Consider the following 654,638-nt stretch of genomic DNA (forward strand, 5'->3'; position numbering starts at 1 on the left):
ATTGTTTTTCACAGCTTCTTTCGGACTGATCTCCATGAGTGGAACATGCTTATGTGCCGCAGCATGATAAATCATATCCGGTTGAAACTGACCAACGATTTCACTCATTTTCTGTTTATCTTGAATATCCGCAATTTGTGGATAGAGTCTGATGCTGTCTCCATATAATTCTTTCAGCTCTAGTAAAATAGAATGAATGCTAAATTCTCCATGTCCCACAAGTACAATCGCTTGAGGAGCAAACACACAAATTTGACGGCAGATTTCTGACCCAATTGATCCGCCTGCCCCTGTGACCATGATCGTTTTTCCTTTTAAATGAGCAGATAGACGGCTCGTATCTAATTGAATCGGTTCTCTCCCTAGTAAATCCTCTGGCTGTACATCCCGTAATTGATTCAGCGCATGGGTTCCTTTTAAAATCTGCTCCATTTCCGGCATGATCTGTGTTTTGACTCCAGTCGCTACACATTCCTTATACAGCCCTTTTAAGGTGTGGCTGCTTTTAGATGGAATGGCAATGATGATCTTCTGAATATCCATCATCACGACAGCTGTTTGAATTTGTTCTTTTCCTCCTATGACAGGCAGACCCATAATTTCAAGCCTATGTTTCGTCTTGTCATCATCGATGAAGGCGACTGGCTCAATATGTACATCACTCGATTGCTGTAGCTGACGAACGAGCATGGTCCCCGCTGATCCGGCGCCAATGATTAATGCCCGCTCCTTTTCTGCCTGAAGCCGCTTTGCTCCGTCATGAAATAGCCTGGAAGCCATCCGAGAGGCACCGATGAATAAGATATGAAAAAGCCACACGATGAATAAAAACCGAAATGGCCATGTCTGCACGAAAAGGTACAGCATCGTCATCGAAAATAAAAAAGAACACACAAAGGTCTTCATTAAAGAAAATAACTCTCTTACTCCTGTATAAGCCCATACTTGCTTGTACACATGAAATATGCAGGCAAATAGATGGTGCCCAATGAGCAGACTGAGTGAAGAAATGGCGAGCATTTCAAATGTATAAACGGTTAAAGCCGCCTCTTGGACAAATTGAAAACCAAAAAAGACGGCAACTAAGATGAGATATGAATCTAGTGCTACGATGATTGATAATCTTTGGGCGTAAGTCAACGCTCCTCCCCCTTTTTAAAGCATCACTATTCTTACGTAACATGGGCATCAAACCCGTCCTCACATCCCACTACTGATGACGAGCATCTAAGGCACCGGTTGTGCCCACAGCAGGATCGAGTGCCTCCATTGTTAAAGATTAGGAGACATCACCTATCAATCTTTTTAATACATGTACAGCCTGCCCTTTTTCTCTTTCTTGCCATTTAGCATAGCTCCAAGCAGTTTACTTGTTGTTCCCTCTAATACTTCTTTTGATTTCTTCACAGCAGCAATCTTTGTTTTGCCGCTTAAGACAACGAGAATGCTCCCATCCGTCCGGTTCGCCAAGATCTTTGCATCTGCAACTGGCAGAAGCGGCGTGGAATCAACAATCACCATGTCATATTGCTGTTCAATCTCATAAAATAGCTGCTTCATCACAGAAGAGGAGAGCAGCTCTGCTGGATTCGGCGGAATGGTTCCGCTCGGAAGCAGCTCTAAATGCTCAATCGGTGTAGGTAAAATAGCTTCTTCCAAGCTGCAATTATTTAATAGCACATTTGTCAAACCGGTGTGATGACTCAGGTCAAAATATTCATGAACGGCCGGCTTTCGCAAATCAGCGTCCATGAGCAGCACCCGCTTGTTCTGCTGTGCAAAAACAGCTGCTAAGTTTGCAGCCGTAAATGATTTCCCTTCCTTCGGCAAGGAGGAGGTCACTAATATCGATTTCAGCCTTGTTTGGATCGATGTGAATTCGATGTTTGTTCGGATCGTACGGAATTGTTCCGCAATGACAGAGTGAGGATTTAATACAGAAATACAGGATAAATCTCTCTTTTCTCTCTTCTTCCTCTTAAAGATCAATGTTCTGTCCTCCCGTTATGACGGACTGCTTGTCTTTTTTGGCCCTCCTGTCTGCCTGCATCTGATAGACACTGCCAAGGGACGGCAATCCGATCTCTTCTCTTATTTGATGTGTTCGTTTTACAGTATCATCGAGTAAATTCATTAAGAAAATGAGTGTCATTCCCCCTAATAAAGAGGCGCCTAGTGCCAGAACGATATGAACGAATTTTCTCGAATTCATCAGAATCGTGTTGGACAGCTTGGCTTCAGACAAAACATTAATGCGATCCATATTCATTGTTTTTTTGATTTCTTCTTGCAGCACCTCTGTTGCAGTATTCGCAATGGCGACTGCCTTCGCGCGATCCTCATCTTGTACAGAAATATTGATGACCTCAGACTCATTTTCTGTACTTGTGGCAATTTTGTGTTTTAGTCCTTCTGCTGATTCTGTGAGATGGAGTGTTTCTTTTACTTTTTCAATGACGATTGGGCTTTTTAATAAAACTTGAAAGGTACGTGTATATTGAAGGTTCATCTGAATATCGTTTAAATCTGCTTGTGCGTCATTGCTGCGTTTATGAACAAGAATTTGAGTGGTTGCCTGATATACAGGAGTCGAGACATAGAACTGATAATAGGCTGAAATGCCCGTTACGATCAGGACAATCAGGATCAGAAGGGCCATTTTCTCTTTAATGACAGAAAACAGCTGCTTAAAACCTATATTCTCATTCATAGATACCTCCCGATTTCATCATAAAAAGGTTATATATGGTTTCTTTTTGTTAATGATTGGATTATAAAAGATAATACCCGCAAAGAAAAATGTCATAATAGGTCTTATAGTTCTTTTTAAAGAACGAAATCGTTCGTTTTCTTTTGTTTACTTCCTGATTCTTACGTTTTTGAATTTTATAAAGAACAATTTATTTCTTATAATGAACGAAAAGGTCGCAGAACTATTCGCCGGGGAGAAGGGAGATCATTGATCGAATGATAGGCAAGGTGATACGCATTTACCGAAAGAGAAAAGGATACTCGATTCAGCAGCTGGCTGAGGATGCTCATGTCTCTAAGTCATATTTGAGCAAAATTGAGCGTGGTGTCCACAGGAATCCATCTGTCCAGTTCTTAAAAAAGGTATCCTCTTCATTAGAGATTGATTTACAAGAGCTGTTTGATGCAGAGACGATGATGTTTCATTACACTGAGGGTGATGAACACGAATGGCGGGAGCATATCGTCAATGCCGTCCAAGCCGGCATGCCTAAAGAAGAGCTCTATCAGCTGCTCCAAACGTACCGAAAGGAGCAGGAAGAAAAGTCAATACATGTCACCCATAGAAAGCTGACTGACTCAAATATTGCAGAGTGGAAGCGTCTAATGAGTGAAGCGAAGGCAATTGGCTTAAGCATTGAGGAAGTAAAAGCTTTCCTCAACAACATGGGAGAACGCCGGGCGTAAGCCTTTCAGGAAGAATGATTGCGGGGAGAGGCGTTTGACGCTTCGATGAAAAAGAGCCTTTGATTCATGAAAGGCTCTTTTTTCTCTTATTCTTCTTTTTTTGTTCGTGCTTTTTTCGTTATATCATTGTTTTTCCAATAGGCCCATAGTGATGTAATCCCCAGAAAGGCCAGCGTGATGAATTGCTGAACGCCTTCTTCATCAATAGGAATTGGGCTTTTTCCCGCAGCGGTTAGCGCACTGTTAACAAGCGCCAGTAAAAGCAGCACAAGCCTTGCAATGGTACCTGCACTAATTTTTTGAACCTCCAACTTTAACCCCTCCCTTTCCTCTTCTCACGGGCGGTATTGCTCGTTCTCTCTCATATGTATGCAGCGGCCGAATGAATAGAAGAACGAATCAAAAAAAGAGACATCATTCCTATATGCGGAATGATGCCTGATTTCATTTGCTATTTATTTAGAAAACATCTCTTTTGCTTCATCCAATGCCATTTTATTGCCTAAAGCTGAGTAATCGAGCCATGGCTGATCGGCAATCGGATAAACTTGGTTTTTCTTCACTGCTTTTAGACCCTTCCAAATTGGAGTCTTTTCTAATTGCTTGAATGCCTGCTGTGCTTTATCATCACGGTTGACGACAACAAAGATCGCATCAGCATCATAGTCAGGAAGAACCTCTTGAGAAATCACTTCAAATGGGCGCTTGCTGTCCAGCTTTTTCACACCATCGACAGGTGTCAGGCCTAAATCATCGTATAAAATAGGACCCATTGGGCGCTTCATGCTAAATACGCGAAGCTCCTTTGCTGTCACACGGATCGCCATGACTTTTCCGTTTCCAATCTTTTTCTTGATGAGCGATTTGACTTCTTTTGCTTCTTGATTGTAATTCTTAATATATTGGTCCGCTTCTTTTTCTTTATTGACGTGTTTGGCGATTTTTTTCAAATGATCCCGCCATGTGCCATCATTTAAATTAAACACTTCTGTTTTGGCGATCTTCTTATATTTCGATAAGTCTTGTCCGGCTAATTCTTCATCAACATAAATAACATCTGGTTGTAACGCAAGCAGTGATTCCATATCTGGATCAGCTGCAATGCCGAGTTTCTTCGTGTGACTCAGCTGCTTTTTCGCATGTGGAAGGAAATCTTTTAAGTCTCCTCCTACAACAGAGCCCGCTGGTTTGATACCGAGTGTTAACAAGTCATTCGTTAAATGAATGGACAAGGAAGCAATCTTTGGTGTTCCATTGGTCTTTTCATTTGTTGTATTCTTTGTTTCCTGTTGTCCGCAAGCGGCAAGCAGCAAGAAACAGAGCGTTAATCCAAACACTAGTAGTTTTTTCATGATGAGTTCCTCTTTCATGTTTATTTCGTTTTAGTTAATAAATAGAGAAAATACGGGGCACCGATAAAGGCCACGACCACACCCGCTGGTATGGCATTTGGAGCAAAGATGGACCGCCCGATTGTATCGGCACTGACCAAAATCAACAAGCCAAGCAGCGCACTCACTGGTAAAAAATACTGATGCAGTGACCCGACCAGCCGCCTGGCCAAATGCGGGGCGACGAGGCCAATAAAGCCAATACCGCCTGTCATCGAAACACTTGCACTCGCGAGGCCAACCGCTAAGGTCAGCAAGAGGAGGCGTTTACGCTGGACTCGCACACCTACACTTGAGGCGACAGCATCTCCTAATGTCAATGCATTGAGCGTGTTTGACTGCATCAGCGTAAGCGGCACAAGGCATACAATCCAAGGCAGAAGTGCCAGTACATGAATCCAGTCTCTCCCCCAGACATTGCCCACAAGCCATCTCGAAGCAAACGTGTATGTATCTTCATCCAGCTTCAATGACAAATATAAGGTGAGTGCACTAAATCCCGCAGCAACCGCAATGCCAACTAAGATCAGACGGATAGGAACAAGCCCTTCATGCCGGTCATATGCAAGAAGCACAATAACCGCTGCCGCAAGCAGTCCGCCGCCAAACGTAAAGAGCGGAATAAGAAGAGACGGATTGCCTTCAAGTGCATGAAAATATGTCACAAACACAATTAAGCCAAATGCTGCCCCTGCATTCAGTCCAATGATTCCAGGATCGGCCAGAGGGTTACGGGATAAGCTCTGCAAAATGCCGCCAGCAATGCCAAGACCAATACCAGCTAACATCGTCACCACGATTCGAGGCAGACGATAGTCAAACAGCACCGTTTCACTTTGGAAATCTCCAAAGCCAAATAACGTCTTGACGACCATGACAGGGCTGAGTTTCAGCGTACCGGTATTTAAACTATACAGAACAACAGCCGCACTCAGGCAAATCAAAGCGACTGTCACGGCAAGAGCACGCTGTTTCTCTCTCATGACAGGTTCCTCCCTTCTTTTCGGGCAATGTATAAGAAGAAAGGAACACCAACAAGTGCCACCATCACACCAATGGCAAGCTCTCTTGGCGGATTGACTGTACGGCTGGCAAGGTCTGCAAAGACAAGCAGCATTGCGCCTAATATCGCTGACATCGGAATAACGAAACGATAGTCTACACCAACAAGCTTTCGTGCAATATGCGGGATGACGAGACCGACAAACCCAATCGACCCGACTGCTGATACAGAAACCCCTGCTAATAACACAGCAGCGGTCATGCCTAGTATTCGCACTTGTCGGGTTTTCACCCCTAAATTCGCCGCTGTATCTTCACCGAGCGATAGTAAGGAAAGTGACCGGCCTAATAGCATTGCCCATACGATCACAATCAGAATGACCGGAGCAAGAATCATCAGCTGCGGCCATTTCACACCAGCTACCCCGCCTGCATACCAAAAAGCCAGATCCTGACTCAGATCAAAATAAATCGCGATCCCAGAGCTGAGTGCATGAAGCAATGCGGCGACAACCGCTCCTGCTACAGTGAGACGTAGCGGTGTCAATACGCCGCCAGCCGCCCCAATCGCAAAGATCAGCAGTGTACTGAGCACAGCACCAATAAAGGAAAAAAACATCAGTGCCGAATAAGGCATTCCTGGGAAAAAAGCAAAACAGAGAGCGACCACAAACATCGCACCGCCATTAATACCCAAAATCCCCGCATCTGCCAGTGGATTTCTTGTGATGCCCTGCATAAGAGCACCCGCTACGGCAAACGCCGCTCCCACTAGAGCTGCCCCTAAAACACGGGGAAGTCTTAATTCATGGATGATCTGCTGCTCTGTGACATTTGACTGATAGTCAAATACAGCTGTCCAAACCGTTTGCAGAGACAATGTTTTTGCACCGTATGACACAGCAAAAAACATGGCAGCCGCTAAACCAATAACGGCGAGAAAAAATATTAAAAAGAACAGAATATGTGATGATCGCTTTTGTTGAGGTTTTCGCTTATCCTGCAAAATCGGTGTCATCCTTTTCTTCATTAAAAGTCAGTTTGAAAATGAGAATCATAATCAACAAAATTATAGCCGCCAGCCTCTAAAAAATCAATGTACACCCTATTTTTTAATTAATGAAGGTATGTGCGGAGCAGCGAGATGAGAGGTTCTATTTTTCGCTTGGAACAATCTATCATTTTTTCTTATATTTTAATAGGAAAATAGTTGACATTTCGCATGCACATCCTCTAAAATTACAAAAGTGAGTCAAATATTATAAAAATATTACAAACAGATGTCAAAATAATAAAGAATGACCCGTCATGAGAGGAGATTTGAAAGTTGTGTCAGTAAAGGGAAAATGGAGTATCGTCCTATTTGCGCTTGCAGTCGTCATTGGAGCAGTTGCTTTCTTTCAAAATCAACAAGCAAGCGGTACAGAGAAGAAAAATGTAAAGCAAGATACGAACTATAAAAACGTGGAAATTGTCACTCTCGTAAATGACGGGAAATTTATGAGATATGCAGTCAACTATCCTCTTTTTCATCAAAAAGAGCTAGATGACAAGATTCAAAGCTATGCCAATTCAGCATTAGAGCATTTCAAAAAAACATTCAGCGAAGCAAAGGATATCGATGAACATAAACGCTATGAACTGAATATTGATTATGAAATGGTGCATTATGCAAAGCAGTCTGCTGCCATTCGCTTTACGACCTATACGTATACTGGCCAGCAAAATGGAACCACCAATCATCTCACGATTAACTTTGATTTTCAGAAAAAAACCTTTCTTGACACAAAAGATCTATTTCTGCCTAAAACCAATTATTTAAAGAAATTATCCTATATTACATATACGGAGCTTCGAAAGGATAAAACCTTATCTAAGGATCAGCCTCTCCTTCAGAAAGGAACAGCCCCTGATGCTCAAAACTTCAGTCAATTTGCCTTGAAAGACAAATATGTAGAATTTTATTTCCCTGCATCTCAAGTAGCCGCAGAGGATCTTGGTCCGCAAACACTCGCAATCAAAAAGACATTGCTGAAGGACATATTAAAGCCAGAATATATGGATAAAATCAAAAATAAAAATGAAATGAAAGAACCGAACCCAAAAAGAAAAGCCGTCAAGCTTCCGCAAAAATCAAAGCTTGACCCGAATAAAAAAGCCATCGCACTCACATTTGATGATGGACCGAATCCAGCGACAACCTCAAAAATTTTAGATGCGCTGAAGAAAAATAAAGGACATGCCACCTTTTTCGTCTTAGGCAGCAGGGTGCAGTATTATCCTGGAATGCTTGCCGACATTCTAAAAGGCGGGAATGAGATCGGAAACCATTCCTACAATCACCCTTTATTAACAAGACTGCCTTTAGAAGAAGCCGTGAAACAAGTGAAGGACACCCAGCAGCTGATTGAGAAAGCAAGCGGATATACACCTACGCACTTTAGACCGCCATATGGCGGTACAAATCAAGACATCAATGAGGCGATTGGGATGAAGGTCACTTTGTGGGATGTTGATCCTGAGGATTGGAAAATCCGCAACAGCCAGCAGATCACAAACCGCGTTCTCTCACATGCAGCAGATGGCAGAACAGTGTTAATGCACGATATTTATGAAAGCTCAGCTCAAGCAGCAGTAAAGATCATCCGTGAACTCACCAAACAAGGCTACCAGCTCGTCACAGTGAGTGAACTTGAACAATTAAAAAAAGAACGACATGAACAAACCCCTGTAAAGTAAACAGGGGTTTTTGTTTTATGACTCCAAAGACTTTTTTTGCTTCAATAATGCTTGAAATCTCTCTTCAAGCTCTTGCGACGGCTCAATACTTAAACGGCTGAGCACTTCAGACAGCTCCATATCAATTAACAGAAGCTCCTCATCTCTATTTGTCACAGCTGGTTTTTCTTCCTTTTGTTTATATGCTTCATATGTGCCATCAAATCCTTCAATACGTTCCTCATGAATATGGAAAATACGAGTGGCAACTTCCTCTATCAGCCTGCGATCGTGGGAAACAAACACAACGGTACCTGGATAATCCTTCAAGAGACCTTCAAGTGCTTCAACTGCGGCCAGATCTAAAAAGTTCGTCGGTTCATCCAGCATGAGAACATTGGCATCACTGACGAGTAAGGACGCAAGCATCGTTTTCACCCGTTCTCCCCCGCTTAATACGCCAACAGGCTTATGCACATCATCCCCTCTAAATCCTAGTCTCGCCAAAACCGTTCGAACCACTGTCTCTTCTTGAACCGCCTCTTTCAGCGCATTTTGTAAAATCGATTCATCTACCTTCAGTCCTGAAAGATCCTGACGGAAGTACGCTAGCTTGACGGCCTCTGAACGAGTAACTCCGGGATATCCATTCACTAACATACGGAGAAATGTCGTTTTGCCGCTCCCGTTCTTTCCGATAATAGCAACCTTGTCTCCGCCCCTCACTTCCACATTCGCCTGCTTCCAAAGCACTTTATCGCCCGCCTTGCCATCTACATTTTCCACGCGCAAAATGGTACGGCTAGCTACTTCCTTCATCGTATGCTGAGTCATTTGGATCGGCTGAATGTCCTTTACCTTCTCAACCTTTTCTAATTTCTCCATCCTGGTTTCAATGGATTTGGCTGTTTTTTGCAGCTTTTTTTGCTTATTTGCATAGTAGGGCTTTGCAATTTTAGGTCCTGAGGATTTCACCTTTTGGGATGGCTTTGTCGCTTTGTCCGCCTTTTTCTTTTTCTTTTCCAGGGCATGCTCTAATTGTTTTTTCTTTTGTGTATAGGCTTCGTATGCTTCCACCTGCTGACGATGTGCCAGCTCTTTTTGCTGTGCAAAATGTGTGTAGTTGCCTTTGTAATGATGAAGCTTCCCATGATCCAGCTCCCAAATCTCCGTACATATTGCATCTAAAAAAGCACGATCATGTGAAACAACAATGAGAGCTCCCTGATAATGAAGCAGCTTATCTTCCAGCCACTCAATATGCTCTGTATCCAAATGAGTTGTCGGTTCATCTGCTAATAAAAGGGCTGACGGCCGGCTTAATGCTCTTTCAATATAAGTCTGGGTCATTTCACCGCCACTCTGTCTGCCATCTCCTTGTTTCAATTGTGGAAGCAGGGTACAAGTCGCAGTGGCGGCCACCGTGCCGCTGTCTGGTGTTTCCTGCCCAGCCAACACATGCAATAAAGTCGTTTTGCCGCTGCCATTTGTCCCTACAAGACCAATGCGCTCATCTTGATGGATGGCTAGTTCCTCAATATCAAATAACAAGCGATCTTTTCGAAATACCTTTAACTGATTGGCTTTTAATAACATCCAATCCTCTCCTTTCGTATCAGGAGACATGAAAAAGCCTCCCATTCTCAGAATAGGAGGCAAAATGGTGTACAAAAATAAGCGGATTGATTCAGTATGGTGTGTTGTTCCTATTTGAACACACACATCCCACGTATCAATCACCTCATTCTTTGATTCCCAAGCTGTACCATCCTATTCCGAAGCTAAAAAATGAAAACGCAGCAAACATGGCAAACCGATCGTTTGCTCACTGCCTTCGTTCATTCATTTTGCTTACAGGTCATAGGATTAGTACTTCATTGCATTGGGTCACCCTTCCGTCGTTTGTTACGTATACGATAAAAGATTGGTTATTTTTTGTCAAGCTGAAAAGGCATAAGTGAGTCGATTAACTGGAGTGTAAATGGATGGGACACTTCAAACAATTCGTCCTTTTTGCATTCCTCCACTAGGCTTCCTTCATGTAAAAATAGAAGACGGTCACATAGATACACCGCTGCTTCTACATCATGGGTAATGAGAAGGATCGTCATGTCTAGCTCTTGTTTTAATGTCTCAAGCAACTCCAATATTTGTACTTGAACAGAAACATCCAGTGAACTCAGGACTTCATCTAGTATGAGAATGGATGGGTGCGTTGATATGGCTCGTGCGATGCACACTCGCTGAAGCTGACCGCCGCTTAGCTGATGAGCATATTGATTCAGTACAGACGAGGGCAGCCTGACTTGCTGAAGTAATGACAAAACTTTCTGATCCAGATTCTGATTCTGCTTTAACAAACGCATCGGTTCTACTACGATCTCTTTCACCGTAAAGGAGGGATGAACAGAAGATAGATAATCCTGAAAAACAACACTCATTTTCCCCCGATTCACCCTCCGCCACTTGTCAGCTGGCATGCCATCAATCTGTACCTCGCCTCTATCTATTTTTTCTAAACCGAGCAGGATACGTGCCAATGTACTTTTGCCACTGCCGCTCTCACCGACTAATCCGGCACATTGTCCTTTTTCAATTTGAAACGAAACGTTTGATATGCGGTCTTTTGGTTTCTTTTGATGTGAAAAAAGACCTTTCTTCTCACCGTGTTTGACTAGATTTATAGCTGTGATCAACATGGAAACGCCTCCGCTCTCTTCTGCTGCCGCAGTGCTTTAATAGGAGCAGATAATCGAAGCCTCGTCTCCAGTAAATGCTTTGTTTGGGGATGCTCGGGTGATGTGAACACTTCCTTGGCTGACCCATGCTCAAGCATCACTCCTTGGTGCATGACCATCAACTCATCGGCGATTGCCTGAACGACGCCTAAATCATGCGTTATAACGATCAAGGTGACACCGGTTTCTTCCTTTAGCCTGTGTAATTGTCTGATGACTTCACGCCGATTAAAGGCATCAAGCGATGCAGTTGGCTCATCTGCAATGATCACGTCAGGAGAAAGCATCAACGTGATGCCAATCATCACACGCTGAAGCATTCCTCCAGACAGTTCATACGGGTATTTTTTCATCAAATCATATGGATTTTTTAAATGAACACGTGCAAGCCCAGCCATAGCATGTGCTTTTGCTTCTTTCCCGCGTAAGCCCAAATGCTGCTGAAATGTTTCCAATATTTGATGACCAATCGTTTCGATGGGATTGAATGCATTCATAGCATCTTGTGAGATGAAACCTATTCGTTTCCCCCGCCATTGATGTGCTTCTTGATTTGTCAATGTTTTGCCGTCAAAAATGATCGTTCCTTCCACTTCTAGCGAAGGGGCGACAAGGTCAATTAACGCTTTTGCGACAGTTGATTTTCCACTGCCACTTTCTCCAATGACGGCTAAACAGCGTTGTTGGTGTAAAGAAAATGTGATATTCGTCACTATATTCTTTTGCTGCTGTGGATCATGTACGGACAGATTTTTTACGTCGATTAAAGGCAAATGGCCTCACCCCTTTCTTTCTTGCATGATGCATGGCAGGATTCGCGGCATGCTGAAGGCTGTCTCCTAAAAAGTTCAACGCCATGACCACAAACAAGATGGCAAGTCCAGGCGCAAGCATATGGGCAGGATGTGTCACCATGACATTCTTCGCCTCGTTGAGCATCATACCCCATTCTGGTGTAGGTGCACTCACACCTAACCCAAGAAAAGACAGTGCTGATATATTTAAGATTACCCAGCCCGCATCAAGTGTCGCAAAAACAGCAATTTCTCCTGAGATGCGAGGAAATAGATGTCTCCTCAATATGTAAAAGGGTGTGCCGCCAGACACCTTCGCAAACTGAACAGAAGGTTCATTCGCATATTGAAGGACAGATGAACGAATCATTCTTGTATACCAGGCCCATTTCGCTAGGACATTCGCCAAAATAATATTGAATAGTCCAGGTCCGAGGATTCCCACAACCGCAAGGATCATCACCTCTGCTGGAAAGGAAAGCATGACATCACACAGCCTCATCAAAACCCCATCCACCTTTCCTCGAAAGAATCCCGCCATGAGTCCAAGTACACTGCCAATGAGCATCGTGATACACATCGTCAGCATGGCCGCAAGCATTGTTGTCCGAATGCCATATAAAAGGCGAGACAATACACATCTCCCTAGATGATCCGTTCCTAGTGGATAAGTAAGACTGATACCGGCATATTTTTGAAGAATGTTCGTATTTGTTGGGTCATGTGGTGCTAACACTGGTGCAAACAGTCCAGCTAATGCGACAAGTACTAACAGCCAGATTGAAAGAATCGCCATACGGTCTTTTCTTAATTGATGCCACCCTATCATCGTTGTCAGACCTCCTTTCGCAACTGCGGATTCATGGTCATTTGGATCACATCAGCGATGAGATTGCACATAACAAACAGGAACCCCATCACAAACAAATAGGCTTGAATAATAGGGAAATCAGCATGGAAAATAGCTGTTACACACAACCGGCCAACCCCTGGCCAAGCAAAAAGGTTCTCAATAATAACAGTTCCTGCAATGAGCTTTGGAATAGACATGCCAAGTGCTGTCACCGCTAATTGCAGGGCATGCCTCATGACCTTCAGTTGAACGGTTCGTTCCTTTAAACCACGTGCTCTTGCGTAAAAAACAAAGGGCTCGTGCTGAAATTTTAGAATTTGATTGCGTATCAGTCTCACATAGGTCGATAAGTAGCCAAATGATAATGTGACAGCTGGAAGAAGAATCGATTTGAACCCTTCCATTCCACTCGTATTGACCCAATTGAATTTGACAGAAAAAAGCCAAATCAACAATATCCCCAGCCAAAAACTAGGCATTGAAGCGGCGATAAACACAAAGGCTCTCAAGATCCGGTCCACCCAGGAATGAGCAGCATATGCACAAATCACCCCGAACAACAAACTGAGCAATATGATCAAAAAGAGCGCTGCTCCTGCAAGCTGCAATGTAGCAGGCAGCGCCTCCATGATAAGATTAAAAACCGGCTCCTGTGTGACATAGCTCTTACCAAAATCACCTGTTAATCCATCTTTAAGCCATGTGGCATAGCGGATGAAAAACGGCTGGTCTAAACCTAACTCCTGACGCATCGATTCAATCATTTCTTCTGTTGGAGTGACTTGATTCACCCGCAAAGCGACCTCAGCTGGATCACTTGCCCGCATCGTCAGCAGGACAAAAGCAAAGAAGGTGATGAAGATCATAAGCGGAAAAAGCATCAGTATTCGTTTTAAGAGATAGCGAGTCATGTCTCTACCTCGTTTTATGACGCAAAATACATACGGTCAAATGGGATTTCATACTGAGACACATGAAAACCTACGCCTTTCAGGCGCTTATTATAAACGGCCTTTGTCACAGAATAAGAGATTGGGATGTAGACATTTTCATCATGGATATACGTCAATATTTCTTGATACATTTGTTTCCGCTTTTGCTCATCTGGTTCTACTAATACTTCCGTAATCGTCTCATCCAGCCACTTTTTCTTTTTCAGTCCTAATTGGGCTTGATAATCAGCATGGGATGCTACACGGAATGAAGAGACATAAGTTTGTGGATCATATGGGAGTCCCCAAGACAGCGAGTACATCAGATCGAACTTTCCTGTTTTTTGGCGATCTAAAAATGCCTGTTTTTCTTCTCCTCTAATATCCAGCTTGATCCCCACCTGCTTGAAATCTTGTTGAATTGATTCGCTGATCGTTCTTTCCCCTGCATTATCGGAATTATAGTAAATAGCCACACTCAGCAGTTTGCCATTTTGATAGCGATACCCGTCTTCTTTCATCCTCCAGCCTGCCTCATCCAATATTGCCTCTGCTTTCTTCTTTTGATAAGTTTTCTTTTTCAATGGAATATTTGCGTAAGGGACAGAAGGAGCAAGCAATGTGTGTGCCACCTTTTCCGTTCCATTTAAAATGCCTTCTGTGATCATGTCCTTTTGAATGGCGTATTGAAACGCTTCTCTTACTTTCGGATCTTTTGTGATTGGCTGGTTTGAATTAATGACTATCGATCTTGAACCAACAGGAGGACTCACGGTTACACCATATTGACCTGCTTCTTTTAAAGCCTGGAATGAGTCTCCATCGATCATGTCACCATCTGCTCCAAATAAAAGATCTATCTCTCCTTTTTGGAGCGCAAGTAAGATGGTCTGGTGATCCGGCATGACTTTCCATTTCACGGTTGAAATTTTCGGCTTTTTCCCCCAATAGTGGTCATTCATTTCAAAAACGGCATATTGATTTTTCTTATGTTCCTTTAGAACATAAGGACCTGTACCTGCATAGCTTTTGACTCCTTTTGCAGTCGTTCCATCAATGAAGCTTTTTGGAGAAATAAAACGGAAGGGGCGTGTTAAGCCCAGCTCTTCTAACGTAGGATAATAAGGCTCTTTCAACGTGAGAACAAATGTATCGTCATCTAACGCCTTTGTGGATTTGATTTCGGATACGAGATTAAGCCAAGCGTTCTTTTCAATATTTTTGACGACAGCATCAATATTCAATTTCACTGCCTTTGCATTAAAAGGCTCACCATCTGAAAAAGTCACACCTTTTCGAAGATGAAAGGTGTAGGTTTTTCCATCTTTTGAAATGTCCCAGCTTTTCGCTAAGGCAGGCTGAACGCCCTTCTCTGTATTGACGACAAGCGATTCAAACACCATATTTTGAGCAGCCATCTCTCCGCCGTATAGATGGGGATTGATGTCCCTGATATCTTTTGTACTTGCATACACGAGCTCATCTTCTTCTCTATCATTCATGCTGGAAGATGCTTTGTTTCCAGAGCATGAGGCCAATAAAAAACAAGCCATCACTGAAAACAGCATCAAGGTGTATGTCACATAGGGATGCTTTTTCTCATATTTCTTCTTTATGTAAACAGGTTGATCACTCATATGTATTTCCTCCAATTCAACATTATCGTAATCATTACGATTATTAATCGAAATGATTACGAATTGAATACTAGCATACAGAAATGGGAAATACAACATCTTTTCATAAAAAAACAGACTCATGATTGAGTCTGTTTCGCTTGTATAAATTGATCGATCACCCTTAATGCTTTTTCTGTTCCACCTGCTGCTTGGAAGCTTTCTTCAATTTTCTCAATCCCCGCCCGGTACGTATCACTGCCTAAAACCGTCTCAACGATTTCTCTTAGCTGCTTTGCCGTTAGGTGATCTTTATCAAGTTCACAGGCAGCAGATAATTCGGTCAGTCTTTGTGCCACCATCGGCTGATCTTTGTCGACTGGAATGACGACCATCGGAACGTGGTAATGAATACCTTCATTGACACTGTTCATTCCGCCGTGCGTTACAAACACATCTGTCAATTCGAGCACCTCAAGCTGCGGCACATAAGGCTCGATCAGAAAATGAGCAGGCGCCTCTTTTAAGAGAGAACGATCTACTTTTTCACCTGTTGCGATGATTACTTTTCCGTCAAAGTCTGCGAAGGCATCTATACACATATTAAAAAATGCTTCTGTATCCCCAAGAACGGTTCCCATGGAAATAAAAACGACTTTTTCTTGTTCAAGTGCTTCCAGCGGGAAATCATGCTGGTCGGCTCTTTTTAGAAAGCTCGGTCCAATGAAGACAAACGAATCGTTTAATGAATCAACAGACGGCTGGAAATATTCACTTGTATAGACGATATTCAGTTCTCCACGGTTTTTCATAAATTGCATCAAACGCGTTGGCTGAACGCCAAAACGCTCTTGTATTTTTTCTAACAGATGCTCGGCTTTCTCATCCTTCCTGTATAGCGGTGTATCAAAATGCGCCTCTTGTAGCACAAAAGATGGGTTGGACCCAATGCCCGGAATGCGCAAGTAATCTCGAACAAGCTCCCCTGCCCCAAACATATCGAAGTAGACCAAATCAAATGAATGCTTATCGGAAAGTGTTTCCACTACCTCTAAAATATCATATGATGTTTGCAGCATGGCATGAAAGAACGGCTGCATGGAATCTAAATCTCCTTCTTCCACATGTAATGTCCGAATATAGTCTGGATGTATATGTACGTGAGCGCCTAAGCGTTTGATTCGTTCCTCATAATGTACAGTTGTGACCGCATGCACTTCATCGCCTCGATCCGCCCATGCTTTGATCATTCCTAACATAGGGTTCACGTGTCCTTCAGCTGGAAACGTAATCAATAAAATCTTCGCCACAAGAAATTCCTCCTCATTGTCAATTCCCTTCCATGTTAATCATATACAGCAAGCCGGCTCAACAAATACGCCTGAAAAGGAAAGAAATGAGTCTTATGTCCAGTATTTCATGATAAAGTGGCAGGAAAAAAGACAAAGTCTCCTAATAAGCACTTTGTCTTTTTCACATTATGATTTGAGCAGCATTTTTTTAAATGCATCAGACTGTTTTTCAATGGAGACCGGATCTGCATAGATAAATTCCTTGATTGAATAGTACAGGACATGCCCTTGCTTCACCGCTTGATTTTTCTTCCATACACCGCTGTTCGTAATATCAAGATTTGGCTCTTTTCCATCCTTTGTTGGTACAAGTAAATAGTCTCCTGTATACTCATTCATCTCTTCTAATGAAATTCCAAGATAGCCTTCCTTTGGAAGTGCCTTTTCTGCCTTTTCAGGTAAGCTGAATCCATAGCCTTGATAGATGACTTCCCCGCCGCGGCCAAAGTCCGTACCAAATAAGTACACTTGCTTTGGCTGGACATCCATAATGGAGAATGTCTTGTCATCACCAATTTTCGCTTTCACTTCTTCTCCGTCTTTCTTCAGCTTCTCGTCCATTTCTTGTATTTGTTTTTTCGCTAACGCTTCTTTTCCAAGAATCTTTCCAATTTCAATATGCATCTCTTTAAAGCTATGTTCACTTGTCGTAAACGTGATCGTTTTGGCAATCTTTTTATACTTTTCAATCTGTTCGTTTTGTGAATAAGCAATGATTAAATCAGGCTTCAGCTTTGCAATCGCCTCCACATTTTCCATCGGCACCCGCTTCACACCTGTTTCATCTAAAAAGGATGATTTAGGATAAACATCTGTCATGCCAACAGGTGTCACACCTAACTTTTTAAAGTTCCCAAGCTGCGCTGTTAACACAACAATCCGCTTCGGCTTGGCAGGAATCGTGATCTTTTCACCCGTTTCCGTTGTATATGTACGCGTACTTGCTGCTTGCTCTTTATTCTCTTTCTGCCCGCATGCTACTAACAGCAGTGCCAGCAGACTGACTAGCCAAATCATTTTTTTCACTTACAAAACCACCTTTAATTGAGAATGATTATTAATTATAGCATAATCAGTGTGGCTTAGATGTAAAGTTTTAGAAGTGAATGCCACACACAAAAAACCCTCTCCTGATGGAGAGGGTTCGAGAGACCTTTTTATATCGTGAACTAGGTCAAGTACACGCGCAGAGAATGTATAAAACTCCGACACGAAGGATGCTATGAGAATATCTTGTGAATATTTTTTTGTATACATTTAAAGTTTTTAATTGCAGAATCTTATTAAAGTAAAACACCCTTTGGTTAAAGAACATTATTCAAACATTAAAATTTTGGGGTCTTTATTGTAACAGTGAACAAGCATAGCATGTAATTGTCCCCTATGATGATAAACATGTGCTAATATCTCTAACAACCATTCATACCTTGTATATGTCACACCCCAATATGAAGTGGTACGAGACAGTAGTTCTGCGTCCGATAATTTCATATAATTATTTTTTAATGAATGAAAATTAGTCATTAAGCCATTTTCTATCGACTCTAAAGTTTTATATGATACATTAGCATAAAATTTTTCCATCTCTTCTTGGGCAGCCTCATTAGCAATACGCCAGTCAGCTTCACAAATGATCGCAATGTGTTCCAGCAACTCACCGATAGACTGCTTATGAGGTGTTGGTTTTTTTTGTAAATCACCTTCTTCTAATTGACGTACTATTTTTATTAATGTTTTAACAGCTACTTCAATTTGATGTAAAACACTTTCACAATTCATTAGTACCTCCTTATTAAAGAATTCTGCCCTTTTAGTTGAACAAGCTTTGAGAATATTGTTGATACAATGATTTTATACCCCAACTATAGATTAACTTTACTTAATCACTATCATAAAGAAAATTTGTTTTTTTAACAATTTTATTCTGTGCTTTTTGATACAAAATGAACTACTTCACTTAAACGCTGATAAATAGTGAAGTTCCTCTCAATTTACTCATACAATACCACTCATAAAAAAACAAAAAAACCCTTTATTTCAAAGGGTTTTCAGGCTCTTTCACAAATGATAAATCGAATTCTATGGGATACGATAGACGCGCTCGGAGGGATTCGAACCCCCGGCAGACGTGGTACCGGAAACCACCGCTCTATCCAACTGAGCTACGAGCGCACGATATGTTTTTTGAACGTCAGCATATCAAATTATAAGGGAAATGCTGCGAGAAAGCAATGATATTCTGATGACTTCAAAAAAGAAGCCTGCACCGAAAAGATGCAGACCATTCTACTTATGCCATTTTAACAGATGCAATAATTTTCCGTTCCATGTTTTCATTTACTTCATCCACTGTTTTCACAAGACAGATGATGCCATCAATAAACGGCCAAATGAACAAGGTCAACCATCCTAAAAGAAGCATGACAACTGCATAGCCTTTCTTTTCATCTAAATAAAAACGATGAATTGCAAAAGCTCCAAGGAACCACCACAAAAGAAAAACAACTAGTTTTGACTTTTTTTTGGCTTGAAGTTCAGTAGAGACAACAATACGCTGCTGATCAGTTAAACCACTTTTTTCTAGAAGTAGATTATCCACTATTTTTCCTTCTTTCTGACTATAAATAATAATGACCTTAGTAATATTAACTCATAACAGGAAGTTTTACCATATTTTTTTAAAACTTTTCCATGGTTTAAAAAAATTGAATTTTGGGGAAAATAACATGTGGCTGTCGAATTTTTTGATTGCGTTTTGTTTGACCTTTATTGACCAAAAATGTATCATTGAATTAAGAATTACATACTTACCTAAAAGGTGAAGGAGGAACATTATGAATTTAATACCTACAGTCATTGAGCAAACAAATCGTGGGGAAAGAGCTTACGACATTTATTCTCGTCTTTTAAAAGACCGTATTATCATGCTTGGTTCTGCGATCGATGACAATGTTGCCAACTCCATCGTGTCACAGCTGCTTTTCTTAGAAGCTGAAGATCCAGAAAAAGATATTTCTATCTACATTAACAGCCCTGGCGGTTCAATCACAGCTGGTATGGCCATTTACGATACGATGCAATTTATTAAACCAAAGGTATCAACTATTTGTATTGGTATGGCTGCATCTATGGGTGCGTTCCTGCTTGCTGCTGGTGAAAAAGGTAAGCGTTATGCTCTTCCAAACAGTGAAGTCATGATTCACCAACCACTAGGCGGAGCCCAAGGTCAAGCAACAGAAATTGAAATTGCGGCAAAACGAATCCTTTCTTTACGCGATAAACTGAACCAAGTACTTGCTGAACGTACTGGTCAGCCAATTGAAGTCATTGAGCGCGATACAGATCGTGACAACTTCAAAACAGCGGAAGAAGCACTTCAATACGGACTCATTGACAAAGTCTTGACCCGTAATACAGAAGACCAAAAATAATGATCACAACACAAACCGTCTGTTCCTTGAACAGACGGTTTTTTGTCATTTAAACATACTTTAAGACAGCTCCGTCCATTTCTGCTGAAGAGACGGTGTTTGATAAGAAGCCATCTGCGTGATTAATTCCTCCGGTTCGCTCGAAGCATGTAACAATTGAAGGTGTGATTCATTTGAAAAGCCTTCCTGTATACTAAACTTCACCATATCCATGAGCGGGTTGAAATAGTCATTCACTTGATACAATCCAATCGGCTTTTGATGGATACCGATTTGTGCCCAGCACAGAACCTCAAATAATTCTTCATATGTACCAAAGCCACCTGGCATCGCGATAAATCCATCGGCCAGCTCACTCATTTTCGCTTTTCGCTCATGCATGCCTGTTACCTCAATTAACTCTGTCAGCTCTTGATGCACGACTTCTCCTCTAAAAAGCCCCTTAGGCATGACACCGATCACTTGTCCGCCATGTCTCATGACCTCATCGGCAATCGCGCCCATTAACCCAATACGCGATCCGCCGTAAACAAGACAAATGCCTTGCTTTGCCATATAAGCCCCCAGCTCTACAGCCTTTTGTTTGTAGACATCGTTTACACCTGGATTCGAACCAGCAAACACACAAATCGTTTTCATCAAAACAGCTCCATCTCTCTCTATGATTTCTTCACTCACTCATTCTACTATAATGATTTGTAAAGAAACAGCCGTTTCTTCTATATATAGTGTAAAATCAAAAGAGTGAACACCATATAAGGAGCTGTATAGAGAGAATGCAAACAACTGAAATGGAGAAGTGGATCAAGGATTTTTATCAAATGAGGAACTGGACAGAATATGGACCGTTTATCCGGTTAGGCTTCTTAATGGAAGAAACGGGAGAACTCGCTCGTGCTGTTAGAGCAATAGAAATTGGACGAGACCGGCCTGATGAGCAGAGACAGGAATCATCTGAGCTGAAGAAAGAACTCATTGAAGAAATGGGAGATGTCTTAGCAAACCTCCTCATTTTAGCGGATCTCTATGACGTCACAGTAGAAGAGGTCTTCAGCGCTCATCAACAGAAACTCACAAAGCGTTTTTCTGGAGAAAAAGAGTCAGTAAAAAACACGTGACCAGCTGTCACGTGTTTTTCTAAGCCTTAAAGATGCTGTGGTGAGATGTCATCTGTTCGTTCAAAGAAATGCTGCTTTCCGATATGATGGAAAAGACCTGTTCGATGCAAAAGCTCCTTAGGCTGTGATTGAAGCCCAACGATCATCAGCTTTCCATTATGATGCTTTAACCGATTGGAGATATTCATGAGAACCGCTTCTGCCGACGTGTCCATATAATTGACTTTATTCATAAGCAGAATGAGTGTTTTTGGCTTTGTTTGAACATGGTCCAAAATCGAATTTTCCAATGAATCTGTTGTTCCGAAAAAGAGCGGCCCTTCGATGGAATACATACTGATCCCTTTCTCGTCTACCTGTTTTTCTAAAGCAGCTGCTGTTTCCATCTGAGGAACAGCGACATTTGTATGGATATTGGTCGTCTGGCTCATTTTTTTGATAAAAGCGATAAACGCTAAAATGAGACCAGCGGTAACGCCAATAATCAAATCACCGATCACTGTGAGCAGGAAGGTCACGACAAGTACAAGCGAATCGGTATTTTTCACTTTCACAATATTGATAAATTCTTTTCTCTCACTCATATTCCAAGCAACAAACATTAAAATTGGTGCCATTGCAGCAAGTGGAATCATTGACGCATATGGCGCAAATACCATTAAGATTAGCAAGACGACAACGCCATGCACAACACCAGAAATCGGACTTGCTCCGCCATTTTTTATGTTCGTTGCCGTTCGGGCAATAGCTCCGGTCGCTGGAATTCCTCCGAAAAGCGGTGCCGCCATATTGGCAATTCCTTGTCCAACAAGCTCTTTATTGCTGTCATGCTTAGAGCCTTTCATATTATCAGCAACCATTGCGGACAAAATCGATTCCACACCGCCTAAAAGTGCAATGATAATTGCTGGAGGCAGGAGGTATATCATTTTTTCAATCGTCAATTCAGGAAAAGCGAAGGTTGGCAACTGACGAGGGATTTCACCATACGCAGAGCCAATCGTTTCAACTTGTCCTTGAAAGAAGAGAACGGCGAGAAACGTAGAAGCCAATAGACCTAATAGAGCACCAGGTATTTTGGGAATGTATTTTTGTGCCGCCAAAATCACGATGAGCCCGGTGACGGCTGTGATGATGGCGAGACTGTTTGTGGTACCGAGATGGACCACGATTTCTCTCATATTGAGGAAAAAGCTTTCATGTTTTTCAACACCCTTTAATCCGAGGAAGTTGGCAATCTGTCCTGAAAAAATAATGACAGCAATGCCAGCAGTAAAACCGATGATAACCGGACGAGGAATAAACTTCATGAGCTTTCCTAGTTTGAATATTCCGAATAATACAAGCATACAGCCTGCCATAAAACCGGCAATAAGCAAGTTTTCAATTCCGTACTGGCTGACGATCCCGAATAAAATTGGAACAAACGCCCCAGTCGGCCCGCCGATCTGATACTTTGAACCACCAAACAATGAAATCAAAATGCCGGCAACGATGACTGTGTATAATCCATATTCTGGTCCGACACCAGATGCAATGGCAAATGCCATGCCTAAAGGAATTGCCACAACCCCCACGACAAGCCCAGCGATTAAATCGCGTCTAAACTTTGATGAATTGTACCCTTCAAATCTTCCATAAAAACGCATGGTATGTGTTGGCCTCCTTTAAGTATGTGTAGATGATTTAGGTATACTGCGGGTCAATCAGTTTATCTTTCACAACGACATCCAGCTTTCCTGTTGCTGGATGAATCACCAGTCCATGAACAGCCACATCACTTGGCATCAGTGGATGCTCTTTCACTAATTTCACACTTTGAGCCACGCTCTCTTCAACTGAATCAAAGCCTGTCAGCCAGCCCTTTAAATCGACTCCTGAGTTTTTCACAATGCTTAAGCATTTCTCTTCGATTCCGCGTGCTTTCGCCTTTTCAAGTAAAGGGTCCGCCGCAAGACCTGCCATTCCGCATTCATGATGACCTACAATGCATACTTCCTCTGCCTTTAGCTCATAGATAGCTAGCAGGATACTCCGCATCACACTGCCAAACGGATGTGTCACGATAGCGCCCGCATTCTTAATGATTTTTGCATCCCCATTGCGCAGCCCCATAGATTGCGGCAATAATTCCAAAAGACGGGTATCCATGCACGTTAAAATAACCAATTTCTTCTCAGGGAATTTCCCCGCTTTGTAAGGCTCATAGTGTCTCTCATTCACAAACTCTGAATTGTGCTGAAGAATCTGTTCTAATTTTGATCCCATTTTGCCATCTCCCATCTTTTTTAAGTAACGTAAGCTCGTGCCTGTCCCCCTTTTCCTTCTCGTGTTCTCAAGAATAGAGAAGAAAAATGATAGAAAAAAAAGAAAAAAATGAGAAAACGATGAGAAGAAATATCATTATTTTCTCTATTTTACGCTGCATCCCAGCGGATTCGCGGGTTTGTTTTCAATCTATTGTTCTCATCACACTAAAAGACAATAAAATGGTTTAGTAGAAAATGACCATCCCGTTTAATACATTTCAAATATAATAAATTTTCTATCAAAAAGTCTCGATCTATTTTCCAGTTTGTCAGATAATCTCTCGTAAAATCTTGCAAATTCACATATCTCCTCTACTATCCGCTTATTTTTATATAGATAAAAAATGCATCAGATGGCATATGAATCTACTTTTTCACTAAGAAAATGTCTTTCTTTACCGTTATTTTAGTATATTAAATATTGAGCTACTAACATTCAAACGTGTTCTGCCGAAATGGTTGCTTTATAATAAAAGGAGTAAGATGACCATGTGAAAGGAGCGAATTGACTGTGACACCACACATTTTTGTCGCCAAACCCTTACCTGCTTCTTTTGAGGAAATGCTAAAGGAACATTGTACATACGAGGTTTGGCAATCCAAAGACCCTATTCCAAGAGACATTTTGTTTGAAAAGCTGCAGCACGCTGATGGTCTTTTAACGTCTGGAACGAAAATCGATCAAGAGCTGTTAGATCACGCACCAAAACTCAAGGTAGTGAGTAATAACTCTGTCGGCTATGACAATTTCGATATAGAAGCGATGAGGCAAAGAGGCGTGATTGGTACGCACACCCCTTATACGCTCGATCATACCGTGGCTGACCTTGCCTTTTCGCTCATACTCTCCTCCGCGCGAAGAATCGCCGAGCTGGATCGTTTTATCCGTGAAGGAAAATGGACAAAATTCGTACAGGAGGAAGAGATCTTTGGCATTGATGTTCATCATCAAACACTTGGCATAATTGGCATGGGACGTATCGGCGAGCAAGTAGCAAAACGGGCGGCACTTGGGTTTGATATGAACGTTCTTTATCATAACCGAAGCCGAAATGAAAAGGCTGAATCGGCGTATGGCGCTGTCTATTGTGCACTTGATGATCTTTTAAAACAAGCTGATATCATCGTGTTGATTACACCGCTGACCGAGGAAACGTATCATATGATTGGGGAACGAGAATTGAAGTTAATGAAGCAAACGGCTTTATTTGTAAACATTTCCCGAGGGAAAACAGTGGATGAAAAAAGCCTCATTTTAGCACTTCAGGAGGGATGGATTAAAGGCGCTGGTCTTGATGTGTATGAGCAGGAACCGCTTCAAGAAGATCATCCTTTCAAAGAGATGAACAATGTCACCCTAGCCCCTCACATCGGTTCCGCTACTGAAACAACAAGGGATTTCATGCTGAAACGAGCCATTCATAATGTGATTCATGGAATAGATGGGAAGGCGCCTGTTGATGTTGTGAAGGAGCTTGCTTCCTCTTGATCAAATAAGACGCAGGGAACTGAACTGCGTCTTTTTATTTATTTCTTTAAGAGGCTTCAGGAGAAAAGACTCATTTTAGCAAAGATCCTGATTCTTTACATTTCCTTCATGTTCGGGTGCTATAATATGGGCTAGACAAGCATCAAGAGGACGGCATCCGATTTCCTTAATAGGAGGATGAAGATGAAAAGATTAAGTTCGGTTTTGACTATGTTCGCTCTGATCGCTGCTATCCTGTTTTCTGGATTTGTCCCGCAGCAAGCTCATGCAGAAACACCTCTTACACCAACAGCTACAACTGAAACTGCTTCTATTCAGCTCACGCCAGATGTACGTACCCTTGCCGTCATTAATACATTTGATGGTGTAGCAGATTATTTAATTCGCTACAAACGACTGCCTGATAACTACATTACGAAATCACAAGCAACTGCTCTCGGATGGGTGGCATCTAAGGGAAATCTAGCAGAAGTGGCGCCAGGTAAAAGCATCGGTGGAGATATTTTCTCAAACCGGGAAGGACGTCTTCCTTCAGCAAGCGGCCGCACATGGCGTGAGGCAGACATCAACTACGTTTCAGGCTTCCGCAATGCTGACCGTCTTGTGTATTCAAGCGACTGGCTCATTTACAAAACAACAGACCATTATGCGACTTTCACACGTATTCGATAATCAATACAAAAGACAGCCCTGTTTCATCTGGGGCTGTCTTTTAGTATGGTTTACGGTATAAGATTTTTCACATAATCCTCAAAAGGAACCGGAAGCGGCTTTTTCGACACTTCTTCATGTTCATGTGTGGTGACATGATCCTCAGTAACGACCACACGTCCTGTTGGCGTGAGCTTTGACGCAAGTGGTCTTTTGTTAAAAGTAGAGGATTCATTTTCATAAATCTCGTGTCTCAATTGGACCAATGCAGCCTCGTCCACCTCGTTCAATGTGAAAGCATAGCCTGTTTCAGCACCATCTCCCCTATCTAATTGGAGTAGATGTGTCCCCTTTTCGGTTTTCTCTGCTTTGACGCGAAACCGAATAGACGCTCCTTCCACCCAATCTTCTGTAAAAGGCACAGGCTGAAGAGGTAAATTCACACCAAATCCCGCATCAATGAGAAAGCGTTCGTTATGATGCTTCAACATAATGGCTACATGCGTGCCATCAATGGCCCACGTATCCGCTTCTTTGATATACACTGTCCCTTGAAGAAGCTGTACAGAAAGTCCAGCCTCTTTTAACACATAGTATAAGAGAGGATTGAGATCGTAACAAAGGCCTCCTCTATTTTCTTCAAGAAGATGCTGCTTCAACCCTTCTTGATTCAAATCATAGGATTGTTTTTTCAGAACAGATCTATTTTCGAATGGAAAGGTATAGGCCATTTTTTTTAATAATACAGGTAAGTCATTAAAGGTGATCGACTGGCCTTCATATCCGATCTTCTGTAAAAAAGCTGATTGAATCATGACATTCCCTCCTAAAAAACTGAGCCTTTGAAGGGACTCAGTTTTCTTGATTGATAAAATCTGTTAACGCCTCAATGGCTTCTTGTTCGTCCGCACCATCTGCAATCAGTGTGACAGTAACCCCAGAGCTGATCGCTAGACTCATAAGACCCATAATGCTTTTCGCATTGACTTTTTTCCCATCTTTCTCTAGAAAAATATCAGCTCCAAAGCGATTAGCCTCTTGTACGAACAAAGCAGCTGGACGTGCCTGCAAGCCTGTTTTCAGCTGGATGGTGACCGTTTTTTCCACCATATGATCTGCCTCCCTTTTTCATTCTCCTATTTGAGTGTAACAGCTTGTCCGTTTCGTAATTGTTCTGCGATTTGATCTAGCTTTCTTAAACGGTGGTTAATCCCTGACTTGCTGATCTTGCCGCTTTCCACCATTTCTCCAAGTTCCTTCAGCGTGACCTCTTGATAGTCGACTCGCAGTTTAGCAATTTCACGAAGCTTTTCCGGCAGGGCATCAAGTCCAATTTTTTCATCAATAAATTGAATGTTCTCGACCTGACGCAGTGATGCACCAATCGTTTTATTCAAGTTTGCTGTTTCACAATTGACGAGCCGGTTGACGGAGTTCCTCATGTCTCGAACGATTCGCACATCTTCAAAGCGAAGCAGTGAGTTATGAGCGCCCACAACACTTAAAAATTCCGTGATTTTTTCTGCTTCCTTCATGTACGTAATGTACCCTTTTTTGCGCTCAAGTGTTTTACTATTGAGATGAAATTGATTCATCAGCTCACAAAGGGCATCATTATGTTCTTTATATAGTGAAAAAATCTCAAGGTGATAGGAGGACGTTTCTGGGTTATTCACAGAACCGCCTGCTAAAAAAGCACCTCTCATATAGGAGCGCTTGCAGCATCTTTTCTTCACGAGCTCTTCTGAAATATTGCGCTCAAATACAAATTGCTCACCTAATATTTTTAAATCCTCTAAAATGGTTTTCGCTCGTTCTACCAGTCTGACAATATACACGTTATTCTTTTTCAATCTCATTTTTTTACGGACGAGCAGCTCGACTGTCACATCGTATTTCTTTTTAAGCAGCGTATAAATACGTCTTGCAATGGCTGCGTTCTCTGTCTGTATATCTAAAATCAATTTTCGATTAGAGAAAGATAATGAACCGTTCATACGGATGAGGGCAGAAAGCTCTGCTTTTGTGCAGCAGTCCTTCACGTCCAGATTAGTCAGCTCTTTTTTTGTTTCGGATGCAAATGACATCCTTGCCACCCCCATTCCTATTTTTTCTGATGCAGCAGATCGACAAGCAGCGAGGCTACTTTTAGCGTGTCATGACGAATGACATGCTGGTCGTATGTAATGATTTCTCCAGGAATCACTTCTAGTCCCATTGCTTTCAGTGCATCTGTGTCGAATTGGACAGGCTGTGCCTGTTCTTCTGCATATTTTGCTTTGATTTCTTCTGGAATTTCTTTATTGTTCACAAAAATCGTATCGATAAATGGACGATCCATATGATCATTTAATGCCTGAACATGATCAGCTGCACTGTAGGAAAGCGTTTCCCCCGGCTGCGTCATGACATTGCAAATATACACTTTTTTCGCCTTTGAGCGAATCACTTCTTCTCCAATATGCGGGACAAGCAAGTTTGGCAAAATACTCGTATACAGACTGCCAGGCCCAATGACGATCAAATCCGCCTCACGAATGACTTGAATAGATTCTGGCAGCGGTTCAATCGTATCGGGTGTGAGGAACACTCGTTTAATTCGCTCACCATAGGTGGGAATTTTCGATTCTCCTGTCACCATTTGCCCATTTTCTAATTCCGCATGAAGAACAACACTTGAATTTGCTGCTGGCAATACTTTTCCTCTCACATTTAAAACCTTGCTCATTTCAGTGACGGCATGAAAAAAATCACCGGTTATATTTGTCATGGCCGCAAGAATGAGGTTGCCGAGTGAGTGGCCTGTTAAGTCATTCCCTTTGTTAAAACGGTGCTGAAATAAATCTTCTACAAGCGGTTCAACATCAGAGAGAGCTGCAAGGACATTTCGAATATCACCTGGAGGGGGAATATTCAAATCATGCCGCAGTCTGCCTGAGCTGCCTCCGTCGTCAGCAACCGTTACAATAGCGGTAATGTCCACTGGCTTCGTTTTTAGCCCTCTGAGCAAAACAGATAAGCCAGTGCCACCGCCAAGAATGACCACCTTTGGTAGTGTCGTCATCTATTTTCTGCTTCTCTTTTCAATGTCCCGGTGAGTGACATGTGTATAGTAATCGTTTTTAAAATACTCCGATAAATAGTTGGCAAGCGTCACAGATCGATGCTGCCCGCCTGTACAGCCGATGGCGATCACAAGCTGACTTTTTCCTTCCCTCTTATACGACGGAAGCATAAAGCTGAGAAGATCGATTAATTTCTCTGTGAATTTTTGCGTTTCACTCCATTTCATCACATAGGAGCGCACTTCTTCATCGTTTCCAGTCTGTGGACGCATACTCTCAATATAGTAAGGATTCGGCAGGAATCTCACGTCAAAGACCAGATCAGCATCAATCGGCAGACCGTATTTAAAGCCAAAGGACATCACGTTTACTGTAAACACCTGTCCTTGGTTTGTGGCAAAGTGCGTGACGATTTTTTCTCGCAGTTGTTTTGGTTTTAAATCCGATGTATCAAAAATCATTTGAGACCGGCCTTTTAACTCCTCTAACAGCTCGCGCTCCATTGCAATTCCTTCAAGCGGCAAACCTGTTGTCGCAAGGGGATGCGAACGTCTCGTTTCTTTGTATCTTGAGACAAGTACCTTATCATTTGCATCTAAAAATAGAATTCTTGGCGTGATCCAGTCAAGATCGCTCATTTCATCTAATGCCGCAATTAAGCTGTCAAAAAATTCGCGTCCGCGCAAATCCATCACAAGAGCGACCTTGCTCATCTTGGAATTCGATTCCTTCATGAGCTCTAGGAATTTCGGTAAAAGTGATGGCGGCAGGTTGTCAACACAAAAGTAGCCTAAATCTTCAAAGCTTTGAATGGCTACGGTTTTCCCCGCACCTGACATTCCTGTAATAATCACAAGCTGAATATCTTCTTGTTTGTGTGTATTCATGCCTGCTTCCTCTCCTTCTTTATGAAAACGGTTCATGTATTATTCTCCCTGAGGATCTAACCGATAAGCAATCAGCTCAAAATCGGGTGTATACGTAAAAGTGCCGTGCAGAAGTCCTTTTCCTTTGAGCATGAAATCAAGAATATGGGAATCTCCTGGAGCCATCGGCAAATGAGGCACATTGTTTACGTCATGCCATTTTAAAATGCCTTCCTCTGACTCTGTTACGTTTTTTCCGGTAAATGAATCTGCCATAAAGGTGAACATCATCCACTCTTGAACGATTTGATCGCCTTCTTTTATGATAAAGGTAAAAACACCTTTCAGCTGCGGATTTAAAATATAAATACCTGTTTCTTCTCTATATTCTCGAACGACTGAATCCTTGACCGATTCTCCGCTTTCCATTTTGCCGCCCGGTGCTACCCACCAGCCCCGTCTTGGCTTCTGCAGCAAGAGAACTTGATCTTCGTGATGCAGCACACAATTGGTTACTCGTTGCATCAGCTGTCACCTACTCTTTTATGTCTTTAACTTATTATACAGGTTCAACCTGACTCCCACAATGAACATGCCCGTTCTTCCCCGAAAACAGACCGGTTTTCGTTTGAATGATGTAACGAGCCATTTCTCTACTCTTTATTTTACAGCATCTAACGGTTCTCCATGCGTCATTTGTGAACATCTCGTGAATTTCTGATTTTAGGCAAAAAAAAGGACACGGATTCACATCCGTGCCAAACATGTATTCCTTATAAAAGGGGGTCAATTACTAGTTTTATCATAACGGAAAATTATTTCACCCGTGTTACATTCCAGTTAAAAGCCCATGACGCTATATTAAGGATTTACGACAGCCAATTATTTCGTTGCTTTGAGTTTTTCAGCAAGCTCTTCTACATAATGCTGTGCGCTTTGTGCTGCAATACTTCCGTCTCCTGTTGCTGTGACAATTTGACGAAGTGTTTTTTCACGAATGTCACCCGCTGCGAAAATACCTTCCACTCTCGTTTCCATTCTTTCGTTTGTCTCGATGTAGCCTTCTTTATTTGTAATGCCGAGATTTTCAAATGGTTTAGACAGTGGCAGCATTCCGATATAGATAAAGGCGCCGTCTGTTTTAAACTCTTCTTCTTCACCAGTAACCGTATCAACCAATGTCACACTGCCGACTTTCCCGTTTTCTTCATTGATCTGTTTGACGGTTTTGTTCCACATGAAGTCAATTTTTTCATTATCAAAGGCACGTGCTTGTAAAATGCTTTGTGCACGAAGCTTATCGCGTCTATGGATAATCGTTACTTTAGAAGCGAAGCGTGTGAGATACACACCCTCTTCTACAGCAGAATCTCCGCCGCCAATGACGACAAGCTCTTTGTTTTTAAAGAATGCTCCGTCACATACTGCACAATATGATACGCCGCGGCCGCCAAGTTCTTTTTCACCTGGTGCACCGATTTTTTTGTATTCAGCCCCTGCCGCGATAATGACAGAGCGTCCTTTGTATTCTTTTGAGCCGGCTTTGACGATTTTGTACTCTTCACCGTTCACGATTTCTTTGATATCACCATATGCATACTCTGCACCGAATTTCTTCGCATGCTCAAACATTTTATTTGAAAGTTCCGGCCCCAAAATGCTTTCAAAGCCAGGATAGTTCTCGACATCTTCCGTATTCGCCATTTGTCCGCCTGGAATTCCTCTTTCAATCATTAATGTTGAAAGATTTCCCCGTGATGTATAAACAGCGGCTGTCATTCCGGCAGGACCCGCTCCAATGATGATCGTATCGTAGATTTTTTCTTCTGACACAACTGTCACTCCCTCTTCAATTGCTGCTCGCATTTCTTATTAGAATGCCCTTGGGTGATGCTTCCATTCATGACAGAGAGCATCATTTCCACTCTTAGCTTTTATTCCTTACCCATATCCTATTAAATCTGCGGGGAATAAGCGAATCATTTGCTCATATCTTCAAAAAAAGAAAAAGCTTCCTTAAACTGCTGTTTAAGGAAGCCTGTTTACGGTTATATAAAAAGTAATGATTTATTCAACGACTCTTCTTACAACGCCTTTGAATGCTTTTTTCCAGTATACGTTGCTCATCGAGTCAACTGAAACACCGCGAGAGCTGTTATCGTTCAAGAATGTACCGTTTCCTAAGTAAATACCAACGTGTCCATTTACTTTATACGTATCAAAGAACACAAGGTCTCCGCGTTTCATGTCAGATGCACTTACAGCTCTTCCTTTACCTACAAGCGAATCTGTTGTTGTACCGCCAACTGGTCCAAGGTTGATACCTGCTGATGCAAATGCCCAGCGAACGAATGAAGAACAGTCAAAACGACGTGCGTCAATATCGGCTTGTGATCTGCCGCCGCCCCATTTATATGGAGATTGTCCAACAATAGTAGAACCTGTGCTGATTGCACCTTCAATTCCGCCTACGTTACTGCTGACAGGTGATCCACCGCCAGTAGATGGCTTCTTGCTTGGTGAACTGCTGTTGCTGTTATTGTTGTTATTGTTGTTATTAGATGACCCGCTGTTACTTGAAGACGGGCTGCTATCGTTATTTGAGCTGTTGTCTTCCGCTTGAACACTAGCTTGACGCTGCTGCTGTTGTCTTTGCGCTTTTTCTTCTTTTGCTTTTTGAGCTGCTTCTCTAGCTTCTTTTTCAGCTTGTTTTTGTGCAGCTACTGTTGCGTCTTTTTCAGATGCAATGCTGTTAGCCTCACTGTTTAACTCGCTGATTTCAGAAAAAGCACTTCCTTTTTGCTTTTTCACTTGCTTGAATAGCTTGTCTTTTTCATCAAGCTGTTTATTCAAGTCTGATTGAAGTGTTTCAAGCTTTGCAAGTGTGCTTTGCACATTTTCAAGCTTTGTGTTTAATTCGTTTTCAGACTTTTGAAGCTCTGCTTTGTCTTTTTCCTGCTCTTTAATGATTTCACTGTCTGCGTTGATCAGTGTAGAAACTGCACCTGCACGACTGATGAAATCGCTAAAGCTTTTTGCTCCTAGTAATACATCTATGTATTTCGTAGAACCGCCGCTCTCTTGAAGGGCACGTACACGCTTTTTCAAGAACTCGTTTCTTTCTTCAATACGTTTTTCTGTATCAGCAATTTCTTTTTTCAGTGCTTTGATTTCTTTTTTAGTTTTTTCATTTTCTTTTTGTTTTTCTTCGATTTGATCACTTGTTTTTAAAGCTTTCTCATCAATATCTTTAAGCTTTTGTGCAAGTGCCTCTTGTTTTGCTTCAAGCTTTGAAAGCTCTTCTTTTTTCTTTTGAAGATTCTTGTTTACCTCAGATTGTTTGCTGTCTAGTTCTTGTTTCTTTTGTTCAAAGTTCTGTGCGTTTGCTTCATGTGTAAATGGAATAAATAAACCGCTCGCTCCGATCACCGAAGCTAAACCGAAAGTAATAAACTTTTTCACGAATAGTTCCTCCTTTGACAATTTCCCAAGCGACATTAGAAAGCAGCAAATTCTCTGCGACCAATCTGTGCTCTCTATGTCTTTCTTCCTGATTGTTCAGTCAGATGTTGACCAGATTGTTTCATCACTGGGTGTTTCATTATGTATAGTAAAATATTTAAATATCTATCTTTGTTTTAATCCACGATTTTCATTATACATGAGACATCGACAAAATGAGCTAATATTTTTATTACATTTATGTTTCAAAAACATGTCGTGATTGTCATACTTCGCCAATTCCTTGCAAATCCCACCTTTTTATCCAAGAAAAAAGCATGACCTTTTCGGCCATGCTGGGATGTTCTGAATCTATTTACCTATTTAATCAATTAACGTACAGATTTCTCGTTCGTATTTTGACAGTGTTTGAACACTGATTTGAAAAGCAGACGCAATGTCTTTTTTGCTGACAGCTGATTCTTCTTGTTCATTCATCCATAGATAATAAGATGCTGCTGCCCAGGCAGGCGCATTTTTCTTATCAATACCAGAAGCACGTGCCTGCTGAATAATATGGAATAACCAAAAATAAGGCATATGGCTGTCAGGCTGAACGGCTTCCTCTAAACTGGATGCCGCCTGTTTTGCAAAAACTGCATCTTCTGAAAAAGACTTTTCTTTCATTTCATCTTCATACAAAAGCAGTTCTATGAATTGCTGTTCAAAGGCCGTTTTCGCTGCACGTGCATCAAGGACAGACTGCAGAACGTCACGTTCTCCTTTTTGCTTACTGACATAATACGCAGTCAGCCGTTCCTCAATCGAGACCATTGGCTCAGTCTCCTCAGGTTTATCCTGCCACGGCTTGATCTCATCTGCGTCGATATCTTCTTCGACCATCTTATCCCAAACCGTTTGGGCGAGCGTTTTGTGGCCTGTATGATAGGCTGCGCTTGCAAGCCAGTATAAAAATGTACTATCTCCCTGAAAACCTGTTTTGTACAAAGAATAAAGCCATTTAAAGGCCCATTCAAATTCTCCTACAAGGGCAAATGTTGCACCAAGCTTATAACGCTGTTCACTTAGTATTGGATACACGTGCGTTAATTGCTTCGCTAACTTGTTGACCTTCTCTTCTTCTTTTTCATAATGGTAGAAGACTAGCTGATTGCAAAGGGCATGCAGATTACCGGGATTTTCATGAAGGACCCGGTTCAACATTTCTTTCGCCTGATGGATTCGGCCAGAATAAAAATAGGCCAAAGCGAGATTGTTATACGCTGACCAAAATTCTGGATACTCAACAATCATCTGTTCCAGCATCTCAATGGCTTCATCGAGTCTGCCGCTTTCAAGCAAATGGTTTGCTTGATCCTGCTTCACAATCAGGTCATCCTGATCATAAGGAAAATCTTCGTCCTCTTCGTCGCTCATATCGAGCAGGTCCAGGAGGTCGTCATTTTCATCCGCAAATTCCCCGTTCTCTTCCAGTGCGGCATAAGCAGTAGCTGATTTATATGCCTCTTGAAATAGTCCGAGATTGGCATAATTATTGGCTTTAAAGTAGTGACACTCAGACATGTTTTCATCGATGTGTTCGAGGATGAAATCAAGCAGTTCGTTTGATTGCTGGTAATGACCCATTTCAGTATAAATAATGGCAAGCTGTGACAGCATTTCTACATTTTCAGGCTCAAGTACGATGGCCCGCTGTATTAGCTTACTTGCCCTAGACAAATTTCTTTCTCTATATGCTTTAAGACCTTTATGAAAAAAGTAATGCCCATCTTGAAAAAGCTGGACGACTTGTGTGTGATTTTGAGAAGTGTATTTACTCACCGATACCCTCCATTTCGAACAGTGTACCGTGTGTAGTATAACATACTTCACCAGTCGTCACATAGAACAAAAGGAAAGGAAGGATTTGTTTTTCATTTAAAAATAAAAAGCCTGGGATATCCCCCGGCTTTTCATTCACCTTGATGACGCTTTTTTAATACCTTTAATACATCATCAAGCGGTAATTGCTGTTCACGTAATAGCACAAGAAGATGATAGAGGAGGTCCGCTGTTTCCCATTTCAATTCTTCTTGATCCCGGTTTTTCGCTGCAATGATCACCTCAGACGCTTCTTCCCCTACCTTTTTCAGGATTTTATCGACCCCTTTTTCAAATAGATAGGTAGTATAAGCACCTTCAGGCATTTCCGCCTGACGCTTTGCAATGACCTGTTCAAGTTCATTTAATATCGCAAAACGATCCTGCTCTTCGCTTTGACGCTTTACGCCTTCTTCCGAAAAACAGCTATAGCTGCCAGTATGGCAGGCTGGGCCGCTTGGCGCGACAAGGACAAGCAAAGCGTCCTTGTCACAGTCATATCGAATAGAAATCACTTGCTGGGTATGCCCAGAAGTGGCGCCTTTGTGCCAAAGTTCGTTTCTCGACCGGCTATAAAACCATGTTTCACCTGTCTCCAGCGTTTTTTTATAGGATTCTTGATTCATATATGCCAGCGTCAGTACTTCCTTACTTTGAGCATCCTGTACAATCGCAGGAATCAGGCCTGCTTCATTAAAAGTTAATTCATTTGCCTGTTTCATCTGACCTTCACCCCGTGTTCTCTCAAATATGTCTTCACCTCGTGAATGGAGGTTTCTTTATAATGGAAAATGGAGGCTGCTAATGCTGCATCAGCTTCTCCTTTTGTAAATGCCTCCAGCATATGCTGGGCATTGCCAGCGCCGCCAGAAGCGATAACTGGCACAGTGACTGCCTCTGATACAAGCTTTGTCAATCGATGATCAAAGCCTGTCTTTTCACCATCTGCATCCATACTTGTCAACAAAATCTCTCCTGCACCTCTTTGCACAGCTTCCTTCGCCCAGTCGCTAACCTCTAAATCTGTTTGACGGCGTCCTCCGTGTGTATAGACCATATATGCTTTTTTCTCTTCATCGTATTTTGCATCAATTGCGACAACGATACACTGGGAGCCAAAAAAGTCAGCGCCTTCTGAAATCAGTTCTGGCCTTAACACAGCTGCTGTATTGACAGATACTTTGTCTGCACCCGCTCTTAATATACGCTTCATGTCATCAAGGTGGTTAATCCCGCCTCCTACCGTAAATGGTATGGCAAGAGTGGACGCGACTTGTTTGACCACATCCACCATCGTTTTCCGGCCTTCATGCGACGCAGAAATATCAAGAAAGACGAGTTCATCCGCCCCTGCCTCATCATAGATCTGCGCTAATTCTACCGGATCACCAGCATCCTTTAAGCCTAGGAATTGCACTCCTTTGACAACACGCCCTTCCTTCACATCAAGACATGGGATGATTCGTTTTGTCATCATATGCGGTCAAGCCCTTCAAATGCTTCCGCTAAAGTAAACTGCTTCGTGTAAAGTGCTTTTCCAATGATCGCACCAGACACACCAGTTTCTTTTTGCGCTGACAGCTTTTGAAGATCAGCTACCGCGCTGACACCGCCTGAAGCAATCACTTGTTTGCCGGTTGCTTCTGCTAAGCGAACCGTGCTTTCCACATTGGGACCAGACAGCATGCCATCCATTTGAATATCGGTGAAAATAAAGACCTCTGCGCCTTCCTTTGCCAATTCCCTGCCGAGCTCCTCTGCCTTCACTTTAGACGTTTCAAGCCACCCTTCAGTCGATACAAAGCCATTTCGCGCATCAATCCCAATTGCGATTTTCTCTCCATATTGCGCCAGCATTTTTTTCACAAAGGCTGGGTTAGATACAGCTGAGCTGCCAAGTATCACTCTATCGACGCCGCTCTTTAAATAAAAAGCAACGTCTTCTTCTGTCCGAATACCGCCGCCGATTTGTACCTTCACATCTAAAGAAGATGCAATCGCCAACACATGCTCATGATTGACACGTTTCCCTGCTTTTGCACCATCTAGATCCACAAGATGAATCCACGTTGCTCCATCCTTCGCAAATTTCGCGGCCATGTCGAGCGGTGAATCTCCATAAATGGTTTCTTGATCATAATCACCTTGTACAAGACGTACACATTTGCCATTTCTCATATCAATCGCTGGATATAATGTAAACTCACTCATTTGCTCACCCTCTGTTCGTTTGCTAATTGAATAAATTGTTTGAGCAGCGCCATTCCCGTTGTACTGCTTTTTTCAGGGTGAAACTGTGCACCAAGCACATTTCCCTTGCCAACGATTGCTGGTACTTGAACACCATAGTCCGCGCTTGCTAATTGCTCATCTGGGTTCATATCACTCACATAATAAGAGTGAACAAAGTATGCAAATCCTTCTGGTACACCGTCAAACAATGGGGAGGGCTGATGAAATGTGAGCTCATTCCACCCCATATGAGGTACCTTCAGCCTTTGCCCGTCCTGATCACGATCTTTTAAAAGAACGACACGCCCTTTTAACAGCCCCAATCCTTTTGTGCGGCCTGCCTCTTCGCTTTCTTCAAATAACAGCTGCATGCCAAGGCAAATGCCGAATAACAGCTTTCCTTCCTGCACAACTTGATGAATAAACGCCTCAAGTCCAGTCTCTTTTAACAGCTGCATTGCATCACGAAACGAACCAACTCCGGGCAAAATATAAGCATCTGCTTTTTTCAGCTCCTCCACATCAGAGGAAACGATATAACGGGCACCTGCTCGTTCCAGTGCTTTTGATACGCTGAACAAATTTCCCATTCCGTAATCAATGACTCCGATCATTAGAGCATCCCCTTTGTCGAAGGAATTCCTTTCACACGTGGATCAATGGTTGTTGCTTCATCTAAGGCACGTGCCATCGCTTTAAAAATGGCTTCAATCATATGGTGTGTATTCGTTCCGTAGTGAACAATGACATGAAGGTTGATCCGGGCTTCAAGTGCAAATTTCCACAGAAACTCATGTACTAGCTCTGTATCAAAGGTACCTACCTTTTGACTTGGAAAGGCCGCTCTCATTTCCAAATGAGGACGATTGCTTAAATCGACCACGACCTGGGCAAGAGTTTCGTCCATCGGAACAAAGCTTGAACCATACCGCTTAATTCCCTTTTTATCGCCTAACGCTTCCTTAAACATTTGCCCGAGCACAATGCCGATATCTTCTGTTGTGTGGTGATCATCAACATCCGTATCTCCTTTCGCATCGACAGTCAAATTAAAGTGTCCATGCTTCGTGAATAAATCAAGCATGTGCGTCATAAAAGGGACGTCTGTTTGAATATCTGCTTTTCCTTCTCCATCAATTTCTAGCGCTAATGAAATGTTCGTTTCATTTGTTTTTCTCGCTGTTTTCGCCTGTCTCATTACGATTCCTCCCGCTTTCTCGCTTCAATCGACCTTGCATGTGCTTCAAGCCCTTCTAATCTGGCAAAAGCGGCAATGCTTTCCCGATGTGTTTCAAAGGCCTCTTGACTATATGAAATAATGCTCGTTTTCTTTTGAAAATCAGTCACACCAAGCGGACTGGAGAATCGAGCTGTTCCGTTTGTTGGCAGCACATGATTCGGTCCTGCAAAATAATCGCCCACCGGCTCTGGACTATAGCGTCCTAAGAAAATCGCGCCCGCATGCTTGATTTGACCAAGAAGTGATTCTGGATATGCTGTCAGCACCTCTAAGTGCTCTGGTGCTAATTGATTGATGACGTCTACTGCACGATCGATTGATTCTGTCACGTAAATATGGCCATGATCTTGAATGGATTGTGCTGCGATTGATTTTCTCGGCAAAGTATCCAGCTGCTTTCTGACTTCAGTCTGCACGCTTTCAGCAAGTGTCTTAGACGGTGTTACCAAAATACTAGATGCCAGCGCATCATGCTCTGCCTGCGAAAGTAAATCCGCCGCTACCTCATGCGCGACTGCTGTTTCGTCTGCTAGAACTGCAATTTCACTTGGACCTGCAATCATATCAATATCTACCTGACCAAATACTTCCCGCTTTGCCAGCGCTACATAAATGTTCCCTGGACCTGTGATTTTATCAACAGGCTTGATGCTTTCCGTTCCATAGGCAAGTGCCGCAATCGCCTGTGCACCGCCCATTTTATACATCTCAGAAATACCAAGCTCCTTCGCCGCAACTAAGACAGCGTCAGAGAGACGTCCATCTTTCCCAGGGGGTGTCACAAGAACGATTCGTTCAACGCCAGCGACTAGCGCAGGGATTACATTCATTAAGACAGATGATGGATAGGCAGCTGTTCCGCCCGGGACATACACACCTACCGCATCAAGCGGTGTCACCTTTTGACCAAGCATTGAGCCGTCCTTTTGATGATAAAACCAAGAGGATGTCAACTGGCGCTCATGGTATGTGCGAATATGCTTGATAGCCGTTTGGATAATCTGAACCATCTCTTTATCCAAACGTTCGTAAGCTTCTTCCATTTCACCTTCTGTGACAAGCGAATGTTCAATCAACACACCGTCAAATTGCTTTGTAAAAGACCGTACAGCTTCATCACCATTTGTTCTCACTTCTTGTATAATGCGCTGAACAGCCTGACGCTGCTCTTCTGTTCCTGTATCTAAAGACCGTTTGAGTGAGAGAGTATCTGTCTCACCTTCTTGTATGCAGGTGATGTTCATGATGATTCCTCCCCTTCTCCTTCAATAATTCTTGCAAGACGCTGTGCCATTTCATCGATCACCGTATCCTTCATCCTGTAGCTCACAGGATTGACAATAAAACGTGACGTGATATCACAAATATGCTCCGTTTCCACAAGTCCATTTTCCTTTAGTGTTTGACCTGTAGAGACAATGTCAACAATGCGATCGGCAAGCCCAATGAGCGGTGCTAATTCAATGGAACCATTCAGCTTAATGATCTCCACCTGCTCCCCTTGCTCTCTAAAATAGGACGATGCGACATTTGGGTACTTTGTTGCCACACGCGGTGCGACACCACCCCAGCTCGCTCCTGGCAAACCAGCAACAGCTAAATGACATTTACTGATGTTTAAATCGAGCACTTCATACACATCACGAGCTTCTTCGAGCATGACATCCTTTCCTGCAATGCCAACATCCGCCACACCGTGCTCTACGTAGGTGGTCACATCCATTGGCTTGGCTAAAATAAAGCGGAGGTTTTCTTCTGGTACATCTATGATTAATTTTCTTGAATCCTCGAATTCCTCTGGCAGCTGGTACCCCGCCTGTCTTAACAGCCCTGCTGCTTCTTCAAATATCCGGCCCTTTGGCATCGCCATCGTCAACACTTTACTCATTTCGCTCTTCCTTTCTAGCGCCGATAAAATAAGTCACCTGTTCAAATGCCTTGGTCATCGCGTCAATATTTTCAATCCCCGCTAAGTCTTGCAGGACGATCTTTTTCCCTTTTGAGCGCTCCTTTTCTGTAAAAGCAAAAGCTTCAAGTCTTTGTTCTTTGCTAAAAATCACAGCCTCCTGCGGCTCATTGATCTCTTTTGCATCGAGCGCTTCAAGAAGACGGTCTAGTCGAAGTCCGAACCCTGTAGCTGGTGCGGGTGCATTAAAATGAGCAAGCAATTGATCATATCTACCGCCACTTCCGATGACCGACCCAACATGATCAGCAAATACTTCAAACAAAATACCCGTATAATAGCTCATATGACTCACCATGCTTAAATCTAAACGGATATATTCTGTACAGCCGTAATCTTCAAGTGTCTCCCATAGCGACTTTAACTGTGCGAGCACCTCTTTTCCTTCTTGTGAAACGACGATTTCCTCTGCCCGCTCTATCACTTCTTGGCCGCCTCTTAACTCTAAAAGCTGTAACAGCCTCATTTTATCGATGGAGGAAAGCGGTAATTGTTTCACATGCTGTCGGTATCCTACATAATTCTTTTCATATAAGAAGCGGCGAAGGACGTTTGCACGCTCTGTATTTCCGAGTACATCGACAAATAACGTCTCTGCTAAAGCGACATGCCCGATCGCGATTTTGAAGGACCTTAGCCCGGCATTTTTTAAGGCAAATACGGCAAGTGCGATGACTTCAGCATCTGCACTAATTGAACCATCACCAATCAATTCAATTCCGACCTGCTCAAATTCCGAAGGCCTTCCGCCTTCTCTTTCCTGCGCACGAAACACACTCGCTGCATACCCGACACGAAGCGGATACGCCTGTTCATGAAGCTTAGAAGCCGCCACCCTTGCAATCGGACCTGTCATATCAGGTCTCAGTACAAGGGTTTGCCCGTTTTGATCAAGAAGTTTAAAAAGTTGTGTATCAGTAATCGCTGATTGCACACCGACTGTATCGTAAAATTCAAGCGTTGGTGTCTCCATTAAACGGAAACCCCAACCATTCATGACCTCTGTTAAAGAATGTCTCACTTTTTTCTTCGTCTCATACAATCCAGGTAATGAATCCCGCATACCATATGGTTTCTCAAACATAAACATGTTCTTCCGCACCTCCAACACATTAAAACAAAAAATTCCGAATCCTTTAGTTCGCTAATATGATAATATGCTAACAAAATAAAGTGATTAAATCAATCATTTTTATTTCTCTCTATTTTCATCAACATATTCTGGAATTATTACATTCAAGTGACACCTGTGCCTTTTCTGCATGTTCGGTGAAGGAACGTGCTATAATACTTAAAAATATTGAATAACACAGGAGATTAACAGTGAAGTTCATCCAGACATTAATCTTAACTTTGTTGTGCGCATGTCTTGTTTATTTCGGCTTTATATACGTTTCACAAATCGACCAAGTCAAGAAAACAGCTTCGCCGCAAGAAGCAGCAAAAAAAGAAAACGATACGGCACTCGCGGCTGAAGAAACTCGTTCAACAAAAAAAGCAGAAACCACACATCATTCACTAAAAGGAAGCAAAAAAGCCATGGACGTCATTCTCTACAATCAAATGGATGCACCAAGGCTTTATAATGGATGCGAAGTCACGAGCTTAGCGATGCTGCTTCATTACAGCGGCTATGAGCACGTAACGAAAAACGCATTGGCAAATGAAATCAAACGTGTTCCGCTCAATTATGAAAATGGCTTAAAAGGTGACCCTCATGACGGATTTGTAGGCGATATGGAGAATGGACCGGGTCTTGGGGTTTACCACGAACCGATTTATCAGCTTGCGAAAAAATACGCGGGCGATCAAGTTGTCGACTTAACCGGAAAGCCTGTTAAAAAGGCCATCTATCAGTCACTTGAAAAGGGCTATCCTGTCTGGGTGATTACGACATCCACCTTCGACAAAACCGATAACATCGAAACTTGGAATACACCAAATGGCAAAATAGATGTAAGCTTTAATGTGCATAGCGTAGTCATCACAGGCTATGACAAGGAGCATGTCTACTTGAATAACCCATATGGAGAAAAGAATCAAAAGGTCGACCGTGATCAATTTGAAGATTCTTGGGAACAGATGGGCAGTCAGGCGATTATCATTAAAGCGTAAAAAACAACCTCTATCCGCATAGAGGTTGTTTTTAAATGATTTATTTTTCTAGAAATTCCTTTAGGCGGTCTTCAAGCTTTTCAGCCGTCATTGCACCTCCGCCCAAGCTGAAGTATTCATCCCCTCTTTTTAATAAAAGTGTAGGATAGCCATTCACATGAAGTTGATGAACCTTCGCAAAGTCAGCATATGCATCATTGAACACTTCTTTTGTTTTCATACGTTCAATGACTGCGTCAGGATCAAGATCATGCGCCAAAGCGATCTCCCGATACGTTTCCTCATCACTCAGACTTTTTCCGTCTTGATAAAAAGCCTTTTGCATCGATGAAGCCAAGTACAATGAACGCTCAGGTGCGATGGATCTTAATGCAGAAAAACCAATGGCCGCAGCCTCAGAGTCTAAAAGAAACGTTCCGTTTGCTAGCAGCTTCTGATAACGTTCACCAAACTCGACACCAGTCAGCTGACTAATACGCTGATTTGCTTCTGGGATGTGTGGATAATCTTTTATCGGTAGACTCCTTTCCCCTACAAATAAACCACCCGACACAAGTGTTAGTGATATCTCCGGATGATTTTCATGCAAAGTGCGGATACTGTTTGAAAATCCATAACACCAGCCACAATACGCATCCCATACATAAATGAAAGACAATTCTTGCTCGTTCATACGTTAGATTCCCCATTTATCATTTTTAGGCGGCCATGAAACTGCTTATTCAGCTTCAGATACAACGGTAAAACGTTCTCCAACATGGGCTGCCTGCTCCACTTCATCAACCAGTGCAATGGCGTAGTCAGCATAGCTTACATAGCTGTCACCTTTAGAATTGACAATTAGATTGTCTTTCCCTTTCACGTATGAACCTGTACGTTTGCCAGCTGGATTAAAGAATGCGGCAGGGCTGAGGAATGTCCATTTTAATCCCTCTGACTGTTGAAGATCTTTTAGATTTTCTCCTTGCTGAGAAGCAGTAGGCACATACTCCTTCGGAAATTCTGGTGTGTCCACAAGTCTTGTTGTTTTCGCCTCATCTACAAATAGACTTCCTGCTCCGCCCACAACGATTAAACGAGTCTCAGGTGTTTCTTTTAAAATATCAATCAGCTTTTTCCCAGCTTCTACGTGAAGATGCTCCTGTCCAGGGGGTGCGCCAAATGCATTCACAATCACATCAAATCCTTTGATGTCATCTGCTTGCAAGTGAAACACATCCTTCTCAAGAACAGCTAGTGATGAATCAGTCATTTTTTGTGCATCTCGGACGATTGCCGTTACTTCATGTCCTCTTGATTGAGCCTCTTTCACAATTTCTTGTCCTGCTTTTCCTGTTGCGCCAATAATTCCAATTTTCATGTTAACTCCTCCTACAATATGGTTTTATGTTGATAAAGAAAGGTGTAACTATTTCGGTTACAACAGAGGTAAAAAAAATTGAATTGATCATCCAATTTTTTTGATTAGCACATGCGTTAGTTCACTTAATTTGATCTCAGCAAGTACTTGCTCCATCGCACTTTGAGCGCGGCATAAAATTAATTCAAGCACCGCTTGAATATTTGCACCGATCGGACAGTCAGGATTTGGGCTTTCATGAATTTGAAACAATTCACCCTCATCTACGACTTCAACCGCTTTATACACATCGAGCAATGTGATGTCGTCTTCACTGCGGTTCAGCTGCGAACCACCTTTGCCAAGACTCGTTGAGATTAGGCCTGCTTTTTTCAATTTACTCATAATGCGGCGGATGACCACTGGGTTTGTATTCACACTTCCTGCGATATCCTCCGATGTCTGTAAAGATCCTTTTTCAAGTGATAGCAAGGCCAGAATATGGACAGCGACAGTAAATCTGCTGCTGATTTTCATGTTTTCTCACCTCTGTTGTAATCATTATAGTTACACCATGTCACATTGTCAACAAAAAAGTCTGCCGAGCTACTCAGCAGACTTAGATTGACGTGCTTCCATTTCTTCCTTCGTATAAATCATGCGCATTGGATTTCCTCCAACAAATGAGCCTGCTGGCACATCCTTATGAACAAGTGTACCAGCCGATACGATCGCTCCATCCCCAATGGTCACACCAGGTAAAATAGTGGAATTAGCTCCAATTAAGACTTCATCACCAATATAGACTTCCCCAAGTCTGTACTCTTTAATCAAATACTCATGGGATAAGATGGTCGTGTTATAACCGATTACACTATTTCGTCCGACGGTGATTTTCTCAGGAAACATCAGATCAACCATTACCATTAAGGCAAACGCCGTATCCTCGCCGACCTTCATACGAAGAAAAGTTCGGTATATCCAATTTTTCATTCCCATAAACGGCGTGTACCTTGCCATTTGAATAAAAATGAAATTTTTCACCACTTTGAAAAAGGGAACTGTCCGATAGACTTGCCGCAGCGAATTGACCCCTTTTACTGGATATCGATCTGTTTTTCTCAACTTAATCAGCTCCAACAATCGCCAGGAGATCACTCATTTTCTTCAGCATGAAGTCAGGGCGATGCTTTAAAAGGGCCTCTTCTCCTTTAATAGACCAAGCCACACCTGCCGTTTTTGTCCCTGCCGCTTGACCAGACAAAATGTCATGATAATTATCACCAACCATCACCGCTTCATGCGGATCACTGCCAAGCTTTGATAATGCAAGCTGAACAGGCTCCGGATGCGGCTTCTCATTTTGTACATCATCGAGCGTCACAATAACCTCAAAGAACGGCTCTAAACCGGTCAGCTTCAATCCCATTAAAACCGTATCCCGTATCTTCGTTGTGACAATACCGAGCTTAAATCCTCGATCCTGCAGGACTTTCAATGTGTCTAAAACGGTCTCATATTCAGTCACAAGCAGATCATGCTGCTCATGATTAAACGTGCGGTACATCTGAATCATGTCATCCGTCAACTCAGGATCCATCGCAGAGAATGTATCAAACAAGGACGGACCAATGAAATGAAGAATATCCTCACGGCTGTACTGACCAGGGTAATAATGGTCCAGCGTATGCTGAAATGAAGCAATAATTAATTCATTTGTATTGATTAATGTGCCATCTAAATCAAATAGCACTGTGTTGATCGTCGATTCGTTCATATGGCTTCCTTTCTAACAGCTGCATGTTCCCGCTTCCGCCAAATATAGCTAATGGCAGCTGTCAATAAAATTGCAGAAATCAGGCGGATCACAAGAAGCGGCCATACTGGAATACCAAGTGGAATAAAAACCAGCGTATCTTCGACCACCGCATGGCAGGCAACGAGGAAAATAAAAGCAAGGGTTAAGTCCTTTTTACTCACACCGTCCTCTTCCACTGCCTTCATCATCACCCCGGCTCCATACGCCAGACCAATCGTTAATCCAGCCACCATTGTCATAGACGTATTTTCTTTCATTCCAAGCATTCTAGTAAAAGGTGACAGCCACTTAGACAGTGTATGAAGCCAGCCTAAATCTCTCATGAATTGAATGATGATCATGAGCGGGATAACGATAAAGGCAAGCTGCAGCACACCGAGTACTGCTTTTTGTATAGCAAGAAGAACGATCATGTACCAACTGGAAGGCACATCAGCCGCCTGAGCTGCACTCAAAAGTCCATATTGCGCCGGCTCCTCGCCTCCCTGCCAAACGAGATGAATGACAATAGCAGAAATAACAGCAAGACTGATTCTAACCAGCAAAATCACAGATACTCTCAGTCCAACCTTTGCCGCCACTGTCGATTCGATGATCAGGTTATGGCAAAAGGACAGCATCACTGCCAAAATAAACACTTCCTTCACAGGAAGCTCTAATGTCAAAATGGCTGCAATTCCCGCATACAAATTCAGCATGTTTCCTAATACAAGCGGAATCGCTGCTTCCCCCGAAAGACCAAACAGCCCCATAAATGGCTGAATGAATCGGATAATCCAATCCATGACAGGCGTATGCTGCAAGATACTGACGAGAATAGTTACTGGAAAGATAACTTTGCCAAGAGTCCAAGTTGTCGATAGCCCTGCTTTCAAGCCGTTTTTCCATGTTTCTCTCATCTCTTCTCATCCCCCCTGCTTAATTCGATGAATTGTTCTCTTTATACGGAATTGATGCGTACCCTTTCATTCTTCTAAAGAAAATCAGTAGAACAGCCACTGCGAATATCGCAATCGAAATCATCTGTGCGATTCTAAGATGCTCTGTCAGCATTAAGCTGTCTGTTCTCATCCCTTCAATGAAGAAACGGCCGATTGAATACCAAATTAAATAAGACAAGAAAATTTCGCCTCTGCGCAGCGAAGTTCTCCGTAATAAAATCAATATGACAACACCGGCAAGATTCCATAATGATTCGTATAAGAACGTCGGGTGATAATAGGTACCATCAATATACATTTGATTAATGATAAACTCAGGCAGATGCAAATTTTCTAAAAAGGCTCTTGAAACCGCCTCACCATGCGCTTCTTGGTTAATAAAGTTCCCCCAGCGTCCAATTGCCTGCCCTAGTAAAATACTTGGTGCTGCGACATCAGCTATTTTCCAAAACGATACCTTTCTCACTTTTGTAAAAACGATGGCTGTCAGCACGGCACCAATCAGCCCGCCGTGAATCGCAATTCCACCATTCCAGATTTTAATGATTTCGTTTGGATGCTGCTGATAGTAATCCCATTCGAAGGATACATAATAAATTCGGGCACAAATAATTGCGATTGGAATGGCAAATAAGATTAAGTCAATAAACAGATCTTTATTGATTCCTCTTTTTTCACATTCTCTCAGTGCGAGCCAGAGTCCAAGCAAGGCTCCGACCCCAATAATCACACCATACCAATGAACCGAAATAGGTCCGAGCTGAAAAGCGATCGGATCAATTGGCTGAATTGCTTCTTTCATATAGTCAACTCCTATTCATCCTGGCCATTGTCTTCAATGACATCGGCAAGTTTACTTGTAAATTGTTCTGCTGCATTATGCCCCATACGTTTCAGCCTGAAGTTCATCGCAGCCACTTCAATGATAACCGCTAAGTTTCGACCTGGCCGCACAGGGATCGTCAGCTTCGGCACATCTGTATCAATAATTCTCATTTTCTCTTCTTCAAGTCCTAAACGATCATACTGTTTGCCTTGTTCCCAAAGCTCCAGATTCATCACAATCGTAATTCTCTTATAACTTCTGACAGCGCCTGCTCCAAATAAGGTCATCACATTAATAATGCCTAACCCGCGGATTTCTAAAAGATGTTCAATTAGCTCTGGTGCACTTCCGACTAACGTATCCTGATCCTCTTGACGGATTTCCACGCAATCGTCTGCAACGAGGCGATGTCCCCTCTTCACTAATTCTAAGGCTGTTTCACTTTTTCCTACTCCGCTTTTCCCAATTAATAATACACCTACACCATATACATCTACGAGCACACCATGAATGGCAGTCGTTGGTGCCAGCTTACTTTCTAAAAAGTTGGTCAATCGACTCGAAAGTCTTGTCGTTTTTAGACTAGATCGTAAAACGGGCACACCATTTTCATTTGATGCTTCGATTAATTCCTTCGGCACATCACGATCTCGAGACAAAATAATGGCAGGGGTAATATCTGTACAAAGAGACATCATTCTCTGCTTTCGTTCTCGTTCTGGGAGCTGTTCAAAAAAAGAAAGCTCTGTTTTCCCTAAAAGTTGAACTCTTTCTTTTGGGTAATATGTAAAATAACCAGCCATTTCTATACCTGGTCTGGAAAGATCACTGATTGTAATGGGACGATTAATCCCTTCTTCCCCACTTACCAGTTCAAGATGAAATTGTTCCATTATGTCCTTCGTACGAACTTTCGGCACGCTTCTTCCTCCTTTTATCACAGGCGATTCAGAAATACAGCTCTATTTTATCACTTTCAATGATGAACCCAAAACAGTATTTTATCCTGTTCCTGTTTCACCGCCCTCACTGGTATAGACAACTATACTTAAAAAGAGTAAACTTAAATGAAAGATAACGAATAAGGGGGCTCAAACATGAGCGGTTCTTTATTGCTCTCCAATCTTCATATTGTGACAAAGACAAAGATCATTGAAAACGGTTTTGTCGGTTTACGCGATGGCAAGATTGACTATATTTCAACATCACCACCGACAGGAAATTATGAAAAAGTATATATTTCCCGGGAAAACTTTTATTTACTCCCTGGAATGATTGATATTCACATCCATGGTGGATATGGTGCAGACATGATGGATGCGACAGCAGAAGCGATGAATACACTCGCTGACAACCTTCCATCAGAAGGAACGACAAGTTTTTTAGCGACAACCATTACACAAAACCATCATGAGATTGAGCAGGCACTTAAAAATGTCGCTCAGTGGAAACAAAGTAATGAAGAACATGCAGGAAGTCAGGCGCAATGTCTAGGAATCCACCTAGAAGGTCCATTTATTTCTAAAGATAAGGCAGGGGCACAGCCTGTTCAATGGATTAAACAGCCCGATATTCCGCTTTTTAAAAAATGGCTGGATGCATCTGAACAGCTAATTCGAATTGTCACGTTTGCGCCTGAGGAAGACACAGATTTTGCTTTTCTGTCCCTGTTACAGGAAAAGAACATGATCCCTTCTATTGGACATACGAATGCCCAACATGACATGATTAATTTAGCAGCTAAGCATGGTGCACGCCATGTAACGCACCTTTATAATGCACTGAGTTCGTTTCAGCATCGTGAACCGAACGCTGTAGGTGCTGCTCTTACGAATGAGAACCTTTATACCGAGCTGATCACAGATGGGGTTCACTCCCATCCTCTTTCCATCAAGCTTGCGTATTTGGCAAAAGGAAGTGATCGTTTAATCATGATCACAGACTCGATGCGTGCAAAAGGGCTCGGTAATGGAACATACGAATTTGGTGGTCAGACGGTCACAGTCAGCGGCGAAAAAGCATTGCTGGAAGATGGTACACTTGCAGGATCGATTTTGCGAATGAAAGATGGCGTCAAACGGATGAAACAGCTCACAAATTGTGAGTGGACAGAGATTGCGAAAATGACCTCAACCAATGCAGCCGCTCAGCTGGGACTTGATCAACAGCTCGGTTCCATCGAAATTGGAAAACTAGCAGATTTGGTGATTTGGGATGAATCTGGTGAACTGATGATGACGATCTGCCGTGGACAAATCGTCTTTGAAAAAAAGGAGGCCAACCACTAATGAACATCATCGAATTTGAAAGCAAGGAGCAATTAGGAAAAGAAGCAGCCGCCATTATTGCACATGCAATAGCTGCTAAACCCGATGCCGTACTCGGCCTAGCAACGGGCGGTACACCTATTGATACTTACAAGGAGTTAATTCAACTTCATCAAGCACATCAATTGTCTTTCAAGCAAACAAAAACAATCAATTTAGATGAATATGCAGGGCTTGATCCAGAACACGAAAATAGTTATATGACCTACATGAAACGTCATTTATTTGACCATATTGATCTCCCTCAGAGTCAGTATTTTCTTCCAAATGGCAATGCAGCTCACTTAGAAAAGGAATGCTTAAGATATGACCAGCTTATTGAGGATGTAGGCGGCATCGATCTTCAGCTCCTTGGAATCGGTCAAAATGGACATATCGGTTTTAACGAACCTGGTACCCTTTTCAACTCAAAGACTCATGTCGTGCAATTAGATGAGAACACGAGACAGGCTAACGCAAGATACTTTTCTTCTATTGATGATGTACCTACTCATGCGATCACAATGGGAATTGCGAGCATTCTTTCAAGTAAAAAGATTCTCCTTCTTGCTTCGGGAAAATCAAAAGCGAAAGTGATACAATATTTAGAACAGGCAGAGATTCATCCAGACTTCCCAGCATCTGCACTGAAACTCCATGAAGATGTAACAGTTTTGATTGATCGAGAAGCTGGATCACTACGCTAAAAACGAGAGGATTTTCACATGTTTATTGATAAGCAGTCACCTATTCCGATGTACCATCAGATTATGGAGAACTTGAAAAAGCAGATTGAGGATGGAACATTAGCACCTGATACACTCATTCCTTCTGAAAGAGAATATGCCGAACGCTTTGGTATTAGTCGAATGACTGTCAGACAAGCCTTATCGAATCTTGTGAACGAAGGATATTTGTATCGACAAAAAGGTAAAGGCACCTTTGTTAGCCGAAAAAAATTTGAACAGCCGCTTCAAGGCTTAACAAGCTTTTCAGAGGATATGAGGCAACGAGGGCTCAAAGCATCAAGCCAGCTGATTGACTTCAAAAAAACCGTATGTCCAGAGCACTTGCTGCCAGCCCTACAACTGTCAAATAGTGATGATGTTTTTGAACTAAAACGGATACGCCTTGCAAATGATGAACCGATGGCGATTGAAACGAGCTATATACCTGAAAGATTTGCAGGAGATTTAACAAAGGAACATTTAACTGGCTCTTTATATGAATATATAGAAACTCACACTGGTCATGTCATTGCTCATGCCAAACAGGAGCTTGAAGCCAATGTTGCCTCAAAGGAAGAAGCATACTTGCTGTCTATTTCAACAGGCGATCCTGTGCTTTCCATAACAAGAACGACTTTTTTTCAACAAGACGTTCCATTTGAGTATGTTGTTTCCGTTTATAGAGGGGATCGTTACAAGCTCATTCATACAATGGAAAGATAAACAGTGCCCCTGACACGGAGCACTGTTTTTTTATTTTCTAAGAAATTTTGTTTCATCATCATTTTTTGTATGAATTTTCCATATTGGTGAAATGGCTTTTCCTTGGAAACGATCTTTTGCTACAGTGTACCAATAATAATCTTCATTTGGCTTTAAGCCCTTCCACTCAAAGCTCGCTTTTTTGCCGCTTTTTACGCCGCGCGCTTCTCCTAGAAGAACATTCGTATACACATTGAGTTCAAAATAATTGGTTTTGACAGATTTCATTTTCGGTGTCAAATCCACATCGATTGAAAATTCATCTTGATCTCCATACGTTTTTGGATCGTAAAAATGCTCTTTATTCAAGTATGGTGAATATGTTGTAAAATGAAGCTGATTTTTTTCTTGATCGGCTGTTATGACCCTCATAAACCCTTGCCCACCTTCAGGTCCTGACTGATAATCGGCGAGTATTTGATATACTTTCCTGTCTGCTTTTCCATCATGGTCATCATCAAGCTCATCTACTTTCCTGCTGGCTCCATGGTAGTGGCCGCTAAATACTGCCACAATATTAGGATGGCGTTTCACCACTTGATGGAAGATGAGATCGCCAATCGGGCTTCGATTGCCGCTCACTAACAAATACTCATGGAAATTTAAAATGACAATACGATCTGGATGCTCAGAAATCACGCGGTTTAACCAATCAATTTCATCTTGCTTAATCCCCCAGCCCATGTACACCATCATATAATCATTGCCGCCGGCAGAGATGAGATCATAATGACCTTTATTGTTTCGATAGGATTCACCATAGTAAGGCTTATCAGCAAAGCGTTTTTCCCCGAAATATTTCCCGTATTCCGCATATAAACCGTCCTTGTGTCTAACATCATGATTTCCTGCTAAAACACCATAGGGAATGTGATTCTCATCTAATACACGCATAAATGTATCAGCACGGTGCCATTGCTTATCCTTTGAATCATCCACAATATCGCCTGTATGGAACACATATTGAATGTTTAATTTCTCCCTCTGATCTCTGATCCATTCGACCATTTGTTTAAAGATATGAGGATAGCTCTTTGCATAATATTGAGTGTCAGACATCCACACCATCTTATATGGCTTTTGTGATTTGCTGATTTCATCCTGTACTAGCAAATCAAACGTTTGATTCCTCATGTACTGTCTCACTGATAGCAGCCCTTTTAGGTAAAATTCCTTTTGATCCTTCGCAAAGTGATGAGTGATTTTATCCCACTTTTCCTGCTGGTGATTCCATGCGTACATTGTCACCTTTCTCCCCGACAATGAACTCCCTTTCCATACAGCTTCGACGACATCCTTTTCGCGCACATCATGATGAACCTTAATTTGAAAACGATGATAAGGAAAACGCTGTAAATCCTTCGTTTCAACTGCCTTCCCATCAACAAATGCAATGCGGTTCCTTTCTTGATCAGAAAAAATCATTTCTCCTTTTTGAAGAAAACTCTTTGGCGGCTCTGTCTCTGCTGCATACTTAAAAATCTTCATTGAAGGATGCAGCGATGTATATTGATAGGCACGATAAAAAGAGTAATCTAACTTATCATTGGTTGGATCCTTGGTTAGCACAGTTTGCTTTGATGATTTCATTTTCGTCTTATCTGCTACCCGTTCTGGTGTTTCTGGATGCTCATGTACCGTCTTGAACTCTTTTTTCAACGTCGACATGTTCCCAGCAGCATCTTTTGCTTTGACCATAAACGTGTGCTTCCCAGGCTTTAATTCACTAGAGGACGTCTGATATGGCAAAGAAACTGGTTTGCCATCTACATACGCCTTCAACTCTTCTATATCACTCCAACGATCCGTTACTTTTGCTTTTAATGTAAAGGCACCTTTATATTGATCCTTTGCTTGTACGTTGGTCTTAATTCTCGGCCCAGTGTTATCAACTTTCACACGTACTGAAGCATGCTCGTCTGAGGTTTTGGCCTCAATTAGGTGCGGCCCTTCTTTCAGCCTTTTTGTATCCCACTTTATATAGGTTGAGACATAAGCCTCTTTTGGAATCTCAAATTGAAACGTTCTAACCTTTTTTGCGTTCCCGCTGTCTCCCATTCTCCATTCTTTTTGCGGCTTCGCATTGATTGGATGAATTTGTGTTCCATTCGATAAGATCATCCTGACGTTTTTCAATTCAAAATCATCATGATTCTCTCCAGGGAGCCTGTCTATCGGAGAAGACTTTGTGCCAGCGTGGAATGAGATCGTTTGGAGACCTGCCTTTTTTATCTCTTCTTCTGGTATTGGCATTGTATAGGTACGATACACTTTTGTCGAATCATCAAAAACAGAAAGTAAACGCTTACCTATAGATACCCCATTTTTAAAATATAAATTTGTTCCTTTGACATCAAATGCGATATATGGATCTGCTTCAAGGGCAGCGGATACTTGCTGATTCCGTTTTCCATCTATCCGTAATTCGATGCTTTTTTTCTGATCAGACGTTGCCTTTAATGAAAATAACCCTGAAACCGTATCTCCCTCTTCTACATTGAATCGGAGACCGTGGGCTTTGCTAACCTGCTCCACATCAACCGTTTTTTTCAACGTCTTGGTTTCATTTTCGCCATCTGACGCTTCAAGCTGATATTCCAATTGTTCCTTCCCAATCAACTCAGGTGAATAAATAATATGATGAAATAACCGGTCATTTTGGTCTTTTTGCAGCAGTATTTCCTTGAACGCTTCTTTTCGATTCGTTCGATAACGCAGCTTGACGGTTTTCACGGCCTGATCATCCTGGACATCTGCTTTAATCTCTACGCTTTCAGTTGGTTTCACCGGTTTCCTTATCGTCATATCTTCAATCACAGGTTTATGGATATCTTGAGAAATTTCCTTTTTCTCAGATGGAATTTGTGCTTTTAGCACATTACCTGGAGTGGGCTCTTCCTCAATTTTCGAAATCAGCTTCGTCTGCGTCGTACCATCCATTGGATACTTAAACAGCAAGGATTTATGCTCGCTAAACCATGATGGCTTCAAACGAAATGCGGCAGAAGAAATCTCTTCACCTATATTTGTTGTGATCGAAACAAGACGAGATTTAGAGTTGGACAGCCCTTTGCTCTCGATAATGGTTAGATGCTCGCCCTCTTTTAATTGGCTTTTGTACATGGCATTAAAGTCCGCTACAGTTAAATGCTCCTGCCCTTTTTTTCTCAGCCAAAAAACATAAGGTTTTCCAGGTGAAATGGTGATTGGATTTTTATGAAAGGAATATACATCATCCAATTCGATACCCTGCGTGGGATTGCGGTAGCGGAGCTGATAATGTTTAAGTGAGATAGGCGCATGTGTCGTGTTATACACTTCGATAAACTCAAAAGCATCTTTGCCTTTTCGGTTTTTTGAATTAACGACAATTTCTGTGATGAATAAGTCCGGAATATGCGAAAGATCCTCTTCAAATCCATTTAAATGAACCGATTTCTCTGCTGTTTTGATCACTGATTTTTGCGTAAGGAACTCTGTATAGTAATGAACGGTTGGATTCCATAATTGATCTGGCGGAATTTTCGCTGTAAATTCTGGCTTCATTCCGGGCAGCCGTTCCATTGGAATCAAGCGATACCCCAGTTCATCACTTTGTTTATAATACAAGTTCGCAGACAAAATCTGTTGTTGGTCACTAATGGACGCACGAAACTGAAGGTCATGGCTTTTTCCTTGAACCGGGCGGACATCCACATGAAATTGATCAAAGATAAAAGGCGAAAAAGGCTTGTCCGGTACATTCACTTCTGCTTGAATAAAAGGTCCTGCTAAAGCAGGCTGACTGAAACAAAAAAGAATGATAAAAAAACATAAAAGCATGATTTGTCTGCTCACGTTCACCATCTTGCACCGCCTCCCTTCGGATATTGTGTCTCCTGAAGGTGGTTTTTATGTCAGATGGAACGGAGAAACGATACAAATTTGCACAAAAAAACCGTTAGCTTTTTTTCGCTAACGGCTCTACGATTCCTTTTTGTATCAACAGATGGAAAATGGACAAAATGACAGCCATCCAAATGGCCGTTCCGAATCCATCTATGTTAAAGCTATCTCCCATAAAGCTCGATGTCATCATGAGTGTAATGGCATTGATGACAAATAAGAACAATCCTAGAGAAAGGACGGTGACTGGAAGCGTTAAAATGATCAAAAACGGCTTCACTAAAATATTGAGCAAGGACAAAATGATACTTGCCACAATGGCTGCGCCAAACCCTTCAATATACACGCTCCCGAGCCCAGGCAAAATGCCTGAATCAAAATATCCAGCAATGACGATTAAAAGTAATGCATTTACTAAAATACTGACGATCCATCTAAGCATTTATTTAGTGCCTTCTTCCGGAACAACAAAATACCATATGAAGTAGATCAGGAAGATCGGCATAAATGCTGTCAAAAATCCGATGATGACGGTTAAAATGCGAAGCAGCGATGCATCAACACTTAAATATTCCGCAAGTCCACCAACAACACCCGCTATTTTTTTATCTGTTGCTGAACGATAAAGTTTCTTCATGTAGAATCACTCCTTGTCTGATTGGTGCTTTACTTGTATTGAGCCTGTTTTTGTTTCTGCAAAAATGGATATACTGTGCGCCGCTTGTTGATTGGCTTTGATCATTTTCTCTTTTTGTAATGTTTCATTTTTTTCTTTAATCATCTCTGCATCAAGTAAATCGTGAGAGATAGACCCAAGATTGCTTTTCAGCTCAGCGGTCACTGCACATGCGCGCGGGATCTGAACGTCCACACTGCCTGTTGTCGTTTTCGCATAGATGGAACGGCACTTTTCATCTGACAGCTGAACCGCAATATTTCCGTTAAAGCTCTGGGCATCAATTGATTCACTTTTCCCGCGCAGGTCTATGAGCCCATTGATGGTTTCTACTTCAATCATACCACACTCGTGATCTGCCAGTTTGATTTGTCCGTTTGCTGTTTCAATTCCGACTTTTTCTGCCTGTAACGAGGCAAAAGAGACAACACCATTTGTGGTTTTCGCAGCAAGTTCTTTTGTCTTTAGCTTTTCCCCGCGAATCGGCCCATTAAACAGCTTGACCTTGATCTTATCATATTTGATACGCGGTACGTATAAAGTAACATTGACTTTCATTGTCTTCTTTTCGGTTCGAATAAAAAATTTATCTCCTTCAAGCCCGCAGTCCAATTGATTAAGAAATTGCTGTCTTGCCTGCTCTCCATCCTCTGCACGGTAGATTTTCGCATGACACTCTGCTCGAATATCTCGATCGTCCCAAGGCATCACGTTGAGGCTGCCATTCGCTAATTGAATATCTAAATGAGAGAGCGATGCGTCTTTGAACTGAAAAATATGCTCAACATCAACGGACTGTCCAAAGTTCAAATCAAGATCCACGTCTTTTACCTTTTTCACTGCAGTATCTAACCAGCCAAACAGCTTTGCCCCAAGATTTTCGGTGCCGTTTCCTTTACTCTCTGCTCCAACTTTTTCTTCATGAAAGGTGTGATCATCCGTAGACTTTTCTAATGAGACGGACTGACCTTCTTCTAATTTTTCTAACAGCGTAATTGCTTCTTTTGCTGATAATACCCCGTCTTCTACTAATTTTAAAATTCGTTCTTTTTCATTCATACAAAGCCCTCCTAAGATTTGATGGATTGAAGTACTTTAATACCTTGAATGATATTCCAAATGACAGAGATCAAAAAGCCAATGGCTACTAAAAAAGACAAGATGAACACCGTCATGACTGGAATGAGCGAGTCGCCTGCCTGTGTCGCCAATAAAAACGGGATAGACCCAAAAACCAATAGAATGCATGCTGCGACCGGCAAAAGATGTGACCATAATGCCCGCATCGCATGCCGTTTCGTTTCCTTTTGGTCTACTACAAAAACCGCCACGATCGGTACGATAAACGGCATAAAAAATACACTAAAGTAACAAATAGAAGCAATAATCGACTGATCTCTATTCATATATATTCGCTCCTTCATAACGAAAATTCCTTTCTAACTCATACGTTTATTGCGTATAAAAAGTTTCAAAATCATTCGATTTACATATGACCTTAGACACAAATTATTTCTTTTTGCACCTAAGAGTAGATTCTTCACAGATTACCCTTTAAAATATGTTGAAAAGATGGTGATTATCATTATAGGGGGTAATTATTTTGACAGATCATCATAATTCAAACCACACGGCTCAAACGCTTTTAGACCTTATACAGAAACAGAAAAGCATGAACAGCGATATGATCAAGGAGCTTGAGACCATTCATCCGTCTCATCCAAAGTATGGTGATATCCGTTATTTAAAGGTACTGCTCGACAGCAGCAGCACGCATATTTTAAAGGATTTAACGCACCTCAGTAATTTAATGCCGAAGGAAGATGTGCAATAAAAGAAAAACCCCTCGATAAAAAGAGGGGTTTTCTTTATGAAGAAGTCACACTTTCTGTTTCTTTGACCAGCTGTTTCATACGCTTACGGTCACGCTCTAAAATAGGCTTCAAGTATTGGCCTGTGTAAGATGCTTCTTCTTTTGCAATGTCCTCAGGAGTGCCGGAGGCAATGATCGTTCCGCCGCCTGCACCGCCTTCTGGTCCGAGATCAACGAGGTAATCAGCAGCCTTGATAATGTCAAGGTTGTGCTCAATGACCAGCACTGTATCCCCGTTCTCAACCAAACGCTGAAGCACTTTTAATAAACGGGCAATATCATCCACATGCAGACCTGTTGTCGGCTCGTCCAAAATGTAAAGAGACCTTCCGTTTGAACGGCGGTGAAGCTCAGATGCCAATTTTACGCGCTGCGCCTCTCCTCCGGACAATGTCGTTGCAGGCTGTCCAAGTGTAATGTATCCAAGCCCCACATCATAAATCGTTTGAAGCTTCCGCTTAATTTTCGGGATATTCTCGAAAAATTGGAGTGCGTCCTCCACCGTCATTTCCAGCACATCAGCAATGTTCTTCCCTTTATATGTGACCTCAAGAGTTTCACGGTTATAACGTTTCCCGTGACACACTTCACAAGGTACATACACATCTGGCAAAAAGTGCATTTCAATTTTAATGATGCCATCCCCGCGGCACGCCTCACAGCGCCCGCCTTTGACGTTAAAACTGAATCTGCCTTTTTTATAACCTCGTACCTTTGCTTCGTTGGTTTGTGCAAACACATCCCGCACATCATCAAAGACACCTGTATACGTGGCAGGGTTCGATCTTGGTGTACGGCCAATTGGAGATTGATCAATATCAATGACCTTATCCAAATGATCCATTCCTTTGATTTCTTTGTGCTGCCCTGGCTTCGCCTTCGCTCTGTGCAACTTTTGTGAAAGTGATTTTAATAGAATTTCATTCACAAGCGTACTTTTCCCTGAGCCGGATACTCCGGTCACAGCTGTAAAGACGCCAAGAGGAAACTTCGCATTCACGTTTTTCAGGTTGTTTTCTTTTGCACCTTTTATCTCAATATAGCGGCCGTCAGGCTTTCTTCTCTCAATTGGCAGCGGAATAAATTTCTCACCAGATAAATATTGTCCTGTTAATGATTTCGGGTCCTTCATGACTTCTTCTGGCGTTCCAGCTGAAATCACTTCTCCTCCATGAACTCCTGCTCCAGGTCCAATATCTATTAAATAATCAGCAGCTAGCATGGTATCTTCATCATGCTCGACGACAATCAGTGTGTTCCCGATGTCGCGCATGTTTTTCAACGTCCCAATCAACCGGTCATTATCGCGCTGATGCAGACCAATGGATGGTTCATCTAATATATAAAGAACACCTGTCAGCCTTGACCCGATTTGAGTCGCCAGGCGAATCCGCTGCGCTTCTCCACCTGATAGTGTGCCAGCCGACCGGCTCAAATTCAGATAATCTAATCCCACATTATTTAAGAAAGACAAGCGCTCTTTGATTTCACGCAAAATGAGCTGGGCAATCTGCAAATCTTTCTCAGACAACTCGATTTTTTCATAGAAATCAAGGGCATCAGAGACAGACAAATCGGTGATTTCTCCGATATGCTTGCCATTGATGAGAACCGCCAGCGTTTCTTTTTTCAGACGATATCCTTTACATGTCGGACATGGCTGATTCGCCATATATTTTTCCATTTGCTCACGAATATAATCAGAGCTGGTTTCTTTATAGCGTCGTTCAATATTACGAAGAACACCTTCAAACTCAATTTCATTTTCACGTACCTGTCCAAAATCATTTTCGTATTTAAAATAAATCCGTTCAGATCCGCTTCCATATAAAATTTTATCGAATAAATGCGATGGGATATCTTTCACTGGAATGTCCATGTCGATGCCATAATGTGTACATACGGCCTCAAGAAGCTGAGGATAGTATTGCGAGCTTTGCGGCTCCCATGGTGCAATGGCATGCTGACGTAAAGTCAGATCCTTATTAGGAATGACAAGCTCAGGGTCGACTTCTAGTTTGGAACCGAGCCCATCACAGCTCGGGCAGGCACCAAAAGGACTATTAAATGAAAACATTCTCGGCTCAAGTTCACCAATAGAGAACCCGCAATGCGGACAAGCATGATGTTCGCTGAATAACAGCTCTTCTTGTCCAATCACATCAATCATCACTCGGCCTTCGCCCAGCCGCAGCGCGGTTTCAAGTGAGTCAGACAGACGAGCAGCCACGCCTTCCTTCACCACAATTCGATCAATGACTACTTCAATGGAATGCTTCTTGTTCTTTTCAAGCTCGATATCTTCTGAAAGGTCTTCCATCTCTCCATCGACTCTCACTCGCACATAGCCCTGCTTCCGAATTTGATCAAGTACTTTCACATGTGTTCCTTTGCGGCCGGAAACAACTGGGGCAAGCACTTGTAATTTCGTTCTTTCAGGATACTCTAAAATACGATCTGTCATCTGCTCAATCGTTTGTGACGTAATTTCAATCCCATGTATAGGACAAATCGGTTTTCCGACTCGAGCATACAAGAGACGCAAATAATCATAAATTTCAGTGACAGTACCAACTGTTGATCTAGGGTTTCGGCTCGTCGTTTTCTGATCAATACTAATCGCCGGAGAAAGACCTTCAATGGCATCTACATCCGGTTTATCCATTTGCCCAAGAAATTGGCGTGCATACGCTGAAAGAGATTCAACGTACCTGCGCTGACCTTCTGCATAAATGGTATCAAAGGCAAGCGACGATTTTCCTGAACCAGATAACCCCGTAATGACCACTAGCTGGTCACGCGGGATATTCACATCAATATTTTTAAGGTTGTGGGCTCTAGCACCTTTCACCTCTATTCGTTCCATAGCCATCAGGCAATCATCCTTCCGCTTTTAGCTCTAGCAATAGATCTCTTAATTCTGCTGCTTTTTCAAAATCAAGCGCTTTTGCTGCATCTTTCATTTCCATCTCGACTTTTTCGATCACTTTTTCTCTTTCTTTTTTGCTCATTTTCGAAAGCTTTGGTGCTGCTTTTGTTTCGTATTCTTCCGAATCCTCATGTATCTTTGTTGCCTTAATAACATCTCGAATTTTCTTATGGATCGTTTGTGGGGTAATCCCAAATTTCTCGTTATATGCTTCTTGCTGTTCTCGTCTTCGCTTCGTTTCTTGAATCGCAATGTCCATCGATTTCGTCATATTGTCTGCATACATAATGACCCGACCTTCTGCATTTCTCGCTGCACGGCCAATCGTCTGGATGAGGGATCTTTCAGAGCGCAAAAAGCCTTCTTTATCCGCATCTAAAATGGCCACGAGCGACACCTCTGGAATATCCAGTCCTTCACGAAGAAGGTTGATTCCAACAAGCACATCATATTTACCGAGACGCAAATCACGGATAATCTCAATCCGCTCAAGGGTCTTAATTTCTGAATGCAGGTAATTTACCTTGATTCCGATTTCTTTTAAGTAATCAGTAAGATCCTCAGACATTTTCTTCGTCAGTGTGGTCACAAGCACACGCTCATTTTTCTCAACTCGTGAATGAATTTCTCCAATTAAGTCATCAATTTGTCCTTCAATCGGACGGACTTCAATAATTGGATCAAGTAATCCTGTTGGACGGATAATTTGTTCCACAACCTCAGGCGTTTTCTCAAGCTCGTATGGACCAGGCGTTGCTGATACATGAACGATATGATTGATATGCTTTTCAAACTCATCAAAGGTGAGCGGTCTGTTATCAAGTGCTGATGGCAGGCGGAATCCGTGATCAACCAACACTTGCTTTCTCGCTTGGTCCCCGTTGTACATGGCACGGATTTGCGGAATCGTCACATGCGATTCATCGACAACAATCATAAAGTCATCTGGGAAATAATCAAGCAGTGTGTAAGGTGTTGAACCAGGAGGACGCAAGGTCAGATGTCTTGAATAATTCTCGATTCCTGAACAAAAACCCATCTCTCTCATCATCTCAAGGTCATATCTTGTCCGCTGCTCAAGGCGCTGCGCTTCAAGCAATTTTCCATTTTCGAGAAGCTTTTCGAGCTGTTCTTCTAGCTCTTGTTCAATATTGATAATGGCTTTTTCCATTTTTTCTTCTCTTGTGACGAAGTGAGATGCTGGGAAAATGGCCACGTGGTCACGATCACCAAGTATTTCTCCGGTCAGCGCATCCACTTCACGAATACGTTCAATTTCATCACCGAAAAACTCCACTCTGATACAATGCTCATCTCGTGAAGCAGGAAAAATCTCAACGACGTCTCCTCTGACTCGGAAGGTTCCGCGCTGAAAATCTATATCATTACGAGAATACTGAATATCCACCAGCTTACGAAGGAGCTGATTGCGTTCAATCTCCATTTCAGTGCGCAAAGACAGCACAAGCTCTCTGTATTCCTCTGGCGAACCTAAGCCATAAATACAGGACACACTGGCAATGATGATGACATCCCTTCTCTCAAATAACGAGGACGTAGCCGAGTGTCTCAGCTTATCAATCTCATCATTGATGCTGGCATCTTTCTCAATAAATGTATCGGTCTGAGGTACATATGCCTCTGGCTGATAATAATCATAGTAACTCACAAAATATTCAACAGCATTATTCGGGAAAAATTCCTTGAATTCACTGTATAACTGACCGGCAAGTGTCTTATTATGCGCAATGACAAGCGTCGGTTTGTTCACTTCTTTGATCAGGTTGGAGACAGTAAAGGTCTTTCCCGTACCTGTAGCACCTAACAGCGTTTGATGCTGTTTCCCCTGATGGATCCCCTCAACAAGCTTTTCAATCGCCTTTGGCTGATCTCCTTGGGGCTGATAGTTAGAAACTAATTCAAAGCGGTCACTCACATCAAAGCCTCCGTTTCGTTACGAAATCTATCTAATGAATATATTATCATAAAAGAACACAAAAATACGAACTAAAGTTCGGCTCTCGCTTGATTTTTATTTCCAATACAGTCATACCCTCTCTCCCTTGGCAAATAACCCTCTTAAGAAAACCTTCCTTTCAGTATGGAACATTTTGGAGTGAGATATTCGATGAGCAGAAAAAGAAAGCTGTGCTTACTAGAAATCGTAAGCACAGCTCTTGTTTAAAACATGTCAGCTTTCAGCATTAAGATAACATCATTGATGTTTTTCAGCTTTTTCTCTCTTTTCGATTTCTTTTTTAGCCATAAACAAAGCCCCAGCTACTAAAGAAATAATATCTAATCCCACAATAAAGTAGGTTTCTGTATAGCCTTTCATATACGAAGCAAATAAAAGCGCTGCTGTTAACGCAATGCCTACGTAATGATTATAAGTAACCTTTGAAAATAAAATAACGAGCAGGAAAGGAAAAACTAGTGCAAATATGGCTTTTGTAATCACAAAAACCCTCCCTCTTCATGGTCTACTTCCTTGATTATAGTAAAGATTGGCATATTGAACAATTCACAGTTTTCAATTTTGCCTTTTTTCTTCATGTTCGGAGACTTTTCTTTTAGAAATAGCAGAAAATTAGTGAGATTGTCCCCTTTGTAAAGATAGGTCTTTCCGTCTTTGACAATAACATCCAATCAATTCTATGATTAAAATGATAGTGCGCACTATCATTTTAAAAAATAGAGAGACATACAAATCATTGGCTATTTGGATAAGGGGGCATTCCCATGTATTCAGTTTTATTTCATGCGGCTGAAGAATCCGCATCACTCGCAGGGGCAAAAGGCCTGAATTTAATTAAATTAAACAATCACGGCCTGCCAGTCCCAGATGGATTTATTATTAAAACCAACAGCTTTGAAAGCTTTCTTTCATATCACAATCTGCAGCCAGCAGAACAAAACCTTTCTCAAAAAATCAAAGAAGCATCGTTTCCTTCACAAATGGAAGCAGAGCTGATCTCGTCCTTTCAATCCTTGCGGAAGACTTATCCCTCAGTTGCAGTACGATCCTCTTCTGTTGCTGAAGATCTCGAAGGCGCCTCGTTTGCAGGACAGTACGAGACCTATTTAAATATCAAAACAAATGAAGAATTTTTACAGGCGGTCAAAGAATGCTGGTCTTCTTATTTTGCAGCGAGAGTCACAGAATATAAGGAAGAGATGAATGAAAACGAGGAAGAGATGCCGCTTATGGCCGTTGTCGTTCAAGGATTGATCCATTCTGACGTCTCCGGTGTCATCTTTAGTGAGAACCCCATATCGGGGAAACCAAATGAAATGATGCTGACCGCAAGCTACGGATTGGGAGAAGCAATTGTCTCCGGTCTTGTGACACCAGACACGTTTATTGTAGATAAAGAGAACTTTTCGATTGAAAAAACACTTGGGGCGAAAGAGCTACAAATTGTTCCTTTCCAAGAGGGTGTCATCGAGGAACCAGTAGCGGAGGAAATGGCTGGCCAGTTTTGCTTAAACGATGATCAATTGATAGAAATCGCACAAATCACAAAACAAGTAGAAGAACTTTACGGACATGGAGTCGATATCGAATTTGGAATTGCAGATGGGTCGTTTTATTTACTTCAAGCGAGGCCGATTACTACAGCTCTCCCAAAAGCAGTAAATGAAACAGCGGGTGCTTCTTTTCAAATGAAGCCAGATGAGCTGCAGGATTTCTGGATTTCAATGGATGATCATATGCCTGGCCCAACGAGCCCTCTTTTCTCAAGCCTGATCATACCAGCCTTAAAAAGCGGGATGAAGAAAAATGGAGAAAAGTATCAAGTACCTGATATGAACATCAAAGATATTAAGCTTTACAGAGGCCACTTATACTCAGCACCGGCACTCCCAGAAGCGCAAGAGGGAGCTGCACCCGTTTTTGATGAACGTATATTTGAGCTATTTCCGCATTTAAGTGAACGGATGTATGAGATTCTAGAGAAAAATTTCTTCCCATTTTACGAAAAACTCGATCGCCAAATGAATGAACCTATGACCATTGAAAAAGCCATCATCGGCTTTGAAGAATTAAAGGATTTTTACATTCAAGCATATGATGATCATTTTGATATCGTCACACCGCAAGTCATACTATCATCTATCATTGAAGACATGCTTGTAACATATACCGGTGATCAAACACAAGTCGTCTTGCTGCACGAAATGATGATAGGCGTGATGAACAAATCTCTTGAAACAGACAAGCTGCTATCTGATATAGCAAAGGATGTCCTTCAAGATCCAGAACTTCATCAGGCATTTATTCATCATGAAAAGAACCCGGACCTGTTATATGCACTCAATCAATCCGAAAAAGGGAAACATTTCATTTCGAAATTGGAGGATTTTCTCCAAGTTTACGGCTGGCGATCTGTTAAAAGTCATGACCTTACGGATGAGACTTGGGTAGAAAACCCGGAGTTTATATTAGATATCATCAGAAATAACATCCAGTCCCAATGTGATTTTGATGAAGAATTTGCAAAAGCAGTGATCAAAAGACAAGAGACGTATAAACATTTTATGAGTCAAGTGAAGGATGAGTCGTTTAAAACAAAATTTGAGACGCTGTATCAATTTGCCCTTCAAGCAGCGAATATCCGAGATGACCACCACTTCTACATTGATGCAATGTTAGATGCAAAAGCCCGGGTATATCTATTAAAAATTGGTGAGCTTCTCGCAAAAAAAGGAGCCATTCCTCATCAAGAAGATCTTTGGTATCTCTACGATGAAGAGGTACAAAAAGCGCTCACAACGTCTATCTCATTCGATTCGGTTATCCAGCAAAGAAAAATGGAAATGAAAGAAAATGAAGCCATTCAACCACCAGCTTACACTGGCACTCCAACTGAAGCTGAATTGCAGCAAGTGGAAAGAATGCTTGGTTCATTAAGAGAAAATGATAACAACACACACGATGTGATCCATGGAATTGGCGCATCCAGCGGTATTGTTTCTGGAAGAGTAAAAGTCATTACATGTGCTGATGAATTCTCACAATTTCAAAAGGATGATATATTAGTTTGTAAAACGACTACACCTTTATGGACGAGCTTATTTAGAGATGCGAAAGCAGTCATCACCGATGCTGGAGGCATTTTATCTCATTCAGCTATTATTGCAAGAGAGTATATGATGCCAGCTGTCTTAGGTACTAGAATAGCAACTGAAACACTTCAATCCGGTGACCTTGTGACCGTAGATGGCAGCAATGGGCGTATTCAGATATTAAAGCAGCATTCGCGTTCATAAACTTATCATTTGGATGATATTGGCGCTCATAGGTTTTATCGGTATACTTACTTTGTTGCAAACACATTCATAACCTGAGGTGAGTATGCTTGTTAAAATCTACAAATCAACGAATCATTCGCGCAACAATGGATTTATTAACTGAAAAGGGCTATCAAAAAACAACAACCAAAGAAATAGCAACAAAAGCGAATGTGAGTGAAGCAACTATTTTTCGCAACTTTAAAAACAAACGCGGCGTCATTGCTGCCATTATGAAAATGAAATCAACACCGACAAAAACCCTAGAAGCAGAATTTAAAGGCGATTTATACACCGATTTAAAGTTTCTCGGCACCTATTTCCTTGAAGATTTGACTTCAAAAAAAGAATTTATTTATATCAGCATGCGAGAACCAGCTATGTTTAAGGACTTAACCAGTCATGAAAAGATATATCCTCAAGAACTAAGAGAAATGCTGATACAATATTTCAAAAAGATGGGTGCCGAGCATCTTGTATTAAAAGGAAAAGAAGACATTTATGCAGACATCTTCATTAGTACGTATTTTGGATTTTTCATTCAGCAGCTAGAGCAAGATCTACAACTCGTGCTCACACAAAAAGAAGATTTTATTGAGATATGCACACACATTTTCATGAGAGGAATTTCTCCCGCTTAAAGGGTGAAATTCTTCTTTTTTACAAAAGGTGGTATACACATTGAGGTTAAAAAAAGAGAGTTTGGTCATCTATTCTTTGTTGCTTGGAGCTATACTAGTTCCAGTCAACTCAACGATGATCGCTGTCGCTCTATCATCCATTTCAACTTATTATAATCAATCCCTTTCAAACATCACTTGGGTTGTCACAATTTATCTTATTGTCATGGCAGTCACTCAGCCTATCGCTGGTAAGTTAGGAGATATATATGGACACCGGCGAATGTATTTAATTGGGGTCATGCTCTTTTTAATTGGCTCGATTGGATGTGCTTTAGCACCTAATCTAGCTTTTCTTATCACTTTTCGTTCCATTCAAGCAGCTGGTGGTGCTATTTTAACACCGAATAGCATTGCATTGATTCGTGCAACAGTATCCCCCGAAAAACTGTCTAAAACAATGGGATACTTTGGGTTTGGAGCCGGTATTGGTGCCGCACTTGGACCTTTTATTGGTTCGATTCTTATTCAGAGTTTTGATTGGCACTCTATATTCTTTGTAAATATCCCATTCTTGTTCCTTACACTTGTGACCGGCGTATTACTCATTCCAAAAATAAACCATACACGCTTACAAGCAAATGTGGACATCATTGGTTCATTGTACTTAACCATCGGGATTGCCACACTCATTCTATGCACAAAAAGCCATTTGCTAAATGAATACTTGATCTATGGAATTCTAGCGTTGATCGTCATTCCATTATTCTTTATACATGTACGGAAAGTAAAGAATCCGATCATCGATTTATCGCTTTTTAAAAACAGTTCATTTACAAATGCAAACCTGTCGATCATGCTAAGTAATTTTGTCATGTATGCCATCCTTCTAATTATGCCGCTGTTTATGGAGCAACAACTTTCACTGTCTCATACACAAAGCGGTATCATTCTATCGGTATTTTCTCTTTGCATGTCTATTAGTGGCTTGCTAGGGGCAAGACTCCATCCGAAAAAAGGCGCCAAAAAAATGATTGGCTTTTCATTTATCTGTCTCACTTTATCAGGGATCATGTTAATCACACTCAGTCAGTACCCTACCTTACCACTGCTTATCGTGACACTTATCGCAGGTGGAATTTCATCAGGGATTGGAATGACTAGTATGCAGATGGCTTCTTTAACGTCTGTTGATCAAAGCTTATCCGGTTCAGCATCTGGTATTTTCTCTACCTTTCGATATTTTGGCAGTATCATTTCGTCTACATTGATTGGGATCATGAGTGGTTTTCAATCTTTATTTATTGTATTAATGGGCGCAGGCATTCTTGGTTTCTTTTTATCTCAACGTGTAAAAACAAAATCAACCTCCCCATCATCTGAACATTCCGCCTAATGGCTCCCTTGCTCTATGTCTATTTAGAGCGAGGGAGTTTTTCATCATTTGTATCACTGTAAGCTATAGCAAGTGCATCTATCAAATCCTGAAAATCATCTTTTAAAGAAGGAAAAATGGCATATGGACAGACAAAAAAGGAACTTCAGGTGCAAATTGTCTCCCCTCACTCACCTAAAAACTCTTTTTCATTCTTTTCAGCATAGATAACTTCAATTTTTTTTCACAATTTTTGTGGTATGATTTTGAAAATAGAGAACGCAAAGGAGCGGAAGAATGGAACGTATGAAATATGTTTTAATCTGTTTATCAGCTCTACTTTTATTCTTGACAGGCTGTGGAAAAGAACAGCAATTTACACCGCCAGGCAGCTCTCAATCGATCGCTGTCATCTCTCAATTAAAAAAAGCCTCCTTTTCAATAGTTGATATACAAAAAAATAAAATGCTCTCTTCTGTGGATTTAAAACACCCACTTACTGATCTTATTCAAATTAATAAAGACGTCATCATCGCTACAAGTAAAGAGGGAGAATCCCTTATTGAAATCAATCTAAAAAATGGGACAGCAACAGATTATATGAATGTGGATAAAGGGCTGACTTCCCTTACATATGATGCAGCTTCTCATACATTAATTGCTGCAAATTCGCAGAAAAATGTCGTTTATTTTATTGATACGAAGAGTAAAAAAATAAAATCAACTGTGAAAACCGGAAAATTACCTTCTTCTATGACACTTTCTTCATCAGGTGTTTTATTTGTTTTAAATGCAGAAAGTCATACTGTCTCAGTTATAGATATTAAAAAGGAAAAAAATATACGTACGTTTTCTGTACTTGAACGGCCTTCTGGGATTCATTTTGATGGACAGTCCATTTGGATCGGCGGCCATGGTAAACAAGGTACCTTAAATAAAAGTATTCTTGCTTATGACCCTAAAACAGGCAAAAAACAGCGAGAAATAAAGCTAGGCGTTATGCCTGTTGCATTTTTTCCAGAGAAAAATTCTTCTACTTTATATGTACTATGTCATGGAGATCATACGCTATACAAAGTAGATACCAAAACAAATAAGCAGCTTGCTTCTGTTGAAACTGGTCAAAATCCGAATTATATCACCGCTGATACGACATCAATTTATGTGAGTAACTTGGATGACAACTCAGTATCCATCATCGATAAACACTCACTTATTATGAAAAATCAACTAAATGTCCCATCAGGACCTTATGCTATCGTGTTGGAGGAAAAGAAATGAAGGAACAAATGCGTATTTTAATCGTAGATGATGAGCTTGATATGCTTGAGTTAATCGGGTCTTTTTTAAAGAGACATGGCTTTCACATTACAACTGCGAATAATGGAAAAGATGCCTTGCATCAGCTTGAAAAGGAATCTATTGACCTTGTTGTATTAGATATCATGATGCCTGACATGGATGGATTTGAAGTCTGTCAGCGTATTCGACAAACATCTCAAATTCCAATTTTATTTTTAACAGCAAGGAGTTATGAGGAGGACCGAATTAGAGGACTTGAAATTGGAGCAGATGACTACATCATGAAACCTTTCAGTCTGCGTGAGCTTGCAGCAAGAATTGAAACAACCCTGAGACGAATTAGAGGTCTTTCGCTAAAGCGCAGCCGAATACAGATTGGTGACATGGAGATTGATCAAGATGGCAGACAAGTTTACCTCCATCAACAGCCCGTTAATTTAACAAGAAGAGAATTTGATTTACTCATGTTTCTTTTGCTCAACCAAGGACAAGTGTTTTCAAGAGAACACCTTTATCAAAAATTGTGGGAATCACATTCAACGAGCGGCTCTTTAAGAACAGTCGATACACATATCAAAACGCTGCGACTGAAATTAAAGGAAGCAGAACGATATATTAAAACCGTTTGGGGTGTCGGCTATAAGTTTGAGGAGGAAGAATGAAGCCATTATCGATTAAAAAGAAAGTACTCTTCTTAATCCTTGCAGTAATCGGAATCGTTGCAGCCTCAGCGCTTGCCCTTACCTTTTACTTATACCAGCATTTATATATTGATAAACAGATCGATTCCTTAAGTTTGCAAGGTAAGAAGCTGGCAGAAATCTATCACACACACGGGAAAGACAAGTATTTTACCGACAGAATGAAATGGGCAAATGACTCAAGTCAGGCGAACGTTATTTTTACAGATGATCCAATGGAACTTTCAAGTGGACTTCCTTTTGATACGGACACAAATGACAATCTCATTACGTTCAAGGAACGCCAAAAGCTCCTTCAAGGTGAAACCGTCGTGTTAATTAGAGAACACCCAAAGTTTCACCAAGATATTCTTGGCATCGCCATTCCTGTTTTCTCAAGCAATGATGATCTATCGGGGACTATTTTCCTCTCCATGCCCTTATCAGATGTATATGAACCCTTTGTTCAAATTAGATTGACGCTTGGTATATCCATCTTATTGATTATGCTCCTGATATTCTTGATCGGATATAAGAGCTCCAATAAAATTGTGCAGACCATTAATAAAATGAAAGAAATTGCAATAGAAATGGAATCTGGTGATTTTTCAAAACGAATGGCCGTAACCAAAAAAGGAGATGAGTTAAACCAGCTTAGCCGCTCCTTTAATAAACTGTCTTCAACTCTCGAAAAAGTTGAACAGCACCGCAGAGAATTTCTTGCGAATGTCTCTCACGAACTTAGAACGCCTTTAAGTTATATGAAAGGCTATGCAGAAGGAATTGAAGAAGGGATCATTGATCAAAAGAAAGGGATGCAAATCATCCAAGATGAGGCCACACGTTTAAGCCGTCTTGTGCACGATCTTTTAGATCTTGCACAGTTAGAAGGAGACTCTTATCCACTAACGATGGAGCCAATTGTCTTTGCACAGCTGATCCACGATGTTCTTGATCAAATGGCATTCGTCGCTGATAAGAAAAGCATTACTTTCAAACGAACGCTTGAAGAGGATTGTATTGTTTATGGTGATAGCGACCGTCTCCAACAAGTGATACGTAATTTACTGGACAATGCCATTCATTACACGCCATCTGGGAAATCAATATCAATTGAATTACAAGTTCACCAAAGTGTTGCTGAATTTAGAGTGACTGACGAAGGCAATGGTATTCCAAAAGAAGATCTTCCACATGTTTCTGAGCGATTTTATCGTGTAAATAAAGCACGAACAAGAAAAGATGGCGGCTCTGGCCTTGGATTAGCCATTGTCTATCAAATCATCAAAAAACACCATGGGACATTCAACATTCAATCTGAGCCTGGGTTTGGTACAACAGCCATCATTCAACTTCCCAATGCTCCATTCAATGAGAGCTCACCTACTCTATAGCTACTCACATACTTTACTCTCATTGGAATCACTATTTTATCTGATAAATTCAGTATCCATAGAACTTTCTACAACTTGAACAGCTCTTTTCATTAAGAGCTGTTTTTATTTCTAAAAAATAAAAAAATGGCCTTTTTTTATTAACATTTTATTCATATTTGCTTGTTACACTTTTTTCAAGTGAAGAAAAAGGAGTGACATGCTTTTGATCAGACGTTTTCAGAAATTTGATATTTATTTATTTTTCATATTGATCTTATCTGCCATCTTAAACATTTATAACATTTGGGAAGATGATACGGTGAATGCGTATTATACTGCGGCTGTCACAAGTATGATGCAAAGCTGGCATAATTTCTTCTTTGCTTCATTTGATCCAGCAGGATATGTCACGGTGGATAAACCCCCGCTCACCTTCTGGCTGCAAACGATGAGTGCCAAAATTTTTGGTCTCCATGGATGGAGCGTCATCTTGCCTCAAGCTTTAGCAGGCATTGGATCTGTTTATCTGATCTATCGTCTTGTCAAACCAACTTTTGGTCAAGCAGCGGCAAGATTAGCGGCACTTATCATGGCGTGTACACCTATTGCGGTTGCTGTATCTCGCACAAATAATATTGACAGCTTACTTGTCTTTATACTTTTACTAGCAACAGGAATGATGTTCAAGGCTGTAAAACAGCAAAAGGTTCTTTGGGCGATTGTTTCATTTGCGATGATTGGCGTCGGCTTTAATACAAAAATGCTACAAGCCTATATGATCGTACCAGCACTCATTCTTTTTTACATCATTGCCTACCGAACGACATGGAAGAAAAAGTTGTTATCACTGATGATTTCAATGATTGTTCTTTTAGGTGTATCTGCTTCTTGGTCTATAGCGGTTGATCTCACTTATAAAGACAATCGCCCTTATATGGGATCAAGTCAATCGAACTCAGCTCTAGAATTAGCCTTTGGTTACAACGGTCTTCAGCGGTTGACTGGTCAACAGTCTGGCGGGGGAGGCGGCACAAATCAGGGTGAGGGACAGCCACCTCCACAGCAGGGTGATCAGCAAAATGACAATGATTCATCCACCATGCCTCAGCCGCCATCTAATGAAAATCAAAACAACTCAGACAATTCAAACCAATCATCCAGTCAGGAACAGCCTTCAATGCAAGGACCACCAAGCAGTGCAAACGGCACAACACCACCTGATATGACTTTAGGCGGTAATGGTGATGGACCGCCAAATGGCGTGGGCGGAAAAATGGGAAATGGCTCCGGCATGTTTGGTACAGGAACCAAGGGACCTCTACGTCTGTTCCAATCTGAACTATCCGATCAAATCAGCTGGCTGCTTCCATTTGCAATCTTCGGTGCGATTGGTATCTTCTTCTCGACTGCCTTTGAAAGAAGACGTCTCAATACAAAACAAAAAGAAACTCTATTTTGGTTAGCTTGGCTTATACCTGTTGCTGCATTTTTCAGTGTAGCAGGATTTTTCCATCATTATTATTTGATCATGCTGGCACCACCAATTGCTGTATTAGCAGGAGCCGGATGGGTTTCGATGACACAATTGCTTCAAACAGGAACTGGGTTTAAAAAATGGCTGCTTCCATTTGCGATATTCGTTACAACAGCATTTGAAATCTTTATCCTATCCACTTTTACAAGCACGATCGGTCTTGGACTAAGCATTGCAGTCGGTATCATTGGTGTTGGAACAATCCTTTCTCTGCTTTTGATAAAAGGAAAAGAAAAACGAAAACAATTCGTGTCTCTCATCGCCATCCTTTGCATGCTGATTGCACCACTATACTGGGCAAGCACACCTCTTCTTTATGGAGGAAACAGTATGCTTCCAGAGGCTGGGCCTCAGCTTGCCACTTCAAGTGGCAGCATGAGTTCACAAGTCAATGAAAAGTTGATCAGCTATCTTGAGAAAAACAATACGGGAGAAGAGTTCCTATTCGGAACAACAGATGCAACCACTGCTTCACCTTACATTATTAAAACAGGAAAAGCTGTTATGGCATTAGGTGGATTTAGTGGATCTGATAACATTCTCACACTTAGTGAATTCAAACAGCTCGTCAAAGACGGCAAAATCAAATACTTCTATCTTTCTGGTATGAGAGGCGGCAGCTCTGACATTCTAACTTGGATTCAAAAAAATGGAAAAGAAGTATCTGCTTCTAAATGGCAGAACAGCTCTACATCCAAAACAAACCAGCAAACAGACAGACAACAACCAGAACAAAATGATCAGTCAAATGGACCAATGGGCGGAATGGAGAGCGGCACTCTTTATGAACTATCCGTTGATTAATTCATCTATTAAAAGGGAGGAACGATGACTGATGGAAAAGAACATACGATATTCTATTGTAGTCCCAGTCTATAATGAAGAGCTTGTGATCCATGAATCCTATCAGCGACTGAAAACAGTCATGGATTCGGTGGGAGAAGCATACGAGCTTCTCTTCGTTAATGACGGTAGTATGGATCGAACAGCTGAACTAATTAAAGTGTATTCCCAAAACGATCCGAATGTAAGACTCATTGATTTCTCACGTAACTTCGGACACCAAATTGCAATTACAGCTGGGATGGATTATGCAAAGGGTGAAGCTGTCATCGTGATAGATGCAGACCTACAAGATCCGCCTGAATTGATATTAGAGATGATCGCAAAATGGAAAGAAGGCTATGAAGTCGTATACGCCGTGCGCACCAAACGAAAAGGTGAAACTTTTTTCAAAAAGCAAACAGCTTCCCTTTTCTATCGCGCTTTACGTCAAATCACCGAAGTAGATATCCCAATCGACACCGGCGACTTCAGGTTAATGGATCGTAGAGTGTGCCATGAAATGAGAAAAATACGAGAAAAAAATCCATTTGTTCGCGGTCTAGTCAGCTGGGTAGGTTTCAAACAAATTGCAGTAGAGTACGTTCGAGATGAACGTCTAGCAGGAGAAACAAAATATCCGCTCAAAAAGATGCTTAAGCTCTCGATGGATGGAATCACTTCCTTTTCCTATAAACCTTTGAAGCTAGCAAGTATAGCAGGAATTGCCCTTTCCGCTATCGGATTCATTTCAATGTTTCTTGTACTTTACTTAAAGCTTTTTACAAACAGCACCATTACAGGATGGAGTTCATTAATTGTCATACAGCTGTTCTTTAGCGGCATTATCCTCTTTATGCTGGGAATGATTGGGGAATACATCGGCCGAATCTACGACGAGGCAAAAGATCGACCACTTTACATCGTAAGAGAGAGTTACGGACTTCAGTCAAAGCCACATCCTGTTCAACCCCCTGTTCATTTCAAGCAATACAAACAGCATTAAAAAAGCGTGTGAGACCTCTTTCAAGGTCCCGCACGCTTTTTGTATTAAGCAGCTGTTTCAAATCGCTTTCTGTTAATGAAGAAAGAAAGAGTAATCATCAGATAAATGCCCATGGTGACCATTGTTTGGACAATCGGAGTTGTTGACACAACGCCGATGAAAATGGCAATGATCGCAATCACAGAAAACCATGTTGTAAAAGGATACAGCTTCACGCGATATCCTCCTGGTTCTGCTACACTTCGAGATTTTAAATGCCCGACAGCAATAATAAACCAGATGAATAAGACCGTATAGCTTAAAGATCCCATTAAATAATTAAAAGTTTGACTTCCTACAAAAAGAGAAATCAATACAGCGGCATACAATGTAGATGTACACACTAGGATTGCTCTAACAGGCACCTGCTGTTTTGATAGCTTTGAGAAGCCCTTCCATACACGTCCATCCATCGCTTGCGTATAAAGTACCCTTGAGGATGCGTACAGTCCAGAGTTCATAGAAGACAAGATCGCTAGTAAAATGATACCGTTCATGATATCACTTGCGTATGGCACGCCAATTGTTGCAAACACGGTGACGAATGGACTCACTTGCTCATTGTTTACTTGATTCCAAGGAATCAAGCTGACGATGATGAAGAACGGCAGTACATAGAAACCGATGATTCGTACAAATGTACTTTGAATAGCCTTTGGAATGACTTTTTCAGGGTTTTTTGTTTCTGCTAATGTGACCCCAATCATTTCCGTTCCGCCATATGAATACACCACAACAAGCATAGCCGCAATTAAGCCGCCCGTTCCATTCGGGAAAAATCCTCCGTGGCCGGTTAAGTTGGATAATCCCGGTGCTGCATGCTGACCAAATGAGACAAAAAGCATGGTTAACCCAATGATAATAAATAAAATAATGACAGCAATTTTAATAGAAGCTAACCAGTACTCCGTCTCAGCAAACATTTTAACGGAACAAACATTGATCAATGTCACAACAAGTGAAATGATTAACACAAGTATCCAAATCGGCACCTGTGGGAACCAGTACTGAATAAAGATCGCAGATACGATCGCTTCTGCTGCAATGTTCAGCACCCACATTTTCCAGTATATCCAGTCTAAGAAATAAGCCGGATACTTACCTAACACAGGTTCAATTAAATCACGAAACGTTCTTGCGCCAGGTCGTGCAACCGTCATTTCGGCAAGTCCTTGCATAATAAATAATAAAATAAGTCCACCAATCATATATGCCAAAATGACAGCAGGACCTGCGATATCAATAGCAGAGCTGCTTCCTTTAAACAGACCAGCACCAATTGCACCGCCAAGTGCGAGCATCATAATATGCCTTGACGTCATTGTTCGTTTTAACTGCACATGTTCCTTTTCCATTTTCTTTAGCTCCTTTAAATTTGAATCTTCAGACAAATATAAGATAAAAGCATATAAAAAGGCCAGTCATCTCCTTGAAGAGACGACTGACCTTGCAACCGCGTTACCACTCTAATTGATTCAACCATAGCTGAATCCATCTTAAAACCCGTTAACGGAGGTCACACGTAAAGACTTACTATTCATTCAGTCTTACCGCTCTTTGAGCGAGTTCAATGATTCGTTTTACTGCGTTGCACCAACCCGCAGCTCTCTTAAAAAACGGATGTTCATCTACTATTCTCAAGTCAAAGCGTTTATAGTCCATTTGTATATTCATCAAAGATTTTATTTTTTAAATATACTGACTAACCACGCAATTGTCAACATCCTTTTTCAGACATTCTCTTTTAACGAATCCAAACAGCTACTTCATCCATCGGACGGCGCGTTTTGCCGCGCTTCGGCTCGGTCACACGATAACCAAAGGCTGCCATGACAGAAATATCATACTGACCATCCTCAAGCAGCCCTTCTTCATCTAGAATGCGATGAATCTCATCGTAGCTGAATCCCTCGACTGGACATGAATCAATGCCAATTTGTGCAGCGGCTGTCATCATGTTTCCAAGGGCAATATACGTTTGTTTTGAAGCCCAATCAAAGAGCGTACGTTCATTTTCTAACAAATGAAGATCATTCTCTTGGAATTCTTGATAGCGTCCCTTCACCATCTCGAACGTTTCGTCTGACATTCCTTTGATTTGCTTGTTGATGTATTCTGCATATGCTGAATCATAACGGGCGTCTGTTCTTGCCAAGATGATCACAAAATGGCTGGCAGTCGGAAGCTGCTTTTGCGCTCCCCATGTATACTCTTTTAATTTTTCTCTAAATGCTTCATTTTGAACCACGAGGAACTTCCAAGGCTCAAACCCTACAGAGCTTGGGGAAAGTCTTCCTGTTTCTAAAATAAACGCAAAATCTTCCTCTGATATTTTTTTCACTGGATCAAACTCTTTTGTCGCATGGCGGAACTCATACGCCTCAATGATTTCTTTTTTTAATTGCTCTTTGTCTCGCATTGTATTCATCCTTTCTATTAACCAATTAGGGTGTGTGTTTCATCAATCCAATTTCTTTCCATTCACATATAGAAATTGTTATGATAAGAAAACAAACAGCCCGAATGTGTGATGTGATATCTCTATGGTATAAGAAAAGCTTCGAGTGATTCAAGTACGCACATTTTTGTTCGTTAGTTACCATCTTGTTCGTATATCACCAAATTTGCCTTAGAAAGGAGTCTTAAGATGAGTGCACCATCCAATCCAGTCAGTATTGTCAATCATGGCTGTCCCGTTTCAGTGACGACAAGTGTCATCGGAGGGAAATGGAAAGGAGTGATCCTTTATCATTTGACTTGCGGACCAAAACGCTACAATGAATTGCGCCGGCTTCTGCCAAGAATTTCTCAGCGTGTTCTCACACTGCAATTGCGTGAGCTTGAACAAGACGGCGTTGTTCATAGAGAAGTCTATGAAGAGGTTCCCCCTCGTGTCGAATATTCACTCACTTCTCTCGGAAATACCTTAAAGCCTATCATCTTCGCCATGCGTGAATGGGGCGAATCCTACGGGAAAGAAGCGCGCCCAAAAGAAAAAAGCTGCCATCTCTAGCAGCTTTTTTTAATATGAAATTGCCGTTGGTTCTTGCTGTGGATCATCCTTTACAAACAGGATGCCAAGCTGATGATGCTCCCCTTCGTAAGAAGCACGTTTCTCAAATCTTGTCTGACCATTTAAGCCAATGATCTCGAGCTTTGTCAGAGCACGATTGGTTTGAAGGGCTTCATAAAATTCCGAAACGGTTTTTACCTCAATTCCATTCACTTTTGTAATGACTTCTCCGATCTCAAGCTTTAAATCAGCCGCTGGTGTATTTGGAATAATTCCTAGCACCATCAGCCCTTGATTACGCTTAGAGAAGTAGAACGGGGCAGCATTGTCATTGACCCTCTGCTTCCACGAGAGAAAGGCTCTTCCTATCACCGCAATCAATACAGCTCCCCAAGCAATCGGTTCAAACCAAATACTTGCAGCACCTAATAAGGCGACAGCGAGTCCGAGCATGAGAATACGCCGAGCTGTAATTTGAATACTAACAATTGGCAGTGAGCCTTGAATTCTCTGACCGAATCCGATGATATAAGGAATCAAAATAAATGAAAAGCTTTGATCATGCACTTGAAGCACCGGCCACCATGGCAGAGAAGAAGTGAATTCACCTGCCGGCATCAGCAAAACAAGCGGTAAAAGCCACAGACGGTTTGCCCGCTGCTGACCAATTAAAAGTCCTCTCGCACTCATCACCATAGCAGGCGATGTACGTAAATGCGCCGTTCGATAGGCTAGAATCCCCTCGGTCATTAATAAAAGTCCTAGCAGAATGACAACGGCTGATGCATTCATCATTGAGAGCTGCGGCAGCCAAGAATGACTCACTTGGAAATGCATCAGTCCAAGTGCCGCAATAAAACTGAAACCGAGTGTGTATGCAGACGAAAGCGCACTCGCCTTAAAGAATAAAGAGAAAACGATGGTCATCGCTGCAATCAGCACGATGAATCCAGGGGGGAGGGCAATCCCTAAGCCTACTGAAATGACGGATAGGCATATCCCTAGAATCCATCCCTTTGAATATGTAAATTTAAGTTCATCGTATACATCTTCTATTCTTGTTTGAAACGCTTTTCTCTCCCGCTTTACGCGGATGTAGCCATGCAATAGGCTGATTAATATCATGAAATAAAAAAGAGGATGGATTAAAAACAGACCGACCGCTTTTAATCCGGCTCCCATCCACTCCGAGCTCATTATCGTTCACCGCCCAAGTCAAGCATTTTCTCTTATTCTATCAAATAAATCGATGCTTGACATCAGGTTTATTTCTCCTGATTCATCCAAAGTGTGACATTCGACAGTGAAAAATCTTTTAAGTAGTGATTGACATCTACATCTAGTATGCCGCCGAGCAGCTGCATCGACCTCTTGATGTCGGTTAAGTTTATACCAAGTCTCTTATGATTATCCATTAAATAATTGAAGTATATCTCAGCACAGTCTTCATCGATTTCGTCGACTGATTCTACCGTTGTGTAATTGACCAAGTACCTGCTTAACAGCATGAGCAGACTTAATGCCTTTGTAGCGGAAAACGTCACATCTTTCGAACGACTCTTAAGTTCCTCTACCAACTCGTAATATTTTTTCTCTCTCACAATACTTGCCCTTTTCAATTGTGTACCCCCATTTACTAGTTCTTTTAAGAAAAGCGCAAACCTCGGTACAGCTTAATGCTCAAGCTGAATATCCGCAAAAAATAAAATATTTAAAATGAGTGCTACTTTTTATTGTAAGAATTATTTATGTAACATACAACTTTCAAAAGTTTCATTTTCATGACATGTTTAAATCAACAGAAAGTCTCTTATATACATATGTTATCGGGTAAAATCGAAGGAATGTTATGTTTTTTGTAAAATAAATGAATATATTTCTCGATATAATTTATTTTTAATCATAAATTATTACATGTTCATGACACTTATGAACCAAAAAAAAGAGGCTATTATTCGCCTCTTTATTTTTTAAGATATAGTGCTTTTAGTGCAGTCTGTAATTGAAGGTCATTTTTTTCGTATGATTTCACTTCATCCACCATTTTGTTCATCATTTCCGCTGTTTTCAAATCAATGACACCTGATTTATCGAGATTGTATGTGCTTTGGAAGGCAAGTACGGCCTTTTTCGTTTCTTCATCAAAGTATCCATCTACTCTGCCAGGGTCAAATGACAATCCCTTTAACAGCGTCTGGGCTTGTCTCACTTCTTCATTGTTCATATCAAGCTGAAGCGGTTCTTTTAGCTGAAGCGGACCTGCGGTAAAGTAATCCGGCTGATGAATTGCAATTGTCGGTACGACGCCTTTTTTGTGAATCCAATTGCCTTTTGGCGTGAGCCATTTATACAGCGTTAATTTAATATTACTTCCATCTCCCATCGGAACCGCCTGCTGCACAGTTCCTTTTCCAAAGGAGACATCACCGACGACTTCATACTTGCCAGCTTCTTTCATGGCTCCAGCAAGTATTTCCGAAGCGGAAGCACTGCCTTTATCAATTAAGACATTGACTGGGTAAGGTTTTTGTTCTTTCAGTTTTGAAAAATATCGTTTCCGGTCGCCATTCCGTTCTGCGATTTGAATATAGGGCTGATCTTTCGTAATAAAATGCTTCAAAATATCTTCCACACTTTGCAGATAGCCGCCAGGGTTTCCTCTCACATCCAGTACAAGGCCTTCTATGCCCTTTTTCTCGAGCTGTTTCAGGCTTGACGTGAAATCCTTCGCCGTATCTTCAGAGAAGCTGGAGATCGCAATATAGCCTGTTTTATGCCCATTGACCTCTTTTACAGAGGAAGTCACTGTTTCAAGCGGGATTTCCTCTCGTTTGATATGGAACGTTAGCTCTTTTTCAATCCCATTTCGTTTGATTGTTAAGGCGACAGAAGTTCCTTTTTTCCCTCTTATTTTCAGCACAGCATCGTTTAAGCTTTTTTCTTTCATCGGTTCACCGTCAATGCTGATGACTTCATCTTTCGGCTTTAGACCCGCTTTTGCCGCAGGGGATTTTTTAAAGGCGGAGACGATAATGATTTTTCCTTCATCCATCCCCACTTCTGCCCCAATCCCCTCAAAGGAAGAATCAAGCGAATCAGAAAATTGCTTTGCGGTTTGCTTGTCCATGTATACTGAATATGGATCGTTTAACGTCGAAAGCATTCCTTGGATCGCGCCTTCAAGCAGCTTTTGCCGATCCACTTCCTCTACATATTCATTCGAAATAAGGTCATAGGCTTTCTCGATCTTTTCCATCCCATTCTCTTTTGCCTTATCACTTGATTGAGCTTGTCCAGCCATTGCAGCAGCTGCTTGCGGTGACTCCGCATGAGTTCCCTCTTTATGCGTCATCACACCTGCACTTATTAAGAGAACGACACTTGCCATAATAGATGCGATTTGTTTTTTCATATTTGGCCTCCTTCTTCAACTCTTCCTGATGACCTGAGTTATTATATGCCAGAAGAAGGGATTTCATGTAAAGACATTCTCCCGTGAAGGCTTGACGAATCATTTTATTAGGTGTAATTTTTATTTTGTTATGATTGAGAAGGAGTCTTCGCTATGTATATTATCTTGACGATGCTTTTATTAGGAATTTTATTAGGTTTTGTAGGAGCAGGCGGGGCGGGATTTGTCATCGCATTGCTTACATTAGTTTTTGATATCCCTATCCATACAGCACTCGGGACGTCATTAGCCGCTATGGCATTTACGACACTATCAGGTGCATACAGCCACTACAGGGAAGGGAACATTCAGTTAAAATCTGGTTTGATTGTCGGGGCTCTGGCTTGTATTGCTTCTTTTGCCGGGGCTAAGGTCGCTCCTTTTATTCCAGAAGAGAGTCTGCACTATTTAACAGCAGGGATGCTTTTTTTATCCGCTGTTTTTATGATGATCAAACTATTTGTTCTTAATGAAGAGGCTGAGCAGCAGCCGCTTTCTTCACGCCAGCTGATGACAAGAGGCATTATTTTAGGCCTTGTGTCTGGAATGCTGTCAGGCATGTTTGGTATCGGGTCTGCACCGTTTATTCAAGTAGGACTTTTGATTTTACTGAAGCTGTCGATTCGGCAAGCTGTTGGCACGACGATGCTTGTCATTATTCCGATTTCCATCGGCGGTGGAATTGGATATATTTCAGAGGGCTATGTTGATTTTATCTTGCTGATCCAAATATTAATTGGAACCGTCTTAGGCGCATTTATAGGCGCGAAATTCACACGCCTTGCACCGAAGCTCTTATTGAAATCAGCTGTTCTGTTAACACCTATTATTGCCGGGTTACTGCTGTTATTTTAATTCTATCTATACAAAAAAAGCCGATAACGTCATGTTATCGGCTTTTTGATTAGCGGATATATTGCGCTGGATTGACTGCATTTGATTTCGCGCCATTCCATAATCCTTTATGAATTTCAAAATGAAGATGCTGACCATGCGATTGGCCGGTATTTCCCATATAGCCAAGGAATTGTCCTTGTTCAACTCTCTGTCCTGTTGACACACTTCTTGTAGACAGGTGGGCGTATACAGTTTGATATGTCTGTCCATTGATATTGTGCGTAATGAACACAACATTTCCGTAGCTCGATGAGTAGCTTGAGTTTGTGACGGTTCCAGATGCTGCTGCATAGACAGGAACTGTGCCTTTTGCTGCAATATCTAATCCGAAGTGGTTTCCGCCAGAACGTCCGCCAAAGCCAGATGAGAAACGCCCTGCAGCTGGTTTAATAAAGCCTGAGCTGCTTGCTGGTGTATCAGATACTTGATCTGATCCGCCGCTACGAGGTGCAGGTGCATTTTTTTCAGCTGCTTGTTTTGCTTTCGCCGCTTCTTCCTTTTGACGGTGTGCTTCCTCAGACTTCACAGCCGCTTTTTGGTTCGCAAGAATTTCTTGTTCATTCTCAAGCTTACCTAGTTCATCATGTGCATGATTTTTTTTATCTGTCACATCACCTAAAATGTGTTCTTTTTCTTTGTGCTTCTTAGATAAATCTTTTTTCAGTGCTTCTAACTCTTTCAGAGATGTTTCAAGTCCACTTAGCTGATTATTTAGCTCTGCTTCTTTTTGCTCCACCAGCTTTAAATCATTTTCATGTTCTGTAATCATGTCTTTGTCTGCTTCGACAATCGTTGAGACAGCCCCAACACGACCGACAAAATCACTAAAGCTGCGAGCACCTAGCAGCACATCTAAATAGTTGATCGTACCGCCGCTTTTTTGCATAGAACGAATTCGGTCTTTGAAAATGGCTTTTCTTTTTTCAATTCGCTCATTGATGACTTGAATGTCTTTTTTCAGCTGTTTGATCTCTTGCTTCGTTTTTTTAACTTCTTTCTCTTTTTCAGCGACTTTTTCAGTTGCAGTACTTACCTTTTGGTCAATTTGTTCAATTTCTTTCTTGAGCTTTGATTCTTTCTTTTCAAGCTTTGCCAGCTCTGACTTCTTCTTCTTCAAGTTTGATTCAGTCTTCGATGTTTTCTCTTCGATTTGTTGACGTTTTTGATCTAGGTCTTCGTATGCGAATGCACGATTCTCGTTCCCTGGAATGTATAGCCACGTTGTTCCAATAAACGCTGCCATTCCAGCCATCATCAGCTTTCTTTTCAAAACGATATTCCCCTCCCATGACAACTGTCGACATGAAGAGCCGACCGGATGAATCGGATCAACCGGTCACATCTTCTATAGAATCCTCGAATGCTGCCATCAAAATATATTTATACTTTTAAGAATTTACGGATAGACGTTAAGCTTCCCCATACCCCAATGATTGCACCGATCACTAGCAGGATCAGTGATACTTGATAGACAAATGGGTTGTATGGAAGCATTGAAATAAATGAGCCCTGTACTCTCGGTGCGACCCAGCCCACTGCATATTGATACGTGCCAAGCAATAGAGCAATAGGTATAATGGAGCCAAATACACCAAGCAATAATCCTTCAATGAAGAATGGCCAGCGGATAAACCAGTTCGTTGCACCTACCAGCTTCATAATCTCAATTTCTTTACGTCTAGCAAAGATCGTAATTTTGATCGTATTGGAGATTAAGAACATAGCTGTAAATAACAGCCCAATAATGAGCACAATGCCGACATTACGCGCTACTCCGACTACATTAAAGAGTCGGCTGACCTCTTCTTTCCCATAGGTTACTTTATATGTACCCTTTAGGTTTTCTAATTTCTTCGCTACTTTTGGTGTATCGTGAGGATCTGTTGTTTTCACAATGAACGCATCGTTTAATGGATTTTCTTGATCAACAAGTCCCATGGATTGTCCATTTTCTCCGAAGCTTTTAATCAAAGCTTTCAGTTCGTCATCCTTAGATGAGTACTTCACATTACTGATTTCAGGAATCTTTTCAATTTCTGCTTTTAATTCATCCTGCTGCTTTTGATTCGCCGTTAATTCGATTAATACTTTTACTTCTACTTCTTTTTCAGCGTTCGATGCCATGTTATTCAAGTTGAGCATAATCACAAGGAAAACCCCAACTAAAATCAATGTGACAGTAACCGCACTAATTGATGCAAAAGTCATCCACGTGTTTCTTCCTAGTGAACGGAAGCTCTCACGTAAATGCCGCGAGAGAGTTTTAATCATAAATTCCGTACTCCCCTCTTGCTTCGTCACGCACAATCATTCCATCTTCGATTGCGATGACGCGTTTCTTCATGGTGTTTACAATTTCTTTGTTGTGTGTCGCCATAACCACTGTTGTTCCGCGGTTATTAATCTCTTCGAGCGTCTTCATGATTTCCCAGGAAGTGTCTGGATCAAGGTTTCCTGTCGGCTCATCTGCAATGACGACCTCAGGGCTATTGACGATCGACCGAGCGATAGATACCCGCTGCTGTTCACCGCCGGACAGCTGGTCAGGAAATTGGCGCGCTCTGTGCTTTAGCTGGACTAGATCGAGAACGTCAAGCACTTTTTTCTTAATGATATGAGGCTGTTCACCAATCACTTCAAGAGCAAATGCAACATTCTCAAACACAGTAAGAGTTGGAAGCAGCTTGAAATCTTGGAATACTACGCCAATTTCTCTTCTTACGTAAGGAATTTCTTTTTCCTTCATTGAACCTAAATCTTTGTTATTAATTAAGATTTGCCCTTTGGTTGGCTTCTCTTCACGATACATCATTTTGATGAAAGTGGATTTACCAGCACCACTGGGACCAACAACATACACAAACTCTCCTGGATGGATAGAGACATTGATTCCATTGATCGCCTTTACGCCATTAGGATAGATCTTGTAGACTTCCTTCATTTGAATCATGTAATCACCTAATCTTTTCTTATTCGCTGACTAACAGCTATCATGATGTTTTGACACTTCTCGTCAAAAAACGTTATGTATGGTTACGCACATACCCTTCGATACTTACTAGCAATTTATGTCCTTTTCATCCAAAAAGATGAAAAAATTGAATCGTCTCATTTTCAACAACTCCAATTATACGTCATGAATCGACGCAATGGTATTACATTTATATTTCAAAACTTATAAATAAAAGGTAAATAGAACAACCAAAACCGAAAAACGTGCCTTTATACCCTTATTTTTTAAATAAAATTTAATATAATGCGTTTTCATACTATCCAAAAGTCTTTTTCTACATATAAAAAACAAAAAAACCTTGTCGATTAGACAAAGGTTTTATTTTTTCTCTGCAAGCCATTTTGCTACTTCTTTTGCTTGCTTCTCATCTACCATTCCGCTTGGCATAGAGCCTTTACCGTTTTGCGCAATATCTGCGATTTGGCTTTCATTATATTTCTTCCCTACTTCTTTCAGGCTTGGTCCGCCTCCGCCAGATAGGTCTTTCCCATGACAGCCAATACAGTTTTGCTGATAGATCTCCTCACCACTGCTCACAGATGAAGCACTTTTGCTGCCTTCTTTGTCGCTGCCGCTTGAATTTCCTCCACAAGCTGCGAGAACAAGAAGCATTGCTGCAAATAGCATCGTTAATCCGCTTTTTTTCATCTATTTCCCTCCCTTACAATCATTTGGTCAACGCTATTATATCCTTGTTTATGCCCTTTTAAAACCCTCACCAAGCACCTCTTTTGCATCCATTACAATGACAAATGCTGATGCATCGATTGCTTTCACCACTTGTTTCAACTTTGTGAATTGTGACTGCCCAACGACACACATCAAAATTGGGCGGTCATGATCGGTATATCCTCCGACTGCTGAGATCTTCGTCACACCGCGATCAATTTGATCAAAAACCGCCTGTCTGACCTCATCTTCATGCCCTGTAATGATCATCGCCATTTTCGAATGACTGAAGCCAGCCTGTACCACATCAATCGTTTTACTCGAAATAAACACACCAATAACCGCGTACAGCCCCTCTTCGATTCCAAAGACCGTCATTGCAGCCAGAACAATCAAACCATCCATCATCGCTAAGCAAGTGCCTAGCGTGAGTCCTGTGTACTTATTGATGATTTTGGCAGCGAGTGCCGTTCCACCTGTTGATCCATTCCCAAGGAACACGAGCCCTATACCGATTCCAATGACCACACCGCCAAAAATAGCTGCCAGCAGCGCTTCATGTGTGACAGGTGCAATATGTCGTGTGACAAACACCATGAAAGGTAAAAAAATCGAACCGACGAGTGTTTTCACTCCAAATGTACCGCCTAATAAATAAAAGCCAGCGATAAACAGCGGAATATTGAGCCCCCATTGCACATACGCTGCTTCAAAGCCGAATGACTGCATAATGGTACTAATTCCGCTCACACCACCTGCGGCAATCTGATTCGGCAATAATAACGTATTAAATCCAATCGCCACGATGGCTGATCCGATTAAAATGAACAAATAATTTTTCACTTCGATCCAAAATTGTGAATGTCCCTGCTTCATGTCTTTCTTCCTCCGTTACTTCTGAATGCACACCTATTTTAAGCCCTCTTAAAACGATTGTAAATAACAGCCAAATGCAGTGCTAATGGATTAATACTTTATCACACAGACGGATCAGCGTACTTGCCGGTTGGCATAGGAGTAAATGATGGTATATTTAATATGTACATGAGAAAGAAGGGGCATGCGATGAAGAAAATACTGAAGATATCAGGTATGACATTACTTGCACTGATCATCTTAGCTTTTGGTGCTTTCTATACATGGAGCCGATTTACATACGGACCATCAGAAGCATTAAAAAAACAGGTGAACATGGAGCAAGTGGAACATAAAAACGATGTTTATACTTTTGAAGCATCAAAAAGTGATACTGGCATCATTCTCTATCCTGGGGCAAAGGTGGAACCACTTGCGTATGCCTATATTGGGGATACGCTGATGAAAAAAGGCTACTCTGTCTTTATCCCTGACATGCCATTTTCCTTTGCGATCTTCAATCCAAACAAAGCGCAGGATATCATCAAAGATCATCAAACGATCAAACACTGGTATATTGGCGGACATTCACTTGGCGGGGCAGCTGCCGCTATGTTTGCAGAAAAAAATCAGAGCAAGCTAGATGGACTCTTTTTCCTAGCATCTTATCCAGCATCAGATGACCTGAAACAATCGTCACTAAAAGTCCTCTCTATTTCAGGTGAAAAGGATGGGCTGGCAACACAAGAGAAAATCAAGAAATCGAAAGCAAATCTGCCGTCTCAAACCGTTTATCATGAAATAAAAGGCGGGAATCATGCGCAATTTGGCATGTATGGCAAACAAAAAGGGGATCAGCCGGCGGACATTCCAGCCCTGTCGCAGCAAAATGATCTCATTCAGACAATGCTGGATTGGCTGAAGCCAGCAAAAAAGCTCCCATAACGGGAGCTTTTCATTTTTATTTTTTCGTCACTTCTAAAAATTCTTCAGCATCTGCTACAGCCAAACGAATGGCATCTTCCCAAAATGCTTTTTGGGTAAGATCAACGCCTAGATGCTTTTTGGCTAAATCTTCTACTGTCATTGAAGCAGTATCTTTTAATAATGCAATGTATTTCTCTTCAAACGATGTACCAGCCTGCAATGCTTTTGCATAAATCCCCAGCGAGAACATGTATCCAAAGGTGTATGGGAAATTATAAAATGGAACATTCGTGATATGGAAATGCAGCTTAGACGCCCAGAAATGAGGATGGTATTCATCTAATGAGTCACCGAACGCTTCCTTCTGCGCTTCGACCATCAATTCATTCAATCGGTCAGCCGGCACTTCTCCTTGTTTACGCTCTTCATAAAATCGCTGTTCAAATAAGAATCGAGATTGAATGTTCATGAAGAATGCTACACTGCGCTGCAGCTTATCCTCTAACAAGCTGAGACGCTCCTCTTCATTTGCCGCTTCTTTTAATGAAGCATCAGCTACAATCATTTCTGCGAAGGTGGACGCTGTTTCAGCTACATTCATTGCGTATTTGCGATTCAGAATGCGAACATCCTGCATCACGTCCTGATGGAACGAATGACCAAGCTCATGCGCTAGTGTCGCCACATTGGATGGACTTCCTGAGAAGGTCATAAAAATGCGTGATTCTCCGCTGTCAGGGAAATTTGTACAAAAGCCGCCTACCCTTTTGTTTGGACGGTCCTCAGCTTCTACCCAGCGTTCGTTAAAGGCTTTTTCTGTAAAAGCAGCGAGCTCTTCTCCAAATCCAGCGAAGTGTTTCACAATAAAAGCAGCTGCTTCTTGATAAGGATAGATTTTGGTCTCACTGCCGATAGGAGCCCCAACATCAAACCAGCTCAGCTTATCCACTCCAAGCATCTCAGCTTTTCGGTGTAAATAATCAATGAATGGCTGCTTATGTTCATCAATCACAGACCACATTGTATCAAGGGTTTCTTGTTTCATACGGCAAATTTCAAGCGGCTCTTTTAAAATGTGATCCCAGCCTCTTGCTTCATACACTTGCAAACGAAAACCAGCAAGGTGGTTGAGCGTACTAGCAAATAAATGTTCATCCTGTGTCCATGCATGCTCTAGGTTGTGGTAAACGGCCTTTCTGACTTCACGATCTGAATCATCCATTGCATTTTCCGCTTGGCCTACAGAGATCATCTGCGTTTCACCATGCTGTTCAAACGGAATGGTAATTTTATTCACTAAGCTGGAATAAAGCTCATCCCACGCATGGTACCCATCTACAGACAGCTTTTGGATCAGTGTTTCTTGTTCAACAGGTAATTGATCCTTCACACGGTCTCTTCGCTCATTTAATATGTAGCGGACATCTGAAAAGGCTGCTGAATTCATCAGTTCTTCCCACTTGTTTGCAGGAATAGCAGCAAGCGCTTGATCAAACAGTGCAAGGATGGTTCCTAAATCCGCTTCCAGCTTGGCAATCGTACCTCGAAGGCTGCCTGCTTTCATATCCTTCGTATTTTGAGCTTGGAGGCAGGATACATATGAACCTGCTTGAGACAATTTTTTATATGTAGTTTCATACGTGTTAAGGACAGACGTTAATTTGCTTTCAATGTGTGTATCTTCTTTTGAAAAGGCATCCACCTTTTGTCGTAATTCATCTAATAGCTGCTGAATGGTTTGCAGGTATGTCTTAAATTCTGGTGAAGAACTGCCTCCTTTAAAAAAGGCATCTAAATCCCACGTTTCTTGTAATGGTGTTAATCCCAAAATATTTCCCCCTTTATTTGCTAATTTCATCATACAAAGGATATAGAATCAGTATGTCGTATGTATTCCTTTATATTCATTATATTTTCTCACAATTAAAAAAACCCGGCAAGAAGCCGAGTTTTTATGATAATTTCGAACGTAGGTATGCATCGATAAATGAATCTAAATCTCCATCCATCACCGCTTGAACATTTCCCATCTCCGTATTGGTTCGATGGTCTTTCACAAGAGAATAAGGGTGGAATACATAAGAGCGAATCTGGCTTCCCCAGCCAATTTCTTTCTGCTCTCCTCTGATTTCATCCAATTCTGCCTGCTGTTCTTCGATCCGTTTTTGATAAAGTTTCGATTTCAACATTTTCATCGCACGTTCTCTGTTTTTGATTTGTGATCTTTCTGTTTGGCACGTCACGACGACATTGGTTGGAATATGTGTGATACGAACGGCAGAGTCCGTCGTATTGACGTGCTGTCCGCCTGCACCGCTTGCACGATACGTATCTACCTTGATATCCTCTGTGCGAATATCAATATCAATTTCTTCATTGAATTCCGGCATAACATCACATGAAACGAAGGATGTATGTCTACGGCCAGATGAATCAAAAGGAGAAATACGAACCAAACGATGAACACCTTTTTCTGCTTTTAAATAACCGTACGCATTATGCCCTTTGATCAGCAATGTCACAGACTTAATTCCTGCCTCATCACCTGGAAGGTAATCAAGCGTTTCGACCTTAAAGCCTCTGCGCTCTGCCCAGCGAGTGTACATTCTCAGAAGCATAGAACCCCAGTCCTGTGATTCGGTACCGCCAGCACCTGGGTGAAGCTCAAGAATGGCATTGTTTTTATCATAAGGTTCGCTTAAGAGAAGCTGCAGCTCAAATTCGTTAAATTGCTTCGTTAAGTTCTTCAGCTCTTTTTCAAGCTCTGCATGAAGCTCCTCATCATAATCTTCCTTTAATAAGTCATGCGTCATTTGCAGCTCTTCATGCGATTCACTGAGCTCATGATAGGAATTCACAGAATCCTTCAGTGCATTGGCTTCATTGATAACGCCTTGAGCCTTTTGCTGATCATTCCAAAAATCAGCCTCTGACATCGTCGCTTCAAGCTCTGCGATTTTGGCTTCTTTTGTTTCTAAGTCAAAGAGACCCCCTAAAATCAGCTAGCCTGCTAGCCATATTTTCAAGCTCTTGTCTAATTTCTACTAATTCCATATCCTTCACCTCATAGATGTATGGGGGCTGACATGAATAGAAAGAGGTTTTCACCTCTTTCCATTACTTATTCTGTCTTCCCATGACAATTTTTATATTTCTTGCCGCTTCCGCAGTGACATGGAGAGTTTCGTCCAATGTCTACGACTTTACGTACCGGCTTTTTCTTCACTGTCTTCTCCTCATCGCCCTCTTGTGGCTGATGAGCCGTTGTTTGACCTTGGACAACTTCTTCGCGTTCTAGGTTGTTTTGGATTTCTGATTTCAAGACATACTTGGCTACATCATCTTCAATTGAAGCAACCATATGCTCAAACATCGCAAATCCTTCCATTTGGTATTCACGAAGCGGATTCGTTTGTGCATACGCACGTAAATGAATACCTTGACGCAGCTGATCCATTGCATCGATATGGTCCATCCACTTCGAATCCACCGCACGAAGAACGATGACTTTTTCAAATTCACGCATTTGTTCTTCGCCAAATGTTTCTTCTTTTGCATCATATTTTTCTTTAATACGATCCATGATGAAGTCTGTGATTTCATCTGCTTCTTTACCGAAGATATCTTTGACCGTGATGGCACCTTCGTCTAAATAGTTCGTGTTGATTAATTCAACAAGACCATCTAGTTTCCATTCTTCAGGCAGCTCTTCTTTTGGCGTATAAGATCCGACAGCACGCTCAATTGAAGATTGGATCATATTGATGACAATTGATTTTAAGTTGTCGGAATCGATGACTTCAAAACGCTGTTTGTAGATCACTTCACGCTGTTGACGAAGCACATCGTCATATTGCAGAAGCTGCTTACGGGAATCAAAGTTGTTCCCCTCTACACGTTTTTGCGATGATTCAACGGCTTTAGACACCATTTTACTTTGGATTGGTGTAGAGTCATCCATGCCAAAGCGGTCAAGCATTGCCATCGTTCGCTCTGCACCAAATCGGCGCATCAATTCATCTTCCATGGATAGATAGAATTGGGTAATCCCTGGGTCTCCTTGACGTCCAGAACGTCCGCGAAGCTGGTTATCAATCCGGCGGGATTCATGACGCTCTGTCCCGATAACAGCCAGACCTCCAAGTTCTTTTACACCTTCGCCAAGCTTGATGTCTGTACCACGTCCTGCCATGTTTGTCGCAATGGTCACAGCACCTTTTTGACCAGCCTCTTCAATAATTTGTGCTTCACGCTCATGGTTTTTCGCGTTTAACACTTGATGAGGAATGCCTTTATTTTTAAGCAGCTTAGAAATAAGCTCAGATGTCTCAACTGCTACTGTTCCGACAAGAACTGGCTGTCCTGTCATATAGCGCTGCGCAACATCCTCAGCCACTGCTTTAAATTTACCATCCATTGTGCGGTAAATTAAATCAGGTCGGTCATCACGAACTACTGGTTGATTGGTCGGGATTGACACAACCTGCATGTTGTAAATGTTACGAAATTCTTCTTCTTCCGTTTTTGCTGTACCAGTCATACCAGATAACTTTTCATACATACGGAAGTAGTTCTGGAACGTAATTGTTGCTAGTGTCATGCTTTCGTTCTGCACTTCAAGACCTTCTTTTGCTTCGATGGCTTGATGCAGTCCTTCACTATAACGGCGTCCTTTCATTAAACGTCCTGTGAAGGAGTCAACGATGACTACTTGGCCTTCTTCTACCACATAATCCACGTCTTTTTGCATCGCAACATGTGCTTTCAGTGCCTGAGCGATGTGATGGTTCAGCGCGACATGTTTGACATCAAACAGGTTCTCGATGCCGAATGCTTTTTCCGCCTTCGTCATTCCGCTTTCAGTCAGCTGCACACTTTTTGTTTTAATATCATACGTGAAATCATCTTCAATTTTTAAAGTGCGGACAAATGCATTGGCTTGTACGTAAAGCTTTGTTGATTTCGCAGCTTGTCCAGAAATAATAAGAGGTGTTCTCGCTTCATCAATTAAAATGGAGTCAACCTCATCGATCACAGCATAATGAAGTGGTCTCTGAACCATCTGCTCTTTGTAAAGCACCATGTTATCTCGTAAATAGTCAAAGCCGAGTTCATTGTTTGTTGAATACGTGATATCAGCGGCGTACGCTTCTCTTTTTTCATCTTTGTCTAAGCTGTTTAAGTTTAAGCCGACCGTTAAACCAAGAAATTCAAAAATTTTGCCCATTTCCTGCGCATCACGGCTTGCCAAATATTCGTTGACTGTCACGATGTGGACGCCTTTTCCAGAAAGAGCATTTAAATAAACAGGCATTGTGGATGTCAATGTTTTCCCTTCACCTGTTTTCATTTCAGCGATGTTGCCTTCGTGAAGTGCGATCCCCCCCATAAGCTGCACCTTAAATGGGAACATTCCTGTTACGCGGCGGGAAGCCTCGCGAACCGTAGCAAATGCTTCAACCAACAGGTCATCCACGGATTGTCCTTTTTCAAGTTTTTCTTTAAATTCAATCGTTTTATTTCGTAAAGCCTCGTCAGATAATTTTTCAAAATCTTGAGCGAGAGCTTCGATTTCATTTGCCTTTTTTTCATATCGGCTGATCGTACGTTTCGTAGGATCAAACACTTTGTTTAAGATTCCAAGCATATAATAACGCTCCTCTATTTCATGCAATTTTTCGGCATGTCCAAAAGTTTGACAGGTCCATATTTACCTGCATTTATCATACCATACCTTCTTTCATTTCCAAAGAATTTGCCATAATTTCGCACAAAAAACCCGCCCCTTATGAAAGGAACGGGTTTACTTTATTTAGGTTGTTTTTAAATCAGCATCAACTGATATTTAAGCGTTTGGCTCAATGAGTCCATATTTACCGTCATTTCGGCGATAAACCACATTGGTCAAATTTGTCTCAGCATTTGTGAAAACGAAGAAACTATGACCTAACATGTTCATTTGGAGAATGGCCTCTTCGCTATCCATCGGCTTTAAGTTGAAACGTTTTTGTCTGACGATTTCTGTTTCATCAATCTCTTCGTCATCTTGAACTGCTACTTCAGCCGTACCATTTCCTCCAGCAAATAAGTGCTTTTTGGCACCTTGCTCGCGGAATTTACGGTTTACTTTTGTTTTGTGCTTTCTAATTTGACGTTCTAATTTACTGGCTGCTAGGTCTACTGCATTGTACATATCCTCATTATGCACCTCAGCTCGAAGTGCTAGATCAGTCATTGGAATGGTAACCTCAACTTTAGATTCTTGATCATTGTAAAACTTCAAGTTCACGTTGACTGAAGCATCAACATCTGTCTCAAAATAACGCTCCAGCTTTCCAATTTTTTTCTCGACATGATCTCTTAGTGCAGGTGTTACGTCGATGTTTTCTCCTCTGACATTGTAATTCATGTAAAGAACGCCTCCTTTAAAATTAAGGATATGTAAACCTATTTCTACTTTTCCCTCCTTTTCTCCTGCTCAAACGTAAAAAAAATGTGAATATTTATTGAAATTTGTCGAATTTTGCGGTGCTTCAACTGTTGCTTGCTAGGTGATGAATATATATTCGGCTGATTCTTGAAAAAGACCAGCTCACATTAAATGGTAAAAGATGAAATCGATGTTTTCAGCGATTGAGACAAGGATTTTAAATCCTCCGCAGCGGCTTTCATCTCTTCATTGGCCGCTAATGATTCTTCAACAGCAGCAGACATATACTCTGTTTCTTCTGAGTTTCGTTTCGCACCTTCTTCAATGACACCAACCGTTTGAGAAATTTCCTCTGTACTAGCAGAAATTTGTTCTGCAGTGGCTGACAGTTCTTCGGCTTTCATTGAAATATCACGAATAGATTCCAGGATTTCATGGAAGCTCTGTTCAGATAATTGTGATACTTTTACACCCTCTGCTACATCCCGCTCAACCTTCGTCATCGATTGCGATGACCTTTCTGTATCTTTGTTCACGTTCTCTAGTAATTGACTAATTTGATCTGTCAGCTGACTAGATTCTTCTGCCAGCTTCCTCACTTCATCTGCTACAACTGCAAAACCTCTTCCATGTTCTCCCGCTCTTGCTGCTTCTATGGCTGCGTTTAAAGCAAGTAAATTCGTCTGGTCAGCAATGGCATGGATATGACCTAACAGACCTTGAATGCCTGTAAATTGCGCTTGTACATTGGCCATTGTGGAATGGTGTTCATTCACAGACTCTTTAATAGAACTCATTTGTTTCACAAATTGTTGAATAAGATTGGCACCCTCTTCAGCCTTTTCAGTCACTGAAATTGAGTGACCCGAAACATCGGACGTGTGTACAGCTGCATTTTGCATGCCAGTCGACACTTCTTGAATGGAAGAGGCGACTTTTCCGACCGCATCTGATTGTTCTCGTGAAGCTTCACTGACCTGTTCAATCGAGCTAGATGTCTGCTCACTAGCCGATATCGTTTGACTGATGGTTTCCTCAAATTGAGCAGCAGAATCAGCAAGCTGTCTTGATCCGCTTTGCACCTGCAAAATAAGCTGACGCAAATGAGCCGTCATTTGATTAAAGGCTGTGCCGAGCTGACCAATCTCATTTTTAGAGGTCACTTCAATCTCTTCAAGGGTCAGGTCACCATCTGCCATCCTTCTTGCGGCATTTGTGACAGAAACAATTGGTTTTGTCATGCGATGAACGAATCTGACACCAATCACCAGAAAGCCAACAATAATCGCAGCACTGACCAAAATGAGTGTAAGCAATAATTGATTACTATCTTGATTGAGCTGATTGATTTTTTGATCACGTTGTTTTAGCTGGTTTTGAGCGAATTCTTTTGTAAAGGTATGTATTTCTTGTTCTATAGGTTGTAATTCTTGAGTGAGGCGGGTGTTGAATTCTTTTTGATTGTTGGTATTTAATGATATAAATAACCTTTTTGTGGATTCATAGTAGAGTTCATTCTTTTTAGATATCTTTTCTAATAATTGTTTTGCCTGTTTGACTGTACTAAGTTTTAAAGCATCTCCTGTTTTTTTATTAATATCAACATAAGTATCTTCAATCTTTTGTGAGATTTCCCTGTCTTGCATGACGACATATGTTTTAATCTGTGCTTCCTGCTTTTGCAGAAGCGCCTCTAATTCCAGCGAGGTCTGATAAAGCTTCACTTCCTTGCTTAATAACACTTTATAGGATTGATCTGTTTTGTAATAGAGAAAGCTTGAGAATCCTAACATACTGACAAACAATACACATATGACAATAAGCCCAAATAAAAATTGATTTTTTAGTCTCATAATTTCCTCCGAATGGTCTGAATTGGACAAAAATTAATGAATGACATACGGCCTCATACAGGCATGTATTTCATCCATCCACTTTCTATATTCAGGTATAAAATATGATTTCAGGAATGATTGGAAGTGATTTGAAGGGAATGTATAGAAAGCTAGTATATCAAAACTTAAAAATATTTGATCAAACGAACGAATCGTTTTGGCAAAGTGTTCATTTTCAATAATTGAAAGCAGAAGGGGGTGTGTTGTGTCTAAATGAAAGAAGGCATGGATCAGATCATTAAAGATCCGATCCCCTTCTGTTTTGTCAAAATCCTTCTCAATTTCATCTAAATATTTTAGACTCTCTTCTATCGTGTATAGAAGTTCATAATATGTGGTTAATAAAATATAGTCATTTGAACGATACGCCACAGGTCTCACCTATTTATTTCCGTTTATCGTAGTATACGCCGTCACTTGTTATGGGCTGGTATGGATTTTGATAATTCAGCTGTTTTGTTTTCTTTTTTTGAATGGCTTGAATATCTGCTTTTATCCCATTTTGGATAACCGTTAATTGCTTCGCCATCTCTTGATCTGTTTGTATGATTTCTCGGATTTTCTCTTTTTCTTGATCCGTCAATTCATGCTGTATATCTCTCATTAATTCGTCTCTCTCGATTAAAAAGGCATCAAAGTCTTCAACCAGTGTCTCACTTTGCGGATTTTCCGATATTTCTGCTGCCATTTTTAATGTTTGATCATGTAGCTGGTCCACAATACTCATAGAGAGCCCCCGATAGAGTGGTGACGGCCTTTTCGATCGGTTTGAATGACTTCCTTCCACGCATCACGGAAATCAGTTACGTACTCTTCTACTTCATTCAATATCTCTTCGTCATTTTGAAGATTAGCTTCTATCAGTCTGCGATAAATGTAATCATACATACTTGCCATACTCTTTGATACGTCATAGGAACGATTTAAGGTGACATTTAATTCTTGAATGATGTTTTGAGCCTTTTTCAGGTTCAAGTTTCTCGTTTCTGCATCCTCTTTTTGAATGGCATGCTTCGCTATTCTAATGAACTTTAAGCAGCCTTCATAAAGCATAAGCGTCAACTCAGCAGGTGTTGCGGTCTCAATAGAATTTTTCTGATAGGCGGCATAAGGGTTCTGTATTGCCATATGTTATAAACCTCCAATTATTGTCCAAGCAGTTGAGAAAGGTAGCCAGATTGGTTGTTTAGCTTTTGAATTGCACTATCCATGGCGTTAAACTTTTTGTAGTAACGGGCTTCAACCATTTTTAAACGATCTTGGAATGTACTCATTCGTTTTGTCAAAGAATCAAGGTCCTTACCAAGTCCGTATTCCTTTGATTCCATTGTTATGCTGCCAGCCTTTTTTTGAATGCTCTTCGAAAAGTCTGATAAGGAATTTTTGATACGATAGATGATTCCTTGTTCTTGATATTGCTGCTGCGCTTTGTCTTTATCCTTTGAATCCACATTTAAACTACCCGAGATGAACATTTGTCTGACCTTCTCCGGGTCTTCTTCAATGGCTTTTTTTAATTTCTCTACTCCATCACTATCCTTAATAAATTCAAGCTTCCCACCATCTTTATAGCTGGATGATGTCGAAATACCGATTTGTGTGAGTTGGATTTTATCCCCATCACTTGTCGTAATATTAGCATACAAATCACTTCTTATTTTAGAGGCACCAGATCGTAAAATGGAATCACTTCTCAGCAAGCCAGACTTCGCGGTCGTTTCCCATAGCTCTATTTCTTTTTCAGACATCGCTTTTTTCTCTTCAGCCGTTAATGGATGATAGTCTCTGTTTTTCTTTTCATTGACTTTTCCATTAATCTGCTCAACGAGTTCGTTATATTTATCAACAAATTGTTTAATTTTATCATATATGGCATCAACATCTGTTGAAACGTTTAAGCTGACGGGCTTATCTGTGGTTGCTTTAAGCTCGTACGTAATATCAGCCTGTGTGAATGTATTGTTGTTATTCTCCATTTTCAGACCATTAATCTCGTATTGCGCCTTCTGTCCTTGAGTGGTCGCAACTAATTTGTTATCTCCATCTACTTGGAATCCTAATTGCGTTAAAAATGAAGCCGAATTGCCATCAGCTGCTTTAATACTGACGCCTTCACCCGTTGTCCGAGAAGTAAGAGCAATTGTATCCACGTAGTTAGTGCCATCAGAGATTTGGCCTTTGTAAGCCGTCACACCTAATTGTGCGCTGTTCAGCTTTTTCACGATGTCATCAATTGTGTCGGTATCAGAAGTATTGATTGTCACCATTTTTGGTTTTGTCGAATCTGGTGTCGTCACTTCAAACGTAAACGTTCCGTTTGTTGGTGTAAATCCAGATGTACCAGAAGATTTGAAGACGGAAGCTGTCGCTAGCTGAGTGACATGAATAGAGCCAGAGGTCGCATTTGTTGATCCAGTTGCTGTGACAGCAGATTCATTAGAGCTTGTCACCTTTTTGGCACCATATGTGCTTGGAAGATTTAACTTTAAACTGTTGATCAAATCATCTAATTCTTTAATTTTCGAATTAACCTCGCGATAGCTGTCTCTTTGCCATTCAAGTGTTTGTTTTTGGCGCGTCATTGTATCAAGTGGTGCCTGCTCCGTTTTCATCAGCTTTGATACGATTTCATCAATATCGAACACATTTGAAAATCCAGTAATACGATTGACCATTATTTATGTTCTCCCTTCATTTACATTCTTTTATCTACAAATAAACCGACAATTTCTGTCATTGCCGCATAGAAATCAAGCCATTCCTTGGAAGGAATTTCTCTAATAACTTCTTCTGTTTGGTTATCTACGACTTTGACATAATATTCATTGAGTTTTTCATGTAATTCAAATTGAAGATGAAATTGAGTAGGTTCAATCAGCTTGTTTGCGCCTTGAAGCGTTTTTTCAATTTCTTCTTTTGAAACAGCCTTGCCATTTGCTTGTGAGTCAGAGTTTACATTGTCATTCTGGTTATTAGAAACACGGGTTTGAAATGCATCGATAATTGGCTCTAGTGATGTCAACTTACCAACAGACATAGTTATTCAGCTCCTGTGCTTTAATCTATCTTTTATATCGGCTTTGAATTTGCAAATTAAATATAGATGGACCGATTTGTTAAAGTTTCCTATAGATCATGAACATCTGTATCGGAACACTTTCACACGGAGAAGGACAGCTGAATGCAATAAAAAAATCCTCACTTTTTTTGTGAGGATAATTGAGAGAGGAGATCTAAGGATAAGCTCGCAGCACGATTGTTCTCTTCTTGAATAGACAGGTACACTTCTTTCCTGTGAATATCGATGTGCTTAGGAGCCTCAATCCCGACTTTCACTTGATCGCCCTCGATTGAAATAATCTTGACTTCAATATCATCGCCTATTTGAATTGACTGGTTTAATTTACGAGACAGCACTAACATGAGGATGCCACCTCTAACAAATGTTTTGTATGATAGGCTGAATCATGCAAAATCACCTGCTTGGCTTTCATGTTTTTCCGGTTCACAATAATAGGCGCTCTTAAATTAGCTGTTGTTTTTTCAATAGATGATTCCATTGTTAAAATAACCATTACTTCCACATCATTGGCATCTTCTACTTCCAGAATGTCTACAACCGTTTCGTCTAAATCAAATTCGTATTGATTGAAGAATAAAAACGGACTGCTGACGATAAAGCCTAATGCTGCGTTTTTCAATGATTGAAGAACTAAAAACGGAGATTCTTCTGATAAAGGCAAAATGACAAACTGTTTTTGATCCAGAAATCCTGGTATCCCGTTAGAGAAGTTGATGATTTGCTCCTCTTTGATTGTCACTTCACCATGGTATTTTGTTTGAATGATCATAATTCACGACCTTTTTCGTTTTTCTTAACTATACCTTATCACCATTTTGGCCCGTTTCGTCAACTTCTATTTTTAATTCTGGGTATTGTAACATATCAATATTGACCTTACCTGGCTGGTAATTAACGATTGGTTTATGAGGTGTTGCCTCTATGACAGCTTTTTGCGGCTCCACATCAATTTGAAGCTCAGAAGGCTGATAGTGAATTTTCACACTAAAGAATGAAGGTATCACACCAATGGTGAATTGTTTTGCTGGAGGACTGCCGTTGATCTTGGCAAATTCAGCAATCGCATTTCCACCATTCTCGATCTTGATAAGTTCACTTCCTTCTTCCGCTCTTCGGCCCATTCCTTCTCCAACAGCCCGCTTCCCCTCAGCTGCCCATTCCTCAGAACGTCTAAAAATCGACTTGATGTCCATATCGGCAAATGCCTCGGTTTGATCAATGGTTAATTTCGATGGTGTCCTTCTGATATCCATGACAGCTCGCGGCTGCTGAATCTCAAGGTCCGCTCGTGGCTGCTCTACTTCTTGCCTAGAAGGAGTTGTCGACATTTGAAGCTTTGCATAGGTTTGCTGCATTAACAATCTAGGGATTTGCATATATTCACCTCCATGATGCAAAAAAGCACCCTACGGATGCTTTTTATTATCTTAAGAAATCAACAAGGGATGGCTGAATGACTTTAGCTGTTGTCGCTAAAGCAGCTCTATTCACCGTCTCTTGTTGAAGAAGATCAAGAATTGCCTTTTCACTTTCAACATCTTCATTATCTGATTTAGCATTTTTCAATACTTGGTATTGTGAAGTTAAACGACTTCCTACTAAGTCAACACGATTCGAACGCGCTCCTAGGTCAGATCGCTCAGCACTCATCACTTCTTTAAACTGATCGATACTTCCTAATGCATCATCAGAATTCGCGAATGTTCCATTTTTCAATGAATTTTCTAAATCAGTCAGCATTTCAATGACATTTTGACCGTTGGCCTGTCCACCAAACGCTGAGATTGGATTTGAGTTTACATTTAAAGTAATCCCATCAGAAATATTCGCTTGAACAACATTCGCATCTGTATAATTTTCGAAGTTAAATGTATACGTTCCGTCTGCATTCTCAACAACTGGTTTAACATTTGTATTTGTCCCATTAAATACGAACTTACCTAGCATTTGAGTGTTCATTGCATCGATGATTTGATTCTTCATCTGACCAATTTCCACTCCGATAGCTGCTAAATCTTCTGGCTGCTTTGTTCCGTTTGCCGCATCAAGCACTTTATCTCGTATATTTGACATAATATCAATAATTTCAGTGACACTTGTTTCAGATGTATCAATCCAGTTTTGTGCTTCATTTAAGTTATTTTTATACTGTTCATTTCGAAACAAGGCAGTACTATATTGAAGGCTTTTTACTGCTGCAACAGGATCATCAGACGTATTCGTGAAACGTCTTCCTGTTTGTGCCTGCTCATTAATCTTAGAAAGTTTTTCATAACTTTTACTAATATTTCGAAGTGAGTTTTGAGAAATCATACCTTGTGTGACTCGCATCCGTTATCCCTACCTTCCTACGACACCCATGCCGTTTATTACTTTATCCAGTACTTCATCTTGTAATGTCATAATTCTCGCAGCCGCATTATATGCATGCTGGAATTGGATCATATTCGTCATTTCTTCATCGATGGAGACAGCGCTAGTCGACATTCTACGTTCATTGGCTGAATTGACAAGAGCAGCTGAACTGCTTTCAAGCGTCATGTTCTTTTTCCCTTGTACCCCCATCTCAGCAATGACATTTTGGTAATAATCCTGAATGGTCGTTGTATTTCCGCCGATTGGTAATTTTAAGTCTTGTATATTAGCTAATTTCGTAGCATTCGAACCGTCACCTTGAGTTTGATTGAGAGATGCTGCAATATTATCTGTTGATGCTAAAATGACATCGCTCACTTTAATACGAGCTGCCAAACCTTTATTTAATTCATTGTTATTCTCGATATCAAAAAAGTCTTGTCCACTTGCACCAGTTAACGTGTACCCCTGTTTATGTACATCGTTAAATGTATCCATGAATACTTGTGCTACTTCATCCAGCTCTGCAAGCATATCTGGATACATGCCTTTTTCAGCACCGTTTGACATGTAGCCATAAGCCTCAACAAGTGCTTTTACTTTACCGTTTACTTGTAATTGATCCGCTGCAATAGTTGTTGTTCCGAATTGAAGTGAGTTAACAAGTCCCGTTGTATTATCGTAAGAGATTTGCAGTTCAGACTTTTCATTTGTAATACCATTCAAAATGTTTCCAGCAGATTGTCCATTTGCACCGATAATGTCGATGTTGACAGTTCCTTCAGCAATTTTAAGTGCATTACCACCAGGTGGATTGTAGCTGACCTTAATATCAACAAGTGATGATAATTGATCGACCAAAGTATCACGTGTATCATAAAGATCATTTGGAAGATATCCATTTGGCTCAACCGCTGCAATCTGTTTGTTCACTTCATCTATTTGAGATAAAAGAGTGTTTACATCTTTGGCTGTTGAATCGAGTTCCGTTTTCAAATTCTTTTGTACCGTTGTTAAAGAAGAATTGAGCAGACGGAATTGGTCAACTAGAGCCTGTGCACTTGTTTTAACAACTGTACGTGCAGAAGCTGTATCAGCATTTTTTGTTTCTGATAAGACCTGTAATGATTTCCATAGGTTATCAAAAGCTCTGTTCAAGCCTTCATCCGTCAAATCATTCATAACCCCTTCCATCTGTGAAAGGGCATCTGACTTCGTTGAGTAGTAAGACAAGTTGTTGTTATGATCTCTATATTGTAGATCTAAAAAGCTGTCTCTAATTCTTTCAACCGTTCCAACTTGTACACCTGTCCCCATTTGACCATAAGTCTTGCCATCATAAACAGAAATGACTGGGTAAGGATTTTCTGCTTTAAAGGTCACTCTTTGTCTTGAGTAGCCCTCCGTATTGGCATTGGAGACGTTGTTTGATGTGACATAAAGCCCTGCACGCTGAGCTGTGATTCCTCTTTTTGCCGTTTCTAGTCCCATGAATGTAGAACCCATTGGTATCCTCCTTGTTTACGCCTTTGAATCAAACAAAGCCCTTTGCTGTTTAGGCTTTGAACTCTCAAGACCATTTTGTCCGTAATTCATATTTTCTTTATTAGGGTTAACGAGATCGAATGTCAGTGAAATAAATTGAAGTGACTGTTGAATAAGCTGCTTGTTCAGTTCATTTACATCTTTTAGTTCCACCATGATGTCATTTAGTTTCTCATATAATGAAATGAGCTCTTCTTGATCTGTACCTTCAGCCTTTTCGATACATGCAGTGATAGTTGGTGATTGATCACTTTGTAAAAATTGAACGGTCGCTTCAATCCGCTTTTCTTCTAATTGAGAAATGGCCTGAATATACTTTTGCTCTAAATTCAGAACCTCTGAAAGAGCATCAATCTCATTGCTTTTCAGCATTTCTGTTTTATCCTTAGACAACTTTAATAGCTGTTCATGCAATCCATAGAGACGATGCAGTTCTTCAATAATTATTTTAACTGACATTCACGCTGCTCCCTTTTGTTATTGTTGTTTATAAAAATTCAGCATTTTATCTGCAATGCCTTTTGTATCTACTTGATATGTTCCGGCTTCAATGCTTTTTTTAATTTGGTCAATTTTATCTTGACGTTCTCTCATAATATTCGGCACCTTTTGCATTTCGATTGCCTTTTTAGAAATTTCGACTTTATCAGTTGATTTTGCTTGATTCGATTGCAACGTTTGTTTCTCATATGTTTTCTTGTAAGGATTTACTGGTTGTGTTCCATATCGATTAATTTTCACGGGATTCCTCTCGCTTTCCGTTACAGTCTGTCTTGATTCTATCCATTTTATCGACCAAACTGCAACTTAGTTTAGGGAATCAGTCGTTTTTAGGATTAATGGCATAATAGGTGTCTTTTTTCCTAGATTCAATCTCCCTTTTACGCTCCTCTTCTTGGTTCATTTGGCTGATTTGCGAATGAATATCCTGTTCACATTGGCTGCATAGCTTGTTTTTCCTGATCGCTTTACCACATCTTTCACAAGGATAATTAATATTCGGAAATTGACTAATTTGCAGTCTTTTCAAACGAATAAATTTCAAGATTAATTCTTCATCAACTTCAGTTGCATCTACTATTTCAGCGATGGTTGATTGTCTATTACTTTGTTTTCTTAAGAATTTATATACGATATCAAAAGAACGTTCTTCTTCTTCATAGCATTTGTTACAAACCGTTTGGATGGTGGTTTTTAAAAATAGCTGATTACATTGTGGACAGTTTGCCAATTGATTCATAACCAAAACCCCTTACGTTATTTTCTTTTCTTATTATCGGTTAATTATCATGATTTTTAACTACGTATCAACGTAAAAGAAGAAACACTTTTGGCACCTGCGTCTTTTAAAATTCTTGCTGCATCATAAATGGTTGCTCCCGTTGTATAGATATCATCAACTAATATAATATCCCTTTGAACAATCACATCTGTATGCTTTATTTGAAACAATCCTTTTTGATCTAGGCGTTCATTTTTCTTTTTTTTGGACTGCTTACTTTGATGTATTTTCACGAGTGGCTGCAATATTGGCTTACCTATCAAGGAAGCGATGATGACGGACTGATTAAATCCTCTTTCTTTTAGTCTTTCATGACTTAAAGGGATCGGAATCAGCAGTGGTTCTTTTATGCTGAAGGAATGTTTAAATGCTGCTTGTACATCTCGTTTAAACAGCTCAACTAAAGCCGTATCACCCCGAAATTTAAAGCGGGCAAGGACATCTTTCATCAACTCATTGTAAGTATAAACTGACCTATTTTTCACAAGAATTTTAGTAGAATCATGGCGTTCATTCCATCTATTGCAGTCCTGGCACATTTGGTCATTTGACTGCGCCCTTCCACACGTTGGACAAATAGGACGCTCAATCTTTACTAAGTCATTCTTACATGCTACACAAAGACGATCATCATTTAATAGTAGGAATGATTTCCATGTAAAAGCCGGCACAAAATGTCCCTCACAAATTTGGCAATTCAATTGGTTTTCTTGTTCAGCAGCAGACGATTTTCACACCTTGGAAATGCGGAGACCTTGGAAGCTGCTTCTGTCAGAATAACTAGCATAGCAGTATTCTTCTGTTTATCCACCATCTCAGATTTACTGTAAGATATTTTATCGATGTCTGTTATATATTGTGGTTTCACTTGATTCAGTGAAATTGCTAATACATCTTCCATACACTTTTCACAATGACAAATCATGTTTAATTGGTTGAGATATTGATAGAGAATTTCCTTGAGTAGTATTTCTTTTGCATTGAGTAGCATATTTTGTCTCTCCTGCCATTTGTGTATTGTGAATATAATGTACCATGATTTAGTTGAACCCACACTGTTTTTCAGAAAACTCATTTGCAGCCGTATCATTCATTTTAACGATATGCTTCTTTGCTTGTTTCATACTTCTCGTTAAACCAAAATGAAAAAGGAAAACGTCTCCTGTACAATAATCCGGGTGTCTTCCTACTCTTCCAGAAATCTGAACAAGTGCACTCTCTGTAAAAATAGTAGATTCCGAACCTAATACCCCCACTTGAACATTTGGAATGGTTACGCCTCTTTCTAGAATAGTGGTTGTAACTAGTACATCGTATACGTAATCTCTAAAGTGTTGAACCTTTTGTTTCCTATCTGGATCATCAGCAGATACTCCCTCCACGTTTAAGGAGTGTTCTCGAAGAATCTTCGTTACCTTCTTCATGGTAGCAATTGAAGGAACAAAAAGTAATACTCTTCTTTTATTTGCAATATGTCTCTGCATCCAATTCATCACTTTACGGGGCAGCTGATTCTTTTTTAACTTCTTTTTCCAATGTCCAATCCAATGAAAGGTTGGTACGGGTAATGGTTGTTTATGAAAACGCAAAGGAATTTTTATCGCTTCCAGTTTTCCACTAGAAACCTCTCTCGTCATTTTTTTAGAGGGTGTCGCACTTAAATAAATCCTAACCCCTCCGTTCTTTCTCATCGCCTTTAGAACAGCAAATTGGAGACGTTCATCCATTGAATAAGGAAAGGCATCGACTTCATCTACAATGACCACATCAAATGCATTTTTGTACCTCATCAGCTGATGGGTTGTGGCGATCACTAGCGGTGCAATCTGAAATCTTTGAGAACTGCCTCCATAAAGTACGGCTATTGTCATCCCTTGAAATGCTTTTCTAAGCCGTGGTTCAAGTTCAAGTACAACATCTGTTCTAGGGGTCGCAATACAGACACTCATTCCTTGATTTAACGCATATTCGATTCCGTGAAAAAGCACCTCCGTTTTCCCTGCCCCGCAAACCGCCCAAACAAGTAGATCAAATTTGTTTTTGATAGCTTCAATCATTCTTTCTGACGCTCTTTTTTGTCCTTTAGACAGCTCTCCCTGCCATGTTAATTCAGCTCGATATGTTTCTACCATTTGTGGACCTGTCCATTCATAAAGAAACCCACATTCAGTTGCTTTTCTCATCATGATGCATGATCTACAGTACACACAATCCTTTTGACACACTTCACATGGAGAGTAAGCAAAGTACCGCTTGTGTGATACACCGCACCGGCAGCATGTAAAACCATTTGCTTTCCTCTCAATGGCAGGTGTTCGATTGACTAAGCCCTTCTCCTCCAACCAATCCAAATTGGACTGTGGGCACCTTGTTTCGGCGGTGAGCAAATGGCGTGAATGCAGCTGTCGCATTAGTTCCATTACTTTGTCCATATTCAACTTCACCAAACACCTTTCAATTGATGTTTGCCTATTATGCGCAAAGACATGACCTTTCGTCCAACGGGTAAAATAGAAAAACAAAACCCCTTTTCCATAAGAAAAGAGGTTTTTTAGGAATTATCTAATCACCCAGCCAAGAGCTAAAGAGCCTTCACCTAGATGGGTGCCGATCACGGCACCAAAGTAGCTTTTATAAAATTCAACATGAGGATATTTTTCTGATAAGTGCGCAATTAATTCTTCTGCTTCTTCTTCTCTATTACCATGTATCAGTGTTGCTCTCATCGGAACACCACGTGATGCATCTTCATCAAATAATTCAAAAATACGTGAAATGGCTTTTTTACGGGTGCGAATCTTCTCAAAAGGGACAATTAGCTTGTTGTCAAAATGCAGAATAGGCTTTACCTTTAAGAGGCTTCCAATAAAAGCCTGTGCACCATTTAATCTGCCGCCTCTTTGCAAATGAGTTAAATCGTCTACCATAAAATACGCCCGCTGACTTTCTTTCAGGTAATTTAGATGTGCTAATACTTCTTCTAAAGAAGCACCTTCTTGGATTTTTTCAGCAGCTTCTAACACATAAAAACCTTGTGCCATACAGCTTGTTTCTGTATCAAACGGGTAAATATCAATCCCTTCAACTAGATCATTCGCTGAGGCAGCACTATTATACGTTCCACTAATTCCACTTGAAAGGTGAATACTAATCACGGCGTCGTATGTTTCACTTAGTTTTTCATATAAGGCTATTAATTCACCGAAAGCAGGCTGAGAGGTTGTTGGAAGATCTTTATGTTTTTTGATTTCTTCATAATATGTCTTCCAGTCCATTTCTATTTCTTCACGGTATGATTCACTGCCAAAGATGACGTTGAGGGGGATCATATGAATATTATATTTATCACGTAGCTCTTGTGGTAGATAAGCAGTACTGTCTGTTACAACGGCTATTTTCATTCTTAAATACCTTCCTTATTCGTTAAGTTACTCTTTTTTATTTTAAAAGAATGATCATTTTTTCATTAGATTTATAATAGTAATCAAAAAAGCCTGCCTAATCAATAGGCAAGCCCGCTATATCCGAAAAAGACTCCTTACCCTGTCTATCATTTCCCTCCAACTAAAATGTGAGAGAACAAAAAACAGGCGAAAAAGGAGTACTTGTCCGGAACATTATCTCATTTCTACCCAGCCGTTTTTAATTGCTACAACAACAGCTTGTGTACGGTCGTTTACATTCATTTTTTGCAAAATGTTGCTCACGTGGTTTTTGACTGTTTTCTCACTAATAAAGAGCGATTCACCAATTCCTCTGTTGCTCTTTCCGTCAGCTAACATTTGAAGAACTTCGCATTCACGTCTAGTTAAGATATGAAGTGGTCTGCGAATTTCAGGATATACCTCGTGCTGTGGATGTGCTGAAACGCCGCTAGTTGCTAGGCGTCGGAATTCATTTACTAAATTATGAGTGACTTTCGGATGTAAATAAGAGCCTCCGTCAGCTACAACTTTCACTGCTTCGATGAGTGTGTCTGCATCCATTTCTTTTAACAGGTAGCCTCTCGCTCCTGTTTTCAATGCATGTGTTACATAGTTTTCATCATCATGAATAGATAGAATAATGACTTTTGATTCGGGATAAAGCTCAACAAGCTGCTTTGTAGCTTCAACACCATTTACATTCGGCATATTAATGTCCATAATGACAACATCCGGATGATAGTGTTCTACGATACGTGCAGCTTCGTCACCGTCGTCTCCTTCTGCAACTACTTCAAAAGTAGGTTCAAAATCTAAAATCCGTTTGACACCTTCACGGAATAATTGGTGGTCATCAATAATTACAATATTTACTTTAGTCACAAGCTACGCCTCCCCATGTTTATTGTTCTACACCTGAACTTTATGGTCAATATGTCTTTTGACTCTATTTTACAATTTTATTTTGCAATGTTAGTGGCACGCGAATCATGATGAATGTCCCTAGACCTATTTTTGAGTCTATGGTCATTTTACCTTCCAGTAAGTCTACGCGTTCTTTCATGCCAAGTAAACCGAAGGATTTGTTTTTGTTTGTTTTCACATCTTTCATATCAAAGCCTTTTCCATCGTCTTTAATAATTAAGGTCACAAAGTCTTTCGTTACTTCTACTTTGACAGAGATTTCTTCAGCTTCTGAATGCTTTAATGAATTTGTGACAGCTTCTTGGGCTAGTCTAAACAGTGCTACTTCAAATTGAGAAGCAATTCTTTCGCTTTCTGTATCACCTAGGCATTGGAACGTAATTTTGGTTTTCCCATCATATTCTTCAATTGTGTTTAAGTATTTTCTTAGTGTTGGAATCAGACCCAAATCATCTAAAGCCATCGGTCTTAAATCATAAATGATTCTTCTTACTTCGTACAGTGCATTTCGCACATTTTGTCTGAGACTTCTAATTTCTTTAAAGCCTTCTTCTGTACCGCGGTCTCTAAAAATCCGTTCAATTAATTCGGAACGCATCATCACGTTTGCCAGCATTTGAGCAGGGCCGTCATGAATTTCCCGAGACACTCTTTTGCGTTCTTCTTCTTGGGCTTCAATAATTCTGAGCCCAAAATCTTGTTTTGCCTGAGCATCTTCAAGTAAAACGCCGACCTGGCGTAAATCCTGGTTGAGATAGTTGAGAACAACTGTAATCTGACTCACAAGGGTTTCAGAGCGTTCTATGACGTCTTGCAAGCTTAGTAATCGTCTTTCCAGATCGTCTCTTCTTTCTCTCAGCTGCTTCTCGCGCTGCTGAATCATGGTGAGTTCCACCTGCAAGTTATGTGCTTTTTCGTAGGCCTCCCGTATTTCTTCTTCGCTGAATTTGTTGAAGTTTCTGCTGACCTCAGATAAGCGATTTCTAGCATGTCTTGTATGGACTTCCAGCTTATCCCCAAAATCAATTACTTCGTTTACTTGTTGCTTGATTTGCTTCAGCTCTTCTACTAGGCTTTCATATTGTTGACGGGACTGTTCGCCTATTCTAAATACTTCGTCCTTGCTGCCATCAACTGTACTTAGCATTTTCATGATGATTGAATCCAATAATTTCGGATCCATTTTGGGTGTTGTCATGGCTTTTCCCTCCCGTAACAGTGATGTCATCTTTTTTTATTATAAATGTCATTGATCTGCATTTTATGTCGAATTATAATGAAAGAATGCGTATAAAACTTGAAGTTTTTATGACGACCCTTTTTCCGCTCCTATCATCATAACAAAATACGCTGTAAAATTCTAAAACCAATGCAAATTTTCACTAGTCTTACAATTTGCTTGTCAGGAGGGTATGTCTTTTGCTGAATCGCTATCTTACAGTAAAAAGTCATGGCGAGCATGAGATCGTCATTGAAAAATCACGTTTTATTTGTCATATACAGCGTGCTGTCTCAGAAGAAGAAGCACAAGCATTTATACAATCCATTAAAAAACAACATTGGAATGCTACACATAACTGTTCAGCCTATCTCATTGGTGAACATGACCTCATTCAAAAAGCGAATGATGATGGTGAACCAAGTGGTACAGCAGGTGTCCCAATGCTTGAAGTGCTAAAAAAACGGAAGCTGAAAGATACAGTCGTTGTGGTCACTCGTTATTTCGGCGGTATCAAGCTAGGTGCCGGTGGATTGATTCGTGCCTACGGAAAATCTGTATCAGAAGCTATCAACCATGTTGGAATGGTAGAGCGCTGTTTAATGCGTACAATGCACACAACAATAGATTATACATGGCTTGGAAAGGTAGAGAATGAGCTTAGAGCCTCATCTTTTCAGCTAAAAGAAATCCATTATGCAGAAGATGTTATTTTTGAGACATATGTCGAAGAAACACAAACAGAGCAGTTCATTGAGTGGATGACTGAGCTGACAAATGGAAAGAGTGTTACAAAAGAAGGCGAATTGATTTATTTAGAAAAGGACATTGGTCCGATAAAGGAGACAGATGAATGGCACAACGAGTAAAAGTGCGTGTACGAAAGAAAAAGAGTAAGAAGAAGAGAATTATCAAACGTATTCTGGTCTTATTTTTGCTACTTATCATCTGCATGGGCGGATTCGCAGTATATAAAATCGTCAATACTCTTCAAGCTGCTGACAAAACATATGATGAACTAAACCGTGGAGAGAAATCGAATCTTCGTGATGCTGTCATTGATATTAAGAAAAAACCTTTCTCTGTATTATTTGTCGGAATTGAGGATTATGCCACAAAGGGTGATCATGGCCGTTCAGATTCACTCATTGTCGCAACGATTAACCCTCAAGACAAAACGATGAAAATGGTTAGTATTCCTCGTGACACACGCGTACAGCTTGCAAGTGATACAACAGGAAGTAAAGAAAAGATTAATGCAGCATTTGCTAAAGGTGGTAAAGACGAAACGATCGAAACTGTCGAACAATTCTTGCATATTCCGATTGATAAGTATGCAACCGTTGATTTCGACGGATTCAAGGATGTCATTGATGAAGTCGGCGGAATTGATATCGATGTTCCATTTGACTTCAATGAAAAAAGTGATGTTAAAAAATCGAAAAAGATTTACTTCAAAAAAGGCAATATGCATTTAAACGGGGAAGAAGCACTTGCTTACGCACGGATGAGAAAACAAGATCCACGCGGTGATTTCGGACGTAACGATCGTCAGAAACAAATTTTACGTGCAATGATTGATCAAATGGCGAAGCCAAATAACATTGCGAACGTCGATAACATCGCTAAAGAGGTCAGTGATCACATTACGACCAATTTCCGTATCACAGAAGGTCTTGCGCTTCAGCAAATCTACAGCGGATTTAAAGGAGACGACACAGAAACACTTTCTATTAAGGGATCAGACCTTTATTTAGGGCCAAATCGCACGTATTACTTTGAGCCAGATCCGACCAATTTAGCTAACGTCCAAAATGAATTACGGACGCATTTAAAGCTTCCTGCTGAATCTTCAACTGAAACAGATTCACAAACCAATCCATCCTCTGGTGAAACAGGGTCAAGTGATACAACTAACTCATCGACCAGCACACCTGGACAATAATAAAAACAGCCCAGTTCCTAGGAACGGGCTGTTTTTTACTGCCTTTTGACCATTCGTTTATAAAATTTCGTAAATGGTTTAAATTCTTCATTCACTAAGCCTGTGACTTCTGCAATCACTTGCATGAACATGACCAGTAAAAAGATAATGATCAGTGATAACCAAATGGTGGCGCTTGTCAGCAAAATTGCACTTAGACTAAAGACTAAGCCAATCATATAAATCACGATGACAGCCATGCGATGGGACAAGCCAAAGGCCATCAGTCTATGGTGAATATGAGATTTGTCGGGTGCTGAGATCGGCTGTTTGTTTAATATTCGCCTAATAATGGCAAAGGTGGTATCGAAAATAGGGACACCTAAGATGATCACTGGAACAACAACACTAAACAAAGTGACACTTTTGTATAGCCCTAATAGTGACAGTACCGAAATCATATAGCCTAAAAAAAGCGAACCGGTGTCACCCATAAAAATTTTCGCCGGATGAAAGTTGTAAAAAAGAAAGCCGATGGTACTACCAATGACAACAAGGGATAAAGAAAGAATCAAAATTTTATCAGCTGAAAATGCCATCACGGCAATGGTTGATAAACCGATGACAGAAATACCGGCAGCCAGTCCATCAAGGCCGTCAATTAAATTAATGGCATTTGTGATTCCGACAATCCATAACACGGTTAGGGGATATGCCATCCAGCCTAACTCAATTCGATCTGTTAAGAAAGGAACAGAGAAAAAGTCCATTTTTAAGCCTGTGCTTACAATCAGACAAGCAACAAGAACTTGTACGAGAAATTTGAATTTTGCACTTAAATTATATTTATCATCAAATATACCTAGAATGACGATAAGTACGGCACCAACTGAAATTGCTGTAATTTTATTATGTAGAAACAGCCCGCCTGCTAATGCTCCAGCCGCTACCCCAATAAAAATTGCCAAACCGCCCATTCGAGGCATTACTTTATCATGAACTTTTCGTTTATTCGGCTGGTCCACTGCACCAATCTTAATTGCAAACTTTTTGACGATTGGTGTCACAATTAAAACTGTAGCCAGAGAGACAAAAAACGCTAATAAGGCGCGTTCGTAATCCATAGGTCAGTCTCCTTCTAAATTGAAATCTGTATTTTGTATATTGGCCGCTCTTTCCATTATACAATTGAATAGAGGATGATCACAAGCTTCCCCTGTAAAGAAGAAACAAATAAAAACGCACAATCCCTGATGAATTATGCGTTTTCTTTAATATTCGTTAGTTCCACCATGTTTGTGAACAGCGCGTGCCAATCTTTTTTCTTCGCACGGCTTTGTCTTAGATGTCTATAGTCCATGTCGTCTTTTTTGCTGATCACTTTTTGGCAGGCTTCCACGAAGAGTCTAGGATCTTCGCCCTCTAAATATTCATACACATCATTCTCTTTTAGCCTTTCCGTTGACGGAAGATTTAAACCGACAACCGGTATTCCTGCGGCTAAAAATTCATATAGCTTGAGCGGGAACACGGCTTGATTGTAAGGAGATTGTTTGTATGGCATCATGCCTACATCAATCAGCTTCATATACGCAGGCACTTCTTCTGGTGCAACAGCACCTGTCCAAATCACATTTGGCAGTTTAAGTGCATACTGAAAAGATGGATCGCCATTTGTTCCATCCGGACCGACAAATAAAAATGTCCAATCAGGCTGCATGCGAGCAGCTTCGGCTATCATGTCAAAATCCAGCTTCGGCTTGATGCCTCCAATAAAGCCAAGAACAGTTCCTTCTCTTCCTCCCAGCACATCCTCCTTACATGGAAGATTGCTTTTGGCAAACACATCGTACTCAACGCCATTTTCCACTGTAAAGACATCTTTCGGTTCACCCATGAGACGTTTTTTAATTTGATCGTGTAAGTATTGAGAAGAGCATGTAATACTGTGTGCGTATTTGATGATTCGATTTTCTGCTTTCACAATGACACGCTGCCTCATATAAGAAAGCAAATTATTTTTGCCGCTTATCGGCTCTCCCCACAGGTCACTGCAGTCATAGACAATATGTTTCCATTCAAATAAAGAAGATAAGAGCGGAAAGCCCGGAAACGTATACCATAAGCAAACAGCGATTCCCTTCTTTTCTTCCTGCCGCAAATGCTCAAGAAGTGGGGACAATTTATGAATATAGAACATGTCTTGATATCGGCCAAAGCGAAATAATTTGTTCTTAAGCACATCAGGAATGGTCAATTGCTTCATTCGATCGGTTATGGGCTGAAAGGGAGCTTTATGACGGGATGCAGATGGGCATACCCAGATGACCTCTTTCGTTTCTGGATCAGATGCTAGAAATTCCGCCAGTCGATGCCGTCTGTACCTCAAGCCGTCCTGTCCCCATTCTCCCGTCGCTACGATAACATGTATGATCGAGTCTGCTTTCACCTTTATCACCTTTTTTCCCTTCTGTTTATAAGCGCTTCTTCACAGCATTTGTCGCATAGTGCATAAAACACCAAGATGCTTTGACAAAATGAAGCTGCTCAATTTCTCTGTAGACGAACCACGTTTTTTTCGCTGCTTTCCACTTGTTACTAGAGATCGAGTTTCCAACGATGCGGTATTCACTGAGCGGTTCACTCATACCATAGGCTGTAAATCCTCTTTTTAATATGGACAGCCACGTAGCTAAATCCTGTCTTGTGCGGATGTTCGGCATTTCTATATGTCCGATCTTCTGTACATCAAGCATCACCGTTAAACAGCCGATAATGGTATTTTTCAAAGCTTCATCATAAGTTAATCTTGCTGGTGCAGTGACGGTTTTTTCTAATGGTTCTCCATTTTCTGCGATAATATCATATGCTGTGAATGTAAAGGCATAATCGTTTGTCAGCATGAAGTCTACCTGCTTTTCGAGCTTCGTCTCTTTCCACTTATCATCGCTGTCTAAAAAAGCAATAAAGCGGCCTTTTGCCTGTTTGATGGCTGTATTTCTAGCGATGGCGGCTCCCCCATTTTGCTCTAAATAAATGACGTTGATTCTGTCGTCTGCTTCACTTAAGTCCCCAAGCAGCTTCCTTGTTCCATCTGTTGAACAATCATCTGCGATGATCAGTTCCCAATTGGAATAGGTTTGGGCAAGGACGGAATGAACTGTATCCGTTAAATAACGTTCCGCATTATAGGCCGGTGTAATAATTGATACTAACGGTTGATTGTTCACCTAAGACTCATCTCCAGTTCATCATTAAGATTCTTTGAACACTTCGGGCAAGACCACAAACATGAGCGAGATACTAAAGCCAATGACAAGTCCAAGCAGTGCACGCTTTTTCGCTGACATGCCTTTATTGCCTTCATCAAGAACTTGAGCAGGGTCAACAATCTTCGCCTGCTTCATTCCAAGCTTTGTAGACTCCAATTCATATAAGAATCGTTCTTTATCTACTTTGGAATCGTTGCTGACAGATTCGTCTTTTAGAGCAGATAATCTACTTTCAATCACCTGCTGCCTTTTTGTAAATAATGCTTTGTCTTGCTTCAGAAATGTATCCGACACCTGCTTCACGACAGCTAAAGCATGATCCTTATCAGCATCTGTGAAGGACAGCTGTAATTGTGTATCTGATTGATTGGTGAGGATGAGGCGGCTTTTCACATCCTGCCTTTCTTCTTCTTTGATGTCACTGAGTGCTTCATTCAGAAAGGCATCACTTTTTAATAGAGATGTCACTTCAGCCATATTGTTATACACTCCGTCATCATATTTACCAAGCGTGAGAGTAACAGCAGCTGTGTAACTAGACTGCTGCGTTGTTCCTTTGGCAAAAAAGAATCCAAAAGCGCCTAATACGACAGGCAGCAGCACGAGCCATACGATATACTTTTTGATTCGCTTCCCTATTCTTGATATGAAACCAGACATGTTCATTCTCCCAACATTGACGTATTTGCTTTTTCACTAGTGTAGCCATACCAGCGCAGCATCACACACGGTTTACCAAGTCTTAAACCGCTGTTTGTTTTTCAACATATTCACCGCTGCGATCACGAGTCCTAAAAAGACCCAGTGGAAATATAAATTCGAGACAGAACTAGGACTGATACTTGAAACGAGAAAGCTCAGCATGGCAGCGAACAAACCTTCAATGATCATTTTTGCTGATCTTGTGTCAGCCCATTGGTATTGTTTAAACAGCGTGAACATGAGATAAGCGTAGACGGAGATATAGCCCAGCATGACCGCAAATCCAAAGTTCGTCATCACTTCCAGCAGCCAATTGTGCACTTCAACCACTTGATCTGTATCAAAGATTGAAAAGTGGGCTAAGTAGTAAGACACATTCCCCGCTCCGACACCAAATCCGTATGAATCCGTAAAGAAATGCCATGCATTTTTGATCAAATTCGCTCTCGCAATGTTGGATGGGAGTGGCTCACTAAAAGAATGCGCGACCTGAGAAGCGAGAAACAAGTCATAAAAGACTGAATAAATCTTGGCTGAAAAAACCACGATACAGATGACACCAAGTCCGCCTGCTGCGATGAGTGACCACTTTTTGAGAAAGCGCGGCATGAGCAGCCACACATAGATGGCGACTCCTGCAAATATGCCAAGCAGGCTCGCGCGGGATTCTGTTAACAAAATGAGATACAGTGCTGCAATGGCGCCAAATAATCCAAATGCTTTGAGATAACCATTTTTCATTTGTCGCATACACGCTAAATATAAGAAAAAGCTAATCGATAAAAACGTCGCAAAATCATTTTGATTAAAAAAGACAGCTGTAGGATAGTGCTGTTTATACGCCGGCCCAAGATATAATGAAGTATTCGGTAAATGGTTCAAAGTAAAGTGATTATAAAACCCTATCCCCATGACAAATACTGTCATGATGAGCCAAATGCTATAAAAGGTGACCACTTGATCCATTCGCTGGATGTACATGACCACAAGAAAGACAAACCCCATCCCCATCGCAAGCAGGGACATATATTTGAGACCGTCTGTCACCGAATGAGCCCACAGCAGTGAGATGAGCCCATAAAGAAACCATGCAGCGAAAAAACCAAGAATCCCTTTTACACGAATCTGCTGCCACTGCGATATGTACGTCCCCTTATCTCTCATCCGCCATATGAATAATGCAAAGGCAGCAATGAGCATAATACGGTAGAGAAAAAGACTAAAGAACCCAGCACTAATTGAAAAGAAAGCGTTGTTGAGAAAGGTCAATGCAATTAAAAGATAAATGGCTGACATGAACACTTGCTCACCGTTCATGTATAGCTTCATTAACACGAGAAAAGCCGTCAGGATCAAAAGCAGGACCGGAATGGTGACGATCTTTTTTAACCCGATGGGCTGCGCAGACGCCATTTGTACAAGTCCTAGCCCTGCTGCAAATAATATACATCCGATCATGATTTGCCATGCTGTTTGTTTCACGCTCATACCCATTTTCCTCCTAAGCAACCCATCCGATTTGAGGGATTAAGCCTTGACTTCCTGTTTATAGTAGGAAATGGTACGAGCCAAACCTTCCTGTAAACTCACAACAGGCTCCCAAGCTAAGACTTGTTTCGTTTCCTCATTTGCTAATGTACTATGCACGATATCCCCTGCACGCTGCGGCTTGTAAATCGGTTCAAGCTGTGAACTCGTTACCCGTTTCATCGTTTGAAACAGTTCATTCACAGTAATGGAATGACCACACGAAATATTTAAACAAACGTTTGATTGGGCTGTTAATGCCGCAACATTCGCTGCTGCTAGATCACCCACATAGATAAAGTCTCTTGTTTGTTCCCCATCTCCAAAGATAAAAGGGGCCTCATCCTTTGCAAACTTATCAGAGAAAATAGAGACAACACCACCTTCGCCAAGTGCGTCTTGGCGAGGACCATATACATTGCTGTACCTAAGAATACAATAGTCCACATCATAAAGTGATTTTGCCATTTCTAAATACCGCTCTACTGTCAGTTTTGCTAAGCCATAAGGTGAACCAGGCTTCAGCCGGTGAGCGGTGTCTACTGGCAGATACACCGGGTCTCCATAGACAGCTGCTGATGAGGCAAAGATGACTTTTTCCACTCCTGCTTCAGCCGCAGCTTTCATGACGTGCAGAGATCCTTTGATATTGACCTCTTCGTCAAAAACGAAATCCTGAACGGAAATGGCTACACTTACTTGTGCTGCAAGATGAATGATATAATCCGGCGTGATTTGTTTGATCAAATCAATCGTCGCTGGCTTTGTGACATCTGCCTCTATGCATTTCACGGAAAGATGGGCAATATTTTCTCGAGATCCAGTTGAAAAGTTATCAAGAATGATGGGCTCATAGCCTTTTTCTAGTAAAGCCTCTACCGTATGTGATCCAATAAATCCGCTTCCCCCAGTAACCAATACTTTCTTCATCCAAGCTCCCCCTGTTATTGTGCCTTCGATACCAATTCTGCTTCCCATACACTTGGGCGGCCGATAGACTGGTAAATAAATCCTCTCTCTTTCATTTCTGCTGGATCAAACAAATTCCTTCCATCAATTACAATTGGCGAACGAAGCAGCTGCTTGATCTGGTCTTTATCCATCTTCTGTACGTCATCCCATTCTGTTAGGATGAGACAGGCATCGGTATCTTTTACTGTTTCATACAGGTCATTGCTGAAAACCGCCTGCGGACCAAGCTCCCGCTCAGCTTCCATATAAGCAATCGGATCATAGGCTTTTACAAAAGCACCTAGCTCTCTCAGCATTGGGATAATATCTAATGCAGGTGCGGAACGCATATCATTCGTATTCGGTTTGAATGCAAGGCCTAAGACAGAAATGGTTTTTCCTTTAATATCACCGAACACACTCATCAGTTTGCTGACAAGGTGGGCTCTTTGGTTGTTGTTCGTTTCAATGACAGATTCGATCAGCTTGAACCGATACCCGGATGTTTCGGCAATTTTGAGAAGAGCCATTGTGTCTTTCGGGAAACAAGAACCCCCAAATCCAATGCCTGCTTTTAAAAATTTATGCCCGATGCGGCTGTCTAATCCAACTCCTTCACTGACTTTTTCAACGTCAGCACCCACCCTTTCGCAAATATTTGCAATGTCATTAATGAAAGAGATTTTTGTGGCAAGCATGGCATTTGCAGCATACTTAATCATTTCAGCACTTTCTAAGTTGGTCTCCACAACTTCTGTTTGAAACGGATCATGCAGCCTTTTGATGATGGTGGAAGCATGAGTGCTTGTTGAACCAATGACCGCCCGCTCCATATTCATCGTGTCTTGAATTGCAGAGCCTTCTCGGAGAAACTCTGGATTGGATACGACGTCAAAGGGATATTTGCTGCGCGATGCCTTTTCCACAATGGCTTGAACGAGACGGCCTGTTCCAACGGGCACTGTGCTTTTATTGACGATGATTTTATAGCCATTCAGGTGTTCACCGATCGTTTGAGCGACGGCTTTCACATACGTTAAATCCGCTTCCCCCTGCGGTGTCATCGGTGTCCCTACAGCAATATAGATAATCTCTGATTCCCTAATAGCGGCAGGAATATTCGTTGTAAAAAACAGTCTTCCTTCTTCTGTATTCTTTTCAATCAATTCCTTTAAACCTGGTTCATAAATGGGAACGACACCACTTTTTAAGCTGTTGATTTTTGATTCATCGATGTCACAGCAGATGACACGATTCCCGATATCAGCAAAACAAGTACCCGATACTAACCCGACATACCCTGTTCCAATCACAGCAATTTTCTTCAACATTTTTCATCCTCTCAGTAAAAGCATATTGTCCGTTCCAAGCTGTTTATCTATCTATCATTCTTTGCACATTTCATCTTGTTTAAACGATGGATGTTGATTGATTGAGCACCTTCTCATATTGCTGAATGAGGTGCTTCACATTATGTTCTGATGAATATTCTGTATGAACCATTTCATGAAGATCGCTTTTCACTTGCTCATTCCATCTGTTTTCATAAAGGCAGGCGTGAATCGCCTCTTTCAACTGACTCGCCGAACGTGGTTCAACGAGCAGGTGTTGATAGGTTGAAAATAAGGATGGGAGACCGCCAACCCGTGTTGCAATGACAGGTACTTTTAAAGCGAGCGCTTCTAGTACGACGGTTGGCATTCCTTCACTGTAGGACGGGAGTGCAAACAGATCAGCTGCCATTAAGTAGTCTCTCACCTGCTCATTCGGCACCTGCCCTGGGAGTATAATAGATGCTCCCGCCCGTTCCGTGAGCTCCTTTGCAAGGGGGCCTTTTCCGACAAAGACTGCTTTCACACCCTCCATGCTGCTGACAGCATCAGCTAATTCAAGCAAGCCCTTCTCTTTCACTAAACGCCCGACGAAAACAACGAGCTTATCTTGAAGCGGTAAACCTAAGTGCTTTCTGATGCCTTTTTGATCTTCATCCGTTCTGGAAAATGATTGGAGCGGAATACCAAGCGGAAGACATTTAGCTTCTACCTTCGTCATATCATTTGTCTTTTTAGCCAGCTCTTCACTCACTGTCAGAACTACAGACGCCTGCTTCACCGCCGTTTCAAAGGCTGCCTGTGCCCCTTTGCTATAGCTCGGATATACGTTCACATCACTGCCGTGTAAGGTCAGAAGATAAGGGATTTGCGTGTCTTTCTGAATGACAGCCGCCGCTCCGCCAGACGGCATGGCAAAATGCGCATGGATGAAATCTGGTGACAGCTGATGATGCTGCATTGCCCGGAGAACAGAAGCCGCTATTCGTTTACTCGGCTGTGCCCATTTCAGCTGTCCAGGGAGCGCTCGATAAGACGGTCTGTAAACCTTCACTCCGTTCCGCACTTCCTGTTCAGGCAGCTCTTTTTTCTGCCGATAGGATGACTTGAGCATCCGTAAAACCGGCGGATTCTCTGGATTAGGACAAATGACAGTCACTTCTATTCCTTGTTTGAGCAGCTCCTGGACTTGCGTTTCATGAAATACGCCCTCACTCGGATGTTTTTCACTAGGATATACACTTGTCAGCCATAGTACCTTCATGACGAACGACCTCTTCTCAATAATTTGCCTGCAGCCTGGGGATACATTTTGATGAGCAACAAGCCATACAATGCAGCACTGACACAAACAGTCAGAAGTAATTGAAGTGAAATATCTGCTGATGTCAGCTTCATTCCTTGATGTAAAGCTATCGCACAGATCGCCATAAGCAGTGTCATGATAGCAGGCTTTCCAAGTGATTTTAAATACACCTTCATATCAAGCTGAATGACATATGCCATGAGCCATCTACCGACAATAAAGTTGAGCAGGCTGACACCTGAGTAAATCCAAGCTACTGTGAGCAGACTGCCTGTCATGACACCTGCATATAATGCGTAGCCATACACGATGAGCATCCCCGTATCCCAATAAAAGGCTAAGTCCGCTCTCCCTTTTGCAAGAAGTATGGAACCGTTTGGATTCATCAACACACGCAGCAGGCCGACAATGCACAATATATTTAAAACCGGAACCGCTACTAGCCATTTCTCTCCAAACACGACTTCTATAAAACTGTCTGATACGGCAGCAAGGCCGATTAATAATGGAAAACTAACCAATGCGAGCATATTCGTCATACTGAGGAAGCCCTCACGCAGCATGGAGTGATCACGCTGACTTTTTGCGAAAACTGGGAAAGCCACTCTCGTCACAATCGGATTTATCTTCAGTACGGGTATCGTCACAATTTGATACGCCAAGCTGTAAATACCTAACGCCTCCGCTCCAAGAAATCGGCCGATTAAAATCATGTCGATGTTTGATCCTGCTCGGTTGACCAGTCTGGATGCGAGCTGGAATGCACCGAATGAGAAAAATTCCTTCACCTCTCCTAATGCAAAAACAGGTGCTGGACGCCACTTCTTCCAATAAGCCGCTGCATACATGAGACCTTTTCCTGATTGCAGCAGCACTTGAGAAATGACATAGGCGATAATCGGATTCATGAAGAAGGCGAAAACGAGTAAAACGAGCAGCGATATGATGGTCGCAATAGCTTCAATGGTGCTTAATGTTTTAAAGGCTAAGTCTTTTTGCATCATATACTGGTACTGCTGGCCAATCGGTGCAATCAGAAACATGATCGATAATAGCTTGAGCAGACCCTCTAGCTCTGGCCGGTTATAAAAAGCGGCTATCATTGGGCTTAGCAGGATGAGCAGACAAAACAAGATAATCCCTGTGAGCAAGTTGATCCAATATAATGTAGATAATTGACGTTCTGTCGTTTGTTCCTTTTGAATGATCGCTGCCCCAATTCCTAGATCAAGTAAAATCTGCGTAAATATTGTGACAGTTGTGATCATGCCAACGAGTCCAAATTCCTTAAGTGACATCACATTCCCTAAAAAGGCGAACTGTGCAATTTGGATGATGGTGATGATCAATGCGGACAAGCTTGTCCATTTTGCCCCGCCTAGCATGCGTTTTTTTATACTTGCCATTTCTCTTCCCTACTTTACTTATCTGGCTCCGTCACCAGTCATGATGACTTTTAACGTTTTTACCATAATCTTCGTGTCGAGAGAAAATGTCAAGTTTTGAATATACTGTAAGTCGTGTGTTAATTTTTCACTTGGACTCATTTCATATCCTCCATTTACTTGAGCAAGACCTGTCAGCCCTGGCTTTACCGCCAGCCTTTTTGTGAAGCCTGGAATCGTTCGATTAAATTCTGCGGTAAACATCGGTCTTTCCGGACGAGGACCTACGATACTCATTTCTCCTTTTAACACGTTGATAAATTGCGGAAGTTCATCAATTCTTGTTTTACGGATGAATGCCCCCACTTTGGTGATACGCGGGTCGTTTTTTTGAGCCCATTTCGCTCCTCCGCTTTCTGCGTCACTTCTCATCGATCTGAGCTTCCATAATTTAAAGTAAACACCGTCTTTCCCGACCCTTTCCTGCATATAAAAGGCTGGCCCTGGTGTTTCCAGCTTAATCAAAAGAGCAAACAGCAAAATGATTGGCGTACTCAACATCAATCCGATGAACGAGAACATTAAATCGATGAAACGTTTTGCAAATAAATAACGAACCATATGTTCTGTTAAGGCAAAAGAGTGATTTCGTCTCACTTCATATTCTCTGTAAAGATTCATCGCTTTCTCTGCACTCACTGACCTGCACCTCACCATTCAAAGTAGTTGTTGTGTAAAGAGATGTTCTATGAAAGTCAGTTTAGCAGAGCAACATTAAGCAAATGTAAATGGGCTGTTAAGTCTTGTAAAACTGTGTTAAGAATGTGCACTTATATCAAGTTATGCCCTTTTCAACGTAAAAAAGACCCGCAATTCTGCGGGTCTCTGGGTCTTTTCTTTATTTTGCTTTTACAGATTCGATCGTTTTCAATCGAAGTGTTCCATTTGCATCTTTTGTATAGGTTACTTTTACTTTTGATTCTTCTTTTAAGCTGTTCACTTGTTTAGAAAAGGTATTTCCGAATTGAATAGCTACTTCTTTTCCATCAATGTTGACAGCAATTGTATGTCCATCAGCCAAACCGACATATGTGCCTTCTTTGGTGACTTCATTATTCTTACTAGTTGTTGATTCTTTCTTTGTTTTAGATTCAGATTTTGAGTCAGATTTTGATTGGTCTTTAGCTGGTTCTTCTTTTGTGATTTCTTTGCTAGAGCTGTCTTTTGCTTCTTCATCAGATTGACCTGCTGGTTCTTCTGTTTGAGCAGCTGTTTCTTTACTTTGATCATTTGATTTTTCATTTTTTGATGATTGATCATCTTCTGATTTTTCGTCTGCAGCCTTATCTTTGTTTTGATCGGCTGCTTCAGTTGTTTCTTTTTTACTGTCATCCTTTTTGTTATCACTTGATTGATTTGTTGTGCCGCACGCTGTGAGCAATACTCCTAGAAGCAATACGAGAAACGGCATTGTGATTAATTTTTTCAAGATCGTCACCTCTTCATGATTTGTCGGTTTGCTGAAGATTTATGCGTAAACCATTCACCTTCTATGTTTCAATTATAACAAACATAACCAAAAATGAAATGTATTTTTAACTTGACAATGTTTCTTCATGGACTTTTAAAAAAAGGCTGCCGAGTTCTTACTCGAGCAGCCTAAGAGGAGTATCTGAGGCACCCCTCAGGTTTGTGTTTTCTTATCTAAAATAACCTGACACACCGCTTGAAATGCCTGACGCTAAACGATCTTTATACGTAGCAGATTTCAAGATGTTTGAATCAACTGGACTAGAAACAAAACCAGTTTCTAAAAGAACACTCGGCATCTTAGAATATTTAATGACGTAGAAGCCAGCTGTTTTCACACCACGGTCTCTTGTTCCTAGTGCACTGACCATTTTGGGCTGGATGTTTTGCGCCAGCTTCAGGCTGTTTGCAGCCGCATTTGTTTTGTCATAGTATGTTTCTGTTCCATTTGCACTGCTGTTATCATTTGAGTTCGCATGGACACTAATGAAGATATCCGCTTTCGCATTGGCACCTTTGCTCACTCGTGTTTGAAGACTATCAAATGTGTCTGATGTTCTTGACATAGTCACAAGTGCACCAGCATTGTTTAATTTCGTATTTAAACGCTTTGCTACGTCTAAATTCAAGTTCTTTTCATATAATCCGTAACCTACAGCTCCTGAATCATGCGCGCCATGACCTGGATCAATGAATACTTTTTTCCCGACGACAGGATTTTTTAGTTGAGATATAACATTAGCTGTTACGACATTCGTTCCACCTATTACTTGAAACTGTTTAATTTTTTTCTCACCTATTAATTTTCGCGAAGCAGCAGGAACATTATTTTTATCCACAAAAAACAAAGCTTTTCCTTGCTTTGCTGCAAGACTAGTTCCTGATACCGCATCTGGTTTAGCGTTAACATTACTCAAATATGAATTGCTCGTATCTATGTTGAACTTTTTCACAATATTTACTGCTGTATCATAACGAGTTGCGCCTCCCACTCTTGTAGGAGATGGTAATTTAGCAAAAGCTGTTTTACTAATAACTAACTCGCCACCGACAACAATTGTCTTCTTTATGCCTTTACTCTTAAGATAATTTGCAGTCACAGACTGCAAATTTTTATTATCTGTTAATAAAATAGGATATCCCATTTTTGCTGCATACGGTGCTATTGCTACTGCATCTACAAACCCGTTAGCAATAATTCCAGTACTAGAAGCTTTCATTTTCTTCGCAACTTCTACAGCTGTGTCATATTTGGTATTTCCTGACAACCTTGTAACTGAGATGCCCAGTGCTTTTAACTGTGAGACTACGCTGTTTGAGACAATCTTAACTCCACCAATAATTACTACCTTTTTGGTTTTTAATGATTGAAGTCCACTTTTTGTTTCTGCTGAAAGCTTATCTTTATCAGTGGATAAGACTGGAGCGTTTATTTGATAAGCGTATGGTATTGCACTTAAGACATCTGTATTAATACTATTTCCAATAAGCACTACCGTTTGTGCACTCGACCATCCTTTTTTTGCAACGTTAACTGCTGTTGCATAGCGTGTGCTACCATCGATTCTTGTAACGGCATTATCAGCTAGTGCAGATGGAATAAATATAAAAAGCGCTATTATACTAAGAAACGTAGATTTTAAGAAAGCACGCAAGATAACCATCCTCCTCTTTTAATTATTCGTAAGTTTCGTACCTGGATAATAGAATGATAAAATACTAGAATATGAGTCCCCTGACTCAGCTCGAGCTTTTGCTCCATATTGACTCATTCCAATACCATGACCATATCCTTTTCCAGATATAGTGAAATCATTTGTATTGTTTATTACAGAAGCGTACGTACTTTTCATATTTGTTGCACCTAATACCGATCTGAAATCAGAACTCTTAAAACTAAATGTAGCTATTTTATTCGTACTATAAGTACCTGTCTTATTTTTCAGGTGATATTTCAAAGTGATATTTGCAGTTTTTGCCCGTTGACCTTTAGTTTTACCTGAAAAAGATAAACCTGTGATAGAAGAAATTTTCATTTCTGAAGCACCAGATTCTTTATTTTTTAGAATCCAATTTTTTAACCCTACTAGTTGGCTAGCATTTACTTCAGCCTGTGAACCCCACCAAGAGCTAGGACTATTTGTATTAAGTGTTGAGCTTAGTTGTGTTTTAGATAATTTAAGCGTCCAAGCAGTTTGCGGATCCATTGTATCTGTTTTCGCAACTAAATAGGCGATTGGATTCGTCCAGACTTCTTCACTCGCTTCTGTGTAACCACCATTACTAGAGTAATAAGTAGCTGAAATAAGTTGATTGTTATATTTTAATACTTTTCCTTTTGTTTCATTTACAGCCTTTGTAGAGTTCGCATACCAATTATACCCCCCGTATACTTGGAACGCAGTGGTATCTGGAACAGTTTTACCGGTACTATTCAAAGAATATGTACGTGCCGCAACAGCCTGAGCTTTTAAAGCTTCTACATGCCAGCTTGCAGGCATTTCGTTTGGTATGACACCCTTCAAATAATCTTCAAATGGAATTTGTTCATTTGTAGGTCGAATATAACCAGATTCAATTGCAAAATTGACTTTTCCAAGATAATCTTTACCTGCAATTTTAATTACGTTTTGCGTTGAATATTTCTCAGGAACAACCCTTAAAGACGCTCCAAAGGTTTTGATACCTTTCACTGAAATTTTCCCATTAGAAATATTCAATTGATAATTTGTATTTTTTTTCAAATAAAATTCATCTGAAATTTTCTTTTCCAATTTTTCAGAAATGGCACTCTTTCCACCTGAAAGGGTAAATGAGTGTGTACCTTTTTCTTTAATAAGATTGGTTATTGGGGTAGTTAGATCTTCTTTCTGAATTAAAACCATCGCATTGTTATTCAATGCGGCCATGAGCGATAAAGAAATTGCATCTGAAAAAGAATTATTCCTTGCCATGTAAAGCTTTTCAGCATTCATATTAAATTTTTTCACAATATTTGCTGATACATCATGGAGAGTTTTGCCGCCAATTCGTGTCACTGTAGATTGTTTTTTGACATCATTTTCTACAGACTTATTTATTGCACCTTCTCCACCAATAATAGTAACTTTTTTCGGTAATTGATATTTTGGTAAACTATCTTTAGCAGTGGTGAAGATTGGTATATTATGTCTTGCCGCATATGATGCAATAGAAGCTCCATCGGCGAATGAATTCCCCGTTACAAGCATCGCCTCACTATAACTTCCCAATTCCTTTGCAATATTTTGAGCGGTTACGTACTTTGTTGAACCGCTAATTCTTTTAACTTTCCCATATTTTTTAAGTGTACTTTCAACTCTAGGAGTTACAACAGTTGTTCCACCAATAATTAAAATGTTGTCAGGCTGCATACTTTTTATTTGAGTTTCTGTTGCTTTTGTTAGTTCGTTAGATTCTGTATATAGAATAGGTGCTTTCAACTTATAAGCTAATGGAGCCGCAGAAATAGCATCTGAAAAAGCACTTTTATTCACAATGACTAACGTTGAGGGGTTTTTCCAACCATCAGAAGCAATCAAATTTGCTGTGTCATATAAAGTTTGACCAGCATAACGTTTAACAGTTGATACATTCGCTCCAGTTACTTTGTATATACCTGATGATGAAATATCAACACTTTTTTTATTACCAATATAATTTAATAATTTAACAGAGATTGTTGATTCGACAGCTAAAGATTGCACTGGCGCAAAAACTAGTGAAATTGCCATTAAGATAATGAAAGTAAAGCTCTTTTTTTTCAAATTTTATTCCCACCAATCACTCTGCGTTTTGAATTGTCATAATTTCCTTTTGACCATTGTCATTAATAAAGTAAGAGATTTCTACTGTGTCTCCTGGTTTAAATTCATTTAACACATCTTTAAAATTTTCCGTAAATTCATAGTTTAAGGTTGTATTCACTTTTTTCACTTCGACTGTATGTGCATCAGCCATTCCAATAAATTCAGCTTTCTCTTCCAGCACCTGAGGAGTTGAACTGCTTGTCTTGTTTTCTCCAGTGGACTGCTCAGCCGTTCCACATGCTGTGAGCACGATACCTAGTAGCAGTATTAAGAACGGTAAAACGACGATTTTCTTCATTTTTTTCACCTCATGTCTTTGTATCGTCTTATAACTTATTATTTTAAGGTAAATTTAAGGTTTTTTGAAACCTTTTTTTTGTTACAACGTCTATATCTAGGTTCAGAGTAAAAAAATAACCTGTTTATCACTATTCGTAAACCTATAATCATGGAAGAATCATAGAAAAGGTGAGTGACATTATGAGAGCTGAAAGAAAAAGAAAGAAGAAAAAGGTTCTTTGGATTGTTTTATCGATTATTGGCTTATTCGTATTAGCAACTGGCGGATACGCATATCATCTTTGGAACACAGCAGCATCGACCGTCGCAGGCATTCAGGAGAATTTAAAGAAGTCAGATAAGCGTGACAAAGATGTCGATTTAAATAAAAAAGACCCGATTTCTATTTTAGTCATGGGTGTCGATGAACGAAAAAATGACCGAGGCCGTGCAGACACATTAATATACATGACAGTAAATCCGAAAACGAAAACGACCGAAATGGTGAGCATCCCACGTGATACGTATACGAAAATTGTCGGAAAAGGCACAATGGATAAAATCAACCATTCCTACGCATTCGGCGGTACACAAATGGCAGCAAATACTGTAGAGGAACTGCTTGATGTACCTGTTGATTACTTCGTTAAAGTCAATATGGAAAGCTTTAAGGATATTGTCGATACACTTGGCGGCATTACGGTGAACAGCACGTTTGCATTTAGCTATGATGGCCACTCATTTGGTACAGGAGAGATTAACCTGAATGGGGATCAAGCCCTTGCCTATACGAGAATGAGAAAGCAAGATCCAAAGGGTGACTTCGGACGTCAGCAAAGACAGCGCCAAGTCATTGAGGGCATCATTGCAAAAGGTGCCAACATTTCATCTATTACGAAATTCGGCGATATGTTCAAAGTCGTAGAAAATAATATGAAGACAAACATGTCATTTGACGATATGTGGACGATGATGAATGATTATCGTGATGCAAGACAGCATGTAAAACAACACGAGCTGAAAGGATCAGGCGCACGTATCAATAACATTTATTACTACCAGCTTGATGACAGCAGTCTTGCGAATGTGAAGAAGGAATTGAAGGAAAGTTTGGAGCAGTAAAAAAGAAGACTACAGGAATGTACCCTCAGATTGTAGAGAAACTCATGTTTTTCTACAATCTTTTTTATTTTCAGCGTAATAATGATGGATGAGATTGAATGAAAAAGTCCTCTAATATCTTCTTCATGCTCTGACACGCAGCTGTGAGAAGCACTTGCTCACTCACGTTTTGTTTTCCCCTCAACCGGCAGTAGCCAAACCCATGCAGTTGTTATGAATCTGCAAAGCTTCGCTCTATTTTTTTCTTTTCTCTTTTTATATTGCTTTTTTCCAGATATATATAGACGTATTTGACTAATCTTTTCTTTTTGTTCCTCCCACACATGTCTAGAGATCACTTTTTGAAGACTTTTCGATATTGTACAGCTCTCAAGAAAAGGATACTAAAAATATGATGATCGGATAAATCTTTACAGATTGGATTAATAACCAGAATCAGTAACAAGAATGCGGCCTCCTACCATATCATGATTGATGGCTTGAAACACAATCTTCTCGAAAATGTTTTGAAAAATCATTGTATATTTAAATCAAGAACGACTGTTCCAACTAATGGTAAAGCAGTGGGGAACGGGGTCATTGATGTTCGAACCTAAAAACCATCTATACGCTATGTTATAGTAAATTTCTTTTTCAAGTTGTCTTTCAGAACGGATACCGTACAGGCTCCCGATAAACATCATTTTGAACAAAATAAGTGGATCAAGAGAAGGACAACTTTATTCTAGCTATAGTACGGCTTCACTTTATCTACGATAATTGAAAAATCAATGTACTAATCAACTTTACGAAGCGGGTGATCCTCTTCGAAAAGTTGATCTAATCGTAAAAATTCGGCTTCGTGCTGAGAAGAATCTCTAGTATGGAACATGAGAAATAAAATGGGATGTGGAAAATTCAGGAAAAAAAGCTGTCGAGATTTTCTCGACAGCCTGAAGCACCTTAAACTATAGGTGCTTTTCAATGTTTTGTATATGACAAAAGAATATTTCCTTTAAACACTTTCCTCTTTAGTAGAGTCAGATAACAATTCATCAACTACTCTTTTGCTCGAATTTCCATCTAAATCATCAAAGAAGTAATTGACGAATGAATCAATTTTGTCAAAGTCATACTCATTGTTTTTAATAATAGATACTAATTCATGACAAGTTTTAGCTAGCGGCCCTGGTATAAACGAAAAGTAATCATAATAAAAATCACGTTTTCTTATATAGTCGTCTACATCATAACTAAAGAAGATCATAGGCTTATTCAATAAGGCGAATTCGAAACAAACGGATGAGTAATCAGTAATTAACAAATCAGCAATCAATAAAAGATCATTTATCTCTCTGAAATCTGAGAAATCATAGAAAAATTCACTATACTGATACGGAATGTTTATAGAGTTTTTAACAAACGGATGTATTTTGAATAAAAAGACATACTCATCCTTTAATTCTCTATAAAGCTGATCGAAATTTAAAACATCAAATGGATAATGAGCTGACTGTTGACCATTACCTCTAAAAGTTGGGGCAAATAAAATCACTTTTTTATTTTTAAGATATGGATATTCTTCATATAAACGTGATTTCACAGCCTCTTTCTTCTCCTCATCAAAGAAAAAATCAGTTCTAGGTATTCCTGTAGCTACCACGTTATCCATTTGTACTCCGAACCCTTCAGCATAATGTTTCCGAATACTATCTGAACTCACAACTACCTTCGTATAGTTTCTATGATTTTTAGAAGTAGGAGATGGACCACCTGGCAAACCTATACGGCTATAACCAAATGTTTTAAAGGCACCTACAGCATGCCAAAGCTGAACTAAGTCCGCATTTTTACGAATTTTTAGTGGATAAATCATTGGATAAAAATCGTCTATAATAATGTTTTTACTTGTTGCAAAATGATATGCCATAGAAACTAATTCGGTGAAACTCTTCTTATCACGAATACTTTCCTTTAAAAAGAACTTAAACTCAAAAGTTTCTTCTCTGTTTAATAACTCTTCATAGACGAATTCAAAATTACCAGATAAATCGGTTCTACTATCAGACGCAAAAGTAATTTTCCGTTTGTTTATTGGAAGTAGACAAAACAGTATATATAAAAATTTAAATATTGTCCGATTGAATTTACGTGTTAAACGATTAGCACTTTTTCCCGTATCTAATTCAAGAAGGCTTGGATCAATTTCTTGGAGTTTATTAGAAGATAAATTAACCGTTTTCTCTTCTTCATCATAGGTAACGATCAAGTTGAATTTCATCATTTTTTTAGCTGAATGAAATTCCATCTTGGCAGCATACACATCATTTTTTAAAAATTCCTTGATGTTTCCCAAAGTATGAATTTCACGATATTTAACATTGCTGCCATTCATTACTTCCAACTCAATATAAACTTTAAATTCTCCTTGTGGCAAAGGCTTGTCATCATTAATTTTTGCAAAATTAATTTGTTGATGGAAGCCAGCCCACTTGTATGAATTAGGGATAGAGTCCTTTTCTTCATTTAATACTGTTTCTACTGGACAATCTTTTAATGATATAGATTGAAATAGGTCACCGTTATTTACCAGTAGTATTTTTTTTCTAACATTATCTTCATTTTGTAATGGCAATCCTTCAATATAAATATATCCCGCAATATCCAGTATTGAACCATTCCAAGAAAAACGAGTTATTTTCCTTTTTGGAATTATTTGATTCTCCACTACATTGTCAGTCTTTTTAAATAACGAAAAAACTTTTTCATCACTTTTTTCATCTATTATCTGAACATCTTGTTTTTTAGAAGATGTTCGTAATTTAAACTTCAATATTGACTCTCCTTTTTTCATCGTTATCAGTTATAATTCCTAAAATTAGTGAAACTACTCTATCTGTAGACCTTCCATCACAGTTTTCCATAAAACGCTTGGAAAATTCTTTTAAGTTGACTTTTTGGGAGCCTGAATACAAATATTTTAATTCCTCTACTAACGATGAAAGGTTTTTAGTAATGGGACCGGGTGCAAATGAATTAAAAGGATAATAAAAATCTCTTTCTTCCATATAATCATCAAAGTCTGGACAATAAAAGAGAATAGGTTTGTTCAATAAACTATATTCAAAAATTACAGAAGAATAGTCTGTTATGAGTACATCCGAAACAATCATTAATTCATATAAAGAGAATTGCTTTGTAAAGGTCTGATCAACCTTAAATTCATTCTCCATGTATGGGTGTAATTTGATAAGGACTTCATATTTATCAGGTTCTATATTCTTAAATAGTTTTTCACGGTCTAAAATAAGGGTTTGATCTTTTTGGTTATGCGCTCCCCCTCTATATGTAGGAGCATACAAAATTTTAATCTTATTTTTCAAGTGTGGGAATTTTTGGTAAAATCTGTCTTTTATATGCTCCTTTTCTTCTTTTGAGAAGAAAAAATCAGTTCTTGGTACGCCTATTGGCAAAATTTGTTCAGGTGACATATTAAATGCTTCAGCAAAAGGAAGAACTGATTCTTTAGAACTAACTATAGCATAATCATAATTTGAATGTACTGGTACAACCTTTAAATACTCAGGTGATGGCCCTGATTTCTTACCGATAATAGAGTAACCAAACTTTTTAAATGCACCACATGCATGCCAAATTTGGATCACTTTCGTTTCTGATCTTTTATTAATTAGGTAAAGCGGGAAATAATAATCATCCAATAAAAGAACCCTGCATGTGGACACATGATAAAGTGAGCTTAAAAGATGAATAACATACATAACCTTCCCTTTTAATCCACCATTCATTTTCCTTAACAGGAGAACAACTTCTATATCTGTTTCTTCACTTAAGCTTTTGTAAATACTCTTAAAATTATCATTTAACTCACTATCTCTATAAGTTGCCATTACAACTTTTTTTTTATTTACACGAAAAGCAAAAGCCAAGAAACTATAATATAGACGAAAGGCAAATTTCACAAGCTTCACTGCAAATTCATTCACTATATTTCCCATTCCATAATTGTTTTTCCCCAAGATGACGTTAGATCTTCCTCAAAAGATTTTATAATGTCATCGATACTTTTAACAGTATGAGTTGCACCTATTAATGTCTCAAGATATTCTGCGATTTCTGGATATTTGATAAGAATATCCACCGTGTTTTGAAAATCCTTACTTCCACTTCTACTGCTACCAATTAAAGTAATGCCTTTTTCAAGAACCATTCTTGTATCGACTTTTACAGGGTATTCTGTAACACCTAATAAAGCAACAGTTGCTTCTGGATTAGTGTATTCAATGATTTGTTCGATCGCACTCTCACTACCACGCCCACCAACACATTCAAATGCATGATCCACTTTAACTTCAGATGGTATGTTATTAATTTGATAAACTGCATCCACAAAAGAAAAATGTTCTAGTTTATACTCATTTTTCCCAAAAACAAAAACTTTACTTGAGGGATAAAGTTTTTTGAGAATTAGAGATGTAATAAATCCTAAATTCCCATCTCCCCATACTCCAAAATGCTCTCTGTTTTCATGTGCCTTCCGCTCAAACCGACTTAAAGAATGCACAGTAATCGTTATTAATTCTATAAATGCAGCAACATAAGGATTTATATTATCAGGCAAAGCCACTAGTCGGTCTGCATCCATAAACATATAATCCTGCATAAAACCATCATATCCACTAGATCTAAAATTACTTGAACGGAGGTAGTTTTCTGCAATATATTCATTTTCTTCATTAGGGATGTTTGGTACCATCACTACTTTAGTTCCAACTTTAAATGTACCAGTTGGATCATACATGACTTTACCTATTCCTTCATGAATTAAGGCCATAGGAAGCTTTTTATCCATTGCTTCCTTACCCCTTGAACCAGTGTAGTAACGTTGATCAGCTGCACATATAGATAGATGAGTTGGCCGTACAACGACTTTATTACCTTTAATATCTTTATCCTTGTATGTCACTTCAAACTGTCTCGCGGAAACTAATCGATATGTTTGATTAATCATTTTTTATATTCTCCTGTAAAATAGCATTTGCAACTTTCAAATCGTAAGGAGTAGTTACTTTAATGTTAAATACCTCTCCACGTACTAACTTCACTTGTTGTCCTAATAAAATGCAAATTTTGCAAGCATCAGTTAAAACTTCTTTTTGATTCTCTGTCAAACCCTCGTAAAGTTTCTTAAGCAAGGAAATATTAAAACTCTGTGGGGTTTGTCCTTGAAACATCTCATCTCTAACAGGTATATTGGAAATATACTCGCCTTTTTCCGAAGTAACAATCGTATCTATAGCTGGTATAACGGTATCTACAGCACCATGTTTAAGTACGGCATTGATATTCTCGTCAATGATTCTGTGTGTTAAAAAAGGCCGGACTGAATCATGTGTCACAATTACATCATCATCGTTAATTCCATATTCCTTCTCAATAAAACGAACTCCACTCATAATAGATTCGTTACGATCAGCACCACCCTCAATAACAACTAGACGATGGTCTTCGTTAATATATTTTTTTAATATATTCTTTGTATGATTGATCCATTCTTTTGGTGTTACTATAATGACTTTATCAAAACGATCGTTTAATAGGAATTTTTCAACAGTATGAATAATGATAGGCCGATTATTTAAAGGGAGAAACTGTTTTGGCATACTTACATTACCCATCCTTGAACCTTTACCACCAGCTAAAATTTCTGCATATATCATATTTGAAACTCCTTTCAGTATTACCATCTTATAAATCAACAAATGTATTTTGCTATTGTTGCGGCTTATTCATGCCGCCTTTTTCAAAACAACTCTGCCAATATAATAACATATTTCGACTATGTTTTTGACTATTTTTATTATAGACATATTCGTATGCTATTACAGCTGGTTTCTTTTTCAAATAAACAATAATGATAAGAAATGCGTTTAAAATTTCGCGGGTTTCTCATTGATTAAACCATATTGAAATAATAACAAGTCAACAATTCTCTTAGAAGCTTGTCCATCACCATAAGGATTTGAAGCTCTCGACATTTTCTCATACTCTGACTTATTGACTAAAAGCTCTTTTGTCAGTTGGTAAATCATTTCCTCTTCAGTCCCTGCTAATTTCAGCGTGCCTGCTTTCACTCCTTCTGGGCGCTCTGTTGTATCACGTAGTACTAATACTGGCTTCCCTAGAGAAGGCGCTTCTTCTTGTACACCGCCAGAATCCGTCAAGATAAAATACGAAGCGGCAGCAAAGTTATGGAAATCAACGACTTCAAGCGGTTCAATCAAATGTATACGATCGAGATCACTGAATTCTGTCTGAGCGGCGTCACGTACAGCTGGGTTTAAATGAACAGGGTATACGACCTGTACATCTTCGAACTCTTCTACTACACGTCTAATCGCTCTAAACATATTTTTCATTGGCTGTCCGAGATTCTCCCTGCGATGAGCCGTTAACAAGATCATTCTATCTGTGCCTATTTTCTCTAAAATAGGATGTTTATACTGTTCTGTGACAGTTGTTTGCAAAGCATCAATGGCTGTATTCCCTGTCACAAAAATAGTTTCTTCTTTTTTATTTTCTATTAAAAGATTCTTCTTTGCCTCCTGTGTAGGCGCAAAGTGAATATTAGCAATGTTTCCAGTCATTTGACGGTTCAATTCCTCTGGGAATGGAGAATACTTATTGTGTGTTCTTAATCCTGCCTCGACATGACCAACTGAAATTTGGTGATAAAATGCAGCTAAGCTTCCTGCAAAGGTTGTTGTTGTGTCTCCATGAACAAGCACAATATCAGGTTTTTCCTCTTGGAATAGTTGATCTAGTTTCAATAATGCATTTGATGTAATTTCAGATAATGTTTGGTTTTCTTTCATAATATTTAAATCGTGGTCGGGCTTAATATTAAAAGCTTTCAGCACTTGATCAAGCATTTCTCGATGTTGAGCCGTCACAGTAACTGAAGATCTAATTTTCGGATGTTTTTTTAGTTCAAGGACAAGAGGTGCCATTTTAATCGCTTCAGGTCTCGTCCCGAATACAGTCATAACATGTAATGTTTTCAATAGTCGATGCCTCTTTCCCTTATATTATATAAGCACATTATACAAAAGAATATAAACGAATTCTAATCATTGTATTTTCAATTTTTACAACGCCTTTACCCTGTTCAACATGAAAATTTACAAAGACTCTTTACAATAAATGTTGAACCTAATAATACAATTTCGTAAATCATTTGTCATTTCTATCATTTGTAAGTTACACTTTATGAAAGATGAAGTCAAATCATTTTTTCAATATGTAAGGAAGGTGCAAAGTTCATTGAAAAAAGTACGTAAAGCCATTATCCCAGCTGCAGGTCTTGGGACACGTTTCCTCCCTGCAACAAAAGCTATGCCTAAAGAAATGCTGCCAATCGTTGATAAACCAACCATTCAATATATTATTGAAGAAGCTGTTGAATCAGGAATTGAAGACATTATTATCGTCACTGGAAAAGGAAAAAGAGCCATTGAGGATCATTTTGATTTTGCACCAGAGCTAGAGCGTAACCTGGAGGAAAAAGGGAAGAGCGAGCTTTTGGAAAAGGTGAGAAAATCCTCTAATATTGCTGACATTCATTACATACGTCAAAAGGAACCTAAAGGACTTGGACACGCTGTTTGGTGCGCACGCAACTTTATCGGTGATGAACCTTTCGCCGTTTTATTAGGTGATGACATTGTTCAAGCTAAAACACCTGGGCTTCGCCAACTGATGGATGAATACGAAAAGACTCTTTCATCTGTCATCGGGGTTCAGCAAGTAGCAGACAGCGATACGCATCGCTACGGGATCATCGACCCTCTTACACAAGAAGGACGCCGCTATCAAGTGAAAAACTTTGTGGAAAAGCCACCGCAAGGTACAGCACCATCCAATCTAGCCATCTTAGGGCGATACATTTTCACACCAGAGATCTTCATGTACCTTGATCAGCAAGAAATTGGTGCAGGCGGGGAAATTCAACTGACAGATGCCATCCAAAAGCTGAATGACATCCAGCGGGTATTCGCCTATGATTTCGAAGGAAAACGATACGATGTAGGTGAGAAGCAAGGCTTCATCGAGACAACTCTAGAGTTTGCCCTTCAAGATGAGGATCTAAAAAAGAAACTCATTCCATTTATGAAACAATTGCTTGCAAAAGAAGAAGTACATTAAACATGTCGAATTGAAGTGACTCTCTACTTTTATACACGTCTTTTTATTGAGGTATGAGTGCAACATCGAATTGGATAATTTGTATATGCCTTTCAAAATACTTTTTTGCCATGAGGTTTTGACATTTTCTTTTACACGACCAAATGAGGTCCAGTCTCTAGTCAACTCTCACAGTCACTTAAGCAATTTTATTGCTGCGGCTTTACTACAATTATGAATTTTTCCCAAAGTAAAAACACCCACAAAAGTTGGACTATGGCCAATTTTTGTGGGTGCACTTCTGGAGATTTTCAAATCATAATGCTTAATTGATAAACATAGACGCAGCGAACAAAATTGCTAATATAGACAAAGTAGTAATTTGCAAAACAGTTCCGATAATGTTTTTTGACTTCTTATTATAAGTCTTTTCTAAAACCTTCTTCCCTTTTCTCTCTTCCTTATGTTCTAACTGATATTCTTCTTTTTCTTTTTTTGACAGTTTATTAAACCAATCAACAAACTGTTTATATTCTTTGACTACTTTATCTGTCTCTTCAAACATTTTTAATTCACCATAATGCATCCATGCAACTCGATCACAGATTTTTTGAATTTGACCAATTGAATGGCTAACAAAGAAAATCGTTTTTCCTTGCTTTTTAAATTCTGTAATTCGGTCAACACATTTTTGGTAAAACGTTTGATCGCCAACAGAGAGCGCTTCATCAATAATTAGTATATCAGGATCAATATGAGCTGATATTGCAAAACCAAGCCTTGATTTCATCCCGCTAGAGTAGCTTTTTACAGGTTGATCAATAAAATCTCCTATATCTGCAAATTCAACAATTTTGTCATATAATTCATCAATCTCTTTATTTGTAAGACCCATCATTAGACATTTTAGTCGAATGTTATCTTTTCCACTAAGCTGATTGTTTAATCCTGCTGCAATAGCAATTAATGATGGTTGTCCATCCATCTCAATCTCTCCAATTGTCGGAGGTATGATTTTAGCGAGCAAGTTAGACATTGTTGATTTCCCAGATCCATTAATCCCTACAAAACCGATTGTTTCTCCCTCATATACATCCATCGATACATTTCGTACAGCAAAAAAGCCTTTTTCATTCTTATTCGGCAAAAACAGCCCTTTAATCTTATCTGATTGTTTTTTATATAAAAAGTACTGTTTGGATACGTTCCGAAACGAAACTTTTAGTTTCATCGTATAATCTCCTTACTTTTTAAAGAAAATCGACAAATTTATTTCTAAATTTCATGTGTAGCAGTGAAGCTATTGTAAGAATAAGTAGCGTGATAAACCAGAAGTAAAGCGTATAGGTTAAATCATTGAAGAACCACTCACCCTTTAAAAAACTATTTCGAAACCCTTCAATTATATAAAACAGAGGATTCAACTTAAGAACATCTACAATCCAAGCTTTATCGCCAGTCATTTTTTCGGTTATGTTCCAAAAGACCGGAAGTAAAAAGAAGAGTAATCTAGTTCCTGCTTGCAAAAGAAATTGGTAGTCCCTCACAATGATACTAATTGTAGAGTTTAACAAGCTAAAAGAAAACATGAAGACAATCATACATATGAGGTAATAAAAATATTGTATCCAATGTATATCCGGATAGATTCCATAAGACATCATCACAATAAGATATATACCCATCATCACAAAATAACTGAATAGATTAGAGATAATCACAACTGACGGTAAAATACTAATTGGAAAGTTCATTTTTGCTACCATATTAATTCTTTTGAAGATACTGTTTGAACCATCAAGAATCGTTGGACTAATAAAAAACCATGGAATCAAGCCTGCTAGCATCCAAATAATGAATGGCACTTCCATTCCACCAATAACGACTGGCTGGCCACCTCTAATACCCATACCAAATACAAACCAATATGCTAACATCTGAATTAATGGATTAAGAAACTGCCATAAGATACCTAAATAATTCATTTGATAGCTTGATTTCGTTTCATATACAGCAAGTCGCATAATTAACGAAAACGAACTAATCTGTTCTTTTAAAATGTTAAACATTGCATTCATTTTAATCTTCCTTAGACAAGTTTTAATAGCTTCAACACATGAAGCGCCATTTATGATTGTAACAGATATTAAATCATTTTTCACTTCAATCAATTTTACAGGATAAAATTAACAAATTTAAAAGATCTGCTTAATCTTCTAAATAAGTGTTTCTCATGTCACTTTAATCTGTTATTCCTCACATCAATAATCAAGTTGTAATTTGTTACACATTGTACATAAAGCAATGTATGAACAATAGAAAGAGCACTTCTTACTGTATGCAAGAAGTACTCTTTCTATTTAAAACCAGCAATTTCGTCTTTAATTTGCGTTGTTGAAATTCCCTCTGTTCTCTTGAGATAGATTACTTCGCAATACTCTTTTAAAAAGTCGAATTTACCTTCCCAGTCATCACCCATCACAAAAATATCTATATCATGTTCTTTAACATCTCTTATTTTCTGATCCCAGCTATTTTCAGGAATTACCTCGTCTACGTATCGAATCGTTTCAAGAATAAGTTTACGATGATCAAAACTATGAAATGCCTGCTTTGATTTCTGCAGATTAAATTCATCAGTAGAAATACCAACCACAAGATAGTCACCCAACTGCTTTGCACGCTCCAACAGTTTAATATGCCCAAAATGCAATAAATCAAACGTACCGTACGTTAAAATTTTCTTCATGACAAAGTAATACCCCCTTTCAACTATCTTATTTATTCTTTTAAAACTATATTTCATCGTTTCTTCAGATTACTCTTTAAAAATTAATTATAGCATACATGTCTAGAAACATTAATTTCAAATTATATTCAAAAATTACATTCATACATAGATTCATGTCACAATAAGTGGTACGTTAATGAAATGTCATGAAATTTAAAGGTTTGTAAAGTTATTGTTAATATTTCATGGAGCATCTGTGATAAAATGATAAGTAGGCGAAGAATGAATTTACAATGAACGTTCATAGATAACAAGTTAAAAAGGAGGTCTAAACAATGCAAACAGAAGTGGTCTCTAACCTTTCTTATGTAAACGGCGACTTAGATGAATTTATCAGCTATATGAACCAGCATCATATTTCTCAGAAAAGAGGCGCCATGATTGCGACTGTCAATCCAGAGATAGGCTATGCCGTCATGAAGGATCATGCGTACCATCAAGTCGTCTCATCTGCGGATTATGTACTGCCGGATGGCGTAGGCGTCGTGTTGATGTCCCGCATGACCCAAAGTCCGCTTAAGTCAAGGATTGCCGGCTTTGATGTCTTCATGTCTATGCTTGATCTAGCAAACAAGCAGTCTAAAAGAATCTTTTTATATGGTGCGAAAAAAGAAGTGCTTGAGGCTGTGAAACAGCGAATTGATACGGAATATCCAAATGTGGTCCTTGCCGGAAGCTGTGACGGCTATCAAGCAGATAAACGTTTCGTAGCGAAGCAAATCGCGCGCTCGAAACCTGATATGGTGTTCGTTGCATTAGGTTATCCAAACCAGGAGAACTTTATTTACGAATACCGCCATTTATTCCCGCAGGCTGTTTGCATCGGTTTAGGCGGAAGCTTTGATGTATTTAGCGGAACGGTGAAGCGTGCACCACGCTGGATGATTAAGACAAATACAGAATGGCTGTATAGATTGATTGTGAATCCATGGAGATGGAAACGAATGCTGAATATTCCTAAGTACGCTTTTGCCGTATTGAAGGAAAGCAAAGGAAAAAAACGTTACTATCCTGAGCAGGTAAAGGATCAGACGAAGCAGCTGTGAGAGACTGACAAATGATGAATATACGCTCAATGATGATTTCATGTTACGCAGCTTTTATTTCTTTCATTGGATGGCTGATGAGCGGCGTGAAACCGCGTGAAAACCAGGTGACGCTGCTTGTTTCGTTCCAAGAGAATGCGGCTGCTCTCATTCATACTTATCAACAACAGGCGAACATGACAATGAAGCTTACTGTCCTCTATACGAAGCATGCTTCTGCGATAGAAAAGGACGGGCCTCATCTGTCATTTCGCTATTTTCATGAAAAAAATCCTCTCCATCTCATTCAATGTATGTATACGATGTTTAAAAGCAAGGTTGTCGTGACGGATAATTACTTTCTCATGACGAGTGTGCTTAGAAAACGGCCTTCTACCACCTGTATTCAAGTATGGCATGCCAATGGCGCTTTGAAAAAGTTCGGGCTTGAAGATGCTTCAAATTCTGAACGAAGTCCCCGTGACATCGAGCGCTTCAAACGTGTCTATGCGTCTTTCGACTATATCGTAACAGGCTCAGATCACATGCGTGAGATTTTCAAGACCTCGTTTGGAGCCAATGATGAACGCTTTTTACCAACTGGTGTACCACTGACGGATCTGTACTATGAACAGCATCAGCCTTCCTTAAAGCTGAATGATATCCCAAAAGGAAAAAAGATCCTGCTCTATACACCGACCTATCGAGACTTTGCAATGGACAGTCTTGTCCTGCCTTTTTCAAAAGAGCAATTGCAAACTGAGCTGAATGGCGATTATATTCTGCTCGTCAAGCTTCATCCTGCAGTCAAACATTTAGCGAAAGCAGAAACAGACGGTGAATGGATATTTGATGTGTCCGATCAGCCGCTCTATCCATTGCTTTGTGCTTGTGATGTCCTAGTGACAGATTATTCGTCGATTGTGTTTGAATATGCACTGCTCGAAAAGCCTGTCTTGTTCTTCACTTATGACTTAGACACTTATCGGGAGAAACGCGGCTTAGTTGATCGGTATGAAGACATCATTCCTGGAAAGGCTTGCGTCACACAGGACATGCTCTTGCAGGAGCTTTTACACCTAAACGGATCAACCAATAAAGAACGAATCAAAACCTTTGCTGAGGAATGGAACCAATATTCAAAGGGACAATCAAGTCAGCAGCTCCTTTCATTCATTGAACAGCAGCTGCTCTTACAAAAAAAACGTCCGGCTTCTCAATAGGAAGCACGGACGTTTTTTTATTTGTTATACACGGGGATATCGTAATACAGCGTATAGTCATCAAGCAGGTTATACAAACTATACATACGAGTGACTTGCTTAGAAGCCCAGCCAATATCTGTTGCATATTGATGAGTTGCTGTAGCAGACCAGCGCATTTTATAAATCGTATCTTGTTTGTATGTCGCATTATTGATGTAGCTGTTGCCAATGAATTTTGCCCCGCCAATAATCGCAGCCTCTGGTGTGAACCATTGCTGTTCATACGCATACTTTGCACCGAGATAATTCGGATTGCTGTCATATGCACCAATGCCATACATGTTATATACTTTCTTTCCATTAAACATTGTACCATTCGCTAAAATGGAACTTCCGTTACCCGTTTCAAGCAACGCATGAGAAATAAGATAAATTTCGTTGATATGATACGTTTTTGCTGCTGTAATAAAGGCTTGTCCTTTTCCAGCAAGAATCCCTTTGCCTGCTAAAATCTTTGTATTGACCTCTGCCGGATTGAGATTCGCAGCTTCAGAGAGTTTCAGAAATTGAAAATAAGATTGCGTGCCTTCTGCAATATTGGCTGGATCTACATATTTTTGCACCTCTGCTGCACTTGCATTTCTCCAGCCGAGGTTGATCCTGATCCAGTTTCCTTCTTTTCCAAGCTGTTTCACTTTTGCTCCTTTATTCAGCTGTGCCACAATGTTGCTTGCAGAGCTCGAATCAGGTGTTGAACGGACATTTAAGCCATCTGTATTCACTGTCGATGTTGCTTGGTCTACATATGCTGCATAGACATAGGCCGCACCATCTGTCTGTGGTGACACCTTCATTTGTTTGTTTACCATCTCATTGACAGTGAGGTTGTAGTTCGTTTGCATGACCATTGGGCCATTTTTAATTTTTACGGCTGTGGCAGTCCAGCCATATTGGCTTTTCACAAATGCAATGGCTTCATTTACAGTTGGTAATCCTGTAAATTGCTGCGTAATGTTAATTTTGTAAGTTGGTTTCGTTGTTGTTGTATACGCAGCGTTTTCATTCCGTTTTTTGAAAAATGCCATGCCTTGGTCACGCAGTGCAACTGTTGAGATAGCACCTGTTTTGATCTGATATTGAGCATAATCGACTGCACCTGTTTTTTGGGCAACAGCCTTCATTTTTTGTTTCGTCAAATAGCTGAGTGCTTGATTCAGTTTTGTCTGATTCACTGTCGGCTCTGTCGTGATACGGTATTGCTTGACCGCTTCAGTCAGCGTTTTTGTACTGCTGCCAATGCCATTTTTCTTGATGATCTCTTGAGCCTGCTTCACTTTAGTTTGTTCATATACAGGTGTTGTCTTAAGACTATATGTTTTGCTGACAGCCTGTCCCTTGCTTGTCTTGATGCTGCTTGTCACCTTCTGCATTTTTAAGTATGCGGCACCTTTATTCACTTTCACTTGGTCCACTGCTTGATTGACGACGAGTCGATATGTGCTGTCTGATACTTTGCCTGTTTTTTTCGTTGTCGCAGATACTTTTTTCTTTTGGAAGAAAGCCGCTGCTTTTTTCGCTTGGTCATCTCCTAAAAGATTCCCCGTCACTACTTGATATGGCTGTGTAGAAGAAATCTTTTTGGACGAGTAGCGCCATTTCTTTTTCTTGAAAAAAGCTATCGTTTTTGCGTAAGCTGTATCGTTTAATTGATTGAGCTTCACGATATAATTTTTTGTTTTTCCCACTCGCTGCACAATACCTGCAGCACCGGTTTGCTTCTTAATTTGAGCCGCAGCTGAAGCTGCTTGTTTGTTGTCTTTGAAATAGCCTGATTCCAAGCTGTAGACATTTTTTAAGGCTCCTGTCTTTTGAATCTTCCCGCTGATTTTTGCTTCTTTTTGCAGCTGAGTAAGAAGTGTATGTGCTTTCGACTGGTTCGCTTGTGCAGCGGATGTGACGATGTAATACGGCTTACCCGCTGTTACCGTTTGAAGCACTGGTTTTAAACCGGATGCCTTCTGAAAACCTTGCAGAATGGTATTCGCCTTACTTTGTCCAACAATACCACTTGAAATCAGCTGATATACAGTGCCAGCTTTGTTTTCGGTTTGGTATGTACTGGTGACGCCTGCCTGCTTTTGCAACTCGGTTTGAATATTTTTCACTTCCGTTTCAGAATCAATGGTTCCTGATATGACCTGATAGGAAGCTTTGCTTTGATTGATGACTTCATAGGAGCTATTGAGCCCAGATGTTTTTGTTAGCTCAAGTGAGAGCTTTTTCGCCTGACTTTCATCATTGACTGGGTCAGATACGACCTTTTGTAAAGGAAGGCGGTCACCTACTGGAGAAACCGTACCGCTCATGCCCACCTCTTTTTTTAATGCAGCTGCACTTGCACTCGCTGCTGCTTGTGACTCATATCCTGAGGCAGTGAGCTGATAGCTCGACGTATTTCCTGAGGTTTGGTAAGTGGCTGTCCACTTTTTGTCCTTCTTCAGTGTTTCCACTGCTTTTTTCACTTCTGCTTCTGTTGTAAATACCTTTGTGGTGTTCATCGTATAAATGGATTGGTCGACATAGGAGGCTGCTTGCGCTTCTTTACCCGTGTGTAATGTCATACTAAAGGCAGCTGCGAGTAACATAATCTTGATGGTTTTTTTCACGTTCCCTGTCCCTCTCTTAACTTTGCATAATAGTCTACTAATCTCTTTATCGACAAAAACAAGTACTCTTTCAAGTCATTTATGCAATAGAAAAATAGAGGACCCTCTTGAAGTCCTCTTTGCCTTATATATGCGACACAATCAGTTCACAAGATCCTTCAATTGAGAAGTTTCCTGTTTCAGCAGGCAGAATAAAATGAGCACCTTTTGTCAGTGGATATGTGTTTCCGTCATGCTCTAAAGACCCTTCTCCATCAATCACACTGCATAGCAAAAACGGATAATCCTGCGAAAGCTCTACTTTTTGATCAATTTCCCATTTATACACAGAGAAGTATTCTGCTTCAACAAATGTACGAATGGTCACTCCTCGGCGTGTTTCAACTGATTCATCTGCATAACCGTCTACATGAGGAACCGTCGTGACATCAATTGCTTGTGCAAAATGAAGTTCACGTTCGTTGCCATCCTGGTCTTTTCGTTCATAATCATATACGCGATAGGTTGTATCTGAGCTTTGCTGCGTTTCAAGGACAAGCGTTCCTTCGCAAAGCGCATGAATAGTACCGCTTGGCACATAATAAAAATCACCAGGCTTAATTTTCACCCGCCGCAAAAGACCTTCCCAATCTCCGCTATTCATCATGGTGACAAGCTCAGTTCTTGTTCTTGCATTGTGCCCATAGATCATTTCCGCTCCTTCTTTGCAGTCAATGATATACCAGCACTCTGTTTTTCCAAGCTCGCCATTTTCATGTCTTTCCGCATAATCATCATCTGGATGTACTTGAACGGACAAGTCTTGGTTTGCATCTAAAATTTTGGTTAACAGCGGGAAGCGATCGCCTTCTATCCCCCCGAACAATTCTCTATGATTGTCCCAAAGTTCGATCAGCGTTTTCCCTTTATATGGACCGTCTTGCACGACACTTGGTCCGTTTGGATGAGCAGAAATTGCCCAGCATTCTCCCGTTTGATCAGAAGGAATATCGTAGCCAAATTGATCCCTTAAGGCTGTACCTCCCCATATTCTTTCCTTCAATTCAGGCAGTAAAAAAATTGGTGACTGCTTCATTCAGGATGACTCCTCCCTTTGCTACCCTTTGATAATCCTTACCTAGCTTGATGAAAACTAGTAAGTCTCAACTTTTATTATGACGCTATCTAAAGAGAAGTCAATCCTTTCAGTACACCGAATGAAAACGATAACACAAAAATTGTTTTACCCTTTGACAGAGCCTGCAAGAAGCCCTTTGACAAAGTATTTTCCAAGAAGAATATAGCCGAGTAGTGTCGGCAGCGCAGCCAATATCGCTCCTGCCATTTGGACGTTCCACTGCACAATTTGACTACCTGATAGATTTTGCAAGGCAACCATCACCGGCTGATGCTCCGCAGTGGTCATCGTGACTGCAAATAAAAATTCATTCCACACATTTGTGAACTGCCAAATTGCGACCACAACAAACCCTGTGATCGAAAGCGGAAGAATCATATGTCTGAAAATCCCGATAAACCCTGCGCCATCCATTTTCGCCGATTCAATCATTTCATCTGGGATGCTCACATAGAAATTTCGGAACATGAGCGTTGTGATCGGAAGTCCGTATACGACATGGACAAGCACAAGCCCTGGAATTGAATTATACAATCCGACTTCACGCAAAAATTGAATAAGTGGAATTAGAATACTTTGATATGGAATAAACATCCCAAAGAGCATCAGCGTAAAGACGACTTCTGATCCTTTGAAACGCCATTTTGATAATACATAGCCATTCATTGCACCTAATACAGCGGACAATAAAGTAGCAGGAATGACTAGATAAAGAGAATTCATTAAATTGGGTGCCAGCTTTTCAAATGCGATTTGATAGCTTGAAAAATCGATGGTAGATGGCAGCGACCACATTCGCTCAAGGGTGACTTCACCTAATGGCTTCAAGCTAGTGACGAGCATGACATAAACTGGCATCAAAAAAAATAGACTGCACAAAATCAATAAAGCATAAAGAACTGGACGGACAAACTGTCTGGCTGTCATGATGAAGCCCCCTTCCGGCTCGACAGGAGGTATGGCACGATAAAGACCGCAACAGAGATCAGCATGACAATCGCAATGGCGGCACCGCCTGCATAATGGTTTCCTCTAAAGGTCATTTCAAACATATACACGCCCGGGACATCGGTGACAAAATTCGCACCCGGTCCTGTCATCGAGTAAATCAAATCGAAAATCTTTAATGAAATATGAGCCATGATGATAACAACACTTGCAGTAATCGGTTTTAAAAGAGGAAAAATGATTTTCCAGTAAATCTGCCACTCCGATGCACCATCCATTCTAGCAGCCTCTCTTACTTCCTCTGGAATTCCTCGCAGACCCGCCAAATACATCGCCAGAGAGAAGCCTGTCATTTGCCAAACAGCTGCAATCACGACGGCAATCATGGCCGCAGGTACACCAAACTCAATTTTCCCCCAGACAAATCCGGCCAAAATGTTCGTATCCGTGTACCATTTAGGCTGGATACCGAGCGTTTTCAAAAATAAATTCACCCCTGTTGACGGGTTTAAAATCCATTGCCATACAACCCCTGTGACAACGAAGGAAAGGGCCATCGGAAAGAAGAATAAATTCCGAAAAAGAGATTCCCCCTTGATCTTCTGATCTAGCAAAATTGCAAGTGCAAGACCAGAGACAATGACAGCCCCAATAAAAAATAGAGTAAAAAAGACCGTGTTTCGAAGATCTGACTGAAAGCGGAAATCTTGAAACAGCATGGCATAATTGCGAAGACCTGCGAAAGAGAAATCAGGAACAAGCGTGGTCCAGTTTGATAATGACACATATCCTGTCCAGCCAATAAAGCCGTAAACAAAGATGAATAATAAAATCGCTGACGGGGCTAAAAAGAGCAGCGCCAGCAGCTGATCTCCATTCCATTTTTTCCGCATACGTTTGACCTTGGGCATAGATGTTTTTGTCATCGGCGATGTGTCCATGCGCATGAAGCTACACTCCTTTTAAAAAAGAGGCGGTGCCTAGCCGCCGCCTCTTTCGTCTTTATTTCATTGCATCTTTTAAAGATGATACAAACTGGCTGCTGTCTTTTTGTGTCACGAAGATATTGACGGCTTGATTCGCTTTTGTCACAAACCCTTCTTCAGCAGCTGAGCCATGAGCAAGAGACGGCGCCAGTTTTGACTCTTTAAATGCCTTCATCGCCGATTTTCCGTATTCATCATATTTTGATACGTCTGCATCCACACGTGCTGGAATCGATCCTTTTAGCGGATTAAACGCATCCTGTCCTTCCACAGATCCTAAAACAGATAAGAATTTCTTCACGTTTTCTGGCTGTTTCACACCCTTTGGCAGTCCAAATGTATCGGTGATCACCATAAAGCTTCCTTCCGTTTCAGGAGTCGCCGTGTATCCAAAGTCTTGATTCACCTTCAAATCAAGATCATTCACAAAGTACCCCTTCGCCCAGTCGCCCATGACATTCATTGCTGCTTCCCCTTTTGCCACGAGCTGTGAGGCATCCTGCCAGTTACGTGAGCTGTGATCATCATTGACGTATTCGAGCATACGTCCAAAGATGTCTGCCGCTTCCTTCACTTTCGGGTCATCCATTTTCATGTCGCCAGCCCAAAGTTTTTGATAACCATCTGCCCCTAATACACCAAGCAAAACACTTTCAAACAAATGAGTCGCCGCCCAAGGCTCCTTATCTCCAAGCGCAAGTGGCGTAATCCCTTTTTTCTTTAATGCATCTGCTGTTTTGAAAAATTCATCAAATGTCGCTGGCGGCTCTAAGCCTGCATCATCAAATACCTTCTTGTTATACCAAAGCACATTGCCCCTGTGAATGTTCACTGGCACGGAATAGATTTTTCCATCTTTGCTGACAAGATCAATCAGTGATTCTGGAAATTTGTCTTTCCAGCCTTCTTTTTCATATAAATCATCCAGCGGCTCCATTTTGCCTGCCGCGACCCAGCTCTCATTCAGCTCCGCCCCGCCATGCACTTGAAACGTAGCAGGCGGATCATTCCCCTGCATACGGCTAGTCAGAACAGCCTTTGCATTCGTACCAGCACCACCTGCGACGGCTGCATTTTCAATTGGAATGTCTTTATTCTTCTCTTCAAACAATTGGATGAGTGCCTTCAGCCCGTCTTCCTCACCCGCTCCTGTCCACCAAGAGAAAATTTCGAGCTTTTCCGTTCCGCCTTCTTTTTTTGCCTCTGAGTTCGTCGATGAACTGCAGGCAGTAACGATCAGCATACAGAGTGCAAGCAGTGTAAAGCCTAATTTGACCTTCATGATTGATCCCCCATCCCTATTTTGTAAGCGTTATCAAAATAAGTATAATGGCAGATCCTTGCTTTTTTTCAGGCAAACTTCTGAACTTTTTTATGAAATTCTTCATTTTTTTACGACCTGTTTTCGATATTCCTTCGGTGAACAGCCGACCATCTTCTTAAACACACGGCTGACGTAATTAGGATCTGTATATCCTGCTTGATAGGTAATTTCTTTTAAGCTAAGCGAGCTGTCCTTGAGGAGCTTTTTGATTTTATCCAGCCGGCAGGTTGTCACATACTCTTTAAATGTCAGACCCGTCTCGTCTTTAAAACGTTTTGTGAAATAGGTTGGACTTAAATCAACATAAGCGGCTGTTTGCTCAAGTGTGATCTGTTCACAATAATGCGTTTTGATGTAACGTTTTGCCCGCTCAATGTCATTGATGGTCTGGGTTCTCGCTTCATACACGTCAAATAGGTGTTCACAGCACTGACGGCATTCAGCTGCGGTGCTGATTGTCAATATCGATAGATCTGTACGGAGACGTGATTTGAAGAGAATCAGCAGTTCCTTTACTTGTGAAATCGTCGCCCCCTCTAATTGAAAGGCATCAAATAAAGCCAGCGCATCCTCTCTTCTCCCTTCCTCGAGCGCCTGCATCATGCTATCCGCAAGGTCTGGCAGATGAATCAATGGACCGGGCTTTATGTCTGTTTGGTAAAAGCCATAACGAACAACGCTGCCACTCTTTTTTCGCTGATAATAGGAAAGCTTCGCCTCTGCTGCACTTTTCTGAAGATGAAGCGGGTTTGAGACTGGGTGCCCTATGCCAACGACAGGTGAAGGCTGACCGTTTGTCATGGCAGCTCGAATGGCTTGCAGCACCTCTGCCTTAAGCTGACCTGGTCCTTGCTGACTATAAATAAAGCATGTAAACAGTTCACCCCCCATCTGAATAGGCACCGTATGAAATTGTGCAGATTTCTGTAAATCGTTCAACAGTTGATTCCCGCCCGTCCGCTGCACCGCGATGATAAGACCTGCTTCATATTCTGAAAATAGCTGTTGAAACTCCATGGAGGTATAGGATTGACCGTTCATGATATGGACTTCAAGCCACTTTGACTGCTGATCGGCCGCTGCCGCCTGCCGCTGAGACGCCTCCTGCTTTATTTCTGCTGCTACAAATCGAATGGCTGCGATGGTTTCGTCTTTATCAGCTGGTTTGACAAGGTATTGTTTCACCCCTTCTTGCATCGCTTGCTTGGCGTAATCGAATGTATCGTAGGCTGTCAGCATAATGAATTTTGTATGAGGACTGCTTGCTTTGATCTGTTTGATCGCCGCCAGTCCATCCATGCCAGGCATCTGGATATCCATGAGCACAAGATGAATGGGCTCAGATCGCACGAATTCAACCGCCTTCTTTCCATTTTCCGCTTCTCCTGCTATATGACACTCTGGAACCCATTCGGTTAAGAACTTCCGCATCGCTAGTCGTTCTATTTTTTCATCATCGACAATCAGCACGTTCAGCATGCCGGTCCCTCCTTCATCGGAATAGCCAATTGTATGGTGGTGCCTTCGTTTGGCTTTGAATCAATTTGAAGGGCATTTTGCACCCCGTAAAACAAACGCAGTCTTGACATCACATTTCGAAGACCAATTCCTGTCGAGTGGCCTTTACTCAGGATGTTCGGATCTTCCTCTTCTTTTTCTGATAGCAATCTTCTTTTCTCCAATTCATTGATGCCCATCCCATTGTCCCGAATCCGAATCATCACATAGCCGCCTTCTTGATAGATTGAGAGCTCAACAAGTCCCTCTTCCTCCTTTGGTTCGACGCCATGAATGAAGGCATTTTCGACAAGCGGCTGTAAGGTGAGACTTGGGATATGTACAGATAAACACGACTCATCGATGGACGTTTTGCACGTAATACGGTCGGCAAATCTCGTTTCTTGTATATGAAAATACTCTTTTACCACTTTCACTTCTTGTTCCAATGTAACGGATGTACTCAGAGCAGACAGCGAATACCGCATCAGCGTGGAAACGGATTGAATCAATCTCGATGTGGCTTCCGCTGATTCTAAGTAAGCCATCCGCGAAACGATGTTTAATGTGTTAAATAAAAAATGCGGGTTCATTTGGTTTTGCAGCGTTTTTAGCTTCATGTCTTTGATTTTTTGATCCAATGCTGCCTTTTGTTTGATCTCTTCAATCATCATTTTCATCTCTTGCCGCATTCGCTGAAAGGCTTCATTTAAAACAGAAATTTCATCCTTTGAGGTGACATGCAAATTCGCTCCATCAAAATTTCCTTCTGATACTTCTTTTACGCTTCGGGACAGATGAACAATGGGTCTTGATATCCCGCCAGCAATCATATAAGCCATCCATAATGCGACCCCGATTGATAACGTAAACAGGCACAAGGTAAAGAGCGCATAGGTATGATGCCTTTTTTGAAGAGATTGATAGAGTACTTGATATTCAGATAATTCATCATCAAGCAGGGTCATCGTCTGCTCTTGTATATAGGAGGAGACGGTTCTCACTTCCTTCACACTTGCAGCATATTCTTCGATTTTCCCTTCTTTTACATGTGTCATGGTCGCATCACTTTCATTGATGAGCGTCCGTATCATATATTGATATTTTTCAATCGATGGAATCGCAGCATGAAGCCCGGCATCCTTTCGCAGCGCTTGATCGTAGGATTTCATTTTTTGTTTTGACGTAAGGTATTCTTTGGCAAACTTCCGATCCTTTTCAATGGCATAGGCATTGACTTTTTCATACATCGTTTTTGCTTCTGTCGATATATCATTGAGCAGCAGAAAAGAACGGAAGCTCCGGCTATATTCTGATGTGATTTTTGAACTGCTCCAGTAGACAAAAAAAGCGGCTACGTTGCCAAGAAGCACAAGGATTAAAAATGCCAATAACAGCTTACTTCGAATCTTTCTCATGGCTGCATCCCCTGCTTTCTGTCTGTTTGCTGAAGAGGCAGATCCCCGCGCCGGATCACACTCGTTCCCGTGTACTGAAGCGGTTCTTCTTTTTCACCTTTTTGCAAACGAACAAGCGATTCAACCGCTTGATAGCCCATTTCATAAGGATGCTGCACGACCACGGCATCAATCGTTCCATCATCAAGCGCCTGAATCGTATCAGGCAATGTGTCAAATGCAAGCACATAAAAATCAGTGGATGATTGATACTGTGCGATTGCTTGAATGATGCCTGCACCATCTAATGCACTTGTGCCATAAAATGCGGTGAGCTTCGCATGATCGTTTAATAGTTTATAAGCGGCACCTGAGGCACCTGACTTCGTAATGGCTGATTCTTCTATTCCAGCAATATGAATGCGTTTTTCAGCGGAGACGGCATCTCGAAAGCCTTTGACGCGCAGCTTTTGATGAATGGCATCCAGCCTGCCTGTGACAATTCCTACATACTGTTCACCTTTTGTATCTGCGATGAGTGCCTGCCCTGCGATAAAGCCTGAATAGTAATTGTCCGTTCCTACATACACTTGACGTTTGCTCCCTTCTGCATCCGTATCGACGGTGACGACATCAATTCCTTTTTCCCTCGCCTTCTGAAAAAGCGGTTTGTATTTTTTCGCATCAAGTCCCTGCGTCATAATGCCATCAACATGCCCAGCGATCGCCATATCGATGGTTTTCAGATGATCGTCGACATCCGCTTGCTTAGGGCCCAAATATTCTAGATACACGTGATGAACGTCTGCCGCATCAGCAGCTCCTTTTTGTACAAGCTGCCAATATTCGTTATCAAGTTCCTCCGGTACAAGGACAAAATGGTATTGATACGTTGACGCTGTTTTATCGGAAGCGCTTTCAATTTTAAATAAATCTTGACCTAATAACGTTAAAAAGATGACAGATACCACACAAAATGTGAGAAATGCGCTCATTCCGATCCACTTAGATAATTTCACCGTATCCTCCTCCTTTTCACTATTTCCGCATAAAAAAAGAGCTGCTTATAAGCATACTCTCTCGACCTCTATAATTCCTTTGTCATAAATAAACTGTTTGGATCTTCTTGATATGTACCAAAAGGCGGACAATACTGAAAGCCAGCGCTTTCATATAGTTTTCTTGCTGGTTCAAAGAAAGCCATTGCCCCTGTCTCTAAGCTGACACGTGTATACCCGCGCCGTTTTGCCTCTTGGAGAAGATGATTCAGCATATACCTCGCTACACCTTTCCGCATATGGAGGGCTGCAGTTCTCATCGATTTGATTTCCCCATGTTCACTTGACAGCTCCTTTAACGCTCCGCAGCCAAGAAGCTCCTCTCCATCTCGCACACTCCACACGGTGACATCTTGTTTTTTTAAATCAGTTAATGGAAGGGCGTGAATGCTTTCTGGCGGCGAATGCACCTTCATTTCTTCTATATGTGCAGTAATCAGCTGATCAATTCGTCCATCCGTAAGTTCATCTTGTAGAATATACATTTCCATCACTCCTTCCCGATCATTGTACGTGAAGAGTTGAATGGTTATCTGCTATTATGTCAGATAAACGAACAAACAACCGGCATCTATGAGCCAATTGTTTGTTCGTTTTACAAGTATTTATGAGGAAAGAACGGCTTGTAATTCCTCTGCTGTACTGTTTTCAAGCTGACTTCCGACACCGACAGCCACCGCGCCTGCTTGAAGCCACTTCGGAACATCAGCTGGATGAATGCCACCCGTAGGAATAAATTCAATCTCTGGAAATGGACCTTGCAGGTTTTTCATATAGGATAAACCGAAGGAGCCGCTTGGGAAAAGCTTGAGCAAGCCGTAGCCATCTGCTTTCGCCTGCATGATTTCACTCGGGGTGAGAACCCCTGGTACATAGAGTGTGTCGTAAAATGAGAGATGTTCTCCAATCATAGGAAGATATCCTGGACTGACGATAAACTGTGAGCCTGCCTCAACAGCTGATTGTGCCTGCTCCAGTGTCGTAATCGTTCCAGCTCCTACAATGAGGTCTTGCTCCTGCTGAAAGGATGCGATGATGCGTTCAGCATTTGGCGTGGTATACGTCACTTCAATAGCACGGACCCCTTTTTTCTTTAAACGCTCAATCATTTCAATGCCTTCTCTTTCACTACCCGCTCTCACCACCGCGATCAACTTACAAGACGCGAGCTGCTTTTTAACGCTCAAACTTGCTGACTTTCCCATATCTCTCATCCCCTTTCATATAATCCCGCCTTTGATATCGTTTGGCTTCTTTCATAAAAGCTTGAAGCTCCTCCCGGGTAGGCAGTCCATCCTTATCGCCAGGAGACATCACTGCAAGTGCCCCAACCGCATTACCTCTTGTCACGGATTTTTCATTTGATAAGCCGTCAAGTAACCCGCTGATGACCCCCACTGCAAATCCATCACCAGCTCCGACTGTATCTACGACATCCTGTACATAAAATCCATTCACCATTCCTTGTCCGGCTGCACTTTTATAAAAGGCACCTTCTGGACCTAGCTTAATGACCACTAGCTTGACGCCTTTTTGCAAATAAACATCTGCAATTTCTTCTGGCTCGTGACAACCCGTGAGCCTTTGCCCTTCTGCAAGCCCTGGAAAAAACCAATCCACTTGCCAGGCGATTTGATTCACCGTCTGAATCATGTCCTCCTCCTCTTCCCATAGCTGAAGCCGAAGATTTGGATCAAATGAAATGGTTTTGCCCGCTGCTTTCATTTCTTGAAGGGCACGAATAGAAAACGCTCTCATTTCACTGGATAGGGCAGGCGGAATACCAGTCATATGAAGGTGGCCTGCCTGTTCGAAATAAGTGACGGGAAAGTCGCTTGGACTCATTGTGCTCGCAGCAGAGCCTTTCCGATAATACGTGACGTCAGGGTCTCCATCAATCACTTTTGATTTAAGTAAGATGCCCGTTTGAGACCCATCATTTGAACGGAGCACTGCACTTGTATCGACCCCTTCTTTTTGAAGCTCTTCTAAAATAAATGTGCCAAGTGAATCTGCTCCGACTTTGCTCATCCAGCCCACATGAAAGCCCAGCCTCGCCAAACCGACAGCCACGTTACTTTCTGCACCAGCAAGCGCCTTTTGGAATGTATGCACTTGATGAAGCTCCCCAACTTCCTTTGCATAAAACATCGCCATTGATTCCCCAAATGTGACCGCATCCAATGCTTTCACTCATTTCTCCCCTTTCTCGGTACCGGTTTCAAATCAGTTGAAAAAGAGAGAGCATGCACGTATGTATACTCTTCTCTGCCTATCCTTTATAAAGATTTTCTTACAATGATTTCTCCATCAAGCTGAATCGTTTGGGGCGCACTTTCATCCCCTTCAAGCCGTGTCTTGATTTTTTGCATGGCTGCTTTCCCCATTTCATGAGATGGCTGGGCAACCGTTGTGATTCCAGGTCCAATCAGCTTATACCATTCTGTATCATCAAACCCTGCAATACCGATCTCATCAGGAATCTTCATCCCAAGCTCTACAAGTTCACTAATCAGCTTCAGCATGAGTAATCCATTGCCTGCTAAAATCGCTTTTTTCTGTTCGTTTGATTGTAGAAAACGGACAATCTCTTCGCGCATTTGTTCCTTTTGCTTTAAATCAATTTCTGCAATGATTGGCTTCTTATGTTTACTCAAAGCTGTCTGTTCATATGCTTCCTTTCGTTCTTCACGAGGACTGATTCCATCGACAGGCTCAGTAAAGAATGCGATGTGATCATAGCCTTTCTCATACATTTGTTGAAGCAGCCGGATTGTGATATCACGGTTGTTCGTGGTCACTGTGTCGACTTTTAGTTCAGGCAGCTTCCGGTCCACAAGAACAATCGGCACACCGTTTTTCTTAAACTCCTCCAGAATGTCATTGTTCTGTCCTGTTGTATTGATGATGAGCCCTTCAATATAATGTGCATTCAGCTTAAGGAGCATTTCCCGTTCTTTTTCTGGACGATTATCTGTGTTGCACACCATGATGCTGTATCCATATTCATCACAAATCTCTTCAACTCCGCGAAGTGTTGCCACAGAGAATGGATTCGTAATGTCGGCTACAATAAATCCAATGACCTTGCTTTTTCTGACTTTTAGTCCTTGAGCAAGCTGACTCGGGCGATAGTGGAGTTCCTCAATGGCTTTCTTGATTTTTTTTACCTTTTCTGAAGAAATTTCATTTGTTCTGCCATTGATATATCTGGATACAGTTGATTTTGAGACCCCTGCATAAGCTGCTACTTCGTTAATGGTCACTTTCGTTTGCTTTTTCTCTTTCATTCAAAAAACTCCCACAATTGATCTTCTCATTTGGTTCGAAACCGATTTCAAATAAACTTAAAAAGATCATATCATAATTGATGGCATTTCAGAAGATTTTTTTGCATGATGATGGCAAAAATTCGTCTAATCAGATAAAAAGAAAGCGATTTCAAATTAACGGTTGACGGCACTCTCTTTTTCCTCTAGAATTTTCCTTGAAACCGATACCAAATAAATATCAATATTTGTTTCAGATGGAAAGGGAGGCTTATCCAAATGGAAAATCGTTATGCTGTACATCCTGAACAGGTCAAACGTTTTACAACCGAGGAACTTCGTCGTCATTTTCATATTCCTACGCTATTTGTCAGTGGTGAATTAAAGCTCTATTACTCTCATGAAGACCGTGTGGTGATTGGCGGAGCCATGCCGGCATCAGAGCCGATCACACTAGATGCTGGGGACTTTTTACGAACGGAGTATTTTCTTGAAAGACGTGAAATCGGGATTGTGAATGTCGGCGGACAAGGAACGGTCACTGTTGATGGTGAGGCCTTTGTGCTGGAGCATAAAGATTTCTTATATATTGGTCTTGGTCACGAAGATGTACAGTTTGCTAGTTCATCAGGCGACAAGGCCAAGTTCTATCTAGTTTCAGCCACGGCTCATAGAGCGTACCCTACGCAAAAAGCAGCCATCGCTGAATTAACACCAAACCACTTAGGGGAAGCAGCTGCCTCCAACGTACGAAACCTGTATCAAGTCATCCATGCAGATGGCATTCAAAGCTGTCAGCTCATGATGGGAATCACTCAACTGGAAACCAATAACACGTGGAACACGATGCCTGCTCATATTCACGATCGCCGGATGGAAGTGTACTTATATCTTGATATCGAAGAGGATGCACGAGTCTTTCATTTTATGGGGGAGCCGTCTGAAACAAGGCATCTTGTTGTGGCAAATGAGGAAGCAGTCATTTCACCTGCCTGGTCCATCCATTCAGGCTCAGGCACAGCGAATTATTCATTTATTTGGGCAATGGCGGGCGAAAACTATACGTTCAAAGATATGGACTTTGTCCCAATGGATCAGTTGAGGTAACAAGGATGATGACAACATCATATGCAGCGTCCCTCTTTTCCCTTGAAGGAAAAACAGCCCTTGTGACAGGTCCTGGAACCGGTATTGGGCAAGGCATTGCCGTGGCGCTTGCCCAATCAGGTGCAGATATCATCGGCACTTATCATCACACACCGCTTGAAGAAACAAAGGCACTTGTCGAACAGGCAGGCCGATCATTTCATGCGGTTCAGGTTGACTTTTCCGATCCTCAAACTGCAAAGCAGGCTGTCGACGCCATATTAAAAAAGCATACGATTGATATTTTAATCAATAATGCTGGAACGATTAAAAGAGAGCAAGCGGCTCACTATTCAGAGGAAGATTGGCATACGGTCATGGATGTGAATATCAACAGTCTTTTTTTCCTCACGCAAAAGGTTGGACAGCAAATGCTGAAAAACGGGCAAGGGAAAATTGTCAATATCGCCTCCCTTCTATCGTTTCAAGGCGGCGTATTTGTCCCCGCCTATACAGCAAGCAAGCATGCTGTCGCAGGGCTGACGAAAGCTTTTGCCAATGAATGGGCGAGCCAGCATATTCAAGTGAATGCGATTGCGCCTGGGTATATTGCGACCAATAACACACAAGCCATTCGGGACGATGAAAATCGAAATGAAGAGATTCTCAAACGAATTCCCGCCGGGCGCTGGGGAAAACCTGAGGATCTAGCAGGTGCTGCTGTTTTCCTTAGCTCACCAGCTTCTGATTATATGAACGGTCATATTTTAGCCGTTGATGGCGGCTGGCTTGCAAGATAAAAAGACGAGAGAATTCCTATCCGGGATTCTCTTTTTTCTATTTGTATAATTCTCCACCTTCCGAGTCACTCTATAAAAAACATGTGATGAGGGTGAGGTATTATGAAAAGTCGTATTGAACAAGATATAGCGTCCGTCATTAAGCGTGTCAAAAGCTTTGCCGGAAGAAGTGATGATATCGTGTTCCACTCTTTTTCATTTGGTCCTTCCACTATGTCTGCATGTCTCGTGTACATTGAAGGACTCACAGAATTTGAGATGCTTTCTAAGCAAATCATTTCACCAATGCAAAAGGAACTGGACCTCACTGAGGTTGATTCTACTACACTTCCCTCCCTTTCAAAAACGTTCTTTGGCATTCAAAGTGATGTGCTGGATGATATGAACCTTGCCATCGAGCAGTTATATAGCGGCAGGGCTATTTTATTTGTAGATGGAGCGGCTCAAGCACTTGCACTCCATACAAATCTTTTTCAATTTAGGGAAGTAGAAGAGCCGCAATCTGAAGTTCTTGTAAGAGGACCACGGATCGGATTTATTGAGAATCTTGAAAAAAACACGGCTTTACTCCGTGAACGGGCAAACGACCCAAATCTTGTGATTCAAAAGGTGAGTATCGGTACTCGCAATAAAAAATCCGCTGCTCTTGTGTATGTTCGTGATATTGCTGATCCTAAACTAGTAGAAGATGTTCTATCACGCATGGCCGAAATCAAAATGGATGACATCCCTGAAACCGGCTATATTGAACAGTTGATTGAGGACAGTCACATCTCTATTTTCCCACAGATTCAAAACACAGAACGTCCTGACCGGGTGATTGCATCTGTGCTTGAAGGCAAAGTCTCGATTTTGCTCGATGGGACTCCTTTTGCCCTCATTTTACCAATGACACTTACAGCTTTGATGCAATCACCAGAGGATTATTATCAGAGGTGGACAAGCGCGACTCTTTTGCGTTTACTTCGTTATATTGCCGTGCTGCTCACGATTTTTTTACCCGGGCTTTACATTGCACTTGTCTCTTATCATCCCGGTTTATTACCGACAAGAATGGCACTCACCATCGCAGGCAGCCGGCAGAATGTTCCCTTCCCTCCTGTTGTCGAAGCCATTCTCATGTCTTTTACGATAGAGCTGCTGCGGGAAGCTGGACTACGGCTTCCAAGAGCCATCGGACAGACAATTGGGCTCATTGGCGGGGTTATTATTGGTCAGGCAGCTGTCCAAGCCAATATCGTCAGTGCCTTAATGGTGATTATTGTGTCGCTGACCGCACTGGCTGACTTCACGGCACCGTCATATGACTTTAGTTTCCCACTGCGTATTTTGCGGTTTATGGCCATTTTTAGTTCGGCATTGTTTGGATTATACGGTTTAATCATGTGTTATTTATTTGTGCTTTGTCACTTGATGCAGTTAAAGACCTTTGGTTTTGACTATTTCACACCTGTGTTGTCTTCACCGTTTTCAGATTTAAAGGATACGTACGTTCGTTTACCAATCGGGCTATTTAAATCCAGACCAAAAACAGCAAAAATAAAAAACCTCAGAAGACAAGGAGATTAAACGATGTACAGACCTGAAAAGCTATCATTGTTACAAGTCACCATTCTGTGCAGTTCTACAATGATAGGCGCTGGAATTTTAACCATTCCACGCAGTTCTGCCAATTCAGGATTCCCTGATGGCTGGATCATTGTATTATTACAGGGCGTCATCTTTGCTTTCGTTGCTTTTTTGTTGGGGTGGATTGCCGAAAAGAATGCACCAGACACCATTTTCGAGTCAAATACAAAAGGAGCGGGCGCATTCTTTGGCACAATCTTTAATTTAATGCTGATTGCCTATTTACTAGGCATTGTCGGCTTTGAGGCACGTGTCCTTGGGGAAGTGGTTCAGTTTTTCCTGCTGCAATCAACTCCCATGACCGTGATTGTGATGATTTTTTTACTCGTGGCGATCTATCATTTGAAAAGCGGTATCTTTCCAGTCGTCAAAATGGTGACCTATATTTATCCGATCACCATGGTCATTTACATAGCGCTCATGCTGTTTTGTTTAAAAATATTTGATTTTGATTATTTGCGCCCTGTGATGGCGCATGGTTTTAAAGATTTTAGTAACCTTTTCTCTCAAACCTTTATTCAATTTACAGGCTTTGAAGTGATTTTGTTTGTTGTCCCGCTCATTTATAAAGACAAATGGTCTAAGGCAAAATGGGCGGCTGCAATCGGGGTTGGAATTACTTCTCTTGTATATTCCCTCACACTCTTTATAGTGATTGGCTCCATGACCGTTGGTGAAACGAAATCTCTCACTTGGCCAACAGTTTCCCTCATTCAAGCGCTTGAACTTGAAGGAGTGTTTATCGAACGATTTGATATTTTCTTACTGACGATCTGGACGTGCCAGCAGTTCATTTGTATGCTGGGCTTTTTCCAGTTTGCGATTAAAGGCTGCTTCACTGTTTTTAAAACAACCAATATAACGAGACTGTTATGGCTGTTATTTTTGATTACATCAGCACTCTCACTTTTCCCTAGAAATATCAATGAAGTCTTTTACTACTCAACTTTACTCGGCTACGCATTGTTTGCGGTTTTAGCCATTCCTTTTATTACTGCTATCCTGCTGATGATACGTAAAAAATGGGGAGGTCGTTCTACATGAGAGGCAGGCGTATACTGTTATTCTTTTTTTCCTGCTGTCTTTTCCTTCTATCAGCAGGCTGCTGGGACTTAAAGGATATTGAAAAACTATCGTTTGTACGCGGTGTTGGTATTGATGAGGATGATGACAATGGAGTTAAGCTGACCTACCAAAACCTTGTACCGAAAACAAGCGGAACACAAGAGGCCGATTCTCCCGGCTATGTGAATGTTGTCTCAAAGGGAAAAAATGTGCTTGAGGCTGTCAGTAATGTCGCCTTGAAGGACCCGCCGATCTATAGTGATCACCTAAAAATCTTCTTGTTCGGCAAAACCCAGGCGGAGCATCACGATATTCAAGGAACACTTAATCATTTCATTCGAGATGATGAGGTTCGGCGCAGCAGCTATCTCCTCGTGTCACGAGGAGATGCGTCAAAAGTCATCAATCAAAAGTTAAAGTCTCAACAGAAGGTACCGGTTGAGCATATCTTTGAAACATCCAAAAACCGAAGCTTTAACGGAAAGATCGCACCGCCAACACGTATTGGCCGGTCGTCTGATTACTTTCAGATGGGCGTTAGCTTCCTCGTACAAAGTGTAGATGTGATCGACAGTGAAATTATTTATGATGGGGCAGGAATCATACATGGGAAAACGAGAAAGCTGATTGGTTTTATCCCAGCAAAAGATGTCCAATCTTTAAACTGGGTAATGGGCCGTATCACTGGCGGCGTTGTACCTGCCACCTACAAAGGTTATCCGATCACGTATGAAATAAAAAAAGCAAAAACCAAGGTCAAGCCCTATCTGAAAGACGGAAAGGTATCCTTTAAAATTAGCATACAAACAAATGGAAAATTGTCTGAGGATCAATATCCTCCTGAAAACTCATTCGATGAGCAGTACATTAAACGTTTTGAGCGTATCTTTGCTCATAAAATTAAAGAACGCATTCAAAAAGCAGTAAATCATGTGCAAAAAGAAGTCGGCGTTGATCCCATATTTTTAAACCAGCAGTTCCGTATGAAATATCCCGACTATTGGGATCAGCACGGTACCGAGTGGGATAGGCTATTCCAAGAATCAGACATCGATTACGATGTCAAAGTCAGCATCTTGAACTTTGGTGCAGAAGGTGCAACAAAAAGCTTTAAATGGTAATGCCATTAGGCGGTTATCCCGGTGGGGAGCCGCCTTTTTTACGTACGACAATGAGAAGCTGATACAAAGTCACTTGATCAGACAACGATTTTGTTTGAAAGCCAAGTGATGCTCCTATTCTTGCCACCTCATCAAAAAACAATTGGACGTTTTGATCAATCTGTACATTGATCCGCTGCTCGATCACACGTTCAAACAATTGATCTGGGAAAAGCGCACGCATGGTGTTTGGTGTGAAGAACCGCATATGGGTTCGATCTAAAATTCCTACATCTTGATACGTAAAGTCCCCTGTCATCAAAGGAAGAAGCACCTCTGCATGCATCATGTTAGGCAGGCAGCAAATGATGACACCCCCTGGCTTTAAAGATGCGTGTGCTTGCTCAATGATGTGCCAAGGGTCTGACACATGCTCTAAAACATCTGAAAAAATGACCGCATCAAAAAAGGCCTCTTTCTCTGACCATGGGTATTCATCCGCATTTGCCTCAATCACTTCTTCGTAATACGCCTTTGCGACCGCTGCTTTTAATGCATCCTCCTCTACCCCGTACATGGTTACAGACTGCCGGTTCATCAATTCAAGCCCGGTTGCCCCTGCGCCGCATCCAACATCCAGCACACATGCAGCTTCCTCAGGGAGCAATTCCGTAAAATACGGATGAGGGGTGATCAAATTTAGATCTATGCCCCACTTATCTAAAAATCGAAGTCTGTTCTCAGTAAACAGTGTAGAGATGTTCGTTTCTTGATTGGCATTGAAGGTAGCATGACCATGATGATGCACAAAGGAATCATGCACAATTTGCAGCTGATACCCTTGCAGTAATGAACGTAAGCAAAGATCGTCATCCTCAAATGATCCATATACAAACCGCTCATCAAATAACCCCACATCCTCGATCAGCTTTCTTTTCACGAGCAAGCAAAACCCTACAAGCCGGTGCACATAAGTTCTCTGACCTTTTCTCTTAGACGTATATTCCTTAGCAAAGGCTGGGAGCTCCTTCACATCTGTATACGACGGCTGAACCATCTGAGGGCCGCTCACATAATTGGAGACTGGCCCCACCATCCCAATCTGTTCTGATGCGAATAGCGCCTCTTTTAATGGAGGAAGCCAATTTTCCGTCACGATCGTGTCATTATTTAAAAAGAGAATGCTGTCTCCTGAAGCTTCTTTTGCCCCTTGATTACATCCCTTTGCAAAGCCTTCATTCTTTTCATTATCAATGAAAATCACATCATCCAGCTCTCTTACATATTCCTTCGTGCCGTCAGTTGACGCATTATCAACGATGATGAGTTCATATTGGTCGCTGCTCGTATGCTGTTTAATGCTTTGGATACATGTTTTCGTTAAATGCAGTTCGTTGTACGTCAGCATGACAATGCTTGTTTTCCCTTTCATCTCATTTCCACCTTTCGCCCGCCTGTTCCATATGTATGTCATATGGAGCACGTTCAGAAGATGAGGGAATGTCCTTTCTTGATTAAACGTTTGTTTAACATAGAAAAACCAGCTGCATACGGCAGCTGGTCATTGTTCACACTGTTTTCCCTTCGTCACCTGCGACGGCACGATTTCTCTTTTTTAAATCTTCTTCAATTTCTTCAAGACTTTTCCCCTTCGTTTCGGTCACCAAGTACCTCACAAATAAGAAGGCGCCTACACCGATGACCGCATAGATGAGGAAGAGATTACTGATACCAATCGCGCTTAATAAAGCTGGGAATGTAAGCGAGATGATTAAATTTCCTGTATGAAGAAGGAAAGTTGAAACGCCTGTACCGATTCCTCGGACATGTACCGGGAACAGCTCAGGAAGCATTACCCAAACAACTGGCCCCCAGCTGACAGCAAAGATGACGATAAAGAGACCTAAACAAATAACGGTTGTCCATCCTGCAACTGTCGACCCTTCGAAAAATCTGTTGACCACTGACAGGACAATTAAACTAAGGACCATTCCTGCATTCCCAAATAGGAGCAGCGCTTTACGCCCTACACGGTCAATGATTTTGATGGCAACAAACGTCATGATGACATTCACTGCACCAATTCCGACAGTTCCTAAAATCGCCGCAGAATTCCCAAAGCCAACACTTGTGAATGTTTTTGGTGCATAGTAGATGATCGTATTTGTACCGATAAACTGCTGCAGAAAGGCTAAGCCGACACCGGCAATCAATGCTGGGCGTACCCATGGCTCAAATAATTCCTTAAAACCGCCTTTTTCTTCACTTTCCGCCTTTTGAATATCCGAAATTTCTTCTTCCACTTCTTGCTTACTTTTTCTGAGTTTAGATAATATCTCCTTCGCACGATCAGCCTGTCCGTGGACAAACAGCCAGCGGGGACTTTCCGGCATAAACAAAATCCCACATAACAAAAGAACAGAAGGAACAACCGCAATTCCAAGCATCAAGCGCCATGCCTCTGCATCCGCTAAAGCGTAGTTCACAATATAGGCTAGAAGAATACCAAATGTGATCATGAGTTGGTTTAATGAGGATAGTGCCCCCCGTGATTCCTTTGGCGCAAGTTCAGATAAATATAATGGAACAATCGTTGTCGAGCACCCGACAGCGAGCCCTAGTACAATTCGGAATAAAACCATCACTTCCGTATTCGGGGCAAGAGCTGTACCAAATCCGCCGATAATAAACAAAATCGCTGCGGCGATGATGGCTTTTTTCCGCCCAAATTGGTCTGTCAGCTTTCCAGAAAGAGAGGAACCGAGCATCGCCCCGATTAAAATCGAGCTGACGACAAGCCCCTCTGTAAACGCATTTAAACCTAAATCCTCTTTCATAAATAAGATGGCGCCGGAGATGACACCTGTATCATAGCCATATAAAGCACCGCCAAGGGCGCCGAAGAAATAAAGCCATCCATTCCGATTTTTCATGTTCATAACCCCACTTTTGTCTCTGTACTCTATGAAAAATCATTTTCCTCACTTCCTGTCATTTCAAACATTTCGATGTTTTATGACAAATATATTTCATTTGTATATCTTTGAAACTTTTTACGAGAAGGATACGTCAATTAAGCGTTAGTGAAAAAAATGTCGCACTATATCCCGTTTTAAGGTATATTTGTTTTAGTTTGTAAGCATAAAGAAGGACATCTTTACTATAAAATCATAGCGAGGGTTTAAAATATATGGATCAATCACGAAGTAAACGCAAAGGGAAAAAGCGTTTAAAACCATGGGTGAAAGTCACTCTTTTTATATTTGGTATTCTTTTACTGACGACCGCTTCTGTTACTGGCTACGCCTACTACAAAGTAACAAATGCTGCCAAAAAGGCTCAAGTATCTCTTGATCGCGGCGCACAATCTGTGAAACGGATTGAAGCATTCGATCCAGGAAAAGACAGCTTTTCTGTCTTGCTGCTTGGAATTGACAGCAGACCGGGCGAAACAGTGAAACAAGCACGAAGCGATGCAATGGTGTTGGCTACCATTAACCGCACAAATAAAACCGTTAAATTATTAAGCATTCCCAGGGACTCATACGTTAATATTCCAGGCCACGGTTTTGATAAAATTACTCATGCACACGCATTTGGCGGTGCAGATTTAACAGTGAGTACAGTTGAAGATTTACTAGATATTCCGGTCGATTTTGTCATCCAAAGTAATTTTGTAGCATTTAAAGAAATCGTCAATGAATTAAACGGTGTGTCTATTAACATCAAGGATGATTACCTTGTGAAACAGATTAAAAAAGATACAAAAGGCAAAGTTGTGCTTCAAACTGGAACTCATACACTAGATGGGGATCAAGCGCTCGCATATGTGAGAACAAGAAAAGCAGATAGTGATTTAATGCGTGGACAGCGTCAAATGGAAGTGTTAAAAGCCATTTTTGATAAATCAAAATCTTTAACATCTATTCCGTCATACGATAATATCATTGATACACTCGGTGATAATGTGTCAACCACCCTTTCTATGAAGGAGTTAGTCGGTCTTTTCCCGCTTCTGACTTCATTGAAATCGGTTGATACCATTCAGCTTAAAGGATCTGATTACCAGCCAAACGGGGTTTATTATTTCCAATTGGATCAAAACCAGCTGAACGAAGTGAAGACTGAATTGAAGAAGCAGCTTGAATTATCATAAATAGAAGCGTCCCTTTGGGGCGCTTTTTCTTATTTCCTTGATCATTCGCTCATTTTTGTTTAGCCTTGATAGTGAGGAAACAACCATCCTTTTTTTATGAGAATGAAGGAAATCGTACATACTTTGAAGAGGCTATTGCATGAATGAAGGAGGATTTGACAGCGATGAGAAAAATGATTGCGATTGATCTAGACGGTACACTTTTAAATACAAAAAGTGAAATATCCGCTCAAAACCGAGAGGCATTGATTCGTGCGAAGGAAGCTGGATATATTGTGACCATCTGTACAGGGCGGGCAACTTTTGATGTAAAGGAGCTGCTTGGCGATTTGGACATCCCCATTATTGCGGCAAACGGCGGGACTGTCCATACAGTGGGATACGAGCTCTTCAGCCGAATCACATTGGACCAAGAAGCGGGCAAGCGCGCTGCTAAGGCATTAGTGGAACGAAACATTTACTTTGAAGTCTATACAGACGATGCTCTCCTCTCCCCTTACGATGGAAAAGAGAAGCTGAAAGCAGAATTCGATCTGATCGAAAGCGCAAACCCAAATGAGGATCTCGCTGATCTATGGGAAGGAGCCATGACCCAATTTAAACAATTTGGCATCAAACCAGTAGATGATATCCGTCAGATTTTTGAGTCGAATGAACCGACCTATAAATTACTCTGCTTCTCGTTTGATATGAACAAACTGACCGAAGCACGAAATCTTCTGGCAGACATGCCCGAGCTTTCATTGACCTCGTCTGGAAAACATATTATTGAGGTGCTGCCAAAAGAGTCTGGAAAAGGACATGCCCTGAAAAAACTCGCAGCCCATTATGGTGTAGACCGCTCACATATTTATGCAATTGGTGACAGCCCAAACGACCTTTCTATGTTTGAAGAAGCAGGCCACCGCATTGCAATGGGGAATGCAGTTGATGTCATTAAAGAAAAAAGCACTTACATCACAAAAGGAAATCATGAAGATGGTGTCGCTTATTTTATTGATCTTCTTTTACAAAATCAATTTCATGAAAAAAAGACGCTTGTCTGATCAGCGCCTAGAGAGAAGTCGAGAAGTCCGATCCAAGTATTGATCGGGCTTTTTCTTTATTTTTTGATTCTAACAGCCGTTTCATATTTGTCCTTCCAGTACGTACTTGTTTTCATATTGGTTAAGACAACACCGTTTGAGACAGTCACATGAATGACTTGATTTGATCCTGCATAAATTGCCGGCATCAATGATGTCCCGCTGAAGAAGACAAGATCTCCCGGCTGAAGCTCAGAACGTTTCACAGGCGTACCTGCTTTGACTTGACCTGATGCATAGCGAGGCAGCTCAATGCCAAGCACTTCTTGATACACGTACTGTGTGAACCCTGCTGTATCAAATCCTTGTTTTGGGTTCGTACCGCCTTTGACATAAGGGACTTCGCCAATATACGTAGCGGCTTTTGATACGATAGGGTCCTCTTTCGAAAGCTCCAGATCTGTTAATCGTTTCACACCTGTCCATTTTTCGCGCCAATACGATTCAGACAAATAAGAAATTGTCACACTTTCAGAACGGCTCGCATGAATAAAGCGGTCGCCTCCAATATACATACCTACATGAGAAATTCCGGGTTTATATGTGTTGCTAAAAAAGACAAAATCCCCAGGGCGAATATCGTCTAATGCCACTTTTTCTCCAACAGCCCACTGCTGTTCAGCACTTCGAGGTAAATAAATTCCAAGTGATTTTTCAAATAAATACTGTAAAAAACCTGAGCAATCGAATCCAGTCTTTGGATCGGTTCCTCCAAATACATAAGGAATACCCAAATAGGTCATCGCATCTTTCACAAGAGGGTCGTCAGAAATGTCTTGTGTGCCGGGCAAGCGTTTGACCGCATAAAATCGATCAGTCCAATATTTGCTTTTACTGACATTCGTTTTCACCACACCTTGACTAAGCGTGATATGGATGACCTGATCGTTCCCCGCGTACAACGCCACATGTGTTGGGATATCCTTCGTTTCTTCAAGACTTCGGAAATACACAAGGTCACCGGGCTGCGCTTTATCCCATGATACCTTTTTTCCAATCTGATATTGGTCAATTACCTTCCGCGGCAAATCAAATGTTTCGGATGTCTTGTACACATATTGAATAAACCCAGATGCATCAAAGCCCGTTTTTGGATCGGTTCCTCCTTTATGATAAGGTGTTCCAATCAGCTTTTCCGCTTGCTCCAAAAGAGATGGTGTTTGAGCAGATACCGCTGGTTGAGACATGAACATCAGCCCTACAAGCGCACACCCTCCGATCAACATTCCTTTCCATTTCATGATCCTTTCCCTCCTATCTTCTATAGTTTCGGCATGACACCATTCATTTTACACCCTTTTTCGACAAAAAAAGAACACGCGATGTGCGTGCCCTTTCTCCTATTTAGGTTATTTACCTGCTTCCGCTTTTGACTGCTTTTGCTGTTCAATTTTCTGCATTTCAACCGAAATCTTTTGTTTTTCGTGATCTGTCAGACTGTCACTAAATTTAAAAGCAGACATAAAGACAAAGACTAAGATTAACGCAACAAACGGCCAGCTTGCTTTTAGGAATTTCATTTCTTCTCTTTCCCTCCGTTTTCTTTTAAGTTTTTAACTTTATCAGCGTGATCTACTTCAAAGAAAATGTGTCCGTCTTTTTCTTTCCAATCCGCATTCGTTCCATTGGTCAGCATACGGATAATGGCTTTTGATTCAAGAGATCCTGCTTTTACTGGAGCAGGTGTTGCTTCTTTGATGTACATTGGGACAACTTCAAATGTCGCTTTTCCATCTTCATTCAGATGATACTGAACAAGTGCAGAATCACGTGTTCTTGACCAGCCTTGGTCAAAAATAAAGTTGCCTAGGCTATAGAAAATCGCCGTTCCGTTATAGACTTCCATTGGTTCAAGGACGTGCGGGTGAGCACCGATAATGATATCAGCTCCGGCCTTAGACATCGCTCTTGCCAATTCTCTTTGCCTGTCGTTTACTTCATTGTTGTACTCCTGTCCCCAGTGAGCATGAACAACGACAATATCTGCCTTTTCAGCAGCCTGCGAAATCATCGGAATAAAGATAGATGGATCGGCTGGCAGAATACCCGCCTGGCGATTCGTTGCTTTGAAATCTTTCCCATACACATCTGTAAAACCAAGCGTAGCAATTTTGACACCATTTACTTCTTTGTATGAAATGTTCTGCTTCGCATCTTGGAGGTTACGACCTGCGCCTGTATAATCCATGTCAGTTTGTTCAAAGGCATCGATTGTATTGTTCAGCCCTTTTTCACCATAGTCTGCCGCATGGTTATTCGCAAAGTTTAAAACAGAGAAATTCAAATTCTTCAATGCTTTGACAGAATCTTCATCTGTTTTTAAATGAATATTCTTTTGGGCTGCCTGTTCTTTATCTGTTGCGACTGGATGCTCAAAGTTTCCTGTCACATAATCTGACACATCAAAATATGGCTTGGCATAGCGAAAGAGATGCTCTTTACCATAGCGGTCTGTTACTTTCTCTACGTTTCTTCCAAACATAATGTCACCGACAAACGAAGCGGTCAGGATGTTTTCTGGATTCTTTTGTACAGTGGGCACTTGTGCTTTCCCGATAAACGTAAATAGAAATGTACAAGCAATGACGATCGGTAAAGCAATGAGTACGTGTTTATTCGTCTTTTTCTTTTGGTTCTTTGTGATTTTCAGCAGCTTTTCCTGAAAGCTCAATTTTTTATTCATCATTGGACACACCTTATCTTAAAATAGATAGTAAACATACATGATGGCAAATGTTGCACCACTTAGAAGTAACGTGCTTCCAAGGGTAATTGTAAGACCTTGCTTTTGAATCGTATTCGCAATCAATCCAGGAACGATGATTCCAATTCCGCGGAATTCTGCTATTTCAAATGGGACGACTGGATAGAAGAAATCAAATATCAGTTTTAAGGCAATCCCTGTAATCAGCATCGCAGCAAACTTTCTGCGTCCGTATAAAATCATGAATTTTGATAAGCCAAAACGAACGATCACATACGTAAGCAAGCTGACAGATAAGACGACTAAAATGAAGACTGGCTGGTTAAATACGAGCGCCAGATAACCCGGGACAACAAGTCCAGCTGGTACGATTCCTGTTTTTTCTGCAAAGATTAAACTGAGTAGAACTCCTAAAATTAACGAGATATAAAGATCTGATCCGAACATTTTCTATATTTCCTCCTAGCTGACAAGCTGCTTAATTTTGTATTCTTGAATTTTTTCGATTAACGGTTCAGCGGCACCATGGATATTGCCGACTCCATAAACCACTCGATTATGAAGCTTTTTCTCAAGCATATTCATAATTTGTTCTGTAGATTGATATTCAAGGTTGTGTAAGTGGTCAGCCGGAATTTTCCCTTCCTCATATGCCTTCACAATTGGATCTGTTGTTTCACCAATTAAAACAAGGTCACTTGCTTCAATATAAGGAAGTACATCCTCCGCAAACTGGATCGTTCTATCTACTCGATCCGCACGGCAGTTCATAATAATAATCGGTTCATCTGTTGGATATCCAATTTCTTTCACACGCTTCCAAATGTTCAATGTAGAGGATGCGTCATTTGCCGCAAATCCATTTACAAAGTGTCCAGGTGTTTTCGCGTCCATTAATGGAAGAATTCTCATCGCTCCTGGATCAGGTGGCGCATTTAACATTCCTCTGAATGCCGTATCTTCATCAATCCCTAATGCTTGGGCAACACCAAGTGCCAGTGAAGCATTATCTGGGAAAACCATGTACTCAAATTTCCTCAAAAACTCATCGGAAATCTTGGAATTATCTGCAACAATGACTTCTGTGTTGCGTTTTTTCGCAATCTCTTTAAAGAAATCCGTATATTCACTATCCGTAATAACCAAGTGTCCATTGTAAGGAATTGTCGCTGTAAAGGCTTCTGCTATTTCATCAAGTGTTGGCCCCATGACGTCCATATGATCTTCAAGAACGTTTACGATTACGCCAATGTTTGCTTGAAGCAGCTCTTCCTGAAAGATAATTTGGTAATCTGGATTTACCGCCATACATTCACTGACGATGGCATTTGCTCCTCTTTCAACTGTTTCTCTCATAACTTCCTTCTGCTCTCCGATATTCGGTCCTTGCGGTTTCCTTTTAATCGGTTTCTCCTCTGGCGTATCCCAATAAATCATTCTTGCATCCGTTCCCGTTGTTTTACCGACAGTTTTATAACCTGCCTCCATTAAGATACCGGTTGTCAATCTTGTGACGGTAGACTTTCCGCGAATACCATTAATATTGACGCGCACCGGCAGGGCATCGATATTTTTCTGATGACGCTTCTTTTCAATAAAGCCAATCCCTAACATGATGACACAGGCTATAACGATTAACCACATCGCTATCTACATCTCCTTTTTTTATGAGTGTGATATGTAAATTCAATCAACAGTATATCTGTTCAGCATAAAATCACAATCGGTATTATGTAACATAATCTTTCACTTCCTCGTATGCCAAATTCCTCTAATCAAAAGGCTTTTTTGCCTACCTATCCTTTAAATGAAAAGGCCAAAAGACGGACAAAAATCAGTCTGAATTTCTGCTGAATTCATGAGAAAGCGTTAACATCAATGATCCGAAAATCTTTTGTCCTTTTCTCCCTAAATTTTTCGACAATTATTAAGATGTATTTTGAATCAATGTTTTAAAGTCTGTTATTCTCTATAACATCAGTCATATCAGCGCTTTAAATGAATAGTGCGTGTTTTGGAATGTTTTATATTTTTGAATGAACAGGTTAGAAAGTCATTCTCCTTGGTCAGATTGCTGTGTGTTGACCTATGACAAAGGTCACCTCTAAAAAAATCAAGTCATCTGCTTATTTTTAGGTCACAAAAAATTGGGATAAGATGTAAAACTTTGATCATTTCGGTGTACCTTCTCTTTACGAGATTCGCACCTAATGACCTAAACAATGAAACATTATTCATTTGTTTTTATCAAGATTCATCATTTCTTAACATTTTTAATATGAATTTAGTTGAAAGTTGTCAGCTCATGTCATGCTTTCCCCAAAGGTGACGAATAAAATTCGCTTCTCCGCTTACACTATGGTTAAAAAATCTGTGAGAGGAGGCTCAAGATGCCAAACTCCAATGAGCAAACACGCCTGCATTTTTTATCAGGAAGCTTTGAGGAAAAAATCCGGATCCTGAAAAAAACATTTCAGCAAAGCGGCGATTTTGAATACCGAGAATTAATGGTGAATGAAACGAAATCTGCGCTGTTTTTTATTAAAACAAGAATAGATGAAGGAAAACTAAATGATTTCATCATCGGCAACTTGTTAGGCCCTCCTGGAAAGCAGGATTATACAAAATCTCTTAGCACACTTGAAACAGGCGACTTGACGCTGATCACAGACAGTATTATTGCAGGAAGTATTGCCTTTCTGGATGAAAACTCCTCACAAATTAAGCTATTTGCTGTTGGACAGCCTCCGCTGCGCTCTATTTCTGAACCTTCTTCGGAAAGTATTATCGCAGGCGCACATGATGGATTTGTTGAAAGTCTTGATACCAATATCTACTTACTGCGTTCCCATTTAAATGATCGGAAGCTCGCCATTCAATATCATAAGATCGGTACAAAATCGGAAACAAAGCTTGCAACGGTTTATATATCCGATATTGCTAATCAAGAAAAGGTCGAAGAGGTCAACAGACGGATTTCTTCTATTAAAGTAGACACACTGTTAAGTCCTGGCTCTATCGTTGAGGCAATTGAGGATGATTCATTTTCTATTTTTCCGCAGCTGATTGATACAGAACGTCCAGATAAGGTGAGATCTGCCATTCTTGAAGGTCGAATTGTAGTGCTGATGGACGGGAGTCCTATGGCCATCATTCTTCCCGTGACCTTTTTTAGTTTCTTTCAGTCACCAGATGATTATAACAGCCGCTGGATTCCTGCTACGTTTATTCGTATTCTTCGGTATCTTGCCTTCTTCATCGCTGTTGTCTTGCCATCTTTTTATATTGCTGTTATTGCGTTTCATTATGAGGTTGTCCCAGATGAACTAGCTATTACGATGAAGAACTCTATTATTGGCATTCCCTTTCCTCCATTGATAGAGGCCATGCTGATGGAGATCACGATTGAACTTATACGTGAGGCTGGGGTGCGTCTGCCTAAACCAATCGGGCAAACGATTGGAATCGTAGGGGGTTTGGTCATTGGGGATGCGGTTGTACAAGCAGGGCTCATCTCGAATGTCCTAGTGATTGTGGTCGCTGTGACCGCTGTTGCTTCGTTTGTACTTCCGTCATTTGAAATGACAGCCACCATCAGGATGCTTCGTTTCCCGCTCATGCTTATGGCATCAATGTTTGGGTTTATCGGCATCTCATTCGGACTCACTCTCATTCTCATGAATTTATGCCGCCTTGAATCACTAGGGGTGCCATATTTATCACCTGTTGCTCCATTTAACTGGCAGGATTTAAAAGATACGGTGATTCGACTCCCAATGTGGATGTACAAGAACCGCCCTGTTTATTTAAATCCGCAAAAGAAAAAACAAGTTGAACAACTGAGAGGGTGGACAAAGAAAAATGAAAAATAAACTCTCTCCACCTCAAGCTGTCTGTTTTATCGTCCAATCTCAAATTGGTGTCGGTATTTTAGCACTCCCCCATTTGCTGATGAAAGACATGGGGCACGATGGCTGGATGGCGATTATTTTAGCGTGTTTTTTCATCCAAATCATCAATACGATTTTTCTTTATATCATCTACAAGTATCCTGAGACATCGTTCTTCCATGCGCTGATTGAAGTCTTTGGAAAATGGATTGGACGTACCTTGGTCGTGCTCTATGCGCTCTATTTTGCCTCTGTTTGTATTGTTGTACTATCTATATTCACTAGGATTCTTGGCATCTGGGTGCTCCCGCTCACACCAAACTGGGTCATAAATCTATTACTGGTCATATGCATCATCTATATCGCAAAAGAGAAAATTACAGCCGTTGTCAGGTTTAATTTTATTTTGACACCCTTAATACTCTTCCTCTCTCTTTTGATGTTCTATGCATTAAAAGGCACCAATATTGACTACCTCTTGCCTTTTTTCAAAACAGATCTTTCTCAAATTCCGCTTGGATTAAAGGATGTGGTACTGTCACTGAATGGATTTGAGATGATTCTGATGATCTCTCCGATGATGAAGGGAACCATTAAGGAACGATATAAAGTGATGACCATTTCAAATATATGCACGACGCTTTACTACCTATTTATTACATTAATTTGTTTTATGTTTTTCAGTCCGGCTGAGCTAGATTTGATTCCAAATCCTGTTGTGTATTTATTAAAAACCATTACTTTCGGAGTCATCGAAAGGACTGATTTAATTTTTCTTAGTATCTGGGGTTTCGTCATTTTAGCCACACTCAGCAATTATCTGTACTTTTGTGCAAATGGTGTGGCCAGTATTTTGAAGAAAAAAAATCACAAGAAATATGTCTACTATTTTGCCATTTTGATTTATGCTGTCAGCTGTTTTCTTTCTACTGATAACTTTAGAATTCAACGCTTTAATGACTTTACCACCGTTGCACAATATTCATTTATTTACACACTTCCGATCATGATGGCCGTTATTATCTTGATCAAACATCGCAAAAAGAAGGTGAAATCACATGCATCATAAGTACATGTTGACACTGCTTATGTGCGTTTCCCTTATTTTCATGCCTGGCTGCTGGGATCAAAACCTATTAAAAGACATCTCTCTCGTTTTAACTTCAGCTGTTGATCAAGGAGAGGATGACAATGCAAGATATTCGATTACCTATCGAAAGGTACAGCAGTCTCAAAGTATGCAGCAAGGGAATTCTGGCAGTTATTTAACCACTGTTCTCACAACCGAGGCGCCTACTTTAAGAAAAGCAAGAAGCAACTTTAGCCGTAGTGTAGACCAAAAAATTGATATGTCGAAAATGCGTGTGCTGCTGATCGGTGATGAATTTGCCCAAAACCGGCTGCTCCCTTACTTAGATATGTTTTACCGCGATCCCAAAAGCCCTTTACTCGCAAACTTGGCAGTGGTGCAAGGCGGGAGCTGTGTAGATTTAATCAATCAACTGCTCAAGGAAAAACTGATTGTGAGCGACTATTTAAACAACCTGATCACTTCTGCATCACGCTCCTCACAAGTTTCACCTAAGAACATTCAAAATATCCGGTCCAAAATGCTGCAAACCGGTGAGGATTTTACACTGCCGTTACTCTACTACGATAAGTCAAAAAAGTTAACGAGTGTGAAGGGGGTTGCCTTATTTGATAATGAAAAAAAGAAAGGTGAACTATATGCCCAGGATGCCATTCTGCTCACCATTATGGATGGAAAAATGGGCAGTTATGCAAACTTCACGAAAAAAGTAAGTAGTGATATGAAATTAAAAGAGAACAATTACATCACCGTTCAAGTAACCGATTCAAAAAGAGACATTAAAATCGTCAATCCTGATCACCGAAACTTAACCTTTTCTCTTGAGTTTGAATTCACCACCTCTGTTCTTGAATACCCGAAAGACAATTTAGATACAGATAAAAAAATTGAAATGTTAAATAAAAGGCTATCAGCTATTTTCACAAAAGAAGCCGAAAAAGTGATTGCAGCCCTGCAAGAAGCAAATTCTGACGTTCTCAGCCTTGGCAGAAAATACCGGGTAAGACACTATGATGAATATATGAAAATGAACTGGGTCACCGATTATCCGAAGGTGAAAATCATTCCAAAAGTGAAAGTGAACATTACACAAACAGGTATTATTAGTTAAGAAAAGGAAGAAGTCATCTTTCTTTTCTTTTTTTATTTTTTTAGATTGTCATTTTGATTCTTTCATGATAATCTATGTGTGTAAACGGTTACACACTCATGAAGGGAGGCTCTCCATTGGCTACCATTAAAGATGTTGCAAAAGCTGCACAAGTATCTGTTGCCACTGTTTCACGCGTGCTCAATGATACTGGATATGTCCATTCAGATACGAAAACCCGCGTGACACAAGCGATGCAGGAGTTGAACTACTTTCCCAATGAAGTGGCTAGATCCCTTTTCAAAAGAGAATCACGCTTAATCGGCTTAATCTTGCCTGATATCACAAACCCCTTCTTTCCTCAGCTGGCTAGAGGTGTTGAGGATGAGATTCATGCGCACGGTTTTCGGTTATTATTCGGGAACAGTGATGAGGATCGAGAGAAGGAAATGGCCTACTTACAAACCTTTAAACAAAATCAAGTGGTCGGTGTCATCGCAGTCACAAATGAACCTGAATCAGATATATACAACGATGATGATTTACCTGTTGTGTTTTTAGATCGAACCGTTCCACATGCACCTTCTGTTTTTGCAGATGCTGGAGCTGGCGGGAAAATGGCCGCAATGGAATTAATTAGACGCGGCAGCCGGCAGATCACACTGCTAAAAGGACCTGCCCATCTACAAACAGCTCGGCAGCGATTCAAGGGCGCACTCGATGTTCTCACGGATACAGGTGTCGACTTTCATGTGATGTCTAATGCTTCCTTTTCCTTTCAAGAAGCCCAAAAAAGCGCCAAAGCCCTCTTCCAGCTGTACCCTGAAACAGATGGGATCATTGCCAGCAATGACATCGTCGCAACAGCGGTCGTCCATGAAGCGCTTCGTATCGGAAAAGCCATTCCAGGAGACGTTCAAATCATTGGATTTGATGATATTCCGCAAAGCGAGCTGCTTTTCCCTTCCTTATCGACCATTAGGCAGCCCGCCTATGAGATGGGGAAAGAAGCGGCACAGCTGTTAATCAAAGCGATTCAGAAACAACCGATAGATCAGCCAGTTATTCAAATGCCCGTCTCTTTTATTGAACGAGAGACAACAAGAAAGGTGGATTCACAATGAGTCATATTGTTGTAGTAGGAAGCTGTTCAATGGATTTAGTCGTCACATCAGATAAACGGCCAAATGCCGGGGAAACGGTTTTAGGCGAATCGTTTAAAACGGTCCCAGGCGGAAAAGGTGCCAATCAAGCAGTCGCAAGTGCCAGACTCGGTGCAGATGTATATATGGTCGGCCGAGTTGGTGATGACGCTTATGGTCAGGAAATTCTCAGTAATTTACAAGCACAAGGTGTCCGCATCTCACATGTGAAACCGGTTACCGAAATGGAGAGCGGCACAGCTCATATCATTTTAGCAGAAGGTGATAACAGCATTGTCGTGGTCAAAGGGGCAAATAATGAGGTCACTCCTGACTATGTAAATGATGCTCTTTCTACAATTGATGATATCGGGATGGTTCTTATCCAGCAGGAAATACCTGAAGAAACGGTCGAAGCGGTCTGCTCCATTTGCAGTGAAAAAGAAATCCCTGTGATTTTAAACCCTGCACCAGCCCGCAAAGTATCGCAGCAGGTTTTAAATCAGGCTGCTTACATTACACCGAATGAACACGAAGCTGTTCTTATGTTCGATGGTCTGCCAATTGAAGATGCCTTGCGTCAATACCCTAACAAATTACTAGTCACAGAAGGGAAAAATGGGGTTCGATATTTTGATGGATCGAAAGAAGTATTAGTTCCAGGTGTACCTGTAGAAGCAGTCGACACAACAGGAGCTGGCGATACCTTTAACGGAGCCTTGGCTGTCGCCTTAACAGAAGGCAAATCCCTCTATGATGCACTTGCCTTTGCCAATCTTGCAGCATCAATATCTGTCACAAAGTTTGGCGCACAAGGCGGCATGCCAACAAGAGAAGAATTGGAGAAAAAGAAATGAAAAAAAACGGCATCCTAAACAGCCATATCGCCAAGGTGCTTGCTGACCTTGGCCATACAGATACAATCGTCATCGCAGACTGCGGTCTCCCTATTCCAGAAGGTCCAGTCAAAATCGATCTGGCATTATCAATCGGCACACCGTCCTTTCAGGAGGTCACCTCCCTCCTTCTTCAGGAAATGGCTGTTGAAAACATGACTGTGGCTAGTGAAATCAAAGAGGCAAATGAACGAGATCATTTATTTCTTAAGAAAGCGTTCTCAAAACCATTACATGAAGTAGACCACGAGACGTTCAAAGACATGACCAAACAGGCAAAAGCAGTCATTCGAACGGGTGAAGCCACCCCATACGCAAACTGCATTCTTCATGCCGGTGTCATCTTTTAAAAGGAGGAGCCAGATATGAACATAGAGATGCATAACATCCATAAGGCTTTTGGGAAAAACACCGTTCTCTCCGGGGTCTCCTTTGACCTCGTCACAGGCGAAGTCCACGCACTCATGGGTGAAAATGGTGCGGGAAAATCAACTTTAATGAACCTGCTTACAGGTCTTTATTCTTTAGATCAAGGAACGATACAAATCGACGGAAAAGAAACCGCTTTCAAAAATCCAAAGGAAGCGGAACAGCACGGCATTGCCTTCATTCATCAGGAGCTCAATATATGGCCGGATATGACCGTCTTGGAGAACCTCTTCATCGGAAAAGAAATCTATACGAAGCTCGGGCTGCTAGACACAAAGAAAATGAAGGTCCTCGCGCAAAAGCAGCTGGACCGGTTGTCTGTGAATCTCTCGCTTGATCAAGAGGCAGGAAGCTGTTCTGTTGGACAAAAACAAATGATTGAGATTGCAAAGGCATTAATGACCGATGCGAAAGTCATCATCATGGATGAGCCGACAGCAGCTCTAACGGAACGTGAAATTGAAAAGCTCTTCCAGGTCATTGAATCTCTCAAAAAAGAAGGCGTTTCCATTGTTTATATTTCTCACCGTATGGAAGAAATCTTTGCAATCTGTGACCGGATTACGATCATGCGTGATGGGAAAACGGTCGATACGAAAGCCATACCTGAAACGAATTTCCATGAAGTCGTCAAAAAAATGGTCGGCCGTGAATTGACAGATCGATATCCCGAGCGAACGCCTTCTACAGGAGATATTGTCCTTGAGGTGAAACAAGCAACGAAAAAAGGACAATTTCAAGATATCAGTTTCTCAGTTAAAGCTGGAGAAATCGTCGGTGTTGCAGGCTTAATGGGGGCTGGCCGGACCGAAATGATGCGGTCAATCTTTGGCCTTGATCCTCTTGACCAAGGAGAAATCTGGGTTCATGGAAAGAAGGCTGTGATTAAAAAACCAAGTGATGCTGTCAAGCTCGGTATTGGCTTTATCACAGAGGATCGCAAGGATGAAGGGCTCATGCTTGATGCATCCATCCGAGAAAACATCGGTCTACCAAACCTAAAAAGCTTCTCTCCAAAGGGACTGATTGATAAGAAAAATGAACAGGATTTTGTCGACCTGCTCATCAAACGACTGACGATTAAAACGGCTTCCTCTGATATTTCTGCCCAAAGCCTGTCTGGTGGAAATCAGCAAAAAGTCGTCATCGCCAAATGGATCGGCATACAGCCAAAGGTCTTGATTTTAGATGAACCGACACGAGGTGTCGACGTCGGAGCGAAACGAGAAATCTATCAGTTAATGAATGAACTGACTGATCGAGGCGTTGCCATTTTAATGGTCTCCTCTGAACTCCCAGAGATACTCGGGATGAGCGATCGAGTACTCGTCATTCATGAAGGAACCATCAGCGGAGAATTAGACAAAACACAAGCAACACAAGAACGAATTATGACACTAGCTACAGGAGGGAAGTAACATGAAACCACTTACTTCAAATGGACGATTTGATCACATCATGCAAAAGCTTGGGCCATTCTTAGGACTCATCATCCTTGTCGCCATTGTTTCTATTTTAAACCCGGCCTTTTTAGAGCCTTTAAACATCTTAAACTTACTGAGACAAATCTCCATTAATGCCCTCATTGCCTTTGGGATGACGTTTGTTATTTTAACTGGAGGTATTGATTTATCAGTCGGAGCCATACTTGCACTGTCCAGTGCCCTGACTGCCGGCTTTATCGTTTCTGGCCTGGACCCGATTTTAGCCATTATCGTCGGCTGTATCATCGGTGCCGTTCTTGGGATGATCAACGGTCTTTTAATCACAAAAGGAAAAATGGCTCCTTTTATCGCAACACTTGCGACAATGACGATTTTCAGAGGTTTGACACTCGTTTATACAGATGGAAACCCGATTACTGGGCTTGGCTCTAACTATGCATTCCAATTATTTGGCAGAGGATATTTCTTAGGTATTCCTGTTCCAGCAATCACGATGCTTCTCACCTTTATCGTCCTTTGGGTACTGCTTCATAAAACGCCTTTCGGCAGAAGAACATATGCGATCGGTGGGAATGAAAAAGCGGCTCTCATCTCAGGCATCAAAGTACCGCGCGTGAAAATTATGATCTATTCATTAGCAGGCTTCATGTCTGCCTTAGCAGGTGCGATCTTAACATCTCGTCTGAATTCTGCACAGCCAACAGCTGGTACGTCCTATGAGCTTGACGCCATTGCTGCCGTCGTACTTGGCGGGACAAGCCTGTCCGGCGGAAGAGGACGAATTGTCGGCACACTCATCGGGGTACTCATTATCGGTGTCCTGAACAATGGTATGAACTTACTTGGTGTTTCATCATTCTATCAATCTGTTGTGAAAGGGATTGTCATCTTGATTGCAGTCCTGCTAGACAGAAAGAAATCTGCTTAAGGAGGCAGCTGCTATGAAAAAATATCTTATTCTCATCCTGACTCTCTCATTGTTCATGCTTTCTGCCTGCTCACTTGAACCACCTGAGTGGGCCAAGTCATCAAAGGATGGCAAGAAAAAAGACATCAAGATTGGGCTGTCAATCTCGACATTAAATAACCCATTCTTCGTTTCTTTGAAAAACGGTGTGACAAAAGAAGCGAAAAAGCTAGGCATTGACGTCGTGATTGCAGATGCACAAAATGATTCAGCTAAACAAACAAGTGATGTAGAAGATTTAATTCAGCAAGGTGTCGACGCATTGCTCATCAACCCAGCGGATTCATCTGCCATATCAACCGCTGTCGAATCAGCGAACGCTTCTGATATACCTGTCATCACATTAGACCGCTCAGCCGAAAGTGGAAAGGTAGAAGCACTTGTCGCCTCAGATAACGTCAAAGGCGGAGAAATGGCAGCTAACTTTATCATCGACAAGCTCGGCAAAGGAGCAAAAGTCGCTGAATTAGAAGGCGTACCAGGCGCTTCCGCTACACGTGAGCGCGGAAAAGGATTCCATCAAATAGCAGATAAAGACTTAAAAGTGACAGCGAAACAAGCTGCTGACTTCGACCGGACAAAAGGACTGAATGTCATGGAAAACCTCCTTCAAGGAAACCCTGACATCAAAGCCGTTTTTGCCCACAATGATGAAATGGCACTTGGCGCGCTAGAGGCAATTCAAAGCTCCGGAAAAGACATTCTCGTCGTTGGTTTTGACGGGAACGAAGATGCACTCAGCTCAATCAAAGCAGGAAAACTCTCTGCAACGGTTGCACAGCAGCCAGAGCTGATCGGTCAACTGGCAGTCGGTGCTGCAAACGACGTATTAAAAGGGAAAAAAGTACAAAAGAACATCGCAGCTCCACTGAAACTAGAACAGAAGAAATAAACAGAACCCCCGAGCATCACTCGGGGGTTTTTTGATTACTGTGGTCTTTTCAGCACAAATGACGTGCCTAAATGGGCATAATCATTACCTGCTAGGCGCGCGACTGGTTTCAGTTCATTAGTAGAAACATAGCCTTTTTCTACATCATAAACACCCTCATCTAAATGTGCACATACAACCCGGCCAATGATATGATCGACCGTGATCTCCCCTTCATCATTTTGAAAGGTGAGATGCTTTTCCAGCTGACATTCAAAACGAATGCGCGCTTCCTTGATTCCCGGCACTGAAATGACATGACTCTCTACTTGATGAAGACCGGTTCGTTCCAGCTCACTCTCTTCAACCGGCAATGTAGCAGCTGTTTCATTAATATCTTCTATCATGTCTTCATCACTCACATGAACGACAAACTCTTCCCTGTCGATGATATGCTGCGCAGTATCTTTCATCTGACCTTCACGTCGTCCGATAGAAACCGCAATGAGCGGTGGGTGTCCGCTGATGACATTAAAGAAACTAAATGGTGCGGCATTGACGACATTTTCTTTAGATAGACTTGTAATAAACGCAATTGGTCTTGGAACGATAGATCCAGATAATAATTTATATGCCTCTTTTCGTGACAGCTGATCCATTTGCAATGTAATCAATTCAAGTACGCCTCCTTTTAATGTAACGACATCATACCATAACCCGTTCCCTATACCTCTTATTCCAGCTCGGTGCGATGCAGGATATGGTGGACAAGATGAAATAAAGCAGGATTATGATTTTCCCGTCTATAGGAAATCGTCCATTCCGCCAGAAGCTGTTCACCCTCAATGGCCCGATAAACAACATCCAGATTAAATAGACGCCGGGCTGATTTCGGAATCACTGCAATACCGATCCCTGCTGTGACAAGGCCAATGATCATTTGATATTCCGCCGCTTCCTGCACGATATTTGGAGAAAATCCGTACTTTTCACATAGCAGGACAAAGTGCTGATAAAGGGACGGCCACGATTCCTGTGATAAAGAAATAATCGGTTCATGACGAATATCTTCAATCGTGACAGTCTCTTGTTGAGCCAATCGATGATTTTTTGGAATCGCAAAAATACATTCACTTTGCTTCATCAAACGACTGACTAGTTCTTCATGCGGCGCTGTAGGATGTAAGAAACCGATATCAATCTCACCATTTAACAGTGCCTCTAGCTGCTGCGGAACAGAAAGCTGCTGCAGCTCGATACTGACAGAGGGATACAGCTCCCTGAATTCACGTACAACGGGCGGCAGAATATCATACGTCGCCGTTCCAACAAAACCTATGATGATTTTCCCCAGCTCTCCTCTTGCTGTGTGACGGGCATGATCAACCGCTTTATCAAGCTGTTGCAGCACTCCACGAATCTCATGTAAAAAGACCTTTCCAGCAGCTGTTAGCTCCACCACCCGTTTCGACCGGTGAAATAAAGGAAAACCCAATTCTTCCTCAAACTGCTTAATTTGCTGACTAAGTGGAGGCTGTGTCATATTCAACCGTGCGGCTGCTCTGCCAAAATGCAGCTCCTCCGCTACTGTGACAAAATACTGCAAATGTCTCAGTTCCATCCTTTCACTCCTCACACACTTATTCGTGAAACATATCAAAACTGCGTTAAACATATATTGGAAATTTTATTTTATGAAATGTATAGTAAATCATATCATGAAAATATATTTTCATAAAAAATTTTACTTGCCGAAAGGAGTGCGGGGTAAATGAAATCTCAAGCACAACCCCTAACAAGACGAGGAGCAGAGTTGATTGTCGATACGCTGATTGCTCAAGGTGTGACCCATGTTTTTGCCATTCCAGGTGCAAAAATTGACGCTGTATTTGATGTATTAAAAGACAGAGGTCCAGAGCTTGTCTTATGCAGACACGAACAAAATGCAGCCTTTATGGCAGCTGCTGTCGGACGTTTAACTGGCAAACCAGGTGTTTGTCTCGTCACATCAGGTCCTGGAGCATCTAATTTAGCAACAGGTCTATTAACAGCCAATACAGAAGGTGATCCTGTTGTCGCAATCGCTGGAAACGTCATTCGTGCAGATCGTCTGAAACGAACACATCAATCACTCGACAATGCGGCATTATTCAAACCAGTCACCAAATATAGTGTTGAAGTACAAGACGTTCATAATATACCAGAAGCATTAACAAATGCTTTTCGCGCGGCACAAAAAGGGCAGGCTGGAGCAGCATTTATCAGCTTTCCACAAGATGTCGTGACAGAACACACCACACAAACAGCAGTGTCTGCTCACCCTTCTCCAGAATTAGGTCCTGCACCGGATGCTCTCATCAGTTCGGCTATCGCCAAAATTCAAAATGCACACTTACCTATTGCGATTGTGGGAATGAAAGCCAGTCGTCCAGCTGCTGCAAATGCCACAAGAGCATTATTAAAAACACTTGGTATCCCATTTGTTGAAACGTACCAAGGAGCCGGCGTTCTCTCAAGAGAGCTCGAGTCTCAATATGTAGGCAGAATCGGCTTATTCCGTAATCAGCCGGGTGACCTTCTCATTGAACAAGCAGATGTCCTTTTGACCATTGGCTTTGATCCAATCGAGTATGATCCGAAGCATTGGAATCTTCAGCCGCAGCAACGCCAGATCATCCATGTTGATGACATGCAGGCAGATATTGATCATTTTTATGAGCCAGCGCTTGAGCTTGTAGGCAATATTTCTGAAACCGTCAAACATCTAGCGCATGACAGTGTTCCTCTTTCTCTATGCAAAGAGAACATAGAATTAGTCACTGAATTACAGGAGCTATTAAGCGACATTGAAAAGGCACCAGAAAGAGAAAGTCATCGATCTCACCCGCTGGATGTCATTCATACATTGAGACGCCTGATTCCTGATGACACAAAGGTCACATGTGATATCGGATCTCACGCAATTTGGATGTCCCGTCACTTCCGCGTCTATGAACCGAACTCATTCTTGGTGAGTAACGGCATGCAAACATTAGGCGTCGCATTACCATGGGCAATTGCGGCTTCTATATTGAATCCAGATGAAAAGATTATTTCGGTTTCGGGTGATGGCGGTTTTCTCTTCTCCGCAATGGAGTTAGAAACAGCTGTCCGCAAAAAGACAAACCTCGTTCACCTTGTTTGGAACGACAGCACATATGACATGGTTGCGTTCCAGCAGGAAATGAAATATGACCGTACATCCTGCGTTGAATTCGGACAGATCGATTTAGTGAAATATGCGGAAAGCTTTGGAGCGACTGGATTACGGGTCAACTCACCTGAGGAGCTTTCAACCGTCCTTCAAAAGGGTATAAACATAGAAGGACCCGTGATCATTGATATTCCGATTGACTATCAAGATAACCCTGACCTCGCCAGTCAAAAATGGCCAGAAGTCTATCGAAAAAAACACACAGCGAACGTCAGATAAGACTTCGATACATTACATTAAAGGAGTGAGCGGATATGGGTATGATGCACCCAATGAATCAACAGAATGACACAAGACAGCATGACAAACAGCAGGAGGTCTATCAAGTATCAACGATGACCTCCTTGCTTGAAGCCGTATATGATGGAGATTTCTCCCTCGCGCATATTCCTGAACACGGTGATTTCGGCATCGGTACATTTAATCAATTAGATGGGGAGCTGATCGGCTTTGACGGTGCATTCTACCGGCTGCGCTCGGATGGAACAGCGACACCAGTCACCGATCAAGATTATTCACCATTCTGCTCTCTAGCTTTCTTTGAAACAGATATCGTTCATCGAATTGATGCACCTATGACGTCCAAAGAGCTGGAAGAAGAAATTGACCGCATTTTACCAAGTAAAAATATCTTTTATGCGGTCCGCATTGATGGATCATTCAAAAAGGTTCAAACACGTACGGTTGAAAAACAGGAAAAACCTTACGTTCCGATGGTAGAAGCAGTCAAGTCTCAGCCTATTTTCGACTTCGAGGATATTCAAGGTACGATCGCAGGCTTCCGTACACCGCAGTACGCACATGGCATTGCGGTAAGTGGATATCACCTTCATTTTATTGATGAAGATCGAAGTGTTGGCGGACACGTATTTGATTACACCGTTGATCAAGTCACCATCCGCATATCTCAAAAACGTCATATGAATTTACACCTGCCGAATACGCAGGAATTCTTTCAAGCCGACATTGATCGAGCTGACCTTGCACAGCAAATTGCCAGTGCAGAAAGCAGCCCGGATCAATAAATGAAGACACCCCGATGAGCTCGGGGTGTTTTTTAATGCATAAAGATGTTTTTTCACCCGTAACGTTTTCGTTTCGATAGTAAATGAGAAATCAATCATTCTATACGTAATGAAATATGATAGAATATCAACAGAAGAAAGGTGGTTATATGGTGTCAAAAGACTATAGCATTCCGAACTTAACATTAGACGAAAGAGATAAACAAATTTTATCCCTATTACACGAGGACGGACGTATGTCTTACACAGATCTCGGCAAACAGGTCGGTCTGTCACGTGTTGCCGTACAAGCCCGCATTCAGCAGCTCATTGAAGCAGGAGTCATTGAACGTTTCACCGCTGTGATTAACCCCGCGAAGGTCGGCATTCATGTCTCTGTCTTCTTTAATGTAGAGGTAGAGCCAAAATTTTTAGAAGCGGTTGCCCTTCAGCTTGAACAAGAAACAGCTGTCACGAGTCTTTATCATATGACAGGACCAAGCAAGCTGCATATGCATGGCATTTTTCAAGATGAACAGGAAATGGAGACATTTCTGACAAAAAAACTATACCCGCTAGAAGGCGTTGTCAGTGTGGACTGCCAAATGCTCATTAAACGATACAAAAGCCGTATGGGCATGAAATTGTAGACAGGAGTTGAACCACTTGCAATCATATATCGAACTCATTATCGCTATGGTGCGAACCGGGATTCTCGGTTTTGGCGGAGGCCCTTCAGTGATACCGCTTATTCGCCATGAAGCGGTGGTGAAATATCAATGGGTCAACGATGACGAATTCGGAGAAACACTCGCCATCGCCAATGCATTACCAGGCCCGATCGCAACCAAAATGTCAGCATACCTCGGCTATCGATTAAAAGGCGTATCTGGCGCAATTGTCGCAACAGCTGCACATATTTTACCGACATGTCTCGCCATGGTAGCCCTTGTCACACTTGTCAGCGTCTTAAGCTCCTCACAAATCATTCAAAATATGATTGGTGCTGTGACCCCTGTCATTGCCGTTCTGTTAGGCATCATGGCATATGAGTTTGGACAAAAAACGCTGAAAGGCTTCGGCATGATCTTCGGGATCACTCTATTCCTTCTTGCCTTTGTCGGACTGCAAGTGCTCTCCATTCATCCAGGAATCATTGTGATGATCTTTTTATTTTATGGCGCTTTTCATTTTAAGCTGAAAAATCGCTGGCATCGGTCAAATAAAGAGAAAGGAGTGTCTTCATGATACTGATTCTCTTTTTATTCTGGGCATTCTTTTTATCTAATCTATTAGGATATGGCGGAGGCCCTGCATCCATCCCGCTCAATTATGAAGAAATCGTCAATCATTTTCATTGGATGACGAACGAAGGATTTTCCAATATGCTGGCTTTAGCCAATGCACTGCCGGGGCCAATCGCTACGAAGATTGCAGCATATGTCGGCTATGACGTCATGGGCTGGCCAGGTTTTATCGTGGCATTGCTTGCAACTGTCCTGCCTTCCGCTGCCGGACTCATTTTATTGCTCAAGCTCATTGACCGTTTTCGCCAATCTCCCGTCGTCAAAGGCATGACCTTATCCGTACAGCCTGTCATTGCGATGATGATGCTTTTACTAACATGGGAAATCGGCGGAGATGCAGTGAAAGCCATCGGCTGGACACAATCTCTCGTCATTGCCGCGATCTCCTTTTTCTTGATGACCAAATTCAAGCTGCACCCTGCCTTTCTTATTGTGGCTGCATTTTTATATGGTGGATTCATTCTGCCGCATTCATAAAAACCGATAACATTCACTGTTATCGGTTTTCTTTTACATATAAATTGGAGAAACTGATCTGCGCCCAATCGAATGATACTCGACCCCTGCTTCTTCTGCCGCTTCAAGTGTATGACAGTTTCGTCCATCGAAAATAAGCGGCTGCTTCATCCATTTTTTGTAGGACGCGAGTGGAAACGACTGAATATCCGCCCACTCTGTTAATAGACAGACCGCATCGGCATCCTTGATCGCTTCTTCAATCGTTTGAGCAAATAAGACTTGATCCGGCAGTTCACGAGCTGCACGCCGGGCAGCAACAGGATCATACGCCACAAGCTCCGCACCTAATTGATGGAGCTCATGAGCGATCGGAATAGATGGTGCCTCCCTCATATCGTCTGTATTCGGTTTAAAGGACAGACCAAGAAGCGCAATTCGCTTCCCTTCAAGCGCTGCTCCCAGCCGCTCCTGGATATTTCGGATAAAACCTGCCCGCTGCTCATTATTTACTTTGATGACAGCCTTTAATAGCTCAAAATCATGGGACACATGCCCTGCAATTTGGACAAGTGCATTTGTATCCTTTGGAAAACAAGAACCTCCGTAGCCAATGCCCGCTCTTAGAAAGGAAGAACCGATCCGCTGATCAAGCCCCATTCCCTTCGCCACCCATTCAACATCAGCACCCGTTTTTTCACAAATGGAGGCAATCTCATTCATAAAGCTGATTTTTGTCGCAAGAAATGCATTTGATGCATACTTGATCATTTCAGCACTTTTACGGTCTGTTTTCACCAATGGAAGATGGAAATCAGCATACATCTCCTCTAACTGGTCTAATACAGCTTTTGTTTCAGCGCCAATCACAAGCCGGTCCGCCCGCAATGTATCTGAAATGGCAGAGCCTTCCCGTAAAAATTCTGGGTTAGATGCAATCGCTAATGGCTCCTTCCGTCCTAATTCTTGATGGATTAACTGATCGATTTGATTACCCGTTCCGACAGGCACCGTACTTTTCACCACAAGAATCGCACCTGATTTTGCTTTTATCCCCATCTCTTTCGCAGCTTGAAACACAAACTGTAAATCAGCTTGGCCATCTGCCTGCTGCGGGGTGCCGACCGCGATCATTAATACATCTGCCTTCGTGTAGGCTTCCGCTCCATTTATGTGAAAATGAATTCGTCCCTGCTCAAGGTTGCGTTTCAATAGCTCTTTTAACCCGGGCTCATACATTGGGGGAGTTCCCTGTTTCAGCTGCATAACCTTTCGGCGGTCATTATCAATACACGCCACATCATGTCCTGCCTCCGCTAAACACACACCTGTCACAAGCCCCACATACCCACAGCCTGCAATCGCAATATTCATGACACCATCAGCTCCCCATACTCCTTATGCTTGTAATGACATCGTATGCCGGGAGCTTTCATTCCATTCTTAAAAGCATACAAAAACCCCCCGCCATCACTAGCAGGGGGTCACTTTTATGAAACAAGACCATTTCGAATATGAGCAATCAGATTTTCAAGCATTTCTTTTGTTGTGACATCATTTGAATTTTCACCAATATCATGAGCGTACATCAAAATCTTTAAAAATTCCTCTTGATTTAAACCCTTATTATCCATGTCTGTATCCTTTCGATTCCACTAATTTCATTATTATATGCTGTAAGGTTGGTTTATGCAATACTCTATTACATCATTCGACAGCTTTTGAAATTTATGACCATTTTCATGAAAAACTTTTTTATAAATCCCCATTGAGCTATAATAAAAGAATTGGAATCTTTTACTTGGTTAGGAGCGGATCAAATGCTTCAGCACAACATCAACGAAGAAGAAATCAAACAAACAGCCGAACAGATCAAAGAACTTCTTCCTGCAACAGATGAAAACAAACAACTCATCAAAAAAGCATTGATTACTTATAGACAGGACAGCGTATATCGGCTCAAGCAAGAGTCTGATACTGAATGGTCAGCTTATGTACATGATGTCGTGGCAGCAAGAGTCCACCTTCATGTGCTGTTTCCTGTGAGAAGCAGCTGCTCATGTCCAGCAGATGGACTTTGTAAACACATTCTCGCTGTCTTCTTTTCGCTATACGCTCAAGTAGAGAGTGTGACCGGATTTACAGAAAATTGGTCAGAAAAGGATGAATTACAGCGCAGCAAAGAACTGATTCGCCAGCACTTCCAAGTGAAGCGCCCAGACGAACAATCACTCCAAAGCTGGCTGACTTTTTTCCAAGAGGAATTTAACCTCTGGCTGAAACGGACACCGAAGCACCAGCAAACACCACAGCATTTGTATTACGGCTATTTATCGATCCTAAAAAAACACGCACCTGCTTCACCTGAATTCAAGAGCTTGTATGCGATTCATACGTCAATCGATGTATGGCTTAGGCTTCATGAACTCGTCGACCTCGGCCGGCTTGATGCCGAAAAAGACTTTTATTCCATGAATCCATATGTAGAACAGCTCATGAACACCATTTTCGATTCAGTGGATCATTTGAAGACATACGCCCTTTCCTTTTCCCTCGATCCGTTTCTTGAAAACACACCAACTGCCGTTCGCACACTTCTTCAAATCAATGGACCTTTCCAGCATGAACGAGTAGCGGTCTTTATGGAGATTTGGGGCACCATATTAAATAGAGGGAAATGGGTCAAAAAAGAAACAGAATTACTAAAGAACGCCCAGAAAAAAGAACAAACGGTTGAACGTACCATCGGACTGATGCACATGGATTATTTACTGAAAGAAGATGAAAGCCTCTTTCAGCAATTACAGTTGCTCAATGCCGACATGCTGCCAAATGTGCTCAATTGGCTGAAGGATCTCACAAACCGAAAAGACTGGAAGCGGCTCAAGCTCTGGTATCACGAAATCACCTATATATTAGAGGAATATTGCCAGCTCGACCTTTCCTACAGAGAACTGCGGGGAGCCGTCAGTGATTTCTTCTTTTATTTAGATGCATATTTTAAGCAGACGAAGGATCATCATTTATATGAACGCTATCTCCAAATCTGTATGCCCTATGCGTTTACAGAATACAGTCAGCTATTGTATGCACAGCAGCGTTATGCGGAATGGATTGAGATTCACAGCCTTGTTGGTTTCTCCATTAGTGAACTAGAGAAGGATCTGATCAAACAGATTGCAAAAGAGGAGCCAGAAGCCCTCATTCCATCGTACCACCGTGAAATCTCACTGCTTCTCGATCAAAAGAATCGAAGTGCATATCGAGAGTCTGTGAAAATGCTGAAGAAACTGCGCACGCTTTATCATAAAACGAAAAAAAACGCGATTTGGGAACGCTATGTAAAGCAGCTGCAAGATTCAACAAAACGGCTGCGTGCGTTCCAAGAGGAAATGAAGAAAGGAAAATTGATTGATGACACGCCATAAACAAATTGTCATTCATGCAGAACAAACAGAAGATTTCTCTTTCACCATTTCAGCGCAAGCAGAGGACGGACACCCTGTTCCGCTTAATGAAATGAAGAGGCAGCTTTTCCAATGGCACGAATCTTCTTTCTACGGAACATTCTTAGAAGATGTCAGCTTTATTGGAACACCTGCCTTCCTGTTAAGCCCTTGGATGACCGTTGAATTGCTAGGAAAAAATTCATTTAATACGTTTAGTCATGTGACATTAACGGATGAAACGGAGCCCCTGATGAAAACAGCCTCCACCATTTACGAATTTATCGAGGACGAAGATTTCGTTCCCGATTACGAGGCATGGACAAAAGGCGAGCTTCGGTTTAAAGACAAAGAAGGCCTATTAGATGGTTATACGGCTGATTGGTTCTCCTTTGCTGTACAGGATTATATTCAGTATGATGATGCCTTGCAGCACAAGTGGGAACGCATGAACGCACAATCGCCTGCACTCTCAACCTTCCAAGGACATTTTCTAGATGAGCAGGATTTCTTGGAGACGATTGGCTGGATAGATGATGAGACGCCGTTCACTGTCGGCTTGCGCTTAAATGAGCCGGATTTTGACGGAGATGATTGGAAAATCGAATTGTTTTTGCGAGATAAGAAAAACAGTGACCTTCACTTTTTTGAAGGCATCCGTTCATTGAAAAGGTCTTGGCATCCGTATCAAGATAAAATTTCAAGAGAGCTGGAACGATTCAGTCAAATTGTCCCTTGGCTTTCTTTCACATCTGGCACCACACTCATGTCAGAAGAAGAGGCGTGGCTCTTCCTATCTGAAGCGAGTGAAACCCTTGTTAATATGGGTATTGAGATTCTGCTCCCATCGTGGTGGCAAATTGTTAAAGACAGCACGATGATGTTAAAAGCAAGGATCTCTTCTACACCGCGAGGCGAATCGCATGTCGGAATGGACGCATTAATGGACTTTAATTGGCGCTTTGCTACAAACGGCATTGAACTGACAGAAGATGAGTTCAACGAGCTTGTCCAAAGCAAACGACGCCTTGTCAACATTCGAGGACAATGGATCAAAATAGATCCTACCTTCATCCAGCAAATGAAAAAGTGGATGGAGCGTGCCGAAAACGAAGGACTTCACATGTCTGATATTTTGTCACGTGAACTGGCAGATCAAGAAGCTTCCTCTGAATCGATTCCAGAGCTATTGGACAGTTCAGCATTTGCCCATATTCAATTTGAACTTTCATCGCAATTAAGAGGGCTTGTCCACCAATTAAATGATACGCACGAGCTGCCAACCTACGAAATGAGTGAGTCCTTTAAAGGCACACTGCGTCCGTATCAGCAGCACGGCGTGAACTGGCTTTTATTTTTAAGATCGCATGGATTTGGAGCTTGTTTAGCAGATGATATGGGTCTTGGAAAAACGATTCAAATGATCGCATATTTCACGTATTTGAAGGAGCAGGAGCAAAATGCCGCTCCCTCTCTCATCATTGCGCCGACCTCTGTTTTAGGAAACTGGCAGCGAGAGCTCGAAACATTCGCACCACATTTGAAGGTTGCCCTGCATTATGGCCCATCGCGTCCACAGGGAGAGGACTTCACAAAAGCATACGAGTCAACAGATATTGTTCTGACGTCTTATGGACTCTCACATTCTGATCGTGATGAATTAACGGCAGCAAAGTGGAATACCATTTGCTTAGACGAAGCCCAAAATATCAAGAACGCCCATACGAAACAATCGAGAGCGATTAGACAGCTTAAAGGGCAACATCACATTGCCCTCAGCGGGACACCAATGGAAAACCGTTTGACAGAGCTTTGGTCCATATTCGACTTCGTCAACAAAGGATATCTCGGCAGCCTGACCGGCTTCCATAAGAAGTTCGTCCTTCCGATTGAAAAAGACCGTGAAGAAAAAAGAATTGAACAGCTGCAGCAGCTGATCAAACCATTTTTATTAAGACGAACAAAACAAGATGAAGAAGTTGCTCTGAACCTGCCTGAGAAACTCGAAGAAAAAGAATTCATCCCGCTATCCGCTGAGCAGGCGTCTTTATATGAACAGCTCGTGAAGGATACATTTGAACATATGGCATCATTAACAGGGATGCAGCGAAAAGCCATTATTTTAAGTATGCTTGGCAGACTCAAACAGATTTGCGATCACCCTGCTCTCTATTTAAAAGAGAGTGGAACAGATGTGAAACTGCTGAAACGTTCGTTAAAAATGGATAAACTCGCAGAGCTGTTAAAAGCGATACATGAGCAAGGAGAAAGCTGCCTCATCTTTACGCAGTATATTGAAATGGGCAACATGATCAAGCAGCTGGCAGAAAAGATGTTTGGAGAACCGGTCCAATTTTTAAATGGCAGCCTCTCAAAACAGGAGCGGGACAAAATGGTGGACCGCTTCCAGAAGAAAGAATTCAACATTTTAATTCTTTCTTTAAAAGCAGGGGGAACAGGACTCAACCTAACCGCCGCAAACCATGTCATTCACTACGATAGATGGTGGAATCCTGCTGTGGAAAACCAAGCGACAGACCGAGCTTATCGGATTGGACAAAAACGATTTGTTCACGTCCATAAGATGATCACAACGGGCACAATCGAGGAAAAAATCGATCAAATGCTCGAAACAAAACAAACATTAAATGATCAAATTATCCAAAGCGAAAGCTGGATTACAGAGCTATCGACAAACGAACTAGAAGATTTATTTACCTTAAGTGCCGCCGCTCAATCATCTTAATCACAGCAAAAAGAGGACTTTTCATGAAAAGTCCTCTTTTTTATTTGATATAAACGTAAGCTAAATGTTCAGTTTTTTCAATGCAGATTTCACATTCATATACGTATTTAATTCACGGAAGTCCTCTCTCATTTCTCCCATTTTCATTGCAAGATTCGGTTTAATTCCTGTCACAATGAGTTCAGTACCCGTCATTAAAATCAAATCGTTCAGCTTAAAAATCGCATCTGCCACAAATGAATCGACTTCTAATAATCCGGACAGATCGACAATAAAATAATCATCCTTGGATTGAGAGATATAGGTGGAGACCGTTGAAATGATCTTATCAAATCTTGGCGCTGTTAATGTACCAATGATCGGTAACACAGAGATCCCATCTTTCACAGGAACGATTGGGACAGAAATATTCAGCACTTCATCAATTGATTGCTCAAGAAGCTCTTGCTGTTCCTTCTCTTTCGTGACATCCTTTTGCAGACCAACGAAATAAAGACGTTTCCCTTCATTTTCGTCAATCCAAAGTGGAGCGACACTTAACTCGTTCCAAAACATTTGTCCAGATTTTTTATAATTTTTCAGCTGAACAGTGACAGCCTCTTTGTTCTCAATGGCTGTTCTAATTTGTTTGAGAGCGATTTGTTCAGTTTCATCTCCCTGAAGGAAACGACAATTCCTCCCCAATACTTCGGTTTCTTGATAGCCTGTCATATCTAAAAAGCCCTTGTTCACATATATTAAAGGATTATCAGGTAAAGACGGGTCCGTCACCGTCAGGCCAACCTGAGTATAGTCCAAGGCTTCCTTGATTAAATGCAGATTTTCGGACTTATAAGATTCCAGCGCCATTCGTTTACTCTCCTTATTTTCCTTACAAGCGGGTTATATTCTTAATTAAATTATATGATGTTCCACATCATGTGTAAATAGAAGTGGTTCTGAATTCCTCTTTTGTAGAATGCGCTTCATCCTATGTGATTTATACCGCGACATCTGATTCATCTATTTCAAAAGGTGCCGGATCATATGCGCCACTCCATGTTCATCGTTTGATAACGTGACGTGATCAGCGATTTCTTTTATATCCTGCCTCGCATTCCCCATCGCAACCCCAACACCAGCAGCTCGAAGCATCGATTCATCATTTAAACTGTCTCCTACAGCCGCTGCCCTACTTAAAGGAATACCTAGTCTTTCTGCCAGCCTTGTTAATGCCTGCCCTTTAGACGCGTGCTTTGAACCAATTTCAAAGTTATGATCAGCCGAACTGACCAATGTTAAATCTAAATCATCACCAAACATATCCCATCCGGCTTTCAATCTGTCCTGAAAGAAAGAAAAACCTAAAATGTTGTAAAATGAAAGCTTTCGATCCTCACGAAACAATTCTTTATATGTATCAATATAAGAAAAACCTGACTGGCTGTATTGAACTTCTGCCGCTTGCTTTAAGACATTTTGATCCGTTTCTGGATTTGCACTTTTTAAACGGTCCATTTCAATCGCAAGAAGCTCTCTGCCGCGATTCGGTGTGAAAATGGCTTCGTTTGTAAAGACTTCATAATAATAATCACGTTCTTCCAGCCATGACAATATGTGTTTAGCCTTTTCTTCTTGTAAAGCAGCTGAATAGTACACTTGTCCAGTTGGATCATGAATCACAGCTCCATTGGCACTAATCACCCATGTATTCATACCAAGCTGGTCAAAAATAGACTTCACATCAAAATACGCTCTCCCTGTTGAAACGACAACCTCAATTCCATTCGCAGCTGCTTCCTTTAATGCCTGCTCGTTTTCCTGACTCACTTTGTGTTCACTGTTCAATAAAGTGCCATCTAAATCTGTTGCGATTAATTGAATGTTTGTCATCGTTCTCTCCTTTTTGTCTTTATTTTCAACCGATATACCGTTAACAAAATCCATCATCATTATGTAATGAGTATCCACTATTTGCAAGAGCTGATCGGTTAAACAGTGAATAAAAGGGTATCCGGCCACGCATTATGACCGGATACACACAAAGGGGATTCATAAGGGGACACATGACCTATACAAAGAAGCATTGGTTCTATTACGCAGTGTTCATATGCACAAGGCAGCATCTATCAGCTTTAGCTAGAGGGGGGCTGTCAGATGATAGACGTTACCTTTTGATCGGGACTTGCCTCCTTTCCTTTCAGCTACCCCTAGTCTACGGAGAAAGGCCTGATGTGACAAAACGTGAAAATAGCAAAATAGGCCTTCAAATTCTCTATATCCTCATTAATTTCTGTTTTTTACCGCTTGCGTATAAAACATCATCTTGTTTTGTTTGATGAAATACTTATTTTTCATAAATTGATAAAAAATATCTGAATGAATCCAATTACTAGAAGGCATGTGAATATAATCAGATCCGTCCCACGCAAACCAATAAAAACAAAGCCGGCCATCATGAACCGACAGCTGAAACTCAAAGCAGTCCATTTGATCCTTAGTGACATATTGAAACGTGAGTGACTCTCCTTCTTCCATATAGACATCACAAAATGAAAGAATGTCTCCCCACGAATAAACACGTATATCACTCTTTGCCTTCTCCTCGCCAAAATGAATATTTCTCAATTGATAGGACTCCATAAAACATCTCCTTTCACTCATGTGCAGCTAGTTCTAAGCAGGCAGCGGTTTCATTTATACAGATGTTGTATGCTATAATAATACTTACGAATAATGAACGCTTGTGAGGTGATAAATATGAAAACCTTTAGGCTGATTGATTTAAAAATTGAACTTGATCCACAGCAAGATAAAATGTCCAGCATTCCCCTTCGTGACGGTTTAATCATTAATAAAGAAGACGGTGAAAATCACTGGATGATCGAGGCACTCATTCCAAAGAAACATAGACAGGTGTTTGAGGTACTCTTTCAGCAGCACACAGAAGTGAAGATTCTTGTAACGATCACTAAAGAAAACAACCGCCCTGTTCACCTATCTGTCCAAGTCAAAAACATCGTTGCCTTAGAAGAAAACATTTCTGTATTACTCGATGGTAAAATGATTACAAATCGTTACAGAACAGAAACTGAAGAAGTATTAAAAGACCTCGTCAAAGAGGGGCTTTCAGGAGAAAAACTACTGGATGCTTTTAAACAAAACACATAAAAAAGAGCGGGATCAGCCGCTCTTAGATTGTTGACAAAGGGCTAAAATGAACTTGATTTTAGCCCTTTGTCTTCTTTTCAGCGTGTTTGAAAACCTTTGAAGTCTAGGAAGGGCGAGCACTGGAACGGAACGAATTTAACATTCGTGAGTACCGGAGCGCAGACCTGACACCGAATGCAAGGGTTTGTCTACACGCTGAGAGCGGGATCAGCCGCTCTTTTTCTATTGCACATCTTTAGACTGGCTTTGATTTTTCAATAGATCTCTAATTTCAGTTAGCAAAACTTCCGTTTGATCCGGCGTTTCCACAACCTCTTCTTCCTCGACCTTTTTCCGTTTTAACTTATTCAAATAACGAATAAAGATAAAAATGGAAAACGAGATAATTAAGAAATCAACCACTGTTTGAATAAAGTTTCCATATAAAATTTGAGCAGCTCCGATTTTAATGGATAAACCGCTAAAGTCATGCCCTCCAATAATAATACCGACAAGCGGCATGATTAAATCATTTACAAGAGAAGTGACAATTTTGCCAAATGCTCCCCCAATGATGACACCTACAGCCAAGTCAATGACATTGCCCTTGACGGCAAACTCTCTAAATTCTTTCAGCATCCTTTATCACCTTCATCTTTTTTTGTCTAATATGACGTTTTTTTGTCAAAATTGCAAGTCCTTATCCGTTCTAACTGAACGTTTCTAAATAAAAAAGCGATTCATGCTTGATGAACCGCCAGGAAAATCATGATACTTTAGGACCGATAGAAAATGTCAAGTCTGCTTCACATGCAACTTCGCCATCTACTGTCGCTACTGCTTTTCCTTTTGCAACCGGTCCGCGGAGGCGCGTCACTTCAACCTCTAAACGAAGCTGGTCTCCAGGCTTGACCTGTCTTTTAAAGCGGCAGGCGTCAATCCCTGCAAACAAACCAATTTTCCCTTTGTTTTCTTCCTTGCCTAACATAATCACACCAAAAACCTGTGCGAGTGCTTCTACAATAAGCACACCCGGCATGACTGGGTATCCTGGGAAATGGCCATTAAAAAATTCTTCATTTACTGTGACATTTTTAATCCCAACCGCTCTTTTTTCTCCCTCAACCTCTAAAATACGGTCGACCAATAAGAATGGATAACGGTGTGGAATAATGTCTTGAATTTGCTGAGCATCAAGCATATCTTGATCTCTCCTTCTTTTCTATATCGCTGATCTTCATGTGATTCCTATAGAAGTATATTATGAATGCTGGCATTTTTCAATATTCGCCTCACGTATATGGTAAAAAATAGAATCTACCATTACCAATTGTCATCAAATATAATCCACACTACACTCATTGTTTTTTCACAAATATGGTAATATATATTACATCATCGATTAAATAAGAGGGTAAAAATGAATTTTATGAGCGATAAATCCATAAAAAAACTTCTCCATTCCTGGTATACAATGCTGAAGCATCGACATTTTTCGAAGGCTGAAGAAATCAAAAAAACACTACTAAAATATAAACGTAAATTATCAAAAAAACAGGAGCTCTATTTCCATTATCAGCTGATGCTTTTTCGTCATCAGCTCTGGATGAATCAAACAGAGGACTTAGAAAAACTCAAACACGAACTGCTGCCACACAAAGATGAAATGAACGAAGAACTACAATATTATTTTTACTTCTTTCTCGGATTATATGAATCTTTAAAAAGTGACCAAAATGATGCGATTCATTATCTCGAAAAGGCAGAGGAACGACTGCCATTGCTTAACGATGAGCTGGAAGAAGCAGAGTTCCATTTCCGTACAAGCGGTGTTTATTATAACAACCGTTACTCGTTGTTATCGATTCGTCATGTTCAAAAAGCCATGGATATTTTTGCAAAGCACGAAGACATCCACAGCATCTATCGGTGTAAAATTGTACTCGCTCTTAACTATAGCGACCAAAAAAAATATGAGGAAGCAGAAGCTATTTTCATTGAGATTATTGATTACGTGAAAAAGATTGATGATCAAGAGCTGCTCGGTATCGTTTATTATGACGCTGGCTTTATTCAGTCGAGACAAAATCGTCACAAAGAAGCACTGGACTACTTTAAAAAAGCGCTTCGTCTCCCAGCATACCGAAAGTCAGCACACTCCTATGTATCGTGCCTATACGAAACTGTGCGTTCCTGCTTTAAAGAAAATTTAACCGATGAAGGGATGAAGTATATTCAAAAAGGGCTGAAAGAAGCCGTTGCTTCGCAGTTTGATATATTAAGAATGAAGTTTCAAATCTTATCTCTTCTCTACAGCCAAACGCCAAAGGCAGATGAGCAGATCGCCACGCTCGTCACATGTCTTGAACGAAAAGAAGCCTGGATTGATCTTGAGGATCTGCTTGCTGATGTCTCAGATTTTTATAAAAAAAAGGGCGACTTTGAGCGAGCCGCCTTTTTTATCATGAGAGGCTGATACGAGCCTGCTGATTATCGAATTGTATTAATTAATCCCAGCATCTGATCGCCCATCGTAATAGATCTTGAGTTCAACTGATAGGAACGCTGCGTTGTCATGAGGTCTGTTAATTCTTTCGACATGTCCACATTTGACGTTTCCAGCGCACCTTGCTGAAGCTGAATCGCCTCTCGGTTTGCTCCATTTAGTGCTGTTAATGCGCCTTGATAGGTTCCGTCGACTGAGAACAAATTATCTCCTTCAGAGACAAGTGCTGATGAATTATTGACTTGTACAACGCCTAGATTCACTTGCTGATTCGGTTGATTATCTCTTGAAATCGCCGTAAGCCGTCCATTTTTATCAATTGAAATATCACGGAAATTCGCATTTAAGACGATTGCATTCCCATTTTCATCAAGAATCGGATAGCCTTCGCTCGTGACAAGCTGTACTTGGTTACGGTTATTGCCCGGCTGTAAGTAAAGTGAACCATCTCTTGTATAACGGATATTACCGCCGGCGTTGACCTGCAAATACTGCGACGGCGCTCCGAATGCAACATCAAGATCACGTCCAGTTTCTTTAATTGAGCCTTGCAGCGAGTTAATGGACGCATTGACCATTGTCCCCGTACCAAGCCTTAACCCAGCAGGTGTCAGACGACTGTTTGCCACCTGCTCATTTTTTTCATCTACCTGATTAAACTGCTGTCTGATCAGCTCTGAGAAACGGGTGTTTTTCGCGCGGTACCCTGTTGTCTCACTGTTCGCGATGTTGTTGCTGATGATGTCAAGCTGCTTTTGCACTTCATTCATCGAGACAGCTGCGTTTATCATCGTTCTAAGCATAAGTATCCTCCTTTCTTTTTATTTCTTGATTAGTACACTCTTCCAATTTCATTCACTGCTTTTTCTAAGCTTTTATCATATGCCTGAACCACTTTTTGGTTTGTTTCAAATGCTCGGTAGGCTGTTGTCATATCTGTATATGATTTTGTCACATCGACGTTCGACAGCTCCGATACCCCTTGGCTTAACGTATAGGACATTTGACCGTTATTGACTGCACTTGGGAGGGGCTGATTATCAGCTGTACGATATAAATCATTTCCTTCACGCGCTAGATTTCTTGTATCCATCGCAACTCGTACATCAATTTGACCAAGATTTTGGCCATTTTCAGTGACAGTACCATCTGCATTCACTTTGAAATTCTCACTCTGAACCGTAATCGGCTGGCCGGTCACGGAAAGAAGAGCACGTCCATTAATGGTCAACTGATTTTGTGCGTTCAATGTAATGGAGCTGCTTTTCGTATAACGAACGCCTTCTGGTGTGTTGACCGCATAAAATAGCGCTGATTTCTGATTGGTCTCAGGATTGATCGGCACATTATTTTCAACTAGTGCTACATCTGTTGTTTGATCTGTTGTTTTTAAAGTTCCCTGTGTAAATTGAGGGATTAATTCCTGCATATATGTCCCAGTATTGATTCCACCAATCGGCGATTGTAATGGAACACTAAAGCCTTTGCCTGAGGATGTTTGGAAACGTCCTGATTCCATTCGGCTCAGCAGCATTTCTGGAAATGCACGCATTGCTCCTTCATCTGCTTTATAACCTGGCGTATTCGCATTTGCGATATTATTTGAAAGCATTTCTGTCCGCCGCTCTTGAGCAATCATGGCAGATGTTGCGGTGTATAGTCCTTTTAACACGTGCTCACCTCATTCAAATTCTTTCACATGACCTAAACACAATCTTCTATGAAATATATCGGCTAATTAGCAGGGTTCTTTAATAAAAATCCCCCATTCTTTCTAAAAAGAATGAGGGAAATCATTAGCTGAGTTTACGCTTTGGCAGCTTGTCCATATTATCAAGCATCACGCCAGTACCAACTGCTACACAGTCCATTGGATTTTCAGCAACGAAAACCGGTACTTTCAGCTCTTCTGCAAGCAATTGATCAAGCCCGTTTAGAAGAGCTCCGCCACCTGTAATGATGACGCCGCGATCGATAATATCAGCTGATAATTCAGGCGGTGTTCTCTCAAGAACTTGTTTCGCAGCCTGAACAATCGCAGATACAGATTCACGCAATGCTTCTTCTACTTCTTTGCTTGTGACGGTAATCGTTCTTGGTAATCCTGTCACCATGTCTCGTCCACGAATTGAAATCTCTTCGTGACGTGCGTCTGGGAATACCGTTGCAACTTGGATCTTAATATCCTCAGCCGTGCGCTCACCGATCAACAGCTTGTACTCTTTTTTAATGTAGTTTAGAATTTCCAGATCAAATTTGTCTCCAGCCATTTTAATAGAAGAGGCGGTTACAATGTCACCCATTGAGATGACAGCGATATCTGTCGTTCCGCCTCCAATATCTACGACCATGTTTCCACTTGGCTGAAAAATATCCATACCAGCACCAATGGCTGCTACTTTTGGCTCTTCTTCAAGAAATACATGCTTACCACCGCTTTTTTCAGCAGCTTCTTTGATCGCCTTCTGCTCAACAGATGTAATGTTTGTCGGGCAGCAGATGAGCATACGCGGCTTAGAGAATAGCCCTTTCACATTTAATTTGTTAATAAAATGCTTGAGCATCGCTTCAGTTACTTCAAAATCAGCAATTACGCCATCTTTTAATGGACGAATCGCAACAATATTCCCAGGCGTACGTCCAACCATACGTCTAGCCTCTTCTCCAACAGCCAAAACTTTCCCGCTGTTTTTGTCAAGAGCTACCACAGATGGTTCATTTAACACAATTCCTTTTCCTTTGACATGAATCAGTACATTGGCAGTACCAAGATCAATTCCAATATCCCTAGCAAACATCTATATATATCCTCCTTGAAAATCTGTTTCCATAGCAAATACCACATTCTGCCCTAATTATATATTCTATCATAATTTGCAGAAAAAAAGATATTTCTTTACAAAAGTCTTTACAAAATTTGTGGTTAGAAACTACCGATATGAGGAAGATATATATATCATGTTTATGAACAAAGAACTAAGCTTACTGTTTCACAGGCTCGCCTTCTAAAATTTCTTCTTTTTTATACTTTAACTTGGTGGCTTCTCCTCCTCGCAAGTGGCGGATTGATTTATGATAATCCAGTATCTCCTTCACTTCATTAGCCAGATCTGGATTAATTTCTGGCAGTCTTTCTGTTAGATCCTTGTGTACAGTACTTTTAGAGACTCCAAATTCTTTCGCAATAACACGAACGGTTTTCTTTGTCTCCACGATATACTTTCCTATCTTGATTGTTCGCTCTTTGATGTAATCGTGCACACCACTCGACCTCCCTAAAATGGATGTGAGAAGTGTGAAATGAGATCCGTATGAAGATTATCCATTTTCAGCGGCGCTTGTTCGTCGTAATTTCTCATCCATTAGGTAGTAAATGCCAAACACGATCCCTCACCTCAAACACTCTCTTTGTCAGGTTTGTAACAGTGTATTAGCATTGAATAGGGAATATGCTAAAAATGAAGATGGGACAAGGGATTTATCAGAAAAGGCAAAACAAAAAATCATTTCGGGGCGCGAAAATTTTCACTTTACAAGAAAGGATTCAGCACGTAAAATAGAAAAGGTGAATTTATTTACCTAGCTAAATATTTAAAAAAGGTGAGCATATGGATACGTTAAATAGAGAATGTTTACATCAAATACATCAAGGCGCACGACTGCTGTCTAAAAAGGCGAACGAAGCGCTTGCTGCTTATGACTTGTACATGTCCCAGTGGACTGTGCTTTTTTGTTTGGATACATTCGGCCCGAAAACCCAAAAAGATATCTGGACATATTTGAACGTCGAAGCACCGACGATCACCAGAACCGTCACCCGTTTAGAAGCAAACGGCTGGGTGAAACGTGTACAAGGAAAAGACAAACGTGAGAATCTGATCGTGATGACAGATGATGCAAAAGCCCGATTTGAAGAAATCAAACGCACGATGGAACAATTTGAAGAAGAATGTCTTTCAGATTTTACCTACGAAGAAAAACAACTCCTCCATACACTTTTACACAAATTATCAACTGAATAGGAAGTGACATACATCATGAACGAACGTATTTGGACAAAAGACTTTATTATGATTGTCCTGGTGAATTTATTTACGTTCACCTCTTTTTATGCCCTTTTGACATTACTGCCCATTTACACAATGGATGAACTAAATGGAACAGAATCACAGGGCGGCCTGCTTGTGACGGTCTTCTTATTGTCTGCCATTGTGACAAGACCTTTCTCGGGCGCCATTATTGAGAAATTCGGCAAAAAACAGATGGCGATTTTCTCTTCTACGGCCTTTGCCTTACTCACTTATTTATACATCCCAATTGATCAATTCCAAACGCTTCTTATACTGCGTTTCGTACAAGGGATCTTTTTTAGTATTTTGACGACAGTAGCCAGTGCCATTGCGGCTGATATGATCCCGAAACATAAACGCGGGGAAGGACTCGGATACTTTGTGATGTCCATGAACCTCGCTGTTGTCATCGGTCCATTTATCGCACTGAATCAAGTAGGAAAAATAGGATTTCATTCCTTATTTCTTCTCTTTTCCATTATCGTAACGATCGGAGCTGCTTTTACGATGCTGATTAGACAGCCAGAGCCTGAAAACGGTGGAAGTATCGTCTTCCGATTCACGTTTTCTCACCTGTTTGAAAAAGGCGCATTAAAAACAGCGGCCGTCGGCATCATTATTTCCTTCTGTTATTCGCCGATTATTTCATTTATTTCAGTTTATGCCAATTCACTCCATTTGATGGGTGCAAGCAGTTATTTCTTTATTGTGTTTGCGGCTGCAATGCTTGGATCACGTCCATTTACAGGCAGACTTTTTGACCGAGTTGGAGCTCACGTTGTGATCTATCCTTCGATTGCCCTTTTTGCCATTGGTTTATGGATGCTGACAGCGACACATTCAGCCACAATGCTTCTTCTATCAGGCGCTGTGATTGGGCTTGGCTACGGATCACTCGTGCCATGTTTACAAACACTTGCGATTCAGCACTCACCAGCCCACCGTACAGGATATGCGACGGCCACTTTCTTCACCCTGTATGATACGGGCATTGCTGCTGGCTCATTTGTCTTTGGACTCCTTGTCAGCTTCACAGACTTTTCAAATGTGTACCTCATTGCGGGTATTGTGGTCTTACTGAGTATGGGCGTTTTTTATTGGAGCGAACGAAAACCACAGGAAGCAAAAGCACAAAAGGTCTCCCTTTCAGAATAAAAGGATACTATTTTAAACTTCACCGGAAACATGCTAAAATATAGGATATTTCAAATAGAGCATACAAGCTTTTTTGAAAAATAGTTGGCATTAAGCGAAAGTATAGGTGATGTTTTGAATTACGAATTGTTTAAAGTCATACACGGGATGGCTCACCATTCTGAGTTTTTAGATCAGGCCATGATATTCATTACGAAAAAGGCCATTCTTGTGTATGCCCTTGTCTTATTGATTTGCTGGTTTTTAGGGAATCACAAATTTAAGAAGCATGTCTTCTTTTCCGGTGTAACAGGCATTGCAGCACTTATCGTCAACTTTGCCATTACATTGTTTCATTATGAAGAGCGGCCGTTTGTGGCGCATAAAGTCGACACACTCATCCCGCACTCAGCAGACGCTTCCTTCCCAAGTGACCATACAACAGGTGCACTGGCTCTTTCATTAGCCATTCGATCCCGTAATAAAAAGCTCGGCAACATCTTGCTCGTCTTTGGATTACTCACAGGATTCTCCCGCATCTGGGTTGGCCACCATTATCCATTTGATGTTTTAGGCAGCTTGGTCGTATCGATTGTGGTTGTCTTTATCATGAATAAATTATGGAAGTTCTTTGACTCTCCTATTGATCGTATCGTGACATTTTACGAGACAATTGTGGGGAAAATTTTCAGAAGGAAGACAAAGGATCAGGGCTCAGACCTGTCCAACTCTTAAGCGGTTTTGCGATAACGTGATGAAGATTCTTCTCTCACTTATCGTGCCGCTTTTTTTATTGGCTGTCTCCCTCTAACCATACTTGAAAAATAAAGACTGACACCAATGCCAATAAGAGAAATGATGATCAACGTCCAGCCTAATTGCGCAAAATGAGAACCAGCAATTTCATCCCCAAAGAGCATGCCAAGCACAGCAGATGACAGAATGGAACCAAGGTAGCGGCATGTTTGAAAAAGTCCAGAGGACGTGCCAATCATTTGCTGAGGACTTGCTTTGAGCATCGCAGCTTGAAGCGCAACATTCCCAATTCCATAACTGAGTCCAAGCAGCGCTAGAACCAATCCTTTCCCCCATAATGGCGCAGGAATAAAAAAGAAAGTCATTGCAGACGCTCCAGCCAGCATCAATACTGCACTCGCTAAAACTGGATGGCGTTCATCCCCGCGATCTACCCACTTTCCTGTCAGAGGCGACACAATAATGCTCACTCCTGACATACACAGCATAAAAAGACCCGTCATCTCCACACGCCAGCCTAACTCATCTTGAAAATAACTCGGCAAACCAAAAAAGAGACAATAGAAAAAGATATTTAAGATGATAAATTGCACATACACAAGTGACAGCCGCTGCTCTTCTCTGAACATCCGTATTTGAATAAACGGTTCATCCACCTGATACTCCCACCAAATAAAAGCGCCTGCACTCAGGAGACAAAGAATGCCTTGAACATATTGAATGCCATCACCGAGTGATAATAAAAATGAAAGCAGGAGAACAATGCAGACAGTAAAAAGAAGCATCCCTGGCAAATCGAGTGTTCGCACGGTTTCGCCTATGCGCAGCTTTCTCTTCTTCTGCTCCTTCGGAAACAACAATAGACCGAGAAAGAAACTGATCAAAATAAACGGCAGATTCACTAAAAAGATAGCCGGCCAGCCACCAATGGTCATCAAAAATCCGCCAAGCGTCGGCCCAAGTGCCGTCATCGCTGAAGCAAAAATGGATAATACCGCTAACGCAGAAGCCTGTCTTTCTTGAATATGATCCCGAATGAGTCCGACCCCAGAGGGATAAATGGCACTGCTTCCAATCGCCTGTAACAGACGGATCACAATCAGCACCGCAAACGTCGGGGCAAACGGCGCGCAGATGGCTGAGACTGCGACAAGAACGAGACCGAATAAAAATAAGGTTCTCCGGCTCATGACATGATCCCCAATCCGGCCGCTCACTGGCTGCGTCACTGCACTGGCTAAATAAAAAGAAGAAATAAGCCAAGATACAGTCGTAAACGACAAACCGAATTCATGCTGAATTTGATGCAAGGCTAAAGCAATCATTGATGAATTCAGCGGATTCAACATCGTTCCAAAGGCAATAGCGGTTAAAAAAACTTTTCGATTGTCTGTCCACTTGTGCATACACTACTCCTCTTTCTGGCATGTTCTTTGCCCATCCTCCCGTTATTATGAGATTCAATTCCCTTTTTTACCCTGATCAAATCGAGTTCTCTCTCGGAAAAGCTAGACATACATTTTAAAAAGGGCGGCTTTTGGAAAAGCACATATAAAATTGAGAATATGAGGAAGAGATGGTAATATTCATTTCATATTTAAAAGCCTACTTTCTCCTTACAGGGAGAACGGCTGAAAAGGAGGAGAAGCTTATTATTAAAAAAAGACGGTTTTGGGTCCCAGCCCTTTTCTCGGTTGCAGTATTACTTCTGTCTTCGTGTGGTTCAAACGAAACAAATGGGAACGGAGATAAACGTAATTCTACAGCGAAAGGGTCGCCAATTTTGGAGGATGGAAAATTTATTTTTGCAGCATCAGGTGAATTTCATCCGTTTAGTTACATGGATGGAAATCAGATGTCTGGCTTCGATATCGACGTAGGCAATGCGATTAGTGACAAACTAGGTCTTGAACCTATACAGAAAAAATATAAATTCGCAGGCATCGTCGAAGGTGTGAAAGCAGGTAAATTTGATGCGGCAGTTGCCAGTCATACCATCAATGAGGAACGAAAAAAACACGTCCTTTTTTCTAAGCCCTATTACTACTCTGGTCCGCAAATTTTCACAAGACCTGGAGCAGACATTCAACATGCTGATGACTTAAAAAACAAAGAAATTGCTGTATCAAAAGGATCGTCCTACGCTGATATTGCAAAGGAACATAGCGGGCAAGAACCAAAATATTATGATAGTGATGTCGTCGCCTTAGAAGCACTAGCCAACGGAAAACACGATGCAGTCGTGACAGATTTCGCCACAGGTGCAGAAGCGATGAAGAAAAAATTGAAAATCGAAGCGCAGGAAAGACTCGGACAAAGCGAGCAGGCAATTGCTGTATCAAAAGAAAATGAACAGCTCATAGAAGAGATCAACGATGCGATTGATGCATTAAAAAAAGACGGAACATTAAAACAAATTAGTGAAAAGTACTTTGATGAAGACATCACGGTCAAACAAGATTAAAACCACGATTGTGCGCCTTTTTATAGGCGCACTTTCTTCAAATGGAGATGATTGTTTTGCCTACCTTAGCACACTTTTTTCAGACACTCATTGATTCTAGAGGCATTTTCGTAGAAGGAATGCTGATCACCTTACAGCTCACGGTGATCAGCATCTTCATCGGTATGTTCATCGGGCTCTTCTTTGCTTTATTGAAAATATCCCGCATAGCCGTTTTCGGTTATATTGCCAATGCTTATATCTTTCTTGTACGCGGAACACCACTTATTGTTCAAATTTTCATCCTATATTTCGGTCTCACAGAATTGAATATACCCGACTTCTGGGCTGCTTCCATTGCGCTCGCCTTTCATAATGGCGCCTATATAGCCGAAATATTTAGAGGCGCCATCCAATCCATCGATCAGGGGCAAAAAGAGGCAGGACGCTCTCTTGGCATGGGTCGTTTTTTAACCATGAGGCGCATCATTCTCCCGCAAGCGATGCGGCGCGCCCTCCCCCCTCTTGGCAACCAGTTCATTATCGGCTTAAAAGATTCATCACTCGCCGCCTTTATTAGTGTGAATGAACTATTTAACATCGCCACCACGCAAGGCTCCAACAGCTTTGATAATATGACGTATTTACTTGTTGTAGCCGTCTATTACTTAGTTCTTGTCCTGCTGTTAACATTCGCTGTCCAAACCTTTGAGAAGAAATTATCAGCCAGTGACCAATAGGAGGAGTAGCATGACAGAATCAAAGGAAATCATTCGTGTTGAAAAACTCAATAAATACTTTGGAGAGCTCCATGTTTTAAAAGATATCGATCTCATCGTTTATGAAAATGATGTGGTCGTCTTAATTGGCGCAAGCGGTTCTGGAAAAAGCACCTTGCTCCGCTGTATGAACTTTTTAGAAATAAAAAATGACGGAGATATCATCATCGATGGCAGTCCTGTTCATCCAAAGCGCGATCAATTAAACGAAATGAGACAAAAAATAGGAATGGTGTTTCAGCATTTTAATCTTTTTCCGCACAAAACTGTGCTTGAAAATATCATTGAAGCACCTATTATGGTGAAAAAAACAAAGAAAGCGCAAGCCATCACCGAAGCGAGCGCCTTGTTAGATAAAGTCGGACTTGCAGATAAAGCCAACGTATATCCTTCTAAACTATCAGGCGGTCAAAAACAGCGTGTAGCCATCGCCAGATCTCTCGCTATGAAGCCTGATGTCATGTTATTTGACGAACCTACGTCTGCCCTTGATCCAGAGCTTGTAGGCGAGGTGCTGCAAACGATGAAAAGCCTCGCAAAAGAAGGCATGACCATGGTCATTGTCACACATGAAATGGGCTTTGCGAAAGAAGTTGCTGACCGTGTCGTCTACATGCACGAGGGCCGCATCGTCGAAGAAGGCGTCCCTTCGGAATTATTTGATTCTCCTAGGGAGGAACGTACAAAACTGTTTCTCAGCTCCATTTTATAGGTCAAACGCCCTTCATTTTTAGTGCTTAACTGACGTTTTTGCTCATTTTTTACGAACTTTTCATCCATTTATATTGAACTTAACCAAAAAACCATGTTAGATAAACTTACACGTATATGTTATATATGACTTTTCTCTCTATAATGAAGAATTAAGAAAACAATAATTCTGAATGATTCGGGGGAATGCAGCATGCAAATGGGTGATACAGTATTTATGTTCTTCTGCGCACTACTCGTGTGGTTAATGACACCGGGTTTAGCTTTATTCTACGGAGGACTCGTGAGAAGTAAAAACGTTTTAAGCACAACCATGCACAGCTTAACGTCACTAGCGATCGTTTCAATCGTATGGATCGTATTCGGTTATTCCTTAGCTTTTGCACCAGGCAATGCATGGATCGGAGGATTAGACTGGGTTGGCCTGAAAGGCGTAGGCTTTGAACCCGGTTCCTATAGCGAGACCATTCCACATTCATTGTTCATGATGTTCCAAATGACCTTTGCCGTCTTAACAACAGCCATCATCTCAGGTGCCTTTGCTGAAAGGATTCGCTACTCAGCAGTCGTTGTATTTACACTCCTTTGGGTCACATTTGTATACGCTCCAGTCGCACACTGGGTATGGGGCGGCGGTTGGATTGGCGAGATGGGTGCGCTTGACTTCGCAGGCGGAAACGTGGTTCACATCTCATCCGGTGTTGCAGGTCTTGTCGTGGCGATTGTGCTCGGGAAGCGTAAAGACGCAGCAAGCTCTTCTCCGCATAACTTGATCTACACCCTTCTCGGCGGAGCTGTCATCTGGTTTGGCTGGTTTGGTTTTAACGTGGGGAGTGCTCTTACATTAGACAGCGTGGCCATGTTTGCCTTTATTAACACCAATACAGCCGCTGCTGCAGGAATCATCGGCTGGCTGTTAGTAGAGTGGATGATCAACAAAAAACCAACCATGCTCGGCGCGATCTCTGGAGCCATCGCAGGTCTTGTCGCCATTACACCTGCCGCAGGCTTTGTTACACCGTTTGCTTCTATTATAATAGGATTCATTGGCGGGATCGTCTGTTTCTGGGGCGTCTTTTCTCTCAAGGCCAAATTTGGCTATGATGACGCACTAGACGCATTCGGCCTTCACGGAATTGGCGGTACTTGGGGAGGAATTGCAACAGGACTTTTCGCCACAACTTCTGTCAATGACGGTGGAGCCAATGGCTTATTTTACGGAGATCCCAGCTTACTTTGGAAGCAAGTGGTCGCGATTGTTGCCACGTACGCTTTTGTTGCCGTTGTGACATACGTGATCATCAAGTTGGTCAATGTCTTCTTCAAAATTCGTGCAACCGAAGAAGAAGAATCCGTGGGTCTTGATTTAACCATGCACGGTGAAAAAGCTTATCAAGATTAAAGAAAAAGGGGTGTCTCTATGAGCAAAATGTATAAAGTGGAGATTGTCACACGTCCAGCTAATTTTGAAACATTAAAGGTGGAGCTTGGAAAGATTGGTGTCACCTCGATTACCTTTTCAAATGTACACGGCTGCGGCTTACAAAAGGGACATACAGAGCTATACCGCGGCGTCAAAAGAGAAAGCAACGTGTACGAACGATTAAAGATCGAAATCGTCCTAAGCAAAGTACCTGTCGAACAGGTCGTTGAAACAGCTCAAAAGGTACTTCGTACAGGCGAACCAGGGGATGGGAAAATTTTTATATATGAGATAGCAAATACAATCAACATTCGGACAGGTGAAGAAGGACCTGCCGCCCTATAGTTTATCCTCCGCCGAGTGGCGGAGGATCTTTTTAAGCAGAAAAAAACCTCTGCATATTTTTATATACACAGAGGACCTTGTAAGACATTAAGATTGTTTAGTTTCTTCTGACTGACTGCTGTCTTTAGAGGAATCAGAAGACTTTTCTTGATCAGAGGATTTCCCCTTCTCATCAGACTTTTCTTCTGATTTTTCTCCAGCTGGCTCTTTGGCTTTATCTTCAGCAGCAGGTTCCTTCGTTTTTTCCTCAGTCTTTGGCTGAGCAGGTTCTTTTGCTTGTTCCGTCACTTCTTGCGCTGCTTTTTCAATCGTAGAAACAGGCTTGTCAATGAAGCTAAGCGGATTAAGCGCTAAACCTTCCATACGAATTTCAAAATGCACATGGTTGCCGCTTTCAGCGCCATATAGGTTTTTACCAGAAGCACCAATGACATCATTCTGCTTCACTTCATCGCCTTCTTTGACACTCACTTGTGACAACGATTGATAGACAGTTGATAATCCATCTTCATGTTCAATTTCAACGACATGACCAAGAACTGGATCTTTTTTCGCTTGAACCACTGTTCCACTAAGAGCAGCTGTGACATCAAACACTTTGCCATCTTTATCTGCAAGATCAATACCTTTGCTCAAGGTATAGGTGTTATTATAGTTTACAAGTGCTGCTTCTTTTTCTTTTTGGTCAGCATCTGCTTCATAGAACTTTTTCACGACAGAAACATTATCAGAATTCTGGACCGGCATTGCGACATTTTCAATTGGCTTTCCAACTTCAACAGCATCATCGCGCTGTTCTTGCCCTGTTTGATTTCCATCAGATAGTTGGTCTTTCACATCTTTTGATACAGCTTGATACCAAAGAACGGCTGTTAACACGACCGCTGCGCTGACCAAGTAAATAGCAGGGAATACCCAGCGCTTACGGAAAAATTGCTGAACTTTTGTGATTTTGGAAGTACGTTTCTTTTCTTCCTCTCTCATTTTTCATCACCTCAGCAACATTCTGAACACTTTTCAAAAAATATATACACACAAAATCATTTTTCTTTTTATTTTGCGCAATCGCATCAATAATATGTATGATAAATGAAAAAAAGATGGGGGACTTAATTGTGAAAACTTTCAACCGCATAGCAACAGAAGATGACCTCAAAGCGATCGTTGATATCTACAATTCAACCATTGCTTCAAGAGAAGTGACCGCTGATACAGAACCAGTTTCTGTCGAGGACCGCCGGCAATGGTTTTTGAATCATTCCGAAAAAAGACCTCTCTATGTGAAAACAGATGAGGATGGAATTATCTACGGCTGGCTGAGCTTTGAAACATTTTACGGTAGACCTGCATACAACGGGACCGTTGAAATGAGTATCTATTTGAACCAAGACTATCGAGGAAAAGGCTTAGGCTCACTTTTCTTACAAGAAGCCATTGAGTTAGCACCGTCATTAGGCATTCGAACGTTACTTGCCTTTATTTTCGGGCACAACGAAGCCAGCATTCGACTATTTAAAAAGCACGGCTTTGAGACATGGGGCCACCTGCCACGCATCGCAGAAATGGACGGCAGCAGATACGATTTAGATATCCTAGGAAAAGAATTATAAAACGAGCGTCTCCCTGACAAAGAGACGCTTTTTTATGACGCATGTAACAGCTGTTCAAACTGTTTCGCATTTTGAAGAGATTTTCTTTGCAGAATGATACCTTGTTCATCAATGAGAATTGCTTGTGGAACAACCGTTACCCCATACAGCTCCATAATTTGTGAAGAACGAGTATACACAGCTTGGGACGGAAGCAATTCAAGGATCGGCGTATCATCCGCCTGCTCATCTCCATTAATAATAATGAATTGAGTATCATCGCCAGCGATTTGCTGCTGCAGATCTGCCAAAATACTTTTGCACGTCATACAAGTAGAATTTACAAATAACAGCATCACAGCACTCCCACTTTGAAAATATTCCTTCAAAATGACCTTCTTCCCTAAATGGGAATAGCTTCGAAATAACGGTGCAGGATCCCCCACATCCGCTTCCTTTAATTCAATTCCATCAAGGGTTTTAATTTTATTCATAAATTTTCCGATAAAACGGGCGAGCAAAAATATCACAGCCAGCTGAGCAATGACAATGAATAACACAATAATCAATAGAATATCTGTCATTTCACATCGTCTCCTTCTATAAATAATTCAAATTGATTGATCCATTTTCTTTTAAACATTAAGACTTCTTGACCCACCGCTATTATGAAAGAGACAGCCACGGCAATGAGAAAACAAATAATGTTATATTGCCATGGAATGGTTTCTACATAGGAATGCACATAAAACAATCCGATCACAAGAGACAGCATCGACACATTGCGAATCACAATTCCCCAGTGAAGGCGATCATTATCAAGTAGTCCACCACAGCCGCAAGAAATATCACGATGTCCTCTCAATAAATTGAAGGTCACCGCTCCAGTATAAATACATAAAAGTGCTGTAAGACCAATCGCAGGTACAAGAGTCATGTGCCATATGAACAAATAACCAGTACAAACCAATTCAGCAGTTAAAAACAAATAAAACATGGGTGCCGTGAAAGAAGGAGGCAGCAGCCGATAAGCATCCATCTGCTGCATATGTGCCGTCTGTTTTTTCACTTTATCAAACCATGCACCCGCAAAAATGATCCCTAGTAAATAGACACCTATATAATAAAAGACACTCACCTTACGCCATCTCCTTTTGTTGAAATAATTGAGATTGTGCCTCGTAAAGCCTTTTGTACTCTCCGTTCAACACCATCAGTTCATTATGGTTCCCCTCTTCAACGAAAGCACCATCTTTCATTACGATTATACGGTCTGCTAAACGGGCCGCTCCCATTCGATGTGTGATAAACAAGACACCCTGATCCTGCGTGTGATCGAATAGCTTTCGAATGAGTGAAATTTCCGAGAGTGGATCAAGAGCAGAAGTCGGTTCATCTAAAATGATAAAATCACTCTCTCTAAAGAAGGTTCTAGCCATCGCGAGCTTTTGCCATTGTCCGCCAGACAGTTCATGTCCTTCTTCAAAAAACCGTCCAAGCTGTGCATCATACATTTCTTCCATTTGATGAATTCTTTTCTCTATGCCTGCTTGCCGTGCAGCTGAGATCATCCGCTCTTTCTCGTCCATATGATCAATACGGCCAAACCCGATGTTTTCTTTCACAGTGAACTCGTACTTCATAAAATCTTGAAAAAGAACAGCCATTCTCGCATGGTATGACTTTTTATGAATGGTAGAAATAGACTCACCGTTGACTTTTTGCATATTCGGCTGATCTGGATCATATAAACCGGTCAAACATTTGATCAAGGTGGTTTTACCTGATCCGTTATCCCCCACCAATGCAATACGTTCACCTTTATTGATATGAAAATGTATATGCTCAATGGCAGGTGTTTTCATATTCGGATAAGTAAATGAGAGATTTTCAAGTGTAATAGACTGAATAGACTCGATCTTCCGAAGCGATGCCCCCTCTTCTACCTGCTCATGAATTTCTTCTTCTCTCTTTTGAAAAGCTCTCATTTCATCAATATAAAGACTTGTTTCATATAAACTAGAACATTCTCTTGTTAAGTCCTGAAAACCACTTTGGATGTTTTGCACCGCTTGCAGCACAGCGACAAATGTCCCGGCAGCTAATTTTTTTTGAAAAATAAGAAAGACAATAAAAAGACCGCAGCATACATAGGAAAATGTCATAAGCAACCCGCCCGCCATCTCCCAGCGAACTTGCCGCTTAAGCAGTTTATATTTTTCATCTGCACTTTTTACATAATGACCTTTCCATTTCTGAAGAAGATAATCCCCGATTCCATATAAACGGATTTCCTTCAATGAATCTCGTTGCGCAACAAGATCGGACACATACATTTCTCTGCGGTCATTGGCAGTTAACATGCGGTTTAATTGATAACGCGCTCCTCCAAAGAAAAGCTCAATCCATAAGACAGGCAGGGTAAACACGATCAGAATAACTGCCAAGCCCCAATGGATACCGATCATATAGAAAAGAAGTGATACAACAGTAATCAATGCGCTCATGATTGTAAAGATACTTCTAACCATACTCAGAACATGCTGATGACTGTTCATCACACGTTGACTTTCATTGTAAAAAGAAGGGTGTTCAAATGTAATAAACGGCAGCCTGATCGCCTTTTGAAGCAATTCACCCTTCAAATGCAGACCAATCAAATTTGTCGCTTTCTGCTGGCTAAGCTGAAGAACGAATTGAAGCCCATATCCTAAAACCACGATGACCATTTGCAGTCCAAATAACCACAAAACCTTTTGAATGTCTCCTGAAGACGTCATGAATAAAATAATTTCATTAATCAAAGTTTGAATAATCCAGACACTAGCCAAAGGCATAAAACCAACGATTACTTGGATCAATAAGGTAAGAAGAAGATAAGATCGACTTCTTTTCCAAGTATAGGAGATTGCATATAGACAATGGTTCACTGTACTCATCAAATGCTCCACCTTACACCATTTAGTATAATTGACATATTTTTGATATTTGTATTATGATAGCTTTGCGTAACTTCACTCTGAGAGGACGATATACGATGAATGCAATCTTACTTTTACAGCTCACTCTTATTCTTTGCAGCCTATTATTAACGATCGGAGTCATCATCTATTTAAAACAACAAATGGAACTGATCATTTTACCGATACAGCATGTTGGACAAAAACTAGTGCATCCGCTGCTTGATAAACCATCACCTATTCCAGTGAATGATTTACTGCAAACCAACAGTAAGCAGCAGCTGCTTATTTTCACTGATACATCATGTCCGCATTGCATTCCATCACTTGAACAATTTCTAGAAACGAAAAAGCAGCGTAAATTAGACGTTTCATTTAGTATTTTGCTAAAGAATGGGCAAAAAGAGGATCAAGAATTATATCGTGATAATAAAACCAACATGCGAATTATCCCAGTGGACGAACAAATGATAGACACATTCCAAATTGAAGAATTTCCGTATTACATCATGGTAGAAGAAGATGAAATCATCTCATATGCAGCACCTTTTCCGGATGGTCTTTATTCAAGGATATCTGCAAAATAAAGATAAATGAGGCATGTGAAGAATATCAAACACATGCCTCATTTTTTTATTGTGGATCTGAGTGAACATCTAGATCTTTTTCCCCTGCAGTAGCTTCACTTGCTTCATCTGAAGCCTGTTCCTCGGCTTGTTCAAACTCACTCCGTGCCTCATTTGAAATGTCTACTTGGTCACCATGCTGATTCACAGTAACAGACGAAGAAGACGTCTCTTTTTGAGCCTCTTTCTCTAGTTCCTTTAATTTAGAAACATGAAGTTCCAAATCTTTACCTTGCTGAACTAAAGTAAGTTGTTGAAATAATGCCTTTCTCTCTTCTGGAGAATGGTCACCTTGAACAATTTGAGCCGCTTGGGTTAAAAAAGAATTTGATGATTGACCCGCTTGACGCCTATTTGACGTCTGCATAGCATTTGTTAAGAATGAAATTGAAGATATGCTCATGCGTTCACATCCTATTAAATAAGATCCTTAGATTTAGCAACCACATCTAACGCGTTCTTGACTAGTACAAATCTCACCTGTGTCACGATCCACGTAGTAACGGAAAGTTCCAACACCTTGAAGGAAACAAGTCGGTGCTGATTTGCATGAAGTGACTAATTTTTGCAAAATACATCTTGCAGCAGCAGGTTGAACATTGGTCATTTTGTTTAAGAAACGATCTAACATATGAATTCCACCTTCCAATTTTTATGGTAATACAACACAATAATAACCAATTACAAGACAACTAACAACATATTTTGATAAATTTACTAATTATTTTATACTACCAATCTTATTTATGACATAATTTGTCGATAATTTTAATAGTAAATGTTACTTTTTTCTTATTTGAAAATAATTTATTTATCCATAAATAGTGAAGTGAAGATAGAAACATTTTCATTAATCAACATTCACTCTTCCTAAAGTACTACTTACTCAAGTATGATAAAGAGTGAATACATAAAGGAGTGAACACCAATGCAACAAACTGAGAAAATCATTCAATCTCTTCATTCAATCGTAAAGTGGGGAAAGGTTGGTAGTATCTTTCTCTATATTTCAGGCGGTCTGGCTATTCTTATTGGTTTTTGGCTTGTTCTTCCTGCAGCCCTTGGCGTCTTCCTCATTATGATGGGAATCCATGTACAAAAATCTGTAAAAGCAGCTGAACAATTGATTCAGGCTCCTGATACTTCTTACGAAGAATTATTAGAACAATACGCTAAGATGATGAAAATGCAGACACTGTTTGCCATTTCAAGTATTGCCGCAGTTATTCTTTCATTCATTGCCATTGTTTTGATGCTTATACTAGGCGGGTTAGCCTTCCTCCAAGAAATTCCTTATGATGTCCAGCAATATGAAGGTGATTACGAACAAGAACTCGGTGACTTTTATTAATGGAGTGGGGTATCAATGGTCGTTCGATACCCCTTTTGTTTTTATCATTTGGATTGGATTATCCTCCTATGCTTGACATTCAGTTTTGTTCATTTTAAAATACAAATCGTAACTATTACGAATTAAAGGAGGACCCTATTACTTATGCGCGTGAAAATTACGTTGGCCTGTACTGAAACAGGTGACAGAAACTACATCACAACAAAAAATAAAAGAACGAATCCCGACCGATTGGAGTTAAAAAAATATTCTCCTCGATTAAAGAAATATACCCTTCATAGAGAAACAAAATAATTTTTTAGATTATAAATCGTAATGATTACTTTTTAAGTGAGGCGGAAAACAAAATGATCGTTTTCAAAAGGACAAAAACAAATGAATAAGCGTATACCTGTTACAGTATTAAGCGGCTTTTTAGGAGCAGGAAAAACAACGATATTAAATCATGTTCTTCAAAATCGCAAAGGATTAAAAGTGGCTGTGATCGTCAATGACATGAGCGAAATTAATATTGATGCAGAACTAGTCAAACAAGGCGGTGAGCTTTCTCGATCAGATGAGAAACTAGTTGAATTATCTAACGGTTGTATTTGCTGCACTTTGCGAGAAGACTTGTTAATTGAAGTAGAACGCCTTTGTAAGGCAGGTAATATCGATTATATTGTCATTGAATCAACTGGAATTAGTGAACCAATTCCCGTCGCTCAAACGTTTTCTTATATTGATGAAGAAATGGGCATAGATTTGACCCGCTTTTGCCGTCTAGATACGATGGTCACAGTAGTAGATGCAAATCGCTTCTGGACTGATTTCCAGTCAGGAGAGAGTTTATTAGATCGTAAAGAAGCGGTTTCCGATGACGACGAACGAGAAATTTCAGATTTACTCATTGATCAAATTGAATTTTGTGACGTGCTCATTATCAATAAATGTGATCTAGTATCGCCCTCAGAGTTAGATCGACTTGAGCATGTTCTGAACAAACTACAACCAGAAGCATCTATCATCAGAACCTCACAAGGTAAAGTACAGCCAGATGACATTTTGAATACTGGTTTATTCGACTTTGAAAAATCAAGTGCTTCTGCTGGATGGATCAAAGAGATTAACGCAGGACATGCTCAGCATACGCCGGAAACAGAAGAATACCAAATTTCATCCTTTGTTTACGAAAGAAGACTCCCTTTTCATACAGGCAGGCTGAATAATTGGTTAGATCAGATGCCTGAGCAGATCGTTCGTGCGAAAGGTTTTACTTGGCTTGCCACACATCATGATTTAACCATTTTAATTTCACAAGCTGGAAAATCTGTTGCGATTGAACCAATTGCATACTGGATTGCTGCTTTGCCTGAGCAAGAAAAAACACGGATATTAAATCAGGAACCAGAGCTTCTAGATGAGTGGGATGCAGAGTTTGGTGATCGTCATACAAAACTTGTGTTTATCGGTGTGGATTTGCCTAAAGCAGAAATTATTCGCACTCTTGATCAATGCTTGCTCACACCTGAGGAATTTGATCAAGATTGGACTACATTTGAGGATCCCTTTCAATGGAAAATACAAAATTAGGCCAGGAGGGTTTTAATTGGCAAAGAAATCTAAGATTGCTAAAGAAAGAAAACGACAGCAGCTTGTATTGAAATATGCAGAATTAAGGAAAGAGTTAAAAGAAAAAGGTGACTATGAAGCTTTACGGAAATTACCTAGAGACTCTTCCCCTACCCGCTTAAAAAATCGCTGTGAATTAACCGGCCGTCCAAGAGGTTACTTAAGGAAATTCAAAATGTCTAGGATTGCTTTTCGTGAGCTTGCCTATAAGGGTCATATCCCTGGGGTGAAAAAATCGAGCTGGTAAAGAATGATTTGATCTTATCACAGCACTCGGAAAAGTAAAGCGGCACAAAACAATGAAAAATCTATTTTCAAGTCTTATCTCATGCTTTTTGAAGTTCAAAATAGGCATTTAAAAACCAGCAGAATCTCTGCTGGTTTTTTATACTGAATGAGTTCATAAGATAAAATAACCTTTTCTCAAAAAAGGATTTTCAACAATGATTATGCCAATTTTCCTTCTTTTCAAAAATACCTGATCATGATACTTTGTTGTCATTATCCACCGATATATGACATTTCAACCTTTTTCTGATCTTTTTTCTGCTCTCTCTCAGCTGAATATTGATCATGTCTATTCGACCATAGTTCCTTTAACAAGTTTGCTAACTCTTCATTATCTTTTGTCGTACGAATCATCCGTTTCAGATCAAAACCCGATGATGCAAACAGACATGTAAACAATTCCCCGCGTGCAGATAGCCTTGCTCTGTTACATGTTCCGCAAAAAGCATCTGAAACGGAAGAAATAATGCCTATCTCTCCTGAACCATCTTTGTAAAAAAATCGGTTGGCTACTTCACCTGTATATTGAGGAGGTTCAGGTTTGATAGGATATGTTGAATCAATTAATTCAATTATTTCATTCTTTGTCATGACATGTTCTAGATTCCATTTATTCGTATTACCGACATCCATAAACTCGATAAACCTGAGAACGTGTCCTTCTTTTTTAAAGTAAGCCGCCATTGGTAAGACATCCTGATCATTCACACCTTTTTGAACAACCATATTAATCTTGATAGCAAGTCCAGCCTTTTTTGCCGCCTCAATGCCATCAAACACTTTTTGGATAGAAATGTGCCTTCCGTTCATTTGCTTAAAACGATCGGGATTTAATGAATCTAAACTAATGGTGACTCTATTAAGACCAGCTCTCTTTAACTGATCAGCATATAAAGGTAAAAGCGTTCCATTGGTTGTCATCGCAATGTCTTCAATCCCTGGAATTTTTGCGAGCTTTTCTATTAAGACAGGCAGATCCTTCCGCATTAAAGGTTCCCCGCCCGTGATGCGTATTTTTACCACACCTAGATTCTTTACAAAAAGGGTAGCAAGTCGTTCAATTTCTTCGAAACTAAGCAGTTCTTCTTTTTTCAAGAAAGGATAATCTGGTCCAAAAATTTCAGCAGGCATACAGTACGTACATCTAAAGTTACAGCGATCAGTTACTGATATTCTTAAATCGCGCAATGGTCGATGTCTTTTATCTAAAATACTGTCCATACTTTGCCTCCTATTCTGTAATACGCTGAGGATGAGTGTAAATATTAAAGGATTTTCCTCTGACGAATCCAACTGTCGTAATATTTAATTCTTCTGCCATTTGAAGCGCTAGCTCAGTAGGTGCTGATTTTGAAATGACGATAGAGACTCCTAGTTTTGCTGCCTTCAATAGAACTTCTGACGATATCCGGCCGCTAAACACAAGAATTTTATCTCTAAGTGGGATTCGCTGGAGTAAACAATATCCATAAATTTTATCTAAAGCATTATGTCTTCCTATATCAGTTCTAGTGATGAATAGCTTCTCTGTGTCACACAGTCCAGCATTATGCACTCCGCCAGTATGTTGAAATAATTGACTTTCTTCTTGCAAACATTTCATGAGATGCATACAGGTTTCAGCAGAAATACTAATTCGATCAATGGCTGTTTTTGCCGTCTTCACATCTTGAAGAAAATAAAAGTGTCTTCCTTTCCCGCAGCATGAACCAATCACTCGTTTTGTAAAATCTGATGAATCAAATCCACTTGAGTGAACTAAATCAACATAGGCAAAACCCATACTTTCATCTATTGTAAACCTTTTAATCTCATTTTCAAATCGAATGACCCCTTCTGAAGCCAAAAAGCCGATAACCAATTCTTTCAGGTGCTCTGGTGAACAAACAAGTGTCACAAATTCTTCTCCATTCACCATCACAGTTAAAGGAAATTCTTCTACAATTTCATCAGATTTGCATGTAAACTGGCCTTCACGGTATTGGTGTATGACTCGTTTCTTTTTAACAGAAGGATTCATTGTATGATCTTCCTTTCAATGCAAATTTAGTTATATGATCCAATCAAATTGTGATATTATTTTAAAAAGTCATGAAAATGTAACATATTTCTATCTTATCAAACTTCTTGATTGCTTTATATGGGGGGAACAAAATGAACAAATCGAAAAATCGCTGGCTCATTGCAACAAGTGCTGTAGGAATTCATTTATCTATTGGGTCCGTTTATGCTTGGAGTGTTTTTACGAATCCTTTACATGAAGCCTTTCAGTGGTCATTAACAGAAATCAGTCTCACCTTCAGTATTGCTATTTTGTTTTTAGGTTTATCTGCTGCTTTCATGGGACATTTCGTTGAAAGGTACGGTCCAAAGGCATCGGGGCTCTTCTCAGCTATTTTCTTCGGCATCGGAATGACTGGATCAGGATTCGCTGTCCACATGTCCTCACTGCCTCTCCTCTATTTATTTTATGGTGTACTCGCTGGAATAGGTTTAGGTGTAGGCTATATTGCACCTGTATCAACTCTAGTCAAATGGTTTCCGGATCGAAGAGGGCTTGCAACCGGATTAGCCATTATGGGGTTTGGATTTGCTTCTCTTATTTGTAGCCCAATTATTCAATTTCTCATTGAAAAAGTGAATATCGCAAATACTTTTTATATTCTTGGAATCTCCTATTTTATCATCATGGTGATCTCATCTCTTTATTTATCACCACCAACACCTGATGACGTCAAGCAATTTGACGCATTCAAAACAAAGCAAAGAAAAATTCCTCAAGATTTATCACAGCTTACAGCAAATGAAGCGATCAAGACAAGACGTTTTTATTATTTGTGGCTTATGCTTTTTATTAATATCACTTGCGGAATTGCTATTATTTCAGTAGCGTCACCTCTTGCTCAAGAAAGTGTTGGGTTCACTGCAGGTGCTGCCGCTACTCTTGTGGGCATTTTAGGTGCCTTTAATGGGTTAGGACGAATTGGCTGGGCATCGTTCTCAGATTATATAGGAAGACCGAATACGTACACGATTTTTTTCAGTATCCAGCTCATTGCTTTTCCTTTACTCCCCTATTTAAAAGAACCGCTTATCTTTTCAATCGTCATGGCGATCATTTATACATGCTATGGAGGAGGATTTGCTTCAATTCCAGCCTATATTGGGGATTTGTTTGGTACAAAGCAGCTTGGTGCCATACACGGTTATATTCTGACGGCTTGGGCCGCTGCGGGTTTAGCAGGACCCCTATTTTCATCCTTCATCCGAGATATAACAGGTAATTACACACAGAGTCTTATGGTGTTCTCTGGCTTATTTTTCATCGCTTTTATCATATCACTTCTTATTCGGAAGGATATTCAGCAGCTGAGAGAAACAAGCCCACCTGCTGCTTCGTCTGTCTCAGCCCGACCTTAATTTGAATTTGACAGAATCACAATCTAAAGGTAATTTTTAGATATGAAAACGCTTTACAAAGTATTAGGAGGGTGATGAACTCATGGGGAAAACTAAACATAAGGGGCCTGTTAAACTCAATAAAAAACCCTCACCAAAGCTATGGGCCTCTTTTGCACCAATGGGACTTGGCAAAGTGAAACCGAAACACATTCGAGATACGATGAAAGTGGCATGGGAGAACAAAGATAACCTTCCCTACGCGTACCGTATTTTAACGCAGGGCGTTTGTGACGGCTGTGCCCTTGGCGTCTCAGGACTGTATGATCAAACGCTCGCAGGACCCCATATATGCACGACAAGACTAAATGTACTTCGTCTTAACACAATGCCAGCTATTGATCCAAAATGGTTTGAAGATATTCATCAGCTAAAGCAAATGGACAGTACCTCTCTTCGCAAGCTTGGGCGAATTCCTTATCCATTGCTCCGAAAAAAAGGTGACAATGCCTTTACACGTATTTCTTGGGATAATGCACTAGATCAAATCGCAGCTAAAATTCAATCAATTGATAAACGGCAGCTTGCTTTCTATTTAACCGCCAGAGGAATTACAAATGAAGTTTATTATACCGCTGCAAAGGCAGCTCGATTTATAGGGACGAATCATATTGATAATGCTTCTCGCATTTGCCATTCACCAAGTAAAACCGCTCTTAAACGGTCCCTTGGCATCGGTGCTTCCAGCTGTAATTACAGTGATTGGATTGGAACGGATGTATTAATTTTTTGGGGATCTGTCGCAGCAAACAATCAGCCTGTTTCCACTAAATACATGTACGCTGCTAAAAAGAAAGGGACAAAAATTATTGTCATCAATCCGTATAAAGAGCCTGCCATGGAAAAGTACTGGGTTCCTTCAATTCCAGAGAGTGCTTTATTCGGGACAAAAATTGCGGATGATTTTTACCAAGTCAATATAGGCGGAGATATTGCATTTATGAATGGCGTCATCAAGCATTGGTTTGACATGGAGCAGCATGCTCCCCATTCAGCTCTTGATCACGAATTTATTCAAAACCATACAACAGGCATACAGGATTTAAAACAGCATGTCGCACAGTTGAAGTGGGAGGACCTAGAAGCATCATCAGGTTTATCAAAAGAAAGAATGAAGGATTTTGCAACACTGCTTGCCAATGCTAATTCAGGTGTTTTTATTTGGAGTATGGGCCTTACTCAGCACCGCTTTGCAACTGATAATATATCACAGGTTGCCAACCTTGCCATGCTGCGAGGATTCATTGGCAGAAAACATTGTGGTGTCATGCCAATTCGGGGGCATAGCGGTGTCCAAGGTTCCGGTGAAATGGGCGCTGATCCATTCGTTTTGCCGGGTAGTGATTTTGATGAAGAGAATATTGAAAGAATCGAACAAATATGGGGATTTGACATTCCTAAATGGCATGGTGACACCATTGGGCAATCCTTTGAGAAGATGGCTCTCCCAAAAGATCATCCACAAAAACTCAAAATGCTGTTTACAAGTGGTGGAAACTTTTTAGAAACGATGCCAAATCCAGAAGCGATTGAAAAAGCATTATCTGAACTTGAACTCCGTGTCCACCAAGATATCATTTTGAATACCTCTACGCTGGTAGACGCTGAAGAGGCGGTAATTGTGCTGCCTGCTATGACAAGATATGAACAACCAGGCGGCGGCACATCAACCAGTACAGAACGCATGGTATATTTCAGTCCAGAAATTGAAGGACCTCGTATTGAGGAAGCCAGAGCAGAATGGGACATTTATATTGATCTTGCGAAAAGGGTCCGGCCAGAAGATGCCGAGCTGATTCATTTTGAAACAGCTGAAGACATTCGTCGTGAGATAGCGATCGCCAATCGAAACTATGATGGCATCCAGCATTTACGTCATAAGGGAGACGTTTTTCAATGGGGAGGCGCATGGCTTTGTGAAGATGGCGTGTGTCCAACGCCAGACGGAAAGGGGCATCTGCTTCCTGCTCAGCTGCCTCAATATCGAAAAACTGAAGGACATTTCAATATCACGACAAGAAGAGGAAAGCAATTCAACTCCATGATCTACAGTGAAAAGGATGCCTTTAATGGTGGAAAACGTCATTCTATCCTAATGAATGAAGAAGATGCAAAGGAACTTTACGTCCAAGAAGGTGATCCAGTTGTTCTCTTTAATCAATATGGATCCTATCAAGGAGTGGCTCAATTTGGAGAGTTGAGACGTGGCAATATCGCAGTTTATTGGCCGGAAGGGAACGTTTTAATTCCTAAAGGTGTGTATGAGAGCTACTCACAGATTCCCGAGTATAATACGGCTGCCATATTAGAAAAAGCCGAAACCTTCCATGCAAGAAAGGATCAGCATTACGTGGAGAAACGAATTGATGAATTAGAAACAACTTTGAATTAATCGTCAACTTAAAAACAGCTGGGGTTGTTTCCCCAGCTGCCATTCACTCTCTACCGACCAAAAGCGCTCGCTTCTTGTTGAAGAATGCGGTTCAATTCTTCGGCATTTGCAGCCGGTTGATAATGTCCTCCACCCGCTTTTGCAACAGATTTTAAACTTTTTGCTTCTTTTTCATTTACGTCGAAGCCAATGATATTGACGATTGTATCTATTCCGTCTTCATGTAATTCCTTTGCTGCTTGTGAAGGGCTTCCACCACAAGTTTCTTCACCATCACTGACAACATAAACAATATTTTTCCCTTCAGCCTGGTGATCTTCAAAATCTTGTTTCGTATCAGTTAATGCTTTTGCAAGTGGTGTCCAGCCAGTTGGCTTATACACATTTAGTGCTTGCTGAAATGTTGATGGCTCATATGATCCAAATCCGTAAACGGCTTCAGAACTTGAACAAGAAACGGCTTTCCCTGCATTTTTATTGGTCCCTTCATGACCAAACACACGAAGCAGAACTTGTGTATCTTCTGATAAAATGCTCGCAAAGCTTTGAATAGACCGTTTGGCGATATCGATTTTCTTTTCACCTTCAACTGATTGTGCCATGCTGCCGCTTAAATCGAGTAATATCACCACATGAGCAGGCGGCTCTTGTTTCGTTACAGCATGAGCTGGTGAAGAAAGAAGCAGGACAAGACTAGCCAAAATGGTTAATATGATATTTCTTTTCATCAATAAAAACCTCCATTTTTTACTTTTGTACAGAAAAAGAGAAACGAAAGCATGAATCAATCGTTTCCCTTTTGTTCAGCAAGTTATTCGTGTAGTTTTAATGATTCTGCTGATAAGATAGAACCCATTTCTTTACCAGTGCTTGCTTGGTAGTAATGGCCTTTACCAGCTTTGGCTACTTGCTTTAATTGACCTTCATAGCCATCGTTAAAGTCTAACCCGATCACATTTACAACAGTTGATCCTTTTGAGTTATGCAATTCTTTTGCTACTTTTACTGGATCTCCGCCACAAGTTTCTTCACCATCAGTGATTAAGTACACAATATGCTTTGTTCCTTCAGTAAGCTGCTCATCCGCTTGCTTTGCATTTTCAAGTGCACGTGCAATCGGTGTCCAGCCATTTGGTCCAAGTCCGTTTAAAGAGTTTTCAAAGCTGTCTTTTTCATAAGGCTGTACGCCGTAAACGCCTCTAATGACTTCACATGATTGAGCTTTACCTGAATTTTTGTTGTTTCCTTCAGAACCAAACAAGCTCATACGAATTTTAGCGTCTTTTGGAAGTGATTGAGCAAATTTAAATACCTCTTGTTTGGCGAGATCAAATTTGCGCTCTCCCTCAACTTTTCTTGCCATGCTTCCACTTGCATCAAGCAAGATTGTGACTCTTACATCTTTATTATGTTTTTTGACTGTAGATGCTTCTGCAAATACTGGTGAAGAGATTGACATAGATAATGTCAATACAGCTAAGGTTACGAGTGAGAATACTTTTTTCAACATAATTTTCCTTCCTCCTTATGTATTTAATTGAAACATCTTAATCGTAAAATATTCTGTCTTGGAATGGTATAGGACTCGGTCCCTTTTTCTCTTTCATCAAAATCACTAAAATTCTGTCAGATGTCTAGATATTTTCACCTAACAGACCCTTTATCCTCTCGATTTCTCCTCCTTTTGAGGGGCTTTGTATCGGCCATCAGTTCTTATCGGGACATAAATGTTTAAGTTTTCCTTCGGTGCGCCTTAAGTCGCAATTTGTCACATTCTGTTCAAACCTCTTTGACCACACAAAAAAAATGCCCCATTTCTGAGGCACCTTTGCTTTATTTTTTAGCCATATACGTGTTGAGAAAACGATCGGCTGATTCGATTTGAATTCCTTTATAATAATGTTTCACGATGGCATCTACTTTTTTTCCAGCCTGCGCCATATAATGCGCACCATATTGACTCATGCCTACACCATGACCATATCCTTTTGTTGTAATGACAATCTGCTGGCCCTGGCGTTCCCATGTGAAGTCCGCTGAATGAAGGCCTAGTGATTCTCGAATGTCTCGACCTGACAGTGTTTTACCGTTGATCACGGCTTTCGCTACTTGGTTTCCTGGTGTCCGTTCTACTATCTGTCCGACCTGAGCCTGCTGAGTGAGCGTCACACCTAATTTTTGCTGAAATTCACTTACCGAGACGGTTTTCTTGTTTTGAAATTTTGGCGATTTTTCGTCCCATTTACTTGAGACACTTTTCAAATAAGGGATTTCGTTTTTCCAATAGGCTTCGGCATTTTCCGTTTTTCCGTTACTTGTTGAAAAGAATGAAGCATCAATTGGTTTCTCGTCATAAGTCAGCACTTTTCCTTGTGTGCTGGCGACAGCTTCCGTGACCTTTTTTAATTTCCAATTGTACGCTTTCCCCCAAATTTTCTTGAGTTCCTGTTTGTTTTTGTACACCTGGAACATTTGGGTATCATCTACAAGCGAGCCCTTAGGTGATTTGACGGTCTTATCACTGATCATTTGTCTGACGATATACGTTCTTGCTGCGAGCGCCTGTGCCTTGAGTGCTTCCATTTCAAAATCAGCTGGCATTTCAGATGCTACGACACCGATCACATACTCTTCTAAGGGGATGTTTTCTACCTGCTGATGAGCAGAGCGATAGACGGGGATAGCGACGGGTGATTGCTTCAATTTGACTGAACCCTTCACTTCTTTTTTAACTGATGGTTCCGCTGCTACGTGCTGGCTGGCCGCCGGCTTCCCTTGGAATGTCGGCAACACAAGTAATGTTGGAATCATTAAAATGATGATGCATATTCCTGCGATTGTCCATATCATTGGTTTCATATTTGGCTGCCCCCATTTGTCATTGAATCTCTTTTATCCTATGGGCAGGGACAAGCTAATATGACAGCTTCTTTCATTTAGTGGACAAGTCTTTTATGGAGGTATGAGGCTGTTCTTCAAATGGATTTTACTGTTCGTCTGTATGAATAAAATTTAAGATGGTTGGATACACTAATGATAAGCTTCGTGAAATGAGGCATTCTATGAATCTAAAAAAAAAATCAGCATGCCCAATGGACACACTGATTTCTTTATGATTACGCGTTCAGATCTGATACAACTTGTTCTTGTGTCACATCTGCTGATTCATCGTTTACTCTTTCAATATCTGCACCGATTGCTGCAAGCTTTTGGTGGAAGTTCACATAACCACGGTCAATATGCTTCAACTCTGTGACACGTGTATGACCTTCTGCCACTAATCCAGCAAGTACAAGTGCTGCTCCTGCTCTTAAATCAGTCGCTGCCACTTCAGCACCTTGAAGTTGAACCGGCCCATTGATAATGACAGAGCGACCCTCAATTTTAATATCGCCATTCATGCGGCGGAATTCTTCAGCATGCATAAAGCGGTTTTCAAACACTGTTTCTGTAATCATGCTTGTTCCGTTCGCACGAAGCAATAGCGCCATCATCTGAGATTGCATATCCGTTGGGAACCCAGGATGCGGCATTGTTTTTAGATCGATTGGCTTGAGCTCAGATGGTCCAATGACTCTTAAACCTTCTTCTTCTTCAATGATCTGAATACCCATTTCTTCCATTTTGGCAACAAGTGATGTCATGTGCTCTGGCACTGCGCCTTTTACAAGAACATTTCCTTCTGTAATGGCTGCTGCCACCATGAAAGTACCTGCTTCAATTCTGTCAGGGATGATGTTGTGTTTTGCACCGTGAAGTGTTTCCACACCTTCGATTTTGATTGTACCAGTACCAGCACCGCGAACCTTACCGCCCATGGCATTGATGTAGTTTGCTAAATCAACAATTTCAGGTTCTTTTGCTACGTTTTCTAAAATTGTTGTTCCTTCCGCTAATGCTGCTGCCATGATGATGTTTTCAGTTGCCCCTACACTTGGGAAATCCAAATAGATTTTTGCACCTTTTAAACGGCCTTTTACTTCAGCCTCGATGAAACCATTACCTACTTGAATTTTAGCTCCCATTGCTTCAAAGCCTTTTAAATGTTGATCAATTGGTCTTGAACCAATTGCACAGCCTCCAGGTAATGCAACTCTTGCATGACCTGTTCTTGCTAAAAGTGGTCCCATGACAAGCACGGATGCTCTCATTTTACGGACATACTCAAACGGAGCCTCAGTTTCTAGTGCATGAGATGCATCAACTGATACTTCGTTATTTTCAAAATGTACTTCTGCTCCTAAATGACGTAACACTTCATTGATTGTATATACATCGGAGAGCGTAGGTACATCACAAATTACGCTTTTTTCTGTACTTGCTAACAAAGATGCAGCGATAACTGGTAAAACGGCATTTTTTGCGCCTTCTACTTTAACTGTGCCGTTTAACTTTTGACCGCCGCGGACGATGATTTTTTCCAAGGTCTTCCCCTCCGCGTCCCAAATTCTCTATATTAATATTCAGTCGTTACGATTGGTGTGCCAACCGTAATCGTATGATTTTCGTTCATTTCCGAACTTCTGATGGCAATTTGAACATTCATTTTATCATTTGAAGTCATAATGAACTGTTCCCACTTCTCTGTGTAAGCGGAAAGCGACACAAAATTAGACTCAACGAGATACTCAACTGGTTTTGCTTGAAATTCATTTGCTAACGTTTCAGCTTTTTTTTGCAAAACAACATCCATCATACCATTTACATGACCATCGAGACAAGTAAAAATTACAATTTTCTCTTGTAATATGCTTTTTGCATGACGTACGAACTGATCATATGTATGCTCCCAAGTATTCAGTGGGCGAGCACCTTTTTGCTCATATAATAAATACGACTTTTGATTTGATTTTGTGTCGGTCTTTACGAGTAAAATTTTCGATTCTGTATCATTTTTTTCATCTTTGTAAATTCCTGTGACTTTGGTGACATGTTGTTCTTTTTTTTCGGTCCACTCATACTGTCGTAGTTCGTCTTTCAAACGTTTCACTTTTTTTGAAAATTGTTCGGATGAAATATCTACATTTGTTTTGGCATGAAGGGTCCATCCATCGACTTCAATTTGCTGATTTTTCAAACCTTCTGCTATTTGAGTGAGCGGAGAAGATTCTTCCGCACGAACACCTTGAATCATTAGAACAAAAAAAAGAATAAACGCAAATAATGGCCAACCTTTCAAATACTTTCTCACCTGTCATTCCCCCTTGCTACAAGTGTTGCCGCAAGGAGGTCAATGCATACGTGGAAAAGTCAACAAAAGGCCAACCTTTTGACCCTTCATTTTATGTTCCCGCAGAAGGCCGTGACCAAACCTTTTATGTTAGAACATATAAGGAATTTGTCTGGAGAAATTTAAGTAATCAAGGAAGAAATTGCTGACCGCAGATGCGATGGCAATAGTAATGAGCATCATCAGCAGCCTTGCTTGAACGATTTTCCCTTTTTTAATGAGTGGATCAATATTTACAGCAAGCAGTGCCCACCATGTAACCGCGATAAAAAATAGGTGAATCACAATGCCCACGATTGCTTGTTGTCCTACGTCTTCCATACAGTTGAATCCTCCTTTTATTTATTTCTGTAAAGGAAAACTCCCTTTCATTATATCCTCGAAAATCGGAAAGATGAATCATTTGGAAAAAAGAGCTACATTTAGTGTGAATCCCCTCTTATCCTGATGCCAAGGAGATGATATACTGCGTGTGGAAGGAGCTGAACACATTGAAAGATTCTTTTCCTGACTTTGTTGATTTGTACGGAGAATTGGTTCCCTCATTTGATCATGAATGGGAGGCCATTGCTTTCTACTTTGATTATAGACAGACACAGCTAGAAGAATTAGCACAATTGTGTCATTTTCATAACATTTCTTTGGATTACTCTGAGGAAAGCCTGTATCAGTTAGAATCACTATACTTTGATGCATTGACTAAGCAGCTGTTCGCTGAGTGGAAAATGCCAATAGATGCATTAGAAGTGATGATGAGTGTGTATTTAGGAGAGGTTGTCATCCGTCATCATTCAGATGCTGACTGGGTAGTGCGGCCTTATATGGACTCTTCGCACCAATATACGCTTGGCTTACGCAGAAACAATAAAACATGGCACTGCAGTACGCAATTTTGCGAGCAGTTATATCTAGAAAAGCAAGCAACTCACCCTTATGTGTCGATGTATCAATCTCTCATGTTATCCTAAAAAAAATCCTTCTTATCACTGTGATAAGAAGGATTTTCTGTTTTATTTCCCTGCTACATTTAAACGGTTTAACGCCCGTTTTAATGCGAGTTCCGCCCGGCGTACATCACTTTCATTCGGGTGGTTCAAATGCTCTTCAGCACGCTGTTTCGCTGATTTAGCGCGATCAACATCAACTTTGTCTGATGTTTCAGCGGCCTGAGCAAGAATCGTTACTTGTTCAGGGCGGACTTCAACAAATCCGCCACTTACTGCAACCAATTCAGTTGATCCACTATGTTTTAAGCGAACTGCACCGATTTTTAGCGGAGCAACCATTGGAACGTGGCCAGCTAAAATACCAAGCTCACCGCTTTCTGCTCTTACACTGACCATTTCCACATCCGCTTGATACACTGGGCCGTCGGGAGTAACGATATTGACTTGAACGGTCTTCATGCTTTTACCCTCCTAAGGACCAGATTAGGCCTCTACACCCATCTCTTTGGCTTTTTCAACCACTTCTTCAATGCGTCCAACTAAGCGGAATGCATCTTCTGGAAGGTGATCGTATTTACCAGATAAGATTTCCTTGAAGCCTTTAACAGTTTCTTTCAATGGCACATAAGAACCCTTTTGGCCAGTGAACTGCTCTGCTACGTGGAAGTTTTGAGATAGGAAGAATTGAACACGACGCGCTCTGTGTACCACAAGCTTATCGTCCTCAGATAATTCATCCATACCTAAAATGGCAATAATATCTTGCAGCTCTTTATAACGCTGCAATGTTTGCTGTACTTCACGTGCAATCGCATAATGCTCTTCGCCAACGATCTCAGGTGCAAGTGCACGAGATGTTGAAGCAAGAGGATCAACCGCTGGGTAAATACCCATTTCAGTCAGCTTACGCTCAAGGTTTGTCGTTGCATCAAGGTGAGCGAACGTAGTTGCTGGAGCTGGATCCGTATAGTCATCCGCAGGTACATAGATCGCTTGAATCGATGTAACCGATCCTACGTTTGTAGATGTGATACGCTCTTGCAGCTGACCCATTTCTGTTGCAAGTGTCGGCTGATAACCTACCGCTGAAGGCATACGTCCAAGAAGGGCTGAAACTTCAGAACCTGCTTGTGTAAAACGATAGATGTTATCGATGAAGAACAATACGTCTTGACCTTGTTCATCACGGAAATGCTCTGCCATTGTCAAACCAGTTAGGGCAACACGCATACGTGCACCTGGCGGCTCGTTCATTTGGCCGAAGACCATGGCTGTTTTTTCGATAACGCCAGAATCTTTCATTTCGTAGTAAAGGTCGTTTCCTTCACGTGTACGCTCTCCAACACCAGCGAATACAGAAATACCGCCGTGTTCTTGTGCGATGTTGTTGATCAATTCTTGAATCAGAACGGTTTTACCTACACCGGCTCCACCGAATAGACCGATCTTTCCACCTTTGATGTAAGGAGCAAGCAGGTCAACAACTTTGATACCTGTTTCAAGAATTTCAACTTCTGTAGAAAGTTGATCAAAAGAAGGCGCTTGTCTGTGGATTGGGTCTCTTTGAGCTTCCACACCAAGTGGCTCATCTAAGTCAATGTTATCTCCCAGTACGTTGAATACACGTCCGAGTGTTACGTTACCAACTGGTACTGAAATTGGTTTTCCAAGGTCTACAGCTTCCATACCGCGCTTCACACCGTCTGTTGATGCCATCGCGATGGTTCTCACTGTATCATCACCTAAATGTAGTGCTACTTCTAAAGTTAAGTCGATATCAACTTCACTTTCGCTTTCCGCTTTATGCGAAACTTTGATCGCATTATAAATCTCAGGCAAGTGACCGTCTTCAAAACGAACGTCTACGACTGGTCCCATGATCTGACTGATGCGTCCTGTTTTCATTGCATTCCCTCCTGACAATTATTTCTATTCTAAGGCAGCTGCTCCGCCGACAATTTCTGTAATCTCTTGTGTAATCGCTGCTTGACGAGCACGGTTGTAAGAGAGTGTCAGGCTGTCGATCAATTCTTTTGCGTTGTCTGTTGCACTCTTCATTGCTGTCATTCTTGCAGCATGTTCACTTGCTTTGCTGTCAAGAAGCGCACCGAAAATCAAACTCTCTGCATATTGAGGAAGGAGAACTTCAAGAATTTCTTCTTCAGAAGGCTCAAACTCATAAGATGCGGAACGTTTATTTGGTGTCGCTGCGGCCGAAAGGTCCGTTAGCGGCAATAATTTCTTCTCTGTTACTTCTTGTGAAATCGCACTGACAAAGTGGTTGTAGAACATGTAAAGTTCGTCAAACGCTTCATCAGAGAACATTTGAACTGTGCTGCTTGCTAATTCTTTAATATCAGCAAACGCTACTTCGTCTCCAAGCCCTGTTACTTCAGAAATAACTGGAATACCACGCTTTTTGAAGAAGTCGCGTCCGATTTTACCAATGACAATCACCGCATATTCATCAGCGGATTGATGACGAGATTGAATGGTTTGGTAAGCGGCACGCAAAATCGAGCTGTTAAAAGGTCCTGCAAGCCCTCGATCAGATGTAATGACGAGATACCCTGTTTTCTTGACAGGTCTTGAAAGAAGCATTGGGTGCTTAGCACTTGTTCCAGTTGCGATTGCAGCAACCACTTCCTGGATTTTCTCCATGTAAGGAACAAAAGACTTCGCATTGTTTTCAGCACGATTCAGTTTCGCAGCTGATACCATTTGCATCGCTTTTGTGATCTGACTCGATTTTTTCGTTGACGTGATCCTTGACTTTATATCGCGTAATGAGGCCAAAGATTTCACCACCTTTTTTCAGGAATCCGTGTTCATTTACGTGAAAAGAGAGAAAAAGAGAATCTTTTTCTCTCGGAAAGATTACTAATTAGTTGCTTGGTGCAAACGTACGTTTAAAGCCTTCGATTGCTGTCTTCCACTCTTCATCAGCAGGCATATTTCCTGTTTGAGAGATTGTGTCAAACAAGCCTTTATGGTTTTCTTCAATGTACATGAATAACTCAGCTTCAAAACGTTTAACATCAGCAATGGCAACATCGTCTAAGTATCCTCTTGTTAGTGCGTAAAGAATCGCTACTTGTTTTTCAACTTTAAGCGGTTTGTTCAAGTCTTGTTTTAAGACTTCAACAGTTCTTGCACCACGGTTTAATTTCGCTTGAGTCGCTTGGTCTAGATCAGATCCAAACTGAGCGAACGCTTCAAGCTCACGATAAGAAGCAAGATCCAGACGAAGTGTACCTGCTACCTTTTTCATCGCTTTGATTTGTGCAGAACCACCTACACGAGATACAGACAATCCTGCGTTTACCGCTGGACGTACGCCTGAGAAGAAGAGGTCAGATTGTAAGAAAATCTGTCCATCTGTGATGGAAATAACGTTTGTTGGGATATATGCAGAAATATCGCCAGCTTGCGTTTCTACGAAAGGCAATGCTGTGATAGAACCGCCACCCTTTTCGTCACTAAGCTTCGCTGCACGTTCTAATAAACGAGAGTGAAGATAGAAAACATCACCAGGGAATGCCTCACGACCTGGAGGACGACGAAGCAATAATGAAAGCTCACGGTAAGCTGCCGCTTGTTTAGAAAGGTCATCATAGACAACAAGTACGTGCTTGCCGTTATACATGAATTCCTCACCCATCGTTACACCTGCATAAGGAGCAAGGTAAAGAAGTGGAGCTGGCTGTGATGCAGAAGCTGTGACAACGATTGTGTAGTCAAGCGCACCATGCTTACGAAGTGTTTCAACAACACCACGAACCGTTGATTCTTTTTGTCCGATGGCTACATAAATACAGATCATGTCTTGATCTTTTTGGTTTAGAATCGTATCGATTGCAACAGATGTTTTACCTGTTTGACGGTCACCAATGATCAATTCACGCTGTCCGCGGCCGATTGGAATCAAGGCATCAATTGCTTTAATTCCTGTTTGAAGCGGCTCATGTACAGATTTACGATCCATAACACCAGGTGCTTCACTTTCGATTGGACGTGTTTTGCTTGTTAAGATTGGACCTAGTCCATCAACAGGCTGACCAAGCGGGTTCACAATACGTCCGATTAACTCTTCACCTACTGGAACCTCCATGATACGACCTGTACGTTTTACGTCGTCACCTTCGCGGATATCTTTGTAAGGTCCTAAAATAACGATACCTACGTTAGACTCCTCAAGGTTTTGAGCCATACCCATTACACCGTTAGAGAACTCAACCAGCTCTCCTGCCATAATGTTGTCAAGGCCATGTACACGCGCGATACCGTCCCCTACTTGAATGACTGTACCGACATCTTTTACTTCAATTTCTGATTGATAGTTTTGGATTTGCTGCTTTATCAGCGCGCTAATCTCTTCAGCTTTGATACTCACTAAGGTTTCACCCCTTCTAACGATTTTCGCCTGCAAGCTGACGTTCAATGCGGGAAAGCTTTCCGCTGACACTGCCGTCATAAATGCGGTTTCCGATACGGATTTTCACTCCGCCTATTAGATCCTTGTCAATCACATTTTCAACACGCAGTGATGTGACTCCGGCTTTTTTGGCAAATACTTCAGATAAAGATTGGATTTCAGCACCGCTCAGCGGTTTCACTGAATACACGACCGCATCGTCTATTTGTTTCGTACGGTTTGCAAGTTTCACAAACTCAGACGTCATTTCAGAGAAAATATTCGTGCGTCCGCGGTCAATCAGTAAATACATTGTGTGCAATACATAAGTAGAAACACCTTTGAAAGCTTCAGCAATCAACTGTTTCTTTTTGTCTGCCGTAATCTTTGGATGAACAAGGAAGTCATTGAGTTCTTGGTCAGCCTTTAGAACTTTTTTGATCTCATTCAGCTCTTTTTCAGTTTCGTCTACTGCCGAAGAAGCAAGAACGATGTCAAAAAGAGCAGAAGCGTAACGCTTAGAGACAATAGTTACGCTCATCGGCTTTCGCCTGCCTCTTTAAGGTACTCTTGAATCAATTTCTCTTGTGCCTGCTCATCAAGTTCTTTTTCAATCACTTTAGATGCAATCAGCACAGATAGTGATGCAACCTGCTCACGCAGTGCAGCCACAGCTTGTTCTTTTTCTTTCACGATTTCAGTTCTAGCAGACTCTTTCAAGCGCTCTGATTCTTGACGTGCTGCTTGAATGATCTCTTCTTTTTGTTTTTCACCAATCTTTTTCGCATTTTCGATGAGTGTATGTGATTCTTCGCGTGCTTCTTTCAATAAGACACGTTGTTCTTCAAGAAGCTTTTCAGCTTGAACGTGCTTTTCTTCAGCACTTGAAATTTCATTTCCTATATAATCTTCACGCTGCTTCATAATACCTAATAAAGGTTTAAGCGCAAATTTCTTTAAAAGTGCAAGCAAAATGAGCATAGCGATAAGCTGGAATAACATATCACCGGCGTTGAAGCTTAAGCCCCCTGCTCCTAAAACCACTGGTAACTGAGACATTTAGTACGGCAACTCCCTTCTTTAAATAATATGTTAAGAAACAAAACATAAAGGAATGGCGAAGTTTCGAACTAATCTGATCTTCGCCATTAAAATTCATATTAGAACGCTTCTCACATATTAACCAAAGAATGCCAAGAATGCGATAACGACAGCGATAATTGGAAGTGCCTCAACTAAAGCGACCCCGATGAACATAAGTGTTCTTAGTTCTCTACCAGCTTCTGGCTGACGAGCGATTCCTTCAACTGTTTTAGATACGATTAGACCGTTACCAATACCTGCTCCTAGTGCTCCTAAACCGATTGCAATTGCTGCTGCTATTAAATTCATTAAAAAGCTCCTCCTTTAAAATAACGTCCTTTTTGGACTCTCAATTTTTTAGTGTTCGTCGCTGACTTTATGGGAAATGTACACCATTGTCAGCATGGTGAAGATAAATGCCTGGATTGTTCCGACAAACAAACTGAATGCCTGCCATACAATCATCGGCACGATGGCACCTAATGTACCAACGATACCAAGCGCAATGTTTTGCGTGTAGAAATTGGTCGCAAGTCCTGCAAGTAACCCAAGAAGAATCTCTCCAGCGAAAATATTTCCGTAAAGACGCAAACCAAGTGTTAGCGTGTTTGCAAATTCTTCAATGATTTTCAGCGGCACTAAATATGGGATTGGCTTGAAGAAGTCTTTCGTATATTCCTTGACTCCTTTTGCCTTGACACCGTAGAAGTGTGTAAGTCCCATGACCATAATTGCTAGTGTCATTGTGATTGCAGGATCAGCAGTTGGTGATTTCCACCACAAGTTGTGATCGACCGTAATCGAGAATGGCAGTCCAAGCATGTTTGAAACAAATATGTACATGAGTAATGTAACGCCAAGCGCTAGAAATGGGGCTCCTGTTTTCATGTCCATCGAACTACCTATGATATTTCGAACAAAATCAACGATCCATTCCATGAAGTTCTGCGCCTTAGTCGGACGAATAGACAGAACACGAGTAGTCAGCACCGCTATGAGAAGAACGATGATACTAGCAATCGTAATCATGAGAACATTGGATAAGTTGAACGTTAACCCTAAAAATTCTGTAGTTTTTGAACTGTGACCCAAAGAGTATTCACCTCTCTTCCATAGTAGAACGTTTAAGTTGAATGAAGGAATCTATCATAATGACAGGATATATTGTCATTAATCCTATAACAACACCTGCCAGATGAACTTCATTAGGGTAACGCCAAGCAATCGCTACTGCGAGAATCGCGTTGGCCCACCTGGCTGTACTTCCCATTGAACGAATGGATTTTCCTTTTTTAACCGCTCGATCAAAAGCGTGCATTCTCCGTATAAGTAGGAATAAATTAAAGAAAGCAAAAATTGTGCCGATAATGAAACCAAGAAACAGTGGTTTAAAACCAGGCATGGCATAGCCAAACACAAAAATTGCCAATAGATAGAACATGTATTTACTCTGTCTGCGGAAAATCGCGTTTGGATCGTTCATTCATCTGACTCCCGATGAAAAATATTGTAAAAAAGGTGATAAATGGTGATGAAAACTGCGTAGAAGACGCTTATGATAAGCCGTCCTATTCGAAAAAAATCAATCACCCATCGGTCTAATTGCACAATCAGACTTGAAATCTTTAGATCTATGGGATGCTGCTTCATTCGTTGATACAAACCCTGATTATTAAAGGGTTCACAATGAGGATTAGTAGAGTGCTATAGGCTATGAAAACCTTACCATAATACCCTCGTTTAGCATACAATAGCGTCTATGATGTGTCAATCGGTTGAAAGTTAAAAAACTTTTCTATAGTGATAGAGCACACAAAATGTTCACAATTTCATCAAACTTTAGGAGAGATGTGACATTCATTGAAAAAAACAGCCAATGTTCAGTATACAATGATTTTTCTATGAACGGTATCAACCGTTTGTCATATATTTCAAAAAAGCCCACATGCACGTTTTGCATGTGGGCTTTTATTAAGACTTTCTTATTTCGTTCCATACATACGGTCACCAGCATCACCAAGACCTGGAATGATGTAACCTTTTTCGTTTAGTTTCTCATCTAATGCTGCAATGTAGATATCAACATCTGGATGATGCTTTTGCATTTCTTCTACACCTTCAGGGGCAGCAATCAGACACATGAAGCGAATGTTTTTCGCACCGCGTTTTTTCAAGCTGTTTAACGCTTCGACTGCTGAGCCGCCAGTTGCAAGCATTGGATCTACTACGATAAATTCACGCTCTTCCACATCAGATGGAAGCTTCACATAATATTCAACAGGCTTTAATGTTTTCGGATCGCGGTATAAACCAACATGTCCCACTTTAGCAGCTGGAATGAGTTTCAAAATCCCGTCTACCATTCCAAGACCTGCTCTTAAAATTGGCACAACACCGAGTTTTTTACCTGAGATCACGTTTGATTTCGCTACTTGTACAGGTGTTTCTACATCTACCTCTTCAAGCGGTAAATCTCTTGTGATTTCAAATGCCATTAATGTTGCGACTTCATCCACTAGCTCTCTAAATTCTTTAGTTCCTGTATGAACGTCACGAATATATGTAAGTTTGTGCTGAATAAGCGGGTGATCAAATACATAAACCTTTGCCATAGCTTGCTACAACTCCTTTTCTGTCATCTTCCGGTGAACTTTGCACACTTCCTACAATTCTACATAAAAAGACATCATCTTTCAATATGATTCGCAAATCCTACAAAAAAAACCCACATGCCAAAAATAGGCAAATGGGTCTGTTTTTTAATAATCTAATTCGTTATATAGAGGGAAACGAGCCGTAAGATCAGATACACGCTTTTTCGCCTCTTCTAATTTCGCTTCATCTTCATGATGTTTTAGCGCAAGTGCAATAATGGAACCGACTTCTTTCATCGCTTCTTGATCGAAACCGCGGCTTGTTACTGCAGCTGTCCCTACACGTACACCACTTGTGACAAATGGTTTCTCTGGATCATAAGGAATTGCATTTTTGTTCACTGTAATACCGATTTCATCAAGAACGTTTTCTGCAATTTTTCCTGTGATGCCAAGAGAACGCAAGTCAATGAGAACAAGATGGTTATCTGTTCCGCCAGATACAAGCTGAATATCTTCAGATAAAAGAGTTTCAGCTAGTTGTTTTGCATTATCAATGACGTTTTGTGCATATGTTTTGAAATCTCCGTTCAATACTTCACCGAAAGAAACAGCTTTTGCAGAGATGACATGCATGAGTGGTCCACCTTGAATACCAGGGAAGATCGATTTGTCGATCTTTTTACCAAACTCTTCACGGCAAAGAATCATTCCGCCGCGAGGTCCGCGTAATGTTTTGTGAGTTGTTGTTGTCACAAAATCTGCGTAAGGAACTGGATTTGGATGAAGACCTGCTGCAACAAGACCAGCAATGTGAGCCATGTCGACCATAAAGTAAGCACCGACTTCATCAGCAATCTCACGGAACTTTTTGAAATCAATTTGACGTGGGTATGCACTTGCACCCGCAACGATTAGTTTCGGCTTATGTTCACGTGCTTTTTCAAGTACATCTTGATAGTCGATATGCTGAGTTTCTTTATCTACACCATATTCTACAAAGTTGTACTGTACACCACTAAAGTTTACAGGGCTTCCGTGTGTTAAATGTCCGCCATGTGATAAGTTCATGCCCAGCACTGTATCGCCATGCTCAAGAATAGTAAAGTAAACAGCCATGTTCGCTTGAGCACCTGAGTGAGGTTGTACGTTCACATACTCAGCGCCAAAAATTTCTTTTGCGCGGTCACGTGCGATATCTTCCACAACGTCTACATGTTCACAGCCGCCATAGTAGCGTTTACCAGGATAACCCTCAGCGTATTTATTTGTTAATACAGAGCCCTGTGCTTCCATGACTGCTTCGCTTACGAAGTTTTCTGATGCAATTAATTCGATTTTGTCCTGCTGGCGTTTCCGCTCTAGTTGAATTGCTTTGAATACTTGTGCGTCTTGCTCAGGTAAATGTTTCATCAGCGAAATCCTCTCCAATCTATTTCCATTCGATGTTTTCACCATCTCATTGTACACGGTTTTTGAGTAAAATGTAAAAGTTTTTTTTGGAAAATCGACTTCTTTTTTATGAAAACCCGAATATTCAAGTGGTAAAGCGTCTTCATCATTCAACATTATATTAGAAATATATCGAAGCTATGATCTTGTATAAACCGCTCTTTCTCCGCCAATCAGCTTCGGACGTGTTTTCGCAAAAGTCACATGTGCATGTCCTAATTGATGACGGCTGAGACGGACAGGTACAGCGACTCTCTTTAAATGCATCCCAATTAACGTATCGCCGATATCAATTCCAGCATGCGCCTCAATGGATTCGACCAATACAGGATGTTCCATTTGCTGATACGCGTGAGCCGCCATCGAACCACCCGCTTTACGGACAGGTACTGCAGCTACAATCTCCAAGTTAAAACGGAAAGCCACTTCTTCTTCAACGACTAGGGCACGATTTAGATGCTCACAGCATTGAAAGGCGAGCTCAATGCCGGTCTCTTGTCTTAACTGATCCAATTCTTGATAGATGGACGCAGCAATTTGCTCACTCCCTGCAGTACCAATATGCTCACCAGCCACTTCTGACGTACTGCAGCCAATGACTAAAATTTGCCCGGCACGCAATTCAACTGTTTGATGAAACTCTTTTAACATTTCAAGCCAATCTTGACCAATGTTCATGTTAAGCGCTCCTTATAGGTGCTTTTCTTCGTAATCAGCAATTTTGCCAATCCGCACAGCATGGCGTCCTGCTGTAAACTCTGTTGTCAGCCAAATATGCGCAATCTCACGTGCTAATCCTGGTCCAATCACTCGCTCTCCCATTGCAAGAACGTTCGTATCATTATGTTCTCTAGTTGCTCTTGCACTAAATGTATCATGTGCTAATGCACAGCGAATTCCTTTTACTTTATTTGCCGAGATGCTCATGCCGATGCCTGTCCCGCAAATTAAAATGCCGCGGTCGACTTCTCCGTTTGCCACCATATTGGCTACAGGGAATGCATAATCTGGGTAATCTACAGAACCTGATCCGCATTCACAACCCATATCAATGTATTCAATCTTCAATTCATCCATCAGTTGTTTGATTTCTTCACGAATATTCGTTCCGCCGTGATCGGATGCAATGGCTACTTTCATCGGGCAATTCCTCCTAAGGGTGAGTTGATCTGTTATATCTTACATTCATTCTTTATTTACAGTTATATTTTAACCTCTGCCTAGTGATTTGCAAACAAAAGCAGAAAAACCGTTGACGCAACGGTTTTACAGGTTATCTATGATGATGATCTTTTTTCAATTTCTCAGCGAGCTGATGCAGTAAGGCTTCAAGTTCATCACGAGTTTCCTGATAAACAGAAAGACTTCCTCCAAACGGGTCGGAAACATCGCCTTCTGTTCCTGTCGCAAATTCCTTTAAAGTGAAGACCTTGCCTATTGCATGCGCATACTGCTCAGTAATCAACTGTTTATGCTGCATAGTCATCGTGAAGACGTAATGAGCTTCGCGCAGAAGCTCCTCTGTCAATTTTGATGATGAGTGATTCAGTGGAATGCTTTTCTCAAATAATGCTTCGATCGCTTGAGGAGAAGCCTTCCCTTCATCGGAGGCAAAAATGCCCGCTGATTTTACAGTGACCTCTAAACCTTTTTCATCTGCAATGGAAGCAAAAAGGGCTTGAGCCATTGGACTTCTGCATGTATTTCCCGTACAAACAAATAAGATTTTCATCTTTCGCCCTCCTTTTCTTCTATTATATAGCATTTCATTCTACATGTTATGTAAGGAGACTGGCTAGAGCGGAAATAATAATTTGATACCAAAGGCTAGTAAAATAATTCCGCCAAGCGCGCCGCTATATGAACCCACCCATGACCGAACCTGTTTACCGAGTAATAATCCGAGCCATGTGAGGAGCATACTAAAAAAACCAAACAATAATATAGTCATCCACACCTGGGAACCGTAAATTCCGAGGCTTAAACCAACAGAGAAGCTGTCTAGGCTGACACTTGTAGCAAAAAGAACGAGACCAGTCCCAACAGGTGCGATAAAGGGCTTATCTTCTTTGCGGATAGAAGCAACGATCATTTGCAGTCCCAGCACCAAAAGCAGCGCCCCGCCAATATAGGTGGCAAGAAGACCGAGCCATCCGGATAAGAGCTGACCTGTCAGCATACCAAAAAGCGGCATAAACATATGAAATATCCCAATAACAAGTCCAATATAAATGATCTGGCGGAACCTCAGCTGAATCATCCCCATACCAAGTCCAACCGAAAAAGCATCCATTCCAAGTGCAAAAGCCATGATGCTGAGCGTCAGCAATTCGCCAGCTAGTTCGTTCATGTAAATCCCCCTTGGACACACATTCTCCTTTAACCTATGTTTGTCCAAGAAAGGTTAGAACTATTGGAACGAAGGGAGTGTACGCCCTCCTGCGGCTTTTTGCAGACGGTTCATAATGGCAGAACCAACTCCTTGCTCTGGAAAGGCTTCTGAAATAATCAAGTCTACATCCGTTTCATCAAATTGTCTCAGTACACGATAGAGGTTTGCAGCAACCGTTTCAGGTTTTTCTCTCCATCCACAGCTGTACACAACATCTGCCGCAAATAGCGATTTCTTTTCTTCTGTTGTCAGCACTCCGACTTTTAGACCTTCAGCTTTGTATTTCTGAATGTGCCGCTGCATGTCTTCATCACTTCCATGAAAGATATACATCTGGGCTTCAGGTGCATAGTGTGTGTATTTCATACCTGGCGATACTGGCGCCTCGTCCTTTTTTGTCAGCCCCGGATCCACACTCACCGTCCCCACGACCTCTTCTAATGCTTCTTTTGTAATTCCGCCCGGTCTTAAAATCACTGGGGTCTCACCGACACAGGATACAACCGTTGACTCAACGCCAATTCCAGTTGAACCGCCATCCACAATTCCAGCGATTCTTCCTTCGAGGTCACTCGCTACATGGTCAGCTTGTGTTGGTGAAGGTTTCCCTGAACGGTTCGCACTTGGTGCAGCAATTGGCAGACCAGCTGCTCGGATGAGCTCAAGCGCAATGGGATGGTCAGGCATTCTCACACCTACTGTGGATAAACCTGCCGTAACCTGCTTGGATAAAGTGCCCGGCTTACACGGAAGAACGATGGTTAAGGCGCCCGGCCAAAAGGCATCCATCAGTGCCTTCGCTTTTTCGCTTTCTATTTGTGCAAATTCGTGAAGCTGCTGAACTTCCGCAATGTGAACAATCAACGGATTATCACTCGGACGCCCTTTCGCTTCATAAATTTTCATCACGGCTTCTGTCTCTTTCGCATTTGCCCCGAGTCCGTAAACGGTCTCTGTCGGGAAAGCAACCACTTCATTTTGCTGCAGCAGATCGGCCGCCTGTTTAATTTGTGGATAGTATGTGGATAAATCCTTTTCTAAATCCACAGACCACCTTTTTGTATTTAACATCATACAAACTCCTTTTAAAAAAGATAAAACTGTTGATATATCTCAATTATCCTTTTGAAAGTATAAAAGATGATGATCAATAAAACAAGCGTTGTCCACAATTTGTGGATAACGCTTGTTTTCTAGTGGATAAGTATGTGTATAAGTCCATCATTTTGTGATTAACTGCCTTTTTTTTGCAGGACCACAGCCTGTTCTTTCCCCAATGTCTCTTTTGCATGTGCAGAGCTCCATATGCTTTCTGGGATTTCCTCTAAAGGCGTAAAGCCCATTAATGCCAAAAAATCATGGGAAGAGGAATGGTTTGCAACGACATAAAAAGTATCCACACCTATTTTTTCTCCCAGCGTTTGAACGCTTTGGAACAAGGAGACAATGTGCCCCTGACCGAGCTTATCTGATATGACAAGCGACCGCAGCAATCCCTCTTGTTCATTGAGCTGTTCAAGACCTAAGCAGCCTGCCAGCTGACCATCCGCATCTTCCATCACGACAAATGTCGTTCGCTCTGCAAGCGTTACTCCGCCTTTTGCTTGTCCCTTTTCAAGAAAAGCATTGATCGACGGGACATCTTCCTCTGTGGCTATTCTTAATTGATAATACATGCTTTCACCTCTTTTTTGATCTCTTACTTCAACTCTATGAGGCAAAAACCGATTTATACCTTTTTTAAGAGAAAAGACTAGAGACCCATTCGAACAAAAAGAACTTCACTTCACCTGTCTCTTCTTCCTCTTCTTTCACCACTTCATTGACAGACTCTTTCGTTTGCTGCGCTGTCACTTGTTTATCCTCATCGCCTTCTGGTGAGGCAATGGCTTCTCCGTTTGAAAAATCGATAAAACAGAGCGGCGGGAATAACACACACCACCAGTTGGCTCCGTCCCCTTCTCCAAGCGTAATTAAAATGGCTTCATATTTCCCAGCAGGATAGACGAAATTTCCATAGAGTTTTGTTGGAAATGAAGCTTTTTGAAAACTGACCGATACAGATTGATCAATATGCTGTTCCTTCAATTTCGCTTTGGCGATACGATTGATTTCTGGCAGCTTTGATCGAATGACTCGTCTTGCTTCTTCAATGGATGTGAGGTCTTTGACCCACTCCGTCATATTCGCATTGACCTCGTCACGAATACTTCTTTTCACATCCTGATCCGCTGAACGATCACTATTTGCTAAAATGCGTAATCGAATCGCTTCATCTGGTATAACAACAGGCTGATTTGCAGAAGCAGCCGCCGTCTCCTCTCTGCCAAGGTTTGCAAAAGCACCGCATAATAATAGAAACATATAAAGACAAATCATCGTTTTACTTTTCAACATTGAGTGTTCCCCCCACTTTTTCTCTTCGCTACAAACATTGTGTCCAGGAAACTCATTTCATAAACAGTCAATATGATTTTTTTAATAGATTATGAGCCAAAACAAAAAAGCCGTTCTCTTTAAGAACGACTTTTGAGTGAGGATTGGTAGTCAGAAGGGTACAGTCTCCCATCCCAATCTCGGCTGATTTTTAAACCAGATTCTGTTTTAATAACAGTCATGGCCCCTTTTTTCTCGATTTCTTTTTTGACTTTTCCTTTGTGATCGATAAATTGGATCACCATTTCATAGTTAAATTCAATTCTGTCATCGCTTTCATCTGAAGGCGTAAACATAATTTTCTTCAGCTTAATTTGACAATCTTGATCCTTCGCCGCTTCTAATATGCTCGGGAACATGCTGTCTTGTGTATATTCTTGATATTCATGTTCGGTTAAATAAACCTTCAGCTTCTCTTTCATATCAGATAGGTCATCCGTTCGATTCACTGTGTATTGTGCTTTTTTATAGCTTTCTCCAAATGCTGCTGCCTCTTTTTTAAAGCTCGGTTTACCACAAGCACTCACAATCAATAGTACACTGACGATGACCAACACCATCGCATACCTTTTGTTCACACCATTCGCTCCTTCAAAACAAATTTATGTAAAAAATCATGATCAGAATGTTCATTCTTCTATATATACGTTTCTCTTTTACCATAAGTTTCATCTTTACATAATAAAATAGTCCGGCTATATTCAGCCGGACTTTCCGTTTTGAATGTGTGCGCAAACAGCTCGATCTTTTCCATTAATATCTTTGACGGTGTAGACATGCGCTTCAGGAAAAGCCTGCACGAGAAGCGCTGTGACATCTTGACCTTGCGTATGTCCAATTTCAAAGACAACAACTGCCTGTTCACTCAGCACGCTGTGAAGATCACGAACAAGACGTTTATAAAACCACAAGCCATCACGTCCGTCCGTCAGCGCATTCACCGGCTCATGCTTCGTCACAACCTCAGACAGACTGTCCATTTCTTCCGCCGCAATATAAGGTGGATTGGAAATAAATACATCTACTTTAATACCTTGAGCTATAACCGGTTCAAGTAAATCTCCATGTAAAAAATGAACGTCTGCACCGAGCGCTTGTTGATTCCGCTTTGCTACCGCAAGTGCTTCTTGTGAGATATCAGTCGCTGTGACAGATAGTGATTTTTTTTCAAGAGCGAGCGTAATCGCAATGGCGCCGCTTCCTGTGCCAACGTCAACTGCTTTGAGCGGCTGATCGGGCGGGAAAACGTCACCTACCAAATTGAGCGCCGCTAGAACAACTTCTTCCGTTTCAGGACGAGGAATAAGAACATACTTGTTCACCTCGAAAGGACGTCCGTAAAAGAATTCAACACCCGTTAAATGCTGAACAGGAACACCCGCCTTATGCTGCGTCACAAATTGGCTGAACAGTTGATCTTGCTCCTCAGGCAGCGCATCATGAAATCGTGCAAGAAGCTCACTTCTGCTCCAGCCGAGCACATGCATCAACAGGAGTTCTGCTGCATTTTGGTCTCTGCCAGCTTCCGTTAACAAAGAAGAAGCCCATTTAAGGGCTTCGAAGATTGTTCGCTCTTTATTTTGCATCTTGAAGCTTTCTTGCTTGGTCTTCCATAATTAGTGCATCAATGACCTCGTCAAGTTTTCCTTCTAAGATTTGATCAAGCTTTTGAATCGTCAATCCGATGCGGTGGTCTGTTACACGGTTTTGCGGGAAGTTGTACGTACGGATACGCTCTGAACGATCCCCTGTTCCAACCGCAGATTTACGCGTTTGATCATATTCAGCCTGTGCTTCACGCTGGAATTTATCATAAATTCTCGCACGCAGTACTTTCATGGCTTTTTCTTTGTTTTTAATTTGTGATTTCTCATCCTGACAGGATACAACAACACCTGTTGGAAGGTGAGTTAATCGAACAGCAGACATTGTCGTGTTTACACTCTGTCCGCCAGGTCCGCTAGATGTGAAAGTATCGACACGGATGTCTTTTTCATGGATATCAATTTCAACTTCCTCAGCCTCAGGTAATACAGCGACTGTCGCAGTTGATGTATGAATCCGTCCGCCTGATTCCGTTTCTGGAACACGCTGCACGCGGTGTGCGCCATTCTCAAACTTTAGTTTGGAGTATGCGCCTTTCCCACTGATCATAAAGATGATTTCTTTATAACCGCCTGTGCCAGTGACACTTGCTTCCATGACTTCTGTTTTCCAGCCTTGCATTTCAGCATAACGGCTATACATACGGTAAAGGTTACCTGCAAAAAGAGCAGCCTCTTCTCCGCCTGCTGCACCACGAACCTCCACAATAACGTTTTTGTTGTCATTCGGATCTTTCGGGATCAGCAAGATTTTCAGCTCGTCTTCTAAACGTTCCGTTTCCTCAGTGAGCTCTGAAATTTCTTCTTTGACCATGTCGCGCATCTCAGCATCCAGCTTCTCTTCGAGCATTGCTTTCGCATCATTCAGCTGGTCGTATGCCGCACGATATTGTCTATATACCTCAACAGTTTCTTGAATATCGGATTGTTCTTTCGAATATTCACGAAGCTTCGTAGTGTCGTTCACCACTTCAGGGTCACTTAAATATTCATTTAGTTTTTCATAACGTTCTTCAATTGATTTTAAACGGTCTAACATGGTCTTCACCTCTGTTTTGTGCGTAACAGTCTAATTATAGTATAGCGGGGTATGACAGTCAAAAAAATTTCCAAAACAATTGATTTTCTGCAATTTTTCGCTAGAAAACACGATCTTTGGCGATTGGTTACTTGTTTTGTCTAACGTGAAGGAACAGGTCCTCCTTAAAGAGAATGGTACTTGTAATTGAAAAAAGGGAGGGCATTTGGTTTGAATACAAATGAGGTTGCAAAGGAAATTGGTGTTTCTTCAAAGACGATTCAGCGTTGGGTCAAACAGCTCAACATCCCTGTCGCCCGGAATGAACTTGGACATTATGAATTTCATGAAGATATTGTACAGCTGCTCAAAGAGGTCAAACACCAGATGAGTGAAGGTGTGATCCTCCAAGATATTCAACTGCCAATCCATAAGGAAACCGTTCGTCAATCAGCACCTGCTGTCGAAACTGATGTCTCCAAACAGCGGATTGAAGCATTAGAAAAACAAGTAAAAGCGCTCATCCAGCAGCAATTACACGTCACTGATGTCGAAGACCACCTGCAAGAACTTGAACGGAAATTGGCTAAAAAAGCAGATGAAGGTGTATCGTATCAACTGCTTCAGCACCGCAGAGAAATTGAAGATTTATCCACAAAATTTGACCGCCTCGCCGCAACCTTGAAACAACCGTCACAAGCAGAAGAAAAAAAGGAAATCGCACCCCCTGACCTCAAAAAAAAGCGTGTACTCTTCCCTCTGTTTCATTCATTTCGCTAAGAAAGGCTGCCTATTGAGGCAGCCTTCAGATTTTTGACAAAGGGCTAAAATAATCTTGATTTTAGCCCTTTGTCTTCTTTCAGCGTGATAGAAAACCTTTGCAGTCTAGGAAGGACGAGCATCGGAGCGGAGCGAATTTGACATTCGTGAGCACCGGAGCGCAGGACTGACAACGAATGCGAGGGTTTGTCTACACGCTGAAGGCTGCCTCGAGGCAGCCTTTTTACTATATTATACGGTAAGAGCAATAATGATCGGTAATGTGATGAGTGACATGATGGCACTGATGACAAATGCGGATGCAGTTTCCGCCTCTTGTTTTTCAAATCGTGTTGCGATCATTGCTGCAACAGCTGAACCTGGGAAGGCTACAAGTAATACAGCTTTTGTAATTTCATCAGCCGAAAGACCCATAAGAACCGCAATAAGATACATAAGTATTGGTTGTACAGCTACTTTTAGCAATGCAATACTGAAGGCCGGCAAGCTTAATTTAATTTTGCGGATACCAACAGTGACACCGACTGCGAATAGCGCAACCCCTGATGTAACACTGCCAATTTCCTCTAACATTTCATGTCCAATTGCAGGAAGTTTAAATCCTAAAAGAACAAGAATGATACTGGCTAACGGTGCAAGTGCAAGCGGCTCTGATAAACCGTGCAAAATTGCTTTTGTCGTCATTTTTAGGAAGCTTTCGCCGTCTTTGGTTTTCCCTTTTGTTTTTTCACCGACAGTTGATACAATAATTGCAATTGGATCAAGCATTGCATTTACAACTATTCCGGTAATCGCAATCGGAATTGCAACTTCTTGAGCCCCAAATAAACTGCCCAAGACCGGAATCCCCATAAATGCAAAGGTCGGTTGTGCTGAGTTTAATGAGAAAACAGATGAGTCTGTTAAATCATATTTAAAAGCAAATTTCGTAACTAAAAGGATAATGATATAAAAACCAACGATTCCGAAAATCAATGCAACGAAAAATGGAATTTGACTATAGAATTTATCTTTTGGTGTTGACAGAATACTGGCGATAAAGTGCGCTGGTAAAGCATACTTTGTTACAAGTGTACTTACACCTTTTGCAGATTTAGCGTCATAGCTGCCGAAGTGTCCTGCGAACCAACCCAGCGCGATAACGAAAAAAATCGGTGCTAGGAGGATCAAAATATTTAAAAAGTCCATCTTACTATTCCTCCTTAAATCCTTTACATGTTTCTTATTTATTGCGGCATTGCTTAGATTACCCGAAGCAATGCCGCGTTACACATTTTATTATGCTCTTACTATTTTTTTATATTCAGGAATCCACATTGCGTCTTTCACAGCTTGTTCGATGTTGTCCGGCGTTTTTCTTGCGACACCATCTTCAATTGCTGCTTTCGCTACTTCAACAGCCACATGAATTGACACTTCTTGCAATTTATCAATACTTGGAAGAAGACCAGCACCTGGTTTCTCATGATCAACCATTTCAGCAATTGCATTTGCAGAAGCAACGAACATGCCTTTTGTGATGATTTTTGATTCTGTTACGATTGAACCAAGACCAAGTCCAGGGAAAACGAACGCATTGTTTGATTGTCCGATTTCATGTTCGATTCCGTTATACTCAACGTTTTCGAACGGGCTTCCTGTTGCAACAAGTGCACGGCCGTCAGTCCATTTGAATAGATCCTCTGGCACTGCTTCAGCAAGCGGTGTTGGGTTAGACATCGGCATGATCACTGGACGCTCTGTATGAGCTGCCATTTCTTTAATGATTTCTTCAGTGAATGCGCCGCCTTGACCTGAAGTACCAATAAGAATTGTTGGCTTCGCTTGGCGAACCGTTTCAGCAAATGAGATTTGTCCTTTTTCATCTCGTGCCCAGCCTTCTACTTCATCAGAAGAACGAAGGTATGGTTTTTGGAAATCAAGCACTTCATCTTCAAATTGGTCTGTTAGCAATCCTCTGTAGTCTAAAGTCCAGAATGCATTGTTTGCTTCTTCTTCTGTTAGACCTTCAAGAACCATTGTGTCACGCATTTGATCTGCGATTCCGATACCAGCAGATCCAGCTCCGAAGATGACAACACGGTGATCTTTCAATTGAGTACCAGTTTTCTTGACAGCTGCAAGAACACCCGCTAAAGTAATGGCACCAGTACCTTGAATATCATCGTTGAACGTTAAGATGTTATCATTGTATTTTTTCATGATGTTACGCGCATTTTTGTTTCCAAGGTCTTCCCAGTGCAGCAATGCTTTCGGGAAGAATTTAAGCGCTGCTTTTACATAAGCATCAATGAATTCTTCGTATTTTTCACCTTGTACACGTTTGTGATGGTTCCCGATGTATAATGGATCATTCAATAATTTTTCATTGTTTGTTCCAACATCTAATACAACTGGAATTACGCGGCTAGGATCAATACCTGCTGCAGCCGTGTAAACAGCTAATTTACCGATTGCGATGTTGATACCACCAACACCCCAGTCACCAATTCCAAGAATACTCTCAGAGTCAGTTGCAACGATGAGGTCAATATCTCCAGCAGTTGCGTGCAAGTTTTCAAATGCTTTCTCGATGCCGTCAATGTCGTCGATTGAAAGATAGACACCATGAGGTCTTCTGTATTCATGGCTGTATTCTTGAATCGCTTCACCAACAGTTGGCGTGTACACAACAGGAAGCATTTCACGAAGTTTTTCTGTTAGAAGCTTGTAGAACAATACTTCGTTACGGTTTTGTAAATCACTTAAGTATACGTTTTGACGAAGACGATCCGGCTGAGCTAGAAATTGCTTGTACGCTCTTTCTGCTTGCTGTTCTAAAGTGAGAACGGTTGGAGGAAGTAAACCTTCAAGTCCAAGCTCTTGTCTTTCTTCTTCAGAGAAAGCAACGCCTTTGTTCAACGTTGGAATCGATAATACATCTTTACCTGTCAAAGTGGTTTCGAGGTACCCTTCTTTTGTTTTCTTCACGTTGTTCATCAAAAACTACCCTCTTTCTAAAATATAAATAAAGTGAACTATTAATCCAAAGAACGATTAAGGAGAAAAATCCTTAATCAAAAAAATTATGACAAGAAATCGAACTTTTCGTTTAAATGCTTTACACTACAGTTAGTCATTTTATGCCTGCTTATAACAAAACGCAAGCGTTGAAAATTAGATAATTTAATCGTAGTGTTATTTAATTTATTTAAGTACAAATGATGGGTGTTCAGCCAAAATCTCGAAAAACGAAACACAGCGGCATTTGCTATTTTTTTATTTGTCAAGTGTTGTACCAACATCAAGTCTTGGTACTTCATGGTGATGTCTGCATCGTGCTTCGTATGATTCCTGCGCACCTACTAAAATAATAGGATCATCATAGGATGCGGGTTTACCGTCGATCAAGCGTTGTGTTCTACTCGCTGGGGAGCCGCATACCGAACAAACTGCTTGAAGTTTTGTTACAAGCTCTGCACATGCCATTAAATGCGGAACAACACCAAATGGCTCTCCTCTGAAGTCTTGATCCAGACCTGCAACAATGACTCGGTAGCCTTGGTCAGCCAATTGAGTGACAATGTCAATGATTGTCTCATCAAAAAATTGCACCTCATCAATGCCAATGACATCGGTTCTTTCTGATATGTGCGTTATTATGTCTTTTGGTGAGGCTACTGCAATCCCATCTAATGATGAACCGTTATGTGACACAACTGAGCTTGTACTATATCGGTTATCAATCGATGGTTTGAATATTTTTACTTCTTGTTTGGCAAAGGTGGCCCTTTTGGCTCTCCGAATCAATTCTTCCGACTTTCCAGAAAACATACTACCGCAGATGACTTCAAGCCAACCGCTTTGTTTCATCACATACATAAGGTCTTCTCCCCCGTTTTAAAGTTCCATCAATCCACGTAAAAAAACAGGCAAGAACGGATTCCTGCCTGTTTATTGTATCTATTATTACTTAAGACCGTATTTTTTGTTAAAGCGGTCAACACGTCCATCAGCAGAAGCGAATTTTTGACGGCCTGTATAGAAAGGATGGCACTCAGAGCAAATCTCGATGCGTACCTCTTCTTTTACTGATCCAGTTTCAAACTCATTTCCACAAGCGCATTTGACTGTAGCTTTTTTGTAGTTAGGATGAATTCCTGTTTTCATCTACTGTCATCTCCTTCCGCCCTGAATCCAATTCGGAAACAGAGTTAATATCTCAGAAATAAATTCTGAAACGCACATGATAAAATTATAACAGTGTAAGTCTATGATTGCAAATGTATTTTTTCAGGGAAGCTATCTTCTTGATGCAGACATATTGGCTTGTTTCCATTCTTGCGTTAAAATATCGAAAAACTCTTGGTTTGTCTTTGTTTTTCTCATTTTACGCATGAACTTCTCAGCGAAGTCAGGTGTATCTGACATCGATTTTCTCATCGCCCATAGACGATCAAGATGCTCTTTTGGCACAAGCAGTTCTTCTTTTCTCGTACCAGAACGGCGAATGTCGATCGCAGGGAAAATTCTTCTTTCGGCCAAAGAACGGTCCAAATGAAGCTCCATGTTTCCAGTTCCTTTAAACTCTTCATAAATCACGTCATCCATACGTGATCCTGTATCAACAAGTGCAGTGGCTAAAATCGTCAAGCTTCCGCCTTCTTCAATGTTACGCGCAGCACCAAAGAAGCGTTTTGGACGATGGAAAGCCGCAGGATCAATACCACCTGAAAGTGTTCGGCCGCTTGGCGGAATCACAAGGTTGTATGCACGAGCAAGCCTTGTGATGCTGTCCATTAAGATGATGACATCTTTTTTATGTTCAACAAGACGCATCGCACGCTCTAAGACAAGCTCTGCTACTTTAATGTGGTTTTCCGGTACTTCGTCAAAGGTTGAACTAACAACATCCCCTGCAACAGAACGTTCGATATCTGTTACTTCTTCTGGTCGTTCATCAATCAAAAGGACAATCAGCTCTGCCTCTGGGTGATTTTCAGAAATACTGTTGGCAATTTCTTTAAGCAAAATGGTTTTCCCAGCCTTAGGCGGTGCAACGATTAAACCACGCTGTCCAAATCCAACTGGCGCCATCATGTCCATAATTCTAGTAGACAGGTGATTAGGCTGTGTTTCAAGAATCATTTGACGGTCAGGAAATAGCGGTGTGAGTGCAGGAAAGTGAACACGTTCCTTTGCTGATTCTGGGTCGTCCCCATTTACCGCTTCTACATGAAGGAGGCCATAGTAGCGTTCATTCTCTTTTGGAGGTCGTACCTTTCCAGACACTTTATCTCCATTTCGTAAATCAAAGCGTCTGATTTGTGAAGCTGAAATATAAATGTCTTCAGAACTTGGGGAGTAGTTAATCGGTCTTAAGAAACCAAATCCCTCAGACTGAATAATTTCAAGAACCCCTTCCATAAATAAGAGATCCTCTTGCTCAGCATTCGCCTTTAAGATGGCAAAAATTAATTCTTTTTTTGTTAGTTTGCTGTAATAAGAGATTTTGTATCGTTTTGCTAACTCATACAGCTCTTTTAATTTCATATTTTCCAAAGATGAAATCGAAACATCTTTCAATATGGACACCACACTTTTCTAGTCAATGTATTTCTTTACAAATGCATGACCATTGTATTTGATTAGCTTTTTAATTCCGTTGTTGTTGGAATGACCTCGCTCTGATGGTAACGCTCCCACTCGTTTTATCGTGAAAGATAGGAACAATGTGAAATAGAGCTTTTTTAACATAGAGAAGGATAATGAGTATATCGTCATGATGCGGCAGTATTTAAACTTGTTGAAGCTTAAAAGAAGTAAATTCGCAGAAAATTTCGCAGCACTCTTTAGTTTTACCTCATTTGCAGAGAATATTCAACTTTAAAAAGAAAATGATATACATTTGACACCTATATGAAAAGCGGGTAATGAATACCCGCTTTCAGATTACGGACGAATGACAAGATTCGGTTTTTTCTTTAAGCTGTGTCTGCCGTCTACGAAACGAACTGTACCCGATTTCGCACGCATGACAACACTATGTGTTGTTCCAACAGAGCCTTTGAATTGAACACCTTTAAGTAATTCCCCGTCTGTTACACCTGTCGCTGCAAAAATGGCGTCATCTCCTTTTACGAGATCTTCCATTCTGAGGACTTTACCAACATCCAGCCCCATTTTCTCACAGCGTCTTAATTCTTCTTCACTTTGAGGAAGAAGCTTACCATGAATTTCACCACCAAGTGCCTTTAATGCAACAGCAGAAAGGACACCCTCAGGCGCTCCGCCTGAACCAAATAGAATATCAACACCTGTGTGATCAAATGCTGTATTAATGGCTCCTGCAACGTCACCATCATCGATCAGTTTAATTCTTGCTCCTGCTTCTCTCAGTTCAGCAATAATTTTTTCATGTCGATCTCTGTTTAAAATCGTTGCAACCACATCTTCAATATCTTTGTTTTTCGCTTTTGCAACAGCGCGAAGATTATCAATGACAGGCGCTTCAATATCGATGCAGCCTACTGCTTCTGGACCTACTGCGATCTTATCCATGTACATATCAGGTGCATTCAGCAGGTTGCCATGATCTGCAACTGCAATGACAGCTAAGGCATTCCAGCCGCCGCTTGCCACAATGTTTGTTCCTTCTAATGGATCAACAGCGACATCCACGCGAGGTCCATATCCGTTCCCAAGCTTTTCCCCAATATAAAGCATTGGTGCTTCGTCCATTTCCCCTTCGCCAATCACCACTGTTCCCTTCATCGGAATGGTGTCAAATACATCACGCATTGCACTTGTTGCAGCATCATCCGCTTCGTCTTTTAATCCTCTTCCCATCCAACGGGCAGATTTTAATGCAGCTGCTTCTGTCACCCGTACTAGTTCCATCGATAAACTTCTTTCCATTTTTGTCCAAATCTCCTCTCACAGTCAAAGCCTTATGAATTTTGAAGTTCTTCTATTTCTTGATCATTCAGCTTTTCACGCCAGATGGTTGCACCCAAGCCTTCAAGCTTCTTCTCAAGCAAACTATATCCTCTGTCTATATGTTCAAGCCCTGTGATTTCGGTCACACCGTCTGCCATTAGCCCTGCGACAACAAGACAAGCTCCTGCACGCAGATCACTTGCTTTGACCTTTGCTCCTTGAAGCTGCGTTTGTCCGGTAATAATAGCGGATCTTCCTTCGACCTTCATGTTTGCACCCATTCGGCGCAATTCGTCAATATGCTTAAAGCGGGCTGAGTAGATCGTATCTGTGACCACACTCGTGCCTTTCGCTTTTGTTAACAGCGCCGTCATCGGCTGTTGAAGATCAGTCGGAAAGCCCGGATACACAAGGGTTTTGATATCGACAGGCTTGAGTCCTTCGTTTCTGCCAACGATCAACATCTGATCGTTGCTCGTTTCAATGGTGAACCCCATTTCTCTAAGTTTCGCCGTAATTGATTCTAAATGAGTTGGGATCACATTATCAAGTACAACTTCATCTCCCATCGCTGCACCAGCTATTAAAAATGTTCCTGCTTCGATGCGGTCAGGGATGATTGAATGCTTACAGCCATGAAGGGATTCTACACCTTCGATTCGAATGACATCGGTCCCCGCACCTTTGATTTTGGCACCCATGCTTGCAAGCAGTGTCGCTACATCAATAATTTCGGGTTCCTTTGCAGCATTTTCAATCACGGTTTTTCCTTCAGCCAGTACGGCTGCCAGCATGATGTTGATTGTCGCACCTACACTGACAACATCAAGATAAATCCGGGCTCCGACTAATTTTTCAGCACGCAAATAAATCGCACCCTGCTCGTTTGTCACCTCGGCTCCGAGTGCTTCAAAGCCTTTGATATGCTGATCAATCGGTCTAGGTCCTAAGTGACATCCTCCTGGCAGTCCGATGACAGCCTGCTTGAATCTTCCCAGCATGGCTCCCATTAAATAATAGGATGCACGCAGTTTCTTCACTTTTCCATTAGGAAGCGGCATACTGATCATGGAAACAGGATTAACAACCATTTCACCTTTTTCAAAAGTGACCTTTCCGCCAATTTCTTCTAACAGATCTCGCAATGTGTCGATATCTGATATATGCGGAAGGCCTTCAATGGTTACTGGAGAATCAGCGAGAATCGTGGCAGGAATCAGTGCCACAGCACTATTTTTCGCACCACTAATATGTACGGTCCCGCGCAAGGGATCACCGCCGGCAATGTTTAACTTTTCCATATTTGTCTCCCTTCTTAAAGAAGATCACTGTTGGAGTTATACTGTTTGTGGATGTCGCGCTTTAAAAGGTCTTGTCCAAAATTTAGCCAATATCAAGAGAAAGAATACAGGTTAAACGAAATTTGTCGGAAGAAAAATAATCGAAGCTTTGCGAGGCTGTGATGTTCTCTTCTTTGCACAAAACATTTCTTAGCGTTTATAAGGAAAACTGCGGCAAACGAGAGACGATCCCGCCTGCCACAATCATTTATTTATTCCAGTCTGCTAAAAATTGCTCAATGCCTGCATCCGTTAATGGGTGTTTCGTCAGCTGCTTGATGACTTTCAGCGGCATTGTGCCGATATGAGCACCTCTAAGCGCAGCTTCTGTCACATGCTGCGGGTGACGAATGGATGCAGCAATGATTTGTGTATCTAATCCATGAACATCAAAAATAGTTTTCACTTCGCTTATGAGATCAAGACCATTTTGGCCAATATCATCTAGGCGGCCAAGGAATGGAGAAACATACGTCGCACCAGCTCTAGCTGCAAGAAGTGCCTGGTTTGCACTAAAAATCAATGTGACGTTTGTTTTAATCCCAAGGTCCGTTAATGCTTTAACAGCTTTAAGGCCATCTGTAGTCATTGGAATTTTGACCGTGATATTTGGTGCGATAGCAGCAAGCTCTTTTCCTTCTTCAATCATTTCCTCTGCTTTTAAGGAAATCACTTCTGCACTGACAGAGCCTGATACCACGTCAGTGATTTCACGAAGGCGGTCGTGGAATGATACGTCCTTTTCTTTCGCTACTAAACTAGGGTTTGTTGTGACGCCTGCTAAAATGCCAAGCTCGTGCGCCTCTTTGATGTCTTCAATATTCGCTGTATCTACGAAAAATAACATAACTGTGCCACTCTCCTATCAATAAATTGTCTGAAATGTAAATTTGATTGCGCTTTCTCGAGATATGGAGAAAACCGCCTGTGACTCAGGCGGCTTTCGGTTCTCATCAAATTATGCTTGGTTAGAAGAACCAAATTCGCGCATTTTGCCGATAACAGTCGCTTTAATTGCGTCACGAGCTGGTCCAAGATATTTACGTGGATCATACTCTTCTGTTTTTGCAGCAAGTGTTTCGCGTACTGCTTTCGCAGAAGCAATTTGGTTTTCAGTGTTTACATTGATTTTTGCTGTACCAAGTGAAATTGCACGCTTGATGTCAGCAGTTGGGATACCTGTTCCGCCGTGAAGAACAAGTGGAAGGCCAGTCGTTTTACCGATTTCTTCCATTTCAGCGAAACCAAGGTTTGGTTCACCTTTGTATGGACCATGTACTGAACCTAATGCAGGTGCAAGGCAGTCAATACCAGTGCGTTCTACAAGCTCTTGGCACTCTTTTGGATCAGCATAAATAACGCCCTCAGCGATGACGTCATCTTCTTGCCCACCAACAGTTCCAAGTTCAGCTTCAACAGACACACCATGGAAATGTGCAAGTTCAACAACTTTCGCAGTTGTTTCCACATTCTCATCAAATGGGTGGTGAGAAGCATCGATCATGACAGAAGTAAATCCTGCATGAATCGCTTTTGCACAAGATTCAAAGCTTGAACCGTGATCTAAATGAATCGCAACAGGAACTGTTACATTATATTCTTCGATTAACGCTTTAACCATTGCGACAACTGTTTTGAAGCCGCCCATGTAGCGTCCTGCTCCTTCAGATACTCCTAAGATAACAGGAGATTTCTCTTCTTCAGCAGCTTGTAAAATCGCTTGCGTGAATTCTAAGTTATTTAAGTTAAACTGTCCAACAGCGTAACCTTTTTCCTTTGCGTCTTTCAACATTTCTGTCATTGAAACTAAAGGCATGATGAAAAATCCTCCCTATGTAGCTAATTTGCTTGCTAAAAAAAGCTCTCCACCCTAGCATGACCAGAATTTCTCGCCATATGTAAACTTTCAAAGTCAGATCGCTTTCTTCTTCCTTTATAGGATACCAATTATTCGACAAATCGGCAACAGAATGACTCGATTCAATCATTTCCATCTAGCCATTTGTTTCAAGCGGCAAGTATTCTTTGACAGCATCTCGGATTTCATCAATATCAAACGGCTTAGCGAAGTGCGTCAATGCACCGAGTTCTTTGGATTCTTGGATCATATCTAATTCGCCATAGGCTGTCATAATGATGACACGGATGTCTTCATCAATTAATTTCATCCGTTTTAAAATTTCGATACCATCCATTCCGGGGATTTTCATATCAAGCAGGACAAGGTTCGGTCTATGGTTTTTCACAATATCTAATGCCTGTAGTCCATTGGCAGCTTGGAAGGTTTGATAGCCTTCTTTATGAAACACTTCATTCAATAATATTCTAATACCGTACTGATCATCGACAATTAAAATTTTCTCATTCATCTGTTACACCCCATTGCTTTCATTTTTCGCCATAAAAAGAGCTGTTGTTAAATAATTCTGTTTGATTTTCACATTTCCTTTAATTATAATAGTTTACTTTACGACATTTTCTGAGCATTTTTCCTAATATTCTCTTTATATTCTATTATAAAATGATCTGACCGAAGGAGGAAATGAGTCTTGTTAAAAATTTTTACGACCCAGTTATCAGGTATTTTTTCACGTATTGGAGAAAAGCAGGCTGAAGCGATTGAGGACGGTGCACGCCTTCTTGCACAGGCTGTTGTCAGTGGACAGGCCGTTTATTTTCACGGAAAGAATGAACTGGCTGCTGTCGCCCTAGAGGCATCTGAAAGCAATGAGCCGTTTCCCGGTGCGAAAGTGCTGCCGCTCGATCAAAAGGAGCGCAGCTTACTTCAACCTAGTGACAGGGTGCTGCTATTTTATTCAGACCCAGAAGATCAGGAAATTCAATCTCTTGTTAAAGAGCTGCACGAACAAGGTACACCCGTTGTTGGTGTAGGGCCGGCACAAAAGGAGCCGTCCACGATTGAAGAGCATTGTGATGTCCACATTGATTTTCAGCTCAAGAAACCGCTTGTGCCCGCTGAAGATGGGACAAGGTTTGGTTTTCCTGCTTTAATGACCTGCTTATACGTCTACCACGCCCTATCGTTTACTGTGAAGGAGATCGTGGAGGAATATGAATAAAAAAACTGCCGAGAAGTGATATTCTCGGCAGTTTTTTGTTTTATTTTGATTCAGATGCTTGTAGTGAAGCACCAACGAAATCTCTAAATAATGGCTGTGGTCTTGTCGGTCTTGAAACGAATTCTGGGTGGAACTGAGAAGCAAGGAACCAAGGGTGATCCTTGAGCTCGATAATTTCAACAAGACGTCCGTCTGGGCTTGTACCAGAGAAGACGAAGCCTGCTGCTTCCATTTGCTGTCTGTATTCGTTATTAAATTCGTAACGATGACGGTGGCGTTCGTAGACCACTTCGTCATTGTATGCAGCAAAAGCTTTTGAGTCTTCATTTAATTTACAAGGATATAGACCGAGACGAAGTGTTCCGCCTAGATCATCTACATCCTTCTGTTCTGGAAGAAGGTCAATGATTGGGAATGCTGTTTCAGGATCAATTTCCGCTGAATGAGCTCCCTCAAGGCCTAATACGTTTCTTGCGTATTCGATAGATGCCACTTGCATTCCTAAGCAGATTCCGAAGAATGGCACTTTGTTTTCACGGGCAAATTGTGTAGCAATGATTTTCCCTTCTACTCCGCGGTCTCCGAAGCCTCCAGGAACAATGATGCCGTCAACATCTTGTACGAAATCAGCGATATTCTCTGCTGTCACTTCTTCTGCATTGATCCATTTAATTTGAACATCTGCATCAAACGCATAACCAGCATGACGAAGTGATTCAACGACAGAAATATAAGCATCTTGCAGCTCAACATATTTCCCTACAAGACCAATTGTGACTTGTTTTGAAAGGTTTTGCACTTTATCAACAAGTGCTGTCCACTCTGTCATGTCCGCATCTTGGCAGTCAAGTTTCATATGTTCACATACTAGCTTGTCCAGCCCTTGTTTTTGTAAATCAAGCGGAATAGAGTAAAGCGTGTCTGCATCCTGACATTCGATAACAGCTTTTGTATCAATATCACAAAACAGTGCAATTTTGTCCTTCATATCTTGTGCCAATGGCATTTCCGTTCTGACCACGATGACATTTGGCTGAATACCAAGACTGCGAAGTTCTTTTACACTATGCTGTGTTGGTTTTGTTTTCAATTCACCCGCTGCACGGATGTAAGGAACGAGGGTACAATGAATGTACATCACGTTTTCGCGGCCGATGTCACTCTTCATTTGACGAATGGCTTCAAGGAATGGAAGGGATTCGATATCTCCTACTGTTCCGCCGATTTCTGTAATAACCACATCTGCACCCGTTTCTTTTCCGGCTCGGTACACGCGGTCTTTGATTTCATTTGTAATGTGGGGAATGACCTGTACTGTTCCACCTAAGTAGTCACCGCGGCGCTCTTTCTTCAGAACAGTAGAGTAGATTTTACCAGTTGTGACGTTGCTGTACTTATTTAAGTTAATATCAATGAACCGCTCGTAGTGACCTAAGTCAAGATCTGTTTCAGCACCATCATCTGTGACAAAAACCTCACCATGCTGGTATGGACTCATTGTCCCTGGGTCTACGTTGATGTATGGATCGAATTTTTGAATGGTGACATCCATCCCTCTATTTTTCAGAAGGCGGCCTAACGAAGCAGCCGTGATTCCTTTTCCAAGTGAGGAAACAACTCCTCCTGTTACAAAAATATACTTTGTCATTTCGTATGCTCCTCTCTTTTTTACCCTTGCATGTCTATGCATGCACAGCTTCATCCTTTTTAGAGTGTATCCCTAAATCTCTTGAAAAATAAGAAAGCTCCCTTTCAAATAAATGAAAGGGAGCGTAAATGAACGTATCTTTACGTACTCTTTTTTAGAGAGCCCAAAATACATACTACATAGTTCGCTCACGAAAGTCAAGACGGTTTTGTCCTGTTTTGAGGACGGGTTTGAGAGGGTTATTTCTCTTCCTCATCATCGTCTAAATCGTCTTCATCAATCTCCGTTAAGCCGTCATCATCTTCATCATCATCTTCGTCGAAGTCTTCAATATCTTCATCAATTTCTTCATCATCGTCTAGGTCGAGATCATCGTCGTCTTCAACAAGATCAAGGTCTTCTTCAAGCTCGTCAATTTCTTCTTCCTCTTCGATTTCATCGAAGTCGTCTTCAACGACAGCTGCTTTTGATTTTTTCTTTTTCGCTTTTGTTTTCACAGCTGGCTGAACTTCTTCTTCGATTTGATCAACTGGATACCAGCTGCGAAGTCCCCATCTCTGATCACCTAACGAAATAAAGCGGCCATCTATATTTAAGTCTGTATAAAATTGAGCAAGTCGATCATCCAGATCGGATTTTTGTATTCCTTGCAAACGGACAATTTCATCTATTAACTCGGAAAACGTAATGGGTGTTTTGCTGTCTCTGAAAATTTCATAAGCAAGTTCAACTAAAGACATTTGTTTGAGCTGTTCCTGTGAGTATTCTTTCAAACTCAAGGTCAGACACTCCCTTTCTATTACATGTATGTATCCATTTATCAGTGAAATAATAAGTATTTATACCTTATTCTTACGACAAACCATACCTCTCATTATAAACAAATTAGGGGAGTTTATGCCACCTTTATTGTTGTTAATTTTTGATTTTTCTCAAGGGGAGCACCTATAACTTCATCATCTGCGTTAAATTGGACTTGTTCTTGTGTACGGCATGCTTTTTGTCTTTCAGTTTTTTCACGTCTGTTTTAAAATGGGATGTTCTGAATGAATGAGACAACGACAAGAATCGTGAATAATATTCCAGCAGACATGAGTACGATCAGTTTTCTGCGGCTGTTTTCTTTTTCTTCCTGCTTTTTTGGAGATTTCGAAAGCTCCACGGACACCATTATCCAGATAACCATCATAACGATTGGCAAAATGGCCATAAATGTTGAGTTCATCATCATAACCTCCATATTGATATTTTCCCTAATTTTAACATAACACTATGGTGATATGGATGAGCATTGACAATGCGTTCATATTTGAAAACTGCATGACGAACCAAAACAGACCACCTCACATTCAGGTGGTCTTTGCTTCGTTTCTACATATCTAGCAGTTTCCTTGAGATGACCAGACGCTGGATTTCCTGTGTTCCTTCATAAATTTGAGTGATTTTCGCATCACGCATGTATCGTTCGACTGGGTAATCCTTTGTGTAGCCGTATCCGCCGAAGATTTGAACCGCTTCTGTCGTCACCTTCATCGCTGTATCACCGGCAAAGAGCTTGGACATGGCTGATTCCTTTCCATACGGGAGGCCTTTCGTTTCGAGCCATGCCGCCTGGTAAGTAAGCAGCCTTGATGCTTCAATCGCTGTGGCCATATCAGCCAGCTTAAAGGCGATCCCTTGCTGCTGAATAATCGGTTTGCCAAATTGTTTACGCTCCTTGGCATAATCAACCGCCGCATCAAGACCGCCTTGAGCAATCCCAACTGCCTGTGCAGCAATGCCGTTTCTGCCGCCATCGAGTGTCATCATGGCTATTTTGAATCCTTCTCCTTCTTGACCGAGCCGGTTTCTTTCATGAATCCGGCAATCTTCAAATCGAATTTCAGTTGTTGGGGATGAGCGTATGCCCAGTTTGCTTTCCTTTTTGCCAACGGAAAAACCAGGTGTCTCTTTTTCTACAATAAAAGCAGTTGTATTTCGGGATGAAGCTCCTTGGTCTGTTACGGCAAACACAATATAATAATCTGCAATGCCTCCATTTGTAATAAAGATTTTCGCCCCGTTCAGAACATATTCATTACCTGCCTTGACGGCCGTTGTCTTCATTCCGCCAGCATCTGAGCCTGAACCGCTCTCTGTGAGCGCATATGCTCCTATCTTCTGCCCTTCTGCAAGCGGCTTTAAATAGGTCTCTTTTTGTTCATCTGTTCCAAATGTATAGATTGGCCATGAAGCAAGAGATGTATGAGCGGACAGGGTGACGCCTGTAGAGGCGCATACTCTTGAAAGCTCCTCAACTGCTATGACGTAGGCTAAATAGTCACTGCCGATTCCGCCCACGTCTTCCGGCCAAGGGATACCCGTTAAACCGAGCTCCGCCATTTTGCGAAAAATAGATGGATCATATGTCTCTGTTTCGTCTCGCTCTGCTGCTGTTGGCTCCACTTCATTTTTCGCAAAGTCTCTCACCATTTTTTGAATCATTTCATGTTCGTCACTTAATTGGAACTGCATCGTGAGCCACCCCGTTTCATATTAGCTGTTTACAGATGACCAGCCTTTGAATTTCACTTGTTCCTTCATAGATTTCACAAATTTTCGCATCACGAAAGTAACGTTCTGCTTGATAGCGATTCGTATAACCATCCATGCCTAGCAAATGGATCGCTTCTGTACTGATCTCCACCGCCGTTTTTGACGCAAATAGCTTTGCCATTGATGCTTCCTTTGTGACGGGACGATTGGCCTCTTTGAAAGAAGCCGCTTGATAGACGAGCAATTTAGCTGCCTCAAGCTTCGCCGCCAAATCGCCCAGTCGAATGGTCGTTTCAAGACCTGCTGGATGTCGCTTTAAATAGCTGACTGCCTCGGTTAAAGCAGCTTCTCCAATGCCAAGGCTTTGAGCCGCAATTCCGATTCTCCCTGCATTTAAGCTAGACATGGCAATTTGAAAGCCTTCTCCTTCTGCACCCAGCAGCTGATCTTTTGGAATCCGCACGCCATCAAAATGAAGCGTGACTGTTTTTGAACCGTGCAGTCCCATCTTTTTCTCATCTTTTCCAATCGTAAATCCCGGCGTATCTTTCTCTACAATGAACGCCGATATATTTTTTCTCGCAGAAGCCGGATCGGTCACCGCAAAGACAAGATATAACTCTGCTTCTCCGCCGCTTGTGATAAAGATTTTCGTCCCATTTAATACATAATCGCTGCCCATCCGCTCTGCTCTTAACTGAATACTGGAGGCATCTGATCCAGCCTTTGGTTCAGTCAGACAAAAGGCGCCTAGCTTCTCTCCTGATGCAAGCAGCGGGACATAGGATTCTTTTTGTTCCTTCGTTCCAAAAGTCAAAATAGGCATCGTCACAACAGATGTATGAACGGACACAATGACACCGATGGTCGCACTCACTTTCGATAATTCATGGATTGCGATGATATACGTTGTAAAATCTGCTCCTAAGCCTTGATACGAAGCTGGTATTGGAATCCCTAGATAGCCTTGCCTTCCCATTTCACTTAAAAGGGTTTTTGGAAACCGGCCTTGTTCCATGGCTTCTACTTCAGGGAATACACGCTGGCGTGCAAATTCTGCTGTCTGTTCTCTCCAGAGACGCTGTTTATCCGTAAGCATAACATCCATCTTGACTCCCCCTATGAGTGGTCGTGGTATGTGTAAAAACCTCTCTTTGTCTTTTTGCCAAGCCAGCCTGCATTCACGTATTTTTTCAAAAGAGGACAAGGGCGATATTTGCTGTCTCCAAGTCCTTCGTGAAGGGTATTCATAATAAATAAACATGTATCCAATCCGATGAAATCAGCTAGACGAAGCGGCCCCATTGGGTGATTCATCCCTAGTGTCATCACGCCATCAATGCTTTCTGCATCTGCCACGCCTTCATATAGGGTGTAAATGGCTTCATTGATCATTGGCATCAATATGCGATTTGAGACGAACCCTGGGAAGTCTTCCACTTCAATTGGGGTTTTGTTTAATGTCTTCGCTGTTTCATAAACAAATTGATATGTGTCATCACTCGTTTGCAGCGCGCGAATGACTTCAACGAGTTTCATGACAGGAACGGGATTCATAAAATGCATGCCAATCACTTTCTCCGGTCTGCTCGTCACAGCTGCTAATTCTGTGATCGACAAGGAAGACGTATTTGTCGCAAATATGGCCTCCGCCTCTGCAAATTGATCAAGTGTTTCAAAGATTTGTTTTTTGACACTCATTTGTTCAGAAGCAGCTTCAATCACTAAATGAGCCTGCTGAACGTCTTTTAAATCTGTGGATACGGCAAGTCGCTGCGTGATATCTCGGACTGCCTGATGTGCCAGCTTTCCTTTTTCTGCCCGCTTCGTCAGTTGTTTGGTCATGGAGGAAATCGCTCGATGAATCTGCTTTTCTGATGCATCATGGAGCAGGACTGTATAGCCTGACTGTGCAAACACTTGGGCAATGCCTGATCCCATTTGACCGGCTCCAACGACCAGAACGGTCTCTTCTATGCTCATCAAAAAACGCCTCCCTTTTCATCTACCTTTATCATGATCGCATCTCCTTGACCGCCTCCACTGCAAATCGCTGCAATGCCAATGCCACCGCCTCTTTGTCTTAATGCATGAATCAATGTCAATATGATACGTGTTCCGCTTGCCCCAATCGGATGACCGAGTGCGACAGCCCCTCCGTTGATATTCATTTTCCGCCGGTCGATCCCGGTCATTTTTTCACATGCCAGAGCCACAGCTGAAAAGGCCTCATTGATTTCAACCAAATCGATATCCTCTAGGCGCTTTCCTGTTTTCTTTAAAAGCTTCTCGATGGCAAGGGCTGGTGTTTTCGGGAAATCCTTCGCCTCTACAGCAACCTGAGTATGACCGAGAACGACTGCCATAGGCTTTACACCATGCCGTGCAGCATACGTGTCTTTCATTAGAAGAAGTGCACTTGCACCATCATTGACACCTGGTGCATTTCCAGCGGTGATGGTACCTGTCTGATCAAAAACAGGCATGAGCTTTGACAGCCGTTCATATGACGTATCATGCCGCGGAGATTCATCTTCTGTGATCAGCCGTTTTCCCGTTTTTGTTTTGACAGTGACGGGGGTGATTTCATGTTGAAAAAAGCCACTTTTTTGCGCTTCGATGGCCCGTTCATGACTTCTGAGTGCCCACAGATCCTGCTCTTCCCGCGTGATGCCCAGCTCCTTTGCAGCCATACTTCCATACTCACCCATATGAACGCCTGTAAACGAACAGGTTAAGCCATCTAAAATCATCGCATCTTGTACTGCACCATCTCCCATTTTGTAGCCCCATCGCGCTTTTTTTAGCAGATAAGGAGCGTGAGACATGGATTCCATACCGCCCGCCGCGATGACCTCAGCATCACCGGCTCGAATGATTTGATCTGCCGTGCTCACACTGCGCATGCCTGATGCACAGACTTTATTGATGGTTTGTGTTGGAACATACCAAGGAAGATCAGCATATCTTGCTGCTTGCCTTGAAGGAATCTGCCCTTGCCCTCCTTGTAAAACACTTCCCATAATGACCTCATCTATTTCATGAGAACCCGAAACTCTTTCCAGTGCAGCCTTGATCGCTATACCGCCTAGTTCTGCGGCAGTCAAACCACTGAGAGCACCGCCTAGTTTTCCAAATGGTGTTCTTGCTCCAGATACAATGACCGTCGTACTCATGTATGTCCCTCCTAATTGTTACCGCTTACATATCATCTAGGCAGCTGATGTAACAGCGCCATGGATAAGCCGATGAACATCCTATTCATCGGCCTGTCATCTTTACGACACCTGTTTTCCAGGCTCGCCAAACACTGATTTTTCAAGAAGTTCGGCGACATCAAATGTGCCTACCTGCTCCTCTACTTCCTTCGCCTTCGTCCCATCTCCCAGCATCGTTAAGCAATAAGGACACCCTGAGCTGATGATGGACGGCTGGACCTGTAGCGCCTGCTCCGTTCGTGCAGTGTTAATCCGGGTACCCGTCTCCTCTTCCATCCACATTAAGCCCCCGCCTGCACCGCAGCACATACCAGTTTCACGGTTGCGTTCCATTTCTTTCAGCGTCACACCTGGAATGGCTTTTAAAATATCTCTTGGCGGGTCGTACACTTCGTTATATCTGCCTAAGTAGCATGAGTCGTGGAAGGTAATTACCTCGTTCACTTCATGTACAGGCGTTATTTTCCCTTCTTTCACTAACTCTGCCAGTAATTCTGTATGATGGTACACTTCTGCCTCAAGTCCAAAGTCTGGATATTCATTTTTAAATAAGTTGTAGGCGTGTGGATCAATCGTGACGATCTTTGTGACGCCGTTTTTCTGGAATTCTTCAATATTTTTTGCAGCAAGCTCTTGGAATAAAAATTCGTTTCCGAGTCTTCTTGGTGTATCGCCTGAGTTTTTCTCTTTATTGCCTAGGATCGCAAAGGATACCCCCGCTTCATTGAGGAGTTTTGCAAAGGCAAGTGCAATCTTTTGGCTTCGATTGTCATATGCCCCCATTGAACCAACCCAGAATAAATAATCAAAGGTTTGCTCTGCTTTTTTCAGCTCTTTCACTGTCGGCACATGCACATCTTCTCTCAGTTCACGCCAATTTTCTCTTTCTTTCCGGTTCAATCCCCACGGGTTTCCTTGGCGCTCAATGCTTGTCATGGCACGCTGTGCATCTGCGTCCATTTTTCCTTCAGTCAGCACAAGATATCTGCGCATATCAATAATCTTGTCGACATGTTCATTCATGACAGGGCATTGGTCTTCACAGTTTCGGCATGTCGTACATGCCCAGATCTCTTCTTCTGTAATGACCTCTCCAATAAGAGAAGGATGATATATAGAGCTGGCAGCCGACTCTTCCGCACCTGCTCCTCTCGCCTGCAGTGCCAGCTGGTTTCCTGTTGTCTGCTTGAAGGCAAGCTGCGGGACCCAAGGTGTCTTCGATGTAATGGCGGCCCCTTTATTGGTTAAATGATCTCTTAACCTTAAAATCAAATCCATTGGAGACAGCATCTTCCCTGTCCCTGTTGCCGGGCACATATTCGTGCAGCGTCCGCATTCCACACAGGCGTAAAGATCGATCAGCTGAGACTGACGAAAGTCTTCAATTTTTCCCACACCGAAGGTCTCTTGTGTCTCATCTTCAAAATCGATTTTTTGCAGCTTGCCTGGCGGGTCTAATCTGCTGACAAATACGTTCACAGGCCCTGCAATCAGATGAGCGTGCTTTGACTGAGGAACATATACTAAGAATGTCAGCAAAATGAGCAGATGCACCCACCATGCGGCATAAAAAACAATCGCAGCCGCAAGAGGTGAAATTCCTCCCAGCAAGAAAGCAATACCAGAAGCGATTGGCTCAGTTGGTGATAGAGAGTGCCCATGCCAGATGATGTTCATGCCGTTCCCTAGTAAGACTGTCAGCATTAATCCGCCAATAAATAAAAGCACTAGACCCGATTTAAAACCTCGTTTTAAACGGACAAGTTTTTCCACATATCTTCTATGGAAAGCCCATACAACGGCCACTAAAATGAGAAGTGTGACCACCTCTTGGAAAAACGTAAAGACGCCGTACACCGGACCTAAAGGAAGCCCGCTGTCTGGAACAAGCCCCTTCAAAATAAAATCAAGGGCTCCGAACTGTACAAGGATAAATCCGTAGAAAAACAGCACATGAATGATGCCGCTCTTCTTGTCCTTTAACAGCTTCTTTTGCCCAAATACATTGACCCAAACACGCTCTAAGCGTTTCTTCATGTCTTGTTGAAACTCTTCTTTTTTACCAAGACGAATATACGCCGCTCGTGTTCGAATGAGATAAACAAACAAATACACAGCGTAAGCGGTCACCGCCGCAAATGCGATCAAGTTGATGATTAAAAGGCTATTCATCTTGCTCCCCCTTTCATTCCCCAAAACCCACTTTGTTCCGTTTCCATGTTGTACCTCTATCATAAATAATGAATGAGTATTCAGTCAATATTTTTTGTGCGTTTGGGTACACTATTGAAATATGCAAAAAAGGAGGAAGTTTCATGATCGCATTGATCATCCTACTCGTACTCATTGCCATCGTTTTGCTCGTCATGTTAGACCTTTATATGGGAAAGAAATATTTTTCTACGCACGCATTTGAACGGTCTTTTGACCAAACAAGCGGCGATGCCACCTTTTATCATGATGGCGAACCATTTTTCGATCAGCTGCTTACGGATATACAGCAGGCCTCTTCTTCTATTCATATGATGTTCTTTATTGTAAAGAACGACAAGATTGGTCAAAGGGTGTTCCAAGCATTGAAAGCCAAAGCGGAGCAAGGCGTTTCCGTCTTTTTGCTGACCGACCGATTAGGCTCCTATCCGTTTGATCAAAAGTCGATTGACATGCTAGAAAGAAGCGGCATTCAATTTTACTTTTTAAATAAGCCTCGTTTTCCTTTTTTGATTTACCGGTTAAACATGAGAAATCACCGTAAAATTACGGTGATTGATGGGAAGATTGGCTATATTGGCGGATTTAATATAGGCGATGAATATGTTGGGAAAAAAGGCCGCTTTGGCATTTGGAAAGATTATCATTTGCGGATGACTGGACAGGTTGTCGCAGATCTCCAGCACGTGTTTCTGAATGATTTGTACCGGTCGTCTGGCATTCATCAGCTGCAATATGAGGTTTTCCCTGCATTGGAACCGGGAACATTACAATGCACAACACGCGCGACTGCCGGTTTTTCTTTAGAAGCTTTATTTCTCCAAGATATTGAGCAAGCAAAGAAACAGATCATCATCTGTACGCCTTATTTTATTCCATCAGCCCCTCTTCTGAAGGCGCTGCTTGATGCACGAAAGCGGGGCGTCACAGTTGAAATTATCATTCCAATGAAAGCGGATCATCCACTTGTCAAAGAGGCTGGTTTTCATTATTTGAAGGATCTCATTGCCTCTGGATGTCTTGTTTATCGTTTTTATAAAGGGTTTTATCATTCGAAAGCCATATTGATTGATCACAGCCGCTGTATGATCAGTACCGCGAATTTTGATAAACGAAGCTTGTTTTTAAACGAAGAAGTAGATGTAGCCATTGATGATCCCGACTTTACTGCACACGTAGAGGAAAAAATTCGGGAGCATATGGAAGTATCTGAGATCCTGACAGAAGAAACATTGTCAAAGCGCCCTCTTTTCACACGGCCGCTTGAGTGGGTTGCCGCCATGTTCTCGTATTTTTTATAAAGGAGATGACCTATGCGTTATCGATTTGGTTATGTATCCAATGCCGTCACCTTGTGGGAAGCTTCTCCTGCCAAGTCGCTGACCTTTGCAAGATACAGCAAGCTCTCCAAGGAAGAAAGAAAAGAGGCTTTATTGCGAACAACGAAAGCCAATCTCGTGAATACATTAAGAACGCTTTATTTCGCCATTGCTCATGATATCCCGCTGTACCGTTTTTCAAGCTCGCTCGTCCCGCTCGCGACCCATCCCGAGGTGCGCTGGGACTTCGTGACACCTTTTCACAAAGAATTTCTTGAGATTGGCAAGTTGGTGAAACGGCACAACTTACGGGTAAGCTTTCACCCCAATCAATTCACCTTGTTTACCAGCCCAAAACTTTCAATTACAGAAAATGCCGTCATCGATATGACGTACCATTATCAGATGCTTGAGGCAATGAAGCTCGAAAAGGAAGGTTACATGAATATTCATATAGGCGGGGCGTACGGCGATAAAGAATCGGCTCTTCAACGCTTTGATGAAAATATCAAACAGCTTCCGGCTCATATCAAAGCAAGGATGACACTTGAGAACGATGACAAAACATATACGTCGCTCGAAACGCTTGGTGTATGTGAAAAGCATGACATTCCATTTGTTTTTGATTACCATCATCACGTGGCAAATAAAGATGACGATGCCGCACTCGATGACATCCTTCCAAGAATGTTCGACACTTGGACAAAGACTGGCATTCCGCCCAAAATCCACTTGTCTTCACCTAAATCAGAAAAAGCCATCCGCAGTCATGCAGATGGAGTAGATATGGCCTTTGTCTTACCGCTTTTTCAAGCATTAAAACCGTATGGCCGTGATGTAGATTTTATGATTGAAGCAAAATTAAAGGATCAGGCTCTGCTCCGTCTAGTCGAAGAGCTGTCTGCGATAAGGGGCAATCGGCGGACGGGCGGAGGAACCATTGAGTGGAAATCTTAGAGAAAGGTTTACCTTTGTGCAAATCGGGGTAACAAAGCTATTGTGAGAAAGTAATTAACAGGAGGATATGAAGATGTCTCAAATCTATTCAATCCGAATCGCTGCAAAAGCGTTGAATTTACATAAGCTTATTTCTCTTTATGAAAAGTGCCAGCAGGCTCAGCATCGTATATATGTGTATTCTAAAAAAACAATGTGCAGCATTAAGAACATCGTAGAGCTTGAAACCTTCAGGCTCACTCATTTAGAATCTGATTACTTAATTGTGGTTGAAGGGAAAAAAGCGCAAGATCTTCTTCAGCCGTTTGAGAAAGAAAAGGTTTCATAAAAAAGAGCAGCCTTGGGCTGCTCTTTTTCTTATATCCAATCTTCTGTTAACCAAACTTGTTTAGAAGCTGCATCTATTTTCACTTGTGCCCCAATTGGCATCGTAAGCATTGGGTGCGTATGGGCACAGTCAAAATCAGCGATGAGTGGTCTCTTCGTCTCTCCGAGCACCTCAAGCAAAATCTCGTAAGGCTCTTTGCCCGTCCCTTCATCATCAAACAGCTCATGTTTTCCTAAAAGAATCCCTGACACCCGTTCAAACACTCCATTTACTTTCAATAAAGAGAAATTTTTTTCTACAACAGAAGCGGTTTTCATGCAATCTTCAATGAGGAGGATGTCTCCGTTTTGAATGGCTGGCATGAACTCACTTCCCCAAATGCCGTACATCGCATTCAGGTTCCCTCCGATCAATCTGCCTTCTGCCTGTCCCTCTATGACGCACAACCAATCATTCGGACGCTGCTTTTTGTCACGCGTCTTTTCTTCCCAATTGATTCGTTCATCTGTCCAAAAAGGCTGTTTTTCAATCTGATAAGGAATGGTTTGAGGGGACATCAAGATGTCCTCAAATGACTGATATGTAAAATTGACAAACGGTTCAAACTCGCCAAAAGAAGGGACAAGGGCCGGCCCGTAGAAAACAGGCAGTCCCGTTTTTTCGTACGCCGCTAGTAGAATCGCTGTCGCATCTGAATAACCGATCATGATTTTCGGATGTTGATTCAGCAGCTCAAAATCAAGATAAGGCAGCAAACTATTTGAATTCGTCCCGCCAATCATTGACATGATGCACGCCAAGTCCTCTCTACCCATCAGCTCATTCAGCTCATCAGCTCGTTCTTGAATTGTACCGGAACGGTAGTGATCCTCTTTCCCTGTTAATGATCCTGGGATCACAATGAATCCTTTTTGCTCAAGCCACTTCTTCGCCCGCTGATACCTAAGAGGCGAGGTCGCTGATGCAGGACTAGAAGGTGAAAAAATACCGATCTTATCGCCCTTTTGTAATCGCCGAAGCCTCTTCATCCCATCAGATCCTTCCTACACGCATTTTTTCTATCCTAACAAAAAAAGCCCTTTATCAAAAGGGCTACTGAACGAATGAAAATCTTTTCAAAAAAATATTTTAAAAAAGCCAAGTAATATGAGAGTAAAACTAATAATCAATGCTATCGATATTTTGACTTTGCTTAAAGAACTGTCTATAACGTTTACAAAAAGGTGAATGCCAAATAAAATAATCCCGATATAAAAAAATACTGGGTTGATTCCAGCTGGAATGATCAATATAAATAAACCAACAAGAGTCACGTAGTGAATGCTTTTCAGCATGAATGTTTTTGCTGTTTCGCTCAAACAACCCTCTCCTTTTGGATCTAATTTCCTTAAATTATATCAAAATTCCATTTAAATGGTGATTTAAATATTTGCAGGACGAACCACTTTTTATTATCACATGTAAAAAAATGAGTCCAACTCAATAGCTGAACTCATTTACGCCTTACTATCAATGACCAAACTGCGCTTCATGCAGTCTGCTGTACACGCCGCCCATTTGGATGAGGTCTTGGTGGCGGCCTTGTTCTTGGATGCCTTCCTCTGTTACGACGATGATACGGTCGGCGTGTTTAATTGTTGCCAGGCGGTGGGCAATAACGAGTGTCGTCCTGCCGACAGCCAGTTCGCTCAGTGCATCCTGTATAGCTTTTTCTGTTTCTGTATCAAGTGCTGATGTGGCTTCATCTAAAATAAGAATTGAAGGATTTTTTAGGAACATCCGCGCAATGGACAGGCGCTGCTTTTGACCGCCTGACAATTTGACGCCGCGCTCGCCTATGACAGTATTTAATCCTTCTGGGAAACGCTGAACGAGTTCCTCTAAATGCGCACGACGTACAGCCTCCCAAATCTCTGCATCGCTGGCTTCTAGGTTGCCGTACGCAACGTTTTCTCGAATGGTGCCTGAGAATAAAAAGACATCCTGCTGCACAATGCCGATCTGCTGTCTTAAAGAAGAGAGGGTCATCGATTTTGTACTCACGCCATCAATCGTAATTTCCCCTTCATCCACATCATAAAAACGTGGCAGCAAACTGCAAATCGTCGATTTCCCGGCTCCTGAGGGCCCGACAAACGCAACGGTTTCTCCTTGTTTGATCTTCAAATCGATATCCTTTAACACATGACTGTGCTCATCGTAGCCAAATGTCACGTTTCGATATTCAATTTCACCTTTCAGCCCAAATACATCACGAGCTCCTTCTGTATCCTTCACATCTGGCTCTGTTTCAAGTAAGTCGACATAGCTTTTAAAGCCAGCAATGCCTTTTGGATACATTTCAATCACTGTGTTAATCTTATCAATCGGTCTGAATAAGACGTTTGTAATCAGAACAAACGCGATAAATCCACCTGCCGTTAATTGACCCTGCAGAACAAACCATGTCCCTGCTAGAAGGACAAACAGTGTCACAAGACGTGTCAGAATGTAACTGATTGAGCCGTTAACCGACATGATTTTATATGAAAGAAGCTTCGCTTTCCGAAAGCGGTTGTTGTTTTCAGCAAAACGCTTTTTCTCAAAATGTTCGTTGGCAAAGGCCTGAACAAGACGAATACCGCCGATATTGTTTTCAACCCTTGCATGAAAGTCTCCAATGTCATTGTTCAGCTGTGTAATCGCCTGTGTCATCTTTTTATTAAAATGAAGGGCAAGCCAAATGATGACAGGCATGATCAGGAAGGTTAAAATAGCAAGCTGCCAGTTAATCATTAGCATGACAGCAAAGGCGCCAAGAATCGTCATAATCGCAATAAACAAATCCTCAGGTCCGTGATGAGCCACCTCACCAATGTACATGAGGTCATTTGTCATCCGAGACATAAGCTTACCCGTTTTGTTGTTATCAAAAAACTTAAATGAGAGACGCTGAAAATGATCAAACAGCTTCTTCCTCATATCTGTTTCAATATTGATGCCAAGCATGTGTCCCCAGTACGACACAATAAATTGCATCACTGAGCTGAGGGCATAAATGATAAACAGAGCAAGTGCGGTCCAGACAATGACTGTCCAGTTCCCTGTTGGTAATAACGTATCAATGAAGTAGTTCACGATCAGCGGGAAACCAAGTTCCATTAATCCAACTGCGACAGCGCAAAAGAAATCTAAAAAGAACAGACCGCGATAGGGCCTGTAATAGGCGAAAAAGCGTTTTAGCATATGTAAAAGGACCTCATTTCCTCTATAATTGATAATCATTTTCAATTATAGAGGAATCCTCTGTAAAATACTAGATCAGGAAATGATTTCTTTGACTGGAAATCCTCATAATACGCCAGAAAACAATCGAGCAAATGATTCCTTCAACCGCTCTTTTAAGCCTCTTTTATAAAAATGAACAGGACCCATTTGCTCACATTCCTTCATATCTTCCTCATAGTGGGCCATCAATTGCTCAATTGGCTTTTTCGCAGCTGTAAAGACATTGACCTCAAAATTAAGCTGAAAGCTTCTCATATCAACATTTGCGGTGCCAACAGAGGCGAGCTCTCCATCTGCGATCATCACCTTTTGATGCATGAACCCTTTTTGATAGTGATACACCTTGATGCCCTCTTTTAGAAGCTCAGAAAAATAGGATCGTGTGGCATATTGCGTGAGAAATCCGTCATTGATCTCCGGTACCATCACCCGCACATCCACCCCTCTTGTGGCAGCGATTTTGAGCGCAGTGCGAATCGATTCGTTTGGTACAAAGTAAGGTGTGGCAATCCAGACAAATTGTTTCGCATTAGAAATGAGAGCATCATATAAATCACTCATACTTTCTTTCATATCAGGTCCAGTTGGTACAACCTGAATGACATCCTCTCCTGTCACAGGATGCGGCGTATGATACTTCGGATCATCAATTAATACTTCATCTGATACGTATTCCCAGTCGAGCATAAAAACGGAGTGAAGGGTCTGAACAGCCTCACCCTTTAACATGGCATGCGTATCACGCCAAAAGCCGATCTTTTCATCCCGTCCTACGTATTCCTTGCCAACATTTAATCCGCCGACAAATCCTGTTTCTCCATCAATAATGACGATTTTTCGGTGATTTCGGAAATTGAATTTTTGATTAAAGAATCCATATTTTAAAGGTAGAAAAGGAGCGACCTTAACCCCTGCCTGCTTCAAGCGTTTAATATCTTTTCGTGAGAAACGAATGCTGCCCGCCGCATCATATATGAAGCGGACCTCTACCCCTTCTTTCACTTTTTCAATCAAAATCTCCATCATCCGGTGGCCGAGGAAATCAGATTTAAACATGTAATATTCAATATGAATGAATGATTTTGCTTTTTTTAACTCTTCAAAAATTCGGGGAAACGTCTCCTCTCCATTCTTTAAAATGTCCATATCACTATTTGTATTCACATGCATACCTGTAGCTTTTTCTGTGTATTGAAAAAAACCACGCTGATTATCGGTTAAACGTGATTCATCCGGCTTGCTCTCAAGCTCAGATATTCTTCTTAATTTTTCACGGTTATACATTCTCTTTGATTTGAATAAATGACCTTTTACATAGAGCTGTCCTGAGAACAGATAGAACATATAGCCAATGATCGGGAAAAAAATCAGCACATATATCCATAATAACGTGTGCTGTGATGTACGATTCTCCAGCATGAGTGAGACGATACTAAATAAAATAATGGCGATATAAATCGCTGCGTACAGCTGAACGCTCCACGCCGGCACAGTCCACCAATACACCACATATGCCCCAAATATCATAAAATATAAAAATAAAAATTCCAGTCTTCTCTTTTTCACATTCTCCGCCCTCATTCTGTCTTTTTCTCTTCCATACCCTTTGCACAGCTTGTATGAAACGCACGACCCATTCCTTTCTCCTAGCCTTTACAGACTTTCGCTATTTGATCCGATATAATAGAGAAATATGTGATGGAAAGGAAGATCTGTTTATGCATACCCCCTCACCTCTTAAAAAAGGGAGCCATATACGTGTTATTGCCCCAAGCCGAAGTGCCAGCATTTTATCAGAAGAAGGAATTGCTCAAGCGAAAAAACGTTTAGAGGCTTTAGGCTTCACTGTCTCTTTGGGACAGCACGTGTTTGAATATGACCTTCATTCCTCATCGTCTATTGAACACCGCTTGTCTGATCTGCATGAGGCGTTCAGAGATCATGATGTCGATGGGATTTTGACAGCCATCGGAGGCTTCAACTGCAATGAACTTTTGCCTTATATTGATTACGACTTGATCCGTCAGCATCCTAAAGTCCTCTGCGGCTATAGTGACATCACTGCACTTGCAAACGCCATTACAGCGAAATGTGATATGGTGACATATTCCGGCCCCCATTTTTCCAGTTTTTACATGGAGCAGGGGCAGGAGGAGCAGACTGCCATGCTTCAAGCTTGCTTGATGAACGGCGGCGAACCGTTTGATGTGATTCCTTCGACAAAATGGAGTGATGATGCTTGGTATCTCGATCAAGCGAACAGGCAGTTTCATCCGACAACATGGGGGATTTATCAGGAAGGAACAGCTGAAGGTACCTTGTATGGCGGAAACCTTTGTACACTGAACTTACTGCAAGGGACATCGTTTATGCCGAATGTAAAGGATGCGATCTTATTTGTCGAGGATGATGAGCTGGTATTCCCTGAAATGTTCGCCAGAGACCTTACCTCCCTTTTGCAGCATGCACAATCAATCAAAGGATTGATCATCGGACGCTTTCAGAAGAAATCCAAGATGACAGAGGAACATTTGAGATTCATTCTAGATAAGCACCCAATGCTCAAACACATCCCAGTGATTTACGATGTCGATATCGGACATACACAGCCCATCTTCACCTTCCCAATTGGCGGAAACATTCAGCTAGCGTGTACAAATGGAGACATAAAGCTACGCATTCATTCATAACTAAAGGCAAAAAAGCACCCGAATAGGCGGTGCTTTTTTCTATGCCACCATCTTTTTTTAAAATTTTTTTAGAAAAAGTGATCCAACCCTTCATTCCCTTCGTTAAGTAGATGTAAAAAGAAAAGAGAGGAGGCAAAAATATGTTTTCTGATGTACTTAGTCAATTATTCGATTCTATCTCAAACATTATCAACACACTTGGATAATTCCATTTGACCCACACATACTACATGCTTAACGAAGGGAGGCACACTCTATGTTCTCTGATGTACTTAGCCAATTATTTGATTCTATTTCTAACATTATTAATACGCTTGGATAATTTTAAAAACCCGCTGTCTCTTGAGGATAGCGGGTTTTTTATAAGTACTGAAAACTCTTCAAATCAAAAAACAATTCTTTTACAGTTATAATTTTTTGGAAAAATATATAAATAAGCCCAATTTGATGTTATAATCTATTATAGGATATATAAATTTTTTTAAACGAAAGGAGTTATAATGAAAAAACGTTTGATTGGTTTGTTTCTTATTTCTCTTTGTATTTTTGGATTAAATTCCACTTCAAATGCTTTAGCTCTTTCTGAGGAGGAATTAGATGAACAAGTGACACAAGTATTAGACGAACTATGGAAAGAGCATGGTTTTTTTAATTATCAAATTGTTAAAACAGAACCCACGATCTCTATAGGTATCGATGCTTCAAAAGATAAGGTAGCTTTGCAATCAATTTTAGAAAGAAAACTTCCTAAACAAGCATTAGAGATTTATGAAATTGAGATTTTTCAAAGAAATAAAAGTGAAATTAAAGCTGAATACGATAAATATAAGTAAGCAGACCATTTTTAATGGTCTGCTTTTCTATTAATCATACCAAATGCTAGCATTCTTCATTTTTATTGTCTTTTCATCACTTTTCCCATTTACAAGCTGAAAACGATATTTTTTTCCACGTTTAAGATCTGTCATATTATAATGCATTTCACCTGACCAACCTCCTGGTAACGTAACCTTTTTCACCCGGCTTCCAACCGTCCCATTTTTATCAAGAGCAACAGAAATTGTCATTTTCTTAGCGACACCTTGAGGAGTAATCAACAAAGTTCTAGGATTTTTAAATGCTTGCCCAATATTCCCTTTTCCTATCCAAACATTATAACTGAAGCTAAATGCACCTGTTTTGTATACCTTATAAAGGGTTGATAACCTAGGTTCATTCATTAATTCCTCTTCTAAAGTAAGCATTGATTTTAATTCATCAATAGAATACGGAAAAATTTCGTTACCTTTTCCATCATACGTTTTAATTTGTTTAACTATATTTTCTTTCTTAACATCAAGGTCATTTGTACCTAAGACATTGTTGTTTGCTCTTACCTCGCTAGTGAAAATAGGTAATGCTATACAACATAGACCAAAATAAACTGCACATAAAAAAAGTATTTTCTTCATTATTAAACTCCCCTTTTTCATTTCTACAATACAAATTTACCACACAAAATATGTAAAAAGAAGTTTTATAACCTTAAAATTACATAAAAATTATATATTTGAAAAAATTACTTATAAATGAAATGTTATTTTTAAGATAATGAATTTACTAAAAAGCGTAATTATAACAAGATCTATAATCTTATAAATTATTTAAACCTGCAAAAACCTTCGTTCACATCAAAAACCCACTCCTGTTCCGAGTGGGTTTTTGCGTGTTCTTACATCTTTTCCGGAGCCGATACACCAATTAGTTTTAATGCATTAGCGAGCGTGATTTGTGTTGCTTTCATGAGTGAAAGACGTGCTGTTGTTTTTGTTTCGTTTTCTACATCGATGACCTTCTCGGCATTGTAGAAGCTGTGAAGGGCTGATGCAAGGTCGTAAATATAGTTCGTCACGCGGTGCGGAATACGTTTTTCAGCTGCTTCTGCTACAACTTCTGGGAAGCTGCCAATGATTTTCAGAAGATCGTATTCTTTTTCCGATTGAATGTGAGAGAAATCGGCTTTTTCAAGGTTTGGTTCGTAGCCTTTTTCTTCTCCTTGACGCAGCATGCTGCAAATTCTCGCATGCGCATATTGTGCATAGTACACAGGGTTTTCGTTAGACGTAGAAATGGCTAGGTCTAGGTCAAAGTCCATATGTGTCGCCGCACTTCTCATCGCAAAGAAATAACGAGTCGCATCTAAGCCGACTTCTTCAATGAGATCACGCATTGTGACAGCTTTTCCTGTACGCTTACTCATCTTCATTTTTTCACCGTTTTTATAAAGATGCACAAGCTGGATGATTTCTACTTCAAGCTTGCCAGCTGGATATCCAAGTGCTTGGATCGCCGCTTTCATTCGAGGGATATAGCCGTGATGGTCCGCTCCCCAAATGTTAATGAGCTGGTCAAAGCCTCTGTCCAATTTGTCTTTATGATATGCGATGTCTGGAAGCAGGTAAGTGAAGCTGCCGTCTTTTTTAATCAGCACACGGTCCTTGTCATCGCCAAAATCAGTCGAACGCAGCCATGTTGCGCCGTCTTCTTCAAAGACATAGCCTTTTTCACGAAGTGTTTCCAGCGCTGGTTCGATTTTTCCGTTTTCATATAAAGAGGTTTCTGAATACCATACATCAAATGGCACACGGAAATTCTCAAGGTCTACACGTAATTTCTCTAATTCGTATTTCAATCCGTATTCACGGAAGAACTTCATCCGCTCTTCTTCTGGTTCATGAACGAAACGGTCACCAAATTCATCCGCAAGCTTTTGTCCGATGCCTTTGATGTCTTCCCCTCTGTAGCCGTCTTCAGGCATTTCTTTTTCAAGACCGAGTGCCTCAAAATAACGTGCTTCGACAGATAAAGCGAGGTTATTAATTTGATTCCCTGCATCGTTGATATAGTATTCACGACTCACATCGAACCCTGCTTTATCAAGGATATTGCAAAGGGAATCTCCTACAGCTGCTCCGCGGGCATGTCCAAGGTGAAGGTCACCTGTTGGGTTGGCTGAGACGAATTCGACTTGCACCTTTTGACCGCCGCCTGTATTCGTTTCGCCATACGCTTCTTTTGCTTCAAGGACAGCTGGAATCAGCTTTGTTAAATACTGATTGTTCATATAAAAGTTAATGAATCCTGGACCTGCGATATCCAGTTTTTCAATGGAAGCTTTACCTTTATCAAACGCATTGACGATGTCTTCTGCGATTTGACGAGGTGCTTTTTTCGCAATGCGGGCAAGCTGCATCGCCATGTTGGTAGAGTAATCACCGTGAGTTTTGTCTTTCGGCACTTCTAAAAGGACATCTGGCACCTGGCTTTCATCGGCAAGTCCTGCTTTGACGACTGCCGCAATGATTTCTTCTTTTAACGCATCTTTGACCTGTTCTGCGATATTCATGAACGTAAATCCTCCTTATACGAAATCGATAATGTATGTAAATGCTTTTGATCTTCTCCTGTCAGCATATCGTACGTAATGTGCAGCAGTCCCTTGTCCACATCGAGATCAATGCCATGTGTGTGCACATCTAACTGAAGTGTACCGAATGGCATCGTGTAATGTGTGACGGTCGTTTCTCCAATGAGAAAGCGCTGCTTCATTTGAATAGCTCCTGATCTCATGACAAAAATTTCTTTTCCACTCATTTTCACAACGGTTTTTACTTGACCCATTTCATGTTCTTCATGGTAAGTGAGATACGTTTTGTCATTCTTCTCTTGATACGTTCCAGTCGTGCGGAATTCGATCGTTTCAGCCGGCTCCGTCTCTGGTTTCATCACTGACTTTACATGAATTGAAATTTGGTTTTGTGTCATTTTGCACTTCCTTTGCTAAGACCCGTTTAACTAAAATAGTATACCATATTCATGATCGCCTATCATACCATCATTTCTCTTCTTCACGGTGATTAAACTTCGTTTTTCATCTTCAGCCATCCCTTTAGAAAAAAAGAAAAATGCAACTGACCAATACGACAAGTCCAGCCTTTACGCCTAAGTCTTTTCTTTTCAGTAAATAAAAAAGAGCCTGTATGCCTGAACTTGCCAAAAATGCCTGAAAAAAATCAATTGGTGCGATTTGATTCTTCTTAAATACCACCTGCATGAATAACGCTATGGCCGTCAGATAGAAAAAGCCCCGATCCTGAAATAAACCAACTAACTCCTCCTTTGCTTCCTTTTTAGAAGCAAAAACAGGCGGATCAGCTGCGAGCTCTCGTTTCAGTGTGAGAAAGCCTGCCGCTAATACGCATAAAGCGAGGGACACCATCAATATTGAAGAAAACATGAGCTGCCTCCTTTAAGTTTGATCAATGTAAAAAAAGAGCTTGTCCACATGAGATGACAAGCTCCTCTATCAACTAATTATTTCACAAATCCAAGCAGCATTTCGCGTAAAAGCTTACTCGCTGTATTCGCTGTTTGGTCAGAATGATCATATACAGGTGCTACCTCGACTAGGTCTGCCCCGACTACTTGGACGTCAGATCCTGCAATCGCATGAATGGATGCAAGCAGCTCTTTTGATGTAATACCGCCAGCATCTACCGTTCCTGTACCAGGTGCATGAGCTGGGTCAAGTACATCAATATCGATCGTCACATATACTGAACGCCCTTTTAGCTTTGGCAATACTTGCTTCAATGGCTCCAGCACTTCAAATTTAGAAATGTGCATACCCGCTTCTTTTGCCCATTCAAATTCTTCTTTCATCCCAGAACGGATGCCGAAAGAAAATACATTTTCAGGTCCAATCAGTCCTGCAACTTTACGAATCGGTGTTGAATGTGAAAGCGGCTCACCCTCATATTCCTCACGAAGATCTGTATGTGCGTCCATATGGATGATGGCCAAATCAGGGTATTTCTTATACATCGCACGGAAAACCGGCCAAGACACGAGATGCTCGCCGCCCATTCCTAATGGAAACTTTCCTTTTTCTAAAATACTGTCGACATACTCTTCAATTAAATCTAAGCTCTTTTGTGCATTCCCAAAAGGAAGTGGGATGTCACCCGCATCGAAGAATGGCACCTCGTGCAGCTCACGATCTAAATAAGGGCTGTATTCCTCTAAACCAATCGATACTTCACGAATGCGGTTCGGACCGAAACGTGAACCTGGGCGGTAGCTAACTGTCCAGTCCATCGGCATGCCGTATAAAATGACCTTTGCATCTTCCCATGTCGGATGACTTCCAATAAACACTTTTCCTGAATAAGCCTCGTCGAATCTCATGCAAGATTCCTCCTTTTACGCTTCAAAAAATGCGCAAACCGTCATTTGCGCATTTCCATTTCGCTTGATTTATTTGATTAAGTCGCTCACAAATTTCGGCAGAACGAATGCCGCTTTGTGCAATTCTTTTGTGTAATATTTCGTATCAATATCAAAGAAACGGCTGTCTTCTACAGCAAGTGGATCATATTTTTTAGAACCGATGGTGAATGTCCAAAGACCGCTTGGATACGTTGGAATATTCGCTGTGTAAAGCTTCGTAATTGGAAAAATTTCTTTTACATCACGCTGTACATTTGTAATCAGCTCAGGTGTGAACCAAGGGTTGTCCGTTTGTGCAACGAAAATACCGTCTTCTTTGAGTGCCTTTGAGATTCCTGCGTAAAATCCTTTAGAGAATAGGTTCACAGCTGGTCCAACCGGCTCAGTTGAGTCCACCATGATCACATCATACTCGTTGTCAGCTTCAGCAATGTGCATAAAACCGTCTCCGACTTTGACATCTACACGAGGATCGTCTAATTTCCCAGCAATAGAAGGAAGGAATTTTTTCGAGTATTCGATGACCTTTCCGTCAATATCAACAAGTGTCGCTTTTTTCACACTAGGGTGTTTGAGGATTTCACGAATGACACCGCCGTCTCCTCCGCCTACGACAAGAACATTTTCCGGGTTTGGATGAGTGAAAAGAGGAACATGAGCCACCATTTCGTGGTATACAAACTCATCTTTCTCAGATGTCATCACCATGCCGTCTAAAAACAGCATATTGCCAAACTCTTCTGTTTCCACCATTTCTAAATGCTGAAAGTCTGTTTGTTCTGTGTGAAGGGTTTTGTTCACCTTCAATGTAATACCAAAATTCTTCGTTTGCTTCTCTGTATACCAAAGTTCGCTCATTGTTCATCTTCCTCTCATCCAATAATAAACAAACATCTATTGTTAGCGCCTTTTATCGGCTTTGACTATATCGATTGTCCAAGAAAAAAGTATAGTGGATTCATATCAAATTGTAAAGAACCGCATGAGTTCTCTTCATTTTTTGAGGTGCTCCTGCAATCGCTTGTTTAAAACGGTTTTCTTTGTTCCATACTGATAAAAAACCGTCAAAATGGGGGCTTTGCATGGACACAATCATGAGTAATAAAAAAATCCGCATGACCGTGAAAACGATTCGAGCCTGTTTTTTTATCGGCTTGCTCGCTTTTCTATTTGCAGGCACTGTCTTTTTGACGATTCTATTAATAGCTAAATGGCAAGGTGCCCCTTCTGTTCAAGTTCCCCAATCCACGACCATTTATGCAGCTGATGGGTCAAAGCTTGGAGAATCCAGTTTTGGAGAAAAGAGATATTGGGTGCCATTAAAGAATATGTCTCCTCATATGAGACAGGCTGTTGTGGCTGTTGAAGATAAAACCTTTTATGAGCATCATGGCTTTGATGTGAAACGGATGGCAGGTGCTGCGGTGGCCGATATTCGTGCCATGGCTAAGGTACAAGGTGCCAGCACGATCACCCAGCAGTATGCACGAAATCTGTATTTAGATCATGATAAAACGTGGAAGCGGAAGTGGAATGAAGCCTTTTACACGATTCGTTTAGAGCAAAACTATACAAAAGATGAGATTTTAGAAGGATACTTGAACACCATTTATTATGGTCACGGAGCGTACGGTGTGGAAGCAGCGTCACGTCTGTATTTCGGAAAAAAAGCAAAGAACTTAACCCTCGCTGAATCTGCCCTTCTTGCCGGTATCCCAAAGGGGCCTTCTCTCTATTCCCCTTATGTGAATGAGGAGAAAGCCGGCGCAAGAAAGAATATGATTTTGAGACAAATGCAAGAGGATGGCATGATTACGAAAAAAGCAGCCGATGACGCTGCGAAAGAAAAGCTGTCCTATCGCCCTTTGCAGAAGAAGCAGCTGCAAGCAAAGCAAGCCCCATATTTTTATGACGATGTGATTCGAGAGTTGAAACAAAGCTTGGGGTTAACAGAGGAACAGATCGAAACCTATGGACTTCATATCCAAACGACCCTTAATCCAAAATTACAGAAAATCGCAGAAAAGACGTTAAAAAACACGATGGATTCCAAATCAGATATCCAAATTGGCTTTGCCGCCATCCATCCTCAAACAGGCCATGTACTTGCCCTCATAGGTGGGAGAGATTATGAGAAAAGTCCATTCAACCGGGTGACACAAGCAAAAAGGCAGCCCGGTTCAACCATGAAACCCCTTCTTTATTACATTGCCTTGCAAAACGGGTTTACACCCGCAACCGTCATGCGCAGTGAGGAAACGGTGTTTGAACTGGATGATCAAGGCAGCGGTGCGGCTTATTCACCAAGCAATTATCACGGCTATTACGCCAATGACGGCATTACAATGCTACAAGCTTTAGCGCTGTCTGATAATATTTACGCTGTAAAGACCCATCTATTTTTAGGAATGGAGCAGCTTGTACGTGCTGGCAAGACATTTGGAATCAAGGAGAAACTAGATCAAGTACCATCTCTTGCTCTAGGCACGTCTCCTGTGAAACCCATTGAAATGACCAACGCTTACGCCATGCTCGTCAATGGCGGAAAACGCGTCAAACCAACCTTTATTACGAAAGTAACCGACGCAAAAGGCAATGTGCTTTTTGAAGAGAAACAAAAACGAGAACAAATCCTCGATGAAAAAGCAGCCTTTGTCACCACCGATATGATGTCAGGAATGTTCAACAATCAATTAAACGGCTATACGAGTGTCACTGGCCGCACCATAATAAAGGACCTTACACGAACATACGGAGGAAAATCCGGGACAACAGGAGCCGACAGCTGGATGATCGGCTTCTCTCCCCAGCTCGTCACAGGTGTATGGACTGGCTATGATAAAGGCCGCACCATTGACTCAGTCGAAGAAACGGCCTATGCGAAAAAAATATGGGCTTCCTTTATGGAATCAGCCCTCTCGAAGCAGCCAGCCTCCTCCTTCATGCCGCCTGACGGTGTCAAAGGGATATATATCAATCCAAAAACTGGCGATCTCGCAGGACCAGGATGTGAATCAAAGGTATTCACCTATTTTATAGAAGGAACAGAGCCGACAGGTGTCTGCTATGGTGCTGAGGACAAAGCCTCTGAGCAGGAACCAGTTCAAGATCAAAAGCCAAAGAAATGGTGGGAAAAGTGGCTGAAACGTTAAAAAAAGACATGAAAAACCCCGAGATCTGCATCTCGGGATTCTCCATGTCCTAGCTTTAACACCAGTTTACTCAAAAAACGGATGGATTTGGTAGTGATCCGCCATTCTTCACAAAAATTTCACAATTATTCAGGGACAGCCAATCCTTCTTTTAATTCATCTGTCGATGCGTCCCATAGTGCTTCATTATGACCCTTTAAGAAATCAGCCAGCACCTTTTTGGATACGTCATCCATATGACTCACGACGATTTTTCGCTTCATCGATTTATCCATTAAATTCACATGCTCTGGAAGTGACTTATACCCGCGGCGAATCGAACGGTCAACGGTCATTTCACAAGCCGTCACACCTGCATAATAAGGCCCTTCTTCTCTGCGGTCAATCGTCACCCATACGAGCCAATAAGGCTTTCCGTTCGGTACCTCTTCTTTTGTTTTCAAAAATTTAATTCCTTTTTCGACGGCACTTCTTGCATGCATGGCACCAATATCAATGACAGCTTCCTTTTCCTCTACATCAATGATGACTGGCGAGATATTATCAAGGCTGAGTGCACCTGCCCCAAAGCCTCCATGTCCGTCGGTTGCATCTGTTTTTTTAATGATGTTAAAACCAATTGGTTTCTTCTTTTTACCTTCCATTCATTAAACCTCCTAAAGCAGCGGCTTCAAAATAAGATTAAACCAGTATATGATTTGATCCCGCATTCCGATCAATGGACCAAACACAAACTGACCCAGCGGTGTGATCACGAATATGAGAAAAATAATGATCCCATATTGTTCAAATTGCGTCATTTTCGCACGAATACTAGGACTGACGACGTCCTCAATGATACGATATCCATCAAGCGGCGGAAGCGGCAATAAGTTAAATAGGAACAAGATGACGTTTAAGTTAATAAAGATCTGGAAGAAATAATCGACTCCCGGCTCAAAACGCATGATCCATTCCCCGCCAAACTTCTGAAGAAGCACATACACAAGAAAGCCCAAAAACGCCAGCACTAAGTTACTTAATGGTCCAGCAATAGAGACACAAATCCCTGCTAAACGCGGTTTTTTAAAATGGTAACGATTCACTGGTACAGGTCTCGCCCAGCCAAACCCGGCCACAAAGATCAAAATCGTCCCGAAAATATCGAGATGCTTCAGTGGATTTAACGTCAGTCTCCCTTGATTCTTAGCCGTCGGGTCTCCGAAACGGTACGCAACATATGCATGTGCCAGCTCGTGCATCGTAAATGCAACAACAAGCGTAATGGCGACATATGGAATAAGTTCTAATGGATAAACAAGAAATTGGTTCAAAGGCATGAATCCCTCTTTCTTTCTATACAATGATTTACTTCATTCAGTATACTATAAGAAGTCCCTTAAACTAAAGGGAAGCGTAGCATTAAAGGAAAAAGGAGGTTTCCGCCATGCCGATTGTCACCGTACAAATGCTTGAAGGAAGAACAGACGAGCAAAAAAGAGCGCTTGTGGAGAAAATCACTGATGCTGTTGTTGAAACAACAGGCGCAGGTGCAGAAAAAGTCTCTGTTATTATTGAAGAAATGAAAAAAGAACACTATGCCGTAGCAGGAAAGCGAATGAGCGACCTGTAAGCATATAAAAAGGACAAACCCATAAGGGGTTTGTCCTTTTGTCTTCTTTCTTATCTGTACCAAGCTTTATTACGGTTCACTTGATTTTTATGAGCCGCATCAAAGTAGTCAACTGTGTAGGAATAATCATAATTCATTAAGCAGACAATGCCGCTTCCTTGAGGGTCATGCGGTAAGCCAAAGTTATGGCCGTATTCGTGTGTAGCCGCTTTTGCTGTATTCGCTGTTCCTTGGTCAAGGTTCACGGCGAATGCACTTCCGCTTGGTGCACTATTGTAGACATAAGCGATTCCGCCAGCATCAAAGTTTGGATTTGCTGTAAATCCAGTGACAAAGTCGTATCCTCTGCCATCAAAGCTGCGCGCAAGGTTGGAAAGAATTTGTGATGAATTTGATCCCGAAGAAGTCCAAGATCCTACTGCTTGTACGACAAAGTCCACATCATGATCACGGTTAAACGTGACATCTGCTTGCTCGATGATGTTGACAATCCGTGTTTGCCAGTCACTATATTTCGCACGATACTGCGCATCAGCAACCGCATAGACAGTGACCTTCTGACTGCCTGTACTTGCTTTTGTTGAAATTGAATCTCCTGTATTGGCCTTAAAGGTTCTCGAGCCTACCTGCTTACCAGACTCATCTAATACCTTTGTTGTTACATCTCGTTCAATTGGAGGTGCTGCCGTCAAATCTTTAAAACTGTTTGCTTTTGGCAACCCCTCACCAATATGGGTTTCGAACGGCGCATGACCATGATCATGACCATGACCAGCACTCGCTACTGGTGCTGAAGCTGAACTTACTCCCGGTAACAAACTACCTACCAATAAAAATGACAAAAAGACTGAACGCTTTTTCATTCCTATCCCTCCTTTGTTTTTCACAAAGTTATATATTCACTGAAAATTCACCATTTTCCTTCTCTTCAGTCAAAAACAGGGAATTAGATGCACAGGAAAAAAGTCGAATTACGTCATTTTCACTAATTTTTCAGATATTTTGACACACATTTCATCGAAAAATAGCGCTTTTGGTCTGGGTCATTTACTTAGTAAACATCCATGTTTTTCAAGAAATCATATCATGGACCTAACGACACATCTAAAAGAAACAAAAAATGATATTAGAAAAGATAAAGTCACACTTTACTGATACCAATTATACTTCTCTGCGGTTCTGCCTTATGATGAAGGACATAAAACATTGCTACCTCAAACAGAAGGGATGATCGGCATGACTGGAAAAAAGCACATACAATTTGGATTAATGTTACATGGCCCAGGGGGTCACATGAATGCATGGAAGGATGAATCGGTTCCAGCAGATGCAAGTGTTAACATTGATTATTATCAAGCGATGACAAAAAAGGCAGAATCAGCGGGTTTCCGTTTTGTTTTTGTTGCAGATGGTTTATATATCCACGAACATTCAATTCCTCATTTCTTGAATCGATTTGAACCATTAACCATCTTATCTGCGCTTGCCACAGTCACCAAACAGATTGGACTTGTGGGTACTGTATCCACTTCATACAGTGAGCCCTTTACCATTGCCAGACAATTTGCTTCCTTGGACAAATTAAGTAAAGGCCGGGCAGGCTGGAATGTTGTGACTTCCCCATTAGAGGGCTCTGCTGAAAATCACATCATCCGTTCGCACCCAAGCCACTCACTTCGATATGAAATTGCAGAAGAGTACTTACATGTAGTGAACGGGCTTTGGAGCTCATGGGAAGAAGATGCTTTTGTAAGGGATCGTTCAACGGGGGTTTTCTTCGATCGAGATAAATTGCACACTTTAAACCATCATGGAAAACACTTTTCTGTCAAAGGTCCTTTAAATATTGAACGCTCTGAACAAGGGCAGCCCGTGATTTTCCAGGCAGGCGCTTCAGAGGCTGGAAAAGATCTAGCCGCAAAAGAAGCAGACGCTGTATTTACAAATGCCGATTCACTCGAAAAGGCAAAAGCCTATTACCGCGACGTGAAAAATAGAGCCGAGGCGTTTGGTCGAAAACCATCTGATATTAAAATATTCCCTGGCATCCACCCGATTACAGGGAAAACAGTCGAAGAAGCAGAAGAAAAATATGAAGCCATTAAACATCTAGTCTCTATTGAAGAAGCTCTGCATTATCTGGGCCGATTCTTTGACCACTTGGACTTCAGTCAATTCCCGCTTGATGGACCTTTTCCGGATATAGGTGACGCTGGGTCAAACAGCTTCCAATCCACAACAGATTCCATTAAGAAAATGGCCAAAGAACAAAACCTGACCTTAAGAGAAGTCGCTTTACAAGTGACCACGCCTAAAAGTGCCTTTTTCGGCACTTATGAACAAGTAGCTGACAAATTAATTCAATGGATCGAAGAGGATGCCGCAGATGGATTTATTTTTGGCGCTCCGATTTTAGCTAGTGGTTTATCCGAATGGACGGAGCACGTCATTCCGATATTAGTCGAAAGAGGATATTACGACCCAAATTATCCAGCTCATACCCTTCGCGAAAACTTGGGTCTGCCCATTAAGAAGAATCAGTTTTTGAAACAAACAGTGAAATAAACTTGAAAGAGGGGCTAGCATAAAGGCTAACCCCTCTTTTTATGATGGTTGGTGCTGGTGCAATCGATTTTCAATGAGATCAATAAACTGGAGCACAGCTCTTCCAGGCGTATCATTTGTTTTCCTCAATAGACCAACTGGCGGGGAAACTTGAATGCCCTTTATTTCTAATACCTTCGTACCGGGGAGTGTAAAAGAATGAGCCGTTCGTGTAAACAGAGAAACTCCTAAGCCCGCCTGAACATAATGTTTATGGGACATGCTGCTAGTAATCTCTAATTTCTTATAATTTGTCCCAATGCCATCGACGATTTGTTGTTCAATTTGAATGCGAATGGGGCAATTGTGCGGTGTGAATAATATGGTCTCATTTTCTAAATCTGTTACCTCCACTGCCTCTTTTTCCGCCAATCGATGGGAAGACGGGACCAGCAGGACGATATCATCTTGAAAAAGCGGCTTATAGCTATTTTCCATCGAAGCTTCTGGTGCGCCGCAAATCGCAAAATCAATCTCATCATGGGAAAGCAAGGAACTCAGTGTATTTGCATCTGCTACTTGCACAGAAAATTCTACATTCGGAAACCTTTCCTTGAATTCTGCAAGGAGCGCCGGGAATTCTAAACTGGCAGTAGGCTCAGAAACACCGATGCGAATTAATCCCGCAATGCCCACTTCTAAATCTTGGAGCGTTTTCGTCAGTTTCTCATATTCATTGAGTAAAGAATTGGCTCTTTCATAAAAAAGCTGTCCTGATGCTGTTAACTTTAAGGTCTTCCCTCTCTCTAGAAGCTTCTCTCCAATTTCCTCTTCTAAATGTTTGATGTGCAAGGTAATGGTTGGCTGAGAATAATTCAGTGCTTCTGCTGCTTTTAAAAAATTCCCATATTTCACGATGGTGGCAAAGGTGCGGATCGCACGAATCTCCATAAAAACCCCTCTTTTCTCTATATTTTAAATAACTGAATCGTGTATTTATGATTACTAATTATACTTTTCAATTGGTTTGCCTTATTATAATTTATATTATCAACTATTCCAAGTTGTTTAGAAGGAATTATGTGAAATGGAGGAGACGAATTGACGAAAGTAACGATTATAGCAGGCGGACATTCCGTCCAATCTCGATTAACCGGTGTACTGCAGCATGTTCAGCAGCATTTAACGATCAATGGAATCGATGTACATATCATTCAAGTTCACCAGCTGCCTAGCAGCGCACTAATACGTGCGGACTTTTCAAACGAAGAGATTGTCAAGGCCATTGAACTTGTGAATGAGAGTGACGGTGTCATTGTGTTAACGCCTGTCTACAAAGCTTCATTTTCCGGTATTTTAAAAACGTTTTTAGATTTACTTCCACAGAAAGTGTTGCAAGGAAAACCCGTCCTTCCGTTCGTTTTAGGAGGAACCTACGGTCACCTGCTCGTCATTGAATATGCTCTTAAACCGATTATTCATCAACTTGGTGCAACGGTTGTTCAATCTGGCGTGTATGTCGTGGATCAACAGGTCACAAAGCAGGAATCAGGTGATTATTTACTTGATTCAGATGCCGCAAACAGGTTAAACCTCGCATTATCTCAATATCAAAGTCTGATAGGAGGAACAGCCAATGTCGTTCACCCTTAGTATTCTTGATCAAAGCCTTGTCGGTGAAAACGAGAACGCAGAGACGGGCATTCAGCATACTGTCAGATTGGCTGAAGCAGCGGATCAGCTTGGCTATCACAGGTTTTGGGTGTCTGAACATCACAATAACCCTCAAGTAGCAGGTTCTTCACCTGAAGCTCTTGCCGGCTATCTCTTAGCAAAAACAAACAACCTACGCATTGGGTCTGGTGGCGTCATGCTTCAGCATTACAGTCCGTTTAAGGTGGCTGAAACATTTCACGTCCTGGCATCATTAGCGCCTGGAAGGGTCGATTTAGGTGTTGGGAAAGCACCGGGAGGACTGAACCTATCGACACAAGCTCTTCAGGAAGATTATCAGGCGTCACGAAAGGATTTTTCTCAAAAATTAGTGGATCTCAACACCTATCTGACGGAACACACAAATGACTTGAATGCTCAGCCCATCCCGCGTATATCACCCGACATCTTCCTTTTAGGGGGAAGTACGGAGAGCGCTGAATTCGCAGCAAAACTTGGTATCTCCTTTGTGTTTGCCTTCTTTATTAATGGAGATGAAGCCTTATTAAAAGAAGCAAGAGAGACCTTCCAAACATATCAGAAAGCGGGCACCCGCCAGCAGTTCCTTCTTGCCATCACCGTTTCTGTAGCTGAAGATCACGAACAAGCACTCTCGCACATCAAACAAAAGGAAACAGTAAAGGTCTCCTTTTCCGATGGAAGAAAGCTGAATGTCACATCGTTAGAGGATGCAGAAAAACTGGTGAAAGAAACGGAGAAGGAACACTACAACATTCACGTACAAAAAACCGGCTACACCGCTGGCACAAAAGAAACCGTTCATCACAGGTTGACTGAGCTATCCGAGTCATACGATATCAATGAATTCATCGTGCTGTCGCCAATCGTAGATATTGATAAAAGGATCACGTCTATTACTTTATTAAAAGAAGCACTTGATCAAGAACAAACAAACCAAAAACCAATCAATCAAGAGGTGAACGTCTAATGTCAAACAGTCAAAAAATCATTTTATGGAGCAAAAATGGATGCAGTTATTGCAAGGACATTCAATCCTACTTCAACGAACAGCAGATTCCTTTTTCAACGATTGATGTCACAGAGCATGACGATTACAGAAACATTTTAGAAGCAAAATACGGTGTCCGCTATGTGCCTGTAGTTGAGATCAGCCATGATTCCCACGTGTATCAAGCATTGCTGAATCCAGATATCGAGACTTTAAGAAAAGCGTTAATCTGACATTACATTTTGAATGGAGGTTTGTCATGAGTCGAGATATTTTTCGCATCGCTACCGAAGAAGATGCACCAGCTTTTTTGGAATTGCTGTCCAGTGCATTTAAACCACTTGGTGAAATGGGCATCGATTGGCCCTCCACGAACGCCACGCTTGAAATGGTCACAGAAAACATTAAACAGTCCGCTGCCGTTGTATTAGAACGAGACGGCCGGCTCATATCTACCATCACCATACGTTTTCCTTGGGAGAGCACTGAGCCGGTCTCAGGCTATCCATTTGTTTGGTGGTTTGCGACAGCTCCTGATTTAGCCGGTCAAGGGATTGGAAATAAGCTGCTCGATTATGTAGAAAACACCTTGCTTAGGCAGACATATAAAGCGCCTGCATATACACTGGGCACTTCTGGCCGGAAACACCCTTGGCTTTTAGAGATGTACGAACGAAAAGGATATACAAAATATATTGAACGCGAGGCTGAAAATGGAGATTTAGGTGTTTTGATGTATAAAGTGCTTATCCCTGAACGCTTTGATCCAGACATTCTAGGGACACCACCCGCAGAAGAAAAAGTCGAAACGACTTCTACATAGGAGGTGATTCAACGTGGGTGAGTTTTTCAAATGGGAGTACGTAGTCACACTCTTTCCTAAAGTATTATCAGCCCTTCCAACGACCTTGCTGATTGTTTTATTTGCCACTTTGATTGGCAGCTTTCTTGGATTCATCCTTGCTTATTTTCGAATTGAGCGCATTCCTGTTCTGCACCAACTCAGTGCAGTCTATGTCTCTTTTATTCGCGGAACGCCTATCCTGGTTCAAATGTTTATTGTCTTTTATGGTCTGCCAGGTGTGCTCGCAGCAATTGGCCTTGATATCTCCATGTGGAACAAATTGATCTTTCTTTATATTACATATGGACTCAATACAGCTGCCTACTTTTCAGAAATATTCCGATCAGCCTTATCAAGTGTCCCAGCATCTCAATATGAAGCGGCTGCCTCAATCGGGCTGACGAAATGGCAGATTTATAGAAGGACACTCATTCCTCAAGCAGGTAGAATCGCGCTCCCGAATATTGGCGTAGCCATTGTCAACTTATTACAAAATACCTCCCTCGCCTTCACATTGGGCGTGATGGATATTATAGGAAAGGTTCAAACATTAGGGGCTTTATACTATCGCGTATTAGAAGGATACTTTATTGCTGCCGTCATTTTTATTTTGTTAAGTCTGCTGCTGGAAAAAGCGTTTGACCTATTGGAAAAACAGATCAATACACCGAAAACAAGAAAACAGCGTCAGACGACATTCGTTTCCTTAAAAAGACCCGAAACGGCTTTCACAGTCGAAAAGCGTGCGAAGTAAAACGAGGAGGATTTCACATGAAAAATAACAAACAATTCAAAAAACATTACATCATCGGTCTGCTTACACTTGGCTCATTGCTGCTTGCTGCCTGCGGAAATACGGAACAATCGAATGAAGTCAAAGCAGAATCAGCGAATAATGATCCAGATGCGAAGGAAATCATCGTTGGCACAGGGAATGCTTACCAGCCTTTCGTTTACTTAGATGAAAACGGCAAATTAACTGGCTATGAGAAGGCTGTATTAGTTGAAGTGGATCAGCTGCTTCCACAATATAAGTTTAAATATGAATCCTTCGAATTTAAAAATATTCTGCCCGCTTTAGATGCTGGTAAAGTAGATCTCGCTGCCCATCAATATGAAATCAATGATGAGCGCCAGAAGAAATATCTATTTGGAAAAGTTGGCTACACAGATTATACAAGCTATGTGGTTGTTGATAAAGCCTCCGGTCATGATTTTCAAAGCCTTGACGATTTGGCTGGACACAAAGTGCACACCTCTACAGGAAGTAATTTCGCTTATCTTCTTGAGCAATATAACAAAAAGCATGATCGGAAAATTGACATTGTCTACGGAGATGGCGGGAACGAGATTCTCGTCAAAAACCTTCAAAATGGCACAGTCGATGCGGCCCTGCTCACAAAGTATGACGTCAACAAGCTAAACAAACAATTTAATGCCAATCTAGTCACCTCTGGAAAGCCTGTAAACGTATCTAAAACGTATTATCTTTATCAAAAAAACAATACGAAACTTCAAAAAGACATTGATCAAGCATTACAAAAACTAATCGATAACGGCAAGCTCGCTGAATTGTCTAAGAAAATATTGGGCGGAGACTTTACTACATCATAAGAAAGGAGCGATCTGAGTGGATTTTGATGTTGCCTTTATGTTGCAGGCCTTTATAGCCGCACTTCATTATTTGCCAACGACATTGCTATTAGGCTTTCTCCCGCTATTATTTGGCTCTGTCTTTGGATTTGGTATTGCCCTTATCCGTTTTTATCAGGTGCCTGTATTGTCTCCCTTGTTCAAATGGTTTGTGGCTATTTTTAAAGCAATTCCGGTTGTCCTGATTTTGCTCGTATCTTATCTGCTTTTTTCCGATTCACTGGACCATTTGGCTGCATCTCTTTCTCTTCAGATTCGTTTCAGTGATTTGGACAGACGATGGATTGCCATTTTCGCCCTTACTTTATATGCCGTAAGCGGGTTATCTGAAATATTTCGAAGCTCTCTTGCATCTATTCCAAAGGGACAATTCGATGCTGCTCTATCCGTTGGTTTCACCAGCAGACAGGTTTTAAGAAGGGTCATCATACCGCAAGTCTTTCCCATCTCCCTTCCAATGCTGAACAACATGCTGATCAGTTTAATCAAAGCCTCTTCTCTCGTTTCTATGGTGTCTGTGGTCGATATTTTAAACGGCGCTTTAATTAAAGCCAATGTGAACTATCGTTATCTTGAAGCATACATCGCAGTTGCCCTGATTTACTGGGCCCTGTGTGCCTCTATCGAAGCCATTACAGCCGGATATGAGAAATATGGACACAAAAACAAAAGGAGACGATTGGCATGATTGATATCAAACAGGTGCATAAAGCGTTCGGTAAAAATCAGATTCTGAGAGGAATTGATTTAACGATAGAAAGAGGCGAAGTGGTCGTCATTTTAGGTCCGAGCGGTTCTGGAAAATCAACCTTTCTGCGATGCTTGAATTTTCTTGAGCGTGCAGATCAAGGAGAAATCAGCATTGATCACACGACCGTCAAGTTCAATCAAGCAAGACCTAAAGACATTCTCGCACTTCGCAGAAAAACCGCCATGGTCTTTCAGCAATACGATCTATTTCTTCATAAAACAGCAATTGAAAACGTCATGGAAGGTTTAGTCATTGCCCGTAAACAACCGAAAGATCAAGCCTATGACACAGCTCTCCAATTACTCACAAAGGTCGGATTACTGGAGAAAAAGGATGCCTATCCGCATCAATTATCCGGCGGACAGCAGCAGCGAGTCGGCATTGCACGGGCACTGGCTTTGAATCCAGAAGTCATTTTATTCGACGAACCGACCTCTGCATTAGATCCAGAACTTGTAGGAGAAACGCTTGATGTCATTAAACAGGTAGCACAAACCGGGGTCACCATGATCATCGTCACCCACGAGATGAGCTTTGCCTATGATATTGCTGACAGGGTGATTTTCATGGAGGATGGAGTCATCGTCGAATCAGGTACGCCGGAAGAAGTCTTTGAACAGACGAAAGAAGAACGTACAAAACAATTTTTAGCAAGATTCTCTTATTACCATTCATAAAATACAAGTCGATCCATGCGGTCGGCTTGTTTCTGTACAAAAATAAAAACCAGTCTGTTCTAGCCATCAGCCATCACATACTGGTTCTTCTCGTTAGTTCAATTCCTTCAACTGATCAATATAAGCAAGGGCAGCCTCAAATTCTTCGTCCGTATAACGCTGCTTGCTTTTAATGGTGAAGACCTTTTCCTTTATCTCATCTTCTGGCAGGTCATCAAAATATAAAATCGTTGAGACAAGCTCTAGGAAACGGGACGATTGCTCGTTCATCTGCTGCGTCAGCACTTTGAGGTCAGGCATGTCCACTTCACATTGATCGAGAAACTCTTTCCCATTGTCCGTCAGCGAATAGCGATATTGATAGTATCCGCCCTTTTTTTCCTTCATTTCGTCCAAGAATCCAAGGTTGCACAGCTCTTCAATTCTGAGCGTCAACTCCTCTGAATAGGGGCCATAAAAATGAAAATCGTATTTCTCGTAAAAAGGCAAATCTAGCTTTTTTGCTATGTAAATCATCTTTTGCAGCTTCTTCCGTCCAACGATTTCCCCTGATTCAGAGAATACCTTCATCAACTTTGCATGCTCTTTCAACAAATTCCCGACATCTCCTTTTTCAGTACTTCTTTATCCCAAACCAAGCAGCTTCATGATCGCCTTCTTTTCTTCAGCTTTTTCCGACATATCTACAATTAAGTCCATCGGGAAATAAAGTTTATGATCGGTTCTTCGTTTACCGGAAATGGCGTCAACAATATCTGACTGTCTCGACAGTTCTTTAATATGACCACTTTGCGTCAAAAGGTGAATTGGCAGCCTCTCTTCTTCCTCTCCTGGTCTATAAAAGTCATAGGGCAAGTCAGAAGACGAGTCGACCACTAAATAGTAGTCAGGATCAATTCCTGCCTCCTTAAACAAGGCGGTCAGCTTGAAATATTTCGTCATTTCTTCATTTGGATTAAACTCTGTATATTGGAACAATCGGCGGTTCATAAAACGGCGGCACAAATCGGCCAGCACGTGATCTTCTTCATCTTCCCACGCCTGAAAATAAAATAAAACAATAGATTCATCCAGCTTAATATAGTCCTCTGTGGTGACATTTCCCTCAAAGATTGAGTAAAAATGAACTGGGGCATGTGTAAAAATATAACCCGTTTCATGCAGCTCTTTTGCACGATGAAGGATTTTCGTTAAAATGACTTCAGCACTGCGTGTCACTGGGTGGAAATAGACTTGCCAGTACATTTGATAACGGCTCATAATATAATCTTCTACCGCATGCATCCCGCTCTGCTTCATCACAATCTGATCTTCTCTCGGGCGCATCACACGTAAAATACGTTCCATATCAAAGTGGCCGTAGCTGACGCCTGTATAGTAGGCATCACGCTGCAAATAGTCCATTCGGTCGGCATCGATTTGACTTGAGATCAAACTAACTACCTGTTTGTTTTGATACGTTTTGGCAATGACTTCAGCCACATGCTTCGGGAAATCATCACTCACCCGGCGGAGCACTTCATTGACTTCCGTCTGCCCTAAAATAATATCTCTTGTAAACGATTCATGGTCTAAGTGGAAGACCTTTTCAAAGGAATGAGAAAATGGACCATGTCCGAGGTCATGAAGCAAGGCTGCACTAAGTACAAGCTCGCGCTCTCCTTCATCCCATTCCGGCCGCCCTTTAAACACATCATCCACAATTCGTCTCACAATCTCGTATACACCGAGTGAATGATTGAATCGGCTGTGTTCTGCACCATGAAACGTCAAATACGTGGTTCCTAGCTGTTTAATCCGTCTCAGGCGCTGAAATTCTCTTGTTCCTATTAAATCCCATATTAATGCGTCCCTTACGTGAACATAACGGTGCACAGGATCTTTAAATACCTTTTCCTCAGATAATTTACCTTTTGGATACGCCATCGTTTCGTCCCTCTTTTTTTAAGACGTGTTTCTATTATATCGGGTAACTTTTCCCGAAAACATCCTTGAATTTGCTGGTGAATGTGTTCTCAAAGATTGCATGGACGTAAAAAGCCCGACCTGACAGGGACGGACCTCTTTTTAGGTCGACTGAACACATTCAGTGACATTTATTGATTTTTTTTTGAACCTTTTCGAGTAATTCATCTTCTGTTGGTGCGGATAATGGGCGATTGTTCACAAACGCAAAAGCCTTTTTTCGTCCTGGACCACAATAAGATTGACAGCCAATCTCAATTTTTGCATCAGGGTCAACCGATTTGAGTCGAGGCAATAACGTCTTTAGGTTCGTCGCATCACAATCGTCACATACGCGAAACTCATTAGCCATGGTCTTACGCTTCCTTTCAATGATGATACTTCATTCTATATGAAACAGTTGGACAGCCAATCGTGATTAATATACCACCCAACATTGTACATCGAAGCGGCTGGACTTGCAAGACGCTTTGCCGTCCCAATGACGCGCTTACATAAAAGCTAGTATTTTCCACTATCCTTTTAGCAAACTTGTATAAACCATCATGAACTTGGCTAATCTAATACCATCAAATCATATGGGGGTTTAAACACATGTCAAAACAAAGACAAGATGCTTGGTCAGAGGAAAATGATCTCCTCTTGGCAGAAACCGTCTTACGTCACGTCAGAGAGGGCAGTACGCAGCTAAATGCGTTTGAAGAAGTAGGAGACAAGCTGAACCGCACCTCCGCAGCATGCGGATTTAGATGGAACGCTGTCGTGAGGCATCAATATGAAAAAGCGTTGGCACTTGCCAAAAAACAGCGAAAACAACGGATGCGCGCACTTGGCAATGGCCAGCCTGCGAAAAAACGATTACTTTATCAGCCGCAAGTAGAAGAAACGGTCACTCAGGAGGAATTCTCACAGGAATTGGAGCCAGCAAAGGAAGAAACATTTGCACCAGCTGCTGAAACTGCCGAACAGCTTCAGTTTGTGGATCAAAGCTACAATGAAGAGTTAGCTAGTTTATCACATTTATTGTCACAGGCTTCTCCTGCCCCAAATACCGCAGAGAAAAAGCCGGAAGCGAATCCATTTAGGCAGCATCAAGAATTAACCATCGACGATATCATTGATTTCTTACGCCGTTATGAAGGCGATGGTCAGCAATCCACTGCCTTACGTATGGAAAACAGCCGCTTAAAACGAGAAAACAATGAGCTTTCTCATAAAGTCTCGCAGCTAGAAGCTGAAGTGAAAAAGCTCGAAAAGGATCAGCTCACGATTCAAGAAGATTATGAAACACTCGTCAAAATCATGAACCGTGCAAGAAAACTAGTTTTGTTTGAAGAAGACGATAGTGCCGCACCAACCTTTAAAATGGACCGGAACGGCAACCTCGAAAAAATGGCAGAATAACAAAAAGTGCTCCCCGCCTCGGGAAGCACTTTTTTAAATGCCCAAAAATAGCATCACACTAAAAAGGACATTGATCAAAAACACGAACATAAAAATATACTTGACCTGCCTTACTTGAAAATCACCAAACATAAAAATATAAAGACCTGCGATGCCAAGTGTTAGTACAGGCTGAAGAAATGGCACTAAAAGCGAAATGCCGTAGCCGGCTCCCATGATGACAGGAAGCCATAGTAAATAGAGGTAACCGCCATTTTTGGATTTCAAGAAACCACTCCCTCTCTTTCTTCTATCTGCTTGATTTCAGGCTGAACAAACTTGAGTCCGGCTATTGTGCGGCCGCGTTTTTGTGATGTCCAGACCACAATCGCCGGCTGCTCTGTCAGAGATTCTGTATCAATGGTGATTAGCACTTTGTCATGTAATTCAATTGAAGCCTCTGACTCGATTTTACACCCAGATAAACTAATATCATGTATGTTCACCGGCACCTTCTCTTCTAACCGGTCCTCATAGACTAGCGTGCCTGCCACACCTTGCAACGGTCTTCTCATCCATTTGCGCCGAATAGCCTTTGGTACTTTCTCCGATTCTCTTACAAAGCGGAGAAATGTCCGAACAGCATAGGATTTTTTCTCACGATCCGTTATCGATACGTGCTCTCGTGTGAATAAGAAGCGGATCAGTGATAGGTACTGTGATTTTTCTGTGTCAGTAAAAGCCACACCAACCATCAGCTTGTCTCCCTCCGGATGACTCCAGACCACATCACATGCCACACTTTCATTCTCTGAAAAGAATAATTGCATTTGTCCTTGATTTAGAGAAGAAGCTTGATCCGATGGAATGGATAGACGCGCACCTGAATCACTCATATCTAGTAGAAAACAAGCAATCGACTCATCTTGATGATCGGAACGAAGATGCCCCTCTTTTTCAATGACAAACCGCTCTGATTTTCGATAACGCGGACGATCAAACGCCACAATAAGTGCCATGAACAGCCCTGCACCGTTATAAAGTACCCAAAAAATATTAATCAACGTGAGATCAGCATTCATCGTCCCATTTACCTTCATATCGTATCCTATTTTCACAAGGACAAGCAATGAGAGTAGCAAGAAGATCAAATGAGGAATCATCGTTTTCAAATGAAAATGTCTCTTGTCCGTTTGAATTCCCTTCGGTGTGACAAGGAATTCAACCCTCTTCTTCAAAAATAGCTCACTTAAAGCCACACCAGCCAGGTGGAATGCCATAGAGCTTTCGTAAATATGACTCCAAAACATACTTCTTTTTTGATTCGACACCAGTTTAAACGCTAAATACGAACTAAAGAACGCCGGCAGCCAAAACATGAAAATGGACTGAAAATCGGCCCAGAAACTTTGAATACCAAATAATAAAAACAATATCGGTGTAAGAATGTAAATCATTTTAAACAAACCGTTAAACCAATACACAATGCCATCTAAATAAAGAACGCGCTGCATAAGCGTTAAGCCGCGAACCTTCAATGGATTAAACTTACGGGCGCACTGAATGTTCCCTCTCGACCACCGGTCTCGCTGCTTTAACAGATCAAGCCAGCTTTCAGGTGCCAGACCGACAGCTAATACCTCTCCGACAGACACAGATTTGAACTTCCCTTGGAGAAGCATTCCTGTCGCCATGTCTTCTGTAATTACCCCAGTAGCAAATCCGCCAATTTCCTCTAATGCTGTTCTTCTAAATACCGTATTACTCCCGACATACATGACCGCATTGAATCGATCTTTACCAGCTTGGAGGGTTTGCATGAAAAAGTCCTGCTCATTTGGAATTCGATCCTTCGAGAACATATTATATTGGAAAGGATCTTCGTTATAAAATGCTTGTGGAACTTGAACAAACGCAGTCGCTCCATCATGAAAGTAAGGCACTGTCTTTTCTAAAAAGGCAGGAAGGGGGACCATATCAGCATCAAGTGTGAGAATCAACTCCCCATTCGTTTGAGACATCGCATGGTTTAAATTCCCCGCCTTAGCAAACTTGTTATCTGTTCTTGTCAGATAATGAACACCAAACTCAAAAGCAAGCTGCTCTACAGACTCCCTCTTGCCATCATCACATAAATAAATATGGACGCTGCCTTTTGGATAAGACAGATTCAAACAACCTGCAACCGTGCGCTTTAGCACTTCAATTGGTTCATTATATGTAGCTATGAAAATATCAACTGTTGGCAGCCTTTCAAGATCACTGATCATGACTTGTTTCCGATTTGAAGGCTTCCAAACAAGTGTATAAAACACAAGCAGCTGTAAAAATCCAATACATTCACAGGCCACAAGCAAGATGCCCATTATCATATTAAATGTACCTTCATGCGGCAGTGTAAAGAAGAGACGCCAGCAAATATATGCGGCATTTGTTAACACACAGAGCACAATGATGATTTTTTTAATCGCAGAGGCTATCGGCTGAATACGATACATCACATACAACAAAGACAAAACACAAAGCATAAACAGCGGGTAATACGTGGTGATGAATGACAATACATTTTCCTTCTTTCTTATGTCATAAAGGACTATCACATAAATAAAATTTCATAACAAAGGAGGGGATTTTTTTATAACATTGCCCCTCCAAATCTATTCAAGTAGCCAAATCAACTATTATTTCCACAATCTATCTAACTGATTCGAATAAAAATCAATGGCCTTTCGATAACTCAAAATAGCAGGATCGTTTGTCGTCTCAGTTAAACAGTTCAGTAATATTTCCATCGCTTTGCTATGTTCCTTCAAATTATACAAAGTCATGGCATAAAACGTTTGAATGGCTTTATTATGCGGATAAGCTTCCATCGCATGCAGGAATATCTGTTTTGACTTTTCATATTCCCCTAAGGTTCTGTATGTACTTCCTAACCCTAGTAAAGCGTCTTCTAGTTCTTCTGAAGACAATCCTAACTCAATGGCCCTTTCATAAAAAAAGACAGCTTGTTTTTCCTTTCCTAACACATCATAACTCCAAGCACATTGATAGTGAATGGAGGCATGGTCTGGATACTCTTCTACAAGACGGGTGAGCATGTCATTGGATTCTTGAAGATGGCCACTTTCTCGAAGTTCAATGGCTTTCAGAAGTTTCGTTTCCATTACATCACCCCTAATTTTTAAGATGGAAAGATGTGTTTACGAGAACACTTTCTCATTTCGCTCAATCATCCGCGTCATATTTTTCTCAAACTCTAGCTGTTCCTCGGTGGTCAGTCCTGAAGCTGTCAGTTGTTCGCTCAGCTTTTGGAGTTCTTCTAGTAAAAGACGCATGAGAAGCGCACAGTCAATTGGTTCTCCAGTTAATTCTGATAGGGATGCCATCGTATCCGGCTGTATATCAGGGAATACCGCTTTCACCTCATGTCGTTTATCCTTTAAGGCCACCTCATAAAAACGGCGAATCAAATCAGCTCGTTTTCGACCGCTTCCATCTGCACACAAATAGATTTGCACAGCGACCCCTCCGCGTAATCTACGCTGAGAAATGCCGGCAAATTTCTTCCCATTGATACTCAAATCGTAGCTGCCTGGACAGTAAGAGCCGACAATTTCATAAGCTTCAATGTCCACCTCATACACCGACAGCATCCGGCGGATCAATTCCACCATCGCATCATACCCGCGGTCAATATCAATGCCCTTCTTTTGTTCAGCAAAGATTAAAGACACATTCAGTACGCCTTCATCCAGTACCACAGCAAGACCGCCTGAATTGCGCACAATCACACGATATCCTTCATCCTCAAGCAGCTTTACACCATCTTGGAGAAAAGGAAGTCTTGTATCCTGAATCCCAAGCACAATCGTATTGTGATGCACCCAAGAACGGGCTGTCGCTGGTGAGAGGCCCTTCCCCACCGACGCGCAAAGCGTATCATCCATCGCAAAGGATTGCTTTGGGTCTACATAGAGACCTAGGCTCGATTGATCTATGATTCGCCATGTCGGCTGTGTCAATAACTCAATAGGTTCATTTTTCATGTCCTGCATATCCTCTCGTTCATAAACTGTGTTTATTATACCATGGGAGGAATGGAGGGAGAATGCAAAAAAGCTCCATAACATTTGGCGTCACAGAGCGTTTCAGTTGGATGATTTGGTTTTCTTATTCTTCCTTTTCGAGATGAAATAAACAGCTGCAATTAAAACGACAGGAACCCCAACCACGAGGCATGCAGCGATCAATGTATTCCACGGCAAATTGATCATCTCCTTAATAGACTAAACTTCTATGAAACAGCCCTCATTTACCCAGCTCAACAAGTCTTCAGCCACCAATTCCGCATGCTGAGGGTCCATCACACCAGCATCGACGATCCACACTTTTTTCTCCTCTTCTGCCTGCCGCATGAGAAATACTCGCCCGCCGCCATCGTCGCCAATTGCTGCATAGCCGCTTGCATACTGCTGAACCTCCCACGTTGCATTGCGTTCCACTATGTCCTCAGTTCCGTATAGTAGAACATCGCCTCCAACAGAACATCCATTTGTCTGTTTCAGCAATTCCTTATAAGCACGGGGCAGTACCATGTTTAGCTGGGATTCTGCCTCTTTGATATGTATGTCACTTGCTGGTTTGTTCACGTGCAAATTTAGGATTTGAGTTAAATTGAGCATTTTAAGAGCCTCCTCTATGTTAAGCTGCTGATTTTTTCATGCCCCGTTTATACATCTTTAAAAGAAAATAGCCTCATCTAGAACTATAGACAGCCATTCTATCTATTACAACATTTCTTTTAGCAAACTCTCTGCTTTATGTAATTCATCTAGAAAGGGGTTTAAATAATCATTGTAACTATCCAAATAAGCTCTTACCCCGCCAATGATCAACATCTTTTGGAGATCTTCATTGTTCTGAATGATCCTTTGTGCATCCTTATATCTTTTGTATATTAATTGGAGAACACCTTGATTGATTTTTTGGGAATAGTCTTTTTCTAGGATGTTGATGACGGTTTGGATTTGTTTTATTAGTTCTTGTTTTTTGTCCATAAAACTCTCCTATTTCAATTTTTTAAAGTGGCTGCATTTTAGGACATAGGAAAATGTGATGTCTAAGTTATTATTACTTGGATATATTAAAGACCCTTTCTTGAAAAGGGTCACATGCGTTTTACGTTACTCTTTTTCTAAAGCTCCATTAATATAACCATTAACTGATTGAATGAGGCCGACGTCTCCTTTTATTGTTGCTGTTACCTCCCCTGTAATAGTAATTTCAATTAAATCTTGGTCATTTTTATTTATTTCAATGTTCCCTCTATATGTATCTGAAGATGTTTTTATTTCTAAAGAATGGATATCAAAAATGTCCACCTCGAGAGAAATCGAATTGTAACCTAATTGACCCCATTTTTTCGGAGGATTTTCCGCATAATACGGCATATCAAAATGCAAAGTCACTTTTCTACCTTCCTCTTTAATATGGATACCTTCAATTCGTATGTTTTCTAAGTTGGGAACCTCTTTGTATAGACTTTTTAAAAAGAAGTTTTCCTCTAATTTTTCAAACCACATAATATCACCTCTAATTATTTTTTAAATGGATAATGCTCTTTAGTCCCTGGGACTTTTCCTGTTCTAGGATTATCAAAGGGTCGTACATTAAAGTGGGGCCCTTGTCCACCTTTTTTATGACCTGCACTATGATCTTGTATGATAATTTTTTGACCCTTGTTATTAGTATATAGATACTCTTTAGTCCAAATAATTTTACCATATTCGTCTTTTATTACACGCCCACCTTCATGAGGAGCGGTTCGCATCTCTACACGCCGAATTGATTCAGGATGTTGAGATCTTAAAATGCCAGCATCCTTTTTAGCTTCATTAAGAGCACCATGTCTGCTAGGAAGTTTCACTATGGTCTTAGAGCTTTTACCAGCCTTTGGAACCCTCTTAGCTGCTTTCTCCCCTTTAATAATCTTAAAAACATATTTCCCCACTTTAACAATGTTGGTGCTTGGAACCATGTACATCCCTGATACCAAACGATCCATATCCGCGACTTTATCACCTGTAATTGGATCTCTTCCTGTAATAACCCGAATTGCATCGTTTATTCCTGTAAATTCAACCGCTTTATTTAAAATATTTTGGGGTTTATCGCCTGTTTTTACATCAGAAATCGGTTTAACGCTCTCAATCGTTACTTTGTTTTTTTCTGATATTCGTAACCGATACAGCATTCCATCTCGCATGACGTCAACCGTTTTGGCATGTTCGAAGTTGATCTTTTTGTACTCATTTATGTTGTATACTTTTCCATTTAAAGTTAATGTGGTTTGATTGATTTTACTAGACGGCGTTTCCCGAACAACCGTCTCCACATTCGCTTGTTGTTTCTCTTTCAGTTTCTTCAGCATGATGAGCATTGGATTGTCTTTTGGGTTGTCTATTTTGTCGTTCAATCCACTGATGGTGCTGCTTACTTTTTCTTTTTTTCCATCTTTGAAAATAGATCCCTTTTGATAGCTTGTGATGTCGATTTTTGGGCCGGTGAACATGGTACTTAAGGTATCTATGTATTGCTTCATTGTTTGAAGGGAGCTTTTGGTTTCATGTAAAGCACTTGTCTGCTCCCTGTCAAATGCATGAAGCAGACCAATGGTTCTTGAGGTCTCAAGCCATGCCTTTTGATAGTTTTGCTGAAAAGCTGATTCGTCTACACTTGGCAAGTGAACAATATGACCAACTCTGCCGATGGCGTGGTTTACCTCTGATACGATTTCAGAAATCGTACGTTCAGCTTTTTTTAAGCCTTGATCAAGATCATCTTCGATAAACGCTTGTGAGATAAAGCCGTGCTCGTTTGATTCTAGTGCATGAAGAGCCTGCTTTGTGTTTTTTAATGCAGCGCTATATTCCTCAATGACGACCTGAAAGAATTGCAGGAAGGGAATATGGCATTCTGTATAAAAGGCGCGGATAGCTTGTCCTGCTTCTCCCTTTAGTGCGCCATCGAGTGAGATGATGTGATGGATTTGTTTTTCTATGGAGCTGATTTGCTGTGACTGCTGATTTAACGCATTCAGCGTTTGATCTATTCCGTTTATTAGCGCAAAGGCGTCAAGGGTTTTCATTGCGTTCTCCTTTATTTTCTTTTACTGCTGGAAGCAAGCGCCTTGTCCGTTTCAATCATGGTGTTCACCGCTTGTTCTGTTTGTACAAGCTGTTTCTGAAGGATGCCTATATAGGAATTACTTAATTCGTTCAGCTGTTGATTGATCTTTGCTAATGAGTCTGCTGTCAGGAGCTGATTTTTTCCTTTGATGGTTGTTGGAAGGGCTGCATTCATTTGAGTGCCTGATTGTTTTGCTTGCTGTAATACTCGTTTGACCTGACTGGCATCTATTTTAATTTCTCTCGTCATGTGACTACCCTCTTTTTTCTTCCAGTTGTTTCTGCTTTTCTTTCTCTATTTTTCTTTCAACCGAATGAATTTCATGTTCTAACGATTGGATCTCTGATGTTAGGTCATTGATTTTCTCATCAATTCGATTTAATAGATTGGTTAGCTGTACACCTTTTATTTCCTGACTGGCGGAAGCCATTTCGTCTCGAATGTCATCAAACGTGTCTGCCAAATGGCCAAACCATGTTTGTGATGTCAGATCTGGATGAGTGATTTTCTTGCTGGCATCTGACAGGGTTGATTTTGCCTCTTTGATTTCTTTGCGGCACATGTTGAGTTCGATGATTTGTTCTTTTTTTATAGATATATCTGCCTTTAATGAATACAAGGCTGTTTTATAACCGATGATTGCTCCAGATATCGTCAAACACCTCTATCCCTTAAATAGTCCTCCGTTATGTTACCATTTACTAGAACAAGAGGCATATGATCGAAAGTGAATTTACCAAAAAATGAATCGTACGTATTGGGTTTTAATACCTATTTCTCGCGCACAAAAAAGCTGAATTCATTTACTGAATCCAGCTGTTTATTGCTTATTTGAGCGAATCACTCGCTGATGCTGATGGATGATCGCTAAATGAGGTGTCTTTCTTTTCAGGAATATAATTGAGAGAGAAACCAACAAGACTAAAAAAGGCACTTAACACCAGTGTTGGGTTTTTGAATAGATTCGTACTCGCAATAATCATATCACCCTTTTGCAAGAGAATCCCTAGTATTTGACCGAATACCAACAGGGCTCCTGACGTTAAGAACAGGACAAGCAGCACTTTAAATAATAATTCCATTAATGCTCTCATGTGTTTCTCCTTTCTATACTGGAAGTATTCCCATTCCGATGAGCCAGCCAATTCCCACGATCGGCAGCATATAGTAGAGAATCAGCGGTATAAATGTTTTCTCAGGTTTGGCTCCTGCAAGACCAGAAGCAATGAAAATCGATCCTGATGCCGGCGGGGAAGCGCCTTCTGTCGATGAAAAAGCAAGAATGGCGACAACAGCCACAACTGGATCAACTCCGACTGAGACTAAAGCTGAAAACGAGACAAGTCCAACAGCTGTTAATGTGGCTGTTGAAGATAATGGTCCAGCCACCAGCGTGACAAGAATTCCCACAATGAGTACCATGAGCCATTTCGGAATGGTAAGTACTGATGTGATTTGCGTCAAATCTTCTGCCAATCCTAATTCAGCAAGCACCTGACTTGCCGCAACAGCAAACAGCATCAAGGCACCGATCGTTGTAAATTTAGGAATGGCCGACTTGAAAAACTGAGACCAATCAAGTGCAGACGCCTTTTTTCTCCCGATCGTTAAACTAATCAACATCATGAGAATCGGAATCCACGTAATTAAAGAAATTTGATCCATTGCCTCTGGTCCAATGTTTGGATTACTTTTTAAGTAGTTTGCCAGTGGACCAATTGTGATAATGATAGGAATCAAGGCACCGAAAAAAATAAAGATCGACTTCCACCCTTGTTTCACAGCTTCCCTAAAAGGAAGAATATCATCTGGCGGCATGGCCTGAATTTTATTCTTTTTCACCAGAATATACACCAAAATAAATCGGTATACGACTTGATACAGTCCTCCTATGAGAAGCGCAATATATAAATCTCCCTCAGATACAAGGGCTGCAATTGGTGCAAACCCCAGCATGATAAACATGGAAGAGTTTGGAGGCAGTGCCGCTCCAAGTCCGCCATTCCCTGCTAAAATGGTCGCTGTATGGGTTCGGCTCCAGCCTGATTTAATCATCCAAGAGGCCGTGATAGAGCCAGTGGCAGCTGTGTTTGCAGAATTTGAACCTGAAAGAGCACCTAAGACTGCTGAGCCTAACGTACTCATATAAGCCGCTCCACCAGGAAGTTTACCTACAACCGAATTTAAGATTCGCAAGAGTGCATGAATTAATTCCAGCTTTTCAATTAAATAAGCCATGAATACAAATGCGACAGCTGCATAGAGCACCTCATATGTGGATGCAAATTTTAATCCATCCCAGAAAAGTCTTAATGCATCCAATCCGCCAAATAATGTGGTTGCAATAAAGCCTAATAGCATGGCTTCTCCCATATTCCGTTTCACGACGACATTCCATATAATGATGACAGCTATGAATACAATCAACGCAATAAAACCCATATCGTTTTTCGCCTCCCCTTTGTTAAATAAAACGCTTACAATTTATTACCCCTGCTGCATCACGTCAATGACTTCTTCCCAGCTGGCCGGCTTTTTCCCATTAAACCGTTCAACGAATTGAAAGTCTGCTAATCTCTCTAGCTTCTGTTGCGCTGCCCGAGACATGCTGGCATCAACCTCTGCTTCATCTAACATTTCAATAGAGCCAAGGAGCTCGATCGCTCGTCGTTTTGCATGTAATGCACTCCCTGTCACAAGACGGTTCATGGTCTCTTCAAAACTTTTGCTATCCATTGTATCGCTTAATGAAGAAATCACTTGTTGTTCCACATTATATTTTTTGGAAATTTCCAAAAATTCAATCATGAGACCAACGATCCCCTTCATATAAACACTTCTGATCAGCTTTAAGGCAGAAGCATCTCCTGGCTGGTCACTGATTTTTGTGATATTCATGCCATAAGCATTCATTACTTTCATGAATTGGTCGGTTCCGCTGCCGCTTGCCGTGATCGGAACCTTGTGTTTGTTGACTGGAAGAGGCCCTAGCATGGCAGCATCTACGAATAGAGCTTTTTGCTTTTCAATTTCATTGGCCACTTGCTTTTTAATGTCTGGTGTTGATGCTGACACATCTACATATACTCGATTCTCTTTCAAACTTCCCGATACAGATTGGGCCACTTCTAAGGTTTTATTCGCTGGCACAGCTGCAATGACAATATCAGATTTCTCAATGACTTCGCTGATACTGCTGGTTAATTGAACTCCTGTCTGCGATGCTTTTTCTTTCAACGCTCCAGCCAATTTCTCATTTTGTAACAGTACATCATACGCATAAAATTGATCTAATCCTTCTGTTTTCAATCCCGTTGATAGCTCATATGCTGCTTCTCCATAACCGATAAAGCCTATCTTCATCACCGATTCTCCCCTATTCCTGAAATTTTTTCAATTTGCCTGCCAGCCATGCAGGTGCTAAGAGACTAGTGTCTTGCTTTCCTTCGTCCATATATTGTTGAATCGTGTTTAATCTCTGATTTTCATACGCTTGTTTCTCTTCCGCTAGTGTGAGCATGTGTTCCGCCTTCTCCTGTGGAACGATGACGACTCCATCATCGTCAGCAATGACTAAATCACCTGGTGCTACTTTGACACCGCCGCACGAGATGGTTTGATTCAATTCCCCAGGACCATCTTTAAAAGGTCCGTTTGGCATAAACCCCTTACTGTATATCGGAAAAGCCAGCTCCTCTAAAGCGAGTTTGTCGCGAACAAGCCCGTCAATCACGATTCCTTCTATTCCTACAGCCTTTGCTACACCTGCCATCAATTCCCCTAAATATGCATGACCTTTATGGTCTTTTCCATCAACAATCAGTACATCTCCTTCTTTAGCAGAGTAGATCGCATGATGAAGAAATAAATTATCCCCTGGCCGTAAGCTAACGGTAAAAGCAGTCCCTACTATATTCATGCCTCTTGCAACAGGTTTAATTTGATGATCCATCGCTCCGGTGCATCCCATCACGTCTGACAGCAAGGTTGAGTTAAGCTTTCTTGCCCGATCTATTAGATCATTTGACACGAATTGAACAGTACTCATTGTTTCCATCATCCCCTTTGAGTTATATTCGTTACATTAAACTTTATTAAAGTGATATATATTACTTTCGTGACACGATCATACCATCTCGATTTTATTTAGTAAAGCGCTTTCATAAAAATTAAATGAAAAAAATGAGTCACCACACGACTAATGTGTTGTGTGATAACTCATTTTCGTTAACATATGATTGATTTGATCTAAACGTGGTTTTGTCCTTTCAGGGTCATTAATGGCTAAGGCACTTAAAATATAATCTACGATAAAGATAGCAGATACGACAGAGTTATGAGAGCCCACACTTGCTGAGGAACATGGTAATACATATTGTGCATACTTAGTTAGTGGAGAGCTGTAGCTGTCTGTAATTAAAAGCACTTCCACCCCATATGACTTCGCTGCCTCCAGCAAGTCCTTTATACGCTTTGCATAGCGAGGATAGCTGACCGCTATAATGAAATCATCAGATTGAAAATGAACGAGATCATCCACCCAGTCGCTTTTGTCCGCATCAATATATTGACAGTTCCCCAATAGCCGATTGATTCCAAATGACAGATACTCGCCAACAGGTCTTCCACTTCGGGCACTTGTACACAGAACCTGGCGGGAGCTGGCTATTTTTTCAACAATATGCTTAAAGTTTTCTTCCGTGATATTGTCTAAAGCATACTGGATATTTTGAAATTGCAGCTCTACATGGTTATGCAGAAGCTTACTTTTATTTGAATGCTTGAGGTTCGCTTCAAGTCTCGTTTGAGGGGCAGCTTTATGCTTCATGTTTGATTGAAGCTCTTTTTGAAGCTCAGAGAAACCGGAATACCCTAAAGCAGCAGAGAATCTCATGATGGTAGCTGTACTCGTCCCAACTTTTGAAGCCAATTTATCTACGGTTAAAAACGCGACCTCCATCGGATTGTGCACGATATAATCTGCAATTCTCCTTTGTGCCTCTGTTAATCCCGCGACCTTATGCTGAAGCTTATGTATTAAATCGTTCATTATAGCACCTGCCCATTCTATCGGCTTTATCTACGATCAAATTTTTTCTTTTCCCCTATATTGTACACATTTGTCATCAAAAAAACAGCCAGCACGAATCTATCGTACTGGCTGCCTTTGTCGAGATCATTATAGTGCTTGAGCTGCTGTGATAAGCGCAAGATTGTAAACGTCTTCGGCATTACAGCCTCTTGAAAGATCGTTTACTGGCTGGTTTAAGCCTTGTAGGATTGGACCTACAGCTTCAAAGTTACCTAAACGCTGTGCAATTTTGTAACCGATGTTTCCAGCTTCGAGGCTAGGGAAAACAAATACGCTAGCATCGCCTTTGATGACGGAATCTGGCGCTTTTTTCGCTGCTACTGAAGGAACGAAAGCTGCATCGAATTGGAATTCTCCATCAAGTACAAGCTCAGGTGCCTTTTCTTTTGCAATGCGAACTGCTTCAGATACTTTTTCTGTTTCGTCTGATTTTGCTGAGCCTTTTGTAGAGAAGCTAAGCATTGCCACACGTGGTTCGATATCAAACATTTTTGCTGTGTTTGCACTTTCAATCGCAATTTCAGCTAGATCCTGGCTGTCTGGAGCAATGTTGATTGCACAGTCAGCAAACACGTACTGCTCTTCGCCGCGAGCCATGATGAAGACGCCAGATGTTTTCTTTACGCCTTCTTTTGTTTTTATGATTTGAAGTGCTGGACGCACTGTGTCAGCAGTTGAGTGTGCCGCACCGCTCACAAGTCCGTCTGCAAGACCTTTATACACAAGCATTGTACCGAAGTAGTTTTCATCTAGTAATGCTTTTCTTGCTTGCTCTTCTGTTGCTTTGCCTTTACGTCTTTCGACGAAAGCTTGTACAAGCTCTTCAAAACCTTCATATGTATGAGGATCATACACGTCAACACCAGCAAGTGTAAGACCTAATTCTTTTGCTTTTGCTTCGACTTCTTGTTTTTTACCTACCACAATTGGCTGTAATACTTTGCCATCTGCTAGTTTTTGAACGGCTGTTAGAATGCGTTCGTCCATTCCCTCAGGAAAAACGATCTTTACTCCTTTACCTGCAACCTTTTCCTGAACTGTTGAAAAAATATCTGCCACTACAATACCCTCCTTGATTTTACAAAAAAAGCGTTCTCTTTTAAGCATACTCTTCTTCTACCTAAATTCAAACTACCAACTTATATTATAGCGCTTACAAATTAAATTCTTATTTTTCAAACTAATTTAATCAATTTTGATAAAAGCTGTTTTCTTCGTTCAAGTTTTGATCACATCTCCATTTGGACAAACTATGTTATAGTTGGAACAGATGGAAAACTGTTAATAGGAGTGAAAGAAATGAGCGAACAACATACAACAAATGAAGCAGCTCAAACACTAGATGGCTGGTATGCGCTGCATGATTTTAGAACGATCGACTGGACAGCTTGGAAGCTGCTGACAAGTGATGAGCGCCAAGCCATCATTCATGAGTTCACAGGTCTATTGGAAAAATGGAAAACAGCTGAGCAAGATAAAGCTGGAAGCCAAACAATCTATAGTATTGTCGGCCAAAAAGCAGATATTATGCTCATGATTTTACGTCCGACAATGGAAGAACTAGGTGAAATTGAACTTGAATTCAACAAAACACGACTAGCAGAGTTTACGATTCCAGCTTATTCGTATGTTTCAGTTGTTGAGCTCAGTAACTACTTAGCAGGAGGCGGCGATGGCGGAGATCCTTACGAGAACCCGCATGTACGTGCGCGCCTATATCCAGAGCTTCCTTCTTCTCAATACGTGTGCTTCTATCCAATGGATAAAAGACGTTCTGGCAATGACAACTGGTACATGCTTTCCATGGATGAGCGTAAATCTCTTATGAGAAGCCATGGCTTAATTGGCCGAAGCTATGCTGGAAAAGTAAAACAGATCATTACAGGTTCTGTTGGTTTTGATGATTATGAGTGGGGCGTTACCCTTTTCTCTGATGATGTGCTCCAATTTAAAAAATTGGTTTATGAAATGCGCTTTGATGAAGTCAGTGCACGCTATGGCGAATTCGGTTCCTTCTTTGTTGGAAACCGATTAGCAAACGAGCAGCTGGCGTCTTATTTCCATGTATGATAAACTCTTAAGGCTTCGGATCTTTCCGAAGCTTTTTTATGTATTTGTTTAGAAAGGTGATCACATCATGAGAAACTTCCCCATCGCTATTTTTGCATTAACACTCGGTGCGTTTTCGATTGGCATGACTGAATTTGTCATCATGGGCCTTTTGCCAAATGTCGCAAACGATCTTCATGTATCAATTTCTGCTTCAGGACAGCTGATTACTGGATACGCACTTGGTGTCGCAGTTGGCGGACCTATATTAACGTTATCGACTGGGAAAATGTCGAGAAAACGTCTCCTCATTCTGTTAATGATTCTTTTCGTGGCGGGAAATGCTGCTGCCGCTGTCTCGACCTCTTATGGTCTATTAATGGCCGCCCGTATTTTAACGTCATTTGCTCATGGAACGTTCTTTGGCGTCGGAGCCATTATGGCTGCACGGCTTGTGCCTAAAGAGAAAAGTGCAAGTGCGATCAGCTTCATGTTTACAGGACTGACGGTAGCCAATGTACTCGGTGTGCCGTTCGGTACCTTTATAGGAAATCAATTCGGCTGGCGTATGTCTTTTCTAGTCATTGCCGTCATTGGTCTCATTTCCTTAATCGGTATCATCAGCTTAGTTCCGAATCAATCAAAGGAAGAAGTATTGGACATTCGAAATGAAGTATCCGTCTTGAAAAAACCACAGGTACTCGTTTCCTTTGCGATGACCATCTTTGGTTTTGCTGGTGTTTTTACAGCATTTACGTATATCAGCCCAATCCTGCTGCAAGTCACTGGCTTTCAGGAAAATGGGGTAACGCTCATCCTTGTCCTATTTGGACTTGGGGTCACCATCGGGAATTTAGTTGGCGGAAAGCTTGCTGACTGGAAGCTGATGCCGAGTATTATGATGACACTGATCCTACTCATTGCTGTCCTGTTATTGTTTACAGTCACTTCCGAATTCAAAGTGCCTGCCGTGCTGACCATTTTTGTTTGGGGAATCATTTCATTTATTCTTGTTCCTACCTTGCAATACCGCACGATGAACATGGCACATGAAGCACCGACACTCGCATCGACGCTCAGCCATTCTGCCTTTAATATTGGGAATGCCGGCGGTGCAGCGCTTGGCGGTCTTGCTATCGACATCACACATTTACAGCTTGTTCCGTTATTTGCTGCAGCTGTGACATTTATTGGCCTTATCATTACGTTTATGAGTTATCAGTCAGATAAACGAATAAAAAGGACCTGACATAGGTCCTTTTTTATTTCATCACAGTCATTTCTGGCTCTTCTATTTGTTTCAAGCGTTCCTGAATAGGATGAGAAAAAGAGTGCTCTGACAAGACAATATGGGAGACGGTTTTTGTAAATCCAGACACTTCTTGAATAAAGGCTTCAATTTCTTCAAGAGACGAAACTGACAGCTTAATGAAAAAGCAAGACTGTCCTGCCACTCGATAAGCAAAAAAAGCGCGTGGGTGCTCGTTCATAAAAGCCACAAAACGCTGATACTCCCCATTTAACACCGTAACTTCCAGCAGGCAGTCAATCAGAAGCCCTAATTTTTTATAATTGACCTGAACAGAATACCCTTCGATAATCCCTGCGTCCTCTAATTTACGCACTCTTTCTGCTACCGCAGGTGCTGATAAATTCACTCGTTTGGACAATTCCCTCATGGATAAGCGGGCATCTTCTCTCAATTCATTTAAAATATGCACATCTACATCGGTGATTTTCATTCGTACCTCTCCTATCCAAAAATCGTTCCATTTGAAAAGTATTTGATGATAATACTTATGATGCGAAATGTAAAATAAAACTAAATAATGGTAGAATTTATTTTAACGGAATTGAATGAAAAAGCAAGTATGGAGGGATCACTTGATGAAAGAATCTTTAGACAGCCAGGCTTCTAAAACATTTCCCATCACACTTGCCATCGCACTCACACTTGGCGTTTTTGCGGCGGGATCGGAGGAACTGGTGATTTCACCACTGCTGCCTGATTTATCAAACTCCTTTCAGCACTCTCTTGATGTTCTCGCTCTTTCCATCAGCATTTATGGGTTAGCTGTGCTGGTTGGAGCTCCGCTTCTCGTTCCTTTAGGGGACCGATATTCAAGAGAGCTGTGTTTGATAATTGGGCTGTCTTTCTTTTTGATTGGAACAGTGATGTGTGCTGCTGCCCCAAATTTGGCCGTGTTTTTTGCCGGCCGTGCTATTTCTGGGCTGGCGACTGGTGTATTTGTGCCAACAGCCTATGCTCTTGTGGGGGACCGGGTTCCATATGAATATCGCGGCAAAGTGATGGGACTCATTGTATCGAGCTGGTCTCTTTCTCTTGTCCTTGGTGTGCCCATTGGCGCTTTTATCGGTCAAAGTTTGAACTGGCGCTGGACATTTTGGATTTTCGCCATGATGAGTCTCGTTGTCCTGCTGCTCGTCATCCTTGAATCTCGAAAACAAGTCGCCACAGCTCATCCGAAGGCACCTCAAGCTAGGGAGAAATCAGGCTCTTTATGGGGGGCTTTGAAAATCGACCGTGTCCCTGCCTATTTGACCGTGACATTTTGTAACATGCTTGGATTTTATGGCATGTACTCATTTTTAGGAGCTTACCTGCAAAGTTTGTTTTCCGGAGGGCAATCAACAGCTGGACTTCTGATCATGGCTTATGGCGTTGGTTTTTCCATGAGTATATTTACCGGGAAATTAGCAGATTGGTTTGGCAAAACACGGTCTCTTTTCTTTGTGCTGGGCGGGATTGCGCTCGTTCTTGCCTTACTTCCTTATGCACCGTTCTCATGGACATTGCTCATTTTCGCTTTATTTATTTGGGGTGCCATGCAAAGTTTATCCGTCACGCTTTTGAGCACCGTCCTGAGCGACTGCTCCCAAACTCACCGAGGCAAAGTGATGGCTTTTTATAGCCTTGCTTCCAATCTAGCCGTTATGCTTGGGTCCGCTTTAATGGGACCTGTTTATGTCCATTTCGGCTATCATACGGTAGGACTTGTATGTGCACTCATTACGCTTGTTGGTTTTCTCATCAGCTTCATCAGCTATAAACGTGAAAAAACCTTACAGCAGAAACATAAAAACACCTTTGAAACGTGAGCTCATTTCACTGCACATCTCGATATGTGCAGTTTTTTAGATCAATTTTTAATATTATTATAAAATACATTTTTTATAAATTATGTTGACAATTACCAATTTTATTTTTTATAATCTAGTAAAAATTTGAAAAAGATTGGATGGTAAACATGATCTTAAAGAATGATGTTTTTCATTTCAAAGAAGAGCCCATCGTTTCACCTAAGATGTTTACAGTCAATACATTAGGCCCTAAGGGGACAAGCAGTGAATATGCAGCAAAACATTTCATCTCTCATTCCACCACTACACTCGGCACTCATACGAAACTATCCCTTTACGACACATTCGAAACTTGCATTGAACATACTCTCTCTAACGCACTCCAATACACTCTCGTTCCACACGCATACGAAGGAATTAAACACTTCTACATGAGACCTGACCTGCAGCTTTTACAAATATTCAGATGTGACACGCCCATGTATGGTTTGGCTGTCAGACCAGATTTCCCCTTTCAAGAACAAATGCTTCACCATTTAAAAATTGTTTCTCATCCTGCACCTGTGAATTTGATTCAATATTTTATTCATCAAAATGCTGAATTTGAGCTTGTCAATTCCACAAGTACAGCCGCACAAAAAGTAAGAGACGGCGAATTTGATTTCGCTTTAACCAATGAGGTGGCTAGAGCTACATACGGCCTCACCTTCATTCGAACATTTAAAAGCATTCCTATGAGCTGGTCTATATTCGGAAAAGGAGAGATGTAACATGACAACTGAACAAAAGGTGCAAGAATTATATTTTCCTCAAGCGAAAAAACGAGAATGGGATAATGGTGTCATCCAATATTCTACTGTCAGAGGCGATACGGAAGTGTTAATTTCACACGTCCCTCCTCACACGATCATCGAACCTCACGAGCATCCAGAAGCACAAATCGGCATCGTATTAAAAGGCGAGCTTCAAATGACGGTCGGCCAATCGACACAAGTGCTCACCCCATTAGAATCAGCCTATATTGCACCACCATTCGTTCCTCACGGCGCATCGAATCTGACAGATGAAGAAGTGATCGCCATTGATATTAAGAGATTAAAAGATGGCGAGGAATATACGGCTCCTCCTACTTATTTCTTAGACATTTTCAAAACGCGTGATTTGCTTCCTGGCATGGAAGTGACTTTTTTTGTTGAGGACTGGATGGAGCTTATGATTGCTAACATTCCGGGAAATGGCGGGGAAATGCCTTTTCATAAGCACCGTAATGAACAAATTGGGATTTGCATTAGCGGTGGATACGATATGACGATTGAAGGCTTTACAGAGAAGATGGAATTTGGCACGACCTACTTCTGTGATCCAAAAGAAGATCACGGCGCCATTAATCCAAAGCCAGAAGCATCAAAGTCTATTAATCTCTTCTTCCCTCCACGCTATAACCGCTTAAAGCCAAAAGCGTCTAAGGTGAAGAAATGAACATTGCCGGAAAAGTCGTCCTGATTACAGGAGGTGCGTCTGGGATTGGGCTTGCCGCCGTCAAGCTTTTCCTTGAACACGGAGCAAAAGTAGCTGTGGCTGATATTAATGAAGATAGCGGTAAACAACTCGTTGAATCATTGCCTCATGAACATGCTGCGTTTTTCAAAACAGATATTACAAATGAGGCTGACTGTCAAAAAACCGTTCAATCCGTGCTGAGCCAATTCGGGACAATTGATGTGTTGATTAACAATGCAGGCATCGAAATTGTCTCACCTATTCACGAGATGACACTGGAAGATTGGAACCACATTCTACAGGTCAACCTGACGGGTGTATTTCTCATGAGTAAGCATACATTGCCGCATATGCTTGAGAAGAAAAGCGGGAGTATTATTAATACTGGATCTGTAGGAGGTCTCGTTGGCTGGCCTGACATTCCTGCATACAACGCAACAAAGGGCGGTGTCATCCAGCTCACCAAATCGATGGCGATTGACTATGCCGCTCATCAAATCAGGGTGAATTGTATCGCCCCAGGCATCATTGATACGCCATTAAATGAAAAATCCTTTTTAGACAATCATTCAGAAAGTCTTGAGGTTGTCAAAAAGGAAAAAGCAAAGGTGAATCCCTTGCTTCGTCTCGGAAAACCTGAAGAAATTGCGGGCGTGATGCTGTTTCTCGCCTCTGATCTATCCAGCTATATGACTGGAAGTGTTGTCACAGCAGATGGCGGATACACCGCTAGATAAAAAGGAGTGCTTTCATTGAGTAAAAAAACCGTACTTGTCATTGCTGACTTAGGAGGGTGCCCGCCCCATATGTTTTATGAAAGCGTGGCGGCATATTATCATATCGTTTCTTATATCCCGAGACCCTTTGCCATTACAAAGGGACACGCTGAGCTAATAGAAAAATACTCCATTGCCGTCATCAAAGATCGCGATTATTTTGAGACACACCCTTCTTTTGAACACCCTGATTCTATTTACTGGGCACATGATGATTATTTGAAATCAGAGGAAGAGGTGGTGGATGACCTAGTCCGTGTGGCTTCCTTTTTCAAAGCTGATGCCATCACCACCAATAATGAATTATTCATTGCACCAATGGCAAAAGCCGCCGAACGGCTGGGGCTGCGCGGCGCTGGGGTAAAAGCAGCTGAAATGGCGCGTGATAAAAGCCAAATGAGAGCTGCATTCAACGCTGCTGGTGTCAAAGCGGTGAAAACTCAGCCTGTCACCACTTTAGCTGATTTCCAGCAAGCTATTGAACATATCGGGACACCGCTTATTTTAAAGCCTACATATTTAGCAAGCTCGATTGGCGTGACCCTTTTTCATGACAGAGCCGGCAGTGATGATCTCTTTTTAAACGTACAGTCCTATTTGCAAACCATTCCCGTCCCAAACGCTGTGACATATGAAGCACCATTTGTCGCTGAAACGTACTTAGAGGGGGCTTACGAGGATTGGTATCAAGAGGGTGGCTATTCTGATTATGTCAGTGTAGAAGGGTTCGTCGTGGAGGGAGAATATATCCCTTTTGTCATACATGACAAGACCCCTCAAATCGGTTTTACAGAAACGGCTCATATTACTCCCTCGATCCTAGACAATGAAGCACAGCAAATCATCATTGAGGCAGCTAAGAAGGCAAATGAAGGGCTGGGACTTGAAAACTGTGCGACCCATACAGAGATCAAGCTCATGAAAAATCGAGAAACAGGACTGATCGAATCCGCAGCTAGATTTGCTGGCTGGAATATGATTCCGAATATCAAAAAAGTGTTTGGTGTGGATATGGCCAAGCTGCTGATCGATGTATTAGTCGATGGAAAAAAAGCGAATCTGCCAAAAGAGCTGCTTTCTGGACATACGCATTATATAGCAGACTGCCATTTATACCCTCAGCATTTCAAAGAAAGCGGACACATACCGGCAGAGGCCACACATATCACCATTGATCATGTCCATATTCCGCAGGATGCTTTAGTTGGAGATACTGTGATCGTCAGTGAATCCGTCCCATCTAAAGGCACCTTTGTGGATCTCTCTTTATTTGAAGCCTTTAATGGCATCGTGTCGCTTGAATTAAAAGGGTCATCCTCACAGGATGTTGCCGCATCCATCCGCAACTTACAAAAGCAAGCTGCCATTCAGTTAATGGATGAATTAGTGAAGGGATAGAAAGAGAGGGTAATGTGGTGAAGATCTTATCATCTAACGTGATTGAACGGCTGCCAGAACAGAAATTTGGAACCGTCTTTGAGAAAATTGCGCATAAAGCACAAAACGGGGCGAACATCATCAACCTTGGGCAGGGAAATCCTGATCTTCCGACTCCTGCACATATCGTAAGCGCGCTTCAAGAGGCAGCAGGCACTTTAGAGTTTCAGCAGTATGCACCTTTTAGAGGCTTCGACTTTTTCAAGCAAGCCATTGCAGATTTCTACAAAAAAGAATTCGAGACTGAGATAGACCCACAGAAAGAAGTGGCCCTTTTCAATGGGGGGAAAACAGGCCTTTATGTCATGAGTCAGTGTCTGCTTGACCCAGGGGACATTGCCATCGTCCCCGATCCAGGATACCCAGAATATCATTCTGGGATCTTGATGGCAGACGCAAAGCCCTACTGCATCAAACTTGAAACGAAAAATGGCTATTTGCCGAATCTCTCTTCAATTGATCCGGAGGTGCTCAAAAAGGCAAAGGTTCTTTTCTTAAATTATCCGAATAACCCAACAGGTGCTGTGGCAAATGATGCATTTTTTGAAGAGGCTGCTGATTTTGCATCAGCTCACGGACTGCATGTCATTCATGATTTTGCCTATGGTTCATTTCATTATGAGCAAAAACCAGTAAGCTTTCTGAATGCTCCTCTTGGAAAAAGTGTAGGAGTAGAATTATATTCTCTATCCAAAACATTTAATATGGCAGGGTGGAGAGTCGCTTTTGCTGTAGGTAATGAGGACATCATCCAAGCCATTAACGCCTTCCAAGATCATGTGTTTGTTAGTATGTATGGCGGATTTCAACAAGCCGCAACCGTCGCCTTGCAAAGTGATGACCGTCACATTCAATCATTAAAAGAGGTCTACCTTGAACGAATTCACTTCTTCATCCGTCAGGCAGAAAAGCAGCTAGGATGGTCCATCGAACGTCCAGCTGGCGCCTTTTATTTATGGGCTCCAATCCCTGATGAGTTTGAACATTCTCATGCATTTGCAGACTATTTACTCGAACATACCGATGTCGTTGTCACGCCCGGGGGGGTGTTTGGAGCACATGGAAAACGTCATGTCCGCATCTCAATGGTTGCTCCAATTGAACAGCTTGCCCTGTTTATCGACCGGCTTCGCATCCTTCCGATTCGCTTTAATCAAAAAACCCGCATCTAGCGGGTTTTTGACAAATGGCTAAAATGGGTCTTGATTTTAGCCATTTGTCTTCTTTTCAGCGTGATAGAAAACCTTTGCAGCCCTAGGAAGGACGAGTACCGGAGCGGAGCGAATTTGACATTCGTAAGCACCGGCACGCAGACCTGACACCAAATGCGAGGGTTTATCTACACGCTGGATCAAAAAACCGCATCTAGCGGTTTTTTTGATGCTATATACTTTTCATCGCTCCACCATCGACAGATATTTGTTGTCCTGTAAGATAGGAGGCTTCCTCTGATGCGATAAAAGCAGCCAATGAAGCCATTTCACTCGCTGAGCCCACTCGTTGCATTGGAATTCCTGACGCTACAGCCTGTACAGCTTCTTCCCGCGATAATACCTGTTTACGCATCATGTTTCCGATAAATTGTTCATACCGATCTGTAGCAATAAATCCCGGGTTTAAACAATTCACTGTGATCCCTGAAGGTGCAAGCTGTGTGGCAGCATTTTTACTAGCATTGATAATCGCTGCATTCATCATGCTGTTCGTAAACATTTGGTCACCAGGTTCCTTCCATAGGTTCCCGACAATTTGAATGATCCGGCCATATTCATGTCGTTTCATCATCGCTACTGCACGCTTCATCGTATCAATGTACGCAATGGCTTTTTGAGAAAATGCTGCCATCATCTGCTCGCTCTCACACGAATCAAAGGTATCTGGCTTTCCCCCCGGAATGTTATTAATCAACACATCCAGTCTGCCAAACTCTTTTTCTATTTCCTCAAAAGCCTCAGCCCTCACCCCTTCATCTGACATGTCGCCACAGAAAATAGCCACCGGCTCCTTTGTTTCTGCCATACGCCCAATGTCCTGCTGCGCTTCTTCTAGTGAGGATTGATTTCTAGAATTGATGATGATCTTTACATTGTCTTGAGCGGCAAGCTTTATGGCGATGGCCTTTCCAATTCCTGTACTTGCTCCTGTTACAAATGCAATTCTTTTAGACAAACTCATCCACATCCCTTTTCTTATCAGCTTCGTACATATACATAAAATGACACATATAGAATGTATTTCAACAAAAAAAGACCTTTCTCCTGCGAAAGGCCCCTCGTTCTCTATTTAAATGTCGTTTCCCAATCAAACCCGATCATTTCGTCATTCCAGGCGATTCGCTTTTCATCTGGGTTTTTCGGGTCATACGATTCTGTTGTGAAATACACAATTTGCAGTGGCGTCTCACCTAATACACGGTAGCCATGCGCGACACCCTTTGGGATAAGAAGCAGCATCGGATTGTCTTCCCCCATATAATACACATCGGTTTGCCCCTTTGTGGGAGAGTCCTCACGCAAATCATATAACACGACCTGTGCATGACCTGCGGGGAAGAACCAAACGTCGTCTTGTTTTTCATGATAATGAAAGGCTTTGATCACGCCTGGAAAGCTTTTCGACCATGACGCCTGACCAAAGCGTTTCAGCATCGGTTCATCATCTCGAATGAGCTCTGCAAAAAAGCCGCGGTCATCACAATGTTTCATGAGTTTTTTCGTTTGAACACCATCAATCATGCTGATGCCATCTCCCTTCTTTCTGCAAGTATTCGTGAAGTGCATCCTTCCAATGCCTCGGCTGCCAGCCTGTGGCTTCAATCGCTTGAAGATCTAAGACAGAATAGGTCGGACGTGGCGTTTGGAAGCCGTACTCTTCCGTGGTAATCGGCTCAATTGTGGCTGACAAGCCGCTTTTCATCACAATTTCTGACGCAAAATCAAACCAGGAACAGCTTTCTCGGTTACTGACATGGTACACGCCTGCCTTCTGATCAAACAAATGAATCAGAGCCTCGGCTACATCCTTTGTATAAGTAGGAGACCCTATCTGATCATTCACAATGCGTAAATGATCCTTCGTTTCAGCAAGCCGAAGAATGGTATTCACAAAATTATGCCCCTCATGTCCGTAAAGCCACGAGGTACGAATGATTTTCACTTCGTCTGATACAAGCTGAATCAATTCCTCACCAAGCTTTTTACTCTTTCCATAAATGGTTTGAGGATCTGCTTGTGCATCGACTTGGTAAGGGGTGTCCGCCTGCCCGTCAAACACATAATCTGTACTGACATGTAACACATCAGCCCCTGCGCGCTTTGCTTCTAATGCTGTATAGTAGGCGCCAATGCCATTCACAAGATACGCCTTTTCGGTTTCTGTTTCACATTGATCAACAGATGTATAGGCTGCTGCACTGACAACAATATCAGGCTGATAGTGTCTCATCGCATGTCTGACCGCTTGCTGGTCTGCGATATTGAGCATGTTCCTCGTTAAGGCAATGACGGTCATGTCTTTTTCCTTGAGCTGCCTGCTCAATTCTTTCCCTAATTGGCCGCCTGCACCGGTGATTAAAACTTTCATCCGTCACCCTTCTTCGCTCTGATCGTATTTGGCTCGATACCAATTGATCGTTTTTTCGATACCCTCTTCAAATGACGTCTCCTGCGTCCAGCCGAGCTCGCCTTTTAGCTTACTGGCATCAATGGCATACCGTCTGTCATGTCCTTTTCGATCTTGAATAAACGCAATTTGATCATGACTGATCCCGAGCTGCGATAAAATTGTTTTGGTCAAATCGAGATTTGTTTTCTCATTGCCGCCGCCAATATTGTATACCTGCCCCGCTGTGCCATTTTCGAGCACCTGCTTCACAGCTCTCGCATGGTCCTCTACATACAGCCAATCGCGAATTTGCTGACCGTCTCCATAAATCGGGATGTTCTCTCCATTGACTGCTTTTCTAATAATGGTCGGGATTAATTTTTCCTCATGCTGATACGGTCCGTAATTGTTGCTGCATCGTGTAATCATCGCGGGTAATTGGTGAGTGTGGATATAGGATTTCACAAGCAGGTCTGAACTCGCCTTGCTTGCTGAATAAGGATTATTCGGTGAAAGTGGTGTTTGTTCTGTGAAAGCAGGATCATCTGGCTCCAAATCTCCATATACTTCGTCTGTTGAAATATGAATGAGCTTTTTCGCCTTTCCTTTTAAGACCGCTTCAAGCATACGATACGTTCCAAGGACATTTGTTTGAATAAAAGGCTCTGCTGATTCAATGCTGCGATCAACATGCGATTCTGCCGCAAAATGAATGATGGCATCATAGACTTCGTCAAATGCTTGATCCAGCTCATGCTGAAGGGTGATATCCCCTTGAATAAAACGAAAATGAGACAACTTTAATAATTCATCCATCTCCTCTGGATGGCTGGCATACGTTAATTTATCAAAAACGGTGAGCCGGACATCTGTATCCTGAAGCAGCAGCTTCACAAAATTCAGTCCGATAAAACCCGCTCCGCCTGTAATTAAATAAGACTTCGTCATTCGGATCCCTCTTTTTTCTTCATCGTTTCAAACATTTTCGCAGATGCTTGGTGGAGAGATTCATGTGTTCCTGCATCAATCCACCACCCTTTTAACATATCATAGGTCAGCTGACTATTTGAGACATACAGATTGTTCACGTCTGTAATCTCTAATTCGCCTCGATCTGACGGTGAGATTCTCTCAATATATTGAAAGACTTCCTGGTCATAAAAATAGATGCCCGTGACGCAGTAAGATGAGCGCGGATACTCCGGCTTTTCCTCTATTGATAAAATCCGTTGGCGCGAGGCATCAATTTCTGCAATGCCAAATCGCTTTGGATCTGCCACTTCTTTCAACAAAACCTTGGCTCCTCTTTCTTGCTGTTGAAAGGCTTCAACAAAAGGGTTTAGTGAATCCTCAAATACATTATCACCAAGCATCAGCACAAACTTCTCCCCTTCTACAAAGGGCTTTGCATAGGATAAACCGTCTGATATTCCAGACGCTTCAGGCTGTACCTGATATACGATGTTCATTCCCAGTTCCTGATCGCTTTCAAGCAGCTTTTGAAACAGCGGGATTTGTTCTTCTTGTGATATGACCATCACATCTAAAATCCCTGCTTCCTTCAATTTGAACAATGACCAATAAATCATTGGATATGGACCAACCGGCAATAAATGTTTATTGAAAATCTTCGTTAAAGGCGCCAGTCGTGATCCCTTTCCTCCTGCTAAAATAACTCCCTTCACATCTACACATCCTTATGTTCTTTTTGGTAATGATTCATGAGGTGTATAAGAATGTTTTTCACTCGTTCAGTTCCTTTTCCATCTATGAGTGTCCGTCCATTGAGATGAATGCTTCTGCGGAGAAAATAGCTGCCGGACAGTCTTTCCACAGCACGCCGAATATCTTTTTCATCCACAAATTCACCTAATCCAAGATGGTGACAGGCTCCCTTTTGCGCAAAACGAGCGGCTGTCACTGCTTGGTGGTCTACTTGTGAAAGGACAATGCTGGGCACTCCGATACAAACTGCCTCGTATAACGTCATCCCGCCAGCCACTATTGCCAGATCGGCTTCCGAGAGACGCGCAAGTAATTGATCTGTATGACGAATGAATTGAATATGCTCAGCCTCTATTTGTTCTTCAATGCGAGAGGCTTTTCCTGTAACCGCTAAAATGTGTAGGTGGTCAGCTTCGAGAAGTGCTGATACAGCCTTTGATAACAATCCACGCGGGTCACTGCCCCCAAGGCTGATGACCACCTTTTTGCATTCTTTTCGAACCTCATATGTGTCTTTTAATCGACTTATCTCTTGATCTAACAATAAATAAGGTGTTCCATCAAAATATGCTGTCCCATCTACTTGCATGTGATTTTCGTCCAGACCGCCATAAATGCCGTTCACGACAGCATCGGCAAGCTGACACGCTTCTGCTCTATTTTCTTCGAATAAAACCAGCCTTGCAGAGCCGGAGCACGCTTTGATCAATCGAAGAAATTGGAGGTCACATTCAAGTACATCAATCAGCAAAAGATCAGGATTCAGCTCTTTTATATCCTTTTCCATCTGAAGGAATGCCTTCGACTCCTGCACTAAATGAACGTGCCAATTTGGACCTGAGAGCATTTCTACACAGATCTGTTCATTTGTATAGAAATATAAGTCGTTTCCTTCTTGAAGCAGTTGATTTGCCAGCCGTTTCATTCTGACAACATGCCCCATTCCTCTTAAAAAACCGCCATACACAACAATCATGATTTTCTTGTTCATTCAGCATCCTTCTGTTTCACAAATTGATTCAATCGAACAATATCGGGATCTTGTTCGCAAATGGTGATGAGTTCAGCCGTAGGCACATCAATGGAGCCGCCAGCTTTCTCTAGTAAACGGGTCGCAAACTCATAATCTTCTTCTGTATCAATCGTGAATCGATAAGCAGGATATGCAAGTTCTTTGGGCGGTGTGAATAATTGCAGATGAAATTGCTCAGGATGCTTTCTGATATAGAGCGTGACATGCTCACGCTCTGGCTGCGTAAGGGGAAAAATGTCGATTTTACTTAAAATCTGTGCGTCGATCATTTCCCCGGAAATACCGAGTGGTGTGCCAGTCGTATACGTGTAATCAGCCTTCTCTTGTCTATGTTTTTCAAGCATTTTCGACAAAAGGGCCGGATCTATAAATGGGTTATCTCCTGTTAAACGCACAATGATTTGCGGTTCAAAATGACGGACAATCTTTGCAAATCGCTGCAATACATCTGTCTCACTGCCACGAAATACTTTATATCCCTTTGAGAGACAATAATGAGCCAGCAGATCATCTTCTGCCTCAACTGTTGTAGCGATCATGAGGTTCTGCGTTTTGTGATTGTAATAATCTGATTGCTTTACTCGTTCAACAATCAGGTCGATCAGCGCCATACCGCCGATCGGTTTCATCACCTTTTGGGGCAGCCTTGTTGAGCCCATTCTCGCCTGTATGACAAAGAGGACATCATTAATCATTTGGCGTCTCCTGCGTGAGTACATCTTTCCACGAAACTCCTGTATGGGCTGGGATATCTCTGACAGCCTTTGCGCCAAGTAAAATCGCCATATACCGCGGATGCAGACCTTGGCTTTTTTGTCCTGGACGTAACACAGCTAGATTTTCTGCGGTCAATGTCTCGCCCTTCGCAATGCCTTTTGTCGTAAAAATGCCTCGATACGCAAATTCACGAATCTTGCCTTCAATAGCTGTTGTCGTTTTATAAGAACTGCCAAGGAGCTCTTCTGGCACTGAATGAGTGTCAGCTTCTTTTAGATGCCGCTGCTTTTCTGCCGCTCGAATATGCTGAACCATTTCCTTCAATTCATCAGGATCAAGAGCAAAGGAATGATCAGCCCCAGGTAACGTTTTATCTACTGTAAAATGCTTTTCAATGATTGCTGCACCAAGCTTCACAGCGGCCACTGGCGCTTCAGTCGGATGCTCACTATGATCAGAAAAGCCAATGACTGCATCGGGAAATGCCGCAGCTAATGTTTGAAGCACTCGCAGATTCGTGTAAGCTCTAGGTGCTGGATACTTTGCTACGCAATGCATGATAGCGACCTGCTGATTTTGTTCGCTTGTAATCGCCTCATATGCTTCATGGACATCTGAAATGGTTGCCCCGGCTGTTGAGAAAATAATGGGCTTTTGAAAAGATGCCGTGTGACGCATAAGCGGCAAATGATTGATTTCATAGGATGCCAGTTTGAAAGCCGGCGGATCAGTCTGATTCAATAGATCCGCAGATTCTTCGTCACACACTGTGCTTAAAAAAATCAGCCCTTTTTCCGCGCAGCGTGACAATAACACCGGGAGCCATTCTGGCGGCAGCTCCATTTTTTCTACTAAAGAAAAAATGGACACCTCTTCTCCCTTGGCTGTTTCATACAAACCCGGTTCCTTTTGATACATCCGATCAGCTTGAAACATTTGAAACTTCACCGCATCGGCACCTGCTTCTTTTGCCACATCAATTAAAGCAAGTGCCTGATCCAGCTTTCCATCATGGTTAATGCCTGCCTCTGCAATGATAAAGACAGGCGCACCATCCCCCACTTTGCGATCTCCGATATAGAAATGCGCCATCTTACCTCTCTCCTTTTTTCGGCCACACATGGTAATACAAGAAGGCATTTTTTGTTCTAAAGCCCAGCTTTTCGTACAGCTGAATCGCGGTTGTGTTATGCATCTGAGTTCCGGCAGACATAAACCGGTGCCCTCTCTCATACGAGGCTTTTATCATCGCCGTAACCAGCTTTTTTCCGATCCCTTTTCCTTGTGTATCTGGTCTAATGGACAATAAATCAAGGATCAGTTCATCGCCCTTTGTTACACCTTGAATCAATCCAATGACTTCACCGTTCACCTTTGCCGCGAGATTGATATCTGCACGTCCGAGCAAATTATTTCTCATCCATTCCTGAAAAAAATGCTGGACGACATTCTGATCTAGAAAAGGATCAAGTGCATACCGGCTTTTCCCAAAAGCCTGATGAGCAAGTGACACCGCCTCATCGTATTCCTTTTCATCTGGCAGACTGATGACCACATCTTCACCTGTTGATGGCATTTCCATTTGAACAGGCGGCGCCTCAAGACGAGTGAGTCCGCCTACATAGTACACATGTGACAGCCTTTGAACGATGCGGTTTTTTTCAAGATCAGACGCTTCGAGACGTAAAAAGAAAAAATCGCATTTTTCTGTTCTCATCCAATTGATGAAACGCTCCATCAATTCTTGAAAAGCTGACGCTGACTCCGCTTCTATAAACTTCACATGAAAAATATGCTGATCAAAAATGCCGCTTTCCCATTTTGACCATTCATATAACAGGACCGCTTTGAGCTGGGCGCCATTAACAAGAGCAAACTGCTTGAATTCGTTCATTTGTTCTGCTTGTTGGCCGTATTTCTCCAGCCATGCCGCCAGCACCTGATCATCGATGGAATGAACGACCTTCATGATGATGCCTTCTGTTCTTTTAAAATAGACAACACCGCTGTGATAACATCCTGCACATCTTCATCTGTCATACTTGGATAGAGCGGCAGTGAGAGCGTCTGCTTGTAGTATGCGAGTGACTCAGAAAAATCCTCTGGTGAATAGTGATATGTTTCTTGATAGTATGGGTGCAAGTGAACAGGGATAAAGTGAACACTCGTGCCGATTTTATATTCCTTTTGCAGCTGATCAATCAGTTCATCACGCGTGATGAATGCTTCTTTTGGATTCACTTGCAGTACATACAAATGCCATGCATGTCTTCCTTCTTGATGCACAGGCGGCAGGATCAGGCCCGCTTCTTTTTGAAAAGCCTGATTGTATTCTTTTGCAATCTGTTCTCTCCGTGCCTGCATGTCATCTAGTCGGCTTAGCTGAACAAGCCCTAACGATGCCTGCACGTCAAACATATTCATTTTATAACCAGGTTCCTCGACCTCGTAATACCACGTTCCTTTTTCTCCATAACGATTCCACGCTCCCTTGCTCATCCCATGAAGCGCTAGTCGTCTAATTCGAGCCGCAAGCGCATCATCATTTGTTGTCAGCATGCCGCCTTCACCAGTCGCTAGGTTTTTCGTTGCATAAAAGCTAAAAGCGGTCGCATCACCAATCGATCCAACGGGCTGACCATGGTACGTTGTGTAAAGAGCATGGGCAGCATCTTCAAGTACAAATAGATCATACTTTTTGGCAATCGCTAAAATCCGGTCCATATCGCACGATTGACCAGCAAAGTGAACAGGGACAATTGCTTTTGTATGTGGTGTTATGGCCGCTTCTATTTTCTCTGCATCCAGATTGAGTGTTGCTGGATCAATATCGACAAATACAGGCGCTGCTCCCGTATGGATGATTGTATTTGCTGTTGCGCAGAATGTCAGAGGTGTTGTAATCACCTCATCCCCAGCCCCAATCCCTCTTGCCTTTAACGCTAAAAATAAAGCAGCCGTACATGAATTGACTGCGATCGCATGTTTTGCACCGGTCAGCTGCTGAAATTCTTCTTCAAACTGTCTTACTTTTGGTCCAGTTGACAGCCAGCCGGACTTTAATGTTCCGATGACTTCATCGATTTCTTCCTGTTCAATGAAAGGCAGAGCATAAGGAAGAAATTGTGCTCTCTTTTTTCCCATATCGCTTGCACACCCCTATCTTCATCTCTGAAAATCCACACCAGTTTTTGTTTTGAGCAGAGAAAGCAGAACATCGGTAGATCGCGCATGCGGATAGTGTTGTTTAATGAACTGAGCTCCTTGCTGCTTTGCCAGCTTCATCTCTTGTTCATCCGACAAAATACGAATGGCTTTCTCAGCTAGTTCAACAGGGTTTTCCATATGATAGCTGCCAAGCGACTCGTAATATGGGTATCTTCTGCCTTCTGTCATTTTCCCGATCAGCACACTCTTTTCAAAAAGCATGGCTTCAAGACCAACTGTTGATGTGAGCGTAATCACGATATCCACATATGGCAGCAGGTCATACAGGTCAATTTCTTTTTTAATCAATTTCACATGATTTCCCGCTCGTTCAATAGACACATAGTCGTTTAATCGATTTCGAGCAATTTCCCAAGGATGCGGCTTCATGATCAGCTGAATGTCTTTCCGTTTGGCAATCGTTTTAAGAACATCACCATAGAAGGCTTCAGAAAACGGCTGCGTTGCCACAAGCACGGTCTTTTTAGCCGGACTGAAGTTCAATTTACGATAAATGAGATCCTGTTGAAGCGGTGTTCGCTCCTTCACCAAATCAAACCTCGGATGACCTGTGATTTCCACCTGTTCCGGCTGACAGCCTTTGTCTACATACCAGTCCTTTTCATACTTTCCAAACACCCCATGGCAAGTCGTGAAAATCGGTAAAAAGGCTTCGTCTCCCATAAGCGCGCCGTGCTGAAGACAGATACTCGTCAGCTGGCGTTTCACTGTTTGCAAAGCGAGTACACGGCTGTAAGCATCCTCCGTCGTTCCAACAATAACAGCTGCAATCGGCTGCATTTGAAACAGCACTTCTATCTGGTCAATGACATCTATAAATTGCACAATATCCTTCCGCAATTTTTCTCTAAAAAAGACATTGCCAAAGACAGGGTGGTGAGCGTAAGGTTTAAGGAGAGCATTTGCTTTTTCAATATATTCAGCGTGGGCTTCTTTATTAACCTCTCCGGTTAATTCCGGCTTACTGATAACAGGTAATCCGAAATAATCTGCCTTCTTCCAGCGAGCAAGCACCACCGTTTGGTTTGGATGGAACCGCTTGTAATTTTGTTCAGTAAAACGCAGGTGTTCAAAGTGAAGCAATACCTTTCCATTCGCCGGACGATAAGCGATACGCTTGATCTGCTGCTTATGCTGATCAAAAAATGGCTGAATCTCTTCCGGTAATGGACAATCGGTTGTCAGTTCTTGACCAAATGCTTCATCTTCCATGCGTTCCCTCACTTCAGGACTGATATATTGATAAAAATTGCTGATCAACCCAAGAGGAATTTCCTTGTAGGACAAATCTTTCATCAGATTCACATACTCAAAGTACACCTGCCAATAATGATGAATATAGTGCGACATTTCAGGTCACCTCCCATATTTTTGTTTTAATATACTGCGGAGATCCCAGCAGGTAGACTGCTCGGGAAGTGCATGAATAAAGGCACTTTTCTCTTCTGCTGCCAGCTGATAATGAATCGACTGTTCTGTGATGTAATTTGTATCTAATATTTCTTCAAAGGGATAAAACGGATAAAAATGATTTAATCGAAAAAAGAAGCGGGCATCCCCTATTCGATAAAAATGCGGACTCTCGTCCCAGTAGGACCCAAATTCATCATGAATTTTTGATAAGATGGATGCACGATGCACGACAGAGCAATGATCTATGGCGCAGGGAGCATTCCATTGCACTGTTTGCGCCGGCCGAATCATTTCCTTCACTGGCTCTTTTTTGCTATTTAAATAGATAACTTTAGAACTAGAATAGACAATATCTTTATCTGGATGGGCATCTAGATAATGAGTGAGCTTCTCTAAACGGTCCGGGGCATAGACATTGTCATCTGTGGCATAGGAAATATACTCGCCCTTTGCCAGTTCTAATGCTTGATTAATCAGCACGGCATAGCGAGTTTTCGCTGTTCTCTCTTCCAATGTTTTGACACCGCTTTGGATAAAGTGAACGCGTGGATCTTTGCGAAACGGTTCAATAGCAGCAAGGGTTTTTTCGTTTGATCCATCATCCATGATAAAAAGTTCAAAGTCTGACAGCGTCTGCTTCAGGACCGCTTCAATCGATCTGCCGACGTAAGCCGCCTTGTTGTAGCTCGTCATAATGACAGTTACTTTTGTCAAAATTATCACCTCGGTCTCTTTCAAACTATGTTTATCATATGTGTCTCCTCTTAAAGAGACTGTAGAGTGACCTATTTTTTATAAAATTGTATTTTTTTATTGATCTTTCTTTGAAAAACGTGAACTTTTTGGTAATATAAGTAATCATTTATGTGTATTAAAGGAGTAAAGAACATTGGAAGCTATGAAGAATGATCACTCCCAAGAAGAGGAAGTAAAAGGATTTTTTCGATTTTTTAAAATTTTCGTCGCGACAAAAACGATTATTCGCTCATATCGACATTCCAATATCCCAATTTGGCTGATGATGCTCCTTGCAAGTATTGCCGGTACGGGCTGGATCTACGAAGGGTATTTTAGCGAGTATATGGGCAATCATATTCCATTCCCTTTTATTCTGTTACAAGGAGCGGGATATGGTATTTTGGCAGGCAATATAATTCTATTTTTCGGTGTCCTCATCATCAAGTGGTTAGGGCGTCTCTTTTTCGGCTGTCAAACGGCGTATCGAGATATACTCAAGGCCTGCACACTGACGGTCTTTTTCCCTTCTGCTTTATTTGCACTTACTTGGATTTCCACTGTTGGGATGCTCGGTCCGTATACGTTTGTTAAAATCACACCATATTTAGATCAGCATTATGAAGTATGGTATTATATCGATCTTTTAACTCTTACGGATGTATATGCAAAGACGTGGATATTTGGAATGGCTGTTTTAGGCATTGTCGCTGTGATGAAGCTCAGATTATGGCAAGCCTTCATCATTGTGATCACACCGCCCGCCGCGTTTTTTCTCATCGTGACATTTTTATTTGATGTTCAGCACGCTGTAAACTGGATCATGTAAAAAGGACGAGTACCGATAGAATACGAAGATTTTTCTCCACTTTAGGAACTGTAGAGCAGTTCCTTTTTTTCGTTCAATGTACATATTCTCCCCTCCTGTCTCATAGTGTGAAAGAGAGAAAGAATGCTATGGAAACAACAGGCGCCTAAACGCCTTCTGTTTAGAACACCATGAGGAAAGAGGAGGAACGTTATGAAATTGAAAAATCAATTTGGGCAAGGTTCGGGTTTCGAAGGTCAAGATTTCCGCCAGCAACAATATGGAGCAAATCCGTATCCTGCGCAGCAGATGGGTTATTCAGTCCCTCCCCAAACGCAGGGTCAAATGCAAGGACAAATGCAGCAGGGGTTTTCACCAATGCCGTCTACCGGCACTTCACAAGGAGGCCAAGGAACGCAAGGCGGCGGTCAGCCATATCAAATTCCTTCTGGACCGATTTATCAGCAAAATGTCACCGGACAGCTGCCTCTTGAGCAGTCCTATATTGAAAATATTTTACGATTGAACCGCGGCAAGGTAGCCACGATTTATATGACGTTTGAGGCGAGTAAAGAATGGAATTCGAAGATTTTTAGAGGCGTCATTGAAGCTGCAGGACGTGACCACATTATCATTAGTGATAACAAGACAGGAACACGATACTTACTATTAACAATCTATCTTGATTACATTACATTTGATGGAGAAATTCAGTACGACTATCCATATTCGATGTCAACATATTCTCCGAGATAACGACATACATGGCAAAAGCAAGGCTCAGGTGCCCTTGCTTTTTTCTTTTGTCTAGGTTTTTGTCACACCTCTGGGGCGCGGCTCATAAGATGCCTAGGAGTTTTTATCAAAAGCCTAGAGGTGACATCAATGACTGTTGAACTGGATTATACATCACCAAATGTGAAATTTTCATACGATCTGAATCAAAGCCCCCTTGTGAAATACGATCAGCATAACCTGATTAATGTGTTAGGAAAAAAACAATTAAACTCATTGGATCAAGTGTCCCTGCTGGATATATATTTGAGTAAAAGCAAAGTCGTAGAGCCTCATTATCATCAAAATGCCGCAGAGCTTGTTTATTGTATAGCCGGTTCTGCTGCCGTATCGATGCTGAATCCATTTACAAAAAAACTGCACACCTACACCATTACACCTGGACAGGTGGCAAACGTGCCTCAAGGCTGGTGGCACTATGAAGTCGCTCTTCAAGACAGAACTCATTTGTTAGCCATTTTTAACGCATCTACACCTGAAGTGATCTTAGGCTCAGACCTTCTCACCCTCACCCCTTCTCACATCATGGCCCATACTTATTGCATGAACGAAACACAGTGGAAGCAGGCGATAAAGCCGGTGAAACCAAGTGTGTTTATCGGACCATTTTGCCACCGGGAAGAAGAGTCTCAAACGCATCCTGTCCCTCCATCTCACTACGTCCCTTATTATCAAGCACCGCCCAATTATACTCCTTACTGGAGTTAAGAAAAAAAACCGATGCCCCTATGAGAGCATCGGTTTTTTACCTTATAAATTTTTTGCTGCTGCAATGACAAGCATGATCCAAGATGCGATAAATGCTACTCCACCAATAGGGGTAATGGCACCTAGAATCTTCACCTGAGTCAATGCCAGCACATAAAGACTTCCTGAGAAGAAAAGGATGCCTGCAAGCATCACCCAGCCAGCAGCAGGAACCAAGGAGACACCTGACAGCTTATCTGCAAGAAAAGCGACAACAAATAAGCCAATAGCATGGAACATCTGATATTGAACACCTTTATTCCATATTTCTATATATTTTTCAGGGATTTTCCCTTCTAGACCGTGTGCACCGAAGGCTCCAAGGCCTACAGCAAGCATGGCGTTAATGGCACCTAAAATGAAAAATAGTTTCATTCGTCATTCTCCTTATCTCATCAATTATGTTTATCATAGCGCGGGTGAAGGGCGACATTCAACTTTCCATTTACGTTGACACGAGATTGTCGGATTTCTTTTTCTTTCGTAACAAGACCTGATCGACAACAATCGCAATGAGCGTGCCTAGAACAAGACCGTTGCTTAATAATGAAATGAGCACAGGATGCATGCCTTTCAAGGCCCCCTGAGGCACAAACATCGCCCCTACGCCTGCTAAAACGGCAATCCCAAGGACAAAGCGAATCCGCGGAATGTCTTCTTTCTCATATTGATCAAACTCTGACATCGCAATCCCAATCATAGAAGAGAAGACCACAAAGTTTACAGCAAGCCCCACAGGTGATGGCAATGCAGAGAAAAAGCTCATGAGCAGCGGAAACAAACTAATGAGAACAATAAGCAGACTTCCTATGAAAAAAGGCTTTCTCGAAGGAATTTTGGTTGTCTGGATAAATCCTGCTGCCCCCGAAATAGGTACAGGCGCAATCGCACCGATCAGCCCGCTTAGTAAATGACCAAATGCTGCGACAAAACCGGCAGGACGTGCTCTCTTCCGCTCACGCAGTTCACCAAATGCCTTCACTGAGCTTTCCACAATTCGAATACTTGCCAGCATGTTCACAATGAGTAAAATCGTTATAAAAAAGGACGTGACAAGCAATCCGCTGTCAAAGACCGGCATACCGAATGGAAACAGCTTCGGAAACTCGATGATTTGTTCTGGAATTCGAACCGGCTTCGCCAATCCGAGTAGAGCGAATAACAGCCATCCGCCTGCAAGTGCGAATAACACAGAAAACTGCCTCAAGTAATGCCATTTTGAGCGGCTGATCATGAAGGTGAGGATAATAATCAAGATCGATAAGCAAAAGACAAGCCCGTCTACTTGATTTCCTCGATAGCCGATCCCCATCAGCCCTTTCATGATTGGCTGACTTAGCTGCACAACAAGCAGCAGCAGGTAAATGCCTGTGACGACTGGCGTAAATAAAGACGCGAGCCAATTGATGATTTTAAATAGACTAAAAATAAAAAAGAAAATAGCACTAAAAATTAAAGCCCCTTGTAATGCTTGCAAAGTTTCAGGATACGTCGCAAAGATTGTTCCTGTCATGCCGGCATAAAGGGTATACACACCCCACCAAAGCCCTGCTGGACTTTCATTGATCGGCAGCATATGGCCGCATAAACACTGCACCATCGCCACAAGACCAAGTGAAAAGAAAGTACTTTGAATCAGCTCTGCCGATTGTACTTGGTTCAATTCAAATGCTTGTGCAATCGCAATTGGTACGGCAATAGAAGCTGCGATAAAAAATGCCATCCACTGAATGGCGCCCAAAAATAGTTTCAAACCGATCACCTTCCCTTTGTCGTGACAAGACCATTAAAAATCAAAAATAGAGTCGCCGTTCCCGTCCTTCTCTTTTTGACCCTCATCATTTTGCTGAAATTTCTTCGCGCCACTTGTGCCCATGAGTTTCTCCAGCATGGCTTGATCTGTAGACACAGATGGCGCTGATGGTGTATGTATCGATGGAGGTGGTGAGATGACCGGCGACTGCGGCATTTGCACCTGTGATGGTGCGTCGAGAATGACATCACATAGCGAAGAAATCGCCGCCACTTGACGTTTCACCTCTTCATCATTTCCACTTTGTTTTGCTTTTTGAACCGCTTCCTCCATTTTTTGAAGCAGGCTTGATATATGAATATTCAAGGGTAGACCCTCCAATCTAAAAAAATCTCTTTTCAACATTATTTTACCAAATGAACAAACCAAATGGGTTCATTTTTTCAAAGCAGTGCGCTCACGACTCTCTTATTTGACCCGTCACCATCATTCACACATAATAAAAGAAACAAAATCGTCTATGAAAGGATTAAATCATGAACAAGCTCACAGCTCTATTTCAGAAACAAAAAGTCTTTCAGAAGCCGGCAGTTAAAGAACGCATCCGCATTCTTCAAGACTTAAAAGCAGCAATCAAACAGCATGAAAAGGATATTTTACAGGCCTTAGCCCATGATTTGCTTAAATCCGAACAGGAAGCCTATACAACAGAGATCGGGATGGTGTATGAAGAAATCAATCATACCATCAAGCACCTTCACAAATGGGCGAAGCCAACACGCGCGAAAACACCGCTGACTCATATCGGATCGAAAAGCATGATCATCAAGGAGCCCTATGGAAGTGTGCTCATCATTGCCCCTTGGAACTATCCTTTCCAATTGGCCCTTTCTCCATTAGTCGGCGCGATTTCTGCGGGAAATGCCGTGATCTTAAAACCGTCTGAGCTGACCCCGGCAGTCTCACAAGTGATCAGCACTATCATCAAACGTGTATTTCAAGAAGACCATGCGGCTGTTGTAGAGGGCGGTGTCGATGTTAGTACAGAGCTGCTGAAGCTGCCCTTTGATTATATCTTCTTTACCGGAAGTGTGGCAGTCGGCAAAGTCGTCATGGAAGCCGCCGCAAAGCATTTGACCCCTGTCACACTTGAGCTTGGCGGAAAAAGCCCTTGCATCGTCATGCCTGATACCGACATCAAGCTAGCAGCGAAGCGGATCACCTTTGGAAAATTCACCAATGCAGGGCAAACCTGCATTGCACCAGACTATTTGCTTGTTCATGAATCCATCAAAGAGGAACTTCTGCGAGAAATGACGGCCTGTATCCGTGACTTTTATGGTGAACATCCCGAAACGCATCCGCACTTCGGAAAAAATGTCAGTCAGCGTCATTTTGACAGGCTTTCACAATTTCTCTCAAATGGAACGATCGTCACAGGTGGACAGCGCAATGAACAGGAGCTTAAAATCGCTCCGACCATTTTAGACGACATCACTTGGGAAGATCCCGTCATGCAGGAGGAAATTTTCGGGCCAATCCTGCCTGTCATGACCTTTGATTCTCTGCATGAGGCAGCCCATATGATCAAAGCAAGGCCAAAGCCGCTGGCGCTTTACTTATTTACAACAAATAAAGACACAGAATCGTATATTCTAGAAAACCTCTCATTTGGCGGAGGATGTATCAATGACACGCTTATGCATGTCGCTACACCTTACCTGCCATTCGGAGGCGTCGGCGAAAGCGGCATGGGACGATATCACGGGAAGGAAAGCTTCTTTACTTTTACGCATGAAAAAAGCGTCCTGCGTCAAACGAACCGCTTCGATTTTTCCTTCCGTTATCCAAATGCGAAAAACGGACTCGACTTGGTCCGCAAATTTTTAAAATAAACAGGACGAAGGGGCTCTCCCCTCGTCCTATTTTCATTCAATATCCTTGATACACCAATTGATTTCTTCGAATCCCATTTGCTTTAAATACGTGTTTACCTTTGAAAACGGCCGGCTGCCAAAAAAGCCGTTTCTTGCAGAAAAAGGACTTGGATGAGGTGACTCAATGATGTAATGCTTGTTTTGATCAATGCGTTCTTTCTTATTTTGAGCATGTCTTCCCCATAACACAAAAACGACGGGCTGATCACGTTCATTCAGCACATCAATCACGCGGTCTGTCACACGTTCCCAGCCCTTGCCTTTATGCGAATTCGCCTCTCCCTTCCTCACAGTCAGCACAGTGTTTAAGAGCAGCACACCCTGCTCTGCCCAGCTAACAAGTGAGCCGTGGTTTGGAACAGGGCAGCCAAGATCATCCTTTAGCTCTTGAAAAATATTTCTCAAAGATGGCGGGTGTTTGACGCCCGGCTGAACAGAAAAGCTTAATCCATGTGCCTGTCCTGGGCCATGATAAGGGTCTTGTCCTAAAATCACCACTTTGACCTTTTCATATGACGTCAAATGAAGGGCACGATACACGTCATCTGGTTTTGGAAAAACGGTCTGCGTGCGATATTCTTCCTTCATCCATTCACGTAATTCCTGATAATACGGCTGTTCAAATTCACTTTTCATCACAGCCCACCAGCTATCATTTAAAAATGGCTTCATTGTGGTTTTCCTCCTTCTACTTGCTGCGCTAGTCTGGAGATCATCGGTTTTCCATCCCACACAATCTCACTCTCTGATTCTCGCTTTTTCATCGCTGGTTCTTCTAATAATATAGCAAAGTTCGCTGTTGGCAGGTCGCCTAAATCATGCTTTTCACTTAAATCATCTAGGTAGTTCTTCCTTGTTTCACCAAGATCACTAGACTGATTTCCACCGCCGTCAAAAAACGCATAGATCACGCTGGCAGCCGGTACTCGTTTGACTCGGGCATGCTGTGATACACGCAAAAAGAAGTCCCAGTCCCAATAATGATGCATCGCTGGATCAAAATAGCCAATCTCATCGTGTATAGAGCGTTTGTACATACTGCCGGAAGGAACATATGTAGAAAAGACACGCATATCCTCAATGTCCGCTGTATAAGCAAACAAACGTCTCGACAACGGGAAACGGGTCGCGCCTTTTTCTTCAAATGACACAATTTCTGCATCAGAAAAGACAAAATCGGCATTTTCCAGCGCCTTGCTCATGCGTTCGATATGACAAGGTGTGAAGTAATCATCGTCGTCACTCAGCATGATTATGTCGCCTGTCAGCTCCCGAACCCCCACATTTCTGGCATTCACATGCTGGACATTCTCATCTAAATGAATCAAGCGGATCGGAAGCTCAGGGTAAAGTTCCTGAATGATGTCGACTCGCTCTCCTGCATCATTGACGACGACAATTTCAAAAGGCTGTACGGTTTGTCTTGAAATGGATTCAAGCAGCTCACACAGTGCGCTGAGCCGGTTATGTGTCACAATTAATAAGGAAATCTTCATATGCAGCTTACTCCTTTAATAGATTCGTCTTTTTCCATTAAAACATAAATTGGCTTTCTTCTCATGATATAAAAGGCGGTTTGATTTGACGGGAAAATGGGAATTTTTGATGAAAAGGAGTGATGATCATGGAATATATCACGGCTGAGAATAGTAAAGAAGCGAAACAGGCCATCGACCACTTTCATTCATCGGGTTCAACAAAGGACGCTGTATTTGTTTTTGCGTACGACCCAGAACGCTCTGATACCGTAACGGAGTATACAGACGCCAAAAGCATGACTGCGGTCGATCAAGGGATTTTGGATCAAGTCGCCAATGTCATTCGCACCCGGGATGATGAACTGATGGACAAAATGATGTCAGTTGGCGCCGATCAAAAGTTAGCTTTAACCCTTTTAGACGAACTGAAAAAAGGGAAATTGGTGATTTGTAAAAGGTAAGAAAGAAAGGCGTTCCGAAGAGAGGAACGCTTTTTTATGCCGTTTCATTGTGATAAATGGAAAAGCTGATTATAATAAGGGATAGAACAATAACTGTTACACATCACATTGGAGGTTCAGCAACTATGTCTATGAATAAAGCACTCACCATCGCAGGTTCGGATTCAAGCGGCGGTGCAGGTATCCAAGCAGATTTAAAAACGTTTCAAGAAAAAAACGTCTACGGGATGACAGCTTTAACCGTTGTCGTTGCAATGGACCCTCATAATCATTGGGATCATCAGGTGTTTCCAATTGATACGGCGACGATTCGCGCGCAGCTCTCTACCATTGTTGAAGGCATTGGTGTAGATGCACTGAAAACGGGTATGCTCCCAACCGTCGACGTGATCGAGCTTGCAGCTGACACCATCAAAACATACGACCTAAAAAATGTCGTCATTGATCCTGTTATGGTTTGTAAGGGTGCGAACGAAGTCCTTTACCCAGAGCACGCGGAAGCATTGCGCGAGAAGCTCACGCCACTGGCAACCGTTATTACACCTAACCTTTTCGAAGCAGGTCAATTAAGCGGAATCGGCGAGATCAAAACGATTGAACAAATGGAAGAAGCAGCAAAACGCATTCACGAACTTGGTGCAAAATATGTGGTCATCACTGGAGGCGGTAAGCTAAGCGAGGACAAAGCCATCGATTTGCTTTATGATGGACAAACCTTCGAACGCCTTGAAACAGATAAAATCGACACAGAATACACACACGGCGCAGGCTGCACATTCTCAGCAGCAGTCACAGCTGAACTAGCGAATGGATCAGACGTGAAAGAAGCCATTTATGCAGCAAAAGAATTCATCACTGCTGCTATCAAAGGCTCTTTCCAGCTAAACGAATACATCGGACCAACAAAGCATTCTGCTCATCGTTTTGATAAATAAAACAGAAAAAAACCGATTCGCCTTGTTAGTAGGTGAATCGGTTTTTTGTTTATCGAAAGCTGCGTCTCTGTGCAAACAGCCAATCGGTTAAGCCTGGCGTCTCATAAGCAGGCGTCCATGATGCATGGTCATATCCATACTTGCTTGCGTACTCCGTATAAAGCGGCTGGCCGCCTGCTTTTTGAATAGCTTGAATTGTATTTCTCGCATAGCTGATAGGGATAATGGAATCATCTTCTGCATGAAATGCCCATATCGGCTTGTGTGCTAAAATTCCTGCCTTGCTTGGATCTGCACCCCCCGCAATAGGAATCATCGCTGCAAACAAACGAGGATATGTGATGTTCAACTGGTACGTGCCAAATCCACCTTGTGATAAACCCGTCGCATAAATCCTTTTCTGATCAATCTGATAAGAAGTTAACACATGCTGAAGGACATCATAAGCTTTGTGTAAATCCGGTGAAAATTGAAACACGTTTGTCAGATCGATTTCATTTTGCAAATTTCTTGTTAATGCAAAGCCTCCATCCACAGCATTTCGCGCCTGAGGGGCTAATACGTACGAAGGATGTTTCTTTTGGACTTCAGGGGAAGCCCATAAAACTGCACCATCATTCGCAAGTAACTGCTTTTGATTGTCTGTTCCCCTCTCACCGCCTCCATGTAAGAACAGGACGAGAGGATAGGCTTTACCCCTCTTACGATTTTTTGGAATATACAGCCGATAAGGCATTCCTTTGTATTCGAAAGATAAAAAAGATGATGCAATGTCCTCTCGTGTGACAAACCGATAATTGTATGTAGACGTGGAAAGGCGGTGGTTTTTCTTGTAGACGCTTACTTTTAAAGTCGTATCTGTTTCGATATGAATGGGCTTTTTGTACAACTGACTTTGAGTTGTCGGCTGGCTGCCATCTGTTGTGTAATAAAGAGAAGCTTTTTGAACGTGAGAATGCAGAGCTACCTCTTGTGAACGATAATATTGACCAGACGGGACTGAAGCAGTTGATGCAGCATACGACGTATGATTTCGGGCAGAAGAAATGGAAGGAAAAAGAAAACTCATAGAAAATAAGACAATCATAAAGGTGATCAGGCATTTCTTGGTTGTATGGTTCATATCGTTCCTCCTGTACATGCTCAGATGAATTTTTATTTATTATTTATCATGACAATAAGAATGTCAACGCTTTCATTCAAATTTCTGAATAATCTGACCGAAACAAAAAAGCATACCCGCAACCGAGTACACTCTTTTATCCATACATGAATGCCTATTTTTGCTGATCGGACTCTTTCGCCATTTTTCGAATAAAGGCTTCGATGGATTCAACAAATAAAGCATATTCTTTCATTTGTTTATACGTATCTGTCAGCTTCTCTTTCACTTCTTCCTGCTCTAAAGAAGGTTCACCGAGAATAGATTGAACTTGAATGAGCAATTCTTTATATTCTTCACGTTTATCTTCAACATGATCTGCCATTGTCTCCAAGCGTTTTCTAGTCGTCGGCTGCTGTTTTGAATTCAAGTAAACAACCCCTTTTTTGTCCTACCGCATTTGGATAAACGTCAGCCTCAGCTGTATATATTTTAAAATGATACCATAATTCCACCTGTTATCATATATGTAAAACGTCATCAAACCGCTTTAGGCCAACCTTGTATATACACGATATAGACCTTAAGATACAGGTTGATTTCACTAGAAAAAAGCAGATCATTGATCTGCTCAGATTGTAGACAAATTATTTTTCAAGCCGGATTTCCCCTATTTCCTTCTGACTCTTGAAGGCAGTTCTTTTTTGCTCAAATTTCATAGCTAATACTAATATGAAAGCTATTATTAAAATAATACTTAAGAAAATCAAACCGGCTTGCATTTTTCCTGTAGCATCTTTTAACCATCCAACTGCATAAGGGCCAACAAAACCTCCTAGACTTCCAATTGAATTAATGACTGCAATTCCAACAGCTACTGTGGCTGGACTCAATATCATAGTGGGCAATGACCAAAAAGGACCTTTAAAACAATACATGGCTGCCAATGATATGGTGATGAAAACCATTGCAATAAATGGATTGGATACCATTCCTACACTGAGTAACGTTAAACCAGCTACGAGTAATGGTAAAGCTGTGTGCATACGTCTTTCACCAGTGCGATCTGAGCGTCTTGACCAGTAATTCATGACGATTGAAGCAATAATGTAAGGGATTGTAGCAATGAAGCCGATCTGGGTGTTTGATAAATAACTAGATAAGCCTTTAATAATTTGGGGCATCCAATATCCAACGCCCAGTGTACCTGCAGTATATACAAAGTAAATTAAGGCGAGGTACCACAGTTTAGGATCAGTCAAGGCCGTCTTATGACTAGTTGTTTGTTGGCCTTTCTTTTCTCGTAACTCCTCGTCCTTTCTTAATTCTGAAATCAACCAATTTTTTTCTTCAGTTGTTAGCCACTTTGCTTGTTCTGGCCGGTCTGTTAAGTAGAAATATGTAACAAACCCTAAAATAACAGCAGGTGCGCCTTCGATAATAAACATCCAACGCCATCCAGGCACATTCATCCAATGAATATGATCAATAATTAAAGTAGAAACGGGAGCCCCTATAATATAAGAAACGGCGATTGCTGTCATAAACATCGCAATTGTACTTGCTCTTTCTTTAGCTCGGAACCAATAAGTAAGGTATAGAATAATACCTGGAAATAGACCTGCCTCTGCTATTCCAAGAAGGAATCTAATGATATAGAGCTGGGTAGCATTCTGAGCAAACCCAGTTGCCATAGAAATAATTCCCCAAGTAAAGAGTATCCTAGTAATCCAAACTCTTGCCCCAAATTTTTGCATTAAAATATTACTTGGTACTTCAAACAGAAAATAACCAATAAAAAAAATACCTGTCACAAGACCAAACATTTTACTTGTTAGTCCTAGTGCTTCATTCATTTCCAATGCAGCATATCCCACATTTGCCCTGTCTAGATAAGAAATAATATAGAGTAAAAATAGTAACGGGATAATTCTTCGTGTCACCTTTCGAATCGTCTTCTTTTCGAAATTCAATTGAGAATTTTCCAATCAAATTCCTCCTTTTAAAAAGAAATTTTGATAACGCTTACATTTATTTAAAAAATAAAGAGATACTCTTACGCTTCTGTAAGATGTGTAAGAGTATCTCCATTTACCCTTCTGTTGTTTCCTCAAGCACAGCGAACAAAATGAAATATATCTGTCAAAAAACGTTTATTTCCAACTAGAAACGCTCTCAATATCTGGTATACCGTTAAATATTAAGTGTTTCGGTTGATAATTAATGTTACCTAACACGGTTTCTCCATCTACATCAGGAAAAGCAGTCTCAGTAGAAGTAGAATCCAGAACCACAAGGTTATTTGGAGTAAAAGTAAAATCGTCAATTCCTAACAATTTAGGAGCTGTTACCAGAACGGTTCTAAAAGCTTCATCTAGAGACAGTCCACCTACAATCATTTTAGAAATGATGTAGCTCATGTTATAAACAGGGTGTTTTCTCCATGACGCGCTTGTTAAATCTGAACTGATCGTATCTGGTTTAATTCCCTCAGCTAAGCATTTATAAAAAACATTCCAATTAAAGTGTTTTCTACCGTGACCGATATCTAATACTATCCCTCTTTCTACTGCATCTAGAAATTCTTTTTTTACCTTCCCGGCAGTATTTAACACGTTTCCATCCCTTCCTTGAAATGGATGAGTGAGAATGTCCCCTTTATTAAAATATTGTGTTACCTCTTCAATATCTAGTTTAGTTTCAGTTAAATGAACCATCATTCGTAAATCAGTTCGATCGGCTGCTTCTCTTGCTAAGCGTAATAAAGACCGGTCAGTCGTTATATCCACCTGACCTAAGCGAATCTTAATTCCTAATAAACGATCATCAGCTAAAGATGCAACTTCAACTATTCGATCCAACGAAATACTTTCTGGCTTGGTTGGGTTAGGGTTGGGATGATTGGTTAGCCCTTCTGGTAAGGCTGATAACCAAGAACGAACTGTTAATGGGCTCTTTTCCCAATAACGATTTGCTTCCTCCCATCCGTCATAGCCAAAAGTACCTGCGTCCCCAACTGTCGTTACTCCTGAGGAGAGATATTGTTTATCTGTCACACCAATCTCCGCTCCAGGTGCCCATAAATGACAATGAAAATCGACTAGTCCTGGTACAATTACGCTAGATTCAGATAAATGAATATCCCTATCATCCTCATGAGTAACTGTTATTCTTGTAGACTTATTTGGAATGAATCCCTTTTCTGACCAAATAGAACCGCCTTTAAAATTCCATACTCCCATGCAAATACACCCCTTAACTTCATATTGATATAATAGATTCGTTTATTTAATTGTTGACAATAGCATCTTCTTTACATGCCTTGATAACATCCAACCACTGTGCTAAATCACTGACCAACATACACTTCTCTTCTTTTTGGATAGTGGAACAATCAACTAAGTGGTTCATTTCCATACACAAACAAATAAGACAGCGCTTTCAAAAATAAAATGAATGACGCAACCCTATCCCCAAAGGATTATCACGCACCTCAAAAAAATTTTTATGATTTATCCTATGTAATAAAAATTACTATTTTTTATATAAGAGTAATGTTTATTACCAATAATTTAAATGTATGTTATCACTCATGCTTAATAAAGTAAACATTTTTTATAAAGAACAGCAGATAAAGTAAAACGAACAGTGAAGCAAATGGGAAACGATCGTTTTCCGGAAAATATAATGGAATTGATGGCGAGGGATATATAGACGTTGTGATTACCATTGGTCCAAAAGTAAAAAAATAATGAAAATAAAAATTCCACTTATGACAGTGGAATAAAATGAGGATGCGGTATTGGGGTACCAAATTTCCCGCACCTCGCTTATTTGATAGAGAAATGTATTCATCAAACCTTTCTATCAATCGTGCAGACGGCTCTGAATCTCCCTTTTTTATATGCCGTGCTGTTTTTGGTTACTTTTAATTTCACATCATATTATCATCACTTGTAGGGTACGGATCAACGACTTGCTTCTTTTTGTAAATGCCATGTCTTCAATGTCAGCTTTGTTTCATTTCTTCCACTGATGGAGATCGATTTATTTCCCGGGGAAGGAAAGTAACGTGCAGTAAAAACTTCTCGGCCTCCGTTTACAAAAATCTCAATCGACGATGCATCAATAAAGATATGCAGATCGTGTAATTCCTCTATGACCGCTTCACGAACTTCTTTTGATCGATCTTCAAATCGATCCCGTTCTAATGTCAACTTCCCTTCCTCTTGATCATAGATGATCCGTGCAGCTGCACGGATACAGCATTCAAACCCTTTCTGTGTGTCAATTTGATCAATGAATACCTCTGCGCTCGTAATATCATCTACCGGGATAGAATGAACAGAACGTTTAATATGAAAAACATGCTCTTGTTCATTGGTCCGCATGGATTGAAGTTCACTTACTGGTTTTTGAATGAGATGTCCGTCATCATCTAAACGGAGCTCTCTCGGGATCGTGAGGCAGTGTATCCATTGATAAGAAATCGTCGGATGATGCTCTTCTCCTTGATCAGGCACCCCCATCCACCCGATTAAAAGACGTCTGCCTGATTCGTCTAGAAAGGTTTGCTGCGCGTAGAAGTCAAAGCCGCGATCCAGCTCCTCAAACGCTCCATGTGTATATTGATAGGTATGATCATCCAATCTTCCAACAAAATAGCCTGATTGATGGGTATTGTGATATTTTAAACCATCCGGCTTGAGCCCTTGCGGTGACACAATCAATACATCCCGGCCGTCTAATTCAAACAGGTCTGGACATTCCCACATATAGCCGAAATTGTCTAAACCATTCTTTCCACTGCCTGCAATCGTGCCTTGAAACGTCCACTTCTCTAATGTATCAGAGGTAAACAAAACAAGGTGTCCTTTCAGGTCTAAGCTTTGTGCACCAAGAACCATGTACCACTGACCATTCCTCTTCCATACCTTTGGATCTCTAAAATGGGCAGTGAAACCTTCCGGCAGCGTTGCCACGACACCTTTTTTCTGAAAGTGAATGCCATCCTCTGAAACAGCTAAACATTGATACGTCTCACGGTTCCCTTGTTCATCCCGAACGTTTCCAGTGTACATCACATGCATCAGCCCATCGTCTATAAATGCACTGCCAGAATAACAGCCGTTTTGATCAAACCAATCACTTGGGGCAAGAGCGGCTTCTTCGTGATGCCAATTCACTAGATCTGTCGATGTGTAATGACCCCAGAATTTTGCACCATGTCCCGTTTTGAATGGCTGCCACTGATAAAAAACATGATAAATTCCTTTCCACTGAATCAGCCCATTCGGATCATTTAAAAGACCGACTGGCGGCATTAAATGAAATTGCTGCCGGTACACATCCTTTTTAACCAAATGCTCATAGTTTCGAATACGTTCTGCTATCTTTTGACGAAGTGCTGCGTCAGTTGTTGTCATGACTGTGACCACCCCTTGATTATTTTTCGACTTCTTTTACTTTAAAAATGATGGTGAGAATAAATGAAACAGCAACAGCGATTAACATACCAATTACATAATTGACCACATTTTGAACACCGAATGGTGCTGCAATCGCAATCATCGGAATGCCTGTTAAACCATAAGCATTGGCGGCTACCTTCGTGAAAACGACAAATGCCCCGCCCAATGCGCCCCCGATCATCGCCGCAATAAATGGTTTACGGTAGCGGAGGTTTACACCGAATATGACAGGCTCGGTAATTCCTAAAAAAGCAGAGAAGGCAGCAGGAAGGGCAATTTCTTTTGTTTTTGCACGCTTGGCTAAGAAAAAGACAGCCAATCCTGCTCCGCCTTGCGCGACATTGGACATTGCCCAAATTGGCAGCAAATAGTTACGTCCAATATCATTCAGCAATCCTGCCTCAATCGCATGGAAGCTATGGTGAACCCCTGTGAGCACAATTAAAGAGTAAGCACCGCCGAAAATGAGTCCTGCTAAGAACCCTGCATGGTCATAAATAAGCGTCAGCACATTCGAAATTCCTGTACCAAGCATTCTTCCAAGCGGTCCAACTGCAATAAACGTCACAAATCCAGTTACAATCACCGTCACAAATGGGGTCACAAGTAAATCAATACTGTTCGGAACCACTTTTCTTAAATTCTTCTCAACAAGACACATGATATATACGGTCAATAACACTGGAATAACCGTCCCTTGGTAACCAAGAAGAGCAATATCAACATTGAATAAATGCATATATTCTGGTTTTGCTTCCGTCAATCCCCACGGATTAAGCAGATTCGGGTGAATCATAATTCCCCCAATGACGGCTCCTAAATATGGATTTCCGCCAAACTCTTTCGCTGCACTGACCCCAATTAAAATCGGCAAAATGATAAAGGCTGCACTTGAGAACATATCAAGCATTTGGAAGACCGCAGAGCTTGGGTCAGCCCATTTGAAGGCTTTCATCATACCTAAGAGACCCATTAATAAACCGCTTGCCACAATTGCTGGAATGATCGGTACAAAAATATTCGATAACGTCTTTGCAAAACGCGCAAGTGGATTCATTTTTTGTTTCACTGCTTCATCATGGCTGACAGGCTTTTGTTTCTCGTCGCCTGTCTCGAGACCAGTCTCACGAGCAAATGGTTCATACACTTTGTTGACAGATCCAGTTCCAAAAATCACCTGAAATTGCCCTGAACTTGAGAAAGCCCCCTTCACTCCTTCAAGTTCTTCAATAGCCTCTTTGTCAATCAAATCCTCATTTTTCACCACCAATCTGAGTCTTGTTGCACAATGTGTGGCACTGATGACATTTTCCTTGCCGCCTAACAGACTTGTTAATTCTTTGGCTGTTTTTTGATAATCCATGATGTCTCCTCCTTTTTTAAAACAAAAAAGACCTAAAATTCACCAACGAGTAAAGGACATACACGTCCCCTCGTTACGCAAATTTTAGGTCTTGCCTGCCTGACAGTCACAATCCCGCGATATCAAATTTTGATGACGCTTTCATCATAGTATAAGACTGTGACATGCGTCAACCTCTTTTTTCAAATCCAATGACCCATATACACTAATAAGAGTAGTGTGCATAAAAAAAGCCTGCATGCAGGCACGATCATTTTAAACCAATTCGGCTTCCTGCAGACGCTGGACATGCAGCGTGATGTAGCCGATCTCCGATTCAGGGAGATGAAGTCCATATTCATCTTTTAACAAATCAGCGAGTCCAAGTGCACACCGGTAAGCCGTATCATACTTTGTTTGGATAAAAATCAGCATGTCATCGTCCATGATTTGAAATGCCTCATTCAATTCCAACCTGCCTAATGCATACCTCAAATGTGTCACAAGCCGCTGATAGGAAATACTATCCTCATCAATTGAATGCTGAAAATAGCTTTCAATATGCTCGATCATTTCTTTGATCATCGTTGTATATTTCACGGTCTTTTTCATGGACTCCGTATTCATTTTGGCCGTATGAATATGAAGTGCCACATATCCTGCCTCATCGTCCGGCAGTTCGACCCCAAGCCGCTCCTTTACATAACGAATGGCATATTTTCCAATCTCATATTCCTGCTTATATAAGACTTTGATCTCACCAAGCAATTTATTATATAACACAATGCCTTTTTGAAGGCGTTCAATGGCGAAGGACAAATGATCAGTCAGTGATATGTGGATGTGATCACTGAGCGGCATCATGAGTTTACCTTCTGCATAACTGATGATATGCTCTGCCACCTCAATATGCGCTTCTGGCAATGTGGCAAGAATTTGTTTGAATTTCTCATTTTCTTCACGCACAACAAAGATTTTCTCTATTTTTTGAAGAGGAACGACGTCATTTTTCCCCTTCTGAAAAGCAATTCCGGGTCCCATCACAATTTTCTCCTGATCGCCCTCCTTTACAACCACTGCGTTGTTATTCAATATTTTATATATCTTCAAGGGGTATCCTCTCCCAGCAGATAACATTTCTTATGTGGGATTTTACCCTGTTTCACTTTTTCTGTAAAGGTAAGAGCGGACCAGCACGCGCCTCTCGCATCGTCTTCTCTTCAAGCATCATCAGACTTTGAGTCAACCGCTTCTCTGTCCTGCGTTTCTTCTTATGTTCTTCTGCCAGCTTTTCCAGCTCTCTCTCTTTCACTACTTGAAAGAATCCGGCATCCACCGCGGCCGCCTGAAACCCTTGCTGCTTCATCATCACACCAGGGTTCACAAGCACATTCATCATGAAACCAAACCATACGCTCAACCAGCTTTTTAATTTCTTCACTGAACATCCCTCCGCTTTTCTTAGAATCTAGCAGCTCTATCAAAACAACTGCTCCTATCATATCCCGAGAAAAAAGAGAGGTTTGTCACAATCTGGGTGAAAAAACAAACTAGTTTTCAGAAGTTTTGTTGAAAAGTGCAGAAGATCATCATGTGCCTAGATGTTTCATTGAAAATTTTATGCACACGCTATCCCAAAGATAAGCACACCTTATCAACAGAGTTTATCCACATATCAACACCCTCTCACTAGATTTTGTGTATGTAAATTTTTTATTTTCCATATATGTATCTTAATAATAGAGTTATCAACAGACATTTGTGAATAAGTGCGACTTTATAAACAAAATAGTTCTTTATAACTATGTAAAATAAGACCATTTTAGTAAAGGAATTGTTTTCAACATATTGAATACTTAATAACGGGCAGTGAATCTTTCCTATTTATCCACAAAAAGAAAGGCTATCTCCCTAAAAACACAGCTAGAAAGGGGAAAATTAATGAAAAAGGTCATATCTCGTTCTTCTGTTCTATTGTTCTCCACTATTTTTATTTTATCCACATTCTTTACCGGTCAACAGGCGGCTGCTGCTCCATCTAACAAAAAGGTGGAACTAGAAAAAGCAGAAATCTTCGGTGAAATCAATGTCAACTCGAAAAAACAAACCACTGTCATTGTTGAATTAAAGGAAAAATCCTTAGTTGAAGCCAAGCAAGACGGCGAAGCACAAACAAAAGCCTCCCTCAAAAAATCTCGAACAAAAGTAAAGAATGCAGCACTCAAAGAGGTAGATAAAGCGAGTGTTCGTCAAGAATATGAAAAAGTCTTCTCTGGTTTCTCTATGAAACTTCCTGCAAACGAAATCCCGAAGCTGCTCGCAGTTGATGGAGTAAAAGCTGTTTATCCGGATGTTACATATAAAACCGATGAAGTGAAAAAGGAAAGCATCCAGCTTCCAAACGAAGATGTCTCCCCGCTTATGGATAAGAGCGCTCCATTTATCGGTGCACCAAAAGCATGGGATGCCGGCTATTCTGGAAAAGGGGTCAAAGTCGCAGTCATTGATACTGGAGTAGACTATACCCACCCTGATTTAAAAGGAAACTTCGGTTTATACAAAGGCTATGATTTTGTTGATAATGATTATTCTCCGCAAGAGACTCCTAAAGGAGATCCTAGAGGCGAATCCACAGATCACGGCACACACGTCGCAGGAACGATCGCGGCAAATGGACAAATTAAAGGTGTCGCAAAGGATGCCACACTTCTTGCATACCGTGTACTTGGACCAGGTGGATCTGGAACAACTGAGAACGTTCTTGCAGGCATCGACCGGGCGGTTACTGACGGAGCAGATGTCATGAACCTCTCTCTTGGAAACAGTGTCAATAACCCTGATTATGCAACGAGCATCGCTCTCGATTGGGCCATGTCTGAAGACGTTGTCGCTGTTACATCCAATGGAAACAGCGGTCCGAACAACTGGACAGTCGGTTCACCTGGCACGTCAAGAGATGCCATTTCTGTCGGAGCAACTCAGCTTCCGTACAGCCTTTACAATGTGAAATTCCCGAACTATTCCACTGCAAAAGTCATGGGCTACTACCAAGAGAGTGATTTAAAAGCGCTTGACCAAAAACAAGTCACACTCGTCCAAGCTGGAATCGGTGACGAAAAGGTATTTGAAGACATCGATGTTAAAGGAAAGGTGGCCGTGATTGAACGTGGTGCCATTGCTTTTGTGGATAAAGTCGACAATGCAAAAGCAGCTGGTGCAATCGGCGTTGTGATGTATAACAATACCGATGGAGAAATCCCAGTCGATGTACCAGGTCTCGCACTTCCTACAATTAAGCTGTCAAAAGCTGAAGGAACAGCGCTTATCAAAGCCATTGAGGCTGGAAACAATACAACGGCTTTCTCCATTCAATTTGTCAAAGAACTTAGTGAGCAAGTCGCTGACTTCTCGTCCCGCGGACCTGTTGTGGATACGTGGATGATTAAGCCTGATCTATCAGCACCCGGCGTCAGCATTGTGAGTACGATCCCAACGCATGATCCTTCTCAGCCTTACGGATATGGTTCTAAGCAAGGAACAAGTATGGCTTCTCCGCATGTGGCAGGAGTAGCAGCGATCATCAAACAAGCAAAACCATCGTACTCAACTGGACAAATCAAAGCATTACTGATGAATACAGCAGAAAAACTGTTTGACGCAAATGGCAGCCCTTTCCCTCATAACACACAAGGAACAGGCAGCGTTCGAATCATGGAATCACTTCAAGCGTCTTCTATCGTTTCTGATGCGAGCTATTCTTACGGCACTTTCTTAAAGGAAAAAGGCGTTCAAATCAAAACGAAGAAATTCAAGGTAGAAAACCTTTCAAAAGCACCGAAAACGTATACCATTGATTACAAATTCAATGGCAGCGGCATTAGTACAAACGGAACGAAAAAAATCACCGTCAAAGGGAATTCCACTGGATCCTTTACTTCCGCAGTACAGGTGAATTACGGAAAAACCAAGAAAGGGACGTACCAAGGTAGCATAACCATTCGCGAAAATGGCAGAAAGGTCACGGAAATCCCCACTTTATTGATTGTGAAAGAGCCAGATTATCCGCGCGTCACTTCTGTTTCCGTAGAGCCTGACAACCGTGCTGGAAGCTATGTCATCAGCAGCTACCTGCCTGGCGGTGCTGAGAACCTTGCATTCCTTGTCTACTCGACAGATGGAGAGTATTTAGGTGAAGCTGGTGTTTATCAACATGTTGATAAAGGAGAGCACCGCGTAAAATGGAATGGCACGATCAATCAAGGCCAGAAGCTTGAAGCTGGTGAGTATACAATGCTTGCGTATGCAAGTTTGAAAGGAAAATCAGATACCGTACAAACGAAGGAACCTTTCGAAATTTACCCTGAATAAATGTGAATCACAAGAAAAGCCTTGTATGAGCGGATAAGCTCATCAAGGCTTTTCGATCATATATGGAGGAAAGAGAAACTCATGTTGATATGGCTATGGATCGTTTCTTTTTTTACTGCTTTTTTTCTGACGATCACCTTGGTTTATTTACTAACTTTTTTACATACGAAGCAGCCTCGTCCTTTTCATCAAGCATGCGAGCTGACTGTTTATGCTTCCTGTATCTACCCGCTCAGCCTGCTGGTGTCAGCCGCCTTCTTCTTCACTATGATGCTGCTTTTCCCCTTTTACTGGCTGCGTGGACGATAAATATACATACGTTATGCATCAAAGGCTTCTTTTAATAAACGATACGATGTGAGCCGGTCTTGCATGTGATGTGTGATGGTCACAGCGATCAATTCATCTGTCCGATAAGCCTTGGCGAGTGTGGTCAGCTGCTTTTTCACAGATGCTGGTGTTCCAACGACCATCCTTTGACGATTGGCAGCCACTCGTTTTTGTTCATATGGACTGTAAGAATACGCCTGTGCCTCTTCATATGAAGGAAAGCCTTCAAGCTTCAGCCCCTGTTCATTGGCAAGTAAAGATAAATCTAAGCTGACAGCTAGTTTTTCTGCCTGCTCCTCTGTTTCAGCACATAAAACAAAGACTGCCAGACTGACACGTGGCTTATCACCGAATACTGAAGGTTCAAACCGATTGATATATTGCTCTACAGAATCTTCTCCGCCTTCACCATTAATAAAAAGAGCAAACGTGTAGCCTGCACCTGCTTTCGCCGCAAGCCTTGCACTCCCTCCAGAGGAACCGAGCATCCAAACTTCTGGCACGGTCTCTACCTTCGGAGAAGCAGTCAAATGAGGCAGCGGGTAAAATTCATCCGCTAAATCGTGTAAATACACCTTCAATTCTTCTACTTGCTCAGGATATTGATCACCTAAACGCTTTCGCTCCCCATGATGAAGGGCAATAGATGAAATGGGCATACCACCAGGGGCACGTCCAATCCCAAGATCAATTCTGCCAGGAGCCAGCGCTTCGAGAACCCTGAAGTTCTCTGCTACTTTATAGGCGCTATAGTGGGGAAGCATGACGCCGCCCGAGCCAATGCGTATATGCGACGTAACGGCTGATAAATGGCCGAGAAGCACCTCTGGACTTGATCCTGCAAGCCGATTTGAAAAATGATGCTCTGATACCCAAAAACGGTGATAACCCCACTTTTCCGCCTGCTTCGCTAGTTCAACCGTCTGCTTCAAAGCCTCAGCAGGCGTAGCACCTCCTATCAAAGGAGATTGATCCAGTATACTTAATTTCATCATGCTGCACCTCTTACAGAAATCCCCCTCTCTCAAGCGAAAGGGGGATTCTTATTTATTTTCGATTAAAGCCCTTCTCTTTCACAAATTCTCCAAGGAAGGCACGCTTTGGCTGGCTAAAGCCTCGCAGCATCTGCTCAGACCAAGTATCTTTTCTCTCGCCGTTTGTTCGTGCTTCATAATATGCGGAAATACGATCGTCATATTCTTTTAAATAACGATCCACATACGCTTCATCTTGCTGATATGAATTTTCATGATATATGAGTTCAACTGGCAGCCGTTCCTTTTGAGACGACTGATTAGCTGGATGGCCAACAGCCAGACCGAATAATGGCAGCACATAAGATGGCGTTTCAAGCACTTCAGAGACTTCTCTCAGCTGGTTACGCAGTCCGCCAATATAGCAGATTCCAAGTCCCATTGATTCTGCGGCAACACTGACATTTTGTGCAGCCAATGCCGCATCGATGACGCTAATGAGAAAGGCTTCTGTATTCTCAAGCGCCTCCTGATGATTCTTCCCTGCTTTTTTTGCAATATGATCATGGCGTTTCAAGTCTGCACAGAAGACAAAGAAATGCCCATTCTTCTCAACGTAAGGCTGATTCCCAGCCAGTTCAGCAAGCTTGGCCTTCTTCTCCTGATCTGTTACACCAATAATACTATACGCCTGTACGTAGCTTGATGTTGAAGCAGCCTGTGCACTTTTGATCAGTGTCAGCACCTCTTCTTCTGTCAAACGCTCGTCTGTAAACGAACGAATGGATCGATGATTTAATATGGTTTCTATCGTTTTGTTCAACTCGAAGACCTCCTTGACTTCTTCTATCATAAAACAAAGACATAGGGCTTTTCAAAAATTAAAACTCGCAATAAAAAAAGACAGCCTATACTTAGACTGCCCTTACCCGTTTTATTTAAATAAATAACTTTGATATTTCGTTAATTGAACGCTTGCGTTATAGGCGATCCCGAATCCAATCAGAACGGACAAGACAGAGCTCCCTCCAAAACTGATAAATAAGAGCGGAATCCCTGTTACAGGCATCACGCCTATGTTCATTCCAATGTTCTGGAACGTATGGATCACAATCAAGGCTGTATATCCGACGCAGAAGAATGACGCAAATCGGCTATAAGGATGTATTCGGTCAATCAGTACGACCAGCCGGTAAATCAAGAAGAAGAACATGATCACAACAAACGCACAGCCGATAAAGCCAAAGGCTTCACCTATAATGGAGAAAATCATATCCGTTTGTGCTTCAGGAACATAGACCTTTAAGTTTTTAATGCCGTTCCCAAAAATCTGACCTGCACCAATGGCCATAATCGCCTGCTCTACTTGATATTTATCAGATCCAGATGCATCCTGCGTCTGTGCTTGGTTGGCTGCCGAAGAACTATCAGGCAGCCAAGCGGTAATACGGTTGATCTGGTACTGCTGAATGCCTATTGTTTTCGCAAAATCAGGGAATAAGATGATTACGGCTAAAATAGAGGCAACTAAAAGCACAACCACTGAGCCGATGAGTGAGATCAGTTTCCAATTGACCCCTGATAAAAATACCATCACCACAACAATAAACATACAAACAGCCGCAGTCCCTGCATCCTGCAAGAAGATCAGTCCAACTGGTACAGCCGCCACCCCGGCAATTTTTAATAGAAGGAAAATATCATCCTCTAATGTACGCTTTCCTCTAGGTGTAGACTTTCCAATGACAGATGCGAGCATCATAATCAAACCAATTTTCATGAACTCTGAAGGCTGAAATGTCCCTATTCCTGGCAACACAAACCAGCTTTTTGCACCATTTTTGATTGGAGCAAAATCATGACCCCCGATTTGTGCAGGAGCGACTTTAAGAAGAATTAACAGCATAATGCCGCCTATAAATATATATAAGCTCAGTTTCTCTAATTGCTCTAAGTCAAAATAATTAATAGCAACAATACATATAACTCCGACCATATAGTATATGATCTGCCTCGTCCATGCATTAGATCCATACTGCCCAAATTGACCCGCAGCATAAATCGCAATGACACTGATGGCAAAGAAGGCTAAAAATATAAAAATCAAATCTCCTTGATAGTAAGGAGATGTATTCTGCTTGTTCATGAACTAACCACCCTTATTACAAAACATAAAAGCCCTTGTTTATATTAGATTGAAATTTTCACAAAATCAACTCACCTTAAATATGACGGAAGATACATCCGAAAGGTTCCATTCAATTTTCAAAAAATGAAATACTTTTCATCCTAACAATAGGAAAAAATTCCTCTATACACTTTTCATTCAACCGATCTCAAGTCCTTTAAAAAGTTTATTTTACAGATTTTAAGGGGAAAATTCAATGACCTATGTGGCGATATGACAAGTAAACATCAGATGAGATAGCTGCACTGAGGAATGAGGAATAAAACCATTTTGTATGGAATAAGGCCCATTTTCCAATTATTACGTTTACTTCAAAGTCAATTGTGGTATAATACCTGTAACAAAATGTTCACAATATCTCCTAAAAACAGACACAATTGCATCCTGACCTCTCATTTGATTTGAACATCAACTTACAAAGGAGTTGGATACGATGGATATGTTCTTTGCGTACCTATGTATTGCAACGGCTACACCCCTGTTTTTATGGCTGGAAAACAGAAAGATTGCATTAGCCTCTATTCCACCCATTATGATTATGTGGATTTTCTTCGGTCTTTACATGACAAGCAGTTTATCTCCAGCAGGACATACCTTCATGATCGCATTCTTTGCCATTAACGTGATTTTGGCTCACATTGCAGCGTTCCTCATCTACGGACTTCCATTCATTCGCAAAAGATTCAGCAGCAGATAGATATCGCCCAACTATTGGAAGCGTTATCACCATTATGATAAAAACCACTCACCTTTAAGAGATGAGTGGTTTTTTTATTATTTCTCTGAATGCTCAGACTGCTTTGGTGCAGACGGTGAATAACCGTCTTTACTGTTCTCTCCGTGGCTGTAGTGAGCCGCAAAGATCCAAACAGATCCGATAACGAAGATAATCGCACAGAACAGACCAAACAAAGTATTTCCGACTTGAACAGTTCCGTTCTCGCTCTCTGTCATGTGCATAAACATGAACAGCTGCAAGAATGCTTGAATGAACGCAAAACCAAAGATAATCCATAGTTTTGCGGAACTGCCAATTTCAGCTCCAATGGCAATCCAGAATGCTAAGATTGTCAGCACAATGGATAGGATGAAGCCAACTACGTGTTTCCAAGGGAAGTGTTCGTGCTCTGCTGAGGAATGTGTTTTTCCAGCCATATCACAAAAGCCCCCCTAATCCGATCAAGTAAACAGCTGTGAAGATGAAAATCCATACAACATCAAGGAAATGCCAGTATAGACTTGAGATGAAAATCTTCGCTGCTGTTTGTGGAGTTAATCCACGTTTTTTAATTTGGAACAAGATTCCGGTAATCCAGAAGATACCGATCGATACGTGTAGTCCGTGAGTTCCTAAGAGTACAAAGAATGCAGACCAGTACGCACTTGTATGGATGCTCGCACCCTCATGTACATAATGGAAGAACTCAAAAATCTCAAATCCAACGAAGCCTGCACCTAGAAGCAGTGTGAGAATCGTCCAGATGACAACCCCTTTTGTACTTCCACGGCGCATTTCATGAACGGCAATCCCACATGTAAATGAACTAACCAATAGCAGGAATGTCATGATCAATACAAGTTTCATATCAAACAGCTCAGCTGGTAAAACGCCACCAGCTGTTCTGCCATGTAGAACAAAGTAGGTCGCAAAAAGTGTTGAGAATAACACGATTTCCGCGCCAAGGAATATCCAGAAACCAAGGATGTTTAAACGTCCGGTTTCAGAGCGATATTCAAGCGGTGCATTTGCATAGCTGCTATCATTATGTCCCATTACTTCTGCGCCTCCTTATTCTTTTTCTCTGTTTCGATTACTTCTTCAACAGGAATATAGTAGCCATCGTCATATTCGAATGAACGTAAAATCATCGTTGCGAATACACCGATTAAGCCAATAACGCCAATCCAGTACCATTCAAATACAAGACCGAATGCACCAAGTCCAAAGAATGCAGACATGATCAACGGTCTGCCTGAATTGTGCGGCATGTGAATTTTCTTGAATTCTTTTTCAGGATGAACGTCTACATTGTTTTGCTTCCAATGATGGAATGCATCTGGTGTTGTCACTTCTGGAAGTGCTGCAAAGTTATAATGCGGCGGAATTGCAGAAGATGTCGCCCAGTCAAGTGTACGTCCTTCTCCCCAGCTGTCTCCAGACACTTCACGTTTTGCGTGTCTCCAGCTGTAGTAAATGTTGTAGCAAAGGATGATGAATCCGATACCCATCATAAATGCACCAATTGTTGAAATAAAGTTTAGTGCAGTCCAGCCATCTTCTGGTCCATACGTATAAATACGTCTTGGCATTCCTTGCAGTCCTAAGAAGTACTGCGGGAAGAAACAGATGTTAAATCCGATCATGAATACCCAGAAGAACCATTTGCCGATTCTTTCGTTTAACTTGTAACCAAACATTTTTGGATACCAGAAAACAAGACCAGCAAAACAAGCAAATACAGTACCTGCGATTAATACATAGTGGAAGTGGGATACAAGGAAGTACGTGTTATGGTACTGGTAATCCGCAGCTGCCATCGCAAGCATAACCCCAGTTACACCACCTATTACGAAGTTCGGAATGAAACCAAGTGCCCAAAGCATTGGTGATGTAAAGCTGATACGGCCTCGATACATCGTAAAGAGCCAGTTAAAGATTTTCACACCTGTTGGTACAGAAATCGCCATTGTTGTAATCGAGAAGAATGAGTTAACCGCTGCACTGTTCCCCATTGTAAAGAAGTGGTGAACCCACACAAGGAAACTAAGAACAGAGATTGCAACAATCGAGACAACCATCGCTTTGTAACCAAACAACTGCTTTCTTGAGAACGTCGCAAAAATTTCTGAGAAAATACCGAAAGCCGGCAGGATAACAATATATACCTCAGGATGTCCCCAAATCCAGAATAGGTTCGCCCAAAGCATCGGCATACCGCCTGCTTCGAGTGTAAAGAATGCAGAACCGAATAAACGATCAAATGTCATAAGTGCTAAAGCAACTGTTAGTACAGGGAATGCAAAAACGATGATGACAGACGTAATCAATGTTGTCCATGTAAACATTGGCATACGCATAAGTGTCATACCTTTTGTACGCATTTTTAAGATGGTCACCATGAAGTTAATACCTGTCATAAGTGTACCAATACCTGCAATTTGGAGCCCGAGCAAGTAGTAGTTCTGTCCAGGTCCTGGTGAGAAATCATTTCCGGCGAGCGGCATGTAACTCGTCCAGCCTGCACTTGGTGATCCTCCAATAACGAAGGATATGTTGAACAGCATTGCTCCGACCATGAATGTCCAGAAGCTAAGGTTGTTCAAATAAGGGAATGCAACGTCACGTGCACCAATTTGAAGAGGAACAACGACGTTGATTAAACCAATTAAAAATGGCATCGCCATGAATAGAATCATGATCGTACCATGCGTTGTAAAGATTTCATTATAGTGGTTTGAATCTAAAAACGTATTATTAGGAAGCGCCAGCTGCGCGCGCATCATCAGTCCGTCTACCCCACCGCGGAAGAACATAATCACAGCAGCAAGGATATACATGATTCCAAGCTTTTTATGATCAACTGATGTCAGCCATTCTTTCCAGAGCCATTTCCACTTTTTAAAGTAGGTTAAAACAAACACGATGGCAATGGAGGTAAGAGCGATAGAAATTTGCGCACCAAGAATTAATGGGTCTCCAGTTACAAAAAACTCATCCCATTTTAAATGCATAACGGCCTCCTCCTTTCCTTAGTCAGTTTATTCTGTTTCTAATTTTCTTTTATAGTTCTTCACATTCTCGAAAGGATCTGTCTTGGAATGCGGAGAAACTGCTTGGTAACCTAAACGTTTGCGTGCTTGGAGTGCATATTCAGAATCCTCTCCATGCTTCGCAAAGGATAAATGTGTTGATGAGAATGTCTGCACATCTGCAGCATCAGGAAGCATCAAGTAGTCATACGTTTTCTTCGTTAACTTCGGTGCTTCTTTCTTTGTTTTATTTACCCATTTATCATAGTCAGACTGCGTCATCGCATTGACTTTGAATTTTTGCTGAGCAAAGCCCTCGCCTGTGAAGTTGGCGTTTCTTCCTTGATATGTGCCAACTTGATCAGCTTGAAGGTATTGTTCCATCTCCATTCCAGCCATCGCATACTTCTCCCCGCCTAGCTGAGGAATCCATAGTGATGCCATTGTATCAGCGGAAGTGATTTTGAATAAAACCGGCTGATCTTTTGGAATGTTTAAGTAGTTCACTGTCTCAATATTTTCCTCTGGATAGCTAAAGATCCATTTCCAATCGACAGCTGTCGCATAAACGACAAGAGGATCTTTATGGCTTGTTGCTTGAGGTGCCTCTTCCAAAGAGTAAATTGTTTTTACAGTTGGAACTGAAAGGGCAGCAACGATTAATATTGGGATCACTGTCCAGACAACTTCTAGAAGCGTGTTCCCGTGTAGTTCTGGGTTATAAGAGGCGTTTCCAACGTCCTTACGCTCACGGTATTTAACCAAAATGATGGTAAACATTACAAATACCGCACCAACGATAAAGAGCATAAATCCGATAGATAAAAGGATTAAGTCTTTTTGTTGTGCTGCGACTGGTCCTTTAGGATCTAAAACAGCGATATTGCTGCAACCTCCTAATACAAAAACACTCACGAGCATCGCTAATAAAAGCATAGGTTTAATGGCTCTGAACAAGAAGATCACCATCCTTCCTTAGATAATGTATAAATTGCTGAATAATTGTGAAAAGCCATCTGCCTTCGAAAACTTTTCTTCCCTTTGTAATGCTATCAAAATCTGTTAGAGTTAGCTTCCCTTTTTTCAAAAGTTCATTTATTTTTCAACAGATTTCTTTTAAAATGTCATAAATTCGACATAAATTTATATTATTGCACACACAATAAATTTCTAGGATTTTGAAAAGTTGAGAGTTGAAGGCAAAGGACAAACAATCAAGAACTTTGTCAAATTTAGGTTTACCACAATAAAAAAGTTTGGTCAAATTTCAATTTAACTTAATGAAATTTTATCTAGGTAAACAATTTCGAAATAGGTATCCCCACATTTAACAAAAACCTTACTTATTTTAACGCAAGTTGATAAGAAAAGAAAGTATCGATCCTCTGACTATACGCTGTAAGAATTGGTAATCATGTTGAATATGTGGAATCCCACTTAATGACTTCCAGCAAAAAACCGGCTTAGCGCCGGCATTCTGCAATTATTCATCTCTTACTAAAATATCAGGGCGCCTATAGATGTCCCCTTCATGTTCAACGTCAATGTATGTCCACTTGCCTGTATAGGTTAAAAAGCGGTTCCCCTCTTTCTCTACGACCATCGTATCCTCTGATTTCAATCCAGGCAATGAAGGGTTCCATGTAAACACTTGCTGCAGCTGAATTTCTTCCTTAGATGAAGGAACTGCTATAATTTCTCTAGATACAAAGCCCGTTTTTCCTCCTTGATGAAGCTTTTTCCAGCTATCAGGGAAGCCTTCTTTTTCATACTGAGCGATACCTGCTTTCATCACGTCTCCCAAAGTCTTACCGGGGCGCGTAGCGGCATTCATGACCGTGTCAATTCGTGCCAGCCGCTCTTTGTTCTCTTCAAGCTCCTGTGGAAGCTGACCGAAGTAAACAGACCTTGTGACATTGGCCACGAGTCCATGCCGTTCAGCGCAAAGGACAACAAGCGCATGCTTTTGAAGTTTTTTGTCTGTTGGAATTGGATGACGGTATTGATGAATCCGGTCATCTGTTGCTACAAGCAGCACTTCAATCGTCATTCCCTGCGCGATCGCTTTTTGAGCCGCAAGCGAAGCGATTTCGTACTCCGTCTGTCCTGGAACGATTTCTTTACAGACACTCTCTACAATGACCGCTGTTTCATGACAAAGCGTTTCATACTGGCGGAGCTGTGATGCAGAAAGAATGGATCGAACTTGCGACAAATCCGGCTCAACCGATTCGAATCCATCCATTTGAATGTCTGATCCGATTCGTTTGTCTTTTGTGAGTGTTTGAATGTGTGCCGTATCATCCTCAAACCAATCCATCGTCACCACTTGAAATGGGTGATCGATATACGCCATCTCTTCTTCAATGATCCGCTTTTCTTCCATTTGATTCACAATGAGGACGATGTCGTCTTTTAACACAAGCAGCTTGCACACGCCCTCTGGTGTATTTAACACGATATGATTTCTTCTTCCTCCTGTCAGCCAGGAGAAGTTATTTCGCTTTTGAATTAAGACACCGTCGAGCTGTTTTTCTTCCATTATTGTTCTTACTTGTTCAATCATCTAATCACCTGCCTATATGAGTGTATGAATGAAACGTTTAAAAGCTGTTTTCCCTTGCTCGGTTCTTTTAAACACACCAGCCTGTGAGAGAATTCGAGAAAAAATCATGCCGACTTCTTTTTGTAAAATGGCTTCTGTATTGTCCTCTGTAAAGGTTTTCTCTTCAAGCAGACGCTTTGCCCATGCTTCATGTTTCGTGATAGCAGGACGGGCTTTGATTTCTACAAGGGGGTTTTGGGATAACAGCGCTTCTTTTAATTGGCTTAATTCCTCTGCTAATCTACCAGGAAGAACTGCAAGACCCATCACTTCAATTAATCCGATATTCTCTTTTTTAATATGATGGACTTCTTCGTGCGGATGGAAAATTCCGTCCGGGTGCTGCTTGTTTGTACGATTATTACGCAGCACTAGATCTAATTCATAGTCATCTCCATGTCGGCGTGCAATTGGTGTAATGGTATTATGCGGCGTCTCCCCTGTATGAGCTAGCAGCTCCACTTCTTCATCTGAATACATTTTCCACTCGTTTAAGATAAAGTCAGCGGCGTCTGCAAGCGTCTGCCTATCGCTGCTTCGAAGGCGGATCACAGACATCGGCCATTTCACAATCCCGGCCCTCACATTCGGAAAGGCACTCAGAGAAAAAACATCTTCAAGCTTCGCTTTCGCCATCGGAAATTCATGCGCACCGCCCTGAAAATGGTCATGACTTAATATACTGCCCCCGACAATCGGAAGGTCGGCGTTCGATCCGATGAAATAATGCGGGTATATATATATGAAAGAAAGCAATCGTTCAAAGGTCTTTTTGGTGATACTCATCGGCTCATGTTCGCCTTTGAACACAATGCAGTGCTCGTTGTAGTACACATAAGGTGAAAATTGTAGAAACCAAGATTCATCTGTGAGTGTCACAGGAATAATCCGGTGATTCTGTCTCGCTGGATGGTTGATCCGTCCCCCAAACCCAACGTTTTCTTTACAAAGCAGACAAAGAGGATATTGCTTTTGACTAAGTTTTTTGGCTTCAGCGATTGCTTTTGGGTCCTTTTCCGGCTTCGATAGATTAATTGTGATCTCCAGCTCGCCATCATCTGTTGGTGTAAACCACTGAACATTTTTGGCGATTCTGCCTGTATGAATATAGTGTGCGTGCTGCTGCATTTCATAGAACCAGCTTGTAGCCGCCTCTGGTCCTTCATGCTGGCGTTTCTCTTCAAACTTCGCGTAGATGACACTTGGAGGCGCCACCAAGCATCCCATGATTTTCGCATCTAGTAAATCGCGATAAGTATCCGTCCCCTCAGGGATAAGGCCAGTCTCTACTGCCCAATCCAGCATTGGCATTAAGATGTCTTCAAGTTCCGCATCCCCTGAGACTGTTCTTGCCTCAGCTTCATCCAGCCCAAGCACCTCAAGCAGCCGATTTCTCGTATAATCGATATCTAGTGGTGTAATCAGCTCTTGGTTGACTCCGTATTGAATCAGCTGTTCCAGTTTTTCAAAAATATCTACCGCCATTCTCTCTGTCCCCTCTCTTGCCTGCCTGTTACGCGTTATTTACTCTGGTAACCGTCTGGATGCTTCTGAAACCAATCCCACGCACTTTGAATAATGGTGTGAAGGTCAGCATATTGAGGTGTCCACCCTAATTCCTGCAGCGCTTTTTCAGAAGAAGCAATCAGCTTTGCTGGATCTCCCGCGCGTCTGTCAGCCACCTGTGCTGGAATCGCATGCCCCGTGACGTTTCTTACAGCATCTACTACCTGCTTCACGGAGAAACCTGTGCCATTCCCTAAGTTATATGTTGCACTTCCTTTTCCAGCACGCAGACGATCAACTGCTAAGATGTGCGCCTCTACTAAATCCATGACATGAATGTAATCTCTAATACACGTGCCGTCCTCTGTCTCATAATCATCACCGTAAATCATGATCTGATCTCGTTTTCCTAAAGCCACTTGCAGAATGATCGGAATGAGGTGTGTCTCAGGCTGATGATCCTCTCCGACAAGTCCATCTGTATGAGCGCCAGCTACATTAAAGTAGCGAAGCACGACGTATTTCATTCCATATGCCTGCTCAGACCACTTCAGCATTTTTTCAATCGCAAGTTTTGTTTCTCCATAAGGATTGGTTGGGTTCGTCTCATCCGTTTCAACGATCGGCACACGCTTTGGTTCACCATACGCAGCTGCGGTTGAAGAGAAAACGATGTGTTTCACATCAAATTCATTCATCACCTGAAGTAAAGCTGTTGCTCCCCCAACGTTGTTGTCATAGTACTTTAGCGGGTTTGTTACACTCTCACCTACAAGTGAATCTGCGGCAAAGTGCATAACCGCTTCTATTTGATGCGTTTTGAAAACCTGTCTTAAAAAATCTTGATCTCGTAAATCTCCCTCTTCTAAAACAGCTCCCTCCAAAACAGCTTCTTTGTGGCCTGTCTGCAAATTATCTACTACTACTACTTGTTCACCTTTCGCTAAAAGAGCCGCTACAGCATGACTGCCAATGTACCCTGCTCCCCCGCACACTAAAATCGTCATTACACTTCCTCCTTCGTGAGTTCTCTTGCGCCGCCTCCAATTCCAGCTGTGTAAAAAGAGGCTTCAATACCTGTCTTCTCTTGATAAATCGCACCCGTTTCTTCTATAAATGATGCCAGCTGCTCCTCTTTCACAATACTGATCGTGCAACCGCCAAAACCCGCGCCCGTCATACGGGAGCCAATCGTTCCAGGATGGAGCCAAGCGGCTTCTGCCAGAGTATCCAGTTCAAATCCAGTCACTTCATAATCATTCTTTAAAGAGAGATGAGATGCCTTCATAAGCGCACCTATTTCTTCCATTTTATCATCTTTCAGAAATTTGACTGCTTTTATGGTTCGGTCGTTTTCTGTCACCACGTGCCTTGCACGTTTGCGGCATGTTTCATCCTGAATCAAGTGGGCATGCTCGGCAAATTCATCAGCCGTGAGCTCACATAAGTGGACAAGATCGATTTCTTTTCGCAAATCGTTTAAGGCTGATTGACACTCTGACCGGCGTTCATTGTATTTGGAGTCTGCCAGTGTCCGCTTTTTGTTTGTATTGGCAATGACAAGCGCCAGCCCCTCTTGCCGAAACGGACTGTATTCAAAATCAAGGGTATCGCAATTGAGCAAGATGGCGTGATCTTCTTTTCCAAGAGCGATTGAAAACTGATCCATAATGCCGCAATTGACGCCAATAAATTCATTTTCTGCACGCTGCGAAAGGAGGGCAAGACGGGCATTTGAAACGCCGAATGAATGCCATTCATTGATAAAGACAGCGGTGACAAGCTCGATGGAGGCAGAGGAAGACAAGCCTGCACCATTGGGAATATTGCCGCCGTATACTATGTCAAAGCCTTCTTCTATCTTCATTCCTGCTTCGATAAACTGATGGAACACGCCCTTCGGATAATTTGCCCAGCCGTCTGACTCCAAGTAAGCGATTTCAAAAAGGTCGAATTCTTTCACACCATCGCCATCAAAGTTCAAGGAATACATTCTCACGCGGCCATCTGACCGCTTGGCACATGCTGCATATGTACCGAGAGTGAGCGCACAAGGGAATACATGACCTCCATTGTAATCTGTATGTTCACCAATCAGGTTCACTCTTCCCGGGGCAAAAAAATAGCGAAGTTCTTCTTCTCTATCCCCAAATTGCTGGTGAAATGCCGTGCGTAACATATCGATCATATCCATTCCCCTTTTCTCTTCTGATACTCTTATTTTAGTTGCCTGAACTGCGTAAGTTCAATGGTAAAAAAATCGTTAAAAAATACCCTTTTTTTGCTGTGAATGGTACGATGTGATATGAGGTGTACCATGATTCAAAATAGAAAAAGGTTGTTTTTTGCTGTGAAGGAGGTTTTCCAATTTGAAGAAGGAAGCATTTGCATTTCGTTTTCACCATTCTGATGTTACATTGCCGGCACAAATATGGTCTGTTGGCTGGGAGGTTCAATCATCTTCGTTATACAGCTGGAATGGCGTGGAGCGGAAGGATCAGGGCAAGTGCATCTTTCAGCTCACACTGTCTGGACACGGCATGATTGAAATCGGACAGAAGCGGTTCAAAGTCTTGCCAGGGCAGGCCTTTCTTGTGAAAAGCCCAAGTGCCTATCAATATTATTTTCCAGAAGACAGTGAGCATTGGGAATTTCTCTATTTGACGCTTTATGGGGACGCCTGCGATCTTTGCTTTGACCAATTTATAGATCAAGGAAAGCAGGTCATGCGTTTTCATCCTAATTCCAAACCGATCCGCCTGCTGAAGAAAATTTATGATGAAGCCAGTGAAAGACGGATTACCAATCCATTTGAGGGGTCTAGCCTTGCTTATCAATTTGTCATGGAACTGTATTCATATTTGCCAAAGCTTGAGGGACAAATGGAGAAATGGCCTGAGCCCATCGTTCAAGCGGCCTTGTTTGCCAGCCATCATTTTCACGAGGAAATTGGCCCAGACGATATGGCAGCTGCGGCACGTTTATCCAAAAGTCATTTTACGAGGGAATTCAAAAAGGCCACTGGCTTCACACCTATTCACTACTTAACCAATATCCGGTTAGAGAAGGCGGAAACATTACTAAAAACAACGAAATACTCGATTGAAGAAATTGCCATACAGTGCGGCTACCGAAATGCGAATTACTTGAATAAAGTCTTTCGAAAGAAAATTGGCATGTCTCCAAAGCAAATGCGGGAAACAAGCGATGCATAATAAAAAGCAGCCGCTTTATCATTGGCTGCTTCTTTTACGCTTTTGACAGGTCAACATGAATTCTCCCTTGTCTTAAAACAATGGTCATTTGCGTATCAGGGGTCATTAAGTTTTCTAAAATGTCCGTTGCCGTTTGAAGCGCAATGTCCATTCGGTTGATCTTTTCCTTTTCTTGTTCCGAAAACGCTTCAGGATGTGCGGTCATTTCTTTGACTAGCCTCAGCACTTGTTCATGCTGCTTTTCTGTTTGTTGATATATGGCATCATATAAGTCGTCTGACCTGCTGCTCATTTCACATCACCTATCTTTTTTTATGTGTTAAATCGCATCTTCTTTTGTTTTCTTGAAGACGAACCATTTACTGGCGACATAATTGACCACCACAATCACAAAGTTGACGAGAATTTTTGCGACGGTTTCATTGAGCGCCATTTGGCTCACAAATAAAATCATCAGCCCCAGATCTACACCTAGAGACATGAGACGAACACTAAAAAATGAAGAAAGCTCACGCATGAGGCTTTTTGTGTCACGAGCCTTTTGCTTGAAGACATACTTCTTATTGGTGATATAAGCAAAGAGAACAGCAAATACCCATGAAACAACCGTAGCTGTTTTGTAATCCATGGAAAACATCTCAACGAATAAATAGAAGCTGACGATATTGACAATGGTTGTACACACACCCATCACAAGATACATGACAACTTCTCGATACTTTTGAAAAAGGCTATACATGTCTTTCTTCATTCCTTCTTGGTGGTTTCTGTTTCTTTTAGAATACCATCTTAAGAAGAACTTCCCAAACGAACAATATGTACGTCCTGCAAAGATGAAATTTGTTCTACTCGATGGCAAATGTCAACACAATTGGTTTATATGAGTCAAATGTTTTAGGTCTTTTTCATTATTTTAATTTATAATCTTTCAACTGACATAACAATTGTTTATTATTAGAAGTAAGATTTCAATATTTATGGGTTTTTTAGTCATTTTTTTAGGGACGTGGTAGGTGATAGGTTTTACAAAATAGGTTAAATGTCATCATTTTTCGACAAAAATTTATTTTGTGCTGTTTTCAACCACACGTACAGTTACTAGACGGTTTGTTCAAGTCATTGGTTGCAGTGAATATGTCTTATTGAACTGGAGGATATTATGGATACGCAAGTGAAAAGAAGAGTTGACGAAGAGTGGGTTTATTTGATTCAGGAAGCGAAAAAAATTGGACTAGGCATCGAAGAAATACAAGCTTTTTTAACATCCAACGGTGATCAGAAGATGATAAACAAACCGTAAATCAACGCCGTTATCCTTTGTCTTTCAGACTGCTTTGGCTAAAAGTTCTGACCTGTCAATTGACCTTTTGAAAATCCTTTCATGACGATACGCTACAATAATTGAACACCTCTCCATACCAATCCCTTCACTCAATGGGGTTCTGTCTTTCTATATTAGGAGGACAGTCCACTTCCCGTTCTCTATATGATCCCTTTTTAGTTGCATTCATGAAAATTGTCCTTCTCTCGTTATAAAACCAAGCTGCCCACCCATATATTAACCATGAAAACAACGAGAAAGCAGAAAGGTGGGTAGAGCGTGAGTTCAGATTCCCTTTCGTATTATCACCAAAAAAAGGATCAGTATTATCATGGGGTAAACCCGGTCATCGTCAGTCGTATTCGCGCGGAATGGACGTCTTTGTTGGATATCGGATGCGGCACAGGCAAGCTTGGAAAAGTCCTGAAACAAAAGGGCCGAACCATCTATGGCATTGAGTCATTTGAGGACGCAGCAAAAGAGGCTGAGCAAGAGCTGGATCATGTTCTCTGCGGAAATATTGAACAGATGGCTCTCCCTTATGACCATGAACAATTTGACTGCATTATTTTCGGAGATGTCCTCGAGCATTTATTGGACCCTTGGGCCGTTTTAAAAAAGGTGAAACCCTTCCTTAAAAAAGAGGGTGCCATCTTGTCATCTATTCCAAATATCGGCCACATTTCAACGGTTTTAGAATTACTAGCCGGCAGATTTACTTATACAGATGCAGGGTTAATGGATCAAACCCATTTACGCTTCTTCACGCTTCACGAAATACATGCACTCTTTCATTCAGCGGGTTTTCGCATTCGCGAATTCGAGGCTATTCGCGTACAGCATCCTTCCTATGCAGGCGTGTTGAATGACCTACATGAATTACTCATGAAACACGGCATTCGTTCTGATTTTCACGAGGCCGCTACAGCCTATCAATATGTGGTCGAGGCGGTTCCATTTCATGAGTAATCCGACCATCCTGTTTGTTTTATGTGTAAATGATGAATCGATGTTTCAGGCTTGCTTCCGGCAGCTCGCTTCGCTTCCGGCTCCTCATGGATACCATGTGGAGGTCTTACCAATCAGACAGGCATCAAGTATGACCTCTGCCTACAATGAAGCCATCACTCATCCAGCTCAGTTTAAAATTTACCTTCATCAGGATACCTTGATTGTCAAACAGCATATGCTGCTCGAGCTCATCCCCCTTTTTTTACAAAATCCATCACTTGGCATGGTGGGCGTGATTGGAGCAGAAAGCGTGCCTGACAATGGAATTTGGTGGGAGAGTGCTGATTGCAGGGGTAAAGTCATTGAATATCGCCACGACACCTATCAGCTGCTTTCCTTTGAAAGAGGCCGTCAGCAGCCCGAAGTACAAGATTATATTAAAGCTTCGGCTATTGATGGTCTATTCATGGCAACACAATACGATGTGAGGTGGCGTGAGGACCTCTTTGATGGCTTTCATTTTTATGATGTCTCGCAGTCCTTTGAATTCACTCAGCAGGGCTATGAAGTTGGGATTGCAAAACAAGAAGAGCCTTGGTGTATTCATAAATGCGGAGATCATTTTGACGCAGAAGCATATGAAAAAGCGAGAGAACAATTTCTTGCAAATTATCGATAGAAAGCACCCTTTTCGGGTGCCTTTTTTATGATATACTGTCATAAACAGCCAGATCGTCTCATATGCATTGGAGTACCTTGTCCCTAATTCGTACAAAGGAGGAAACAATGGCAGACAAAAAAGTTCATTATAAGAAGGTTGCCGCTTCAGAGGATTTCCGAAAACTTCTTGAGGAAAAACGCAGATTTATCGTACCGATGACGATTTTCTTTTTTCTCTTTTACTTTTCACTTCCGGTTGCTACATCCTACTTCACCTTTTTGAACACGCCGGCAATTGGCGCGATCTCATGGGCTTGGTTATTCGCCCTCACACAATTTGTCATGACCTGGGTTTTATGTGGACTTTATGCAAAAAAAGCAGCTAAGTTCGACAATTATGTAAGCGCTTTAAAAACTGAATCAAGAGGTGATGACGAATGAGCATGACCGCTTTTATTTTGTTCGTAGCGATCGTAGGTCTCACATTGGTCATCACATATTTTGCTGCAAAAAAAACAAGCAATGCGAGTGATTTTTACACAGCAGGCGGAGGTTTGACCGGGTTTCAAAACGGCCTTGCCATTGCTGGCGACTATATGTCTGCTGCATCCTTTTTAGGGATTGCTGGAATGATCGCGTTAAACGGATTTGACGGCTTTTTCTATAGCATTGGTTTTCTAGTAGCGTATCTTGTCGTTCTTTACGTTGTAGCTGAACCGCTTCGTAATCTAGGGAAATATACGATGGCTGATATGATCGCTGCACGATTTAAGCGCCCTGCCATTCGAGGGGTTGCCGCCTTTAATACCATTACAGTCTCCACTTTTTATATGATTGCACAGCTTGTTGGAGCAGGTGCGTTAATCAAGCTGCTTCTTGGCATTGATTACTGGATCGCAGTGCTGATCGTGGGTGTCCTGATGACCATTTATGTCGTGTTTGGCGGCATGATTGCGACCAGCTGGGTACAGATCACCAAGGCTGTGCTTCTCATGCTTGGGACGCTCATTATTTCTCTGCTTGTGTTTGCAAAGTTTGATTTTAGTCTGCTAAAGATGTTTGAACAGATGAAAACTGCAACCCCGCTTGGTGAATCGTTTCTTCACCCGGGAAATAAATATGATGTGCCTTTAGAAACCTTGTCTCTTAACCTCGCCTTAGTGCTTGGGACAGCAGGTCTGCCGCACATTTTGATTCGTTTTTATACAGTAAAGGATGCGATTTCTGCGCGAAAATCGGTTCTTTCTGCTACTTGGATCATCGGGATTTTTTATTTAATGACGGTTTTCCTTGGCTTTGGTGCTGCTGCCTTTGTTGGAACAGAAGCGATCACAGCAGCAGATGCAGCCGGAAATATGGCCGCACCTCTTCTGGCACAAGCCCTTGGAGGAGATTTATTATTTGCCTTTGTTTCCGCTATCGCCTTTGCGACCATATTAGCAGTGGTGACTGGTCTTGTTTTATCCGCCGCGTCAGCTTTTGCCCATGACTTTTATAGTCAGATTATCCGCAAAGGAAAAGCGAGTGAGCGGGAGCAGGTGAAGGCAGCACGCTTTGCTTCAATCGGCGTGGCGATCCTCTCCATCATTCTTGCATTATTTGCCCAGTCCTTAAACGTCGCTTTTCTTGTGTCTCTTGCCTTCGCAGTCGCAGCGAGTGCGAATTTACCTTTGATTATCTTCACTGTTTTTTGGAAACGATTTAACTCTACGGGTGCCATCGCCGGAAGCTTAACAGGCCTTCTGAGCGCACTGATTATCGTCTCGCTCAGCCCAAGCGTCTGGGACCCATCAGGAGCAGCCATCTTCACAGGAGAGCCGCTCATCCCGCTGTCGAACCCTGGGATTATCTCGATTCCACTCGGATTCCTTGCCGCATACTTAGGCACGATATTCTCGTCTGAAAAAGCAGATGAAGACACCTTTACGGAAATTCAAGTAAAGGCACATACAGGCATGCATATGGATACTGATTCATAAGGAAAAGCCGGCTGCTCAGCCGGCTTTTTTTGTGTTCTTCTGTTCAAATCTCAGTAAGGTATAAATTGGCTTTTCAACTTATTTTTATACTTCTCTAATCTGGCAACCCTTCTAAACGTGATGAGAGAGCAGCATGTAATGAGGATTAACAGAATTTCATGAACTTCCCCTATGTTATCAACCACATTCTTCATCTCTATCCCTCCCCGTAATGAATCTATTTATCGTTATGAATTCCCTGCAAGATGTCATTCCTATGTTATCATGTTATACACATACTGGAAATTATTTAAATCGACACGAAAGAAGTGGGATGACGTATGCAAAGGATTTATTCCGCAAAATTATTATTCGAATCCATCTCATCACCAAGCAATATACCCGATAAAATCTTTGAAGAACGAATCGTCTTGGTAAAAGCTAAGAACCAACTGCAAGTGAAGGAAATAGTCAAACAAGGCTTCCCAGAGGAAACCTATGATAATGCAGAAGGTGGCCAAACTAACATAAAATTAGCAGCCATTCTAGATATTTTTGAGCTTGTCGATCACTTAGAGCAAAAATCACTACACTTGAGTGAAGTGTATAGCCGCCACCTTATTTTTGATGAAGAAACTTCTGTTCAAGAAGCCATCGAGGCCTATTCTTTAGACAAATAAAAAAGCCGGCTGCTCAGCCGGCTTTTTAATAGCGCTGGAATAACTCTGGGTTTTTCGGAACGTTTTCTAAATAAACGATCTTCCCTTGGTCGTCCAGCTCTGCGATATCAATTCCTTCTGCTGTATAGACACGGCCATCTGAAAGCTTTCCGCACACGGCCCAGTTTGTTTCATACTTTCCATCTTCTCTTTTAATCCATCCATCCCACATATGCTTAATGTCATCATGTACGTGGAAAAATGTGTTCAAAAATTGTGTGAATGCTTGGATTCCAGGCCTCCGGGCGCCATTTAAGACAATCATGACATCGTCAGAAAACAATGCCAGCAATTCATCCAGTTGCTCCTGCCCTTTTCCTGCTTCATCGTATCGGCGAAAATACGTATCGAGCACTTCCATGTTCATTCTCCTTTATTTACCTGTCATTTCGAAAACAATCGAACTATATAATTGTACACAATTGTTTCTCGCCTGTCTATTTTCCCCTACATAAGAAAAGACATGAATTGATTCAATCCATGTCTCCCTCAGATCAAAGAGATGCTTTTTCTGCTTCAACAAGTGATTTCAGCTTTTCTGCTGCTTTTTTTGGATCGGCGCTCTGGCTAATAGCACTAATGATGCTTACACCATCTGCTCCAGCTTGTATGACTGGTGCAGCGTTGTCGTATGTGATCCCTCCGATACCCACAATCGGAATTTGAAGGCCATGACGGCGGACTTCAGTAATCAAAGACACCCCCTGGACACTGCGTGTATCCTTTTTCGTTTCCGTTGGATAGACTGGGCCCATCCCGACATAATCTGCTCCGTCTTTCATGGCTTGTTTCACTTCATCTAGGTTATGCGTCGACACGCCTAATATTTTATTCCCGATCCTTTGTCTGACGTCTTGTGCGTTTGCGTCTTCCTGTCCAACATGCACGCCATCTGCATCAAGATCAATCGCTAGCTGTACATCATCATTCACAATAAAAAGAACATTTGCTTCTTGGCAAAGCGCTTGAATTTGACGAGCCAATTGTTTCTTCTCTTCAGCCTGCAAGGCGTTTTCACCCTTTTCACGAAATTGAAACATGGTGATTCCGCCTTGAATGGCCTCGTTCACAACATCAAGCGGCTGTCTCGTTGAATTTGCTGTTCCCATAATAAAATAAACCGATAATTGCTGTTTGATTTGCTCTTGGTCAGCCTTTGTCATGTGAAACTCCCCCTAATTTCCCTAATGTCAGAACATCATCGCCGGTTGTGTGTTCTAGTGCGTTTAACAATTCCATTTGAAAGGTCCCCGGTCCTTTATCCTTTGTGTGCAGAGCTGCCTTTTCAGCTGCCACACCATAAAACAGCAATGCAGCGGCCGACGCATGAAGCGGCCTTTCACCTGCTGCACAAAATGCTCCAATGATAGATGTCAGCAAACAGCCGGTTCCTGTCACCTTGGTGAGCCATTCATGTCCATTATGAATGGACAGCACCTCATTTCCATCTGACACCACATCGACTTTTCCTGTGATCACCACTATTGTCTGAAGTACAATGGACGCTTGTTTGGCTAATGCCGATACATCTCCATTCGCCGCTTTCGCATCAACGCCTTTTGACTCCCAGCCATCCACTCCAAGTAAATGAGCCACCTCAGCAGCATTCCCCCGGACAACGGTCATTTTTACTTTCTCTAACAGCTGTTTAGCCGCATTCGCTCGAAACGTTGTCGCACCGACGCCGACAGGATCTAACAAAACAGGTACACCTTTTTCATTGGCGGCTTGTCCAGCGAGAATCATGGCTTCCACCGTCTCCTTGGTCAGTGTGCCAATATTAAGCACAAGTGCATCCGCTAATTGTGCCATTTCAGCCACTTCTTCTTTGGCGTTTGCCATGACTGGCGAAGCACCTAAAGCAAGCAGTCCATTCGCTGTGAAATTCGTCACGACTTGATTCGTGATATTATGAACGAGTGGATTTTCCTCTCGAACCTTCTCCAATAAATGAGACGCGCGGCTTGTTTTCATCTGTATCATCCTCCTTTTACTCTGCATCCCACACGTAAGATTTCGTATGCTTTAACCATTCTCTTGCCGCAAACGACAAATAACGGTCTTTTCGCCAAATGACACCTAAATGCCACGGGATCGATGGGTTTAGGGAAATGACCTTTACCTTTTCAGGATCAAGATCACGGCAGATTCGTTCTGGCAGAAGTCCAATCCCTAAGTTTTCAGCTACCATTTCACTAATGAAATCCCACTGAGACGTTTCATAAATGACATTTGGCCGGAATCCCGCATTCATACATTCATTTAAAATCCGGCTGTGCAGAACAAAATCTTCTCTAAAGAAAATAAACGACTCTTCCCTTAAATCAGCTAAATGTACCTCCTCACGACCGGCCATCGGATGGGATGGATGCGTCACGAGCTTCATGTTCTCTTTAATAATGGTGTACGTATGAAAAATTTTATCATTTGCAGGCAGAACAATGACACCAATATCTAACGACCCATCCTCGACCCCTTCCTCTACTTTAATGGAGCCGTGCTCGACCAATTGAAATGTGACATCTGGATATTGCTGGCGGAATTCTCCCATGACATTCGGGAAGAAACTTGACCCAATCATCGGGGGCAGTCCGATTCGGATATGTCCTTTTTTCACATTCATTAAATCATTTAATTCGTTCGTTAAATTCTGAAATGACTGCGTGATTTCACTCGCCTGTGTATACATGGTTTGGCCGGCATCTGTCATTTCAACCTGCCGTCCATTTCGGTAAAACAACTGCACCCCCAGCTCATCCTCCAAGTTTTTGACCATCTTGGAAATGGTCGGCTGCGATACATAAAGGGACTGCGATGCTTTCGTGAAGCTCTTTAATCTTGCCACTTCTAAGAAATATGTTAAATGTCTAATGTCCACATGCTTCATCCTTCCTATAGACAAAAGGAATAATTACTATTCGATATATGTATTTTACCTATAACTAAACGTACTGTACACTTTAAAGTAAGCTCATCAATTGGAACGTTGTCATGTTTTTGTGAAATAGTGAACAATTTATATAGAAAAAGGAGTGAACAGAAAGTGAAATTGCTCAAAAAGCCGCTGATTGCTACCCTTCAGATTATGGTCTTGTTTATTTTTGCGAAATTCATGAATGTGCTAGCGGCCTTTTTGCATTTAAGAATCCCGGGCACGATCTTAGGCATTCTTGTCATTTTCTTATTACTTCATTTTAAGATCATTCAATTAAAATGGATAGAACTTGGCGCCGTATGGCTGCTCGGAGAACTGCTGCTTTTCTTTATTCCATCAGCAGTTGGTGTCATTGATTATGGAAAACTGCTTTCTCAATCTGGCACAAGTATTATCCTTGTCGTCTTAATTAGTACGTTTGTGGTCATGCTCTCAACTGGTATCATGACGCAAATGATTGCGAAACGAAAGGAGCGAAAAAAGCTATGTTAGTTGGCGGACTATTTCTGATTTTAACCGTTCTTTTATATCTCGGATCAAAAGCGGTGTACAAACGGCATCCGAAGGTTTATGTCTCACCATTACTTGTCACTCCGCTTGTTCTTGTCGTCTTACTGCTAATCGTCAACATTCCTTACGATGCTTACAATCAAGGCGGGAAATGGCTCACGAATATGCTGCAGCCTGCGACTGTTGCTTTTGCCATTCCTTTATATAAGTATTTTCATATCCTGAAGAAGCATGCAGTGGAAATTCTTTTGAATGTGGCTTGCGGCTCTATCATTGCGATTTTATCAACGGCATTTATCGCCAAGTTATTTCATCTGGACACAGGCCTTATTGAGAGCCTTGTCCCAAGATCGGTCACAACACCTGTAGCAATGAGTGTGTCAGAAATGATCGGCGGCATGCCGTCCGTTACGGCTGTCTTTGTCATTTTAACCGCACTGTTTGGATCGATTATCGGTCCAATGGTGATCCGTTACTTCCGCATCGATAATGACATTGCCATGGGCGTCCTGCTTGGAACAGGTGCACACGGTGCAGGAACATCGAAAGCCTTTGAAATGAGCTCCGTCTCAGGGACGATCTCAAGTGTATCGATGATTATTTCAGCCATTATTACATTATGTGCAGCGCCGATCCTCATGTCGTTTGCCTTATAAAAAAAGCTATTTCCCTTATAGGAAATAGCTTTTAGATTGTTGACAAAATGCTAAAATGTTCTTTATTTTAGCACTTTGTCTTCTTTTCAGCATGATAGAAAACCTTTGCAGCCCTAGGAAGGACGAGTACCGGAGCGGAGCAAATTTGACATTCGTGAGCACCGGAGCGCAGACCTGCGGGCGAATGCGAGGGTTTGTCTACACGCTGAAAGCCATTTCCCTTATTGGAAAGTGGCTTTTTCTTATGCTTGTATGAAGACAACCTTTAAATAGTTCCCTTCAGGATAATTCTTCGTTGTACGGAAATCCTCAGGAAGAGAATATTCTTCAAGTATCCGATAGCTTTGCCCTGATTCTTTAAAGGCCTGCGCAATAAATCCTTTGAACTTCTTCATGCCAAATGCACTGCTATTCGTTGATGCCACAATGACGCCGTTCTCAGCTGTGATTTGGATGGCTTCTTTTAATAGCTTCTTATAATCCTTTGCCGCACTGAATGTGTGCTTTTTCGTTCGTGCAAAGGATGGCGGATCTAAGATAACGAGATCATAGGTCCAGCCTTTTTTCGCTGCAAACGGAAAATATTTAAAGACATCCATGACTTTGATATCCTGCCCGTCCACATCAATATCATTGACTTCAAACTGCTCAGATGTTTTTTTCAAGCTGCGGTTTGCAACATCCACACTTGTCGTACGGCTCGCTCCACCAAGCGCAGCTGCTACTGAGAAAGCACCTGTGTAAGAAAACGTATTGAGCACAGTCTTTCCCTTTGCATAACGATCTCGAATCGCTTTTCTCACATGACGCTGATCAAGGAAAATGCCCGTCATCGCACCATCATTTAAGTAAACTGCTACGTTCATGCCATTTTCTTTCACGATGAGAGGAAATTCACCTTTCTCTCCCTTCACAAAATCATCATCTTCTATATACTGTCCAGACGTATCAAACCGTTTCTTTTCATAAATACCTTTATAGTCTGGATATACTTGCTCAAGTGCAGCCAATACTTCTGCCTTTAATGTATAGACTCCTTCGCTATACCATTGGATGAGGTAGAATCCGTCATAATGATCAATCGTGACGCCGCCAATTCCATCCCCTTCTCCGTTGAACACACGAAAAGCAGTCGTCTGTGCATCACGAAATAAATGCGTTCTGCTTTTCGCTGCCTGCTCAAGCCTAGAGACAAAAAAAGCTTGATCTATTTTTTCGTTTGCATCAAAGGTTAGTACCCAGCCGATTCCTTTATTTTGCACACCATAATACCCTTTTCCTAAAAAAGTGCCCCGCTCATCTACCCATTCAATGAGCTCGCCTTCCCGTACACCGTTCACATGCGATACTGCATCTTTAGAAATGAGCGGATATCCCTTCTTCACTTGTTCCGCAAATGTTTGTTTTAATGAGATTTTTTTCATTTGTGTCATCCTTATCCTAAATTGACTCTCTCTATCCTACCATATGAATGTATACGTTACTTCTATTATGATAAGATGAGGAGAAAAATATCAACATGACATAGAGGAGGCACTTCGTTTGACGACATTACGCTTAGATCATACAGGTATTATGGTTTCGAATATTGATCAGTCGATTGATTTTTATGAAAAAGTGGTGGGGATGAAATTAAAGGACCGCATCACTCATACAAATGGAGTGATTGAGCTTGCATTTCTCGGTTTTAAAGATGAAGCAGAAACGGAAATTGAGCTCATCCAAGGCTACAGCAGTGACCTGCCATCTGAAGGGAAGGTCCATCATCTCGCCTTCACAACAGACAATATTCATGCTGAATTCAATCGTATTCAAAAGCTGCAAATTGAATTAATCGATGAAGAAATCACGACATTACCAAATGGATATTGCTACTTCTTTTTCAGAGGACCAGATCAAGAATGGATCGAATTCTTCCAGCGCTAATATTCCCTAGGAAATCGTGCCGCTAAATCTATCTTCCATTTATTCATAAAGAAAAGAGTAAGAGCATATACATGCCCTTACTCTTTTTTATAACACCTTACTAAGAAATGATTTTGTACGCTCATGCTGTGGGTTTCCAAAGAGGGCTTCCGGTTTGTCTTCCTCGACAATATATCCGCCATCCATAAAGATGACACGGTCTCCTACCTCTCTTGCAAAGCCCATTTCATGTGTCACCACAATCATGGTCATGCCTTCGACAGCTAATTGTTTCATTACAGCTAATACATCCCCTACAACTTCAGGATCAAGAGCTGATGTCGGCTCATCGAATAATAGTACTTTCGGGTCCATTGCCAAGGCTCTTGCAATGGCAACACGCTGTTTTTGTCCACCGGATAATTGGTTAGGGTAGCTTTGGGCTTTGTCTTTTAAGCCGACTTTTTCAAGCAAGTCTAACGCTTTTTCGGCCGCTGCCTTCTTTTCAATGCCTTTTACCTTTATCGGTGCGATCGTAATGTTTTCTAAAACAGTTTTATGAGGAAATAAATTAAAGTGCTGAAACACCATGCCTACTTCTTGTCGTACTTTATTGATATTCACCTTTGGGTCTGTAATCGTGTGTCCGTGGACAACGACTTCTCCAGCAGTGATATCTTCTAATTTATTGAGGCATCTAAGAAACGTGCTTTTCCCTGATCCAGAAGGACCAATGACACACACTACTTCCTTTTCCTCGATGACTGCATTAATATCCTTTAAGACTTCGTGATCGCCAAAGGATTTCTTTAAGTTTTTCACCGTAATCATACTCATTTGATATCAAATCTCCTTTCTGCGTAGCTAGCCAGTAGAGAAAGTAAATAAATGATCACGAAATAAATGACACCGACAATGAGCCAGACATTCAATGGATCAAATGTAGCCGATGCTTGAACTTGTCCTCGCTGCATAATATCGGCAATCCCGATAATAGATAAGAGAGATGTATCTTTCAAGCTGATGATGGCCTGGTTTGTAATCGCTGGGAGCATGCGGCGGAAGGCTTGCGGAAGGACGATAAAGCGCATGTTTTGTCCCCCTGTAAAGCCTAATGAGCGCGCAGCTTCTGTTTGCCCTTTATCAATGGACTGAATCCCTGCACGAATAATTTCTGAGAAATAAGCCCCTGCATTAATTGCTACTGTTATAATCCCTGCGGGCACTCGATCAAGCGAAATGAATTCCAGTGTATTCAAACCAAAATAAATGAAGAATAGCTGTACGATAAATGGTGTGCCTCGAATGGCATTCACAAAGACGAGTGCGATGAAATTTAAGATTTTAAATGGTGACAGACGGAATAATGCCACAATTAACCCGATGATAAATCCTAAAATGATGGCAACAACAAAGATATATAAAGTGGTTTGCAAACCATCCATTAAATACGGAAATGCATTAATAATTGTATCCATGTTTCTCCCTCCCTAATTCACATACGGCTGACACATAAAGAAAGCGCGCTCGGAGCGCGCCTCGCTTGTGTTATGACTTCAAATATTTATCAATAATTTTGTCATATTCACCGTTTTTCTTTAGGTTCTCCAGACCTTTATTGATTTTCTTCAATAGGTCTTGATTTTTCCCCTTCATGACAGAGATACCATACTGGTCTCCATTCAAGCGGTCTCCAACTGTTTTCAATTTTAAATCTTGTTGTGCGATCGCATACGTAATGACAGGATAATCCTCAATTAAGGCATCTGCATTTCCGTTTGATACTTCCTGGAACATAGATGGGCTGTCATTAAATTGAACGACTTCATACCCATATTTATCTGCGTTATCAGATGCGAACTTTGCACCAGTCGTCCCGTTTTTAACAGCTAGCTTTTTCCCCTTTAAATCATTAATTGATTTGATGCTGCTGTCCTTTTTCACAACAACTGTCAGCCCAGCGTCGAAGTAAGGATCTGAGAAATCTACTTTCTTCTTACGCTCATCTGTAATACTCATCCCGCCCATTCCAACATCAAGCTGTCCTGCCTGCATTGCTGGAATGATACCTGAGAAGTCCATAGCTTCCAGCTTCACTTTGAAACCTTGATCTTTCGCGATTGCATTAATTAAATCAACGTCTATGCCTTCATATTTACCGCCCTTTTCAAATTCAAATGGCGGATACGTTGTATCTATCCCAATTTTATATGTGCCTTTGCCTTCTCCCGAACCACTGTCCGACTTTGATCCACAGGCTGCCATGACAAGCACAACAATTAGTCCCATGATCAATAACATCGATTTCTTCATAAAACACGACCCCCATTGTCAGTTTTGTCTAAATATTCGCAATAACAATAATACTATAACACGCTAAAGCTATAGTGTGTGATGTTTTTTATCAATACCAAAGATCCATACAATTCTAGATCAATAGTCTCTTTAAATTTTACTTTTTTGCGAATAACTCATTTTATTCTAAAAGAAGAGTCATTCACAATTATAATGTAAGATAATCTTACAAAAAAATGAGGCAACACCTTGATTAATGATGTTTCTTTCTAGTATACGAAAGCAAACTCAATAACCGGCTTCCTCTCTTTATTGATATTGTAGTATATTTTTTTCAAAACCCTCTTTTTACCTAAAAATATGTAAGCGTATACAAAATGTCGATTCTCCCTATTTCTTTCACTACTGGTTGAATTTACATCAAAAAACATGTTTTACAAACTGCATGAGAGAGCTTAAAATATAAGAAGATACTGGAATATGGAAAGTTGATTCAAAAGAACGGATTTTGATAGATGAAGAAAGGAGGATATGAATTGGCAGAAGCAGGTGTTTTGTCGTCCGTTGATGTAGCAAATATGCTCAATGATTGGTATGTCATGATGAAAAAAAGAGAGATACAAGGTGCCATCCAGTTAAAAGAAGACATTCTTCAGGCGTTTGATCGAATGGAAGAAAATCAAGACGTCTTACTTTACTATCAACTGCTAGAGTACCGTTTTAAAGATCTAATAGAAGATACAGCTTCGTTAGATCATAGTCTTTTTGTTGATGAAAATGCCATCCGTACGGATGATATGCTCAGCTATTATTTCTATTTCTTTAAAGGGATGTATGAAATGCGCAGAGGCAATCAGGATACGGCATTTCACCATTTAAAATTGGCCGAGGATAAATTAGATCTCGTGCATGATGACATTGAAAAAGCCGAATTTCATTATAAAACAGGGTGTCTTTACTATAATATCAGGTCCACGCTTCTCTCCATCCACCACTTAAAGAAGGCTTCATCTATTTACGACGCAGATCCATGTTATGTGAAAAAATCAATCAGCTGTCAAATGATGCTTGCTTTGAATTATGCGGATCAGTCGAAATATGATGAGGCAGAATCGTTGTTCAAAGAAGTGATTCATTCACTAGAACAGATGGAAGATCCAGATTTGCTTGGACACGCCTATTGTAATGCAGCCTTTATTAAAAGTCTAAGAAATGAATACAGTGAAGCTGTGCCACTCCTAGAAAAGGCTTTAATGATAGAAACATTCGAAACTTCTTCTCCAGGCGGCTATTTACTTGCCATGTACGCCTACACAAAAGCACTATTTAAGCTAAAAAAGCCAGGTTTGTTCCACTATTATGTACAGCTTTCACTTCAAAAAGCAGAAAATTTAAAACAACGAAACATTTCACTTAAATTATCCATTTTAGAAACACTTATGATTCAGCCAGACAACATGATTGAGCAAATCAAGTCTTATTGTGATCAATTAGAATCGATGAATTTCCTTGTTGATCTTGAAGCTATTTGTCAGGATGCAGCTGCTTACTTAATGGATCTTGGACTTCATGAAGAATCCTCTTATTTTAGAAACAAGGCGTTGTCCTTAAAAACTTGTTAAGAATATGGAGTGATGTATGATGAAGAAATGGCTTATCACAAGTGCGATTTTTACCCTCTTGATAACAGGTGTTTCTATTGGTGCTTCCGTTCAAAAAGACAGCAAATCTGCACAATCTCAAGATATCATTCAAAAGAGGGATCGTGGAACCAACCCTTAATATGAAAAAAGCAGCTGTGATCAAAACAGCTGCTTTTTTATGTGTTAATCAATTTCTCGTTTGATATTTTGCATTTTTTCATCTAAGTAATGGGCAATATCTGCGGCTTCCTTCAGTTCATCAGTCAGTTGATGAGGAACATCGTTTTGCAGTTTATAATAGATTTTATGCTCTAGACTCGCCCAAAAATCCATCGCTATGGTCCGTACCTGAATCTCAACCTTCACATACTCCACACGATTCGTTAAGTAGACAGGAATCTCAACAATTAAGTGAAGGCTTCTGTAGCCATTTGGTTTCGGATGTTGAATGTAGTCCTTCACTTCAAGGATCTTTAAATCCTCTCTTTGCCTCAATACATCCATAATGTTATAGATATCTTGAATAAAAGAACAGATGATGCGGACACCTGCGATATCATGGATATGCTCCTTGGCACATTGTGTCGTGATATCGCATCCTTTTCTTGCTAGTTTATTCACGATGCTTTCAAAGGATTTGATCCGTGATTTTGTATGCTCTATAGGGTTATGTCCATGGATTAAATTATACTCCTGACTGATAATCGAAAACTTTGTATCCATTTCATCTAATGCAAATTTATATACTAATAGTTCATTTTTCCAGTCTTCCATGACATTTTTCAAATCTTCAACATGAGTTGCTGACATATTCATTTTCTTTGTCATCTCCTTTTGGGAAACGGCAGCTGTACCGCTTTCCGTTTACTAGACGGAGAGAGGACTCGAATGGTTTTAAAAAATACGCAGTTAGCCTCTTTGTTTGTAATAGGTCAGCGCCAGTGCAAGAGCCAGCACAGAACCTTTCACAATATCCATTGCATAATAAGGAACAGACATCATCACAAGCCCATTTTGTAAGATTCCGATGAGTACAGCCCCGATAAAAGTACCAAATGCGTTTGGCTTACCTGCTCCCATGACGGAAAAGCCGATAAAAGCAGCCGCTACTCCATCCATTAAATATGGTGCACCAGCATTAATTTCTGCTGTCATCACCCTTGATGCCAGCACGATACCTCCGATCGCTGCAAATAACGCAGAAAGCAGATAGGCCGCAATTTTGTATTTGTTCACATGAATGCCAGACAATCGAGCCGCTTCCTTATTCCCACCGATGATGTACATGAATCTGCCATGCTTTGTGTAGGTCATGAAAACATGCGCAAATAGAACAATGGCAGCCATAATGAGAATGATATATGGCACCTGTCCGATTTTGCTAAAAAAGGCAGGGATCGTTCCCGTTGAAAACGTGCCATCGGGCAGCACCATATTTTCAGAAATGGTCGCCCCTTTCGTATACGTTTGAGCCAGCCCTTGAATGATAAACATCATGGCTAATGTCATGAGCATATCTGGAATTTTCATTTTGACGATCATCCATGCATTTAACAATCCAACAATGATAGAAGCCGCTAGTGCAGAAAGGATGGCAATAAGTGGGTTTTGCGAGAACCATACGAACATCGAAATGACAATGGCATTTGACAGCGTAGCGACTGATCCAACTGATAAATCAAAACCGTTTACTGCCAATGAGATGGTTAAGCCCACCGCAATGATGGTCACAATTGAGATAGACCGTAAAATATTGATGATATTTCCCGATTGCAAAAACGCTGGATTCGCTGCCGCAAATACCACAATTAACACGACAATGGTTAAAATCGTCCCATATCGATAAAAGAAATCAAACAGATGAAAGGATTGCCGCTGTTTTTTGATTTGCTGCACAGGGGCTGGAATTTGTTGTTCGCTCATGATTGTCCTCCTGTTGAATGATATAAAAGCTCCTCTTCAGTCGTCGGTGCAGTCATTTCCCGGGCAATGCTGCCATCATATAACACGTATACTCGGTCAGCGATACCTGCAATCTCTGACAGCTCACTCGACGCATAAATGACAGATTTTCCGCGGGCGGCAAGCTCTGCGATCAAAGTGAAAATATCTTTTTTCGCTCCAACGTCTACACCTTTAGTTGGTTCATCAAAGAGATACACATCTGCCTCAGCAAGCAGCCATTTTCCGATGGCAACCTTTTGCTGATTTCCACCAGATAGGTGCTTCACCTTTGCTTCAAGAGACGGCGTTTTGACACCAAGTCGTTTGACGATGTCGCCTGCACCCTGCTTTTCCTTCGACCGATGTAAGAAGCTGAATATCCGTGAAAATGAATGAAGACTTGCAGCCGTTAAGTTCCACCCCACGCTCTCTTCGGTCAGAACCCCTTCTTTTCTCCGCTCTTCAGGCACAAGGGCTATTCCAGCTCTCACAGCTTGATGAGGCGATGTGATGTGAATGGTTTGACCATGCAACTGCACAGTCCCCGTCTTTTTTTCTGAGGCACCGAAAAGGGCTTTGCACAATTCTGTTTTTCCAGCACCGACAAGTCCTGCGATCCCGAGAATTTCTCCTTTTTTGACATAAAAGTGAATGTTGTTTAATTTGTTTTGATCGTTTAGCTCTTTCACTTCAAGCACAATAGGTGCATCTTTCAAAGGTTTGCGAGACGGGAATTGTTCCTCTAATGGCGCACCTAGCATTTCTTCAATGACTTGCTGCGGATTTGTGTCTTTGACAAGGTGGGTTGCAACATCCGTTCCATTTCGCATCACTGTCAGTTCATCACAGATGGTGAAAATTTCGGGCATGCGATGGGAGATAAACACGATCCCTGTCCCATGCTGTTTCAGCCGATCAATCATGGAGAATAATTTGCTTGTTTCTGCATGACTAAGCGGAGCTGTTGGTTCATCTAAGATTAAAATGCTGCATTGAATGGAAACGGCCTTAGCAATGAGCACCATCTGTTTTTCAGCAAGGGTCAGATCGCTGACAAGTCGTTTTGTGGAGATGTCGATGTCCATTTCTTTTAATAGCTGAGCCGCCTTGCGATGCAGCTCTTTCCAGCTGACAAATGTTTTTTTCTCAATCTCATGCATCATCATATTCTCGCCAACACTTAAGTAGGGAACAAGAGCCGTATCCACTTCTTGATGGACCGTCTGCACACCATATGAGGATGCATCCTTTGGGGTTTGAATAGTTGCCGCCTGGCCATTGATGTGGATGGTTCCGTCGAAGTGGGAATGAGCGCCAGAAAGAACCTTCATTAACGTGGACTTCCCAGCACCATTTGCTCCAATTAGTGCATGGACCGTCCCTTTTTTTAATGTGAAATTCACTTGATCTAAAGCTTTGACCCCTGGGAATTCAATTGAAATATTTTTCATACGAACAAGCGGCGCTGTCATAGGTGTCCTCCTTCTCTTGATATCATCTGAAAAACGAAACACCCTCTATGGAAAGAGAGTGCACGTCGCTTATTTTGTATAATGCTTCTTCAAGGTCTTCATCCAATCTTCCTCAAAAGCAGTCGATGAACCGAATCCCTTCACTTCGTCTGCAAGATTGACCATGTTAATGGCTTTTCCTGCTTGTTGAAGCTGCTTTTGTGAGATGAGAGAGGCCTCAAGGTCATAGGAAGATGGTGTTTTCTCACCAGCTATTTTCTTCGCAAGAATCCTCACGTCGACTGCGCCGATGAGCTTCGGATCAACCGCTGCTGTGTACTTCCATGGACTGTCCTTCGCTGTCATTTCTTGAAGATCAGCATTTGACACATCAATCCCATAAATCTTCACTTCTGTTCTTCCTGCTTCCTTTAACGCTCTTGCTACCCCAATGGCAAAGGCATCCCATGTGGCAAAAATAGCGTCCAGTTTGCCCTTTGGATACTTATTCAGCATGGCTGCTACTGCATTTTGCGTTTGAACAGACGTATCAGAAGAGGCTACACCAAAGCGGTCAAGCTCCTTGATCCCTGAATGTTGTTTAAGCGTTTCTTGATAAACCTTGTTTCGTCTCACCATTGGCGGGAATCCATCTACCCACAGGTACGCAATATTTGCTTTTCCTTTAAAGTCAGACACGAGCGCGTCTAATGATTTTTTCGCTAATTGTTCGTCATCTTGAGACGTCACTGTGACCCCTTTGATGTCCTTTAGCTTAGGATTCGAATCAAACGCTACAACCGGAATGCCTTTCGCTGTGATCTTTTTCACATCAGCGACTGTCGCCTCGTCGTCCCCGTGAGAGATGATAAAGCCATCATAATTTTCTTCCAGCGCCTGAGAGATGGCATCATGGAATTTTGCTGTATCACCATTTGCGGTGTAGACATCTACCGTAAAGCCGAGTGCTTCACCTTCTGCCTTCGTTCCAGCTAAAAATTGAGCTGTATGATCGTCTCCTCCAATTTTGCGGATCACTTTAATTTTTGCCCCCTGTCCCTTTGCAAATCGCTTCGGTACATTGTCAAAAGAGACTTTTTCGTTTGCATTTGCCTTTGAGCCTGCACTTGATCCAGTGCCGCAGCCAGATAATAGGACGGTTAATGCCGTTAATAAGACAAGAAATGATGTAAAATGCTTACGCTTCATTGCTGTTCCTCCTCAAGTTGTTTTTATTTTTCACATCGGAAAACTAGGTAAAAATGTGGTAATACGCCTGTAAAAACAGGCATTTGATTCGAAAAAGAGACGAAAAAAAGCCTCTCTTGGAAAGAGAGGCTTGATCACCGTTGCATGAAACATGTATCGGGAAGTCTTCCTCTCTTATCTGTCAAAGCTGTAACAGCTTTGCAGGAATTAGCACCAATTTCTACAATAGAAACGGTTGCTGGGCGTCATAGGGCCAGTCCCTCTGCCTCTCTTGATAAGAGATCCGTTATGAAATTTGTTTTCGTTGAAATGTCTTCTTTACTTTAATGTGATGTCACATCAATGTCAATGACTTTTTTGAAAATTTCTAAAATATCATCAGCTTCCGATAATTTTCTTAGCAGGTGATGATTTCTTCAGACGGAAATCATATTTTTTCTCATTCACAAATTGTGGGTTGAGATGGGCTGATCCTTTATCTTGACCGCTATTAGAGAGATAGGTTTTGTAGCCTTCCATCCATTTCCCGCGCCAAATCCACTGTGATGCTTTCGCACCTTTGCGATCATCATAAACGTTCTTCTGGAAGGTATTCTTTTGGTTCACTTGATAAAGATTCACGACTAAGTAATGCGAGGCGCTAGCCGTCATGATATTATTCGTGATTCGATTGTTCACTGCTTGATACTGCATTAGCAATTGGCCGCCTTCTAAGCCGGCTGTGTCATTTTTGTACAAAATATTATGTGAAATCGTCGTATTGGTTGTACCGCCACGCTTCGTATCATAGCCGCCAATAGATATGCCTGTATAACGGTTTAAATATACTTGATTGTGTTCGATGCGGATGCGATCTGCCATTTTTCCTTTATGTTCGCTTGTGACTTCAATCCCCAGGTCATTGTTATGTGAGATGTTATGATCGATCACAATGTCTTTTCCGCCATCAACATAAATTCCGCCAGCGGAGATGTCGCTTCCATAGGCTGGGTTCCCTGCACTCGTAATCTCATATACCTTGTTTCTAGAGACGACTCCATTTCTAACTTGATCATACTTTTTAGAGGGTGCTACGTTCTCGAAACCAATTAAATCAATGCCAATATTATCAGTGTGCCGGACCGTGTTATGTGTCACACGGAACTTTTTGACGTTTCCATTTAGCACAAGCGCTTCACTGAAGCCCAGTTTTAATTTTTCAACGGTATTTCCTTTGATTTCAATGTCTTCTATTGCTGCAGGAGCTTTTGTCCCATAGACAGCAATTCCATGTGCATTTCCATTTTCATGTTTCGTCTGAATGTCATACACTCGGTTATTGAGCAGTTTTACGCCTTTACCGCTTCCTTTGATGAAAATACCAACTGGTGTTAAATCTTCTTTATTCGTCTTAAGATGTCCTACAGTGAGGCCTTTGAGGGTGATGTAGCTCTTTTGATCGACCGTGACAAGACCGCCATCGGCTTGATTTCCTTTAAGGGATGCCCCACTAATCACAGGTTTTTCTTTTCCGTAAGCTTGAAAGACAACGGGTGCTTTCTTTGTTCCGGAATAACGGACAATCAATTTCTCTTTGTATGTACCGCCTCTCATGTAAATGGTTGTCCCAGCCTTCGCCATACTTGCTGCTTTTTTCAGCGTGCGGAAAGGTTTTTGCTTTGTTCCCGGGTTTTTGTCGTTTCCGTTTACCGCTACGTAATAAGCTGTGCTTTGCTTAGCACCAGCTTCCTCTGTCATCGCTTGACAGCCAAAGCTGATCATGGACATGAATACAATGAGTAAAATGCTTGGTATCACTCGTTTCATCTTGTTGTTTGCTCCTTTCCCTTCTCTTCTTCCTTTATCGGTTAAAAAAAAGAGGATTAAAATATGACAATGTCCCTTGCAATGTACTAGTCAAAAGGTGTATGGTTGAAAGAATATCTTACAGGAAAACCATTCGTTTTTAAATTGTCAGATTAATCAGTTAATAACGTATTTGGATTTTATTTCTTTTTTAAAAAGGGGGGACATGAGCCAAACTGACAGCAGAGAGAAGGAAAGCGCTTTAACAGATTTTTCTTGTCTGAATTCCAGAAAACCTATTGCTAATATTTTGTGAAGGTATAGAATAGAATCATAATTATTTCATATTATTAGAATTTTCAAATAATCAAACAGCAAGGAGATTTACAATGCCAAAACAACCCATCCGCGTTGAACTTAGTTCAACAAAAAAACCAAAACCTCAATCTGATCAACTTGAATTCGGAAAAATCTTCACAGATCACATGTTTGTGATGGATTATTCAATTGATAAAGGCTGGTATGATCCAAGAATTATTCCTTATCAGGCTATTCCAATGGACCCAGCTTCGATGGTCTACCATTATGGTCAATCTGTTTTTGAAGGATTAAAGGCTTATGTTTCTGAGGATCAAAAAATTCTCTTATTCCGTCCGGAAAAGAACATGGAACGCTTAAACAGATCCAATGACCGCCTGTGTATTCCGCAAATTGATTCAGAAACAGTATTAGAGGGCTTAAATGAACTCATTCGCATTGATAAGGATTGGGTACCTGATGCAGAGGGCACTTCCTTGTATATTCGTCCATTCATTATTTCCACTGAGCCGTATTTAGGCGTTGCACCGTCTAGCACGTATAAGCTGATCATTATCTTATCTCCAGTGGGATCATACTATAAAGAAGGCATTCATCCGGTCAAAATTGCCGTTGAAAATGAGTTTGTCCGTGCCGTTAAGGGTGGAACAGGAAATGCCAAAACAGCTGGAAACTATGCCTCAAGCCTTAAAGCACAGCAAGTGGCTGAAACGAAAGGGTTTTCACAAGTTCTTTGGCTTGATGGGGTCGAGAAAAAATACATTGAAGAAGTCGGCAGCATGAATATCTTCTTTAAAATCAACGGAGAAATCGTGACGCCTGAATTGAACGGCAGCATTTTAGAAGGCATCACACGTAACTCTGTACTTGAGCTGTTAAAGCATTGGGGAATTCCAGTCACAGAGCGCAAAATTTCAATTGATGAGTTAATTGAAGCACATCAATCTGGCGAGCTTGAAGAAATTTTTGGGACTGGAACGGCGGCCGTGATCTCTCCTGTCGGGGAATTAATTTATCATGATCAGCCATATGTGATCCAAAATGGTCAAACAGGCGAAGTATCCAAGAAATTGTATGAAGCCATTACTGGCATCCAAAAAGGAACACAGCCAGACATCTTCGGCTGGACAGTTGAAGTTGACTCGGTCGTCAAGCAAGCATAATCATGTAAAAGAACCTTTCATTCACGAAGGGTTCTTTTTTGTTTATTTACCTCTCCTTTATCCCTTATAATGGTAATAAATTGAGGAGGGATGGTATGTTTTTTACTTATCTATTAGCGTTCATTGGGATCTGTATCGGATCGATGATCGTCGCTACTGGTTTCGACGATTCACCGTTCCTCACCCGGTTTCTATTTAAGGCGCTTGGGATTTCTATCCTTGCTCTTTCCATCTCTTTTGTAAAGGTTAGACGAAAGAAGTTACAGAAACAAAAGGCGAAAAAGGCTTAGTTGACTCGTCTGCTTCCCATCAAATCGTGCACCAAAACAAGACCGATACCCCAACAATCGCCCCAGCGTATATCCACTGTTTTCCCTTGATGCTTCGCTTTCTTTCGATCAGTAAAAAAATCTCAGGCAAAAAGATGATCATGATTTCTAGGATAAAGACAAGATAGTAAACAAGCGGCATCGGCTGGAAATCAAACTTTCTTGCATCTCCTCCAATCGTTGCGAAATACATCAACAGGTTAGTCACTGGAATGGTGAAACAAACAAGCAGGCGGAGAACATAAATCCACACATAGTCCTTATGCCGAATGAGACCAACAAATGAAGCAATAAGGCCATACAAAAACAAGATCACTGTGCCATAACTCATGACAGGCTGTACGACAAATCCGTAAAGCATTAAACCAATTGCAACCATATTCCAACAGTCCTTTCTTTGAAGCCATACATGCTGTTTTTTCTATCATACACTTCTTTCTCCAGTTTCCATATGAAGAAATCATAAAAAATGACCCCATAAAAGGGGTCACTCATTATGTGTTAAGCATTGACTGATTTGAAGAATTGCGGTAAATATTCACGATGCGCTTCAAGCATTTCATCTAAAATTTGCTTTGCAATCTCGTCAGATGGGACGAGCGGGTTGATCGTCATCGCAACAAGAGCCGTCTCGTAATCTCCAGTTACAGCCGCTTCAGCTGCCACACGCTCGAATGATTTGATTTGTTGAACGAGCCCTCTGACAGCTACAGGCAGATCACCTGTCGCGATTGGCTTTGGTCCGTCCTTCGTAATGATACAGTTTACTTCAACAGCTGATTCAGCCGGAATGCTGGCAATCGCCCCTTTGTTCACTGTATTGACTGGTTGAATGTCGTGCTTATCATTATAGATGGAGCTGATTAAGTTACAAGCCGCATCGCTGTAATAGGCTCCGCCTCTTTTTTCGAGCTGCGGTGGTTTAATCGACAAATCAGGATCTTTATAGAGCTCAAATAGTTCCCGCTCGACCTGCTGTACAACCTCCGCTCGTGTTCCTTTTTCTTGAGCCGCCTTTTGTTCTTCTTCCAGCATATCTTTCGTTTTATAGTAATAGCGGTGATACGGACATGGGATGACCCCTAATCCTTTCACAAAAGAAGGCTCCCAGTTTTTCGCTTCAATGTTTTTCATGGACCACTGGCTGTTCGGATTTCCTAGTTCATCAAGCACTTGATCCATAATGCTGACCCCGTCTAAATATACGTCTAATCCATAGACCATGTGATTGAGACCGGCAAACTGTACCTCAATGCGTTCTACATCCACTTCAAGCGCCTTAGCGATTCCCATTTTGATCCCAATCGGCACATTGCATAGACCGACGACTTTTTTTAGATTCGTATAGCGTAAAACAGCTTCTGTGACCATGCCGGCTGGATTCGTAAAGTTCACAAGCCATGCGTCTGGGCAAAGCTCTTCCATATCCTTCACAATGTCTAAAATGACCGGGATGGTCCGAAGGCCTTTAAATAAACCGCCTGGTCCATTCGTTTCCTGACCGATGACGCCATATTTAAGCGGTATTCTTTCATCCTTTGCCCTTGCTTCCAGCAGTCCTACACGAAATTGTGTCGTCACAAAATCTGCGTCCTTTAAGGCTTCCCGGCGGTCAAGAGTCAGGTGTACCTCAATCGGTAGACCTGCTTTTTCGACCATACGTTTCGCCAGAGCGCCCACGATGTTTAACTTTTCCTGACCCGCTTCAATATCCACAAGCCATAATTCCTTTACAGGCAATTCATGATATCGTTTAATAAACCCTTCGACGAGCTCAGGCGTATAGCTCGATCCACCGCCTATTGTGACAATTTTGATTCCTTCTTTCATGAATTGACACCTCCGAGTTGCTTCATTTTTTCATGGAGCTCAATGATTTCTGCTGCGAGCTCCTTAACGGTCATTGCGTTCATGAGATGATCCTGCGCATGAATCATGAGGAGGCTAATATCCGTCTTTTCGCCCCTGATTTCTCCTTGGATCAGCTCTGTCTGTGCGTGATGCGCCTCATTTAACGCGTCTTGTGCTTCCTGCATTTTTTGCTTCGCCTCATCAAAATTACCTTGCTTTGCACACGTAATGGCTTCCATCGCTGAGCTTCTGCCATTTCCGCCGTGCAGGATGAGTTGAAACACAATTTGTTCCATTTCCATCGGCCGCATCCCCCTTGTTCCCTCTATTACATGCTGACAACATTTTCATCAGTTGATGCTTTTGTTTCTAGTTCACTTTCTTCTTTCAATTTCTGCTTATCCCACATTCTAAAGAATGGGTAGTATAGAGCAAATGACAACGCAAGGTTAATCAGCTGCATGACAGCACCAGAGATTTTGCCTCCTGTGGCGAGATAGCCTGAAATGATTGGCGGCATGGTCCATGGAACAGCAATCCCTGCAGGTTTTGCCACAAGCCCTGTGCTCATTCCGATATATGTGGTGATGATCATCATGATTGGCGTAAGGATAAATGGAATGAGAAGCATTGGGTTCATCACAATCGGCATTCCAAAAATGATCGGTTCGTTGATGTTAAAGATGGCTGGCCCAATGGCAAGGCGGCCAAGCTGTTTCATTTGTTTACTTCTGGCACGTAAGATCATGGTCAGCACCAAAGCAAGCGTTGCACCGCTTCCGCCGACGTTGATGAAGATTTCAAAGAACTGCGCTGTGAAAATATTCGGCAGCACTTCTCCTGCTTGGAATGCAAGACGGTTCTCATCCATTGCACCGAGCCAAATTGGCCCCATGACGCCCCCGACAATGGTTGCTCCGTGAATACCACATGCCCATAGGAGCATTTGCACACCCATCGCAACGATACTGCCGCCTAAGCTGCCACCAAGAATGGAAAGCGGTGTACCAATTAAGACCGTGATGATATTATGAATACTCTCAAAAGGTGTCATCTCAATCACAAGTCTAGCGACCCAGATCAGTGTGATGACCACAAAACCTGGAATAAGTGCAATAAACGATTTACTGACTGCTGGCGGTACACCATCAGGCATTTTGATGACGATATTCCGCTGTACAATAAAGCGGTAAATTTCGGTTGAAAGCATGGCAATAATCATGGCAACGAATAAGCCTTTACTGCCCATCAGTGTGACAGGAATGCCCCCGCCTACTAGGATAGCTTCTGTTGAGCCTTCAGGTGTGAAAGGTACTTGATATGGAGTAGCCAACAGGAAAGCCGCAACAGCGATCGCACCAGATGATAGTGCATCAACGGCATACTTTTCAGCCAGCCTGTAAGCAATCCCGAAGGTTGCAACAAGTGCCATAATGTCAAAGGTTGCATTAACAGGATAGGATAGTTTCGTGGCCCATTCTGCTCCGAAGATACTTGCCATAAAATCGCTGTATCCTGGGATCGGAAGGTTGGCTAAAATGAGAAACAGTGAACCGACAATAATGAGAGGCATCGTTAAAACAATTCCGTCACGCAATGCTTGTAAATGTCTTTGAGCGGCAATCTTCCCTGCAAACGGCATGACCTTCTCTTCTAGAAATCGGTTGAATCCATTCATCCCCTCCGCCCCCTTTATCCGTTCACTAGCTGTTCAGCAGATTTTAAAACCTCGGCGCCATTACATACGCCATAATGCACGGTATTAATTACGTCTACTGGTATTCCTTTTTCTTCTCCGAGCTTTTTCATTTGCGGTAATAAATATCGAACCTGAGGTCCTAATAAAAGCACATCGGCTTGATCAATATGATTTTTCGCAGAATCTCCAGATACTGCCCAAATACGATAATCTTTTCCTTGTTCTTGTGCGCTTTTCTCCATTTTTGTGACAAGTAAGCTTGTGGACATACCTGCTGCGCAAACCAATAAGATATTCATGTGTAAACGCCCCCTTTTCAAAGTGTGAAGCTATTCTTTACACATTCATCATATTATGAAACCGCTTTCATAAACACCCATACTTTTTCCTTTAGGAAGCGGAAAAAGTTAATATCACACAGTTAGTTCTTGTACGAAGGAGCCTTTTTATACATGATATCAAGCATGTCTTCAAATGTATCACAGGCGATCAGGTGCTGAATGAATTTCACATTATGCACAAGCTCCCCCAGCAGGCGGTACATGCCTTTTAAATCTTTGGCATTCTCTTTTTCGACACAAAGCAGACAGACAAATTGAACCTTTTTCTCTCCCCAAATGATTGGTTTTTCTAATGTACATATCGCCCAAAACGTCTCATCTGTCAGCGGTGTCATCGGGTGCGGAATCGCCGTATAATGTCCGAAAGAGGTAGGAGCAGCCTCTTCTCTTTCCATGACAGATGGTGTGAGCTCAGCTGGCGCTAATCCCATATCGATGACTTTTTGCGTTAAAAAGGTGATGACCTCTTCTTTTGTGTGAAAGGCGCGTTTTGTAAAAACCAATTCCTTTTTCATATATTGCGAGGCCAATGTCACCCTTGTTTCACTCGTCAGGGCTTCTTCAATTTTTAAAAAATCGCCGCCTCCCAAAATGGTGTTCACTTGAATGACTGGAACCGGTAATTCCATATGAATTGGAATGGTTGTAATAATTAAATCCAGTGCATGTAAAGAGACATGCGGAAGCGAATATAGCTCTGCTGTTCCTAAAATGGTCAGTTTTGATCCAAATTGTGAACGCAAACGATCCTGCAGCAGCCTTGCACTCCCTGCACCAGACGCACAGACAATGAGACACCGCTTCGGCGGGATCTCCATTTTCCTCCGCTCTAAAGCCGCACCAAAATGAAGCGCCATATATCCGATTTCATTCTCATGAATACTCAGCCCCTCCTCTTCTTCAAGGACCCTGCTGGCGATAATCCCCGCTTCAAAGGCAAGTGGATACCCCGCTTTTATTTCATCAAGCATCGGATTTCTTAAGTTCATTCCATATTTACATCGGTTGATGGCAGGCTTTAAGTGCAGACTCAATCCAATCATTAGTTCCGTATCGCCGGCTAAATCAAGCTGCAATTTTTGATCAATGGCCTTCAGCATGAACTGTACAAGCCGGCTCGTGTCATCATCGACAATTTGTTTTTGACCGCTCGAGGAAAAGGACTGTACCATTTTGGCTGTTCCTAGTAAATGAATGGTGATATAGACGATTTCCTCTTGTGGAAATGAGACACCCAGCAGCCTTTCAAGACGCTCCACCATTTTTTTAGCGACCCTGTATTCCTTTGCCCGCGGAATTTCGCTGATTTCCTCTGGAAGAACAGATACATAGTTTCCGTGTCTAATTCGTTTGCAGGCAATAGCAACATGAACAATTAAATTATTCATGCAAATGTCTGATAGATTCATGCCTTCCTCATTGATATAATCGATCATTGTTTTCTGAATCAATTCGAGTTCATGCTTTGGCAAAATGGTAACAGCTGTGTTCAGCATCGTTTGATAAGAACGACGTTCATTGAATAAATATTCTGACATGCAATAACGAATTTTCATCTCTGATCCCTTGATCCGACAGCCTTTGCTCGGCTTCGCTTCCAGCTTCAGATCAAAGGGCTCCAGCTTACGTTTGACCGATTTCACATCGTTGCTCATCGTCGATTTACTAATAAACAGCTGCTCCTGTAAATCCTCAAGCTTCACATAGGATTCTGCCAAAAGAAGCCTTTTTAAAATAAACCGAACTCGCTCCTCTGGCAGCACAGCAAGCGGCTCTTCCTGCTCAACCTCCTCCTTCATAAAACGGCGAAAGGCATTCTCATCGTTGATCAACAGCTCATAGCCAGCTCCTCTTACAGCTGTTACAGCTGCTTGATAAGGGGCAAGACGGTCGTTCAGTTCCTTTATGTCTGTACGAATGGTGCGGCTTGTCACTTGTAAACTGGCAGATAGTGCAGCGCTTGTGAGCGGGGTCTCAGCTGCCATGAGCTGACTTAAGATGTGCGCCAGTCTTTTACTCAGCATCAGATCGGCCTCCTTATGTAGGGTGGAGAATCTGCCTTGTCTGGACAGGTTGTAAACGCTTGCAGTTCTCTTCATTACTCATATTCTACTGAAAAGAAATAAAAATTGCCATCTCATTTATATGACAAATGCCCCTATTTATACAACTAACCATATCTAATGTCCTATGAATCTTTTTGAAAGATACTTGCGAACCACGAAAAAAAGGCGTACACCATCGTGTATCCGCCTTCTTTATGAAGAGATCATCTGGGTAAAGACAACCAATCTTTTTTCATGCGTGCCTGCAGCATGATCAAATGTCCCTGTACAAGTGATTAAATTGAGATTCCGTGTAAAGGCGTATCCAAAAAACGCATTAGGCTTCTCTTCACGCGGATAGCTTCTAACTTTTATGACTTCAAAGCTTCGCTTTTTTCCCGATGAGGACGTAACGATCACCTTGTCTCCCTTTTTCAGCTCCTTTAATCGATAAAAAACCGATGGCCCCCATTTATTATCTACATGGCCATTCATGACGGCATTCCCTTTATCTCCTGGTTTTGGACCATCTTTAAACCAAGCTGTGTTGTCTGTATCCCGAGGGACACCCATACTGCCATCCTTTAATAAAGCTGTTTTCTCCACTTTTGCTTTGACATCAATAGCGGGAATGGCGATTTCAGTTGGTACTATACCAGATGGCTCGTCTTTAAATGTTTCGTGTGAGTGGTTCTGTTTCTCAGCTTGATGTGTGGTCATTTCCTTAGAAGCTGATATGTTTTTTGAGGATGACGATTCATCCATTGACTGTGATGAACAGCCTGTGATGATGAGAAATGAAAATATGCTGAGCAGCCAATTCTTCATCTAAGCCGGCCTCCTTTTGAAGAAAGGAACGGCACGATTGTGCACGTTCCCGTCTGTCTTTATGAGTTAGAATTTGATGCCTTACGGCGATTAAGGAAGAATGCACCTGCCACGCCGCCTGCGAGGATCAAACTTGCGATCATTCCCACAAATGCTTCATAGGACATGCCTAAAGGACCGGCTGTGCCCCCCATACCTGTTTTCGGCATTTCATTAGGCATGTTCGATTTGAACAGCTCAGGATGCTGATCAACAATTGCTGCTGTGACATCTTGACCAACCATGAACATATGACCATAAGCCTCTCTCACTGTCGGGTAAAGCTGATCATATTCACCATTATGATAAGACGTATATGTTTTGATCAGCTCATCAATATGTGTTTTCAAACCAGCTTCTAAATCAGCTGCCTTCAAACGTCCATCTGTCGCTTGATCTAGGAATTTCGCTTGCTTCATTCGATACGCATCTAAATCTTTGACAGCCTTTTCTTTTGCTTGATGATCCCCTGATGCATCCGCTTTGACATAATCAACTAAGTAACCGATATGGCTTGACCAAATGTCTTTGAATTGTTTGCCTGCATCCTTACCATAAACAGATGCAATTGCAGCAGATAAATCATTTGTGTTTTCATTTAAAGCCGCTGCTGCTTGCTCAAAGTCCTTACTGCCATCATTTCCTTTTTGCATGGCAACTACTGCGAGTGCCAAATGCTCTGAAAACAAGTAGTTTAAATCTTCACGAAGATCCGCTGCTGGTGTATCCACTGACTTTTGATCAAATTTCCCAGGAAATTGATCTGTGATGGCCCATGACACGCCTTTTCCTACCTCAAACATATGATGAATGGATTTTCTCACCGTTTCATAGGTCGTATCAAAATCCTTTTCATTATAGCTGTCAAACGCTTTTAGCAGTTCGTTCACATGCATCTTCAAGCCTTCTTCAAGCTCACTTGCTTTCAGTCTGCCGTCTGTTGCTTGATCGAGCATATCGGCTTGTTTCATTCGATATTGGTCAAGCTGCTTGATCGCTTTCTTTTTACCTGCATCATCTTTTTTCGCTGTGGCTTGTACATAGTCAACAAAGTAGCCGATATGACTTGACCAAATGTCTTTGAATTGTTTGCCTGCTTTTTTACCATACACAGAGGCTATTGCATCTGATAAGTCATTCGTGTTGTCATTTAAAGCCGCCGCTGCTTGATCGAAGTCTTTACTGCCGTCAATTCCTTTTTGCATCGTGATCACCGCTAAATAGGCATGCTCTGAAAACAGCTGATCTAGTGCTGCTCGAAGATCTGTTGCTTTATTTGAAACCTCTTGTGACGAAGACGTCTTCTTCGCCTCCCCATGCATATGTCCTTCGTGTGCACTTGCGCTATGAGCCGCTGGGAATAGTAACGCTGCGCTCAGTGGAATGGTTAACATTGCTTTCTTCATGTTCATCTTTTATTTCCTCCTCTTTCCGTTTGTTATGTACTTAACGGAGAGAGGGATGAAATGGATCATTCGATTCTATTATTTTTTTTACAACACAGGATCTGTATGTTTGCATAAAAAAAAGCCGGATTATCCGGCTGATACGTTACGACGTTTAGATGCTTTTCGCTCTTTATATATTTTCCTCACCACTGGATAAATCACAGGTGCCCATTTGACAATTTGTTTCAGCCATTTTTTCATTTCTCCCGCGCCTCCTTATTGTCATTCTTAAAGGACGATTCCCCATCTTGTCATGAAATAAACAGGTGCGGGAGAGCAGGAGTTAAATCACGCCTTGTGCGATCATGGCATCTGCCACCTTACGAAATCCTGCAATATTTGCTCCAACCATGATGTTCCCTGAGTGTCCATATTCGTCCGCTGTCTCTGTACACTGACGATAAATAGACTGCATCATTTGTTTCAGCTGATCATCTACTTCTTCAAATGTCCAAGACATTCTTGCACTGTTTTGCGCCATTTCCAGTGCTGAGACACCTACTCCGCCAGCATTCGCTGCTTTTGCTGGCGCAAACAAAATACGATTCTCTTCAAATATTTTGACTGCCTTAAGAGTGGACGGCATATTGGCTCCTTCTCCAACAGCGATGACACCATTTGCCACAAGCTGCTGTGCATGCGCCTCTGATATTTCATTTTGTGTTGCACATGGCAGCGCAATATCACAAGGAACGGACCAAATTTGTTCGCAATCTTCAATTAATTCAGCATGCGGGTGAATGTCTATGTATGCCCCAATCCGCTGATTCTCGACTTCCTTCAACTGTTTGATGGTCTCCAGTGAAATCCCTTGAGGATCATAAATCGCTCCGCTTGAATCACTGCAAGCCACAACCTTACCGCCTAATTCCATTACTTTTTCCATTGCATAAATAGACACATTTCCTGAGCCTGACACAACAACTGAACGCCCTTCAAATTGGAGCCCATGTGCTTTCAGCATTTCCTCCATGAAGTACACCAGTCCGTAGCCTGTCGCCTCTTTTCTCGCTAAGCTACCTCCGAACCCAGGGCTTTTCCCCGTGAGTACACCCGCTTCATAAGCACCGCGCATTTTCTTATACTGTCCGAACATATAGCCAATTTCGCGTGCTCCTACACCAATATCACCTGCTGGCACATCTTGATCAGGTCCGATATATCGGCCGAGTTCACTCATAAAGCTTTGAACGAAACGCATGATTTCTCCATCAGACTTGCCTTTAGGGTCAAAATCCGATCCTCCTTTCCCTCCGCCGATCGGCATACCAGTCAGAGCGTTTTTAAAGATTTGTTCAAACCCTAAAAACTTGATAATGCTTGCATTGACGGTTGGATGGAAACGAATGCCTCCTTTATAAGGACCGATGGCACTATTGAATTGAACCCTAAACCCTCGATTGACTTGTACTTTGCCCTCATCGTCTACCCATGGCACTCGAAATACCACAAGCCGCTCAGGCTCAATGAGCCGTTCTAAAATGCCCTGTTTTTCATACTCTGGATGCTTTGCAAAAACTGGGACGAGTGATTCCAGAATTTCTTTTACCGCTTGCTGGAATTCCTCCTCGCCGGGATTTCGTTTTTCCACCTCTTCTAACACACGGTGGATGTAGCTTTGTGCTGTTTGTGCTGCTCGATCTAAGGTCAACATGTCGCATCTGCCTCCTTGTAGATATCTCCACACTTTTAATTGTTAGATTTTCTAACGCATATTGAGATTAATTTAACACCAATTGTAAAATCTGATCAATATTGATAACAGATGAAAATGATGCCGAATTGAGATAGATCAAGCAGCCGCAGCAATTGACTTTAAAAATAAGCGCTCAGGGAATGACTAATGTGCTAGAAACGAACAAGCGGATGTTTCTCGTCCCGTTTTCTTTAACAAATACATGAATCATGATGAATTTCTAGCTTGTTTTCCAACGAAAAAAGGGTCAAAAGTTTGATCGGATGCACTCAATCTTTTCGAAGCTTCCCGCCTCTTTTTCGATCAGGTAGCACGACACAAAGCCAATATAAAATAGAAGACGATGGAAAGTTAATGAGACCGACAATACCCCAGAACCACTTGTAACGCCCTCTTTTCTTTGCATCCATAAATAAAAGAAAGCCCTGTGCAAACAATAACGGCAAGACGCACAATAAGATGATCATTTCCGTCTGACTCATAAGGAAGACCCTCCTTTGATATGTTGATATTCCTTGTAGCCAACAATAAAGCAGATGGGTATGCTCACTATTTGGAGAAGAATGAAGATGATAGGCAAATGGGTAATGGCAGCTGCAAAGAGTGCCAGAATGGTCAAACTGATCAAAACGTATGCCAGCACTTCTTGTTTAAAACGCCTTTTCTCTTGTTCCTTCGCCTGTTTCAACATCATCATGACAGCCTGCTCACTTGGCTTTTCCACTTCAATTTGTTCATCTAGCTGCTGCAGCTCTTCTTTTAAACGTTCGGTCAAACGATCTTCCTTCATACATCCCACTCCTTTCGAATTTTCTTTAATCCATGATGAACCCTCGATTTCACAGTGCCTTCTCTCATTCCAAGCATTGAAGCGATTTCTGGGTAGGTAAAGCCATAATAATAGTGCAGAATAATTGGTGCTCGCTCCTGAGCCTTTAATTCATTTAAAGCATCCCACATGTCATGCCATGTGTTCCCCTTTTGCTGAACGTCCCATTTGAAACGACGTATGGCCTCCTGATTCGCTTTTCCTTCTCTCATTTGTTCACGTTTTCTTTTCTTCTGGTGATCTAAAAATTGCCTAGATGCAATCGAAATGAGCCAGGTTGAAAATAAAGAATCTCCTCTAAATGAAGAAAGTTTCATATACGCTTTCAGCATCGTTTCTTGCATGATTTCCTCTGCCAGCTCTTGTTGAAGGGTCAGCTTCAGCATATATCGGTAAAGGAAGGAATAATGATGTCGATAAAGGGCTGTAAACGCAGCATCATCGCCCTGTTTTGCCCGCTGAATCAATAATGCCTCTTCTGTCTGCTCCAAACACGCCCCTCCTTCCTTTTCTTCTCTTACTCATGAGACGACACGAATGACAATACCGTTTAAAATAGACCTTATTTTTTAGCATAACTTCTATGAAACCCATTTTATATGCCATTTTTTCTTATGTAATGATTATGGCATTCCTTCTTCTCTAACAAAATGATGCGTTTTGATTTTCTAGCAAATGGAGAGCCTCCTCTCCATAATCATGATGTCATCCACATACCTATCGACAATGGTCCTTATCTCATGAAGATGAAATAAAATAATCATTGGCTTAGCTTCCTAGAAAATCATGGAATACGCTGCGCCTATCCTTAGCCGATGATACCTTTTTGCATGCTATGCTCTTCCTACATTCCGAATGAGGCGATGCTTGTGAAGGAAGGAGGATTGGGTGAATCACAGCTTATTTTGGAAACGTTTTCATTAAAACAAAATAGAGAATGGAGATGTTGACTTTGAAGAGAAAAGTTCCAATGTTAGCCGGTGTATTAGCTGTTGGTCTCGTCACTTCATTATTTGCACCAAACGGGGAGGCAAAGGCAGCAGCCAAATACCCAGAAAGCCCTTCTATTATGGCCAACTTTAATCAACAAGGCTTCTCCACATTAAATGGCGGCACAACAGGCGGTGAGGGCGGTAAAACCGTCACAGTCAAGACTGGAAATGAATTATTGGCTGCCCTCAAAAATAAAGGAACAAACGAAAAATTAAAAATTGTAGTAGACGGGACGATTACCCCTTCTAATACATCAGCCAATAAAATCGATGTGAAAGATACAAATAATGTTTCGATCGTCGGTAAAGGGACGAACGGCGAATTTAATGGGATTGGTATTAAAGTATGGCGTGCCAATAACATCATCATCCGCAACTTGAAAATCCACCACAGCAAAATCGGTGACAAAGATGCGATCGGGATCGAAGGCGGTTCTAAAAACATATGGGTCGACCATAATGAACTGTACAACACATTGAATTCTGGGAAGGATGACTACGATGGTTTATTTGATGTGAAAAATGACTCTGACTATATTACCTTCTCGTGGAACTATGTACATGACAGCTGGAAAACAATGCTCATGGGCAGCTCCGATAACGATAACTACAATCGAAAAATTACGTTCCACAACAACCGTTTTGAAAACCTGAACTCTCGTGTACCGTCTATGCGCTTCGGGGAAGGACATGTCTATAACAACTATTACAAAGGCATCTTGGCAACAGCGATTAACTCACGTATGGGCGCAAAGATGAGAATTGAACACAACGTATTTGAAAACACCAATAATGCCATTGGAAGCTGGGACAGCCGTCAAGTAGGAACATGGCATGTCATCAACAACTCTTATATTAACAGCACAGGCAGTCTGCCAACATCTTCAACAGGTACGTATAACCCTCCTTATAACTACTCTTTGCTTAACGTGAACAATGTGAAATCAGAAGTGATCTCAAATGCAGGTGTTGGTAAAGTAAACCCTTAAACCACAAAACGTTCGGGCAGAGATTTCCTGTCCGAACGTTCTTGTCATTTCATTTATATTGTAGAAAAAGGACGATCCATTTCATACAACTTTTGATAACGCTTGTTTTCTTTTAGTAAAACCTGATGCTGACCCTGCATCTCAATGCGTCCGTCTTCAATAAACATGATGCGGTCACACGCCTCACAGCCAGTCAGATGATGGGTTATCCAAATAACTGTTTTCCCTTTTAACACACGGAAGATGGTTTCAAGCAATTCACGCTCTGTCCGTGGATCAAGCCCGACGGTCGGTTCATCTAATACAACAACCGGCGTGTCCTGCAGCAAAATCCGAGCTAATGCCATACGCTGTCTTTCTCCACCTGAAAATCGAACCCCTGTCTCCTGAACACCTGTGTGATAACCTTCTGGCAAAGACTCGATGTAATCATGCAGTTGCACTTGTCTAGCTGCTTCTTTTACCTGCTCTTCTGTCGCCTCTGGAGATCCTAAACGGATATTGTTTAAAACAGACGTATCAAATAAATAAGGCTGTTGATTGAGCACAGACACATAGGCAGACACCTTCTCTTGAATGCTTTGAACCGGTTTTCCTTGAATGCTGACAGCTCCTTGATTTGGAACGACTGCCCCTTCTAACAATTTTAAAATGGTCGATTTGCCTGCACCGCTTTTTCCTAATAGTGCGAGTGATTCCCCTTGCTTCAGAGAAAAGGACAGGTCTTGAAGTACATATTGATGCGTGTCATACCGAAAGGACACTTGATTGAAACAGACCGCTTCATCGTGAGAAAGGGTTGACTGATTCACTGCCTTGCTCTCAGTTTCTCCTTCATATGACTGCTTTTCATAATGATGTAATCTGCTGACAGCATGCTGATAGACAGGGATATCACCTGCTGCATCTGACAGCGGAAGAAAGGCTTCTGTTAATGGAAACAGCACAAGTACAAAGGCTGCAATCAGGGTGTGTGACATGGATCCTGACTGAACAACCGATCCGCTCCAATACACGACAAGCACGACAGCTCCTCCAATGATCAGCTGTACAAAAAATTGGCGCCGACGGATAAACCGGTGCTTGGCTGCTTCAAGCGCTAACAGCTGCGCTTCTTTTTGTTCATAACCATCAACAAAATCTTTCTGCCTGCCGCTGAACAACCAGTCACTAACGCCCATGACTGCATCTGTTAAATGGCTGTACAGTTCATTTCTGCCTTTTTTCATTTGAATTTGTCTTGCCCGGTTCACAAGCACTGTGACGTATGGGAAAACGAATACGAGGAGTGCCATATAAAGCAGCATCAGTCCAGCAAAAGGCCATGAGAAAAGGCCAAGTGCTCCAATGGATGCGGCATATAAAAGCAGTGCACCGATGGATGGAAAGATGGTTTTTAAATAGGCATCCTGCAGTCTCTCTACATCATCTGACAAGAGACCAAGCATTTCACCTGTCCCCAGCTTTGTCTGTTTGGCACTTCGTTCAGCCATGTCATACAGACGCACACGCATTTTTTCAATCATTGTCAAAATGAGCTGATGGCTCGCCAGCCTTTCTGCATAGCGGGCAGCAGAGCGCGAAATACCAAAGGTACGTACAGCCACGATTGGGACGTAGACCATGAGTATATTCTCAGGTCTTGTCGCGGCTTTTGAAATGAGAAAGCCCGACGTGTACATCAGCATAGAAGCAGAGAATACCGCAATGGCTCCTAAAAATAAAACCAAGGCAAACAGCTTTCGATTCTCCTTGATATAAGGTATAAACCAGCCTTTACTGATCATGTGTGACCGCCCCCATTTGCTCCTGTGCCAATTGATAATACACGCCTTTTCTTTGCATTAATGATTCATGTGTCCCCATTTCTGCGACGGTTCCTTGATCCATGACAATGATTTCATCCATGTCCGGCATCCAATGGAGTCTGTGTGTCGCTAAGAACACAAGTTTATGTTCAAACAGTGGAAGCATTGTTTTTTTCAATTCATACTCTGTTTCAATATCGAGATGCGCCGTTGGTTCATCTAACAGCATAATCGACCGCTGGCCCAGCACAGTTCGAGCAAGGGCAATTCTTTGCGCCTGTCCGCCGCTTAGCCCTCTTCCCTGTTCTCCAATGACCTCATCCAGGCCATTTGGCAGCTGCGTGACAAGCTGAGTTAAACCAGCCTCATGCACAGCTCTTTCCACTTCTTCATCTGTTGCATTCGGTTCATAAAAACGAATGTTTTCTCTTAATGTCATGTGAAATAAATAGGGATGCTGCGGCATATAGACAACTTCCTTTTGCCATTCCTTCATCTGTAAATGAACAAGTGGCTGGCCGTTTAGCGTGATTTGACCCGAAGACGGTTCAACAAAGCCGCCGAGGACATCGGTTAACGTCGATTTCCCTGAACCACTGGCACCAATAATGCCGATTTTTTTCTTCCCTTTGACAATGAGATCTACATCCTGAATGGAATAAGGGGCATGTTCATCATGCTGGACACAAACATCTTGCAGCGTGAGCACGGATTGTGCATCCCACTTGTCCAGCTGCACAGATTGTGTCTCCTGCGTGCGAAAGCCCTTTTCTTCTAAAATGACCTGCATAGCTTCATTCGCTTCTTTTCCATTTAACGTCGCATGATAATCATTTCCTACTTCACGTACCGGCAGGAAATACTCTGGCGCCAGCATAAGCGCCGTCAAAGCCGGCAATAAGAGAAGCTCTCCTTCAATTAATCGCAAGCCAAGAAAAACAGCGACGGTCGCAATTGATAGCATGGAAAAGAAATCGAGCGCAAACGATGACAGAAAGGCGACCTTCAGTGTGCTCATGGTCGCTTTTCGATATCGCTTTGACACCTCCGCAATATTACGGGAGTGTTTTTTGCTGATACCTAAGTAACGAAGCGTCTCAAGGCCGCGGAGAGAGTCAGTAAAATGATTGGATAATTTCTCATACGATCTCCATTGTTTAGCCGCTTTACGCTGAGCAACAAGGCCTAGCAAAATCATAAAAATAATTAAAATAGGCAGCGTCACAATTAAAATGACGGCCGATGTTTCATCTAATGTCCACACATAGATAAGGACCATTGCCGGAATCACTGCCATGTTCACCATTTTCGGCAAAAACAGCTGTAAATACTGACGGTATTGAGCAATTCCTTCCATTGCTAATGTGACAAGCTTTCCTGTCCCTTTTTTCTTTGCGAAGGCAGGCCCTAATCGAAAAAGTTGGTCTAGCAGCTGCTTTCTGACGTCTGCTCCAATTCGGGAAGAGTACGTAAACATGACCTTCTCCCGAATCAAGGTGAGACCGTGCCGCACAAGAAAGGCAGCAAGAAATAGCAGGACATATGGCGTTGCCTGCGAGAGGCTTTTCCCGTCAAACAGCGTTGTAATGGCATGTGCCAGCCACTGTGCTTGGAAAATAATACTTGCTCCTTGGATGAGTGACACAATACCTAAGAGGGCAAGAAGCCCTCTCATTCCTTTTAGTTGAAGCAAACGTTTATCCATTAGTAGGTCATTGGCTCCTTACCGCTTACACGTTTACGGAAGACGTAATAGCTCCAAATTTGATACCCAAGCACAAAGGGCAGCAAAGAAATGGCCACAATCGTCATGACCGTCAGTGAATAAGATCCAGATGCAGCGTTTTGAATCGTGAGATCAAATGAATGGCTGATTGAACTAATCATGACGCGCGGGAACAATGCAGTGAACAGCATGGACACCGTCACCATGATGCCTGCGCCTGTGAATAAGAATGTCCAGCCATCACGTTCTTTTCTCATCAAAACAAGAGCAGCTATATAACAAGCCACAATCAGCACAGTTAACGGAATGGTGATGATCGGGCGTACGGTATAAATGTCTGTTTCTATGATGGACACACCGACAAAAATAACAAGAACAGGGAGTGCAATAAGCAGGACACGCTGGCCCAGTTTTCTTGCACGATCTCTTAATTCACCCTCTGTACGAAGTGTGACGAAAATCAAGCCATGCAACAGGCAAAGAACTGTCACAGCTACCCCGCCGATCACTGAATAAAGATTCACAAAGTCCGTAAAACCAGCGTACATGTTCATGTCTTGATCAATTGGCATCCCGCGTAAAATACTCGTGAATAATACACCTAGTAAAAATGGCGGAAGCAGACTGCCAAAGAAGATGACCCAGTCCCACACCTTGATCCAAGAGGCTTTCTCAACCTTCCCTCGGAATTCAAAGGCGACCCCGCGCCCAATGAGCGCTAAGAGGAGAACCGCAAACGGAATATAGTATCCGCTGAACATCGTGGCATACCAGTGAGGAAATGCAGCGAAAATAGCGCCGCCAGCTGTAATCAGCCAGACCTCATTCGCATCCCAGAAAGGACCAATCGTATTGATTAAAATGCGGCGCTCGTGCGCGTCCTTTCCAAGCAGCTGCATGGACATCCCGACACCAAAATCAAATCCTTCTAAGAAGAAAAATCCAACAAACAATACTGCGACAAGAATAAACCAAATCTCGTTAAGATATGCCATGATATGCGCCTCCATCAAATGGATCTGTAGACAGGTCCGTTTCATCCTTTTGATCTGTATCTTCTTCAGAATGTGCACCTTTTTTAATTTCTCGAATGAATAAGTAAGCGAGCACAATAGCAAGAATCAGATACATCGCCGTAAAGCTAATGACTGAGAATAACAGCATGCCATACGATACGTTCGGTGAAATCGATTGAGCCGTCGTCATCATGCCAAAGACGGTCCACGGCTGACGCCCGATCTCAGTCATGATCCAGCCGGCTGAGTTCGCAATAAACGGGAACGCAATCATCCATACCATGAAGCGTAAATACCATTTGTTTGTTTCAAGTTTCTTTCTAAAGCTTAAGTACAAGCCAATCATACTAGCAAAAATCATCAGCATGCCTGCACCGACCATGATTCTAAAGCTCCAGAATGTTGTTTTCACTGGCGGAATATAGTCCCCGGGACCAAACTTGGCTTCATATTCTTTTTGAAGTGTCAGCATACCTGGAACATCCCCGCTGAACTTCGAATAAGCCAAATAACTTAAGGCAAACGGAATATTGATCTCCGCAGAGTTTTCTTTTTTATCTGTGTCAATGTTGGCAAATAGTGTCCAAGCCGCTGGATCTCCACTATCCTTCCAAAGGGCTTCACTTGCTGCCATTTTCATTGGCTGTGATTTCATTAAATGCTTCGCTTGATCGTGTCCAGAGAACGCCACACCTAAGCCAGAAATTAAAGCGAGGACCATCGCAATCTGGAATGACTTTTTGAAAAAGGCGATTTCTTGCTTTTTAATCATTTTATAGGCACTAACTCCTGCAATAAAGAAAGCTCCTGTTGCCAGTGCACCAAACAGAACGTGCGGGAATTCAACCCAAAGCTGCGGGTTCGTTACAAGAGCGCCAAAATCATTCATTTCTGCACGACCATTTTTAATGGCAAATCCAACTGGCTCCTGCATAAATGAGTTGGCGAGTAAAATCCAAAACGCCGAAAAGATCGTACCAAGGGAAACAAGCCAAATGCACAATAAATGAATCTTCTTCGGCAGACGATCCCAGCCGAATATCCAAAGTCCAATAAATGTAGATTCAAGGAAAAAGGCCAAAAGCGCTTCAATGGCAAGCGGTGCACCAAAGACATCACCGACAAACCTTGAATAATCTGACCAGTTCATCCCAAACTGGAATTCCTGCAGAATCCCTGTCACCACACCTACTGCAAAGTTAAGTAAGAACAGGTGACCCCAAAACTTCGCCATCTTTTTATAGATGTCTTTTTTCTTGACGACATAAAGGGTCTGCATCAATGCGACGATAAACACCAAACCTATTGACATAGGAACAAAAATAAAATGAAATAATGTCGTTGAAGCAAATTGAAATCTTGCTAAAAACAGCTCACTCACAGCCTTACATCCTCCCTTACTTTCACATGCCGAACGATTCATGCTCACCATTTCACAAAACGTTCACTATTTGTTCAATGATTCACAAATAAAAGTCCATTTGAAATGGTTCACTCGGTGAAATTTTACTCTTGATTTTCATTCGGTTAGTTATTTATACCTGTACTTTACACCCATACGCTTCAAAAATAAAGTAAATTTTACCTAAAAATTGGATGGTATTGTGTCAGTTGTTTGAATACTTTGTCAAAAATATGTGACGGAAAATAAAAAAGCGAAAAAAATAGCGCTGCATGTGGGCCGCAGCGCTGTGTTTCTTTTTTAGGCTTTTTTCTGTAATGCAGGTCTTGTGACTTGCACTTCATAATACGTAATTTTATTTTTTAAAAGGCCTTCAGGTTTTGCTTTTCCGTGAGCGTGTGCATCTCCAAATGCCTGAGATTTTGTCCAGTTCACAAAATCTTCTTTTCGATTCCAGCGGGTATGAATGGTCACTTCATCGTAATCGGTTGTCTGCTGTGTGACCCAGACTTCCATGCCTAAAAATCCTTCCATGAATTCTACTTGTCCCTGCTTGTTAAAACGCTTGACAAGGTGGTCTGCACTGCCTTTTTCTACTCTAACCTGGTTGTTTACAATGATCATGTTTGATTCATCTCCCTTTTGTTGTTGGATCGAAGCGATTGGGATAATGAGCGGATGCTCTCCATCTAAGTGAACCTCTGCCTGAATCCCAAAGACTTCTTTGAAAAAGTTTTCTGTTAATACTTCGTTTGGTGTCCCTATTTGGTAAACCTGACCACGCTTCATCGCAATCAGGCGGTCACAATATTTTGCTGCCTGCTGCAGGTCATGAAGAACCATTAAAATGGTGATCCCATGCGTTTCATTCAGCTGTTTGAGCAGCTCTAGTAAATCAAGCTGGTGCGCAATATCTAAGTAAGTGGTAGGCTCATCCAGAATAATCGTCTCTGTCTTCTGAGCCAGTGCCATTGCAATATACGCCTTCTGCCTTTCTCCGCCTGACAATGTATGCAGCATCCTGTTTTCATTTACGCGGCTATTGGTCACATCAAGCGCCCACTCTATCGCTTCCTGATCTGTCTGCGAGCTCTTTTTCCAGATCGAACGATGCGGACTGCGTCCAAGTGCAACCAGCTCACGTACTGTCATCGATGGGATGGCAGTTCTCGTCTGCATCAGAACGGCAATTTCCTGTGCAATCTCCTGTGCTGTCATTTCTTTTTGCGGGATATTGTGAATATAAATCATGCCGCTTTCGATCGACGTAAGGCGTGCGGCCGCTTTAATAAACGTCGACTTCCCTGACCCATTCGGTCCAATAATTCCTGTTACACTCCCTTTAGGCACAGCTGCTGAAATAGACGACAGCCGAAAGCCTCCTTGACTGAGGCTCACGTCATCCATCGAAATCACATCCAACTTAACTCCTCCCTTTCTTTTTTAATAAATAGAGGAAGAAAGGTGCACCAATACAGGCAAGCAGAATACCAACAGGCAGTTCAACCGGAGTAAACCATACCCGTGCTGCTGTATCAGCAAAGACCACAAGTACGCCGCCGCCCAGCATTGAGATCGGAAGCAGGTACCGGTAGTCATCTCCAATTAAAAGGCGGATAAAATGAGGGACGACAAGACCGACAAATCCAATTAAACCGCTCACGCTTACCGCTGCACCCGCCAAAAGCGCCGCCAGTGCAATTAAGAAAAAACGGGTTCGCTCGACTCTAAGGCCGAGCAGCTGCGCTGACTCATCACCAAGCAAAAGAAGATTTGCCGGCTTGATCGCAAAAAAACAAAGACACAATCCAGCAAGCGCATAGGGTGACACAAAGCTCAGATGATGCCAGCTCCGTCCATTTAATCCTCCTGATAAAAAAGGCAGAACAGCCTGCACACGCTCACTATAAAGCACCATCAACCCATTCATGACTGCACCAAGCAGGGCATTGACTGCCACTCCTGCCAGAATCAATTTCAGTGGCGAAACTCCTTGGTCAAACGACAGGATATACACAACGAGTGCCGCTAATAAAGCGCCAAGGAAGGCAGCCGCTGGAAGCAGATACGTGAATTGTGGAAACACAATCATGCTGAGTACAGCCGCTAATCCACCGCCGGCGGTCACTCCGATGATGCCAGGGTCAGCGAGTGGATTTCGGACGACTCCTTGTAAAATCGCTCCTGATGCTGCGAGACAGGCCCCGACGATGAAGCCTATGAGAACGCGCGGCAGGCGTAAATCCATGACGATCTTTTCATGGACAGGCTGGCCTGATCCCGTCAAAGCAGCGATCAAATCTGGCAGCGATAATTGAACCGAACCTAATGCAAGCCCTAGACATATGCCCACACCTAGCGAAAGAAGCAGTCCTGGTATCAGCCACCTTCGTCTCGACTGTCTTTTTTGAAAATCTAACTCTGCATTCACCTTCATGATGACAATCGCTTCAATCTCTTTTCTAGTTCATCAATCGCCTTGATGACGTCTGCGCCTGGATTCGTCCCGAATAAATTACTAGGCAGAATCTCCACGCGGCCATTTTTGACAGCTGATACGTCGTGCCATGCTGCATTCTGTTTCATTTCACTCATAAAGCCCGCTTTCACATCTTCAGGATTGCTGTGTGTCATGAGCAGAATGAGATCAGGATCGGCTTCGATCACCTTTTCAGCATTGATTTGGGCGTATTGAGGGAATTTTTCGAGTGCCGGTTCATTCTCAGCGATGTTTGCACCCCCAGCGATATGCAGTAAATCTCCGCTTAAGGATTGAGGAAGCGCCGCCATATATGTGCCGGGTGCACCGTACACAACGAGTGTTTTTACTTTTTTCTTAGGCTGCTTGACCTGCTTTTTCCGCTCATCAATTTGATCATTGAGTGCTTTAGCCTTTTGCTGCTTCCCAAGCAACTCCCCAAATAACGAAATTTGGCGCTGGATGTCCTTCACTGAATTGGCGCTTGTCAAAAGAAGCTGTGAACCAATTCCTTCTATTGTCGAGATGTCCTTGCTGTTTAATTGTTCATTTCCAAGCACAACATCAGGTTGTAGGCTTGTGATCAGCTCTACATCAAATTGATGCGTTGTGCCAATCGTTTGTACGGACTTTGCCTTTTGTAAGCTGTCTGGTAACTCGGCAGTTGGCCTGCCGACCACCTCACCGCCTAAAGCATATAGAATGCTCAAGTCCCCGGTCGATAAGGCGACAATACGCTGAGGGGATTCATCAAATGACAGCGTTCTTCCGGTAAAATCCTTTATCTTCAGCGCTCCTGCCGCGCTTTCTTTCTCTACAGGTGCTGCCTGACTGCATCCGCCGAGGAGAAGCATCAAGACGAGTCCCGCCAAGATCACATGTGAAAATTTCAACCGTCTGTCTCTCCTTTTCTAGTAAACTTTCTTTAGTTTTGCCTGTACCACGAGACGCCCGTTTTTAGGTGCAAGCACATGATCACAGGTCGATAAGGTGAGGATGAGGTCATCTGTGGACACGTCTGTCTTCGTTTGATAGATTGATTTCTTCCGCACAGCTTGCAAGTAATGGGCATATTCGCCAAGATCCTGAAAATCGGTTTGAATATAATCGAAGTCAACCGTCGTTTCATACACGGCAAAAATCTCCGCTTCATAGCTTTGATACAGCGTATCGTACTGAAATGTCCGGTGCTCATTAAAGAAATCTTTTTTTAGATAGTTTGTGAGTCCAGCAAACATGGATCCATCCCTCATCCGATGGCCGTACACCACTGTATTTGGGCTTTCATGCAGGACATCATTACGATAATCCATAAAGATACTGCCTGCCCGGGTGTCGTTTTTTAAATAATTACGAGTTAAGTAGAACGCATTATCGCGAGATTGAACGATCGGATACTGAATCATCGTATCCTCCATATTGATCCAGCCGACAATGTCCTCATTCACCTTCCGCAGCTCATCAAATGACGAACGGATCTTTCCCGACTCCCGTTTTTCATTCATTTCTTCATGTCCATACATCGTCTGGGCCTTTGCAAGCACCTGTCGATTTTGATAATAACCGAAAAGTTCGAAGCCGATGGCTGTTCCGCTATAAATCAATACTCCTAAACAAACGATCGTCAGCATCCGTTGCCAAAGTCGTTTTCCTCGTTTCACACTGTCTCACCTGCTTTTTGCCCAGCTTATATACCAACAGGCACGATGTACATCCCTGTTTCTGCATCCTGTCGAATCGTGACGGACACATCATAAATGTGCCGTACGTTCTCTTCTGTTAACACATCGTTTGGCTGTCCTTCGCTGATAATCTGTCCATCCTTCATCGCTATGATGATATCGCTGTAGCGGACAGCCTGATTCATATCGTGGAGCACCATGACAATGGTTAATCCGTGCATGGCATTCAGCTCACGAATCAGCTCAAGAATGTCAAATTGATAGTAGATATCCAAATAAGTTGTCGGTTCATCTAAGAAAAGGATCGGTGTTTTTTGCGCAAGTGCCATCGCAATCCATACACGCTGACGCTCTCCACCTGACAGTGAGGCGAGCGGCACCTTTCGTTTGTCCGTTAGCTTTGTACTGGACAGTGCCCACTCTATCGCTCTCTCATCCTCTTCCTTGTCTCCTCCGCGCATTGTCTGGTACGGCGTTCTGCCGAATGCCACGACCCGTTCGATCGTTAAATCAAGAGGTGCTTCATTTTGCTGATGGACGACAGCCAGCTTTTTTGCCAGCTCCTTTGGCTTGAACGCATTCAGCGCTTGCCCGTCTAAGTGAATCTGCCCTTTATTTGGACAATGATTATTTGCCATTAAGGAAAGCAGTGTGGATTTTCCCGATCCATTTGGACCGATAATGGTTGTGATTTTCCCCTTTTCAATCTGTGTTGTGACCGATTGAACGATGTCCTTCTGCTGGTCATATGAGAATGACACCTCACGAATGTCCATGGAGACGGTCCCCCCTTCTTAATAAAAAGATCAGAAACGGCCCGCCAATCACGGCCATGATCGTAGAAGCAGGAATCTCATTTGGCGCCACAAGCGTCCTGCCAAGCGTATCAGCCGTCAAAATAAGCAAAGCCCCGCTTAACGCAGAAAATGGAATCAGTACTCGGTGATCCGAGCCGACAAGCCTTCTTGAAATGTGCGGAATGAGCAAGCCGACAAAGGCTATCACGCCCGCTACTGCAGCTGTCACTGCCGCAAGTAAAACGGCTGTGATGGAAATCAAAAGGCGCATTCTGGTCACACGCAAGCCTAAGTTTTTCGCTGTCTTGTCTTGAAGGGCCAGGAGATTGCACCATCTGCTGAAGAAGAGTGCAACGACAAGACCGACGACACCATAGACACCGATTAAACGGACATCTCCCCACGTTTTCATCGTGAGATTCGACTGTCCTGACTGATTAATTGTGATATTGAAATAGCTGCAAATGGTCACAAATGCTTCAGCCATTCCAGTAAACATGGCATTGATGGCGATCCCAACTAAGATCATGCGGATCGGGCTTAAACCACCCTTCCAAGATAGAACGTATACGAGGAAACACGCAATCGCCCCGCCTAATACCGAAAATAAAGGTGAGTAGAAATAAAATTGAGGAAGCGCTGTAATCGCCATTAATGAAAAGAAGCTGGCTCCTGATGAAATCCCAATGACGCCGGCATCAGCTAACGGATTCCTCATGACCGACTGCAGCAGTACACCGGAGACAGATAAGGCGGCCCCTGTAAACATCGCGATGAGCACGCGGGGGATTCTCAAATCTTTAATGATTTCTACCTGTGCATGTTGACCGGTGATGAGCCCTTCTAATAATTCAATTGGGGTCACATGAATGCTCCCAGTAATGGCTGAATAAATAAACACGCAGACCAGTAAGAGACTGACTATCAGAAATAAAAATCCTATTTTTTTCATCTTGAACGTCCTTTTATCATTAAGATTCGCAAACTTATGACGGATACAACATACGAGTCAATTTATCTAATGCCTCTGCTGCCTTTAAATTGCCTGTTGTCCCGAATAAGCTTTCTTCGAGGTCATACACCCGGTCTTGTTTGACCGCATTAAAATGTTTCCAGATGTCATTTGTTTTAAATTCTTGATCAAACATTTTGACGACTTCATCCGGCATCCCATGTGCGGCTCGGAGAATGATATCTGGATTGGCTTTTTGTAAATACTCCGTATTGGATTCCAAATACTCCATTTTCTCGCCTTCCACAATGTTCTTTCCTCCTGCGATACGTACAAGATCACCAATATATGAATTTTCTGTCGCCACCAAATAACTTCCTGGCACACCAAGCAAAATCAGAACGGACGGCTTGCGTTTTCCTTTTGCCTTCTCTTGTATGTCTTTCTTTTTTTGCTCAAACGCAGACACAATGCGCTCAGCCTGCTTCTTCCTGTCATACTTATCCCCAAGCTTCGTGATGGCCTTCTCCATGTTGGCCATACTCTCGAGATTTAAGTATGTGGCAGGGACACCTGCTTGCTGAAAGGGTTTCTCTAAATCATATTGAAGGGTTGTGACAGACAGGACATCTGTCGGTTGAAGTGATTGGATGATTTCCATGTCCGGGCTCATGGGATTGCCGACTTCCGGCAGTCCTTTGTAACGAGCTGGCAAGGATTTTTGACTTGTTGGCACCCCGACAAGATCCACCTCTAAAGCATCCATGATCTCCGCAGCAGCTACAGTCGTTGCTACAATACGCTCACTTGATTCAGCGCTTTTTTTGCCTTTTGCTGAGCTTTCAGCTGACTGTGAGCAGCCCGATAAGATCATGCACACACTGAAGGCAGCGATCAAGGTACATAACATTCGATGCTTCAAAAACAGAAGCCTCCTTTCGAAAAAAGAGAGTGGATGCGCCGAGGTAAAAGGCGCATCTCACTTAAAATAAAACGAACTATCTTGTCCGTGTTTGATATTTTCTGACGAGTACGAATAACGAACCGCCGAATAAAAGAATATACACCCAAAGAAGAGAGGCATCTCCCGTTTTCGGATTCAGCTGTCCAGACTCAGATTTGGTTTGATCATCTGATGGCGTAAATGTCATCTGCTCCGCACCCGTTTCCTCTGGTGCTACATTCTCAAGTTGAGTTTTTTGAGAATCGTGATCATTTGGATTTTTGACAAATCCGATACTCTCATCGTCTCCAATGACCGTTGAAATTCCGCTTCCCTCACCGAGAGCGATTCCTTTTGTGTCATAGACAAGTTTGACATCGTACTGCTCATGATAGTTCGCAGCTGGAATATCAATTTTTACGCGTGCAGCCTGAGCACTGCTTAAACTTTTTGCTTCATATTGAATGACACGTGTATCTGCTTTTTGATCTGTTTTCGCGACAAGTGTCTCTTCAAATTTTCCGCCTGTTCCTACTTGGAATGACGTGATGGCTGAGCTGTTTTTCACTTTATATGAAACGAAATGGCGGCCATTTTTCACAACCAGTGTCGCAGGGCTCACGACGTAATCGTTCATGCGGGAAAGCTCATCCTTGTCTGCTTTCTTCATTGAGAAAGGAAGCTTGTATACACCATCTTTTAGCTGAGTAGTCTCTTGATCAGCTCCGCTGTTATTTGTTTCTGGTGATGGTGTATTTGGTTTTGGCGTTTCTGGTGTAGCTGGTGTTTCTTCCTCTACCACCTGCCCGTCCTTCACTGGAGCGATACTCTTTGAGTCAAATTGAAAACGAATATCGTAGGTTTGGTCATAGTTAGCGGCTGCTACTACAATGTGTACTTTTCCTTTCACCGCTTTTTTCAAATCAGCAGCATCAAATGAAACCACTCTTGTATTCTTCGCTTCATCTGTGCTCACTGTCTTTGCTTCTTGATAAGAACCGTTTTTCTCTGTTTTCAAAGAAGCGACAGACTTATGATCCTTCACTGTAAAGGAAATGGTCTGCTTTCCATTTTTGACGGTTAAGGATGCGGGATGTGAGAAGTATTGATTCATTCGAGATGCTTCATCCGTATCCCCTTTTAGCACACTGTAATTGATACGATATACGCCATCTTTTAATTGATTTTGCGCAGAATCATCTGGCTTTGTGCCATTGTTATTGCCTGGTGTTGTCGGTTGATCGTCTGGTTTTGTGCCATTTTGGTCATCCGGTTTAGTTTCATTGTCATCTGGCTTTGTACCGTTTTGATCATCCGGCTTTGTTTCGTTATCGTCTGGCTTTGTACCGTTTTGGTCATCCGGTTTAGTTTCATTGTCGTCTGGCTTTGTACCGTTTTGATCATCTGGTTTTGTTTCGTTATCGTCTGGTTTTGCAGGCGTAACGAGTGTTAAGCTGCTTTGATCGAATGCAAGCTGTACGTCATATGCTTCGTCATAAATAAAGCCGCCTAAATCCCAGTAAATCTTCACCCAGCCGTTTAATTTTGCTGATAAGTCGGGTACGTCAAATTTGATCACACGTGTATTGGCTGTTTCGTCCTCACTGACCGTTTCAGTGGTAACGAGAGCACCATTTTGTTCAACCTTGAAATCTGTTATTTCTTTGCTTTGCTTCAGTGTGACATAAGCTGTTGTCTTGCCATTTTCCACAATCAGCTTAGCTGGCTTTTCTGTATAGGTATCCATCATAGACGCTTCTGAGGTACCATCTTTTAAAATGGTGAATCCGACTGTGTATTCCCCATCAACGAATGATGCCGCTTGAGCTGTTCCTTGAGGAATCTGAAACGCAGTCAACAAACTGAATAAAACAAGCAGAATGGCTGCCTTTAGATGAAAAAGACGTTTCAAATGGTGACACTTCCTTCCGTTAATGCTTGATGATCCACTTTCTTGCTAAAAATCCGCCTGAACATAAGACAAGCACAAGGAGCCATCCTATCTGGCTTGTATCACCAGTTTGAGGGTTGTCTTCTTGTTGTTTCGTTGTGGATGTATCAGCTTTGTTTGTTGATTCTTTTGATGGCTGCTGACTTTCTTGTGCACCCGTTGATTTATTTTCACTGGTAGAGGATAGCGATTTCATACTGCTTTCATCAAATTTCAGCTGAATGGTGTAATCATGATCATAATCAGCAGATTTTACAGTGACATGAATTTTTGACTTGATCGGTTTAGACAAGCTCTGAGCTTGGAACTGAACGAGTCTTGTATTGGCTTTTTTATTTGTTGAGAGAACGGTTGTATCAACATAGCCGCCATTTCCCGGCACTTTAAATTCCGTTACCCAGCTGCTATTTTTAATCGTCATTTGTACTGTCAGGTTCCCATTTTTCGCTATCACTTTTGCTGGCTTCAGCCAGTAATCATTTGCCATTGAGACCGCATTTCCTTCAGCTTTTAGCACTGTATAATTGACGGAGTATGTACCATCCTTTAATGCGGCAGCCTGTGCGTTTGAAAAAGGCAGCATAAGTGCCAGTAAAAAAACCGCCATGAAGACTGACAGCCTCATTCTTTTTTTCATCAAGCGAATTTCCTCCCTTTCTATTGAACAGATGGCGCATCAAACTTGAGGCGAATGTCGTAATTGCCTGTATATCCGATGGCTGGTACAGTCACACTCACTTTTGCTGGTACAACCTCAGTCAGGCTGTTCACATTGAATTCTACTGTTCTCTTATTTGCAGCTGTATTTGTACTGATCACCTTCGCATCTTTGTAGACACCTTGATCGAGCGTTTTAAAGCTTGTGATCCAAGAGCTATTCGTTAACGTGACTTGTGCTTTGATTTTTCCATCCTTTACGACAAGCTTAGCTGGTTTTTCAAAATACGTATTCGCTGTTGAAGTCGAATCGCTATCAGCCTTCCATACCACATATTGCGCTGAATATTGACCATCTGCTAAGCCAGCTGCTGAGGCCGAGCTAACAGGAGCTAGAGCAAATAATAGAACAAAACTAAGGAATAATAATACGGGTGATGTTGAACGAATGACTTTCATGTGAACCCTCCTAAATGATATTGATAATTATTCTCAATAGATAATAAAAAAAATAACCTTCACAAGTGCTGGAACACACTTATAGATGATTATGATAATCATTATCAATTGAGTCAAAAAAATAAATCTTTGCTTCCTAAAAGTCAAAGATGTCTGCTTCTAAATGATGGATTGATACGAGTTTTAGGCAATCTGTCCCATTTATAATAACATGGCATAACCTCCATTCCATTACAGGGAAAAGAACCCTCTTCTCCTTGATATTATATAATGCATGAAATGATTGTCAACATCATTTTTCATACTATTGTCTTAGTTTTCTGGAAAATCACACAAAAAAATTTCGATCAGACACACTGATCGAAATGGATTAAGATGAAACATGTTCCTCTATTTTGCTGTGTTTACGATCTAAAGACCAAGCATACATTTCACGAATAATCGGTTCAATTTTCTTCCCTTGAACTGTTAATTCGTATTCAATCCGTACTGGAATATCGGGGTATACTTTTTTCTCAACAAGTCCCTCAGCTTCTAAATCCTTCAGCCTTTCTGATAGTAATCTTCCGCTGATGTTCATTTCATTTTCAAGCTGACAAAAACGCTTAGGCCCTGTCAGAAGCTGATTGATGATGAGAATGACCCACTTCTTGCCTAGAATCTCCATGGCATCTGTAATTGGACAGCCATCTACTTGAGCCATATCTTACTCCCTCCTGCTTTTTTCTCTTTTTTTTATTATAACACAATTAATTACTTGAAATAAGTCACTAACTATTATATAGTTTAGTTACTAAAAGTAACAAGGTATTCATTTTTTATAGATTTTCAAAAACATTTGAACATGCCGATGCATATATCATGAAGGAGATGACCGAGCTTGAAGACAATTGAGCAGCTAAGGCTGGGTGTAACAGAATTACATGTGTCCAGCTTTGATCGTTCTTTACCTTTTTATACAGACATTTTAGGATTTTCTATATTAGAAAAGACAGATTCCACGGTGACACTTGGCAGCAATGCAAAGGAACCGATTCTTTTGTTAAAAGAAGATGCACAACTGAAAGAAAAGCCTGATCATGAGCCAGGACTTTATCATTTTGCTGTTTTATTACCTACCAGAAAAAACCTGGGCACATGGCTGGCACATGTAATCAAAAAAGGCTATCCTTTAATTGGAGCAAGCGATCACTTTTTCAGTGAAGCCATTTATTTAAGTGATCCTGACGGCATTGGCGTAGAAATTTATGCTGACCGTCCTCAGGACATTTGGGTCGGTGAGCATGGAGAACTGAAAGGTGGCGGAAATGCACCGCTTGATGGAGATGGACTCCTGCAAGAAGCTTCTGATACCACATGGGAAGGACTCCCTGCCGGTACAGTGATGGGACACTTGCATTTCCATCTCAACCCAGAAGAAGCGGATTCCTTTTATGTCAATACGCTCGGTTTTCATATCCGAATGGCTCCACCAGCAAGCGTATTTATCGCCGCTGGTGTGTACCACCACCACCTTGCCTTTAATGCATGGGGACGCGGACGAAAAGGAGCCATTGATCCACGTTTTTCAGGAATTAGAAGCTATACACTGGTTTTCCCAGAAGAAGCAGACAGACAATCCGTCGTCGAACGTCTGACAAAAGCAGGCACTCAAGTCAACACGACAGGAAAAAGCAGCGAATTTGTTGATCCATTTGGCGTTCTCGTTCGTTTACAGATTGAAGAAACAGACTAAAAAGAAGGTGCAGAATATGGACAAACACACAGAGCTTAAAACAGCCATATTAAAAGATAAAATCAAACGAGTACAGCAAGAAGACGGGTATATCTATATCACTGGACCCATTAAACTGCCAGTGAATTTAGACGGCAGAACCGTGATGTTTAACTGGTATTCATGGTTAAAAGACGATGGAAAAGAGCCACTGTCAGATGAAGCTTTAATTGAAAGCCTTTCGTCCCGCCAGCTGGCTGATCATCAGCAGTCAAGCGTTCTTGTGTATGGGGATTTCGAGCACGCTGACGAAGCTCTTATCCGTATGCATTCCATTTGCCACACTGGCGATATTTTCGGAAGCAAGCGCTGCGACTGTGGATTCCAATTGAAGCAGTCTATGCGAATGATTGAGGACAATGGAGCAGGAGCCCTGTTTTACTTAGCCAATCATGAAGGCCGCGGCATTGGTCTTTTCAGTAAAGCCATGGCTTATATTCTTCAAGAAAACGGCTATGATACAGTAGAAGCGAATGAAGCACTTGGTTTTGAAGATGACACACGTCAATACGAAGAAGCCATTGCCGTTCTTCAAACACTTCGTACAAAGCCGGTCAGACTCATTACCAATAACCCGAAAAAGACAGATGCGATCAGCCATGCAGGTTTATCTCTTTCTGGACGCATTCCGCTTTGGGGAGATGTCTCTGAATTTAACGAGAAATACTTGCAGACAAAAATCAACCGCTCAGGTCACATGAAGGCGGAGCAAGAGGTGCGTACGATTGCCACATCATGAGCGATATATGAAGCTAGCCCTTGATAATGCACGAGCAATGAAAGGTCAGACATCTCCGAATCCGCTCGTCGGGGCTGTGATTGTGCGAGAGAATGAGATTGTTGGAGTCGGCGCTCATATGAAAGCCGGTGAACCGCATGCTGAAATTCATGCACTTAACATGGCTGGAGACAAGGCAAAAGGAGCCACGATTTATGTGACCCTTGAGCCTTGTTCCCACCATGGGCGCACAGGCCCTTGTGCCGAAGCACTTGTGAAAGCCGGCGTCGAAACCGTTGTCGTCGCGGCTCTTGATCCGAATCCACTTGTCGCTGGCCGCGGGATTGCCATTTTACAAGACGCGGGCATCCAAGTTATCACGGGCGTACTTGAACAAGAATCCATACTGATGAATGAAGTATTTAATCACTTTATTACGAAAAAAACACCTTTCGTGACGCTCAAAGCGGGCATTACCTTAGATGGGAAAATCGCCTCTGCCACGTCTGACAGCAAGTGGATTACATCTGAGACATCCCGTTATGATGCTCACCATATCCGCAGTATCAATGATGCGATTTTGGTCGGTGCTCAAACTGTCATTCACGATGATCCTTCATTAACTGCGCGGATTCCAAATGGAAACAATCCGATTCGAATTGTTTTAGACTCTAAGCTGTCTACACCACTGACAGCAAAGATCGTCACAGATCAGATGGCACCTACATGGATTTTTACAACAAAGCAAGCCGATGAGGAAAAACGAGCGGCTTTAGAAGAAGCTGGCGTCCGTGTCTTTATGACTGACAGCGACACGCGGGTTCCCCTGCAGGAAGTGCTTCAAGTGCTGGGAGAAAAAAATATCTCCTCCCTCATGATTGAAGGCGGCGGCCAGATTAACGCCTCTTTCTTAGAACAGCAGCTTGTAGATAAATTGGTCATCTATATGGCGCCTAAACTCATTGGCGGACGACTTTCCCCTTCCTTTTTCGGAGGCGAAGGCATACGCCTCATGAGTGATGCCATTGAACTGGATCAACTCGCCGTGGAACCACTCGGGAAAGATATCAAAATGACGGGCTATCCCGTTTATCAATAACAAATAGGCTGTCGAGATTTCCTCGACAGCCTTATTTTTGTCTTCTAGTCTCTTCTCTCTAAAAACTCAATTCGATTCCCAAATGGATCTTCTACATAAAACCGATTGGCTCCCTCCAATGGCTCATCTTCTTTTATACTAATCTGATGCTTCAATAATACCTCTTTTAATTCTGATAGGCTCTTTACAAGAAAAGCTGGATGAGCTTTCTTTGCAGCTTGAAAATGTTCCTGAATGCCAATGTGAAGCTGATGATGACCGCATTGGAACCAGACACCTCCTCGTTTAGCTAAATTACTAGGCTTAGGTATTTCTTTCATCCCTAAAATTTCACCAAAAAACAAGCGAGCTTTCTCTTCACTGCCTTTTGGGGCAGCTAGTTGAACATGGTCGATTCCAACAAAGTTTGACATATTTCCCTCTCCCTTTCTGTTCTCAATTGGTTTTTCAATGTAGTGTTTCTTCAGTTTTTTGTGATGCTCAACAAATTTGATTGTTTCTTCATTGGTGGGCTTGATACTTGAAGATTTTCTTTGAGGTGTTTCATAAGATGTAGTGTTTGAATGCAGTATTTTTTTCAAAAACAGAACTCCCATGGTCATGAAAGTTCTGTCCATCTAAGTGTCTCTTGTCATGACATTTGAGACCAAGATATATCATGATTCATTTTGATGAAACTTGTCGTAAAATGTTTCATGTGAAACATTGATCGTTACTTCGCTTCAACCAGCCTGCCAAAGCTTTCTGGTGAAAGTCCCGGTGAAATGCGGATGCGGTGCAAGGACATCATGCCTTGTTCCTTCTTCGCATGTCCTGGTTCAGTGGTAACAGCCATTTGGTATCCGGCTTCCTTCGCCAGCTTCAACGTCTCTTCATTATAGCGCCCGACAGGATAGCTGACCATTCTCGTACGCTGAGAAAATCGCTGATCAAAGAATGTCTTTGATCCTTTTAACTCCTCTTCCTGCTGCTGCTTTGATAATTGATTGAGCTCTAAATGATGAATCGTATGACTCTCAATCGAGATCCCATGTGCGATCATCTCATCCATTTGCTCATCCGTTAAGTGATTCGGACGGCCAATGGATTGCTCAATCATGAAAATCGTTGCTTTCATTCCATGCTGTTTTAAAATCGGAAATGCCTTTGTATAGTTATCCGTATATCCATCATCAAATGTAATGAGGACACTCTTCTTACTTGGCATCGAATTTGTTGTGAAAACGCGGTACGCCTCTTCTGGCGACAGTGTGACATAGTCGTTGTCCTTCAGCCATTTCATATGAGATGCAAATTCGCTCTTTGGCACACGTAACGAGTTGCCGCTTGAAATACTGTGATACATCAAAATTGGAAGCTCGACCGGCTCCTTTTGCTTCATCCAGTTTTGTGTCTTTATCACTGTCGTTTCTTTTTTCTGATGCATATCTTTTGTTTGTAATGGACCCTTTTCATCTTTGACGACTTGCTGGCTTCCTTCCGCCTGCTCCTTCATTCCCATACAGCCAGAAATGAGCAGCAGCATAAGACCAACCGTCATCAGCATACATGTTTTCTTCATTCACCAATCCTGCTTTCTCTTTATCTACCGAATGATTATAACAGAAATTGGTTATTCATTGATATCTATTTTGACAGGGTATTCATTTTTTTACACATTTCGATCATCTCGATGGCGAGCAGATGAATGGTCTCTGTTGTGAGCATTTGATCTTCTGCGTGTATCAGCAGTAAAGAAAACGGAAGCTGTTCACCTGCCGCTTCTTTTTGAATCAGCGACAAGTGCAGGTTGTGGATGCTTCGAAACGCTTCCTCCCCTTTTTCGATCAACTGCTGCGCTTTTTCAAAATCATCAGCTCTTGCTAGACGAATCGCTTCTACATAATGACTTCTTGCCTCGCCAGCATGGGCAATGATTTGAAAGGCTGCTCCCTGCATTTCCTCTAATACCGTCATCTGCTTCTCCTCCAATTACTCAAGATTCATTTGCTAGTTTCAGTGCATGATCTAGGATTTTTTCTCCGTTTGCTGTTCCGTATAACCTCACATTGACGACATCGACAGGGATTTGATAAGGTGCCGCTGTTTTTTCTGCTGCTTTTTTCATAAAACTTACTTGCGGTCCAAGTAAAATCGCCTTTACATCCTCTCCATGCTCTTCTAGTTCATCCGCAATGGCTCCTTCAGGTATAGCATAAATATAGTAATCCAGCCCTTTAGCTTCTGCGGCGGCCTTCATTTTCGACACCACAATGGACGTCGACATTCCTGCTGCACAAGCGAGAATGATTCGTTTCATATCCCATCACTCCTATTGATAAATGACTTCTGTTTCAACTGTCAGTCCCCTAGTTTTGATTAATGTCTGGTACCAATACGCAGATGCTTTCAGCTGTCGATTTCGTTCATTTTCCAGCTGGATTTCGACTAAGCCGTAGCGATTTTTAAAGGCATTCATCGGTGAGACATTGTCTGTAAATGCCCAAAGCATATAGCCCGTGCAATTTGATCCTTCTGCTTTCGCTTGAAGTGCCCGCTTCAAATGCTGGCTGATAAATGAAATGCGATACTGGTCATCAATGATACCGTCTTCTTTTTTAAACCGTTCTTCCTTTTCTACACCCATGCCATTTTCGGCCACAAACCACTCAATATTTCCGTATTCTTCTTTTATCCTCATCCCCATATCGTAGACAATCTTCGGGTAGATTTCCCAGCCTCTGAAAGGATTCATTTTTCTCCCTGGAAGCTCAAACATATCGTAATAATAGGATGGATGAAAAGGCGTCCCTTCGTTCCAAGCCTTACTCGGCGCCTTGACACGATGCGGATAGTACAAGTTAAGTCCGACGACATCTACCGTATGATTCTTGATGATTTGAAGCTCTTCCTCTGTGGAATCGAAAAGAATATCATGCTTTTTCAACACATCGATCAGTTCCTCTGGATACTCCCCTTTGATGGAAGGATCTAAGAACACTCGATTAAAAAACAAATCATACATACGTGCCGCTTCTTGGTCATGCGGAGCAGACGATCTTGCATACGTCACTTCTGGATTGAGAATCACCCCAATTTTGGCTCCTGTCGATTCCTTCAAACCCATCTCCTGAAACAGCTTCACCACTTTTGCTGTTGCCAGTGCTTTATGATAGTTCCACTGCATCCATTTCTTCGTATTTTGCTCATACGGATATCGGATAGCATCTAGATAAACGCGTGTCTGGACAACAATCGGTTCATTAAAACTAAACCAATGCTTGACCCGGTCTCCGTAGCGCTCAAACACTTTTTCTGCATAGAGAACAAACAGATCAACGACATGCTTTGATGACCATCCGCCGTACTTCTCAAGCAAAACGGCAGGAAGCTCATAATGCTCTAAGCAAAACATCGGTTCTACACCTGCTGCGATTAATTCATTGATCAGATCATCAATGTAACGAGCGTAGGCCTCATCCACTATCCCATTCTCGTAATCTATGAGAAATCTCGACCAATTGATCGATGTCCTGTAATGTGTCAGCCCAATCTCTTTCATTAAGGCTACATCCTCAGGATAGCGCTCGTAAAAATTCGTTGCACCAGCCGGCCCATAGCCTTCGTGCCATACGTGATACCCTTCCTTATACCATAAATCGATGTACGAGTCCTGATGCGCCCGCTTTCCCTTCCAGCCCTCCGTCTGCCATGCAGAAGCCGCAGCACCTAGGATAAAATCTCTTGGAATCTCAATGCTGTTCATGTTGCCGCCTCCCTTTTCTTTGTCTGAATGTTTATTCTGAATCTGGTGCTGCTTCTGGCTTGCGGTTAGACAAGAGAACAAACGGTAAATAGATGAAAACAGCAACCACAATGCAGATAAGCTGTGTGATGACGGCTCCCATGCTGCCAGCGGTTGACAGCCATGCATTCACAAGCGGCGGTGTCGTCCACGGCACCATCACGACCGCTTTTCCAGCGAATCCTGTAGCCGTCGCAATATAACCAATCGTACCTGTCACAAGCGGTGTGACGATAAATGGGATCGCCATCACAGGGTTTAGCATGACGGGTAATCCAAAAATAACGGGTTCATTGATGTTGAACAGTCCGGGTCCTGATGAGAGCTTGGCAATGCTTCGCATCTCTTCCCTTCTCCCAGCAATAAAAATCGCAATCAAAAGACCAATGGTCACACCTGAACCGCCGATGCTCATATACACATCCCAAAACGGCATCGTGATAATATTCGGGATCTCTTTTCCCTCTTGAAATGCAGTCATATTCACTGCAATTGATCCTAATAAGAGCGGCTCCCGGATCGGCTTAATCATCTGGTTACCATGGATGCCGATCACCCAGAAAAATTGTGCCACAAACATCAACGTTAAAATCCCTGGCAGCCCCTGCACAACACTTTCTAGCGGACGCTGCACAACGTTATACACTGCTTCATGCAAATAAATGCCTGTCACACGATGAAATGCAAACCCGAATGAACTAATGATCGTAATTGTAATGATAGAAGGAAAAAGTGATGAAAAAGACGTTGCCACATTCGACGGAACCGAATCTGGCATCTTGATTTGCAGCCATTTCACCTCAGTCAGCTTACAAAAGATTTCCACAGATACGATCGCAATGATCATCCCTAAAAATAAGCTTTTTGGATCGGAAAATTGTCTTGCCAACACGTCTACAACCTCACGCATCGATCCATCAACTTCAAGAAGAAGTGTCGTTGGAATAACGGATATAAATGAAATCAACGCCATCAATCCTGGGAACAGCGACTTGTGCCCGTTGATTTTCCCAAGCTCAATCCCAATGAGAAACACAGCCCCAATGGTTAAAAAGTTCAGCGTGGCATAATTGATTGCCTTCATAATAGGCTGAAGCTCTGCTAAAAACCTGAATATCTCAAAATGAGCAAGCCCTGTTTCCGGGCTCATGATCATATTCGCCACCAGTACAGCAAAAGCTCCTGTAATGATGATCGGCATCAGTGTGACAAATGCCTGTTTAATCGCCATAATATATTTCTGATTGGTGATGCGATAAGCCACATGCCCCATGACATCTGCCGCTTTCTCCTTGAAGCTCATGATCCGTCTCCCCCTTTGCACAAACTCGTGATCATCCTCCTTTTTGATGTTATTTTAAAAGCGCTTTCATTAACATCTAATCTTTTTCCTCACAGATGCGGAAATGGGTGTCGCGTTTTTTCATTTGGCTGCTCCAATACTTGAAGTGCTGCTGTCAGTTCTTCAAATGAAGAGGCTTTGATGAGCTGTTCCACCACTTCCTTCCGTTCTGTCAGCCGCACAAGAAATTGATAAAGCGACTGTAATTCTTTTTGATACGTCTTCTGGATGCTTAATAAGCAAACGACTTGTACTCGATCTTCTCCCCACAACACCGGCTTTTTTAACGTACAGATTGCACAAAACGTATCGTCTGTTGCCGGCTTAATTGGATGAGGAATCGCAACCAAATGACCGAAAGAGGTGGGTGACACTTGCTCTCTTTCTAGCAATAATTGTTCAAACTCGTCTGGGATTCGATGCTGCTCCTTTAACACGTTCACGAAAAATTGAAGAACCTCTTCCCTTGATTGAAGGTCTTGCTGAAAAAATGTCATCGCCGGACTCACATACCGCAAAACCCCTGTATCCTGTGAATTTTGCACAAATCGTTTCAGCCGGACAATATCATCATCACTTAGAATCGTATGTACATCAATTACTGGCACAGGCAATGTATTCTGAAGCGGAATGGTACTAATAATAAAATCAATGCTTTTCAAATCATACGAAGGAAGTTCCCCCACACTTGCAGTTCCAGCGATCTCCAGTCTTCCGCTAAATGCCGCCGTGAGCTTATGAAGAAGAAGCTGACTGCTGGCGACACCCGTCGCACACACAATAAGACATGTCTTTCTCACATGCTGTGTTTTTGTCCGCTCGATTGCAGCTCCAATATGAAGTGCCAAATATCCGATTTCATCCTCAGGAATCTCAACACCCTCTTTTTCCTTCAGCCACCTGCCCATATAAACACCCGCCTCAAACGCAATGGGATAGTGCCTTTTAATGTCTGGTAAATAGGGATTTCGAATATTCATATCGTATCTAAAACGATGAATGGCGGAACGCAAATGAAGACTTAAACCAACGATCAGCTCCTTATCAAACTGAATATCAAGTGACATATGCTCCTCCACATAAGCAAGCAATTGGTGAGTGAAACAAAAATGATCTTCGTCCAGCAGATGAAATAGCGTATGGCCAGCCTCTCCATATGCCATCATCTTTGCCCCCATTAAGTGAATTGCGATGTACGCCATTTCAGATAACGGAAAATCAATCGCTAATACGCGGCGAATATCTTCTGTCATTTGTTGAGCTATTTGGAAAACTGGCTGCACTTGAATTTCTCTCAATTCCGCTTCTGGCATCTGAACCAGCTTTTTTTCTTCTATTCGTTTGCATGCGATGGCAATATGGGTCACTAAATTACTTAAACCGATTTCTGATAAATGAAGCCCGGTGGCTTTTGTACGTGAACGCACGATGTCCTGAATCAGTTGATACGTTTCTTCAGGTAACAGTGTAGAGTGCGCTTGATCCTGCTGAAATACATGCTCTGCCATACAATATCTTAATTTCATTTCATCGCCTGTCAGACGCAGTCCATATTTAGGGCGGTGCGATATAGAAAGTCCATGCAATGAAAACAAATGCCTGACAGCTTTTAAATCATTTTTCACTGTGGATTCACTCACAAATAATTCCTCTGCCAATCCCTCTAATTTGATATATTCTTCTGACAGAAGCAGCCTTTTCAATAGATAAGCCACGCGGTCCTCAGGCTGATTGGGAATGGACTGTTCCTTTTTCTCATTTCTTTCTCTCAGTGATTTTTTCAAAAATGTACGAAATGCCCCATAATCTTCAACGCTCAATGTATAGCCTGCCCCGCGTTTAATATGTAGTGCGGCACCATGTTCTTCTAAGATCACTTTAAGCGCTTTCATATCTGTGCGGATGGTTCGTGATGTGACTCCGATCACACGGGCAATTTCTTCACTTGTCAGTTCCTGCTCCGCTTGCATCAATCTTTTCAGAAGCTCCTCCTGACGTAGAGATAGCATGGGCTCTCCTCCCTTGGCATTTACTTTTGCCTATCATCATAAACGAAAATAGAACTCTTTGCCCAGTTTTTCTTTCAAACCGGGAACCTGGATATGGCTCATTCGTATGAATATGAAACTAGAGGAGGGATGCATTATGGGTACTTTTATGTTTGTTGTCATTATCATATTAGCTTTTTTAGGAGCCATCATTGCCAGCTTGTTCACACCAAAGGATAAACGTGCATCTGCTAAGCGTTCTGCACATCATAATTCAACGACAAGTACATATACTGATTCGTATACCCATCACGCTTCTGACGCCTCCTGCGGGAGTGATTCAGGTGATAGCGGCGGTGGTGGATGTGACTAAACAAAAAAACAGCCGCCCTTTTATGAGACGGCTGTTTCGTTTATGGTTTTAAAGAGCTTTCCAGCCCCGTTCAATCAAATGTTTAACGTCCTTTGCAAAATCCTCGCCCTTTTCCATCACGTCCTGAGCTCTTCCTGCAAAATTACTGGCAACGGCCAGCTCCATTTTTTTCAATTCAAAGTGTAAGATTTTTTGGTCAATCTCTGTTATATATTTTTCATATTCATCGTTGACGATGTCGTGCATCACGCTGTAAGCGTCTTTTCGGTGGCGATGAAAGTCGGTTCCTCTCTCGCCTTTCCATGACGAATCTAGAGCAGGCTTCTTGATTTCTTTGATATCTGACTGGGCAAGATCTTGTTCTGTTCGAATATTGCTTTTGGCTGTCTTTAACCGAGAGATCATTTCGTCAAATTCTGCACGTTTGTTCTCAATTCCCATATGCAGATGGTGCAGCATCTCGGATAAACTCATGTCATCCACCTCTATCTGACCTCATACGAAAGCACGGCGTGAGCACCTTTGGAAACCATCGACTCACTTGATTTTTCCAATCCTGACATTTCTATCGTTCTGCTTTCATTAAGTATAGTATAAGGTGAAAAGCCTCAGGCTTAAATAGGGAAAAGGTGTCCTTTTAGCGACGCGTTTGGAAGAAAAACGGAATAATACAAGGTCTTACACCCTGAATTTTATATGAGTCTTTATAACTACAATTACTTCATGTAAATGATATCCATAAATAAAAGCGATTGTGCTGGTTATTTTGCAGCAATCGCTTCGTCTTGTTCTTTTAATGTTTTCACGTTAGAACGTGTATCCTGAACGTTTTTGATTAGGGCTTCTTTAAAGCTTGAAACCATTTCGCTTACCTCTGCTTCACGTGCCGTCCACTTGGTTACAAATTCAAGGCTGTTTTCACCCGCTTTATCTGCTGCCTTTTTCATCGCTAAAGCTTCGACTGCTTGGGAGACTTCATCTAGTTTATCCATGACTGTTTGGTAGTTTAACTTAATTTGTCCCATTGATATCCTCCAGATTTGTTCAGCATGAAGCTTGTTTACAAGCTGCTCCATGCTTTTGAGATCAAGCGTTTTGCGTCCTCTACTGCGTCTTCTCCTTTTTCAGCAAGGCGTGCGGCGTCTCCAGCTAAGGAACTGGCAAAGGATAACGCAGCTTGTTCTGCTTCTAATGTACTGATTTTGAATTCGATACGGCTCACATAGCGTGGGTATTTATCGTTCACGATCGTTTGCAGCGCATCATGTGCTTCATTTCGGTCTGTTTTGAAATCCTGGCTTCGCTCACCTTTCCAAGAGGTCCCAAGCTTTGGCTGCTTGATTTGCTTTAAATCTGTTTCTGCCGCATCTTGTTCACGTTCAACCTTGCTTTTCGCCTTTTTGAGCCGAGCGATTTTCTCTTCAATTTCTGCTTTTTTATTTGAAATGCCACCGTTAAGGGCAGACAGCATATCCGATAAGCTCATATGGGTTCCTCCTCCTGTCAAAATAAAAACGCTGCTTAGAGTCCCTCTAAACGAGCGTAAGGTGAATAGCACTTTTTCCAATATTGTTATTATAAGGTTCAAAGACTCATGTTTGAATAGGGATTTGTGCCCTTTTTATGGGATAAATATGCTTTCACTCTGCTTCACACTCCCCCTTTCGACCTCTTTTATAGGAGGTCTAAATTCCTGTTCGTTTGCTATATGTCACATATAGTCTCTCGGTCCTAGGACAAACAAAGCCGCCCCGTGCAGGAGCGGCTTTTGCAAAGGCTTATGAGGCCGATTCTTCTCTTTCTTGTTGATCTTTCACGTACCAAATGAATTTGCCCGTATATCCGTAAATGATCGCAAGACCAATGGCGACAAAGCTCAACCACATAAATGGTAAATAAGAGAATGTCGATACGCCAAGAATTCCTGCCATGTAAATACCGTTATCTGACCATGGAACCATACCAGAAGTAAGCGTACCACCGACCTCAGAGTTTCTGGATAAAACTCGTCTGTCTAACTTTAATTTATCGTAGCTCTTTTCCATAATTTTTGGTGTAAGGATTAACGATACATACATCGCACAGCCAAAGATATTGGCGAAGAACGCAACAACGAGTGTAGACAGCGTTACATTCCCTGCATTATGTAATTTTTTCTCAAATGTCGCAACGATGACTTTTAATACGCCTAAATATTCTAATACTCCACCGAAACCAAGTCCGAGAATAATGACCACTAAAGATCCAAGCATATTCACAATACCGCCACGGTTTAACAGCGTATTTAAGAATTCTACATCTGAATTAATAGAGAAACCATTATAAGCTGTACCAAGTGCATCGGCTGGATTCATCCCTTGGAATGCCATTGCCCAAACTGCGCCAAGAAGCGCACCAATCGCAATAACAGGCATTGAAGGTTTTTTCAAGACAAGTAATAGCACAACAATAAGCGCCGGAATGATCATCCAAATATTAATCGTGAATGTATCTTGCAGTGCTTGTTTCAAAAACTCTACTTTTCCTTGATCAATATTTTTTCCGCCATACATAAACCCGGTAATGGTAAACATAATGGCAGTTATGACAAAGGCAGGTATGGATAAGACCATCATCGCTCGAACATGTGCGAGCACGTCCACTTTTGAAAGTGAGGAAGCAAGGACAGTACTATCAGATAATGGAGATAATTTATCACCAAAATAGGCTCCAGATAAAACAGCACCAGCCACGATAGGTAATGGAATTCCCAAACCTTCACCAATCGCAATCATGGCAATACCTGCGGTTCCAACTGTACCCCATGATGTTCCTGTAGCAACAGACATAATGGAACAGATAATCAGTGTAGCTAGTAAGAATATATTAGGATGAATAAATTCCAGTCCATAGTAAATTAACGTTGGTACAACTCCACCAGCAATCCATGTTCCTACAAGTGCACCTACTGCAATTAAAATTAAAACAGCTTCTAAACCATTCGATATCCCTTTTGTAATGGCGTTTTGAAGATCCTTATAAGAATGCCCCAATCGAATACCCAACGCAATAACCATAAACCATGAGATAAACAATGCGAGTTGAATATCTAATTTGAAGTAAAGAGTAAATGATAAAACAATTGCTAAAAACAAGCCAAGTACAGCTACGACTTCTAAAATAGATGGTAGACGTGGTGTTTTCATTGTGTTTCCTCCCTTTGTGCGTGCGTTAAGCGTTTTCAAAATATTGTGAAAAAAGTGTGTCAATTCGAAAGAAAGTGAATTGCCTGTTTTTTCTCTTTTTCACAGGCAATTCCACATATTAATAAAATAAAATTTTTGATAATATTATCGCTCTAGGAGCTCTGCACCCGCAATGCCAGGCTTTGTCATCTCAAATGGATTTAAGATAATATCAAGTTCTTCTTCCGTTAAAACATCGTTCTGCAAGCAAAGATCTCTGATCGATTGACCTGTTAAAATGGCTTCTCTTGCAATTCTAGCAGCTGCTTCATAGCCTAAGTGAGGGTTCACGGCAGTGATTACGCCTGCACTTTTTTCTACATATTCTTTCAAACGTATTTCATTTGCTTCAATGTCCACTAAGCAATGATCTGTGAATGAGCGGAATCCGTTATTCATTATACTAATAGACTGAAGCAAGTTAAAGACCAGAACAGGCTCCATCACATTTAACTCAAGCTGGCCTGCTTCAGAAGCAAGACAGATCGTGTGGTCATTCCCAATGACCTGGAATGCGATTTGGTTAATGAGCTCTGCCATGACTGGATTGACTTTCCCAGGCATAATGGATGATCCAGGCTGACGAGCTGGCAATGCAATTTCAGCAAGACCTGCACGCGGACCAGAAGCCATTAAGCGAAGGTCATTGGCAATCTTAGACATGTTCATCATACATACTTTTAAAGCGGCGGATACTTCTGTGTAAGCATCTGTATTTTGCGTTGCATCCACGAGATGCTCTGCCCCTACAAGAGGAAGACCAGAAATATCAGCGAGCTTTTTCACCACGATCTCAATATAACGAGGATCTGCGTTTAAGCCCGTCCCAACAGCTGTCGCACCCATATTGACTTCATATAAATGCTGCTTCGATTGGTTGATCCGCTTAATATCACGGCTCAGCACGCGGCTGTAAGCTTCAAATTCCTGTCCCAAACGGATTGGAACAGCATCCTGCAAGTGCGTACGGCCCATTTTGATCACATGATCGAATTCTTTTGCTTTCTTTTTGAAGACGTCCTGCATGGCTTGCATCGTTTCAAGCAGAATGTCTAACTGCTTGAGTACAGCAATATGAATCGCCGTTGGGAATGAGTCATTTGTTGATTGCGACATATTCACATGTGTGTTTGGGCTTAAATGGATGTATTCACCCTTTTGATGTCCCATGATTTCTAGCGCTCTGTTTCCAATCACTTCATTGGCATTCATATTCATGGACGTTCCTGCGCCGCCTTGAATTGGATCGACAATAAAGTACTCGTGAAGCTTGCCTTCAATGACTTCGTCAGACGCTTGAACGATGGCATTTCCAATTCCTTCATATAAACGTCCGACTTCCATATTGGCTTGAGCTGCTGCTTTTTTCACGATGGCAAAGGCTCTGATTAGTTCCTCGTGCATCCGATATCCTGTAATCGGGAAATTCTCTTTCGCACGAAGGGTTTGAACCCCATAATACACGTCTGCTGGAATTTCTTTTTCACCAAGAAAATCCTTCTCATAGCGATAAGTTGCTTGAACCATCTCTTATGACCTGCTTTCTATAGAATAGTTAAATCACTAAATCTTCTGCGATTGGCGTTTCCATAATCTTTTTGACTTCTCTTGGATCTGTTGTTTTGCCTAGTGCCCACATCAGTTTCGGCACGATAGCTTCTGTATTCATATTTCTTGAACGTGCCACCAATTCTTGATTGATCTTGCGTCCTACCTCATACACACTCATGTCTTCGCCTTCTTCAAGACACTGAGTGGTGATGACAACAGAAATGCCTTCTTCCAGCAATTCGTTGATCTTTTCTAAAAGGTTTCTTCCTTCGAAAGGAATTCCGCCGCTGCCGTAGCTTTCAATGACAACGCCTTTGTACATGCTTTTTACTGCATCTAAAAACTCAGGCTTAAGGCCTGGGTGCAATTTTAACAGACACACATCTGTGTTCAAGGATGCATCTAATTTAAGCGGTTTCATTGGTGTTCTTTTTACTTTGCTATTGTATTCAATTTGATGGTTTTCAATTGATGCAATATATGGGTAGTTAATGCTTTCAAATGCATCATAGCTTTTCGTTCTTAGTTTGATCGCACGTGTTCCTTGGATGACTCTGCCATCAAACACGACATACACGCCGCCAACACCGTCACATGCAAAACGAATCGCATCTGTGATGTTTTTCTTCGCATCTGTTTTCTTAAAAGTAATCGGAATTTGTGAACCTGTAATTACGATCGGCTTATCAGGATTTTGCAGCATATAAGACAGCGCTGCTGATGTATAGGCCATTGTATCGGTTCCGTGAGTCACGACAAACCCGTCATACTGATCATAATTCTCATAAATGGCTGTTGCGATATCAACCCAGTATTCAGGCTGCATATTTGTACTATCTATACTCATTAGGGACTTTGTGTCCATTGTATATTCTGCATTAATTTCGTTTAAATAGCTCAAAAGATCCTCAGCTTTAACACCTGGAGCTAATCCATTTTCACTCTCTACAGATGCTATCGTCCCACCAGTCGTTAAAAGCAATAATTTCTTCAACAGGTCCACCTCTTTCGTAAAATTACTTCGTTTGTCACACATATTATAAGCTAGCTTGTGCTATTCTATAATATACGCTTTACGCGTACCTTCATTGCCATTATAGTCACATAACGCGAATTAATCAAGAAATTGTTACGCATAACGCGTACATTCTATGCCAAAATATGATATACTGTTGTTGTAAATAAAGGAGCGTTCATGTATGATACTCGATCGTTTAACCACTCTTAGAAAAAAGAAAAAATGGTCTCTCCAGCATACGGCAGATCGCCTAGGTATCGCCAAAAGCACCTATGCCGGTTACGAATCTGGGTACCGACGACCTTCGCTTGAAGCAGTGAAGCTGCTGGCTGATTTGTATGATACGTCCATTGATTTTTTACTTGGTAGAACGGACGAGCCAGAGATACAACGCAAAATCTCTGATATCAAAATTGAACTGACGGAAGCAAAAGAAGGAACCATTCATGTAGACGGCGTTCCCCTAAATGATGAAGAAATCAAACAGCTTGTTGCCTTTATTCGGGCGAAAAACACTCTAAAAGTATAAACACAGAAAAGAGAGGCACCTATCAAACAGGTGCCTCTCTTTCCAATCTCAATATGGAGAAGACAGCTGGCTTAATTCCTCTAGCCGCCGCTTCGCTTCTTCTTTATTAAAAGAACTATAATAGCGATAATTCTCCTCATCTAAGATGCGGTAGTGCTGACTAAGTACATTTTGCTGAAGGCGAAACGTGCCTTTTTTGACAGCCGTCCTCCACCAAACCTTTCCGCCAATCGTACGCTCAACTGATAGATGTAATTCATCATGTGCCACAACTTCCAAAATCTCAAGCGGGTCATCCCCTAGTGTCCCTTTCAGAATGTCACTATCTCTGAATAATGCACATACGGCCGCGGATTGCGTCCAATTGAGACGCAGCCTGTTTTTTTCAACCTGCTGTAAATGCCGTTTCGATAGACCAAGTACCTCCGCCATGCGATCCTGCGTATAATCCTTTTCTTTTCGAATCCGTGCCATTTGTTCTGTGACGAGGTCGATTACCATCTCTTTATCCATATCTCATCACCTCTTTCGAGTGTTCAGTCTTTACTGACATCATACACGATTTTTTCGAAAAAGTGGCGCCTCATCCTATACAATTCTGACAAAACAGCTTAGTCGGTCTTCTCTTCTCCCTGGCCATGCTGCTGTCTCCAATTTTCTTGGGCTGGCTGATGTAAATATGGATAGATCTCCTGTTTGACGGTCTGCTCAAATACTTCTTCATCTAAAATGCTGTACGCCGGAATTCTGATCAATTTTCCATCTACTTTCCGAATGAGCACATCCATAAAAAGAAATCCTCTTATGCTGTACCGATGCCTGCGCATGTCGATTGATTGAATATCTTGAAAAGGAATCGTTCGCTCCCTGTACAGCACAGCGCCATTCTCTCCACGCTGAATCCGAAAAATCACATTTCCCCTCTTCGTAAAAGCAGGCAAAATCATCAAAAAGGAGATCCAGCCATAGACAATACCTAATAGTCCGCCTAAAAATAAAAACAATGTATAGTTCGATTCAAATGTAAGAGCTTCTGAAAATAACCAAATACCGATGATACCGAAGCCGCCCGTTGCTAAGAATGCCCATACTCTTAAAAAAGGTCTGCTCCTTACTTCTATTACTTCACTTGGATTCAAGCGTCATTCTCCTTTTCTCCATTAGAATATAGAACGGAACCCGTCTCGATGAGCCGTCTCAATGCGAAATTGATTTTCTTTTACTCCTGATACAAGCCACGATTGGTTCTCACCTGGAATGACAAATATCATCGACTCCACATCAGGCGTATTATTTTTGTCATAGACGACCTTCATGAGGGAATCCATCTTTCCTTTTCTCGTCTGTACATCAGAAACAAATGCCTTCACGAGCTCTTGATTCTCTGCTTGATTCAGAAAGGATGGCCACTCATTTTTTGCTTCGCTTGCTTGCTCTAACAGCATTTCAAATTCCTCCGCCTGGAGACTGATGACAGGTTCAGGGTGATCATTCATCTGTATGTTGAAAAAGGCTGTCACTTGCTCTTCTGCCTGCTGATCGCCGCTCAGTTTACGAATCTGATGCACTTGTTGATCATAAAGCGTATGATGCGCATATACACCCGCCTGAGTTGTGTGAAAGGAGGTGCTGATTTCTTCATCTAAATCTCCAAATCTAGACGCCTTGACGGTGTAAGAGGCATCATTCATCGCCTGGATGAAATGACGGTATTCCGCTTTATAACGGTATTGTCTGTTTCGAAATTCCAGTACACCTTTTGCGAGCAAAGAACGGCACGCAATTTCAAATAAAAACCCAAGGCGCTCATCCTCAACATCAGGATAATACGCTTCCTTTAAGGACATGCCTTGTTCAAAATAGCCTTCACTGTAAAAACTAAAGATGAGTTCCTCAATACTTAGACTTAGCTGATCCAACTTGATCTCTCCTTATCCAAAAGAAAATGCACCCTTAAAGAAATCGCCTGCACCCTTTATGAGCGAATCTGCGGTTTCTTTTGTTTTCTCTATCCCTTTATGTATCACCTGATTTGCCTGATCAATGGTATCATTGACAGCTTTCACACCTTGACCCGCCAGTTCGAATGCTTTTTTCCCTTTATCCACGACCGCATGAATCGGGTCCTTTAATTTCACTGCCATCTGTTCAGCAAAACCGGATGTCAGCTTGGCGACTTTTTCTCCAATAAATCCACCTACCGCTGAACCAATGGCTCCGCCAACAACGGTACCAATCGGGCCTGCAAAGCTTCCTAGAGCGCCGCCGACAACGGCACCTGCGACAGAACCGCCAGCGATAAAGACCGTATTGTTCACTGCATTTCCAACAGCCTTTGCATTTTCACGCTTAAGAACTTCTGGCTGATCACCGAATTCTGCATAGTTCTCGGCAATTTTCAATCCACAGCCCACTGTTTCTGTTGCACCAGTGACAACTGTTGCAATGATGGCATTCCCTTTCGCAAACCTTGCACCATTTTTCAGAACAGACTTGATCGCAGCTGTGTCCTTCCAATTAATACTTCCTTTTGTAAAATCACGGACACTGTTTGTGAACGCAACTGTATCGTCAGGATAAAATTTTGTGAATTTCTTATGGACCAAGTCAGCCATCGGCCAGTTCGATCGTTTTAATAATTCTTTTTTACTCAGCCAAATCCTTGCTAACCTGTCAAATCTCGTTCCTTCTACCCGGCTGGTCAGATCAAGCAGCAGCTTCGAATGCTGCGCTGCATATCGGCCATTTTCTTTAATGAAGGTCGTCATTCCAAGCCCGTAATATTTCGCCTGCATCATCACGATACCTGCTAAGCTCGTGAGTGTACCATATTGATCATAGATGCTGTACAATTTCCGCAATATATCATCTGCTTCGACCATTTTATCTGTTGCATGACGAATGGCAATATCATCGCTACTCAATTTGCTGATTAACGCTTGTCCTGCTCCCCATGCATCCCCGACACCAGAAAAACAGCTTCTATACCGAGGATCGCAGCCTAAAATCAGCCCGTCCAGTTCACTATGTAAATCGCGGTGCTTCGTTTCAATGGCTGACAGCTCGCCTACAAAATCATTCGCCAACCCTGTCAGCTGATCTGGATCAACCACAATGTCACGTGCCATCACATCATCTCCCTTCTCTGTTTCTTTCTCTCCGTTCTTCTCGTCTCTTTCGCTCAAGCTCTTCCATTCTGGCAATTTCAGCTTTACGCTCCTCAATTTTGACCGCTGCATCACGCAGTTCCTGACTTGTTTCAAGCAAATCCTTTTCAAATTGATCATAGCGTGCCGTTGTTTCTTCAAAGCTTTGATCAAATTTATCTCTTGCTTCTCCCTGCCAGCCTGATCCTACTGCCTTCAGCCGATTTTCCAGCAGCTGCTTTGACTGCCGAATCTCATCAGCCGCTTCCTGAAACTTTTGAGCGAGTGCCAGCGTTTGACTAGAATCCAACTTTCGCACCCCTTTCTCCCAATTTAACGTACAAATGGATGATTTTATATGTCCTCATTATAAATAAAAAGACACCCAAAAAAATCACCCTAAAGAACCATTCAGCACATCACCTAATGAAAGTAGGCCTTTTTACTCTCTAATTGCCAGAGAAAGCCTTTCTTGTTATGAAGCGCATTCAAGACGTGATAAAATGGACGTATTCTACAAAAGGAGTGACGTATAGATGAAAGAGGAAATGATTCAGCGTTTCACAAGTTATGTGAAGGTAGATACGCAGTCAGATGCAGAAAAGGAAATTTGCCCATCTACTGAAGGACAATTGAATCTGGCGAGACAGCTTGTTGAAGAAATGAAGTCCATTGGGATTCAAGAAGTGACAATGGATGAAAACGGCTATGTCATGGGAACGATCCCGTCTAACACAGACAAAGACGTGCCGACCATTGGCTTTTTGGCTCATATCGACACAGCCACTGATTTCACCGGCAAAAATGTAAAACCGCAGCTTCATGAGAACTATCAAGGCGGCGACATTACCTTAAATGAAGATCTACATATCGTTTTATCTCCACAACAGTTTCCAAATTTACAAAAGTACCAAGGACATACGCTGATCACAACAGATGGCACTACCCTGCTTGGTGCTGATAACAAAGCTGGTATCGCAGAAATTATGACAGCTATGCATTACCTAATTGAACACCCAGACATTAAGCATGGAAAAATCCGCGTCGCTTTTACGCCAGATGAAGAGATTGGCAGAGGGCCGCACAAGTTTGATGTTGATGCCTTTGGCGCTTCCTATGCTTACACAATTGACGGCGGACCGCTTGGCGAGCTGCAATATGAAAGCTTTAACGCAGCAGGTGCGAAAGTATCCATTAAAGGAAACAACGTCCACCCAGGAACAGCTAAGGACAAAATGGTCAGCGCTGCGAAAATCGGGATGCTCTTTCACAACAAACTTCCTTCTGACGAATCTCCGGAGTATACAGAAGGCTACGAAGGCTTTTTCCACCTGACGAAATTTGTAGGAGAAGTAGAAGAGGCGGAGCTGCAATATATTATCCGTGATTTTGATAAAGAGAAATTCAACAATCGCAAGGCATTGTTTGAAAAAATAGCAAATGACTTAAAAGCCACCTACGGAGAAAACAGCATCACCCTCAGCATTCAGGATCAATATTATAATATGAGAGAAAAAATTGAGCCGGTGAAACATATTGTGGACATAGCTCATGAAGCTATGGAAAATCGCTCAGTCACACCGGTCATTGAACCAATCCGCGGCGGCACAGATGGCTCCCAGCTTTCATATAAAGGTCTACCAACGCCAAACATCTTTACTGGCGGAGAAAACTTCCACGGTAAATATGAATTTATTTCCGTTGAAAACATGGTGAAAGCAACCGAAGTTATCGTTGAAATTGCCCGTTTATTTGAAGAAAAAGCATAGACATGTTTACAACCGTTCCTGTTCGGGAACGGTTTTTTAATAAAAGTTTACAATTTTCTGAAACTTTTATGACACTTATTCGTACTAATAGAGACAACCCCAGAAAAAATTCTTCTTGACGAGTGAAATAACTGGAAATATAATAGTTAAAAACAACCAGTATTTTAGACCTAAAATAGCAGATCAAATGAACCTTAAGGACTAAACCGATTCTGCTGCTTATTTTCAGTTATAAACATCACTCACCCTGTCTACACTTAAAGAATAGGATGAATTGGAGGAATGTCATATGATGATTTTATTGATTATCGCTTCACTTTGCTGCTACTTACTATTCTCTTTCAAAAAAGATAACCGCACCCAAAAAAGAAAAAGCGCAGAGCTTTCGGAGTTTGAAATCTTTCGTATGCGCCGCCACTACAACGGAAAACGCCGTCACCCACTAAACGAAGCACCTAAACAAGTATAAATCCAAATAAAAGAGCCTCTTGAGGGGCTCTTTTTTGTTTGCATAAACAGCAAAAAACGACCAGATTCAGTGGTCGTTTTTCTTTTTATTTATATACCTTCGCAGGAACTTGAATCATAGGAATTCCAACATAATAAGGTGAAATTTCATATGGCTGGAAGACAACAGCAATTCCCTTTTTCGTGAAGTAATACTGTGTGTTGTAGTTGATTTCAATGTCACTTTTTTTCAGGTTCGCATAGAATTTGCTTTTATGTTTCTTTGTGTAGTTATAAATATAATCTCTTACTTTCGTACGCTTTTTCTTTGTTTTCACAACGTCAGTCAAGAACAGCTGCTTTGTTTTTTTCTTTGTTAACACATAGTTCATGCTGGAAACCATTGTGTCCCCGTGCATGCTGCCATCATTCATGTAGTCATAGTTTAAGATACTTAGTTTCTTCCCATTGTTAAATTTCGTTTGAAACGATCTCTCGTACGTGATCTTCCCAAAGCCTTCCTTTTTCGCTTCATCCTTTAAGAACAAGTAAGTAGAATAAGAGAAAGCAATATCTTCTTTTAAATCACGATTGATGGTTTTCATATGCGCCTTGCTTAGGTTTTTCACCTGTGCATATTTGAACGTTTTTTTCTTTTTATAATAGTGTGTGCTTACTTTTGCTTTTTTTGCTTGTTTGGCATCCGCAGATCCAACTGGCGCAAACAAGGAAACAATCAGTGAGAAAATAAGCAGGCCGATCGTTAGGCCTTTTTTCATTGTCATAGTAAAAACCCCCATTTTTGTCTATTACCAAATGAGTATACCATGACAAAAGAACCAAAAGAAGTATTTTTTCCATATTATTCTTCATTTTTCCACATCTGGTTTGTTTACCGTTTTCATAAGTTCCTGTATGCTTAATATAGAATGCTAGATGAAGTGTGGTGTTTATCATAGAAGAGAATATTTTTAGTCATATTCGGACGACATTCCATAGTTTGTCCCCAACCCAGAAAAAGATTGCCAATTACATCTTACAAAACCCTCAGAAAGTTGTGCTTCATTCCATTAGTGCTCTCGCTGCTGAATGCAGCACAAGTGAAACGACGATCTTTCGTTTTCTAAGAAAAATTGGCTATGAATCGTATCAAGTGTTTCGTGTCCATGTCGCACAGGATATCGCGACCAATACGCCTCAATCCATATACGGCGAGATCGAGGCATCCGATAGTGTAGCTGACATTAAGCATAAGGTCATAGAGTTAACAACAAACTCTATCCAAGATATGAAACATATTTTAGAGGATCATGCCGTCACACAATTCATTGAACACATGAAACAGGCACATAAAACCGTCTTTTTTGGAGCAGGTGCGTCCAGCTTTATTGCTGGTGATGCTTATCATAAGTTCCTGCAGCTTGGTTTTGAAGTGAGCCTCTGCAGTGATCCGCATATGATGAATATGATTGCAACACACGCCACGGAACACGATTTTATCGTCGCAATCTCCCATTCAGGAGAAAGCAGAGAAATTCTTGACGCCGTACAGTTTGCAAAAGAAAAAGGGGAAAAAATTGCCTCTATTACCAGCTATCCGAAATCCGAGCTCGCAAAGCGATCTGATTTTCATCTGCTTAGCTCTTCCAGAGAGACAACCTATCGATCGGACTCCATGATCTCCCGTATCAACCAGCTTGTGATCATTGATGTACTATACGTCGCCGCTGTTTTAGAGCTAGGATCAAATGCCATTGAAAACGTGAAACGATCTCGATTAGCCGTAGCTAAAAATAAAACATGAACACAAAAGACCGGAGCTGATTCCGGTCTTTTTTTGTGACTTTTTTCATATTTTCCGTTGACACGTTCCTATCACGTCATGTACATTAAATGAACAATAGTTTATTTCCTACTATTAAATTTAAAAGATAGTATATATACTAACAAAAAGAAAAGAAAGCGCTTTTTGTAAGGGTTTTCTATATAGGAGGCGGACAACGTGACAAAGAAGATTGGATTTATTGGACTAGGTATTATGGGAAAACCGATGGCACTCAATCTATTAAAAGCCGGTCATACTTTAACGGTTTTTGACCTAAATGAGGAAGCGATTCGATCGTTACAGAAAGCCGGAGCAAAGGGTGCTGTTTCAGCAGCTGAGGCAGCTTCTGAAAGCGATATCATCATCACAATGCTTCCTAAAGGAGAGCATGTAGAGGCAGTCGTTTCAGGTGATCATGGCATTTTAACGACAGCCGCACCTGGCACTGTCATCGTAGATATGAGCTCAATTTCTCCTGTAACCTCCAGGGCTTTAGCTGCTCTTGCCAAACAGCAGCAGGTGGAATTTATCGATGCACCTGTCAGCGGCGGAGAACCGAAGGCAATAGACGGAACACTTGCCATCATGGCTGGCGGCGAAGAATCCATCTTTGAGCAAGTGAAGGATGTCCTGCTTGCGATGGGCACTGAGGTCGTATTAGTTGGGGCAAATGGTAGCGGCACAACAGCGAAGCTAGCCAATCAAATCATCGTCAATTTAAATATTGCGGCCATGTCCGAGGCGCTCGTTCTAGCCGCTAAATCAGGCATTGCCATTGATAAGATGTATGAAGCCATCCGCGGCGGACTGGCAGGAAGTGCCGTTCTCGATGCAAAAGTTCCTCTCATCTTAGAACGAAATTTTGAACCTGGCGGACGCATCGACATCAACTTGAAGGATTTAACCAATGTCATGGAAACTGCTCATGATATCGGTGTTCCTCTTCCCCTTTCTAGCCAGCTGCTTGAAATCTTCCACGCCCTCAAAGCAGACGGAAAATCTGGGCTTGATCATGGCGGCATCGTTCAATATTACGAAAAAATGGCTCATGTCGAAGTAAAGAAAGGATGAGATGGTCATGAAGCAAAGTACTGACATATTGAATGCCATTCCAAAAGCAGATTCAAAGGCCATTCAATCAGCATACGAACAAGCACTGAGCAGCTTTCAGCATAAAGTCATTGTATTAGACGATGATCCAACAGGGATTCAAACCGTACATGGCGTCTCTGTTTTCACCGATTGGTCAGAAGAAAGCATTGAGGCTGGTTTTCTTGAAGACAGCCGCATGTTCTTTATACTGACCAATTCTCGCAGTATGACAGAGAAAGAAACTGCCGCTGCGCACGAAACCATTGCTGCAACCATTGTAAAGGTGGCTGAACGGCTTAATCAGGAATTCATCATTGTCAGCCGAGGAGATTCTACTCTTCGCGGACACTTTCCGCTTGAAACTGAAGTACTCAAAACGACCATTGAACAGCAAAGCTCCCGCCAGTTCGATGGAGAAATCCTTCTTCCTTTTTTCCAAGAAGGCGGACGCTTTACGATCGACAATACTCATTACGTACAGGAAGGACACGAATTAATTCCTGCTGGTGATACAGAATTTGCAAGAGACCGTACATTCGGCTTTCAATCCTCTCATCTAGGAGAATGGATTGAAGAAAAGTCAGAGGGATTGTTCACAAAAGAGAACACAACCTACATTTCGTTAGCTGATCTGCGGGCTTTACGCATCGATCAAATCAAACAACAGATCATGGGTGTGAAGGATTTCAAAAAGGTGGTTGTAAACGCAGTGGACTATGACGATGTCAAAGTCTTTGTCACCGCTCTCATTGAAGCCATTCAAGCAGGACAGCAGCTGATGTTCAGAAGTGCGGCCGCGCTCACAAAAGTACTTGGCGGTATAGGGGATCAGGCCTTATTAACAAGAGGTGACTTGATACAAGAAGAAAGCCCTCATGGTGGTCTCATTATGATCGGTTCTCATGTGAAAAAAACAACAGAACAATTAAAAGCGCTTGAGCAAAATAAAGAGATGGCTTTTATTGAATTTAATACCCACCTCGTGTTAGAGCCTGATGCCTTTCGCAAAGAAATTGACCGTGTCATTCAGCAAACTGAAGCACTGTTGGTAGCAGGTCAATCTGTGGCTATTTATACAAGAAGAGAACGGCTTGATCTTGGGGATGATCGCCAAGAGGAAGAATTAAAGCTCTCTGTACAGATTAGTGATGCTGTGACAAGTATTGTCCAGCGCCTCACCATTCGTCCTAAGTATCTCATTGCCAAAGGCGGAATCACCTCCAGCGATATTGGGACAAGAGGACTTAGCGTGAGACGTGCGACCGTGGCAGGTCAAATCAAACCAGGGATCCCTGTTTGGCAAACAGGAGAAGAAAGTAAATTCCCTTTCATGTCTTATGTGATTTTCCCGGGAAATGTTGGGTCAAAGGATACGTTAAAAGAAGCTGTAGACATACTTGAAGGATAAGGCATAGGGGGTGTTTGCGCCCCCTTATGCACCACAAAGGAGGAAAGATCATGTCGTTAGTGTTTATTGGACTTGGCGTTTTGTTATTGCTTTTACTCATGGTTGTCTTTAAGTTAAACGCTTTCATTTCTTTGATTATTGTCTCTTTAATTGTTGCTGTGTTAGAAGGGATGACACCACTAGAAGCGATTGCTTCCGTCGAAAAAGGACTTGGCAGTACGCTCGGACACCTGGCACTCGTTCTCGGTTTTGGAGCGATGCTTGGGAAATTGATGGCTGATTCTGGCGGTGCTCAGCGTATCGCGATGACACTCATTGACCGATTTGGCATCGGAAAAATCCAATGGGCGACAATGCTGACTGGATTTGTGATTGGAATTGCTCTATTTTATGAAACCGGATTCATTATTTTAATTCCATTAGTCTTTACGATCGCTCAGGCTGCAAGACTTCCTGTGCTGTATGTGGGCATGCCGCTTGTCGCTGCTCTCATCACCACACATGGCTTCCTCCCTCCTCACCCAGGGCCGACTGCCATTGCGAATGTCTTTCAAGCAAACATGGGACAAACCTTATTGGTTGGGATTATTTTAGCGATTCCTGCTGTTTTAGTAGGTGGACTTCTGTTTACAAAACTATTTAAAAAAGACCAGTTGCACGCACATATCCCAAAGAACTTATTTAATCCAAAGGAATTCACAGAAGAAGAAATGCCTAGCTTCGGCATTAGCATTTTCACCGCTGTTTTGCCTGTATTGCTTATGACTTTCAGAGCATTTCTAGAAATTTTCTTCCCTTCCTCCCCATTGCTGCCTACCGCTGAGTTTTTAGGCGAACCGGCGATTGCACTATTAATCTCAGTGCTGCTTGCCATCTACACGTTTGGGCTTGGAAGAGGAAAGAGCATGCATGACGTAATGAAGTCCATCACGGATTCTATCGGCTCTATTGCCATGATTTTATTAATTATTGCGGGCGGAGGCGCCTTTAAACAGGTGCTCATTGATAGCGGCGTCGATCAATACATTGCAGGGATCATGCAAGGAAGCACACTTTCTCCCCTGCTTCTGACTTGGCTCATTGCTGCTGTCCTTCGTGTCTCTTTAGGATCAGCGACTGTCGCCGGTCTCACGGCGGCTGGCATTTCTGCACCACTGATTGGCCTGACGGGTGTCAGCCCTGAGTTAATGGTGATCGCAACAGGTGCCGGCAGTATCACGTTCTCTCATGTGAATGATGCAGGTTTCTGGATTTATAAAGAATACTTTAACCTATCAATGGCTCAAACCTTTAAAACGTGGACTTTGATGGTCACCGTGCTTTCACTTGTCGGACTTGCTGGTGTTCTTGTTGCTGATTTGTTCATGTAGGAAATTAAATTGTAAAAACCATTGACTTTTCCCTAAAAACGTTGAATAATTGTGTTTATTAAGAAAATTGAATCAAAAGGTAACCTTATTAAGAGTGGTGGAGGGACTGGCCCTGTGAAACCCGGCAACCGCTGTTCCTAGGAACAGAATGGTGCTAATTCCTTAAGCAAGCAGATGCTTGTTTGAAGATAAGGCAGAGTTCTCACAGTATATGATGCTCTTCCTTATCCAAGGAAGAGCTTTTTTATTTGATTTTTTAACCTGAAGAAAGAAGGGATTCAGCATGACACAAGTAAAAACCATTGGAAAGAAAACAACGAAACCGCCATACCGCGCAGATCAAGTAGGAAGCTTACTACGTTCAGAACGCATCAAGGAAGCACGCAAGCTAAAAGCAGACGGTACGCTGACAGCAGAACAACTCCGACAAATTGAAAACGAAGAAATCACACGTATTGTAGAGAAGCAAAAAGAAATTGGGTTAGAGGTTGTCACAGATGGTGAGTTCAGACGTGCATGGTGGCATTTTGACTTTCTGGAAGGACTCGACGGGGTTGAAGGATTTGAAGCAGATCAGGGCATTCAATTCCATAACACGACAACAAAAGCAAGAGGGATCAAGGTAACAGGCAAGATCGATTTTACAGACCATCCAATGCTGGAGGATTATCGTTTCCTTCACAGCATCGCTGGTGATCATACAGCTAAAATGACGATTCCAAGTCCGAATATGCTCTTTTTCCGTGGAAAGCTTGAAGAAGGAGTGTATGACAGCTTAGAGGAATTCCACCATGATGTGGCACAGGCGTATAAGAAAGCCATCCGTGGTTTTTATGATGCAGGCTGCCGCTACTTGCAGCTAGATGATACGGCATGGGCCGTGTTCTTTTCTGAAAAAGGTCACGAGCAAATCAAAGCCTTTGGCCGTGAAGAAGATGAACTTCGTGAGTCGTTTGCGAAGACAATCAATGAAGCTGTTGCTGATCGCCCAGAGGATTTGGTGATTACTATGCACATTTGCCGCGGTAACTTTAGATCAACTTGGGCAGCTGAAGGTGGTTACGAAGCAGCGGCAGAAACAATTTTCGCCGGCTTAGATCTTGATGGTCTCTTTTTAGAATTCGACGACGATCGTTCTGGCGGATTTGAGCCCCTTCGATATGTGAAGAACCCAAACCTTCAAATCGTACTAGGCCTTGTCACTTCAAAATACGGTGAGCTTGAGCCAGTTGAACAGATTAAAAAACGCATTGAGGAAGCGGCTCAATATGTGGACATTAACCAAATTTGTTTGAGTCCACAATGTGGATTCGCCTCAACAGAGGAAGGCAACCTGTTAACAGAAGAGCAGCAATGGGAAAAGCTGCGTCATGTGATTGAGATTGCTGATCAAGTGTGGACTTCGTAGTCCCTCAAAGGACAAAAAAGACAAACCGCAGTATGAGCGGTTTGTCTTTTTCTTTTATGCATCCAAATGTTCACCATTCGTCGCAATCACTTGTTTATACCAATCGAAGCTTTTCTTTTTCTTTCTATCTAATGTACCGTTTCCTTCGTTATCACGGTCGACATAAATGAAGCCGTAGCGTTTTTTCATTTCAGCCGTTGATGCGCTGACTAGGTCAATTGGGCCCCAGCTTGTATAACCGATCAGGTCTACTCCGTCTGCGATGGCTTCTCTCGCCTCTAGCAAATGGCTTCTGAGGTAATCAATTCGGTAATCGTCTTGAATTGATCCGTCTTCTTCTACTTGATCGACAGCACCCAATCCATTTTCTACGATAAACAATGGCTTTTGGTAGCGGTCATACAGCTGATTCAGTGTTGTACGAAGTCCTTTCGGATCAATTTGCCAGCCCCAATCACTTGCTTCTAGATAAGGGTTTTTCACACCTTCAAATAGGTTACCACCAGTAACTTGTTCAAGGATCTTTGGATCAGTACTCGTCACAAAACTCATATAATAACTGAAGCCAATATAGTCAACTGTATGGTTTCTTAAAATGTCTTCGTCCCCGTCTTGGAACTCAATGTTGATGTTATTTTCCAGGAAATAACGTTTCATGTAACCTGGGTAATAGCCTCTTGCCTGTACATCTGAGAAGAACAATGTTTTACGGTCTTGCTCAATTGCAGCAAACATATCCTCTGGTCTTGAGCTGTACGGGTATGTGGTCATCGCTGCAATCATACAGCCAATTTTTGCATCTGGAATGATTTCATGTCCTGCTTTAACAGCCAGAGCACTTGCAACAAATTGGTGATGCGCTGCTTGATATTGAATGCTTTTCTCGTCTTCCCCTTCTTCAAATACAAGCCCGCCGCCAGTGAAAGGTGCATGTAACACGACATTGATTTCATTGAAAGTCATCCAATATTTCACTTTATCTTTAAAGCGAGTGAACAATGTTTTAGCGTATGTTTCATAAAGATCCACAAGCTTACGGTTTCTCCATCCACCGTAGTTTTTCACAAGTGCAAGCGGCATTTCATAGTGAGAGATCGTAACAACTGGCTCAATTCCATGCTTATGAAGTTCATCAAATACTTTTTCATAAAAAGCGAGACCTGCTTCATTCGGTTCCGCATCGTCGCCATTTGGGAAAATACGCGGCCAAGAAATAGATAGTCTGAAGCTCTTGAATCCCATTTCTGCAAAGAGTGCAATATCTTCTTTATAGCGATGGTAGAAATCGATGGCATCATGATATAAGTTTAGGTCTTTCATTGATTCATCGAATGGATGCATAATACCATGCGGTGATACGTCTGCTGTCGATAAGCCTTTTCCATCTTTATTATATGCGCCTTCAACTTGGTTGGCTGCAACAGCGCCGCCCCATAAGAAACCTTTAGGAAATGTTTTTTCTAACTTGTTCATGTTGAATGCCCTCCTCTTTTTCTTCTACACTGACTGTAAGCAGTGTCTCTTTCACTGTAATCGCTCCATCTGTTTTCGCATCAACTTGAGCATAATCATTTGTGTTGGTAACAATAACAGGTGTGGTCACATCATAGCCTTCTTGCTGAATACCCTTGATATCAAATTCAACAAGCAAATCTCCTGCTTTAACAAGATCACCGGACTGCACATGACTTGTGAAATACTTTCCGTCAAGCTTTACCGTGTCAATCCCGACATGAATAAGAAGTTCTGTGCCTTGGTCACTCTTCAAGCCAATGGCATGTTTTGTGTGAAAAATGGTTTCAACCTTGCCGTTGAACGGTGCAACAACGCGTCCAACAGTTGGTACAATGGCTGTACCTTTGCCCATGATTTCATTAGAGAATGTTGCATCATTTACTTGATTGAGCGGCTTTAATTGACCTTCAAGCGGGCTTTGTACCACTTCATTTTGAAGCGCTGCTGTGTCTTTTTTTTCTTCTGGTTTGTCTGCTTTTTTATCATCTTTCACTGGTACATCTTTGAATCCTAGAACAAGTGTCATGATTGATGCTACGACAAAGGCGATGATTAAGCCGATGATAGAGTAGACAAATGTTGGTCCAATGAATGTTGGGAGACCTGGGAGGCCTGCTGATCCAGATACCACATATGATTTTACTTTAAAGATCGACATGAACACGCCGCCTGTTGCTGCACCAATGAGGGCTGCAAAGAACGGTTTTTTCAATCGCATGTTCACACCATACATAGCAGGTTCAGTAATACCCATTAAAGCTGTAATACTTGTAGACATCGCCAATGATTTGAATGTTTTGTTTTTTGATCTTAAGAAGACACCGAATGCTGCGCCTGCTTGTGCCATGTTCGCTACAAACATCATTGGAAGAATAAAGTCAAAACCGTTTAATGTAATGTTGTTAATCATGATTGGAAGCAGTGCATAGTGCATGCCCGTAATGATCAATGGTGACATGAACCCGCCAATCAAAAGTCCGGCCAGAATACCGGCATGTTTAAACAATAAATCAATTCCACCTGAAAGGCCATTACCGATAATTCCACCAAGTGGTCCAACCGCGATGAGCATAACCGGTACAACGACAAGAAGTGTAACTGTTGGAACAAGGATGATCTTTAATGATTTTGGACTATATTTTTCTGCGAATCTTTCAACATATGAGCCGAGCCAAATGGTAAGAAGAATTGGAATCACCGATGAAGAGTACACAACGGCAACCACTGGCAAGCCGAGAAATTCTGTATTTCCCGCACCCAGTAAAGCGGTTAACTGTGGGTGCAGTGCTGCTGCTGCAATGGCAGCTGCGATATACTGATTTGTACCAATTTTTTTGGCTACGCTTACAGCAAGCAGAATCGGCAAGAAGTAAAAGGCTCCATCTCCGATAGCTGTTAAAATCGCATACGTGCTGCTTTTATCTGATATCCACTGAAATGTGAGCATCAGTGCCAAAATCCCTTTGATCATACCGGCTCCAGCGATGGCTGGGAGAATCGGTGTGAAGACACCAGAGATAAAATCGAAAAGCTTTGATATCACATTTTGTTTTGATGCTTCTTCTGTACCGCCTGATTTTACATCTGTTGATAGTCCAGAGTCAGCAATCATCGCTTGATAGACATTTGAGACATCATTGCCGATAATGACATGATATTGACCTCCGCTTTGATTCACGCCCATGACGCCGTCTGTTGATTGTAGCTTTTCTTTATCTGCCTTGCTTTCATCGTATAAGTTGAAGCGAAGTCTTGTCATACAATGTGTGACTTGCTTAACATTTTTTTCACCGCCGACAAGTTCTAGCACTTCTTTTGCTGTTTGTTTGTGGTTCATTGTGTTACCCTCCAATCGTTGATTTCATCTTGATATAGAAAAAACCTAAACATCCATTAATGTCCGAGAAATAGCGATTCAGACATTAATCGATATTTAGGTTTTGCCTGCTTAACCAGTAACAATCCTTCATAGCGATTGATCGTTATTTAATTTTTATAAGTCTTTAGATATAAAAAAACCTAAATCATGCCTTATCAAAGATAGGGACAATGATTTAGGTTTTGCCTGCTTGACCAGTAACAATCCTAAAAGATTGTGGGTTATTTAGTTTATAGTTATAAATTATCATGTTAATTTTGTGATGTCAACGCTTTCTTTTTGAATTTATTTTCTTTTTATTACTCTGTCTATATGCAAAGTTAAATATAGCATTTCATCTTCTATGAGACTTCGGTTGTATTCTTTTTGAACATACTCGTTAATTTTTTCTGCGCATTGAAAAGCTGCAATGTTTTTCTCTTTTACCACTTCATACAGAAACTCATTTTGATTTTCCATTTGTGTTTCGTTAAACAGACGCTGTCCGAAAAACTTCAAATGCGTTACAAATCGGAAATAATTTAATGATTCCTCGTCTAAATCAATTTGAAAGTGATATTTAACGATGTTTAAAATGTCTTGAATGAGTTTGGTGATTTGAATCACGTTTGGCATTTCCTCATTGAGCTCTGCATTGACAATATGCATGGCAATAAAGCCCGCTTCATCCTCAGGAAGATGGATGCTCAGCTTGTCCTCAATGATCCGAATCGCTTCTAAACCACATCTGAACTCATCTTTATACAGCCGTTTGATTTCCCAGAGCAAGGCATTTTTGATGTCCATTCCTTTTTGATGACGTTCAATGGCAAAGGTGATATGATCCGTCAGCGTCACATAGATGCTGTCATTTAGATTTTTGTTAAGCGTTGTTCTCGCATGCTCAATAATCGCCTCACACACTTGCATATACTCGATTGGAATATCATAAAGCAGGGTTTTGAATTTTTCTGATATATCTTTATTTTGAATAGAAAATACCTTCTCGATTCGTTCTTCGTCAATCGGGTCTCCGCTTTTCTTTTGAAACGCGATCCCTCTGCCCATAATGACCAGCTCATGCTGCTCGTCATCATACGCACTGACAACATTATTATTGATTACTTTCGAAATGATCAATTGATACCCCCCAGTACATTCCGCTTTTTCGAGCATTTTATCGTTGAATCATAAGTCATGTTATTATTATTTTCAAAAAAGAGGACTTTAAGATGATTTTACATTTTTTTTTGATCCGGTCAACTAGTAAGAATGACATATTGCCTCTTAGAAATGACGAAATAGGGACAAAAAAGTCTAAAAACATACACAAAAACACTCTATAAAGAGTGTTTAAAGTGTGTTTTTTACAAAATCAGGAGCAGTCCCAATTATAGACAACATTCTCGAAATTTTTTCGTTTGAGGTCTTCTGGTTTGATAAAGAAATTGGCAATACCGCAATCTCCCCACATCAAATCTACTTCGTCATCTGAGTCAATTTGTAATAACAAAACGGTATGTTCTTGATCTACATAGGTACGCGGGTCTTCTTGTGTAAACCCTGGGTACCCGCCCAATTTGTGACCAAAGCCACTCGCTGTTTCATAAAATTCATCCAGCAGGGCATCTGCTTCATCGCCATTAACACCATCTGCATCTTCGAATAGGTCCCAGCTGTTCTTTCCTGTGACTTTTTCAAAGCGGAAATCTCCTACACTGATCGTTTCACTTGCTAATTCACCTGTAATCGCGCCTTCCTTCGTCACAGGAAAATAAAAATCATCAGGAATTTTCACAAAAGAAAAATCAGTCAATAACTCTTCTTCTGCCAAGAAAGGTTCCTCAATAAATTTAATTCGAAAATCTTTTTGCTCTGTTTTATGGTCAATATTCATTCCATAAAGATCATCATGCACAGAAATAAAGACTTGCAAAATCCCTTTTTCTGGATAACCCTTCAACTTTGGCAGCTGGCCGAAATTAATTTGTGCCAAAAGTTTCATAGGATGTCCTTCGCCGTCAACAGGATATTCGTCATTTTTGGGGAAGTAAGGATCACCAGCTATTTTGCTGTCGTATGGTCCTGTTTTTCCTTGTTTCATCTGTAATTGAATCATTGGTTTTTCCGTTTCACCTAACAACGGACGGTAGGGTGCAAGTATTTCTTGCAGCTTTGCTGATTGTGTCACGATGATCTTCCTCCTTATGAATAGGTCTAATGACAAAACTAGTCTCTCTTTTTCTATCATACAGAAGTGTATCCTGCCTGTCAGCGATAAAACGGTCATAATCCTAACAAGTTTCTCACCTTGAAATGATAAAAAACCTCCAATTCAGCTGGAGGTTTTATCGTTTTTTTATTTCACTTGATAGTTCACTAAGTCGTTTGCTAATGCTTTCATCGTTTCGTTTGTTTCATGAAGGCCTTCAATAATTTTTGTAAAAGTGCCTACAAGTTCTGCCTGATGCTCAGAGGAAGCGACAATTTGCGCAATTTCTTCTTCCATTCCTTTGATTGACCCCTGCACATCTTTTAGGGCTGTTTCAATATCAGTTGTCGCCTGTTTCGCGTGAGTTGACAGCTTTCTCACTTCTGTTGCGACCACTCCAAAGCCTGCTCCTGCTTCTCCCACTCTTGCAGCTTCTATTGATGCGTTGAGTCCAAGTAAGTTCGTTTGATCAGAGATACCTTTGATGAGATTGGACACTTGATTGATTTTAGAGGAATTTTCGACAGTGGTTTTCGTATTTTGTAGAATTTGTTCACTTGTCGCTTGTAGTTCCTCTGAATGTGCGGCAACCTGCTGTACCATTGCGACTAGTTTTTCGGAAGCTTCATTGCTCTCCGTCATGATGTGCTCTAATCGTTGTTGATTGGTTTGGTCATAGGCCACACAGAAGGCAGCAACCACTTGACCTGATTCATCAGTAATTGGAACGGCTACGATATCCATTGGAATCCCGTATACTTCTTTCGGAATTTGGATAAACGATGGTTCTCTCCCATTTTTCAGCATCGCAAAGTTTTGGAATCCAGGATCTACTGTATCACCAGCTTTAAATCCTAAATCAATATTCCCATGTTGCTGATAATAAAGAACCTTCTCTTTCCCTAAAACAGAAAAGGTTAGCTGTTCTCTCATAGCAAGTCCAATGATTGGTAAAGCGTCTATTATGTTATCAATTCTCTGTGACATTCGCTTACGTTCATCCTCTCTTTTTCTCAGTACACCTTCTTTATCGGTTCGTTATATGATCTATTACAGCCTGTAATGTGTACTAATATCAATCAAATGACCTAAGACATATAAAAAGCCCACATTCTATCAAGAGAATGTGGGTGTTTTTTAAACAAGGTAAATGCACATGAAGACACTGATACCGATGAGAAAAAGATACATATAGTCAATCCATGAGGTGCTGATGATGTGATAATACGTTCGCTCTCTCGTCCCTGTGAAGCCCCTGGCTTCCATTGCAATCGCTAAGCGTTCTGATTTTCGTACGCCCTGCGTAAAAAGGGGTAATGCATAACGCATAAAGGCCTTCCAGCTGTTTTTTTGCTTGTAGCCTCTGATTTTATGAGCAGCTTTCATTTGTTTTAATTCACTTTGAAATAACGGAATAAACCGGAAGCCGGCAAGCATTCCATACGCCCATTTTGGGGACATTCGGCATTGATGAATCAAACTCATCATAAATGCCGTCAAATCTGTTGTGGACGTAAAAAGGAGGCCAAATGTTACAAATCCAAGCATTCTGAAAGCGATGGTGAGACCATTTCTTAAACTCTCCTCCGTGATATGAAACCACGCCCACTTCCAAACAGTATGATCCCCCTTGCCGAATGCCGCCATCATCCAAAAGACGAGAATAAAAAAGAGCAGATAAGGGACAAGCCTTGTGATGAGATACTTCATATTCCATCCACCAAAAACAAGTCCAATGCCAAGAGCAAACAGCCAGATGATAAAGGTTGTTTTAGGATCAGATATCGCCATGAGGCAGCCCATCGCAAGCAGGTGAGCGAGTAATTTCATGACTGGATTCACAGTAGAAAGAAAGGAATGATTACTTTGCAATTGTCAGCACATCCTTTCTTTCTGCCACATAGCGATAATGTAAGGGAGCTCTCAGCTGATAAGCATCGACAAGTTCCTGATTTGAAAATAGATCATAAGGGAGACCATCATATACATGCTTGCCTTGATGAAAAAGAAGCACTTGATCGGCACATTCATCGACAAGCTCCATATCATGTGTAACCATCACAATGGTCGTGCCTTGGCGCTGCCGTTCTTTTAAACGCCTCATTAATTCCTTCGCTGTTTTTTCATCCTGACCGAAAGTCGGTTCATCTAACAGCAATACATCTTGATCAAAAAGGAGCATCGTGGCAACACTCAATCTTCTTTTTTGCCCTAAACTTAAGGTGAAGGGATGTGCTTTTGCATGCTTCTCTAAACCGAACTCTTTCAGCAGCTGGGCCGTTTTTTCTTGTACGACTGATTCTGGCCAGTTTCGCTGTCTGCCGCCAAAGGCAATTTCACCGAATACTGTGTCTTGTATAAATTGAAGCTCCGGATTTTGAAACACAAATCCTGCTTTTTCATAGAGTAGTCGGTCAGACCATTTTTTAAGGTTTGTTTCTTTTAAGAAAATATGACCTTTTTTAGCTGGCTCTAAGCGGATCAAATGTTTGAGACACGTACTTTTCCCGCTTCCATTTTCTCCAATAATCGCCACCCATTCTCCTGCTTTGATATCAAGCTGAAGGTTACTCATAATCCTTTTTTTCCCGTAGCTTAATTGAAGATTTTCTGTACGAATCATTGTCTCTCGTTCGATTGACGGCACTTTTTCATGCTGCTCTTTTCTTGCTTCATAGGTTTGCATAAAGGTTTGACTCAGTGGATGAAATGGATCTTGAATAATCGTGGACCATTTCTCGGGAAATAATTTTGGCCGCCAAATTCCTGCCTCTTTCATTTCTTCCTCATATGTCACGAGCACATCTTTTGGAGCTCCATCTGCTAAAATGCTGCCTTGGTCATCTAATAAAATCACCCGATCCATCCATTCAATAACTCCGTCAAGTACATGTTCTACAAAAATCATGGTTTGCTGCTGATCGGCTGCAAGCTGCTGCAGCAGTTGAAATATGTCCATTCTACCTGCTGGGTCAAGCTGTGCGGTTGGTTCATCAAAGAATAGAACATCCGGCTGTAATGCTAGTAAACAAGCAAGTGCCAATCGCTGCTTCATGCCGCCAGATAAAGTGTGAATCTCTGTATGCGGATCGACATTCAGTTGGACTTTTTGCATGAGTTGCTGAATGATATCATCCATCTCTTCCCGAGGGACGGAACGGTTCTCTAAGCTAAAGGCAATTTCTTCATTGACGCGGTGCATACAAAACTGAGAGTCTGGATCTTGAAACATGACGCCTGTATGTCTTTGTAACACCACTTCACCCTGCATGTCTGCTTCCACATGCTCTGGAATGATTCCAGCCAGAACCGAAATGAGCGTGGATTTCCCGCTTCCGCTCGGCCCTAAAATAAGCACCTTTTCCCCTTTTTGAATCGTCAGGGAGATTTGATTTAAAACAGGCTTAGGCTGTTCATAAAAACGGACAGTCAAATCATTGCACGCGAGAAATGAATTCATGCTGTTCACCTTTGTTTCGTTTTTCTTTCATGATGGCATATTGATTCAGTACACCTGTTTTGGATAGTGCGTCCACCACCACTTTCGCAAGGCAGCCGCCAAGTATCATTCCACTAATAATTTGAGTCACAAGGGTCATAAGTAAAACTTGAGGCGTGTAATAACCAAATCCATTTGCCACGAGACTGTACGCCATCGCTCCGATAGCTGCAAAGGCACCAGACAGCATCAGTGTCCACATGCGGTATCGTTTATACCCAAAAAGAGCGAAGGCGATTTCTGCCCCAAGCCCTTGGCATACACCAATCAGCAGAGCTGAAAGTCCGAAGTGGCTGCCAGTCAATAATTCCACAGCCGCGGCAGCTGTTTCCGCAATCAGGGCAGCCCCCGGCTTTTGAATGATATACGCAACGATTGGACTGGCAATGACCCATATTCCAAACATGATATTGCCTCCTGCTGGGCCAACAAGTGCTGTAATCGGTAAGTAAAGTGTGGACCATCCTAAATAGATCACACCGCACGCAACGGATAAAATCACAGCAAGGACGACTTCTTTCATCTTCCATGTCATGATGAATGCACCTCCAGTTGAACTGGCCACTCTTCAACAGTGAAGGCCATTTCCCAAAACTTGTACTCGAGCTGGCAGCTTAAGATAAAATGCTGTTTCATTTTTTCCTTTTCCTTCTCACTTGCTGCTTCCGCCAATTGATCGAGCCGCTTGCAAAGCTCACCTGTGACAGAATCGGTTAACCCTCCATAAAACGTGATCCATTCATAAAACGGATGTGACGGGTCTGGCTGCACATCTGTGAGCATTCGTTTCCCTATTTCCCAATATGTCCAAGGACATGGTAGCAGGACAGCGATGATTTCACCAAGCGTACCTTCCTGTGCGACTTGCAGCATGTGATGAATATAGTGATGAGCACTCGGAGCCAAAGAAGCACCTTGGAGCTCATCATATGCTACTCCTGCCACTCGGCAGAGGTTTTGATGGGGGTGCGTTTCACTATCTAGTACAAACGCAATCTGCTGATGAAAAAACGCAATATCCTCTCTGTCTGTACATCTGCTGAGCGCTGCTGCATAAATTTTAATGAATGCTTGTAAGTATTCTGCATCCTGTTTGACATAATGAATGATCTGTTCCTTTTCCAGCTTTCCTGCTGCCAGGCCTCTGACGAACGGATGCTGATAAATGGCTTCAAATAACGGTTCTGCTTCTTTCCTTAATTGTGTAGAAAATGTCATAAAAAAAGCCTCCTCTTCTTCAGTTGAATAAATGAAAAAGCCACCCCAAATGGAGCGGCCTTCTTATCGATTCAATCATGAATAAGACAAGGTCCAGCTCCACTTCCCTCCGCTAGTACGAACTAGATCAGGTTCAAAGGGTCCAAGATTTTCTCTTGTCTCAGTCATACATGACTCCCCTAGTGGACTTTTGTCATTTAATTATCTTTACTCTACACATGTGGCGATTTGATGTCAACCGCCTTTCTTAATTCAACGTGCTGATTGTTGGCAGTTTCTCGATCCCTGCAGCATAGTAGAAATTCAACACACTGAAGAAATCGATCGGCTTTCCTGTTTTTAAATCTACAGCTAAAATATGATCACCGTAATTTGTCATATCATCAATATCTAAGCGTCTTGGTGTCGTCTTCCCAAGTGTATCAACAAAGCTACTATGGTAGTACTGCCCGCTAGCAAACGATGATTCATGATACATAAATAAAGTCTCCACATCTAAGTAAACGAGAATGGCCTCTGAGGAACTTGCGTATGGAGCAGAGTACGACACTGGTGCCGAAATACTTTTCACCTTCACACTGTCAACAGAATGAGTTCTCTGTTCATATTTTCCATCATATGAGAAGTAAAATACACGCTCCCATTTATAATCGGCGGTCTTAGATTGTTTGTTATATACTTTTGTACCATTTGCGAAAACATCCCCATTGGCATACGTAGCGACAAAGTATTGCAATGTTGATGACAGGGATTCAGCACCTGTGAAATTTGGTGGGTTTTTGGCATTCACCTGTAATGTATATGAGTCTCCAAAGTCTCCACCGCTGGTAATACCAAACGCATAATCACCCGCTGGTAAATTGCTTAACGCAATCAGACTGCCTGCCGGTTGAATAAGATCCGTTGGGTAGGCTTGTCCTGTTTCATAATCAACAACAAATAATTGAACGAAATAATCAGGGTTTGAAGAGGTAATCCGGCTGATGAGTGCCTGAGGTGAAGATGTGCTTAAAAACCATAAATCAACTGGGTCGTCCTCTGTTAAGACAGCCGATTGATTTATGGCTAGTCCATCAATGGAGCGAACGGCAGACGTGCGCATTTTGCCATCTTTAGCAGCTTTTCGTTTGATACTGATTCCTTTCTTCTTATCCACTTTAAATGATTTTTTCACTTGCTTCTGTTGGATAGCGGTTCCTTCATCCTGCTTTAAAAACGACTCTTGCACTTGCTGAATCGCTTTTTCTGTCAGTGGTGATCTTTTCCCACTTGATTTTGGTGCTTCTTCTGCTTTTAATGCTGGTGAAAACAAACCTGTTGCGACGAGTAAAACAGACAGTAAAGCTGCAGTGATTTTGACATAAAATGCTCTCACAAGAACATCCCCTTTTCCTCATTTGGGTTTTTTACCCTGTGATAATTTTACCATTATTCCAATCATTGTTTTGGTCTTTTTTGGGACATTTTTATAACAAAAAAACCAGCCGCATGAGTAACGGCTGGTTTTTGATCGTTTTATGCAATAGTTTTGACAAACAAACGTGCTGTTTCTGCACTTGATCCTGGGTTTTGTCCAGTAATGATTTGACCGTCAACGACAGCAAATGGCGCAAAGGCATCACCTTTTTCAAACGCTGCCCCTTGCTCACGAAGTTTTGTTTCCAATAAAAATGGAACCTTTGATGTCAGCTGCACGGCTTCCTCTTCTTCGTTGGTGAAGCCTGTGATTTTTTTGCCTTCGATAAATGATTTGCCATTTTCGTCCTTCACATCAACGAATGCTGAAACACCATGACAAACGGCTCCGATCGCACCATTTTTATCTGAAACCTCTAAGATCGCCTCCGCTACCAATTGATTAGACGCAAAGTCGATCATAGGGCCGTGTCCCCCAGCAAAGAAAATGCCGTCATAATCAGCTGGATTCACATCTGTAAGCGCCTTTGTGTCTTGAAGTCGTTCATACACATCTTGATATTGCGCTGGGACACCTTCAGGAATTGAATTTTTGTCAATTGGTACAGTGCCACCTTGAATAGAGACAATTTGTACTTCTAGTTCATTTTCTTTAAAAATATGAAATGGCTCTGCTAACTCTTCTAGCCATAAGCCTGTTGGATGTCCATTCATTTCTGGGCTGCTTGTAGATACTAATAACACTTTCTTACTCATCTTGATCATCCTTTCGATTTATCCTGTGGTTATTTTATATTTTGCACAATTAAATATCAAGCAATATGACTTTGGGTCAATTCTTTATGTTATACCCGATTTTCTAAAAAATATGGTATGACTCAAAATCTAATCAATATGTCACATTCTATTGGTAGGGAATTTCATGTAAAATTGTCATTGAGTGATATAATATGAGGAAAGATTGACAGATCTCTCGTGTCACATGAGGGGATTTTTAAAGGAGTGGAAAAAGAGATGAAAACCTATTCGATTGTGATGATCATCATCACGCTCTGTATAATATTGGCCGTCTTTTTGATGAACCTAACAGGGGTCATGTACGGAAAAATCATTTTAGCCGTTGCTGTTGCCCTTTGTCTGACATCCATTATTCGTTTGATGGGACTTCGAAAAAGATAAAAGCCGCCCTTTCTAGGGGCGGCTTTATTTTAAGATTAGATCGCCAGCATCAGTGCAATTAATGCAAGAAGCGCTGGTACTCCTTGTTTGATGATAATTGATTTATTGGATGTTACACCGCCAAATACTGCTGCGATGATCACACAAAGAATGAAAAATAGCTGAATCATATATCCAACAGTATTCGATCCAAGAATGAGTCCCCAAATGAGTCCTGCTGCTAAAAACCCGTTATAAAGCCCCTGATTAGCAAACATCACTTTGACATTTGGATCTTTTTGCAAGTGTTCTGGCAGCTTAAAAGATCTCTTCGCCATCTTTGATTCCATAAAAAACATTTCTAATAACATGATGACAATGTGTTCTAATGCGACAATTCCTACTAAAATCATTGCTAAAATATTCAATTTAGTTAATTCCTTTCTGATAGACGGTCACGAATCTCTATTTTGTCCGTGTATAAATCGAAGTCTTGTATTAATTCTAGCGCTTCTGTAAAGCGACTTTGTGGAATGTCTTTCATTTTTCTCACGCCGAATTCCTTTTTAATAAAAGCCATGATGGTATTGATATGAAGCTTACCATGACCATCATACTCCAAATGGCTGCAAAAAGTCTGCATCGTCCCTCGAATCACCTTTAATTGCTTGGCAGTGACATAACTCATTGGTAACGCTCATCCTTTCCTTTGTTTTAACAGCTAAAAGAATCATGGTTGAAAGAAAAACCTTCCAGGCTCTATTATATAATGGTTTCAATCGGATATCAAAATAAAAAAGAACAGACATTCGATTAAAAACCAAATCGTGTCCTTATAATCCTTTTCTCACATATCAAAAAGCCGAATTCAATAGTAGAATCCGGCTTTCTATTTAGTTACTTTTCGAAATTAACACCTTTCCAACAGAACGATCCTTACTTTGTCCAACGACTTTAAAGGATAATCCATAGTTCGGTACATCGCGTCCTGCATCTGGGTTATTTGGATTCACATAGTTCTTTTTATCACTAAATGTACGAGTCGGGCGAATGTAGCGATCTTGCAAAGTTAAGCCCGTTGTTGCTGTATAATCGATATTCAGCTTCGTACTTGGATTCAAAGAGAATGCTGCATCATGTACTTGGAAGCCTGTGGCGGCAATGGAACCGTCACTCCATTTTAATACTTGCTGATCTGCATCTACTACGCCAAGGAAGCCGTTCCCCGGATGCTTTCCAACCCAGTTATCACTGTATGATTGATCGACTAACCACACGACCAAACCGTTATTATAGCTCATCAGACTTGCACCGCGTTTAATATGCTTTAAGCCTTTATCGACATCAGCATAAGAGCGCCACTCTAGTAAATAGTATTGTGCTGCATATTGTTTTCCATTAGATTTTGAGAATCCATTAAAGGTAAAAGTAGATGTATCCTCGGCATCATCTGACCATACGTTCGTTCCATCTGCTTTGACGTTCAGATCATCTACAAATAAACCTGGAAGTGAATAGCCTGCATCGGTTGTGTAACGGAATTGCAGGTCGATTTTCTTCCCTGCATAAGCAGACAGATCAAAGGATGCATCTACCCAGCCGTCTGATTTTCCATCGATGCCATTGCCTTCGTTTGCACCTGCTTCATTTCGATCATTCGTGATGTTACCCGCGATGGTCTTCCATTGATCAGTCCCTGTTTCACGCACTTCGACATACGCATAATCATAATCTTCTTCAATATCGTACCATGCTTTAAATGTCAGCTCTGCTTTGCTTCCTTTTGACAAATCAATACCTGTTGTCGTCATAGTTGCATTCAAATTGTCACCCGTTCCGCTGAAGTACGAATATTTTCCTTGAGCAGGTGTCGTAACGACAATCTCTTTATCTGGTAAATCGACTCGAACGGCGTCATGGTTCGTTCCTTTTGTTGCTGCTTCATCAATTAAGACGGTTTTGCTTTTCTTTAATGTTTTACCATCGATGGTTTGTCCAGAAAGCCAGTTGCCCCCATGCAGATTTTGAAGCATTTCTTTCGCATATGGGCTAAAGCCTGTTGGTTCCGTGCCAGGAACTTTACCTGCCCAGCTTCCGCTTGACATGATCGACCAGTAAGAAACGGGCTCTCCGTTGCCTGTGTACTGTGTATCGTACTCGTCAGGAAGACCAAGATCATGTCCGAATTCATGTGTAAACACACCTGCTGCGCCATCTTCAGGCTCAATGGTGTAATCCAATGCGCCTATTTTCCCGCCTTGTCCGACTTCAGATTCAGTATCCGGAATTTCAAATACATCACCAAGTGACCAGCGGTGTGACCAAATCGCATCAGCGCCAAGTTGTCCGCCGCCTGCTTCTTCACCTACACCCGCGTGAACGACCATCAGATGGTCAATGATGCCGTCTGGCTCGTTATAAACACCGTCGCCATCAATATCATAGCGGTCCCATTGATCATACTCGCCGAGATCAACATTCGGATCTTTTGCTGCTGCTTCGAGTGCTTCTTTTACCAATTCGCGCGGTCTGCCGTCACTGCCTGAATCGTCAGGTACGTTCCCGCCGTAATAAGCTGCTTCATGCTTCGCTGTATACCATCCGGCAACTGTTCCACTGACTGTGTAACTGCCGCCGGACTGCTTTTCATAATATTGCTTCATGGATACTTTTCGTTTTCCATCTGGACCGATGTAGCCATTTTTTCCGAAAAGCATATCTTGATAATGCTGTTGATCAAACTTGTCATAATACATATCAGTCTCTTCTTTTTTGATACTATTATGCTTATAATCTTTAAAATCTACTAATAAAACCAATACCTTATCATTGCGGACGTCACCTTTATACTTTTCCTTTTTGACCGGCTTTACTTGATTGCCTTCTTTTCCTTTATGCTTCTTTAACTTTTTCTTTTTTGCAAGTTTGTTATGTACCTCTTGTTTGTATTCTTTGAGGAATTCAGGCTCTTCTGTTAAAGTGCTGGCACTTTGTTTCATTGCCGATTCTTCTTTTTTCTTTAGATAGTTCTTTAATGCTTTTTGGGTTTCTGCCTCATTGGCATTCTTTTTGATCTTTCCTTGTTTTTTCAAGGCTTTGACGAGACGGTCTTCATTTACGACACTTGAGTCAAATGGAATACCTGAATAATGACCGCCATCAGAGGATGTTGATTTTTCTGTGGTGTGGGCAGATAGAGGGGTGCTGAAAGCTGTCAATGTTCCTAAGCTTAGGACAGCGGTTAGTGCAATTTTCGTCCATTTCCCTTGTTTCATTTTGGTTCCTCCCTATTTTGGTAATAAATAATATCTAATTCTAGCATATTCCAATATAGTTAAGTCGAAAAACATTTTATTTTCAGAAATTTTGTGGAAAATACACAATACGTGAATGAAATAGGTGGAACCATATGTCGAAAATAAAAGAACCCTAGGCGATAACCGCCTAGGGTGTTTGTTGTTTTTCTATGAAAGCTGCTGACCTTGAAAGGCAACCACGTCAAGTGGAGCGGCTAAGAATTCTTTTGCCTTCGCTACGAAAGCCTGGAAATGAGCACTTGCATTATGGCTCTGAACCGCAGCGTCATCTTTCCACACTTCTACCATTAAAAAGGTATTTTCCTTATCTGTATCCTTGAACAGCTTGTAGGAAACATTGCCTTCTTCAGCCTGTGAAGCTTGCATTAATTCGTTGATTTCTTCTAAAAATACGTTTTCTTTTTCTGGATGAATGGTCATCCCTGCATGAATAATAATCATTTGATCGTCTCCTTTTGAAAAGATATTATTTCCACTCAGCAATACGATCAACCGGTAAACGGTAAGATGCATAGCCTTCGTCAGCTGCTTTCCCAATTGATAGCAGCATGACTGGTACATAACGTTCTTTATCCCAGCCAAATGTTTCAGCGATTACTTCTTTATCATATCCGCCAATTGGATTTGTATCATAACCGTGTGCACGTGCAGCAAGCATAAGCTGCATAGACACAATCCCACCGTCAATTAAAATTGTTTCGCGATTCACTTGCTCTGGAAGAACTTCAAAGTGTGCAGTTAATGCAGCAATTTGTCTTTCTTTCACTTCTTGCGGCATGTAGCCATGCTCTACTGCTTTTGAGTAAATTTCTTCTAAGTATTCATCGCTTTTCATATCTGCAAAAACTGCAATGACAGCTGCTGATGTTGACACTTGTGTTTGGTTGAATTTTGCAAGTGGTGCAAGCTTTTCTTTTCCTTCTGGGCTGTCAATTACCATGAAGCGCCAAGGTTGTGCATTCACTGATGATGGTGCAGTTGTTGCTTCTTCTAAAATCTCTGTCATTTCTTCTTTGCTGATTTTCACAGATGGATCATAGTTACGAATAGAGCGGCGCCCTTTCATAATTTCCATAAAATCGTTTGTTTTTAATGTTGTAGCCATGTGTAACACTCCTTTAGGTTGTTTGAATCTTTTCGATGTTTTGTTGTATACGGATGAGCACATCAGTGAGAAGCCTTCGTTCTTCTTCACTTACGTTTTCAAGCATTTCTGAGATAAATCGTTCTTTTTCTATTTTAGAAGCTTCGATTCTTGTTCTGCCTTCGTCTGTTAAGCGAACAAGTGTGACTCGATTGTCTTCTGGTTTTCTTCTGCGTGTGACCATTCCTTTTGTTTCTAACTGTTTTAAATGACGCGTCACAGCTGCACTATCAATATTTACTTTTTTCTGCAAATCTGATTGGCTGATTTCATCGGCTTGGAATAACAGCGATAGCAACTCAAGTCTTGATTGGCTGATGCCCGTGCATGCTTCGAACTTCACGCCCATCATACGGTTCACGCACTGCAAACGATATAATACCTCTGCCTCTTCAGAGCAAAATGCAGTCAATGCCATCCCCTCTTTTCTATTCAGAAATCAATTACTTGATATATCAATCATTGACTCGTCAATTAATATACACCCATTGTTTGATGATTGCAAGATGTTTGTTTCATAAAGTGAATTTTTTTATTTCAATAGAAAAAGACGAGCATAAAAAAGACAAAAGCGACGAATCACTTTTGTCCTTTTTCTTTATTCAGTAATGACCGTGTGGATCAAAGTTGGTGCATCGGCATGATCAGCGATGCGGATGTTGTCATAAATTTTCTCCATGACATTTGCAACATCTTCTCGATTCGCATGCAGAGTCACAAGTGAATCTCCTTTTTCAACACGATCGCCCACTTTTTTGTTCAGCATGATGCCGACAGATAGGTCGATATCATCCTCTTTTGTTGCGCGTCCTGCTCCAAGAATCATCGCTGCAACACCGATTTCGTCCGCGACGATTTCAGCTACGACACCTGATTCTTTTGCAGGTACTTCGATTTTGTAAGGTGCTTGCGGCAGTTTTTCAGGCTGATCCACAATGGAGCTGTCTCCACCTTGGTTTTCTAAGAATTCCTTGAATTTCTCAAGTGCTTTGCCGTTTTTCATCACTTCAATCAGCTTTTCTCTTGCTTCATCAAGTGTGTCTGCTTTTTTCGCAAGAACGACCATTTGACTTCCTAATGTGAGCACAAGCTCGTTTAAGTCTTCAGGACCTTCACCTCGAAGCGTATCAATCGCTTCTTTCACTTCAAGGGAATTTCCAATCGCTAATCCTAGCGGCTGGGACATGTCAGAGATGACCGCCATCGTTTGTCTGCCTACGTTGTTTCCGATGCGCACCATAGCCTTTGCAAGCTTCTCTGAGTCTTCTGGTGTTTTCATGAAAGCACCTGCGCCTGTTTTCACATCGAGTACTATCGCATCTGCACCAGCAGCAATTTTCTTACTCATAATGGAGCTTGCAATAAGCGGAATTGAGTTAACAGTTCCTGTCACATCACGAAGAGCATACAGCTTTTTATCAGCTGGTGTCAGGTTGCCTGATTGACCAATAACCGCTACTTTATGACGGTTCACGAGCTCGATGAATTCGTCTTTTGTAATTTCTACGTGGAAGCCTTTGACCGCTTCAAGCTTGTCCACTGTACCGCCTGTATGCCCAAGGCCGCGCCCAGACATTTTCGCAACAGGTACATCTAGTGCCGCAACAAGAGGAGCGAGTACAAGTGTAGTTGTATCACCTACACCGCCTGTTGAGTGCTTATCTACTTTAATACCCTCAATGGCAGACAGGTCAATTGTATCTCCTGAGTTCGCCATAGCGAGTGTTAAGTCTGCACGTTCTTGATCCGTCATATCTTGGAAGAAAATTGCCATAGCCAAGGCACTTGCTTGGTAGTCAGGAATTGTTCCGTCCGTATAACCTTTGACAAAGAAAGAAATTTCCTCTGAAGATAATTCTTTTCCGTCACGTTTTTTCGCAATGATATCTACCATTCTCATTGTTTTCACCATTCCTTTTTTTAAATTAGTAAATCAAACCGACAACGCCTGCTGTTAAGAAGCTGACAAGAGTTGCACCGAATAACAGCTTTAATCCAAAGCGTGCGACAACGTTCCCTTGCTTTTCGTTTAAGCCTTTGACTGCTCCAGCAATGATACCGATAGAAGAGAAGTTCGCAAATGATACAAGGAATACAGAAATGATCGCTTCTGTACGAGCACTGAATTGGAAAGCATCACCGGATAGAATTTGCATTGCCACAAATTCGTTCGATACCATTTTGGTCGCCATAATGCTTCCTGCTTGTACCGCTTCGCTCCAAGGAACACCAACAATGAACGCAAATGGAGCAAAGACATATCCAAGTACATCTTGGAAAGAAACACCGATGGCAGCTGTAAAGATACCGTTAATCATCGCAATTAATGCAACGAATCCAATCAACATTGCAGCAACAACAATCGCTACTTTGAAACCATCCATAATGTATTCGCCAAGCATTTCGAAGAAGGATTGTCTTTCTTCCTCAACGACTTCAAGCATGTCTTCGTCCTTAGACACTTCATATGGATTGATGATCGATGCGATAATAAATCCACCAAATAGGTTCAGCACAAGTGCTGTAACCACGTACTCTGGTTTAATCATTTGCATGTACGCACCAACAATCGACATCGATACCGTCGACATTGCAGATGCACATAATGTATAAAGACGCTGCTGTGGTAATAATCCAAGTTGTTTCTTAATAGAAATAAAGACTTCTGATTGACCTAAAATCGCAGACGCTACTGCGTTGTAAGATTCTAGTTTTCCCATACCGTTTACTTTACTAAGCAAATATCCGATTCCACGTACGATAAGCGGAAGAATACGCCAATGCTGCAGGATACCGATTAACGCCGAGATAAAGACGATCGGCAGTAAAACATTGATGAAGAACGTAGACGCTTTATCATTCATTAACCCGCCAAATACAAAGTTGATTCCTTCGCCGGCATAGCCTAGAAGCATTTGGAATCCTTTTGCAAAGCCTCCGACTAGGAAGTTTCCAACACCTGTATTGAGCAGAATATAACCTAAAATAAATTGCAGTACAATCATGACAATTACTGGACGGAATTTCACTCGTTTTTTCCCATTACTAGCCAGCCATGCAATGGCGAGAATCACTAGCAAACCGATGATACCAATCACGTATTTCATGTTTTTCCTCCTTGAATGAATTCGTTTACATTAATGCGCTTGTATGGAACAAACCCTATTTCGTAAACAAAACGCGGAAGAAATTCCCAGAAGAGAGGTCCTTCCGCATATGACTTTTTCATCATTTATGAGTCATGAATGTTATCCTACCATAGGATCGTATGAATTAATAGTCTTTCGAAGGAGATGATTGATCCCCTTTGATAATGGAAACGCCTGCACTTGCGCCAATACGGGTAGCACCTGCAGCTGTCATTGCCTCAACGTCTTCTTTTGTTCTCACGCCGCCTGATGCTTTCACACCGATGTCAGGCCCTACTGTTTTACGCATTAATGCGATGTCCTCAGCTGTTGCACCGCCTGTACTAAATCCAGTCGATGTTTTCACAAAATCAGCGCCCGCTTTCACTGAAAGCTCACAAGCTTTGACTTTTTCCTCATCAGTAAGTAAACATGTTTCAATGATAACTTTCACTAATGCTTTGCCTTTTGCTGCGTCTACAACTGCACGAATATCTTGTTCAACCACATCATATTCGCCGTCTTTCAATGCGGCAACATTGATGACCATGTCCACTTCTGTTGCACCGTTTTCAATCGCATCCTTTGTTTCGAATGCTTTCACCGCTGTTGTGTTTGCGCCTAACGGGAAACCGATGACTGTACATACATCAACACCTGTTCCTGCTAGTTCTTTCGACGCAAGAGATACCCAAGTTGGGTTCACGCAAACAGATGCAAATTGATGAGTCTTTGCTTCTTCAAGTAACTGCATAATTGCAGCTCTAGATGTATCTGGTTTTAGTGCTGTATGATCAATGAGCTTTGCTATCGTCATGCTTCACACTTCCTTTTAATTATGATACTTTCATCATATATGACGGATGAACAATTGTAAACATGGTTATGAAATTTTGTTCATCTATTTTGTGACATTTAAAAGAGCCCTCGCCGTGTGCTGATCGATGATCAATACATTCGCATATTTCCCTCTTAGTGCGCCGTGTATAGAAGCCACCTTTCGATGACCGCCAGCGACAAGAATGGATCGTTCTTTTTTCCTTAAATCATCTAACTCCACACCAATTGTGCGATTGTTAATGGCTTCACTGCAAATGCGTCCATCTTGATCATAAAAACGCGAGCAAATGTCTCCGACACTGGATGCCTTGAGGAGCGCTTTTTCTTCTTCACGGAAATAACCTAGTCTGAACAAAAGTGCCTCATCTCTTACCGTTCCAACAGTAAACACAGCGATATTCGCCTGCTTGCCCATTTCAATAATTCGCTGAATATGTCTGTCCTGCTCCACCATTTCCTTGACAGCAGCACTATCAAATACAACAGGAAGCGGCAAATAGCGCGGTGCTGTTTGAAAGGCCTCCGCAAACAACTGAATGGTTTCCGCAGAATATGTATTCACATGAGAATGGCTGATTCCGCCCTTGAGCTGGACAACCTCTACACCTTTTACCTGTTTAGGTTGCATCTTTTGTGCAATTTGATACATAGTCGTTCCCCAGCTCACGCCAACGATATCACCGTCTTTCACCGTTTCTTGCAAGTAATCTGCACCAAATCGGCTCAAATAATCGGTGATGGTTGGATAGTCGTCCTTTGGCGAAAACACCACATGAGCTTCGAGTAGGTCATATTTTTCCTTGAGCAATGAAGAAAGCTCGTTTAAATCCTCGAACGGATCCATCACCGTAATTTGGACGTATCCCTTCTCTTTCGCATATTGAAGCAGCCGAGATACAGTCGGTCTCGACAAGTTGAGCTGCTTGGCAATTTCCTGCTGGCTGTAATCAGACAAATAGTAAAGCCTTGCCGCTTCAATACTCAGCTGTTGTTTCTCTCGATCCATTCATACGCCCCCTTTTTTCTTCTATCATAACAAATTGTTCACCTCTTCATGCACAATTGTTCATTTGAAGAAAACGGTATACGTTGCATGAAAGGTCTCATTCATTTCTAACGTTTGAATTCCAAACTTCTCTTTATACTCCCCATTCGTCCCTTCCATATCGGCGATGCCATACCACGGCTCAATACAAACAAAAGGAGCCATCGTTCCTTTTTCTTGATCATAAGGCGACCAAATGCCCACGAACGGAAAACCAGTGAGATCGACCTCAACTCCGTGACCTGCCCTAGAAGTCAAAGACACTCGATTGATATGGCTAAAGATCATCGCATCATGCTGAAAAAGCTCTGGTCGAAGCTGGATCGGCTCAATCTCAATGCCTTTTCCTTTCTCTCTGACAAGTGAATTCCGCAGTTCATATTGCACAGGGAGATGTTCAGTCGAAGGTGTCAATGTGAGTGAATAATCTGCTGCTTGCTCACCTTCAACAAGAGGAACACGAAATGCTGGGTGCCCTCCAATGGAGAAATACATCGTATCATCTCCGTCATGATCAATTTCCCAGGAAATCTTCAGTCCATTTTCTAATAGTTCATAACGAATACGTGCTGTAAATTCATACGGGTATTGCTTCACGTGCCGGCCTCTTGATTCATATTGAAAGGCCACCGTATGCGCCGTTTCTTCATATAAATCAAAATTGACATCACGCAAAAATCCATGCTGCGTGAGCTCGAAGGTTTGATCGTCCATCTTGTATTGATCATTCATTAATCGCCCAACAATCGGAAACAAGACAGGCGACACCCTGCCCCAATAAGCTGGATCACCAGACCACATATAGTGACGCCCGCTTTTCTTGTCAAGCACCTCCCTGACTTCCGCTCCCTTTTCATGAATCTGAACCAATAACTGATCATTTTCGATCGTTCTCATTCAACACATCCCCTTTCCTTCTTCTTTTATTATGACAGGGATTTTGGTTTTGAGTATCAAATTCGACATCTCTTCACCCACCAATTCTTTTTTCGTATGAAAAAATTTTAAAAAAAGACAGAAATTCGCCAACAAAATGTAATGCTGATTCGTCTAATTTTATATAAAATAAAAGAATCGTTGCTCTTTTGAATGAACAACAAAAAGAAGCGTTTGACATTGATGGGGGATTCATTTTCATGAACAGCAAGGAAAATCGTTTTCGTTATATTTTAGGATTAGATGGACTAAGAGCCGTTGCTGTATTGGCAGTCATTGCTTATCACTTACATATCGGACCCGCAAGCGGCGGGTTTCTTGGCGTTGATTTATTTTTTGTCATTTCTGGTTACTTGATTACAACGATCTTGTTACATAAGCAGGATTTAGGCTATCAAGAGCTTTTGCCATTTTGGATGGGACGGATCAGGAGGCTTCTTCCAGCTGCTTACATCATGATTTTTATAACCGTCAGCTGGTGCGCGATTGCTGGTTCAAACGCATTATTGTCCATTCGTGGCGATGCCATATCGTCCTTTTTTTATGTCAGTAACTGGTGGTATATTTTTCACGAGCTTTCATATTTTGATAGCTTCAATGCCCTATCTCCACTGAAAAATTTGTGGTCTTTGGCAATTGAAGAGCAATTTTATATCATTTGGCCGGTCCTGTTGATTGCAGGGCTGAAATGGGTAAAAAACAGATCTCACCTGCCTATGATCACCTTTGGCCTAGCACTTGTCTCCGCCCTATGGATGGCCATTCTTTATTCACCAGATACAGATCCAAGCAGGGTTTATTATGGAACAGATACTCGTGCATTTGCGCTCCTGATTGGGTGCAGTCTGGCATTTGTGTGGCCTATGCAAAGACTATCCAGCAAGAAATTACTTCCTGTTGGCAGACGTATTTTACATATTGCCGGGTTCGGTTCGTTTGCGATTTTCCTACTTTGTATTTATGCAGTGGACGATTTCGATGCCTTTCTCTATCAGGGCGGCATGCTTTTATTCTGTCTGAATGCGGCCATCTTAATTGCGTGCGTCTGCCACCCTGCAAGTCTTATCGGGAAATGGCTGTCCTTTCAGCCGCTCGTCTGGCTTGGTAAGCGATCTTATGGTATTTATCTGTGGCATTATCCCATTATCGTTCTGACCACACCGGTCATTGAAATTGGACAGCCTTCCATCGCGCGTGTCACATTGCAGCTCATCGCCATTTTACTAGTTGCTGAGGCTTCCTATCGCTTCATTGAACAGCCAATCCGCCAGCATGGCTTTAGACAATATTTTGCCTCTTGGTCTATTTGGAAAAAAGGAATCAAACAATGGTCTACATCTAATAAGGTGTTCCTGGGAATCACTGCAGCTCTTTTGATCTTATTTATCATTGGCATGTCTAGCTCGTCCACTTCCTCCCCACATGTGAAGGAAGTGACGCAAATTAAGACAGCACCGAAAAAAACAGCCGAACCATCGGAATCAAAAGCGAAGAAAAAGAAAGAAAAGCACGAGAAAAAAGCAGCTGATCAAAAACAATTTCACCAAATTCTTGCCATTGGTGATTCCGTCATGTTAGACATTGCGCCGAATCTTGAAAAAGCATATAAACAGATCACCATCGATGGGAAAGTTGGCAGACAGATGAACGAAGCCATCAGCATCGCCCCTCAATACAAATCATTTAATCAATCTGATACCGCTGTTATCATTGAACTTGGCACAAATGGTTATTTTACTGAGGACACGCTGACAGCATTCATTCAAAACTTTTCAAAGGCACATATTTTCCTAGTGAATACGAGGGTCCCGAGGTCATGGGAAAATGATGTGAATGCGGTAATTCAGCGAGTGGCAGATCAAGATCAAAATGTCACCTTGGTTGATTGGCATTCAGCCGCTACTGGACAACCATCCTATTTCCAGCCCGATGGTGTCCATCTTTCAAAAAAAGGTTCTGACACATTGACACAGCTCATCACAGCGAGCATCAAGAAAAAAGGGGATGTGTCGACATCATCATAAAAAAACAAGCATCCAGCTTGTCAATGTGAAGAAATTTGTGCAGGTGCTCTACTATGAAGCAAAACGTATTTTTATGGAAGATGAAAAAAGACATGCTCTCCCATGATGGGGCGTCATGTCTTTTTTTGTGATGGGGCACGGAGCTGCATTATGTTTTACTTTTAAAGGACCAAACTATTACAGGTATGAGAAATAAAGATAAAATTCCTCCGCTTAAAGATAATGTAGCATAACTCGTATTCGCAGCTACCATTCCTGAAAGAGCACCGCCAGCAGCACCTGCTAACGCAATAAAAACATCGAGTGTTCCTTGGATTTTGGCCCGGGTTGATGGTTCTGTAGAATCAACTATTTGAGCAGTACCACTAATTAAACCAAAGTTCCATCCCAATCCAAGTAAAGACAGAGCAATGATTAATAGAATCATTGAATCACTTGGTGCGAATGCTGCTAATAAACCAGCAAGTAACAATGTTATGCCCGACGCTATGCTCATAGTTGTTCGTCCTAATTTATCTACGAGTACACCCGTGATAGGTGAAGGAAGATACATTGCACCTATATGAAAACCAATAACAATTCCCACTTCGGCTAATCCATAACCATGATGCTGCATATGTACCGGTGTCATGGTCATGAGTGCAACCATGACAATTTGAGTTAAGATCATAACCGTGGCACCTACTGTAATCCCTTTTTTATCTATTTTTTTATCAGCAGCATCTGGTTGATTTCCATGCTCATGTTTTGCTTTGTAAGCTGCTATTCTTTGAGCAATAACTAACGGATCAGGACGCAGCAGAATAAAAAGGACAAGACCTGCTACAATAAATGCTGCGGCTGATAAAATAAAGGGACCCGCAAGTGATGGAACACCAATTGATACAGCGAATTTACCCATCATTTCAACTAAATTCGGACCTGCTACAGCCCCAAATGTTGTCATGACCATTGTCATACTAATGGCCGTTGCACGTTGTTTAGAGTTCGCTAAGTCAGTCCCAGCATAACGAGCTTGTAAATTTGTGGCTGTTCCCGCACCGTAAATGAAGAGCGATGCAAATAATAAAATGACACTATTCATCATAGCTGCAATCACAACGCCAATTGCTCCGATCCCTCCAACAACAAAACCTGTCGATAAACCGATGCGTCGTCCATAACGTTGTGAAAGTTTTCCTACAATGAAAGCTGCCCAAGCCGACCCCAAAGTAAATAAAGCCATTGGCACTCCTGCATAGGCTTCCGTTTCAAGCATTTGTTGAGCTAAAAGGGCACCTACCGTAATCCCTGCGGCTAGTCCAGCCCCTCCAAATATTTGCGATAAACTAACAACGAACAATACTCGTTTATATAATTTTTTCAATTTTTGGGGTGAATCTATATAATTCTTAATTATATCCTGTTCTGTATTTAACACTTGTAAACACCCACTTGAAATTTATTTACAAAACGTAACCTTTTTATCATTCCCGTCTACAACCCTCCATTTGAATTACCCTATGTTCGTATTCTTTTATGCGGTTAAAAGGCTGGCTTTCAGCGCTAACACACGCTTTTCCTTCGTTTTTTGATCCACCAACGCAAATTCTCCATTCTCATACGCTAATGAAAATAATTGTTCGATATGAAACACACCTGTCTGAAACCGCCTGCTCAATAAATGTAGTGCTGCAGCAGAGGCGACTTGAGCTGTGGCTTGAGACTCATCATGCCCTTTTATCCCAAGCGCTGCTTGATGAATCTTGTTCCTCTCCATTCCTGTCGCCTCCACTTTCACTGCATATTGATCTGTTCCCATTTTAGCCGATTGTATCATGGAAATGGCTCTTTCCTTGATTTTCGGAACAGTGAGAAGTGACGTCATTCCAAGGCTCCTTGTGAAGGCAAATGCCCGCGTTGCCACGCGAGAATCAAAACAAAGCCTTGTCGTCACAGAAGGCACGTTGAGTGTCAAAGGCAATGTCTGCTGATCAGAGAAAGGGAACTGATAGGCTTTCCTCTTTCCAAGTTTCATCCCAAAATCTATACGCTTGCCTCCAGTAAAGCTTTTGACTTTTTTACGTTGATGATGCTCAGTAAGCACATAGTCAGTATGGACATTGTCCAGCGTCCATTCAATGGCGGCTTTTCCATGCTGATCACCCAATCCAAGCATAATCCCTATATCTATTTGATTCACTGATGAGAGCATAGATGATGCTTTCGCAGCCAATAAATTCGTAAGGCCGGGTGCGAGACCTACACTGAGCAAAGCCGTTGCACCGATGTACTGCTGATCCAGCTTTGCCACCTGTTCCATGTAGGCCCCTTTCGCAGAGATATCTATATAATCAATACCTGACCGCAGAACTGTTTCAGCAAATGACGGGTCTTCTTGATCAAGGCACATGATCACCAGCTTTGTTTGATCCATCCAGTCCGAAAATAACGGCTCACTGACATCAAGTTGATAGGGAAGAACCTTCCCTTTTGTCTGACGTGAAAATTTCTCTGCCTTCTCATAGCTTCTGCCTGCTGCAACAATTTGACCGGGATACACTTCACTTAGCTGAAGACATATTTGCTGTCCAACATGTCCATAGCCGCCTATCACCATCACCTGTGTTCTCATTTCTCATCCGCCTCTCTACGATTCCGCTTGCAAACAAGCCCTTTGATCATTCCTGCCTGAAAATAAGGTCTGATGTCTTCAAATCCTGCTTTGATTAATTGCGCTTTTATTTCTTCCTCGGGAACAGGGTGTGTCGTCTGTCCCAGCCTGTTTTTAAAGGACGTAAACACCTCTTTTTCTAGGCCTTGCCGCTGCATGAAAAGAGAGAGCATGTGAAGCTCCTGTTGAAATGCATGAGACTTCATCTCGCCTTGTATAAATGCCAACATAAACGGTGCTTCTGGTTGAAGCCTGCGGGCAACCTCGTTTAAAAAGAGCTGGCGCTTTTCTATAAAATGAATGACAAGCAAGCTCACTGCTGCATCGTAAACAGGTTCAGCTGAAACCTTATCTAATGAGGCCTCATGCCATGTGACACGCGCCTCCATTTCTAGCTGTGCAACTCGTTGTTTCGCCATGTCCAGCATAGAAGGTGACGGATCGACCCCTGTGATGAGCCAGTCTTCTTTTCTTTGTAACATGTTGATGATCTCTTCGCCCCCACCTGCTCCGACAGTTAGAATACGAGAGCCCGCTTTCTTTATTTCAGTTTCTAATACATCTACTGTTAACTCATGCAAAAGGTGATAGCCGGGTACTTTATGTGAAATCGTCGCTGCATATGACTCAGCAACAGGATCGTGCCAATGCTGGTTTTCTTTCATGTCCTTCTCCTCCAGTTCCTTTCCGCTTTCCATCGTTTCCTGTACACTAAAGATATGACATCTTTATTGTAAAAAGAGACAACAGAAAACACGATCCCTAAAAGTGGGGATTTTTGAGGAGGAGATCATGTGACCAATCCAGCCACTCATTTTCAGCAGCTGAGACAACACATTCGGGACGAACTTGCTGCCGTCCTTGATTTTGATGCCGCCTGTATCACGACCATTGATCCAGCCACTCTCCTCTCGACAGGTTCCTTCACAGATGAACCGATTGAAGAAATTCATGACCAGCTGTTTCAAAATGAGTTTTTAAAAAGGGACGTACATCAGCATGAGTTTCTAGCCAAAGGCCCTGTTCATGCTGCGAGCCTAGTCCAAAGCGGAGAATACCTTAGCAGTGAGCGCTATCAAAATATTTTGTTACCTAAAGGATGGTCTGATGAATTGCGGGCAGCTCTTGTGATTCAAGGGGAATGCTGGGGGATTGCCAGCCTCTATCGTCTAAAGGACAAGGAACCTTTTCAAGAAAAAGATATCCAAGCGGTCATCGAACAAACGCCCAGACTCGCAGCCAAGCTAAGAGATGAACTTTTCAAGAAAAGAGATACTGAAGAAGACGCGGCGGCGGAGCAACAAGGCTTCCTTATTCTTTCGCACGATTACAACCTTCTTTATGGAAATGAGACAGGTCTTCATTGGCTTCAGACGTTTCAAGCCTTTGAACAAATCCATGACAGGGCGATCATGCCACGCCCGTTTAGAGCATTAGGGGCAAAACTTTTATACGGCGGTATTGAGCAAACACCGGCAAGCATGACGAGATTGCCTACGGGGTTGTTCCTCTCTCTTCAAGCCTTTCGATTAGCGCAGGCTGACAGGCAGGAGGAGGCTGTCATGATTCACATCAAACGAGCTCAAACAAATGATATCCTTCCTTATGCGGCGAAAACGTACAGACTGACAGAAAGAGAAATGAACGTCCTCGACTGCTTATTAAAGGGCCAGTCGACAAAGGAAATTGCGAGCACGTTATTTATTTCACCCCATACCGTTCATGATCATGTGAAAGCGATGCTGCAAAAGACGAATTTAAGTAGCAGACGTATGCTTGTTTACTTTTTCTCCAATATATAAAAAAGCGGCTACCGCACTGGTAGACCGCTCTCTCTTTTTATTTTCCTAAAACCAGCTCATGCAGCACATGTGCTACTCCGGCTTCATTATTAGATTTTGTTACAACATCTGCTACAGCTTTGACATCATCAATGGCATTTCCCATAGCGACGCCGCAGCCTGCAAACTCTACCATTGATATGTCGTTCCCGTTGTCACCAATGGCCATGACTTCTTCACGAGGAATTCCCAGCTCCTTCGCTAGAAGCTTCACAGCATTTCCCTTACTCACATCAGGATGCAAGATTTCAAGGAAGAAATCTGTACTTTTCACCATCATATACTTTTCCTTCACTTCAGACGGGATGGCTTGTATCGTTTTTTCCAAACGTTCTGGCTGATCAATATACATCATTTTCGGAAGTCTCATCGATGAATCTGCCTCTTCAACAGGCATATATTTCAGCGGCAGCTTTGTTAAATAGGCTTCATGCACTGTGTATTCACTAATATCGCGATTCGGTGTGTATAAATTGACCGAATCGAAATAATGCATCGGTGTATCCAGCTGACGGCTCAATTCATATAAAGAAGTTAAGTCATCATAGGATAATGTCAGCTCTGACACCACTTCATTTGTATGGCTGTTTTGAACAAGCGCTCCATTATAGGCGATCACATAATCTCCCTCTTGATCAAGCTGAAGATCAGTTAAATAGCGATTTACCCCGCCAATTGGCCGGCCTGTACATAAAACAATTTTAATTCCTTCTGCCTTTGCCTGTTGAATGGCTTCAAACACTTCATCCGGCACCATATGTTGATCATTTAATAACGTACCATCCATATCAATTGCGACTAATTTATACATTCACTGGTCCCCTTTTCTCAGCAAAAACGTGCTGTCACTATTTTGAGCCACCATTCCCATGATGACAGGTTATTTCATTACTATTTACCTATTTTAGCCTATCGTTTTTTCTTCACGCTGTCTACTTGTTCATATCTGTAACAAATATCACATGAGTCTACTCTATTATAACGTATTCTATTCATCGTGCTGATCCCCCATTTACAACAAGTAAAATAGACCAATTGTTTAGCACTATAGAATGTTTTGAAACTAGCAAATCTAATTGTATGATGGATAGCAAAGAAAGGAGGTGCAGGGAATGATTACGTTTACGAGAGGTAAATTGTCAAAGATGTCTGGAGTACATATTGAAACCATTCGTTTTTACGAAAATGAAGGGGTGCTCCCAGAGCCCAAAAGAGCGCATAACGGCTATCGTCTATATGATAAAAAATATGTACTCATGCTATCATTTATCACCGAAGCGAGAAAGCTAGATTTCTCCCTTAAAGAAATTCGTGAAATTATCAAATCACTTTTCGAAAAACAGTCAAAAACAGAAGCTGAACAGCTGCTCGAGCAAAAAGTCGAAGATATTCAACACTCTATTCAAGAGTTAAAAAAAAGGAAGGCAGCTATTCAATTGTTAACAAAGCAAACATTAGCAAACATCAGCTGATTGTAAGGGCTACCAAAGGTGTGCCGGTCTTGGTCACTGGCACACCTTCGCTCAGGTATCTCATTACACGTCCAATGAAAACATCGGTTATACTAGAGACAGCTTAAACGAGTGGAAGGGGTTTTGGAGAATGAACATCGCAACCATTGGATCAGGTATCATTGTGGAAGGCTTCCTGCAAGCCATTGACCAGCTCGAAGGTGCTTCTTGCCACGCTGTCTATTCAAGAAAGGAAGAAACGGCAAAGAAGCTCGCAGACAAATTTGGGGTGCAGACAACTTATACGGATCTAACCGCTATGCTAGAAGATCCTCACTTAGAAGCCGTTTACATCGCGTCACCGAATCGTTTACATAGCGAGCATGCAACAGCTGCATTGAAACACGGAAAACATGTGATATGCGAAAAGCCTTTCACCTCAAATGTTAAAGAGCTGGAAGCCTTAATCGCTCTCGCAAAGGAAAAGCAGCTTCTCCTATTTGAAGCCATTACGACCGTTCATATGCCAAACTATCATTTAATCAAAAAGCATCTTCATCAATTAGGTAAAATCAAACTGGTTCAATGCAACTATAGTCAATATTCAAGCAAATATAATCAGCTACTAGCCGGCGAAACGCCAAATGTCTTTAACCCTGCGTTCTCTGGAGGAGCGTTGATGGATATTAATATCTATAATGTCCATTTCATCATGAACCTATTTGGATCACCAGAGCAGGTCCGATATCAGGCAAACCGCCATCCAAACGGTATTGACACATCTGGTGTTTTGACGTTCACTTACAATGATTTTATTGCGACAAGTGTGGGCAGTAAGGATACAAGCAGCATGAACTTTGCATTGATTCAAGGAGAAAAAGGCTTCATTCATGTGAAAAATGGGGCGAATGGATGTGAGGAAGTGCTGCTGCATGTTGATGACAGGGTCGTCTCACTCAATGCACAAACGAATCCAAACCGTCTGTTTTATGAGGCTGAAGCTTTCCAGCATATTATTGAAACAGAAAATCACGAACAATGCTATGCATGGCTTGATGAAAGTCTCTCCGTGATGAAAGTCCTTGACGCTGCAAGAAAAGATGCAGGTATTGTTTTCCCAGCAGATCAATTTTAATGAAAAAACCGCCTTCGACGAGAGGGCGGTTTTTGACGATTAAATACTCTTTGAATACGCCACAAGACGCTGAGACATGTGATTCACTTCATCGACTGCAGCGTTCACCTGCTCTGTTAAAGCAGCCTGAGTTTGCGTAAGAGCTGTCATATTCGAGATATTTTCAAGAATTTCATCAATTTGTGTTTTCATATCCGTTAAACTAGATTCGATATTTTCCGTTGCATTGGCACTATGCAGCGCCAGCTTTCGCACTTCATCTGCAACGACAGAGAATCCGCGGCCTTGTTCACCAGCTCTAGCCGCTTCAATCGCAGCATTTAGACCAAGCAGGTTCGTTTGGTTCGCCACTTCTTTAATTAAGTCAGAAATATTTTTCGTCTCATCTGCACTATTTTTTGCTAAGTGGGCGGCAGACGTTGACTGCTCTTGAGCAACAGCAAGCTCCTGTGCTTGATTTGTCACAGAGCTAATGCCCGATACCATCTCACTAATAGAACTTGAAAGCTGTTCTACTTGTGAAGCCATTTCATCCGCTGTTTTCTCTTTGTTTTTTTCTAACGTGATGTCACGAATAGTTCCTGCCACACGAAGAGGAACACCTTTTTCATCACGAATGGTTTCACCACCCGCATGATACCAGCGGTACTCACCATTTTTACTCTGTAATCTGTAATCAATGTCGAATGGTGTGCGGCCAGAGTGGTCATTTAAATGATCTGCAAAAGCTTGGAGTGCCATTTCTTGATCCTCAGGATGCAGACGATCGCTCCAGCTGCTCAGAACATTCGGGAAATCTTTTTCATCCGTAAAGCCAAGAGTTGATCTGAACTGCGGAGACCACCAGAATTCGTTATTTGGATTGACTGGATCACCGGCCTCTACCACCATGTCCCAAGGGGCTTCAACAAGCGCACGGTTGATTAAGTCATATCTTGTGACGAATGCTTGCAGCTCTTCTTCTTTCAATTTCTGATCATGAATATCAAAAAGAGCTCCAGCCACACGAAGAGGGACACCATTTCGATCACGAACGGTCGTTCCAGTTGCTTTGAACCAGCGATAATCTCCGTTTTTTAACTTTAAGCGATATTCGATATCATACGGCGTACGCCCCGAATGGTCCAATAAATGCGAAGCAAATGCATCTAATGTATATTCTTGTTCATCCGGATGTATTCGAGATGCCCAGCTGTCTAATAGATTTGGAAAATCGTGCTCATTTTGAAAGCCGAGCATTTTGCGGAATTCATCCGTCCATGTGAATTCATTCTTTGGATTAACTGGATCTCCAGCGATAACGACCATATCCCATAAGCCAACTTTAATGGCTTTTGTCACTAATTCCACCCTCATTTGAATATTTTCATTGGCATCCTGCATCTTTTGCAAAGCTTCATTAATTTGCGCTACCGCTTCTATCGTTTGGCTTGAAGAGAATGCAGCAGTGTCTAGTCTTGCTGAAAGGTCTCCTTTTTCGATTTTTTCTATTAATTGGCTGCTTTCACTCAGAAGGATTTCAGACGATGAATCATTTCCTTTTCTCTTAAACATCTTTCATAACTCCTTTCAACTTTTACGTTTTTGAAATATTTTACAGTTATAAACAATTCTTTATTAGGACTTTAGTAATACAAAAGATATATCGACAAAAACAGACAATTGTTTATGTCATAATGAAGGCAAATGTTTATTTTTTCATGGGATTTCATATGTTGGATTTGGATGAAGGAAGTGTTTTATGGAGTTATGTGGGTAAAATGATAGAATCAACCTCTGTTTTTGTCTGAAAAATCTCTTTTTTTATATTGACACTGACGTCTTGAAAAAAGAAAATGGAACATAAGCATTTTTAAAAAAGGAGAACGTCATGAGCGCGAATCAGGAGCAACAAGAATTAAAAAAGCTTTTATCACCGCGTCACATTCGCATGATTGCGATGGGCGGGGTCATTGGTACAGGAATCTTTAAAGGAAGTGCCGATACAATTGGTTTAGCAGGTCCTGGGGTGATCTTTTCCTATGTATTTGCAGGATTGCTGCTCCTTATTGTGATGGCAGCATTAGCCGAAATGGCCATTGTGTACCCGGGAAATAATCTACGCGACCTTATACAAATTGCGCTTGGTCAACGTTTTTCATTTGTCGTCGGCTGGGTTTACTGTTTTATGTGGCTCACTGTATGTGTCATTGAGATTATTGCAGCTGGCAGTCTGCTTCAATACTGGCTGCCGAACGTACCGCTATGGTCACTATGTTTACTTTGCTCACTCTTAGTCATCGGAATTAACTTAAATAATGTAAAATACTTTGGTGAAATTGAATTTTGGTTCGCTGGAATGAAGATTTTCGTTATTATTGTCTTTATTATTCTCGGTGCAGCATTATTATTTGGGATCATTCCAAACGAACAAAGCACACCAGCGCTTACCAACTATCAACACTTCGTCCCGAACGGATGGGGAGCGATCTTTGCATCACTTTTAGTGGTTATTTTCTCTTATGGAGGCTCTGAATTGATCGGGCTGACCATTACTGAAACAAAGGATGCGGAGAAGGTCTTGCCTGGAGTAGTCAAAAGTATGATGTGGCGGATTATCTTATTCTACACATTGCCGATTTTGATCATCTGCGGACTCATTCCTTGGAATCAAATTGACCCAAATAACAGTCCTTTTGTCCAAGTCTTCTCTGCTGCTGGTATGCAAGGCGCCTCTCACTTCATTAATTTCGTCTTGATTACAGCCGTTCTATCTGCGGCGAATTCTGGAATTTATGGAACGACGAGAATGATTCATTCTCTTTCTAAATCAGATGGCGGGCCGAAAAAGCTGGCACAGGTCAACAAAAGAGGCGTACCCATTTTGAGTTTATGGGTCACCGTTCTATTTCTTCTCATTGGAACATTCTTTGCTTACTTATATCCGGACCAAATTTTCAGCTATATGCTGGCTATTCCTGGTTTTGCGGTTTCACTCATTTGGATCAGCATTTGTATGGCACATCTAAAGCTGCGTCCAAAATATCCACAGGAGCCGTATTTCAAAGTGTGGCTGTTTCCGTATTTGACTTTATTTGCAGGTCTTGTACTCAGCTTGAGCTTTGTTTTGTTCCTATTCAGACAAGAAAACCTGCCTAGCTCCATTATCAGCATCGGCTTCTTAGTCGCTGCCATCATCGCTTCATTCTTAATGAAAAAGAAGGCTTAAACGCCAAAACCCGCCGAAATGGCGGGTTTTTTCATGAGCTTCTATCTTCTGTTACTTCAAAATTAACCGATGCTTTTGGAATGCCGTTGATGATAATCGTTAAAGTATGGATTCCCTCATAGTGCTTTCTCGTCGTCATATTTTGAAAGGACTGTGACCTGACGAATTCTCTATGTAACGCTGCACTTGTTTCAAACTCTGTGATTTTAAATACCTTTTGGTTGCGGGTACCCCGAGCTTTGACATAATCTATGGCATACTCTACACGCAGCTTTAGTGACTTAGCAGCTTGAAGTGTAAATTGAAAGGTCATTTTCTCTCCAATACGAATGGGATTTTGCTCTACCTTCAAATCCGTTACTTGAACAGATGGATCATCCCCATAACCAAATAAAGCCATGATATTTGGATCGCCTTTTTTTAGTAAGGTACGGGATGCATGTTTGATGATCCAGTTCGTATGTTCGTTCATTCCATACCAGCTTTTAGCCGTCTTCTTCATCAAATCAGGCTGAATTGCAGAAATATCATTTAAGTGGTTCGCTACACTTTTTTGCACATACCGCGCTGGGTCCGACTTCAAGTTTTCTAATATAGGCAGCGTAACCGAAGGGTCCTTTTTAAGTGCAGGAACAGTTAATCCCCATGGCAAACGTGGTCTGCACCCTTCACTAGCCAGCCGCCGAATATGTTCATTTTGATTCTGTGACCATACAAGCATTTGCGCGAGCATTTTCTCTTGATCCTGAATTAGAAAAGGCCGAACAGCAAATTCAGAAGTGGAAAAAGACGTAAAGAATTCGAGCGCCTTGATCGAGATATCCCAATGTGCTAGACCATACGTTTCGACGTAGTCTGGAAATACAAGCGCACTAAGTCCTGAAAAATGCGGGGCTGTCTGACGCAGCACCTCAATTGCCTGCTCATAATCCTTAGGTAGACAGGCATGCATTGATTCAGTGACTCTTCTCATTCTGCCTTTTAACTCCAGCTGCTCCCAATCCTTTTGGAGCACAAGCCGTTGGAATTCTTCAGCATCAAATCCAGTCGACGCTTGTGCAAGTTTCTCGGCTAATTCTGCAATAAATAATTCATGATAAACGTGTTTTAATGGTTCGATCTTGTCCGCCTCCCACATCTCAATATCTTCATTTTACCCCAATCTGAAAAAGGTGGTATGGCTAAAAGCAAAAACAGCCCCATTCCGAAGAATCAGGCTGTTGCGTTTCGCTATATAAACATATTAATGATCATAATAAATGCAATAGCACTAACAGAAATAATTGTCTCCATAGCCGTCCATGTCAAAAACGTTTCTTTAATGGTCATACCAAAATACTCTTTAATCAGCCAAAAACCAGAATCATTGACGTGAGACAAAATCAACGAACCCGCCCCTGTAGCTAACACTAGAAGCTCTCTGCTCACATCCGGCATAGATGCAGCAATCGGTGCGACAATACCAGCTGCGGTCATCATGGAGACCGTAGCAGATCCTGTTGCCACACGAATAACCGCAGCAATCAGCCAGCTAAGCAAAATTGGCGAGATCGGCGAGTGTTTGGCTAAATCTGCAATATAATCACCGACACCTGAATCGATAAGCACATTATTGAAAGCCCCGCCTGCTCCAATGACAAGCAGAATGGAAGCGATCGGACCTAAGCACTCATTACTAAAGGAAAGCACCCGGTCACGGCTCATACCTTGCACAAAGCCAAGACTGAAGAAAGAATACACGGTTGCAATCAGCAGTGCTGTAATTGGATCTCCAATGTACTTGAATATCTGAAACCATAAACTGTCCTCTGGTAAAATAATATCTGCCAGTGTGGCAAGAAGCATTAGAATCACTGGCACCAAAATCGTAAACATCGTATTTGCAAAGCCGGGAAGTTTTCGATCTTCATTGCGTTCAGTAAATTGCTTTCTCAGCAGCTCCGGAACTGGTTTATGAATCCGTTTTCCAATCCACTTTCCATACAGCGGCCCAGCAATAATAGCTGTCGGTAAACCGACAATAATGGAAAAGAAAATGGTTTTCCCCACGTTGGCATGATAGATGCCGACAGCCGCCATGGCAGCTGGATGAGGCGGCACAAGACCATGAACGACAGACAAGCCAGCAATGAGCGAAATCCCAATTGTCACGAGCGAGATGCCCGTTTCAATCGCAATCGTAAACAATAAAGGAATGAGAAGAACGAATCCGACCTGGAAAAAGACAGGTATCCCCACAATAAAGGCAACAAACATCATTGCCCAATGCACATTTTTTGTCCCAAACCGGCCGATTAATGTGTGAGCGATCCGCTCAGCTCCACCTGATTCAGCCATCATTTTCCCAAGCATGGTGCCAAGCGCTAGAACTATGGCCAATAATGATAACGTATTGCCTAACCCTGTTTTAATGGATTGAATGATTTCCTGCAGGTCCATCCCTGTGGCAAAGCCGACTAACATAGAAGTAATAATTAAACTCACAAACGGATTCAACTTAGCAACTGTTATGAGGATGAGTAAAAGGACAATTGCTGCAATCACGATGAATAAAAGCATGCTCTCCCACCTTTTCCCTGATGTTTAATGATTTTGTTTTAATTGCAGCGCACTGATGACATCAAATTCATCCTTCAGTTTGTCATAGAGGCGCTCATATAAGTAAAACAATTCTATGTATGTTTCATTGTTCTCCATATTTGGTTCATGACGGGCAGAGATTCGAATCCAATCTTGAACCTCTTCTATCTCTTCCATATAACCTAAACTATGAAGTGCGAGGACAGCCGCCCCAAGTGCTGATGCCTCGTAGCTTTCTGGAACAAGTACTTCCCTGCCCATCGTATCCGCTAAAATTTGCCGCCACAGCGGAGATCGCGCAAAACCGCCCGATGCCCTGACATCCTTTGCTGAACCGGTTAAATCCCTTAAGGCAACACCGATTGAGAAAACACTCATAATGACGCCTTCTAACACAGCTCTTATAAAATGCTCCCGCTTATGCTGAAGACCGATCCCAAAGAAAGTACCTCTCGCATTTGGATTCCAATAAGGTGCACGCTCACCCGTTAAAAATGGCAGAAACAGCAGCCCCTCTGAGCCGGCTGGAACTTTTTTCGCGATATCAATCATCAGATCGTAAGGATCCACTCCAAGGCGCTTTGCTACCTCCACCTCCGAGGATCCAAATTCATCCTTCAGCCATCTCAGCATGATTCCGCCATTATTCGTCGGTCCTCCAACCACCCAATGCTTATCAGTCAGCGCATAGCAGAACGTTCTTGATTGTTCATCTGTGATTGGTTTGTCCACGACCGTACGGACTGCACCGCTTGTCCCAATCGTGACAGCCACCTCCCCTTTTCCAATCGCTCCCACACCTAAATTCGCTAGAACCCCATCATTCGCACCAACCACAAATGGTGTATCTTCCGCAATACCCATTCGCAGGGCGATCTCTGGCTGAAGACCTCTCAGCTGATGCGTCGTCGGAACAAGTTCAGACAATTGATTGGCTTTAATTCCAGTAATACGAAGCGCCTCTTCATCCCATTGAAGCGTTTCCAATCGGAACAGCCCTGTTGCTGAAGCAATTGAATAATCGACCACATACTGGCCAAAGAAATGATAAAGAATATATTCTTTGATGGAAATAAATTTCGCTGCCTTCTTGAAGACATCAGGTGCCATTTCCTTGAACCACCTTATTTTTGAAAGCGGTGACATTGGATGGATCGGTGTACCGGTTCTTTTATACACTTGGAAGCCATCCATGTCCGAAATGATTTGCTTCGCTTGTTCTGCACTTCTGTTATCTGCCCAAATGATACTGTTCGTTAACGCCTTGCCATCTTTATCCATCACAATCAAGGAATGCATCGCTGTACTAATTCCGATGCCTATGAGACGTTTTGCATCAAATGCTGCTTTCGTCAACACACCTCTTACACTTGCAATGACAGCTTCTAATATATGTTCAGGGTCCTGTTCAACCCATGCTGGTTGGGGCTGAATGAGATCATAAGGAACCGAATGCTTTGCTATCACTTTCCCCTGTTGTCCAAACAGAACCGCCTTTGTACTTGTTGTTCCAATATCCAAACCAATTACCGCCTGGTTTCCCTTCATCTGTATCACGCCCAATCATTGATTTGAAATCATATTTACTGTTTTCATATACCTGTTAAATCCCATTATAGGAATAATTTTTTCGACATTCAACGACTGAAAAGAAAATTTTTTTCACTTAAAAGCTCACAATCGTTACCACAACAGCATTTTTCATTAATAGAAAAATTTATTTTTGAAACCATTACACCCTTTTTTGTGAAATGGTTTCTCTCATTTGTTTTAAATTCGATAAAGTTTCCTGCTGCCTTAAGTGAGCAAGTGCAAAGTATAGTACGTCAATGACAGTGAGCTGAGCAAGTCTTGCAGACATCGCCTCTGTTCGAAAGGCCGTTTCCTGCGTCGATGTATACAATGTAACATCAGCAAGCTGGCTTAATGGAGAGCGCTGATAGCTTGTAATACCGATGGTTTTCGCGCCTTTTTCCTTTGCTGTTTTCATCGCATCGAGTAAATCTTTATTCCGGCCAGAATGAGATATACCGATCACTGTACTGTGCTGGTCGAGAAGACCGGCAGACATCGCTTGAAAATGAGAATCGGTGTGAACAATACAGTTGATGCCTGTCCTCATAAATTTATGAAAAGCGTCTGTTGCAATGAGGCCAGACCCGCCACTCCCATAAAACTCTAAGCGCTTTGCTTCATGAATGAGTTGTATGGCTTTTTCTACATCTTCTGGATTCAACAATTGAAAGCTATCCTTTAATGCGGATATATTCGCCTGAAAAACCTTTTGCATAAAAACGGCCGTATCATCATCAAGACTCATTTCTTCGTCTACATAATCAGGCTTTGTTTGATCTATTTCCTGGGCAATTGCAATCTTCAAATCTTGAAAGCCCTCAAATCCAAGCCTTTTACAAAGACGAAAAATCGTTGCCTCTGAGCTCGCTGTCTTTTTGGCAAGCTCGACAATAGATAAATGAATAATGTCGCCAGGTTCACTCGTAATATGTTCTGCTATTCCTTTCAGCTTTGGCGGCAACCCTCTGCTTGCTGCTCGTATTTTTTCAATACTACTTAAACTGACAGAAGCCAATTGACTTCACTCCTTCCTTTTCATGCGAGCGCATACATTTCCTCATGTTCCCATCTTATAAAAAAGAAGCCTGTTTGCACAGACTTCTTTTTTATGAATTCATCGTTTTGATCAATAAATCAAAAAAAGCTTCAGCATCTACATCCATACACACTTGGACATTGCGCTCCTTCTGCCATTGGTGCTGAAAATCACAGATCATTTGACCGTCACAAAACTCACTCTTCGTCTCTACTTCTACATGAAAAGCCTGTGTGCTTACAAGCTCCTTGTTAATGGCAAGACTTACAGCAAGCGGATCATGCATGGCACACGCCCACACACCATTGCGCTCAAAATAGCGCTGGCGGTAAATGCTTGTACTCTCTCTGATGTAAGCTGCCAACGTTTCATTTTGAATGGCATCGATTCTCCCATCTGTTAACAAGACCTGTCTCGTGACATCCAACCCTACTTGAGTCAATGAAGGGAACCCAGCCTCCAGCACCAATTTTGCCGCTTCTGGATCTGCATATGTATTAAATTCCGCAACCGGTGTGACATTCCCCTGTCCCTGCACGACTCCCCCCATAAAAATGACCTCTTTCACGTGATGAATCAGCTCAGGGCATTTTTTTACCGCAAGGGCTAAATTCGTTAAGGGCCCTGTCAACACAATCGTGACCTGCTTCGAATACTGCAGCACTTGTTCAATGATAAAATCAGGCGCAAAACCAGCATCTGCGGTCTTCTTAGGCCAGGCATCCTTTAAAGCGCCGCCAATTCCATCCTCACCGTGTACCCGATGTTCATAATGAGGTGCTCTTAAAAGAGGGGTTGCTGAACCTTTGATGACAGGAATGTTATCTGCCTCAACCAGCTCAAGCACTTTACACGTATTCAAAGTAGCGGTATCGACAGACACATTCCCGCACACCGTTGTAATCCCCAACATATCAAACTGCTTACTTTTCACTGCCAGCAAAATCCCAATCGCATCATCGATTCCAGTATCTACATCCAAGATCAATTTCTTTGTATTTACCATGGGTGAAATCTCTCCCTTGTTTGTAAGTGTTGTTAGGTGAATGATAGCATATGCCTGTTTCAACTATTTAGGGAATATTAGCAGGTTGATCTTATTACTCTTTTTCTCCAATGTCCTTTAGATACTGTTCACGTTCCTTTTTAGAGAGACTATTCAAAAAATCTTCTTTCACTTGCGGATCAAAATCATCCCAGTTCTCAAAGCGATCTGATAAATCAGGGGAATGACTCATCGAACCTATTTCATTAGATTTGTATATTAATGATGCAGAAAAATGGTATTTATCAGGCTCATTATTTATATATCCATCAACTGTGACATAACCCATAGGGCTTATAGATACATTTTTTTTAAATGTGATGGTTTTGATAAAATTGTGAATATCTTCTTCGTGTAAACGTTCTTCAATTTTTGGTTTCATCTTTTCTGCGAATTCTTCGGCCTTTTCTTGATCGCTTTTTTCTTTTACCTCTACATCTACATTTGATTGACTTTGCTTATTGTGCTGAACGATTAACGAAATCACTGAGACAAGAATGATCACAACTAATACAGCAACAAGTTTTATTGTATTTTTCATATCTAGCACTTCCACCTTTTTATGAATGAAACATAAAAAAACAGGTACATAAATACCTGCTTTACTTTTTTTCTCCAATGTCTCTCAGATACTGTTCACGTTCCTTTTTAGAGAGACTATTCAAAAAATCTTCTTTCACTTGCGGATCAAAATCATCCCAGTTCTCGAAACGGTCTGATAAATCAGATGAAATGCTCATAGAACCCACTTCTTTAGATCTATATTCTAAAGATGCAGAGAACTCAAATCTTTCTGGTTCATCATTCACGTACCCTCTAATTCTTATATAACCCATTGGATTAATGGTTACTCCCTTTTTAAAAGATATGGTTTCGATAAAATTATGAATATCCATTTTACGTAAACGCTTTTCTATATTCGGCTTCATTTCCTCTGCGAACTCTTCTGCCTTCTGTTGTTCATTTTTCTCTTTTTCTTCCACGATAACCTTTCCTCCAGATTCATTTTTTTGAGATTGCTTACCATTTAAAAGAATCAGTGTAACTGAAATGATAGCAATAATTATCAAGACAATTATAATCGAAATTTTATTTCTCATATGAAATATCTTCCACCTCTTAAAAGTTATAATATTCTTCTTTAGAGATTACTTAAATACTACACATATTATAGATATTTATATCTTTCTATAATATAATATATATGATAAATATTACAGGAGTGTAAAAATTGACCACAAAAAGCTCAATTAAACAACTTAGCGATAAAGATTATAATGATATATCTTCAGAGTCTTATGATATTAACAATTATTCCCACCAGAAAGATATACGCTTAAAAAGCGGTAAAACCATGTATGTCGTCGACCATATAGAAACAAAAAAAGGCCTTAATGCACTAACCCTTGTCTCGAGAGAAGATTATCGTAACTCAAACAAAGGCAAAGACCTCACCAAAATCAAAAACGCCGTCATCGCCTACCGTGGCTCAGAACCGATTGGTGCAGACCAATATAAAGATACCATTAAAAAACATGGAAAAAAAGAGTCAGATGATCTTCTTTCTACCATTTTGACGAAGCTGCCTCCTTTTAGTCGGTCGAAGGGTTCACAGGAAGTGACGACTAAGTTGACAACAGGTACAACCGCCTATACAAATGAAATTGTTCAAGATTGGATGGTTTCGGATACAAAGTATCTGATTAAAAATATCCCATTTGAGCATGGTGCAGAGAATCAAATGGTTCAAGCGGATCGGTATGCGAAAGAAATCCATAAGAAAATGCCGAATGCGAAGATGTATGTCACAGGGCATTCACTCGGCGGGTCAAATGCTTCCTATGTTCTTGTCAAAAATGATTTTATTCAAGGCGGGGTCACCTTTGAGAATCCGAATATTTACCCAAATCTATCGGATGGTCTACAAGCTAAAGCATTAAAAGGCGATTACCGCAGTAGATTAACAGAATATATCAATCTCAATGACGGGCTTTCTCTTTTAAATCGGCATACGACAGAAATCGGTCGAGTGAAAGTGATGTATGATGCCGCTCTCCCTGAAGGCGTCGATTACTCCGAGGACTCCTCAAAAGCCGTCCAATTCATAAAAGACCTCCTCAATCGGGCAATGAGTGTGAATCCTTCACTGGATGCGAATTTATTTCTTGAAGCCCTCGCTGGCAGCCATGGATTAGATCGTTATACCTTTTCGCCAGATGGCTCCGTTCAAACCATTGATGATATGTTGAAAAAAAATCCTTCTCTTACTACGGCCATGTTACAACAGTTGGGTCAATCTAATGTTGATCCGCATAGTGTAGTGGCGATTTTAATTAAGTCCCACGTTCTCATGAACACAGGGCGTAAATTCTCGACATATGCTGATCACCATATGCAGCAAATCATTCGCAAAATTGAGAAACTCGATGACAAAGTAGATCAATCGGTAGAACGAGTTCGTTCGAGATACAAACAAATTGTCGGTTTCGGTTCGTATGATCAGCTGACGGCTTCAGATGTAGATGCCGTGATTCGCCACTTAAAAACAGAAGGTCTTGAAAATGAGTTCTATTCGGTCAAAAAGTATGATACAGCGATAGATAGCGCTATGAATATGAAAAGGTGGATGGACTCAATATCAGATGATATGAGCGATCTTGGAAAACAATACCACAATGCAGATACAGCCCTGGCAAAGAACATGGGTATTTCTTAAGGAGTACGATAAATGGAATTTTCAAAGAAACAACCAACAGATGCAGATCGTTTTTTGCAAAGAATGACAGATACGCATACATCAAGCTCCATCTTCTCAAAAGCAAACTTTGACACGGAAGACATGACACCAGCAGAGCTGGCAGCTTTGAAAGCAAAGATCAAAGAAGAACAGAAAACAGCACTTATCAGAGCCATCCGGCATCAGCTTCAAAATGAGTTTGCAGATGACCGTCAAGAAGCGGAAAAAATTTTAGATCTAATTGATGAACTTCAGATCAAAGTGTATACACATCAAAATCGCATCCAAACACATATGTCAGGTCAAGCCATTGATGCCTTAATAGAAAAAATTGAACAAAGACTCAAGTTCTACGAAATGAAAGAAGATGTTCGTTCCGCCATCAACTCGATTGGCATTTAGATGAACCTTCCATCCGATGAATCTTTTCCCCGCCTCACTCGTATATACTAAAAGAGTGATTGATTTGAAAGGAGATCTGTTTGTGGGATATATTCTGTTATTTTCGGTTGTGATCGGTCTTGTCCTGACCCTTTTGCTCACACCAATTAGGTTGATTATAAGAAAGAAAGGAACAGAACAGCAGGTGCCGTTCATGTGGATTGCTGGCCTTGCTTTACTGTTTATGATCGGTATTTTTGTTTTCTATTACATCACCAATTTAGATCGGAACCCTTCCTCCCTATGGCTGATTGGTCTTGTTGTGACAGCAGCAGGCGCCTTTTTGTCAGTTGGATTGGAGCGTAAAATCAAAGGCGTGCTGTTCCTTATTCTATTACTGCTCGGTGTTTACATGGCGACAGCTTTTCTATTCAATGCGAATGAGAAATTCGATGTCTCCAAAATGGAGCAAAAAGTAGAAATCAAAGCGTTTGAAGAGACAGAAACACCTGCGAGTGTACCACCTCAATTTGCCCGTAATAAAATGAAGAAATCGTTCGGACAGGTTCCAAATACAAGCTACTATGAGCTTGGCAGCTTGCAAATTCAGAAGGTCAACGGTGAGTATGTTTACATCGCTCCGGTGGAATTCTCGGACTTCTTTAAATGGATTCGTGCAGGCAGCACGCCGGGTTACTTTACATTAAGCGCGACTGACTCATCTGCTAATCCAAAGTTCGTGAAGACGGAGATGGTTTATACGCCTTCCTCCTATTTCAACAAAGAAATTGAGCGGCATATCCGTCTCCAGTACCCAGATTTGATTTTCTACGGCGATACACAGCTGGAAATCAATGATGACGGCAAGCCTTATTACATTCAAACGTATGGCGATTTCATCTCTGCACGAAACGGCTTTAAAGCTTCCGGTGTGGTCGTTGTTGATGCCAAAACGGGTGCCACGAAGAAATATGCTCTAGATCAAGTACCTGCCTTTATCGACGGTGCTGTTTCACCAGAGGCGGTCAGTCTGCAAAACAGCTATTTCGGAAACTATATTCACGGGTTCTGGAACAGTATGTTTGGGAAGTCAGATGTAAAGCTGCCTTCCGATGAAGGAACGGAAGCCAATGTGAGCCCAGTGTTTGATTCAAAAGGAGATATGTATTACTTTACAGATTTCACAAGTCCGAAAGAGGGTGTTGATTCCATGCTCGGATATGCCCTCACAAATGCCCGAACAGGAAAAGCGACTTATTATACCGGAAATCTTGAAGAATCCTATATGGATTCTCAGGGCGCTCTGCAAATTATTGAGAAACGATTCATCGAGAAGAAATGGAAAGGGCGCATGCCGATTCTCTATAATTTCTATGGTGAAGCCAGCTGGCTCACACCGGTTCTCGATTCAAATGGATTCCTGCAAAACTACTTTATCGTTTCTGCAGCCAATCCAGAAATCGCTGCGTACGCTTCTACACCAAACGAAGCACTGAGAGCCTATAAAACAGCTCTGCAAAAAGGCGGCGGTACCGTTAACAGCTCCTCTAAGCAAGAAAAGAAAGAAGCAGCAGGGAAGGTCAAACGAGTCTACAAAGAAAAGACCGGTGATTATACAACCGTCACCTTCCTGCTAGACGATGGAAAAAGCTACACTATGTCATCTGAAAAAGAACCTCTCGTCATCTATTTAAAAGAGGGCGATCAGGTCACCATGAAATATACAGATACAGGTGAAATCTTCCTTCCAGTCGATGTGCTTAAGATTAATGGGTTATAAAAACATACTCCATTATTTAAAAATCCGGGCTATTATTCTAGTCCGGATTTTTATTATATGTTTTTAACAAGCTTTTAAATTTTAATCGCATTATAATATGAAAAGGCCAACCAATAGGTTTAAACGATAAGAATATTACAATCGGTATTGCAAAAAGAATATATAACTTTAGCCAATGTTGTTGAGAGATGGACTCTAACCACGTGGTGAAATGGAAGTGATTTAATATATAAATTACAGGCAAATGTAGAATATATATTTGTAAGGTTCGCTGCCCAATTACAGTAAATATTGTTTTAGATTTAGGAACGATCAACAAACAAGCTGTTGATAGCAGCACAGCTAGAAGGTAAAAAAGCATACGGTAAACCCCACCGTATATAGGTTGTTTTAATACTTCATATGAGTTGCGTCCTGTTAAGAAACCCCTATATTGATATATATTTTCAATGTTAAAATACACAACTAAAAAAGATATTATGAAAACCATCAGAGAAAAAATCTTCAGCTTTTGGGAAGAAAGAAAAGTTACAAATTTATTTTGGTCCATGTAATAACCTAGTATAAAAAACGGGAAAAATACTATGACTCTAGATAAAGCTAAATAATCACCCACAAAAGAGTCATATCCAATAAAAATTCCTGATAACACTGATATTAATATTAAATATACAGGTTTAATTTGTTTTAACACATAGATTAAAATAATCCAGATTGACATAGCAAGTAAATACCATGGAACATTACTCTCGTTGAATGTATTAAATTTCACTTCCTCAACTGCAAATCCATATTTAAAAAGTAGATACAGCATAACTTCAAATAATAGATAAAGCATAAAATAAGATATTACTTTTTCAACTTTAAATCTATCACTATTAACAGTAGATTTAATGAAGTACCCTGATAAAAATATAAATAATGGCATATGGAACATATAAATGAAAAAATATATAAATTTCATATTTGTAGAAGTATTCACATAAAAATCTGCCATATGACCTATTACTACTAAAGTAATAAGTAAAGCCTTTACATTATCTAGTTTAAAATCTCTATTACGTATCAATTAGTTAATCTCCCTTGTACTATCATATTTTACAAATTACTGTATACTTTCAAAAGCTCTATTTAAAATGGTTATTTCACTCGTGTGTTTCCCTCTTTTAACAATTCAACGAGCAATTCCTTATTTTTATTTCCCCCGGTCATCGGTGACTCAACATAGGAGAATTTTCGTTTGAAATCCATGCCTCTCACAGAAATAACAGCCAATTCACCGCCAATGCTGCCTCGCTGGAGGACATATTTAGATAAAACAGAAAGACCCATTCCGTGGATTACAGCTTCTTTAATGGCTTGATTGCTGCTAAAGGTCACAAAGGTTCGTGCTTTCAGTCCATTTGATTTCAGGACATGCTGTAAATATTCTCCTGTCCCTGATCCCTCTTCTCTCGTGATCCATGTTTCGTTTTGTAATTGATCAATGGTGACATCTTTTTTCTTGGCAAAAGGATGATCTAATGGCGCCACAATATACAGCTCGTCCTCTAGAAAAGTTTCTACAGAAAGCTCTTTGTCATTGGTTTGTCCTTCGATCAAACCGATATCGACATGGAATAAACGGACGTGTCCGGCGATCGCCTCTGTATTATCAATGACCACCTCAATATCAACATGCGGATAGAGCTGATGAAACTCCGCCAATATTTGCGGCAGCACATACTCACCAATTGTGAAACTCGCCCCGATGGTCAGCTTTCCTCTTGCCAAATGATGATGCTCATAAATGTCCTGCTTCGCCTGTTCATAGAGACGAATGATTTGTTTTGATCGATGGTATAGCATATCCCCTGTTGGTGTAACGGTTAATTGCTTTGGCGAACGATTCAGCAGAACGGTCTGGAATTCTTGCTCCAAGTTCTTAATATGAAGACTGACACTCGGCTGAGAAATCCGCAGCTTTTGGGCTGCTTTTGTAAAGTTCTTCTCCTCCACCACTGTCACAAAAGTCTTCAGTGCATCGTAATACATCGGTCCCTCTCCTATCAGAAATCTTAATCCAACACCTTACATATATATATCTTACTAATTCCTTTCCAGCACGTAAAGAACCTCCTAAACGAAAACAATTTAATAAAAATATTTACTAATTTTTTTAAAGACTCTATACTAAGAGGAGATATTTTCTATAGGAGGTGCTGATTTGGCAGCTAAAATAAAGGACATTGCAGAAAAAGCAGGTTTATCCATTGCAACGGTATCTCGCGTACTGAACCAAGATCCCAACCTATCTGTCACCGATCAAACACGCGAAAAAGTATATGCCGCCGCAGAAGCTTTGTCCTACCAAAAGAAGACATTCAAACATTCATTAAAAAAAATCGCCTTTCTCTATTGGATGACCGAAAAGGAAGAGCTTGAAGATATTTATTTTAAATCCATTCGACTCGGCATTGAGGAACTCACCAATACTCGGAGCTTAAATGTCACCGCTTACAATCCTTCTGATGGGCTTCATTCCATTGATCCTGCTACAGAAGGGATCATCGCCATCGGCCGATTTAAAACGTCAGAGCTTGACCAATTATATGCGGTCACTCCGCACATTGTCTTTATTGATACGACACCGGATGAAGATCGTTTTGATTCTGTAAAGCCGAACCTGAAACGAATTGTTGAAAAGATCGTCGATTCTTTTATCTTAAAAGAACACTCATCCATTGGATTCATTGGCGGCACAGATCTTGATCTCAATACGAATGTGCACATTCCAGATATTCGTGAAACGACTTTCCGTGAATACATGCTTGCCCGCCATATGCTTGATGAGCGATTGGTCTATATCGGCCACCATTTCTCAGTCGATGAAGGCTATGCGCTCATGATGAAGGCGATTGATGAGCTTGGTGATGATCTGCCCACCGCTTTTTGTGTCGCTAGTGACCCTCTTGCCATTGGCTGCTTACAAGCATTAAATGAGCGCGGATTTTCTCTGCCGAATCGCGTCAGCGTTTTTAGTATCAACGATATTCATGTATCTCAATATGTGTCGCCGCCGCTCACCACGTATCATATCCATACGTCATTACTTTGTGAGACAGCGATCGATTTACTTTTAGAAAGACTTGTGGACGGCAGAACATTGCCTAAAACTGTTCTGATTGCCTCAGAACCTGTTTTTCGAAAAAGCACCATATAATCAACTGGAAGCCCCTCCTAATGTGGAGGGCTTCTTTTCTCTCTATATGAGTAAAAAATTTTACTTAATAAATTTAATAAAATATGTTTACTTTTTTTACTTAAGTTGATATTCTCACATTAAGAAAGCGTTTTCTTATCATCTGTGAAAAAAGAACGAGAGGGGATTACCAATGAAAAAGGGAAAATGGGCGACATTATCAGCAGTCGTTGGTACTGCTGTGCTTCTGCTTTCAGCATGCGGGCCAGGAGATGACAATTCAAGCGGGAGTCAGCCAGCATCTACAGGTACAAAGACCTTGCTAGTATGGGAGGATGTCAAAAAGTCTGATGGGATTCAAGACGCTGTAAAAGAATTCGAAAAACAAAACGATGTGAAAATCAAAGTGGTCGAAAAAGCGTATGCTGACCAAATCGAAGCTCTCCGCCTTGATGGAGCAGCCGGGACAGGCCCAGACGTCATCACAATGCCTCACGATCAAATTGGATCAGCTGTCACTGAGGGGCTGTTACAGGAAATCAAGCCTGATCAAAAAGTAATCGATTCCTTTACAGACGAATCCATTCAATCACAAACGGTAGACGGCAAGCTGTATGGCCTTCCGAAATCCGTTGAAACGACTGTGCTTTTCTATAACAAAGACCTTGTCAAAAAGGCACCAACTACACTTGATGACTGGTATGACCTTTCGAAAAAGCTGACAAAAGACGGGAAATACGGTTTTGTTGCGAAATGGGATGAAATTTACTATGCACAAAGTGTGTTAGGCGGATCAGGGGGCTATATTTTCAAACAGAAAAGCGATGGCTCCTATGATGTGAATGATATTGGCCTGAACAACAATGGCGCCATCGAAGGCGGAAAATACATTCAAAAATTCTTTAGCGAAGGACTTTTCCCGAAAGGTATCATCGGTGAACAAGGAATCAATGTCCTCAACTCCTTATTCACAGAGAAAAAGGCGGCAGCTGTCATTTCTGGTCCATGGTCATTTGGTCCATATAAAGAAGCTGGAATTGACTATGGCGTAACAGAGCTGCCAACACTCCCTAATGGAAAGCATATGAGCTCATTCTTAGGTGTAAAGAGCTACAACGTCTCCTCTTATTCTAAAAATAAAGACCTTGCTGAGAAATTTGTTGAGTTTATCACGAATGAAAAAAATTCGAAGAAGCGATTTGAAGTAACAGAGGAAATTCCACCAGTGAAAAAGCTGATGAAGGATCCAATTATTACTGAAAACGTCAATGCGGATGCTGTTTCAAAACAAACGAAATATGCCACGCTGACACCGAATACCCCTGAAATGGCAGAGGTGTGGAAGCCGATTGACAGCGCATTAGGTCTCATTGCAACCGGACGAACAGATGTGAAAAAGGCATTTGATGATGCGGTCAATCAAATCGACTCTCAAATTAAAGCAAATCACTCTAAATAATCTTCAAACACGGGTAGCCTTTAAGTCTATCAAGCTGCCCGTATTTGATCTAATTTCATATGAAGTAGGTGTTAGACGTGACGGGTAACCTTGAACTAGACCGCACACACATAGTGGAATCAAAGACACACCGGAGACGGGCGCTAATGTTCTCCTTAATACCCGGGATGGGGCAGATATACAATAAACAGTACGGCAAAGGGGCACTTTTTTTCCTATTCGGCGTCTCTTTTATCATCGTATTTTATGATTTATTTAATATTGGCTTCTGGGGGCTGTTCACACTAGGTACGATGCTGCCTCGTGACAACTCTGTTTTTCTTTTGGCAAAAGGGATTATTGCACTGTTAACAGCTGGTTTTGGTATCGGCTTTTACGTACTCATGATGCGTGACGCTTTTATAAACGGAAAAAAACGTGATCAAGGGGTTCCGCTTCATTCCATCCGAGCTCAATATCATCAGCTTATCGACCAAGGCTTTCCTTACTTAATGAGCACTCCTGCTTTCTTTTTACTTCTATTCTCTGTTGTCTTTCCTATTATGTTCAGCTTTGCGCTGGCTTTTACGAACTACGATCTATACCACTCGCCTCCTGCCAATCTGATTGATTGGGTAGGGATCAAGAACTTTCAAAATATCTTTTCAATTGATATTTGGAGAGACACTTTCATTGATGTACTTGGCTGGACCGTCGTATGGACGTTGGCTGCGTCGACCCTTCAATGTGCCATTGGCATCTTTCTAGCGGTTCTGCTCAACCAGAAGGATTTAAAGGGAAAACGTTTTTTTAGAACGATTTTGATTCTTCCTTGGGCTGTTCCAGGTTTTGTGACCATTTTGGTGTTTGCCGGACTGTTCAACGATACATTTGGAGCCATTAACAACACACTTTTTGCATCGATTGGGATTGATCCAAAACCATGGCTAACAGATCCATTTTGGAGCAAAATCGCCCTCATCGCGATGCAGACTTGGCTTGGATTCCCTTTTGTTTTCATTATGACAACCGGTGTTTTACAGGCGATTCCAGAGGATCTATACGAAGCTGCGACCATTGATGGGGCAAACTTCTTTCAGAAATTCCGGTCCATCACGTTACCGCTTGTCCTTTATTCCATTGCGCCTATATTAATCACGCAATATACGTTTAACTTTAACAACTTTAATATCATCTACTTATTTAATGGCGGAGGACCGCCTGTGGCTGGCTCAACTGCTGGGGGAACGGACATCTTGGTTTCTTGGATTTACAAACTCACGATGCAGTCTTCTCAATATGCACTTGCTGCCGCAGTCACGATCTTACTTTCAATCTTTGTCATCGCCATTGCACTCTGGCAGTTTAAGAGAACGAATTCATTCAAAAAGGAGGACATGATGTGATATGGGATCAAAACAAAATAAGCTCATTCGCCTGAGCATCACTTATTTTATCCTTTTCATTGCCTCCATTTGTATTCTATATCCACTGCTTTGGACGATCGGTGCTTCCTTTAATCCTGGGAACAGCCTGATGAGTACCAGTATGTTTCCGAAGAATCCAACGTTCAGCCATTTCACCGAGCTGTTCTTCGGTCAGGGGGCACTTTATGCAAAATGGTATTGGAACTCAATGAAGATCAGTATTGCCACTATGGTTTTAACGCTGATTCTTGTTAGTTTTACAGGCTATGCCTTTTCCAGATTCCGCTTCAAAGGACGGAAAAATGGGCTGATGCTCTTTTTGCTGCTGCAAATGATTCCTCAATTTTCAGCGCTGATTGCGATTTTTGTTCTTGCTCAAATGCTTGGACTCATTAATAGCCACCTTGCCCTGATTTTGATTTATGCAGGTGGACAAATTCCGATGAATACGTATTTAATGAAAGGCTATCTTGATGCGATTCCGAAGGATCTCGATGAATCAGCCAGAATGGATGGCGCAGGGCATTTCCGGATTTTCATCCAAATTATTATGCCGCTCGCTAAGCCCATCTTAGCCGTTGTCGCGATCAACTCATTTACAGGACCACTGGGTGATTTCATCATTTCCAGTGTCATTGTCCGCTCACCCGAAATGTATACGCTCCCAATCGGTCTGTACAATCTTGTGTCAGATAAAATGGGTGCCAGCTACACGACCTTTGCAGCCGGGGCTTTACTCATTGCGATTCCAGTCGCTTTATTGTTCCTTGTTTTACAAAAACAATTTGTGTCCGGCCTCACACAAGGCGGGACAAAAGGATAAGGGGAGATTTGATGAAGAAATGGTTGCTTGTCACTGTTGCCTTTTTCTTTCTGATAGGGTTAGGTGTTTTGCCTGAAGCTAAGGCAGATGCGATTTCTGTTCAGCCGATCAATGGATTGCAAGGTGATTTCATCAAAGGAGCCGATATCTCTATGCTTGCAGAAGTAGAGAAAAGCGGTGGCAGATACTACAACCAGAACGGACAGCAGGTTGATCCGCTCAAGCTATTAAAGGATAAAGGCGTCAACTATGTGCGTATCAGACTGTGGAACCATCCATATGACAATCAAGGCCGTGCTTATAACGGCGGGACAAATGATCTCAATACAGCCATCGCTTTATCGAAACGTGCAAAAGCACAAAATATGAAAGTGCTGCTTGATTTTCACTACAGTGATTTCTGGACGGATCCGGGTAAACAATTCAAACCGAAAGCGTGGGCGTCCCTCTCACAAAGTGATTTAGAAAAAGCAGTCGGCACTTACACAGGCGATGTGCTCAAAGCGATGAGAGCGCAAAATGCCTTGCCGAATATGGTTCAGGTCGGGAATGAGTTGAACTCAGGTATGCTGTGGCCAAACGGAAAAAGCTGGGGTGAAGGCGGTGGTGAATTTGATCGGCTCGCTGCTTTGCTAAAAGCTGGCACAAATGCCGTCCGCTCTGTCGATTCAAACATCAAAATCATGCTTCACCTTGCACATGGCGGAGACAATGGTGCATCCCGCTGGTGGTTTGATGAAATCACAAAACGAGGCGTCTCATTCGATACAATCGGTTTATCTTATTACCCGTATTGGGACGGCGGCTTTAGCGGTCTTACGTCCAATATGAATGATATTAGTGCCCGCTATAACAAAGACGTCATCGTGGTGGAAACTGCTTACGGCTTTACGACAGCAAACGGTGACAACCTAGATAACTCATTTAATCAAGACTCTGTCAACACAGCCGGCTATCCAGCCTCACCTCAAGGCCAGGCATCTTTTATACGAGATCTATCCGAAAAGATTTCAAAAGTAAACAACAACCGCGGAAAAGGATTCTTTTATTGGGAGCCGCTTTGGATTCCAGCGAAAGGTGCCCCGTGGTCTAGTCAATACGGGCTCGCTTATATTCAAACCACCGGTACTGTCGGAAATGCGTGGGAAAATCAAGCGATGTTTGATTTCAACGGAAAAGCACTACCTTCTCTTGATGTATTTAAACAAATGACACCGTAACTAAAAGGATAGGACGTGACAAAATGGGAAAGCGTTACCCACTCGTTCACCCAAATGTGAAAGGCTTTTTGCATGGTGGCGATTACAATCCAGATCAATGGCTCCATATGCCAGAGATCATTGACGAAGATTTTCGATTAATGAAGCTTGCACACTGTCAAACATTCTCCATCAACATATTCGCATGGAGTAAGCTAGAGCCAAAAGAAGGTCAATATGACTTTGCTTGGCTGGATGACATTATGGACCGCTTGGCAGCGCAGGGGGCACACGCCATTCTCGCTACGCCAAGCGGGGCAAGACCTGCTTGGCTGTCGCAAACATATCCAGAAGTATTGCGCGTCGAAGCGAATCGTCAGCGTAACTTACATGGACTGCGCCATAATCATTGCTTCACCTCTCCGGTTTATCGAGAGAAAACGAACACACTCAACCGGCTGCTTGCGGAACGCTACAAGGATCATCCAGCACTGATCATGTGGCACATTTCAAATGAGTACGGCGGCGAGTGTCATTGCGATCTTTGCCAGGAAGCATTTCGAGACTATTTGAAGGACAAATACAATCATGATCTTGAGGCTTTGAATCAAGCATGGTGGACAGGATTTTGGAGCCACACGTATAGTGATTGGTCACAAATCGAGTCTCCCGCACCACACGGGGAGCACATGATTCACGGCATGAACCTGGATTGGAAACGCTTTGTCACAGCGCAAACGATTAATTTTTATCAAAATGAAATTGAACCGCTGCGGGAATTGACGCCTCATATCCCAGTAACCACGAACTTTATGGGTGACTATCCACATATGCGTCCATTCCTTGGGCTGGATTATCATCAATTTGCTAAAGAGGTCGATGTGATCTCATGGGATAGCTATCCTGCTTGGCATAGCGGCAGAGAAACAACTGCCGAATTAGCATCAAACGTCGCCTTTGTACATGATTTGTATCGTTCATTAAAGGACGGACAGCCGTTTCTCGTCATGGAGAGTACGCCGAGCCTTGTGAACTGGCATGAAGTCAACAAGGTCAAACATAAAGGCATGGCACACCTTTCTGCCATGCAGGCCATTGCCCACGGATCAGACTCCGTGCTTTATTTCCAGTGGCGGCAAGGCCGAGGCGCCTCTGAAAAATTCCACGGTGCCGTTGTTGATCATTCCGGTCATGAACATACGCGCGTGTTTCAAGAGGTAGCTGATCTAGGAAAACAACTGGAGCAGTTGCAGCCAATTGCGGGCACATCTGTTCAGCCAGAGGTTGCCATCATTTACGATTGGGAAAACCACTGGGCCATTGATGATGCGCAAGGCTTAAATAATACAAACAAACGCTATGTAGAGGCTTGTCAAACTCACTATCGAAGCTTTTGGAAAAAGGGCATTCCTGTTGACATTGTCGGAATGGAAAAGGATTTCTCATCCTATCGTGTGCTCATTGGGCCAATGCTCTACATGATCAAACCAGGCGTTGCAGAAAAAATTGAAGCCTTTGTCAAAGCGGGCGGCATTTTTATTGCGACTTACTGGAGCGGCATGGTCGATGAAAATGATCTCTGTTTCCTCGGCGGTTTCCCTGGTCCTCTCCGCCATGTACTTGGCATTTGGGCAGAGGAAATCAACACATTGATGCCAGATGAACATGTGTTAATGACGACAGGAAATGGACGCACCTATCATGTCGGACAATATTGCGAATCCATACATCCTGAAACGGCCTCTGTGCTAGGGCATTTTGAGAATGGCTGCTACGAAGGACAGCCAGCCCTGACTGTCCGTTCATTAGAAAAAGGGAAGGCATACTATATGGCCTCAGAAAATGAACAGGCTTTTTATGATGAGTTTTACGAAGACCTTATCGCAGGCATTGGCATACAGCCCGTCCTATCCACTGCAATTCCAGAAGGAGTCAGTGTACAAAAACGAACAGACGGTACGCAGGACTATGTGTTTTTGATGAATTTTTCAGAAGAGCAGCAGAACATGTCACTAGATTCAGAGGCAAGCTATGAGAATATACTGACTGGCCAGCAAGTGCCTGAGCAGCTTCAACTTGATCCTTACGAGTACGTCATCTTGAAAAAATAATTGAAAGAAGCGTCCATTTATTGGGCGCTTTTTGATTTCAATGAGTATATATACCCATATTTATCGCTGTGAATTTATTAGTTATTTTTTATCTAAATTTTTTTGCAATATTTGATGCCGCATTACGACTGGTCTCTCCATCCTTTTTTACCATTGTATAGGTATGAAAGCGGTTGCTTCATACTCATAAATTTGATAATCTTTTTTTTCAATGCACCTATGGGAGTGCATTGGATGAAAAGAATAGATAAATGTAAACGGTTTATTTGCAGGGGGAGGGGCTTATGTTAACGTTTGTTGGATTGTTGATTATTTTAACGATTGTTGTGCTGCTGATTTGGGGGAAAGCAAGTCCAATTGTCGCCATGGTCATGGTGCCTTTAATAGGGGCACTCATCGCGGGATTTGGGATCAATGACATTCAAACCTTCTTTGAGGAAGGGATTATCAAAGTATTACCGGTGGCGACCATGTTTATCTTCGCCATTTTATTTTTTGGCATTTTGCAAGATACAGGGTTCTTTGAACCTGTAATTAAAGCTTTAATCAAGCTGACAAAAGGAAATGTTGTCACAGTTGCAATGGGAACTGCTTTAATTGGGGTTATCGCACACTTAGACGGAGCAGGAGCTACGACCTTTTTATTAACTGTACCTGCACTGCTTCCGCTTTATAAAAAATTACATATGAGTCCTTATTTGCTGCTGTTATTAATCGGGACGAGTGCCGGATTAACCAATATGATTCCATGGGCCGGACCGACTGGACGGGCAGCAAGTGTCCTAAATATGGATCCCTCTGAACTGTGGGTGCCACTCATTCCAATTCAGCTCATTGGCGTTGTGCTCGTATTAGGGATGGCATTCATTTTAGGAAAAAGGGAAGAAAAACGAATTCGGGTGAAAATTGCTGCAAATGAAATAGCTGCGGTTCAACTAGAAGGTGCAGATTGGGATCGTGCCATTCAGTCTATTAGTGAAACGGGAGACGCCTCTTTAAAGCGTTATCATCTCATCTGGGTCAACCTCATCCTATTTGTATCTGTTGTCGTGCTTCTCGTGTTGAACGTGATTCCTGCTAGTTTTATGTTTATGATTGGCCTGTCACTGGCACTATTGATTAACTTTCCGAATGTGAATCTGCAAATGGAAAGAATTAAGGCACACGCACCTAGTGCGCTGATGATGGCGGCTGTCATTTTCTCCGCAGGGTCATTTTTAGGAATTCTTGAAGGCACGGGGATGCTGAAAGCCATTGCTGTGGACAGTATTCACATTTTACCAGCCTTCTTGCTGCCATTTTTACATATCATTGTTGGGCTGCTTGGGGTGCCGCTGGATATGCTGACAAGTACAGATGCCTATTATTACGCCCTTCTGCCAATTGTTGAATCCATTACATCTGAAGTTGGCGTACCAGGCACTTCTGCGGCATATGCCATGATGATTGGGAACATCATCGGAACCTTTGTCAGCCCGCTTGCTCCCGCTGTTTGGCTCGCTGTAGGTCTTGCAGGGGTTGATATGGGGAAACACATCCGCTACTCTTTCTTTTGGATGTGGGGATTCAGTATTATCCTTCTGTTCGTGGCGATGCTGATTGGCATCATTTAAAAAGAAAGACATGCGCGGATATGCGCATGTCTTTTCTATCATTATGAAGGATATTCACTTGTGTGAATGTCTGTATTCGGCTTTCTAATAAGAGACATTAATCCAATGATAAACAATAGAACCATTGGAACGAATGCAAGGCCAACTGTTCCAATTAAAAGAGTCACAGCAGAAACCAAGAAAAGAATACCTGATAGCACGGCACGGCGGTCAGTTTTCAAGAAAATCACACCAACAATCGACAGCACAGCCGCAATTGCGGAAACGACCATGAACTGAGTACCAAATGCATGAACCGAAGCCTGAAGCGTTTCGATCGGCAATGTTTCTCCTTCCTCTTTTAACACTTCATTGATTTCATCATAAAAAGATGGACCCACAGAAAGGATTAATGCCCCAAACCCAACACCAATGGCATTGAGGACAATACTAATAATCCCCATAATTTTTTCACCTTTACGTTTCATCATGTGTAAACCTCCTAAAAAGTTAAATTAACCTGTTTTCACTTCTCGCTTTTGGAAGACGATTAAGGCAATGGCTAAGAAAATAGCCCAATAGATGACTAGGACGATTAATGAGAATCCTAGAGACATACCTTCGATAAGAGTAACCTGTTCCATAAAGTATTGGGATGGATCGTTTGCAAATAACAGATATTTTGACCAATCAAAGAAGAGCATTAAAATACCTGTGACTGATCCACCCACAATATACGCTAACACACTAATGGCAATGGAGATAGCTTCACTTCTAAATACTGTAGAAATGGCGAACGAAAGGGTTCCCAAAACGACAAACATTGCACAATGAGCAAGATAATAATAGACCATATTGGCAAACTGCGAACGTTCAATCACTTCACCATTTTGATACACCAAATTCACATAATCAGTGTTAAGTCCAAAGAAAATAGCACCCAATATGAATGACAAGATAAATAGCACCACAACAAGTAAAAGAGCATAAAGCTGTACTGTAATATATTTAGATATTAGGATCTTTAGTCTTGATGGTGGACGAATCAATAATAATTTAATTGTACCATGCTTGTATTCAGCCGACACAATGGTGGAAGCAATAATGATCACAAACACACCGACTAGCTGAAGTAAATTGGCGTTTGTTTTCACATAGTCCCATACACTGCCGCTAAACTGATCAGCTGGCGGCAAGTTATGCTTGATTCGATAATCATTAATAGCGATCTCTTTTTCAAGCTCTCTTTTAAAGAAACCATTCTCTGTCTCTTTGAGCTCCCTCTTGTTTTCCTTATTCATCATTTCTAGCTGGGTTTTCCAATCACCTGAAGCTTGATCTTTGTCATTTGTTTTCACTACAAAGATCAGCGTGGCAATCATACCTAACACAAGAAGCCCAACCATAATCCAAGTACCAATACGATAACTGATCTTCATCCACTCGTTTTGAATGAGGCGAATCATACGTCTGCCTCCTTTTTACCTGTTAAGCTTAAGAACTTATCTTCTAAGGTTTGTTTTTCGATTTTGATTTCGTACAAATGAATAGACGCGCTGCTCAAATGACGAATTAATTCTGGCATTTTTTGTTCTGGCATAGAGAAGAATAAATACTGCTCCTCTCCTCTTACAGTGACGCCTTCCTCAAATGCACCAATGAGCTTCTGTGCTTCTTCAAGCTCACCAGCTGCTACCTTCATTCGATAATTAACCAAATCATCCTGCTTCGTCTCAGCACGCTGATCCTCAATGGCAACTAGCTTTCCCGTTTGGATAATTGCAAAGCGATCACACATCAATTCCATCTCTGACATGAGGTGACTTGAAACAATAACAGCCAGCCCTTCTTCCTTTGCAAGCCTTCTCAAGTAATCTCGTATCATTCGAATCCCCTCAGGATCAAGTCCATTGGTTGGTTCATCTAAGATTAGCAGTTTCGGTCTATGTATGAGTGCCTGCGCAATGCCCAATCGCTGTTTCATTCCTAATGAAAATGTACGCACACGTTTATGTTTCACATGCTGTAAGCTGACTAGCTCTAACAGCTCATCAATACGCGCTTCATCCACTTTCCCATTCATTCTGGCAAAGTGAACAAGATTTTGTCTTGCCGTTAAATGATTATACATTTCTGGATTTTCAATAATCGCACCGACATGTTGGATGGCATGCTGATAGGATGTTTGAATACTATGACCATTAATCAGAATGTCACCAGATGTAATGGGAGAAAGACCGACCATCATACGAATGGTTGTTGTTTTCCCTGCACCATTAGGTCCTAAGAAGCCAAAGACTTCGCCCGCTTGGACAGAAAAGCTCAAGTCTTGAACAATCTTTTTCCCGCTAATATGTCTAGATACATTATGCAGTTCTAAAACGTTCGTCACGTTACCTCTCCTTCTTTGTCTAAGTTTCATCTATCATTCTATTTCCTGATAAACACCATGATCCGTCAAAAATAGAAATACACTTCCATATGGTACAGCAATGCCCAAAAGTTGTGAAGGGGATTAGCCAAAATTTAGCGAATCATCTGCCTTTTTTAAGGTAGGGTTAAGGTAATGATTTAAAATACTGTTTATAGAATGTGGGATTCAAAATGATGATGCACTTATAGGATCCCCGCTTACTCTCTTAACATAAATATATAATAGAGGCATGCAATAAGATGTAAAGATAAGTCACCCTGCTTTTTTTCAATACTAACTGTTGCAGGAGGTATTATTTTATCGTATGTAATTTCAGCTATCGTCTGCTCTGAGTTTTCTAATCTAACACGTCTATTGGAAAAATCTTTCTTTAGACAATATATAGTATCATTTATTATTAATTTCATCATTGGATTTATTTTAATTTTAGTTCTATCTTCTAATAATAACCTTCCTTTATCTTTACATTCTATGACCCAATTTGAACGTAACATTGATTGGAGAGATTTATTTTCAGTAGCCTTTACAATCATATTAGAATTCGAATCCATTACTTCAACATTCACATAAAACTCATCAAATATGTGATCAATCAACTTTTCAACTTTGTTTGTATAAAATCTTTTTATAAATCCAATGGTGATTTCTTCTTTATTACTAATTGGTATACATTTGGTCGTTTTTTTGATCACAGGCTTCTTAAAATATCCAAACTCCATTTTTATCTCCCATTTATTTTTAGACTCAATTAATTTATGAAATGATAAGCTTAAATTATTCCAATAATATATACGGATATTCCTTTGAATAGTTCCTCATCATTTTAAAAACTGTATAAAAATATAAAACACCTAATTTATTAAGGGATATGTTTCCTTTAACAATTTAGGTGTTTTTTGTACAACTACAACATTCTTATACTTATTTCTTGCTCAGATTTAGCAAGTTCTAATAGTATAACTTTTTTTGTTTATATCTTTTTCACAAACTCTGATTTTAATTTCATTGCGCCGAAGCTAGGGATTTTACAATCAATGTTATGATCGCCTTCCACTAAACGAATGCCTTTGACCTTCGTTCCTATTTTCAAAACGGATGAAGAACCTTTTACTTTTAGGTCTTTAATAACAGAGACCGTGTCCCCATCACTTAACAGGTTCCCATTCGCATCTTTGACAACAAGCTGTTCCTCTGCCGCTTGCTCTTGTTCAAGTGACCATTCATGCGCACACTCAGGACAAACCAGCAGACTGCCGTCCTCGTATGTATAAGGTGAGCTGCACGAAGGACAATTCGGTAGATTAGACATTTTTGTTTCCTCCAACTTTCTACATCATTTATATCGATTTTACCACATTTCTCATAGAAGGAATGTGATAGAAAAGGAAACATTTTTCACCTTTTACTTTTTTATTCCAAATTCTAACAAAGCTGCGATATTCCGAGCTGTTCTCTCTACATGAAGATTTGCATCGCGTATCGCCTCAGAAAGAGAGGTAATACCTGGAACAATACTAAAAAGTGCATCAATTCCATGATCATGTACGACTGCACTGTCTTTTGAAAGAGAGCCTGCGATGGCAATCACGGGTAGATTATACTGCTTCGCTGCTTTGGCTACGCCGATTGGCGTTTTTCCATAAATGGTCTGCCGGTCAATTCGGCCTTCTCCCGTAATGACAAGGTCTGCCTCCTTGATGATGTCATCAAAATGAACAGCTTTCAGCACAATATCGATTCCTCTTTGCAAATCGGCTTTTAAAAAGCCTAATAAACTCGCACCAAGTCCTCCTGCCGCTCCTGCCCCTGCTGCATCTTCAAAGGATATATTGAACTGCTTTTCAGCTACTCGTGCAAAATGAGCTAGGTTCTTGTCTAACACTTGAACCATTTCTTCATCTGCTCCCTTTTGAGGGCCGAAAACGGCAGACGCTCCTCTCTCACCTGTTAAAGGATTATCCACATCACAAGCCGCCTCCAGCCGGACGGATTGCAGTCTTGGATCGAGTCCAGATAAATCAATTGAAGCTAATTGATGAAGTGCCCCGCCGCCTGACGTCAGTGCATGTCCTGTTTTATCAAGGAAAGCTGCACCTAATCCTTGCATCATCCCAACACCGCCATCATTTGTTGCACTTCCGCCAAGCCCAATGATCACATGCTTCGCTCCTTTATCCAGCGCTGCAAGTATTAATTCACCAGTTCCTCTCGATGTCGTCCATAACGGATTACGTTTTTCTCGCGGAACAAGGTGTAATCCAGAGGCTGCAGCCATCTCTATGACAGCAGTCTGACTGTCTCCTAACATGCCAAAAAAAGCATCCACAGGCTCACCAAGCGGGCCCGTGACCACTTGATGAACAATGTGCCCGCCCGTCGCATCAACCAACGATTGAACAGTCCCCTCTCCTCCATCTGCCATTGGCAGTTTGATATATTCTGCGTTTGGCAAAATAGAACGAAATCCTCGCTCAATGGCACATGCTGTCTCATAAGCAGATAAACTTTCTTTAAATGAATCTGGTGCGATCACAATTTTCATCCTAAAGCCCCTCTTTTCTTATCATGTCCTCAGCCAAACAGCTGGAAAACGCCAAAAATAATGGTCGATATAACGGTTAACGTCAAACCGATTAACGATTCAAAAGGCATGAGCTTTAAACGCTCTTTAATATCCATTTGAACACTTCCTGCTGTTGCATGGAAAAAGCTCCCGTGCGGCATATGGTCAAGCACTGTTGCGCCAGCATGAATCATGGCTGCCCCTGAAAGAGCAGATACACCAAGCCCAATCAGTGTTCCACTAAACACACCACTCGCTACCGCCGTGCCAGCTGTTGTCGAAGCAGTAGCGGCTGACATAAATATCCCTGAAGTTGGTGCAAGTAAATATGGAGGTAAACCCGATGCATCAAGTGCCTGAATAAACACATCTTTTAAGGAAGAATTCGATACGATTCCTGCCAATGTACCTGTCCCTAATAACATAATCGCGACACCTGACATTTTATGAAGCCCTGACATCGCATAATCATTGAGAAATTTCCCTTTTTTCATGAAAAGAGCGCCTACAATCCCTCCAATTGGTAAGGCGATCATTGGATCTATATTGATTTGAAAAAGCGGCCTTAAAGCCAACAATAAAATGGTAACGAGCGGACCAGCCAGTGCTTGAAAAAAAGCAGGTATTTGAACTTTACTTTGCCCGGTTTCCTCTTCAAGAACGGGTGTCCCCTTGTTTGCAAGCTTTTTAGCTAATACATATGTAACCGCCAGCCCGAACACAGCTGGAATGACACCCGCAGCCATCATTGAAGTCAGAGGTACACCAAAAGCATCTGAAGCGGCAATGGCATTCGGATTCGGTGACATGATATTTCCTGCCTTCCCGCCTCCAATCATAGCAAGGAGAATTCCCGTTTTTGAGAGCTTTGCGCGTTTGGCAATGGCAAGTGCGATGGGCGCTACCGTAATAACCGCAACATCTACAAACACGCCCACTGCTGTTAAAATCATCGTTGCAAGTGCGAGTGCTAATAGTGCCCTCGCCTCACCAAGCCTTCTCACGATGGCCTCAGCGATCGATAACGCTGCACCCGACTCAATGAGAACACCAGCCAGTACACCTGCCGCCATAATTCTAAGGACAGCTGGAATCATGTCCTTAGCACCTTCCATCATGACGTTGACGGTCTGAACAATATCTACACCGCCAACCAAGCCGCCTATAAATGCACCTGCCAGCATGCCATAAGCAGGTGATACTTTTTTTAGAATGAGAACAATCGCGATCACAAGCGCCGCCAGGGCTCCCAAAGTACTTACCGTTACATCTCCACTCATCCTCAATCCCCCTAAAAATATCTTTCTCCAATTGTAAGCGTTTACCCAGAGGGATTGTGTTGTGAATCTGGATGAACTTTTTTCATCTATCACTCTACTCAATTGTGCATTTGCACAATCAAGATAATTGATTCATTAGCTGCGCCATATAAAGCTCGATTAACTGTTTTACATGACGAGGGTCTTTTCCAGTCAATTCTTGAATTTTGTCTAAACGATAACGCAATGTATTCCGATGAATAAATAAACGATCAACAATGCTCTGCAAATCACCGCCCTCTTCAATGTAAACCCTTAATGTATGGGCGAGCTCTGCTTCTTGTGTCAGCGGCTTGTAAAAGTCAGTCCATCGACTTTTCTTTTCAGCAATTCCCGCAATCATGAATAAGCTTTCCAGCTGATAAGACTCAAAGAAATACATACTTTCTTCCGGATCAAGAGCTTTCCCTAATCTCAGGGCTTCTCTCGCATGCTGAAAAGAAATTGGCAGCTGGCTGATGTCGTCAGCGACAGTCCCTATCCCCACTAGCACTTGGCCTCCTATTGCTCTTTGCATTGTTCTTTGCAGATGACCTGCCATCTGCTTTAATTGATGTTCAGGTATTGAATGACTTAAAAGAATCAATTCATGACAAAAGGTCATACCAAGTAAATCATCCGACTTCTTATCATATTGAATCGCATGCATCAATTTATGAACAGCATCCTCTGAGGATGGAACTGGCTGAAAAACAATAGCCCTTCGGCGCTTGTCTAAATCCATTCCCAGCCAAGCAGCTCGATTTTTCAGCTGATGATCCCCAACATCAGAATATGAAATCAACTGATTGACAATTTCACTTTCTATTCGATGACGCCATTGAACCCGTTCGAGTAGAAAAGATTGCTCTAACACCAGTTCAGCTGCCATCTTCACCAGCTCGGCATGATGCCGAATGTCCTCTGGCTCACCAGTAATCCCAATCACACCAACTACTTGTTCATGAAAGCAAATAGGCAGGTTGATCCCCGGTCTCACTCCTTCTAAGCGCAAGGAGGTCTCATGGTCAATTTCCACACTGTTCCCGCTTGTCAGAACAAGTCGTGCACCATCATGTTTCTGGCCAATCCTGTTTCGTTCACCAGAACCAATAATGACACCATCTGCATTCATCACATTGATGTTTTTATGTAAAATATGCATCGTACGTTCAACCATTTCTTGAGCCAATTCACTGGTTAAAAATTGCATGAGGCATCTCTCCTGAAGGTGTTTTCATTCAATGTATCATAGTGTCTTTGAACAATAAATGCAAAGTGTTTAAAACCAGCCATTGACAAAGACACCCTAAAAAGTGTTTAATCAAATCAAAGACCGACCGACAGTCTAGTTAAAAGAAAGGATGGCTTTATGAGAACCGTTAAACATCCTGAGGAACGTAAAAATGACATATTAAACGCAGCAGAAGCGCTTTTTTCAACCAAAGGCTATCAGAAAACAACGATTATTGACATATTAAAAGCCGTTGGCATTGCAAAAGGCACCTTTTATTACTACTTCGCATCCAAAGAAGAAGTAATGGATGCCATTATTGACAGGATCATCAAAGAAGATATCATCGTGGCAAAGCGTATTGCGGCTGATCCAGACCTTCCAGTCGTTGACAAACTATTTCGTATCATCATGGCGCAATCACCTCAGCAAGGAAGCCATAAACAGGGGATGATCGATCAGTTCCATCAGCCTTCTAATGCAGAAATGCATCAAAAAAGCTTAATTAAAGCCATTAAAGAACTATCACCAGTGTTGGCAGATGTCATTCAGCAAGGTGTAGAGGAAGGGACATTCAAAACGAAGTATCCGCAAGAGACGGTTGAATTCCTTCTCGCTTCTGCACAGGTCATATTTGATGAAGGCCTGTTTCAATGGACAGCCGAAGAAAGTATACAACGCGCTTTAGCTTTTATCGATATACTCGAATCCTCATTGCATGCAGATAAGGGGAGCTTTTCCTTCCTGCTGAAGCGATTATCTGGTGAGCAGGATGAAAATAATCAGTGATTGGTCACTTCAATACCAATCCTGCATACATTATAGACTGACGGTCGGTCTAAAAGGAGAGTGATATTTATGAATGGATTATTCAAAAGAGATTCATCTCACTTTATCTACCTCGTTCTCGGACAGATTATTTCCGTTTTCGGATCTTCTCTCATTCGATTTGTTCTATCTTTACATGTGCTTGATATGACACAACGAGTTGATTTATTTGCCTTACTTTTCGCTTTATCCAATATCCCGTTCCTTCTCTCCCCATTAGCTGGTGCAATCGCTGACCGGTTTAACAGAAGGAACTTGATGATTTTATTTGACGTCCTCGCCGGCATCATGATTCTGGCTTTTTATTTCTGGTTACTATCTGGAAATGATTCACTCTACATGATCGGAGCTGTTATGATACTTCTTGGTGTGATGAGTACGTTTTATGCACCTACTGTGATGTCCAGCATTCCACAGCTAGTGAAAGAAGATCAATTAGAACAAGCGAACGGCATCGTCAATGGCGTTCAGGCACTTTCAGGTGTTCTCGCACCTGTTATCGGCGGAGTTTTATACGGAATGATTGGAAGTCAATTCATTATAGGTGCCAGTGCCATCGTATTTTTCCTATCTGCGTGCATGCTCTTACGATTAAAAATACCCTTCTCCTCTAGTCCGCTGACAGATTCTATGGGCAAAGTGCTCATAAAAGATATGAAACAAGGATTTTCTTATATCGGCAGCCAGCCGTTTCTAAAAAGAACCATGCTGCTTGCTGCAATGTTAAATTTCATTCTTACACCATTTTTTATCGTAGGTGGCCCAATCATTTTAAGGGTCACAATGAAAACCAGTGACATCATGTATGGAATAGGAATGGGCTTGATTGAGTTCGCTGTCATCGCAGGTGCTCTGCTAGTTGGACTTGTAACGAAGCATTGGCGCATTCCTACTTTATATCGCTGGATGCTTGTCATCGCCATCATCCTGCTGCCTGTGGCGTTCTCAACATCGACTATGGCTCTACAATTTGGCACTTATCCAGCTTATTTCCTCTTTTTAGCAGGATGTCTTCCAATTGCTATGCTGCTTACAATGATCTCGGTCGTTGTGATATCACATATTCAAAAGAAAACACCAAATCACCAATTAGGAAAAGTGATGGCCAACCTAACAATGGTTTCTCAATGTGCTGTCCCGCTTGGTCAAATGATGTATGGGTTCTTGTTCAATACGTTTTCAGCCAACATGTATGTGACTGTGTTGATCGTCAGTATTTTCATGTTTGCCCTAGCCTACCTAACAAAAAATATGCTTCAACATGAAGGAGAATCAGCCTCATGAGATTCGCCTTTATAAAGAAAGACTTAACCCGCCACCGTCTTATTTCAATTGGTTTAACTATTTGCATCATGATGACTTCATTTCTCGCAGCAAGTGCCGCTCAAATGACAGTACAGCTGAATGGGTCCATTTCTGGCCTGCTCCATTCTGCTAAAGCGCCAGACTTTGTCCAAATGCATGACGGCGACCTAAATGAAAAAGACATTGAAGCATTTTCAAGTAAGCAGTCCATGGTAAAAGCTCATCAAATCGTCCCAATGATACCAATTGAACATGCAAACATCAGGTTCGGACATGAGCCTGCCAAAGCAGGTGTGATGGATCATTTATTTGTGAAGCAAAATCGCAATTTTGATTTTCTTTTAAATCAACAAAACGAGAAGCTCACTGTCAATAAAGGTGAAGTGGCTGTCCCAATTTATTTTCAACAAAAGTATCATCTCAACATAGGTGAAACGTTACTGATTGAGAAAGGAGCTAATCAATTCACCTTTCGCATCAAAGCGTTCTTGCGAGATGCACAAATGAACCCCAGTCTAGTCAGTTCAAAAAGATTTCTTCTTCATAACGAGGATTGGGACGCAATAAATCAAGTGTTTCAACAAAAAGAGTACTTAATCGAATTTTTACTGCATGATGCCGCGCAGACAGATGCTTTTCAAGCAATCTATCAATCATCACAGATGCCACAACAAGGCCCAGCTGTCACACTGCCTTTGTTGCGCATGCTGAACGCATTGACAGATGGAATGGTGATTGCCATTCTCCTGCTTGTTTGCCTGCTGCTCATTAGTATAGCCCTTCTCTCACTCCATCTTGCTATGACGGCTTCTATAGAAGAAGATGAACGTGAAATTGGCATACTGAAGGTAATTGGGGTTCCTTTAACAAAAATTAAGCAATTATACGTTGGAAAGTATGCCGTGCTTGCTTGTGCAGGATGTATAGCAGGCTATGTGTTAACACTTATATTTGGTGATATGTTTACGGCCAATATTCAGCAATACATGGGGAATCAGCCTTCTTTTGATCATTTATTAATCCCGCTTTTTGTTTCTATTGTGACAGCAATGATCGTCATCTCTTGCAGCTATGCTGTCCTAAGAAAGTTTGGTCAAATATCAGCTGCTCAAGCCCTTCAAGGTGGTATCCATTCATCGAATCATAAGAAAAAAATACCTATGCACCTCAAGAAAAGCAGGTTCTTACCAATCCATATTTGGCTTGGTTTAAAAGACCTGATATCACGAAAGAAGTTGTACACAACGATTACTTGTATTATTGCACTTTGTACATTTTTAATGCTGATGCCTATTCAGCTATGGCATACCTTACAATCACCGAATTTCATCACATACCTTGGCTCTGGTAAAAGTGACCTCCGAATTGATATACGCCAAAGAAATCAACTAACGAAAAATACAAACGAAATAGAATCAATGATTCGTGAAGATCGGAGCATTCAAACAGCAGCCATCTATGAGACTGCTTCTCTTCAGGCGAAATCAAAGGAGAATTCATTAGAAACGCTCTATTTAGAAACAGGTGAGCTCTCAGCATTTCCCCTCACCTATTTACAAGGGCGGCAGCCTTTAAAGAATGATGAAATTGCCTTATCCGTGTTAAATGCAGATTCACTTCAGAAAAAGATAGGAGAAAGAATCACTCTCGTAACTAACGGACATGAAACCCAAAGAACAGTGACAGGTATTTATCAGGACGTCACCAATGGAGGCAAAACAGCAAAAGCAATATCACAGCCATTTCCTCAATCAGCTCTTTGGAAAACCATTCAAATCCAACTAAAACCAGGAGTAAATATTGCAGAGAAAAAGGCGATATTTGAAAAAAAGGTATCTCCTGCAAAAGTGACAGATATGAAAGAATACGTTCATCAAACGATCGGCAGCACAGCAGCTATCGTAAAAGTCGTTGCATTTTTTGCTGCATTAGCTGCCTTTGGAACCGCCAGCTTAATGCTATTCATGTTTCTGCACATGTTAAAGGCGAAAGATTCAAGCCGGAACAACATGTTAAGGACAATTGGATTTTCTCTAACAGATATAACAGCACAATATATAACAAGTTTTATCGTTGTTCTCTCTTTTGGCGCTTTTATTGGAACAATCGCGGTCAATACAATTGGTCCTGCTTTGATGAGTATAGGTGGAGCATCATTAGGGGTGTCGAGCCTCCAGTGGCTGTCACCGCAATGGGTGTCGGTTGTGTATCCACTCATACTATTTATTGTCAATTTAGCTTTGATCGCCTGGTTATTGAAGACGTTTTTTTCTAATCAAACGACAAGGCATACACTTTTATAAGGAGTTGTTTCACATGGAACACTTGATTGAAACGAAGCGATTGTCATTGCATATCAATTCATTAAAAGGACAGAAACAAACGATTCTTAAGGATATACATTTATCGATAAAGCGTGGGGAATTCGTGACCATTATGGGACCCTCTGGATGTGGAAAAACATCCTTACTTTATCAGCTTAGCGGCATAGAAACAGCTTCAACAGGAGACATCAATTATAAAGGCCGATCACTATCAGAAATGACAGAAAAACAGTTAAGTGCTCTGCGCTTAACTGAGATGGGATTTGTCTTTCAGCACAGCCACTTATTAAAAAATCTTAATCTATTTGACAACATCATTGCAGCAGCTTATTTAGCAAAGAAAAAGCCAAGACAAGAAGTGAATGAACGAGCTCAATATTTAATGGAAAAACTCGAAATTGATCATTTGGCAAATAGATATTTGACAGAAGTATCGGGAGGACAGCTTCAAAGAGCTGCTATCTGCCGAGCGCTCATGAATGAACCAGACATACTTTTCGCTGATGAACCAACAGGTGCTCTTAATTCCAGTACAACAAAGGAAGTGATGAATATTTTTTCAAGAATCCACTCTGAAGGAGCAACACTGCTACTTGTTACACATGACCCCAAGGTGGCTCTTCGTTCTGAAAGAATCATGTTTATGAATGACGGAGAAATGGAAGACAGTTTACAATTAGGAAGATATGATCATTCAACTGTCGAGAACCGAGAAATGAGATTAAATCAATGGCTGCAAAATTTAGGTTTTTAATTTGAGTCAAACAGGCAGGAAACTGCCTGTTCTACTTTTTCTGGCACTCAAACGAGTAATCCATAGACTATTTGTTTCTAAGATGATTTTGCCGCCAGCTTGTTGACAAGATTCTGTCAGCAGCTCAATTTCTTTGCTATAGAAGTATCTCTTTGACATATATAGAGTCACTAAAACAAGTAAAAGAGTCGTGATAATGACTGTGATTTGTCTGTTTAAGCTTTGAAATCTTTTTTTCATTTCAACATCCTTTCTAAAAGGTCGGAGTTTGTGTTTAATACTTACTTTTGTCGTCATCTATCAGTTCCTTATCTCATGATCTAGCAACATCATACCTGATTTTCTTTCCTAGATCGACCTTCCATTTTCCCTCTGAAATAGCTAAAATTTCTTTTTTCCAAATATACGAGTGTTATTTTCGTTCATTATCATAAAATCCATTGTATAAATCCCTTTTTTAGATTTCCAAAAAGAGATCTTATTCATTTGTGTTAACAAGCAATCACCCTTACAATATCGTACATCGCATGACCTTAGGTCCTTTTTATTACCTCTTGTCAATCACCTCACCGAAACGATTATATTTTACCAAAAATTGTGATATCGTTTTTTATGAAACAGGTGAAAGGATCTTAAAGAGGTGAAATTTCCATGGCCATCATTTCTGCTGAACAGGTGGGGAATCGTTTAAATGATTGGAGAATTGCAATTCGTAAGCACGATGTACACAGTGCAAAAGCAATGTATACAGAATTAAAGGAATTACTTCAAAAAATGGAAGAGAATCAGGAGGTCTTGACCTATTACTCATTGCTAGAAGGCAAGTATAAGCTCATGTTATATGAACGAAGAGGTACGAAACTGAAAGAACAGCCAGAGCCGGATTGCCCCTCTAAAACAAACGACTTAATTGAATACTATTTTTACCTATACAAAGCTCTTTACGCGTCATATAAAAGAGACTATGCATCAGCCATTGGACTGTTTAAAATTGCCGAGAAAAAACTACAACACATTCCTGATGAAATAGAAGTAGCAGAATTCCATACGAAAATCGCTAACTTATATATGCTGCTTCGTCAAAGCCTAATTTCTCTACACTACATTCAGAATGCTATTGATATTTTCAAAAGCCATGAAGGATATGAAAGAAGACTAGCTGCAGCCTTTGTCATCGCCGCTGCTAATTATATGGACATTGGCGACTTTATAAGGGCAGAAAATTACTACAAAAAAGCATTACACATCGCAGACAGTCTCAATGATCATTTTCTAACATCACAGCTTTATCATAATATCAGTATTTTGTACGCCGAAGCTGGCGAATCAAAAAAATGTATCGATGCCCTAGAAAAGGCTCTTAGTGACGAAGACTATCTCTCATCGTGTTACTTCCATCACTCCATGTACATGTTAATGAAAGAGCTGCTTTCTATCGATGAAAGGACACAAGCTCTCTATTACTTCGAATTGGTTAACCAAAAACATGAATCAGAGAAATGCCCCATCTATACAGCAAAAATGAATTTGCTTTACCATCTATATTTCACTGAAGATATGGCTCAAAAAGCTCAAGCCTGTTTCGATGAAATCAGCATTCTTAAAAAATTAAAAGATGCTGAAGGAGTCTGTGAATTAAGTGCATTAGCAGCAAAACACTTTGAAGAGCTGGGAGCAATTCATCAAGCCTATCTCTTTTTGAAGGAAGCTGATCGCATGAAACATCCTATCATTGACTGGGGGAATTCTAATGAAAAAAATGAGTTTATTGATTATCACTTTGACCATCGTTGTTTTAGGACAAACAGGGACTTTCAATTCATTAAATGATGAAAATGGTCCAACAGAACGACCTATCGGAACTTAATATAAACATTTGCCAAATAAAGAACCACTCGCCTCATCAAGGCAAGTGGTTCCACATTTATTTTAGTTGCTGATAAGAAATGAGGCGGTGTATATGTACCGCAAGATAAGTCAGCTCATCATTAGGAATGATGATACTATGCACCTGTTTAATATAGTCTTTGATCTTAAAAGCAACATCCATCGCTTGAGGATATAAATGTGCAATTTGTTCAAATAACTCATTTTCTTGATCTGATAATAATTTATCAGCATAAAATCTTTCTACAAAGAATTTCACATGTGTAATGAACCGGCTGTAATGAATATTCTCTTGATCCATTTTCATATTCAACGTATAGCGAACAAGATTGACAATACTTCCGATCATCTTGGCGTATTTCATACCATCTTTCGACTCGGACTCTTCACCTAATGCATTAATCAAGTGAAAGGCAATATTGGCAGCTTCTTCTTTTGGTAATTGTATGCCCAATGTGTCATTGACTAACTCAAGTGCGTAGTTCCCTACTTCAAATTCTTCTGTATAGTAATTTTTGATTTCCCAATACACACGATTCGTAATATTAATATTCTTTTTATGACGTTCCACTGCAAAATTCAAATGATCCATTAAGGTAAAATAAACACCTGAATTTAAAGTTGAGCTTAAACGTTTTTCTGCATATTGGACAATTTGCTGAGTTAAATCAATAAACTCCTGAGGCATTGAATCTAACAATTGAAGAAATTCTTTTGCTCTCATGTTATCGACTGACATAAAGACTTGGTCCGCTTTTTTCTCTTCTATCATTTGACCTGGTTTCTGGCCATAGCCAATTCCTCGGCCGAACAAAACCATCTCCTGTTGGTTCTGATCTTCAGCCAGGACCACGCTCGAGTTTAAAACTTTTTTGATTTTAAACATCGTCATCACCTGTTTTCATGATTGTGGTGTTTAATCAAGCGATTCACCATTTGTCTCAATGACTTTTTGGTACCAATAAAATGAATCTTTTCGAGATCGTTTTAATGTCCCGTTCCCGTCATCATCTTGATCTACGTGAATGAAGCCGTACCGTTTTGACATTTGTGATGTACCTGCACTAATAATATCAATCGAGCCCCAGCTCGTATATCCAAAGAGATCGACGCCTTCTTCAATGGCTTCTCTCATTTGACGGAAATGCTCTTTGAAATAGTTAATACGATAGTCGTCATGGATTGAGCCATCACTTTCAACTACATCCTTTGCACCCATGCCGTTCTCGACAATGATAAGAGGTTTTTGATAGCGATCATACAATTCGATCAAAGAAATTTTCAGACCAACTGGATCAATTTGCCAGCCCCAATCAGTTGAAGGAAGATAAGGGTTTTTGACTCCACGAATGGTATTCCCTTCTGTCTCTTCTAATCCATCTTGGGCTGATTCCGTTAAAGACATATAGTAGCTAAATGAGATAAAATCTACTGTGTTTTCTTTTAAAATGGTAAGATCATCTGCTTCCATTTGAATATGAATATCTTTTCTCTCAAGCATACGCTTGATCAGTGGCGGATACTCGCCAAACACCTGAACATCTGCATAGAAATAGTTTTCTAAGTTTTGTTTCAAAGCTTGTTCTACATCATTTGGATGGCACGTATGCGGATACGTTGTCAATTTTGTCAGCATACATCCTACCTGACTGCCTGGAATGATACGATGGCAATCTGCTGTTACGAGAGCAGATGCGACAAATTGATGATGAAGTGCTTGGTACACCGTCTCTTCTACTTTTCCTTCTGAGCAGCGATCAGGAATAATTCCCGCTGTAATGAAAGAGTGTCGGTGAATACTATCAATTTCATTAAAGGTAAGCCAATATTTCACATCATCTTTATAACGTTCGAAACAAACATTGGCGAATTTCACAAAGAGGTCGATTACTTTTCTTTCAACCCAGCCGTTATATTTCACACTAAGGGCTAAAGGCATTTCATAATGAGAGAGAGTCACGATCGGTTCTATGTTGTGTTTTTTCATTTCTGCAAAGACACGATCATAAAATTGCAGCCCTTTTTCATTCGGTTCAGCTTCTTCTCCAGTAGGGAAGATACGACTCCATGCAATAGAAATTCGAAGTGTTTGAAATCCCATTTCAGCAAAGAGAGCCAAATCCTCTTTATAGTGATGATAGAAATCGACACCTCTGCGCTTTGGGTATTTTTTATCGTCTGGATCTTTCATCGCACGATCTATATTTTCAGTGGTAACTGCAAGATGACCTTCATAATCTTCTACACTCAAGTTGGAACGGTACATTGCAATATCTGCAACAGACGGCCCCTTTCCATCTATATTCCAGGCGCCTTCTGCCTGGTTAGCAGCAATGGCGCCGCCCCATAAAAATCCTTTTGGAAAACCTTTGATTTTTGTCATATGATTAGCCTCCTAATTGTGTAACAACCATCAATGTATCTTGACGATTGACCTCTTGTAATGGCTGTACCTTAATATCATATTGATCTGTATTTGTGACTACAGCAAGTGTTACTGGATCATATCCTGCTTCCATGATTTTTTCTAGATCAAATTCAATCAATAAATCACCCGCTTGAACACGATCTCCAGCCTGTACTTTTGGATGGAAATACTGCCCTTCCAACTGAACGGTGTCAATGCCGATGTGGAATAATACTTCAACTCCATGGTCCGTTTTCATACCAAGTGCATGGTTTGTTTCGAACAGCAAGGTTACCTCTCCATCTACAGGTGCATAAAGTGCTCCTTTTGAAGGTACAATGGCAATTCCTTCTCCCATGACCTTTGAAGAGAAAATATCATCTTTCACTTCGGATAGAGAGATCATTTGGCCAATCACAGGGCTCTTGAATGTTTCGCCTGCTCCAATTTTTTCAGCAAACCCAGCTTGATCCTTTGTCTTTTCTTCTACTGTTCGATCTTTACCTAATACAAAAGCAGCGATAAAGGCGACAATAAACGAAATGACCGCTCCAATGATAGCAAACATCAGATTTCGCGGTAGCTCATCTGATATAAACATCGACATGCTTGCTAAACCAGGACCAACAAGCACAAAGGCTTGTATACCAACTAATCCAATGAAAATTCCGCCAACAAACGAACCAATCATGACACTTCCTAGAACTCGCTTATTTTGCAGTGTCACACCATACAGCGCTGGCTCTGTGATGCCAAAAAAGGCTGATATCCCTGCCGAAATGGCTGTTGATCTAAGTACCTTGTCTTTTGTTCGAAGTGCCACAGCGAAACACGCTCCACTTTCCGCAATATTATGCGCAAGTGATGCCGGCAAATAAAGTGCTTCTTTCCCAAGGGTTCCCATCGTTGTGACTGCATAAGGAACCATTGCTTTATGCATGCCTGATGCCACCATGAATGGGAGGACCGCTGCTAAAATGGCGACAGCTACCCAGCCTACCGTATTAAACATCGAAAGAATAATAGATGAAAAACCTTGCCCCGCTGTAAAACCAATCGGTCCTAACAGAAGTAGCGTAACTGGTACAGTAATGACCAATGACATCATCGGAACGAAGAAAATCCGAATTGGTTTTGGTGAAAACCGTGTAAAGAATTTTTCCATTTGCGCGTAAAGCAATACAGAAAGGATGGCCGGAAACACTTGATACGCATAAGCTATATTTTTCACATCGAATGACAGTAATTGTGCACCTTCTGTAAGCATCGCCGTCATGTTCGGCAGAAGAAGCGCACCGACTGCTGATAGTGCGACCAGTGGGTTTACTTTTAGTTTATTCGCCGTCGTTACAGCAACTAGTAAAGGCAGAAAGTAAAGTGGTGCGTCACCTACCATGTTCAGTATTTGATAGGTTTGTCCCTTTGCATCCATCCAGCCTAATAAAGAGAAAAGGAGAAGAAATGATTTTAAAATTCCTCCGCCTGCGATAGCTGGTACAAGCGGCTGGAAGACACCGACAATGAAATCTAACAGAACTGTGCCTGCTTTTCTTTTTTCTTTTGGCTGATTGGATGGCACGTCTTGGCTTGATGAGCTGCTGCCTATTAAACTTGTTACCTTTTGATACACTTCAATGACGTCATTCCCAATGACTACTTGGCATTGTCCTGTCATTCTAACAGCTATGACACCCGGTGTTTTTTCCAGTGCTGGTACATCTGCTTTTTTCTGATCAATGAGTGTGAAGCGAAGTCTTGTTGAACAATGTTCAAGGTGCGCAATGTTTTCTTTGCCGCCTACATGCTGTAAAACGTCTTTGGCAACTTGTGTGTAATTCATTTTTTCTCCCCCTTTTCTCATACACGAGACCTATATTTCGGCAATAAAAAAAGGACCTAAAACGACAAATAAAAGAAAAATTCATCGTTTTTAGATCCTGCCTGCATGACCAGTCACATGTCTAATTTATTCATATTGGATTTGTTTTTAGTATATATGCATTATATGAAAGCGTCAACATTTATTTTTCTGAAATTTATTAAGGTCTATTTACCTAAAATGTTTTTCTTTAATTAGTCCAGATAATCTTTTTCTATTTATATCCTTTTATCATCTATTTTTTCTTTTCTTCAGCCTGCTTTTTAAATGCTTCCGTTTGTTCTTGATATTCCTCTTTCGTGACAGCATTAAATTCTATTGTACCGCCTGCCATTTTAAAGGGAAATCTAATTGATGTTGCGTCTCGGTCAGTTTCCCCTAAAATAAAACCCTTTTCAATTGCAGGATAAGTACTCAAATCAAACATTATCCCATCTGAAACACCCCCGGCTGTATGTTTCGTTTCTTTATAAGGTGCTCCACCATCTCCTGGGACCGTTCTCATCAGAAAAGAACCTGCCCATTCAGACTGCATATACATTCGTTTTACTTTTAGAAATAGCTGGTATGAACCATCCTCCGCCGTATACAGATAACCATAAGCGCCTGTTACTTTCTTAATGAAGTTTCTTACATAATCATGAAATCTATTTTCACTGTCCTCCATCAGTTCTTCATATCGGTCATGAATGTCCTTTTGAACAGCACGTAGTTTTGTTTGATCAACTGCTTTGTATGTGATGCTTTGTTTTTCACCTTGTTTTCTCACAGAAAGATCTTTTTCAGCAAGGTGAACTTCATATGTGACCGTCTTTTTCCCTTGCTTCACTTGAAATTCGTAACCGTTTTCAATCGTTTTGCCGGTTAATTTATATTTGTTGATAAATAGATTAGGATCAAAATGCCTTTTTGAGTTTTCCTCCAAAATGGTTTCATTCAGATGACCTGTTACTTTCCCTTTTTTCTCCGTTACTTTGAACCAGTTCACATGATTCTTGGTCTTATATGCAAAGGCGTAAGATTGATTCAATACACTCTTTTTTGCATTTGCTTGATATACTATCCAGCTGACAGCACCCATGATTAGTACCGCTAGAATTGCCACGATCCAGATTTTCGATCTATTCATACATACCTCCACCGATAGAATTTAATTTTTTCTATCAATATATGAGTGAGTCCCTCCTTTATCGAATTTATTTTTCAACACCCCCTTGTATCTGCCACTCCCCATCATTTATTATATATCTAAATGATATATCTTTTAGATAGGTGTGCTGATATGAAAAAATACAATGATACGACGTATGCGATTTTAGGTATTTTAACGACAGATTGTAAGTCAGGGTACGAAGTGAAGCAATTAATTGATAGGAGCTTGCATCATTTTTGGAAAATCAGTTATGGACAAATTTATCCAGCTTTAAAGTTAATAGTCGAGGAAGGCCTTGCGGAGGTTTCACCTGCTGCTAGCTCTGGTCGTTCAGACAAGCGGGAATATCATTTGACTGAAAAAGGACTGGACACGTTAAGAGAATGGCTGGCGCAGCCGCTCGATCAGTTACCAACAGAACGTAATGAGGTGTTATTAAAGTTATTCTTCGGTCAATATCTTTCGTTTGAGAAGAAACTAGCGCTTTTACAGGATTATGAGAGGCAGCTCCGTATTCGTTATGAGACATATGTTGCGATTGAACAAAACATTCAAGAGCTTTACCCAGATGAAGCGGATGCGAAGTATTGGCTGTTTACTTTAGATTATGGGAAAAGAGTGGCTCAAGCTGGAATTGATTGGTGCGTGGAGACATTCCATTCGATGAAGAAGGAAGGGTAAATGAATGAAAAAAGACATACGTGCTGGCAGATTTACAACGGACAATTCTGATTCGATTGTTGTTTTCATCATCGGAATGAGGATCAACAAACGCTGGGCCATTCATCAATGGATGCCTGTGTTCATGGCGATGCCTGGCATGATCAAGGAGCTGTATACCCATCAAGAGGAGCTAGGGTTTCTTGGGACAGAAAATTACTTTGGATTACGCACGACAGCGATGATTCAATATTGGAAATCAACAGATGACCTCCTTGCCTATGCCAAGATGGAGAAGCATTTGGCTGCTTGGAAAAGATTTAACCAAATGGCACGAAATAATGATGCGGTGGGCATTTATCATGAAACATACCAAATTCAAGCCGGCTCGTATGAATCCGTCTACGTGAACATGCCTTCCTACGGACTGAGCCAAGCGAGAGCGCCAATTCCAATTGGTAAAGGAAAACAAACAGCGAAGGAACGGCTGAAAACAACAAATTCCTAGAGAGCGATTCTCTAGGAATTTTTTTTTGCAACGGATACAAAATGTTTTAATATGCGGGCTGTTAATCCCCATATGGTGTAGTTTTCGTAATCATAAAACCATTCCTCGATTGAACGGCTCCCCCAGCTGTATTTTTCACCATTCATGATTTTTTCATAAGGGAAGTCCTCTCCTGGTGTTGGCTGAACGGATACATGATGTAGGTACGGCTCATATTGGCTGAGCCATGATAGAGGCACGGTAAAGGTCTCTTCTACTTCTTCTTGATTATAGGAGTGTTTCACTTTTTGCTCATCAATGATACCGACATATGGGTATACGACAAAGGATGGAGAAGCGATATAAGGACTGAGCTGTCCAAGGATTTCGACCGATTCTGGCGGGATACCCAGCTCTTCATGCGTTTCTCGCAGTGCAGCTTCCTGTGCTGTTTCGCTGCCGTCGAGCTTGCCCCCAGGAAAGCTAATATCCCCCGGCTGTTTTCTCATGGTCAGCGATCGTACCTCAAATAATATATGCCATTCTCCATTTACTTGTACTAAAGGGATCAGGACTGCTGCTTTGAACGCTGTCTCTTCTCCAATGAACAACGGTTGTGATTGATGTAAGTCATTTTTTAATTGATCAATGAACACGGCCATCACCTGTTTTCTGTTTCTCTTTCCTTTAGCGTATCATGGTTCACCTTTTCAATAAAGATGATCTTTCTGACAATTATTTTTATCATTTTGACAACTTTACTTGTCAAAATGAATATAATACTTTACAATCAATGTAAGATTTCAATCAAAACTTGAGGTGACAGAATGAAAAATCGGTTAAAAGAGCTTCGTGCGCGTGATGGTTTAAACCAAACTGAGCTGGCAAAGCGTGCAAAGGTCTCTCGTCAAACCATCAGCTTAATGGAACGAGATGAATTAATGCCGTCTCTCTTGCTCGCTGTTAAGCTTTCACGAATTTTTCAGGAACCCATTGAACGTATTTTTCTATTCGAGGAGGATGAACTATCATGAAAACTGTATACAAAATGCTCTTAGGTGCTCTCCTTGGCTTTCTCGGTGCTTACTGTCTACTGGCAGCCGAATTTGAGATGACACTTCTTGATATTGCATTTGAAGCGACTCTTGTCATCAGTGGATTGACAATTTTATTGATTATTTATTGTTTTTCAGGGATTTCACGTATGAAAAAAAGAGTGTCTCTTTCGGTCTCTGGAGATGAGGAAGATGAACTGGAGGCTAAGCAATATCGGACCTTTACTGATTCGACATTAGCCAATACGGTGAGTACGATTTTGTCCATTATTGCCATCGGTATAACCATCGTCACCGAGCAGCCCCTCTGGTTGATTCTGGTCAATGCTGCTTTATTTATCGTCACCATTATCAGTTCTTATGCAGCGATATCCGTTCTTAAACTTGTCTATCCTAATCGCAATCTGCCAAGTCCGTCCGACAAAGATTATAGTAAAAAGCTGCTCGCCATATCAGACGAAGGGGAAAAGCATGTCATGCTTGGCGGACTGTTTCACACGTATCAAATGATGAATATCCTATTGACCAGTGCCATGTTTATTTTGATTGTGTATTCCCTTGGAGCCAATCACTCTCAACTCTTCTCGATCTTGGTCATTGGGGTTGTTTTGATCATTTTGAATGCAAATTATGTGTTGAGGATTAGAAATCGTTAAATAATAAAAAGCACAGCTCTGTCAAAAGGCTGTGCTTTTTCCGTCCGTTACGATGCACGGCGTTTCTTTCGTGCATAAATCAAAAATAAGAAACCAAACCATACCGGTGTCAATAGCAACGCAGGACGTGTTGCATCTGCGAAGAGCATGATCACGAGAATGGCTGCAAAGAGCGCAAGAACGCAAATATTCACAAAAGGTGTGAACGGTGCTTTAAAGGTAGATGCTGCATGCAGTTCAGGCCGTGTTTTTTTATATTTCAAATGACAAATTAAAATAATACTCCATACCCAAATGAAACAAATGGCACTGATCGTGGTAACAATCCCAAAGGCTTGTTCGGGAATCAGCTTGCTTAAAAGTGCACCGACCGATACTACAATCGTTGAAACAAATAGCGCATTACTCGGGACAGCGTGCTTGTTCAAACGTCCAAAGGAAGCTGGCCCCTGCTTTTGATGACTGAGATTATACAGAATACGGCTTGTCGAGAACATGCCGCTATTACAAGCTGATGCCGCAGACGTCAACACAACAAAATTGATAAGCCCCGCTGCTACTGGTATCCCAATGAGCCCAAAGGTTTTCACAAAAGGACTTTCTGATGCACTGAGCTCAGACCATGGGTTGATACATAGTAAAACAAAGATCGCACCCACATAGAAAAATAGAATTCTTAATGGAATCTTATTAATCGCAGAGGGAATGTTTTTTTGCGGATTAGCTGTTTCTGCTGCGGATACGCCAACCAGTTCAACTCCCACATACGCAAAAATCACCATCTGGAATGACAGCAAGAAGCCTGTGACACCATTCGGGAATAACCCGCCATGAGACCATAAATTCGTTACTGTCACCGGTCCGGCATCGGTTTGAAAACCAATGATTAAAAGAACAATTCCAACACCGATCAGTAATAGAATCGTAATCACTTTAATAAGTGCAAACCAAAATTCCATTTCTCCGAAAAGCTTCACCGTTAATAGATTCAATCCTAGTAAAATCAACAAACAAATGATGGCAGGAATCCATTGCGGGATATCAAACCAATACTGCACATACACTCCGACCGCAATGACATCCGCCATCGCTGTCATAATCCAGCAAAACCAATATGTCCACCCTGTCACAAAAGATGCCCACGGGCCGAGATAGTCCTCTGCAATATCGGTTAATGACTGATAGCCCGCCTTCGATAAAAGCAATTCTCCAAGTGCCCTCATGACAAAAAAGATGGCCATTCCGACAATTAAATAAGCAAAAATGATTGATGGACCTGCCAATTGAATGGCTTTTCCAGAGCCTAAAAACAGCCCTGTTCCAATGGTTCCGCCAATGGCAATCAATTGTACATGACGGTTTGATAAATCTCGTTTTAATTCTTGTTGTGCCAATGCTAACACCCTCCTACGACACGATCTTATACTGAAATAATGAACTCTTTAAAAAGTCCATAAAAAAAGAGATTGGATGCGCTCCAATCTCACGGTCATAAAAGAATAGCAAAATAGAGAAAAGTAATACACGGCATCATCCATGCATCACAAATACAATATTTCGTACTCTTCTGTCCTTTTGCCTGAGATTGTGAACCCTTCGGCGCCGCACATACATGCGGTCTCTCCAGAAGCTGCTCCTGCTATAGTGTGACCCACAGCAATCATAGCCTTCGTTATTTAATTAAAATGTTGCTATTTCTGAATAATTTTATATTTTACGCCTCAATCAGAATGCTGTCAATGGTAATCTTTTATGATTTACGGTGATACCCATATGTCTTCACTTCATCAATCCCCCCTAATTCATGTATAATAAACCAAAAGATGTTCGGCTCGTCTGATGGAGAAATCCCTCTTGATCATGAACAAAGTTAGGCAATCCATTGAAGTTGGTGAAGATAAATGAAAAAAATGAACAAACAGCGTGTCACATTACAGGAAGTCGCCAAGCATGCCGGTGTCTCGACTTCAACGGCATCACTCGTTGTTCGAAACAATCCTAGAATCTCTGAAGCCACTCGAAACAAAGTACTGCAATCCATGGAAGACTTAGGATACGTATATGACCGCGTTGCTGCCAACATGCGGTCAAAAAGCTCAAATATCGTTGGTGTGATTGTCACAGATATTTCTAACACCTTTATTTCGGAATTTTTAATCGGCGTGCAAACCACGCTTGAATCACTAGGCTATACTGTTTTACTTGGTACAACCTTTGACAGTGTCGATAAACAGGAGCGGCTCATTTCCACCATGGTAGAGCACCGAGTGGGCGGAATTATTTTAAACCCAGCTTCGAAAAGCTCTGCTCGAACCGTCAAACAATTAAATCAAATTCGCACCCCAAAAGTACTTGCAAATCGTGAGTTATCAGATGTGCAATGTGATTATGTCGGTGTTGATTATGAACAAGGCACTTGGATGGCCATTCATCATCTTCTTCAGAAGGGGCATCGACGTATCGCCTTCTTAGGCGGCATCAAGACCTCATCGACTTGGATTGAGCGGATGAAAGGTTTCAAAAGAGCTCATGACGAAGAAAATGCGGCAATTGATGATTCCCTTATTATTGATATCGTACCTACTCGTGAAGGCGGGAAAGAAGCACTCGCTCAAGTCATGGATCAATCCGAGCCTCCTACCGCTATTTTTTGTTTTAGTGACTTAGTTGCATTTGGAGTCATGCAAGCACTGTCAGCACGGGGCATCCAGCCTGGTGAAGATATTGATGTGGTTGGATTCGATAATGTTCCTGAAGCGGAGATGTACCATCCGCCGCTCACCACTGTTTCTTCCTTCCCCCGATCCATCGGGGCAAAAGCAGCGAACCTTTTATATCATAAAATGAACGAGCAGGATGAAGAGCTGCAGCGATTGATTTTAAAGCCTCAACTTCATATTAGAGAAACCTCTCCATCATGATGAAAAGAGAATTGTGTGCAGCAATTCTCTTTTTTTATTGAACAAGTCAACTATTTCTTTGTTTCATTTTTCTTTTTTTAAATCACAAAGTCATAAACTTGACACATTTATAAAGCAGGAGTATATTTATCTCGTTGCTTCTTTTAGTATATCGTTATACCTATTTCGTCCTATCGTTATTTCTATCAAAAAACAGTTAAAAGTGATTTTTTATGATTCTGATCAAATCATGAAGTTTCACTTCCTAATCAAGGCTGTTATTATTTTTTACATTTTAGTAGAACGATGTACTTGATTGAAGAACAGATGAATATTCATTATTTTTTCATCAATCACATAAGGGGTGTTGTGATGGGCTTCATATTCTTAATTTTTAAGGAAACAATAACAAAGGGTATTCAAAGAATTTGACCTTAGGGGTTTCAAATATAGGAGTGGGAACATGAAAAATCCTTATATTAAATCGTCACTTGGCATGTATTTAAATTACTTCATGCTTGGCATGATCAATATTATTGTAGCTTCCAACATGGACAGCTTATCTGAACGCTACCATGTAGATATTCCGAAAATCAGCTTGCTTGTATCGGCGATCGGAATTGGTAAACTCATTGCTCTCTTTTTCTCAGGTCGGTTAGCCGATAGCTGGGGACGTAAGCCTGTCATTATTACAGGAAATTTTCTTTACTTATTATTCTTAATCGGTATTCCAACGACAACGAGTTATACACTGGCATTTATCTTTGCGATTTCAGCAGGTATTGCCAACTCACTGCTTGATTCAGGAACCTACCCTGCTTTGACAGAGTCATTTCCGAAAAAAGCAAGTTCGGCTTCTGTTTTAGTAAAAGCGTCTGTATCCATTGGGGCGACTGTTCTTCCATTTATCTTGGCGTACCTAGTGGCACATGACATCTTCTGGGGCTGGGCGTTCTTTGGACTAGGGCTTCTTTATTTACTTGTAGGAATTTACTTAATCTTTATGCCATTCCCGAACCATAAGCAAGTTTCTTCACAAGACGCTCTTCCAGTACAGGATCAGCTTAAGGAAGAACCAAAAATGCTTGGCGAAGGTTTAGCTGTTGTACTGATGGGATTCACATCGACTGCATTGTTTGTCGTATGGCAGACATGGCTTCCGCAGCTCGGGTTGAAATTAATCGGACTTGGCACAGAACAAGCCACACAGCTTCTATCTTATTTTAGTATTGGTGCTCTTGTATCTGTTCTATTGCTTTCGATCGTCTTAGATAAATTCATTTCACCGATTATGGTCGCGATCATTTATCCAATTGGGGCGTTCCTTGCAATGCTTTCACTTTTCCAAATCGAAACGTATAGCATTGTCATTGTCAGCACCTTCTTCTTAGGACTATTTACAGCGGGAATCTTCCAGCTGGCGATGAGTATCATGATGAAATTGTTCCCGACAAACAAAGCAACGGCTTCATCCTATGTCAACATTGCGGCAAGCTCAGCGTTTATTCTAGTGCCGCTCATTACAAGTGGGTTGGTCAGCACGTACGATATTAAAATGACGTTGTTTTTCGATATGATCATTGCGGTTATTAGCGTATTACTAGCGATCTTTGTTCTTGGACGCATGAAAAAATTATTTAGATAACTAAAGGAGATGTCAATCATGACAAACATACATGAACGAAATATTGATGGAAAAACAAAATTAGTCGGTCTTCTTGCTACACCAATCGGACACAGCCTTTCACCACGTATGCATAACCTTGGCTATACACTAACAGGTATCAACTATGCTTACCTCGCATTTGAAGTAGGGAATGATGAACTAGAAGCAGCCGTAAGCGGTATGAAAGCAATGGGTGCAGCTGGATTTAACGTTTCTATGCCGAACAAAATGAAAGTACTAGATTACTTAGACGAACTAGATGATTCTGCAAGATATACACGTGCTAGTAACACTGTAGTAAACAAAGATGGTAAGCTCATCGGCTACAACACAGACGGTCTTGGATATGTGAGAAACTTGATTGAGCATGGCGTTGAATTAGCCGGCAAAAAAGTCACACTCGTTGGCTCTGGCGGCGCGGCAACTCCGATTGCGATTCAGCTTGCACAGTCCGGCATTCGTGAAATTAGTATTTTTGCTCGTAATGACCAATACTTTGTTCAAGCAGAAGAAAATGTAAATTACATCAACAACGAAATGAAATCTTTCGGTGTTAAAGCAAACATTTTCCCACTTGAAGACAAAGACGCGTTCCGCCGTGAAGTAGCAGAAAGTGCGATCCTAGCAAACGGGACAAGCCTTGGCATGAAACCACTAGATCAGCTCAGTATTATCGATGATACACTTGATGTACTTCGTGAAGATTTGATCGTGACAGATGTCGTATACAACCCGCAAAAAACAAAGCTTCTTGCACAAGCACAAGAAGCTGGTGCCAAAACGATTAACGGTCTTGGAATGATGCTATGGCAAGGTGCACTTGCTTACAAACTCTTTACTGGTGAAGATATGCCAGTTGATCAAGTAAAACAAATTCTTTTTGAAAATGACCGTTTCTAAAACAAAAGAAAGACGACTTCCTAAGCGGAGGTCGTCTTTTTTTTAATCATGTACCATAACTTGGCGGTATCGATACAGGATATACAGTGCGCCGATAATGGCCGCAACAGCCACCACTGCATCGAACATAAAGATTTGTAAAATGGACGCGTGACTCTGAATTAACCCTGTTACGACCGGGATGACGATAGCCGACACGCCGCCCGCTGTGGAGATAATCCCAGTCATCGTCCCTTTGTTTTTCCAGAAGAATTCAGCCATCACAGTTAACGTCAGCTGAAAAACTCCTGCTGTTGAAAACCCTAATACAAAAGCATTGACGGTTCCTATGACTGGCGATTTCACGACCAAGAGTACACAAATAGAAACAAGTGTAATGATTGGATAAATCAGCAGTACAGTGACCGGACGGACAAAACGGCGCAAAAGAAACGCGAGCAACACAACAGACAGCAGCCCGCCCATGCTATAGTAACTGAGCAGTTTCACAGCACTGCCCGATGCCATCCCCAAGATGGCCTCACCGTACGTAGGAAGCCAAATTTGCGGCAGCGCATACAGCCCATTTGATGTAAAGCTGATCAAAATGAGTGCGATCCCTTCCCTCCAAAATGTAGGCTCTGTCGAGAAGCGCGGAAGTCCATCATGCTCCGTTACCTGGACTTGCTCCACCTTGCGATGATTCGGAAATGGTAAGGTCCACAGCATCAAGACATTTACAAGATAGATCAGAGCAGGAACAAAAAATGAAATTCCATAAAACAAATCATGCTCTGCTAAAAAGAAAATCGCCAGTGGCAAAATGGTTGCCCCAATGGAGATAAAGGCCTTCACCATCACATTCGCAGATCCTGAGTTTTGCGGAAAAGCCTCCATTAACGCAGGATACGTTCCTGCATCCATTGCCGAATTCGCAACCCCTGCCAAAATCGCAAACGCAAACGCGATTTGATAATTCGGAGACAATGGGATTCCGATGAGGAACACCGCCATCAGCACACCAGAAACCAAAATGACCGGCTTTCGCCCAAAACGATCTGACAGTACGCCTGATAAACCATACGTGAGCACCCTGCCAATGCCAAGCGCCGAAATCATATAACTAATTCCCGCACTATTGGTATCTAATTGTTTGATTAAAAATGGCATATTTGAAGCCAAAATAATATTGACCATACCTAATAAAAAGTAATTAATATACAGACTAGAAGCCGTTCTCACATACGGATTCCTCATCCTGACACACCCCTCAACACCATCGCAATGAAGTGACAAATAATGGTTACGCTTACAAGATCTCATATGTGAGGAAGAACAGCTTTGCAGCCTTCACGTTCATACATCTCATCATGTCATGCAGCTCACAGCTTACACGCCCTTCATGTATCAAGCATTTCTTCAATTTTTCACTGCTCTTATTTTATACGAATGAGAAAGGTAAAGATAGTGAATTGCTTAAATTTGAGGGGAATTCATCGATCAAGCGTATGACACCATCGATAGAAAAAAGGAGTGGTTAGCTGCCACTCCTTAACTGATGTCTCATTTCTGTTCATCGTTCATTTTCAACCCATTTTGACGAATGACTTCTTGATACCAGTAAAAGCTTTTTTTAGGTGTTCGATTTAACGTTCCGTTTCCATCGTTATCTTGATCAACATGGATAAACCCATATCGCTTTTCCATTTCAGATGACGAGTAACTAATTAAATCAAGAATTCCCCAGCTGGTGTAACCTATTAATTCGACTCCATCCTCAATGGCTTCCAGCATTTGCTGGAAATGCTGCTCATGATAGCTAATCCGATAATCATCATTTATCTTTCCATCTTCCACCTTGTCGTATGCACCTAATCCATTCTCAACTATAAATAGTGGTAGTTGATAGCGATCGTATAAATCATTTAAAGAGATACGAATTCCAATCGGGTCGATCTGCCAGCCCCATTCACTCACTTCTAAATATGGGTTTTTCACTCCACCTATTGTATTGCCGCTGACAGTTTCCATGCCTTCACTATTTTCAGTAGCAACCAAGGAATTGTAGTAACTGAATGAAATAAAATCAACAGTATGCACCTTTAATAATTCGTCATCTCCCAGCTGTTTCTCAATGTGAATGTTTTTTTCTTTAAACAGTCGATTGATAAAACGCGGATACTCACCACGCACCTGTACATCTGTAAAAAACATATTGAACTGATTGTTCTTTGATGCCTTCAGAACATCCTTTGGATTACAAGAATACGGATACGTTGTTAATTTCGTCAACATACACCCTATTTTTGCCCCTGGGATCATTTCATGACAATATTTAACGGCCAAAGCACTTGCAACAAATTGATGATGCAATGCTTGATAAACTGCCTGTTCTACATTGTCAAAGCGCTCTGAAACGATTCCACCACTTGTAAATGGATGTCGGACAATACTATCAATTTCATTGAAAGTCAGCCAATACTTGACTTTATCTTTATATCGATCAAATACAACTCGACTAAATTTCACAAAGAAATCAACGACAATGCGATGAGACCATCCTCCATATTGATTCACTAAGTATAGCGGCATTTCATAATGAGATAACGTAACGAGTGGTTCAATATCATGCTTTTTCATCTCATCGAATAGGCGGTCGTAAAATAATAATCCCGCTTCATTTGGCTCTTCTTCATCACCGTTTGGAAAAATACGTGTCCATGCAATCGAGACACGTAACGTCTTCAATCCCATTTCTTTGAACAGCGCCATATCTTCAGGATAACGATGATAAAAGTCTACACCTCTTCGTTTCGGATAACCTTCAGCGGTATCTGCACGCATCGCTTGCTGAATTTGTTCTTCATCCACTTTGTTGTGCTTTTTATAATCAGACTTACTGAGACCTTTTTTAAAGATCGCCACATCAGCAGTCGATAGCCCTTTTCCGTCTACATTCCATGCGCCTTCTGCTTGGTTTGCCGCGATGGCGCCTCCCCATAAAAATCCTTCTGGAAATTTCCTGATTTGATTAGACATGTTTCTTCCTCCTCAAGACTATGCGTTATTTCTTTGAACCACTCGATTGACATGAATAATTAAATACATTTTTTCGTCACTGGAAATCGTGTAATCCACACTTGTTTTAATATATTTCTCGATTTTCTCCACACATTTTACTTCTTCAGGATACTTCCTCATGATTTGATCAATTAGATCGTGATCATCTGTTTCAAGCATTTTGTTCTCAAGTAAACGTTGAACAAAGAACTGTAAATGTGTTAAAAACCTGGAGTAATTAATCGTATCTGTCGGAATGTCGATCTTATAATGCATTTTGATAATATTTAAAATGTCTTTGACCATATTGGTCATCATCACGATTTGATTTAAATTATCTTTAGTCTGCTGCGCATTTACTAGATGAAATGCAATATTCGCCGCTTCTTCTTCAGGCAGCTGAATGCCTAACTGTTTTTCAATCAGCTCTAGTGCATGCAGACCAATGCTAAATTCGTCAGGGTAAAATTTCTTCACTTCCCACAGCAGGCGATTTTGTATCGTTAAATTTTCCTTAAAGCGCTTCGTAGCCATGAAAAGGTGATCCGTTAAAGAAATATAAAGATGCTCATTTAGGTGTGTAGATAAACGGCGCTTCGCATAGGATATAATCTCATCTGTCATGATTAAAAATTCCTCTGGGGTCTCCCTCATAAGCTCAGCTAAATCATTAGACGTACTTTGATCTTCTAGCACATAGATCTTTTGAATATCGGACTCTTGAATAAGACTGCCTGGCTTATTTTTAAATCCAATGGCTTTACCCATTACGATGATTTCTTTACCGTCATCTCTTTTAGCGAGAACCACACTGGTATTCAGCACTTTTATAATTTCCATACCATATCACCTTCCTGGATACATTCAAAATCGATTTATAAAACTGTTAAAAGTGGCTGCTGATGACCAGAAACAGGATTCGTTTTTCCCTCTTGGGGTAAAATTTCTAAATAATCAGCTGTATTTGTAATAATGACTGGTGTTGTTGTATCATAGCCAGCCTTTTGTATATTCTGTTGATCAAATTCAATCAGAAGTTGACCTAGTTTCACTGTATCACCTTTTTGAACATGTGAAGTAAAATATTGTCCATTTAAGTTTACAGTATCAATACCAATATGAATCAGAACTTCCACACCATGGTTGGATTTTAGACCAATGGCATGATTTGTATGGAAAATCATTTCTACTTGTCCATCAAAAGGAGCAAATACTTTCCCTTCACTAGGTTGAATTGCTGCCCCTTTCCCCATCACTTCTTCAGAGAATACCTTATCATTCACTTTTGCTAAAGGAATGATGTCTCCTTTCATCGGTGCATAAATGACTTCACGATTTCTTGTGCTTTCTGATGTGGAAACAGGCTCATTTTTCTTCTCAATGTTTTCAGTTTCTGTATCTTTAAAGCCGATGATGTAAACAGCAATAAACGCGATGACCGCTGCCATGACTGCACCAATAATAGCAAACGTAAAGTTTGAAGTCCCTTTTTCAATAAAGATTGGCATTGTTGCAATACCAGGTGAAACCATGACAAACGCCTTTAGCTTAATCAATCCAACAAAAATACCTGAAACCCCTGCTCCAATCATACATGCGAGTAATGTTTTCTTAAGTTTTAAATGAACGCCGTATAATGCAGGTTCTGTTATACCAAATAAAGCAGAAATTCCTCCGGACATCGCAATTTGTTTTAACTTAGGATCTTTGGTTTTAAATGAAACAGCCAAAGCACCTCCACCTTGCGCAAAGTTCGCCGCTAACATAGCGACCCCAATGAGAGCATCGTATCCAGGCGAAGCAAGAGAGGCGATAACAACTGGATAGAACACCTTCTGCATCCCAAACATGACGATAAAAGGTAAGAAAACGGCTAAAATCGCAACAGCTGCCCATCCCGCAGTTTGCTGGATCCATAAGACCCCTGCAGCTAAGCCTGCACCAAGATACATACCGAGCGGCCCTAAAAACAGTAAACCAATCGGAGCGACAATAATCATCGTAATTAAAGGAACCATAAAGATTTTGACCGGTCCCGGTGATAATTTATCTGCCAGCTTTTCTACATAAGACATCAGCCAGACAATGAGTATGATCGGAATAACCGATGCACCATATGAAACAGCTTTTAGCGGGATGCCCGCAAAGACAACTGGATCACCACTGCTAAACAGGGCTGTTAAGTTAGGATGTAACAAAACCCCAGCCAAAGCCATTGATACCATAGGGTTTGTGCCGAATTTCTGTGAGCTTGTATAGGCTAACAAAATAGGCAAGAAGAAGAACGCTGCATCTGAGATGATTTTCAATACCAAATAGGTTTGGCTGTCTTCTTTCATCAAATTCAGCATCGGCAATAAAATTAATAGAGCCTTCAACATTCCTGCACCAGCGATCGCAGGGATGATCGGTGCAAAAATTCCAGTGATTAAATTGGCAAAACGATTGAAATATCCTTTCAAGCTATGATCTTTGTTCTGTACAATCTGTCCGCTTGCTTCCGGATTTTGATCAATCAGTTTTGCAAACTCTTTATAAACATAACCAACATCATTTCCAATAATAATTTGATACTGACCAGCTGTATCTGCTACTTGAATGACGCCATCAAGACGACTAATTTCTTGAGAGTTTGCGCGTGAAGAATCTTTTAAAGTCAGCCGTAATCTCGTCATACAGTGGATGGCATTTTGAACATTTTCGCTTCCGCCAATATGTTTTAGAATGTCTTGAGCTAAGTCTTTATGGTTCATTAAAGTCACCGCTTTCATTTTTGATTATAGGAGCTCAGGCAACAAAAAAAGACCTGGATTGGGTGGGAATATACAAATACAGATATCCCATCCAATCTAGGTCTTGCCTGCCGAACAGTAACACGCCTTATTGAATGTACGCATTATTCTATTTTTAAATTTTCATCGTTTCATGAAACCGCTTTTAACATGTTAATATCTTTATAGTAATTAATTATCTTCACAAAAGCAATGTTTTTTCTCGAAAAACAATAATAAATTGATTAAATATAGATCAAAGAGCACTGTTATATCATCTAATCGTACCTATTGAAAATGAATGGTATTGTCATGCTCTTTCTAATAAAGACCGTCTAAACTTAAAGTCCCCAAGTACTTAACTCATAAAAATATTCCGTCCGTTCAATGCATAATCCAAAATGAAGATCCTCTGTGACTAACATAAAATCTCCATATCCAATTGAAAATTTCGTTGTCTCAAGAAGCTGGTTTAAATGGCTAAACACTTCGTTCACGTTTACTAAAAGAGCTTCAATTTCTTGCTCTCGAAAAAACATGATTCTAGCTTCTTTGGGATAACGTTCTGCATTCTTGACCAATTCCTTTAACATTTGTGTAGATTTTTTTATATGTTCTCGATAGTTATCCCCATGTATTTGAATCTTATTTTCTCTTGCATAAAGGAAAGCAAACACCTTCTGACAAAACAATTGATTTTCTTCGATATCTAAAAAGGGGTGTTCTGGAAGTGTCATGTAGCTCAATTCGTTCATTAAGTGCTTTCTTCTGCTTTTTCTTTTTAAGGTTTCGATTTTTGTTTTTCTGTTGTTATTCATAAAAATCAACTTAACAATCCTTGTTTTTTTATACTATCATCACAAGAATTATCTAATAAAACAATCCATTTGTTCAAATTAGGACTTTTTTCTCAAACGGGCACAACCCTTACCACGCTTTCATCGTCACCCTCTTCTTGTCAATTAACCGGAAATCAATCACTTGTAATCTAAACAGTTACAGCATATAATTTCTCTGATTTCTTAATTCACATTAAGAAGAGTTCATAAAAGGGGGCTTTATGATGGAAATTAAGGCGGCTGTCATTGAAAAACAAGGTGAAGATTTTGTATTTGAACAACTAAAGCTAGAAAACCCAAAAAGTAATGAAGTATTAATTAAAGTGGTAGCAACTGGAGTTTGTCATACAGATGCTGTCGCTCGCGATATGGGATTATCACCCTTCCCTGTAGTTTTAGGCCACGAAGGAGCTGGAATTGTAGAAGCTGTCGGAGATAGTGTCAAGTCCGTTAAAGAAGGAGATCATGTTGTCTTATCATTTGCTTCTTGTGGAGAATGTGAAAACTGTTTAGCTGCACATCCTACTAGCTGTATGCGGTTCAATGAACTAAATTTTGATGGCAAGATGGAAGATCATACAAACAGAATACACAAACACAATCATGCAGTTTCTACTTTCTTTGGACAATCTTCATTTGCCACATATGCAGTTGTTAACGAACGAAATGTCGTTCAAGTAGAGAAAGATGTTGATTTGGCTCTTCTTGGACCATTAGGTTGTGGAATCCAAACAGGAAGTGGAACCGTTTTAAATAAATTAAAACCTGAATTTGGTTCGACAATTGCTGTATATGGCTGTGGAGCAGTCGGATTAAGTGCCATTATGGCTGCGAAAATTGCAGGCTGTAAACAAATCATTGCGATAGATGTACATGAAAACCGATTAGCACTTGCCAAGGAATTAGGTGCTACAGATGTCTTTAATGGAGCAAAAGTAGATGCTGTACAAGAAATTAAAAAAATAACAAACGGTGGAACTAATTATGCTGTTGAAACAACGGGTGTACCACCTGTTGTTCGTCAATCATTACATGCTCTAAAGCCGCTAGGTGTGTCCGCAGTTGTTGGAGTCACACCAAAAATGGAGTTTGATGTCCATAACGATATCATGGCTGAAGGTAAGACATTAATGGGTGTGATTGAAGGCGATGCAGTTCCTAAGTTATTCATTCCGAAACTTATTGATTTCTATAAAAAAGGGTTGTTCCCATTTGATAAGCTAGTGAAATTTTATGAATTCGAAGATATCAACCAAGCCTTTGCTGATTCGAAATCTGGTGCCGTTTTAAAACCGATTGTGAAAATTAGCTGAACATGACAATAAAGAACCTTCCACTCTGGAAGGTTCTTTTGTTCATCCTATCCTATTAAAATTCGAGAAATAAGATACTTAATAGGTATTTTCTTTATACAAAATGGATATTTCCCCTCTTAATCTATCATCATTATAATTAAATAATGGCTGAAATTGATAGACACAAGGGGGAATCATTGTGGATTTATTCACAAAAAAAATAAATCAATATATTGATGGACAATGGAGAAAAGGTTCATCAAATAAAATTCAGAAAGTTTATAACCCTTATACTTCAGAGGTCATTGCTGAAGTACATATAGCTTCAGAAGAGGATATTCACGCAGCCTATCAAGCTGCAAAAGAAGCTCAAGAACATTGGGGGAAAGTATCAGCTTCAAAAAAGGTGAGCGTGCTTGAAAAAGCATATCAGTTCTTTGAAAAACATAAGGATGACATAATAGAAACGCTCTGTAAAGAAGCAGGGAGTTCCTTCGTGAAAGCCAATATCGAACTCGAAGCTACCATGAATGTTTTGAAACAATCAATGGATTATCCACACCAACTAGAAGAGAGATCAGAGCTTCCTGCTTTAATAGAAAACAAAACAAATTATGTCTATCGAGCACCTATAGGGGTAGCTGGTATTATCAGTTCATTTAATTTTCCTCTTCACTTATCTATGCGCTCTATTGCTGTTGCAATTGCTACAGGAAATTCAGTTGTACACAAACCAGACATGCAAACAGCATTATCAGGTGGTGTCGTCATTGCAAAAGCGTTTGAAGACGCTGGTCTGCCAAAAGGGGTTTTCAACTTAATCCTGACCAATACAAAAGAAATTGGAGACTCATTTATCGAACATCCAATTCCAAAAATCATCTCTTTTACAGGTTCAACTGGCGTTGGGCGTCATATTGGTTCAATTGCGGGGAAAAACCTGAAACGAACAGCCTTAGAGCTTGGTGGAAACAATCCGTTTATTGTATTGGAAGACGCAGACATTGATCAAGCGATAAACGCTGCAATTTTCGGTAAATTTTTACACCAAGGGCAAATTTGTATGATTATTAACCGCATTCTCGTTCATCGTAATCTTTATGATACCTTTATTGAAAAGTACACTGAAAGAGCAGCTTCATTAAAATGCGGGAACCCAGTAGATCCTTCTGTAGTGATTGGGCCTCTCATTAATGAGAAACAAGCTGATCATGTCATGTCGATCATTGAAGAAGGAAAAAATGAAGGTGCCAAATTAGTGTTAGAAGGAAAAAGAGAAGGAAATCTGATCACACCGTTTGTATTTGCAGATGTCAATAACGACATGAAGATTGCACGCAGTGAGATATTTGGTCCAGTTGTTTCTATCATTCCATTTGACAATGAGGAAGAAGCCATCCATTTCGCAAACGACAGTGAATATGGTTTAAGTGCTGGTATCTTTACAGAGAATATTGAAAAAGGGATTACATTAGCAAGACGCATTGAAAGCGGAATGGCTCATGTGAACGATCAAAGCGTAAATGATGATAGCCTGGCGCCATTTGGCGGGGAAAAGGCTTCTGGAATTGGTCGCTTTGGGGGCCAATGGGCTCTAGAAGAATTCACTCGAGTCCAGTGGGTTTCTGTACAAAATCAACCAAGAAAATATCCTTTCTAAGAGAAAAAAGGGATGGGCTTAACTAAGCCATCCCTTTTACTTATTCTTTCATTTCTTTCACTGTTTTTTCCCAGCGTTCAATGACTTCTTTCTCATTGAATAAGTCGATGTTGATGCCAGAGATTATTTGAGCATATTTTGCTACATCTTCCCTAGCTAAAACAACTTGAGCAGAGAATCTTTCTCTTACATAATGGCTGTCAGGCGTCTTATCTAGCCTTTTCAAAGACAGTCTAATATAGTGAACCTTTCCTTGACATACCATTACCAAAGTCGCTTTCTGTGTACGAATGATATTGGATGTAGTCGTTGTATTTGGCCATAAACCAATTCTTAACTCTTGGCGGTTTAATGCCACAATTTCCCCCACACTAATCATCGCATTATGTGGCCAGCCATCCTCTCCTACAGTCATTAACATCATCACTTCATGCTGTTTATCTGACAGCTGTTTTCCATTCAAGAATTCAAATACCTCAGGAGACAATTCCGTTTTACACATGCTAACACCACCTTACCTTCACCTATTAGACGATACTGAGCCAAGATTCATTAGACAATCTATCGTTACTTTTTTTACTAAATAAGAAGATCTCTAAGCGGTATATAGAGATCTTCTTATTTTTACATTAATCTATTAACTTTGGGATTGGAGGAATTTGATCTAACTCTTTAAATTTAGTTGCATCCAACTTGAAACGTTTGTCATATTTTTCGGGGTCTGTGATATTAGGACCTTCTGTATTTCTCCAAGATAGGGTACAAGTATCGCAAATATATACTTCCCAAGCATCCTTAACCGGAGACTTTGTTAATAAGCTTACTTTTTCAGATTCACATCTCGGACACTTCATTATTTATTTCCTCCCTTTTTTATTAAATCACGGAGAATGGCAGACCATTCTTCTGCTTTTTCTGGCGTAGCCAAAAGTTCAGTATCTCGGGCAATATCAGGTGCAATCGGAGTTGTCGCATCAATGACTAGCTTTGTGTGCATACCAGCAGGGTCAGAAGATGGATCTAATGGCATTCCAGGCGCATATGGAATTTTGAACACATCTTTGTCTGGACGTACCCGAGTTGTTAATGCCCACATCACTTGTTCTAAATTAAACGGATCAACGAATTCATCTACGATAATCGCTATTTTCGTATAAGGCATTCCGTGAGGAGTGGATAATAGCCTCATCGCAACCGCCTTACCGTATCCACCTAAACGAGATTTTGTCGATACAATAGTTCCTATACCGTGTGTATACATTGCGTTTACTGCCTCAACTTCTGGGAAGTCACGCTTTAACTGTTTATACAATGGTAAACTTGTATTTAAAGCCATTAAATAATCAATTTCCGTCCATGGCATACCTAAGTATAAGTTTTCGAAAATTGGATTTTGACGGTGAGTGATTTTAGTGATTTTTACAATCGGCTGCAAACGGGCTCCTGAATAACTTCCAGGAAATTCGCCAAATGGGCCTTCTATCTCTCTTTCACGAGGCATAATGTATCCCTCTAGAACAACCTCACTTCTCGCTGGAATATCTAATTGACCATGCTCGCTTTTCGTTAATTCAATTGCTTCTCCTTTTAAAGCTCCGGCAAAATCATATTCGGATTGAGCATATTCTATCGGTGTACTAGCCATAAAGCTCAAGACAGGATCGTTACCTAAGCAAATGGCAATTGGTAAAGGTTCATTTTTTTCTTCTGCATGTTTTAGATGGACCGCTATATCGTGAAATGGAAGTGGCTGAATTCCTACTTTATCTTTACCCTTTACTTGAATACGGTAAGTTCCGGCATTTTGTTCCTCATAGCTTTCAGGCTTATTTGGATCCTTACTAACCACAAGAGCTTTAGAAAGATAAAAGCCCGCATCGAATTCATTAATACGAAACAGTGGCAGTACATCAAATAAATTGATATCTTCCTCAATTACAACTTCTTTCACTGGTGCATCTTTTTTATCTACCCAAACAGGTTTAATCGGATATCTATCCCAAATTCTTTCTAATTCGAAAAACTGTTCTTTAACTGGTGTGTTCTTGTCCATGTTAAGCATCAAGGCATGGTTTTGCCATGAACCGTGTACATTTAGGACAACAGGTGTTTTATATCCTTTCACTTTTTCTACAAGAACAGCTGGTGCATTCTCCATATCCGGGGCAGAACGGCCAATCGCGCTTAAATCTGGTTCAGGCATGACTTCATCCTTAATACGAACTAGTTGATTTTCTGATTCTAGTAAATCTAGAAACTCTCTTAAATCTCTATAGGACATGGGAAATCCTCCTATTCAGCAATTTTTATGTGATGTGTTTTCCCTTACATCACCATTGTACGCCCCATCATATGATATTAAAAATATCTATTAAATATTTAAAATATACCTTAAAGGTATGCTTTTTAACTAAAATGAAGTTCAACATGAAAATCAAATACAAAAGGTTCGTCCTAAAAGGACGAACCAGATTGAAAAAGCCTCTCAAATCATCTTTTGATCAGCTTACTTCGCTTTTTGTATACCTTCCCATCTCTTAGCTTCTGATAATTGAATACCAAACTGATCTAAGGCTCTGTAAACAATGTGGTTAACAATATCATCAATCTGTTGAGGATGATTATAAAAAGCAGGCATTGGAGGAAAAATGATAGATCCCATTCTTGATAATGCCAACATATTTTCAAGATGAATATCATTAAGAGGAGTTTCACGGGTCATCAATAACAATTTTTTTCTCTCTTTTAAAATGACATCAGCAGCTCGCGTAACAAGATTGTCTGCCAGCCCCATTCGAATTGATGCAAGAGTTTTCATACTACAAGGTGCCACAATCATTCCATCTACTCTAAAAGATCCGCTTGAAATTTTCGCACCTAAATCCTTATATGAATATGTGAAATCAGCTAATTCTTCAACATCCTTTACAGTGTAAGATGTCTCAACATTTATGGTTGCGGCTGCCCATGAAGACATGACCAAATGAGTTTCAATATCTGTGTGTTTGAGAATTTCTAGAAGACGAATACCAAAAATGGCTCCTGTCGCACCAGACATTCCAACAATAATCTTCATATACGCTTCACCTTCTTTAATATTAATGATTCATATCTCTAAATAAAGTATACTCTCCAGTTTAATATATTGATAATATTCATATTGTTTATATATAATACTTACAAAGTATAAAAAGACAGGAGAAGACATATGGATATTCGACAACTGCGATATTTTATAGCCATTGCAGAACAAGGTACAATCTCTAAAGCTGCAGAATCCCTGCATATGGCTCAGCCGCCACTTAGCAGGCAATTAAAAATGATGGAAGATGAATTAGGTGTTGTTTTATTTGAAAGGAATAAAAAGAAGAAAGTCACTCTAACCGCTCAGGGAGAACTTTTTTTAAAAAAGGCTAGAGAAATAGTTTATAGCATGGAGGATGCTATTCATGAAATTAAAGAATTTAGTGAGGAAATAAGCGGGACTCTTTCAATTGGTTCTACTATTTATTGTGCACCGATTTTACTTTCAGCTCTTACCGAATTTAGGAAAAAGCATTCGCATGTTAAATTTAATATTTGGGAAGGAAACTCTGCTCACTTAATGACATTATTGAATAATCGGCAAATTGATGTTGCGATTACAGGAGGACCTTTTCCTAAAAAAGATATGAAAGTGAAAAGTTTGTATACAGATCCTTGTGTATTAGTTGTCCCTAAAGGATATAAGATAGATGAAAAAGAAATAAGCATACAAACACTTTCTGAAATTCCCCTTTTATTACTTCGGCCAACAGAGGGAGTGGGATTATTTGATCAAATAGTTGATACATTTCAACAGTTAGAATTAACGCCTAATATATTATGTGAATGTCACGACTCTGCTATGTTATTCAGTTTAGTCAGAAAAGGATTCGGGGCGACAATCTTACCTTTATCCATGGTCAACCATCCACTTACGAAAGAATTTAAAAAGATCTCCATTCAAGATCATCCATGGATTTCAGATCCTTCATTAGTTTGGAGATCAAATAGCTACTTATCAGCTTCGACAAAAGAGTTTTTGAAGTTTTTTGAGGAACAGAGCAACTACACCGATTATTAAGTATAGAGGAGTCTGGGTGACTCCATACAAAAAAACCGAACAGAGGAAGAACAGCTTTGCAGCCTTCACGTTCATACATCTCATCATGTCATGCAGCTCACAGCTTACACGCCCTTCATGTATCAAGCATTTCTTCAATTTTTCACTGCTCTTATTTTATATGAATGAGAAAGGTAAAGATAGTGAATTGCTTAAATTTGAGGGGAATTGATACAAAAAAGGAGTGGCAGGCGGCCACTCCTTTTTCAAAAACTTTGACGGCTGACTCTTAATCCAAGTAAAAGCTTTTTAAGTATTCGATAGAAAACCTTAATTTTCGATTTTCTCAATACTTACGCTTGGAATTGTAATGTTACCATCTGTCGTGGATTCATATGTAATGACACCCTCAGAAGTACCCATAAAAGTAATTACGTCTCCTTCTAAAACTCGTGATTTGACGAGATCAGCTTGATAAGCACCATAAACAATATCATTGTAATATTCATCTACAGCTACTCTTATTTCTGTCGTACCGTCACCTTCCATGACTTGGACAACTTCACCTTTAAATTTCACTTTTTTCCCTTTATATTTTTCAGGTGTTCTAGCCAATTGTTCGTAAGTGATGCCAGTATCGTAACCCTTTTTCTCTTGTTCCTCAGCTTTTTTCTTCGCTAGTTCTTCTTTCTTTTTCTCTTCTTCTTTCTTAGCTTTAGCTTCTTCTTCTTTTTTCTTTTCTATTTTCTCCATTTTTTCTTTTGCATCAGCCTCAGCTAATTTTGCATATGGAGCTAATTCATCTACTTTTTTCTGTAGAGTTTCGTTTTCTTTCTTTAGTTTTTCACTTGCTTTTGATGGTGAAGAGCCAGACATTGCCGATCCGATAAACATTGCAACAATGGCTACCACAATATACTTCCAACTTTTCTTTAAAAACTTCATTTTAAACTTCCTTCCCTCATAACGATATAGTGTTTCATCACAAAATCTATTTCCTGAAACGCACATTTTTGGATGATAATATCTATATCGGCTGACAGAAGAAATTTTTAACAAAAAAATTAGATCTTTATACTCAATTAATTCTTTTTTAAACCAATCACTATGACTTTAGGCATTATTTTAGCGGGTGAATAACATACTCATATAGAATTATATTTTGATCAAAATTAATTAAAGAAGCTTATTATTTTCGTTATCATAGATCTTTCCACATCAAGCTATGCTTCAAATAAATCGCGTCTCTTATTACATATTTTTTAATTCTTATACACCCCAAATACTTAGCTCATAATAATATTCCGTTCGCTCTATGCATAATCCAAAATGAAAACTCTCTCTGCGACTAAAATAAAATCACCATATCCATTTGCAAATTTGATCTGTTCAAGAAAATGATCTAAAAATGAATTTTTGGAAGTTTCATATAGCTTAATTCGTTCATTAAGTGCTTTCTTCTGCTTCTTCTTTTTAGGATTTCTATACTCAAAACCTTATGTTTTCTAATTGCCAGCTAGCCATACATTCGTTTTATTTATAATCATTGATTGGTCCTTTATCCATCAAAACATCAATTTCATTAGAAGACTTCATTTTTAATTTAGGTCTGCGCTCGGAATTTGGTTTGCTGTATAGCTCTAGCGGACGGATGATCACACCGTCATTTGTATTTTGAAGCATACCCGGCACACAAGAATAAATCCGATCATTATCATTCGCATGTTTGGCATGGATTGTCACAGACGTTCCTTGGTGATTATCGATACTCATAGATACCCTATATCTATAAAAGGAACCTGTTCCGTTTGATTGAGCAGAATAAACAACCGGAACGATAGCAAGAATATCGTCAATTAACCGTAATTTAATGACTTCTGTTTTCATCAATTCACGGTCTCTACCGACATCTCCCATATGCTCTACAGCCCCGTTACCGTAACTTTTGAGAGCAGGAACACCTTTTGCGCCAAACATGGCCACATCTATTTGTTTTCCTGACTTTGTATAAACCAATGCATAAATATCATAATCGGTTCCAGACTCCCAGGATACTGTAGCTGTAATCTCAGGCGTTTTTTCAATGATGATCGGTTTATGACCTTTGTCTAGACTAATTTTACCTTGAACTTTCTCTAAGCTAATTGGTGCAGCGACTTTCTCTTTAGCAGCTGGCTTCATTGGAGCAGGCTCATCAATTAGTTTTTCAGAAGTCATTTGAGGAGGTGTAGAAACATCCTGTTCATCAGGTTCAACATCTACCCCAAAAAGCTGACATAACCCTTCTAATCCAGAATCGAAGCCACGCCAGATGGATCGTGCTTTCATTTCACCATTTCTGATATATAGCTCTACTACGACAATACCCTTTTCATTTGTAAAGCTTACTGGTGTAAGGTATAGTACCTCATCGCCTGTTTGAATTTCTGCTTGCAGATTCTTCACTTGAGAAAAACCAATTCCTTGATCCTCTGTTAGTGTAATCGCCACCTTTGTGATTCCAGCAGGCACTTTGCTCATATCAAAATTCAATTGATGCCTTTTCAACTGACCTGATATCTCTGCTGGTAAAAGTGTCGCGACACCCGTGGCACTCTCCGGCTGATTGTAAAAAATAATGCCATGATCTCCTTGAACTAGATCTGAATCTGTTAAGAGAAACGCTGTTAAAGAAATATCAATTGCAGATGATACTTCATAACTGATGGATACTTGTCCCTTTGGAGAGTTTAGTACAGTATTGGCACCCATTTGCAGAGTTTGATTCATTTCAACAACTCCTATTCTATATCTACCATTTATCGCTTTTATAGATCAATTATACCAAATTATATAATAGAACCTATGAATATCTTTATCTCATTTCAATCTCTGCAATGATATGAGACAATGCCAATTAAAAACAAACTACTCTCGAAAGGAGAATTATTATGTATAAAAAAATCATTCCTGCTGTTATGGTGATATTCGGCTTTTGGATTCTTCTTCAAATATCCTTGAACATTAAGATATTCCACAATCCAATGAACTATTTTGTCGCTATTACTCTCTTTTTTCTTTGTATTCAGGCATTAATAAAACTTAAACAATGAAAAATCACTCAGGCACATACACTTTTTTCAAAGGTAATAAAGATCTTGTCTCTGTTGGCATGTCCTCATACCATTGTACAATAAGATTCACGAGTTCTTCTAAGTCCAATAGATGAACTTCATTATGCTTCGCAACAGCTTTTGCATGAGAGGTAAATCCGCCAGTAGAAACAAATAAACTATTTGCATTCATGGGGTTAGCTCCTAATAATTGTTGCACTTCTGGTGCACTGGCTGAAGTTTTACGATGCTTGACTTGTACTTTAATAATAGGTTTTTCAAATCCAAATGCATCTTTATAAGCTAATACATCTACACCGCCGTCAGGACCTTTTGGACTCACACGAACATTGTATGACATAGCTTGCAGTAGGCCCCCAACTAAGTCTTGCATCTTCCACGGGTCTAATTTATCCACCTTATCTGCAATCATCACAGTTGCTTTGCTGACTAAATCTTCAATAATTTCATCTTCTTCGGTTTCATCTTCGGATGCTGGTATAGAAGTAGGGTTTTTCAGTAGGTGTTCAATTTCTTCTCCCCAATCATCTACACGAAAAACAGTTGATATAGAACCGAGGCTGTTTTTGGCTGATTGGCTGAGAGAATCTCGTTTCACTGCGATTGATTCCCAGTTGACTTGAATATGATTTGGATACATTTTATCCCCTGCTGCTTCATCAAAAAAATGTGGAGCAATCACCGTACCAACTCGATATTCACGGCTTTCTTTTATGTATGTAATAATTCGATCTCCCTTTTGAATTTCTCTACTAAACCTCCATACCTGACTAACCCAGCTTCTTCTTGTAAACGGTTTGCTCTCGGGGAAGATAACATCAGCTCGGGCATTCATCTCTTGCTTTGTTTGATATTGTTTTGGATTACCTAATTTCGGCCAACCGATTGATGCTAAGCCTTTCTCTTCCCACATCGGAATTAAATCATTCTGGTCTCCTGCACGAACCATCCACCATTTTGTCATTTAAAATCTCTCCCATTCCAATCTTTTCTTCTTACTAAATTATAAGACTTATATCTAGTGAACAAAAGGATATACACACCAATTTTTCTGAAAGAACGCAAAAACCCGAACAAGCATATACCACGCTCGTCCGGGCTTCTATTTTCCTTTATTACACTTCTTCACCGTTCGTTGCGATGACGTTTTGATACCAAGTAAACGAATCTTTTTTGAGGCGCTTCATTGAGCCGTTTCCTTCGTTGTCGCGGTCAACGTAGATCATGCCGTAGCGTTTTTTCATTTCGCCTGTTGTGAATGACACGATATCAATGATGCCCCAAGGTGTGTAGCCAATAAGGTCGACACCGTCGTATTCAATGGCTTTTTTCAGTGCTTCGATATGAGAAGCGAGATATTGAATTCTTTCTGGATCGTGAATAGAACTGTCTTCTTCCACTTGATCTATTGCACCAAATCCATTTTCTACAATGAATAACGGGATTTGATAGCGATCGTAAAAACGATTCAATGTATATCTTAAGCCTGTCGGGTCAATGGACCAGCCCCAGTCACTTGATTTGATATAAGGGTTATCTACACCATGCGGCAGGGCTCCGTTGACAATGTCTCCGTTGTGATCAGACACCGTATCACTTTTAACCGTTGTCGACATGTAGTAACTAAAGCCTAGATAATCCACTTTTCCTTTTCTTAAGCTTTCTTCATCGCCTTCTTCAAATGGAATGTGATAGCCTTCGCGTTCGAATTCTTTTAATGCATAGCTCGGATAGTAGCCTCGCACCTGTACATCTGGGAAGAAATAGCGCTGTCTCATATATTCCTCTGCCAGCATGACATCCTCAGGGTTTGAGGAATATGGATAGATTGGCACGTGTGACACCATCGCTCCAATTTGGAAAGCAGGATTAATTTCTTTTCCTTTGGCTACTGCCCATGCACTTGCAAGTAATTCATGATGTCCTGCTTGATACATGACTTCTTTGGCATTTTCGCCTTCTTTGACTGATACCCCTGAATTTGTCCAAAGGAATAGTGGGTTGTTGACATCCATTTTGTTATTGATTTCATTAAATGTCATCCAGTATGTGACCTTGTCTTTGTATCGATTGAAGCATACTTCTGCGAATTTCGCGAAATACTCAGCGACTTTTCGGCTGCGGAACCCGCCGTACTCTCTTGCTAAGTGGAGCGGCATCTCAAAGTGAGACAACGTAATCACAGGCTCGATGCCATGCTTGAGCAGTTCATCAAATACATCATCATAAAATTGTAAACCTGCTTCATTCGGTTCTGCTTCATCTCCCTTAGGGAAAATCCGGCTCCAGCCAATCGATGTACGTAAACATTTTAAACCCATTTCGGCAAACATTGCGATATCTTCCTTATAACGATGGTAGAAATCGATCGCTTCATGGTTCGGATAAAATTTATCTTCTTCTATCGTTTCAGTTATTTGTCTCGGTACTCCGTGAGCACCTGCTGTCATCACATCTACAACACTTGGGCCTTTTCCAGCTTCGTTCCACCCACCTTCAAATTGATGTGCAGCTAATGCTCCGCCCCATAGAAAATCTTTTGGTAATGTCATTATTTATTCCTCCTATTTCACAATTGTGATCATGACGTCTGTTGGCTGACATGTCGATTGTTCTTCTACAATCACATCTTCGTACGCTTGTGTATTGGTGATGATGACTGGTGTGATTGTTTTTAATCCTTTGCTTTCAATGGCTTCTTGATCAAATGTCATCAACAAGTCACCCTTCTTCACCTTGCTGCCTTCTTTGATATGCAGAGTAAATGCTGAGCCATCTAGGGAAACCGTATCAATTCCTACATGAACTAGTAACTCCACCCCGAATTCTGAACGCAGTCCAATCGCATGCTTTGTTGGCGCAAGCATGACGACACTACCGTCAAACGGTGCATACAGCTTGTTGTCTGTCGGTTCAATCGCAAACCCTTTGCCCATCGCCCCCGAGCTAAATACGGCATCTGGCACTTCAGATAACGGGATCACTTTCCCTGCAAGCGGTGCAGGAATGGTTTCTTCATTATTCATCGAAGCATTCATTTTTTCTCCAACTTGCTCTTTATCAGACGTTGCACCGGCTGTCTGTTCCACTGTATCTTCTCCATAACCAAACATTTGAATAAGCACAACTGGTAAGATCAGCGCAATTGCGACACCAATCAATATGCCGATGACCGATGTTGGATAATCTGAACTAATTCCGTTTACAATCGTCAGTGGACCAGGCAAACCTGCATACGCAAAGTAATAAGGCGTAAAGAAGCTGGCAGCAATGGCACCGACCGCTCCAGATATACATCCGAAAATAAATGGTTTTTTGAAACGCAGGGTAACCCCATAAATCGCAGGCTCAGTAATTCCAAAGAGACCCGTGATTCCCGCTGAAACCCCGACTTTTCGTATTTCGCGGTTTCTTGCTTTTAAAATAACCCCTAACACTGCGCCGACCTGAGCGATAACAGCGATGGTTTGATATGCCTGGAAGGAGTCACGTCCATATTGTTCAAAGTTGGCGAGCACCATTGGTGTAATGCCCCAGTGAACACCGAAAATGACAAGCACTTGCCAGAATCCTCCGATAATAGCACCTGCTAAAGCTGGTACATTTTCCGCTAAGACATTGTATCCGTTTGCAATCCCATTTGCACCGGCTGTTGAAAGAGGACCAATTAATAGAATCGTTAACGGAACCATGACAACCATACAGATAAATGGCACAAATAACGGTTTGACCACTTCGTGAATGCGTTTGTTTAAAAATCTCTCTACATATGAAAGGATCCATACCAAGAATAGCGGCGGCAAAACAGATGACGTATAAACTGTTTCAGATAACGCTATGCCTAAAAAAGTAACGCCTTCCCCTGAGGCCACGCGTCCAGCAATCTCCGTCCAAGCTGGACTGACAAGCGCTGCTGTACACGCTACAGCGATATACATATTCGTTTTAAAATGCTTGGCTGCTGTGATGGCGATAAAGATAGGCAAGAACGTAAACGGTGCCCATGAAATAAAGCTAAAGACTTCATACGTTCCCGTTTTCGAGAAGCTTGGAAATAATAAATTAATGAGGATAAGTGCACCTTGTAAAATACCTGCTGCTGCCAAAATATACACAAATGGCGCAAACACAGCAGACATGGTCGCGATGACACGGTTCAGCACCGTTCCCTTGTTTTCATTTGGCTGATCATCATCAGACGGCTGCAGCTGAACAAGGCTTGAAAAATGCTCATATACCTCACCAACATGCTGACCGATAACGACCTGAAATTGACCGCCATTTTCCACCACGGTAATGACGCCAGGCATCGCATTGACTGCTTCCTTTGCCTTTGGATTCGAACGTTTTAAGACCAAACGCAGCCGCGTGGCGCATCTTGTAGCACTCACCACATTTTCTTCTCCGCCAACTGCCTCTAAGATGTCTTCTGCAAGCTTTTGATAGTCCCTCACTTTTGACATATAAAACCCCCCTTTATCACTACTAGTATATGTACATTATAATTATACCGGTACAATTTATCAATACATATATAATTTTAAATAGCATATCAAAGGAAATTTGGTATGTGCTATAATAAAAAGACAATAAATCGTGAAAACAAAGAGGAATAGCCATGTTAAAGTATCAACAAATTGCGAGCGATATTGAAAAATATATTGTCACCCATGAGATGCAACAAGGGGATAAGCTCCCTGTACTCGAAACACTCATGAGCCAATTTGCTGTGAGCAAGAGTACCATTATCAAATCGTTAGAATTACTCGAAAAAAAAGGAATTATCTATCAAGTGAGGGGCAGCGGCATCTTTGTTCGAAGACACCGGCGCAAGGGCTACATCAGTCTTTTATCCAACCAAGGGTTTAAAAAAGACTTAGAGGAATTTCAACTGACATCAGAGGTTTTAATGCTAGACACCATCAAGCCGTCCGAAGAAGCTGCACTTAATTTGAACATTGAACAAGATGAAGATGTTTTTTATCTAAAACGTATTCGTTACATCAACGGACAAACCTTATGTTTAGAAGAATCCTATTACCGAAAAACGATCATTCCTTATCTCAACACAGAAATTGCCGCCGATTCTGTTTTTAAATTCGTCAGTGAAGGTTTGGGACTCAAAGTCGGTTTCTCCGATATGTACTTACAAGTAGGCAAATTGAATGAAACCGAAGCGACGCACCTCGGCCTCAAACAAGACGATCCCGCCCTCCGCGTCGAGACGGTCTTTCACCTCACAAACGGCCAGCCCTTCGACTTTTCGAAAATCACGTATAACTACATGCAATCCCAATTTTTTATTCAAGCGAATAATTATTATGGGTGATGGACGGAAAAAGCCTCCTGAGAGTATCAGGAGGCTTTTTTACTATTAGCTTTTAACCTTTAAACATTCTATCCTTCTTTCTTGAGAAGAAAGATCATCAATCGCCACATCACCATAATAAATATCTATGTGATTTCCTTTCCCAATTAGAGCAACTGGAAAAGCATGCTGGTCTTGCAGGCACTTTTCAAACTTATCTGGATGAATCTCGACTTCAATTTCATGTCCAATGAACGCATATTCAAACGTTATCGTATGATAAAGATCCACAAGACAGCGTATGATTTCCTGCTGAAGATGAATGACATCATGAGAAACGACCTCTGTCCACTTTAAACAGATAACGAACCCTACATAACCTGTTTCTTTTTGTATGTTGATGGTCATATCATTTAGCTTCGACCCCGACAATTCAAATTCTGTATAATAACCTGAAAAGTCATCGTCTTTGAGGATGTTCTCTTTAACACTGTGTTCAATCCATGTTTCTCCGTCAGGGTCCAGACTAAACTTTACTTTGGTCATAGACATGTCTTTTTGGACTAGATAATCAATCAATTGGCGAAAAGTATTTGGTATATGAATGGTCTCATAAAAAACGAGTCCGATATTGATGTATCCACCTAGAGCTATCATTCATCCCTCGCTTTCTATTTTCTTTAATCCCAAAAAGAGCAGGTTCATTCGAACCTACCCTTTTTATGAACCATTATTTTCTTTCAGCTTTAAACGCCTTTACAGTCTTACTGCTTTCCGACATGCCTTTCCCAGTGACGGTAAAGTAGAGTTTTCCTCCCTTAGCGCCTAGTTGTTTGAAAGTGACTTTTACAACTTTCCCTTTATTAGCTGTTGACTTCCCCATAAGCTTTCCTGAAGAATGATAGATTTTGACAACATCTTGATTTGTGAGTTTACTAACCGTGACCACATCTTTTTTCTTTTTGTTGTTCACGATGTTGATTTGATTACTTTTTAACGAAGCAGACGGCTCACCTTTAAAAGAAATGGTTTGCTTTCCGCTTTCCAGCATCTTATCGCTGCTACGCGTGATATACACTTTACCGCTCTTAGTCCCAACTTGTTTAACGTACAATTTGATGGACGAGCTGGTAGCAGGTTTTGATGTGGATAGTAATTTCCCGCTTGTTGAGTAGACTTTAATCACATCTTTTTTCTTCAATTTACTCACTGTAATGATGTCATTTTTATTTTTAAGATTATTGATTTTGACTTGGCTGGCTTTTAAAGCATCTGACTTTTCACCTTGATAACGAATTGGTACTCGATTTCCCTCTTTTAAACCAGGCTCTTTTATACTGATATAAAGCGTTCCACTTGTTTGACCCAATTGCTTCAAGGAAATCGTCAGGTTCGAGCTAGATGCAGCCTGTTGGGCAATCGCTTTTCCACCAGAGGCTTGTTTAAAAACTTTGATGACTGATTGCTTTTTGATTCCTTTTATCGTCACCGTATCATTTTTCCCTTTGTTGTTCGTCACCTTCACTTGGGATGCTGCAAGTGGAGATGTGACGACTTTTTTGACGGTTACGGCAGGCAGAGCGACCTTTCTATTTCCGCTTAGCAACGTGATCGTTACTTTAGACCCTTGTTGTAATTTACCCGTTTTTAATTTGAAATCTTTACCCGGTGTAATGGAGAATGGTCCATATTTCTTTTTCACTGCTTTTGTGCTGAGCTTAGACATTGCCATTACTGTGTTATTCAATGAATTAGATTGCACCTCTACAACAGCTTGATGACCAAAGGTACTGACGCCATTAATGGTATCACTTGAATCATCGATTTCTTCCACAAAAACTTTCTGTACATCTTCCTGAGATTGATCTGTTTCACTAGGATTATCAGCCATGAACGACTTGACTGTAATTAAGTCACCACCGATTAACTTTGAAACAGGAACATCATAGACGCCATTAGAGTCTGTCTGACCTTCACCTATGACTCTTCCCTCTCCATCTAAAATGTTGATTATGCTTTCAGGAGTTGCGGTTCCACTCACTGAAGTTGAAAGCTGAGTAAATGGATGAATGGTTGGAGCTGTCGATCTTAAATTAAATTGAGCTTCAAATATGACATTGTCGTAAACAGGCTCGAGTACTTGAAAATAATTTTTATTCAATTTATTGCTTGTTTCTTTGTCTAAACTGAATATAAACTCTCCTTTACTATCTGTTGTCATAAGTCTATTTGTGACACTAAGATCATTACTCTTTAATGCTATTTTTGCCCCTGGAGTTCCTGTCTTCCCTTTAAAAGATGTTGACCATTTTGATGGGGAGATGAAAGAAACTTGATTGGCTTGAACCATTTTTTTGTATATATCAACATTACTACCTGTCGTTAATTTCACTGATAAAAATGTGCCAGCTGGCAAACTAGGTAATGCTAATTTGACTTCATCATTGAATGTGCCAGATGCAATAACCTGACCATCTTTGAAGACCTCAACTTTAGTGTTTTTTACCGTTTTCCCAGTTAATTCATGGGAAGTATCAAAAATTTCATCTAAGGTGCTATATGAACCTTTGAAAACCAATATTTTTTTGGTAGCAAATTTCTTCCCGTTTTCGTCAAATGCAGCAAAATCAAGTGTTTGACCTGAACTATAGTATCGGGCAGTCAACTTAAAATTCCCCTTATCATCAGCCTTTGCATAGTGTGCATACTGAGATTTCCAATTATTACCTCCGTAAGTTCCCCAATAAATAAATGCTACTGTTGCATGAGGTTTCGTCTTTCCTGTCAGATAATTATCCCCATATTGATAGCGATCCACAGTGGTTTGAATTTCACCCGTGTCATTATCTGAAGCCACTGCATGATTTGGTGTAATTACACACATTATCATGATAAATAAAATGTATCTAATCATTTTCAGGACTTTATTCACAAAAATACTCCCTCTTTTCCTTTTAATGTTTTTTATATGTTAATATTGTACATTTCAACTACTAAATACACAAGATGGAAAATGTTTTATTGTGAATTAACTAGTCTAAATGACCTTAATTTAAGGTTAAATTGTTATTCTATCTGACAATTCATCTCTCATCTCTTTATAAAAATTGAATGTTTAATATAATTGATATCGCTTACATAAGTTAAATAAATTCAACCTATCAAAAAGATTCATTTTACGAATGCATCAAACAAACTTATGATAAACGTAACAAGAGTGCATAGGAGGGGTCATCAGATGAGAGACATTAGAGTGTACCACGTCGATGCGTTTACAACTGAGAAATTTGGAGGAAATGCCGCTGGGGTGGTGTTGGATGGTGAGTTTTTAACAGAAGATGACATGCAGAGCATCGCCAAGGAGTTGAATTTACCGGAATCCGTCTTCTTGCTGCCTGCCCATGATAAGGAAGCCGATTATCGGGTCAAATACTTCACGCCGACGGAAGAGGTCAATTTTTGCGGGCATGCGACTGTTGGATTGACTTGGCTTCTGGCGACGGAGCTAGGGCTGGCTAAAGAGAGATCAGGGGTCGTGTTAGAAACAAAGATCGGCAATGTTCCTGTCGTATGGCACGAAGAAAATGGCAAGGTTGTTGATGTGGAAATGACGCAGGTGACACCGAAGACGATTGATTTTGTCATTGATTTAGAAGAGCTTAGTGACATGCTTGGTGTGAGCAGTGACCGCATTGATCCATCCTTTCCTATCAAATTAGCAAACACCGGTAACTGGCATCTTCTTGTTCCGATGAAGCACCAACAGGACATTGATCAAGCAGCACCGAACTTAGCGGCTTTAGCTAAAATGAATAAAGAGCATGGCATCTCGACAACCCACCTTTATACGTTTCACCCCTTAAAAGAATGCGATCTTTATACGAGGGATTTTGCACCTGGGATTGGTATACCGGAAGATCCTGTGACGGGGGCAGCAAACGGGGCATTGGCTGGATATCTTTATTTGGAGGGCATCATTTCTCAACAAGAAATCACTCACCTGAACATTGCCCAAGGGGATACCATCGGCAGACCTGGCTTGCTTCGAATCACAGTCATTCCAAATGAATCAAAGCCAGTGATCAAAGTGGCAGGCGCAGCTGTCATCACGATCCGCGGCGTGTTGACTTTATAAAACACCAGCTTGAATGGGAGACCTCCTGCTCAAGCTGATTCTATTTAAAATGACTTTTGACCGTTTCAATCCATCTTTTCGCCGATGGGGAAGCTGCCTTGAACGATTTGAACGCCAGGTTGACCTCGCGATAGACGTTCGTCTCCAGTGGAATGACTTTCGTATGAGATATGTGCGGCGGCAAAACTAATTTTGGAATGATTGTGACCCCCAATCCTTCTTGAACCATAGAAATGAGCGTATTGTTGTCTTCAATTTCAAACAGAACATGAGGCTTCACGCCGCCTCTTTCTTTTAACAGCTTCTTAACGAGAATGTCACAACCCGCTTTCGGCATGATAAAGGCTTCATCATGTAACGAGTCAACTTCAATCACTTTCTTCGTATGAAAGCGATGATTCTCTTGTATGAGCACCACCAATTCATCTTGAAAAAGTGGAATGGTCTCGAATTCCCTCGATGACTGCGTTAAAAATCCAACATCAACCGTGCCTGAAGCAATCCATTCCTCAATCTCCTCATAACCACCTTCATATAACTCCAGCTTGATATGCGGATAGCATTGCGTAAAACGGTGAATAAGGCGTGGTAGAACATTTGAAGAAAAACTAGGGAATGTCCCAATCTTGATGCTCCCCACTTCCATCCCTTGAATTAGCGCCGCCTCCTGCTCAAGTAATGCCGCATGATGCAAGATTTGCCGGATATGCGGCATCACCCGCTCACCTGCGTCCGTCAACGACAGCCCGTTTCGATTCCGTCGAAGCAGCACAATCCCGAGTTCCGACTCAAGCTTCGCAATATTATGACTCACCCCAGACTGCGTCAGCCCAAGCTTCTCCCCAGCTTTTGTAAAACTGCCGCATTCGACAACTGTTAGAAATACTTTGTATTGGAATGTGATCAGTGTGCTCACCTCTTTGTTTTTATTTCGTTTATAGATTTCATTTTTAGTTTCCATTAGTATTTGAAAGAATTGTGATTTGTTCTAAATAGAACTGAAGAAGAGTGCTTTTGAAGCACTCTTCTTCAGTTAGATAATCACAGAATGACTCTCTTTAAGTATCATAATTATTTTATGATTTTTTCCTTGATCAAACTAAAAACTTGTTTTTTCTACTTCTGAGCTAGTCATATATTCATCATCAGCTGAATAATCATCTTCAACACTGCTAATTAACCAGGTCTTTTTATCTTCAAGATATTTCAAGGTAAGTTCAACTTCTGAAAATCTTTCTTCGCTTTCACTGTCAACATATTCAAGCACTTCTCTTTCTTTAACATGAAACTCCACTGGAATATGTATCAAATGTGAACCGCCACTTCCTAATTCATAGGTTGCCTTAGAAAAATCAATTCTAGTTCCTAGTGCCTTTCCTTCATAATAATTATTTGAATCATAATCAGCAATCACTTCTATATAATCTTTTTTAAGATTATCAGACACATTTTTTAACTTATTTGCGTCCTTTGAATTTTTAGCTTCAACCCTCTGTTTTGCAAAATCATTTATTACTTGTTTAATATTTTCTTTAAATTTTTTGTCAATAATTGGATTAGGTGTTAAATCATACTGATTCGTTGATCCACCAAAAGAAGATGAGTCAGTATCTTCCTCAACTTTTATTTCGTATTCTTTACTCTTGCCCACTCCCCAAGGAAATTCAGCTTTACCTTGAAGGGTTATCCCATCTTTTACAGGACCAAACGTAGTACCTTCTTCTATTTTCTCTCCAGTTCCTTTTCCATTTACCACTATTTCAGTATTAGGCATTGATGATGAAACATCTACATTATCGCCTGAAAAATTAAGACTCACTGTTTTTTCAAAAGAATCAGCATCAAAAAGTGTGATTTCCTCCTCATCATTTACTGTTGTATAGTTAAACTTCTTTTTTCCTTTTACTTTATACACACCTGGTCCATAATAGCCCAGAAGTTTAGAATGGTTGTTTTCTAAATTGATTTTCTCACCATTAAAAGAGAGCTCTGCCCCTTTCATGGCTTCTATTTCTACCTTATAAGCTCTTGCCTTAAGTGTATATTTCTCGCGCCCAAATAGACCTTTCTCTTTTTCTATAAAAAAAGGACCCATAGACAAAAAAGCTTTTCCAAATAGACTCTCAGTAAATGTACCATCCTTACCGTCTGAATTATAATACTTTGCTTGATACTCTAATAACTCTACTTGATTTTCAAATTCTTTATTTTCATCTTTTAGATAGTTAATAATGCTTTCGGCATCCTTCTTGTCCCATGACATCTCCTCTTTTTGAAGCTTTACTAATTTAACTAAGCCATTTGCATCTCCATTTTCCACTTTTTCCTTAAATTCTTTTGCCAAATCTGCTGGGTTTGTTGAACGTCCAGCCACCAAAAAGATAATAATAAGTAAAAGAACTGCACTACTACCGATAATGAATAACGTCTTTTTCTTCATTCTTCAAACTCCTTAATTAATTTATTTGATTATTATAACATTAAAGTTAAATAATAGAGTATAACCTAAAAAATTCATAATTTATGAATAATAAGATTCAATAAAATAAAAAACCTCGAAGAACTTTAAGCTCTTCGAGGCTTTATTGATATTCTCTTACTAATTCGTCGTTGCCGACGACGAAGACCGAGACGCTGCTTCATCAGCTTTCACACAATCAATCGCAACAACGAGCGCAATCATCACAGGCTCCATTTCTTCTTTCAAAATATCAACCTTATAGCTGTCACCCCAAGTAAACCATTCCTTCTTCACCTGACCGATCACTTCGCCGCTTTGCAGCACTTGGAAATTCATATCCCACCAGTTACCTTGTACTTCAATCCCAGCAGCATCAATTGAATATTTTGCTTTAAAAAACGTAAACTCTTTTTTAATCGTCAATACCTCTTGACCATCAACTTCTACTAAAAACTTCGGTAAAAAGGTAAACATTTTCTTCGTAATCACAGCGATTTCATCTCGTTCTGTATTCAAAATGGTAAACGTCTTCGGCATCTTCATAAAACTGCCCTCAACCACATACACATCGTTCTCCTGCTGATCCTTTACCGTAAACCTGCCGCTCAGACTAAACACTTTCTGCTTCATGTAAAGCTGTTTCATATGTACCTCCGATTTAGTTCAAAAATTCCGTTCTTACATTACCTCTGATTATACCAAAAAATAGAATGTACAAAAAACCACCTGATAGCAGGTGGTTTTCGATTACTGATCCATTTTCAGAGATTCTTTTTCATATGTTTGAAAAGCATTTTCCATTCCCATGATGACTTCTTTAATTTTGACATAACCACTTGTGTAAGGAATAGAATCCCTAATCTCTTCCCACATAAAATGATAGAACTTCAGGTCTTCCGTTTCACACATCACAAAATCTGTGTAATCTTTACCTGGAAGAGCTTCAGCATCAAAAAAGCGCACCGTCACATGTTCCTCATATTTCTGCATCAACTCTTGTAGCGAAGCCGCATGGGTTCTGCGCTCCTCTCGTGGTAAAGCAAGCCAAGATGGGTAGAACTCTAATAAAACAACCATCATATATTTCATCATCATACCCCCGATTCTTCTATGATGTGATGATTGTACGTCAGATCTAGAGAATGTGCATTAACATAGGTTAATGTTCAGCAGGATGGAGAAGCCTGCTCAGCGAAACCGGAGAAATACCAATATATGAGGCAATATGATATTGAGCGATACGTTGATGTAACCCGGGATATTTCAATAAAAACGCCTGATATCGCTCAATTGCCGGCAAATATAGCAGTTCCCTCTCTCGCTCTTCCTTTCTCGTATACAGCCTCTCTACACTAACCCGAACAAACCGCTCCCACATATGACTTCTATCCATCAACATTTGAAGCAGATCATACGGAATTTCAATCACAATAGAATCCTCCATCGCTTCAATCGAATAAGGAGAAGGCTGCCCGTTGATCATACTTGCATAAGAAGTAGCAAAATCATCTTCCAACGTAAAAGCCACGTTGTACTCCCTTCCATCCGGTAACAAATAGAAGAGACGGAAGAGCCCCGTTATGCAGAAATAAGCATGCTTCACTGGATCGCCAGCCTTGATCATGCATGTACCTGCTTTTAATTGTTTAATCGTTGTTCCATCTTTGAAGGCTTGCCAATGATTTTGTTCAATTGGATATTTCGATATTTTGGTTTTGAACATGTCGTATGGGTTAGTTATTTTGTCCATCTGTTTTTTACCTCCTAATAAGGAAAACTCAAGCCTACTTGGGGATTGTTTTTATTATCAATGCTAAAAATAAGTCTGTCACCATACATGATGCAAAAAAAGTCTCGTTTGAGGGAAATCACTCAAATGAGACTTTTTTTAGTGTTTATTTAATACCCATTTACAAAGTAAGCAATGGTTTCTAATTCATCTTCTTTCATTTCTCTGTTCACGTAATGTTGATATTCTTTCGTGATTTTCTGCTTATCTCCACCACATAGATCAGTGAATTTCGCTATCATCCGAAGTTTGTCTGTTTCCTGACGAAACTCCTCTTTTGTCCACGGTCTTTGGTGTGAAGGAATATACATATCAGCATCAAAAGCATCTAACTCATCTAAAAGACGCAACGTTTCCTTCACCGTATAATGTACTTTTTCGGCATACATTTTAGGATAAATACAATCACCAAGAAACAGGATTTTCTCTTCTTTCACATACACGATCACGGAATCAGCAGCATGATCGCCTCCAACATGTTGCACGACGCAAGTGACCCCACCAAGATCAATCTCCATCCGCTGGTCAAACGTCACATCCGGTAAAACCACCTGAATATCTCGATGATCCTGATATTCTTCTTTGATCGCCTTCGCACAGAACTCAATCTCCGTTCCTTCCCTCACCCGCTCATCAATCGCCTCATCTGACCAAGAAAACGGAAGAAGCTTCTCCATTTCCTTTCTGGTCTTTGCAGAAGCAATCGAAACCGAATCAGACAGCGCTGGCAGACCAAAAATATGATCCCAATGCCAATGCGTGAGGACAACGAGATCGGGCTTGGCGTTCTCATGTTTTAAGGTTTCTTTGATAAAGTATTTGGCATGATCTTCCGAGTTACCAGCATCGATCATTAAGGTTTTGTTATTGCCTACGACCATGCCTAGGATGGGGCGGTCGGTAAGTGATACTGGTGTGATGTACCAAAAACTCTGACCTATTTTTTTAATTGAGTGCAAAGGTGCTTCCTACTTTCTGTCATTATTTTTTAAATTGAATCACGTTTTTTCCCATCGTTCTACTGTTTAAGTATATCGAATTTCATTACTCGAAGTAGCACGTGAAGCCAATATTGTTACAATGATCGCGATTGCAACGCCTAAAGCACCTGCCCAAGTAACGGAAGATAGAGAAACCCTCTCTACAAAGATACCTCCAATAGCTGCACCTGCAGCCATCGCCAATTGCATCATTGACTGATTGAGACCCAATAGTATACCTGATGACTCTGGCTCCATTGTAGCTAAGTGATATTGTTGAGTCGGGCCAGAAGACCATGCAGCAAATGACCATAATATTAAAATGAGTAATACACCAACATAAGAATGCGTAACTAGTGAGAGCAATATGAGCATGATGACATGTAATGTCATTCCACTAATCAGAGTAAAATTCACACCCCATCGATCGGTACTAAATCCACCAAACTTTGACCCAACTAGACTAGCAATCCCGAATACGAGGAGAACTCCACTCAGCAATTTGCTGCTTACACCCGATATATTTAAAAGGTAAGGGGATAGATAGGTATAGGCAATTGAATAACCACCGAGCCAGAAAAAGGTGATGGCTAATCCCAACACTACTTTTGGTTTTTTAAAAAGAGCGAGTTGTTGAATTAAAGGTACAGGTTTATCCCCTTGGATTTTTGGAATCGTAAGAGAAATGATCACCATGGCTAATAATCCGAGTAAAGCTATTCCTCCAAATACAGCTTTCCAACCAAAGAAATCACTAGTCATTCTGCCAAGTGGGACTCCAATGATCAATGATGCTGTAAATCCCATTACTACAGTAGCAATAGCGGTACCTTGCTTACCTTTTGGTGCAATTTTTTCAGCAATTGTTAATGCAGTAACTACGACCATCCCCGCTCCAAGAGCCATAATAATTCTTGACACAATAAATAATTGATACCCAGGGAGGACGAATGCAAGAATATTACCTAGAATAAAAACGCTAAGTGAAAATAACATTAACTTGCGTTTATTCATTCCCGATGTTAAAGCCATTAATACTGGGGTGAAGATGGCATACACAAGAGAAAAAATCGTAATTAACTGGCCAGCTGCAGCTATCGTAATTCCTAATGATTCAGAAATATTATCCAAAATACCAGAGATGATATACTCTGATGTACCAACTAAAAAACTTACAATAGCTAAAATGTAAATCTTTACAGTGTTTGACAATGTAGATCACTCCTTATATGAATTTACATATCTAGAATTGTTAATATGTATGGACAAAAAAACATATTACGATAAGTCGATTTGTATTTAATAAATGAAACTGAATTCTGATGTATGAATTCAGTTCATTTATTAAATATTTTTTTCTAGAATCTTAGCAATTTTTTTAATGGCATTTTCATCTCTTTTATAATACGTGTATTTACCTATACGCTCTGTCGTAATTAATCCAGCTCGTAGTAAAATTGAAAGGTATTGAGATGCTGTTGATTGCGTCATTTTCAATTTATCTGTTATTTGACTAACACATACCCCTGTAGTATTCATATCAATCCCTTCATGGGGTGTAAAATGACGATCAGGTTCCTTTAACCATTGTAAAATTTGCAATCTGGATTCATTGGATAAGGCTTTGAAAACTTCTATTGGCTCCATACACCCCATTATATCGATAAATAACGATATGTCAACATGTGTTGTTGGGGATTCCTTACAACTTTCTGTTTTCCTAGGTAATTTCTCGCTGCTTTAGGCTTAATCGTGGTTTTTGCGGAGTGGTTATATCTTCTATTCTGGTGCAATGGAGATGTTTGATGGAAAAGGATTAGAGTACTTTTTTGCTGCTTGTACAGCTAAATTTAGCCTTCTCACCCCTCATTAACTTATGATAAGGCTCACCGTGATGCCTTTAAATGAGGTTATTATCTACCAAGGTTCTTAAAATATTATTTATGTTGGATAGCGTGATCGCCTCCAACATGTTGCACGACACAAGTAACCCCGCCAAGATCAATCTCCATCCGCTAATCAAACGTCACATCCGGTAAAACCACCTGAATAATCTCGATGATCCTGATATTCTTCTTTTATCGTCTTCGCGCAGAACTCAATCTCCGTTCCGTCCCTCACCCGCTCATCAATTAAGAAAACGGCAGAAGCTTCTCCATTTCCTTTCTTGTCTTTGCAGAAGCAATTGAAATCGTATCAGGCAGCGCAGGCAGACCAAAAATATGACCCCGATGCCAATGCGTGAGGACAACAAGATCGGGCGTGGCGTTCTGTGCTTTAAAGTTTTTTGGATGAAATAGTTCGCATGATCTTCTGAATTACCGGCATCGATCATTAAGGTTTTGTTATTGCCTACGACCATACCTAGGATGGGGCGGTCGGTAAGTGATACTGGTGTGATGTAGGCGAAGGTATGACCTATTTTTTTGATTGTGTGCATGGTGTGCCAGCTTTCTAATATTTTTAAATCTTATTTCTTTAATAAGTGTTTGACTAACTTTCGATCTTCTTTATCTTTTGTCTTCACGTAAATGTTTTCGATCAATTCTCTTGTGGCATCTTGCTGTGAATACGAAGGTGACCATTCTTTTAATACACTTAAAGCATGATACTGTAAATTTCCATCATCTGATCTAAGTGCAGCTTGAATCAATGGTAATCCTACACCTTCGTGTTCATATAAATCTTGCACAATATATTGTAAACAAGCCACTTCATCATCTGAGAGGTTTGATAACGATAAATGTGTTTCTGCAAATGTGCTAAGCTCTCTAATATGTTGATGATGATTTGTGTCCATCACAGCAAAGTATATTTCACTATTTGCCGGGTCTTTCTCAAGTAAAGCAAATAGAATCTCAATCACATCTAAACGATAAAAGAGAGCGATTTTAAGTGCTTGAGAGCTAAAACCCTGTTGTAACGTATCGATTGCAAGCTTTGGCCATCTACTGTCATTGATAAACGGTTGAACCGCTTCCTGGATAGCTTTATAATCGTCCTGTGTCCATGACTCATTCAATCGGTCTTCCCAAAGCTCTTGATCATCATTTAAAAATTCACTTATTTTCAAAATTGGGTAAAAGTCCTCAATTGTTTGACAGTGCTTATGAGCATGGTGAATAAAGCGGCAAAGAACTGAGCTTGCATTTGGATACTCTTCGATACTGTGGATTGCAACCTCATCTTCTAGTAGTGCTTGAATGATGAGACTCGCTCCATCATATAATTCTTTGGAAATTTCTTCTTCGGATAAAGCTGTTTCCAGATCACCGTTAAGAGCGCAAGTATAGGCTAAATATTCATTCATGATTGTATTTTCGCAGCCCTTTGTTAGTAGCCATCGTTTTATTTCTGGCGTCGAGGCTTCCAATTGCTCAACAGCCGAAATCTTCCCCCATCCATCGACGGACTTTGCAAGACGCCAAACATGTTCGTTTCCTTGAATTGTGCCTTTCTTCAATGCACATACGACATACGAAGTAAATTCTTCATGCATACCTATTGCGAATAAGAGCTCTTTATATTTTTCGCAGTTCGTACATCCCAATATCGTGACCGCAAATTTGACGACCTCCCGATGCGCTGCATGTTCAAGAAGCCATAACGCTTCTTGCTGTACAAGAGACTCATCCCATTGTGTTTGTTGAAATCGGTCAATTAACTCACTGTTGCGACTCGCCATATTGTTAGAAATGATTTTTTCATATGTTTTCTTTCTTGTTTCGTTTGTAGGATGATTTAGTTGTTTTTCAAAAAGCTTCAATAATTTCTTCACATAAAAAGGGGAAGGTCGTTCATCTACATGATAATCAGATAAACCGGGAGCCAATCGTGGTTCATTTTCGTCAAATAAAAATTCTTCATCTGGTAAACGGTCGGCTACTACTTTATGATGTGTTTGAATTTGTTGTTGAATAAAGGGGACGATTTTCTCTTTATGATCCCATGGTAGAAAATCTAACTTTATTGAATCATCTAAAACCGTTTTATAACCCACTTTCACAATACAACGAAATCGTACATACCCTCCAAGCTTAACGGACACCTTGTGTTTTGTACCATCTTGAAGTTCCAATATCCCCGACAATGTTGAATATGGAATCATATGAGTCAATAAACTTTTTCGTTGTTTTTTATCAACTGTCACACCATCAATGATTAGTTGCTCTTCTTTTATTTGGTTTGTAATTTCTATAGAATGCCCTTTATAATCAATTTTCCATGTTTTATTTATTTCTTTTTCTACATCTTTTACTACGTTACGCATTTCACGTTTAAAGTCAGCTTTAAAACTCATGGAAGTCTCCTTTAAGTAATTGTAGATTAAATATGGGATCGTCCCCAATATCTGCTGTAATCGTTATTTGAACTAAGTTTCCATTATATATAATACGATATTTATTACAGAGAGTCTTCTTTTCTTCTTACATAAAAAAGGTATGGGAAATGAATAAATTCCCGTACCTTTTACTATTTAAAGATTATTGATTAAATGTCGGCTCTTTTTGCTTTGTATCCTCAAAATACTGAGTAAACGAAGAGACGCCTGAATAGGATATTGATAGGTACTCTTTAGCACGAGTCATTCCTATATACATTAAAGACACTTCTTTTTCTTGATCCTCTTCATACTTTAACGGCATTAAATCAGCTTTCACAATAAAAACTGAGTGGAAGTCAAGACCTTTACTACTATCGAGAGAACATATTTTTACAGTCTCTTCCTCTGGATTGAACTTATGTTTGGTTGCACCATTTTCAGTTATCCAATTGTAAGGAATATTCTTTGTTTGAAATTCCGATTGAATCGCTGATATATAATGGTTATTGTATCCCTTTATACGATATAAAATGGCCATTTCAGAGTATGGTATGTTCTTTTCAATATGTTGATCCACTATTTGTTTAGTAATCTCCTCTATTTCTTCTTTAAAGGTATTACATCTTAAAAGCTCTACCTCTGGCCCTTTACGTTTCGTCTTTTTTGGAGGGATGATTTCGATTGTCTCTGTCTGTTCTTGTTTTAATTTAAGATCTAAAGCTCTATGGCTATCGTAAAATTTCCATCCAAAATCCACAATTTGTGACGTATTACGATAATTTATATTTAAGATTCTAGATCTACCTCTAAAATCAAGCCCCGTATCTTTCACATAGCTTCTACTTTTCCGATAGATATCTTGCGCTCTATCTTCTACTAAAAGTAAAGATTGCGTCTCTTGATCTAAGCATAAGCTGATGAGATGCAGCCAGCTCCCTTCAAAGTCCTGCCCTTCATCAATTAAAATGGCATCATACTTTACAGGAGTTAAAGCATCATTTTCTATCTTTTCAATGTAATCATCTATTTCAAGTTCTGAAATACCATGCTCTTTTTTAATCCAGTGATGAAAATTTAATATTTGTATATTATTTAAATTTGGTGTTTTTCTATGATCGGATGTCAGAAAATCATCTGGTTCTGTAAATTTAGAATGAACCATTTGTTTAATATTTTGTTTCAAAGCTACATTGTAACAGAGTATTAATATCTTCCAATTCGGATGTTGTTCTGCTAACATTTTTGCTCGAGTCGCTAAGATTAAGGTTTTACCGCTTCCTGCTACTCCTCTAATTAGCCGATGTTTATCACCAATCTGTTTAGCCAAGTTTTCTTGATGCAAATCCATCGTTTTGATGTTTCGAAAAGATAATAACAGTTTTTCTTGGTATGGGACTGGTTCAACATCTGCTCCAACGCGTATTTCTTTGTATAGATGATAACGAATCCTTTCTAATTCGTCAGATGATAATGGCGTATTTAACTTGAAAGGCACATGAAACATATCATACAATTTTTCTATTAAGATCTCAGGATCAAAATGGTCATTATCCGGATCAATCTGATCACGCGATAAAATAAAATGTGGATCAATAACCTCATATACTTTATTTTTTAAAAGTTGTTCTTCATGAAGCCGAGTAAAGACGACGCCATAACCATAAGGAAACTTTAATTTAAACTGATATTTCCCTTCTGTATTGATTAAATCGATGTCTTTCTCAAGCATATCTTTTATTTTAAAAGCATACTCTCTTGATTGAACTAAAGGACTCTTCACTCTATGTAAATCACCAGACGAATCTAAAATGCTCCAGGTATTGTCGTTTAGCTCTCTTATTGTATTTTGGGTGTAATCTTTTACTTCTAGAACTAATACTCCTAAATCAGGACCGATTATCACAAAGTCTGGTCTAAACCCATTGATATTAGGCTCATAATGAACAATATACTCCTCGGGTAGATATTCCTTTAATGTTCGAAATAAAATTCGTTCTCCTGCAGTAGCAGTACTTTTAATACTTTCTGGTAATGTAATTGCCATTCATACTACACCCCTCTATTATCCTTATACATCATATATCGGAATATTTTGGTTTTTTTAAATGTTGTATATTATAATATATGGGTTTTCTTTAGCAAAGAGGGGGGTGCTAGTTATAAAATAGAGGAAATCTTAAAATCAAAAAGCTCTTAGATTAATAATTTAAGAGCTTTAGTTAAAAATATTAAATTTATTCCATCAGCAGGTTGTATCTATATTTGTTTGTATTAGATGCTTTACATAGACTAAAACATCTGAATTAATTTTAGATACTAAGCTTGTCCCTCTTCATATATAATCTTTCCAAAGGAAGGATTTAATGATAATTTTTGTGATAATTGAATTGGGGAAATTTAAACTTTCATTTTTCATCAATTTAAGATTAATAATTAAAAACTAGCCCTATTTACAAGTTTTATTTTTGCTTAAATAGAACAAAGAGCTTTTCTTCCATATATTAATTAAAAATCATACAACCTCACTACTTTTAAGATATATATTCCCAGTTTGTGCCGCATGCCTTCTCTTTCTTATAATTAAAGATACAAAATCTATTTGATTTTCCAGTACAGCCATAAGATCGGTGCCATCCATTAATAGTATGGTACTACGGCTTACGGAATGAATTTTAACAGCATCTTCGGAAAACCCATTTATAGATAGGAATAAACCTAAAGTATTATCAAGTTTTCTATTAATCTTTCCAACAAAACTGTCTAAATCTGAGGAATCCGATAATTGATTCCTCCACTTGGCTTCAAACAAATAATCAGTACCTTCTAGAGAAAAAGCTCCATCAATTTGTTCTCCAATATTTCTAAATGAAGCTTTAGGATCTAAATCAAATAGTTCAAATAGGTCGTATAGAACCTTCTCAAGTTCAAAGCCTCTCTTTTGATAATCTTGAGAAGTAACAAGCCTAAAATAATTTGTCTTAATTTCATCTAGTTTATTCAATACTGCTTGACTTGATCTGATTTTTTCTAGATTTTCAAGTCTTTTCCTTTTAATTTCTTCTTCCTCTTTAATTCTCTGTGTTTGATCTTCTATTAACCTTTTAAGATCAGCAACAGCTTGCTTTGCTCTCACTGCCTTTCTTTTTCCATCTTCAAGTTGTTCTAGGTGATGAAAACTATCCATCTTGATCACTTCGTGTATTAGTCTTCTGATATCACCCAAGTACTTTTCCTGATCACTACATAGTTCATCAATAATATCCGATACAATTTGTCTTTTATATCCATTCCAGTCTGAACGATTAATAATAGCAGGGTCATTTATACAGTTACTTAAAAAGCTCCTCAAGTTACTTTTATACCAGTATATACTGCATAGTGCCTCTTTTAAAAGTTCAATTACGACAGCTGAAATTTTGTTCTTCATTACAAAAAACCCCCATCAAAATATCTTTCAAATGTAAGGCATCCCATAAAATTTCCTTCACACAACCTTTACAATAATTCCTAACATCAGCTGTTACAAACAATATTCTCTTTTATTTTAATACTTATTGTACTATGTACTACCTGGTACTTATTTTGGTATATTATATCGTCAGCGCGCCAATGAGCTTTTGGTAGGCTAATTACTCTTAGTTAACTAACCCATTACTTTTATCAAACATTTCTTGGCTATTGTTTTTAGCCTTGTTACTATAAAATTCCTATTGGTTTATAAGAAGATACTTAGACAATATCAAAAGCAATTACTACAATTGTTAATTGATAATATTTCAATTAGACAAATAGATAGATCCAGAACTATTTAGAGCATATAATTGGAGTTGTTTTATTTAAACTACACATAATTTACTCGTTATATCGGGAAACGGATAATGAACACACGTTTTCAAGACCCGCTTCGAATAAAAAGAATTACCACCTTACCTACAACAATTTTGCATTTACTTATGATAAGGCTCCCCCCGAACAATCCGAAACGCCCGATAAATCTGCTCCACCAACACCAATCTCATCAACTGATGCGGAAACGTCATCCTCGAAAACGACAGTTTCTCATTCGCGCGCTGCATGACAGCGTCGCTTAAGCCAAGGGATCCGCCTATGACGAAACATACCTTACTTTTTCCGTATGTTGCTAGCTTATCTATTGTATCGGCTAATTCTTCGGAACTTTTCATTTTTCCTTCGATGGCGAGGGCGATGACGTGGGCGTCTGGGTTGATTTTGCTTAGGATGCGTTCGCCTTCTTTGTCTTTGATGATTTTCATGTCTTGATCGCTGAGATTCTCGGGCGCTTTTTCGTCCGCGAGCTCAATGATTTCGATTTTCGCATAGGCCTGTAATCGTTTTGTGTATTCGGCTATGCCTTGCTTTAAATATTTCTCTTTTAATTTTCCTACTGTGATAATTGATATATTCACAGGTCATCCCCACCTTAAGAACAAGTTATTCATATAAGTTATCAACAATTGTGGATAAAATTTGTGTATTTTGTGTCCGATCATTCGTTCCCCACTATATATATTGCAGGTTCATCGCACAATTCACAGGTTGTGGATAAGCTGTGTGTATGTTCGATTTTTCTGAATTCTGGTGGCGTTTCATGGTCATCTATGTACATGTCTAGTACGGTTTCTATATGTTCTGCGCAAGCATAAAGTGATTTGTTCATAAGTTTCTAATTCCTCCAATATGTTGTCTCGTTATTCACAAGTGTTTCGCTCATTGTTCAATATAACCGATTTATTCACATGTTAATAGTCTTTTACCATTTTCCACACCTTTTATCCACAAACCAAATAAAAAAAGCCTCCACTCCTGTGAAGGCTTCTTTCTATAAAAACGGATTATAAAATCTCGTTCCTCTAACAAATGTAATCACTAACGAAACAATCAGTACCATACCAACAAATATGAACGCCACATAATCTGCTTTTTGAAAGTCTTTTGCCGTAAACCATGTACGCTTTTTATGTTTCCCAAAACCACGCAGCTCCATTGCATTGCTGATCGTTTCAATCCGCTCTAGGCTAGAAAATATCAGCGGCATCACAATCGACAGCGCATTTTTGATCCGTTTTCCCAGCTTTTCATTCTTCGATAAATCAATCCCTCTTGCTTGCTGAGAAATCGCGATCGTGCGAAAATCCCGCTGAATATCTGGAATATAGCGCAAGGCAATCGCTACCGCATAGGAAATCCGGTAGCTGACCCCAATTCTGCTGAGCGATGAGGCGAATTCACTTGGATTTGTTGTCACAATAAATAAAAGCGCTGCTGGCATCACGGTCACGTATTTTAGCGTAATGTTCAACTGATAGAAAAGCTGTTCAAGTGTGACGTTGTACCAGCCGGCAATATGAAACAGCTCATGCTTTGCTCCGTAGATGGCGACACCTTGCTGAGGCGCAAAGATGTAAATGGCGATGTTATTAATCACTAGGAAAATCGCCAGGACGATCACCACGAAGGAAATATCACGAAATCGCACGTTTGATAGCTGAAAGAACACGATACTAGCAACTAGCATAAACACTAAAACGCCTGTATCATACGTGAGCATCGCTGCGGATGACCAGAGGATAAAGCAAATGAGTTTGGTGGCACCTGTCAGCCGGTGAATCGGCGACGGGCGATCGATATAGGACAGCATGTCTACAGCCATGTCATTCGTTCCTTTCTGTCAACCTCAATGAAGCGATCCACGAGTTCATTTGGATTCGGCCAATCAGCTTTCAGCGCCAGTTCATACAGCGAAGTTTCCTTTAAGCTCGCCTTTTGGACAAGCAGCTGATCTGTCAGTACTTTGGCTGGTGTATCATCTGCGATTTTTTCTCCATCTGAAATGACAATGGTTCTTGTTGTGTATTCTAGCATTAAGTGCATATCATGGGTGATCATGAAAATCGTGACACCCTGCTGATTTAATTGTTCTAAAAACGTCATCATCTCTGTGTAATGTTTAAAGTCCTGTCCTGCGGTTGGTTCATCTAGGATGAGGATTTCTGGCTCTAATACAAGAATTGACGCAATGGTGACGCGTTTTTTCTGTCCAAAGCTGAGCGCTGAAACCGGCCAGTTCCGAAATGGATACAGCCCACACACTTTCAGGACCCGCTCCACCCGTTCTTTGATCTCTTCTTCCTTTACGCCTCTTAAAACGAGACCGAGTGCGACTTCATCAAAAATCATTTGTTTTGAAATCATTTGATTGGGGTTTTGCATGACGACGCCGATTCGTTCGGAGCGCTGTTTGATCGTATCTCCTGTGATGTCATCACCATTTAAAAGAATTGAGCCTTTCGTTGGCTTTTCAAACGCACAGAGCACCTTAGATAATGTTGTCTTGCCTGCTCCATTGGCTCCTGCGATGCTGATCATTTCTCCTTTTTTGACCGTAAAAGAGATGTTGCTCAGCGTGTTTGGTCTTGTTGGATAATCAAAACTCAGCTCACGCACTTCTAGTAAATCCTGTGCTGCAATCTGCTCTACTGATGGTTCAGACGCTTCCATCCACTTCTCAATTTTCTCTTTTGCCTCATCGTCTAAGATGAGACGCTGTAAATCAGCGATTTGATCTCCAGGCGCGACCGGAATGCCTGCATATTTCATCGCCTTTACATATAAAGGCTCACGTAAATACGCCGCTTCTAGAACATTTGAGGCGAGCAATTCATCTGGTGTCATATCCGCTACAATCGTTCCTTCATTGACAACGATGATGCGATCCACATGACGGAAGAGGACGTCCTCTAATCGGTGCTCAACCATCACAATGGTTTTTTTCGTTTGTTTTTGCAGCCGGTCAATGAGGTCGATGACTTCTTTACCTGTTGCGGGATCAAGGCTTGCAAGTGGTTCATCAAACAGCAAAATGTCGACATCGTTGACCAGTACGCCCGCAATGGCGACACGTTGTTTTTGTCCACCTGACAGCTCATGCACGGACGATGCCAGCTTGCCGTCTACCTCTGTTAATCTTGCCGCTTCCTCGACACGTGTTTTCATTTCTTCACGTGCGACTTGATCATTTTCAAGTGTAAATGCGATATCTTCTCCAACGGTCAGCCCGATAAATTGTCCATCAGGGTCCTGAAGCACCGTTCCGACAAGCTGGGAGAGGGTGAAAATGTTCTCTTTCTCTGCATTTTTCCCGCCGATGTGAAGACTTCCTTCCATAGAACCTTTATAAGACGCAGGAACTAGCCCATTGATACAATGGGCTAGTGTGCTTTTTCCCGATCCAGACGGGCCTGCGATGAGAACTTTTTCTCCTTCATAGATGGTCAGGTTGATATCCTTTAATGTTGGTTCTGCCTGACTGCGATACTTGAATCCGAAATGTTCGAATTGAATCATCGGTTTCTTCATTTATGTGTTCCACCTTGCTTCATGATGTTTCTTTCGATAGACTGCCGCTTTTGCTTCTCGTTTTTGCATAGGCTGCAATGATGATGGTTCCTAATACACCAACTGTGATGATGTTTGAAATCCCTGCCACGATGCCTTGAACAAATACTTTGTTCGCAGGTTCTGCATAGATCACAATGTCGAGCACAGGAGCAATGATAAACCAGCCTAATGCTTGTGCGCCTGCTTGTACGGCGTTGAAGAGCGTGATTTTCTTCCAGCCGAAGTCTCCCTCTTCTACTTTTAAACGGTTAGAAATGAAGCCGATCAATAAACCAACCACACCCGAAACAATAATCCAGCTCCACCAAGGGCCAAATGTGGTCGCATCTTTAATGAGATGGCCAATAAAACCAATCAGTGCGCCTGCAACAGGACCAAATAGCACGGCCATTAATGCAAGGAATGCGTATGAGGTTTCAATTTGTGTATTCGGAATTCCAGTTGGAATGGAGACAAATCGTCCTAAAATCACAAAGACGGCTGCGCCAATTCCAATAGCAACGACAGTTTTCGTTGAAAGTTGTTTTCCTGCCATGATGTATCCTCCTCTTATTCGTATATAATGCGCGGAGCTTTGCGAATCGAAAGGCGCCAGCCTGTGCCTGTACCGATGTTATAAGCCTTTGCAAATGACCCTTGATTGATCGCCACGCCTAAATGGTCTAGTGAATTGACATATACGAGTGGTTCGCCTACCTTTAAGTCGGCAAAAGATCGTCCATAGGTCATGATATTTTTATACACATTTTTTGGCCCGTTGGCAATGGTAACTTCTATTGCATCCCCATAATTAATTGAAAGCTGTTCAAATAGCGTGTGATGAATGTTTGTCCATAGGTTTCCAAATCTCACATCTAAAATATCAATCGTCCCTGTGATCACATCTTCTTCCGCATATGCCTGTACGACTGGAAGATGGATAATATCATCAATATTCGCCTTTGGCCCAACCTCTTCAAAAGAAATGACACCTGATGCAATTCTTGCCCCTGTATAAGCGTAAATATCTCTCCCATGGAATGTATGTGATTTTCCCGACTTTGGCAGCCGGTTAATGGTTTCATCTAAATAACGGGCTTCCACAATGCCAATATCCTGCGCGACGTGCGTGAGTGTCCCGTTATCTGGGGTAATGATATAGTGTGAGCTTGTCGTTTTGACAACAAGACTTTTTCTCTCTGACCCAACACCTGGGTCAACGACGGAAACGAATACCGTCTCTTCCGGCCAGTATGTGACGGTTTGAAGCAGACGATAAGAAGCTTCCCAAATGTCATACTGCGGAATATTGTGTGTTAAATCAAAAATGCGGATGCGGATGCTGACCGTATTTGCGACTCCGTACATTGCACTGACAGCTCCATCATCAATGCCGAAATCTGATTGTAAAACCAATGCATGTTCACTCATGTCAATCTCCCTTTCATTTGAAAAAATGGATGTGGTGTTTCACGTGGAACATTTGAACAATTGTATGAAAAAAAGTGGACAATAAAAAATACCCCATCCTTATCTTTGAATCATAAGGACGAGGTATTTGTCTCGTGGTACCACCTTTATTTACTGTTTGCTCGCGCTAAACAGCCTCTACAAGTACAAAGCTCCAATCTGGCTCATATACTGTGGTTTTGATAACGAGTACCAACTCTCGTCGTCACCTACTAATATCATAGATATGTTCAGCACGAGGCTCAGAGACCATTTTTCGAATCATTATTTTTGCTTCTTTTCAGCTACCGAAGCTCTCTGTGGAAAAATTGATGATTGTACTTTCTCTCGTCATTGCCTGTATAATTATCTTGAATTAAAGCTATCATACATGATGTTTTTTCATAAATCAAGATATTTTTCTGAACATTTTTAAAAATGAGTCAACTGGTGCTGGAAGAGTCTTCTTTTTATGAAATTTAAACAAATGTTAAAGAGCAAGATATGGTGTCTTTCTATTCTAGGGGTATAATAAAGGTGAAGGGAGGTACAGCGTGTGTGGACCATCTGTATGAATGAGTTTAAGCAGCTCTTCAAAAGCACAAAATCTATTTTAACAATTGTTATTATTTTCATTTTATCTACTTTTGTTTCAAGTCTTCCGTTTATCGCTGCTCATCAGGAACAATGGGAACTGGCAAAGGATCCTTATTCTATTGGGAATGAACTGGTGATTTCTTTATTTGGTTTTTTCCTTATTTTTTTGTTGTCTCATGATATTTTAAGCCGCGAAATTCATTTGAAAACCATTCGTTTTCTCGTCAGTAAAACAACCCGTTTGAACATCATCATCGGGAAATATCTTGGACTGATGCTGTTTTGGCTTAGCTGTATTATGACGACATATGTACTGAATATGGTGATCTCACACCGTTTTCTGTTCTCTGATGCGTTAAAAATCTTAACCTTTATCAGTGTCGGTATCTCATGTGCTTTATTTTTGTCCATGCTCTTTCCAACACCGCAGAAATCAATGTTTGTCGGCATGTTATTTTCCTTTCTTTTCCCAATCGTCAGTATGATTTCTGTTCTTTCTTCTGAACGAATGATTCATTGGTTCCAATATATGACGCCTTATTATTATGCGCGCTGGAGTGAACCGCTGACCTACGTCCTAATGAACACGGCATTGACCGTTATCTTACTCATTGGAACTGCACTGCTGTTTCAAAGGAGGGATGTGTAGATGCTTCATACAAAAGGGCTCACAAAAAAATATCGTACAAAAGTCGCAATAAATGATATTAATCTTGATGTCAATCAAGGCGATATCTTCGGACTCATTGGACCAAAGGGATCTGGTAAGACGACGTTTTTCAATATTATTACCGGAATCTCCCGCCCTACCTCTGGTACGTTTACAGTGATGAATAAGCCTTCGCTAAAAAAAGTGAGGCAGCATATCGGTGTTCTACCTGAATATACGGATTTATATGAAGGTCTCACGGCTCTTGAGCATATTGCCTATTTATCAAAAATCACCGGAACACGCCAGAAAACGAGTGATTATGAAGAACTGCTCGAATTTGTCGGCTTACATCATGATCATCAGGAGAAGGTAAGTGCCTTCACACCTGGTATGAAAAAGCGGCTTGGAATGGCGCAGGCCATTGCCCATCAGCCGGAATTTATTTTACTCGACGAGCCTTTTGCCGATATTGATGCAGATTCGATTTTCCACATTCAGCGGGTCATTGAAGCATTAAAGGATGAAGGAAAAACCGTCTTTTTAACAGCTGACCGCCCAAGGTTCACCAATAGTATTTGTACCAAAACTGCATTCATTTCTGAAGGAAAATTAGTGTCCCCACATACTCATCCTCAAGAGAAAACCATCACATCCTCAAACATACGTGCAACCTTCAAGCATGCATGGATTGATGATGAGGTGAAACCTGTTCTCACGCAGTACCTACAAACTGTCGGAACAGATCTTGTGATCAGTGATGACGAGACCTCATTGTTAATTCGTTCAGAAGCTCAAGTTCCAGCGATCATTCGCGCTTTCGTGAAGTGTAAAGTCGATTTGTACAGAGTCACGGCTCAGGATGCCATGATGTCCTCATAAAAAAGTACCGTACGCTTTCTGCACGGTACTTCTTCTTTTTTTATGGCTCTGGTAAACTTTAGTGTCGATCATTAATGAAATTAAGAGGGAACCAGCCCATATTTAGTAAAACTCGGATACATTTTTACAATGTTCCTCTAATTCAACTATTGTAATTAACTGTGTTTTTGGATATTGGCTTGTGTTATCTGCGGAATACGTTAAATGAACTAATGCGAATTTTTTTAGTTCACTTATCCAATAAACTATATCATCGTTATCTTCCCTTTTTGCAACTGCGACAGCCTTTTTTCCGTAGAGAATGTGATTTGGATGAACTTCTTTCTTTAATTCTGCATTAAAAAACTCCGACATACTATCATTAATTATCCACCAAGGTTCATCCATAAATTTTTCAAGAACACTTATCATATCATGAATCACTTCCCTAAAATACCGTTTCCGAACCTTATACTTTCCGAACCGAACAACGTGTTCCGATGAACAATGAGGGCTCTCGAATCCGTCCTTGAGTGGTATTAGGAATTCAAAAAGCTCTTTTTTATAAAGGTTTACTCATATAGATCCCAGTTTCTTCAAATCCTGTTTTTTCGTACAGCGAACGGGCGATTTGATTGTGAGCAAAGACATGGAGCGAGAGTTTTTGCACACCTAATGACTTTGCCTCCTCTTCTAATGCAGCAATAGCCTGCTTTGCAAAGCCTTTTCCTCGATAAGCTTCAAACAAAATAAAGTTATAAATAAATCCTTCGTGCTGCGGGTGATTCGGGTCATAGCAAAGCCAAACCCAGCCAATCGCTTCATCTCCGTTTAAGAAATTCCACAGCTCATGATGCTCTGTCTGAAGTCCTTCTGGAAGGAGTCTGTCAAATTGTTCTTCTGCGTTCGCAAGTGATTCTTCCTTTTCCCATGTCCCTGCGAGTACCTTTTCTTCCGCGTACCGCTGAATGGCCTTCTTTATCAATACATCGTAATCGGTTTGTGACATCCGTTGTAGTGTAACCAATCGTACAACCCCCTTTTCTTCATCATATGTCAGTCATGCCAAAAAAACCAGTCCCTTACTGGAACTGGTTAGCTGCCATATCGGTCGGTTTGAGAAAGTTTAATCTCTGCTGATTTTTTCTTCCCGCTTCGGTAAAATTGCATTCTTACCTTGTCGCCGACCTTCTTTTGATATAAGTATTTACGAAGATCTACGATATTCTGTACACTTTTGCCATCAAAGGAGGTCACGACATCCAGCTCTTTTAGTCCTGCTTTTCCTGCTGGAGATAAAGGCTCAACACTCATGACAACAACCCCAGATGTGACCTTGGATGGCAGCTTCAATGTTTCCTGCCAGTGGTAACTCGCAATATCCGCTAATGATTTCATGCCGACGCCAAGATACGGACGCTTCACCTCTCCATAGCGCTCTAAATCCTCTATGACAGGGATAACCAAATTCGCTGGAATAGATAGCCCGATTCCTTCTACCTCTGATTCAGCAATCTTCATTGAGTTGATGCCGATCACTTTTCCGTCCATATTGATCAAGGCACCACCGCTGTTTCCAGGATTGATGGCGGCGTCTGTTTGCAGTACTTCTGCATTCCAATCCGTTTGTCCGTCTCCATTTGAGTCGACAGGGATCGCTCGCTCCGTGCCCGAAATGACCCCTTGTGTGACAGAGCCTGCGAATTCAAGCCCTAATGGATTTCCAATGGCGATGACTGGCTCACCCGGCTTCACATGATCTGAGTTACCGAAGGCTGCCGTTTTCTTGATTTTATCACTTTTGACAGTGAGAACCGCTAAATCCATGAGCTGATCACTGCCGACAAGATTGGCACCAATTCTTGTCCCATCATGAAGGCTCACTTCAAGCTGGTTGGCGCCTTTGATGACGTGATGGTTTGTGACAATATAAAACGTGTCACCCTTTTTTTTATAGATCACACCTGACCCGCTGCCTGCTTCTCCGCCTTCCTCCCAAAAGCTCGATTTTTGAATATTAATGACGCCGACTACCGTATCTGACATATTAGACACCACTTTCGTGACAGCATCATTGACGTTTACATTCACAGTTTTTAAAGGGCCCTGAGATGTTTGTCCATCACCATTTTGCTGCCATCCAAAGGGACTGCCGCTCTGTCCAGATACATAGGGGAAAAAGAATCCCATTAAAAAAGCTCCTACCAATACACCGATCAAACCAGAAAGAAAATATCCTTTTCTGCTTCGTCTCGGCTTCCACTCTACATCGCGATAATCCACTATGTTTCCTTCCTTTCAGTGAATAGATGATGTATATAGTGTTGGTAAGAAGCTCTTATCTTAATCATACGATTATAAAAATCATACGGCGCAAAGCGGGGTTGCTTTTTTCGGGTCCGTATCAAATAAATCAAAGCCGTCCCCAACAACAAAGCCTTTCATTTCAAGCGTCTGCTGGACCGCCATACGGGCTAAATCCTTCATGTTGTTGTCTTGACTCAAGTGAGCCAAATAAATGCGTGAGGTGGCATCTCCAATGACATCTGTCATCGCAAGAGCCGCATCTTCATTTGATACATGTCCGACATCGCTCAGGATTCTACGCTTAATGCTCCATGGGTATCGGCCCATTTGTAGCATACCGACATCATGATTGCTCTCAAACACAAACGTATTGGCTGACTTAATAATGCCTTTCATGCGGTCACTCACATAGCCGGTATCTGTCATGAGCGCAAGTTTGCGCCCTCCATAATGGAATACGTAAAACATAGGCTCTGCCGCATCGTGTGAGACGCCAAATGACTCGACATCAAGACCGCCAAAGGATTGAACGGTCTCCATATCAAAATGGAATTTCTGCTCTGTATCAATTTTTCCGATATGAGATTCCATCGCCTTCCATGTTTTCGCATTTGCATAGACAGGAAGCTTGTACTTTCTTGCCATGACACCAAGCCCTTTAATATGATCGGAGTGCTCGTGTGTCACAAAAATGCCGTCCAAGTCTTCAGGCTTGCGGTCGATTTGGCCAAGCAGCTCGACCATCTGTTTGCCGCTTAAACCAGCATCGACCAAAAAGGCATGCTCGTCTGTTTCTAAATAAAAAGCGTTCCCCGTACTTCCGCTCGCTAGTACACTGAACTGCAAGCTCATGTTCTCTCACTCCATTGAAGATTTGTCATCTTTCTCTATATGATCAAGTGTTGAGCCATCGATGGCATTGATCAAATATTCTTCCTCTGTCTTTTTCTTTGAACCTGCTGATACGCCTTCAAGCTCCACACGCCATACAGGAACCATGACTTGCGTGCTTGCCCCCGGGTATTGCGTATAGTAACCAAGCTCTACCTTTTTCACGGTCGTGTTTTGACTCAGCATATTTTGCGTATATAAGTCCTTCACGGTTTCAAGTGCTGGGACAAGGGTTTCTTTTCTCACTTCATTAATCGACGTCACCATTGACTGCTGATAAGAGACAACTTCGTTTTGATCGTTGAGATCTAAGGTGATTTTACCGATGGTTTCGGTGTCATCAAGGCCTTCTTGGAAGATGTATTTCCCTTTATACGTTTGGAAAAAGACGATTTCCCCTGTCTCTTCATCTATATTCCACAGCTTATAATTCTTCCCATCCAGCAATCGCTGGTTCACAAGGTTCGTCGCCGCTGTTTTGATATCCTTTTTCGGCAAGGCAACTGGTTTGTTGAAGGTCATTTCAAGCAGCGTGACAGGATCATCTTTGTCTGATTTCGGGAATGTGCTTTTCGCCTTTTGATCAGCTAATCCGTCGACATCCTTTTTCGTATATTGCTTCTTTTCAGCTGTAATGCGGTATCCAATCTTCGCTTCATCTGATAGATTGCCATATTTAATCCCGTCTGCCTTCATTTCTTCCAGCGTATCCGTTTTTTCGATAATCGCAAAATGATCGGTTGACCGTTTTTCAAAGTATTGAAAACCTAGAAAGATATCGAGAACGAGAAAGGCTAGGATAAAGATCGTTTTGGTCTTATTCCACTCCATGATTCTCGCTCCCCTCTGTCAAAAGATCATTCGATAGAATCACGGTTTTGCCGTTATACTTCATACACCATACAGGCTCCAGCCAGACAAACATCCCTTGATCTTGATCTGATGCAGTTGAAACAGCTTGATATGCCGGGAAAATCTGTTCAATTTTCTCCAAGTCATCATATTTCGTCTGCTTGATGATCAAGTCCTTCAGCTCTGTCCCGTTCATCAGCTTGACCTGTTCACTTTGACTCGCTTTATTGCCAAGAATATAGTTTGGACGCTTGTAATTCAAAATGTCATCATTCGCCCATTGGACTTCAAGGGAGGTCATCCCAAATGGATGCTTTGTACTGTTCACAATCGGCAGACCGTCCATAAACATATTGAAGGACAGCTGCTGGTTGCTGTTGATGCCAAAGTATTGGTAGTCATCAGTAAAGCTTCCCGTATCATTGAAATATTTCACGCTTCGCTTGATCAAATCCCCCGTTTGGAAAACAGTGCTGGAATTGATATTGCGATGCTGATATTGAATGCGGTGGTCTTTTTGATTGGCTTCAAGGCGGCTTGTGCCATCTGTGTACACCGTCCGGTTTAAATTAGATTCCTCACCGACAAGACTCGGGTCCGTAAACAAAGCGTCTTTGAACTTGTTTGTCTTAATCGTTTCGATAAAGAACATTTTCGCTTCAAGCTGCTTTTGCTTTCTCGGAAGAAGGAAATCTCGTTTAGAATTCGTAGAGAATGTATAAAGATCATAGCGCGGCATCTCGTTTTGAGCGGCAGCGATACTGGCCATTAGATTACGGTAGTTGGCGGACTCAATTGTCAGCTCAAGCACCGTTTCCTTGCTGTATGAGACCAAGTAAACTTTCTTATTGGCCTTATCCTGCTGAGCGAACGGCACAATCATCCGATCAAACGAGTTGTATTCAATGGACTTGTTCGGCCATTTAAAGAGCGCCTGGAAAATATCAATCGGAATCGGATCATTGAATACAAGATCCAATGTCTTTCCTTGCCCTTCGCGTCCATAGAAGAAATTCTTAAATTTCTGCTCGGAATATTGATCCGACACATCATTAACCTCTTTGACATCCCAAAGGCTCACATCATTCCAAAAGTTTTGAAAGAGTTCCTTTTGATCTACTTTAAAATGCTCCCCATTTGAATGGATAAACATCTCGCGCGGCTTCACGACATCAATGAGACTTCTAGGCTCGTCGCTTGAAATCTTCTTCGTTTCCACGACCTGTGTGCCTGTATCTGCCTGATCCTGCATGACGGGCTGGAACATCCAGATATTCCACGTAAATACAAGACTGATCGCAATTAGGATTGTCAATATTATGGTTTTAAAGGTCTCACGCTTCATCCCAATCATCCTCTTGTTCTTCATTGTACGGAAGGGTAAAGGTCACCGTTGTCCCTTTTCCTTCAATGCTGTCAGCCCAAATATCTCCGCCATGAGCCTGAACCATTTCTTTTGCAATCGCAAGACCTAGGCCGGTTCCGCCAAGCTTTCTTGTTCTTGCTTTATCCACTCGATAAAAACGTTCAAAGATTTTATCCATATCCTTCTTCGGAATACCGATTCCTTCATCTTTCACGCTGAATAACACAAGGCCTTTCTCCTCATCCAGATCGACGGTAAACGTGATGTGTCCACCCTCTGGTGAGTATTTCATGGCATTGGAAATGATATTATCGAGCACCTGTGTAATTTTATCTTGATCGATTTCCACATATACTTCACGCTGCGGCAGGTTGCGGATAAAATCGACATGCTGCTCCTTCGTCATCTCAAAACGATCAATGACGAGCGAGATAAACCTGATAAAGTTCGTCCACTCACGGTTGAATTGATAATCCTTGCTGTCGAACTTAGACAGCTGCAGCAGGTCATTGACAAGCCGGATCATGCGCTCAGTTTCATTTTGTGTGACACTAAGGAATCTTGGCGCAAGCTCCTTATCACCAATCGCCCCTTCAGCCAGCGCCTCAAGGTAGCTTCGCATCGTCGTCAGCGGTGTGCGCAGCTCATGCGATACGTTCGCGACGAATTCACGGCGCTCAGCATCAATTTTCTCCTGCTCAGTGACATCATAAATGACCGCAATTAAGCCATCAATTTTCCCATGCTCTTTCTGAATAACGGAGAAATTAACACGCAATACAGACAGCTGGTCTTCTCGTTCAATTTCGATCAGCATGGAGTCTTGATTTTCGACTAAATCTTCAAATGTATGAGTTTCCTCTAATCCAAGTAAAGACGTAATCGGCATCTCTAATGCTGTTTCACGTGAAACATTCAACAGCTCTAATGCGGGGCTGTTTAATAGAATAATTGCACCGTTTTGATTCGTTGCGATGACGCCGTCCGTCATATAGGCAATGACAGAAGAAAGCTTTTTCCGCTCACCCTCCGTCATCAGCTGAGCTTCCTCCAGCTCTCTCGTCAGATGGTTAAAGGTTGTCGCAAGCTGGCCAATCTCATCATGCCCATACTTCCGGACCTTCCTGGAGAAGTTTCCTTTGGCAAGCTCGATCGCTTGCTTTCTCATATCTGAAATAGGATGAGTGATCGTTCTGAAGATGAAAATACCAAGTAGAGCAGTCGTCCCAAGTGCAATCAGTGTCCCTGTTGCCAAAATGGTGTTAATGGTTCGCATTTGGTTAAACACACTTTCCATTGAAGACACAACATAAATCACACCAACGGTCTCTTGGTTCTCATTTTTTACGGCTGTCGCAGAAATACGCACCCTTTTATTTGATTCAGGGTCATAGAATTTTTTTTCATAGTCTTTGCCAACCGCGAAAATACGGCTAATGATTTGATCAGTGATTTTCTTGCCGGCAATCTCTTGGCTGCCATTATTGACAGAGGCAATGACCTCTCTGCTTTCGTCAATATAGCTGACTTCAGAGATTTCATTAGACTCATCTTTGTTGTTAAAATCGTTCAATATCTTTTGAGCATCCTCTTTTAATTCTGCCTTGCTTTTCGATGAATCTTGTTCTAGGTAATACGATAACGAGTAGATTCGCTGATTCAAGGAATTATCATATGAATTAATTAAGGACTGCTCTAGCTGCTTCACAAAGTACACGCCAATGATCTGCATGGCGACGATGATCAGCAGCACGTAAATCAAGGTCAATTTGAAGTGAATCGAGCGAAAAAAACCTACTTTACTCATAAGAATCTTAGTCCTGCTCTGGGTTTCTTAAATAGTAGCCGACGCCTCGTCTTGTCACGATCCAGCTCGGATGGCTAGGGTTGTCTTCAATCTTTTCACGAAGACGGCGGACTGTAACGTCTACTGTACGGACATCTCCGAAGTAATCGTAGCCCCATACGGTTTGCAGCAAGTGCTCACGTGTCATGACTTGTCCGATATGTTTCGCTAAGTAATGAAGCAATTCGAACTCACGGTGCGTCAATTCAATCGTTTCCTCACGCTTAGACACCACATACGCATCTGGATAAATGACGAGTGATCCAACCTCAATATCATTTGATTCAGATTCTTCCTCCGTCTGCGGAGCAGCGGTTTGTCTTCTCAAATTCGCTTTCACGCGGGCAAGCAGCTCACGCGTGCTGAAAGGCTTTGTCACATAATCATCTGCGCCAAGCTCAAGGCCGATGACTTTATCAATTTCAGAGTCTTTTGCTGTCAGCATGATAATGGGCATGTCGTATTTCTTTCTCACTTCACGGCATACTTCAACACCATCTTTATTCGGCAGCATAATGTCGAGCAGAATAATGTCCGGCTTAATTTCTTCTACCATTTCAAGGGCTTCGTTTCCATCATATGCACAATGGACCTCATAGCCCTCTTTCCTTAAATTAAATTCCAATATATCAGCAATCGGTTTTTCATCATCTACGACAAGAATCTTTTTTTCCATTGTGATTTCCTCCTGCATTTTTAGCATCTATGTCATTCCATTTTGCATATATCATTACGCCTTTTCCGTTTACGAAAAAAAGGCTCACTGTCTATTATAACGTTTTACGAGGCAAAGATAAAAATAATAACGGCTTTCTTTTCTAGTAAACGTTGGATAGGAAGGCACCGCTCAAAAAAATTGATGACTTTTTCCTTTTTTATTGAAACTTTTCCAATCATCAGCCGTCTATATAGATGTAACGTCTTCTTCTTATGGAGCCGGGCCCTACCTAGGTCCGGCTTCTCCCTTTTTATGCCTTCTTTTCATAATAAAAACGCACCTGCGATTGCAGATGCGTTTGGAAGTGGCTCGGGACGGAATCGAACCGCCGACACACGGATTTTCAGTCCGTTGCTCTACCAACTGAGCTACCGAGCCATCATCAAAAAGATGAATATGTATAAATGGCGGTCCGGACGGGACTCGAACCCGCGACCTCCTGCGTGACAGGCAGGCATTCTAACCAACTGAACTACCGGACCTCAGTAACTTGCCCGAAAAAGCAATCGTGGTGCTCCTTCAAGCAAGTGAGGAAAAAATTAGCTTAACGCTAAAGTAAATCAATGACCCGTACGGGATTCGAACCCGTGTTACCGCCGTGAAAGGGCGGTGTCTTAACCGCTTGACCAACGGGCCAATACATGGTGAGCCATGAAGGACTCGAACCTTCGACCCTCTGATTAAAAGTCAGATGCTCTACCAACTGAGCTAATGGCTCTCGGTTTGTGAAAAGTAAATCTGAAGAAGTTGTATTGCGTCAAACCAATCGCTTTAAAAAAGCTGGAACATCGCATCCTAACAAGTTTCAGAGACCTTTGCAACAACGAGATTTATAATATCATAGAATAATTACATATGGCAATACGTTTTTCGACATTTTTTTAAAAAAAGTGTCGGATGTCAAATCTGCTTTCAAAGCCTCCACTTCTGCAACCGCATTCATTAAATACGTCTTTTCGGATGATTTCTGCCTATTCAAACACATAGACACGTTTCAGGCCGCTCAAAAATGGCTATACATGAAACAAGTGACATTGTCATTGAAAAAGGAGGAAGCAGTATGAGTTCATTCAAATTAGGAGATAAAATGCCCAACTTTTCACTTCCAACAATACAGGGCGATCACATTGATTTCGACAAACATTTAGAGGAGCATCAAAGCTGGCACCTGATCGTTTTCTTTAGAGGATCTTGGTGTCCGGTATGTGTAGAAGAATTAAAAGAGCTCGAACAGCAGCAGTCATATTTTCAGGACAAGGATATTCACTTGATGGCGATTTCAACCGATAACCCTGATGACTTGAAGGCATTTGCGGATAAAGAGGGACTGTCCTTCCCAATCATGTATGACCATGACCTCACGTCTTTAAAAGCATATGAAGTCCACTATCACGGGGAGGATGCCCCATATGAAGACCACGGGGTGCACGGTGAACCCGCTTATTTCTTATTAAATGAAAAAGGGCAAGTGCTCTATCAGCAAAGACAAACAAGTCCGTTTGGCAGACCGCATGCCAACGAATTGCGCAAAATCATTCAGTACATCCGTAAAAACTTAAAAGGCCAATATAAAAGCCTGAAGTAAGAAAACAGCCCTCGTGATGAGGGCTTTTTTTATGAATGTTTTTTGTTAAATAGCCAGTCAGCGGAGAAAAAAACAAGGAGTCCCGCCATTAAAATGACAAAAGTAACCGGTGGCCTGTCATCTTGGAAATACGCGTATAACGCATGCCCTCCTAATGCCAGAAGATAAAAGACAAATGCCGGCACAGCCGCTTGATGTGCATTCGCTTGTTCTTTTTTCGTCATTTTTTTAAAAAACATATTGTCTATCCCCTTTATGATGCTTTTTTCATCGTCACCCTGCGAAGTGCCCGTGAACGGATATATTCCATTGGTCCAATTCTCCAAACCTTTAGGCAAACTGCTGAAATCGCGATTTGCAGAAGTGAAATCAACAGCCATGCCAATACAATAAGGGGCGCATTGATTTGACCGCCAAGACCCAATCCCCAACTATAAAAAAGAATGGAGCAGATGACATTTTGCAGGATGTAGCAGCTAAGCGCCATTTTCCCTACATATTCAAACCAAATCCACATGAACCATGACTCCGTGCGTGCGAGGAGCTTCGCAATGACAGCTATATAGAAAATAGAGAGGAATGGTGAAAAGGCGTAGCGCACCACAAATTCCACTAGATCGTTCGGAACGAAGACTAGTGCATTCAGCGGCAGACCAACCCACAGTCCGATTCGGAACAATATTTTCCGGAGAGATTGTCCGCGTTCATTTGCATAAAATACACCGGCTCTCATCATCCGCACACCTAATAAAAACAGAAATGTGTTCATTGGAATGATAAAGATCGCTTCTTCTCGGTACATGAAAAAGTATTGTAACCGTTCTTGAACCTGCGAGATCCATGTCTCTGGCAGCTGCTCTTCCAGCACCGATTCACCGTTTTGATCATCGGCCGCTGACTCCATTTCAGAGAGGGAGTACACCATCAAACATGACATGACGAGCAGATGAATCACACCTGAGACCATCATGCCTTTTTTGATACGCCTGCTGCCTCCCCGTACAATGTAAGCCACAAGCAGCCCAGTAACGGCATAACTCATGAGCACATCATATTCCATCACGAGCGCAAAATGGACAAAGCCTTCGATAAATAAAAATAAAAGAATCCATAAATAAGTGCCCGGCCAAGGCGTGTTTTTCCTTTTTGCCTGCTGGTATTTCAGCTCCAATCCAACACCAAACATGATCGTGAGCAGCGAGAGCATTTTTCCATAAACGAACATGGAGACAAGACTTTCAAGAAAACTGCCATTTTCATATTCATCCGCTATCTGATCTGTCGCAAAGGTATCCCCTGCGTACGCAAAAAACCAGACGTTCGTTCCCAATGTGCCTAGTATGGCAAAACCTCGTAAAATATCTAATAATCGTATTCTTTCTTTCACTAGAACGCTCCTTCCCTCTATACAGTTATCATATTTTGGTAATGACCGAAAGTCCGTTCTACTGAAATTAAGGAATATTTAAACAAAAAAACACCAGTAAAATGCGAGATTTTACTGGTGTCTCATCAATCTATTCTTATGGACGGTACACGCTGCGGACAACGTTCGTTTGTGAACGATCTGGTCCGACTGAGAAAATGGAAAGTGGAATACCTGTTAATTGTGAAATGCGTTCTAAATAATGGCGGGCATTTGCAGGCAGTTCACTTAAGTTCTTCACACCTGTAATATCCTCTGTCCATCCAGGCATTTCTTCGTAGACAGGCTCACATTTCGCTAATTCATTTAGGCTTGCTGGGAATTCCTCTGTGATTTCTCCGTTCAATTTATAAGCAACACAGATTTTCAACTTTTCAATCCCTGTTAGTACATCAATTGAGTTAAGAGATAAATCTGTAATTCCGCTCACACGGCGTGCATGACGGACAACAACGCTGTCAAACCAACCGACACGGCGCGGACGTCCAGTTGTCGTACCGTATTCACGGCCAACCTCACGAATTTGATCGCCAATTTCATCATGGAGTTCTGTCGGGAATGGGCCATCTCCAACACGTGTTGTGTATGCTTTTGACACACCGACCACATGTTGAATTTTCGTTGGTCCTACACCAGAACCAATCGTCACTCCTCCAGCTACTGGGTTAGATGACGTCACAAATGGGTATGTCCCTTGATCGATATCAAGCATGACCCCTTGTGCTCCTTCAAATAGCACGCGGCGGCCTTCATCTAGTGCATCATTCAGAACAACAGATGTGTCTACGACATATTTTTTCACTTGCTGGCCATATTCATAATACTCGTCTAAAATATCTTCAATCTTGAAGCCTTCTGTGTCGTACATTTTCTCTAAAAGACGATTTTTCTCTTCTAGATTACGTGCAAGCTTCTCTTCAAATACTTCACGATCTAATAGATCTGCGACACGGATACCGACGCGAGCTGCTTTGTCCATATAAGCTGGTCCGATTCCTTTTTTCGTCGTGCCGATCTTGTTAGCCCCTTTCCGCTCTTCTTCTACCTCGTCCAATTTTAAATGGTAAGGCAGAATAACATGGGCTCTATTGCTGATTCTGAGGTTATCTGTACTCACATTCCGTTCGTGAAGATACGCAAGCTCAGTGACCAACGCTTTAGGATCAACCACCATTCCATTACCGATGACACAAGTTTTCTCTTTATAAAAAATACCGGATGGAATGAGGTGTAGCTTGTATGTCACTCCATCAAATTTGATCGTGTGACCTGCATTGTTTCCCCCTTGATAACGGGCAATCACCTCTGCATTTTCTGAAAGGAAATCGGTAATTTTCCCTTTCCCTTCGTCACCCCACTGCGTACCTACTACGACTACTGAAGACATATCGTGCACCTCCGTTAACCTTTCAAAACGTTATCTCTTTCAAACACATTTATTTTATCAATGCACACCGAAAAAGTCAACGCGAAATCCGAACATTAATATCTCGAAATCAAATTTTGTTCGCTTTAAATATAAAGAAAAGCGCTTTAATCACTTCTTTAGCGCTTGGAAATGGAGATTTTGAGAAAAAACAACTTTTTATCGTGTCCACTGTTCATCAACATAAAAAAGACCCCACCAATAGGAGTCTTTTTTAAACCGGTGTAATACCATCTGTATTCATCAGCACAACCCGGTACCCATCTGGGTCTTCAATGGTTGCTCCTCCCCGGTCCCAGTATGGATTCGTTGAGGTGACATGCCGTCCGCCAAATGAAATCAATCTCTCTTTCATTTGCTGAAATTCCTCTTCATCCGGAATATAGAAAACAAGCAGCTGTTCTGGATGCGGGACGGGCAGACTTTCTTCTTCTTCATGTTTGGTGATTTCTAAATGAACATGCTGGTGAGGCAGCCCGAGCATCACACCATCGTACCCTTCATGCTGATCAAATGAGCCTATTCGTTTGAGCCCTAAGCCTTCTTCATAAAAGGAAACAACCTCTTTCATGTTGACGGTTGGGCGTGCAATACGTAATTGAGCGGCTTCAAACTGTTGAAATTTCATCAGTCTTCACTCCTTTTCTCTTTTTAGTATACGCTTTCTCTTTTTCTCTCTCCTCCTCATATTGACTGTTTTTTCAATCATTCTTTCGATGTAGGTCAATCAAAAAAAGCCCAGCTTCTTGAGCTGGGCTTTAAGCACCGGGCGGAACACCCGCATCATCAAATCTTCTTTCCAGGTTGACGAATTTGTTATATTCTTTGACGAACGCCAGTGATACTGTACCAACTGGACCGTTACGCTGTTTGGCAATGATAATTTCGATAATGTTCTTATTCTCTGATTCTTTGTCATAGTAATCATCACGATAAAGGAATGCCACGATATCGGCATCCTGCTCAATACTTCCTGATTCACGAATATCAGACATCATCGGACGTTTGTCCTGACGCTGTTCAACACCACGTGAAAGCTGAGACAAGGCAATAACCGGAACTTCAAGTTCCCTTGCCAGCGATTTTAATGCCCTAGAGATTTCAGAAACCTCCTGCTGACGGTTATCACTTGATCGTCCGCTCCCTTGAATGAGCTGCAAGTAGTCAATCAGGATCATGCCAAGACCATTTTCTTGCTTCAAGCGGCGGCATTTCGAGCGAATTTCACTTACTCGGATTCCAGGTGTATCGTCAATGAAAATCCCGCTGTTTGACAGCGAGCCCATCGCCATTGTCAGCTTGCCCCAGTCCTCTTCTGTCAGATTACCGGTTCTTAAGTTCTGTGCATTGATATTCCCCTCTGCACACAGCATACGCATAACGAGCTGCTCCGCACCCATCTCTAAACTAAAGATGGCGACACTTTCGTCCGTTTTGGTCGCGACATTTTGGGCAATGTTCAATGCGAAGGCGGTTTTCCCTACTGATGGACGAGCCGCTACAATGATTAAATCATTTCGCTGGAATCCAGCTGTCATCCGGTCAAGCTCAGAGAAACCCGTTGGAATCCCTGTGATATCGCCTTTGCGGTTATGAAGCTGTTCAATATTATCGTATGTTTGAACAAGAACGTCCTTAATGTTTTGAAAGGCTCCTGAGTTTTTACGCTGAGCCACTTCCATGATGGTCTTTTCAGCATCACTCAACAGGTCTTCTACTTCATCCTCACGCGTGTACCCATCCTGTGCAATGGTTGTCGCCGTACGGATCAGACGTCTTAAAATGGATTTCTCTTCTACAATTTTTGCATAGTATTCAATGTTTGCGGCCGTTGGGACCGAGTTCGCAATATCGGTTAAATACGAAATCCCGCCTACCTCTTCTAGTAAATCTGTATTGGCAAGCTCAGATGTCACCGTGACAAGATCGACCGGTTCTCCTCTATCGCCAAGTATAAGCATCGCATTGTAAATCTTTTGATGCGACATTCTATAGAAATCCTCTGGAATTAATACCTCAGAAGCGAGCGTTAGCGCAGATGGTTCTAAAAAAACAGCACCTAATACGGCCTGCTCGGCTTCTATATTTTGCGGCGGCAGCCGGTCATCGAGAAGTTCCGTCATGCCAAGCACCGTCCTTTCATAAAAAAATACGCTACTCATCATTTTAACATTTTCATCAATAAAAAAGTGAAAAACATCGACTATAGTCAAAATTACCATGAGGATGTTTCGTTGAACAGCGAAACAACGCACTTCAATAGAAAAGACTCTGTAACATAAATTGTTATAGAGTCCTTTATTAACGGTATCTAGTTTTGTACCTGTCGTCGTCCACGTTTTGTTAATCTATCGTTTTCTTAACCCCATAATTCTCTTTTTGTCCAATGTCTTGTAAAGAGCCATTTTGATAACCAATAGATAGCACCAAATCGGGAATAGAATCAAACCCGTTTTTCGCTAGGTCAAATAGTTGTGCACCATAATGTGAAGCAGCAATGCGTGCATTTTCAGCTGTGTATGGATTTTTCAGGAGTTCTTCTTTGTATAGATCAAAAATATTCGTTCCTTTATCCGTTACAAATTGACCGTTTACAATGCTTAAATCTTTTAAATTGTAGCCTGTCACCGTTTTGATTTGATTGACAAGATGGAACTTTGCTAGAGAATCAGGTGTGAATTGAGTAGAATCATCATTTTTGCTTTTCATAATATGGAAAAATAGTTCTCTTGTATTGTTAGTTGTATTTAATAGGTCTTCTATTTGTTTCATCAGCGATTCTTCTTTTGAACCACTTACCACTAATTTAAAATTGTTCGGGTCAATAGTAAAGGTTAAATTCGTGTTTTTAGGAATGGTTATACCGTTTTTAGAGAATAAATCTTGTAATTGTTCGTTCACTTTTTGACGATTGAGTATTTTCTTTTCTACACTTTCTTGTGTAGGATCGTACCGTTTTTCATTACGGAAGATGGCGTCATTAAAGTCATATTGACCTCCTTTTCCAGAATTAGCCCAGCCAATCTCCATCGTATAAGCAGCTTCTCTCTCTACTTTAGTTAGATCACTCCTGAAATAAGGAGAGCGTGGATTTCGATACTTATCGTGTATATGACTATGAGGATTTTTGAAACGTTTATTTTGTTCATTTATTTTTTGGTATTTTTCATCTAGTATTTTCATCCGTCTATCAGCTTCGGTCATCACCTCATTTGTACTTTTAATAGCTGAATGGCTATTGAAGTCCGAAAGGTTCTGCTTATTTAGAACGGCTGTCGTGTTAGATGTATTTATCTTCACTTTGATACTCCGTAATTCACCTTTTGTCCAATGTCATATAAGGAGCCGTTTTGGTAACCAATAGATAGCACCAAATCGGGAATAGAGTCAAACCCATTTTTGGCTAGATCAAAGAGCTGTGCACCATAATGTGAAGCAGCAATACGTGCATTTTCAGCTGTGTATGGATTTTTTAGGAGTTCTTCTTTGTATAGATCAAAAATATTCGCTCCGTTATCCGTTACAAATTGACCGTTTACAATGCTTAAATCTTTTAAATTGTAGCCTGTCACCGTTTTGATTTGATTGACAAGATGGAACTTTGCCAGAGAATCAGGTGTGAATTGAGTAGAATCATCATTTCTGCTTTTCATAATATGGAAAAATAGTTCTCTTGTATTGTTGGTTGTATTTAATAGGTCTTCTATTTGTTTCATCAGCGATTCGTCTGTTGATCCACTCACCACTAATTTGAAATTATTTGGATCAATGGTAAAAGTTAAATTTGTGTTTTTAGGAATGGTTATACCGTTTTTAGAGAATAAATCTTGTAATTGTTCGTTCACCTTTTGACGATTGAGTATTTTCTTTTCTACACTTTCTTGCGTAGGATCGTACCGTTTTTCATTACGGAAGATGGCGTCATTAAAGTCATATTGACCTCCTTTATTATTCCTTGCCCAACTCATTTCCATAATGTAAGCAGCTTCTCTTTCCGTTTTTGTTAAATCACTTCTGAAATAAGAAGAATAAGGGTTTCTATACTTATTATATATATGGTCTTGAGGATCTTTGAATCGTTTATTTTGTTCATTTATTTTTTCGTATTTTTCATCTAATATTTTCATCCGTCTATCAGATTCGGTCATCACCTCATTTGTACTTTTAATAGCTGATTGATCTTTAGAGTCGATTCGGTTCTGATTGTTTGAAGGTATCGTATATGACGTATTGATATTCATTTTGATTCTCCTTTTTTAAAAAAATTAGTGATTATTAAATATATCGGCAATTCAGTTAAAATTTGTTAGTTTTGATCCGATATAGTAATTATTACAAGGAGGGTTAAAATATGACAAATACTATCTTCAAACGTTTTTTATTACCTGCATTATTATTAGTGCTTTTTACTAGTTTTTTTGCACCTCATTCAGCAGAAGCAGCTATTACGGGGAATAACAGTCCTAACACAGCAAGCTCAATGGGATATTGGAAATATAGTCGTCCAGATACGACAATCTTACCTGAAGGTGAAAATGAAGCGTATTATCAGTTTACGATCAATAAAGGTGAAAGAGTTTATGTCAGAAGTTCGTATAATAAGCAATATACAGGGATGAATATCGAGGTGTATAATTCTAAATATTCTAGGACAGGGTCCGAAGTTATTAATCCTGATTCAGTAACGCCTTTTATTTTTGCTAATACTGGTGACGTGACTTCAACTTCAGAAACTTATTTTGTGAAAGTGACCCGTGGTACATATACAGGGAATATGTACTTTACTGTTTCCATTCAAGATCGTATTAAATCTGGGAATGGGACATTCAATTTTTCGGGGACTGCTACTAACTTGGGGAATTCTTCTTTAAATTTTTTAGGAGTTGATTCTTCAGTCATTACAATGGATTTAACTAATAATTCCACAGTTCCTAAACGTGCTGTAGTTAAATCGATTTCGACAACTAGTACCCAAACACCCAACCAAGGGAATGTCACTCACAAACTGATGGCTAGTGAAAGTAATATTTGGTACACATCACTTGTTTCATCTGCAACAAGTGGTTCTTACCGTATTTCTCTGGATGATCAATTAAAAGTCGCGCAAAAATGGAGCTTTAAGTACAACGCAAAGGCTACAGCGAGATCTACTATGAGCAATGTCAAAGCCGATATTCGTTACGAATATGATGTCACAGATGGATTTTAATTGAATGGTGTTTGCAGAAAAAAAGTAAGGGGACTTCCCTTACTTTTTTAATTGCCGCATTTTTGATGCTATATGATCTTTTACCAGTCTTAAGACAGCACCGTCCTTTCATAAGAAATTATTGGGGTTTTTGCTTGAGGGCGTGTTGAAAGAGGAGACGGTGATCATATCGGTGGCCCGCTGGTATAAATCCCATTGTTCATAGGCCGCAAATGACATCCGTATTTCATGTAATGACTGTTTCATTTCATGATATTCTTCCACTGTAAATGTATTTGTCAGTTTGAGCTGATTTTCATGCAGTTTTAGCCTCAGCTTTCCTAATGAAGTTTTCATTCTGCCTACATTCCCTTCGATCTTGTCTTCCTTAGAAAATTGTATATGAATTTACGTATAATATTGAATAAGTTGTGAGATATGATCACCAACTTTTCGAAAAATTCTCCTCTTTTTTCCTAAAAATACAAGAAGGTCTATAGACTTATTTTTCCTCAAAATGATTTCAAGAAGAAAAACCTATATATATTCCTGAATCAAACAGAAGAAAATGGTAAATATACCGAGACGGTCAAGGTCTTTTGGCATTTCTCCTCTTTTTAAATGACTCAGTCCGGCATTCCCTATTTCCATTCATTTGGTAGTTATTTAGTCCTTTATTTTCATAATATTTAGATTAAATGATCAACTACACGACTTAATGAACATTTGACTTCATAATTGATAACCATTATCATTTGATTTGCTTGCGTGATAATTGAGAATCATTTTCATTTCAATTCTATTACTACACTCATCCTATATCCGCAAGCCTGCTTTTATCATCGTATGAGGCTCAATTTGAGGAAGGGGATTTTTTACATATGTCCAAACGCCCTGATGGAATGGGTGCTGAGGATTCAATTTTCGGAGAAAGCCGTCCTTTTTTTATACCTGGGACGGAGCAACTGGATATCACAGCACACCCATATAGACTTTTTATATTTAAACCGAATACTACTCCTCCAGCGGCTGGTTTTCCAGTCATGTACGTACTTGATGGAAATTCACTTTTTGGCACAATGGTCGAAGCACTTCGTTTACAGTCAAGAAGACCTGAAAAAACAGGTGTCGTACCTGCCATCATTGTTGGAATTGGCTATCAGACAGAAGCGCCCTATCATCCGCTCAGGCATTATGATCTCACTCTAACCGGCCCTGACGCTTCCATTGGTGGCAAAAGAAAAGACTTCTCCACCCATACATATGGCGGCGCCTCTTCGTTCTTTTCTTTTTTAGAAAAGATTGTAAAGCCTTATATCGAGCAGCGCTTTCCGATCAACCAGAGTCGTCAAACATTGTTTGGGCACTCTCTTGGCGGTCTTTTTGTATTACACACACTATTTGAGCACCCTGATGCTTATCAGACATATATTGCGGGCAGTCCTTCTATCCACTGGAACAAAGATTTATTTCTAGAAAAAGAACACCAATTCACCAATCATATACGTCAGATGTCTATGGATGCCAGGCTGCTTGTAGGTGTAGGTGAATTAGAAAAACATCATCCATGTCAAATGAATGATCATGCACATGCACTAGCAAATCGGATGCTGCCTTTATCTTCATATGGCTTGCATACGGCCTATCACGAGTTCCCTGAAGAAGGACATACGTCCGTTTTACCAGTGCTAATGAATTACGCTTTTCGTTTTGCACTCTATCATGATGATCCTTTCACAACCACAGACATGAAGGAAAGGCAGTGAACACATGAAACATAGTGGTCTATCTCAAAAAATTGCCCTTATTACAGGCGCAGGACAAGGTATTGGACAAGCAGTCGCTAAAAGACTAGCCGAGGAAGGTGCGATTATTGCAGCAGTTGACGCAAATGAAGATCAGCTGCAAAGCACCGTCCAGCAAATGAATGATGAAGGCATACGTGCCTTTGCCTATCCAGGTGATATAACCGATCAAACTTCTGTTCAGCACATTGTTGATCAAATTGAAAAGCAGCTTGGACCCATTTATTTACTGGTCAATGTAGCAGGCATCCTTCGAATCAGTTCTATTGACCAGCTTAGTGCAGATGACTGGCAACAAACTTTCGCAGTCAACACACATGGTGTCTTTTACGTATCTCAAGCTGTCTCCAAATACATGATGAAAAGATCAGAAGGGGTCATTGTGACTGTCAGCTCTAACGCAGGTGCCATTCCTAGAATGAATATGGCTGCCTATGCCGCTTCAAAAGCAGCAGCTACTTCCTTTACAAAAACGCTTGGATTAGAGCTGGCAGCCTACGGGATCAGATGCAACGTCGTCTCTCCCGGCTCTACCGCAACACCTATGCAATGGGCTTTATGGGCTGATGAACAAGGAGAAAATCAGGTGATTAAAGGCTCATTAGAGACGTATAAAACCGGAATTCCTTTACAAAAAATCGCTGATCCTCAAAACATCGCTGATGCAGTCATTTTCTTTGCATCTGAGCAATCCAATCATATTACGATGCAGAATCTCACAATAGATGGTGGCGCAACACTCGGAATCTAGCATTTCAATCAAAAGGAGGCCTTTTCATGAAACATTCATTATTGTCGTCAGAAGAAAAAGTACAGTTGCTTCAAGACTATCAGCCAGGCGCTTTTTTCCTTGCTTCCCCTAAACGCACGATACTTGCCGAAGGGATATTCAAGCATATTGAAACCAATCAACTAAATGAACTATCCACAAAGGTAGCGCACGTATTTGACGCTGCCAAACAAGCTGGTATTCAAGCACCGATTGTGGCTGGTGCTGTCCCATTTGATCCGGCGCAGCCCGTTCGTTTAAATGTTCCAGTCCATGTACAGTTTAGTGATCCACTCGAATTTCAACAAGGTGATGAGGAGTCAGAAGCGGTATCGCCATCCTATGAGGTGACACCTGTCCCTGCTCCAGATGTCTACATGGAAGGTGTGAACGAAGGATTAGCTAAAATTGAGAACGGAGAGCTTAGCAAAATCGTACTCTCTCGATCTCTCCATCTCAAAGCAAATCGAGATATTCATACGAAAACAATACTCGAACGACTGGCTCGTCATAATACGACTGGCTATACGTTTGCTGCAAATATAGCTGACCCGAAGGCTTCCCAAAAGCGCACACTTCTTGGGGCAAGCCCTGAGCTGCTACTTTCAAAAACTGGTTCATCTGTGATTTCCAATCCACTCGCTGGTTCTCGGCCGCGCAGTTCAGATCCAGTAGAAGACCAGCGCCGCCGCGATGAACTTCTTACTTCAGCGAAGGATTTACACGAGCACGCAGTGGTTGTCGAAGCTGTCACTAAAGCGCTTACTCCTTACTGTCACACATTAGATGTGCCTGCATCACCATCCGTCATACAAACAGAAACGATGTGGCATTTGTCTACTGTGGTCAAAGGTGAATTAACAGATTCTAGTGTGTCCTCAATTGATTTAGCGCTTAGCCTTCATCCAACACCTGCAGTATGCGGAACACCTACAGCAGATGCACGTGAAGCCATTCAAGCAATCGAACCCTTCGATCGAGGATTTTTCACAGGAATGATCGGCTGGGCAGATGAAAATGGTGATGGTGATTGGATTGTCACCATTCGTTGTGCAGAAGCTGAGGGTCACTCCCTTCGCCTTTTTGCTGGTGCAGGAGTGGTCAAAGGGTCAAAGGCAGAAGAAGAGCTAGCTGAAACATCTGCAAAATTCAACACAATGCTTCATGCGATGGGCATCCATCAGCTATAAAAATTCTTAGGAGATGACAAAAACATGTTTGTTCAACCACCTACATGGCCAGAAGAATTTGCAAAACGCTACCGTGAAAACGGCTGTTGGCGTGGGGAAACCTTTGGCGGTATGCTTCGTGCACGCGCCGCATCGTTAGGAAATAAAACAGCGATTACATACGCTGATACGCATATGAGCTACCAAGAACTTGATGAGCGCGTCAGCAGTCTTGCCGCCGGTTTTCATCAGCTTGGCATTCAAAAAGGAAGTCGAGTTGTCGTGCAGCTTCCTAACATTCCTGCTTTTTTTGAGGTCATTTTCGCTTTATTTCGAATCGGTGCTTTACCCGTCTTCTCTCTGCCATCTCATAGAAGCAGTGAAATCACTTATTTTATTGAGTTTGCCGAAGCAGACGCATATGTCATACCAGATATCGATGGCGGCTTTGATTATCGAACACTCGCACGTCAAGTGAAAGAAAAGCTTCCCTCATTACCTCATGTCATTGTTGCAGGGGAAGCTGAGGAATTCCTTGGCTTAGATGATCTGCGCAAGGACCCAGCACTTGATCCCCAAATTCATGTAGAGGCAAGCGATATTGCATTTCTTCAGTTATCTGGAGGCAGCACAGGCCTTTCTAAGCTTATTCCTCGCACGCATGATGACTATATTTATAGTCTTTGGAAAAGCAATGAGGTGTGCGAGCTCACACAAGAAAGTGTGTATCTAGCTACACTTCCAGTTGCGCACAACTATCCATTAAGCTCGCCTGGAGTCCTTGGGACGTTATACGCAGGCGGAAGAGTCGTTCTTGCACCTGGATCAAGCCCTGATGTAATCTTTCCACTCATTGAAAAAGAACGGGCGACCATTACCGCTGTCGTTCCACCTATCGCATTGATTTGGCTAGAGGCCGCTCCTCATCGATCAGATGACTTATCGAGTCTTGAAGTCTTACAAGTCGGCGGTGCTAAATTCAGTGCTGAGGCAGCAAAACGAGTGATGCCTGCCCTTGGATGTAAGTTACAACAAGTTTTTGGTATGGCAGAAGGTCTGGTCAACTATACCAGATTAGATGATCCTGAACATGTCATTATTCATACACAAGGACGCCCGATGTCTGAATATGATGAGGTACTAGTGGTAGATGATGAGGACAAGCCCGTCCCGCATGAAGTGGCTGGACATCTTTTAACAAGAGGACCTTATACGATTCGTGGCTACTATAAAGCCGATGAACAAAACAAAAAAGCATTTACACCCGATGGCTTTTACAGAACAGGTGACATCGTGCGATTAACCAAAGAAGGAAATGTTGTTGTAGAAGGCAGAGACAAGGATCAAATCAATCGTGGCGGCGAAAAGGTTGCCGCTGAAGAAGTTGAGAACCATTTACTTGCGCATGCTGACATTCATGATGCCGCCATGGTATCCATGCCGGATCCATTTCTTGGCGAACGCTCATGTGCCTTTGTCATTGCAAAAGGAGACAACAAACCAGCACCGCACGTCTTAAAATCATTTCTAAGAGAACGCGGACTCGCAGCCTATAAAATTCCTGACCGCATTGAATGGATCGATGCGTTCCCACAAACAGGTGTAGGCAAAGTCAGTAAAAAAGCATTAAGAGAACTAGCTGCAACCCATACTGCCAACGTATAAAAAGAGGAGTGAAAACCATGGCAATCCCTACTATTCCTGCATATCCAATGCCAAGCACACAAGATTTACCCGAAAATAAAGTGAACTGGATACCAGATCCGAAACGTGCTGTTCTGCTGATACATGACATGCAGCAATATTTTTTAAATGCATTTCAACAAGATACATCACCGATCACAGAGTTAGTTCAGCATATTGAACAATTACGTGACACATGCAATGAACTTGGCATTCCAGTCGTCTATACAGCTCAGCCTGGTGACCAAGACCCGAAGGATCGTGCCCTATTAACAGATTTTTGGGGACCTGGACTTGGTGATGATGAAGCATTGACAAAAATCATTGATCAGCTTGCTCCATCTGAGGCAGATACATTGCTGACAAAATGGCGTTATAGCGCATTCAAAAAATCTAATTTTTTGGATATTCTTCAAGAAGGCGGGCGTGATCAACTGATCATTACTGGCGTATATGCACATATTGGCTGTATGCTGACAGCCGCAGAAGCATTCATGCTCGATATTGAAACCTTCTTTGTCGCCGATGCCGTCGCTGACTTTTCATTGAAACATCACAAAATGGCCATGACCTATGCAGCTGAACGCTGTGCGGTCACCACAACAACAAATCAAATCATTGGTCGTTTAACAGGACAGGATGCAGAAAGTGATGACCTATCCTTTGAGGCCATTCTTCAGCAAGTAGCTGAGTATCTCCAAATGGAGCCGAATGAAATACCGCTTGACGAGAATCTCGTCTACCTTGGACTTGATTCTATTAGAATGATGAGCCTAGCGGAAAAGTGGAGACAGCAAGGAGCGACAGTCAATTTCGTTGAGCTTGCAGCAAATCCAACACTCGCTCATTGGCGGACTCTTCTTTTCCCAGACAAACAGCCATCTATTCCAAATATCGATTACTTGTAAAGGAGGTATAGACCCTTGTCGATCCAGTCAGTCGATTCATTTCCACTAACCGGTGCCCAATTAGGCATTTGGTATGCGCAGCAGCTTGATCCATCTAATCCTATTTTCAATACAGCTGAGTATATAGATATTAAAGGTCCTATTGACCCCATACACTTTGAAGCAGCCATTAGAAAAACTGTCTTAGAAGCAGATTCTTTGTATATGCGATTCGTTGAGGATACTGACGGTCCAAAGCAATGGTTCTCTTCTAAGAAAGAGATTCCATTCCAATTGATCAATTTACAAAATGAAAAACAGCCGCTTGATGCGGCTAAAGCATGGATGAAGGCAGATCTTTCAACGCCAGTTTCTTTAGAGAAAGATGTATTATTCCGTGAAGTACTTTTTCAACTTGCTGACGATCGATTTATCTGGTATCAGCGCATTCATCACATTGCCATTGATGGATTCGCCTTTTCGCTCATTGCGCGTCGTGTTGCTGAGGTCTATTCCGCTCTATCGAAAGGGACACCTGTGCCTCCTCAAACATTTGGAGTCTTACATGACGTAGTTCAAGAGGAGATCACTTATCAACAGTCCAATCGATATGAAGATGATCGAGCGTTTTGGAAAAATCGCTTTGCTGATCAACCTGAAATTGTCAGCCTTGCTGAGCTTGCCCCAAGAACGTCGGATCATTTTATACGAAAAACAGCTAGCTACGATGCTGCAAAGGTAAGCAAAATGAAAAAAAATGCTCCAGCCTTCGGTGGTACGTGGCATGAAATGATCCTTGCTGCATCCGCTTTATATGTGCATCGTATGACTGGTGCACATGATATTGTTTTAGGATTACCTGTGATGATGCGCCTTGGATCGTGCGCCTTACAAACACCCGGAATGGTCATGAACCTGGTACCGCTTCGTTTAACATGCAAACCAGAAATGACGCTCTCAGCACTTGTTCGCCAAGTATCTGATGAACTAAAAGCCATTCGCCCTCATCAAAGATATCGTCACGAGGACATGCGGAGAGACTTTAAACTTATCGGAAGAAATCAGCGATTATTTGGCCCGCAGATCAATATCATGCCATTTGATTATGATCTCATGTTCGATCAGAGCATTGGTCAAGCACATAACCTCTCAGCAGGACCCGTGGATGATATATCGATCAACATATACGACCGCGCGGATGGGAACGGATTTCAAATCGACTTTGATGCAAACCCTGCCGTTTACAAAGAGCAAGCAGTTGACGCTCATCAGCAGCGTTTTCTTCAATTGCTGGAGGAAATAACCGAATTAGAGCAAGATCAGACGATCAGTCAATTCAACCTTCTTTTGTTTGAAGAGAAAGAGAAGATTCTCAAGCACTGGAATGATACAAAACGAGAATTACCAAAGGAATCTTTACGGGAACTATTTGAAAAACAGGTGAGCAAAACGCCACAAGCAAAAGCATTACAGTTTGAAGGAATTAATTTGACCTATGAAGAGTTGAATCAGCGGGCTAATCAATTAGCTCATTATTTGAAAAAACATGGCATTGGACCAGAACAATTTGTCGCCATTGCTCTGCCTCGATCCATCGATATGGTCGTAAGTCTATTAGCCGTCGTCAAAACGGGAGCTGCATATCTGCCATTAGACCCTGATTACCCTAACGATCGAGTCGCCTATATGCTAGAAGATGCCAAACCGGCGTGCTTGCTCACAGTCAAAGAGACAGCAGACGGTTTGGACCATCCGCACATCGTTCAACTGGATGATTCAACTGTTCATCAGGAGATAGCAGGCAGTCCAAATCTCAATCCGACTTGGAGCGAGGGCTCTCCACATCACCCGGCTTACATCCTCTACACATCAGGATCGACAGGCAAACCAAAGGGTGTTGTTGTAACAAAACGAAATGTGATCAACTTTATATTGTCCATGCAAGATTCATTTTTATTAGATCAAGAAGACCAGCTTTTAGCGGTAACGACCATTGCCTTTGATATTTCCGGGCTCGAAATGTTCCTCCCGCTTTTACATGGAGCTGCTATTTTATTGGCAAAAAAAGAAACCATACAAGATCCAGCAAAACTTTCAGATATGATTCGTTCTTATCATGTCACAATCATGCAGGCAACACCAACGTTGTGGCATGCGTTGGCAGATGAATATCCTGACGTGATTAAAGGTATGCGAGTTCTTGTTGGAGGAGAAGCACTCCCTGCCTCCCTTTTGCATACCTTGCAATCTCTTCAATGCGACATTACTAATTTGTACGGACCTACAGAAACGACGATCTGGTCTACGATGGAAAATGTCACAGCACATCGAGAGAATAGCGGGCCGGCAATCGGTAAACCCATTTGGAATACGAGCGTTTATATTTTAGATGAAGGACTAAACCCAGTCCCAGCAGGGTCAATCGGTGAACTTTATATTGCTGGTGAAGGAGTATCTAGAGGATATCTTGGACGATATGATTTAACGGCTGAACGTTTTGTCGCTGATCCATTCGGCACAAGCGGCACGAGAATGTATCGTACTGGTGATTTAGCCAGATGGCGTGAAGATGGTTCGATTGATTATATCAGCCGTGCCGATCATCAAATTAAAATCCGCGGCTTCCGTATTGAACTAGGTGAAATCGAAACCGTGATGATGCAGCACCAAGCCATTAAGCATACATCTGTTATCGTTCGTGAAGATCAACCTGGGCAGCAGCTGCTTTGTGCATATGTTGTGCTGACAGATGGCTCTTCTCTACACCCTTCAGAGCTCAGACAGTTTGTGGCTTCATTACTTCCTGATTACATGGTACCTTCTGCTGTTGTCGTTTTGCCAGAACTTCCACTTACGCCAAACGGCAAAATCGATCGCAAAGCATTACCAATACCAAATATGTCTTTAGTTAGTTCTGAGCGGACACCTAGAACACCACAAGAAGACATGTTATGTAGTTTATTTGCAGAAACCCTTGGCCTATCTCAAATTGGCATAGATGATAGTTTCTTTGACTTAGGAGGACATTCCTTACTCGCCGCTCGCCTGCTTAGACGTATACGCGATACACTTGGCGCAGACCTAAGCATGAGTACCATTTTTGAATCGCCTCGGGTTGCTGATCTTGCGCAGCATATTGACAAAGCGAAGGACATTCGGCCGCCGCTTCAGGTTGAAGACAAGCCAGATGAAATTCCATTATCCTTTGCCCAAAAACGGCTCTGGTTCCTTCATTGCCTTGAAGGGCCAAGTCCAACTTACAATATTCCACTTGTCATTCAACTGACAGGTACACTAGATCAAACAGCTCTAATTGGTGCTCTGGCAGATATCACTGAAAAACATGAAACCCTTAGAACCATTTTTCCAGATAAGAACGGCATGCCAAGACAGGTCATTTTACATCCGAAAAGTGTTCAGCCTGAACTCCATGTCACAGCTTCAACCGATCAACAAATTGAGAGTCAGTTAAACGAAGCCATTCGCTATAGCTTTAAAATTGAAGAAGAACCTGCACTGCGAGCAGAGTTATTCACGCTTGATGCAAACCGATCCGTCCTGCTTCTATTGCTGCATCATATCGCTGGTGATGGCTGGTCACTTGCACCATTGACGCGAGACTTAGCTGCTGCTTACGAAGCCCGTATACAAGGAAAATCCATCTCCTTGCCAGCAGAACCTGTTCAATATGCTGACTATGCTATTTGGCAGCAGAAGCTGTTGGGTAGTGAAGAAGAGACGGATAGTCTATTTGCCAAGCAGCTCAGCTATTGGAAAGGTGCCTTACATGACTTGCCTGAAGAACTTGAACTTCCCTATGACTTCCCGCGTCCACAGGAAGGAAGCTTCAACGGTGCGACGATAGACTTTACGATTGAACCCGCTTTACATCAGAACCTCCTTGAGCTTGCCAAGCAGCATCAAGTGAGTTTGTTCATGGTGCTTCAAGCATCACTTGCAGCATTAATGACACGCCTTGGAGCAGGGACAGATATCCCAATCGGCAGTCCGATTGCTGGACGCAATGACGATGCACTTGACGATATTGTGGGCTTGTTTGTGAACACACTAGTATTACGTACCAATACAGATGGTAATCCAACCTTTAGTGAGCTATTGAAGCGAGTGCGAGACGTTGACTTAGCAGCCTATGAGCATCAGGATCTGCCATTTGAACGGCTAGTCGAAATCCTAAATCCTACCCGATCCAGATCACGAAATCCATTGTTCCAAGTCATGCTTGCCTTCCAAAATACACCGAAGGCAGAAATGAAGCTGACACAGCTTGACTCAGACCTTTACGTGAAACCAGTAGGGTCAGCTAAATTTGATCTGACCATCGAATTGACAGAACAAAGAACTGAAACTGGATCAGCAGCAGGATTAACAGGTTTGTTTGAATTCAGTACAGATGTGTTTAAAGAAAGCACCATTCGAGCAATCGCTGACAGAATGAAGCGCTTTTTAACTGAAGTGACTGAGCGCCCACACGTGCCGATTGGCCAAGTGAACATTTTATCAGATAAAGAACGGCAAACATTTCTCCCTGATAAAAAGACATTCGCTCAGTTAGATCAAGCACATAGTCTCCCAGCCTTATTTGAAAAAACGGCACAGCAATATCCTGATCGAGTGGCTGTAACGTATGGCAATAAGCAGCTTACCTATGGTGAGTTAAACTACAAAGCCAATCGTCTTGCTCATTTATTAATACAAAGAGGCGTTGGACCAGAACAGTTCGTTGCACTTGCCCTGCCTAGATCAATCGACATGCTCGTAAGCTTGTTAGCCGTTCATAAAGCAGGCGCAGCCTATGTTCCGCTTGATCCTGACTATCCAGCAGACAGGCTGGCATACATGATACAAGATGCCAAACCAGTTTGCAGCATCACAACAAAAGCAGATGCAGTGCATCTCCCTGCTGATTGCGATTTGATTTTGTTAGACGAAAAAGAAACGAGCGATCAATTGCTGACTATGCCAAATCATAATCCGGCTGATATAGACAGAATTGAACCGCTATCTTCTCTGCATCCGGCCTATATTATTTATACATCCGGTTCTACAGGGAAACCAAAAGGAGTGGTCATCCCACATCAAAATGTCATCCGTCTTCTGACATCTACTGAACATTGGTTCCATTTTGATGAAGAGGATGTTTGGACAATGTTCCATTCATATGCCTTTGATTTTTCAGTATGGGAAATATGGGGACCACTTTTATATGGCGGCAGGCTTGTCATTGTACCTCATACCATCTCTCGCTCTCCTGAAGAGATGCTGCAGCTTCTAGTCGAGGAAGGGGTAACTGTGCTTAATCAAACACCTTCTGCCTTCTATCAGCTCATGCAGATAGACAAGGAACAACAAACACTAGGCCAAGCATTATCACTCCGCTATGTCATCTTTGGCGGTGAAGCATTAGAGCTTAGCAGATTAGAAGATTGGTACAGCCGTCACTCAGACTGTAAGCCAAAGCTAATTAACATGTACGGCATTACAGAAACCACCGTACACGTTACGTACAATGAACTCAATCGAGACATAATCACAAAGAACTCCAGCAGTTTAATCGGCGAACCGATTCCTGATTTACACGTTTACGTACTTGATGAATACCTGCAGCCTGTTCCCCCTGGGACAACAGGTGAAATGTATGTAGCTGGAGCTGGCCTTGCAAGAGGTTATCTAGGCAGACCTGACCTGACATCAGATCGATTCCCTGCTGATCCTTATGGAGCACCTGGCACAAGGATGTATCGTACAGGCGACCTTGCGCGCTGGACAGAAGAAGGGGCGCTTGATTACATTGGCAGAGCTGATCATCAAATTAAAATACGCGGATTCCGTATTGAACTTGGAGAAATCGAAGCCGTTCTGGCACGCCATGATGCAGTTGCACAAGTGGCCGTCATGGTGCGAGAGGATCAGCCTGGCGACAAGCGCTTAGTTGCATATATCGTCACAACGGAAGAAGACTATTTCGATACTGAAGCCCTTCGTCATTTTGCATCAGCCAGTCTTCCTGATTACATGGTGCCCGCAGCATATGTACAGATTGACGCCATGCCGCTTACAGCAAACGGGAAGCTTGATCAAAAATCACTGCCGGCCCCTCAATTGCATTTACAGCAAGCGGATGGGCGCGGCCCAAGAAATCCGAAAGAGGAAATCCTATGTCATCTCTTTGAAGAGGTGCTTGATTTGCCTAAAATCAGCATAGACGATCGCTTTTTTGACATTGGCGGACATTCACTGCTTGCGGTTCGTTTAATCAGCCGCATTCGTGATGCACTTGGTGTCAAACTAAGTATCGGAACATTGTTTGAAGCACCAAATGTAGCAAGTTTAGCAGAGAAACTAGAAACAGGAAGCGATGAAAATGCACTAGAAATCTTACTGCCGCTGCGAACAAATGGAGAAAGGTATCCTCTCTTCTGTGTTCACCCAGCAGGTGGTCTTAGCTGGTGCTATGCCGGCCTCTTGAATACATTAGAGAAAGACATCCCTATTTATGGATTACAGGCACGAGGAATCGCAAGAAAAGATGACTACCCGCACACACTAGATGATATGGCTGCGGATTACATCAAGCACATCCAAACAATTCAGCCAAAAGGCCCTTATCATCTTCTTGGCTGGTCATTAGGTGGAAACGTTGTACAAGCAATGGCTACACAGCTCCAGCAGCAAGGTGAAGAAATCGCACTTGTTGCGATGCTGGATGCCTATCCAAACCATTTCTTACCGATTAAAGAAGCACCTGATGAAGAAGAAGCACTAATCGCTCTTCTTGCGCTCGGCGGTTATGATCCAGATACCTTAACAGGTGAACCACTCACGATGAAAAGTGCCATCGACATTTTGAAAAAAGATGGCAGTGCACTAGCAAGCTTAAGTGAAGATGCCATTAGAAATCTAAAAGAAACCTATGTGAATTCAGTTCGATTGCTCGGAGAATATCAGCCAAAAACTTATCAGGGAGACATATTATTCTTTAGATCTACCATTATCCCAGATTGGTTTACACCAATTGATCCCGAAGCATGGGCACCTTATATCAACGGAACAATCGAACAGCACGACATTCATTGCCGGCACAAAGACATGTGCCAGCCTAAACCCCTAGCAGAAATTGGTGTCATCTTAGACAACGCACTGCATCGGGTCAAACAAAAGCACTAAGAATAAAGGAGAGATGACAAATGACAAATCCCTTTGATCGTGAAGACGGTGTATTTCTTGTGCTGGTCAATGAACAAGGACAGCATTCACTTTGGCCATCATTTGCACCAGTGCCAGATGGATGGGAAAAGGTCTTTGGTGAAGACACTAGAAATGCCTGCATCGATTATATCCAGACACACTGGCAGGACTTGCGGCCATTAAGCTTAACAAAAGAACCTGCACTAGCACATGGAAAAACGGAATAAATCATTGCACCCTGATCTCCATCAGGGTGCTTTTTTGACAGAATAAACATCACCATCTTTCAGCTCTTTCTGCTACAATTTAATTGAGAATGTTTATCAATCAATAAGAGATCAGGTGGTTTTATGGGAAACAACAATCAATTACGTACATTGGCAAATGCCGAACAATTCATCTATCGATTAACATATACTGAAAAAATAAATAATGCAGAGCTTCCACATACAGAGCAGCAGCTATCAGATACATTCTGCCTCCTCTTCAGCATAAGCGGCAGCGGTTTACTCACATTGAACGATCAAAAATGGCGATTGAAACATCTGACACTCTATACGATCATGCCTGGGGAAACATTTATGTTGAAAACAGAGCCTTATCAAAAACACGAGCTCTATCTGTTTCGCTTTCAGCTCTACACGCTGCAAGATCAAAACATAGGAGAAGTATCAACGGAACATGCCTGTTCTTTACTGAATAAATGGCAATTTATCGATATTAGTTCGATTGAACAAATTCATTCTTTACTGTCCGATATGACAGAGGAATGGCAAAGACCTGAATCCATTAGCTTTTTTAGAAGCCAAACTCTTTTTCAGCAGCTCATTATGCAGCTTTTCACACTGCATAAAGAAGATATTTGTGACACGGCACATGCCCTTTTCAAAACAAAACAATATATCGATCAACATTCCGAAGAACCTCTCAGCCTGACAAGTCTATCTCATATGGCTGGCATCAGCTCTAATCATTACAGTGAGCTATTTAAAAAGCATTTTGATGTGAGTGTGACTGATTATATCACCAAGAAAAGGATGGCTAGAGCCAAACAATTAATGGCAAAAGGCAGCGCAAAGCTCAAAGACATTGCACTTGAAATCGGCTATCAAGATCCGTATTACTTCAGCCGCATCTTTAAGAAAAAAACGGGCATGACCCCTTCTACTTATATGAAAAGCCGGCAGCGGAAAATTGCAGCCTATGGCCATTCCATACTCGGCCAGCTCACACCCATTCATATCATCCCATATGCTGCCCCTCTTCACCCTAAATGGACAGCACATGATTTTGAGCATTATGCAGAAGAAATTCCGATTCACCTGAGTGCACATCGGATCAACGAGCACGCTGAAGCCAATTTACAGCTATTAAAGGAAACAAAGCCTGAGCTGATCATTGCCAATGATCATGTGACAGAGGAAGAAAAACAAGTGTTAAAAACCATCTGTCCTGTTCACTTTGTTTCATTCACACAAATGGATTGGCGCACTCAATTCAGACAAACAGCTATGTTCCTAAACGAAGCGAAGGAAGCAGAAGAATGGCTGATTCATTACGAGGAACTCGTCATTCAAGCGAAAAAGGCATGCCTTTTTGATCATCCACCAAAAACCGTCCTACCTCTTCGTATCTTTCAAGATCAGCTCTATTTGTCTGTGAATCGCACCATGTCAGAAGTGATTTTTCAAGACATTGGTCTTCAGCCATCTTTTCAGAATGACGGCCAGCTAATAGAAAAAGAAATCAGCATTCGCTCTATACAACAGCTAGATCCAGATACCATCTTCCTTTTCCTGCATAAGGAGCCAAAAACCATTGCTTTTTATCAAAAATTAAAGCAGCAGGAGGCTTGGCAAAATCTCAAAGCTGTTACGCAGCAAGCAGTCTATCCACTTACGTCTGACCCTTGGCGTGAATACACAGCAGCCAGTCATCAACGAGTCATTCAGGACCTTTTATCTTTTTTTCCGTAAAAAGTCCATCATATGACAGATCATTGTCTATGGATAAAAGGACGAAAGACTACTACAATCTTTAATTGAGAACAATTATCAGTTAAAGGAGAAAACAAATGAAAAAATGGTTCGCATTGCTTATCCTTTGTATCATGACGATCATCGCAGCAGCCTGTGGTGCTGCAGAAAATAAACCTGCTTCAAACACAACCAAAGGTAAGTCAGCTGAAGCAGCTGAAACAAACATCAAATACTTAGAACAAACGTACAAACTCAAAACACCAGTGAAACGAATCGTCATTGCTGGAAGCCTAGAATCAATGGAAGATGCAAAATTACTTGGTATCGAGCCTATTGGTGCTTCTACTGTAGGCGGCACTTTCCCTGAATTATTTAAAGACATCACAGCAAAAACTGAAGGCATCGGGGAAAAAACAGAACCGAACCTAGAAAAAATCCTAAAACTAAAACCAGATGTGATACTTGGATCAACCAAGTTCCCGCCTGCAACAATTAAAAAACTAGATAAAGTCCAAACGACGATCCCAGTATCACATGTCTCTTCCGACTGGGAAAGCAATCTTTTATTACTCGGTGAACTGACTGGAAAAAGTAAAGAAGCCAAAACCATCATCTCTGATTATCAGAAAGATCTTAAACAAGCGAAAGAAACCCTGAAAGACAAAAGCAGCAACAAAACAGCTGTCATTTTACGCATTAGACAGGGCGACCTGTACGTATACCCTGAAGACGTATACTTCAACTCTACTTTATATGGAGACTTAGGTTTTACAGCACCAAGTGATATCAAAAAAGCCAAAGCACAAGCATTGATTTCATTGGAGCGCCTAGGAGAACTCAATCCTGACTATATTTTTGTTCAGTTCTCTAAAGAGGAAAACTCATCGAATCCGAACGCATTGAAGGACTTAGAGAAAAATAAAATTTGGACAAGCCTAAAAGCTGTGAAAAATGGGCACATCAATGAAAATGCCGTTGACCCTATGCTTCAAGGAGGAACAGCACTAAGCAAGACAACCTTCCTTGATAAGGCCGTGAAATGGTTAGATCAAAACAACTAAAAAAGATGTGACGAATGACAAAGGGCTAAAATGATCTTTATTTTTAGCCCTTTGTCTTCTTTTCAGCGGAGCTTGAAAACTTGGAGGAGAGATGACACATGAACGGAACGTTTCTATATGACGAGTTTAACGGGCGTCAGCTTGATATTTACCTACCACCGGACACCTCTATTCATGTTCCAGCTGTCTTTGTACAAGATGGCTCTTCTTTGTTTAGAACACACCTGCTAGAAATCGAAAGAATGATCGAAGCCAAAACCATCTCGCCAATCATCATCGTCGGCATACACCCCTTCAATCGACTTGACGAATATACACCATGGAAGGCATCATCACTGCGATCTGGGTTCCCTGACTTTAAAGGCGAGGCACAGACGTATGTGTCATTTTTAGCGAATGACTTGCTCCCATATATCAAAAGTGAATATCCAGTTCAAGAGACCTGTCATGAGCATAGCCACGTAGGTGCTTCATTAGGCGGGCTATTTGCTATTTATACTTTATTCATGCACCCTGATCTTTTTAAAAATATCGCATCTCTCTCCGGGTCGTTTTGGTATCAAGATTTTCTACCATTTGCTAAACAACAAAACATTCAGTGTCTGGATCACCTTGTCTATTTGTCGGTAGGCAGTGAAGAAGGGAAAGGCAAAACATCTGTTCAACAGCATATGCCGTTATTCACCAAACAACTGCATGATCTTTTATTACAGAAAGGGATGCAGGAATGGCAGCTGCACTATCACATCGAACAAGGAGAGGGCCATCATCTGAAACAATTTCAAAAAAATTTCTTATCGGCTCTAATGTGGTTTTATAAAAGAGAATGCTAATTTTTTATCAGCATGGCACATCCGATATGATATATTGGAACGTATAGATTGAAAGGGAGGGATTTGCGCATGAGACCTTTACAAATCTCAGCCGATACCGCACAAAAGCTTGCTGCATCACTCAATGTACCATTAGAACAAATTATGCATATGCCGCAGCATATCTTATTAGCTAAATTAGCGGAACTTGAACAGAAGAAAGATCGTTCTTCTTAAAGAAATAAAGGAGTTTACATTCATGGAACAACAACTAGAAAAATCAACATTACATTCTCGCAGTACAGGACAAACCATCCTGCTGATTGCTGGGATTTTGCTCATTGCATTTAATCTGCGGCCTGCCATTACGTCCGTTGGCCCTGTTATCGGCGCGATTCGTTCCGATTTACAGCTTTCAAATGGACTGGCAGGTTTTCTTACGACATTACCACTGCTTTCATTCGCATTGCTTTCTCCAATTGCACCTAAAATCGGAAAACGCCTTGGCAATGAACGAACCCTCTGGCTTGGACTTGCTGTCCTTCTCTTTGGGATTGTGATTCGCTCGTTTGGCACCATCACCTTCTTAATGATTGGAACGGCGCTAGTCGGCGTCGGAATTGCGATTTGTAATGTGCTCTTACCGGGGCTTGTGAAGCATAAATTTCCTGCACATGCAGGTTTGATGACAAGTGTATACACGACTTCAATGTCCGTCTTCGCTGCACTTGCATCAGGTATCAGTGTTCCGCTCAGTCATACGATGCCTGGCGGCTGGAATACATCATTCCTTGTATGGGCTGGACTTGCCCTTCTCGCCATGATGGTTTGGGCGCCGCAGCTTCTTCATCAGAATACAGCGGCCGTCAAAACCATTTCTCTTACAGAGCAGCCAATATGGCGCTCACGTGTCGCATGGCAAGTGACCTTTTTTATGGGCTTGCAATCATTCCTTTTCTATAGCAGCATCGCTTGGTTTCCTGATATTTTAACATCACATGGAATGAATCTGGCGACAGCTGGATGGATGCTGTCCATTATGCAGTTCGCTGGTCTGCCATCCACCTTCTTAACGCCCGTTCTTGCAGAAAAATTAAAAACGCAAAGACCGCTTGTCGCCGGCCTTGTCCTTGTGTATTTACTCGGCATGATTGGACTTCTTCTCGGAGGATCGACACCTATTCTTGTCATCTCTGTCCTATTGATCGGCATTGGACAAGGTGCTAGTATCAGTCTAGCGCTCACCTTCATTGGATTGCGGACAAGACATATGGAACAAGCAGCTGCCCTCTCTGGAATGGCGCAGTCACTCGGTTATTTATTAGCCGCTGTTGGTCCATTCATGATCGGTATCCTTTTTGATTTCACACATACATGGACACCAGCAATTATCATCTTTATCATCATCCTATTTTTCATGTTTTTATCCGGTATGCGTGCCGGACGCAGCGTCTATATTTCAGATCCTTCATAAAAAAGAACCCGCCTCCTCGTGAGACGGGTTCTTTTCTGCTTATGCCTGCTCTGTCACATGTACCTTTAACGTTGCTTGTACCTCTGGATGAAGCTTTACCGGTACATTTGTGTAACCTAATGCACGGATGGCATCATTCAGCTCGATTTTGCGCTTATCGAGTTTAATTTGATGATCTTTTTGCAATTTATCAGCGATTTGTTTGCTTGTAATGGAGCCAAACAAACGGCCGCCTTCACCTGATTTTGCAGTGAGTTCCACTGTTAACGCCTCAAGTGTTTCTTTTAATTGTTTTGCTTGTTCAAGCTCTTGGATGGCATTCTTTTTCTCTTTGTTTTTCTGCCCTTCCAATGCACTTAGGTTCGTTGGAGTTGCTTCAACAGCTAACCCTTGTTTGATGAGAAAGTTGTGAGCGTATCCGTCAGCTACATTCTTGACTTCGCCTTTTTTCCCTTTGCCTTTTACGTCTTTTAGAAAGATGACTTTCATCTTTGAACCCCTCCTTCGAAATATTCGTCTATGGCAGCCTTTAACTTCCCTACCGCTTCTTCAATGGTTATACCATAAATCTGGGTAGCAGCGTTAGTCAAATGACCGCCGCCGTCTAGTGCTTCCATAATAATTTGAACGTTGATATCCCCTAATGATCTGGCACTAATGCATACCGTATCGTCATCTCGTCTAGCGACAGCAAATGACGCTTCTACTTCACTCATTGACAACAGGGAATCAGCCGTCTGGGCAATCGTAATTTGATCATAATACTCCGACCTATCAGACGGTAATGAAGCAATGGCCACCTGATTTTGATACAGCTCTGTATGCTGAATGAGTTTTGCCCGTTTGATGTAATGATCGACTGTTTCTTTTAAAAACTTTTGCACAAGGACAGGATCTGCTCCCTTTGCACGAAGGTAAGATGCTGCATCGAACGTTCTTGACCCCGTTCTCAGAGAGAAACTCTTCGTATCCACGATGATCCCAGCAAGAAGCGCAGTCGCCTCAATCATGTTAATCCGCAATTTCTTCGGCTGATACTCTAAGAGCTCTGTCACAAGCTCTGCTGTAGATGAAGCATACGGCTCCATATAAACAAGTAAAGGATCACGGATAAATTCCTCGCCTCGTCTATGATGGTCAATGACCACGACGTTTTCAATCTTATTCAGTAGTCGTTCCTCCATGACGAGAGACGGTTTATGTGTATCCACGACGACAAGCAATGTGTCATCCTTTGCAAGCTCCATTGCTTCCTCTGGCGTGATAAAACGTGACCAAAGCTCTTCATAATTTTTAATTTCACTAATTAAGCGTTGAACACTGTCGCCAATCTGGTTGGCATCAATGACAATATAGCCTTCTTTTCCATTGGCCTGAGCGACCTTTAAAATCCCGATGGATGCACCGATTGAGTCCATGTCTGGGAACTTATGACCCATGATCATGACATTACCGCTTTCAGATACAATTTCTTTTAAAGCATGAGAAATGACCCGTGCGCGTACGCGTGTCCGTTTCTCCATTGGGTTCGTTTTTCCACCGTAGAACTTCACTTTTCCATTCGGCTGTTTAATGGCGACCTGATCCCCGCCTCGTCCGAGGGCAAGGTCAAGACTCGACTGCGCTAGTGCTCCAAGCTCTTTCAAAGAAGGAACGGACGCACCAATCCCGATACTCAAAGTAAGCGTCGCACTATGTGCCCCTGTTTTCTCACGGACCTCGTCTAAAATGGAGAATTTCGACGCCTCAAGCTCAGCTAAAATGCTCTCATTTAGGACCGCCATAAATCGTTCAGACGAAATTCTCTTCAGGAAAATTCCGTATTCTTGTGCCCAATTGTTGAGCAGAGACGTCACTTCACTATTAATCGCGCTGCGCACTTGATCATCAAGGCCCTGCGTGACATCGTCGTAGTTGTCTAAAAAGATATAAGATAAAACCGTTCGTTCATTTTCGTACTGTCGTTCAATCTGCACCTGTTCCGTGACATCAAAGAAATATAAAAGGCGCTCTGATCGTTTAATAATGACTTTGAATTTCCGGTCATTCAGCGTTACATTTTCGGTCTCGACCTCTTGTTTAATAAGAGGCACAATGGACTCGAATGTATCGTACAAGGATCTGCCGACAAGTGTGCTTTCATGAAAGCATGAAGCGAGAAATGGATTCGTCCATTCGATATAATACTGGTCATTAAACAGCATAATACCAATTGGCATCTCCATTAATGCTTCTTCTCCAACCTTTTTGACTCGATAGGATAATGTTGAAATATATGAATCAATCTCTTTCTGTACTTGCGTATCTGCCCACTTTAAGAAGTAGAGCACACCTGCAAGGACGAAAAGACCAACCGCTCCTATGATCCAATTAAAATAAAGGTTGAGGAGGACTGTGACCACCGCAAGGACAATTAACGCGATGATCGGATACTTGATGACAGGTTTTCTATAGAAGCTTGGCACTGATATCAACTCCTCAACATTCAGAGTGAATTATTTGTTTTTTACTTTTTCTCTTAAATCAAAGCCTATGTCAGCAATCCCTATAATTCGCACAATCACACCGATCGGCGGAAAGAAAACCGTTAACACGACAGCGAAAATGGGTACCGCTTTTGAGATGTTTTTTTCGTGGCAATAATAGAAGAGAAAAGAAAATCCCTGAATAAGCACCAGTATAAATAAAATTTGAAACGCACTCGTTTGAACGAGCCATAAAAAGCTGCCTTTTTCCGTCTGAATCAGCATCAAAAGCAATGTGAGTAAATAATACCATACCATGCTTTTTGGCAGCCGCATATCCTTAAATTTCTTCAAAGCCGGCATGTCTGAAACAAACCGTTTGAGCAAAGGTCGAACGAACCAATGATTCACAAAAGCCATCAAAGTAACAGCGATCAAAAGCGCTACAGGTAAAGCACTCAATGCCATATCCTGCATCTCTTTAAACTGTTTGAGCTGTTTGTCTATGTCCTTTTCAGAAGCCCCGGATTGCTTTAAAACACTCTCTACCATCGGCATCATTTGCTCAATCGACTCTTTCGCCATATTCATAATATCGATTTGAAAGAGCTGAACACTGACAACAAAGGAGATGAGAAAACTGAATAAATAAATCAGCGCACCTGTTATGATGGCATTCCCGGGCTGCCTTCTGCTGTAGAAAACACCCATGCCTAATCCGGCGGCAATCAGAATAGGTGCACTCATGAGTCCAGCCATAGACCCAATTAAAAAGCTGATCACTATGCCAATAGCGCCAGCAGCAATTCCTTTTTTCAAGCCGTGTCTGATTGTATAGAGGATGATCGGAATCGGAGCAGCTAGAAAGAAAATAATGGATAATAGCGGCACATACAAATAAAACAGCATCATGACCGAGAAAATACTCATCATGATTGCGCCCTCTACTAACGCTTTTGTTTGTTTCACACCTTCACCTCTATCCAATCCTTTTGTCTATATCTTGCTCAATGTGTACTTCTATGTATACGTATGATGTCAGCTCCATCATGTCTTGCCCCAACCTTTATTTTACCATAGCGGCAAATCTCAAGTAAAATGCAGGCTATTCTGGGAGCGTTTCACGTGGAACACCGATATGGAATCGTACATGCAAGTTTTCAAACAGCATGTTACAATTTTTAAGATAATTCTTAGCTATAAACCCTGAATTCAAGGTCAAAAGCTGTTAGAATAGAAACATCATCAATAAAAGTAAGAAGGAGAATTCACATGGGAAAAACACTCGTATTCGGACACAAAAATCCTGACACAGACACGATTTGTTCTGCTATTGCTTACGCTGATCTGAAAAACAAAATCGGCGCTCAGGCAGAAGCCGTCAGACTTGGAGAAATCAATGGAGAAACACAATACGCATTAGATTTCTTTAAACAAGAAGCACCTCGTTTCATTGAAACGGCTGCAAATGAAACAAAGCAAGTCATTCTTGTCGATCATAACGAATTCCAGCAAAGTGTAAGCGACATTGATCAAGTACAAGTAACTGAGGTCATTGACCATCACCGTATTGCCAACTTTGAAACAAGTGAACCTCTTTACTATCGTGCTGAGCCTGTAGGCTGTACAGCAACGATCTTAAACAAAATGTATAAAGAAAACCAAGTGACGATTGAAAAGGAAATCGCTGGTTTGCTTTTATCTGCGATCATTTCTGATTCCTTACTATTCAAATCCCCAACATGCACACAGCAAGATATTGATGCTGCGCATGAGCTTGCAAAAATCGCAGGGGTAGATCCAGAAGTTTATGGCCTAGACATGCTTAAAGCCGGCGCTGATCTAAGCCAAAAAACGGTTCAAGAATTAATTACACTTGATGCAAAAGAATTCGCACTAGGCAAAAGCAAAGTGGAAATTGCGCAAGTCAATACAGTAGATATCGCTGAAGTGACAGCAAGACAGGCTGACATTGAAGCGAAAATCAATGAAGTCATTGCAGCAAAAGGTCTTGATCTATTTGTTTTAGTCATCACAGACATTTTAGAAAATGACTCCCTTGCTCTTGCACTCGGTGCAGAAGCAGCAAAAGTAGAAAAAGCATTTAACGTCACGCTTGAAAACAACACAGCTTTACTAAAAGGTGTTGTATCAAGAAAGAAACAAGTCGTACCTGCATTAACAGACGCACTTTCTTAATAAAACAAGACAAGACTGCTGAATCATTCAGCAGTCTTTTTTGTCTGTCTTCTTTTTAATGAATGTACGTATCACTCACGAGAATATCCTTTAACACACTTGTTGGAATCGTGAATTCAACTACGCCCATGTAACCAGGTGCCACATCATATTCATTAAAGGAAATCACCAGTTTGCCTTTTGAATTGATATAGAAATTTTGATCCGGCTTAATTTTCTTAAATGGATCCGCCATATCTTGCTTGCCAATCCAATATATTTTGTTTGAATCCTCTTTCATCTGTTTCTTCATCTGCTCTTTAATATTTTCACTAATCACATCTATATACCGGTTATCTTTAAACAGACTTGGTAATGTAATGAGGACATGATTTTTCTTATCCACCGTATCATATGTCATTTCCTCTGCCGCAGAAGCCTGAGTCGTCACCTTGTATCGACCTAGTGAAAGAACTTGGTTATTGTTTGTTTTTACTTCATATCCGCTCTCTACACTCAAATGACCATTTTTATAACCCTTTGTTTCCTTTTCAAAATCTTGATACAGCTTTTTGTTTTCAGCTAAATATTTTTCATTCAGGCTGTCTTGTAATGTTCCGTCCCCAAGTCCTGAAATGTGTGGTGTTTTAAGATCAATATTCGTTCCTTGATCGCTCTTTTTAAATTCTGTAAACGTCACGACTTTCACCAGCTCGCCAATGATAGGTACTTCTGAAATCGCTCTTGCTGCCTGTGGACTAACATTAACAGTTGTGACAAAAAGAGCAGCCGCTGCAACAAGTCCGATGGTCCATTGCTGAAAATGAGGTTTTTTGTTTTTTCTTTTTAACGTTCGTTCAATCATCGCATCATATTCCGGTGGTATAGGGATTTCTAAATATTCATCTTTTAAATGTTCCAAATACTTATCCATTTATATTTCCTCCTGTGATAATTCTACTTTTAAAAGCCGCAGCGCCTTATATAATCTTGTTTTAATGGTGTTTTCATTTTCATCGAGAATCTGGGCGATGTCCTCTAATTTTAGATCTTCAAAGAATCTCAAAATAATGATGACTCGATACATCTCAGGCAAATCTTCTATAGCCCGTTTGACGTCTTGATCCTCGTATACATCTGATTCGCCCTGTGATAAGAATTCAAGCGTATCATCATCTGTCACCTGCACCCGCTTCTTCTTTCGTAAAAAGTCTAGGGCAGCGTTCACCACGATTTTATAAAACCAGCTATGCATCTTGCTCGTATCCTCTAATCGATGAACAGATTTGAGTGCTTTATGAATAGCCTCCTGAACAACATCCATAGCATCTTCCGGGTTTTTAACATAACTATAGGACAACCGATAAAAACTGTGTTTATGCTCCATGACGTAATCCGCAAATTGATCGTCTATTTTTCGTTTCTTCATTTTACAAAGAGCTCCTTTATCTTAAATGCGCATCTGTTATTTCTTACATTGGATAGACGCGTGCCTTTTAAAAATAGTTTGCGCTCGGTTATTTTTTTAACATGTCATCGCATTTGCATTCCTATACAAAAAGAGCGAACCTGATGGGTTCACTCTTTCCAGACGGATAGTGTTTGATGGACAAACTGTTTTAGTGGAGAAAGCGGATGAATGATAGGAACGCCTGTCTCCCGCTCCATCTGCTGTGCCGCATGAACCATCGAAAGCTGCATCACACAAATATCTCTGCCTTTTTGCTTCATACATTTTCTCAGCTGCTCCATGATTTGTTCATCATAGGCTTGCATATCACCGTTTAGGCAAAGATGAAAGACATCCTCCATCACAACCATTTCTACTTCAACCTGTTTACCCCGCTCTGTTGCATATGATTCAAGCCGCTGCATCGTTCCCTCCACTGTATCTGGGTTGGAAAACACAAGCTGAAGAGGCCCTTTTTTCTCACAAATCAGCTCAAATAACGGTTCATCGATCGGAACAATCGGTTGTTTAAAGAGGTGCTGCTGATCACCTAGAGCAGCAATGTATTGTGTACACGTGAGCAGAATGAGATCGGCTTCACTTTCTTGCTTTAATCTGTTGATAGCATACGTTTGCTGCTTGTATTGATCAAATGCAGGATCTTGAGTGGCGCGTTCTATAAATGATGAATCGACTGTGTGATGCAAATCAACATCTGTATCACCAAAAACATCTTCTATATATGACTGATTGGACGGATGGGCGTGAAGGCAGTGTAATCGAATCATCAGGCTCTCTCCTCGTGAAAGTTTTCAATCATTATATCAATCCTTGTATGAAATAGGGAGCAGCATGACCATATTGTTAGGGAGATATTGAAGGAGGGATTTGAATTGAAAGAAGATCAACAGCCTAAACCATCTTCAGAGTCAGAAGAAACCTTAACGAATCGACAAGGTCATCCCGTCACAGACAATCAAAATATGAGAACTGTTGGGAATAGAGGACCCACTACACTTGAAAACTACGATTTCCTAGAGAAAATCAGTCATTTTGATCGTGAACGCATCCCTGAACGTGTTGTGCATGCACGTGGTGCCGGAGCTCACGGTTATTTTGAAGCCTATGGAACATTCGGCGATGAACCGATCTCCACCTATACGAGAGCGAAATTGTTTCAGGAGAAAGGAAAAAAAACGCCTGTTTTCGTTCGTTTTTCTTCTGTGATTCACGGCGGGCATTCGCCAGAAACATTACGCGATCCGAGAGGGTTTGCAATTAAATTTTATACAGAAGAAGGCAACTGGGATCTCGTGGGGAACAACCTGAAAATTTTCTTTATCCGTGATGCTTTAAAATTCCCTGATTTGGTTCATGCCTTTAAGCCAGACCCCGTCACCAATCGTCAGGACGGCGAGCGTATCTTTGATTTTGTCTCACAATCACCTGAAGCGACGCATATGGTGACATTTCTCTTTTCACCGTGGGGCATCCCAGCAACATACCGGCATATGCAAGGCTCAGGTGTCCATGCGTACAAATGGGTGAATCATGAAGGAAAAGCGGTGCTGGTTAAATATCATTTTGAACCGAAACAAGGCATTCGCAATCTGACCCAAGAACAGGCGCAAGCGATTCAGGGAGAAAATTTTAACCATGCCACACAGGATTTATATGAAGCCATTGAGCAAGGAGATTATCCTGAATGGGAGGTATATGCACAGATCATGGAAGATGATGCCCACCCTCACCTCGACTTTGACCCGCTTGATCCGACAAAGCTTTGGTACAAGGATGACTATCCATGGAAACCAATCGGACGGATGGTATTAAACAAAAATCCAGAAAACTATTTCGCAGAAGTCGAGCAGGTTGCCTTTGGGACTGGTGTACTCGTAGATGGTTTGGATTTCTCAGATGATAAATTGCTTCAAGGCCGTACCTTCTCCTACTCTGACACGCAGCGATATCGTGTAGGACCAAACTATTTACAGCTGCCGATCAATGCACCGAAAAAGCATGTCGCCACCAATCAGAGAGACGGCCAAATGGAGTACCATGTCGATCAAGGCAAAGGGCAAAATCCCCATGTGAATTATGAACCATCGATCCTCGGGGGATTAAAAGAAGCCAAACAGGACGGAAAGGATCATACCCCTTTTGTAGAGGGTGAAGTCAAACGAGAAGCCATTGACCGCCCAAACAACTTCGGACAAGCGGGAGAAACATATCGCCGTTTTAATGATTGGGAGCGAGAGGAACTGATTAAGAACTTAGTCAACACCCTTGCGACATGTCAAAAGGACATTCAAGACCAAATGATCGAAAACTTTACAAAAGCAGACCCTGATTACGGCAAGCGTGTCGCTGACGGTTTAAAAGCCTTTAAACAAGAGCAGTCAAGCGGACCTATCGGCTCTACCGGCGCTGCTCAAGCCGTGGACGAAGCCATCAACAACAGCACACCATCAGATCCTTATTAATGAAAAAAAGAATGCAGCGGCGAGGCTGCATTCTTTTTGTATACATCTATTAAGCGTTTTGACCTTTTTTGATCCATTCTGCCACATTCACTGTACGTTTTGCCTGATGTTTCACAGCTGCTTCTGCATCCTCTTGGATTTTTCCATTTTGGTCAACAGTCACACTCACACCGTAAGGGTTGCCCCCTGCACCGTATAAGGAATCATCTGTGTATCCTGGAGCGGCAATAATTGCTCCCCAGTGGAACATTGTCGTATAAAGGCTGAGAACCGTCTGCTCCTGTCCGCCATTTGCGTTTTGAGCTGAAGTCATCGCACTGACTGCTTTGTTTGCCAATTTACCTTGGAACCACAAGCCGCCTGTCGTATCTAAGAACTGCTTCATTTGAGCTGGCAGGTTACCGAAACGTGTCGGCATGCTAAAGATGATGGCATCTGCCCACTCTAAATCACTTAATTGAACCTCTGGCACATCCTTTGTTTCGTCTAAATGTGCTTTCCATGCTGGATTTGAAGCTACAACTGCTTCTGGTGCCAATTCAGCAACCTTTAATACTTTAACTTCTGCGCCAGCTTCTTTTGCTCCAGCTTCAGCCCATTTCGCCATCTGATAGTTTGTACCTGTTGAACTATAATAAATAATCGCTAATTTTACGTTTTCCATTTGATCCATCTCCTTTTGTTTGTTTTGCCCAAAAAGCTTCTGTAAAAATCCCACCTGTATTCCCCACCTTATTTAAAATTGACGACGATACCATAAAGCCGCAGCATCGACTTCTTCTCTCGTTAACTGATGTCCGCGATTTTCCCAATGAAGTGTAACCGATGCGCCTGCACCCTGCAGCAATTGCTCCAGCTCCTGCGATTCCTCTGGACGGCACATTGGGTCATTTTCACCAGCTGCTATAAAGACTTGTTTCCCCGCTAATGAAGGCAATGAAACCCCGCGTCTTGGAACCATTGGATGATGCAGGATGGCTCCTTTTAAAGCATCCCCATAATGGAATAACAAGCTTCCAGCAATGTTTGCCCCATTGGAATATCCGATAGCCACCACATTGTGACGATCAAACCCATATTCATCGGCTGCTTCTCCGATAAATGTATACAGCTCCTCTGTACGAGCAATCAAATCCTGCTCATCAAATACGCCCTCTGCCAAACGTCTGAAAAACCGCGGCATGCCGTTTTCTAATACATTCCCTCTCACACTAAGAACAGATGCGTCAGGATCTACTATCTGTGCAAGCGGCAATAAATCTTCTTCCGTCCCGCCAGTTCCATGCAGTAATAGCAGAACAGGTCTTTGTTCATTCTTTCCTTTTCGAAAAAGATGCTTCATCATGAATCTCCTTTCCCTTTAACTTCTCTCACTTCAATTGGCAGTACAATTTGTTCAATCTGACTGCGCTGCGCCTCATATTGCGGTGGCAGTTTCAATGCTTCACCCATTGTTTCCACTGATTCGTCATGTGCAAACCCTGGAGGATCAGTGGCAATCTCAAATAATATGCCCCCAAGTTCTCTAAAATAAATGGCATTGAAGTAATTTCGGTCTTGCACAGGTGTCACTTGATACCCGCTTTGTGCAATATGTCTTTGCCAATCTAATTGGTCCTGATCATCTGTTGCTCTCCATGCAATATGGTGCACAACTCCAACACCCATACGTCCTCGTGGAACAGGTGTGATGTTCACATCAATGACATTGCCTATTTCGCCAAACGAACGGAATCTCACATAGTCTCCTTCTGCTCCGACTCTTTCAAGTCCCATCGTTTGCTCTAGCAGCTGCATCGTTTGTTCCGGCTGCGAAGTTAATAAAACAGCTCCGCCAAAACCTTTAATCGCTACATCTGGTGTGACACCGTTAAATGTCCACTCGTTTTGCTTTCCTTCCGCACGCTCTACTAGCTCAATCAATAAGCCGTGTGGATCTTCAAATGAGAGAAAAGCTTCACCAAAACGTTCAACCATTTCATAAGAAACATTAAACTGCTCAAGACGATCCTTCCAGAAAGAGAAAGCGCCTGTCGGTACGACATATGTCGTCACGCCCACTTGACCTGCACCAATTTGACCTTTTTGTGCTCCCGGCCAAGGGAAAAATGTAATAATGGTCCCTGGAGAGCCGCCTTCATTTCCAAAATATAAATGATATGTGCCCGGATCATCAAAATTCACGGTCTTCTTCACGAGACGAAGCCCTAAAACACCTGCATAAAAATCAACGTTCTCCTGAGGATGACCCACAATAGCTGTAATATGGTGAATTCCTTCTGTTTTTTTCACTTCTAATGACCTCCTAATCATGAAGTAATAAACCTCTATTCATTATGTCTTTACTGACGTCTTTATATTATCTCGAATTCGAGATATTAAATCAAAAAAATATATTTATCTCGAATTAAGGATATGATGTTTTTAAGTAAATGTCAATGATTTTTGTTTTTTCTTTTAAAAAAGCAGAGCTGCTTTGCCATAAACAGCCCTGCTTTGCCTTGATTATTGCAGCAATTTTTTCTTTTTTAAATAGGCTTTCGCTACCTGAAATGCATCCTTCCCCTTCACATTGACTTCATAATTCATTTCTCTCATCTCATCGTCTGTGATTTGACCCGCAAGTTTATTGAGAGAGGTCTCAATCTCAGGGAATTCAGTTAATGTCTCCTGCCTGAGCAGCGGTGCTCCTTGATATGGCGGGAAAACATGCTGATCATCATCAAGCACCTTTAATTTGTATTGTCTCAATTCACTATCTGTCGAATACGCATCGACCAAATTGATATCTCCTTTCCGAATTGCTCGATAACGAAGCTTTGGCTCCATCGTCACGACATCATCAAAAGAAAATTGATAGGCTTTTTGAATGCCGCGATACCCATCCTGACGATCAGAAAACTCTAAGGTGAATCCAGCTTTTATACGGTTTTTGATCTTACCTAGATCTGAAATGTTGGACACCTTATACTGATCAGCCAGTGACTGCGGCACGGCTAAAGCATACGTATTGTTGTATGACATGGGCTCAAGAAGGCGGAGCTGAAAGGATGTTTCCAATCCGCGTCGAGCTTGCTCATACACTTTTCTTTTATCTGTGCTTTTTGCTGTTTCCTTGAGGAATTCAGAAATCGCTGTACCCGTAAACTCAGGATAAATGTCAATATCACCAGAGCGTAAAGCCTGGAAAACAAAGGACGTCTTACCAAGACCGGGCTTCAGGTTCACTTGAATATCTGTATCCTGTTCAATTAAAAGCTTATACATCGAGATCAAAATCTCAGGCTCTGAACCTAACTTTCCGCCAATGGTGATTTCTTTCTTTTCTTGCTGAAACAGCACGGGGGAAGCGACAACTGCTCCTGCAATCAGAGCAAAAACAGTCACAGAGATCACCGTCTTTTTAAAGGAAATCTTCTCAAAGGTTCGCAGCACCACATCAAATAAGAGTGCGAGTAAGGCAGCTGGTATCGCGCCAATGACAATGAGCGACATATCATTTCGATCAATTCCCAGCAGGATTAAGCTTCCTAATCCCCCAGCCCCGATCAGTGCTGCCAGAGTGGCGGTTCCCACAATGAGAACCATCCCGGTTCGGATACCCGCCATGATGACTGGCATCGCAAGAGGGAGCTCCACCTTTAATAACCGTTTGCGATGATTCATCCCCATAGCAAGCGCCGCTTCTCTCAGGGAAGGATCAACCTCCTGAATGCCTGTATATGTATTTCTTAAAATAGGGAGTAAGGCATAGACCACAAGCGCAATAATCGCAGGCACTTGCCCAATCCCCACGAGAGGAATCAGCAAGCCAAGCAGTGCGAGCGACGGAATTGTTTGCAAGACAGCCGTCACCCCGATGACCCACTCCGCTAGCTTTGGAACCCTTGTTAAATAGATACCTAATGGAATGGCAATCAAAATCGCTAAAAATAAAGCAATAAAAGAAATTTGAATATGCTCAAGTAAGGCGTGTCCCAATTGTTCTTTTCGTTCCCATAACACATGGGTCCAATCATTCATGTGAATCGCCCCTCTCTCTAGGAGAATCAGCTAAAAACTGAATCACTGCTTGACGGTTCACTAGACCTATCCGATCTCCATTCTTTTCTACAGCCAATTCCTCGTGCCTTGCCAATTGAGATAAGACTTCATCCAGTGTGGCATGTGCTGAGACCGCCTCATAGGATAAAAGAGCTTCGTGAGCCATCGGTTGCGCCAAGGTTTCCAGCTCAAATGCTTGATGTCCTACATGATGGGCAGCCCCTGAGACAAACTCCTGTACAAAGGCATTGGCTGGTTGCTGAACCAATTCCTCAGGACGTCCGATCTGCACTACTTTTCCTTCATTCATCACACAAATTCGATCACCCAGCTTCATAGCTTCCTGCATATCATGCGTCACAAAAACAATGGTTTTTTGAATACGACGCTGCAAATCGAGCAGATCATCCTGCAATTTCTCCCTCGTTAGTGGATCTAACGCACTAAAAGGCTCATCCATCAGGACAATCTCAGGATCAGCTGCAAGTGCCCGTGCCACACCGACACGCTGCTGCTGGCCACCAGAAAGCTCTGCTGGCTTTCGATGACGATACATAGCAGGATCAAGCCCGACCATCAACATGAGTTCATCGACACGCTGATTGGTCTCATTCCGGCTCCATTGTTTAAGCTCTGGCACCACAGCAATATTTTCTTCTATGGTCATATGAGGAAAAAGCGCAATTTGCTGCAAAACATAACCGATATCCCAGCGCAGCTCATACATATCATAATCACTTATTTTTTGACCTTTTATGTAAATCTCACCTTCTGTTGAAGAAATGAGACGATTGATCATTTTCAATGTCGTCGTTTTCCCGCTGCCACTAGGTCCAATCAATACAAAAAACTCACCTTGCTGAATCTCCAAATCAACAGATTGAACGGCATAGCGCTCATCAGAAAATTGCATCGATACCTTTTTAAATTCAATCATCTTCCCACGCCCTGACTGCAATTATTTTCTAGACTACCAATATGACAGATCAACCTCATATTTGTATAGAATAAACTGTCACTTTAACATACTTCCCCTCGGTTGACTGCAAAAAACAGTTCTAGCAAAAATAGATGAGGTTCTTAGTGAGGCAAATAAAAAAAGCGAAGAGCTCGGGGCTCTCCGCTTTTTAAGTCAACGACTTACTCACCAGTAACGTATGGAAGTAATGCCATTTGACGTGATCTTTTGATCGCTAATGTCAATTTACGTTGATACTTAGCGCTAGTTCCTGTTACACGACGAGGTAAAATTTTACCACGCTCAGAAACAAACTTTCTAAGAAGATCAACATCTTTGTAATCGATGTGCGTGATACCGTTAGAAGTAAAGAAACATACTTTACGACGTTTCGCACGACCGCCTCTGCGTCCACCTGCCATTTGTTTTCACACCTTTCCTTTAGTCATTTTTTCAGATCAATTAGAATGGCAAATCATCATCGGAGATGTCAATCGGTTTACCATCGTTCGCAAATGGGTCATCATTGAAGCTATTTCCCTGATTACGATTTTGGTTGTTTTGATTGCCATATGGATTTTGACTTGGTTCATTTCCAAATGGATTCTGATCGTTTTGGCTGCCGCCATAATACTGGCCTCCGCTATTGCCACCGCCGCTGTATCCACCTGAACCAGCACCGCCGCTCTTAGGCTCAAGAAATTGAACACTTTCAGCTTGAACTTCTGTCACGAAGACACGCTGTCCTTGCTGATTTTCATAGTTTCTTGTCTGCAAACGACCGTCTACACCGGCAAGACTTCCTTTTTTCAAGAAATTAGCCACGTTCTCGGCTTGTCTTCTCCAAGTAACACAGTTAATGAAATCGGCTTCACGCTCTCCAGATTGATTCGTAAACGTACGATTCACAGCTAGAGTAAACGTGGCTACAGCCGCACCATTAGGCGTGTAGCGAAGCTCAGGGTCTTTTGTTAGTCTTCCGACCAATACAACACGGTTTAGCATATTGAAAGACCACCTTTAAATATATATTTCAATGATTTATACTTCTTCTTTAACAACAATGTGGCGAATGATATCGTCACTGATCTTAGCTAAGCGGTCAAATTCTTGAACTGCTGCAGCGTCAGATTGAACGTTTACGATTTGGTAGAAACCGTCACGGAAATCGTTGATTTCGTATGCAAGACGACGTTTACCCCAATCCTTTGTTCCAGTGATCTCCGCACCGTTAGAAGTTAACACGTTATTGAAACGCTCGATAACTGCTTTTTTAGCCTCATCGTCAACTGTTGGGCGGATGATGTACATAACTTCGTACTTTCTCATCTGATTGCACCTCCTTTTGGTCTAAGCGGCCCTAAACGGGCAAGGAGCAATAAATTATATTACTCACAATTGTATATTATAACAAATCACTTGGCCTATGACAAGAACCTATACGTTAAAACGGAAATGAATGACGTCTCCATCTTTCACTACATATTCTTTACCTTCTAGACGAACTTTCCCTGCTTCTTTAGCAGCAGACATGCTTCCGCCAGCTAGTAAATCCTCATACGCAACCGTTTCAGCACGAATAAATCCACGCTCGAAGTCTGTGTGGATGATTCCAGCACATTCTGGCGCTTTCATTCCTTTTTTAAATGTCCAAGCACGTACCTCTTGCTCACCTGCTGTGAAATACGTAGCTAATCCTAGAAGAGAATAAGATGCTCTAATTAGCTGATCAAGCCCAGACTCATTAATACCAAGCTCTTCAAGGAACATTTGCTTCTCTTCTCCTTCAAGCTCTGCAATTTCAGACTCGATCTTCGCACAAACGACGATGACTTCAGCGTTTTCACCAGAAGCAAACTCACGGATTTGCTGCACATATTCGTTGCCGTCATGATCCGCTACTTCATCCTCACTCACGTTTGCTACATAAAGAACTGGTTTAGATGTGAGTAAATGGAGCTGTTTCACAAGCTTTTGCTGCTCATCTGTAAATTCTACAGATCTTGCCGATTTCCCAGCTTCAAACGCGGTCATTAGCTTCGACAAAATCTCAAATTCAGCTACTGCTTCCTTGTCCTTTTGTTTTGCAAGCTTGCTCACACGAGCTAAACGCTTTTCAACTGTTTCTAAATCAGCCAAAATCAATTCGAGATTAATCGTTTCAATATCTGCAACAGGATCAACCTTACCAGCTACGTGTGTAATGTTATCGTCTGCAAAAGCTCTGACCACGTGACAAATCGCATCTACTTGACGAATATGAGAAAGGAATTTATTCCCTAAACCTTCACCTTTAGATGCACCTTTGACAATACCCGCAATATCAGTGAATTCGAAAGCAGTGGGAACTGTCTTTTTCGGCTGCACCAATTCTGTTAGCTTTTGTAAACGCTCGTCTGGAACTTCTACAATTCCGACGTTTGGATCAATGGTACAAAACGGATAGTTAGCAGACTCCGCTCCAGCCTGTGTAATTGCATTAAATAGCGTTGACTTCCCGACGTTAGGTAAGCCAACAATACCAGCTGTTAAAGCCATTCTTTCATCTCCTCTATATCAAACGTGCTCGTTATACTGCGTAATATGAACCTAGAGCAATTATAAGTAGGTTTACATGAAAAGACAAGCTAACCATCATGCATTTTCAATAGAAGAAACATCGTCAAAAAGAATAAATCAATGCTTCAAAACGGGAAATTGCACCTGGCTTTGCTGTAAAAAAGACAAATTTAATAAAAAAAAGCATGAGGCCTACTTACGCAGTTGGCTCCTCATGCTTGACGAGAATTTTCTTCATTTTTCGTTCAAAATCTCTTCTTGGGATCATCACGCTGTGTCCACAGCCTTCACATTTAATACGGATATCCATGCCCAAACGAATGACCTTCCACCGATTGGCACCACATGGATGGGGCTTTTTCATTTCAACAACATCATGTAACCCAAACACTTTGTCTGCCATCAGCCTTCACCTCTCTTGCTCACTTCATTGCATCTATTGTACAAAAAAACGGCGATGGAGGGCAATGCACAAAACAAAGAGTCTCTTTCAATCGTTCATCCTATTCTTTTTTAAAGAAAAAACCCTTCTTTTAGATCATTTTATTTGTGACCAATAGTTACTTAAATTCCGCTTTTTTTCAATATTGTCACAAACACTGTAGGTCAAAAGGTTTTTATTGGTAGAACGCGGTGGTTTTTCCATATTTTTTGATTTATGATATCTGCATAAATGTTATGTGAGGGAGCAGGTACGATGGTCAATCGAAAGGATAGATTAACTGATAAAGAATATAAAATCATATCCGATCATGCTGGAAATATCGACAATTACCAGCAGCACCATACGATAGAAATAGGTCAGCAAACACTCACTGTCCACGATTTTCTAAAAATCGATCAAAAATTATATGGTTTAACGATGCAGCCGGAACAATCAGACGAATTCATTGTCGCTTTTCACTGTCCGCTGCCACATCAAATGACGGTGACATCTAAGCAAGATGTACACAACGCTGCACAGTCATTGCTCAAAACAGATTATGCCTATCCAATTGAAAGAAAGTCCCTTGACAGCAATCAAGAACATGTCTTTTTTAAAGGGAAGGAATACATAGAGAAAGTCTGTCAGAAGCATCCGAATGCAGGTATACATCTCACTGGACAAGCACTTGCCGGTGCTGTTTGTGCTTATGTTGCAACAGAACAGCCAACTGTCAAAAAAGCCGTCACTTTTGACAGCCCAAATATATGGAGCAGTCTATCGCCTTCGATTCAGCAAAAGGCGCAGCAAGGTCAATATACACACATGTTGACTGAATATATTCAGCCTAGTCATTACGTCGGTTTACTCAATCGTCATGATCAAGGGGTTGGACAAGTCAAGTACACCGTACCGCCAAAGCAGCAAGGCTCAGTCCAAGAATCCGTTAAATACAAAAAAAGAGAAATAGACACCTTTTTAAAATCAGCTTTTGCATCTATGAATATAGAATGGAACGAATCCTTTGATACAAATGCTTTTTTAGCTCTCGTTTCAGGAGAATTTAAAGAAAATGGATATTCATTCCATCCGAATGGATCTGCCCGTATTTTAGATGAACAGCTTGATCATAATACAAGTTTTACAGCCATGCTGCTGCAAGAAATTCATTCTGGACGTGCATATGCACAAAGCGGACTTGAAATTATCATAAAATCCCATTTACTGAAAAATTCATCCTATGATCTGCAAAGTATTATTGAACATGAAGTACACACTGTATTTGAAAAAATCGATGGAATTGATGAAAGCGTAAAAGACGCCGTTCTTCATGTAAAACAAGAGCTCAAAGGACTCGTCGGCTTTGGCCACTATGATTTATTAAGTCATAGTGATGTGGAAGCACTCGTAGAGGAAGTGAGAATGGAACAGACCCATTCCTCCTTTTATTCACACGAAAAACAACTGAATGCCTTGTACACCCTGAGAGATTACGAACAAGAGCTTTCTACCCTTTCAAGACATATGTACACAATGGGTGATGACTACGCCAAGGCAGATAGACGCCTTGCGGTGCAAATGGGTATTCATTAAGAAAGGAGTCATCGCATGATCAATCAAAATAAACCTCCTAGTGACGCCCAGCGTTTCTTGCAAAATGTGAGTGCCCGCCGCTCCATGTCTGTATTTGAAAATCAATCGGCACCACACACACAAACACAGTCTCCTGAAGAAATTGCCGCCATTCAGGCCATGCGCAGAGAAGGACAGCGTAAGGATTTAAAACGGCTGCTCAAAATGCGGCTGCACGACGAATTAGCAAATACACGCGTGCACTTGGAGTATCAGTTGGCTAAAACAGAAGACATGATAAACCAGACGACCATTGTCAAACAACACATTTCCCAGCATTTAAAGGGACAGGCCATTTCTGAATTAGAGGATCGCCTCCAGCGTCTTAAACAAATGCCTGTCTACGATGACATCAAAGAAGCTATTGATTCAATTCAGATCAAATAAGCACAGCTCTTAAAAAGAGAGGTGCTTATTTTATTTTATCAATATAATTTTTAGGGCGAGAAAATATCTTTTTACTTAAAATCGGATACAGCATTAAACAGACGAGCAAATAAAGATTCAACAAACTATAAATTGGATACAAGAAAGCAATCAAATCAGCAAATCCAAGAGATGTTAAAGGTGCCATCAAAAGAAGCATTACCAATACAACCAGCCAGCGGGGCATTCGTACAAAAGAAAGCATCCGGCTGGATAATCCAAATAAACCTGCTGCCGTCGTCGTATAAATGGCTAGACAAAGGACAACCGTCATAAACACAAACAAAGACGCCGGCGCCCCTTCTAATACTGTAAACAAAGGAATTCCCTCTGCTGAAAGGCTTCCAGAAATATCAACCAGTATTTCGTTATACACATACGAGATGACACCAAAAATGAGACCGCTTAATATACTCGCCACTTTGGCTTCCCCAAGCCCCTTCATTTCTTTCCCAACCGAAGACAGCACTGCCACAACGGATAATATATTCAAAGAAGCAAAGACAATGCTGGCAGGCCAATTGTACTGCTGTCCAAAATCAATCCGCCACATATGATCATGGTTCATATAATAAAAAACAAACGCATAGATGAGCCCTGCCACCAAAATTGGTATAATGAAAGCATTCACAGATAAAAGCCCTTTCACATCCCAGAAAAAAATCATAAACGAAAACAAACAGAACGCGCCGATGCCAATCCAAAAAGGCACATGATACATCTCAAGAGTCACCCCGCCGCCGGCAATCATGACCGTCGTTGTCGTGAATAAATAAAGGACAATTAACACGTCATACACCTTAGCCAGCCATGGACCGACAAGCCGCTCCAGCACTGGCACAAAGTGATCGGCACGCACCTCATAACTGATTTTTAACACCACATAGGTAGACAGCATAAACATCAATGTAAACAGTAGAATGGCTAGTCCGCTATCAATGCCAAAAAACTGCCAAATTTCCTGGCCGGAAGCATATCCCGCTCCTATTAAGCTTCCTAAAATTAAAAGCGTCCACCTTGAACCAGCCTTCCACACAATCATCACCTCATAGGTATAGAATTAAGCTTGTTTCCGTATACTGTTACTAACTACTATGACAAGGAAGTGAGACCTATGAATAGCAAGAACGGTCTTTTTTTTAGAAATAGGGTGAAAGAATACGTGTCCCATACGGATACAAATGCCATTCAACAGCTTAAAAGTATTTTATTCTCGCATCTTCAGAAAGCAGGAAAAAGACCCGTTGCCATCGTTTGTATTGGAACAGACCGCTCAACTGGCGACTCTCTAGGTCCACTTGTTGGTACAAAGCTTTCAGGTCTAGATTTGAAAAAGCTTCATGTATATGGAACACTCTCTGATCCAGTGCATGCAGTCAATTTAAAAGAAAAACTCGCTGAAATTGAACAAGCTCATAAACACCCGTTTATTGTAGCGGTTGATGCCTGTTTAGGAAGAGTGAAAAGTGTCGGTTCCTTCCAAATTGGAGATGGCCCGTTAAAGCCTGGAGCTGGTGTGCAAAAAGAACTGCCAGAGGTAGGAGATATTCATATTAATGGAATCGTCAATGTGAGTGGTTTCATGGAATACTTCGTTCTCCAAAACACACGTCTTCATCTTGTCATGTCTATGGCCAATACACTTTCTGAAAGTCTATCTCACATTGACCAAATGGATTGGACGAGAGAAAAAAGCCGGTCTCTTTTTACACCTATTCAAAATATCACTGGGAGAATATAAAAAAGACCATCCTGTATCAAGATGGTCACTCTGATGATTCCCTCGTAGAAAGCAATTCAAGGATTCTTTCTAAATCTTCATTGGAGAGAAATTCAATTTCAATTTTCCCTTTTTTCTTTTGTTTCTTGATCGTCACGGAAGTACCAAAGTAGTTTTGTAAGAAAGACTCTCTTTCTTTCAAAACTCGATCCTTTGGTGCTTCTTTTTTCTTTGTTTCACGTGGAACATTTTCGTTTAACTGCTGCACAAGTTTCTCAACCTGGCGTACGTTTAATCCCTCATCCACGATTTTCTTTACTAAAGGCGCCAGCTTCTTTTTGTTTTTTAAGCTAAGCAATGTCCGGCCATGTCCCATTGATAACGTTCCATTTGCAATCAGCTTTTGTATGTCATCCGGTAAAGTCAACAGACGGAGATGGTTCGCAATATGCGGTCTGCTTTTCCCTAATCGCTTCGCTAATTCCTCTTGCGTCACACTTAGATGATCCAGCAAGGAAGCATACGCTTCGGCTTCCTCTAGTGGAGATAGATCCTCGCGCTGCAGGTTTTCTAAAAGGGCAATTTCTCTCATCAGAGTTTCTGAAAACTCTCGAACGATCGCAGGAATTGTTGTCAGACCAGCTTGTTGTGCCGCTCGAAAACGGCGCTCCCCTGCTACAATGTCATATCCTTTAATCGATTTACGAACAATGATTGGCTGTAAAACACCGTGCTGCTGAATCGATTCTTTCAGATCAGACAACGCATCATCATCAAACGTTTTCCTTGGCTGATACGGATTCGGGCGCAAATCCTTTAGTTTGATTTCTTCAACCGTTTCTTCATTTGAGTCTACGTTGTTAAATAGTGCATTAATACCCTTTCCAAGACCTTTAGCCATTCGCATCCACTTCCTTTGCTAAGTCTAAATAGACATCTGCACCTCTTGAACGTGGATCATACAAGATAATCGGCTTTCCATGACTTGGCGCTTCACTCAGCCTCACATTTCTAGGAATCACGGTTTGATAGACTTTATCTCTAAAGTACTTCTTCACTTCTTCGATAACCTGAATCCCAAGATTTGTTCTGGCATCAAGCATTGTCAGTAAGACACCTTCAATGGCTAAATCGGTATTTAAATGTTTCTGCACGAGACGAACTGTGTTTAACAATTGGCTCAATCCTTCAAGCGCATAATATTCGCACTGAACTGGTATTAAAACGGAATCAGAGGCAGTTAACGCATTAATCGTCAGTAGTCCAAGTGATGGCGGGCAGTCAATAATCATATAATCATAATTCTGCTTAACAGATTCAAGTGCTCTCTTCAGCCTCACTTCACGTGAGATTGTAGGCACAAGCTCTATTTCAGCCCCTGCAAGCTGTATCGTCGCAGGAATGACATCAAGATTCTCGACCTCTGTCGTCTTAATCACATCAAGAACATCTGCATCATCAACTAAAATATCGTACACACACTTCTCTACGTCGGCCTTCTCAATCCCAATACCACTCGTGGCATTGCCCTGCGGATCAATATCAACTAACAACACTCGTTTGCCTATGTATGCTAAACACGCACCCAAATTAACAGAAGTTGTCGTCTTCCCGACGCCGCCCTTCTGGTTGGTAATCGCTATGATTTTTCCCACGATGTCACCCACTTTCAACTTAACAAGTTTCTCATTCATTCATACTTCCTATTCTATCAAAAAAAGTATGAAACGTTTGCTTTTTTTGTTTCCCTATTATAAATTCGTCGGTGAATGTGCCTTTTCGTACATAAAAGGATGAATGAAAACACACCCAAAAAGTATATCGATATAGCTTTTTCAAGAAATAGACATGCTCAAAACCCTCACTTTCATCAAAAGTGAGGGTCACATGTCAAAAGTTTAATTCACCTATTTTACGGCCTTCACTCACAATGACCTTAGGAGTTACTGTTTTATAGCTTTTCTTTTTTAAAAATCCGTAGGGTGTCTTAATGGTAAAGTTCGCATGTCCCAATGCGTCCCCTGTTTTGCCATAGGCCTGCCACACAATCTTTGAACAATAAGTCGGATCCAGTGATTGAATGGACATGGTGATCGAGTAGCGAGCCTTCGGATGACCTTTCACATAATCGTGTGCCCATTCTCCTGCTAAATCTGCCTTTTCCTCTTGATTAATCCGAATTACCTTTGTATTGGCACTATAGCGAAACCAGTTATGAATGGAATCTAGTTGCGGATGCTGCCGTAACCCTGGAATAGAAGCATAGCTTTTCTCATTAATGACGATACCTGCATGTCCAACCAACCCCTTCACAGCATCAGTGGTTGTCACCAAAATATCTCCTTTTTTAGGGATAATATCGGTACCAGGATACGGCTTTCCTAAAAGGAGCTTGAGGGTGTGCGGCTTCTCATCCGTCACCAGCTCATCCTGCTTATTTTGTCGTAATCCATAGTTCTTCAAATCATCGTCAGCTGTAATCAAGTCGATCGAATCGTCGGAAGACACATAGTCTTGATTGAATTGCTGTACAGTCACATCTTTAGAAACAGCACCTTGCTCCTTCAGAACGTTCAATTCTTCGTTGGTCATCAAACTTTCATCCGCATGATGAGCCGTTGACGATTTCACAGCGTATATTGTCGCTTCATTTGAAAAAAGAGAAAAAGAAAATAGTAAATAACAAATAATGGCGAAAGTAGTCTTCTTCATTTTCATCAAGTAGTTGTCACCTCCTTCACACTTCTAAAATCATATTTTACCAATTTATAAATATAATGTATATTGAATGTGTGCTAGAAATAAGACAAAAAAAAGCTGACGAGTGGCGCTCATCAGCTTTTTTCTATTTAGGGATTCGAATTGTTAATTGGATATATTCCTCAAACTCTTCTTCCTCGGTATTTATCTTAAGTCCGCTGTCTTCTACCATGTGGAGAGACTGACGAATGGTATTCATCGCAATTCGTGTATCACGACTAAACGCCTTACGTTTTGGCTTCGGTTTGCGATCTGTTTTTTGTTCAAGCATCTTCACTACACGCTCTTCAGTCTGTTTCACATTCAACTGCTTTTCGATGATTTCCTGCAATAGCGCGATTTGTAATTCTGGAAGCTTTAGGGGCACAAGTGAACGTGCATGCCTTTCAGAGATTTTTTTCTCTAAAATGGCTTGTTGTACCTCTTCAGGCAACTTTAAAAGTCTTAATTTGTTTGCAACAGTTGATTGTCCCTTGCCTAAACGCTGAGCAAGCGCCTCTTGTGTTAAATCATGGAGCTCTAAAAGACGTGCATAAGCATGAGCCTCCTCAATAGCAGACAGCTCTTCTCTTTGCAAATTTTCAATCAATGCCACAGATGCCGTTTCCGTATCAGTAAAATCTTTTATAATAGCGGGGATTTTCTCCCATTGAAGAGTCTGTACCGCTCTCCAACGTCTTTCGCCGGCGATCAGTTCATATTTTCCTTCTTCTTCTGTTGGTCTAACAACAATCGGTTGGATAATGCCATGGGTATGAATCGTCGTGGCCAGCTCTTGTATCTTTTCTTCTGAAAAAATGGTGCGTGGCTGAAAACGGTTTGGCATAATTGTGTCGACCGGGAGCTCCTGTATCTCTTCCTTTAATGTATCATGCTCAGCAATCTCTGCCTCTATTTCGGTTTCACGCTCAGGATGTTCTTTGTCACCAAGCCCGAAGAAGCGTGAGAGTGAATGCTTCATGAACCTACACCACCTTTAAAAACTACCTTTTTATAATTCTATTTTCTCATGTTTTTTCCTTCTGTAAAATCATAAATATTGAAGAAAAACCGACCTTTTACATGATCAACCTTCTATTGGTGATTTATTAGGTGTTCCTGGTTTTCTAGGATATTTTTTTGGTGTTTGCTTTTTCTTTTCAATGACAATGATGTTCCGTTCGCTTTCTTCTAAAGGCAGAACAAAGGAATGCTTCTCAACAACCTCTCCTCCGAGGACTGTGACGGCTTTTTTCCCTGCTTGCATTTCTTCGTCAGCGGCAGATGCTTTTAAGGCAACAAACAATCCTTCCTTTTTCACTAGAGGCAGACAAAGTTCGCTCAAGACAGATAAACGTGCAACTGCTCTAGCAGTGACAAGATCATAGCTTTCACGCTTTTCCTTACGTTGTCCAAACGTTTCCGCACGATCATGATAAAAAGTAGTATCTTGTAAGTTTAATCCTTTTGCTAACTCATTGAGAAACGTAATTCGTTTCTGAAGAGAATCAACAATGGTCACATGTAGATGAGGGAAACAAATTTTAAGAGGAATGCTTGGAAAACCAGCACCAGCTCCAATATCACAAATCGTCGTCACTTTGTGAAAATCAATAAAAAATGCTGCTGATATTGAATCATAAAAATGCTTTAAATACACTTCTTCCTTTTCAGTAATGGACGTTAAATTCATTTTCTCGTTCCATTCTACAAGCATGCGGAAGTAGGTTTCAAATTGTTCAAGCTGCACAGGAGAAAGAGTGATCCCTTTCTCCTCTAGTGCTGCTGTAAATTGTTCAATGTTCATGCCGACATCCTTTCTATTCTGCTATCTTCGCAATACGCCCCTGCTCTAAATATACTAAAAGGATAGAAATATCAGCAGGGTTAACGCCTGAAATACGAGAAGCCTGTGCAACAGAAAGCGGTCGGACTTCTTTCAGCTTTTGTTTCGCTTCAGTTGCAATTCCTTTGATGGCGTCATAATCAATTCGGTCAGGAATCTTTTTGTTCTCCATCTTTTTCAGTTTTTCAACTTGCTGGAGTGACTTTTCAATATAACCTTCGTATTTAATTTGAATCTCTACCTGCTCACACACATCAGAAGGAAGCGGTGTTTCAGCAGGAGCTAATTTCACAACAGATTCATAGTTCATTTCTGGACGCTTCATCAAATCGCTTGCACGAATACCGTCCTTCAGCTCACTTCCACCGAGTGAACGAATAAATTCTTGAGTCTCTGCTGTTGGTTTAATGATGACAGAATATAAACGTTTTTTCTCTGCTTCGATGGCTTCTTTTTTCTGCTGGAATGACTGGAATCTTTCTTCAGAAATTAATCCAATTTGATACCCAAGTTCAGTTAATCTTAAATCAGCATTGTCATGACGTAGAAGTAGACGATACTCAGCACGTGATGTCAAGAGACGGTACGGTTCATTTGTTCCTTTTGTGACAAGGTCATCGATGAGAACACCGATATATGCATCAGATCGGCTTAAAATGACTTCTTCTTTACCCAATGCTTTTCTTCCTGCATTAATACCTGCCATAATCCCTTGACCTGCTGCTTCCTCATAACCAGACGTACCATTAATTTGGCCAGCTGTATATAATCCAGAAATTTTCTTCGTCTCAAGTGTAGGCCACAATTGAGTAGGTACAATCGCATCATACTCGATGGCATAACCCGCTCTCATCATTTGTACATTCTCGAGTCCTGGGATGGTTGAAAGCATGCGCTGCTGTACATCCTCCGGAAGACTTGTAGACAAGCCTTGAACATAAACTTCCTGTGTATTACGACCTTCTGGCTCTAAGAAAATTTGATGTCTCGGTTTATCATTGAAACGCACCACTTTATCTTCGATGGACGGGCAGTATCTAGGGCCAGTTCCTTTAATCATACCTGAATACATTGGAGAACGGTGTAGATTCTCATCAATTATTTGATGAGTCTCTAAACTCGTGTATGTTAGCCAGCATGGCAGCTGGTCAGTAATATATTCAACCGTTTCATAGGAGAATGCCCGCGGGACATCATCACCTGGTTGAATTTCTGTTTTACTATAGTCAATCGAGTGGCTATTCACTCGAGGAGGTGTTCCTGTTTTAAAACGAACCAAATCAAATCCTAGTTCTGCTAAATGATCCGATAATTTAATAGAAGGCTGCTGGTTATTTGGACCGCTTGAATACGAAAGGTCTCCTAAAATAATGCGGCCTTTCAAGAAAGTCCCTGTTGTTAATACAACAGACTTCGCACGATAGTTCGCCCCTGTTTGAGTAACAACACCTTTACATTCATCATCTTCTACAATTAAATGATCTACCATACCTTGCAACATTGTCAGGTTTGGTTCATTTTCCATTGTTTTTTTCATTTCATGCTGATATTGGAACTTATCTGCTTGCGCTCTTAACGCACGGACAGCAGGTCCTTTCCCCGTATTCAGCATGCGCATTTGAATATGCGTCTTATCTATATTTCGTGCCATTTCTCCGCCTAGAGCATCAATTTCTCTGACGACAATCCCTTTTGCGGGGCCGCCTACGGACGGATTACATGGCATAAAAGCAACCATATCGAGGTTGATAGTCAATACAAGTGTTTTGGCGCCCTGTCTTGCAGATGCAAGAGCAGCCTCAACTCCAGCATGACCGGCACCCACGACGATTACGTCATAATTGCCAGCTTCATAACCCATTTCTTATGTTCCTCCCTTTACTTTCCTAAACAGAATTGAGAGAATAACTGATCAATCAAGCTTTCATGAACAGCATCCCCAATAATTTCACCCAGCTGTTCCCAGCAGCGTGTTAAATCTATTTGAACTATGTCGATCGGTACGTCCATTTCAATTCCTTCAAGAGCATCCTCAATGGATTGTTTTGCTGCCTGAAGGAGCGCAATATGCCTTGTGTTACTTACATACGTTAAATCTCCACTTTCAATTGAACCCGTGAAGAATAGTGATTGAATCGCAATTTCAAGCTCATCAATCCCCTTTTCTTGTAATAATGATGTCGTAACCACCGGACGATCCTTCGCTAACTGCTTGACCTTTTCAATATCAAGCTTAGGCTCAAGATCTGTCTTATTCACGATCACGATGATATCCATGCCTGAGACGGCCTCAAATAGTTTGATATCCTCTTCTGACAATTCCTCGCTATAATTGAGCACAAGTAAAATCAGGTCAGCTTCTTTTAAGACCTGTCTTGATCGTTCAACCCCTATACGCTCAACAATGTCCTCCGTCTCACGTATACCCGCAGTATCGACTAAACGAAGCGGTACACCTCTAACATTTACATATTCCTCAATGACATCTCTCGTTGTTCCAGGAATATCCGTTACAATCGCTTTTGTTTCCTGTACAAGACTATTCAACAAGGAAGACTTCCCAACATTCGGTCTCCCAATAATGACAGTGGATAAGCCCTCGCGAAGTATTTTCCCCTGCTGAGACGTCGTTAGCAGTGACTCAATTTCCTTTTTCACTGATGTTGCCTTTTCAACTAAAACCCGATGCGTCATTTCTTCAACATCGTCATACTCAGGATAGTCAATATTGACTTCAACTTGGGCCAAAGTTTCCAATATCTCGCCGCGAAGTCGTTTAATCAAACCGGAGAGGCGTCCCTCCATTTGAGTAATCGCTACATTCATCGCACGATCTGTCTTTGCGCGAATCAAATCCATTACCGCTTCAGCCTGTGAAAGATCAATTCTTCCATTTAAGAAAGCTCGTTTTGTAAACTCACCAGGCTCTGCTAATCTTGCTCCTTCTCTTAAAGCAAGCTGCAATACTTTATTGACCGTTACAATTCCGCCATGGCAGTTAATCTCAATAACGTCTTCTCTCGTAAATGTTTTTGGCGCTCTTAATACTGACACCATGACCTCTTCTATTACTTGCTCAGTGCTAGAATCCACAATATGACCATAATGAATCGTATGAGAATCCACCGATATAAGTTTTTTCTCCTTAGGACCTTTATACATCCGATCAGCAATCTGTACCGCATCAGGCCCGCTTAAACGAATAATCGCAATTGCTCCTTCACCCATCGGCGTAGAAATTGCTGCAATTGTATCCATCACTCATTCACCTCTTTCTCTACTGAATAAACAGTCTGTTATCTATTAAATGGACAATGTCCATCTCTATATCAAAAACGCTTAATCCAAAATTTAAAGATACCATAAATGAAAGCGAAGTGAAAGTATCCCATATCTAATTATCCACAGCTTTGCATCTTATCTATTTTAACACTTAACTTATCCACATGTGAATAACGACGTTTGAAACTTGTCTTCACATCTTACACCTAAATCCAATAAATTTAAACGCCCTGACCCCTTTACTTACTTGTTAAAATGGCGTTTTACACTCATATCTCACACTTAATTTTTAGAAATAAAGGATGAATCATCTATAAAAAGCAATTTTTCAATAAAAAAAGACTAAAATCCAGCTTTGCTGAATCTTAGCCTTTCTGCTATTTTTTATACAACACCACAACATGACGCTTGCTGCCTGTATCTTCAGATGCTGTTGCAAGTTCTTTAGAGAATGCAGCAATCGCATCATGAACAATTTTTCGTTCATTCGAAGGCATTGGTTCTAAATGAACCTTTCTCTTCGTTTTTAATACCCGTTTTGCTGTTTTGACGGCATATTGTTCAAGTGCTTCTTGTCGTTTCTTCCTATAATCGCCAATATCAATTGTTATATGATGATACTGATCAGAATAACGATTAAACACTAGCTGTACCAGAGTTTCTAAAGAGTACAATGTTTGGCCTCTTTTTCCAATCATTAATGACGTTTTATCTCCATCAATGTGGAAAGAAATCTTTTTCGGTTCCTGTTTGGAAGTAATTTTTGCTTTAGGATCAATAGACTTAACAATTTTATCTAAATACTGTGTAGCTAATTTAAGTGCATTTATCTTTTCTACTAACTTAACCACAGCTTGTCTTTTACCAAATAATCCCAAAAACCCTTTATTTCCTTCATCTACTATTGTGATTTCTACTTCTTCTTGTAGTAGCTGAATTTGTTTAAGTCCGGAATCTACTGCTTCTTCGATTGTGCGACCGACAGCAGTTATTTCCTTCATTTTTTATTCCCGCCAGCTTTTTCTTTTGTATCTACTTTTACTTGAGGTGTTTTAATCACCAATGTTTGAATGATCATGAAAATGTTACCTACAACCCAGTACAATGAAAGTGCTGCTGGGAAACTAATTGCAAACACAACGATCATAATTGGCATCACCCATAACATGATAGCCATTTGAGGGTTGTCCGAAGGATTTCCAGCCATCATCAGCTTTTGCTGAATGAAAGTAGCTACACCCGCAATAATCGGTAGTAGGAACAATGGATCTGGGCTGCCTAAGTCAAACCATAAGAATGTATGCTTTTTAATTTCTGCTGTTCTCATAATTGCATGATAGAAACCAATAAGGATTGGCATTTGAATTAAAATTGGGAAACAGCCTGCTAACGGATTGACGCCATTTTTTTGAAAAAGGGCCATTGTTTCCTGCTGAAGCTGCTGCTGTGTTTTTTGATCTTTAGAGCTATATTTTTCACGAAGCTTTTTCAATTCAGGCTGTAATGCTTGCATCGCTTTTGTACTTCTTAACTGTTTAATCATTAATGGTAAAATAAGCAAGCGAATTAATAGTGTCACAATAATAATCGCTACACCATAGTTTTCACCAGTTAAGTTTGCCATGTACGTGATTAATTGAGATAGCGGGTAAACAATATAAGAATTCCAGAATCCCTTACTATCTGATGTAATTGGTTCATTGATCTGTGTACATCCTGCCAATAAAACCAATACGCCAATCAAGCTAAATATTAGTAATAATCGCCTTTTCAACAAGATTCCTCCCATTACTTCAAACTTTATTTAAGTTGGAATTGATTAAGAAAGTGACTCACCTAATCAGTATGGTAACATTTTTTCTTTGCAAAGTGGTGGTTTCATTTTAATTCACTAGATGAAGGAAGCGCTTTTAAAAATTGATTCAACGAAAGTTTCTATTACGAAGACTTTTTCGGTTGTTGTTGATAAACAGCGGATTTTCTAAATAAATGTTGGAGAGACTTCTTTGTTTCTTCAAAGGTCAATTCACTCGCTGGTTTTCGTGCAATGACTATGTAGTCTTTTTCTTGCTTTAACTTATGACCTTCCTCTAAAAACACCTGACGGATCAGTCGTTTAATTCGGTTTCTTATCACTGCATTACCAATCTTCTTACTGACAGACAATCCTAAACGCAGTTCATCTTGATTTGGCTGATCCAGCTGGTAAATAACGAATTGGCGATTTGCCATTGATTGACCTTTTTTGAACACCTTTTGAAACTCTTCATTTTTTTTTAGCCTGTTTCGCTTCTTCATGTTTTCTTCCACTCCGATAAAAACTGACAGTTCATTTACGATTCTATGTAAAAAAGACCACTGACATTATTCAGTGGCCTAAGCTGATAATTTTTTTCTACCTTTGCTGCGGCGTCGCTTTAAAACTAGACGTCCGTTTTTAGTACTCATACGGCTGCGGAAGCCATGAACTTTACTACGCTTACGGTTATTTGGTTGAAACGTTCTTTTCATTTATGACACCTCCCTGAGGAATAGCTGTTTAAGACAGTCTAACTCATTATATTTGTGTAACCCATCGATTGTCAATATCAATGATAAAACTCTTATTATCAACCTTATAAGCATAACATAAGTTATCAAACGAAGAAACCTTCTTTTTTAGTTTCCAGCATTTTATTCTTTTTTTCCTCCTAAAAGACCTTCAAAACATGGATGTGGATATTTTTCCGGCATATTTAGACTATCCACACCCATTATCGACATTTTTTTCACACAAATAACCGATGTGGATAATTATTTTTCAACAGATGTAAAGTGTGTGGATAAGTTTGTGACACCCATTGCACCATCTTGTTTATTTTGATATTATATTTGTGTTTTAACTCTTAATTACTTATCTGGCCCATTTATATTATCCACAAATTGTGGATAACCTGTGGAAAGTTATTACACAGCCTGTTGAATTGTTTATCCACAGCTTGTGTAATTTGTCGAAAAGACGTTTTTCTACTATATTAATTGTTTTCAACAATGTATGTGCACGAATGGTGATGACCATTTGCTCTTTTTCGTGTTCTATAACAGTTTGATACTGGTCATTTTAAAAAGAAAAGGAGGGGGGAGAGGCCTT

641 protein-coding genes, 5 tRNA genes, 4 pseudogenes, 4 riboswitches and 2 other annotated features (1 of these 656 running past the window's edge) are annotated in these 654,638 nt (G+C 41.4%); of the genes and pseudogenes, 188 read left to right on the forward strand and 462 right to left on the reverse strand.

The genetic code is table 11. The annotated features are described in order from the left end of the window. The 3 genes from MHI46_RS16250 to MHI46_RS16260 all read right to left on the reverse strand — a co-directional run. Positions 1–1,140, reverse strand: partial view of a nucleoside-diphosphate sugar epimerase/dehydratase gene (locus MHI46_RS16250; protein WP_039181574.1) — the 5' portion only. It extends 735 nt beyond the left edge of the window; only the first 1,140 of its 1,875 coding nucleotides appear in the window; it begins with the start codon at positions 1,138–1,140; its stop codon lies beyond the left edge, outside the window. A gap of 165 nt (positions 1,141–1,305) precedes the next feature. After that, positions 1,306–1,989 carry a CpsD/CapB family tyrosine-protein kinase gene (locus MHI46_RS16255; protein WP_024423527.1) on the reverse strand — a complete coding sequence of 228 codons (684 nt, stop codon included), beginning with the start codon at positions 1,987–1,989 and terminating at the stop codon, positions 1,306–1,308. After that, on the reverse strand, positions 1,979–2,710 hold the full coding sequence (locus tag MHI46_RS16260; RefSeq protein ID WP_024423528.1) for a Wzz/FepE/Etk N-terminal domain-containing protein: 732 nt from the start codon (positions 2,708–2,710) through the stop codon (positions 1,979–1,981). Before MHI46_RS16260 ends, MHI46_RS16255 begins: the two co-directional genes overlap by 11 nt. A 257-nt stretch (positions 2,711–2,967) precedes the next feature. On the opposite strand from MHI46_RS16260, the gene MHI46_RS16265 reads away from it, so the two are divergent. Then, the gene (locus MHI46_RS16265; protein WP_058837587.1) at positions 2,968–3,438 is read left to right on the forward strand and encodes a helix-turn-helix domain-containing protein; all 471 of its coding nucleotides are present in this window, start codon (positions 2,968–2,970) and stop codon (positions 3,436–3,438) included. Between the two features lie 86 nt (positions 3,439–3,524). Here MHI46_RS16265 and MHI46_RS16270 read toward each other — a convergent pair whose 3' ends face one another. The 4 genes from MHI46_RS16270 to MHI46_RS16285 all read right to left on the reverse strand — a co-directional run bounded on the left by MHI46_RS16270 (position 3,525) and on the right by MHI46_RS16285 (position 6,837). Beyond that, positions 3,525–3,749, reverse strand: coding sequence for a phage holin (locus MHI46_RS16270; protein ID WP_024423530.1), 225 nt, complete (start codon positions 3,747–3,749; stop codon positions 3,525–3,527). A gap of 144 nt (positions 3,750–3,893) precedes the next feature. Further along, a complete protein-coding gene (locus tag MHI46_RS16275) occupies positions 3,894–4,790 on the reverse strand; it encodes an iron-hydroxamate ABC transporter substrate-binding protein (protein WP_342502951.1) in 897 nt (298 codons plus the stop codon). A gap of 20 nt (positions 4,791–4,810) precedes the next feature. Beyond that, positions 4,811–5,812, reverse strand: a complete 1,002-nt coding sequence (locus tag MHI46_RS16280) for an iron ABC transporter permease (protein ID WP_064498011.1) — start codon at positions 5,810–5,812, stop codon at positions 4,811–4,813. Continuing rightward, positions 5,809–6,837 carry an iron ABC transporter permease gene (locus tag MHI46_RS16285; protein WP_151039875.1) on the reverse strand — a complete coding sequence of 343 codons (1,029 nt, stop codon included), beginning with the start codon at positions 6,835–6,837 and terminating at the stop codon, positions 5,809–5,811. Before MHI46_RS16285 ends, MHI46_RS16280 begins: the two co-directional genes overlap by 4 nt. A 323-nt stretch (positions 6,838–7,160) precedes the next feature. On the opposite strand from MHI46_RS16285, the gene MHI46_RS16290 reads away from it, so the two are divergent. Next, positions 7,161–8,570: a polysaccharide deacetylase family protein gene (locus MHI46_RS16290; protein WP_126682328.1), complete on the forward strand. Its 1,410-nt coding sequence runs from the start codon at positions 7,161–7,163 to the stop codon at positions 8,568–8,570. 15 nt (positions 8,571–8,585) lie between these two features. Here the strand turns inward: MHI46_RS16290 and abc-f are convergent, their stop codons facing one another. The 11 genes from abc-f to MHI46_RS16345 all read right to left on the reverse strand — a co-directional run bounded on the left by abc-f (position 8,586) and on the right by MHI46_RS16345 (position 19,433). Next, positions 8,586–10,145 carry an ABC-F type ribosomal protection protein gene (gene abc-f, locus MHI46_RS16295; protein ID WP_222120541.1) on the reverse strand — a complete coding sequence of 520 codons (1,560 nt, stop codon included), beginning with the start codon at positions 10,143–10,145 and terminating at the stop codon, positions 8,586–8,588. 332 nt (positions 10,146–10,477) lie between these two features. Continuing rightward, on the reverse strand, positions 10,478–11,248 hold the full coding sequence (locus tag MHI46_RS16300) for a dipeptide/oligopeptide/nickel ABC transporter ATP-binding protein (RefSeq protein WP_144467951.1): 771 nt from the start codon (positions 11,246–11,248) through the stop codon (positions 10,478–10,480). Continuing rightward, on the reverse strand, positions 11,242–12,060 hold the full coding sequence (locus MHI46_RS16305; RefSeq protein WP_342502952.1) for an ABC transporter ATP-binding protein: 819 nt from the start codon (positions 12,058–12,060) through the stop codon (positions 11,242–11,244). The genes MHI46_RS16300 and MHI46_RS16305 overlap by 7 nt, the downstream gene beginning before the upstream one ends. Further along, complete coding sequence (opp1C, locus tag MHI46_RS16310; protein ID WP_126682331.1) at positions 12,023–12,910, reverse strand: nickel/cobalt ABC transporter permease; 888 nt, start codon at positions 12,908–12,910, stop codon at positions 12,023–12,025. The genes MHI46_RS16305 and opp1C overlap by 38 nt, the downstream gene beginning before the upstream one ends. Before the next feature lie 5 nt (positions 12,911–12,915). Then, positions 12,916–13,845: a nickel/cobalt ABC transporter permease gene (gene opp1B, locus MHI46_RS16315; RefSeq protein WP_058837582.1), complete on the reverse strand. Its 930-nt coding sequence runs from the start codon at positions 13,843–13,845 to the stop codon at positions 12,916–12,918. Between the two features lie 14 nt (positions 13,846–13,859). Continuing rightward, positions 13,860–15,503, reverse strand: coding sequence for a nickel ABC transporter substrate-binding protein (nikA, locus tag MHI46_RS16320; protein WP_058837581.1), 1,644 nt, complete (start codon positions 15,501–15,503; stop codon positions 13,860–13,862). A gap of 119 nt (positions 15,504–15,622) precedes the next feature. Then, the gene (locus tag MHI46_RS16325) at positions 15,623–16,792 is read right to left on the reverse strand and encodes a macrolide family glycosyltransferase (protein ID WP_251181301.1); all 1,170 of its coding nucleotides are present in this window, start codon (positions 16,790–16,792) and stop codon (positions 15,623–15,625) included. Positions 16,793–16,960: 168 nt separating this feature from the next. Next, positions 16,961–17,851, reverse strand: a complete 891-nt coding sequence (locus MHI46_RS16330; protein ID WP_251181308.1) for an ABC transporter substrate-binding protein — start codon at positions 17,849–17,851, stop codon at positions 16,961–16,963. Between the two features lie 297 nt (positions 17,852–18,148). After that, complete coding sequence (locus MHI46_RS16335; protein ID WP_039181615.1) at positions 18,149–18,613, reverse strand: DinB family protein; 465 nt, start codon at positions 18,611–18,613, stop codon at positions 18,149–18,151. Positions 18,614–18,930: 317 nt separating this feature from the next. Continuing rightward, positions 18,931–19,006: transfer RNA gene (locus MHI46_RS16340), tRNA-Arg, on the reverse strand. A 118-nt stretch (positions 19,007–19,124) separates the two neighbouring features. Further along, entirely contained in the window at positions 19,125–19,433 is a 309-nt protein-coding gene (locus MHI46_RS16345; protein WP_039181618.1) for a TM2 domain-containing protein, read from the reverse strand. 235 nt (positions 19,434–19,668) lie between these two features. Here MHI46_RS16345 and clpP point away from each other — a divergent pair, with 235 nt between their 5' ends. After that, a complete protein-coding gene (gene clpP / locus MHI46_RS16350; RefSeq protein WP_024427684.1) occupies positions 19,669–20,265 on the forward strand; it encodes an ATP-dependent Clp endopeptidase proteolytic subunit ClpP in 597 nt (198 codons plus the stop codon). Positions 20,266–20,325: 60 nt separating this feature from the next. Here clpP and MHI46_RS16355 read toward each other — a convergent pair whose 3' ends face one another. After that, positions 20,326–20,904, reverse strand: coding sequence for a TIGR00730 family Rossman fold protein (locus MHI46_RS16355; RefSeq protein ID WP_251181056.1), 579 nt, complete (start codon positions 20,902–20,904; stop codon positions 20,326–20,328). Between the two features lie 137 nt (positions 20,905–21,041). Here MHI46_RS16355 and MHI46_RS16360 point away from each other — a divergent pair, with 137 nt between their 5' ends. Beyond that, positions 21,042–21,383, forward strand: a complete 342-nt coding sequence (locus tag MHI46_RS16360; protein WP_058837578.1) for a MazG-like family protein — start codon at positions 21,042–21,044, stop codon at positions 21,381–21,383. A gap of 26 nt (positions 21,384–21,409) precedes the next feature. Here MHI46_RS16360 and MHI46_RS16365 read toward each other — a convergent pair whose 3' ends face one another. Beyond that, positions 21,410–23,032: a SulP family inorganic anion transporter gene (locus MHI46_RS16365; RefSeq protein WP_342502953.1), complete on the reverse strand. Its 1,623-nt coding sequence runs from the start codon at positions 23,030–23,032 to the stop codon at positions 21,410–21,412. 37 nt (positions 23,033–23,069) lie between these two features. Then, on the reverse strand, positions 23,070–23,651 hold the full coding sequence (locus MHI46_RS16370) for a carbonic anhydrase (protein ID WP_047203875.1): 582 nt from the start codon (positions 23,649–23,651) through the stop codon (positions 23,070–23,072). Positions 23,652–24,203: 552 nt separating this feature from the next. Here MHI46_RS16370 and MHI46_RS16375 point away from each other — a divergent pair. After that, positions 24,204–25,181, forward strand: coding sequence for a D-glycerate dehydrogenase (locus MHI46_RS16375; RefSeq protein ID WP_251181055.1), 978 nt, complete (start codon positions 24,204–24,206; stop codon positions 25,179–25,181). Between the two features lie 183 nt (positions 25,182–25,364). Further along, positions 25,365–25,853, forward strand: coding sequence for a ribonuclease domain-containing protein (locus MHI46_RS16380; RefSeq protein ID WP_251181054.1), 489 nt, complete (start codon positions 25,365–25,367; stop codon positions 25,851–25,853). A gap of 50 nt (positions 25,854–25,903) precedes the next feature. Here MHI46_RS16380 and MHI46_RS16385 read toward each other — a convergent pair whose 3' ends face one another. The 17 genes from MHI46_RS16385 to MHI46_RS16465 form a co-directional block, all read right to left on the reverse strand. Beyond that, positions 25,904–26,647 (reverse strand): arylamine N-acetyltransferase, encoded by a 744-nt coding sequence (locus tag MHI46_RS16385; RefSeq protein ID WP_251181053.1) that lies wholly within the window; start codon positions 26,645–26,647, stop codon positions 25,904–25,906. Positions 26,648–26,684: 37 nt separating this feature from the next. Next, a complete protein-coding gene (locus tag MHI46_RS16390; RefSeq protein ID WP_024423549.1) occupies positions 26,685–26,942 on the reverse strand; it encodes an HPr family phosphocarrier protein in 258 nt (85 codons plus the stop codon). A 26-nt stretch (positions 26,943–26,968) separates the two neighbouring features. Next, positions 26,969–27,919 (reverse strand): DNA-binding protein WhiA, encoded by a 951-nt coding sequence (gene whiA / locus MHI46_RS16395; RefSeq protein WP_024423550.1) that lies wholly within the window; start codon positions 27,917–27,919, stop codon positions 26,969–26,971. 17 nt (positions 27,920–27,936) lie between these two features. Continuing rightward, complete coding sequence (locus MHI46_RS16400; RefSeq protein WP_034281026.1) at positions 27,937–28,896, reverse strand: YvcK family protein; 960 nt, start codon at positions 28,894–28,896, stop codon at positions 27,937–27,939. Continuing rightward, positions 28,897–29,784 (reverse strand): RNase adapter RapZ, encoded by an 888-nt coding sequence (rapZ, locus tag MHI46_RS16405; RefSeq protein WP_039183329.1) that lies wholly within the window; start codon positions 29,782–29,784, stop codon positions 28,897–28,899. A gap of 39 nt (positions 29,785–29,823) precedes the next feature. Continuing rightward, the gene (locus MHI46_RS16410; RefSeq protein ID WP_342502954.1) at positions 29,824–30,288 is read right to left on the reverse strand and encodes an 8-oxo-dGTP diphosphatase; all 465 of its coding nucleotides are present in this window, start codon (positions 30,286–30,288) and stop codon (positions 29,824–29,826) included. Positions 30,289–30,645: 357 nt separating this feature from the next. Further along, on the reverse strand, positions 30,646–31,596 hold the full coding sequence (trxB, locus tag MHI46_RS16415) for a thioredoxin-disulfide reductase (protein ID WP_039183330.1): 951 nt from the start codon (positions 31,594–31,596) through the stop codon (positions 30,646–30,648). 234 nt (positions 31,597–31,830) lie between these two features. After that, a complete protein-coding gene (locus MHI46_RS16420; RefSeq protein ID WP_058837575.1) occupies positions 31,831–33,225 on the reverse strand; it encodes an NlpC/P60 family protein in 1,395 nt (464 codons plus the stop codon). Positions 33,226–33,588: 363 nt separating this feature from the next. Next, positions 33,589–35,046 (reverse strand): tetratricopeptide repeat protein, encoded by a 1,458-nt coding sequence (locus tag MHI46_RS16425; RefSeq protein ID WP_342502955.1) that lies wholly within the window; start codon positions 35,044–35,046, stop codon positions 33,589–33,591. A 131-nt stretch (positions 35,047–35,177) separates the two neighbouring features. Then, positions 35,178–35,807 carry a bifunctional phosphoribosyl-AMP cyclohydrolase/phosphoribosyl-ATP diphosphatase HisIE gene (hisIE, locus tag MHI46_RS16430; RefSeq protein ID WP_126682338.1) on the reverse strand — a complete coding sequence of 210 codons (630 nt, stop codon included), beginning with the start codon at positions 35,805–35,807 and terminating at the stop codon, positions 35,178–35,180. Then, a complete protein-coding gene (gene hisF / locus MHI46_RS16435) occupies positions 35,804–36,562 on the reverse strand; it encodes an imidazole glycerol phosphate synthase subunit HisF (RefSeq protein WP_047201833.1) in 759 nt (252 codons plus the stop codon). Before hisF ends, hisIE begins: the two co-directional genes overlap by 4 nt. Continuing rightward, positions 36,559–37,296, reverse strand: a complete 738-nt coding sequence (hisA, locus tag MHI46_RS16440) for a 1-(5-phosphoribosyl)-5-[(5-phosphoribosylamino)methylideneamino]imidazole-4-carboxamide isomerase (protein ID WP_058837572.1) — start codon at positions 37,294–37,296, stop codon at positions 36,559–36,561. Before hisA ends, hisF begins: the two co-directional genes overlap by 4 nt. After that, positions 37,293–37,931 (reverse strand): imidazole glycerol phosphate synthase subunit HisH, encoded by a 639-nt coding sequence (gene hisH / locus MHI46_RS16445; protein WP_064498000.1) that lies wholly within the window; start codon positions 37,929–37,931, stop codon positions 37,293–37,295. The genes hisA and hisH overlap by 4 nt, the downstream gene beginning before the upstream one ends. Then, complete coding sequence (hisB, locus tag MHI46_RS16450) at positions 37,931–38,515, reverse strand: imidazoleglycerol-phosphate dehydratase HisB (protein WP_024423560.1); 585 nt, start codon at positions 38,513–38,515, stop codon at positions 37,931–37,933. The genes hisH and hisB overlap by 1 nt, the downstream gene beginning before the upstream one ends. After that, entirely contained in the window at positions 38,515–39,801 is a 1,287-nt protein-coding gene (gene hisD / locus MHI46_RS16455) for a histidinol dehydrogenase (RefSeq protein ID WP_342502956.1), read from the reverse strand. The genes hisB and hisD overlap by 1 nt, the downstream gene beginning before the upstream one ends. Then, a complete protein-coding gene (hisG, locus tag MHI46_RS16460) occupies positions 39,798–40,445 on the reverse strand; it encodes an ATP phosphoribosyltransferase (RefSeq protein ID WP_039181668.1) in 648 nt (215 codons plus the stop codon). The genes hisD and hisG overlap by 4 nt, the downstream gene beginning before the upstream one ends. Continuing rightward, on the reverse strand, positions 40,438–41,613 hold the full coding sequence (locus tag MHI46_RS16465) for an ATP phosphoribosyltransferase regulatory subunit (RefSeq protein WP_342502957.1): 1,176 nt from the start codon (positions 41,611–41,613) through the stop codon (positions 40,438–40,440). The genes hisG and MHI46_RS16465 overlap by 8 nt, the downstream gene beginning before the upstream one ends. Positions 41,614–41,846: 233 nt before the next feature. Between MHI46_RS16465 and MHI46_RS16470 the strand changes: the two genes are divergently transcribed. Continuing rightward, positions 41,847–42,638: a C39 family peptidase gene (locus MHI46_RS16470; protein ID WP_058837567.1), complete on the forward strand. Its 792-nt coding sequence runs from the start codon at positions 41,847–41,849 to the stop codon at positions 42,636–42,638. Positions 42,639–42,678: 40 nt separating this feature from the next. Here MHI46_RS16470 and MHI46_RS16475 read toward each other — a convergent pair whose 3' ends face one another. The 8 genes from MHI46_RS16475 to hprK form a co-directional block, all read right to left on the reverse strand. Beyond that, the gene (locus MHI46_RS16475) at positions 42,679–43,311 is read right to left on the reverse strand and encodes a DsbA family protein (protein WP_106025585.1); all 633 of its coding nucleotides are present in this window, start codon (positions 43,309–43,311) and stop codon (positions 42,679–42,681) included. A gap of 45 nt (positions 43,312–43,356) precedes the next feature. Then, complete coding sequence (locus tag MHI46_RS16480) at positions 43,357–43,998, reverse strand: NAD(P)-dependent oxidoreductase (protein WP_106025584.1); 642 nt, start codon at positions 43,996–43,998, stop codon at positions 43,357–43,359. An 87-nt stretch (positions 43,999–44,085) separates the two neighbouring features. Next, positions 44,086–44,514 (reverse strand): Rrf2 family transcriptional regulator, encoded by a 429-nt coding sequence (locus MHI46_RS16485; RefSeq protein WP_024423567.1) that lies wholly within the window; start codon positions 44,512–44,514, stop codon positions 44,086–44,088. A 69-nt stretch (positions 44,515–44,583) separates the two neighbouring features. After that, entirely contained in the window at positions 44,584–45,102 is a 519-nt protein-coding gene (locus MHI46_RS16490) for an acyltransferase (RefSeq protein WP_039181684.1), read from the reverse strand. Position 45,103: 1 nt separating this feature from the next. Further along, positions 45,104–45,754: a pyrophosphatase PpaX gene (gene ppaX / locus MHI46_RS16495; RefSeq protein WP_039181686.1), complete on the reverse strand. Its 651-nt coding sequence runs from the start codon at positions 45,752–45,754 to the stop codon at positions 45,104–45,106. Beyond that, positions 45,751–46,695: a nucleoside recognition domain-containing protein gene (locus MHI46_RS16500; RefSeq protein ID WP_327842125.1), complete on the reverse strand. Its 945-nt coding sequence runs from the start codon at positions 46,693–46,695 to the stop codon at positions 45,751–45,753. Before MHI46_RS16500 ends, ppaX begins: the two co-directional genes overlap by 4 nt. A 19-nt stretch (positions 46,696–46,714) precedes the next feature. Then, complete coding sequence (lgt, locus tag MHI46_RS16505) at positions 46,715–47,539, reverse strand: prolipoprotein diacylglyceryl transferase (protein WP_099663659.1); 825 nt, start codon at positions 47,537–47,539, stop codon at positions 46,715–46,717. An 11-nt stretch (positions 47,540–47,550) separates the two neighbouring features. After that, positions 47,551–48,483, reverse strand: a complete 933-nt coding sequence (hprK, locus tag MHI46_RS16510) for an HPr(Ser) kinase/phosphatase (protein WP_024423572.1) — start codon at positions 48,481–48,483, stop codon at positions 47,551–47,553. A gap of 177 nt (positions 48,484–48,660) precedes the next feature. Here hprK and nagA point away from each other — a divergent pair, with 177 nt between their 5' ends. The 3 genes from nagA to MHI46_RS16525 are packed head-to-tail and all read left to right on the forward strand — an operon-like array spanning position 48,661 to position 51,320. Next, the gene (gene nagA, locus MHI46_RS16515) at positions 48,661–49,851 is read left to right on the forward strand and encodes an N-acetylglucosamine-6-phosphate deacetylase (RefSeq protein ID WP_260774901.1); all 1,191 of its coding nucleotides are present in this window, start codon (positions 48,661–48,663) and stop codon (positions 49,849–49,851) included. Continuing rightward, positions 49,851–50,576, forward strand: a complete 726-nt coding sequence (nagB, locus tag MHI46_RS16520) for a glucosamine-6-phosphate deaminase (RefSeq protein ID WP_260774902.1) — start codon at positions 49,851–49,853, stop codon at positions 50,574–50,576. Before nagA ends, nagB begins: the two co-directional genes overlap by 1 nt. An 18-nt stretch (positions 50,577–50,594) precedes the next feature. Continuing rightward, positions 50,595–51,320 (forward strand): GntR family transcriptional regulator, encoded by a 726-nt coding sequence (locus MHI46_RS16525; protein ID WP_039181699.1) that lies wholly within the window; start codon positions 50,595–50,597, stop codon positions 51,318–51,320. A gap of 30 nt (positions 51,321–51,350) precedes the next feature. On the opposite strand, the gene MHI46_RS16530 is transcribed toward MHI46_RS16525, so the two are convergent. From MHI46_RS16530 to MHI46_RS16550, 5 genes are all read right to left on the reverse strand, one after another. Continuing rightward, positions 51,351–55,205: a metallophosphoesterase gene (locus tag MHI46_RS16530; protein WP_342502958.1), complete on the reverse strand. Its 3,855-nt coding sequence runs from the start codon at positions 55,203–55,205 to the stop codon at positions 51,351–51,353. 94 nt (positions 55,206–55,299) lie between these two features. After that, positions 55,300–55,686 (reverse strand): phage holin family protein, encoded by a 387-nt coding sequence (locus MHI46_RS16535; RefSeq protein WP_024423577.1) that lies wholly within the window; start codon positions 55,684–55,686, stop codon positions 55,300–55,302. Continuing rightward, a complete protein-coding gene (locus MHI46_RS16540) occupies positions 55,687–55,881 on the reverse strand; it encodes a PspC domain-containing protein (protein WP_024423578.1) in 195 nt (64 codons plus the stop codon). 6 nt (positions 55,882–55,887) lie between these two features. Continuing rightward, complete coding sequence (locus MHI46_RS16545; RefSeq protein ID WP_342502959.1) at positions 55,888–56,979, reverse strand: DUF4097 domain-containing protein; 1,092 nt, start codon at positions 56,977–56,979, stop codon at positions 55,888–55,890. Positions 56,980–56,990: 11 nt separating this feature from the next. Then, the gene (locus tag MHI46_RS16550) at positions 56,991–57,326 is read right to left on the reverse strand and encodes a membrane protein (protein WP_041088094.1); all 336 of its coding nucleotides are present in this window, start codon (positions 57,324–57,326) and stop codon (positions 56,991–56,993) included. Between the two features lie 197 nt (positions 57,327–57,523). Here MHI46_RS16550 and MHI46_RS16555 point away from each other — a divergent pair, with 197 nt between their 5' ends. Beyond that, positions 57,524–57,754, forward strand: a complete 231-nt coding sequence (locus MHI46_RS16555) for a hypothetical protein (RefSeq protein WP_034281058.1) — start codon at positions 57,524–57,526, stop codon at positions 57,752–57,754. A 34-nt stretch (positions 57,755–57,788) separates the two neighbouring features. On the opposite strand, the gene uvrA is transcribed toward MHI46_RS16555, so the two are convergent. The 3 genes from uvrA to MHI46_RS16570 form a co-directional block, all read right to left on the reverse strand. Further along, the gene (gene uvrA, locus MHI46_RS16560; RefSeq protein WP_064497992.1) at positions 57,789–60,665 is read right to left on the reverse strand and encodes an excinuclease ABC subunit UvrA; all 2,877 of its coding nucleotides are present in this window, start codon (positions 60,663–60,665) and stop codon (positions 57,789–57,791) included. A 7-nt stretch (positions 60,666–60,672) separates the two neighbouring features. Further along, positions 60,673–62,658 (reverse strand): excinuclease ABC subunit UvrB, encoded by a 1,986-nt coding sequence (uvrB, locus tag MHI46_RS16565; RefSeq protein ID WP_342502960.1) that lies wholly within the window; start codon positions 62,656–62,658, stop codon positions 60,673–60,675. A 279-nt stretch (positions 62,659–62,937) separates the two neighbouring features. After that, positions 62,938–63,183, reverse strand: coding sequence for a CsbA family protein (locus MHI46_RS16570; protein WP_025093987.1), 246 nt, complete (start codon positions 63,181–63,183; stop codon positions 62,938–62,940). A gap of 281 nt (positions 63,184–63,464) precedes the next feature. Between MHI46_RS16570 and MHI46_RS16575 the strand changes: the two genes are divergently transcribed. From MHI46_RS16575 to MHI46_RS16610, 8 genes are all read left to right on the forward strand, one after another. Further along, entirely contained in the window at positions 63,465–65,996 is a 2,532-nt protein-coding gene (locus tag MHI46_RS16575) for a PEP/pyruvate-binding domain-containing protein (protein ID WP_260774904.1), read from the forward strand. 89 nt (positions 65,997–66,085) lie between these two features. Continuing rightward, complete coding sequence (locus MHI46_RS16580) at positions 66,086–66,658, forward strand: TetR/AcrR family transcriptional regulator (RefSeq protein ID WP_260774905.1); 573 nt, start codon at positions 66,086–66,088, stop codon at positions 66,656–66,658. 40 nt (positions 66,659–66,698) lie between these two features. Further along, positions 66,699–68,033 (forward strand): MFS transporter, encoded by a 1,335-nt coding sequence (locus MHI46_RS16585; protein WP_260774906.1) that lies wholly within the window; start codon positions 66,699–66,701, stop codon positions 68,031–68,033. A gap of 276 nt (positions 68,034–68,309) precedes the next feature. Next, the gene (locus tag MHI46_RS16590; RefSeq protein ID WP_039181725.1) at positions 68,310–69,293 is read left to right on the forward strand and encodes a surface antigen; all 984 of its coding nucleotides are present in this window, start codon (positions 68,310–68,312) and stop codon (positions 69,291–69,293) included. Next, positions 69,290–69,976 (forward strand): response regulator transcription factor, encoded by a 687-nt coding sequence (locus MHI46_RS16595; protein ID WP_039181727.1) that lies wholly within the window; start codon positions 69,290–69,292, stop codon positions 69,974–69,976. The genes MHI46_RS16590 and MHI46_RS16595 overlap by 4 nt, the downstream gene beginning before the upstream one ends. Further along, a complete protein-coding gene (locus MHI46_RS16600; protein ID WP_260774907.1) occupies positions 69,973–71,388 on the forward strand; it encodes a HAMP domain-containing sensor histidine kinase in 1,416 nt (471 codons plus the stop codon). Before MHI46_RS16595 ends, MHI46_RS16600 begins: the two co-directional genes overlap by 4 nt. Positions 71,389–71,593: 205 nt before the next feature. Next, positions 71,594–73,708 carry a glycosyltransferase family 39 protein gene (locus MHI46_RS16605; protein ID WP_260774908.1) on the forward strand — a complete coding sequence of 705 codons (2,115 nt, stop codon included), beginning with the start codon at positions 71,594–71,596 and terminating at the stop codon, positions 73,706–73,708. 31 nt (positions 73,709–73,739) lie between these two features. Then, on the forward strand, positions 73,740–74,732 hold the full coding sequence (locus MHI46_RS16610; RefSeq protein ID WP_260774909.1) for a glycosyltransferase family 2 protein: 993 nt from the start codon (positions 73,740–73,742) through the stop codon (positions 74,730–74,732). A 44-nt stretch (positions 74,733–74,776) separates the two neighbouring features. Here the strand turns inward: MHI46_RS16610 and MHI46_RS16615 are convergent, their stop codons facing one another. Both MHI46_RS16615 and MHI46_RS16620 read right to left on the reverse strand, forming a co-directional pair. Beyond that, on the reverse strand, positions 74,777–76,126 hold the full coding sequence (locus tag MHI46_RS16615; RefSeq protein WP_059377561.1) for an amino acid permease: 1,350 nt from the start codon (positions 76,124–76,126) through the stop codon (positions 74,777–74,779). Between the two features lie 75 nt (positions 76,127–76,201). Then, positions 76,202–76,426: a binding site (T-box leader), on the reverse strand. A gap of 89 nt (positions 76,427–76,515) precedes the next feature. Then, positions 76,516–77,190: an NAD(P)H-dependent oxidoreductase gene (locus tag MHI46_RS16620; RefSeq protein WP_260774910.1), complete on the reverse strand. Its 675-nt coding sequence runs from the start codon at positions 77,188–77,190 to the stop codon at positions 76,516–76,518. A gap of 228 nt (positions 77,191–77,418) precedes the next feature. Between MHI46_RS16620 and MHI46_RS16625 the strand changes: the two genes are divergently transcribed. Next, a complete protein-coding gene (locus MHI46_RS16625) occupies positions 77,419–77,784 on the forward strand; it encodes a winged helix-turn-helix transcriptional regulator (RefSeq protein ID WP_024423595.1) in 366 nt (121 codons plus the stop codon). A gap of 9 nt (positions 77,785–77,793) precedes the next feature. Here the strand turns inward: MHI46_RS16625 and MHI46_RS16630 are convergent, their stop codons facing one another. From MHI46_RS16630 to MHI46_RS16640, 3 genes are all read right to left on the reverse strand, one after another. Beyond that, complete coding sequence (locus MHI46_RS16630; RefSeq protein WP_228280152.1) at positions 77,794–78,981, reverse strand: PDZ domain-containing protein; 1,188 nt, start codon at positions 78,979–78,981, stop codon at positions 77,794–77,796. A gap of 68 nt (positions 78,982–79,049) precedes the next feature. Continuing rightward, a complete protein-coding gene (locus tag MHI46_RS16635) occupies positions 79,050–79,403 on the reverse strand; it encodes a swarming motility protein SwrAA (RefSeq protein ID WP_003212923.1) in 354 nt (117 codons plus the stop codon). A 344-nt stretch (positions 79,404–79,747) separates the two neighbouring features. Further along, a complete protein-coding gene (locus MHI46_RS16640; RefSeq protein ID WP_039181746.1) occupies positions 79,748–81,196 on the reverse strand; it encodes a S41 family peptidase in 1,449 nt (482 codons plus the stop codon). A gap of 153 nt (positions 81,197–81,349) precedes the next feature. On the opposite strand from MHI46_RS16640, the gene MHI46_RS16645 reads away from it, so the two are divergent. Next, complete coding sequence (locus tag MHI46_RS16645) at positions 81,350–82,090, forward strand: sulfite exporter TauE/SafE family protein (protein WP_126682357.1); 741 nt, start codon at positions 81,350–81,352, stop codon at positions 82,088–82,090. Between the two features lie 49 nt (positions 82,091–82,139). Here the strand turns inward: MHI46_RS16645 and MHI46_RS16650 are convergent, their stop codons facing one another. The 5 genes from MHI46_RS16650 to MHI46_RS16670 form a co-directional block, all read right to left on the reverse strand. Then, positions 82,140–83,402 (reverse strand): M23 family metallopeptidase, encoded by a 1,263-nt coding sequence (locus tag MHI46_RS16650; RefSeq protein ID WP_144467967.1) that lies wholly within the window; start codon positions 83,400–83,402, stop codon positions 82,140–82,142. Between the two features lie 110 nt (positions 83,403–83,512). Beyond that, complete coding sequence (gene ftsX, locus MHI46_RS16655) at positions 83,513–84,403, reverse strand: permease-like cell division protein FtsX (RefSeq protein WP_039181755.1); 891 nt, start codon at positions 84,401–84,403, stop codon at positions 83,513–83,515. Beyond that, positions 84,396–85,082: a cell division ATP-binding protein FtsE gene (gene ftsE, locus MHI46_RS16660; RefSeq protein WP_024423601.1), complete on the reverse strand. Its 687-nt coding sequence runs from the start codon at positions 85,080–85,082 to the stop codon at positions 84,396–84,398. Before ftsE ends, ftsX begins: the two co-directional genes overlap by 8 nt. A 381-nt stretch (positions 85,083–85,463) precedes the next feature. Further along, positions 85,464–85,793, reverse strand: coding sequence for a cytochrome c551 (cccB, locus tag MHI46_RS16665; protein WP_260774915.1), 330 nt, complete (start codon positions 85,791–85,793; stop codon positions 85,464–85,466). A gap of 48 nt (positions 85,794–85,841) precedes the next feature. After that, positions 85,842–86,690 (reverse strand): YitT family protein, encoded by an 849-nt coding sequence (locus MHI46_RS16670; RefSeq protein ID WP_024426245.1) that lies wholly within the window; start codon positions 86,688–86,690, stop codon positions 85,842–85,844. A 189-nt stretch (positions 86,691–86,879) separates the two neighbouring features. Between MHI46_RS16670 and MHI46_RS16675 the strand changes: the two genes are divergently transcribed. Next, entirely contained in the window at positions 86,880–87,614 is a 735-nt protein-coding gene (locus MHI46_RS16675) for an alpha/beta hydrolase (RefSeq protein ID WP_260774916.1), read from the forward strand. A 16-nt stretch (positions 87,615–87,630) separates the two neighbouring features. Here the strand turns inward: MHI46_RS16675 and MHI46_RS16680 are convergent, their stop codons facing one another. From MHI46_RS16680 to MHI46_RS16795, 24 genes are all read right to left on the reverse strand, one after another. Then, positions 87,631–89,424 (reverse strand): M3 family oligoendopeptidase, encoded by a 1,794-nt coding sequence (locus MHI46_RS16680; protein WP_260774917.1) that lies wholly within the window; start codon positions 89,422–89,424, stop codon positions 87,631–87,633. Positions 89,425–89,548: 124 nt separating this feature from the next. Beyond that, positions 89,549–90,650, reverse strand: a protein-coding gene (gene prfB, locus MHI46_RS16685) for a peptide chain release factor 2 (RefSeq protein WP_098677688.1) whose coding sequence is annotated in 2 segments (ribosomal slippage) — positions 89,549–90,577 and positions 90,579–90,650 — 1,101 coding nt in all. Because the reading frame shifts where the segments join, the coding sequence is not laid out codon by codon here. A gap of 67 nt (positions 90,651–90,717) precedes the next feature. After that, complete coding sequence (secA, locus tag MHI46_RS16690; RefSeq protein WP_106025568.1) at positions 90,718–93,243, reverse strand: preprotein translocase subunit SecA; 2,526 nt, start codon at positions 93,241–93,243, stop codon at positions 90,718–90,720. 198 nt (positions 93,244–93,441) lie between these two features. Further along, positions 93,442–94,005, reverse strand: coding sequence for a ribosome-associated translation inhibitor RaiA (raiA, locus tag MHI46_RS16695; protein ID WP_024423608.1), 564 nt, complete (start codon positions 94,003–94,005; stop codon positions 93,442–93,444). Positions 94,006–94,193: 188 nt separating this feature from the next. Then, positions 94,194–95,879 (reverse strand): methyl-accepting chemotaxis protein, encoded by a 1,686-nt coding sequence (locus tag MHI46_RS16700; RefSeq protein ID WP_342502961.1) that lies wholly within the window; start codon positions 95,877–95,879, stop codon positions 94,194–94,196. 33 nt (positions 95,880–95,912) lie between these two features. After that, positions 95,913–96,293 carry a hypothetical protein gene (locus MHI46_RS16705; RefSeq protein ID WP_039181775.1) on the reverse strand — a complete coding sequence of 127 codons (381 nt, stop codon included), beginning with the start codon at positions 96,291–96,293 and terminating at the stop codon, positions 95,913–95,915. 13 nt (positions 96,294–96,306) lie between these two features. Further along, positions 96,307–96,648 carry a flagella biosynthesis regulatory protein FliT gene (gene fliT, locus MHI46_RS16710; RefSeq protein ID WP_342502962.1) on the reverse strand — a complete coding sequence of 114 codons (342 nt, stop codon included), beginning with the start codon at positions 96,646–96,648 and terminating at the stop codon, positions 96,307–96,309. Then, a complete protein-coding gene (gene fliS, locus MHI46_RS16715; RefSeq protein WP_024423612.1) occupies positions 96,645–97,049 on the reverse strand; it encodes a flagellar export chaperone FliS in 405 nt (134 codons plus the stop codon). Before fliS ends, fliT begins: the two co-directional genes overlap by 4 nt. Before the next feature lie 17 nt (positions 97,050–97,066). After that, positions 97,067–98,596: a flagellar hook-associated protein 2 gene (locus MHI46_RS16720; protein ID WP_251181037.1), complete on the reverse strand. Its 1,530-nt coding sequence runs from the start codon at positions 98,594–98,596 to the stop codon at positions 97,067–97,069. Positions 98,597–98,616: 20 nt separating this feature from the next. Beyond that, positions 98,617–98,958 carry a flagellar protein FlaG gene (gene flaG, locus MHI46_RS16725; protein WP_212042485.1) on the reverse strand — a complete coding sequence of 114 codons (342 nt, stop codon included), beginning with the start codon at positions 98,956–98,958 and terminating at the stop codon, positions 98,617–98,619. Between the two features lie 161 nt (positions 98,959–99,119). After that, positions 99,120–99,344 (reverse strand): carbon storage regulator CsrA, encoded by a 225-nt coding sequence (gene csrA / locus MHI46_RS16730; RefSeq protein ID WP_008360181.1) that lies wholly within the window; start codon positions 99,342–99,344, stop codon positions 99,120–99,122. Beyond that, positions 99,338–99,772: a flagellar assembly protein FliW gene (fliW, locus tag MHI46_RS16735; RefSeq protein ID WP_041088051.1), complete on the reverse strand. Its 435-nt coding sequence runs from the start codon at positions 99,770–99,772 to the stop codon at positions 99,338–99,340. Before fliW ends, csrA begins: the two co-directional genes overlap by 7 nt. Before the next feature lie 28 nt (positions 99,773–99,800). Next, positions 99,801–100,379, reverse strand: coding sequence for a DUF6470 family protein (locus tag MHI46_RS16740; protein WP_251181036.1), 579 nt, complete (start codon positions 100,377–100,379; stop codon positions 99,801–99,803). Between the two features lie 46 nt (positions 100,380–100,425). Further along, positions 100,426–101,334 (reverse strand): flagellar hook-associated protein FlgL, encoded by a 909-nt coding sequence (flgL, locus tag MHI46_RS16745; protein WP_039181799.1) that lies wholly within the window; start codon positions 101,332–101,334, stop codon positions 100,426–100,428. Between the two features lie 9 nt (positions 101,335–101,343). Further along, entirely contained in the window at positions 101,344–102,864 is a 1,521-nt protein-coding gene (flgK, locus tag MHI46_RS16750; protein ID WP_251181035.1) for a flagellar hook-associated protein FlgK, read from the reverse strand. 15 nt (positions 102,865–102,879) lie between these two features. Continuing rightward, complete coding sequence (locus tag MHI46_RS16755; RefSeq protein WP_024423619.1) at positions 102,880–103,362, reverse strand: flagellar protein FlgN; 483 nt, start codon at positions 103,360–103,362, stop codon at positions 102,880–102,882. An 18-nt stretch (positions 103,363–103,380) separates the two neighbouring features. Further along, positions 103,381–103,644, reverse strand: coding sequence for a flagellar biosynthesis anti-sigma factor FlgM (gene flgM / locus MHI46_RS16760; protein ID WP_024423620.1), 264 nt, complete (start codon positions 103,642–103,644; stop codon positions 103,381–103,383). 79 nt (positions 103,645–103,723) lie between these two features. Further along, positions 103,724–104,143: a TIGR03826 family flagellar region protein gene (locus tag MHI46_RS16765; RefSeq protein WP_039181808.1), complete on the reverse strand. Its 420-nt coding sequence runs from the start codon at positions 104,141–104,143 to the stop codon at positions 103,724–103,726. A gap of 56 nt (positions 104,144–104,199) precedes the next feature. Then, the gene (locus MHI46_RS16770) at positions 104,200–104,856 is read right to left on the reverse strand and encodes a ComF family protein (RefSeq protein ID WP_251181034.1); all 657 of its coding nucleotides are present in this window, start codon (positions 104,854–104,856) and stop codon (positions 104,200–104,202) included. 26 nt (positions 104,857–104,882) lie between these two features. After that, positions 104,883–105,176 (reverse strand): competence protein ComFB, encoded by a 294-nt coding sequence (locus tag MHI46_RS16775; protein WP_058837538.1) that lies wholly within the window; start codon positions 105,174–105,176, stop codon positions 104,883–104,885. Positions 105,177–105,225: 49 nt separating this feature from the next. Further along, a complete protein-coding gene (locus MHI46_RS16780) occupies positions 105,226–106,371 on the reverse strand; it encodes a DEAD/DEAH box helicase (protein ID WP_342502963.1) in 1,146 nt (381 codons plus the stop codon). A 372-nt stretch (positions 106,372–106,743) separates the two neighbouring features. Next, a complete protein-coding gene (locus MHI46_RS16785; RefSeq protein WP_039181815.1) occupies positions 106,744–107,586 on the reverse strand; it encodes a DegV family protein in 843 nt (280 codons plus the stop codon). A gap of 216 nt (positions 107,587–107,802) precedes the next feature. Further along, positions 107,803–108,492 carry a two-component system response regulator DegU gene (gene degU, locus MHI46_RS16790; RefSeq protein ID WP_008348273.1) on the reverse strand — a complete coding sequence of 230 codons (690 nt, stop codon included), beginning with the start codon at positions 108,490–108,492 and terminating at the stop codon, positions 107,803–107,805. A 64-nt stretch (positions 108,493–108,556) separates the two neighbouring features. Further along, on the reverse strand, positions 108,557–109,732 hold the full coding sequence (locus tag MHI46_RS16795; RefSeq protein ID WP_003213166.1) for a sensor histidine kinase: 1,176 nt from the start codon (positions 109,730–109,732) through the stop codon (positions 108,557–108,559). A 221-nt stretch (positions 109,733–109,953) separates the two neighbouring features. On the opposite strand from MHI46_RS16795, the gene MHI46_RS16800 reads away from it, so the two are divergent. Then, on the forward strand, positions 109,954–110,622 hold the full coding sequence (locus MHI46_RS16800; protein ID WP_251181032.1) for a YigZ family protein: 669 nt from the start codon (positions 109,954–109,956) through the stop codon (positions 110,620–110,622). After that, the gene (locus MHI46_RS16805; RefSeq protein WP_058837535.1) at positions 110,607–111,698 is read left to right on the forward strand and encodes an LCP family protein; all 1,092 of its coding nucleotides are present in this window, start codon (positions 110,607–110,609) and stop codon (positions 111,696–111,698) included. The genes MHI46_RS16800 and MHI46_RS16805 overlap by 16 nt, the downstream gene beginning before the upstream one ends. 35 nt (positions 111,699–111,733) lie before the next feature. Here the strand turns inward: MHI46_RS16805 and MHI46_RS16810 are convergent, their stop codons facing one another. The 14 genes from MHI46_RS16810 to MHI46_RS16875 form a co-directional block, all read right to left on the reverse strand. Next, positions 111,734–112,801, reverse strand: coding sequence for an MraY family glycosyltransferase (locus MHI46_RS16810; RefSeq protein ID WP_034660156.1), 1,068 nt, complete (start codon positions 112,799–112,801; stop codon positions 111,734–111,736). A 134-nt stretch (positions 112,802–112,935) separates the two neighbouring features. Next, positions 112,936–114,132 carry a glycosyltransferase gene (locus MHI46_RS16815; protein WP_231730871.1) on the reverse strand — a complete coding sequence of 399 codons (1,197 nt, stop codon included), beginning with the start codon at positions 114,130–114,132 and terminating at the stop codon, positions 112,936–112,938. A gap of 19 nt (positions 114,133–114,151) precedes the next feature. After that, a complete protein-coding gene (locus MHI46_RS16820; protein WP_058837534.1) occupies positions 114,152–114,907 on the reverse strand; it encodes a glycosyltransferase family 2 protein in 756 nt (251 codons plus the stop codon). Positions 114,908–114,931: 24 nt separating this feature from the next. Continuing rightward, the gene (locus MHI46_RS16825; protein ID WP_228280150.1) at positions 114,932–115,609 is read right to left on the reverse strand and encodes a hypothetical protein; all 678 of its coding nucleotides are present in this window, start codon (positions 115,607–115,609) and stop codon (positions 114,932–114,934) included. Positions 115,610–115,681: 72 nt separating this feature from the next. Then, positions 115,682–117,139 carry an O-antigen ligase family protein gene (locus tag MHI46_RS16830; protein ID WP_228280148.1) on the reverse strand — a complete coding sequence of 486 codons (1,458 nt, stop codon included), beginning with the start codon at positions 117,137–117,139 and terminating at the stop codon, positions 115,682–115,684. A 39-nt stretch (positions 117,140–117,178) separates the two neighbouring features. Further along, positions 117,179–118,108, reverse strand: coding sequence for an NAD-dependent epimerase/dehydratase family protein (locus MHI46_RS16835; RefSeq protein WP_228280146.1), 930 nt, complete (start codon positions 118,106–118,108; stop codon positions 117,179–117,181). Between the two features lie 14 nt (positions 118,109–118,122). Further along, entirely contained in the window at positions 118,123–119,460 is a 1,338-nt protein-coding gene (locus tag MHI46_RS16840; RefSeq protein ID WP_058837530.1) for a UDP-glucose/GDP-mannose dehydrogenase family protein, read from the reverse strand. A 79-nt stretch (positions 119,461–119,539) separates the two neighbouring features. After that, positions 119,540–120,724 carry a glycosyltransferase gene (locus MHI46_RS16845; RefSeq protein ID WP_228280144.1) on the reverse strand — a complete coding sequence of 395 codons (1,185 nt, stop codon included), beginning with the start codon at positions 120,722–120,724 and terminating at the stop codon, positions 119,540–119,542. Beyond that, entirely contained in the window at positions 120,721–122,172 is a 1,452-nt protein-coding gene (locus MHI46_RS16850) for an MOP flippase family protein (protein ID WP_126682372.1), read from the reverse strand. Before MHI46_RS16850 ends, MHI46_RS16845 begins: the two co-directional genes overlap by 4 nt. A gap of 18 nt (positions 122,173–122,190) precedes the next feature. Then, positions 122,191–122,850, reverse strand: a complete 660-nt coding sequence (locus MHI46_RS16855; RefSeq protein WP_251181025.1) for an exopolysaccharide biosynthesis polyprenyl glycosylphosphotransferase — start codon at positions 122,848–122,850, stop codon at positions 122,191–122,193. A 199-nt stretch (positions 122,851–123,049) separates the two neighbouring features. After that, positions 123,050–123,649, reverse strand: coding sequence for a hypothetical protein (locus MHI46_RS16860; protein WP_251181024.1), 600 nt, complete (start codon positions 123,647–123,649; stop codon positions 123,050–123,052). Between the two features lie 202 nt (positions 123,650–123,851). Next, positions 123,852–125,336 (reverse strand): N-acetylmuramoyl-L-alanine amidase, encoded by a 1,485-nt coding sequence (locus tag MHI46_RS16865; protein WP_251181023.1) that lies wholly within the window; start codon positions 125,334–125,336, stop codon positions 123,852–123,854. An 18-nt stretch (positions 125,337–125,354) separates the two neighbouring features. Further along, positions 125,355–127,466: a SpoIID/LytB domain-containing protein gene (locus tag MHI46_RS16870; protein ID WP_251181022.1), complete on the reverse strand. Its 2,112-nt coding sequence runs from the start codon at positions 127,464–127,466 to the stop codon at positions 125,355–125,357. Between the two features lie 16 nt (positions 127,467–127,482). After that, positions 127,483–127,806 (reverse strand): LytA, encoded by a 324-nt coding sequence (locus MHI46_RS16875; RefSeq protein WP_251181021.1) that lies wholly within the window; start codon positions 127,804–127,806, stop codon positions 127,483–127,485. Positions 127,807–127,988: 182 nt separating this feature from the next. Between MHI46_RS16875 and MHI46_RS16880 the strand changes: the two genes are divergently transcribed. After that, positions 127,989–128,909: a LytR family transcriptional regulator gene (locus MHI46_RS16880; protein ID WP_251181020.1), complete on the forward strand. Its 921-nt coding sequence runs from the start codon at positions 127,989–127,991 to the stop codon at positions 128,907–128,909. Between the two features lie 70 nt (positions 128,910–128,979). On the opposite strand, the pseudogene MHI46_RS16885 reads toward MHI46_RS16880, so the two are convergent. The 6 genes and pseudogenes from MHI46_RS16885 to wecB form a co-directional block, all read right to left on the reverse strand. After that, positions 128,980–129,780 (reverse strand): annotated as a pseudogene (locus MHI46_RS16885) (transposase). Positions 129,781–129,903: 123 nt separating this feature from the next. Next, complete coding sequence (locus MHI46_RS16890; RefSeq protein ID WP_313902608.1) at positions 129,904–131,742, reverse strand: CDP-glycerol glycerophosphotransferase family protein; 1,839 nt, start codon at positions 131,740–131,742, stop codon at positions 129,904–129,906. Next, complete coding sequence (locus MHI46_RS16895; protein WP_251181018.1) at positions 131,711–132,925, reverse strand: CDP-glycerol glycerophosphotransferase family protein; 1,215 nt, start codon at positions 132,923–132,925, stop codon at positions 131,711–131,713. Before MHI46_RS16895 ends, MHI46_RS16890 begins: the two co-directional genes overlap by 32 nt. Next, complete coding sequence (locus tag MHI46_RS16900; protein WP_251181017.1) at positions 132,892–133,917, reverse strand: ribitol-5-phosphate dehydrogenase; 1,026 nt, start codon at positions 133,915–133,917, stop codon at positions 132,892–132,894. The genes MHI46_RS16895 and MHI46_RS16900 overlap by 34 nt, the downstream gene beginning before the upstream one ends. Further along, the gene (locus MHI46_RS16905) at positions 133,910–134,626 is read right to left on the reverse strand and encodes a 2-C-methyl-D-erythritol 4-phosphate cytidylyltransferase (RefSeq protein ID WP_144503015.1); all 717 of its coding nucleotides are present in this window, start codon (positions 134,624–134,626) and stop codon (positions 133,910–133,912) included. Before MHI46_RS16905 ends, MHI46_RS16900 begins: the two co-directional genes overlap by 8 nt. A gap of 210 nt (positions 134,627–134,836) precedes the next feature. Further along, entirely contained in the window at positions 134,837–135,970 is a 1,134-nt protein-coding gene (gene wecB, locus MHI46_RS16910) for a UDP-N-acetylglucosamine 2-epimerase (non-hydrolyzing) (protein WP_251181016.1), read from the reverse strand. A gap of 259 nt (positions 135,971–136,229) precedes the next feature. On the opposite strand from wecB, the gene galU reads away from it, so the two are divergent. Further along, entirely contained in the window at positions 136,230–137,111 is an 882-nt protein-coding gene (gene galU / locus MHI46_RS16915) for a UTP--glucose-1-phosphate uridylyltransferase GalU (protein ID WP_251181015.1), read from the forward strand. 307 nt (positions 137,112–137,418) lie between these two features. Here the strand turns inward: galU and tagH are convergent. From tagH to tagD, 3 genes and pseudogenes are all read right to left on the reverse strand, one after another. Further along, positions 137,419–138,321, reverse strand: a pseudogene (gene tagH / locus MHI46_RS16920) (teichoic acids export ABC transporter ATP-binding subunit TagH); the annotation flags it as partial. A gap of 19 nt (positions 138,322–138,340) precedes the next feature. Beyond that, a complete protein-coding gene (locus MHI46_RS16925) occupies positions 138,341–139,168 on the reverse strand; it encodes an ABC transporter permease (protein WP_144503019.1) in 828 nt (275 codons plus the stop codon). Positions 139,169–139,446: 278 nt separating this feature from the next. Continuing rightward, positions 139,447–139,839 carry a glycerol-3-phosphate cytidylyltransferase gene (gene tagD, locus MHI46_RS16930; RefSeq protein ID WP_144503020.1) on the reverse strand — a complete coding sequence of 131 codons (393 nt, stop codon included), beginning with the start codon at positions 139,837–139,839 and terminating at the stop codon, positions 139,447–139,449. Positions 139,840–140,156: 317 nt separating this feature from the next. Between tagD and MHI46_RS16935 the strand changes: the two genes are divergently transcribed. Both MHI46_RS16935 and MHI46_RS16940 read left to right on the forward strand, forming a co-directional pair. Beyond that, on the forward strand, positions 140,157–140,927 hold the full coding sequence (locus tag MHI46_RS16935; protein ID WP_039181899.1) for a WecB/TagA/CpsF family glycosyltransferase: 771 nt from the start codon (positions 140,157–140,159) through the stop codon (positions 140,925–140,927). Positions 140,928–140,938: 11 nt separating this feature from the next. Beyond that, a complete protein-coding gene (locus MHI46_RS16940; RefSeq protein WP_126682379.1) occupies positions 140,939–142,129 on the forward strand; it encodes a CDP-glycerol glycerophosphotransferase family protein in 1,191 nt (396 codons plus the stop codon). A gap of 17 nt (positions 142,130–142,146) precedes the next feature. Here MHI46_RS16940 and MHI46_RS16945 read toward each other — a convergent pair whose 3' ends face one another. The 12 genes from MHI46_RS16945 to MHI46_RS17000 all read right to left on the reverse strand — a co-directional run bounded on the left by MHI46_RS16945 (position 142,147) and on the right by MHI46_RS17000 (position 156,394). Continuing rightward, positions 142,147–144,777 (reverse strand): N-acetylglucosaminidase, encoded by a 2,631-nt coding sequence (locus tag MHI46_RS16945; RefSeq protein WP_260774925.1) that lies wholly within the window; start codon positions 144,775–144,777, stop codon positions 142,147–142,149. Between the two features lie 124 nt (positions 144,778–144,901). Then, positions 144,902–145,852, reverse strand: a complete 951-nt coding sequence (gene manA / locus MHI46_RS16950; RefSeq protein ID WP_064497959.1) for a mannose-6-phosphate isomerase, class I — start codon at positions 145,850–145,852, stop codon at positions 144,902–144,904. 147 nt (positions 145,853–145,999) lie between these two features. Next, positions 146,000–146,821, reverse strand: a complete 822-nt coding sequence (locus tag MHI46_RS16955; RefSeq protein ID WP_342502964.1) for a carbohydrate ABC transporter permease — start codon at positions 146,819–146,821, stop codon at positions 146,000–146,002. After that, positions 146,818–147,789, reverse strand: a complete 972-nt coding sequence (locus MHI46_RS16960) for a sugar ABC transporter permease (RefSeq protein ID WP_251181013.1) — start codon at positions 147,787–147,789, stop codon at positions 146,818–146,820. Before MHI46_RS16960 ends, MHI46_RS16955 begins: the two co-directional genes overlap by 4 nt. A 55-nt stretch (positions 147,790–147,844) precedes the next feature. After that, on the reverse strand, positions 147,845–149,110 hold the full coding sequence (locus MHI46_RS16965) for an ABC transporter substrate-binding protein (RefSeq protein WP_047201899.1): 1,266 nt from the start codon (positions 149,108–149,110) through the stop codon (positions 147,845–147,847). Between the two features lie 102 nt (positions 149,111–149,212). Continuing rightward, positions 149,213–150,631 (reverse strand): response regulator, encoded by a 1,419-nt coding sequence (locus MHI46_RS16970; protein ID WP_342502965.1) that lies wholly within the window; start codon positions 150,629–150,631, stop codon positions 149,213–149,215. Then, positions 150,625–152,067 (reverse strand): sensor histidine kinase, encoded by a 1,443-nt coding sequence (locus MHI46_RS16975; protein WP_039181916.1) that lies wholly within the window; start codon positions 152,065–152,067, stop codon positions 150,625–150,627. Before MHI46_RS16975 ends, MHI46_RS16970 begins: the two co-directional genes overlap by 7 nt. After that, positions 152,064–153,065, reverse strand: coding sequence for a sugar-binding protein (locus MHI46_RS16980; protein WP_047201902.1), 1,002 nt, complete (start codon positions 153,063–153,065; stop codon positions 152,064–152,066). Before MHI46_RS16980 ends, MHI46_RS16975 begins: the two co-directional genes overlap by 4 nt. 68 nt (positions 153,066–153,133) lie before the next feature. Then, positions 153,134–153,589 carry a GNAT family N-acetyltransferase gene (locus MHI46_RS16985; RefSeq protein ID WP_247543816.1) on the reverse strand — a complete coding sequence of 152 codons (456 nt, stop codon included), beginning with the start codon at positions 153,587–153,589 and terminating at the stop codon, positions 153,134–153,136. Positions 153,590–153,709: 120 nt separating this feature from the next. Then, positions 153,710–154,309 carry a bifunctional 4-hydroxy-2-oxoglutarate aldolase/2-dehydro-3-deoxy-phosphogluconate aldolase gene (locus MHI46_RS16990; RefSeq protein ID WP_047201904.1) on the reverse strand — a complete coding sequence of 200 codons (600 nt, stop codon included), beginning with the start codon at positions 154,307–154,309 and terminating at the stop codon, positions 153,710–153,712. After that, positions 154,281–155,297 carry a sugar kinase gene (locus MHI46_RS16995; protein WP_342502966.1) on the reverse strand — a complete coding sequence of 339 codons (1,017 nt, stop codon included), beginning with the start codon at positions 155,295–155,297 and terminating at the stop codon, positions 154,281–154,283. Before MHI46_RS16995 ends, MHI46_RS16990 begins: the two co-directional genes overlap by 29 nt. A gap of 86 nt (positions 155,298–155,383) precedes the next feature. Next, on the reverse strand, positions 155,384–156,394 hold the full coding sequence (locus MHI46_RS17000; protein WP_039181927.1) for a LacI family DNA-binding transcriptional regulator: 1,011 nt from the start codon (positions 156,392–156,394) through the stop codon (positions 155,384–155,386). A 258-nt stretch (positions 156,395–156,652) separates the two neighbouring features. Here MHI46_RS17000 and kduI point away from each other — a divergent pair, with 258 nt between their 5' ends. From kduI to MHI46_RS17025, 5 genes are all read left to right on the forward strand, one after another. Beyond that, complete coding sequence (gene kduI, locus MHI46_RS17005; RefSeq protein ID WP_339208402.1) at positions 156,653–157,480, forward strand: 5-dehydro-4-deoxy-D-glucuronate isomerase; 828 nt, start codon at positions 156,653–156,655, stop codon at positions 157,478–157,480. Positions 157,481–157,485: 5 nt separating this feature from the next. Further along, complete coding sequence (gene kduD / locus MHI46_RS17010) at positions 157,486–158,259, forward strand: 2-dehydro-3-deoxy-D-gluconate 5-dehydrogenase KduD (protein ID WP_106025550.1); 774 nt, start codon at positions 157,486–157,488, stop codon at positions 158,257–158,259. 102 nt (positions 158,260–158,361) lie between these two features. Next, positions 158,362–159,828 carry a spore germination protein gene (locus MHI46_RS17015; protein ID WP_106025549.1) on the forward strand — a complete coding sequence of 489 codons (1,467 nt, stop codon included), beginning with the start codon at positions 158,362–158,364 and terminating at the stop codon, positions 159,826–159,828. Positions 159,829–159,831: 3 nt separating this feature from the next. Continuing rightward, complete coding sequence (locus tag MHI46_RS17020) at positions 159,832–160,932, forward strand: GerAB/ArcD/ProY family transporter (RefSeq protein WP_106025548.1); 1,101 nt, start codon at positions 159,832–159,834, stop codon at positions 160,930–160,932. Beyond that, the gene (locus tag MHI46_RS17025; RefSeq protein WP_342502967.1) at positions 160,929–162,074 is read left to right on the forward strand and encodes a Ger(x)C family spore germination protein; all 1,146 of its coding nucleotides are present in this window, start codon (positions 160,929–160,931) and stop codon (positions 162,072–162,074) included. The genes MHI46_RS17020 and MHI46_RS17025 overlap by 4 nt, the downstream gene beginning before the upstream one ends. Positions 162,075–162,087: 13 nt before the next feature. Here the strand turns inward: MHI46_RS17025 and MHI46_RS17030 are convergent, their stop codons facing one another. Further along, on the reverse strand, positions 162,088–163,485 hold the full coding sequence (locus MHI46_RS17030) for a bifunctional glycosyltransferase family 2 protein/class I SAM-dependent methyltransferase (RefSeq protein ID WP_144491556.1): 1,398 nt from the start codon (positions 163,483–163,485) through the stop codon (positions 162,088–162,090). Positions 163,486–163,621: 136 nt separating this feature from the next. After that, positions 163,622–164,986, reverse strand: a complete 1,365-nt coding sequence (locus MHI46_RS17035; protein WP_099663732.1) for a sugar porter family MFS transporter — start codon at positions 164,984–164,986, stop codon at positions 163,622–163,624. Positions 164,987–165,243: 257 nt separating this feature from the next. Here MHI46_RS17035 and MHI46_RS17040 point away from each other — a divergent pair, with 257 nt between their 5' ends. Beyond that, positions 165,244–166,209, forward strand: a complete 966-nt coding sequence (locus tag MHI46_RS17040) for an LCP family protein (protein WP_144491557.1) — start codon at positions 165,244–165,246, stop codon at positions 166,207–166,209. Between the two features lie 164 nt (positions 166,210–166,373). Then, the gene (locus MHI46_RS17045; RefSeq protein ID WP_260774936.1) at positions 166,374–167,255 is read left to right on the forward strand and encodes a Cof-type HAD-IIB family hydrolase; all 882 of its coding nucleotides are present in this window, start codon (positions 166,374–166,376) and stop codon (positions 167,253–167,255) included. 56 nt (positions 167,256–167,311) lie between these two features. Here the strand turns inward: MHI46_RS17045 and MHI46_RS17050 are convergent, their stop codons facing one another. The 5 genes from MHI46_RS17050 to pgsB all read right to left on the reverse strand — a co-directional run bounded on the left by MHI46_RS17050 (position 167,312) and on the right by pgsB (position 171,642). Then, entirely contained in the window at positions 167,312–168,535 is a 1,224-nt protein-coding gene (locus tag MHI46_RS17050; RefSeq protein ID WP_260774937.1) for a C40 family peptidase, read from the reverse strand. A 108-nt stretch (positions 168,536–168,643) separates the two neighbouring features. Beyond that, complete coding sequence (locus tag MHI46_RS17055; RefSeq protein ID WP_087976066.1) at positions 168,644–168,814, reverse strand: hypothetical protein; 171 nt, start codon at positions 168,812–168,814, stop codon at positions 168,644–168,646. Beyond that, positions 168,811–169,977, reverse strand: coding sequence for a CapA family protein (locus MHI46_RS17060; protein ID WP_260776112.1), 1,167 nt, complete (start codon positions 169,975–169,977; stop codon positions 168,811–168,813). The genes MHI46_RS17055 and MHI46_RS17060 overlap by 4 nt, the downstream gene beginning before the upstream one ends. An 18-nt stretch (positions 169,978–169,995) precedes the next feature. Next, positions 169,996–170,445 (reverse strand): poly-gamma-glutamate biosynthesis protein PgsC, encoded by a 450-nt coding sequence (gene pgsC, locus MHI46_RS17065; protein ID WP_007497520.1) that lies wholly within the window; start codon positions 170,443–170,445, stop codon positions 169,996–169,998. Between the two features lie 15 nt (positions 170,446–170,460). Next, entirely contained in the window at positions 170,461–171,642 is a 1,182-nt protein-coding gene (pgsB, locus tag MHI46_RS17070; RefSeq protein WP_039181962.1) for a poly-gamma-glutamate synthase PgsB, read from the reverse strand. Between the two features lie 746 nt (positions 171,643–172,388). On the opposite strand from pgsB, the gene MHI46_RS17075 reads away from it, so the two are divergent. The 9 genes from MHI46_RS17075 to rbsB all read left to right on the forward strand — a co-directional run bounded on the left by MHI46_RS17075 (position 172,389) and on the right by rbsB (position 181,839). Further along, positions 172,389–173,870, forward strand: coding sequence for a spore germination protein (locus tag MHI46_RS17075; protein ID WP_126682397.1), 1,482 nt, complete (start codon positions 172,389–172,391; stop codon positions 173,868–173,870). Further along, on the forward strand, positions 173,860–174,957 hold the full coding sequence (locus MHI46_RS17080; protein WP_126682398.1) for a GerAB/ArcD/ProY family transporter: 1,098 nt from the start codon (positions 173,860–173,862) through the stop codon (positions 174,955–174,957). Before MHI46_RS17075 ends, MHI46_RS17080 begins: the two co-directional genes overlap by 11 nt. After that, entirely contained in the window at positions 174,947–176,089 is a 1,143-nt protein-coding gene (locus tag MHI46_RS17085; RefSeq protein WP_260774938.1) for a Ger(x)C family spore germination protein, read from the forward strand. The genes MHI46_RS17080 and MHI46_RS17085 overlap by 11 nt, the downstream gene beginning before the upstream one ends. 116 nt (positions 176,090–176,205) lie before the next feature. Then, positions 176,206–177,192 (forward strand): LacI family DNA-binding transcriptional regulator, encoded by a 987-nt coding sequence (locus MHI46_RS17090; RefSeq protein WP_260774939.1) that lies wholly within the window; start codon positions 176,206–176,208, stop codon positions 177,190–177,192. Then, complete coding sequence (gene rbsK / locus MHI46_RS17095) at positions 177,189–178,067, forward strand: ribokinase (protein WP_247543825.1); 879 nt, start codon at positions 177,189–177,191, stop codon at positions 178,065–178,067. Before MHI46_RS17090 ends, rbsK begins: the two co-directional genes overlap by 4 nt. Then, entirely contained in the window at positions 178,064–178,456 is a 393-nt protein-coding gene (gene rbsD, locus MHI46_RS17100) for a D-ribose pyranase (RefSeq protein ID WP_039181978.1), read from the forward strand. Before rbsK ends, rbsD begins: the two co-directional genes overlap by 4 nt. A 15-nt stretch (positions 178,457–178,471) precedes the next feature. Next, on the forward strand, positions 178,472–179,953 hold the full coding sequence (locus MHI46_RS17105; protein WP_260774940.1) for a sugar ABC transporter ATP-binding protein: 1,482 nt from the start codon (positions 178,472–178,474) through the stop codon (positions 179,951–179,953). Between the two features lies 1 nt (position 179,954). Then, the gene (rbsC, locus tag MHI46_RS17110) at positions 179,955–180,908 is read left to right on the forward strand and encodes a ribose ABC transporter permease RbsC (protein WP_260774941.1); all 954 of its coding nucleotides are present in this window, start codon (positions 179,955–179,957) and stop codon (positions 180,906–180,908) included. Positions 180,909–180,921: 13 nt separating this feature from the next. Continuing rightward, positions 180,922–181,839, forward strand: coding sequence for a ribose ABC transporter substrate-binding protein RbsB (rbsB, locus tag MHI46_RS17115; protein ID WP_041087924.1), 918 nt, complete (start codon positions 180,922–180,924; stop codon positions 181,837–181,839). A 35-nt stretch (positions 181,840–181,874) separates the two neighbouring features. Here rbsB and MHI46_RS17120 read toward each other — a convergent pair whose 3' ends face one another. Both MHI46_RS17120 and alsR read right to left on the reverse strand, forming a co-directional pair. After that, positions 181,875–182,492 (reverse strand): flavin reductase family protein, encoded by a 618-nt coding sequence (locus MHI46_RS17120; RefSeq protein ID WP_106025538.1) that lies wholly within the window; start codon positions 182,490–182,492, stop codon positions 181,875–181,877. A gap of 59 nt (positions 182,493–182,551) precedes the next feature. Next, entirely contained in the window at positions 182,552–183,439 is an 888-nt protein-coding gene (gene alsR / locus MHI46_RS17125) for an acetoin biosynthesis transcriptional regulator AlsR (RefSeq protein ID WP_039181993.1), read from the reverse strand. A 150-nt stretch (positions 183,440–183,589) separates the two neighbouring features. On the opposite strand from alsR, the gene alsS reads away from it, so the two are divergent. The 5 genes from alsS to MHI46_RS17150 all read left to right on the forward strand — a co-directional run bounded on the left by alsS (position 183,590) and on the right by MHI46_RS17150 (position 187,859). Then, positions 183,590–185,290 (forward strand): acetolactate synthase AlsS, encoded by a 1,701-nt coding sequence (alsS, locus tag MHI46_RS17130; RefSeq protein WP_106025536.1) that lies wholly within the window; start codon positions 183,590–183,592, stop codon positions 185,288–185,290. A gap of 35 nt (positions 185,291–185,325) precedes the next feature. Beyond that, positions 185,326–186,096, forward strand: coding sequence for an acetolactate decarboxylase (gene budA, locus MHI46_RS17135; protein WP_064497937.1), 771 nt, complete (start codon positions 185,326–185,328; stop codon positions 186,094–186,096). A gap of 152 nt (positions 186,097–186,248) precedes the next feature. Next, positions 186,249–186,725, forward strand: coding sequence for an Lrp/AsnC family transcriptional regulator (locus MHI46_RS17140; RefSeq protein ID WP_039183339.1), 477 nt, complete (start codon positions 186,249–186,251; stop codon positions 186,723–186,725). 16 nt (positions 186,726–186,741) lie between these two features. Next, entirely contained in the window at positions 186,742–187,323 is a 582-nt protein-coding gene (locus tag MHI46_RS17145) for a chromate transporter (protein ID WP_082672242.1), read from the forward strand. Beyond that, positions 187,323–187,859, forward strand: coding sequence for a chromate transporter (locus MHI46_RS17150; RefSeq protein ID WP_260776113.1), 537 nt, complete (start codon positions 187,323–187,325; stop codon positions 187,857–187,859). The genes MHI46_RS17145 and MHI46_RS17150 overlap by 1 nt, the downstream gene beginning before the upstream one ends. Positions 187,860–187,892: 33 nt before the next feature. Here the strand turns inward: MHI46_RS17150 and MHI46_RS17155 are convergent, their stop codons facing one another. Both MHI46_RS17155 and MHI46_RS17160 read right to left on the reverse strand, forming a co-directional pair. Beyond that, positions 187,893–189,212 carry a UDP-glucose/GDP-mannose dehydrogenase family protein gene (locus tag MHI46_RS17155; protein ID WP_260774943.1) on the reverse strand — a complete coding sequence of 440 codons (1,320 nt, stop codon included), beginning with the start codon at positions 189,210–189,212 and terminating at the stop codon, positions 187,893–187,895. A gap of 116 nt (positions 189,213–189,328) precedes the next feature. After that, positions 189,329–189,472, reverse strand: a complete 144-nt coding sequence (locus tag MHI46_RS17160; protein WP_003214884.1) for a hypothetical protein — start codon at positions 189,470–189,472, stop codon at positions 189,329–189,331. Between the two features lie 186 nt (positions 189,473–189,658). On the opposite strand from MHI46_RS17160, the gene MHI46_RS17165 reads away from it, so the two are divergent. After that, entirely contained in the window at positions 189,659–191,266 is a 1,608-nt protein-coding gene (locus MHI46_RS17165; protein ID WP_144494009.1) for an SWIM zinc finger family protein, read from the forward strand. Further along, on the forward strand, positions 191,253–194,030 hold the full coding sequence (locus MHI46_RS17170; RefSeq protein WP_251180997.1) for a DEAD/DEAH box helicase: 2,778 nt from the start codon (positions 191,253–191,255) through the stop codon (positions 194,028–194,030). Before MHI46_RS17165 ends, MHI46_RS17170 begins: the two co-directional genes overlap by 14 nt. A 60-nt stretch (positions 194,031–194,090) precedes the next feature. On the opposite strand, the gene MHI46_RS17175 is transcribed toward MHI46_RS17170, so the two are convergent. From MHI46_RS17175 to MHI46_RS17185, 3 genes are all read right to left on the reverse strand, one after another. Next, complete coding sequence (locus MHI46_RS17175; protein ID WP_041087908.1) at positions 194,091–194,879, reverse strand: STAS domain-containing protein; 789 nt, start codon at positions 194,877–194,879, stop codon at positions 194,091–194,093. Between the two features lie 153 nt (positions 194,880–195,032). Next, positions 195,033–195,893: a Cof-type HAD-IIB family hydrolase gene (locus MHI46_RS17180; RefSeq protein ID WP_260776114.1), complete on the reverse strand. Its 861-nt coding sequence runs from the start codon at positions 195,891–195,893 to the stop codon at positions 195,033–195,035. 402 nt (positions 195,894–196,295) lie between these two features. Next, complete coding sequence (locus tag MHI46_RS17185) at positions 196,296–196,652, reverse strand: hypothetical protein (RefSeq protein WP_342502968.1); 357 nt, start codon at positions 196,650–196,652, stop codon at positions 196,296–196,298. Positions 196,653–196,769: 117 nt separating this feature from the next. Between MHI46_RS17185 and MHI46_RS17190 the strand changes: the two genes are divergently transcribed. Beyond that, positions 196,770–197,180, forward strand: a complete 411-nt coding sequence (locus tag MHI46_RS17190; RefSeq protein ID WP_024423692.1) for a YwpF-like family protein — start codon at positions 196,770–196,772, stop codon at positions 197,178–197,180. Between the two features lie 222 nt (positions 197,181–197,402). Here MHI46_RS17190 and mscL read toward each other — a convergent pair whose 3' ends face one another. Beyond that, positions 197,403–197,798, reverse strand: coding sequence for a large conductance mechanosensitive channel protein MscL (gene mscL / locus MHI46_RS17195; RefSeq protein ID WP_024423693.1), 396 nt, complete (start codon positions 197,796–197,798; stop codon positions 197,403–197,405). A 127-nt stretch (positions 197,799–197,925) separates the two neighbouring features. Further along, on the reverse strand, positions 197,926–198,360 hold the full coding sequence (gene fabZ / locus MHI46_RS17200) for a 3-hydroxyacyl-ACP dehydratase FabZ (protein ID WP_039182021.1): 435 nt from the start codon (positions 198,358–198,360) through the stop codon (positions 197,926–197,928). A 219-nt stretch (positions 198,361–198,579) separates the two neighbouring features. Between fabZ and MHI46_RS17205 the strand changes: the two genes are divergently transcribed. After that, positions 198,580–199,635, forward strand: a complete 1,056-nt coding sequence (locus MHI46_RS17205; RefSeq protein ID WP_039182024.1) for a tetratricopeptide repeat protein — start codon at positions 198,580–198,582, stop codon at positions 199,633–199,635. Positions 199,636–199,649: 14 nt separating this feature from the next. Here MHI46_RS17205 and MHI46_RS17210 read toward each other — a convergent pair whose 3' ends face one another. From MHI46_RS17210 to spoIIID, 4 genes are all read right to left on the reverse strand, one after another. Beyond that, positions 199,650–200,468, reverse strand: coding sequence for a flagellar hook-basal body protein (locus tag MHI46_RS17210; protein ID WP_047202527.1), 819 nt, complete (start codon positions 200,466–200,468; stop codon positions 199,650–199,652). A gap of 29 nt (positions 200,469–200,497) precedes the next feature. Next, positions 200,498–201,337 (reverse strand): flagellar hook-basal body protein, encoded by an 840-nt coding sequence (locus MHI46_RS17215; RefSeq protein WP_039182029.1) that lies wholly within the window; start codon positions 201,335–201,337, stop codon positions 200,498–200,500. A gap of 124 nt (positions 201,338–201,461) precedes the next feature. Then, positions 201,462–202,463: a cell shape-determining protein Mbl gene (mbl, locus tag MHI46_RS17220; protein WP_007497573.1), complete on the reverse strand. Its 1,002-nt coding sequence runs from the start codon at positions 202,461–202,463 to the stop codon at positions 201,462–201,464. Positions 202,464–202,647: 184 nt separating this feature from the next. Continuing rightward, a complete protein-coding gene (gene spoIIID / locus MHI46_RS17225; RefSeq protein WP_008343327.1) occupies positions 202,648–202,926 on the reverse strand; it encodes a sporulation transcriptional regulator SpoIIID in 279 nt (92 codons plus the stop codon). A 347-nt stretch (positions 202,927–203,273) separates the two neighbouring features. Between spoIIID and MHI46_RS17230 the strand changes: the two genes are divergently transcribed. The 3 genes from MHI46_RS17230 (at position 203,274) to MHI46_RS17240 (ending at position 205,604) form a co-directional block, all read left to right on the forward strand. Then, positions 203,274–203,687 carry a MarR family transcriptional regulator gene (locus tag MHI46_RS17230; protein WP_024423697.1) on the forward strand — a complete coding sequence of 138 codons (414 nt, stop codon included), beginning with the start codon at positions 203,274–203,276 and terminating at the stop codon, positions 203,685–203,687. A gap of 15 nt (positions 203,688–203,702) precedes the next feature. Next, entirely contained in the window at positions 203,703–204,890 is a 1,188-nt protein-coding gene (locus MHI46_RS17235) for an MFS transporter (protein ID WP_039182032.1), read from the forward strand. A 114-nt stretch (positions 204,891–205,004) separates the two neighbouring features. Continuing rightward, on the forward strand, positions 205,005–205,604 hold the full coding sequence (locus MHI46_RS17240) for an undecaprenyl-diphosphatase (RefSeq protein ID WP_024423699.1): 600 nt from the start codon (positions 205,005–205,007) through the stop codon (positions 205,602–205,604). 38 nt (positions 205,605–205,642) lie between these two features. On the opposite strand, the gene MHI46_RS17245 is transcribed toward MHI46_RS17240, so the two are convergent. After that, positions 205,643–207,031, reverse strand: coding sequence for an MFS transporter (locus MHI46_RS17245; RefSeq protein ID WP_059376399.1), 1,389 nt, complete (start codon positions 207,029–207,031; stop codon positions 205,643–205,645). Positions 207,032–207,201: 170 nt separating this feature from the next. Between MHI46_RS17245 and MHI46_RS17250 the strand changes: the two genes are divergently transcribed. From MHI46_RS17250 to MHI46_RS17270, 5 genes are all read left to right on the forward strand, one after another. Next, positions 207,202–208,089: a transporter substrate-binding domain-containing protein gene (locus MHI46_RS17250; RefSeq protein ID WP_058838573.1), complete on the forward strand. Its 888-nt coding sequence runs from the start codon at positions 207,202–207,204 to the stop codon at positions 208,087–208,089. A 41-nt stretch (positions 208,090–208,130) separates the two neighbouring features. After that, entirely contained in the window at positions 208,131–208,808 is a 678-nt protein-coding gene (locus tag MHI46_RS17255; RefSeq protein ID WP_126682410.1) for an amino acid ABC transporter permease, read from the forward strand. A gap of 10 nt (positions 208,809–208,818) precedes the next feature. Next, the gene (locus tag MHI46_RS17260) at positions 208,819–209,559 is read left to right on the forward strand and encodes an amino acid ABC transporter ATP-binding protein (RefSeq protein ID WP_126682411.1); all 741 of its coding nucleotides are present in this window, start codon (positions 208,819–208,821) and stop codon (positions 209,557–209,559) included. 192 nt (positions 209,560–209,751) lie between these two features. Beyond that, entirely contained in the window at positions 209,752–210,960 is a 1,209-nt protein-coding gene (locus tag MHI46_RS17265) for an ammonium transporter (RefSeq protein WP_039182048.1), read from the forward strand. An 18-nt stretch (positions 210,961–210,978) separates the two neighbouring features. Further along, complete coding sequence (locus MHI46_RS17270; protein ID WP_039182051.1) at positions 210,979–211,326, forward strand: P-II family nitrogen regulator; 348 nt, start codon at positions 210,979–210,981, stop codon at positions 211,324–211,326. Between the two features lie 87 nt (positions 211,327–211,413). Here the strand turns inward: MHI46_RS17270 and MHI46_RS17275 are convergent, their stop codons facing one another. Continuing rightward, positions 211,414–212,310: a peptidoglycan DD-metalloendopeptidase family protein gene (locus MHI46_RS17275; protein ID WP_034281210.1), complete on the reverse strand. Its 897-nt coding sequence runs from the start codon at positions 212,308–212,310 to the stop codon at positions 211,414–211,416. Between the two features lie 116 nt (positions 212,311–212,426). Between MHI46_RS17275 and MHI46_RS17280 the strand changes: the two genes are divergently transcribed. Further along, complete coding sequence (locus MHI46_RS17280; protein WP_047202534.1) at positions 212,427–212,936, forward strand: GNAT family N-acetyltransferase; 510 nt, start codon at positions 212,427–212,429, stop codon at positions 212,934–212,936. 32 nt (positions 212,937–212,968) lie between these two features. Here the strand turns inward: MHI46_RS17280 and MHI46_RS17285 are convergent, their stop codons facing one another. From MHI46_RS17285 to MHI46_RS17295, 3 genes are read right to left on the reverse strand one after another with little or no spacing between them, the layout of a single operon-like run. Then, complete coding sequence (locus MHI46_RS17285; protein WP_058838569.1) at positions 212,969–213,499, reverse strand: redoxin domain-containing protein; 531 nt, start codon at positions 213,497–213,499, stop codon at positions 212,969–212,971. Further along, positions 213,496–214,053, reverse strand: coding sequence for a MauE/DoxX family redox-associated membrane protein (locus MHI46_RS17290; RefSeq protein ID WP_251180992.1), 558 nt, complete (start codon positions 214,051–214,053; stop codon positions 213,496–213,498). The genes MHI46_RS17285 and MHI46_RS17290 overlap by 4 nt, the downstream gene beginning before the upstream one ends. Before the next feature lies 1 nt (position 214,054). Next, on the reverse strand, positions 214,055–215,854 hold the full coding sequence (locus MHI46_RS17295) for an ABC transporter ATP-binding protein (RefSeq protein WP_126682412.1): 1,800 nt from the start codon (positions 215,852–215,854) through the stop codon (positions 214,055–214,057). 98 nt (positions 215,855–215,952) lie between these two features. On the opposite strand from MHI46_RS17295, the gene MHI46_RS17300 reads away from it, so the two are divergent. Beyond that, complete coding sequence (locus MHI46_RS17300; RefSeq protein ID WP_144489938.1) at positions 215,953–216,462, forward strand: thiol:disulfide interchange protein; 510 nt, start codon at positions 215,953–215,955, stop codon at positions 216,460–216,462. 46 nt (positions 216,463–216,508) lie between these two features. Here the strand turns inward: MHI46_RS17300 and MHI46_RS17305 are convergent, their stop codons facing one another. Continuing rightward, complete coding sequence (locus MHI46_RS17305; RefSeq protein WP_251180990.1) at positions 216,509–216,904, reverse strand: hypothetical protein; 396 nt, start codon at positions 216,902–216,904, stop codon at positions 216,509–216,511. Between the two features lie 33 nt (positions 216,905–216,937). Further along, complete coding sequence (locus MHI46_RS17310; protein ID WP_073978875.1) at positions 216,938–217,132, reverse strand: hypothetical protein; 195 nt, start codon at positions 217,130–217,132, stop codon at positions 216,938–216,940. A 297-nt stretch (positions 217,133–217,429) separates the two neighbouring features. Here MHI46_RS17310 and MHI46_RS17315 point away from each other — a divergent pair, with 297 nt between their 5' ends. From MHI46_RS17315 to rpsN, 4 genes are all read left to right on the forward strand, one after another. Beyond that, entirely contained in the window at positions 217,430–217,852 is a 423-nt protein-coding gene (locus tag MHI46_RS17315) for a DUF5362 family protein (RefSeq protein ID WP_039182073.1), read from the forward strand. A gap of 144 nt (positions 217,853–217,996) precedes the next feature. Continuing rightward, complete coding sequence (gene rpmG / locus MHI46_RS17320; protein ID WP_003214771.1) at positions 217,997–218,146, forward strand: 50S ribosomal protein L33; 150 nt, start codon at positions 217,997–217,999, stop codon at positions 218,144–218,146. Between the two features lie 81 nt (positions 218,147–218,227). After that, complete coding sequence (locus tag MHI46_RS17325; protein ID WP_224929691.1) at positions 218,228–219,424, forward strand: GTP-binding protein; 1,197 nt, start codon at positions 218,228–218,230, stop codon at positions 219,422–219,424. A 16-nt stretch (positions 219,425–219,440) separates the two neighbouring features. Further along, positions 219,441–219,710, forward strand: a complete 270-nt coding sequence (gene rpsN, locus MHI46_RS17330; protein ID WP_107162945.1) for a 30S ribosomal protein S14 — start codon at positions 219,441–219,443, stop codon at positions 219,708–219,710. A gap of 254 nt (positions 219,711–219,964) precedes the next feature. Here rpsN and moaA read toward each other — a convergent pair whose 3' ends face one another. Continuing rightward, positions 219,965–220,972: a GTP 3',8-cyclase MoaA gene (gene moaA, locus MHI46_RS17335; protein WP_144489934.1), complete on the reverse strand. Its 1,008-nt coding sequence runs from the start codon at positions 220,970–220,972 to the stop codon at positions 219,965–219,967. Between the two features lie 10 nt (positions 220,973–220,982). Next, entirely contained in the window at positions 220,983–221,771 is a 789-nt protein-coding gene (fdhD, locus tag MHI46_RS17340; protein ID WP_047202543.1) for a formate dehydrogenase accessory sulfurtransferase FdhD, read from the reverse strand. Between the two features lie 134 nt (positions 221,772–221,905). On the opposite strand from fdhD, the gene MHI46_RS17345 reads away from it, so the two are divergent. After that, positions 221,906–223,171, forward strand: a complete 1,266-nt coding sequence (locus tag MHI46_RS17345; RefSeq protein WP_047202544.1) for an OFA family MFS transporter — start codon at positions 221,906–221,908, stop codon at positions 223,169–223,171. 82 nt (positions 223,172–223,253) lie between these two features. Then, positions 223,254–225,602 carry an FdhF/YdeP family oxidoreductase gene (locus MHI46_RS17350; protein WP_342502969.1) on the forward strand — a complete coding sequence of 783 codons (2,349 nt, stop codon included), beginning with the start codon at positions 223,254–223,256 and terminating at the stop codon, positions 225,600–225,602. Between the two features lie 50 nt (positions 225,603–225,652). Here MHI46_RS17350 and MHI46_RS17355 read toward each other — a convergent pair whose 3' ends face one another. The 6 genes from MHI46_RS17355 to MHI46_RS17380 all read right to left on the reverse strand — a co-directional run bounded on the left by MHI46_RS17355 (position 225,653) and on the right by MHI46_RS17380 (position 231,153). Next, positions 225,653–226,330 (reverse strand): VWA domain-containing protein, encoded by a 678-nt coding sequence (locus MHI46_RS17355; RefSeq protein ID WP_064497918.1) that lies wholly within the window; start codon positions 226,328–226,330, stop codon positions 225,653–225,655. 83 nt (positions 226,331–226,413) lie between these two features. Beyond that, positions 226,414–227,112 carry a VWA domain-containing protein gene (locus MHI46_RS17360; RefSeq protein ID WP_039182096.1) on the reverse strand — a complete coding sequence of 233 codons (699 nt, stop codon included), beginning with the start codon at positions 227,110–227,112 and terminating at the stop codon, positions 226,414–226,416. Between the two features lie 323 nt (positions 227,113–227,435). Then, positions 227,436–228,461 carry a stage II sporulation protein D gene (spoIID, locus tag MHI46_RS17365; RefSeq protein WP_342502970.1) on the reverse strand — a complete coding sequence of 342 codons (1,026 nt, stop codon included), beginning with the start codon at positions 228,459–228,461 and terminating at the stop codon, positions 227,436–227,438. A gap of 257 nt (positions 228,462–228,718) precedes the next feature. Continuing rightward, positions 228,719–230,026, reverse strand: coding sequence for a UDP-N-acetylglucosamine 1-carboxyvinyltransferase (murA, locus tag MHI46_RS17370; RefSeq protein WP_024423722.1), 1,308 nt, complete (start codon positions 230,024–230,026; stop codon positions 228,719–228,721). A 32-nt stretch (positions 230,027–230,058) separates the two neighbouring features. Next, positions 230,059–230,793, reverse strand: coding sequence for a YwmB family TATA-box binding protein (locus tag MHI46_RS17375; protein WP_048237641.1), 735 nt, complete (start codon positions 230,791–230,793; stop codon positions 230,059–230,061). A 129-nt stretch (positions 230,794–230,922) separates the two neighbouring features. After that, on the reverse strand, positions 230,923–231,153 hold the full coding sequence (locus MHI46_RS17380; RefSeq protein ID WP_024423724.1) for a DUF1146 family protein: 231 nt from the start codon (positions 231,151–231,153) through the stop codon (positions 230,923–230,925). A gap of 170 nt (positions 231,154–231,323) precedes the next feature. On the opposite strand from MHI46_RS17380, the gene MHI46_RS17385 reads away from it, so the two are divergent. Further along, entirely contained in the window at positions 231,324–231,800 is a 477-nt protein-coding gene (locus MHI46_RS17385) for a hypothetical protein (protein ID WP_047202610.1), read from the forward strand. A 42-nt stretch (positions 231,801–231,842) separates the two neighbouring features. Here MHI46_RS17385 and MHI46_RS17390 read toward each other — a convergent pair whose 3' ends face one another. From MHI46_RS17390 to prfA, 21 genes are all read right to left on the reverse strand, one after another. Continuing rightward, on the reverse strand, positions 231,843–232,238 hold the full coding sequence (locus tag MHI46_RS17390) for a F0F1 ATP synthase subunit epsilon (protein ID WP_003214592.1): 396 nt from the start codon (positions 232,236–232,238) through the stop codon (positions 231,843–231,845). 24 nt (positions 232,239–232,262) lie between these two features. Further along, positions 232,263–233,684 carry a F0F1 ATP synthase subunit beta gene (atpD, locus tag MHI46_RS17395; RefSeq protein ID WP_008354929.1) on the reverse strand — a complete coding sequence of 474 codons (1,422 nt, stop codon included), beginning with the start codon at positions 233,682–233,684 and terminating at the stop codon, positions 232,263–232,265. A 24-nt stretch (positions 233,685–233,708) separates the two neighbouring features. Next, complete coding sequence (locus tag MHI46_RS17400; RefSeq protein WP_024423727.1) at positions 233,709–234,575, reverse strand: F0F1 ATP synthase subunit gamma; 867 nt, start codon at positions 234,573–234,575, stop codon at positions 233,709–233,711. A gap of 88 nt (positions 234,576–234,663) precedes the next feature. Next, a complete protein-coding gene (gene atpA / locus MHI46_RS17405; RefSeq protein ID WP_039182105.1) occupies positions 234,664–236,172 on the reverse strand; it encodes a F0F1 ATP synthase subunit alpha in 1,509 nt (502 codons plus the stop codon). A 16-nt stretch (positions 236,173–236,188) separates the two neighbouring features. Next, positions 236,189–236,734, reverse strand: a complete 546-nt coding sequence (locus MHI46_RS17410) for a F0F1 ATP synthase subunit delta (RefSeq protein WP_024426340.1) — start codon at positions 236,732–236,734, stop codon at positions 236,189–236,191. Beyond that, positions 236,731–237,252: a F0F1 ATP synthase subunit B gene (gene atpF, locus MHI46_RS17415; RefSeq protein WP_034281220.1), complete on the reverse strand. Its 522-nt coding sequence runs from the start codon at positions 237,250–237,252 to the stop codon at positions 236,731–236,733. Before atpF ends, MHI46_RS17410 begins: the two co-directional genes overlap by 4 nt. 120 nt (positions 237,253–237,372) lie before the next feature. Continuing rightward, the gene (gene atpE / locus MHI46_RS17420) at positions 237,373–237,585 is read right to left on the reverse strand and encodes a F0F1 ATP synthase subunit C (RefSeq protein WP_003214968.1); all 213 of its coding nucleotides are present in this window, start codon (positions 237,583–237,585) and stop codon (positions 237,373–237,375) included. A 48-nt stretch (positions 237,586–237,633) separates the two neighbouring features. Next, on the reverse strand, positions 237,634–238,368 hold the full coding sequence (atpB, locus tag MHI46_RS17425) for a F0F1 ATP synthase subunit A (RefSeq protein WP_024423730.1): 735 nt from the start codon (positions 238,366–238,368) through the stop codon (positions 237,634–237,636). A gap of 7 nt (positions 238,369–238,375) precedes the next feature. Further along, entirely contained in the window at positions 238,376–238,759 is a 384-nt protein-coding gene (locus MHI46_RS17430) for an ATP synthase subunit I (protein WP_024423731.1), read from the reverse strand. A gap of 499 nt (positions 238,760–239,258) precedes the next feature. Continuing rightward, positions 239,259–239,888: a uracil phosphoribosyltransferase gene (gene upp, locus MHI46_RS17435; protein ID WP_003214553.1), complete on the reverse strand. Its 630-nt coding sequence runs from the start codon at positions 239,886–239,888 to the stop codon at positions 239,259–239,261. A gap of 147 nt (positions 239,889–240,035) precedes the next feature. Beyond that, a complete protein-coding gene (gene glyA, locus MHI46_RS17440; protein WP_034281450.1) occupies positions 240,036–241,283 on the reverse strand; it encodes a serine hydroxymethyltransferase in 1,248 nt (415 codons plus the stop codon). 177 nt (positions 241,284–241,460) lie between these two features. Further along, positions 241,461–242,000, reverse strand: coding sequence for a TIGR01440 family protein (locus MHI46_RS17445; protein ID WP_342502971.1), 540 nt, complete (start codon positions 241,998–242,000; stop codon positions 241,461–241,463). Between the two features lie 12 nt (positions 242,001–242,012). Beyond that, positions 242,013–242,462 (reverse strand): ribose 5-phosphate isomerase B, encoded by a 450-nt coding sequence (gene rpiB, locus MHI46_RS17450; RefSeq protein WP_058838556.1) that lies wholly within the window; start codon positions 242,460–242,462, stop codon positions 242,013–242,015. A gap of 133 nt (positions 242,463–242,595) precedes the next feature. Further along, positions 242,596–243,054: a low molecular weight protein arginine phosphatase gene (locus MHI46_RS17455; protein WP_342502972.1), complete on the reverse strand. Its 459-nt coding sequence runs from the start codon at positions 243,052–243,054 to the stop codon at positions 242,596–242,598. Positions 243,055–243,117: 63 nt separating this feature from the next. Next, positions 243,118–243,672, reverse strand: coding sequence for a manganese efflux pump (locus MHI46_RS17460; protein WP_039182117.1), 555 nt, complete (start codon positions 243,670–243,672; stop codon positions 243,118–243,120). 60 nt (positions 243,673–243,732) lie between these two features. Next, positions 243,733–244,785: an L-threonylcarbamoyladenylate synthase gene (locus tag MHI46_RS17465; RefSeq protein ID WP_058838554.1), complete on the reverse strand. Its 1,053-nt coding sequence runs from the start codon at positions 244,783–244,785 to the stop codon at positions 243,733–243,735. Between the two features lie 161 nt (positions 244,786–244,946). Then, positions 244,947–245,390 (reverse strand): hypothetical protein, encoded by a 444-nt coding sequence (locus MHI46_RS17470; protein WP_059376369.1) that lies wholly within the window; start codon positions 245,388–245,390, stop codon positions 244,947–244,949. 64 nt (positions 245,391–245,454) lie between these two features. Then, a complete protein-coding gene (gene spoIIR, locus MHI46_RS17475; protein WP_231746893.1) occupies positions 245,455–246,108 on the reverse strand; it encodes a stage II sporulation protein R in 654 nt (217 codons plus the stop codon). 122 nt (positions 246,109–246,230) lie between these two features. Further along, positions 246,231–246,710: a hypothetical protein gene (locus MHI46_RS17480; RefSeq protein WP_058838603.1), complete on the reverse strand. Its 480-nt coding sequence runs from the start codon at positions 246,708–246,710 to the stop codon at positions 246,231–246,233. Between the two features lie 141 nt (positions 246,711–246,851). Further along, the gene (prmC, locus tag MHI46_RS17485) at positions 246,852–247,736 is read right to left on the reverse strand and encodes a peptide chain release factor N(5)-glutamine methyltransferase (RefSeq protein ID WP_106025520.1); all 885 of its coding nucleotides are present in this window, start codon (positions 247,734–247,736) and stop codon (positions 246,852–246,854) included. Then, positions 247,726–248,793, reverse strand: a complete 1,068-nt coding sequence (gene prfA, locus MHI46_RS17490) for a peptide chain release factor 1 (protein WP_039182133.1) — start codon at positions 248,791–248,793, stop codon at positions 247,726–247,728. The genes prmC and prfA overlap by 11 nt, the downstream gene beginning before the upstream one ends. A gap of 210 nt (positions 248,794–249,003) precedes the next feature. On the opposite strand from prfA, the gene racA reads away from it, so the two are divergent. Next, positions 249,004–249,552: a chromosome-anchoring protein RacA gene (gene racA / locus MHI46_RS17495; protein ID WP_342502973.1), complete on the forward strand. Its 549-nt coding sequence runs from the start codon at positions 249,004–249,006 to the stop codon at positions 249,550–249,552. A 231-nt stretch (positions 249,553–249,783) separates the two neighbouring features. Here racA and MHI46_RS17500 read toward each other — a convergent pair whose 3' ends face one another. The 10 genes from MHI46_RS17500 to MHI46_RS17545 form a co-directional block, all read right to left on the reverse strand. Further along, on the reverse strand, positions 249,784–250,740 hold the full coding sequence (locus tag MHI46_RS17500) for an AEC family transporter (protein WP_039182138.1): 957 nt from the start codon (positions 250,738–250,740) through the stop codon (positions 249,784–249,786). Positions 250,741–250,830: 90 nt separating this feature from the next. Then, the gene (gene malS, locus MHI46_RS17505; protein ID WP_039182140.1) at positions 250,831–252,531 is read right to left on the reverse strand and encodes an oxaloacetate-decarboxylating malate dehydrogenase; all 1,701 of its coding nucleotides are present in this window, start codon (positions 252,529–252,531) and stop codon (positions 250,831–250,833) included. Between the two features lie 279 nt (positions 252,532–252,810). After that, a complete protein-coding gene (locus MHI46_RS17510) occupies positions 252,811–253,413 on the reverse strand; it encodes a thymidine kinase (protein ID WP_024426350.1) in 603 nt (200 codons plus the stop codon). 87 nt (positions 253,414–253,500) lie between these two features. Then, on the reverse strand, positions 253,501–253,701 hold the full coding sequence (gene rpmE, locus MHI46_RS17515; protein ID WP_003215407.1) for a 50S ribosomal protein L31: 201 nt from the start codon (positions 253,699–253,701) through the stop codon (positions 253,501–253,503). A 132-nt stretch (positions 253,702–253,833) separates the two neighbouring features. After that, positions 253,834–255,117, reverse strand: coding sequence for a transcription termination factor Rho (gene rho, locus MHI46_RS17520; RefSeq protein WP_008354975.1), 1,284 nt, complete (start codon positions 255,115–255,117; stop codon positions 253,834–253,836). Positions 255,118–255,483: 366 nt separating this feature from the next. Then, positions 255,484–256,449: a class II fructose-bisphosphatase gene (glpX, locus tag MHI46_RS17525; RefSeq protein ID WP_012011567.1), complete on the reverse strand. Its 966-nt coding sequence runs from the start codon at positions 256,447–256,449 to the stop codon at positions 255,484–255,486. Between the two features lie 32 nt (positions 256,450–256,481). Continuing rightward, complete coding sequence (locus MHI46_RS17530; protein WP_024423746.1) at positions 256,482–257,771, reverse strand: UDP-N-acetylglucosamine 1-carboxyvinyltransferase; 1,290 nt, start codon at positions 257,769–257,771, stop codon at positions 256,482–256,484. A 247-nt stretch (positions 257,772–258,018) separates the two neighbouring features. After that, a complete protein-coding gene (fsa, locus tag MHI46_RS17535) occupies positions 258,019–258,657 on the reverse strand; it encodes a fructose-6-phosphate aldolase (protein ID WP_024426351.1) in 639 nt (212 codons plus the stop codon). Positions 258,658–258,768: 111 nt separating this feature from the next. Continuing rightward, positions 258,769–259,626 (reverse strand): class II fructose-bisphosphate aldolase, encoded by an 858-nt coding sequence (locus MHI46_RS17540; RefSeq protein ID WP_024423748.1) that lies wholly within the window; start codon positions 259,624–259,626, stop codon positions 258,769–258,771. A 178-nt stretch (positions 259,627–259,804) separates the two neighbouring features. Next, positions 259,805–260,179 carry a response regulator gene (locus tag MHI46_RS17545; RefSeq protein ID WP_003214681.1) on the reverse strand — a complete coding sequence of 125 codons (375 nt, stop codon included), beginning with the start codon at positions 260,177–260,179 and terminating at the stop codon, positions 259,805–259,807. Between the two features lie 180 nt (positions 260,180–260,359). Here MHI46_RS17545 and MHI46_RS17550 point away from each other — a divergent pair, with 180 nt between their 5' ends. Beyond that, positions 260,360–260,890: a DUF2529 domain-containing protein gene (locus MHI46_RS17550; protein WP_342502974.1), complete on the forward strand. Its 531-nt coding sequence runs from the start codon at positions 260,360–260,362 to the stop codon at positions 260,888–260,890. 40 nt (positions 260,891–260,930) lie between these two features. Here the strand turns inward: MHI46_RS17550 and pyrG are convergent, their stop codons facing one another. From pyrG to MHI46_RS17590, 8 genes are all read right to left on the reverse strand, one after another. Then, complete coding sequence (pyrG, locus tag MHI46_RS17555; RefSeq protein ID WP_039182151.1) at positions 260,931–262,538, reverse strand: CTP synthase (glutamine hydrolyzing); 1,608 nt, start codon at positions 262,536–262,538, stop codon at positions 260,931–260,933. A 239-nt stretch (positions 262,539–262,777) separates the two neighbouring features. Next, a complete protein-coding gene (gene rpoE / locus MHI46_RS17560) occupies positions 262,778–263,317 on the reverse strand; it encodes a DNA-directed RNA polymerase subunit delta (protein WP_064498795.1) in 540 nt (179 codons plus the stop codon). A 248-nt stretch (positions 263,318–263,565) separates the two neighbouring features. Continuing rightward, positions 263,566–263,763, reverse strand: a complete 198-nt coding sequence (locus tag MHI46_RS17565) for a hypothetical protein (protein WP_047202559.1) — start codon at positions 263,761–263,763, stop codon at positions 263,566–263,568. Between the two features lie 146 nt (positions 263,764–263,909). Beyond that, positions 263,910–265,052, reverse strand: coding sequence for an acyl-CoA dehydrogenase (locus tag MHI46_RS17570; RefSeq protein ID WP_342502975.1), 1,143 nt, complete (start codon positions 265,050–265,052; stop codon positions 263,910–263,912). A gap of 16 nt (positions 265,053–265,068) precedes the next feature. Next, positions 265,069–266,181, reverse strand: coding sequence for an acyl-CoA dehydrogenase family protein (locus tag MHI46_RS17575; protein ID WP_342502976.1), 1,113 nt, complete (start codon positions 266,179–266,181; stop codon positions 265,069–265,071). A gap of 11 nt (positions 266,182–266,192) precedes the next feature. Next, entirely contained in the window at positions 266,193–267,056 is an 864-nt protein-coding gene (locus tag MHI46_RS17580; protein ID WP_039182159.1) for a 3-hydroxybutyryl-CoA dehydrogenase, read from the reverse strand. Then, the gene (locus MHI46_RS17585) at positions 267,056–268,249 is read right to left on the reverse strand and encodes an acetyl-CoA C-acetyltransferase (RefSeq protein WP_342502977.1); all 1,194 of its coding nucleotides are present in this window, start codon (positions 268,247–268,249) and stop codon (positions 267,056–267,058) included. The genes MHI46_RS17580 and MHI46_RS17585 overlap by 1 nt, the downstream gene beginning before the upstream one ends. A gap of 102 nt (positions 268,250–268,351) precedes the next feature. Next, a complete protein-coding gene (locus MHI46_RS17590; protein WP_342502978.1) occupies positions 268,352–270,463 on the reverse strand; it encodes a heterodisulfide reductase-related iron-sulfur binding cluster in 2,112 nt (703 codons plus the stop codon). A 143-nt stretch (positions 270,464–270,606) separates the two neighbouring features. Between MHI46_RS17590 and cls (MHI46_RS17595) the strand changes: the two genes are divergently transcribed. The 3 genes from cls (MHI46_RS17595) (at position 270,607) to MHI46_RS17605 (ending at position 273,106) form a co-directional block, all read left to right on the forward strand. Next, entirely contained in the window at positions 270,607–271,803 is a 1,197-nt protein-coding gene (cls, locus tag MHI46_RS17595) for a cardiolipin synthase (protein WP_039182165.1), read from the forward strand. Between the two features lie 12 nt (positions 271,804–271,815). Continuing rightward, positions 271,816–272,778 (forward strand): UV DNA damage repair endonuclease UvsE, encoded by a 963-nt coding sequence (uvsE, locus tag MHI46_RS17600; RefSeq protein ID WP_342502979.1) that lies wholly within the window; start codon positions 271,816–271,818, stop codon positions 272,776–272,778. 73 nt (positions 272,779–272,851) lie between these two features. After that, entirely contained in the window at positions 272,852–273,106 is a 255-nt protein-coding gene (locus MHI46_RS17605) for a hypothetical protein (RefSeq protein WP_039182170.1), read from the forward strand. 29 nt (positions 273,107–273,135) lie between these two features. Here MHI46_RS17605 and MHI46_RS17610 read toward each other — a convergent pair whose 3' ends face one another. From MHI46_RS17610 to cls (MHI46_RS17625), 4 genes are all read right to left on the reverse strand, one after another. Continuing rightward, on the reverse strand, positions 273,136–274,134 hold the full coding sequence (locus MHI46_RS17610; RefSeq protein ID WP_342502980.1) for a S66 peptidase family protein: 999 nt from the start codon (positions 274,132–274,134) through the stop codon (positions 273,136–273,138). 87 nt (positions 274,135–274,221) lie between these two features. Next, positions 274,222–274,464 carry a hypothetical protein gene (locus MHI46_RS17615; protein WP_342502981.1) on the reverse strand — a complete coding sequence of 81 codons (243 nt, stop codon included), beginning with the start codon at positions 274,462–274,464 and terminating at the stop codon, positions 274,222–274,224. Positions 274,465–274,615: 151 nt separating this feature from the next. Further along, a complete protein-coding gene (locus tag MHI46_RS17620) occupies positions 274,616–276,331 on the reverse strand; it encodes an ABC transporter ATP-binding protein (protein WP_342502982.1) in 1,716 nt (571 codons plus the stop codon). Between the two features lie 105 nt (positions 276,332–276,436). Further along, a complete protein-coding gene (gene cls, locus MHI46_RS17625; RefSeq protein ID WP_260774962.1) occupies positions 276,437–277,939 on the reverse strand; it encodes a cardiolipin synthase in 1,503 nt (500 codons plus the stop codon). A 152-nt stretch (positions 277,940–278,091) separates the two neighbouring features. Between cls (MHI46_RS17625) and MHI46_RS17630 the strand changes: the two genes are divergently transcribed. Together MHI46_RS17630 and MHI46_RS17635 are read left to right on the forward strand one after the other, a co-directional pair. Continuing rightward, the gene (locus MHI46_RS17630; protein WP_260774963.1) at positions 278,092–279,063 is read left to right on the forward strand and encodes a S66 peptidase family protein; all 972 of its coding nucleotides are present in this window, start codon (positions 278,092–278,094) and stop codon (positions 279,061–279,063) included. Between the two features lie 500 nt (positions 279,064–279,563). After that, entirely contained in the window at positions 279,564–279,896 is a 333-nt protein-coding gene (locus tag MHI46_RS17635) for a hypothetical protein (RefSeq protein ID WP_058838540.1), read from the forward strand. Between the two features lie 30 nt (positions 279,897–279,926). Here MHI46_RS17635 and MHI46_RS17640 read toward each other — a convergent pair whose 3' ends face one another. From MHI46_RS17640 to speE, 6 genes are all read right to left on the reverse strand, one after another. Then, positions 279,927–280,514 carry a hypothetical protein gene (locus MHI46_RS17640; protein WP_058838539.1) on the reverse strand — a complete coding sequence of 196 codons (588 nt, stop codon included), beginning with the start codon at positions 280,512–280,514 and terminating at the stop codon, positions 279,927–279,929. A gap of 260 nt (positions 280,515–280,774) precedes the next feature. Continuing rightward, positions 280,775–282,448 (reverse strand): arginine--tRNA ligase, encoded by a 1,674-nt coding sequence (argS, locus tag MHI46_RS17645; protein ID WP_058838538.1) that lies wholly within the window; start codon positions 282,446–282,448, stop codon positions 280,775–280,777. Next, positions 282,445–282,867: a DUF1934 family protein gene (locus MHI46_RS17650; RefSeq protein WP_260774964.1), complete on the reverse strand. Its 423-nt coding sequence runs from the start codon at positions 282,865–282,867 to the stop codon at positions 282,445–282,447. Before MHI46_RS17650 ends, argS begins: the two co-directional genes overlap by 4 nt. 124 nt (positions 282,868–282,991) lie before the next feature. Continuing rightward, complete coding sequence (locus MHI46_RS17655) at positions 282,992–283,339, reverse strand: hypothetical protein (RefSeq protein WP_099663757.1); 348 nt, start codon at positions 283,337–283,339, stop codon at positions 282,992–282,994. 77 nt (positions 283,340–283,416) lie between these two features. Continuing rightward, a complete protein-coding gene (speB, locus tag MHI46_RS17660) occupies positions 283,417–284,289 on the reverse strand; it encodes an agmatinase (RefSeq protein ID WP_260774965.1) in 873 nt (290 codons plus the stop codon). Between the two features lie 69 nt (positions 284,290–284,358). Further along, entirely contained in the window at positions 284,359–285,189 is an 831-nt protein-coding gene (gene speE, locus MHI46_RS17665) for a spermidine synthase (RefSeq protein ID WP_003214614.1), read from the reverse strand. Positions 285,190–285,413: 224 nt separating this feature from the next. On the opposite strand from speE, the gene MHI46_RS17670 reads away from it, so the two are divergent. Then, positions 285,414–287,483, forward strand: coding sequence for a transglycosylase domain-containing protein (locus tag MHI46_RS17670; protein ID WP_260774966.1), 2,070 nt, complete (start codon positions 285,414–285,416; stop codon positions 287,481–287,483). Positions 287,484–287,608: 125 nt separating this feature from the next. Here MHI46_RS17670 and MHI46_RS17675 read toward each other — a convergent pair whose 3' ends face one another. After that, positions 287,609–288,127, reverse strand: a complete 519-nt coding sequence (locus tag MHI46_RS17675; protein WP_039182196.1) for a YwhD family protein — start codon at positions 288,125–288,127, stop codon at positions 287,609–287,611. Between the two features lie 12 nt (positions 288,128–288,139). Further along, complete coding sequence (locus MHI46_RS17680; RefSeq protein WP_058838533.1) at positions 288,140–288,802, reverse strand: site-2 protease family protein; 663 nt, start codon at positions 288,800–288,802, stop codon at positions 288,140–288,142. Positions 288,803–288,909: 107 nt separating this feature from the next. On the opposite strand from MHI46_RS17680, the gene MHI46_RS17685 reads away from it, so the two are divergent. Next, positions 288,910–289,095 (forward strand): 2-hydroxymuconate tautomerase, encoded by a 186-nt coding sequence (locus tag MHI46_RS17685; RefSeq protein WP_064498886.1) that lies wholly within the window; start codon positions 288,910–288,912, stop codon positions 289,093–289,095. Between the two features lie 50 nt (positions 289,096–289,145). Here MHI46_RS17685 and MHI46_RS17690 read toward each other — a convergent pair whose 3' ends face one another. Beyond that, the gene (locus tag MHI46_RS17690; protein ID WP_058838532.1) at positions 289,146–289,958 is read right to left on the reverse strand and encodes a zinc-dependent metalloprotease; all 813 of its coding nucleotides are present in this window, start codon (positions 289,956–289,958) and stop codon (positions 289,146–289,148) included. Positions 289,959–290,331: 373 nt separating this feature from the next. Here MHI46_RS17690 and MHI46_RS17695 point away from each other — a divergent pair, with 373 nt between their 5' ends. After that, the gene (locus tag MHI46_RS17695) at positions 290,332–291,660 is read left to right on the forward strand and encodes an LLM class flavin-dependent oxidoreductase (RefSeq protein WP_059377951.1); all 1,329 of its coding nucleotides are present in this window, start codon (positions 290,332–290,334) and stop codon (positions 291,658–291,660) included. A gap of 39 nt (positions 291,661–291,699) precedes the next feature. On the opposite strand, the gene MHI46_RS17700 is transcribed toward MHI46_RS17695, so the two are convergent. Further along, a complete protein-coding gene (locus MHI46_RS17700) occupies positions 291,700–292,590 on the reverse strand; it encodes a LysR family transcriptional regulator (RefSeq protein WP_251180975.1) in 891 nt (296 codons plus the stop codon). A gap of 150 nt (positions 292,591–292,740) precedes the next feature. On the opposite strand from MHI46_RS17700, the gene ssuE reads away from it, so the two are divergent. The 8 genes from ssuE to MHI46_RS17740 are packed head-to-tail and all read left to right on the forward strand — an operon-like array spanning position 292,741 to position 298,247. Continuing rightward, positions 292,741–293,292, forward strand: a complete 552-nt coding sequence (gene ssuE, locus MHI46_RS17705; RefSeq protein WP_099663753.1) for an NADPH-dependent FMN reductase — start codon at positions 292,741–292,743, stop codon at positions 293,290–293,292. Beyond that, on the forward strand, positions 293,276–294,301 hold the full coding sequence (locus tag MHI46_RS17710) for an LLM class flavin-dependent oxidoreductase (protein ID WP_260774967.1): 1,026 nt from the start codon (positions 293,276–293,278) through the stop codon (positions 294,299–294,301). Before ssuE ends, MHI46_RS17710 begins: the two co-directional genes overlap by 17 nt. Further along, complete coding sequence (locus MHI46_RS17715) at positions 294,301–294,555, forward strand: glutaredoxin family protein (protein ID WP_059377943.1); 255 nt, start codon at positions 294,301–294,303, stop codon at positions 294,553–294,555. The genes MHI46_RS17710 and MHI46_RS17715 overlap by 1 nt, the downstream gene beginning before the upstream one ends. 26 nt (positions 294,556–294,581) lie before the next feature. Then, the gene (locus MHI46_RS17720) at positions 294,582–295,145 is read left to right on the forward strand and encodes a GNAT family N-acetyltransferase (RefSeq protein WP_058838526.1); all 564 of its coding nucleotides are present in this window, start codon (positions 294,582–294,584) and stop codon (positions 295,143–295,145) included. A gap of 13 nt (positions 295,146–295,158) precedes the next feature. Continuing rightward, on the forward strand, positions 295,159–295,920 hold the full coding sequence (locus MHI46_RS17725; protein ID WP_048237685.1) for an amino acid ABC transporter permease: 762 nt from the start codon (positions 295,159–295,161) through the stop codon (positions 295,918–295,920). Positions 295,921–295,937: 17 nt separating this feature from the next. Then, the gene (locus tag MHI46_RS17730) at positions 295,938–296,780 is read left to right on the forward strand and encodes a transporter substrate-binding domain-containing protein (protein WP_260774968.1); all 843 of its coding nucleotides are present in this window, start codon (positions 295,938–295,940) and stop codon (positions 296,778–296,780) included. Positions 296,781–296,796: 16 nt separating this feature from the next. Next, a complete protein-coding gene (locus MHI46_RS17735) occupies positions 296,797–297,507 on the forward strand; it encodes an ABC transporter permease subunit (protein ID WP_047202585.1) in 711 nt (236 codons plus the stop codon). Then, complete coding sequence (locus tag MHI46_RS17740; RefSeq protein WP_342502983.1) at positions 297,504–298,247, forward strand: amino acid ABC transporter ATP-binding protein; 744 nt, start codon at positions 297,504–297,506, stop codon at positions 298,245–298,247. The genes MHI46_RS17735 and MHI46_RS17740 overlap by 4 nt, the downstream gene beginning before the upstream one ends. Positions 298,248–298,340: 93 nt before the next feature. Here MHI46_RS17740 and MHI46_RS17745 read toward each other — a convergent pair whose 3' ends face one another. From MHI46_RS17745 to MHI46_RS17755, 3 genes are all read right to left on the reverse strand, one after another. After that, a complete protein-coding gene (locus tag MHI46_RS17745; RefSeq protein WP_212043533.1) occupies positions 298,341–298,841 on the reverse strand; it encodes a YwgA family protein in 501 nt (166 codons plus the stop codon). 30 nt (positions 298,842–298,871) lie between these two features. After that, the gene (locus MHI46_RS17750; protein WP_007497716.1) at positions 298,872–300,173 is read right to left on the reverse strand and encodes an HD domain-containing protein; all 1,302 of its coding nucleotides are present in this window, start codon (positions 300,171–300,173) and stop codon (positions 298,872–298,874) included. 160 nt (positions 300,174–300,333) lie between these two features. Then, a complete protein-coding gene (locus MHI46_RS17755) occupies positions 300,334–300,564 on the reverse strand; it encodes a DUF1450 domain-containing protein (protein WP_129193132.1) in 231 nt (76 codons plus the stop codon). Positions 300,565–300,806: 242 nt separating this feature from the next. Here MHI46_RS17755 and MHI46_RS17760 point away from each other — a divergent pair, with 242 nt between their 5' ends. Continuing rightward, positions 300,807–301,616 carry an RsfA family transcriptional regulator gene (locus MHI46_RS17760; RefSeq protein ID WP_034281253.1) on the forward strand — a complete coding sequence of 270 codons (810 nt, stop codon included), beginning with the start codon at positions 300,807–300,809 and terminating at the stop codon, positions 301,614–301,616. A gap of 33 nt (positions 301,617–301,649) precedes the next feature. On the opposite strand, the gene MHI46_RS17765 is transcribed toward MHI46_RS17760, so the two are convergent. The 16 genes from MHI46_RS17765 to pta form a co-directional block, all read right to left on the reverse strand. Continuing rightward, a complete protein-coding gene (locus MHI46_RS17765; RefSeq protein ID WP_058838521.1) occupies positions 301,650–301,883 on the reverse strand; it encodes a DUF5970 family protein in 234 nt (77 codons plus the stop codon). Further along, positions 301,880–304,156: a glycosyltransferase gene (locus MHI46_RS17770; RefSeq protein WP_342502984.1), complete on the reverse strand. Its 2,277-nt coding sequence runs from the start codon at positions 304,154–304,156 to the stop codon at positions 301,880–301,882. Before MHI46_RS17770 ends, MHI46_RS17765 begins: the two co-directional genes overlap by 4 nt. Positions 304,157–304,276: 120 nt before the next feature. Continuing rightward, positions 304,277–304,762, reverse strand: coding sequence for a tetratricopeptide repeat protein (locus MHI46_RS17775; RefSeq protein WP_047202590.1), 486 nt, complete (start codon positions 304,760–304,762; stop codon positions 304,277–304,279). A gap of 36 nt (positions 304,763–304,798) precedes the next feature. Then, complete coding sequence (locus MHI46_RS17780; RefSeq protein ID WP_039182234.1) at positions 304,799–305,644, reverse strand: lipoate--protein ligase family protein; 846 nt, start codon at positions 305,642–305,644, stop codon at positions 304,799–304,801. 240 nt (positions 305,645–305,884) lie between these two features. Beyond that, complete coding sequence (locus tag MHI46_RS17785; RefSeq protein WP_260981865.1) at positions 305,885–306,298, reverse strand: SMI1/KNR4 family protein; 414 nt, start codon at positions 306,296–306,298, stop codon at positions 305,885–305,887. 87 nt (positions 306,299–306,385) lie between these two features. After that, positions 306,386–306,655, reverse strand: coding sequence for a hypothetical protein (locus MHI46_RS17790; RefSeq protein ID WP_144489901.1), 270 nt, complete (start codon positions 306,653–306,655; stop codon positions 306,386–306,388). Positions 306,656–306,781: 126 nt separating this feature from the next. Next, on the reverse strand, positions 306,782–307,180 hold the full coding sequence (locus MHI46_RS17795) for an Imm50 family immunity protein (protein WP_144489900.1): 399 nt from the start codon (positions 307,178–307,180) through the stop codon (positions 306,782–306,784). Positions 307,181–307,194: 14 nt separating this feature from the next. Next, positions 307,195–308,745 (reverse strand): T7SS effector LXG polymorphic toxin, encoded by a 1,551-nt coding sequence (locus tag MHI46_RS17800; protein WP_342502985.1) that lies wholly within the window; start codon positions 308,743–308,745, stop codon positions 307,195–307,197. An 11-nt stretch (positions 308,746–308,756) separates the two neighbouring features. Continuing rightward, entirely contained in the window at positions 308,757–309,035 is a 279-nt protein-coding gene (locus MHI46_RS17805; protein WP_064498874.1) for a YwqI/YxiC family protein, read from the reverse strand. 4 nt (positions 309,036–309,039) lie between these two features. Next, on the reverse strand, positions 309,040–309,438 hold the full coding sequence (locus tag MHI46_RS17810; RefSeq protein ID WP_144490232.1) for a DUF5082 family protein: 399 nt from the start codon (positions 309,436–309,438) through the stop codon (positions 309,040–309,042). A 175-nt stretch (positions 309,439–309,613) separates the two neighbouring features. After that, a complete protein-coding gene (locus MHI46_RS17815; RefSeq protein WP_039182253.1) occupies positions 309,614–309,880 on the reverse strand; it encodes a hypothetical protein in 267 nt (88 codons plus the stop codon). A gap of 13 nt (positions 309,881–309,893) precedes the next feature. After that, the gene (locus tag MHI46_RS17820; RefSeq protein WP_039182254.1) at positions 309,894–311,228 is read right to left on the reverse strand and encodes a TRAP transporter large permease subunit; all 1,335 of its coding nucleotides are present in this window, start codon (positions 311,226–311,228) and stop codon (positions 309,894–309,896) included. A gap of 45 nt (positions 311,229–311,273) precedes the next feature. Continuing rightward, positions 311,274–312,149: a prephenate dehydrogenase/arogenate dehydrogenase family protein gene (locus MHI46_RS17825; protein WP_260774977.1), complete on the reverse strand. Its 876-nt coding sequence runs from the start codon at positions 312,147–312,149 to the stop codon at positions 311,274–311,276. A 13-nt stretch (positions 312,150–312,162) separates the two neighbouring features. Further along, on the reverse strand, positions 312,163–312,834 hold the full coding sequence (locus tag MHI46_RS17830; RefSeq protein ID WP_082700881.1) for an RraA family protein: 672 nt from the start codon (positions 312,832–312,834) through the stop codon (positions 312,163–312,165). Between the two features lie 150 nt (positions 312,835–312,984). Then, positions 312,985–313,836: a MurR/RpiR family transcriptional regulator gene (locus tag MHI46_RS17835; RefSeq protein WP_059377912.1), complete on the reverse strand. Its 852-nt coding sequence runs from the start codon at positions 313,834–313,836 to the stop codon at positions 312,985–312,987. Positions 313,837–313,965: 129 nt separating this feature from the next. Next, the gene (gene pta, locus MHI46_RS17840; protein ID WP_056766819.1) at positions 313,966–314,937 is read right to left on the reverse strand and encodes a phosphate acetyltransferase; all 972 of its coding nucleotides are present in this window, start codon (positions 314,935–314,937) and stop codon (positions 313,966–313,968) included. A 240-nt stretch (positions 314,938–315,177) separates the two neighbouring features. Here pta and hemQ point away from each other — a divergent pair, with 240 nt between their 5' ends. Beyond that, a complete protein-coding gene (gene hemQ, locus MHI46_RS17845; RefSeq protein WP_024423793.1) occupies positions 315,178–315,948 on the forward strand; it encodes a hydrogen peroxide-dependent heme synthase in 771 nt (256 codons plus the stop codon). 67 nt (positions 315,949–316,015) lie between these two features. Continuing rightward, positions 316,016–317,176 carry an MFS transporter gene (locus tag MHI46_RS17850; protein ID WP_260774978.1) on the forward strand — a complete coding sequence of 387 codons (1,161 nt, stop codon included), beginning with the start codon at positions 316,016–316,018 and terminating at the stop codon, positions 317,174–317,176. Positions 317,177–317,189: 13 nt separating this feature from the next. On the opposite strand, the gene MHI46_RS17855 is transcribed toward MHI46_RS17850, so the two are convergent. After that, on the reverse strand, positions 317,190–317,669 hold the full coding sequence (locus MHI46_RS17855; RefSeq protein ID WP_047202792.1) for an Lrp/AsnC family transcriptional regulator: 480 nt from the start codon (positions 317,667–317,669) through the stop codon (positions 317,190–317,192). 145 nt (positions 317,670–317,814) lie between these two features. Here MHI46_RS17855 and MHI46_RS17860 point away from each other — a divergent pair, with 145 nt between their 5' ends. The 6 genes from MHI46_RS17860 to MHI46_RS17885 all read left to right on the forward strand — a co-directional run bounded on the left by MHI46_RS17860 (position 317,815) and on the right by MHI46_RS17885 (position 323,914). Further along, positions 317,815–319,047, forward strand: a complete 1,233-nt coding sequence (locus MHI46_RS17860) for an MFS transporter (RefSeq protein ID WP_342502986.1) — start codon at positions 317,815–317,817, stop codon at positions 319,045–319,047. A gap of 149 nt (positions 319,048–319,196) precedes the next feature. Further along, complete coding sequence (locus MHI46_RS17865; RefSeq protein WP_024423797.1) at positions 319,197–319,799, forward strand: bacilysin biosynthesis protein BacA; 603 nt, start codon at positions 319,197–319,199, stop codon at positions 319,797–319,799. A 1-nt stretch (position 319,800) separates the two neighbouring features. Beyond that, entirely contained in the window at positions 319,801–320,508 is a 708-nt protein-coding gene (locus MHI46_RS17870; RefSeq protein WP_058838508.1) for a cupin domain-containing protein, read from the forward strand. After that, on the forward strand, positions 320,505–321,266 hold the full coding sequence (locus tag MHI46_RS17875; protein WP_144489897.1) for a glucose 1-dehydrogenase: 762 nt from the start codon (positions 320,505–320,507) through the stop codon (positions 321,264–321,266). The genes MHI46_RS17870 and MHI46_RS17875 overlap by 4 nt, the downstream gene beginning before the upstream one ends. Positions 321,267–321,281: 15 nt before the next feature. Further along, on the forward strand, positions 321,282–322,703 hold the full coding sequence (locus MHI46_RS17880) for an ATP-grasp domain-containing protein (RefSeq protein WP_144493942.1): 1,422 nt from the start codon (positions 321,282–321,284) through the stop codon (positions 322,701–322,703). 17 nt (positions 322,704–322,720) lie between these two features. Continuing rightward, positions 322,721–323,914 carry an aminotransferase class I/II-fold pyridoxal phosphate-dependent enzyme gene (locus tag MHI46_RS17885; protein ID WP_342502987.1) on the forward strand — a complete coding sequence of 398 codons (1,194 nt, stop codon included), beginning with the start codon at positions 322,721–322,723 and terminating at the stop codon, positions 323,912–323,914. Positions 323,915–324,125: 211 nt separating this feature from the next. Here MHI46_RS17885 and MHI46_RS17890 read toward each other — a convergent pair whose 3' ends face one another. The 12 genes from MHI46_RS17890 to MHI46_RS17945 all read right to left on the reverse strand — a co-directional run bounded on the left by MHI46_RS17890 (position 324,126) and on the right by MHI46_RS17945 (position 335,175). Beyond that, entirely contained in the window at positions 324,126–324,917 is a 792-nt protein-coding gene (locus MHI46_RS17890; RefSeq protein WP_342502988.1) for an SDR family oxidoreductase, read from the reverse strand. A 104-nt stretch (positions 324,918–325,021) separates the two neighbouring features. After that, on the reverse strand, positions 325,022–325,477 hold the full coding sequence (locus MHI46_RS17895; RefSeq protein WP_058838504.1) for a dTDP-4-dehydrorhamnose 3,5-epimerase family protein: 456 nt from the start codon (positions 325,475–325,477) through the stop codon (positions 325,022–325,024). Beyond that, positions 325,470–326,324, reverse strand: a complete 855-nt coding sequence (gene rfbD / locus MHI46_RS17900; RefSeq protein ID WP_342502989.1) for a dTDP-4-dehydrorhamnose reductase — start codon at positions 326,322–326,324, stop codon at positions 325,470–325,472. The genes MHI46_RS17895 and rfbD overlap by 8 nt, the downstream gene beginning before the upstream one ends. Positions 326,325–326,327: 3 nt before the next feature. Further along, the gene (rfbB, locus tag MHI46_RS17905) at positions 326,328–327,293 is read right to left on the reverse strand and encodes a dTDP-glucose 4,6-dehydratase (RefSeq protein WP_039182292.1); all 966 of its coding nucleotides are present in this window, start codon (positions 327,291–327,293) and stop codon (positions 326,328–326,330) included. After that, the gene (locus MHI46_RS17910; RefSeq protein ID WP_251180960.1) at positions 327,290–328,030 is read right to left on the reverse strand and encodes a sugar phosphate nucleotidyltransferase; all 741 of its coding nucleotides are present in this window, start codon (positions 328,028–328,030) and stop codon (positions 327,290–327,292) included. The genes rfbB and MHI46_RS17910 overlap by 4 nt, the downstream gene beginning before the upstream one ends. Positions 328,031–328,032: 2 nt before the next feature. Further along, entirely contained in the window at positions 328,033–329,061 is a 1,029-nt protein-coding gene (locus tag MHI46_RS17915) for a glycosyltransferase (protein WP_342502990.1), read from the reverse strand. Continuing rightward, complete coding sequence (locus MHI46_RS17920) at positions 329,058–329,798, reverse strand: glycosyltransferase family protein (protein WP_330545678.1); 741 nt, start codon at positions 329,796–329,798, stop codon at positions 329,058–329,060. The genes MHI46_RS17915 and MHI46_RS17920 overlap by 4 nt, the downstream gene beginning before the upstream one ends. After that, a complete protein-coding gene (locus MHI46_RS17925) occupies positions 329,791–330,912 on the reverse strand; it encodes an N-acetylneuraminate synthase family protein (RefSeq protein ID WP_342502991.1) in 1,122 nt (373 codons plus the stop codon). The genes MHI46_RS17920 and MHI46_RS17925 overlap by 8 nt, the downstream gene beginning before the upstream one ends. 1 nt (position 330,913) lies before the next feature. Continuing rightward, complete coding sequence (locus MHI46_RS17930) at positions 330,914–331,789, reverse strand: GNAT family N-acetyltransferase (RefSeq protein ID WP_342502992.1); 876 nt, start codon at positions 331,787–331,789, stop codon at positions 330,914–330,916. Continuing rightward, complete coding sequence (locus MHI46_RS17935) at positions 331,786–332,964, reverse strand: DegT/DnrJ/EryC1/StrS family aminotransferase (protein ID WP_342502993.1); 1,179 nt, start codon at positions 332,962–332,964, stop codon at positions 331,786–331,788. The genes MHI46_RS17930 and MHI46_RS17935 overlap by 4 nt, the downstream gene beginning before the upstream one ends. Before the next feature lie 21 nt (positions 332,965–332,985). Further along, positions 332,986–334,398, reverse strand: coding sequence for a CDP-glycerol glycerophosphotransferase family protein (locus tag MHI46_RS17940; RefSeq protein ID WP_342502994.1), 1,413 nt, complete (start codon positions 334,396–334,398; stop codon positions 332,986–332,988). Between the two features lie 6 nt (positions 334,399–334,404). Further along, a complete protein-coding gene (locus MHI46_RS17945) occupies positions 334,405–335,175 on the reverse strand; it encodes a glycosyltransferase family 2 protein (protein WP_342502995.1) in 771 nt (256 codons plus the stop codon). A gap of 184 nt (positions 335,176–335,359) precedes the next feature. Between MHI46_RS17945 and MHI46_RS17950 the strand changes: the two genes are divergently transcribed. The 3 genes from MHI46_RS17950 to MHI46_RS17960 all read left to right on the forward strand — a co-directional run bounded on the left by MHI46_RS17950 (position 335,360) and on the right by MHI46_RS17960 (position 337,507). Then, positions 335,360–336,025: a YIP1 family protein gene (locus MHI46_RS17950; RefSeq protein WP_330545824.1), complete on the forward strand. Its 666-nt coding sequence runs from the start codon at positions 335,360–335,362 to the stop codon at positions 336,023–336,025. A 192-nt stretch (positions 336,026–336,217) separates the two neighbouring features. Continuing rightward, a complete protein-coding gene (gene gerQ / locus MHI46_RS17955) occupies positions 336,218–336,760 on the forward strand; it encodes a spore coat protein GerQ (protein WP_041087716.1) in 543 nt (180 codons plus the stop codon). A gap of 129 nt (positions 336,761–336,889) precedes the next feature. Then, positions 336,890–337,507, forward strand: coding sequence for a cupin domain-containing protein (locus MHI46_RS17960; RefSeq protein ID WP_342502996.1), 618 nt, complete (start codon positions 336,890–336,892; stop codon positions 337,505–337,507). A 42-nt stretch (positions 337,508–337,549) separates the two neighbouring features. Here MHI46_RS17960 and MHI46_RS17965 read toward each other — a convergent pair whose 3' ends face one another. The 3 genes from MHI46_RS17965 to MHI46_RS17975 form a co-directional block, all read right to left on the reverse strand. Continuing rightward, the gene (locus tag MHI46_RS17965; protein ID WP_025093833.1) at positions 337,550–337,921 is read right to left on the reverse strand and encodes a DUF423 domain-containing protein; all 372 of its coding nucleotides are present in this window, start codon (positions 337,919–337,921) and stop codon (positions 337,550–337,552) included. Between the two features lie 70 nt (positions 337,922–337,991). Beyond that, positions 337,992–339,299: a purine/pyrimidine permease gene (locus MHI46_RS17970; RefSeq protein WP_342502997.1), complete on the reverse strand. Its 1,308-nt coding sequence runs from the start codon at positions 339,297–339,299 to the stop codon at positions 337,992–337,994. A gap of 33 nt (positions 339,300–339,332) precedes the next feature. Beyond that, positions 339,333–339,665: a YwdI family protein gene (locus MHI46_RS17975; protein ID WP_039182322.1), complete on the reverse strand. Its 333-nt coding sequence runs from the start codon at positions 339,663–339,665 to the stop codon at positions 339,333–339,335. Positions 339,666–339,835: 170 nt separating this feature from the next. Here MHI46_RS17975 and MHI46_RS17980 point away from each other — a divergent pair, with 170 nt between their 5' ends. Further along, positions 339,836–341,194 carry an aldehyde dehydrogenase gene (locus tag MHI46_RS17980; RefSeq protein WP_342502998.1) on the forward strand — a complete coding sequence of 453 codons (1,359 nt, stop codon included), beginning with the start codon at positions 339,836–339,838 and terminating at the stop codon, positions 341,192–341,194. A gap of 33 nt (positions 341,195–341,227) precedes the next feature. On the opposite strand, the gene MHI46_RS17985 is transcribed toward MHI46_RS17980, so the two are convergent. Further along, complete coding sequence (locus tag MHI46_RS17985) at positions 341,228–341,908, reverse strand: uracil-DNA glycosylase (protein WP_039182328.1); 681 nt, start codon at positions 341,906–341,908, stop codon at positions 341,228–341,230. After that, positions 341,905–342,732, reverse strand: coding sequence for a glycosyltransferase family 2 protein (locus MHI46_RS17990; protein ID WP_342502999.1), 828 nt, complete (start codon positions 342,730–342,732; stop codon positions 341,905–341,907). The genes MHI46_RS17985 and MHI46_RS17990 overlap by 4 nt, the downstream gene beginning before the upstream one ends. A 128-nt stretch (positions 342,733–342,860) precedes the next feature. On the opposite strand from MHI46_RS17990, the gene MHI46_RS17995 reads away from it, so the two are divergent. Together MHI46_RS17995 and MHI46_RS18000 are read left to right on the forward strand one after the other, a co-directional pair. Next, positions 342,861–343,175, forward strand: a complete 315-nt coding sequence (locus MHI46_RS17995) for a general stress protein (RefSeq protein ID WP_342503000.1) — start codon at positions 342,861–342,863, stop codon at positions 343,173–343,175. A gap of 125 nt (positions 343,176–343,300) precedes the next feature. Next, the gene (locus MHI46_RS18000) at positions 343,301–344,110 is read left to right on the forward strand and encodes a bifunctional hydroxymethylpyrimidine kinase/phosphomethylpyrimidine kinase (RefSeq protein WP_024426411.1); all 810 of its coding nucleotides are present in this window, start codon (positions 343,301–343,303) and stop codon (positions 344,108–344,110) included. A gap of 49 nt (positions 344,111–344,159) precedes the next feature. Here MHI46_RS18000 and MHI46_RS18005 read toward each other — a convergent pair whose 3' ends face one another. From MHI46_RS18005 to MHI46_RS18040, 8 genes are all read right to left on the reverse strand, one after another. Then, positions 344,160–345,233: a chitobiase/beta-hexosaminidase C-terminal domain-containing protein gene (locus MHI46_RS18005; RefSeq protein ID WP_251180955.1), complete on the reverse strand. Its 1,074-nt coding sequence runs from the start codon at positions 345,231–345,233 to the stop codon at positions 344,160–344,162. Positions 345,234–345,387: 154 nt separating this feature from the next. Beyond that, positions 345,388–345,642, reverse strand: a complete 255-nt coding sequence (locus MHI46_RS18010) for a hypothetical protein (RefSeq protein ID WP_041087697.1) — start codon at positions 345,640–345,642, stop codon at positions 345,388–345,390. Between the two features lie 217 nt (positions 345,643–345,859). After that, on the reverse strand, positions 345,860–347,200 hold the full coding sequence (locus MHI46_RS18015) for an MFS transporter (protein WP_251180954.1): 1,341 nt from the start codon (positions 347,198–347,200) through the stop codon (positions 345,860–345,862). A 165-nt stretch (positions 347,201–347,365) separates the two neighbouring features. Beyond that, positions 347,366–348,454 carry an amidohydrolase family protein gene (locus tag MHI46_RS18020; protein WP_342503001.1) on the reverse strand — a complete coding sequence of 363 codons (1,089 nt, stop codon included), beginning with the start codon at positions 348,452–348,454 and terminating at the stop codon, positions 347,366–347,368. A gap of 726 nt (positions 348,455–349,180) precedes the next feature. Next, positions 349,181–350,638, reverse strand: coding sequence for a sucrose-6-phosphate hydrolase (locus tag MHI46_RS18025; protein WP_342503002.1), 1,458 nt, complete (start codon positions 350,636–350,638; stop codon positions 349,181–349,183). 19 nt (positions 350,639–350,657) lie between these two features. Beyond that, positions 350,658–352,046 carry a sucrose-specific PTS transporter subunit IIBC gene (locus MHI46_RS18030; RefSeq protein ID WP_342503003.1) on the reverse strand — a complete coding sequence of 463 codons (1,389 nt, stop codon included), beginning with the start codon at positions 352,044–352,046 and terminating at the stop codon, positions 350,658–350,660. 255 nt (positions 352,047–352,301) lie between these two features. Further along, a complete protein-coding gene (locus tag MHI46_RS18035; RefSeq protein ID WP_260774993.1) occupies positions 352,302–353,135 on the reverse strand; it encodes a PRD domain-containing protein in 834 nt (277 codons plus the stop codon). Between the two features lie 52 nt (positions 353,136–353,187). Next, a complete protein-coding gene (locus MHI46_RS18040; protein WP_260774994.1) occupies positions 353,188–353,466 on the reverse strand; it encodes a hypothetical protein in 279 nt (92 codons plus the stop codon). Between the two features lie 500 nt (positions 353,467–353,966). Between MHI46_RS18040 and MHI46_RS18045 the strand changes: the two genes are divergently transcribed. Continuing rightward, positions 353,967–356,393: a S8 family serine peptidase gene (locus tag MHI46_RS18045; RefSeq protein ID WP_260774995.1), complete on the forward strand. Its 2,427-nt coding sequence runs from the start codon at positions 353,967–353,969 to the stop codon at positions 356,391–356,393. Between the two features lie 81 nt (positions 356,394–356,474). Beyond that, positions 356,475–356,702 (forward strand): hypothetical protein, encoded by a 228-nt coding sequence (locus MHI46_RS18050; RefSeq protein ID WP_260774996.1) that lies wholly within the window; start codon positions 356,475–356,477, stop codon positions 356,700–356,702. A gap of 11 nt (positions 356,703–356,713) precedes the next feature. On the opposite strand, the gene MHI46_RS18055 is transcribed toward MHI46_RS18050, so the two are convergent. The 3 genes from MHI46_RS18055 to MHI46_RS18065 all read right to left on the reverse strand — a co-directional run bounded on the left by MHI46_RS18055 (position 356,714) and on the right by MHI46_RS18065 (position 359,843). Continuing rightward, entirely contained in the window at positions 356,714–357,718 is a 1,005-nt protein-coding gene (locus MHI46_RS18055) for an LLM class flavin-dependent oxidoreductase (RefSeq protein WP_064498921.1), read from the reverse strand. A gap of 52 nt (positions 357,719–357,770) precedes the next feature. Next, on the reverse strand, positions 357,771–358,520 hold the full coding sequence (gene nfsA, locus MHI46_RS18060; protein WP_151284907.1) for an oxygen-insensitive NADPH nitroreductase: 750 nt from the start codon (positions 358,518–358,520) through the stop codon (positions 357,771–357,773). 111 nt (positions 358,521–358,631) lie between these two features. Beyond that, positions 358,632–359,843 (reverse strand): FtsW/RodA/SpoVE family cell cycle protein, encoded by a 1,212-nt coding sequence (locus MHI46_RS18065; protein ID WP_144516247.1) that lies wholly within the window; start codon positions 359,841–359,843, stop codon positions 358,632–358,634. A 475-nt stretch (positions 359,844–360,318) separates the two neighbouring features. On the opposite strand from MHI46_RS18065, the gene MHI46_RS18070 reads away from it, so the two are divergent. After that, positions 360,319–360,582: a spore morphogenesis/germination protein YwcE gene (locus tag MHI46_RS18070; RefSeq protein ID WP_008345491.1), complete on the forward strand. Its 264-nt coding sequence runs from the start codon at positions 360,319–360,321 to the stop codon at positions 360,580–360,582. Positions 360,583–360,659: 77 nt separating this feature from the next. Here the strand turns inward: MHI46_RS18070 and qoxD are convergent, their stop codons facing one another. The 8 genes from qoxD to MHI46_RS18110 form a co-directional block, all read right to left on the reverse strand. Continuing rightward, positions 360,660–361,040: a cytochrome aa3 quinol oxidase subunit IV gene (gene qoxD / locus MHI46_RS18075; RefSeq protein WP_007497818.1), complete on the reverse strand. Its 381-nt coding sequence runs from the start codon at positions 361,038–361,040 to the stop codon at positions 360,660–360,662. A 1-nt stretch (position 361,041) separates the two neighbouring features. Further along, entirely contained in the window at positions 361,042–361,659 is a 618-nt protein-coding gene (gene qoxC, locus MHI46_RS18080) for a cytochrome aa3 quinol oxidase subunit III (RefSeq protein ID WP_039182371.1), read from the reverse strand. Further along, a complete protein-coding gene (qoxB, locus tag MHI46_RS18085) occupies positions 361,659–363,617 on the reverse strand; it encodes a cytochrome aa3 quinol oxidase subunit I (RefSeq protein ID WP_007497822.1) in 1,959 nt (652 codons plus the stop codon). The genes qoxC and qoxB overlap by 1 nt, the downstream gene beginning before the upstream one ends. Before the next feature lie 27 nt (positions 363,618–363,644). After that, on the reverse strand, positions 363,645–364,601 hold the full coding sequence (qoxA, locus tag MHI46_RS18090; RefSeq protein ID WP_099663814.1) for a cytochrome aa3 quinol oxidase subunit II: 957 nt from the start codon (positions 364,599–364,601) through the stop codon (positions 363,645–363,647). Between the two features lie 517 nt (positions 364,602–365,118). Beyond that, complete coding sequence (locus MHI46_RS18095) at positions 365,119–366,201, reverse strand: M24 family metallopeptidase (RefSeq protein ID WP_058838479.1); 1,083 nt, start codon at positions 366,199–366,201, stop codon at positions 365,119–365,121. Positions 366,202–366,213: 12 nt separating this feature from the next. Then, positions 366,214–367,725 (reverse strand): UDP-glucose--hexose-1-phosphate uridylyltransferase, encoded by a 1,512-nt coding sequence (gene galT, locus MHI46_RS18100; protein ID WP_144468068.1) that lies wholly within the window; start codon positions 367,723–367,725, stop codon positions 366,214–366,216. A 35-nt stretch (positions 367,726–367,760) separates the two neighbouring features. After that, positions 367,761–368,753 (reverse strand): UDP-glucose 4-epimerase GalE, encoded by a 993-nt coding sequence (galE, locus tag MHI46_RS18105; RefSeq protein WP_039182383.1) that lies wholly within the window; start codon positions 368,751–368,753, stop codon positions 367,761–367,763. Then, entirely contained in the window at positions 368,753–369,940 is a 1,188-nt protein-coding gene (locus tag MHI46_RS18110) for a galactokinase (RefSeq protein ID WP_082672237.1), read from the reverse strand. The genes galE and MHI46_RS18110 overlap by 1 nt, the downstream gene beginning before the upstream one ends. 175 nt (positions 369,941–370,115) lie before the next feature. On the opposite strand from MHI46_RS18110, the gene MHI46_RS18115 reads away from it, so the two are divergent. Continuing rightward, positions 370,116–370,961, forward strand: coding sequence for an AraC family transcriptional regulator (locus MHI46_RS18115; RefSeq protein WP_039182386.1), 846 nt, complete (start codon positions 370,116–370,118; stop codon positions 370,959–370,961). A gap of 34 nt (positions 370,962–370,995) precedes the next feature. Here MHI46_RS18115 and MHI46_RS18120 read toward each other — a convergent pair whose 3' ends face one another. Beyond that, positions 370,996–371,253 carry a hypothetical protein gene (locus tag MHI46_RS18120; RefSeq protein WP_039182389.1) on the reverse strand — a complete coding sequence of 86 codons (258 nt, stop codon included), beginning with the start codon at positions 371,251–371,253 and terminating at the stop codon, positions 370,996–370,998. A 27-nt stretch (positions 371,254–371,280) separates the two neighbouring features. Next, entirely contained in the window at positions 371,281–371,712 is a 432-nt protein-coding gene (locus tag MHI46_RS18125) for a GtrA family protein (RefSeq protein ID WP_039182392.1), read from the reverse strand. 408 nt (positions 371,713–372,120) lie between these two features. Between MHI46_RS18125 and MHI46_RS18130 the strand changes: the two genes are divergently transcribed. From MHI46_RS18130 to MHI46_RS18155, 6 genes are all read left to right on the forward strand, one after another. Then, positions 372,121–372,261, forward strand: a complete 141-nt coding sequence (locus MHI46_RS18130; protein WP_008345506.1) for an anti-repressor SinI family protein — start codon at positions 372,121–372,123, stop codon at positions 372,259–372,261. A gap of 300 nt (positions 372,262–372,561) precedes the next feature. Next, positions 372,562–373,251 carry a class I SAM-dependent methyltransferase gene (locus tag MHI46_RS18135; protein ID WP_064498815.1) on the forward strand — a complete coding sequence of 230 codons (690 nt, stop codon included), beginning with the start codon at positions 372,562–372,564 and terminating at the stop codon, positions 373,249–373,251. Then, a complete protein-coding gene (locus tag MHI46_RS18140; protein ID WP_342503004.1) occupies positions 373,244–373,912 on the forward strand; it encodes a glycosyltransferase family protein in 669 nt (222 codons plus the stop codon). The genes MHI46_RS18135 and MHI46_RS18140 overlap by 8 nt, the downstream gene beginning before the upstream one ends. Before the next feature lie 107 nt (positions 373,913–374,019). Further along, the gene (locus tag MHI46_RS18145; RefSeq protein WP_024423845.1) at positions 374,020–374,334 is read left to right on the forward strand and encodes a DUF485 domain-containing protein; all 315 of its coding nucleotides are present in this window, start codon (positions 374,020–374,022) and stop codon (positions 374,332–374,334) included. Then, positions 374,331–375,872, forward strand: coding sequence for a cation acetate symporter (locus MHI46_RS18150; RefSeq protein ID WP_024423846.1), 1,542 nt, complete (start codon positions 374,331–374,333; stop codon positions 375,870–375,872). Before MHI46_RS18145 ends, MHI46_RS18150 begins: the two co-directional genes overlap by 4 nt. 320 nt (positions 375,873–376,192) lie before the next feature. Continuing rightward, on the forward strand, positions 376,193–376,531 hold the full coding sequence (locus tag MHI46_RS18155) for a DUF4288 domain-containing protein (RefSeq protein ID WP_129193191.1): 339 nt from the start codon (positions 376,193–376,195) through the stop codon (positions 376,529–376,531). 25 nt (positions 376,532–376,556) lie between these two features. On the opposite strand, the gene MHI46_RS18160 is transcribed toward MHI46_RS18155, so the two are convergent. The 4 genes from MHI46_RS18160 to MHI46_RS18175 all read right to left on the reverse strand — a co-directional run bounded on the left by MHI46_RS18160 (position 376,557) and on the right by MHI46_RS18175 (position 379,448). Next, positions 376,557–376,931 carry a nuclear transport factor 2 family protein gene (locus MHI46_RS18160; RefSeq protein ID WP_047203665.1) on the reverse strand — a complete coding sequence of 125 codons (375 nt, stop codon included), beginning with the start codon at positions 376,929–376,931 and terminating at the stop codon, positions 376,557–376,559. 133 nt (positions 376,932–377,064) lie between these two features. Continuing rightward, positions 377,065–377,733, reverse strand: a complete 669-nt coding sequence (gene thiE / locus MHI46_RS18165; protein ID WP_064498818.1) for a thiamine phosphate synthase — start codon at positions 377,731–377,733, stop codon at positions 377,065–377,067. After that, positions 377,720–378,544 carry a hydroxyethylthiazole kinase gene (gene thiM / locus MHI46_RS18170; RefSeq protein ID WP_247543919.1) on the reverse strand — a complete coding sequence of 275 codons (825 nt, stop codon included), beginning with the start codon at positions 378,542–378,544 and terminating at the stop codon, positions 377,720–377,722. The genes thiE and thiM overlap by 14 nt, the downstream gene beginning before the upstream one ends. 16 nt (positions 378,545–378,560) lie before the next feature. Next, a complete protein-coding gene (locus MHI46_RS18175; RefSeq protein WP_103131776.1) occupies positions 378,561–379,448 on the reverse strand; it encodes a LysR family transcriptional regulator in 888 nt (295 codons plus the stop codon). A gap of 165 nt (positions 379,449–379,613) precedes the next feature. Between MHI46_RS18175 and MHI46_RS18180 the strand changes: the two genes are divergently transcribed. Next, on the forward strand, positions 379,614–379,997 hold the full coding sequence (locus tag MHI46_RS18180) for a CidA/LrgA family holin-like protein (protein ID WP_260774998.1): 384 nt from the start codon (positions 379,614–379,616) through the stop codon (positions 379,995–379,997). Beyond that, positions 379,991–380,671: a CidB/LrgB family autolysis modulator gene (locus MHI46_RS18185; RefSeq protein WP_039182414.1), complete on the forward strand. Its 681-nt coding sequence runs from the start codon at positions 379,991–379,993 to the stop codon at positions 380,669–380,671. Before MHI46_RS18180 ends, MHI46_RS18185 begins: the two co-directional genes overlap by 7 nt. Before the next feature lie 242 nt (positions 380,672–380,913). Here MHI46_RS18185 and MHI46_RS18190 read toward each other — a convergent pair whose 3' ends face one another. Then, positions 380,914–382,095, reverse strand: a complete 1,182-nt coding sequence (locus MHI46_RS18190) for a class I SAM-dependent rRNA methyltransferase (protein ID WP_260774999.1) — start codon at positions 382,093–382,095, stop codon at positions 380,914–380,916. 118 nt (positions 382,096–382,213) lie between these two features. On the opposite strand from MHI46_RS18190, the gene MHI46_RS18195 reads away from it, so the two are divergent. Beyond that, entirely contained in the window at positions 382,214–382,597 is a 384-nt protein-coding gene (locus MHI46_RS18195) for a VOC family protein (protein ID WP_039182421.1), read from the forward strand. A gap of 87 nt (positions 382,598–382,684) precedes the next feature. Here MHI46_RS18195 and MHI46_RS18200 read toward each other — a convergent pair whose 3' ends face one another. The 3 genes from MHI46_RS18200 to MHI46_RS18210 form a co-directional block, all read right to left on the reverse strand. Then, positions 382,685–383,413 (reverse strand): amino acid ABC transporter ATP-binding protein, encoded by a 729-nt coding sequence (locus tag MHI46_RS18200; protein WP_039182423.1) that lies wholly within the window; start codon positions 383,411–383,413, stop codon positions 382,685–382,687. Continuing rightward, the gene (locus MHI46_RS18205; RefSeq protein WP_024423856.1) at positions 383,410–384,054 is read right to left on the reverse strand and encodes an amino acid ABC transporter permease; all 645 of its coding nucleotides are present in this window, start codon (positions 384,052–384,054) and stop codon (positions 383,410–383,412) included. Before MHI46_RS18205 ends, MHI46_RS18200 begins: the two co-directional genes overlap by 4 nt. A gap of 70 nt (positions 384,055–384,124) precedes the next feature. After that, on the reverse strand, positions 384,125–384,889 hold the full coding sequence (locus MHI46_RS18210; protein WP_024423857.1) for a transporter substrate-binding domain-containing protein: 765 nt from the start codon (positions 384,887–384,889) through the stop codon (positions 384,125–384,127). A gap of 518 nt (positions 384,890–385,407) precedes the next feature. On the opposite strand from MHI46_RS18210, the gene MHI46_RS18215 reads away from it, so the two are divergent. Then, positions 385,408–386,493: a Rap family tetratricopeptide repeat protein gene (locus tag MHI46_RS18215; RefSeq protein WP_058838469.1), complete on the forward strand. Its 1,086-nt coding sequence runs from the start codon at positions 385,408–385,410 to the stop codon at positions 386,491–386,493. A gap of 16 nt (positions 386,494–386,509) precedes the next feature. Further along, the gene (locus tag MHI46_RS18220) at positions 386,510–386,653 is read left to right on the forward strand and encodes a hypothetical protein (protein ID WP_260775000.1); all 144 of its coding nucleotides are present in this window, start codon (positions 386,510–386,512) and stop codon (positions 386,651–386,653) included. Positions 386,654–386,697: 44 nt separating this feature from the next. Here MHI46_RS18220 and MHI46_RS18225 read toward each other — a convergent pair whose 3' ends face one another. From MHI46_RS18225 to MHI46_RS18245, 5 genes are all read right to left on the reverse strand, one after another. Continuing rightward, the gene (locus tag MHI46_RS18225) at positions 386,698–387,330 is read right to left on the reverse strand and encodes a GTP pyrophosphokinase family protein (protein ID WP_039182427.1); all 633 of its coding nucleotides are present in this window, start codon (positions 387,328–387,330) and stop codon (positions 386,698–386,700) included. A 93-nt stretch (positions 387,331–387,423) separates the two neighbouring features. Next, positions 387,424–388,437, reverse strand: a complete 1,014-nt coding sequence (locus MHI46_RS18230; RefSeq protein ID WP_058838468.1) for an ABC transporter permease — start codon at positions 388,435–388,437, stop codon at positions 387,424–387,426. Further along, entirely contained in the window at positions 388,434–389,930 is a 1,497-nt protein-coding gene (locus MHI46_RS18235; RefSeq protein ID WP_260775001.1) for a sugar ABC transporter ATP-binding protein, read from the reverse strand. Before MHI46_RS18235 ends, MHI46_RS18230 begins: the two co-directional genes overlap by 4 nt. 69 nt (positions 389,931–389,999) lie before the next feature. After that, positions 390,000–391,118, reverse strand: coding sequence for a sugar ABC transporter substrate-binding protein (locus MHI46_RS18240; protein ID WP_342503005.1), 1,119 nt, complete (start codon positions 391,116–391,118; stop codon positions 390,000–390,002). A gap of 171 nt (positions 391,119–391,289) precedes the next feature. Continuing rightward, a riboswitch (SAM riboswitch) is annotated at positions 391,290–391,399 on the reverse strand. Between the two features lie 97 nt (positions 391,400–391,496). Beyond that, positions 391,497–392,924 carry a right-handed parallel beta-helix repeat-containing protein gene (locus tag MHI46_RS18245; RefSeq protein WP_251180940.1) on the reverse strand — a complete coding sequence of 476 codons (1,428 nt, stop codon included), beginning with the start codon at positions 392,922–392,924 and terminating at the stop codon, positions 391,497–391,499. Between the two features lie 368 nt (positions 392,925–393,292). Between MHI46_RS18245 and MHI46_RS18250 the strand changes: the two genes are divergently transcribed. Continuing rightward, on the forward strand, positions 393,293–394,384 hold the full coding sequence (locus tag MHI46_RS18250; protein ID WP_039182437.1) for a branched-chain amino acid aminotransferase: 1,092 nt from the start codon (positions 393,293–393,295) through the stop codon (positions 394,382–394,384). Positions 394,385–394,479: 95 nt separating this feature from the next. After that, the gene (locus MHI46_RS18255) at positions 394,480–394,674 is read left to right on the forward strand and encodes a hypothetical protein (protein WP_099663799.1); all 195 of its coding nucleotides are present in this window, start codon (positions 394,480–394,482) and stop codon (positions 394,672–394,674) included. Between the two features lie 19 nt (positions 394,675–394,693). On the opposite strand, the gene MHI46_RS18260 is transcribed toward MHI46_RS18255, so the two are convergent. The 13 genes from MHI46_RS18260 to sigY all read right to left on the reverse strand — a co-directional run bounded on the left by MHI46_RS18260 (position 394,694) and on the right by sigY (position 405,980). Further along, positions 394,694–395,092: a hypothetical protein gene (locus MHI46_RS18260; protein ID WP_099663800.1), complete on the reverse strand. Its 399-nt coding sequence runs from the start codon at positions 395,090–395,092 to the stop codon at positions 394,694–394,696. A 122-nt stretch (positions 395,093–395,214) separates the two neighbouring features. Beyond that, a complete protein-coding gene (locus MHI46_RS18265) occupies positions 395,215–396,543 on the reverse strand; it encodes a 6-phospho-beta-glucosidase (protein WP_251180939.1) in 1,329 nt (442 codons plus the stop codon). Further along, on the reverse strand, positions 396,540–396,866 hold the full coding sequence (locus tag MHI46_RS18270) for a PTS lactose/cellobiose transporter subunit IIA (RefSeq protein ID WP_039182451.1): 327 nt from the start codon (positions 396,864–396,866) through the stop codon (positions 396,540–396,542). The genes MHI46_RS18265 and MHI46_RS18270 overlap by 4 nt, the downstream gene beginning before the upstream one ends. 26 nt (positions 396,867–396,892) lie before the next feature. Continuing rightward, the gene (celB, locus tag MHI46_RS18275; RefSeq protein ID WP_024423868.1) at positions 396,893–398,242 is read right to left on the reverse strand and encodes a PTS cellobiose transporter subunit IIC; all 1,350 of its coding nucleotides are present in this window, start codon (positions 398,240–398,242) and stop codon (positions 396,893–396,895) included. A gap of 14 nt (positions 398,243–398,256) precedes the next feature. Further along, positions 398,257–398,562, reverse strand: a complete 306-nt coding sequence (locus tag MHI46_RS18280) for a PTS sugar transporter subunit IIB (RefSeq protein ID WP_003214824.1) — start codon at positions 398,560–398,562, stop codon at positions 398,257–398,259. A gap of 122 nt (positions 398,563–398,684) precedes the next feature. After that, a complete protein-coding gene (locus tag MHI46_RS18285; RefSeq protein WP_260775003.1) occupies positions 398,685–400,628 on the reverse strand; it encodes a BglG family transcription antiterminator in 1,944 nt (647 codons plus the stop codon). 234 nt (positions 400,629–400,862) lie between these two features. Further along, positions 400,863–401,477 carry a class F sortase gene (locus MHI46_RS18290; protein ID WP_107162861.1) on the reverse strand — a complete coding sequence of 205 codons (615 nt, stop codon included), beginning with the start codon at positions 401,475–401,477 and terminating at the stop codon, positions 400,863–400,865. A gap of 59 nt (positions 401,478–401,536) precedes the next feature. Beyond that, positions 401,537–402,928, reverse strand: coding sequence for a copper amine oxidase (locus MHI46_RS18295; RefSeq protein ID WP_212039567.1), 1,392 nt, complete (start codon positions 402,926–402,928; stop codon positions 401,537–401,539). Between the two features lie 123 nt (positions 402,929–403,051). Continuing rightward, a complete protein-coding gene (locus MHI46_RS18300; RefSeq protein ID WP_223250414.1) occupies positions 403,052–403,165 on the reverse strand; it encodes a hypothetical protein in 114 nt (37 codons plus the stop codon). Between the two features lie 82 nt (positions 403,166–403,247). After that, complete coding sequence (gene gdhA, locus MHI46_RS18305) at positions 403,248–404,618, reverse strand: NADP-specific glutamate dehydrogenase (protein ID WP_260775004.1); 1,371 nt, start codon at positions 404,616–404,618, stop codon at positions 403,248–403,250. A 311-nt stretch (positions 404,619–404,929) separates the two neighbouring features. Continuing rightward, positions 404,930–405,142, reverse strand: coding sequence for a hypothetical protein (locus tag MHI46_RS18310; RefSeq protein ID WP_039182469.1), 213 nt, complete (start codon positions 405,140–405,142; stop codon positions 404,930–404,932). Next, the gene (locus MHI46_RS18315; protein ID WP_047202956.1) at positions 405,139–405,450 is read right to left on the reverse strand and encodes a YxlC family protein; all 312 of its coding nucleotides are present in this window, start codon (positions 405,448–405,450) and stop codon (positions 405,139–405,141) included. The genes MHI46_RS18310 and MHI46_RS18315 overlap by 4 nt, the downstream gene beginning before the upstream one ends. Beyond that, positions 405,447–405,980, reverse strand: coding sequence for an RNA polymerase sigma factor SigY (sigY, locus tag MHI46_RS18320; RefSeq protein WP_107162858.1), 534 nt, complete (start codon positions 405,978–405,980; stop codon positions 405,447–405,449). Before sigY ends, MHI46_RS18315 begins: the two co-directional genes overlap by 4 nt. Before the next feature lie 452 nt (positions 405,981–406,432). Here sigY and MHI46_RS18325 point away from each other — a divergent pair, with 452 nt between their 5' ends. Beyond that, entirely contained in the window at positions 406,433–407,470 is a 1,038-nt protein-coding gene (locus MHI46_RS18325; protein WP_064498828.1) for a pectate lyase, read from the forward strand. Between the two features lie 53 nt (positions 407,471–407,523). On the opposite strand, the gene cydC is transcribed toward MHI46_RS18325, so the two are convergent. The 15 genes from cydC to MHI46_RS18400 form a co-directional block, all read right to left on the reverse strand. After that, positions 407,524–409,257, reverse strand: coding sequence for a thiol reductant ABC exporter subunit CydC (gene cydC, locus MHI46_RS18330; RefSeq protein WP_260775005.1), 1,734 nt, complete (start codon positions 409,255–409,257; stop codon positions 407,524–407,526). After that, on the reverse strand, positions 409,247–410,983 hold the full coding sequence (gene cydD, locus MHI46_RS18335; protein ID WP_144468091.1) for a thiol reductant ABC exporter subunit CydD: 1,737 nt from the start codon (positions 410,981–410,983) through the stop codon (positions 409,247–409,249). Before cydD ends, cydC begins: the two co-directional genes overlap by 11 nt. Next, positions 410,983–411,999 (reverse strand): cytochrome d ubiquinol oxidase subunit II, encoded by a 1,017-nt coding sequence (gene cydB, locus MHI46_RS18340; protein WP_039182483.1) that lies wholly within the window; start codon positions 411,997–411,999, stop codon positions 410,983–410,985. Before cydB ends, cydD begins: the two co-directional genes overlap by 1 nt. After that, complete coding sequence (locus MHI46_RS18345) at positions 411,986–413,401, reverse strand: cytochrome ubiquinol oxidase subunit I (RefSeq protein ID WP_039182485.1); 1,416 nt, start codon at positions 413,399–413,401, stop codon at positions 411,986–411,988. Before MHI46_RS18345 ends, cydB begins: the two co-directional genes overlap by 14 nt. A gap of 321 nt (positions 413,402–413,722) precedes the next feature. Then, positions 413,723–414,838 (reverse strand): heme oxygenase, encoded by a 1,116-nt coding sequence (gene isdG, locus MHI46_RS18350; protein ID WP_313955597.1) that lies wholly within the window; start codon positions 414,836–414,838, stop codon positions 413,723–413,725. A gap of 7 nt (positions 414,839–414,845) precedes the next feature. Beyond that, positions 414,846–415,859, reverse strand: coding sequence for an iron ABC transporter permease (locus tag MHI46_RS18355; RefSeq protein ID WP_106025447.1), 1,014 nt, complete (start codon positions 415,857–415,859; stop codon positions 414,846–414,848). Continuing rightward, complete coding sequence (locus tag MHI46_RS18360; RefSeq protein WP_342503006.1) at positions 415,856–416,794, reverse strand: ABC transporter substrate-binding protein; 939 nt, start codon at positions 416,792–416,794, stop codon at positions 415,856–415,858. The genes MHI46_RS18355 and MHI46_RS18360 overlap by 4 nt, the downstream gene beginning before the upstream one ends. An 18-nt stretch (positions 416,795–416,812) precedes the next feature. Further along, positions 416,813–417,562, reverse strand: a complete 750-nt coding sequence (gene srtB / locus MHI46_RS18365) for a class B sortase (RefSeq protein ID WP_058838450.1) — start codon at positions 417,560–417,562, stop codon at positions 416,813–416,815. 26 nt (positions 417,563–417,588) lie between these two features. Further along, positions 417,589–418,359 (reverse strand): ABC transporter ATP-binding protein, encoded by a 771-nt coding sequence (locus MHI46_RS18370; protein ID WP_041087616.1) that lies wholly within the window; start codon positions 418,357–418,359, stop codon positions 417,589–417,591. Then, positions 418,346–419,332, reverse strand: a complete 987-nt coding sequence (locus MHI46_RS18375) for an iron ABC transporter permease (RefSeq protein ID WP_144468097.1) — start codon at positions 419,330–419,332, stop codon at positions 418,346–418,348. Before MHI46_RS18375 ends, MHI46_RS18370 begins: the two co-directional genes overlap by 14 nt. Before the next feature lie 34 nt (positions 419,333–419,366). Then, entirely contained in the window at positions 419,367–420,254 is an 888-nt protein-coding gene (isdE, locus tag MHI46_RS18380) for a heme ABC transporter substrate-binding protein IsdE (protein ID WP_144468099.1), read from the reverse strand. Between the two features lie 76 nt (positions 420,255–420,330). Continuing rightward, a complete protein-coding gene (locus tag MHI46_RS18385) occupies positions 420,331–422,187 on the reverse strand; it encodes an NEAT domain-containing protein (protein ID WP_047202945.1) in 1,857 nt (618 codons plus the stop codon). Positions 422,188–422,206: 19 nt separating this feature from the next. Continuing rightward, entirely contained in the window at positions 422,207–422,863 is a 657-nt protein-coding gene (gene isdC / locus MHI46_RS18390) for a heme uptake protein IsdC (RefSeq protein WP_144468101.1), read from the reverse strand. A gap of 20 nt (positions 422,864–422,883) precedes the next feature. Next, a complete protein-coding gene (locus tag MHI46_RS18395; RefSeq protein ID WP_048237822.1) occupies positions 422,884–423,342 on the reverse strand; it encodes an NEAT domain-containing protein in 459 nt (152 codons plus the stop codon). Positions 423,343–423,712: 370 nt separating this feature from the next. Beyond that, positions 423,713–424,045, reverse strand: coding sequence for a helix-turn-helix domain-containing protein (locus MHI46_RS18400; protein WP_047202942.1), 333 nt, complete (start codon positions 424,043–424,045; stop codon positions 423,713–423,715). Positions 424,046–424,222: 177 nt separating this feature from the next. On the opposite strand from MHI46_RS18400, the gene MHI46_RS18405 reads away from it, so the two are divergent. From MHI46_RS18405 to ribD, 3 genes are read left to right on the forward strand one after another with little or no spacing between them, the layout of a single operon-like run. Further along, positions 424,223–425,077, forward strand: a complete 855-nt coding sequence (locus MHI46_RS18405) for a VOC family protein (RefSeq protein WP_144468103.1) — start codon at positions 424,223–424,225, stop codon at positions 425,075–425,077. A 16-nt stretch (positions 425,078–425,093) separates the two neighbouring features. Further along, positions 425,094–425,855, forward strand: a complete 762-nt coding sequence (locus MHI46_RS18410) for a GTP cyclohydrolase II (RefSeq protein WP_024427515.1) — start codon at positions 425,094–425,096, stop codon at positions 425,853–425,855. Continuing rightward, entirely contained in the window at positions 425,842–426,933 is a 1,092-nt protein-coding gene (gene ribD, locus MHI46_RS18415) for a bifunctional diaminohydroxyphosphoribosylaminopyrimidine deaminase/5-amino-6-(5-phosphoribosylamino)uracil reductase RibD (RefSeq protein WP_041087597.1), read from the forward strand. The genes MHI46_RS18410 and ribD overlap by 14 nt, the downstream gene beginning before the upstream one ends. A gap of 44 nt (positions 426,934–426,977) precedes the next feature. Here the strand turns inward: ribD and MHI46_RS18420 are convergent, their stop codons facing one another. The 7 genes from MHI46_RS18420 to MHI46_RS18450 all read right to left on the reverse strand — a co-directional run bounded on the left by MHI46_RS18420 (position 426,978) and on the right by MHI46_RS18450 (position 434,068). After that, entirely contained in the window at positions 426,978–427,346 is a 369-nt protein-coding gene (locus MHI46_RS18420) for a VOC family protein (RefSeq protein WP_039183384.1), read from the reverse strand. Between the two features lie 299 nt (positions 427,347–427,645). After that, positions 427,646–428,494, reverse strand: coding sequence for a polysaccharide deacetylase family protein (locus MHI46_RS18425; RefSeq protein ID WP_059377278.1), 849 nt, complete (start codon positions 428,492–428,494; stop codon positions 427,646–427,648). 65 nt (positions 428,495–428,559) lie between these two features. Beyond that, a complete protein-coding gene (locus tag MHI46_RS18430) occupies positions 428,560–428,889 on the reverse strand; it encodes a PTS lactose/cellobiose transporter subunit IIA (protein ID WP_024423898.1) in 330 nt (109 codons plus the stop codon). A gap of 19 nt (positions 428,890–428,908) precedes the next feature. After that, on the reverse strand, positions 428,909–429,232 hold the full coding sequence (locus MHI46_RS18435; RefSeq protein WP_047202937.1) for a PTS sugar transporter subunit IIB: 324 nt from the start codon (positions 429,230–429,232) through the stop codon (positions 428,909–428,911). Positions 429,233–429,244: 12 nt separating this feature from the next. Next, the gene (locus tag MHI46_RS18440; RefSeq protein ID WP_059377281.1) at positions 429,245–430,678 is read right to left on the reverse strand and encodes a glycoside hydrolase family 1 protein; all 1,434 of its coding nucleotides are present in this window, start codon (positions 430,676–430,678) and stop codon (positions 429,245–429,247) included. Positions 430,679–430,709: 31 nt separating this feature from the next. Further along, a complete protein-coding gene (locus MHI46_RS18445) occupies positions 430,710–432,020 on the reverse strand; it encodes a PTS transporter subunit EIIC (protein ID WP_039182533.1) in 1,311 nt (436 codons plus the stop codon). An 89-nt stretch (positions 432,021–432,109) separates the two neighbouring features. Next, positions 432,110–434,068: a BglG family transcription antiterminator gene (locus MHI46_RS18450; protein ID WP_126682504.1), complete on the reverse strand. Its 1,959-nt coding sequence runs from the start codon at positions 434,066–434,068 to the stop codon at positions 432,110–432,112. Between the two features lie 136 nt (positions 434,069–434,204). Here MHI46_RS18450 and MHI46_RS18455 point away from each other — a divergent pair, with 136 nt between their 5' ends. Beyond that, positions 434,205–434,420 (forward strand): hypothetical protein, encoded by a 216-nt coding sequence (locus MHI46_RS18455; protein ID WP_231746887.1) that lies wholly within the window; start codon positions 434,205–434,207, stop codon positions 434,418–434,420. A 48-nt stretch (positions 434,421–434,468) separates the two neighbouring features. On the opposite strand, the gene MHI46_RS18460 is transcribed toward MHI46_RS18455, so the two are convergent. The 6 genes from MHI46_RS18460 to MHI46_RS18485 form a co-directional block, all read right to left on the reverse strand. Continuing rightward, a complete protein-coding gene (locus MHI46_RS18460) occupies positions 434,469–434,894 on the reverse strand; it encodes a DUF5082 family protein (RefSeq protein ID WP_039182541.1) in 426 nt (141 codons plus the stop codon). Positions 434,895–435,181: 287 nt separating this feature from the next. Beyond that, positions 435,182–435,445 carry a YwqI/YxiC family protein gene (locus tag MHI46_RS18465; protein WP_024423905.1) on the reverse strand — a complete coding sequence of 88 codons (264 nt, stop codon included), beginning with the start codon at positions 435,443–435,445 and terminating at the stop codon, positions 435,182–435,184. A gap of 35 nt (positions 435,446–435,480) precedes the next feature. Further along, on the reverse strand, positions 435,481–435,906 hold the full coding sequence (locus tag MHI46_RS18470) for a DUF5082 family protein (RefSeq protein ID WP_041118256.1): 426 nt from the start codon (positions 435,904–435,906) through the stop codon (positions 435,481–435,483). Between the two features lie 292 nt (positions 435,907–436,198). Next, positions 436,199–437,605 carry a Na+/H+ antiporter NhaC gene (gene nhaC / locus MHI46_RS18475; RefSeq protein ID WP_058838438.1) on the reverse strand — a complete coding sequence of 469 codons (1,407 nt, stop codon included), beginning with the start codon at positions 437,603–437,605 and terminating at the stop codon, positions 436,199–436,201. A 144-nt stretch (positions 437,606–437,749) separates the two neighbouring features. Next, positions 437,750–439,171: an aspartate ammonia-lyase gene (aspA, locus tag MHI46_RS18480; protein WP_039182553.1), complete on the reverse strand. Its 1,422-nt coding sequence runs from the start codon at positions 439,169–439,171 to the stop codon at positions 437,750–437,752. Positions 439,172–439,199: 28 nt separating this feature from the next. Then, complete coding sequence (locus MHI46_RS18485; RefSeq protein ID WP_024427527.1) at positions 439,200–440,189, reverse strand: asparaginase; 990 nt, start codon at positions 440,187–440,189, stop codon at positions 439,200–439,202. A gap of 205 nt (positions 440,190–440,394) precedes the next feature. Here MHI46_RS18485 and MHI46_RS18490 point away from each other — a divergent pair, with 205 nt between their 5' ends. Beyond that, on the forward strand, positions 440,395–440,742 hold the full coding sequence (locus tag MHI46_RS18490; protein WP_039182556.1) for a helix-turn-helix transcriptional regulator: 348 nt from the start codon (positions 440,395–440,397) through the stop codon (positions 440,740–440,742). Positions 440,743–440,790: 48 nt separating this feature from the next. Here the strand turns inward: MHI46_RS18490 and MHI46_RS18495 are convergent, their stop codons facing one another. The 5 genes from MHI46_RS18495 to MHI46_RS18515 form a co-directional block, all read right to left on the reverse strand. Next, positions 440,791–441,255: a helix-turn-helix transcriptional regulator gene (locus MHI46_RS18495; RefSeq protein ID WP_039182560.1), complete on the reverse strand. Its 465-nt coding sequence runs from the start codon at positions 441,253–441,255 to the stop codon at positions 440,791–440,793. A gap of 98 nt (positions 441,256–441,353) precedes the next feature. Beyond that, a complete protein-coding gene (locus MHI46_RS18500; protein WP_342503007.1) occupies positions 441,354–441,881 on the reverse strand; it encodes a YfjD family protein in 528 nt (175 codons plus the stop codon). Between the two features lie 21 nt (positions 441,882–441,902). Then, on the reverse strand, positions 441,903–442,661 hold the full coding sequence (locus MHI46_RS18505; protein ID WP_058838436.1) for a hypothetical protein: 759 nt from the start codon (positions 442,659–442,661) through the stop codon (positions 441,903–441,905). A 12-nt stretch (positions 442,662–442,673) separates the two neighbouring features. Next, positions 442,674–443,870 carry a glycine zipper domain-containing protein gene (locus MHI46_RS18510; RefSeq protein WP_024427531.1) on the reverse strand — a complete coding sequence of 399 codons (1,197 nt, stop codon included), beginning with the start codon at positions 443,868–443,870 and terminating at the stop codon, positions 442,674–442,676. Positions 443,871–443,874: 4 nt separating this feature from the next. Continuing rightward, positions 443,875–444,198, reverse strand: coding sequence for a WXG100 family type VII secretion target (locus tag MHI46_RS18515; RefSeq protein WP_024427532.1), 324 nt, complete (start codon positions 444,196–444,198; stop codon positions 443,875–443,877). A 226-nt stretch (positions 444,199–444,424) separates the two neighbouring features. On the opposite strand from MHI46_RS18515, the gene pepT reads away from it, so the two are divergent. Together pepT and MHI46_RS18525 are read left to right on the forward strand one after the other, a co-directional pair. Then, a complete protein-coding gene (gene pepT / locus MHI46_RS18520; RefSeq protein ID WP_151284924.1) occupies positions 444,425–445,657 on the forward strand; it encodes a peptidase T in 1,233 nt (410 codons plus the stop codon). Positions 445,658–445,946: 289 nt separating this feature from the next. Beyond that, positions 445,947–446,126, forward strand: a complete 180-nt coding sequence (locus MHI46_RS18525) for a hypothetical protein (RefSeq protein WP_039182574.1) — start codon at positions 445,947–445,949, stop codon at positions 446,124–446,126. Between the two features lie 85 nt (positions 446,127–446,211). Here the strand turns inward: MHI46_RS18525 and MHI46_RS18530 are convergent, their stop codons facing one another. Beyond that, positions 446,212–446,889 carry a DUF3298 and DUF4163 domain-containing protein gene (locus MHI46_RS18530; protein WP_151284925.1) on the reverse strand — a complete coding sequence of 226 codons (678 nt, stop codon included), beginning with the start codon at positions 446,887–446,889 and terminating at the stop codon, positions 446,212–446,214. A 161-nt stretch (positions 446,890–447,050) separates the two neighbouring features. On the opposite strand from MHI46_RS18530, the gene MHI46_RS18535 reads away from it, so the two are divergent. From MHI46_RS18535 to MHI46_RS18555, 5 genes are all read left to right on the forward strand, one after another. Beyond that, positions 447,051–447,908, forward strand: coding sequence for a MurR/RpiR family transcriptional regulator (locus MHI46_RS18535; protein WP_342503008.1), 858 nt, complete (start codon positions 447,051–447,053; stop codon positions 447,906–447,908). 198 nt (positions 447,909–448,106) lie between these two features. Beyond that, a complete protein-coding gene (garR, locus tag MHI46_RS18540; RefSeq protein WP_058838435.1) occupies positions 448,107–449,000 on the forward strand; it encodes a 2-hydroxy-3-oxopropionate reductase in 894 nt (297 codons plus the stop codon). Between the two features lie 7 nt (positions 449,001–449,007). Further along, on the forward strand, positions 449,008–450,429 hold the full coding sequence (locus MHI46_RS18545) for a four-carbon acid sugar kinase family protein (RefSeq protein WP_342503009.1): 1,422 nt from the start codon (positions 449,008–449,010) through the stop codon (positions 450,427–450,429). 50 nt (positions 450,430–450,479) lie between these two features. Continuing rightward, a complete protein-coding gene (locus tag MHI46_RS18550; protein ID WP_212039555.1) occupies positions 450,480–451,799 on the forward strand; it encodes a gluconate:H+ symporter in 1,320 nt (439 codons plus the stop codon). Between the two features lie 82 nt (positions 451,800–451,881). Further along, positions 451,882–451,994, forward strand: a riboswitch (SAM riboswitch). A gap of 88 nt (positions 451,995–452,082) precedes the next feature. Then, positions 452,083–453,207 (forward strand): 5-methyltetrahydropteroyltriglutamate--homocysteine S-methyltransferase, encoded by a 1,125-nt coding sequence (locus MHI46_RS18555; protein ID WP_342503010.1) that lies wholly within the window; start codon positions 452,083–452,085, stop codon positions 453,205–453,207. A gap of 54 nt (positions 453,208–453,261) precedes the next feature. On the opposite strand, the gene MHI46_RS18560 is transcribed toward MHI46_RS18555, so the two are convergent. The 11 genes from MHI46_RS18560 to MHI46_RS18610 all read right to left on the reverse strand — a co-directional run bounded on the left by MHI46_RS18560 (position 453,262) and on the right by MHI46_RS18610 (position 465,681). Continuing rightward, complete coding sequence (locus MHI46_RS18560; RefSeq protein ID WP_247543970.1) at positions 453,262–454,680, reverse strand: glycoside hydrolase family 1 protein; 1,419 nt, start codon at positions 454,678–454,680, stop codon at positions 453,262–453,264. Next, positions 454,652–456,559, reverse strand: a complete 1,908-nt coding sequence (locus tag MHI46_RS18565) for a beta-glucoside-specific PTS transporter subunit IIABC (protein WP_126682507.1) — start codon at positions 456,557–456,559, stop codon at positions 454,652–454,654. The genes MHI46_RS18560 and MHI46_RS18565 overlap by 29 nt, the downstream gene beginning before the upstream one ends. 327 nt (positions 456,560–456,886) lie before the next feature. After that, on the reverse strand, positions 456,887–457,720 hold the full coding sequence (locus tag MHI46_RS18570; RefSeq protein ID WP_106025435.1) for a PRD domain-containing protein: 834 nt from the start codon (positions 457,718–457,720) through the stop codon (positions 456,887–456,889). A gap of 235 nt (positions 457,721–457,955) precedes the next feature. Next, positions 457,956–458,771 (reverse strand): YwqG family protein, encoded by an 816-nt coding sequence (locus MHI46_RS18575; RefSeq protein ID WP_126682508.1) that lies wholly within the window; start codon positions 458,769–458,771, stop codon positions 457,956–457,958. A 168-nt stretch (positions 458,772–458,939) separates the two neighbouring features. Beyond that, positions 458,940–459,779 carry a methyl-accepting chemotaxis protein gene (locus MHI46_RS18580; protein WP_126682509.1) on the reverse strand — a complete coding sequence of 280 codons (840 nt, stop codon included), beginning with the start codon at positions 459,777–459,779 and terminating at the stop codon, positions 458,940–458,942. 150 nt (positions 459,780–459,929) lie between these two features. Continuing rightward, positions 459,930–460,664 carry an energy-coupling factor transporter transmembrane component T gene (locus MHI46_RS18585; protein ID WP_260775021.1) on the reverse strand — a complete coding sequence of 245 codons (735 nt, stop codon included), beginning with the start codon at positions 460,662–460,664 and terminating at the stop codon, positions 459,930–459,932. Next, a complete protein-coding gene (locus MHI46_RS18590; RefSeq protein ID WP_260775022.1) occupies positions 460,654–462,252 on the reverse strand; it encodes an ABC transporter ATP-binding protein in 1,599 nt (532 codons plus the stop codon). The genes MHI46_RS18585 and MHI46_RS18590 overlap by 11 nt, the downstream gene beginning before the upstream one ends. Continuing rightward, on the reverse strand, positions 462,227–462,826 hold the full coding sequence (locus MHI46_RS18595) for an ECF transporter S component (RefSeq protein WP_025093768.1): 600 nt from the start codon (positions 462,824–462,826) through the stop codon (positions 462,227–462,229). Before MHI46_RS18595 ends, MHI46_RS18590 begins: the two co-directional genes overlap by 26 nt. Then, a complete protein-coding gene (tenA, locus tag MHI46_RS18600) occupies positions 462,823–463,509 on the reverse strand; it encodes a thiaminase II (RefSeq protein ID WP_025093767.1) in 687 nt (228 codons plus the stop codon). Before tenA ends, MHI46_RS18595 begins: the two co-directional genes overlap by 4 nt. An 87-nt stretch (positions 463,510–463,596) precedes the next feature. Then, positions 463,597–463,700: riboswitch (TPP riboswitch) on the reverse strand. Positions 463,701–463,756: 56 nt separating this feature from the next. Then, the gene (locus MHI46_RS18605) at positions 463,757–464,884 is read right to left on the reverse strand and encodes a hypothetical protein (protein ID WP_260775024.1); all 1,128 of its coding nucleotides are present in this window, start codon (positions 464,882–464,884) and stop codon (positions 463,757–463,759) included. Positions 464,885–465,024: 140 nt separating this feature from the next. Beyond that, on the reverse strand, positions 465,025–465,681 hold the full coding sequence (locus MHI46_RS18610; protein ID WP_342503011.1) for a type 1 glutamine amidotransferase domain-containing protein: 657 nt from the start codon (positions 465,679–465,681) through the stop codon (positions 465,025–465,027). A gap of 258 nt (positions 465,682–465,939) precedes the next feature. Between MHI46_RS18610 and MHI46_RS18615 the strand changes: the two genes are divergently transcribed. After that, entirely contained in the window at positions 465,940–466,104 is a 165-nt protein-coding gene (locus MHI46_RS18615) for a hypothetical protein (protein WP_003214630.1), read from the forward strand. A gap of 35 nt (positions 466,105–466,139) precedes the next feature. Here the strand turns inward: MHI46_RS18615 and MHI46_RS18620 are convergent, their stop codons facing one another. The 11 genes and pseudogenes from MHI46_RS18620 to MHI46_RS18670 form a co-directional block, all read right to left on the reverse strand. Further along, positions 466,140–466,511, reverse strand: a complete 372-nt coding sequence (locus tag MHI46_RS18620) for a DUF1304 domain-containing protein (RefSeq protein WP_034281380.1) — start codon at positions 466,509–466,511, stop codon at positions 466,140–466,142. A 5-nt stretch (positions 466,512–466,516) separates the two neighbouring features. After that, the gene (locus MHI46_RS18625) at positions 466,517–466,771 is read right to left on the reverse strand and encodes an ORF6C domain-containing protein (RefSeq protein ID WP_039182618.1); all 255 of its coding nucleotides are present in this window, start codon (positions 466,769–466,771) and stop codon (positions 466,517–466,519) included. Positions 466,772–466,976: 205 nt separating this feature from the next. After that, a complete protein-coding gene (locus MHI46_RS18630; RefSeq protein ID WP_058838424.1) occupies positions 466,977–469,358 on the reverse strand; it encodes an immune inhibitor A domain-containing protein in 2,382 nt (793 codons plus the stop codon). Positions 469,359–469,547: 189 nt separating this feature from the next. Next, positions 469,548–469,841, reverse strand: coding sequence for a putative quinol monooxygenase (locus tag MHI46_RS18635; protein WP_144489791.1), 294 nt, complete (start codon positions 469,839–469,841; stop codon positions 469,548–469,550). 25 nt (positions 469,842–469,866) lie between these two features. Next, the gene (locus MHI46_RS18640; RefSeq protein WP_039182629.1) at positions 469,867–470,505 is read right to left on the reverse strand and encodes a nitroreductase family protein; all 639 of its coding nucleotides are present in this window, start codon (positions 470,503–470,505) and stop codon (positions 469,867–469,869) included. Between the two features lie 13 nt (positions 470,506–470,518). Further along, positions 470,519–471,003 (reverse strand): annotated as a pseudogene (locus MHI46_RS18645) (MarR family transcriptional regulator). Between the two features lie 139 nt (positions 471,004–471,142). Further along, positions 471,143–472,444: a pyrimidine-nucleoside phosphorylase gene (locus MHI46_RS18650; RefSeq protein WP_039182634.1), complete on the reverse strand. Its 1,302-nt coding sequence runs from the start codon at positions 472,442–472,444 to the stop codon at positions 471,143–471,145. A gap of 25 nt (positions 472,445–472,469) precedes the next feature. Next, on the reverse strand, positions 472,470–473,651 hold the full coding sequence (locus MHI46_RS18655) for a NupC/NupG family nucleoside CNT transporter (protein ID WP_058838422.1): 1,182 nt from the start codon (positions 473,649–473,651) through the stop codon (positions 472,470–472,472). A 166-nt stretch (positions 473,652–473,817) separates the two neighbouring features. Next, positions 473,818–474,489, reverse strand: coding sequence for a deoxyribose-phosphate aldolase (deoC, locus tag MHI46_RS18660; RefSeq protein WP_039182640.1), 672 nt, complete (start codon positions 474,487–474,489; stop codon positions 473,818–473,820). A gap of 84 nt (positions 474,490–474,573) precedes the next feature. Then, entirely contained in the window at positions 474,574–475,518 is a 945-nt protein-coding gene (locus tag MHI46_RS18665; RefSeq protein WP_039182643.1) for a sugar-binding transcriptional regulator, read from the reverse strand. A 60-nt stretch (positions 475,519–475,578) separates the two neighbouring features. Beyond that, positions 475,579–476,454, reverse strand: coding sequence for an aldose 1-epimerase family protein (locus MHI46_RS18670; protein ID WP_260775027.1), 876 nt, complete (start codon positions 476,452–476,454; stop codon positions 475,579–475,581). A 239-nt stretch (positions 476,455–476,693) separates the two neighbouring features. On the opposite strand from MHI46_RS18670, the gene MHI46_RS18675 reads away from it, so the two are divergent. Beyond that, a complete protein-coding gene (locus MHI46_RS18675; protein WP_260775028.1) occupies positions 476,694–478,517 on the forward strand; it encodes an acyltransferase family protein in 1,824 nt (607 codons plus the stop codon). 148 nt (positions 478,518–478,665) lie between these two features. Here the strand turns inward: MHI46_RS18675 and MHI46_RS18680 are convergent, their stop codons facing one another. The 3 genes from MHI46_RS18680 to MHI46_RS18690 form a co-directional block, all read right to left on the reverse strand. Further along, positions 478,666–479,937, reverse strand: coding sequence for an MFS transporter (locus tag MHI46_RS18680; RefSeq protein WP_260775029.1), 1,272 nt, complete (start codon positions 479,935–479,937; stop codon positions 478,666–478,668). Between the two features lie 96 nt (positions 479,938–480,033). Further along, on the reverse strand, positions 480,034–481,131 hold the full coding sequence (locus MHI46_RS18685; protein WP_260775030.1) for a saccharopine dehydrogenase NADP-binding domain-containing protein: 1,098 nt from the start codon (positions 481,129–481,131) through the stop codon (positions 480,034–480,036). Then, positions 481,128–481,835: a class I SAM-dependent methyltransferase gene (locus tag MHI46_RS18690; protein ID WP_260775031.1), complete on the reverse strand. Its 708-nt coding sequence runs from the start codon at positions 481,833–481,835 to the stop codon at positions 481,128–481,130. The genes MHI46_RS18685 and MHI46_RS18690 overlap by 4 nt, the downstream gene beginning before the upstream one ends. Before the next feature lie 129 nt (positions 481,836–481,964). On the opposite strand from MHI46_RS18690, the gene MHI46_RS18695 reads away from it, so the two are divergent. Then, positions 481,965–482,972, forward strand: a complete 1,008-nt coding sequence (locus MHI46_RS18695; protein WP_144493846.1) for a helix-turn-helix transcriptional regulator — start codon at positions 481,965–481,967, stop codon at positions 482,970–482,972. Positions 482,973–483,009: 37 nt separating this feature from the next. On the opposite strand, the gene yidA is transcribed toward MHI46_RS18695, so the two are convergent. Next, positions 483,010–483,822, reverse strand: coding sequence for a sugar-phosphatase (gene yidA / locus MHI46_RS18700; RefSeq protein ID WP_260775032.1), 813 nt, complete (start codon positions 483,820–483,822; stop codon positions 483,010–483,012). A 301-nt stretch (positions 483,823–484,123) separates the two neighbouring features. Here yidA and MHI46_RS18705 point away from each other — a divergent pair, with 301 nt between their 5' ends. Together MHI46_RS18705 and MHI46_RS18710 are read left to right on the forward strand one after the other, a co-directional pair. After that, positions 484,124–484,483 (forward strand): MerR family transcriptional regulator, encoded by a 360-nt coding sequence (locus MHI46_RS18705; protein WP_039182663.1) that lies wholly within the window; start codon positions 484,124–484,126, stop codon positions 484,481–484,483. A gap of 130 nt (positions 484,484–484,613) precedes the next feature. Beyond that, the gene (locus tag MHI46_RS18710; RefSeq protein WP_260775033.1) at positions 484,614–485,597 is read left to right on the forward strand and encodes a Gfo/Idh/MocA family oxidoreductase; all 984 of its coding nucleotides are present in this window, start codon (positions 484,614–484,616) and stop codon (positions 485,595–485,597) included. Between the two features lie 39 nt (positions 485,598–485,636). Here the strand turns inward: MHI46_RS18710 and MHI46_RS18715 are convergent, their stop codons facing one another. Further along, positions 485,637–487,151: a PAS domain-containing protein gene (locus tag MHI46_RS18715; RefSeq protein ID WP_260775034.1), complete on the reverse strand. Its 1,515-nt coding sequence runs from the start codon at positions 487,149–487,151 to the stop codon at positions 485,637–485,639. Between the two features lie 316 nt (positions 487,152–487,467). Here MHI46_RS18715 and MHI46_RS18720 point away from each other — a divergent pair, with 316 nt between their 5' ends. Then, positions 487,468–488,805 carry an amino acid permease gene (locus tag MHI46_RS18720; RefSeq protein WP_260775035.1) on the forward strand — a complete coding sequence of 446 codons (1,338 nt, stop codon included), beginning with the start codon at positions 487,468–487,470 and terminating at the stop codon, positions 488,803–488,805. Between the two features lie 31 nt (positions 488,806–488,836). On the opposite strand, the gene MHI46_RS18725 is transcribed toward MHI46_RS18720, so the two are convergent. From MHI46_RS18725 to MHI46_RS18755, 7 genes are all read right to left on the reverse strand, one after another. Beyond that, entirely contained in the window at positions 488,837–489,943 is a 1,107-nt protein-coding gene (locus MHI46_RS18725) for a DNA alkylation repair protein (RefSeq protein WP_251180904.1), read from the reverse strand. 92 nt (positions 489,944–490,035) lie between these two features. Continuing rightward, positions 490,036–491,364 (reverse strand): GntP family permease, encoded by a 1,329-nt coding sequence (locus tag MHI46_RS18730; protein ID WP_039182672.1) that lies wholly within the window; start codon positions 491,362–491,364, stop codon positions 490,036–490,038. Between the two features lie 24 nt (positions 491,365–491,388). After that, complete coding sequence (gene gntK, locus MHI46_RS18735; protein WP_342503012.1) at positions 491,389–492,933, reverse strand: gluconokinase; 1,545 nt, start codon at positions 492,931–492,933, stop codon at positions 491,389–491,391. Positions 492,934–493,117: 184 nt separating this feature from the next. Beyond that, on the reverse strand, positions 493,118–493,975 hold the full coding sequence (locus tag MHI46_RS18740) for a MurR/RpiR family transcriptional regulator (protein ID WP_039182677.1): 858 nt from the start codon (positions 493,973–493,975) through the stop codon (positions 493,118–493,120). 91 nt (positions 493,976–494,066) lie between these two features. Beyond that, on the reverse strand, positions 494,067–495,002 hold the full coding sequence (locus MHI46_RS18745; protein ID WP_106025416.1) for a nucleoside hydrolase: 936 nt from the start codon (positions 495,000–495,002) through the stop codon (positions 494,067–494,069). A gap of 94 nt (positions 495,003–495,096) precedes the next feature. Further along, entirely contained in the window at positions 495,097–495,582 is a 486-nt protein-coding gene (locus MHI46_RS18750) for a DUF1433 domain-containing protein (protein WP_039183393.1), read from the reverse strand. Positions 495,583–495,643: 61 nt separating this feature from the next. Beyond that, complete coding sequence (locus MHI46_RS18755; RefSeq protein WP_039182682.1) at positions 495,644–496,141, reverse strand: secreted lipoprotein; 498 nt, start codon at positions 496,139–496,141, stop codon at positions 495,644–495,646. 131 nt (positions 496,142–496,272) lie between these two features. On the opposite strand from MHI46_RS18755, the gene MHI46_RS18760 reads away from it, so the two are divergent. From MHI46_RS18760 to MHI46_RS18770, 3 genes are all read left to right on the forward strand, one after another. After that, entirely contained in the window at positions 496,273–497,757 is a 1,485-nt protein-coding gene (locus MHI46_RS18760) for a lipase family protein (protein ID WP_260775037.1), read from the forward strand. 12 nt (positions 497,758–497,769) lie between these two features. Further along, a complete protein-coding gene (locus MHI46_RS18765; RefSeq protein ID WP_047203721.1) occupies positions 497,770–498,180 on the forward strand; it encodes a hypothetical protein in 411 nt (136 codons plus the stop codon). Between the two features lie 82 nt (positions 498,181–498,262). Beyond that, positions 498,263–499,939, forward strand: coding sequence for a hypothetical protein (locus MHI46_RS18770; RefSeq protein ID WP_260775038.1), 1,677 nt, complete (start codon positions 498,263–498,265; stop codon positions 499,937–499,939). A gap of 37 nt (positions 499,940–499,976) precedes the next feature. Here the strand turns inward: MHI46_RS18770 and MHI46_RS18775 are convergent, their stop codons facing one another. Both MHI46_RS18775 and MHI46_RS18780 read right to left on the reverse strand, forming a co-directional pair. Next, complete coding sequence (locus MHI46_RS18775) at positions 499,977–501,008, reverse strand: acyltransferase family protein (RefSeq protein WP_251180898.1); 1,032 nt, start codon at positions 501,006–501,008, stop codon at positions 499,977–499,979. A 71-nt stretch (positions 501,009–501,079) separates the two neighbouring features. Further along, the gene (locus tag MHI46_RS18780) at positions 501,080–501,973 is read right to left on the reverse strand and encodes a LysR family transcriptional regulator (RefSeq protein ID WP_342503013.1); all 894 of its coding nucleotides are present in this window, start codon (positions 501,971–501,973) and stop codon (positions 501,080–501,082) included. A gap of 172 nt (positions 501,974–502,145) precedes the next feature. Between MHI46_RS18780 and MHI46_RS18785 the strand changes: the two genes are divergently transcribed. The 7 genes from MHI46_RS18785 to MHI46_RS18815 all read left to right on the forward strand — a co-directional run bounded on the left by MHI46_RS18785 (position 502,146) and on the right by MHI46_RS18815 (position 511,731). Further along, positions 502,146–503,141 carry a LacI family DNA-binding transcriptional regulator gene (locus MHI46_RS18785; protein ID WP_151284947.1) on the forward strand — a complete coding sequence of 332 codons (996 nt, stop codon included), beginning with the start codon at positions 502,146–502,148 and terminating at the stop codon, positions 503,139–503,141. Between the two features lie 172 nt (positions 503,142–503,313). Further along, on the forward strand, positions 503,314–504,579 hold the full coding sequence (locus MHI46_RS18790) for an extracellular solute-binding protein (protein ID WP_039182694.1): 1,266 nt from the start codon (positions 503,314–503,316) through the stop codon (positions 504,577–504,579). 146 nt (positions 504,580–504,725) lie between these two features. Continuing rightward, on the forward strand, positions 504,726–505,964 hold the full coding sequence (locus tag MHI46_RS18795) for a sugar ABC transporter permease (RefSeq protein WP_342503014.1): 1,239 nt from the start codon (positions 504,726–504,728) through the stop codon (positions 505,962–505,964). Position 505,965: 1 nt separating this feature from the next. After that, the gene (locus tag MHI46_RS18800) at positions 505,966–506,808 is read left to right on the forward strand and encodes a sugar ABC transporter permease (protein ID WP_041087477.1); all 843 of its coding nucleotides are present in this window, start codon (positions 505,966–505,968) and stop codon (positions 506,806–506,808) included. Between the two features lie 11 nt (positions 506,809–506,819). After that, entirely contained in the window at positions 506,820–508,028 is a 1,209-nt protein-coding gene (locus tag MHI46_RS18805; RefSeq protein ID WP_039182699.1) for a glycosyl hydrolase 53 family protein, read from the forward strand. A gap of 23 nt (positions 508,029–508,051) precedes the next feature. Further along, positions 508,052–510,118, forward strand: a complete 2,067-nt coding sequence (locus MHI46_RS18810) for a beta-galactosidase (protein WP_126682532.1) — start codon at positions 508,052–508,054, stop codon at positions 510,116–510,118. A 284-nt stretch (positions 510,119–510,402) separates the two neighbouring features. Continuing rightward, entirely contained in the window at positions 510,403–511,731 is a 1,329-nt protein-coding gene (locus MHI46_RS18815; RefSeq protein WP_058838401.1) for a citrate:proton symporter, read from the forward strand. A gap of 41 nt (positions 511,732–511,772) precedes the next feature. Here MHI46_RS18815 and MHI46_RS18820 read toward each other — a convergent pair whose 3' ends face one another. From MHI46_RS18820 to MHI46_RS18855, 8 genes are all read right to left on the reverse strand, one after another. Next, positions 511,773–512,201 carry a DUF4064 domain-containing protein gene (locus tag MHI46_RS18820; protein ID WP_039182706.1) on the reverse strand — a complete coding sequence of 143 codons (429 nt, stop codon included), beginning with the start codon at positions 512,199–512,201 and terminating at the stop codon, positions 511,773–511,775. Between the two features lie 24 nt (positions 512,202–512,225). Beyond that, positions 512,226–513,176: an ABC transporter permease gene (locus MHI46_RS18825; protein WP_342503015.1), complete on the reverse strand. Its 951-nt coding sequence runs from the start codon at positions 513,174–513,176 to the stop codon at positions 512,226–512,228. Then, complete coding sequence (locus tag MHI46_RS18830) at positions 513,173–514,102, reverse strand: ABC transporter ATP-binding protein (protein WP_342503016.1); 930 nt, start codon at positions 514,100–514,102, stop codon at positions 513,173–513,175. The genes MHI46_RS18825 and MHI46_RS18830 overlap by 4 nt, the downstream gene beginning before the upstream one ends. Before the next feature lie 239 nt (positions 514,103–514,341). Next, positions 514,342–514,863 carry a hypothetical protein gene (locus MHI46_RS18835; protein ID WP_342503017.1) on the reverse strand — a complete coding sequence of 174 codons (522 nt, stop codon included), beginning with the start codon at positions 514,861–514,863 and terminating at the stop codon, positions 514,342–514,344. 251 nt (positions 514,864–515,114) lie between these two features. Continuing rightward, on the reverse strand, positions 515,115–515,453 hold the full coding sequence (locus MHI46_RS18840) for a zinc ribbon domain-containing protein YjdM (RefSeq protein ID WP_024423969.1): 339 nt from the start codon (positions 515,451–515,453) through the stop codon (positions 515,115–515,117). 93 nt (positions 515,454–515,546) lie between these two features. Beyond that, complete coding sequence (locus MHI46_RS18845; protein WP_342503018.1) at positions 515,547–516,686, reverse strand: glycerate kinase; 1,140 nt, start codon at positions 516,684–516,686, stop codon at positions 515,547–515,549. A 29-nt stretch (positions 516,687–516,715) separates the two neighbouring features. Then, complete coding sequence (locus tag MHI46_RS18850; RefSeq protein ID WP_342503019.1) at positions 516,716–517,987, reverse strand: SLC13 family permease; 1,272 nt, start codon at positions 517,985–517,987, stop codon at positions 516,716–516,718. Positions 517,988–518,105: 118 nt separating this feature from the next. Then, a complete protein-coding gene (locus MHI46_RS18855) occupies positions 518,106–519,218 on the reverse strand; it encodes a sugar diacid recognition domain-containing protein (RefSeq protein ID WP_039182716.1) in 1,113 nt (370 codons plus the stop codon). A 159-nt stretch (positions 519,219–519,377) separates the two neighbouring features. Between MHI46_RS18855 and MHI46_RS18860 the strand changes: the two genes are divergently transcribed. From MHI46_RS18860 to MHI46_RS18875, 4 genes are all read left to right on the forward strand, one after another. Beyond that, positions 519,378–520,028, forward strand: coding sequence for a TetR/AcrR family transcriptional regulator (locus MHI46_RS18860; RefSeq protein ID WP_039182718.1), 651 nt, complete (start codon positions 519,378–519,380; stop codon positions 520,026–520,028). 69 nt (positions 520,029–520,097) lie between these two features. Beyond that, on the forward strand, positions 520,098–521,351 hold the full coding sequence (locus MHI46_RS18865) for an MFS transporter (RefSeq protein ID WP_342503020.1): 1,254 nt from the start codon (positions 520,098–520,100) through the stop codon (positions 521,349–521,351). After that, positions 521,348–523,675: an ABC transporter permease gene (locus MHI46_RS18870; protein ID WP_342503021.1), complete on the forward strand. Its 2,328-nt coding sequence runs from the start codon at positions 521,348–521,350 to the stop codon at positions 523,673–523,675. Before MHI46_RS18865 ends, MHI46_RS18870 begins: the two co-directional genes overlap by 4 nt. Positions 523,676–523,688: 13 nt before the next feature. Further along, a complete protein-coding gene (locus MHI46_RS18875; protein ID WP_251180885.1) occupies positions 523,689–524,450 on the forward strand; it encodes an ABC transporter ATP-binding protein in 762 nt (253 codons plus the stop codon). A gap of 6 nt (positions 524,451–524,456) precedes the next feature. Here the strand turns inward: MHI46_RS18875 and MHI46_RS18880 are convergent, their stop codons facing one another. Continuing rightward, positions 524,457–524,690 carry a hypothetical protein gene (locus MHI46_RS18880; protein ID WP_251180884.1) on the reverse strand — a complete coding sequence of 78 codons (234 nt, stop codon included), beginning with the start codon at positions 524,688–524,690 and terminating at the stop codon, positions 524,457–524,459. 411 nt (positions 524,691–525,101) lie between these two features. On the opposite strand from MHI46_RS18880, the gene MHI46_RS18885 reads away from it, so the two are divergent. Further along, entirely contained in the window at positions 525,102–526,280 is a 1,179-nt protein-coding gene (locus tag MHI46_RS18885; RefSeq protein WP_251180883.1) for a Rap family tetratricopeptide repeat protein, read from the forward strand. A gap of 94 nt (positions 526,281–526,374) precedes the next feature. Here MHI46_RS18885 and MHI46_RS18890 read toward each other — a convergent pair whose 3' ends face one another. The 4 genes from MHI46_RS18890 to MHI46_RS18905 all read right to left on the reverse strand — a co-directional run bounded on the left by MHI46_RS18890 (position 526,375) and on the right by MHI46_RS18905 (position 531,752). Then, positions 526,375–527,223 (reverse strand): PRD domain-containing protein, encoded by an 849-nt coding sequence (locus MHI46_RS18890; protein WP_047203741.1) that lies wholly within the window; start codon positions 527,221–527,223, stop codon positions 526,375–526,377. Between the two features lie 30 nt (positions 527,224–527,253). Next, a complete protein-coding gene (locus MHI46_RS18895) occupies positions 527,254–528,720 on the reverse strand; it encodes a glycoside hydrolase family 1 protein (protein WP_342503022.1) in 1,467 nt (488 codons plus the stop codon). A gap of 4 nt (positions 528,721–528,724) precedes the next feature. Beyond that, positions 528,725–530,584: a beta-glucoside-specific PTS transporter subunit IIABC gene (locus tag MHI46_RS18900; RefSeq protein ID WP_342503023.1), complete on the reverse strand. Its 1,860-nt coding sequence runs from the start codon at positions 530,582–530,584 to the stop codon at positions 528,725–528,727. Between the two features lie 274 nt (positions 530,585–530,858). After that, entirely contained in the window at positions 530,859–531,752 is an 894-nt protein-coding gene (locus tag MHI46_RS18905) for a hypothetical protein (protein ID WP_342503024.1), read from the reverse strand. A 153-nt stretch (positions 531,753–531,905) separates the two neighbouring features. On the opposite strand from MHI46_RS18905, the gene MHI46_RS18910 reads away from it, so the two are divergent. Together MHI46_RS18910 and MHI46_RS18915 are read left to right on the forward strand one after the other, a co-directional pair. Then, positions 531,906–532,457, forward strand: a complete 552-nt coding sequence (locus MHI46_RS18910; protein WP_047203745.1) for a PadR family transcriptional regulator — start codon at positions 531,906–531,908, stop codon at positions 532,455–532,457. Positions 532,458–532,461: 4 nt separating this feature from the next. Beyond that, on the forward strand, positions 532,462–532,944 hold the full coding sequence (locus MHI46_RS18915; RefSeq protein ID WP_064498931.1) for a DUF4188 domain-containing protein: 483 nt from the start codon (positions 532,462–532,464) through the stop codon (positions 532,942–532,944). An 11-nt stretch (positions 532,945–532,955) separates the two neighbouring features. Here the strand turns inward: MHI46_RS18915 and MHI46_RS18920 are convergent, their stop codons facing one another. Further along, positions 532,956–533,579 carry a CoA pyrophosphatase gene (locus tag MHI46_RS18920; protein ID WP_047203752.1) on the reverse strand — a complete coding sequence of 208 codons (624 nt, stop codon included), beginning with the start codon at positions 533,577–533,579 and terminating at the stop codon, positions 532,956–532,958. A 171-nt stretch (positions 533,580–533,750) separates the two neighbouring features. On the opposite strand from MHI46_RS18920, the gene MHI46_RS18925 reads away from it, so the two are divergent. Both MHI46_RS18925 and MHI46_RS18930 read left to right on the forward strand, forming a co-directional pair. Beyond that, complete coding sequence (locus MHI46_RS18925) at positions 533,751–533,957, forward strand: helix-turn-helix transcriptional regulator (RefSeq protein WP_003215336.1); 207 nt, start codon at positions 533,751–533,753, stop codon at positions 533,955–533,957. Beyond that, positions 533,954–534,634, forward strand: coding sequence for a DUF3169 family protein (locus tag MHI46_RS18930; RefSeq protein WP_212039528.1), 681 nt, complete (start codon positions 533,954–533,956; stop codon positions 534,632–534,634). The genes MHI46_RS18925 and MHI46_RS18930 overlap by 4 nt, the downstream gene beginning before the upstream one ends. Positions 534,635–534,681: 47 nt before the next feature. Here MHI46_RS18930 and MHI46_RS18935 read toward each other — a convergent pair whose 3' ends face one another. Continuing rightward, positions 534,682–536,028 carry an amino acid permease gene (locus tag MHI46_RS18935; RefSeq protein ID WP_058838384.1) on the reverse strand — a complete coding sequence of 449 codons (1,347 nt, stop codon included), beginning with the start codon at positions 536,026–536,028 and terminating at the stop codon, positions 534,682–534,684. A gap of 163 nt (positions 536,029–536,191) precedes the next feature. Next, a riboswitch (glycine riboswitch) is annotated at positions 536,192–536,271 on the reverse strand. A gap of 264 nt (positions 536,272–536,535) precedes the next feature. On the opposite strand from MHI46_RS18935, the gene MHI46_RS18940 reads away from it, so the two are divergent. The 3 genes from MHI46_RS18940 (at position 536,536) to MHI46_RS18950 (ending at position 540,100) form a co-directional block, all read left to right on the forward strand. Beyond that, positions 536,536–537,555 carry a LacI family DNA-binding transcriptional regulator gene (locus MHI46_RS18940; RefSeq protein ID WP_342503025.1) on the forward strand — a complete coding sequence of 340 codons (1,020 nt, stop codon included), beginning with the start codon at positions 536,536–536,538 and terminating at the stop codon, positions 537,553–537,555. Between the two features lie 442 nt (positions 537,556–537,997). Next, positions 537,998–539,179 carry an MFS transporter gene (locus MHI46_RS18945; protein WP_342503026.1) on the forward strand — a complete coding sequence of 394 codons (1,182 nt, stop codon included), beginning with the start codon at positions 537,998–538,000 and terminating at the stop codon, positions 539,177–539,179. 18 nt (positions 539,180–539,197) lie between these two features. Next, positions 539,198–540,100 (forward strand): quinate/shikimate dehydrogenase, encoded by a 903-nt coding sequence (locus tag MHI46_RS18950; RefSeq protein WP_342503027.1) that lies wholly within the window; start codon positions 539,198–539,200, stop codon positions 540,098–540,100. Positions 540,101–540,142: 42 nt separating this feature from the next. Here the strand turns inward: MHI46_RS18950 and MHI46_RS18955 are convergent, their stop codons facing one another. The 5 genes from MHI46_RS18955 to MHI46_RS18975 all read right to left on the reverse strand — a co-directional run bounded on the left by MHI46_RS18955 (position 540,143) and on the right by MHI46_RS18975 (position 546,728). Continuing rightward, the gene (locus MHI46_RS18955; protein ID WP_144489747.1) at positions 540,143–541,336 is read right to left on the reverse strand and encodes an MFS transporter; all 1,194 of its coding nucleotides are present in this window, start codon (positions 541,334–541,336) and stop codon (positions 540,143–540,145) included. Positions 541,337–541,642: 306 nt separating this feature from the next. Then, positions 541,643–543,118 (reverse strand): glycoside hydrolase family 1 protein, encoded by a 1,476-nt coding sequence (locus MHI46_RS18960; protein ID WP_058838379.1) that lies wholly within the window; start codon positions 543,116–543,118, stop codon positions 541,643–541,645. Between the two features lie 18 nt (positions 543,119–543,136). Continuing rightward, the gene (locus MHI46_RS18965; protein WP_058838378.1) at positions 543,137–543,979 is read right to left on the reverse strand and encodes a PRD domain-containing protein; all 843 of its coding nucleotides are present in this window, start codon (positions 543,977–543,979) and stop codon (positions 543,137–543,139) included. 35 nt (positions 543,980–544,014) lie between these two features. Then, a complete protein-coding gene (locus MHI46_RS18970) occupies positions 544,015–545,892 on the reverse strand; it encodes a beta-glucoside-specific PTS transporter subunit IIABC (protein ID WP_260775049.1) in 1,878 nt (625 codons plus the stop codon). 359 nt (positions 545,893–546,251) lie between these two features. After that, positions 546,252–546,728 (reverse strand): hypothetical protein, encoded by a 477-nt coding sequence (locus tag MHI46_RS18975; protein WP_260776118.1) that lies wholly within the window; start codon positions 546,726–546,728, stop codon positions 546,252–546,254. 245 nt (positions 546,729–546,973) lie between these two features. On the opposite strand from MHI46_RS18975, the gene MHI46_RS18980 reads away from it, so the two are divergent. After that, positions 546,974–548,062 (forward strand): NAD(P)-dependent alcohol dehydrogenase, encoded by a 1,089-nt coding sequence (locus tag MHI46_RS18980; protein ID WP_224931089.1) that lies wholly within the window; start codon positions 546,974–546,976, stop codon positions 548,060–548,062. Between the two features lie 181 nt (positions 548,063–548,243). Then, positions 548,244–549,704 carry an aldehyde dehydrogenase family protein gene (locus MHI46_RS18985; RefSeq protein ID WP_260775050.1) on the forward strand — a complete coding sequence of 487 codons (1,461 nt, stop codon included), beginning with the start codon at positions 548,244–548,246 and terminating at the stop codon, positions 549,702–549,704. 40 nt (positions 549,705–549,744) lie between these two features. Here MHI46_RS18985 and MHI46_RS18990 read toward each other — a convergent pair whose 3' ends face one another. From MHI46_RS18990 to MHI46_RS19005, 4 genes are all read right to left on the reverse strand, one after another. Continuing rightward, positions 549,745–550,206 carry a pyridoxamine 5'-phosphate oxidase family protein gene (locus MHI46_RS18990; RefSeq protein ID WP_251180874.1) on the reverse strand — a complete coding sequence of 154 codons (462 nt, stop codon included), beginning with the start codon at positions 550,204–550,206 and terminating at the stop codon, positions 549,745–549,747. Positions 550,207–550,333: 127 nt separating this feature from the next. Continuing rightward, the gene (locus tag MHI46_RS18995; protein WP_047202077.1) at positions 550,334–550,558 is read right to left on the reverse strand and encodes a non-oxidative hydroxyarylic acid decarboxylases subunit D; all 225 of its coding nucleotides are present in this window, start codon (positions 550,556–550,558) and stop codon (positions 550,334–550,336) included. Then, on the reverse strand, positions 550,558–551,985 hold the full coding sequence (locus MHI46_RS19000; protein ID WP_126682550.1) for a non-oxidative hydroxyarylic acid decarboxylases subunit C: 1,428 nt from the start codon (positions 551,983–551,985) through the stop codon (positions 550,558–550,560). The genes MHI46_RS18995 and MHI46_RS19000 overlap by 1 nt, the downstream gene beginning before the upstream one ends. 225 nt (positions 551,986–552,210) lie before the next feature. Continuing rightward, a complete protein-coding gene (locus MHI46_RS19005) occupies positions 552,211–552,780 on the reverse strand; it encodes a non-oxidative hydroxyarylic acid decarboxylases subunit B (protein ID WP_095410077.1) in 570 nt (189 codons plus the stop codon). A 132-nt stretch (positions 552,781–552,912) separates the two neighbouring features. On the opposite strand from MHI46_RS19005, the gene MHI46_RS19010 reads away from it, so the two are divergent. Next, positions 552,913–553,809 carry a LysR family transcriptional regulator gene (locus MHI46_RS19010; protein WP_260775051.1) on the forward strand — a complete coding sequence of 299 codons (897 nt, stop codon included), beginning with the start codon at positions 552,913–552,915 and terminating at the stop codon, positions 553,807–553,809. Between the two features lie 309 nt (positions 553,810–554,118). Here MHI46_RS19010 and MHI46_RS19015 read toward each other — a convergent pair whose 3' ends face one another. Both MHI46_RS19015 and MHI46_RS19020 read right to left on the reverse strand, forming a co-directional pair. Then, complete coding sequence (locus MHI46_RS19015) at positions 554,119–554,733, reverse strand: hypothetical protein (RefSeq protein WP_039182765.1); 615 nt, start codon at positions 554,731–554,733, stop codon at positions 554,119–554,121. Positions 554,734–555,321: 588 nt separating this feature from the next. Then, positions 555,322–556,557: a TerD family protein gene (locus MHI46_RS19020; RefSeq protein ID WP_260775052.1), complete on the reverse strand. Its 1,236-nt coding sequence runs from the start codon at positions 556,555–556,557 to the stop codon at positions 555,322–555,324. Between the two features lie 161 nt (positions 556,558–556,718). Here MHI46_RS19020 and MHI46_RS19025 point away from each other — a divergent pair, with 161 nt between their 5' ends. Then, on the forward strand, positions 556,719–556,880 hold the full coding sequence (locus tag MHI46_RS19025; RefSeq protein WP_024423995.1) for a hypothetical protein: 162 nt from the start codon (positions 556,719–556,721) through the stop codon (positions 556,878–556,880). Between the two features lie 4 nt (positions 556,881–556,884). Here MHI46_RS19025 and MHI46_RS19030 read toward each other — a convergent pair whose 3' ends face one another. The 3 genes from MHI46_RS19030 to MHI46_RS19040 form a co-directional block, all read right to left on the reverse strand. After that, positions 556,885–557,865 (reverse strand): restriction endonuclease, encoded by a 981-nt coding sequence (locus MHI46_RS19030; RefSeq protein ID WP_048238280.1) that lies wholly within the window; start codon positions 557,863–557,865, stop codon positions 556,885–556,887. 151 nt (positions 557,866–558,016) lie between these two features. Then, entirely contained in the window at positions 558,017–559,456 is a 1,440-nt protein-coding gene (gene bglA / locus MHI46_RS19035) for a 6-phospho-beta-glucosidase BglA (protein WP_144246078.1), read from the reverse strand. Positions 559,457–559,465: 9 nt separating this feature from the next. Beyond that, positions 559,466–561,364, reverse strand: a complete 1,899-nt coding sequence (locus MHI46_RS19040) for a beta-glucoside-specific PTS transporter subunit IIABC (RefSeq protein WP_342503028.1) — start codon at positions 561,362–561,364, stop codon at positions 559,466–559,468. Positions 561,365–561,519: 155 nt separating this feature from the next. On the opposite strand from MHI46_RS19040, the gene MHI46_RS19045 reads away from it, so the two are divergent. Continuing rightward, positions 561,520–562,230, forward strand: a complete 711-nt coding sequence (locus tag MHI46_RS19045; RefSeq protein ID WP_024427601.1) for a GntR family transcriptional regulator — start codon at positions 561,520–561,522, stop codon at positions 562,228–562,230. Positions 562,231–562,275: 45 nt separating this feature from the next. Here MHI46_RS19045 and MHI46_RS19050 read toward each other — a convergent pair whose 3' ends face one another. Together MHI46_RS19050 and MHI46_RS19055 are read right to left on the reverse strand one after the other, a co-directional pair. Continuing rightward, on the reverse strand, positions 562,276–562,866 hold the full coding sequence (locus tag MHI46_RS19050; protein WP_342503029.1) for an Imm64 family immunity protein: 591 nt from the start codon (positions 562,864–562,866) through the stop codon (positions 562,276–562,278). 73 nt (positions 562,867–562,939) lie between these two features. Beyond that, positions 562,940–565,141 carry an Ig-like domain-containing protein gene (locus MHI46_RS19055; RefSeq protein WP_251180868.1) on the reverse strand — a complete coding sequence of 734 codons (2,202 nt, stop codon included), beginning with the start codon at positions 565,139–565,141 and terminating at the stop codon, positions 562,940–562,942. Between the two features lie 306 nt (positions 565,142–565,447). Here MHI46_RS19055 and MHI46_RS19060 point away from each other — a divergent pair, with 306 nt between their 5' ends. After that, complete coding sequence (locus MHI46_RS19060; protein WP_251180867.1) at positions 565,448–566,344, forward strand: PhzF family phenazine biosynthesis protein; 897 nt, start codon at positions 565,448–565,450, stop codon at positions 566,342–566,344. 40 nt (positions 566,345–566,384) lie between these two features. On the opposite strand, the gene MHI46_RS19065 is transcribed toward MHI46_RS19060, so the two are convergent. The 18 genes and pseudogenes from MHI46_RS19065 to MHI46_RS19150 form a co-directional block, all read right to left on the reverse strand. After that, positions 566,385–567,305: a LysR family transcriptional regulator gene (locus MHI46_RS19065; protein WP_260775056.1), complete on the reverse strand. Its 921-nt coding sequence runs from the start codon at positions 567,303–567,305 to the stop codon at positions 566,385–566,387. A 138-nt stretch (positions 567,306–567,443) separates the two neighbouring features. Beyond that, positions 567,444–568,784: a hypothetical protein gene (locus tag MHI46_RS19070; RefSeq protein WP_260775057.1), complete on the reverse strand. Its 1,341-nt coding sequence runs from the start codon at positions 568,782–568,784 to the stop codon at positions 567,444–567,446. A 159-nt stretch (positions 568,785–568,943) separates the two neighbouring features. Further along, positions 568,944–569,450, reverse strand: coding sequence for an LURP-one-related family protein (locus tag MHI46_RS19075; protein WP_058838369.1), 507 nt, complete (start codon positions 569,448–569,450; stop codon positions 568,944–568,946). A gap of 102 nt (positions 569,451–569,552) precedes the next feature. Beyond that, positions 569,553–569,894, reverse strand: coding sequence for a darcynin family protein (locus MHI46_RS19080; RefSeq protein WP_039183409.1), 342 nt, complete (start codon positions 569,892–569,894; stop codon positions 569,553–569,555). A gap of 70 nt (positions 569,895–569,964) precedes the next feature. Beyond that, positions 569,965–570,555, reverse strand: a complete 591-nt coding sequence (locus MHI46_RS19085; protein WP_041508060.1) for a Crp/Fnr family transcriptional regulator — start codon at positions 570,553–570,555, stop codon at positions 569,965–569,967. Between the two features lie 149 nt (positions 570,556–570,704). Continuing rightward, positions 570,705–571,553: an MBL fold metallo-hydrolase gene (locus tag MHI46_RS19090; RefSeq protein WP_251180864.1), complete on the reverse strand. Its 849-nt coding sequence runs from the start codon at positions 571,551–571,553 to the stop codon at positions 570,705–570,707. A 66-nt stretch (positions 571,554–571,619) separates the two neighbouring features. Then, entirely contained in the window at positions 571,620–572,786 is a 1,167-nt protein-coding gene (locus MHI46_RS19095) for an MFS transporter (RefSeq protein ID WP_025093702.1), read from the reverse strand. Between the two features lie 132 nt (positions 572,787–572,918). Continuing rightward, positions 572,919–573,221 carry a metalloregulator ArsR/SmtB family transcription factor gene (locus tag MHI46_RS19100; protein WP_045034889.1) on the reverse strand — a complete coding sequence of 101 codons (303 nt, stop codon included), beginning with the start codon at positions 573,219–573,221 and terminating at the stop codon, positions 572,919–572,921. A gap of 305 nt (positions 573,222–573,526) precedes the next feature. Then, positions 573,527–574,014: pseudogene (locus MHI46_RS19105) on the reverse strand (MBL fold metallo-hydrolase); the annotation flags it as partial. Between the two features lie 30 nt (positions 574,015–574,044). Next, complete coding sequence (locus MHI46_RS19110; protein ID WP_251180862.1) at positions 574,045–575,874, reverse strand: hypothetical protein; 1,830 nt, start codon at positions 575,872–575,874, stop codon at positions 574,045–574,047. Positions 575,875–576,058: 184 nt separating this feature from the next. Then, positions 576,059–577,942, reverse strand: coding sequence for a nuclease-related domain-containing DEAD/DEAH box helicase (locus MHI46_RS19115; RefSeq protein ID WP_251180861.1), 1,884 nt, complete (start codon positions 577,940–577,942; stop codon positions 576,059–576,061). A 468-nt stretch (positions 577,943–578,410) separates the two neighbouring features. Further along, positions 578,411–579,325 (reverse strand): hypothetical protein, encoded by a 915-nt coding sequence (locus MHI46_RS19120; protein WP_247721709.1) that lies wholly within the window; start codon positions 579,323–579,325, stop codon positions 578,411–578,413. A 520-nt stretch (positions 579,326–579,845) separates the two neighbouring features. Then, on the reverse strand, positions 579,846–580,325 hold the full coding sequence (gene rlmH / locus MHI46_RS19125; RefSeq protein ID WP_003214880.1) for a 23S rRNA (pseudouridine(1915)-N(3))-methyltransferase RlmH: 480 nt from the start codon (positions 580,323–580,325) through the stop codon (positions 579,846–579,848). Between the two features lie 80 nt (positions 580,326–580,405). Then, positions 580,406–580,576 (reverse strand): CxxH/CxxC protein, encoded by a 171-nt coding sequence (locus MHI46_RS19130; protein WP_008360116.1) that lies wholly within the window; start codon positions 580,574–580,576, stop codon positions 580,406–580,408. Between the two features lie 162 nt (positions 580,577–580,738). Next, a complete protein-coding gene (locus tag MHI46_RS19135) occupies positions 580,739–581,569 on the reverse strand; it encodes an energy-coupling factor transporter transmembrane component T (RefSeq protein WP_260775076.1) in 831 nt (276 codons plus the stop codon). Beyond that, positions 581,560–583,275: an ABC transporter ATP-binding protein gene (locus MHI46_RS19140; protein ID WP_260775077.1), complete on the reverse strand. Its 1,716-nt coding sequence runs from the start codon at positions 583,273–583,275 to the stop codon at positions 581,560–581,562. The genes MHI46_RS19135 and MHI46_RS19140 overlap by 10 nt, the downstream gene beginning before the upstream one ends. 19 nt (positions 583,276–583,294) lie before the next feature. Continuing rightward, the gene (locus MHI46_RS19145; RefSeq protein WP_024424020.1) at positions 583,295–583,852 is read right to left on the reverse strand and encodes an ECF-type riboflavin transporter substrate-binding protein; all 558 of its coding nucleotides are present in this window, start codon (positions 583,850–583,852) and stop codon (positions 583,295–583,297) included. 14 nt (positions 583,853–583,866) lie between these two features. Further along, entirely contained in the window at positions 583,867–584,727 is an 861-nt protein-coding gene (locus MHI46_RS19150; RefSeq protein WP_260775078.1) for an S-adenosyl-l-methionine hydroxide adenosyltransferase family protein, read from the reverse strand. A gap of 111 nt (positions 584,728–584,838) precedes the next feature. Next, positions 584,839–585,109: a binding site (T-box leader), on the reverse strand. Positions 585,110–585,301: 192 nt separating this feature from the next. Here MHI46_RS19150 and MHI46_RS19155 point away from each other — a divergent pair. Further along, positions 585,302–585,991 carry an ABC transporter permease subunit gene (locus MHI46_RS19155; protein ID WP_039182821.1) on the forward strand — a complete coding sequence of 230 codons (690 nt, stop codon included), beginning with the start codon at positions 585,302–585,304 and terminating at the stop codon, positions 585,989–585,991. After that, a complete protein-coding gene (locus MHI46_RS19160; RefSeq protein WP_251180855.1) occupies positions 585,992–586,873 on the forward strand; it encodes an ABC transporter ATP-binding protein in 882 nt (293 codons plus the stop codon). It abuts the gene before it with no gap. A gap of 102 nt (positions 586,874–586,975) precedes the next feature. Here the strand turns inward: MHI46_RS19160 and MHI46_RS19165 are convergent, their stop codons facing one another. The 12 genes from MHI46_RS19165 to MHI46_RS19220 form a co-directional block, all read right to left on the reverse strand. Next, entirely contained in the window at positions 586,976–587,284 is a 309-nt protein-coding gene (locus MHI46_RS19165; RefSeq protein ID WP_059375747.1) for a hypothetical protein, read from the reverse strand. A 130-nt stretch (positions 587,285–587,414) separates the two neighbouring features. Further along, positions 587,415–587,879, reverse strand: a complete 465-nt coding sequence (locus MHI46_RS19170) for a GNAT family N-acetyltransferase (protein WP_058838359.1) — start codon at positions 587,877–587,879, stop codon at positions 587,415–587,417. A 68-nt stretch (positions 587,880–587,947) separates the two neighbouring features. Further along, a complete protein-coding gene (locus MHI46_RS19175; RefSeq protein WP_126682569.1) occupies positions 587,948–589,135 on the reverse strand; it encodes a S1C family serine protease in 1,188 nt (395 codons plus the stop codon). A gap of 81 nt (positions 589,136–589,216) precedes the next feature. After that, positions 589,217–590,011 carry an MBL fold metallo-hydrolase gene (locus MHI46_RS19180; protein WP_024424026.1) on the reverse strand — a complete coding sequence of 265 codons (795 nt, stop codon included), beginning with the start codon at positions 590,009–590,011 and terminating at the stop codon, positions 589,217–589,219. 6 nt (positions 590,012–590,017) lie between these two features. Next, complete coding sequence (yycI, locus tag MHI46_RS19185; RefSeq protein WP_144489711.1) at positions 590,018–590,881, reverse strand: two-component system regulatory protein YycI; 864 nt, start codon at positions 590,879–590,881, stop codon at positions 590,018–590,020. Next, entirely contained in the window at positions 590,868–592,247 is a 1,380-nt protein-coding gene (gene yycH / locus MHI46_RS19190; RefSeq protein WP_039182839.1) for a two-component system activity regulator YycH, read from the reverse strand. The genes yycI and yycH overlap by 14 nt, the downstream gene beginning before the upstream one ends. Further along, positions 592,237–594,075, reverse strand: a complete 1,839-nt coding sequence (gene walK / locus MHI46_RS19195; RefSeq protein ID WP_024424029.1) for a cell wall metabolism sensor histidine kinase WalK — start codon at positions 594,073–594,075, stop codon at positions 592,237–592,239. Before walK ends, yycH begins: the two co-directional genes overlap by 11 nt. A gap of 7 nt (positions 594,076–594,082) precedes the next feature. Further along, the gene (gene yycF, locus MHI46_RS19200; protein ID WP_024424030.1) at positions 594,083–594,790 is read right to left on the reverse strand and encodes a response regulator YycF; all 708 of its coding nucleotides are present in this window, start codon (positions 594,788–594,790) and stop codon (positions 594,083–594,085) included. Positions 594,791–595,137: 347 nt separating this feature from the next. Further along, positions 595,138–595,210, reverse strand: a tRNA-Phe gene (locus MHI46_RS19205). A 27-nt stretch (positions 595,211–595,237) separates the two neighbouring features. Next, positions 595,238–595,314, reverse strand: a tRNA-Asp gene (locus tag MHI46_RS19210). Between the two features lie 82 nt (positions 595,315–595,396). Continuing rightward, a tRNA-Glu gene (locus MHI46_RS19215) sits at positions 595,397–595,468 on the reverse strand. A 6-nt stretch (positions 595,469–595,474) separates the two neighbouring features. After that, positions 595,475–595,550, reverse strand: a tRNA-Lys gene (locus MHI46_RS19220). 342 nt (positions 595,551–595,892) lie between these two features. On the opposite strand from MHI46_RS19220, the gene MHI46_RS19225 reads away from it, so the two are divergent. Then, positions 595,893–596,417 (forward strand): peroxiredoxin family protein, encoded by a 525-nt coding sequence (locus MHI46_RS19225; protein ID WP_024424031.1) that lies wholly within the window; start codon positions 595,893–595,895, stop codon positions 596,415–596,417. A 29-nt stretch (positions 596,418–596,446) separates the two neighbouring features. On the opposite strand, the gene MHI46_RS19230 is transcribed toward MHI46_RS19225, so the two are convergent. From MHI46_RS19230 to MHI46_RS19260, 7 genes are all read right to left on the reverse strand, one after another. Continuing rightward, positions 596,447–596,656 carry a hypothetical protein gene (locus MHI46_RS19230; RefSeq protein WP_151284977.1) on the reverse strand — a complete coding sequence of 70 codons (210 nt, stop codon included), beginning with the start codon at positions 596,654–596,656 and terminating at the stop codon, positions 596,447–596,449. Positions 596,657–596,670: 14 nt separating this feature from the next. Continuing rightward, positions 596,671–597,804 carry a DUF418 domain-containing protein gene (locus MHI46_RS19235; RefSeq protein ID WP_342503030.1) on the reverse strand — a complete coding sequence of 378 codons (1,134 nt, stop codon included), beginning with the start codon at positions 597,802–597,804 and terminating at the stop codon, positions 596,671–596,673. Positions 597,805–597,940: 136 nt separating this feature from the next. Continuing rightward, positions 597,941–599,230 (reverse strand): adenylosuccinate synthase, encoded by a 1,290-nt coding sequence (locus MHI46_RS19240; protein ID WP_024424032.1) that lies wholly within the window; start codon positions 599,228–599,230, stop codon positions 597,941–597,943. A gap of 253 nt (positions 599,231–599,483) precedes the next feature. After that, positions 599,484–599,897, reverse strand: a complete 414-nt coding sequence (locus MHI46_RS19245) for a VOC family protein (RefSeq protein ID WP_047203210.1) — start codon at positions 599,895–599,897, stop codon at positions 599,484–599,486. A gap of 130 nt (positions 599,898–600,027) precedes the next feature. Continuing rightward, positions 600,028–601,392: a replicative DNA helicase gene (gene dnaB / locus MHI46_RS19250; protein WP_024424034.1), complete on the reverse strand. Its 1,365-nt coding sequence runs from the start codon at positions 601,390–601,392 to the stop codon at positions 600,028–600,030. A 220-nt stretch (positions 601,393–601,612) separates the two neighbouring features. After that, positions 601,613–602,569: a DUF4885 family protein gene (locus MHI46_RS19255; protein ID WP_144493771.1), complete on the reverse strand. Its 957-nt coding sequence runs from the start codon at positions 602,567–602,569 to the stop codon at positions 601,613–601,615. Continuing rightward, the gene (locus tag MHI46_RS19260; protein WP_126682575.1) at positions 602,566–603,510 is read right to left on the reverse strand and encodes a DUF4885 family protein; all 945 of its coding nucleotides are present in this window, start codon (positions 603,508–603,510) and stop codon (positions 602,566–602,568) included. The genes MHI46_RS19255 and MHI46_RS19260 overlap by 4 nt, the downstream gene beginning before the upstream one ends. 110 nt (positions 603,511–603,620) lie before the next feature. Between MHI46_RS19260 and MHI46_RS19265 the strand changes: the two genes are divergently transcribed. Next, the gene (locus MHI46_RS19265; RefSeq protein ID WP_126682576.1) at positions 603,621–604,478 is read left to right on the forward strand and encodes a hypothetical protein; all 858 of its coding nucleotides are present in this window, start codon (positions 603,621–603,623) and stop codon (positions 604,476–604,478) included. 108 nt (positions 604,479–604,586) lie between these two features. Here MHI46_RS19265 and MHI46_RS19270 read toward each other — a convergent pair whose 3' ends face one another. After that, entirely contained in the window at positions 604,587–604,814 is a 228-nt protein-coding gene (locus MHI46_RS19270; protein ID WP_342503031.1) for a hypothetical protein, read from the reverse strand. Between the two features lie 524 nt (positions 604,815–605,338). On the opposite strand from MHI46_RS19270, the gene MHI46_RS19275 reads away from it, so the two are divergent. The 12 genes from MHI46_RS19275 (at position 605,339) to MHI46_RS19330 (ending at position 623,302) form a co-directional block, all read left to right on the forward strand. Next, positions 605,339–606,223: an alpha/beta hydrolase-fold protein gene (locus MHI46_RS19275; protein WP_106025378.1), complete on the forward strand. Its 885-nt coding sequence runs from the start codon at positions 605,339–605,341 to the stop codon at positions 606,221–606,223. A gap of 4 nt (positions 606,224–606,227) precedes the next feature. After that, positions 606,228–607,013, forward strand: coding sequence for a 2,3-dihydro-2,3-dihydroxybenzoate dehydrogenase (locus MHI46_RS19280; protein WP_212044426.1), 786 nt, complete (start codon positions 606,228–606,230; stop codon positions 607,011–607,013). Positions 607,014–607,039: 26 nt separating this feature from the next. Then, complete coding sequence (dhbC, locus tag MHI46_RS19285; protein ID WP_342503032.1) at positions 607,040–608,221, forward strand: isochorismate synthase DhbC; 1,182 nt, start codon at positions 607,040–607,042, stop codon at positions 608,219–608,221. A 24-nt stretch (positions 608,222–608,245) separates the two neighbouring features. Then, positions 608,246–609,865 carry a (2,3-dihydroxybenzoyl)adenylate synthase gene (locus MHI46_RS19290; protein WP_342503033.1) on the forward strand — a complete coding sequence of 540 codons (1,620 nt, stop codon included), beginning with the start codon at positions 608,246–608,248 and terminating at the stop codon, positions 609,863–609,865. Positions 609,866–609,882: 17 nt separating this feature from the next. Further along, positions 609,883–610,791, forward strand: coding sequence for an isochorismatase family protein (locus tag MHI46_RS19295; protein ID WP_059376712.1), 909 nt, complete (start codon positions 609,883–609,885; stop codon positions 610,789–610,791). A gap of 15 nt (positions 610,792–610,806) precedes the next feature. Continuing rightward, positions 610,807–617,955: an amino acid adenylation domain-containing protein gene (locus tag MHI46_RS19300; protein ID WP_342503034.1), complete on the forward strand. Its 7,149-nt coding sequence runs from the start codon at positions 610,807–610,809 to the stop codon at positions 617,953–617,955. A gap of 20 nt (positions 617,956–617,975) precedes the next feature. Further along, the gene (locus MHI46_RS19305; protein WP_025093680.1) at positions 617,976–618,203 is read left to right on the forward strand and encodes an MbtH family protein; all 228 of its coding nucleotides are present in this window, start codon (positions 617,976–617,978) and stop codon (positions 618,201–618,203) included. A gap of 123 nt (positions 618,204–618,326) precedes the next feature. Further along, positions 618,327–619,952 (forward strand): helix-turn-helix domain-containing protein, encoded by a 1,626-nt coding sequence (locus MHI46_RS19310; protein ID WP_342503035.1) that lies wholly within the window; start codon positions 618,327–618,329, stop codon positions 619,950–619,952. A 98-nt stretch (positions 619,953–620,050) separates the two neighbouring features. Beyond that, positions 620,051–621,016, forward strand: coding sequence for an iron-hydroxamate ABC transporter substrate-binding protein (locus tag MHI46_RS19315; protein WP_133744934.1), 966 nt, complete (start codon positions 620,051–620,053; stop codon positions 621,014–621,016). Between the two features lie 98 nt (positions 621,017–621,114). After that, positions 621,115–621,849 (forward strand): alpha/beta hydrolase-fold protein, encoded by a 735-nt coding sequence (locus MHI46_RS19320; protein ID WP_342503036.1) that lies wholly within the window; start codon positions 621,115–621,117, stop codon positions 621,847–621,849. Between the two features lie 69 nt (positions 621,850–621,918). Further along, entirely contained in the window at positions 621,919–622,065 is a 147-nt protein-coding gene (locus MHI46_RS19325) for a YycC family protein (RefSeq protein ID WP_064498621.1), read from the forward strand. 22 nt (positions 622,066–622,087) lie between these two features. Continuing rightward, positions 622,088–623,302: an MFS transporter gene (locus MHI46_RS19330; RefSeq protein WP_342503037.1), complete on the forward strand. Its 1,215-nt coding sequence runs from the start codon at positions 622,088–622,090 to the stop codon at positions 623,300–623,302. A 39-nt stretch (positions 623,303–623,341) separates the two neighbouring features. Here MHI46_RS19330 and rplI read toward each other — a convergent pair whose 3' ends face one another. The 3 genes from rplI to MHI46_RS19345 are packed head-to-tail and all read right to left on the reverse strand — an operon-like array spanning position 623,342 to position 626,736. Beyond that, entirely contained in the window at positions 623,342–623,791 is a 450-nt protein-coding gene (rplI, locus tag MHI46_RS19335) for a 50S ribosomal protein L9 (RefSeq protein WP_008359128.1), read from the reverse strand. Further along, complete coding sequence (locus MHI46_RS19340; protein WP_039182890.1) at positions 623,788–625,767, reverse strand: DHH family phosphoesterase; 1,980 nt, start codon at positions 625,765–625,767, stop codon at positions 623,788–623,790. The genes rplI and MHI46_RS19340 overlap by 4 nt, the downstream gene beginning before the upstream one ends. A gap of 30 nt (positions 625,768–625,797) precedes the next feature. Next, complete coding sequence (locus tag MHI46_RS19345; protein WP_342503038.1) at positions 625,798–626,736, reverse strand: YybS family protein; 939 nt, start codon at positions 626,734–626,736, stop codon at positions 625,798–625,800. A 303-nt stretch (positions 626,737–627,039) separates the two neighbouring features. Between MHI46_RS19345 and MHI46_RS19350 the strand changes: the two genes are divergently transcribed. Then, positions 627,040–627,966, forward strand: coding sequence for a manganese-dependent inorganic pyrophosphatase (locus tag MHI46_RS19350; RefSeq protein WP_039182895.1), 927 nt, complete (start codon positions 627,040–627,042; stop codon positions 627,964–627,966). 55 nt (positions 627,967–628,021) lie between these two features. Here MHI46_RS19350 and MHI46_RS19355 read toward each other — a convergent pair whose 3' ends face one another. The 3 genes from MHI46_RS19355 to MHI46_RS19365 form a co-directional block, all read right to left on the reverse strand. Next, positions 628,022–628,879, reverse strand: coding sequence for a DUF3298 domain-containing protein (locus MHI46_RS19355; RefSeq protein ID WP_342503039.1), 858 nt, complete (start codon positions 628,877–628,879; stop codon positions 628,022–628,024). Beyond that, positions 628,880–629,374, reverse strand: coding sequence for an RNA polymerase sigma factor (locus tag MHI46_RS19360; protein ID WP_039182900.1), 495 nt, complete (start codon positions 629,372–629,374; stop codon positions 628,880–628,882). Between the two features lie 149 nt (positions 629,375–629,523). Then, positions 629,524–630,183 carry an aspartate/glutamate racemase family protein gene (locus MHI46_RS19365; protein ID WP_342503040.1) on the reverse strand — a complete coding sequence of 220 codons (660 nt, stop codon included), beginning with the start codon at positions 630,181–630,183 and terminating at the stop codon, positions 629,524–629,526. Positions 630,184–630,288: 105 nt separating this feature from the next. Between MHI46_RS19365 and katX the strand changes: the two genes are divergently transcribed. Continuing rightward, positions 630,289–631,878, forward strand: a complete 1,590-nt coding sequence (katX, locus tag MHI46_RS19370) for a catalase KatX (RefSeq protein WP_058838338.1) — start codon at positions 630,289–630,291, stop codon at positions 631,876–631,878. 49 nt (positions 631,879–631,927) lie between these two features. On the opposite strand, the gene wrbA is transcribed toward katX, so the two are convergent. From wrbA to MHI46_RS19420, 10 genes are all read right to left on the reverse strand, one after another. Continuing rightward, positions 631,928–632,542 carry an NAD(P)H:quinone oxidoreductase gene (wrbA, locus tag MHI46_RS19375; protein ID WP_034283654.1) on the reverse strand — a complete coding sequence of 205 codons (615 nt, stop codon included), beginning with the start codon at positions 632,540–632,542 and terminating at the stop codon, positions 631,928–631,930. A gap of 72 nt (positions 632,543–632,614) precedes the next feature. Further along, entirely contained in the window at positions 632,615–633,223 is a 609-nt protein-coding gene (locus MHI46_RS19380) for an alpha/beta hydrolase (RefSeq protein ID WP_039182909.1), read from the reverse strand. Then, positions 633,220–634,191 (reverse strand): ring-cleaving dioxygenase, encoded by a 972-nt coding sequence (locus MHI46_RS19385; protein WP_039182911.1) that lies wholly within the window; start codon positions 634,189–634,191, stop codon positions 633,220–633,222. Before MHI46_RS19385 ends, MHI46_RS19380 begins: the two co-directional genes overlap by 4 nt. 192 nt (positions 634,192–634,383) lie before the next feature. Beyond that, positions 634,384–635,901, reverse strand: a complete 1,518-nt coding sequence (gene opuFB, locus MHI46_RS19390; RefSeq protein WP_126682586.1) for an osmoprotectant update ABC transporter permease/substrate-binding subunit OpuFB — start codon at positions 635,899–635,901, stop codon at positions 634,384–634,386. Then, positions 635,894–636,859, reverse strand: a complete 966-nt coding sequence (locus MHI46_RS19395) for an ABC transporter ATP-binding protein (protein ID WP_039182918.1) — start codon at positions 636,857–636,859, stop codon at positions 635,894–635,896. Before MHI46_RS19395 ends, opuFB begins: the two co-directional genes overlap by 8 nt. Positions 636,860–637,062: 203 nt before the next feature. Then, the gene (rpsR, locus tag MHI46_RS19400) at positions 637,063–637,302 is read right to left on the reverse strand and encodes a 30S ribosomal protein S18 (RefSeq protein WP_008359105.1); all 240 of its coding nucleotides are present in this window, start codon (positions 637,300–637,302) and stop codon (positions 637,063–637,065) included. A gap of 40 nt (positions 637,303–637,342) precedes the next feature. Next, complete coding sequence (gene ssbA / locus MHI46_RS19405; RefSeq protein ID WP_007497456.1) at positions 637,343–637,885, reverse strand: single-stranded DNA-binding protein SsbA; 543 nt, start codon at positions 637,883–637,885, stop codon at positions 637,343–637,345. Between the two features lie 36 nt (positions 637,886–637,921). After that, positions 637,922–638,209 (reverse strand): 30S ribosomal protein S6, encoded by a 288-nt coding sequence (rpsF, locus tag MHI46_RS19410; RefSeq protein ID WP_024424058.1) that lies wholly within the window; start codon positions 638,207–638,209, stop codon positions 637,922–637,924. Positions 638,210–638,317: 108 nt separating this feature from the next. Then, positions 638,318–639,418 (reverse strand): redox-regulated ATPase YchF, encoded by a 1,101-nt coding sequence (gene ychF / locus MHI46_RS19415; protein ID WP_058837887.1) that lies wholly within the window; start codon positions 639,416–639,418, stop codon positions 638,318–638,320. 217 nt (positions 639,419–639,635) lie between these two features. After that, complete coding sequence (locus MHI46_RS19420; RefSeq protein ID WP_025093670.1) at positions 639,636–639,842, reverse strand: DUF951 domain-containing protein; 207 nt, start codon at positions 639,840–639,842, stop codon at positions 639,636–639,638. Positions 639,843–640,136: 294 nt separating this feature from the next. Between MHI46_RS19420 and MHI46_RS19425 the strand changes: the two genes are divergently transcribed. Next, positions 640,137–641,456, forward strand: a complete 1,320-nt coding sequence (locus tag MHI46_RS19425) for a hydrolase (protein ID WP_342503041.1) — start codon at positions 640,137–640,139, stop codon at positions 641,454–641,456. 15 nt (positions 641,457–641,471) lie between these two features. Then, a complete protein-coding gene (locus tag MHI46_RS19430) occupies positions 641,472–641,882 on the forward strand; it encodes a hypothetical protein (RefSeq protein ID WP_039182926.1) in 411 nt (136 codons plus the stop codon). A gap of 25 nt (positions 641,883–641,907) precedes the next feature. Here MHI46_RS19430 and MHI46_RS19435 read toward each other — a convergent pair whose 3' ends face one another. Beyond that, a complete protein-coding gene (locus MHI46_RS19435) occupies positions 641,908–642,963 on the reverse strand; it encodes a hypothetical protein (RefSeq protein ID WP_080967203.1) in 1,056 nt (351 codons plus the stop codon). A gap of 72 nt (positions 642,964–643,035) precedes the next feature. On the opposite strand from MHI46_RS19435, the gene yyaC reads away from it, so the two are divergent. After that, the gene (yyaC, locus tag MHI46_RS19440; protein ID WP_024424063.1) at positions 643,036–643,662 is read left to right on the forward strand and encodes a spore protease YyaC; all 627 of its coding nucleotides are present in this window, start codon (positions 643,036–643,038) and stop codon (positions 643,660–643,662) included. Positions 643,663–643,687: 25 nt separating this feature from the next. Here yyaC and MHI46_RS19445 read toward each other — a convergent pair whose 3' ends face one another. The 11 genes from MHI46_RS19445 to rpmH all read right to left on the reverse strand — a co-directional run bounded on the left by MHI46_RS19445 (position 643,688) and on the right by rpmH (position 654,019). Then, the gene (locus tag MHI46_RS19445; protein WP_024424064.1) at positions 643,688–644,542 is read right to left on the reverse strand and encodes a ParB/RepB/Spo0J family partition protein; all 855 of its coding nucleotides are present in this window, start codon (positions 644,540–644,542) and stop codon (positions 643,688–643,690) included. Further along, the gene (gene soj / locus MHI46_RS19450; RefSeq protein ID WP_008360890.1) at positions 644,535–645,296 is read right to left on the reverse strand and encodes a sporulation initiation inhibitor protein Soj; all 762 of its coding nucleotides are present in this window, start codon (positions 645,294–645,296) and stop codon (positions 644,535–644,537) included. Before soj ends, MHI46_RS19445 begins: the two co-directional genes overlap by 8 nt. 235 nt (positions 645,297–645,531) lie before the next feature. Continuing rightward, complete coding sequence (locus MHI46_RS19455; RefSeq protein WP_106025640.1) at positions 645,532–646,359, reverse strand: orthopoxovirus pf05708 family protein; 828 nt, start codon at positions 646,357–646,359, stop codon at positions 645,532–645,534. A 127-nt stretch (positions 646,360–646,486) separates the two neighbouring features. Then, positions 646,487–647,362 carry a nucleoid occlusion protein gene (gene noc, locus MHI46_RS19460; protein WP_039182930.1) on the reverse strand — a complete coding sequence of 292 codons (876 nt, stop codon included), beginning with the start codon at positions 647,360–647,362 and terminating at the stop codon, positions 646,487–646,489. A 105-nt stretch (positions 647,363–647,467) separates the two neighbouring features. Further along, on the reverse strand, positions 647,468–648,187 hold the full coding sequence (gene rsmG, locus MHI46_RS19465) for a 16S rRNA (guanine(527)-N(7))-methyltransferase RsmG (RefSeq protein WP_024424068.1): 720 nt from the start codon (positions 648,185–648,187) through the stop codon (positions 647,468–647,470). Between the two features lie 13 nt (positions 648,188–648,200). Then, positions 648,201–650,087, reverse strand: coding sequence for a tRNA uridine-5-carboxymethylaminomethyl(34) synthesis enzyme MnmG (gene mnmG, locus MHI46_RS19470; protein WP_039182934.1), 1,887 nt, complete (start codon positions 650,085–650,087; stop codon positions 648,201–648,203). A gap of 17 nt (positions 650,088–650,104) precedes the next feature. Continuing rightward, positions 650,105–651,484 carry a tRNA uridine-5-carboxymethylaminomethyl(34) synthesis GTPase MnmE gene (gene mnmE, locus MHI46_RS19475; RefSeq protein ID WP_064498805.1) on the reverse strand — a complete coding sequence of 460 codons (1,380 nt, stop codon included), beginning with the start codon at positions 651,482–651,484 and terminating at the stop codon, positions 650,105–650,107. A gap of 401 nt (positions 651,485–651,885) precedes the next feature. Continuing rightward, complete coding sequence (jag, locus tag MHI46_RS19480; RefSeq protein ID WP_064498806.1) at positions 651,886–652,509, reverse strand: RNA-binding cell elongation regulator Jag/EloR; 624 nt, start codon at positions 652,507–652,509, stop codon at positions 651,886–651,888. After that, positions 652,506–653,288 carry a YidC family membrane integrase SpoIIIJ gene (gene spoIIIJ, locus MHI46_RS19485; RefSeq protein ID WP_087976621.1) on the reverse strand — a complete coding sequence of 261 codons (783 nt, stop codon included), beginning with the start codon at positions 653,286–653,288 and terminating at the stop codon, positions 652,506–652,508. The genes jag and spoIIIJ overlap by 4 nt, the downstream gene beginning before the upstream one ends. 158 nt (positions 653,289–653,446) lie before the next feature. Continuing rightward, a complete protein-coding gene (rnpA, locus tag MHI46_RS19490) occupies positions 653,447–653,806 on the reverse strand; it encodes a ribonuclease P protein component (protein WP_008360906.1) in 360 nt (119 codons plus the stop codon). Between the two features lie 78 nt (positions 653,807–653,884). Then, positions 653,885–654,019: a 50S ribosomal protein L34 gene (gene rpmH / locus MHI46_RS19495; protein ID WP_073208224.1), complete on the reverse strand. Its 135-nt coding sequence runs from the start codon at positions 654,017–654,019 to the stop codon at positions 653,885–653,887. Between the last annotated feature and the right edge of the window lie 619 nt (positions 654,020–654,638).

It is taken from the genome of Bacillus sp. FSL K6-1000 (genome assembly GCF_038630785.1).
Lineage (GTDB): Bacteria > Bacillota > Bacilli > Bacillales > Bacillaceae > Bacillus > Bacillus safensis.

What these genes read in the sequence shown, in the direction of transcription:
- cccB (WP_260774915.1), bottom strand. Translation starts at nt 85,793, where the DNA reads ATGAAAAAAAGCGGATTAACGATGCTATTTGCAGCAATGCTTCTTGTT.
- MHI46_RS17355 (WP_064497918.1), bottom strand. Translation starts at nt 226,330, where the DNA reads ATGAAAAGAAATATCATATTAACCATTTTGGCTAGTCTTGTCCTGCTT.
- MHI46_RS17815 (WP_039182253.1), bottom strand. Translation starts at nt 309,880, where the DNA reads ATGAGAGCATTAATGGAATTATTATTTAAAGTGCTGCTTGTCCTGTTC.
- MHI46_RS17040 (WP_144491557.1), top strand. Translation starts at nt 165,244, where the DNA reads ATGGATCAATCACGAAGTAAACGCAAAGGGAAAAAGCGTTTAAAACCA.
- MHI46_RS16720 (WP_251181037.1), bottom strand. Translation starts at nt 98,596, where the DNA reads ATGGTCAATCGTATTACTGGATTTTCAAATGTGTTCGATATTGATGAA.
- MHI46_RS17530 (WP_024423746.1), bottom strand. Translation starts at nt 257,771, where the DNA reads ATGGAAAAGTTAAACATTGCCGGCGGTGATCCCTTGCGCGGGACCGTA.
- ftsX (WP_039181755.1), bottom strand. Translation starts at nt 84,403, where the DNA reads ATGATTAAAACTCTCTCGCGGCATTTACGTGAGAGCTTCCGTTCACTA.
- MHI46_RS18490 (WP_039182556.1), top strand. Translation starts at nt 440,395, where the DNA reads ATGATACTCGATCGTTTAACCACTCTTAGAAAAAAGAAAAAATGGTCT.
- spoIID (WP_342502970.1), bottom strand. Translation starts at nt 228,461, where the DNA reads ATGAAACCAATGATATGGACAATCGCAGGAATATGCATCATCATTTTA.
- MHI46_RS19275 (WP_106025378.1), top strand. Translation starts at nt 605,339, where the DNA reads ATGTCCAAACGCCCTGATGGAATGGGTGCTGAGGATTCAATTTTCGGA.
- MHI46_RS18870 (WP_342503021.1), top strand. Translation starts at nt 521,348, where the DNA reads ATGAGATTCGCCTTTATAAAGAAAGACTTAACCCGCCACCGTCTTATT.
- MHI46_RS18265 (WP_251180939.1), bottom strand. Translation starts at nt 396,543, where the DNA reads ATGAAAGAAGGAATCAAAATTGTCACAATAGGCGGTGGATCGAGCTAT.
- MHI46_RS19330 (WP_342503037.1), top strand. Translation starts at nt 622,088, where the DNA reads ATGGAACAACAACTAGAAAAATCAACATTACATTCTCGCAGTACAGGA.
- MHI46_RS16550 (WP_041088094.1), bottom strand. Translation starts at nt 57,326, where the DNA reads ATGAATAGAGATCAGTCGATTATTGCTTCTATTTGTTACTTTAGTGTA.
- MHI46_RS18625 (WP_039182618.1), bottom strand. Translation starts at nt 466,771, where the DNA reads ATGAGTTATGTCACTGCCAAGCAATTAAAGGTGATTCGAGGGACGATG.
- MHI46_RS18655 (WP_058838422.1), bottom strand. Translation starts at nt 473,651, where the DNA reads ATGAAATACGTGATTGGTATCATCGGTTTGCTAGTGATTCTCGCCATT.
- MHI46_RS17500 (WP_039182138.1), bottom strand. Translation starts at nt 250,740, where the DNA reads ATGGACTTTTTAAATATTTTGATCCTCCTAGCACCGATTTTTTTCGTT.
- MHI46_RS16280 (WP_064498011.1), bottom strand. Translation starts at nt 5,812, where the DNA reads ATGAGAGAGAAACAGCGTGCTCTTGCCGTGACAGTCGCTTTGATTTGC.
- MHI46_RS19180 (WP_024424026.1), bottom strand. Translation starts at nt 590,011, where the DNA reads ATGAGCTTGCAGTTCAGTGTACTAGCGAGCGGAAGTACGGGGAACGCT.
- MHI46_RS18865 (WP_342503020.1), top strand. Translation starts at nt 520,098, where the DNA reads ATGAATGGATTATTCAAAAGAGATTCATCTCACTTTATCTACCTCGTT.
- MHI46_RS19110 (WP_251180862.1), bottom strand. Translation starts at nt 575,874, where the DNA reads ATGAGTTTTAAAGCTGACTTTAAACGTGAAATGCGTAACGTAGTAAAA.
- MHI46_RS16940 (WP_126682379.1), top strand. Translation starts at nt 140,939, where the DNA reads ATGATGAATATACGCTCAATGATGATTTCATGTTACGCAGCTTTTATT.
- MHI46_RS19355 (WP_342503039.1), bottom strand. Translation starts at nt 628,879, where the DNA reads ATGGATAAGTATTTGGAACATTTAAAAGATGAATATTTAGAAATCCCT.
- MHI46_RS17890 (WP_342502988.1), bottom strand. Translation starts at nt 324,917, where the DNA reads ATGAGTTTGTCTAAAAGAATTGCATTTGTAACAGGAGCAAGTACAGGA.
- MHI46_RS17605 (WP_039182170.1), top strand. Translation starts at nt 272,852, where the DNA reads ATGTCTCAAATCTATTCAATCCGAATCGCTGCAAAAGCGTTGAATTTA.
- MHI46_RS17620 (WP_342502982.1), bottom strand. Translation starts at nt 276,331, where the DNA reads ATGCTAAAACGCTTTTTCGCCTATTACAGGCCCTATCGCGGTCTGTTC.
- MHI46_RS16755 (WP_024423619.1), bottom strand. Translation starts at nt 103,362, where the DNA reads ATGTCAGTTAAAATAATTATTGAAGAACTGCATCGTCTCTATGGATTG.
- pgsB (WP_039181962.1), bottom strand. Translation starts at nt 171,642, where the DNA reads ATGTGGTTAATCGTTATAGCCTGTGTCATCATGTTAGGGATTGGCTTT.
- MHI46_RS17255 (WP_126682410.1), top strand. Translation starts at nt 208,131, where the DNA reads ATGGAGATGATTGTTTTGCCTACCTTAGCACACTTTTTTCAGACACTC.
- MHI46_RS16385 (WP_251181053.1), bottom strand. Translation starts at nt 26,647, where the DNA reads ATGATTCAATCAGCTTTTTTACAGAAGATCGGATATGAAGGCCAGTCG.
- galT (WP_144468068.1), bottom strand. Translation starts at nt 367,725, where the DNA reads ATGGCGGTAGATATTTTTGAAAAACTGGAACAGCTGATTCAATACGGA.
- glpX (WP_012011567.1), bottom strand. Translation starts at nt 256,449, where the DNA reads ATGGAAAGAAGTTTATCGATGGAACTAGTACGGGTGACAGAAGCAGCT.
- MHI46_RS17080 (WP_126682398.1), top strand. Translation starts at nt 173,860, where the DNA reads ATGAAAAATAAACTCTCTCCACCTCAAGCTGTCTGTTTTATCGTCCAA.
- MHI46_RS18255 (WP_099663799.1), top strand. Translation starts at nt 394,480, where the DNA reads ATGTTTTTTACTTATCTATTAGCGTTCATTGGGATCTGTATCGGATCG.
- MHI46_RS17280 (WP_047202534.1), top strand. Translation starts at nt 212,427, where the DNA reads ATGGGGGACTTAATTGTGAAAACTTTCAACCGCATAGCAACAGAAGAT.
- MHI46_RS17825 (WP_260774977.1), bottom strand. Translation starts at nt 312,149, where the DNA reads ATGAAGATAGGCTTTATCGGTTATGGAGAAGCAGCATATGAGCTATCA.
- prfA (WP_039182133.1), bottom strand. Translation starts at nt 248,793, where the DNA reads ATGTTAGACCGTTTAAAATCAATTGAAGAACGTTATGAAAAACTAAAT.
- MHI46_RS17190 (WP_024423692.1), top strand. Translation starts at nt 196,770, where the DNA reads ATGAAAACCTTTAGGCTGATTGATTTAAAAATTGAACTTGATCCACAG.
- raiA (WP_024423608.1), bottom strand. Translation starts at nt 94,005, where the DNA reads ATGAATTACAATGTCAGAGGAGAAAACATCGACGTAACACCTGCACTA.
- MHI46_RS18560 (WP_247543970.1), bottom strand. Translation starts at nt 454,680, where the DNA reads ATGAACAAGTTAGAAAAAACATTTCCTAAAGGTTTCTTATGGGGCGGC.
- MHI46_RS19100 (WP_045034889.1), bottom strand. Translation starts at nt 573,221, where the DNA reads ATGGAGCCAATAGAAGTTTTCAAAGCCTTATCCAATGAATCCAGATTG.
- MHI46_RS17170 (WP_251180997.1), top strand. Translation starts at nt 191,253, where the DNA reads ATGACACGCCATAAACAAATTGTCATTCATGCAGAACAAACAGAAGAT.
- MHI46_RS17710 (WP_260774967.1), top strand. Translation starts at nt 293,276, where the DNA reads ATGTCGTTCACCCTTAGTATTCTTGATCAAAGCCTTGTCGGTGAAAAC.
- MHI46_RS17610 (WP_342502980.1), bottom strand. Translation starts at nt 274,134, where the DNA reads ATGAAGAGGCTTCGGCGATTACAAAAGGGCGATAAGATCGGTATTTTT.
- MHI46_RS17155 (WP_260774943.1), bottom strand. Translation starts at nt 189,212, where the DNA reads ATGAATATTGCGATTGCAGGCTGTGGGTATGTGGGGCTTGTGACAGGT.
- MHI46_RS17285 (WP_058838569.1), bottom strand. Translation starts at nt 213,499, where the DNA reads ATGACAGATATTCTATTGATTATTGTGTTATTCATTGTCATTGCTCAG.
- MHI46_RS17800 (WP_342502985.1), bottom strand. Translation starts at nt 308,745, where the DNA reads ATGAAAACCCTTGACGCCTTTGCGCTAATAAACGGAATAGATCAAACG.
- MHI46_RS16545 (WP_342502959.1), bottom strand. Translation starts at nt 56,979, where the DNA reads ATGAATGAAAAAGAACGAATTTTAAAATTAGTAGAAGACGGGGTATTA.
- MHI46_RS17350 (WP_342502969.1), top strand. Translation starts at nt 223,254, where the DNA reads ATGGGGAAAACTAAACATAAGGGGCCTGTTAAACTCAATAAAAAACCC.
- qoxD (WP_007497818.1), bottom strand. Translation starts at nt 361,040, where the DNA reads ATGGCTGGAAAAACACATTCCTCAGCAGAGCACGAACACTTCCCTTGG.
- MHI46_RS18440 (WP_059377281.1), bottom strand. Translation starts at nt 430,678, where the DNA reads ATGAACAGCATTGAGATTCCAAGAGATTTTATCCTAGGTGCTGCGGCT.
- MHI46_RS16775 (WP_058837538.1), bottom strand. Translation starts at nt 105,176, where the DNA reads ATGCTACTCAATGCAAAAGAAATACTACTCAAGGAAATTCTCTATCAA.
- MHI46_RS16835 (WP_228280146.1), bottom strand. Translation starts at nt 118,108, where the DNA reads ATGAAGAAAGTATTGGTTACTGGGGGAAGCGGATTTATTGGATCACAT.
- MHI46_RS18990 (WP_251180874.1), bottom strand. Translation starts at nt 550,206, where the DNA reads ATGTGTAAAACGGAATTGTCTCCTGAGGTATTTGAATTCTTGAATGGA.
- abc-f (WP_222120541.1), bottom strand. Translation starts at nt 10,145, where the DNA reads ATGTTATTAAAAGCCAATCAGTTAAAGGTATTTCGAAAAGATCGCTTG.
- MHI46_RS19140 (WP_260775077.1), bottom strand. Translation starts at nt 583,275, where the DNA reads ATGAAGAAACCGATGATTCAATTCGAACATTTCGGATTCAAGTATCGC.
- MHI46_RS17315 (WP_039182073.1), top strand. Translation starts at nt 217,430, where the DNA reads ATGCAACAAACTGAGAAAATCATTCAATCTCTTCATTCAATCGTAAAG.
- walK (WP_024424029.1), bottom strand. Translation starts at nt 594,075, where the DNA reads ATGAGTAAAGTAGGTTTTTTTCGCTCGATTCACTTCAAATTGACCTTG.
- MHI46_RS16265 (WP_058837587.1), top strand. Translation starts at nt 2,968, where the DNA reads ATGATAGGCAAGGTGATACGCATTTACCGAAAGAGAAAAGGATACTCG.
- MHI46_RS17460 (WP_039182117.1), bottom strand. Translation starts at nt 243,672, where the DNA reads ATGAACGAACTAGCTGGCGAATTGCTGACGCTCAGCATCATGGCTTTT.
- MHI46_RS18820 (WP_039182706.1), bottom strand. Translation starts at nt 512,201, where the DNA reads ATGATGAAACGTAAAGGTGAAAAAATTATGGGGATTATTAGTATTGTC.
- MHI46_RS16925 (WP_144503019.1), bottom strand. Translation starts at nt 139,168, where the DNA reads ATGAATGCAATGTTTAACATTTTAAAAGAACAGATTAGTTCGTTTTCG.
- kduI (WP_339208402.1), top strand. Translation starts at nt 156,653, where the DNA reads ATGGAAAATCGTTATGCTGTACATCCTGAACAGGTCAAACGTTTTACA.
- rfbD (WP_342502989.1), bottom strand. Translation starts at nt 326,324, where the DNA reads ATGAAAGTTTTAATCACCGGTGCAGGCGGCCAATTAGGGAAAGAATTG.
- MHI46_RS16965 (WP_047201899.1), bottom strand. Translation starts at nt 149,110, where the DNA reads ATGAAGGTCAAATTAGGCTTTACACTGCTTGCACTCTGTATGCTGATC.
- MHI46_RS17985 (WP_039182328.1), bottom strand. Translation starts at nt 341,908, where the DNA reads ATGAAGCCATTTTTAAATGATAGCTGGTGGGCTGTGATGAAAAGTGAA.
- MHI46_RS19360 (WP_039182900.1), bottom strand. Translation starts at nt 629,374, where the DNA reads ATGAAGAAACGAAAAATAGACGATCAATTTGCGGATTACGTCATGGAG.
- atpE (WP_003214968.1), bottom strand. Translation starts at nt 237,585, where the DNA reads ATGAATTTAATAGCAGCAGCAATTGCAATCGGTTTAGGAGCACTAGGA.
- MHI46_RS17445 (WP_342502971.1), bottom strand. Translation starts at nt 242,000, where the DNA reads ATGAACATTGGTCAAGATTGGCTTGAAATGTTAAAAGAGTTTCATCAA.
- rnpA (WP_008360906.1), bottom strand. Translation starts at nt 653,806, where the DNA reads ATGAAGAAGCGAAACAGGCTAAAAAAAAATGAAGAGTTTCAAAAGGTG.
- MHI46_RS19010 (WP_260775051.1), top strand. Translation starts at nt 552,913, where the DNA reads ATGGATATTCGACAACTGCGATATTTTATAGCCATTGCAGAACAAGGT.
- rpmH (WP_073208224.1), bottom strand. Translation starts at nt 654,019, where the DNA reads ATGAAAAGAACGTTTCAACCAAATAACCGTAAGCGTAGTAAAGTTCAT.
- MHI46_RS18805 (WP_039182699.1), top strand. Translation starts at nt 506,820, where the DNA reads ATGAAGAAATGGTTGCTTGTCACTGTTGCCTTTTTCTTTCTGATAGGG.
- MHI46_RS17165 (WP_144494009.1), top strand. Translation starts at nt 189,659, where the DNA reads ATGCTTCAGCACAACATCAACGAAGAAGAAATCAAACAAACAGCCGAA.
- MHI46_RS17055 (WP_087976066.1), bottom strand. Translation starts at nt 168,814, where the DNA reads ATGAAATTCCTAAAAGCAAGCTGGCCGTTTGTTGCGTTAATCTTAGTC.
- MHI46_RS17565 (WP_047202559.1), bottom strand. Translation starts at nt 263,763, where the DNA reads ATGAACTCAACATTTATGGCCATTTTGCCAATCGTTATGATGGTTATC.
- MHI46_RS17670 (WP_260774966.1), top strand. Translation starts at nt 285,414, where the DNA reads ATGGACACAATCATGAGTAATAAAAAAATCCGCATGACCGTGAAAACG.
- moaA (WP_144489934.1), bottom strand. Translation starts at nt 220,972, where the DNA reads ATGGACAGTATTTTAGATAAAAGACATCGACCATTGCGCGATTTAAGA.
- nhaC (WP_058838438.1), bottom strand. Translation starts at nt 437,605, where the DNA reads ATGAAAACACCACGTCTACCATCTATTTTAGAAGTCGTAGCTGTACTT.
- MHI46_RS16795 (WP_003213166.1), bottom strand. Translation starts at nt 109,732, where the DNA reads ATGACAACACCCAAAATGGATCCGAAATTATTGGATTCAATCATCATG.
- MHI46_RS17575 (WP_342502976.1), bottom strand. Translation starts at nt 266,181, where the DNA reads ATGGATGTTATGCTTACGGATAAACAGCGTCTCTGGAGAGAACAGACA.
- MHI46_RS18825 (WP_342503015.1), bottom strand. Translation starts at nt 513,176, where the DNA reads ATGATTCGCCTCATTCAAAACGAGTGGATGAAGATCAGTTATCGTATT.
- MHI46_RS18095 (WP_058838479.1), bottom strand. Translation starts at nt 366,201, where the DNA reads ATGATTGAACAAGTAAGAACAATAATGGAAGAAAAACAGCTCGACGGT.
- MHI46_RS17690 (WP_058838532.1), bottom strand. Translation starts at nt 289,958, where the DNA reads ATGAAAAAGCGTTCAGTCTTTTTGTCATTTTTATTGGTAGGTAGTTTG.
- MHI46_RS18595 (WP_025093768.1), bottom strand. Translation starts at nt 462,826, where the DNA reads ATGACATGGAAGATGAAAGAAGTCGTCCTTGCTGTGATTTTATCCGTT.
- MHI46_RS19075 (WP_058838369.1), bottom strand. Translation starts at nt 569,450, where the DNA reads ATGAAACAGCTTTACATGAAGCAGAAAGTGTTTAGTCTGAGCGGCAGG.
- MHI46_RS18900 (WP_342503023.1), bottom strand. Translation starts at nt 530,584, where the DNA reads ATGAATTACACACAAGTTGCCAAAGACGTTTTACAGCATGTAGGCGGC.
- MHI46_RS16975 (WP_039181916.1), bottom strand. Translation starts at nt 152,067, where the DNA reads ATGAGAAAGATTCGAAGTAAGCTGTTATTGGCATTTTTAATCCTTGTG.
- MHI46_RS16640 (WP_039181746.1), bottom strand. Translation starts at nt 81,196, where the DNA reads ATGAAAAAACAAATCGCATCTATTATGGCAAGTGTCGTTCTCTTAATA.
- MHI46_RS18705 (WP_039182663.1), top strand. Translation starts at nt 484,124, where the DNA reads ATGATTACGTTTACGAGAGGTAAATTGTCAAAGATGTCTGGAGTACAT.
- jag (WP_064498806.1), bottom strand. Translation starts at nt 652,509, where the DNA reads ATGAAGGAAATAACTGCTGTCGGTCGCACAATCGAAGAAGCAGTAGAT.
- MHI46_RS17920 (WP_330545678.1), bottom strand. Translation starts at nt 329,798, where the DNA reads ATGATTAATGATGTCCTCTTTGTCATACAGGCGAGAATGGGCTCAACA.
- MHI46_RS16525 (WP_039181699.1), top strand. Translation starts at nt 50,595, where the DNA reads ATGTTTATTGATAAGCAGTCACCTATTCCGATGTACCATCAGATTATG.
- atpD (WP_008354929.1), bottom strand. Translation starts at nt 233,684, where the DNA reads ATGAAAACAGGACGCATCAGTCAGATCATGGGACCAGTCGTAGACGTT.
- MHI46_RS18120 (WP_039182389.1), bottom strand. Translation starts at nt 371,253, where the DNA reads ATGAGCAGCAGGTCAGACGACTTATATGATGCCATATATCAACAAACA.
- opp1B (WP_058837582.1), bottom strand. Translation starts at nt 13,845, where the DNA reads ATGACTCGCTATCTCTTAAAACGAATACTGATGCTTTTTCCGCTTATG.
- yycH (WP_039182839.1), bottom strand. Translation starts at nt 592,247, where the DNA reads ATGAAGCGTGAGACCTTTAAAACCATAATATTGACAATCCTAATTGCG.
- MHI46_RS18850 (WP_342503019.1), bottom strand. Translation starts at nt 517,987, where the DNA reads ATGAGTGGAGATGTAACGGTAAGTACTTTGGGAGCCCTGGCGGCGCTT.
- malS (WP_039182140.1), bottom strand. Translation starts at nt 252,531, where the DNA reads ATGAACAACGTGAAGAAAACAAAAGAAGGGTACCTCGAAACCACTTTG.
- MHI46_RS17585 (WP_342502977.1), bottom strand. Translation starts at nt 268,249, where the DNA reads ATGAGTACGACGGTCATTGTATCTGGAGCAAGAACACCATTTGGAAAA.
- MHI46_RS17875 (WP_144489897.1), top strand. Translation starts at nt 320,505, where the DNA reads ATGAACATTGCCGGAAAAGTCGTCCTGATTACAGGAGGTGCGTCTGGG.
- MHI46_RS18710 (WP_260775033.1), top strand. Translation starts at nt 484,614, where the DNA reads ATGAACATCGCAACCATTGGATCAGGTATCATTGTGGAAGGCTTCCTG.
- MHI46_RS19050 (WP_342503029.1), bottom strand. Translation starts at nt 562,866, where the DNA reads ATGATAGCTCTAGGTGGATACATCAATATCGGACTCGTTTTTTATGAG.
- MHI46_RS19245 (WP_047203210.1), bottom strand. Translation starts at nt 599,897, where the DNA reads ATGAAATTTCAACAGTTTGAAGCCGCTCAATTACGTATTGCACGCCCA.
- MHI46_RS17060 (WP_260776112.1), bottom strand. Translation starts at nt 169,977, where the DNA reads ATGAATAAAAAATTGAGCTTTCAGGAAAAGCTGCTGAAAATCACAAAG.
- MHI46_RS17780 (WP_039182234.1), bottom strand. Translation starts at nt 305,644, where the DNA reads ATGAAAAATGAACCTATTGAGTTATTGACACAGCCGACATGGCGAATC.
- MHI46_RS18150 (WP_024423846.1), top strand. Translation starts at nt 374,331, where the DNA reads ATGAGCATGACCGCTTTTATTTTGTTCGTAGCGATCGTAGGTCTCACA.
- rbsK (WP_247543825.1), top strand. Translation starts at nt 177,189, where the DNA reads ATGAGTCATATTGTTGTAGTAGGAAGCTGTTCAATGGATTTAGTCGTC.
- aspA (WP_039182553.1), bottom strand. Translation starts at nt 439,171, where the DNA reads ATGGTTCAAGCAACTTATCGCTATGAGAAGGATTTTCTTGGTGAAAAA.
- MHI46_RS16480 (WP_106025584.1), bottom strand. Translation starts at nt 43,998, where the DNA reads ATGAAAATTGGAATTATTGGCGCAACAGGAAAAGCAGGACAAGAAATT.
- MHI46_RS17695 (WP_059377951.1), top strand. Translation starts at nt 290,332, where the DNA reads ATGACTGGAAAAAAGCACATACAATTTGGATTAATGTTACATGGCCCA.
- MHI46_RS18070 (WP_008345491.1), top strand. Translation starts at nt 360,319, where the DNA reads ATGGATATGTTCTTTGCGTACCTATGTATTGCAACGGCTACACCCCTG.
- MHI46_RS18815 (WP_058838401.1), top strand. Translation starts at nt 510,403, where the DNA reads ATGTTAACGTTTGTTGGATTGTTGATTATTTTAACGATTGTTGTGCTG.
- MHI46_RS19115 (WP_251180861.1), bottom strand. Translation starts at nt 577,942, where the DNA reads ATGGCAATTACATTACCAGAAAGTATTAAAAGTACTGCTACTGCAGGA.
- MHI46_RS18300 (WP_223250414.1), bottom strand. Translation starts at nt 403,165, where the DNA reads ATGAAAAAATGGCTGAAACAAATTGTCAAATGGGCACCTGTGATTTAT.
- MHI46_RS17855 (WP_047202792.1), bottom strand. Translation starts at nt 317,669, where the DNA reads ATGAAAATCACCGATGTAGATGTGCATATTTTAAATGAATTGAGAGAA.
- MHI46_RS17950 (WP_330545824.1), top strand. Translation starts at nt 335,360, where the DNA reads ATGAAGAATGATCACTCCCAAGAAGAGGAAGTAAAAGGATTTTTTCGA.
- MHI46_RS19425 (WP_342503041.1), top strand. Translation starts at nt 640,137, where the DNA reads ATGGTCAATCGAAAGGATAGATTAACTGATAAAGAATATAAAATCATA.
- thiE (WP_064498818.1), bottom strand. Translation starts at nt 377,733, where the DNA reads ATGACAAAGGCTGACCAAGAGCAAATCAAACAGCAATTATCGGTTTAT.
- MHI46_RS18005 (WP_251180955.1), bottom strand. Translation starts at nt 345,233, where the DNA reads ATGAACCATACAACCAAGAAATGCCTGATCACCTTTATGATTGTCTTA.
- MHI46_RS19160 (WP_251180855.1), top strand. Translation starts at nt 585,992, where the DNA reads ATGCTTCATACAAAAGGGCTCACAAAAAAATATCGTACAAAAGTCGCA.
- cydD (WP_144468091.1), bottom strand. Translation starts at nt 410,983, where the DNA reads ATGGATAAACGTTTGCTTCAACTAAAAGGAATGAGAGGGCTTCTTGCC.
- MHI46_RS18280 (WP_003214824.1), bottom strand. Translation starts at nt 398,562, where the DNA reads ATGAATATCTTATTGGTTTGCGCAGCAGGTATGTCCACAAGCTTACTT.
- rplI (WP_008359128.1), bottom strand. Translation starts at nt 623,791, where the DNA reads ATGAAAGTCATCTTTCTAAAAGACGTAAAAGGCAAAGGGAAAAAAGGC.
- MHI46_RS19120 (WP_247721709.1), bottom strand. Translation starts at nt 579,325, where the DNA reads ATGAAGAACAAAATTTCAGCTGTCGTAATTGAACTTTTAAAAGAGGCA.
- mscL (WP_024423693.1), bottom strand. Translation starts at nt 197,798, where the DNA reads ATGCTGAAAGAATTTAGAGAGTTTGCCGTCAAGGGCAATGTCATTGAC.
- MHI46_RS16810 (WP_034660156.1), bottom strand. Translation starts at nt 112,801, where the DNA reads ATGGATTACGAACGCGCCTTATTAGCGTTTTTTGTCTCTCTGGCTACA.
- MHI46_RS19000 (WP_126682550.1), bottom strand. Translation starts at nt 551,985, where the DNA reads ATGTCCTATAGAGATTTAAGAGAGTTTCTAGATTTACTAGAATCAGAA.
- MHI46_RS19230 (WP_151284977.1), bottom strand. Translation starts at nt 596,656, where the DNA reads ATGTTTTTTAAAAAAATGACGAAAAAAGAACAAGCGAATGCACATCAA.
- MHI46_RS18325 (WP_064498828.1), top strand. Translation starts at nt 406,433, where the DNA reads ATGTTGACTTTGAAGAGAAAAGTTCCAATGTTAGCCGGTGTATTAGCT.
- MHI46_RS17750 (WP_007497716.1), bottom strand. Translation starts at nt 300,173, where the DNA reads ATGGCGTATCCAAAAGGTAAATTATCTGAGGAAAAGGTATTTAAAGAT.
- MHI46_RS18795 (WP_342503014.1), top strand. Translation starts at nt 504,726, where the DNA reads ATGTTCTCCTTAATACCCGGGATGGGGCAGATATACAATAAACAGTAC.
- MHI46_RS18375 (WP_144468097.1), bottom strand. Translation starts at nt 419,332, where the DNA reads ATGAAAAAAATAGGATTTTTATTTCTGATAGTCAGTCTCTTACTGGTC.
- MHI46_RS17740 (WP_342502983.1), top strand. Translation starts at nt 297,504, where the DNA reads ATGATTGATATCAAACAGGTGCATAAAGCGTTCGGTAAAAATCAGATT.
- MHI46_RS18230 (WP_058838468.1), bottom strand. Translation starts at nt 388,437, where the DNA reads ATGAGCGAACAACAAATTCCAGCCCCTGTGCAGCAAATCAAAAAACAG.
- MHI46_RS18880 (WP_251180884.1), bottom strand. Translation starts at nt 524,690, where the DNA reads ATGAAAAAAAGATTTCAAAGCTTAAACAGACAAATCACAGTCATTATC.
- MHI46_RS18185 (WP_039182414.1), top strand. Translation starts at nt 379,991, where the DNA reads ATGTTAGTTGGCGGACTATTTCTGATTTTAACCGTTCTTTTATATCTC.
- MHI46_RS16590 (WP_039181725.1), top strand. Translation starts at nt 68,310, where the DNA reads ATGGAACGTATGAAATATGTTTTAATCTGTTTATCAGCTCTACTTTTA.
- MHI46_RS18000 (WP_024426411.1), top strand. Translation starts at nt 343,301, where the DNA reads ATGTCTATGAATAAAGCACTCACCATCGCAGGTTCGGATTCAAGCGGC.
- MHI46_RS19380 (WP_039182909.1), bottom strand. Translation starts at nt 633,223, where the DNA reads ATGATGAAGCATCTTTTTCGAAAAGGAAAGAATGAACAAAGACCTGTT.
- MHI46_RS18630 (WP_058838424.1), bottom strand. Translation starts at nt 469,358, where the DNA reads ATGAAACAAGGGAAATGGACGAAAATTGCACTAACCGCTGTCCTAAGC.
- MHI46_RS17720 (WP_058838526.1), top strand. Translation starts at nt 294,582, where the DNA reads ATGAGTCGAGATATTTTTCGCATCGCTACCGAAGAAGATGCACCAGCT.
- rsmG (WP_024424068.1), bottom strand. Translation starts at nt 648,187, where the DNA reads ATGAACATTGAACAATTTACAGCAGCACTAGAGGAGAAAGGGATCACT.
- MHI46_RS16630 (WP_228280152.1), bottom strand. Translation starts at nt 78,981, where the DNA reads ATGAGCTCGGAGTGGATGGGAGCCGGATTAAAAGCGGTCGGTCTGTTT.
- gntK (WP_342503012.1), bottom strand. Translation starts at nt 492,933, where the DNA reads ATGAAGGGAAACCAGGCGGTAATTGGTTTGGATATTGGAACAACAAGT.
- MHI46_RS18720 (WP_260775035.1), top strand. Translation starts at nt 487,468, where the DNA reads ATGAGCGCGAATCAGGAGCAACAAGAATTAAAAAAGCTTTTATCACCG.
- MHI46_RS18285 (WP_260775003.1), bottom strand. Translation starts at nt 400,628, where the DNA reads ATGCTGAGTAAAAGACTGGCGCACATCTTAAGTCAGCTCATGGCAGCT.
- dhbC (WP_342503032.1), top strand. Translation starts at nt 607,040, where the DNA reads ATGAAACATTCATTATTGTCGTCAGAAGAAAAAGTACAGTTGCTTCAA.
- MHI46_RS16475 (WP_106025585.1), bottom strand. Translation starts at nt 43,311, where the DNA reads ATGAACGAGCAAGAATTGTCTTTCATTTATGTATGGGATGCGTATTGT.
- MHI46_RS16600 (WP_260774907.1), top strand. Translation starts at nt 69,973, where the DNA reads ATGAAGCCATTATCGATTAAAAAGAAAGTACTCTTCTTAATCCTTGCA.
- MHI46_RS17270 (WP_039182051.1), top strand. Translation starts at nt 210,979, where the DNA reads ATGAGCAAAATGTATAAAGTGGAGATTGTCACACGTCCAGCTAATTTT.
- kduD (WP_106025550.1), top strand. Translation starts at nt 157,486, where the DNA reads ATGATGACAACATCATATGCAGCGTCCCTCTTTTCCCTTGAAGGAAAA.
- MHI46_RS18965 (WP_058838378.1), bottom strand. Translation starts at nt 543,979, where the DNA reads ATGGAAATTATAAAAGTGCTGAATACCAGTGTGGTTCTCGCTAAAAGA.
- MHI46_RS18790 (WP_039182694.1), top strand. Translation starts at nt 503,314, where the DNA reads ATGAAAAAGGGAAAATGGGCGACATTATCAGCAGTCGTTGGTACTGCT.
- MHI46_RS16830 (WP_228280148.1), bottom strand. Translation starts at nt 117,139, where the DNA reads ATGAGCGTGAAACAAACAGCATGGCAAATCATGATCGGATGTATATTA.
- MHI46_RS16645 (WP_126682357.1), top strand. Translation starts at nt 81,350, where the DNA reads ATGTATATTATCTTGACGATGCTTTTATTAGGAATTTTATTAGGTTTT.
- MHI46_RS17230 (WP_024423697.1), top strand. Translation starts at nt 203,274, where the DNA reads ATGGATACGTTAAATAGAGAATGTTTACATCAAATACATCAAGGCGCA.
- ssbA (WP_007497456.1), bottom strand. Translation starts at nt 637,885, where the DNA reads ATGCTAAACCGTGTTGTATTGGTCGGAAGACTAACAAAAGACCCTGAG.
- MHI46_RS16840 (WP_058837530.1), bottom strand. Translation starts at nt 119,460, where the DNA reads ATGTTGAAGAAAATTGCTGTGATTGGAACAGGGTATGTCGGGTTAGTA.
- cydC (WP_260775005.1), bottom strand. Translation starts at nt 409,257, where the DNA reads ATGATCAGTAAAGGCTGGTTTATACCTTATATCAAGGAGAATCGAAAG.
- MHI46_RS16330 (WP_251181308.1), bottom strand. Translation starts at nt 17,851, where the DNA reads ATGATTTGGCTAGTCAGTCTGCTGGCACTGCTGTTAGTAGCATGCGGG.
- MHI46_RS19130 (WP_008360116.1), bottom strand. Translation starts at nt 580,576, where the DNA reads ATGAACAAATCACTTTATGCTTGCGCAGAACATATAGAAACCGTACTA.
- MHI46_RS17245 (WP_059376399.1), bottom strand. Translation starts at nt 207,031, where the DNA reads ATGCACAAGTGGACAGACAATCGAAAAGTTTTTTTAACCGCTATTGCC.
- MHI46_RS18465 (WP_024423905.1), bottom strand. Translation starts at nt 435,445, where the DNA reads ATGGGACAAATTAAGTTAAACTACCAAACAGTCATGGATAAACTAGAT.
- MHI46_RS16625 (WP_024423595.1), top strand. Translation starts at nt 77,419, where the DNA reads ATGAGTGCACCATCCAATCCAGTCAGTATTGTCAATCATGGCTGTCCC.
- MHI46_RS16535 (WP_024423577.1), bottom strand. Translation starts at nt 55,686, where the DNA reads ATGCTTAGATGGATCGTCAGTATTTTAGTAAATGCATTACTTTTAATC.
- deoC (WP_039182640.1), bottom strand. Translation starts at nt 474,489, where the DNA reads ATGACGATAGCAAAGCTCATTGATCATACAGCACTAAAACCAGATACA.
- MHI46_RS18270 (WP_039182451.1), bottom strand. Translation starts at nt 396,866, where the DNA reads ATGGAAATGGAACAAATTGTGTTTCAACTCATCCTGCACGGCGGAAAT.
- MHI46_RS17820 (WP_039182254.1), bottom strand. Translation starts at nt 311,228, where the DNA reads ATGGGTTTTATTGCGTTGATTGTATTCATAGCTGTCATCATTATATGG.
- MHI46_RS18905 (WP_342503024.1), bottom strand. Translation starts at nt 531,752, where the DNA reads ATGAATAGATCGAAAATCTGGATCGTGGCAATTCTAGCGGTACTAATC.
- MHI46_RS17085 (WP_260774938.1), top strand. Translation starts at nt 174,947, where the DNA reads ATGCATCATAAGTACATGTTGACACTGCTTATGTGCGTTTCCCTTATT.
- fsa (WP_024426351.1), bottom strand. Translation starts at nt 258,657, where the DNA reads ATGTTATTTTTCGTAGATACAGCGAATATTGAAGACATCAAAGAGGCG.
- MHI46_RS16900 (WP_251181017.1), bottom strand. Translation starts at nt 133,917, where the DNA reads ATGATTAATCAAACATATCGATTAGTTTCCGCGAGACAGTTTGAAGTG.
- MHI46_RS16845 (WP_228280144.1), bottom strand. Translation starts at nt 120,724, where the DNA reads ATGAAGGTACTATGGCTGACAAGTGTATATCCTAGTGAAAAACATCCG.
- MHI46_RS17015 (WP_106025549.1), top strand. Translation starts at nt 158,362, where the DNA reads ATGAAAAGTCGTATTGAACAAGATATAGCGTCCGTCATTAAGCGTGTC.
- cls (WP_039182165.1), top strand. Translation starts at nt 270,607, where the DNA reads ATGATCGCATTGATCATCCTACTCGTACTCATTGCCATCGTTTTGCTC.
- MHI46_RS18675 (WP_260775028.1), top strand. Translation starts at nt 476,694, where the DNA reads ATGAACAGCAAGGAAAATCGTTTTCGTTATATTTTAGGATTAGATGGA.
- ppaX (WP_039181686.1), bottom strand. Translation starts at nt 45,754, where the DNA reads ATGAACGAATCGACGATCAACACAGTGCTATTTGATTTAGATGGCACA.
- MHI46_RS17175 (WP_041087908.1), bottom strand. Translation starts at nt 194,879, where the DNA reads ATGGCGCTGGAATCTTATAAGTCCGAAAATCTGCATTTAATCAAGGAA.
- rfbB (WP_039182292.1), bottom strand. Translation starts at nt 327,293, where the DNA reads ATGACGAAGTCTTATTTAATTACAGGCGGAGCGGGTTTTATCGGACTG.
- rpiB (WP_058838556.1), bottom strand. Translation starts at nt 242,462, where the DNA reads ATGAAAGTAGCCATTGCATCCGATCACGGCGGAACGAATATTCGTGAA.
- MHI46_RS16300 (WP_144467951.1), bottom strand. Translation starts at nt 11,248, where the DNA reads ATGTTGATCACAGCTATAAATCTAGTCAAACACGGTGAGAAGAAAGGT.
- hisF (WP_047201833.1), bottom strand. Translation starts at nt 36,562, where the DNA reads ATGATGACAAAACGAATCATCCCATGTCTTGATGTGAAGGAAGGGCGT.
- MHI46_RS19455 (WP_106025640.1), bottom strand. Translation starts at nt 646,359, where the DNA reads ATGAAAATGAAGAAGACTACTTTCGCCATTATTTGTTATTTACTATTT.
- MHI46_RS16595 (WP_039181727.1), top strand. Translation starts at nt 69,290, where the DNA reads ATGAAGGAACAAATGCGTATTTTAATCGTAGATGATGAGCTTGATATG.
- MHI46_RS17960 (WP_342502996.1), top strand. Translation starts at nt 336,890, where the DNA reads ATGACTGTTGAACTGGATTATACATCACCAAATGTGAAATTTTCATAC.
- MHI46_RS17990 (WP_342502999.1), bottom strand. Translation starts at nt 342,732, where the DNA reads ATGAAGATTTCCTTATTAATTGTGACACATAACCGGCTCAGCGCACTG.
- pepT (WP_151284924.1), top strand. Translation starts at nt 444,425, where the DNA reads ATGAAAGAGGAAATGATTCAGCGTTTCACAAGTTATGTGAAGGTAGAT.
- MHI46_RS18420 (WP_039183384.1), bottom strand. Translation starts at nt 427,346, where the DNA reads ATGTCAAACTTTGTTGGAATCGACCATGTTCAACTAGCTGCCCCAAAA.
- flgL (WP_039181799.1), bottom strand. Translation starts at nt 101,334, where the DNA reads ATGCGAGTCACACAAGGTATGATTTCTCAAAACTCACTTCGAAATATT.
- MHI46_RS17025 (WP_342502967.1), top strand. Translation starts at nt 160,929, where the DNA reads ATGAGAGGCAGGCGTATACTGTTATTCTTTTTTTCCTGCTGTCTTTTC.
- MHI46_RS18670 (WP_260775027.1), bottom strand. Translation starts at nt 476,454, where the DNA reads ATGAGAACGATCGAAAATGATCAGTTATTGGTTCAGATTCATGAAAAG.
- whiA (WP_024423550.1), bottom strand. Translation starts at nt 27,919, where the DNA reads ATGTCATTTGCATCCGAAACAAAAAAAGAGCTGACTAATCTGGACGTG.
- MHI46_RS19310 (WP_342503035.1), top strand. Translation starts at nt 618,327, where the DNA reads ATGGGAAACAACAATCAATTACGTACATTGGCAAATGCCGAACAATTC.
- MHI46_RS18220 (WP_260775000.1), top strand. Translation starts at nt 386,510, where the DNA reads ATGATGAAGAAATGGCTTATCACAAGTGCGATTTTTACCCTCTTGATA.
- MHI46_RS19295 (WP_059376712.1), top strand. Translation starts at nt 609,883, where the DNA reads ATGGCAATCCCTACTATTCCTGCATATCCAATGCCAAGCACACAAGAT.
- MHI46_RS16805 (WP_058837535.1), top strand. Translation starts at nt 110,607, where the DNA reads ATGGCACAACGAGTAAAAGTGCGTGTACGAAAGAAAAAGAGTAAGAAG.
- celB (WP_024423868.1), bottom strand. Translation starts at nt 398,242, where the DNA reads ATGAATGGATTCAACCGATTTCTAGAAGAGAAGGTCATGCCGTTTGCA.
- rpmG (WP_003214771.1), top strand. Translation starts at nt 217,997, where the DNA reads ATGCGCGTGAAAATTACGTTGGCCTGTACTGAAACAGGTGACAGAAAC.
- prmC (WP_106025520.1), bottom strand. Translation starts at nt 247,736, where the DNA reads ATGCAAAATAAAGAGCGAACAATCTTCGAAGCCCTTAAATGGGCTTCT.
- MHI46_RS17590 (WP_342502978.1), bottom strand. Translation starts at nt 270,463, where the DNA reads ATGAATAGCCTTTTAATCATCAACTTGATCGCATTTGCGGCGGTGACC.
- MHI46_RS18610 (WP_342503011.1), bottom strand. Translation starts at nt 465,681, where the DNA reads ATGAGTAAGAAAGTGTTATTAGTATCTACAAGCAGCCCAGAAATGAAT.
- alsR (WP_039181993.1), bottom strand. Translation starts at nt 183,439, where the DNA reads ATGGAACTGAGACATTTGCAGTATTTTGTCACAGTAGCGGAGGAGCTG.
- pyrG (WP_039182151.1), bottom strand. Translation starts at nt 262,538, where the DNA reads ATGACAAAGTATATTTTTGTAACAGGAGGAGTTGTTTCCTCACTTGGA.
- fliS (WP_024423612.1), bottom strand. Translation starts at nt 97,049, where the DNA reads ATGGCAATACAGAACCCTTATGCCGCCTATCAGAAAAATTCTATTGAG.
- MHI46_RS17030 (WP_144491556.1), bottom strand. Translation starts at nt 163,485, where the DNA reads ATGAAAGGGAAAACAAGCATTGTCATGCTGACGTACAACGAACTGCAT.
- MHI46_RS19060 (WP_251180867.1), top strand. Translation starts at nt 565,448, where the DNA reads ATGAGAGACATTAGAGTGTACCACGTCGATGCGTTTACAACTGAGAAA.
- MHI46_RS17795 (WP_144489900.1), bottom strand. Translation starts at nt 307,180, where the DNA reads ATGTGGTTTGAAAAATTAGAGGAAAACTTCTTTTTAAAAAGTCTATAC.
- MHI46_RS17470 (WP_059376369.1), bottom strand. Translation starts at nt 245,390, where the DNA reads ATGTATTATCAATTAAGAATAGCCACAGAGGAAGATGTCCCGTCGATC.
- MHI46_RS18580 (WP_126682509.1), bottom strand. Translation starts at nt 459,779, where the DNA reads ATGTCACAGAGAATTGATAACATAATAGACGCTTTACCAATCATTGGA.
- MHI46_RS16275 (WP_342502951.1), bottom strand. Translation starts at nt 4,790, where the DNA reads ATGAAAAAACTACTAGTGTTTGGATTAACGCTCTGTTTCTTGCTGCTT.
- MHI46_RS18995 (WP_047202077.1), bottom strand. Translation starts at nt 550,558, where the DNA reads ATGAAGTGTCCGAGATGTGAATCTGAAAAAGTAAGCTTATTAACAAAG.
- MHI46_RS18970 (WP_260775049.1), bottom strand. Translation starts at nt 545,892, where the DNA reads ATGAACCATAAAGACTTAGCTCAAGACATTCTAAAACATATTGGCGGA.
- budA (WP_064497937.1), top strand. Translation starts at nt 185,326, where the DNA reads ATGGGTATGATGCACCCAATGAATCAACAGAATGACACAAGACAGCAT.
- hisH (WP_064498000.1), bottom strand. Translation starts at nt 37,931, where the DNA reads ATGATCGGAGTCATTGATTACGGAATGGGAAATTTGTTCAGCGTATCA.
- isdC (WP_144468101.1), bottom strand. Translation starts at nt 422,863, where the DNA reads ATGAAAAAAAGAATGAGGCTGTCAGTCTTCATGGCGGTTTTTTTACTG.
- MHI46_RS17250 (WP_058838573.1), top strand. Translation starts at nt 207,202, where the DNA reads ATGGTAATATTCATTTCATATTTAAAAGCCTACTTTCTCCTTACAGGG.
- yycF (WP_024424030.1), bottom strand. Translation starts at nt 594,790, where the DNA reads ATGGAAAAAAAGATTCTTGTCGTAGATGATGAAAAACCGATTGCTGAT.
- MHI46_RS17940 (WP_342502994.1), bottom strand. Translation starts at nt 334,398, where the DNA reads ATGTCGCACTATATTCATCATTATTGGCAGGTGTACTTTGAGTATGTG.
- MHI46_RS18205 (WP_024423856.1), bottom strand. Translation starts at nt 384,054, where the DNA reads ATGGATACAATTATTAATGCATTTCCGTATTTAATGGATGGTTTGCAA.
- MHI46_RS18845 (WP_342503018.1), bottom strand. Translation starts at nt 516,686, where the DNA reads ATGAAAATTGTGATCGCACCAGATTCATTTAAAGAAAGTTTATCTGCT.
- MHI46_RS16905 (WP_144503015.1), bottom strand. Translation starts at nt 134,626, where the DNA reads ATGATATATGCAGAAATTTTAGCTGGTGGTAAAGGTTCAAGGATGGGT.
- MHI46_RS16955 (WP_342502964.1), bottom strand. Translation starts at nt 146,821, where the DNA reads ATGACAGCCAGACAGTTTGTCCGTCCAGTTCTTTATGCTTTATTGATT.
- secA (WP_106025568.1), bottom strand. Translation starts at nt 93,243, where the DNA reads ATGCTTGGAATCTTAAACAAAGTGTTTGATCCTACGAAACGTACGATC.
- MHI46_RS17790 (WP_144489901.1), bottom strand. Translation starts at nt 306,655, where the DNA reads ATGGACAAAAAACAAGAACTAATAAAACAAATCCAAACCGTCATCAAC.
- MHI46_RS16985 (WP_247543816.1), bottom strand. Translation starts at nt 153,589, where the DNA reads ATGTATATTCTACAAGATGAACTTACGGATGGACGAATTGATCAGCTG.
- MHI46_RS18555 (WP_342503010.1), top strand. Translation starts at nt 452,083, where the DNA reads ATGACACAAGTAAAAACCATTGGAAAGAAAACAACGAAACCGCCATAC.
- MHI46_RS19315 (WP_133744934.1), top strand. Translation starts at nt 620,051, where the DNA reads ATGAAAAAATGGTTCGCATTGCTTATCCTTTGTATCATGACGATCATC.
- MHI46_RS18665 (WP_039182643.1), bottom strand. Translation starts at nt 475,518, where the DNA reads ATGGATCGAGAGAAACAACAGCTGAGTATTGAAGCGGCAAGGCTTTAC.
- MHI46_RS18885 (WP_251180883.1), top strand. Translation starts at nt 525,102, where the DNA reads ATGGCCATCATTTCTGCTGAACAGGTGGGGAATCGTTTAAATGATTGG.
- MHI46_RS18725 (WP_251180904.1), bottom strand. Translation starts at nt 489,943, where the DNA reads ATGTGGGAGGCGGACAAGATCGAACCATTAAAACACGTTTATCATGAA.
- MHI46_RS17935 (WP_342502993.1), bottom strand. Translation starts at nt 332,964, where the DNA reads ATGGGAAAAAAGAGAGCACAATTTCTTCCTTATGCTCTGCCTTTCATT.
- MHI46_RS18545 (WP_342503009.1), top strand. Translation starts at nt 449,008, where the DNA reads ATGAAGCAAAGTACTGACATATTGAATGCCATTCCAAAAGCAGATTCA.
- MHI46_RS18765 (WP_047203721.1), top strand. Translation starts at nt 497,770, where the DNA reads ATGGAATTTTCAAAGAAACAACCAACAGATGCAGATCGTTTTTTGCAA.
- MHI46_RS18835 (WP_342503017.1), bottom strand. Translation starts at nt 514,863, where the DNA reads ATGGAGTTTGGATATTTTAAGAAGCCTGTGATCAAAAAAACGACCAAA.
- MHI46_RS17965 (WP_025093833.1), bottom strand. Translation starts at nt 337,921, where the DNA reads ATGAAACTATTTTTCATTTTAGGTGCCATTAACGCCATGCTTGCTGTA.
- MHI46_RS19145 (WP_024424020.1), bottom strand. Translation starts at nt 583,852, where the DNA reads ATGGCAGGAAAACAACTTTCAACGAAAACTGTCGTTGCTATTGGAATT.
- MHI46_RS18925 (WP_003215336.1), top strand. Translation starts at nt 533,751, where the DNA reads ATGAAAAATCGGTTAAAAGAGCTTCGTGCGCGTGATGGTTTAAACCAA.
- mnmE (WP_064498805.1), bottom strand. Translation starts at nt 651,484, where the DNA reads ATGGATACAATTGCAGCAATTTCTACGCCGATGGGTGAAGGAGCAATT.
- MHI46_RS17430 (WP_024423731.1), bottom strand. Translation starts at nt 238,759, where the DNA reads ATGAACGATCCAAACGCGATTTTCCGCAGACAGAGTAAATACATGTTC.
- tagD (WP_144503020.1), bottom strand. Translation starts at nt 139,839, where the DNA reads ATGAAGAAAATTTTAACGTACGGTACGTTTGATTTATTGCATTTTGGG.
- MHI46_RS16400 (WP_034281026.1), bottom strand. Translation starts at nt 28,896, where the DNA reads ATGACGACACTACCAAAGGTGGTCATTCTTGGCGGTGGCACTGGCTTA.
- MHI46_RS17105 (WP_260774940.1), top strand. Translation starts at nt 178,472, where the DNA reads ATGAACATAGAGATGCATAACATCCATAAGGCTTTTGGGAAAAACACC.
- MHI46_RS17865 (WP_024423797.1), top strand. Translation starts at nt 319,197, where the DNA reads ATGATCTTAAAGAATGATGTTTTTCATTTCAAAGAAGAGCCCATCGTT.
- MHI46_RS18425 (WP_059377278.1), bottom strand. Translation starts at nt 428,494, where the DNA reads ATGAAGAAAACATGTATGCTGATGACGGTTGGTCTTATGCTGCTGCTC.
- mnmG (WP_039182934.1), bottom strand. Translation starts at nt 650,087, where the DNA reads ATGGGTTATGAAGCTGGCAATTATGACGTAATCGTCGTGGGTGCCGGT.
- MHI46_RS17345 (WP_047202544.1), top strand. Translation starts at nt 221,906, where the DNA reads ATGAACAAATCGAAAAATCGCTGGCTCATTGCAACAAGTGCTGTAGGA.
- MHI46_RS18455 (WP_231746887.1), top strand. Translation starts at nt 434,205, where the DNA reads ATGGGTACTTTTATGTTTGTTGTCATTATCATATTAGCTTTTTTAGGA.
- upp (WP_003214553.1), bottom strand. Translation starts at nt 239,888, where the DNA reads ATGGCAAAGGTTTATGTATTTGATCACCCGCTTATTCAGCACAAACTT.
- MHI46_RS19385 (WP_039182911.1), bottom strand. Translation starts at nt 634,191, where the DNA reads ATGATTAGGAGGTCATTAGAAGTGAAAAAAACAGAAGGAATTCACCAT.
- MHI46_RS18960 (WP_058838379.1), bottom strand. Translation starts at nt 543,118, where the DNA reads ATGTCTAATCAAATCAGGAAATTTCCAGAAGGATTTTTATGGGGAGGC.
- MHI46_RS17715 (WP_059377943.1), top strand. Translation starts at nt 294,301, where the DNA reads ATGTCAAACAGTCAAAAAATCATTTTATGGAGCAAAAATGGATGCAGT.
- clpP (WP_024427684.1), top strand. Translation starts at nt 19,669, where the DNA reads ATGAATTTAATACCTACAGTCATTGAGCAAACAAATCGTGGGGAAAGA.
- MHI46_RS18050 (WP_260774996.1), top strand. Translation starts at nt 356,475, where the DNA reads ATGTTGATATGGCTATGGATCGTTTCTTTTTTTACTGCTTTTTTTCTG.
- MHI46_RS17580 (WP_039182159.1), bottom strand. Translation starts at nt 267,056, where the DNA reads ATGAGCATAGAAGAGACCGTTCTGGTCGTTGGAGCCGGTCAAATGGGA.
- nikA (WP_058837581.1), bottom strand. Translation starts at nt 15,503, where the DNA reads ATGAGTGATCAACCTGTTTACATAAAGAAGAAATATGAGAAAAAGCAT.
- MHI46_RS18130 (WP_008345506.1), top strand. Translation starts at nt 372,121, where the DNA reads ATGGATACGCAAGTGAAAAGAAGAGTTGACGAAGAGTGGGTTTATTTG.
- MHI46_RS17455 (WP_342502972.1), bottom strand. Translation starts at nt 243,054, where the DNA reads ATGAAAATCTTATTTGTTTGTACGGGAAATACATGCAGAAGTCCAATG.
- MHI46_RS19290 (WP_342503033.1), top strand. Translation starts at nt 608,246, where the DNA reads ATGTTTGTTCAACCACCTACATGGCCAGAAGAATTTGCAAAACGCTAC.
- rpsR (WP_008359105.1), bottom strand. Translation starts at nt 637,302, where the DNA reads ATGGCAGGTGGACGCAGAGGCGGTCGTGCGAAACGTCGTAAAGTATGT.
- rbsB (WP_041087924.1), top strand. Translation starts at nt 180,922, where the DNA reads ATGAAAAAATATCTTATTCTCATCCTGACTCTCTCATTGTTCATGCTT.
- MHI46_RS18025 (WP_342503002.1), bottom strand. Translation starts at nt 350,638, where the DNA reads ATGACAACAACTGACGCAGCACTTCGTCAAAAGATAGCAGAACGTATT.
- MHI46_RS18295 (WP_212039567.1), bottom strand. Translation starts at nt 402,928, where the DNA reads ATGAACATGAAGAAAGCAATGTTAACCATTCCACTGAGCGCAGCGTTA.
- MHI46_RS18715 (WP_260775034.1), bottom strand. Translation starts at nt 487,151, where the DNA reads ATGTTTAAGAGAAAAGGAAATGATTCATCGTCTGAAATCCTTCTGAGT.
- argS (WP_058838538.1), bottom strand. Translation starts at nt 282,448, where the DNA reads ATGAATATCGCAGAACAGGTCAAAGATGCGTTAAAAGAAGAAATCATT.
- MHI46_RS17700 (WP_251180975.1), bottom strand. Translation starts at nt 292,590, where the DNA reads ATGGAGATTCGTGCGATCCGCACCTTTGCCACCATCGTGAAATATGGG.
- MHI46_RS19240 (WP_024424032.1), bottom strand. Translation starts at nt 599,230, where the DNA reads ATGTCTTCAGTAGTCGTAGTAGGTACGCAGTGGGGTGACGAAGGGAAA.
- MHI46_RS17655 (WP_099663757.1), bottom strand. Translation starts at nt 283,339, where the DNA reads ATGTTTTCTTCAATATTGATGGTGTCCCTCGCTTTATGCGTATTAGCG.
- MHI46_RS17860 (WP_342502986.1), top strand. Translation starts at nt 317,815, where the DNA reads ATGAAAGAATCTTTAGACAGCCAGGCTTCTAAAACATTTCCCATCACA.
- MHI46_RS17980 (WP_342502998.1), top strand. Translation starts at nt 339,836, where the DNA reads ATGAACAAGCTCACAGCTCTATTTCAGAAACAAAAAGTCTTTCAGAAG.
- MHI46_RS17185 (WP_342502968.1), bottom strand. Translation starts at nt 196,652, where the DNA reads ATGGAGTCCTATCAATTGAGAAATATTCATTTTGGCGAGGAGAAGGCA.
- MHI46_RS18200 (WP_039182423.1), bottom strand. Translation starts at nt 383,413, where the DNA reads ATGAGTATGATTACGGTGAAAAACTTAAAGAAATCCTTTGGCGATCAC.
- MHI46_RS17835 (WP_059377912.1), bottom strand. Translation starts at nt 313,836, where the DNA reads ATGAACGATTTAATACATAAGCTTCAGCATAAGGTCGCGGGATTAACA.
- MHI46_RS16540 (WP_024423578.1), bottom strand. Translation starts at nt 55,881, where the DNA reads ATGAAGAAACTTTATCGTTCAGCAACAGATAAAAAAATAGCGGGTGTT.
- qoxB (WP_007497822.1), bottom strand. Translation starts at nt 363,617, where the DNA reads ATGCATTTAAAATGGGATGAGTTTTTTGTAACTGGAGACCCATTAATT.
- MHI46_RS18245 (WP_251180940.1), bottom strand. Translation starts at nt 392,924, where the DNA reads ATGAAACGAGTGATACCAAGCATTTTACTCATTGTATTCATGTCCATG.
- fdhD (WP_047202543.1), bottom strand. Translation starts at nt 221,771, where the DNA reads ATGAATCCTTCTGTTAAAAAGAAACGAGTCATACACCAATACCGTGAA.
- MHI46_RS18975 (WP_260776118.1), bottom strand. Translation starts at nt 546,728, where the DNA reads ATGAATAACAACAGAAAAACAAAAATCGAAACCTTAAAAAGAAAAAGC.
- MHI46_RS17235 (WP_039182032.1), top strand. Translation starts at nt 203,703, where the DNA reads ATGAACGAACGTATTTGGACAAAAGACTTTATTATGATTGTCCTGGTG.
- MHI46_RS17325 (WP_224929691.1), top strand. Translation starts at nt 218,228, where the DNA reads ATGAATAAGCGTATACCTGTTACAGTATTAAGCGGCTTTTTAGGAGCA.
- hisIE (WP_126682338.1), bottom strand. Translation starts at nt 35,807, where the DNA reads ATGAAACAGGCAAATGAATTAACTTTTAATGAAGCAGGCCTGATTCCT.
- MHI46_RS18410 (WP_024427515.1), top strand. Translation starts at nt 425,094, where the DNA reads ATGGACAAACACACAGAGCTTAAAACAGCCATATTAAAAGATAAAATC.
- MHI46_RS17675 (WP_039182196.1), bottom strand. Translation starts at nt 288,127, where the DNA reads ATGGAAGGTAAAAAGAAGAAACCAATTGGTTTTAACATCATTAAAAAA.
- MHI46_RS18225 (WP_039182427.1), bottom strand. Translation starts at nt 387,330, where the DNA reads ATGAATATGTCAGCAACTCATGTTGAAGATTTGAAAAATGTCATGGAA.
- MHI46_RS19005 (WP_095410077.1), bottom strand. Translation starts at nt 552,780, where the DNA reads ATGAAGATTATTGTTGGAATGTCTGGTGCGACAGGAGCCATTTTTGGT.
- MHI46_RS18235 (WP_260775001.1), bottom strand. Translation starts at nt 389,930, where the DNA reads ATGACAGCGCCGCTTGTTCGTATGAAAAATATTTCAATTGAATTCCCA.
- tenA (WP_025093767.1), bottom strand. Translation starts at nt 463,509, where the DNA reads ATGACATTTTCTACACAATTAAGGAAAGAAGCAGAACCGTTATTTGAA.
- lgt (WP_099663659.1), bottom strand. Translation starts at nt 47,539, where the DNA reads ATGAAAGAAGCAATTCAGCCAATTGATCCGATCGCTTTTCAGCTCGGA.
- MHI46_RS19280 (WP_212044426.1), top strand. Translation starts at nt 606,228, where the DNA reads ATGAAACATAGTGGTCTATCTCAAAAAATTGCCCTTATTACAGGCGCA.
- MHI46_RS17380 (WP_024423724.1), bottom strand. Translation starts at nt 231,153, where the DNA reads ATGGAAGACGTAGGACAACAAGCAATCGTGGGCATTGTGATTCACCTA.
- MHI46_RS18530 (WP_151284925.1), bottom strand. Translation starts at nt 446,889, where the DNA reads ATGACAATGAAAAAAGGCCTAACGATCGGCCTGCTTATTTTCTCACTG.
- MHI46_RS18780 (WP_342503013.1), bottom strand. Translation starts at nt 501,973, where the DNA reads ATGTATTACGATGCACTGAAGACTTTTGTGACAGTGGTGGAGGAGAAG.
- MHI46_RS16990 (WP_047201904.1), bottom strand. Translation starts at nt 154,309, where the DNA reads ATGGGAAAGTCAGCAAGTTTGAGCGTTAAAAAGCAGCTCGCGTCTTGT.
- MHI46_RS19265 (WP_126682576.1), top strand. Translation starts at nt 603,621, where the DNA reads ATGACAAATACTATCTTCAAACGTTTTTTATTACCTGCATTATTATTA.
- yyaC (WP_024424063.1), top strand. Translation starts at nt 643,036, where the DNA reads ATGAATAGCAAGAACGGTCTTTTTTTTAGAAATAGGGTGAAAGAATAC.
- MHI46_RS18125 (WP_039182392.1), bottom strand. Translation starts at nt 371,712, where the DNA reads ATGAAGAAAGACATGTATAGCCTTTTTCAAAAGTATCGAGAAGTTGTC.
- gerQ (WP_041087716.1), top strand. Translation starts at nt 336,218, where the DNA reads ATGAAATTGAAAAATCAATTTGGGCAAGGTTCGGGTTTCGAAGGTCAA.
- MHI46_RS18635 (WP_144489791.1), bottom strand. Translation starts at nt 469,841, where the DNA reads ATGATTATTATTCATGCAGGGATGACCATTCATCCAGAAAAAGAAAAC.
- MHI46_RS19435 (WP_080967203.1), bottom strand. Translation starts at nt 642,963, where the DNA reads ATGATTGTGTGGAAGGCTGGTTCAAGGTGGACGCTTTTAATTTTAGGA.
- MHI46_RS19065 (WP_260775056.1), bottom strand. Translation starts at nt 567,305, where the DNA reads ATGGAAACTAAAAATGAAATCTATAAACGAAATAAAAACAAAGAGGTG.
- glyA (WP_034281450.1), bottom strand. Translation starts at nt 241,283, where the DNA reads ATGAAACATTTACCTGAGCAAGACGCACAAGTATTCAAAGCAATTCAA.
- yidA (WP_260775032.1), bottom strand. Translation starts at nt 483,822, where the DNA reads ATGTATAAATTAGTCGCAATTGATATGGATGGTACGTTATTAAATGAT.
- MHI46_RS17995 (WP_342503000.1), top strand. Translation starts at nt 342,861, where the DNA reads ATGGAATATATCACGGCTGAGAATAGTAAAGAAGCGAAACAGGCCATC.
- MHI46_RS16785 (WP_039181815.1), bottom strand. Translation starts at nt 107,586, where the DNA reads ATGAAAATAGCCGTTGTAACAGACAGTACTGCTTATCTACCACAAGAG.
- MHI46_RS18445 (WP_039182533.1), bottom strand. Translation starts at nt 432,020, where the DNA reads ATGAGCTTCAAGGAGAAAGCGGCAGATGTCATGGGGCATGTGGCTTAT.
- MHI46_RS17755 (WP_129193132.1), bottom strand. Translation starts at nt 300,564, where the DNA reads ATGGCTAATGAGTTTCGCGTATGTGACGATTGTGATGCGACGAACCTA.
- wrbA (WP_034283654.1), bottom strand. Translation starts at nt 632,542, where the DNA reads ATGGAAAACGTAAAATTAGCGATTATTTATTATAGTTCAACAGGTACA.
- MHI46_RS18260 (WP_099663800.1), bottom strand. Translation starts at nt 395,092, where the DNA reads ATGGTTGCAATTGGTTTAATGCTTTACGGATTTGTCGTACAGCCTGTC.
- MHI46_RS17295 (WP_126682412.1), bottom strand. Translation starts at nt 215,854, where the DNA reads ATGAGTACAGTGAACCATTGTCTATATGCAATCTCCTATACTTGGAAA.
- MHI46_RS16880 (WP_251181020.1), top strand. Translation starts at nt 127,989, where the DNA reads ATGAGAGCTGAAAGAAAAAGAAAGAAGAAAAAGGTTCTTTGGATTGTT.
- MHI46_RS19325 (WP_064498621.1), top strand. Translation starts at nt 621,919, where the DNA reads ATGAGACCTTTACAAATCTCAGCCGATACCGCACAAAAGCTTGCTGCA.
- nagB (WP_260774902.1), top strand. Translation starts at nt 49,851, where the DNA reads ATGAACATCATCGAATTTGAAAGCAAGGAGCAATTAGGAAAAGAAGCA.
- MHI46_RS18210 (WP_024423857.1), bottom strand. Translation starts at nt 384,889, where the DNA reads ATGAAGAAATCGATGTTATTGATCATGGGACTAATTGTTGTGCTTGTC.
- MHI46_RS17390 (WP_003214592.1), bottom strand. Translation starts at nt 232,238, where the DNA reads ATGAAGACCGTTCAAGTCAATATCGTTACTCCCGACGGCCCAGTGTAT.
- MHI46_RS17210 (WP_047202527.1), bottom strand. Translation starts at nt 200,468, where the DNA reads ATGCTTAGAACGATGATAAACGCAGCTGTCTCGATGAATGAAGTGCAA.
- MHI46_RS16575 (WP_260774904.1), top strand. Translation starts at nt 63,465, where the DNA reads ATGTATTCAGTTTTATTTCATGCGGCTGAAGAATCCGCATCACTCGCA.
- MHI46_RS18400 (WP_047202942.1), bottom strand. Translation starts at nt 424,045, where the DNA reads ATGGCTCAAGTAGATGGCTGTCCAATTACAGATGCCATGGAGATTCTA.
- MHI46_RS17410 (WP_024426340.1), bottom strand. Translation starts at nt 236,734, where the DNA reads ATGAGCGTAACTATTGTCTCTAAGCGTTACGCTTCTGCTCTTTTTGAC.
- opuFB (WP_126682586.1), bottom strand. Translation starts at nt 635,901, where the DNA reads ATGAATGATTGGACCCATGTGTTATGGGAACGAAAAGAACAATTGGGA.
- MHI46_RS18315 (WP_047202956.1), bottom strand. Translation starts at nt 405,450, where the DNA reads ATGAAGGAAGATCGTTTGACCGAACGTTTAAAAGAAGAGCTGCAGCAG.
- MHI46_RS17075 (WP_126682397.1), top strand. Translation starts at nt 172,389, where the DNA reads ATGCCAAACTCCAATGAGCAAACACGCCTGCATTTTTTATCAGGAAGC.
- MHI46_RS17000 (WP_039181927.1), bottom strand. Translation starts at nt 156,394, where the DNA reads ATGAAAGAGAAAAAGCAAACGAAAGTGACCATTAACGAAGTAGCAGCT.
- MHI46_RS19015 (WP_039182765.1), bottom strand. Translation starts at nt 554,733, where the DNA reads ATGAAGTTTTTAAAGAAAAGTTGGAAGTATATTGTGGTAGCCATTGTT.
- MHI46_RS18045 (WP_260774995.1), top strand. Translation starts at nt 353,967, where the DNA reads ATGAAAAAGGTCATATCTCGTTCTTCTGTTCTATTGTTCTCCACTATT.
- MHI46_RS17260 (WP_126682411.1), top strand. Translation starts at nt 208,819, where the DNA reads ATGACAGAATCAAAGGAAATCATTCGTGTTGAAAAACTCAATAAATAC.
- gdhA (WP_260775004.1), bottom strand. Translation starts at nt 404,618, where the DNA reads ATGTTGACCTTAGATCGAGCAGCACAAACAGCACAAAGCTACATCCAC.
- MHI46_RS19080 (WP_039183409.1), bottom strand. Translation starts at nt 569,894, where the DNA reads ATGAAATATATGATGGTTGTTTTATTAGAGTTCTACCCATCTTGGCTT.
- MHI46_RS17160 (WP_003214884.1), bottom strand. Translation starts at nt 189,472, where the DNA reads ATGGATAATAAGGGTTTAAATCAAGAGGAATTTTTAAAGATTTTGATG.
- MHI46_RS17205 (WP_039182024.1), top strand. Translation starts at nt 198,580, where the DNA reads ATGAATTTTATGAGCGATAAATCCATAAAAAAACTTCTCCATTCCTGG.
- MHI46_RS16700 (WP_342502961.1), bottom strand. Translation starts at nt 95,879, where the DNA reads ATGAGACTAAAAAATCAATTTTTATTTGGGCTTATTGTCATATGTGTA.
- MHI46_RS17630 (WP_260774963.1), top strand. Translation starts at nt 278,092, where the DNA reads ATGCATACCCCCTCACCTCTTAAAAAAGGGAGCCATATACGTGTTATT.
- MHI46_RS17685 (WP_064498886.1), top strand. Translation starts at nt 288,910, where the DNA reads ATGCCGATTGTCACCGTACAAATGCTTGAAGGAAGAACAGACGAGCAA.
- MHI46_RS19270 (WP_342503031.1), bottom strand. Translation starts at nt 604,814, where the DNA reads ATGAAAACTTCATTAGGAAAGCTGAGGCTAAAACTGCATGAAAATCAG.
- MHI46_RS19045 (WP_024427601.1), top strand. Translation starts at nt 561,520, where the DNA reads ATGTTAAAGTATCAACAAATTGCGAGCGATATTGAAAAATATATTGTC.
- speE (WP_003214614.1), bottom strand. Translation starts at nt 285,189, where the DNA reads ATGAGCGAACTTTGGTATACAGAGAAGCAAACGAAGAATTTTGGTATT.
- MHI46_RS17775 (WP_047202590.1), bottom strand. Translation starts at nt 304,762, where the DNA reads ATGGAAACGAAACTTCTGAAAGCCATTGAACTTCGAGAAAGTGGCCAT.
- MHI46_RS17850 (WP_260774978.1), top strand. Translation starts at nt 316,016, where the DNA reads ATGAGAAACTTCCCCATCGCTATTTTTGCATTAACACTCGGTGCGTTT.
- MHI46_RS16675 (WP_260774916.1), top strand. Translation starts at nt 86,880, where the DNA reads ATGAAGAAAATACTGAAGATATCAGGTATGACATTACTTGCACTGATC.
- MHI46_RS18980 (WP_224931089.1), top strand. Translation starts at nt 546,974, where the DNA reads ATGGAAATTAAGGCGGCTGTCATTGAAAAACAAGGTGAAGATTTTGTA.
- MHI46_RS16765 (WP_039181808.1), bottom strand. Translation starts at nt 104,143, where the DNA reads ATGAATCAATTGGCAAACTGTCCACAATGTAATCAGCTATTTTTAAAA.
- MHI46_RS19420 (WP_025093670.1), bottom strand. Translation starts at nt 639,842, where the DNA reads ATGGCAGACAAAGTGTTTGGGTTACATGATGTTGTTGAAATGAAAAAG.
- MHI46_RS17480 (WP_058838603.1), bottom strand. Translation starts at nt 246,710, where the DNA reads ATGGTGTTGGTCATCGTCAGTGTACTATTGATTGTGAGTGCTTGTGGT.
- alsS (WP_106025536.1), top strand. Translation starts at nt 183,590, where the DNA reads ATGAAATCTCAAGCACAACCCCTAACAAGACGAGGAGCAGAGTTGATT.
- MHI46_RS17310 (WP_073978875.1), bottom strand. Translation starts at nt 217,132, where the DNA reads ATGTTAGATCGTTTCTTAAACAAAATGACCAATGTTCAACCTGCTGCT.
- MHI46_RS16485 (WP_024423567.1), bottom strand. Translation starts at nt 44,514, where the DNA reads ATGAAAATCAGCAGCAGATTTACTGTCGCTGTCCATATTCTGGCCTTG.
- MHI46_RS17020 (WP_106025548.1), top strand. Translation starts at nt 159,832, where the DNA reads ATGTACAGACCTGAAAAGCTATCATTGTTACAAGTCACCATTCTGTGC.
- MHI46_RS16365 (WP_342502953.1), bottom strand. Translation starts at nt 23,032, where the DNA reads ATGCGTTTTTATGGAAGATTTGAAGGGTACAATTCATCAAAGTTTAGA.
- rbsC (WP_260774941.1), top strand. Translation starts at nt 179,955, where the DNA reads ATGAAACCACTTACTTCAAATGGACGATTTGATCACATCATGCAAAAG.
- MHI46_RS19445 (WP_024424064.1), bottom strand. Translation starts at nt 644,542, where the DNA reads ATGGCTAAAGGTCTTGGAAAGGGTATTAATGCACTATTTAACAACGTA.
- rpmE (WP_003215407.1), bottom strand. Translation starts at nt 253,701, where the DNA reads ATGAAAACAGGAATTCATCCTAACTACAAAAAAGCTACAGTCAAATGC.
- yycI (WP_144489711.1), bottom strand. Translation starts at nt 590,881, where the DNA reads ATGGAGTGGAATAAGACCAAAACGATCTTTATCCTAGCCTTTCTCGTT.
- dnaB (WP_024424034.1), bottom strand. Translation starts at nt 601,392, where the DNA reads ATGACGGAACTTCTCGATGACCGGCTGCCGCCGCAAAATATAGAAGCC.
- MHI46_RS18030 (WP_342503003.1), bottom strand. Translation starts at nt 352,046, where the DNA reads ATGGATTATCAAAAAACAGCCAAAGAATTAACAAGTCTGTTAGGCGGC.
- MHI46_RS18590 (WP_260775022.1), bottom strand. Translation starts at nt 462,252, where the DNA reads ATGAATTCATTTCTCGCGTGCAATGATTTGACTGTCCGTTTTTATGAA.
- MHI46_RS17275 (WP_034281210.1), bottom strand. Translation starts at nt 212,310, where the DNA reads ATGAGAGAGGAAGAAAAGAAACGTACTTCCAAAATCACAAAAGTTCAG.
- MHI46_RS16825 (WP_228280150.1), bottom strand. Translation starts at nt 115,609, where the DNA reads ATGTCTGGTTTCATATCAAGAATAGGGAAGCGAATCAAAAAGTATATC.
- MHI46_RS16260 (WP_024423528.1), bottom strand. Translation starts at nt 2,710, where the DNA reads ATGAATGAGAATATAGGTTTTAAGCAGCTGTTTTCTGTCATTAAAGAG.
- MHI46_RS17465 (WP_058838554.1), bottom strand. Translation starts at nt 244,785, where the DNA reads ATGTTAAATACAAAAAGGTGGTCTGTGGATTTAGAAAAGGATTTATCC.
- MHI46_RS18930 (WP_212039528.1), top strand. Translation starts at nt 533,954, where the DNA reads ATGAAAACTGTATACAAAATGCTCTTAGGTGCTCTCCTTGGCTTTCTC.
- MHI46_RS19225 (WP_024424031.1), top strand. Translation starts at nt 595,893, where the DNA reads ATGAGTTCATTCAAATTAGGAGATAAAATGCCCAACTTTTCACTTCCA.
- MHI46_RS17300 (WP_144489938.1), top strand. Translation starts at nt 215,953, where the DNA reads ATGAATGCAATCTTACTTTTACAGCTCACTCTTATTCTTTGCAGCCTA.
- MHI46_RS18810 (WP_126682532.1), top strand. Translation starts at nt 508,052, where the DNA reads ATGGGAAAGCGTTACCCACTCGTTCACCCAAATGTGAAAGGCTTTTTG.
- MHI46_RS17540 (WP_024423748.1), bottom strand. Translation starts at nt 259,626, where the DNA reads ATGCCTTTAGTTTCAATGACAGAAATGTTGAAAGACGCAAAGGAAAAA.
- MHI46_RS19030 (WP_048238280.1), bottom strand. Translation starts at nt 557,865, where the DNA reads ATGACAAAATGGTGGATGGTTCGTGCAGGAGACCAGAATGATTTAATT.
- MHI46_RS19395 (WP_039182918.1), bottom strand. Translation starts at nt 636,859, where the DNA reads ATGATTGAATTTAAAAAGGTATCGATGCAATTTTCTGATGAGCGCTAT.
- noc (WP_039182930.1), bottom strand. Translation starts at nt 647,362, where the DNA reads ATGAAGCATTCACTCTCACGCTTCTTCGGGCTTGGTGACAAAGAACAT.
- MHI46_RS19135 (WP_260775076.1), bottom strand. Translation starts at nt 581,569, where the DNA reads ATGGCTGTAGACATGCTGTCCTATATCGATCGCCCGTCGCCGATTCAC.
- MHI46_RS17640 (WP_058838539.1), bottom strand. Translation starts at nt 280,514, where the DNA reads ATGAAGAAAATACTTTTTTTATGTGCAGTTTATTTTGGTCTATGTTGT.
- MHI46_RS16465 (WP_342502957.1), bottom strand. Translation starts at nt 41,613, where the DNA reads ATGTTTATGTTTGAGAAACCATATGGTATGCGGGATTCATTACCTGGA.
- atpF (WP_034281220.1), bottom strand. Translation starts at nt 237,252, where the DNA reads ATGTCTCAGTTACCAGTGGTTTTAGGAGCAGGGGGCTTAAGCTTCAAC.
- MHI46_RS16335 (WP_039181615.1), bottom strand. Translation starts at nt 18,613, where the DNA reads ATGAATTGTGAAAGTGTTTTACATCAAATTGAAGTAGCTGTTAAAACA.
- MHI46_RS18615 (WP_003214630.1), top strand. Translation starts at nt 465,940, where the DNA reads ATGAAAACCTATTCGATTGTGATGATCATCATCACGCTCTGTATAATA.
- MHI46_RS17830 (WP_082700881.1), bottom strand. Translation starts at nt 312,834, where the DNA reads ATGAGTACTGTTCAATTCGTGTCAAATGATCTAATAGATCGGGCAAGA.
- MHI46_RS18640 (WP_039182629.1), bottom strand. Translation starts at nt 470,505, where the DNA reads ATGGCTACAACATTAAAAACAAACGATTTTATGGAAATTATGAAAGGG.
- MHI46_RS18495 (WP_039182560.1), bottom strand. Translation starts at nt 441,255, where the DNA reads ATGGATAAAGAGATGGTAATCGACCTCGTCACAGAACAAATGGCACGG.
- csrA (WP_008360181.1), bottom strand. Translation starts at nt 99,344, where the DNA reads ATGTTAGTGCTGTCTCGTAAATTAAACCAGTCAATTCAAATAGGCGAT.
- MHI46_RS18840 (WP_024423969.1), bottom strand. Translation starts at nt 515,453, where the DNA reads ATGTCTAATCTACCGAATTGTCCTTCGTGCAGCTCACCTTATACATAC.
- MHI46_RS18860 (WP_039182718.1), top strand. Translation starts at nt 519,378, where the DNA reads ATGAGAACCGTTAAACATCCTGAGGAACGTAAAAATGACATATTAAAC.
- MHI46_RS18565 (WP_126682507.1), bottom strand. Translation starts at nt 456,559, where the DNA reads ATGAACCACAAACAAACAGCAAAAGAAGTGCTAGAACTTGTCGGCGGT.
- MHI46_RS18020 (WP_342503001.1), bottom strand. Translation starts at nt 348,454, where the DNA reads ATGGGAGTATGGAATTTTAAAGGCGGTTCTATTTGGTCAGAAAAGGGA.
- MHI46_RS18290 (WP_107162861.1), bottom strand. Translation starts at nt 401,477, where the DNA reads ATGAAGAATTGGCTGCTCAGCATATTTTCATTTCTCATCATCACAGGC.
- MHI46_RS17570 (WP_342502975.1), bottom strand. Translation starts at nt 265,052, where the DNA reads ATGCAGTTCCAATTAAGTGACGAACATGAAATGATTCAAAAAATGGTG.
- MHI46_RS17265 (WP_039182048.1), top strand. Translation starts at nt 209,752, where the DNA reads ATGCAAATGGGTGATACAGTATTTATGTTCTTCTGCGCACTACTCGTG.
- pgsC (WP_007497520.1), bottom strand. Translation starts at nt 170,445, where the DNA reads ATGTTCGGATCAGATCTTTATATCTCGTTAATTTTAGGAGTTCTACTC.
- MHI46_RS16380 (WP_251181054.1), top strand. Translation starts at nt 25,365, where the DNA reads ATGAAAAGATTAAGTTCGGTTTTGACTATGTTCGCTCTGATCGCTGCT.
- MHI46_RS16500 (WP_327842125.1), bottom strand. Translation starts at nt 46,695, where the DNA reads ATGAGAGAAACATGGAAAAACGGCTTGAAAGCAGGGCTATCGACAACT.
- MHI46_RS16355 (WP_251181056.1), bottom strand. Translation starts at nt 20,904, where the DNA reads ATGAAAACGATTTGTGTGTTTGCTGGTTCGAATCCAGGTGTAAACGAT.
- MHI46_RS18945 (WP_342503026.1), top strand. Translation starts at nt 537,998, where the DNA reads ATGAAAAATCCTTATATTAAATCGTCACTTGGCATGTATTTAAATTAC.
- MHI46_RS16620 (WP_260774910.1), bottom strand. Translation starts at nt 77,190, where the DNA reads ATGCGAGACAAAGAGCAATTAAAAAAAGAAATCATTGAGGCGTATGAG.
- MHI46_RS18065 (WP_144516247.1), bottom strand. Translation starts at nt 359,843, where the DNA reads ATGAACAAGCAGAATACATCTCCTTACTATCAAGGAGATTTGATTTTT.
- MHI46_RS18855 (WP_039182716.1), bottom strand. Translation starts at nt 519,218, where the DNA reads ATGCAATTTTTAACCAGTGAATTGGCTCAAGAAATGGTTGAACGTACG.
- MHI46_RS19305 (WP_025093680.1), top strand. Translation starts at nt 617,976, where the DNA reads ATGACAAATCCCTTTGATCGTGAAGACGGTGTATTTCTTGTGCTGGTC.
- MHI46_RS16890 (WP_313902608.1), bottom strand. Translation starts at nt 131,742, where the DNA reads ATGAAAAAAGGAGAGTCAATATTGAAGTTTAAATTACGAACATCTTCT.
- MHI46_RS18915 (WP_064498931.1), top strand. Translation starts at nt 532,462, where the DNA reads ATGAAAAAAGACATACGTGCTGGCAGATTTACAACGGACAATTCTGAT.
- rbsD (WP_039181978.1), top strand. Translation starts at nt 178,064, where the DNA reads ATGAAAAAAAACGGCATCCTAAACAGCCATATCGCCAAGGTGCTTGCT.
- MHI46_RS18510 (WP_024427531.1), bottom strand. Translation starts at nt 443,870, where the DNA reads ATGGCACGTGACATTGTGGTTGATCCAGATCAGCTGACAGGGTTGGCG.
- MHI46_RS18395 (WP_048237822.1), bottom strand. Translation starts at nt 423,342, where the DNA reads ATGAAAGTCATTCGTTCAACATCACCCGTATTATTATTCCTTAGTTTT.
- ftsE (WP_024423601.1), bottom strand. Translation starts at nt 85,082, where the DNA reads ATGATTCAAATGAAGGAAGTCTACAAGATCTATCCTAATGGCGTAAAG.
- MHI46_RS17635 (WP_058838540.1), top strand. Translation starts at nt 279,564, where the DNA reads ATGAAAAAACGTTTGATTGGTTTGTTTCTTATTTCTCTTTGTATTTTT.
- MHI46_RS17895 (WP_058838504.1), bottom strand. Translation starts at nt 325,477, where the DNA reads ATGATTGATGGTGTTCAAACGAAAAAACTCATGAAACATTGTGATGAC.
- MHI46_RS17360 (WP_039182096.1), bottom strand. Translation starts at nt 227,112, where the DNA reads ATGTTGAAAAAAGTATTCTCACTCGTAACCTTAGCTGTATTGACATTA.
- MHI46_RS19025 (WP_024423995.1), top strand. Translation starts at nt 556,719, where the DNA reads ATGTATAAAAAAATCATTCCTGCTGTTATGGTGATATTCGGCTTTTGG.
- fliT (WP_342502962.1), bottom strand. Translation starts at nt 96,648, where the DNA reads ATGAGTATTGTGGACCAGCTACATGATCAAACATTAAAAATGGCAGCA.
- MHI46_RS18190 (WP_260774999.1), bottom strand. Translation starts at nt 382,095, where the DNA reads ATGAAAAAAATCTCATTAAAACAAACATTTGCGGAACAAGTGAAGAAG.
- MHI46_RS16610 (WP_260774909.1), top strand. Translation starts at nt 73,740, where the DNA reads ATGGAAAAGAACATACGATATTCTATTGTAGTCCCAGTCTATAATGAA.
- MHI46_RS19350 (WP_039182895.1), top strand. Translation starts at nt 627,040, where the DNA reads ATGGGAAAAACACTCGTATTCGGACACAAAAATCCTGACACAGACACG.
- MHI46_RS16875 (WP_251181021.1), bottom strand. Translation starts at nt 127,806, where the DNA reads ATGAAGAAAATCGTCGTTTTACCGTTCTTAATACTGCTACTAGGTATC.
- hisG (WP_039181668.1), bottom strand. Translation starts at nt 40,445, where the DNA reads ATGAGTAAAGTGTTGACGATGGCGATGCCAAAGGGCCGGATATTTGAA.
- MHI46_RS18875 (WP_251180885.1), top strand. Translation starts at nt 523,689, where the DNA reads ATGGAACACTTGATTGAAACGAAGCGATTGTCATTGCATATCAATTCA.
- hisA (WP_058837572.1), bottom strand. Translation starts at nt 37,296, where the DNA reads ATGAGTGAGTTTACATTATATCCAGCGATTGATATGAGAAATGGCAAA.
- flgK (WP_251181035.1), bottom strand. Translation starts at nt 102,864, where the DNA reads ATGGGTTCTACATTCATGGGACTAGAAACGGCAAAAAGAGGAATCACA.
- MHI46_RS16410 (WP_342502954.1), bottom strand. Translation starts at nt 30,288, where the DNA reads ATGCAACGAGTAACCAATTGTGTGCTGCATCACGAAGATCAAGTTCTC.
- MHI46_RS16615 (WP_059377561.1), bottom strand. Translation starts at nt 76,126, where the DNA reads ATGGAAAAGGAACATGTGCAGTTAAAACGAACAATGACGTCAAGGCAT.
- MHI46_RS18055 (WP_064498921.1), bottom strand. Translation starts at nt 357,718, where the DNA reads ATGATGAAATTAAGTATACTGGATCAATCTCCTTTGATAGGAGGTGCT.
- MHI46_RS18690 (WP_260775031.1), bottom strand. Translation starts at nt 481,835, where the DNA reads ATGAAAGAAAACCAGCATTGGCACGATCCTGTTGCTGAGTCATATGCA.
- MHI46_RS18910 (WP_047203745.1), top strand. Translation starts at nt 531,906, where the DNA reads ATGAAAAAATACAATGATACGACGTATGCGATTTTAGGTATTTTAACG.
- MHI46_RS18940 (WP_342503025.1), top strand. Translation starts at nt 536,536, where the DNA reads ATGAAAAAAATGAACAAACAGCGTGTCACATTACAGGAAGTCGCCAAG.
- MHI46_RS17870 (WP_058838508.1), top strand. Translation starts at nt 319,801, where the DNA reads ATGACAACTGAACAAAAGGTGCAAGAATTATATTTTCCTCAAGCGAAA.
- MHI46_RS18730 (WP_039182672.1), bottom strand. Translation starts at nt 491,364, where the DNA reads ATGCTTTTATTCATCGTGATTGCAGCAATTGTCCTTTTACTCATCCTC.
- hemQ (WP_024423793.1), top strand. Translation starts at nt 315,178, where the DNA reads ATGAGCGAACAACATACAACAAATGAAGCAGCTCAAACACTAGATGGC.
- MHI46_RS17680 (WP_058838533.1), bottom strand. Translation starts at nt 288,802, where the DNA reads ATGCCTTTGAACCAATTTCTTGTTTATCCATTAGAACTTATTCCATAT.
- MHI46_RS16740 (WP_251181036.1), bottom strand. Translation starts at nt 100,379, where the DNA reads ATGCAAATCCCTAGATTGTTAATGCAGCAAACCTATGCAAAGCTTCAA.
- MHI46_RS16970 (WP_342502965.1), bottom strand. Translation starts at nt 150,631, where the DNA reads ATGCTGAACGTGCTGATTGTCGATGATGAAAAAATAGAACGACTAGCG.
- MHI46_RS19165 (WP_059375747.1), bottom strand. Translation starts at nt 587,284, where the DNA reads ATGATAAGTGTTCTTGAAAAATTTATGGATGAACCTTGGTGGATAATT.
- MHI46_RS17915 (WP_342502990.1), bottom strand. Translation starts at nt 329,061, where the DNA reads ATGAACAAGAAAATCATGATTGTTGTGTATGGCGGTTTTTTAAGAGGA.
- MHI46_RS17930 (WP_342502992.1), bottom strand. Translation starts at nt 331,789, where the DNA reads ATGAAGGTCGTTCATTCCATCGATGATCAGGTGCTGGCGGCATGGCTG.
- MHI46_RS17035 (WP_099663732.1), bottom strand. Translation starts at nt 164,986, where the DNA reads ATGAAAAATCGGAATGGATGGCTTTATTTCTTCGGCGCCCTTGGCGGT.
- fabZ (WP_039182021.1), bottom strand. Translation starts at nt 198,360, where the DNA reads ATGCTTGATGCTCAGCAAATTCAAGACATTATTCCACACCGTTATCCA.
- MHI46_RS18140 (WP_342503004.1), top strand. Translation starts at nt 373,244, where the DNA reads ATGAGTAATCCGACCATCCTGTTTGTTTTATGTGTAAATGATGAATCG.
- rapZ (WP_039183329.1), bottom strand. Translation starts at nt 29,784, where the DNA reads ATGAATACACACAAACAAGAAGATATTCAGCTTGTGATTATTACAGGA.
- hisB (WP_024423560.1), bottom strand. Translation starts at nt 38,515, where the DNA reads ATGAGACAGGCGAAAACAGCGAGAAAAACAAATGAAACGAACATTTCA.
- MHI46_RS18155 (WP_129193191.1), top strand. Translation starts at nt 376,193, where the DNA reads ATGCAAAGGATTTATTCCGCAAAATTATTATTCGAATCCATCTCATCA.
- uvsE (WP_342502979.1), top strand. Translation starts at nt 271,816, where the DNA reads ATGCGTTATCGATTTGGTTATGTATCCAATGCCGTCACCTTGTGGGAA.
- MHI46_RS18650 (WP_039182634.1), bottom strand. Translation starts at nt 472,444, where the DNA reads ATGAGAATGGTAGATATCATTGCGAAAAAACGTGACGGAAAAGAATTA.
- MHI46_RS19260 (WP_126682575.1), bottom strand. Translation starts at nt 603,510, where the DNA reads ATGAATATCAATACGTCATATACGATACCTTCAAACAATCAGAACCGA.
- flaG (WP_212042485.1), bottom strand. Translation starts at nt 98,958, where the DNA reads ATGTCTGTTGGTAAGTTGACATCACTAGAGCCAATTATCGATGCATTT.
- MHI46_RS18950 (WP_342503027.1), top strand. Translation starts at nt 539,198, where the DNA reads ATGACAAACATACATGAACGAAATATTGATGGAAAAACAAAATTAGTC.
- MHI46_RS18800 (WP_041087477.1), top strand. Translation starts at nt 505,966, where the DNA reads ATGGGATCAAAACAAAATAAGCTCATTCGCCTGAGCATCACTTATTTT.
- MHI46_RS18755 (WP_039182682.1), bottom strand. Translation starts at nt 496,141, where the DNA reads ATGAGAAATAAAATTTCGATTATAATTGTCTTGATAATTATTGCTATC.
- MHI46_RS17305 (WP_251180990.1), bottom strand. Translation starts at nt 216,904, where the DNA reads ATGAGCATATCTTCAATTTCATTCTTAACAAATGCTATGCAGACGTCA.
- MHI46_RS18895 (WP_342503022.1), bottom strand. Translation starts at nt 528,720, where the DNA reads ATGACAAAAATCAAAGGTTTTCCAAAAGGATTTTTATGGGGCGGCGCC.
- MHI46_RS18750 (WP_039183393.1), bottom strand. Translation starts at nt 495,582, where the DNA reads ATGAAAAATACAATAAAACTTGTTGCTGTATTAGTTGTGATCATTCTT.
- MHI46_RS16960 (WP_251181013.1), bottom strand. Translation starts at nt 147,789, where the DNA reads ATGCGCATGGACACATCGCCGATGACAAAAACATCTATGCCCAAGGTC.
- MHI46_RS17510 (WP_024426350.1), bottom strand. Translation starts at nt 253,413, where the DNA reads ATGTATGTGATGAAACAAAGCGGTTGGCTTGAAGTCATCTGCGGTAGT.
- cydB (WP_039182483.1), bottom strand. Translation starts at nt 411,999, where the DNA reads ATGGCATATCTTAACGAGATTTGGTTTATTCTTGTCGCAGTATTGTTT.
- MHI46_RS18435 (WP_047202937.1), bottom strand. Translation starts at nt 429,232, where the DNA reads ATGAAACGAATCATTCTCGCTTGTGCAGCAGGAATGTCGACGTCCATT.
- MHI46_RS19085 (WP_041508060.1), bottom strand. Translation starts at nt 570,555, where the DNA reads ATGGACAAAATAACTAACCCATACGACATGTTCAAAACCAAAATATCG.
- MHI46_RS18110 (WP_082672237.1), bottom strand. Translation starts at nt 369,940, where the DNA reads ATGGATATGATCGATATGTTACGCACGGCATTTCACCAGCAATTTGGG.
- MHI46_RS18310 (WP_039182469.1), bottom strand. Translation starts at nt 405,142, where the DNA reads ATGAGTCAGACGGAAATGATCATCTTATTGTGCGTCTTGCCGTTATTG.
- MHI46_RS18460 (WP_039182541.1), bottom strand. Translation starts at nt 434,894, where the DNA reads ATGAGTTTATCCGAGATGCTGCACCATCTGCATATGGGAATTGAGAAC.
- rpsF (WP_024424058.1), bottom strand. Translation starts at nt 638,209, where the DNA reads ATGAGAAAGTACGAAGTTATGTACATCATCCGCCCAACAGTTGACGAT.
- MHI46_RS18450 (WP_126682504.1), bottom strand. Translation starts at nt 434,068, where the DNA reads ATGCTATCTCTACGTCAGGAGGAGCTTCTGAAAAGATTGATGCAAGCG.
- MHI46_RS19040 (WP_342503028.1), bottom strand. Translation starts at nt 561,364, where the DNA reads ATGTCAAAAGTGAGGGACTATCAAAAGCTTGCAGAAGACATCTTAGAG.
- hisD (WP_342502956.1), bottom strand. Translation starts at nt 39,801, where the DNA reads ATGAACATCACCTGCATACAAGAAGGTGAGACAGATACTCTCTCACTC.
- MHI46_RS18240 (WP_342503005.1), bottom strand. Translation starts at nt 391,118, where the DNA reads ATGAAGCGTAAGCATTTTACATCATTTCTTGTCTTATTAACGGCATTA.
- mbl (WP_007497573.1), bottom strand. Translation starts at nt 202,463, where the DNA reads ATGTTTGCTAGGGATATTGGAATTGATCTTGGTACTGCCAATGTACTG.
- MHI46_RS16780 (WP_342502963.1), bottom strand. Translation starts at nt 106,371, where the DNA reads ATGATGAGAAAAGCAACTGAATGTGGGTTTCTTTATGAATGGACAGGT.
- MHI46_RS16670 (WP_024426245.1), bottom strand. Translation starts at nt 86,690, where the DNA reads ATGAAGCAGGGACATTCACAATTTTGGATCGAAGTGAAAAATTATTTG.
- MHI46_RS17760 (WP_034281253.1), top strand. Translation starts at nt 300,807, where the DNA reads ATGTCAAAACAAAGACAAGATGCTTGGTCAGAGGAAAATGATCTCCTC.
- MHI46_RS18525 (WP_039182574.1), top strand. Translation starts at nt 445,947, where the DNA reads ATGATGATTTTATTGATTATCGCTTCACTTTGCTGCTACTTACTATTC.
- MHI46_RS18745 (WP_106025416.1), bottom strand. Translation starts at nt 495,002, where the DNA reads ATGGTAAATACAAAGAAATTGATCTTGGATGTAGATACTGGAATCGAT.
- speB (WP_260774965.1), bottom strand. Translation starts at nt 284,289, where the DNA reads ATGAGATTCGACGAGGCTTATTCAGGAAAAGTGTTTATTGGAAGTCAT.
- MHI46_RS18250 (WP_039182437.1), top strand. Translation starts at nt 393,293, where the DNA reads ATGCCAAAACAACCCATCCGCGTTGAACTTAGTTCAACAAAAAAACCA.
- MHI46_RS16360 (WP_058837578.1), top strand. Translation starts at nt 21,042, where the DNA reads ATGCAAACAACTGAAATGGAGAAGTGGATCAAGGATTTTTATCAAATG.
- MHI46_RS17650 (WP_260774964.1), bottom strand. Translation starts at nt 282,867, where the DNA reads ATGACACAAAACCAAATTTCAATTCATGTAAAGTCAGTGATGAAACCA.
- MHI46_RS19150 (WP_260775078.1), bottom strand. Translation starts at nt 584,727, where the DNA reads ATGAGTGAACATGCATTGGTTTTACAATCAGATTTCGGCATTGATGAT.
- MHI46_RS18145 (WP_024423845.1), top strand. Translation starts at nt 374,020, where the DNA reads ATGGCAGACAAAAAAGTTCATTATAAGAAGGTTGCCGCTTCAGAGGAT.
- MHI46_RS17045 (WP_260774936.1), top strand. Translation starts at nt 166,374, where the DNA reads ATGAGAAAAATGATTGCGATTGATCTAGACGGTACACTTTTAAATACA.
- MHI46_RS18470 (WP_041118256.1), bottom strand. Translation starts at nt 435,906, where the DNA reads ATGAGCTTATCGGATATGCTGTCTGCCCTTAACGGTGGCATTTCAAAT.
- MHI46_RS17730 (WP_260774968.1), top strand. Translation starts at nt 295,938, where the DNA reads ATGAAAAATAACAAACAATTCAAAAAACATTACATCATCGGTCTGCTT.
- MHI46_RS18430 (WP_024423898.1), bottom strand. Translation starts at nt 428,889, where the DNA reads ATGACGGTATTAGAGGAAATGCAGGGAGCAGCCTTTCAAATCATTGCC.
- MHI46_RS17050 (WP_260774937.1), bottom strand. Translation starts at nt 168,535, where the DNA reads ATGAAATGGAAAGGAATGTTGATCGGAGGGTGTGCGCTTGTAGGGCTG.
- qoxC (WP_039182371.1), bottom strand. Translation starts at nt 361,659, where the DNA reads ATGGGACATAATGATAGCAGCTATGCAAATGCACCGCTTGAATATCGC.
- fliW (WP_041088051.1), bottom strand. Translation starts at nt 99,772, where the DNA reads ATGATCATTCAAACAAAATACCATGGTGAAGTGACAATCAAAGAGGAG.
- MHI46_RS16390 (WP_024423549.1), bottom strand. Translation starts at nt 26,942, where the DNA reads ATGGTGGAAAAAACGGTCACCATCCAGCTGAAAACAGGCTTGCAGGCA.
- thiM (WP_247543919.1), bottom strand. Translation starts at nt 378,544, where the DNA reads ATGAAAACAAGCCGCGCGTCTCATTTATTGGAGAAGGTTCGAGAGGAA.
- MHI46_RS18370 (WP_041087616.1), bottom strand. Translation starts at nt 418,359, where the DNA reads ATGGACATTCGTGAGGTGTCATTCTCATATGACCAGCAGAAGGACATC.
- MHI46_RS19320 (WP_342503036.1), top strand. Translation starts at nt 621,115, where the DNA reads ATGAACGGAACGTTTCTATATGACGAGTTTAACGGGCGTCAGCTTGAT.
- MHI46_RS19020 (WP_260775052.1), bottom strand. Translation starts at nt 556,557, where the DNA reads ATGAATCAAACTCTGCAAATGGGTGCCAATACTGTACTAAACTCTCCA.
- MHI46_RS19365 (WP_342503040.1), bottom strand. Translation starts at nt 630,183, where the DNA reads ATGATTCGATTACACTGCCTTCACGCCCATCCGTCCAATCAGTCATAT.
- MHI46_RS17545 (WP_003214681.1), bottom strand. Translation starts at nt 260,179, where the DNA reads ATGAATGAGAAAATTTTAATTGTCGATGATCAGTACGGTATTAGAATA.
- MHI46_RS16530 (WP_342502958.1), bottom strand. Translation starts at nt 55,205, where the DNA reads ATGGTGAACGTGAGCAGACAAATCATGCTTTTATGTTTTTTTATCATT.
- MHI46_RS16850 (WP_126682372.1), bottom strand. Translation starts at nt 122,172, where the DNA reads ATGGCAAGTATAAAAAAACGCATGCTAGGCGGGGCAAAATGGACAAGC.
- MHI46_RS19430 (WP_039182926.1), top strand. Translation starts at nt 641,472, where the DNA reads ATGATCAATCAAAATAAACCTCCTAGTGACGCCCAGCGTTTCTTGCAA.
- uvrA (WP_064497992.1), bottom strand. Translation starts at nt 60,665, where the DNA reads ATGGCTATGGAACGAATAGAGGTGAAAGGTGCTAGAGCCCACAACCTT.
- MHI46_RS17805 (WP_064498874.1), bottom strand. Translation starts at nt 309,035, where the DNA reads ATGACGAGAGAAATTAAAATAGATGCCAGTCAGGTCAAACGAGTATTA.
- MHI46_RS18160 (WP_047203665.1), bottom strand. Translation starts at nt 376,931, where the DNA reads ATGGAAGTGCTCGATACGTATTTTCGCCGATACGATGAAGCAGGAAAA.
- MHI46_RS16370 (WP_047203875.1), bottom strand. Translation starts at nt 23,651, where the DNA reads ATGGGATCAAAATTAGAACAGATTCTTCAGCACAATTCAGAGTTTGTG.
- ychF (WP_058837887.1), bottom strand. Translation starts at nt 639,418, where the DNA reads ATGGCTTTAACAGCTGGTATTGTTGGCTTACCTAACGTCGGGAAGTCA.
- manA (WP_064497959.1), bottom strand. Translation starts at nt 145,852, where the DNA reads ATGAAGCAGTCACCAATTTTTTTACTGCCTGAATTGAAGGAAAGAATA.
- MHI46_RS19070 (WP_260775057.1), bottom strand. Translation starts at nt 568,784, where the DNA reads ATGAAGAAAAAGACGTTATTCATTATCGGTAGTAGTGCAGTTCTTTTA.
- MHI46_RS18550 (WP_212039555.1), top strand. Translation starts at nt 450,480, where the DNA reads ATGTCGTTAGTGTTTATTGGACTTGGCGTTTTGTTATTGCTTTTACTC.
- galE (WP_039182383.1), bottom strand. Translation starts at nt 368,753, where the DNA reads ATGACGATTTTAGTGTGCGGGGGAGCAGGGTACATTGGCAGTCATGCT.
- MHI46_RS18355 (WP_106025447.1), bottom strand. Translation starts at nt 415,859, where the DNA reads ATGAAGGTGAATGCAGAGTTAGATTTTCAAAAAAGACAGTCGAGACGA.
- MHI46_RS18685 (WP_260775030.1), bottom strand. Translation starts at nt 481,131, where the DNA reads ATGAGAACACAGGTGATGGTGATAGGCGGCTATGGACATGTTGGACAG.
- MHI46_RS16935 (WP_039181899.1), top strand. Translation starts at nt 140,157, where the DNA reads ATGCAAACAGAAGTGGTCTCTAACCTTTCTTATGTAAACGGCGACTTA.
- MHI46_RS18955 (WP_144489747.1), bottom strand. Translation starts at nt 541,336, where the DNA reads ATGAGGAATCCGTATGTGAGAACGGCTTCTAGTCTGTATATTAATTAC.
- opp1C (WP_126682331.1), bottom strand. Translation starts at nt 12,910, where the DNA reads ATGATAGGGTGGCATCAATTAAGAAAAGACCGTATGGCGATTCTTTCA.
- MHI46_RS17925 (WP_342502991.1), bottom strand. Translation starts at nt 330,912, where the DNA reads ATGGCGCATTTCTATATCGGAGATCGCAAAGTGGGGGATGGTGCGCCT.
- MHI46_RS18890 (WP_047203741.1), bottom strand. Translation starts at nt 527,223, where the DNA reads ATGTTTAAAATCAAAAAAGTTTTAAACTCGAGCGTGGTCCTGGCTGAA.
- nagA (WP_260774901.1), top strand. Translation starts at nt 48,661, where the DNA reads ATGAGCGGTTCTTTATTGCTCTCCAATCTTCATATTGTGACAAAGACA.